This is a genomic window from Lysobacter soli (assembly GCF_009755585.1).
Lineage (GTDB): Bacteria > Pseudomonadota > Gammaproteobacteria > Xanthomonadales > Xanthomonadaceae > Lysobacter_J > Lysobacter_J soli.
The window spans coordinates 568,269-1,483,032 of record NZ_CP046603.1; the positions used below are offsets into that span (position 1 = coordinate 568,269).

Here is a 914,764-nt window from a genome sequence, read left to right on the forward strand (position 1 = left end):
AGATGACGCTTCGCCAGCTAGATGTGTACGAGGCGGAGGTCGTCGAGATGCTTCGCTCGCGTGATGATGAGTCCCCAGCTGCCAATGCGTTCCGGTCGGTAATCCGAGACATTGCGAGCCGCCGAGCACACCACTTTCTCCAGTAGGTGCCAACAGCGTCCGGGGAATATCGGCCATGCGTATCAAACCCCAAGCGGAAAAGGCGTCGTGCGTAAATGACTTCTTGGATTTGGCGCGTCTCCGGCAAGGCATGAGGTCGGACAGGGAGCTCGCGGACGCTCTTCAGGTCGGATCGCCCGCGGTGTCGAACTGGCGCCACGGAACGAAGGGCCTGAGTCCAATGACCTGCATGAAGCTTGCGGAACTTGCGGAGCTGCCCCTCGGGCTAGTCCTCGGCACGATCTGCGAGTCGAACGCACCAAACGAAGAGGAAGCGGCGGTTTGGCGCAAGCTCGCAGAGGAATCCGTCGCCGCCAAAGCAGCAGTCGCGGCACTTCGTCAATCAACCCGGCAAAACCGGAATTGATGGACCGGCACGCGAGGGCGCTATTTCTAATACCCAGCGCCCCTTCTCGTCTTCGCGCCAGCGGCCGGACCGGATGCTGTATCCCGCGGCGTCCTCGATGTCGACGAAGCGCCCTGATCTCTCGGGACCGGCGGGCGGTCCGTCGAGCACGATTCGCATCACTCGCTGCTCCGGAACCCATGCCCACAAGAAGGCTTCCCACAGCCGGTACTTCTCATCGTCTGCTAGCTGGCTGTACTCGCGCGTACGCAGAAACGCGGCGAACGCTTCCCGGGCTCTCGGATCGTCTTGCGCTTTCATCGGCCAATCCCTGTTTGGCCAAGGCAACTTAGCTGCTGGTCAGGACAGGCTCCGTGACCGTGGCGCAATATTCGGGTGAAGAGTCTTCAGCCGGAGCGGCCATGTGCTATTCCGCCCAGATCTGGGCCGACTACAAGAAGTTCACTCGCCAGTTCGGAGCGATCCTGAGCATCGGCGATTTCACGCGGATTTTCTGGGAGCGCCGGGAGGGCGGCAGCCCGAAGATTCCCAAGGGAATTGAGCTGGCCTTTGCCGAGCCACGAGATGCGTTCGAGGCCCAGGTGAAGCAGATGATTGACGGGGCTCGGGAGGCCGAGCTGGGCCGCATCTATGAGCGCATCGCCATTCAGCAGGCAAAGATCGCCGAGGCTGAGGCCGCCCTGCAGAAGCGCGTGACCAAGAAGTCCCAGGAGATCATCCGTGTTGCGAACAACCGGATCGCGGCCGAGCGCCTGAAGGCCGAGAAGCTTCAGCGCACCGAGCCCGCGGACGACGACGACCGCATCTGGCCGGGCGACTACACCTTGGTGATGGTCGTCGAGGGCGGGCGAAAGATCGTCAAACCGATGCGCTACCAATGCCGCCTGCCCGGCTGGACCGTGGCCGACGAGAAGGCCAAGCAGGGCACCTATAACGCCCGCCGGGATAGCCTGCGAAGCGTCTGGAAGCGCCTCTACGGCTACCACCACGGGATCATGGTCGCAACGCACTTCTACGAGAGCGTCGCCCGCCACGACTATGAGCAGCGTTCACTATCCGATGGAGAGCGCCCAAAGAGCATGGAGCTGGAGTTCACCCCGCAGACGGGCGAGCCGCTCTACATCCCGGTCCTCTGGTACGCCTGGACGGACGGCGTCGAGGAGCTGCTGTCCTGCGCCGCCATCACGGACAACCCCGAGCCCGAAGTGGCGATGACGGGGCATGATCGGACCATCATCAATATCAAGCCGGAATACGTAGACGCTTGGCTCAGCCCGGATCCGAAGAACCTCGCCGCTATGGACGAGATTCTGGAAGACAAGCGGCATCCGTTCTACGAGCATAAGGTTGCGGCCTAACAGGTCGCGGCGGCCTACCGGCATGTGCCGGGTCGACGATGTAGTCACGGTTCGCACGCCCGTCACGGCAGTAGCCCTACTTTGCATCACCAGACTTGGGTAACCCGATGGAAGCCCCAGGCGAAAGCGATGTCGCGAGGTTGCACCGCGCCCTCCAAGAGTCGCAGCGGTTGCGCAACGAACGCGCCAGGATTCACTCTGAAGTAGCAGCGAATCTACAGCGTCTCGTGCAATCTCTTTGGATGATTGACGCTGACAAGCACCGCCGAGATCTGGGATGGCTTTCTAATGCTGCCTCTCATGCTCCGGCACATAGCCCAAGTCGATCAGTATGTCCGTGATACGCACGCTCGCGTCCTCAATGCAATCATCGTTCGCAGCTTCCCTCACCGCATCGGCTAGATCGGCGGACCTCTGGAAGAACTGATCCTCTTCTGGAAACCGCTCCTTCAAGTCGTCCGCGCTCAGCCGCAATTGCCGCAGACGAAGCTCAATCTCGGGCCAAGGGAATCTAGTCGCCATCTAAAGCTCCAGGTCAGCGGCGCGAGCGGCGCCTGCGGGGATGGGTGGTGTGGATGCCCTTTCCGCGAGCGATCATGAGATGCGCAAAGGGATCTCGAGCATTCCGTACAGTCTCTCGAATCTGGGCCTCCCACTTCACCGCCCACGCGGTCATGTAGCGAACGGCCTGCTCCTCGGTGCGGTGGAACACGTACCTCGGTAGGCCAGACGGAAACGTACAGGTGCGCCAAGGCGGATTGGGGTCGTGGTTCGCAGGACACGTCGTGGCGACCAAACGCTCTCCGAGGTAGAAGTCTGGCCCGCCCACGTAGGGCTCGAAGTGGAATCCGTCCGGAAGCATGGCGCCATGCTACGGGCGCTTGTCGCAGGGCCTGAGACCGCTCGGCGGACGTTTCAGGGCTGTCCGCTAACGGCCAGAAGCGGACATTCAACGGTTAGATCACCGCCCTCCAATCATGTTTGTCTAGCCAGACGATAAGGGCCTCGATCGACCCCTCTGCGCGGTCAAACGTAACGCTATAACCTGTAGCTTCCTCTGAGTTACGGAGCCCGCCAGGAGATCTGGCGGGCCTCTCGGGAGGCGACGCGGACGCAGCGCGGCGCTTCGTGCGGACGCTAAAGCTTGTCAGCATGGATTGCGGAGTCGCTTTCCCTATCCGACTGGGCAGGCTGCAACGTTCTACGGCTTCAGATTGCCGGGGCGACGCGCACTGCTTGGCGCTGTGTTCTCTGAGTCCTTTAACCGAACATACAAATGCGCGATCGGGGTCCCGTCTGTCGATGGCACGGTTTTGACTTCGGCGCGCGCGGCCCACCCCGGGGGATGGCCGCTAACCACTTAGCCGCATGGGGTATCCGTCGGGTCATGTGCGGACTTCATGCCGCGAGTTCGCATCGGGCTGTCGCACTACGCCCTCAGTTCATGCAGTGCACGAAACAGGTGCGCAAGGTCGTAGGGCTTTCGCAGGTACGGCGCTTCCGAGAACTCCGGTGGCATCAGGTTCGGATCGCGGGCACTAGTGAACATGAATCTGAGTCCGATCTTTCCAAGATGGTGTGCCAGGTCAAAGGACAGCTCGTCGCCAAGCTCTACGTCAAGCAATGCGACGTCGAACGCGATGTCGTCCCCGAGTGCTCTGAAGGCCTCGGCGACCGTCAGCACATGGACGGTGTCGTGGCCTTCGGAATCCAGAGCCATCACGACGGTTGCGGCCATCATCGGGCTGTCTTCGAGCAAGAGTATGCGCACAGTGTCCCCACGCGGCGTCGCAGCCGACGCCTCGTCTGCCTAGTGGAAACCGAGTGTTCTACGCGCCAGGGGCGACAGACGCGCGAGCATGTCGGCCACGCCATCCAGCGTGTAGGGCTTGGAAAGGAAAAGGGCGTCACTCGGCGCCGACTGTGGGTCAACGCCAGACGCGAAGCAAACAAGGTGGCCGGCAAGGCGCAGCTGTTCACCGACCTCCAGTGTGGAGACGCCACAGACGTTCAAATCCAGGATGAAGGCGTCGTACGCGCTGCGTGCGATCAACTCAGCGGTGGATTCTATCGAGCAGGCAACATCGGCTTCGTGACCCAGAGAGGTCAGCGCCTCGCTGACCTGCTCCGCCGTGGCAGCACAGTCTTCGACCAGAAGGATTCGCATGCCGGGCCTCATCTCGCAGCGGAGCTGCACGGAGGCTCGGGTGACAGGACCAGGGTGAGTCCGATGCATCAAGGAAGGTACACGCTCGGCCACGCAAAGAGGTGATGGGGCGTTCATGACGTTGAACGCCGCGGCCTGTGCGTCGGCGATTCGACAAGCAACACCGGTGGCGCGCGTCTTGTGCGACTGGATTTGCTCCCTCGTTCAACGGGAGCGTCGACTTCGGACGCGGTCCGCAGTGGGATTGCTATGTATACCGCTTGAAGCGGTTCGGCGTGTCCGAAGGAACGTTGTGCCGGAATGCCGGCCGGCCTACTGTCCGGCGAATTCAGTGGGCTCATCGCCCAGCGAATGCCGGGGAAGGTCGATGGTGAATACGCAGCCAGTGCCGGGAACGTTACGCACACTCAGCAGCCCGGCGTTGGCCTCGATGCTCCTGCGGGAGATGGACAGCCCCAAGCCCAGGCCGCTTCTGTCTTGGGCGTGCTGAGTGAACGGCAGGAACATCTTCTCCGCGTCACCCGATGGAAGGCCGCCACAACGGTCCTCCACATCAATGAGGATGCGATCCGCCACCGCGTACGCGTTGACGGTGATCTCGGTGTGCGGGTGCGAGAACTTGAAGGCGTTCTGGAGCAGATTCCCGGCGGCCGCCAGGAGCAGGTCACGATCCACGTCGACGGCCAGCGATGGGTCCACGTTGGAAACCTTCAGTGTGAACCCACGTATGTCCGCTTCCAGCGACGCGGAGAGCCTGAGCTCGGCGAGGAACTCGTGGACTGAAAACAACCGGCTCTGGAGTGGAAGACCGGCGGTCATCCGAACCTCGGCGAGAGACCGGTCGATCAGGTTGCCAAGGTTTACCAGCGAACGCTCGAGGATGCCGCCGGTGGCACCGGTGACACCCACGCTTCCATTCCGGATGGCGGAAAGTGCCAGCGTCGCCGTCGCCAGCTGATTGCGCAGCTCGTGGGCAAGGGATCCCAGCCGTGCGTTCAGATCATGCACGTGCTGGTCCGCCACCACGATGTCGCGCTGATATCCGAACTCGGTGACGGCATTGGCTATCGCGTTGTCGAGACAGCGGTTGAGGATCCGGAACTCTTCCACTTCGATCTGCGCATCGAGCTCGAACGCGAGATCAGTGATCGCCTGGCAGAGGTCGCCGTAGTCGTGGACCACTTCTTCGACAGTAAACCCGTGCTGCATCAGTTCCTTGCCATGCCGGGCCGCCGTATCGCCTATCTCGGACAGCGCCGGCTTGCCGCCACCGGCACGCCCTGAGACGCGTCGGCTCTGCAGCGGATCGGCGGTCTGCTCGAGTTCAAGTGTCTTGACTACCTGTTCGAGGAACACGGAAATGCCGTGTTCCAGCTCAGCGCCCGGAACGCCATAGGCGGATCTGGCCTGGACCTTCACCCTGCATCGGGCGGCCAGTTCGTCCCGGTTCGCGATGAGAAAGCGATGCATCATCACAACACCCTACGCCCAATGCCCGACCACGCCATGCGCGCGGTCTGCGCTCATCGGCCGCACACCTGTGTCCCTGACGATGTCCGCTATCGATTTTCCATGCCCCGAAGACGCTCGTCTTGAGGTCGATAGCACCATTGCGCTAGCTCCTGATAGACCGAGTAAGGGGTCGAGTAGAGTCGCCAAAGCCTCAACGCGCCGCCTGCGGCAACGGCGAACCCAATCACGAACAGACCAACCGGCAGCCAGGCGAGAACCTCGATGATCGGTCGCAGGAAGCTACCCGCCCTCTGGTCTATCGCTGCGAGCACGCCCGAAACCATGAGCGCCACGAGGGCGACAGCCGCGCCCCTCCATACACGAACACTCGCCTTTCGCTCCGTCTTCCGATGCCACCGGTTGAAGTCCACTGGGTCACCCTCTGTGAATGCTCGCAGTAGGCCTGACGAAGATAAACGAGCGCGTGACGAGACGAAACGGTAACGCACGTCTTCCCGAGGCGCTTGCGGGCGCCCAGTGACTACCTCTGCTCACCGTTTTCGGCGTCATCGCCATCGTGCTCTTCATCCAGCTGCCCGCTGACGCCAGTGCGCCGGTCTTCGTTGTGTCCGGCTACCGGTCCTGCTGGCTCTTCCGGACGCTGCGACTGTTGCTGGTTGCCTAGACCTATGCGCTGCTTATCGCCTTCATTGACGCTACCCATCTCGCTCTTCCAAGTGTGTCGGCGAAGCGCCGAGCATCAACATTGCGCGCCTGGCCGTCAGCATGCAGTGACGCGCCGGTGCACAGCCAACTCAGCGGACAAGATGCGTCGCGGTGGTTTCGGCAGAGCCTGCTCTCTGTGTCGCTTGCTACGTTCGATCAACTCACCGGTACGCGAGATGAACCGAGTTCGGCGGTTTCGATCGCACGTGAGATGGGGCCATCCAAGGCCGGCGTTGCTAACCTCTCGTCACCAGGTGACGCGGATTGCGCAGTCAATCCTAGCTTCTCCGCCACCAGCTCTATGGCACTGTCGGTCATCGTGATCAGAGTTCGCGACGAATCAACGTCCGATGCCGGCTCGAGCGGGAAAGCTCCGGCCGAAGCTTGCAGGCGAACCTCGAAGGGGCTTGCAGGTGTCGGATAAACCAAACCCCGTGATCGTCAGGGCTCAGGTGACGAACACCACTTGCGAAACTGTGCGACCCGGCTACCTGGAACAAAGGACATGGGTGATGACGTCAATGTCGCGCATGCGCATTTTCGCAAGGCGTCACCCTGGGCGCTCCCAGAAGAGTAACAGCGTTTACCCACCTCATAGAGTTGCCCTCCGTTTCGCTCCGGTCGCTTCGGCCCGAGATGAAGCGGACCAGAGACTCGACCGGACATGCGCCGAATAATGCGGTCATACCTACGGCTTGCCCCCCAGCGACTTAACTATAAGCCCCTGCTCGTAGACAGCCTGCGCAAGTTCGGTCATTCGAACGGCGAACTCGTGGCCATTAACGAAGATGATCGTGAACTTGCCGCCCCCGTCAGCCGTTGGCTCTACGGCAGACATGTGGACGATGTGGCGGGGATTTATCCAGTTGTCGCCTAGCTTGATCAATGGGGTCATTCCTTGCGGGACAAAGTCTGCACTCACTCGCGCTGTCTTCTGTGACGAGCAGCTACTCAAACCCGCGCCAATAAGTAAGTGCAAAGCTCCACCGTCCACCCCATTGTCGCCGTCTTCAATGCCTTGAGCGATGGCGTATCTGAGCCATTGCGAAGTCCTCGTAGCTTCGATCGGCATCCAGTGCTTGCAGTCGTGCCGATACCTGCTCGAACTCCTCCCGTGTGAGATCGCGAACGATCACCTGAAGCTCCGGCGGACTCATCCTGCCTTCCGCCCTGGACGTCCTGAATCGCGGCAGCAGCCTATCCTTGGAGAGTAGAGCGAATCGCTTCTCGTCAGTAACGTACATGCGTCCGCACCTCCGCAGCATCTCAGCAGTCACGTCTCCTACAGTCGCGCGGATAGACATCTGACTCTCAACTCTCGACTGCGAGCGCCACTACAGCGGCGATGCCTGCCCCGACCGTGCACCAGTACGCCAAGAGCAAGATCGCGCGATAGCGAGAGCAGTAGCGGGCGCCAGCTTCGTCTATGCTGTCCATAAACTCTCGCGTCAGCAGATAGAGCATCGTGCTGCGCGCGCTCAGGACGGTTCGATCGTGCCAGCGAGCGGGCTGAGCCGCGTGCATCCACTGTTGAGGATGCCGCGACTTCAAGCCCCTCAGAAACGTAATCCATACGACGGTCTCAATTGCGATAGCGATCGCAAACAGAACGCAGGCGCTGGCAGTTACCGGCTTCATGGAAATTCTCGTGGCAGCTCCATCGCACGCCAGTGGGGGCGAAGCAACGTCGGCGAAGCTATTCAGCTTCGCCGATGGTCCGTTCGACTAGAACCGTGAGGCTTGGCCGTTCCTATGGCCCAGAGCGCTTCATGCGCGTGCGCTGAAGTAGTTCGGTCAGGACAGTTGCTGATGTCTGCAGTGTGCTCTGACTCTCGTGACCATGTCGTTACGAGCACCGCCCAAAGCCGAGCAGGCACCGCGAGATTCCGCAAACTACGAACCCAGTCCACGTTCGCGCACGCTTCTGCGGCCTACCGAAATACCTGCACCACCGCACGGAGGAGCAGACGTTCGCTACATGGCCACGGGGGCATGGAGTTGGTACGGTCGCCCTGCGGGGTTTCAGGGCTCTGACTGTCTGTAATGGCGAGCTGGCGCGCGATGCTGCAGCCGCCCCCCTGACCACGTGGGCGAAGACCTCCAGCTCCCTGGCGGCAGCGCGTGAGACGATCATTGGCTAGCGTCCTGACGTCTTCGGAAATGTCTGAAGTGGCAAGCGCGCCATTGATCGCACCTATCAGCAATGCGTACCGATCGGCTTCCGTAAGGGTCGTGTGCCCCGTTCTGCACCGCGTGAACTGTGGTAGAAAAATCCTCGGTGTCACAGCATTCTTCCGTATGAGGCTTCGCTCAGGCCGCATGCGCCGAGATCCAGTGGAACCAGCAGCGGCCATGCTGCATTCCCGTCAGTGGAGTGTACGAGTCTCGTTCTGGCCGATCTTGAATCGCGGCTCACCTCTGAAGATGAGGGTACAGAAGAACGGCGAGGGAAGCCCTCGCCGTTCCGTTGACACCCGCTGGCGGTTACTGCTTGGTCGGAATGTTGACCTTATCGATCCCATGGAGCAGACCATTGCTCGACCCGATGTCGGCCGAGGTGATCAGCGCTCCATCAATGCTGAGCTGGTCGTCCTTCAGGATGATCGGGGCCGACTGGCCGTTGACGGTCCTGGCAGCGTCCCACTTGCCAACGTCGGCCGCGGTCTTGCGACCGCTGACAACATGGTAGTTCAGCAGCGAGACGAGTTCTTCCTTGTTCTCGGGCTTGAACAGACTTTCCAGCTTGCCAGCCGGAAGCTTTTCAAATGCCGCATCCGTCGGTGCGAACACCGTGAAGGGGCCCGTGCCGCGCAGCGTTTCGGTCATGCCCGCGGCATCAAGTGCCTTGCCAAAAGTCCTGAAGGACCCATTGGCGGCGGCGGTGTCGACGAGATTCTTGCCGTTGGGAATGTTGGTTACGGTGTTCATACAGGATTGCCTCTTATATGGTCCGCTGTTCTGCGGAATCCAGGGCGGCCGAAGCCAGACCCCGCTCGAAGCGGGGCGAGTGAGGCTCAGTGCGGAGGAGGAGTGGAATTGCAGCGCGGCTGAGTGGCCGTTGCGACGTTGCATCGCAATGCACAAGGATCGTGCGCCGTTGAGCGTGAGTTGGGCGTGAGCTAGCCTCGTCGCGGACCGGTGCTCGTTGGCCACGCGCCGCGGCTTGTACTCAGCAGCAGGAAGGGATCACCGCGCATGCTGGTGGCGTACCCAGCATGAATGTCATGCCTGGACGCGTCATTCACTCAACAAAATGAGCGCATAGTGTCGCAGGTTGCGAGCATGTATCGCTCCGTCTCAGTTGTGTTAGCCCCCAAGGCTGTGACCTCAAATCAGAACAGCCAATCGCGGGGCTGAGGACACTAATCATGAGAACGCTCATCGAAATGCTCGCATCACAGGTCACGCAGGCTATTGGGTCGTTGAGGGTGGATCGGCCACCGCAGCTACCAGACCCCGTGCGCGACGGGTGGCCAGTGCTAGCATTCACGCAACCATACTCGAGCCGAATGACTGCAAACCTTCGATCCTCGTCATTGCGTCGCAAGTCCTTCCGAAGGTTCCTGCATATTGATCGGCCTACGCCGTAACACGGCGCGCCGCCGGCAGCCTTGCGCTGACCGGAGAGAAGGGCGACCGCTTCTCTAAGTCACGAGTAAGTAACATCAGTTGGCGCACTCTCGAATGACACTACGGCGCAACGTCGTACTGGCCGTTCGGGCCGCAGCACAGCACGCCACGCTCCTACCTTTCCCTGAGCTAAGCGCCCCATGTCGGTCGGGGTTGGCTATTCGTTGGTGCTGCGGGCTATTTTCATCACAACTCATCGCCGGCGAGTCACGGGGGTCGTTTCCTACGATGCCACGGCGACGGCTGGACGGAGCTCATCATGAACGGTGCAACTGCCCCGTTGTTCACAGACGTACTCAAGTCAATACCGAGGTTCTTCGGCATCCGACTCGACGCGAGGCCAGCCTACCGAATGGAGGACCTCGTCGGCCCCGTGGAGATCAGGCGCTACGCCCCAGCCTTGTTTGTGCATACCTCTGCGGACGGAAGCCATGACGCGGCGGTTCGTGTCGCACGCGAGAAGCTAGAGGATTACATCGACGGTGACAACGAAGCCCTAGAGAAGATGGAGATGACCTATCCGACGTACCAGGGCGACGACGAGTCCACGATGTTCCCCAGTGCCTTACGCATGCGCGAGAGGCACGGCTGGAGAGTTGCATTCTTCCTCTCCAACAACTTGGCCGCTGGGGAGGCGCCACTACCTGACGATCCGACGGTAAGAGTCCATGAATCGCCGGAAACATTGGTTGCCGTACTCGGATACCGCGGTGCCGACACGGAGGAGAGCCGCACCGCTGCTAAGAGTGACCTAATGCAAGCACTGTCAGGGTCACGGTGGTCGGCAGACGATCAGGTGTACTGGGCAACTTACGACCAGGCGTTTGCCATTCCCTATCTCAAGAAGAATGAAGTTCATGTTCGTGTAGCGAACTCGAAGACGGAGATTGTCGTCTCGGCCAAGGTCGACGAGGCATGCAACAGCGACAGTGAAGCCGCAAACCAAGCCTAACCGCAGTACGCTCCGGAGAACTGAAATGCAAATCTTCACGAATGAAAAGAGAGATCGAAGTTTCTTACGCCCGGTCACTGAGGACGATTTGGCATTACAGCGCGCCGAGAACGAAGGACTGCCTTTCTTGTCGCACCGCGATGAAGCGAGCCATCTCTTCGCCCGCGTGTCGATGAGGCTGCGAAAGGGGCTTAGTCCAGTCGCGGATGGGAACTTGCTGACCCTTGAAGAGCTCCTCGCCGCGGTCAACAAGGTGACGCATAGCGACACACAATTACGTCAGCAGTGTGCAAACCTGGTTGCACTCTTGGCATCGGACATTCGGAATGCGAAGCAGTTCTCCTTGGATAGTTGTCTCCGCGCCAGGCCGCTGCGCGATTGGCGCGAGCGCTACAACGGCCTAGAGTTCCTGCGATGAGCCTCGCCGAAACCGCATCCTTCTGCGCTAGCGGATGCTGATGCGCTAAGTGCTGGGCTCTCGCGTCACCTGGATGTTTGCCGCACAAAAGATCAGTTGCCGGCCAGACCGCCAGGCTTGCGTTCCCGCGGCTGGCAGAGCCCGGTCAGCAGACATCTCTTGCGGAACGCCAATCATTCTTCTGCACTGCTTTTACGCTCGGCCGGCTACCTTGCCCGCAGGAGGGTCAGATGCCGGCGCCCCTGAACTCGCAGCGAGAAGACCAACGTGACGCGGCGGCGCGGCTCGCGCAGGCGCTCGCTCAGCTCGCCGAACAGCGCGACGCCCTCAGCTGGCACCGCCAGAAATCGCGCCAGCTAACAGACCAGTCCAGCCGCCTGGTTAGCGCAAGCCAGTTGCTCCGAGAAAAGATTGAAGGCGACGCCTGGCTGAGTAGGCAGGTCGCGGCAATCATGCGCCGATCATTGTGACTCGACGACCAATGGGGTCAGCCACGTCAAACTTCCCTGCCGAGCACGTCTCACCCCATAAGCGAGCTCATCAGTGCAGACCTGATCGTCACGCGCTCGTGTCAGGGTAGCCGGTCCCGGAGAGAGAGTCCGTAATGCGTCTTGCCGACTTCATCGAACAAAACGTCTGTCTAATTGCCGATGGGGCGCAGGCCTTCGCCGCAACGCAGACTCCTCAGGGAGTGCACCTAGACGAAACCGCGCTGAGGGATCACATCCCGGAAATTCTGTTGGCCGTAGTTGCAGACCTGCGAACGAAACAATCCGCCGAGGCCCAGCTGCTTAAATCGGAAGGGCGGGCATCTGTGCTGGACGGACCTCGGACCCCTGCAAGCACCCACGGCATGTTGAGGGCTAAGGGCGGCTTCGACATCAATCAAATGGTTGCGGAGTACAGAGCTCTAAGAGCTGCAGTGCTTCGACTATGGATTGATGCGCATGAGCCTTCAAAGCAGTCGTTCGACGACATGATCCGATTCAACGAAGCTATTGATCAGGCCATTTCAGAGTCCGTCTCTTATTTTTCGAAGGAAGCAGAGTCTTGGCGCCAGGTGTTCCTCGGCGTTCTCGGACACGATCTCCGCGCGCCCTTGAGTGTCATCGTGACAACGTCGGACCTGCTGTCTCGGATGACGCGCGATGGCCCCTACTCCGAGCACACGCAACGCATCGTCCGCAGCGGGATGCGCATGAGCAAGCTGCTTGACGACCTTCTTGACTACAGCAGGACCCAACTTGGCGTCGGAGTGCGCATTGTGCGCTCGGAATGCTGCCTCAGTGAGGTTCTTAGCGAAGAAATCGACCTGCTGCGCACAGCACTTCCCGAAGCGACGATCAGGTTCTACACCTCGGGACCCGTTTGCGACAGCTTTGACGCCTCACGCCTACGCGAAGTGCTAGCGAACCTAGTTAGCAATGCTTACAAATACGGCGAGAGTGGGTCAGCGATTCTGGTTTCTCTAGCACGAACAGCAGAGGGCGTTGAACTCGTGGTACGCAATCGCGGCGCCCCGCTCCCGTCGGCCTCACTGGACGAACTGTTCAACCCTCTACGACGAGGCCTGCAGCCGGCGACAAGCGGCGAACGTACGAGCCTCGGCCTGGGCCTCTTCATTGTCCGAGAGATCGTGAAGGCGCATAGGGGCGAGGTGGTCGGCGAATCAGCGCGAGGGAAGACCACCTTCACCGTTCGAATTCCGCTCCAAGCTTAACTCTCAGCGCCCAATGCTGCCGACCCCTGGGCAAGCCAGATCCAGGGCCCGCTCAAGGTCATCTATTAGATATGGCTTGCGCAGGTGCGGTTTACCTAACATCTCGAGCGGCGTATCTGCTTTAGCTTGCCCAGTGGCAACGACAAACGGGATCGATCTCTCATTCAGAACGGATGCCACATCCGCGCTGGTGCCGCCGCCAAGGTCCACATCTAGCACCGCGGCATTGGGGCAGGTCACATCGATAAGCTTGAGAGCTTCAACAACCGAAGATGCATGGCTTACAGAGTGTCCAAGGACAGCGAGCGCGTCCGCAACGCTCTCCGCGACTTCCTTGTCATCCTCGACGAGTAGAATCTGCATGCCTCTGCCCCCAGTGGGACATTCGACACTCCCACAGGCAGTGTGAGCAACTGGTCGAAGTAGCCTCAGCTTATAGCTCGTTCGTCGAGGAGGCTCTTCACCGTCCCACGAAGGGCATGACGTACGTGGCTTGGATGAACGCGTCGCCGAACTCGACACGGACATCGCGGCCATCGCGCAGAACGATCCGCACGCGCGCAGGTTGCAGCAGCTACAAGGTGTTGGCCGATGATTGCCACCGCGCTGGTGGCTGCAGTGGGCGCGGCAGTTCGCCAATGGCCGTCAACTGTCAGCGTCGCTCGGCCTGACACCGCGTCAACACAGTTCCGGTGGCAAGGAGCGATTGCTGGGCATCAGCAAACGCGGCGATGCTTATCTGCGCTCGCTGCTGGTGTATGGCGCGCGGGCGATGCTGCGAACGGCAAGGGGCAAAGAGGACCGACTCAGCCGATGGGCATGCCAGCTGGCCGAACGGTCACACCCGAACGTCGCCTGCGTAGCCTTGGCCAACAAAACTGCACGCATGGCCTGGGCCATGCTGCGCAACGGCACCGACTATCGACCGGACTTGGCTGCCGCCTGACGCCTAGGAGAGACCCCACAGATTGCGAGTAACCTGCAGAAGAAAAAAGCCGGGCGGACCGGCGTCGGTAAACCCAAGGTGCGCAAGCACGTGTTAGCGATTCGGAGCCGGCGCGCGAATAGCCCATCAAGGCTCAGCATCGGAGCGATGCAGCAGTCCGAGGCCGGATATACGTGCGCAGGCGACTAGGGCGCCGAATGCGGGATGCTTTCAGCCATAGGAGGAGTCCATATACGGACATTGGGGCAGTGCGGACGCCGCATCGGATGCTAATGTCGGCTTTCGACTGCGGTTTCAACCGGTCGATGCAACACACTGAAGGCTGCTTCGGCAGCAGGAGTGTTGCATATGAAGTACCGGACAAGGATCTGCTACACCCGAAGACTTGTAAGCTGGCCCGGCACCGAGCCGTGGCGTGACAGGTCGCGGCCAGCCTGCAACAGCGCTGGTCTCCGCAGCAGATCGCCGGATGGCTCAAGCGCATCCATCCCGACGACGCGAACGGCCAGGTGTCACACGAGACGATCTACCGCACGCTCTTCATCCAGGCCCGCGGTGCTGGGCGCGGCGACGGGCGACGGCGACGTCGCTGTTCTCGTGCGTCCGATCATGATCTTCAGCTCGCCTCGTCCAGAACACGCTGCACCCGCTCGTCACCGTCGGCAAGCCAAGCGTGCTCGTCGACGTACCACGTGCCGCCGACCTTCCGGCCCGGCACCTTGCCGTTGCGCAGCCCGCATAAGGGTGATTTCCGCCGGTCGGCTCTCCGGCGCGAAGTACTTCTCGATCCAGGCGTGCGCAGCCAGGAGCTTCATGCTGAGGCGCGTCCTTCAAACTGTGGGGCTTCCGGTTCCTCCGTCACGCGCCGCATCCGGTCGGGCGCCCATCCTGCAGGAATGCCTGTGCGCGGGAAGACATTCGTCTTACTCGCCGAGCCGGACGTTCGATTCCTTCCAAGGGAGGAGGACTGAGCATGGAACCCTCTGAGTACCCTGACATCTGGCTGATCCGTCTGCTTGGACATCACGGGTTCGCGGACTACGTGGTTGAAGCCGACCGCCGGGATGCCTCGGCTTGGCGCTTTAGCCTGCAGTTTGTCAACGACAATCGTCACATCGATCTCGGAGTATTTGCAGACTGGAATGAGGGGCTCGGCGCAGCGATGGAAGTTGCTGCCGTCGGCGTGACGCGTTTTGACCACAACGCTCATGGGTTGGCGGATCCAGATCGACTTACACGTCGACCGAAGAGATCTGAGCGCGCGGCTGATCATCCGGATGTACTCGATGTAGGTGGGCAGGGCAGGTGAACTGCGCCGTGCCGGCCAGCGTCCCCCACTCGCCGTCTGCGGAACTGTCGGTGTAGTCGCGCAGGCGCCAGACCTGGATGCGGGCGCCAGCGGCGTGCGCCGCGCGGAGTGTTGCGTGCTGATCGATCTGGTTCATGCGGCTCTCCAGAGTAGGCGGCGCCACCACGGGCGCCGAACGTGCTCGATTTCCCGCGCCTGCCTCTCGATCGTTTCGGCGGCATCGCGGAGTAGGTCTCGCAGCTGGTCTTCTCGCGGCTGCTTCATTCGCCGCGGCGGGCGAGGGAACAGGTGCTGATTCGTGCCGCCCTCTTCGCGCTGTTGTTGAAGGGGATGAAGCCGAGCGGCTTCGAGACGGCGCCGATGGGAGCACCTGCGGTGTGTTCCCAGTACGGGCCATCCACTGCTCGACGGTCTCCCTCGGCGCTTCCTTCTTCGGTGCTGGCAGCGGCGCGAGCTGAACGACGGCGTCGGGTTTCGCCCTGCGGTCGTGGAGACGTTTTGCCACCGCAGCACGCGCCGCGGTCCGTTTCGCGCGATCAGCGGCGCGCTGCTCACGACGTGCGGGCGGGTAAGGGCGTACTGTGGTCCCTTCACACTCCGACCCGTAGAAGCCCAGCGGTTGGGGGGGGATGTACGGCGAACAACGATTGGCAATCGAGAATTTGAGATTCCTCGCCAAGACGGGCGGCGACGCGGAGTTCTACGATGAACTTCGTACCCGGCTAGTAGCGCTTGCTGAAAGCTGGGAACAGATGCAGCTCACTGACGACGAGCGTGAGCAGCTCACAGCTCACAGACGCAGGTTGATCTTCGAGCTCGACATCCTGCGAGCGCGCATTCCGCGCGAGTGAAGCAAGTAGGAACGGACCTCTAACAACGCTCCGACACGGTGAGCATCCGCAGGGTGTATGGTCTAGTCCCCACCGAGGATCAAGCCATGGCTACCGTATCGGAGGGCGAGCGGGTATTCGCGAAGGAACTGGGCCGGTTAGCGCGAGCTCAACTCCCCGCATTGGACTGGGACGAAGTGGAGCCACACCTGATGTTGGGCTGGAAGACGAGTGCCCATGCGGACAAGCTGCGCTGGTCCGACGTTAGGATCTATGCGCGCGAGAGCTGGAGCCGGACTGATCAACGCCTACAATTTGATACGCCTCCGGGGAGATCGCGGGCCTAGCAGGCGCGTGGTGCCCGGGTGGCACCGGCCGGCGCGCCTCGTAGATTCATTTACGAGATTCGCCCGCTGATCATTTCCCGTAGTACTAAGACGAGCTCGGCGAATCGATAGGGTTTTGCCAGGTACCGTGTGCCTTCCGGCAACGACGGAAGTTGACTGCGGGCGTAGCCCGACACAATGAGGACAGGCGCCACCGGGTCAAGCCGAAGAACCTCTTGGGCAACCTCGATGCCGCTAACGCCATTCGGCATGCTCACATCCGTAACCACGGCGTCGTATTGCTCTTCCTGAAGAGCTCGCATCGCCGCCACTCCATCCTCGGCAAAGCGCACACTGAAGCCGTGGATTCGAAGCCCCTGGCCCACAAGTAGCCGGGTGTCAGCTTCGTCCTCAACAAACAGAATTCGCATTCCCCTCCCTCACGTGGCGATCTTGTGCCACCTGAAAATTGCACCCGTGAGATCGGTACGCTAGAGCCTCAACGGTCATGCACACGTGCAGCCGGGCTGAAGTGTAGGTATTGGTGAGCGTACGCGAGTGGGGCGACGCCATGTTTTGACCCTCGTTTAACGATCGTCGCGGACAATTTTTCAGTTCCCAAGGCACGGGAGAAAGGTTATGTCGGACGCCGACGAACATGATCTTGAAGCGTTTGACGCGTTGGTGCCGGTGATCATTCGGGCGGTGCCGCAAGACGACGTCCTGGCGGCGGTCACGTGTTACGTCGGGCCAATGATTAGTCGAGCGGAAGATCCGGATGAGATTCGAACCGCCGTAGACGAAATACTGCACTGCCACGGGCTCGCAACGCCTGGCTTGTAGAAGCCGGGCTGGACTTCACGCACAAATCGCGCGTTGCTCCCAGCGCCCGCCTCGCCCGAGCGCAAGCTTGACGTCAGCCAAACAGGGATTGGCCGATGAGAGACCAAGAAGATCCGAGAGCTGGGGAAGCGTTCGCTTCCTTCCTGGACGCTACGGGCTATCACGCCCTTTCTTATGAGGAGAAGCAGCGTCTTTGGGAAGCCTTCGTCTGGGCGAGGGTACCAGATCATCCAGTCATGCGATTCGTACTGGATGGGCCGCCGGCAGGTCCAGGCAGGTCAGGGCGCTTCGTCGAAATGGAAGATGCGGTCGGACAGAGCATTAGGTCCGGCCGATGGCACGAAGACGCCCGCGGGCGCTGGGTACTAGAAGTCGCCCCCTCCCGCTGAGGACGGTCACAGCCTGGCTAGGAATTCCCGAACCTCATCGGCAGATGTTCCTACTTCTTGAACAGCCTCGCGGAGGCGCTCCTCGCTGGCGCCCAGTTCCTTGATCCAGTTACCCGCGCCACTGGAAGTACTCGCGGACCTTGTCGGCCGTAGGACCCACTGCCTCCACAGCGGCGCGAAGCTCCGCCTCGGTGGCGTCCAGGGCCTTGGTCCAGTAACGAACCTCGTGCTCTTCGTTTAAGTTGATGCGGGAGCGGTCGGGCTCTCCGCGGTTCCTGGGATCGTCTGTCATCGGGCTTCACCTAGCTGGGGAGCCTCACCTTACGCCACCACCCTGTGATGGTCCTGGCTTGAAGCGAGCCGCCAGCGGCGGCGTCTGTGCGGCGCCAACCAGGCCGAATGTCCGTATATGGACTCCTCCTCTGGCTGCAAGCATTCCGCGTTCGGCGCCCTAGTCGACTGCGCACGTATATCCGGCCTCGGACTGCTGCATCGCTTCGATGCTGGGCCTTGATGGGCTATTCGCGCGCCGGCTCCCAATCGCTAACACGTGCTTGCGCACCAGGACATTTAGGGGTTTGCCGACGCCGGTCCGACCGGTTTGCCATCTGCAGGTTGCTCGCAATCTGTGGGGGCTCTCCTAGGCGTCAGGCGGCAGCCAGGTCCGGTTGATAGTCGGTGCCGTTGCGCAGTTTTGTTGGTCAAGGCCACGGAGGCGACGTTCGGGTGTGACCGTTCGGCCAGCCGGCATGCCCATCGGCTGAGTCGGTCCTCTTTGCGCCTTGCCGTTCGCAGCATCGCCCGCGCGCCATACACCAGCAGCGAGCGCAGATAAGCATCGCCGCGTTTGCTGATGCCCAGCAATCGCTCCTTGCCGCCGGAACTGTGTTGACGCGGTGTCAGGCCTAGCGACGCTGACAGTTGACGGCCATTGGCGAATTGCCGTGCATCGCCCACCGCAGCCACCAGCGCGGTGGCAATCATCGGGCCAACGCCTCGTAGCTGCTGCAACCTGCGCGCGTCCGGATCGTTTTGCGCGATGGCCGCGATGTCCGTGTCGAGTTCGGCGACGCGTTCATCCACGGCACGTACGTCGTGCCACAGCCCTTCGAGCAGATGCCGGAAACGATCGCTAAGCCCGTTGTCGGCATCCTCCAGCCAACGTGGAATCGCCCGACGCAGCGATAGCAACTCCTTCGGAGCGACCAGTCCGTACTCAGCCACCAAGCCGCGGATCTGATTGGCCTTGGCCGTGCGCTGCTCCACCAAGCCTGCACGAATGCGGTGAGCGGCCTGGATATCCTGCTGTTCCACCGATTTCACCGAGACGAAGCGCATGCACGGTCGGCTCATCGCCTCACAGATCGCTTCCGCGTCGTGGCGTCGTTCTTGTTGCTCTTGACGTAAGGCTTCACAAACTGCGGAGCGATCAACTTCACGCGGAAGCCCAGGGCCTGCAGCCGCCGGGCCCAGTGATGGGCGCCGCTGCAGCTCTCCATTCCAATCTCACAGCCCGCTGGCGCTGCCTCGGTCACCGCCTGCAACCAGCGGTCACGAGGAAACCGCTTGCACCACGCCGGCCGTTCCTGGCGATCCACGCCGTGCACCTGGAACACGTTCTTGGCCAAGTCGACCCCAATGCGCATAAGCTCGTTCATGGTGGACTCCTTCTCGCCGCGACTGTCTTCGCAAATTCAGTCTGGCACCCATCGGGTACCAAGGTGAGGAGGAGTCCATCCCATCGCTATCGGCCATTAGCAGACGCTGGCGCTACCACATTCACACGCCGGTCCAGCGGTGATTGAGGTATTCCGGGGTCGCAGGCTTCCGCTGGCAAGGAATGGGGGTGAAGTGCCTGCACTTCGGTTCCGTCTTTTGAACGTGCGCGCCTCCCCGCCTCGTTGCATTCTTGAAACCTCAACCCTTCGGTAGTTTCGAGCGAGAATCGCGTGGCAACTCCGGAAGTGGCCAGAACTTTGCTGCAAGTGCGAGCCGCATAAGTTCAGCTGTGGACCGCATACCCAGCTTTGAACGCAGATGCTCGCGATGAACCTTAACAGTCTTGACAGCAATCCCCAGCTCATCCGCAATGGCAATGTTTGATGAGCCGGCCAAGACGCGGGCAAGAACCTCCCGTTCGCGCGCAGTCAGCACGCTCAGCAGCGCTCGTGCATCATTTGTCTGGGCCTGGCCATGTCTGATCGTCGCATCCTTCTCGATTGCTGCATTGACAGCCTCGACTAGGACATCGAGGTCGACTGGCTTCTCAAGAAAATCTATCGCGCCGCTCTTCATTGCGCGCGTAGCGGACGAAATGTCGGCGGCGCCAGAGATGAAGACAAAAGCGGGCGTAATTCCACGTCGTGCAAGTTCCGCTTGAACGTCTAGTCCACTCATCCCGGGCATCAGCAGATCGATCACGACGCAGCCTGATTCAGCGGCGTCGTAGCGAGCCAAAAACTCTCTCGCGGAACTGCTCCCGGTCACCCTGAAACCGGCTGCTTCCAGTCCCCGTGCTAAACCACGTAGGACGGCGGGTTCGTCGTCCACGACGTGAATCATTGAAGGCATCGTCTTCACCACACCGGCATTGCGTCATCCTCTTGTAATGACACTCAGTGATGAGATAGTGATGCTCAGCGGTGATGACCGTCTTCTGCGAGTCGAAAGCGAACACTAGCATTGAAGCCCGTTCGACTTGCACGTCTGCGGCTGGCCGCGGCGATGGGCGCGCTCATGAACGCATAATCGTCTTCCGACAAGCGGACCCGGCAGCGGAGGTAGAATCGCCACGCCCACTGGAGAGTCGCCATGGCTGCCCCGTCGGAAGGTGAGAGAGCATTTGCACAGCAACTCGGCCGTATGGCCCGCGAACAGCTTCCGCAATTGGACTGGGACGAACTCGAGCCCCATCTGCAACTCGGTTGGAAAACTAGCGCGCATGCGGACAAGGTGCGATGGCGTGACGTTCGCCTCTATGCGCGCGAGAGCTGGGGAAGGGCAGACGGCTGCGAGCTCTAGGTCACCGCTGAGTTGGTCTCCGGCGTGTTAAGTCCGTTCGCAACTAGAATCCCGTGCAATCGCGCGAGGACGTGGGCCCGGTGCTGCCCAGCAATGGCGACGATGTCGTCGGCCGCTGCCACGAATGCAGTGCGCAGTTGCTCGCGGCTTGGGAACTCGGCGCGCAGCATGACGATGGCTTCGTCCAGCGCAGCCAAGCGGCGTTCAAGTTCGTCACGAGACGGCTCCATAGACGCTCCCGTCGAACGCGGTCCTATCCTCATACGATCAACGCGCCACAGTCCGGTCGTCACCTCGTCGGCCGACGTACGGCATGGCCAGGCCGATAAATGAAGGGAGGCCGGTCAGGGCAGACCTACCTGACGCCCAGCTCTGGGACGGCTGACTTGGTGCGGTCGACAGCGGCGCCGGTGCGGCGCTGAGACATTCCGAACGTCCGCTATCTGCCAGAAGCGGACATTCATGGGCCGTGCGATGAGGAGGTTTGATTCCGCTTGATCGAGGTTTCAAGCCACATAGCTTTCGTCTCGCTCCCACTGAGCCAGATCAAACCCAATCTCGACGAGGCACAGCTGTGCGGCTCCCCGAAGCGCGTGCCAGTGCTGATTGCGCAGGACCAATTCATCCCACGGCAACTCGAGCATGGCGTCAATCTGGTTCTCTTCTGACCGCCAAGCAAGCGCAAACTTCTGCACTGCTTCCCTGGCTTTTGACTCCATACCCTCAAGCGCAGAGATGGGACCGGAACCACTGAGTGCGCGGATCACGTCCTGCGCATCATTGATGGCCTCTACCGGGAGGAGGTATTGATCTGACGTCGCATTCACCATGTACCGATCCTGTGCGGCGCGTGAAGCTAGAACGCCGAGACGCCGCCCAATCTCATCCACGATGCTCATGCCTGACGCCCACCATTGATTAGATGACCAGTTTGGTCCGACGCCAATGTCCGCTTTGGGTCGAAAGCGGACATTAGCAGCCCGGACGCGGGCCGTCCTGTCCGAACGTCCGCTAACGGCTACGAGTGGACATTCGCTACTAAAGCGAGCCATGAAGCGGCTTCGCGCTGAAGAAGTTGCTAGGCCCCAGCGTCATCGTCTGAGGCCAGGACCGTTATACGACCAAACCAAATGGCGTAGCCCCCCGGGCGTGGGTCACTCACTGCAACGAGCTGACCCTTCTTCTCGCCAAGAGAATAGGTGGGACGATTGTGCATGACTCGAACCCCCAATCGATTCAGAGCCTCCCCGTAGCCGACAGTTAGGGGGCAGCGACCAGTAGCGAGTGATTCGCAAGCACCGGCGAATGAGCAAATTGCCCTTGTGCACATTGGGCTGAGCTGGCCCTCAGCTCCTTGCTCCGTGTCCAAGTACCAGAGAGGCGTAAGGGAGACAGTCTGTCGTTCCGCAAGGCACGCGTAACTAACTGGGTCTGCTTCGTAAAGCTTGTCTGGCTGCTCCATGCCCAACCCTCAATGACCGCTTTGGGTCGAAAGCGGACATTAGCAGCCCGGCCGCCGGGCGTCCCGGCCTAACGTCCGCTATCGGCCAGAAGCGGACGTGTCGCGCCTACAGATACTTCGCCTTCAACCAAAGAGCGCCCTCGACAACGAAGACGATAGCCCCGAGGTACATCAGGTACCCAAGTGCTTCATGCAAAGTGATGGAGAGAACTGCGCCGAGGACGAAAAGCAATATCCCCGCCACCAGGCCCTTCTTCCTCCATGGAGACGCTGGGCTCATACGACTGGCTGCTTTGGGTCGAAAGCGGACGTTATCACCGGCGCTATATGGCGACCAGCGGGCCATCACGGCTCGCTGGCCGCGTCGACCCTAGGCCTCAGTCTGCTCGGCCAGTTCAAGGGCGTCGTCTACCTCGATGCCAAAGTAGCGAACAGTACTCTCCAGCTTTGTGTGGCCTAAGAGCAGTTGAACTGCACGGAGGTTCTTCGTCCGGCGGTAGATTAGTGCCGCCTTCGTACGCCGTAGAGAATGGGTGCCATACGCGCTGCCGTCGAGGCCGACCTCCGAGACCCAACGGTGGACGATTCGGCTGTACTGCCGCGTCGACAGATGGGCGACTTGTCGAATGCGGCTCGGGAAAAGAAAGGTGTTGCCGCCAATACGCTGGGCCGCTAGCCACGCAGCGATAGCGTCTCGCGTCAGACTAGTAATTTCGAAGCAGACCGGACGCCCGGTTTTGCGCTGAAGCACGGTCGCTCGGGCCGCGATGGTCTGGCCGTGGCAGATGTCTTGCACTCGAAGCGAAAGCAGATCGCAGGCTCTAAGCTTCGAGTCGATGGCCAGGTTGAACAGCGCTAGTTCTCGGCAGCTGCCGCGGAGCTGAAGCCTCACCCTAATGGCCCATATGTCACGGAGCCGGAGCGGTGCTTTCCGGCCAACGATCTTGCCCTTGTTCCAAGGGACGAAGTTTTCGCTCATGTCCATGTCCAACTCCCAGGCGGGAGATCGACGATGCACCTGACTCCAGACGGCAGTCACCTCGGCGGAGATGGTTGTCCCGGTGATAATGTCCGCGTCCGACCCGATGCGGACATTCGAGGCACACTAGCTCTACCGCCGGTCGCCGTACGAACCCTTCGCATGCCAAGCCCTCAGTACCTGATTGCCCACGCGTGCTTTGCTTGCCGAAAGAGCTTCAAGGTCGCACCGCGTCCAGCCTTCACATCAACCTGCCCGAACTGCAGTGCTCTGCTTCATGAGATGGGTCGATCGTTCAAGGCCCCGCCTACGAAGGACACAGAGCAGTGGGCGAAGGTCCAGGCGCTCTTTGACGCAGGTTTCCGCTTCTCCAGTTACCGCAGCGCAGATGGACCGCCGTTGCCCGACCATTTGTCTGAGGTGGACGGGTTCATTCGGGATAACCCGGAGCACCCGCTTCGCGTTGCTCCGCCACAGAGTCGCTCAGGCCGAGGCATCAGCTGATGTCCGCTCCTGCCCGATAGCGGACACTGGGCCGAGTGGAGCGGGTGCGTCGGTGCTAATGTCCGCTTCCGACCCTAAGCGGACATTCGCAACGGCGTCGATGGAATCCACACTTAGGGATCTGCCCGCACGGATACCGCGCCCGCATCAAGGGCGGCATGCAAAGGAGATGAAGAACGGCATGTCCGAAGAAGCGTCAGCCCTGTACACCCTGTTGGTGGCCCATACGTTCTTCGCTGGTGCCGCCGGAACGTTCGGACGTCTCTATATCGGTGGGTATCTGCTATCAACCGAGTCCATCAACAGTCCGGAACCACTGCGCCGTTTCTTCTTCAGATATCTGGTGTTCTCCATGTATTACCTTGGGTCGTTCCTCACCACCCCGCTGCTTTTGTCGCCATTCATCGAAAGCATTAGGGGAGCCAGCGTCGGTGCCGACGCGAAGCCGATGATCTATCTTGTGCTGTGCATTCCAGTCGCAGTCGCCCTCTATCTCGCGGACTGCTGGATCATAGTGAAGAGTGACCCACTCAAGATTTCGAGCAGGAAGCGTCGCGCCAGGTCGCGTTGACCGCGGCAAGACAGGCGAGGCGCCTTCCCGGACGAATCTCAGAGCACGAGAGTTCCCAGCACGCGTCCGCATCCGGTATGGCGGTCGAGGCATGAGGCGCCATGAGAAGGTTCCTGCGAGCGATGTCCGCTTCTGGCCGAAAGCGGACGTTCGGCCGCGACGGTCGGCAGCCGGGCTGCTACTGCGTCGGGCCCGGCCCGTCGTACTTCGTTGCCATCGCGATCGCGCAGACCGGGTTCGGCGCGGTGTCGGTGACGTGGGTGGTCCGGCCGCTCACCGAGGAACGCATGCGCGGCGCCCTGGCGGGCGATCGCAAGGCGACTGCGTTGGCGTTCGGCCGCGCTACCGAGGCGTAGTCGTCGTCCCCTGCGGCGGCCCCCTCAGGCCGCGCCAGTGCCGGAGGCCGGCGTGCGAGTGATGAACACTGGAACGCGAGGCAAATTGGCTGGCGCGCCAGTGTTCGGGACTGGCGTTCGAGGCTCAGGAACTCGCGCGCCAGTAAATTTGCCTCGTGCGCCAGTGTCGGAGCCTGGCGCGCCAGGCTCGAAGACTCGCGTGCGAGGCAAAATCACTCGTGCGCCACGTTCAAAGGCTGGCGCACGAGTCTTTGGAACTGGCACGTCACGCTTCAGCACTGGGCGCTGCGCCACGGCTCGACGTCGGGCTGTACAGGCCGCGTGCCCATCCCGCGCATCACGAATGTGAGACGCCGCTACCGTTCGCGACTTCGTCGCATTGATCGCGCTCTACGCGAGGCGGAACACTCGCTCCCGGAGCCTAAGAACTCCGCGCATAGCGGCACCCACCTCCGTCAAACCGGTGGGTTTTTTGTGCCCGAACTCAACCGGGCGCAAACTCGACGCAGTCGTTCTGCGTCGGGAGGGCGGCAGCCATACAACACCCGCAAGGGGAAAACTGCCCGCCGACTATGCGCGGTTCTTAGCCTCCCGGCACCCCTGCGGCATTCCGCCGCAGGGGCACCGCAGTCAAAGGAGCGACTCATGCCAACGAAGTCCCGTCCGGCGCCGGCCCGGACCCTCTGCTACGTCATCAGCGACCCCGCGCGCGACATCGTGTCGCGCACCCGCGACCAGCTGTCGCTGCTCGCCCGCCTCACCGCCGCCCGCGTGCGCCACGACGACGCGGAACTCGAAATGCCCCAGCCCACGCTCTTCCACGTCCTGCAGACGCTGTGCAACGACCTGGATCACGCGCTGCGCGACATGAAACTCCGCTGGTCATCCGGCGAGTCACCGCCGGAGCGGACGTAATCCGGCTATGCCGCGCACCGGCCTGCAGACGGTGCGCCGGCCAAGATGCGCCGCAGACGTCGGCACGAAAGCTCGCGGATGCTAACGTCCGCTTTCGACCCAAAGCGGACGTCCCATCCAGTTAGCTGATTCCAATCATCAGCGAATGGCGCGGTGCGGCCAGTCGATGAGGTCCAGCTTTCCGCCGGCCAACGCAGGAGCCGTCTCCGCCACGACATCGTGCGGGAAGCCGAGCGTGATGGCGCTGGCTTCGTCCAGTCGACGGATCTGCTCCGCGCTCAGTGTCACGTCCAGCGAAGCGAGGTTGTCCGTGAGCTGCTCGTGCGTACGCGGCCCGATGATCGGAAGCACGCCTTTCGCAAGTACCCACGCGATCGCCACCTGGCCGGGCGACACGCCTGCTTCTTCCGCAATGGCGAGAACCGCATCGACGGTCGCCGTCTTGCGTGCATCGCTTTCGCCGTGGATGACGACGCCCAGGCCCTGTGCGCGTCCCGTTTCACCGCGACGGTACTTGCCCGTCAGCAGGCCGCCGCCGAGCGGCGACCACGCCACGGTACCCAGGTTGAACCCCGCCGCCATCGGCAACAGTTCGCGTTCGGCCGAGCGCTCGACGAGGCTGTATTCCAGCTGCACCGCGGCGACGGGCGACCAGCCGCGCGCTTCCGCCAGCGTCGCCGCAGTCGCTACGCGCCAAGCCGGGAAATCGGACAGCCCGGCGTACAGGATCTTGCCGCTACGCACGAGATCGTCGAGCGCACGTGCGATCTCGTCGATCGGCGTCACGCCGTCCGGCATGTGCACCCAAAGCAGATCGACGCGGTCGGTCTTGAGACGCTTCAGACTGGATTCGACCGAACGCAGCATCGCCTTTCGGCTGTTGCCGCTGCGCTGCAGGCCGGCGTCGGGTGCATCGCCGAGCGAGAACTTGGTCGCCAGCACGATGTCATCGCGGTCGCTGGCGATGAACTCGCCCAGCATCGCTTCGGACTGGCCGAACTGGTACTGGTCGGCAGTGTCGATGAAGTTGCCGCCAGCCTCGCGGTACGCGGTGTAGATGCGGCGCGCTTCGTCCTGTTCGGAGCCGTAGCCCCAGCCCTTGCCGAAGTTGCCGGTGCCTAGCGCCAGCGTGGAAACGCGCAGGCCGGTGTTGCCGAAGATTCGGTAACGCATGATCGTTTCTCCTGAAGGCGCCGGTTCGGCGCCCGTGCGGTCACTTCGTCGTGCGGGCAATGAAGTCGGTGATGTACTGAGCGGACAGCTCCGGATACTGGTGCTGCGGGCCGTGGCCTGATTCGGGATAGAACACGAACTGCGCGTTGCGCATCTGTCCGATGAGCGGGAACCAGTTCTGGCCGGCCGTGCTCGTATCGCGATCACCGCTGATGACGAGGATCGGCGTACGCGTCTGCGTCAACTTTGCACGACGCCCTGTTGCATCCTGCCCAAAGGCTTCCGCGGCCTTCAGGTAGGTCTGGATCTTGTCCATGGTGGACGGGATCTTCGACACAACGTCCGGACGGGCATAGATGCGGTCGCGCGATTCCTTCGCCATTTGGCGGCTGAACTCCGAGGAGGGATCGAAGAACAGCACCTCCTCGTCGGCGAGGTCGTTGACCGGCTTGAGCGCGCGCTCGATGAAAACCTGCTGGATCGGAATCTGACCCGGACCCGGAGGATTCGTACCGATCAACACGGCATGCGTGACGCGGTCGGGCTTGTCCAGAAGTATCGTCTGAGTCGTGAAGCCACCCCAGGACCAGCCGGCCATGGCGAACGTGTCCAGCTTGATGGCCGTTGCGAACCGGTCGACGAAGCGGGACACCTTCCCTAGGTCGTCCGGCAGGACGCCGCTGGAGTAGCCAGCACCGGGGTGTCGAAGGTGATCACGGTGTGGTTGCGGGCCAGCGTGTCGAGGAACAGCGGATCCCACGTGTCGAGCGTGCCGCGCATGCGGTTCGCCAGCACGATGGGCGAGCCCGAGCCGATACGGCGGTAGGCGATGCGGTCGCCATCGACCTGGACATAACGGGTCTCGGCGGTGGCCGCGGTGTTCTGGGCGAAAGCGGGGGCGGAGAGGGAGGCGGCCATCAGGAGGCTGCCAAGGAGCATGGTTTTCATGACGTCGATTCCTGTACGGGGGAGAAGGAAGCTCGGACTGCGTGATGGGTGACCGACCGCGTCCGTGGCGACATTTCTACGCTTCCGTTCCCGTTGCGGGAATGCCTAAACTTGCAAGCACGCAGTGCAGAATTGCAACGCGATCTGGCATGGCGGTTTCCGTGGGCACACCATGAATTTCGACTGGAATGACATACCGCTCCTGCGCAAGCTGGCCGAGTCCGGGAGCATGGCGCAGACCGCCCGGGACCTGGAGCTGGTCACCTCGACGGTGAGCCGCCGGTTGGCGGCAGCAGAACAGGCGCTGGGCATCCGATTATTCATACGCGACCCGTCTGGTTACCGGCCAACGGAGGCGGGGCGCGTCTTCCTGGAGCACGCCCATCTGATCGTCGATCGGGTGGAAACGATGGTGCTGGAAACCCGGGCGGAGCAGCAGGACGTGGCCGGCCCGGTGAACATCACGGGCATCGATGTCGTACTGAGCCACTGGCTCGTCGATCACGTTCCCGCGCTTCTGTCGAAACATCCGCGACTGGAAGTGAGCCTTCTGGGCGACTTCCGAGAGGTCTCCTTCACCCGCCGTGAAGCGGACCTGGCCATCCGGCTGAATCGTCCGACGGCCGATGCTGCACTTCGCATGCGGAAGATCGGCACGCTCGGTTTCGCCGTCTACGGCGGCGAGGCGTTCCGGGGTGTCGATCGGAAAGATTGGAAGACACTCCCGTGGCTCGCCTTTCCGCGCGAGTTCTCTTGGCTCGCAGAGATGAAGTGGCTGGAGAAGATCAATCCCCAGCGCGTGATCCGCCTGACAACCATCGCGATGATCGCGCGCGCGTGCGAGTCCGGCGTAGGTGTCGCGCTGCTGCCGTGCGTCGTGGGTGACCGGCTTGGGCTGACACGTTTGCAGGACCGCGTCGAGTCGCACCGCGAACTGTGGCTGCTGAGCCACAAGGACGCCGGCCAGATTGCGCGCTTCCGGACCGTGTCGGAATGGCTGGTCGCCGCTGCGGAGAGCGATTCCCAAATTCTCACGGGCGCATAGGCAGCGAGGGTCCGCTTCTGGCCGATAGCGGACCCTCGACAGTCACCATCTCGACTCCACCGGAGACCCCAGATGATCGAGCTCCCCGTACGAGACCCATGCGATCTGTGCGAAGTGGCGGGGCGCGAAGACCGGTGGGCGATCATCGAGGAAGGCGAACACACGCTGACGGTCATCAACCCGTGGCAGTTCGAAGTGGGGCAGTGCTGCGTCATCACGCGGCGGCACGTCGCGACGTTGCTGGATCTCTCGGCCGAGGAATGCGCGACGGTGCTGGGCGCGGCGAAGCGGGTCGCGGAGGCACTCGTCAGGAGCTACCGACCGCTTGGCATCCTCACGTTCCAGAACAACGGCGTTTACAGCGGACAGGAAACCCCGCACTTCCATTTCCACGTCGTGCCGCGGCAGAAGGGCAGCGACTGGGGGATCGGGCCGCCGCAACTGGCGACGTTCGAGGGCGCCGGACGCAAGGCGGGCACTGCGCATGATCCGGGCGGCGATGCGCGACGTCGGGAACGCGTCCAGGTATCGGCCGCCCAACTTGCCGCCACCGCGGCCCTCATCCGATCGAACCTGCCGAACTGACGGCGGCGAACCTGCTGGTCTGTCCGCGGCGAGGACTGCGTAACGCCGCACCGCTTCGCCTCGCCACCCGCGGCATACTTGCGAACATCGCCAGCACCCACCGGAGGCTTCATGCGTCGTCGCGATTTCCTCAGTGCCGCGGTCGCCGCCTCGGGCGCCCTCATGCTTCCCGGCGGGCTGGCGCTGGCGGCGCCGGCGGGCGTGAGCGGCCTGACGTCGCTCACCGTCGGCACGAAGCCGATCTCGCCCGAAGAGCGCATGGCGCGCATCGCCAAGCTGCAGCGGCTGATGGTCGAGCAGGAGATCGGCGCGCTGATCGTGGAGTCGGGTTCGAGCCTGGACTACTTCACCGGCGTGCAGTGGCATCGCTCCGAACGCACGACGGCCGCGGTGATTCCGGCGCGTGGCGACGTCGTCATCGTGACACCGGCGTTCGAGGAACCGTCGATTCGCGAGACGCTGGCTGTCAGCGGCGACGTGCGCCCGTGGAACGAACACGAAAGCCCGTTCGACCTCATCGTGGGCGCGCTGCGCGACCGCGGGGTGAAGTCCGGTGCGATTGCGTTCGAATCCACCACGCGGTTGTTCATCGTCGATGGCGTGCGTGAGGCGAGCGCCGGCGCGTACCGCATCGTGTCGGGCGACGCGCTGGTGAAGGCCGTGCGGCTGATCAAGTCGCCGGCCGAACTCGCGCTGATGCAGGCGGCCAACAACGTCACGCTCGCGGCGCTGCGCTACGTGCACGACAACGTGCGCATCGGCATGCGGCCCGAGGAACTCGGCGCGATGATCGATGCCGCCACTGCGGCGCTCGGCGGCGAGCCGGGCTTCGCGCTCGTGCTGCTCAACGAGGCCAGCGCGTATCCGCACGGTTCCAAGCAGCCGCAGACCGTGCGCGAGGGCTCGGTCATCCTGATGGACGTGGGCTGCACGGTGCACGGCTACCAGTCGGACATCTCGCGCACGTGGGTGATGGGCAAGCCGACGGCGAAGCAGCGCAAGGTCTGGGATACCGTCAAGCGCGGGCAGGAACTCGCGCTCGCCACCGCGAAGCCGGGCGTCCCGGTGGGCGCGATCGACGACGCCGTTCGCGCCATGTACGAGAAGGAAGGCTGGGGCCCTGGCTATCGCCTCCCGGGCCTGTCGCACCGCACCGGCCACGGCATCGGCCTGGACGGCCACGAGCCGCCGTACCTCGTGCACGGCGACAGCACGCCGCTCGCGCCGGGCATGTGCTTCTCCGACGAGCCGGGCCTCTATATCCCCGGCGAGTTCGGCATCCGCATGGAAGACTGCTGGTACATGACCGAAACGGGGCCGAAGCTGTTCACGCAGCTGGCGAAGTCGATCGACGATCCGATCTGATGTTGTCGAATGAGCTAGTGGAGGCGTGGAGCGGATCGGAATGACACCAGTGAACAACGTTCGTCACGTACGCAAGCTGCTCTGGATGCAGGTGGCTATCGGGCTGGTGTTTGTCGGCGGCGGACTGTCGTTCCCGATCTACATGTACCTGCAGTACGGCTTCGCTGCACATCCCGTCTACGATGGACAAGGGAATGTGGTGGGGCAGGCGAGCTACTTCCTGACGGGTCTGGGAATGGGGCTGTTTGCGATCGCAGTGGCCAGCTGCGTGATCCTCATGGCCATTCGCTCCCTCAGGGCGATGGCAGTGCAGCAAGAACTCGAGGAATGAAGAGAGGCGCGTCGCGCAGCCTCTCTGCACTGGCTAGCGGACGCGCCGCCACACCGACACGGGCACGCTGCCGTCCGGGCGCGGCGGCACCTTGTAGCGCAGCTCGCCGCCGTCGAGCGCGTATTCGCGTTTCTGCGTCGTGCCTTCCCAGTTCGGGAAGGACGAGCCCTCGATCGAGAACACGAGCAGCCCGGCCGATCGGTCGATCGATATCGCGCCGTAATGCGTGCTGCTGCCCATCACGGCCGAGCGCATTTCGTCGACGCTGCCATCGGCCTTGTTGTCGGTAGCGAAGCGCGCGCGCTCTGACTTGAAGATCTGCAGCGAATAGCGCCCCTGCGCATCGACGATGAGCCTGCCTTTGGGCTTCTCGCCGTAATCGCGCGCGGTGGTGCCGTCCGGCAGGAGCTTGTCGGCGGCGACCAGTGTCCAGGTGCCTTGCAGCGGGAAGGCGGCGGGTGCCGGATGGGCGTCGCTCGCGGCCAGCCCCGCAAGCATGGCGACGAGTGCGCCGGTGAGCAGTTTCATGGCGATGTGGCCTCGTGGTCAGGAGGGAACGCCCACGATCCTGGGCGGCTTGATGGATTCGAAAAATCCATCTAGAACGATATCTGCCATTTCGGAATCGAATGATGCCCACCAAGGCGATGGACGTGGATGCCGTGCGTGCGTTCCTGCTGGCGGCCGACCTGCAGAGCTTCACGCGTGCGGCCGACGTGCTGGACACGACGCAGTCCGCCGTGAGCCTCAAGCTGCGCAAGCTGGAGGAACAGCTTGGGCGTCGCCTGCTGGAACGCACGCCGCGCCACGTGCGCCTGTCGGCCGAAGGCGTGGCGTTCCTCGGCATGGCGCGCGAACTGGTGAACTCGCACGATCGCGCCGCCGCCGCATTCGACACCGAACAGCGGCGGCTGGCGATCGGCATCAACCAGCAGCTGGTCGGAAGCGAACTTCCGTCCCTGCTCAAGCGCATGCGCGAGCACGATCCGAACCTGCAGGTCGAAATGCGCATCGGCGGCACGCAGGAGCTGATGCGCAGCCAGGCGCAGGGCGAACTCGACGCCGTGCTCGTGCTGCGCCCCGACGATCGCGGCAAGCGGGGCAGGGTGGTGTTCGCCGAGCCGTTCGCGTGGTTCGCCGCAGCCGACTGGCAGCCGCGCGCCGGACAGCCGTTGCCGCTGGCGACGCAGGGCGAATCGTGCCGCGTCCGCACGCAGGCCGTGCGCGCGCTCGATCGCGCCGGTGTCGAATGGCGCGAAGTCTTCGTCGGGAAGGGCGCCGCGATCCTCGGCGCCGCGGCGGTGGCAGGCCTCGCAGTCGCGCTGCTGGCACGACGCGCCGCGCCGGCGGGGACGGTCGACGTTGGCGGTTTGCTGTCGCTGCCAACCATCCGCGCGCAGGACGTGATGCTCTACACCAACCTCAGCGACCGCCGCACGCGCGAGGCACTGCGCGTGCTGACGCTGGCGTTCCAGTGAGCGCCGCCGTAGGCACGCGCGGCGCGGACTGGCACCCGTTATAGTCCGGCCAGCACGTCGCCCCGCTGGGGAGTGGGTCGACGCTTCCGTCAGGACCTGCCAGGGAAAGGAAAAGGGGATCACCATGAAGATCACACGTGCCATCGGCGCGATGGTTGTGCTGACCGCGATGGCCGCTTGCGGCGGGGGCGGCGGAGGTGGCGACAAGGCCGCCACGCCTGCGCCGTCCGCACCGCCCACCACGACGCCCACCACCCCGACCACGCCGCCGGGGCCGCTCGAACTTCGGCTCGCCGTGTCGACGCCGACGATCTCCCGGCAGCTTTCCTTCGGTGACGACGCGCTGACCGAGGTCGCGGGCGACTGGTCGGCGACCAATCTCGGATCGACGCAGGTGTACCTGCAGGTGTCCGACAACCAGTCCACCTTCGCGATGCCCGCGACGCGCACCAGCACGCCGGGCCGGTTCGCGTTTTCGCTCCCGCTGTCGAACACCGTGCTCCCCGGCAGCAGTAGCGGCATCATCACCGTGCGTGCGTGCGAGGACGTGCAGTGCACCAAGCCGTTCGCCAATGGCATGGGCACCGTGGCCTATACCGTGGACCTCGCGCGCACGCAGGACTGGGAAACCACTCAGGCCACCGCCGCGCACAATGGTTACGTCGCGGTGACGCTCGACCCGGCAAAGTTCGCGAAGGCGTGGGAGTGGGCGCGGCCGGAGGTCACCACCGGCGCGCTGGGCCCGATCAATCCCGTCGCCACGTGGGAGCGCAGCGTGCTGGTGAGCGAAGCCTTCGGCACCGGCGGCGCCACCGTGTATGCGCTCAACGAAACCGATGGATCGATGCGCTGGCGCCGCCAGTTCCCACCGGTTACCCCGACTTCCTATCACCCGCCGCTGTCGCCGCCGGCCGTCACCGACGGTCGCGTGTACATCACCACAACCGGGCAGACCGAGGCGACGTTCCTGTACTCGTTGAACGTGTACACCGGCGATCTGCTCACCAAGTCGCCCTTCCGCACGCAATGGGCGCAGCTGCTCGCACCCACGGTGAAGAACGGTCAGTCCTACGTCCAGGCCGGAACCTACGGCGGCGTGGTCTACGCCTTCGATGCCATCACCGGGCGGGAACTCTGGCAGGGCGGTGGCGGCTCGGCTGGACTCAATACGCCGTCGGTCGACAACGAGGGACGGGTGTACGTCCACGGCGGGGTATCGCTCAACGTCATGAGCGAAGCCACGGGTGTTCCGCTGGCGACGATCAGCAGCCCGCCGCCGGACTACCCCATCTCCCAGTCCGACTACCATGCCGTCGCCGCGCTCGGACTTCCCGACAGCATCACCGCGCCCTTCAGCGTGGTCGTGCCTGGCGGCGGTGGCGCGAGCTCGAACTCCAACTTTTCGCGACCGCTGAAGAACTATTCCTTCAGCACCGCCTCTGTGCGCTGGACGTCGGTCAAGTCGTATGGCGGTTATCCGGCGGTCGCCAAGGGCATCGTGTACGCCACCACGAACTCGGCACCGCGACAGCTGGAAGCGATCAACGAGCGCACCGGTGCCGTGCTGTGGTCGTGGACGCCGCCGGGTTCGGAGTCGTTCTACCGGAACGTGGTGGTGACCAATAACCTGCTGTTCGTGAGCACGAACCGCGCGCTGTACGCGATCGACCTGGATACGCGGAAGGCGGTCTGGGAAAGTCCGACGCCGGGCGACGTGGCGATCTCCGCCAGCCGCATGATTTACGTCACCACCGGCGCCAGCAAGAGCGACGGCCGCGTGGTTGCGTTCCGCACGCGCTGACATTCGCGTATCGATGATCAGGACCACCGCCGTCTACATCGCCGCCGCCTTCGCCGAGATCGCCGGCTGCTTCGGTTTCTGGGCGTGGTTGCGCCTGGGGAAGACCGCTTGGCTGGTGCCGCTCGCGGTGCTGTCGCTGGCGACGTTCGCGTGGCTGCTCACGCTGGTCGAAAGCAGTGCGGCGGGTCGCGCGTTTGCGGCCTACGGGGGCGTCTACATCGCCGCGTCGCTGCTCTGGCTGTGGCAGGTGGAAGGCGTGAAGCCGGATCGCTGGGACGTCATCGGCAGCATCGTGTGCCTGATCGGCGCGGCGATCATCGTGTTCGCGCCGCGTGCGCCGTCGGCGGTTTGAATGGGCGGGCTCGGCGTCGATGGGATACGTCGCGCCATGGAGGAATCCTGTGAATACGGTCATCGCATCCACGGTAGTCGGCGTGTGCATTGCGATCGGTGCCGCCGCACTGGTCGGCCTCACCGCAGCTGAGGCGCAGCACTTTCCGCCGCATTCGCTGGACGCGTCGGACGCGCGCAGCGACGAATTTCGCAATCGTTAGTATTCGCGACACCTCGACGCGATGGGGGAAGTCGCACTCGTGCCTTCGGCCGAAACGCGGACGTATCGCTTCCTTTGGTTGCGCACCTTCCACGAGCCAATCGCCGTCCGCGTGGTGCGCGATGCGTCGGGCGACCGCGTCATCGCGACCCAGCTGGACGGCGCCGGGGGTTATGCGCCCGGAAAGTTGTCGCGTCGCACGGAGATCGCGTTGACGCCCGCGCAGGCCGATGCATTCGAACAGGGGCTTGAGGCCGACGGGCTCTGGACGATGCCGGTGCCGCGGGAGCTGGCGGGAAAGGACGGTTCGGAATGGGTCGTCGAAGGCGCGAGCACGCGCTATCGCGTGGTGCGTCAATGGTCGCCGGAGGATGGCCCCGTTCGCGCCATGGGCGAGCGGTTCCTCGCGCTGACGGGCTGGACGCTCGACCCGAAATATTGACGAGCCGCTATTCGGCGGCGATCAGGTCCACCCACGTGATCCAGTCGTCGGTGCGCGAGTGGAACGGCTCCACGAGAGTGCGCGCGCTGTCCACGGGGAGGCCGTTCTCGAAGCCCGCATCGGCCAGGCGCTGCTCAAGCTCGGCGGCGATGCGCTGGAACGCATCCTTCAGCTGGGCGCGATTGGGATGCGTGACGATCATCGCGCGCAGCAGGCATTCCATCGCCAGGATCTGCGCCGAATGCAGCACGACGGCGCTTTCCAGTGCTGTGATCTGTTTCTTCACGAGGTCTCCTCGGTCGTCGCGACGAACGTAGCGTTCTCGATGTGAATGGATCGCGAGAGAAACGATGCATTCGTGAAACGTGGAAGAGGTCGTCGCGTGCGTCGTTCATCGCTCACCGCGACATGACGCGCGTGCGGGTATCGCTTGCACGCCGATAGCGATCGCCTGCGCCATGCCCGTCCTGATTACACCCGACCAGCGCTACATCGTCGTCCGCGGTCGCCTGTGGCGCGCGGCGAACCCGTCGCTTGAGCCCGCCGAACGCGATGCGCTGACGCGGCGCCTGATGAACGCGCGCCGCGAGGTCGCCGCTGCACGCCGCCTTGGCGACGATGAACGCCTGGCGCGGGCGCGCGGTGAGGTGGACGCGGCGAAGGTCGCGCTCGGTGAGCGCGGCGCGGTCTGGTGGACCGATGGCGCGCCGGATCTCAACCGCAAGCTGGTGAAGAACACGCCGTACGCGAAATGGTTCGACGGCGTCGCCCAGCCCGCTGCGGTGCGATGACGCTCAGGGCTCGTCTTCCCACGCCGTGGCCGAGTCGAACAGCGTCGGCTTGAGCGGCGTTTCGTCGGCGAACTTCAGATTCAGGCGCGGCATGTCTTCGGCGGAGTCGAAGGCCGTGGTCGGGGACGATGCCGGCACCACCAGCGGCTTGCCCATCTCGACGACGTACGTCGCCAGCTCCGCGCTGCGGCCGCTGCTGACGTTCACGACTTCGTGGTTCACGCCGTACGGGATGAACAACACGTCGCCCTGCTTCAACGTCACCGGCGCGCGGCCCTCCAGACGGTATTCGAGCGCGCCTTCGGTCACGTAGATGATTTCCTCGCCGTGATGGTGATGGTTGGCGGCGACGACGCCGGGATCGAGCGCGACCAGGACCTGCACGACTTCGCGGCCGGGAACGGACAGGGTTTCGCGTTGCAGGTCGGTGCGGTGCACGCCCGATGCCTGCGCCTGGGCGAGGACGGGCAGGGCGGCGAGCGTGGCGAGCAGTGCGGCGGCGATGGGGCGGGACGGCTTCATGGCGGCTTCCTCGTTGGGGTGTGGCCATTCGAACGCCGTGGCGTATCGGCACTGTGTCGGCGTTCGCGGCGATTTGTATCGGCGTGTACGACGCGGGTTTCCCTGCCGATTCGCGACGTTGCCGCAACGCGAACATTGCGCGTACCGCGCCGCGCGACGGCTGGATAACCTCGCCGCCCCGCTCACGGGCGCCTCCGCGCCGGCATGGGCTTCTCCGGGCAGGTCGCCGTGCGTCGTTCCGCAATCCTCGTGGTGTCTTCGGGCGCATTCCTCTGCGCGTGCACGCCGGCGACGGTGAAGGTGTGGCCGTCGTCGGGTTCGACGATGTCGTCGAACGATGGCGCGTACGTCGTGCAGGCCGGCGATTCGCTGTACGGCATCGCCTCGCGCAACGGCGTGCGCGTGGTCGACCTGGCGGAGGCGAACGGCATCGCCGAGCCGTTCGTGATCCATCCAGGGGATCGATTGCGTCTGCCTTCGGCCACCTATTCGAATGCGCCGGCCGTGCGTGCGCCTTCCGTGCAGGCGGTGCGGACGGAACCGTTGCCGGAAGCCGGTCCCGTGACGAAGCCCGTTTCGAAATCGACTGCACCGAACAGCGTCAACGCCGCGAAGACGACGACATCGGCGGGGACGACATCCACGGCGACGACATCGAAAGTGGCCGCGGCCAGCGCAGTCACGACAAAACCCACCAGCGCGGCCGCGACAAGCTGGCAATGGCCCGCCAGCGGCACGGTGGTCAACGCACCCGCGCGCCGCGATGCGACGCCGTACGCGCTCGACATCGCCGGCGCCGCCGGTAGTCCTGTGCGCGCGGTCGCGGCCGGCAAAGTCCTGTACTCGGGCGAGGGTTCGCCGGGTTACGAGCAGCTGATCGTGATCGAACACGTCGGCGGCTGGGTGTCGAGCTATGCGCACAACCGCAAGCGGCTGGTCGGCGAAGGACAGAGCGTCGCCGCCGGTGCGCAGATCGCGGAGATGGGCCACGTCGGCGCGGGCCGCGACATGGTGCATTTCGAACTCCGGCGCGGCGGGCAACTGGTCGATCCGCGCGCCGTCCTTCCCCCGCGCTGACATGGCGCTTCAACCGAAAGGAACGATCCAATGGGCCTCACGCCCCCGAGTTTCCCGATGTTCTTCCTCGCCACGCTCGCCGGTGGGGCCGGATTGGCTGCGCGCCTGGGCTTCCTGGACCTGCCGATGCCGTTCGCCTTCGTGCTGGTGGCGCTGGCATTCGTGCTGCTTTGGATCGCCTGCGTTTTTCGCGGTTTGTGAGCCGCCGTTGGTAGCGCTACCGGCGCAAGTCACGTCGGTGCGCTGCCCGCGCCGTCGGCGAGGGCGGCGACGGGGCAGGCGACGAGCCGTCGCTGAACGGGGCGGCCGTCACACCTTGGCGGCGGGGCCGAATCGTTGCCGCGCAAGGCTTTCCGCAGTGCAGCAAGGCTTTTTTCTCATCGCTGGTAGAGTGCATCCCACCTACGGGATCCCTGCTTCAAGTCCATGCCACAGCTGGTCGTCGTTTCCAGTGCGGTTTTCTCCTGCCGCAAAATTGTTAGCGCTAACTTTTCTGGAGCCGGACGCGCATGAGCGCAGCAGCACCGCTGTTCATCGGTCTCGACGTCGGCACGCAGAGCGTCAAGCTCGTCGCGTACGACCCCGCCTCGCGCCGCATCGTCGCCACGCACGGCCAGCCGCTGGAGCTGATCGCCGGTAACGACGGCAGCCGCGAGCAGCACGCGCAGTGGTGGATCGACGCCATTGCCGCCTGTTTCGGCAAACTCGACCCCGCACAGCGCGCCGCGGTCGCCGCGATCGGCGTGTCCGGCCAGCAGCACGGCTTCGTGCCGCTGGATGCCGACGGCAACGTGCTCGCGCCGGCCAAGCTCTGGAACGACACCAGCACGAGCGGCGAGTGCGACGAGATCATGTCGGCCGCCGGCGGCGAGGCGAACTGCGTGACACTGGCGGGCAATCCGATCCTGGCCGGCTACACCGCATCCAAGCTGCCGTGGACGCGCAAGCATCGCCCCGAGGTCTACGCGAAGCTCGCGACGATCCTGCTGCCGCACGACTACGTGAACTTCTGGCTCACCGGCCAGCGCTGGATGGAATACGGCGATGCGTCGGGAACGGGCTGGCTCGACGTGCGCACGCGCACCTGGTCGCGCGAGATGCTCGCCGCGACCGACGCCGACACGAACCTGGCCGATTTCCTTCCGCCGCTGGTGCAGGCCGACGCGAGCTTCGCCATCGCCCCGGGCATCGCCGACCAGCTCGGCCTGCCGCGCGACGTGATGGTCGCCGCCGGCGGCGGCGACAACATGATGGCCGCCATCGGCACCGGCAACGTCGCGCCGGGCGTGCTGACGATGAGCCTGGGCACGTCGGGCACGCTGTTCGCGTGTTCGGACACGCCGGTCGTCGACGAGGGCGCCGGCTGGGCCGCGTTCTGTTCGTCCACCGGCGGCTGGCTGCCGCTGATCTGCACCATGAACACCACCGTCGCCACCGAGAACGTGGCGAAGCTGTTCGGGTTCTCCAGCCGCGATGGCGAATCGGTGCTGGAAGGCACGAAGCCCGGCGCCGACGGCCTGGTGATGCTCCCGTTCTTCAACGGCGAGCGCACGCCGAACCTGCCCGATGCACGCGCGAGCCTGCACGGCATGGACATGGGCAACCTCACGCGCGGCAACGTCTATCGCGCCGCGATGGAAGGCGCGACCTACGCGCTGCGCAACGGCTTCGATGCGCTGCGTGCGGCCGGCATGACCTTCGATTCGATCCGCCTCACCGGCGGCGGCAGCCACAGCGCGACGTGGCGGCAGATGGTCGCCGACGTGTTCGACCTGCCCGTGCAGGTGCCGGAACAGGCCGAAGGCGCGGCGTTCGGCGGTGCGTTGCAGGCGCTGTGGGCGTTCGAACGCGCCGACGGCCGCGATACGACGATCGCCGCCATCGCGCGCGACCACGTGCGCGTGGACGCCTCCACCGCGGCGCGCCCGAATCCCGACGCCGTCGCCGCGTATGCCAAGCACTACCAGAGCTTCCTGACCTTCCTCGACGCGGCGCAGAAGCTGTACGCGCCGCATCCCGACCCCGCGCGCTGACCTCACTCACGCCGCGCACCCCTCCACCGACCAAAGCGACTCCCGAACATGAGCAACCATTTCATCGGCGCCAAGGAATATTTCCCCGGCATTGGCCGCATCCCGTTCGAGGGACGCGATTCCGACAACCCGCTGGCCTTCAAGGTCTATGACGCCAAGAAGAAGATCGGCGGCAAGACCATGGAAGAGCACCTGAAGTTCGCGGTCTGCTACTGGCACACCTTCACCAACGCCGGCCACGATCCGTTCGGCCCGGGCACGCGCAAGTTCCCGTGGGAAGGTGCGACGCCGATGCAGACGGCCGAGAACAAGGTCGATGCCGCGTTCGAATTCATCACCAAGCTCGGCGTGCCGTACTACTGCTTCCACGACGTCGACCTGGCGCCGGATGCGGAAGACATCGGCGAATACGAGAAGAACCTCAAGCACATGGTCGCGCTCGCGAAGCAGCGCCAGAACGACACCGGCGTGAAGCTGCTGTGGGGCACGGCGAACCTGTTCTCGCACCCGCGCTACATGAACGGCGCGTCGACCAACCCGGACTTCAACGTCGTCGCGCGTGCCGCGGTGCAGGTGAAGGCCGCGCTGGACGCCACCGTCGAACTGGGCGGCGAGCACTACGTGTTCTGGGGCGGCCGCGAAGGCTATGCGAGCCTGGTCAACACCAACATGAAGCGCGAAGTCGAACACTTCGCCCGCTTCCTGACGATTGCGCGCGACTACGGCCGCAGCATCGGCTTCAAGGGCTACTACCTCATCGAGCCCAAGCCGATGGAGCCGATGAAGCACCAGTACGACTTCGACAGCGCCACCGTCGCCGGCTTCCTGCGCGAGCACGGCCTGCACAAGGACTTCAAGCTCAACATCGAGGCCAACCACGCCACGCTGTCGGGCCACACGTTCGAGCACGACCTGCAGGTGGCGTCCGACCACGACCTGCTCGGCAGCATCGACGCGAACCGCGGCAACGCGCAGAACGGCTGGGACACCGACCAGTTCCCGACCGATCTGTACGACACCGTCGGCGCGATGATGGTCGTGCTGCGCCAGGGCGGCCTGGTGGGCGGCCTGAACTTCGACGCCAAGGCGCGCCGCGAGTCGACCGACATGGAAGACCTGTTCATCGCGCACGTCGGCGGCATGGACGCATTCGCGCGCGGCCTGGAAGTGGCGCACGCGCTGCTGAACGATTCGCCGTGGGAAACCTGGCGCAAGGAGCGTTACGCCAGCTTCGATGGCGGCGCGGGCCAGGACTTCGAGCGCGGCAAGCTCGGCCTGGCCGACCTGCGCGAGCTGGCCCTCAAGAACGGCGAGCCCAGGCAGATCAGCGGCAAGCAGGAGCGCTACGAGAACCTGCTCAACCAGTACCTGCTGCGTTAACGGGGATTTGCGGATTCGGGAACCCGGGACCTGTCATTCGTCCCGGGTAAGCGTTACAAAGCCGTCATTCCCGCCACGGCGGGAATGCATGCGCCGGATGCATTACTGCTGCGCGACAGCGTGACGCATGCGAAAGGTGGTACGGCTCCAGACAAGGTGCAGCGCGTGAGGGGAAGCCCGCGTTCGTGCCGGTCGAGCGTCGATGCGTGACGGTTCCATCTTCCCGAACCCAAACCCGACTCCTTCAGACGAGATACGCGAATGAACAGCGCCACGCTCGAAGGTTCCAGATCCGCAAGCGCGGAAAACACCCGTTTCATCGTTCTTGTCAGTTGCGTGGCCACCATCGGTGGCTTCCTGTTCGGTTTCGACAGTGGCGTGATCAACGGCACTGTCGACGGCCTGCAGCAGGCGTTCCAGTCCACCAAGGCCGGTCTCGGTTTCGAGGTCGCCTCGATGCTGCTGGGCTGCGCGATCGGCGCCTTCTTCGCCGGCCGTCTCGCCGACCGCTGGGGACGCCGTTCGGTGCTGATCATCTCGGCCGTGCTGTTCCTGATTTCGGCGCTGGGTTCCGGCGCGGCCACGAGTTCGGTGATGTTCGTCATCGCGCGCGTGATCGGCGGTTTCGCCGTCGGCGCGGCCAGCGTGATGTCGCCGGCGTACATCGCCGAAGTGGCGTCCGCGCGCTATCGCGGGCGCCTGGCGACGGTGCAGCAGATCGCGATCATCGGCGGCCTGTTCTGCGCGTTCCTCAGCAACTTCCTGCTGGCCAAGACGGCCGGCGCATCCACGCAGCCGTTGTGGCTCGGCCACGAAGCGTGGCGCTGGATGTTCTGGATGATGGCGTTCCCGTCGGCGCTGTTCCTGGTGCTGCTGCTCACCATTCCGGAAAGCCCGCGCTACCTCGTGGTGAAGAAGCGCAAGGACGACGCGCTCGCGGTGCTCACCAAGCTCTATGGCGCCGGTGAAGCGCAGACCAAGCTCGCCGAGATCGATGCCTCGCTGTCGGTCGACCACCATCGCCCGCAGTTGTCGGACCTGATCAACAAGACCACCGGCAAGATCCGCCCGATCGTGTGGATCGGCATTGGCCTTGCGACCTTCCAGCAGCTGGTCGGCATCAACGTCGTGTTCTATTACGGCGCGGTGCTGTGGCAGGCCGTCGGTTTCTCCGAAAGCGATGCGCTGCTGATCAACGTGCTGTCCGGCGCGCTCAGCATCGGCGCATGCCTGGTGACGGTGCTGCTGATCGACAGGATCGGCCGCAAGCCGCTGCTGTGGATCGGCTCGGTCGGCATGGCGATCTCGCTGGCGTTGATGACCTTCGCCTTCGCCACCGCGTCGCTCGACGCCGCCGGCAAGCTGGTGCTGTCCGACGGCATGGGCACGCTGGCGCTGATCGCGGCGAACGTCTACGTGATCTTCTTCAACGCCTCGTGGGGCCCGGTGATGTGGGTCATGCTCGGCGAGATGTTCCCGAACCAGATCCGCGGCTCGGGTCTCGCAGTTGCCGGTGCCGCGCAGTGGACCAGCAACTTCGCCATCACCGTGACCTTCCCGATCCTGCTGGCCGGCATCGGCCTGGCCGGCGCCTACGGCATCTACACCGTGGCGGCGATCGTGTCGGTGTTCTTTGTCCTGAAGTACGTCTACGAGACCAAGGGCAAGGAACTGGAGCAGATGGAAGGCTGACCGATGGCGCGCCCGGACGGCTCCTTTCGGAGGAGCTCCAATCGGAGGGTTCGGGCGCGCTTTCTTCCGTCGCTGCTACGCGTTCGTCGTGGCGCTGGCCGGCGAGGGCGGCGCCACCGAATCACGCCGGCACAGCTGGTGCGCGACGACGTGATCGACCACCACGCGCGTGGACTTGTCCTTGCGACGAATGCCGCGCAGCAGGATGTCGATGGCCGAATCGGCCATCGAGGCGATGGGCTGGTGGATCGTGGTGAGTTCCGGCCACACGGTCGTCGCGGCGGACGTATCGTCGAAACCGACCACCGACAGATCGCGCGGCACGTCGAGACCGCGGCGATGCGCGACCGACACCACGGCCGCGGCCATGTCGTCGTTGCTGGCGAAGATCGCCGTCGGCGGCTTCTTGTGCGCGAGCATCTTCTCGGCGGCTTCCAAGCCCGAGCGGTACGTGAAGTAACCCTGCTGCACGAGCGCGCTGTCGATCTCGAGCCCGGCCTGCGCGAACGCCGCCTGGAAACCCTCGTAGCGCCGCGCGCTCGCCGTCTGATTGGGATGGCCCTTGATGTAGCCGATGCGCGTGTGGCCGAGCGAGATCAGGTGCGCGGTGATTTCCTCGCTCGCGCGGAAGTCATCGATGCGCACGCAGGAGATTTCCTGGCTGAAGCGGCCCGACGCGATCGCGACCACCGGCACGCCGGCCGACAGGAATTCCGACACCACCGCCTTCGATTCGCACAGCGGCGGCGGCAGGATCACGCCGGCGACGGACTTGCTCATCTCGCGCGCGGCCGCGCGCTGCGCGTCGGCGTTGTAGGTATCCCAGCTTTCGATCATCAGCTGGGCCGCGGTACGCGCCGCGCCGCGCAACGCGCCGACCAGCAGCTCGCGAAGGTACGCGGAGCTGGGGTTGGTGTAGATCATCGCCACGCGCGTGTGCTGCGCGGCAGCGAGCGAACTGGCGGCGAGGTTGGGCGTGTAGCCCAGTTCCTTCACCGCGCGCATCACGCGTTCGCGGGTGCTGTCGCGAACCTTGCCCTGGCCGTTGACCACGCGCGAGACGGTCATCGGCGAAACGCTCGCCAGCACCGCCACTTCATCGATGGTCACGGCGGCGCCCTTGCGTCGCAGCGACTTCTTCGGCTTCTCCAACGTTCGTTCCTTCTGTCGGCCTGCGGTCGCACCGTGCGGCGAACGCCTTGTCTTTCGTTCAACCAGGATTGCGCATGAGAGCTTTGCACATGGTACGGGCATCCCGCACGCCCGGCGACAGCGTACACGCCGCCCGGCAGCAGACAGGCTTCCTCGCCCTTGCCTTGCTCCTGCTCGCAGCCCTGCTACTCCCGCGCCCGGCGCTGGCCGAGGACGGCTACGACCTGTGGCTGCGCTATCGGCCGATGTCCGAATCCGAGGCCGCGCCGTACCGCGCCCGCATCGCGCAGCTGGTCGCGCCGGCCATCACGCCGAGCCAGCAGGCGACGCGTGACGAACTGGTGCGCGGCCTCGGCGGCCTGCTCGGCGCTGCGCCGCCGATCGCGGACGCGGCCAGCGTCGAAGGCGCGCTGATCGTCGGCACGCCCGCCTCGTCGAAGCAGATCGCACGCCTGGGCCTGGCGACGAAGGACCTCGGCCGCGAGGGCTACCGCATCAGCAGTGTCGAGATCGACGGCCGCAACGCGACGGTCATCGCCGCCAACACCGATGCCGGCGCGATGCACGGCGCTTTCCACTTCCTGCGCCTGCTGCAGACGCGCCAGCCGCTGGCGTCGCTCGACATCCGCGAAGCTCCGCGCACGCAGCTGCGCATGCTCAACCACTGGGACAACCTCACGCGCCACGTCGAACGCGGTTACGCCGGCGAATCGATCTGGGACTGGCACAAGCTCCCCGACTACCTCAGCCCGCGCTACACCGACTACGCGCGCGCCAACGCGTCCATCGGCATCAACGCCACGGTGCTCAACAACGTCAACGCGAGCGCGCAGCAGCTCACGCCGATGTACATCGAGAAGGCCGCGGCGCTGGCGAACGTGTTCCGTCCGTACGGCATCCGCGTGTTCCTGAGCGCGCGCTTCAGCGCGCCAGTGGAGATCGGCGGCCTGAAGACCGCCGACCCGCTCGATCCGCAGGTGCGCGCGTGGTGGAAGGCGAAGGCCGACGAGATCTACAAGGCGATTCCCGACTTCGGCGGCTTCCTGGTGAAGGCCAATTCCGAAGGCCAGCCCGGTCCGCAGGATTACGGCCGCACGCACGCCGACGGCGCGAACATGATGGCCGACGCGGTGAAGCCGCACGGCGGCATCGTGATCTGGCGCGCGTTCGTGTACTCGCACGAGACGCCCGACGATCGCGCCAAGCAGGCGTACAACGAATTCGTTCCGCTCGACGGCAAGTTCCGCGGCAACGTGATGGTGCAGGTGAAGAACGGCGCCATCGACTTCCAGCCGCGCGAGCCGTTCCATCCGCTGTTCGGCGCGATGCCGAAGACGCCGCTGATGATGGAGTTCCAGATCACCAAGGAATACCTCGGCTTCGCGACGCATCTTGCGTACCTCGGCCCGATGTTCGAGGAAACCCTGCGCGCCGACACTTACGCGCGCGGCAAGGGCTCGACGGTAGCGAAGGCCATCGACGGCGAACTGCATCGCGGCACGCTGTTCAAGAGCGGCCTCACCGGCATGGCGGGCGTCGCGAACATCGGCAGCGATCGCAACTGGAGCGGCTCGCATTTCGACCAGGCCAACTGGTACGTGTTCGGCCGCCTTGCATGGAATCCCGAGCTGTCCTCGCGCGATATCGCCGAGGAGTGGACGCGCATGACCTTCTCCAACGACGCCGACGTCGTCCAGCCCATCGTCGCGATGATGATGGGCTCGCGCGAAGCCGTCGTGGACTACATGACGCCGCTCGGCCTGCACCACCTGATGGGCCGCAGCCACCATTACGGCCCGGGGCCGTGGGTCGAAGGCGGCCCGCGCGCGGACTGGACCAGCGTGTACTACCACCGCGCGACGAAGGACGGCATCGGCTTCGATCGCACGACGCGCGGCTCCGATGCGGTCTCGCAATACGCGAAGCCGGTCGCCGCGCAGTTCGACGATCCGGCGAAAACGCCGGAAGAGTTCCTGCTGTGGTTCCACCATCTGCCGTGGGATTACACGACCAGGTCCGGCCGTACGCTGTGGGATGAACTCGTCGTGCATTACTCGCGCGGCGTCGATGCCGTCGCTGACATGCGCAGGACCTGGGACGGGCTGTCGGGAAAGATCGACCCGGAGCGCCACGCGCAGGTCGCCACGTTCCTGTCGATCCAGCAGAAGGAAGCGCAGTGGTGGCGCGACGCCAGCATCGCGTACTTCCAGACGTTCTCGCAGCGGCCGCTGCCCGAAGGCTACGCGCCGCCGGCGCATCCGCTGGACTACTACGAGTCGCTCGAATTTCCGTTCGCCCCGGGGAATGGCTGAACCATGCTGACCTGCACGCCACGCATTCGAAACCTGTCGCGCGCGCTGCTCGGCGCAGCCGCGCTGTCTGCTGCATTCATCGCGAACGCCGCTGACGGCACGCTGCTGCACACGATGTTCCAGGACCATGCCGTGCTACAGCGCGAACAGCCGATCCGCGTATTCGGCCGCGCGAGCGCAGGCGAGCAGGTGAAGCTCAGCTTCGCCGGCAAGCGCGCCACCGCGCGTGCCGATGGCGACGGCAACTGGAGCACGACGCTGCCGGCGATGAAGGCCGGTGGCCCCTACACGCTCGTCGCGACAGCGGGCAGCACGACGCAGAACGTCGCCGACGTGATGGTTGGCGACGTGTGGCTCTGTTCGGGCCAGTCGAACATGGAGCTGCAGGTGTGGCGTGCGCTTGATGCGCGCGCGGAGATCGCCGGCGCGAACAACGACCGCATCCGCCTGCTCACCGTGCCGCAGAACGGCGCGGTCACGCCGCAGGCGACCTTCGCCACGCCGGTGAAGTGGATGACCACGACGCCCGACACCATCCGCGATTTCTCCGCCGCCTGTTACTACTTCGCGCGCGAACTGCAGAAGACCGTCGACGTGCCGATGGGGCTGGTCAACGCGGCATGGGGCGGTTCGCGCATCCAGGCCTGGACCAGCGGCGACGCGTTGCGCGCGACGAAGTTCTACGACGCCGAACTCGATGTGCTCGCGCAGTACGCGACCGACGAGGCCGGCGGCCTCGCGAGTTGGGGCGACGTGTGGGCGCGCTGGTGGAATGCGCGCGCCGACGGCAAGCCCGGCGACGAACCGTGGCGCCGCGACTTCACGCCGGGCAAGGACTGGCGCACCGCACCGCGCGAGCTCGGCGCATGGGAGCGCTGGGGCGTGCCGGAACTGGCCGCGTTCGACGGCATGCTGTGGTATCGCACGACGGTCAAGCTCACCGCACAGCAGGCCGCGCAGGGCGCGACGCTCGCGCTCGCACCCGCCGATGAAGTCGACATGACGTGGGTCAACGGCGTCGCCGTCGGCAGCACGTATGGCGCCGGCAGCGGTCGCGAATACGCGCTGCCGAACGGCCTGCTGAAGGAAGGCGAGAACGTCGTCGTCGTCAACGTACTCGATACGTACCGCGAAGGCGGGCTGTCGGGCCCGGCGTCGGCGAATGCGTTGCGCTTCAAGGACGGCTCCAGCGTCGTCCTGTCGAATCCGTGGAAGTACCGCAAGGTCGACGGAAACGACACGCCGCCGCGCGCACCGTGGCAGACGGCCGCCGGGCTTTCCACGCTCTACAACGGCATGATCGCGCCGCTGGGCCGCTACAACGTGCGCGGCATGCTCTGGTATCAGGGCGAGTCGAACACGTTCGAAGGCACGCGCTATCGCGACCTGCTGCGCACGCTGCGCGAGGACTGGCGTTCGCGCTTCGGCGCGAAAACGCCGCTGCTGATCGTGCAGCTGGCGAACTACGGCATGCCCAAGGCGCAGCCGTCCGAAAGCGGCTGGGCCGAACTGCGCGAATCGCAGCGCCAGGTCGCCAACGATGATGCAAACAGCGGGCTCGCCGTCGCCATCGACATCGGCGACCACTACGACATCCATCCGTCGAACAAGCAGGAACTTGGCCGCCGCCTCGCGCGCGTCGCGCGCCACGTCGTGTATGGCGAAACGCTGCCTCCGTCCGGCCCCGTGCCGCGCTCGGCGCGTCGCGTTGCCGACGGCGTCGTCGTGACCTTCGCCGACAACACCGGCGAGCTCGTCGGCATCGGCGCGAACGGCCCCATCGGCTTCGAACTGTGCGGCGCGCAGAAGGACAGCTGCCGCTACGCCGATGCGAAGGCGTCCGGCAACACCGTCACCTTGCGCGCACCGAACGCGCACGAGGCCACGCGCGTCCGCTACTGCTGGGCCGACGGCCCGACCTGCACGCTCTTCGACGGCGCGAACCTGCCCGCCGGTCCCTTCGAACTCGCCCTCCCCACCGCCTCCACCGACGATCACGCACGATGAACACCGCAACTATCGAAAACCGCCACGGCTCCACGCGCGATCGCGAGATCGTCGACGCGAAGGTCATCGTGACCTGCCCGGGCCGCAACTTCGTCACGCTCAAGATCACCACGCGTTCGGGCCTTACCGGCCTAGGCGACGCGACGCTCAACGGCCGCGAGCTCGCGGTCGCTTCGTACCTCACCGACCACGTCGTGCCGAACCTCATCGGCCGCGACGCCGGCCGCATCGAGGACATGTGGCAGTTCCTGCATCGCGGTGCGTACTGGCGCCGCGGCCCCGTCACGATGACCGCCATCGCCGCGGTGGACGTCGCGCTGTGGGACATCCTCGGCAAGATGGCCGGCCTGCCGCTGTACCAGCTGCTCGGCGGTCGCTCGCGCGAAGGGGCGCTGGTGTACGGGCACGCAAACGGTCGCGACATCGAGGAAGCGACCGACGAAGTCGGCAAGTACATCGAGAAGGGCTTCCTCGCCGTGCGCGCGCAATGCGGCGTCCCGGGCGTGAAGAAGGCCTACGGCATCTCCGTCGGCGGCAAGCCGTACGAACCGGCCGAAAGCGAGCTGCCTGCCGAGACCGTCTGGAACACGCCGAAGTACCTCAACATCGTACCGAAGCTGTTCGAACGCCTGCGCGCCGACCACGGTCCCGACGTCGAACTGCTGCACGACGTGCACCATCGCCTGACGCCCATCGAAGCGGCGCGACTGGCGCGCGACCTCGAACCGTTCCGGCTGTTCTGGCTGGAAGACGCGACGCCCGCGGAAAACCAGAAGGGCTTCGAACTGATCCGCAAGCATTCGGTCACCGCGCTGGCGGTGGGCGAGGTGTTCAACTCGATCTGGGACTGCAAGCACCTCATCGAGAACCAGCTGATCGACTACATCCGCACCACCATCGTGCACGGCGGCGGCATCACGCACGTGCGTCGCATCGCCGATTTCGCCGCGCTGCACGCGGTGCGGACGGGCTTCCATGGCGCGACGGATCTTTCGCCGGTGTGCATGGGCGCCGCGCTGCACTTCGATACGTGGGTGCCGAACTTCGGCATCCAGGAATGGATGTTCCATTCGGATGAAACCAACGAGGTCTTCCCGCATGACTACGTGTTCCGCAACGGACGCCTGCACGTCGGCGACACGCCCGGCCACGGCGTCGACATCGACGAAAAGCTCGCCGCCAGATTCCCCTATGCGCCCAAGCAGCTGCCGATCGCGCGGCTGGAAGATGGCGCGATGTGGGATTGGTGATGGCATGAAGACGTGCCGCCGCATCCTCGAGAAGCTGTCATCCCCGCGCAGGCGGGGATCCAACGTTGCCCGCGTCACGGCCTTCGAAGGACGGAGTGTCGTCGGACAGTTGGGTTCCCGCCTCCGCGGGAACGACAGCTCGGGACGTGGCGGCGGCACGGCATGGATGGTGGCGCTGCTGCTGGCCCTCGCCGGGGCGAGCAGCGCCCACGCCGCCGAACCCGTCCTCTTCGACTGGTTCGAATACAAGGGCCATGACGCACCGTTCGATGCGCCGCTGAAGCCCGGGCAGTACCGCAACCCGATCCTCGCCGGCTTCTATCCCGACCCGAGCATCGTGCGCGCGAACGACCGCTATTACCTGGTCAATTCGACGTTCACGTACTTTCCCGGCATCCCGGTGTTCGAAAGCCGCGACCTCGTGCACTGGACGCAGGTCGGCAACGTGATCGACCGGCCGACGCAGCTCGACTTCGACGGACTGAACATGTCGCGCGGCGTGTTCGCGCCGACCATCGAGTACCACGACGGCACGTTCTACGTGCTCAACACGTCGGTGGACGCAGGCGGAAACTTCATCGCCACGGCGAAGACCCCCGCCGGCCCGTGGTCCGATCCGATCTGGCTCAAGACCATCGACGGCATCGATCCATCGCTGTTCTTCGACGGGGACAAGGTCTACCTCATCAACAACGACGCGCCCGAAGGCAAGCCGCTGTACGAAGGCCATCGCGCGATCTGGATGCAGCAGCTCGATGCGAAGACGCTGCAGCCGTTCGGCCCGCGCAAGGTGCTGATCAACGGCGGCATGGACCTGTCGCAGAAGCCGATCTGGATCGAGGGCCCGCACATCTACAAGCGCGATGGCTGGTACTACCTCGTATGTGCCGAAGGCGGTACGAGCCTGCAGCACTCGCAGGTGGTGGCGCGCAGTCGCGACATCTGGGGCCCGTATACGCCGTACGAGCACAATCCGATCCTGACGCAGCGCGACCTTCCCGAAGACCGTGTCGATGCGATCGGCAACGCCGGCCACGCCGACCTGGTGGAAGCCACCGACGGCACGTGGTGGGCGGTGTTCCTCGCCAGTCGCATGTACGACCGCGTGCACTACAACACCGGGCGCGAGACCTTCCTGCTGCCGGTGGAATGGAAGGACGGCTGGCCGACGATCCTCGCCCACGGCAAGCGCATTCCGCAGGTCGCCGATGGCCCGTCGTTCATGCAAAGGGGCGCGACGCAGGCGCCGCTGAGCGGCAACTTCACGTGGCGCGACGATTTCGACAAGCCGGCGCTGGACACGACCTGGCTGTTCGCGCGCGTGCCGAAGACGCAGTGGGCCGACCTGCGCACGCACGCGGGCAAGCTGGCGATCGCGCCGGGCGAAGGGCTCGACACGCTGCGCAATCCGACCTTCCTCGCGCGTCGGCAGCAGCATCTTTCGTTCGAGGCGAGCACGGCGATGACGGTGCCGACCGAGGCGAACATCGAAGCGGGCGTCGCCGCGTTCCAGAACGAGAACTACTGGTACTCCATTGGCGCGCAACGCGTCGGCAACGGCGTGACGCTGACGCTGCGCAAGCGGCAGAAGGACGCGACCGAAACGCTCGCGACCGCGACGCTGCCGGCCGGCACGAAGACCCTGAAGCTGAAGATCGAAGGCGATGCGGGCGACTACGCGTTCGGCTACGACGCGGGCCAGGGCTGGAAGTGGTTGAAGCAGGACGTGGACGGCACGGTGCTCAGCACCGATGTCGCGGGTGGCTTCATCGGAGTCACGGTGGGGCCGTATGCACATGACACGCAAGGCCACTGAGAGGTGATCGGAATGGACGTCACGAACGCGATTGACCCGCGGACCCGTTCGCGTAGCTCCCGCGAAAGCGGGAACCCAGCGACTTCCACTCCGCCACGCGTCCGACCCGGGCGCCGTGTACTGGCAGCAGCCCTGCTGCTCTCGGCATGCGCGCAGGCCTTCTGCGCGCAGGCGGCCGGGCAGGCGAAGGCCGACACTGACCGCCCCTGGCTCGATACCAGTCGCAGCTTCGAACAGCGCGCCGCCGACCTCGTCTCGCGCATGACGCTGGACGAGAAGGCCGCGCAGATGCAGAACGCCGCACCGGCGATCGACCGCCTCGGCGTGCCCGCGTACGACTGGTGGAACGAAGCGCTGCACGGCGTCGCGCGCGCGGGCGGGGCGACGGTGTTTCCGCAGGCCATCGGCATGGCGGCGACGTTCGACGTGCCGCTGATGGCGCAGATCAGCGACGCCATCAGCGACGAAGCGCGCGCCAAGCACCACGAGTTCGCGCGCCAGAACCAGCGCGGACGCTACCAGGGCCTCACGTTCTGGTCGCCGAACATCAACATCTTCCGCGACCCGCGCTGGGGCCGCGGGCAGGAAACCTACGGCGAGGATCCGTACCTGACCTCGCGCATGGGCGTGACGTTCGTGAAGGGCCTGCAGGGCGACGACCCGAAATACCGCAAGCTCGATGCCACGGCCAAGCATTTCGCCGTGCACAGCGGCCCCGAAGCCGATCGCCACACCTTCGACGCGAAGCCGACCGAGCGCGATCTTCGCGAGACCTACCTGCCCGCGTTCGAGGCGTTGGTGAAGGAAGGCGACGTCGATGCCGTGATGGGCGCGTACAACCGCGTCTACGGCGAATCGGCGAGCGCCAGCAAGTTCCTGCTGCAGGACATCCTGCGCGGCGAGTGGGGCTTCAAGGGTTACGTCGTCTCCGATTGCTGGGCGATCGTCGATATCTGGAAGAATCACAAGATCGTGGCGACGCCGGAAGAAGCCGCGGCGCTCGCCGTGAAAAACGGCACGCAGCTCGACTGCGGCGACACCTACCTGCCGTCTCTGCCGGTCGCGGTGCGCAAGGGCCTGATTCCGGAATCGGAAGTGGATGCCGCGCTCACGAAGCTCTACACCGCGCGCATGCGGCTGGGCATGTTCGATCCGCCGTCGCAGGTACGCTGGGCAGGCATTCCGTATTCGGTGAACCAGTCGCCCGAGCACGACGCGCTCTCGCGCAAGGTCGCGCAGGAATCGATCGTGCTGCTGAAGAACGACGGCGTGCTGCCGCTATCGCGCGACGTGAAGCGCATCGCCGTCGTCGGCCCGACCGCTGACGACACGATGGCGCTGCTCGGCAACTACTACGGCACGCCGAAGGCGCCGGTGACCATCCTGCAGGGCATCCGCGAAGCCGCGCCGAACGCGACGATCGTGCACGCACGCGGCGTCGATCTGGTGGAAGGCCGCGACGATCCCGCGGCCAATCCGCTGATCGAACCGCAGTACCTGCGCCCCGAAGCCGGTTCGACCGAACGCGGCCTGCGCGGCGAGTATTTCCGCAACCGCGAACTGAAGGGCAAGCCGACGCTGGTGCGCGTGGATCCGCAGATCGGCTTCCGCTGGGATCGCGGCTCGCCGACCGACAACCTGATGGCGCGCGGCGAAGCGCAGGGCGGCCAGGACGTGCCGGCCGACGATTTCAGCATCCGCTGGAGCGGCCAGCTGCTTCCGCCGGTGTCGGGCACCTATCAGCTCGAAGCGGCCGGCAACGATGGCGTGCGCCTGTACATCGACGACAAGCTCGTCATCGACCATTGGCAGAACACCGATCGCCTGCATGCCGAACATGCCGACGTGCAGCTCGACGCCGGGCGTGCGTACGCCATTCGCCTGGAGTACTACGAGCGCGAACGCGACGCCGGCGTGCGCCTGGCGTGGCGCATGCCGGGCGCGAAGCCGCCGTTCGAGGAAGCGGTGCAGGCCGCGCGCGATTCGGACGTCGTCATCTTCGTCGGCGGTTTGACCGGCGACGTGGAAGGCGAGGAGATGACGGTCAACTACCCGGGTTTTGCCGGCGGCGACCGCACCGACATCCAGTTGCCGGCCACGCAGCGCAAGCTGCTCGAAGCGCTGCACGCCACTGGCAAGCCGGTCGTGATGGTGCTGACCGCGGGCTCGGCGATCGCGGTGGACTGGGCGAAGCAAAACCTGCCGGCGATCGTGATGGCGTGGTATCCGGGCCAGCGCGGTGGCAACGCGGTCGCCGACGTGCTGTTCGGCGACGCGAATCCCGCCGGTCGCCTGCCCGTCACCTTCTACAAGGCCGACGAGAAGCTGCCGCCGTTCGACGACTACGCGATGCGCAATCGCACGTACCGCTACTTCACCGGCGAGCCGCTGTATCCGTTCGGCCATGGACTGTCGTACACGACGTTCGCGTACTCGGGTCTCAAGCTCGATCGCGCCAGCGCGACCTCGACGCAGCCGGTGACGGCGACGGTCCAGGTGAAGAACACCGGCAAGCGCGCGGGCGACGAGGTGGTGCAGCTCTACCTGCATCCGCTCGATCCCAAGCGCGAGCGGGCGTCGAAGGAACTGCGCGGCTTCCAGCGCGTGCACCTGCAGCCGGGCGAATCGCGCGAGGTGAGCTTCACGATCACGCCCGCGAACGACCTGCGCACCTGGGACGAAACGCGCGACGCGTACTCGGTCGATCCGGGGAAGTATGAAGTGCAGGTGGGTGCGTCGAGCTCGGACGTGCGGGTGAGGAAGACGTTGAGCGTGACGAACTAGACGACCTGATGATCTGACCGGATGAGCAGCTGGAGGATGCCTTGCGGTCATCCGCTGTTCTGCCGTCATCCCCGCGGAGGCGGGGATCCATCGACCCGACACGGTTCCGTTTTTCGGAAGGCGTGATGCGTCGGATGGATGGATCCCCGCCTTCGCGGGGATGACAGCTGAAGGGCGAAAGCAGGACAGCAGCAACGCACCAGCAAACGCGACAGAAGACACATAAGCAAACGCACAAGCACACGCACAAGCACACGCACAAGCACACGCAACGAACCGCCACTCCATGACCGAACAAGCTGCCAAGCGCCTCGACGCCGAAGCGCTGCACCACCTTCCCGAAAACATCCAGCGTCCGGCCTACGATCGCGCCGCTACGCGCATCGGCATCGTCCACCTCGGCGTCGGCGCCTTCCACCGGGCGCATCAGGCGGTCTACATCGACGATGCGCTCGCGCTCGACCCGGACTGGGCCATCAGCGGCGTGTCGCTCAACAGCCGGGACGTGCGCGACGCGCTGGCGCCGCAGGATGGGCTCTACACGCTGGCGTTGCTCGGCGAGACGCCGCAGCTGCGCGTGATCGGCGCGCTTCGCGAAGTGCTCGCTGCGCGCGACGAAGGTGCCCGCGTGCTCGAGCGTCTCGCGCACGCGGACGTCCGCCTCGTCACGTTGACGATCACCGAGAAGGGCTACTGCCTGTCGGCGGGGGAACTCGACTTCGCTCATCCGGACATCGCCCACGACGTGCTCTATCCGACCACGCCCGTCAGCGCGATCGGTTACCTCGTCGAAGGCCTGCGCCGCCGCAAGGAACAGCGCCTGCCGCCGTTCACCGTGCTCAGCTGCGACAACCTGCCCGACAACGGCGGCAAGCTGCGTCGTGCCGTCGTCGCGTTCGCGCAGCGGCTCGATCACGACCTCGCCTGCTGGATCGCGGAGAACGGCGCGTTCCCGCGCTCGATGGTCGACAGCATCACGCCGGCGACCGACGACGCGCTGCGTGCGCGCGTCGCAGACGAACTCGGCTTCGTCGACGCATGGCCAGTGCAGCGCGAGGCGTATACGCAGTGGGTGGTCGAGGACGCCTTCTGCAACGGGCGGCCGCCGCTGGAGCGCGTCGGCGTCGCGATGAGCAACGACATCGCCGGCTACGACCGCGCGAAGCTGCGCCTGCTCAACGCGCCGCATTCGACCCTGGCGTACCTCGGGTCGCTGATGGGCATCGAGACGGTCGCGCAGGCCATGGCGACGCCGGCACTCGCTCGCCTCGTCGAACGCCTGATGCGCGAGGCGATCGTGCCGAACGTCGCCGCGCCGCAGGGGTTCGATGCGCCGCGTTATGTCGAGGCGATCCTGGAGCGGTTCCGCAATCCGGCGATCCAGCATCGGTTGTCGCAGATCGCGTGGGACGGCTCGCAGAAGATCCCGGTACGGCTGCTGGGCACGATCGGCGATGCGCTCGCGGCGGGGCGTCCCATCGACGTGCTGTGCCTGCCGGTCGCGGGGTGGCTGCAGTTCGTGCGTGGCCAGGCACGCAACGACGTCGCGCTGGTGGATCCGATGAACGACGTGCTGTCGCAGATCGGCCGGCGCACGACGGGCGATGCGACGCGCGATGTCGATTCATTCCTTGCCCTCGATGCCGTGTTCGGCTCGCTGGCGGGCGACGGGCGCTTCGTCGCCGCATTGCGCAGCGCGTATGCGGCGCTGGGCGATGGTTCGCCTGAAGCGGTGAGCGCTGCGTTGGTCTAGTCGGCTAAGCGCTTGTGTAGCCCGGGTAAGCGCAGCGCACCCGGGGTAGCGTGCCGTACACCCCCGGGTGCGCTTCGCTTACCCGGGCTACAACGGCGTCGGATCACGCGCCTATCGAGCGAACCCCAGCCCCGTCGCATTCACGCGCACACGTGCGACGAACGCGTGCGAGGTGAGGAACAGCGTGCGTCCGTCCTCGCCGAAGGCGCAGTTCGACACGCGTGCGCCGGTTTCAATCATGCCCAGCCGCTTGCCCGTCGCGTCCATCACGAGCAGGCCGCCCGGCGCGCTCGCGAAGAGATGGCCGTCGCTCGACACGCACAGACCATCCGGCGCACCTTCGGCCTTGGCGGCGAGATCCGTCGCGTCGGCCAGCACTCGGCGATCAAGTACGTTGCCGCGTTCGTCGAGGCGATAGGCGATCCACACCGGCTGGTCGCGATCGGAGTTGCCGACGTAGAGCGTGCGCTGGTCGGGCGAGAGCGCCACGCCGTTGGGAAACTTCAGCGCGCCGTCGACGAGGTGCACCGAACCATCGGCATCGAGGCGATACACGCCGTTCACCGGCTGCTTCTTGAGCGGCGATTCGTCGATGCCCTTAAGACCGTACGGCGGATCGGTGAAGAACACCACGCCGTCCTTGCGGCGCGCGATGTCGTTGGGGCTGTTGAAGCGCTTGCCTTCGTACGTCGCCGCAAGCGTGGTCTTCTGCTTCGTCGCCGGATCCAAGCGCGCGATCAACCGCGAACCCGAATCGGCCAGCAGCACCGTGCCGGATGGCTCGGCCTCCAGCCCGTTCGCACCGGCTTCGCGCAGGCCTGCCGTATCGGCTCCCGCATAGCCGGATGGCTTGAGGAACACCGACGCGCCGTCGCGCGGCGACCAGCGATGCATGGTGTTTCCGGGCACGTCGTTGAAGAGCAGGTAACCGCCCTTGGCCACCCACGCCGGACCTTCCGACCATTCGAATCCTTCGGCGATCTTCTCGATGCGCGCGTCCTTCGGCACGAGCGCGTGGAAGGCCGGATCGAACGCGACCACGCGGCCGATGTGCTTTCCATCGGGCGCATCCGCGTCCTGCGGCGATGCACAGGCCGAGATGAACATGCCCGACATCAGGACTGCGGCGGCGACACGACTTCCCTTCGACATGGTGGATTCCCCGTGGAGTTCAGCGGCCCGGCGCACAGGCGTTGCCGCAGGGTACACGCAGGACGGCGTCCAGCGCAGGCTTGGACTGGCGGTCGCGATCGAACAGAAGCGGATAGTTGATGCGACCCGGCACCGGATAGTCGTTCTTCCACGACATTCCGTCGTGCACGCCCCACAGGCTTACGCGGTCGATCACGTCGCGCTTGCGATGGAACAGCGCGAACAGCTCGGCGTAGCGATCACTCAGCTGCTGCTGCACGTCGGGCGGAAGTCCATTGCGATACGGATCCAGGTAGCGCTTGAACTCCGGCAGCTGGAACTGCGGATGCGCCATCACCGTGCCGATGACCTGGCCTTCGCGCGTGAGCGGCAGCACGTCCACGTCGAGCTCGGTGATCATCACTTTCAGCCCGAGCGCGGCGTAGGCGTCGATCGCCGCTTCGATGTCGGCCAGCGACGGGTAGTTCAGGCCCCAGTGACCCTGCATGCCGATGCCGTCGATGCGCACGCCTTCGGCCTGCAGCTTCTTCACCATGCGCACGATGCCGTCGCGCTTTTCGGGCCGCCACGTGTTGAAGTCGTTGTAGTACAGCTGCGCGTCCGGCGCGTAGCGATGCGCGAACTGGAACGCGTGCTTCACCAGGTCGTCGCCGTCGCCGACGCTGCGCACCCACGTCGTATCGCGATAGCCGCCGTTCTCGTCGATCACTTCGTTCACGACATCCCACGCATCGACGCGTCCCTTGTAGCGCCCGGCCACCTTCTCGATGTAGGCGCGCATGCGCTCGATCTGCGCCTCGCGCGTATTCGGCTTGCCGTCCGCGTTCTTGAAGAACCAGTCCGGCGTCTGGTTGTGCCACACCAGCGTGTGGCCGATCACGTACATGCCGTGCTTGCGGCCGAAGTCGACGAACGCGTCGGCCGCGGCGAAGTCGTACGCGCCGGGCTTCGGATTCACGACTTCCGCCTTCATCACGTTCTCGGCGGTGATCGCGTTGAAGTGCCTGACGGTCAGCGCCTGCGAGGCGGCATCCCGGCCGGACACGATGTCGTCGTTCACCGCGACGCCAAGCTTGAAGTCGTCGGCGTACGCGGCCTTGAGCGTGGTCGCAGGCTGCTTCGCCATTGCGAGCGTGGCGGCGGCAAGCGCGGTCGCGGCGAAAAGCGCGCGCAGGGCGGGGCGTCGTGTCGTCATGGCTGTTCCTGTGCGCGGCTTTCGAGGGTGATGCTCGTGCCCTGCAGCGCATCGCTTTCCGCGCGCAGGGTGATGGTTCCGGTCGAACCCGGCACGGCGCGCACGATCGCGAGCGCCAGGCCGCTGAACAGTCGACGTTCGTGCGAGCCGAACGCCTCCATGTCGGTCGGGTCGCCGTTGTCGGTGGCGACGATCTCGCCGGGTCCTTCGATGCTGAAGCGGATGCGGTCGCCCGCGTTGGGCACCGCGATGCCGTTGCGATCGACCACGCGCACGGTGACGAAGGACAGGTCGCGCCCGTCGTTCGCGATGACGCGACGATCCGCCACCGCGTCGATTCGCACCGGCGAATCGGCCGTACGCGTCGACGCGCCCGCCCACGGTTTGCCGTCCTTGTACGCCTGCACGCGGAGCTCGCCGGGCTGGTAAACGATGTCGTCCCAGCGCAGCCGGTACTCGAACGGCGCCTTCTTCTTGCGGCCCTGCGACACGCCGTTGACGAACAGCTCCGCTTCGTCGCCCGAGGTGAACACGTGCACCGGCGTGACCTGGCCCTCGCGGCCCGGCCACGTCCAGTGCGGCAGCAGGTGCGCCATCGGCAGGTCGGGACGCCAGCGCGACTGGTACAGGTAGTAGCGGTCCTTCGGGAAACCGGCAAGATCGAGGATGCCCGAGTACGAACTGCGTGAGTCGTAGTACGGCGTCGGCTCGCCCAGGTAATCGAAGCCGGTCCACACGAACTCGCCCGCGACGAACGGGTGGCGGTCCAGGCTCGCGAACACCTTGTCGGCGCTGGAGCCGAAATCCACCGCGTGCAGCTCATATGCGCTGACCTGCCGGATCTTCGAATCGCCGCCACTGCCGTCGCGCACCGGCGCGCTCGACTTGCCCGTCACCGGGAACAGGTACACGCCGCGACTGCTGAGCGCCGATGCGGTTTCGGTGCTGACGATCGCCTTGCCGGGGAACGCCGCATGGAAGGCGTCGTACTGCGGCGGCGTGCGGATGCGCTCGGTGCCCTCGAATTCGGGTTCCTGGCGGATGCCTTCGCCCTGGTAATTGAGGCCGATGACGTCGAGCTCGCGCGGCAAGGGCATGTCCGGCTTGGCCCAGTTCATCGCGTTGATCGTCGGGCGCGTCGGGTCTTCCTCGCGCACGATCGCATGCAGCGTCCGCGCGATCGTCGCGCCTGCCTCGCCCGTGTACTGCTCGCCGACCTCGTTGCCCACGCCCCACAGGACGACGGACGGATGATTGCGGTCGCGCCGCAGCATCGCGCGGAGGTCGGGTTCATGCCAATCGGGGAAAACGAGGTGGAAGTCGAGTGGCGTCTTCTTGCGTTCCCAGGAATCGAAGATCTCGTCGACGACGAGGAAGCCCATGCGATCGGCAAGTTCGAGCAGCTCGGGCGCCGGTGGGTTGTGCGCCATGCGCACGGCGTTGGCGCCCATCTCGCGCAGGATTTCCAGTTGCCGCTGCGCGGCGCGCACGTTGAATGCCGCGCCGAGCGCGCCGAGGTCGTGGTGGTTGTTCACGCCGCGGATCGCGATGCGTTCGCCGTTGACGAAGAGGCCTTCGTTCGCGTCGAAGCGGATCGTGCGGATGCCGAACGGCGTCTCGACGCGGTCGATCGCGCGGCCGTCGCGCGACACGGTCGTGACGGCGACATAGCGGTTGGGTTGCTGTGTCGGCGGCGGGCCCCACAGACGCGGGTTCGCGAGTGTCGTGGAGGCGGCGAGCGTCGCGCTGGAGGTCTTCGGGATGCGTGCGCGACCGTGATCGATGCGCGCGACCGCGCTACCGCGGCGTTCGCCGTTCGCGTCGAGTTCGAAGATGTCGGTGCTTGCGGTCACTTCGGCGTTGCGCGGGGAATCGTTGTCGATCGACACCTCCAGCGCGATCGTCGCCGATTCCTTGGACACCTGCGGCGTCGTCACGCGCGCGCCCCAGTGCGCGACGTGCACCGGATCGGACTTCACCAGCCATACGTTGCGATACAGGCCGGCGCCGGGATACCAGCGCGCCGATTCGGGCGGATTGTCGAGGCGGATCGCGAGCTGGTTCGCGCGACCGGGCTTAACGTAGGGCGTGATATCCACGCGCCATCCGTTGTAGCCGTACGGCCAGCCGCCGACGAGCTGGCCGTTGAGCCACACCGTCGCGTACGACATCGCGCCATCGACGTCGAGGAAGATCGAGCGGCCGGCATCGCGCGCCGGGATGTCGAGCGTGCGGCGGTACCACGCGGGGCCCCACGTCTGCAGGCGGCCCATGCCGCCGTACGGCCCGTCCTTGAGGAACGGACCGGCGATGGCCCAGTCGTGCGGCAAGGTGACGCGCTGCCAGCCACTGTCGTCGAAAGCGGCTTGCACGAAGGACAGGTCGCCGCCGGGATTGCCGGCCGGGCGCACGTGATGCTTCGCCGGGTCGCGGATCAGCGGATTGGCGGTCGGCAGGATCCACGGCTTGAGTACGCGTGCGCCGTCCTTTGCCGTGACTTTGGCCGCTTCGTCGGGACGCGCATCGGCGTCCTTGCCGTCGGCGCTCTGTGCGACGTCGGGGCGGACGTCGTAATCCAGTCCCGTCGCGCCTGCGGGATCTCCCTTGTGGAAGCGCCAATCGGTGTCGAGGAGGATGCGTTCGCGGGGAGACGTGGGCGACGCCGCGTTCGCGAAGAGCGGTGCTGCAAGCGCGAGGCCAAGGCAGAACAGCGCAAGTACGACGCGCGAGCCCGCGACCCTCACAACCGATACGCCTTCTTCGGCAGCCGGTAGGCGAGGTCGATCGCGACGTCCACGGCTTCGTCCTCGTCCATGCGATGTTCCGCGACAAGCTTGCCGAGGAAGGCGCAGTCGACGCGGCGCGCCACGTCGTGCCGCGCCGGGATCGACAGGAACGCGCGCGTGTCGTCGTTGAAGCCGATGGTGTTGTAGAAGCCGCCGCTGGCGAGCGTCTGCTCGCGGAAACGCCACATGCCCTCGGGCGCATCGTGGAACCACCATGCCGGACCGAGGAACAGCGTGGGGTAGTGGCCCGCGAGCGGCGCGAGTTCGCGGCTGTACGTGCTCTCGTCCAGCGTGAAGAGAATGACGTTCAGGCGCGGATCGTTGCCGAAGCGGTCGAGCAGCGGCTTCAGCGCGTGCACGTACTCGGTGCGCAGCGGGATGTCGGCGCCCTTGTCCCGGCCGTAGCGATCGAACAGGCCGGCGTTGTGGTTGCGGAAACAGCCCGGATGGATCTGCATGACCAGTCCGTCGTCCAGGCTCATCGCCGCCATTTCGGTGAGGATCTGCGCGCGGAACAGCTCGGCCTGCGCCGGCGTCGCGCCGCCGCGCACGACCGTGTCGAACAGCTTGCGTGCTTCATCCGGCGGCAGGTTCGCGGTTGCGGCCGACGGATGGCCGTGGTCGGTCGACGTCGCGCCCATGCGCTTGAAGAACTCGCGACGCTGGCGATGCGCGCGCAGGTAGCCGTCCCAGGTGTAGACGTTCTCGCCGGTGATTTCGCCGAAACGCTGCAGCGCCGACGGGAACTGCTCGTGCTCGGGATCGACCACCGGATCCGGGCGATATGCGGTGATGACGCGGCCCTTCCAGCCACTGTCGACGATCGCCTGGTGATGCTCCAGCGACTCCAGCGGCGATTCAGTGGTGGCGATGACTTCGATGTTGAAGCGCTCGAACAACGCGCGCGGCGTGAACTGCGCCGTCTGCAAGGCGTCTGTGATGCGGTCGTAGTAGGTATCGGCCGTGCTTTCGTCGAGCCGCTGGCGCAGGCCGAACACCTCGTAGAAAACGTGGTTGAGCCACATCGACGACGGCGTGCCGCGGAACAGGTGGAAGTGGCGCGCGAACACGCGCCACGCCGCGCGTGGATCGACGGGCGCACGCGAGCCATCGGCCCGCGGGATGCCCAGTTCGTCCAGCGACACGCCCTGGCTGTAGAGCATGCGGAAGACGTAGTGATCCGGCACCAGCAACAGTTCGGTCGCGTTGGCGAACGGTGCGTTGGTCGCGAACCACGATGGATCGGTGTGGCCGTGCGGGCTCACGATCGGCAGCGTCGCCACTTCGCGATACAGGCGGCGCGCGATGTCGCGCGTAGTCGCGTCGCTTGGGAACAGGCGGTCTTCGTGGAGGTGGAGGGCGGTGCTCATGATGGACTCGTCTGTTGTGTTCTGAGGCTGCGTTGCGTTGGTTTCGTCATTCCCGCGCAGGCGGGAAGCCATAAGTGTCGACTGCGTTTACGGCGTTGTGGAGCAAGCTGGCTTCAAAGTTTCGGGCTCTCCACGGGGCCGAGATAGCTCTGCCGCGCTCCGTCCCGTGCGATCTCAACGCGCTGCAGCACCACGCCCGGATCGACGCGCCAGATGCGCAGTGTGCGATTGCCCGACTTCGCATCGTGGCGCGAGGTGCCGACGTACACACTGTCGCTCACCGCGTGTTCCCACGCCTTGAAATCCGCATGGCCGGGCGTCGGGTCGCTCTTCACGGTGACGATCTTCGGCGCCTCGCCGTCGATGGACACCGCATAGCGCAGGCCGCCGCGATGCTGGAAATCCAGCGTCGGCGACAGGACCACGCGGACGTCGAAGGCGCCGTCGCGCGACAGATGAACCGGGTATTCGAGCCACGACCCGCGTTCGTCGGTGGTGCCGGCCGGTGCCGTCACGGGGAACGAGGTGACGCCCGAAAGCGTGCGGCCCAAGTTCGGAATCGTGCGCCACTGCACGCCGTCACTGGCGACGGCGCGTGCATGGCGCTCGGCCTCGATGGCGATTCGACCGTCGCTTTCGACGAAGCCGCGGATCGTGCCGGCATTCGCGCGTTGCTCGATGGGGACATCGATCGACACGCGCGTGCCCTCATCGCCGCGCAGCGTTACGCGTGCAGTGCGTGCGTTCGCGGGAACCGCGTTCCAGTCGATCTCGACCCGCAGCGCAAGTTCGTCATCGACTTCGCCAGTGGCCGGCGACACGCGCAGCCACGGTTGTGAGGCGGAGGCTTCGAAGCGGAACGGCTTCGCGCCGCGGTTGAATACCGTGATCGCGCGCGAGCGGTGGGCGAGGGCATCCAAAGGCGGCAGCACGGCGGCGGATTTAGCGCCCGGCCATGCGCCCGCGTCGCCTTCGATCGCGACGCCCATCGACGCGGCCGCCTTCGGCGTCACGCGTTCGAGCGTCGGCATGATGTTGCGGTCGGGCTGCTGCCAGCCCGTGTAGCCGATGCGGGGCTGCGACATCATGTGGACCCACTTGCCGCCGGCAATGTCGTGCTCGTAGACACGCGCGAGTTCGGCATCGCGCGCGAACAGCGAGCGCGCGAGCTCGCCCTGCGCGTTCGCCGACGCGCGCCCCTGCTTCGTATACAGCCGGTTGCGGCCGGTCGCCACGTACATCGCGGTGAGGTTCGCGCTCGCCGCGATCGGATACTCCACCAGCTGGTAGTACGCGTCGCGATACTGCGGGCCGAGCGCGGCGCCGATCGCGCGCGCACGTTCGACCAGCGCGTTCCAGTCGGCGTTGATGCGGTCGGCCTCGTCGTCGTTCACCAGGCTGAACGTGTCCGGCGACAGCAGTTCCGGTTTACGACGCGCGTTGTACTGCGTGTAGCGCGTGAGCAGTTCGCCGATCTCCCGCGCGTGCTGCGGGCCGAACTGCTCGGCCGCCCAATGCGCGGGATAGCGCGCTAGCTCGTCGATTCCGAGTGCTTCCGGCTTCCACGCGTAGTCGAGGAAGAACGAGATCGGGAACTCCATCGGCTTCAGGTCGCCGACGTTGACGATCCACAGCTGTCGCGCGCCGTACTCGTACGCCAAGTGCATCTGCTCCCACGTGCGCTCGATCTGCGTCGTGTTGAGCCATTTGTAGTTGCGCGGCCCGCCGACGTAATCAAAGTGGTAATACACGCCATAGCCACCGCCGCGCGTTTCGCCGGGCTTCGGCAGGCGGCGGAGGTTGCCCCAGTTGTCGTCGGCGAACAGCAGCGTGACGTCGTCCGGAACCTTCATGCCCGCGTCGAAGTAGTCCTGCACTTCCTTGTAGAGCGCCCACACCTGCGGCGTTTCCTCGGGCGGTTTGCCGGTGAGGTCGGTCAGGATGTTGCGCTGGTCGGCGACGATGGCCTGCAGCAGGTCGATGGCGGTGTCCTGCGCCATGGGTTCATCGCCGTCGCCGCGCATGCCGAGCGTCACCACGCTTTCATGCGAACCCATGCGCGCGATGCCGTCGCGCCAGAAGGCGCGCAGGTTGTCGGCATTCTTCGTGTAGTCCCAAGCGCCCTGGCCGTGGCGTTTCCACTCCACGTGCGCGCGCATCATCGGCTCGTGGTGGCTGGTGCCGATGACGACGCCGTATTCGTCGGCGAGCTGCGGATTGCGCGGGTCGTCGTCGGCGAACGCGCGGCCCCACATCGCCGGCCACAGGTAATTGCCCTTCAGGCGCAGCACGAGTTCGAACACGCGTTCGTAGAACTGGTGGTTCGGCCCGCCGTAGGTGGCCTTCATCCAGCCGCCGAGTGCGGGATCCTCGTCGTTGAGGAAGATGCCGCGATAGCGCACCTGCGGTGCATCGACGAAGCGGCCCGGCGCGACGTAGCGCGTGCTGCGCGCCTGCACCGGCACATCGGCCCACCAGTTCCACGGCGACACGCCGAGCCGGCGCGAGACCTCGTACAGGCCGAAGATCGTGCCTCGCTTGTCGGCGCCGGCGACGATCAATGCGCGATCGATACCGGGCTCGGGACGCTCCACGACCTGCAGCAGGTAACCTTCCCAGGTGTTCGCGACGCCACGCGTATCGAGCTTGTGCTTCGCGACGATGCGATCGATGCGCGGGCTGTGCCCAAGCGTGCCGGCGATGATCGCGGTCTTCGTCGTTTCTGGATTCGTGTGCGCACCGGCGACTTTTGCAAGGTCGCCCTCGACGTCGCGCGCCGCACGCAGAACGCCGGGGAAATCCGCCTTGTCGACGATGACGCGCGCGACGCGGCCGTTGTCGACGAGCGCGAGCGCGCCGGTCACCGCGTCGTCGCAGATCGCGGCAGGCTGCGTGCAGTCGTCCGCCGCGCGCGCCACGACGGGCGCGAAGGACAGCACGAGCGCCGCGATGGCGGCCGACGCGGACGACCTCATTGCGCGGGCTTCGCCGCCGTGCCGCGCACGTACTCGCGCAGCCACTGCAACGCCGGACGTTCGCTGCCGTCCTTGCGCACGAGGTACGCTTTTTCCTTCTGGCGCCACAGGCCCGGGCGGAAACCCCACAGCGTCACGCCCTTGACCGCCGGATGCTCCCAGAACACCGGGAAAATGCGCTGGTAATCCTTCAGTTGCTGCTCGTCGGTCGGCCCGTCGATGTCCAGTTCGGTGACGTAGATCGGCAAGCCGCTTTCGGCGAGCAGGTCGAGGTTGGCCTTGTGCACCGACATCGGCACGTCGGGCGTCGTCGCGAACGCATGACCCTGCACGCCGATGCCGTCGAGCAGGTTGTCGCGCCGCAGGATGTCGATGATCTCGCGATAGCGCTTCGTCGCGTCGGGCTTGTTGGTGATGTTGTAGTCGTTGATGAGCAGCTTGGCATTCGGAAAGTGCTTGCGCGCAAGTCGATAGGACTCGACGATCCAGTCCCAGCCGGTCGCGCCGCTGCCGCCAAGCGCTTCGATGTAGTTGCCGCCGCCCTTGTCGTCCTTGTTCGGCGGATCGTTTAGCGGCTCGTTGACGACTTCGACGTAATCGAGGTCCGGATAACGCTCCGCCACGGCGGCGAACCACTCCTCGATTTCCTCACGCTGTTCGGCCACGGGGAGCTTTTCGATCCACTCCGGCTGCTGGTTGCCCCACACCATCACGTGCATCTGGAAGGGCAGGTGGTGGTCCTTTGCGACACGATAGGCCTCGTCGAGCCCGCGCCAGTCCATGCGGTCGCGGCGCTTCTCGACTTCGCCCCACTTGCCGGCGTTTTCCGGCGTGACCTTGTTCCAGTAGACCGTGAAGTCCTTCGCCTGCGGTTTGCCGTAGGCGCTGCCCAGGAACTTCGCGTTGCCGGCGGCGAGCGGCGTCGGCGCGGCCTGCTGCGCGAAGGCGGGCGACAGCGCGGTGGCGAGCAGTGCGAACAGGATCATGTGGCGGTGTTTCATTCGATTCCCCTGTGGAGATGGAGGCGACGCGTCACGCGGCCGGCGCGCGTTCGAACGCGGCCGGCTGCAGTTTCGGAACGAGCAGGTGCACGACTGCGAGCGCGACCAGGTACGCGCAGCCGGCGATGAGGAAGATGCGCGCGTAGCTGCCGGTGGATTCCAGCTGCGCGCCGGTGAAGACCGACATCAACATGCCGCCGACCGCGCCGGCGAAACCCCCGATGCCGACCACGGACGCGACCGCGTGGCGCGGGAACATGTCCGAAGGCAGGGTGAACACGTTCGCCGACCAGCCTTGGTGGCCGGCCATGGCGAGGCCGATCAGCGCCACGGCGATCCAAAGGTTGTCGACCTGCGTGACCAGCACGATCGGCGCTACGCACAGCGCGCAGGTGAGCATCGCGCCCTTGCGCGCGCGGTTCACGTCCCAGCCCATGCGCATGAAGCGCCCCGCGAGCCAGCCGCCGGCGATGCTGCCCACGTCGGCCATCAGGTACACCACGATCATCGGCAGGCCAATCGTGCTGAGCGAGAGTTTGTATTCCGACGCGAGGAACTTGCCGAGCCAGAACAGGAACAGCCACCACACCGGATCGGTAATGAACTTCGCCGCGACGAAAGCCCACGCCTGGCGGTGGCGCAGCAGCTGCAGCCACGGCACTTTCACCGTCGGTTCGGGTGGATCGCTGCGGATGTAGTCGAGTTCGGCCTTCGTCAGCTTCGGCTGGTCGTCGGGCGTGCGATACGTGAGAAGCCATCCGGCGAGCCACGTTGCGCTGAGCACGCCGGTGAACAGGAACGCCGCCTGCCAGCCCCACGTCGCGGCGATGATCGGGACCAGCAGCGGCGCGAGCACCGCGCCGACGTTGGAGCCCGCGTTGAACACGCCGACCGCGAGCGCGCGTTCGCGACGCGGGAACCATTCGGCGACGGTCTTGATCGCCGCGGGAAAGTTGCCGGCTTCGCCCAGGCCCAGCGCGAAACGCGCGGCCGCGAAACCGACGACGCTGCCGGCCAGCGAATGCGCCATCGCGGCGAGGCTCCACACGCTGATCGCAATCGCGTAGCCGATGCGCGTGCCGAAGCGGTCGATGATCGCGCCGGTGCACAGCAGGCCGATCGCGTACGCCGCCTGGAACGAGGTGACGATGTAGCCGTACTCGATTTCGTTCCAGCCGATCTCGGTCTGCAGGAACGGCGCGAGCACGCCGAGCACCTGGCGGTCGACGTAGTTGATCGTCGTGGCCGCCAGCAGCATCGCGCAGACGCGCCAGCGGTACTTGCCGACCTTGGCGGTTGGCGCGGTTACGCCTTGGGAGGCGGTGTCATTCATGGAAATGCGCCCGTTCTGCGTGCATGCGGGGAGGGACGTGGGGCATCGGCGCGAGGTCCTCCTGCACGCATGGCAGGTGTGGAATGACGGGGAAAGTGGTAGCGCTATCACCGCCGGGCAGGGGAATCGGTGCCCGGCAATACGCGCCACCCCCATATCCAACCTGCTTTCAGGGCGAAACGTCATGCTGCGTTGCGACAAATCCGCGTAGACACGTCCCGGAATTCCATGTCGCACCGCAGCGTGCGGCCGGATAAATGGTAGCGCTACCATCCGGACCACTTGTCCGACCCACTGGAAACCGGGGTCATTGCGTCAAACAGGTTTCTACACAAAACGAGTGCGGCGAATCCTCGAGATCGCCGCGTACCAGAAACGGGAGGGGAGTACGGTGCAGAAGTTCGCAAGAAACACGCTGTCGCGCGCGTTGGGCCTGGCGCTGTTGGGTATGGCCAGCTCGACGGCTTTCGCGCAGCAGCAGGCCGCCACGCCGGCGGCCGACACGCAATCCACGCAGGCGCAGGCCGAGCAAGCGCAGTCCACGCAGGACCAGGTGACCGAACTCGACCGCGTCGTCGCGAGCGGTTTCCGCCAGAGCCTTGAGTATTCGACGATGGCCAAGCGCGAGGCCAGCGGCTTCGTCGACGCCATCTACGCCGAGGACATCGGCAAGTTCCCGGACGTCAACATCGCCGAGTCGCTCGCGCGCATCCCGGGCATCCAGCTCAACCGCGACGTCAACGGCGAAGGCCTCAACGTCGCCATCCGCGGCCTGCCCAGCAGCTTCACCAAGACGACCATCAACGGCCAGTCGGTCGCGACGGCGTCCATCGGCCTGGACGCGCAGAACGCGAACCGCGAAGTCGACCTGAACCTGTTCCCGACCGAATTCTTCACGCAGCTGAAGGTGTACAAGTCGCCGACGGCGGCGCTCACCGAAGGCGGCGCGTCCGGCGTGGTCGACATGCGCAACGTGCGCCCGTTCGACAATCCCGAATCGCAGGTCACCTATTCGCTGCAGGCCGACTACAACGACGTCAGCGAGAAGACGAGCCCGCGCGGCACCGTGATCGGCAGCTGGCTCAACGACGACAAGACCTTCGGCGTGCTGGTGGGCGTGACCTCGCAGCGCGGCCACATCGGCGTGGACGGCTACGAGACCGTCGGCTGGACCAATCCGAACCTGACCAACGCGCAGTGCGGCAACGGCGCGGCGAACGGCGGCGGCTTCCCGGCGCTGGGCCAGCCCTGCAACGTCACCGGCGGCAACGGCTGGCGCATTCCGGACAGCATCGCCAGCCGTCCCGGCGAGACCATCGACGCGCAGTGGCTGCGCGACCACAACCCGGGCCTGACCACGCAGCAGATCGGCGAAGCGCTGATCCCGCGCCTCGGCCGTCCGGTGCACATGTCCGGCGATCGCGACCGCGATGCGTTCCTGGGCTCGGTGCAGTGGCGCCCGAACGAGAACCTCGAGGTGTACGCCGACGTGCTGTACACCGAGGCGCACCGCACCAACGACCGCATCGACATCAACCTGATCGGCCGCAACGGCGCGATGGTCCCGACGAACATGCAGCTGGACGCCAACAACGTCGTCACCAGCGCCACGTTCGAAAACGCGCAGTACTTCCTGGAAGCCCGCCCTTACGTCGAAGACGTCAAGTACTGGCAGTTCACGCCGGGCGCGACGTTCTGGTTCGACGAGGACATCAAGCTCGACGTGCAGGCCAGCGTCAGCCGCAGCTGGATGTACCGCGAGTCGCCGACCATCCTGTTCAACTCGCCGGTCACCACCGTGCAGTACACGAACAACGGCGATATCCCGACCGCGCAGAGCGGCCTGGACCTGAACGATCCGAACATCGGCTGGACCTGGACCGGCGGCCGCGTGTGGGCGCAGAACGAGAAGCGCGTGACCGAGACCGGCGGTCTCAACGCCAGCCTGCAGTTCGGCGACGACCGCAACAACGTCACCATGGGCATCGCCTACGACGAGAACTCGCGCACCATCGTCGGCTTCGGCGACACGGGCACGAACTGGCAGCCGTACGCGTTCGCGCAGGTGCCCAGCTCCGCGCTTCCGAACTACCTCAGCCCGGGCCCGGCCGGCTTCGTGACGGTCGACTTCGACCGCTTCATGGCCGACACGAACTACGCCTTCTACCGCGACTCGGCGGCCGAGGCGAACAACGCCAACACCAGCGCCCCTACGGGCGGTTTCGATGAAGCCAATACGGCGGCCTTCATCATGGTCAACGGCGAGTCGGAGATCTGGCACCGCAACCTGCGCTTCAACATGGGCGTGCGTTACGCGATGACTGACCAGGACATCAGCGGCCCGGTCACCATCGGCGGCGTGCGCCAGTGGCAGACGCTGAGCAGCGACTACAACGAATGGCTGCCGTCGTTCAGCGCGGCGTGGGACGTGGCCGAAGACGTGGTGCTGCGCACCTCGGCCTCGCGCACGATGACGCGTCCGAACCCGAGCTCGATGCTGCCGGCGACGACCTTCAGCGACATCTCCGCGCAGGTCGCCACGCAGGGCAACCCGGACCTGACCCCGTACACCTCGACCAACTTCGACATCGGCGGCGAGTGGTACACCGGCGGTGAAGGCTTCGTCGGCCTGACGCTGTTCAACAAGCGCATCAAGGGCTACACCTACCAGGGCGTGGTCACCCGTCCGTTCACTGACCTCGGCATTCCGTTCGAAAGCCTGGTCGATGCGCAGCAGCAGGCGATCAACTCGCGCGGCGGCCCGAACGTGGCGACGGTCAACGTGCAGCAGCAGGTCAACGCCGACGCCGAGCTGGAGATCAACGGCTGGGAAGCGATCTGGGTGCAGCCGCTGAGCATCGTGCTCGACGGCCTGGGCTTCATGGCCAACTACTCGAAGATCGATATCTCCACCATCGGCAAGGACGCGGCCGCGCTGTCGAGCAACGTCTACGGCCTGTCGCCGAGCCTGTGGAACGCGACCATCTACTGGGAGAACGACGTCGCCCAGGCGCGCCTGTCGTACAACTGGCAGGAAGGCTCCGCCGCCAGCGGTTCCAACCAGCAGGGCATTCCGTTTGCCCAGCTGTATGGCGAGGATCGCGGCCAGCTCGACCTGTCCAGCAGCTACACGCTGGTCAACGTCAAGTCCAAGCCGCAGATCTTTTTCAACGTGACCAACATCCTGGGCGAGGAGCGCCGTTCCTTCTTCGCCTTCGAGAACGCGGTCAACGACATGTACGATTTCGGCACCACGTACACGGTCGGCGTCCGCGGCACGTTCTGATGCGGTAAACCTCCCCCGCGCCCGCTGGGGGAGAGGGGAAAACGCGGCCCGTCCAGTGCAGCGCACCGGGCGGGCCGTGGTGTATATGAAGCGGCGGCACAGCGCACACGACAGGTGATCATGAACAGCACTTCCGAACCGTTGTCGGTCACCGAAAAGATCGGCTACAGCCTCGGCGACCTCGCCGCGAACCTCATCTTCCAGACGCTGGTGACGTTCCTGGCGTTCTTCTACACCGACGTGTACCGCATCCCCGCGGCCACGGCGGCCACCATCATCTTCATCGGCGGCATCCTCGGCGCGTTCGTGTTCACGCCGATCGTGGGCATCGCCGCCGACCGCACCAACACGCGCTGGGGCAAGTTCCGCCCGTGGATCCTGTGGACGGCGATTCCCTTCGGCGTGTTCTCGCTGCTGGCCTTCAGCACGCCCGATCTCGCGCCCGGCGCGAAGGTCGCCTACGCGATGGGCACCTACACGCTGCTGGTGATGATCTACGCCGCCAACAACCTGCCGTACTCGGCGCTGAGCGGCGTGCTCACCGGTTCCATGGCGCAGCGCAACAGCCTGTCGGCGTACCGCTTCGTCGCGGTGATGGTCGCGCAGTTCATCATCCAGGCGCTGCTGCTGCCGCTGGTGCTGATCCTCGGCGACGGCGACAAGGTGCGCGGCTTCCACAACACGATGATGCTGTTTGCCATCGTCGGCACGGTGTTCTTCCTGATCACCTTTTTCACCACGAAGGAGCGCATCGTTCCCGCACCGGAGCAGAAATCCAGCGTGAAGCAGGATTTGTCCGACCTCGCGCGCAACCGCCCGTGGGTGGTGATGCTGATGCTCACGATCCTGGTGTTCGTGACGCTCGCGCTGAAGGGCGGCATGTACGTGTACTACTTCAAGTACTACCTGAGCGAGCCGCACCTGGCGGGCTTCCTCGACGAAGTCGGCTTCAACGGCTTCATCGCGGGACTCAACTCGGTGCTCACCGGCATGGGCCTGACGGAGTTCCAGTGGCCGAAGGACGCGCCGACCTCCGCGCTGAGCCTGTTCAACGCCGGCGGCATCATCTTCATGATCCTCGGCATCGGCTTCTCGAAGAAGCTCGCCGACCGTTTCGGCAAGCGCGACGTGTTCGGCGGCGCGCTGCTGGTGTCCACGCTGTTCATGCTGGTGTTCCTGCTGTTCCCGCCGCAGGCCACGTGGGTGGTGTTCGGCGCGCAGATCCTGCACGGCTTCTTCTACGGCATCACCATTCCGCTGCTGTGGGCGATGATCGCCGACGTCGCGGACTACTCCGAATGGAAGAACCATCGCCGCGCGACCGCGATCATCTTCTCGGCGATGCTGTGCGGGCTGAAGATCGGTCTGAGCGTCGGCGGCGCATCCGTCGCCGGCATCCTCGCGTACTACGGTTACAACGCCGATGCCGCGATGCAGTCGCCGCAGACGGTCGACGGCATCCGCCTGGCGGTGAGCCTGTACGCATCGATTCCGTTCCTGTTGTGCGTGGTGCTGCTGTTCCTGTACGAGATCAACAAGCCGATGGAATCGCGCATCGAACAGGAACTCACCGCCCGCCGCCTGCAAGCCGCTTCGGCCTGATCCGGAGATTCCCCATGTCCGACCTCTCCCAGAACCAGGACCTCAGCGCCATCGCCGCCAAGGCGATCTCGCAGCCGCTGGTCACGCACATCTACACCGCCGATCCGTCCGCGCACGTGTTCGAAGGCAAGCTGTACGTCTACCCCTCGCACGACATCGACGCCGGCATTCCGTTCGACGATGAAGGCTCGCACTTCGGCATGGAGGACTATCACGTCCTGCGCATGGACTCGCCCGACGGCGAGGCCGTGGACTGCGGCGTCGCGCTGCACGTGCGCGACGTGAAGTGGGCGCAGCGCCAGATGTGGGCGCCGGACGCGGCGACGAAGGACGGGAAGTACTACCTGTATTTCCCGGCCAAGCGCGCCGATGGCGTGTTCCAGATCGGCGTCGCCGTCGGCGATCGTCCGGAAGGTCCGTTCGTTCCGCAGCCCGAGGCCATCGACGGGACTTATTCGATCGATCCGGCGGTGTTCACCGACGAAGACGGCGAAAGCTACATGTACTTCGGCGGCCTCTGGGGCGGCCAGCTGCAGAAATACCGCGACAACGTGCGCGACGAGGCGCACGTCGAACCGGGCGACGACGAACCCGCGCTCGGTCCGAAGGTCGCGCGCCTGCGCGACGACATGCTGGAATTCGCCGAGGCGCCGCGCGAGGTCGTGATCCTCGACGAGAACGGCGAACCGCTGAAGGCCGGCGACCACGAGCGCCGTTTCTTCGAGGCCTCGTGGCTGCACCGGTTCGGCGGGAAGTACTACTTCTCGTATTCGACCGGCAACACGCACCTGCTGTGCTACGCGGTCGGCGACAGCCCGTACGGACCGTTCACCTACCAGGGGCCGATCCTGACGCCGGTCGTGGGCTGGACCACGCATCACTCCATCGTCGAGTTCGATGGACAGTGGTTTTTGTTCTATCACGACAGCATCCTGTCGGGCGGCGTGACGCACCTGCGTTCGATCAAGGTCGCGCCGCTGCAGCACGACGCGAACGGCCGCATCGTCACCATCAACCCGTATGGCGGGTGACGCCGCGACGGCGCGGCTCGAACCGGGCCCGCTGCTGACGCTCTCGCAGGGCGCGATGTCCGTCGACGTCGCGCCCCAAGCCGGCGGGCGCATCGCGCAGATCCGCGTCGACGGCGTCGAACAGCTCGCGGGTTTCAGCGACGACAACGACGCGACGATCGGCTGGGGTTCGTATCCCATGGTGCCGTGGGCGGGGCGCGTGCGTCGCGGCGAATTCGCGTTCGAAGGCGCCTCGCACCGGTTGCCGGCGAACCTCGGCGTGCACGCGATCCACGGCGTGGGCTTCGCGCTGCCGTGGCAGGTCGATTCGCAATCGACGCACCACGTCGGGTTGTCGCTGGCGCTGCCGGAGGACGAGCGCTGGCCGTTTGGCGGCATCGCGCGGCAACGCATCGAGCTCGAAACTCGCGGCCTGCGCATGACGCTGTCGGCGACCGCCGGCGAACGCGCGATGCCGGCGGAGCTCGGCTGGCATCCGTGGTTCCTCAAGCCCGACCGCATCGAGTTCGCCCCGACCGCGTGGTATCCGCGCGACGAAGACGGCATGGCGACGCGTCCGCTTGCGCCGCCGCCGCCCGGCCCGTGGGACGACTGCTTCATGAACGACGCGCCGGTCGTCCTGCATCGCGGCGCACAGCGCGTCACGCTGACCTCCGACTGCGCGCACTGGGTCGTGTTCGACATGCCCGAGCGCACGACGTGCGTGGAGCCGCAGAGCGGCCCGCCGGATGCCTTCAACCTCGAACCGCGCGCACTGGCGCCGGGGCAGACGCTGGAGCGCTGGTTCCGTTTGTCCTTCGAGTGACCTGAAGCCCCTCTCCCGCACGCGGGAGAGGGGTTGGGGTGAGGGCAGGCGCCCTCACGGCCAAAGCGCCCTCACCGCCACGAGCAGGGCGCAGGGATCACCCCTCAAACTTTGCTGCACTGCGCCGTTAACCCAATCGTGTCCTGGGGCGGCTCATGTTCATCATCATCGGTTTCATCGTCGTAATCGGCAGCGTGCTGGGCGGTTTCGTGCTGTCGCACGGACAACTTGGCGCGTTGTGGCAGCCCTATGAGTTGCTCATCATCGGCGGCGCCGCGGCCGGCGCGTTCCTCGTCGCCAATCCGCTGAAGGTCGTGAAGGCGTGCCTGGGCGGCATTCCGCGCCTGCTCAAGGGCTCGCATTACAAGAAGTCGGATTACGTCGACATCCTCGCCATGCTCTACGACGTGCTGATGAAGGCGCGTCGCGAAGGCATGATGGCGATCGAGCGCGACGTGGACGAACCGCAGACGAGCGAGCTGTTCCAGAAGTACCCGAAGCTGCTCGCCGACAAGCCGCTGATGGAGTTCACCACCGACTGCCTGCGCCTGATGGTCAGCGGCAATTTCGAGGCGCACGAACTCGAACAGGTGCTCGACATCGAGCTGGAAACGCATTCGAAGGAAGCGGGCGAGCCCGCGCACGCGTTGCAGGTGCTGGCCGACTCGCTGCCGGGTTTCGGCATCGTGGCGGCGGTGCTGGGCATCGTGATCACGATGGCCTCCATCGGCGGCGAAGCGTCCGAGATCGGTCACCACGTCGCGGCCGCGCTGGTCGGCACCTTCCTCGGCATCCTGCTGGGTTACGGCTTCGTCGGCCCGCTCGCGGCGGCGATGCACCACCACGCGCAGGAAGAGGCCAAGGCGTTCGAGGTCATCAAGATGGCGCTGGTGTCCAGCGTGCGCGGCTACGCGCCGAGCGTGGCGGTGGAATTCGCGCGCAAGCTGCTGTTCTCCGACATGCGCCCGGCCTTCGCCGACCTGGACGCGCACCTGCGCGGCAAGCGCTGACATGGCGGCCAATCGCGAACGGCCGGTCATCATCCTCCGGCCGATCAAGCGCGTGGCCGGCGGGCATCACGGCGGCGCGTGGAAGGTCGCCTACGCGGACTTCGTGACCGCGATGATGGCGTTCTTCCTGGTGATGTGGATCGTCGGCATCACCGACAAGCAGCAGCGCGCCGCGATTTCGGAATACTTCAAGAACCCCAGCGCCGTGGTCGGCAAGTCGCTCAAGCCCGCGCCGGGCGCGAACGGTCCCGGCGGCGCCGCGGACCGCCTGATTCCCACCACCAGCGCGGTCGCCGTCGCGGGCGGACATGGCGCGGAGTTCGGCGCACGCGAGCCGATGAAGCTCTCGCCGCAGCAGGCCCGGGACATCGCGCGCGAGGAAGAAAAACGCCGGCTCGACGCGCTCAAGCGGACGCTGGAAGAGGCGGTCGAACGCAGCCAGGCATTGGCGCCGTTCAAGGACCAGCTGCTGATCGACCTCACGCCGGAAGGCCTGCGCATCCAGATCGTCGACAAGCAGAACCGGCCGATGTTCGACAACGCGAGCGCGCGCCTGAAGGACTACGCGCACGCCCTGCTGGGCGAGATGGGCGGCCTGCTCAACGATGCCCACCACCGCATCGCGCTCAGCGGCCACACCGACGAGGTGCCGTACCACTCGGCCGGCGGTTACGGGAACTGGGAACTGTCGGCCGAACGCGCCAACGCCGCGCGCCGCGCGCTCGTCGAAGGCGGGCTGGAAGAAGACCGCATCTCGCGCGTGGTCGGACTGGCGGCGTCGGTGCCGTTCGACAAGCGCGATCCGCGCTCGCCGTTGAACCGTCGCATCAGCATCGTCGTGCAGAACCCGGAAGCCGACGTCATGACGCCGGCCGACAGCCTGCCCGGCAGCGGCGCGCCGGCGCCGGGCGCGCTGCCGGAAGTGGGGCCGAACCGCGTCGCAGGCGCGCCGGACGACCCGGACCACGGGCACGGCTGACGCCCCGGTTTGCACTGGACGGTGCCTCGCCTTGCCGGTACGGTCGGCAGACTTTCGACCGGGGAACAGGGAATGCTCAGGTACTTCGCAAGGCAGGCCGTCTTCACGCTGGCGCTGGCGATTTCTGCCGCCGTGCCGGCCGCGGCAAACGAAATCCATCCGAACATGGATGCTACGGCGATCCTCGACCAGCAGCGGCAGCTCCGCGTCGAGGTGGAACAGCGCAGCGGCCGGTACAAGGACATGCCCGCCACCGAGCGCGCCACGCTGCTGCGCGAGCAGGACAAGGTCTTCACCTTGCTGCGAGACCGCAGCGCGATCACGGAGCTGCCCGAGGCCGATCGCATCGTCGTGTTCAACTCGCTCGAATCGATCTCCGCCATCGTCAACCGCGCGCCGGAAGAGAAGCTCGTGTGCGAGCGCACGCGCAAGATCGGAAGCAACCGCACCGAGACCGTCTGCATGACCGCCGCCGAACGCCGCGCGCGTCGCGAAGCCGACGCCAAGGCGCTGGGCGATCGCAACGCCGCCTGCCTGAAAGGCGGCGCGGATTGCCTCTAGCGCGTTCGTCGACGACCGGCGCGCATCACGGGCGTGGGGGCGGGCAGGGACTATGATCGGGCGGCGCGCGCCACGCGCGCTGCAGGCATCCGCGTAGTCCGTCCGAACCCCCACCCGGAGAGCGACCATGAGCGAACACGTCTACAAGCACCTCGAACTGACCGGCTCGTCGAAGACGAGCACCGACGATGCGATCCGCCGCGCGATCGAGCGCGCGTCGGAGACGGTGCGCAACATCAAGTGGTTCTGCGTGCAGGACGTCCGCGGCCACGTCGAGGACGGCAAGGTCGCCCACTGGCAGGTGACGATCAAGGTGGGGTTCACGCTGGAGGAGTGAGGGGCGCGCTTGGGCTTCTGTTGCCCTGATGGGCCGCGGCCGTCATCCCGGCGAAGGCCGGGATCCAGGCCCGCAGCGCAGGGGCACTCCGTCGCCGGTGAACCAACTCGTCGTCGTTGCAGCGAAAGCGCGAACCAGGTTGATCTTCGCGAAAGAAGCACCCGCGCAGCGCTGCGGTCGCGGGATGGTTCACCGCTGTCGCTTCGTTACCCCTCACCCCAACCCCTCTCCCGGTGGGAGAGGGGCTACATCGTCATCCGGGCGAACGCCGGGACCCAGGACCGCAGCGCATGGGCACCGCGGCGCCGCTTCTCTCACCCCCAACCCTCTCCCGGCGGGAGAGGGGCTGAAGCACGCACTCAGTGCGCGCTGACCGCCGCTTCGGCATAACGCGGCGTCGCCGCCAGCGCCGGTGCACTGTCACGCACGGTCTTCGAACCGGACAGGTCGGCGACCTTGTAGCCGGCGGTCTGCATCGTGTGCAGCAGCGGGTTGTCGAAGGGACGGTCGATCGTCTTGCGCAGGTTGTACAGGTGGCTGCGCAGCGTGTCGGAGTCGGGCGATTCGCCCTTCCAGATTTCGCGCTCGATTTCCTGGCGCGACACCACGCGCGGCGATTCGCGCATGAGGATGCTCAGCAGTTGGAAGCCCGTCGGCGACAGGTGCAGTTCCATGCCGTCGCGGTGGACGGTCATCGCTTCCGGATCCAGCACCAGGTCGGCCACGCGCAGGACGCCGCCGCCCATCGCCTTGCGGCCGCGGCGGATGAGCACGGCGATGCGCGCCTCCAGTTCCTGGATCGCGAAGGGCTTGGTCAGGTAATCGTCGGCGCCGGCTTCAAGGCCGGTGACCTTGTCGTCGAGCGTGTCGCGCGCGGTGAGCATCAGCACCGGCGTCGAACGGCGCTGCTCGGCGCGGATGCGACGGCACACGTCCAGGCCGTCCAGGCGCGGCAGCGTGCGGTCGAGGATGATCGCGTCGTAGGTGTTTTCCGCGGTGAGTCGCAGTGCGTCGGCGCCGTCGCGCGCGAAGTCGACTTCATAGCCGCGCGCTTCGAGGAATTCACCGACCATCTCTGCAATCGCCATGTGATCCTCGACGATGAGGATGAGTCCGCCGGCCGCCTTCATGGTGTCTCCTTAAGGAATGTGGGAACGCTGTGCGTGAAGGCTGCGAATCTGGTCGTGAAATTGATGTGAGCGGTAACGCGATCGCGACGCGGCGGGCAGCCAGACGCGACGGCGCGCACGGTTCACCGCTCGCTGATCGCCCCGTCGATACAGTCCCGCGCATGCATCGCAGCCGCCTGGGACAGATCATCATCGACTGCAACGGCGACCTGGAGCGCGCCGCGGCGTTCTGGGCAGCGGCGCTCGGTCATCGCGCTTCCACGCTGTCGGATCCGCAGGACGCGCATTACCGGCAGCTGGACGTCGAGACCGACCAGCCGCGCATCCTGCTGCAGCGCGTCGAGCATCCCAGCCGCGTTCATCTGGACATCGAAACCGACGACGTCGAGGCCGAAGTCCGTCGCCTGGAAGCGCTCGGCGCGCGCCGCATCGCGCAGGTGCGCACCTGGTGGGTCATGGAGGCGCCGACCGGCCACCGCTTCTGCGTCCTGCCGCCGCAGCGGCCGGATTTTGCCGAGCGTGGCGGCATGCGGGGCCATTGAGCAGCGATGCCGCAGGCAAGCGATCTCATCCAGTTGCGACCCGAAGGGCTGTACTGCCCCGCCGGCGATTTCCACATCGATCCCTGGCTGCCGGTGCCGCGCGCGGTGATCACGCACGGCCATGGCGACCACGCGCGCGAGGGCATGGGCGAGTACCACTGCACGCCGGGCACGGCGCCGATCCTGCGCTGGCGGCTCGGCGATCAGCGGATCGTCGAGCACGCGCACGGCGAGCCGTTCGACATGAACGGGGCGCGCGTGTCGCTGCATCCGGCGGGCCACGTGCTGGGCTCGGCGCAGGTGCGCGTGGAGGTCGATGGCGAGGTCTGGGTCGCGTCGGGCGACTACAAGCGCCAGCACGATCCGACCTGCGCGCCGTTCGAAGTCGTGCAGTGCGACGCATTCATCACCGAGGCGACCTTCGCGCTGCCGGTCTACCGATGGCCGGACACGCGCGACGTCGTCGCGGAGATCGTGCAATGGCGCCGCACCTGCGAGGCGCGCGGCGAAGCGGCAGTGCTGTTCTGCTACGCGCTGGGCAAGGCGCAGCGCGTGCTGGCCGAACTGGCCGCGTTCGACGAGCCGCCGCCGTTGCTGCACGGCGCGATCGCCGCGGGCGTGGAGGTGTATCGCGCGGCAGGCATCACGATGGCAGCGACGGAACTGGTCTCCGAACAGGGAGCGCGTGCCGACCACGCGGGGCGCCTCGTGCTTGCGCCGCCGTCTGCGGCCGGAAGTCCGTGGCTGCGACGCTTTCGCCGTGCGCAGCAGGGGTTCGCCTCGGGCTGGATGCGCATTCGCGGCAATCGTCGTCGTCGCAACTACGATCGCGGCTTCGTGATTTCCGATCACGCCGACTGGCCCGACCTGCTGCGCACGATCGAACAGACCGGCGCGCGTCGCGTATTCGCCACGCACGGCACGACGGACGCGCTGGTGCGCACGCTGTGCGAGCAGGGCGTCGATGCGAAGACGCTGCGGACCAGCTTCGGCGACGACGCATGAAGCGCTTCGCCGATCTCTATCGCGAACTGGACCAGAGCACGGCGACGAGCGACAAGCGCGCGGCGTTGATCGCCTACTTCCGCGACGCGCCGCCGGCCGATGCGGCATGGGCTCTGTGGCTGCTGTCGGGCGGCAAGCTGTCGCGCATCGCCAACACGCGCGAGCTGCACGAGTGGATCGTCGCCGAAAGCGGCCTCCCATCGTGGCTGGTTGAGGAAAGCCACGGGCACGTGGGCGACCTGGCCGAAACGCTGGCGCTGCTGCTCGACGATCCGGACGAAGCGGCGCCAGAGCGCACGCTGTCGCAGTGGATCGAACTGCACCTGCTGCCCGTCGCGAACCAGGCGCCGGAACTGCGCCACGCCGCGGTCGTCGAAGGCTGGCGCACGCTGCCGACCGACCAGCGCCTGCTGTTCAACAAACTGCTCACCGGCGCGCTGCGCGTGGGCGTCTCGCAGCGGCTGGTGCAGCAGGCGCTCGCCGAACTGTCGGGGCTCGACATCGCGCTGATCGCCCAGCGCATGCTCGGCGCGTGGACGCCGACACCGCAGTTCCTCGAGGACCTGCTGTCGGCGGGCGTGCTGGAAAGCGACCGCCGCCAGCCGTATCCGTTTTTTCTCGCCTCGCCGCTGGAAGTCGAACCCGACGCGCTCGGGCCCGTCGACGACTGGTTGCTGGAGTGGAAGTGGGACGGCATCCGCCTGCAGCTGATCCGTCGCGAAGGCGAGATCGCGCTTTGGTCGCGCGGCGAGGAGCGGCTGGACGGGCGCTTCCCCGAGATCGAAGCGGCCGCGACGCGCCTGCCCGACGACGCGGTGATCGACGGCGAACTGCTGGGCTGGCGCGAAGGCGACCGCCCGCTGCCGTTCACCGCGTTGCAGACGCGTATCCAGCGCCGGAAGCCCGGTGCGAAGACGCTGAGCGACACGCCCGCGCGCGTGCTCGCCTACGACCTCCTCGAACTGCACGGCGAAGACCTGCGCGAACGCCCGCTGCACGAGCGGCGCGCGCTGCTCGATGAGCTGCTGTCGCGCTTCGACAGTCGCGTGATCGTCACCTCGCCGCGCGTGGACGCACGCGACTGGAGCGAGGCCGCAATACTTCGCGAAAGCGCACGCGAACGCGGCGTCGAAGGGCTGATGCTCAAGCGGAAGGATTCGCCGTATCGCACCGGGCGCCGGCGTGGCGACTGGTGGAAGTGGAAGATCGATCCGCTCACTATCGATGCGGTGCTGCTGTACGCGCAGCCGGGATCGGGCCGCCGCAGCACGTTGTTCACCGACTACACCTTCGGCCTGTGGGACGGCGATGCGCTGGTGCCGGTGGCGAAGGCATATTCGGGCCTGAGCGACGAGGAGATCCTCACGCTGGACCGCTGGATCCGCGCGAACACGATCGAGCGCTTCGGTCCGGTGCGTGCGGTCACGCCGCAGCACGTGTTCGAGCTCGGATTCGAAGCGGTGAACGTGAGCACGCGGCACAAGTCGGGCATCGCCGTGCGTTTCCCGCGCATCCTGCGCTGGCGCCACGACAAGCCGGCGCCGGAAGCGGACCGGCTCGAAACCTTGCGTGCGCTGGCACGCTGAAAGCGCGTCATCCGCAGCGAAAATGCGGGGCTTTCCGAGCCTTGAATCCCATTCAAGAAAGCGTTCCGAAATGCTCGCTTTTTCGGTCGTAGGCGCAGGCGCAGCATGGTCGCACCCCGAAAGACATGGAGTCGCGACATGAACCTCTTCACCGGTTTGCTGTTCAACCAGGGCCATATCCATGACCCCGAGCTGGCGCTGTCGCTGGCCGGCGTCGAAACCGACACGACGCAGGACGAAGCGCGCAAGCGTGAACGCGATGCAAGGCTCGAGCGTCGCCGTCGCCGCGCGAGCTTCCACAACCACGCCGTCTCGTCGGTGTGCGGCACCACGGCGCTATCGCCGTTCCGTTGAGCTCGCGGTCGAAGCCGGGCGCTGAAGCGCGCGTGAAGCGCGTTTCACCGCTCACGTAAAAACGACGTTGTCACGGTGAATCTGCAGGTCCGACCAACGAGGGCCTGCCATGCCGCGTTTCGCGCACCTGATGGTGTCGTCCATCGCCGTTCTCGTCGCGCTGGCGATGCCGGCGCGTGCGCAGGAACAGGTGAACGTGCCCGTGGAGCAGCTCGACCTGCAGCGCTATGCCGGCCAATGGCACGAGATCGCGCACCTTCCGATGTTCTGGCAGCGCGATTGCGTCGGCGACATCACCGCGACCTACACGCCCAACCCCGACGGCACCGTCGGGGTGCGCAATGCGTGCCGCGTCAAGGACGGCACGACCGATGTGTCCGAGGGCGTGGCGCGCCCCGTCGACGGCAAGCCCGGCGCGCTGGAAGTGCGCTTCGCGCCGGAATGGCTGGCGTGGCTGCCGATGACCTGGGCCGACTACTGGGTGGTCGATCTCGACCCGGAATACCAGTGGGCCATCGTCGGCGGGCCCGAGCGCGAGAACCTGTGGATCCTCTCCCGTCAGCCAGAGATGAACCGCGCGCTGTTCGAGCGGCTTAAGGCGTCGGCCGCGATGAAGGGCTACAACCTGCGCGAGCTGAAGGTGATGGCGCCGCTGCGCTGAGCGGCCCGCCGATCGCATCGCCGCGCCGCCGGCGACGCGATCGGCCTAGAATGCGCGGCCAGAACGCGATCGCGAGCCCTCATGTCACGCAATTCCAAGGCCAAGCGCGACGCGCGCAAGAAGAAGGAACCGAGCCGGCCGATCCGCCGCCTCGGGGATGCGCTGCAGCCCCATGCGCAGCTCCTGGATTCTGACGACACCGCGATCGGCGGCGTGGGCTGGCGCGATGGCGAATGGCTGCTGGTACTCGGCAGCCAGGTCGCCGCGCGCAGCGACAGCGCCGCGATGGCGCTGGCGATGCTGCGCCATGTGGTCGCCGTGCAGGAACGCAATGGCCGCGAGCTGCGCCTGGAGGCCTCCGCGCCGCTGCTCAATGCCGCCGGCCGGGAAGCCGCCGCGCTCGGCCGGACGCTGGAGGAACACCTGGCCGCGCTGGAGCAGGAACGCGTCGAGCGCGAGCCGCTCGCGCCTGTCGTGACGCCGTCCCTGCCGCACTGACGCCCAAGCGGCCGGGCTGGCCGCCATCCCGCATGCGCCGCGTTGGTCCGGTCACCGAAGCCGGAGGATCGACGCCATGCGCCACTCATGCCTCGCCATCGCGCTCGCGTGCGTCGCCGCGCAATTGGTATTCGCGCAGGACCTGCGCCCGGAGTCGCTGAAACTCTACGGCGGTACGTACTCGCCCGACTGCGGCAACGCCGCGGCGCCGCGCGTGCGCATCGCGGCCGACGGGCTGGAAATCGCCAGCGGTGCGCGCACGCTGCGCACGCGCGCGACGATGGACTCGTACACCAGCTTCGGCGCCGCGCCGACCTCGCCGGTGCCGGAGGGCTATCGCGTCGAGTTCCTCGGCGACGACTTCTCGCTGTACGTCTTCGAGGACGCCAAGGGCCTGCATGTACCGCTGCGCGATTACGTGCCCACAGCCGAGCCCATCGTCGGCGCGAAGAGCATGGGGCTGCGGTACGGGCGCTGCGACGCGCGCTGACGGCGCGACGTTCACGCGTTCTTAGCATTGGCGAGGCGATGTGCGCGCCGGGGATGAACTGCGCGCGCGCATGCGCCATCCTTGTCGCCATCGCGGCGAAGGCCGCCTCGCATCGGAGTCGCGGATGGAACTGGGCATGATCGGATTGGGCCGCATGGGCGCGAACATGGCGCAGCGGCTCGTGCAACGCGGGCATCGCGTGGTCGGCTTCGATCCCGGCGCGCAGGCGCGCGAGCGCGCGGCGCAGGGCGGCATCGAGCCGGTGGAATCGCTCGCCGACATGATCGAACGCCTGCCTGCACCGCGCGTGGTGTGGATGATGGTGCCGGCGGGCGATCCGGTGGATCGCACCATCGCCGACCTGCTGCCGCAGCTGGCCCGTGGCGACACGATCATCGACGGCGGAAATTCGTTCTACAAGGACACGGTGCGTCGCGGAACGATGCTCGCCGAACACGGCATCGCCTACGTCGACAGCGGCACCAGCGGCGGCGTGTGGGGGCTGAGCGAGGGCTACAGCCTGATGGTCGGCGGCGATGAAGCGGTCGTCGATCGCCTGCGTCCGATCTTCGAGGCGCTTGCGCCTGCAGCCGATCGCGGCTGGGGCCGCGTCGGCCCGACGGGCGCGGGCCACTTCACAAAGATGGTCCACAACGGCATCGAGTACGGAATGATGCAGGCCTACGCCGAAGGCTTCGCGATCATGCAGAAGCGCACGGATTTCGCGCTGGACCTGGGGCAGATCGCACAGATATGGCGACACGGCAGCGTCGTGCGTTCGTGGCTGCTGGACCTGAGCGCGAACGCGCTGGAAGAGAACCCGACCATGGCGGGCATCGCGCCGTACGTATCCGATTCGGGCGAAGGCCGCTGGACGGTGGCCGAGGCGATCGAACTGGATGTGTCGGCGCCGGTGATCACGCTCTCGCTGCTCGAACGCCTGCGTTCGCGCGAGGACGATTCCTTCGCCGACAAGCTGCTCGCCGCGATGCGCGCGCAGTTCGGTGGGCACGCGATCCGAAAGGAGTGAGCTTGCCCGGCCTCCTGCGCATGAAACCGCATCGCATCGCGCCTGTCCTCGTCGCGCTGGCATTGGCCGCATGCGCGGCGGCGCCGCCGAAGCCGCAACCGCTGCCGACGCCGCAGCCTCTGCAACCGCTCAAGCCGCTGCATAATCCGCTCGCGCAGTGGCGACCTTCGCCGAACCACGATCCACGCAACGCGGTGATGATCGTGCTGCACCAGACGGAGATGGAAAGCGCGGAGGCGGCGCTGCTTACGCTGCAGACGCGGAACCTGGGTGGTCGCGTCAGCGCGCATTACCTGATCGGCGACAATGGCGTGCTGTACCAGCTGGTCGACGAAACGGAACGCGCCTGGCACGCGGGCGCATCGCGCTGGGGAGGCGTGAGCGATCTGAACTCCGCGTCCATCGGCATCGAGATCGACAACGACGGCGTGGAGCCCTTCACCGAGGCGCAGATCGCCACGCTGCTGCGGTTGCTCGGCGACATCACCTGGCGGCTCGATATCCCGAAGCACCTGGTGATCGGCCACGGCGACATCGCGCCGGTGCGCAAGCGCGACCCCAGCGCATTGTTCCCGTGGAAGCGCCTGGCCGACGCCGGGTATGGCCTGTGGCCGCGCGCGCCGCTGGCGCCGCCGCCGCCGGGTTTCGATGCATGGGCGGCGATGCGGCTGGTCGGATACGACCTGCGCGATCCGGAAGCGGCGGTGCGCGCGTTCCATCGCCACTATCGCGGCAACGAGGCATCGCAGTGGCTGCCGGGCGATGCGGAGATCCTGTTCGATCTGCAGAAGCAGCTGATGGACATGCCGGAGCCCGCGGTCGTTCCCATAACGACGCCGTCACCTTGACGGGGAAGGCGCTTCACCGCCGCCGGAACGCATAGACCACCGCGCCGATCACCAGCGCGATAGCCGCGGCGATGAGGTTCGCCGCCTGCGCGCTCGCCAGCAGCGCGAGGCTGAGCACGATCGCCGCGACCGGTATCAACGGCCCGCCGGGCAGTCGCAGTGCGCCTTCACGATCGCCGTGTTTGTGCCGCAGCACCAGCACCGAGCCCGCAGTCCCGAGGTAGGTGCACAGTCGCGACACGACGGACAACAGCGCGAGCTGCACGAACGATCCCGACAGCGCCAGCCCGAGCGACACCGCGCCGATCAGCACGATCGAAACGGCCGGCGTGCGGAAGCGCGGATGGATAGCGCCGAGCCAGCGCGGCCCGTAGCCGTCCTGCGACAACGCCAGCAGGTAACGCGGCGCCATCAGCACCGTGTTGCTGCTGGTGCCCAGAATCGAGATGCTCGCGCCGACCGTCATCACCAGCGCGAGCCCTTCGCCGGAGAAGCGCGATGCGGCTTCCGCAAGCGGCGTCGACGAATGCGCGAGATCCGGCAGCGTGCCCAGCGCGACCCACTGCACGCTGACGTACACGAACGTCACCGTGGCGATCATCGTCAGCAACGCGAAGGGCACGTCGCGGCGCGGATTGCGGTATTCGCCGGCGGCGGCGGGCAGGTTCTCGAAGCCGGCGTAGGCGAACAGCAGCAACAGCGCGGCTTCGGCGAGTGGGCGCGCGGTGAGCGGCGCGGTGGACGGTGCGGCGAGCGAGGTGTCGACGAAGAAGACGCCGATCGCGACGAACAACGCGAGCGGCACGAGCTTTCCGACGGCGAGCAGGACGCCCGCGTTCGCGGCCGCGCGCACGCCGACGACGTTGATCGCCACCAGCAACGCGATCGAGCCGCTCACGATCGATACGCGCGCCCAGCCGGCGTCGGCGGCGGGCCAGAAGTGCGTGACGGCCTCGGCCAGGCCGTTGGCGAGCGCGGCGGCGGTGGCGACGCGCGTGAGCAGCAGCATCCAGCCGACTTCGAAGCCGATGAAGGGACCGAACGCTTCGCGCGCGTAGAGATAACCGCCGCCGGGCGCATCGAAATAACTCGCCGCCTGCGCGTAGCACAGCACCAGCAGGCTTACCGCGAGTCCTGCGAGCAGCACCGCCCACAGGCTCGCCGGCCCGAGCAGCGCCGCGGCTGCGGCCGGCAGCAGGTAGATGCCGCTGCCGACGACGTCGTTGATCGACAGGCCGACGATCTGCCATCGGCTCACGGCGCGCAGCGTTCCGGGCGTGGTGCGTGGATCCGTGGGCGTGCTGTCCAACGCGGTGTTTCCCCGTGGTCGGCTGGCGCCCAGAGTGCCCGTCGCATCGGCGCACCGCCAGCTGCAGCGCGTCACGAACGCGAAAGGCCGCCGGTTCGCACCGGCGGCCTTCGCGGTCCGTGCTGTCAGCGCGTTCGACTCAGAAGTCGTAACGCAGCTGGATCTGCGCCAGGTCCAGGTCGGTGTCCTCGACCTCGAAGCGGCTGTATTCGCCGCGCAGCGCGACGTTGTCGGTGAAGCGGTACTGCACGCCCACGCCGTAGGTCGGCTCGGTGCCGTTGTCGTCCGTGTTGCCGACAATGGACGGGATCGCGCGGTCCAGGTCCCAGCGCTGCACGCCGGCCTTGCCGTAGATCGAGAAGTGGTCGGTGACCGGAACGGTGCCGACGGCGGTCAGGTAGACCGAGCTGGCTTCCAGCGGCGTGCCGGTGCCGCGCGGCTCGAGCTTGCCGAAGTCGGCGTAGCCGCCTTCAAGCCCGAAATAGCGGTTGAACTGGTAGCCGCCGAAGACCGAATACGCGGTGTCCTCGTCATCGTATGCGCCTTCGTCCACATAGGACTGGCCGACACCCGCGCCGGCGTAGAAGCCCTTGTCGGCGGCCTGCGCGCCGAAGGCGGCGGCGCTGGCGATGACGGCGACCAGGGCGGTGGAGAGCACTTTGTTCTTCTTCATTGCGAATCGACTCCTGCATGCGCGCCGCCATCGGGGGGAGGGAGCGGCGCTTCAACGCGACGGGTCCTGGCGGAATGCCTGGGCGGCCATCGCTGCACGAAGGAGATGGGCGTTGCGTGCGCAGAACAAAGAGCGGGATCCGGGGAAACACTGTCCCGCCCTTGGAACCCGGTCTTCACCTTCTTTGCCGAATCCGGTGGTTCGTGCACGGCCGGGGCTGCGCGCCGGATGTGCTCCTAAGATCGGTCCAGATGCCGCATGCGCCGGGTGCATGAAGCGCCGCCGTCGGCAGGATCACCATCAAACGCAACGGGGAAGGGAATCATGAAGACATGCATGCTCGCATTCGTACTGTCGACAGCGTTGTTCGCCGGACCGGCCTTCGCTGACGAACAGGCCGTAACGACCACTCCCGCGAAGGCCGACGAAGCCGTTGCCGGCAAGCCCGCGGCGGAGGAGCGCCTCGTCTGCGAACGCATCCGCAGCACCGGTAGCAACAAGGTCGAACGCGTGTGCAAGACCGCCAAGCAGCGCGCAGACGAAAGGAACAGCGAGAAGAGCCAGGCCGAGCGTGACGCGGCCGAACGCATGATGCGCACGCGCACCCAGTGACGTATCGGGCTGATTCGTGACGCATGTCGCGCGAGGCCCCGCCGCAAGCAGAAACCGCAATGAATGGCGTTAAGCGCATGTCGACGCCGCTGCCGCGATGACGGCGTGGTTCATCGACACGGGCGCACATTCGCGTTGCGGGTGCCCCGTCTTGCGGGGCGCGTCGCGAGGCCCCGCAGAGGGCCGGGTACTTCGGGCGTGTGGCGCGGAAGGCGGCTTCGGCCGCCTTTCGCTTTCCTGCATGCCTGCCATGGACAATTCGCCCCGCGGTTCCAACCGGCGGCTGTACAGCCCCGCATGCGACAATGGCACACGATGAACAGTCCCTTGGATCTTGCGCACCTGCGCCGCAGCTGTTCCCAGTGCTCGCTCCAGCAGCTCTGCCTGCCGGCGGGCATCAGCGGGCCTGAACTCGATCGCCTGGACGACATCGTCCGTCGACGCCGCACCATCTCGCGCGGCGAGCGCCTGTTCCGCATCGGCGACTCGCTCGCTTCGGTCTACGTCGCCCGCGACGGCGCGTTCAAGACGGTCACGCTGAGCGAGGACGGCGACGAGCAGGTGCTCGGATTCCATCTCCCGGGTGAACTCATCGGACTCGACGCGCTCGGCGGCGGTTCGCATCGCTGCGAAGCAGTGGCGCTGGGCGATGCGAACGTGTGCGAAGTGCCGTTCGACCAGCTCACCGAAGTCGCGGCGCAACTGCCGGGATTGCAGCAGCAGTTGCTGCGCGTCATCGGCCACAGCCTCAATCGCGACCACGACCACATGGGCATGCTCGTGCGGCGCCAGGCGAACGAACGCATCGCGTTGTTCCTGCATGGCCTGGGCGAACGTTTCCGCCAGATCGGCCAGTCGGCGACGCAGTTCAGGCTGCCGATGAGCCGCGAGGACGTCGCGCGTTACCTGGGCCTCGCGCTGGAAACGGTGAGCCGCGGCTTCACGCGGTTGCAGGAGGACGGCGTGATCGACGTGCATGGGCGTCGCGTGGACATCGTCGACCTGGAGGAACTCACGCGACTCGCGCACGGCGCCGAGGACGACGCCCCGCGCCCGCGTCGGACGCGCAGCGCGCCGTAATCGGGTCGGAGCTCACGCCGACGGCGTGACGCATCCCAGCGCGGACAGCACCGCGTGCAGTTCGGGCACCTGCATCAGCCACGGTGCCGACAGCGTCAGCAGTCCGGCGACCATCACCAGTCCCGCGCCCGCATTGCGCCAACGCGTCTGCAACCAGCGGCCTAGGCGCGCGCCGCTCCACGTCAGCGGCAGCATCACCGGCAACGTGCCGACGCCGAACGCGAGCATCGTCAGCGCGCCGTGCAGTGCGCTCGCCTGCAGCCACGCGGCAGCGAGCAGCGTCGTGCTCAGCCCGCACGGCAGCCAGCCCCACAACACCGCCAGGCCGATGCGCTTGGCGCGCGAATCCGCCGGCAACATCCGCTGCTGCAGCGGACGCAACCACGCCCACATGCGCGCACCTGGGCCGCCGAGCGCCGAGAAACGCCCGCGTCGATCGAACAGACGCAGCGCGACGACGATCAACACCAGCCCGACGAGCATGCGAAGCGCGGTCGCCAGCCCGTCCATCCGCGCGACACCGACGATGCCGTGGCCGAGGCCGCCGGCGATCGCACCGGCGATGACATAGCCGCCGATGCGCGCGAGGTTCGCTTCGAGCGCCGGCGCGATCGAGCGTCGCACCGTCGCGGCTCCAGCGCGCTGCGCGCTCACGGAAAAGCCCGTCGCAATGCCGCCGCACATCGCCGCGCAGTGCGCGCCGCCCAGCAAGCCGCTGAGCGATGCCGCGCCGAGCGTCAGCCAGTCAATCGGCATGCTGATCGACCTCAGTGGATTCGCTCGCCGGATCGCGAACCGGCGACGGCAGCGGGTCTTCGCGCAAAATGTCGATGGCCGGCGTGTCGAGGTCGTCGAACTGTCCGCGGCGCACCGCCCAGACGAACGAGGCGATCGCGATACCCAGCAGCACCAGGCTGATCGGCACGAGCAGCAGCAGGATGTTCATGCGGCTCTCCTTTCGTTGCGTTGGCCGCGGCTCAGCCGCAGCGCGTTCAGCGTGACCAGCAGCGACGAGCCGGCCATGCCGAGCGCCGCGATCCACGGCGTCACGTGTCCCGTCGCGGCCAGCGGAATCGCCAGCACGTTGTAGCCCAGCGCCCAGGCGAGGTTCTGCCGGATGATGCGCTGCGTGCGCCGCGCGACCGCGATCGCCTGCGGCACGCGCAGCAGCGACGGGCTGGTCACGACGAGATCCGCCGCGCGCTGCGCGAGGGCGGCGCCTTCGGCCATGGCGAGCGAAACATTGGCGCCGGCGAGCACGGGCGCGTCGTTGATCCCGTCGCCGACCATCGCGACCACGTCGCCGCGCGCCTGCGCCTCGCGCACGCGGGCGAGCTTCTGCTCGGGCGATTGCCGCGCCAGGACGTCGTCGATGCCGACCTGTCGTGCGAAGCTCGCGACCGCCTCGGTGGCATCGCCGCTGCACAGTTCCACCGCGATGCCGGCCTCGCGCAGTGCGGCGACGGCCTCACGCGCGCCATAGCGCATGGTTTCGCGGACGGTGATGCGCGCGAACGCACGCGTCCCGTCGCCGAGCCACAGCGCGCCATCGTCCGCCTGTCTGGCGGCGAAGTCCGCGCGGCCGAGGCGCCAGCGCACGCCTTCGATATCGCCTTCGATGCCGCAGCCGGCCACGGCCTGCACGCCGTGCGCCGCGCGAGCGGCCGCGATGTGCGCGAATGCCTGCGCGAGCGGATGCGCGCTGCCGCGCTCGAGCGCGGAAGCGATCGACAGCGCATCGATCGCGTCGAGGTTCCCGAATGTCGCGACGCTGTCGAGCTCCGGACGCCCGTTGCTGAGCGTCCCCGTCTTGTCGAGCACGACGCGATCCACGCGGGCCAGCGTCGACAGCGCATCCTCGCGTACGCCCAGCACGCCGATGCGGGCGAGGGCGCCGTGCGCGGTCGTCAGCGCGGTCGGGATGGCCAGCGACAGCGCGCACGGGCAGCTCACGACGAGCAGCGCGAGCGTGACTTCGAGCGCGCGTGCGGGCTCGTGCACGTGCCACCACGCAAACGTCGCGACGGCGCACAGCAGCAGCGCGACGACGAATCCGCCGGCCACGCGTTCGGCCGCCCGCGCCAGTCGCGGACGTGCGGATTGCGCCTGTTCGACCAGACGCGTGAGCTGCGAAAGACGCGTGTCGGCGCCAGTGCGCACGACGCGCAGGCGCGCCGCGTGCTCGCGGCAGACGCTGCCCGCGAGCGCGGCGTCGCCGGCTTCGCGGCGGACCGGTGTGGATTCGCCGGTGATGAGTGCTTCGTCGAAGGACGCGGCGCGATCGAGCAGCACGCCGTCGGCGGGCACCGCTTCGCCCGCCGCCACGCGCAACACGTCGCCGATGGCGATTTCGCCCAGCGGAACCTGCTCGGTCGAGCCATCCTTGCGTTCGCGCAGCGCGAGTGCCGGACGCGCCCGCGCGAGCGCATCGACCTGCGCACTGGCGATGCCCCGCGCGCGCTGTTCGAACATGCGCGCCACCAGCAACAGCAGCACGAACATCACCGCCGCGTCGTACCAGACATGCGCGCCGCCGCGCAGCGTTTCGACGAGGCTGGCGACGTACGCCAGCAGGGTCGAGCCGGCGATGAGCGTGTCCATGCCGACACGGCGGCCACGCAGTTCGCGCCACATGCCTTCCAGGAACGGCCAGCCGGAATAGAAGACGACCGGCGTGGAGACGAGGAAGGTGATCCAGCGGAAGAAATCGCGCGTGGCGACCGGCATCTGCTGCGCGGTGTCCAGATACAGCGCTTCGGCGAACATCATCGCCTGGATCGCGCCGAGTCCCGCTACGCCCAGTCGAAGCAGCCAGCGGCGGCGTTCGCGGCGCTGCGCCTGTTCGCGCGCGTCGCCGGTCGCCAGCCACGGGCGATAACCGAGCGCGGCGAGTCGTTGCATCAGCGTCGACAGCGCAACGCGCTGCGGATCCCACGCGACCACGACGCGACCGGTCACCGCATTGGCGCCCGCGTCGAGCACGCCGGGATGCCGGCGCAGTGCGCGATCGATCAGCCACGCGCAGGCGGCGCAGCGCATCGCGTCGGTGAGCACGGTGATCTCGCGGCCGCCGGGAACGACGCGCGCGTGTTCGGCGAGCACGACGTCGCGATCCCACGCGCCGAAGTCCGACGCATCGACCTGCACGCGCCCGGCGGGCGAGGTGCGCAGCGCGTAGTAGTCGCCGAGCGCGGCTTCGCGGATCCACGTCGACGCCGCAGCGCAACCGTTGCAGCAGAACGAGCGGTCGCCGTCCCGGATGGCGTCGGACGCGAGCGTCTCGCCGCAGTGGTGGCAGGCGCCGATGTCGGCGGTGCGGGTATCGCGCAGGGGCAGCGCCGCATCCATCGCTATTCGCCTGTGAGCGCCGGCGCCAGATGCGCTGCGCCCTGACCGGCGACCAGGCGGCCCCGGAGGCGCCACTGCGCGTCGGCGGGCGTGAGTTGCAGCAGCCAGTCGTGGCCGGTTTCGAGTGCGAGATCCGCGTGCCAGCCGAGTTCGCTGGGCTTCAAGTCGACACGCACATCACGCGAGGCATCGCTCGGATGCGAGAGCGTGAGCAACAGCGGTACATCGCGCGGCACGTCGCCATTCGCGAACCCGCCGCCGACGGGCAGCAGATCGACCCCTTTCGCGTCTACATGCAGCACGGCCGATAGTTTCATCGACCTTGCGCGCTCGTCGGGACCGAGTTCGGTCGTCTGGATCTGCGCCGTGCGCTGCACGGTGTCGATCACCGCATCGTCGCCACCACTGCGCAGCGCGACGACGACGAGCCCGACGCCGGCCACGATCGACAGCAACGGAAGACCGATGACCAGCCACATCACGGGGTTGCGGAATTTCACGGCCAGGCTCATCACATCGGTCCGAAGAAGGTCGAGGCCACGTCGGCGTTCGCGGCACCGTCGACGCGTTCGACATGGAAGGTCACCGCCTGCTTGCCGCGGACGCCCTCGGGCGCGGACAGCACCAGCGGAAGGTTGAGCACCTGCTCGGCGTCGGCATTCACCGTCTGCGGCCCGCCGCGTAGTTCGATGCCGGCCGGCGCCTGTACCCGGATGCGGAACGCACGTGGCGCGACATCCTTGTTGACGAGCTTGAGCGTGTAGGTGTTCTCGATGCGATCGTCGGCGGCTTCGCGATAGAGCGCGTTGCGATCGCGCAGCACCTCGGCGATCAGCGGGCTGCGATGGCCTACGCCCCACGCCCACGCCGCGCACAGCGCCAGCAGCAGCACGCCATAGAGCAGCACGCGGGGACGCGCCACGCGTGTGGGCTTTCCGTCGATGGCGTTCTGCGTGGAATAGCGGATCAGGCCCTTCGGGTAGCCCATCTTGTCCATCACCGAATCGCAGGCGTCGATGCAGGCGCCGCATGCGATGCACTCGTATTGCAGGCCGTTGCGGATGTCGATGCCGGTCGGGCAGACCTGCACGCAGATCGTGCAGTCGATGCAGTCGCCCAACTGCTCAGGGTCGAACTTCGGCAGCGGCTGCGCGACGAGGCCGACGTCGGTGACGGCGGTCGTGCCCGCGGCACCGAGCGTGACCGCGTTTCCTTGCCGCGCCGCGCGGAAAACGTAGTCGTAGGCGGTGGCGGGATCGAGCAGGCCGCGGGCGCGTTCCAGCACGCTGCCCAGACCGCGCTTGCGCGGGCCGCGCGGTTCGCCGCGCATGGGGTCGTAGGCGATGATCAGCGTGTTGCGGTCGAACATCGCGCTCTGGAAACGCGCGTACGGGCACATGTACTTGCAGACCTGTTCGCGCAGGAAGCCCGCGTTGCCCCACGTCGCCAACGCGTAGAACAGCACCCAGAACGTTTCCCAGCCGCCCCATCCCGGCGCATTGCCAAAGAACAGGGCGCGTGCGGCGAGGTCGGTGATCGGCGTGAAGAAGCCGACGAAGGTGAAGCCGGTCCACAGCGCGAACACCAGCCACAGCACGTGCTTGCCGCCCTTGCGCAGCAGTTTGTGGCCGCTCCACGGCGCGGCGTCGAGCTTCATGCGCGCGTTGCGGTCGCCTTCGGTCCAACGCTCCATCCACAGGAACACTTCCGTCCACACCGTCTGCGGGCACGCGTAGCCGCACCACAGGCGCCCGGCAATGGCGGTGAAGAAGAACAGCGACAGGCCGGCGATGATCATCAGCACGGCGAGCAGGAAGAAATCCTGCGGCCAGAAGTTGAGGCCGAACACGTAGAACTTGCGTGCCGGCAGATCGAACAGCACCGCCTGGCGGCCGTCCCAGCGCAACCACGGGAACACGTAGAACATGCCCAGCAGCACGACGACCGCGACGTTGCGCCAGGTCTGGAACACGCCGCTCACGCTGCGCGGGTAGATCTTCCGCTCGCTGACGTACAGCGCGTTGCCGCCGTCGTCGAGGAGGTCGATCGAGATCTTCTTGTTCATCGCGGTATGGACTACTCGGGCCGCAGCGGCCCGTTGAAACGGCTGGCCGGGCGCAGCAGCACCCAGGTGAAGGCGCTGGATGCGGCGGTGGCGATCCAGAACATGAAAAAGCCCAGGCTGTACCCGAGCGTGCGTGTCATCGGCAGGTGCGGGAAGGTCATGTCGCGCAGCGCTAGCGGATCTACGTACGCGAAGAACACCATCGTCGCGACACACGCGGCGAAGAAGCTGGGCCACAGGATCGCCCCGAGCCGCTGCGAGAGCGGTCGGGGCGGGTGGTCGAATCGCGGTGCTGGCTGGCTCATGGCAGCGTGCTCGCCTCAGTAGTTCAACGTGTCGCGGTCACCGTCGACTGGGTGGGATGCGACAGCGACCAGACATACGCCGCGGCCAGGCGCGAGCGCGTCTCGCCGAGCGTGTTGCGCCACGCGGGCATCACGCCGTGGCGGCCGTTCTCGATGGTGTGGCGCAGGCTCTCGCTGCTGTTGCCGTAGAGCCAGTAGTCGTCGGTGAGGTCGGGCGCACCCATCGCGGTATTGCCCTTGCCGTCCACGCCGTGGCACGCGATGCACACGCCGTTGTAGAGCGCCTTGCCCTGCGCGGCCATGTAGTTGTTCTGCATGGTGTCCGGGTTCGACAGCGTGCGGACGTAGGCGACCACGTAATCGACCGCGTTGTCGCCGCCCATGCCGGTGAGCACCTTGCCCCATTCGGGCATTACGCCTTCGCGGCCTTCCAGCACCGAGTGCAGCACGTCGTCGGGCGTGCCGCCCCAATGCCAGATCTGGTCGGTGAGATTCGGGTAGCCAACCGCACCCTGCGCCGTGGAGCCATGGCAGGTCGCGCAGGTGTTGTTGAAGATCGAACGGCCCAGCGCGACGGCCTTCGGATCGCGTGCGATCACGTCGATCGACTTGCCCGCGTACGGCGCGAAGGTCTGTTCGAGCTTCGCATCGTCGCGCGCCTTGTCGGCGGCCTGTTCGCGTGCGGACGTCCACTTCGCCACGCCCGCGAACGCGCCCAGTCCCGGATACCAGACCAGGTACACGATCGCGAAGACGATCGTGATGTAGAACAGGTTCACCCACCAGCGCGGCATGGGCTTGTTGTACTCGGTGAGGTTGCCGTCCCACACGTGGCTGGTGTCGGTGGGGGCGGGATCGCCCGGCCGGCGCTTGCCGGTCCACCAGATCAGCCAGACGCAACCGAGGATGTTGATCGCGACGATCGCGATGACATAGATCGACCAGCCGGTGGTCATTGCCGTTTCTCCCGGTCTTCATCGAGCGGCAGCTGCGCGGCCGCGTCGAATTCGTTCTTGCGCTTCGGGCTCCAGGCCCACACCCAGCCGGCCACGAACAGCACCAGCAGGATCGTCGTGACGATTCCGGACAGCATGGTCAGCCTCCCCTTGGAGCGTGGCGGCCCAGGCCCTGCAGGTAGGCGACGACCGCATCGAGCTCGGTCTTGCCGTCCACCGCGGCCGGCGCGCCGGCGATGTCGTCGGCGGTGTACGGATCGCCGATGGTCTTGAGCGCCTTCATGCGCCGCTGCACCTGTTCGCCGTCGACCTTCGCCTCGGCGAGCCACGGGAAGCCGGGCATGTTGGATTCGGGCACGACGTCGCGCGGGTTGTGCAGGTGCACGCGATGCCAGTCGTCGGAGTAGCGGCCGCCGACGCGCGCCAGATCCGGCCCGGTGCGCTTGGAGCCCCACTGGAACGGGCGGTCGTACACCGATTCGCCCGCGAGCGAGTAGTGACCGTAGCGCTCGGTCTCGAAGCGCAGCGTGCGCACCATCTGCGAATGGCAGTTGTAGCAACCCTCGCGGACGTAGACGTCGCGGCCGGCGAGTTCGAGCGCGGGATACGGCTTCACGCCGGGCAGGGGCGTGATGGCTTCGGCCTGGTGCATCAGCGGGACGATTTCCGCCAGGCCGCCGAAGGACACGGCCACGGCGATCAGCACCGCCATGAGGCCGACGTTGGTTTCGACTTTCTCGTGTGAATGGCTCATGTCGTCGGCCTCAGGAGATCGTGCTGGCGTGTGCGCTGGCCGCATCCGGCGGCATCACCGGCGTGGGCACGAGGTCGCGCGCCTGCTGCCAGGTGCGGATCACGTTCCAGGCCATCACGAACATGCCGGACAGCACGATCAGGCCGCCGAGCAACCGGCCGAGGTAGTAGGGATACGTCGCGTTGAGCGCCTCGACGAAGCTGTAGGTGAGCGTGCCGTCGGGGTTGGTGGCGCGCCACATCAGGCCCTGCATCACGCCGGCGATCCACATCGACACGATGTAGAACACGACGCCGACCGTGTGCAGCCAGAAGTGCAGGTCGATCGCCTTCACCGAATACATCCGCGTCTGGCCGAGCAGTCGCGGCAGCATCGAGTAGACCGCGCCGACGGAGATCATCGCGACCCAGCCCAGCGCGCCGGCGTGCACGTGGCCGACGGTCCAGTCGGTGTAGTGCGACAGCGAGTTCACCGTCTTGATCGACATCATCGGACCTTCGAAGGTCGCGATCATGTAGAACGACACCGCCACGATGAGGAACTTCAGGATCGGATCGGTGCGCAGCTTGTCCCACGCGCCCGACAGCGTAAGGATGCCGTTGATCGCGCCGCCCCAGCTGGGCGCCAGCAGCACCAGCGAGAACACCATGCCCAGCGACTGCGCCCAGTCCGGCAGCGCGGTGTACTGCAGGTGGTGCGGGCCGGCCCACATGTACACGGCGATCAGCGCCCAGAAGTGCACGATCGACAGCCGGTACGAATACACCGGGCGGTTGGCCTGCTTCGGGACGAAGTAGTACATCATCCCGAGGAAGCCGGCGGTCAGGAAGAAACCAACCGCGTTGTGCCCGTACCACCACTGCGCCATCGCATCGACCGCGCCGGTGTAGAGCGAATACGACTTGCCCAGCCCCACCGGCATCGCCATGTTGTTGACGATGTGCAGCAGCGCGACGGTGATGATGAAGGCGCCGTAGAACCAGTTGGCGACGTAGATGTGCTTCACGCGCCGCTTGACGATGGTGCCGAAGAACACGATCGCGTAGGACACCCAGACGATGGTGATCAGGATGTCGATCGGCCATTCGAGCTCGGCGTATTCCTTGCCCTGCGTGAGGCCCAGCGGGAGCGTGATCGCCGCGGCGACGATGACCGCCTGCCAGCCCCAGAAGGTGAAGGCGGCCAGCTTGTCGAACGCCAGCCGCACGTGGCAGGTGCGCTGCACCACGTGGTAGCTGGTGGCGAACAGCGCGCAGCCGCCGAAGGCGAAGATGACCGCGTTGGTGTGCAGTGGCCGCAGGCGGCCGTAGCTCAGCCACGGTACGTCGAAGTTGAGCGCCGGCCAGTACAGCTGGGCGGCGATCAGGACGCCGACCGCCATGCCGACGATGCCCCAGACCACCGTCATCGCGGTGAACTGGCGCACGATCTTGTCGTTATAGGTTTCTGGTTGGGTATGCATGATGGACACTCCCGAGCGGCAGGGCCGGGGTCGGCGGCATGTTAGGAACCCGTTCATGCGCCGCGCTTGATTTCGATCAAAGCGTCGGCTACGCGATTCAAACGCAAACGGATGAGCCCGGCGGACCGTTCGGCGGCTGCCGGCGCGGTCCTGTCATGCAGCGGGGTGTGTCGGTCAGGCGCCCACGGCGTGCGGCTGGATGACACCCGTGGCAATGCCGACGGCCACCAGCGCGATCAGGGCGACCGATAGGGCGATGCGGCGGGTCAGTGCATTGACCGCGCGCTTGCTCTCGCCGCGGTCGGTGAGCATGTAGTACAGCGCCGCGCCGAGGTTGTAGACGATCAGCGCGAGGAAGCCGACGACGAGCAGGGTCTTCATGTCAGCTCCGGGCTGTGGCGGTCGAAAGGGAACGCAGCCGCGCGAACCAGCGCATGCGCAGAAGCAGCGCCGCGGCCATGAGGCCCAGGTAGAGCCCGTACGCCAGCGAGGTCGCGAACACCTGCTTCCACATCGGGCCGAAGCCGGCATCGGCGTGCGCCATGCCCCAGTACATGCCGGCGAAGGCCGCGGCCGTGGCGGTTGTCAGTGCGATCGAATCGAACGCGAACCGCGCTGGCCCTCGCGGCTGCCGCGGGTAGCGCCAGAACAGCACCGACAGCACCGCGAACCACGGCGCGAACAGGATCAGGGCGAGATGCAGCTGTACGCCGGTGGACATCGGGCACTCGGAAGGGGCTCGAACGGTGCGCGCAGTCTAGGGCGACCGTATCAGTTCCAGTAGAATCAGAAAGCCGATCGAAAAACCGTATCAGTTGCCCGAGGACGCCCGGTGAAGCGCTACGAGGCCCTGGCCGAGGATCTGGCCCGCTCCATCCAGTCCGGCGCGTTCCGTCCGGGCGAACGCCTGCCATCGGTGCGGCAGACCACCACCGCGCGGCGCATCAGCCCATCCACCGTGTTCCAGGCGTACTACCTGCTGGAAGCGCGCGGCCTGATCGAATCGCGCGCGCGTTCGGGTTATTACGTGGCGGCGCGGCCGTCGCGACTTCCGCCGGAGCCCGAGACGTCGTCGCGTCCCGACGGCGACTCGCGGCCGGTCGACGTGAGCGAACTGGTGTTCGATGTGCTGCAGTCGGCGATGCATCGCGACCTCGTCCCGTTCGGCTCGGCGTTCCCGAGCCCGCTGCTGTTTCCGCTGCCGAAGCTCGGTCGTGCCGTCGCCGCCGCGGCGCAGGATCTCGACCCTTGGAGCACCGTCGACGACCTCACGCCCGGGCAGGCCGAACTGCGCCGTCAGATCGGCCTGCGTTACCTGATCGACGGCATCGACGTGCCCGCCGACGAAATCATCGTCACCAACGGCGCGCTGGAGGCGCTGAACCTCGGCATCGCCGCGGTGACGCGGCCCGGCGATGCGGTGCTGGTCGAATCGCCGTGCTTCTACGCGGTGCTGCAGTCGCTGGAGCGCAACGGCCTGCGCGCGATCGAAGGCCCGACGCATCCGCGCGACGGCGTCGATCTGGACGCATTGGAACAAGCCATCGCGCGCCATTCGCCGCGTGCATGCTGGCTGATGCCGACCTTCCACAATCCACTCGGCGCGACGATGCCCGACGACGCCAAGCGCGACCTCGTCGCTCTGCTTGCACGTCATGGGATTCCGCTGATCGAGGACGATGTCTACGCCGAACTGCATTACGGCGCGCGCCGTCCGTTACCCGCGAAGGCATTCGATCGCGACGGCGGCGTGATCCACTGCTCGTCGTTCTCGAAGTGCCTGGCGCCGGGTTATCGCATCGGATGGGTGGCGGCGGGGCGCTTTCGCGACACCATCGCGCGGAACAAACTCACCACCACGCTCAACACCAACGTGCCCGCGCAACGTGCGATCGGCCGTTACCTGCAGGGCGGCGGATACGACCGGCACCTGCGTCGCTTGCGCGCGACGCTCGCCGAGCAGCAGGCGAAGTACATCGAAGCGATCGCGACGCACTTCCCGGAAGGCACGAAGGTCACGCGCGGCACCGGCGGCTACTTCGCCTGGATCGAGCTGCCGGAAGGCCGCGATGCGCTGGCACTGCATCGCCGCGCGCTGGAGGCGGGCATCAGCATCGCGCCCGGGCCGATCTTCTCGGCCAGCCGGAGTTTCCGCAACTGCGTGCGCATCAACTACGGGCACCCGTTCGATGCGCGGACGGAGCAGGGGTTGAAGACGCTGGGCGCGCTGGCGTAGTTCTTAGCCCCTCTCCCGCTCGCGGGAGAGGGGTTGGGGTGAGGGCAGCTTTCGCGGCGCGTCCAGGTCGTTCTGGCAGACGCCTATACGACGCGCGAATATTTGGCGCTCGTAGCATGCGGCTGCCGCAGATATGCGTCGAAACACATCGCGATGACGCGCAACAGCAGCCGCCCCTCGCGCGTGGCGACGATACGATCCGGTTCGATCCACACCAGCCCGTCGTCCTGCAGCGGCTGCAGGCGCGCCAATGCATCGGCGAAGTAGTGCGTGAAATCGATGCCGTGCGCGCGCTCGATCGCGCCCATCGACACTTCGCCCTGGCACATCAGGCGCTGGATGACGTCGGCGCGAAGTTGATCGTCCGGACTCAGGCGCAGCCCGCGCCATACAGGAAGCCGCGGCGCGTCGATCGCTTCCTCCCATGCGGGAAGTTCGCGTGGATTCTGGCTGTAGCTGTCGCCGATGCGGCTGATCGCGCTGACGCCGAAACCGATCAGGTCGCAGTCGGCGTGCGTCGTGTACCCCATGAAGTTGCGGTGCAGTCCGCCGCGCGCCTGCGCGAGCGCGAGCTCGTCGTCCGGCAGCGCGAAGTGGTCCATGCCGATGTAGACGTAACCTGCCGCGGTCAGCCGCTCGATCGCAAGGCGCAACAGGTCGAGCTTGAGTTCGTTCGACGGCAGGTCTTCGGCGCGGATCTGCCGCTGCGGTTTGAAGAGCTCGGGCAGGTGCGCGTAGCTGTACACGGCGAGCCGATGCGGGCGCGCCGCAATCACGACGTCGAGCGTGCGGGAGAACCCGTCCAGCGTCTGCAAGGGCAGTCCGTAGATCAGGTCGACGTTGACCGACCGCATGCCGTGCGCGCGGCACGCGTCGATGATCGCCAGCGTCGCGCCGACGTCCTGCTCGCGATTCACCGCGCGCTGCACATCCGGATCGAAATCCTGCACGCCCAGGCTCGCGCGGTTGAAGCCGGCGTCGGCGAGTTCGGCGATATCGTCGGGCGTGAGTTCGCGCGGATCGAGCTCGATGGAGATGTCGCGTTGGCTGTCGTCGCTGAAGCGGAAGTGGTCGCGCAGGTCCTGCACGGTCGCGCGCAGCTGCGTCGGCGTGAAGAAGTTCGGCGTGCCGCCGCCGAAGTGCAGCTGCACGACTTCGCGATCCGGATCGAACAGCCCGGCCATCATGCCGATCTCGCGCGCGAGCCGCGTGCGGTACGGCTCGCTGCGCGCGCGGTCGCGCGTGATGACGCGATTGCAGCCGCAGTAGAAGCACGGGTTCGTGCAGAACGGGACGTGGACGTAGAGCGACAGGCGGCTGGGAATCGGATCGCCGTTGCTGGCTTGCGCCGCGTCACGAAGCTGCGCAACGTCGAAGTCCGGGCTGAACTGGGGCGCGGTGGGATAGGAGGTGTAGCGCGGCCCCGGGCGGTCGTAGCGGCGCAGGAGTTCCGCGGGAAAGGTCGGCGCAGTGGACATGCGCGGAGCCTATCGACGGCCATCCGCCGGGGTTTGACCTCGATCAATTCATCGCGGCACCCAACCGGCAACCCTACGGACACGGGTTTCCGGCCGACAAGCGGCCGCCCTCCGTTCCGTCCTCGTTCCAGCGCGGTGCCTAGAATCCGCGGGATGAACCGGTCCCGCGCCGTCGCCGTCGCGCTGATCGCGCTGTCGTTCGCCACTGTGGCGAATGCGCGCACGGTCTACCGCTGCGTGCGCGACGGCACGGTCAGCCTGTCCACCGCGCCCGAGCCCGGTTCGCGCTGCACCGCCAGGCAGATCGACGACAACGCCGCGAGCGTGCCGAACCTCTTCGGCACCGGCGAAGCGGTGAGCGGCGTGCTGTACGAACGCGTGCAGGACGGGAAGACGGTGTACGGGACGCGCAAGCTGCCCGGCTCGGTGAAGGTGCTTTCGTTCACCGTGCCCGCGCCGCCGGGCGAGCCGGCGCACGAAGGCCTGGGGCGCGTGAGCCCGCCGCGTCTGGACCGCTATCCGAAGCAGTTCCGCGCGGCGTCGAAAGCGACCGGCGTCGATGAAGCATGGTTGCGCGCCATCGCACACGCCGAGAGCGATTACGACGCCATGGCGGTTTCGGCGAAAGGCGCGCAGGGCGTGATGCAGCTGATGCCCGACACGAGCCGCGAATATGGCGTCATCGATCCGTTCTCGCAGGACGAATCCATCATGGCCGGCGCGCGCCACCTGCGCGCACTGATGCGCCGCTATCGCAACGACATGACGCTGGTGGCCGCCGCGTACAACGCCGGCATCGGTACCGTGGCGCGCTATGGCGGGGTGCCGCCGTATGCGGAAACGCAGGCCTATGTCGCGAAGGTGAAGGCGCTGTACGGCAACTATCGCGCCGCGCTCGACAAGCCACTGGCGAAGTCGCGCGCGAAGGCGCTGACCTCGCCGTAGTCCTCACGCCATCGCCTTGCTCGATTCGTATGGCAGATGCGTGCCGCCCGCGCCGGTGATGATGTTCTCCGTGCGATCGAGGAAGTCCTTGTCGCCGTCAAGCACAACGAGGATCCGCCCCGCCTGGATTTCATCGTCGAACTTGCGGCGGATCGGATCGGGCAGCGACGAGCCCACCAGCGCCGACGCCCACGAGCCCACCAGTGCGCCTGCCACCGCTGCCGCGGCTGCGCCGGCGAGCGTGAGACCGATCGGCGTGATGACGATCGCCGCCAGGCCCGCCAGCAGGCCCGCGGCGCCGCCGTATCCGGCGCCGCGCATGGCGGCGGGAATGAGGTCGGTGTCGGCTTCCTTGTACTCGTTGGGAATGGCGTCCAGCTCGATGTCCGAACGGGCGACGAGCAGGATGTCGTCGTCGTGCACGCCGGCGCCGCGCGCGGCGTTCATCACCGCTTGCGCGGTGGCCAGGTCGGGCGTGCTGAAAACATGGCGGACTTTCATTTCTGCCTCCGTCATCCGTGGCGCTGGCATGCGGCGTCGATGGCCGCAGCTTTGCCGCGCCGCGGTTACTGGGACGTGATGAACGCGGGGCTCGCGCGGGCGGTGCTAAGGTGCGCGCACCTTCCAATACGGGATGCTGGTCATGCGTGGATCCATGCGTTTTTCGATGCTCGCCTGCGTGATCGCCGCGTGCACGTTGACGGCGTGCAACGCGCCCGCGCCACCCGCGTCCGAGCAGGCGCAAGCGCAGGCCGCCGATACGCCGCAGGTCACCGCCGACACCTCGTCGCAGCCCGCGCGCTCGACCGACCAGCCGGCGCCAGGCGAAGCCGCCGCACCTGCCGCACCCGAGGCCACGCCGGCCGCATTCGTCGACAAGGTGTGGCGCGTGAAGTCGTCCAGCGCGGTGGAGGCGGACACGGTGTATGCGTTCCTCGCCGACGGCACGCTCGTCATCGATTCGCCCAACGGCACGCCAATGCACGGCCAGTGGCGCTTCGAGGGCGGCAAGTTGACGATGGTCGAAGAAGGCCAGTCGTATCCCACCGATATCCTTCGCCTCGATGCGAGCGAACTGCACCTGCGCAGCCACAATCCCGGCACGCCGGTGGACATCGTGCTGACGCTCGCGCCGGACGAACCGCTGCCGAAGGCGAAGTGACGATGCTGCCCGCGATCGACGTCCAGTGCCCGTATTGCGGCGAACCGCTCACGTTGTTCGTCGACGATTCGGCCGGCGCGCAGTCGTACGTCGAGGATTGCCACGTGTGCTGCAGGCCGATGCTCGTGCGCGTGCGCATCGATGAGGACGGCGGGCTCGACGTCGACGTCGCCCGCGAGAACGAGGATTGAAGGGCGCGGTCAACGCGGCAATGGCCACCGCGTTGACCGCGTGCCCGATGAAGGTTGTGTTGCGTTCAGCGAAATCGCACTCGTCGCAACCGCGATAACTTCGGCGCAGGTCACATTCGGGCGCGTCGCGCGTCACCGATCGACCGGCTTCCTAGCCCCCTCGCGCGCCGGAATGGTTAAGGGAACGTTCCCTTAACTCTCGCCGAAGCGGAGTCGTTCATCACCTCCCGTGCAAGGTCGAATCGTGCGGCACGCCTTGGGCAAGCACGCGCAGAACTTCCTTCATTCCAGGAGACATCCGCATGACCCTCAAGAACCGCAAGCCGCTGATCGCCGCCGCCCTGGTCGCCATGCTCTCGGCGCCGCTGGCGTTCGCGCAGAGCACCACGCCGCAGTCGTCGCAGGATCCCGCCGCCGCGTCGGCTGACCAAGCCGGTGCGAGCGGTGCCAGCGCCACGCAGGGCTCGGCGAACTCGTCCGGCAAGAAGAGCTGGTCGGACGTGGACACCGACAAGAACGGATCGCTGAGCAAGTCCGAGGCGTCCAGCGTCCCGGCGCTCGGCCAGGTGTTCGATCAGGCCGATGCGGACGCCGATGGCGCGCTGACCGCCGACGAATACAAGGCCTACGTCGCCAAGGCGCAGGGCGGCCCGGCCGGCAACAGCGGCGGCAAGTAAGCGCTGCACACAGGCACCACGTCCAACTTGCGCATTGTTGGACTCCGGCAAGGGCGGCTTCGGCCGCCCTTGCTTTTGCCGGCACGTTGAAGCGTAGAAGCGTAGGTCGACGATGCTAGTGCTCGGTGCTGCGCCTTGCTCGTTTAAACTGCGCGCATGACCGCCATCCAGCTGATCGGCTTCGACGCCGACGATACCCTCTGGCGCAGCCAGGACTACTTCGACGACGCCCAGCTCGAGTTCGAGCGCATCGTCGGCACTTACGTCGATCTGCGCGACGCACGCGTGCAGGAGCGCCTGTACGAGGTCGAGAAGCGCAACATCGCGCTGTTCGGCTACGGGGTGAAGGGCATGGTCCTGTCGATGATCGAAGCGGCGGTGGACATCACCGCGCAGCGCATCGAAGCGCGCGACGTGCATCGCATCGTCGAACTCGGCAAGTCGCTGCTTCGGCATCCGGTGGAACTCCTCCCGGGCGTGCGTGAAGCAGTGGAGGCGATCGCCGCGGACTTCGACGTCGTGCTCATCACCAAGGGCGACCTCTTCCATCAGGAAGCGAAGGTGCGCCAGTGCGGTTTCGCCGACCTCTTCCGTCGCATCGAGATCGTCAGCGAGAAGGACAGGGCGACGTACGCGCGATTGCTGGAAGAGTTCCAGCTGCCGGCCGAGCGCTTCGTCATGGTCGGCAACTCGCTGCGTTCCGACATCGCGCCGGTGCTGGAACTGGGCGGGTGGGGCATCCACGTGCCGTACCACACGACCTGGAGCCACGAGACCGAGGCCGAGGTAGCCGACGACGCGCCACGCCTGCGCCGCATCGCCAGCGCGCACGAGTTGCCCGACGCCGTGCGTGCCCTGGCAGCGAAAGCTGCCTGAACACGTTCCCCAACGGCTGCTGAGCGTCCCCGGAGTACCCCGGCCGGATTAAAAATGCGTTCACCGCGGTAGTCGCATCTTGGCCGCAAGGCTCGCAGGGTGCGGGCAACCAGGAGCGCAGACATGTCCACCGTCCTGACCCGTTGGGTCGCCCCCGTGGTGCTGGCCGCAGGTTTCGGTGCAGTCGCCGCGACGGCGCCCGCACCGGCGCGTGCCGACGACCTGACCCGCGTGATCGTCGACGTCGCCGACGTGATCTACCACGCGGGCAACCCGTACTACCGCTACGACCGCGGCTATCGCGACCGCCTGGTCGTCGTCCACGACTATCGCGGCCGCCCAACCTACTACCGCAACGTCTACCGCGCCGGTCCGCCGTACGGCAACGCCTACGGGTACTGGAACAACGCGCCGCGCGGCAACTGCAACAAGCACGGCAAGTGCACCACGCACTACTACGACGCGCGTTACGACCATCGCCACGATCGTCGTTACGGCCGTGCCTACTATCGCAACGGCTATTCGAACTACGGCTACTACGACCGTCGCCATGACGATCGCCGTTATGATCGCCGCGATCGCCATGACCACGACCGCGATCGCCGCTGGCGCGACGACGACTGATCATGGCTGCGGACCACAACCGAATGCCCGACTGGCATTCCTTCGATGACGAAAGGAACTGGACGATGGCGATGACCTGGAAGGCACGGCTGGGCGCGATGCTCGTCGCTGCGGCGGCGACGCTGGGCCTGGGTGGAACGGCGTCTGCGCAGGACTACACGTTCGGCTGGAATCCGCGCTCGGGCGACGTGTGGGTCGACACGTGGCTGACCGACGTGAACCGCTACGGCGCGCGCTATCGCGATCCGTTCGTCGACGAGATGGTGCGTTACTACGGCGCGCCGCGCGAACTCGTCAACGAACTGCTCGGCGAGCGCCGCTGGGCGCCCGGCGACGTGTATTTCGCCTGTTCCATCGCGTCCGCGCTCGGTCGCCCATGCCGCTATGTCGCCGACATGTGGGAGCGCGACCATGCGCTGGGTTGGGGCGAGGTCGCGAAGAACCTGGGCATCAAGCCCGGTTCGCCGGAGTTCCATCGGCTGAAAAAGGGCTTCGTCCCCAGCTACGACCGATGGGGTCGCGACATCACGATCGATGCCGATCTCGCGCGCGATTTCCCGGGGCGTCCGCGCGATCCGGGCAAGGCCAAGGCGGCGCAGGCGAACAAGCACCACACGGACAACGGCAAGGCCGCGACGCACGGCAACGCGAAGAACGGCAATGCCGGAAAGGCGAACGGCAACGCAGGATCGAAGGGTGCTGCCGGCAAAAGCGACGCGCAGCTCAAGGGGCAGGGCAAGGGAAACCAGGACGCGAAGGGCCAGGGCAAGGGCAAGGGCTGATTCGCGACTCCGTTCGGCGCGACCTGCGGCGGCTTCGGCCGCCGCATGCGTTTGCACTTCGCGCCACTATCATGGCCGCATGAACGACAACGTCCGCATCGTCGGTTACGCCCCGCGCTGGCGCGCGGACTTCGCGCGTCTCAACATCGAATGGCTCGAACGCTGGTTCACGGTAGAACCCATCGACCGCGATGTGCTGGGCGACCCGGAAACGCACATCCTCGCCCCCGGCGGCCGCGTGTTGTTCGCCATCGACGAACACGACCGAGCCGTCGGCACCGTCGCGCTCAAGTACGAATCCGATGGCGTCTACGAACTCACCAAGATGGCGGTGGCACCCGAAGCGCGAGGAATGGGTGTCGGGCGCGCGCTGATGCTCGGCGCGCTCGACGCATTCGGCGAGCTGCAAGGTCGCGAACTGTTCCTGGAATCCAGCAGCAAGCTGGGCCCCGCGCTGGCGCTGTACGAAAGCGTCGGCTTCCGCCATTACCCCGCGCCGCGCCCGGGATCGCACTACGCGCGCGCCGACGTGTACATGGTGTGGGAGCCGGATCGGGCGGGCTAGTCGGGCGTTGACGGCGGAAATCGGCGAAAATCGCGCCAATGAGCCATTCGCCTGCCATTTCGCCGGACGCACTCCGCCTCTCCGTCGCCCCGATGATGGATGGGGCGGACGACAATAAAGGTCCATTTCAGATCAGTCACTTAAAGACTCGGTGAATCCCTCTGTAGCACTTTTGCTGCACTACGCTTGTGGGCTCCTTGCCAGCACGCCGTCGACGAGCTTGAGCAACTGATCGAGCATCCTAGGCCCGCCTCACCACTATCTAATCGGCGTTGGCGAACCTAAGCGCCTGGCCGATAGCGTTCATCGGGGTTGGGTAATCCGGCCGAGGCGCTGCTAATGTCCGCTTCCGAACCCATTGCGTCTGAGGTATACCCCGGGCACATGGGTCCATAGATTAGGTAGTTTGCGGCCTTGGGGGGGCGCATCGCATGCCAATGACGTTGTCGAGATCGGTCCTCACAGTACTAATTCCCGGGCTGATCGCCATTTGCCCTTGGCTCCTCGCCATCGTGCAATACACATCAGCCACCCTGGGCTTCGACAAGTACACGACACTCGCAAATGCGCTTGTCTTCTGCGCGGCGGCGGTAGTCGGCTCAATTTGCGAACGCATTGGCACATCCCTGGAATCTCGATGGGATAAGGAGCGAGACGGAGAGCTTCAGGTATCGGACCAGTGGTACACCTACCTGGCCCATACGCTGGACAAGGAGCCCGTCGGCTTCCGCTACCTAAGCAGGCTTGTCACGAGTCTCTATTTTGAGCTTGGCATGTTCGTAGCGGGCCCCAGTTTTGTTGCCGGTGTCACTGTGCTTGCAAGCCTCCGTTTCCCCGAATGGTCGGTCATCTTGGGCATAGTTGGCCTTGCGCTTGTGGTCTGCGCCGGGTTCTTCTTCCACGGCCAAGCCCGCGATACCCATCTGCTCTTGTGCAGAACCCGCGTCGAACTAAACCGGCGGTTAGCCCGCTGACAAACTAAAGCCGAAGCCGCTCCGCGGCTCGGCTTAATTCGGACTTTGGCGAATGGCAGCTTCTGCCCGATGCCGGACATGAGTTCCCGCGGGCGCGCGGCAGCGAAGCCAATGTCCGCTTTCGACCCAAAGGGGACACTCGACGGCTCGCAACTGACACGAAGCTTACGTTTCTCGCCCTAAGGCGGTTCAGCGAGCACAACTGTTCACTAGGTGAAGCGGAGTCTGCTCTGGCGAGGCTCATCTACATGCTGAGTTTTCGCGTGGTGTTGTCCCTCTTCACAGGCAAAGGCGTAGTCTGTTCCTTGCACAATGCCGTGCGAGTTGCGGCTTATCCTTGGAGAGCCTCGTGCACCTCCCTGCGCGAGGACATCATGAACATTCGTGTCTACTCAGCGCCTAAGGGCTATGTGCTCGTAGACGCCTTTACGTCCGCACCCAAGACTGTGCCCCCAGCCCAACTGGTGTTTAGCATCTCGGGTGATCGCTTGCCTCTACCAGTCGAACAGATGCTGGAAAGCGCGGTTGCGCAGAGCGGGATGCTTGAGCTTCGCGAAACGTGGGCGAACTATCTTTTTGGCGAGTACCCCGGTTGGGAGCGACACCAACGTCGTGCCCAGGAAGTGGTGGGATGAGTCATGAATTCGACCCCCATTAAGACGCGCCTCCAGATCGTTAGGGTGGTGACGACGCCCAATATCGAGCGTGCTTCTCGCGTTCTGCGGTCGGTAAGGTGATTCGGATGGCGATCAAGAGCAGTAAGCCTTCTAAGCCGCTGATTGCGATGTTTCGTTTCACGTTGGGAACCGACCAGAGCATCGGCCCTAAGGAGCTGCAGACGATCTGGATGCGGGCGTCGCAAAGGGCCGACGTGAGCGTTGGGTGCGTGGCGGGTCCAAGAGCAGAGGACAAGCCGACATACTCGCTCTATGCCACGCAGTCGCTTGAGGGGCTTGCCGAGGTAGAGACGCGCCTTCGCCGTCTGCTAGACCAGAGAAACCTTCGCGCTGCACTGCTCTGCGTGCATGCGGCGCAGTGTTAGGCAAGTGTCATGTTGAGGCGTACCCGGACACAGCTCCCATCATCGCCTCAATGATGATCATGTTTTACGACCAGCATATGGCTTTGGAGAATCTGCGCTTCTTCGCCAGAGGCGGACAGACACCGGAGTTCTACGATCTGCTCCGTTGGCACGTCCTGGATCTAGCTAAGCTATGGCCGACTTTGCCACTAAGTGACGAAGAGAACCTCGTGCTGGCTGGCAGCAAGGGCAGGCTGCTCTGTGAACTAGCCTATCTACGTAGTCTGGCAGTCTTAGAGAACGGGCCTGGGCTTTCCAACAGAACGCCCTAGTCGTTGGCTAGAGGGCGCCAAATGGCAGGGCCGCAAGACGATCAACCTCTCGCCGCGCCCTCTCTATGACCAACGCGTATGCCCCGATCGCTCCACCAGCAGCGCTGGGAAGTCTCGCGAAGAAGATGCGCGCAGCAATCTTCAGTTCGTAAAGATCAGATATCGTCACCGACGCGCACCAAGACGCGCTGGAAGTCTCTCTACGAAGCTCGACGCGGATTTCGCGGTCGCGGTACACGCATGGCGCGCTGTTCCAGACTATCCCGGTAGGAACACCATCCGAATTGAAGTCCCCCCGGTGGTACCGACGTCGCAGTACGCTATTGTCGAACGCGCGGCGGCTGGCATCCAGCAATTGGTTCCGCCACCAGTAGCTGAGGTCGCTTGGAACCTCTTCGCTAAGCGGAAGACCAGTTATTGCAAGATTCCATGAACTCCAATACTGGGACATGTCGGACGCCTCGTTCGCGGCGTATAGCATGGCGGCATCGATCCCTTCGATCACGCCTTGTAGATCTCTGCGCGTCCTCATGTGGCTCCTCTCTCGTTCCGATCGGACGTACGCGGCGCTGCGGCAAGCTGACACGTAGGCGATGCGTCCGCCAGGTTCTCAAGCACGGCGAGGTAGACAGGCGACCAACGTTGTGACTCACCAATTTCTTCTCCTTGTTCCCGTCCGGCCACAACGACGATCGCGCGGCAGGGCCGGCATTGACGAGAATCCGCCCTCCGTAAGCAGGTGAATCAACTCTGGAGTAGTTCGAACCTCCAGCTTGAATCGGATATGCTCTCGGTGAACCTTCACCGTCCTCACGGTAATGCCCAGCGCTTCCGCGACAACGGCGTTTGAGTCGCCATTCGACACATACTGAAGCACTTCGCGCTCTCGCGAACTGAGAGACTCTAAGCGGGCTCTTGCCACCGCGCAGCGCGAAAGCAGGTTGCGGATTCGCGCATCTCTCGCCAGCCCTTGCGACACCGCTTCGATTAGTAGATCTAGTTCCACGGGCTTCGTTAGCAAGTCAACCGCTCCGCTCTTCATGATCTCCACAGCGCATGCTATTTCGACCATGCCGGTGATGTAGATGATGGGAGGTACATGTCCGCGGCGAGCCAATTCAGCCTGAACATCCATGCCGCTTTTGCCCGGCATCATTAGGTCCAGGATGACGCAACCAGCATCACCGGGTTGATACACCTCAAGGAACTCTTCCCCAGAAGAGCTCGGAACTACCGTGTACCCATCTGACCAGAGCGCTCGTGATAGAGCTCTAAGCACATCGGGATCGTCATCAACCAAGTGTACGATTGGGTACATACTCGCTCCCTCACGACTTCGGACTCCGCCGGGTCCCATTGGCGTAGCGCTGGCTTCCCACTCAGTCAACGGTCTTTTATCGGCCAGAGGCGGGCCCATTCGTCCGCATTGCGCTCAGCATGCCCCTGCGCGATGCGCCCGAGCAGACGGCGGGATTCGTCCAAGGTTGCGGCAAGCTCCGCGCGGAGACGTCGACTTTCGTCGATCGCGGCTTCGTAGCGCGTGGGGACCGTATGTCGCTCAGGCTCGTCGATGAGACGAGCGATCGTAAGGGTATTCAAGAGTTGGGCCTGATGCGAGCTGCACGGAGGCCCAAGGCAGCAGCGCGATTTGATCGCCACGGTGCATCAGTAGTCGTACACCTGCGCGCGCGAGCTTGGCGTGAACGCCTCTTGCTAACCGGATAGACGCGGGCGAGGGCTCGTCGATGGAACGAGCGACCGTAGAAGTCTTCAACAGCCTTGTCTGGCGAGCTGCGGAGGCCGAAGCGGCAGCGCGATCTACTCGCTACGGTTCGTCGAGTCTACGCCGTCCGAAACTAGCTGCTTGACGTGCACGGCTCTTGCCCTCACCTCGGACAGACGCTGACGAGCTTTCGCAACGCCCAGTCGCATCTCCAACTGCGTCCTTCTCGAGGTTTCTATCGCGTCGTAGAAACGGCGCACTAGTGGATCGGAAGCTTTCGGATCTAGTCGCCTCGTGCTCATGGTGGCGAGTTCAACAGGGGTAGGCCACGTTATGTATGAGGCCGCTTACATCTGATCTTTGTGAAGGACATATCGGGCGAGACCGAGAGCGCTCGCTCGCAGGGCGTTTAGCAGAGAAGGCGCGTCACGGGCTTGTCACTCATAGGTTGCGAGGCTGGACGTGCAGGGACGGCTGATGCCTGTCGTTATCCGAGGCGGGAGAGAAGCCGTGCGACTGCTAATTGTTGAAGATGAACTGCCTCTTGCCGAGGTCATGGCGGCAGGTTTAGAGGTGAGCGGTTATCACGTTTGGCATACAGATAATGTCAGCCACGCGATCGCCCTGGCAGACGAGCATCGCTTCGACTGCGTCGTCCTTGATGTTGAGCTAGGACAACAAAGTGGCTGCGAGGTAGCGGATCATCTTGTGGCGATAAAGCTACCGTTCTTCTTTGCCACAGGCGCAGGTGACGGTGCAATCCCCGCTCGGCTTGCCGCCTATTCGGTGCTGGCCAAGCCCTTCACTCTCGCGAAGCTGGTTTTGTTTATAGAGCGTACCGCAACACCACAGTGAAGCCGTCGTACGATTCTCGCATGCTTCGCATCTCCACTTCGGGGGGCGAGAGCGGACATTAGCAGCCGTCGTGCCCAACGTCCTGCCCGAATGTGCTGTCGTCCAGGAGCGCCCCGCGGTGGAGTGGTAGTAGATGTTCTCGGCCTCTCTCGAATGGCGGCCACGCTGTGAATGGATGAGGCCACAGAAGAATGGCGAGGGACGCCCTCGCCATTCTCGTTAGGCACCCACCCGGTGACCGTTACTGCTTAGGCGGAATGTTGACCTTATCGATCCCATGGAGCAGACCATTGCTCGACCCGATGTCGGCCGAGGTGATCAGCGCTCCATCAATGCTGAGCTGGTCGTCCTTCAGGATGATCGGGGCCGACTGGCCGTTGACGGTCCTGGCAGCGTCCCACTTGCCAACGTCGGCCGTGGTCTTGCGGCCGCTAACAACATGATAGTTCAGCAGCGAGACGAGTTCTTCCTTGTTCTCGGGCTTGAACAGACTTTCCAGCTTGCCAGCCGGAAGCTTTTCAAATGCCGCATCCGTCGGTGCGAACACCGTGAAAGGGCCCGTGCCGCGCAGCGTTTCGGTCATGCCCGCGGCATCAAGTGCCTTGCCAAAAGTCCTGAAGGACCCATTGGCGGCGGCGGTGTCGACGAGATTCTTGCCGTTGGGAATGTTGGTTACGGTGTTCATACAGGATTGCCTCTTATATGGTCCGCTGTTTTGCGGAATCCAGGGCGGCCGAAGCCAGACCCCGCTCGAAGCGGGGCGAGTGAGGCTCAGTGCGGAGGAGGAGTGGAATTGCAGCGCGGCTGAGTGGCCGTTGCGACGTTGCATCGCAATGCACAAGGATCGTGCGCCGTTGAGCGTGAGTTGGGCGTGAGCTAGCCTCATCGCGGACCGGTGCTCGTTGGCCACGCGCCGCGGCTTGTACTCAGCAGCAGGAAGGGATCACCGCGCATGCTGGTGGCGTACCCAGCATGAATGTCATGCCTGGACGCGTCATTCACTCAACAAAATGAGCGCATAGTGTCGCAGGTTGCGAGCATGTATCGCTCCGTCTCAGTTGTGTTAGCCCCCAAGGCTGTGACCTCAAATCAGATCAGCCAATCGCGGGGCTGAGGACACTAATCATGAGAACGCTCATCGAAATGCTCGCATCACAGGTCACGCAGGCTATTGGGTCGTTGAGGGTGGATCGGCCACCGCAGCTACCAGACCCCGTGCGCGACGGGTGGCCAGTGCTAGCATTCACGCAACCATACTCGAGCCGAATGACTGCAAACCTTCGATCCTCGTCATTGCGTCGCAAGTCCTTCCGAAGATTCCTGCATATTGATCGGCCTACGCCGTAACACGGCGCGTCGCCGGCAGCCTTGCGCTGACCGGAGAGAAGGGCGACCGCTTCTCTAAGTCACGAGTAAGTAACATCAGTTGGCGCACTCTCGAATGACACTACGGCGCAACGTCGTACTGGCCATTCGGGCCGCACAGCACGCCACGCTCCTACCTTCCCTGAGCTAAGCGCCCCATGTCGGTCGGGGTTGGCTATTCGTTGGCGCTGCGGGCTATTTTTCATCACAACTCATCGCCGGCGAGTCACGGGAGTCGTTTCCTACGATGCCACCGCGACGGCTGGACGGAGCTCATCATGAACGGTGCAACTGCCCCGTTGTTCACAGACGTGCTCAAGTCAATACCGAGGTTTTTCGGCATCCGACTCGACGCCAGACCTGCCTACCGTATGGAGGATGTCGTGGGACCGGTCGAGATCAGGCGCTACGCGCCAGCCTTGTTTGTGCATACCTCTGCGGACGGAAGCCATGACGCGGCAGTGCGTGTCGCACGCGAGAAGCTAGAGGATTACATCTACGGCGACAACGAAGCCCTAGAGAAGATGGAGATGACCTATCCGACGTACCAGGGCGACGACGAATCCACGATGTTCCCCAGTGCTTTACGCATGCGCGAGAGGCACGGCTGGAGAGTTGCATTCTTTCTCTCCAACAACTTGGCCGCTGGAGAGGCGCCGCTACCGGACGATCCGGCGGTAAGAGTCCATGAATCGCCGGAAACATTGGTTGCCGTACTTGGATTCCGCGGTGCCGACACGGAGGAGAGCCGCACCGCTGCTAAGCGCGACCTAATGCAGACACTGTCGGGGTCACGGTGGGCAGCAGATGATCAGGTTTATTGGGCAAGTTATGACCAGGCGTTCGCCATTCCCTATCTCAAGAAGAATGAAGTTCATGTCCGTGTAGCGAACTCGAAGACGGAGATTGTCGTCTCGGCCAAGGTCGACGAGGCATGCAATAGCGACAGTGAAGCCGCAAACCAAGCCTAACCGCAGTACGTTCCGGAGAACTGAAATGCAAATCTTCACGAATGAAAAGAGAGATCTAGGCTTCATCCGTCCGATCACTGAGGACGCTTTGGCATTACAGCGCGCCGAGAACGAAGGGCTGCCTTCTCTGTCCCACCGCGATGAAGCGAGCCGTCTCTTCGCCCGCGTATCGATGAGCCTGCGAAAGGGGCTTAGTTCGGTCGCCGATGGGAATATGTTGACCCTCGAAGAACTCCTCGGGGCGGTCAACAAGGTGACGCGTAGCGACACACGATTGCGTCAGCAATGCGCCAACCTAGTTGCACTCTTGGCATCGGACATCCGGAACGCGAAGCAATTCTCGCTTGATAGCTGTCTCCGTGCTAGGCCGCTGCACGAGTGGCGCCAGCGCTACAACGGCTTAGATGTCTTGCGATAACCAACGGCCTACTTGCGAACTGGCCTCGACGTTCGCCTCATTAGTCCGGACGTAGCCGGGCTTCTGCCTAAGCAGTGAGGCTTGCGATTACGCGTTTGGCGCGAGCCCGTGATCATCTGCCATATGGTCCGCTTTGCAATCGACATTGCGAGCCGCTCCCATCCTGCCTGCGCGCCCGCTTCCGGCCAGAATCGGACATCTCGGTTCAGCGGCTAAACCCGGGGTCTATGCAGGTGGCTACTCGCATTTCGCCTCCTACGTCCCTCGGCTCTAAGAGCCGGGATGCCGTCCATCAACTGGAAGCGATCACTGTGGCCCTGCTGTAAGAGCTTTCGGACTGTGCCGAGCGCGACAGCCGGAACGATCTGATGTACCTGGCGCGCGGTCAGCATCTCCCCTTCGAACAGGAACCGTGTCACCTGAGGGTCTTGTGGCTGCGTCATAGGTCACGTTCCTTCACCAGCGCCCGGCGCGACAGATCCTCGCCAGCAAAGATGCTTTGGATCGCCATGCGCCAGCCCGAGGAGAAAGCCTTAGCCTCCGGTTCGCGTCCGAGCTCAAATACTGCTGCCATCTTCTCCAACGAGGCCAACGCATCAGCGCGCACCGCGGCGTCAATGCCTGACGAAGAGAGAATGGCGCTCAGTGCGGCTTCTAACGCAGCGACTCTTACCGCTGGTTACTGCTACCAGCTGGAACTCACGTGGATACACGAACACTCCTCTTCGACCTGTACGGCCCGTTGCTCACCTATGCGCAGCTCGCGAAGGTGCTGGCCCGTTTGTCTCTAAGAGGGCCTAGCTTGAGGCGCGCCAAGTCGGCCTTCTTTGTTCGGCCCCAAGGCTCGCCCTCGCGCTCGCGCCCCTCGTACCAAACCACCATATCCCCCAAGGTCATTCTCTTGCCGACGGGCTCGCCGCGGGCGCGCTGGGTGTCTAGATCGGCCTCGCGACGGGTCATCCATTCCTTGGCTAACGCCTTGGTGCCAAACGTCTCGGCCTCGGTGTGCACGAGCTTGCCATCGCGCTTGAGGCGAATTTGTGCGGTGTATCCTGTTGTGCCGTCCCTTCGGCGGCGAGCGGTGATGGTTCCCACGGTGCTACATGCCAGTTGGTGTAGCACGAACCGTAGCACTGAATCGGGCTAAATTCCCGAAAATCGCCGGAAATGGCGGTGAAACGAAGTGACCCAGAATGCCAATAGAATCAGCCTCAAAGCCACGCCAGTCATACGTTTCGGGTGATCTGAGGCTCTCCGTCGCCCCAATGATGGACTGGACGGACACGCACTGTCGTGTCTTCCATCGCCTGCTGGCGCCGCATGCGCGGCTGTATACGGAAATGGTGCATGCCAACGCGGTGATCCACGGCGATCGCGCGCGGTTGCTGGCGATGGATCCGGTGGAGCACCCGGTCGCGCTGCAGCTGGGCGGCAGCGAGCCGGAACTGCTGGGCGCGGCCGCGAAGATCGGCGCCGAGCACGGCTTCGATGAGATCAACCTCAACTGCGGTTGTCCGTCCGATCGCGTGCAGGCCGGGCGTTTCGGCGCGTGCCTGATGCGCGAGCCGCAACTCGTTGCAGACAGCGTCGCGGCGATGGTCGAAAACTGCGACGTGCCGGTGACGGTGAAGTGCCGGCTCGGTGTCGATGACGACCACGACTGGGATCGCTTCCTCGCCTTCATCGATACGGTCGCCAATGCGGGCTGCGGCATGTTCGTGATCCACGCGCGCAACGCGTGGCTGCAGGGACTTTCGCCGAAGGAGAACCGCGAAGTACCGCCGCTTCGCTACGACTGGGCGTACCGGCTCAAGCACGAGCGGCCGCAGCTGCAGATCGTCGTTAACGGCGGCATCGCGACGCAGGACGAGGCGACCTCGCACCTGGCGCACACCGATGGCGCCATGCTCGGTCGCGCGGCGTATCACGATCCGTATCTGCTGCACCGGCTGGATGTCGCATGGTTCGGCGGCGAGCTGCGCACGCGCGGTGAACTGCTGCGTGCGCTGCGGCCCTATGTCGAGGATCAGCTCGCGCGCGGCGTGTACCTGAAGCACATCACGCGCCACCTGCTCGGGCTGTTCGCCGGTGAACGTGGCGGCCGCGCGTTTCGCCAGGTGCTCAGCGAAGGCGCGCACAAACCCGGCGCGGACTGGTCGCTGGTCGAACAGGCCATCGAGATCACCGAATCCTTCGCGGGCGAACGCGTGGACGCCGCATGATCACGCGCGATGCCGCCGCGTTCTTCGCGCACGCCCGCACGCTGCGGGCCGATTTCGGCCCGGCGACCGCGCAGGCCGCGTTCCTCGTCGCGCCCGAAGGCTTCAGCCTGGCCGAGCAGTCGGCGCAGGACAATCGTTACATGGCGCAGACGTCGGGTTTCGACGCCGAATGCGCGATGGCGCAGCACCGCGCGTTGCATCGGGCGATGTCGCAGGTGGTGCCGACGGTGTGTTTCGCCGGCGATGCGGACACGCCCGATGCGGTGTTTCCGAACAACGTCTTCGCCACGGCCGCGGGACGATACGTCGTCGGGCGCATGCGCCATCCGGTTCGCCAGCGGGAAGCCGCACGTGCCGACATCCGCAACTTCCTCGGTGGCGTGATGGATTACGCCGAGATCGACCTCTCCACGCAGCCGCACGCCTGCGAGCTGACCGGCTCGATGGTGATCGACCGCGCGCGCGGCCTTGGACTGTGCGGGCTCTCGGAGCGGTGCGACGAGGAGGGCGCCCGGCTCATGCACGAGGCGTTCGGCTTGCGCGCGACGCTGACGTTCGACCTCGCGCCGGGCGAATACCACGCCAACGTCGTCCTGGCCGTGCTGGCGGGGCGGGCGGCGATCGTCAGCCCGAGCGGCTTCGCCGACACCGGGGTGGCCCGGGCCATTGCCGACTTCTACGCTCCCAACGCCATCGTGCTGTCGGAGGCCGAGCACGCCGCCTTCGCCGGCAACGCCATCGCGCTGTCGGCCGACACCGTCTGGATGAGCGCCCGGGCCGATGCGGCGCTCGACCCGCGCAACCGGCAGCTGCTGGCGGCGGCGGGCTTCCAGGTGCGGGCCGTCGAACTGGACGCCATCGAGGCCGGCGGCGGCTCGTTGCGGTGCTGCATCGCCGAGATCTTCTAGGCCGGGACGCGCTGGAATCGAGCCGACCGGCGCCAAGGTCTGAATGCCGACCGCCCGCAATCAGAAAAGTTCAGACCGGATTCACCGCTTCGTTTCGAGAATGCACACTGTCGCACGGCCGTGCGATATTGCCCTGTTCGCGTGCCCAGTCTCGATGAAGATGCCGTCTTCTTTCCGCTCCATTCCGCTCCTCCTGTGCGCCGCGCTGCTTGCGTCGGCGGGGAGTGCATGGGCGCAGGATCGTGGCGGTCCCCCGGAGCGTGGCGACCGGGGGCACGGCCGAGGCAACGACCGGCAGGCCCTGTCCGACTCGGTGCGCCGGGTCGAACGCCGCACCGGCGGGCAGGTCCTCAGCGCCGAGCGTGTTCCTTACGACGGCCGCGACGTCAACCGCGTGAAGGTGGTCGATTCCAGCGGCCGAGTCCGCATCTACATGGACGACCCGCAGGTGCGAGAGCGCCAGCAGCAGGAAAACCGTACACGCCGCGACGACGACTGACCCGCCACGCTCTCGGAGGCCCTCCGATAGCGGCCTAGACAGAACGACAGACATTGGAGTCCACATGCGAATTCTGCTGGTCGAAGACGAAGCTCCGCTGCGCGAAACCCTCGCCGCCCGCCTGAAGCGGGAAGGGTTCGCAGTGGATGCCGCCCAGGACGGCGAAGAAGGCCTCTACATGGGCCGCGAAGTACCGTTCGACCTGGGCATCATCGACCTGGGCCTGCCGAAGATGTCGGGCATGGAGCTGATCAAGGCCCTGCGCGACGAAGGCAAGAAATTCCCCGTGCTGATCCTCACCGCCCGCTCCAGCTGGCAGGACAAGGTCGAGGGTCTGAAGCAGGGCGCCGACGACTATCTCGTCAAGCCGTTCCATATCGAAGAGCTGCTGGCGCGCCTCAACGCGCTGGTCCGCCGCGCCGCCGGCTGGAGCAAGCCGACGCTGGAATGCGGCCCGGTCGTCCTCGACCTCGCGGCGCAGACGGTGAGCGTCAACGGCAGCAACGTCGACCTGACCAGCTACGAGTACAAGGTGCTCGAGTACCTGATGATGCACGCCGGCGAGCTGGTCTCGAAGGCGGATCTCACCGAGCACATCTACCAGCAGGATTTCGACCGCGACTCCAACGTGCTGGAAGTCTTCATCGGCCGCCTGCGCAAGAAGCTCGATCCGGATGGCTCGCTCAAGCCGATCGAGACCGTCCGCGGTCGCGGCTACCGCTTCGCCATCGCGCGCAGCGGAGACTAAGCACCAGCGCACGGATTCGATGTTCCAGCAGCGCCGGGCGTCGGCGGATCATCGTCAACGCGCGGCGCGCTGGGTAACCTTGGCGGCGATGCCGTCGCCCGTTCCTTCCGACCCGTCCCCATGCCACGCCGATCGCCACAGGTGAGCTGGGGCCAGCCGCGTTCGCTCCAGGCGCGCCAGCTGCTGGCGGCGAGCCTGGGGCTGGTGGCGTTCCTCGCGCTGGCCGGCTACGCGCTCGACCGCGCGTTCCTGGAGACGGCCGAAAGCAACATGCGCCAGCGCCTGCGCAGCCTCGCGCTGGCGTACGTCGCGGGCGGCGAGTTCGCCCGCAACGGCGAGTTCATTCCGCCGTACGAAACGGTCGATCCGCGTCTCGAACGACCGGGCAGCGGCCTGTACGCGGAAGTCGTGCTGCCGAACGGGCACTGGGATTCGACGTCGGCGCAGGGCCCGATCCTTCCCGCCGGCAAGATGCTCGAACCCAACGAGGAAACCTTCGAGCGCGCACTGCCGATCACCGAGATCAGTGGCGAAGCGGGCGAGGCCTACCGGTACGGCCGCGGACTCATCTGGAGCGCCGGCAGCGACGATGCGCGATCGGAGTTCCCGTACACGATCTACGTGCTTGAAGACACGACCGCGTTGAGCCGCCAGGTCAGCGTGTTCCGCCAGGCGCTGTGGCGTTATCTCGGTGGCGCGGGGTTGATCCTGCTGCTGTTGCAGGCGGTGATCCTTCGCTGGAGCCTGCGCCCGCTCAAGCGCGTGGTCGACGAACTCAAGCGCGTGCAGCGCGGCCTCGCCTCGCGCATGAGCGGTCGCCATCCGCGCGAACTCGAACCGCTCACCGAAAGCATCAACGCCTTCATCGAAAGCGAGCGCGAAAACCTCGACCGCCAGCGCAACACGCTGGCCGACCTGGCGCACAGCCTGAAAACGCCGCTGGCCGTGCTGCGCGCGCGCAGCGGCGAAGACGTGCCCGTGCAGGAGCTGCGCGAGGAAATCGACCTGCAGGTGCGTCGCATGAGCGACCTGGTGTCGTACCAGCTCGCACGCGCCGCGCGTTCGGGCCACGTGCTGTTCGCCGCGCCGCTGGAAATCGAGCCGTATGCCGACCAGATCGTGCGCAGCCTGGAGAAGATCTACGCGTCGAAGGGCGTGATCTGCGAATTCGACATCGACGCCGGCGCGCGTTTCTACGGCGAGCCCGGTGACCTGCAGGAAGTGCTCGGAAACCTCATCGAGAACGCCTTCAAGTGGGCGCGCTCGCGCGTGCTGCTGACGGTGAAGGAAGGCGAGCTCGCACCGAACCGGCGGCCCGGCCTGCTGATGGCGGTCGACGACGACGGCCCCGGCGTGCCGGAAGACAAGATCGACCTCGTGCTGCAGCGTGGCGTGCGTGGCGACGAGCGCGTGCAGGGCCACGGCATTGGCCTCGCGACCGTGCAGGATGTGGTGCGCAGCTATCGCGGCACGCTGGACGTCAGCCGTTCGAGCGAACTGGGCGGTGCGCACTTCGAAGTCGTGATTCCGCCGGGCCTTTGACGGGCGCGGCGATCACGCGAACGGCGACGGTCCGTAGAAACGTTCCAGATGCGCTGCGACCTGCGGCATCTCCGCGCGCAGCGTCTGCGGATCGCTGAAGTGGTACTCGGTGACGACGGCGAAGAATTCCTCGGGCGCTTCGGCGGCGTAGCCGTCGATGGCCGTGTCGCGGCCGCGATCCACCTGCTTCGCAAGCTTGTCGTACGCCGTCTGGAAATCGCGCGCCCACTCCTTCTGCCACGGGCGGGGCAGGGGAGGCGTTCCGTCGAGCGCGCCGTCGAGCGCGTCGATCTTGTGCGCCATCTCGTGCGCGGCCACGCAGAAACCGGCATTGGGATCCTCGCAGTCGGCGGCGATGTCGGCCCACGAGAGGATCATCGGCCCCGTTTCCCACGCTTCGCCGATCAGTTCGTCTTCCCACTCGTGCAGCACGCCGGCCGCATCGACGTGCGTGCGGTTCACGCGGAACGCGTCGGGATAGACGATCAGCTGCGACCAGCCGCGCAGGCCTTCGGCGCCGAATTCCAGCAGCGGCAGGCAGCACAACGCGGCGAGGCTGACGCGCTGTTCGTCGTCCAGCGCGAGTTCGCCGATGGGCGTGATCGTCTTCTCGTGCAGGAAGCGAACGGCGAGTTCGCGCAGGCGTGCGTCGCGGGACGTATCGAGCGCGCGCAGCCACGGCACGCGCACTTGCGCGGCGTGCCACAACTCGTCGGGAATGGGCGCGGGCGAAAGCCGCAGGCGCCGGAAGAAGCTCAGCAAATCACGACGCCCGCGAACGGATCAGCGGAACATGCCCGGCAGGAAGCTGTGCCAGCGCGGCGACTGCATGCGGCCGGCGCTGCCGGCGGCATCGCTGTGGACGCTCGGGCGGGCAGGCTTGACGTCACGGACGGGGGCGGTCGCGCGCGGGGTCGCACGTGCGTTGTCGCGTGCGATCGAGGACGCTTCCGGGCAGCTGCCGCTGTTCGCGGAGCTGAGCTTGATCTCGCGCGCAGCCACGGTCGAGCTGGCGACCACGATCAGCAGGCACAGGCAGATCCGGAGCATGGCGGAATCCTCGGACGGACCCGGGGTAGACCCCGGGTAATGCTGGACTATAGCGCGAAAAAAGGGCGTCGACCGGGCGGGCGGATGGTGCATGGCAACAACTCTCCGTGTTCAGGCGGGTGCCGCCGGTGCCGGCGGTGTCGTCGATCCGGACGACGCCTTTCCGACGCCATCATCTCCTATCGATGCGCCCGTGGCGCAAAGCGTTGCAACGCTTCATCGCGCCCGGCCATCGTCCCGCCGAATCGCCGCCCGTGGTGTCCCCGGAACGGCATTCCGCCCGCCTTCGGCATGCCATAACGCCGTTCGTCGGCCGTGACCCGCTCCCGCATAATTCCCGCCCATGATGCCCGCCCGCCCCGACTTCGCCGCCCATTCCTGCGCCGGCCCGACCGCGATCCGGTCGGCCCGCTGATGGACGACCGTCACCTGCTCCAGCGGCTGATCGCCGGCCCGGTGTCGGGCGACGCCCTGGCGCGCGAAGCCGGGCAGACCCGCGCCGCCGTGTGGAAGCGCATCGAGGCCCTGCGCGAGGCAGGCGTGCCGATCGAAGCGCGGGCCGGGCGCGGATACGCGCTTGCGACCCCCATGGACCTGCTCGACGCCGAAGCGATCCGCGCCGGGTTGCCCCCGGCAGTGCAGGGATCGCTGGCGTCGCTCGATACCGCGTGGTCCATCGATTCGACCAATACCGAACTGCTCCGCCGGCCCTCGCCCGAGCGTGGTGCGCAGGTGCTGCTGGCCGAGCGCCAGACCGGCGGCCGCGGCCGTCGTGGGCGCCAGTGGGCGTCGCCGCTTGCCGCGCACCTGTACCTGTCGGTATCGCGCCAGTTCGGCGGGGGGCTCGCGAGGCTGGGCGGGCTGAGTCTGGTCGCCGGGGTCGCTGCGGCGGAGGCGCTGCGTTCCGAGGGATTCGCCGTGCAACTGAAGTGGCCGAACGACCTCGTCGTGCCCGCCGCGGACGGCACGCTGCGCAAGCTGGGCGGCATCCTCGTCGAGGGCGGCGGCGAACACGCCGGGCCCGTGCGCGCGGTGATCGGCATGGGCATCAACGTGCGCATGCCGGCCGCTGTCGCCGCCGGCATCGACCAGCCGTGGAGCGACCTGGCGGGATTGTCCGACGCATCGCCGGACCGCAATCGGGTCGCCGCGGCCGTGCTCGCGAGGTTGCTGCCGGCCTTGGAAGAATTCGATGCGGACGGCCTTGCGCCGTTCCGCGAGCGCTACGCCGCGCTCGATGCATTGGCCGAACGTCCGGTCACCTTGCACACCACGACCGGCGAACTGCGCGGCGCCGCGCTCGGCCTCGCCGACGATGGCGCGCTGCGCGTGCGTCTGGACGACGGCGAAGAACGCAGTTTCCATTCCGGCGAAGTCAGCGTCCGCAGCGGGGCATCGGCATGAGCGCGTGGTTGTTCGACCTTGGCAACACGCGCCTGAAATGCACGCCGCTGCGTGCGGACGGTTCCATCGGCGACGCGATCGCGCTGCCGCATCGCGAAGAGGATGTCGCTGCCGCGATGGCGCAGCACCTGCCCGCGCGCATCGACGTCGCCTACCTCGCGAGCGTCGCGCAACCGACGTTGCGCGTAGCGGTGCTCGATGCGCTGGCGTCGCGTTGCGGCAGGATCTCCATTGCACGCACGCAGCTGCGTTTCGACGAACTGCGCATCGCCTATGCCGATCCGCGAAAGCTCGGCGTCGACCGCTTCCTCGCGCTGCTTGGCACCCGCACGCGCGCACGCGGGCCGGCGCTGGTGTGCGGCGTCGGCACGGCGCTGACGATCGACCTGGTTGACGCGGACGGCCTCCATCTCGGCGGTCGCATCGCGCCGTCGCCCACGCTGATGCGCGAAGCGCTGCATGCACGCGCGCCGCAGTTGCCGGAGGTGGGCGGCGTGTACGAGGACTTCGCGTCCGATACCGAAGACGCGCTTGCGTCCGGTTGCGAAGGCGCGGGCGTCGCGCTGATCGAGCAGAGCCTGGCGGCCGCGACGGCCCGCCTCGGGGCCGCGCCGACGGTCCTGTTGCACGGCGGTGGGTCGGAGGCGCTGGCCCGACACCTGCCGAACGCGACCGAGGTCGCAACGCTGGTGCTGGAAGGCCTGGCCCGCTGGGCCTGCGTCGAAACGGCCGCTTAGAATCGCCCCATGCTCGCTCGCGCCCTGGTCGTCCTGCTGCTGGTGCTCAATCTCGGTGTCGCCGCGTGGTGGACGCTGCGCGCGCCGCCGGCGGCCGCGCCCGACTTCGTGCCGCCTGCCGACGTCGCGCGGCTGCAACTGGTGAGCGAAACGAAGAAGGCCGCGAGCGCACCCGCGCCCACCGTGGCGCCCACGACCGCTCCGGCCGCGCCAGCGATCGCACCTGCCGCGCCTTCGACCCCGGTCGCCAGCGCGGTTCCGACCAGCGCTGCACCGAACGCGCGCTGCTACAGCATCGGTCCCTTCGCCAATAGCGCCGCCGCCGCGAACGCGCGCGAGGTGCTGATGGCGGTCGCGTCCCGCGTCGTGCCGCGCGAGCAACGCAGCGGCAGCAGCGCACGCGGCTGGCGCGTGTACCTGCCGCCGATGGCCAGCCTGCCCGAGGCGCAGGCCGCCGCGCAGCGCATCACCGCCGCCGGTTTCAACGATTACTTCATCGTCCGCCAGGGGGGCGAGGCGAATTCCATCGCACTGGGTCGCTACCGCAACGAGGATTCCGCGCGCCGTCGCGCCGACAGCCTCACCGCCGCCGGTTTCGCCGTGCGTGCCGAGCCGCTGGGCGAGGGCGGGCCGTCGACGGTGTGGCTGGACCTGATCGCCAAACCCGAGTTCGACCCCGCGCGCGCCGAAGCCGCGGTGCAGGTGCCGGCCCGCGAACTCGACTGCGCGCGCATCCGCTGACGCATCGACACCAACCTGCGCGGCCGCGCAGGCTAGAATGCCCTTCTTCGCCGGCATAGCTCAGTTGGTAGAGCAACCGCCTTGTAAGCGGTAGGTCGTCAGTTCGATTCTGACTGCCGGCACCAGACGAGGACGCCGTTCGATGAGTCGCACCTATCCTCCCGTTTCGCTGATCGGCGCGCCGACGGACGTTGGCGCAGGCCACCGCGGCTCGCGCATGGGCCCCGAAGCGCTGCGCATCGCGGGCCTGGGCGAGGCGCTCATCAAGCGCGGCGTGGACGTGATCGATCGCGGCAACCTCGACGGTCCGCGCAATCCCTGGCAGAAGCCCGTCGAAGGCTACCGCCACCTGCCCGAAGTGGTCGCGTGGAACCGCGCGGTGATGGACGCCGTCGGCGCGGAGCTCGACGAAGGCCGTATGCCGATCCTGCTCGGCGGCGATCACTGCCTGGGGCTGGGATCGATCACCGCCGTCGCGCGCCATTGCCGCACGACCGGCAAGCAGCTGCGCGTGCTGTGGCTGGACGCGCATGCCGACTTCAATACGCACCAGGTCACGCCGTCGGGCAACGTGCATGGCATGCCCGTGGCCTGCCTGTGCGGGCTGGGTCCGGATGCGTTGACCAAACTCGGCGGCGAAGCCCCGGCGGTGCGGCCGGACGAAATCCGCCAGATCGGCATCCGTTCGGTCGACGAGGGCGAAAAGCGCCTCGTGCAGGAGTACGGCCTGGACGTGTACGACATGCGCTACATCGACGAGATCGGCATGAAGCGCGTGATGGAGGAAGCGCTGGAAGGCGTGGACGACAACACGCACCTGCATGTCAGTTTCGACGTGGATTTCCTCGACCCCAGCATCGCGCCGGGCGTAGGCACCACGGTGCCGGGCGGGCCGAACTACCGCGAGGCGCAGCTGGTGATGGAGATGATCGCCGACACCGGCCGCATGGCCTCGCTGGACATCGTCGAGCTCAACCCGATCATCGACAAGCGCAACCGCACCGCGCGGCTGGCGGTGGACCTGGTGGAAAGCCTGTTCGGCAAGTCCACGCTGATGCGCGACTGAACCGTCGGCACGCCCGCCGCAGGACCGGCCCGGCCGGCAGGTGCGGCGCCCGCGCGGGCATGCGATCCTTCGGCCCCAATCGATCACGTCTCCCGGAGAGACCATGAAGCGCTCCATCGCCACGCTGCTGCTCGTCGCCCTGTCGCTCGTCCTGCTCAACGGCTGCAACACCATGGAAGGCCTGGGCAAGGATGTCGAAAAGCTTGGCCAGAAGATCGACCAGAAGGCGAGCAACTGATCGGCGCATCGCAGCGCCCGACATCGCGATCGCGACCAAGGCCGGCACCCGCCGGCCTTTGTTTTTCAGGGCGGTCATCGCCCGTTGGGGTGGCATCCACCCCGCTTTCACGGCACCTCGCGTCAGATGCACGCGCACGCTCCAAGCGTGACCATGCAGTCCCAACGAATCGAGGTGAATCCCATGAAGCGTCTGATGGCCCTTTTGCTGCTCGCCCTGTTCTCCGTCGGCACGCTGACCGCGTGCAACACCGTTGCCGGTGCCGGCAAGGATGTGCAGAAGGCGGGCGAGAAGGTCGAAGACGCGGCGAAGTAATCGCCGCGCTCGCGCCGAACGCAGGGAAGGCCGGGCATTCGCCCGGCCTTTCTTTTTGCGAATCGCGAAGCCGTCAGTCTGGCCGAGCGCTGAATGCACGCAACGGAATCCACTTCGCTTTCACGGTCGCGCGCGTCAGATGGATTCACCGCACGGAACCACGTGCCTGGTTCACGATTCGAGGAGACTTTCATGAAGCGTTTGATGGCTCTGCTGCTGCTGGCGATGTTCTCGATGAGCTTCCTGAGCGCCTGCAACACCGTCGCCGGCGCCGGCAAGGACGTCCAGAGCGCGGGCGAGAAGGTCGAGGACAAGGCGAAGGATTGCAGCGACGGCAAGTGCTGATCCGTACGCGTTCGATCGAGGGTGGTGGGCGAGGGGCCGGAGCGATCCGGCCCCTTGTTTTTGAGCGTTTGGACGTCGCGGTTTGCGCGCGTTCACCGATATCAAACCCTCTCTAACGCAACGACGACTTCCTGCGAATGAGCTCGCTGCGATCCTGTGCGTGCGGTGCGATGACGCACCCGCCTCCCACGACAAGAGGAATGCAACGGATGAACAAAGACATCATCGCCGGCAAGTGGACCCAGCTGAAGGGCAAGGCGCAGGCGCGCTGGGGCGATCTCACCGACGACGACTTCGACGTCGCCGAAGGCAACGCCGAATACCTCGCCGGCAAGCTGCAGGAGCGCTATGGCTGGGAACGCGATCGCGCCCAGCAGGAAGTCCGCGACTTCGAGAAGTCGCTGAACTGATGCAGTGAACGCGGCGCGCGCGCCGGCACCGGGGCGACCAACGCCACCGGCGCGCGCAACCGAAAAGAGATATTGGAAAGGCGGTCGCGAGAGCGGCCGCCTTTCTCTTGCCTGACCGGGCGACGGACCGTGCGCGGCAGCGGGCCTCCGGGCGTCGCGCGAGGCACGGGCCGGCCCGCCCGGCAGGTACACTGTCAAGCCGTTTCCCGCAGTCAGCGTTCCATGAGCCCCACGCGCGTCCTCACCGGCATCACCACTTCGGGCACCCCGCACCTGGGCAACTACGTCGGTGCGATCCGCCCCGCCGTCGCCGCCAGCCGCGCGCCCGATGTGGAGAGCTTCTACTTCCTGGCCGACTACCACGCCCTGATCAAGGTGCAGGATCCGGCGCGCGTGCAGCGTTCGACGCTGGAAATCGCCGCGACCTGGCTCGCCTGCGGGCTGGAGCCGGACAAGGTGTGGTTCTACCGTCAGAGCGACGTGCCGGAGGTCCAGGAGCTGACGTGGTTCCTGACCTGCGTCGCCGGCAAGGGCCTGCTCAATCGCGCGCACGCCTACAAGGCTGCGGTGGACAAGAACCGCGAGGCGGGCGAGGACGATGACGCCGGCGTCAGCGCCGGTCTTTTCATGTACCCGGTGCTGATGGCGGCAGACATCCTGCTGTTCAACGCCAACCAGGTGCCGGTCGGCCGCGACCAGATCCAGCACATCGAGATGGCGCGCGATTTCGGCCAGCGTTTCAACCACCTCTACGGCGACCACTTCGTGATGCCCGAGGCGGTGATCGACGAGAACGTGGCGACGCTGCCCGGCCTCGACGGCCGCAAGATGAGCAAGAGCTACGACAACACGATCCCGCTCTTCGCGCCGCGCGAGACGCTGAAGAAGCTGATCTATTCGATCGTCACCGATTCGCGTGCGCCGGGCGAGCCGAAGGACGCGGACAACTCCAACGTCTTCCAGCTGTACCAGGCGTTCGCGTCGAACGAGGAGACCGCCGCGATGCGCCGTGCGTTCGCCGACGGCATCGCGTGGGGCGAGGCGAAACAGGCGTTGTTCGAGCGCATCGATCGCGAGATCTCGCCGCTGCGCGAGAAGTACGACGCGCTGATCGCGCAGCCGGCCCACATCGAAACCATCCTTCGCGACGGCGCACAGCGCCTGCGTGCGCGTTACGCGCGGCCCACGCTGGACACGCTGCGCAGCGCGGTCGGCCTTCGCGACCTCTCGCAGGCGCAGGTCGATGGAAAGGCAAAGATCACGAAGGCCACGGCGCCGGCGTTCAAGCAGTACCGCGAAGCCGACGGCCGTTTTTACTTCAAGTTCGTCGATGGCGATCGCCTGCTGGCGCAGAGCCGCGCCTTCGATTCCGCGCGCGATGCGGGCACGCTGATTGCGGGCCTCAAGTCCGGTGCGAGCGGCGTGGATGCGCTGTTCGAAGCGACGACATCCGCCGACGGCGTCACGCAGGACGACGTGCGCGAAGCGCTCGCCGCCGTGGTCGAGGCCGAGCAGGAAAAGAGCGCGCAGAAGGCATGAATCCGTTCGTCGAGCTCAACCTCGCGCTGATCCTGTTCCTGCCGTGGTTCGCCATCCTCGGAACGCTGTACTGGATGTTCCCGCGGCAGCCGCGGACGGCGCATCGCAAGCTCTTCGACGGCGTCGCGCTGCTGCTGGCGTTCACCGCATTCCTGCTGAGCCTGTACTGGTCGCATGCGAATGCCGATCCGGTGTACGGGAAGATGTGGCAGCAGATCCTCGCGACCGCCGTCGGATACGGCGTCTTCCTGGCGGTGCTGACGGTGGCGTTCTTCGTGCGCCGTCGCTGGCTGCGTCGCACGCGCTGAGCTAAGCGGCGCGACGTTCCGACCAAAGCCGCATCGTCGCGTCACGCTGCGCGCCCTAGACTGCGGGGACGCCCACGAGGAGCCGCACGGCATGAACGACGCGCACGGCATCGTCACCATCGACACCGGATTCCAGCGGCCGAACTTCGACGCCGCCTACCTCATCGTCGAACACGGACGCGGCGCGTACGTCGATTGCGGCACGCAGCACTCGGTGCCGGCGATGCTCGATGCGCTGTCGTGGCAGGGCCTGCAACCGCAGGACGTCGACTGGCTGATCCTCACGCACGTGCACCTGGACCACGCCGGCGGCGCCGGCGCGCTGATGCGCGCGCTGCCGAACGCGACGCTCGCCGTGCATCCGCGCGGCGCGCCGCACATGATCGATCCCGAACGCCTCGTCGCCGGCGCCACCGCGGTGTACGGCGAGGAGGAAATCGCGCGCAGCTACGGCGAGATCGCGCCCGTCGACGCCGCGCGCGTGCGCGAAGTGCGTGACGGCGAGACGCTCGACCTGGCCGGTCGTCCGCTGCTGTGCATCGATACGCCCGGGCATGCGCGCCATCACCTGTGCGTGTGGGACGAGCGCAGCCGCAGCTGGTTCACCGGCGACACATTCGGCCTGTCGTATCGCGAGTTCGACAACGCGCACGGCGAGCCGTTCGTGGTCCCGACTACCTCGCCGGTGCAGTTCGAGCCCGAGCCGCTGAAGGCGTCAATCCGGACGATGCTCGCGCGCGATCCGGTGGCGATGCACCTGACCCACTACGGGCGCGTCGGCGACGTGGCGCGCCTGGGCAGCGACCTCATCGCGCAGATCGACGCCATGGTCGCGCTCGCCCGTGACGCCGACGGCCACGCCGACCGGCACGAACGGCTGGTCGAGGCGCTGGCGGTGCTATATATCGAGCGCGCCCGCGTGCACGGCTCGCCGCTGGCGCCGGAGGAGGTCCGCGCGCTGCTCGCCATCGACATCGAGCTCAACGCGCAGGGGCTGGAAATCTGGCTGGCCCGCGAAAACGCGGCGGCGCGCCCTGTTCAGGTTCGCAGCGGCCCGGCGGGCGGCTGAACGATGCGGCGGCAGCCGCGCAGGTTGTGGGCTCGATCACGGGTCCGCAGGCGGGCCGGGAGTAGCCTTAGCGACCTTTTTGGCAATGCGCCATGCCCGCTCCGCGACCCCTTCTTCCACCGCCGTCCGACGAGGCGCGCCGCCAGGCCGCGCTGGATGCGTATGCGGTCGTGGGTTCGGTGGCGGAGCAGCCGTACGACGACATCGTCCGGCTGGCGGTCACGCTGTGCGACGTGCCCGCCGCGGCGATCTCGCTGATCGACCACGACCGCCAGTGGTTCAAGGCGCAGATCGGACTGGACGTGCGCGAGACTGCGCGCAGCGAGGCGATCTGCGACCGCGCGATCCGCCAGCCCGACCGCACGCTCGTCGTCGAGGATCTCTACGACCATCCCGACCTGCCGCGCCCGACGATGCGCGTGGATGGCGATCCGCTGCGCTTCTACGCCGGCGTGCCGCTGCTGAGCCCCGACGGCCAGCCGCTGGGCGTGGTGTGCGTGCTCGACAACAAACCGCGCACGCTCACCGATGCGCAGCGCGAGGGACTGGAAGTGCTGGCGCGACAGACGCAGCACCTGCTGGAGCTTCGCCGCTACGCCATGGAGCAGCGCCGCCTGCTCAGCGAGCGCGAGGCCTTCGCGCAACGGCTGGAAGATGCGCGCGCCGACCTGCAGCGTCGCCACGACCTGCTCGAACATCGCGCGACGCACGATGCGCTCACCGGGCTGCTCAACCGTTCCGCGCTCGCGCAGCTGCGCGACAACGCCGAGGCGATGCGGCTGCTGCAGCAGTCGCCGTACACGCTGATGCTGCTGGACGTGGACCACTTCAAGGACGTCAACGACCGCCACGGGCATCTGCTGGGCGATCGCGCGCTGCGCGCCGTCGCCGATGCGGTCAACGCGTCGATCCGCGAGGGCGACATCGCCGTGCGTTATGGCGGCGAGGAGTTCCTGATCCTGCTTCCCGACACACACCTCGCGCAGGCCGCGCAGGTGGCCGAACGGATCCGTCAGCGCATCGCCGTGGCGCCGCTGCCGTTCGCGCTCACCGTGTCGATGGGAATCGCGGCAGGCGAGCCAACGCGCGACTGGTCGGAGCAGGTGTTCGACCGCGCCGACCAGGCGCTGTATCGCGCAAAGGCCACGGGGCGCAATCGCGTGGTGGTGGACGATACGCCGCTGCATCATGGGTGAGTTTCGGCGGCAGTACTCCGTCGGTGGTGCATCAACTACACAGCGTCATCCCGACGAAGGCCGGGATCCAGCATCACGACGTATCAGCAGAATGCACGGAGCGTTCAGGCGCTGACGGCCTGGGTCCCGGCGTTCGCCGGGATGACGGCTTCGTTTGCCGCGGCTTCTCGCTGATCGCCAGGCGCCGCTCACGCCCACTCATTCGGCACCGACCGCTTCTCCGGCTCCTTCATCTTCACCACGCAGAAGCGCTGGCCCGTCGGCGCTTCCATCACCCACCAGCGCTTCACGAACGCGACCTTCTTCGCGCCGAGCTTCTCCAGCCGTTCGGCTTCGGCGTCGATGTCGTCGGCTTCGATGTCAAGGTGCACGCGCGAGGGGTGGTCGACTTTCTGCACTTCGATGTACAGATCGCCCGGCGTGTTGCCGAAGTTCTGGTATTCGGCGGTGTCGTCGCCCGCGTGGCGGTCGGCGATGGTCACGCCGAGCGCCTGGCTCCAGAAATCGGCGGCGGCGTCGAGGTCGTCGGTCTTGCAGTCGATGATGAAACCGGCAAGACGGCTGCGGTGCGCCATGGCAGGACTCCCGTTCGGATGATGGGAGCAGGTTGTACCGCAGCTGCTGACAACCTCCTGTCAGCAGCCTGTCCGGCGAGGTCAACCCGGGGTCGGCGGCTTCTTCGCCTTGCCCGGGCTACGGGCGCGTTACTGGGGCAGGGCCATGTCGTCCAGCAGCGCCTTGAGGAAGCGCGCCGCTTCGCCGCCGGTGCAGGCGCGGTGGTCGAAGGTCAGCGAGATCGGCATGCGGCGGTGCACTTCGATGCCGCCCATCACGGCGACCACGTCATGGCTGAGCTTGCCGGCGCCGACGATCGCCACGCACGGCGGCACGACGACCGGCGTCGCGTAGCGGCCGGCGAACATGCCGAAGTTCGACAGCGAGATCGTGTAGCCGCTCAGTTCGGTCGCGGGGATCGTGCGGTCCTCGACCTGCGCGCGCAGGCGCTGGATCGCGCCGCGCACGCCGGTGCCATCGAGCATGTCGGCGTTGCGCAGTGCCGGGACGAACAGACCGTCCTCGGTGTCCACGGCGATGCCGATGTCCACGTGCGGATGCAGCGTGCGCGTCAGCGTCTCGCCGTCGAACCATGCGTTGAGCGCCGGCACCGTCTTGCAGGCGGCGACGATCGCGCGCACCAGGCGCGCGGTGATGTCCTGCTTGCCGAGCCACGCGTGCAGGTCGGCGTCGTCGCACAGCGTGGTCGGCACGACCTTCGCGTGCGCGTCGGCCATCACGCGCGCCATGTTGCGGCGCACGCCCTTGAGCTGTTCCGGCTGGCCGCTGGCGGACACGCCCGGCGGCTGCGTGCGCATCGGCTTGCCGCCCTGCGACAGCGTGCTGCGCGCCGGCGCCGTCGTCGACGGCGCCGCTTGCGGGGCAGGGCCGGGGTGCGGGCGGGATGCGGGCAGTTCGGCGCCGCCGGTGCCCTTCACCCGGGCGGACGGCGCGATGCCCGAGGCCGAACCGTCGGCGGCCGCGCGCTTCACGTCGTCCATCGTCACCACGCCATCGGCGCCGGACGCGCGAACGCGTGCGATGTCGACGCCGAGCTTGCGTGCCATCGCGCGCACGGCGGGCATCGCCTTGACGCCGCCCACCGCGACGGCCTGTTCGCTGCGCACCGCATCGGAGCTCTGCATCGCGCCGACGACCGTGCCCGAATCCGCGCGCGCCTCGCCTTTCGGTGCTTCCTCGCCGGCATCGCTGATCACGCCGCCTTCGTCGGACGCGACGACCTTGTCGCCGTCTTCCGGCGCATGGCTGCCGGCGCCGTGGTGGTGGCCGGTGTCCTGGCCTTCGGCGCGCTGCGGCATCGACGGATCGATCTCGAACTCGGCCAGCATCTTGCCGGTGACGATCACGTCGCCCGCCGCGCCGGCGAGCCGGACGACCTTGCCCGAGACGGGCGAGGGCACGTCGACGACGGCCTTCGCCGTTTCCATCGACACCAGGTTGTCGTCGAGGCGGATCGTGTCGCCTTCCTTCACGTACCACTCGACGATCGTCGCGTCGGGCAGGCCCTCGCCGAGGTCGGGGAGCAGGAAGGTCTTCTTCGTGTTGGCCATACGGTCGTTGTCTCGTTGGAGTGCGGTGGTGCCCTCGCGCGGTGCGCGGCGGGCGGGTGTTCAATGCCGGAACGTCGAAACCGCTGGCGACGCGGTCACGCGTCCTCGCCGTCGTTGTCGTCGAGCAGTTCGAGCGAACGCGCCGGGATCCAGCCCTGGTGGCCGTGCGCGTCGCGCGCCCACCACCAGCCGGCGAGTTCGTACTGCAGCGTCACCACTTCGTCGGCCTGCGTGTCGAGCTCGCGCGTGTCGTAATCGTCGAGCGCGGTGGCCGGGCCCTGTTCGCGATCGAACAGCTTCGCCGGCACCCAGCCCTCATGGCCTTCGGCGATCGTGGTCCACACGAACTCGGGCCAGTCGGTGTCGCGATCGCCCAGCTGCACGGCGTCGCCGCGCGCGAGCCGGATCGGCGGGCGATCCGGCGCGTTGTGCGAGACGACGACGCGTGCGTGACGCATGGCTCAGCTCGCCGCCAGCGTGCGCTTGGCCGCCGCGACGATGCGGTCGACGCTCGGCAGGTACTTCATTTCCAGGCGGAACAGCGGGATGTGCGTGTCGTAGCCGGTCACGCGTTCCACCGGTGCGAGCAGGTCGAACATCGATTCTTCGGCCAGGCGCGCCGCGATTTCCGCGCCGAAACCGGCGGTCTTCGGTGCTTCGTGCACGATCACGCAACGACCGGTGCGGCTGACCGATTCCGCGATCGTGTCGAAGTCCAGCGGACGCAGCGTGGCGACGTCGATGACTTCGGCACTGATGCCTTCGCCGGCGAGCTTTTCGGCCGCTTCCAGCGCTTCCTTGACCTGCGCGCCCCACGTCACCAGCGTCACGTCGGTGCCGTCGCGCAGCACGTAGCACACGTCCAGCGGCAGCGCTTCGCCGTCGTCGGGCACGACTTCCTTGTACTGGCGGTAGATGCGCTTGGGTTCCATGAAGATCACCGGATCCGGATCGCGGATCGCAGCGAGCAGCAGGCCGTAGGCGCGCGCGGGCGAGGACGGCATCACCACGCGCAGGCCGGGCACGTTGGTGAAGATGGCTTCGTTTGCTTCGCTGTGGTGTTCCGGCGCGCGGATGCCGCCGCCCCACGGCACGCGAAGCACCATCGGGCAGCTGAGGCGACCGCGCGTGCGGTAACGGAAGCGCGCGGCGTGGCAGATGATGTGGTCCACCATGGGGTACACGAAGCCGTCGAACTGCGATTCGGCGACCGGCTTCATGCCCTGCGAGGCGAGGCCAACGGTGAGGCCGGCGATGGTGGTTTCGTCCAGCGGCGTATCGAGCACGCGCTCCGGGCCGAACTGCTGCTGCAGGCCGGCGGTGGCGCGGAACACGCCACCGTTGACGCCGACGTCCTCACCGAGCACCAGCACCTTGTCGTCGGCGCGCATCTCGTACGCGAGCGCCTGCGTGATGGCCTCGATCAGCGTGATCGCCGCCGGCGCGCCGACAGACTTGGCCGATTCGATCTTCTTCTTGTCTTCGGCGTTCATCAGCGGCCCTCCTGTGCGAGCGCGAAGGCGCGTTGCGCCAGCAGGTCCGGCGGCGGATCGGCGTAGAGGTAATCGAACATCGCCTCGACCGGCTGCACCGGCGTTTCGAGGTAGGCGTTGATCTCGACGTCGACCTTCTTGCCGCATTCCTCGGCCCAGGCCTTCTCTTCGTCCTCGCTCCACACGCCCTGCGCGGTGAGGTAGGCACGCAGGCGCGCGATCGGCTCGCGCGTCCAGGCGTCCTTCACTTCGCTTTCGTCGCGATAACGGCGTGCGTCGTCGGCGGTGGTGTGGTCGTGCAGGCGATAGGTCATGAACTCGATCACGCTGCCGCCTTCGCCGCTGCGCGCGCGTTCGCTCGCGCGGCGCATGCCTTCGAGCACGGCGATGAGGTCGTTGCCGTCGACCTGCAGGCAATGCAGGCCGCCGGCCAGGCCCTTCTGCGCGAGCGTCTTCGCGCCGGTCTGCGCCGAACGCGGGACGGAGATCGCCCAGCCGTTGTTCACCACGCACAGGATCAGCGGCAGCTGGTACGCGCCGGCCGAATTGAGCGCGGCGTAGAAGTCGGTCTTCGACGAACCGCCGTCGCCGCAGCACGCCACGGCGAGCTGCTTCTGCTTCATCAGCTTGAACTTCAGCGCGGCGCCGGCGGCGTGCAGGCACTGCGTGGAAATCGGCACGCACCAGGCGTAATCCTGTTTCGGGCCGGAGAAGTCGTTGCCGCGTTCGTCGCCACCCCAGTACAGCAGCACTTCGCGCGGCAGCACGCCGCGCATGAATTGCGCGCCGTACTCGCGATAGCTCGGCGCGAACACGTCATCGGGCTGCATCGACGCGCCGATGCCCACGTGCGTGGCCTCGTGGCCGAGGCAGCTGGCGTACGTGCCGAGCTTGCCGGTGCGCTGCAGCGCGATGGCCTTCGCGTCGAACGTGCGCACGAACAGCATCTGCTTGAACAACGGCAGCAGCGCCTTGGGATCGCGGAACGCGGCGGGGAGCTCGGCGACGGGCTTGCCGTCGGCGCCGAGGTATTGCAGGTATTCGATTTCGAAGGTCGCGGCGACCGTCATCGCGGGAGTCCTGACTGGGTGTCGGTGACAGGGAGCCGAAGCGGCCGCGTCCCGGATCCAGTGCCGGCGCAGGACCGTTCGGAGGGCTGGGCCGGGGCATGCCCGACCTGGCTCCGAGGCGCGCCGGCGGCCTTGGAAAAACCGGGCCGTAGCGACGCGCTGTAGCCCGGGATGATACCCAAGGGCGCGTAAAGGCCCGTTGCGCGGTGCGGCATGCAACTTTGCGGAAAAGACGCTAGACGGCGCCGGACGCGGCGGTATGGAACGCACCTGAATGCGCGGCTCGAAAACGGAAAGGGCGCGGGATCGCCGCGCCCTTCGGTGTTGCCACCTGTCGCCGATCAGCGGCGGATCGCCACCGTCAGCGTGTCGGTGTTGTCGGACGCGTCCGGGTCGGGCGTGGCCGATTCGACACGGGCGTTGAACTCCAGCTGCGTGCCGGTGCGCGGGCGCTCCGGCACGACGATCGCGAAGGCGAACCACTGCACGTTCGTGTCGAGCGAAGCGTTCCGCGTGCACTGCGCGCGGAAGCCCGAGGTCGTCGCGACGCGCGCGCAACTCCAGCCGGCCGGCGCGGCGACGGCCGCGGCCGACACCGCGACGTTGCCGTCGATCGTTAGCGTCGGTTGCACCGCGGCGTCCGGACCGGCGTTGCGCACCGGCACCAGGAACGTCGCGATCGCGCTCTTGCGCACCGGCAGCGCGCCGCCTTCGATGCGCACCGACAGGTCGGCGGCAGTGACGACCGTGACCTGCGCGACGGCGTCGTTGTCGGCGTTGGACGGATCGCGCGTCTGCGAGCGCGCGGCCACCGCCATGCGCACCACGCTGCCGTTCGCCAGCGCCGGCATCGTCGTGCGCAGCGTGAACGTCGCGTTCTGTTGCGAGGCGAGCGAGGCGAGCGTGCAGGCGACGGTCGTCGTGCCGGCGTCGTGCACGGGCGCGTCGCAGATCCAGCCGGCGGGCACGTCGATGGCCGGCGTCACGTCCGCATCGAACGCGAACGCCACCGCGGCGCCATCCGCCGCGTCGGGGCCGGCGTTGTGCACGGTTGCGGTCCACGTCGCCACTTCACCCGCACGCAGCGTGGCCGGCGACGCCGAAGCGGTGGCCGACAGGTCCGCACTGCGGAACTGTGGCACGCGGATCGCCACCCGCACCGGATCGTGGTCGGACACGCGCAGCGGCACCGAGGTATCGCCGAAATGGTCCACCGCGAAACCGGCGTTGATGCGCGCATGTTCGACGGAGACCGCGGAAGCGCCCATCACCACCGCTTCGTTCACCAGCACGTGGTCGAGCGTCTGCGCGTTGCCGGCGAAGACGTACGAGTAACGCTCGGCGGGATCGGCGATCAGTTCCGAGCCGTCGATCAACGGCGTCGTTACCGGGCTGTCGATGTAGGTCAGCACCTGGTCTTCGGCGGCTTCGGTGCCCTTGATGACGCCGAGCACGTCGACGTAGCCGTCGTTGAATTCGAACGCGTTGAAGTCGCCGACCAGCACGATCTTCTCTTCCGGATTCGCGGTCTGCATCTGCTGCACCAGGCCGGCAAGGTACGCCGCCTGCGCGCCGCGCTTGGCCCGCACGCGCGCGCCGTCGGTGATCCAGCCGTTGCTGCCGGGCGCGGTCGAATCGATGTCGCCGAGCGAGCGCAGGTGGTTCACCACGACCGTCACCGGATACGTCGCGCCGTTGTCGTGGTGCACGGTGGCGCGCAGCAGCAGCGGCGGGCGGTCGTTGAGCAGGCTGGTGCTGCCGTCGGGATTGGCGAGCGTCGCGTCCTTGCCGAACTGCACGACCTCACGGACCTCCACGCGCGAGACGCCTGCGCCAACGCTGCGCGTGGCCACGAGGAAACCGACGTTGATGCCGCCCACGTCGTTGCCCTGCGACAGGTAGGGCACGTACTGCGGCGCGCTCGCGCAGCTTGCGTTGATGCGGTCGGCGAGCATCCCGAGCACACGCAGGTTTTCCACTTCGACCACGCCGAGGATGTCGGGCGTCTTGAGGTAATCGCAGATGACGCCCGCCGTCTTCGTCAGGCGCTTGTCGAGCGCCTCGGACTTGATCGTCGGCGCGCCGTTGTTGTCGTCGACCTCGTCGAAGAAGCGCAGCAGGTTGAAGCCGCCAACGGTGACCTCGTCGCGCTGTGCGTCGTTCACGGCCTGCGGCAGGCGGCCGCCGGTGACGGTCGGCGGCGTCGCGGTGTCGGGCAGCAACGCCCAAGTCCCGCCGAAGTAGTCGAGCACGCCGAGCAGCCCGGCCGCCTGCGCGCCGGCATCGGCCGACAGCGCGAAGGCACCGACCTGGCCGCGGCTGCGGACCATCAGGCGCTCGGGGTTGGTGTCGAACAGCGGCGGGTTCTTGCCCGGCGGCAGCGTCGCCAGCGCGGCGTCCATCACGCCGATGCCGGGTTCGCGGAACGGCGTCGGCACGTCGGGCAACGTCACGTAGAACACGCCGTCGCTGCTGGCGGTGGCGTCGTCCTCGTCGATGCGGCCTTCGGAGGGCCCGACCACCACCGCGTTCGCCACGCTGACGCGCATGCCTTCGAGACGTTCGAGCGTGGCCGGCGTGGCAGCGGGCGACAGCTCTGCGGCGGTGAGTTCGACCGGTGCAGGCAGCGCGACGCCGGTCTCCAGCAGTTCCACCGTCGGGCCGGTGATCTCGGTGATCGTGAGCTGGTTGACGTTTGACGCCGGGACGAATTCCTCGACCTTGCCCGTCACGCGCACGCGGTTGCCCACCGCGGCCGAGGCCGGCGGCGCTGCGCTGGTGAAGACGAACACGCCGTCGGACGTCGACGGGTCGCCGTCGTCGTTCGCGGCCTGCAGGAAGAAGCCGTTGTTGAACTTCAGCGCGGTGACGATGCCTTCGGTCACCACGCGCTCGCCTTCCTCCGGCGAACGCAGCCCGCTGCCCTGGATCTGCGCGATGGTGCGCGGCGTCGCGGGCTCCGGCTCCGTCGGCGTCGAGCCGCTGTTGCGCGGCGCCGGCGTACCTGCGGTGAAGTCGGCGTTGTTGTTGTCGGTGTCGGTCGCGCCGTTGTTGTTTCGCAGTGCGGCCGTGGCGGCGCTGAGCGTCGGCGCGGCGCCGGCCCCTTCGAAGAAATTGGCGTTGCCGTAGCCGACGAGGTCGGCAATCAGCGCGCGCTGTTCGGCCGAACACGGCGTGCTTGCGCCGTTGCAGGCGAGCGCGGCGGCCTGCCGGACGAGTGCGACCTTGCCGGCGCCGGCGGCCATCGCCGCGGGGCCGGTGGCGTCCGGCGTCGGCAGCGGCGCGCCGGCCGTGCCACCGCTCATCGCGACCAGGAAGTACTTGCCCGGCTGCACGGTCGCGGCCGGCAACACGGCGACGCCGCTGAAGTTGCCGGTCCCGGTCGCGCTGGCGTACTGCACCGACATGCCGGCCAGCGACACCGGCGTGGTGCCGCGGTTGTAGAGCTCCACGAAGTCGTTCGCGAAGACGGCCGTGCCGCCACCGCCGCCGCCGTAGACCTGGCTGATGACCACCTGCGCCTGCGCGCCGCCGGCCAGCGCCAGCAGCGATGCGAAGGAGAACAACGCGGCCGCGACGCGGCCCCTGACCCTGTCCATAAGTCTTTCCCCGTTGGTGGGCGGGCCCGTCGGGCCGCCCGAGTGAGCGTTCCTCGCTTGCCCACGCCCCTGTTCGCGGACCGGCCGAGTCTGCCGCATCGTCCGTTGCGGGTATTTCACGCGGGTGACCGTCCGTCCGGGCGAACGGCGTCGATGCGCTACCCTTTTCATCCCCCTGGCCGGAACCTTCCGGCGTCACCCGAGCCTGCAATGACGGTCGAGAAGAACGAGCGCGAACTGGAATCGAGCATCCACACCGATTTCGAAGGGCGGATGAGCTATTCCGGTTACCTGCAGCTCGACACGCTGCTGTCGGCGCAGCAGCGGCTGTCCAACCCGCCGCAGCACGACGAGCTGCTGTTCATCGTGCAGCACCAGGTCGCCGAGCTGTGGATGAAGCTGATGATCCACGAGCTGAAGGCGGCGATCGCGAACCTGCGCGAGGATCGCCTGGGCGAATGCCAGAAGATCTTCGCGCGCTGCAAGAACATCCTGCGCCAGCTGACCGAGATGTGGTCGGTGCTGGAGACGATGACGCCGTCGGACTACATGAAGTTCCGCGAGATCCTCGGCCCGTCGTCGGGCTTCCAGTCGCTGCAGTACCGCACGATCGAATTCCTGCTCGGCAACAAGAACGCGTCGATGCTGAAGGTGTTCGCGCACGATGCGAAGGCCGAAGGCGCGTTGCACGAAGTGCTCGAATCGCCCAGCCTCTACGACGAGGCGCTGCGTTACCTCGCGCGCCATGGCCATGACGTTCCGGCGCGCCACGTCGAACGCGACTGGTCGCAGTCGCACGTGGCCGACCCGGCGCTGCTGCCGGTGTTCGAACGCATCTACGAGAACGTCGACGCGCACTGGGCCGCGTACCACCTGTGCGAGGACCTGGTCGACCTGGAAAGCCAGTTCCAGCTGTGGCGCTTCCGCCACATGCGCACGGTGATGCGCATCATCGGTTTCAAGCGTGGCACCGGTGGATCCAGCGGCGTCGGCTTCCTGCGGCAGGCGCTGGACCTGACCTTCTTCCCCGAGCTGTTCGACGTGCGCACGATGATCGGCGGCGGCCCGGCGTACCACTCGCCACCGGCGGAGTAAGGGTCGATGGCGCGCCGCGTGCACGACTGCGTCGGCGCGCTGCTGGTGCGCGATGGGCACGTGCTGCTCGGCCGGCGGCGTGACGACTGCGACTGGCTTGCCGGTGCGTGGGACGTCTTCGGCGGCCACGTCGAGGCGGGCGAGAGCGGCGAGCAGGCGATCGCGCGGGAACTGGCGGAGGAACTCGGGCTCGTCGTCGAGGCGCACGACTTGTTCTATCTGGGCGACCTCGAAGGTGCCGCGCCCGAGCCGTGGCGCCTGCGGCTGTACCGCGTCGCCAATTGGACCGGCGAGCCGGCGAACCTCGCCGAGCATTCGGAACTGCGCTGGTGCGCGCTGGAAGACGCGCAGGCGAAGCTGCGCGACGCGCATCAGGACTTCCCCCGTTTGCTCGCATTGGCGGTCGAAGCCTCGGCCGCCGCCGGCCGGCCCTGATCGTCCCTGTTCAGCCGGATGCTGCGCCGCAGCACGGCTTTTCCGCCTTCACGTGTGTTTGACGGAAGGGGCGCGGCCCGGTAATCCTCCCCGGTCCCGTGCCGCCCGGCGTGGGTTTTCCTTTGTCAGTACTTGATCCACCACGGGGGACACCGCATGAGCGGAACCGCTACACCGACGCCCGGCCAGGCCGCGCCTCTTCCCGCATTCCCGCAGACCATGGGCCATCCGCGCCCGCTGTGGATGCTCTTCATGACGGAGTTCTGGGAACGCTTCGCGTTCTACGGCATCCGCTGGGCGCTGGTGCTCTACATCGTCGCCCAGTTCTACGACGGCAGCGGCACCGGCGAGACGCCCGCCAACCAGCTCTACGGCGCCTACCTGGCCTTGGTGTACGCCGCGGCGATCTTCGGGGGTTACGTGGCCGACCGCGTGATCGGCTACCAGCGCTCCATCCTGCTCGGCGCGACGATCATGGCCGCGGGCCTGTTCATGATCGCGATGCCGAACCATGAGGTCTTCAAGCTCGGCCTGGCGACGATCATCGCCGGCAACGGCCTGTTCAAGCCGAACATCTCCACGATGGTCGGCAAGCTCTACGCCGTCGGCGACGAACGCCGCGACTCGGGGTTCACCCTGTTCTACATGGGCATCAACCTGGGCGCGATGGTCTCGCCGCTGATCACCGGCTGGTTCGCCGAGAACGTGTTCGGTTCGCCCGACATGCCGGCCTACAAGGTGGTCTTCATCACCTCCGGCATCGGCATGCTGATCAGCCTGGTCTGGTTCTGGATCGGCCGCGGCCAGCTGCAGGGCATCGGCCTGCCGCCGGTCGGCAGCGAGAGCCGCAAGCGCCTGGCGATCACCGCGCTGTGCGCGATCATCGCGATACCCGGCATCTACTTCCTGCTGAGCATGGGCGCCGACTCGCTGCAGTGGGTGCTCACGGCGATGTTCGTCGCGCTGGCGATCCTGCTGTTGGTGGAAGGCATCCGCGAAGGCCCGCGCCAGCGCGACATGGTCATCGCGATGCTGATCATCTTCGCGTTCAACGTGCTGTTCTGGTGCTTCTTCGAACAGGCCGGCAGCTCCTTCAGCTTCCTCGCCGAGAAGATCGTCAACCGCGACTTCGGCGGCTGGACGTTCCCGGTGGGCTGGTTCCAGTCGGTGAACTCGGTGGCGATCATCACGCTGGCGCCGATCATCGCGTGGATCTGGGTGAAGATGGGCCGGCACAACCCGTCGATCCCGCGCAAGTTCAGCCTGGGCCTGATCTTCAACGGCCTGGCGTTCCTGCTGCTGATGTTCGCGCTGTCGACGCTGGTCGATCCGCAGACGCTGAAGATCCCGTTCTGGACGCTGTTCGCGGTGTACTGGATCCAGTCCATCGGCGAGCTGTGCCTGTCGCCGATCGGCCTGTCGATGGTGACCAAGCTGGCGCCGGTGCGCCTGGTCGGCTTCGGCATGGGCGGCTGGTTCCTGTCGACCGGCATCGGCAACAACCTGTCGGGCATCTTCGCCAGCCACGTGTCGGGCGAGACCGGCATGAACGTGCAGTCGGCGCTGTCGGGCTACACGTTCGGCTTCTGGGCGCTGGTGATCCCGGGCGTGCTGCTGTTCCTCATCGCGCCGCTCGTGCAGCGACTGATGCATGGCGTGAAGTGACGCATCGGCCGGCTCGCGCGTTTCGCGCGAGCCGCTTTGCCGATGCGTCATCCCGGCGTAGGCCGGGATCCTGGCCGGTAGCGCCTCAAATCGCAGTGCTTCAAGAACAACGGCGACCTTCGGGTCGCCGTTGTGGTTTCCGCAGTTCGCATTGCAGAGAAGCTACGCCAGCAAGGGCCTACGAAACCCCTTCCGCCTCGGCCCGCAGTTCCAGTTCGTCCAGCTTGTCGAGCAGGCGGAACAGCACGGCGCGCTCCTGGTCGTCGATGCCGTCGAGCAGGCGCCGCTCGAACGCCAACGCCAGCGGCGCCACTTCGTCATAGATACGGTAGCCGCCCTCGGACAGTTTCAGCACCGAACGACGCCGGTCGTCGCCGTGGATCTCGCGATCCAGCCGCCCCGCATCAAGCAGGCGCGCGACGGCGCGGCTCACGGCGACCTTGTCCATCGCGGTGCGCTGGGCGACTTCATTGGCCGACAGGCCCGGATAGCGGCCGAGCACCGCCATCACCCGCCATTCGGTGATGCTGAGCTGGAATCGCTCGGTATAGATGCGCGCGATCGTGCCGCTCACGCGGTTGCTCAGCACCGAGAGCCGGTACGGCAGGAAATGCTCCAGGTCGAGCTGGGCGTGGCCGGGCAGGGGCCCGAGCGGGCTCTGGTTGAGCTTGGGAATTCCGGGGTCGCGCGCATTCATGATGCGATGTGCCTTGATTATGGTTTCAGGTGAAACTATAACGGTCGTTTCCGAATGGCCCGGCCGGAAGTCCGTCCCCACAGCCGGGCCGCTATCTGAGAACAATGCCATGAATGCGCAGCCCAACCTCGGCATGCAGGTCACCACGTTCGAGAATCCGCTCGGCATCGACGGCTTCGAGTTCGTCGAATTCGCCGCCCCGGCCGGCCAGGGCGAGGCCCTCCACGATTATTTCCGCAAGCTGGGCTTCACGGCCGTACTGCGCCACAAGACGCGCGCGATCACCGTGTATCGCCAGGGCGACGTGAACTTCCTCGTCAACGAGGACCCGGACAGCTTCGCCGCCGACTTCGCCGCCAAGCACGGCCCGAGCGCGTGCGGCTTCGCGATCCGCTTCAAGGAAACCTCGCAGAAGGTGTTCGACACCGTCGTCGGCAACGGCGGCGAGGCCATCACCGACAAGGCCGAGACGCGCGCCGTCGCCGCGCCGGTGGTGAAGGGCATCGGCGACTGCATGCTGTACCTGGTCGACCGCTACGGCGCCGCCGGTTCGATCTACGACGGCGACTACCTTCCGGTGCAGGGCGCCGAAGCCGCGCCGAAGGGTTTCGGCCTGACCTTCATCGACCACCTCACGCACAACCTCTACTTCGGCAACATGCAGAAGTGGTCGGACTATTACGAGCGACTGTTCAACTTCCGCGAGATCCGCTACTTCGACATCAAGGGCGCCAAGACCGGCCTGGTGTCCAAGGCGATGACCGCGCCGGACGGCATCGTGCGCATCCCGCTGAACGAGTCCAACGATCCCAAGTCGCAGATCAACGAGTACCTCGACGCCTACAAGGGCGAGGGCATCCAGCACATCGCCTGCTTCACCGACGACATCTACGAGACCGTCGAGGCGATGCGCGCGCAGGGCGTGGAGTTCCTCGACACGCCGGACACGTATTTCGAGGTGATCGACCAGCGCGTGCCGGGCCACAACGAGGACGTCGAGCGCCTGCGGAAGAACAAGATCCTGATCGACGCCGACCGCGAGACGCACCAGCGCAAGCTGCTGCAGATCTTCACGCAGAACGCGATCGGTCCGATCTTCTTCGAGATCATCCAACGCAAGGGCAACGAAGGCTTCGGCGAAGGCAACTTCCAGGCGCTGTTCGAAAGCATCGAGCGCGATCAGATGCGGCGCGGGGTGTTGTAAGGGATAGACGGCGCGTCTTCGTCGCAATCGGCCCCAGCAGGAGTACCAGATTTGCGGCGCGGTAAGCCCCTCTCCCAACGGGAGAGGGGTTGGGGTGAGGGGCGGAGCATGGAAGAGCGCCAGAGGGCGAAATTGCCGAGCGACACGCTGGATCGCGCGCGCCTGCTGCGCGGATACGCGACCGACGCGGAGCGGACGATCTGGCAGCGATTGCGTAACAATCAGCTTCCGGGCTTCAAGTTTCGCCGCCAGTACCCGGTTCCGCCGTACATCGCCGATTTCTGCTGTCCTTCGGCGAGGTTGATCGTCGAGCTGGACGGCTCCCAGCATTCGCAGCACACCGATTCGGTCCGCACCCGTTTTCTGGAATCGAAAGGCTTCACCGTGATCCGCTTCTGGGACAACGAAGCGCTGCAGCAGACCGACGCCGTCATGGAGGCGATCTGGAACGCGTGCCGCTCCGCCGCCCCTCACCCCAACCCCTCTCCCGCGGGGAGAGGGGCTTAAAGGCCCTGCACCAATGACCATCACCAGCAACGGCTACCAATCCGGTTTCGGCAACGAGTTCGCGACGGAGGCGGTCGCGGGCGCGCTGCCGGCGGGGCGCAACTCGCCGCAGCGCGTCGCGCACGGATTGTATGCCGAGCAGATTTCCGGCACCGCGTTCACCGCGCCGCGCCATGCGAACCGTCGCAGCTGGCTGTACCGCATCCGCCCGGCGGCGATGCACGGCGGGTTCTCGCCGTATCCGCATCCGAAGGCGTCGTTCCACAACGACTTCGACGACGCGCCGATCTCGCCCGACCAGCTGCGCTGGAGCCCGTTGCCGATGCCCGAAGGCGGCGTCGATTTCGTCGATGCGCTGTTCACCATGGCCGGCAACGGCTCGCCTGCCGCGCAGAGCGGCGTCGCGATCCACGTTTACGCCGCCAATCGCGACATGCAGGGCCGCTGGTTCTACGACGCCGACGGCGAGCTGCTGATCGTGCCGCAGCAGGGACGGCTGCATATCGAAACCGAACTCGGCGTGCTCGACGTCGAGCCGCAGGAAATCGCCGTGATTCCGCGTGGCATCCGCTTCGCGGTGACGCTGCCCGATGGTCAGGCGCGTGGCTATGTCTGCGAGAACTTCGGCGCGATGCTGCGGCTGCCGGACCTGGGCCCGATCGGCAGCAACGGCCTGGCGAACCCGCGCGATTTCCTCGCGCCGAACGCCGCGTACGAGGACGTCGACGGCGACTTCGAACTCGTCGCGAAATTCCAGGGACACCTGTGGCGCGCCGACATCGGCCACTCGCCGATCGACGTCGTCGCATGGCACGGCAACTACGCGCCGTACAAGTACGACCTGCGCCTGTTCAACACGATCGGTTCGATCTCCTTCGACCATCCCGATCCATCGATCTTCCTGGTGTTGCATTCGCCCAGCGACACGCCGGGCACCAGCAACATGGATTTCGTGATCTTCCCGCCGCGCTGGCTCGTCGCGCAGGACACGTTCCGTCCGCCGTGGTTCCACCGCAACATCGCCAGCGAGTTCATGGGCCTGGTGCACGGCGCCTACGACGCGAAGGCCGAGGGTTTCGTGCCCGGTGGCGCGTCGCTGCACAACTCGATGACGGGCCACGGCCCGGATGCGGCGACCTTCGAGAAGGCGAGCGCAGCCGACCTGTCGAAGCCCGACGTCATCCGCGACACGATGGCCTTCATGTTCGAAACGCGCGCGGTGATCCGCCCGACGAAGCAGGCGATCGACGCCGCGCACCGCCAGCGCGATTACCAGGCGTGCTGGGCCGGGCTGCAGAAGCACTTCGACGCCGGGCGCTGACGCACGCGCCCGGCGCATTTGCGCGCCGTTGACGTCGCCCCGGAGTAGGCTGCCCGCCAGTCGTTCACGAGGGTGCGGTGCGATGAGGATGGCGATGGCGACGGTGCTGCTGCTGGCATTGTCGGCCTGCGGCGAACGCGGGCCGGCGCAGCCGACCCCATCGGCGCCAGCATCGGCAAAGACGGAAGCCGCGCCCGAAAGCCCGGCGTCGCCGACACCTTCGCCGACACCGCCGTCGGCGCCTGTCGCACAACCCGCCGGCGTGATGCCGGCCGCCGGCGCGATCGGTTACGCCGGCTTCGGCCCCGCGCCGTTCGGCGCCACCGAGGAGCAGGTGCGCATGGCGTGGGGCAAGGACCTCACCGGCCCGAAGCCCGACACGCCCGCGGGTTGCTATTACCTCATGCCGCAGCCGCGTCCGCAGGTCGGCTACCGCGTCGGTTTCATGTTCGAGGATTCGCGCTTCGTGCGCATCGACGTGGACACGCCCGACATCGAGGCACCGGGCGGCGGCCGCATCGGCATGACCACGCAGGACATCCAGCGGCTCTATGCGGGCCACGTGCAGATGCAGAACCACAAGTACGTCGAAGGCGGCCACTACCTGCGCATTCCGAACCCCGGTGGCGGTTCGGGCGTGGTGCTGTTCGAGACCGACGCGGACGGGCGCGTGACCGCGTGGCGCATCGGCGAGCCGCCGCAGGTCGATTACGTGGAAGGCTGTTCCTGAGACCCGTGTCGTGTACGCCGCACGTCGCCTCGGGCATAGAATCCAGGGATTGAGGACGTGGAGGGGGACACGATGCTCGAGGCCATAGGCTGGTTCGTACTGGGGGTGGTGCTGCTCGCACTGGGTGGCGATTCGATCGTGAAGGGCGCTTCCGGCCTCGCGCAGCGGCTGGGCGCGTCTCCCTTCGTTGCCGGCCTGGTGCTGGTGGCCTTCGGCACGTCGCTGCCGGAACTGGCGGTCAACTGGCAGGCGGTCGCCCGCCACCAGCCGCTGCTGGCGCTGGGCAACGCGGTCGGCAGCAATGTCGCCAACGTCGGCCTGACGCTCGGCGCGGCGGCGTTGATCGCCCCGATGACCGTGCGCTGGCGCGCGCTGTCGCCGCTGCTGCTGGCGCTGCTGCTCGGCACACTGCTGACGATGCTGCTCGGCTCCGACGGCACGCTGACGCGCGTGGAGGGTTTCGTGCTGCTGGTCGTGTTCGTCGCGGTCGTGACGTACGCCGCGATCCGCACGCGCCGCGAAGCGCCCGAACTGCAGGATGCGATCGCCGCGTTCGCGCGCACCAGCACGGACCTGTGGCTCAACCTCATCCGCTTCGGAATCGCCGCGGTGCTGCTGTACTTCGGCTCGCGCATGGTCGTGCGCAGCGCGCCGACCATCGGCGAAGGCATCGGCATGGCGCCGCTGCTCACCGGCCTGATTCCGGTGGCCATCGGCACGGCGCTCCCGGAAATGGCCGCGGCCATCTCCGCCGCGCGCAAGGGCCACGGCGACATCGTCGTGGGCCACGTCATCGGTTCCAGCCTGTTCAACGTGCTGGTGGTGATCGGCGGCATGGCGGCGATCGGTGGCTCGGTCGCGTTCCCCGAATCGTTCGTGATGTTCGAACTGCCGGCGGCGTGCGTGTTCGCGCTGATGCTCTATCCGATGCTGCGCGGCGACCTGCACATCAGCAAGGGCGAAGGCGCGGGCCTGGTGATCGCGTTCCTCGCGTGGGTCGCCTTCGAACTGCTCACGATGCATTGAACGCGCGCGTGCGACGCGCACGTCCGGTGCGTGCCGCAGGGGCCGATATACTTCCGGGATGACGCAATCCCCGATGCACGCCACGAACCGGCCCTCTCCGCGCGCACTGCGCGGGCTGGCCGAGTTCTTCCGCCTGGAGGCCGCCGGCGGGATCGTGCTGATCGCCGCCGCCGTGCTTGCGATGGTCGCGGCGAACTCGCCGCTGGTGTCGTACTACGAAGGCTTCCGCGCGCTGCCCGTGCAGGTGCGCGTGGGCGCGTTCGAGATCGCCAAGCCGCTGCTGCTGTGGATCAACGACGGCCTGATGGCGGTGTTCTTCCTGCTGGTCGCACTGGAGATCAAGCGCGAGGCGCTCAGCGGACAGCTCGCGACGCGTGCGCAACTCGTGCTGCCGATGGTGTGCGCCGCCGCAGGTGTCGCGGTGCCGGCGCTGCTGTTCGTCGCGCTGAACCACTCTGACGCGCAGGCGATGCGCGGATGGGCGGTGCCGACGGCGACCGACATCGCCTTCGCGCTCGGCGTGCTCGCGCTGCTGGGCTCGCGCGTGCCGGCAGGCATGAAGCTGCTGCTGTCGACGATCGCGGTGGTCGACGACCTCATCGCGGTGCTGATCATCGCGTTCTTCTATTCGCACGGATTGTCGGTGACGGCGCTGGTGTGGGCCGCGGTCGCCGTCGCCGGCATGTGGCTGCTCAACCGGCGCGGCGTGATGCGCCTGGCGCCGTACCTGCTGCTGGGCGTGGTGCTGTGGGTGTGCGTGCTGAAGTCCGGCGTGCATGCGACGCTCGCCGGCGTGGTGACGGGGCTGATGATTCCGCACGGCCGTCGCACTGAAGATCCCGCCGACACGCACGTGCATTCGCCGCTGGAATCGCTGGAGCACGCGCTGCATCCGTGGGTCGCGTACGCGATCCTGCCGGTGTTCGCCTTCGCCAACGCGGGCCGCGTGCTCGGCGGCATGCGGCTCGACGATCTGCTCGCGCCACTGCCGATGGGGGTCGTGCTCGGGCTGGTGGTCGGCAAGCCGATCGGCATCGTCGGCGCCGCGGTGCTGATGCGCGCGCTCGGCTGGGCGCGCTTCCCCGACGGGATGGACCTGCGCGCGATGATCGGACTCGGGCTGATGTGCGGCATCGGCTTCACGATGAGCCTGTTCATCGCATCGCTCGCATACCACGACACCGACGCCTACGGCTCGGCGGTGCTCGGCGTACTGTTGGCCTCGTTGCTGTCGGCGGTGGGCGGCTGGTTGTGGTTGCGCGCGACGTTGCCGCGTACGACGAGGATGGACTGAAGGCATGCGGCACGCACTGGTGTTCGGCGCGACCGGACAGATCGGTTATCCCCTGCTCGGGCTGCTGCGGAACGACGGCTGGCGCATCACGGCGCTGTCGCGTGCGGAACAGTCCGACGAACCCGGCCTGCAATGGCTGCGCGGCGAACTTCCCGGCGCGCAGGGCCTGCCCTCGCGCGTGGACGCGATCTTCAGTTGCGGTCCGCTGGACGGGTTCGCGAACTGGTATGCGACCTCGCAGATCCAGGCCGCGCGGGTGATCGCTTTCGGTTCGACCAGCGTCGAGGTGAAGCGCGGTTCGGCCGATGCGGAAGAGCGCGATGTCGCGCGGCGCCTGCGCGAAGGCGAGGAGCGGGTGTTCAAGACTGCCGGCGAACGCGGCGCTACCGCCACGCTGCTGCGTCCGACGCTGATCTACGGCGCTGGACGCGACGCGACGCTCACGCGCATCGCGCAGCTCGCCAGCCGCTGGGGGCGCTTCCCGCTGCCACGCGGCGCGAACGGGCTCCGCCAGCCGGTACACACCGACGACCTTGCCGCCGCGGCGTTCGCCTGCGCGAATACGCCTGCGACGCAGGGCCAGACGTATGCCTTGCCCGGCGGCGAAACGCTCACCTATCGCGACATGGTCGCGCGCGTGCTCGCATCGTTGAATCCGCCGCCGACGCTCGTCGAACTGCCGTCGCCGATGTTCAACGCCGCGCTCTTCGTCGCGCAGCTGACCGGTCGCGCGACCGGCCTCGGCGAAGCCGCCGTGCGCCGCATGCGCAGCGACCTCACCTTCGACATGAGTCCGGCGCAGCGCGATTTCGGTTACGCGCCGCGCGCGTTCCGTCCGCGTGCGCAGATGTTCCAGCCGCGCAGCAGCGACGAAGGCTGAGTCAGATTTCCTCGGCGCGCGGGGCCGGACGCTGCCGGCTCAGGGCGCGCAGCGCGATCAGCAGCACGCCGCCCAGGACCATCGCGCCGCCGATGAGCAAACGCGGGCCAGGGCGGTCGCCCCAGAATGCGATGCCCAGGCCCATCGCGAGCACCGGCACCAGCAGCAGCCACGGCATCACGCGCGCGACCGGGTGGCGCTGCACCAGCACGTAATACAGCCCGTGCCCGAGCAGCGAGGACACGAACGCCGCATACAGCGCGCCGGCCCACGCCACCCAGCTCCACTGCGGCAGCGTGGCGAGCGCGCCCGGCTCCAGCACGGCGCTGATCGCCAGCAGCGGCAGCACGGCGAAGATCGCCGTCCAGCCCTGCTGGCTGTAGACGTCCATGCCGCGCAGGCCCTTCATCAGCACGGTGCCGATGGCGAGGAACGCCGCCGACACCAGCATCAGCACCAGCGACATCGGGTGGTCCATCACGGTCGGATCGAGCCCGAGCACGAGCACGCCGGCGAAGCTGATCCCGATCGCCAGCCCCGTGCGCCACGCGAAGCGCTCGCCGAGCCACCACCACGCCAGCAGCGTCGTCATCGGCACGTAGCTCTGCATGACGATGGCGGGCGAGGACAGATCGCCGGCGAGCTTCAGCGCGGTGAAGCTCAAGCCGAAATGCAGCACGCCGATGCACAGGCACACCGCGAGCAGCCGCGGCCACTGGCCGGGCGCGGGCCGCTTCACCAGCCACGCCAGCGGCAGCGCGAGCAGCGCGAAACGCAGTGCGGTGAACAGGAACGGCGGGATTTCGCGCATCGCCAGCGCGGACGTCAGGAAGTTCACGGCCCAGGCCGCGACGACCACCAGGACCAGCATCAGATCGCGCGGGGACATGGCACTCCACGGACGCGGGGAGGGGAGTCGTCCGGTGTTGCCATTGTCGTCGTTTCGCCGCGGGCGCGGCCAGACGTCGTGCACATCGTCGGCCTTCGCGCGGCTTGATCCGGCTCAAGCGCGCAGACCGCGCGTGTTTCTACAGTCGCCCGCTCGTGCAAAGGGGGAGGACCCATGGCGACGATCCTGTTCGAGCAGCCCGGCCACCGCTGCATCGCCTTCAGCGACCTCGTGCGCGGCGACGACGGCGTGCAGGCGAACCAGTTCCTGATCCAGCATGGCGACGCGAGCGCGCTGCTCGATCCGGGCGGTGCGCTGCTCTACAACCCGCTGATCCTCGCGATCGGCGAGTTCGTCGCGCCGACCGACGTGACCTGGCTGCTGTGCTCGCATCAGGATCCGGACATCATCGGCTCGGTCGACAAGTGGCTGCTGTACACCAACACCACGGTGGTGTGTTCGAAGCTGTGGGGCCGCTTCGTGCCGCACGTCGTGCCGGGTTACCTGCGCAATGCCGGGAGCGATCGCTACCACCTGCTGCCCGACGAAGGCGGGCACATTCCGATGGGCGACAGTTCCGTTCGCGCGCTGCCGGCGCATTTCATGCATTCGGTGGGGAATTTCAGCTTCTACGATCCCGTCAGCCGGATCCTGTTCTCCGGCGACGTCGGCGCGTCGATGGTGCCCAGCCGCACGCCGTATGCGTTCGTCGACGACTTCGACGTGCACGTGTCGCGCATGGAAGGGTTTCATCGACGCTACATGGCATCCAACCGCGCCACGCGATTGTGGGCGCGGATGGTGCGCCAGCTCGCGCCGTTGATGATCGTCCCGCAGCACGGATTGCCGATGCGCGGCGAGACGATGGAGCGCTTCCTGGACTGGATCGAACGGCTGGAGTGCGGCGTGGACCTGATCGGGCCGGAGCACTACCGACTGTGAGGAGCCGGCTGTGAGGCCTCAGTAGCGCAGCCCGATCTTGCGGTACAGCTTCGACAGCACCCACGCCGGGCCGATCAGCAGGTAGGTCAGGTCGGTGAGGAAGCTCGGGCGCTTGTTCTCGTAGCGCGCGCTGTGGCCGATGAACTGGCCGATCCACGCGACGACGAACACGCCGACACCCAGCCACAGCAGCGTCGAGGTGCCGTAGGTGTCGTGGATCCACTTGGTCAGCAGGCCCATCAGCACGTACATCGCCAGCATGCCCAGGCCAAGCAGGCGCGAGGCGCGGTAGTAGAACAGGACGGTGGCGAGCATCGCCACGCCGGCCCAGAAACCATCGTTCATCCACGACGCCGGCGTCGGGATGCACCACAGCAGCGCGATCACGCTCCACAGGATTGCCGGCACGCAAATCACGTGGATGCGCTGGTTGGTCTGGTTGCGATGGTCGGCGGAATAGTGCGCGAACCAGCGGTCGATCGGGCGCTGCGTGGCGTGCTGCGAAGATTCGGCGGCGGTGTTCATGTCGACCCCTCCCAAGGCGCATGACGGTCCGCGCCCGCGCGCGGATGGGAGGAGGATAGCGGGATCGGGACGCAGGCGCCCGATCCCGCGGTACCGCCCGGCGGTCAGTCGACCGAGATGCCGGCCAGCTTCATCAGCGCCTCGGCGTACTTCGCGCGGGTGCGCTCGATGACCTGGGCCGGCAGGTTCGGGCCGGGAGCCGTCTTGTTCCAGTCGAGCGTTTCCAGGTAGTCGCGCACGAACTGCTTGTCGTAGCTCGGCGGGCTGGTGCCGACCTCGTATTCGTCCGCCGGCCAGTAGCGCGACGAATCGGGCGTCAGCATCTCGTCCATCACGTAGAGGTGGCCGTCTGCGTCCAGGCCGAATTCGAACTTCGTGTCGGCCAGGATGATGCCGCGCTGCGCCGCGTAGTCGCGGGCGTACTTGTACAGCCGCAGCGTCGCGTCGCGAACCTGTTCGGCCAGGTCCGCACCGACGGTGCGCACGGCGGTGTCGAAGTCGATGTTCTCGTCGTGGTCGCCCACGGCAGCTTTCGTTGAAGGGGTGAAGATCGGTTCGGCCAGTTGCTCGGCCTGGCGCAGGCCGTCGGGCAGCGCGATGCCGCTGACGCGGCCGGTGCGCTGGTAATCCTTCCAGCCGCTGCCGATGAGGTAGCCGCGCGCGATGCATTCCACCGGCACGGGCTTGAGCTTCTTGGTCACCACCGCGCGCTTGCCGTACAGCGCCGCGTCGACGCCCTCGGGCAGCACCGAGGCGACATCGATCCCGGTGAGGTGGTTGCGGATGATGTGGTCGGTCTTGCCGAACCAGAAATTGCTGATCTGGCAGAGCATCTCGCCCTTGCCCGGGATCGGATCGGGCAGCACCACGTCGAAGGCCGAAAGGCGATCGGTCGCGACCATCAGCAAACAGTCGCCGGCGCCGGCGGGCAGGCGATCGGCAGGAAGGTCGAAGACGTCGCGGACCTTGCCGCGATGGCGAAGGTGGAGGCCGGGAAGGTCGGACTGGAGCAGGGTCGTGGACAACGCAGGAATCCCCGATGGGTGCGATGGAGCCCCCGCCCGACGCTCGCCTTGCCTCGCGCGCGTGCGCGACAGGGCCGGCCAGTGTACGCCGGCCGGCGGCGACGTGCAGGTACACTGTCGACGGACCTAAACGGGCGACCGCGGACCGCGGGGAGGACGATGAAACGCTGGTACGGCAAGCTCCTGGGCTTCTTCGCGGGGGCGGCGTTGTTCCGCACCAACCCGCTGTTCGGGGCCCTGATCGGGCTGCTGGTGGGCCACGCCTTCGACACCGACTGGTTCAAGCTGCGCCGGGACAACCCGTATGCCGCGCTGGGCCTGACGTCCGACGCGACCGATGCCGAGGTCGACCAGGCCTACCGTCGCCTGATGTCCCAGTACCACCCCGACCGCGTCGCCGGCGCCGCATCCGAGCTGCGCGAGCAGGCCGAAATCCGCGCCCGCGAGATCAACCAGGCTTACGACCGCATCAAGACGCTGCGTCGGAAGCGCTGACCCAACCACGAACGCCGCCGAGCATCCCCCATGCAATCCACCGTCATCGCCCCGTCCATCCTCTCGGCCAACTTCGCCAAACTGGGCGAGGAAGTCGACAGCGTGCTCAAGGCCGGCGCCGACTGGGTGCACTTCGACGTGATGGACAACCACTACGTCCCGAACCTCACCATCGGCCCGATGGTCTGCGAGGCGCTGCGCAAGCACGGCGTCACCGCGCCGATCGACGTGCACCTGATGGTCGAACCGGTGGACCGCATCGTCCCCGACTTCGCCAAGGCCGGCGCCACGCTGATCAGCTTCCATCCCGAAGCCAGCGCGCACGTGCACCGCACGATCCAGCTGATCAAGTCGCACGGCTGCCAGGCGGGCCTGGTGCTCAATCCCGCTACGCCGGTCGACGCGCTGGAGTGGGTGCTCGAAGAGCTCGACATGGTGCTGCTGATGTCGGTCAATCCCGGGTTCGGCGGGCAGGGCTTCATTCCCTCGGCGCTGGAGAAACTGCGGCGCGTGCGCAAGATGATCGACGCCACGGGCAAGCCGATCCGCCTGGAAATCGATGGCGGCGTGAAGGCCGACAACATCGCCGAGATCGCCGCCGCCGGCGCGGACACCTTCGTTGCAGGCTCGGCGATCTTCAACGCCACCGATTACGCGGACGTGATCGGCCGCATGAAGGACGCCGTGTCGAAGGTGCGCGGATGAAAACCTGCGACCTGTGCGATCTGCACGACGCGCAGGTGCGCGTGGTCGAGCTGCCGTTGCAGGACTTCGGCGGCCGCATCGCGTTCAACGGAATCGTCAGCACGGTGCGCGCCGACGAGGACAACTCGCGCGTGCGCGAAGCGGTGGACGAACCGGGGCAGGGCCGCGTGCTGGTGGTCGACAGCGGCGGTTCGATGCGACGCGCGATGCTCGGCGACCTGCTCGCGGCCAAGGCCGCGGAGAACGGCTGGGCGGGCGTGATCGTGTTCGGCGCGATCCGCGACAGCGATGCGATCTCGACCATCGCGCTGGGCGTGAAGGCGCTGGGCACCTGCCCGCGCAAGACCGACAAGCTCGGCGCGGGCGAGCGCGATGTCGAAGTGGAATTCGGCGGCGTGCGCATCCGCCCCGGCGACTGGCTGTGCGCGGACGAGGACGGCGTGGTCGTGGCCGACACCGACCTGCGCTGAAGCAGGCGCGAGCATTCCACCGAGCGAAAACGAAGGCGGCAGGCCATCGCTGGCCCGCCGCCGGGAATGCTTGGAGGCAATCCAGCCTCCGTCCGTCGTCCTTGAGAATGGACTCTGATTCTCCGCACGTTCGATGACGGACGTGTGACGCATCGGCCATCGCCGACGCGCTGTTAGCCCGTTCACGAACGCTCGCGCCCGCGCCGTTTAGCCTGCACGCGGGTTCCCCACGCAGAACGACCATGGCGACGCACTGGCGCCTGATCCTCAACGGAAAATCCGCGGGAAACGACGCCGTGCGCGACGCCGTCCAGGCAATGCGCGCCGGCGGCGCGACGCTCGACGTGCGCGTGACGTGGGAACGCGGCGATGCGGCGCGTTATGTCGACGAGGCCATCGACGATGGCGTGCATTGCGTGATCGCCGGCGGCGGCGACGGTTCGCTGGGCGAAGTCGCCGCGGCCCTGGCCGAACGCCATGAGGACGCCGCAACGCTGCCCGCTCTTGCGGCGATGCCGCTGGGCACGGCGAACGATTTCGCCACCGCCGCCACGATCCCGCTCGATCCGCACGACGCCCTGCGCCTGGTCGCCGACACGCCGGCGCACGCCATCGACATGCTGCGCGTGGAAGCCGACGGCGTGCGGCACTGGTGCATCAACCTGGCCAGTGGCGGATTCGGCACGGAAGTCACGGTGGAAACCGACGACGGCCTGAAGAAACTGCTCGGCGGTCTGGCCTATCTGGTCACGGGTATCGCGAAGATGGGCCGGATCGAGCCGGTCGCCGCACACGTGCACGGCGAGGGGCTCGACTGGCGCGGCGCGCTGATCGCGCTGGGCATCGGCAACGGCCGCCAGGCCGGTGGCGGGCAGCTCCTGTGTCCGGATGCACGCATCGACGATGGACTGCTCGACGTCACCGTGATTCCCGAACTCGAAGGCGAGATGGCCACCACCGTCGCCACGCTGGTGCGCGAAGGTCGCGGCGCCGCGCTCGAACGCGTCGGCGAGCGTGGCCGCATGCGCGCGGTGACCATCGAAGCGCAGGACGGCGAGATCGCGCTCAACCTCGACGGCGAACCCGTGCAGGCACGGCGGTTCGCCATCGCCTGCGTGCCCGCGCGCCTGCGCATGCACCTGCCGGAACACTGTCCGCTTCTTGCGCCGGCTCGCCTCGCGCTGCGCTGACCCGGTACAGTACGGCCGATGAGCCGCGTGCCCCACCTTCCTTCGACTGCTCTGTTCATGAGTGCCCCGCATTTCCGCCTCGGTGCGGAGGGGCGATGGCGACCGTGCGTCGCCTGCCGCCTCCCATCGACTTCCAAGGAAATGCCGCGTGACCTCCGATTCCCCGTCTTCGCAACACGCTGATACCCACACCCTCGTTCCCGTCGTCCGCGAAGTCCTGAGCGACCTCGACACGCCGCTGTCGGTCTACCTCAAGCTCGCCGACGGCCCGCACACCTACCTGTTCGAATCGGTCGAAGGCGGCGAGCGTTTCGGCCGCTATTCGATCATCGGCCTGCCCGCGCGCCGCGTGTACGCGTTCGCCGGGCACACGCTGTTCGTGACCGAGGATGGCGAGCTGGTCGAAAGCCGCGTCGTGGACGATCCGTTCGCCGAAGTCGAGCGCCTGCGCGCGATGCACAGCGTGCCGACGATTCCCGACCTGCCCGGCTTCACCGGCGGGCTCGTGGGCTGGTTCGGCTTCGAGTCGATCCAGTACATCGAGCCGCGCTTCGCCGGCGGCGAAAAGGAAGACGAACTCGGCACGCCCGACATCCTGCTGATGCAGAGCGACGAGCTGGCGGTGTTCGACAACCTCAAGGGCCGGCTGTACCTGATCGTGCATGCCGATCCGTCCGAACCGCGTGCGATGGCGCGCGCGAACCGCCGGCTGGACGAACTCGTGCATCGCCTGCGCCAGGGCGGGCCGGGGTATCCGGAAACGCTGGAAGGCCGGTTGCTGGACGAAGGCGATTTCGTGTCCGGCTTCACGCGCGAAGGTTTCATCGAGGCGGTGGAGAAGTCGAAGGAATACATCCGCGCCGGCGACATCTTCCAGGTCGTGCTGAGCCAGCGGCTGTCCGTGCCGTTCAAGGCGCGGCCGGTGGACGTGTACCGCGCGCTGCGTGCGCTCAATCCGTCGCCGTACATGTACTACCTCGATGTGGGCGGCACGCAGGTCGTCGGTTCGTCGCCGGAAATCCTCGTGCGCCTGCAGGACGGCAAGGTCACCGTGCGGCCGATCGCCGGCACGCGCCCGCGTGGCGACACGCCCGAGCGCGACGCGGAACTGGAAGCCGAACTGCTCGCCGATCCGAAGGAACGCGCCGAGCACCTGATGCTGATCGACCTCGGCCGCAACGACGTCGGCCGCGTATCGGAAGCGGGCACGGTCGAGGTCGGCGAGCAGTTCGTGATCGAACGCTACAGCCACGTCATGCACATCGTCAGCGAAGTAACCGGCACGCTGAAGCCGGGCCTGAGCTACGCCGACGTGCTGCGCGCGACCTTTCCCGCCGGCACCGTCAGCGGCGCGCCGAAGATCCGCGCGCTGGAAGTGATCCGCGAACTCGAACCGATCAAGCGCAACGTGTACGCCGGTTCCATCGGTTACCTCGGTTGGGGCGAGCCCGGCCGCAGCGGCGATGCCGACACGGCCATCGCGATCCGCACCGCCGTCATCCAGGACGGTCGCCTGTACGTGCAGGCCGGCGCGGGCATCGTCTACGACTCCGATCCGGCGATGGAATGGGAGGAGACGATGAACAAGGGACGCGCGTTGTTCCGCGCCGTTGCGCAGGCCGCGCGCGGTTTGTGATCGGCACGCATCGCGGCGTTCGTCCGTCGTGATGCGTTACCCCGGCTGTTCTCACGCGGCGTTCACTGCGTGCGACCCCGCGGCCGGAAGTCCGCATCCGCAACGTTAATTTCACAAACGGCGCGCTTCACTGCCGGGCACGGTGTCATCGACATCGACAACGCGGGAAGGAGACGGCCATGCAGCTCGTCCACGATGCTCTCGTCCAGTCGCGTTTCTCGAACACGTTCCCCCGCACCGTCGAAATCCTCTGCCCGCATTGCCTGAAGGAATCGGTCTTCGAGGCCCGTCCATGGCAGGAGCACGGCCGGCAACTGGCGGCCAGCGAACTGGAATGCACGCGTTGCGAGCGCACGGTGCTGTTCGTGCAGTTGCTCGACGCCGACGGCACGAACCAGGCGAACGGGTTGTTCTGCCATCCTGGCTCCGGCGGACGCGAGCCGATGGCGGGTGTCGAACACCTGCATGCGATGTCGGCGCCGCTCGCGCGCAGCTACGAATCCGCGTTGAAGCTGTACAACCACGCCGAGTGGGGTGCGAGTTCGCTGATCGTGCGGCATCTGCTCGGCGGATTGACGGCGCGCATGCTCGCCGACGACAAGGCCGAGCTGTCGCTGACACGCAAGCTCGAAGCACTGCCGCACGACGTGGACCTGTCGCGACCCTTGCAGGACATCGCACAGCTGCTCGCACCCAGCGGCACGTTCGGACGTCAGTTCGAGGACGAGACGACGATCGACAAGGCCAACGCCGAACTGCTGCTGGAACTGGCCGAACAGCTGATCAATTACCTCGTCGTGCTGCCGGGAACGATGGCCGATCTGAAGGCGCGCATCGCGACCGCACCGGTGCCGTTGCGGCGGGGGAGCGGGGTGGCTTGAAGTCCGTCATCCCGGCGAAAGCCGCGATCCAGGCTGTTACGTCAGCCGAAGGAAGCCGGCACTTCGACGGAACCGTATCGGGCCTGGGTCCCGGCGTTCGCCGGGATGACGGGACGGCAATCGACGCGCCATGTCGCCCGAAACATTACCGATAGTTAATCCCCCGGAAATCCTCCGGTGAGCCGCGCGGGCGCAGTCTGATCCTGCGGTCGGGAAGGCAGTTCCCGACCGAACGAAGATCCCTCGTCCGAGTCACCCGCGTCTTACCAAGGAGTCACCCCATGAACCTGCGCAAGTCCCTGTTCGCCGTCGCCCTGACCGCACTGGCCGGTTCCGCCCTGGCCGCCCCGCCGAGCACCGCGCCGGCCGCCCCGGCCTCGTCGACCGCCCCGGCCAAGGGCACGGTCTCCAAGCACAAGCACGCCAGCAAGAAGGCTGCCGCTCCCGCCACCAAGAGCGACGCCAAGAAGGGCTGATCCCCATCGTCCCCGGAGCCCGTGCAACGCGGGCGGATACCCCGACGGTGCGCACCGCCGGGGTATCCTTTTTTGCATTCCGGAGTTCCCATGCGCGTCCTGCTGATCGAAGACGATCCCCACACCGCGGCCTTCATCGGCAAGGGCCTGCGCGAGGACGGGCATACGGTCGAACACGCCGGCGACGGCAGGCAGGGCTTGTTCCTGGCGACGACCGAGAGCTTCGACGCGATCGTGCTCGATCGCATGCTGCCCGCGCTCGACGGCCTGGTGCTGCTGCAGACGCTGCGCGGCGCCGGCAATCGCACGCCGCTGCTGCTGCTCACCGCGCTGGGCGAGGTCGATCATCGCGTCGAAGGCCTGCGCGCCGGCGCCGACGATTACCTCGTCAAACCCTTCGCCTATTCCGAACTGAGCGCGCGCCTGGACAGCATCGTGCGCCGCGAGCGCGAACAGGCGCAGCGCGAACCCACGCGGCTTTCGGTCGGCGATCTCGAACTCGATCTGCTCGGCCGCGACGCACGCCGCGCCGGCAAGCGCATCGAACTGCAGCCGCGAGAATTCCGCCTGCTCGAATACCTGATGCGCCAGGCCGGTCGCGTCGTCACGCGCACGATGCTGCTCGAAGCGGTGTGGGACTACCACTTCGATCCGCAGACCAACGTCATCGACGTGCACATCAGCCGGCTGCGGCAGAAGATCGACCACGGCTTCGAGCGCCCGCTGCTGCACACCGTGCGCGGCGCCGGCTACCGGCTGGGCGAATGACGGGCCCGCTGCGCTCCACCAGTACGCGCCTGGCGCTCGCGGTGATGGGTGCGTTCCTGCTCGCGTTCGTGCTGCTGGGCGCGGGCGTCTACGTCGCGGTGTCCACGCTGCTGCTGCAGGATGCGCGCGAGCTGGTGCGCACCGATTCGGCGGGACTGATGCAACTGCAGCGCGATGGCGGGCGCGCCGCACTCGTGCAGGAGCTGCGCGATCGCCTCGACGCGCCGGACGATCCCGACGCGGTGTACGCGTTGATCGGCGCGGATGGACGCGTCGAAGCGGGCGATATTCCCGCGCTGCATGCCGCTCGCGGCGTGCGATGGACGACGTTCGAACTCGCCGGCGATGCAGTGCCGGGCGACGGCACGCAGTCGCGTCGCGTGCTCGCACAGCTGCAACCGTTGCCGAACGGCGAGACCTTGCTGACCGGGCTGCGGTTGCAGTCGCAGGATCGCTTCCTCGCGCTGATGCTGCGCACGGCGCTGGTGGCGCTGGCGGTCGCGGCGACGCTCGGCGCGCTCGCCGGCTGGCTGACGTCGCGCTGGGTGTCGCACCGGCTCGGCCATCTGGATCGCACCGCCGCGCGCGTCGGCGGCGGCGAACTGGGGCTGCGCGTGCCGCTGGACGGCAGCGGCGACGCGTTCGATCGCCTCGGGCGGCGCTTCAACGCGATGCTCGATCGCATCGAGGAACTGCTCGGCGGCGTGCGCCACGCGACCGACCACATCGCGCACGACCTGCGCACGCCGCTGACGCGGCTGCGCAATCGCCTGGAGGACCTGCGCCATCGCAGCGGCGCGACGCCGGCCGAACGCGCGGCGCTCGACGGCGCCGTGCAGGAAACCGACCACCTGCTCACCACGTTCGGCGCGCTGCTGCGGCTGGCGCGCATCGAAGCGCAGCCGCCGGCGGGCGAGGGACCGGAGCTGGACCTCTCGGCGCTGGCCGCCGACGCCGCCGAGATGTACACGCCCATCGGCGCCGAGCGCTCGGTGCGCCTGGCGCTGTCGCTGGAGCCGGCGCTCGTGCGCGGTGATCGCGACCAGTTGTTCCAGATGCTGGTGAACCTGCTCGACAACGCGCTCAAGTACGCGCCCGAAGGCAGCGAGGTCGGGCTGTCTCTCCACGTGGGCGAGGCGGCCGTGCTGCGCGTGGACGATGGCGGCCCGGGCATTCCCGAAGCCGACCGCGAACGCGTGTTCGACCGGTTCCAGCGGCTGGAATCCCATCGCGGCACACCGGGAAGCGGTCTGGGGCTGAGCCTGGTGCGGGCGATCGTGCATCGCCACGGCGGCCGGATCGAGCTGATCGACCGCGCGCCGGGCCTGCGCGTGCAGGTGACGCTGCCCTTGGCGGGCGCGCCGGGTCGCATCGCGCCGGCCGAGCCGCTAGAGTAGGGCCATGATCGTGCGTTCCTCCCCGCAGTTCCGAAAAGCCGACCTGGGTTGGCGATGGTGGCCGTTGGCTGCCGTCCGCCCCTCGTTGTCGTCCAAGGAACTGCCGAGTGTTTCCCGCCCCACGCACTGACTCCACGCCGGCCGCATCGGCCGCGTCCCACCCCGAACCCAAGCACCGACCCCGCCGGCCCGCCGCCGCGCGGGATAATCGCGTTGCGTCCAACCCCATGCCGAGCCCGCGCCGATGCTGTTGATGATCGACAACTACGACAGCTTTACCTACAACCTCGTGCAGTACCTGCAGGCGCTGGGCGCCGAGGTGAAGGTGATCCGCAACGACGAGCTGTCCGTCGCGCAGATCGAGGCCCTTTCACCCGAGCGCATCGTCGTCTCGCCCGGCCCGTGCACGCCGAACGAGGCGGGCGTGTCGGTGGACGTGATCCGCGAACTCGGCCCGCGCATCCCGGTGTTCGGCGTGTGCCTGGGTCACCAGAGCCTGGGGCAGGCCTACGGCGGCGACGTCGTGCGCGCCAAGCGGATCATGCACGGCAAGACCTCGCGCATCCGCCACGAAGGCCGCGGCGTGTTCGCCGGGCTGCCCGACGGCTACGAGGCCACGCGCTACCACTCGCTGGTCGTGTCGCGCGAAACGTTGCCCGATTGCCTGGAAATCACCGCCTGGACCGAGGTCGACGGCGAGGACGGCGCGCCCGCCTTCGACGAGATCATGGGCCTGCGTCACCGCGAGCATCCGGTGGAAGGCGTGCAGTTCCACCCCGAGTCGATCCTCACCGAACACGGCCACGCGCTGCTGAAGAATTTCCTGGAGCGATGACCGCCACGCGCACCAGGCGCCCGTTGCCAAACGCCACGGCCTCGGCGCGCCAGCTGCTATCGTTTCGGTTTCCCCGGCCCTGAGGCCCGCTCCGTCCCGCCACGCCCCCGATCGCCACGCCCATGCCCATCACCCCGCAAGAAGCCCTGCAACGCACCATCGAGCATCGTGAGATCTTCCACGACGAGATGGTCGAGCTGATGCGCATGATCATGCGCGGCGAAGTCTCGCCGGCGATGACGGCGGCGATCCTGACCGGGCTGCGGGTGAAGAAGGAAACCGTCGGCGAGATCGCCGGCGCGGCGACGGTGCTGCGCGAGTTCGCGCGGCCGGTGGACGTCGACGATCGCGAGAACCTCGTCGACATCGTCGGCACCGGCGGCGATGGCGCCAACACGTTCAACATCTCCACCGCGAGCATGTTCGTGGTCGCCGCCGCGGGCGCGAAGGTCGCCAAGCACGGCAACCGCAGCGTGTCGTCGAAGTCCGGCAGCGCCGATGCGCTCGAAGCGCTCGGCGCATCGATCGAACTGCAGCCCGAACAGGTCGCGCGCTGCATCGAACGCTGCGGCATCGGCTTCATGTTTGCGCCGATCCACCATCCGGCGATGAAGGTCGTCGCGCCTGTGCGCCGCGAAATGGGCGTGCGCACGATGTTCAACATCCTCGGCCCGCTGACCAATCCCGCCGGCGCGCCGAGCATCCTCATGGGCGTGTTCCATCCCGACCTCGTCGGCATCCAGGTGCGCGTGCTGCAGGAACTGGGCGCGAAGCGCGCGCTGGTGGTGTGGGGCCGCGACGGCATGGACGAGCTGTCGCTCGGTGCCGGCAGCCTCGTCGGCGAGCTGCGCGACGGCGCGGTGCGCGAATACGAAGTCCATCCGGAGGACTTCGGCATCGCGATGGCCGCCAGCCGCAACCTGCGCGTGAACGACGCGGCCGAATCGAAAATCCTGCTGATGCAGGCGCTGAACGATGAAGCCGGCCTGCCGCGCGAGATCGTCGCGCTCAACGCAGGTGCCGCGATCTACGCCGCTGGCGTCGCCGACAGCATCGCCGAGGGCATCGAGCGCGCCCGCGCGGCGCTGGCGTCCGGCGCGGCGAAGCACAAGCTGGAGGAGTTCGTCGCGACCACGCGCGAACTCGCCGGCGAACCGGTGGGTGCGTGATGGACGACGCGTTCGCCCGCCTGCCCGCGCCGCCGTATTACGCGGTGATCTTCTCCTCGCGCCGCAACGCACAGGACGACGCCGGCTACGGCGAAGCGGCGCAGCGCATGGTCGAACTGGCGTCGTCGCAGCCGGGATTTCTCGGCGTGGAATCGACGCGCGGCGCGGACGGATTCGGCATCACCGTCTCCTACTGGGACAGCGAAGCGTCCATCGCCGCGTGGCGGCAGCACGCCGAACACGCCGCCACGCGCGCGCACGGCCGCGTGCACTGGTACGAACACTACGAACTGCGCGTGGCCAAGGTCGAACGCGCTTACGGCAAGCCCGCAATGCACTCCAAGCCTTCCGAATGAGCGACATCCTCAACACGATCCTGGCCCGCAAGGTCGAGGAGATCCAGCAGCGCAGCCGCGTGCGGCCGCTCGAAGACATGCGCGCCCGTGCGCTGCAGCAGCCGCCCACGCGCGGTTTCGTCGACGCGATCCGCCGCAAGCACGCGGCAGGCGAGGCGGCGGTGATCGCCGAAGTGAAGAAGGCCAGCCCGTCGAAAGGGCTGATCCGCAAGGATTTCCATCCGGCGCAGATCGCGCGCAGCTACGAGGCCGGTGGCGCGGCGTGCCTGTCGGTGCTGACGGACGTCGACTTCTTCCAGGGCAGCAACCTGTACCTGGGCGAGGCGCGCGCCGCGTGCTCGCTGCCGGTGCTGCGCAAGGATTTCACCATCGATCCGTACCAGGTCTACGAAGCGCGCGTGATCGGCGCCGACGCGATCCTGCTGATTGTCGCCGCGCTGGAAGACGGCCAGATGGTCGAGATGGCGAACCTCGCCATGGAGCTCGGCATGGACGTACTGGTGGAAGTGCACGACATCGACGAACTCGAGCGCGCGCTGCAGACCGACTGCGAGCTCATCGGCGTGAACAACCGCAACCTGCGCACGTTCGAGGTGTCGCTCGACACCACGCTCGAACTGCAGAACGCCGTGCCGCGCGACCGCACGCTGGTGACCGAAAGCGGCATCGCCACGCAGGCCGACGTCGCGAAGATGCGCGCGGCCGGCGTGCAGACCTTCCTGGTCGGCGAATCCTTCATGCGCGAAGCCGAACCCGGCGCCGCGCTGCAGCGCCTGTTCGCCGCATGAGCACGACCGGACGGGTGCCCGAAGGCGTCGACCACCTGCCGGGTGCGGCCGCCGTCGCGACGACGGGCGAGTCCGCCACCGGCAAGCGCCCGTACGCGCCGCTGGTCGTGTTCGACTTCGACCACACGCTGTACGACGGCGACTCCGGCAGCCATCTCGTGCTTTGGCTGATCAGGCGCGACTGGGCGCGCGTCGTGGCCGCGATCGCGCTGTCGCCGCTGCTGCTGCCGCTGATCGCGTGGCTGCCGACGCGCCGCCATGCGATCTCCGTCTACCTGTGGATCGCGACCTTCGGCACCCACCGCCGCCACGACATGGACCGGTTGATCGATCTCTACGTGCGCAAGCACGCGAAGGAGATCCGCGGTCGCCTGCTGCCGATCGCGCTGAAGGTGCTGCAGAAGCATCGCGATGCGGGCGATCGCGTGATCATCGCCACCGGCGCCGCGCCGGAGCTGGCGCGCGCGATCCTCGACTTCGTGGCGCACGAGGACCTGCCGGTGATCGGCAGCATCGGCGGGCCGTTCCTCGGCGGCATGATCACCGTCGAGCACTGCCACCACGAGAACAAGATGCGGATGATCTGGGACGCCGGCTACGACCAGATCGCCGTCGCGTACTCGGACAGCAGCGCGGATCTGCCGCTGCTCAAGGCCGCGCGCAAGCCGGTGGTGGTCAATCCCAAGCGCCGTCGCGTGGCGATGTTCCGGCGCGTGTTGCCGCCCGGCACGCCGATCCTCAACTGGGGATGCAAGGAGCGCGGCGGCGACCCCGTGCAGGGCTGATCGCCGCGCGCTTCACACGCGTTCGGGCGCGTCCAGGTCCAGGAAGAAATCGCGCAGCGTGTGCTCGGCGTAGTCGCGGAACTCGCCGGCGTCGTAGAAGCGTCCGAAGCAGTTGCTGCAGCTTTCGAACCAGATGTGCGGCTGCTGCGCATCGACCATGCGCACCAGCTGGCGGTCGAAGCAGACCGGGCACTTGATGCGGTCGATGTGGTTGTAGTGCTCGCCGACCTGCACATCGCCGATGTCCACGCGTTCGGCTTCGGCCTTGAGCAGGCGGTTCTCGCCCATCGTCAGCCACAGGCCCTTGCACTGCGTGCAACGCTGCGACAGCGAAGAAAGGAGCTCGATGGGCTCCATCGGCGAATTGCACTTCGGGCACTGCATGTGGATCCCCCTGATGATCTGGTCGGTCGTCTGGTCAGTCGCCAAGCGACTTCACGAAACGCATCGACCCGTCCAGATAGCCGCATTGCCGGTAGAAGGCGTGCGCGTCGGTGCGGCTGGCATTGCTGGTGACTTCGATGCGCCGCACGCCGTAACGGCGGCAGATCGATTCGACTTCGCGCAACAGGCGCTTGCCGACGCCTTTCCCCTGTTCTTCCGGCAGCACGACCAGGCCGGTGATGCGCGCCAGCTCGTAGCCGTGGACGACCGAATAGAGCGTGTAGAGCGAGATCAGGCCGCTGGCGTCCCCGTCGATCTCGGCCAGCAGCAGGTGCTGGCGCGGGTCGTGCCGGACGACGGCGATGCGTTCGGCGGCTTCGTCCCGGGTGCAGGGATAGCCGAGTTCCCCCAGCAGGCGGGCGACGTCGCTCGCGTCGCCCAGTTCGGCTTGGCGCACCCGGGCCGTCACGGCTTCATCGGGTGCGTTGGCCCGACCCACGCGTCAGCGCGTTCCGTAGAGGACGACCGTCTTGCCGCGCGCGTGCAGCTTGCCGTCGGCCTGGAGCTTCTTGAGCACGCGGCCGGCCATTTCGCGCGAGCAGCCCACCAGGCGCGAGAGCTCCTGGCGCGAGACGCGGATCTGGGTGCCCTGCGGGTGGCTCATGGCCTCCGGCTCCTTGGCCAGATCATGCAGGGCGCGGACGATGCGGTCGGTCACGTCGAGGAACGCCAGGCGGCCGGCTTTCCTGCTGGTGTCCAGTAAACGACGGGAAATCTGCGCGCCGATGGCGTACAGCAGCTTCGGCGCATCCAGCGACAGGCGGGTGAGCAGCAGGTCATAGAGGCGCTCGTGGCCGATTTCGGCCAGCTCGCAGGTGCTGCGTGTGCGCAGGATCACCTCGCGCTGGTCGCTGGCGATGAACAGGCCCAGCTCGCCGACGAATTCGCCGGGGCCGAAGTAGCCCAGGACCAGCTCGCGGCCGTCTTCCTCTTCCGTGATGATGCTCACGGAACCGGACACGATGTAGTAAAGCGTGCTCGCCGGGTCCCCCGGGCGGAACACATCGGTCCGCGACGGGTAGCGGCGGCGATGGCAGTGGGCGAGGAAGCGTTCGATCGTTGCACCGTCCGGCAGCAGCGGGCTGTTGGTGCGACGCATGGCAGGTGTGTTTGCAGCCGGGTTTGCGGACATGGTCGTGAAGGTCTTGTGATCGGTCGAGCTTAGGGTGAAGTAACGCATTGGGCAAATATCCGCCCCAGTACGTCACTACCGTGGACTCTAACCTGTGACGGGAAGCAGATTCGGCCGCGTCTTCACGCCGGCCGCCTGAATCGGGGGCCCTGGAGGGCCTCCCGGGCCAACGCGTTCCCCCGTAACGGTTTGTGCCGCATAATCGCGACCCTCCGCCGCCCTCCCGGGATCTCACTGCCGTGGTCAAGCCGTTGCCTCGCCTGAGGTTGCAAGGTTTCAACAACCTCACCAAGGCCCTCTCGTTCAATATTTACGACGTCTGCTTCGCGGCGTCGGAGGACGAGCGTCGTCGTTACATCGAATACATCGACGAGGCGTACAACGCCGACCGTTTGACCCAGATACTGACGGATGTCGCCGAGATCATCGGTGCCAACATCCTCAACATCGCCCGCCAGGACTACGACCCGCAGGGCGCGTCGGTGACCATCCTCATTTCCGAGGAACCGGTGATCGACAAGAAGGACGCCGGCAAGGAGATCATCTCCGACGCGGTCGTGGCGCACATGGACAAGTCGCACATCACGGTGCACACGTATCCGGAAACGCATCCGGACAACGGCATCGCGACCTTCCGCGCCGACATCGACGTGGCGACCTGCGGCGTGATCTCGCCGCTGAAGGCGCTGAACTACCTGATCGAAAGTCTGGAATCCGACATCGTCATCATGGATTACCGGGTGCGCGGCTTCACCCGCGACATCAAGGGCAAGAAGCACTTCATCGACCACAAGATCAATTCGATCCAGGACTACCTGGCGAAGAACATCAAGTCGCGCTACGAGATGATCGACGTGAACGTCTACCAGGAAAACATCTTCCACACGAAGATGCACCTGAAGGAGTTCGACCTCGACACCTACCTGTTCGAGGAAAAGGCCAAGAACCTCTCGTTCAAGGAGCGCATGAAGATCGAGGCGCGCCTGAAGCGCGAGATCGAAGAGCTCTACCACGGGCGCAACCTGGCCGACTGAGGCCGTTTTTCGCCGTGATGCAAAAAGGCCCGCAGTGCGGGCCTTTTTCATTGCGACCGCGGGGGCGCGTCGGGCGTCAGATCCGGTACGCGACCGCCTTCATCACCTTCGATGCCGCGGCCATCAGCGTCGGCACCGGCTGCGGCAGCACGCGTGCCCCGGCGGCTTCGGCGTGGTCGGCGTGGCGGGCTTCGTCGGCCTTCATCACTTCCAGGATCGCGCGGCTGCGCGCGTCGGCTGGCGGCAGGGAATCCAGGTGCTCGTCGATGTGGGCTTCGACCTGGCGCTCGGTTTCCACGACGAAGCCGAGGTTCCATCCGTCGCCGCGCAGGCCGGCGAGCGCGCCGATCGCGAAGCTGCCCGCGTACCAGATGGGGTTGAGCAGGCTGGGGCGGCTGTCGAGTTCGCGCAGGCGGTCGGCGCACCACGCGAGGTGGTCGGTCTCTTCTTGCGCGGCAGCCAACAGGTGCGCGCGCGTGGCCTCGTCGCGCGCCACCGCCGCCTGCCCGCAATACAGCGCCTGCGCGCAGACTTCGCCGACGTGGTTGATGCGCATCAGGCCGCTCGCGTGGCGGCGTTCGGTGTCGTCCAGTTCGATCTGGGCGACGTCCCGGGATGGATTCGGTCGTTGCGCGCCGGGCGCACCGAAGACGGTGTCGAGCGCGCGCTGGGTGTCGTTGAGGAAACGGTCGAGGGGCGTGAGCTGGCGGGTCGTGTCCATGCCGGCAGTTTACGCGGAGGGGGAAATGGCCTGCGGTGAAGGCGCGGCCTCGACGCACTCGGCCAGGAATTCGAGCGGGTGTTGCACCGGCACCGACGTCCCGTTGGCCAGGTGCAGGCGGCAGCCGAGGTTCGCGCTCAGCAGCCGCGTCGCGCCGCTGTCCTGCAACTGGCGCAGCAGCGGTGCGCGGAACGTCGCGGCGCGGGCGGGATTCTCCAGCATCTGCGCGCCCGAGGCACCGCAGCAGCCGGAGGCGGTCAGTTCCACGATCTCGACGCCCGGCACCGACGCCAGCAGCGCACGCAGCGTGCCCGCCGAGCGCACGACGTTGCGTTGCGTGCAGGGCAGCTGCAGCGCGATGCGTTCCGGGCGGGCGCGCCATTGCCAGCGTTCGCCGTGCATCTGCAGCCTGCGCGCAAGGAATTCGATCGCATCGACCGTTCGCGTCGTGCCGCCGTCCAGCGCCTGCGCAACGGCTTCATGGCAGCCGCTCGCGAACGTGAGCACGGTGCGTGTCGACTCGAACGCGCCCCGGTTCCGCGCGGCCAGGCGCTGTGCGCCTTCGATGTCGCCGGCATGCGCGTGCACGCTGCCGCAGCAGGTCTGTCCGGACGGGGTTTCGACGCGAACACCCAGCATCGCAAGGCATCGCGCGACCGACTCGCGAAGACCGGCTTCGTAGGCGCTCGCGGCGCAGCCGACGAACATCGCGACGCTCTCCTCCGCTGGCGCAAATGCGGTCACGGCCGGCGGGGCGATGGCGGGCGGCGGCAGGAGGCGCCTTTGCGCAGGCAGCCATGCATGGACGCGCCCGTAGGCTCGCAGCAGGGCGCCGAGCAACGCTGGGCGGGCGACGAGGGCTTCGATCGATTTCTGGCGCCAGCCGGCAGACCGGCGCTCCCGCTGGCGCGACCTCGCCTGGACGAGCAGGGCGCCGTATTGCACCCCGGCGGGGCAGACGGCCTCGCAGCTGCGGCAGCCAAGGCACTGGTCCAGATGTGTCTCGCCCGCCGGGGTAGGCGGGATGGTCTCCAGTGCCCAGGCGCGGGCTAGGGCGATCCGGCCGCGGGGGGATTCGGCCTCGAGCCGGGATTCGGCGTAGGTCGGGCAGGCCGGCAGGCACAATCCGCACTGCACGCAGCGGTCGGCCAGCGCCACCAGAGGATCGTGCGTGTGGCGTGGCGAGGGGTCGGCGGGCGGCATGGCGCGATTCTAGACGGCCCGGAAGGGGCTGAACCCCGCGACTTGCAGCGTCCGGCACAGCCGGCTATCATTCCGCCTCTTCGTTTTACCCCCTCGACAACGCGTGGCGAAGTTCCGCCGGTCCGGCCCTGCCGGAAGCGAGTACGGAACCAGCCCGACCGGAACACCATCAAAGACCAGTCATGAAGACTTTTACCGCCAAGAACGAGACCGTCCAGCGTGACTGGTACGTCGTAGACGCCGAAGGCAAGACCCTCGGCCGCCTCGCTTCCGAGCTCGCCCGCCGTCTGCGCGGCAAGCACAAGCCGGTGTTCACCCCGCACGTGGATACGGGCGACTACCTCATCGTGATCAATGCCGAGAAGGTGGCCGTCACCGGCAAGAAGCTGCAGGACAAGCAGTACCACCGCTTCACCGGCTATATCGGCAACCTCAAGACCGAGACGCTCGCCCAGGCGCTGGAGCGCCATCCGGAGCGCGTCATCGAGATCGCCGTGAAGGGCATGCTGCCGAAGAATCCGCTTGGCCGCGCCATGTACCGCAAGCTCAAGGTCTACAAGGGCTCCGAGCACCCGCACGCCGCCCAGCAGCCGCAGCCGCTGGACTTCTGATCCGGACCCTTTTCTAGAGACATCCCATGGCACTCCAGCAGAATTACGGCACCGGCCGCCGCAAGTCCTCCACCGCCCGCGTTTTCCTGCGCAAGGGCGCTGGCAACATCACCGTCAACCAGCGTCCGCTGGATGAGTTCTTCGGTCGCGAAACCGCGCGCATGATCGTGCGCCAGCCGCTCGAACTCACCCAGTCGACCGACAAGTTCGACGTCGTCGTCACCGTCGCCGGCGGCGGCATCACCGGCCAGGCCGGTGCGATCCGCCTGGGCATCGCCCGCGCGCTGGTCGAGTACGACGAAACCCTGAAGACCGAGCTGCGCAAGGCCGGCTTCATGACCCGCGACGCGCGTGAAGTCGAGCGTAAGAAGGTCGGTCTGCACAAGGCCCGCCGCGCTACGCAGTTCTCGAAGCGCTAATCGTTTTTGGGTTACAATTTGTTTCATAGCCCCGTCGCCAAGCGGTAAGGCACCTGACTCTGACTCAGGCATTCGGTGGTTCGAATCCATCCGGGGCTGCCAGACAAAACAAGAAACCCGCCGAAAGGCGGGTTTTTTGTTGCCTGCAGTTTTTCCATGCCGTGGATCGGGTGCGCCATGCATCGATCGCCGCGGCAACAGGCGTGCTGTCAGAATCCGGCATCGATTTGCGTTCTGTTCGATGTCTCGCCACGCCGCGCGCAGTCGTTACAATTGAAACCATCGCGCGGCAGCGCTGGAAATCCGGGAGTTTCGATGAAGCTTGGTTCTCTGAAGGAAGGCGGTCGCGACGGCACGTTGATCGTGGTCTCGCGCGATCTCTCGCGCGGCGTACGTGCCAGCGGCATCGCCGACACGTTGCAGCGTGCGCTGGAAGACTGGTCGAACATCGCGCCGCGCCTCAACGCGCTGTACGACGCGCTCAATGAGGGCAACGCCGAGGGGGCATTCGATCTCGACATGGCGGCGCTCGCCGCACCGTTGCCGCGTGCGTACGAATTCGTCGACGGATCCGCGTATCTCCCGCATGTCGAACGCGTGCGTCGCGCGCGCGGCGCCGAAGTGCCGGAAAGCTTCTACACCGATCCGCTGATGTACCAGGCGGTGAGCGCGGGCTTCTACGGCCCGCGCGATCCGGTGCGCGTGCCGAGCGAGGACTACGGCATCGACCTGGAAGCCGAAGTCGTCGTCGTCACCGACGACGTGCCGATGGCCGCGACGTCCGAACAGGCCGCCTCGCACATCCAACTCGTCGGCCTGGTGAACGATGTCTCGCTGCGCAACCTCATTCCGAACGAACTCGCCAAGGGCTTCGGCTTCCTGCAGTCCAAGCCGCGCTCGGCGCTGAGCCCGGTGTTCGTCACGCCGGACGAACTCGGTGACGCATGGCAGGGTAGCAAGGTGCATCTGCCGCTGACCACGCATATCAACGGCGAATGGTTCGGCGCGCCGGAAGCGGGCGTCGACATGCAGTTCGACTTCGCGCAGCTCGTCGCGCATGCAGCGAAGACGCGCCCGCTGTCGGCCGGCACCATCGTGGGCTCGGGCACGGTCGCCAACGAGGACACGTCGCTGGGTGCGTCGTGCTTTGCCGAGAAGCGCACCGTCGAGACGCTGGAGACCGGCAAGCCGATCACGCCGTTCATGAGTTTCGGCGATACGGTCCGCATCGAAATGCTGTCGCGTGACGGCGAGAGCGTCTTCGGCGCGATCGAGCAGCGCATCGAGAAGGGCGGCAACGCCTGACGCACCACCCGTGCACGGCCGCCCGCCGTGCACGGAATCCACCACGTGTTCGCGGGGAACGGCATGGCGGCTGAGCATCTGCGGTTGTACTCGTACTGGCGTTCGAGCGCGGCGTATCGCGTGCGCATCGGGCTCAACCTGAAGTCGCTGCCCTACGAAACGGTGCCGGTGCACCTGATCCGCGACGGCGGCGAGCAGCATTCGGCCGCGTTCAAGCAGGTCAATCCGCAAGAACTCGTGCCCGTGCTGCAGCACGGCGACCGCGTGATGCGGCAGTCGGTCGCCATCCTCGAATACCTCGACGAAACCTGGCCGGAGCCGCCGCTGCTTCCGGCCGCCGCGCGCGATCGTCAGCGCGTCCGCGCGCTGGCGCAGACCATCGCCTGCGACATCCATCCGCTCAACAACCTGCGGGTGCTGCAGCATTTCGACCGCAACTGGCACGTGCCGCAGCCCGAACGCGACGCGTGGGTGCAGCACTGGGTGCAGGAAGGCTTCACCGCGCTGGAAGCGATGCTCGCCGACCATCCGTCGACCGGCACCTTCTGCGAAGGCAATTCGCCGACGCTCGCAGACTGCTGCCTGGTGCCGCAGGTCTACAACGCGCGACGCTTCGCAGTGGATCTGTCGAAGTACCCGACGATCACGCGCATCGAGAAGGCGTGCCTGGCGCTGCCGGCCTTCGACGCGGCGCGACCGGAGAAACAGCCGGATGCGCCGGTGGCGTAATTAGGACTGAGCCAGCTCCGTTCGACGGGGCTGCCGGACAGGCTACGCCATCATTCCAGCGATGCTGGAATCCATGTGCTTTCAGGCTTTGAAGAAGGCACCGGCAGATCGCCGGTCCTGCGCAACCCCTCTCCAGATGAGAGGGGTCGGGACATCGGCGCGTTACTGCGTCGCCGTGTCGTAGATTTCCGCGTACGGATCGTGTTCGCCGCTCGAGCCTTCCGAGAGGCGGAACTTGAGCGAGAGGCCTTCGCGGGAGTCGGCGGCCTTGAGCGCCTCTTCCATGTCGATGCGGCCTTCCTTGTAGAGGCGGAACAGGCACTGGTCGAAGGACTCCATGCCTTCCTCCAGCGACTCCTCCATCGCTTGCTTGATCTCATGCACCTGGCCGCGGCGCATGAGGTCGCGGATGTGCGGCGTGTTGATCAGCACTTCCGCCGCCGGCACGCGGCGGCCATCGGTGCCGACGACCAGGCGCTGGCTGACCACCGCGCGCAGGTTGAGCGCGAGGTTCATCAGCACGTTCTTGTGCGCGGCTTCCGGGAAGAAGTTGAGGATGCGTTCCAGCGTCTGGTCGGCGTTGTTGGAGTGCAGCGTCGCCAGGCACAGGTGGCCGGTTTCGGCGAACGCGATCGCCGCTTCCATCGTCGTGGCATCGAGGATTTCGCCGATGAGGATGACGTCCGGCGCCTCGCGCATCGCGTTCTTCAGCGCGTTGTGGAAGGCGTGCGTGTCCAGGCCGACCTCGCGCTGGTTCACGATCGACTTCTTGTGCTTGTGCAGGTACTCGATCGGATCCTCGATGGTGAGGATGTGGCCCGAGATGTTGCTGTTGCGGTAGTCGATCATCGACGCGAGCGTGGTCGACTTGCCCGAACCGGTGGAGCCGACGATCAGCACCAGGCCGCGCGGGGCCATGATGATGTCCTTCAGCACCTGCGGCAGCTGCAGTTCCTCGATCGACGGGATCACGCTGCGGATGGCGCGGATCACCATGCCGACTTCGCCGCGCTGCTTGAAGACGTTGATGCGGAAGCGGCCGGCTTCGGGCAGGGCGAGCGCCATGTTCAGCTCGAGGTCACGCTCGAAAAGCGGAACCTGGCCCTCGTCCATCAACGAATAGGCGATCTTCTTGACCATGCCGGGGGGCAGGCCGGTATTGCCGAGGGGGTAGAGCTTGCCTTCGACCTTGATATAAACCGGTGCGCCGGTCGTCAGGAACATGTCCGACGCATTCTTTTCCGTCATCAGCTTCAGGAAATAGCCGATGTCCATGCAAGCAACCCCTATTCTTGCGCCCTCACGCCCGGAACCCATCCCGTTGCAAGCGCGGCGGCGGCTTTACGACAATGGCCGGGCACCAATCACAGGCACGGCCTCCCCAATGCGTCCAAGCTTCGCACAAATCCGATTTCCGCTGCTGGCTGCAGTTCTCGCTTCCGCACTCTGCTCGTGCGCGTCGCTGCCCCCGCCGACCGGTGAGCTGGCTTCGGCCCGGCAGGCCGTGACCCGCGCCGAGGACGCCGACGCCGACCAGTACGCGCCGCAGGAGCTGGGCACCGCCCGCACCGAGCTGTCGCAGGCCCAGGCCGCGATGAGCGGTGGCGACCAGGACGAGGCGCGTCGCCTCTCGCTGTCCGCGGCCGCCGATGCCGACCTTGCCTACGCCAGGAGCCGCGAGGCGCTGGCGACGGCCGAACTCAACCAGCGTCGCGCGGAAGTCGAAGAGCTGCGCCGCCGTCTCCAGGAGGCCCAGCCGTGAACCTTCGTCCGATGATCCTCACGGCCGCGCTGGCCGCGTGCTTTGCCGCCGCGCCCGCCGTTGCCGCCGAGAACCCCGACGCCGCCCGGCTGTCGCAGCGCCTGACCGCACTCGACGCCGATTCCACGCTCAACACCTTCGCTGCCTACGAGCGACTCCAGGCCCGTCAGGCCGTGAGCACGCTCGATCAGGCCGCCAAGCGCGACCGCCCCGGCGCGCTGTACGTGGCCGAGCGCCGCGTCGCCATCGCCGAATCGGCTGCGCGCACGCAGGCGATGCAGCGCCAGGTCGACCAGCTCGATCGCGAGCGGGCCGAGCTGCTGGTCGAAGCGAGCCAGCGCGACGCCGCCCGCGCCCGTGCCGAGAACGAACGCCTGCGCCTGCAGGCCCAGATGCAGGCCGAGGAAGCCGAGCGCCTGCGCCAGCAGAGCGAGGCCGACGCGGTGGCGATGCAGGACGTCGAAAGCGCGCTGAAGGGCGTTGCCGGTGCCCAGACGGCGCGCCTCAACGCGGCGCGCGATCGTCAGGCCAAGCTGGCCCGCGAGGAGGCCGAACTGGTGACCGGCGGCAAGCTGCCGACCGCCAAACGCGACGGCCGCGGCGAGGTCTTCGCCCTCGACAAGGGCAGCTTCGGCTCCGGCAAGGCGACCCTCGGCAGCGGTGCGCAGACCACCGTCAAGACGGTCGCCGCCTATGCGCAGGCTTCGTCCTCGCCCGGCGTGCGGGTCGATGTCACCGCGGCGGATGCCAAGCTTGCGCAGCGTCGGGCCGAGGCCGTCCGCGACGCACTCGTCGCCGGTGGCTGGCCTCAGGGCCAGGTGCAGGTGAACGGCAAGGCTGGCAAGGCCGACCGCACCGAGCTGGTCGTTCAGTCCAAGTAAATCAATTTGAATCAACGACTTGCATGAAACCGCGGAAGCGCGGCCCCGGCCGCCTTCCGCTCGTCGCGACCTTCACGACGCAGCTCACATCCCGTCCCCGGCGCCCTTGCCGACCCCGGTTCGGAAGAGTAGGGTCGGTACTCCAAGCGGCCTGTTTTCCGCTTGGCGATGAGCCTGGTCGATGACGTCAACGCCCCTTTCGAAGGACCCCGCAGCCCCACGTCAGTACGGGGCCGGTCCTTGTGAGGCCGCCGACCCCGACCTGCTCTTCCATGACCCCGCACGACGCCCTGGTCCTTCGAGGACCGGGGCGTTTTCGTCTGCGGGGCCTTCCGCACGGGCCTCGGCCATGGGCCGGGGCTTCCTTACCCGCTGAAGGAGGCTCTACATGTTCGAAGAACGACCGCAGCCGGAGATCGAGGCGCTGATGAAGGCCAACCCGGAATTCAAGCAGCTCTATCAACGCCACAAGGATCTCGACAAGAGAGTGATGGATGCCGAACTGGGCGTGCTACCGATCGACGACATCACCCTGGCGCAGATGAAGCGCGAAAAACTGGCTGCGAAGGACCGCCTGGTCCGCATGTACGACCTGCAACGCCACTGACGACGACCTCTTTCCTCGCCGCGGGCGGCGACTTCCTCGTCGGTCTCTCCGCCCGCGTCTCCTGAGAACCGGGGCGGCTGCGCCCAGCAGCCGCCCCGGTGCGAAGGATCCCTCCCTCCCCGAAGGCGCCCGCATGGCCGGGCGCCCCTTCGTGCGCGCCGATCGCGTCGCCTGCGGCCCGTGGCGGCGCGCCGCACTTTCCGCGCTTCACGCCGGGCTCTTACACTGCCCGCATGAGCATCCATAAATCCGTACTCGAACTGATCGGCGACACGCCGATCATCAAGGCGCAGCGCCTGGACACCGGCGTCTGCGAGCTCTACCTCAAGCTCGAATCGCAGAACCCGGGCGGCTCCATCAAGGACCGCATCGGCCTGTCGATGATCGAAGCGGCCGAGAAGGCCGGGAAGATCCGCCCCGGCGACACGCTCGTCGAAGGCACCGCCGGCAACACTGGCATCGGCCTGGCGCTGGTCGCGCAGCAGAAGGGCTACAAGCTCATCCTCGTCGTGCCCGACAAGATGAGCCGCGAGAAGATCTTCAACCTCAAGGCGATGGGCGCGCAGGTCGTGCTCACGCGTTCGGATGTCGCCAAGGGCCATCCCGACTACTACCAGGACCTCGCCGAGCGCCTCGCGCGCGAAACGCCGGGCGCCTACTTCATCAACCAGTTCGGCAACCCCGACAACCCGGCCGCGCACGAGTTCGGCACGGGCCCGGAAATCCTGCGCCAGATGGCCGACGTCGGCGGGCTCGACGCGATCGTCTTCGGCTGCGGCAGCTCGGGCACGATGACCGGCCTGTCGCGCTGCTTCGCGAAGGAGTCGCCCGGGACCGAACTGATCCTCGCCGATCCGGTCGGCTCGATCCTCGAGGAATACATCAACCGCGGCACGCTGTCGGACAAGTCGGCCAGCTGGATGGTCGAAGGCATCGGCGAGGATTTCCTGCCGCCGATTTCCGACTTCACCCGGGTGAAGAAGGCCTACGCGATCAGCGACAAGGAAAGCTTCCTCACCGCGCGCGAACTGCTGGAAAAAGAGGGCATCCTCGGCGGTTCGTCGACCGGCACGCTGCTCGCCGCGGCGCTGAAGTACTGCCGCGAGCAGACGACGCCGAAGAAGGTGCTGGTCTTCGTCTGCGACACGGGCAACAAGTACCTGTCGAAGATGTACAACGACTACTGGATGCTGGACAACGGCTTCCTCGCGCGCCAGTCGTCGGGCGACCTGCGCGACCTGATCCTGCGTCCGTTCTCGCAGCGCGACACGGTCGTCGTCGGTCCGAACGATCTGCTGGTCACCGCCTATCAGCGCATGAAGCTGTACGACGTCTCGCAGCTGCCGGTGATGGACGGCGACAACATCGTCGGCATCGTCGACGAAAGCGACGTGCTGCTGCACGTGTACGGCGACGAGTCGCGCTTCCGCGATCCGGTGTCGACCGCGATGGTGAGCAAGCTCGACAAGATCGACGTGCGTTCGCCGATCGAATCGCTGCTGCCGGTGTTCGATCGCGGCCATGTCGCGATCGTGGTCGATGGCGAGAAGTTCATCGGCCTGATCACGCGCATCGACCTGCTCAACTACCTGCGCAGGCGCGTGCAGTGATGAACGCCGCGGCGTCCGCGCACTGGTTGCCGGGCGACCGCCTGCCGGACGTCCGCCTGCGCGCGGACGACGGCACCAGCCGCACGCTGCATGCCGAATTCGCCGGCCGGCCGTTATGGATCGCGACGCCTGTCGACGCGGCGTCGGCGGCGCGACTTCCGCGTCCGCTCGACGGCGTGATCGCGCTCTGCGTCGGTCCCGCCGTGCCGGAAGGCGCCGCACCCGGGTGGCTGGCGTTCGCCGCGGATCCGCGCTGGTGCGCAGGCCTGGGCATCGGCCTGTTCTGGCAGGCCGACGCGAACCTGCGTTTGCAGGCATCGCAAACGCTGCCGATCGAGGCAGTGCCAAAGGTGGCCGCGGACGTGGAAGCGCTGCGCGGCGAACAGACGATCGCGATCGCGCCAGTGCTGCAGATTCCAGGCGTATTCGAGCCCGAACTGTGCGCGGCGTTGATCCGCCATCTCGAAGTCGACTGCGCCGGGGGCGACGTGTCCGCGGTGCTGGTCATGCAGGACGGCGAACAGCGGCTGCAGGTCGATCCCGACATCAAGCAGCGCCGCGAGGTCATCCCGCGCGACGCGCAACTCGAAGCGCGCATGCACGAACGGCTGATGCGGCGCGCGCTCCCTGAGATCGCGCGCGTGTTCAATTTCGAGGTGCGCCGACGCGATCCGTTCAAACTGCTCGCGTATCCGGAAAACGCGGGCTACTTCCGCGCACATCGCGACAACGAGACGCCCGATGTCGCGCATCGACGCTTTGCCTTGTCGGTGAACCTCAACCAGGGCGATTACACCGGCGGGGAGTTCCGTTACCCCGAATTCGGTCCGCATCTGTTTTCACCGCCGACGGGCGCCGCGCTGGTGTTCTCGTGTTCGATGCTGCACGAGGTGCGGCCGGTGGAACGTGGCACGCGTTACGCGATGACCACGTTCCTGGCCTGATCAGCCGCGCGGCTGCAGGCGAGGGGCGAAGTACGCCCCATCGCCGATGCCTTCCAACGCCACCTCCGCCCACCGCATTCCTTCGGCGATGTCGTCGGCGTGCTTTTCCGCGGCAGCGCTGAGTTCGCGCCTGCGCGCGTTCGAATCGAAATGCGCGTCCCCGTCCTTGGCGTAGCGGCTGAGCAGTTGCGATGCCTTGATGCGCTGCGCCCAGCCCTCAGGCACGTCTAGGTCGTAATGCACGGCCAGGCGCGCGACGACCGGGGCCGGGTCGCGTAGCACGTCCGCGAAGTCCAGGTCGATGAGCCGCCCGGTCAGTGCCGGATCAGCCGCCAGCGTGCGCCAGCGCAGTTGTTCGACCAGCCAGGCGCGGGCAAGCCGGGCGCCGTCGGTGTCGGCCGACGGAAGATCGGGCTGGCGCGCCAGCCGCAATGGTTCGGTGGAAAGCGGGCCCTCGATGAGGCGTGCGTCGCGAAGCATCGTCGCCAGCCACGTGTGCAGGTCCACCCACAGCAGGCAGGCGCGGCCCGTAGCGGGCAGTAGGCGGTCGGCGATCGTCGTGACCACGCTGGTCGGCTTGACGATCACCGCCTGGCTGTCGGCAAAGCCTCGGGCGAGCGATGCCAGGACTAGCGCTTCCCACGCCGCGGCCACCGGGTTGTCGCGCTCGTGGGCAAGGGTGAGCAGAGGCAGGGGCTCGCGCAGCCCGAGCACGCCCGGGACGAGGTCCAGCAGACGGCTCACCAGCGATGAACCGCAGTGGCCGATGTGGAAGAGCCAGTGCACGTCGCGCAGCGGAGGGCTCGGGTCGAGCGCGGCGGCGAGTTCCGCCTGGTCGACGACCCAGCCGGAGACGTCGGGGCGGTTCAGCGCGCGCTGGTCGAGGAAGCTGGCGCGCCGGTAGTCCCCGGCGTCGAAATGCAGCACCCAGGCACGGTCCTGTGCCGTGTCGAACGCGAACAGCGGATAGGCGGCACTGCGACTGAAATCCGGCGGCAAACGCCTGGGACGGTTCATGGGCGGTGCTAGAATCGGCGACCGCCCATGCTAGCGGGAATGCCGGGAAGAACGGAACCGCGCGATGGCGGAGTACTCGCCGATGCGCCCGCCACTGTGCCGGCTTGCACCTCCACTTCCGGACATGCACGTCATGAGTGATCGGGTTCTCGTCGCCGGCGGCGCCGGTTTCATCGGCTCGCACACCTGCGTGGCATTGGCCGAGGCCGGCATCCCGTTCGCGATCCTGGACAACTTCAGCAACGCCCATCGCGGGGTGATCGACCGGCTGGAGCGGATCATCGGTTTTCGCCCGTCCGTCTTCGACGGCGACATTCGGGACAGGGCGCTGCTCGACCGGGTGTTCGCAAACGGCGCCTTCGGTTCGGTCATCCACTTCGCCGGGCTCAAGGCCGTGGGCGAATCGGTCGAGAAGCCGGTCGAGTACTACGACACCAATTTCGTCGGGACGCTGAGGCTGGTCGAAGCGATGCGCGCATCGTCCTGCCGCACGCTGGTGTTCTCCTCCTCGGCCACCGTCTACCGTGCGAGCACGATCATGCCGCTGCAGGAGGACAGCGCGCTTGCCGCGACCAGTCCGTATGGCCGGTCAAAGCTGATGGTCGAAGAATTCCTGCGCGACGTGGGCGTGGCCGATCCGCAGTGGCGCATCGCGCTGCTGCGCTACTTCAATCCGGTCGGCGCCCATTCGAGCGGGCTCATTGGCGAGGATCCTCGCGGAATCCCGAACAACCTGATGCCCTACATCGGGCAGGTCGCGACCGGGCGCCTGCCGCGGCTGAAGGTATTCGGCGGCGATTACCCCACCATCGACGGCACCGGCGTTCGGGACTACATCCATGTGCTCGACCTCGCGGAGGGGCATCTGGCGGCAATGGCACGCCTGAAAGGGCGGCCGGGCTGCCTCACGCTCAACCTCGGGACCGGGAGGGGAACCTCCGTCCTGCAGATGATCCACGCGTTCGAAGCAGCCAGCGGGCGCGCCATTCCCTACGAGATAGTCGATCGCCGGCCAGGCGATCTGGCGGAATACTGGGCCGACCCATCCCTGGCGTTCGAGGAGCTCGGGTGGCGGGCGCGGCGCTCCCTCCACGACATGTGTGCCGACGCGTGGCGTTGGCAGGTGGAGCAGGGCGGCGGCTAGGCGGTCGCCCGCCCCTGCTGGTGGCCGGGACGCTGCGTGGGAGCCTCCGCGCGACCGCTCCGGCACGGCTCTGAAGCTTCGCGGAACGAGCCGCTGGCGCGGGTCGTCGGCGCCTGCGGACAGGGCGGTCCTGAGGGTCGCCGATGCTAGAATCGGCGGCCGCCCATGTAGCGGAACTGGAAGGACGTAATGACTGAACGACATGCCGACGGCGGGGCCGGGAAGCCCGGTCTTGGTACCCTCGCGATCCACGCGGGGCAGGCGCCGGACCCGAGCACCGGCGCGGTGATGACGCCGATCTACGCGACTTCGACCTACGCCCAGAGCAGCCCGGGTGTGCACCAGGGTTTCGAATATTCGCGCAGCCACAATCCGACCCGCTTCGCGTACGAGCGCTGCGTCGCCGCGCTGGAAGCCGGGACGCGCGGTTTTGCGTTCGCGTCGGGCCTGGCCGCGACGTCGACGATCCTCGAACTGCTCGACTCGGGCAGCCACGTCATCGCGATGGACGACGTCTACGGTGGCACCTTCCGGCTGTTCGAGCGCGTGCGTCGGCGCTCCGCCGGTCTGGATTTCAGCTGGGTCGACCTGAGCGACGTGTCGGCGTTCGAGGCCGCGATACGGCCCGAGACGAAGATGGTCTGGATCGAAACTCCGACCAACCCGCTGCTGAAGCTGGTGGACATCGCGCAGATCGCCACGATCGCCCGCAAGCGCGGTCTGATCGTGGTGGTCGACAACACCTTCTGCTCGCCGATCCTGCAGCGCCCGCTCGAACTGGGCGCGCACATCGTCATGCATTCGGCGACGAAGTACCTCAACGGCCACTCCGACATCGTCGGCGGCATGGCGGTCGTCGGCGACGATGCCGAGATCGCCGACCGCATGGCGTTCCTGCAGAACGCCATCGGCGGCGTGCAGGGCCCGTTCGACAGCTTCCTCGCGTTGCGCGGCCTGAAGACCCTGCACCTGCGCATGAAGGCGCATTGCGAGAACGCACAGGCGCTGGCCGAATGGCTGGAGCATCATCCGCAGGTCGACAAGGTCATCTATCCCGGCCTGAAGTCGCATCCGCAGCACGAACTGGCCAAGCGCCAGATGCACGGTTTCGGCGGCATGGTCAGCATCTACGTCAAGGGCGGCGAAGCCGCGGCGCGCCGCATGATGGAGCGCTGCGAGTACTTCACCGTCGCCGAATCGCTCGGCGGCGTGGAGAGCCTGATCAACCACCCGGCGATCATGACGCATGCGTCGGTTCCGGCGGATCGTCGTGCGGCGCTGGGAATCGCGGACAACCTCGTACGGTTGAGCGTAGGCGTGGAGGATGTGGCGGATCTGCGCGACGAGCTTGAAGGTGCGCTCACCTGATGAGTAGTCATTCCGCCCGGGCCCAGCCCGAACTGCACGATCCGCACAAGGCGCTGCCTGCATCTCCGCTAGAGATGTGTCTTAGCCCATGGCGCCACCGTGGATTGGTGTCGCAGATGGTGCGCCGCGAAGTAGTGGGCCGTTACAAGGGCTCGATGATCGGCCTGGCGTGGTCGTTCCTCAATCCTCTGCTGATGCTCGCGATCTACACGTTCGTCTTCAGCGTGGTCTTCAAGGCCCGCTGGGGCGTCAACGCGAACGAAGGCCGCGTCGACTTCGCCGTGGTTTTGTTCGTAGGCCTGATCGTGCATGGGCTCTTCGCCGAGTGCGTCAATCGCGCTCCGACGCTCATTGTGCAAAACACCAATTACGTGAAGAAGGTGGTGTTCCCGCTCGACATCTTGCCGGTAGTGGCGATGGGGTCCGCGCTGTTCCACGCGATCATCAGTACGCTGGTACTGCTGGTGGCGATCATCGCAACGGGGAACCAGCTGCACTGGGAGTTTCTGCTGTGGCCGGTACTGATGCTGCCGACAGCACTTCTGGCGCTGGGTTTCAGCTGGTTCCTCTCGTCACTTGGGGTGTTCATCCGGGACGTTGGACAGATCACGCTGATTTTTACTACCGCGCTTCTGTTCCTGTCGCCGGTGTTCTTCCCTGTATCGTCGATGCCCGAGAAATACCAGGCGCTGATGAACATCAACCCGCTCACCCAAGCGATCGAGCAGATGCGTGGCGCGATCATCTTCGGGCGCCAGCCGCAGTGGTCTGGATACCTGGTCAGCCTAGGTGGCGCCGCGCTCGCCGCGTGGGCCGGCTTCTGGTGGTTCCAGCGCACGCGCAAGGGGTTCGCCGATGTCCTCTGAATTTGCGATTCGTGCGGCCGATTTGTCCAAGTGTTACCAGATGTACGAGAAGCCGGGTCACCGGCTCAAGCAGTTCTTCGCGCCTCGCGTCGACAAGGCGCTGGGACGCAATGCTCGGACCTTCTACAAGGAATTCTGGGCCTTGCGTGGCGCTTCGTTCGAGATCGCACGTGGCGAGACCGTCGGCATAGTTGGGCGCAACGGATCAGGCAAGTCCACGCTGCTGCAGATGCTGTGCGGTACGTTGTCGCCGACCGGCGGAAGTGTCGAGATCAACGGCCGGATCGCGGCGTTGCTGGAGCTGGGCGCAGGCTTCAACCCCGAATTCACCGGGCGCGAAAACGTGTTCCTCAACGGCGCAGTGCTCGGCATGACGCAGGAGCAGATCACGGCTCGCTTCTCGGACATCGAAGCATTCGCCGATATAGGCGCTTTCATCGACCAGCCGCTGAAGACCTACTCCAGCGGCATGGCCGTGAGACTCGCGTTCTCGGTGGCCACCTATGCCGACGCCGACATCCTGGTGATCGACGAAGCGCTGAGCGTGGGCGATTTCGCGTTTCAGGCCAAGTGCATGCGCCGGCTGCAGGAGTTCATCGAAGGCGGCGGAACGTTGTTGTTCGTCTCGCACGATATCGTTTCGGTCAAGAAGCTCTGTAGCCGCTGCATCTACCTGAAGCATGGCGAGATGCGCGCGATCGGTCCGAGCGAGGACGTCTGCGAGCTGTACCTGGCCGAGACGAATCGGGACGAAGGGCTCGCATTGGGCGGCGATTCCGTCAGGCCCGTTTCCATGGTTGCCGCAGGCGATGCAGGTGGTCCCGACGCGGACGAGGTCGAGATCTTCCGCCGACGCGTCGCGCCTTTCCGGAGGCATGCGTCGCCGAAGTGCGAGTTCGTCGGCGTTGACTTGCTCGACGAGCGGGGGGGGCGCCTGCATTTCGCCGAGTGGGGGCAGCGCGTGACGGTGAAGGCGTGGCTGGACGTTGCCGAGTCGATCGACCAGCTGGTCGTTGCGTTCTACATGCGCGACAGGATGCAGGTCGACCTGATGGGGACCAACACCGAATACGAAGGCATCACGATGGAAGGCCTCGTGCCGGGGGAACGGGTCGCACTTACGTTTTCGTTCGACAACTACCTCAAGGCGGGTGATTACGGGCTGTGCCTGATCGCTGCCGACAAGTCGATCGTGACGAGCCAGTATTTCGACTGGATCGACGTCGCCGAAACCCTCAAGTCCGTCGACCGCCGCGGCCAGACGACGTGGGCGCTGTTCAACCCCGGCATCGCCGCCACGTTCACGCGCTCTGGAGTCTGAAGTGGTGCCAATCCAAGACCATCGTGACCTTGACGCCTTCTATGCCGCGCCGGATCCCTGGGGTTACGAAAACAACCCGCACGACGACCGTCGTCGACTGGAACTGCTGTCCGCGCTTCCCCGTCGCCCTTACCGCCGGTGTCTCGACATCGGATGCGGGGACGGATTCGTCACTTTCTCGCTGCCCGGCGAGGAGATCATCGGCGTAGACGTTTCGCAAAAGGCCGTTCAGTGGGCGCGCCAGCGGGCCACCACGGCCGCGGACGCCTCCCGCTTCCGGTTCGAGCATGCTTCGCTGTTCGACCTTGAGCCCGAGCGGCTCGGGCGATTTGATCTAGTCGTCATCACTGGCGTGCTCTACGAGCAGTACATCGGCAAGGGACGTTCTGTGGTCAGGTGTCTGATCGACGATCTCCTGGAGGAGGGCGGGATCCTGGCAACGTGCCATATCCGCGACTGGCTTCCTCCCCGGTTCCCGTACGCGTTGCTCGACATGACGCTTTATCCGTACCGGGAATACACACACCAGCTGGAAGTGTATAAAAAATGATCCTGCTGTATCACAAAGTCGATCTGCACACCCCGACGCACTGGTGGATCAGTGCGGACGATTTCGATCGGCAGATGTCCGACCTGCAGGGCTATCGCGTCGTCACGCTCGATGAGTACGACCCGCGTGACCCCGAGCAGGTCGTCATCACTTTCGACGGTGTATACGAGAACGTGTTCCGCTATGCGTTCCCGATCCTCAAAAAGTGGGGCTATCCGTTCGAGTTGTTCGTCGTCGGCGACCATATCGGCGGCGACAACGCATTTGACACGGTCGAACCGCTGACGACGTTCGCCACCCTCGGGCAACTCGAGGAAATGGTTGCCGCCGGTGGCCGTGTGCAATGGCACACCCGGAGCCACCGGAGAATGGTTGATCTGGGCGATGCCGAGCTGGCGCTCGAGCTTGAAGCTCCCGAGGCCGTGGCGGCCCGTTTTCCGGCGCCCAATCTCGGGTGGTTCGCATATCCGCACGGAGACCATCAGGACCCGCGCGTCATCGATGCGGTTGGCGGACGATATCGGGGGGCGTTGTCGTGCGTAGACGGCAACGATCATGACCGTTACCAGCTCAACCGTGTTATCGTCATGGGCGATACACGTTTCGCGCGTTCGCGCGTTGCGGTCATCGTCGCCTGCTACAACTACCGGAACTTCGTGGCCGAAGCCATCGAGTCCGTGCTCGCCCAGACCATCGCGCCAGATGAGATCCTGGTGATCGACGACTGTTCCACCGACGGATCCGAAGACGTGATCGAGCGCTATGCCGATCGCGTGCGGTTTGTCAGGAACGAACAGAACCTCGGAATCATCGAGAACTTCAACAAGGCAGTCTCGCTGACCACCAGCGACTTCGTCATGTTCCTGGGCGCGGACAACCGCATGCGCGCCGACTGTGTCGAGCGTTACAAGGCCGCGCTGGATGGTGCGCCGGAAGCAGGCGTCGCATACAGCGACATGCTCATTTTCGGGCCACGCGCGAAGCTCCTGGCGGACAGCGTCCAGGCGCAGGAAGTGGGTGACAGCCGGCTTGAACGCTGGCCAGTCTACCTCTGGGCCTTTCCAGAGCCGACCGAGGACGTCCTGGCGGGTCACGAAACGAAGAACTTCATCCACGGCTCTTCGATGTACCGGCGTGCTGCATTCAACGCGGTGGGTGGCTATCGGAAGGCGGAAGTTGCCGAAGACCATCACCTTTTCCTACGCATGCTCAAGTCGGGGTGGTCAAGCCGGCATGTTCCGCATGCGCTCATCGAGTATCGGCAGCATTCGCCGTCCCAGGCCAATACGGCATTGAACATGCAACTCGAGCTGGAAGCGCAGCGCGAAGAGCGCAAGCGGGCAGACGAGCTCGTGGAATGGGCCAGGTCGCTCGAGAGGGAACTGGAGCGGTCGCGCGACCATTACCGTCAGGCGGACGAAGAGCGCCGCGGCTTGGCGGAGTGGGCAACAAAGCTGAACGATGAGCTCGCATCGTACCGCTCGCGCGGGACCGATCTGGCGAATGACACCAGGCAGTTGGAAGCTGCGCTGGCCAAGGCCAAGGACCGCTATGCGACGCTCGCCAGCCAGCACGCCGAACTCGCCCAGCGTGCAGCTTCAATGGCGCGCAAGCTGGCGCAGCAGACCACCTCGTTACACAGGGAGGTCTTGGCCGAGCAACGCGAGAGCATGCGTGCCGACAATGCCGAGCGTGCACGCGACCAGCTGGCTGCGACGATCGAGCAGATCGTTCAATCGCGCTCGTGGAAGCTGACCAAGCCGTTGCGTTTCGCCGGTCGGCTCGTCCGCGGCGACTGGCAAGGGGTCGCCGATGCCCTCAGCCGCTCGGGGTTAGCGCGAAGCGCTGCGCTGCAACCATTGCGTGGGCCTGTCCGGCGTTTCCTGCTCAGGCGCGCCCAAGTTCCTTCGCCGATCGACACACTGCTCGCGGAGATTGCGCGCGATCCCGCCGCGGTGCTGGAGACGCTCGCGTTCGAAGATCCGTCGGAACCGCTGGTGTCAATCGTCATCCCGACGTACGGCCAGCTCGAGCATACGCTGGCCTGCCTGAAGTCGATCGTCGCGTACACCGATGTGCTTTACGAGGTCATCGTCGCCGAGGACGCGTCCGGTGACCAGAACATCAACAAGCTCGGCTCCGTCCCCGGCCTGCACTACCACGCATGGCCGGAGAACCTTGGCTTCATCAGGTCGTGCAATCGCGCTGCCGAACTTGCTCGTGGTCGCTACCTTTGCTTCCTCAACAACGACACCGAGGTGACGGCGCGTTGGATGGAAGCCTTGCTGGAGGTCTTCGACCGGTACGCCGACGCCGGCATGGTGGGTGCGAAGCTCGTCTATCCTGATGGGCGCCTGCAGGAGGCAGGTGGCATCGTGTGGAAGGATGCATCGGCGTGGAACTATGGCCGCCTAAAGGATCCGGAAGCGTCGCAGTTCAACTATCTGCGGCGCGCCGACTACTGTTCGGGCGCGTGCCTGCTGCTTCCGACCGCGCTGTTCCGGGAACTGGGTGGGTTCGATCCGCTATATGTCCCGGCGTATTGCGAAGACTCGGACCTGGCGTTCAAGGTCCGGGCAAAGGGGCTTCAAACCTATTACACGCCGTTCGCCAAGGTAGTGCACCACGAGGGCGTTTCGCACGGCACCGATACTGCCAGTGGCATCAAGGCTCACCAGCCGATCAACCAGGGCAAGTTCGCCAAGCGCTGGGAGGCCGAGCTGTCGCGGCACTTCCAGAACGGACAGCAGGTCCTGCGTGCGCGCGACCGCGCGTTTGGTCGACCGATCGTCTTGATCATCGACCACTACGTCCCGCAGCCTGATCGCGATGCGGGCTCGCGCACGATGATCGCCTTCATCGACCGACTTCTCGAAGCGGGCTGTGTCGTCAAGTTTTGGCCCGACAACCTCGGCTTCGATCCGCAATACACGCCGGAGCTGCAGAAGCGGGGCGTTGAAGTGATGTACGGACTCGCCTGGCGTGGCGAGTTCAGGCAGTACCTGCAGGACAACGGAAGCGAACTGCAGGCCGTGCTGCTGTCGCGACCCTCGGTAAGCGAGCGATATATCGATGACGTGCGCGAGCTTACGAATGCGCGCGTCGTGTATTACGGCCACGACCTGCACTTCAAGCGAATCGAAATGGAAAGCAAGGTGCTTGGCTCCGAAGCGGATTCCGCCGCGAACGTCGAGCGCCTTGAGCGTTCGATCTGGATGCAGTCCGACGTGGTGCTGTATCCCTCGCAGGTCGAAGCAGACGCCGTCATGGCGCTTGAGCCGGACGTCGATGCGCGGGCCATCACGCCTTATGCCTTCGATTCGTTCGCGGCGCCGTCGGGCCCGGACGGTCGCGCGGGCATAGTATTCGTCGCCGGTTTTGCGCATTCGCCGAACGTGGATGCCGCGCAGTGGCTGGTTACGGAAATCATGCCGCTCGTCTGGAAGGAGCTGCCTGACGTCTCGCTGGCGCTTATCGGGTCGAATCCCACCAAGGAGGTCCTGGCGTTGGCGCAGGGCCGGGTCGAGGTAACTGGGTACGTCTCCGACGCCGAGCTTTCCCGCCGCTATGCGAGTGCGCGCGTTGCGGTGGTGCCACTGCGCTACGGGGCCGGCATCAAGAGCAAGGTGGTCGAAGCGTTGCAGCAGGGGCTTCCGCTCGTCACCACCACGGTAGGCGCGCAAGGTCTTCCAGGGGTGGAGCGCGTGTCAGCCGTGTCCGACGATGCCGAGCAGATCGCGCGGGAGATCGTTGCCCTCTATCGCGACGATGTGACGTGGCAACGCAGTGCGCTCGACGCAGTGGCGTATGCCGAGCAACATTTCTCGAAGCAGGCCATGGCTACGGCGCTTGCAGCTGCCATCGGCCTGGCAGGAGAGGCGCGATGATCGTCCGTTCGCGAGCGCCACTTCGTCTTGGCCTGGCCGGCGGAGGAACCGATGTGTCGCCGTTCTGCGACCTCCATGGCGGTTACGTCATGAATGTGACGATCGACAAGTACGCCTACGCGACGATCGACGACAACGGATCCGATTCGGTCGAGTTCCATGCGCAGGACGCCGACGTGTCGCAGTGCATGGCTCCGGACGAGGTCGATCTGGCGGCCGGACCGTTGCAGCTGATGAAGGGCGTGTACCGCCGCATCAGCGAGGACTACCTGTCCGGAGCGCGGCCGGCCATCCGTATCCGATCCAGCTCCGACGCGCCGCCGGGCTCGGGCCTGGGCTCATCGTCGACCATGGTGGTCGCGCTGGTCACCGCATTCGCGGAGTATTTCGGCCTGGCGTTGGGCGAGTACGAGATCGCCCACCTCGCGTGCCGCATCGAGCGCGGCGACCTCGCTCTTTCCGGCGGGAAGCAGGACCAGTACGCGGCAGCCTTCGGTGGCTTCAATTTCATGGAGTTCTATGAAGCCGAGCGCGTCGTCGTGAATCCGTTGCGCATCAAGGAATGGATCTGGAGCGAACTGGAGGCGAGCATCGTCCTGTACTTCACGGGCGTATCGCGATCCTCTGCCAAGATCATCGACGAGCAGGCACGCAACGTGCGCCATGGTCAAAGCGACTCGGTCGATGCCATGCACCGCCTGAAATCCGAGGCCGTGCAGATGAAGGAGGCGCTGCTGCGTGGCGATTTCAAGCGCTTGGCTGCGGTCATGCAGGCAGGCTGGGTGGCCAAGAAGCAGATGGCCGCCAGCATCACCAATCCGATGATCGACGAACTCGAGGCGCTCGCATTCGACAATGGCGCAAGGGCCGCCAAGGTCTCCGGCGCCGGCGGCGGCGGATTCATGATGTTCTTGTGCGATCCGGCGGAACGCGTGCGCCTTGTCCGGGCGCTTTCGACCGCAGGGGGATCGGTCTACAACACTCACTTCACATCCCATGGAGCTTCGGCATGGAAGAGCGGATAAACGATTTCGTGCGCGCCGAGTTCGACAAGGCGCTCGACAACTTCCAGCGAATGGCGGCGGATGATGCGTTGCGCGGGCAGATTGCCCAGGCAGTGGCTATCTGCGTGGATGCGCTCCGCGATGGACGAAAGGTGCTCTTCGCGGGCAACGGCGGAAGCGCGGCCGACGCCCAGCACTGGGCGGGCGAGCTCGTCAGCCGCTTCTATTACGACCGCCCGGGCCTGCCCGCGATCGCGCTGACGACCGACACGTCGATCCTGACCGCCATCGGCAACGATTACGGTTACGACTACACCTTTGCGCGCCAGATTGAAGCGCTGGGGCAGGCGGGCGACGTCTTCGTCGCGATCTCCACCTCCGGTCGATCGAAGAACATCCTGCGCGCGTTGGACGCCTGCGAGCAGAAGGGCGTGCGGGTCATCGGCTTCACCGGCGCCGGTGGCGGTGACATGGCCTCGCGTTGCGAGGTCTGCTTCCGCATTCCGTCGGACGAGACACCGCGCATCCAGGAGGGCCACGAGTTCATTGGCCATCTCGTGTGCGCGCTGATCGAGTCCGAGATTTTCCCCAGGTGAGTTCGGAGATCATCCTGCTGGTGGGTGGGATGGGCACGCGGCTTCGGTCCGTGGTTGCCGATGTGCCCAAGCCCCTTGCGCCTATCGACGGACGCCCTTTCCTAGCGTACGTGCTCGATGCGTATGCAGCCACTGGAATGCAGCGCGTGATCCTGGCCACGGGATACGGCGCCGACCAAATCCATTCCGCCATCGGTACTCGATGGGCAGGAATGGAGGTTGCCTACTCTCACGAGGACAGGCCCCTCGGCACGGGCGGGGCCATACGCCAAGCCGCCCAGCTCGTGAAGGACGATGGCGTGCATCTGGCCAACGGCGACACTTTCCTGCGCTACGCTCCTGACGCACTGGAGGCCAATACGAGGGAGCATGGCGCTCGCATGGGCGTGGCGCTGGCGAGCGTCGCGGACGTGGGGCGGTATGGAGCGGTGGACGTCGTGGACGGCCATGTCCGGGCATTCCGGGAAAAGGGCGGATCGGGTTCCGGGTTGATCAACGCAGGCAGCTACTTCATCACCGGCGAAGGCCTAGCGAAGCTGCCGCCCGACTTGAACTACTCGTTCGAGGAGCGTGTGCTCCTGCCTTGGGCGCTTGATGGATACGTGGCCGCGTTCGAGGAGACCCACGACTTCATCGATATCGGCGTGCCCGAAGACTATGCGCGCGCCCCTCACGTAGTGGTGGTCTAAGCGTGGCGCCCCGCTGCGGCCTTTACGAGGACGAAGAAGCGCAGCAGCTGCTGCTTGGAATGTCCAAGCCGCGACGCGCACTGTTCCTCGACAGGGACGGCGTGATCAATGTTGATCATGGTTATGTGCATCGCAGCGAAGACACCCGATGGCTGCCGGGGATCTTCGGCGTCTGTCGAACCGCGATTGAAGCGGGCTGCCTCGTCATCGTGGTGACGAATCAGGCGGGAATCGCGCGGGGGTACTACAGCGAAGCGACATTCCGCGACTACACGCGCTGGATGCACGCGCAGTTCAAGGCGCGCGGGGTGGTGTTGCATGCGACGTACTATTGCCCGCACCATCCCGACGCCCCGGATCCTTCCTGCCGGCAGTGCGGATGCCGGAAGCCGGCACCGGGCATGATTCTCGAAGCGGCACGCCGTTACAACATTGCCCTTGGCGAATCGGCGATGCTTGGCGATAAGCCCTGGGATGTCCAGGCCGGCCAATCGGCGGGGATCGGGCTGAACCTGCGGTTCTCGACCGATGCGAATCCGGCGCCGGGCGTGGTGAGAACGCTGGACGAAGCGGCGTGGATCATTCACCAATACTTCGAATCGTGCGCGGGAGGCGCTGATGCGGAAGCTTAAGAAGATCTTCACGCGCGACATAGGTCAGCCTTGTCCGCTGTGCGGGCAGTCGGCTCGAAAGTATTCGATCATCCAGGATGTGGCGTACTTCGAGTGCAGGACCTGCGACTTCCTGTTCGCCGATCCGGACCTGCTCCGTCGTGTCGACGCCGGCGAGCCACTGCGACGCTACGACAGCGAGTACTGGCGCAACGAGCTTTCTTCCGCACGCGAACGCTCCTTCGGTTCATCGCTGGCGCGTGCGGCGGAGGCAATTCTCTATTGCCGCATCCCTATCAGGCGATTCATCGACGTGGGCACAGGCCCGGGCTATCTGCTTGATGCGTTGTCCACGTACCTTCCGTCCTGTCGTGACCGCTTCTACGGCGTGGAGAAGTTCCCGCCGGCCCAAGACGACTGCACGACGCATGAAAACTACCTGCGCGCGGACCTCCGCGACGTCGGCATGCAGTTTGAATGCGGCGTCTGCGTTGAAGTGATCGAACACCTGACGCCTGCGATGGCGGACCACTTGGCCTCCGCGCTGGCGTCCGCGTCCGTTCCGGGGTCGTTGTTCCTTTTCAACACCGGCTTGACGGAGTACGTCCGCAAGGAAGACCCGGGCTATCTCGATCCATACGGGCGTGGACACATCACGTCATGGTCGACGACGTCGGCACGAAAGATCTTCGAGCCGCATGGTTTCCTCGTACATGCGGTTGCCGGCAAGACCTGGGCATTCGTGGTCGAGCGCCCCCTGCCGGACGAGCCGGCGGTGGACCTGCGCAGCCGCGTCTGGAAAGCGCCTGCCGAGAACCGCCGGCTTCTTACCGATCCCGCCATGGGAGAGGTCATGTATATCCTCGGCAGGGAAAGCGCACACGCCTACTGAGGCGCTTCACTTCCCCAGGACGTGCAGGTCAGCGCGTACAGGTGTTCGCCTTCAAGGTAATCGAGGCGAGTTCGTTGCCGTCGCGCTTGTCGACCAGGCTTACCTTACTGCCGTCCTTGAGCCATACGCCGGTGCGGCCTTCGAATACCGCGCCGGATCCCGACCAGAGTTTGCGGATGCCATCGGATTCGAGCCATATCTCGCTGCTTTCGGTGCCGGTGCTCGTCGCATCCGAGCGGACATCCGCTGCGACGAACCCTTCGGGATGAGCGCACAGGTCGATGATCGCGGGCGCCACCGTCAGCATCCCGTTGTCGGAGGTCACGTCGAGATCGCCTTCGACTGGCACGCCCGGTTCCAGACGCGGCGGAGCGTCGCGACTGCACGCGGCTGGCAGGACCATCAGGAGAACGAGCGCGGCGGATCGGAACATCATGGCAGGCTGGTCCGGATATGTGTCAGAGCGGCGCGCGAACGCCAGCGGGGCGGAATCGGCTCCACGAGGCTCGCGCCTGGCGGAGCGCCAAAGCGAGAAAAGCGACAAGCCACGCGGTGTAGGCGATTGCCGATAGCCAGACCAGGAACGTGAGGATCCGGTTGGGGTACTCGGCGATGATCGCCGCGGGGGCGTCCAGCGTGACCTTTACGCGCCCGTAGTCGTCGGCGACGTAGTCGAGCTTGCCGCCCTCGCGCGTCGCGATGCGATAACCCGGATGCCACATCAACGGGAGGCTCGTCTCGCCGGCAGCCGTGGCGACCGGGAACTCCCACGTACGTTGGACGATGCCCTGGTCGATCACGATGTCGGGGGAATTCCAGGCAAACGCGGGGCCCGAGCCCGTCGCACTTCTTGGCTGCTTGACCCAGTACACGTCACCGCCCCATTCCGAGTGGAAGCCGTGCACGAGCTGCGGCGAAGCGGCGAGCACGCGGTGCCAGTCGTCGAGTCCGCGCTCGGCCCAGAACAGGGTTGCGCCGTACTGCCGGATGAAGGTCGTGACGAGTTCTTCCGACGGGGGCAATGCCGCGTAATCGGTGACGTACTTGTTGCCGCCGCTGTCGCCCGGCATCTGGATCAGGTCCACGTTCAGCGGAAGCAGCGCATTGGCACGCCATCCGCCGACGACAAACGCGCGTTGCACTACGTCCGAAGGATGGCTGGCCAGCGTGCGCTCGACATAGGCAGCCACTTGCTGCGCGGGCACATCGTTCATGCCTTCCGGCGTCAATCGCGCACCCAGTGTGGGGCGTACGAGGTCGACCGCGACCAGCGTGGAAAACCCGAGGAAGACGACGAGTGCGGGGGCAAGGTGGCGGACGGCGCGCGGCGCGAACCGGCCCGCGAGCAGCGAAACCGCCAGCACGGCGGCCGCTGCGAGGCTGATCTGTGCGGCGTTGCGGGTGCCGTCCTGGATCGCCGCGGCGAAGCCGTTGAGCGATCCGCTGAACCCCCAGCCGTATCCCGCCTGCGCGATGGCCCGGATGCACAGGTACATGACCACCGCGAGGAAGGTCGCCTGCACGCCAAGGAACAGACGCCAGCCGCGGCCCAGGGAAAGCTGGCGGATGCCCTCTGCCACGCCGAAGCCGACGAGCAGGTAGAACATGTGCAGGCCGAAGAAGCTGTGGCCTATCCCGACGAGGAACGGGAACACGTAGGTGATCGCGCGGTGCAGGATGTTGCCCGGTCCGAACGTGTACGAGAGCAGGACCACGGGCAGGATCGACAGCCATGCGACGTCTTTCCATCGGCGGTCGCTGACTTTCAGCCCCAGCACCGTCGCGTAGAGGGCCACGCTCAGCGTGCCGATGAACGTGTACGAGAGCGTGCTGTCGGTGCCGAACGAGAACAGCGTCGACGGGCCGCTCATTTCCCCGGCGAACTCAGGCAGCGCGAATGCGAGGCCGAATACGCGCGGATCCGAGAAGTACGGGGCGAGCGTCTCGTAGGTATGGGGCTGCGTCTTGTTTGTGACGCTCAGGTCATAGGTGACCATCAGCATCGGAACCGAACACACCGCAATGAAGATCGCCAGGCCGGCGAAGTACAGCACTGCCTTGCGAACGCTGCCGAAGCCGTACCGGGAGTGGGCGACCCACAGGTGGTACAGCGTCCATACGAACATGGGAGGCATGTAGATGATGGCCTCGTGGTGCACCCGAACCAGCGAGGTCAGGGCGAGCCCGCATCCCAGCAGCACCAGCAGGTTGCCCGAGCGCGTGCGTGTTGCCATGCCCAGTGCCAGTTCCCGGATGGCCCACAGGCTGAGCACGAGGTAGACCAGCGCTTCATACGAGTAGACATGCTGGGTAACCGAGAAATGGATGCCGGCGAGCGCGTACACCAGTCCGCCGATCGCACCGTAGCGCACGGGAACGCCGAACGAACGGAACAACAGAGCAACCGCCGGAACCAGCAGCGCCCCATGAAGCGCCTGGACCATCGCGTGCGCGCTGCCGGTATTGGGCTGAACCAGTGCGGCGAACTGACGAACGAACCCGGTGAAGAAATAGGACGGCCAGACTTCGAACGGCACGCCGACTTGGAAGAAGCTGAGGAAGCCCTCTCCGCTGCGCAATGCTCCGAGCCGGGATACGTTCCAGAACGGGAAGGTGGTCGTACCGTCGTACGGAAACGTCGCTTGCCCGCGCCACACCCAGCGGAACGGAATCTGCGAGAGGACACAGAGGAATGCGACCCAAGCCAAGGTCGTGCCGCTGCTCAACATCCTCCTGACGGCGGGGGAGGCGCTCTGGCGCGGCAAGCGTGAGGTCGGATTCGTGGCCATGGGTTCCGGATGGGTCATGTGCGTCGCGAGGCCTGCGCAGGCCTCAGGGTTATGGGAACGAGTCGTGTGCATTTCGGTCATCTCGGCGAGCCACCCCGCAAGTGCGACCGCAATGCTCAGTGCGAGCAGGCCGAGAGACAGGCCGATCGCCTTCTCGCCCAGGACCGAGTACTGCGCGAGGACGGCCACCAGGGTTCCTTCTCGTACGCCGAGCCCACCCAGTGTGATGGGCAGCAGCAATGCGATCGCGGTGATGCCCGAAATCCACATCCAGTGGGACCAATCGAGATCGATCTCCATGCAGGATGCCAGGATTGCGTATATCGCAACGCCGATAAGCTGGAAGACGATGCCGAGCACGAGACTCGTCAGCAGCGCGCGCATGTCTCGTGTCGCTTCCGCCCACGCTCCGACCAACGTGGCCACTTTCGCCAGGGCGGCGCGCGCCCAGGGCATCCGCTCTCCCACCATGCCGAGCGTCGCGAGGAGCGCGCGCCTGGTGATGTCCATGCGAAGCGCCAGGATCGACAGGATAAGTCCCAGGGTAAGCAGAAGGACCGGCCACAGCAGCTTGCTCGTGAAGGAGTCCGCATGCAGCGCGATTCCAGCTGTCGAGACGAGCAGAAGCGCTACGAGGCCCGCGATGCGATCGGCCAGCACCGACGCCGCGATGAACGCGCCGTTGCTGGCCCCGCGCGAGATCCTCCATGCCTTCACCGCGTCACCGGTGATCTGGCCCGGAAGCACCAATGAGTAGAACTGTCCGATCAGCGTGAATTTGAAAAGGCGCCAGTAGCCGACGTCGGGTGCCAGGACCTTCCAGCGAAGGCCTGCGACGAACATGGACAAGCCCGTCAACGCTAGTGCCGCCGCAAACGCGCCGGGCGTGTACTGCCGCAAGGCCCGGAGAATGGCTGTCGCGTCGATATGCCAAAGGAGCGCCAGGACCAGTGCAAGGCCGACGGAGAGCTTGAGGAGAACTTTGCACTCACGTGCTGTGAACATAGGCAGCAGGCTCAGGACCGATCCATGATCTGGCCCAGTCGACGTACCGCGAGATCGGCCTTGTGGGCGAGGCGCGCCGCCGTTCCGAAGCGCTGCAAGGCGCTGAGGTAGAGCGAATAGTCGCGGGCCTGCGACGAGGACGCGCCCTGGTGGACGTTGTAGAACACGTGCGCATGGTGGTCGAACGTGATTCGGGAGCGTTCGCGTAGCGTCAGGAGGTGCACGACATCCGATCCAGGATAGGCGGGATCGGGAAACGGGTGTGCAAGCAGCGCATCGCGGCGATAGATAACGCCCGAACGCGTCGCAAACGAACCAAGCAGCGGCCACCACTCCGGCGGGTGCTTTGGAACTAGTGCGCCGAGCACTGCATTACCGGCTCGCAACGCCAGTGAGTTCGACTGCACGGATGTCACTACCGCTGACACGTCGTCCGACAGGTGTCTGAGGACGCGCGCGTAGAAGTCAAATTCGACCGGGTGGTCGTCCGCATCGAGGATATGGACCCAACGTTCCTGTGCCGTCGCAGCAAGGCGGTTGTACCCGCAGGCGATTCCTTGGTTGGTCTCGTTGCGCAGAACGCTGACTGGAAGCGGAGCGTTGGCGGCGAACGCCGTCGCGAGCTCATGCGACGCATCCGGCGAAGCGTCGTCGAGCAGGACGATTTCGGCCGGTAACGGATCGAGGTTCCGGAGCGTTTCGAACAAGCCTGGAAGGAAGGCTTCCGACTTGTACATCGGAATCCCGAGCGAGACCGGGATCATTTACGTGCCAAAGCGCGCAGGGTAGTGGATCGCCCGAAGAGGACATCGGCCAGGATCTGGAGCGGGAAGAGGGACAGGCCCAGCACTCCCAAGTTGTCGATATCGCGCGACAACGCGTTGCCCATCGAGCGGCCGATCAGCGGCGTGTGGCCCTTCCTGACCTCTATCGCCGTAAGGCCCGAGCCTTCGATGGCCTGCTTCACGCTGGCGGTGTCGAAATGCATGAGATGGCGCGGGACGTAGTAAGCGAAGAAGTTGCGACCGAATACCCGGGCCCAGACGCTGCGTCGGTTGGGTACCTCGATGTGCAACATTCCCTGCGGCTTGAGCGCCTGGAAGAGCTCGGTCAGTAGCCGCGTCGGTTCGGGATGGTGTTCCAGCACGTGTCGCAGGAACACGACGTCATAACGTCCGCCGCCTTCCCGCCACTGCCAGTAGCTCCGGTACGAAGCCCTGCCGTTCGTTTCACCCACCAGTGCCGGGGCCTTGTCGTGGAAATCGACCGACGTGACGACCGGTTGTCCGGGACTCATGGCCGCATGGAACGAGAGCGAGCCGTCACCGCAACCGAAGTCCAAGACTTCCAGGGGCTTTCCCGAGGACTCGGGCAGCCGCTTGCGCAGGTAGCTGCGTATGGAGATGTCACGCAGGCGCTGCGCGATGCCCTTGCTACCCGTCGCGAAATCCGGAGTGTCGCGCCCCGAATACAGCAAAGGCAGGGATGCTTCGGACGGACGAGGATTGGTAAAGGCCAGGCTGCAGGCCGGACATTCCTGGATCGGATAGTCCCCGGTCCCCGACTCGAAGTCGCGGGTGACCAGCAGTTCGCGAAGCCCCGTTGCATTGCCGCACATGGGGCAGTGGTCGAGAACTTCGATTTCCAGTTGGATGCTCATTTGCAAGACGGGGCCGCTGCGAGTTGATGCGGAAACAATGGGTCAGCCATAGAGGTGCGAGCCGCGGAGCAACCAGTCACTCCACAGGAACAGTCGCTCGTCGCGGCGTCTGCTGCGATGAGAGGACAGTCGCTGTGCCCAGAACGCCTCGTTGTAGCCGGATGAGTGCGTATGCGCGGGCAGCAGGTCGTCGCGGAACCAGGCGCCGACCGGAACGCCGAAGCCCTGCTTGCGCCGCGCAAGGATCTCCCCAGGCAGCAGCGGTGCCACGGCGCGCTTGAGGAGCCACTTCGTGGTCCCCTGGCGAAGCTTAACGTCGGCGGGAAGCCTGCGGACGAAGTCGACGAAGTCGATGTCGAGGAACGGAGCACGCACTTCCAGCGAATGCAGCATGCTGGAGCGGTCGACCTTCACCAGGATGTCGTCCTGGAGGTAAAGGTTGATGTAGAAGGCGATGGTCCGATCGATGTCGTTCGCCTCGGCGCAGCCCTCCCATAGCTCGATCGCCTCGCTGAACACGTCCTCCAGATCGACTGGCTTGCGGTGCAGCGCTTCCATCTCGGAAGGCGCGATGGGTGCCATCCAGACCGGAAGCCACAGGCGCGGATCGTGGTTCAATCCGCCCAAGGTCCGCTTGATCTTGAAATCCAGACTCATGTAGCCGTGCGAGACCGGCAGTCTGCCGGCCAGCATCGAGATGGCCTTGTGGATCGGGCGCGGAACCATTCGTTCGTAGAGGCGTGCGTAGCGCAATGCCTTGAACGGGTCATAGCCCGCGAACAGTTCGTCGGCGCCGTCTCCGCCCAGCGCGACCGTGACGTGGCGACGGGCGTGCTGGCACAGCAGGTAGGTTGGCAGGATCGACGCATCCGCTACAGGCTCGTCGAATCGCGACAACACATCCGGAAGGATGTCGAGGGCGCGCTGGATCGACAGGCGTTCGACGTGGTGCTCGGCGCCCAGATGGCTCGCCACCATCCGCGCATAGGCGGTTTCGTCGAAGCTGGCTTCCTCGAATCCGATCGAGAACGTCTTGAGCCGGTCGCGTCCCAGTTTCCGTATCGCCAATGCCGACACGGCCGATGAATCGATGCCACCGGAGAGGAAACTGCCCACCGGCACATCGGCCACGAGCCGACGATCGACCGCCGCGCCGAGTTTCGCGAGCAGTTCTTCCGCCCAGCGATCCTCGATCCCGGCGGGCCGCTCCTGGAAGGGCTCGGGCTGGTATTCCCAATAGCGCTGCGTGCGCGTCGAAAGCGTGTCGAGGTCGACACGCATCCAGTGGCCGCCCGGCAGCTTGTTGACTCCCTCGATGAACGTGAGGGGAGCGGGCACGAAGCCGTACGCGTAATACTTGCGCAAGGCTCGTTCCGACAGCGCGGCAGGCACTTCCGGATGCGCACGCAACGAGATGAGCTCGGAGGAGAACGCGAAGCTGTTGCTGCCTGCGTGATAGAACAGCGGCTTCTTGCCGAAACGGTCGCGCGAAAGGATCAGTTCCTTGCGCTCGCGGTCCAGCAACGCGAAGGCCCACATGCCGTTGAGTTTCTCGAACATCGCCTCGCGCCAATGGCGCCAGGCATGCAGGAGCACTTCGGTGTCCGAGTGATCGGTCTGGAAAACCGCGCCCAGACGCTCCAGCTCGATGCGCAGCTCGTGAAAATTGTAGATCTCGCCGTTGAACACGATGGAGATGGCCCCATCGGTCGTGCTCATCGGCTGCACGCCGCCCGCGATATCCAGAATGGACAGGCGCCGGTGGCCGAGAAACACCGCGTTCGCGGCATCGACGAGGAAGCCGTCCGCGTCCGGACCGCGATGGGCGATCCGGTCCGTCATCCGCTTCAGCGTGGACCCATCGCCACGGCCGATGAATCCTGCGATTCCGCACACCGTCAGCTCTCCAGGCCGGGCAGCCCGGACTGGACGATGCGTCCGATGCGGTAGACCGGCTTCGCCTGGGACTCGTGGTACGTGCGGTTGAGCATCTCGGCCAGCAGGCCCATCAGGATGCTCAGGATCCCGATAGCGAACAGCATCACCGTCAGGGTCGGCAGCGGGGTCTGGATCAGAGAAATGCCGTCGAACAGCTTCAGCCACAGTGCCCACAGGAACACGAGCGCCGCGACGCCGAACGAAGCAAGCCCGAAGCCGCCGAAGATGTAGATGGGCTTGCCCGAATACTTGAAGAGGAACTTCACCACAAGCAGGTCCAGCACGACCTTGACGATGCGTTCCAGACCGTACTTGGATTCACCGTGGATACGCGGATGGTGGGTGACCTCGATCTCGGTCACGCGCGCGCCGTTCCAGGCGGCGTAGATGGGCACGAAGCGATGCATCTCGCCATACAGCTTCACGCCGTCGAGCACGTTGCGGCGGTATGCCTTTAGCGAGCAGCCATAGTCGTGCAAATGCACGCCGGAAACGTGCGAGATGAGGTCGTTGGCGATACGGCTGGGCAGGTTGCGCTTGATCGCCGCATCCTTGCGGTCCTTGCGCCAGCCGGAAACGACCTCGTATCCCTCATCGAGCTTCGACAGCAGCTTGCCGATGTCGGCGGGATCGTTCTGCAGGTCGCCATCCATGGGGATGACGATTTCGCCCCGGGCGTGATCCAGACCGGCCATCAGGGCGGCCGTCTGGCCGAAGTTCCGGCTCAGGTGGATCACGCGCACACGCGAGTCCGCAGAGGCGACCTCGTCCAGGCGCTCGGTGGAGCGATCCTTGCTGCCGTCGTTGACGAGGATGAGTTCCCAACTGTGCTTCAGCGCATCGAGCGCGTCGCGTGTCCGCTGGTACAGCAGCGGAATGTTGTCTTCCTCGTTGTAGATCGGGATCGTGACGGACAGGTAAGGGGCGTCGCTGGCCCGCGAGGGGGAGATGGCTGCATCCATGTTCATCGATTCGTAAGGCCCATGCGGGGGCTCGCCGCCGCAGCTTGCGGTGGCGTAGCCGGTCATCCGGTGTGAAACAGCAAATTAAAGCATGTGCGTGGCCGAAACCAGCACGCAAAGCACCCGGTCGCGCTCATTGCGCCGGGCGGGGTACTCGTGGGTCGCGCCTTGCGGGACCGGTGGTGGTGCATGGACGCGGCAGGCGGGGGGGCGACCCCGCCCGCCGTGGATTCAGAAGCCCGGTCCGGGGACGTCAGAGCGCCCTTTCCAGCTCCGGCAACAGCGTGAACAGATCCCCCACCAGCCCGATGTCCGCGATCTCGAAGATCGGCGCATCGCCGTCCTTGTTGATCGCCACGATCGTGCCGGCGTCCTTGATGCCGGTCAGGTGCTGGATCGCGCCGGAGATGCCGACGGCGACGTAGAGCTCGGGGGCGATGATCTTGCCGGTCTGGCCGACCTGCAGTTCGTTGGGCACGTAACCCGCGTCGACCGCGGCGCGCGAGGCGCCCACGGCCGCGCCGAGCTTGTCGGCCAGCGCGTAGATCACCTTGAAGTTCTCCGCCGAACCGACGCCGCGGCCGCCGGAGACGACGCGCTTGGCGCTCTGCAGGTCCGGGCGATCGGACTTGCCGGCCGCGAGGCCCACGAAGCGCGTGTGTGAGGGCACGGCGGCGTCGACGGAGACGGCTTCGACCGCCGCGCTGCCACCCTTGGCGGCCTCCGGCCACGACGCCGTACGCACGGTGGCGACGACGGTCTGACCGGACGGTGCTTCAACGGTGATGATTGCGTTGCCGGCGTAGATCGGGCGCTTGAAGGTGTGGCTGCCTTCCACCGCCATCACGTCCGACACCTGCGACACGCCCAGCAGCGCGGCGACGCACGGCATCAGATCCTTGCCGAAGGTGGTGCTCGGGCCGAAGACGTGGCTGTAACCGGCGGCGAGCTTGGCCACCTGCGGCGCCAGCACCTGAGCGATCGCGTTGGCGTTCGCGTCGTTGGCGACCGTCAGGACCTTGCCGACGCCGGCGATCTGCGCGGCCTCGGCTGCGATGGCGGCCGGATCGGCAGCCAGCACGACGATGTCGATGGAGTCGGGCTTCAGCGCCTGCGCGGCGGAAACGCACTTGGCGGTGGAGGCGTTGAGCTTGCCGTCCAGGTGTTCGGCGACGATGAGTACCTTGCTCATTACAGCAGCCCCTTCTGCTTGAGTGCGGCGACCAGTTCGGCCGCGTCCTTCACCATCACGCCCTTGCTGCGCTTGCCCGGCGCGGCGTAGTGCGTGGTCTTCAGGCCTTCGCCGGCGTCGACGCCGAGATCGGCGAAGGGCACGGTTTCCAGCGGCTTGCTCTTGGCCTTCATGATGTCGGGCAGCTTGATGAAGCGCGGCTCGTTCAGGCGCAGGTCGGTGGTGACCACCGCCGGCAGGTCGACTTCGAGCGTCTCCAGGCCGGCGTCCACTTCGCGCGTCACCGTGGCCTTGCCATCGGCGACCTCCAGCTTCGAGGCGAACGTGGCCTGCGGGCGGCCCCACAGCGTCGCGAGCATCTGGCCGGTCTGGTTGGCGTCGTCGTCGATGGCCTGCTTGCCCAGGATCACCAGGTCCGGCTGCTCCTTCTCGATCAACTTGAGCAGCGTGCGAGCGGCGGTCAGCGGCTGGATCGGCTGGTCGGACACGACGTGGATCGCGCGGTTGGCGCCCATGGCGAGGCCGTTGCGCAGATGGGCCTGGGCGTCGGCCGGAGCGATCGTGGCGACCACGACCTCGGTCGCGATGCCCTTGTCGCGCAGGCGCAGGGCCTCTTCCAGGGCGATTTCGTCGAACGGGTTGGCCGACAGCTTGACGCCGTCGGTGACCACGCCGGAGCCGTCCGGCTTGACCTGGATGCGGACGTTGTAGTCCACCACGCGCTTGTAGCCGACGAGGATCTTCATCGTGCGGGGATTCCTATGGTTGCGCGGCCGGAAGCGGGCCGAGAACCGCCGATTCTAGCCGAGGAGGCGCTCCCTACGCAGGCGGATGGTCTCGAGCCGCGGGCCCTCGCGGACGCTGCGGGGGCCGCAATCCGTTCATCTGGAGAACCGGCCGGTCGCGCGATTCGGCTGGGACACCCCGATCCGTTACCCTTCAGCGCGCTCGTTCCCCCAAAGGCGGAGTCCCAATGCTTCATCCGGTCATTCTCAGCGGCGGCAGCGGCACGCGCCTGTGGCCCCTGTCGCGGCAGAACCAGCCCAAGCAGTTCCTGGCGCTGGTGGGCGACCACTCGCTGTACCAGGAGACCGTGCTGCGGGCGAGCAAGCTGCCCGGGGCGCAGCCGCCGATCACCGTCTGTGCCGACGACCACCGCTTCATGGTCGGCGAGCAACTGCAGGCCGTGGGCATCGCCAGCGGCGGCATCCTGCTCGAGCCGGCGGCGCGCAGCACCGCCCCGGCCATCGCGATCGCCGCGCTGCATGCGCTCGCACGCGACGCCGACGCCACGCTGCTGGTCATGCCGGCCGACCACCTCATCGAGGACGAGGCCGCCTTCCGCGCCGCGGTCGAGGCCGCAACGGGGCTGGCCCACGATGGCTGGCTGGTCACCTTCGGCATCCGGCCCGATTACGCCGAAACCGGCTACGGCTACATCCTGCGCGGCGATGCGCTGGGCGAGGGCGGCTTCCGTGTCGAGCGCTTCGTCGAGAAGCCCGACAAGGCCACCGCCGAGCGCTACGTGGCCGAAGGCACCTACGCGTGGAACTCGGGCATGTTCCTGTTCGGCGCGCAGCGTTATCTCGATGAGCTGGCGCGTCACGCGCCGGCCATCCTCGATGCCGCGCGTGCGGCGATGGCAGCGGCGAAGGCCGACCTCGATTTCACCCGCGTCGATCGCGACGCCTTCGCCGCGAGCCCCAGCGATTCGATCGACTACGCCGTGATGGAAAAGACCGACCGCGCCGCCGTGGTGCCGGTGAGTTGCGGCTGGAGCGACATTGGTTCGTGGTCGTCGCTGTGGTCGGTCGCGCAGCGGGACGGCGAGGGCAATCGCTACGAAGGCGACGTGATCGCGGTCGACACGCGCGACAGCCTCGTGCGCGCATCGGAACGCCGCATGATCGCGACGATCGGCGTGGAGGATCTGGTCATCGTCGACACGCCCGACGCCACGCTGGTCGCGCGCAAGGACCGCGTGCAGGACGTGAAGGCCGTCGTCGACAAGTTGAAGTCGGCGGGGCGGCAGGAGCACCTGTTCCACCGCAAGGTCTACCGCCCGTGGGGCAGTTACGACTCCATCGGCGTGGGCGAACGTTTCCAGGTCAAGCGCATCGTCGTGAAGCCCGGCGCCGCCCTGAGCCTGCAGAAGCATTCGCATCGCGCCGAGCATTGGGTCGTGGTGTCCGGCGTCGCGGAGGTCACCTGCGACGACCGCGTGTTCGACCTGCACGAGAACGAAAGCACCTACATTCCGCTGGGCAGCGTGCATCGCCTGCGCAACCGCGGCACCGAGCCGGTGGAGCTGATCGAAGTGCAGTCGGGCAGTTATCTGGGCGAAGACGACATCGTCCGGCTCGAGGACGTTTACGGGCGTTCCTGATCGAGATTCGCTGGATTGAAACGCCCCCGATCAAGGGGGCGTCTTCTTTTGCAGCGATCAGAGAGGCTCGTGTATGAGTGTCTTCCCCAGCAATGCCGCGAACCGGTCCGCGCTGCCCGGCGCGTGTGCGAAGAACAGCGACGGCTCGCACAGCTCCAGCTCGAGCAGGCACGGCCCGCCAGCGTCGTCGCGGATGAGGTCCACGCGTGCGTACAGGAGCGGCTCGTCGAGCTGCAACGCCTCGCGCGCGGCCGCCATCACGCGATCGGCGAGCGCGAGTTCATCCTGCGACGGCACGCGCGGCGCGATGGATTCGGCGGCGAAGAGATGGTTCGTCGGGCCTTCGTCGGGGCGCAGCAGCGGGCCCTTGCGGATCGCGTGGCTGAACTCGCCGGCGAAGAACATCAACGCGGTTTCGCCGTGTTCGTCCACCGACGAAAGATACGGCTGCAGCATCGCACTGCGATCGGCATCGAGCAGGCGCGCGAGGTGGTTCGCGGCCGCGAATTCCTGCGAACGCGCGTAACGCTGCGCGTCCTTCGATCCCGCGCCCACGCTCGGCTTCACCACGAATTCCGCCGCCTTCGGATGCAAGGCCAGGAACGCCTGCAGCGTCGGCAGGGGCTCCATGTCCGGTTCGACGAACGCCGTCGGCACGATCGGCACGCCGCGCGCTGCGAGCTCGGCGAGGTAGTGCTTGTCGGTGTTCCATCGCACGACGGGCAGCGGGTTGATCAGGCGCGTCTGCGCCGACACGCGCTCGCTCCAGTCCAGGAACTCGCGCAGGCGCGGCACGTAGTCCCATGGCGAACGGAGGATCGCCGCGTCGAAGCGGCTCCAGCCCACCGTTGCATCGTCCCAGGCGCGGACCTGCACGGCGAATCCCGCGCGCGCGCAGGCGTCCAGCAGCGGCGTCAGGTCGTCGTCGACACCAGCGGCGGCGATAGCGGTCACGAGGGCGATCCGGGTCATGGCCGGAGTCTAGACGCTGCCGCCCCGGCGTCGCGATGTCCCAGCCGGACGGACGTCGCCGTTTCGCGCATCCGACCTGTCCGAACGTACGGTGGGGGACGTGCCCGCGGCCACGGTAAACTCCGGGGCATTGCGCAGAACCGAACGGAGTCCGACGTGGCCGCGACGCAGAACGGCAAGAACAAGCTTTTCCCAAGTGCGAAGGCGGCGCTCGACGGCATCGTCGCCGATGGGCAGACGCTCGCCGTTGGCGGCTTCGGGCTGTGCGGCATTCCCGAAGCGCTGATCGGCGCGCTGCGCGACAGCGGCGTGAAGGGCCTGACGGCGATTTCCAACAACGCCGGCGTCGACGGTTTCGGCCTGGGTCTGCTGCTGGAAACGCGACAGATTCGGAAGATGATTTCGTCGTACGTCGGCGAGAACAAGGAATTCGAGCGCCAGTTCCTCTCCGGCGAACTTGAGCTCGAATTCAATCCCCAGGGCACGCTCGCCGAGCGCCTGCGCGCGGGAGGTGCGGGCATCCCGGCGTTCTTCACGCGTACCGGCTACGGCACGGTCGTGGCCGAAGGCAAGGAAACGCGCGAGTTCGACGGCCACCACTACGTGATGGAAACCGCGCTGAAGGCCGATGTGTCGCTCGTGAAGGCGTGGAAGGCCGACAAGGCTGGCAACCTCGTCTTCCGCAAGACCGCGCGCAACTTCAACCCGGCGTGCGCGATGGCGGGCGCGATATGCGTGGCCGAAGTGGAAGAGCTGGTCGAGATCGGCCAGATTGATCCCGACCACGTGCACCTTCCGGGCATCTACGTCGACCGCATCGTCGTCAATGCGACGCCCGAGAAGCGCATCGAACAGCGCACCGTGCGCGCCTGACCCACACGCATACAGGACATCGAACCATGGCTTGGACCCGCGACCAGATGGCGCAGCGCGCCGCGCAGGAACTCACCGACGGCGCCTACGTCAACCTCGGCATCGGCTTGCCCACGCTGGTGGCCAATTTCATTCCCGATGGCGTGGACGTGTGGCTGCAGAGCGAGAACGGCCTGCTCGGCATCGGCCCGTTCCCGACCGAGGCCGAAGTCGACGCCGACCTCATCAACGCCGGCAAGCAGACCGTCACCGCACGCCCCGGCGCCAGCTATTTCGGCAGCCACGATTCGTTCGCGATGATCCGCGCCGGCCACATCGACCTGGCGATCCTCGGCGCGATGCAGGTCACCGAGAAGGGCGACCTCGCCAACTGGATGGTGCCCGGCAAGATGGTCAAGGGCATGGGCGGCGCGATGGATCTGGTCGCGGGCGTGAAGCGCGTGGTCGTGCTGATGGAGCACACCGCGAAGAACGGTGAGCACAAGATCCTGGCTGAATGCACGCTGCCGCTGACCGGCGTGGGCGTGGTGAACCGCATCATCACCGACCTCGCGGTGCTCGATGTCGCCGCCGACGGCCTGAAGCTGGTCGAACTCGCGCCGGACGTCACCGAGGACGAGCTGCGCGAGAAGACGGGCGTGGTGTTCTCGCGGGCTGGCTGAGACCTGGAGCGTCAGCCGCGCCTGGCGAACGGGTACGGCTGCGACGCCGGAGGTTCAGGCTCGCCGCAGACGGAAGCGGCGGTACGCACGCCGTAACCCGCGTCTCGCGCGGCGAGCGCGAAAACGCGCTCGATCGCGTGCGCGAACGTGCCATCCACCTGGCCTGCCTCCGCTTCGAACTCCCAGTCGTCCAGGTGCGCGTCGAGCACCGGGCGTAGCGCTTCCAGGCGCGCCCAGAACATGCTTCCGGAAACGAAGTCGTCCGACTCCACCCGTGGCGCGCCGATGCCGAGGCGGGCGGTCAGGTAGCGCACGTTGCTTTCGTTGGCGCCCCAGTAATAGCCAAGAGGCTGCACATGGCCTTCGGGCGCAACCACGCCAAGGCTCGGATCATCGTGATAGGCGCGAACGATGCCTTCGACGCGCGGCGGTGAAAGCAGGTGCCCGATCAGTTGGTTTCGCCAGGCGTCGCCGTCCTGCCGATGGGGCGACTTCTTGGTGTGCAGCTTCAGCACGAGCTCCGTGCCCTCGTCGAGCAGGCGATTAGCGACACGCAGGAAGGGCAGGATGTCGCGACCGCGGTTCTCGTGCGCCTCGATTTCCGCGTCGATGCCTCGCTTGTCCAGGATGGCGCGGATCTGCGCGACCTTGTCCGGTGGCGTGGTGATGATGACGCGGAAGCGATGACCGCCTGAGACGAGGACTTCCAGGATTTCCTCCAGCACGTCCGGGTACCAGGCATGGATCACCAGGCAGGGACGCGTGGCCGCAATGGCAGACCCAGGCGCGGCCGAGAGCATCAACGCATCGCGCGTGGCCTGCAGCCAGGCATGACCGAGGCGCGCATCGGGTTCGAGTACGGCGCCTTCGGCCCACTCGTTCCACGCGTTGACGAACACCAGCCGGTCCGATGCCGCGCGGCCCGCCAAGCGGCGCTCGATGGTGTCGCGCAGCCAGTCGCGGTATCTCCGCGGCGCGGCGTGCAGGTAGGTGCGTCCGGCACCCGAGCGACGCGCCTCGTTGTCCCAGCCGCAGTTGACGCCGGGGAACAGGCGGTAGTCCGGAAGCGGGCGCCGGCGGTAATCGTCGGCCAGTTCGCGCCAGTCCAGGACCTGGCCGCGGTAACCGGGATTCACGAGCGACTGGTCGGCAGTGACGTTGGTCGGCGTCGCCAGGTTCGGCGGGAATTCGACGGCGGCGTCGAAGCCGTAGTCCGCCGGATCGGCGCGATCGAAACTCTGCGTGTAGGCGATGTGGATCTCGCCGATGCCGTGCTCGCGGCACCACGTCCGCCAGCGCGCCGCGGTGGCACGCGGCTCGGGAAGCAGGCCAGGGCGATACACCAGCAGCAGCGGCCTACCATCGACGCGCAGGTAGCGGCGATCGCGCAGGTACGGTGCGATGTGCGCGATGAACGCGAGGTCGTCTTCGGCGCTGTGCTGCTGGCCGATGAGGATGTCGTCTGCGCGGCCGTCCCAGCGGCGCGACCAGTTCTCGTTGGCCCAGCACAGGCAGAACGGAAGATCGATCGACTCATCGCCCAGCCACTGCTGGAGCGGCGCTTCCAGCAGGGTCTTGCCGCCGAACCAGTAGTAGTAGAAGCAGAACGCGCCGATGCCGTACTCGCGGGCGAGCGTTGCCTGCTCGCGCATCACCTGCGGGTTGCGCAGGTCGTAGAAGCCTAAGTCGCCGGGCAGTCGTGGCTGCACGTGACCTTCGAACTGCGGAAGCGCGCGCGACACGTTGCGCCACTCGGTGAAGCCCGATCCCCACCACGCATCGTTCTCGGGGATCGCGTGGAACTGCGGCAGGTAGAACGCCACGAGCGTGGCCGGCAAGGGCGAGGGCAGGGCAGCCGGTCGGCGAGGCAGCCAGCCGATCGCCGGAACATCGGCGCGCACCCGCGCGCGCCGTTCGCCTGTCGCGTCGCCCTGCTTCCCGCGAGGGCCCTGCGGCAGCGTGTCCGCAAAACGCTCCAGGTACGACTGCCGCAGGCGGTCGCGCATGCGTTCGGGCATGGGCGTGATGCGGAACGCGGCACGCAGGCTGTTGAACAGCAAGGTGCGCAGGCCCTCGTTCAGGCGCGACGTCATGCGGCGGTCACAGGTTCTGGTAATTCGGCCCCGAGCCGCCTTCCGGCGTCACCCAGTCGATGATCTCGTAGGGATCCTTGATGTCGCAGGTCTTGCAGTGCACGCAGTTGGCGGCGTTGATCTGCAGTCGCTTGCCAGCCTCGTCCTGCACGATCTCGTACACCGCCGCCGGGCAGAAGCGCGTGCACGGGTTGTCGTATTCCTCCGCGCAGCGCGTGACGCAGATGGACGTGTCGCGCACCTTCAGGTGCACGGGCTGGTCCTCGTCGTGTTCGGTCGCGGCGTAATAGACGCCCTGCAGGCGGTCGCGCGGCGCGAGCTTGCGTTCAATGTAGTCGCGCTTCGGGCTTTCGTGCTCGCCGACCTTGTCCAGCGAGCACCAGTCGGCCTTGTTCTTCAGCGTCCACGGCGAAAGGCCGCCGGTGACGGTTTCCCATGCCGAATTGAGGATGCCGAACCACAGGCCGCGCTTGAAGCCGGGCTTGAAGTTACGCACCTTCTTCAGCTCGGCCATGATGTTCGAACCGCGCAGCTTCGCGTCGAAACCCTGCGGCGACAGCTGCGAAGCGACGAGATGTTCGGCCGCGAGCATGCCCGAACGGATCGCCTGGTGCGTGCCCTTGATCTTCGGCACGTTGAGCAGGCCGGCGGTGTCGCCGATCAGCAGCGCGCCTGGCATTTCAAGCTTGGGCAGCGACTGGTAACCACCGGTGACGATCGCGCGCGCGCCGGCCGACAGGATGGTGCCGCCTTCCAGCAGCGGCTCGAACAGCGGATGGTTCTTCCATTGCTGGAAGGCTTCCCACGGCTTGTATTCCGGATCCTTGTAATCCAGGCCGCTGACATAACCCAGCGCGATGCGGCCCTTGTCCAGGTGGTACAGGAATCCGCCGCCGTAGACCTCGTTGTCCGCCGGCCAGCCGAAGCTGTGCACGATCTTGCCGGGCGTCACGCGGTCTTCCGGCACCTGCCACAGTTCCTTGATGCCGATCGAATAGCCCTGCGGATCGCTGTCGGCATCGAGCTTGAACTGCTTGATCAGGCGCTTGGTCAGGTGGCCGCGCGCGCCCTCGGCGAGCACGGTGACCTTCGCGCGGATGTCGATGCCCGGCGTGTAACCCGGCTTGTGCGATCCATCCTTCGCAATGCCCATGTCGCCGATGCGCACGCCGACCACGGCACCGCTTTCGTCATGCAGCGTTTCGGCCGCGGCGAAGCCGGGATAGATCTCCACGCCCAGCGCTTCGGCCTGCGGCGCGAGCCACGCGCACATCGCGCCGAGGCTGACGATGAAATTGCCTTCGTTGTGCATGCCGGGCGGAATCGGCAGCCGGCGGTGGCCCTTGTGCGTCAGCAGCCAGAATTCGTCGTGTTTGGCCGGCACGCAGATCGGCGGCGGGTTGTCGCGCCAGTTCGGCAGCAGGGCGTCCAGCGGTTCGGGTTCGATCACCGCACCCGAGAGGATGTGCGCGCCGATCGTCGAAGCCTTCTCGATCACGCACACCGACAGCTCCGGGTTGAGCTGCTTGAGGCGGATGGCGAACGACAGCCCGGCCGGACCGGCACCGACGGTGACGACGTCGTACTCCATCACGTCGCGTTCGACGGCGTTCGGATCGGGTTGGTTCATGGGGCACTCCAAGACGGGCTGGCGTACAGCGGCTGGCGGATTGCGGGGACAGCAGAGGGTGGATTGTCGCGGGTTTGCGCGGTTGGCGCCAAGTTTCGCCGGGAAAACCCGGCGGCGGGCGCGATACGCCGTGCTAGCGTTGGGTATGGTTCTCGACGTGATCCCGCTGCCCGACGCGCAGCTGCAGTTCGATCCGCACTGGCTCGGCCCGCTGGAGGCCGATGCGTTGCTGGATGGGCTACACCGCGATGTCCCCTGGGAAACACACCGCATCCGCATTTTCGGCCGCGAGGTCGATTCGCCGCGGCTGAGCTGCTGGATCGGCGATCCCGACGCGCGTTACCGCTATTCGGGCACGCTGTTCGAGCCCCATCCCTGGCCCGATGCACTGGTTCCGGTGCGCGAACGCCTGGCGCGCACGCTCGACGTTGCGTTCAACAGCGTGCTGGCGAACCTCTACCGCGACGGCACCGACGCGATGGGCTGGCACAGCGATGCCGAGCCCGAACTCGGCCCGGCGCCGGTGATCGCGTCCATCAGCCTGGGCGCCACGCGCCGCTTCGCGCTGAAGCATCGCGACGATCCTGCGCGCAAGCTCACGCTGGAACTTCCGCACGGCAGCCTGCTGGTGATGTCCGGCGCGACGCAGCGCCACTATCGCCACGCATTGCCGCGCACGACGCGGCCGATCGGTCCGCGCATCAACCTCACATTCCGCCGGATCGTCACGCCGTCGAGTTGACAACGCGCGCAACAGTTACCGCGTCGCAGGCAGCGTACGGCGATAGGCCTCGCCGCTGGTGAGCGTCCAGCCCGCGATGTCGCCACCGATCTTCGACAGCGACTGCTCGAACGCGCGCGCGACATCGGGCACCGCCGCGCTCCCGGCCGGCGTCGCCTGCAGGAACACGCGCGACGCGGCGACCTTCTGCTGCGGCACGTGAAGCAGCTTGGCACTGACTTCGATCGTCGCCGACGGGACGGCACCGCCCGCGTAGTCCGACTCGAAGCGGCGCACTTCGAAGAAGAGCTTGTATTCGCCCGCCACGCCGGTGCCCTGGCGCGCGACGCCGCCGATGCGGCCGGAGTCTTCAAGTGCGCGCAACACCGTGTCGACGAGCATGTCCGACGGCGGGCGCGCCCATTGCGCGCCGCGGTAGACCTGCAGTTCGCCGGGCGTGGGCCGCACCGCGATGCGCAGGCTGTCGACGATGCGCGCCGCCGCCGGCGGGGCGATCACCAGCTGCCAGTCGACCTTCGGCCACGAAGCGTCCGCCTTCACTGCGGGTTCCGGCGCGAAGATCGTGGTGGGATCCTTGGGCTTGTCGCTCAGGATCGAGCAGCCGGCCAGCGCCAGCAGCAGGCCGGATGCGAGCGCGATGCGCGCGTGGCGGGCGAGGGTCGAAGCGATCGTCGTCATGTCGGCGCGCGTGGTCATTCGGGTTTGAATTCCGCGGGGTCGAACTGCTTGGGACCGTCGCGACCCAGGAGGTAGCGCGTCGGGTTGCCGTCGAGGCGGTCGCTGATGCGGCGCAGGTCGCGCACCAGCCCGCGCAACTCGGCCAGCGTCGGGCCGAGCTGCGCAAGGCCGTCGTTGGCGAAGCTGTTGATCGCGGCGCGGTTGTCGGTGAGCAGGCCGTTGGCGTTGTTGGCCGCCGAATCCAGCCGCGTGAGCGTGCTGTCGAGCTTGGCGATCAGGCCCGGCAGCTTCGCCACGAGTTCACGGTCGACGCTCTGCACCGCGCGGTTGGTGTTGTCGAGCGTGGACGACAGCTGCTCGCTGGACTTGCGCGCGTTGATGATCAGCGCGCGCAGGTCCTCGCGCTGGTCGGCGATGGACGCGGTCATCGATTCGATGTTCGACAACGTGTTCGACACGCGCCGAACGTTCTCGTCGCTCAGCACCTGGTCCATCCGCGCGACCAGGCGGTTCGCCGTATCGGCGATGTTCTGCAGGGCCGAGGCTTCGGTCTGGATCACCGGCACTTCGCGGTGGTCGGTGTCGGCCAGCAGCGGGCTGCGCGGATCGCCGCCGGTGAGCTGGATGAAGGGACTGCCGGTGATGCCCTGGATCGACAGCTTCGCGCGCGTGTCGGTCTTGATCGGCGCGTTCGCCTGCAGGCGCAGGATCGCGATCACACGGCGCGGGTCGTCCGGCGCCAGGCTCAGGTTCTGCACGGTGCCCACGGAAATGCCGTTGTATTGCACCGAGCTGCCTTCGGTCAGGCCCGTCACCGGCTCGGTGAACAGCACCGCGTAGGTGCGCCATTCCTTCTCGGACGAATACTTCGCCGCCCACAGTGCGAACAGCAGCAACAGCAACGTCACCAGGATGGTGAAGGCGCCGATGAGGACGTAATTGGCCCGGGTTTCCATGACTTCAGCTCGTCGCTTCGCGGGTGTTCTGTGCGGCGCGCGCACGCGGTCCGTGGAAGTACTCCTGCACCCACGGATGGTCGAATCGTTCCACTTCGTGTATCGGCGCGCAGACCACGACCTTGCGATCGGCGAGCACGGCGACGCGATCGCAGATAGCGTAAAGCGTGTCGAGATCGTGTGTGATCAGGAACACGGTCAGGCCCAGCGCCTGCTGCAGCGTGCGGATCAGGCGGTCGAACGCCGCCGCGCCGATCGGATCCAGGCCCGCGGTGGGCTCGTCGAGGAACAGCAGCGGCGGATCCAGCGCCAGCGCACGCGCCAGGCCCGCGCGCTTGCGCATGCCGCCGGACAATTGCGACGGCAGCTTGTTCAGCGCGTCGGCCGGCAGGCCGGCGAGCTTCACCTTCAGCAGCGCCAGTTCGTAGCGCAGCGAATCGGGCAGGTCGCCGTGGTACTCCTTCAGCGGCACCTGCACGTTCTCGCCCACGGTGAGCGAGGAGAACAGCGCGCCGTCCTGGAACAGCACGCCGGTGTTGCGCTCGATCGCACGTCGCTGCGTCGCGTCGTCGGTCCGCGCGTTGAGGCCGAGCACTTCGATCTCGCCTTCCTGCGGTTCGCGCAGGCCGAGGATCGCGCGCATCAGCACCGACTTGCCCGTACCCGAACCGCCGACGATGCCGATGATCTCGCCCGGCCAGACGTCGAGGTCGAGGCCCTCGTGCACGACCTGTTCGCCGAAGCGGTTCACCAGTCCGCGCACGCGCACGATTGGCTGGCCGCTTCCGCGCCTGGGGCACAGCGGGTGCAGCGCATCCGGCGCCGCGTTCGGCGAGCCCGGGACCCTGCGCGCCATGCGCCCCGTCATCTTCGACATGCGGTTCATACGCCCATCTCCATGAACCAGATGGCGAAGAACGCGTCGAGGATGATCACCATCGAGATCGACTGCACCACGCTGGACGTCGTGCGTTCGCCCACCGACTGCGCGGTGCCTTCGACCTGCAAACCTTCCAGGCAGCCGATCAGGCTGATGAGCAGCGCGAACACCGGCGCCTTGGCGAGGCCGACCAGGAAGTGCCGAAGCTCGATGGTCTCGTGCATGCGCGTGAGGTACTGCTGCGGCGGGATGTCCAGGCTGTATGCGCCGACGGTGAGGCCGCCGAGCAGGCCGAAGATCATCGCGATGAAGGTGAGCATCGGCAGCATCACCAGCAGCGCGAGCATGCGCGGGATCACCAGCAGGTCGATCGGGTCCATGCCCAGCGTGCGGATCGCGTCGACTTCCTCGCGGCTGACCATCGCGCCGATCTGCGCGGTGAACGCACTCGCCGTGCGGCCGGCCAGCACGATCGCCGTGAGCAGCACCGCGAACTCGCGCAGGAACGAGATGTTCACCAGTTCGACGACGAAGATCTCCGCGCCGAAGTCGCGCAGGATGTTCGCGCCGAGGAAGGCCACCACCGCGCCGACGAGAAAGCACAGCAGCGCGACCAGCGGCACGGCGTCCAGGCCGACCTGTTCCATGTGGTGCACGGTCGCGGTCGGGCGGAACCGGCTCGGTTCCTTGAACATCCGCAGCAGCTTGATCTGCGTCTCGCCGAGGAAGCCGACCAGCGCCAACGCCTCGTGCCAGTTGTTGTGCACCGCGCGGCCCAGGCGTTCGAGCGCGGCACTCACGCCGTACTCGCGCTTCTTGCGCGGACGGTCGTCGGCGACGTCCTCGATCGCCGACACCAGCGCCTGGTGCGATTCGTGGAAGGTGAGGACGTCGAAGTCCAGGTTGTTCCGGCGCGCGAAGCGCAGCAGCTGCAGTACGCCGACCGAGTCCAGGCGCTCCACGCCGCTGGCGTCGATGGTCGCCACGCCCGCGGGCGCATCGCCCAGCGCGGTGCCGATCTGCCCGGCGTAGTCGAGCGTCCAGGAACCGGACAGCCGCAGGCGCGACGGGGTCGAGCCGTCGGCGTCGATCTGCGGCGGGTGCGCGGTCGTGTCCGTCATCGGGTGGGCCGGGGCAATGTCGCGGAGGATAGCAGCCTGCGTATCGCGGCCGCCGCGAACGTGGCGCGAAGGCGCCGCGGTCGCGTGGTCCGTGCGCGCGTTCGCTGCCAGCCGGTGCAGCCGCGTGCGATGCTTCGCGCATGTCGAATCCGCCCCCCCTGAGCGTCGCCAGTTACGCCGCACGCATCGACTTCGTGATCGAGCTGGCCGAACGCCTGCATGCCTACGGCACCACGGCGCAGCGCCTGGAGGGCGCGATCAGCGCGGTCGCGCATCGCCTGCGGCTGGAGTGCGAGCCCTGGTCGAACCCGACCGGGTTGATCCTCACCTTCTCCGACCCTCAACGCGGACCCGGCGAAAGCGACACCACGCGCGTGATCCGGTTGCCGCCCGGCGACACCGATTTGCATCGTCTGGCCGAAACCGACCGCATCGCCGAGGAAGTGCTCGCCGGCCGGCTCGGCCTGGTCGACGCGCACGCGCAGATGAGCGCACTCGACACGCCGCCGACGCGGCGCTCCCGCGCGATGCAGGTGCTGGCCTACGGACTGGCCGCCATCGGCATCGGCGGTGTGCTGCGCCTGCCGTGGCTCGACATCGGCGTGGCGGGCGTCAACGGGCTGATGATCGGCCTTCTCGTGCAGTGGTCGGAACTGCATCCGCGCTTCAAGGAAGCGCTGGAAGCGGTGACCGCTATGTTCGCCGCCATCGTGACGCTGCTGGTGGCCACCTATGTCGCGCCGCTCAACCAGAACACGGTGATCATCGCCTCGCTCATCGTGCTGCTGCCCGGCATGGCGCTGACCAACGCGGTGAACGAACTGACCAGCCAGCATCTGGTCTCGGGCACGGCGCGCTTCGCCGGGGCGGTGACGACGGTGCTGAAGCTGGCGATCGGCACGATCATCGCGCTGTACCTGGCCGACGTGGTCGGCCTGCACGCGCAGGTACGCGCATCGCGCCCGCAGCCGGTATGGGTGGAGTGGGGCGCACTGGCGGCGGCGGCGTTCGCCTTCGCCGTGCTGTTCCGCGCGCAGTGGCGCGACTACCCGAAGGTGATGGCCGCAGCGGCCGGCGGCTATCTCATCTCGCGCTTCGGCGGGCAGGCGTTCGGCAGTCCGGCGGGCATCTTCCTCGCTGCGCTCGTGCTCACCGCGGCGGGCAATGCGTACGCGCGCTGGTGGAATCGCCCCGGCGCGATCCTGCGCGTGCCCGGCATCATCATGCTGGTGCCCGGCAGCGTGAGCCTGCGCGGGCTGCTCACGCTCATCCAGCAGCAGGACATCGACGCGGGCCAGACGGCGGTGCTGGCGGTGCTCAACATCCTGCTGGCGCTGATCGCGGGACTGCTGTTCGGTAACCTGCTGCTGCCTGCGCGGCGGAATCTTTGATTCTTGGTCGGGATTCGGGATTCGGGATTAGCGCCCGCCGAAGCCGTCATCCCGGCGAAAGCCTGGATCCAGGCCCGTAATACGCGGGCACTCCCGCGCCGACAAACCACCGCAACGAAAGCTGGAATCCATGTCGATCCTGGCCGCCCCGCTCGCAGAAACAGAAACGCCGGCACAAGGCCGGCGCTCCGAAACAAGAACGATCCGAACGGATCAGCGGATCAGAAAATCCTCGAGCTTCTTCCCCGCGCTCGTCTGCGCCGCCAGCCAGCGCGGCTGCTTGCCCCGGCCGGCCCAGGTTTCGGACGGATTGGCCGGGTTACGGTACTTCGGCGCGACGGACTTGCCGGCGTTCTTCGATACCTTGCGTGCCGGCGCCTTCGCCGCGCGCGCGGGAGCCGCCGGTGCCGCACCCCCGAACAGTTCGCCGATGCTGTAACCCTCGGCCTTCGCCAGCTGCGTGAGTTTCTTGCGCACCACGGCGATCGGCTTGCGCTTGCTGAGCGTGGTCTTGCGCTTCTTCGCCTGGCTGATCAGCGCGTCGAGTTCCTTCGCGGAGAGGGAATCGAGATTGATCGACATAAAACCTCCGGAGCGTGCGGGATATCGGGGGAATGATCGAGGCCGTCGATGCGGCGGACTCCCGATGATAGTCGCCGGCATCCGGCGGCGTAAACGCGAAGGTCTTCGCCCGGATTCCACCCTGCTCAGCCCTCTCCCGCGGGCGGGAGAGGGGCCATGCAGCCTGGTCGTATGCCGCGCTTACTTTCCGAATTTCGCGAACACGCCCGTGCGATCGAGGTTTTCCGATTCGCTCGCCTGGCGATGGCGGTACTCGAACGTGCCGGCGGCCAGGCCGCGTTCGGACACCACGATGCGATGCGGGATGCCGATCAACTCGATGTCGGCGAACATCGCGCCCGGACGCAGGCCGCGATCGTCGAGCGCGGCTTCGACACCGGCGGCGTTGAGGTCGCGATACAGCGCCTGCGCCGCTTCGGCCACGGCCGCGTCGTTCTTCGGGTTGATGACGCACACCACGGCCTGCCACGGCGCCATGGGCTCGGGCCACACGATGCCGTTCTCGTCGAAGTTCTGTTCGATCGCCGCCGCGACGATGCGCGACACGCCGATGCCGTAGCAGCCCATCACCGGCGTGGTGGCCTTGCCGTTGGCGTCGAGCACGGTGAGCTTGAGCGCCTTGGCGTACTTGTCGCCCAGCTGGAAGACGTGTCCGACTTCGATGCCACGCGCGATCTGCAGCGTGCCCTTTCCGTCGGGCGAGGGATCGCCTTCGACGACGTTGCGGATGTCGGCGATTTCATCGGGCTCGGGCAGGTCACGGCCCCAGTTCACGCCGGCGAGGTGGAAGCCCTTTTCGTTGGCGCCGACGACGAAATCGGACATGGCCGCGACACTGCGGTCGGCGACGATGCGGATCGCCTTCGCAGGCTTCACCGGGCCGAGGAAGCCCGGTTCGCTGCCCAGGTGCCCGGCGATTTCCGCTTCCGTCGCCAGGCGATAGCCCGCAAGGCCAGTGAGCTTGCCGAGCTTCACTTCGTTGACGGCATGGTCGCCGCGCACCAGCGCAAGGACGAACTGCGGATTGCCTTCGGCATCGGTGCCCATGACGGCGACCGACTTCACAGTGCGATCGAGCGTGATGCCCATCAGCGCGGCGACGTCCTCGCAGGTCTTCTGGTGCGGCGTGTCGACCTTGCGCATCGCTTCGGTCGCGGCGCCGCGCGGACCGGGCGAGATCGCTTCGGCCAGTTCGACGTTCGCGGCGTAGTCGGAGCCGTCGGAGAAGAAGATCGCGTCCTCGCCCGACTCGGCCAGCACCTGGAATTCGTGCGACACCGCACCGCCGATCGCGCCGCTGTCGGCCGACACCGCGCGGAACTTCAGCCCAAGGCGCGTGAAGATGCGGCCGTAGGTGTCGTACATGCTGCGGTATTCGCGATTCAGGTCCTCGTCGCTGACGTGGAAGGAGTAGCTGTCCTTCATCAGGAACTCGCGCGCGCGCATCACGCCGAAACGCGGGCGGATCTCGTCGCGGAACTTGGTCTGGATCTGGTAGAAGTTCACCGGCAGCTGCTTGTAGCTGGACAGCTCGTTGCGCGCGAAGTCGGTGATGACTTCCTCGTGCGTGGGGCCGTAGCAATACCAGGCGTCCTTGCGGTCCTTCATCTTCAGAAGCTGCCCGCCGAACTTCTCCCAGCGGCCGGTCTCTTCCCACAGCTCCTTCGGCTGGACGGCCGGCATCAGCACTTCGATGGCGCCGGCGGCGTTCATCTCCTCGCGCACGGCGCGCTCGACCTTGCGCAGCACGCGCAGGCCCAGCGGCGACCAGGTGTACAGGCCGGCGGCGAGCTTGCGGATCATGCCGGCCTTGAGCATCAGCTTGTGGCTGACGATCTCGGCCTCGGCGGGGGTTTCCTTGCTGGTGTGGAGGTGGAACTGCGACAGACGCATCGGCGTGGGGCTTTCGAACGTAGGGAAGCGGCCATTCTGCCATGCGTTTCCGGCATCGCCGGCGCCACGCCTTGGTGCCGGAAACGACGAAGCCGGCCAACGGGCCGGCTTCGATGCGAACGACCTCTGCGGAGGATCGCGGGGTCAGGCGCCGCTGGCGACGGGCGACGCCTCGCAGTAGGTCTTGATCTGCGCCTCGGCCAACGCCGTGCGGTTGGCGCGTTCGGTCTGGCTGAGGTTGCGGTCGGGCTTGCCGTCCTTGTCCTCGTCGATGGTGACGTCACCGGCACCCTGCAGCACGGTCAGGTTGCTGCGCGCATTGGTGCAGTTGGCATTGGCGACCGGCTTGGCAGCGGGCTGCGCGGCCTGCGCGGGCGCGGCGCCCTTGTCGGCCAGGTTGCGACCCTTGATGTTCTGGTCCGGCGGCGGCGCGTCCGAGTAATGCGTGACGCCCTTGGCGTCCTTCCACTGGTAGACCTTGGCGGCGAAGGCCGGGGTGGCCAGGAGCAGGCTCAGGCCGGCGACGAGGCCGGGCAGCAGGCGGACGAGCTTGGACATGCAGGGCTCCGGGCACGGAAGGGCGGGGGATTGCCGGCGATTGCAGCATCGCACCCGGCCTCAGGCAAGCGCCGCGTGACGGGAGCGTCGACATATGTGGAGGCGGTCTCGTTGTCGGGGCGACCGGCCCTGCGGTACGGGAATGCCGGGCGGCCGGTCGATGGACTTACACTTTCCTGTCGCGGTCCGCCGCTTCCCCGATACGACATGCCGACTGCCCCCCACATGGACGAAACGCACCCGACCCCGCGCCCACGCAACCGCGGGATCTACCTGCTGCCCAACCTGTTCACCACCGGCGGCCTGTTCGCCGGGTTCTACGCGATCATCGCCGCCACCCAGGGCCGCTTCGACGACGCCTGCATCGCGGTGTTCGTCGCCGGGATCCTGGATGGGCTGGACGGGCGCGTCGCCCGCCTGACCAACACGCAGAGCGAATTCGGCGTGCAGTACGACTCGCTGGCCGACCTGGTCAGCTTCGGCCTCGCCCCGGCGCTGGTGATGTACCACTGGGCGCTGCAGGAAATGCGGCTGGACGGTCCGATCCCCGGCAAGATCGGCTGGGTCGCGGCCTTCGTCTACGCCGCCTGCGCGGCGCTGCGGCTGGCGCGCTTCAACTCGCAGGTGGGCACGGTCGACAAGCGCTGGTTCATCGGCCTGGCGAGCCCGGCCGCCGCGGGACTGGTCGCCAGCTTCGTGTGGACCTGCGACGACCTGGGCTATACGGGCGAACAATTGCGGTATTTCGCCCTCGGCGTGACGGTCACGGCGGGCCTGCTGATGGTCAGCCGACTGCGCTATTTCAGCTTCAAGGGCGGCGGCCCGCGCCACGATCGCGTGCCGTTCCTGGCCATCGTCGTCGTGCTTGCGGTGCTGGTCGGCATCGCCATCGATCCGCCGCGCGTGCTGCTGGCGATCGGCGCGCTCTACGCGCTGTCGGGCCCGGCCTACGCCGCGTTCCGCCGCGTGCGTCGTGCCCCGGTGTCCGAGGCCGCGCCATGAGCGAGCCGTGGACCGCCGAGCAGCGCGAGTGGCTACAGGCCATGGGCCACACGGTGTGGTCCATCGCGCCGGCGGAGGCGCTCGCTGCCGAGCGGCAGCCGGAGTCGAACGAAGATCGCAGCCGCGACGATGCAGCGCCGTCGTCCGGCCCGTGCGGCGCCATGCGCGAAGCGGCGGCGCTGCTGGCACGCGACGAACGCCCCGCGCGCGTGGCACCTGCGCGGCCGCAAGGCGATCGCCTCCTGCATGCACTGATGCGCGCGGCCGGAGGCGCGGACGAAGCGAGCGTCATGCAGCTCGCCGGCGACATCGCAGCGCTGCGCGGCAACGGATCGGCAAAGCGCGCGCTTTGGCCGCGGCTTCGCGCACTGCGCCGGACGTCGCGCGGATGAACGCGCTGGCCTTCGATGCCGGCCAGCATCCGCTGCACGGCGCGTTGCGCCCGATGCGGGAGGACGATCTCGATGCCGTTCACGCGGTGGAGATCCGCGCGTACGAATTCCCGTGGACCGTCGGCATTTTCCGCGACTGCCTGCGCGCCGATTACTCGGCGTGGGTGATGCAGCACGAAGGCCGCATCATCGGTTACTTCCTGATGAGCATCGCCGCCGATGAAGCGCATGTGCTCAACATCTGCATCGATCCGAACTTCCAGGGCCAGGGGCTGGGCCGGCAGTTGCTGCGTGCGCTGGTGCGCGTCGCGCGCGGCCGCAAGGCCGAACGCGTGTTCCTGGAAGTGCGCCCGTCCAATGCGGGTGCGATCGCGCTTTACCATTCGGAAGGTTTCAACGAGATCGGCCGGCGCCCGCGCTACTACCCGGCGCGCGACGGTCGCGAGGATGCGCTGGTGATGGCGATCGAGCTGTTGCCGCCGGAAGATTGAGCGCGATTCGACGGACGTTCCACCGGACTGCAGGAGGCGGCGATGGGGAAGGGCGGGGCGTTGGGATGGGGATTGTGGTTCGCGCTGGCACCGCTGCACGCGGCCGGGCCGGCGCTGCCGCTGCCGGTCATCTGGGATTCGCCGGCCTGCGCGCATGAGCGCATCGCGGCGGTGGAGATCGACCTGGGCGAACGTCCGAGCGAGATCACGCGCGACGACAAGGTCCCGACGGTCGATTACGGCCGCGCGATGCGGCGACTGGCCGAAGCCGCCGCGGCGCAGGGCGGCAACGCCGTCGTGCTGCGGCAGCACCAGGGCGTGTACTTCACCCTCAACGGCAAGCGCAGCCGTGCGCCGGTGTACGTGAAGCTGCGAGGCGCGGCGATCCGGCTGCCGGACGAGGCGTCGCAATGCACGCTGCGTCCGGTCGACGTGGCCGACCTGGAAGCGCTCTCGCGCAACGGCAAGCCGCAGAACGTGAGTTCGCGCGAGGCGTACGGCGAAAAGTGACGGCCCTGAGGACGAAAGGCGCCGGTGGGCGCCTTTCGTGAGCCTTACGCGAGCTTGGCGCGCTGTTCGGCCAGCGCCTCGCGCTGCAGGTTCCAGTCGGCCAGGCGCTTGCGCTCCTGCTCGACGACCGCCGGCGGTGCGTTGGCGACGAAGGTTTCGCTCGCCAGCTTGTTGTGGCACTTGGCGATCTCGCCTTCGACGCGCTTGAGCTCCTTCTCCAGTCGCGCGCGTTCGGCGCCGAGGTCGACCAGACCTTCCAGCGGCACGAACAGCTTCAATTCGCCGACCAGCGCGGTGGCCGAAGCCGGTGCAGCGTTCGCGTCGTCGAGCACCGTGATGCCGTCCAGGCGCGTCAGGAAGCGCAGCTGCGAGTCGAAACGCGCGATGCGTTCGCGATCGCTCGCGCTGCAATCGGCCACCAGCAGGGGCACGGTCTTCGACGGCGCGACGTTGAGCTCGCTGCGGATCTTGCGCAGCGACGTGACCATCGCCTTGAGCCATTCGACATCGCCTTCGGCCGCGGCGTAGTCCTGCCCGGCGAAGTCCGATGCCTGCGGGTACGGGCGCAGCATGATCGTCTTTTCGCCGACGCCGAGCTTCGGCGCGACCTGCTGCCACAGCTCCTCGGTCACGAACGGGATCAGCGGATGCAGCAGCGACAGCAGGCGCTCGAGCACGAATAGCAGCGTGTGGCGCGTGCTGTTGGCGGCGAGGGCGTCCTCGCCCTGCAGCGCGGGCTTGGCCAGCTCGACGAACCAGTCGCAGAACTCGTTCCACGCGAATTCGTACAGCGCCTGCGACAGCAGGTCGAAGCGGTAGCCGGCGAAATGCTGCTCGGCCTCGGCGGCGACCTTCGCCAGGCGCGAGAGGATCCAGCGCTCGGCGTCGGTCTTCGGGTCGGGGACGCCGATGAAGTTCGCGCCTTCGGTGTTCATCAACACGAAGCGCGTGGCGTTCCACAGCTTGTTGCAGAAATTCTTGTAGCCCTCGGCGCGGCCGAGGTCGAACTTGATGTCGCGACCGTGCGTGGCCAGCGCGGCGATGGTGAAGCGCAGCGCGTCGGCGCCGAAGGCGGGGATGCCGTCCGGGAATTCCTTGCGCGTGGCCTTCTCGATCTTCTCGGCCATCTTCGGCTGCATCAGGCCGCCGGTCCGCTTGGCGACCAGGTCGTCCAGCGAGATGCCGTCGATCAGGTCCAGCGGGTCGAGCACGTTGCCCTTGGACTTGGACATCTTCTGGCCGTGCGAATCGCGGATCAGGCCGGTGACGTAGACGTCGCGGAACGGCACGCGGCCGGTGAACTGGTCGGTCGCCATGATCATGCGCGCGACCCAGAAGAAGATGATGTCGAAGCCGGTGACCAGCACGCTCGACGGCACGTAACGGTCGAAGCCGCGCTCGGCCATGGCCTGCTCGTCCGGCCAGCCCATCGTCGAGAACGGCCACAGCTGCGAGGAGAACCACGTCTCCAGCACGTCGCTGTCCTGCGAAAGCGTCACGTTCGAGCCGAGGCCCTGCTTTGCGCGCACTTCCTCCTCGGTGCGGCCGACGTAGATCTTCCCGTCGTCGTCGTACCAGGCCGGGATCCGGTGGCCCCACCACAGCTGGCGGCTGATGCACCAGTCCTGGATGTTTTCCATCCAATGGCGGTAGGTGTTGATCCAGTTCGCCGGGACGAACTTCACGTCGCCCTTCTCGACCAGCTCGAGCCCGCGCGCGGCAAGCCCGTCCATCTTCACGAACCACTGGTCGGTGAGGTACGGCTCGATCACCTGGCCGGTGCGATCGCCGCGCGGCACCTGCAGCTTGTGCGGTTTGGTTTCGACCAGGCGTCCTTCGGCCTCCAGATCGACGAGCACGACCTTGCGCGCTTCGTAGCGGTCCAGGCCGCGGTACTTCTCCGGCGCGTTCTCGTTCACCGCCGCGGTCGGGGTGAAGATGTTGATCAGCTCGAGGTTGTGGCGCTGGCCGACGGCGTAGTCGTTGAAATCGTGCGCGGGCGTGACCTTCACCACGCCGGTGCCGAATTCGCGATCGACGTAATCGTCGGCGATGACCGGGATTTCGCGGCCGGTGAGCGGCAGCGTGACGGTCTTGCCGATGAGGTGCGTGTAGCGCTCGTCCTGTGGATGCACCATCACGGCGACGTCGCCGAGCATGGTTTCCGGGCGCGTCGTGGCGACGGTGAGTTCGCCGCTGCCGTCGGTCAGCGGATAGCTGATCGACCACAGGAAACCGTCTTCCTCCTCGTTGACGACTTCGAGGTCGGAGATCGCGGTCTTCAGCACCGGATCCCAGTTGACCAGGCGCTGGCCGCGGTAGATCAGGCCGTCCTCGTACAGGCGCACGAAGGCTTCGATGACCGCGTTGGCAGCCATCGGATCCATGGTGAAGACGCTGCGCGACCAGTCGCCCGACGCGCCGATGCGGCGCATCTGCTTCTCGATGGTGTCGCCGGACTGCTGCTTCCACTCCCAGACCTTGGCGACGAAGCCGTCGCGACCGAGCGAGTCGCGCGTCTCGCCCGTGCCTTCGGCGGCGAGGTTGCGCGAGACCACCATTTCCGTCGCGATGCCCGCGTGGTCGGTGCCCATCTGCCACAGCGTGTCGTAGCCGCGCATGCGGTGGTAGCGGATCAGCGCGTCCATCAGCGTGTGCTGGAACGCGTGGCCCATGTGCAGCGTGCCGGTGACGTTCGGCGGCGGCAGCAGGATCGAATACGGCTCGCCTTCGCCGCGCGGCTGGAATACGCCGCTGGACTCCCACTCCTGGTAGAGGCGGGTTTCGAACTGCTTGGGATCGTAGGAGGAGGCGAGGGTGTGGGTCATGACGTCTTGATCGAGTGGTTACCCCTCTCCCGCTTGCGGAAGAGGGTCGGGGTGAGGGCGGCAGCGACGGCTGCCCTCATCCGCCCTTCGGGCACCTTCTCCCGCAAGCGGGAGAAGGGATCACATGTCGTACTTCTTCAGTTCCAGCCCGCGCGACTGGTACTGCTTCCAGCGCTCGCGCAGCGGGCCGCGCGCGCTGTCGTCGGCCGGTACGACTTCCAGTACGCGGTCGAACGTCCCGTTGACCGGTTCGTCGCGCAGGTTGATCACCAGCGCGCGCATCGGCGTATCGGACTCCGGCGTTGCGATGAGGACGGGCGTGAGCTCGTCCTCATCGTCTCCGGCGAGCTGGTGCGGGATGTACGCGTCGGCGTCGAACTCCCACAGCAGTTCGTCCAGGCGCTGCGCCTGTTCGTCATCGCGCGCCAGCACCAGGGTCCACAGGTTGGCGTCGTGCGCCTTGCGCGCCAGTTCGCACACCAGCAGGAGCGGTTCCTCGCGGAACCGGTCCTTCTGGATCAGGTAGAAATCGGCGCGTGCCACGCGGTCAGGCCGCGCGGTCCAGCAGCCACTGGCTCAGCAGGCCGACCGGGCGGCCGGTCGCCATGCCGCGCTTGCCTTCATCCGACGCCGAGCCGGCGATGTCCAGGTGCGCCCAGCGCTGGCCTTCGGCGAAGCGCGCCAGGAAGCAGCCGGCGGTGATCGCGCCGGCCCAGCGGCCGCCGATGTTGTAGACGTCGGCGAAGCTGGATTCGAGCAGCGTCTGGTACTCGTCCCACAGCGGCAGGCGCCAGGCGCGGTCGAACACGTTCTCGCCGGCGTCCAGCAGTTCGTTCGCCAGGTCGTCGTGCTTGCTCATCAGGCCCGAGGCGAACTTGCCCAGCGCGACCATGCACGCGCCGGTCAGCGTGGCCACGTCGACCAGCGCCTGCGGTTCGAACCGCTGCGCGTAGGTCAGCGCGTCGCACAGGATCAGGCGGCCTTCGGCGTCGGTGTTGCCCACTTCGATCGTCTTGCCGGACATGCTGGTGAGCACGTCGGACGGGCGATACGCATCGGCGTCGGGCATGTTTTCCACGGCCGGCACGACGACGACGAGGTTGATCGGCAGCTGCATGCCCACCGCGGCGACGAAGGTGCCCATGACGGTGGCGCCACCGCACATGTCGTACTTCATCTCCTCGATGCCGCCCTGCGTCTTCAGGTTGATGCCGCCGGTATCGAAGGTGATGCCCTTGCCGACGAGCACGTAGGGCTTGGCATCGCCGGCGCCCGTGTACTTGAGCACGATGAGCTTGGGCGGGTTGGCCGAGCCGCGGCCGACGGCCAGCAGCGAGCCCATGCCCAGTTCCTGCATCTGCGCGACGTCGAGCACCTCGCAGGAGGCGGTCGGGAAGCGGCCGGCGAACTCCTGCGCCTGCTGCGCGAGGTAAGCCGGGTTGCAGATGTTGGGCGGCAGGTTGCCCAGCTCGCGCGAGAACTGCACGCCGGCGGCGATCGCCTGGCCCTGCGCCAAGGCGACGGCATCGTCGCCCAGCACCGACAGCGCGCGCAGGCCCGGTTCGTCCTTCTTGCGCGAGGTGCCCAGCGTGGCGGTGTAGCGGTAGCAGGCGTGGTCGGCAGCGATGATCGCCTGGCGGATGTTCCAGGCCTTGTCGCGGCCGGCGACGTCGAGTTCGGACAGGGTGAACAGCGCCGTGGACACCGGACCGCTCTTCAGCGTGCGGGCGGCATCGCCGACGGCCTTGAGGTACTGCGGCACGCCGAACTTGCCGGCCTCGCCCAGGCCGATCACCAGCACGCGCGGCGCGGCCACGCCCGGCAGGTCGTGCAGCAGCGCGGTCTTGCCGGTCTTGCCGCTGGCATCGCCGCGCTCGAGCAGCGCGCGGATGCGGCCGTTGCTGGCTTCATCCAGGGCCTTGGCGGCCGGCGTCAGGCTGTTGTCGGCGAAGGCGCCAACGACGATGCAATCGGTGTGGGCGGCGGCGGGCGCGTCGCGGTTCAGGTCGAATTCGAGGGCCATCCAACAGATTCCGGGCAGATAAGAAGAGGCAACTTCGTACGGGAGTTCCGTACGGAGTACGACAGTTCCGTACAATTGGGCGGTGAGGGGGATCCGATCCCGGGCCGCGCATCGCGCTGCCGCCTCACGCCCTCGGACGAACCTCCGATTCTAGCAGGCCGGTTACACCCGGCCCGCAGACCGGAAGCCGGCGGCGACGGTCGAGGCGGCGATGACGGACGCGGCGGGTGCCATGGCCCACGCATGACGTCGACGCGCCGCATGCGTCCGCTGCCGTTTCACGCAGGTCCGTCCACACTGGCCCGTCCTTCCCCCGAAACGCCCAGGTCCCACCGACACGATGCCCAAGCTGGACCGCTACCTCATCAGCGAATTCGCGCTGGCCATCCTTGCCACGCTGATCGTCCTGCTCATCGTCACCGTCGGCGGCGCCTTCACCGATGTCCTGCAGGACATCGCCCGCGGCCGCGTGCCGGCCGGCCTCATGCTGGCCCAGCTCGGGCTGGTGCTGGTGAAGTGGCTCCCGCTGATCCTGCCGCTCGCGCTGATGCTCGGCCTGATGATGGCCGTGGGCCGGCTCTACCGCGATTCGGAAATGCCGGTGATCGCCTCGATCGGCGTCGGCCCGCGCCGGATGCTCAAGCCGCTGCTGCTGGTCGTGGGGCCATTGGTGGCGGTCGTCGCCGCCTGCTCGCTCTGGCTGGGACCGTGGGCCGACCGCGTCTCCAAGCAGATGATCAACGATGCCAACCGCAGCCTGGTCATGGCCGGGCTCGAGCCGGGCGCCTTCACGGGCATCCCGGGCGGCAGCGGGGTCATCTACGTCTCGAACATGTCGAAGGACGGCAGCGGGCTGGAGAAAATCTTCGTCTATCGCGACAACGGCGAGGGGCTGCTCGACGTGGTCACCGCGAACGACGGCAAGCTCACGGTCGATGAAGCCGGCCATCGTTACCTCACCCTCAACAAGGGGTTCCAGATCGAAGGCCGCGCCGACGGCGCCAAGGATTTCCGCCTGATGCGCTATGCGCGCAACGAGATCCTGCTGCCGGCGAACGACGAGCGTTTCGATCCGGACGCGCCGGAAATGCAATCCACCCTGGCGCTGCTAGGCGACGACAGCCGCGAGGCGCGCGCGCAACTGCATTACCGCATCGCGCCGCCGCTGCTGGCGCTGGCGTTCGGGCTGATGGCCGTGCCGTTGGCGCGGAGCATGCCGCGACAGGCGCGCTACGGGCGGATCCTGGTGGGCTTCCTGGCCTACCTGATCGGCCAGAACCTGATGACCGCGGGCCGCGGCTGGCTGGAGGACGGCAAGATCGCGACCGGCCTGGGCCTGTGGTGGCTGATCGTGCCGATCATGGCGATCGCGCTGTGGCTGTACTTCACCGACGGCCGGCTCGGCAGGCGCAAGGCGAAGGTCGCTGACGGAGCGCGCGCATGAAGCCGTTCCCGAAAATCCATGACGTCTATGTCGGTCGCGTTGTGCTCGGCACCGTCGCGCTGACCTGGGCAGTGCTCGCCGGCCTGGACGTGATGCTCGGCCTGGTGAGCGAGTTCGGCGACATCGGCAAGGGCAAGTACGGCATCTCGGAAGCGTTCGCCTACATGGCGCTCAGCATCCCGCGACGTCTGTACTACCTGTTCCCCTACGCAGCGGTGATCGGTTCGCTGATGGCGCTGGGCCAGCTCGCCGCGACGTCCGAACTCACCGCCCTGCGCGCGCTGGGCCTTTCGCGCCGACGCCTCGGCCTCGCGGTGGCCGGCGCGCTCGCGTTGATGACCGCGCTCATGGTCGTCAATGGCGAGAGCGTCGCGCCGTGGACGCAGCAGCGCGCCGACGCACTGAAGTCGGGCGCCAAGTCGGGCAATACGGTGGTGGCGCAATACACCGGCCTGTGGGCGCGAGAGGGCGAGACGATCCTCAGCGCGAGCGGCGGGCAGGAGCGCGAGCGCAACGGCGAGCGTTTCCTCGAACTCAACGGCGTCAACCTGTTCGAGTTCGCACCCGACGGCCACCTGAAATCGCTCGCGCATGCGCGTGTCGCCGAGCACCGGCCTGGCGGCTGGCTGCTGCGCGACGTGACGCGTAACCATTTCGAGGAACGTTCGGTCCGGCAGGAAAAGGTGGCCGAGGAGCGCTGGAAATCGCAACTCGATGCAGCCGCGCTGGCGTCCGGCACGGAGCGCCCGCGTTACCTCTCGGCAGCGGATCTTCGCCGCGCGATCGAGTACCGCAAGCGCAACGACCTCGACGCCGCGGAGTTCGAGGAGCACTACTGGGGCCGCTGGTTCTACCCGATCAACGTGCTCGCGCTGTGCCTGGCGGCGGTGCCCTTCGCCTTCGGCACGCTGCGCAGCGGCGGCATGGGCAAGCGGCTGTTCATCGGCATCGTCTTCGCGCTGGGCTTCTGGTTGCTGCAGACGCAGTTCGTGAAGCTCGCGACGGTGTACAAGTTCGACTACCGCATCGCCTACCTGCTCCCGACGATGATCATGCTGGGCGTGTCCAGCTTCCTCTTCAGGAGGAGGAGTGGGTGAGCGGCCGCGCTTGCGCGCCAATGGCGCGCGCGGCCGCGAACGCCCGGCCATGGAATGGTCGGGCAGGGGTAACCGAAGCGATTGCGTGACGCCATGGATGGCAGCGGCAACCTGATAGAAGCCGCGCTTTTGCCGTTGCTTCTGCTTCTGCCGCCGTTGCCTTCGACGCTGCAGTAGCCAAGCCCCCACCGAACACCTACCGCCTGGCCAACCGCACCATCCGGGTCCCGCTCGCCCGGTCGTGCCAGGTAAGCCGCTCGCGATCCACCCACGCCCACCAGAATCCGAATCCGCCGAGCAGCAGCGACACGCTGCCCACCGCGAACCGGATCACCAGCGCACGAAGCACCGGCGCTGATACACCATCGTCGGCAACGACCTTCAAGCGCCAGGGGCGCATGCCCAGCGTCTGTCCGCCACGCCGCCAGCTCAGCAGCGCATACGCGCCTGTGATCAGCCAGCACACCAGCCACAGCACCCACTGCAACGCGCTGAAGGGCGCGATGTTCTCGCGACTCGCGTGCCCGCTCATCGTGAAGCCGACGGTGAACACGAGCGAGGCCACCATCCACATCGCGATCACCGGCCACATGTCGTAGACGAGGGCGAGCACGCGCCAGCCGATGAGCGCGGAAGGACGGGACGATGCGGGTGTCGATGCCATCGCATCAGGATAGCCGCTAAGCTGCGGCGATGACCGCACGCACGCCCGCGCAACGCCGTTCCATCGCCATGGCGTTGCCGCCGCTGCCCGACGCGGATGCCGCGCTGATCGGTCGCTTCCTCGACGCGATCTGGGCCGAAAACGGCCTCGCGCAACCCACGCTCGACAGCTACCGTCGCGACCTCGAACTGCTCGCGCGGTATCGCAGCGATCGCAAGGCGGGCCTGGCGGATGCCGATCGCGCCGCGTTGTTCGATTACCTCGCCTGGCGCTCGCAACAGGGGTATTCGCCGCGCAGCAATGCGCGCCTGCTGTCGGCTTTGCGCGCGTTCTACGCGTGGCTGGTGCGACGTGGCGAACGCACGGACGATCCGACCGCGTTGCTCGATCCGCCGAAGTTGCCGCGTTCGTTGCCCAAGGCGCTGGCCGAAAGCCAGATCGAGGCATTGCTCGCCGCACCGGACATTGCCACGCCGCTCGGCCTTCGCGATCGCGCGATGCTCGAACTGATGTACGCCGCCGGCCTCCGCGTGAGCGAACTGGTCAACCTGCCGGCCACCGCCGTGAACCTGCGACAGGGCGCGCTGCGCGTGATGGGCAAGGGCAGCAAGGAGCGTCTGGTGCCGCTGGGCGAGGAAGCGCAGCACTGGCTGGAACGGTATCTCGCGCAGTCGCGCCCGCAGCTCGCCGGAAAGCGCGCGCTCGCGCCGCTGTTCCTGTCCGCCAATGGCGAAGCGCCGACGCGCCAACAGTACTGGCAACTGGTGAAGAAATACGCCGCAGTCGCCGGTATCGATCCCGACCGCATCAGCCCGCACGGCCTGCGCCACAGCTTCGCGACGCACCTGCTCAACCATGGCGCCGACCTGCGCGCCCTGCAGATGCTGCTGGGCCACAGCTCGCTGTCGACCACGCAGATCTACACGCTGGTGGCGCGCGAGCAGCTGAAGCAACTCCACGCAAAACACCATCCACGAGGGTGAGCGGCCGCGCTTGCGCGCCACTGGCGCGCGCGGCCGCGAACGCCCGGTCATGGATGGCCGGGCAGGGCGATCCGAAGCCCGCGACGTGCCGCCATGGATGGCGTCCGCAGACCCACCGAGTTCCGTGCTTACGCGGCACTGCCGCGTGGCCTGCCGAGCGCCCGGCCATGGATGGCCGGGCAGGGCGAATCCGAAGCCCGCGACGTGCCGCCATGGATGGCGTCCGCAGACCCACCGAGTTCCGTGCTTACGCGGCACTGCCGCGTGGCCTGCCGAGCGCCCGGCCAGGATGGCCGGCCAGGGCGATCCGAAGCCCGCTACGCACCGCCATGGAGGGCATCCGTCGAACGACCGAATACGTGGTTGCGCGCGCCGGCTCACGCCCGGTCATGGGTGGTCGGGCAGGGCGATCCGAAGCCCGGAACGTGCCGCCATGGAAGGCCGTTGTTCTTCTTGCCGGATCGGATGCGCGCGGCATGCCCCGTGGCCTGCCGAACGCCGGGCCACGGATGGCCTGCCGCGGAAGGCCGGCAGGGCGCGACTTGAAGCCCGCCACGTGCCGCGATGGATGGCATTCGTCCAATAACCGAATCCCAGCAAAACCCGCGACGTGAACGCACCGCCCACCCGGATCCCGCACCGGGACCAACGACACTCGCCCCTCCGGAGCCGCGTGCCACAATCGGCCATTCCCCCTCGCGGCCCGGCCGCCCGACAGGATTTCGAATGAAGCGACTCGCCCTTGCCGTGCTCGGCGCCATCAGTCTTTCCGCCTGTGCGCAGGCGCCAGGTGGCAACACGGACCCGGTCCCGTCGGCGACGACCGCTACTACCGCCAAGCCGGCCGCCGCCCCCAAGCCCGCCGCCGGTACGCCCGAGGCCCGCGCGATCGAGGCCGTCCGCGCGCTGAACCCGCAGGTCGAGGTCGAGCGCGTCGCACCGGCGGCGATGCCGGGCTTCCGCGAGGCCATCGTCGCCGGCCAGGTCGTGTACGTCAGCGACGATGGCCGCTACCTGTTCCTCCCCGGTTCGGGCGGCGCGCTGTTCGACGTGGCCGCGAAGAAGAACCTCAGCGAAGACGCGATGGCCGGCCTGCGCAAGCAGCTGATCGCCACCATCCCGGCCAGCGAGCGCATCGTGTTCTCGCCGGCCAAGCCGAAGTACACCGTCACCGTCTTCACCGACGTGGAATGCGGCTACTGCCGCAAGCTGCACAGCCAGATCGCCGAATACAACCGCGAAGGCATCGCCATCGAGTACCTCGCCTTCCCGCGCATGGGCCTGGGCAGCGACGACTACCGCAAGATGGTCGCCGTCTGGTGCGCGCCGGACCGCCGCAAGGCGCTGACCGCCGCCAAGAGCGACCACGGCCCGACCAAGGCCGACTGCAAGACCAGCGTCAACCAGCAGTACGACGTCGGGCAGCGCGTCGGCCTGACCGGCACGCCCATGATCGTGACGGCCGAAGGCGTGCAGGTCGGCGGCTACGTCCCACCGGCCGCACTGCGCGAGACGCTCGACAAGCTGGCCGCCGAACACGCCCGCACCGCCTCGACGGCACCGGCCAAGCCGGGCACCTGAGTCGCCCGACCCCTCGCTCCGACGCCGCCTGATGGGCGGCGTCGGCGTTTTCGGACCTCGGGTCGGCCGGTCCTGGCGGGCGGGCCGGGTAGCGCTTGGGTACAATGGCGGGCCCGACGTTGCACGGTTCCCCGGACATGATCGTCCTCGAGGGCGCTTCCGCCCTGTCGCCGTTCCGACTGGAACGGCTCCAAGCCCGACTGCAAGCCCTCCATCCGTCCGTCCGCCTCCTTGGCGCGTGGCCCGTCTACTGGGTCGAACCGGACGCCGGCGCAAACCCCGATGCCGATGCGCTGCGCCGCATCCTCCAGGCCGAACCCGACGCCGCGCCGCGCGCTGCCGACGCGGTCTCGCGCTACGTCACGCCGCGCCTGGGCACGCTGTCGCCCTGGGCCAGCAAGGCGACCGAACTGCTCCACGGCGCGGGCCTGCCGGTCAAGCGCGTCGAGCGCGGCACGCGGTTCGACCTGGCCGGCTGGCCGTCGGATGCGCCAACGCAGGGCGCGCTGGCGAAGGTGCTGCACGACCCGATGACGCAGTCGCTGCTGGAAGCCCGCGAGGACGCCGTCGCGCTGTTCTCCGTGCCGGTGCGCGGCGACCTCGAACGCATCCCGCTCGCGGACCTGGAGCAGGCGAACACGCGCCTGGGCCTCGCGCTTGCCGACGACGAAATCGCCTACCTGCGCGAGCGTTACGCCGCGCTGGGCCGCGAGCCGTCGGATGTCGAACTCATGATGTTCGCGCAGGCCAATTCCGAGCACTGCCGCCACAAGATCTTCAATGCATCGTGGACCATCGACGGCGTCGAGCAGACGACGTCGCTGTTCAAGATGATCAAGCACACGCACGCGACCACGCCCGAACACACGCTCTCGGCGTACAGCGACAACGCGGCGGTGGTGGAAGGCTATGCGAGCCGTCGCTTCCGCCCCGACCCGCAGACGCATGCGTACCGCGAGGAAGCGCAGGTCGATTCGGCCTTCGCGATCAAGGTCGAAACGCACAACCATCCCACCGCCATCGCGCCGTTCCCCGGTGCGTCGACCGGCGCCGGCGGCGAGATCCGCGACGAAGGCGCGACCGGTCGCGGCGGCCGTCCGAAGGCCGGCCTGTGCGGTTTCAGCGTGTCGCACCTGCGCATCCCCACGCTCCCGCAGCCGTGGGAGCGCGAGCGCGCGCTCAACCCGCGCATGGCCTCGGCGCTGGAGATCATGATCGAAGGCCCGATCGGCGCGGCCGCGTTCAACAACGAATTCGGCCGGCCGAACCTCAGCGGTTATTTCCGCAGCTTCGAACTGGACGAAGGTACGTCTGTTGGCGGGCCTGTTGCCCGTGCGTACGACAAGCCGATCATGCTCGCCGGCGGCCTGGGCGCGATCGATCGCGTGCAGGTGAAGAAGCTCGGCCTGCAGCCGGGCGACGCGGTGATCGTGCTTGGCGGCCCGGCCATGCTGATCGGCCTCGGCGGCGGTGCCGCGAGTTCGGTGGCCTCGGGTGAAAGCCACGAGGAACTCGATTTCGCCAGCGTGCAGCGCGACAACCCGGAAATGGAACGCCGCTGCCAGGAGGTCATCGACCGCTGCGTGGCGCGCGGCGAGGACAACCCCATCGCGACCGCGCACGACGTCGGTGCGGGCGGTTTGTCGAACGCGATTCCCGAACTGCTCCACGACTCGGGCCTGGGCGGCATCATCGACTTGGCGAAGGTGCCCAGCGACGATCCGTCGCTCTCGCCGATGCAGCTGTGGTGCAACGAATCGCAGGAGCGTTACGTGCTCGGCATTCCGGCCGATCGCGTGGCGGAATTCGCGGCGATCTGCGAACGCGAGCGTTGCCCGTTCGCCGCCGTCGGGTTTGCCACCGCGGAAGAACGCCTGGTCGTCGGCTACGGCGCCACGCGCGAGACCGCGCGCGAAGCCGGTCGCGACTGGCCGATCGACATCCCGATGGACGTGCTGTTCGGCAAGGCGCCAAAGATGCATCGCGACACGCGCCGCCCGCAGGCCGCGCCGTGGCCCGCGTTGCGCTGGGATGGCCTCGAACTGCGCGACGCCGCGCTGCGCGTCATGGCGCATCCGTCCGTCGCCTCGAAGAACTTCCTGGTCACCATCGGCGACCGCACCGTCGGCGGTCTCACCGCGCGCGACCAGATGATCGGCCCGTGGCAGCTGCCGCTGGCGGACTGCGCGATCACGTTCTCCGGCTTCGACGGTTTCGTCGGCGAGGCGATGGCGATCGGCGAGCGCACGCCGCTGGCGCTGATCGATGCCGCCGCCGCCGCACGCATGGCCGTCGGCGAGGCGATCACCAATCTCTGCGCCGCGCCGGTGGAATCGCTCAACCGCGTCAAGCTGTCCGCCAACTGGATGGCCGCGGCCGGCCACGACGGCGAAGACGCGCGACTGTTCGATGCGGTGAAGGCGGTCGGACTCGAGCTGTGCCCGGAGCTCGACCTGAGCATCCCGGTCGGCAAGGACTCGCTGTCGATGCAGGCGCAGTGGCATGCCGATGGACAGGCGCACAAGTCGGTTTCGCCGGTGTCGCTGATCGTCAGCGCGTTCGCGCCGGTCGTCGACGTGCGCGCGCAGCTGACGCCGCTGCTCGCGCGCGACGAGGAATCGGAGCTGTGGCTGATCGGCCTGGGTGCCGGCAAGCAGCGCCTCGGCGGTTCGGTGCTGGCGCAGTGCCACCCCGACGCCGCGGACGGCCAGGGTCCGCTGCCCGCGTTCGCCGGCCCGCTCGGCGTGCCGGACCTCGACAATCCGCAGCGCCTGCGCGACTTCTTCGAACTCATCCGCGACGCACGCGAGGCCGGCCTCATCCGCGCGTACCACGACCGTTCCGACGGCGGCGCGTTCGCCGCGCTGTGCGAAATGGCGTTCTGCTCGCGCGTGGGCCTGGATATCACGCTGGACGGCTGGGGCGACGATCCGTTCCGCACCCTGTTCAACGAAGAGCTCGGCGCGATCGTGCAGGTGTCGCTCGAGGACCGCGCGGAATTCGCCGATCTCGTCGCGCGCCACGGCCTCATCGATTGCGCCCAGCGCATCGCCCGCCCGACCACGGCGCCGGCGATCCGCGTGCGCGACGACGGCAAGACGCTGGTCGAATGGCGCTGGGACGAACTCTTCGATGCATGGTGGTCCACCAGCCACGCGATCCAGAAGCTGCGCGACAACCCGGAAGGCGCCGACGAGGAACGCACCGTCGCGCGCGACTTCAATGCGCCGGGCCTGAAGCCGAAGCTCACGTTCGACCCGGCCGACGACGTCGCCGCGCCGTTCGTCAACACCGGCGTGCGCCCGAAGGTCGCGGTCCTGCGCGAGCAGGGCGTCAACGGCCAGATCGAAATGGCGCTGGGCTTCACGCGCGCCGGCTTCGAGGCCGTCGACGTGCACATGAGCGACCTGATCGCCGGCCGCGTCGATCTGGCGCAGTTCAAGGGCATCGCCGCGTGCGGCGGTTTCAGCTACGGCGACGTGCTCGGTGCCGGCCGCGGCTGGGCGACGTCGGTGCTGGAACGCAGCGCGCTGCGCGAGGCCTTCGCGGCGTTCTTCGCGCGCGAGGACAGCTTCTCGCTGGGCGTGTGCAACGGCTGCCAGATGCTCTCGCAGCTCAAGCCGATCATCCCCGGCGCCGAACACTGGCCGACGTTCCTGCGCAACCGCAGCGAACAGTTCGAAGCGCGCCTGGGTTTGCTGGAAGTCGTCGAATCGCCGTCGCTGTTCTTCCGCGGCATGGCGGGTTCGCGCATCCCGGTGGCGGTCGCGCACGGCGAAGGTCGCGCCGAGTTCGAAAGCTCGCTGGACCAGTCGGCCGCGCACGTCTCGCTGCGTTATATCGACGGCAACGGCAACACGGCCACGCGTTATCCGCTCAACCCGAACGGTTCGCCCGACGGCATCACCGGCCTCACCAGCCGCGATGGCCGCGCGACGATCCTGATGCCGCATCCGGAACGCACGTTGCGCACGGCGAACCTGAGCTGGGCACCGGCCGAGTGGGGCGATGATTCGCCGTGGATGCGCATGTTCCGCAACGCGCGGGTCTGGGTCGGGTAAGTCGTCCGAGTCGCGGCATGAGAAAAAGGCCCGCTTCGTGCGGGCCTTCTTTTTTCCGCTATGTGCGCACGAAGATCACTTCGCGCCGACAAATTCGCAGGGAAGTTATCTGAGTCGGGAAACATAGTTCAGCTCCTTTTCAAGCGTAAGGAGCTGCCCCATGTATCGCACGAGTGGTCCTGTCCGCGGCGTCAGACGCCTCTGCGCCGGTATCGCGATCGCGCTTTCGGCCATCGCCTGCCTGCCGTTGCATGCGCAGCAGATCATCGAGCTGGGCGACAACGCGGATGCAGCCGATGCGAACAGCGTCGCCGTCGGCAACGACAGCCTGGCCACCGGCGACCGGTCGTCCACGTTCGGCACCGGTGCGCAGGCGACCAACGGATACACCACCGCCGTCGGCTTCGGCGCGTATGCCTACGGCTACGAAAGCTCTGCCGTCGGCGCACTGTCGGAAGCCCGCGGCGACTACTCGGCGGCGTTCGGGTCCGCGCTGGCCTATGGTCGCGGGACCACTGCGGTTGGCACCTGGGCCTTCGCGGGTGGCGATTTCACCTGGAGCGCGGTCGATGGCCGGCCCGAAAACATCGTCGAAGTCGTCGACGCCACCGCGATCGGCTTCTCGTCGTCGGCATCGGCCAACGGCGCGACGGCGGTGGGCGCATCGGCGAAGGCGCGGGGCGTCGACAGCGTCGCGATCGGCCACAACGCACAGGTGACCTCGACCGTGGCGGGTGCGGACCTCGCGAACAGCATCGCCATCGGCAACGAAAGCACCGTCGCCAACTTCAACGACGTGGCGATCGGATACAGGAACCGCATCGAAGGCCAGTCGTCCATCGCCATCGGCCAGCAGAACGCCATCACCGCGACCGCGAAGACGGACGCCGTGCAGGTGCTTGGCAACAAGAACAAGGTCGATTCGGCCAGCAGCGTGAACGTGCAGGGCACCTTCAACCAGGTGCGCGAATCGTACTGGGTGAATGCGCAGGGCTTCTCGAACAAGGTGTCGAACACCGGCGCGGCGAATGTCACCGGCGTCGGCAACACCATCGCGTCCGCGTCGGCGTACGACAACAACAACACCAACGTCTGGACGCCGTCGGCGTGGTCTTCGCTCAATGTCGCGGGCAACGGCAATGCGCTGACGAACGCCACGCACACGACGGTCTTCGGCGATCTCAACACGGTGACCGGTGGCAGCCGTAATTTCCTGTTCGGTGACCGTTACGCGCTGAACAACGGCGTCGGCAATTTCGCCGCTGGCTACGGCAACACGCTAGGAGATGGCGTTCGCAATGCGGTGCTGATCGGCAACGACGCCACGGTCGACGCGGTCGACAACGCCATCGCGCTGGGCACGGGGACGTCAGTGTCCGCAGGTAACGCCATCGCCATTGGCGCGAACGCATCGGCGTCGGTCAATGACAGCGTCGCGCTGGGCAGCGGCGCGGCGACCAGCGCGGCTGTCGCGACGACCGATGTCACGATCAACGGCGTCAGCTACGCCTTCGCCGGTGGGGCGCCGCTGGGCACGGTCAGCGTGGGTGCCGCCGGTTTGGAACGCACGCTCACGAACGTGGCCGCCGGCCGGCTGGGCGCCGACAGCACGGATGCGGTGAACGGATCGCAGCTGTTCGCGACCAACCAGGCGATCGAGGCCATCGGCCAGCAGCTCGCCGGACTGCAACCGGGTGCCGCCGGCGGTGCGCTCGCCGGGTATACGCACGGAACCTACGGGTCGCCGCTGTACGGCGACGGCGGCAGCGGCAGCACGGCGCTGGGCATCGAGGCGAGCGCGACCGGTGTCGAAGATGCCGTCGCGCTGGGCGAACACGCGGTGGTGAGCGCCGAAGGCGGTACCGCGGTCGGGCAGGGCGCTACGGCGGCCGCCGCCGGTTCGGTGGCGTTGGGCCAGGGGTCGATTGCCGACCGCGCCGACACGGTGTCGGTGGGCAGCGCGGGCAACGAGCGCCAGGTGACCAACGTCGCCGCCGGCACGCAGGCCACGGATGCGGTCAACAAGGGACAGCTCGACCGCGGTGTCGCGTCCGCCAACAGCTACACCGATGCGCGTGCGCAGGCGCTGTCGGATCGCATCGACCTGCTGCAGGGCGGCATCGACGACCGCTTCCGCCGCCAGGACGATCGCATCGACCGCCAGGGCGCGATGGGCGCGGCGATGTTGAACATGGCGGTCAGCGCGGCCGGCGTGCGCACGCCCAATCGCGTCGGCGTCGGCATGGGCTTCCAGGGTGGCGAATCGGCGCTGTCGGTCGGCTACCAGCGGGCGCTCAGCGACCGGGCGACCGTGACCGTCGGCGGTGCATTCAGCGACGGCGAATCGTCCATCGGCCTCGGCGCAGGCTTCGGCTGGTAACGCGCGTGTTGATGCGGTGGTGAATCGCGGGCCCGGCATCGTTCGGGCCCGCGTTGTTTCCTGCTTCGTTATTCCTGCGGGCGCACGTTGAGGTACGCACCGGCGATGTGCAGCGTCGACCACAGGTCCTCCGGCTCGATCGCCACCGAGCGGTCGAACATCTGCTCGGCGTTCGCGCGGTCGCCGTTCATCAGGTACAGCGCGCCCACCTCGGCATAGCCGGTGCCGTCGTCGTCGGTACCCTTGAAGTAGCGGTCGAACATCGGCCTGGCCTTGTCCCATTCGCCGGCCTCGCTGTAGACGCGCGCGATGCGGAACACGTCGCTGTCCTCGTGCTTGCCGGCGAGAATGGCGTCGAAGATCGCCTGCCCTTCGGCCTTGAAGCCGCCGAGGTAATACACGCGGCCCACCGCGATCTGCTCCCAGCTGCCCTTGCCGGCCTGGAGCTTCGCCACCGCCAGCAGCTCCTTCGCTGCCTCCGGGTTGGCCTTCGCGTGGTACATCGCCGTCGTGGTCTTCTGCTGCTTCTGCGCCGTGTAGCCGACGCCCGCGCCCGCGACGAACACCGCCGCCGCGATGGCGACGGAAAGACTGGTCTTCATGAATGGTTCCCCCTGTGGAAGCGGCAGCTTAAATAGCCGTGCGGGCGCGAGGCAACGTCGTGACGGTCCGGGGCGAACGCCTTTGCCGATTTGGGAACCCCGCGGATCGCGGGCTGCACGGGCCTGCTGCTAAAGTCGGCGGAGGCTCCGAAGGTGAAAGCATGGATCAGGTCGCCACCCGCACCGGGACGGACGAAGAGCGCATCGTCGATGCGCTGCTCGCCAGGGGCAGGCTCAAGGAAGCGGACCTCGCCCGCGCGCGTCGGCTGCAGGAGGAAACCGGCGGCAGCCTGCTCGCGCTCCTCGCGCGGCTGGGCCTGGTGTCCGAGCGCGACCACGCCGAGACCTGCGCCGAAGTCCTCAACCTCCCGCTGGTCGCCATCAAGGACGCGCCCGAACTGCCGCCCGAAGGCGTGTCGCTGTCGACGCGATTCATGAAGCAATTCGCGGTGTGCCCGGTCGCGGAGAACGACGCCGTCGTCGACGTGCTGATGGCCGACCCGCAGGATGCCTACACGCTCGATGCGCTGCGGCTGGCGACCGGTCGCGACATCCGCCCGGCCGTGGCGCTGCGATCGGAAATCGGCGACCTCGTCGAACGCTGGTACGGCCAGGGGCGCAGCGCCATGGGCGCCATCGTCGAGACGGCCGAAGGCGAGGGCGCCGGCGGCGACCTGGACGACGTCGAGCACCTTCGCGATCTCGCATCCGAAGCGCCGGTCATCCGGCTGGTGAACCTGGTCATCCAGCGCGCCGTCGAACTGCGCGCATCCGACATCCACATCGAACCGTTCGAGAACCGCCTGAAGGTGCGTTACCGCATCGACGGCGTGCTGAGCGAGGGCGAAAGCCCGCCGGCCAACCTCACCGCCGCCGTGATCAGCCGCATCAAGATCATGGCCAAGCTCAACATCGCCGAGCGCCGCCTGCCGCAGGACGGCCGCATCATGCTGCGCGTGCAGGGCAAGGAGCTCGACCTGCGCGTGAGCACCGTGCCGACCGCGCACGGCGAAAGCGTGGTCATGCGACTGCTCGATCGCGAAACCGTCGTGTTTGATTTCAAGCGGCTGGGGTTTACCGATGCCTTCCTGCCGCAGTTCCAGAAAGTGCTCGACCAGCCGCACGGCATCCTGCTGGTCACCGGTCCTACCGGCTCGGGCAAGACGACCACGCTGTACACGGCGCTGAGCAAACTCAACACGCCGGACGTCAAGATCATCACGGTCGAGGATCCGGTCGAATACCAGATCGAAGGCATCAACCAGATCCAGGCCAAGCCGCAGATCGGGCTGGATTTCGCCCATGCGCTGCGCAGCATCGTGCGACAGGATCCGGACATCATCATGATCGGCGAAATGCGCGACCTGGAGACGTGCCGCATCGCGATCCAGTCCGCGCTCACCGGCCACCTGGTGCTGTCGACGTTGCACACCAACAACGCGGCCGGCGGCATCACGCGCCTGCTCGACATGGGCGTGGAGGATTACCTGCTCACGTCCACGATCAACGGCATCCTCGCGCAGCGCCTGGTGCGCCGGCTGGAAATCACGCATGCGCGCCGGTATCCCGCATCGCCGGAGGAAATCGAACGCTTCGACCTGCGCCGTTATCAGCCCGAAGGCGAGATCTTCCTGTACCACCCGATGCCGTCGCCGATCGCGCCGACCGGTTACCTGGGCCGCACGACGATCATGGAATTCCTCGTCATGAACGACGAACTGCGCCGCGCGGTGATGCGCCACGCGGGCATGGGCGAAGTGGAGCAGATTGCCCGGCAGCACGGCATGCGCACGATGTACGAGGATGGCATCGCCAAGGCGCTGCGCGGCGAGACGACGATCGAGGAAGTGCTGCGCGTTACGGAGGATGCGTAGGGCGGCCTGCGGTCTGCGCAACTACGCGACGGCTTCCTGCTCGTCATTCCCGCGAAGGCGGGAATCCAGTGGCTTCGCTTCAGGGACGAATGTGAAAAGGCAGCCTTGTGTCTACCTGCTAGCCAGCGGGCGTAACGGAACGTTGTATGCGGGCGTGACAAGCGATCTGGTGAAACGCGTGTGGGAGCATCGCACGCACGCCACAGAGGGATTCAGCCACAAGTACGACGCGACGATGCTGGTTTGGTTCGAGCTGCACGAAACAATGGAGTCGGCCCTCACGCGCGAGAAGCGGATCAAGAAATGGCGCAGGGAATGGAAGGTCGAGCTTATCGAAGGCATGAATCCCTACTGGCGGGACCTGTGGTGGGAGATTCACGGATGTTCATGAGTCATTCGGCCCCGTCATCCCCGCGAAAGCGGGGATCCAGCGACTTTCGTGGCCCTGAAGACGCTGGATTCCCGCCTTCGCGGGAATGACGAGCAAAAGGCGAATACGCTTAATCCCGAATCCCGAATCCCGAATCCCGAATCCCGAATCCCGAATCCCGAATCCCGAATCCCGAATCCCGAATGCCCCTCTACCACTACAAAGCCCTCAACCCGCGCGGCGAGCTGCTCGACGGCCAGATGGAAGCCGGCAGCAGTGCGGAAGTCGTCGCGCGACTGCAGGAGCAGGGCCATCTTCCGGTCGAGGCGAAGCTGGCCAGCGAGGCGTCGGGTGCGTCGGTGTGGAAGGGGCTGTTCAAGCCGAAGCCATTCGCCGGTGCGCGGCTGGTGCAGTTCACGCAGCAACTGGCGACGCTGCTCGGCGCAGGGCAGCCGCTGGATCGCGCGCTGACCATCCTGCTCGAACTGCCGGAAGACGATGCCGCGCGTCGCACCATCGGCGACGTGCGCGATGCGGTGCGTGGCGGCAGTTCGCTGTCGACGGCACTGGAACGCCAGCACGGCACGTTCTCGCGCCTGTACGTGAACATGGTGCGCGCGGGCGAGGCCGGTGGCAGCCTGCAGGAAACCCTCGCGCGACTGGCCGATTACCTGGAACGCACGCGCGCGCTGCAGGGCCGCGTGGTCAATGCGCTGATTTATCCCGCGATCCTGCTGGTGATGGTCGGCGGCAGCCTGCTGTTCCTGTTCGGTTACGTCGTGCCGCAATTCGGCGCGATGTACGAAAGCCTCGATGCCGAGCTGCCGTTGTTCACGAAGATCGTGCTGGGCATCGGTCTGTTCGTGCGCGACTGGTGGATCGTGCTCCTCGCGGTGCCGGCGCTGGGCCTGTGGTGGTTCGATCGCAAGCGGCGCGATCCGGTATTCCGCGAAGCCTTCGATGCGTGGCTGCTGCAGCGGCGTTTCGTCGGTGGCCTCGTCGCCAAGGCAGAAACCGCGCGACTGGCCCGCACGCTGGGCACGCTGGTGCGCAACGGCGTCCCGCTGATCACCGCGCTGGGCATCGGTCGCAACGTGCTCGGCAACCGCGTGCTGGCGGCGGATGTCGACGCGGCCGCGCAGGAAGTGAAGAACGGCGTCGCGCTCTCCACGGCGTTGGGTCGCGGCAAGCGGTATCCCCGCCTGGCGCTGCAGATGATCCAGGTCGGCGAGGAGTCCGGCGCGCTGGACGCCATGCTGGTGAAGACCGCCGAAACCTTCGAGCAGGAAACCTCCATCGCGCTGGACCGCATGCTCGCCGCGCTGGTGCCGGTGGTGACGATCGTCCTGGCGGCGGTGGTCGGCGTGGTCGTCCTGGCGGTGCTGATGCCGCTGTACGGGCTGACCAACGCGATTGGGTGAGCCCGCGCGTTTGCGAGCCACTGGCTCGCGCGCGGGCGAACGCCCGGCCAGGATTGGCCGGGCAGGGCGATCCGCAAACGGAACGTGGCGCCATGGGTGGCCGTGGTCGAGCATCCGAAGCCCGGCCCAAGACAGCCCAATTCACACCCGCGTCGCAGGAACTGAACATCGACCCCCGCAGTCAGACCACTGGCAACGATTTTCGGGTAAACATCCCCTTCTTCCTGACGCACCTTCCCAAGGAACCCCCATGCGCAACCGCCGTTCACTGACCCGTTCGCCGTCGGCCGCCCGCCAGCGCGGCATGAGCCTGATCGAGATCATCATCGTGATCGTGCTGATCGGCGCGGTGCTGGCCTTCGTCGGCAGCCGCGTGCTGGGCGGCAAGGATCGCGGCGACTACAACATCGCCAAGGCGCAGGTGCAGACGATGGCCGGCAAGATCGAATCGTTCCAGATGGACACCGGCCGCCTGCCGACCTCGCTGGAGGAACTGGTCACCCAGCCCAGCGACGTGAACGGATGGCTCGGCCCATATGCCAAGGCGACGGAACTGAAGGATCCGTGGGGCCATCCGCTCGAGTACCGCGCGCCGGGCGAAGGCGGCCCGTTCGACCTGGTGAGCCTGGGCAAGGACGGCAAGCCCGGCGGCACCAGCGTCGATGGCGACATCAAGTACGAGTAAGCGACCCGTCGGAGCCGACATGCATCGCGCACGCGGCGTTTCCCTGCTGGAGATGCTGCTGGTGATCGCGTTGATCGCCGCCATCAGCGTGCTCGCGCTGGCGGCGATGAGCGGCGGGCGCGAAGGCATGCAACTGCGATCCAGCACGAAGCAGGTCGCCTCCGCGCTGCGTTTCACCCGCACGCATGCCATCGCCACGGGACAACCGCAGCGCTTCACACTCGATCCGGTCAAGCGCACGTGGACCGCGCCGGTGGGTCGCAACGGCGACATTCCGCCGAACCTGAGCATCACCTTCACCGGCGCACGCGAAGTGCAGCCCAGTCGGGGCGAGGGCGCGATCGTGTTCTTCCCCGATGGCGCCAGCACCGGCGGTCGCGTGCAGCTCGGCGCGCGCAAGGCCGCCTGGAACATCGACGTCGCCTGGCTCACGGGCGAGGTGAAGATGAAGCGCGCGCAGGGGGTGCGATGACGCACCGCCAACGCGGCTACACGCTGCTGGAAGTCATCGTCGCCTTCGCGTTGCTGGCGATGGCGCTGACATTGCTGCTCGGCATCCTGTCCGGTTCGGCGCGACAGGTGCGCCAGTCCGCCGACGCCGGACGCGCAGCGCTGTACGCGCAATCGGTGATGGATCAGGTCGGCGTCGGCCAGCGCCTGGCGGCCAGCGAGCGCGACGGCGATTTCGAACAGGGCCGCTACCGCTGGCGTCTGCGCGTCGCACCGTGGCGCGATCCGGCGGTCGCCGCGAGCGGCCAGCCGATGACGCTGGGCGGGCCGGAACTGTTCGAGGTCACGCTGGCGATGCAATGGGGCGACGGCCCTGGACAGCGGCTGCAACTGCGCACGCTGCGCATCGCCGCGGCGGGCAGTGGAGGCACGCTGCCATGACGCATGCACGTCCGTCGAATTCCCGTGCGTCGCGCGGCTTCACGCTGATCGAAGTGCTGATCGCGATGGTGCTGCTCGTCGCCGGCCTCGCGCTCGCCTTCGCGACGCTGGGCGCCGCCACACGCACCGCCGCACGCGGCGAAGCGATGGCCGATCGCAGCGAACGCATGCGCGCGGTCGAAGGTTTCATGCGCACGCGCCTCACCGGTGCGCGGCCGATCGCGTTCGACATCGACCAGACGCGCGCGATCGCCGTGCGCTTCATCGGCGAGCGCGAGCGCATGCGATTCGTTGCCGACATTCCCGATTACCTCGGCCGCGGCGGCCCATACCTGCACGATTTCAGGATCGAGGACGCCGGTGACGGCGCGCGCGTGACGCTGGCACTCAGCATGGTGCAGGCCGGCAAGACGGTGGAGGAACGCGATCCCCGGCCGCCGGAGATGCTGGTCGACGGGCTGCGCGAGGTGCGTTTCCGTTATCGCGCACTCGATGAGGACGGGCGGCTGGGCGACTGGCTGGACGAGTGGAAGGCGACCGAGCAGCTGCCGTTGCTGGTCGAAGTGACGATGATCGATCGCGATGGCGCCGCGTGGCCGCCGCTGGTCGTATCTCTGCCTTTGGCGCCAGCGTTCAGCGCCTTCTCGCTGCCGGTGCAGACGCAATGACGCGCGCGCGTCGCCACGCGTCGACATCGCCCCAGCGCGGCGCGGCACTGATCCTGGTGCTGTGGTTGATCGTGCTGCTGACGGCATTGATCGGCGGCTTCGCGCTGGCGGCACGCGTGGAATCGCTGCAGGGCCGCGTGCTGGTTCGAGGGCTCGTCGCCTCGAACGCCGCGCGCGCGGGGCTCGAGTATTCGCTGACACGCGTCTCGTTGCCGGATGCACGCCTGCAATGGAAGCCCGACGGCACCGCGCATCGCTGGCGCTTCGGCGACGCGCAGGTCGAGGTGAAGATCGTCGACGAGAACGGCAAGCTCGACATCAACCAGGCGCCGCATCCGCTGCTGGCGGCGTTGATCCAGCGCAAGGGCGTGGAGCCGTCGGAGGCAGGGCGCATCGCCGGGGCGATCGTCGACTGGCGCGACGCCGACCTGCTGACCCAGCCCGGCGGTGGCGCCGAGGACGGCGACTACGAAGCGGCCGGCCGCCCCTACGGCGCCAAGGACGCGGAGTTCGAAAGCGTCGCCGAGCTGCTGCAGGTGCTGGGCATGACGCCGGCGCTGTACGCCAAGCTCGAACCGGACCTGACGGTCTACAGCGGCCGCGCCCAGCCGGATCCGGCGTATGCCTCGGCGGAACTGCTCGATGCGATGGGGTTGAACGGTGCCGACCTGGTCGCCCAGCGCGGCCAGCCCGCCGGCGCGCTGCCGGTGGACGGCGCCCTGCCGGGCGCAAGCATGGTCGGCGCCGGCAGCGGCACCTATAGTATCGACAGCCGCGCGCGGCTCCCCGACGGTCGACAGTCGCTGCTGCGAGCGGTGGTTCGCACGGGCGGAGGGGGCTTGCCTGGCATGGCGTACGTGCCGTTGCGCTGGGAGGAGGGAGCATCACCGCGATGAACGCAAGGAGCGAAAGCCGGCCACCAACCCGGCCTGCCGCCGACTGGGCGCAGGACCGGCTGCGTCGCCTGGGTGCGCGTCTGGCGCCCGGCGCGGGCGGCTTCGCCCATTGGTGGGCGCACAACCTCGCGGCATGGCTGCCGGCGCGCGTCCGCCGCGTGCTCGGTTTCGACCGCGGCCGCCTGCTGATGCAGGTACAGGGCGACGCGGTGCAGGTCCGGCTGCAGCAGGGCGGCGATCTTCGCGACCTGGGCGCCGTGCCGCAGCTCGCGCTGCCGGGCGAGGACGCCATCGTCGCGCCGATCGATCCGCTGGCGACGCTGCTTCCGCCGCGCCTGGCCGATCTGCCGCGCTGGCTCCTGCTGCCCGCCGCTGCCGGCCTACGCCGGCCCCTGACCCTGCCGGGCGCCGCGGGCGACCGGCTTCGCGACGTCGTCGGTTTCGAGATCGACCGCCAGACGCCCTTCACCGCCGACAACGTCGCCTTCGATGCGCGCGTGCTGGGCCGTCGCGATGCCGACGGCATGATCGAGGCCGAACTCGTCGTCGTGCCGCGCCAGCGCCTCGACGCGCCGCTGTCGTCGCTGGGCCCGATGGCCGACTCGCTCGCCGGCATCGACCTGTGCGCCGAGAACGGCCAGCCGCTCGGCGTGAACCTGCTCGATCCGGCGCTGCGCCGTCGCCATGGCGACGCCTTCCGCTACTGGAACCTCGCGCTCGCCGTGGTGGCGGTGATCGCCGTCGCCGCGACGATGTGGCAGCTGCTCGCCAACCGCCGCGCCGCTGCCGATGAACTGGAAGCGCGCATCGCGAGCCAGGCGACCGCCGCGCGCAGCGCCGCCGCCGAACGGCAGGCGTTGATCGACCTGATCGAAGGCCAGGCCTTCCTCGACCGCGAACGCGCGCAGCGTCCGACCACGGTGGAAGTGCTCGACGAACTCACCCAGCGCCTGCCCGACAGCACGTACCTGGAAAAGCTGGCGATCGAGGACAACAACCTGCTGATGATCGGCCTCAGCCGCGAGGCCCCATCGCTGGTGCAGCGCCTGCAAGGTTCGAAGCTGTGGCGTGCGCCGTCGCTCACCGGCGCGCTGATGCCCGACCCGGTGAGCGGGCGCGATCGCTTCACCCTGACGGCCGAACTTGGCACGCCCGCATCGACCGCGCAGCGCGCGCCGGCGCCCTCGCAGCCGCAGCCGGAGGACGCCGATGGCGGTTGACCCGACGCACGCCCGTCCGCAGGTGCAGGCCGCCACGGCGACGCCGCGCATCGGTCGCGACCAGTGGCTCGCGCTCGGCCTGCTGCTGGCCGCGTTGCTGCTGGGGTATCTGGTCCTCGTGCATCCGTGGTTCACCGCGCCGATGCTGGAAGCCAACGAGCGCGTCGAAAGCCTGCAACAGCGCGAACTTCGCCAGCGCATGCAGCTGCAGCAGGCGCCGCAGGTGCAGCAGCGCCTCGCGCAGGTGCGCGCGCAGCAGGCGCGTTCGCCGGGATTCCTGCCCGAAAGCAGCGCGGAGCTCGCGACGGCCGGCCTCGTGCAGCGACTGGAACGCGTCGTCGCCGAAGCCAGTCCGGGCAATCGCAGTTGCGCGATCAGCAACCGATCGCCGCTGAGCGAACCGCGTCGCGACCGCTATCCGCGCGTCATCGTGCAGGTGCGCCTGCGTTGCGGGACGCCGGAACTGATGAGCGTGCTCTACGCGCTGGAAGCCGGATCGCCGCGGCTGTTCGTCGGCAACCTCAACCTGCTGTCCTCGCGCGGCTATTTCCTGCCGGGCGCGAACCAGCCCAGCGGCGATGGCGGCCTGGACGTGAGCTTCGATCTCTACGGCTACCTGCGTCCGTCGCCGAATGTCGCGGAGGTGTCCCGTGCGCCTCGATGACGCCGGCCCGCGCACCTGGTTGCTGGCGACGGTCGCCGGCTGGGCGGTGCTTGCGTGGCTGCTTGCGGTGTTCGGCATGGGTCGCCACGCGCAGGCACTGGAGGCCGACCCCGGCCTGCTTCGCCCGCTGCCGAATGCGCGTCCGGCGGCGCCGCAGCGGCTCGGTCCGCTGTCGCAGTACGCGGCCATCGCGCAGCGTCCGCTGTTCTCGCAGGATCGCCTGCCCAAGCCCTTCTTCCTTCAGGGCGAAGGCGAGGGCGAGGGCCAGCAGACCGCGTTCGATTACGTGCTGACCAGCGTGCTGATCACGCCGACGCTGAAGATGGCGATCCTGCAACCGGCCGACGGCAGCGAATCGGTGCGCGTGAAGCTCGGCGAGGTGCCCGAATCGCATCCGGCCTGGCGGCTGACCTCGCTCGACGCGCGCAGCGCCGTTTTCGAAGGTCCCGAAGGTCGGCGCGAAATGACCTTGCGCGTGTTCGATGGAAACGGCGGCCAGCCGCCGACCGCGATCGCCACCGCACCGGGCACGAACCGGCAGCAGCCGGTGGGCGTTCCGGTGCCGCCAGCCGCGGCGAACGCGGCCGCGGCGAACGCCGCGCGTCCGGGCAACGCCAGCGCGAACGCGCGTCCCACGGGCAACGGCACCGCGTCGAACCGCAACGCAAACAACACCCAGACGCCGGCCCCACCGCCGGCACCCGAGCCCAGCGAAAACACGCCAATGACGCCGGAGGCGCAGATGGAAGCCATCCGCAAGCGGATCGAAGCACGTCGTGCACAGATGCGGCAGCAGCAATCCGAGCAACCCCCGGCCCAGACGCCTTGAGAGACCGCATGAATTCCCGTCCGATGAAGCTCCGCCCCGGCATCGCCGCACAGGCGATCGCCACCGCGACCATCGCCAGCCTGCTGGCCTCGTGCGCGACCGCCCCGGTGCCGAACATCCGGCGCGCTGACACGACCGCCGCGCAGCCCGGCGCCGCCGACGGCGCGCGCGGTGCAACGACGCAGGAACCCTTGCCCGAGTCGACCGATGCCGGCGATGCGCGTCCGCAGATCCGTCGCGGCACCGGGCAGGTGATCAACCGCAGCGCCGCGAGCGCACCGCCGCCGGGCCTGGGCGGCACGACCGGCTCGGCCACGTTCAATTTCGAAGGCGAATCGCTGCACGCGGTGGTGAAGGCGATCCTCGGCGACATGCTCGGCCAGAACTACGTGATCGCGCCGGGCGTGCAGGGCACGGTGACGCTCGCCACGCCCAAGCCGGTGAGCCCGGCCGAAGCGCTCAACCTGCTGGAAATGGTGCTCGGCTGGAACAACGCGCGCCTGGTCTACAGCGGCGGCCGCTACAACATCGTCCCGGGCGACCAGGCGTTGCCGGGCAACGTCGCCGCACGCACGGGCGAGGCGAGCACCGCACGCGGCTTCGAAGTACGCACGGTCCCGCTGAAGTACGTCTCCGCGACGGAGATGGAGAAGATCCTCAAGCCGTACGCGCGCCCGAACGCGATCGTCAACGTCGACAACTCGCGCAACGTCATCACCGTCGGCGGCAGCCGTTCCGAACTCGAGAACTACCTGCGCACGATCGAGGTGTTCGACGTCGACTGGCTGTCGGGCATGTCGGTGGGCGTGTTCCCGCTGCAGTCGGGCAAGGCGACGCGCGTCGTGGCCGACCTGGAGAAGGTGTTCGGCGAGCAGAGCAAGTCGCCGGTCGCCGGCATGTTCCGCTTCATGCCGCTGGAAGGCGCGAACGCGGTGCTGGTCATCACCTCGCAGCCGAACTACCTCGACGACATCCAGCAGTGGCTGGAGCGCATCGACAGCGCCGGCGGCACCGTGCAGCTGTATTCGTACGAACTGAAGTACATCAAGGCCAAGGACCTCGCCGATCGACTGGCCGACGTCTTCGGTTCCGGCCGCGGCGGGCAGTCGGGCGAAAGTGGCGGTCCGCCGTCGCTGATGCCGGGCCTGGAATCGGTCGAACTGAAGGACAACAGCGACGCCAGCGGCAGCACGGCGACGCTCGGCAGCGACACCGGCAGCAGCAGCGGCACCGGAACGGGCGGCAACGGCACGCTCTCGCTGAGCCAGCAGCAGAGCGGCAACGCGAGCCTCACGCTCGACGTCAACGGCGATCGCGTGGGCGTGTCGGCGGTGGAGGAAACCAATTCGATCATCGTGCGCAGCAGCCCGTCGGCGTGGAAGTCGATCCGCGACGTGATCGAACGCCTCGACGTCATGCCGATGCAGGTGCACATCGAGGCGCAGGTCGTCGAAGTGCAGCTCAAGGGCGACCTGAAATACGGCGTGAACTGGTACTTCGAACGCGCCGTCACCGATGCCGGCCTGCCCGACGCCGTCGGCCGCACGACGTGGAGCACGCTGGCCGGCAGCATCCAGCCGGCCACCGGCAACCCGGCGGGCCTGGCGTGGACCTTCCTCGGCCGCAACGCCGCCGCGGTGATCAGCGCGCTGGACCAGGTCACCGACCTGCAACTGCTGCAGACGCCGTCGGTCGTCGTGCGCAACAACGCCGAGGCGACGCTCAATGTCGGCAGCAAGATCCCGATCTCGTCGGTGACGTTCAATCCAACCACCGGCAGCGACAACACCTACAGCCAGGTGCAGTACCTGGACACCGGCACGATCCTGAAGGTGCGCCCGCGCGTGGCGAAGGACGGCGTGGTGTTCCTGGACATCGTGCAGGAAGTCAGCTCGCCCGGCGCGCAGGACACGGCCGACCGCAACGGCAACGTGCGCATCGACACGCGCAAGCTCAAGACCGAGGCGGCCGTGCAGAGCGGCGACACGGTCATGCTCGCCGGCCTGATCAGCGATGGCGTGGAGCGCGGCGCGTCCGGCTTCCCGGGCCTTAGCCGTATTCCCGTGATCGGCGGCCTGTTCGGCCAGCAGCGTTCGAGCAAGACGCGCAATGAAGTCATCGTGCTGCTGACGCCGACCATCGTGCGCAACCCGCAGGAAGCGCGCGACATGACCGACGAATACACCCGCCGCTTCCGCGCGATGGAACCGCTGCAGAAGACGCCGCGCCGGCCAGGCCAGCAACAGTGACCAAGGCGGCCGCCGCGCCGGCGGTCGTCGGGCCCATCGTGATCGTCCCGGTCGGCACGGACGACGACGCGCTCGACGCCTGCCTGGCCGCACTCGATGCCGCCACCGCGCCGGGCACGCCGGTGTGGCTGGCCGACGACGCGCAGGCGGGCCCGCGCGGCTACGCGATCATCGAACGCTGGGTCGCCCGCACCGCGTTGAAGGCCGACTACACGCGCCGCCAGCGCAGCGTGGGCGAAGTCGCGCACCTGGACGAAGTGCTCGCCGCGTGTGGCGATGCCGACGTCGCGGTGCTTGCGAGCGATGCCTTGCCGGCGCCGGGGTGGTTGTCGCGCCTGTCCTCTGCGCTCGCCAGCGATGGCGCGATCGCCACCGCCACGCCGTGGAGCAACGCAGGCGAAGCGGCTTCGTGGCCGCGCATTGGCGAGATCGATCCGGTGCCCGACGACCTCGAACGCATCGCGCGCGCGGCGAAGGCGATGCCCGCGCTGCATCCTGAACTGCCCGCCGCCGTGAGCCACGCCGTGCTGCTCCGCGGCGCGGCCCGACGTCGCGCCGGCGGCCTGGACGCTACCAGCTACGCATCGTGGTACGCCGCGCTGATCGACCTGTCGTTGCGACTGGCCGGGCTGGGATGGCGCAACGCGCTGTGCGATACCGCGTTCGTCGCGCGTCGCAGCGAAGGCGGCCCCTTCGACGGCGACATGGACGCGCTCGCCGCGCGCTGGCCCGACTGGCACGCGCGACTGGCCAATTACCTGATGCAGGATCCGCTGCGCGCCTCGCGCGTGCAGCTGGCGTCGCTGCTCGAACACCTCGGACCCCCGGAACCGCAACGTGATCTCTTCGTCTGACGCCAGCGCCGGCATCGCCGCGGTGGTGGTGACCTACCGCAGCGCCGAAACCATCGACGATTGCCTCGCGCGCCTGCGCGCGGCCGACGGCGTGGCGGCCATCCGCGTGGTCGACAACAACTCCGACGACGGCACGCTGGAAATCGTCCAGCGCCACGCGAGCAGCGACGCGCGCGTGCGCTTCATCGCCAATCCCGACAACCCCGGCTTCGGCGTCGCCTGCAACCAGGGCGCGCGCGATGCGGGCGAAGGCGTGCAATGGCTGGCCTTCGTCAACCCCGACTGCATGGTCGAACACGACACGCTTTCTCGCCTGCGCGCGCTGGCCGCACCGCAGGGGGAAGCGCTGCTGGGTGCCGACCTGGTCGACGACCACGGCGTGCGCGACGGCGCCGCGCGTCGTCGCGATCCCGATTTCGCCGCGATGCTCTCCGCGGCGCTCGGCGGCACGCCTGCGCCGAAACTCGAACTTCCCGTCGACGACACGCGCGCGCTGCAAGCGGTCGAAGCCGTGTCGGGCGCGTTGATGCTGATGCCGCGCGCGTTGTTCGAGCGCCTGCACGGATTCGATGAAGGCTATCGCCTGCACGCCGAAGACCTGGACCTTTCGCGTCGCGCGCGCGAGTCCGGCGCGCTGGTCGCCGTCGCCAACCACGTGCGCGTGCTGCACGTGCGTGGCGTGTCGAGCCGCTCGCGTCCGTTCTTCGTCGAATGGCACAAGCATCGTGGCCTGTGGCGCTATTACCGCAAGTTCGAGGCGCCGCGCCGCAGTGCCGGCATGAGCGCGGCGGTGTTCGCGGCGATCTGGCTGCGGTTTCCTCTCGCCTATCTGAAGGCCAAGACGCGCTGATCCCTACTCCAGCGCGAACCGCACCACGAATAACGCCGCCACCAGCCACACCGCCGCGTGCACTTCGCGCGCGCGGCCGGTGAAGAGTTTCAGCACCGCGTAGGCGATGAAGCCGAACGCGAGGCCATTGGCGATCGAATAGGTGAACGGCATCGCCAGCGTGCAGAGCGCGGCGGGGATCGCTTCGGTGAGATCGTCCCAGTGCACGTCGCCGAGTTCGCGCAACATCAACCCGGCGACGAAAAGCAGCGCCGGCGCGGTCGCGTACGGCGGCACCATGCCCGCCAGCGGCGAGAACAGCAGCGCCAGCAGGAACAGCGCGGCGACCACGAGCGCGGTAAGCCCGGTGCGTCCGCCGGCCTGCACGCCGGACGCGCTTTCGATATACGCCGTCGTGCTGCTGGTGCCGAGCACGGAACCGGCGAGGATCGCCGTGCTGTCGGCGAACAACGCACGGCCGAAGCGCTTCTGCTGCGCGGCGGAGGCGTCGTCGGGCGGAAGCAGGCCCGCGCGACGCGCGACGCCCATCAGCGTGCCGGTCGCATCGAACACTTCCACCAGCACGAACACGATCACGACGTGGAGCATCGCGGCGATGGAGAACCCATCGCCGCCGCCGAGCGCGCCGCGGATATCCAGCTGCATGAACGTGGGCGCGAGGCTCGGCGGAAGATCGACGATGCCGTGGTACTGCACGCGTCCGAACACCAGCGCGGTGGCGGTGACGGCGAGGATGCCGATGAGGATCGCGCCGCGCACGCGCCATGCTTCGAGGACCGCGATGAGCAGGAAACCGGCGACGGCGAGCAGCGGTTCGGGGTCGCGCAGATCGCCGAGTGCGACAAGCGTGTCGGGGTCGCCGACGATCAGTTCGGATTTCTGCAGCGCGATGATCGCAAGGAACAGGCCGATGCCGGCGGTGATCGCGCTTCGCAGGGAATGCGGGATGCCGGCGATCAGCCACGCACGCGCGCCGGTCACGGTGAGCAGCAGGAACACGATGCCCGAAACGAACACCGCGCCCAGGGCCTGCTGCCACGTGTAGCCCATCGCGCCGACGACCGTGAAGGCGAAGAACGCGTTGAGGCCCATCCCCGGCGCCATGCCGACCGGGTAATTGGCGGCGAAGGCCATCACGAGCGAGCCGATCGCCGCCGCCAGGCAGGTGGCGACGAACACCGCGCCGGTGTCCATGCCGGTGTTGCCGAGCACGCTCGGATTCACGAAGACGATGTAGGACATCGTCAGGAAGGTCGTGAGGCCGGCGACCAGTTCGGTGCGCACATCGGTGCCGTGCTGGCGCAGCCTGAACAGCGAATCCAGCGCACGGGGGGCGGGGCGGGCCATCGTGAATCCTGGGGGAGCACGCGGGGGGCATGCGGGACGGTCGGAGAGGGTAGCCCGCGCCGACGACCCGAAGCATCGGGAAATGGTCGCCCGCGCGGCGTGACGTTCCCGACCGGCCCGCTGGCCGGTTTGTGTCGCTCGATGCCGTCGTTTTCACGCGTTGCACACATTGGATGCAAAACCTGCGGACGCCGTCACGTTCAGCATCTCCAAAAGGCGACGGAGCGCCGGTTGTGACGGCCCGGCGGGCGCTACCGTGCGCACCGCTCGCCGCGTGCTCGCGGCCGACAGGGGAAAACGAATGGACATCAGGCAGGGTGCGCGGGCCGGCATGCTCGCGCTTGCGCTGTGCATGCTCGCCGCGTGCGGCGGGGGCGGTGGCGGCGATGACGAGGGCGGCGCGCCGCCGGCCGGCGGTGGTGGAACGCCGTCGACGCCCGAAACGCCGGCGCCGTATCCGGACCTCCCGGCGACGGATGCCGACGCGGCGCGTTTCCTGACGCAGGCCACGTTCGGGCCGACCGCGAGCGAAATCGCGCGGGTGCGCCAGATCGGCTACAAGCGCTGGATCGACGACCAGCTCGCGCAGACGCCGACGCTGATCCTGCCGCACCTGCAGCAACTGGTGACCAACGGCGTGGCCGCGCCAACGCCGCAGAACCGCCGCAACTACTGGCTGTGGCAGACGGCGAACGCGCCCGACCAGCTGCGCATGCGCATGGCGTTCGCGCTGAGCGAAATCATGGTGGTGTCCGACCGCGAAGTCGCCGACGGCAACGCCACGGTGTTCCGCATCGCCGACTACCAGGACACGCTCGCACGCGGCGCGTTCGGCAGCTACCGCACGCTGCTGGAGAAGGTGTCCGTGCATCCGGCGATGGGGTACTTCCTCAGCCACGTCGGCAACCGCAAGGCCGACCCGCGCCGCAACATCACGCCCGACGAGAACTACGGCCGCGAAGTGATGCAGCTGTTTTCCATCGGCCTGGTGAAGCGCAACAAGGACTTCAGCCCGGTGCTGGATGCCAACGGCCAGACCATCCCGACCTACGACGAGCAGGTCGTCAGCGCGATGGCGCGCGTGTTCACCGGCTGGACCTACGCGGGCCAGACCGACGCGCAGTTCGGTCGCGGCGACAACACCAGCTACGCGCCGATGGAATGCCATCCCGCATTCCACGACGACCAGCCCAAGCAGATCTTCGACGGCATCGTCGTCAGCGAAGGCAACAACTGCACGGCGAGCATGACCAGGACGGTGCAGGCGCTCGCAGACCACAGCAACACCGCGCCGTTCATCAGCCGCCAGCTGATCCAGCGCTTCGTCACCAGCAATCCGACGCCGCAGTACGTCGAGCGTGTCGCCAAGGTGTGGGACACGAGCAAGGGCGACCTCGGCCAGGTGATCCGCGCGATCCTGCTCGACACCGAAGCGCGCCTGCCGCCGCCCAACGGCTCCTTCGGCAAGCCGCGCGAGCCGCTGGTGAAGCTCGCCACGCTGTGGCGCGCGTTCAACGCGCAGTACGTGCCCAACGCCATGGGAGAGGTGCGGTTCGCGTTCTCGAACGCCGGCGACCTGGCCAACCCGCTGCAACAGGATTCGCAGCGCGCACCGTCGGTATTCAACTTCTTCGAACCCGATTACCGACTGCCCGCGGCCGACGGCGTGCAGGGCATGTTCGCGCCGGAGTTCCAGATCCTCACCGAGGCGACGTACCTGAGCATGCTCAACCAGCACGATTCGCTGGTGTGGAACAACGCCGCCACGCCGCCCACGACCACGCCGAACGCGCCGTACCTCGACCTCACCAAGCTCACCACCATGGCCGAAGGAAACGACCATGCCGGCATGGTGGCGCAGGTGAACCTGCTGCTGTTCCACGGCGCGCTGAGCAGCGTCAACGCGCAGGCGATGGTGGGCATGCTCGACCGCCTCGGCACCGCCAAAGAAACCGCCGCCAATCGCGCCAAATCGCTGGTGCTGCTGGCGATGGCCACTCCCGAATTCGCGATCCAGCGCTAGGAGCCCGTCATGTCCCGTCCCATTCGCGAAGACCGCCGCGCGTTCCTGCGTCGCGTGCAGGCCGTGATCGCCGGCGGCGCCGCGTACGCGCTGATGCCGCAGCTGGAGCTGGTCGGCCGCGCGTTCGCCGCCGAGCCGCTGCCCGGCAACGACTACAAAGCGCTCGTCTGCATCTTCCTGTTCGGCGGCAGCGATTCGTTCAACATGCTGATCCCGCATGACTCGGCCGAGCATGCGACGTACCTCACCAGTCGCGGCGGCGTGTTCGAAGCGACCTCGAACCCGTTCGGCCTGGGTTACGCGCGCGACACGCTGGTGCAGGTCGCCGACACCAACGGCAAGACCTGGGGCCTGAATCCTTCGTGCGCGGCGATGAAGCCGCTGTTCGACGCGGGCGAGCTGTCGTTCCTGGCGAACGTTGGTTCGCTGACCGTGCCGCTGACGAAGGAAGACGTCACCAAGCGCCTCAAGACGTTGCCGCCGTACCTGTATTCGCACAACGACCAGCAGAAGCAGTGGATGCGCGGGCACACCAACCGCGCCGGCGTTACCGGCTGGGGTGGCCTGCTGGGCGATCGCGCGGAGGCGTCGAACCTCGGGCTGCAATCATTGCCGCCGTCGATCTCCATCGCCGGCAGCAACCTGTTCCAGTTCGGCCGCACGACGCTGCCGTTCGCGATGGGCTCGGGCGGCGCGACGACGGTCAACCGTTTCCGCAACAACGGCAGCGCCACCGACCGCGTCCGCTACGATTCGCTGCGCGCGATCATCGAATCCCAGCACAACCCGATCCTGCAGGACCAGTACGCGGTGATCGGCGAAAGCGCGATCAACCTCAACGACACGCTGCGCGTCACGCTGGATCCGGCCAATGGCGGCGACATCGCCACGGTGTTCCCGACCGGCAGTGGCGTCGCGTCGCAGCTGCGCATGGTCGCGCGCATGATCAAGGCCGCGCGCACCTCGGCGATCAACCATCGTCGCCAGATCTACTTCGTGAGCCTGGGCGGCTTCGACACGCACCAGAACCAGATGGCCGCCAACGGCCACGGGCGTCTGCTGCAACAGTTGGCTGAAGGCCTCGCGGCCTTCCGCACGGCGCTGTCGGAGATCAACGCGCTCAACGACACGGTGACCTTCACCATGAGCGACTTCGCGCGAACGCTCAACAGCAACGGCAACGGTACCGACCACGGCTGGGGCGGCGTGCAACTGGTGATGGGCGGCTCGTCGACCAACGGCGGCGCGCTGCGCGGCAAGCAGGTGTGGGGCAGTTACCCGATCCTGGAACTGGACGGCGCGCAGGCCGTGGGCCGCGGCCGCATGGTGCCGACGATGTCGGTCAGCCAGATGGGCTCGACGCTGGCGCAGTGGTTCGGCTTGCCGGCCGGCGAGGTGGGGACGATCTTCCCGGGGATCGAGAACTTCGATCCGAAGATCGGGTTCCTTGGGTGAGGCTCGGTCGCCGACGACAGCGGCGGCGGATCCGGTTCAAGCCCCTCTCCCACCGGGAGAGGGGTTGGGGAGAGGGGTAACGGAGCGACAGCGGTGAACGATCGCTCCCGCACAGCGCTGCGCTGTGGCTTCCCGCCTCGATCGTCAAATCAGAATGGGTTCCAGCTTTCGCTGGAACGACGGTGAACGTTGTTCGCCGGAAAGGGAATGCCCGAAGGTCGCCGGCCTGGGTCCCGGCGTCCGCCGGGATGACGATGGGCGCGCGTCGGCAACTGGCGACCTCGTGCGCTGCCAGGGCCGCGCAACACCTCAACGAAACCGGTTGATCTGGTCCCGCAACTCGCGCGCCGCATTCGCCGCGGCTTGGGCGTAGTCGTCGCCCTTGGACGCATACAGGATCGCGCGCGAACTGCTCACCATCAGGCCCGTGCCCGCGGCGTTCTTCGCGTTGGTGACGACGGCTTCGACATCGCCGCCCTGCGCACCGACGCCCGGCACCAGGAACGGCACGTCGTCGCCGACGATCGCGCGCACTTCCTTCAGCTGCGCCGGCCAGGTCGCACCCACCACGAGCGAGCAGTTGCCGTGCGTGTTCCATTCGCGCACCACTTTTTCGGCGACGTGCTGGTACAGCGGACGACCGTCGATGACGAGGTCCTGCAGGTCGCCCGCACCGGGGTTCGACGTGCGGCACAGGATCACCACGCCGCGGTCGGCGCGATCGAGGAACGGCTGCACCGAATCGCGGCCGAGATACGGATTGGCGGTCACCGCGTCGGCGGCGTAGCGGTCGAACGCCTCGGCGGCGTAATGCTGCGCCGTGCTGCCGATGTCGCCGCGCTTGCTGTCGAGGATGACCGGCACGCCGGGATGCGTGGCGTGGATGTGCGCGATGAGCCGCGCGAGTGCGTCTTCGGCACCCAGCGCGGCGAAGTGCGCGATCTGCGGCTTGAACGCGCAGGCGTACTGCGCGGTGGCGTCGGCGATGTCGCGGCAGAAGGCGAACACGGCATCGGCATCGCTGGCGAAGCGGGCCGGGAATTTCGCCGGTTCCGGATCGAGGCCGACGCAGACCAGCGAGTCGGCGTCGTTCCAGCGCTGTTTCAGGGATGACGTGAAGGTCATGCTGGCCTCGGCATTCGATGGATCTTGTTGACGCGCGTCGATCCTGCGCCCGCAGGACCGACGCGTAACCGCAACGACACTGGATCCCGGCTTTCGCCGGGATGACGAACCGGCAAAGGCGCCCGCGCTACGCGCGGACGCGCCGGTTCGTCACTTCAACGCCTTGAAACGCAGGCGGTGCGGCTGGGCGCCTTCCGCGCCGAGGCGACGCTTCTTGTCTTCCTCGTATTCGCGGTAATTGCCCTGGAAGAACTCCACGTGCGAGTCGCCTTCGAAGGCGAGGATGTGCGTGGCGATGCGGTCCAGGAACCAGCGATCGTGCGAGATGACGAACGCATTGCCCGGGAACTCGAGCAGCGCGTCTTCCAGCGCGCGCAGCGTTTCGATGTCCAGGTCGTTGGACGGTTCGTCGAGCAGCAGCACGTTGCCGCCCTGCAGCAGCGTCTTGGCCATGTGCAGGCGGCCGCGTTCACCGCCGGACAGCGAGCCGACCATCTTCTGCTGGTCCTGGCCCTTGAAGTTGAAGCGGCCGATGTAGGCGCGCGACTGGATCTCGATGCCGTTGATGTTGAGGATGTCCAGGCCGCCGGAGACTTCCTGGAACACGTTGTGGTTGCCGGTCAGCGCATCGCGGCTCTGGTCGACGTACGCGAGCTTCACGGTCGAGCCCATGTCGATCTCGCCGGAATCCGGCTTCTCCTGACCCGTGATCATCTTGAACAGCGTCGACTTGCCGGCGCCGTTGGGGCCGATGATGCCGACGATCGCGCCCGGCGGAACCGAGAACGACAGGTTGTCGATCAGCAGGCGATCGCCGAACTTCTTGCTGACGTTCTTGAACTCGACGACCTTGTTGCCCAGGCGTTCGCCCGGCGGAATGAAGATCTCGTTGGTTTCCTGGCGGCGCTGGTAATCGACCGACTGCAGCTCTTCCATGCGGGCAAGGCGCGCCTTGCCCTTGGAACGGCCACCCTTCGCGTTCTGGCGCGACCACTCCAGTTCCTTCTGGATCGCCTTCTGGCGGGCCTTTTCCTGGTTTTCTTCCTGCTTCAGGCGCTCGTCCTTCTGGACCAGCCACTCGGTGTAGTTGCCCTTCCACGGAATGCCGCGGCCGCGGTCGAGTTCGAGGATCCACTCGGCGGCGTTGTCGAGGAAGTAGCGATCATGCGTGACGGCCACGACGGTGCCGGTGTAGCGCGCGAGGAACTGCTCCAGCCATTCGACCGATTCGGCGTCGAGGTGGTTGGTCGGTTCGTCGAGCAGCAGCATGTCCGGCTTCTGCAGCAGCAGGCGGCACAGCGCGACGCGGCGCTTCTCGCCGCCCGACAGGTTGCCGATCTTCGCGTCCCACGGCGGCAGGCGCAGCGCGTCGGCTGCGACTTCCAGCTGGTTTTCCAGCGTGTGCGCATCGCCGGCGGCGAGGATGGCTTCCAGGCGTTCCTGCTCCTTGGCGAGCGCGTCGAAGTCGGCGCCTTCTTCGGCATAGGCGGCATAGACCGCTTCCAGCGCGGCCTGGGCGTTGATGACCTCGCCCACGCCTTCCTCGACGGCCTGGCGCACCGTCATCTCGGGATCGAGCTGCGGTTCCTGCGGCAGGTAGCCGACCTTGATGCCCGGCTGCGGACGCGCCTCACCGACGAAGTCGGTGTCCACGCCGGCCATGATCTTCAGCACGGTGGACTTGCCGGCGCCGTTGAGGCCGAGCAGGCCGATCTTCGCGCCCGGGAAGAAGGACAGCGAGATGTCCTTGATGATCTGACGCTTCGGCGGCACGACCTTGCTGACGCCGTTCATGGTGTAGATGTATTGCATGCGCTCTCCGGAACCGGGACGCGCCCATGCCGGCCGGGTTGGCCTGGTCGGGCGGATGGAAGCGGCGATTATCCCGCACGCGGCGCAGGTTTCCCAGTCTGATCGGCCGGTGCGCTTCAGTTTGGCGGCTCCCTTCTCCCGCTCGCGGGAGAAGGTGCCCGGCAGGGCGGATGAGGGCAGGGCGGGCAGCCCTCACTCCAGCCCCTCTCCCGCCGGTGAGAGGGCTTCAAGGCATCAGATCCAGACGATGAAAACCACCGCGAGCGCCACGGCGGCATATTTCAGCCCGTAATACAGCGACTTGTTGCGCTCGCGCAGTCCCTTGGCCTTCAGGCGCAGGGCGTAGAAGTACTTGAACAGCCGGTTGAAACCGCCGGTCTTGTCGCCTTCCTGGTTGGGCGAGGCGCCGGCGGCGATCAGGTTCCGCGCGACGAAACGGTTGAAGGCGCGGGCCGGGGCGGTGTGCAGCGGGCGCTCCACGTCGCAGAACAGGATGATCCGGTTGCCCTGCGTCTCGTTGCGGGCGCTGTGGATGTAGGTCTCGTCGAACATCGTCCACTCGCCATCCCGCCAGCTGTAGCGCTGGCCGTCGACCTCGATGAAGCAGCCGTCGTCGTTCGGCGTTTCCAGCCCCAGGTGCAGGCGCAGCGAGCCGGCGTACGGGTCGCGGTGCGGGCGCAGCTCGCTGCCCGGCGGCAGCTCGGTGAACATCGCCGCCTTCACGCTCGGAATCTGCTTCAGCAGCGCGGTGGTCTGCGGACACAGCTCGGCCGCGGACGGGTGCGCGTCGTCGTACCACTTCAGGTAGAAGCGCTTCCAGCCGCGGCGGAAGAACGAATTGAAGCCCACGTCCGTGTAGCCGTCGGCGGCCTTGATGTGCTGCAGCTCGCGCAGGCGCAGGGCCTCGGCGCGGATCGCCTGCCAGTTCTGGCGGAGCGGCTCCAGCTCGGGGAAGTGGCGGCCCGGATCGGCGATGAACGGCGTGGTCGGCACGCGCGAGAACGCGTACATCAGCACGTTGATCGGGGCCATGAAGGTGGAGTGGTCCAGCAATTGCCGGCCCAGGCGGTGCCTAACCCGGCCGCGGTAGTGCACGTACACCGCGCTGGCGAGGAACAGCAGGACGAAGACCCATTTCACGGTCGGAGGTTTCCCTGTGGGGTGGGGGGCGGAACGCTCGCATTGACGGCCGACCGGCCGGGTGCTCGCTGGCCGCATTTTAAGCCCTGGGCTACCATCTTCGACCCGGCCAAGGCAGCTTTTCCGGGCCCCCGCCGGCCCCCGCCCATCCACGCCCGAGGTTGCCGAATGTTCCCCAGCTCCGCCCGCATCGCCGGTTACGACGATGAACTCGCCCAGGCCATCGCCAACGAGGCGCGCCGCCAGGAGGACCATGTCGAGCTGATCGCCTCGGAGAACTACGCCTCGCCGCGCGTGATGGAGGCCCAGGGCAGCGTGCTGACCAACAAGTACGCCGAAGGCTATCCGGGCAAGCGTTATTACGGCGGCTGCGAGTACGTGGACGTCGCCGAGCAGCTCGCCATCGAGCGCCTGAAGCAGCTGTTCGGGGCCGATTACGCCAACGTCCAGCCGCATTCGGGCTCGCAGGCCAACCAGGCCGTGTACCTGGCGCTGCTGAACCCGGGCGACACGATCCTGGGCATGTCGCTGGCGCACGGCGGCCACCTGACCCACGGCGCCAAGGTCAACGTCAGCGGCAAGCTGTTCAACGCGATCCAGTACGGCGTGAACGACCAGGGCCTGATCGACTACGACGAAGTCGAGAAGCTCGCGCTGGAGCACAAGCCGAAGATGGTCGTCGCCGGTTTCTCGGCGTACTCGCAGCAGATCGACTGGGCGCGCTTCCGCGCCATCGCCGACAAGGTCGGCGCGTACCTGTTCGTCGACATGGCGCACGTGGCCGGCCTGGTCGCCGCCGGCGTCTACCCGAACCCGCTGCCGCACGCGCATGTGGTTACCTCGACCACGCACAAGACGCTGCGCGGCCCGCGCGGCGGCATCATCGTCGCGAAGGGCGCCGGCGAGGAAATCGAGAAGAAGCTGCAGTCGATCGTCTTCCCGGGCATCCAGGGCGGTCCCCTGATGCACGTCATCGCCGCCAAGGCCGTGGCCTTCAAGGAAGCGCTGGAGCCGGAATTCACCGCCTACCAGCAGCAGGTCGTGAAGAACGCGCAGGCGATGGCGAAGACGATCATCTCGCGCGGCTACAAGATCGTGTCCGGCGGCACGCAGAACCACCTCATGCTGATCGACATGATCGGCAAGGGCGTGACGGGCAAGGACGCCGAAGCCGCACTCGGCAAGGCGCACATCACCGTCAACAAGAACGCGGTGCCGAACGACCCGCAGAAGCCGTTCGTTACCTCCGGCCTGCGCATCGGCACGCCGGCGGTCACCACGCGCGGTTACGGCGAGGCCGACTGCATCGAGCTCGCCAACTGGATCTGCGACGTGCTCGACGCGCCGAAGGACGACAACGTCATCGCCGCCGTGCGCGAGAAGGTGACGGCGCAGTGCGCGAAGTTCCCGGTGTACGGCTGAAAGGCGGGGATTCGGGATGAAGGGATTCGGGATTCGCAATCGACGTTACGCGCTTTCGCTTTTCCGAATCACGAATCCCGAATCACGAATCCCGGCCTGATATGCACTGCCCTTTCTGCCAGCACCCCGACACGCGCGTGATCGATTCGCGCGTGTCCGATGACGGCGCGACGATCCGCCGTCGTCGCGTCTGCGAAGCCTGCGGCGAGCGTTTCTCGACGCAGGAAACCATCGAACTCAAGCTGCCGCTGATCATCAAGAGCGACGGCCGCCGCGAGGCGTTCGACGCGCGCAAGCTGCGCGCGAGTTTCGATCGCGCGCTGCAGAAGCGCCCTGTTTCGGAAGAACAGATCGAATCGTCCGTGCGCGCGGTCGTGCATCACCTGCGCATGACCGCCGAACGCGAACTGCCGTCGCGCCGCGTAGGCGATTTCGTCATGACCGAACTGCGCAAGCTCGACCACGTCGCGTACGTGCGTTTCGCCTCGGTGTATCGCGCCTTCCAGGACGTGGCGGATTTCCGCGAGGAACTCGACCGCCTGGAAAGCGACAGCTCCGCCGAAGGTCAGCTGCCGCTGCTCGACGAGGAAGCAGAGCCGTCGCCGCGCAAGGGCAAGCGCTGATGGCAACGGATTCGTTCACCGCCACCGACCACGCGATGATGGTCCGCGCGCTGCGCCTGGCCGAGCGCGGCGCGTACACGACCAAGCCCAATCCGATGGTCGGCAGCGTGATCGCACACGGCGAGGAAATCGTCGGCGAAGGCTGGCACGAGCGCGCCGGCGAGCCGCACGCGGAAGTGCATGCGCTGCGCGCCGCGGGCGAACGCGCGAAAGGCGCGACGGCCTACGTCACGCTGGAACCGTGCGCGCACACCGGGCGCACCGGTCCGTGCGCCGATGCGCTGATCGCCGCCGGCGTTTCGCGCGTGATCGCGGCGATGCGCGACCCGTTTCCGCAGGTCGACGGTGCGGGTTTCGACAAGCTCCGTGCCGCCGGAATCGAGGTTGCCTCCGGCCTGATGGACGCGCAGGCGCGCGCGCTAAATCGCGGTTTCCTGTCGCGCGTGGAGCGAGGTCGTCCGTGGCTGCGCGTAAAGCTCGCGACCAGCCTGGATGGGCGCAGCGCGCTCGCCAATGGCGAATCGAAGTGGATCAGCGGCGAGGCTTCGCGCCTGGACGTGCAGCACTGGCGCGCGCGTAGCGGCGCGATCGTCACCGGCGCAGGCACCGTACTCGCCGACGATCCCGCGCTCACGGTGCGCGTGGGCGACGACACGCCGTTCGTGCCGCCGCTGCGCGTGGTGCTCGATCCCGGTTTGGCGACCGTCGCGCGCGGTCGCGTGCGCGAAGGCGACGCGCCGACGCTGTACCTGCACGCGCCCGACGCGAAGCCGCCGCGCGGTTTGCTCGCACAGCACGCGGCCGTGCCGCTGCGCGATGGCCGGTTCGACCTGCATGCGGTGCTTGCGCTGCTCGCCGAGCGCGGCGTCAACGAAATCCAGCTCGAAGCCGGTGCGACGCTGGCCGGCGCATTCCTCGGCGCAGGCCTGGTCGACGAAGTGCTGCTGTACGTCGCCCCCGTGCTCCTCGGCGAACGCGCGCGGCCGATGTTCGACGGCCTCGCCATCGACACGATGACGCAGAAACTGAAGATGGCGATCGTGGAATCGCGCTACATCGGGCAGGACATCCGCCTGCTGCTGCGGCCCGAATCGGCAGTCTGATCGCAACACCGCGGAGGCGCAGATGAGCGGCTTCAAGGACCATTTCTCCGGCATCGCCGATGCGTACGCGCAAGCGCGTCCGGAATATCCCGACGAATTGTTCGACACGATCGCCGCCGTCGTTCCGCGCGACGCACGCGTCTGGGAACCCGGCTGCGGAAGCGGGCAGGCGACGCGCGGACTCGCCGCGCGCTTCGCGCACGTGCACGCGACCGAGCCGAGCGCGAAGCAGCTCGCGCAGCACTGGGCGCAGCCGGGCACGGACAAGGTGAGCCTCGCGGTGGAGCCGGGCGAGCGCACCGCGCTGCCGGATGCGAGCGTCGAGTTGATCGCGGTCGCGCAGGCGCTGCACTGGTTCGACCGGGCGAAGTTCTTCGCCGAATGCGAACGCGTGCTCGCGCCCGGCGGCGTGCTGGCGGCGTGGGGTTACGCGGATTTCATCGCACCGGAAGGGATGATCGACCAGATCGCGGCGTTCCGCAGCCGCATCGACCCGTACTGGCCGCCGGAACGCGAACAGATCGACGCGCACTACGCCGGCTACGACTGGCCGTTCCCGGCGCTGCCCGCGCCATCGCTGTGGCTGGAGATGGACTGGTCGCTCGCGCATTTCCTGCGTTACCTGTCGAGCATGTCGGCCGTGGCGCGCTGCACTGCGGCCACCGGCGAGGATCCGGTCGCCCGGGACGGCCCGTCGCTGGCCGCGGCATGGGGCGATCCGGACGAGACGCGGACGATCCGCTGGCCGCTGTTCCTGCACCTTCGCCGCAAGGGCTGAGGGCCGGCGTCATCGGCGGAACACTCCATCCGGCGGGCCTTCCAGGGGCCGGATGCTAGAATCCGCGGGCCGGCTCGCCGGCAACCACAACACGTAACGTCTTCAGGGCGGGGTGCAATTCCCCACCGGCGGTAGGTGCGGTGGCGCTGTCGAAGGCGCCGTTCGCACGAGCCCGCGAGCGCTTCGACATCGATGCGGATCCCGTGCGGATTCCACGACGCGAAGGTCAGCAGATCCGGTCCGATGCCGGAGCCGACGGTCGGAAAGCGCGAGCTTCCCGGAAAGTCCGGATGAAAGAAGACAGCCGCACACGGCCCCGCGCCGTGCGCCTGCCTCATGCCTTGAGGCGTTTTTCGCTCATTCTTTTGATCGGGAAACGTTTCATATGCAGGTCCGTCTGCCAAAGCCCGCACATCCATGTGCGGGCATCTCGAAAAAAGCACAGCTTCGCTCTCGCGTCTTCGTGCGTTCAATGGAGGCGCGCTGATGTTCACCGGCATCATCGAAGGCGTCGGCCGGCTGGCCACGTTTGAACACCGCGGCGGCGACGCTCGCCTCACCATCGACGTCGGCTCGCTGCCGTTCGAAGCCGTGCAACTGGGCGAAAGCATCGCCGTCAACGGCGTGTGCCTGACGGTGATCGAATTCGACGCGCGCAGTTTCGCCGCCGACGCCTCCAACGAAACGCTCGCGCTCACCACGCTGGGCGCGCTTGCGGTCGGCGACTCGGTGAACCTGGAGCGCGCGATGCGTCCGACCGATCGCCTCGGCGGACATCTGGTCAGCGGGCACGTCGATGGCCTCGGCCGCGTCGAACGCATCGAACCCGACGCGCGCGCACAGCGCTGGCGTTTTTCCGCGCCGGCGCCGCTGCTGCGCTACATCGCGAAGAAGGGCTCGATCTGCGTCGATGGCGTCAGCCTCACGGTGAACGAAGTCGACGATGCGGGCTTCGACGTCGCGCTGATTCCGCATACCGTCGCGCACACGCGTTTCGCGCACACGCACGTGGGCGACGCGGTGAACCTGGAAATCGATCTGGTCGCGCGCTACGTCGAGCGCCTGCTCGCCGGCCGCGCGGGGGAATAAGCCATGCCTTTCAGCCCGATCCCCGAACTGCTCGAGGAAATCCGCAACGGCCGCATGGTCGTCATCGTGGACGACGAAGACCGCGAGAACGAAGGCGACCTGATCATGGCCGCCGAACTCGTGCGGCCGCAGGACATCAACTTCATGGTCACGCATGCGCGCGGCCTGGTGTGTTTGTCGCTCACGCGCGAGCGCTGCCGCCAGCTCGGCCTGCCGCCGATGGTGCGCGACAACACCTCGCCGCACCACACCAACTTCACGGTCAGCATCGAAGCCGCCGAAGGGGTGACCACGGGCATCAGCGCCTACGATCGCGCGCATACCGTGCGCACGGCGGTGCGGCCGGACGCATCGGCGAGCGATCTCTCGCAGCCCGGCCACATCTTCCCGCTGCAGGCGCAGCCGGGTGGCGTGCTCAACCGCGCGGGCCACACCGAAGCGGCGAGCGATCTGGCGCTGCTCGCCGGCCTGGAACCCGCCGGCGTGCTGGTGGAGATCCTCAATCCCGACGGCAGCATGGCGCGCCGGCCCGAACTGGAAGCCTTCGCCGCCGAGCACGGGCTGAAGATCGGCTCGATCGAGGAGCTGATCCGTTACCGTCTCGAGACCGAGCACACCATCGAGCGCGTGGATGCGCGCGAGATCGAGACCGAGCACGGCCCGTTCGAGCTGTTCACCTACCGCGACCGCCTGAGCCACGCGCTGCATTTCGCATTGCGCCGCGGCGAGCCGGACGTCGCCACGCCGACGCTGGTCCGCGTGCACGTGCAGAATCCGCTGGCCGACGCATTGCACTGGCGGCGCCCGGACTTCGGCCCAGCCGTGGGAGACGTGCTGAAGGCGATCGCCGCCGAAGGCCGCGGCGCGCTGGTGCTGCTGGCCGACCACGCCGATGCCGACGCGCTGCTGGCGCGCATCCGCGCCCCCCAGCATGCCGACGAAGCCGGAGCGGGCCGCGGCCACGCGCTCGCCGAATGGCGACGCAACGGCGCCGGCGGCCAGATCCTCGCCGACCTCGGCCTGGGCAAGCTGCGCGTGCTGGGCACGCCGCGCAAGCAGATCGGCCTGGCGGGGTTCGGGCTCGAGGTCGTCGAGTACGTCGAGATCTCGCACTGACCCCGCCGTCGGCCCGCGCCCGCCGCCCTTACCCGGGGTGGCGGGCCGGTCGGGTAAACTTCCCGCCCTTCACGAAGAACGCCCCATGACCCACTACGAAGGCGACCTGCGCAGCCCCCCAGGCGCGCGTTTCGCGATCATCGCCAGCCGCTGGAACCCGCGCATCACCGATACGCTGGTCGCCGGCGCGCGCAAGACCTTCGCCGAAAACGGCGTGGACGAGTCGGCAGTCGATGTCATCCGCGTGCCCGGCGCGTGGGAAATCCCGGTTGTCGCCACGCGGCTGGCCAAGGCCGGCCGGCATGCGGCGGTGGTCGCGCTGGGCTGCGTCGTGCGTGGCGACACGCGTCATTACGAGCAGGTCGCCGACGGGTGTTCCGACGGCCTGATGCGCGTGCAGCTGGATTACGGCCTGCCGGTCGCCAACGGCGTGCTGGCCGTGGAGCGCCACGAGGATGCCGAGGCCCGCGCCGGCGGCACGCACGGCAACAAGGGCGAGGAAGCGGCGCTGGCCGCACTTGAAATGAGTCACCTGCTGGGGCAACTGCCATGAACCGTCGTCGTCCGGATGGAATCGATCCCGTTGCCCGTTCGCGTGCGCGTCGCCGCGCGCTGCAGGCCGTCTATGCGTGGCAGATGTCCGGTTCGAGCGCGCGCGACGTGATCGGCCAGTTCGCGCACGAACAGGCCAAGGAGCAGGCGGACCTGGAGTATTTCGAAGACCTCGTGCGCGGCGTCGAAGCGAACGTCGAGTCGCTGGACGACGCGCTCAAGCCGTTCCTGGATCGCGACATCGAGCAGGTCGACGCGATCGAACGCGCCGCGCTTCGCATCGCCGCGTACGAACTGCGCATGCGTCCGGACGTGCCCTATCGCGTGGTCATCAACGAGGCCATCGAAAGCGTGAAGCGCTTCGGCGCCGAGCACGGGCACACCTACGTCAACGGCGTGCTCGACCACGCCGCCGCCGACTGGCGCGCGGTCGAAGTGAAGGCACCGCGGCCGCGATGACGCCGCACGGCCGCGACGCTGGCAACGCATCGCGGCCGCAACGTTCCACCGCGTTGCATCGGAGCATGTCGTGACACAGCCGCATTCCGATGCCCCCGAATTCGACCTGATCGAACGCATCCGTCGCCGCGTGCATTCGCGCGACGATGTCGTGCTCGGCATTGGCGACGACGCCGCGCTGCTGAAGGTCCCGGCAGGGCAGCTACTCGTCGTCGCCATGGACACGCTTAATGCCGGCGTGCATTTCCCCGGCGACACCGCAGCCGCCGACGTCGGCTGGAAATCGCTCGCGGTGAACCTGTCCGACCTCGCCGCAATGGGCGCCGCCCCGGCGTGGTGCACGTTGTCGCTTTCGCTGCCCGATGGCGACACGCGCTGGGTGGACGGCTTCCTCGACGGCTTCCTCGAACTCGCCCGCGCGCAGGACGTCGCGCTGGTGGGCGGCGACACCACGCGCGGCCCGCTGTCGATCAGCGTGACGGTGCACGGATTCGTCGCGCCGGGACGCGCGCTTCGTCGCGATGCGGCGCGTGTCGACGACGACGTCTGGGTCAGCGGCACGCCCGGCGATGCCGCCGGCGCGCTCGTGCAATGGCGCGCGGGCACGGTGCGCGATGCCTTCCTGCGTTCGCGCCTGGATCGCCCGACGCCGCGCCTGACGCTTGGCGCCGCGTTGGCGGATGTCGCGAACGCCTGCATCGACGTATCGGACGGCCTGCTCGCCGACCTCGCGCACGTATGTCGCGCGAGCAAGGTCGGCGCGCGCATCGAACTCGACCGGCTGCCGATGTCCGACGCGCTGCGTGCCGCGTTCGACGAAGCCCATCGCCAAACGCTGCAGGCGACCGGTGGCGACGATTACGAACTGTGTTTCACCGCGTCGCCCGATCTGCGCGACGAAATCGAACGCATCGCGCGCGAGACCGGCACGCCGGTTACGCGGATCGGATGCATCGAGGCAGGCGAGGGCGTGCGCGCCTTCGACGCGCGTGGGCGGCTGTGGCAACCCGGGCGCGCCGGCTACCAGCACTTCGCCTGACTGCGGCGTAAGATCGGCCCACCGGCCGCCGGACGCCCATCGCCGGTCCCGCCTTTCGCCAAGGAGGTCCCGCGTGGAAACGAGGTTCCTGATCGGCATGCTGTTCTTCATCGTGCCGACGGTGCTGCTGGCCATCGGCTTCTGGGTGCAGCGCAGGCGCGGGAAGACCGGCAGCAACTGGGGCGCGGTGCTGCTGGTCATCCTGTGCTGGGTGGTCGGCATGATGCTCGTGATGCGCAAGCTCGACCAGTTCCTCTGACGGGCGCGCTCAGTCGGGCAGCAGCTTGCCCGGATTGAGGATGCCGTCCGGATCGAACGCCGCCTTCACCGCGCGCATCATCGCGAGCGTCGGCGCGTCGATCGCCTGCGGCATGAATTCGCGCTTGGCCAGGCCGATGCCGTGCTCGCCCGACAGCGTGCCGCCCAGCGAGAGCGTCAACGCGAACACGCGCGCCATCGCCGCATGCGCGCGTGCGCTCTGCGCGTCGTCGTCGGGGTGATACAGCAGGTTGACGTGCAGGTTGCCGTTGCCCGCATGGCCGAAGCAGACGATGGGTAGGTCGAACTCGCGCGAGAGCGCATGCACGCCGTCGACGAGTTGCGGGATGCGCGAGACCGGCACCACGACGTCTTCGTTGATCTTACCGGGCGCGAGCGTGCGCAGCGACGGCGAAAGCGCCTTGCGCGCGGCCCAGAGCTTTTCGCGCGTGGCGTCGTCGGCGGCGTCGTCCAGCGAGACCAGGCCCTCGCCGTCGGCGGCGCGCATCAGGGCCTCGATGTCGTGCGGCAGCGTCTGCGCATCGCCATCGGCTTCGATCATCAGCAGCGCGCCGGCGTCGCGTGGGAGATCGGCGCCGCCAACGTCGCGCGCCAGCCGCACCGCATCGGCATCCATGAACTCCAGCATCGAAGGCGTAACGGGCTGCGCCATCAGCCGCGCGACGGCCTGCGCGGCGAATGACACATCGCGATAGATCGCCCGCAATGCGCGTCGCGATTGCGGCGACGGTGTGAGGCGCAGGCTGGCCTCGACGATCAGCGCCAGCGTGCCCTCGCTGCCGACGAGCAGGCGTTGGAGGTCGTAACCGGTCGCGCCCTTCGTCGTCGCGGTGCCGCAATGGATGAGGTCGCCCGTGCCGGTGACGGCCGTGAGCGCGAGCACGTTGTCGCGCGTGGCGCCGTACTTCACCGCGCGCGGGCCGCCGGCGTTGCAGGCGAGGTTGCCGCCGACACTGCTGTAGCCGGCGCTGGTCGGATCCGGTGGCCAGAAAAGGCCGTGCGGTTTCAACGCGGCCTGCAGGTCGCCGTTGAGCACACCCGGTTCGACGACCGCGCAGCGATCGCCGGGCCGGATGTCGAGGATGCGGTTCATGCGTTCGAACGAGACCACCACGCCGCCCGCGACGGGCACTGCGGCGCCGGTCGTGTTGGTGCCACGACCGCGCGCGATCACCGGCACGCGCGCCGCGCGGCAAGCCCGCACCAGACCGACGACCTGCTCGCACGTGGTCGGCAGCGCCACCGCATCGGGCAGCGCCTGTCGCCGCGAGTTGTCGAAGGCGTAGGTGAGGCGTTCGCTCTCGTCGGTGCGCCAGCCGTCGCCGAGCAGGGATCGAAGTTCGGAATCGAGCGTGGTCGGCAACGGCGTCATGGACGCGAGGATACCGCCCGTCGCAGCGCGAGGCCCGCCGCAGCGAGCGCCGCGCAAGGCAGCCACACCCAGCGCGCTTCCGAGGCCATCACGGCCACACCGCGGGCGCTGAAGAAGCCGCTTCCGATGGGCGACACGGCGATGGGCTGCCACGGCGCGAACACGCGCGCATCCGACCACGGCCACCACAGCGCAACGCCGAGGCCGCCATTGGTGAGCGAATCGAGCAGCGGATGCGAGGCCGTGCATGCGAACAGCCACAGCGCGGCGATCCAGGGCCGAGTCTGCAGCGGCCGGTGCAACAACGCGCCCAGCGCGGCCAGCACGCCTGCGAACAACAGTGAATGGCTCGCACCGCGATGGCCAAAGTCGTCCGCATAGGCGATGCCAAGCTTGAAGGCGACGACATCGGCATCGGGCAGCATCGCGGCGAGCATGCCCGCCGCGATCAGCCTTGGCGGCAGCCTTCGCGTGCCGCAGGCGATCCCGACCGCCAGCGGCACCACGGCATGCGTGAAGATCGTCGGCACGTCAGCGCCCGCGCCGGCGCCATGCGCGGATGCCGAATACCGCGAGTGCTGCGGCCAGCCACAACGGCCACAGGTAGGCGATGCCGACGATGAGATCGAGCCCGAGTCGCCCGCCCCGGGCCAGCGCGTCCCGGATGCGCGCGAAAAAGCCCGGTCCTTCGCGGCGCATCGCGACGTCCAGATCGGGCCGTTCGGTTCGACGAAGCTGCGGCGGCTGGTGCACCGCCAGCCCGATCCGCGCGAACGCGATCCGGTCTTCAAGTTCGGCGCGGGCGACGGTCGCTTCATCGCGCTGCGCCTGCGCATCCGCGCGCGCGCCGAGGGCGTCCGCCTTCTCGCCGGTCTTGCCAGGCGCGCTGGCGACCTGCGCCAACGCCGCCTGCGCATCCTGGTGCCGCGCGAAGGCGAGTTGCTGGCGCAGCAGATCGAACTGCGCATCGGTCGCCTCGAAGCTGCGCGAATCGAGGAACTCGATCTCCCCGGCGAGGGCGCGGAGGAATTCCTGCGTGCGCTCGCTGGGAACGCGAACCGTCAGCACGCCTTGCGTCGTGTACGTCGACAATTCGACGCGCATCCCGTCGCGACCGGTATGCGTGCGCGTCTGGTCCACTTCGGTGCGGATGTCGTTGCGCTCGACGAAGCCACCGTGTTTCGCGACGAGATCCTCGATCGAGAGCGCCGAGCGGTACACGTCGCGCACGCCGAAGGCGACGCTGGCCGTTCGGATGAAGCGCCGTCCGGCCATGGCCTGCGTGTTCGCCGCCGACTGGAGTTGCGCCTGCATGTCGGGCGGCGAGAGCGCCTTGGCCGGAGCAGGCGGCGCTGCGGCGCGGGCCGGCCTCTCCGAGAGGTTCGCGTGGACGAGCTCCGCCGAAGCCTCCGCTGCCTCTTCCTTGCGGGAACACCCCGCCAGCACCAACGTCCATGCACAGACCAGTAAGGCCGTACGGATCACCGTTCGCATCATCGTCCCCTGATTGCGTCGTGGAATTGCGCGACCCGATGCCGCGCCTCATGACGAACGCGCGTGCGCGCGGAGCGGGGTTGGCGGATCTTGGCCTAGACGTCGTCCGCGCGGAAGGCGTCCTTCACCCAGGTGAGGCGCGGCGATGCCGGATCGCCGTCGGCCTCGACCACATCGAAGCGACAGTGGGCGTTTGCGTGCTTCGGGTGGTGCGCGAGGAAGGCGCTCGCGGCCTGCACGAGCTTGCGGCGTTTATGCACGTCGACCGAGGCCGCTCCCCCGCCGAAGCGGGCATCGCGCCGGTAGCGCACCTCGACGAACACCAGCGTGCCGCCGTCGAGCATGACCAGGTCGAGTTCGCCGAAGCGGTAGTTCGCGTTGGCCGCTACGTCGCGGAGTCCGGCGCGGCTCAGGTACGCGCGCGAGGCGGCCTCGACCGCCGCGCCGCGGGAACGGCGATCAGCGGTTGGACGCATCCGCGAGCGCGGTCGGCAGTCCCGAACTGAAGGTCGACCACGACGGCGTGCGCTGCACGTTGCCGAAGCCGTCCAGGCGCAGCGTGCCGGTCGCGCCGTCGATGTGGCCGTCGGCGGTGGTCGCAAGCCGCTGCAGGTAGGCGGTGATCTGCCAGGCGTCGAAACCGAACGCGAACAGGCGCGCGGCCGGACCCTTGGCGTTGTTGAGCTGCGAACCGGCAATTGCCGCCGGCGGCAGGCCGGGAACGCCGCGCGTGGTCCAGGTTTCGGTCGGGAACGCGATGCCGTCGAGCACGCGGTCTTCGTCCGCCTTGCCGGTACCGGACAGCAGTTGCGAGGTCGCCACGCGCGGCTTGCCGGCCAGGCCCGCGAGCGCGAGCTTGGGCATCAGCAGGCGCGCGCTGCTGCCCTTCACCGCGAGGAACACCGCGTCCACGCCGCCTTCCTTCTGCGCGAAGGGAATGAAATCGGACGTGCCTTCGCCCGCGACGTCGGTCACCGTCGCACCGCGCGCCACCAGCCGATCGCGCAGGCTTGCGACAGCGCGCTGCTGCGTGTCGTCGACGCCCGCCACCATGAGCACGCGCTTGGCGCCCAGCGCCAGCAGGCGTTCGGCGGCCGCGTTGCCTTCGTCTTCCGGCGACAGCGAGAAGCTCGCATTTCCCGCCGGCGGTTCGCCGTCGCCGCGATTGAGCGCGAGCACCGGCACCTGCAGCGTGCCCTTGGCGAACAGTGCGTTGACCTCGTCGCGGCCGAGCGGGCCGACGACGAAATCATTGCCTTCCAGCGCGGCGCGGTCGTATGCGGCGAGCGCGCCACCGGGCGTGCCGGCGGTGTCGTAGAAGCTCACGTCGGGGCGGCGGCGCGGCTCGCCGTAGTAGCCGGCGAGGAAACCGTCGCGCACCGGCGCGGCCGCGACGGCGAGATTGCCCGACATCGGCAGCAGCACCGCGAGCTTCACCGGCGGGCGATAGCCATCGTGCTCGGCAGCGGGTCGGCCGGCCGCATCGAAGTTCCAGCCGGTGCGGTCGAACGCGCGCGGCAGGGGCAGGCCGCGGCGCAGCAGCGCCTGGGCGGCGTGGTTGTACAGCGGATCGCCCGCGGCCAGCGACGCGGCTTCGCGCGAGAGGGTGGCGTTGTCGAGCGCGGACAGCAGGCGCTCGATCTCGCGATCGTTCGCGCTGCGCGCCGCGCCGGTGAGGGCGGCGCCGTTGCGCGCGAGCTCGCCGGCCTGCGCGATCGTCGGGTTGCGGCTCTGCTGGGAATTCGTGGTGCCGGTCGTGGCTACGGTCGCGCAACCGCCCAGCAGCATGGCGCCCAGCGCCGCCGCACACATCCACGTCATCGTCCAGCGGTTGGAAGCTCGGATCATCTGCATGCAATGCCGCGACGCGGCGTTCCTGAGGGACCGGTTAGGATTCTACCCGGCCCCACCGCAGACGCACGATGCACACGTCCCAGCCCCCCACAGGCGGCACGAAATCTCCCGGCACGCTTCACGTGGTCGCCACGCCCATCGGCAACCTGGGCGATCTATCCGCCCGCGCGCTGGAAACGCTGAAGACGGTCGACGCGATCTGCGCCGAAGACACGCGCCATACGCGCCAGCTGCTCTCGCACTTCGGACTGGAGCGCCCGCTGATCGCGCTGCACGAACACAACGAGGACGCGCAGGCGGCGCAGCTGGTCGCGCGCCTGCAAGCGGGAGAAAGCTTCGCGCTGGTGTCCGACGCCGGCACACCGCTGGTGAGCGATCCGGGCTTCCGCCTCGTTCGTGCCGCGCGCGCGGCGGGATTGCGCGTGTCCCCCGTGCCGGGCGCCTGCGCGGCGATTGCGGCGTTGAGTGTCGCGGGCATGCCGAGCGACCGGTTCGTGTTCGAAGGATTCCTGCCGGCCAAGGCGTCGGCGCGTCGCGAGCGGCTCTCCCGCCTCACCGGCGAAGTGCGCACGCTGATCTTCTACGAGTCCGCGCACCGCATCGAGGAATCGCTGGACGACCTCGTCGCTGCGTTCGGCGAAGCACGCCGCGGCACCATCGCGCGCGAACTGACGAAGCTGTTCGAAACCGTCCTCGACGGAACCCTGGCCGACTTGCGCCAGCGCGTCGGTGCCGATGCCAATCAGCGCAAGGGCGAGTTCGTCCTGATCGTCGAAGGCGCCGGCGAAGACGCCGATGCCGCCGTCGCCGAAGGCAAGCGCCTGTACGCCAGGCTCACCGAATACCTCAAGCCCTCGCAGGCGGCCAAGCTCGCCGCCGAGCTGAGCGGCGCGCCGCGGAAGGCGTTGTACGGCGCGGAGGAGTAAGGCGGGAAGAGGTACTCCCAACGGTGATGGGGCGGACGCATGGATTCCCGCCTTCGCGGGAATGACAGCAAACGAGTGTGACCCCTCGTGCAGCCATCGGAGCGTTAGCCCCCTTTAGTAAAGGGGGCGCGCCGGCAGGCGCGGGGAATTGGAGGTCGTGAGCCGGGGCCCGAAGTTTTGCTTCAGCAAAACTTTGGGGGCAATTCGCTGCGAAGCAGTAGAATGCCGGCGCGGAGTCGGCCAGGCAGTCGCGTCATCCGGAAGGATGCCGAGGAAAGTCCGGGCTCCACAGGGCACGGTGCCAGGTAACGCCTGGGCGGCGAGAGCCGACGGAAAGTGCAACAGAGAGCAGACCGCCGAACGGCGTCGCAAGACGTGCGTGGTAAGGGTGAAACGGTGCGGTAAGAGCGCACCGCGAGTCCGGCAACGGACCGGCACGGCAAACCCCACCGGGAGCAAAACCAAATAGGGAGACTATGCCGCGGCCCGCGGTGTCTCCGGGTAGGTTGCTTGAGCGTCGCGGTGACGCGGCGCCTAGAGGAATGACTGTCCACGACAGAACCCGGCTTATCGGCCGACTTCGCGCTTTTTCTCTCCGCTTCGCGGCTTCGAAAAAGCCCCAAAGTTTCGCCGCGGCGTTGCCGCGGCAAAACTTCGGGCCCCGGCTCGATGCCCCCAAATCCCCGCGCCTGCCGGCGCGCGCCCCCTTTACTAAAAGGGGGCTGATCCCCCCGAGTGGGGATCAACGGGGTTCTTAGGTCCCGGGAATCGATCGGCGGATCTCGATCGGTAGCGCAAATGGACGGCTGGTGCTGCGGCGCAGCATCGGCCTTTCGCTTTTGCGGCCTGGGTCGCGCAGGTGGGCGGCATACGTGTCCAGTCTCAAAATTTGAGACGAAACAATGGGTAGTGGATAAGTCTTGAACAAACCTGTGAAGTTCTTCGCAAGTCATTGACCGGACAGGTGAATTTGCCTCCCGAAACTTGTTGACAACCCTGTGGGGCGTGCCTAAGGTGGGCATCTGAGGGAAAACCGGGTTTTTTGTGGTTTTCCAGGATCAAGCCGCCCGCCTAGAGGCGGCCCCAACAGGTGAGCAATGTTCCAGGGCGAGACCGCCATCACGATCGACGACAAGGGCCGGTTGGCGGTACCCACCGTCTACCGCGATGCCGTCGCGCGCGAGTGCGAAAACCGCCTGGTCATCACCTACAACCCCTTCGAGTCCGGCTCGCTGTACCTCTACCCGCATGCCGCGTGGGAGCGGCTGCGCGATCAGGTCAATGCGCTGCCCAAGGCCAAGGCGGTCAACCGCAGCATGCAGCTCAAGCTCGTGGGCGCCGCGGCGTTCGTCGAGCTCGACGGCAACGGACGCATCAGCATCCCGGCCAGCCACCGCAGCGCGGTGGGCATCGAGAAGAAGGCCGTGCTGCTGGGCATGGGCGACAAGTTCGAACTGTGGAGCGAGCAGGCGCACCACGCGCAGATCCGTCAGACGATTTCTGACGCGGATCTGAGCGAGGAGCTGCTCGACCTTCAGCTGTGACGGTGGGTGGCATGGAGCGCGGCGCGCTATCCGGCCACCTTCCCGTGATGTACGCGCAGGTGCTAGACGGCCTGGACGTGCGCGGGAGTGGAACGTACCTGGACGGCACGTTCGGGCGTGGTGGTCACGCGCGCGGCGTGCTGGAACGACTCGGCCCCGGAGGCCGCCTGCTGCTCATGGACAAGGACCCCGAAGCGATTGCGGTGGCGATGCGCGAATTCGCGCAGGACGCCCGCGTCGCGGTCTTCCGTGGCAGCTTCGCCGAACTTGCGAACTGGGACGAAACCGCCACCGGCCTGGACGGCGTGCTGTTCGACCTGGGCGTGTCGTCGCCGCAGCTGGACGTCGCCGAGCGCGGTTTCAGCTTCGGCAAGGACGGCCCGCTGGACATGCGCATGGACCCGGACAGCGGCGAGAGCGCGGCGCAGTGGCTCGCGCGCGCCGATGACCGCGAGATCGCCGACGTCCTGTGGACCTACGGCGAGGAGCGCATGAGCCGCAAGATCGCGCGCGCCATCGTCGCCCGACGCGATGCGCAGCCGCTGGAGCGCACCGCACAGCTGGCCGACCTGATCGCGTCGGTAGTGCCCCGCGGCGACCAGAAGATCCATCCGGCCACCCGCAGCTTCCAGGCCATCCGCATCTTCATCAACCGCGAACTGGTCGACCTGGAAACGGGCCTCGACGCCGCGCTGGCGCGCCTGAAGCCGGGCGGGCGCCTGGCGGTGATCAGCTTCCACTCGCTGGAAGACCGCATCGTCAAGCAGTTCATTGCGCGCCACAGCAAGGCGCCGCCGGCCAACCGCCGCATGCCGGTGGAAGTGGCCTTCACGCCCGTGCTGCGCGCCATCGGCGGCGCGCAGAAGGCGACGGACGAAGAAACCTCGGCGAATCCGCGTGCCCGCAGTGCGGTGCTGCGCGTGGCGGTGAAGCTGGGAATCGGGAACGAGGAAGGCGAGAGCGCATCGGGCGGCGTCTCCGACACGGCACAGCCGGCAACGGGCCGTGGAGACCGGCGGAACGCGATGGCGCCCGGCGAGCCGGTACTCCAGCGACCGCGTCTTTCCCGTACCCGATTCCCGGCTGGTGCTGTGGAACTGCATGCGGAGGTGCGCGCGTGAGCGTCCTCCGTCTGCTGCTGAGCGTGCTCGTGGTGGCCAACGTCGTCTCGGCGCTGGCCGTCGTGCAGGCGCGCCATGAACACCGCCAGTTGTTCGTCCAGCTCAGCCGCCTGGAGCGCGCGCGCGACGAGCTCAACATCGAATTCGGTCGCCTGCAGCTCGAACAGGCGACGTGGTCGGAAAGCAATCGCATCGATCAGGTCGCGCGCGACCGGCTGGGCATGAAGTTCCCCGAAGGCGCCGAGACCGTGGTGATCCGCCCATGAACGGCGCATCGCGCAATCCTCGCAACGCAAGCCAGCGCAGCGGTCGAAGCGGGCCGCTCGACGCCGTGCTCGCACTTCGCGACAAGTTCGGCGGTGGCAACGATCGTGTCGCTGGCAAGGGCCGCGGCCGCGCCTCGTTCAACCTGCGCAACCGGCTGCTCCTAGTGGGCGGTGCGCTCGGCCTGTGCTCGATCGCGCTGGTCGGCCGCGCGCTGGACCTGCAAGTCATCAGCAACGATTTCTACCGCCAGCAGGGCGATGCGCGCTCGCTGCGCGAGATCCCGATCCCGACCTCGCGCGGCATGATCACCGACCGCAATGGCGAGCCGCTGGCGGTGTCCACGCCGGTCGAATCGGTGTGGGCGAACCCGCAGGAACTGCTCAAGAACCCGGCGCGCATTCCGCAGCTGGCCAAGGCGCTGGGCGTCTCGCCCGACGCGCTGACACGCAAGCTCAGCCAGCGCGCCGGCAAGGAATTCGTCTACCTCAAGCGCCGCATCAATCCGGACGAAGCCAAGCGCATCCTCGCCGCGAAGATCCCCGGCGTGTTCTCGCAGCGCGAATTCCGCCGCTTCTACCCGCAGGGCGAAGCGATGGCGCACATCCTGGGCTTCACCAACATCGACGACCTGGGCCAGGAAGGCCTGGAGCTCGCATTCGACGACTGGCTTCGCGGCAAGCCGGGCGCCAAGCGCGTGATCCGCGACGGCGCCGGCCGCATCGTCGAAAGCGTGGACCTGGTGAAGGCCGCCGAACCCGGCCGCGACCTCACGCTCACCATCGACCGCCGCATCCAGTTCCTGGCGATGCGCGAACTGCGCAGCGCGCTGGAGCGCACTGGCGCCAGCAGCGGCTCGACCGTCGTGCTCGACATCGCCACCGGCGAAGTGCTCGCGATGGCGAACCTGCCGACCTACAACCCCAATGCGCTCTCCGTCGGCAATCCGGACACACACCGCAACCGCGCCGTGACCGACGTGATCGAGCCCGGCTCGACGATGAAGCCGCTGACCGTCGCCTCCGCGCTGGAAGCGGGTGTCATCACGCCGCACACGAAGTTCGACACGAATCCGGGCTGGATGCCGAACGGCAAGTACCGCACGACCGACCACCACAATTACGGCGTGCTCGACACGACGGGCGTGATCACCAAGAGCTCCAACGTCGGCGCGGCGAAGATCGTCGCCAAGGTGCCGAACCAGGAGTACTACGAGTTCCTCAAGCGTTTCGGTTACGGCCACAAGACCAACAGCGGCTTTCCGGGCGAGTCGTCGGGCGTGCTCGCGCCGCCGTCGCGCTGGAGCGGCACGACCAAGCAGACGATGTCGTACGGCTACGGCCTGTCGGCCACGCCGCTGCAGATCGCGCAGGCGTACGCCGCGCTGGGCAACGGCGGAAAGCTGATCGCGCCGACGTTCGTGAAGGGCGAGCGCCACGAGCCGGTGCAGGTGCTCGACCCCGCCATCGCCGGAACGATCATGCGCATGATGCAGACCGTGACCGAGCCCGGCGGCACCGCCACGCAGGCGGCGATCCTGGGTTACCACGTCGCCGGCAAGACCGGCACGGCGCGCAAGTTCAACGAGTTCGGCGGCTACTCGCGCCGCTACGTCTCGTTCTTCGCCGGCGTGGTGCCGGTGAACAACCCGCGCTTCTCGATGGTGGTAGTGATCAACGATCCCGATCCGGCGAAGGGCTACTTCGGCGGTTTCGTTTCCGGCCCGGTGTTCAAGAGCGTGATGGAAGGCTCGCTGCGACTGATGGACGTGGCGCCGGACGACATCGACACCTGGATGGCCGCGCAGGCCGCCGCCGAAGCCAAGCGTGCGAAGGCCAACGGCGGCAAGCCGACCGGCACCGTGCTGCCGGCACCGACGCATGCTTCGGCCGCGCTGCCCGCGCCGGTCGGCATGGTCACGCCGCCCGGAGGTGCGCGATGAGCCGCCTCATGCCGTTGGCCGAACTGTTGCCGGACGTCGCCGGCATTCCGCCGGAACTGACGATCACCGGCCTGGTGCTCGACAGCCGCGCCGTCCGCCCGGGCAACGCGTTTGTCGCGATCGCCGGCTTCGGTGCGCACGGGCTGCGCTTCGTCGACCAGGCGCGCGCGGCCGGCGCCGCGGCGATCCTGTTCGAGCCGCCCGCGCCCGACGACCTGCCCGCGCCGCACGACGCCATCGCCGTGCCCGGCCTGCGTTCGCGCCTGGGCGAAATGGGCGATCGCTTCCACGGCCGCGCCACCGAGGCGATGACCGTCGTCGGCGTCACCGGAACCAACGGCAAGACTTCGACCGTGCAGTTGCTCACGCAGGCGTGGCACGCGCGCGGGATCGTCAGCGGCAGCGTCGGCACGCTCGGCGCGGGCCTGTACGGGCATGTCGTGCCGACCGGCTTCACCACGCCGCTGGTGCTGCAGACGCACGAACTGCTCGCGACGATGCACGAAGACGGCGCGCAGGCCATCGCGATGGAAGCCAGCTCGCACGCGCTCGACCAGGGGCGCGTCGACGGCGTGCACTTCGACGTTGCGGTGTTCACCAACCTCACGCGCGATCACCTCGATTACCACGGCGACATGGCATCCTACGGCGCCGCCAAGGCGCGCCTGTTCGCGTGGAAGGGCCTGAAGGCGGCCGTCATCAACCTCGACGACGCGTTCGGTCGCGAGCTCATCGCCACGCTGCCGCACGACGTGCGCGCGATCGGGGTGAGTTCGCGCGGCGACGCGTCGGCCGCGCTGCAGGCGCGCAACCTGCGCTTCGACAACGCAGGCATCGGCTTCGACCTGATCGTGGACGGGCAGTCGCATGCGGTGCAATCGCCGCTGCTCGGCCGCTTCAACGTCGACAACCTGCTCGCGGTCGCCGGCGTGCTCATCGCGCTGGGCGACGCGCCGGCGCAGGTCGCCGGAACGCTCGCGACGCTGCAGCCGATCCACGGCCGCATGAACCGTCTCGGCGGCGATGGCCGCCTGCCGCTGGTGGTCGTCGATTACGCGCATACGCCGGATGCGCTGGAACAGGCGCTGTCGTCGCTGCGCGCGCATGTCCAGGCGAAGCTGATCTGCGTGTTCGGCTGCGGCGGCGATCGTGATCGCGGCAAGCGCCCGCAGATGGCGGCGATCGCGGAACAGCACGCCGACGTCGTCATCGTGACCGACGACAACCCGCGTTTCGAGGACGGCGACGTCATCGTGGCCGACATCGTGGCCGGCTTCGCGCATCCCGAGCGCGTCACCGTGCAGCGCGATCGCGCCGCGGCGATCGCGCATGCGGTGGGCAGGGCCGGTCCGAACGACATCGTGCTGATCGCAGGCAAGGGCCACGAGCCCTACCAGGACGTGCAGGGCGTGCAGCATCCCTTCGACGACACGCAGGCGGCGCGTTCCGCGCTGGAGGCTCGCCAGTGAAAGCGCGCAAGCTCTCCGACATTGCCCGCATCACCCGCGGCCGCCTCATCGGCGAGGACCGCATGGTCGATGCGATCGCCACCGACACGCGCGCGCTGCCGCACGGCGGCGCGGCGCTGTTCGTCGCGCTGAAGGGCGAGCGTTTCGACGGCCACGACCACGTCGCGAAGGCCGCGCAGGCGGGCGTCGCCGCCGCGCTCGTGTCGCGCGAAGTTGACGCTTCCGTCGCCCAGATCGTCGTCGCCGACACCGAGCGCGCGCTGGCCGACTTTGCCGCCGCCGTGCATCGCGAACGCATCGAAGCCAATGCGCAGAAGGTCGTCGCGATCACCGGCAGCAACGGCAAGACCAGCGTGAAGGCGCTGACGCTGGCGATCCTGGAGCGCGTCGGCAAGACCTTCGCAACGCCGGGCAACCGCAACAACGAGATCGGCCTGCCATTGGCCGTGATCGACGGGCCGGACGACGCCGTCTTCGCGATCTACGAAATGGGCGCCGGCAAGCCGGGTGACATCGCGTACCTCACCGACATCGTGCGTCCCGACGTGTCGATCGTGAACAACATCGCGCCCGGTCACCTGGAGCGCATGGGCAGCCTGCTCGGCGTGGCCGACACGAAGGCGGCGATCTACGACGCGCTGCCGGGCGAGGGCGTGGCGGTGATCAACGCCGACGACGCGTTCGCGCCGTACTTCGCCGAACGCGCGCACGGCCGCCGCCTGCTGCGCTTCGGCCTGGAATCAAGCGCGGACCTCACCGCGAAGAATATCGAGGCGCTGCCGGACGGCTCGCGCTTCACGCTTGTCGCGCCGCAGGGCGAGGCCGCGGTGTCGCTCGCGTTGCCGGGTCGTCACAACGTGAGCAACGCACTCGCCGCTGCGGCGCTTTCGCTCAGCGTCGGCGCGACACTGCAGCAGGTCGCTGAGGGCCTCAACGCCGCGCGTCCCGTCGCTGGACGGCTGATCACGCATCGCCTCGCCAACGGCGCGGTGCTGATCGACGACAGCTACAACGCAAACCCCGGCTCGCTCGCTGCGGCCATCGACACGCTCGCGGCCGGCGGCGGCGAAGCGTGGCTGGTGCTGGGCGACATGCGCGAACTGGGCGCCGACGCCGAAGCGATGCACGCCGAAGCCGGACGTCGCGCGAAAAGCGCCGGCATCCGCCGCCTGCTGACGTTGGGGCCGTACAGCGCGGCGGCGTCGCGCACGTTCGGCGAAGGCGCGATGCACTTCGAAACGCATGACGCGCTGGCCGATGTTCTGAAGGGCGAACTGCGCGAAGGCGTGCGCGTACTGGTGAAGGGTTCGCGCGGAAGCGCGATGGACAGGATCGTGGCCGCGCTCGTGGGCCCGCAAGAAGGGGACACCCATGCTGCTTGAACTCACGCGTTGGCTCGAACAACTGCAGAGCCTGTTCGGCCTGTTCGGCTACCTCACCTTCCGCGGCATCCTGAGCGCGCTCACCGCGCTCGCGCTGTCGCTCTGGTGGGGCCCGGCGGTGATCCGCAAGCTCGGCCAGCTCAAGGGCGGTCAGCCGATCCGCAAGGACGGCCCGCAGTCGCACTTCTCCAAGGCCGGTACGCCGACGATGGGCGGCGCACTGATCCTGTTCACCGTGATGGCCTCGGTGCTGCTGTGGGGCGATCTGCGCAACAAGTACGTGTGGGTCGTGCTGCTGGTGATGCTCGCCTTCGGCGCGATCGGCTGGTACGACGACTGGATCAAGATCGTCAAGCGCGACCCGAATGGCCTGAAGTCGCGCTGGAAGTACCTCGCGCAGTCGGTGTTCGGCCTCGGCGCCGGCCTCTACCTGTGGTATTTCGCCGACGTTCCGGCGGCGACGAACTTCTACGTGCCGTTCTTCAAGTCGATCGCGCTGCCGCTGGCGGGCGTGGGCTTCGTGGCGATCGCGTACTTCTGGATCGTCGGTTTCTCCAACGCGGTGAACCTCACCGACGGCCTGGACGGCCTCGCGATCATGCCGACGGTGCTGGTCGCGTGCGCGCTGGGCATCTTCGCGTACGCGTCGGGCCACGCGGAATTCTCGAAGTACCTGCAGATTCCCGCCGTACCCGGAGCGGGTGAGCTGGTGATCATCTGCGCGGCGATCGCCGGCGCGGGCCTGGGCTTCCTGTGGTTCAACACCTATCCGGCGATGGTGTTCATGGGCGACATCGGTGCGCTCGCGCTCGGCGCCGTGCTCGGCACCATTGCGGTGATCGTGCGCCAGGAACTGGTGCTGGTGATCATGGGCGGCATCTTTGTCATCGAAACGCTGTCGGTGATGATCCAGGTGGCCTCGTTCAAGCTCACCGGCAAGCGCGTGTTCCGCATGGCGCCGATCCACCACCACTTCGAACTGAAGGGCTGGCCGGAGCCGCGCGTGATCGTGCGCTTCTGGATCATCTCCGTCGTACTCGTGCTCGTCGGCCTGGCCACGCTGAAGGTACGTTGATGAGCGACTCCGCGCGCCAGGCAACACGACTCGACGCGATCGGCGGCCACTTCGACCCGTGGCTGCTCGGGATCTCGTGCGCACTCGCGTGCCTGGGCGTGGTGATGGTCGGCTCGGCGTCGATCGGCGTCGCCGACGGCCACGACGTCGGCCCGTTCTACTTCCTCACGCGCCACGTCGTGTTCCTCGCCATCGGCCTGGTCGGCGCGGTGTGGGTCATGCGCACGGAACTGAAGACCATCGAGCAGCACAACCAGTGGCTGCTGCTGGTGTGCTTCGTGCTGCTGATCGCGGTGTTCGTGCCCGGCATCGGCCGCAGCGTCAACGGCGCGCGCCGCTGGCTGAACCTCGGGTTCTCGAATTTCCAGGCCGTCGAAGCGGTCAAGCTGCTCTACATCGTCTGGCTCGCCAGCTACCTCAAGCGCTACAGCGAGGAAGTCACGGCGACCTGGGGCGCGATGCTCAAGCCGATCGGCGTCGCCGTCGCGCTGGTGATGATGCTGCTGTTGCAGCCGGACTTCGGTTCGTCCTCGCTGCTGCTGGCGATCACCGCCGGCATGCTCGTACTCGGCGGCGTGAACATGCCGCGCATGTTCGGCCCGGTGCTGATCGGCCTGCCGGTGCTGGCGGTGGTGGCGATCGCAGAGCCCTACCGCGTCGTGCGCCTGACCTCGTTTCTCGACCCGTGGCAGGACCCGTTCAAGACCGGTTACCAGCTGACCAACGCGCTGATGGCGGTGGGTCGCGGCGAATGGCTCGGCGTGGGGCTCGGCGCATCGGTGCAGAAGCTCTCGTACCTGCCCGAAGCGCACACCGACTTCATCATGGCCGTGATTGCGGAGGAGTTCGGATTCCTCGGCGTGTGCCTTGTCGTCGGCCTGTACGCGGGCCTTGCCGGCCGCGCGTTCTGGCTCGGCCTGAAGTGCGTGGAGATGCGCCGCCACTTCGCCGGCTACTGCGCGTTCGGCATCGCGCTGTGGATGAGCCTGCAGAGCTTCGTCTCGATCGGCGTGAACCTCGGCCTGCTGCCCACCAAGGGCCTGACGCTGCCGATGATTTCCTACGGCGGTTCCAGCGTGATCATGACCTGCGCCGCGCTCGGTCTGCTGCTGCGCGTGTCGTACGAACTCGATCGCGCGCAGCGCCAAGTGGCGCGCGTGCGCAACGAGACCGCGCCGCCGTCGGCCGCGAACGATCCGGGCGCGCCGTCGCCAACCGCCGCGCCGATGCCGTCGCGCAAGCCCGCGCCGGTGGCGGCGGCAGCGACGTCGCGCGGCACCAGCCGCCTGCAGCAGCGCGTCGAGCCGACGCTGGGGAGGATCGCGTGATGCACGCCGCGACCGACTCCGACCTGCATCCGGTGATGATCCTCGCCGGCGGCACCGGCGGGCACATCTTCCCGGGCCTGGCCGTGGCGAAGGCGCTGAACGAGCGCAACGTGCCGGTGCTGTGGCTCGGCGCGGAAGGCGGCATGGAAACGCGCTTGGTCCCGCAGCACGGCATTGCCATCGACACCATCGCCGTGCGCGGCATGCGCGGCAAGGGCGTCGCGACGCTGCTGGCCACGCCGTTCCGCCTCATCGGCGCCGTGCGCGCCGCGATGCAGACGCTGCGCGAGCGCCAGCCGCGCGCGGTGATCAGCTTCGGCGGTTATGCGGCCGGCCCGGGCGGTCTGGCGGCGAAGCTCGCCGGAATCCCGCTGATCGTGCACGAACAGAACCGCGCGTCGGGCCTGACCAACCGCGTGCTCGCGCGTTTCGCGCGCCACGTGCTGACCGGCTTTCCGGACACGTTCCCGAACGAGGAAGTCGTCGGCAATCCCGTCCGCGCCGAAATCGCCGCCGTCGCGCCGCCGGCGCAGCGTTTCGCCGGACGCACCGGCGCGCTGCGCGTACTCGTCCTCGGCGGCAGCCAGGGCGCGCGTGCGTTGAACACCGCCGTGCCGAAGGCCGTCGCCGGCCTGCGTGGCCGCATCCAGTGCGAAGTGCGCCACCAGTGCGGCGAGAGGCTGCGCGAAGAAGCCGAGCGAGCGTACGCCGAGGCGGGCGTGCAGGCGTCGGTGGAACCCTTCATCGCCGACATGGCGTCCGCCTACGCGTGGGCCGACATCGTCGTGTGCCGCGCCGGTGCGCTGACGCTCGCAGAGCTGTGCGCGGTCGGCGTGGGCAGCGTGCTGGTGCCGTTCCCGCAGGCGGTGGACGACCACCAGACCAAGAACGCGCAATACCTCGTCGATCGCGGCGCCGCTCACCTCGTGCCGCAGGGCACGGCGGGCGACCTGGCGCAGCGTCTGTCGGCCACCCTCGAAATCCTCGGCGAACGCGGCGCCCTGCTGCAGATGGCGCAGGCCGCGCGCGCGATCGCCAAACCCGACGCAGCCGAACGCGTCGCACAACTGGTTCTGGAGCAAGTCGAATGAGTACGGCCCTGCGTCGCCGCCTGCAGCACACCGGCGACCTCGCCAAAGCCTTCCCGCGCGTCCACTTCGTGGGCGTCGGCGGCGTGGGCATGAGCGGCCTGGCCGAAGTGATGTGCACGCTCGGCTACCAGGTGTCGGGCTCGGACAACGCCGACAATGCGGTGACGCGTCGTCTCGCCTCGCTGGGCGTCACCGTGAACAAGGGTCACGCTGCCGCGAACGTGCTCGGCACCGACTGCGTCGTGGTGTCCAGCGCGATCAAGGCCGACAACCCGGAGTTGATGGAAGCGCGCGCGCAGCGCATCCCGGTCGTGCCGCGCGCGGAGATGCTTGCCGAGCTGATGCGCTTCAAGCGCGGCATCGCCGTGGCCGGTACGCATGGCAAGACCACGACGACATCGCTGGCGGCCAGCGTGCTCGCCGAAGGCGGCATCGATCCCACGTTCGTGATCGGCGGCCAGCTGCTCGCGGCCGGCGCGAACGCGCGCCTGGGCACGGGCGAATGGCTCGTGGCCGAAGCCGACGAAAGCGACGGCAGCTTCCTGCGCCTGAATCCGCAGATCGCCATCGTCACCAACATCGACGCCGATCACCTGGAGAACTACGGCGGCGATTTCGCCCGCGTGCAGGCGGCGTTCGAGGAATTCATGCATCGCCTGCCGTTCTACGGGCTCGCGGTGCTGTGCATCGACGATGCGGAAGTCGCCGCGCTCGCGAAGAGAACGCCACGCCACGTGATGACGTACGGCTTCAGCATCGAAGCCGACGTGCGAGCCGAGGACGTGCAGCAGGACGGCCCGAACATGCGCTTCACGCTGTGCCTGCCCGATGCGACGCGCACGCCGATCACGCTCGCGCTGCCGGGCCGCCACAACGTGCTCAACGCACTGGCCGCCGCTTCGGTGGCGTGGCAGCTGGGCGTCGCGGCCGATGCGATCGCGCGCGCATTGCAGAACTTCGCCGGCGTCGGTCGCCGCTTCAACCTGCTTGCAAGCCCGACCACGTCGAAGGGCGCGACGGTGCAGCTGGTCGACGACTACGGCCATCACCCTAAGGAGCTGGACGCGGTGTTCGCCGCTGCACGCGGTGGCTGGCCGGACAAGCGGCTGGTCGTCGCGTTCCAGCCGCACCGCTACAGCCGCACGCGCGATCTGTTCGACGAGTTCGCCGCGGTGCTGTCGACGGTCGACGTGCTCGTGCTGACCGAGGTGTATCCGGCCGGCGAGTCGCCGATCGCCGGTGCCGACGCGAAGTCGCTGGCACGCGCGATCCGCGCGCGCGGCCGCATCGATCCCGTGGTCGTCAGCGGCGCGGCCGATCTGTCGACCGTGCTGCCCGACGTCCTCAACGATGGCGACCTGCTGCTGATGATGGGCGCGGGCGACATCGGCTACGCCGCGCAGCAGATCGCTGCGAACGGCTTCAACGCATCCAACGGAGAGAAGAAGTGAGCGCGCAGTCCGCAGCGGCGAAACTCGGTCCGACCCGCATCACCGATCCGGCCGCGTTCGGTCGCGTCGCCGTGCTGATGGGCGGCACCAGCGCCGAACGCGAGGTCTCGCTGGACTCGGGCCGCAACGTGCTCGAAGCGCTGCGCTCACGCGGCGTCGATGCGTTCGCGGTCGATGGCATCCCGGCACTGATCGACGCGATCCGCGCCGGCAGCGTCGATCGCGTCTTCAACATCCTCCACGGCAACAAGGGCGGCGGCGAAGACGGCGTGCTGCAGGGCCTGTGCGAAGCGCTGGGCGTTCCGTACACCGGTTCGGACGTGCTGGGTTCGGCCCTGACGATGGACAAGATCCGCACCAAGCAGGTGTGGCTCAGCATTGGCCTGCCGACGCCGCGCTACGTGCGCCTGGCGAAGGGCGACGATGTGCATGCGGCGGCGCGTTCGCTGGGGTTGCCGGTGTTCATCAAGCCGTCGAGCGAAGGTTCGAGCGTCGGCGTGTCGCGCGTGCTGAGCGATGCCGATCTCGATGCCGCCGTCGAACTCGCCGCGAACTATCCGGGCGAGATGCTGATGGAGCAGCTGATCGTCGGCGAGGAACTCACGGTGCCGGTGCTCAACGACATCGCGCTGCCGTCGATCCGCATCGTCCCGAAGGGCGAGTGGTACGACTACCACGCCAAGTACATTTCCGACGACACGCAGTACCTGTGCCCGGGCCTGGAAGGCGCGGAGGAAGCGGAGATCGGCCGCATCGCGGCGGAGGCCTTCGTCGCCGCCGGTTGCCGCGGCTGGGGTCGCGTGGACTTCATGCGCGATCGCGCGACCGGCCAGCTGTACCTGCTCGAAGTGAACACCGCGCCGGGCATGACCAGCCATTCGCTGGTGCCCAAGGCCGCGCGCCAGATCGGCATCGAGTTCGATGAACTGTGCTGGCGCGTGCTCGAGTCGAGCCTCGCGAATGCGGGAGGTGCGGCGGCGTGAACGCCATGCTTCGCCTCGTCGGATGGATCCTCGCGCTGGCGCTGGTCGCGCTGCCGGTCGTCGCCGTGCTCAACGGCTGGATCGGCGCCGCGCACTGGCCGCTGACGAAGCTGCGCGCGACGGGCCAGTTCGAGCGCGTCGATGGCGTGCTGCTGCAGAAGACGCTGCTGCCGTACGCGCAGCGCGGGTTCTTCGCGGTGGATCTGGCGGGCGCGCAGGACGCGGTGTCGAAGCTGCCGTGGGTCGAGCGCGCCGAAGTGCGCAAGCGCTGGCCCGACGTGCTGGAAGTGACGGTGTTCGAACACCGCCCGTTCGCGCGCTGGAGTGGCGACCTGCTGCTGTCCGAGCAGGGCAGGCTGTTCCCGGCGAAGGGCATCGACGTGCCGAAGGGCCTGCCGCTGCTCGGCGGTCCGGAAGCGCGCGTCAGTGAAGTCGTCGAGCTCTACAACGAGTCGCGCGCGATGTTCGCGCCGATCGGTCTTGAAGTGCGCGAAGTCGGCCTCGATCCGCGCGGCAGCTGGACGCTCGGCCTGGACAACGGTGCGCGCATCGTCGTCGGCCGCAGCGAAGCGCGTGCACGCCTGTCGCGTTTCGTGCGCCTGCTGCCGCAGCTGCTCACGCAGCAGGCGCAGGTGCTCAAGCTCGCCGACCTTCGCTACACCAATGGTTTTGCATTGACGTGGGCGCCCGTGCCGGCGCCGGCGGCAGTACCGCAGCAGCAGGGACAATCATGAATCGCAAGGGTGACAAGTCGCTGATCGTCGGCCTCGACATCGGCACCTCGAAGGTGGTGGCGCTGGTGGGTGAATACTCGCCGGGCAACCCGATCGAGGTGATCGGTATCGGCTCGCACGAATCGCGCGGCCTCAAGCGCGGCGTCGTGGTGGACATCGAGTCCACCGTGCAGTCGATCCAGCGCGCCATCGAGGAAGCCGAGCTGATGGCCGGCTGCGAGATCCGCTCGGTCTACGCGTCGATCTCCGGCAACCACGTGCAGTGCCGAAACTCGCAGGGCATCGCACCGATCCGCGACGGCGAAGTCACCTACGGCGACCTGGACCGCGTGCTCGAAGCGGCCAAGGCCGTCGCGATCCCGGCCGACCAGAAGATCCTGCACGCGATCCCGCGCGACTACGTGCTCGACGATTCGCAGGAAGGCATCCGCAATCCCGTCGGCATGACCGGCGTGCGCCTGGAAGTGCATGCGCACCTGGTCGTGTGCGCGCAATCGGCGGCGGCGAACATCAGCAAGTGCGTGCAGCGCTGCGGCCTGCAGGTGGACGACCTGATCCTGAGCGTGCTCGCCTCCAGCCAGGCCGTGCTCACGAGCGACGAGCGCGAACTCGGCGTGGTGCTGGTCGACATCGGCGCGGGCACGACCGACATCGCGGTGTTCGTCGGCGGCGCGATCGCGCACAGCGCGAGCCTGCCGATCGCCGGCGACAAGGTGACCGAGGACATCGCGCACATGCTGCGCACGCCGACGCCGGAAGCCGAGCAGATCAAGGTGCGCTACGCCTGCGCGCTGGCGCAGATGGCGACGGCGGAAGAGTCCATCCAGGTTCCGAGCGTCGGCGATCGCCCGCCGCGCCGCATGCCGCGCGCGTCGCTCGCGCAGGCCGTGCAGGCGCGTTACGAGGAGATCTTCGAAATGATCCAGGCGGAGCTTCGCCGCAGCGGCTTCGAGCAGCACGTGCGCGCCGGCATGGTGCTCACCGGCGGCGCCGCGAAGATGGAAGGCGTGGTCGAACTGGCCGAGGAAATGCTGCAGATGCCGGTGCGCGTGGGCATTCCGCAGCACGTGACGGGTCTTGGCGAAGTGGTGGGCAACCCGGTGCACGCCACCGGCGTGGGCCTGCTGCTGATGGGCAGCCAGATCGAGAACCCGCGCCGCCCGGTGATTCCGACCGGCCGCGCGGGAAGCTTCTTCAACAAGATCAAGAACTGGTATCGCGGCGAGTTCTGACGACGCGGCAACCAGGGGTTTTCAAGGAATCGACGCGGCATGGGCCGACGCCGGTTCCCGATCCGGGCAGGGCCTGGATCGAGCGGGCAGGCGAGGCGATGACGGCAGTACTTGCGGTTCCGGCACTACGACGATTCGAAAGCACAGCAAATAACTAGCACTACATAACGAGGACGACGACATGGCACATTTCGAACTGGTTGAAAAAATGGCCCCGAACGCGGTCATCAAGGTGGTCGGCGTGGGCGGCGGCGGCGGCAACGCCGTGGCGCACATGGTCAGCGGCAACGTCGATGGCGTGGAGTTCATCACCGCCAACACCGACGCGCAGGCCATCAAGAACTGCGGCGCGAAGCTGCAGCTGCAGCTCGGCAGCAACGTCACCAAGGGCCTGGGCGCAGGCGCGAATCCGGAAGTCGGCCGCCAAGCTGCGCTGGAAGACCGCGAACGCATCATGGACGCGCTGACCGGCGCCGACATGGTGTTCATCACCGCCGGCATGGGCGGCGGCACGGGCACCGGCGCTGCGCCGGTCGTGGCGCAGCTGGCCAAGGAGATGGGCATTCTGACGGTGGCCGTTGTCACCAAGCCGTTCCCGTTCGAAGGCCGTCGCCGCATGCAGGTCGCGCTGAAGGGCATCGAGGAGCTGAGCCACCACTGCGATTCGCTGATCACCATCCCGAACGAGAAGCTGATCACCGTGCTCGGTCGCAACGCGACGATGATCCAGGCGTTCCGCGCCGCCAACGACGTGCTGCTCGGCGCCGTGCAGGGCATCGCCGACCTGATCGTGCGTCCGGGCCTGATCAACGTCGACTTCGCCGACGTGCGCACCGTGATGAGCGAGATGGGCCTGGCGATGATGGGCACGGGCGCCGCGCGCGGCGACGATCGTGCACAGGCCGCGGCGGAAGCGGCGATCCAGAACCCGCTGCTGGACGACGTGAACCTGTCCGGCGCCAACGGCATCCTGGTCAACATCACCGCCGGTCCGGACTTCACGATGGCCGAGTTCGACGAAGTCGGCCGCACCATCGAGAACTTCGCCTCCGAGGACGCGACCGTCGTCATCGGGACCGTGCTGGATCCCGACATGCAGGACGAGGTGAAGGTCACCGTGGTCGCCACGGGCCTGAACCGCGCCGTCGCCCGCCAGTCGGTTCGCGGCAACGAGCGCGAGGCGCAGCGCGCCCCGATCTCGCTGGTCCGCAACGCCACGACCGGCCAGCCGGAGTTCTCGGCCATGGACGAAATGCCGACCGCGCGTCCGAGCTTCGGCAACAGCCTGCGCGGCAGCGCCGGCAGCCGCAGCGTGGAACCGTCGTCGGCGCCGGCCGTCGCCGATTTCGGCAGCGACAGCAGTTACCTGGACATCCCGGCGTTCCTGCGCCGTCAGGCGGACTGATGCAGTCGGCCCGCCGTCGGCCTGGTCCGGGCTGACGGCAGGTCGGGTTCCAACCGGTCCTCCCTCGCCATGGGGAGGACCGGGGTGTCGTCGTCCTTCTAGCCCCCGATGGGGCAGGGGTCGGCCGGTCCGCTACGGCGGGTCCGGCCGGCCGTCTTGCCTTCACGGGATCGTGACTTGTTTCCGTCATGGTTCAGCGTACGCGGTGCTATTCTTGCCGGCCGTTCAGGCGAGAACCATTTGCATCCGCCTGCGGTCGCACACACGTAACGAAGAAGCACGCCGCCCCCCAAGGTCGCCCCCATGCTGCGTCAGCGCACCCTCAAGAACGTGATCCGCGCCACCGGCGTGGGCCTGCACAGTGGAGAGAAGGTCTTTCTCACGCTGCGCCCGGCGCCGGTCGACACCGGCATCGTGTTCCGTCGCGTCGACCTGGACCCGGTGGTGGAAGTGCCGGCCAGCGCCGAGCTGGTGACCGAGACGACGCTGTGCACCGGCCTGACCTGTGGTCCGGCCAAGATCCAGACCGTCGAACACCTGCTGTCCGCGCTCGCGGGCCTGGGCGTCGACAATCTATATGTGGAACTGTCCGCGGCCGAAGTGCCGATCATGGACGGCTCCTCGGGTCCGTTCGTGTTCCTGCTGCAGTCGGCAGGCATCTACGAGCAGGACGCGCCGAAGCGTTTCATCCGAATCCGCCAGCCGGTGGAAGTGCGCGAGGGCGACAAGGTCGCGCGGTTCGAGCCTTACGACGGCTTCCGCCTCGACTTCACCGTGCAGTTCGACCACCCGGCCATCCCGGCGTCGCAGTCGCGGGCCGTCGTGGAGTTCTCGACTGCGAACTACATCCAGGAAGTCAGCCGCGCACGCACGTTCGGCTTCATGCGCGACCTGGAATACATGCGCGAGCGCAACCTCGGCCTCGGCGGCTCGATGGACAACGCGATCGTGCTGGACGAGTTCCGCGTCCTCAACGACGACGGCCTGCGTTACGCCGACGAGTTCGTGCGGCACAAGATCCTGGATGCCGTCGGCGACCTGTATCTCGCGGGTCGTCCAATCATCGGCGCCTACGTCGGCTTCAAGTCCGGCCACGCGCTGAACAACAAGCTGGTGCGCGCCCTCCTGGCCGAGCGTTCGGCCTGGGACGAGGTGAGTTTCACCGAGTCGGACGTGCACGAAGCACCCGTGACCTACGGGATTCCGGCAACCGCCTGAGCGGTTCGCGCAACGCGGCTGGGCACACGCCGCAAGCGTTTTCATGAATTGGGCGGACGTCACAGACGTGAACTCTGCGTGACGCCTTAACGTTTATTTAACGAATTTCTTCCGAAAGGTTTCTAACCTCTTAACAAATTCAAGGGGTTAGGCCTTTAGCATGCCCCGAACCCTGGCGTATCGACGTGGCGGCAACAAACCTGCCAACACGACGAAAACTTCAGGTGGAGTCACTGGAGCCGGTGGAACCGGGCTCCTTCAGCGACTCCAGCGCTGCCTGCAAGGCTTGTAGTGCGGTAGCGGAGATGGGTTTGGCTTTCCGGTCCGATTGCGGGGAGGCGATCACCGGCGTTGTCGTTTTGACGATGAGTTCAGCCGCATCCAGCCCGATGGAACGGGCCGCGTCGAGCAGTTCAGGGGCAGCGAGCCGCATCTTGGCTCGCCACACCGGGGCATCGACGACAAACACGAGCCTGCCGCGTTCGTAGTTGGCCAGTCGCGCATGCGCGGCCAGCGACGGCGGCAGGAGCGGGCGAAACCGTTGGTCCAGCTCGTCGAGCCACAAGGCACGACGCACCGGACCGCCAGCGGGCTCGGCGAGCAGCGCATCCAGCGCGGCGCGTGGAGTCGATGGGCCGCCTTTGCGCGACCTGAGCTTGGAATCAGAACTGGACATGACTTATTCAACCATCGTAAACAAAACCCGCGTGCAGCTTTCGTCGATGCTGCAGCGTGCGGGCTACTGGGGCGCGCAGCGCCCGGCGCTGGCGATGGCGCTGCTGCTGGGTACCGGCACCGCGCTCGGTGCGGGCGTCACCCTGGCCGACAACGCCATGCTGCGCAGCAAGGCCGACCGGCAGGAGGCGCTGATCGCAGCGACCCGCCGCGACGCCCAGCGCGAAATCAACGCCCTGGCCGCCCGCATGGGCGAGCTGCAGGCCGAGGCCAACCGCCTCAACGCCCTCGGCGAACGCCTGACCCGCATCGGCCAGCTGCAGGACGGCGAGTTCGACTTCGACAAGCCGGTCGGCGTCGGTGGTGTCGGCCCGGTGCGCGACATGACCAAGCCCGAGCTGGACGAGGGCATGGCCACGCTCGGTGCGCAGTTCAAGGCGTCCGGCGAGCAGCTGTCGGTGCTCGAGTCGCTGCTGTTCAACCGCCAGCTCGACATGAACTCCGTGCCGGGCCGCGAGCCGATCGCCAACAGCTACATCACCTCCGGCTTCGGCGGCCGCGCCGATCCGTTCAGCGGCGGCCATGCCAACCACAAGGGCATCGACTTCAAGGCCAACGTCGGCGATCCGGTGCTGGCCGTGGCCGATGGCGTCGTCAGCTACTCGGGCGTGCGCTCGGGCTACGGCAACGTCATCGAGGTCGACCACGGCAACGGCTACGTCACCCGCTACGCCCATAACTCGCGCCTGACCCGCAAGGTCGGCGAGCTGGTGCGCGCCGGGCAGGAAATCGCGAAGGCCGGCTCGACGGGCCGATCGACCGGCGCCCACGTGCACTTCGAGGTGTGGGAGAACAACCGCGTCGTGAACCCGCGCAAGTTCCTCAGCCAGCAGTCGCCGCTGAAGATGGAGATCAAGGGCTGAGCCAGGGGATAGGGCGCCTGCGGTGGCATAGGCCGCCTCGAGTGTCTCGCGACCCTCCGCAGCACGCTCCGGGCGCTCGCCGGGGCGCAAGCCGATGGCTTGCAAGCACCCCGACTCGCCCACACGCTACAATCGGCGCGGCCACAGTTCAGGCTCGATACTTTCGGGGCGCGCGGCGCCCCGATTTCATTTGAGCCGGCCAGAGCCTTCCTTCGGGGAACTCGCCGGTGGATACGGACTCTGAATGCGTCCGGCCCGCCGGTATCCCTGTTCCGCTACAACGGACCCAGTCGCACTCCATGCTCAACAGCCTGCTTACCCGCGTTTTCGGCAGCCGTAACGATCGCCTGCTGCGCCAACTGCAACGCTCCGTCGCCAAGATCAACGCGCTTGAGCCGGAGATGCAGAAGCTCTCCGATGAGCAACTGCAGGCCAAGACGGCGGAGTTCCAGAAGCGCATCGCCGATGGCGAGTCGCTCGACAAGATCCTGCCCGAGGCATTCGCCGTCTGTCGCGAGGCGTCCAAGCGCGTGCTCGGCATGCGCCATTACGACGTCCAGCTGATCGGCGGCATGGTCCTGCACCTGGGCAAGATCGCCGAGATGCGCACCGGCGAAGGCAAGACCCTGGTCGCGACACTGCCGGTCTACCTCAACGCGCTGGAAGGCAAGGGCGTCCACGTCGTCACCGTGAACGACTACCTGGCCCGCCGCGACTCGGCCTGGATGGGCCGCCTGTACAACTGGCTGGGCCTGTCGGTCGGCGTGGTCTACCCGGGCATGCCGCACAGCGACAAGCACGCCGCGTACGCCGCCGACATCACCTACGGCACCAACAACGAGTTCGGCTTCGACTACCTGCGCGACAACATGGCGCTGTCGAAGGAAGACCGTTTCCAGCGCAGCCTGCATTACGCGATCGTCGACGAGGTCGACTCGATCCTGATCGACGAGGCGCGCACGCCGCTCATCATCTCCGGCCCGGCCGACGAGTCGCCGGAGCTGTACATCAAGGTCAACCGCATCGTCCCGCAGCTGTCGCGCCAGGCGACGGAAGAAAGCGAAGGCGACTACTGGGTCGACGAGAAGGGCAAGCAGGTCCACCTGTCCGAAGCCGGCCAGGAGCGCGCCGAACACCTGCTGCGCCAGGCCGGCATCCTGCAGGGCGAGGACGACACGCTCTACGGCGCGCAGAACCTGAGCGTCGTGCACCACCTCAACGCCGCCATGCGCGCGCACGCCATCTACCAGCGCGACGTGGACTACATCGTCCGCGACGGCGAAGTGGTGATCGTCGACGAGTTCACCGGTCGCACGCTTGCAGGCCGTCGCTGGTCGGACGGCCTGCACCAGGCGGTGGAAGCGAAGGAAGGCGTGCCGGTCCAGCGCGAGAACCAGACGCTGGCGAGCATCACCTTCCAGAACCTGTTCCGCATGTACAAGAAGCTGTCCGGCATGACCGGTACGGCCGACACCGAGGCGTACGAATTCCAGAGCATCTACGGCCTGGAAGTCATCGTGATCCCGACCCACAAGCCGGTGCAGCGAAAGGACCACCCCGACGCGGTGTTCCTCAATCGCAATGGCAAGTACCGCGCGGTGCTCAACGAGATCAAGGACGCCAACGCCCGCAAGCAGCCGGTGCTGGTCGGCACGACCTCGATCGAAGTGTCGGAAATGCTCAGCCAGCAGCTGCGCGACGCGGGCATCCACCACGAAGTGCTCAACGCCAAGCAGCACGAGCGCGAGGCGCAGATCGTCGCGCAGGCCGGTCGCCCGGGCGCGATCACCATCGCCACCAACATGGCCGGCCGCGGTACCGACATCGTGCTGGGCGGTTCGCTCGAGAACGAAATCGCCGAGCTCGAAGCGAAGACCGGCGCGCCGATTGACGAGGTCACCAAGGCCCGCCTGAAGTCCGAATGGCAGGCGCGCCATGAAGCGGTGAAGGCCGCCGGCGGCCTGCACATCGTGGGCACCGAGCGCCACGAAAGCCGCCGCATCGACAACCAGCTGCGCGGCCGCGCCGGTCGCCAGGGCGACCCGGGTTCCTCGCGCTTCTACCTGTCGCTCGAAGACAACCTGATGCGCATCTTCGCGGCCGACTGGGTGCAGCGCGTGATGGCGCGCATGGGCCTGAAGGAAGACGACATCATCGAAAGCGCGCTGGTGACCAAGCAGATCGCCAACGCGCAACGCAAGGTCGAGGCCCACAACTTCGACATCCGCAAGAACCTGCTGGACTTCGACGACGTCAACAACGACCAGCGCAAGGTGATCTACAGCCAGCGCGACGAACTGCTGGAAGCCGACAGCGTCAACGAGAACGTCGAAGGCATTCGCGGCGACGTCGTGGCCGACATGGTGGCGCGTTTCGTGCCGCCGAATTCGGTCGACGACCAGTGGGACCTGCCGGGCCTGGAAGCGACGCTCGCGTCCGAGTTCGGCGTGCAGATGTCGTTGCGCGAGTTCGTCGGCAAGAGCGAGGAAGTCGACGCCGAGACGATCGAGCGCCTGGTGCAGGAGGCCGTCGAAGGCCACTTCGCGCAGCGCGAGGAGCAGCTCGGCAGCGAGACGATGCGCCTGCTCGAGAAGCACATCATGCTCAACGTGCTCGACCAGAACTGGAAGGAGCACCTGGCGCGCATGGATTACCTGCGCCAGGGCATCCACCTGCGCGGCTACGCGCAGAAGCAGCCCAAGCAGGAATACAAGAAGGAAGCGTTTGAGCTGTTCTCCGAGATGCTGGAGAAGGTGAAGCGCGAAGTCGTCACGCTGCTGGCGCGCGTGCGCATCCGCAGCGAGGACGAAGTCGCCGCGCTCGAAGCGCAGGAGCGTGCCGCCGCCGAAGCGCAGGCACGCCAGATGCAGTTCCAGCACGCCTCCGCCGGCGGTTTCGGCGCCGACGAGGAAGCCGCGCAGGCGCAGGCCGCCGCCGGTGGCGACGTGTTCGCCAATGTTGGCCGCAACGATCCCTGCCCCTGCGGCAGCGGCAAGAAGTACAAGCATTGCCATGGGCAGATCGCCTGACGGCAGCGGCTCCAGACGCCCTCTCCCGCAAGCGGGGGAGGGCGGCGCCCGGGACGCCTCCCACGTTCCGGTAAGCAGGTGAGCACCACTTCCACTCCCGACGTCTCGCGCACGGTCGATCCGGGCGCCGTTGACGGTGCGCTGCGCCATGTCGAAGTGGTCGCGGGCGTCATCCGCGATGCGCGCGGCCGTGTGCTGCTCGCGCGTCGCACCGAAGGGCGCGACCTCGCCGGCCTGTGGGAATTCCCGGGCGGCAAGCACGAACCTGGCGAATCCGCCGAAGCGGCGCTGGCGCGCGAGCTGCACGAGGAGCTCGGCATCGAGGTCGACATCGGCGCGCCGCTGATCAACGTTCCCCAGCGCTACCCCGACAAACGCTTGCGCCTCGATGTGCGCAGCATCGCGGCGTGGCGCGGCCATGCGCGCGGCCTGGAAGGGCAGGCGCTGGTCTGGGTACCGCCGCAGAAGCTCGCCAGCTACGCGATGCCGCCGGCCGACCGGCCCGTTGTCGCGGCCTTGCTGCAGCCGGCCCATTATCTTGTGACGCCGCCGCCTGCAGGGGATGACACCGTCTGGCTCGGGCAGCTCGAGCGCGCGCTCGCGGACGGCGTCAGGCGCGTGCAGCTGCGCGCGCCGGAGCTGGACGCGGGACGATGGCGCGCGCTGGTCGCCCAGGCCGCGCGCCTGTGCCGTCAGGCGGGCGCGGAAGCGCTGGTGAATGGCGATGTCGCGCTGGCGATCGAGTTCGGCCTCGGCCTCCATCTGCCTTCGCGCATGCTGCATGGCCTGTCGGAGCGTCCAATCCCGCCCGGCCTTCCGTTGGCGGCCTCCTGCCACGGCGTGGACGACCTGCTCGCGGCCGAGTCACTCGGGTGCGATTTCGCCGTGCTCGGCACGCTGAAACCGACGCCGAGTCACCCTGGCGTCGCTGGCATCGGTTGGGACGGTTTCGCGGCAATGCGCGAACGCGTGTCCCTGCCGATCTACGCCATCGGCGGCCTGACTACGGCGGATGTGGATGAGGCGCGGTCGCACGGCGCCCAGGGCATCGCCGCGATCCGCGGCCTCTGGCCGTCGGCCTGATCGCGGCCGACGCTTCGCTTATACGTGCGCGCCAGCCAGGGCGCGATAGCGGCGATCCAGTGCCGCGACGTGGGAAACGAGCAGCTCGACGGGGCCGTCGTTCACGATGAGATCGTCCGCGATCGCCAGCCGCTGGTCGCGCGTCGCCTGCGCGGCGATCATCCGCTGCGCCAGCTCGGCATCCACGCGGTCGCGCGCCATCACGCGCGACCGCTGCACATCGACCGGCACGTCGACCACGAGGATGCGCGACAACCAGGGGTAGGCTTCGCGTCCGCCGCCTTCGGCGAGCAGCGGAATGGCCGCGATGGCGTAGGGCCAGGACGCGGCCTCGCACGCAGCACGAAGGTTCGCCCGCACGCGGGGATGGATGATGGCTTCCAGTCGCCGGCGTGCGGCGTCGTCGCCGAACACGTGGCGACGCATCGCGGCGCGATCGAGGCTTCCGTCCGGCGCGAGGACATCCGCGCCGAAGCTTGCGACGACTTCCGCCAATCCATCCGAGCCCGGTTCGACCGCGGTGCGGGCCGCGACGTCCGCGTCCGCGACGGGAACGCCCAGCGCCTCGAAGCGACGCGTGACTTCGCTCTTGCCGGAGGCCACGCCTCCGGTGACGCCGACGATGAACTCGCTCATGGGCCTGTACGCCGCTTCAGAGCGGGTAGGGTAAACCGGCTGGACCTTACTTCAGCCCGGCGAACTGCATGTAGGCGCCGACCATCTGCTCGCCCCAGAAGAAGGTGATCCAGCCGGCGATGGCGAGGTACGGGCCGAACGGAATCGGCGTCGCCCGATCACGGCCCTTCATGGCGAGCCAGATCGAACCAACCACTGCGCCGACCACGGAGGACAGCAGGATCGTCGGCAGGATTCCCTTCAGGCCCGTCCACGCGCCGATGGCCGCCAGCAACTTGAAGTCGCCGTGCCCCATGCCTTCCTTGCCGGTGAGCTGCTTGAACAGCCACCACACGATCCAGAGACTCAGGTAGCCGGCCACCGCGCCAAGCAGCGCCGGTTTGGCGGGGAAGTAGAGATTGTCGGACGCGGCGATCAGACCCAGCCACATCAGCGGCAACGTCAGCTGGTCGGGCAACAACTGCGTGCGCAGGTCGATGCCCGACAGCACGATCAGGAAACAGGTGAAGACGATCGCGCCGAAGCCCTGCCAGCCGAAGCCGAAGCGCCACACGCTTGCGACCACCAGGAGCATCGTCAGCAGCTCGACCAGCGGGTACTGCGGTGAGATCGGCGCCTTGCAGTTGCGGCACTTCCCGCCCAGCACCACGTAGCTGAACACCGGGATGTTCTCGTACCACGACAGCTGGTGCTTGCAATGCGGGCAGTGCGAGCGCTCCACCACGATGCCCGGTGGCGGCGGATCGTAGGTGTCGGGCTCGCCGAGCACCTCGCGGCTATCACGGCGCCACTGCCACTCCAGCCGCTTGGGCAGGCGCAGAATCACCACATTGAGAAAGCTGCCGACCAGCAGGCCGAGTCCGGCCGCCAGCGGAAAACCGATGGCGGGGTTTTGATCGAGGAATGCCATGCGCGGGATTGTGCCCGAAGTTCAGGAAGGCGTGATCGGGGCGGCTTAGCCCACGACCGCGCCGAGCTTGAAGATGGGCAGGTACATACCAATGACCATGCCGCCGACGATGACGCCCAGGAACACCATGATCAGCGGTTCCAGCAGGCTGGAAAGCGCATCCACGGCGTTATTCACTTCCTGCTCGTAGAACTCGGCCACCTTGAAGAGCATGGTGTCGAGCGCGCCAGCTTCCTCACCGATCGCGGTCATCTGCACGACCATGTGCGGGAAGACGTTCACCTGCTTCATCGCCATGTTGACGGGGTAGCCCACCGACACATCGTCGCGGATGTTGCGCACGGCATCTTCGTAGACCACGTTGCCGGTGGCGCCGGCTACGGTGTCCAGCGCTTCCACCAGCGGGACACCGGCCTTGAAAGTCAGCGCGAGCGTGCGAGCGAAGCGCGCGATGGCGGCGTTATGCATGATTTGCCCTATTACAGGCAGCTTCAACGTCATGCGGTCGAGGAAGCGCGAGAAGGCGACGGATCTCTTTTTTGCCATGATGAACGCAACGATGCTGCCTGCGATGAGCCCACCCACCAGCCACCAGTAGGTCACCATGAAATCGCTCATCTTGATGAGCATCTGGGTGAACGCAGGCAGATCCGCACCGAAGCTCTTGAAGACTTCCTCGAACTGCGGCACCACGAAGATCAGCAGGATCGAGCTCACGATCAGGGCGACCGCCACGACCATGGCCGGATAAAACATCGCCTTCTTGATCTTGCCCTTCAGCGACTCGATGTTTTCCTTGTACGTGGCGACGGTATCGAGGACCGTCTCGAGCACACCGGCGCCTTCACCTGCCTTCACCAGGTTGCGGTAAAGCTCGTCGAACTGCACCGGATGCTTGCTCAACGCCTCGTGCAGCGACAGGCCGCTTTCGATGTCCGAGCGGATCGTGTTGAGCAGAGTGCTCATGCGCGGGTTCTTGTGACCGCTGGCGATAATCTCGAGCGAGCCCACGATCGGCACGCCGGACTTCATCATTGTCGCGATCTGGCGGCTGAAAATCGCGATCTCCAAGGGCGTGATGGGGCGACCCGCGCCTCCGAACAGTGGCTTTCCCTTAGTCTTGACCGAGCGCGGCGTGATCCCCTGCTTACGCAGCTCTGCACGGAGAGCATTGACGTTTTTGGCCTGTTGCTCGCCCTTCATCACTTTTCCGCGCTTGTCCGTCCCTTGCCAGACGAACGTGTCTAGCGGACTTGGACGGCGCGGGGCGGCGGACTTGGCAGCTGTGCGAGTTGCGGACATGAACTTTAGTCCTTCGTTACACGGTTGATTTCGGCGAGGCTGGTGACGCCGTTCTTTACTTTACGAAGTGCAGACTGGCGCAAGTCGCGTACACCGGACTGCTGTGCCGCATCGGCAATGTCCAGAGCATTACCACCCTGCAGGATGATCGACTGGATCTTTTCCGTCATCGGCATGACCTGGTAGATGCCAGTGCGTCCCTTGTACCCCTCGGTACAGTCGGAGCAGCCCACGGCTTCGTAGATCTTCAGGCCTGCGGCGACTTCCTCGTGGCTGAAGCCTTCGGCCAGCAACGCGTGTTCCGGCAACTGCACTTCGCGCTTGCAGTCGTGCAGTCGACGGGCCAGACGCTGCGCGATGATCAGTGTCACCGATGAGGTGATGTTGTAGGGCGCGATGCCCATGTTCATCAGGCGCGACACAGTCTGCGGGGCGTCGTTGGTGTGCAGCGTCGAAAGCACCAGATGGCCCGTCTGTGCCGCCTTAACCGCGATCTCGGCCGTCTCCAGGTCGCGGATTTCGCCGACCATCACCACGTCCGGGTCCTGTCGCAGGAAGCTGCGCAGCGCGGCGGCGAAGGTCATGCCGCGCTTGACGTTCATCTGGACCTGGTTGATGCCCGGCACGCGGATTTCGACCGGGTCCTCGACCGTGGAGATGTTGCGCTGTTCCTCGTTGAGGATGTTCAGGCCCGTGTACAGCGAGACGGTCTTGCCCGAGCCGGTCGGACCGGTGACCAGCACCATGCCGTAGGGCTTGGCCAGCGCCTGTTCGTAGAGCGCGCGCTGGTCGTCCTCGTAGCCGAGCTTGTCGATGCCGAGCTTGGCCGCACTGCCGTCGAGAATACGCAGCACCACCTTCTCGCCGAACAGGGTCGGCAGCGTGCTGACGCGGAAGTCGACCTGCTTGGTCTTCGAGATGTTGAGCTTGATGCGGCCGTCCTGCGGCACGCGCTTCTCGGCGATGTCGAGTTGCGACATGACTTTGAGGCGCGCTGCAATGCGACCCGAGAGGTTTGGCGGAACCTTGCTGACCTGCTTCAACAGGCCGTCGATGCGCAGACGGACACGATACTCGGTTTCGTAGGGTTCGAAATGGATGTCGGACGCGCCACGGCGAATGGCATCCACGAGCACTTTATTGACGAATTTTACAACCGGCGTGTCGTCGGTCTTTACCTCTACGCCGGATTCGCTCGCAACATCTTCGCCGCCGGAAATGTCGAGGTTTTCGAGTCCTTCGTCGTTTCCGACTGCATCAGAAAGCGTGTCGCTCGCTTCAAGCCAGGTTTCTATGCAGCGCTGGATCTGATCTTCGCTGACGAGGATGGGTTCGATGGCCAGGTTCGACTGGAACTTGATCTCGTCCAGTGCCTGCGTGTTGGTGGGATCGGAAATGCCTACGAACAACCGGTTCCCCCGCCGGTACAGCGGGAGTACCTGGTGCTTGCGGATCAATGCCTCGTTGATGAGCTTGATGGCCGATTGCGATGGGTCGAACGCGTCAACCTGGAAAAGCGGTACGCCGAATTCGACACAGTTGGCTGCTGCCAGCTGCGGAGCAGTGACGAGCCGCTTCTCGGCCAGGTAAGCCGTCAACGGCTGCTTCAGCCCGGCTGCTGCGGCCATCGCTTGGCGCGCGGCCGTGTCATCCAGTGCCCCATCGAGCACCAGGCGCCGCGCGATACCCGTGATCCCCACCAGATTGGCGGTGACGGCATTCATGATGCCTTTCCCCTGTAGAACTTCCCCGAGGGGGAATGTAGCGCAATTGCGGTGCCCGTGAGGCGACGCATTGCACGTTTAAAACGTGGAGGGCTGTTCAGAAAAAAAGAGCCCGGCCATGGCCGGGCTCCTCGGTACAACTAGAGTGCGATTAACGGCACTCGGAGGGCACGTACTTCTGGTCGCCGGCCGAGTTGTCGCACACCCAGGTCACCTGGCCGCTGTTCTCCAGCGTCGGGGTGAAGTTCAGCGTCACGTTGCCGGCCTGTGCGGTCGTCACGACCGTGATGGCGCCGACAGCGGCGGTGCCGCAATCCATGCTGGCGACGTTGTCGGTCGCGGTGATGGCGGTATCGACGCCATCGCACGAGTCGGCGTCGACGGCGTTGTTGTTGGCGATGTTCTCAGCCACTGTGGCCTTGGCGGCACCGGCCAGCACGACCGCTTCCGACACGCGGGCGCGGATGGTGTAGTCGCGGTAAGCCGGCAGCGCGATGGCGGCCAGGATGGCGATGATCGCGACGACGATCATCAGTTCGATGAGGGTAAAGCCCTGCTGCTTCTTCATTACGATTTCCCCTAGGAGTGTTTTGGAACTTCACGTGCCTGTGGGCCGGGCTTTCCGGTCCTCGGGCAGCCGTGCTCACTGCACGTGCCGCTAAGGTACACGCATAAGCCGTGCCAACAAGACTTCCCGGCCACGTGCGTGCTGAACTGGAGATGAGGTCACGCTAAATGTCAGAACCCGCCGAAAGGCGGGTGACGCAGATTGTCAGGCCGTCCTTGAGCTGACCATTTGCGTCAGTTGGTCCGGCATTCCCCGACAGCGGGGTACGGGCGCGTACGGCGGCAGGTGGGGTCGACGCCTACGTGGGTCACGCAGCGGCCGAAGCGAACGCGATATCGGTTGCGTCACCGGGTAGGCGACGCATGCAAAGGCGGATCGATGCAGCGTTGATCGACGAAAGGCTGCACGGCCTTCGTCCAAGTATCTACGGAAACGCGCGATGCCGTGCGCACCGCGCGAAGAGCGGCACGCGACGAGGTCAGTCGATGCCGAGCTTCTTGAGCTTGTATCGCAGCGCGCGGAAGGTGATGCCGAGCGCTGCCGCGGTGCGCGTCTTGTTGTAGCGGTTTTCCTGCAGCGCCTGCTGGATGGCGGCGCGTTCGATTTCCTCGATGTACGAGGGCAGGGGGCTGCTGGCCGTATCGCGCGGGTTGAGCGTGCGCGGATCGATCGCCTGCGCCGGCTGGCCCGGCACCATCAGTGGCGCGTTGGGATTCGCCGGTGCAGTCGCCGACGTGGCGCCTGTAGCCGCGAGGGGTGGCGAGGCGGGCACGGTGTTCGCGGCCTTCGGCAGGCGCAGGTCCTCGGCGGTCAGGCTGTCGCCTTCGGCAAGCGCGAGCGCGCGTTCGAGGATGTTCTCCAGTTCGCGCACGTTGCCCGGGAAGGCATACGCACGCAGCGTGTCGAGCGCATCGGCCGATAGCGTCGGCGGGAACACGCGGCCCTGCGCCAGCGAAAGACGCTGCAACACCTTCTCGGCCAGGCCGGGCAGGTCGTCCTGGCGTTCGCGCAGCGGCGGCACGCGCAGTTCGATCACGTTGATGCGGTAGTACAGGTCCTGGCGGAAACGGCCGTCGGCGACGAGCGCCGCCAGATCCTTGTGCGTCGCCGACAGGATGCGCACGTCGACCGGAACTTCGGCGTTCGCGCCCACCGGGCGGATCGATTTTTCCTGGATCGCGCGCAGCAGCTTGACCTGCATCGCCAGCGGAAGCTCGGCGATTTCGTCCAGGAACAGCGTGCCGCCGTCGGCGCTCTGGAACAGGCCCGGCTTGTCGGCATGCGCGCCGGTGAAGCTGCCCTTCTTGTGGCCGAAGAACTCGCTTTCCATCAGTTCGGCCGGGATCGCGCCGCAGTTCACTGGCACGAACGGGCCGGTCGAACGCGCGCCTTCGGCGTGGATCGTGCGGGCGACCAGCTCCTTGCCCACGCCCGACTCGCCGACGATGTACACCGGCGCCTGGCTGCGGGCGACCTTCGCGATCGTGCCGCGGAGGGTCGCCATCGCCGGCGATTGGCCGTACAGGCGCGCGGCGACGATGTCGGCCGGCGGCGCGCTCTTGCGGCGTTCGTTGAGGTCCAGCGCGTGGCGGACCAGGTCGCGCAGCACGGCCAGGTCCACGGGCTTGGCAACGAAGTCGAACGCACCGGCCTTCAAGGCCTCGACCGCGGCTTCGACGTTGCCGAAGGCGGTGATCATCGCGACCGGCGTTTCCGGATGCTTCTGGCTGATCTCGGCGACCAGGTCCATGCCCGAGCCGTCCGGCAGGCGCATGTCCGTCAGGCACAGGTCATAGCGATTGCGCGCGAGCTGGCCGCGGGCTTCGCCGAGCGTGGAGGCGGTGTCGCATCGAAGGCCCATGCGGCCCAAGGTCATGACGAGCAGTTCGCGGATGTCGCGTTCGTCGTCGACCACCAATGCACTACGTGTTTCAGCCATTTTCCCTCCGGCCTTCACGATAACTTAAGGTCGTGTGGAGCGCCAAGCACGCGCAGAGCGTTCTGCCCTGTTCAGGTTCCGCTTCAGGACGAGAGCAACGTGTGGCTCCCGATCAGGCGCACCCGGAAGCACCCACCGCCGCCTGGCATGGCGACGTAGTCGAGCGTGGCCTGGTTGGCTCGACACAACTCGCGCGCGATGTAGAGCCCAAGCCCGGTGCCGTGGCTGGAGGTCGTGAAGAACGGGCGGAACAGCCGCGACGCCACCGATTCGGGAATGCCTGGTCCACGATCGAGCACGTCGATACACGGAAGTCCCGCATCGTCCGGATACACACTCACCGTCACCCGCGCCGGCTCGCCCGGCATGCGGCCATAGCTCAGTGCATTCGACACGAGCACCGTAAGCACCTGGTGCAGGTGGCGCGGATCGATCAGCACCGGCAGGCGCGGGATCTGCGAGGTGCTGCGCAGCGTGTCGAGGTCCAGCGGGTGGCTCGCGAGGTACTCGTCGACGAACAGCTTCGCGAAGGCGACCAGTTCCACGTGCTCGGGTTTGGCCGGTTCGCGCCGCGCCATGCCCAGCACGTTCTCGACGATGCCGTTCATGCGGATGCCCTGCTGGCGGATGATCTCCAGCAGGCGGCGCTCCGCGGTGGGGATGTCGTCGGATTCTTCCAGCAGCTGCACGGCGTAGTTGATCGCGGCGAGCGGGTTGCGGATCTCGTGCGCGAGGCTTGCCGAAAAACGGCCCAGCGTCGCCAGCGTCATCGATTCGGCATGGCGCGAGAGCAGCGAGGTGTCGTCGAGGAAGATCAGTACCTGCTCGCTGCCGGCGAGCAGCCGGGTGAAGCGCGGCACCACTTCCGGAAGATCCGGCGCCAGCTGCAGCGGGCTGTCGTTATGGCTGCCGTCCTGGCGCCAGCGTTCGAGCCGGCGCGCCAGTTCCGGCGCGGCGACCGCCAGGCTGCGCTGGCCGTGCAGGTCGGTGCTTTCGCCTGCATCGCCGAGCAGCAGCATGGCCGCCTCGTTCGCCAGGCGGATGCGGTCGCCACGGTCGACGAGCAGCACGCCCGTGCGCAGGCGGCGGATGATCAACTCGTTGATCTCGCCCAGATGCGCGGCTTCGGCGCCGCGGCGTTCGGCCAGGTCGTAGCTCTCGCGCATCTGCCGGCCGAGGATGCTGGTCAGCGTGGCGATCGCCATGTAGCCGACCGCGAACATCATCGGCTCGGCGATGGTGCGGGTGCCGGTCTCGGTGTCGAACCGGCTCCAGATGAACTCACCGAACAGGCCCAGCACCGCCACCACTGCCGCGCCCAGGCCGTACCGCGCCGGCAGCAGCAGCGAGGCCGCGCCCACGTTGAACAGCAGCATCAGCGCGATGCCGGTGCCGGCGGCGGGCATCGCATGCATCGCCAGCAAACCGAAGAAAAGGTCGGCGGCGATGCCCGTCAGCGTCTGCGCGCGCAGCTCGCCACGTCGGCCGAACACGAACAGCAGCGCGGCGATGAAGAGGTAGGACAGGGCGATCGAGCGCGCGCCCAGCGCGTTGCGCAGCGGTTCGACCAGCCCGGTGGCCGGTCCAAACAGGAAGAACACCAGCAGCGCCGCCTCGAAGAGGCGGTAGAGCGTGAAGAAGTACAGCTCGCGGCGAAGCGCGCTGTCGGCGTCGGCGGCGATGGGCGGCCGGGCGGAGGCGATCGACAAGCGGCGTTCCTTCCGTGCGAAAACGATGTGCCGAGTATGGCTGGCGGCGCCGGCGAACCGCTACCGCCGGCGCGGGGCCGCCGGGCGGTTTTGCCCGGGCCGCGTGGATGGGCGACAATACCGCCCCCTCGCGCTCGACGTCACGGCGGTTCCGGGTTTCCCGGACCTCGGAGCGAAGCCGGCCGCGGGGATTCTTTTCACTCCCCTCGGTGACGCATGAATTTTCACGAATATCAGGCAAAGCAGCTGTTTGCCGACTACGGCATCGCGGTGCCGACCGGGCGCGTCGCGCGCACTCCGGACGAAGCCGTCGCGGCCGCCAAGGCCATCCCGGGCGACCTGTGGGTCGTCAAGGCGCAGATCCACGCGGGCGGCCGCGGCAAGGCCGGCGGCGTCAAGCTGGCCAAGTCGTACGACGAGGTGAAGCAGTACGCCGCCGCGATGCTCGGCACGAAGATGGCGACCTACCAGACGGCGGGCGTCGAGCTGCCGATCGATGCGGTCCTGATCTCCGAAGGCACCGACATCGCCAAGGAGCTGTACCTGTCGGTGCTGGTCGACCGCTCGACCAAGTCGGTCACCTTCATCGCCTCGGCCGAGGGCGGCATGGACATCGAGCAGGTGGCCGCCGAGAAGCCGGAAGCCATCCACGCGCTGCACGTGAACTACGTGCAGGGCCTGCAGCCCTACGAGTGCCGCGACCTCGGCTTCGCGATGGGCCTGAACGCCAAGCAGGTCAACCAGCTGACCAAGATCATGCTGGGCCTGTACAAGCTGTTCAACGAAAAGGACCTGGCGCTGGTCGAACTGAACCCGCTGGCCATCCTCACCAACGGCGACCTCGCCGTGCTCGACGGCAAGGTCGACTCCGACGACAACGCCTCGTTCCGTCATCCGGAACTGGTCGCCATGCGCGACATCCGCCAGGAAGACGAGACCGAAGTGCTGGCCAGCCAGCACGACCTCAACTACGTCACGATGGACGGCAACATCGGCTGCATGGTCAACGGCGCAGGCCTGGCCATGGCGACGATGGACGTCATCAAGCTCAACGGCGGCGAGCCGGCGAACTTCCTGGACGTCGGCGGCGGCGCCACCAAGGAGCGCGTGACCGAGGCCTTCAAGCTGATCCTGTCGTCCGACAAGGTGAAGGCGATCTTCGTGAACATCTTCGGCGGCATCGTCCGCTGCGACATGATCGCCGAGGGCATCATCGCCGCGGTGAAGGAAGTCGACGTCAAGGTCCCGGTGATCGTCCGCCTCGAAGGCACGAACGTCGAAGCCGGCAAGGAACTGCTGAAGAACTCGGGTCTGGCCATTACCCCGGCCGACGACATCAACGATGGCGCGAAGAAGGCCGTTGCGGCCGTCGCTGGCAAGTAAGGGGCTGATGACATGTCCGTTTTGATCAACAAGAACACGAAGGTCATCGTCCAGGGCTTCACCGGCTCGCAGGGCACCTTCCACGCGCAGCAGATGCTGGAATACGGCACCCAGGTCGTCGGCGGCGTCACGCCGGGCAAGGGCGGCACGCAGCACCTCGGCCTGCCGGTCTTCAACACCGTCGCCGAAGCCGTGAAGACCACCGGCGCCGACGCGTCCGTCATCTACGTGCCGCCGCCGTTCGCGGCCGACGCGATCATGGAAGCGGCCGCTGCCGGCATCAAGGTCATCGTGTGCATCACCGAGGGCATCCCGGTGCTGGACATGCTGCGTGCGAAGAACGCGCTGAAGGGCTATCCGGACACCGTGCTGGTCGGTCCGAACTGCCCGGGCGTGATCACGCCGGGCGAATGCAAGATCGGCATCATGCCGGGCCACATCCACATGCCGGGCAAGATCGGCATCGTGTCGCGTTCGGGCACGCTGACGTACGAAGCCGTGAAGCAGACCACCGACGTCGGCCTCGGCCAGTCGACCTGCATCGGCATCGGCGGCGACCCGATCAACGGCACCAACTTCATCGACGCGCTGAAGCTGTTCCAGGGAGACCCGCAGACCGAAGGCATCATCATGGTCGGCGAGATCGGCGGTTCGGCCGAGGAAGAAGCGGCCGAGTTCATCGCCAAGCACGTGACCAAGCCGGTCGTGGGCTTCATCGCCGGCGCCTCCGCCCCGAAGGGCAAGCGCATGGGCCACGCGGGCGCGATCGCCTCGGGCGGCTCGGGCACGGCGGAAGGCAAGTTCGCCGCGATGGAAAAGGCGGGCGTGACCACGGTGAAGTCGCCCGGCGACCTCGGCGCGGCGATCGCCAAGCGTCTGGCGAAGTAAGCGTTTCGCAGACGATGCAGAAAGAGGCCGCCTTCGGGCGGCCTTTTTCTTTCAGGACTTCGGGTCGGAATCTCTCAGCCGATTGCCCTCACCCCAACCTCTCTCCCGTAAACGGGAGAGAGGCTTCGGATCTCTGGGCGTCGGACGCCTCTGACATGCTGTAGCCCCTCTCCCGCATGCGGGAGAGGGGTTGGGGTGAGGGCAATCGAGGCATCGCCCGATACGACGTCGAAAGCAAGGTCTGCATGTTGTTCCCTTTCGGGGAACCACAGGCGCCCAAGTCAAAAGCGCAACTTCGCGCGCCATCTGCGAAGGGAAATGACCAACGCGGAGCGCCATCTCTGGTTCTTCCTGCGCAATCGGGCGCTGATGGGCCACAAGTTCCGCCGCCAGCTTCCGATCGGGCCCTACATCGTCGACTTCGCGTGCATCCAGGCAAGGCTGATCGTGGAACTGGACGGTGGCCAGCACGTCAGCGCAGGTCTCGCCGACACGACGAGGACGGCCCATTTACAAAGCCGGGGCTACCGTGTCCTCAGATTCTGGAACAATGACGTTCTGACACGGACCGACGCGGTGATGATGGCGATCCATGCAGCCCTCGCCGACGGCCCTCACCCCAACCCCTCTCCCGCAGGCGGGAGAGGGGCTTAGTGCGAATCAAACCCCTCACATGCCGAACCCACTCCGCATCGCCCTCGCGCAGTTCGACTTTCCCGTCGGTGCCGTCCAGCGCAACGCCGAGCGCATCGCCGCGATGATCGACCAGGCGCGCGACGAATACGGCGCCGACATCGTGCTGTTCCCCGAACTCGCGCTCAGCGGTTATCCGCCCGAAGACCTGCTGCTGCGGCCGTCCTTCCTGGCCGACTGCCAGGCCGAACTCGAACGCATCGCCACGAACGTGCGCGACATCGTCGCCGTGGTCGGCTGGCCGCAGGCGGCGGGAAGCGTCGTCTACAACGCGGCGAGCGTGCTGCGCGACGGCCACGTCTCGCACACCTACCGCAAGCGCGAGCTGCCCAACTACGCGGTGTTCGACGAACGCCGCTACTTCGATGTCGATCCCGATCGCGACGACTGCGTGTTTGACGTCGACGGCGTGCAGGTCGGCCTGCTGGTCTGCGAGGACCTGTGGTTTCCCGAGCCGCTCGCTAGCACCGTCGCGAAGGGCGCCGAGCTCGTGCTCGTTCCGAACGCCTCGCCGTTCGAGCGCGACAAGCATGCCGATCGCGATGCACTGCTGGCCCAGCGCGTGCAGGAAACCGGCGTCGGGCTGGTCTACGTCAACACCGTCGGCGGCCAGGATGCGGTGGTGTTCGACGGCGGCTCCGTCGTGGCCGACGGCGACGGCACCGTGCATCCTGCGGCTGCGGCATTCACCGACCAGTGGCTGGTGGTGGACTTCGATTCCGACTCGCGCCGCTTCTCGTCGGTGCAATGGATGGAAGACGGCGACGAAAGCCGCGATGCGCTCGCATGGCGCGCGGTCGTGCGCGGCACGCGCGACTACTTCGCGAAGAACGGCTTTAAGCATGCGTGGCTCGGGCTATCCGGCGGTATCGATTCCTCGCTCGTGCTGGCGATCGCGGTCGATGCGCTCGGTGCCGAGAACGTCACCGCCGTGCGCATGCCCTCGCGCTACACCGCGGGCATGTCGAACGACCTCGCCGAGGAGCAGTGCCGCATGCAGGGCGTGCGATTGATGACGGTGCCGATCGAAAAGCCGTTCCAGGGCTTCCTCGATGCGCTGTCGGAGACCTTCGCCGGCCGGCCGGTCGACACCACCGAGGAAAACCTGCAGTCGCGCATCCGCGGCGCGCTGCTGATGGCGATGAGCAACAAGTTCGGCGGCCTGCTGCTCACCACGGGCAACAAGAGCGAGTACGCGGTCGGCTACGCGACGATCTACGGCGACATGGCCGGCGGCTACGCGCCGCTGAAGGACATCTACAAGACCGAGGTCTTCGCGCTCGCGCGCTGGCGCAACACCGTCGGCGACCGCGTGATCCCGCAGGCGGTGATCGACCGGCCGCCGTCGGCCGAGCTGCGCGAAAACCAGAAGGACCAGGATTCGCTGCCGCCCTACGACGTGCTCGACGCGATCCTGCTTCGCTATGTCGACCAGGAGCAGTCGCGCGAGGACATCATTTCCGCCGGGTTCGATCAGGCCACCGTGGACCGCGTGCTGCGGCTGGTGCGCATCAGCGAATGGAAGCGCCACCAGGCGGCGCCGGGGCCGAAGGTGTCGCGCCGTGCGTTCGGGCGCGAGCGGCGGTATCCGATCACCAACGGGTACGGGCACTGATCGATGCCGTCATTCCCGAAGGCGGGAATCCATCGTCAAGGCACATCCCCGTAGGGTGACCTTGATGGATCGGGTGGATGGGTCCCCGCCTCCGCGGGAATGAAAGGTTAGAAGCTCGGCGCGTCGCATTGGCCAAACAAAAACGCCGCCCGAGGGCGGCGTTTTCATTACGTTTCGATCGACCGGAATCAGTCGTTGTCGAGCGCCGACTTCTCGCCCGCGAACGGGTTGAGCTTGCGCCAGTTGCTCGGGTAATCCGGCCACTTGCCGGCGAGGAACGGATGGCTCGGGTCGTTGAGCTGCAGCACGCGGCGGGCGTCGGCGGCGAGCACTTCATTGCCCAGGCCCTCGTAGGCGGCGGCCAGCGTGGCCACGGCGTCGTTCTGGTACGAGCTCTGCGGGTAGGTTTCCAGCAGGAACTTGGCGCGCTCGGCCGCGGCGACGTACGCGGTGCGGCGCAGGTAATAGAGCGCCGTGTCGAGCTCGTGGCGGGCGAACATGTCGCGCAGGCCGGCCATGCGGATGCGGGCATCGGGGGCGTAGCGGCTGTTCGGGTAGCGGTCGGCGACGATAGAGAAATCGTTGAACGCCTGCAGCGGCGTCGCCAGGTCGCGGCGGCTGGCGTCCAGCGTCCACACCTTCTGCAGGAACACCGTGTCGCGGCTGGAGTTCGACAGGCCGCGCAGGTAGTACATGTACGCGATGTTCTTGTGCGTCGGGTAGGTGCGGATGAAGCGGTCGATGCTGCTGATCGCGTCGTCGTGCTTGCCGGCCTTGTACTGCGCGTAGGCGGTCTCGACCAGCGCCTGCTCGGTGTACGGGCCGTACGGGTACTGCGCGACCAGGCGCTTGAAGGTGGTCTCGGCGGCCGCCCAGTTGCCGTTGGTCATCGACTTGTGGGCCTTTTCGTAGAGCGTCTCGACCGGGACGCCCTCGTCCGCATCCTTGTCTTTGAATTTGCTGCAGCCCACGCCGGCGAAGGCAACGATCAGCAGCAGGGCCAGCAGGCGCGAAGGGGCGGAACGTAGGCTCATGGGATCTCGACGGGCGCCGAAGGTACGAAGACCGGATAATAGCAGTCCACACCTGCCTGCCCTGAATCCTGCCCGTCCGATGACCGACCCATCCCCCGCGCCCGCCGCCCCCATGCAGGCGACCGTTCCGGACGCCGCCGCCGGCCGTCGCTTCGACGCGGTCCTGGCCGAGCTGTTCCCGGATTTCTCCCGTTCCCGCCTCGCCGCCTGGATCAAGTCCGGCGACGCCCGCCTCGACGGCCGCGAAGTGCGTCCGCGCGATCCGGTGCGCGGCGGCGAGACGGTCACGCTGCACGCGCAGCTCGACGTCCAGACGCATTCGGAGCCCGAGGATATCGCGCTCGACGTCCTCCACGAGGACGAGCACGTCATCGTGATCAACAAGCCCGCCGGGCTCGTCGTGCATCCGGGCGCGGGCAATCCGGCCGGCACGCTGGTCAACGCGCTGCTGCATCGCGACCCGTCGCTCAACGTGCTGCCGCGCGCGGGCATCGTGCACCGGCTCGACAAGGACACCTCCGGCGTCATGGTCGTCGCGCGCACGCTGCCGGCGCACACGGCGCTGATCGAGCAGCTGTCCTCGCGCGAAGTCCACCGCCAGTACCTGGCCGTCGTGGTCGGTTCGCTGGTCTCCGGCGGCACAGCGAACGCGCCGATCGACCGCCATCCGCGCGACCGCATCCGCATGGCGGTGCGCGAGGACGGCCGCGACGCCGTCACGCACTTCCGCCTTCGCGAGCGCTTCCGCGCGCACACGCTGCTGGAATGCCGCCTCGAAACCGGCCGCACGCACCAGATCCGCGTGCACATGGCGCACCTGAAGCATCCGATCGTCGGCGACCCGCTGTACGGCGGCCCGCTGAAACTGCCGCGCGGTGCGACGGAAGACCTCGTCGCGACGCTTCGCGGTTTCAAGCGGCAGGCGCTGCATGCCGAAACGCTGGAGTTCGCACACCCGGTCACAGGCGAGCCCGTGCGCTGCACGGCGCCGGTGCCGGAGGACCTGACGCACCTGGTCCGCGTGCTGCGCGACGACACTGCCGCCGCGGCCGAGAAGGAACGCTGACGCGATGGCCGCCTGGATCGACGCGCAGTGGCCCGCGCCGGCGAACGTGCGTGGCCTGACCACGCTGCGGCACGGGTTGGGCGTATCCAGGCCGCCGTTCGATGACTTCAACCTCGGCCTGCGCGCCGGCGACGAAGCCGAGGCGGTGCAGGCCAACCGCGCGTTGCTGGTCGAACACGCGCATTTGCCGTCCGCACCGTGCTGGCTGCGTCAGGTCCACGGTACGCAGGTGCACCGGTCCGATGCGCCTTCGACGGAAGAAGTCGAAGCCGATGCCTCGGTGACGTCCGAACCCGGCGTCGTGCTCGCGATCCTCACCGCTGATTGCCTGCCGGTGCTGTTCTGCGCCGACGACGGCAGCGGGGTCGGTGGCGCGCACGCGGGTTGGCGCGGTCTCGCGGGCGGCGTGCTCGAAAACACGCTGGCTGCGATGCGTACCGAACCGGATCACGTGCACGCATGGCTCGGCCCTGCGGCCGGGCCGCAAGCGTACGAAATCGGGCGCGAGGTCTTCGACGCGTTCGTCGCGAACGATGCCGGGGCGGAAAGCGCCTTCGCCGTCACGCGGCCGGATCACTGGCGCGTGGATCTCTACGCGCTGGCACGCCGTCGCCTGCAGGCCGCCGGCATGCGCGCCGATCGCATTCACGGCGGTGGTTTCTGCACGATCTCCGAGCCCCAGCGCTTCTTCTCGCACCGTCGCGACCAGCGCGGCGGACGCATGGCCTCGCTGGTCTGGATCGAGCCGCGCGAATGAGGAGCTCCGGTGCCATGAAGCACGTCGGCATCCTCGTCGCCACGATGTTGCTCGCCTCCACTTCGGCGGGCTGCGCGAGCACGGCGCCCACGACCGCGTCGATGCACGGCGATGCGTCCCGGCCCGCGCAATCGTCCGGCTGGATCCGCAGCGAGCTGTACTTCGCCGTCGGCAACGAGGACGGCACCGGCGTGATCGACGATGCGCGGTGGCGCGCGTTCCTCGATGCCGAAGTCACGCCGCGCTTTCCCGATGGGCTGACGGTGCTGGACGGCTACGGCCAGTGGCGCTTCCAGCAGGACGGACGCCTGGTGCGGCAACGCGCCAAGGTGCTCGTCGTGCTGCACGAGGACGGCGGCAGGCGGCGGGAGGACATCGAGGCCATCCGGCTCGCGTGGAAGCGCATGACCGGGCACGAGTCGGTGCTGTGGGCCCGCTCGGCGGTCGAGGTGTCGTTCTAGACGCAAGCGCCGACAGCCGCGCCATCGCGGCACGCGCATGTCGTCATTCCGGATCCTCCGGGCGGGGAAGGGGACAAAGCCGCTACGATCCGCCCATCCCACGCCGCGAGCCCTCCATGCCGCCCATCACCCAACGCCGCTGGTTCGTCCCCGGCGACCTCAACGGCTTCTTCGGCCTCGTCGTCGACAACCTGTCGATCCTGGGCTTCATCTCCGCCGCGTTGATCGGCATCTTCGGCTTCCCGGCCGACGTCGTGTTCACGCGCATGTTTCCCGGCACGGCATTCGGCGTGCTGATCGGCAACCTGATCTACACGTGGATGGCGCATCGCCTCGCGCGCGAGAGCGGACGCAGCGACGTCACGGCGATGCCACTCGGCCTCGATGCGCCGACCAGCATCGGCATGGCGCTGCTGGTGCTTGGCCCGGCGTTCGTGGCGTTCAAGCAGCAGGGCATGGACGAAGCGGCGGCGGCCAACGCCACCTGGCAGCTGGGCATGGCGTCGCTGGTCGTGATGGGGCTGCTGAAGCTCGTGCTGTCGTTCTTCGGCGATGCCATCACGCGGGCGGTGCCGCGCGCGGCCCTGCTGGGCTCCATCGGCGGCGCGGCGCTCGCGCTGCTGGGCTTCCTGCCGCTGATCGAAACGCTGCGCTCGCCGGTCGTGGGCCTCGTCACCTTCGGCCTGCTGATGTATGTGCTGGTGGCGAAGGGCAAGCTGCCGATCCGCATGCCAGGCGTCCTGTTCGCCTTCATCGTGGGTACGGTGCTGTATTACGGCCTTGGCATCGCCGGCCTTGGCACGCCGGGCTTCAAGCTGCCCGACGCCGCACCGCTGCGCTTCACGCTGCCGCTGCCGACGCTGCAGTTCCTCGACGGCCTGCCGTACACCGTGCCGTACCTGCCGCTGCTGCTTCCGTTCGGCCTGCTGATGGTGGTCGGCGGCATCAACGTGAGCGAAAGCGCGCGCGCCGCCGGCGACGATTACCGCACGCGCGATGTGCTGCTCGCCGAAGCGGTGGCGACGCTGGTCGCGGGCTTCTGCGGCGGCGTAGCGCAGACCACGCCCTACATCGGCCAGCCCGCGTACAAGCACATGGGCGCGCGGATGGGCTACACGCTGCTGACGGGTCTTTTCATCGGCCTCGGCGGCATTTTCGGGTACGTGTCCGGGCTGGTGCAGTGGCTGCCGATCGCCGTGCTCGCGCCGATCATCGTCTACGTCGGCATGGACATCACCGTGCAGGCATTCCACGACAGCCCGCGTCGTCACGCGCTGGCCGTTGCGCTGGCGTTCCTGCCGTCGGTCGCCTACCTGCTGGTGATCAAGCTGGGCAATCCCGCGTGGATCGCGCCGGATCGTTTCGCCGCGCTGTACGAAGGCGTCGACGGTCACGGCCTGCCGGACCTCGCGACGATCGTGACGCTCGGCAACGGCTTCATCATCACCGCGATGATCTGGTCCACCGCGCTGGTGGCGATGATCGACCACCGCTTCCGCCGCGCCGCCGTCGTGCTGCTGATCGGCGCCGTGCTGACGCTGTTCGGCTTCATCCACTCGGTCGATCCGCGCGGCAGCATCTACTGGCCGTGGATGCTCGACGGCTTGCGTCGCGCCATCGCGTGGCAGTTCGCCGGCGCGTACGTCGCGCTGGCGGTGCTGCTGGGGCTGCTGTCCTTGCAGCGGCAGTCGCCGCCGGAGCATCTGGAATCGACCGACCGCGCACATTGATCGCGCGGCCTTCCGGCCTCATCTCGTTATCCCGATCCCCCACGAAGAACCGATCCATGTCCCTGCAGGAACAACTCAACGCCACCCCGGGCGTCGCCGCGCGCGATGCGGCCACGCACGGTTTCGTCTTCAACCACACGATGCTGCGTGTGAAGGACATCGCGAAGTCGCTGGACTTCTACACGCGCGTGCTCGGTTTCACGCTGGTGCGCCGGCGCGATTTCGATGAGGCGAAGTTCAGCCTGTACTTCCTGGTGCTGGTGGACGATCCGTCGCAGATTCCCGCCGAAGAACCCGCGCGCGGCCAGTGGCTGCTGAGCCAGCGCGGCGTGCTCGAACTCACGCACAACCACGGCACCGAGTCCGATGCGGACTTCCGCTACCACGACGGCAACGCCGAGCCGCGCGGCTTCGGTCATATCTGCGTGTCGGTGCCGGACGTGGAGGCGGCGTGCGCGCGCTTCGAGCAACTTGGCGTCGCGTTCCAGAAGCGCCTGACCGACGGCCGCATGAAGGACATCGCCTTCATCAAGGATCCGGACGGTTACTGGGTCGAGGTCCTGCAGCCCACGGTGCGCGTGTAAAGGGCGGCACCATCCCCACCCCGGCCCTCCCCTTGAAGGGGAGGGAGAACGACGGCGCAGCCGAGGGGCGTCAGATCGGCTCCCGCAACGCCGCCAGGTACTTCCGACGCCAGGCCGTGATGTCGTTCTCGCGCAGCACGGCCATCATCGTTTCGTAGCGTTCGCGCCGTTCTTCCAGCGGCATTTCCATCGCGGTGGCGAGCGCGTCGGCGACGCCGTCCATGTCGTAGGGATTGACCAGCAGCGCGGCGCCGAGCTCCCGCGCGGCGCCGGCGAACGTCGACAGCACGAGCACGCCGGGATCCTTCGGGTCCTGCGCGGCCACGTACTCCTTCGCCACCAGGTTCATGCCGTCGCGCAGCGGCGTCACCAGCCCCACGCGCGAAAGCCGGTAGAAACCGGTCAACGTCGGATGCGGGTAGTTGCGGTTGACGTAACGCACCGGCGTCCAGTCGGGCTCGGCATGCGCGCCGTTGATGTGGCCCGACAACTGCTCCAGCTCGCTGCGCAGCTTCTGGTATTCGAGCACCTCGCCGCGCGAGACCGGCGCGATCTGCAGGAACGTCAGCTTGCCGCGGTGTTCGGGATGGCGCTTCAGGAATCGCCCGAAGGAACGGAAGCGTTCCGGCAGTCCCTTCGAATAATCCAGCCGGTCCACGCCGATCGCGAGCTCGCGCCCTGACAGGCTCGTCGCCAGCCGCTTCACGCCGACCTTGCTTGCGGCCGCACGCGCCTGTTCCTCGATCTGCGCGGTGTCGATGCTGATCGGGAACGCGCCCGCGCGCAGGCGCTTGCCCTTGTGCGTTTCGAGTACGCCGTGCGAGATCACGCGACCGCGTCCGAACAGGCGGACATAGTCCTGGAAGCGCTCCAGGTCGCGCTCGGTCTGGAAGCCGATGAGGTCGTACGAAGACAGGCCTTCGAACAGGCGCTCATGCTGCGGCAACGCGGCGAGCAGGTCCGACGAGGGCATCGGCACGTGCAGGAAGAAGCCGAGGCGGCACTTCACGCCGAGCTCGCGCAGCAGCTTCGCCATCGGGATCAGGTGGTAGTCATGGATCCAGACGATGTCGTCGTCGCGCAGCAAGGGCGCGAGCTTCTCGGCGAACAGCGCATTGACGCGGCGATACGCGGCGTAGGTGATGCGGCTGTAGTCGACCAGGTCCACGCGGAAATGCAGCAGCGGCCACAGCGTGCGGTTGGCGAAGCCGTTGTAGTAGTCGTCGTGGTCGCGCTTGGACAGATCGACGGTGACGTAACGGATGTTGCCGGCGTCGTGTTCGTGCACCTGCCCGGAATCGCTCGGGTCGATGCGGCCGCTCCAGCCGAACCACATGCCGCCGGTTTCCTCCAGCGCGGCCTGCAGGGCCACCGCCAATCCGCCGGCACTGCTGACCCCAGGGACCGCAACGCGATTCGAAACGACGACCAGACGACTCATGCCGCATCCTGCCAGGGCCGCGACAGGCGCATGGCGGCGTTGATGAGACCGACGTGCGAATACGTCTGCGGGAAATTGCCCCACGCTTCGCCGCCGTCGAATTCCAGGTCTTCCGACAGCAGGCCGAGGTGGTTGCGCCGCGCGAGGATGCGCTCGAACAGCGACCTCGCTTCCTCGTGCCTGCCGATCGACGCGAGCGCGTCGATGTACCAGAAGGTGCAGATCGTGAAGCTCGTTTCCGGCGCGCCGAAATCGTCGGGCATCACGTAGCGGAACAGCGCGTCGCCGCGCTTGAGGCCCTTGCCGATCGCCTCGACGGTGCGGACGAAACGCGGGTCGTCCGGTTTGACGAAGCCGAGATCGGCGAGCAGCAGCAGCGAGGCATCGAGGCGATTTCCGTCGAGCGATTCGACGAAATACCCGAGTTCCTCGTTGTATGCATGCGCGACGATGCGCGCGTGCATCTCGTCCGCACGCTGGCGCCACAGCTGCACCTGCGGCGCGAGCTTGAGGTGCACGGCGATGCGTGCGAGCCGATCGCACGCCGCCCAGCACATCACACTCGAGTACGTATGCACTTCCTCGCGGCCGCGGAATTCCCACAGCCCCGCGTCGGGCTTGTCGTGTAGGGCGTAGGCGGCTTCGCCCACGGGCTCGAGTCGGGCGAAGATCGAGGCGTCGCCCACGCGCGCCAGTCGCGTATCGAAGAAGAGCTGCGTGGAGGCAAGCACCACGCTGCCGTACACGTCGTGCTGCTTCTGCAGCCACGCCAGGTTGCCGCGCCGCACCGGGCCCATGCCGCGATAACCGGCGAGCGACTCGACTTCCGACTCGGCCAGCTGCCGCTCGTAGCCGATGCCGTAGAGCGGTTGCAGCTCGCCATCGTCGGAGGCGATGTTGGCGAGGTAACGCAGGTACTCCTCCATCGTGCGCGTCGCGCCGAGGCGGTTGAGCGCACGCACGACGAAGGCCGAATCGCGCAGCCAGCAGAAGCGGTAATCCCAGTTGCGCACGGTGTTCGCCGCTTCGGGGATCGAGGTCGTCATCGCGGCGACGATGGCGCCGGTCTCGTCGTACTGGCACAGCTTGAGCGTGATCGCGCTGCGAATCACCGCCTCCTGCCATTCCAGCGGAATGGAAAGATTGCGAACCCAACTCCGCCAGTAATTGAGCGTCTGCTCTTCGGCCATGCGCACGAAGCCCGACACCGACTGCGTCAGCGTTTCGTCCGGGCCGAGCACGAAATGCGCGTCGCGATCGAGCACGAACGGCAGCGAATCTCGTACCAGGCGCACGGGGACGTCGCTGGTCATGCGCAACGTGAATTCGGGAATGAGGTAGCGGATGTGGTTGCTGCCCCACGTCGTTTCCGGCTTCACCGAACCGTACTCGGCGAGCGGGCGCAGGTGTACGCGGATGCGCGGCGTGCCCGACAGCGGACGCAGGCGGCGCATCAGCATCACCGGGCGGTAGAAGCGGTCGTTCTGGTGCCAGCGCGGGGCGAAATCGACGATCTCCACGGCGCCGCCGTTCGCGTCGCGCAACACGGTGCGCAGCATCGCGGTGTTGGGGATGTAGGACTGCTCGGCCGACACGAAGCCTTCCAGTTCGATCGACCAGTCGCCGCCTTCGTGTTCGCGCGGCGAAAGCAGGCCGCAGAAGACCGGGTCGCCGTCGAACGCCGGCACGCAGCCCCACACGATGCGCGCGTACTGGTCGACGAGCGCGGCGATGCTGCAGTTGCCGATCAGGCCAAGCTCGAGGCTCGAAGGAAGGGCGGTCGGGCTCATCCGTTCTCCAGGTCTGTAATCGCGTTGCGTGATGCGCCGGTCATGCGAGGTCGAGGCCTTCCTCCAGCCACGCGCGCACCGCGGCCGGATCGTGCAGCGCGTAGCGCGCCGCGCTCGGTTGGCGCGATCCCACGAGCACGCCGAAGCCCGCATGGCTGCAGACCGCCTGGAACGCGTGTTCGTCGGTCAGGTCGTCGCCCACGAACACGGGTCGGCGGCCGTGGAACGGCGGATGCGCGAGCAGGTCGACCACCGCGCTGCCCTTGTGCGCGCCATCAGGACGCAGTTCCACGACCATGTTCCCGTGCTGCAGGTGATAGCCGGGCAGCTCGATCAGGATCGAATCGGCGTACTGGCGCAGCAGGTCTTCCGCGTCGGGCGCGGCACGCCAGTGCAGCGCGATCGTGGTGCCCTTGTCCTCGACGCGCGCACCCGGATACCGCTGCGCAAGGGCCCGGCCCCAGGCCACGGCCTGGTCGAGCTCCACCGGGCGCGGATGGCGTTCCTGGTGCCCGTCCTCGCGCCGTTCCAGCCCGTGCAGGCCGACGGCGGGCAGTTTCAGCGGGGCGAACAGCTCGTCCAGCTGCGCCAGGCGCCGGCCGCTCACCAGCGCGAGCGCGCCGTCCAGGCGCCCGTGCAGCACGGCGAGCACATCGATGAGGCCCGGGTCCACCGCCACGTCGCCCGGAACATTGGCGAAATCCAGCAGCGTGCCGTCGACATCGAGGAACAGCGCCCATTCGGAGGACACCGCGGGCGGGGCGGGCAGGGAGAGGGTCGGCGTGGACATGCACGCATTGTGAACACGGGCATGTCAGCATGAAGTGGACGCGTCGTAATGACGGCGATCCGCGGCCCGGGCGTTGAATCGGGCAAGGCGAGCCCGCATCTGGTGCACATTCGCGGCCGCGTATTGCCGGCCGCCACCAAGTGACAAGGGAATCCTCCATGCGAATGGACAAACTCACCTCGCGCTTCCAGCAGGCACTGCAGGACGCGCAGTCGCTGGCGCTCGGCCGCGACCACACCATCATCGAACCCGTGCACCTGATGACGGCGCTGCTCGACCAGAACGGCGGCAGCACGCGCCCGCTGCTCGCGCAGGCCGGCGTCAACGTGCCGCTGCTGCGCGAACGCCTGGGCGAAGCGCTGGAAAAGCTGCCGAAAGTGACGGGGCAGGCCGGCCAGATCAGCGTCGGCAACGACCTGTCGCGCCTGCTCAACGTCACCGACAAGCTCGCGCAGCAGCGCGGCGATGCGTTCATCGCCAGCGAGCTGTTCGTGCTGGCCGCGCTGGACGACAACGGCGACGTCGGCCGCGCACTGAAGGCCGCCGGCGCCAGCAAGGACAAACTCGAAGCGGCCATCGCCAAGGTCCGCGGAGGCGAAAGCGTGCAGTCCGAAAATGCCGAAGACCAGCGCCAGGCGCTGGAGAAGTACACCATCGACCTCACCGCGCGCGCGGAGAACGGAAAGCTCGATCCGGTTATCGGTCGCGATGAGGAGATCCGTCGCACCATCCAGGTGCTGCAGCGTCGCACCAAGAACAATCCGGTGCTGATCGGCGAACCTGGCGTGGGCAAGACGGCGATCGTCGAAGGCCTCGCGCAGCGCATCATCAACGGCGAAGTGCCCGAAGGCCTGCGCGGAAAGCGCGTGCTTTCGCTCGACATGGGCGCGTTGATCGCCGGTGCGAAGTTCCGCGGCGAGTTCGAGGAGCGCCTGAAGGCCGTGCTCAACGACCTGGCGAAGAACGAAGGCCAGATCATCCTGTTCATCGACGAGCTGCACACGATGGTCGGCGCCGGCAAGGCCGAAGGCGCGATGGACGCCGGCAACATGCTCAAGCCCGCGCTCGCGCGTGGCGAGCTGCACTGCATCGGTGCGACGACGCTGGACGAATACCGCCAGTACATCGAGAAGGACGCCGCGCTCGAACGCCGCTTCCAGAAGGTGTTCGTCGGCGAGCCGAGCGTGGAAGACACCATCGCGATCCTGCGCGGCCTGAAGGAGAAGTACGCCTTGCACCACGGCGTGGAGATCACCGATCCGGCGATCGTCGCCGCGGCCACGCTGTCCAACCGCTACATCAGCGATCGCCAGCTGCCGGACAAGGCCATCGACCTGATGGACGAGGCGGCATCGCGCATCCGCATGGAGATCGACTCCAAGCCGGAGGAGCTCGATCGCAAGGAACGTCGCCTGATCCAGCTCAAGATCCAGCGCGAGGCGCTGAAGAAGGAGAAGGACGCCGAATCCCGTCAGCGCCTGGCCGACCTGGAAGACGAGATCGCGCGCCTGGAGCGCGAGTTCAACGATCTGGAGGAAGTGTGGAAGGCCGAGAAGGCCACGCTGCAGGGCGCCACGAAGATCAAGGAACAGATCGAGCAGGCCAAGCTCGAACTCGAAGCCGCGCAGCGCCGGCAGGACTTCGCGAAGATGAGCGAGATCCAGTACGGCACGCTGCCCGAACTCGAAAAACAGCTGCGTGCCGCGCAGGAAGCCGAAACGAAGGGCTTCACGCTGCTGCAGGACAAAGTGACCGCAGAGGAAATCGCCGAAGTCGTCGCGCGCTGGACGGGCATCCCGGTCAGCAAGATGCTCGAAGGCGAGCGCGAGAAACTGCTACGCATGGAAGAGCAGCTGCACACGCGCGTGGTCGGGCAGGAAGAGGCGATCAAGGTCGTGTCCGACGCGGTGCGTCGTTCGCGCGCGGGGTTGTCGGATCCGAACCGGCCGTCGGGCTCGTTCCTGTTCCTCGGCCCGACCGGCGTGGGCAAGACGGAACTGTGCAAGGCGCTGGCCGAATTTCTGTTCGACTCCTCCGATGCGATGGTGCGCATCGACATGAGCGAGTTCATGGAGAAGCATTCGGTGAGCCGCCTCGTCGGCGCGCCCCCCGGCTACGTCGGCTATGAAGAGGGCGGTTACCTCACCGAAGCGGTGCGCCGTCGCCCGTATAGCGTGATCCTGCTCGATGAAGTCGAGAAGGCGCATCCGGACGTGTTCAACATCCTGTTGCAGGTGCTGGACGATGGCCGCCTCACCGACGGCCAGGGCCGCACGGTGGATTTCCGCAACACGGTCATCGTGATGACGAGCAACCTCGGCAGCCAGATGATCCAGGAGATGTCTGGCGACGACACGCCGCAGGCCTACCTGCAGATGAAGAGCGCGGTGATGGGCGTGGTGCAGTCGCACTTCCGCCCGGAGTTCATCAATCGCCTAGACGACATCGTCGTCTTCCATCCGCTGGACAAGCAGCAGATCCGCCAGATCGCGCGCATCCAGCTCAACGGACTGGAAAAGCGCCTCGCCGAGCGCGGCCTGAAGCTGGTGCTGTCGGACGATGCGCTCAACCTGCTGGGCAACGTCGGCTTCGATCCGGTGTATGGCGCGCGGCCGCTGAAGCGGGCGATCCAGCAGCAACTGGAGAATCCGCTCGCATCGAAGATCCTCGCCGGCGAGTTCACCAGCGGCGACACCGTGCATGTCGAAGCGCAAGGCGGGCAGCTGGTATTCCGCAAGGACTGACACACGTCGGCATCGACGAGCGCCGCCAACGAAAGCCCCGCAGCCTCTGCGGGGCTTTTTTTTTGCGGGCGGCCAAGCGGGTTGCCGGAGGGCCCGATGCTGTTACCATGCCCGCGCCCAAGGTGACCGCCGGCTTGTCCGGTGGTTGAAACGGGAATCCGGTGCGCCCTTCGTGGCAATTCCGGAGCTGCCCCCGCAACGGTAGGCGAGACAAGGTTCCGCACACAGCCACTGTGCTCACGCATGGGAAGGCGCGGACCGGAAGCGCAGGAACTCCTGCCTTCGCTCGCGAGCCCGGAGACCGGCCCTGGTGCGACGTGACATGCGGTGGGCGAATGTCATGCGGCCATGATCTCTCCGTGCGCCGTCATCACGCCGTCCTTCCGCCTGTCCTTTCCAACGTTCCCGCGCGGGCAGGCGCGGTCAAGGAGTGTGCTCGTGCATCCGCATCACCGGTTGTTCCGCCGCCGCGCGCTGGCGGTTTCGCTGTTGTCGTGTGTTTTTTCCGCATCGCCCGCATGGGCCGACGCCGCCACCGACCTGGACCAGGTCGTCGTCACCGCCACCCGCACCGCGCAGACGCAGGACCAGGCGCTCGCCGCGATCACCGTCATCGCGCGCGAGGAGATCGAACGCCTGCAGCCGGCCTCGCTGCCCGACCTGCTGACCGGTCGCGCGGGCATTTCGATGGCCAACAACGGCGGGCCGGGCAAATCGACGTCGGTGTTCCTGCGCGGTACCGAATCCGACCACGTGCTGGTGCTCGTCGATGGCGTGAAGATCGGGTCGGCCACCAGCGGCGGCGCATCGCTGCAGGACATCCCGGTCGAACAGATCGAACGGGTGGAGATCGTCCGCGGGCCCTTCTCCAGTCTCTATGGGTCCGAAGCGATCGGCGGCGTGATCCAGATCTTCACCCGTCGCCCGCAAGGCACGTTCACGCCGAGTGCCAGCGCGGCCGTGGGCAGCGAGAACACGCAGCGCCTCACCGCCGGCCTGAGCGGAACGTCGCAGGATGAAGCACGCGGCGGCTGGTACGTCGTCAATGCCGCGCATGAAAACACCGACGGCATCAACGCGTATCGCGGCACGCGCAACTTCGATCCCGACAAGGACGGCTATCGCAACAGTTCGCTCACGCTGCAGGGCGGCATGCGGTTCTCTGAACGTTGGGACGCCGACCTGCGCGCCTTCCGAGCGGAAGGCCACAACGAGTACGACGGCAGCGTCAACAACGAAGCCGACACGGTGCAGCAGGTCATCGGCGGTCGCGTCCGCTACGTGCCGAGCGAACGCGCGAAGTTCACCGCGAGCGTCGGCACCAGCGCGGACCTGAGCGAGAACTTCCTCAACGGCGTGTATTCGTCGACGTTCGACTCGCGACGTGAGCTCGGTTCGTTGCAGGCCGACATCGGCGTCGCGTCCGGCCTGCTCACGCTCGGCTTCGACTGGCTTGGCGATGAAGTGGACAGCAACACCGACTACGATCGCGATCGCCGGATCAACCGCGGCGTGTTCGGCCAATGGCAGCAGGCCTTCGGCACGCAGTCGCTGCAGGCCAGCGTGCGCCGCGACGACGACAGCCAGTTCGGCGGAAAGACCACCGGCAGCGTGCTGTGGGGCTGGGACTTCACCGACGAACTGCGCCTGGGCGCGAGCTACGGCACCGCGTTCAAGGCGCCGACGTTCAACGAACTTTACTTCCCCGGCTACGGCAGCCCCGAACTCGGGCCCGAGACCTCCCGCAGCGTCGAACTCAGCCTGCGCGGCGAGCACGGCTGGGGCACGTGGTCGCTCAACGCGTTCGAGACGAAGATCGACGACCTGATCGCGTTCGATGCCTCGCTGGGCGACATGGGCGGGCCGAACAACATCGATCGCGCGCGCATCCGCGGCGTCGAAGCGGTGGCAGGCGTCACGTGGTGGGACTGGAACCTGCGCACGAGCCTGACGTGGCTGGATCCGGTCAACGACGGCGACAACGCCAGCCACGGCAACGTGCTGCCGCGTCGCGCGAAGCAGTCCGGCCGCATCGATGCCGACCGGCGTTTCGGGCGGTTCAGTGCTGGCGCGAGCGTCACCGGCGCGGGCGAGCGCTACGACAACCTGACCAACACCACGCGCCTGGCCGGTTATGGGCTGGCTGACTTCCGCGCCGGCTTCGCGATCACCGATGCGTGGAGCGTGCAGGCCACGCTGCGCAACGCGTTCGACAAGCGCTACGAAACCGCCGCGCTCTACAACCAGCCCGGTCGCACCTGGCTGCTGACCGTCCGCTATCAACCCGTCGTCCGCTGATCGGACGACATCACCTGCGAGGTCGTCGATGAAACCCCTGCCACGCAACGTCAACCTGACACTGTTCGCCGCGTTCGCGACGTTCATGGTCGCCACGCGCTTCCATCACTTCGGCGACGTGCTGCACCTGCCGGATGCGTCGATGGCGCTGTTCTTCCTCGGCGGGCTGTACCTGCGAAAGCACTGGCAGTTCGCGGCGTTCATCGCACTGGCGGTGGTCATCGACTGGATCGCGATCGAACACGCCGGCGTCAGCGATTTCTGCGTGACGCCGGCGTACTCGTTCCTGCTCCCGGCGTACGGCGTGCTCTGGTACGCCGGGCGGCTCTACGCAAGCCGTTTCGACACGCGGTGGCGCTCGCTGCTGGGCGCGGCGGGCGTGGCGTTCGTCGCGTCGTCGCTGTCGTTCGCGATCTCCAACGGCGCGTTCTACTGGCTGGGCGGACGCTACGCGGATCCGCATTTCGACGAGTACGTGGCCCGCGCGTGGCAATGGGGCCCGCTGTTCGTGCGCACGACGATGACCTACGTCGTCGTTGCCCTGGCAGTGCATGCGATCGCGGCGTCCGCGCTCGCCTTCCGTGCCGAACGCACGGCCAACCGCTGAACGGAGACGATCATGTCCGAGCTTCCTGCTGCTTCCGCGAGCCCACTTCCGATTGCCTCGACACGGACGCAGATCCTCGTCGGCGGCGCGCTCGCCGCGCTGATGATCGCCACGCGTGGCCAGCACTTCGCCAGCGTGGACGCGCTGCCGAGCGCATCGTGGGCCGTGTTCTTCCTTGCCGGCGCGTTGTTGCGACCGATGTGGACGTTGCCGGCGTTCTTCGTGTTGTCGTCGGTCCTGGATTTCGCCAGCCTCGCGACGGGCACGATCACCGACTGGTGCCTGTCGCCTGCCTACTGGGCCGTGGCGCTGGCCTACGCGGCGCTGTGGTTCGGCGGCACGTTCTACGCGCGCCTGCACCGCGATCGCTGGAGCACGATCCCGCGCCTGGCGCTGGCGCTCGTCGTGACGGCGAGCATCGCGTACCTGATCTCGAAGGGCGGATTCTGGTTCTTCTCGGGCCGCTATCCGGAGCCCACGCTCAGTGGCTTCCTTGCGCGCATCCCGCAGTACTACCCGCGGGCGCTCGGCACACTCGCCGGGTATGTGGGCGTCGCCTTCGCGGTGCGCGCGGTGATCGTCAAGTCGATCTCGCTGCGCGCGGCGAAGGGCGCGCACGCATGAGCGCGGGCGCCGACCGTCGCGGTCTCACGCCCGACGAACACCATCGCGAACGCGCGCAGCGAAAGAAGGAACTGGTGGACCGCCGCATCGCGCGCGCCACGATCGATCGCGGCGTCGTCGTGGTGAATACCGGCAACGGCAAGGGCAAGAGTTCGTCCGGCTTCGGCATGCTCGCCCGATCGCTGGGGCACGGATTCCGCTGCGGCGTGGTGCAGTTCATCAAGGGCAGCTTTTCGACGGGCGAAGAGGCGTTCTTCCGGCGGTTCGACGACCTGGTCGACTACCACGTGATGGGCGAGGGCTACACCTGGGAGACGCAGGACCGCACGCGCGATGTCGCTGCCGCGGGAACGGCGTGGGACGTCGCGGCGCGCATGCTCGCCGATCCCGCGTACGACTTCGTGCTGCTGGACGAGTTGAACATCGCGCTGACCAAGCAGTACGTCGACCTCGACGCCGTGCTTGCCGCGCTCGCATCGCGGCCGGAGCGACAGCATGTGGTGATTACCGGGCGTGGCGCGCCGGATGCGCTGGTCGAAGTCGCCGACACCGTTACCGAGATGCGCGTGGTCAAGCATGCGTTCAAGGCCGGCATCAAGGCGCAGCACGGCATCGAACTGTGAGCGCGCACCTTTGCCACTGCCCGGCGTTGCTGGTCTCGGCGCCTGCGTCCGGGCAGGGCAAGACGAGCGTGACCGCGGCCCTCGCGCGCTGGCACACGCGCCAGGGGCGTCGCGTTCGCGTGTTCAAGACCGGGCCGGATTTCCTCGACCCGATGATCCTCGAACGTGCCAGCGGCGCGCCGGCCTACCAGCTCGACCTGTGGATGAACGGCGAAGCGGATGTGCGCGCGCGTCTTCATGCTGCGGCCGGCGAGGCCGACCTCATCCTCGTGGAAGGCGTGATGGGCCTGTTCGACGGTGCGCCATCGAGCGCGGACCTCGCGCAGGCGTTCGGGCTTCCGGTGCTTGCGGTGATCGACGGCTCGGCGATGGCGCAGACCTTCGGCGCACTGGCGACGGGCCTGGCGCGATACCGTGACGGTCTCGTCGTGCACGGCATCGCGGCGAACCGCGTGGGCAGCGCGCACCATGCACGCCTGCTGCGCGAAAGCCTTCCCGCCGACCTTCATTGGCTGGGTGCGTTGCCGCGCGATACCGTCCTGACATTGCCCGAACGCCACCTCGGCCTCGTGTCCGCCGGCGAGTTGCATGACCTCGACGCGCGGCTGGATGCGCTGGCCGACGCGTGGGAGCAACACGCGACGACCGCATTGCCGCCACGCGTCGCCTTCGATTCGAACGAGGCGTTGCGCGTGCCGAAGAGCCTTGCGGGCGTGCGCATCGCCATCGCGCGCGATGCGGCGTTCTGCTTCCTCTATCCGGCCAATCTCGATCTGTTGCGCGAAGCCGGCGCCGACCTGCGCTTCTTCTCGCCGCTGGCGGGCGATGCGCTGCCCGAGTGCGATGCCGTCTGGTTGCCGGGCGGTTACCCCGAACTGCACCTGCATGCGTTGTCGCAACGCATCGATCTGCACGTCGCGTTGCGTGCCCACTGCGCTGCGGGAAAGCCGTTGCTCGCAGAATGCGGCGGCTTGCTGTTCGCGCTGGATTCTCTGGCCGATCGCGACGGGAATCGCGCCCCCATGGCGGGGTTGCTGCGCGGTACGGCCGCGATGCAGCCGCGGCTCGCGGCGCTTGGCCTGCAATCGGTCGTGTTGCCCGAGGGCACGCTGCGCGGCCACACGTTCCATTACGCGAAGGCGACGGTCGATGCCGCACCCATCGCGTTTGCGACGAATCCGAACAAGGGGCCGAGTGCGGAAGCCGTGTATCGCGAAGGGCGGATGACGGCAAGCTTCGTGCACTTCTACTTCCCGTCCGACCCGCTTGCGGCGGTGAGGTTGTTCTCGCCATGAGCACCGCGTTCGCCATGCTCGCCGCCGTCGTGCTCGACGCACTGCTCGGCGAGCCGCGGCGTGCGCATCCCCTCGTGATGTTCGGGCGGGTCGCCTCCCTGATCGAACGCAGGCTCCACGCCGACAGCCGCGTGGTCGGCGCGCTGGCGTGGTGGTTGGCCGTCGCGCCGCCGGTGCTCGCGGTGGCGTGGCTGACGCACGCGCTGGCGTCGTGGATGTCCTGGATCATCGCGGCCTGCGTGCTGTATCTCGCCATCGGCCATCGCAGTCTCGCCGAACACGCGCGAGCGGTGGAATCCGCATTGCGTGAGGGAGACCTGGACACGGCGCGCACGGCGGTTGCTCGCATGGTCAGTCGCGACACCGATGCACTGGATGCGTCCCAGGTCGCCGCAGCGGCCACCGAATCGGTGCTCGAGAACGGCAGCGATGCTGTGTTCGGCGCGTTCTTCTGGTTCGCGCTGCTCGGCGCACCGGGCGCGGTGCTGTATCGGCTGGCGAACACGCTCGACGCGATGTGGGGCTATCGGACGCCGCGCTTCGAGCGGTTCGGCTGGGCATCGGCGCGCATCGACGACGTGCTGAACTTCGTGCCCGCGCGGTTCACGGCATTGACGTATGCCCTGCTCGGCGACCGCGCGAGCGCGTGGCGCAGCTGGCGCGCGCAGGCACCGTCCTGGGACAGCCCGAACGCGGGCCCCGTGATGGCCGCCGGCGCGGGCGCGTTGCGCGTGCGCCTGGGCGGGGCCGCGCCCTATCACGGCCGGTGGGAAGAGCGCCCCGCACTCGGCGAAGGCGCCGCACCCGATGCGAATTCGATCGCGGCGGCGCTGCGACTGGTGCGGCGCGGTGTCTGGCTCTGGCTGGCGCTGATCGTCGCTGCATCGGTGCTCGTGGGAGGTTTCGATGCTTGAACATGGAGGCCGCCTGCTGCGCGCCGCGCGCACGTACGGGATCGCGCCGGAACACTGGCTGGACGTGTCGACCGGCATCAGCCCGTTCGCGTGGCCGGCGCCGCCGATTCCTGCGGCCGCGTGGCATCGCCTGCCGGAAGAAGACGACGGACTGCAAGCGGTCGCAAGCGACTACTACGGCGCTCGGGCGTTGCTTCCCGTCGCGGGATCGCAAGCCGCGATCCAGGCGCTTCCGCGCTTGCGCGCGCGATCGCGGGTCGGCGTGATCGCGCCCGGCTACGCAGAGCACGCGCACGCGTGGCGCGCCGCCGGCCATGACGTCGAATGCCTTCCGGCGGCCACGTTGCTGGCGGAACACGTGCGCTTCGATGTGATCGTGCTGATCCATCCGAACAATCCCGCCGGCGAACGCTTCGAGCGAACGCAGCTGCTCGCGCTGCATTCGACGCTGGCACGACGCGGAGGGTGGCTCGTCGTCGACGAAGCGTTCATGGATGCGACGCCGCAGGACAGCCTCTGCGACGTCAGCGATCGCGACGGATTGATCGTGCTGCGTTCGGTCGGGAAGTTCTTCGGCCTTGCGGGGGCGCGCGCAGGCTTCGTGTGCGCGGCACCGTCGATGCTCGCTGCCTTGAACGAAGTCCTGGGGCCGTGGACGATCCCGGGCCCGAGCCGCCACGTATTGCGAGCTGCGCTGGCAGACACGGCATGGCATGCGATGCAACGCGAACGACTGTCCGTGTACGGCGCGCAACTGCGCACGACGCTTGAAAGCACTGGCTTCCTGCCGGACGCCGGCTGCGCCTTCTTCCAGTGGAAGCGCGATCCACGCGCCGCTGCGTTGCACGACGCGCTGGCGCGACGCGGCATCCTGACGCGGCTGTTCGATACACCGTCGAGCCTGCGGTTCGGCCTGCCGCCGGACGATGCGGGATTCCGCCGGCTCGACGAGGGCCTGCGCTCGGCGTTGCAGGAGATCGGACCGTGAGCGCACGCGTGCTGATGGTGCAGGGTTGCACGTCGGATGCAGGCAAGAGCACGCTCGTCGCCGCGTTGTGCCGGTGGCTGCGTCGCCGTGGTGTCGCCGTGGCGCCGTTCAAGCCGCAGAACATGGCGCTGAATTCGGCAGTGACCGAGGACGGCGGTGAGATCGGCCGCGCGCAGGCGGTGCAGGCGCAGGCGTGCGGCCTCGCGCCGCACACCGACTTCAATCCCGTCCTTCTCAAACCGAGCAGCGACACCGGCGCGCAGGTCATCGTGCATGGCCGCGCGGTTGCGCAGCTGGATGCGCGCGCGTACCACGACTACAAACGCATCGCGCGCGACGCGGTGCTCGCCTCGCATGCACGCCTGTGTGAGCGGTTCGAAGCCGTCATCGTCGAAGGCGCCGGCAGTCCCGCGGAGATCAACCTGCGCGCGAACGACATCGCGAACATGGGCTACGCCGAAGCGGTGGATTGCCCGGTGATCCTGGTCGCCGACATCGACCGCGGCGGCGTATTCGCGCATCTGGTCGGCACGCTGGCGCTGCTCGGCCCCAGCGAGCGTGCGCGCGTACGGGGCTTCGTCATCAACCGCTTCCGCGGCGACATCGCGCTGCTGCAGCCCGGCCTTGAATGGCTGGAGCGTGAGACGGGAAAGCCCGTGCTCGGCGTGCTGCCGTACCTGCAGGGCCTGCATCTGGAAGCGGAGGATGCGTTGCCGGAGTCCAGCGACAACCGTGGGGCGTCACTACGCGTCGTCGTACCGGTGCTGCCGCGCATCAGCAATCACACCGACCTTGACGCGCTGCGCGCGCATCCGCAGGCGGAGGTGGTCCTCGTCGGGCCGAACGAAACACCGCCGCCGTGCGACCTGATCGTGTTGCCCGGCAGCAAGGCGACCCGCGCCGACCTCGCGTGGTTGCGCGCGAACGGCTGGGAGGAGGCAATCTCGCGCCACCTGCGTTACGGCGGAAAGCTGCTGGGCATCTGCGGCGGGCTGCAGATGCTCGGGCGCGCGGTGCACGATCCGCTTGGCATCGAGGGCGAGGCGGGTACCAGCGCGGGTTTCGCGTTGCTCGAGCTGGAGACGACGCTCGAAGCGGTGAAGCAGCTACGCAACGTGACCGGCCATCTATTGCTCGACGACGCGCCCCTGCGTGGGTATGAGATCCACTGCGGCACGAGCGTCGGGGCCGCGTTGTCGTCTCCGTCGAGCCGGCTCGACGAAGGGCGCGTCGATGGTGCGATGTCCGACGATCGACAGATCATCGGCACCTATGTCCACGGCATTTTCGATCACCCCGATGCGCTGGCGGCGCTGCTGCGATGGGCGGGGCTGCGCGACGCGCAGCGCATCGACATCCACGCATTGCGCGAGGCGTCGATCGAGCGCATCGCCGATGCGGTCGACGCGCACCTGGACTGCGATGCGCTGCTCAGGATTCTGGACCGGGAGGACGCATGCGAAGCCTGATCCTCGGCGGCGCACGCTCGGGAAAGAGCGCGCTGGCCGAACGAATCGCGACCGAGTCCGGCCGCGAGGTTGTCTACATCGCAACTGCGCAGGGCGGCGACGGCGAGATGCGCGAGCGCATCGCGCATCACCGTTCGCAGCGGCCCTCGCACTGGCGATGCGTCGAGGAACCGGTGGCGCTGGCGACGACATTGCGCGAGCACGCGGACGACGGGCGTTGCGTGCTGGTCGACTGCCTCACGCTGTGGCTCACCAACCTGCTCGCGGATCCGGATGACGCGCGCTTCGAGCATGAGCGCGTCGCGCTGCTCGACGTGCTGCCGGACCTGCGCGGCGACATCGTGCTGGTGAGCAACGAGGTCGGCCTCGGCGTCGTGCCGATGGGCGCGCTGACGCGGCGCTTCGTCGACGAGGCCGGTCGCCTGCATCAGGCGCTCGCACGCCGCTGCGATCGCGTGCTGTTCGTCGCGGCAGGATTGCCGCTCGCATTGAAGGGAACATACGAATGAACGATGCATGGTGGTCGCGCCCGTGTGCCGTGGCGGACGCCGATGCCGCATGCGCTGCGCTCGCGCGACAGGGCAGGTTGACGAAGCCGCCGGGTTCGCTCGGGAAGCTGGAAGAGATCGCGGTGTGGTGGGCGGCGCGGCAAGGCACGGAGCGCCCCGGCGTGGAGCGCGTCTGGATCAGCGTGTTCGCCGCGGACCATGGTGTCGCGGCGGAGGGCGTGTCCGCATTTCCGCAAGCCGTGACGGGCGAAATGCTCCGGAACTTCGCGACCGGCGGCGCGGCCATCGCGGTGCTTGCGCGGCATCTCGGCGCGCGGCTTGATGTGGTCAACCTCGGCACCGTGAACGATCCGGGCGAACTGCCCGACGTGCATCGCGCGGTGGTCGCCCCGAGCACGGCGAACTTCTGCGAAGCGCCGGCGATGACGCGCGAGCAGCTGCGCGAGGCGATGCAGGTCGGCGCCGATCGCGTCGCGCTCGCGCTCGACCACGACGCCGATCTGTTCGTCGGTGGCGAAATGGGCATCGGCAATACGACGGCCGCGACTGCGCTGTCATGCGCGCTGCTCGGCAACGCCCCCGAAGCACTGGCCGGCAGCGGAACGGGGCTCGATGACGCCGGCATCGCACGCAAGTGCGGCGTGGTGAGGCGTGCGCTCGCGCGTCACGCCGATGCAGACGGCGCAGTGGACTACCTGCAGCGCCTGGGCGGCTTCGAGATCGCAGCGCTCACCGGCGCTTACATCGCGGCAGCGCAAGCGCGACTGCCGGTGCTGGTCGATGGTTTCATCACGACCGCGGCGGCGCTCGCGGCCGTACGCCTGAACGAAGGCGTGCGCGAGTGGCTCTGCTTCTCGCATCGCTCGCACGAACGCGGCCATCAACGCCTGCTGGATGCGCTTCACGCGCAGCCGCTGCTCGACCTGGACATGCGTCTGGGCGAAGCCAGCGGCGCGGCCGTCGCCGTCCCGTTGTTGCGCATGGCATGTGCGCTGCATCGCGAGATGGCGACATTCGAACAGGCGGGTGTCTCGCGCGCATGAACTTGCCAGGAAACATCGAGCTGCTGCGCCACGGCGACACGGGCCAGCGCAGCTATCGCGGCCAGCTGGATGACGCGCTGATCGAACTGGGCTGGTCGCAATTGCGCGAGGCAGTGATCGGGCGCGAGTGGACGCACATCGTGTCCTCGACGCTGCAACGCTGCGCTCGGTTCGCGCGCGAGCTGGCGAACGCGCGCGGTTTGCCCCTGCATCTGGATGCGCGGCTGGCGGAATACCATTTCGGACAGTGGCAAGGCGTGCCGATCGAGACGCTCGCGCAGGAGCAGGGCGACGCACTTGGACGCTTCTGGGCCGATCCCGTGGCGAACCCGCCGCCGGGTGGCGAGACGTTCGCGCAGTTCCGTGCGCGTCTTGCGGCGGCGATGGACGACATCGCCGAGATGGCCGCGCACGGCCGCGTGCTCGTAATCACGCATGGCGGGGCGATCCGCCTGCTGCGCTGCGTGGCCGAGCGACGCGACTTCGGCGACATGGCCGGCATCGACGTGCCGCATGCGTCGCTGCATCCGATCGCATGGCCGCCGGCGTGATGCGCGGTCTGCTGGTCGCGATCGGTTTCCTCACGCGCATCCCGGTTCCGGCACGCGTGTTCGACGATGCTTTGGCGAGGTCGCAATCCCTCGCGTGGTACCCGCTGGTCGGCGTGCTCATCGGCACGTTGTTGTGCGCGCTCGTTTGGGCCTTGCCTACAGCGAAGCCGCTGCTCGTTGCGGCCATCGTGCTGCTTGCGTGGGTCGCGATCACTGGCGCCTTGCACCTGGACGGGCTGGCCGACAGCGCCGACGCGTGGATCGGCGGCATGGGCGGCACGTGGGACCAGCGGCGCGCCCGCACGCTCGAAATCATGAAGGATCCGCGCTGCGGACCGGCGGGCGTGACCGCGCTCGTTCTCGTGCTGCTGATGAAGTTCGCGGCACTGGCGAGCCTGCCGGCCGATGCGTGGACATGGCTGTGGCTCGCGCCGTTGCTCGCGCGGATGGCCGCGACGATCGCATTCGTGACCACGCCTTACGTGCGAAGCGGCGGCCTGGGGAGCGGTCTCACGAATGCGCCACGCGCCGGATGCGCGGTCGCGCTGTTGCTGGGCGCCGCGGCATGCGCGAGCGCGGGCATGCGGGGCGCGCTTGCGCTCGCCCTCGCGACGATCGTTTTCCTGCTGTGGCGACGCGCGTGCGTGCGCCGGCTCGGCGGCATTACCGGCGATACGACGGGCGGGCTGGTGGAGATGATCGAAGCAGTCGTGCTGCTCGGCATCGCGCTGATGCCGGACGTCTGACGCTCAGCCCGCGTCGCGTGCGGATTCGAGCGCGCTCAACCGTGCTTCCAGTTCCGCCACGCGTTGCTCCAGCTCCGTCACGCGCTCCGACATCGGGGAAGATGACGCGCCTGCGCCGCTTGGCGCAGACGACATCACGCCCGGATCCGGCTCGCTGCTGAGCAGATGCGCGAAGCGCTCGCCACGCTGGCCCAACTGCCGCGGCAGCGCAACGACGAGCGCGGGCGAGCGGCGCGACAGGCGTTCGAGCGCGTGCTGCACGTCCTCGATGTTCTCGAAACGCGCGAGGCGATCGGTGCGCGACATCAACTCGTACGCGGTCTGCGGGCCGCGCAGCATGAGCAGGACGAGCAGCGCCGTCTGCGGTCGCGTCAGGCTGAGCACGGCTTCGAGGCGATGCGAATAGCGTTCCGCGCGCGCCGTGTGTTGCGACTTCACCCAGCCGCGCGTTTCCAGTCGGCGCAGCGCGTTGCCGACTTCGCCCGGTTCGAGCTCCATCACCGGCTCGCGTGCGGTCTTCTGGTTGCACGCGAGCACGATCGCGTTGAGCGTGAGCGGATAGGCGTCGGGCGTCGTCGCTTCCTTCTCGAACAGCGACGCGAGGATGCGCGCGTCGATCGGCGACAACTGCGGTGCAGCTTCTTCAGTCATGCGTGTTTCCTCAGGCGGTTGCCGGCGGCAGGTGCCGCGATCCGCGGTAGTGCGGCGTGGCCATCACCATCTCAGCGAGGCTGTGCGCAAGTTCGCGTTCGGCCATCACCGCACCGTCGGCGCCGTGCTGCAGCAGGTGCTTCACTTCCGCATCGCTGTGCGCGCGCGCGACGATGGTGAGCGCCGGATTGATTTCGCGGAGCCGCGCGATGATCTCGCCGGCCTCCAGTGCATTGGGAATGGCGACCATCACGGTGTTCGCGCGCTCCGGCGCGGCCTCGCGCAGCACGCGTTCGTTGGCCGCATTGCCACGGATTGCGGGAATGCCCGCGGCACGTGCGCGCGCGACGAGGTCTTCCTCGCCGTCGATCACGACCAGCCCGACGCCACGTTCGGTAAGTAGCCGGCCCAGTTCGCTGCCGACGCGCCCGTAGCCGATCTGGATCACGTGGTCGCGCAGGTCCGGCGCGATCGGCGGGTACATGTGCTCTTCGACGACGTCTTCGCGCAGCGCTTCCTCGCGCGCCTCGCGGCGGTCGAGCCAGGCGAACAGGATCGGGTTGACGATGATCGACAGCAGCGCGCCGGCGAGGATCAGGTCCTGGCCTTCCTTAGGCAGCACTTCCAGCTGCAGGCCGAGGCCGGCGAGGATGAAGGAGAACTCGCCGATCTGCGCCAGGCTGGTGGAGATCAGTAACGCCGTGTTGCGCGGCTTGCCGAACGCACGGACGATCGCGTACGCCGCGATCGACTTGCCCACCACGATGATCAGGAACGTCGCCAGCACCTGCAGCGGGCGTTCGATCAGGATCATCGGATCGAACAGCATGCCGACCGAGACGAAGAACAGCACCGCGAACGCATCGCGCAGCGGCAGCGTTTCGTTCGCCGCCTGGTGGCTGAATTCGGATTCGTTGAGCACCATGCCGGCGAAGAATGCGCCCAGCGCGAACGACACGCCGAACAGCCCGGCCGAACCGAACGCGACGCCCAGCGCGATGGCGAGCACGCACAGCGTGAACAGCTCGCGCGAGCCGGTGCCGGCCACGCGCTCGAGGATCCAGGGAATCACGCGGCGGCCGACGATGAGCATCACCGCGACGAAACCGCCGACCTTTGCCAGCGTCTTGAACAGCGCTTCCCACACCGCAACGGCACTGGTGTCGCCGCCCTTGAGCAGGCCGGCCAGCGCCGGCAGCAGCACCAGCGCGAGCACCATCGCGAGGTCCTCGACGATGAGCCAGCCCACCGCGATGCGGCCGCGGCCGGTTTCCACCAGGCGCCGTTCCTCCAGCGCGCGCAACAGCACGACGGTGCTCGCGACCGAAAGCGACAGGCCGAACACCAGTCCCGCGCCGTGCGACCAGCCCAGCAGCAACGCCATGCCCCAGCCCAGCGCGGTGGCAAGCGCGATCTGCGCCAGCGCGCCGGGCAGGGCGATCGCCTTCACGTCGAGCAGGTCGCGCAGCGAGAAATGCAGTCCCACGCCGAACATCAGCAGGATCACGCCGATCTCCGCCAGCTGCGGCGCGAGGGTCTGGTCGCCCACGAAGCCGGGCGTGAACGGGCCGGCGACCACGCCGGCGAGCAGGTAACCCACCAAGGGCGACAGGCGCAGTTTCTGCGCCATCGCGCCGAAGACGAACGCCAGCACGAAGCCGGCCACGAGGATCGCGATGAGGGACGTGTGGTGCATCGGCTCTCCGATGAGGGATCCTGTTCAGGATGTGGGCCGGACCGGATCCATGCAACCCGCAAGTCCGCACGCCGCCGCCGAGGCAGCAGATTGCGTCAAGGCGCGTCAATCGCGGGTCAGTGGCAACCGCGGCGCCCGTGCAGCGGGCCGAGCCTTTAGACTACGCGGCCCGGATTGCATCCGATCTGCGCGACCCGTCCCGTGATTTCCTTCCGCAATTTCGCCCTTCGCCGGGGCGAGCGCCTGCTGTTGTCCAACGTCGACCTGTCCCTGCATGCGGGCTGGCGCGTGGGCGTGATCGGCCGCAACGGCACCGGCAAGTCGTCGTTGTTCGCCGCGCTGCAGGGCGAGGTCGAAGCCGACCAGGGCGACATCGACATCCCCGCGCGCGTGCGCATCGCCAGCGTCGCGCAGGAAACGCCGGCACTGGACGATCCGGCGCTGGATTTCGTGCTCTCCGGCGATGCGGCCGTGTACGCGGCCATCGCCATGGAGCGCGATGCGATGGCGCGCGAGGACTGGGAAGCGGTCGCCGAGGCGCACCACAAGCTGGAAGAACTGGGCGGTTACGACGCCACCGCGCGCGCCGGCAAGCTGCTGCACGGCCTGGGCTTCACGCCCGATACGCACGAACGCGCGGTGAAGGAATTCTCCGGCGGCTGGCGCGTCCGACTGAACCTCGCGCGTGCGCTGATGACGCCGTCGGACCTGTTGCTGCTCGACGAACCGACCAACCATCTCGACCTCGACGCCGTGCTTTGGCTGGAGCAGTGGCTGCTGAAGTATCCGGGCACGCTGCTGCTGATCTCGCACGATCGCGAGTTCCTCGACGAGGTCACCACGCACACGCTCCACCTGCACGACGGCAAGGGCAAGCTCTACACGGGCGACTACACCGCGTTCGAGCGCCAGCGCGCCGAGCACCTGCGCCTGCAGCAGATCACGCACGAAAAGGTGCAGGCCGAGCGCGCGCACCTGCAGAGCTTCATCGACCGCTTCAGCGCCAGCGCCGCGAAGGCCAAGCAGGCGCAGTCGCGCGTCAAGCGCCTGGCCAAGATGCAGAACACCGAAGCCGTGCGCGTGGAGCGCGCGCTGCGCATCGAATTCCCCGCGCCGGCGAAGCTGCCGCACGCGCTGTTGCGTATCTCCGATGCCGATTGCGGTTACGGCAACCACGTCGTGCTCGACAACATCCGCTTCGTGCTCGAAGCCGGCGATCGCGTCGCGCTGCTGGGCCCGAACGGCGCCGGCAAGTCGACGCTGGTGAAGTCGCTGGTGGGCGAGATCCCGCTGCTGTCTGGCGAGCGCGGCGGCCATCCGGACCTGCGCATCGGCTACTTCGCGCAGCACACGGTGGAATCGCTGAAGGAAGGCACCAGCCCGATCGATCACCTTGGCGAAATTGCGCCGGGCGTGGCCACGCAGCAGCTGCGCGACTTCCTGGGCAAGTGGAATTTCCCGGGCGATCGCGCGTTCGAATCGGTCGACGGATTCTCCGGCGGCGAGCGCGCGCGACTGGCGCTGGCGCTAATCGCGTGGCGCAAGCCGAACGTGCTGCTGCTCGACGAGCCGACCAACCACCTCGACCTCGACATGCGCGAAGCATTGGCCGAAGCGCTGGCGAGTTTCGACGGCGCCATCGTGATGGTGTCGCACGATCGCCATCTCATCGGCCTGGTGTGCGAGACGTTCTGGCGCGTGGCGGATGGCGTCGCGCAGCCGTTCGACGGCGACCTCGATGCGTACGCCGTGTGGCTGCGCACGCGCGATTCCGCCGCGGAAAAGCCGAAGGCGCCGGTCGCCGCCGCCCCCGCGCCGAAGACCGCATCGAAGGGCCCCAAGGTCAACGCGCACAAGCTCGCACAGGCCGAGGCGCGCGTGGCGGAGCTGGAATCGAAGCTGCACACGCTGGACCTCGACCTCGCCGACCCCGACAAGTACACCGGCGGCGGCACCGACGCGGCGGCGCTGTCAAAGCAGCGCGACCAGGTCGCCGCCGAACTGGCGAAGGCGGAAGAAGCGTTGCTGGGGTTGTACGACGCGTAATCGCTGTCACGCGTGCGATCAGCTGAAACTCTTTGAAGCTGTCATTCCCGCGAAGGCGGGAATCCAGGTTTCCGGCGCGTCACGCCGGATGGGGCCAGCTTGTCTTGAAGCCGTCATTCCCGCGAAGGCGGGAATCCATCCATCCGGCGCATCACGTCTGATGGATCGTGCAGCGCGCAAGATCAGGATGGGTTCCAGCGTTCGCTGGACCTACAAGTGCGGACGCGGACGGGAGATGGCGTGACGCCCTGGATCCCGGCGTTCGCCGGGATGACGGTGAAAAGGCGTCGACGGCACGACGACTACTCCGCGCTCAGCGTTCAATCATCTCCCCCAGCACCGCACGCCCCTCGATGGCCACCGCGACCGGCTTACCGTCCCGCACGGTCACGGCGACGTCCATGAAACCACCGCGCCCGGCGCCATTGCGCTGGCGCGCACGGAAACGGGCCTCGCCGTCGCGCGCCGGCAGCAGCCCGTGCTTCACCAGCCACGCACCCATCGGCCCGTTCGCGTTGCCGGTCACCGGGTCTTCCTCGATGCCGATGCCCGGCGCGAACATGCGCCCGTGCGTCAGCGCGTCGTCGTCGGGCGCGACATCGAGCGTGAAAACGAAATAGCCGCGCGTGCCGGTGCGCTCGTCCAGCGCCGCCAGCCGCGTCATGTCGGGGCGCAGCGTGCGCAGCCGCTCGCGACTGCGGATCGGCACCATCAGCTTGCCGTGGCCCGTGCTCACGAACTGCACCGGGCCGCGTGGATCGAGTTCGTCGAAGGCCAGGCCCAGCGCGTCGGCGAGTTCGCGCACCAGCGCATCCGACAAGGGCTCGTCGAAGGTCGGCGGGTTCTGGTGGATGCGGACCGCGATGCCGTCGGCGTCCTCGCGCGTTTCCACCTGCTGGACGCCGGCGCCGGTGAGCTGCCGGCGCACGCCGCGCGTGCCGCCTTCCAGTGCGAGCGCGAAGTGCGCGCCGACCGTGGCGTGCCCGCACACCGGCACTTCGGTGGTTGGCGAGAAGAAACGCACATGGAGGTCATGGTCGTCGCCTTGCGCAGGCAGGACGAAGGCGGTCTCGGAGTGGCCCAGTTCGGCGGCGATCGCCTGCATCTGCGCGTCGCCGAGGCCGCGGGCGTTGGTGACCACGCCGGCGGGATTGCCTTCGCCGCGTGCGGTGGTGAAGGCGTCGATCCGGTAGATGCGCAGCGGGGCCATTCCGTGTTCCTGCTCGGGGGAGGGCGAAGTCTAGGATGCCCGTCCGGCGCGCAAGCGGCGTGGGACGGTGGGTTGCGGGATTGTCGCGGTCGCCGATCCGGCTCGCGGGACCGCCCGCGGGCGGGCTCGCGGCCCCGGGAAACGCTCGGGAGCTTGAAAACCCCGCATTCGCCGCCAGAATGCCCGCCTGACTTCGCAACGCCCGTCGTGCCATGCCGATCTATGCCTTCGAATGCGCCGCCTGCGGCCACTCCTTCGACCGCCTGCAGAAGATGTCCGACGCCGACCCGGTCGACTGCCCGTCCTGCGGAGCACCGCAGGTGCGCCGGCAGCTGACCGCCCCGCAGTTCCGCCTTGCCGGCGGCGGCTGGTACGAGACCGACTTCAAGAAGGACGGCGACAAGAAGCGCAACCTGGCCGGCGACGCCGGTTCGGCGCCGAAGTCCGAGTCCAAGCCCGCCGAGAGCAAACCGGCGGAGAAGAAGGCGGACACGCCGGCCTCCAAGCCCTCCACCTGAGGCTCGGGGGCGAGCACCGGCGCGAAGCTCGCTCCGGTGCCCGCGGCTGCCGCTAAAATGCGCAGTTCTCCGGCCACGCGGCCGGATCGCGAAACCTGGAGCCCCCATGCGTACCCATTTCTGCGGCCTCGTCGATGAGGCCCTGATCGGCCAGACCGTCACTCTGTGCGGCTGGGCCGACGTCGCCCGCAACCTCGGCGGCCTTTGCTTCATCGACCTGCGCGACCACGAGGGCATCGTGCAGATCGTGGCCGAGCCGACGACGGATGCGGCGCTGGGCGCAGGCGAGGCCAATGCGGCCGTGATCGCTACCGCCGCCAATGTCGGTTACGAGGACTGCCTGCGCGTGACCGGCGTCGTGCGCAAGCGCGAATCGGTGAACGCGAAGATCCGCACCGGCCAGGTCGAAGTCGTCGCGACCAAAATCGAGGTGCTCAACAAGGCCGAGCCGCTGCCGTTCCACGCGCACGAGAACCCGGGCGAGGACATCCGCCTGAAGTACCGCTACCTCGACATGCGCCGCCCCGAGATGCAGAAGATGATGCGCACGCGCATCAAGCTGGTGCAGGCGCTGCGCCGCTACCTCGACGAGCGCGGTTTCCAGGACATCGAGACGCCGATCCTGACCAAGGCCACGCCGGAAGGAGCGCGCGACTTCCTCGTGCCGGCGCGCATGCATCCGGGCGAGTTCTACGCGCTGCCGCAGTCGCCGCAGCTGTTCAAGCAGATCCTGATGATGGCGGGCTTCGACCGCTACTACCAGATCGCACGCTGCTTCCGCGACGAGGCGCTGCGCGCCGATCGCCAGCTCGAATTCACGCAGCTCGACATGGAGTTCGCGTGGGTGTCCGAGCGCGACGTGCAGGACACGGTCGAGGAAATGATCCGCGTCGTGTTCCGCGACGTGATGGGCGTCGAGCTCGCGGCGGAATTCCCGCGCATGACCTACGCCGAGGCGATGCGCCGCTACGGTTCGGACAAGCCGGACCTGCGCATCGCGCTGGAATTCACCGATATCGCCGAGTTGGTGAAGTCGTGCGAGTTCAAGGTCTTCACCGACTGGGCGAACCATGAGGACGGCCGCGTCGTCGCGCTGCGCGTGCCGGGCGCCTCGACGCTCAGCCGCAAGCAGATCGACGACTACGCCGCTTACGCCGGCAAGTTCGGCGCGAAGGGCCTGGCGTGGATGAAGGTCGAAGACGCGTCGAAGGGCCGCGAAGGCATCAACTCGCCGATCGCGAAGTTCCTCGACGACGCGACGCTCGCCGCGATCGTGCAGGCCACCGGCGCGACCACCGGCGACGCGATCTTCTTCGGCGCGGCGACGTACAAGTCGGCGTCGGACTTCATGGGCGCGCTGCGTCTGAAGGTCGCGAAAGACCTCGGCCTCGTGGCGGAAGGCTGGGCGCCGCTGTGGGTCACCGATTTCCCGATGTTCGAGTGGGACGACGAGGAGAACCGCTACGTCGCCCTGCATCACCCGTTCACCGCGCCGGCCGTGGATTCGATCGACGACCTGCGCGCCAATGCGAAGACCGCGGTGTCGCGCGGCTACGACATGGTGCTCAACGGCAACGAGATCGGCGGTGGTTCGATCCGCATCCACAACTCGCAGATGCAGAGCGCGGTGTTCGACCTGCTGGGCATCGGCGCGGAAGAAGCTGAAGGCAAGTTCGGCTTCCTGCTCGACGCGCTGAAGTTCGGCGCGCCGCCGCACGGCGGCATCGCGTTCGGCATCGACCGCATCGCCGCGCTGATGGCGGGCACCGAGTCGATCCGTGACGTGATCGCGTTCCCCAAGACCACCACCGCGCAATGCCTGATGACTGGCGCTCCGTCGCCGGTGCCGGACAAGCAGCTGGCGGAAGTGCACATCCAGATCCGTGAAAAGCAGGAAGGGAAGTAAACGATGAGCGAAGTTCCGTTTGACCTGGAGTGGGAAGCCCTCGGCGAAGCCGGTTCGGCCGCTGGCGCGGGCCTGGTGACCGAGCGCGCGCAGGTGTTCGGCGGCTGGCTGGTGCGCACGCGCGTGGCCGGCGTGGTGTCGCTGGCGTTCGTGCCGGACGACCAGTTCCGCTGGGACGGTGAGGATTTCGGCGACGAGTACGAAGAAGAGGACGAAGACGCCGAAGAGGACGAGGAAGACGAAGAGTCCGACGAGGACGAGGAAGAGGACGACCAGTAAGGATGGAGCTGCGTCGCGCGACGGTTTCGGATGCGCAGGCGCTGTCGGCGCTTTCGTCGACGTGCTTCACCCAGACCTTCGGCCATCTGTATCCGCCGCAGGATCTGTCGCATTTCCTCGACGAGGCCTACGCCCCCGCGGCGTGGGCCTCGTTGCTTTCCGATACTGCGTACGCGACGTGGCTGCTGGAACGCGACGGCGTCGCCATCGGCTACGCCACGGCGGGCGCGTGCTCGCTGCCGCATGCGGACGTCGCGCCCGGCGACGGCGAGCTGAAACGCCTCTACGTACTGCAGGAACACCAGGGCGGCGGGCGCGGTTCGCGCCTGTTCGATGCGGCGCTCGCGTGGCTGCTTCGCGACGGCCCACGCACGCTGTGGATCGGCATGTGGAGCGAGAACCACGGTGCGCAGCGGTTCTATGCGCGGCACGGCTTCGAGCGCGTGGGCGATTACGACTTCGTGGTCGGCAATACGCGCGACCATGAGTTCATCCTGCGGCGCGGGGCCTGACGCTCGCGGGACGGCCGTTGATTCCGGCCCCGGCGCCCACACCCCCACTTTCATGACCGACCACGCCGAACCCCGCCGGGTCCTGCTGATCCACGGCCTCTGGATGCCGCGGCTGTCCATGCACTGGCTGGCGCGGCGGCTGCGGGAGGCGGGTTTCGCGACCGAACTGTTCGGCTACCCGACCATCGCCGGCGGGCCGGAGGCGGCGCTGCCGATGCTGGCCCAGCGCCTTCGCAAGCGGCCGGCGCACGTGCTGGCGCATAGCCTCGGCGGGTTGGTGACGCTCACCGCGCTGGAATCCGAGCCGGATCTGCCGGTACGGCGCGTCGTATGCCTCGGCTCGCCCCTGCGCGGCAGCGCGGCGGCGCAGACGCTGGCGGGGCAGGCGTGGAGCAAGCCGTACCTCGGGCGCAGCGCCCGCCTGCTGCGCAGCGGCTGCCAGCCGTGGCGCGGACAGGCCGCGGTCGGGATGGTCGCCGGCCGCACGCCGCTGGGCCTGGGCCGCTACTTCGGCCGTTTCGACGGCGACAACGACGGCACCGTCGCCGTCGAGGAAACCCGCCTGGAGGGGCTCGCCGACCACGTGGTGATCCCCACCAGCCATACCGGCCTGCTGTTCTCGCCCGATGCGCTGCAGCTGGCGGTCGGTTTCTTCCGCGACGGCCGCTTCCCGGCGCGCGGCAGCGACGGCGGTATCGAGTAAAATTCCCCGCTTCGAACGATTGAAGCTGGACGGTTCCATGGGCAGAGGTCCCTCCATCGAGGCGCGCAAGAACGCGGTCGACGCGCAGCGCGGCAAGATCTTCACCAAAGTGATCCGCGAGATCGGCGTGGCCGCGCGCAGCGGCGGCGGCGATCCGGGGGGCAATCCGCGCCTTCGCGCGGCGATCGACAAGGGCCTGTCGGTCAACATGTCCAAGGACGTGATCGAGCGCGCCATCAAGAAGGCCACCGGCGAGCTGGAAGGCGTGGTCTACGAGGAGATCCGCTACGAGGGCTACGCCCCGGGCGGCGTGGCCGTGATCGTGGACTGCCTGACCGACAACAAGGTCCGCACCGTGGCCGACGTGCGCCATGCGTTCGGCAAGTTCGGCGGCAACCTCGGCACCGACGGCTCGGTGTCCTTCATGTTCAAGAAGCTTGGCGTGCTGTCCTTCGCCGCCGGCGCGAACGAAGAGAAGATCACCGAGCTGGCCATCGACGCGGGCGCGGACGACGTGGTCGTCTACGACGACGGCGCGATCGACGTGGTGACCGCGCCGGACGCCTTCGCCGGCGTGAAGTCGGCCATGGAAGCCGCCGGCCTGACGGCGGATTTCGCCGAAGTGACGATGCGCGCCGACAACGACATCGCCGTGGCCGGCGAAACCGCACAGCAGGTCGTGAAGCTGCTGCGCTGGCTGGAAGACATGGACGACGTGCAGAACGTCTATTCCAACGCCGATCTCGACGAGGGCGCCTACGCCTGACCTGAGGGTCGGACGCAGGCAAACCACGTGATGACCCGCATCCTGGGCATCGATCCCGGCTCGCAGCGCACGGGCGTCGGCGTCATCGACGTCGCGCCCGACGGCCGCTGCACCTACGTGCACGCGCAGGCGCTGGTGCTGCTGGAAGCGGAGGATTTCCCGTCGCGCCTGGGCCTGCTGTGCGACGGGCTCGAAGCGCTGCTGGATGAGTGGCAGCCACAGCAGATCGCGATCGAGACCGTCTTCATGGCGAAGTCGGCGACTTCGGCATTGAAACTCGGCCACGCGCGCGGCGCCGCTCTGGCGACGGTCGTTCGCCGGCGGCTTCCGGTCAACGAATACGCGCCGCGCGTGATCAAGCAGTCCCTGGTCGGCCGCGGCGCCGCCGACAAGGAGCAGGTCCAGCACATGGTGCGCCTGCTGTTGAACCTGCCCGGCATGAAACTGCAGGCCGACGCCGCCGACGCGCTGGCGATCGCGCTGACCCACGCCCACATGAGCGCCACCGCGGCGCGCACGGGCGTGGCGACCCATCTGTTGCGGAGACGCGGAGCATGATCGGAAGGTTGAAAGGCACGCTCGTGATGAAGCAGCCGCCGTGGGCGAAGCGACGCGCTTGCGAGCCACTGGCTCGCGCGTCGCTGAGCGCCCGGCCATGGATGGTCGGGCAGGGCTTGCCGAAGCCTGTCGCGCATCGCCAAGGGTGGCAGTCGTCGGAGGCTTCACCATGATTGGTCGCCTCAAAGGCACGCTCGTGATGAAGCAGCCGCCTTGGCTCGTAGTGGACGTCAACGGCGTCGGTTACGAACTCGAGGCGCCGATGAGCACGTTCTACGACCTGCCGGACCTGGGCCGCGAAGTCTCGCTGTTCACGCATTACGCGCAGAAGGAAGACAGCGTGTCGCTGTACGGCTTCCTGCGCGAAGGCGAGCGCCGGCTGTTCCGCGACGTGCAGAAGGTCTCCGGCATCGGCGCGAAGATCGCGCTGGCGGTGCTGTCGGGCGTGTCGGTCGACGAGTTCGCCCGCCTGGTGCAGGCCGGCGACATCACCGCGCTGACGCGCATCCCGGGCATCGGCAAGAAGACCGCGGAACGCATGGTCGTGGAACTGCGCGATCGCGCGGCCGATCTCGCCGGCGTCGGCGCGACGCTGAACGTGCCGGGCGCTGCCGGCGACGCGCAGAGCGAAGCCGTGATCGCCCTGCAGCAGCTGGGCTACAAGCCTGCCGAGGCCGTGCGCATGGCGCGCGAGGCCACCGAGGCCGGCGACGACGCTGCCGCCATCATCCGCAAAGCGCTAAAGTCCGCGCTTCGCTGACACCCACACCAGATCTGCGGCGTTCCGGCGTCGCCCCTGTCGATCCCATCCCATGTCCCTTCCCGCATCCGATTCGCGCAGCCATGGCCACGATCACGGCCAGGGCAAGGGGCTGGCCGGCCTCATCGTTGGCGCGATCGGTGTCGTCTTCGGCGACATCGGCACCAGCCCGCTGTACACGCTGAAGGAAGCCTTCTCGCCGCACTTCGCCGAGCGTCTGGGCATGGTGGTGAACGAGGCGACGGTGCTGGGCATGCTGTCGCTGGTGTTCTGGGCGCTGATGATCGTGGTGACGGCCAAGTACGTCACCATCATCATGCGCGCCGACAACCAGGGCGAGGGCGGCATCATGGCGCTGATGGCGCTGGCCCAGCGCACGCTGCCGAAGGGTTCGCGATCGGCGTACGTGGTGGGCATCCTCGGCATCTTCGGCGCGTCGCTGTTCTTCGGCGACAGCGTGATCACGCCGGCGATCACCGTGCTGGGCGCCGTGGAAGGCCTGGAAATCGCCGCGCCCGGGCTGCACCGCTTCATCGTGCCGCTGTCGGTGGTGATTCTGGTCCTGGTGTTCCTCGCACAGCGCTTCGGCACCGAGAAGGTCGGTCGCGTGTTCGGCCCGGTGATGCTGGTGTGGTTCCTGTCGCTCGCGGCGATCGGCATCTACAACATCGCCAAGGCGCCGGCCGTGGTGGCCGCGCTCAATCCGATGTGGGGCATGCGCTTCTTCATGGAGCACGGCACCCTGTCGGTGATGATCCTGGGCGTGGTGGTGCTGGCGGTCACCGGCGGCGAGGCGCTGTACGCCGACATGGGCCACTTCGGCGCGCGTCCGATTCGCCACGGCTGGTACTTCATGGTGCTGCCGTGCCTGACGCTGAACTACCTGGGCCAGGGCGCATTCGTGCTCGCGCACCCAGAAGCGGTGAAGAACCCGTTCTTCGAAGCCGTGCCGCCGTGGGCGCTGTATCCGATGATCATCCTGGCGACGATGGCGGCGGTCATCGCCTCGCAGGCCGTGATCACCGGTGCATATTCGGTGGCCAGGCAGGCCATGCAGCTGGGCTTCCTGCCGCGCATGCAGATCAAGCACACCTCGCGCGAAACCATCGGCCAGATCTACGTGCCGGGCATCAACTGGCTGCTGATGATCGCGGTGCTGGCGGTGGTGCTGGCGTTCCGCAGCTCCACCGCGCTGGCGACGGCGTACGGCATCTCGGTGTCGGCGACGATGCTGATCGACACGCTGCTGCTGGCGCTGGTCGCGCGCGCGCTGTGGCCGCGCTGGCGCACCTGGGTGCTGCCGCTGTGCCTGGTGTTCTTCGTGGTGGACGTGGGCTTCGTCTTCGCCAACGGCGCGAAGTTCTTCGACGGCGCGTGGTTCCCGCTGCTGCTGGGCGTGGTCGTGTTCACGCTGCTGCGCACCTGGCGCCGCGGTCGCGAACTCCTGCACGACGAAGTCCGCAAGGAAGGCATTGGGCTGGACACCTTCCTTCCCGGCCTAATGCTCGCGCCGCCCGTGCGCGTGCCGGGCACGGCGATCTTCATGACCGCCGACAAGGGCGTGGTGCCGCACGCGCTGCTGCACAACCTCAAGCACAACAAGGTGCTGCACGAGCGCAACGTGTTCCTGACGGTGGAAACGCTGAACATTCCGTACGCGCCGAAGGAAAAGCGCCTGAAGATCGAGTCCATCGCCGGCGAGGACTTCTACCGCGTGCTGATCCGGTTCGGCTTCATGGAAGTGCCCGACGTGCCGCTCGCGCTGATGCGCTCCTGCGACGCCGGCGGCACTTATTTCGATCCGATGGACACGACGTATTTCGCCAGCCGCGAAACCGTGGTCGCCAGCCGCCACCGCGGCATGCCGATCTGGCGCGACCGCCTGTTCGCCTTCATGCACCGCAACGCAGCGCCGGCGACGGGTTTCTTCCGGATTCCGGGCAACCGGCTGGTGGAGCTGGGCGCGCAGGTCGAGATCTGACCGGCACGGAGCGTGCCAGCGGCCTCGTGAGGCCTGCCGTTGTGAGGCATGTCCCTGTGCCGCATGCGCCACGCATGCGAACATAACCGGATGAACGATTCCCGCATCATCGCCGCCGGCGCCACGCGCGAGGACGAGGCCATCGAGGCCTCGATCCGCCCCAAGCGCCTGGACGAGTACCTCGGCCAGCAGCCGGTGCGCGAGCAGATGAAGATCTACATCGAGGCGGCCAAGGCGCGCGGCGAGGCGCTGGACCACGTGCTGATCTTCGGGCCGCCGGGCCTGGGCAAGACCACGCTGAGCCATGTCATCGCCAACGAGCTCGGCGTCAACCTGCGCCAGACCTCGGGCCCGGTGATCGAGAAGGCGGGCGATCTGGCGGCCTTGCTGACCAACCTGCAGCCGCACGACGTGTTGTTCGTGGACGAGATCCACCGCCTCTCGCCGGCGATCGAGGAAGTGCTCTATCCAGCGATGGAGGACTACCAGATCGACATCATGATCGGCGAGGGCCCGGCCGCCCGTTCGATCAAGCTCGACCTGCCGCCGTTCACCCTGATCGGCGCGACCACGCGCGCGGGCCTGCTCACCGCGCCACTGCGCGACCGCTTCGGCATCGTGCAGCGGCTGGAGTTCTACAACGCCGAGGAACTCACGCGCATCGTGCGGCGCTCGGCGCACATCCTCGGCATTTCGTGCGAACCCGAAGGCGCGGCGGAAATCGCCCGCCGTTCGCGCGGCACGCCGCGCATCGCCAACCGCCTGCTGCGCCGCGTCCGCGATTACGCGCAGGTGCGCGCGGGCGGGGCGATCACGCGCGAAGTAGCCGACGCGGCCATGGCGATGCTCAAAGTCGATCCGGAAGGCTTCGACGACATCGACCGCCGCCTGCTGCACACCATCGTCGATTCCTTCGACGGCGGACCGGTCGGGGTGGAATCGCTGGCCGCGGCGCTGAGCGAGGAGCGCGGGACGATCGAGGACGTCATCGAGCCGTACCTGATCCAGCAGGGTTTCCTGATCCGTACCGCCCGCGGCCGCATGGCTACGCCGAAGGCCTATCGGCACATCGGCCTCAAGCCCAAGCCCGGCCCGGGCGGACTCTTCGAGGAGGCCTGACGTGTCGCAAGCAACGACGATTGGGGCGACGTTCAGTTGGCCGACACGCGTCTATTGGGAAGATACCGACGCGGGTGGGGTGGTCTATCACGCGCAGTACCTGGCCTTTATGGAGCGCGCCCGCACCGAGTGGATGCGCGCCCACGGCTACGGCCAGGAACTGCTGCGGCGCGAACACGACCTGGTGTTCGCGGTGCGTGCGATGCAGATCGATTTCCTCAAGCCGGCGCGACTGGACGATGCGCTGGGAGTGGAAGTCGAGCTCACGCAATGCCGGCGCGCGAGCGCGGTATTCGCGCAGACGATCCGCCGCGGCGACGAGGTGCTGCTGACCGCGCAGGTGCGCGTGGCGGCGCTCGATGCCGCCGGTTTCCGCCCGCGCGGGATTCCCTCGCCGCTGCTGGACGAGCTCAAGTCGCTCGAACGGCCGCGTTGAGCGGCGTCCGGGCATTCACCCCGAAACGACAGTCGTCCGTTAAAGACATTCGTTGCAATCAGTCCCGCACGACGGGCACGGAGAACCAAGCATGACGCCACTGCTGACCGCGCTGCAGGCCACGACGGTCGAGGCCCTTCCGGAAGACGCCGCCAACGCCGCGGCCAATGCCGCGCAGGCCGTGACGGCCGGTGCCGCCGGCGACAACAGCCTCAACCTGCTCACCCTGGTGCTGCACGCCAGTATCCCGGTGCAGTTGGTGATGTTGCTGCTGCTGTTCGGTTCCATCGCCTCGTGGGTGATCATCTTCCGCAAGAAGCGCGTGCTCGACCGCGCCGCGCGCGAGGCCGACCAGTTCGAGGAGCGCTTCTGGTCCGGCGCCGAACTGTCCAAGCTCTACGCCGGTTCGACCGAGCGCAATCGCGACATCTCCGGCCTGGAAGCGATCTTCGAAGCCGGCTTCCGCGAGTTCAGCCGCCTGCGCCAGCGCCGCGGCGCCGACAGCCGCATGCAGCTGGAAGGCGCGCAGCGCGCCATGCGGGCCACCGGTTCGCGCGAGATCGACGGCCTCGAACACAACCTCGAGTTCCTCGCCAACGTCGGTTCGATCAGCCCGTACGTCGGCCTGTTCGGCACGGTGTGGGGCATCATGATTTCGTTCCAGGGCCTGGCGAACATGAAGGAGGCGACGATCGCCACCGTCGCGCCGGGCATCTCCGAAGCGCTGGTCGCCACCGCGATGGGCCTGTTCGCCGCAATCCCGGCGGTGTGGGCCTACAACCGCTTCGCGACCAAGGTCGAGCGCATCGCTGTTCGCTACGACGCGTTCTCCGAAGAGTTCTCCTCGATCCTGCAGCGCCAGGTCGACGAGGTTTGATGCGAGTCCCTCGCAAAAGCCCGCACGCCGTCGTGCGGACTCTTCAACTGCCGCCCTGGTCGCTGACGCGCCGGGCCACCTGAGGAAGCCATGGCCGGAATCAACGCGCGCCGCCATCGCAAGCGCAAGCTCAAGGCCGAGATCAACGTCGTGCCGTACATCGACGTCATGCTCGTGCTGCTCATCATCTTCATGGTCACCGCGCCCTTGCTGAACCTGGGCGTGGACATCGACCTGCCGCAATCCAACGCCAAGTCGATCCAGGAAAAGAAGGACCCGGTAATCGTCAGCGTCGACGCGTCGGGCAACTACTTCCTGACGGTCAAGGCCGGCAGCAATGAAGCCGTGACCGCCGAAACCCTCACCGCGAAGGTCCGCGGCATCGTGTCGCAGAATCCCGACGTGGCGGTCTTCGTCGCCGGCGACGCCAAGGCCAACTACCAGAAGGTGATGGATGCGCTGGTGCTGCTGCAAAGCGCCAACGTCAAGAAGGTCGGGCTGATGAGCCAGCCCGATCAGGCCACGCTCGGCCAGGCCAACCAGGGCCGTCGCTGATGCGGGAAACGCGCGCCGACACCACGCAGGCGATCGTCGCGGCGCTGCTGCTGCACGTGCTGCTGTTCGGGCTGATGTTCATCGGCCTGTTCTGGACGCGTTCCAGTGCGCCGGTGTCCGTGGCCGGCTCGCCGGTGGCGGCCGAACTGATCGACGCCAACGCGCTGTCGCCGGCGATGCAGCGTACGCTGCGCGATCGTCCCAAGCCGGTCGAGGAAGAAATTCCGCCGCCGCCGGAGCCCGAGGACGTCGCGCCGTTGCCGCAGCCGCTGCCCGAGCCGGTGCCGCAGGACGCCGTCGCGCCGCCACAACAGGCGCCGCAGGATTTCATCCCGGTGCCCGACACCGAGAACCAGGAAGCGGTCGTCGAAACGCCCACGCCGACGCCCGCCGAAGAAAAGAAGGCGCAGGAGCTCAAGCGCAAGCAGGAGCAGGTCGACCTGACCGAGCAGAAGCGCCAGCAGGAAGTCGAGCAGCAGCGTCGCCTGGCCGCACAGCAGGAACAGGAACGCCAGCAGAAGCTCGCCGAGATCCGCAAGAAGCGCGAGCAGGCCGCACGCGAGGCGAACCTCGCCGAACAGCGCCTGCGTCAGATCGCGGACGTCCGCGCGCGCCAGTCATCCGAAACCTCGCCGAGCAGCGGCAGCGACGCCGCCAGCCCGCCTCCGGGCAACAACGGCGTCGACACCGGATTGAAGGCGCGCTACGCCGCGGCGCTGCAGGAAGCGATCCTCGCCAAATGGACCCGCCCGGAAACGGTGCCGGTGGGCGCGCGTTGCACGCTGCTGATCCGCCAGCTCCCGGGCGGGCAGGTGATGAGCGCGGAAGTGTCATCGCCCTGCGCCTACGATGAGCAGGGCCGGCGCTCGATCGAGGCCGCTGTCCTAAAGGCCCAGCCGCTGCCGTACGCCGGCTTCGAATCGGTGTTCTCCCGCAACCTGACGCTGAACTTCACCGCGCAGGACCGCTGAGGCCGCTCGGGCGGCCTCGCGGCGGCGGGGCGCTCGGTGCGCCGTCGCGGGGTTCAGCTTTGAGGCGGCGTTCACCTGCCGGCGTTAACAATTACAAAGCTGAACGGATTGCCTCGCGCGGTCCGCCGACCGGAACGGATTGAAGACTGGAGTGCCGATGAAACGATCCCTCGCCTGGCTGGCTTCCCTGCTCGCCCTGTTGCTGCCCCTGTCCGCCATGGCCCAGCAAGGGCTCGAGATCGACATCGTCGGCGGCAACGCCGCGGCCATGCCGATCGCCGTCGTGCCGATGCCCTATCAGGGCAGCGCGACCGCACCGCAGACGGACGTCTCCGAAGTGGTGGCCGCCGACCTGGCGCGCTCGGGCCAGTTCCGTCCGCTGCCGGCGGCCGACATCACCGAGAAGCCCACGCGCGGCGGGGAGATCAACTATCCCACCTGGCGTGCGCTCAACCAGGACTACATCGTCGTCGGCCGCGTGCTCGATGCCGGTGCCGGCAGTTTCCGCGTCGAGTACGAACTGTTCGACGTGGCCAAGCAGCAGCGCCTGCTCGGCTTCGCGCTGACCGCACGCGCCAATGCGATGCGCGATGTCGCGCACCAGATCGCCGACGCCGTGTACGAGAAGATCACCGGCGTGCGCGGCGCGTTCTTCACCCGCATCGCCTACGTCACGGCCACCGGCACCGGTCGCGCCGCGCAGTACGCGCTGATGGTCGCCGACTCGGACGGCTTCAATCCGCAGACCGTCGTGCGCTCGCCCGAACCACTGCTGTCGCCTTCGTGGAGCCCGGATGGCAACCGCCTCGCCTACGTCAGCTTCGAAGGCGGGAACTCGTCGATCTACATCCAGAACATCTCCACCGGCGCGCGAGAACTGGTCGCCAAGTACCGCGGCATCAACGGTGCGCCGTCGTTCTCGCCGGATGGCCGTCGCCTCGCGCTGACGCTGTCGCGCACGGGTAATCCGGAGATCTACGTGATGGACCTGGGCAGCAAGAACCTGACCCAGCTGACCAACCACTTCGCCATCGACACCGAACCGACCTGGAGCGCCGACGGCGGCACGATCTACTTCACCTCCGACCGCGGCGGCCGTCCGCAGATCTATTCGGTCCCGTCCAGCGGCGGCAGCGCCACGCGCGTGACCTTCCAGGGCAGCTACAACGCCAGCGCCAGCGTGTCTTTCGACGGCAAGAAGATCGCCACCGCGCAGGGCAACGGCAACAACTACCGCATCGCGCTGATGGACAGCAGCCTCGGCGCTGCGCGTTGGAGCACACTTTCGCCCGGCTCGCTGGACGAGTCGCCGAGCTTTGCCCCCAATGGCGCGATGATCCTTTATGCTGCGCGCGAGGGCCGCCGGGGCGTGCTCTACGCCGTATCGTCCGACGGCCGGGTGCGCCAGCGCCTGGTGCTGGCGGATGGGGACGTGCGTGAGCCGGCCTGGGGGCCGTTCCGTTTGCCGCGTTGATATACGAAAGCGGTGTATTAACTTAGCAATTTGCCCCGATCTGACCCACGCCCGTTTTGACGAGGAATAACCATGAATAACACCACTCGCGTCCTGCTCGCCGCCGTGCTCTGCACCGCGGCCGTGGCCTGCTCCAAGAAGGTCAAGGAAACCCCGGTTGCCGAAACCACCCCGCCGCCGGCCCAGACCGAGCAGCCCGCCACCTCGGGCGTGTACGGCCCGGCCGACCTCGACACGGACGCCTGCCTGCGCCAGCGCGTCGTGTACTTCGATTTCGACCAGGACACCCTGCGTCCGGAATTCCAGGCCATCGTCGGTTGCCACGCCAAGTACCTGCGCGACCGTCCGTCGTCGCGCATGACGCTGGAAGGCCACGCCGACGAGCGCGGCAGCCGCGAGTACAACCTGGGTCTGGGCGAGCGCCGCGGCAATGCCGTGTCGTCGGCCATCCAGGCCAACGGTGGCTCGGGCAGCCAGATCACCGTGACCAGCTACGGCGAAGAGCGTCCGGTCTGCACCGACTCGAACGAGGATTGCTGGGCCAAGAATCGTCGCGTCGAGATCGTCTACACCGCCAAGTAAGCGTTGATGATCCGCAAGACCGTACTCGCCATGGCATTCGCAGCGGCCCTCGTGGCCGCTGCGCCTGCCGTTGCGCAGCGCGCCAGCCTGGCCGATCGCGTGACTGTTCTCGAACAGCAGGCGGCCAACAACCAGGGCAACGTCGACCTGCTCAACCAGGTCACCCAGCTGCGCAACGAGATCCAGGCCCTGCGTTCCCAGGTCGAGGAACTGCAACAGCAGAACCAGCAGCTGATGCAGAGCTCCAAGGCCCAGTACCTGGATCTGGACGGTCGTATCAATCGCCTGGAGAGCGGCGCGGTCGTCCCGCCCGCTCCCGGTGCGACGCCGGCGCCGGCGGGCAGCAAGCCCGCCGCGCCGTCGGCATCGGCCAAGGACCGCCCGCCGGCGGTCTACGGCGACAAGGGTGCGATCGCCAAGAGCGGCGATGAGCGCGTGGCCTACGACGCCGCGTTCAACGCGCTCAAGGGCGGCGACTACGTCGAGTCGGCCCGCCTGTTCCAGGCCTTCATCGAAACCCACCCGGAAGGCGCCTACACGCCCAACGCGCTCTATTGGCTCGGCGAAAGCTATTACGTCACCCAGAACTACCAGATGGCCCAACTGCAGTTCCAGTCGCTGCTGGACCGCTACCCGACCCACGACAAGGCCCCGGGCGCGATGCTCAAGATCGGCCTGTCGCAGTTCAACCAGAAGCAGGTCGAGGCCGCCGAGCGCACGCTCGCCGACGTGTCGACCAAATACCCCGGCACCGACGCCGCCCGCACCGCCAGCGACCGCCTCAACGCGATCCAGCTCGGCCGGCTGCGCTGATCCGCTAAAATGGCGGGATGAACGCCGTCCCCCCCGATGCGGCCGTCGCATCGTCCGACCGGCTGCGCATCACCGAAATCTTCCTGTCCCTGCAGGGCGAAGCACGCGCGATCGGCTGGCCGACCGTCTTCGTCCGCCTGACCGGCTGTCCGCTGCGCTGCCAATACTGCGACACCGCCTATGCCTTCCATGGAGGCGAGTGGTGGCAGATCGACGACATCCTGGCCGAGGTCGCCCGCCACGGCGCGCGGCACGTCTGCGTGACCGGCGGCGAGCCGCTGTCGCAGAAGCGCTGCATCAGCCTGCTCAAGCGCCTTTGCGACGAGGGCTACGACGTCTCGCTGGAAACCTCCGGCGCGATCGACATTGCCGACGTGGACCCGCGAGTGTCGCGCGTGCTCGACATCAAGACGCCGGGTTCGATGGAGGTGCACCGCAACCTCTGGTCGAACCTGCCGTTGCTCACGCCGCACGACCAGGTGAAGTTCGTGATCTGCTCGCGCGAGGACTTCGACTGGGCGAGAGGCATCGTCGCGGAGCATCGCCTGACGGACGTCTGCGACGTTCTGTTCTCGCCGAGTTTCGCCCAGATCAAGCCGAGCGACCTGGCCGACTGGATCGTCGCCGAGCGCCTGCCGGTGCGATTCCAGCTGCAACTGCACAAGATTCTGTGGAACGACGAGCCCGGCCGCTGAGCCGGTTCGTTTTCGAGGAAACGCCATGAAGAAAGCCGTCGTCCTGGTTTCGGGCGGGATGGACTCCGCCGTCGTCGTCGCCATCGCTCGCGCGCAGGGCTTCGACGTGCACGCGCTCAGCGTCCGCTACGGGCAGCGCCACACGTCCGAACTCGATGCCGCGCAGCGCGTCGCCGATTCGCTCGGCGCCGTCGCGCACAAGACGGTCAACGTCGACCTGCGCAGCATCGGCGGGTCCGCGCTGACCGACGAAACCATCACCGTGCCGACCGACGCCGATGGTCACGCCGTCGGACAGGACGCGACGAAGGACGCGATTCCGGTGACGTACGTGCCGGCACGCAACACGATCATGCTGTCGGTCGCGCTGGGCTGGGCCGAAGTGCTGGGCGCGAACGACCTCTTCTGCGGCGTCAACGCCGTGGATTACTCGGGCTATCCCGACTGCCGACCGGAATTCGTCGAGGCCTTCGAGAAACTCGCCAACCTCGCCACCAAGGCGGGTGTGGAAGGCGCAGGCATCCGCGTGCACGCGCCGCTGCAGTTCATGAGCAAGGCCGACATCGTGCGCGAAGGCGTGCGCCTGGGCGTGGATTTCGCGCAGACCGTCTCGTGCTACCAGGCCGACGACGAGGGCCGCGCCTGCGGCCATTGCGATGCGTGCCGCCTGCGTGCCGAAGGTTTCGCCGCGGCCGGTGTCGCCGATCCCACGCGTTACGTCTGAACGAGGCCTCGCACGCGACGGGCACGCGTCACCTGCACCGTCACGGCGCCCTGCGCTAGAATGCACGCCCCGGCGCAACGCCGGTAACGCGCTCCGCACCGCGGACGCTGATCTTCAAGTGGGCCGTTAGCTCAGTCGGTAGAGCATCGGACTTTTAATCCGCTGGTCGATGGTTCGAATCCATCACGGCCCACCAGTTTCGACAGACGCAACGCACCGCCAGTTCGTAGTTCTGTGCGGCGACCTGACCTGTCACTCGACTTCGCTTGTTTGCAATCGTCGTAGTACCGGCCAACTGCATGCGTGCGTGAATATCGCGACCAAGCCGGATGGTTGCCAATGGTGCCGAATGCGCAGGTCGGAGCAATCTCGACGCGCCGGAATCACCAATACCGCGCAAAACACGACACGCGATCCAACCGCGAACCTCCCAGCCAACAACGTGTGTTTGCCACGTACGTCATCCGCGGCAACGAAGCAAAGTTGCCGACGCCTAGTCCGCCGAAAGCAGATGAATGTCGTCCGGGTGCACGCGATACAGATGGGCCGGGCAGGAGAAAGCCGGTTCGCGATCGGTCGGCAGCGTGTCCCAGCGTCCCTGCGCGGAATTGCGGGCGCTCTCGTCCAGGTGCCAGGCCTGGATGCGTGCGCCCATGGCGAATGCGGCGCGAAGCGCGGCATAGTCATCGATGCGGTTCATGGGGGCCTCGTGTTGCGGAATCGATGCGCATGCATCGGAGTGCAAACGATGGACCCGGCGCGTCCCAGGCGTTAAGACGCCGGCGCAGCGGTTTTACATGGGTTCATGCGCGATGGAGCGACCACATCGGCGAACCATGAATGGACGATGCATGCGGCGGCAGCCGCCGCATGCATCGCGAAGGGCGCTTACTTCAGCGCGTCCTTGAGGGCCTTGCCCGGCTTGAACGCCGGCACGATGGTGGCCGGGATCACGATGTCCTCGCCGGTCTTCGGGTTGCGGCCGGTGCGGCCGGCGCGGTTGCGCGCCTCGAAGGTGCCAAAGCCCACCAGGGTCACGGCTTCGCCGTTCTTCAGCGTGGCGGTGACGGATTCGACCAGCGCATTGAGCGCCGCCTCGGCCTGGGACTTGGTGAGCTGCGAACGCTCGGCGATGGACTCGACCAGCTGTGCCTTGTTCATGCGGATTCCTGATTGGAAGGGCCGCGTAGCATACAGGCTAGCCGCCGATGTCTCATGTCCGAGGCCCGCCGGACCGGCTCAGGGCGGGAATTTCCAGCCAATGGCGAGCACCTGGTGGCGGTCCTCGAAGACCGGTCGGGCCGATTGGGCCTGGGTGGCGATCCGGTACCAGAACTCCAGCGTCGACTCGGTCACGCGCAGGCGATGGGCGTAGGCGCCGATGTAGACGGGCAGGTGGCCGACGTAGATCGCACCGTCGACGGCGTCTTTCTGCGCCATGAAACGCGGTCGCCGTGGCCGTCTTCCGGAGGAGGGAACCGGTTCTTCCATCGATGCGAAGCGCTCGGCGTACATCCGTTCCATGATCCGCGCCACCGAGGCGTAGCTGTTGTGGGCCGGCAACAGGGAGAGCAGCCGTCTTGGCTCCTCCCGATTGCCGTAGTCCTCGTAGATCACCCAGCCCGCGCTCTGGTCCATTGCGTCGACTCCCCGTACGTCCCGGCAGGTCGCGCGTCCGTCCGACGGGGCGGGCACGGTGTCGCTTCGTAAGGGCGATTCTTCATCCACGGGCGAATGCGCGGGCGCGGAAGGGCGCGTTTGCCGACGAAGCGCGTGCCTCATGCCATTGCCTCCGGTGTCATCGCATCAGACACCCGGCACGGGGAGGCGCAACATGCGGCACTCGAAGATGGGGCCGGGCGTTCCGCGATCGGTGGCGATGCGGTACCAGAACTCCAGTACGCCGGCGTGCGAAATGATCCGCTGCGCGTAGACGCCGACGAACCGCGGGGACTGGCCGACGTAGATGCCGCCATGGCGCGGATCCGTCTTGGCGGCAAACCGGGAATCCTGCGGCCGGCGCTTGTAGGCGAAGCGCTCGTCCAGCGATGCATAGCGATCGACATACACCTGCTCGGCATAGCGCGCGATCGACGCGACGCTGCGATGGGCCGGCAGCAACGACAGCAACCGGCATGGTGACCCGAACGACGCGTCATCCTCATACACGACCCAACCGGCTCCGCGATTGATCGTCGTCGGCATGATCAAAGCACCTGCCGAGCGCGGCGCGAGCCACGTAGCGCACGGCATGGGCAGGAACAGCTGCGGCTTCTCATTTCTTGACCCCATGTCGTTTCGATCAGGGGCTAAGCATTTTTCGCCGCCGTGCAAACCATCAATGCGAAGTTTTCTTTGCGTCGAGGATGTCGGCGCACGCGAGATTGCGTTTCTCGTGCGCAAAGCGCTGAATCCAGGAAGAAAGTGCGGCGTCCGCGGACACGGGTGCGACGCGGTGGGAAGCGTTCGAACGACCGCCGGCTTTACACCGGATTCAGAAAATTGCCGCATCACCCGTGCGGCAAAGAGCAATGGCACGAGCGGCAAACAGTCGAAGCTTTCGGTCAACCGTACCGTGGCGTCTTCAGATAAGTCTCAAGTTCAGTGAGCAAACGCCACAGATCTTTTCGCCTTGACCCAAGGGCGAATCGATTCAGTCGTCCCCGGTCGCCTGACTCGCCACCGCCGTACTGCTGCGCGAAAAGCGCGGCAACGTGTCGCGGGCGTCGAACCACGCGATGCGCGAACGTGTCCAGACGTGGTCATCGATACGTACTCGATCCGGCTCATCGAGGCTTCCCACGCAGACCTGAACGCGGTCGGCGAGTACCGCTTCGCGCATCCCGAGCGTGCTTCCGCACCGGGCGCAGAAGCCGCGCTCGGCGTTCGCCGAAGAGCGGAACCACGTCGGCTCCATCCCCGACCACGTGAAGGCAGTCGCCGGGAAATGCACGAACGCCAGCGCCGGTGCGCCCGAATGACGCCGGCACATCCCGCAATGGCAGATCACACCGCGCAGCGGTTCGGCCGTCGCGCGGTAGCGGATCGCGCCGCACAGGCAGCCGCCTTCAAAAATCGTTTCATCCGACATTCCATTGCTCCCGATCACGCCCGCGGCGATGACGCGAGCAATCAGCCCGCGCTGGTCCGCGGGTAATGCCGCATCGCCTCGTTGGCGCGCTCCCACGGCAGTTTGTGTTCGATCCAGATTTCCTTCGTCGGCGGGAACTGTTCGGGCGCGTCGAGCGTGGCCGTGGTGATGTCGATGCTGTCCACGTCGTCGTCGTGCCGGTAGCTCAGTTGCGTGCCACAGACGCCGCAGAAGGTGCGCGTCACGTCCGGCGAGGAGCGGTACCGCACCGGCATGCCGTGGCTGAAGACGAGGCTGTTGACGTGGAAGGTCGACCACGCGACCGACGGGGCGCCGCTGGCTCGCCGGCAACTCCGACAGTGGCAGATGCTGCGCGACACGGGCGGCGCCGTGGCGCTGTAGCGGACGGCCCCGCACAGGCAGCCGCCTTCGATGGTCATGCCCATGTTGGCCTCCACGACCCTGACGTGGCGGAAAGTCAGGCTATCCGGGGGAATGTGTGGGGAGCGCGAGGAAGCCGGCCGTAGAGCCTGCGGGCGAGGCCCGGCGCGTCAGGCCGCGTCGAACAGCTGCTGCAGCACCGCCTCGCCGTAGCGATCGAGCTTGCTCGCGCCGATGCCCGGCACGCGGGAGAGCTCGTCCAGGTCGTCCGGCGCGGCCTGGGCGATCGCGCGCAGCGTGCTGTCGTGGAAGATCACGTACGCCGGCACGTTCTGCTCGCGCGCCATGTTGCTGCGCCATTCCCGCAGCGCATCGAAACGCAGCTGCGATTCGGGATCCAGGTCGATGGCGACGGCCGTAGCGGCTCCGCCGCGGGTACGGCGTCCGCGCGCCGGCTTCTCGGGTTCGTGGCGGAAACGCAGTTCGACTTCGCCCTTCAGGACCGGCCCGCTGAGCGCGGTGAGGCGCAACGCGCCGTGGTGCTCGATGTCGGCTTCCAGCAGGCCGCCGGCGACGAGCTGGCGGAACACGCCGCGCCACTGGCGCTCGTCCAGGTCGCTGCCGATCGCCCACGTGCTCAGGGTTTCGTGGTTCCACTGCTTGACCTTGTCGGTCGCCACGCCACGTAGCACGTCGATGACGTGGCCGGCGCCGAAGCGCTGGCCGGTGCGGTACACGCACGACAGCGCCTTGCGCGCGGCCTGCGTGCCGTCCCAGCTGCGGGGCGGATCCAGGCAGTTGTCGCAGTTGCCGCACGCGCCGCCATGCGCTTCGCCGAACCAGCCCAGCAGCGATTGCCTCCGGCATTGCGTGGACTCGCAATAGCCGAGCAGCGCGTCGAGCTTGCGCAGTTCCAGGCGCTTGCGTTCCTCGCCGGCCTCGCCCTGCTGGATCAGCTGCCGCAGGTTCACCACGTCGCCCAGGCCGTAGCTGAGCCAGACCTCGGCCGCTTCGCCATCGCGACCGGCGCGGCCGGTTTCCTGGTAGTAGCCTTCGATCGACTTGGGCAGGTCGACGTGCGCGACGAATCGCACGTCCGGCTTGTCGATGCCCATGCCGAACGCGATCGTCGCCACCATCACGATGCCGTCCTGCTGCAGGAAACGCCGCTGGTTCTGCGCACGCAGCGACGCCTCCATGCCGGCGTGGTAGGGCAGGGCGTTGATGCCGGCGGCCTGCAGCTGCTCGGCGACGGTCTCCACGCGCTTGCGCGAGAAGGCGTAGACGATGCCGCTTTCGCCGCGATGGGCGTCGAGGAAGTCCAGCAGCTGCCGCACGCCACCGCCGTCCTTGTGGACGATGCGATAGCGCAGGTTCGGGCGGTCGAAGGAACTGACGAACTGTCGCGCGTCTTCCAGTGCGAGCCGCTCGGCGATCTCGCGCCGTGTCGGCGCATCGGCGGTGGCCGTCAATGCGATGCGCGGAACGTCCGGCCAGCGCTCGTGCAGCACCGTCAGCTGGCGGTACTCCGGTCGGAAATCGTGGCCCCACTGCGAGACGCAGTGCGCTTCGTCTATGGCGAACAGCGCGATGCGCGCGCGATCGAGCAGCGAGAGGAACCGGTTGGTCAGCAGCCGCTCGGGTGCGACGTAGAGCAGGTCCAGTTCGCCCGCAAGCAGCTGGCGTTCGACGTCGGCCGCGGCGTTCGCATCGAGCGTGGAGTTCAGGAAGGCCGCACGCACGCCGAGCTGGCGTAGCGCCTCGACCTGGTCCTGCATCAGCGCGATCAGCGGCGAGACCACCAGGGCGCACCCATCACGCAGCAGCGCGGGCAGCTGGTAGCACAGCGACTTGCCGCCGCCGGTGGGCATGAGGACGAGGGCGTCGCCACCGCCGGTGACGTGGTCGACGATCTGCCGTTGTTCGCCGCGGAAGCCGGGATGGCCGAACACGCGGCGGAGCAGATCGAGTGCGGGGTCTGACATCGGCCTAGTTTAACGAAGCCCGGCGATGGCGGGCCCTCGGAAAACGGCGGAAAACCGCATCGGATCCGTCCGCAACAGCGCCAGAAAGCAGAAACCCCTCTCCCTGCGCGGGAGAGGGGTTCGGCGAACCTTGAATCAGCGGGCCTGCGCCGCCATCACTCCAGCAGGGAGCGCAGCATCCACGCGTACTTCTCGTGGGTCTGCAGTCGCTGGGTCATCAGGTCGACGGTCGGATCGTCGCCGGCATCGTCGGCGGTCTTGAGGACCTTGCGCGCGGTGCGGGCCACGGCCTCGTTGCCGGCCACCAGCTGGCGGACCATTTCCTTCCAGTCCGGGGCTTCGGTCAGGCCCGGTTCCTCGGGAATCGAGCTCAGGCGGATGAATTCGGCGTACGAGCCCGGTGCGTTGAAACCCAGCGCACGGATGCGTTCGGCGGTTTCGTCCAGCGCGGTCCACTGCTCGGTGTACTGGGTTTCGAACATCACGTGCAGGCTGTTGAACATCGGCCCGGTGATGTTCCAGTGGAAGTTGTGGGTCTTCAGGTACAGCGTGAAGCTGTCGGACAGGAAGCGCGACAGTCCCTCGGCGATCTTCTGGCGGTCGCCGCCGCTGATGCCGATGTCGATGGCCTGGCTGCTGGCCGTCGGCGTCAGCTGGGTCTGCGACTTGTCGGACTTCTGGGGCTTGGCGGGCTTGTCGTTCTTGGCTTTGGCCATTGCGGTTCTCCCTTCGATCATGGCATTGCGGCGACAATGGGCCATGCCGTCCGCGATGTGGGGGTGGTTACTTTTCAGGCAGCACGATGAAGTCTATGGATCCGGCGGAGTCTAGTCACGCCAGTGTCAGCAATGCGTTACGCCAGGCCCGGCGCGCCATCGATGGTGCGCTGAGTCGCGACCGTGGCCGGCTGCATGGATTGTGGTCGCGATGGAGCGGAAAACCCGGCGACGAGCGCGCGCGCGATGCCTTCGCGACGGCGCTGGCGGCGTCCGTGGCCCAGCGCGAAGCCCGAACCGTCGCGCTGCCCGCGGCACCCGTCGACTCGAGCCTGCCCATCGCCGCCAAGGCCGACGAGATCGTCGAACTGATCCGCGCCCATCCGGTCGTGGTCATCGCCGGCGAAACCGGTTCGGGCAAGACCACGCAGCTGCCGAAACTGTGCCTGGCCGCGGGCCGCGGCGCCGCGGGCATGATCGGCTGCACCCAGCCGCGCCGCATCGCCGCGCGCGCCGTAGCGCGCCGCGTGGCGGAGGAACTGCAGACGCAGCTCGGCGGCGCGGTCGGCTACCAGGTGCGCTTCACCGAGAACGTCGGCGAGCAGACCGCGGTCAAGTTCATGACGGACGGCATCCTGTTGGCCGAGATCCAGTCCGACCGCTGGCTGTCGCAGTACGACACCATCCTCGTCGACGAGGCGCACGAACGCAGCCTCAACATCGACTTCCTGCTCGGCTACCTCAAGCAGCTGTTGCAGAAGCGAAAGGACCTGAAGGTCATCGTCACCTCGGCGACGATCGACACCGAACGCTTCGCCGCGCATTTCGGCGATGCACCGGTGGTGAACGTGGAAGGTCGCAGCTACCCGGTGTCGGTGCGCTATCGCCCGTTGGAAGGCGAGGGCGAAGACGACGGCGACCGCACCACCAACGACGGCATCGTGGCCGCGTGCGACGAGATCACGCGCGAGGATCCGCGCGGCGACGTGCTGATCTTCCTGCCCGGCGAGCGCGAGATCCGCGACGCGCACCTGTCGCTGGAACGTCGCAAATACCGCGAAACCGAAGTGCTTCCGCTGTACGCGCGCCTGTCGGTGCGCGACCAGGACCGCGTGTTCAATCCCGGCCCGAAACGCCGCATCGTGCTGGCGACGAACGTCGCCGAAACCTCGCTGACGGTGCCGCGCATCCGCTACGTCGTCGATCCGGGCCTGGCGCGCGTGAAGCGTTACAGCCCGCGCGGCAAGCTCGATCGCCTGCACATCGAGCCGGTGAGCCAGGCCAGCGCCGACCAGCGCAAGGGCCGTTGCGGACGCATCAGCGAAGGCACGTGCTATCGCCTGTATTCCGAAGCCGATTTCGAATCGCGGCCGCGCTACACCGATCCGGAAATCCGCCGCGCCGCGCTGGCCGGCGTGATCCTGCGCATGCTGTCGCTCGGGCTGGGACGCATCGAGGAGTTCCCGTTCCTCGAACCGCCCGATCCGCGCGCGATCGCCGACGGCTGGCAGCAGCTCGCCGAACTCGGCGCGGTGGACGAACAGCGTCGCCTGACGCCGATCGGCAAACTCATGTCGCGCCTGCCGGTAGACGTGAAGCTCGCGCGCATGCTCGTCGCTGCGAACGAGCACGGCGTGCTGCGCGAGATGCTCGTCATCGCGTCGTTCCTCGGGATCCAGGATCCGCGCGAGCGTCCCGCAGACCAGCGCGCCGCGGCCGACAATGCGCACGCGCAGTTCGCCGATCCGAAGTCGGAGTTCGTCGGCATCATCAAGTTGTGGAACGCCTACAACACCGCGCACGAGGAACTGACGCAGTCGAAGCTGCGCGGCTGGTGCGAGAAGAACTTCCTCGGCTTCCTGCGCATGCGCGAGTGGCGCGAGCTGCATCGCCAGCTCAAGCTGATGGCCGAAGAACTCCAGTGGAAGGAATCGCGCGCGGCGCTCAACGAGCATGGCGCGCTGGATCAGTCCGCGTACGCCACGCTGCACAAGGCGCTGCTCGCCGGCTTGCCGACGCAGATCGGCACGCGCAGCGACAAGGGCTTCGACGGACCGCGCGGCCGCAAATTCCAGCTGTTCCCCGGCTCGCCGTTGGCGAAGAAACCACCGCCGTGGGTGCTGTCGGCGACGCTGCTCGACACCGAACGCGTCTGGGCGCTGACCAACGCCGCGATCGAACCGGACTGGGCGATCGCCGAACTGTCGCATCTGCTGTCACGGCGCCAGCACGATCCACGCTGGTCGCGTTCGCAGGGCCGCGTGATCGGCAGCGAGCAGATCAGCCTGTTCGGGCTGGTGCTCGCGCCCAAGCGCCCCGTGCACTATGGCGCGCTGTTTCCCGAGGAAAGCCGGACGATCTTCGCGCGCGATGCGTTGGTGACGGGCGAGATCAACACGCGCAGCCAGTTCCTGCCGCGCAACCTCGCCACGCTCGCGAAGGCGCGCGACGAGGAAGCCAAGCAGCGTCGCAGCGGCCTGGTCGTCGACGAGGAATGGATGGCGCAGTGGTACCTCGACCGCCTGCCTGCGCACGTGCACAACGCGCAGGCGCTGGACGCGTGGTACGCCAAGCTGCCGCAGCCCGAGAAGGCCGCGCTGGAATGGTCGCTGTCCGACCTGATGATCGGCGACGAAAGCGACGCGGTGCGCTTCCCGCCGTATCTCGCGCTGGGCAACGTGCGACTGGAAGTGAAATACCGCTTCGAGCCGGGTGCGACCGACGACGGCATGACGCTCGCCGTTCCGCTGCACCTGCTCAACGCGCTGGATGCGGTGCGCCTGACCTGGCTTGCGCCGGGCTTCGTGCAGGACAAGGCGGCGGCCCTGATCAAGACGCTGCCCAAGACGCTTCGCCGCAACTTCGTGCCGGCACCGGACTTCGCGCGCGCGTTCCATGAAGCGCACCAGCAGCCGTCCGCGGACACGATCACCGGCGAGCTTGCGCGTTTCCTGCACCGGCTCGGCGGCGTGGCGGTGGCCGGGACCGACTTCGACGAATCCGCGCTCGAACCGCACCTGCGCATGAACCTGCGGTTGTTCGATCGCGACGGCAAGACCGTGCTGGCCGAATCGCGCGACCTGGACGACCTGCGCGCGCGCTTCGGCGAGCGCGCGGCAGCGGCGTTCGCGGCGAAGGCGGCCGACGGACTGGCGCAGCGTGGACTGACGACGTTTCCCGATGCACCGATCCCCGCGTCGGTGCCCGGCGCGGGCGGCGTGCCTGCGTACCCTGCATTGCACGACGATGGCGACAGCGCATCGCTGCGCGTGCACGCCGAACGCGACGTCGCGCTGCGCGAACACCCGCGCGGCGTGCGCCGCCTGCTGGCGATCGCGTTGGCCGACAAGCTCAAGCAGGCGCGCAAACAACTGCCCGTGACGCCGAAGATGGGGTTGCTCTACGCCTCGATCGAAGCCGCCGCGCCGCGCGTGGACGGCTTGAAGGAAGGCGATCGCCTGCGCGCGGACCTGGTCGATGGTGCATTCGCATCGATGACGGACGACGCTGCAGTCGGCGATGTCCGCGATGCCGCGACCTTCGCCGCGCGCCGCGACGCCATCGGCAAGCAGGTCTTCGGCGATGCGATGGAACGGCTCCGGCAGGCCGAGACGATCCTCGCGGCCGTTGCCGAAGCGCGCGCCAAGCTCGAATCGCCGCTGATGGGCTGGGCGAGCGGCAACCTCGACGACATGCGCGCGCATCTTGCGACGCTGACGCCGCCGGGTTTCCTGCGTAGCGTTCCGGCCGACGCGTTGCGCGAGTACCCGCGTTACCTGAAGGCGCTGGCCTTGCGTGGCGAACGCGCGCTGCGCGATCCGGTACGCGATCAGGCGCGCATGCTGGAACTCAAGCCGTTCGCCGATGCGCTGGCCGATGCCGTGCGAAGCGGCGAGGCCGATGCGTCCGACTGGCAGGCGCTGCGCTGGGATCTGGAAGAACTGCGCGTGTCGCTGTTCGCGCAGGAGCTGGGCACGCGTGGCGGCGTATCGCCGAAGAAACTGGCGCAGCGGCTCGCGCAGCTGCGCCGCTGAGGCGCGTCAGTCGACGCGCTGCACCTTGATCGGCGGCGTGCCGTCGTCCATGCGCAGGTACCACGCACCGAGCATGCCGGGCGCGATGGTCACCTTCGCATCGGTGATCGGACGCGGGAAATTCACGCCCGAATCGACCACGCGCCAGCGCTGGCCGTTGTCGAGCAGCAGCGTCTGGCCCTGCGTCCACGCGCGCGAGGATCCGGGCACGACGGCAACGACCGTCTGCGCCGGCGTCCGCTTGGGACGCATGCCGGCCTCATCCTGCGTGCGCTGCACGTCGGCGGCGCGAAGGTCCGCAGCGCGGTCTTGGCTGAGCAGCGTGTTCAGCAGCGCCAGCTGTTCGGCCGAAAGCGAGTCGAGGCCCGTCGCGCGCAGTTGCTCCGCGCTCAGGCGCTTTTCGATGGGAACCCACGTGCGTTCGCCGGCTGATGCCGGCAGGGCGAGCAGTACCGCGATGGCGAGGAGCAGGCAAAGCAGGCAACGACGCATCGGTTCATCTCACGGCGGGTGGACAGGTCGCGCGCCAGTCCGGCGCGCGATGACGTTGCGTTTTACTTGACGCGCTGCACCTTCGCGCGCGTGTTGTAGCCGTCGACCGCTAGGTACCACGCGCCGCCAAGCAGGCTCGGGGTGATGCGGACCTTCGGGTTGTCGAGCTTCGCGCTCAGCGAGGCCTCGTCGATCTGCTGCCACACCTGCCCGTTGTCGAGCGTGTACTGGCGGCCCTTGCCGAAGCCGGTGAACGCACCGGTGATGGCGGCGGCGACCGGATCGCGCGACTCGCGTTCCGTGAGGCCGCGGCGATCGTCGCCCGATTCCTGTCGTGCACCCTCGACGGCCTTGGCGGTCTCGACTTCCAACTTGCCTTCCAGCCACGCATTGAGGTTCGCCAGTTCGGCCGCGGACAGCTTGTCCAGCCCGGATGCCTTGAACTGCTCGTAGGACATCTGCTGTTCGATCTTCTGCTGCGCCAGGGCCGAGGTGGCCAGCGGCAGCAACGCGGCGAGCGCGAGAAGGCGGGCGGGGGCGATGCGGGTCATGCGCTGTTCCTCCAGTCGGTTGCGGGCTAGTGTAGACCGTCCCTGCGACATCGAACCCCCACGTCCCCCCGTTCCCCGCGCAATGGCAACACCGTCTCCCACGCCACATCCGGCGCTGGCGCATCCCGCCAGCGCGGGCATTCCCGCGCCGCTGCACCGCGCGATGCAGCAGGCTGCGGCGACGGCGGGCACGGACGGCGGCGATCCGCCGGATGTCGTCGAGAGCATGCTCGACGCGCTGGCGCTGCTCGGCGCCGATGGCGACTCCGCGGCGGCGGCAATCCTTCACGCCTATCCGGCCTGGGAACAGGCACTGCGTCCGCGCATCGAGCGCGATTTCCCCGGCATCGCACCCCTGCTGGAAGGCCAGCGCGCCGCCGGACAGGTGTGGGAGCTGCACGCCCAGCGCCACGGGCAGGCCGGCAACGAAGGCCTGCGCCGGCTGCTGCTGGCGATCGTCCGCGACCTGCGCGTGGTGCCCATCCTGCTGGCGCGCCAGCTGGCACGCATGCGCCACGCCGAACGCCTGCCGGAAGACGAACGCCGCGAACTGGCGATGCTCACGCGCGACATCCACGCGCCGCTCGCCAATCGACTTGGCATCTGGCAGTTGAAGTGGGAGCTGGAAGACCTGGCATTCCGCTACCTGGAGCCCGCGACCTACCAGCAGATCGCGCGGCTGCTCGACGAGAAGCGCGCCGATCGCGAGCGCTACATCGAACAGGTCAAGCGCACGCTCCGCGAGGCGATGGCCGCGCAGGGGCTGGCGGCGGACATCGCCGGGCGCCCGAAGCACATCTACAGCATCTGGAAGAAGATGCAGCGCAAGAACGCGCCGATCGGCGAGCTGTACGACCTGCGCGCCGTGCGCGTGCTGGTGGCCAGCCTCGCCGACTGCTACGCGGCGCTCGGCGTCGTGCACGCGACGTGGACGCCAATCCCGAGCGAGTTCGACGACTACATCGCGCGTCCCAAGCGCAACGACTACCGCTCGCTGCACACGGCGGTGATCGGCCCGGAAGGCAAGACGCTGGAAGTGCAGATCCGCACGCATGAAATGCACCGGCAGGCCGAACTCGGTGTAGCGGCGCACTGGAAGTACAAGGAAGTAGGCAGCCACAGCGCCGATGCGGCGTTCGATCGCAAGATCGCGTGGATGCGCCGCCTGCTGGAAAGCGGCGGCGACGCAGGGCGCGAAGAAGCGTCGCTCTCGGGCGAATTCGACACCGAACTGGTCGAGGACCGCATCTACGTGCTCACGCCGAAGGGCGAGGTGATCGACCTGCCCACCGGCGCCACGCCGCTGGATTTCGCGTATCACGTGCACACCGAAGTCGGGCATCGCTGCCGCGGCGCGAAGGTGGACGGACGCATCGTGCCACTGGACCACAAGCTGCGCACCGGCGATCGCGTCGAGATCCTCACCGCCAAGACGGGCGAGCCGCGCCGCGACTGGCTCGTCGCCGCGAACGGATTCCTCGCGAGCGGACGGTCGCGCGACAAGGTGCGCGCGTGGTTCCACAAGCTCGACCGCGCGCGCAACGAAACCGCCGGCAAGGAACTGCTCGACAAGGAACTGCGCCGCCTTGGTCTGCTGGGTGCGGACCTCGCGCCTGCGCGGGAGAAGTTCAACCTCGCCACCGACGGCGAGGTGTACGTGCAGGTCGCGCTGGGCGATATCGGTCCGCACCAGGTCGGTCGCGCGCTGCTGGAGCACGAACGCGCCCGCGAAGCCGCACAGGCCGCTGCTACCGCGCCCGCGACGACCACGCACATCACCACGCCGCCGGCGCCCCGGCACACGCCGCGACGGAGCACCGATTTCACGGTCGAAGGCGTGGGCAACCTGCTGGTTCAGCTGGCGCGTTGCTGCCTGCCGCTGCCGGGCGAGCCGATCGTCGGCTATCTCACCCGCGGCCGCGGTGTGAGCGTGCATCGCCCCGATTGCACCGCCTTCGAGCGCCTGGCTGCCGCCCAGCCGCAGCGCGTGTTGCCGGTGGAGTGGGGCCGCGCCGGCAGCGGGTACGAGGTCGACGTCGAAGTGCTCGCGCTCGACCGCAAGTGGCTGCTCAAGGAAGTGACCAACCTCATCGCGCAGGGCAACGCGCACGTGGTCAGCATCCGCAGTGACAGCGAGCGCAACGGTGCGCGCGTCCGCCTGCGGCTGCGCCTTCGCGTAGGTGACTACGGGCAGCTGTCCACGCTGCTGGGCAAGCTGTCTGCGCTTCCGGGCGTGGAGCACGCGCAGCGCCGCTGAACGCGCGTACAGGACGCGACGGGCCGACGACCGCACGGGCGTTATCCTTGCGCCGTGAGTTCCAATACGCCCCGTGACCCCAACTCGGACCCCTGGCACGGCCCGCTCGGCGACGATGCGGCGCCGGCGCGTGGGCGCATCGAGCCGACGATGGGCGCCGAACCGCGCGAGGAAATGGGCGGCTGGGAGGTCGATGATTTCCGCGCGGGTCCCGGTCGTCGTCGTCCGATCACCGAACCGCCGAAGCCGTCGCGCCCATGGTCCTGGGTCGTCGCGATGCTCGCGCTCGCGGCGTTGGGCGCGGGCCTGTTCGTGCTGCGCCAGCCGCTGTCGGACATGCTCTGGCCCGAAACGCGCGTGCAGCAGCTCCAGGCCGAGGCCGCACGCGCATTGGCGGAAGGGCGCCTGACGTCAGCGGACGGTCGAGGCGCCCGCGAGCTGTACGCCGCCGCACTGGCGCGTGATCCCGATCGCGCCGAAGCGCGCGAGGGCTTGGCGAAAGTCGGCGAAGCCGCGCTTGTCCGCGCGGACAAGGCGATGGCGGCGCGGCAGTACAAACAGGCGCATTCGTTCGTCGCGCTTGCGCGCGACATGGCGGTGCCGCGCGCGAAGGTCGACGCCCTCGAAAAACGCCTGCGTGCACGCGAGGCCGCGGAAGCCGGCGTCGATACGCTGCTCGCGCAGGCCGCCGCCGCGCGCCTGGCCGGCCAGCTGGACGGCAACGACCACGCGGCGCTGCCGCTGTACCAGCAAGTGCTCGCACTGCAGCCCTCGCGCGTTGAAGCGCTGGAAGGGCGCGAGGACACATTGGCCGACCTGCTCCAGCTCGCGCGCACGTCGCTTTCGCGTGGCGAACTCGCGGAGGCTTCGTCGCGCATTCGCCGCGTGCAGGCGGCCGATCCCGGCCACGTCGATTTGCCCGACGCGCTCGCGCAACTGGCACGCGCGGGCGAAGAGCAGCGCAAGCGCGCCGACCAGGCCCTCCAGCGCGGGCGCCTGGACGACGCGTTGCACGGCTACCTCGCCGCGCTGGCAGCGATGCCCGACGACACGGCCGCCGAACGCGGCCTCATGCACGTGGCCAACACCTACGCGGAGCGCAGCGAGCGCTACGCGGCCGACTTCCGCTTCGACGACGCCGAGGCCGCATTGCGCGACGCGCGCGCGATCGCGATGGACGCACCGGGCATCGCGCAGGCCGAGCAGCGACTCCTGCAGGCGCGGCAGACGCAGCAGCGTTACGGTCAGCGCGAGCCGACCGCGCAGCGTACGCGCCGCATCGACCAGTTGCTCGCCGATGCCTCGCAGGCCGAAGCGCGCGGGGACCTGCTCACGCCGCCGGGCGAAAGCGCCTACGACAAGCTGCGCGCGGCGCAGGCACTGGCCCCGCAGGATCCGCGCGTGCGCGGTGCAATGGCGCGGCTGCTGCCCGCCGCACGTCAGTGTTTCGAAGACGAACTGCGCGGCAATCGCCTGCGTCGTGCGCGCGAATGCCTGGATGCGCGCGCCGCACTGGAAGGCGAGAGCGCCGCGCTTCGCGATGCACGCAGGCGACTGGCGCAGCGCTGGATCGCGGTGGGCGACGAGCGCCTCGGCGCGGGCGAACTCGGCGCGGCGCAGGCCGCGCTCATCGCCGCTCGGGAACTCGATCCGCAGGCGATCGGACTCGGCGAATTCGCCGACCGCCTGCGCGCGGCATCCGCGGCGAACTGAAACGCGCTACCTGCGTTCGAGCAACACGCGCCGTACGACCTCGCGCGCCGCGTCCAGCGAGAAATGCCGCTCGACGTTGGCGATGCCGTTGTGCGACAGCCTTTCCCAGAGCGCCGCGTCCGTATAAGCGCGCACAACGGCATCGGCGAAGGATTGCGGCGTCTCGCCCACCAGCACGTCCTCGCCATCGCGCAGGTGCATGCCTTCGACCGCAGTTGCCGTCGCGACCACGGGCTGGCCGTGCGCCATGCTCAGGTTGACCTTGCCCTTCACGCCCGCGCCGTAGCGCAGCGGCGCGATCGCGATGCGCGCGCCGTCCATGTACGGGTCGATGTCGGGAACATGTCCATGCACGATCACGCCGGGCTGTGCGGCGAGCGTCGCGATCTCCGGCGGTGCATCGCTGCCGATGCAGTGGAACTGCACGTCCGGCAGTCGCGCGCGGATCAGCGGAAACACCTCGCCGACGAACCATTGCACCGCATCGACGTTCGGCGGATGGCGGAAACCGCCGACGAACACCAGGTCGTGTCGCTCGTCGAACGGCAGGCCGCGACCGTGCACGTGGTGCAGGTTCGACACGATGTCGACGTGCGCGCCGGGTGCGTCCTTCGCGAGCAGGGTGCGCTCGACATCGCTCACCACCAGCGTGGCGTCGCTGCGCGCGATCATCTCCAGCTCCAGCGCCTTCGTGCGCTCGGACGCGCGCTTCAGCGCGGCGTCGTTGGCGAGCTCGGCGCCGCGCCGTTCGCGCAGGTAGTGCAGGTCGACGGTATCGAACACCAGCTTTGCCTGCGGCGCGAAACGCCGCACCAGCGGCAGCCATTCGCGCAGGACGTAGTGGCGGCAGACCACGATGGTGTCGAACGAGGCGCCATGACGGGCCATCCACTGCGCTGGCGTCGCAGCGAACGGCGCGTACCAAGTCTCGACGCCGAGATGCTGCAGGCGTTGCGTCGCGCTGCCTGCGTGGTTGCCGTCGGCGGGATAGAACGCAACGTGCGCCCGCTCCTGTCGCAGCAGCCGCATCAGGTTCACCAGGCGCAGCGAGGCCGAATCGCGATCGGGCAGCGGCGTCGCGCTGTCGACGATCAGGACGCGTCGCTGCGCACGCGCGGTGGCCGCAAGGTGCGGCGTCGTCTGCGGCGATGGCTGCTGTTCCAGCATTTGCTGCCACTTTTCCGCGAACACGTGGCGATTGCGCACCTGGTACGCCTTCACGCCCTTGCTTACGTCCACGCCCGCGGTGACGCCTTCCATGTGCACCACGCGCGACTGCGGCTGGTACACCACACGTTCGCCGGCGGCGCGAACCGCGAAACCCAGGTCGGTGTCCTCGAAGTACGCCGGCGCGTATCGGCGATCGAAACCGCCCACGCGCTCGAACAGCGGGCGCCGGATCGCAAGGGCGGCGCCGGAGCAGTAGTCGGCATCGCGAACGTATCCGTAGCGCGGATCGTTCGGGCTCTCGAAGCGGCCGTAGTTGTGCGCCGAACCATCGGAAAACACGATGCCGCCGGCTTCCTGGAGCCGGCCGTCCGGATAGACCAGCTGCGCGCCGACGAGGCCAACGCCGGGCTCGTCATCGAACGTCGCCAGTAGTGCATCGAGCCAGCCCGGTTGAGGGATGGTGTCGTTGTTGAGGAAGACGAGGAACTCGCCGCGCGCCTGAGCCGCGCCATCGTTGCAGGCGGCGATGAAGCCGCCGTTCTGCGCACGACGGTAGTAGCGCACGCCATCGACCTGCGCGAGCGCGGATTCGGTTTCGTCCGAGGAGCCATCGTCGGACACGACGATCTCGATGGCGGCGGCCGGCGCATGCGCCGCAATCGCGCGCAGGCAGGCCAGCGTGTGCGCGAACTGGTTGTAGACGGGGATGATGATGCTCGCGACCGGCTGGTCGGAATGCGGCACGTCGAACGGGGCGAACGGCTCGGACTGCGGCAGGTACAGCGACGGACGCTGCTCCATGGGCACGGTATGGAACTGCCTGACGACGCGTTCCCACGAGGCACGGATCCCGCGGGTACGCAGGCTTGCGAGCCCCCGGCGAAGAAGGCCGGTTCCCCGGTCGTAGAAGAACCGCACCTCGGTCCAGCTCAGGCCCATCGGATCATCGTCATTGCTGAAGGAACTCCCTAACGCGAACTGCGCCCTGCTTCCCGTCTTCGCGGGCCCGTGGGCGGGCTGCGCTAGACTCGCGGGCACGAGGGCGCAGCCCCGCCATTGTCCCATGCCGTGGCCCGAATCCAGTACGACGAAGACGACAACGACGACATCGACCAGCCCGAGACCCCGCAGTGGCGTCGGCGTCTGGTCATCTGGGTGCTGGCGGCGGTCGGCCTCGGGCTGGGCTTCCTGATTCCCTATACCCTCTACCTGAACCATGAAGTCGGCGAGCGCTTCGGCCAGCTGAAATGGCAGATCCCGACGCGCGTCTACGCACGTCCGCTGGAACTGGCCCCGGGGCGCACGCTCGACGCGGCCACGCTGAAGACCGAACTGGATGCGGCCGCCTATCACGAGGGAGATGGGACGCGTCCGGGCACTTACGCGCGCAACGGCGGACGCTGGACGATCTCCAGTCGCGGCTTCCAGGATGTCGACGGCCAGGTGCCCGCGCGGCGCATCGAAGTCGCGCTGTCCGGCAGCAAGGTCGCCTCGGTGCGCGACGCCTCGGCCAAACGCGCGCTGAAGTCCGTCCGCCTGGACCCGGCGCGCATCGCCACGCTCTACGGGCAGAAGAACGAGGAGCGCCGCCTCGTGCGCCTGCGCGAGGTGCCGGAACTGCTGGTCACCGGCCTGCAGGCCGTGGAAGACCGCGACTTCAACAGCCACCACGGCATCGACGTCAGCGGCATGGTCCGCGCCGCCTTCAAGACCGCGACAGGCAGCACGCAGGGCGCCAGCACGCTGACCCAGCAGCTCGCGCGCAGCGGCCTGCTCGGCATCGGCCGCGAACGCACGATCAGTCGAAAGGGCAAGGAAATCCTGTACGCCCTGCTGATCGAAGCGCGCTACGACAAGGGCACGATCCTCGAGGCGTACTTCAACCAGGTTTACCTCGGCCAGCGCGGCGCGCAGGCCATCCACGGCGTCGCGGCCGGTTCGGAGTTCTGGTTCGGACGCGATCTGTCGGACCTGAGCACCGAACAGATCGCGCTGCTGATCGGCATCGTGCGCGGCCCGTCGTACTACGATCCGCGCCGCAATCCCGAACGCGCGCTGGAACGCCGCAATTTCGTGCTCGGCGAGATGCACGAAACGGAACTGATCAGCGATGCCGAATACCAGCGCGCGCTGAAGGCGCCGCTGGGTGTCACCACCGATCCGGGCAGTATCGCCGCGAATCGCTTCCCCGCGTACATCGACCTGATCCGACGCCAGCTCGCGCGCGACTATCCTGCTGACGCGCTCGCCGGCGCTGGCCTGAGCGTGATGAGCGGCATGTCGCCCTCGGCGCAAGCGATGGCAGAAGGCGCGGTCGCGCGCACGCTCAAGGGCCTGGACAACAAGCGCCGTCCGCCGCTGCAGGCCGGGCTGGTGGTGACCGACGTGCACAACGGCAACGTCGTGGCCGTTGTCGGCAGTCGCAGCGTCGCCGAGCACGGCTTCAATCGGGCGGTCGAAGCGCAGCGTCCGGTCGGTTCGCTGCTCAAGCCTTTCGTGTACCTGCTGGCGCTCGCGCAGCCGGGCAAGTATTCGCTGGCCAGTTGGGTCGACGACTCGCCGGTGACCGTCGCGCTGGGCAAGAACAAGAACTGGAATCCGGGCAACTCCGACGGCCGCAGCCACGGCACGGTACGCCTCATCGATGCGCTGGCGATGTCCTACAACCAGGCGACGGTCCGCGTCGGCATGCAGGTCGATCCGGAGCGCATCGCCGGCCTGATCCGCACGCTCGCCGGCATCGAGGCCACGCCGAATCCGGCGCTGATCCTCGGCGCGGTCGACCAGAGCCCGTACGCGATGGCGCAGCTGTACCAGTTCCTCGCGTCGGGTGGCGAAATCCAGCCGCTGCATGCCGTGCGCGGCGTCCTCGACGCGAACGGCAAGGCGCTCAATCGCTACGACAAGGAACCCGCGCCCGCGCAGGAAGGCGACGCCATCGCGGCGCGGCTGATCACCATCGCGCTGCAGCAGGCGGTGTCGAACGGCACCGGCACGCAGCTCGTGCGCGACGGTCTGGGTCGTCTGTCGCCGGCAGGCAAGACCGGTACGTCGAACGACGGCCGCGACAGCTGGTTCGCCGGCTGGACGGGCGACCACCTTGCGGTGATCTGGGTCGGCAACGACCAGAACAAGGAAACCGGCCTGTACGGCGCCACCGGCGCGATGCGCGTGTGGTCGGCAATCTTCTCGCGCCTGCCCACCGCGCCGCTGGAAGTGGGCAACAAGGGCATCGACTGGCAGTGGACGATCGGCTCCAACACGACCGACCCCGATTGCCCCGGCGCGCGTCGTTTCGCGTATGTGTCCGGTTTCGCGCCGGCGTACGCGCCGTGTCCGCAGCCCGAGCCGGTGGAAGAGGAAAGCGGCGGCTGGCGCGACTGGTTCGGCATCGGCAAGAAGGAAGAGGAGGGCCCGCGCGAGCAGGCGCCGCCGCAAGAGACCCCGTAATGACGTATTCGTACCTCCCCCGCATTGCTTTCACCACGCTGGCGCTGGCCGTCCTCGCTGCCTGCACGAGCACGCCGCCGGCCCCGCCGGCGCCGAGCATCGATGGCGTCGCGGCCGTCACCGCGGTCCGCGCCGCCGGCGGCGCGGCCAGTACCGAGCTCGACGTGCAGCCGATCCGCGATCCGCAGGTCGACGATCTGCGCGAGGACGCGGAACGCCTGGAAAAGGCCGGCCAGTACGCGCAGGCCATCGAGGCGCTCGACCAGGCGCTGCAACTCAACCCGGACGATCCGGCGCTGCTGCAGGAACGCGCCGAAGCCGCGCTGCTGGTGAAGGATCTCGCGGGCGCCGAGCGCTACGCGAAACTCGGCATCGAGCGCGGTTCGAAGGTCGGCCCGCTGTGCCGTCGCCACTGGGAGACCATCGCGCAGGTGCGGCAGGTGCGTCCGGTTCCGGTGGAAGTCCCCGGCGAGACCGTCGCCGACGCGCGTCGCGAGCGCGACGCCTGCACCGTCGCGGCGCCGGCGCGCTACTGAGCCTCGCCCTTCCGGCGAGTCCACCCGTCGCCGGCTAGAATAGGTCCGTGCCGCGGCGTCGCCGCGGATTCCCGTGATCGGCAGGTGTCGTGAGTGGGGCGGCCACGTGGAATGGCCGGATGCGCGGACCTCGCGCGCGCCACCACAGGAACCCGTCGAGATCATGCAAGCCCCGGCGCCATCGCCAACCGAACCCCGCCTCGACGACGTGTCTTCCGACGCAGGCTCCGTCGAGGCGCGCTCCGTCGACGCGCGCGTGCCGAGCCGGCTGGCGCAGGCGAGCCGCGAGGCGCTTTCGGAAGGCGGCGAACTGGCGAAGAACATCCCGTCGTTTTCCTCGCGCCCGGCGCAGCTGGACCTGGCCGCGGCCGTCGCCGACGCCATGGATCGACGCGGCACGCTGCTTGCCGAAGCGGGCACCGGCACCGGCAAGACGTTCGCGTACCTCGTGCCGGCACTGTTGTCGGGCAAGAAGACCATCGTCTCCACCGGCACGCGCGCGCTGCAGGACCAGCTCTACCATCGCGACCTGCCGCGCGTGCGCGACGCGCTCGGCGTCGGCCTGAAGACGGCGCTGCTCAAGGGTCGCGCGAATTACCTGTGCCACTACCGCATGCGGCAGGCGCAGGGCGAGCCGCGCTTCACGTCGCGCGACATGGCAGCGCAGTTCCAACGCATCGTCGCGTGGTCCAGCCGTACGCGCATGGGCGACATGGCCGAACTCGACGCGCTGCCGGAAGACTCGCCGCTGCTGCCGATGGTCACCAGCACGGCGGAAAACTGCCTCGGCAGCGAATGCCCGTTCTTCAACGACTGCTTCGTCGTGCAGGCGCGCCAGCGTGCGCAGGCCGCCGACCTTGTCGTCGTCAACCACCACCTCCTGCTCGCCGATCTCGCGCTGAAGCAGGAAGGATTCGGCGAGATCCTGCCGGGCGCGCAGACGTTCGTCGTCGACGAGGCGCACCAGTTGCCGGAACTCGCCGCGCAGTTCTTCGGCGAAGCGCTCAGCGCACGGCCGCTGGTGGAACTCGCGCGCGATGCGCTGACCGAATGCAAGCAGGTGCCGTCCGCACTGGCCGCGGTGCAGGAACCGGCGCGCGCGCTGGAGCAGGGTGTGCGCGCGTTGCGTGCGGCGATGGACGAATTGCCGGTGCGCGGAACGCGACGTCGCGCGGCCGAGGACGCCAATGTCGAGGCCGCGTTCGATGCGCTCGATGCTGCGCTGCGCGCGTTCCATGCAGCCGTCGTGCCGTACGCGTCCGCGTCGCCGGGTTTCGATGCGTGCGCGGCGCGTGCGGTGGAATTCGAAGGTCGCCTGAAGCGTTGGCGCGATGGCGAGGACGTCCCGGTCGACGAGGACGAGGAAAACGCTGATTCGGTCGAAACGACGGAGTCGGCTGACAGCGATGCCAGGCCCTCGCGCAAGCACGCCGACGAAAGCGTGCTCTGGTACGAACTCACCGCGCGCGGCTTCCGCCTGAGCCGCACGCCGCTGGATGTCGCCGGCCCGCTGGCGCAACACCGTGCGCGTTCGCAGGCGGCGTGGATCTTCACCTCCGCCACGCTCGCCGTTGGCGGGCGCTTTGAACACTTCGCGATCAAGCTTGGCCTGTATCTCAAGGGCGAGGACCCGCCGCACACGCTGCTGGTGCCCAGTCCGTTCGATTGGGAAACGCAGGCGCTGTGCTACCTGCCGCGCGGACTGCCCGAGCCGATCGTGCGGCATTACAACGAGAGCATGATCGACAAGGTCCGGCCGGTGCTCGAGGCATCGAACGGCCGCGCGTTCGTGCTGTTCGCCTCGCATCGCGCGCTGCGCGAGGCGGCCGAGCTGCTGAAGGATGGCCCGTGGCCGCTGTTCGTGCAGGGCGAAGCGCCGCGTGCGGTGCTGCTCGAACGCTTCCGCGCGTCGGGCAACGGCGTGCTGCTGGGCGCGGCGAGTTTCCGCGAAGGCGTGGACGTCGCCGGCGATGCGCTCAGCGTGGTGGTGATCGACAAGCTGCCTTTCGCCGCGCCGGACGACCCGGTGTTCGAGGCGCGCCTGGACGCGATCCGCCGCAACGGCGGCAATCCGTTCCGCGACGAGCAGCTGCCGCAGGCGGTGATCGCGCTGAAGCAGGGCGCAGGCCGCCTGATCCGCAACGAGAACGATCGCGGCGTGCTGGTTTTGTGCGATCCGCGTTTGACCAGCAAGACCTACGGCAGCGTCTTCCTCAACTCGCTGCCGCCGCTGCCGAAGACGCGGCGCGTGGAAGACGTGGCGGCGTTTTTCGAGGCGGCGCAGGCGACGGGCGGCTGACGCAGGGCGCTTGGCATGCAGGGCTGTGCTGAAGGCGGGAATGCATCGCCCAGGCGCGTCATGCTCGACAAGGCGGTGAGGGACCGGACGGCTGGATTCCCGCCTTCGCGGGAATGACGATCAAAAGCGGTAGGCTCTTCCCGAATCCCGAATCCCGAATCCCGAATCCCGAATCCCGAATCCCGAATCCCGAATCCCGAATCCCGAATCCCGAATCCCGAATCCCGAATCCCGAATCCCGAATCCCGAATCCTGCGAAGACTCCATGAAACTCCTCGCCTTCGAAACCTCCACCGAAGCCCTTTCCGTCGCGCTGTCCATCGACGGCGACGTGCGTGAGCGGTTCGAACTGGCGCCTCGCCGGCACGCGGAACTTTCGTTGCCCTGGGCCGAGGAACTGCTCGCCGAGGCAGGCGTGAAGCGATCGCAGCTCGATGCGATCGCCGTCGGCCGTGGTCCGGGCGCCTTCACGGGTGTGCGGTTGGGCATCGCGTTGGCGCAAGGGATTGCGCTCGCGCTCGATCGGCCGGTCGTTCCGGTGTCGACGCTTGCTGCGCTGGCGGTGCGTGCAGACACTGCGAGCGCGAGCGCATCGCGTGTACTCGCCGCGATCGACGCGCGCATGGGCGAGGTGTATTCGGCGGCCTTCGAAGTGCAGGGAGGCGACGCACGTGCGTTGAGCGAGGAACGCGTCAGCGCGCCCGGCGATGTCGTGGTGCCGGGCGAGGAGGGGGAGTGGCTCGGCGTTGGCACCGGATTCGGCGCTGCCGAAAATGCCTTGTCGCAGCGGTTCGCGGCGCGTTTCACATCGATCGACGCGTCGCAGCTGCCGCATGCCGCGGACGTTGCGCGTCTTGCGGCGAAGGCGTTCGTGCGCGGCGAGGCCGTCGCTGCCGAACGCATCGAGCCTGCCTATCTCCGAAACAACGTTGCGCTGACGCTGCGCGAGCAGCAGGCATTGCGGGATTCGAAGCGCTGATCGGAGCGCGGGTGCACGCGAGGCCAGGTCTGCGCTGGCTTCTAAGTTCCGTCATCCCGGCGCAGGCCGGGAGCGAGGCTGTCACGGTGTCGCTCGACAATCACTCATCGGCCAAGCGACCCGCCTGGTCCCGGTCTTCGCCGGGATGACGATCCAATCAAACGCCGATAAGGATCAATCGTCGAACGGATCACTCGTCGACCAGCGTCCCGCCCGGAAGGAAGTTCCACGTGCGCGTGACGTGCAGGATGTCCGGGTTTTCATCGGTGCGCGGCAGCGGCGGGTAGGGCTCGGCGAGCTTCGCGATGCGCAGCGCCGAAGCATCCAGCAGCGGTATGCCGCTGGTGCGCACGATGTCGGCCCGTTCGACCGAGCCATCGCGACGGACCGCGACGCTGATCACCACCTGCCCGGCAAGCCGGCGGCGCCGCGCTTCGTCGGGATAGTTCAGATTGCCCACGCGCTCGACGCGATCGACCCAGTCGCGCAGGTAGCCGGCCCACGCGTATTCCTGCGTGCTGGCCGACACGAACTTGCGCGAAGGCCGCTTCGCGTAGCGCTCCGAACGCATGTGGATCTCGGCCGCCAGGCGCGCCATCTGCATGTCGCGCTCGATCTTTTCCTCACCGCGCGGCAGCGGACGTTCGCTCGGCGACGGCGTGCTGCGCGGCGTCGGCGTCGCGGTTTCGCCGCGCGTGCTGGCGACCACGCGCGCCTGCGGTGCCGGCTGCGGCGCGGGCGACTGCGCGCGCAACGTGCGCGGCGCGATGCCCGTGGCCGCCTGCGGCAACGGACCGGACTGCGCTTCGCGCGGACGCGTGCTCTTGTCGTGTTCGCCGCCGCCCTGGTTATTCGCCTGCGCGAGGAAATCGGCCTGCTTGGGCGTGAGTGCGCTGGTCGTCTGCGTGAGGATCACGTCGAGCGTCGGCATCACCGGCGCCGCCGTTTCCAGCGTCCAGCCCACGCCCAGCAGCACGATGCCGTGCACCAGCAGCGACAGCACGAACGTCGCGCTGACGCGCCCGTTTCCGGTGGATTCGTAGGGAGTGGCAACTGCGGCGTTCATGCCTTCGAAGCGTACGCGTTCTGTGCGATGGCCGGATCGGATCCTCGTCGGGATTTCACGCGCCCACCCTGCGTTCGATCGCGTCGAACAGCAGTCCGGCGATGTTGATGCCGAACTGCGCGTCGAGTTCGCGGATGCACGTCGGGCTGGTGACGTTCACTTCGGTGAGGTAGTCGCCGATCGCGTCCAGGCCGACGAACAGCATGCCGCGACGCTTCATTTCCGGGCCGACCTGCGCGGCGATCCAGCGGTCGCGCTCGCTCAGCGGACGGCCTTCGCCGCGCCCGCCGGCGGCGAGATTGCCGCGGAATTCGTCGCCCTGCGGAATGCGCGCCAGGCAGTAATCCACCGGCTCGCCATCGACCAGCAGGATGCGCTTGTCGCCGTCGGTGATCTCCGGCAGGTAGCGCTGCGCCATCGCGAGGCTGTGGCCGCCCTGCGTCAGGGTTTCCAGGATCACGTTGAGGTTCGGCTCGCCGGCATGCGCGCGGAAGATCGAACGCCCGCCCATGCCGTCCAGCGGCTTGAGCACCGCGTCGGTGTGTTCGTTGACGAAGGCCTTCAGCGCCGCGGGATCGCGACTCACCAGCGTCGGCGGGCAGCACTGCGGGAACAGCAGCGCGGCGAGCTTCTCGTTGTAGTCGCGCAGGCCCTGCGGGTCGTTGACGATCAGCGCGCCGGCATCCTGGGCGAGGCCGAGGATCTGCGTGTCGTGGATGTATTCGCTGTCGACCGGCGGGTCCTTGCGCATCAGCACGACCTGGCCGCGGCCGAAGTGCAACGGCGCGAAGTCGCCCAGTTCGTACCAGCCGTTCTTGTCGTCTCGCACCTGCAGCGGGGCGACGATCGCCTGCGCCTTGCCGTCGCGGACGGACAGCCCGCCGGGGCGGACGTAATGCAGCCGGTGCCCGCGACGCTGGGCTTCCAGGAGCATGGCGAAGGTGGAGTCCTTGGCGATCTTGATCGACCCGATGGGGTCCATCACGACGACGATGTCGAGCGGCATGGCGTTGGCGGGGGCGAGGGTCGGGCGATGGTAGCAGGGGGCGGGAGCACGGCGGTGCGCTGGCCTTCCTGGGCAAAAAACGGTTCGTCCGGCGTCGTCGACCGCGCGCCCGACTACTGAGACCCGTGTCCCGGCTTGAAGCCCGGGTGCTCGGAAACGTCACTTCTTTCCGGTATATGCAATGCGCGTGCCCAACATCGTCGCGTGACCGCCCCCGGCGGTCCCACCAGCACGATCCGGATGCGGACCGGCCCGGCCGGCTCCGCGGCGCATTCAGCTTGCCCGCAGAAAACGCTGCTTGACAGCTTCCGCGCGGCTTGGAATAAAGGCGACTGGCGAAGTGCACGCACACGGCGGCATTCGCATGGGGGAATTCGAAAATGCTAGACGAGGTCCGCAACGGCAGCCTCGGCGGTCTGAAGGTCATGGTCATCGATGACTCGAAGACGATCCGCCGAACCGCCGAGACGTTGCTCAAGCGCGAGGGCTGCGAGGTGGTGACCGCCACCGACGGCTTCGAGGCGCTGGCGAAGATCGCCGATCAACAGCCGCAGATCATCTTCGTGGACATCATGATGCCGCGGCTGGATGGTTACCAAACCTGCGCGTTGATCAAGAACAACCACCTGTTCAAAGGCACTCCGGTCATCATGCTGTCGTCCAAGGACGGCCTGTTCGACAAGGCACGCGGTCGCATCGTCGGCTCCGAGCAGTACCTCACCAAACCATTCACACGCGAAGAACTGCTCGACGCGATCCGCACGCACGTAAACGCCTGACCGGGGGGTAGGGCACAAATGGCACGTATTCTTCTGATCGAGGACTCGCCGACCGACACGGCGGTCCTGACCCAGCTCCTGGAGCGCAACGGACATCAGGTCCTGGCCTCGGGCAATGCCGAGGACGGCATCGAGACCTGCAAGCGCGAGAAGCCGGACCTGGTGATGATGGACGTCGTGCTTCCGGGCATGAACGGCTTCCAGGCGACCCGCGCGCTGTCGCGCGACGCCGACACCAGCACCATCCCGGTGCTGATCGTCAGCACCAAGGGCATGGACACCGACAAGGCCTGGGGCATGCGCCAGGGCGCGCGCGACTACATCGTCAAGCCGCCGCGCGAGGACGAACTGATCGCCCGCATCAACGCCCTGCTGGGCGCCTGAGGCGGGACCGCGATGCTGCAGTCGCCCTTCGACGTGCTGGTGGACTACGAGCGCCGCAGCCTGGCGCACGTGGTCGGCCTGCCCGAACAGCTCGACGCCCCCGGCCTCTGGCGCGGCGTGGGCTATCGCATCGGCGCCCGCCGCCTCGCGTCGGGGTTCGGCGAGGTGCTGGAAATCCTGCCGCTTCCGCAGGTCACCCAGGTGCCGGGCGCGCAGCCCTGGCTGCTGGGTCTGGCCAACGTGCGCGGCAACCTGCTCCCCATCGTCGACCTCAAGCAGTTCCTTGAAGGCGAGCGCACCGTCCTGCACGAGAGCCAGCGCATCCTGCTCGTCCGCCAGCCCGGCGGCGACGTGGCGGTGCTGATCGACGAGCTCTACGGCCAGCGCAGCTTCCACGAGCAGCACCGCATCGAACTTTCGCCCGAGCAGGCCGACGACGAAGCCGTCGCCGCGCTGACGCAGGGCCGTTACGCGAACTTCGTCGAGCGCGGTTACCGCCTCGACGCACACACGTGGGGCATCTTCAGCCTGGACAGGCTTGCCCGCACTCCCGAATTCCGCCAGGCGGCGTCCGACATGCCGCACCGCATCAGCAACGTTGAGGTTCAACCATGAGCACTGTTATGGATAGCGCTGCCGGCAAGGGCCGCAATCTTGGCGTCAACACCTGGCTGATCGTGCTGGGCGTCTCGGTGCTCATCTTCGGTTTGAACACCGGCTACGCAACATGGAAGGCCGCGCGCCTGGGTGGTGCGAGCTCCTCGGCTTCTGACTTGCAGGTGAACTCGCAGAAGCTCGCCGTGCAGGGCCAGGAAGCGGTGAGCGGTGACGCCGCCGCGTTCGCCGCGTTCAAGGAAACGCGTTCGGCGATCGTGCAGGATGTCGAGCAGCTCAACGCAAACTTCGGCGGCACCGCCGGTGTGTCCGGCCCGATCCAGACGGTCACCAGCACCTGGGCGCCGCTGGGCAAGAGCGCCGACCAGGTGGTCGCGTCCGAAAAGGCCGTGCTGGCGCTGGCCGGCAACGCCGACAGCTTCTCCAGCCGCGTGCCGCAGCTGCAGGCGCGACTGGACGAGCTGGTCCGCGCGATGTCGGCGTCCGGCTCGCCGTCCTCGCAGGTCTACATCGCCCTCCGCCAGGTCGTGCTGTCGGGCAAGATGGCCGAGCGCATCACGCAGATCCGCGCCGGCGGCAGCGGCGCCGCCCTCGCCGGTGAAGCGCTGGGTCGCGACGCGGCGGTGTTCGGCAACGTGCTGACCGGCCTGCGCAAGGGCGACGCCGCCTTCGGCGTGACCCCGCTGGGCAACGCCAACGCCATCGCCGCCCTCGGCCAGGCCGAGACGCTGTGGCTGGAAATGAAGAAGGACCTGGACGCGATCCTGTCCTCCTCGCAGAACCTGTTCGCCGCGCAGGCCGCGGCCGAGTCGATCACCGGCGGCTCCAACAAGCTGCTGACCGACAGCCAGGCGCTGTTCCGCGCCTTCACCTCGTTCGGCTCGGTGCGCAGCACCAACCCGATCGGCCACATCCTGGTGTCGATCGTCTCCGGCCTCATCGCGCTGTTCGCGATCGTGTTCCTGGTCGTCTCGCTGAACAGCCAGCAGAAGAAGCGCTACCTGACCACGAAGGAACTCAACGACCGCAACCAGGAGGCGATCATGCGCCTGCTGGACGAAATGGGTTCGCTCGCAGAAGGCGACCTGACCGTGAAGGCGACCGTGACCGAGGACATGACCGGCGCGATCGCGGACTCGATCAACTTCGCCGTCGAACAGCTGCGCAGCCTGGTGCAGACGATTACCGACACCTCGGTGCAGGTCGCCGCGAGCGCGCAGGAAACGCAGGCCACCGCCATGCACCTGGCCGAGGCCGCCGAACACCAGGCGCAGGAAATCAACTCCGCCTCCAGCCGTATCAGCGAAATCGCGGCGTCGATCAACCAGGTGTCGCGCAACTCGGCCGAATCGGCGGACGTGGCGCAGCGCTCGGTGCAGATCGCGACCAAGGGCGCGGGCGTGGTGCGCCAGACGATCGCGGGCATGGACAGCATTCGCGACCAGATCCAGGAAACCTCGAAGCGAATCAAGCGACTGGGTGAGTCGTCGCAGGAAATCGGCTCGATCGTGGAACTGATCAACGACATCTCGGAACAGACGAACATCCTCGCGCTGAACGCCGCGATCCAGGCGGCCTCGGCGGGTGAAGCGGGCCGCGGCTTCGCGGTCGTGGCCGACGAAGTGCAGCGACTCGCAGAACGCGCATCGAACGCGACCAAGCGAATCGAAACGCTGGTCCAGACGATTCAGTCCGACACCAACGAAGCGGTGTCCTCGATGGAACAGACCACGTCCGAAGTGGTCGCCGGTGCGCGACTGGCCGAAGACGCGGGTACGGCGCTGGGCGAGATCGAAAAGGTCTCGAGCGACCTGTCCAACCTCATTCAGGGCATTTCGAGCGCGGCGCAGCAGCAGTCCAGCGCGGCATCGAACATCACCGCCACGATGAACACCATCCAGTCGATTACCGCGCAGACGTCGCAGGGTGCGAACCAGACCGCCGCGTCGATCGGAAACCTGGCGCAACTGGCCGCCGACCTGCGCCGCTCGGTCGCCGACTTCAAGCTGCCGGCCTGACGGGCGGATCGGAACAAGGTCGGTCACGATGAACAGCTTCAGCCCCGGATGGCGCCTCGGCCGCAGGTCGCGCCACCTTGCATCCATGCGAGGTGAGCGATGACCGTGATGCGCGAAGCCATCGACACCACCACGCTCGGCTGGATCAAGCCCGAGCTGGACGAAACCCTGCGCCAGGCCCAGCAGGAAATCGAGGCGTACGCCGAGAACCCGGCCGACGCCAGCCGCATGCGCCAGTGCGCCGAACAGCTGCACCAGGTGCACGGCACGCTGCGCATGGTCGAGCTGTACGCCCCGGCGATGGTGGCCGAGGAAATGGAGCGCCTGGCGCTCGCGCTGCAGCAGGGCAAGGTTGCCGACCGCGACGACGCCTGCGCGGCGCTGATGCGCGGCGTGGTCCTGCTGCCCGACTACCTGGAACGCCTGCAGGGCGGCCATCGCGACATTCCGATCGTGCTGCTGCCGCTGCTCAACGAACTGCGCGCCACGCGCGGCGAGGCGGGCCTCAACGAAAGCGTCCTGTTCGCGCCGGACCTCGATCGTCCGCTGCCGGCGAACCTGCCCAGCGCGCTGCCGGCGGCCGCACCGGTACGCGGCGCGACCTCGCCGCACCTGGCTGCCCTGCGTGACGCGCTGGCGAACTGGCCGGAAGACGGCAACCCGTCGCAGCCCGAGAAGCTTTCGACCGCGATCGACGGCCTGCTCGGCGAAGTCGTGCTCGAACCCGTGCGCCGCATGCTGTGGGTCGCTTCCAGCGTCGCCGGCGCCCTGCGCGACGGCGCGCTGCCGGCCACGCGCGCGCTGCGCCAGGCCTTCGGTGGCGTGGAGCGCGAAGCGCGCCTGATGCTCGCCGACGACGGCTTCGGCGCACACCGCTCCGAACCTGCCGCCGAACCGACCCGCCAGCTGCTGTACCACGTCGCGCACAGCGACGGCCGCCACCCGGCGCTGGACGATCTGCGCCACACCTTCGAACTCGCCGCGCATCTGCCCAGCGAGTCCGAACTCGAACACGCCCGCGGTTCGCTGTCCGGCCGCAACCGCGCGCTGCTGGACACCGTCGCCGCGGCGATCAAGGAAGACCTGCTGCGCGTCAAGGACGCGCTCGACCTGCACCTGCGCACCGGCCAGACCGACGTCGCCGAACTCAAGCCGCAGGTGGAAGCGCTCGGCCGCGTCAGCGACACGCTCGGCATGATGGGACTGGGCGTCGCCCGCACCGTCGTGCTGCAGCAGCGAGATGCGATGCACGACATCGTCTCGGGCAAGCGTCCGGCCGACGAAGGCGCGCTCCTCGACGTCGCCGGTGCACTGCTTTACGTCGACGCCTCGCTGGACGACCAGGTCTCGCGCCTGGGCCTGCCCGACGCCGGCGCCGAGGACGACCTGCTCGCCGGCGAGGCGCGCAAGGTGCTCGACGTGCTCGTGCGCGAAGCCATCGCCAACTTCGGCGATGCGCGCCAGGCCTTCGTCGCGTTCGTCGAAACCAACTGGGACCACGCCGAACTGGCCGAAGTCCCGCGCGTGCTGGACGAAGTCGCCGGCGCGCTGCGCATGCTCGAGCTGCCGCAGCCGGCCGACTACCTCAGCGGCGTGAAGCGCTACACCGAGGTCGAGCTGATCGGCCGCAAGCGCGTGCCCAACGGCCAGCAGCTGGACACGCTCGCCGACGCGCTCGCGAGCCTGGAGTACTACCTCGAAGCGCTGCGCGAGCAGCGCCCGAACCGCAACCACATCCTCGACATTACGCGCCAGAGCCTGGAAACGCTGCGCTACTGGCCGCTGCCGGAATTCGACATCGCCGCCACGATGGCGCCGAGCTCGCCGATCAGCCGCGAGGAGCTGGCGCGCGTTCCGGATTTCGAACTGACCGACGAGATCACGCTCGGCACGCCGACCGCACCGGCGTTCGACGCCAATGCGCTGGCCCCGTCGCCGACGCTGGCCGCCGAAGTGCCGGTCGCGCAGGTGGCCGCCGCGGCGCCGGTCGCGCCGACTCCGGTGCCGGCCCCCGCGCCGGTCGCGAGCACGCCGCAGCAGATCGCCGCAGGCGGCTTCGAACACAGCGACGACATCGACGACGAGATCCGCGAGGTCTTCCTCGAGGAACTCGACGAGGAAATCCGTCATCTCGGCGACCTGCTGCCCGAATGGCACGCGCTGCCGGAGGACAGCGAGCGCCTGCGCCCGATCCGCCGCGTGTTCCACACGCTGAAGGGCTCCGGCCGCCTCGTCGGCGCGAAGACGCTCGGCGAATTCAGCTGGAAGATCGAGAACCTGCTCAACCGCGTGCTCGACGGCACGCGTCCGGCGAGCCCGGCGGTCATCGGCCTGGTCGGCCATGCCTACGCCACGCTGCCGCAGCTGCACGCCGCGCTGCGCAACGAAGGCGCGATCACCGCCGACCTGCCGGCGATGGAAGCCCACGCCGACCGGCTGGCCGAAGGCGACGAAACGCCGTACACGCCCGCGCCGCCCAAGGCCGAAGCGGTCGTGGAACCGGTGGTCGAGCCGATCGAGCCTGTTGTCGAACCTGTCTTCGAGCCGCTGGCCGAAGAGATCACGCTCGAAGCGGTCAGCTTCGACGGCCTGGACAGCGCGATCGAAGTCGAGGAAATCAGCTTCGACGACGTGCCCGCGCCGGAACTGGCGGCCGAGGACATCGCACCGGTGCTGGAGCCCGAACCGGGCGTGCCGGCGTCGGTCGACTCGGTGCTGCTGGAAATCCTGGACGCCGAAGTCAGCGGCCACCTCGCGACGATCGAGCAGTGGCTGGCCGCATCGCAGCCGCAGCCGCAGCCGGCCGACGATGGCCTGCAGCGCGCGTTCCACACGCTCAACGGTGCCTTCGCGATGACCGAAGTGCCGGTGATCACCGAGATCACCGGTCCGACCGAGGTATACGTGAAGCGCCTGCTGGCCTCCGGCCAGCCCGCCAGCGCCGAAGGCGTGGCCGCGATGGGCGAGGTCGCCGACGCGATCCGCCGCACGCTGGCGACGCTGAAGACGCCGTCCCCGCGGATCCCGGTGTTCGCCGGCCTTGCCGATCGCATGCGCGCCCTGCGCGACAGCCTGCCGGACGCGCGCCAGCCGATGCCGCAGGAAGCGGTCGAGGCCGAGCATGCGTTCACCGCGATCGACCTGAGCGAGTTCACCGACCTGGCCGCCGACGTCGGCCCGGACTACCTCTCCGATCCGGCCCACGCCGAGCGCATCGAGACCGAGCTGGCCGAAGCCCGCCGCATCGAGGCCGAGCGCGAGGCGATCGAGCGCGCCAACGCCGAGCGCATCGAAGTCGAACGCCTGGAAGCGGAGCGTTTCGCGCTGGAAGAACAGCAGCGCGAAGCCGAGCGCCTGGCACTGCTCAAGCGCGAGGAAGATGCGCGCGCCGAAGCGGAGCGTCGCGAAGCCGAACTGCTCGCCGCCGAGGCCGCGGAAGCCGAGCGCATCGCCGCGGAGCTGGCCGAAGCCGCACGTGCGGATGCCGAGCGTGCCGCGGCGGAAGAAGCCGCGCGCATCGAGGCCGAGCGTCTCGCCGCCGAACACGCCGCTGCCGAAGAGGCCGCACGGGCCGAAGCGGAACGCGTCGAGTCCGAGCGCATCGAAGCCGAACGTCTCGCCGCCGAGCAGGCCGAAGCCGAACGTCTCGCCGAAGAGCGTGCAGCCGAAGAGCGCGCCGAGCGCCTCGCCGCCGAAGCCGCGCATCAGGCCGCCGTCGAGGCCGCCATGGCCGAGCGCCAGGCCGCCGTCGCGCTGGCCGAACAGCAGCGCATCGAAGCGCAGCTGCTGGAAGCCGAACGCCTCGCCACCGAGCGCCTCGAAGCCGAGCGCCTGGAAGCGGCGCGCATCGCCGACGAGGAAGCCGAGTACGCGCGCCTGGAGGCCGAATACGCCGAAGCCGATCGCGTCGCCAGCGAACAGCATGCGGCCATCGAAGCCGCTTCGCTGGAGGCGGCAGCCGTCGGCCACGCCTTCGTCGACGCGCCCGCGATCGGCGACATGCGCGACGAGCTGCCCGAGGCGCAGGAACTCACGCAGGACGCGCTGGCCGAGCTGCCTTCCGACGCGCCGGCGCACGACTTCGCCTCCATTCCGTCCATCGAGGCGCAGGAGCCGGCCGTGGCCGCGCTCATCGCGCAGGCGCTGGCCGGTGCCGACGATCCGGACGAAGCGCTGGACCTGAGCGAGCTCGACCCGGAACTGGTCGACATCTTCGTCGAGGAAGCCAGCGACCTGCTGGATCACTCCGACGGCCTGCTCGCGCAGCTGCGCGAGGCGCCGACCGAGCGCGAATCGCTGGTCGGCCTGCAGCGCGACCTGCACACCATCAAGGGTGGCGCGCGCATGGCCGGCATCATGGCCGTGGGCGAACTCGGCCACGCCATGGAATCGCTGCTCGAAGGCGTGGTGGAAAACCGCTGCGAACTCGGCCGCGACGGCGTGCCGCTGCTCGAGCGCGGATTCGACCGCCTGCATGCGATGGTCACCCGCGTCGGCGACCGCCGCGCGATTGCCATGCCCGAAGCGCTTATCGCCGAGTTCGACGCGCGTTCGCGCGGCGAGACCACGCTGGGCGACCTGGCCGCTGCCGCGCAGGCCGCCGCTCCCGTCGTCGCGACGGCGAAGCCGGCCGCGCCGGTCGTCGAGGCCGCGCACGACGAGCCCCATCACGTCGACCTCAAGCCGCTGTCGGCACCGATCAGCGACCAGCCGCTCACGGACGACGACGACATCGGCGTGCGCGCCCCGCAGGAACAGGTGCGTATCCGCGCCGACCTGCTGGACCGCCTCGTCAACTACGCCGGTGAGGTCGCGATCTACCGCGCCCGCCTGGAGCAGCAGCTCGGTGCATTCCGTGGCGCCATCGCCGAAATGGCGGCGACGAACACGCGTATGCGCGACCAGCTGCGTCGCCTGGAAATCGAAACCGAAGCGCAGATCGTCGCGCGCTACCAGCGCGAGGGCGACGACGGCGAGCAGGCATTCGATCCGCTGGAACTCGACCGCTTCTCGACGCTGCAGCAGTTGTCGCGCGCGCTTGCCGAATCGGCGGCCGACCAGGTCAGCCTGCAGACCACGCTCGACGACCTGACGCGCCAGTACGAAACGCTGCTGCTGCAGCAGTCGCGCGTGAGCTCGGACCTGCAGGAAGGCCTCATGCGTACGCGCATGGTGCCGTTCGACGGCCTGCTGCCGCGCCTGCGCCGCGTCGTGCGCCAGGCGTCGGGCGAACTGGGCAAGCATGTCGCGCTCAAGCTCGACGGCACCCAGGGCGAACTCGACCGCAACGTGCTCGAACGCATGACCGCGCCGCTGGAGCACATGCTCCGCAACGCCGTCGCGCATGGCCTGGAAACGCCGGACAAGCGCAAGAAGGCCGGCAAGCCGGACGAAGGCACGATCCGCATCGCGGTGCGCCGCGAAGGTTCGGAAGTCGTGCTGGAAGTCGGCGACGACGGCGCCGGCCTCAATCGCGAGGCGATCCTGCGCCGCGGCCACGAGCGTGGCCTGGTGCCGGAAGGCGCCACGCTGTCCGACGCCGCGATCGACGCGCTGATCCTCGAGCCGGGCTTCTCCACCGCCGAATCGGTCAGCCGCCTGGCCGGCCGCGGCGTGGGCATGGACGTGGTCGCCAGCGAAGTCCGCCAGCTCGGCGGCACGCTGGACATCGCGTCCGTCCCCGGCAAGGGCGTTACCTTCACGCTGCGCCTGCCGCAGACGCTGGCGGTCACGCAGGCGGTGTTCGTGCGCATCGGCGAGACCACCTTCGCCGTGCCGATCGCCTCGGTCCGCGGCGTGGGCCGCATCGCCCGCGATCGCCTGGACATGGTCGACGCGACCTACCGCTACGGCGGCGAGGACTACGCGGTGCACGACCTCGGCACGCTGGTCGGCCATGGCACCGCCAAGGCCGAAGGCGCGCTGCAGATGCCGCTGCTGCTGATCCGTTCGGGCGACCTGCGCGCCGCGGTGTGCGTCGACCAGGTCGTCGGCAACCGCGAAATCGTGGTGAAGCCCGTCGGTCCGCAGGTGGCGTCGGTGCCGGGCATCTTCGGCGCGACCATCATGGGCGACGGCCGCGTGGTCGTGATCCTCGACGTCGCACCGCTGGTGCGCCGCCAGGCGCTGCTGCCGCGCGACCATGTCGTCGCGCCGGTCGCAACGGTCGAAACGCGCCGCGTTCCGCTGGTCATGGTGGTCGACGACTCGGTCACCATGCGCAAGGTCACCGGCCGCGTGCTCGAACGCCACAACCTTGAGGTCCTCACCGCGAAGGACGGCATCGACGCGCTGGAGCGCATGGTCGAGCGCGTGCCCGACCTGATGCTGCTGGACATCGAAATGCCGCGCATGGACGGCTACGAGCTCGCCACCGCGATGAAGGGCGACGCGCGCCTGCGCGGCGTGCCGATCGTGATGATCACTTCGCGTACCGGCGACAAGCATCGCCAGCGCGCGTTCGAGATCGGCGTGGAGCGCTACCTGGGCAAGCCGTACCAGGAGCCGGAACTGATGCGCAACGTGTACGACCTGCTGGGCATCGATGCGGGGGCGACGCGGAATGAGTGAGTCCTCCCGTCGCGCGGTCCTTCTGGCGCGACCGGGCGCAGCCTGCGAACGACTGCGTTCGGCCTTGTCCGACGCAGGCGCGCACGTCGTCCTGGAAGCCGATCCGACCACGCTGCAACTCGAAGCGCTGGGGCAGGTCGCACCGCAGGTCATCGTCGTCGCGCTGGATCCGGTCACCGAAGACGTGATCGAGAAGTTCGATCCGGTGCTCGCCGATCCGTCGGTCGAAGTGATCTACGAGGAAGCCGCGCTGGCGGCCACGCGCGAGGGCTGGGACCTGGCGCGCTGGGCGCGTCATCTCGGCGCGAAACTGCACGGCCATGGCGACGTCCTGCCGCCGGGCCATGAACCCGAAGGCATGGAACCGCCGGAGCCGATCGTGCAGCGTCCGGCCGAAGTCGTCGCTCCGGTCGCTCAGGTCGCGCCCGTCGAAGCACCGCGCGCTGTCGCGCCGGTCGAAGCGCCTGCCATCGCGCCGGCGCCCGTTGAGGCTGCTCCGTTTGCGGCGCTCTCGCTCGCTCCGGTCGAAGAGACGCCCGTGGTGCAGGCCGCCGTGTCGCTCGATGCCGTTGAGCACGTGGCAGTCGCCGAATCCACACTGGAACTGACGGTCGACGAACCGCAGGTCCAGTACACGCACGAGGCCAGCTACAGCCCCTTCGATCCGGTCGCCGCCGAAGCCAGCTTCGACGCCGAGCCGGTCGAACTGGCGCCGGTGCTGACCGACATCGAACTGACGTTCGCGTCCGACGCGCCGATGGTTGCGGCCGACGCCATCGACGTATCCGCCGAACTGGTGGTGCAGCCGTTCGAATCGAGCTTCGACTACGAAGTGGCTGAAACCTCGACGCCGGTGTTCGAATCGCCCGTCTTCGACGCCCCGACGCTGGAAGCCTCGCTTCCCGAGGTCATCGAGACGCCCGCGTTCGACGCGCCGGCTGCGCCGGTGCTGATGTTCGAGGCCAGTCGCGATGGCGCGTCAGCGTCGGCTGCGCCGAAGCCGGAAACGCCGGCCGCGCCCGACTGGTCGTTCACCGACGACACCACCGACGCCGCCGCGTCCGTCGCGCGCGACGCCGACCCGAACCACAAGTTCCAGCGCGACCTCGGCGACATCGAGCGCCGCATTTCCTCGCTCGAACTGGTCGAGGACCGCGTCGTGGCGCAGCTGGGCGGCGCGATCCTGGTGCTCGCCGGTATCGGCGGTCCGGATGCGGTGCGCCAGCTGCTTGGCGGCCTGCCCGAAGAATTCCCGCGCCCGGTGCTCGTGCAGCAGCGCCTCGACGGCGGCCGTTACGACCGCCTCGTCGCGCAGATGCAGCGCGCCACGCCGCTGCAGGTGCGCCTGGCCGAGCCGGGCCTCATCGCCATGGCCGGCACGATCTACATCCTCCCGGCCGATATCGGCATCACGGTGAGCGAGTCGGGCATGCGCTTCGTCGAAGGCGGTGGCGACGTGCTCGCCATGCTGCCGCCGGGCGACTCCGCGGTGCTGATGCTCAGCGGCGCCGATCCGGCGCAGGTCGATGCGGCGATGAAGCTGTCCGGCAGCGGCGCGCTCGTCGCCGGCCAGGCGGCGGACGGCTGCTACGACGCGGCCGCGGCATCGGCACTCATCGCGCGCGGCGCGCAATCGGGCCAGCCTGCCGAGCTTTCGGCACGCCTGGCCGAACGCTGGCGCTGAGCGACAAGGAACACGACATGGCCACCGAACACGTCCAAGCTTCCGGCGCTACCGAAAACGACATCCGGGGCGTCCTGATCCAGGTCGCCGGCGGGCGCCTGCTGCTGCCCAACGCGACCATCGCCGAGGTGCTGTCCTACGCCGAACCGGATGCCGTCGCCGGCGCACCGGACTGGCTGCTGGGCCGCATCCGCTGGCGCGGCTGGCAGCTGCCGCTGATCGCCTTCGGCCGCTTCTCGGGCCTGGCGAACGAGCGCGGCGGCCTGGGCAGCAAGGTCCTGGTTCTGCGCGCGCTGGGCGGAAACACGCCGGTCGAAGGTCGCCGCACTCCGTACTTCGCGCTGCTGACGCAGGGCTTCCCGCGCCTGGTCACCGTGGCGCGCGACACGCTGATGGTCGTCGACGACCACAACGCACTGCCCAACGGCGTGCAGGCGCGCGTGCTGCTTAACGAAGACGCGGCGTTCCTGCCCGATCTCGGCACGATCGAAGACCAGATCGGCATCGCGCTCGCGCAGGCGCAGGCCGCTTGAGCCGAACCCCGGTGCCGGGGCTCGACACGAAGCTCGAACCTGCACCGCGCGCCGACGCGAACGCCGTCGGCGTGCAGCGTCAAAGTACCCCGCGGTACGCCTCTGTCGACGCGCTGCGCGGCCTGACGGTCGCGGCGATGCTGCTGGTCAACAACCCCGGCGACTGGGGACATGTCTACGCGCCGCTCGAGCACGCCGCCTGGCACGGCTTCACGCCGACCGATCTGATCTTCCCGATGTTCCTCTTCATCGTAGGCGTGTCGATCGCGCTGGCGCTGATGCCGCGCGTCGAGCGCGGCGATGACCGCCGCGCGCTCACGAAGACCGTGCTCGTCCGCGGCGCACGCATCCTTGGCCTCGGGTTGCTGTTGCACCTGTGCGCACTGTGGGCGTTCGATCTGGCGCACTACCGCGTGCCGGGCGTACTGCAGCGCATCGGCCTGTGTTTCGCAGCCCTTGGCGTGCTTGCGCTGCACACGCGACCACGCACGCAATGGGTGGCTTTCGCCGCGCTTCTGCTGGCGTACGGCGCGCTGCTCGCGGCAGGCGGCACGCTGGAGCCGTTCGTGAACATCGCCAGCCGCATCGACCACGCACTGCTCGGCGTTCACGTCTACCAGCTCGATCCGGCGACCGGTCGCGGCCACGATCCCGAAGGGCTCGTCAGCACGCTCGGGGCATTGGCGACGACGCTGTTGGGCCTGCGCGCAGGCGACTGGCTGCGTCGTGGCGACCGCCGCACGCTGGTGATCGCGGGTGCACTCGCGATCGCGGCGGGCCTCGCGTGGTCGCTGTGGCAGCCGCTCAACAAGAACCTGTGGACGCCGTCGTACGTGCTGTGGACCGGTGGCCTCGCGTGCTGGATCCTCGCGCTGTTCCACTCGCTCATCGACCTGCGTGGCTGGCCGCCCCTAGGCCGCGCGTTCGGCGTGAATGCGATCGCCGCCTACGCCGGCTCGGCGTTCATGCTCTACGCGCTGGTCGCCTTCGGCTGGCTCGATCCGCTCTACCAGCATGCGTTCGCCGGCTGGATCACGCCGCGCTTCGGCCCGCACGTGGCGTCGTTGGCGTACGCCATCGCCTTCGTGCTGGTGTGGTGGATCGTCGTGCGGGTGCTGGATGCGCGGAAGGTCTATTTCAAAATCTGACCCGCCTGACCAATGCATATGAACCGACTGGCCGCGCTGTTTCTGCTCTCGTTGATGCTGTGCGCTTGCAGGGTGAGCGTGTCGACCACGCCTGAGAAGGTCACGGCGCAACGCGGAACTGCCCAGGAGCGGGCTGAAGTAGTCCGGGTCGCCGACTCGATCGCTCGCGATATGGATAGCGGCGATTTCGAGACCGTCTGGAAAGAATCCAGCCAGATCCTGAAAGACGCGACATTCGAGGTCGTTTTCACGAAGACCCTCGAGACGGCGCGCGGCAACTTGGCGAGCTCGGGAAAGCGCGGCGAGGTACGCGTCGGCTTCCTGAAAAAGCTCGAAGCGAACCTGCCGGAAGGCGAGTATTCCATCGTCGAAATCGACACGGCATTCGAAGGGGCGGCCGTAACGGAAAAGTTCGTGCTTACCCGCGAAAGTCGCGAGTGGAAACTGGCGGGCTACTTCATCAATGGAACGAAACGGTTCGGCGGCTGACAGCCGCTGGCCCCATCAAGCGAAATCCCCGAACCTCGCCTGCAACGCCGCAATCGCCGCCAGTCCGGCGGTTTCCGTGCGAAGGATGCGCGGCCCCAGCTTCAGGCCGCGGAAGCCCGCCGCGCGCAGTTGCGTGCGATCGAGGTCGGACCAGCCGCCTTCCGGGCCGATCGCCACGTAAACCGTTTGCGCGACATCCAGATCGAGCGTGCCGAACGAGAACTCGCCTTCCGGATCGAGGATCAGGCGCAATCCGCCCGCCGGAAGCGCAGTCAGTGCGGCTGAAAGCGATACGGGCGCGACGACCTCCGGCACGAATGCGCGGCCGCTCTGCTCGCAGGCCGACGACACGACGCTGCGCCAATGCGCCAGCCGCTTCTCCGCGCGCGCCTCGTCGAGCTTCACCTCGCTGCGCTGCGACCACAGCGGATGGAATGCGGTCGCGCCCAGCTCGGTGGCTTTCTGCAGGATCAGGTCCATCTTCTCGCCGCGCGCCACGCCCTGCAGCAGCACGAGCTTCAGCGGCGATTCGCGCGACACCGCCTCGGAGGATTCGATCGCCACACGCAGCTCGCGCTTGGTCGAGGACACGATGCGCGCGGCGTAATCGTGGCCGTCGCCGTTGAACAGCACGCAGGCATCACCGACGCCCAGGCGCAACACGCGGACGAGATGCGCGGCCGCGCTTTCGGGCAGCGCGACTTCGCGGCCGACGCTGAGCGATTCGTCGACGTGGACGCGGGTCAGGCGCATGCGGCTTCCTCGATGGCGTGGTCGATCGCCGCACGCGTGGTGTCGGCAAGCAGTTGCAGCGCGTCGCCGTCGACGCAGTACGGCGGCATCCAGTACAGCACGTCGCCGAGCGGACGCAACAGCACGCCGCGTTCGAGCGCGGCGCGATACGCGCGAAGGCCGATGCGCGCGCCTGTATCGAACGGCGTGCGCTTGTCGCCACCGCGCGTGAGTTCGAAGGCGACGATCATGCCGGCCTGGCGCACGTCGGCGACATGCGGATGGTCGGCGAACGGCATAGCGAGCGTCGCCATGCGTCGCGACGTATCGCGATTTCGCGCGATCACGTCGTCCTGTTCGAGGATCGCCATCGACGCCAGTGCCGCCGCGCACGCGAGCGGGTTGCCGGTGTAGCTGTGCGAATGCAGAAAGGCCTTCTCGCGCGATTCGTCGAGGAAGCCGTCGTAGATCGACTGCGTCGCGAGCACCGCCGCCAGCGGCAACGCGCCGCCGGTCAGGCCTTTCGACAGGCACAGCAGGTCGGGCTGCACGCCGGATTGTTCGGACGCGAACAGCGTGCCGGTGCGGCCGAAACCGACGGCGATCTCGTCGCAGATCAGGAACACGCCGTGCGCGTCGCACAGTTCGCGCGCACGCTTGAGGTACGCCGGATCGTGCATGCGCATGCCGCCGGCGCATTGCACGCGCGGTTCGAGGATCAGCGCGCAGACTTCGCCCGCGTGGCGTTCGAGCAGCTCCGCGAGCGCGTCCGCGGCGCGATGCGCGCGCTGCGCCGGCGTTTCGCCTTCCTCGCACAGATATGCGTCGGGCGAGGGAGCGAACATCGCCTCGGCCAGCAGCGGCGCGTAGACGCGGCGATACAGCGGAATGTCCCCGACCGCCAGCGCGCCCAGCGTTTCGCCGTGGTAGCCGTTGTCCAGCGCGATGAACTTCGTGCGCCCGTCGATGCCGCGATTGCGGAACCAGTGGAAGGCCATCTTCAGCGCGACTTCGATGCCCGCCGAGCCGTTGTCGGCATAGAACACCTTCGCCAGCGGTTCGCGGCCGGCCTCGCGCGGCGCGATGGACAGCAGCTTCTCGGCGAGTTCGACCGCCGGCGCGTGCGAGACGCCCGCGAGGATCACGTGCTCCAGCGTCGTCGCCTGGCGCGCGATCGCCGCGGCGATGCGCGGCTCGGCGTGGCCGAAGAGGTTGGTCCACCAGCTGCTGATCGCGTCGAGGTAACGCCGCCCGTCGCGGCCGATCAGCCACGCGCCTTCGCCGCGTTCGACGGGCAACAGGGGCAGGGTGCCGGCGGGATCGAGGTGTTCGCGCATCTGCGTGCACGGGTGCCAGAGCACCGCCAGGTCGCGCTCGCGCCAGGCGGCCGCCGTGTCCTCGCGCGCTATGATGTGGTCCATTCGCTGCATCCCGCCATTCTAGCCGCGCGACCGGCCGGGACCTTCCACGCCCGACGCACGCGCCCGCTCGGATGGCATTCCGGAGCCCGCATGTCGCGTCGTCTGCCCACCATCCACCGCATCACCGAACACGACGCCGGCCCGTACCGGCTCGAACGCCTCGACCTGGAATTCGCCAACGGCGAGCGCCGCCACTACGAGCGCCTGCATGGGCGCGGGCACGGCGCGGTGGTCGTGGTGCCGATGATCGACGAGGACACCGTGCTGCTCGTGCGCGAGTACGCCGCCGGCGTGCATCGCTACGAGCTGGGACTGGTGAAGGGCCGCATCGACGCCGGCGAGACGCCCGAGCAGGCGGCCGATCGCGAACTGAAGGAAGAAGCCGGCTACGGCGCGCGCGACGTGCGCGTGCTGCGCGCGCTGACGCTCGCGCCGACGTACATGAGCCACCAGGCGCACCTGGTGATCGCGCGCGACCTGTATCCCGAGCGCCTGCCCGGCGACGAGCCGGAAGAACTCGAAGTCGTGCCGTGGAAGCTCGACGCACTACACGAACTGATCCTGCGCGAGGACTTCTCCGAAGGCCGCAGCATCGCCGCCCTGTTCATCGCCCGCGAGTGGCTGAGGATGCAATCCCGATGACGTCACCTGTACACCTCGATGCCGCGATCCGCGAGGATGTGATCGCACTGGCGCACGATGCCGCCTCCGCGATCCTGGGCATCTACGACAGCGAATTCGCCGTGCAGCACAAGGACGACGATTCGCCGCTCACCGCCGCCGACCTCGCCGCGCATCGCTGCATCGTCGACGGATTGGCGCGGATCACGCCCGATATTCCCGTGCTGTCGGAGGAATCCGCGCACGAGGTTCCGACCGCGACGCGCCGGCAATGGCAGCGCTTGTGGCTCGTCGACCCGCTCGACGGCACGCGGGAGTTCGTCAAGCGCAATGGCGAGTTCACGGTGAACATCGCGTTGATCGTCGATGGCGTGGCCGTGTGGGGCGTCGTGCAGGCGCCGGTGACGGGCGAGTTGTGGCATGGCGGTGCGGACATTGGCGCGTTCCGTCGGCTGGGGTCGAACGAAACTGCGATCCGCGTGCGCGCGCCGGCCACCGCGCCGCTGCGCGTGGCAGCGAGCCGTTCGCATCGCGACAGCCGCACGCAGGCGTTCATCGACCGCATGGGCGAGACCGAGCCGGTCGGGCTCGGCTCGTCGCTGAAATTCTGCAAGCTCGCCGAAGGCACGCTCGACGTGTATCCGCGTTTCGGCCCGACCAGCGAATGGGACACGGCCGCCGGCCAGTGCGTGCTCGAAGGCGCGGGCGGCGCGGTGCTCGATCCGCAGGGGCGCCCGTTCCGCTACAACCAGCGCGAGCGGATCCTCAACGGCGACTTCATCGGGCTGGGCGATGTGGCGCTGCCATGGCGGGAGTGGATGGCGCCGTAGTTCCCGGACAGCATGATCCCCGGGATGCATGGATTCCCGCCTTCGCGGGAATGACAGCCGAAACACGCAGCAACGCTCAGCGGAACGAACACGTGCACAACCCCGACGATATCCAATCCCTGCTCCACATCATGTCCCGCCTTCGCGATCCGGTAGGCGGTTGTCCGTGGGACCTGGAACAGGACTTCGCGACGATCGCGCCGTACACGATCGAGGAGGCGTACGAAGTCGCCGACGCGATCGATCGTGGCGACCTGGCGGACCTGAAGGACGAACTCGGCGACCTGTTGCTGCAGGTGGTGTTCCATGCGCAGATGGCCTCGGAGCAGGGTGCGTTCTCGTTCGGCGACGTCGTCGCGGCGATCTGCGACAAGATGGTGCGCCGGCATCCGCACGTGTTCGGCGATGCGTCGGTGGAAGACGCCGACGCGCAGACCGTCGCGTGGGAAGAACAGAAGCGTCGCGAGCGCGAGGCGAACGGTACCGAAGACCGTTCCGCGCTGGCCGGCATTGCGCGTGGCCTGCCCGAGTGGCAGCGCGCGACGAAGCTCCAGAAGCGCGCCGCGCGCGTGGGATTCGACTGGCCCGACGTGACGCCGGTGTTCGCCAAACTGCACGAGGAAATCGACGAGGTGCGCGCCGAATTCGCTGCGCTCGACGCGAATCCCGACGATGCCGCCGCACGCGACCGGCTGGAGGACGAGATCGGCGACGTGCTGTTCGTCTGCGCGAACCTCGCGCGGCATGCGAACGTCGACGTCGGTGCCGCGATGCGTCGCGCGAACCTCAAGTTCGAGCGGCGTTTCCGCGCGATGGAGGCGTTGGCGCAGGCCGACGGAACATCGCTTGCCGACCTGCCGCTGCAGGCGCAGGATCGCCTCTGGAATCGCGCCAAGGCCGACGAAAAGGCCTGAGTGCCGCCCGCAGCGCAACATCACGAGAGGACCGCATGTCGCGCTTTTCGAGCTTCCGCGAGTTCTACCCGTTCTACCTGAGCGAACACAGCCATCGTACCAGCCGGCGGCTGCATTTCATCGGCAGCTGCGGCGTGCTGGCGCTGGTCGCGCTGGCGATCGTGCGGGGCAACGCGTGGTGGCTGCTGGCCGCGTTGCTGTGCGGCTACGGCTTCGCATGGGTAGGGCACTTCTTCTTCGAGAAGAACCGGCCGGCGACGTTCAAGCACCCGTTCTATTCGTTCGTCGGCGACTGGGTGATGTTCAAGGACATCCTGAGCGGGAAGATCCGGTTCTAGGACGCGCCGCCCGGAGTGACCACTCACTCCAGGAAGATCAGCCAGGCCGCCACGACGATCATCGCGAAGCCCGCCCAGTGGTTCCACTTCAGCGGCTGGCCGAGATACCACGTCGAGAAGCCGGCGAAGACCAGCAGGGTGATGACCTCCTGCATGCCCTTGAGCTGGGGCGCCGAGTAGACTGAGCTGCCCATCCGGTTGGCCGGCACCATCAGGCAGTACTCGAAGAAGGCGATACCCCAGCTGGCGAAGATCGCCACCATCAGGGGCGCGGACTTGTACTTGAGGTGGCCGTACCAGGCGAAGGTCATGAAGACGTTCGAGCCCAGCAACAGGGCGATGGGAAGGATGCGTTCCAGGGGCATGGTAAGGATTCGCTAGGGTTTCGTTCAGTTTGTGTGGGGGGCCTTCACGGCCTCTCCACTCGCGGCCCGGCAGCCTTCACAAAGCTGAAGCGTCGGGAGGTTTTGCATGCAGGGTACCGGAACACGAGATGGCGGCCTGGTCCTCATTGTCGAGGACAACCGGAACATCTCCGAGATGGTCGGTGAATACCTCGAAGGCCGTGGATTCGAGGTCGATTACGCGAGCGACGGCCTCGACGGCTATCGGCTGGCGACGGAAAACAACTACGACGTCATCGTGCTGGACCTGATGCTCCCGCGCATGGACGGCGTGGAGCTATGTAAGAAGCTGCGCGAGGAAGCGCGCAAGTCGACGCCGGTGCTCATGCTCACCGCGCGCGACACGCTCGACGAAAAGCTCACCGGCCTGGGCGCCGGCGCCGACGATTACCTCACCAAGCCGTTCGCGATCCAGGAACTCGAAGCGCGCCTGCGCGCGCTGATCCGCCGCGAACGTCGCCAGGTTGGCGGCGAGGTGCTGAAGGTCGCCGACCTCGTGCTCGATCCGGCCAGCCTGCGCGTCACGCGCGGCGGCAGCGAGCTGCAGCTCTCGCCGATCGGCCTGCGCCTGCTGACGATCCTCATGCGCGAATCGCCGCGCGTGGTGAGCCGGCAGGAAATCGAGCGCGAGATCTGGGGCAACGGCTTGCCGGATTCGGACACGCTGCGCAGCCATCTGTACAACCTGCGCAAGACCATCGACAAGCCCTTCGACAAGCAGCTGCTGCACACCGTGCAGAGTGCGGGCTATCGCGTGGCCGACATCTCCCAGCCGCCCGAGTAATCGGACCACATGGCGCACGGACTTCCGCGCAGGATCAAACTCGCGTTCATCACGCAGGCGTTGATCGGCAGCATCGTGATCACGGTGGGCATCCTGCTCACCGGCGTCATCGTGCGCCAGAAGGTCGTGGAAAAACGCGTGGAGCAGGAGGCGGAGGCCTTCTGGCAGGCCTACGCGCAGGATCCCTCGCACCGTTTGCCGGGCAGCTCGACGATGTCGAGCTACCTGGTGGTGCCGGGCAACCTGCAGGCGCCGCTTCCGGCGGAGCTGCGCAGCGTCACCGGCAGCGGCGTGCAGCGCCTGCCCGACAGCGGACGCCTCGTCTACGTCGATCGTCGTCCGCAGGGCACGCTGTACATCATCTTTTCCGCATGGCTCGCCGATCAGTCGGTGCTGCTGACCGGACTGGTGTCGCTCATCCTGTCGCTGGTGACCAGCGGCGTGCTGATCTGGATGACCTACCGCACGTCCAAGCGCATGGTCACGCCGGTGAGCTGGCTGGCGAACCAGGTCGCGCACTGGGATCCGCGCGATCCCGACGCGAGCGCGATCGCCTCTGCGCATCTGCCGGCCGAAGCGGGCGACGAAGTGCGCAAGCTGTCGCGCGCGCTGACCGGCCTGTCGCAGCGCGTCGGCGATTTCGTCCAGCGCGAGCGCAACTTCACCCGCGATGCGAGCCATGAGCTGCGCACGCCGCTCACCGTGATCCGCGTCGCGACCGACCTGATGCTGGCCGATACGGAGAACAGCTCGCGCACGCGGCGTTCGCTGTCGCGCATCCAGCAGGCCGGGCGCGACATGGAGGCGGTGATCGAGGCGTTCCTGATCCTCGCGCGCGAAGCGGACGTCGCGCCGCAGAGCGAGGAGTTCGAGGTGCGCGAGATCGTTACCGCCGAGGTCGAGCGCATTCGTCCGCTGCTGGGCGACCGTCCCGTCACCGTGACCCTGCACGACGAAGGCGCGCCGCGCCTGGTCGCGCCGCCGCACGTGCTGCGGGTGATGGTCGGCAACCTGCTGGGCAATGCCGCGCGCTTTACCGAATCGGGCGAGATCGAGGTCCGCCTGATGCCCGACCGCGTGGTGATCCGCGACAGCGGCATCGGCATGTCGCCGGAAATCCTCGCCAAGGCGTTCGATCCGTTCTTCCGCGCCGATTCGGCCGACAGCGACGGCAAGGGCATGGGGCTGTCGATCGTGCGCCGGCTCGGCGAACGCTTCGGCTGGCCGGTGAGCCTGGCCAGCGCGCCGGGGCAGGGCACGACGGCGGTGATCCGGTTCACGCGGTAATGCGCGCCAGCGCTCGGTAATCTTCGGCGTCAGCCCGGCATCCGCCGGATGACGCCGGGCTCGGCTGAACGATTCCGCCGACCCGCTGTCAACGCACTGGCCGCTGGTGCGTTCGCGCCGGCATAACCCTTCGATCGAGCCCCATGAGCGCAGCCCGCCCGTCGTCCCGCAATGCCCGCAAGCCCACGCCCTGGATCCGCCATGGCATCGCCGCCGCGGTGGTGGTCGCCCTGATCGCGGGCGGCGTGTACTTCTACAAAAAGCGCGGTAGCGATGCGGCCGAAGGCGCGTTCCGCACCGTGCAGGTCGAACGCGGCGATATCCGCGTCGCGATTTCCTCCACCGGCACGCTGAGCGCGATTTCCACCGTCACCGTCGGCAGCCAGGTGTCCGGCCAGGTGACCGACGTGCTGGTCGACTTCAACGATCCGGTGACCAAGGGCCAGGTCATCGCGCGCATCGACCCGAAGACGTACGAGGCGCAGATCGCGCAGGGCAACGCGCAGGTCGCCAGTGCGCGCGCGTCGCTCAGCCAGGCGCAGGCGACGCTGCTCAACGCCGAACTCGATTACAAGCGCAAGGCCGATCTCGGTGCGCGCCAGCTCGTCGCGCGCAGCGACGTGGATCTTGCGAAGGCCGCGCTCGATCAGGCGCGCGCGCAGGTCAACGCGGCGCAGGCGTCGATCCGCCAGCAGGCGGCGTCCACGCAGACGACGCAGGTCAACCTGGATCGCACCGTGATCCGCTCGCCGGTGGACGGCGTGGTGCTCACGCGCAGCATCGAGCCCGGCCAGACCGTGGCCGCGAGCCTGCAGGCGCCGGAGCTGTTCACCATCGCCGAGGACCTGGCGAAGATGAAGATCGAACTGGCCGTCGATGAAGCCGACATCGGCCAAGTGCGCACCGGGCAGAACGTGTCGTTTACCGTCGATGCGTTTCCGGACCGCCAGTTCCGCGGCACCGTCGAACAGGTGCGGCTGTCGGCCACGACCACCAATAACGTCGTGACGTATCCGGTCGTCGTCACCGTCGACAACAGCGACGGCACGCTGTTGCCGGGCCTCACGGTCAACGCGGAAATCGAGGTCAGCAAGCGCGAGGACGTGCTGAAGGTGTCCAACGCCGCGCTGCGCTTCAAGCCGTCCGACGACGCGCAATCGGCGACGCCTGCAGCGCCGGGCGCGGGTGGTCCGCGCGGCGGCTCGGGCATGCTCGACGACCTGTCGCGCACCGCGGCGTCGATGAACTTGAACGCGAACCAGCAGGCGGCGTTCGACACCGCGGCCGAAGCCGTGCGCGCACGACAGGCCGCGCGTCAGGCGCAGGCGTCGCAGCAGGGCGGCGGCGGGGGCAATCGATTGTTCGGTGGTGGCGGTGGCCGCGGCGGCCCGGGCGGTGCCGGTGGTCCGGTGATGATCGGCGGCCCGGGCGCCGGCAACATGCAGGCGCAGATGCGCCAGCGCATGGCCGACCGCTTCAAGGAAGACTTCGCCACCTTCCGCGCGACGCTCGACGACGCGCAGAAGAAACAGTGGGACGCCGCCATCTCCAACCTCGTCAACGCCAAGCGCGTGCAGATCTACAAGCTGGTCGACGGCGCGCCGCAGGGCGTGACGGTGCGTCTGGGCGCGAGCGACGGCACCGACACGGAGATCTCCGGCGGTGGCCTCAAGGCCGGCGATCCCATCGTCACCGGCGAACGGGCCGCGCGCGAATGAGTGGCGCCTCACAGGGAAGCGATGCACGTGATGCCGCAGCCGCGCCGGTAATCCTCACCCGCGCGCTGAGCAAGACCTACGCCGCGCACACCGAAGCCGAGGTGCAGGCGCTGCGCGGTGTCGACCTGCGCATCGATCGCGGCGAATTCGTCGCCATCATGGGCCCATCCGGGTCGGGCAAGTCGACGCTGATGAACCTCATCGGCTGCCTCGACACGCCCACCTCCGGCGTCTACGAATGCGACGGCGTCGACGTCTCCACGCTCGACGCCGAGGAACTCGCCGCGCTGCGCCGGGACAAGATCGGCTTCGTCTTCCAGGGCTTCAACCTGCTGCCGCGCATGAGCGCGCTGGACAACGTCGCGATGCCGCTCGGCTACGCGCGCGTGCCGCCGCACGAACGTACCGAGCGCGCGCGCGAGGCACTGGTATCCGTCGGCCTGGGCGAACGCGTCGGCCACCGGCCGAGCGAACTATCCGGCGGCCAGCAGCAGCGCGTGGCGATCGCGCGCGCGCTGATCAACCGGCCGCCGATCCTGCTCGCCGACGAACCGACCGGCGCACTGGACAGCAAGACGGGCGAAGAGATCCTCGCGCTGTTCAAGCGCCTGCGCGACGACGACCACACCGTCGTGCTGATCACGCACGATGCCGATGTCGCCGCGCACGCCGATCGCGTGTACGTGATGCGCGACGGCGAACTGCATCCGGAGGGCGCGGCATGAACTTCTCCGACATCCTGCGCACCGCGATCTACGCGCTGCGCGGCAACTGGATGCGCAGCGCGCTGACGTCGCTGGGCGTGATCATCGGCATCGCGGCGGTGATCGTGATGGTGTCCGTCGGCCAGGGCACGCAGCAGGAAATCGACAAGATGGTGTCGGGCCTGGGTTCGCAGCGGCTGGACATCAGCCCCGGCGCGGGCCGGGGTCCCGGCGGTGGCGGCGTGCGCATGAGTTCGTCGAGTTTCTTTACCCTCAACGAGGGCGACGTCGACGCGATCCGCAACGAGATCCCCGAAGTGCAGTACGTCGCCGGTGCCCTGCGCGGCAACACGCAGGTCGTCTACGCGGAGAACAACGCGTCCACGAGCTGGCAGGGCGTGCAGGCCGATTTCTTCGACATCAACGGCTGGACGATCGCGAACGGTTCGGGCTTCGACACGCAGGATTACACCAGCGCGGGCAAGTCGGTGATCATCGGCGAGACCGTGCGGCGCACGCTCTTCGGCGACGAAACCGGCGTCGGGCAGACGATCCGCCTGGGGCGCGTGCCGTTCACAGTGGTCGGCACGCTCAATCCGAAGGGGCAGGGCGGTTTCGGCCAGGACCAGGACGACGTGGTGATGGTGCCGCTGGAAACCGCGCGTCGTCGCCTGATGGGCGCGATGGGCCTGCCGTCCGGTGCGGTGATGCAGATCGCGCTGACGGTGGCCGATGCGAAGGACCTGTCGTACACGCAGGGCGAAGTCGAAGCGCTGCTGCGTCAGCGCCATCGCATCAAGCCTGGCGAGGAAGACGACTTCAACGTGCGCAACATCTCCGAGATCGTCGCAACACGAACGGCGACGACGCGGCTGATGTCGCTGCTGCTGGGTGCGGTGGCGACGATCTCGCTAATCGTCGGCGGCATCGGGATCATGAACATCATGCTGGTGTCGGTGACAGAACGGATCCGCGAGATCGGCCTGCGCATGGCGGTGGGCGCCGGGCCGTCGGACGTGCGGCGGCAGTTCCTCGCCGAGGCGATGCTGCTGTCGCTCGGCGGCGGCGTGCTGGGCATCGTGATCGGCGTCGTCGGTGCGCTGGCGGTCGGCCGCTTCAGCGACCTGCCGGTAGCGCTGAACGGACAGGTCATCGCGCTGGCGGCGACGTTCTCGATCATGACCGGCCTCTTCTTCGGCTATTACCCGGCGCGCAAGGCCTCGCAGCTCGACCCGATCGAGGCGCTGCGCCAGCAGTGAGGACGCGGGATGTCGTAAGACATCCCGGCCGAGGTTCGCCAGATTGCGACTCTGTCGCATGGGAAAAAGTCGCTATGCTCGGCCGGAGTTCCCATCCGGCCCTGCCATGCGCCTTTCGCTCCCGCTTGCCGTCCTGTTCGCCATGTCCTTCAACCTCTCCGCCGCCGAAGCGCCGGCTACCGGCAAGACGGCACTGGTCATCCATGGCGGCGCCGGCTTCGTGCCGATGCAGTCGATCACGCCGAGCGAGCGCAAGGCGTACCACGAAGCGCTGAACCGCGCGCTCGACGCCGGCAACGCCGTGCTCAGCCGCGGCGGTACCGCGCTGGATGCGGTGACCGCCGCCGTGGTCGTGCTCGAGGACGCGCCGCAGTTCAACGCCGGCAAGGGTGCGGTGTTCAACGCGAAGGGCGGGCACGAACTCGACGCGGCGATCATGGAAGGCCACACGCGTCGCGCCGGCGCGATCGCGGGCGTCACCACAATCCGAAACCCGATCAAGCTCGCGCGCACGGTGATGGAAAAGAGCCCGCACGTGATGCTCGCCGGCGAAGGCGCGGAGGCGTTCGCGGACGAACATCCCGACATCCAGCGCGTGCCCAACAGCTACTTCGATACCGACAAGCGCCTGGAGCAGCTCAAGCGCGCGCAGGCGAAGGAAGCCAAGGAAGCCGCCGACGGCAAGCGCCAGGCCTTCGACGGCACGCTCGATCCGCCGACGTACCTGGGCACGGTTGGCGCCGTCGCGCTGGATTCGCAGGGGCACATCGCCGCGGCGACCAGCACCGGCGGCATGACGAACAAGAAGTGGGGCCGCGTCGGCGACGCGCCGATCATCGGCGCCGGCACCTGGGCCGACGAACGCTGCGGCGTCTCGGGCACGGGCTGGGGCGAGTTCTACATCCGCAACGCCGTCGCGCACGACATCTGCGCGCGCGTGGCCTATCGCGGCGATTCGCTGGAAGACGCGGCGAACGAGGTGGTCAACAAGATCGTGACCAAGGCCGGGGGCGACGGCGGCGCGATCGCGCTCGACCGCGACGGCAACATCGCAATGCCGTTCAACAGCGGCAGCATGTTCCGTGGATGGATCAAGCCCGACGGCAGCCGTGGGACGGCAATTCACGAAGGGGAGTGAGGAGACAGGCAGAGGTTGCCCTCGAGGATCCCGCCATCCCGGCGAAAGCCGGGACCCAGGCTGATCGACTCTTCGAAGGACGGCGTTGGGCGATCCGGCAGCGAGGCGCTCCCCACCCCTCACCCCAACCCCTCTCCCGCGAGCGGGAGAGGGGCTAAAGCGTCGCGAAACGGTTGCGAGATGGGAGGGCAGCGCTACGCCGTCAATCCCGTCTGCTGCTGCGACCACTCGTCCATGCGGCGCTTGAGTTCGTCCGGGTCCACGTCCTCGACGTGCGTCGCCAGGCTCCACTTGTGGCCGAACGGGTCGATCACCGTGCCCATGCGGTCGCCCCAGGCCTGGTTCTCCAGCGGGCGATCGACCTTCGCGCCAGCCTTCACCGCGCGATCGAACGACGCATCCACGTCGGGCACGTAGATCACGAACGTCGCCGTTGCGCCACCGCGGCGTTTCGGGCCGTAGGCGTCCATGTCGGGCCATTCGTCCGACAGCATCAGCATCGAATCGCCGATGCGGATCTCGGCATGCCCGATCTTGTCGCCCATCGGCAGGCGGAACACCTCCTGGGCGCCGAGTGCATCGCGATAGAAATCAAGCGCGGCAACGGCGTCGTCGACGATCAGGTAGGGCGTGACGCTGTGGTAACCCTCGGGAGTGGTGGGGACACTCATTTCGACCTCCATGGACGTGGGCGGCGCGGGCGCGCCAGTGGGGAAACTCCGAAGGCGAACGCGATTGGCCGCTCAATGCGGCAGCTTGCTCGCCAGCAGGTCGACGCGGTCGATCTGCGGCGGCGAGGCCAGCAGGTCGCCGGCGCGCTCCATGAGGGCGGCGGCGATCGGGCCGTCCAGGTGCGCCTGGCGGCCGGCCTCGGTGTCGAAGGTGTCGTAGATGCCGAAGGACGTCGGCCCGAAGCGCAGCGCGAACCAGGTCCGCGTGCCGGGTTCGGCTTCGGCCAGCGGCAGGGCGCCGCGCAGGAAGCGCTCGACTTCCTCTTCCTTGCCCGGTTTGGCCTCCAGGCGGGCCAGCAACGCGCAGCGGGACATGGGCGCACCTCCGGGCGGGTCGGTCAGGCTACGGCCGGCGCCGCTAACGGGACGCGAAAAACCTGCTACCGCCCCATGACACGGGCGACCCCAACCAACGGCCCGGGTCGGTTCAGGGGTTTGTGGCAAAATCGGCCCCCTGCCGCGGCCCGTCCGCGACCTTTCCGTCCACGACCGCCTCCCATGCCGATCGCCGATCCGCTCCACGCCGTGTGCGCGCCCGCCGGGATCCCCGGCCGCGTGGCCGCCGTGCGCGGCCTCGTTCGCGCCGGGCAGGCGGCCTGAGTCCAACGCATGGCCGACGAATTCGGACACCTTCCGCGCGGCCCCGCGCGGATCGCCAAAGCCACCCAATGGTCGATGCAGGGCCTGCGCGCCGCATGGCTGCACGAATCGTCCTTCCGGCTGGAAGTGTACCTGTTCGTCATCCTGGCCCCGCTGGGCTGGTGGCTCGGGCAGACGCCGGTCGAACGCGTGCTGCTGATCGGCTCGATGATGCTGGTGCTCAGCGTCGAGCTGCTCAACTCGGCCGTGGAAGCGGTGATCGAACGCTACGGCCCGGAATTCCACGAACTGGCCGGCCGCGCCAAGGACATGGGCTCGGCCGCGGTGTTCGTGGTGATGATGAACGTCTTGCTGACCTGGGGCGCGATCGTGCTGCCCCGTCTGCTCTGATCAGGTAGGAACCGAAAGTGATCGAACTGCTGACCGACCCGCATGTGTGGCTGACCCTGGTGACCCTGAGCGCGATCGAGATCGTGCTGGGCATCGACAACCTCGTCTTCATCTCCATCGCGGTCAGCAAGCTGCCGTACGCGCAGCGCGAGAAGGCGCGCAAGTTCGGCATCGCGGTGGCGTGCATCACGCGTATCGCGCTGCTGCTCACGCTCGCCTGGCTCGCCGGCCTGACCAACGACCTGTTCAACGTGCTGGGCCAGGGCATTTCGGTGCGCGACCTGGTGCTGATCCTCGGCGGCGCGTTCCTGCTGGTGAAGGGCACGATGGAGATCCGCGACCTCATCGTCGGCGAGGGCGAGGAGGAGGACATCCACACCAAGCCCAAGGCGTCGTTCATGGGCGTGATCGCGCAGATCGCGGTGATCGACATCGTCTTCTCGCTCGACTCGGTGATCGCCGCCGTCGGCATGGCCAACCACACGCCGGTGATGGTCGCCGCGATCCTGCTCGCCGTGGCCGTGATGCTGCTGGCGTCCAAGCCGCTCGGTCAGTTCATCGACCACAACCCGACGATCAAGATGCTGGCGCTGGCCTTCATCGTGCTGGTCGGTGTTTACCTGGTCGCCGACGGGTTCGAGATGCACATCCCGAAGGGCTACATCTACGGCGCGATGGGCTTTTCGGCGCTGGTGGAGTGCTTGAACCTGTGGGCCAAGCGCCGCGCGCAGCGTCGCCTGCAACCCGAATAACACGGGCGGCTAACGCGGTTGCCTTCGAACGGCCTTCCTCGCGGAAGGCCGTTTTCGTTTTCGACGCCGGCCGCTTCATGCAGGCCGGACGCCTTGGCCGTAACGCCTTCGTAACGGGTCGTCCAAGACCCTCATTGCTTCATGACCGCCCCGGTGCTGGAATGCCGGCCAATCGTCACGTCAGGAGTTCCCCATGGTCCGTCTGGTGCAAGCGTTCGTGCTGCTGGTGATGGTCGCCACCCTCAGCGGCTGCGGCTACAACACCATCCAGGAGAAGGACGAGGCGGCCAACGCCGCCTGGTCGGAAGTGCTCAACAACTACAAGCGCCGCGCCGACCTGGTGCCCAACCTGGTCGCCACGGTGAAGGGCTACGCCAGCCACGAGCAGCAGGTGCTGACGCAGGTGACCGAAGCGCGCTCGCGCGTGGGCAGCATCAACGTCAACGCGAACGATCCGGCCTCGCTCGCGCAGTTCCAGCAGGCGCAGGGCGAACTCCAGAGCGCGATCAGCCGACTGCTCGTGGTCAGCGAGAACTACCCGCAGCTCAAGGCCGACCAGAACTTCCTGCAGCTGCAGGCGCAGCTGGAAGGCACGGAAAACCGCATCACCGTGGCGCGCCAGCGCTTCATCCGCGCGGTGCAGGACTACAACACCACGATCCGCCGCTTCCCGGTGAACCTCACGGCGATGATGTTCGGCCACAAGACCCGCCCGAACTTCACGGTGGAGAACGAAGCGCAGATCCAGGAAGCGCCGAAGGTCGATTTCGGTGCACCCGCGCAGCCGCAGCAACAGACCCCGCAAACGCCGCAGACCCCGCAGCCGCCGCAGCAGCAGCCGGCGCCGTCGAACGGCTGATCGGTCGGATACGGGCCGATCGCGATGTCGATGTCGCAACGTCTGTCGTCATTCCCGCAGGTGCGCGGGAATGACGTGTCCGCACGCGCCACGCCCAACGCATGGTGGCGCCTGTTCGCGATGATCGTGTTGGCGCTGTGCTGCGCGATCGCGAACGCGCAGGACCTCGCCGCGGTTCCGCCGCTCACTTCGCCGGTGGTCGACACGACCGGAACGCTCGACGCGGCGGCGAAGCAGCGGCTCGAAGCGCAGGCGCTCGCGTTGCAGCAGCGCAAGGGCAGCCAGTTGCAGGTGCTGATGGTGCCGACCACGGAGCCGGAAGACATCGCCGAATACGCGGTGCGTGCATTCGAGCAGTGGAAGATCGGCCGCAAGGGCGTTGATGACGGCGTGCTGCTGGTGGTCGCCAAGAACGACCGGCGCGTGCGCATCGAAGTGGGTTACGGGCTGGAAGGCGCGATTCCCGATGCGACGTCGGCGCGCGTGATCCAGGAATACCTCGTGCCGAAGTTCCGCAACGGCGACTTCGCCGGCGGCATCACCGACGCGACCGCCGCGCTGGTCAAGCTGATCGATGGCGAACCCTTGCCTGCGCCGATGGCCGACCACCGTGCCGAACGCGGCCAGGGCGGCGGTAGCGGCTGGCTGGTCGCGTTGTTCGTGGCGTTCATCGTGGCGCAGGTCGTGCGCGGGATTTTCGGCCGCGCGCCGTCGATCGTGCGCGGCGTGCTCGGCGGCGCCGCGGCCGGCGGCGTGGCGTGGCTGATTTCGTCGCTGCTGGTGGTGGGCGGCATCGGCGCCTTCATCGGCTTCTTCTTCGGGCTGGCCTCGATGCCGACCGGCCGCTACGCGCGTGATCGCGGGTTCGGCGGGTGGGGTGGCGGCGGCTGGGGCGGCGGTGGATTCGGTGGAGGCGGGGGCTTCGGCGGTGGCGGCGGCTGGGGCGGTGGCGGTGGCATGAGCGGAGGCGGTGGCGCCTCCGGCAGCTGGTGAGGCGCACGCGATGAGGCTCTTCAAGCACCTGTTCGCGCCCTCGGCCAAGCGCCTGTTCCCGGGCGACAGCCTCAAGCGCATCACCGACGCGATCGCCGAGAGCGAGCGTCACCACACCGGCGAGATCTGCTTCGCCGTCGAACCCGCGCTGCATCCGCGCGCGGTGATGTCCGGTGCGCAGGCGCGCGACCGCGCGCACGAGGCGTTCGCCCAGCTGCGCGTGTGGGACACGCACGCCAACAACGGCGTCCTGCTGTATCTGTTGCTGGCCGATCACCGCATCGAGATCGTGGCCGACCGCGGCTTCCTCGGCCGGGTCAGCGACGAGCAGTGGCGGGGCGTCTGCCAGTTGATCGAGGAACGCCTGCGTGCCGGGGAGGCCGAGGCGGGCGTGCTGGCCGGCGTGTCGGCGCTGACGGACATCCTGGTCGAGCACTTCCCGCGCGAGGAAGGCACGCACGACGTCAACGAGCTGCCGGACCTGCCGTACGTGCTCTGATCCGCGAGGCCCTTGCCCCTTCACGGGCAAGCCGCATGCGACCGGCCTGCGGCACAATACGACGACGCCTTCCCGAGCCGCCGCATGACCGTCCTGCACCAGATCGACCCGATCGCCTTCCACCTCGGCCCGCTGCAGGTGCACTGGTACGGGATCATGTACCTGCTGGGCTTCGGCACGGCGTGGTGGCTGGGCCGGATGCGCGTGCGCGCCGGGCGCCTGCCGGGCGTCAACGAGCAGTCCTACGGCGACCTGCTGTTCTACGCGATGCTGGGCGTGGTGCTCGGCGGGCGCCTTGGCTACGTCTTCTTCTATTCATTCAGCGACCTGCTGCGCGAGCCGCTGATGCTGTTCCGCATCTGGGAAGGCGGCATGAGCTTCCACGGCGGCCTGCTCGGCGTCGTCGCCGCGGCGTGGTGGTGGTCGTGGAAGCACAAGCTGCACCTGATGGACACCGTCGATTTCCTCGCACCGCTGGTGCCGCCGGGCCTGGGCTTCGGCCGACTGGGGAACTACATCGGCGGCGAACTCTGGGGCAAGTACACCCAGGCCGGCTGGGGCGTGGTGTTTCCGCGCGCGGAAGCCGAACTGGCCGGGATGAACCTGCAGCAGCTGCAGGCGCAATTCGCGACGGGCGCGCTGGATCGTTTTGCGCGCCATCCCTCGCAGCTCTACCAGGCGGCGCTGGAAGGCCTGACGATGTTCGTGCTGCTGTGGTGGTTCTCCAGCAAGCCACGCCCGCGTTACGCGGTGTCGGGCATGTTCGCGCTGCTGTACGGCTGCTTCCGCTTCCTCGTCGAGTTCGTCCGCGTGCCCGATGCGCAGATCGGCTATCTCGCCTTCGGCTGGTTGACGATGGGCCAGGTGCTGAGCCTGCCGCTGATCGCGCTGGGCCTGTTCTGGCTGTTCGTGTGGTCGCGCCGCCAACCGACGCTGGAACCGCAGCCGTTCGTGCCCGCGAAGTAACGAAAGGACATCCGCGATGAAGCAGTACCTCGACCTGCTGCGCCACGTGCTGGAACACGGCGCCGACAAGTCCGACCGCACCGGCACCGGTACGCGAAGCGTGTTCGGGTGGCAGATGCGGTTCGACCTGTCCGAAGGTTTCCCGCTGGTCACCACCAAGAAGCTGCACCTGCGCTCGATCGTGCATGAGCTGCTGTGGTTCCTGCAGGGCGAGACGAACATCGCCTACCTGAAGGACAACAAGGTCTCGATCTGGAACGAATGGGCCGACGCCGACGGCGAACTCGGCCCGGTGTACGGCAAGCAGTGGCGCAGCTGGGCGGGCGCCGACGGCGCGGAGATCGACCAGATCCGCTGGGTCGTCGACGAAATCAAACGCAATCCCGATTCGCGCCGGCTCATCGTCAGTGCGTGGAATGTCGCCGACCTGCCGCGCATGGCGCTGATGCCGTGCCACACGATGTTCCAGTTCTACGTCGCCAACGGAAAGCTCAGCTGCCAGCTCTACCAGCGCAGCGGCGACATCTTCCTCGGCGTGCCGTTCAACATCGCCAGCTACGCGCTGCTGACGCACATGGTGGCGCAGGTGTGCGGGCTGGGCGTGGGCGATTTCGTGCACACGCTGGGCGATGCGCACCTGTATTCGAACCACTTCGACCAGGCGCGCGAGCAGCTGTCGCGCACGCCGCGCGCGCTGCCGCAGCTGCGGCTGAATCCCGACGTGACGGACATCTTCGGCTTCACCTTCGACGACATCGCCATCGAGAACTACGACCCGCTGCCGGCCATCAAGGCGCCGGTGGCGGTGTGACGATGAAGGTGAGCCTCATCGCCGCGCTCGATCGCCACAACGCGATCGGCCGCGACAACGACCTGCCGTGGCGGCTGCCTGACGATCTGAAGCGTTTCAAGGCGCTCACGCTGGGCAAGCCGGTGCTGATGGGCCGCAAGACCGCACAATCGCTGGGCCGCGCGCTGCCGGGGCGGCGCAATCTGGTACTGACGCGGTCGGGCGCCGTGCCGTTCGAGGGGATGACGGCGGTTTCGTCCATCGACGAAGCCGTGCGCATCGCGCAAACCGACGGTGCCGACGAGCTGTGCGTGATCGGTGGCGGCGAGGTGTATGCGTTGACGCTGCCGATCGCGACGCATCTGCTCCTGACGCATGTCGACACGCAGGTCGATGGCGCCCACGCGTTCTTCCCGGACTTCGATGCGGCGCAGTGGCGTGTGGTCTCGCGCGAACGGCACGAGGCCGATGCGAAGCATGCGTTCGCGTTCGAGTTCGTGGATTACGTGCGGGCTTGATGGTTCGCGCCTCAGCTTGCAAGCGGCGCACGTAATTCCGACACCGTCATCCCGGCGAAGGCCGGCACCCAGGCCGGTAACGCGCGGGCACGCTCGTTTCGGTGACCCACAGCATCGTCATTCCAGCGAAAGCTGGAATCCATCTTGCTTCCGCGGTTTCTGAGGTGCGAAGCAACAACGCAGCGCTGTGCTGCAACGTTCGTTCACCGGTACGGCTTCGTTGCCCCTCACCCCAACCCCTCTCCCGTGGGGAGAGGGGCTAAGCGCAAGCGCTCAGTCGCGATCCTGATCCGCAGTCGCCTTCGGCGCAGCGGCCTGCGCTTCGTTGCGCGGTCCCTGTTGGCCGTTCGGGTGTGGCGGACGTCCGTGGTGGCGACGCTGCTGTCCGTTGTGGTTCGGACGCGGACGTTGCGTGCGCTTGTCGTCGCCGTGGTACGGCGGACGCGGACGTGGCGGCTGGGCCGGGACGTCGCGGCCCGGTGCCTGCACGATGCGCAACTCGTCGCTGTCCAGCTGCAGCGCGGTGAGCTTTCCGCCCCAGACCGCGCCGGTGTCGATGGCGTGCACGCCGTGACCGATGAACAGGCCCAGCGTCGACCAGTGGCCGCACACGATCTTCAGATCGCGCTCGACGCGCCCCGGGACCTCGTACCACGGGTACAGGCCGACCGGCTGCGTGCCTGGTGCGCCCTTGTCCTCGAACGAGATGCGCCCGCGCGGCGTGCAGTAACGCATGCGCGTGAACACGTTGATGATCGCGCGATGGCGGTCGATGCCGGCGAGCTTCGGGTGCCACGCCGGCTTGTCGCCGTACATGTTCTTCAGCAGGCGGCGGAACTGGTCGCCGTGCAGGCGCTCCTCGATCTCGCGCGCGAAGCGCTCGGCCATCTGCGTGGTCCACTGCGGCGCGAGCGCGGCGTGCACCATCATCCAGCCGAGCGAGCGGTCCACGTGCACCAGCTTCTGCATGCGCAGCCAGTCGAGCAGCACGTCGCGGTCCTCGGCGAGCACGATGCGCTGCAGGTCGGGATTGACCTTGCGCTGCTCGTCCTCGCGACGCTCGCCGATCGCCAGCAGCGACAGGTCGTGGTTGCCCAGCACGACGGTGCTGTGATCGCGCAGCGAATGCACCAGCCGCAGCGTCTCCAGCGATTGACCGCCACGATTGACCAGGTCGCCGCAGAACCAGAGGCGGTCGCGCGCCGGATCGAAGTTGATGCGTTCGAGCAATCGCTGCGTCGCGTCGTAACAGCCCTGCAGGTCGCCGATGGCCCAGATGCTCATGGCGTGCCCGTCAGTGCAGCGTGCGGGGCACGGACAGCGTGAAGGCGGGAATCGGCGTCTCGAACGGCGTACCGTCGTCGCCAACCATCGTGTAGGTGCCTTCCATCATCCCGTGCGTGGTTTCGAGCACGGCGCCGGAGGTGTATTCGAAATCGTCGCCCGGACGCAGCCACGGCTGTTCGCCGACGACGCCTTCGCCCTCGACTTCCTGCACCTTGCCGTTGCCGTCGGTGATCAGCCAGTGGCGGCGCGTGAGGCGCGCGGCCTCGCTGCCGCTGTTGCGGATGCTGATGGTGTAGGCGAAGACGTAACGGTCCTGGCCCGGCTCGGACTGGCTGTCGAGGTAACGGGTCGCCACGGTGATGTCGAAGGAATAGTCGGTACTGCGGTTCATGCGGACAGTGTAGGGGCTGCGATGCGCGATAGGTCAACGCGCCGTGGAGAACGCGTTGCCGCGGGCGTCACGCGTTGCGCTGGCGCGCGAGCGAATTGGCGAGCCGCACGAAATCGGCGACCTCGATCTGTTCGGCGCGCGCATCCGGGCGCACGCCGGCGGCCTCGATCGCGGCGGCATCGCACTGGTTCGACAGCGCGTTGCGCAGCGTCTTGCGGCGCTGGCCGAAGGCGTCGCGCACCACGGCCGAATACAGCGCGTGATCGTCGATGCCGATCGACTCGGGTGCGCGCGGCACCAGTCGCACCACGGCCGAGTCCACTTTCGGCGGCGGACGGAACGCGCCCGGCGGCACGTCGAACAGCGGCGTCACGTGGCAGTACGCCTGCAGCATCACGCCCAGGCGCCCGTACACCTTGCTGCCTGGGCCCGCCGCCATGCGGTCGACGACTTCCTTCTGCAGCATGAAGTGCATGTCGCGGATCGCCGATGCATGTTCGAGCGCATGGAACAGGATCGGCGAGGACAGGTTGTAGGGCAGGTTGCCGACCAGGCGGATCTGTCCGCCCTCGTCGCCGGCGTTGCGCGCCAGCGCGGTGAAATCGACGGTGAGCACGTCGCGATGGATCACTTCCAGCGTGCCGTGCGCACGCGCGGCTTCGGTCAGCGGGAAGATGAGGTCGCGGTCGAACTCGATGACCGTCAGTTCCTTGTGGCGGTCCAGCAGCGGGAAGGTAATGGCGCCCTGGCCCGGGCCGATCTCGACGAGGCGATCGCCGGGCCGGGGGTCCACGGCGAGCACGATGCTGTCGATGATCCCGCGATCGGTCAGGAAATGCTGGCCGAGGTGCTTCTTGGCGGGCTCGGTGAAATGGGGGCTGCGCGTGCTCATGCGGGCATCATGCCGGGATCTGGCGGGCGTCGATTCGGGTGCGTGCGATGCGGGCGCAGGTATCGGCTGCGGCGAACAGGCTGGACGGGTCGGCGGTGCCGTGTCCGGCCAGTTCCAGCGCGGTCCCGTGGTCGACCGCGACACGCGGATAGGGCAGGCCCAGGGTGAGGTTCACCGCGCGCTCGAAGCCGCTGAACTTGAGCACCGGCAGGCCCTGATCGTGGTACATCGCGACCACGGCGTCGAAGCCGCGCAGCTTGGCCGGCAGGAAGGCGGTGTCGGCCGGCAGCGGGCCGACCAGCCGCATGCCGCCCTCGCGCAGCGTTGCAAGCAGCGGCTCGATGACCTCGATCTCCTCGCGCCCCAGATGCCCGGCTTCCCCCGCGTGCGGGTTGAGGCCGAGCACGGCGATGACCGGATCGGCGATGCCGACGTCGTGGCGAAGTGCGTCGTGCGTGATGCGCAGCGTGCGTTCCAGCACGGGCGCGGTGATCGCATCGGCGACCTCGCGCAACGGCAGGTGCGTGGTGGCCAGCGCGACACGCACGACGTCGTTGGCCAGCATCATCACGACCTCGCGGCCGGCCTGGTCGGCGAGCAGCTCGGTCGTGCCGGTGTAGGCGATGCCGCCCTCGTTGATCACCGCCTTGTGCACGGGGCCGGTGACCACGCCGGCGAAGCGACCGTCGAGGCAACCCTGCGCGGCGTCGCGAAGCGCGCCGATCACGGCAGCGGCGTTGCGCGGGTCGGGCTGGCCGAAGGCCGGAACGACGGCGTTGGGAACATCGATCAGGGCCAGTTCGCCCGGCTGCGTCGCGGGCTCCTCCGAGTCGAGCAGGCGCAAGGGGAGCGAAAGCGCCTCAGCCGCCGCGCGCAGCGTGCGCGCGTCGGCGAAGGCCGTCAGGGAGTAATCGCGGGAGCGCTGCGCCAGTCGGACGCAGAGCTCGGGACCGACACCCGCCGGCTCGCCCGGCACCAGCGCGAGCCGAACAGGGGTCATGTCCGGCTCGCTCAGCCGTTGCTGGCCGGAGCGGCGGGGGTAGCTTCGGCGTCGGCGGTCTTGCCGACGCGCACGTCGACGAAGGCTTCGCCGCGCATTTCGCGCAGGAAGCGGTTCCACTCGTCTTCCAGCTTGCGGCGGCCGATCGTTTCCTGAACCTGTGCGCGACGGTTGCGCTCGCCGACGTCGGCTTCGCGCGTGGCTTCCAGCTTGATCAGGTGGTAACCGGCCTGCGTGCGGATCGGCTGCGACACTTGGTTCGGCTGGAGGCCGGCGACGGCGTTGCCGAATTCGGGGCCGAATTCGTCGCGGGTGAACCAGCCCAGCTCGCCGCCCTTCGGCGCGGAGCTCTGGTCCTGCGAGTTCTCCTGCGCGAGCAAGGCGAAGTCGGCGCCGCCCATGAGGCGGGCCTGCAGGGTCTGCGCCTGCGCCTTGGCCTTGGCGTCGTCGACCGAATCGCTGGTGCGGATCAGGATGTGGCGCGCCTGGTACTGCGTGACCATGTTCGGGCCGGCCTGCGAGGCGTCGCGCACCTCGACGAGCTTGAGCAGCTGGAAGCCGCTCGGGCCACGGATCGGATCGGTGACCTGGCCGGGCGACATGTTGCGCATCAGCGAGGCGAACGCGTTGGGGATTTCATCGACGCTGCGCCAGCCCAGGTCGCCGCCTTCCAGCGCGTTCGGGCTGTCGGAATAGCGCACCGCCGCGGCGGAGAAGTCCATCTCGCCCTTGTCGATCAGCGCCTTGACGCCTTCGACCTTCTTCTGGGCGGTCGCGATCTGCTCGGCCGTCGCGCCTTCCGGCAGCGCCACGAGGATGTGCGCGAGGTGGTACTGCGCGCCCTGGTTCGCCTGCGCGGCCATGGCGGCATCGACCTCGGCCTCGCTGACCGACACGCGGCTCTGCGCGAAACGCTGGCGCAGGCGCTGGATCAGCAGTTCGTCGCGGATCGAGTTGCGGAAATCGGTGTACGGGGTGCCTTCGCGCGCCAGCTGCTGGCGGAGCTGCTCGGGCGAGACTCGGTTCTGCTGGGCGATGCCGGCGATGGCCTGCTCGACTTCCTGGTCGGTCACGCGCACGCCGGTGCCCTGGGCGCGGGCGACCTGCAGCTTCACCAGGACCAGGCGCTCGAGCACCTGGCGCTGGAGCACATCGCGCGGCGGCAGCTGGTTCTCGCGTCCTGCGTACTGGGCCAGGATGTTGTTCACCGCGCGATCCAGCTCGGTCTTGAGGATCACGTCCTCGTCGACGATGGCGGCGATGCCATCGATCGGCTCGACGGAGGCCGCGGTCTGGGCCAGGGCGGTCGCACCCGGCAGGACGGCGCCGGAGAGCACCGCGACGGCAAGGGCGGACGCGAGTAGTTTCTTCATAGGGTCGGGTCGGGGGTGGATTCGACTTGGCCGCTGCCGCTGTTCAGGCGCTGCGTGGACGTGGGCGGCACGAGATAGAGGTCGTCGCGGTCGTAGCCGAGGATACCACGGCGCAGGACCCGCTCCGTGTTCTGGCCCGCGGAGCCCAGGCCCTTCAGCTCGAATTCGAACATGATGCGCGTGTCCAGTTCACCGTCGCGATTACGCAGGTATCGGCGGCCGACCAGGCGCGCGGCCAGGCAGCAGCTTTCCCATTGGACACCGGCGATGGTCTCCAGTTCCTTCTTGTCCAGGATCGAGTAGTAGTAGCGTCCGACGACGCTCCAGGTCTCGTTGATCGGATAGAGGAAGGAGAAGTCGGCCTGCTCCAGCTGGTCGCGCAGCTCCGGCGGATCGATGTCCTGGCGGAAGGCGGCGTTGCGGCGATAGCGGTAGCCGAGGTTCACGACGCCGCCGCGGTCGAACAGGTAACGCACGCGGGCGGAGACGAAGTCCTCGCCCCGGTACTTCGGGTTCCAGATGTAGGTCGCGCCGAGGTTCCAGCGGTCGTTCGGCGAGACGCTGGCGTCGGCGACCCACGCCGACTTGCCCGATTCGATCGTGGTCTGGTTCGGCAGCGTGACGCGGCTGTCGTCGAAGTACTGGATCTGGCCGATGCTGGCGGCCAGACGCTCGCGACCGTCTTCCTCGCTGATGAAGCGCGTGGTCAGGGCAGCGGTCAGCTGGTTGGCGTCCATCTGCCGGTCCGCGCCGGTATAGCGGTTGTCGCGGAACAGCTGGCCCCAGCTGAAGGTCATCGGGCCGGTATCGAAGACCGGGAAGTTGTCCTGGTTCCGGTACGGGACGTTGAGGTAGTACAGGCGCGGTTCGAGCGTGTGAAGGTAGCTCGTGCCACGGAAGGTGGTGTTGCGGTCGAAGTACAGACCGGCGTCGACCGACGTGATCGGCAGGCTGCGCGTGAGGTTGCTGTCCTGGAACCGCGCTGGGTCAACCGGGCCGCCATTGCGCTGCGCGAACTCTTCGGCGCGGCTCTGCGCATTGCCGTCCAGCTGGTACGCCGTGTAGCGCCAGGCCAGCTTCGGGCGGATGAACCAGCTAGCGCCTTCCAGCGGCATCGTCACGAACGGCTTCACGTCGATTCGCGTGCCGCCGAGGAATTCCTGATGCTCGAAACGCGCGCCTTCGGCATCCACGCCGGCCTGGAGCCACGGCATGAACGGCTGCGCCCAGCTGAAATAGGCACGTGGCAGGCGATCGAAGGGAAGGTTGACCTCGCTCAGCGTGTAGTCGGCCAACTGGTAGTGGTCGGCCATGACGCCGCCGGACCAGTAGCGGCCGCGGCCGTACACGCCCGCATCGCTGCGGATCGAATACTGCGAGATCCCGTACAGGCTGCTGCTGAAATCCTCGAAGTAGTGGGTGTCGCTGACCCAGCCGAGGTTGGTATTGGCGTACCAGGCGCTGTTGATGTTGTGCGTTGCAGACAACGCGAACTGGCCGCGGTTCTTTTCCGGCAGGCTCGACACCGGGAAGCCGACTTCGGGATTGAGGTAGCGGTCGGGCTCATCGCCCGGCAGCTTGTCGCTGGGCATCCAGTTTCCGTAGACCTCGCCCTTGCCGCGTTCGTACAACCAGCGGAACTCGGCGCCGAGCAGTCCGCCACGATCGGCCATGATGCGCGGGTAGAGCGTGGCGTCGTAGTTCGGCGCGAGGTTGAGATAGATCGGCTGCTTGTAGTCGAAGCCGTTGCGGCCGGACAGCGAGAGCTGCGGGTAGAGCAGGCCGGTGCGTCGCTGGTCGTCGACCGGGAACATGAACCACGGCACGTAGAGGACCGGCACGCTGCCGATGCGCACGGTGGCATTGCGTGCCACGCCCATGCCCTTGGCGGTGTCGATCTCGATGCGGCTTGCACGCAGTTCCCACGCACGCTGGTTCGGCGCGCAGGTCGAGTACGTAGATCCAACCAGCCGTCCGCGCGCGCCTTCCAGTTCGATGCGCTCGGCGCCGCCGTTGCCGCGACGCTGGGTGAGCTGGTACTGCACGTCCTCGATGCGGTGGCGGTCGGCGTTCTGGTCGCCTTCGGCGCGCTCGGCGAGGATGCGCATGCCGCTGTCCTGGTAACGCACATTGCCCACCGCGCTGTAGCGGCCGGTCTCGGCGTTATAGGTGAGCTTGTCCGTGCCCAGGAATTGGTCGCCACGATTCAGGCGTACGTTGTCCTGCACGACGATGTCTTCGGCGGTACCCGCGCGCTCAAGCTGTCCGCCATCGATGTCGGTCGGTTCGCTGCCGCGGTTCTCGATGCCGCCCACCGGAGCGGGGGCATCCTCGAACACGGGAACCACGTCGATGATCGGGCACAGGCCCCAGTTGTCCTCATCGCCGTCGGCAGCGTACGCCGGCAGGGCCAGCGCGATGCACAGCGACAACGGGAGCAGTCGGAGGGGTCGGTGCACTCGGGATCCGTGATCGTCGGCGTTCAGGAAAACGGGGTCGCTAGCTTGCCGTATCCCTTGCAAGGGGGCAACGCGAGCACCATCTTGCTCCCGGCACTGTTCATTTCCGCGTCAAGACAGGAGTGGCCCATGTCCCAGCAGCCTTCCACCGATACCGCGCCGGTCTGCCGGACCGACGACGAATGGCGCGAGCGCCTCAGCCCGGAACAGTTCGCGGTATGCCGCTGTTCGGCCACCGAACGCGCCTTCACCGGCCGCTTCTGGAACCACAAGGAAGCCGGCACCTACACCTGCGTCGCGTGCGGGACGCCGCTGTTCTCGTCGAAGGCGAAGTACGACTCCGGCAGCGGCTGGCCCAGTTACTGGGAGCCGGTGTCGAAGGACGCCGTCACCGAGCACGTGGACGAAAGCCACGGCATGCGCCGCGTCGAGATCAAGTGCGCGCGCTGCGATTCGCACCTGGGTCACGTGTTCCCCGATGGCCCGCCGCCGACCGGCCTGCGCTACTGCATCAACTCGGCATCGCTGGAGTTCACGCCCGACAAGTGACCGTCGGGCGCAGGCTCAGTCGAGCAGCGCACCCACGTGCGCGACGCTGGCTTCGCGCAGCGCGGCCAGGTCGTAGCCGCCTTCCAGCATCGACACGACGCGACCGTCGCCATGCCGTTTCGCGATGGCGACGAGTTCGCGCGTGATCCACTCGTAATCGCCGCTCTCCAGTTCGATCTGCGCGAGCGGGTCGCGCTTGTGCGCGTCGAATCCGGCGGAGATGAAGAGCAACTGCGGGCGGAAGGAATCGAGCGTCGGCAGCAGGCGTTCGCGCCAGATACGGCGGAAGCCGTCGCTGTCGCAACCCGGCGGCAGCGGAGCGTTGACGATGTTGCCGACGCCGCGTTCGTTGGCGTAGCCGGTGTCCGGATACAGCGGCATCTGGTGTGACGACAGGTACATCACGCGAGCATCGGTATCGAAGATCGCCTGCGTCCCGTTGCCGTGGTGAACGTCGAAATCGACGACCGCCACGCGCGACAGGCCGTGCTTGTCGCAGGCGTGCGCCGCGGCGACGGCAATGTTGTTGAACAGGCAGAAGCCCATCGCGGCCGAAGGGGTCGCGTGGTGGCCGGGCGGACGCACCGCGCAGAACACGCGGCGTACTTCGCCGTGCATCACCGCATCCACCGCGGCGATGCCGGCGCCGGCCGCGCGCAAGGCCGCTTCGGCTGAGCCGGGGGCCAGCACCGTGTCCGGATCCAGCGCCATCGGGCCGTCGACCGGCGTGTCGAGCACCAGCGCGAGCAGCGCATCGTCGTGCACGCGCAGCAGTTGCCCGCGGCTCGCACGCGGCGCTTCTTCCCAGTGAAGGACGTCCGGAAAGGCCTCGCGCAGCGCTTCGGTTACGGCGACCAGCCGCAACGGACGTTCCGCATGGCCCGGGCCGGGATCGTGGCGCGTGCACGCCGGGTGGGTGTAGATGCGCATGGCGCGCGGCGCGTCAGGCCTTGCGCCGCTCGTGGTTCCACAGCACTTCGCCGTGGCCGCTGGCACGCGCGAGCACGCGGGCCAGCACGAACAGCAGGTCGGACAGGCGGTTGAGATAGCGCACCGCTTCCGGACGTACGTCCTCGATGCGCGAGAGCGACACCGCCTCGCGTTCCGCGCGACGCACGACGGTGCGTGCGACGTGGCAGCGCGCCGCCGCTTCGCCGCCGCCGGGCAGGATGAAATCCTTCAGCGGCGGGAGCGGTTCGTTGAAGGCGTCGAGCTGCTGTTCCAGGCGTTCGATATCGGCATCGAAGATCGCCGCATGCCCCGGGATGCACAGTTCACCACCGAGGTCGAACAGCTGGTGCTGCACGGTGGTGAGCAGGGCGCGGACGTCCTCGGGGAGCTCCGCGGCGAGCACTAGGCCGATGCACGAATTGGCTTCGTCCACAGTGCCGTAGGCGGCGACGCGGTCGGAGTCCTTGGCGACGCGGCTGCCGTCGCCGAGGCCGGTCGTACCGTCGTCGCCGGTGCGGGTGTAGATCTTCGAGAGGCGGTTGCCCACGCGGCGAGGCCGCTTACACCGTCTGCGCGCGCAGCGCCGGGACGCGGCGGCGCAGCAGCGCAAAGCCGCCGAACAGCAGCGCGGCGTAGAACAGCGTGCCCAGCAGCGTCCACTGGAAGAACGGCAGCGCCGCGGCGTAGCACGGTGCCAGGCCGATCATGCACGACGGGTGCGCGGTCATCGGCGTGGCGGTTGCCCACACGGCGAAGTTGGTCACCACGAAGAACAGCACCGATCCCATCAGCGAGTAGCCCAGCACGCGCGCGCCGTTGACGCGGCCGCGCAGGCCGAAGCCCAGCACCGCCGACAGCGCGATGCAGGCGTAGACCGACAGCCACGTCGCCAGGTAGGCCGGGCTGGTGAAGTGTTCGAAATACGTTCCGCCCAGCGTGAGGCCGAGGATCAGGTCCGACACCAGCATCGCCACCAGCGGCACGGCGACGGCCATCGCGCGCGAGGCGAAGTAGGCGCCACCGAACAGCGCGACCGCTTCGACCGGCGAGAAATTCGGCGGATGCGGCAGCAGGCGCGTGAGCGCGGCGACCACGATCATGCCGATGAGCACCAGCGGGCCGGGCGCGAACAGGCTGGAAGCGGACGGGCCGGAGGTGGCAGGCGAGGCGGAAACGGGACGGTTCATCGTGTTCGGGTCTTGAGAAGGTCACGGCCTTCAGGAACCGCTAGCATAGCGCAATGCCTGTCGCGGCCCCCTCAAATCCGCCCTCCGGCGCGCCCGGAGACTCCCCCGCCCAAGGTTCGACCCGACACGTCCACGATGTCCTCATCGTGGGCGGCGGCCTGGTCGGTGCCAGCCTGGCGATCGCGCTGGAACGCCTCGGCCTTCACGTGGGCCTGGTCGAAGCCACGCCGCCCGGCGCGCTGCCGCCGGTGTTCGACGAGCGCAACCTCAGCTTCGCCGAAGCCACCATCAATGCGCTGACCGCGCTCGGCGTGATGCAGAAACTGCGTGCGCCCACCGGTGCGATCGCGCGCATCCACATCAGCCGGCGCGGCGATTTCGGCCGCGGCCTGCTCGAGGCCTCGCGCTATGGACGCACCGAGTTCGGTCGCGTCGTGGTCGCGCGCGATTTCGGCGATGCGCTCGAAGCGCGGCTTGCAGAGGCCGCGCGCCTGGTGCGTCATCGCCCGGTGCGTTTCCTCGGGTTCGCCGAAAGCGACGACGACATGCGCGCCATCCGCGTTGCTGAGACCGACGGCGAACGCCTGCTGCACGCGCGGCTCGTTGTCGCGGCCGACGGCACGCGCAGTGGCGTGCGCGACGCGCTGGGCATCGGCGTGGACGAGCACGACTACGGACAGACGCTGTTCGTCACGCGCGTGCGCGGCTCACGCGCGCCCGACGGCACCGCGTACGAACGGCTGACCGGCGAGGGCCCGACCGCGCTGCTCCCGCGCGGCGATCGTCATTACGGCCTGATCCACGCCGTCGCCCGCGAAGAGGCCGGCGACGTTGCGGCACTCGACGAAGCGGGCTTCCTCGCGCGCGCGCAGGAGGTCTTCGGCTGGCGCGCGGGGCGCTTTCTTTCATGCGGGCCGCGCAACTCGCATCCGGCGATCCGTCTCGTCGCCCAGCGGACCGTCGCGCCGCGCGCGGTGCTCGTCGGCAACGCCGCGCAGACGATCCATCCGATCGGCGCGCAGGGCTTCAACCTCGGCCTGCGTGACGCGCTCACGCTGGCCGAACTCATCGCCGATGCGCGCGCGCAGGACGCGCAGGCCGATTGCGGGAGCGACGCGCTGCTGCAGCGATACGCCGAGCGTCGTAGCGAAGACCGCGAGCGCACCATCGGCTTCTCCGATGGCCTCGCACGACTGACCGCCAACGATGCGCCGCTGCTTCGTCCGTTGCGCAGCCTGGGGCTGTTCGCGGTGGATCGCGTCGCTTCGGCGCAATCGTTCCTGGTCGGTGGCGCGATGGGCTATCGCGGCGACGTGCCGGCGCTGTGCCGCGAGGTGCGCGCATGAGCCGCCGCGGATCCGGGCTCGACGTGATCGTCGTCGGTGCCGGCGTGGTCGGCGCAGCGGCGGCACTTGCGTTCGCGCGCGATGGCTTGCAGGTCGCGCTGATCGAAACGCGCCAGCCGCCCGCATGGCAGAAGCTGTCGACCGATTCCGATCGCATCGACCTGCGCGTCTATGCATTCGCACCAGACAACGCGGCGCTGCTCGACAACCTGGGCGTGTGGCGCGATGTCGCCGACGCGCGCCTGCAGCCGTACCGCGCGATGCGCGTGTGGGACGCCGCCGGCGGTGGCGAACTTACGTTCGATGCCGACGCCTTCGGGCGCCGCGAACTGGGCTGGATCGTCGAACACGCGCTGCTCGTCGATCGTCTTTGGCACGCCCTGCCTGGCGCCGGCGTGCAACTGCATTGCCCCGACAGTGTCGTCGCGCTGGAGCAGGACGACGCCGGCGTCACGGTCGTGCTCGAAAGCGGGATTTCGCTGCGTTCGAAGATCGTGGTCGCCGCCGACGGCGCGGAGTCGAAGTTGCGCTCGCTCGCGGGCATCGAAGCGCCACGCCACGATTATGGCCAGCGCGGGCTGGTGGCGTTCGTCGAAAGCGGGAAGCCGCACCGGTCGACGTGCTGGCAGCGCTTCCTGTCGACGGGGCCGCTCGCCTTCCTTCCGTTCGACGATGGGCACGTCAGTTCAATCGTGTGGACGTTGCCGGATGCCGAAGTGCAGCGTCTGCTCGACCTGGACGACGCCACGTTCCTGCGCGAGCTGGACAACGCGTTCGCCGGAACGCTCGGCGCATCCAGGCGCGTGTCGCGCCGGGCGGCGTTCCCGCTGCGGCTGCAGCTGGCGCAATCGCTCGCGTCCGGTCGCGTCGTGGTGATCGGCGATGCCGCGCATGCGGTGCATCCGCTCGCGGGGCAGGGCGTGAACCTCGGGTTGCGCGATGTCGCCACGTTGCGGCGCACCCTCGCCGATGCGCGATCGCGTGGGCTGGACCTCGCGGCGCGACTGCCGCGCTGGGCGCGTGCGCAGCGCAGCGAAAACGCGCTGTCGGCGCACGCGTTCGACGGCATCAATCGCCTGTTCTCGAACGACTCGGTCGGCGCGACGCTGTTGCGCGGGCCGCTGCTGGGTCTGGCCGGCAAGTTGCCGCCGCTGACGCACGCGTTCTGGCGCCACGCCGCCGGCCAATAAAAGCGAACCCCTCCCGGCCTGGGAGGGGTTCGCCGTCGCCCGCGGCTTCGATGGATCACTTACCGCCGGCAAGCTCCGCCTTGGTGATGCGACCGTCGTGGTTCGCGTCGATCTTGTTGAAGTCGGTCGAGATCGTCGTCTCGCTGCTGACCTCCGTCTTGCTCAGCGAGCCATCGCGGTTCGCATCGAGCGCTTCGAAGTTCACCTTGTTGGCCAGGGTCGAGTTCGGCGGGCTGGAAGTCGCATGGACTTCCTGCTTCGGCTGCGCGCCGGTATAGGCCGGTGCGGGCGCCGGCGCCGGAGCCGGCTGCGGATAGGCCTGCTGCACCGCGCTGTCGGCCGAGGCCTGCGCCTGCAGGCTTGCACTCGTGGCGGCGCTGGCCGCCTCGCGCGCTTCGGCGGCGCCCTGCTTCGGATTGGCCGAGCTCTGCGCGGCGGACTGCGCGCTGCGCGCGTCGTGCGCCGCGTTGACCGCCTGGTTGGCAGCCTTGTTGGCCGCATCGGCCTGCTGGTTGATCGTGGTGTAAACGCCGCCGCTGACGCTGGTCGCCTGACGCGCCGTTTCCGCGCTGGCGCGCGCCGCTTCGGCCTGGTCGGAAGCGACCTCGGCGGCCGCCTCGGCCTGCACCTTCGACTTGGCCGGCTCGCCCTGCGTGCGTTGTGCCGCGGCAGGGCCGGAGACGCCGAGCACGGCGACGAGCGCGATCGCGAGCAGCGTGGGACTGGAGTGATGCGTGGACTTCATGTCGTTGGACCTCGCTGGTGGGACGGGCCGACGCTAGTCCCGCCCGGATCAACCGCAGGTCAAATCCGGTCGCGCGCATGAAAGCGCGACACCGGACGTTCATCCACGTGAGTGCAGCGTCATCGCGCGGTCGAAGGCGGCGTCGCGAACACCGTGATCTCTTCGCGGTCGTGGTACAGCTGGCGTGCGCGCACCAGGAGCGGTTTGCCGGCGCCTTCCTCGAATAGCGACAGGCACAGGCGCGTTTCGTCCCAGCGCTTCTTCATCGGCAGCTTCAGGTTGAAGATCGCGTGCCTGCACCAGCCTTCGCGGAACCAGGTGCCCATGCGTTCGGCGACGCGACGCGGCTGTTCGACCATGTCGCACACCATCCAGTCCAGCGGCGCGCGCGGCTGCCAGTGGAAGCCGTCCTCGCGCAGGTGCTCGACGCGGCCGCTTTCGAGCAGGTGCTCGCGCAACGGCCCGTTGTCGACCGAGATCATCTTCAAACCCTGGCGCACCATCACCCAGGTCCAGCCGCCGGGGGCCGCGCCGAGATCAGCGCCGCGCATGCCTTCACGAAACAGGCGTTCGCGTTCCTTCTCGGTCATCAGCACCATCAGCGCTTCTTCCAGCTTCAGCGCGGAACGGCTGGGCGCGTCGGCGTGCATGCGCAGGCGCGGGATGCCGAGCGGCCACGGCGCGCTGTCGCCGGCTTCGCCGATTGCTAGCAGCACATGGTCGCCGGCGAGGAAGACGACATGCAGCCGTGCGCGCCGCGAATCGTCGAACTGCTTGAGCCAGCCGTTCTTCCGCAGCACCGGACGCAGCGCGTTGCCGAACGCGCGCGCGAGACCCGCAAGCGGCTTGGCTTCGTCGGAATCGGGATGCTCGACCCACAGCTCGCCGAAGGTGTGCGCGTTGCCCAGCGTGGTTTCGAGCGCGCGCAGGATCGGCGTGATGCGGTCCTTCGGGTCGAGGTCGCGCAACTCGGCGATCCGCGTGAGCTTCTGCCGCGCGAAGATCAGCGACTGGAACGGAAGCGCCTGGCTCAGCGCGCCGGCGTCGGCGCCAAGGAATTCGACGTAACCGCTGTTGCGATCGGTGCGCGCATAGCCCGGATGACCGGCGAGTGCGGCGCGCTCGTTGAGTTCGGCCGCGAGTTCGGGCTCGAAGCCGGGGCGGCAGTAGCAGAGCAGGGCGTCGCCTGGCGTGGTCATGAGGTGCGTGCGTCAGTAACGCTCGCCGCCGGACTCGCCGTACGCGCGCAGCACATCGCGTGCGAGGTCGCGATGCACGTCGCGCACGACTTCGATCCCGCGGCGTTCGAGTTCGCCGATCCAGTCGGCCGGCAGCGGGCCTTCGTCGAACTCGGTGAGCGTTTCGACGTCCTCGCTGCGCGCGCCGATGACAAGACGGTCGATGCCGGCCCAGATCGTCGCGCCATAGCACTGGCAGCACGGCTGCGACGAGGTCGCCAGCGTGATGGGGCCCAGCCGCTCGCCGATCGCGTCCTCGTTGAGGCGCGCGCGCTGCGTGCGCTGCTGGGCGAGCATGTAGGCCATCGTTTCGGCGTGCGCGAGCGAGCAGGTGTGCGGCAGTACGCGGTTCACGCCGACGGAGATGATGCGCTCGTCCGGGCCGAATACCGCCGCGCCGAACGGGCCGCCGCTTCCGGCCTCGATGTTCATGCGCGACAGCGCGATGGCGAGTTCGACCTTGGCGGCGTCGCCGACGTACAGGCGCTGCGTATCGACCGACTCGTGCACCCATGCCGGCAGCGTGAGATGAACCTGCGCGTAGAGCATCAGTGCACCGCTTCCACTTCGGCGATCTTGTCCTTGCACTGGCCCTGCTCGCACGTGCAGCCCTCGATGGCCTTGAAGCCGCACATCGCCATCATGCCCTTGCGCGCGCACTCGGCCTTGACGCCTTCCGGATCGGTCGGGCTGTTCGCGTTGACGCATGCGGGCTTGGCGCCGCAGCAGTTGCCGACGTTCTTCACCGCGCAGTCGGCGTCGGTCTTGCAGCTGAAATCGAGCTTGATGGGCGTGCCGGCCGGCTCGGCCTGTCGCTCCTTCGGCGCGGGCTCAGGGGCACGTGCGCGCGTCGGCTGGGGCGCGGCGGCTTGCGCCGCATCCGACGCAGGCGTGGCGGCGATCGCGTTCTCCGAATGCGGCGCGCACGCGGCGAGCGCGAGCAGGGACGAAACCAGCAGTGCGGTCAGCAGGCGGCGCATGGCGTGCTCCTTGTCGATCAGCCCTTCGTGGTCCAGGTGTCGCGCAGCGTGACGCTGCGGTTGAACACCGGCGCGTCGCTGCGGTGATCGAAGCGGTCGGCCACGAAGTAGCCGATGCGCTCGAACTGGAACGACTGCTCCGGGTTCGCGTTCGCCGCCGCCGGTTCGACGTAGCCGGTGACGGTGCGACGCGAGTCGGGGTTCAGGTAATCCTTGTACGTCTTGCCGCCTTCGTCGTTGTCGGGATCGGGCACGAGGAACAGGCGGTCGTACAGGCGCACTTCGGCCTTCACCGCGTGCTTCGCGCTCACCCAGTGGATCGTGCCCTTGATCTTGCGATCGGCGCCGGCCATGCCGGGGCGCGATTCGGGATCGAGTTCGCCGCGGATCTCCACGACCGTATCGCCGTCCTTGATCACTTCATCGCAGCGGAAGATGCCCGCGCCGCGCAGGCGCACTTCGCCGCCCGGGATCAGGCGCTTGAAGCCCTTCGGCGGCACTTCCTCGAAGTCCTCGCGCTCGATCCACAGCTCGTTGGAGAACGGAACGCTGCGCGTGCCGGCGCTCTCGTCCTTGGGATGGTTCGGGAACGTCAGCGATTCCTCGTGCGTCGCCGACAGGTTGGTGATGACCAGCTTCAGCGGATCGATCACCGCCATGCGGCGCTGCGCCGCGGCGTCGAGGTCGTCGCGCAGCGCGCCTTCGAGGATGGAGATGTCGAGCAGCGAGTTCTGCTTGCTGATGCCGACGCGGTCGACCATCAGGCGCAGCGCGCTCGGCGTGTAGCCGCGACGGCGGATGCCCTGCAGCGTCGGCATGCGCGGATCGTCCCAGCCATCGACCAGACCTTCGTTCACCAGCGCGAGCAGCTTGCGCTTGCTCATCACCAGGTAGTTGAAATTCAGGCGCGAGAACTCGATCTGGCGCGGCTTGCTGGCTTCCTTCGGGTAGCCCTTCGACAGCACCGGTTCGAGCAGGTCCGGCGAATTCGCCAGGTCCACCTTGTCCACGCACCAGTCGTACAGCGGGCGATGGTCCTCGAATTCCAGCGTGCACAGCGAATGCGTGATGCCTTCGACCGCGTCGCTGAGCGAATGCGCGAAGTCGTACATCGGGTAGATCGGCCACTCGCGGCCGGTGTTCTGGTGCTCGACGTGCTTGATGCGGTACAGCGCGGGATCGCGCAGGTTCATGTTGCCGCTGGCCATGTCGATCTTCGCGCGCAGCGTGCGCGTGCCGTCCGGGAACTCGCCCGCGCGCATGCGGCGGAAAAGATCAAGGTTTTCCTCGACGCTGCGGTTGCGGAACGGCGACTCGCGACCCGGCTCGGTCAGGGTGCCGCGGTATTCGCGAACCTGTTCCGGCGTGAGGTCGCACACGAACGCGTCGCCCTGGCGGATCAGCTTTTCGCCGGCGAGGTAGAGGACGCCGAAGTAGTCCGACGCGTGGCGGAGGTCGTGCCACTCGAAGCCGAGCCAGCGCACGTCGTCCTGGATCGCGCGGACGTACTCGGGGTCTTCCTTCACCGGGTTCGTGTCGTCCAGGCGCAGGTTGCAGTCTCCGCCGAACTCCGCCGCGATGCCGAAGTCCAGGCAGATCGCCTTGGCGTGGCCGATGTGCAGGTAGCCGTTGGGCTCGGGCGGGAAACGCGTGCGGATCGCCTGGTGCTTGCCGCTGGCCAGGTCCTCGCGAACGATCTGCCGGATGAAGTCCTGCTTCGCGGGTGCGGCGGACTCGAGGGCGGACGGATTGGCGGGAGCGGCGTGGTGGGGCGTAGCGGACATGCTTGAAGCCAGGCGGGGAAGACCGGCAAGTTTAGCCGGTGCGGCCGGTCCCCGCCGTCATCCCCGTTGTGGCGCGCGGCCACCGCTTCGGCGTGTTCAGGCCGGGCGTATGCTGTCGGCGAGCCTCTATGAAGGCCGCTGCCGGGAGCATCGCCATGAAAATCGTCTACCAAGCCGCGAACCTGATCGACGCCCACCTGGTGCGGCACGCGCTGGAAGCCGAGGAAATCCCCGTCTTCCTGCAGGGCGAGGCGCTGACCGGCGGGATGGGCGAGCTGCCGCTGTTCGGGACCATCCTGGTCTGCGTGCCCGACATCGTCTGGCCGCAGGCGAAGGACATCGTCGACACGCTCCCGCTGAACCAGCCGGTCGAAGCGCTTCCGGACGACGATGAAGCCCCGGACGCGTCGCAGGGCTGGCTTCCAGCCTGAACGGCGCTTTCCGGTATCGTGACCGGCCGTTTGATGGGCCCCGCGCCATGTCCTTCGATTTCGATTCGCTGATCCGCGCCGTCGCCGACTTTCCCAAGCCCGGCGTGACCTTCCGCGACGTCACCCCGCTGCTGGCCGACGCCGGCGGTTTCGCGCGCTGCATCGACGCGATGGCCGAGCCGTGGCAGGGCAGCGAAGTGCAGGCGGTGTGCGGGATCGAATCGCGCGGTTTCATCTTCGGCGCGGCGCTTGCGCAGAAGCTGCATGCCGGTTTCGTCCCGCTGCGCAAGCCGGGCAAGCTCCCGCCGCCGCTGGTCGAGGTGGATTACGCGCTGGAATACGGCACCGACCGGCTGCAGGCCCGCAATGACGCACTGCGCCCGGGCGAACGCACGCTGATCGTCGACGACGTGCTCGCCACCGGCGGCACGCTGTCGGCCGCACGCGAGCTGGTCGGCAAGCTCGGCGCGAACCTCGTCGGCGCGAGCGTGCTGATCGAACTGGACACGCTGGGCGGCCGTTCGCGCTGGCCGCAGGGCGTGCCGCTGCAGGCGCTGCTGCACTACTGATCCTTCGCGGCGCGCCGGCATCGCGCGCCCGGCATGCCAGGCCACCTTGCGAGGTCGGGCCGATGGACGCGTTCAACTACCTGTCGGTGATGGTGTCCATGGTGCTCGGGCTGGGCCTGACGCAGCTGTTCGCGGGCATCGGCAACATGGTGCAGGTGCGCCGTCGCGTGAAGTTCTACTGGCTGCACGCGATCTGGCTGGTGCTGATGATCGGGCTGCACATCCAGATGTGGTGGTCGTTCTGGATGATGCGTGGCGTCGCCGAATGGACCTACACGGGCTTTGCGTTCGTGCTGCTCGGCCCGGCCACGCTGGTGATCGCCAGCCACGTGCTGCTGCCGGAACTGGTCGACGGCACCATCGACGTGGAGCGCCATTACTACGACACGCGCACCGTCTTCTTCGGCCTGCTCGCGGCGGCCGGCGCGTGGGCGCTGGTACTGGAATGGGCGATGGGTCTGCGCTCGCTGATCGTGCCGTTCCGCCTCGTGCAGGTGCTCGGCATCGGCCTGATGATCTGGTGCGCGTGGACGAGGAACCGGCGCGTCCACGCCGGATGCACGTTCCTGGTCATCGTCATGCTGGTGAGCACGACGCTGCTCACGCGTTACCGGCTCGGGCAGACGCAGATGGAGTGATCAGGCGTGGCCGATCAGAGCCGGCTGTCCTGCGACGGTGCCGGTTGCGGCGGGCGCAGCAGCTGCTCGGGTAGCTTGCGGAATTCGGCTGCCAGCTGCATCAGGAAGTCGCCCATCGCCGAGCTGCGGCGCCACACCATCGCGATCTGCCGGTGCGGCGGCTGGCCGCGGAAACGCAGCAGGTGGATGTCGGGCGAGGAGGGCACCGGAGGCTGCACCGCGAGCACCGGCAGCAGCGTGATCCCGACGCCGGCGGCGACCATCTGCCGCAGGGTTTCCAGGCTGGTGGCGCGGAAGCCGTCGCGTTCGTCGGCGCCGGCCATGTGGCAGACGTCCAGCGCCTGGTCGCGCAGGCAGTGGCCTTCCTCGAGCAGCAGCAGGTGCTGGTGGTCGAGGTCGCCCAGTTCGAGCGAATCGTGTTCGGCCATCGAGTGCTGTTGCGGCACCGCCAGCACGAAGGGCTCGTCGAACAGCACTTCCACGTGCAGCTGGTCGTCGTGGATCGGCAAGGCAAGCAGCCCCGCGTCGAGCCGCCCGTCCCGCAGGCGCTGCAGGATCTGGTCGGTCTTCTCTTCGATCAGCAGCAGTTCCAGGCGCGGGAAACGCTGGCGCAGCCGCGGCACGACGTGCGGCAGCAGGTACGGACCGAGCGTGGGGAACAGGCCCAGGCGAACGGTGCCCGCTTCGGGATCCTGGCTGCGGCGCGCGATCTCCGCCATCTGCTCCACGTCGGCGATGACCTTGCGCGCGCGTTCGGCGACTTCGCGCCCGACCGGCGTGAGCATCACGCGACGCGGTGCGCGTTCGACGAGTGCGACGCCGAGTTCGTCCTCGAGCTTCTTGATCTGGGTCGACAGCGTCGGCTGGCTGACGAAGCTGGCCGCGGCGGCGCGACCGAAATGCTTGTGGTCGGCCAGGGCCACCAGGTACTTGAGATCGCGCAGGTTCAAGGCGGGTCCCTCGCGTCGGAGACTGCGTGGATGCTGCGTGGTAGGCGAAGCATCGGCCTCGCGCCGCTCCCCCGCAAGCAGGGGAGCGGCGCGGCCGGTTCCTTACGCCGCGGCGGCGGTGGCCTGCGCCGGTGCGCTGGTGCGGATCAGGTGGTCGAAGGCGCTCAGCGCAGCCTTCGAGCCTTCACCCATCGCGATGACGATCTGCTTGAACGGCGTGGTCGTGGCGTCGCCGGCGGCGAACACGCCCGGCACCGACGTGCGGCCGTGCGAATCGACCTCGATTTCGCCGCGCGGCGACAGCGCCACGGCGCCCTTCAGCCATTCGGTGTTCGGCAACAGGCCGATCTGCACGAAGATGCCTTCCAGGTCGACCTGGATCGGGTCGCCCGAAACGCGGTCCTTGTAAATCAGACCCGTCACCTTCTGGCCGTCGCCGAGCACTTCGGTCGTCTGCCCGTTGGTGATGACCGTGACGTTCGCCAGCGAACGCAGCTTGCGCTGCAGCACTTCGTCGGCGCGCAGCTGCCCGTCGAACTCGATCAGCGTGACGTGCGAAACGATGCCCGCCAGGTCGATCGCGGCCTCGACGCCCGAGTTGCCGCCGCCGATCACCGCCACGCGCTTGCCCTTGAACAGCGGGCCGTCGCAGTGCGGGCAGTACGCCACGCCCTTGTTGCGGTATTCCTGCTCGCCCGGCACGTTCATCTGGCGCCAGCGCGCACCCGTCGACAGCACCACGCTGCGCGACTTCAGCGACGCACCGTTCTCCAGCTGCACTTCGATCAGGCCGCCCGGCTCGCTCGCCGGAACCAGCTTGCTCGCGCGCTGCAGGTTCATGATGTCGACGTCGTACTCGCGCACGTGCTGTTCCAGCGCGCTGGCGAGCTTCGGGCCCTCGGTGTAGGTGACGGAGATGAAGTTCTCGATCGCCATCGTATCGAGCACCTGGCCGCCGAAGCGCTCGGCCGCCACGCCCGTGCGGATGCCCTTGCGCGCGGCGTAGATCGCCGCCGCGGCGCCCGCCGGGCCGCCGCCGATCACGAGCACGTCGAACGCGTCCTTGGCCTTGATCTTCTCGGCATCGCGCGTCGATGCGCCGGTGTCGAGCTTGGCCATGATCTGTTCGATCGTCATGCGGCCCTGGTCGAACGGCTGGCCGTTGAGCAGCACCGTCGGCACCGACATGATCTGGCGCTGCTCGACTTCGTCCTGGAACAGCGCGCCGTCGATGGCGACGTGGTGGATGTTCGGGTTGATCACGCTCATCAGGTTCAGCGCCTGCACGGTGTCCGGGCAGTTCTGGCACGAGAGCGAGAAGTAGGTTTCGAAGTGGTATTCGCCTTCCAGGTCGCGCACCTGCTCCAGCAGCTCCGGCGCGGCCTTGGACGGATGCCCGCCGACCTGCAGCAGGGCGAGCACGAGCGAGGTGAACTCGTGGCCCATCGGAATGCCGGCGAAGCGCACGCCCACGTCCGTGCCGGCGCGGTTGATCGCGAAGGACGGGCGGCGGGCGTCGTCGTCGCGGCGCGAATAGGAAATCCTGTCCGACAGTGTGGCGATGTCCTGCAGCAGGCCTTCCAGCTCGCGCGACTTGTCGCCGTCATCGAGCGAGGCGACGAGCTCGATCGGCTGCGTGACCTTTTCGAGGTAGGCCTTCAACTGGGTCTTGAGATCGGCGTCCAACATGCGATGACTCCAATGTGTTTCGTGGGGATGAACGCCGCGAGCGCCCGGGCGGAGGGAGGGAGAGAACCCGGGCGTCGCGACATTCGAAAAGAGAGAGGTCGCCTGGCGACCGGCGCGCCTCCGTGCGGGAGGCGGTGGAGCAGGGCGGATCCGGTTGCGGCCCGCCCCGTCCGTGCCGCGCCCTGCGATCAGGGCGCGGCGTGGGTCGTCAGATCTTGCCGACCAGGTCCAGCGACGGCTTCAGGGTCTGCTCGCCTTCCTTCCACTTGGCCGGGCAGACCTCGCCCGGATGCGCGGCGACGTACTGGGCGGCCTTCACCTTGCGCAGCAGCTCGCCCGCGTCGCGGCCGATGCCGCCGGCGTTGATCTCGACCAGCTGGATCTTGCCTTCCGGATCGATCACGAACGTGCCGCGATCGGCCAGGCCGGCTTCTTCGATCATCACGCCGAAGTTGCGGGTGATGACGCCCGTCGGGTCGCCGACCAGCGGGTACTGGATCTTCTTGATCGTGTCGGAGGTGTCGTGCCACGCCTTGTGGGTGAAGTGGGTGTCGGTCGACACGCCGTAAATCTCGACGCCCAGCTTCTGGAACTCGGCGTAGTTGTCGGCGAGGTCGCCCAGCTCGGTCGGGCAGACGAAGGTGAAGTCGGCCGGGTAGAAGAACACGACGGACCACTTGCCCTTCAGGTCTGCATTGGTGACTTCAATGAACTCACCGGCCTTATAGGCGGTGGCCTTGAACGGCAGGACTTCGGTATTGATCAGCGACATAGGAGGTTCCTTTGGCTGGGTGGGTGAGGGGTAAAAACCAGTGCGGACAGGGTAAGCAGACCAATCCAATCCATCAAGTTGATTGATGGAATTGATTCAATAGGCATTGACTATTGAATTGGTCCAACGATAGAAGCCGCTCCTATTCGACATGCGGGGCGCCACGGGCCGTCGCAAGGGCTCCCCGGCGGGCGCGGCGGCACGCGAAAATGGCCGGATGCATGAACCCCCTCCCGCTAGCGCCCACCCGCCCCAGACGACGGTCGGCCGCCTCTTGGCCGAGGCCGCCGCCCGCTTGCCCGGCGACGAAGCCCGCCCCGAAGCCGAACGCCTGCTCGCCCACGTGCTTGGCGTCGGGCCGACGTGGCTGTACACGCATCGCGATGACGCCCCTTCAGCCGTCCATCTCGCCGAATTCAACCGCCTGATCGACCGTCGGCTGGCCGGTGAGCCGGTCGCCTACCTGATCGGCCACCGCGGCTTCTGGCGCTTCGACCTGGCGGTGACCCCGGCGACGCTGATCCCGCGGCCGGAAACCGAGCGCCTGGTCGAACTCGCCCTCGACCGACTGCCGGAAGGCGTGCCGCTGCGCGTGGCCGACCTCGGCACGGGTACCGGCGCCATCGCACTGGCGATCGCGTTCGAACGTCCGCTGGCGCAGGTCGTGGCGACCGACGCCAGCGCGGACGCGCTCGCCGTCGCCCGGGCCAATGCGCAGGCGCTGGGGCTGTCGCGCGTGGACTTTCGCGAAGGCGACTGGCTCTCGCCGCTGGCGGGCGAGCGATTTGACCTGATCGCAAGCAACCCGCCGTACATCGCCGACGACGACGTGCATCTGGGGCAGGGCGATCTCCGCTTCGAACCGGCGAGCGCGTTGGCTTCGGGTGCGGACGGTCTCGACGACATCCGGCGCATCGCGGCGGCAGCACCGGCGCATCTGCGGGAAGGCGGCTGGCTGCTGGTGGAGCACGGATGGCATCAGGGCGACGCCGTTCGCGAGGTGTTCGCGCGCGCAGGCTTCGAGGCGGTCGAGACGGTGCAGGACTGGGAGCACCGCGATCGCGTCACCCTTGGGCGACGTCGCTGAAAAAGAAAGGGCCCGCGACGCGGGCCCTGTCCAGACAACGACGAGGCGGTGCGCTCAGAAGCTCGCGCGCACGCCGACCGAGTACGTGTCGACGCCTTCGGCCAGCTTCAGGCCGCCGTGCAGACCCCAGGTCTTGTTGAAGCTGTAGACCATGCCGAAGTCGGCGAAGAAGTTGCCGTCGTAGCGGTGGTTGTAGTCCTCGTAGCCGAGGTAGGCGTTGGCCGTCAGGCCGTCGACGATGCGGCCGAGCACGCCAGTGGTGACCTGGCCACCCTGATGGTTCAGGTTGTCGCGGCAATCGGTGCAGCCCCAGAAGTCCGAGTCCAGGCGGACGCGTGCGTCGCTGTCGGCGTACTTGATCTGCGACACCCAGTCGGCGTTCGCGCCGATGGCGGTGTTGAAGCCCACGCCCAGCGACCAGTTCGGGTTCTTGTACTTCGCGTGGTAGCGCGAGTCCTCGGTGCCACCGAAGCTGGCGGTGCCGAACACGTTGTCGGTGAACGCGTACGAACCGCTCAGGTTGAAGCCGTTCGGATAGGCGTTGATGCCATCGACCTGCGCGCCGTCCTGGTAGACGTAGTCCAGCTGCGCGTAGGTGTAGCCGATGCCGTTGGATTCGCTGGCGTTGGCGAGGAAGGGAGCGGCGGCGAGCGCCACGGCGAGGAGGGACTTCTTCACGGGTGTTTCCTTGTGGGGGCTTCCCGGCGGTCGCCGGGGCGCGCAGTAAACCCGCGGTGTTTCGCCGTCCACATCGGACGGTTCTTAAAAATTCGTTCGCCGAGAAAAGGTCGTCGGCTCGTGCGCGCTAGAATTTCGCCACTCATTCGGCGAGACCCCTCGATGCGCACGCTTTACCCCGAGATCGAACCCTTCGACACCGGCACGCTCAAGGTCGACGACCGGCACACGCTGTACTACGAGCAGTGCGGCAATCCTGACGGAAAGCCCGTCGTGCTGCTGCACGGCGGTCCAGGCGCGGGCTGCAGCGCGAAGATGCGGCGTTTCCACGATCCGGCGCGCTACCGCATCGTGCTGTTCGACCAGCGCGGCAGCGGGCGCTCGACGCCGCACGCCGACCTGGTCGACAACACCACGTGGGACCTGGTCGCCGACATCGAACGCCTGCGCGGCAAGCTCGGCATCGACACGTGGCAGGTGTTCGGCGGGTCGTGGGGCTCCACGCTCGCGCTCGCCTACGCGCAGGCGCATCCGCAGCGCGTGACCGAACTGGTGCTGCGCGGCATCTTCATGCTGCGTCGCTGGGAACTGGAGTGGTTCTACCAGGAAGGCGCCTCGCGCCTGTTCCCCGATGCCTGGGAGCACTACCTGTCGGCGATTCCGGTCGTCGAGCGCCACGATCTCATCAGCGCGTTCCATCGCCGCCTGACCTCGCCGGACGAAGCCACGCGACTGGCCGCCGCCAAGGCATGGAGCGTGTGGGAAGGCGCGACGAGCTTCCTGCACGTCGATCCGGATTTCGCGGCGAGCCATGAGGATCCGCAGTTCGCGCTCGCGTTCGCGCGTATCGAAAACCACTACTTCGTCAACAGCGGATTTTTCGAAGTCGACGATCAGTTGCTCCGCGACGCGCATCGCATCGCCGACATCCCGGGCGTGATCGTGCATGGCCGCTACGACGTCGTGTGCCCTGTCGCCAACGCGTGGGACCTGAAAAAAGCGTGGCCGAAAGCGGACCTGGAGATCACCCCGGCATCCGGGCACTCCGCGTTCGAAGCGGAAAACGTCGATGCCCTGGTGCGCGCCACCGACCGCTTCGCCCGCTGACTTTTTCTGAAAGACTGGGGCCGGAACGGCCGACCCCGGCGACTGCATACGTATTCAAGCCTTCCGCTGCGCGCGCGGCCACGCACAATCGGCCGCGCACGGCGCCCATCGTGGGCGCTCCGGAGAGACGATGGATACGACGATGCAAGCGCAGCAGCACGCCACTTCGCGCGTGGTGCTGGTTTCCCTGGCCGCCGCGATGGGCGGCTTTTTGTTCGGCTTCGATTCGGCGGTGATCAACGGCGCGGTCGATGCGGTCCGCGGCGGCTTCGCGCTGGACGCGGCGCGCATCGGTTTCGCGGTGTCGTGTGCGTTGCTCGGCGCGGCGCTGGGCGCGTGGTACGCCGGACCCGTCGCCGACCGCTGGGGCCGCGTGCGCACGATGCAGGTGGCGGCCGCGCTGCTGTTCGCCAGCGCGCTGGGCTCCGGGCTGGTCGTCGGGTTGTGGGACCTCATCGCGTGGCGTTTCGTTGGCGGCGTCGGCATCGGCGTGGCGTCGGTGATCGCGCCGGCGTACATCGCCGAAGTCTCGCCGGCGCACGTGCGCGGGCGACTGGGTTCGCTGCAGCAGCTGGCGATCGTGCTCGGCATCTTCGCGGCGCTGCTCAGCGATGCCTGGATCGCCGGCGTGGCCGGCGGCGCGGCCAAGCCCGCGTGGCTGGGTATGGAAGCGTGGCGCTGGATGTTCCTGGTCGCCACGGTGCCGGCGCTGATGTACGGCACGCTCGTGCTCGGCGTTCCCGAATCCCCGCGTCACCTGGTCGCCAAGGGACGCATCGACGACGCGCGCGACGTGCTGCGCCAGATGCTTGCGCTGCCGAACGGCCCGGCGCTTGAGGCCAAGCTGCACGACATCCAGCGCAGCCTCGCCAGCGAAGTGCGCCCGCGTCTGCGTGATCTGCGCGGCCCGCGCCTGGGCCTGCTGCCTATCGTGTGGGTCGGCATCGCGCTGTCGGTGTTCCAGCAGGCGGTCGGCATCAACGTGATCTTCTACTACAGCTCCACGCTGTGGCATTCGGTCGGTTTCAGCGAATCCGATGCGTTCACCATCACCGTCGTGACCTCGGTCGTGAACGTGCTGGTGACGCTGCTGGCCATCGCGCTGGTTGACAAGGTCGGCCGCAAGCCGCTGCTGGTCGTCGGTTCGGTCGGCATGACGGTGACGCTGGGCCTGATGGCGCTGTGCTTCGCGCAGGCCACCGGCGACGGCGCGTCGCTGTCGTTGCCGCAGCCCTGGAACATGGTCGCGCTGGTGTCTGCGAACGCCTACGTCGTGTTCTTCCGCCTGAGCTGGGGCCCGATGGTGTGGGTGCTGCTCGGCGAGATGTTCCCCAACCGCATCCGCGCGATCGCGCTCGCGGTGGCGGCATCGGCGCAATGGCTGGCGAATTTCGCCATCACGGTGAGCTTCCCGAAGCTGGCGGAAATCGGCCTGAGTTTCGCCTACGGTCTGTACGCGACGTTCGCGCTGCTCTCGCTGGTGTTCGTGCTGAGGGCCGTGCGCGAGACGCGCGGCGTGGAACTGGAAGACATGCAGGGCTGAGCGCCATGCATCACTCCCTCTCCCGCGACGGGAGAGGGAGGGTTCCGGGTCAGTCGGCCGGCGTGCCGTCCGGATTGTGTTCGAGCATCCACAGGCCGGCCCAGAGCTTGAGATCCAGCTCGTAGCCTTCGCGCCGTTTCTGCATGAGCCACGCCGGCGCCTGCGCGCGCGGGACTTCGTGGACGGTGATGTTCTCGTTGTCCACGCCGCCGCCCGCGCCGACACGCGTCAATCCGCGCGCGCGCACGAACGCGATGCGCTCGCTGCTCATGCCGGCGGAGGTCGGGCCGACCAGCAGCACTTCCAGCCGCTGCGCCGACCAGCCGGTTTCCTCGATGAGCTCGCGACCGGCGGCGGCTTCGAGCGTATCGGTATCGTGGTTGTCGCCGACCAGGCCCGCGGGCATCTCGATCGTCGGCGCGCCCAGCGGAACGCGGAACTGTTCGACGAACAGCAGCTTGTCGTCAGGCGTGACGGCGATGACGATCACCGCCATGCCTTCGCCGGTGGTGCGTTCGACGTACTCCCAGCGACCGCGCCGCAGCATGCGCAGCCACGGGCCTTCGTACAGCGTCTCCACGGGGGCGTCGTCGTGTCCGGCGGGCTTTGCGTTCATGCGGTGCGGGTGCTCGTTGCGATTGCGTCCGATCCTATTACGACGCCTGTGACGGGGCGAAGTCGAGGCCGGCGGACTGGTAGAGGCGGCGACGCGTCATCGGGCCGAAGCGCAGCGAATCGCACAACGAACCCAGGATCGCCGCGTCCGCATTGCCACGCGTGAAGTGCAGCGAGGTTTCGCCCAGCGGCGCATCCAGTGCGATCGTCGTCAGCTGACGGCACAACAGTGCCTGTTCGCGATGCAGCCGCAGCTTCGCCGCGGTGGACGCCGCGCCGCGCAGACGCAGGAACGGCACTTCCTCCACGCGCTCGAGCAGGGCATCGAGCGAGCCGAAATGCCCCAGCAGCGCGGCCGCGGTCTTCGACCCGATGCCGGGCACGCCGGGGATGTTGTCGACCGCGTCGCCGGTCAGCGCCAGGTAATCGGCGATCTGGTGCGCGAGCACGCCATGGCGCTCGGGCACGCCGGCCGCGCCCCAGCGCTGCCCCTTCGCGAAATCCCACTGCTCGTCGTGGTCGCCCAGCAGCTGCGAAAGGTCCTTGTCGGCCGAGACGATGACCGATCGGAACCCGTGCGCACGCGAGGCCGCGACGGCGCTGCCGATCAGGTCGTCGGCCTCGTACTCGCCGTGTGCGAGCACCGCCAGGCCCAGCGCCGCGCACAGCGTGCGGCAGTGGACGAACTGGCGTCGCAGCTCTTCCGGCGCCGATTCGCGGTTGGCCTTGTAGGCCGGATAGATCGAGTTGCGGAAGCACGAATCCAGCGCCTCGTCGAACGCGATGGCGATGTGCTGCGGGCGCGCGCGGTCGAGCAGTTCCAGCAGGAAGCGCGCGAAGCCGTGCACGGCGTTGGTCGGCCAGCCGTCGGTGTCGTGGAACTCGTTGGGCATGGAGTGCCAGGCGCGGAACACGTACATGCTCGCATCGACGAGGTACAGCGTCCCGCTGGCCGGCGTGGCGGACGGAGCGACAGGCGCGCTCACGACGGCGTCCATTCGGTCAGCAGCTCGCGCGGATCGGGGCGCTCCCGCTCGGGCGCGTCGAGCTTCGGCGTGCCGAGGTGGATGTAGCCGACCACGCGCTCGTGTTCGCCCAGGCCCAGCCAGCGATCGACTTGCTCGTCGTAGGCGAGCCAGCCGGTCAGCCAGATCCCGCCGAAGCCCAGCGCATGGGCAGCCTGGAGGAGGGCGAAGCAGACGCATGAGGCGGTCGAGAACCGCTCGGATTCAGGAATCTTTTCGTCCGGACCGAACTGACCGATCACGGCCACGACCAGCGGCGCATGCGAGAATCGGCTCCGGTCCTTCTCGAACACCGCCTCGCTGGCCCCCGGGTCGCGCTCGCGGCTGCGGGCGGCCAAGCGCTCGCCGAACGCGTGCCGGGCCTCGCCCCGGAAGCTCAGGAACCGGAAGGGCACCCGCTTGCCGTGGTCGGGCACGCGGACGGCCGACTGGAGCATGCGCAGGAGGGTGTCGGGATCAGGGGCGGGCTCGCCGAGCTGCTTCGGCGGGACCGACCGGCGGGCATCCAGCCCGGCCAGGGCCAGGTCGATTTGCCGAGGGTCAGAAGTGTTTAGCGACATCAGTCACAATTATCTAATGTGGGCCTGCAAGACGGTGTCGTATCTTGCCACTATGCGCCGGGGAACTGCCGGCAAGCGGCAGATTCGGCCCACGTTCCGCTTCATGTAACAGGGGACATCGAAGTGTCCGGCTACCCGCACGGCGTCGCTCAAGCCACGCGTACCGATCCCTTGCGCGTGCTCGAGGAGATCAAGCGTTTGTCCCTGGAGGTCCTCGGCGGCCTGCCGGGCACGCTGTATGGCCCGGTGGAAGACGCCCTGAAGGTCGCCTCGCTCAAGGGCGACGGCAAGTCCAATCATTACGAGGAACAGGCGGCGTTGTGGGTGCTGCGCCAGCACCAGGCATCGCACGTCATGAAGTACCGCCAGCAGATCGCGCAGGCCTTCGACGATTTCCGCGCCCTGCGCATCCGCAGCGGCGGCGACGTCACGCTGCGGCTGCTCGACGAACAGCAGCTGGAATACGAACTGGCCAGCGGCCGCCTCAACGAATCGCTGGTCGCCCGCTTCGCCCGCCCGCTGGATACGTTGCAGAGCCGCCTGCAGGCGCTCTCCGAATCCCTGCGCGTGCCGGCCGGGCTGAACCCGATCGGGCCGGAGCGCCTGGTCACCGCGTTCTCGCAGACGCTGCTCGATGCGCAGGTGCCCGACATGCTGCGCGGTCGCCTGTTCCGTCATTACGAAACCGAGCTGATCCGCCTGCTCGGCGATCTGTACGCGCGCGTCAACGCCCTGCTGGCCAGCTCGGGTTACGGCGCGCCGGTCGCGCCGCGTGCGCCGGAAGAGGCGCGTCGCGGTGGCGATGGCGGCGCGCCCGCCGGTGGCTACGGCGGTTACGGTGCGCAGGACGGTTTCGGCGCAGGCGGTGGCGGTTACGGCGCCGGCCCCGGCCCCGGCGCGGGCATGGTCGGCGAGCCGACCGGCCGCTCGTCCGGCCCGCCGATGTCGCAGCAGGACATCGCCGCCATGGCGCAGGAACTGGCGCAGTTGCGCAGCCAGCTGCACGCGTGGCGCGATTCGATCTCGCGCGGCGACGTCGCCACCGGCGGCGGTCACGCGCCCGAGCGTCCCGTCATGCAGCGTCGCGAGATGCGCGTGGACGAGATCCTCAACGTCGCATCGCTCCTGCAGGCCGAGCCGCCGGACGCGTTCGCACGCGCGCTGGCCGTGACCGGCCGCCTGGGCGAAACCATCCGCGACCATCTGCAGGACGGCGCGCGCCGCCTCGGTCTCAACCCCGACCAGGCCTGCTTCAGTCCGGAAGAGGAAGACGCGATCGACCTGGTCGCGATGCTCTTCGACTCGCTGTTCCGCCACAACGCGCTGCAGGACCGCGCGCGCCGCCTCTATGCGCGCCTGGTGCTGCCGTACGTCAAGGTCGCGCTGACCGACAACGCTGTGTTCGTGAAGCGCGAACACCCGGCGCGCCGGCTGCTCGACGCGATCACCGAGGCCTGCGAAGGCAACGACGGCGAGACGCCGCAGGATCGCGAGCTGCTCGACCGTGCCACCGAGATTTCGCAGCGCATCGTGGCCGACTACAACGAAGACCTCGCGGTGTTCGAACTGGCGCACGCCGAACTCGATGCCGTGCTGGCGCAGCAGCGCCGCCGCTTCGAGCTGCAGGAACAGCGCGCCGCCAAGGCCACCTACGGCCGTGAGCGCCTGGGCGCCGCGCGCGCGCAGGCCGAGTCGGCGCTGGAAGAACGCCTGGGCGAGTCGACGCTGACGCAGGCGGTGGCGGATTTCCTCGCCATGCCCTGGCGCCACCACGTCGTGCAGACGTTGTTGCGCGAGAACACCGACCAGCGCCGCCACGCCGAGGCGATCGCGCTCGGCGACGCGCTGGTGATGGCCGACCGCCTCGCCGGCGAGGGCCGCGGCCGCGAACTGGCCGACCAGTTGCTCGCGCTGCAGCCGGCGATCATCGATTGCCTCGCCAGCTCCGGTCTCGACGACAGCGCCGCCCAGCACGGCATGGCCGGCCTGGTGCGCGCACTGGCGACGCCAGATACGCCGCGCCGCCACGTGCCGGTATCGCCGGAGTCCATGCCCGAGGACGACGCGGGCGAAGCCGAGCGTCGCCTGTGGCTGGTCGGCGATGCCGACGGCGTGCGCCACGACCCGTTGCTGGCCGAGCGCATGAGCACGCTGGAAGTGGGCGACTGGTTGCGCCTGACCAACGTCGAAGGCGAGAGCACGGCGGTGAAGGTGGCCTGGCTGAGCCCGCTCACCTCGCGCTACCTGCTGGTGAACCGCCGCGGCCTGCGCGTGCTGGTCGCCTCGGCCGAGGAACTGGCCGCACTGGCCGGCGCCGGCCGCCTGACGATCGGCGCGGAACGCACGGCCTTCGACGAGGCGATGCGACAGGTGAAGCGCCATCTGGACCGGGCGTCGGCGACGCGCTGAGTTCGCCGGCTTCCGGCGAGCGGTTTGCTCGGCCGATCGTCTTCATCGTCATCCCGGCGACGCCGGGGCCCAGGCCCGTAACGAATGGGCACTCCATCGCGGTGAATCGCATTACCGTCATCCCGGCGAAGGCCGGGACGCAGGCCGTAACAGTCGGGCACTCCGGCAGCGGTGAGCCACATCACCGTCATCCCGGCGAAAGCCGGGATCCAGGCCCGTAACATCGGGGCACTCCGACAGCGGTGAACCACTTCACCGTCATCCCGGCGAAAGCCGGGACCCAGGCCCGTAACGTTCGGGCACTCCATCGACGGCAAACCACACCACCGTCATCCCGGCGAAGGCCGGGATCCAGGCCCGTAACGAATGGGCACTCCGATGACGGCGAACCACCTCACCGTCATTCCAGCGACAGCTGGAATCGATCCTTATTTTGCTGTCGCTGTCGCTGTCGCTGTCGCTGTTGCTGTCGCTGTTGCTGTTGCTGTTGCTGTTGCTGTTGCTGTTGCTCTTGCTCTTGCTCGTCATTCCCGCGAAGGCGGGAATCCAGGGACTTTCCACGCTTCCCGGTAACGTTCGAAGAGAAAAGAAGAATCACCCGCCAAGCTTCCGATCGCCTGCGGCGTTCGGGTCACTTTTCTTTGCTCGCACAAAGAAAAGTAACCCAAAGAAAGTGCGTACAAGTCCAACCCAGTCCTACGACCGGAAAGAGCAAGGGTGCGTTCGCGATTCGCCATCCATGGCTCAGCGCTCACCGCCGCACATCCTGTGCGGCGCCCTCCGGGGCTAGCAACGAACAGGGTGTTCGACAGCAACAGCAACAACAGCAACAACAGCAACAACAGCAACAGCAGCAACAGCAGCAACAGCAACACAGCAACAACAGCAACAACAGCAACAGCAACAGCAACAGCAGCAACAGCAGCAGCAACAGCAACAGCAGCAGCAACAGCAACAGCAGCAGCAACAGCAACAGCAGCAACGGCAGCGAGATAGCGAGAGATAGCGAGAGATAGCGAGATAGCTAAACAGGAGTCGGCGAAGCAGCAAAAACAGCGACGCACCTCGGTCGAGGCGGCGCCGCCAGATCGGTGATGTTTTGATTCGGCGCCGAACGCGACGGTTCGACGCAGCGCTCTTACGTAGCCGCAGCCGCCAACGGTGCTACGACCCGCTCCGGCCATACCGTTCTGGCCAGCAATTCGTCGTCCCAATCGAAGGCAAGCCGTCCTTCGCGCGACGCCTCTTCGGTGACGAACAGGCTCACGAAATTGAGGACGTTGCGTGCATACATTTCGCTGGCGTGCACGGCGCCCATGCTGGCGAGGTTGAGCGGGCCTGCGACGGTGACGCCGCCGCTGTCGACGGTTTCGCCGGGACGGGTGAGTTCGCAGTTGCCGCCGGTTTCGGCGGCGAGGTCGACGATCACGCTGCCCGGACGCATGCCGGCGACCATTGCGGCGGTGATGATCTTCGGCGCCGGGCGGCCCGGGACCGCGGCGGTGCAGACGATGACGTCCACGTTCTTGAGGTGTTCGGCCAGGCGACGCTGCTGTTCGGCGCGTTCCTCGTCGGTGAGCGCGCGCGCGTAGCCGCCTTCGCCCGCCGCGCTCACGCCCAGATCCAGGAAGCGGCCACCCAGCGATTCGATCTGCTCGCGCGTTTCCGGGCGCACGTCGAAACCTTCGACCTGCGCGCCGAGGCGCTTGGCGGTGGCGATCGCCTGCAAGCCGGCGACGCCCGCGCCGACGATCAGCACCTTCGACGGCCGGATCGTGCCGGCGGCGGTGGTGAGCATCGGGAAGAAACGCGGCGCGAGCTGCGCGGCGATCAGCACCGCCTTGTAACCGGCCATGCCGGCCTGCGAACTGAGCACGTCCATCGCCTGCGCGCGCGTCGTGCGCGGGAGGCGTTCGAGCGGAAAGGCGAGCAGGTGGCGTGCGTTGATCGCTTCGCCGCGCGCGGCATCGGCTTGCGGCGCGAGCAGCCCGACGAGTGCGGCGCCATCGCGCAGGCCCATCATCGTCGCCGATGACGGCGGCTGCACGCACAGCACCAGGTCGGCATCACGCAGTGCGGTATCGGCATCGTCGACGAGTTCTGCGCCCGCATCGGCGTACGCATCATCGGTGAAGGCGGCCTGCCGGCCTGCGCCGCGCTGCACGCGCACCTTCGCGCAGCGGGCGACAAGTTTCTTGCAGGTTTCGGGCGTCAGTGCGACGCGGCGCTCGCCGCTTGCGGTTTCGCTTGCCACGCCAATGGTGATGCCCGCCATCGCTGCTCCCCGTCCCGGTTGTTTCCGCATCGTAGCGGAAGGCCCGGCGGGGCGGGGAAGGCCGAGCTGTCAGATGGATCGTGGGCGGTGCGGGCCTGGGTCCCGGCTTTCGCCGGGATGACATCGGTTCGGAAGGGAGTGCAGCCGGATCAATCGCGATCGCGCGGCGGCGGGCCGGGCGGCATGTCGGCCGGGGCGGGGTTGGCCTGCACCCACGCCTTGCGTTCCTCGGGCGACATCGCGCGCCACTTCGCCTTGAGGTCCCGACGCTGCGCGTCGTCGAGCGTGCGCATCTTCGCGAACAGCGCACGCGTCTGCTCACGCTGCTCGGGGCTCATGCTTTCCCAGCGCTGCATGCCGTGGCGCGCGCGCTTGCGCTGCTCGGGCGTCATCTGTTGCCAGCGCTGGGCGCGTTCGAGCATGCGCGCGCGTTCGTCGGGCTGCGTGTTCCAGCGGTCGCGGATCGGCGCCATCAACGTCTCGCGCTGCGCCGGCGTCAGCTGTTCCCACGCCGGCAGCGGCTTGGCGGAAGTGGCCGGCGGATCGGCCGCGAGCACCGGCGCGCTGGCGACCAGCAGTGCGAAGGCGAGGGAAGTCAGGGCGTTGCGCATGTCACGGCTCCAGGGAAGGCACGGCGTCGTCGTTCGACGCCAGCCAGAGGTAGAGATCGGGGTTCTCGTCGAGCGCGGCGATGGCCGTGTCGGCGTCGAAGGACGTGGCATTGGCCGGCGTGCCGGTCGTCGCCACCAGCGGCGGCGCCGATGCCGTGGGCGCGGGCGCCTGCGCCGGACGCAACTGCAGGCCGATCGCGACGGCGAACACCGCCGCCAGGCCGCTGCCCAGCACCCAGGTGAAGCCGCGTCGCGGTTCGCGTTCGCCCGTCGGGCGCGCGGCCGCGTGGCGCGCCACGCGCAGGCGTGCGCGCGTCGCGGAAGACACCTGCGAGACCGCCTGCGCGTGCAGGTCGCGCATGGCGTGGTCGAAGCGGTCGTCGGAAGTGTTCATCGTGTCGTCTCGCGGGATGTCATCGCCAATCCTCCAGTTGCCGCTGCAGCGCTTCGCGCGCACGCGACAGATGGGTCTTCACCGCGCCTTCGCTGCAACCCATCGCCCGCGCGGTCGTGGCGACGTCGAGTTCTTCCAGCACGCGCAGCGTGAACGCCTCGCGCTGCCGGGCCGGCAAGGTCGCCAACGCATCGGCGAGCTTGCCGTAGGCCTCGCGGCCCTCATGCGCACGCGAGGGATCGGGCGCGTCGTCGGCCCAGTCGATCGCGCTTTCCTCGCGCTCCGGCGCCGGCATCAACCAGCGCAGGCGGAACGTGCGGCGACGCTGCACGTCGATGATGCGGCTGCGCAGGATGCTCCAGAACAGCGGCGTCCATTCCGCTGCCGGCCGCTCGCGGTAGGCGAGCATCTTCATCATCGCGTCCTGCACCGCATCGAGCGCGTCGTCGCGATTGCGCAGGCCGAGTTCGGCGAAGCGGAACGCCCGCGTGCCGATGCCGGCGAGGAATTCCTCCAGCGACGCGGGCAGCCGCACCGGGGCCGCTTCGTCTTCGGACGAAACGGCTTCGGCGGCGCCACGGGCGTGCGCGTCGGCCGCCGACAGCGGCGGCAGGTCGTCTTCGATCTCGCGATTCACGCGTCGGAGCATACGGGGTCGGCGTCAATGGCCGCGCCAACGGTCCCAGCGGCGCTCGACGCGATCGCCGCGGCGATCCCATCGCGCGTCGGCCAGGTCGCCGCGGCGGTCCAGGCGTTGATCGATCCGGTCGCCTTTGCGGTCCAGGCGCACGGCGTTGTTCCCGTGCCCGAGTGCGGCCTGGCGATCGGCGCGCAGATCGAGGCGATGGTCGATGCGGTCGCCCTTTCGGTCCAGACGCGCCTCGATGCGATCGCCATGCCGGTCGAACCGGCGATCGACGCGATCGCCGAAATCCCTGGCGCTGGCCGCCGACACAGCGCCCAGCGCGAACACGCCCAATACCGCCATCAGCACACGACTGCGCAATGCGTGGTTCATGGGTTTCCTCCGGTGGGCCCGGTCGGGCCTTGCGGAGGGAGAACGCCCCGGATCCGGCCCGGTTGACACGACTGGCGCCGCATTCATCCGCGGTTATGATGCGGAAGACAACTCGATGGGGATGATCGATGGGCGACGGGTTCGTGGCTTTGTACATCTTCATGCTGGCGGCCATCGCCGGCCACGTGATCATCTCGCGCGTGCCGGTCATCCTGCACACGCCGCTGATGTCGGGTTCCAACTTCATCCACGGCATCGTGCTGATCGGCGCGATGGTGGTGCTCGGGCACGCCGACACCACGCTGGAGAAGGTCATCGGCTTCGTCGCGGTGCTGCTGGGCGCCGGCAACGCCGCGGGTGGTTACGTCGTCACCGAGCGGATGCTCGACATGTTCAAGACCAGCCGGAAGCCGGCCGGCGGCACATCCGGGGACAAGGCATGAGCGCGCTCGCCTGGGTCGCGTCCGCCAGCTACTTCGTCGCCGCCACGCTGTTCCTGCTGGGCCTGCAGCGAATGGCCTCGCCGGTGACCGCGCGCAGCGGCATCCGGTGGGCGGGGCTGGGCATGGTGATCGCCACCGTCGCCACCTTCCTGCTCCCGGGGCTGCACAACCTGCCGCTGATCGTGACCGCGCTGGTGATCGGCACGGCGGCCGCGTGGATCTCCGGCAAGAAGGTCGCCATCACCGACATGCCGCAGATGGTCGCGCTCTACAACGGCATGGGCGGCGGCTCGGCGGCGGCGATCGGCGCGGTCGAGCTGCTGCGGTTTTCCGCGCTCGGTCAGGCGCCGTCGAGGACCGCGCTGGTGCTCGCGGTGATCGGTGCGGCGATCGGCGCGATCTCGCTGTCGGGTTCGATCATCGCGTGGGCGAAGCTCGATGGCCGGCTCGACAAGCGCGTGGTGTTCCCGGGGCAGCAGCTGTTCAACCTCGCGGTGTTCGTCGCGATGCTCGTGCTCGGCGGCATCGTCGTGCAGTCGCTGAGTGTGCCGGCGATCATCGGTTTCTTCGTCCTCGCGCTCGCGCTGGGCGTGCTGATGACATTGCCCATCGGCGGCGCCGACATGCCGGTGGTGATCTCGCTCTACAACGCGCTCACCGGCCTCGCGGTGGCGTTCGAAGGCTACGTGCTGGGCAACGAGGCGCTGATCATCGCCGGCACCATGGTCGGCGCGGCCGGTACGCTGCTCACGCAGCTGATGGCCAAGGCGATGAACCGCCCGATCCGCAACGTGCTGTTCGGCAGCTTCGGCGGTGGCGGGCAGGCACAGGAAATCAGCGGCTCGCAGAAGCCCATCGAAGCCGGCGACGTCGCCGCGATGATGGCCTACGCCGAGCGCGTGGTGATCGTGCCCGGCTACGGCATGGCCGTGGCGCAGGCGCAGCACAAGATCTGGGAACTGACGCAGAAGCTGATGGAGCGCGGGGTGAAAGTGAAGTTCGCCATCCATCCCGTCGCCGGCCGCATGCCGGGCCACATGAACGTGCTGCTCGCCGAAGCCGGCGTGCCGTACGACCTCATCGCCGACATGGACGACATCAACCCCGAGTTCCCCAATACCGACGTGTCGCTGGTGATCGGCGCGAACGACGTGGTGAACCCGGTGGCCAAGACCGATCCGGCCTCGCCGATCTACGGCATGCCGATCCTGGACGTCGCCAATTCGAAGAACACCATCGTGATCAAGCGCGGCAAGGGCACGGGCTTCGCGGGCATCGAGAACGCCCTGTTCTACCAAGACAACACGCGCATGCTCTACGGCGATGGCGCGGAAATGGCCAGCGCGCTGGTGAGCGAGTTGAAGGCGCTGGATGGGGGCGGGCACTGAGGTGCATGACGGGCGGCGATTCTTCGCTCGTCATTCCCGCGAAGGCGGGAATCCATGGACTTTTCACGCTTCACCGGTGAGCGTCGAAAGCACGAACGCGCGCGCCGGAGGCCGAATGCCGTGGGGAAAACATGTAACGTCCCTGGATTCCCGCCTTCGCGGGAATGACGAGCAGGAGCAAACGCTCCCGCTCGCCATGTACGTATCGGCACCCGCAGCGCAACGCGTCACCCCGCCCCGCAGATCTCCCCGTTGACGAACGTCTCCACCGTCCCGCCGGTCTTGTGCCCGCTGACGAAGAAATGGCCCGTCGCGCCGGCGAAGTCGCCGGTGCCCGACACGATCTGCTGGTAGGCCGTCACCACGCCCTCGCTGCCGCGGGTGGTCACGCCGGTTTCGCGAACCGTGATGTTGCCGCGGCCGGTGCGGTACTCGAACGGGCCGCTGTAGATGAGGAAGTTCGGCGAGGTCGACGGGCTCGTCGACACCGCGCTGTCGGCGGCGAAATGCGTGGTGCCGCGCAGGCCGTGGTTGCCGTCGACCTCGCCGAGGAAGCAGCTGGTCAGACCGGGATTGCAGCCTTGCGAGGATTGGATCTCGTCGAGGTCGGCGTGGATCTTCTTGCATCCATCGCCGCCGGCGAGAACCGGTGTGGTGGCCATCACAAGCGAAACGGCCAGGACGAGCAGGGCAGGCTTCACAACGTTCATGTCGAAACTCCATGCGTGTGCGGGCCGCAGCGCGCAGTGCGGCGCCGCGCGTGCTCCCTGCGGGCGCGCGAGCGAAGGTGGAGCGCGATATGGGTGCGTCAGATCGCCGGGTCGGCGAGTACCGGCGAAGGCGATGTTCGCGACGATCGCCAGCGGCCGTCCCAGCCGCGGCGCGCGAACCACGCGCACGGCCAGCCGACGAGCACGACGTGCGCGATCACGCTGCACACCGTCCACGACATCGGCAGCGCACCGCCGCGCGGCGATGCCGACAGCGGCACGACGACGAAATTCATGAAGGCGTACAGCGCCAGGCCGTAGAGCGAGCCGTAACGCCACGGGCGATCGCGCAGCGGTGGGACGTCGCGCGCGGCGAACGCGTACGCCACGCCCATCGCGGCGGCGATCAGGTAATGCAGCGACAGTCCGAGCGTCGCCGTCGGCCAGCCGCCGGTGAAGGCCGCACGCCCCAGCGCGCCCGCGGCGATGCTCTGGAAAATGTGCTGCGCCGGCACGTCGCGCAGTGCCCAGAAGCTGGTGGCGTAGAGGATGTCGAGCGTCCCGGCGAGCAGCCCGCCCAGCACGCCCCACACGAGCGCGCGTGCCGTCATGCCGCGCATGCGTCGGCCTCCCGGCGCGCCTGCGTCGCGGTCATGCCGAAGGCGTGCTTGAACGCGCGGCAGAACGCGCTCTGGCTTTCGAAGCCGAGCCGGTGCGTGATCGTCGCCACCGGCATGTCGGTTTCGCGCACCAGCTCCCACGCGCGTGCCTGGCGAAGCCGCGTGAAGTAGTCGCTCGGCGTTTCGCCGAACACGGCGCGATGCAGCCGGATCAGGTGTCCTGGCGAGTAATGCGCGCGCGAGGCGAGCCACGGCACGTCGATGCTCGCGTCATCGTCGGCTTCGACATGGCATTGCATGAGGTGGCGAAGATTGAGCAAGCGCAGCAGCGCCTGGCGGCGATGCGCGAGCGTGCGTCCGCGACAGCGCGGCAGGCATGCGGCGACGTCGCGCTGGCGGTCGATCAGCGCGGGGATCAGCAACGCGAGCGCATCGTCGTCGTGCGCGAGGGCTTCCATTGCCTCGTGCACGCCGTCGCCCGGATCGCCGCGCCACGGCAGCGGCTCTTCGTCGTCGGCGGAATTGGCGAACGCGACGTTCCACACGGTCGGCGCGGCGACGAGCGCGAGCCAGCGCGATTCGTGCGAGGCCTGCACATTCAGCGCGCCCGCGCGCCACAGCTGGCCTTCGCCGCCGAAGAGCGTCCAGTGCGCGTCCTGCGCCTGCATCGAAAGTCGACCGCGCATCGGAAGCCACAGCGACGGCCAATGCGCCGGAAGTTGCAGCGTGGCCGCACCGCGTCCAGCGATGACATGCCAGCTATCGGCGGCGAGCGCATCGCCATGCGGCGGAAGCGAGAACGGCGGGACGTAGCGATGCAGCGTCATGTCGTCATTCCGGTCGGCGCATCGCGCCATTGGCTCCACGCTAGTCGCGCGTGCGGTGCGTTTGGAGAACCAATCCACCGCGGGGCGAAGGAGCCATTCGCGCGGCCGACGCGAAACGAAGCCGCCGGCCCGGCGGCCGGCGAATGCGTAGATCGACTCGTGTCACGCGCTCTTGTCGCCCGGGTAAGGCCGAAGGCCGCACCCGGGAAGAGCTATCCGAAAGCAGCAGGCGAATCCGGATGCGCTTCGCTTATCCGGGGCTACAAACGCATCGCGTTGCGAAGCCTCAGCGCATCCCGTACCAGCGGCGCGACATCCACGCGGCGGGAATGCCGATCAGCACCATGTGCGCCAGCAGGCAGGCGAGGTACCAATCGGGGATGAAGCGCTTGGGCGGTGCCGCCGAGAACAGCGGCACGACGATCAGGTGCAGCAGCACGAACCACGCCGCGCCATACAGGGCGCCGAGCAGGATCGGGCGTTCGCCCAGCACGCGGTGCTCGCGCGCGGCGGCGTGGTAGATCGCGACGATCGCCGACATCAGCACGAAGTAGAGCGCCGCACCGGCGAAGGCGGTCGCGGCTCCGCCGCCGAAAGCCGCCTCGCGGCCGACGATCCATGCCCAGACCGACTGCAGGATGCGCGCCGGCGGGGTGTCGGACTGCGCCCACCAGGCCATCGCGAACAGCATGTCCGCGCTGCCGACGGCCAGGCCGCCCAGGGCGATCCAGGCCCACAGGGCGGGGCGCGAGGAGGCCGCGCGAACGCGGGATAGGGCGAACGGGCGGGCACTGGCTTTCATCGACGCACTCCGGCGGGCGAATGGCCCTATGAAGCCGCGCGCAATTGGCACTGGCAAGGGCCAATTCAGGGGGGTTGAATGGGGCCATTCGCCCGACGCCACATTCATCCGGAGAGTCCGCCATGCACCTGCAGCTCGACGGCCGCGGCCCGCTCCACGCACAACTGACGCGGGCGCTGAAGAGCGCCGTCTTCGCCGGGCGCGTCAGCGAGGGCGCGCGGTTGCCGGCGACGCGCCAGCTCGCGCGCGAACTCGGCCTGTCGCGCAACACCGTGCTCGCCGCGTACGAACAGCTCCGCGCGGAAGGCTTCGTCGACGGCCGCGTCGGTTCCGGCAGCTACGTGACGCCGCCGCTGCAGGATGCCCGCCCGCTGCATGCGGTGGACTCGCCGCTGCCGGCGCAGTCGCAGTTCGCCCGACGCGCGCGCATCGTGCACGATCACCTGCGCATACCCGGCCGCGCGATTCCCGGCGTGCGCTACGCCTTCCAGTACGGCGTGCCGCTGACCAACCCCGCGCTCACGAGCGCGTGGGCGCGCGAACTCGCGCATGCGGCCGCGTACACCTCGACGAACTATCCCGCCTCCCAGGGCGTGCCCGCGCTGCGCGAGGCCGTGTGCGACTACCTTGCGCGGCGGCGCGGCATCCAGGCCGAACCGCAGGACGTGGTGATCGTCGCCGGCACGCAGCAGGCCGTCGCGCTGACCGCGCGCGTGCTGCTCGACCAGAACGACGAGGTGTTGCTGGAGGAGCCGCACTACTCGGCGATGCGCGAGGCGCTGCAGATCCACGGCGCGAAGGTGAGCACGCTCGACGTCGACGAACACGGCCTGAAGGTCGACGAGCTGCCGTCCACGCCGCCCAAGCTCATCTGCGTGACACCGTCGCACCAGTTCCCCACGGGCGCCGTGCTCTCGCTGCCGCGCCGGCTGCAGTTGCTCGACTACGCGCGACGGAACGGCAGCTGGATCCTCGAGGACGACTACGACGGCGAGTTCCGCTACGACGCGCGCCCGCTGGCCGCGCTGCGATCGCTGGACGATGCCGACCGCGTCATCTACGTCGGCACGTTCTCCAAGGCGATGTTCCCGTCGCTGCGGCTGGGGTACCTCGTGGTGCCGGCGGGTCTGCGCGGCGATTACGTCAACGCCAAGTGGCAGGATGATTTCGGCTCCTGCGGCATCGAGCAGGCGGCACTGGCGCGGTTCATCGTCGACGGCGGTTTCGAACGCCACCTGCGCCGCGCGTGGAAGACGCTGAAGGAGCGGCGCGACGCGCTGCTCGACGGCCTGCATCGCTGCAGCCGAGGGCGGCTGACGATCAACGATTCGCATGCGGGCATGCATCTGGTCGTGTGGCTGACCGACCGCAGCGCGGCCGACGGCGAAGCCTTCATCGCCCGCGCGCGCAGCCTGGGCCTGGGGCTGTACCCGATCGCGCCGTACTACCTCGCGCCGCCGGACCGCGCCGGCCTCTTGTTGGGCTACTGCGGGCTGTCGGTGGCGGAGATCGAGCAGGCCGTGGCCGTGTTCGAGACATGCCTGGACGAGTTCGACGCCGTGAACTAGCCCTGTCCCGCTTGCGGGAGAGGGGTTGGGGTGAGGGCCGGAAGCTGCCCTCATCCGCCCTACCGGGCACCTTCTCCCGCACGCGGGAGAAGGGCTGATCCTCTGGTCGCGAGAATGGAAAGCCTCAGCGCGACAACCACGCCGCGACGAGCAGCCCCACCGCGATCCAGACCGCGTCCATCGCGTGGTTCGCCAGCGTCACCAGGATCCACGCGTGGTGCCAGCCCAGGCGCATCGCGGAATCCCACGGATCCAGTCCGAGCATCCCGCCCAGCTGCGTGGCGGTGATGAACCAGTTCGAGGCGATCACGATGGCGGCCGTCGCGCCAACGCCGGCGAGCATGCGTCCCCACCCGCGCTGCCAGCCGCCCAGGCGCAGCATCCAGGCGATGTCGAGCGCGCCGAGCACCGCCATCCAGCCGAGCTGGCGGCCCGTGTAGAGGCTCGCGAGGACCCAGACCGCCGCGAAACCGAAAGCGCCCAGCAGCAACAGCAGCCACGAGAACCAGGTGGCGCGGCGGACGGGCGGGGCAACTGCGGTCATCGAACGCTCTGGCGGCGGGAGGCCGCACAGCATAGCCGGCAAGCCCGCAGCGCACGGCAGGAACCGCCGGAAACCGCATCCGGCACGCTGCGTCGCGCTGGCGGGCGGTCGTGGCGCGGGTGCTGCCGGTAGAATGCGCGCTCTTGTGCCGCCACCGCGCACCCCAATCTTCCCGGCATGTATTCCCGCAGCAGCGAACCCGTCCGATTCGAGCGCGATTGCGCCGTTGTCATGGTGCCCCAGGGCGAGCAGGTGACCCTGCCGGCCGGCAGCGTCGGTTACATCACGCAGGGCCTGGGCGGCAGCTACACCGTCTTCGTCGAAGGCAACCTGTTCCGCGTGGCCGGGCGCGACGCCGACGCCATCGGCAAGGAACCGCCCGAACCGCTCGAACTGCCCGAGGGCGCCGACGACGAGGCCGTCGAGCAGATGGTGTGGCGCCAGCTGCGCACCTGCTTCGATCCGGAAATCCCGATCAACGTCGTGGACCTGGGCCTGGTGTACGAGGCGCGCATCCTTCCGCATCCGGAAAACACCGGCCAGCGCCGCGTCGAAGTGCGCATGACGCTGACCGCGCCGGCCTGCGGCATGGGCGACATCCTCGTCGCCGACGTGCGCGACAAGCTGGAGATGATCCCGACCGTCGCCGAAGCCGACGTTGACCTGGTGTTCGACCCGCCGTGGAACCGGACGATGATGTCCGAGGCGGCGCGGCTCGAAACCGGCATGTTCTAGTCCGATTACCGACCCGTTCGACGGCCTGCCTTCACGCCGCCGTCATGCTGCAACGCAGAGCGCCCCGCACCGCGGGGCGTTCGCGTTTGTGATGTCCACCGGGCGCACTCTTCACATCCCGACCGCTGAACAGTGACGCCGTCCGCAGTTGGCGACTTTGCGTTAACAGTTGCTTCGATGAACGGTGGGGCGTCGGGTACATGTCGCGTTGTGTTGAAACGCCCTCCGGTTCCGGCCGGGGGCGGACCCCATCCGGTACCGGGCCGGAGAAGGGTGAAGTCCCGGCAACTGCGCAGGCAGGGTCGCGGAACAGGGGGCGGGAAACCGCCGAGACCCCGGATTGCGTGATGCCGGGCTGTCGCAGTCTCTGCGGCACCGGGGGTGTCAGCTGGAAGAACGGTCGACCGCCTCGATGCGGCGCCCGTACACAAGGCCGGCCGCACGGCGCGTTCGCGCGCCGGTAGGCGGGCCTTCCATCACGCAGTCCAACTTCGGGGGTTCCACCAGATGTCTTCGAATGACCGTCGTCGTAACCGTGGTCTCCGCGCGCACGCGCTTTCGATCGCCACCGCCATCGCCCTGTCGTCCGCGCTGGCGGCGCCGGCGCTTGCGCAGCAGGCCCGCGTCAACCTGTCCGGGCTGGATGCCCAGGCCGGGAGCGACCGCTTCATCGTGAAGTACAAGGACGGCAGCGCCGAACGCGCCAACGTCTCCACGCTGCAGAGCGCCCTCAGCTCCGCCGCCCGCACCGCCGGTGCCGGCAAGGCGCTGGGCGTGCGCCACGTCCGACGCATCGCCACCGGCGCCGACGTCGTGCGCGCCGACCGCAAGCTGGACCGCGTCGAGGCCGAAAGCCTGATGCGCCAGATCGCCGCGGACCCCAACGTCGAGTACGTCGAGGTCGACAAGCTCAACAAGCCGTACCTCACGCCCAACGACACGCGCTATTCCGAGCAGTGGGGCTATTCGGGCACCTACGGCATCAAGGCCAACCAGGCCTGGGACGTGACCAATGGCGCGGGCTCGGTCGTCGCCGTGCTCGATACCGGCATCACCAGCCACAGCGACCTGTCGGCGAACGTGCTGCCGGGCTACGACTTCATCATCGACACCACCGTCTCCAACGACGGCAACGGCCGCGACAGCGACCCGAGCGATCCGGGCGACTGGGTCAGCGCGAACCAGTGCGGCGGCTCGCACGCCGCGCAACCGTCGAGCTGGCACGGCACGCACGTGGCCGGCACGATCGCCGCGGTGACCAACAACGCCAAGGGCGTGGCCGGCGTGGCATACGGCGCGAAGATCGTGCCGGTGCGCGTGCTGGGCACCTGCGGCGGTTACGACTCCGACATCGCCGACGCGATCATCTGGGCCTCCGGCGGCACCGTCAGCGGCGTGCCGGCGAACGCGAACCCGGCCGAGGTCATCAACCTCAGCCTCGGCGGCAGCGGCGCCTGCGGCACCACCACGCAGACCGCGATCAACGGCGCCGTCTCGCGCGGCACCACGCTGGTGATCGCCGCCGGCAACGACAACACCAACGTTTCGAACGCCTCGCCGGCGAACTGCAACAACGTCATCGCGGTGGCGTCGATCACCAGCACCGGTGCGCGTTCTAGCTTCTCCAACTACGGCTCGCTGATCGACATCGCGGCGCCCGGCTCGAACATCCTGTCCACGCTCAACAGCGGTTCGACGACGCCGGGCGCGGAAACCTACGCGTCCTACAACGGCACCTCGATGGCGACGCCGCATGTCGCGGGCGTGGTCGCGCTGCTGCAGGCCGCGGCGACGACGCCGAAGACGCCGGCGCAGGTGGAGTCGATCATCAAGGCGAACGTCACCCCGTTCCCGTCCACGCCGTCGCAGTCGATCGGTCCGGGCATCCTCAACGCGAAGGCCGTGGTCGATGCCGCCAACGGCACCACGCCGCCGCCGGCCGGCACGCTCACCAACGGCACGCCGGTGACCGGGCTGTCGGGCAGCGCCGGCACCGAACTGCGCTACACGCTGGCCGTGCCGGCCGGCGCCACCGGGCTGAAGTTCGTCACCTCCGGCGGCAGCGGCGATGCGGACCTGTTCGTGAAGTTCGGCAGCGCGCCGACCACGACCAGCTACGACTGCAAGTCCGAAGGCAGCACCAACGCCGAGACCTGCAACATCGCCACCGCCCAGGCCGGCACGTACCACGTGCTGGTGCGCGGCTACTCGACGTTCTCCGGCCTGAGCCTCACCGGCAGCTACACCGCCGGCGGTGGCGGCGGCACGCAGACCTACAGCAACGCCACGGACTACACGATCAGCGACAACGCCACGGTCGACAGCCCGATCACGGTCTCCGGCCGCACCGGCAACGCGCCGACCAACGCGTCGGTCACCGTCGCCATCGTGCACACCTACCAGGGCGACCTGAAGGTGGACCTCGTCGCGCCGGACGGCAGCCTCTACAACGTGCACAACCGCAGCGGCGGCAGCGCGGACAACGTCAACAAGACGGTGACGTTCAACCTGTCCACCGAGCCGCTCAACGGCACGTGGAAGCTGCGCGTGAACGACAACGCGGCCGGCGACACCGGCTACATCAACAGCTGGTCGGTGACGTTCTGATCGACCGATAGATGCCTGTGCGACACCCGCTCCCGGAACTCCGGGAGCGGTCTCTCTGCCGCAGCGCTTTGGTTTGCTAGAGCCCCTCTCCCTCCGGGAGAGGGGTTGAGGTGAGGGTCGGCGTAGCGTCGACGCCCGCACTCGAGCGAAGCCCTGGAAGCGCCGCGGGAAAGGACATCCCATCCCAGCAGGAGAACGCATCCATGAACCGCAACGCTTCGCTTCGCGCACGGCTGGTGATCGCCGCCGGCGCCTTCCTCGTATCCGGCGCGGCCTTCGCCGCCCAACCGCTGTTCCTCGGCCCCGCGCAGGTGCAGGCCGAATCGGCGCGCGCTGCCGGCGCGCTCGCAGCCCGACCAGCGTCCACGTCACTGCGCGCGCTGCGTGCCGATCCGAATGCCGTCGCCGCGCAGAACAGCGAAATCGGCCTGGATCTCGGCCTGAAGAACGTGACCGCCGTGCTCGAGAAAGCCACGGCCAATCCCGACGGCAGCCTCACCTGGATCGGCCACGTGCGCGAGACCAGCAAGGCCCGCAACATGACCGCGCGCGAAGTGCGCCATGACGAGAACAACTCGGTGATCCTCGTCCGCCACGGGCAGGGCGTCACCGGCAACGTGCGCGTGAACGGCCAGCTGTACCGCATCCGCCCGCTGCCCGACGGCAACCACGCGGTGATCGAAGTCAACGAACGCGCGATGCCGCCGGATCACCCGGCCGCGTTCCGCGACCTGCCGCAGATCAACATGGCCGCGCCGTCGGGCATGGTCGGCGCGCTCGCCATCGATCCCGGCGCCACCGCGACGATCCGCGTGCTCGTCGTCGCGACGAACGCCGCGGTGTCGGCCTATGGCGGCGACATGCAGGCGCTGGCGCAGCTGGCCGTGGCCGAATCGAACCAGGGCTACGTGAACTCCAACGTCGGCATCAACATGGAACTGGCCGGCTACACCGCCGTGACCTACAGCGAAGTGGGCATGAGCACCGACCTGTCGCGTTTCCGCGGCACGTCGGATGGCTACATGGACAACATCCACGCATTGCGCGACAGCACGGGTGCCGACGTTGCCGTGCTGATCGGCAACGATGGTTCCGCGTGCGGCCTCGCGTCAGGCATCGGTTCGACCGCCACGACGGCGTTCGCCACCGCATACTGGGATTGCGCGACGGGCTATTACTCCTTCGCGCATGAAGTCGGCCACCTGCAGTCGGCGCGCCACGATCCGGCAACCGATCCGAGCACGTCGCCGTACGCGTACGGCCACGGCTATCGCGCGCCGAACAACGCCTGGCGCACGATCATGGCCTACGACTGCACCGGCGGCTGCCCGCGCCTGAACTACTGGTCGAATCCCGACGTCACCTACGGCGGCGTCGCGATGGGCACGGCGGCTACCAGCCACAATCAGCGCGTGCTGGTGAACACCAAGGCGACCATCGCCGCGTTCCGTGGCGGCAGCACCGGGGGCGGCACGCAGACCTACAGCAACGCCGCCGACTACACGATCAGCGACAACGCCACCGTCGACAGCCCGATCACCGTGTCCGGCCGCACCGGCAACGCGTCGGCGACCTCGTCGATCAACGTCAACATCGTCCACACGTACCGGGGCGACCTGAAGGTGGACCTCGTCGCGCCGGACGGCACGCTCTACAACATCCACAACCGCACCGGCGGAAGCGCCGACAACCTCACCGGCACGTATTCGAAGAACCTGTCGAGCGAGGCGCTCAACGGTACGTGGAAGCTGCGCGTGAACGACAACGCGGCCGGCGACACCGGCTACATCAACAGCTGGTCGATCACGTTCTGAGGAAGACGCTCAAAGCGCGCCTGCACACGCCATCCTCCCGGCCGCGATCTCCGCGCGGCCTTCAGCCCCGGCAACCGCCGGGGCTTTTCTTTTCGGGCGATCGGACGATCAGGCGTTCGGTTCGAAGCGGTTCGCTTCGACGTTCTTGCGGACCTTGGTCGGGTCCCAGATGCGGCCGTTCATGGCGATGTACACGCCCGGCGGCAGCGATTGCACCGCGCCGACGGCGCAGCCGACGTTGAACTCGGCATCCGAACCGCGGAAGCGCGCGGGGCTCAATGCGCCGGTCAGCACGATGGTCTTGTCGGTGAGGCTCGACAGCACTTTCGCGGTTTCGACCATCGTGTCGGTGCCGTGCGTCAGCAGCACGTGCTTGGCCGGCTGGGCGGCGATCGTCGCGCGGATGAGCTCGCGATCCTCGGCGGTGATGTGCAGCGAATCCTTGCGCAGGATCGGGATCACGTTGAAGCGGAACGCCACGCCGAGCTCGCGCAGGATGCCGCCGATCTGCGGCTCGCCGATCTGGTAGTCCGACTTGTCGTCGAAGTAGATCTTGTCGATCGTGCCGCCGGTGGTGACGATGCAGAGCTGGTCCATCGAAGTGCGCGCGCTGTGGATTGCGCGCAATTGTACAGGCGCTACGCCTTCTTCTTCGCGAACCGCGCCCGCAGCCCGGGCAGGCTCGCGGCGAAGATGACCACCAGCGCCAGCAGGACTTCGGCCAGCGCGAAGCCGCGTTCGGCCGGGCGCGACCAGGCGACCATCACGCCATGGCTGAACCACGCCAGCCCCAGCACGCCGGCCCAGAACGGCGCGGTGCGCATCCGGCGCAGCACGCCCATCGCCAGCGCCAGCGGCGGGAAGGCGAAGACCAGCAGCTCGGCGACGGGCGAGGGATGCGGTGCGAACCAGGCGATGAACAGCGCCGCCAGCGCGAGCAGCCCGATCACCAGAACGTGGCGGGCGTTCACGACGACACCTTCGCGACCAGCGTCGCCAGCCGGCGACCGAGCGCGCGTGCGAGCTGCGCTTCCTCGTCGGTCGGTTGCGGGTCGTCGGAATTGCCGGCCACGTGCGATGCGCCGTACGGCGTGCCGCCGCTGCGCGTGGTGCTCAGCGCCGGCTCGGTGTAGGGAATGCCCATCAGCACGCAGCCGTGGTGCAGCAGTGGAACCATCATCGTCAGCAGCGTGGATTCCTGGCCGCCATGCATCGTCGCGGTGGAGGTGAACACGGCCGCCGGCTTGCCGACCAGCGTGCCGCTGGTCCATTCGCCGACCAGGCCATCGAGCCAGTACTTCACCGGCGCGGCCATGTTGCCGAAGCGCGTCGGGCTGCCCAGTGCCAGGCCGGCGCATTCGACCAGGTCGCGCGGCTCGACGTAGGGCGCGCCGTCTTCGGGCACCGGCGGCGCGGCCGACTGGGTCACCGCCGATACCGGCGGCACGGTGCGGATGCGCGCGGACATGCCGTCGACCTCGCCGATGCCGCGCGCGATCTGCCGCGCCAACCGCGCCACCGAACCGCCGCGGCTGTAATAGAGCACCAGGATCTCGGGCATCGCGTCCTCCTCATCGAGACGGGAAGGATAGTGGGAGCGGGGAGCGGTGTGGAAACCAGAGCGTTGCGAGCGCATGGGGAGGTCGATGCCGTCTCTTCGTCGCCCCTCACCCCAACCCCTTTCCAATGGGAGAGGGGCTGGACGCTGACTCCGCAGCGCAGTCCCATCGGTTACCCTCCGCCGAATGGAGCCACTGGATTCCCTGTATCGCTGGAGCGAACGCGCGCGCGACCGCGCCCGCGTGGGCACGTTCTTCCGTTTCCTCGCGCGCCGCTTCCTCGAGGACAACCTGTTCCAGGCCGCGGGCGCGCTGGCCTACACGACAGTGTTCGCGCTGGTGCCGCTGTCGATGGTGGTCTTCGGCGTGCTGTCGGCGTTCCCGGTGTTCGGCGAGTGGAGCGACCGGCTGAGCGATTACATCTTCTCGAACTTCGTGCCCAGTGCGGCGCGGTCGGTCGAGGCGTACCTCAAGCAGTTCTCAGCCAACGCCGGCCAGCTCACGGCCGCCGGCGTGATCGCGCTCGTGGTATCGCTGCTGATCACGCTCAACGGCGTGGAGTCGGCGTTCAACCGCATCTGGCGCGTGGAGTCGGCGCGGCCGCGCATCGGCCGCTTCCTCGTCTACTGGACGGTGCTGACGCTGGGCGCGTTGATGGCTGCGGCGAGCCTGGCGCTGTCGGCGAAGTTCTTCGCGATGTCGATGTTCGAGACCGACGCCGGCCGCACGCTGCAGACGCTGATGCTGCGCCTGTCGCCGATGACGCTGGAGTGGCTGGCGTTCGCGGCGATCTACCGCGTCGTGCCGCATCGCACGATCCACTGGCGCCACGCGTTCGCCGGCGCGGCGCTGGCGGCAGTGCTGTTCGAGATCGTGAAGTGGGGCATCGGCCTGTACCTGGGCAACTTCAATTCGTATTCGAAGATCTACGGCACGCTCGCGTTCGTGCCGATCTTCCTGCTGTGGATCTACCTCAGCTGGGTCGCGATCCTGCTTGGCGCGTCGCTGGCCTCGTCGATGTCGGAGTTCCGCTACCAGCCGGTCGGCATGCGCCTGCCGCTGGGTTTCGAGATCTACGGCCTGCTGCGCCTGCTCGCGCGCTTCAACGACAGCCGCAAGCAGGGCCGCGGCCTGCACAGCGACGAAATCGAGGAAATGGAGCCGATGCTCACCGATGCGCTGGTGCAGCAGATGCTCGCGCAACTCAACACCATCAACGTCGTGCGCCGCGCCGAAACCGGCGAGTGGCTGCTCACGCGCAACCTGGACGAACTTTCGCTGGCCGAATTGTACGAAGCCTGCCAGCTGCGCATTCCGGTGACCGAGGCGGTGCTGCCGTGCCGCGACGATGCACTGGGACGCTCCGCGATCGCCGCGCTCGACGAACTGCGCCTTCCCCTGCGCGAGCTGCTCAAGCGGCGCGCGTCCTCCATCCAATCCGACGAGGTCTGACATGCACAGCCGCGCGAACCCGCGTTCCTTTCTTGCCGCTGCGGTCGTCGCGGCCGCGCTGCTGGCCGGCTGCCAGAAGGACAAACCCGCCGACACCGACCTCGCCGCGCCGCAGACCCCGTCCGACACCGGCGCCCTGACGCTGCCGCAGACGGCCGACCATCCGCTCAGCGAAGGCGGCGTGGAGGTGCCCAAGCTCGTCATCGCCACCGTCGACGGCAAGCAGTACGACCTCGCAACGCGCCGCGGCAAGTGGGTCGTGGTGAACTTCTGGGCGACGTGGTGCAAGCCGTGCCTCAAGGAAATGCCCGAGCTCTCCGCGCTGGATGCGATGCGCGAACACGTCGAGGTGCTCGGCCTCGCGTACGAGGACATCAGCGCCGACGACATGAAGGTGTTCCTCAAGCTGCACCCGGTCGTGTATCCGATCGCGGTCGTCGACACGTTCAATCCGCCGGTCGATTTCGCCACGCCGCGCGGTTTGCCGATGACGTACCTGATCGCGCCCGATGGCCGCGTCGCCGACAAGTTCCTCGGCCCGGTCACCGCGAAGGACATCGAAGCGGCGATCGCGAAAGCAGGCGGTCCGCAGGCGGCCGGTCAGTCATGAGCGCCGCGCGCTTCGTGGTGAGCGGCAAGGTGCAGGGCGTGTTCTTCCGCGCGTCCGTGCGCGATCGCGCGCAGGCGCTGGGGCTGCGCGGTTTCGCGAAGAACCTGCCCGATGGCCGCGTCGAAGTGCTCGCCGCCGGCGATGACGCGGCGATCGATGAACTCGCCGCCTGGTTGCGCGAAGGCCCGCCGATGGCGCGCGTGGACGATCTGGAGCGCATGCCGGCACGCGACGACGAAGCCGGCGAGGGCTTCGTGACCGGCTGAGCCCGGTTCGGTTTTGTGAGGCCCGGTTTCACCGAACCTGCTGGACACTGACTGCGCGACGACCACGCCGGTCGCCACGGATCGAGGGATCGCTCCATGGAACAGGCCTACAGGACGCGCGGCCGCGCGCAATGGAAGCATCGCCATCGTCTGGCTCGCGAAATCGGTCTCGTCCTCGCGTCTGCCCGATTGAGCCGCGTCTGGTTGCCGGGCTCGCTGCTGCTGGCGTGCGCGCCGTCGGCATTGGCGGTCGGACCCGGCGCCGTGACCGGACCGGTGAACGTCACCAGCGGTACGGTGCAGGTCGTGGCCGACACCATGGTCACATCGAGCGGATCGAACCCCGGCGCGAACGTCACCGGCGGCACGCTCGACATCGACTCCAATGCCGGCAGCGCGCCGGGCCTGATCCGTTTCATCACCGCCAGCGGGAACGCGTTGCAGGCCAGCGGCACGGGTGTCATCAACGCGCGCAGCAACTTCGCGATCACGACCACCAGCGGGCATGCCGTACTCGCCAGCAGCGGCGGTTCGATCTTCCTGACGGGCGGCAACCTGGTGGGCAGCGGCCTCGGCGGCGGGCTGATCGCGCTTGGAGGCCGCATCGACGCGACCAGCGTGGCGTACCTCAACAACACCACCAGCGCATCGAACGGGCAGGGCGCCATCGCCGATAGCGCCGGCACGATCAACCTGCTCGGCAATGTCAGCCTCGATACCGCGGGCAACCAGGCCGTGGGACTCGGCGCGGGAGCGAACAGCGCGATCAACGTCACCGGCCCCGTGATCGTCACGCTGCGCGGCACGAATGCGATGGGCGTGTACCTGCACGACGGCGGGCAGGTGAACCTGCCGACCGGCACGACGATCAATCACTACGGCACGGGCAATGTGGGTGTCGTCGTCGACAACACGACGGCTTCGCTCGCGAGCGGACTCAGGCTCAACTTCAACACGCTGCCGGCGTCGGTGAGCACGGGCGCCAATTCCAGTCTCGGCGTCCTCGCGGCGAACAACGCCAACGCCACGTTCGAGAACCTGACCGTGGCGGGACCGGGCACCGGTGGCGGCGTGTGGGCGCTGTCGGGTGCGGCGGCCACCGGCATCGCCACGACTGCGGACGCGACGGTCACGATCAACGGCGCCAGCGTCATCACGCTCGGCGACGTATACGTCAGCTCGACGGAAACGCATGTTCCGGCGTGGCGCCTGCTGACCAGTCCAACGCTGGCCAATGCGAGCCCGTCACTGGCGATTTCCTTCAGCAACAGCTTCGGAACCCCGCATGCGGCATTGCGCGCCAGCGCCACCGGAGCCGGCAGCGCCGACGCGCAGGCACTCATCACCAGCAATGGCACGACGATCAACGTGCCCACCATCAACGGCATCGCCGCCTACGCGGGCCAGAACAACCCCGGCGACAGCCGCATCGTGCTGAACAACAACAACGTCACCACGACCGGTTCCCAGTCGCGCGGATTGATGGTGGTTTCCAACGGCACGATCGATGCCACCGGCACCACGGTGAACACCTCCGGCGGCAGCGCGGCGCTGCGATTGGAAACCTTCACCGCGCCGGGCGTCATCAACCTGACGAACAGCACCGTGCGCGCGACGGGCGCGAACACGCGCGGCATCTCGTCCACGGGCTTGGGCGCTGCGAACGTCAATCGCGTCACGATGAGCGGCGGCACGCTGTCGAGCCAGCTCGGCAACACCCTCGTCGCCGACGGCCTGTTCGACATGGCGATGTCGAACGGTGCGAGCGTGAGCACCGACGCCACGTACGTGCTGTATTCGGTGGCGCGCACGACGGGTACGCAGACGCTGGTGAACCTCGGTCTCACCGGCAACAGCCGCCTGCGCGGCAACGCCTACGCGGATGCTGGCGCGGAGACGAATATCTCGCTGGCCGACCGGTCGCAATGGAACGGCGCGGCGTACCGCGTCACCGACGTGACCGTCGATGCGAGCAGCCAGTGGACCGTCACCGCCGATTCGCTGCTCACCGGCGACCTGAGGAACACCGGCGTGGTGGCGTTCGCACCGCCGGTGAACGGCAATTTCAAGCGGCTCGCCACGCACAACTACTTCGCCGGCAGCGGCACGCTCGCGGTGAACACGTTCCTCGACACGGACGGCTCGCCCTCGGACGTGCTGATCATCGACGGCGGTCAGGCGACGACCGGCACCGCGAGCGTGATGGTCGCCAACGCCGGCGGCGCCGGTTCGCTGACGTCGGGCGATGGCATCCTGGTGATCGATGCCGTCAACGGCGGCATCACCGGCACCAACGCGTTCGCGCTCGGCTCGCTCGTGCTTGCCGGCGCGTACGAGTACACCTTGCAGCGCGGCAGTCGCGACGGTTCCAGCCCGTCGAACTGGTACCTGCGCTCCACGCTGGACTGCACACTCGATCCCTCAGCCCCGGGCTGCGACATCCCGCCCGATCCGCCGCCGCCCGATCCCGATCCGCCGGATCCGGACCCGCCGGACCCGCCGCCGACGCCCCCGGATCCACCCGAGCCGCCGACACCGCCCACGCCGCCGGATCCCCCGGTGCCGCCGACGCCGACGCCGCCGGATCCGCCCACGCCGTTCCCGCCGGTGCCGAACTATCGCGCCGAAGTATCGCTGTACGCCGCGTTGCCGGCGATGGCGCTGCGCTTCGGCTGGACGACGCTGGGCAACCTGCACGAGCGCGTCGGCGAGGAAGAACAACTACGCGACCGCGACGACCTGCAATCGCGCACGTCGTTCAACGGCGCGTGGGTGCGCGTGATCGCAGAGGACGGCGACGTCGAAGGCGACCGTCGCGGCGTCCTCGGCACCGGACCGAAGTACGAATTCGACGTGCTCGCGCTGCAGGTCGGCACCGACGTGTGGCGCGTACAGCACGACGACGACCATCGCGGCCACGCAGGCCTCTACGTCGGGCAGGGACGCATCAAGAGCGAAGTGACGCACTACAACCGCCTGCGCGTGGGCAAGGACAAGGTCGAAGGCACGTCGCTCGGCGGCTACTGGACGCATTTCTGGCCGTGCGGCAGCTACGTCGACACCGTCCTGCAGGGCACCTGGAGCGACATGGAATCGCATTCGGTACGGGGCCTGCGCCTGAAGTCCGACAGCTTCGGCTGGGCGGCGTCGGTCGAAGGCGGCATGCGGCTGAAGTGCGAACGCGCCGAGGAGGAATCGCGCTTCGAACCGCAGGCGCAGATCGTCTACCAGCGCGTGGACGATTTCGAAGGCGACGACGTCGTTGCGCAGGTGCGCTTCCGCGACGCCGAATCGCTCGCCGCACGCCTCGGCGTGCGCTGGACCCGCGACTGGCGGCTGGAGCCGGCCAGCGACGGCGCACCACGCCTGATGAGCGGCTGGCTGCGCGCGAACGTGTGGCACGAGTTCAAGGGCGAGCCGTTGACGCTGTTCTCCTCCGGCAACGGCGACCTGCCGTTCCAGGCCGACATTTCCGGCACCTGGTGGCAGTTGAACGCCGGCATGACGCGGGAGCTCGGTCGCACCACGTCGCTCTACGCGAACATCGGCTACCAGCGCAGTTTCGGCGGCAACCGCTTCGACGCGTGGGACGGCAAGCTCGGGCTGCGCTGGAACTGGTGACCGCTCACTCGGTGCCGTCGTCGTCCGGGACGATCGGCTTGATCACCGAGTAGCGTTCCTTCTTCGGCTTGCCTTCCAGCGGCGGGAACTCGATGCAGTGCTCCGGCGTGCGCTTGTCCGGGACGCGCGAGAGCAGGTCGCGGATCAGCGCGAGCCGGCCGCGACGCTGGTCGTTGAAATCCACCAGCGTCCACGGCGCGTGCTCGGTGTGCGTGGCCTTGAGCATCGCCTCGCGCGCCTTGGTGTAATCGTCGTAGTGCTCGCGCGAGGCGGCATCGATCGGCGAAAGCTTCCAGCGCTTGAGCGGATCCTGCAGCCGTTCGGCGAAGCGTTCCTCCTGCTTGGCCTGGTCGCAGCACAGCCAGTACTTGAACAGCAGCACGCCGTCGTCGACGAGCAGTTGTTCGAACACCGGCGTCTGGCGCAGGAAGGTGCGCACCTGTTCGGCGTCGGCGTAGCCCATGACGCGCTCGACGCCGGCGCGGTTGTACCAGCTGCGATCGAACAGCGCGATCTCGCCACCCGCCGGCAGGTGCGGCACGTAGCGCTGGAAATACCACTGCGTCTGTTCGCGCTCGGTGGGCTTGGGCAGCGCGACGATGCGGCACTGGCGCGGGTTGAGGTGTTCGGCGATGGCCTCGATCGCGCCGCCCTTGCCGGCGGTGTCGCGGCCTTCGAACAGCACCACCAGCCGCTTTCCGGTGTCGCTCAGCCAGCGCGCCATCTCGACCAGTTCGATCTGCAGCGGCTCCAGTGCCGCTTCGTATTCCTTGCGCTTGAGCTTGGCCATCACGTCGTGCTCCGGCGGGTGCGGGCGCGCGACGTGCTGCCCGCGTTGGACTTCGGCGTACTGCGGCGACGCGTGCCGGCCATGCTGCGTGCGACTTCCAGCAGCGCGCCCTGCTGGCGCGTGTCGAGCGCGCGATACGCGGCGAGCAGATCGTGTTCGCCCTGCGTGCGCGCCGGATCCAGCGTGCACGCCAGTTCCGAGAGCAGCGCGCCGGCCGGCACGCCGAACGCGCGCGCCAGTGCGTCGAGCTGTTCGCGGCCGGGAAGCTTCTCGCCGCGAAGCCAGGCGCTCACCGTCGCAACGCCGGCGCGCGGGATCGCGGTGGCGATGTCGGCGGCGCTCATGCCGCTGGCCTTGGCGAGCAAACGCAGGGTGGTGTCCAGCGACATGTCTCACTCCGGCTTGATGTGAATCCAACGACGACGACGGTGACGCCGCGCCGGTGACGCGCGCGTCAGCGCTCGCGCAGGCGCGGACGCAGCGTCGCGAGGTTGCAGGGTTTCGTACGCGAATCCAGCTGCGCGCGGATGATCTTCTCCCACGCGGTGCGGCAGGCCGACGTCGAGCCCGGCAGCGCGAACACGAACGTGCCGTTCGCCAGACCGGCGAACGCGCGCGACTGCAGCGTCGAGGTGCCGATCTCGTCGAAGCTCACCGCGCGGAACAGTTCGCCGAAGCCGTCCATCTGCTTGTCGAGCAGCGGAAGCAGCGCCTCGGGCGTGGAATCGCGGCCGGTGAAACCGGTGCCGCCGGTGACGAGCACGCCGTCGACGTTCTCGTTGGCAATCCAGCGCGATACCACGGCGCGCAGCTGGTAACGATCGTCCTTGAGCAGGGCGCGTTCGGCCAGGCGATGTCCCGCCTCGGCAAGCGACTGCACGAGGTAATCGCCCGAACTGTCCTCGGCCAGCGTCCTCGTGTCGGACACGGTGAGCACGCACAGGTTGAGCGGAATGAGGTCGGCGGTGGCGGTCATGGGGATCCGGTGGCGACAGCGATAGGCGACAGCGTACCGCCAGAGCGGTGCCCGCCGCACGCGCACGGATACGGGCCGGTCAAGGCGAAATGTCTCATTCGGGGCGCGGCGTCCGGGCCTATTCAAAGTTGCGCTTTTAGGATTTGCGCCCCCCGACATGGACTGTCGCGCCTCCCCCCACTCCGCAACTGCCAACGCAGTACCGACGCCATGCCTCGCATCAAGACCGCCCTCGCCATCGGGGCCCATCCTGACGACCTCGAACTCGGGTGCGGCGCCACGCTCGCCAAGCTTGTGGCCAGTGGCGCACACGTTCGCGCACTGGTCCTGACGGATGGCGAACGTGGCGGCGGTGATCTGCACGATCGCTGCGCCGAGACGCGCTCGGCGCTGCAGCTGCTGGGTGTGACCGACGTCGTGCAGGCGCGGCTGCCCGATACGTCGCTGTCGAGCGAGCTGCCGGCGCTCATCGCGCTGATCGAGGCGCAGTGCGCGGAACTCCTGCCGGACCGTGTGTTCACGATGTTCCGCGACGACCGGCACCAGGACCATCGCGCCGTCTACGAGGCGTCGATCGTCGCGTGCCGATCGGTGCGGCAGGTCTTCGGTTACGAGACGCCGAGTTCGTCGCCGCATTTCGCCCCCGTCATCTTCGAGGACGTGGCGCCTTACATCGACACCAAGGTCCAAGCGCTGCGCCTGCATTCCAGCCAGCGGCATCGCGCGTACATGCAGGAGGACCAGATCCGCTGCAACGCGCAGTTCCGCGGCCACCAGGTCGGCCTGAACGCGAGCGAAGGCTTCATTCCCTACAAGCTGGTGCTGTAACGCCATGGAACTCCTGTTCGCCCTCATGTGCGTGGTCGCACTCGGCTACTTCGTCCTCGGGCTGCGCCACAAGCCCAGCAGCAACTTCGCCTCGGTGGACGCGATCATCCCGGCCTACAACGAAGCGCCGTGCCTGGAAGCGTCGCTCGTCCAGCTGCTGCGCAATCCGTACATCCGACGTGTCATCTGCGTGAACGACGGTTCCACCGACGACACCGCGGGCGTGCTCGCACGCATGGCGCGGACGTGGCCCGACCGCCTCGTCGCGATCAACCAGGCGAACACGGGCAAGGGCGGGGCGCTGATGAACGGCCTGCGCCACGCGACCGCCGACCAGGTCTTCCTGACCGACGCGGACACCCGCGTGCCGCACGACCGCAACGGCCTGGGCTACATGCTGGCCGAGATCGAGCGCGGTGCGGACGCCGTCGGCGGCATTCCGTCGACCAACCTCGATGGCGCGCGCCTGCTTCCGTACATCCGCGCGACGGTGAAGCTGCCGATGATCGCGATCAAGCGGACGTTCCAGCAGATCGTCGGCGGCGCGCCCTTCATCATTTCCGGCGCCTGCGGGATGTTCAGGACCGACGTGCTGCTGAAGCACGGCTTTTCCGACCGCACCAAGGTCGAGGACCTGGACCTGACCTGGACGCTGGTCGCGCACGGCTACAAGGTGCGACAGGCCAACCGCTGCATCGTGTACCCGCAGGAATGCAACACGCTGCGCGAGGAATGGCGCCGCTGGCGTCGCTGGATCGCCGGTTTCGCCGTGTGCATGCGACTTCACCGTCGCCTGCTGCTGAGCCGGTTTGGCCTGGTGAGCATGACGCCGATGTTCGGCCTGGTCGTGCTGGGCATCGCCGTCTACGCCGCGACCTGGATCCGTGCGTACCTCGAACACGGCGGCGTCGGCATCGCGATGGCGGTCTTCCCGCTGGCGTGGGTCGCCGTGGTGAGCGTGCTGGGGGCGATCAGCGCCTGGCACCACCGCAAGCTCCGACTGGTTCCGATGGCGTCGCTGGCCGTCTTCTACGTCTTCCTGGCGTACGCCATCTGGATCGTGCATGGCCTGGCCGCGTTCTTCACCGGACGCGAGCCGACGCGCGACAAGCCGACGCGGTATGCCCATGTGGTGGAGTGAGATCGCGTCGCAGGCGACGAACCTGTCCGACCTGCGTCCCGACATCGCGGCCAATGCGCTGGTCGCGCCGACCGCGATGCTGGTGGGGAACGTGTCGATCGGCGCCGGCACGCGCATCTGCCACGGCGCGTATATCGAAGGCCCGGTCGAGATCGGTCGCGACTGCCTCATCGGCAACAACGCGATGATCCGCGGCGCCACCAGCATCGGCGATGGCGTGCGCATCGGCTTCGCCGCCGAGCTGAAGAACGCGATCGTGGAAGACGGCGTGGCGATCGGCCCGCAGTGCTTCGTCGCCGACAGCAAGGTAGAGCGCGGTTGCTACCTCGGCGCGCAGGTCCGCACCAGCAACCATCGCCTCGACGGGCGGACGGTGTGCGTCCGCATCGGCGATACGAGCCTAGACACCGGCATGGAAAAGCTCGGCTGCCTCATCGGCGCGCGCTCGTCGCTTGGCGTGCAGGTCATCGTGCTGCCGGGCCGCATGATCGCGCCGGATTCGCTCTTCGCACCACGCGTCATCGTCGAAAGAAACCTGCCGGGCGGGCGCTACCGCATCCGGCAGGTATTGGAATCGTTCTAGACCAGGAGTCGTTGTTTCATGATCCGCAAAGCCCTCGCTTCCCTGTCGCTGTGCACGGCGTGCGTCGCCCATGCCGGCGACCACAAGATGACCGTGACCGGCAGTTACGCCGATTACACCGACGGTGCGGGCAGCCGCGCCCTGCTGGGCGTGGAGTCGTCCATGCGCTTCGGCGACAACACGTTGCTGGTGAACCTCGCCGGCGGCTCGCGCAGCTTCGGCAACGGGGATTCGTTCGACGGCGACAGCCTGGGCGTCACGTTCTACCGCGACTGGAGCGACACGATTTCCACGCGAACCAGCGCGAGCGTTTCGAGCGACGATCCCGTCTTCGTGAATCGGCTGTTCGACCAGGACCTCACGTGGCGCGGGCTGAAGAACGCCACGTTCACCGGCGGCGCGCGGTACGCCGAGTACGACGACGGCCATCACTCGACCGCGCTGTATGCCGGCGCCGCGTACTACCTCAAGCGCCTGACCATCCGCTACCGCTACACGCACTACGATCTGTCCGACGTCGGCGATGGCCACGCCAACCTGCTGTCGCTGCGCTTCATGGACGCAGCCGGGCGCGGCCACACGCAGCTGTGGTTCGGCGAAGGCACGTCGATCCAGGACTACGACTGGGCGCCGGTTGCGCTGCCGGGCGAGTTCCAGTCGGTGGCATTGCGTCGCGTGCAGCCTTTGGGCGAGGCGTGGGACGTGAACCTCGGGCTGGAGCGCTCCTGGCACCAGCTGCCCACCTACGACTACCAGGGCACGACGGTCACGCTGGGCCTCGCGCGGAACTGGTAAACCCGCGGTATTTACGCCGACGCCATGCGTTGCACGGCGTCGGTGAAATCCCGCGCGAAGCCGGCCATATCGAACAGGCCGCTCTCGCGACGACGTTGCGCGAGCTGCGCACGCAGGGCCTGCAAGGACGCCGGATCGCGGCCGAGCGCGACGGCTCGCGCGACGAAGGCCTCGTCGCTGTCGACGTTCATCGCATCCAGGCCGAGATGGTGGTTCAGGCTTCCGGCGACGCGCGCGGCGAACGTCGCGCCCGGTCGCGTCAGCACCGGGCAGCCGGCCCATAGCGCATCGGATGCAGTCGTGTGCGCGTTGTACGGTTCGGTGTCGAGGAAGAGGTCCGCGTGCTGCAAGCGCGCCATGTACGCGGCGTGCGGCTGCTTGGGCATGAACACCAGGCGCTGCGTGTCCACGCCGCTGGACTGGGCGGCCGCACGCAGGCGGGCATCCGCGTTTCCCGGGCCCGACAGCAGCCAGAGCACGCTGCCGGGTACCTCGCGCAACACGGCGAACGCACGCGCCATGCTGCGGGGGTTGAGCTTGTAGCTGTTGTTGAAGCAGCAGAACACGACCGCGTCGTCGGGCAGCCCGCATTCGGCGCGCGTGGGCGGCGGCAGGATGGCGCGCGTCGTGTCCGACGGCTGGAAGCAGCGCGGAAGTCGCAGGACGCGTTCGCTGAAATCACGCTCGATGCCGTCCGGCAGCACGAATGCATCGGCCAGCACGAAGTCGATCCACGGCGCGCCGGACGTGCCGGGATAGGCGAGCCAGTTCACTTGCACGCGCGCCGGACGCATCGCGAGCACTTCCGGCGTGCCGCCGCCGCCCCAGCCGCGCAGGTCGAACAGCACGTCGATGCCGGCGTCACGTATGCGCTGCTCCACCCGCGCATGCGCCTGCTGCGCGACGTCGTGCAGCGCGTGCGCTGCGGCCTGCAGGCGCGCGCGGATCGGGCTGCCATCGTCGGCATTCAGTGCGAACAGGTGGACGTCCAGTTCGTCGAGTTCGCGCAGCTGCTCGAACAGCGCGGCGGTCAGCAGTCCGGTGGGATGCGCGCCGAATCCATTCGAAAGGAAACCCACGCGAAGGCGCTGGTGCGCGCGCGGCGGTGCCGGCAGCATCGGGCGTATCTGGTGCGCGAGCATGTCGGCGCGAAGGCGCGCGCAGCGCAGCTGTTCGGCGGCGCTGGCGTCCTCGCTCAGGAAGGCGAACGGCTCGACCGACGCCGTGCCGTCGTTCACCGCGGCACGCACCTGCGCGGCGAGTGCGTCGAGATCGCGCCAGTCGCACAGCTTGCGCCGCCACGCCAGCAGGTACGCAGCGATCTGCGGCTCCTGCGGCGCAAGCGCATGCGCGCGGGCATACGCGTCGGACGCGGCTTCGGCTTCGCCGACGTCCTCCAGCACATGGCCGAGCCACAGCGCGATGCCGGGATGGTCGGGCGCATTCGCCGCGGCGGCGCGCAGGCTTTCGGCAGCGTCGCTCTTGCGACCGAGCATCCACTGCGCACGGCCGAGGCGCGCAAGCGCTTCCGGATGCCCGGGACGCAACGCGAGCGCGCGTCGCGCCGCGAATTCGCCAGCGGTCGCGTCGCCACGATCGAGTTCGTGTTCGGCCAGCAGGATCCACGCGAAGCCGTCGCCCGGATTGCGCTCCAGTGCGCGGCGCAGCTCGATGCGCGGATCGACGGCGTGGTTCATGCGTTCGAATGCGCCGTGAAGGACAGCGAGTACCACTGCGTGTCCGCTTCCTCCCAGCCCGCGCCGCGATAGAGCGCGCGGGCTGTGGCGTTGTCGCGCGTGGTTTCCAGCACGATGCCGACCGCGCCGTCGTTTCGCGCGAACGCGGCCGCGGCATCGAGCAGGGCGCGGCCCGCGCCGCTGCGACGCGCGCCGGCATCGACGTAGAGATCGTTGAGGATCCATAGTCGCCCGGTTCGCACGGAAGAGAACATCGGATAGAGCTGGGTGAAGCCGACGGCGCGTCCTTCGTCGGTGGCGAGCAGGATCACCGACTCGTCCGCGCGAAGTCGTGCTTCGAGGAATTCGCGACCGCGCGCCTCATCGGACGGCTGTTCGTAAAAACGACGGTAGGCGTCGAACAGCGGTACGACGGCATCCAGGTCGTCCAGCGTGGCGCGTTTGATCGCGAGGGGCATGGGGCGTGTCCGTGCTCGGGGGTTTCGCGATTGTAGTCAACGCGCGAGGGTGCGCCCTGACGCCGATCGTATCGGTGCAAGGTTTGGGGTTTGCCCTCATCCCAACCGTCTCCCGCAGGCGGGGAAGGGCTGAAGCAGGATCAGCTTTCCTGCGTCAGCCGCGCCAGTTCGTCGGCCTGGTGCTCGTGCTGCAGGCGGGCGACGAGTTCATCCAGGTCACCCTGGATCACGTTCGGCAGGTCGTACAGCGTCAGGCCTTCGACGCGATGGTCGGTGATGCGGCCCTGCGGGAAGTTGTAGGTGCGGATGCGCTGGCTGCGGTCACCACTGCCGACCTGCAGCTTGCGCATCGACGCCTGGGCCGCCGCGGCCTTCGCCGCCTGCGCTTCGGCCAGGATCGCGGTGAGGCGCTTCATCGCCTTGTCGCGGTTGGCGTGCTGACTGCGTTCGGTCTGGCTTTCGACCACGACACCGCTGGGCACGTGCGTGATGCGGATCGCCGATTCGGTCTTGTTGACGTGCTGGCCGCCCGCGCCGCTCGAGCGGAACGTGTCGACCTTCAGGTCGGCGGGATTGATCTCGATCGGCTCGCCTTCGGGTTCCAGCGGGATGATCGCCACCGTGGCGGCCGAGGTGTGGATGCGGCCCTGCGATTCGGTTTCCGGCACGCGTTGCACGCGATGCGTTCCTGACTCGAATTTCAGCTTCGAATACGCGCCGCGGCCTTCCACGCGCGCGATGACTTCCTTGAAGCCGCCGTGTTCGCCCGGGCTGCCCGACTCGATCTCGACCTTCCAGCCCTGCCGTTCCGCATAGCGCGCGTACATGCGGAACAGGTCGCCGGCGAAGATCGCCGCTTCGTCGCCGCCGGTGCCGGCGCGCACTTCCAGGTACAGGTCGCCTTCGTCGCGCGGGTCCTTCGGGATCAGGTGCGCGAGCAGTTCGGCGTCGAGACGCTCCAGGCGTTCCTGCGCCGCGGCGATTTCGTCCTGCGCGAGTTCGGCGAGCTCCGGGTCGTCGCGCATTGCCTGCGCAGCGGCCAGGTCGTCCTTCGCCTGTGCTTCGGCCTTCAGCGCGTTCGCCACCGGTTCGAGCTGCGCGAACTCGCGCGAGAAGCGGCGGAAGCGGTCCGCGTCGCCGATGACCCCGGCATCGGACAGCAGGCGTTCGAGTTCGTCGCGGCGTTCGGCGAGGGCTTCGAGTTTGCGGCGCAGGCTGGGTGTCATGGGCGAAAACCGGTGCGGGGGACGAAAGGCGGGCTAAGCGGACGCGGGTGTGCGTCGCTAGGCCTCGCGCTTGTCGTGTCCTTCGACCGGGCTTTCGTTGCGCGCGATGTCGCCATCCGCGAAGAGCTTTTCCGCCGCGCGCGCCAGTTCCGCGTTGCCGGTGAGCGCCGCCTCGCGCAGGGCGATCGTCGGCGCGTGCAGCAGGCGGTTGGTCAACGTGTGCGCGAGGTAGTTCAGCACTTCGGACGGATCCTGGCCCGCGGCGAGCTGCTGCTGTGCGCGCGAGAGCACGTCGGCTTTTGCCGCCTCGCCGTGCGCGCGCAGGCGCTTGAGCGGCTCGGTGCGCGTGCTGGCGACCATCGTTTCGGTGAAGCGCGCAACCTGCAACTCGACGATCGCCTCGGCTTCCGTCGCGGCTTCGCGGCGGCTGCGGCGGTTGTCCTCGATGGCGCGTTCCAGGTCGTCGACCGTGTAGAGGAACACGTCCTTGAGCTCGGCCACGTCGGGCGCGATGTCGCGCGGCACGGCGAGATCGAGCAGCAGCATCGGCCGGTGCTTGCGCGTGGCGAGCGCGGCGGCGACGTGCGGGCGCTGCAGGATCGGATCGCGGCTGGCGGTGGCGGAAATCACCACGTCGGCCTCGCCCAGGTGTTTGTCGATCTCGCTCAGCGGCAGCGCGAAACCGCCGTGGCGGCTGGCCAGTTCCTGCGCGTGGGCGAGGGTGCGGTTGGCGACGAGCAGCCGCTTGGCGCGCGCCTGCACGAGGTGGCGCGCGGCCAGCTCGATGGTCTCGCCGGCGCCGATCATCAGCACCGTGGAATCTTCCAGCCGGGCGAAGGATTCCTGCGCCAGGCGCACCGCGGCGGAAGCGACCGACACCGGATTGGCGCCGATGCGCGTGTCGGTGCGCGCGCGCTTGGCGGTGGTGAAGGCGTGCTGGAACAGGCGGTCGAGCTGGCTGCCAAGCGTGCCGGCGTGGCGCGCGGTCGCCCAGGCGTCCTTCACCTGGCCGAGGATCTGCGGCTCGCCCAGGACCAGCGAATCGAGCCCGGTCGCGACGCGGAACAGATGCCGCACCGCATCGGCGTCGCGGTGACGGTAGAGGTAGGCGTGCAGATCGCCGATGTCGTCCGGATGCGTGGCGAGCCAGTCGGCCAGCGCCTGGCCGTCGTCGTTCGAAACGGCGTAAAGCTCGGTCCGGTTGCAGGTGGAGAGCAGGGCGACTTCCTGCACCTGCGGGAGCGTCTTCAGGGCATCCAGCGCGGCCGGCACCGTCTCGGCCGAAAACGCCACGCGCTCGCGCAGGCTGACCGGCGCGGTCTGGTGATTGATGCCTAGTACGAACAAACTCATTGACGCCGGACCTTCGTTCAGGTGCTTGCGATAAGCTGCTGGCTACCCGGAGGCCGATATTCTACCGGCCCCGTTCCGTCCCGGCTTCCATCAGGCCCGTTCGAATGCCCGCTGCCTCGCGCACGCTCTGTTTCGCCCTTGTCGCCGCCCTCGTCTTCACGCCGCTGCTCGCGGCCGAGAAGGCGTCACCCACCTCTCCGGACGATCCCACCAGCGCCTCGCTGGAAGCCCTGCTGGCGGGCGAGTTCGCGCTGCAGTCCGGCCGCCTGGACGACGCGGCGCAGGCCTACCTGGACGCCGCGCGGCAGGCCGACGACGTCGCCCTGGCCGAGCGCGCGACGCGCATCGCATTGCTCGCGAAGGACGACAAACGCGCCGCGCAGGCGCTGGACCTGTGGCGCAAGCAGGGCGGGGAGGGGTTGAACCTGGCCGCCGCCGAAGCCGTGCTGGCCATCCGCCGCGGCAACGAGCGCGAGGCCCGCAAGCATCTGACCGAGCTGCTGCAGACCCCTGGCGACGCCGGCTGGCGGCAGGCGCTTGGCGTGCTGTCCGGTGGTGCGCGCGATCCGAAGCAGGCGGCGCGCCTGCTCGACAAGCTCGTCGACAGCGGCCGCATCCCGAACAAGCTGCAGGCGTGGCTGGCCTTCGGCGGACTGGCGCAGGCGCTGGAGCAGCCGGAGCTCGTCGAGCGCATCGTGGCCGAGGTCGTGGAGCGCTTCCCGGGCGAGGCGCGCGTGGGCCTGCTTCGTGCGAGCCAGCTCCGCGAGAACGGAAACACCGACGAGGCCCGCAAGCTGCTCGAATCGCTCGCCGGACAGGCCGGCGACGACGCCGAGCTGCGTCGTGCGATCGCCGACGAATACCACCGCATGGCCGATTACGCCGCCGCCGAGGCCGTGCTGGCGAAGGGTCCGCAGGACGACCAGAGCTACTCGCTGCGCGCGGCGCTGCTCGCCCAGGCCGAAGACAAGACCTCGCTCGCGCGTCTGTACGACGAACTGCGTGCGCGCTCGAACGATCCGGATCCGCAGCGCCGCCTGTTGCTCGGCCAGATCGCCGAGTTCCTCGAGCGCTACGACGAAGCGCTGGCGTGGTATCGCGGAGTTCCCGGTGGCGGCCAGCGCTGGTCCGCACGCCTGCGCGCGGCGAACGTGCTGCACGAACTCAAGCGCGGCGACGAAGCCTACAAGTCGCTGCGCGAACTGCAGTCCGATGCGTCGGCCGACGACGAAGCGCGCCGCGACGCCTATCTGCTGGAAGCCTCGCTGCGCTCCAAGGACGACGATGCCACCGGCGAGATGGAAGCCTTCGCGCGTGGACTGGCGGCCTTCCCGGACGATCCGGAAATCCTCTACGCGCGCGGCCTGAGCTGGGAGCGCCGCGACGACATCCCGCGCGCCGAGGCCGACCTTCGCAAGATCCTCGTCGCCGAGCCCGACAACGTCGCCGCGCTCAACGCGTTGGGTTACACGCTGGCCGATCGCACGACGCGCTACCAGGAAGCGCTGCAGCTGATCGAGCGCGCACGCACCGCCGAACCGGATAACGCCGCGATCATCGACAGCTACGGCTGGGTGCTCTACCGCATGGGCCGCAAGGAAGAGGCGCTGGTCGAACTGCGTCGCGCGCTGACCTTGCAGAAGGATGCGGAAATCGCCTCGCACGTGGGCGAGGTGCTGTGGTCGCTGGGTCGCAAGGACGAGGCGCGCAAGTACTTCGAACAAGCCCGCAAGATCGATCCCGACAACCGCTCGCTCAAGCGCGCGCTGGAGAAGACCGGCGCATGAGGCTTCGCAACCTTTTCGCGCCGCTGGTGGCGGCGGTGCTGCTCGCCGGTTGCGTCTCGCAGCCGACCCGTGTGCCGTCCGTGCCTGTCGACGAGGCCCAGGCGCGCGCGCAGGACGAGCGTCGTGCGGCGCTCACCGAGTGGTCGTTGTCCGGGCGCATTGCGGTGTCGAATGGCAAGCAGGGCGGAAGCGGGCGCATCGACTGGCAGCAGTCGGGCGATCGCTACGCCGTGTCGCTCAGCGCGCCGGTCACCCGCCAGAGCTGGCGCCTGAGCGGCGACGACAGCGGCGGCCGACTGGAGGGCATCGAGGGTGGTCCGCGCGAAGGCGCCGACATCGAGGCGCTGCTTCGCGAGACCACCGGCTGGAACATCCCCGTGCGTGCGCTGGCCGACTGGGTTCGCGGCGTGGGCGCCGACCCGAGCCGTTTCGGCGAAGCCCGGATCGTCTACGGCGAAGGCAATCGTCCGGTCCGGCTGGCGCAGGCCGGCTGGGTCATCGACTACGCGCAGTGGCAGCCGGATGCGGCTGCCGCGCCGGGACCGGTCCTCCCGGCCCGCCTGACCGCGACGCAGGGCGACGCCAAGGTTCGGCTGATCGTCGACGAGTGGAAGCCGGGCGCCTCGCCATGAGCGACGCCGATCTGGCGGCGGCGTGGACCTCTTGGCCCGCGCCCGCCAAGCTGAACCTGTTCCTGCGGATCACCGGCCGCCGTGACGACGGCTACCACCTGCTCCAGACGGTGTTCCGCATCCTGGAGTGGGGTGATTCGGTTCGACTTCGCGTCCGCGAGGACGGTCAAATCCGGCGGCATGGGCCTTCAGTGCCCGGCGTCGACGAGGCGGACGATCTGACCATTCGTGCAGCGAAGACGCTGCAATCGGCCACCAAGTGCGCGCAAGGTGCCGACATCATCATCGATAAGCGCATTCCGGCTGGCGGCGGCTTCGGCGGCGGCTCGTCGGACGCGGCGACCGTGCTGGTCGGCCTCAACGCGCTCTGGCGCACGGGCTTGGATGTAGATCGACTCGCCGAGCTCGGCCTGAGGCTGGGCGCCGACGTGCCAGTCTTCGTGCGCGGTGAGAATGCGTGGGCTGAGGGGGTCGGGGAAGAGCTTTCGCCGGTCGACCTGCCGCCCGCGTGGTACCTGCTCGCGGACCCGGGCGTCCATGCGCCCACGGCGACTTTGTTCAAATCCCCTGAATTGACGCGTGATGCCCCGCCCGCGACAATGTCGGACTTCGTTTCGGGTGTGCCGCTCGGGAATGCGTTCGAGCCGGTGTTGCGCGCGCGCGAACCAGCCGTCGAGGCTGTTTTCGCTGCGCTGTCGCAGGTCGGTTTGCCGCGCCTGACCGGTTCCGGCAGTGGGTGTTTCGTCGAATTCGCAACGCGCGAGTCCGCCGAGGCGGCGCTGGCGGCATTGCCGACCGGGCTTCGTGCCTGGGTGGCGGAAGGGGCGCAAGCCTCGCCGCTGCACCGTGCATTGGCGGACTGGACGAAGCAGGCAATACCGGCGCCCTGACGGGCTCCACTGCAGGGGCGTCGCCAAGTGGCCCAAGGCACCGGGTTTTGATCCCGGCATTCGTAGGTTCGAATCCTACCGCCCCTGCCAACTCCATCGACGAACATCCAGCTTGAGGATCGGGCATTCGGGATTGGGGATTTCGCTTCACACGGCCGAATCCCCAATCCCGAATCCTTGATCCCCGACCGGCCAGACCATGCAGAACGACCGCAACCTGCTGATTTTCAGCGGCAACGCCAACCGCCCGCTCGCCGATTCGGTGTGCAAGGAGCTCGGTATCCGTCTGGGCAAGGCGCTGGTCGGCCGTTTCTCCGACGGCGAAGTGCAGGTGGAGATCGAGGAGAACGTGCGTCGCCAGGAAGTGTTCGTCATCCAGCCGACGAACGCCCCGACGGCGGAGAACTTCATGGAACTGCTGGTGCTGGTGGACGCGCTCAAGCGCGCCTCGGCCGCCAGCGTGACCGCGGTGGTGCCGTACTTCGGCTACGCCCGCCAGGATCGCCGCCCGCGCTCCTCGCGCGTGCCGATCACGGCCAAGGTCGCGGCGAAGATGTTCAGCGCGGTCGGAACCGACCGTGTGCTGACCGTGGATCTGCATGCCGACCAGATCCAGGGCTTCTTCGACATCCCGGTCGACAACGTGTACGCCTCGCCGCTGCTGCTCGCCGACATCTGGCGCGCGCACGGTACGGAGAACATGGTGGTGGTCTCGCCCGACGTCGGCGGCGTGGTGCGTGCGCGAGCGATCGCCAAGCGCCTGGACGACGCGGACCTGGCGATCATCGACAAGCGCCGTCCGCGCGCCAACGTCGCCACGGTGATGAACATCATCGGTGATGTCGCCGGCAAGACCTGCGTGCTCGTCGACGACATCGTCGATACCGCCGGCACGCTGTGCGCCGCGGCGAACGCGCTCAAGGCGCAGGGCGCGACCAAGGTGGTCGCGTACTGCACGCACCCGGTGCTGTCGGGTGCTGCGATGGACAACGTGACCAAGTCGCAGCTCGACGAGCTGGTGGTCACCGACACCATCAAGCTGTCCGACGCGGCGCGGGCCTGCGGCAAGATCCGCCAGCTCAGCGTCGCCGAGCTGCTGGCCGAGACGATCCGACGCGTCGCGTTCGGCGAGTCGGTCAGTTCGCTGTACGTGGATTGAAGTTTTCCGGGGACGGTTTCCGGCCCTGGTCCAAGGCTCTTCTGGTCGCGGAAGAGTCACATCGCCGCCGCGAGGCGGCATAACGCAGTAGAAGTGAGTAAACGAAAATGTCCGAACATACCCTCAAGGCCACTGGCCGCAAGGTTGAAGGGAAGGGTGCGAGCCGCCGCCTTCGCCACGCCGCCAGCATCCCGGCCATCGTCTACGGCGGCAAGTCCGAACCGAAGGCGATCCAGCTCGACCACGAGAAGATCTGGCTGGCCCAGCAGAACGAGTGGTTCTACTCGTCGATCCTGAACCTCGACATCGACGGCACCGTCGAAGCCGTGCTCCTGCGCGACATCCAGCGCCATCCGTTCAAGCAGATCATCATGCACCTGGACTTCCAGCGCGTTGATCTGAACGCCGCGCTGAAGGCGTCGGTGCCGCTGCACTTCATCGGCCAGGAAGGTTCGCCGGCCGGCAAGTCGGCCGACGTGGTCATCACGCACGAGCTCAACGAAGTCACCGTCAGCTGCCTGCCGCGCGACCTGCCGGAGTTCATCGAGATCGACCTGTCGAACCTGAAGGTCGGCGACATCGTCCACCTGTCGGACGTCAAGCTGCCGAAGGGTGTCGAGCTGCCGGAACTGAAGCTGGGCAAGGAACACGACGTCGCCGTCGTGATCGCCAAGCACGGCCGCGTCGAGGCGGAAGAAACCGCTGAGGCTCCGTCGGCCGAAGTGCCGGCGACCAAGGCCGCCAAGAAGGACGAGAAGTAATCGCGTCCCGACGACCTGCCCGCGCGAGCGGGCAGGTTGCGGCGTGACTTCACGATGGACGGTTTGCGCCTCATCGTCGGCCTGGGAAATCCCGGTGCCGAACATCTCCGGACCCGGCACAACGCCGGGTTCTGGTTTGTGGACGCCCTCGCGTTGCGCCAGGGCGTCCGCTTCGGGCTCGAATCCAAGCTGTTCGGCGAGACGGCGAAGATCGACGTCGCCGGCCGCCCGATCTGGCTGTTGAAGCCCGCCACCTTCATGAACCTTTCCGGCAAGTCGGTCGCCGCCGCGCTGCGGTACTGGAAGATCGAGCCGGAACAGATGCTGGTCGTCCACGACGAACTGGACCTCGCGCCCGGTACCGCGCGCCTGAAGTTCGACGGCGGCCACGGCGGCCAGAACGGCCTGCGCGACATCACCAAGCTGCTCGGACACGGCAAGTACCACCGCCTGCGCATCGGCATCGGTCATCCGGGCCACAAGGACCGCGTGACGTCGTGGGTGCTGGGCAAGCCGGGCGCTGACGATGAGGCATCGATCCTGCGCGCCATCAGCGACGCCGACGACGTGCTTCCGCTCGCCGTTTCCGGCGACTTCAACGAAGCCATGAAGCGGCTGCACACCAGCCGATGATCCGCGATTGGTGATTGTCGATTCGCAGCCGGCCGCGAGTCGCCAATCACGAATCCCGAATCACGGAATACCGCCATGGGCATCAAATGCGGCATCGTCGGCCTGCCGAACGTCGGCAAGTCGACCCTCTTCAACGCCCTGACCAAGGCCGGCATCGCCGCGGCCAATTTCCCGTTCTGCACGATCGAGCCGAACGTCGGCGTCGTGCCGGTGCCGGATCCGCGCCTCAGTGCGCTGTCGGAAATCGTCAAGCCGCAGAAGGTCATTCCGACCGCGGTGGAGTTCGTCGACATCGCCGGCCTCGTTGCCGGTGCCGCGAGCGGCGAAGGCCTGGGCAACAAGTTCCTCGCGCACATCCGCGAAGTCGATGCGATCACGCATGTCGTGCGCTGTTTCGAGAACGACGACGTCATCCACGTCAGCAACCGCATCGATCCGATTTCCGACATCGACACGATCGACACGGAGCTTGCGCTCGCCGACCTGGAGTCGGTGGAGAAGGCGCTGCAGCGCGCCGAGCGTTCGGCCAAGACCGGCGACAAGGACGCGAAGCTCCGCGTGGAAGTGCTGGGTCGCGTGCGCGCCGGCCTCGACGACGGCAAGCCCGCGCGCGCGCTGGGTCTGTCGGATGACGACAAGCTCGTGCTGCGCGATCTTTTCCTGCTCACCCTGAAGCCGGTGATGTACGTCGCCAACGTGCTCGAGGACGGCTTCGAGAACAACCCGCACCTGGACGCCGTGCGCGCCCGCGCGGTGACCGAGGGCGCCGAAGTCGTGCCGGTGTGCGCGGCGATCGAGGAAGAACTGAGCCAGCTCGATGACGCCGACCGCGATGCGTTCCTGACCGACCTCGGCCTGGACGAGCCGGGACTGAACCGGGTGATTCGCGCCGCCTACAAGCTGCTGGGCCTGCAGACGTACTTCACCGCCGGCGTGAAGGAAGTCCGCGCCTGGACCGTGAAGGCCGGTTCGACCGCGCCGCAGGCCGCTGCGGTGATCCATACCGATTTCGAGAAGGGCTTCATCCGCGCCGAAACCATCGCCTACGACGATTTCATCAAGTACAAGGGCGAATCGGGCGCGCGCGATGCCGGCCGCCTGCGTCTGGAAGGCAAGGAATACCGCGTCCAGGAAGGCGACGTGCTGCATTTCCGCTTCAACGTGTAAGCCGCCTGTCCGCCTTCCATCGGCGGGCGAGGGCGGTGCGGGAAACGGCGCAGGACGCCTCGCGTGAAAATTGATGTGTGAAACGCGTTGACAACCTCGCCGGCCAGTCCCAAAATTGCGGGCTCTTTGGAGGGATACCCAAGCGGCCAACGGGGGCAGACTGTAAATCTGCTGGCTTACGCCTTCGGTGGTTCGAATCCACCTCCCTCCACCAGTTCCAACCCGGTCGCAAGGTCTGGTGGATGCAATACCCGGTGACTTACCACCATCGGCGCAGTACCCAAGCAGGTTTGTCCGGCGCGGGAGTAGTTCAATGGTAGAACCTCAGCCTTCCAAGCTGATGGTGCGGGTTCGATTCCCGTCTCCCGCTCCATTGATGCCGCGACAGACGAACTGCTGGAACAACTTGCTCACGTAGCTCAGTCGGTAGAGCACCTCCTTGGTAAGGAGGAGGTCGAAGGTTCGATTCCTTTCGTGAGCACCATCTTTTCCGTACCACCCGTATACCGTCCTAAAGCGAGAGTCGACTGTCATGGCCAAGGGTAAGTTTGAGCGCACCAAGCCGCACGTGAACGTGGGCACGATCGGTCACGTCGACCACGGCAAGACCACGCTGACGGCGGCACTGACGAAGGTGGGTGCGGAGCGTTTCGGCGGCGAGTTCAAGGCGTACGACGCGATCGACGCGGCGCCGGAAGAGAAGGCGCGCGGCATCACGATCTCGACGGCGCACGTCGAGTACGAAAGCCCGACGCGCCACTACGCGCACGTGGACTGCCCGGGCCACGCCGACTACGTGAAGAACATGATCACGGGTGCGGCGCAGATGGACGGCGCGATCCTGGTGTGCTCGGCCGCTGACGGCCCGATGCCGCAGACGCGCGAGCACATCCTGCTGTCGCGCCAGGTGGGCGTGCCGTACATCGTCGTGTTCCTGAACAAGGCCGACATGGTGGACGACGCCGAGCTGCTGGAGCTCGTCGAGATGGAAGTGCGCGAGCTGCTGAGCAAGTACGAGTTCCCGGGCGACGACACCCCGATCATCCACGGTTCGGCCCGTCTGGCGCTGGAAGGCGACCAGTCGGAGATCGGCGTGCCGGCGATCCTGAAGCTGGTGGAAGCGCTGGACACGTTCATCCCGGAACCGCAGCGTGACGTCGACAAGCCGTTCCTGATGCCGGTGGAAGACGTGTTCTCGATCTCGGGCCGCGGCACCGTGGTGACCGGTCGTATCGAGCGCGGCATCATCAAGGTCGGCGACGAAATCGAAATCGTCGGCATCCGTCCGACGCAGAAGACGACGGTCACCGGCGTCGAGATGTTCCGCAAGCTGCTCGACCAGGGTCAGGCGGGCGACAACGCCGGTCTGCTGCTGCGCGGCACCAAGCGTGACGACGTCGAGCGCGGCCAGGTGCTGGCCAAGCCGGGTTCGATCACGCCGCACACCACGTTCGAAGCCGAGGTGTACGTGCTGTCGAAGGACGAAGGCGGCCGTCACACGCCGTTCTTCAAGGGCTACCGCCCGCAGTTCTACTTCCGCACCACCGACATCACCGGTGCGGTCGAGCTGCCGGAAGGCGTCGAGATGGTCATGCCGGGCGACAACATCAAGATGGTCGTCACGCTGATCAACCCGGTCGCGATGGACGAAGGCCTGCGCTTCGCGATCCGCGAAGGCGGCCGCACCGTCGGCGCCGGCGTCGTGGCGAAGATCCTGAAGTAATAAAACCCGCCCCGTGCGCCTTAGGCGCGCGGGGCACTCCCGCTTCAGCGGGATCCGACGACCCGGACGCGCCCTGCGGCCGGGCGACGCCGGAAAGGCAGCAGGGCGGACTTCGGTCCGCCTTTGCCGTCTGAGAAAGCCCTACACTAGTTCCATACGCCAGTAGCTCAATTGGCAGAGCAGCGGTCTCCAAAACCGCAGGTTGGGGGTTCGAGTCCCTCCTGGCGTGCCACCCATGCGGGTCCTCCGCAGAAGTCCGGTCAGACGTGGTCGGTCTTTACCCACAACAGACGCGGCCTGGCTGCCGCGCGATGGATCGGATGAACAGCAAGGTCGAACAACCCGGATCCGCCTCCGCCGGCGATATCGTCAAGTACGCACTCGCCGTGCTGCTCGTCGCCGCTGGCGTTGCCGCGTACATCTATTTCGACCAGTGGGCGGGCCCGCTCCGCGCGCTGGCCGTTGCTGCCGGCCTGGTCCTCGCCGCCGTCGTGTTCCTGACCAGCGGTAAGGGTCTGCAGACCCGCGAGTTCCTCTCGGAGTCGCGCTTCGAGCTGCGCAAGGTGGTCTGGCCGACGCGCCAGGAAGCCATGCGCACGACGTGGGTGGTGATCATTGCCGTGGCAGTGCTCAGCCTGATCCTCGCCGCCATGGACCTGTTCATCCAGTTCCTGGTCAAGTTGATTCTGGGGCAGTAAACAAATGACCGAAGTGCACAAGCGCTGGTACGTGGTCCACGCCTATTCGGGCTTCGAGAAGTCCGTGGCCCAGACGCTGCGCGACCGCATCGTCCGCGACGGCATGCAGGACAAGTTCGGCGAAGTGCTCGTCCCGACCGAAGAAGTGGTCGAGATGCGTTCCGGCCAGAAGCGCCGCTCCGAGCGCAAGTTCTTCCCGGGCTACGTCCTGGTCCAGATCGCCACCCATGACGAAGCGGGTATCCCGCGCATGGACAACGAGAGCTGGCACCTGGTCAAGGAAACCCCGAAGGTGATGGGCTTCATCGGCGGCACCGCCGATCGCCCGCTCCCGATCGCCGACCGTGAAGCCGATGCCATCCTGCAGCGTGTTCAGGAAGGTGTGGAGAAGCCGAAGCCGAAGGTCCTGTTCGAGCCGGGCGAGATGGTCCGCGTCATCGACGGCCCGTTCAACGACTTCAACGGCGTGGTCGAGGAAATCAACTACGAGAAGAGCCGCCTGCGCGTCGCAGTGCTGATCTTCGGCCGCTCGACCCCGGTCGAGCTGGAATTCGGCCAGGTCGAAAAGGCCTAAAACCCTGCTATACTTGCCGGCTCGCTGCCTTGGGCGCGGGCCGGAACGCCGGCCGCCTTGGGGCGGCCGTTGCCGTGTCAGCGGCATATCCAGATCCAACGTGATGTCGGGACACGTGATTTTCCCGGCGCGATGGGGAGCCTGACGTCCAGGCGCTTGCACCCGGAGAGAGAGCAATGGCTAAGAAAGTAGTTGGTTACATCAAGCTGCAGGTGAAGGCCGGTCAGGCCAACCCCTCGCCGCCGGTCGGCCCGGCCCTGGGTCAGCGCGGCCTGAACATCATGGAGTTCTGCAAGGCCTTCAACGCCGCGACCTCCAAGCTTGAGCCGGGTCTTCCGACCCCGGTCATCATTACCGCGTACTCCGACCGTACGTTCACCTTCGTCACCAAGTCGACCCCGGCTTCGGTGCTGCTGAAGAAGGCCGTGGGCATCACCTCCGGCTCCAAGCGCCCGAACACCGAGAAGGTGGGCAAGGTCACCCGTGCCCAGCTGGAAGCCATCGCCAAGCAGAAGGAAGCCGACCTGACGGCGGCTGACCTGGATGCGGCGGTGAAGACGATTGCGGGTTCGGCCCGCAGCATGGGCCTGGTGGTGGAGGGTTAAGACATGGCAATGACCAAGCGCGAAAAGGCCATCAAGGCCGCCGTCGTTCCGGGCAAGGCGTACGCCTTCGACGAAGCGATCAAGATCATCAAGTCCGCCACCAAGGCCAAGTTCGTCGAGTCCGTCGACGTGGCCGTGCGCCTGGGCGTGGACGCGAAGAAGTCCGACCAGCAGGTCCGCGGTTCGACCGTGCTGCCGGCCGGTACCGGCAAGTCCGTGCGCGTGGCGGTGTTCGCCCCCGCCGGCGCGAAGGCTGACGAAGCCCTGGCTGCTGGCGCCGAAGCCGTCGGTATGGACGACCTGGCCGAGAAGATGATGGCCGGCGACCTGAACTACGACGTCGTCATCGCCACGCCGGACGCCATGCGCGTCGTCGGCAAGCTGGGCCAGGTGCTCGGCCCGCGCGGCCTGATGCCGAACCCGAAGGTCGGTACCGTCTCGCCGAACCCGGCCGAAGCGGTCAAGAACGCCAAGGGCGGCCAGGTGCGTTACCGCACCGACAAGGCCGGCATCATCCACTGCACCATCGGCAAGGCCTCGTTCGAAGACGCCTCGCTGAAGGACAACCTGCACGCCCTGCTGCTCGACCTGATCAAGGCCAAGCCGGCGACCGCGAAGGGTCAGTACCTGCAGAAGATCTCGATCAGCTCGACCATGGGTCCCGGCGTGACCGTGGACCAGGCTTCGCTGACGCTGAAGTGATGTAGCGACGTCCTCGCGCTTCGCGCGAGGACGTCCGATGAATCAAACGTCCCCGATCCGCGCGTCGAATCGACGGACGAAACTTTTGAGGGCGTCGCAAGGACTCCGGTCCGCGCGGCAGCCGTCAAAGACCGCAGGTGCGGTCAGCGCCTACCGGCGACGGGCACGGATGCTCGACATGGCAGGGAATCGCCGTCGGTGGAAGCGGGGCTGCTTAATCCGGACCTTTCCGGGTCGGCCTGCGTAGATGGTGCCTTCTGGAAATCTTTCTGGATTGGCCACCACCGGGATGCTTCGACATCCCCGGCGCCAGGGATCAGGTGCCGCCCAGGACCGCAAGCGGCTGGAGCCGTGAGCGGAGTTCATTTGGAGGAGTGCAATGGCTCTCAATCTGTCCCAGAAGCAAGAAGTAGTCGCCGAACTGGCGGAAGTCGCTTCGAAGGCGCACTCCTTGGTCGCTGCCGAGTACGCAGGCACCACGGTCAGTCAGATGACCGCGATGCGCAAGAAGGCTCGCGAAACCGGTGTGTTCTTGAAGGTTGCAAAGAACACGCTGGCTGCGCGCGCCGTCGAAGGTACCGACTTCGAGTGCACGAAGGATGCACTGGTCGGTCCGCTGCTGTATGCGTTCTCGTCGGAAGACCCCGGTGCTGCCGGGCGTCTGATCAAGGAATTCGCCAAGACCAACGACAAGCTGCAGGCGAAGGTCGTTTCCATCGACGGCAAGCTCTTTCCGGGCGAGCACGTCGAGTTCCTCGCTGCCCTGCCGACCCGCGAACAGGCCCTGGCCATGCTGGCCCGCGTCCTGGCCGAGCCGGTCACCATGTTTGGCCGTGCCGTCAAGGCCGTGGCCGACAAGCAGGGTGGTGGCGAAGAAGCAACTGCCGAGGCCGCAGCCGAGCCGGCATAAGCCGCTCGTCGATGCGACTGAACCGATTCGTACGTTCAAATATTTCCAGAGGTTAACAACATGTCCCTTACCAACGAACAGATCGTCGACGCCGTTGCCGGCATGACCATCAGCCAGGTCATGGACCTGGTCAAGGCGATCGAAGACAAGTTCGGCGTCTCCGCCGCTGCCCCGGTCATGATGGCCGCTGGCCCGGCCGCTGCCGGCCCGGCCGTCGAAGAGCAGACCGAGTTCAACGTCATCCTGAAGGATGCCGGTGCGAAGAAGGTCGACGTCATCAAGGCCGTCCGCGCCATCACGGGCCTGGGTCTGAAGGAAGCGAAGGACCTGACCGAAGCCGGTGGCGTCGTGAAGGAAGGCGCTTCGAAGGAAGAAGCCGACAAGTTCAAGAAGGAACTCGAGGCCGCTGGCGCGACCGTCGAGCTGAAGTAAGCAGTACCCGCGTCGCCAGCTCTTGACCGAGAGCGCAGTACCGGCGACCACCTGAAGGCTGGGGACGAAAGTCCCCGGCCTTTGGCCGTTCCAGAGGGAATGCGGAATTTCAGGTTCCCTGCAACAGAGAAAACCCAACCGAGTTGGTAGTTGGAAGCAGCACTAGAGGGCGTGCGGGTGCCGGCAATACCCGCGGCTTCCAACTGACAGTTCATTCCCCTGAGGGGTCGAGTTTCGAGCCAAACGGAAACGCCGCAAGCGCAGCACGTCAGTCCGACCGGAATGACATCGCCCGCAAGCCCCGCGAATCCGCCCTCGATCCGATTCTTCGATCCAGAGAAAACCGAGGCGGCAGCTCATCATGACCACGGCTTCCACGACGAATTATTCGTTCACCGAAAAGAAGCGCATCCGCAAGGACTTCGGCAAGCGCAAGTCGATCCTTGAAGTGCCCTTCCTGCTGGCCATCCAGGTCGATTCCTACCGCGAGTTCCTGCAGGAACACACCGATCCGGCCAAGCGTGCCGATCGCGGCCTCCATGCCGCGCTGAAGTCGGTGTTCCCGATCGTCAGCTACAGCGGCAACGCTGCGCTGGAGTATGTCGGCTACAAGCTCGGCGAACCCCCGTTCGACGAGCGCGAGTGCCGCAACCGCGGCCTCTCCTACGGCGCGCCGCTGCGCGTGACCGTGCGCCTGGTGATCTACGACCGCGAGTCGTCGACCAAGGCCATCAAGTACGTGAAGGAGCAGGAGGTCTACATGGGCGAGATCCCGCTCATGACCGAAAACGGCACCTTCATCGTCAACGGCACCGAGCGCGTCATCGTCTCGCAGCTGCACCGCTCGCCGGGCGTGTTCTTCGACCACGACCGTGGCAAGACGCACAGCTCGGGCAAGCTGCTGTACAGCGCCCGCATCATTCCCTACCGCGGTTCGTGGCTGGACTTCGAGTTCGACCCGAAGGACGCGCTGTTCACCCGTATCGACCGTCGCCGCAAGTTGCCGGTGACCGTGCTGCTGCGTGCGCTCGGTTACAACAACGAGGAAATGCTGCGCGAGTTCTTCGAGGTCAACACGTTCCACATCGATCCGAACGAAGGCGTGCAGCTGGAGCTCGTGCCGGAGCGCCTGCGTGGCGAAACGCTGAACTTCGACCTCGCCGACGGCGAGAAGGTCATCGTCGAAGCCGGCCGCCGCATCACCGCTCGCCACGTCAAGCAGCTTGAGCAGGCCGGCGTGGCCGCGCTCGCCGTGCCGGACGAATACCTGGTCGGCCGCATCCTGTCGCATGACGTCGTCGACACGAAGTCCGGCGAACTGCTGGCTACGGCCAACGACGAGATCACCGAAGACCATCTGGTCGCCTTCCGCAAGGCGGGCATCGAAACCGTCGGCACGTTGTGGGTGAACGACCTCGATCGCGGTGCGTACCTCTCGCACACCCTGCGCATCGACGCGACCAAGACGCAGCTGGAAGCGCTGGTCGAGATCTACCGCATGATGCGTCCGGGCGAGCCGCCGACCAAGGACGCCGCTCAGAACCTGTTCCACAACCTGTTCTTCACCTTCGAGCGCTACGACCTGTCGGCCGTGGGTCGCATGAAGTTCAACCGTCGCCTTGGCCGCAAGGAAACCGAGGGCGCGTCGGTGCTGTACGACGCCAAGTACTTCGCCGAGCGCAAGGACGAAGAGTCCGTGCGCCTGCGTGGCGAGTGCGGCAACACGTCGGACATCCTCGACGTCATCCGCGTGCTGACCGAGATCCGCAACGGTCGCGGCACCGTCGACGACATCGACCACCTGGGCAACCGTCGCGTGCGTTCGGTCGGCGAAATGGCCGAGAACGTGTTCCGCGTCGGCCTGGTCCGCGTCGAGCGCGCCGTGAAGGAGCGCCTGTCGATGGCCGAGTCCGAAGGCCTGACGCCGCAGGAACTCATCAACGCCAAGCCGGTGGCTGCCGCGATCAAGGAGTTCTTCGGCTCCTCGCAGCTGTCGCAGTTCATGGACCAGAACAACCCGCTGTCGGAAGTCACGCACAAGCGTCGCGTGTCGGCCCTCGGCCCGGGCGGCCTGACCCGTGAGCGCGCCGGCTTCGAAGTGCGCGACGTGCACCCGACCCATTACGGCCGCGTCTGCACCATCGAGACGCCGGAAGGCCCGAACATCGGCCTGATCAACTCGCTGGCCGTGTTCGCACGCACCAACAAGTACGGCTTCCTCGAGACGCCGTACCGCAAGGTCGTGGACGGCCGCGTGACCGACGACGTCGAGTACCTGTCGGCGATCGAAGAGAACGAGTACGTCATCGCGCAGGCCAACGCGCCGCAGGACGAGAAGGGCACGATCACCGCCCAGTTCGTCGCGTGCCGTTACCAGGGCGAGTCGATGCTGCGTCCGCCGAACGAGATCCACTTCATGGACGTCTCGCCGATGCAGACCGTGTCGGTCGCGGCGGCGCTGGTTCCGTTCCTCGAGCATGACGACGCCAACCGCGCACTGATGGGCGCGAACATGCAGCGCCAGGCCGTGCCGACGCTGCGTGCGCAGAAGCCGCTGGTCGGCACCGGCATCGAGCGCGCCGTGGCGCGCGACTCGGGCGTGACGGTGAACGCGCGTCGCGGCGGCGTGATCGAGCAGATCGACGCGGGCCGCATCGTGGTGAAGGTGAACGAGTCGGAGATCGTCGGTGAGACCGACGCCGGCGTCGACATCTACACGCTGATCAAGTACACGCGTTCGAACCAGAACACCTGCATCAACCAGCGTCCGCTGGTCAACGTGGGCGACGTGGTCGCGCGCGGCGACGTGCTGGCCGACGGTCCGTCGACGGACATCGGCGAGCTCGCGCTCGGCCAGAACATGCTGGTCGCGTTCATGCCGTGGAACGGCTACAACTTCGAAGACTCGATCCTGCTCTCCGAGCGCGTGGTCGAGCAGGATCGTTACACCACGATCCACATCGAAGAGCTGACCTGCGTCGCGCGCGACACCAAGCTGGGTCCGGAGGAAATCTCCGCCGACATCCCGAACGTCTCCGAGCAGGCGCTGAACCGCCTCGACGAGTCGGGCGTGGTGTACATCGGCGCCGAAGTGCGTGCGGGCGACATCCTCGTCGGCAAGGTCACGCCGAAGGGCGAGAGCCAGCTGACGCCGGAAGAAAAGCTGCTCCGCGCGATCTTCGGCGAGAAGGCGTCCGACGTTAAGGACAGCTCGCTGCGCGTGCCGCCGGGCATGGACGGCACCGTCATCGACGTGCAGGTCTTCACCCGCGACGGCATCGAGAAGGACAAGCGCGCCCGCCAGATCGAGGAATCGGAAATCCGTCGCGTCAAGAAGGACTTCGACGACCAGTTCCGCATCCTCGAAGCGGCGATCTACGACCGCCTGAAGTCGCAGCTCGTCGGCCGCATCGCCAACGGCGGCGGTGGCCTGAAGAAGGGCGACACCGTCACCTCGCTGGTGCTCGATGGCCTGTCGCGCAAGGACTGGTTCACGCTGCGCATGAAGGACGACGAAGCCGTCGAGGCGATCGAGCGCGCGCAGAAGCAGATCGAAGTGCACAAGGCGGAGTTCGAGAAGCGCTTCGCCGACAAGCGCGGCAAGATCACCCAGGGCGACGACCTCGCTCCGGGCGTGCTGAAGATGGTGAAGGTGTTCCTCGCGGTGAAGCGCCGCATCCAGCCGGGCGACAAGATGGCCGGCCGTCACGGCAACAAGGGTGTCGTGTCGACCATCGTGCCGGTGCAGGACATGCCGTACGCGGCCGACGGCCAGACCGTCGACATCGTCCTGAACCCGCTGGGCGTGCCGTCGCGTATGAACATCGGCCAGATCCTCGAAGTGCATCTGGGCTGGGCCGCCAAGGGCCTGGGCCAGAAGATCCAGCGCATGCTGGAAGCACAGCAGGCGATCGGCGAGCTGCGCAAGTTCCTCAACGACATCTACAACCACGACAACTCGGTGGTGGGTGAGCGCGTCGACCTGACGCAGTTCACCGACGAGGAACTGCTGCGTCTGGCGAAAAACCTCACCGACGGCGTGCCGATGGCGACGCCGGTGTTCGACGGTGCGGCCGAGTCGGAGATCAAGCGCATGCTGGAACTGGCAGACCTTCCGTCCAGCGGCCAGACCGAACTGTTCGACGGTCGCACCGGCGAAGCGTTCGAGCGCAAGGTCACCGTCGGCTACATGCACATGCTGAAGCTGAACCACCTGGTCGACGACAAGATGCACGCGCGTTCGACCGGTCCGTACTCGCTCGTCACCCAGCAGCCGCTGGGCGGCAAGGCGCAGTTCGGCGGCCAGCGTTTCGGCGAAATGGAAGTCTGGGCGCTGGAAGCCTACGGCGCGGCCTACACCCTGCAGGAAATGCTGACGGTGAAGTCCGACGACGTGCAGGGCCGCAACCAGATGTACAAGAACATCGTCGACGGCGAGTACGAGATGGTGGCCGGCATGCCGGAGTCCTTCAACGTCCTGGTGAAGGAAATCCGCTCGCTCGCGATCAACATGGAGCTGGAAGAAAACTGATCGGCTGGCGGGAAGCGCCGCGGAACGCGCGCTTCCCGCTGCATTGATTAAGCGATCTACAGCCCATCGACGAATTCCTCCGATTGGAGAAAGACATGAAAGATTTGCTCAACCTCTTCAACCAGCAGCGCACGGCGATCGACTTCGACGCCATCAAGATCGCGCTGGCTTCGCCGGACCTGATCCGTTCGTGGTCCTACGGCGAAGTGAAGAAGCCGGAAACCATCAACTACCGCACCTTCAAGCCCGAGCGCGACGGCCTGTTCTGCGCCGCGATCTTCGGGCCGATCAAGGACTACGAGTGCCTGTGCGGCAAGTACAAGCGCATGAAGCACCGCGGTGTGGTGTGCGAGAAGTGCGGCACGGAAGTGACGCTGGCCAAGGTGCGTCGCGAGCGCATGGGCCACATCGACCTGGCCTCGCCGGTCGCGCACATCTGGTTCCTGAAGTCGCTCCCGTCCCGCATCGGCCTGATGCTGGACATGACGCTGCGCGACATCGAACGCATCCTGTACTTCGAAGCCTACGTGGTGACGGAGCCGGGCCTGACCGCGCTCGAGCGCGGCACGCTGCTCACCGAAGAGCAGTTCCTGCAGGCGCGCCAGGAGCACGGCGATGACTTCGAGGCCGCGATGGGCGCCGAAGCCGTCTACGAGCTGCTGCGCACGATCGACCTGCAGTCGGAAATGGTCACGCTGAAGGAAGAGATCGCCGCGACCAACAGCGAAACCAAGCTCAAGCGCCTCACCAAGCGCATCAAGCTGGTCGAAGCCTTCCTCGAATCCGGCAACCGTCCGGAGTGGATGGTCATGACCGTGCTGCCGGTGCTGCCGCCGGACCTGCGCCCGCTGGTTCCGCTGGACGGCGGCCGCTTCGCGACCTCCGACCTGAACGACCTGTACCGCCGCGTCATCAACCGCAACAACCGCCTGCGTCGCCTGCTCGAACTCAACGCGCCCGACATCATCGTGCGCAACGAGAAGCGCATGCTGCAGGAATCGGTCGACGCGCTGATGGACAACGGCCGTCGCGGCCGTGCCATCACCGGCACCAACAAGCGCCCGCTCAAGTCGCTCGCCGACATGATCAAGGGCAAGCAGGGTCGCTTCCGCCAGAACCTGCTCGGCAAGCGCGTGGACTACTCGGGCCGTTCGGTCATCGTGGTCGGTCCGACCCTGCGCCTGCACGAGTGCGGCCTGCCGAAGAAGATGGCGCTGGAGCTGTTCAAGCCCTTCATCTTCGCCAAGCTGCAGCGCCGTGGCCTGGCCACGACCATCAAGGCCGCCAAGAAGCTCGTCGAGCGCGAAGAGGCCGAGGTGTGGGACATCCTCGAAGAGGTGATCCGCGAGCATCCGGTCCTGCTGAATCGCGCGCCGACGCTGCACCGCCTGGGCATCCAGGCGTTCGAGCCGGTGCTGATCGAAGGCAAGGCGATCCAGCTGCATCCGCTGGTCTGCACCGCGTTCAACGCCGACTTCGACGGTGACCAGATGGCCGTCCACGTGCCGCTCTCGCTGGAAGCCCAGCTGGAAGCGCGTGCGCTGATGATGGCGTCGAACAACATCCTGTCGCCGGCGAACGGCGAGCCGATCATCGTGCCGTCGCAGGACGTCGTGCTCGGCCTGTACTACATGACCCGCGCCCTGGAGAACAAGGCGGGCGAGGGCATGGCGTTCGCGAACGTCGCCGAAGTGAAGCGCGCCTACGACAACCGCGTCGTGCAGCTGCACGCCAAGTGCAAGGTGCGCATCACCGAGACGGTGAAGAACGAGGACGGCACCACCGAGCAGAAGACCTCGATCGTCGACACGACCGTGGGCCGCGCCCTGCTGCGTGAAATCCTGCCGGAAGGCCTGCCGTTCGCACTGGCCAACGTCGAGCTGACCAAGAAGAACATCAGCCGCCTGATCAACTCGTGCTATCGCATGCTCGGCCTGAAGGACACGGTCGTGTTCGCCGACAAGCTGATGTACACCGGCTTCGGCTACGCAACGCGGGCCGGCGTGTCGATCGGCATCGACGACATGCTCATCCCGGTCGAGAAGAAGGGCATCCTGGACGAGGCCGAGGCCGAAGTCCTGGAAATCCAGGAGCAGTACCAGTCGGGCCTGGTCACCGCCGGCGAGCGCTACAACAAGGTCGTCGACATCTGGTCGCGCACGAACGAGCGCGTGGCCAAGGCGATGATGGACGCGATCGGCACCGAGAAGGTGCAGAACGCGAAGGGCGAGACCATCGACCAGAAGTCGATGAACTCGATCTACATCATGGCCGACTCCGGCGCGCGTGGTTCGCAGGCGCAGATCCGTCAGCTGGCGGGTATGCGCGGCCTGATGGCCAAGCCCGACGGCTCGATCATCGAGACGCCGATCACCGCGAACTTCCGCGAAGGCCTGAACGTCCTCCAGTACTTCATCTCGACCCACGGTGCCCGTAAGGGTCTGGCCGATACCGCGCTGAAGACGGCGAACTCGGGTTACCTGACCCGTCGCCTCGTCGACGTGGCGCAGGACGTGGTGATCACCGAAACCGATTGCGGCACGTTCGAAGGTCTGACGATGACCCCGATCGTAGAAGGCGGCGACGTGGTCGAACCGCTGCGCGACCGCGTGCTGGGTCGCGTCGTGGCCGAGGACGTGTTCCTGCCGGGCAACGACGACGAGCCGATCGTGACGCGCAACACCCTGCTCGACGAAGCCTGGGTGCAGAAGCTCGAGGACGCGAGCGTCCAGTCGATCAAGGTGCGCTCGACGATCACCTGCTCCAGCTCGTTCGGCGTGTGCGCGCACTGCTACGGTCGCGACCTGGGTCGCGGTCACCTGGTCAACCACGGCGAAGCGGTCGGCGTCGTCGCCGCGCAGTCGATCGGCGAGCCGGGTACGCAGCTGACGATGCGTACGTTCCACATCGGTGGCGCGGCGTCGCGTGCGGCGGCCATCGACAACGTCACGGTCAAGACCACCGGTACGATCAAGTTCAACAACCTCAAGCACGTCGAGCACGCCACGGGCAACCTGGTGGCGGTCTCGCGTTCGGGCGAACTGTCGGTGCTCGACGGCCACGGCCGCGAGCGTGAGCGCTACAAGCTGCCGTACGGTGCGACCGTCAACGTGAAGGACGGCGCGGACATCAAGGCTGGCCAGACGGTCGCCAACTGGGATCCGCATAACCACCCGATCGTGTCGGAAGTGGCAGGTTTCGTGCGCTTCATCGACTTCGTCGACGGCGTCACCGTCATCGAGAAGACGGACGAACTGACCGGCCTGGCCTCGCGCGAGATCACCGATCCGAAGCGTCGCGGTTCGCAGGGCAAGGACCTGCGTCCGATCGTCCGCATCGTCGACAAGAACGGCAAGGACCTGTCCATCCCGGGTACCGACCTGCCGGCGCAGTACCTGCTGCCCCCGCGCTCGATCGTCAACCTGCAGGACGGCGCGCCGGTGGGCGTGGGCGACGTGGTCGCGAAGATCCCGCAGGAAGCGTCGAAGACCCGCGACATCACGGGCGGTCTGCCGCGCGTGGCCGACCTGTTCGAAGCCCGCAAGCCGAAGGATCCGGCCGTGCTGGCCGAGCGTTCGGGCATCGTGTCGTTCGGCAAGGACACCAAGGGCAAGCAGCGCCTGATCATCAAGGACACCGACGGCAACGAGCACGAAGAGCTCATTCCGAAGTACCGCCAGATCATCGTGTTCGAAGGCGAGCACGTGGAGAAGGGCGAGACCGTGGTGGACGGCGAGCCGAGCCCGCAGGACATCCTGCGCCTGCTGGGTGTCGAGCCGCTGGCCGTGTACCTGACGAAGGAAATCCAGGACGTCTACCGCCTGCAGGGCGTGAAGATCAACGACAAGCACATCGAGGTGATCGTTCGCCAGATGCTGCGCAAGGTCGAGATCACCGACCAGGGCGACAGCAAGTTCCTCAACGGCGAGCAGATCGAGCGTCAGCGCCTCATCGAGGAGAACGCACGCCTGGCCGCCCGCGGCGAGATCGTGGCCGGCTTCGAGCCTGTCCTGCTGGGCATCACCAAGGCCTCGCTGGCGACCGAGTCGTTCATCTCGGCGGCTTCCTTCCAGGAAACCACGCGCGTGCTGACCGAGGCCGCCGTGCGCGGTACCCGCGACGGCCTGCGTGGCCTGAAGGAGAACGTGATCGTGGGTCGCCTGATCCCGGCGGGTACGGGTCTGGCATACCACACCCAGCGCCGCCGCGGTGCCACGGGCCTGACGGAGTCGGAACTGGAGGCGCTTGCCACGCCGGTGACGACCGCCGCCGAGCCCGCGGCCGAAACGGCTGACGTGCAGGGCGAGGAGTCCAGCGCTTCGTAAGGAGTGCATGCCGGGCGGGTTCCCACCCGCCCGGTTTGCCGGTACAATTCCGGCGCTTTCGCGGACCCTCGTGGTCCGCCCAGATCACGAAATGAGGTCGCAACGGATGCGCCTCGTGTTCGGCCCAGGAAGGGCGGGATCGCAGTGAAGCCCATGCGTTGTGCCGCCATTGCGGCCGGGCAGGGCATCCGGTTTAGTCCGCGTTGACGGTAACGTCAGGCGCGGGCTATACTTTTTCGTCTCGGTATGCCGGGTTGTTCCGGCGTGCCGTTTGTGTTTTTCCACGGGCCGTACGGCCTTCCTCAAAGAGTTCCAGATGGCGACGATCAATCAGCTGGTCCGCAAGCCGCGGCAGGCGACCACCTACAAGAGCGCCTCGCCGGCGCTCGCGAACTGCCCGCAGCGTCGTGGCGTTTGCACCCGCGTGTACACCACCACCCCGAAGAAGCCCAACTCGGCGCTGCGCAAGGTGGCCAAGGTTCGCCTCACCAACGGTTACGAGGTCATCTCGTACATCGGCGGCGAAGGTCACAACCTGCAGGAGCACTCGGTCGTGCTGATCCGCGGCGGCCGCGTCAAGGACCTGCCGGGTGTGCGTTACCACACCGTGCGCGGTTCGCTCGATGCCGCCGGCGTGACCAAGCGTCGCCAGAGCCGCTCCAAGTACGGCGCCAAGCGTCCGAAGTCCTAATCCGGTCGGTCGCTACAACGGCCCTTCGTACAAGAATCACAGAATAGGTACGCACCATGTCGCGTAAAGGTTCCACCCCCCAGCGTTCGGTCCTGCCGGACCCCAAGCACGGCAGCGAGACCATCGCCCGTTTCATCAACATGGTCATGCAGAGCGGCAAGAAGTCGGTCGCCGAGAAGATCGTCTACGGCGCGATGGATGTCATCGGCGAGAAGAACCCGAACGCCCTCGAGCTCGTCGAGAAGGCGCTCGGCAACGTGTCTCCGGCCGTGGAAGTGAAGTCGCGTCGCGTCGGCGGCGCCACCTACCAGGTGCCGGTCGAAGTGCGCTCCTCGCGCCGCATGGCGCTCGCGATGCGCTGGCTGATCGAGTCGGCCCGCAAGCGCGGTGAAAACACCATGCCGCGCAAGCTCGCGGCGGAACTGCTGGACGCCTCGGAAAACCGCGGCGGCGCCATCAAGAAGCGCGAAGAAACCCACCGCATGGCGGAAGCGAACAAGGCGTTCGCTCACTACCGCTGGTGATCTGAGCGAGGCGACCCCATATCGGGGTCGCCGGCCCCGGCAGCCTACTGAGCTGCCGCGGCGGCAAAAGAGCCGCCATGCGAACCGGACGCCGGCCCAGTGCCGGCATCTGGCCATCTGGAATTCCAAAATTTACGAGAGGGTCCCGTGGCTCGCACCACTCCCATCGAGCGTTACCGCAACTTCGGCATCATGGCCCACATCGATGCCGGCAAGACCACCACGTCCGAACGCATCCTGTTCTACACCGGTGTCAGCCACAAGATCGGCGAAGTGCACGAAGGTGCCGCGACGATGGACTGGATGGAGCAGGAGCAGGAGCGCGGCATCACGATCACGTCGGCCGCGACGACCGCGTTCTGGAAGGGCATGGACAAGTCCCTGCCGGAGCACCGCTTCAACATCATCGATACCCCCGGGCACGTCGACTTCACCATCGAAGTCGAGCGTTCGCTGCGCGTGCTCGACGGCGCGGTGTTCGTGCTGTGCGCCGTCGGTGGCGTGCAGCCGCAGTCCGAGACCGTGTGGCGCCAGGCCAACAAGTACTCGGTGCCGCGCATGGCGTTCGTCAACAAGATGGACCGCACCGGTGCCAACTTCGACAAGGTCGTTGAGCAGCTGAAGGCCCGTCTGGGCGCGTACGCCGTGCCGATGCAGGTGCCGATCGGCGCCGAAGACGGCTTCGAAGGCGTTATCGACCTGCTCAAGATGAAGGCCATCCATTGGGATGTCGCCTCGCAGGGCACGAAGTTCGAGTACCGCGAGATCCCGGCCGAGCTCCAGGCGAAGTCCGAGGCTGCGCGCAGCTTCATGGTCGAAGCCGCTGCCGAAGCGAACGAAGCGCTGATGGACAAGTACCTGTCCGAAGGCGAACTGACGGAGGCCGAGATCATCGCCGGCCTGCGCGAGCGCACCCTGCGCGTTGAAATCGTGCCGGTGTTCTGCGGCTCGGCGTTCAAGAACAAGGGTGTGCAGGCCATGCTCGACGGCGTGATCAACCTGCTGCCGTCGCCGGCCGATCGTCCGCCGGTCCAGGGCATCGACGAGAACGAGAAGGAAGACAGCCGCAAGGCGTCGGATTCCGAGCCGTTCTCCGCGCTCGCGTTCAAGATCATGACCGACCCGTTCGTCGGCGCGCTGACGTTCTTCCGCGTCTATTCGGGCGTGCTGAACTCGGGCGACCAGGTGTTCAACCCGGTCAAGTCGAAGAAGGAGCGCATCGGCCGCATCCTGCAGATGCACGCCAACCAGCGCGACGAAATCAAGGAAGTCCGCGCGGGCGACATCGCCGCGGCCGTTGGCCTGAAGGACGTGACGACCGGCGACACGCTGTGCTCGGGCGATCACATCATCACCCTTGAGCGCATGACGTTCCCGGAGCCCGTCATCTCGATGGCGGTCGAGCCGAAGACGAAGTCGGACCAGGAAAAGATGGGCATGGCCCTGTCGCGTCTCGCGCAGGAAGATCCCTCGTTCCGCGTCCGTACCGACGAGGAATCGGGTCAGACCATCATCGCCGGCATGGGCGAGCTGCACCTGGACATCATCGTCGACCGCATGCGTCGCGAGTTCAACGTGGAAGCGAACGTCGGCAAGCCGCAGGTGGCCTACCGCGAAACGATCCGCAAGTCGGACGTCAAGTCGGACTACAAGCACGCCAAGCAGTCGGGTGGTAAGGGTCAGTACGGTCACGTCGTGATCGAGCTGTCGCCGATGACCGAGGCTGATCGCGCCAATCCGGACGTCGAGAACGATTTCCTGTTCGTCAACGACATCACCGGCGGCGTGATCCCGAAGGAATTCATCCCGGCGGTCGAGAAGGGCCTGCGCGAAACCATCACCAGCGGTCCGCTGGCTGGCTTCCCGGTCGTGAACGTCAAGGTCAAGCTCGTCTTCGGTTCGTACCACGACGTCGACTCGTCCGAAATGGCGTTCAAGCTCGCTTCGTCGATGGCCTTCAAGGAAGGCTTCCGCAAGGCCGATCCGGTCCTGCTGGAGCCGATGATGAAGGTCGAGATCGTGACGCCGGAAGACTATGTCGGCGACGTCATGGGCGACGTGAGCCGCCGTCGTGGCCTGCTGTCCGGTCAGGACGACAGCCCGTCGGGCAAGGTCATCAACGCGATGGTGCCGCTGGGCGAAATGTTCGGCTACGCGACCTCGCTGCGTTCGATGTCGCAGGGCCGCGCCACGTTCACGATGGAATTCGACCACTACGCCGAAGCGCCCACCAACATCGCCGACGCGGTGATGAAGAAGGGCGGCTGATAGCCGGATCCGGATGCCGGCCCCGCCGGCATCCGTCACGCCAGATCAACTAGCAACAACTTTTTAAAGAGAGATAGCCATGGCCAAGGGTAAGTTTGAGCGCACCAAGCCGCACGTGAACGTGGGCACGATCGGTCACGTCGACCACGGCAAGACCACGCTGACGGCGGCACTGACGAAGGTGGGTGCGGAGCGTTTCGGCGGCGAGTTCAAGGCGTACGACGCGATCGACGCGGCGCCGGAAGAGAAGGCGCGCGGCATCACGATCTCGACGGCGCACGTCGAGTACGAAAGCCCGACGCGCCACTACGCGCACGTGGACTGCCCGGGCCACGCCGACTACGTGAAGAACATGATCACGGGTGCGGCGCAGATGGACGGCGCGATCCTGGTGTGCTCGGCCGCTGACGGCCCGATGCCGCAGACGCGCGAGCACATCCTGCTGTCGCGCCAGGTGGGCGTGCCGTACATCGTCGTGTTCCTGAACAAGGCCGACATGGTGGACGACGCCGAGCTGCTGGAGCTCGTCGAGATGGAAGTGCGCGAGCTGCTGAGCAAGTACGAGTTCCCGGGCGACGACACCCCGATCATCCACGGTTCGGCCCGTCTGGCGCTGGAAGGCGACCAGTCGGAGATCGGCGTGCCGGCGATCCTGAAGCTGGTGGAAGCGCTGGACACGTTCATCCCGGAACCGCAGCGTGACGTCGACAAGCCGTTCCTGATGCCGGTGGAAGACGTGTTCTCGATCTCGGGCCGCGGCACCGTGGTGACCGGTCGTATCGAGCGCGGCATCATCAAGGTCGGCGACGAAATCGAAATCGTCGGCATCCGTCCGACGCAGAAGACGACGGTCACCGGCGTCGAGATGTTCCGCAAGCTGCTCGACCAGGGTCAGGCGGGCGACAACGCCGGTCTGCTGCTGCGCGGCACCAAGCGTGACGACGTCGAGCGCGGCCAGGTGCTGGCCAAGCCGGGTTCGATCACGCCGCACACCACGTTCGAAGCCGAGGTGTACGTGCTGTCGAAGGACGAAGGCGGCCGTCACACGCCGTTCTTCAAGGGCTACCGCCCGCAGTTCTACTTCCGCACCACCGACATCACCGGTGCGGTCGAGCTGCCGGAAGGCGTCGAGATGGTCATGCCGGGCGACAACATCAAGATGGTCGTCACGCTGATCAACCCGGTCGCGATGGACGAAGGCCTGCGCTTCGCGATCCGCGAAGGCGGCCGCACCGTCGGCGCCGGCGTCGTGGCGAAGATCCTGAAGTAATGAACGAAGCCCGGCGCCTCGCGCGCCGGGCTTTGTCTTGTCGGACCCGGTGCTTGCACAGGCTGTGGATCTCCGATTAGAATGCAAGACCACTGCGGCGCCTTCCTTCGGGAAGGGGTCGCAACCAGCGAAATGAGGTGCAGGAAGCGCCTCGTGTTCGCCAGACAGGGACATGTCGCACGGCGCGCTCCGTACGTTCCGGGCCTTCGGGCTTCCAAGGAACGCTAAACGGGGCTCTTCGTGCGTTCTACTCCGTCTGGGCGGGCCGGGTGACCGGTCTGCCTTGTTTTTTGAGGCATGGAAGCTCCGGGGCGAGGGTGCAGCTCCGGGGTATTTGCATTTTTTCAGGGGTACGGCACACCCAGAGGCCGGCCCGTCGCTCTTTTAACCAAGGAATTCCGTCATGGCGGACCAAAAGATCCGAATCCGGCTCAAAGCGTACGATCATCGCCTGATCGACCGCTCGGCCAGCGAGATCGTCGAGACGGCTAAGCGCACCGGTGCCCAGGTCAAGGGCCCGATTCCGCTGCCGACCAAGATCGAGCGCTACACCATTCTCGTTTCGCCGCACGCCGACAAGGACGCGCGCGACCAGTACGAGACCCGCACGCACAAGCGCGTGCTCGACATCGTCGATCCGAATGACAAGACCGTGGACGCGCTGATGAAGCTCGAACTCGCGGCTGGCGTCGACGTCCAGATCAAGCTGACCTGAGGCTCCCACCATGACCGCGAAGAAGTATTCGTTGGGCATCGTCGGTCGCAAGGCCGGCATGAGCCGTTTCTTCACTGAAGACGGCAAGTCGGTTCCGGTGACGCTGATCGAAGCGACCCCGAACCGCATCACCCAGATCAAGACCGACGACACCGACGGCTACAGCGCCGTGCAGGTCACCGTCGGCGTGCGCCGCGCCGCGCTCGTCAACAAGCCGGAAGCCGGTCACCTCGCCAAGGCGAAGGTCGAAGCCGGTCGTGGCCTGTGGGAGCTGCGCGTGGAAGCCGACCAGATCGGTGGCTTTGAAGTGGGCGGCGAGATCAAGGCCGACATCTTCAGCGCCGGCCAGCTGGTCGACGTCCAGGGCGTGACGAAGGGCAAGGGCTTCCAGGGCACGATCAAGCGCTGGAACTTCACGATGGGCGACGCGACGCACGGTAACTCGCTGTCGCACCGTTCGCCGGGCTCCATCGGTCAGCGCCAGACGCCGGGCCGTGTGTTCCCGGGCAAGAAGATGTCCGGCCACATGGGCGACGAAACCCAGACCACGCAGCGCCTGGAAGTGGTGAAGGTCGACGCCGAGCGCGGCCTGATCGCCATCAAGGGTGCCGTGCCGGGTGCGCCGGGTGGCGACGTCATCGTGCGTCCCTCGAGCAAGGCATAAGGAGAGATGACGATGGAACTCGCCATCACCAACAGCAGCAAGACTGTGTCGGTTTCCGACGCGATCTTCGGCCGCGAATTCAGCGAAGACCTGGTCCACCAGGTTGTCGTTGCGTATCGCAACGCCGGTCGCGCCGGCACCAAGGCGCAGAAGACCCGTTCTGAAGTCAACGGTACGACCAAGAAGTCGAAGAAGCAGAAGGGCGGCGGTGCGCGTCATGGCGCGCTGACGGCTCCGATCTTCGTCGGCGGCGGCGTGACCTTCGCGGCCAAGCCGCGCAGCTTCGCGCAGAAGGTCAACCGCAAGATGTACCGCGCCGCGATGGCCGCGATCCTGTCCGAGCTGAACCGCCAGGGCCGCATCAAGGTTGTCGAGTCGTTCGATCTGGACGCTCCGAAGACCTCGGGCCTGATCTCCAAGCTGAAGGGCCTGGAAGTCGGTCGTCGTCCGCTGATCGTCACCGAAGACGCCACCGAGAACCTGTACCTCTCGGCGCGCAACCTGCCGTACGTCGAAGTGCGTGACGTCCAGGGCCTGGATCCGGTTTCCCTCGTGGGCGCCGACTCGGTCGTGGTCACCGCCGACGCGGTCAAGAAGATCGAGGAGTGGCTGGCATGAACGAGGCCAAGCTCTACAACATCATCCGTGCGCCGCGCGTGTCCGAAAAGACCGCCCGTCTGCAGGAAGTTTCCAACCAGTACGTCTTCGAAGTCGCGACGGACGCTACCAAGGCCGACATCAAGGTCGCCGTGGAAAAGCTGTTCGAAGTGAAGGTTGAAGCGGTTAACGTCGTGAACGTCAAGGGCAAGAACAAGTCCTTCCGTTTTCGCGCCGGTAGCCGCGGCAGCTGGCGCAAGGCGTACGTGACGCTGGCCGAAGGCCAGTCGATCGACGTGATGGCCAAGGCCTGAGGAAAGACCCATGGCATTGATGACTTTCAAGCCCACCTCCGCCGGCCGCCGCAGCGCGGTTCGCGTGGTGACCCCGGGCCTGCACAAGGGCGCGCCGCACGCGGCGCTCGTCGAGAAGCAGGGCAAGACCGGCGGTCGTAACCACCACGGCCGTATCACCACCCGTCACATCGGTGGTGGTCACAAGCAGCACTACCGCATCATCGACTTCAAGCGCGACAAGGAGGGCATCCCCGCCCGCGTCGAACGCATTGAATACGATCCGAACCGCACCGCGCACATCGCGCTGCTGTGCTACGTCGACGGTGAGCGCCGTTACATCATCGCCCCGAAGGGCCTGAAGGATGGCGACCAGGTGATCGCGGGCCGTGACGCCCCGATCCGCGTGGGCAACACCCTCCCGCTGACCAACGTTCCGGTCGGTACGACGGTGTGCTGCGTCGAAATGAAGCCGGGCAAGGGCGCCCAGCTGGCCCGCGCGGCCGGCGCCAGCGCCTACCTGGTCGCTCGCGAGCAGGGCTACGCCACGCTGCGTCTTCGCTCCGGCGAAATGCGCAAGGTGCCGGCCGAGTGCCGCGCCACCATCGGCGAAGTCGGCAACGACGAGCACAACCTCGAGAAGCTGGGCAAGGCCGGTGCGGCGCGTTGGCGCGGCATCAAGCCGACCGTCCGCGGTGCGGCCATGAACCCGGTCGACCACCCGCACGGCGGTGGTGAGGCCAAGGCCGGCCAGGGTAACCCGCATCCGGTCACCCCGTGGGGTGTGCCGACCAAGGGTTACAAGACCCGCAAGAACAAGCGCACCCAGCAGTTCATCGTGCGCGATCGCAGGAGCTAATCGGCCATGGCACGTTCACTGAAGAAAGGCCCGTTCGTCGACCATCACCTGATGAAGAAGGTGGAGACCGCGGGCAACAACAAGAAGCCGATCAAGACCTGGTCGCGTCGCTCGATGGTGCTGCCGGAGATGGTGGGTTTCACCATCGCGGTGCACAACGGCAAGAACCACATCCCGGTGCTGGTCAACGAAAACATGGTTGGCCACAAGCTTGGCGAGTTCGCCCTGACCCGTACGTTCAAGGGTCACGGCGGCGACAAGAAGTCGGGCAAGTAAGGAGATGACCATGGAAGCGAAAGCCATCCTGCGCACCGCGCGCATCTCCCCGCAGAAGGCCCGCCTGGTCGCTGACCAGGTGCGTGGTCTGTCGGCCGAGCGCGCCGTCAACCTGCTGAAGTTCTCGGACAAGAAGGCTGCCCACCTGATCAAGAAGGTGGTGGAGTCCGCGATTGCCAACGCCGAGAACAACCAGGGCGCCGACATCGACGAGCTCAAGGTCAAGACCATCATGGTGGACGAGGGTCCCGCACTGAAGCGCTTCATGGCGCGTGCGAAGGGCCGCGGCACCCGCATCCTCAAGCGCACCAGCCACATCACTGTGGTTGTGGGCGCGGGCAAGTAAGGCGGAGTCAGACAATGGGTCATAAAGTACATCCCACCGGCATCCGCCTGGGCATCGCCAAGGACTGGAACTCCAAGTGGTTTGCCAACAAGAAGCAGTACGCCGGTTTCCTGGCGGCGGACCTGAAGGTCCGTGATCTGCTGCGCAAGAAGCTGGCTCAGGCCGGCATCTCGAAGATCTTCATCGAGCGTCCGGCGAACAACGCCCGCGTGACGATCCACACCGCCCGTCCGGGCGTGGTGATCGGCAAGCGCGGCGAGGACATCGAGAAGCTGCGCAAGGAAGTGAGCGACGTGATGGGCGTTCCGGCGCACATCAACGTCACCGAGGTCCGCAAGCCGGAACTCGACGCGCAGCTGGTCGCCGAGTCGATCGCGCAGCAGCTCGAGCGCCGCATCATGTTCCGTCGCGCGATGAAGCGCGCCGTGGGCAATGCGATGCGCCTGGGCGCCCTGGGCATCAAGGTCAACGTGGGTGGCCGTCTGAACGGTGCGGAAATCGCGCGTTCGGAGTGGTACCGCGAAGGTCGCGTGCCGCTGCACACGCTGCGTGCCGACATCGACTACGGCTTCGCTGAAGCCAAGACGACCTACGGCATCATCGGCATCAAGGTCTGGATCTACAAGGGCGAGGTGTTCGACTTCTCGCAGGTGGGCCAGGAGAAGCAGGAAGAAGCGCCGCGTGCAGAGCGCAGCGAGCGTCCGGCCCGTCCGGCGCGCGCCAACCGCGAGGCGAGGGACTAAGCCATGTTGCAACCCAAGCGAACCAAGTACCGCAAGGTACACAAGGGCCGCAATGAAGGCCTGAGCTGGAACGGCAATGCCGTCAGCTTCGGCGAGTACGGCCTGAAGGCGACGGCGCACGGTCAGCTGACCGCGCGCCAGATCGAGGCCGCGCGTCGTTCCATCAGCCGCTACGTCAAGCGCGGCGGCAAGATGTGGATCCGCGTGTTCCCCGACAAGCCGATCACCAAGAAGCCGATCGAAGTCCGAATGGGCTCCGGTAAGGGCAACGTCGAGTACTGGGTCGCCCAGATCCAGCCCGGTCGCATGATTTACGAGATCGAAGGCGTGGCAGAGGACGTGGCGCGTGAAGCGTTCCGTCTGGCCGCCGCCAAGCTCTCGGTGACCACCACTTTCGTTACCCGGACGGTGCGCTAATGGAACTCAAGCAACTGCGCGAGAAGTCGGCCGACGAACTGAAGGCCCACCTGGCCGAGCTGCACAAGGAGAGCTTCGCCCTCCGCATGCAGAAGGCCACGGGCCAGCTCGCCAAGACCCATGAGTCCCGCCGCGTGCGCCGCGAGATCGCTCGCGTGAACATGCTGCTCGGCGAGAAGAAGTAAGGACCCTGTCATGACCGACAACAATACAGAGAAGGCTGTCCGCACGGTTGAAGGCCGGGTCGTCAGCAACAAGATGGACAAGACCGTCACCGTGCTCGTCGAGCGCCAGGTCAAGCACGCGCTGTACGGCAAGTACATCCGCCGCTCGACCAAGCTCCACGCCCACGACGCCGACAACGCCTGCAAGGAAGGCGATGTCGTGCGGGTGAAGGAAATTGCGCCGATGTCGAAGACCAAGAACTGGAGCGTGGTTGAGATCGTCAGCCGCGCGGCCGAATAAGAGGAGGCTGAGTCATGATCCAGATGCAGAGCTACCTCGATGTGGCTGACAACTCCGGTGCCAAGGAAGTGATGTGCATCAAGGTGCTGGGCGGCTCGAAGCGCCGTTACGCCGGCATCGGCGACATCATCAAGGTCACCGTCAAGGACGCGATCCCGCGCGGCAAGGTCAAGAAGGGCGACGTCTACGACGCCGTCGTCGTGCGCACCCGCAAGGGCGTGCGTCGTCCGGACGGTTCGCTGATCCGCTTCGACGGCAATGCCGCCGTGCTCCTGAACAACAAGCAGGAACCGATCGGTACCCGCATCTTCGGGCCTGTGACCCGCGAGCTGCGTACCGAGAAGTTCATGAAGATCGTCTCGCTCGCTCCTGAAGTGCTCTGAGCGGAGGAATTATATGAACCGTATCCGCAAGGGCGATCAGGTGATCGTCACCACCGGCAAGGACAAGGGCAAGAAGGGCGAAGTGGTGCGCGTGCTCGGCGAGAAGGTCGTCGTGTCGAACATCAACGTCGTCAAGCGCCACACCAAGCCGAACCCCCAGGCTGGCCAGCCGGGCGGCGTGGTCGAGCGCGAAGCGCCGATCCACATTTCCAACGTGATGCTCTTCAACCCGGCCACCGGCAAGGGTGAGCGCATTGCTTTCAAGGTGCTGGAGGATGGACGCAAACTGCGTGTGTTCCGCTCCAGCGGTGAGGCGGTTGACGCCTGAGGAATGCTGAAATGACCACCCGTCTCGAAAAGTTCTACAAGGACGAAGTCGTCCCGGCCCTGACCAAGAAGTTCGGTTACACGAACCCGATGGAAGTGCCGCGCCTGACCAAGATCACGATCAACATGGGCGTCGGCGAAGCCGCTACGAACAAGAAGATCCTGGAGAACGCGGTCGCCGACCTGACGAAGATTGCCGGCCAGAAGCCGATCGTGACCAAGTCCCGCGTGTCGGTGGCTTCGTTCAAGATCCGCGACGGCTGGCCGATCGGCTGCAAGGTGACGCTGCGTCGCGCCCACATGTTCGAGTTCCTCGACCGTCTGATCAACATCTCGCTGCCGCGCGTGCGTGACTTCCGCGGCGTGTCGGGTCGTTCGTTCGATGGCCGTGGCAACTACAACATGGGCGTCAAGGAACAGATCATCTTCCCGGAAATCGACTTCGACGCCGTCGACGCGATCCGCGGCATGGACATCGCGATCACCACGACCGCGAAGACCGACGCCGAAGCCAAGGCCCTGCTGGAAGCCTTCCGCTTCCCGTTCCGCAACTAACTCGAGGATTGAACAATGGCTAAGACCTCCATGGTCAACCGCGAGATCAAGCGGGCGAAGCTGGCCAAGCAGCACGGTGCCAAGCGCGAAGCGCTGAAGAAGATCATCTCCAGCCAGACCGCTTCGTACGAAGAGAAGCTGGACGCGGTCACCAAGCTGCAGAAGCTGCCGCGCGACTCCTCGCCGAGCCGCCAGCGCAACCGCTGCGAGCTGTCGGGCCGTCCGCGTGGCGTCTATCGCAAGTTCGGCCTCGGCCGCAACATGCTGCGCAAGGCGACCATGAACGGCGACGTTCCGGGTCTGCGCAAGGCCAGCTGGTAACACCGGGCGCCGGCAAGTCTGCTAGACTTGCCGGCTCGCTCGCGTCAGGCCCCGGCCGACAGGGCGGGGCGCCTGTAGGGAACTTCCACGTTCCCGCCAGGCACTACAACTGAATTCGCAATCCCGCGGATATCGGTGCTACTCATAGGTGCATTAATTCATGAGCATGACTGATCCCATTGCCGACATGCTGGTCCGCATCAAGAATGCGGCGGCTGTCCGGAAGCAGACGGTGAAGATGCCGTCTTCGAAGATCAAGGTGGCCATCGCCAAGGTTCTGCAGGACGAGGGCTACATCCTGGATTCCCGCGTGACCGACGTCGGCGCCGGCAAGTCCGAACTCGAAATCTCGCTGAAGTACTACGAAGGCAAGCCGGTGATCGAGCGCCTCGAGCGCTATTCCCGTTCGGGCCTGCGCCAGTACCGCGGCAAGGCCAAGCTGCCGAAGGTCCTGGGCGGCCTCGGCATCGCCATCATCTCCACCTCGAAGGGCATCATGACCGACGCGCAGGCGCGCCAGCAGGGCGTCGGCGGTGAAGTCCTGTGCTTCGTGGCCTAAGGGAGGAATAGACATGTCCCGAGTTGCCAAGAAGCCGGTCGCCCTCCCGAAGGGCGTCGAACTCAACATCCAGGCCGATTCGATCAGCGCCAAGGGCCCGAAGGGCACCCTGAGCGTCGCGAAGCCGGCTGGTATCAACGTCAACGTCGACAACGGTACCGCCACGTTCTCTTCCGAGGACGCGGCGCTGATCCCGCTGGCCGGCACGCTGCGCGCGATCCTGGCCAACATGGTCAAGGGCGTCTCCGAAGGCTTCGAGCGCAAGCTTGAGCTCGTCGGCGTCGGTTACCGCGCCTCGATGCAGGGCAAGGACCTGAACCTGGCGCTGGGTTTCTCGCACCCCGTCGTGCTCGCGGCTCCGGCCGGCATCACGATCGCCACGCCGACGCAGACCGAAATCGTCATCGCCGGTGCCGACAAGCAGGCGGTGGGTGAGTTCGCTGCCAAGATCCGCGCTGTTCGTCCGCCGGAGCCCTACAAGGGCAAGGGTGTGAAGTACGCCGGCGAAGTCATCATCCGCAAGGAAGCCAAGAAGGCCTAATCGGCGCTTCAGCTTTCGGAGATACGCAAATGAACAAGAACACCGCCCGCCTGCGCCGCGCCAAGTCGACCCGCGCGCACATCCGCGAACTCGGCGTGCCGCGCCTGTCGGTGCTGCGCACCGGGCAGCACCTGTACGCCCAGGTCTTCACCTCCGACGGTTCCAAGGTCCTGGCTTCGGCTTCGACCGTGCAGTCCGACGTGATGGAAGGCCTGAAGAACGGCAAGAACGCCGACGCCGCCGCCAAGGTCGGTCGCATGATCGCCGAGAAGGCGAAGGCTGCCGGCATCGAGAAGGTCGCGTTCGACCGCTCGGGCTACCGTTACCACGGCCGCATCAAGGCCCTGGCTGACGCCGCCCGCGAAGGTGGCCTGCAGTTCTGATGTCTTGAAGGCGTGGGGATCCGTCCCCACGCCTGGATTTCTGCCCGCCGGCATGGGGAATGCCGGGCGCGACCATGGATTCCCATGTTCGCGAAACATCCGCAGCACCTCACAACGATAAGCGGCCACGCCGCAAATCCCTTAACTACCGAGCAATCGAAATGGCAGAAGAACAACGTGCACCGCGGGGTCGTGATCGCGACCGCAACCGCGAAGAGATCGACGACGGCATGATCGAGAAGCTGATCGCGGTCAACCGCGTCAGCAAGACCGTCAAGGGCGGTCGCCAGTTCACCTTCACCGCGCTGACGGTGGTGGGCGACGGCAACGGCAAGGTCGGCTTCGGTTACGGCAAGGCGCGCGAAGTGCCGGTCGCCATCCAGAAGTCGATGGAGTACGCCCGCAAGTCGATGGCGAACGTCGACCTGAACAACGGCACCCTGTGGCACTCGGTCAAGGCCGGTCACGGCGCTGCCCGCGTGTTCATGCAGCCCGCCTCCGAAGGTACCGGCGTGATCGCCGGTGGCGCGATGCGCGCCGTCCTGGAAGCCGTCGGCGTGAAGAACGTGCTGGCCAAGGCCGTCGGTTCGCGCAACCCGATCAACCTGGTTCGCGCCACGCTGAAGGGCCTGTCCGACATGCATTCGCCGGCGAAGATCGCTGCGAAGCGTGGCAAGAAGGTGGAGGACCTGATCAATGGCTAAGAACGAAGCAGTCGCCGGCGGCACCGTGAAGGTGCGCCTGGTCAAGGGTCTTCGTGGCACCCAGTCGCGTCACCGCCTGTCGGTGCGTGCGCTGGGCCTGAACAAGCTCAACGACGTGCGTGAACTGAAGGACAGCCCGCAGGTTCGCGGCCTGATCAATCAGCTCCATTACCTCGTCCGAGTCGAGGAGTAATCAAGATGCGTCTCAACACTCTGCAGCCCGCCGAGGGCGCCCGCACCGAGCGCACCCGCGTCGGTCGCGGTATCGGTTCCGGCCTGGGCAAGACCGCGGGTCGCGGCCACAAGGGCTCGTTCGCGCGCTCGGGCAAGGGCAAGATCAAGGCCGGCTTCGAAGGCGGCCAGATGCCGATGCAGCGCCGTCTGCCGAAGATCGGTTTCCGTTCGAAGCTGTCCAAGGACACGGCCGAAGTGCTGCTGTACCAGCTGGACAAGCTGCCGGCCGGCGACGTCGATTTCGCCGCGCTGAAGGCTGCCAAGCTGGTGCCGAGCACCGCGAAGCAGGCCAAGATCGTGGTGAAGGGCGAGCTGACCAAGAAGTTCGTGCTGAAGGGCGTGGCCGCCACGGCCGGCGCCAAGACCGCGATCGAAGCGGCCGGCGGCAAGGTCGAGGAGTAATCGACGGATGGCGCGCAGCGGTAGCAACGCGGTAGCCGGCCTCGGTGGCGGACTCGGTAAGTTCACCGAGCTCCGCCAGCGCCTGCTGTTCGTGGTCGGTGCCCTGATCGTCTACCGCATCGGCTGCTACATCCCGGTGCCGGGCGTCAATCCGGAAGCAATGCTCCGGCTGATGGAAACCCAGAAGGGCACCATCGTAGACATGTTCAACATGTTCTCCGGTGGCGCCCTGCATCGCTTCAGCCTGTTCGCGCTGAACGTGATGCCGTACATCTCGGCGTCGATCATCGTGCAGTTGCTGGTGCAGATCGTGCCCAGCCTGAAGGCCATCCAGAAGGAAGGCGAGTCGGGCCGTCGCAAGATCAACCAGTGGTCGCGCATGGGTGCGATCCCGCTGGCCGTGTTCCAGGCCTGGGGTATCGCGACCGCGCTTCAGGCCGGTGGCGCAAGCCAGGGCATCGCGGTGGTCTACAACCCTGGCCCGGGCTTCATCTTGACTGCGGTGATCGCCCTGACGGCGGGCACCATGTTCCTGATGTGGCTGGGCGAGCAGGTGACCGAGCGCGGTATCGGCAACGGTGTGTCGCTGATCATCTTCGCAGGCATCGTGGCGGGTCTTCCGGCAGCGGTGTTCGGCATGTTCGAGCAGATCCGCAACGGCGACATGAGCGCGCTGGTAGCCATCGTGGTGGTGGCGATCGTGCTGGGCTTCACGTACTTCGTGGTGTTCGTCGAGCGCGGTCAGCGTCGCATTACGGTCAACTACGCCCGTCGACAGGGTGGCCGTAGCGCGTACATGAACCAGTCGTCGTTCCTGCCGCTGAAGCTCAACATGGCCGGCGTGATCCCGGCGATCTTTGCCTCGAGCATCGTGATGTTCCCGGCGACGGCGGCCAACTGGTTCAGCCAGGGCAATTCTGGGTCGACCCTCCACCGTGTCAGCCAGTGGCTGAACCCGGGAGAGCCGCTCCACATGATCCTGTACGCAGGTCTGATCATCGGTTTCGCGTTCTTCTACACGGCGCTGGTGTTCAACTCGCAGGAAACGGCCGATAATCTGAAGAAGTCGGGCGCGCTGATTCCGGGTATCCGTCCGGGCAAGGCGACCGCCGACTATATCGATGGCGTCCTTACCCGTCTGACGGCGGCCGGCGCGATCTACCTGGTGCTGGTGTGCCTCCTTCCGGAGGTCATGCGCACCGAACTGGGCACCTCGTTCTACTTTGGCGGCACCTCGCTGCTGATCGTGGTCGTGGTGGTCATGGATTTCATCGCCCAGATCCAGGCTCATCTGATGTCCCATCAGTACGAGAGCTTGCTGAAGAAGGCGAACTTGAAGGGCGGCTCGCGCGGCGGTCTCGCGCGCGGGTGATCCCGGACCTTACGCGCGCCAGAGTAGCGCGCGGGGTCGGGCAGGGCGGTTCGCCGCAAAGTCCGACCAGTCCGGTTTCGTCGCCGGAGCATGGGCACACTCCCCATGCCGGGCACTGCCGCGTCCTCTGGGATGCGGCAGGGCTTCCTATTAACCCGAGACCTTGTTAAACTTTCCAGTTCACTCCGCCGGGATTAATCCGTCCTGGCCGCCAATCAGTTGGAGATCGCCGTTATGGCGCGTATTGCGGGCGTCAATCTGCCTGCCCAGAAGCATGTCTGGGTCGGCCTGCAAAGCATTTACGGCATTGGCCGTACCCGTTCGAAGAAGGTCTGCGTGGCCGCCGGCGTTACGTCGACGACCAAGATCCGTGATCTGTCCGAGCCCGAAGTCGAGCGCCTGCGCGCCGAAGTCGGCAAGTACGTGGTTGAGGGTGACCTCCGCCGCGAAGTCGGTATCGCGATCAAGCGCCTGATGGACCTGGCCTGCTACCGCGGCCTGCGTCACCGCCGCGGCCTGCCGCTGCGTGGCCAGCGCACCCGTACCAATGCTCGTACCCGCAAGGGTCCGCGCAAGGCCATCAAGAAGTAAGGACTTAGACCATGGCTAAGCCGGCTGCTACCAAGACCAAGAAGAAGATCAAGCGTGTCGTCACCGACGGCATCGCCCACGTCCACGCTTCTTTCAACAACACCATCGTCACGATCACCGACCGCCAGGGCAACGCGCTGTCGTGGGCGACCTCGGGCGGCGCGGGTTTCCGCGGCTCGCGCAAGTCGACCCCGTTCGCAGCTCAGGTCGCCGCCGAGAAGGCGGGTCGTGCCGCGCTGGACTACGGCGTGAAGTCGCTGGAAGTCCGCATCAAGGGCCCGGGTCCGGGCCGTGAATCCGCCGTTCGTTCGCTGAACAACGTCGGGTACAAGATCATCAACATCATCGACGTGACGCCTATCCCGCACAACGGGTGCCGTCCGCCGAAGAAGCGTCGCGTCTGAGGAGCTGAAAGAACATGGCTCGTTATATCGGTCCCACCTGTAAGCTCGCCCGTCGCGAAGGCGCTGACCTTGGCCTGAAGTCGTCGGCTCGCGCCCTCGATTCCAAGTGCAAGCTCGAGCAGAAGCCCGGCCAGCACGGCCCGACCGCCCGCAAGGGCAAGCTGTCTGACTACGCCACCCAGCTGCGCGAAAAGCAGAAGGTCAAGCGTATTTACGGTCTGCTGGAGCGTCAGTTCCGCAACTACTACAAGAAGGCCTCGACCAAGAAGGGCAACACGGGTGAAAACCTGCTGCAGCTCCTCGAGACCCGTCTGGACAACGTCGTTTACCGCATGGGCTTCGCGGTGACCCGTCCGGCCGCCCGCCAGCTGGTTTCGCACCGCGGCGTCACGGTCAACGGCAAGCCGGTCAATCTGCCGTCGTACCAGGTCAAGGCTGGCGACGCGATCGCGCTGGCCGAGCGCGCCCAGAAGCAGCTGCGCGTGCAGGAATCCCTGACCGTCGCATCGCAGATGGACCTCTCGCCGTCGTGGGTTGAAGTCGACAGCAAGAAGTTCTCTGGCGTGTTCAAGGCCGTTCCGGATCGTGCCGACCTGCCGGCCGACATCAACGAAGCGCTGATCGTCGAGCTGTACTCGAAGTAATCCCAGGAGACGCCAACACATGACGGTTACCGCAAACCAGGTGCTGCGCCCGCGCGGCCCCCAGATCGAGCGCCTTACGGGCAACCGTGCCAAGGTCGTGATCGAACCGCTGGAGCGTGGCTACGGCCATACGCTCGGCAATGCGCTGCGCCGTGTGCTGCTGTCGTCGATTCCGGGCTTCGCAATCACGGAAGTCGAGATCGATGGCGTGCTGCACGAGTACACCACGGTCGAAGGCCTGCAGGAAGACGTGCTTGAGGTTCTGCTGAACCTCAAGGACGTGGCGATCCGCATGCACACCGGCGAGTCGGCGACGCTGTCGCTGGCGAAGCAGGGCCCGGGCATCGTGACCGCCGGCGACATCAAGACGGACCACAACGTCGAGATCCTCAACACCGAGCACGTGATCGCGCACCTGACGAAGGACACCGCGCTCAACATGCGTCTGAAGATCGAGCGCGGTTTCGGCTACCAGCCGGCTGCCGCGCGACGTCGTCCGGATGAGGAAACCCGTGCCATCGGCCGCCTGATGCTGGACGCCAGCTTCTCGCCGGTCCGCCGCGTCGCGTATGCCGTGGAAGCGGCCCGCGTCGAGCAGCGCACCGACCTGGACAAGCTGGTCCTGGACATCGAGACCAACGGCACGATCGACGCCGAGGAAGCCGTCCGCACTGCGGCCGACATCCTCACCGACCAGCTGTCGGTGTTCGGCGACTTCACCCACCGCGATCGCGGTGCGGCGAAGCCGGCGACCAGCGGCATCGACCCGATCCTGCTGCGTCCGATCGACGACCTCGAGCTGACCGTGCGTTCGGCCAACTGCCTCAAGGCCGAGAGCATTTACTACGTCGGCGATCTGATCCAGAAGACCGAAGTCGAACTGCTCAAGACGCCGAACCTCGGCAAGAAGTCGCTTACCGAGATCAAGGAAGTCCTCGCCCAGCGTGGTCTTTCGCTTGGCATGAAGCTCGAGAACTGGCCGCCGGCAGGCATCGCCTCCCACGGCATGATGGGGTAAGCATCGGCGCCTGCGCGGCACTGCCGCGCGCCGATGAAACGCCCGGGCAGGAAGCCCGGGCCAGGCTCTCCGGAGCCGCCCCGTATCGCCATGGATGGCAGCAGCGAAGCAACAAGCGCGGCGCTTCTGAGAAGAAGCGTCGCGTTTTCGCCGACAGGGGCCAAGCCCCGCGGCATGGCCGGCAACGGAGCGCCGGTTCGGACCATCCGCAGTCCAGGTAACAACGCCGGGATGGCGACAGCGAACCTCAACGTTTCAACATTCCACAGGAATCACCGTCATGCGCCACCAGAAAGCCGGCCGTAAGTTCAGCCGTACCAGCGCCCATCGCGATGCGATGTTCACCAACATGGCCGCGTCGCTGATCAAGCACGGCATCATCCGCACCACGCTGCCCAAGGCGAAGGAACTTCGTCGCGTTGCCGAGCCGCTCATCACGCTCGCCAAGGTCGACGGCGTCGCCAATCGCCGCCTCGCCTTCTCGCGCCTGCGCGACAAGGAAGCCGTGGGCACGCTGTTCACCACGCTCGGCCCGCGCTACCAGGCGCGTCCGGGTGGCTACCTGCGCATCCTCAAGTGCGGTTTCCGCGCTGGCGACAACGCGCCGATGGCCTACGTCGAACTCGTCGACCGTCCGGAAGCCGCTGCGGAGTAATCCGCCGGCGTGAGCGGCCCAGGCCGCTCACGGACGATCCAGCAGAAACCCCGGCTTCGGCCGGGGTTTTTGTTTTCTGGAGTTCCTGATGGCAGTGGCACGCGCATAACGATGCGTGCATATGCGCCGAAGCGTGTGCCGTTTGCGGGCAGCCGAATGGCTGTCGTGCACTTGAGTGGGAAGGGCGGTTAAGCTCTCCCGCCATGACGACCCAACTCCTGCGCGGCTCGTTCCGCTTCCAGTTCTTCCTCGGCTTCCTCGCGTGTGCGGGACTGCTTGCGTACGCGATCTACCTGCAACTGCACGACGGACTGGAGCCGTGCAATCTCTGCATCTTCCAGCGCGTCGCGTTCGCAGCGCTGGGCATCGTGTTCCTGATCGGCGCGCTACATGGGCCGAGGCGTCGAGGTGCACGCACGGCCTATGGCTTCGGCGCGCTCATCGCATCGATTGCCGGCATCGCAATCGCCGGCCGCCACGTGTGGGTGCAGATGCAGCCGGCGGGCGAAGTGTCGTGCGGTGCGCCCCTTTCGTTCATGCGCGAAACCATGTCGACGTGGGACGTCGTGCGCAAGGTGATGACCGCGACGGGCAACTGCGGCGACGTCGACTGGACCTTCCTCGGCCTGTCGATGCCGTGGTGGAGCCTGATCTGGTTCGTGCTGCTCGCCCTGTGGGCCGGCTACGCGGCCTTTCGTCGCGCCTGAGCGCGTTCTATCCGGTATCCCGGACCCGTCAAGGGCGTTCCGGCTCGGTTGCCGCTGTAACGGTTGCAGCGCGCCGGGCGAGCGCCCATAGTGGTTCGCCGCATTGCAGCATCGTGTCATGCCTACGCCAGACCGCACCCTCCGCGCCGTAAACCTGCCCGCCGACTGGTCGCCTCAGTCCTGGCGCAACCGCACCGCGATGCAGTTGCCGCAGTATCCCGATGCGCAGGCGCTGGAGGAGGCGCTCGCCGAGCTGCGCACACTGCCGCCGCTGGTGACCTCGTGGGAGATCCTCTCGCTGAAGCAGCAGCTTGCCGACGCGCAGGAAGGCAAACGCTTCCTGCTGCAGGGCGGCGATTGCGCGGAGACCTTCGACGGCTGCCGTTCCGATGTCATCTCGAACCGGCTCAAGGTGCTGCTGCAGATGAGCCTGGTGCTCGTGCACGGCCTTCGCAAGCCGGTCGTGCGCGTTGGTCGTTTCGCCGGCCAGTACGCGAAGCCGCGTTCGGCCGACTCCGAGACCATCGGCGAGGTGACGCTGCCCAGCTATCGTGGCGACATGGTCAACGCGCCGGACTTCACGCCCGAGTCGCGCACGCCCGATCCCCGCCGCATGATCAAGGCGCATGCGCGCTCGGCGATGACGATGAATTTCGTCCGTGCGCTGATCGATGGTGGGTTCGCCGACCTGCATCATCCCGAATACTGGAACCTCAGCTGGGTCGGTCATTCGCCGCTCGCCGACGAATACCGCCGCATGGTCACCGCGATCGGCGATGCGGTGCGCTTCATGGAGACGCTCTCGGGCAGCGAGGTCCACAACCTCAATCGCGTCGACTTCTACACCTCGCACGAAGCGCTGCTGCTGCCGTACGAGGAGTCGCTGACGCGCCAGGTCCCGCGCCACTGGGGCTGGTTCAACCTGAGCACCCATTTCCCGTGGATCGGCATGCGCACGGCGCAGGTCGACGGCGCGCACGCGGAGTACTTCCGCGGCATCCGCAACCCGATCGCGCTGAAGGTCGGCCCGTCGGTCACGCCCGACCAGCTGCTGCGCACGTTCGACCTGCTCAATCCGGAAGACGAGCCGGGCCGCCTGACCTTCATCCACCGCATGGGCGCGACCGGCATCGCCGAGAAGCTCCCGCCGCTGCTCGATGCCGTGCGCCGCGATGGGCGTCGCGTACTGTGGGTCTGCGATCCGATGCACGGCAACACCGAAAGCACGAGCAACGGGTACAAGACGCGCCGCTTCCGCAACATCCGCAGCGAGCTGGAACAGGCCTTCGAACTGCATGCTGCCGCCGGCACGCGTCTGGGCGGCGCGCATCTGGAGCTCACCGGCGAGGACGTGACCGAGTGCCTCGGCGGCGCACGCGAACTCACCGAGAGCGATCTCGAACGCGCCTACAAGTCCACGGTCGATCCGCGCCTGAACTACGAGCAGGCGCTGGAAATCGCAATGCTGATCGTGCGCAAGCAGGCGCAGATCGCCGCGCCGGCATAAGCGGTGTAACGCGTCGGATCCGGACGGCCTCTCCGCACGCGGGGAGGCCGTTTTCGTTACGGCGCGGGCCTCAACCCTTCGTCGTGCCCAACAGCGCGGTCGCCAGGAACTGCGGCGCCTTGCGCGCCTTGGTCTTCTGCTCGAATGCGTAGGCCAGTTCGATCAGTCGCGGTTCGCTCCACGCGGAGCCCATGAAGACGATGCCCATCGGCAATCCGAAGTAGTCGCCCATCGGCACGGTGATGCTCGGCGTGCCGGCGACTGCGGCGGCGCCATAGCCTTCCCCGAGGAAATGGTCGCCGTTGACCGGATCGATCAGCCACGCCGGCGCCGTCGCAGGAGCGACGATCGCGTCGAGCGAGGACGCAGATAGCACCGCTTCAAGCCCTTCCGCACCGGCCAGTCGCCGCGCCTTGCTGCGCGCGTCGATGTAGGCCATCTCGTCAAGCGTGCCCTTCGCCTGTGCGCGCTCGAACAGCTCCTGCGCGAAGAACGGCATTTCCGTCTTCGCGTTGCGGCGGTTGTATTCGATCAGCGCGGCCAGCGAATTCACCGGCGCGCCGCTGCGCGACAGGTAGCCGTCCAGGCCGTGCTTGAACTCGTACAGCAACACGTCCATCTCCGCGTCGTTCCACTGCCCCGCGGTGGGGAGCTCGACGTCGACGATTTCCGCGCCCGCCCGGCGCATCGCGTCGAGGCTGCGCTCCAGCGCCGCGTCGGCCGCGGGATGGAAGCCCATCGACTTGCGCAGCACGCCGATGCGCGCGCCCCGCAGGCCCTCGCGGTTGAGACGGGCGTGATAGTCGAAGATCGCGCGCCCCGTGCTTTCGGAGGTCGCCGGGTCGGTATCGTCGCGGCCGACCATGGCCGACAGCAGCGTTGCCGCATCGGCCACGCTGCGCGCCATGGGGCCGGCCGTGTCCTGGCTGTGCGAGATCGGGATGATGCCGCTGCGGCTCACCAGGCCGACCGTCGGCTTGATGCCGACCAGGCCTGCGACCGACGACGGGCATACGATGCTGCCGTCGGTTTCGGTGCCGATCGCTGCGGCCGCGAGGTTCGCGGCGACGGCGGCGCCGCTGCCGGAACTGGAGCCGCAGGGCGAGCGGTCGAGCGCATACGGATTGCGCGTCTGCCCGCCACGCGCGCTCCAGCCGGAGCTCGAGCGCGAGGAGCGGAAGTTCGCCCACTCGCTGAGGTTCGTCTTGCCCAGGATCACCGCGCCCGCTTCGCGCAGGCGTGCGACAAGGAAGGCGTCGGTACGCGGATGGTGCGAGGCGAGGGCGAGCGAGCCGGCGGAGTTCGCCATCGGCGTCGCATCGATGTTGTCCTTCAGCAGGACCGGCACGCCGTGCAGCGGGCCGCGCACGCGGCCGGCCTTGCGCTCCGCATCGAGCGCGTCGGCTTCCTTCAGCGCGGCGGGATTGAGTTCGATGACGGCGTTGAGCGTCGGGCCGGCGTCGTCGATGGCGGCGATGCGATCGAGGTAAGCCTGCGTCAGCGCGTGGCTGGTGAGTTCGCCGCGGCCCATCCGGGCCTGCAGTTCGTCGATGCCCACTTCGGCGAATGCGAACCCGTCGCGTGGCGCGGCAGCGGCGGCAGCCGGCTTGGCGGTAGTCGTGACGCCCGCGCGGGCGGTGCCGGGCGCGTCGGCGCGCTGGCAGGCAGGCAACAAGGCGAGCAGCGTCGCCAGCGGCAACGTCTTGACGATCAAAGAGCGCATTGCGATTCCCCGGTCGCAGGTGGCTGACCGGAGGATACGCCATTCAGGTTCGCGCGCGAGGCTTAGCGGCCGCGCTTGAAGATGTCGCGTGCCAGCACTGCGACGACGATCAAATTGACCACCAGGACGGCGACCGACATCCAGCCCGGGTGGCGGAAGAGGGCGTACACGTCGAGCGGCAGGTAGATCGCCGCGCTGATGCAGCCCAGCCACGACGCCCAGACCTTCACTCGCCACAGGCCCCAGGCTTCGATCATGCGCAGCACGCCGTAGGCGAAGATCAGCGCCGCGGCCAGGTGCACGCTATCGGGATTGATGGCGTTGGACAGCCACGCCAGCGCACCGTGGTCGGTGCTGATCTGGAATCGCAGCGTCAGTTCGCGCAGCCAGCGCAGCAGCGGCGCCGGCCCGAGCAGTTCCAGCCCGAAGGCGGCAGCAAAGGCCAGCAGGCCCTTGCCGGCCTCGAAGATCGCGATGAGATGCAGACCCGGATGCGCGTGCGGATCCGGGTTGTAGTGGGCGTCGGTCATGGCCTCGTCAGACATGGCGACGCCCCTTTGGTTCACGCAGCACGCGACGCGCGCTTGCGTTCGCTTTCCGTCAGCTGCTTCTTGCGCAGGCGGATTTCCTTCGGGGTGACTTCGACCAGTTCGTCATCCTCGATGAAGTCCAGCGCCTGCTCCAGCGAGTACTTGATCGCCGGCGTCAGCTTGATCGCGTCGTCCTTGCCCGAAGCGCGCATGTTGGTCAGCGGCTTGGTCTTGATCGCGTTGACGGTCAGGTCGTTGTCCTTCGAATGGATGCCGACCAGCTGGCCTTCATACACGTTGTCGCCTTCGGCCGCGAACAGGCGGCCGCGCTCTTCCAGCGGGCCCAGCGCGTAGGCAGGGGTGACGCCGGCGGCGTTGGCGATCATCACGCCGTTGAGGCGCTTGGCGATCGCGCCGGTTTCCTTCGGACCGTAATGGTCGAAGACGTGGAACAGCAGGCCCGAGCCCTGGGTCAGGGTGCGGAATTCGTTCTGGAAGCCGATCAGGCCACGCGCCGGGATCATGTAATCAAGGCGCACGCGGCCCTTGCCGTCCGGCTCCATGTTCTTGAGCTGGCCCTTGCGGATGCCGAGCTTTTCCATGACGCCGCCCTGATGCTGCTCCTCGATGTCGACGACGAGCTGCTCGATCGGCTCCATCAGCTGGCCGTCGATTTCCTTGATGATCACTTCCGGGCGCGACACGGCCAGCTCGAAGCCTTCGCGGCGCATGTTCTCGATCAGCACCGACAGGTGCAGCTCGCCGCGGCCGGACACCAGGAATTTGTCCGGATCCGAACCTTCCTCGACCTTCAGCGCGACGTTGTGCAGCATCTCGCGCTCCAGGCGCTCGCGCAGCTGGCGGCTGGTGAGGAATTTGCCGCCGCTGTAATCCTTATGGCCGGCGAACGGCGAGTTGTTCACCTGGAAGGTCATGCTGATCGTCGGCTCGTCGACCGTCAGCGCCGGCAGCGCTTCGGGCGCGTCGAGCGCGCACACGGTGTCGGAGATCGACAGGTCGGTGATGCCCGCGATCGCGACGATGTCGCCGGCGCTGGCCTCTTCGGTCTCGATGCGCTCAAGGCCCATGAAGCCCAGCACCTGCACGATCTTGCCCTGGCGCTTCTTGCCGTCGCGGCCGACCACGCTCACCGGCATGTTCTTCTTCACCTTGCCGCGCTGAATGCGGCCGATGCCGATCAGGCCGACGAAGTTGCTGTAGTCCAGCTGGCTGATGCGCATCTGGAACGGGCCTTCCTCGTCCACCTGCGGCGGCGCGACGTGCTTCATGATCGCTTCGTACAGCGGGGTCATGTCGCCCGAGCGCGCGGCGTCGTCGAGGCTGGCGTAGCCGTGCAGCGCCGAGGCGTAGACGATCGGGAAGTCGAGCTGCTCGTTGGTGGCGCCGAGCTTGTCGAACAGGTCGAACACCTGGTCGATGACCCAGTCCGGACGCGCGCCCGGACGGTCGATCTTGTTGACCACGACGATCGGCTTGAAGCCCATCGCGAAGGCCTTCTGCGTCACGAAGCGCGTCTGCGGCATCGGGCCGTCCATCGCGTCGACCAGGATCAGCACCGAGTCGACCATCGACAGCACGCGCTCGACCTCGCCACCGAAGTCGGCGTGTCCGGGGGTGTCGACGATGTTGATGCGGTTGCCCTGCCAGGTGATGGCCGTGTTCTTGGCGAGGATCGTGATGCCACGTTCCTTTTCCTGGTCGTTGCTGTCCATCGCGCGCTCGGCAAGCACCGTGCGCTCGGACAGGGTGCCGGACTGCTTCAGGAGGCAGTCGACGAGGGTGGTCTTGCCATGGTCGACGTGGGCGACGATGGCGATGTTGCGCAGGCGTTCGATGGACATGCGGACAGGCCGGCAGACCGGCGCTCGAGCGAGGGGTAGCCGAATATTATACCTGTCAAACATAGCGGTTGCTTGTTCAGCCAACCGGTCGGCGGAGCTGGGGCGAGGGCCCTTGTGAAGGGTTGCCGCCGCCGCCATCTGAACGGCGAAGCCTTTCCCCATCCTTGCCCCGCATTATTTCCCCGAACGTCCAGGAGACGGATTCATGAGCGTCATTGCCACCTTCGATACCGACCGCGGCCCGATCCGCGTGGAACTGGCCGCCGACAAGGCGCCCCTCACCGTCGCCAACTTCGTGAACCTGGCCCAGCGCGGCTTCTACGACGGCCTGAGCTTCCACCGCGTCATCAACGATTTCATGATCCAGGGCGGCTGCCCGCTGGGCACCGGAACCGGCGGCCCGGGCTACCGTTTCGAGGATGAAACGCGCAACGGCCTGAGCCACGAGCGCGGCGTGCTCTCGATGGCCAACGCCGGCCCGGGCACCAACGGCAGCCAGTTCTTCATCACGCACGTCCCGTGCCCGTGGCTGGACGGCAAGCACACCGTGTTCGGCAAGGTGCTCGAAGGCCAGGAAATCGTCGACAGCGTGAAGCAGGGCGACACGATCAAGTCGGTGAAGATCGAAGGCGACACCGCCGGCGTGCTGGCGGCGAAGGCCGACCGCGTCGCCGAGTGGAACAAGACCTTGGACGCGCGATAACCGGCATTGCCGGTTTCCCCCAAAGTTTGCTGCGCAAACTTCGGGCCCCGCGGCACGGCTTCCAAATCCCCGCGCTGCCGCGCAGCCCCGTTACCAAAGGGGCTTGTGACTCCGGTTGGACCGCCAAACACCGCCCGCTCCGGCCTTTCCGGAGCGGGCGTTTTCGTTTCAGCAGCGGCAGGCAGCGCGCCCCTGCGTGTTAACATCCTGAGGCTCGATGGCCGACGTTCGCGGCGCGTCTTTTGCGGACCGATCAGCCCCGAATCAACGGACCGATCCGGCCGCGAGCGCACACCCCACATCCGACTCCCACGAGGTTCCGCGATGCCCCAGCTTGCCCGGCGCATCGGTCGCGCCAAGCCCAGCGCGATCATGCAGGTTGCCGAGAAGGCCAAGCGGCTCAAGGCCGAAGGCCGCGACATCATCAGCTTCTCGATTGGTGTTCCCAACTTCCTGCCCGGCGAGCACGTCTACGCCGCCGCACGCGAGGCGCTGTCGAAAGACAGCGGCCAGTACGGTAGCAACCGCGGCCCCGACGCGCTGCTCGACGCCTTCGTCGAGCACATGGCGAAAATCGGCCTGACCGGCTACGGGCGCGTCAACTGCGCCACCGGCATCGGCGCCAAGCACGTCATCTACAACCTCGCCGAAGCGCTGCTCGATGAAGGCGACACGATCGCGTTCCCGACGCCGTACTGGACCAGCTACCTCGACATCGCCGAGATCGTCGGCGCGAAGATCGACCTGCTGCCGTGCCCGCCGGAACAGGACTACAAGCTCAAGCCCGCGCAGCTCGATGCCGCGCTCGCGAAGAAGCCGAAGGTGTTCCTGTTCAACAACCCGTCCAACCCGACGGGCATGGTGTACACGAAGGAAGAAATCGACGCGCTGGCCGACGTCGTGGCGAAGTATCCGGACACCTGGATCATCACCGACGACATCTACAACCGCATGGTGTTCGACGGCATCGGCTACCACAACTTCGTGCATTCGCGCCCGGAGCTGAAGGACCGCGTGATCTTCCTGGATTCGCTATCCAAGACCTACGGCATGCCGGGTTGGCGCGTGGGTTTCATGGCCGGTCCGGAAGTCGTGGCGCAGGCGCTGGTGACGATGAATTCCAACCACATCACCAACGTGCCGGAAGTCGTCTGCGCCGCCGCGATCGCCGCGTTCAACGGTCCGCAGGACGTTCCGACGCAGAAGTGCGCCGAGTTCCAGGCCAAGCGCGACCAGGTGATGGACGTGATGAACTCGATCCCGGGCGTCGTCTGCCCGCGTCCGCAGGGCGCGTTCTACGTGTTCCCGGACATCAGCGTCGCCTTCGGCAAGACGCACAAGCCCAGCGGCATCAAGATCGGCAACGACGTCGATGTCTGCAACGCGCTGCTGGAAACCAAGGGCGTGGCCTGCGTGCCGGGCTCGGCGTTCGGTGAGCCGCGCGCGCTGCGCATCAGCTACACCTGCCCGACGCCGCAGCTCGCCCCGGGCCTGCAGCGTTTCCAGGAATTCTTCGCCGAACTTTCGTAATCCAGTGCGGGGCGCGTGGCGCCCCGTTTTTTCGTCCAGGAGTTACACATGAAGACCCCCGTCCGCGTTGCCGTCACCGGTGCTGCCGGCCAGATCGGTTACTCGCTGCTGTTCCGTATCGCGTCCGGCGAAATGCTCGGCAAGGACCAGCCCGTCATCCTGCAGATGCTCGAGCTGCCGATGGAGAAGGCCCAGGCCGCGCTCAAGGGCGTGATGATGGAGCTGGAAGACTGTGCGTTCCCGCTGCTGGCCGGCATGGTCGGCACCGATGATGCGGAAGTCGCGTTCAAGGACGCCGACATCGCACTGCTCGTCGGCGCGCGTCCGCGCGGCCCGGGCATGGAGCGCAAGGACCTGCTGCTGGAGAACGCGAAGATCTTCACCGCCCAGGGCGCCGCGCTGAACAAGGTCGCCTCGCGCAACGTGAAGGTGCTCGTCGTCGGCAACCCGGCCAACACCAACGCCTACATCGCCATGAAGTCGGCGCCGGACCTGCCGGCGAAGAACTTCACCGCGATGCTGCGCCTGGACCACAACCGCGCGCTGTCGCAGCTGGCGAACAAGGCCGGCGTGCCGGTGGGCGACATCGAAAAGCTCGTCGTGTGGGGCAACCACAGCCCGACGATGTACCCGGACTACCGCTTCGCCACCGTCAACGGCCAGTCGCTGAAGGACAAGATCAACGACGCCGACTGGAACGCGAACGAGTTCATCCCGAAGGTCGGCAAGCGCGGCGCGGCGATCATCGAAGCGCGCGGCCTGTCGTCGGCCGCCTCGGCCGCCAACGCCGCCATCGACCACGTGCGCGACTGGGTGCTGGGCAGCAACGGCAAGTGGGTGACGATGGGCATTCCGTCCGACGGCAGCTACGGCATCCCGAAGGACGTGATGTTCGGTTTCGCGGTCACCACCGAGAACGGCGAGTACACGATGGTGCGCGATCTGCCGATCGACGACTTCAGCCGCAAGGCGATCGACAAGACGCTGGCCGAGCTGGAAGAAGAGCGTTCGGGCGTCGCCCACCTCCTCTGATCCATCGCAATCGTGTTGCACCGCGGGGCGGCCACTGGCCGCCCCGTTGCGTTTGGGAGCCGTGTCGAAGTCGGCCGCTTCGACCAAGGTCGTAACGCGTTCCTTCCCCGCGCGGCGCTAGCCTCGACACATCGTCGTCGGAGGCATCGCCATGCAGTACGAAGACTTCTACCGCCGCTCGATCGAGCAACCCGAGGAGTTCTGGGGCGAGCAGGCGAGGGCGATCCACTGGCACAAGGCCCCGGAGCAGATCCTCGATTACTCCAATCCGCCGTTCCGTCGGTGGTTCTGTGGCGGCGAAACGAACCTGTGCTTCAACGCGATCGATCGTCACCTGCACGAACGCGCCGACCAGCTCGCGCTTGTCGCCATTTCCAGCGAAACCGGCATCACGCGCGAGATCACGTATCGCCAGCTGCATCGCGAAGTGAACACCTTCGCCGCCGTCATCCACGCGCTTGGCGTCGGGCGCGGCGACCGCGTCGTGATCTACATGCCCAACATGGCCGAAGCGGTGTTCGCGATGCTCGCCTGCGCGCGCATCGGTGCGGTGCATTCGGTCGTATTCGGCGGTTTCGCCGCGCACAACCTCGCGCTGCGCATCGACGATGCCACGCCCAAGCTGCTGATCTGTGCCGACGCCGGCATGCGCGGCGGCAAGGTGATTCCCTACAAGCCGCTGGTCGATGCGGCATGCGACGCGGCGAAGACGCCACCGCCGAAAGTGCTGATCGTCGAACGCGGGCTGGATCCGGACCACGCCGTCGTCGAAGGTCGAGACGAACACTACGCGCCGTTGCGCGAGCAGTACGACGGCGCCGAAGTCGATGTCGAATGGCTCGAATCGAACGAGCCGAGCTACCTGCTCTATACCTCCGGCACGACGGGAAAACCCAAGGGCGTGCAGCGCGACGTCGGCGGCTACGCGGTGGCGCTTGCGCTGTCGATGTGGTCGATCTACGACGTGCGCGCGGGGCAGGTGATGTTCTCCACGTCCGACGTCGGCTGGGCGGTCGGCCATTCGTACAACGTGTACGGCCCGCTGATCGCCGGCGCGACGTCGGTGCTGTACGAAGGTTTGCCAACGAATCCGGACCCCGGCATCTGGTGGAAGATCTGCGAGCAGTACGGCGTGCGCACGATGTTCTCTTCGCCCACCGGCATCCGGGTGCTGAAGAAGCAGGACGCGGCGTTCCTGAAGAAGCACGACCTGTCGAAGCTGCAGTGGCTGTTCCTCGCTGGCGAACCGCTGGACGAACCGACCGCGCAGTGGATCACCGACGGCATCGGCAAGACGATCATCGACAACTACTGGCAGACCGAAACCGGCTGGCCGGTGCTGTCGCTGATGCCGGGGCTGGACCTGAAACCGGTGAAGTTCGGCTCGCCCGGTCTGCCGACGCCCGGATACAAGCTGCGCGTGATCGACGATGTCACCGGCGATGACGTGCCGGCCGGAACGAAGGGCGTGCTGGTGATCGAACCCCCGCTGCCGCCGGGGTGCCTCACGACGGTGTGGAACGACGATGCGCGCTTCCTGTCGAGCTACTTCAGTCATTTCAGGCAACTCGTCTACAGCTCGCTCGACTGGGCGATCCGCGACGAGGACGGCTACACGTTCATCCTCGGCCGCACGGACGACGTCATCAACGTCGCCGGCCATCGCCTGGGCACGCGCGAGATCGAGGAGTCGTGCTCGACGCATCCCAGCGTCGCGGAGGCGGCGGTGATCGGCGTGCACGACGAACTGAAAGGGCAGGTGCCGGTGGTGTTCGCCACGCTCAAGCGGCAGGACGAATCGGCGTCGGATGCGGCGAGCGGCATGCAGCAGCGGGTGGCCGAGCAACTGGGCGGCGTCGCGAAGCCGGCACGCGTGTACGTGGTGAACGCGCTGCCGAAGACACGCTCGGGCAAGCTGCTGCGCCGCTCGTTGCAGGCGCTGGCCGAAAGCCGCGACCCCGGCGACCTGTCGACGCTGGACGACCCGGCCGCGCTGGAGGAAGTGAAGCGCGCGCTGGAGCGCGGGGCGGATGCGGGCGGGTGAACCGGTGGGGTTCATCCCGGAGGCCACGCGTCCTGCGGCGCAAACCCCTCGAAATCCCCCGTCGGCTAAAATGTCCGTCTCACCAGGAGACGCCATGAATCCCTCGAACTCCGCCGGCGCCCGCTTCCGCGCCGCGCTCTCCGAAGAAACCCCGCTGCAGGTGATGGGCGCCATCACCGCCTACGCCGGCCTGATGGCCAAGCGCACCGGCTACAAAGCGCTGTACCTGTCCGGCGGCGGCGTCGCCGCGAACTCGCTGGGCATGCCCGACCTGGGCATCAGCACCATGGAAGACGTCCTGACCGACGCCCGCCGCATCGTCGATGCCACGCAGATGCCGCTGCTGGTCGACATCGACACCGGCTGGGGCGGCGCGTTCAACATCGCGCGCACGATCCGCTCCTTCATCAACGTCGGCGTCGCCGCCGTGCACATGGAAGACCAGGTCGGACAGAAGCGCTGCGGTCACCGCCCCGGCAAGGAAGTCGTGCCGAAGGAAGAGATGGTCGATCGCGTGAAGGCCGCCGTGGATGCACGCACGGACGCGGGCTTCGTGATCATGGCGCGCACCGACGCCGCCGCCACCGAAGGCGTGGACGCCGCCATCGAGCGCGCCGTCGCCTACGTCGAAGCCGGCGCCGACATGATCTTCCCGGAAGCGATGAATTCGCTCGACGATTACCGCAGGTTCAAGGCCGCGGTGAAGGTGCCGATCCTGGCGAACCTGACCGAGTTCGGCTCCACGCCGTTCTTCACCACCGACGAGTTGCGCGACGCGAACGTCGACATCGCGCTGTACTGCTGCGGCGCGTATCGCGCGATGAACAAGGCGGCGCTGAACTTCTACGAGACGGTGCGCCGCGAAGGCACGCAGAAGAACATCGTCGACACGTTGCAGACGCGCGCGCAGCTGTACGACTTCCTGGGCTACCACGCCTACGAGGACAAGCTCGATTCGCTGTTCGCGAGCGGCAAGAAGTAAGGCACGACGGAAAAGGTCGGCCGACGGAGCGTACAGGGCCTTCGACGTGAGTCCCCCTGTCCCCATCTCCGCCGGCGCGTCCGTCGCCCCGCGACCGTGGCGGGCGCGATCCGGCCCACCACGGTCGGCTGCGACCCGTTCGTCGCAGGCTGGCTTTGTTCGAATGACCCCACTGTTACCCCTTCAGTCCTGACAACGTCGCACCCCGGCCCGACCGGTCACCACCGGCCCGGCCACGCACGAGGAGAACCCCGATGACCGATACGCCCCAGGTCCTGCCCAAGGCCAAGAAATCCGTCGCGCTCAGCGGCACCGCCGCGGGCAACACCGCGCTGTGCACCGTCGGCCGCAGCGGCAACGACCTGCATTACCGCGGCTACGACATCCACGACCTGGCGACCAAGTCGACCTTCGAGGAAGTCGCCCACCTGCTCGTGCACGGCGCGCTCCCGACGGCCTCGCAGCTGAAGCAGTACAAGGCCAAGCTCAAGCGCCTGCGCGGCCTGCCGGCGATCGTGTCCGAAGCGCTGGAACTGGTTCCCGCCAACGCGCACCCGATGGACGTGCTGCGCACCGGTTGCTCGGTGCTGGGCACGGTGCTGCCCGAGCGCGAAGGCCATCCGGCGTCCGAAGCGCGCGACATCGCCGACAAGCTCATCGCGAGCTTCGGTTCGATGCTGCTGTACTGGTGGCACTTCACGCGTAACGGCTGCCGCATCGACGTGGAAACCGACGACGACTCCGTCGCCGCGCACTTCCTGCACCTGCTGCATGGCGAAGAGCCGTCGAAGCTGCACGCCGATTCGCTCGACAAGTCGCTGATCCTCTACGCCGAGCACGAGTTCAATGCGTCGACCTTCACCGCGCGCGTGATCGCAGGCACCGGTTCGGACCTGCATTCGTGCATCACCGGTGCGATCGGCGCGTTGCGCGGCCCGAAGCACGGCGGCGCCAACGAAGTCGCGATGGACATCATCGCCCGCTACGGCACCGCCGACGAAGCCGAGGCCGACATCCGCGCGCGCATGGAGAAGAAGGAAATCATCATCGGCTTCGGCCATCCGGTGTACACCATCGGCGATCCGCGCAATCCGATCATCAAGGAACTCTCGCGCAAGCTGTGCGCCGACGGCGGCAACCAGACGCTGTTCGACGTGTCCGAGCGCATCGAGAACCTGATGATGGACACCAAGAAGATGTTCCCGAACCTCGACTGGTACAGCGCGTCGGCCTATCACATGATGGGCATCCCGACGCCGATGTTCACGCCGCTGTTCGTCATCGCGCGCACCACCGGCTGGAGCGCGCACGTGATCGAACAGCGCGAGGACGGCAAGATCATCCGCCCGAGCGCGAACTACGTGGGTCCCGAAGACCGCGAGTACGTGGCGATCGACAAGCGCTGATTGCTCGCAACAGGCACCACGGAGAAGGCCGCGCATTGCGCGGCCTTTTCCTTTTCAGCCTATCAATCGCGTAACGCGTCAGAACCTGTAGTCGAAACCCACCGTCACGTAGCGGCCGCGCAGATCGTACTGCGTGATTTCGTATGGCACGCGGAGCCCGGCGAAGCCAGCCGGATCGTACGGCGGTTCCTCGTCGAACACGTTCTGCACCTTGGCGAACAGCGTCCAGCCTTCGAAGCCCTTGTAGCCGAAGTACAGGTCGAACTGGTTGCCCGCATCTACGCGCCGGGGAACGTTCGCGCCGGTGACGGTGCGCTGGTCGTAGCCGCCGGTGTAATACCAGGTAAGGCTCGTGCTCACGTCGCCGATGTCCCAGCCCAGCGTCGTCGTCGCCTTGTTGCGCGGCAGTGCGGGGCCTAGGTTGCTGCCGGCGTAATCCACGCTCGGGCCGCCGACGGTCGCCGGACGCTTGTACTCCAGCACGTGCGTGTACACGCTCGATAGATTGAAATCGCCCGCGCTCGCCGTGTGCCAGCGCTGGCTCAGTTCGACGTCGAAGCCGCTGGTCTCCAGTTCGCTGAGGTTCTGGTAGCGGTTGTAGATCGCGACGAGCTTGCCGTCGGCATCGCGGATCACGTCAGCCGGATCGTTGCGGTTGACGATGGCGGTGGTGTTGTTCGTGCCGATGAGGTTGTCGAGCTTGATGCGGTAGTAATCGACACTGACACTCGTGTCGGCCAGCGGCGACAGCACGAAACCGAGGTTGTAGCTGCGCGTGCGTTCCGGATCCAGGTCGCTGTTGCCGACGGTGAAGAAGGTCGGGCGCTGCGTGGAGTTCGGCAGGTCGGGATCGAAGGGGTCGACCACCGCGCCGTACGAGATGTTGGTGCTGTTGGCGTTCTCCGACAGCGACGGCGCGCGGAAGCCGCGCGACGCCGCCGCGCGCACGAGCAGCCAGTCCAGCGGCTGCCAGCGCAGGCTCGCCTTGGGCGAGAACGCGCTGCCGAAATCGCTGTAGTAGTCGCCGCGCCCGGCGAGCTGCAGTTCGAGTCCGGTGGCCACCGGCACGTTGAACTCGGCGTACAGCGCGCTCACGTCGCGCTTGCCGTCGACTTCGGCGATGGCCGGGCGGATCTGCAGGCCCGCGTCGATCTGCCACGGGTTCGTCGACTGCAGCTTTTCCTGCCGCCACTCCGCGCCCGCGGCGAAGCCGACGCTGCCGGCGGGCAGGTCGAACAGGTTGCCGCTGAACTTGAAGTCCACGCCGTTGAGTTCCGATTCGGCCGGACGCACCGTACGCAGGTTGATCGAATCGAGCACCGACTGCGGCGTGGCCGAAGGATCGAGCAGGTTGTAGGTGCCATCGGCCAGCGCGGCCGCAAGGCCGTAACGGTTGGCGAAGCCGGCAGTGACCGTTTCGCGCTCGGTGCTGCGCGAAGTGAACACGCCGGTTTCCCAATCCCAGCGTTCGGTGCGGCCGCGCACGCCGCCGAGCACGCGATAGAAGCGCGAGGTGTTGATCTTCTGCGACTGGCCGAGGTTGAAGAACGTGTACTCGATCGGCGTGTCGACGCCGAACGGGTTGTACGGATTGTTCGCCGGCAGCACGGCGGGAACGGGCTCGGCGAGGCCGGTGTCGGCGTTGAGCGCGAAGCGGCCGCTCTCCAGCGTGAAGTACGGGCTGGAACCGAAGATCGAATCGCCGCGGATGTAGCTGTAGAGCGCTTCGCCGAACGCTTCGACGTTGTCGGTGATGCGGTAAGTGCCCGCGACGTACGCCTGGTAGCGCTCGGTGCCGGGGATCAACGTCGTATACGGCGCCAGGTTGAACGCGCAGGTGTTGCCGGCGCGGCCGTCGATCGGCGCGCTCGCCGTCAGCACCGTGCCTTCGGGGCAGTTGCCGTTCGCGTCGAGCAGCGGGATTGACGCACCGTTCGCGCCGAGCAGTCGCGCACCCTTCGCCGACCAGCCGTTCCAGCGGCCGCCCGGCAGGTCGGTGTAGATGCCGGACTTCGTGAGGTCGCGTTCGTCCTGGTCGAGGCGGTCGCGCTTGAAGTACTCGAAGCTGTACAGCACGTTGTAGCGGTCGGTATCCAGGTCGCCCGTGCCGCCCACCAGCGTGAAGTGGTGCTGGTCGGCACCGCCTTCGGTGGACGTGCCGACGTCCGCGCCGATTTCCAGTCCGCTCGCGTTCTGGCGCGTGATGATGTTCACCACGCCGGCGACCGCATCGGAGCCGTACACGGCCGACGCGCCATCCTTCAGCACTTCGATGCGCTCCACCGCGACCAGCGGCAGCGCGTTGAGGTTGACGAAGGTGTCCGACAGGCCGCCCTGCGGGAATCCGTAGTTCGCCAGGCGCCGGCCGTTGAGCAGCACCAGCGTGTTCTTCTGCGACAGGCCGCGCAGGCCGATGCCCGCCGCGCCCGACGCCCAGCCGTTGTTGTACGTCTCGTTGTAGGCGTTGCCGGTGTTGGCCGAGATCGAGCGCAGCACGTCGGCGACGGTCTGCTTGCCGGATTGTTCGAGCTGCACGCGATCAATCACCTGCACCGGGCTCGGGCCTTCGGCGTCGGTGCGCTTGATGTTGGAACCGGTGACGACGACGGCGTCGAGCGTCTTGCCGTCGTCGGTGGTCTGCGCGAAGAGGATTCCTGGAGCGAGTGCCACGGCGATCGCCATGGCCAGAGGTGCGACGTTGCGCATGCGGAAGCGTGTGGGTGAGGGCGGCACAGTAGGGCACGCACGTTTCGTCGCCCGAAATGAAGGAACGGAATGGCGACAGTCGGATCGGAAAGAGCACGAGGCATGTCACGCGCATCGACGTCGACGCGTGTTGCGCGATTGCGCGTGATTTGCAGTGCGTCGCGAGCGAAGTCGCGATGCATCCGGCGTTCGTCGGCGCGCTGGACGCGTCAGGTGTCGCTGGACGCGCTTCGTGATAACGCCAGATTCGGCAAAGTCGCGCCTGTTCAGCCTCTTGACCGCCGTCCGTACACGGGGTCGCCAACCGTGGCATAGTCGGGCGGCTTTCGCAGCCAATGGTCCGGGGGGAACCATGCGCGACGACGAAGTGCCGAACAAGACCGATGCCGGGCGCGATGAAATCACCAGTCGCGCGCTGAAGCTGCCCAACGGGCTCCGGTCGATCCTGCTGATGGTGGACGGCCAACGCACCGTGGCGCAGCTGCGCGGCGTCATGGCCGGGCTGAAATCGCCAGACGATGCGCTCCAGCAGCTCGAAGCGCTGAGGCTGATCGCCGTGCCGCAGAGTCTGGCCGCAGCCGCCGCGGCGACGATCCGCGATTCCGCGCGACCACCGACGCCCGCAGCGCCGGCGCCGGACTACAACGCGCCCGCCGTTGCGCCGGCCGCGACGCCTTCGGCCGGAGCCTCGGGTTACTCCGCGCTCTACACGCTGATGTCCGACACCGTGCGCGAGCACCTCGGCCTGCGCGGCTACTTCCTTCAGCTGAAGGTCGAACGCTGCACCGACGTCGGCGAACTGATGGCGCTGTTGCCGGACTTCAGCACCGCGCTGGGCAAGGCACGCGATTCCGCGTTCGCGGCCGAAATGGAAAGCCGCTTCCGGATGCTCGCGCAGGCCTGAGTTTCGCCGGGCCTAAACGCATGAAGGCGGCCTGGGCCGCCTTCATGCGCATCACGGTTTGGGGTTTACGCCAGGCCTTCGATCTTCAGCGCCTTCTGGACGGCCGGATCGGCTTCCATGCGCGCCTTGAACGCGGCCAGGTGGTCCAGGCCCGAGAGGTCGATGGAGAGGCCCTGCGCCCAGCGCAGCGTGATGTAGAGGTAGGGGTCGGCGTAGCTGCGGAAGCCCGCCAGCCACTGCTTGCCGGCCAGCTGGCGGTCGGCCGATTCGAACAGCGACCGCAGGCGCTTGCGCGCGGCCAGCTTCACGGCCTCGTGCTGGCTCTCGTCGCCGATGAAGGCCGCGGGGCCGAACAGCGGCTTGAAGGCCGGATGCAGGTCGGAATTGACGAAGGCGAGCCAGCGGGCCGCCTCGGCGCGCTGGCGCGGGCTGCCGTCGCCGGCGAGGCCGGCTTCGGGGAAGGAATCGGCGATGTAGCCCATGATCGCGGCGTTCTGCGTCAGCACGAAATCGCCGTCGACGATCGCCGGCACCGCGCCGGCCGGATTGATCGCGAGGAAGGCGGGGGCCTTCATCGATTCCTTGTCCAGGATCTCGAGCTGGAACGGCTGGCCCGTCCACTGCAGCGCGATGTGGTCGGCGGTCGAGCACGCGCCGGGCTTGGTGTAGAGCTTCATTGCGGGGATCCCTTCAAGGAAAGCGAATCCCGACACTATGGCCGACGCGCGGGGCGCGGCTCAACGTCGCGGCATGCAACGGACCATTGCCATCGACGCACCCGGACGACGCGCGTCCGGGTGCGGAAAGCCGCGCTTACGAACGACGCGGCTTGAGCGATTGCACCTTATAGAAGGTGTGATCGCCGATCGTCGCCACCTGGTACGCGGTGCGCCACGACGGGCTGGCGATCGCGTGGGCGGCGAAGTGGCTCGCGCCGGGCACGATCTCCTTGCGCTCGCCGGGCGGCAGCGCCCAGTTGCGTTCGGCGTCGAGGGCGATGGTGACGGCCTCGGCCCAGGCGTCGGTGTTGCTCAGGCGCGTGCCCGGCGACACCAGGGTGGGGGCGAACTGCTTGCGCGCGGTCACCACGTCGCAGACGGTGTTGCCCCACAGCCCGCTGTCGCGGCGACGCAGGGCGACCTCGGCAACTGCCTTCTGGCCGCGGACCGACTGGTCGCGCGCTTCCAGGTAGACGGTGGTGCTCAGGCACAGCGAGTCGGCGGTTTGTGGCGGAAGCACGGAGGCCAGCCACAGGATCCAAGCCAGTTTCATCTAATCGGACTCCTTGCTCCGTTGCGCCGGTCCGCTTCATGGCCGCTTCCCGGAAGGGGAGGCGGGCCACGGCACGTGCCGGCATGGCGTACTGGGGAGGGCAGCGCACTCTGCGGCGCGCTTTTGCCCATTCACCAAATCCGCGCGCAGGTCGTTGGATGCGCGGGCGGTGAGGGTCGCCACCAAGAGGGGTGGCCGAAAAAGTTGGCGCAAGGTAGCGGCGCCAAGATAAACACGGGGTGAATACCGGGGGCTTGACCGGGCCTCCGGGATCCGGCTGGATTTTTCTCCCGCCGAATGCAACTTGTTGTCTGTAAACGGAATTCAGGCCGGCGATCCGGCCATCCAAAACCCGAACGCCCATTCAGGAAAGCCCGGCCCGGCCGGGCACCAGCGTGAAAGCGGGCTCCTCCGTGGGGTCCGCGAGACCCCTGTAGCCCTTGCCCAGCAAGGGCTGCGCAATTCGCTACAGCATGGACGCGACGCGGCTTCCCTGGGCGATAGCGCGCTTGGCGTCGAGCTCCGCGGCGACATCCGCGCCGCCGATGACGTGCGCCGTCACGCCCTTCGCAGCCAGCTCGTCGGCCAGCGGCTTGAAGGGTTCCTGGCCGGCGCAGATCACCACGTGATCGACCGGCAGCACCTGTTCGCTGCCGTCCACGCGCACGTGGAAGCCTTCGTCGTCCACGCCGAGGTATTCGACGCCGCCGAGCATCCGCACCTTCTTCGCCTTGAGCGTGGCGCGATGGATCCAGCCCGTCGTCTTGCCCAGGCGGGCGCCGGGTCGGCCGGGGCTGCGCTGCAGCAGCCAGACCTCGCGAGCGGGCGCCTCGGGCTTCGGCGCGGCGAGACCGCCCCGGTTGCCGTCGTAACCCAGGTCGACGCCCCACTCGGCGCGCCAGCGGGCAGCATCGAGCGCGGCGCTGGGGCCGTGTTCCACCAGAAACTCCGCCACGTCGAAGCCGATGCCACCGGCGCCGACGACCGCCACCTTGCGGCCCGGCACGACGCGGCCGGTCAGCACATCCAGATAGCTGACGACCTTGGCGTGGTCGGCGCCCGGGAAGTCCACCTCGCGCGGGCGGATGCCCGAGGCCAGCACGACCGCGTCGAAGCCGGCCAGCATCGCGGCGTCGGCGTAGGTGCCCAGCCGGACGTGCACGCCGGTCTGTTCGAGCTTGCGGCCGAAGTAGCGGAGCGTCTCGTGGAACTCCTCCTTGCCCGGGATGCGCTTGGCGAGGTTGAACTGGCCGCCGATCTCGCCCGTCGCTTCGAACAGCGTGACCTGGTGGCCGCGCTCGGCCGCGACCGTCGCCGCCGCGAGCCCGGCGGGGCCGGCACCGACCACGGCGACGCGCTTGGGGTTCTTCGTCGGCAGGTAGTTCAGTTCGGTCTCGGCGCAGGCGCGCGGGTTGACCAGGCAGCTGGCGGTCTTGTTCTCGAACACGTGGTCCAGGCACGCCTGGTTGCACGCGATACATGTATTGATGTCGAGCGCGCGCCGCTCGCGCGCCTTGTTCACCCACTGCGGATCGGCCAGCAGCGGTCGCGCCATCGACACCATGTCGGCCTCGCCGCGGGCGAGCACGCCCTCGGCCACCTCGGGCATGTTGATGCGGTTGGTCGTCACCAGCGGCACGCCGACGTGCGGCTTCAGGCGCGCGGTGATCCCGGTGAACGCCGCGCGCGGCACCGACGTGGCAATGGTCGGCACCCGCGCCTCGTGCCAGCCGATGCCGGTGTTGATCAGCGTCGCGCCGGCCGCCTCGATCGCCTTGGCCTGCTGCACGACCTCGTCCCACGCCAGGCCGTCGTCGACCAGGTCCAGCATCGAAAGCCGGTAGACGATGATGAAGTCCGGCCCGCAGGCCTCGCGGATGCGGCGGACGATCTCCACCGCGAAGCGCATGCGCTTGCCGGCATCGCCGCCCCACGCGTCGTGACGTTTGTTGGTGCGCGGTGCGGTGAACTGGTTGAGCAGGTAGCCTTCCGAGCCCATGATTTCCACGCCGTTGTAGCCGGCCTCGCGCGCCATCGTCGCGCTGCGTACGAAGGCACGGATCTGCCGCTCGACGCCACCGGCCGAGAGCGCGCGCGGGGTAAAGGGATTGATCGGCGCCTTGAGCCGGCTCGGCGCGACCTGCAGCGGGCTGTAGCCGTAGCGGCCGGCGTGCAGGATCTGCAGGCAGATGCGCCCGCCGTGCGCGTGTACCGCGCTGGTGACCTGCCGGTGCCGGCGCACTTCCCACGGGAAGCGCATCGTCCCGCCGAACGGCTTGAGCCAGCCGGCGAGGTTCGGCGAGAACCCGCCGGTGACGATCAGCCCGACGCCGCCGGCCGCGCGCTCGGCGAAGTAGGCAGCGAGCTTCGGGAAGTCGGCCGCCTTGTCCTCCAGCCCCGTGTGCATCGATCCCATCAGCACGCGGTTGGGCAGGGTGCAGAAGCCCAGGTCCAGCGGTGCGAACAGATGGGGGTAGAGCGGATGCGGCTCCGCTTCGTCGAAGTGGAGCGGCCCGGCCGGGTTGGCGATCGTCATGTTGAATACGCTGGCGTACGGAAGCCGGCACGATGCCGCGAATGGCGGCGGCGTTCAAGCGCGTTCGTCGGGTTGTGTGGCCACGGCGCGCGCTGCCGGGCTTGGAGCCCGGAACGCCGGGCGTTGAGCTCCACGTGCTGAGCTCAGAGCCCGGGACGCTTGGCGTTTTGCTCCACGCGCCGAGTTCGGAGCTCGACGAAGCCCCTCTCCCGCCTGCGGGAGAGGGGTTGGGGTGAGGGGAGGGGGCCTGTACCGCCGAATCGCTCGCCTCCGCCTGTCGCATGCGTGGCTGTTGTCTGTGACTCAAACGTCCCCGCGCCGTCGCCCTCACCCCACCCTCTCCCGCGTGCGGGAGAGGGGCTGCAAAGCGCAGGCAGGGAAGAAGACCGCGGTCTACTGCCCCGCGCCCTCCGGCATCGGCAGACACTCCATCACCTCCACCGCGTCGCCGGGGAAGATCGAGAAGTGCGGGTGGCCTTCGAACATCTTCGCCGCAGCGTCGTGGGTCTCGGCTTCGACCACCGTCCAGGCGGCCAGCTCGTTGCGGATGTCCGAGATGCCCCTGGCGGCGATGCGCTTCGTCTTCCCGAGCGGGCTGCCGTGGTCGACGATCGCCTTCTCGTGCTTCTTCACCCAGTCGCCCCAGGCGGCCATGCCGTCCTGCTCGCGGCGGTTGCGTTCGTCCTCGGGCAGGGCCTTCCAGGCGTCGAGGGACGCCGGGGTGCCCAGGAAAACGGCAAGGAATCGCTTCATCGGTGGCTCCTGATCAGTGGGGCGACGGGTCGCCGGCCCTTCCTGATACGACGAATCGCGCCTCCCCGGATCGACATCGCCGGACCTTCCGACGGACGTCGCCGCCACTGCCTAAAAAAGGCCCCAGCGCAAGAGTTGTCTCGCGCCCGGCGCTCACCCACCATGGCTCACCCGTAGTTTCCGGTCCTGTATGGACGACGCTTCCGCACCCCTGCAGGACTATCTCCGCGCCGGCATCGTCGCGGCCGACCTGCCCGACCTGCATCCGCTCCTGTCCGCCCGCGACCTCCTGCGCGCCTTCTCGACCCTGTTCCACGGTGGCGAGGAGAGCGTGATGGTGCGCCTGCTGGTGCTGCGCGCCATCGGTGAGCGCGGCGCCGCGCCGGACTGGAGCCCGCAGGAGCTGCGCGACCACTTCGCCTACCTGGACCCGGTGAAGTTCGACACCGTGCTGGGCCGCCTGCGCGAGAACGACCTGCTGCGCTGGGACAACGACACGCAGCGATACCGCATCAGCCCGGTCGGCAGACAGGCGCTGTCGTCGATCGGCCTGCTGCTGCAGTTCAACCGCGAGGGCGACGAGCTGGCCTACGTCACCGCGCAGCTCGCCGCCGGCCAGGCGGTCGGACGCGTGCGCGGCGACGACCTGCAGCACCTGCTGTCGCGCCTCAACGAATACCGCGAGGACTTCGACCAGGCCGTGCTCAGCGGCTCCGAGCACCGCATCCAGCGCGCCGCCGGCACGCTGCAGCAGGTGTGGCAGTGGGTCGAGAAGGGCACGGCGATCGTCAAGGAGATCGCCGCCGACGAGGAACTCGACGCCGCCACGCATCGCGTCGCGCAGCAGATCGGCCGTGCGCAGAGTTCGATGCTGCGGCAGGCGTCGGTGTTCCAGCGGGCGCTGAACCAGCTCGACCGCCATCGCGTGCACATCGGCGCGAGCGGTCTGTCGTCCACCGACGTCAACCGCTTCCTGCGCGGCATGGACACCGACGCGCTCGCCGCGCTCGCGGACGATGCGCTCGCGCGCGTGGTCGCGCCGGCCTTCATGCTGGCGCCGATCGCGCTGGACATCGCCGAATACGAACTGGTCGAACGCGAGCGCGAGGCGCAGGAAGACGCGTCATTGCCGCCCGCGCAGGACGCGCCCGACGACACCCAGGCGCCGGTGGCCGAAAACGACTACGCGCACGCGGAGCAATGGCTGTCGCAGCTGGCCTCGCTCGAATGCGATGCCGACACGGCGCTGTCCGACTGGGTGCCGCAGGACGGCTTCGCCGTCAGTGCGTACCGGCTGTCGCTGCTCGGCCTGATCGGCGACCCAGGCGCGGAGAACCGCAACGGCGTCAGCGCGTCGATCGCCCAGTTGCCGCTGCGCTGGAAGGTCGGCACGCAGTTCGAGCAGGTCAATCGCGCGGGCGTGGCGTACATGAGCCGGGCGTGGCTGACGGGGAAGGACGACGCGCCGCACGATGCCGACTCGGTGAACCACGGCGACGACGAATGCGATGCAGGTAGCGAAGCCGACACGCATGCCGCTCCGAAACCTTCCAGGAAACCGTCATCCCGGCGAAAGCCGGGACCCAGGCCCGTAGCGTCCGACGACGCCGTGCCTGCTTCCGAGGCCAGCCTTGGTCCCCGCGTACGCGGGGATGACGATCAGAGGCAAGGCGACGTGCAGGCGGCCGAGCAGGACAACAAACCAGCACCAAAGCGGAAGAAAACATCCGCCGCAACAACGGAAACCCCATGAGCGATCCCACCGCCACCCTCATCGCCCGCCTGCTCGCCGAGCGCTGGCTGCCGCGCGACGACCACGCGGTGCGCCAGGTCCTGGTCGACGCCGAACTGCGCGATGAACTCGATCGCCGCCTCGCCGGTGCCGGCCTGCGGCTGCTCGAACATCCCTTCGCCGCGCATGTCGCCGTCGGCGTGGCGCGCGCGCAGGAAAACGACGTCTTCGGCAGTGCGCGCGCATGGGCCGCGAGCAACCTGCAGCTCGATCGCGACGCGCTCGCGCTGCTGGTCGTGCTGTGGTCGCTGCTGGTGCTGCCCAAGCGCCAGCGCCAGATCGCGCGGCAGGAAAGCGAGCGCCAGCAGGACCAGGAGCAGATGTTCGCCGAACTCAAACCGGTGCCCGTCGGGCAGGACATGGTCGAACCGATCAACGAACGCACGCTGGTGGCCGACTTCGGCGACAAGCTCGGCGGCAAGTTCCGCATCAACCTGTCCTTGGGCGCGCTGCAGCGACACGGCTTCATCGTGCGCCGCAAGGAGCGCATCGCCGAAGGTCCGCTGCTGGATCTCGCCTTCGATTACGAACGCATCGCCAGCCGCGTGATGGACGGCGCGCTGTCGTTCGTCGTCGAACAGGCCCGCGCGACGCAGGCAGCCAACGCCGACAGCCTCGACGACGATGCGTACGACGCACCGCTCGACGACGACCTCCACGAAAGCAGCGACACCACCGAAGAGGCGCAGGCCGATGTTTGAGTTCCGCAGCCTGGAAGTCGTGCACTGGGATTACTGGCAGCGTTTCCAGCTGCCGCTCGATGCTTCGGTCATCACCGTGGTCGGCCCGAACGGCTCGGGCAAGACGACGCTGCTCGACGCGCTGCGCACGCTGCTCGCCATCGAGGACCGCGAAACCGCGCGCGACTACAAGACCTACCTGCGCCACAACGGCAAGGGCCAGGCGTGGCTGCGCGCGGTGGTGAGCAATCGTCCGGATCGCCGCGGCGGTCGTCCGTTCTTCCCGATCAAGGACGAGACCGTCACGCTCGCATGCCGCATCCGCAAGCGCGGCGGCGACTGGTCGCGCGATTACCAGATCCTCGCCGGCGACGTGCCGGTCGAACAGATCGAAACCGGCGGCGAATGGCTCGGCGTGCGCGATTACCGCGTGCGGCTCGCCGGCGCCGGCCTCACGCGCGCGATCTGCCGCGTGCTCACGCTGGAGCAGGGCGCCACCGACAAGCTCTGCCAGCTGTCGCCGCGCGAACTGCTGCAGCTGGTCTTCGACGTGTTCGAGGACAAGGCGGTGCTGGACGACTACCAGCGCGCCAAGAGCGAACAGCTCGACGTCGAGAAGGAAATCGAACAACTGCGCCACGGCCTGGGCGAGCTGCATTTCAAGCTCGAATCGGCGCGCGTGGACGTGCGTTCGTTCGAGGAAGGCCAGGCACTGCGCAACCAGCGCCAGCGACTGCAAGCCGAAATCGCGCCGAAGATCGAACTGGCCGACCTGCGCGCCACGCTGGAAGGCGCACGTCCGCGCCTGACCGGCCTGCGTCGCGCGCTGCGCGAACGCGAGCGCGTGTTCGACAACCTCCGCACGCGTGAAGCCAACGCCGTCGGTCAACGCGACGAATTGTGCGCGGCGATCGAACGCGCCCGCGCCGACGTGCGCGCCTGCGAAACCGAATTCACCGCCGCGCGCGACCACGCGCGCGATGCCGAGATGCTGGTGCGCCGTCGCGACGAACTCGCGCGCGTGCAGGCGCAGCGCGGCGCGGTGGACGTCGAAGCGCTCAGCCGTCGCGTGGAAGAAGGCCGCCGCCGACAGGCCGAACTGAAGCTGGAAGCCGAACGCGATCGCCAGCGCACCGGCGAAATCGCCGCGCAGGTCGCGGCGCTCAGCGGCGGCGGTCGCATCGTCGAGCCGTTCGAACGCGACTTCCGCACCGCGCTCGACAACGCGGGCATCGAACACCGCGTGCTCACCGAACTGGTCGACATCGTCGATCCGAAGTGGTCTGTCGCCGTCGAAGCCGTGTTGGCGCCGTATCGCCACCTTATCGTGCTGGAGAATCCGCGCGACGAAGGTGCGGCGTGGAAGCTCGGCGAGAAGATGCAGTACCGCCACTTCGTCGTGTCCACTCGGACGCCGGTGGAGAAGGCGACGAAGGGCTCGCTGCTGGAAGTGGTGAAGTTCTCCGCCGAGCCGCCGTCGTGGCTGCCCAAGCAGCTGGACAAGATCCAGCGCGTGGAGGACATCGAGGACGGCCGTCGCCTGCCGAAGGGGCAGGACTGGATCACGCTGAAGGGCTACCTGCGCGAGCATCGCGGCGGTCGCCACATCGGCGGCGGCGCACCGCATTTCGGCAGCGGCGCGCGGCAGGCGCGACTGGATGAACTGCGCGCCGAGCAGATCGACATCCAGCAGCGTGCACATGCGCGCGAGGACGAGCTGAGCGAGCTGGGCAAGCGCGTCGATGCAGAGCAGGCGCGACTGCTCGGTCTGGACGCCGGGCAGGAACTGGTGACGCGCGCGGCGGAATTCGCCGACGCCGCCGAACGACTTCCCGCGATGGCCGAAGCCGCGCAGCAGGCGGCGGTGGCGCTGTCGGAAGCGCGTTCCCGCCTCGATGGGCTCGAAGCGGAAGACAAGGCCGAAAGCATCGCCGATGCCACACGCGCGGGCGAGATCCGTTCGCTCGACAACGAAGTGCGCGAGCGCGCGCAGCAGATCGCGCAGGAACGCCAGCAACTGGTGCAGCGCATCGTCGAGTTCCGCCGAAAGCGCGCGCTGATGCCGCACGCGTGGCGCAGCGCCGACGCCTTGCGCCAGGCGCGCGAGGAATACGAAAGCGCGGGCGCCGTGCGGCGCGAACTGGAGCGCATCGACGAGCGCCTGCAGCGCGGCGGGTACATCGAGGACGAAGGCTGCATCGCGCTGCGCGACAAGTTCGCCGCCGACCACGACGGGCTGGAATCGACCATCGGCAAGCGCGAGGCGCACCTGCATCGCGCCCGCCGTATCACCGAGGAAGCGCGCGGCGCGTATATCAACGTGCTGCGCGCCACGGTGCGCCGTTACAAGAAGAACCTCGCGGCGCTGGGCGAACTGGCCGGCATCGGCGTCGATGTCGAAATGCCCGAGCTGGTGAACGAGGATGTCGCGCTCGCGCAGGCGGGGCTGACGGTGAAGTTCGACTTCGACCGCAAGGGCTGGATCGGGTTGGACGACGGCGAAGCGTCGGGCGGCCAGCAGGTAATGAAGTCGCTGCTGCTGCTCGTCGGGCTGCTACGCGACGAGGACCAGCCGGGCGGCTTCGTCTTCATCGACGAACCGTTCGCGCACCTGGACGTATTCAACATCGAGAAGGTCGGGCGCTTCCTGCGTTCGACCGACGCGCAGTACATCCTGACGACGCCGATCACGCACAACCTCAACGTGTTCGAGCCGTCCGACCTGGTGCTGGCGACGAGCAAGCGTCGCGGCGGCAATGCATGGGCGGAGCCCGTCGCGGTGCTCAAGCGCGACCGTCGCGACGACGCGCAGGCCGCGTGAGGCGTCGCGCGTGACGACCGGCCGCCAGCAGATCCAGCACACGACGTACCGCAACCTTGCGGTCGTCGTGAAGCGCTGGCCCGGCGCGCCGGCGGAGTTCTTCACCGCCGAAGCGACCGGCCTGGCGACGCTGGCCGGCGCAGGTGCGATGCGCGTGCCGCGCGTGCTTGCGCTCGAACCGGAGCGGCTGGTGCTGGAAGACCTCGGCGAAGGTACGCCGAAGGAAAAGTTCTGGACGCTCGCCGGCGAAGGCGTCGCCGCGCAGCACGCGTTGCGCAATGCGCGGTTCGGTTTCAAGCGCGATGGCTTCTGCGGCCCGACGCCGCAGGCCAATCCGTGGACCGACGATGGCTGGACCTTCTTCGCCGAGCACCGCCTGCGTCCGCAGGCGCGTCGCGCGCTGGAGGGCGGGCATCTCACTGTCGAAGGCATGGATGCGGTCGAACGTGTGTGCTCGCGACTTCGTGAGCTGATTCCCCTGCAGCCGGCATCGTTGCTGCACGGCGATCTATGGCTCGGCAACCTGCATTGCTGTGCCGACGGCACGCCGGCATTGATCGACGCCGGCGCGGTGCATTACGGCTGGGCCGAGTCGGAGTTGGCGATGCTCACGCTGTTCGGTTCGCCGCCGGATGCGTTCTGGCGTGCGTACGACGCTGCTGCGAAACCTGCGCCAGATTGGCGTGAGCGCGCGCCGGTCTACAACCTGTACCACCTGCTCAACCACCTGAATCTGTTTGGTGGGAGCTATCTGGGTGGTGTGCGGGATGTGTTGCAGCGGTTCGGGTGATCTTCGCCGCGCGGCAGCTGCCGGCAGTATTCAGTCACACGGACACCGTCATCCCGGCGAAAGCCGGGACCCAGGCCCGTAACGCGCGGGCACTCCGACGGCGGTGAACCACATCACCGTCATCCCGGCGAAAGCCGAGACCCAGGCCCGTAATCTCCGGGCACTCCGGCAGCGGTGAACCACTTCACCGTCATCCCGGCGAAAGCCGGGATCCAGGCCCGTACCATCGGGGCACTCCGGCAGCGGTGAGCCACATCACCGTCATTCCAGCGAAAGCTGGAATCCACTTTGATCTTGATCTTGCCGCTGCCGCTGCCGTTGCCGCTGCCGTTGCCGTTGCCGTCGCTGTTGCTGTTGCTCTTGCTCGTCATTCCCGCGAAGGCGGGAATCCATGGACGTTGCACGCTACCCGTGATGTTTACGAGCAAAAGAAGAATCACCCGCCAAGCTTCCGATCGCCTGCGGCGCTCGGGTCACTTTTCTTTGCTTGCCCAAAGAAAAGTAACCAAAAGAAAGGGCCTTCCATTTGCCCAACCCAGTCCCACGACCGGAAAGAGAAAGGGCGCGTTCGCGATTCGCCATCCATGGCTCAGCGCTCACCGCCGCACATCCTGTGCGGCGCCCTTCGGGGCTAGCAACGAATAGGCTGTTCAACAGCAACAGCAACAGCAACAGCAACAAAAGCAGAAGCAGAAGCAGAAGCAGCAACAGCAACAGAAGCAGAAGCAGAAGCAGAAACAGAATCAGCAAATGGATTCCAGCTTTCGCTGGAATGACGGTGTGGTGGTCCCGGACGTGGAGTGCGGCTGTTGTAGCCCGGGTGAGCGAAGCGCACCCGGGGCAACGTCGCGGTCAGGTCTGATCCAAGTGCGCTGCTCACTTGTGCGGCAGGGAGCGACGTCAGCGTCACGACATCGCGCGTCCCGACCCTCACGTAAACCCCTCAGCTCTGCACTCCCTTCAGTCGCCGAGGGGAGAGGGGTAACGCTTCACCAACCCGCGAGCACCAGCTTCCCGATCGTCGTTCCCGACTCCAGGCGACGATGCGCCTCGCGCAGGTTTTCGGCGTTGATCGGCGAGAGCGTGTCGCGATGCGTGCCACGCAGTTCGCCTGCGTCGATCAGCTCGGCGACGCGCGCGAGGATGCGGCCTTGCTCGTCCATGTCCGGCGTCTGGTAGCGCGGGCGGCCGAACATCATTTCCCAGTGGATGCCGATGCACTTGAACTTGTACGGGTCGCCCAAGCGCACCGGTTCCTTCGGTTCGACGATCAGGCCGACGTGGCCCTGCGGCGCCAGGATCTCGCCGAGTTCTTCCCAGTACCGATTGGTGTCGTAGAGATTCAGCGCGGCATCGACGGTTTCGAAACCCAGCGCCTTCAGCTGCGGATGCAGCGGTTTGAGATGGTCGATGACGTGCTGCGCTCCGAGTTCGCGACACCACGCGATGGTGTCTTCGCGCGACGCGGTGGCGATCACGGTGAAGCCCGCGCGGCGTGCGAGCTGGATCGCGATCGAACCCACGCCGCCCGCGCCGGCGATGATCAGCAGCGACTTGCCCTTGCCGCCGTGCTCGGAATCGAACGGCATGCGCTGGAACAGCAGTTCCCACGCGGTGAGCGCGGTAAGTGGCAACGCCGCGGCCTGCGCCGCGTCGAGCGTCTTCGGTGCGATCGCGACGATGCGTGAATCCACCAGCTGCAGCTGCGCGTTGCTGCCCGGGCGCGTGATGTCGCCGGCGTAGTACACGCGATCGCCGGGCTTGAAGCCGGTGACCTGGTCGCCGACGGCTTCGACGACACCGGCAGCGTCATAACCGAGCACCTTCGGCTGGGCTTCCACCTGCGGCTTGGGCGAACGCACCTTCGTGTCGACGGGATTCACCGACACCGCTTCGACGCGCACGAGCAGGTCGAAGCCGGTGGGCGCGGCGGGATCGGGCAGATCCACATCGATGAGCGACTGCGGATCGTCGATGGGGAGATAGCGGGTGAGGGCGACGGCTTTCATGGGGTTTCCTGAGGGAAAGAAGGAAGTAGGCGCATCACACCGGCGACGGATTGCGCTCGAACGTGCGCTGGTGCCAGTACGGATAGGCCGGCGTCACGGCGCTGGCTTCGTCGAGCACGGCGACCTGTTCGGGCGTGAGGTTCCAGCCCACCGCGCCGAGGTTCTGCTTCAGTTGCTCCTCGTTGCGCGCGCCGATCACGATCGTCGACACGGTCGGACGCTGCAGCAGCCAGTTGAGCGCGATCTGCGGCACCGTCTTGCCCGTCTCCTCCGCAATCCTGTCGAGCGCATCGACCACGCGATACAGGCGCTCCTCGTCCACCGGCGGACCGAAGTCCGAGCTGCCCGGCAGTCGGCTCACTTCCGGACGCGGCTGGCCGCGACGGATCTTGCCGGTGAGGCGGCCCCAGCCGAGCGGGCTCCAGATCACGCCGCCGACGCCCTGGTCGAGGCCGAGCGGCATCTGCTCCCACTCGTAGTCGCGACCGATCAGCGAGTAGTACGCCTGGTTGGCGACGTAGCGCGTCCAGCCGTAACGATCGGCGACGGCGAGCGATTTCATCAGGTGCCAGCCTGAGAAGTTCGACACGCCGAGATAGCGGATCTTGCCGGCGCGCACGAGATCGTCGAGCGTGCGCAGCGTTTCCTCCACCGGCGTCTTCGCATCGAAGCCGTGCAGCTGGAACAGGTCGATGTAGTCGGTGCCCAGGCGCTTGAGCTGCGCGTCGATCGTGCGCAGCAAATGGAAGCGCGAGGAGCCGACGCCGTTGGGATCGTTCTCGTCGAAACGGAACGTCGCCTTGGTCGAGATCAGCACCTTGTCGCGGCGGCCCTTGATCGCTTCGCCGAGGATGCTTTCGGCCATGCCGCCGGAATACACGTCGGCGCTGTCGAACAGGTTGAGGCCGGCGTCCAGGCAGATGTCGATCAGGCGTGAGGCCTCGGCGACGTCGGTATTGCCCCACGAACCGAACAGCTGGCCCTTACCGCCGAACGTGCCGGTGCCGAAGCTCAGTGCGGGAACGCGAAGGCCGGAATTGCCGAGGTAACGGGTTTCCATCGATGGATCCTCTTGTTTTTCATGTCCCTCTTCCGCATGGGAGAGGGTGGAAAGGGCGAGGGCCAGCCGCGTGATCGTCGAGCCTGACAGGCGAGGCGCTTACGCGGCGTGCACTCGTTGTTTCAGTCCATGCGGGCGGCGCGCGTCACGCCGCTTCCGCCGCGCAGTCGCGAGGAAGGTCGTCGACGCGCGCGGCGCGCCGCTCGATCCGCACGCTCCACAGCGCGACGAGCAGCCCCGCGGAGGTGACAAGCGACGCAACCCAGGTGATCGCGGCAAGTCCCGAGCCATGTTCGATCACGGTGCCGCCCAGCCACGCGCCGATCGCATTGCCGAGATTGAACGCGGCGATGTTGAAGCTCGACGCGAGGTTCTGGCCGGCGCCTTCGGCGAAACCGAGCACGCGCAATTGCAACGGCGACACCGTGGCGAACGCGGCGACGCCGAGCAGGCCGACGAAGGCGACCATCAGCATCGGGCTGTGGAGCACGAAGCTCATCAGCGCGAGCACCGCGGCGAGCGCGAACAGCGTGCCGAGCAGCGCGGGCGTCGCACGGCGATCGGCGAGGCGCCCGCCGAGCAGGTTGCCCACAACCATGCCGCCGCCGAACACCAGCAGGATCGGCGACACGGCCGCATCGGAAAACCCGGTGAGCTTCGTCAGCAGCGGCTGCACGTAGGTGATCGCGACGAACACGCCGGCGAAGCCGAGCATCGTCATGAGCAGGCCGAGCATCACCTGCGGACGCGCGATCGTCGCCAGTTCCGCGCGCAGCGGTGCGGGTTCGCTCGTGTCGCGGCTGCGCGGCACCAGCAGCGCGATCACGGCGAGCGAGACCAGGCCGACGAGGCTCATCGCCCAGAACGTGGAACGCCAGCCGAAATGCAACCCGAGCCACGCACCGGCGGGCATGCCGAGCAGCGTCGCGAGCGTCAGGCCGGAGAACATGATCGAGATCGCGGAGGCCTTGCGTTCGGCCGGCACCAGGCCCGTCGCGACGACCGCACCGACGCCGAAGAACGTGCCGTGCGTGAGCGAGGTGACCACGCGGGCGATCATCAGCGTCGTGTAGTCCGGCGCGAGCGCGCAGGCGAGGTTGCCGACGGTGTAGATGCCCATCAGCGCGAGGAGCACGGCCTTGCGCGGCATGCGGCGCGTCAGCAGCGTCAGGATCGGCGCGCCTGCGAACACGCCCAACGCGTAGCCCGACACGAGCATGCCGGCGGCGGCGATCGACACATGGAGGTCCGCGGCGACCTGCAGCAGCAGGCCCATGATCACGAACTCGGCGCAGCCGATGCCGAACGAGCCGGCGGTCAGCGCGTACAGCGCCAGCGGCAGGCGGCCCGCCGGGGCAGCGGAAGGAGCGGGGAGGGGAGTAGCGGCCAAGGCGGCAGGTCCGGGAGGAAAGGACGGCAGCCTAGGCGCTTGCATCTTCTGCGAGAACCGGCAGGATGGCTAATCAGTTTCAACCGATCGTTGATAATCGACGAAGGAGCCCGCCGTGGACCGCATCGGCGACATCGCCCTGTTCCTGCGCGTGCTCGATCTGGGCTCGATCAGCGCCGCCGCGCGCAGCCTGGACCTGTCGGTCGCCGTGGCCAGCCAGCGCCTGAAGCGGCTGGAGCGCGACCTTGGCGTGCGCCTGCTGCACCGGACCACGCGGCGGCTGCATGCCACGCCGGAGGGCGCTGCGCTGGCCGAGCAGGGCCGCCCGCTGGTCGAGGACCTGGAGGCGCTCACCGGCGGCCTGCGCCAGGCCGGCGTGGACGTCAGCGGCACCTTGCGCGTCACGGCGTCGGCGTCGTTCGGCCGGCAGTACCTGTCGCCGCTGCTGCCCGAGTTCCTCGCGCTGCATCCGCGCGTGAAGCTCAGCATCCACCTCACCGACCAGATGGTCGACCTGGTGAGTTCCGGGTTCGACCTGGCAATCCGCATCGGGGCACTCGACGATTCCACGCTGGTCGCACGCAAGCTCGCCGTGAACCATCGCGTGCTGTGCGCATCGCCCGAATACCTGCGCAGGCACGGCACGCCGCGCACGCCGCAGGAACTAGTCGAACACGAGTGCGTGCTGCTCGTCGGCAGCCAGGGGCGGCAGGACGTGTGGCGTTTCGGCGATGGCGCGGGCGGCGAGATCGTCGTGCGCGTGCGCGGACGCATGGAAACCAACTACGGCGAGATCGTGCGCGATGCGGTCGTCGCGGGCATGGGCATCGCGATCCACTCGAGCTGGCACGTCGTGCGCGATCTGCGCGAAGGCCGCCTCGTGCAGGTGCTGGCGGACTATCCGATCGTGGACAGCGGCATCTACGCGGTCATGCCGCAGCGGCGACTCGTGCCGCCGCGTGTAAGGGCATTCGTGGATTTCCTGGCGGGGAAGTTTGCGGTGCCGCCTTGGGGTGAGTAGGCGCGTTTGCGAGGCACTGCCTCGCGCGCCTGCGAACCGACCGGCCATGGATGGCCGGGCCGGGGTCTCAGCATCCCGCGACGTTGCGCCATGGATGGCCGCGATGCTGGCGTTCGCCAAGCCACGCAAGAGGGCCGCGTGAGCAGCCACGCTCACTCAAACGCAAACGCATCCAGCGCGAGCGATCCGAACTCATGCGAACGATGCAGCGTCCGCACGCCCGCATCCTCGCCACCCGCGCCGAGCGCGACGAACAGCGGCATCAGGTGCTCCACTGTCGGATGCGCGCGTCGTGCGTGGGGCGCCTGCGATTGCCAGTCGATCAATGCCTCGACATCGCGCGCTTCGAGCTTCGCGCGCATCCACTGCGCGAACCCGTCGGCCCACGGCGTGAGCGGCGCATCGGCGTGGCGCCAGTCCAGTTCGCCCAGGTTGTGCACGAAACCACCGGAACCGATCACGAGCACCCCTTCGTCGCGCAGCGGTGCGAGTGCGCGTCCAAGCGCGACGTGCTGCGCGGCGTCGCCATGCGGCATCACCGACAGCGGCACCACCGGAATATCGGCCTGCGGGTACATGCGTCGCAGCGGCACCCACACGCCGTGGTCGAGTCCGTGGTTCTCGCGAACACGCGCGGGAAGTCCGGCATCCGACAGGCGTTGGGCGATCGATGCCGCAAGGTCGGGCGCGCCCGGCGCGGGATAGCGGAGGTCGTACAGCTCGGGCGGGAAACCGCCGAAGTCGTGCACGGTGTCGGGTGCGACGGCCGCGCCGACCATCGGCTGGGCGGTCGTGAAATGCGCGGAGGCGACGACGATCGCCTTCGGCCATGGTAACGACGTGCCGAGGCCGTCGAGGAAGCGGCCGGCGGGCGAATCCTGCACGGCAAGCATCGGCGAACCGTGGGAGAGGAAGAGGCTGGGAAGGCGAATGGAAGCGTCCATGCGCACAACTTGAGCCCGATCCCGCCGATTTCCAAGCACGCGCGGTGGCCCGGTCCGTTTCGCGCGTGGGCTGTTCACGGCGGGCGCGCGCGGAGTGGACGACGATGGAGCCTTCGTCGTGGTCGTCGCATGGAGCCGCGCATGAGCCTCGCCCAGGTCCGTTCCGCCGTCCGTCCGCCGCCTGACGAGGCGATGACGCAAGTGGCCGATTACGTCGTGCGATCCGACGTGGGTTCGCGCGAGGCCTACGAGACCGCGCGCTTCATGCTGCTCGATTCGCTCGCGTGCGCTGCGCTGGCGATGGATCACGAGCAATGCGTCAACCATCTAGGGCCCCTCGTGCCCGGCGCGGAACTTCGCGGCGGCGCGCGCGTGCCGTACACCGCGTTCGAACTGGATCCCGCGCAGGCTGCCTACAACATCGGCACGCAGATCCGATGGCTCGACTTCAACGACACCTGGCTCGCCGCCGAATGGGGCCATCCGTCCGACAACCTCGGCGCGATCCTTGCCGTCGCCGATTACCTCGGCCAGCAGGCGATCGCGCAGGGCAGGGCGCCCATGACGGTTCGCGACGTGCTCGGCTGGGCGATCAAGGCGCACGAGATCCAGGGCTGCTACGCGCTGAAGAATGCATTCAACCGCGTCGGGCTCGACCACGTGATCCTCGTGCGGCTGGCGTCCACCGCCGTGGCGACGGCGATGTTGGGCGGCAGTCGCGACCAGGTCGTCACCGCGATCTCGCACAGCTGGATCGACAACGGCGCGCTGCGCACGTACCGGCACGCGCCCAACACCGGACCGCGCAAGAGCTGGGCCGCCGGCGACGCCTGCCGGCGCGCGGTGATCCATGCGCTCAACGCAATGAAGGGCGTGGTCGGCTACCCGAGTGCGCTCACCGCTCCCACGTGGGGGTTCTACGACGTCGCCTTCGACGGAAAGCCGTTCGAGTTCGAACGCGACTTCGGCAGCTACGTCATGGAGAACGTGCTGTTCAAGATCAGCTATCCCGCCGAATTCCATGCGCAGACCGCGGTGGAGTGCGCGATGCAGCTGCATCCGCTGGTCGCCCCGAGGATCGGGCGGGACGGGGGCGAATCGGTCGAGCGGATCGTCATCGAAACCCAGCAGGCCGCGCTGCGCATCATCGACAAGACCGGGCCGCTGGCGAACTACGCCGACCGCGACCACTGCATCCAGTACATGGTGGCCGTGCCGCTGCTGTTTGGCCGTTTGACCGCGCAGGACTACACCGACGCCGTGGCCGCCGATCCGCGCATCGACCTGCTGCGCGGGCGCACCGTGGTGATGGAAAACCCCCGGTTTACCCAGGAGTACTTCGATCCCGACAAACGGTATATCGGCAACAGCGTCCAGGTGCATTTCAAGGACGGCGCATCGACACCGAAGGTTTCGATCGACTATCCGATCGGCCATCGCCGTCGACGCGACGAGGGGATGGCTGTCCTGATGAAGAAGTTCGAAAGCGCGATTGCGTCGAAACTCCCTGAAATACAAGCGCGAACGTTGATGACGCTGGCTTCGTCGCCGGGCGGATTCGACGCGATGCCGATCACGCAGTTCATGTCGTTGTTCAAGAAGTGAACCATCGCGTAGCGCAGAAAATGCGTCCGGGAACTTGTGCGTTTGTTAGTTCACCGTTAACACCGCTTTCACATAGGCAAACTTAACCTCCGCGTCGATGGCGTCGTTAGGGCGGCCGTCCTCCATGGAATGCAGGGGGACCACGCAGACGCTGTTCCCGATTTCTCAGATCAAGGAGCTGGATACATGAATAAGAAACTCCTCTGCGCCGCCCTGATGGGTGGTCTGAGCCTGGCCCAGGTCGCCAACGCCCAGGTCGCCGATGATCGCTGGTACCTCACCGGCTCGGCCGGCATGAATATCCAGGACAACGATCGCGGCACCCGCAACGCGCCGTTCGGTGCGCTCGGCGTCGGCAAGTTCCTCAACGACAACTGGTCGCTCGACGGCGAACTGAACTATCAGAACCCGAACTTCGACGACAACCAGGATCTCAACTGGTCGCAGTACGGCATCTCGTTCGATGCGCGTCGTTATTTCAATGCCGAAGGCCGCAACTGGGCGCCGTACATCCTGATGGGCCTGGGCTACCAGGAATCGGAAGAGGAGTTCGACCGCTTCCCGGATCCGAACTCGCCGGGCGAGCGCAAGGAAGGCAACGTCGCCGCGAAGGTCGGCGTGGGCATCCAGAGCGCCCTGGCCGGCAAGCGCGCCGCCATCCGCACGGAGCTCGCCTATCGCGCCGACTTCGACGACGGCACCCCGGACGCAGGCCCGGGCGCGCTGCGCGATGAAAGCTGGTACGGCGACCTGCTGGCCTCGGTCGGCGTCGTGATCCCGCTGGGTGCTCCGGTCGTCGCCGCTCCGCCGGCCCCGGCCGCGCCGAGCTGCGCTGATCTGGACGACGACGGCGACGGCGTCAATAACTGCGACGACAAGTGCCCGGATTCGCAGGCTGGCCAGACCATCGGTCCGGACGGCTGCCCGGTGCCGGTGTCGATCGACCTGAAGGGCGTGAACTTCGACTTCGACAAGGCGACCCTGCGTCCTGACGCGATCTCGATCCTGTCGGAAGCCACCGAGATCCTGAAGCGTTATCCGGAACTGCGCGTCGAAGTCGCCGGCCACACCGACCAGTGCGGCAAGGACGACTACAACCAGAAGCTGTCCGAGCGTCGCGCGACGGCCGTGTACGACTACCTGACCAGCAACGGCGTGGATGCCTCGCGCCTGCAGGGTCCGATCGGCTACGGCGAGAGCCGTCCGCTGGAAGACAAGGGTCAGGCGTTCCCGGGCTGCAAGAGCGAGATCAACCGCCGTACCGAGCTGAACGTCCAGAACTAAGGACTAGCCGGTACGCGGGAGGCCCCCGCGGTACCAAGACGAAGCCCGGCAGTCGCCGGGCTTCGTTTATTTACCGGTCATTCTTAGCAAATAACGTTAACTAGTATTAACAATCATTTTGACAGGTGTATCATTTCCGAGTCAGTGACCCGCGGCCTGACCCTCTCTGGTCCCCGTTCAGGTCCTGCGAGGGTGTGCGCCGCCTGCAGTAAATGACGTGTTCCCCCCCAAACCGTTTCCTTACTGATCCAAGGAGTGACAGATGAAGATCCGTTTGTTGAGCACCGCACTGCTGGCAGGCCTGGCGTTCGCCCAGGTTGCCGGTGCACAGGAATTCGATGACCGTTGGTACCTGACCGGCTCGGCCGGCATGAACATCCAGGACAACGACCGCGGCACCCGCAACGCGCCGTTCGGCACGCTGGGCGTCGGCAAGTTCCTGAACCAGAACTGGTCGCTCGATGGTGAACTGAACTACCAGAACCCGAACAACGACGACAACCAGAACCTCAACTGGTCGCAGTACGGCGCGTCGCTCGACCTGCGTCGCCACTTCACCGCCGAAGGCCGCAACTGGGCCCCGTACCTGCTGATGGGCCTGGGCTACCAGCGCTCGGAAGAGGAGTTCGACGCGTTCCCGAACGTGAACTCGCCGGGCCAGCGTGAGGAAGGCAACCTCGCCGCGAAGGTCGGTGTGGGCATCCAGAGCGCCCTGGCCGGCAAGCGCGCCGCCATCCGCACCGAACTCGCCTACCGCGCCGACTTCGACGACGGTTCCATCTCGGCTCCGAACGAAGACTGGTTCGGCGACGTGCTGGCTTCGGTCGGCGTCGTGATCCCGCTGGGCGCTCCGGTCGTCGCCGCTCCGCCGGCTCCGGCCGCGCCGAGCTGCGCTGATCTGGACGACGACGGCGACGGCGTCAATAACTGCGACGACAAGTGCCCGGATTCGCAGGCTGGCCAGACCATCGGTCCGGACGGCTGCCCGGTGCCGGTGTCGATCGACCTGAAGGGCGTGAACTTCGACTTCGACAAGGCGACCCTGCGTCCTGACGCGATCTCGATCCTGTCGGAAGCCACCGAGATCCTGAAGCGTTATCCGGAACTGCGCGTCGAAGTCGCCGGTCACACCGACCAGTGCGGCAAGGATGCGTACAACCAGAAGCTGTCCGAGCGCCGTGCGACGGCCGTGTACGACTACCTGACCAGCAACGGCGTGGATGCCTCGCGCCTGCAGGGTCCGATCGGCTACGGCGAGAGCCGTCCGCTGGAAGACAAGGGCCAGGCGTTCCCGGGCTGCAAGAGCGAGATCAACCGCCGTACCGAGCTGAACGTCCAGAACTAAGGACCACGCACGGTTACGCGGATCTCCGCGGTACCACGAAGCCCGGCCTCGCGCCGGGCTTCGTTTTTTGCGCGACGTGTCGATGCTGTTTTCCAATCCCGGGCGAGAACCTTTCGCGGATACGTGCGGCTAACGACTTCTTATCATTCCTGCGCTTTGTGAATGCGCCCTCGCGCTTTCAGAAGATCCGCTGCTTTTCATTCTGCGCAAGGAGTGACCCTTGAAGATGCATCTACTCGGCACGGCCGTCCTGGCCGGCCTGACGTTCGCCCAGGTGGCGAATGCCCACGTTTCCGACGATCGCTGGTACCTCACCGGCTCGGCCGGCATGAACCTCCAGGACAACGATCGCGGCACGCGCAATGCGCCGTTCGGCACGCTTGGCGCCGGCAAGTTCCTCAACGACAACTGGTCGCTGGACGGTGAACTGAACTACCAGAACCCGAACAACGACGACAACCAGAACCTCAACTGGTCGCAGTACGGCGCGTCGATCGATGCGCGCCGCTACTTCAACGCCGAAGGTCGCGACTGGGCGCCGTACGTGTTGATGGGCCTGGGCTACCAGCGTTCCGAAGAAGAGTTCGATGCGTCCCCGAGCGTGAACTCGCCGGCCCAGCGCGAAGAAGGCAACCTCGCCGCGAAGATCGGCGTGGGCATCCAGAGCGCCCTGGCCGGCAAGCGCGCCGCCATCCGCACCGAACTGGCCTATCGCGCCGACTTCGACGACGGCAGCGTCCACGCACCGCGCGAAGACTGGTTCGGTGACGTGCTCGCTTCGGTCGGCGTCGTGATTCCGCTGGGTGCACCGGCCGTCGCCGCAATTCCGGCACCGCCGGCGGTTGCGCCGAACTGCGCGGACCTCGATGACGACGGCGACGGCGTCAACAACTGCGAAGACAAGTGCCCGAACTCGCAGGCGGGCCAGACCATCGGCCCGGATGGCTGCGCCGTGGCGGTGTCGATCGACCTGCGTGGCGTGAACTTCGATTTCGACAAGGCGACGCTGCGTTCGGACGCGGTCTCGATCCTCGCCGAAGCCGCCGAGATCCTGAAGCGTCATCCGGAGTTGCGCGTCGAAGTCGCCGGCCACACCGACCAGTGCGGCAACGACGGCTACAACCAGAAGCTGTCGGAGCGCCGCGCGCGCACCGTGTACGACTACCTGGTGAAGAACGGCGTCGCCGCTTCGCGTCTGGCCGGTCCGATCGGCTACGGCGAAAGCCGTCCGCTGGAAGACCGCGGCCAGAAGTTCCCGGTGTGCAAGAGCGAAACCAACCGCCGTACCGAACTGAACGTGCAGAACTGATCGGGCAGAACTGATCGACATACGATCCATCTCGCCTGAACCTTCGAAGCCCGGCCTCGCGCCGGGCTTCGTCGTCTCCGGCGCACGCAGCGCGTCCGTCGGACCGCGCATTCACGGCCGCTCGAACGTGCCCCGGCGTACACTGCAAACGCCCCGAGAATCGAGGAAACGGCCATGCGCGCACTGATCGGTCTGTCCTGCCTGCTGCTTGCCGGCGTTGCCCAGGCGCAGAGCGCGCAATGCGGCTCGATGGCGGCGCCAAAGGCGCTGCCGATCCGGCCGACGGTCGTCGCGCCGATCGCGCCCGAACTCGTCGTCCCGAGTCATCAGCTCGGCGCGCCCACCGGTGTGCTGTCGCAGGCGTTCGACGAATCGCTCGCGGTCGACCAGGTGCTGTTCCGGCTGCGTGCCGAGGGTTGCCAGGTGGCCAATGCGCTGCCTGCGAAGGGTGGGGCGATCCCGAATCCCGACGATCCGGCCGCGTACAAGCCCAAGACGCAGTTCGACAACACGCCGTGGCGCTTCAACATGAACCAGAACGGCAAGCGCATGACCGCCGAGGAATTCGATGCATGGATGAAGGCCAAGGGCGTGCGCGTGGTGAAGGGCAAGACGGTCGCGACGCCGCCGCCCGCCGCCGAGGCGCCGAAGACCGAACCCGAAAAGAAGTGAAGCCGCGCGCGCCTCGCGCGCCGGCGAAAGGCGGACCTCGAAACAAACCGGCCAACGCATCGAGCTCGCCGCGCCACGGGCTCGCGCGCGTGCTGTCGAAGCAGGGCCTCTGTTCGCGCACTGAAGCGGCGCGCTGGATCCACGACGGTCGCGTCGAAGTGGACGGCCGCATCGTCCGCGATCCGGAATTCCCGATCCGCAGCGACGGCGCGCAGCGCATCCTCGTCGATGGACGCGCGATCGACGCCGCACCGCGTTTGTATCTGATGCTCAACAAGCCGCGCGGACTGGTCACCAGCACGCAGGACGAGCGCGGTCGCGACACCGTTTACCGATGCTTCGATGGCGCGGGATTGCCGTGGCTCGCACCGGTGGGGCGACTGGACAAGGCGAGCGAAGGCCTGCTGTTGTTCAGCAACGATCCCGCGTGGGCCGCCGGCATCACCGATCCGGACACGGGGCCGCTGAAGACGTACCACGTGCAGATCGACACCGTGCCCGACGCGCGCGTGCTCACTGCGCTGGTCGACGGCGTCGACGTCGGAGGCGAACGTCTTCGCGCCGCATCGGTGCGACTGCTGCGCAGCGGTGAGCGCAACGCGTGGTTGGAGATCGTGCTCGACGAAGGCCGCAACCGTCAGATCCGCCGCTTGCTCGCCGCTGTCGACATCGCGGTGCTGCGGCTCGTGCGCGTGGCGATCGGCGAGCTCGTGCTCGGCGAATTGCCGAAAGGGCAGTGGCGATTGCTTGAGCTCGCCGAAGCGAAGGCGCTATTCAGCAATGTGCACGTGCAAGATTCGTGAAGCGCCGTACGGGATCAATGCAGGAATGTGGGGGAAATCACTGTTTTCCGGACGATTCTGCTTGCGCTCACCCCCATGTCGGAGCCTACACTTCCGCGAACTTCGTCGTGGGGGATAACCAGAAATGAACAAGATGATGATGGCGGTGTCGTTGCTTCTCGTGTCCGCCGCGGCGTCGGCGAACAGCGGTACGCAGGTGAAGGTGGAAGGCGCGCGCTCGCCGGTGTCGGAGCATTCGCTGGTGCGTTTCGATGCGGCGCAGAACGTCGCGTTCGCGGGCAAGAAGAAGCCGGCCGCGAAGGCCGAGGAACCCAAGGCTGCGGAGCCGGCGAAGGAAGAGACCGCCAACCTCGATCCGAACACCTACAAGCCGAAGACCCAGTTCGACAACACGCCGTACCGCTTCAACATGCACCAGAACGGCAAGAAGATGACGGCCGACGAATTCGACGCCTGGATGAAGTCGCGCGGTTTCCGCGTCGCGAAGGGCAACGGCGGCGGCGCTGCGCCGGCGGCCGGTGCCGCTCCGGCGGGCAAGGAAGTCGCTGCGGAAGCCAAGGCGAAGTAAGCCGCCCGGTTTCACCATCACGCGCAAAGAAAAGGCCGGTCATCGACCGGCCTTTTTTGTTGTCAGCAATTTCGCGAACTCAGCCCTTGAGCACGCCCAGCTCGCGACCGATCTTCACGAACGCCGCGATCGCACGATCCAGGTGTTCGCGCGTGTGCGCCGCCGACATCTGCGTGCGGATGCGCGCCTGCCCCTGCGGCACGACCGGGAAAAAGAAACCGATCGCGTAGATGCCTTCTTCGAGCAGCCGCGCGGCGAATTTCTGCGCCAGCGGCGCGTCGTACAGCATCACCGGCGCGATCGGATGCACGCCCGGCTTGATGTCGAAACCGGCCTTCGTCATCTGCTCGCGGAAATACGCGGTGTTCTCCGCCAGTCGCTCGCGCAGGTCGCCCGCAGTCGACAGCATCTCGAAGGCCTTGATGCCCGCGGCCACGACGTGCGGCGGCAGCGAGTTCGAGAACAGGTACGGACGCGAACGCTGGCGCAGCAGTTCGATCACTTCGCGCTTTGCCGTCGTGAAACCGCCGAGCGCGCCGCCCATCGCCTTGCCGAGCGTGCCGGTGAAGATGTCGATCTTCTCCATCACGCCCTTCACCTCGGCGGAGCCGCGGCCGTTCGCGCCGAGGAAACCGGTCGCGTGGCATTCGTCGATGTGCACCAGCGCGCCGTACTGCTTCGCCAGACGCGTGATTTCGTCCAGCGGCGCGATGAAGCCGTCCATCGAGAACACGCCATCGGTCGTGATCATGATCGTGCGCGCGCCATCGGCCTTGGCCTGTTGGAGCTGCTTCTCAAGATCGGCCATGTCGCAGTTGGCGTAGCGGTAGCGCTTGGCCTTGCACAGGCGCACGCCGTCGATGATCGAAGCGTGGTTGAGCGCGTCGGAGATGATCGCGTCCTTCTCGTCCAGCAGCGGCTCGAACAGGCCGCCATTGGCGTCGAAGCAGGCGGCGTAGAGGATGGTGTCCTCCGTGCCGAAGAAGTCGGCGATCGTCTTCTCCAGCTGCTTGTGCAGGTCCTGCGTGCCGCAGATGAAGCGCACCGACGCCATGCCGAAGCCGTGCGTGTCCAGCGCATCCTTCGCGGCGGCGATGACGTCCGGATGATCGGCGAGGCCCAGATAGTTGTTGGCGCAGAAGTTCAGCACCGTGCGGCCGTCGGCGAGCGTGATCTCCGCCGACTGCGGCGAGGTGATGATGCGCTCGGACTTGAACAGGCCGGCGTCGCGGATTTCCTCGAGCGTGCGCTCGTAGCGTTCGGTCAGGCTCATGTGCGCTCCGGTCAGTTCCAGCTCAGCACGACCTTGCCGGCCTTGCCCGCTTCCATCAGGTCGAAGCCCTTCTGGAAATCCTCGACGGGAAGCTGGTGGGTGAGCACCTTGCCGAGCGGGAAACCGCTGAGCACCAGCTGCGTCATCTTGTACCAGGTCTCGTACATCTTCCGGCCGTAGATGCCGTGGATGGTGAGGCCCTTGAAGATGATCTTGTCCCAGTCGGCGCCCGCGCCCTTGGGCATGATGCCGAGCATCGCGATCTTGCCGCCGTGGTACATGCAGTCGAGCATGTCGTTGAACGCGCGCGGATTGCCGCTCATTTCCAGGCCCACGTCGAAGCCTTCCATGTGCAGGTCGGCCATCACGTCCTTCAGCGACGTGTTGGCGACATTCACCACGCGCGTGGCGCCCATGTCGGCGGCGAGCTTCAGGCGGAAGTCGTTGACGTCGGTGACCACCACGTTGCGCGCACCGATGTGCTTGCAGATGCCGGCGGCGATGATGCCGATGGGGCCAGCGCCGGTGATCAGCACGTCCTCGCCGACGACGTCGAATTCCAGCGCGCAATGCGCGGCGTTGCCGTAGGGATCGAAGAACGCGGCGAGCTCGGACGGGATCTGGTCCGGGATCGGCCACAGGTTGCTGGCCGGCATCACGATGTATTCGGCGAACGCGCCGTTGCGGTTCACGCCGATGCCGGTGGTGTTGGGGCACAGGTGCTGGCGACCCGCGCGGCAGTTGCGGCAGTGGCCGCAGACGATGTGGCCTTCGGCCGAGACGCGCTGGCCGATGGTGTAACCGGTCACGCCGGCGCCGACTTCGACCACGCGGCCGACGAACTCATGGCCGATCACCAGGCCCGGCTTGATCGTGCGCTGGCTCCATTCGTCCCACAGGTAGATGTGCAGATCGGTGCCGCAGATCGCGGTCTTCTCCAGCTTGATCAGCACCTCGTTCGGGCCGGGCGTGGGGACGGGCACTTCTTCCATCCAGATGCCCTTGCCGGCTTCGCGCTTCACCAGCGCTTTCATCGTTTGCGTCATGTGGGATTCGTCCGCGGACTGGCGGTAAAGAGGGGCGAATTATACGCGGCGGCCGGACCTTGACCGGGCCCGCGGGTTTGCCGCAGGCCGGCGGCTTCGCCTATCGTCGCCGCCTCCCGAGCCGCGAAGAACCCGATCCCACCATGCGCCGCCGTCTGTTGAGCCTGTCCGTTTCGATCCCGCTGGCCCTGGGCCTGAACAGCGCCGCCCAGGCCGATGAAGGCATGTGGATGCCCTCGCAACTGCCCGACATCGCCGGCCAGCTCAAGGCTGCCGGCTTCCGCGGCAACGCGCGCGACCTGGCGGAACTGGCGAAACCGCCGATGAACGCGGTGGTGAAGGTGGGCGGGGCGAGCGGCGCGTTCGTCTCCAAGGACGGCCTGGTGCTGACCAACCACCACGTCGCGTTCGGCGTGATCCAGTACAACTCCAAGCCGGGCCGCGACCTGATCCAGGACGGCTACATCGCCGCCGATCGCGCGGCCGAGCTTCCGGCCAATCCCGACTATCGCGTGCTGGTGACGACCGGCTTCGACCGCATCACCGATCGCATCCTCGCCGGCGCGGCGGGCAAGCAGGGCCGTGCGTACTTCGACGCCGTCGACGCGGCGACCAAGTCCGTCGTCGCCGAATGCGAACGCGAGTCCGGCACGCGCTGCAGCGTCGCCAACATGTACTACGGCACCGACTTCTACCTCGTGCGCCAGCTCGAGCTGCGCGACGTGCGCCTCGTCTACGCGCCGCCCAACGCCATCGGCAATTACGGCGGCGAGGTCGACAACTTCGTCTGGCCGCGCCATGCCGGCGATTTCACGCTGCTGCGCGCCTACGTCGGCAAGGACGGCAAGCCGGCCGATTATTCGCCCGACAACGTGCCGTACGTGCCGCCGGCGCATCTGCAGGTGTCCACGCGCAACGTGAAGGAAGGCGATTTCGCGATGCTCGCCGGCTACCCCGGCGTGACGTTCCGCCATCGCATGGCGTCGGAATTCGCGAACCAGATCGACTGGCAACTGCCCTCGCGCGTGGCGCTGTTCCAGAAGATGATCGACGTGATCGAAGGCACCGCGGAGAAGGACGAAGCCGCGCGCGTCGCTTACGCCTCGCAGGTGCGCAGCCTGAAGAACAACCTCAAGCGCGCGCAGGGCGAACTCGACGGCTTGCGCCGCAGCGACGCCACGCGCGTGCGCCGCGAGGATGAAACGTCGATGTTCGCGTGGCTCGACAGGCAGCCCGATGCCGCCGCTACGCGCGCCGACATCGCCGCCGCGCAGGCGGTGCTCGACGCGGGCGTCGCCACGCGCGAACGCGACCAGCTCCTCGGCGCGATCCAGTCGCAGACGCAGCTGCTGCGCGCCGCGATCACCGTGCAGCGCCTGGCGAACGAGCGCACCAAGCCCGATGCGCAGCGCGAAACCGGGTACCAGCAGCGCGATGAAGTGCTGATCACCGGCCAGTTGAAGCAGGCGCAGCGTCGCTACGCGCCGCAGGTCGAGAAGGCGCTGCTCACCGAACTCCTGACGCAATACCAGGCGTTGCCTGCCGCGCAGCACGTGCCGGAATTCGACGCCGTGTTCGGCACCACGCCGGCGCAGCTGAAGCAGAAGCTCGACGCGATGTACGCCGGCACGCAGCTGGGTACGGAAGCCAATCGCCTTGCCGCGATGCAGGCCGATCGCTCCGCGCTCGCCGCATCGAACGACACGCTGCTGCAGGCCGCTGCGTCGCTTATGCCGGCGTTGTTGCGCCTGGACGATGAAGCCAAGGCCAGCGCCGGCGAACTGCTGCGCCTGCGCCCTGCGTACATGCGTGCGCTCATCGCGTATCGCCAGTCGCAGGGGCGCGCCGTGTATCCCGACGCGAACTCGACGCTGCGCGTGAGCTACGGCCGCATCAGCGCGATGGATCCGCGCGACGGCGTGCATTACCGGCCGCTCACCACCGTGCAGGGCATCGTCGAGAAGCACACCGGCGAGGAGCCGTTCGATGCACCGAAGCCGCTGCTTGACGCGATCGCGAAGGGCGATTTCGGCACCACCGCCGAACCGAGCCTCGACACGCAGACGGTCGACATCCTCACCAACCTCGACACGACCGGCGGCAACTCCGGCTCGCCGGTGCTCGATGCGCAGGGCAAGCTCATCGCCCTGAACTTCGACAGCAACTGGGAAGCGGTGAGCGCCAGCTGGATGTTCGATCCGCGCTTCAAGCGCGCGATCCACGTCGACATGCGCTACATGCGTTGGCTGATGGCCAAGGTGTATCCGGCGCCGCACCTGCTGAAGGAAATGAACCTGCCGGCGGAGTGACGCATGGAGTTTGCCGATGCGGGCGGCTCGATCCGGCATGAATGGGCTTCATGCACGGGCCGCCAATTCGCGCCGCACCGCAGCATGGTGCGGCTTCGCATGCGCGGGCTAGACTCGGCCTTCGATCATCGAAGGAGTGGCGCATGCGTTTTGCGGGGCTGGCGGTTGCGATCGGAAGTGGGTTGGGCGCGATGCTCGCGGCGAATGTCGCGCAGGCCGTCGAAGGCATGTGGGTGCCGCAGCAGTTGCCGGAAATCGCCGGCCCGCTGAAGAAGGCCGGGCTGAAGCTCAATCCCTCGCAGCTGGCCAACCTGACCGGCGATCCGATGGCCGCCGTGGTCTCGCTCGGTGGCTGCACGGCGAGCTTCGTGTCGCCGCAGGGCCTGGTCGTCACGAATCACCACTGCGCATACGGCGCGATCCAGCTCAACTCCACGCCCGAGAGGAACCTGATGCGCGACGGCTTCAACGCCGCCACGCCCGCGCAGGAAGTCTCCGCTGGTCCGAACGCGCGCATCTATGCGCTGGACACGATCCAGGACGTGACCAAACAGGTGCGCGCGGCGATCGATCTCGCGCCCGATGCGCTGGGCCGCACGCAGGCGCTGGAGAAGACCGAGAAGCAGCTGGTCGCCTCGTGCGAACGCGAGCCGGGTTTCCGCTGCCGGCTTTACAGCTTCTCCGGCGGCAACAGCTATCGTCTGTTCCGCAATCTCGAAATCAAGGATGTGCGTCTGGTTTACGCGCCGCCGGGCAGCATCGGCAATTACGGCGGCGAAGTGGACAACTGGACGTGGCCGCGCCACACCGGCGACTTCGCGTTCTATCGCGCGTACGTCGGCAAGGACGGAAAGCCCGCGGCGTTCTCGCCCGACAACGTGCCGTACCAGCCGAAGCATCACCTGAAAATCGCCGACAAGCCGCTGGGCGAACGCGATTTCGTGATGGTCGCCGGTTACCCCGGCCGCACCGCGCGGTATGCGCTCGCCGAGGAATTCGACGAGACGGCGACCTGGACGTACCCCACGATCGGCGAGCATTACAAGCGGCTGGTCGCGCTCGTGCAGCGCGAAGGCGGCAAGAATCCCGACATCGCCGTGCGTTACGCCAGCACGATCCGCGGCTGGCAGAACGTGATGAAGAATTACGACGGCCAGCTGGAAGGCTTCAAGCGCATCGGCGCGGCCGAGAAGAAGCAGGCCGAGGAAACGGCAGTGCTCGAATGGCTGCGCAAGCAGGAGCCGCAGGGCGAAGCGGCCATCGCGGCGCACGGGAAACTCGTCGCGCTGGATGAGGCCGCGCGCACGCATCGCGAACGCGACCTCGTCTTCGGCCAGCTGCGCAGCACCGGCACGCTCGGTGCGGCGACGCAGCTGTACCGGTTTGCGCTGGAGCGCGCCAAGCCCGACGCCGATCGCGAGCAGGGTTACCAGGAACGCGACCGCCCGACCATCGAAGGCGCGATGCGCCAGATGGAACGTCGTTATGTTCCGGCGATGGATCGCGAACTGCAGGCGTACTGGCTGCGCGAATACCTCAAGCTGCCCGATTCGCAGCGCGTGCCCGCACTCGACAAATGGCTCGGCGGCAGCGACGAGAAGGCCATCCAGGCCGCGCTCGACAAGCTCGCCAAGACCAGGCTCGGCAGCACGCAGCAGCGCATCACGCTGATGGACGCCGACAAGGCGTCGTTCGAGAAGAGCAAGGATCCGGCGGTGCAGTTCGCTGTCGCGATCATGCCGACCGTCCTGCAGCTGGAGCAGGAAGGCAAGGCGCGCGCCGGCGATGCGCTCGTCGCGCGACCGGTGTATCTGCAGGCCGTCGCCGACTACAAGAAGAGCAAGGGCCAGTCGGTGTATCCGGATGCCAATTCGTCGCTGCGCATCACCTTTGGCAACGTGACTGGCTACACGAAGACCGATGGCACGAAGCAGGTGCCGTTCACGCGTCTGGAGGAAGTGGCGGCGAAGGCCACAGGCAAGGAGCCGTTCGATGCGCCGCAGGTGCTGCTCGATGCGATCGCCGCGAAGAACTACGGCGGCCTGGCCGATCGCAAGCTCAAGACGGTTCCGGTGAATTTCCTATCGGACCTGGACATCACCGGTGGAAACTCGGGCTCGCCCGTGCTCGATGCGCAGGGCAAGCTCGTCGGCCTCGCGTTCGACGGCAACTGGGAGTCCGTGAGCAGCAACTGGGTCTTTGATCCGGCGATGACGCGCATGATCGCGGTCGACCAGCGTTACATGCGCTGGATCATGCAGGAGGTCTTCCCGGCGCCGCAGCTGCTGGCCGAGATGGGCGTGCCGGAGAAATCAGGGAAGTAAGCCACGACTCGCTTTCGTAGCCCGGGTGCGCGAAGCGCACCCGGGTGAGGTGACAGCCCGCAGGCGCGCGGAATCACCCTTCGGCGATCTCGTAATCGAACGTGTAGTAGTGCTTGCCTTCGACGATGTCGATCTGCATCCGTCCGCGCAGGCCTTCCAACTCGCCTGTGGCCGAGTCCGGCACCACCGTTAGCGACAGGGTCGGTACGCCGCGATCGAGCGTGCCGTTGTGTTGGGTGAGGAACGCGCCGCGGAGGCCGTCGAGCGTGCCGTCGATGCGCTCCACCGCCACGTAGGCCGCCGAGCCATCGACCTGCGTGCCGACCGCGAGCATGTGCACGATGCCGGTCGCATCCAGCGCGCCATGGAACTGCTTGTCGAAGCGGAAGTGGCCGGCCACCGCGCCGCCGCCCAGATCGAACCCGCCTTCCGGGTTGCGCTTCACGTCGAACTCGCCCTTGACCTGTGCCATTGCCGTCGCTCCATGAGTAGAACGCGCATCGTCCCGCAGGCGCGCGGCGGTTGCCAGTGCAACCGTTGTGCGCCACGGCGCTTTTGCTAGGCTGCCGCATTCGGCGCGACGCCTCCGTCGGCCGCCCTCACGGATCCGAACTCATGCGCATTCTGCTCGCACGTCACGGCGAAACGCCCTGGAACGCCGAAGGCCGCTACCAGGGACAGGAAGACATTCCGCTGTCCGACGTCGGCATCGGGCAGGCGCGCGCGCTGGGCGAGCGCTTGCGCGACGTGCAGATCACGCGTGCCGTGGCCTCGCCGCTGGGCCGTGCGCGGCAGACGGCGGAATTCGCGCTGGGCGATCGCGATCTCCCGCTCACGCTCGATCCGGGCCTGATGGAAATCGCGCACGGAACGTGGGAAGGCCTGCTCGCCACCGAGATCCGCGAACGCGATCCCGAGCGCCTGCAGGCATGGCGCGACACGCCGCACGAAGTGCTGATGCCCGAAGGCGAATCGCTCCAGCACGTGTTCGACCGTGCGTGGCCCGCCTTTGCGCGCGCCGCCGAGGGCCTTGGCCCGAGCGACACGCTGCTGGTCGTCGCGCACGATGCGGTGAACCGCGTGCTGCTGTGCCATGTCCTCGGCATTCCGTTCGCGAAGCTGTGGACGTTCCGCCAGGCGCCGACGACGATCAACCTGCTGGAAGGCCCGGACGTCGACCATCTGGACGTGGTGCGCCTGAACGATTGCAGCCACCACACGGCGTTCTTCGGCGAAGCGGTGCACCGGGCGCTTTGAGGCCGCGGGCCCCGTCACGGGCGCCACCGGCGATAATGCGCGGATGACCCGCACGCTCGCCGACTGGCTCCAGTACATCGAACGCATCCACCCCCGCTCTATCGACATGGGGCTCGACCGCATCCGCGTGGTCGCGCAGTCGCTCGGCCTGGGCAAGCCGGGCAGGGCAGTGATCACGGTAGGCGGCACGAACGGCAAGGGGTCGACGGTCGCCTTTATCGAGTCGATCGCGCGCGCGGCCGGCTGGAAGGTCGGCGCGTACACGTCGCCACACCTGCTGTCTTACAACGAGCGCGTCCGCATCGACGGCGCCGACGCGTCCGACGACGCGCTGATCGAGGCGTTCGAGGCGATCGAAGCCGCGCGCGGCGACACGCAGCTGACGTACTTCGAGTACGGCACGCTCGCCGCGTTGTGGTTGTTCGAGCGCGCGGGGCTCGATCTCGCGATCCTGGAAGTCGGCCTGGGCGGGCGCCTCGACGCAACCAACCTCATCGACGCAGACGTCGCGATCATCACCACGGTCGACCTGGACCACCAGGATTACCTCGGCGACGACCGCGAGCAGATCGGCGCGGAAAAGGTCGGGATCGCGCGCGCGTGGAAGCCGCTGGTGCTGGGCGACGACGATCCGCCCTCGAGCGTGCTCGGTCACGCCTACCGCATCGGCGCGCCGACATGGCGCATCTCGAACGATTTCTTCTTCAAGGCTCTCCCGTCGTCGCTGGACCCCGACGGCAACGCGTTGCCCGCGCGCTGGCAATGGCGCGAGATCGGCAAGCGCCTGGAACTGCCCGCGCCGCAGCTGGCCGCGCCGGTGCAACTGCGCAACGCGGCGGTCGCAATCGCCGCACTGCGCGCGCTGAAGGAACTGCCCAGACCACTTCCGCGACAGGCGTATTCGGAAGGCATCGCGAACGCGCGTGTCGGCGGCCGCTTGCAGCGGTTCGAACGCGATGGCGTGGAGATCGTCGTCGACGTCGGCCACAACCCGCAGGCGGCCCGCGCGCTCGCCGACTGGATTCGCGCCTCGCCCGCGCGGGGGCGCGTGATCGCCGTCTACGCCGCGCTGTCCGACAAGGACGCCGTCGGCGTGGTCGAGGCGATGGCGGCGGTGGTCGATCGCTGGCATCTGGCCGGGCTGCTCGGGGCCGGCCCGCGCGGCGGGAACGTGGATGCGCTCGCGGCGCGTCTGTCCGGCACCGCAGCGGCGGACGGCACGCGGCACGCGGACGTCGCACAGGCGCTGCGGGCCGCCCGTGCGGAAGCGAAGGCGGGCGACCGCGTGCTGGTGTTCGGCTCGTTCCACACCGCGGCGAGCGCGCTGGAGTCGCTCGCCCGCGACTGAACGTGACCGGCATCGAACCGGCCATGACGGATCGCGAGGGTATAATTCGCGCGGCGATCCGCCTGCGGTAAACGAGAACCGATGGAACCTGCCCTGAAACAGCGCGTCATCGGTGCGGTCGTGTTGATCGCACTGGCGGTGATCTTCCTGCCGATGCTGATCAAGGGGCCGGCCCCCGAAAGCGGGGCGTCCAATGTCCCGCTCGAACTCCCGAAGGCGCCGGAAGGCGACTTCGAAACCCGCGAACTCCCCCTCGTGAGCCCCGGCCAGGCGCCCAGCGGCGGCGCGGTCGGCATGAACGCCGGCCCCGCGTCCGGCGGCGACGCCGACACGCTCCCGACCGTCGACACCACCGCGACCACGCCGACGGCGCCCGTGCAGGGCCCGATGCCGGCCGCGACCGGCGGCGGCAACTTCGCCGTCAGGTTCGGCAGCTACGCGAGCACCGCCGACGCCGAGCGCGTCGTGAAGGCGCTGCAGGGCGCGCAGCTGATCGCCTACCAGGAACCTGTGCCGGGCAACGGCCGCACGCTGCACCGCGTGCGCATCGGCCCGTTCGCCACGCAGGCCGAGGCCGAAGCCGCACGCCTCCAGTCCGCACGCGTGCGCAGCGACGTCGGCGCCAAGGTCGTCGTGCTCGACGCCGAATCCGCCGAGCCCGTCGTCAGCGCCTCGCAGCCGGCCGCGACGCCGGGCTCGTCCGTCTCGGCCCCGGTGCCGCTGGCCGAATCGCGCCCCGCTCCGGCCGCCGCCGCGCCGCTCCCGCCGGAGCCGGCCAAGCCGGCCGCGGCGAAGCCTGCCGCCCCGGTCGAGAAGCCGGTGGCCAAGGTCGAAAAGCCCGTCGAGAAGCCCGCGACCCCCGCACCGCAGCCTGCGACCCGCACCAGCGCCCCGGCCGCGTCCGGCACGGGCTTCGCGGTGCAGCTGGGCGCCTTTGGCAGCGCGGCCGAGGCCGACAAGCTGCGCGATCGCGCGCGCGGCGCCGGCTTCAGCGCCTTCGTCGAACAGGTCCGCACGGACAAGGGCGTCCTGAACCGCGTTCGCGTCGGCCCGGTCGCCAGCCGCGACCAGGCTGATCAGCTGAAGGCGCAGGTCGCATCGAAACTCGGCGTGAGCGGCATTGTCCGCCCGCATCCCTGACCCCATCTGGGCCTTGGATTAGCGCATGGGCGCGATCGACTGGGTCCTGCTGGCGGTGGTCGCGGTATCGGCGCTGTTCGGGCTGATGCGCGGCTTCGTCGGCGTGCTGGCTTCGCTGATCGCCTGGCTGTTGGCCGGGTGGGCGGCGTTCCACTTCGGCGGCGACGTCGGGCTGATGCTCTCCGGCGATGGTGAGATCGGCGCCGGCGAGCTCTTCGGCGGCTACGCGCTGTGTTTCATCGGCGTGCTGGTGGTGGTCGGCCTGGTCGGCTGGCTGGTGCGCAAGCTGGTGCAGTCGGTTGGCCTGTCCGGGCTCGATCGCATGCTCGGCCTGGTGCTCGGCGTGGCGCGCGGTGCGTTCGTCGCCTGCGTGCTGGTGCTGCTGGCCGGATTGACGGCAATGCCGCGCGAGCCGGAATGGCATCGCTCGCAGGTGGTGCCGGTGTTCGTGCCGGGCGCGCAGTGGATGCGCGCATGGTTGCCCGAGTGGGCCGCCGAGCACGTCGACCTCGACGGTCGCGTGCCGACGGAGCATCCGGAACTTCCGCCGGCGTCGCCGGACGCCACGCCGGCGCTGCCGGCACCGGTGAGCGAGGCCTGACGGCCATCGCGATCAGGCGGGCCTCGCGCCCGCGGCAACACACAACTTCACAGCAGGACTCATCACCATGTGCGGCATTCTCGGTATCGTCGGCCACAACGACGTCGCGGCGCAGCTCTACGACGGTCTGACGGTGCTGCAGCATCGCGGCCAGGATGCGGCCGGCATCGCCACGGCGAACGGCAGCAAGCTTCGCGTGCACAAGGGCAACGGCCTGGTCAGCGACGTGTTCGACGAAGGCGCGATGTCGCTGCTGGAAGGCCGCGTCGGCATCGCGCATTGCCGCTACCCCACCGCGGGCAGCGAAGGCTCCGACGAAGCGCAGCCGTTCTACGTGAACTCGCCGTTCGGCATCGCGCTCGCGCACAACGGCAACCTGATCAACACCGACGCGCTTCGCAACGAGGTGTTCGAACAGGATCGCCGCAACGTCAACACCGAATCCGATTCGGAAGTGCTGCTCAATGTCTTCGCGCATGAGCTCGACACGCAGAAGGCACTGACCCCCGACGCCGCGTTCCGCGCGATCGAGGGCGTGAACCGCCGCTGCGTCGGCGGATTCGCCGTGGTGGCGACGGTGCTGGGCCTGGGGCTGGTGGCCTTCCGCGATCCCAACGGCATCCGCCCGCTGGTGCTGGGCAAGCGCAACAGCGGTGGGCAGGACGAATACGCGGTCGCGTCCGAATCCGTCGCCCTGGACCTGCTCGGCTTCGAGCGCGTGCGCGACGTGCGCCCGGGCGAAGGCATCGTCGTCACGCCGCGCGGCGAGCTGTTCACGCGCCAGTGCGCCGAGCCGCGCCAGCACACGCCGTGCATCTTCGAATACGTGTACTTCGCGCGCCCGGACTCGATGATGGACGAGGTCTCGGTGCACAAGGCGCGCATGCGCATGGGCCAGAAGCTCGGCGAGAAGATCCTGCGCCTGCGTCCGGACCACGACATCGACACCGTCATTCCGATTCCCGACACCTCGCGCGATGCCGCGCTGGAAATCGCGAACGTCATCGGCGTGAAGTATCGCGAGGGGTTCATCAAGAACCGCTACGTCGGCCGCACCTTCATCATGCCGGGGCAGGGCGAGCGCGCGAAGTCCGTGCGCCGCAAGCTCAATCCGATCCCGCTGGAATTCCGCAACCGCGTCGTCCTGCTGGTCGACGACTCCATCGTGCGCGGCACGACGTCGAAGCAGATCGTGCAGATGGCGCGCGATGCCGGTGCGCGCAAGGTGTATCTCGCCTCCGCCGCGCCCGCCGTGCGCTATCCGAACGTGTACGGCATCGACATGCCGTCGGCCGAGGAGCTCGTCGCGCACGGCCGCACGGACGAGGAAGTCGAGAAGCTCCTCGGCGCCGACTGGCTGATCTACCAGGACCTGTCGGACCTGGAGGAGGCCGTGTCGGGCCCGAAGCAGCGCATCAACGACTTCGATTCGTCGTGCTTCAACGGCGAATACGTCACCGGCATCGAGCCGGGCTACTTCGAACGCATCCAGCAGCTGCGTTCGGACGAAGCGAAGAAGACGCGGAGGGCGTGACGTGCGCGAACTGCAGCGGGCGATGATTCCCGACGACGAGAACGGCGACGTGCTGCGTCGCATGCTCGACGACGGCGACGACCTGACGCTCGCGCGGCCCATCGACTTCTTCCACGTTTTCGCGGAAGAGTCGGACGCGCAGGACTTCTTCGCCGCCGCGGCGGCGCGGCCGGAGCTCGCGGTCGAAGGCCCGGATTTCGACGACGACGACGGCATCTGGGAAGTCACGGCGACGCGCGTGATGGCGCCGGAGCACAAGGCGATCACCGCGCTCGAAGCCGAACTGACCGAACTGGCGGCGCAATATCGTGGCTACCCGGATGGCTGGGGCTGCGATCCGGCCGCGACCGCGCACTGACGTGTCCGCTTCGCTGTTCGACGCCGCGCGTGCCTGCCTCGACGCGGCCACGCCGGAGGCGAAGATCTCGGCCACCTTCGCTGCCGCAGACGCGTTTTCGCGCGGTGAACTGACGATTCCCGACGACGCGCCGGCGCCGGAGGCGATCCGCATGCCGGGCCGTCCGCAACGTCCGCTGCTCGTGCATCCACGCGACCTGCCGCGACGCGGCTTCGGCAGCAACGAGGGACGCGCTGCGTTCATCCACGCGATCGCACACATCGAGTTCAATGCGATCGATCTTGCGTGGGACGCCGCGTACCGGTTCCGCGGGATGCCGCGCGAGTTCTATGCGGACTGGGTAAACGTCGCGAACGACGAGGCGCGGCACTTCAACCTGCTGCGCGCGCGCCTGCGCGAGTTCGGCCACGACTACGGCGATTTCGACGCGCACAACGGCCTGTGGGAAATGGCCGAGAAGACCGCGCACGACGGCCTCGCGCGCATGGCGCTGGTGCCGCGCGTGCTGGAAGCGCGCGGGCTCGACGTGACGCCGGGGATGATCGTGAAACTGCGCGCATTGGGCGACGAAGCGACGGTCGCGATCCTGGAGACCATCCTGCGCGAGGAAGTGGCGCACGTCGCCGCCGGTTCACGCTGGTATCGCTGGTATTGCGAGCGTGCGGGGGTCGATCCCGTGCCGCGTTTCCGCGAACTGCTGGCCGAGTACGCACGCGCCGTGCTGTACGGCCCCTTCAACCGCGAAGCGCGCAGCGCAGCGGGATTCGGGCCGGAGGAGCTGGAGGCGCTTGAAAAGCTGGCGGGTTAAGCAGCCGCTGACCAACCCGTCATCCCGGCGAAAGCCGGGACCCAGGCCGTCAAACGTTCAGACGCGCGTCATTCCAGAGCGAAAGCTGGAATCCATTGGTCCGGATCTTGTTGCACGAACATCGCAGTGCTGTGCGGCAATGCCAGCTCGATGCTCCCGCTTCGTTGCCCCTCACCCCAACCCCTCTCCCGCAGGGAGAGGGGCCTCACGGCATCGCCAGGCCACACAACTCGAACCCCTTGCGCGTCACGCGCAGTACCGAGCCGTGGTCGTACCAGTCGCCTAGCACGATGCGCTCGCACGGGCGGCCTTCAACCATGAGTTCATGCACGGCCGGACGGTGCGTGTGGCCGTGGACGATGCGCTCGATACCATAGCGGCCGAACGTGCTGTCCACCGTCTGCGGCGACACGTCGGTGATCGTTTCCATAGTGCCCTGCTGCTTCAGGCCGCTCTGGTGCGCACGGCTCGCCGCGCGGGCCTGCTGTGCGAACGCGATGCGCGCCGGCAGCGGCTGGGCGAGGAACTGCGCCTGCCACTTCGGATCGCGCGTCTGCGCGCGGAACTGCTGGTAGGCCAAGTCGTCGGTGCACAGCGTGTCGCCGTGCATGATCAGTGTGGGTTCGCCGTAGAGCATCACCACCGACGGATCGGGCAGGATGCGCATGCCGGCGCGACGGGCGAAGTCCTCGCCGACCAGGAAATCGCGGTTGCCGCGGATGAAGTACACCGGCACGCCCGAGGCCTGCAGGGCGTGCAGCTCGCTCGCCACGAACGCGCCCGTTTCGGACGGATCGTCGTCGCCCACCCACGCTTCGAACAAGTCGCCCAGGATGTACAGCGCGTCCGCGTGGCGCGCCTCGGCGCGGATGAACTGGCCGAACAGTTCGGTGATCCGGGGACGCTCGGCGTCGAGATGGAGGTCGGAGATGAAAAGGGTCGCCATGGGGGGATTCTAGGGCCTTGCGCGCCGGATCCGGCCGCATCGCGCCCGCTCCGGTAAAATCGCCGGTTTCCGCCGTTCCGAGTCGCCCGCATGAGCTGCCGCACCCGTTTCGCCCCCAGTCCCACCGGCTACCTGCACATCGGCGGCGCCCGCACGGCGCTGTATTGCTGGCTGGAGGCGCGCCGTCGCGGTGGCGAGTTCGTCCTGCGCATCGAGGACACCGATCGCGAACGCAGCACGCAGGCGGCCATCGACGCGATCCTGCAGGCGATGGAGTGGCTCGGGCTGTCCTACGACGAGGGCCCGATCTACCAGACGCAGCGCCTGGAGCGTTACCGCGCCGTCGCCGAGCAGATGGTCGCCGCCGGCACCGCGTACTACGCCTACGAGACGAAGGAAGAACTCGAAGCCATGCGCGAGAAGGCCATGGCCGCCGGCGACAAGCCGCGCTACAACGGCGCGTACCGCGATCGCAACGAGGGCTTCCGCGACGATCCCAACCGCGTGATCCGCTTCAAGAACCCCGTCGACGGCGTGGTGAGCTGGGACGACAAGGTGAAGGGCACCATCGAATTCGCCAACACCGAACTCGATGACCTGGTGATCTTCCGGTCCGACGGTTACCCAACCTACAACTTCGCCGTGGTCGTCGACGACCTGGACATGGGCATCACCGATGTCGTGCGCGGCGACGACCACGTCAACAACACGCCGCGCCAGATCAACATCTACCGCGCGCTCGGCGCCACCGTGCCGCATTTCGCGCACCTGCCGATGATCCTGGATCCCGAAGGCGCCAAGCTGTCCAAGCGCACCGGCGCGGCCGACGTCATGCAGTACCGCGAGATGGGCTACCTGCCGCACGCCCTGCTGAACTACCTCGTGCGCCTGGGCTGGTCGCATGGCGACCAGGAGATCTTCTCCATCGCGCAGATGACCGAGCTGTTCGACCTGAAGGACGTGAACGCCAAGGCCTCGCGCATGGATCCGGCGAAGCTCGGCTGGCTCAACCAGCAGTACCTGAAGAACGACGATCCCGCTGATGTCGCCAAGCACCTGGAATGGCACCTGCACGCGCAGGGCCTCGACACGGCGAAGGGCCCGGCGCCGGCCGACATCGTGATCGCGCTTCGCGACCGCGTGCAGACGCTGAAGGAAATGGCCGAGCGAGCGGCCGTCTGGTTTGGCCCGCTCACGCAGTACGACGATGCAGCGGTCGCCAAGCACCTGACCGCCGCCGCCCGTGCGCCGCTGGCCGATGCGCGCGAGCGCCTGGCCGCGCTGCCGCAGTGGAGCGCCGAAGCGGTCTCGCAGGCGCTGCACGCCACCGCCGAGGCGCTGGGGATCGGCATGGGCAAGGTGGCGCAGCCGATGCGCGTGGCGATCACCGGCACGCAGGTGTCGCCGGACATCTCGCACACCGTGTACCTCGCGGGGCAGGCCGAGGCGCTGGCGCGCATCGACGCGGCCCTTGCAAAAGTGCCGGCCGGCGCCTAAATCCTGAGTATCCCGACACGGGCCGCGCCATGAGCCACGACCACGCCTGCACCGACCCGACGCACCACGTGCACGATGGCGACGCCTTCGTGCTCGAGGTCGAGCGTGCGTGCGAGGCGCGCGGCCTGCGCCTGACGCCGATCCGCGCCCACGCGCTGCGCCTGATCGCCGACGCCGGCCGCCCGGTGAAGGCGTACGAACTGCTCGACCAGATGAAGGCCACGCACGACGCCGCGGCGCCGCCGACGGTGTATCGCGCGCTGGATTTCCTGCTCGAACACGGCTTCATCCACAAACTCGCGTCGATCAACGCCTTCGTCGGCTGCCATCACCCGGGTTCTGCGCAGCACGCCGTGCCGTTCCTCATCTGCGACCGCTGCCAGTCCGCGACGGAGCTGGAGGACGAGCGCATCGTCGACACGCTCGACCGTCGCGCGCGCGAGCTCGGATTCACCCCGCAGGCGCAGACGCTGGAAGTGCACGGCGTCTGCGCAGCCTGCGCCAGGGCCGACGCGGCCTGATGCTCTGCGCCGCGACGGCTTGACCGCGGCGCTTCGAACCTAGAGATACGTGCGCGTGAACAGTTTCAGTTCGCGCGCCTCGATTCCGGCTTCGCGTCGCGTGGCGACGAAGTAGTCCAGCAGCTCCGCGCGCGTGGACGCGGGAATGTCGAGCGTCTGCTCGGTCGAGGTGCGCGGTGCTTCATCTCCTGCTGAGACCCGGGAGCCGGGCCGCGGACTGCCCGTGGATCCAACGAGTGCGCCCTTGAAGCGCAGCACACCTGTCGTCGATTGCGCATGCGCGGACTGGCCCGCGGCCAGCAACGCCGCAGCGATGGAAAGGGAAATGACGGCTCTCATCTTCGAATCCCCTGAAGCGCGGCACAGTGCCGCAGCCGCATTCTGCGAAAAAGTCTCAGCCAGCAGCAGGTGAAACGACTGAGAAAAAATCGCATTGCTTCAGATATTCGCGAGTGATAAGCGGCGCGCCGCTCAGATCACCCGACGCTGGGCCGCCGTCGCTTCATCGCCGGTGTTCGGCGTTCCGGTGGGCTCGATCAGCATCAGGTGCGCCTCGTCGATCGCTACCGGGCGATGCTCCATGCCGCGCGGAACAACGAACAGCTCGCCCGGGCCGAGTTCGACCGCGCCGTCGCGCAGTTCAATGCGGATGCGCCCGTGCAGCACGAGGAACAGGTCGTCGCTGTCGGCGTGCGAATGCCAGACGAATTCGCCCTTCACCTTCACCACCATGATGTCGTGGCCGTTGAAGGTGGCCACGGTGCGCGGTTGCCAGTGCTCGTCGAACGTGGCGAGTTTCGCGGCCGTGTTGATCGGAACGTGCGTCGTCATGTCGCCTGCGCCTGCGGTTGTGCGCCAACCGGCGCCGGCGCGGATTCGCGGATGGGAAGGTTGGCGGCGGCGGCGATGAGCGCCAGCGCCATGTCGGCGTACCACATCCAGCTGTAGTCGCCGAAGCGCTCCAGCACCAGGCCGCCGACCCACGCACCGAAGAAGCCGCCGAGCTGGTGCGAGAGCAGGGTGAGGCCGAACAGCGTGCCGAGGTAGCGCGGCCCGAAGAGTTTGCCGACAAGGCCGGCTGTCGGCGGCACCGTCGCGAGCCAGGTCAGGCCCAGCGCTGCGGAGAACAGGAAGAACGTCAGCGGCGTGGGCGGCGAGATGAGGTAGATCGCGATCAGCACCGCGCGGCTCGCGTACATCGCCGCAAGCAGGTACTTCATGCGGAAGCGCTGCCCGAGCCAGCCGGCGCCCAAGCTCCCGGCGACGTTGAACAGGCCGATCAGCGCCAGCGACACGGCCGACACGCTGGCGGGCAAGCCGCACAGCGCGATCTCGCCTGGCAGGTGCGTCACGAGGAACGCGATGTGCAACCCGCAGGTGAAAAACCCCAGGTGCAGCATCCAGTAGCTGCGATCGCGCACGGCGATGCGCAGTTGCTCACGCAGGCCGATGCCGGGTGCCGTGCTTGTCGGCGTCGCATTCGCACCCGTCTGCGGGGTGGCGGCCGCGCGTCGACGCAGCGGCCAGGCGAGCGGCAGTGTCGCCAGCGCGGAGGCGGCGAGGGTGAACATCGCCACGCCCCATCCGGCGACGCTGATCACCGCCTGCACCAGCGGCGCGAACAGGAACTGGCCGAACGATCCGCCCGCGTTGATCACGCCCGCGGCCATCGAGCGCTTTTCGGCCGGCATGTGCTGCGCGGTGGCGCCGATGAGGATCGAAAAACTCCCGGCGCCGGCGCCTGCCGCGCTCAGCACGCCGAGCGTCAGCAGCAGGCCCCATTCGGACGCAAGCGCCGGCGCCAGCGCCATGCCGGCTGCGAGCAGCAGTCCGCCGAAGACGAGCACGCGTCCGGGCCCGCGCTGGTCGGCAATCGCGCCGAACACCGGCTGCACGGCCCCCCAGACGAACTGCCCGATCGCCAGCGCGAAACTGATCTGCGCGACGGTGAGGCCGGTGCTCTGGCCGATCGGCGCGACGAACAGGCCCATCGACTGGCGTACGCCCATGGTGATCATCAGCATCGCCGTGGCGGCGAGCACCAGCGGCCAGTAGCGCGTCGCGGGGTGAGGCGCGTCGGCGGAAAGCGGGGTGGTCATTCCAGTTCCATCCGCGCCATCGCGCGATCGAGGTGGGTGTGCAGCGCATTCACGCCGGCGGCGCCGAGTCGCGCGTCGATCTCGTCCTGCGCCTTGCGCCACAGCGGCTGTGCGCGTTCGAGCACGCGCTTGCCCGCGGGTTTGACGCGCACGAGCTTCGCGCGTGCGTCGTCCTCGCTGCTGGCCAGTTCGATCCAGCCCGCGGCAGCGAGGGGCTTGAGATCGCGGCTGAGCGTCGTGCGGTCCATGCCGATTTCGCGCGCCAGGGCCCCGACCGTCTGCGGCGTGCGCGCGGCGCGACGCAGGATCGAATACTGGTTGAGATTAAGGCCTGCCGCGGCGAGTTCGCGGTCGTAGCGCTGCGTGACCAGGCGCGAAAGCTTGCGCAACCGGAAGCAGGTGCAAAGGCTGGAGGGGAGGGCGGTGTCGGGCATAAGCGTGTATATACACCTATTTCCGGAAAAGAAAAGCGCCGCGGGTGAAGCGGCGCTTTCCGATGGGCCGGAGCCCGATTCAGCGTGTCAGAAGAACGCGCGAACCCCGAAGGCCACGCCGCGGCCCGGCAGCGGTGCGACGTCCTTGAGGAAGGACGTGTGCACGCGGGCTTCTTCGTCCAGCAGGTTGCTGCCGTCGAGGAACACTTCCCACGCGTTGCCGTGTGCCGTGTCCTGGTGCCATGCGACGTGCCCGTCGACCAGCGTGTAACCCGGCGTCGGGGTTTCGTACGTGGCGACGTCGTCCTGCTTCGCGTAACGCGTCGCACCGAGCGAGGCGCGCCAGTTGCCGAGTTCCCAGCTCACTTCGCCACCGACGCGGTGGGGCGCGATGCGCGGCAGGTTGCCGCCGCGCGCGAGTTCGGCCGTGTAGTCGTGCGAGTGATCGCCATGCGGCACCGCGAAGGCGACTTCGCGCGTACCGCTGCCGGTGAGTTCGGCGCGCACCATGTCGCCGAACAAGCGCAGGTTCCACAGGCCGCTGTCGTTGTCGGCGAAGTTCCAGTTCACTTCCGCCTCGGCGCCGTTGAAGCGCGCGTCGTCCTGCGTCCACAGGCGCACGGGATTTCCGTCCTCGACCACGCCGGTGTCGGCCAGGTAGATGAAGTCGTCGTACTTCACGTGGTAGACCGACGCGCTCGCCTTGAACGGGCCGCCGTGCCAGTGCAGGCCGATTTCCGCACGATTGGCGGTTTCCTCGTCCATCAGCGGCGAGCCGAGTTCGACGCTGCTGGTCGCCACGTGCACGCCGTTGGAATACAGCTCTTCCGCCGTCGGCGCGCGCTGTGCGCGGTCCAGACCGAAGGAGAGGTGGTAGGCCTCGTTGATGTCCCACTTGAAAGCCGCCGACAGGCTGGTCGTATGGAAATCGCGATCCGGACCGATCGCCTCGGCTTCGTTGACGTCGATCTTGTTGCGATCCACGCGCGCGCCGACTTCGGTCTTCACCGGGCCGAAATCGCGCTGGCCCAGCCAGAACAGGCCGGCGTCGTTGCCCTTCGACGCGGGCACGAAGGCCTCCTCGCCGATCGCCTCGAAATCGCGCTTGCCCCACTGCACGCCGACCGCGCCATCCCAGCCGAACAGCGGCTTGTGCACGAGTTCCACGCGCGCCTCGGTGCTGGTGTTGTCGAAGACGGTGCCGGTTTCCTCACCCTCGTATTCGGTGTGCGTGTACTCGGTGCGCGCGACCTTCGCACGCAGCGACTTGAACGCGCCGAAATCGTCGAGCCCGCCGCGGACCTCGTAACGATGCTGCGTCATGCCGATGGTGACGGGGCCTTCTTCTTCGTGCGCTTCTTCTTCCTCCCCTTCGTGCGCGTGGTCGTCGCCGTGCTCGTGCGCGCCGGCAGGCACGCCATAGCGCGTGTCGAACAGGCTCGCGCCCACGCCGAGGAAGCCGCGATCGCCGATCCAGCTCACGCCCAGCGCGCCGCTGTCGGTGCGCACGAAGCTGTTGGGCAGCGTGCCTTTGGTGGCCGGATCCGGCGTTTCGCCTTCCTCTTCCATCAGGCGACGACTTTCGGGATAGCCGGGGATGTCGTAGTCGCCGGTCTCGCGATGCAGCGCGTCGGCGTGGAAGACGAAGTTGCCCGACGCGGACGTGCCGTCCATGCGGAACATGCCGGTGCGCTCGTCGTTGACGGTGTTGCCGCGCAGTTCGGCGCGCCCCTGCAGGGGTTCGTCGGTGACCGCTTCGGGGATGCGGCCGTCGATGACGTTCACCGCGCCGCCGATCGCGCCGCTGCCATAGAGCAGGGTGGCCGGGCCCTTGAGCACCTCGATCTGGTCGGCCAGGAACGGCTCGATGCTGACCGCGTGGTCGACGCTGACGGTGGAGACGTCGCCCGAACCGAGGCCGTCGCTCAGCACCTGGACGCGCGCGCCGTCGAAACCGCGGACGATCGGTCGGCCGACGCCGGGACCGAAGTAGGACGACTGCACGCCGGGAAGTTTCCCGACGGTCTCGCCGAGGGAGTTCGACTTGACCCGATCGAGCTTCTCGCCGGCGAGGACGTCGACCGGGCGGACGAGGTCCTCGGCGGTGCCGACCAGCGGGGTCGCCTTCACTTCGACGCCGCTCAGGTCCTTGGGCTGGTGGTCATGACCCTGGTCGTCGGCCTGCGCGGCTAGGGGGAGGGCCGCGGCGAGGGCGAGGACGAGCGGGAGGCGGCGATTCAGCAGGCGCTTTGACATCGGTGGGGGTAAAGTAGGTGGCTGAAGTTGCGTAATGTTATATTATAACGAAGTCGCATCGACCACCCTCCCGAAAGTCATGCCCCCCATTCGTCCCCGCAGCCTGCTCGACCGCATCGGTGCCACCGGCTCGCTGCTGTGCGCGATCCACTGCGCGCTGCTTCCGCTGGTGATCGCCGTGCTGCCGTCGCTGGGCGTCGCCGCGTGGCTGGGCTCGGGCTTCGAGGAGGGCTTCGTGCTCTTCGCCACCGCGCTCGGGTTGTTCAGCGTGGCCTGGGGCTACCGGCGCCACCACGCCGTGCAGGCGCTATCGCTGATGGTTCCGGGCCTGGCCATCCTGTGGTTCGGCGTGCTGTACCAGCCGCTGCACCAGAGCGTGATCCCGCATGCGGTCGCGATGACCTTCGGCGGTACGCTGGTCGGGCTGGCGCATCTGGCGAACCTGCGGCTGAACCATCTGCACGTGCACGACGCTACGTGCGCGCATTAGCGCGTCGATCGAGCGCTTCGCGCCCGCTCGAGCCGGAAACCTGCTGACGCATCTTTCCGGCCAGTAGCGACCCTGCCTCCTATCCCCGCCCTGCCGGGCGCCCCCTTAACAAAGGGGGCTTTCGCCGCGGACGAGCTTCTGGGCGACCGTGCTAGACTTCGCGACCTCGCGCGAACGCGATCTACGTAACCCCGCACCCCGGTGCGGATCTGAACAGTTTCAGGAGCACATCATGGGCAAGGGCGACCGCAAGACTGCCAAGGGCAAGCGTTACAACTCCAGCTACGGCAACGCCCGCAGCAAGGCCACGACCAAGGCCGCCGGCACCGCCGCTGCCCCGGTCGCGAAGAAGGCGACCAAGACCGTGGCCAAGGCCCCGGCCGCCAAGAAGGTCGCGGTGAAGAAGGCCGCTTCCAAGGAGTAAGCGCCCCGGCGCCCGCTCCGGACCTCGGGTCCGAAAGCAGAAAGCCCCGCCTTGGCGGGGCTTTTGTTTTTCTGCGGAATTAAGAAGGGCGATCAGCGCTTGGCCGCCTTCTCCACTTCACCCCAGACGCGCAGCAGGTTGCCGCCCAGGATCTTGCGGATGTCCGCGTCCGAATGGCCCCGCTTCTGCAGGCCTTCGACCAGGTTCGGATAGTCGGCGACCGAACGCAGCTCCACCGGCAGGTTGCCGCTCACGCCATCGAAGTCCGACCCGATGCCGACGTGGTCCACGCCGAGCAGCTTCACCGCGTAGTCGATCTGGTCCAGCACCGCGTCGATGTGCACCACCGGCACCGGATGCGCGTCCTTCCACGCCTTCTCGAATTCGTCCTTCGACTTCTGCGGCTTGCCTGCGGCGGCGAGCTTCGCGTTCTCCTCCTCGAGCGCGGCCTCCGCGGCGAAGAAGGCCTGCATGTCGGACGCGGCCTTCGCGCTGACGAAGCCCGTGCCGAACACCAGTTGCACCACGCCGCCTTCCTTCGCCACCGCCAACGCCAGCTCGTCGCTGATGTTGCGCTCGAAGCCCGGCGTGAAATGGCGCATGCCCGAATGGCTGGCGATCACCGGCACGTCGGTGATGCGCAGCACGTCGCGGATGGCGTCGTCGGAAATATGCGACACGTCGACCATGATGCCGAGGCGGTTCATTTCGGCGACGACCTGCTCGCCGAACGGGCTCAGGCCGCCCCACTTCTTCTTCTGCGCGTAGGACGAATCGGCGATGCGGTTGTTCGCGCTGTGGGCGAGGGTGATGTAGCGCACGCCGCGCGCGTGGAAACCCGCAAGCTTCGACAGGTCGTCGCCGATCGGCGCACCGTTCTCCATGCCCGGCGTCAGCAGGACGCGGCCGCCCTTGCGCAGCTTCTCGACGTCGCCGGGCGAACGCAGGATCGCGAACTTGTCCGGATGGCGGCCGACCATCGCTTCGACCGCGTCGATCTGCGTGTTCGCCGTCTGCCACGCGGTGCCGGCGGCATCCTCTTCGGGCGAGGTGTAGATCGACATGAAGGCGACGCCGAGGCCGCCTTCGCGCGCGCGCGGATAGTCGAACTCCTTCGTCGGCGCGGACACACCCAGGTCGTCCCAGTGCGACAGCAGCTCGCTGGGCGCGTCGATATGCGTGTCGACGACGATCGCGTCCTGCGCGAGTTTGCGCGCCGCATCGGTCGCGGCGGATGCGGAGGTGGCGGCCATCGACAGCGACAGGCCCAGAACGGCGTAACGCAAGCGCATGTTTTCTCCCCGGTTGTATTCGTCGAATCGGATCAGGTAACGCGATGGCCACCGGCGTGCACGGACTGCGCGAGGCGGCCGCCCAGCCAGTAACACAGTTCGGCCGGATGCTGGATGTTCCACAACACGAAGTCGGCGCGGGCGCCCACGCGCAGCACGCCGCGATCGTGCAGGCCCAGTGCGCGTGCGGCGTTCACCGTCGCGCCGCGCAGCGCTTCTTCGGGCGAGAGCCGGAAATGCGTGCACGCCAGCTGCATCGCATGGCGCAGCGATTGCAGCGGCGAGGTGCCGGGATTGCAGTCGGTCGCCACCGCCATCGGCACGCCGTGCGAGCGGAACGCCTCCAGCGGCGGCAACGCGGTTTCGCGCAGCACGTGGAAGGCGCCCGGCAACAGCACCGCGACGGTGCCGGCCTGCGCCATCGCGCGCACGCTGTCCTCGCTGGTGTGTTCGACATGGTCGGCCGACAGTCCGTCGAAAGCCGCCGCGAGCGCGCCGCCGCCCAGGTCGCTGAGCTGGTCGGCGTGCAGCTTCACCGGAAGGCCGAGCGCACGCGCGGCTTCGAACATGCGTCGCGTCTGGTCCGGCGTGAAGCCGATGCCTTCGCAGAACGCGTCGACCGCATCGACGAGCCCTTCGGCGTGCAGCTTCGGCAACCATTCGATCGCCGCGTCGATGTAGTCGTCGGCGCGGCCGGCGTATTCCGGCGGCAGCGCGTGCGCGGCGAGGTAGGTCGTGCGCACGCCGATGCCGAGCTGTTCCAGCCGGCGCGCGACGCGCAGCATCTTGCGTTCGTTGTCGAAGTCCAGGCCGTAGCCGGACTTGATCTCCACCGTGGTCGCACCGTCGCTGATCAGCGCATGCGCGCGCGGCAGCGACTGGCGCAGCAGCTCGCCTTCGTCCGCGGCGCGCGTGGCGCGCACGGTCGACAGGATGCCGCCGCCGGAACGCGCGATGTCCTCGTAGCTGGCGCCGAGCAGGCGCAGCTCGAACTCGCGCGCGCGATCGCCGGCGAAGACCAGGTGTGTGTGGCAGTCGACCAGGCCGGGCGTGATCCAGCCCTTGGCCTCGATCACTTCGCGCGCCAGGCGCTGGGGCGCGTCGGGCAGGCCCGAGCGCGGACCGACGTAGGCCAGCGTTCCGTCCTTCCACGCCAGCGCGCCGTCGAGGATGTCCGCGTAACCGGCGGGCGCATCGAGCGTGGCGAGCGAAGCGCCGAGGATCAGTCCGTCCCAGGCCGTATGCGCGTTGGAGGTCATGGGGGTCGATTCTAGCGGCCTGTACCGTCCCTGCGGGGCCATCGCCACGACCGTCCATGCGGGCGACAATGCCGGCATGAAGACCCTCGACGCCGAGATGCTCTGGACTCCCGACGGCTGGCATTCCGACGCCGGCTTCGACATCGACGACCACGGGCGCATCCGCGCGCGGGTGGCCGCCGAGCCGACCGCCAGCGCCAGCTGGATCGTGCCGGGCGTGGCGAACCTGCATTCGCACGCGTTCCAGCGCGCCATGGCCGGGCTGGCGGAACGCCAGACCAACCCGTCGGACTCCTTCTGGACCTGGCGCGAAACGATGTACCGCTTCGCCGCGCGCTTCACGCCCGACCTGCTGCGCGCCGTGGCAACGCAGCTCTACGCGGAGATGCTCGAAGCCGGCTACACGACGGTGTGCGAGTTCCATTACCTGCACCACGCGCCCGATGGCCGCCCGTACGACGATCCGGCGGCGATGTCGCGCGCGCTGATCGCCGCCGCGCGCGACGCAGGCATCCGCCTCACGCTGCTGCCGGTGCTGTACATGACCGGCGGTTTCGACGGCCGGGCGCTGGGCGAACGCCAGCGCCGCTTCGGCCACGACGTCGATGCCTACCTGCGCCTGATCGACACGCTCTGCGAGGACGCCGATGCGATGCTGCACGTCGGGTGCGCGCTGCACAGCCTGCGCGCCGTGCCGCCGGACGCGGTGCGCGCCGTGCTCGATGCGCTGCCGCCGTCGATGCCGGTGCACATCCACATCGCCGAGCAGGTGGGCGAAGTGCAGGACAGCCTCGCGTTGCGCAACGCGCGCCCGGTGGAATGGCTGCTCGACAACGCGAACGTCGACGCGCGCTGGACGCTGGTGCACGCCACGCACCTCACGCCGGCCGAAACGCAGGGCATCGCGCGCAGCGGCGCGACGGTGGCGATCTGCCCGACGACGGAAGCCAATCTCGGCGACGGCCTGTTCCCGCTGCGCGAGTACCTCGACGCCGGCGGTCGTTGGGGCATCGGTTCGGATTCGCACATCTCCGTGTCGCCGGTGGAGGAACTGCGCTGGCTCGAATACGGCCAGCGGTTGTTCACGCGCCATCGCAACATCGCCGTGCGCGCGCAGTCGCCGAGCGTCGGCGAAACGCTGCTGCACGACGTCGCGCAGAGCGCGCGTTTCTCCAGCGGGCACGCGATCGGCACGTTCGCGACCGGCGAATACGCCGATGCCGTGGTGCTCGACACGGATGCGCCGGCGCTGTTCGGCCTGACGCAAGGCGATGCGATCGATCGCTGGATCTTCAGCGGAAATCGCCCCTTGGTGCGCGATGTGTATGTCGGCGGGCGGCGCGTGGTGGAGAACGGCCACCACCTGCAGCGTGTGCCGATCGCGCAGCGTTACCGCGAGGCGATGGTCGAGCTGATGCGCGAATAACGCACAGTCATTCTCAGCCGAACAGATCCACCGCGCCAGGCAACGCGCCTTCCATCCGCAGCAGGAATTCCTTCGTCGGCAGTCCGCCGCCGAAGCCGGTCAGGCTGCCGTCGCTGCCGATCACGCGATGACACGGCAACACGATCGGCAGCGGATTGCGGCCATTCGCCGCCCCGACCGCGCGCATCGCCGACGGCTTGCCGACACGTTGCGCCAGTTGCGCGTAGCTGATCGTCTCGCCGTACGGAATCGACGCCAGCGTGTGCCACACACCGAGCTGGAACTCCGTACCGCGCGGTGCGAGCGGAAGATCGAAGTCGCGTCGGCCGCCGTCGAAATACTCGCCCAGCTGCGCCGCCGTCATGCGGATGAACTCGCACTCGCGCGCTTCCCACGCATCGCACCGCGACATGGGATGGCGCGGGTTCTGGAATTCGATCAGGTGCAGCCCGTCGTCGCTCGCGGCGATCAGCAGTTGCCCGACGGGGCTTGGCACGGTGGCGTAACGGATCATGCGGTGGCGTCCGCGCCGGTTGTGCGCGCGATTCCGCGCCTGGCGCGCGTCGGCTTCGCGGCCTTCGCGACGGGCACCGGCATCGAATCGCGCCACAGGTGGATCACCGCATAGCCGCGCCACGGTCGCCACGCTTCGGCGCGCGCGGCAAGCGCTTTCGGCGCCATGCGCGTGCCGTCGGCGGGAAGCGCCTTCTGCAATACCAAATCTTCGACGGGAAACGCATCGGGATGCCCGAGCGCGCGCAGCGCGATGTACTGCGCCGTCCACGGCCCGATGCCGGGCAACGCGACCCAGCGCGACACGAAGTCGTCCAGCGTGCGTTCCGGCCGGAAATCCACGCGACCATCGAGCAGCGCCTGTGCAACGCCACGCACGGTCTGCGCACGCGAGCGGATCAGGCCGATGGATTCCAGGTCTGCATCGACAAGTTTTTCAGGCGTCGGGAACAGATGCGCGAGCGCGTCCGCAACCCGCGCGTCCGCGAACGGCTGCGGCAGCGGCTGTCCGTACTTCTGCGCCAGGCGCGAGGCGAGGGTGCGTGCAGCGGCGACGCTCACCTGCTGGCCGATGATCGCGCGCACCGCGATCTCGAAGCCGTCCCATCCGCTGGGCAGGCGCAGGCCGGGGCGTTGCGCGAGCAAGGGCTTGAAGCGCGCGTCCTTCGACAACGTGTCCGCGATCGCCTGCGGATCGGCGTCCAGGTCGAACATGCGGCGCAGGCGCTGCACGATGTCCAGCAGCTTCGACGAGGCGGCGCCGTGCAGTTCGAGCTTCAGCGCGTGCGCGCCGGCGTTCCTGTCGTCCGGCCATGCGCTGACGCGCAACCAGCCGGGGCGATCGACGGGGCCGATCACGCGTGCGTAGCTCGCATCGTCGACGAACTCGACGCCGGGCAGGGCGCGACCGCGCAGGAAATCGAGCATCGCCATGAAGTCGTACGGCGGGCGATAGCCCAGTCGCAGCGTGAGCACGTCGCCGGCCTCGCGCGCCTCGCTTCGCCCCTTGCGAAGGTCGCGTGGCGCCATGCGATACGCCGTGCGGAATGCATCGTTGAAACGGCGAAGACTGGCGAAGCCCGATGCGAGCGCGATCTGGGTGATCGGCAGGTCGGTTTCGGTCAGCAACTGTTTTGCGAACAGCAACCGGCGCGTGCCGTGCACGCCCATCGGCGCGACGCCCACGCGTTCGACGAAGAGGCGGCGCAGCTGGCGTTCGCCGATGCCGACGCGCTCGGCCAGCGCTGCCAACGGCTGCTCGGCGAGCGCACCGTCGTCGATCAGCTTCAACGCGCGCGCGATGGCCGCGTCGCCGCGCCGCCAGCTGCCGTCGTCGGGCGACAGCTCCGGCCGGCAGCGCAGGCACGGCCGGTAGCCCGCCGCTTCGGCCGCCGCGGCGTGGCGGAAATACACCACGCGCCTGGCCGTCACCGCCGGGCACACCGGGCGGCAGTAGATGCGCGTGCTCAACACCGCCGTGAAGAACAGGCCGTCGAAGCGCGGATCGCGCGTGCGACGGGCCTGCTCGCACACATGGAAGGCGGGCAGGGTGTCGGCGTGGATGTGGGCGGGCTCGGACATGGCCGCAGGCTAGCACCGCGCGATCGCGAGGACTGGCCGGATTCGGACATGAACGTGGAGCGCTTCCGCGAGCCCGTTCCGGGCGCACGAACGCGCGCGATCAGTGCTCCGGCGCAGCGTTCCCAATTGAAGCAGGCCCGCGCAGCGCCGGCAGCAGCGGCGCGATGTCGCCGTCGTTCGGCGCGGCGTCGATGCCGAGCAGCCGCGCCAGCAGCGGGTACACGTCGACGTTGTCGAACGCCGGCAGTGTCGCGCCCGGCACGAACGACGGGCCACGCGCGACGAACAGCGCCCGCATCGACGGCAGCGCGGGATCGAATCCGTGCGAGCCGCGCGTGACGTTCGGCTTGGTCGCCAGTTTCTTCGGATACAGCGCGTCCCAGCCTTCGTGCATCTGGCACACGATCGGCGGCACGCGCGGGTTGGTGCCGTAGTGCCACCGCGCCGGGAGATCCTCGCGCCGATAGCAGTCGTATTGCGCGCGGGGGCCGAGCAGGCGCGCTTCGGCTTCGCGCTCGAAGCCGGGCAACGGTTGCACGCCGATGGACTGGCCGTCGGAAACCACGGTCGCAATCGACGGCGCGATCATCTGCTCCACGCTGATGGTGTGGTTGGGCGCAACCGTCGCCATGCCGTGGTCGGACACGACGATCAGGTCGGTCGAATCCAGCATGCCGCGCGCGGCAAGGCCGTCGTGCAGGCGGCCGATCACCGCGTCGAGTTCGCGCAGCGTGCTGCGCACCTGCGGCGAGTCCGGGCCGTGGTCGTGGCCGGCCTTGTCGAGTTGTTCGAAATACACGGCGACCAGGCGCGGGCGTTGCGCCGGCGGCGCGTCCAGCCACGACAGAACGTCGTCGATGCGGCGCGCCGGCGGCACGGATTCGTCGTAGGCGACCCAGCGGCTGGGACGCACGCCGCCGATCGCCGCGCTGCTGCCGGGCCACGCCCAGCTCGCGCTGCGCACGCCCTGCTTTTCGGCGGTGACCCAGATCGGTTCGCCGCCCCACCAGCGCGTGTCGGCCACGGCCTTGCGGTCCGCGACGGCGAAGTCGCCGATGCCGGAATCGCTCATGCGGTTGTGGATCACCCCGTGGTGGTCGGGACGAAGCCCCGTCGCGAGCGTGTAGTGGTTCGGGAACGTGAGCGACGGGTACGACGGGTTCATCCACGCCGCATGCGTGCCTTCGCGGGCGACGCGGGCGAGGTGGGGCGTCGCGTCGTTGGACAGGTAATCGGCGCGGAACGCATCGATGGATACCAGCACCACGGTCCGCGCCGCCGGTTCGGCCGGGCGCGGCGCGCGGGCGCTGCAGGCGGACAGGACGAGGCAGGCGGCAAGTGCCGCGAGGCGAAGGTGGGGCATCGGCCGATCATAACGAGCGTGTGTTGCGGCATGACTTTAGTCGCTGGCGGCATCGCGGAGCCTTGCCAATAGTGGCCGCACACCCGGCGGCGCCCGCCGGCATCGGAGCCGCCGTGATGCGTATCGCCGTGAGTCTGTCTGCCGTTGTGCTGGGGATCTCCGCCGTCGCGGACGCGCAGAGCCCGCCGAAAGCGACACCGAAACCGGAGCCGGCGCGCATGACGTCGGCCGAGTGCGAGGTCTGGGCGCGCGAGCTTAGCTTCGCGCAATCGGTGGCCGACCACGACGCAAAGGCCTTCGCCGCGCACATCGAAACGGACGCGGCCTTCGGCGCCAGCCAGCCGCAACCGACGCGCGGCCGCGAGGAGATCGCCCGGCGCTGGGCCGGCATCGTCGAGGGCAAGCGGTTGAAGCTCAGCTGGTACCCGACCCGGACGACGATCGGCCCGGGCAGCGCGAAGGACGTGGCCTGGTCGAGCGGGCCGTCGCTGTTCGAGGACCTGGACCCGAAATCGACCCAGCGTTACCGGATCGGCGCGTTTCACTCGGTCTGGCACCGCGGGGCAGACGGCACCTGGCGGGTGCTGTTCGACGACGGCGTCGACCCGCGGCCGGCCACGGAGGCCGAAGCCACGGCCTTCCGAGAGGGCCGCCAGACCACGTGTCCACAAGCCTGACGACGGCCTGAAGGCGGCGGCTGCGCTCACGGCCGGGTAAAGCGCCGGGGCGTATGGTGGCGGTACGGCAACGTTGCCGTCCCACGCCAGGTGACGCCATGGATTCCCGCAATCGCAATCGCAGTCTCGCTACCGCGTTCGCAGTTGTCGTGTTCGGCATGTCCTTCGGCGCGTTTGCGCAGACGGCGACGACGGATGCGCAGGCGCAGGTGCAGGTAGGTTCCACGCAGGCGGACGCGGCGGTGGCCGCCGATGCGCAGATCGCGGGCAATACCGATGCCGCAAACGCGAAGCGCACCTCGAACGTCGGCTGCGTCAAGGACACCGGCACCAACATCCGCCCGCGCGATCCGAAGACCGGCAAGGCGCTGTGCATCGGCCCGGGCCGCAGCTACAGCCGCGAGCAGATCGACCGCACCGGCCAGACCGACCTCGCCGACGCGCTGCGTCGACTCGACCCGTCGGTGCGCTGATCGCGTGAACCTCGTGACGCGCATGTGGCCCGTCGCGCTGGCGCTGGCCTTGCAGCCGGCGCTGGCGTTCGCGCAGCAGCCCAACACGCTGGCGCCGCCGCCACGCGTGGCGCCGATTTCGCCCGCGTCGCAACCGTCGTTGCCGCGCGGGGTGGATACCTCGCGCGACAACTCGCTGCAAACGCTCAATCGCCAGCTCGACGCATCCAGCCGCCGGGTTTCCGCCGACACGCTGCGCAGCCAGGTCGATCAGCAGGACCGGTTGATGGACGCCGACCGCGCGCGCACCGATGCACGCCGTGCCGCGGCCACTACGCCCGCCGAATCCGAACGCCTTCGCCAGGATTTCGAAGCGCGCCGCGCGACGCACGAAGCGTGGCGTGCCGGCAAGGAAGCGCAGGTGCATCGCCTTGAGGCGATCGACCTACCGCCGCCTCCGCCGGTGAATGAAGTGAAGCCGGCGATCGAGCCGCGTCGCTAGGTCAGGCGCGCCGCTAGGCCAGCAACCCCCGCAACAACCGCTGCAGCGAGGCGTCGTAGTAGCGCCGGAACGCGGCTTCGTCGAAATTGAACCGGCCCGCGCGATAAAGCGCGATCAGGCCGTGCGTGTGCGCCCACAGCGTCACCGCCACGTCCCACACGTCGTCCTCGCGCAGTACGCCGGCGCGCATCGCATCCTCCACCGCGTCGGCCACGACGTTGAGCGTGGGCGAACGGCGCGCGCGGAAATCCTCCGGAAATCGCCGTGCATCGGTACGCGCGGTCGAGAACGCGTGGTCGAACAGATGCGGATGCGCGAGGGCGTAATCGAGGTAGATGCGCTGCACCGCGATCAGGCGTTCGAGCACGTCGCCGCCGCGACCGCGCGCGTCCCAGTGGCGGGCGATGGCATCGAAGCTGTCGTCGCCGATGCGCTTGAGCAACGCCTCGCGATTGGGAAAATGCCGGTAGATCGCCATCGGCGTGAGGCCGACCGCCGCCGCGACGCGCCGCATGCTCACGCCGCCCGCGCCTTCGCGTTCGAACAGCGTCCGCGCCGCGCGCAGGATGCGGTCGGCGGTGCGGTTCGTGCGGGGTTCGGCGCGGCTCATGTGTACAGCGTATACAAATGACGCGCCGCGGACGCGAAATCGCACCAAACCGGCGCCGCGACGGCGTCGGCGACGCGTCCGCCCGCGCGGGGCAGCGCGATAATTCCCGACGCCTGTTTCGCGCGTCGCAATCGCGGCGCCCAGCCGACGGAGTCTTTCCGATGTCGACCCGCAAAGATCCTTCCCGCGTCATCCGTGCCCCGCGCGGCGCCGAGAAAAGCTGCAAGTCGTGGCTCACCGAAGCCGCGTACCGGATGATCCAGAACAACCTCGACGCCGAAGTGGCCGAAAGCCCGACTGAGCTGGTCGTCTACGGCGGCATCGGCCGCGCCGCGCGCGACTGGGAAAGCTTCGACGCGATCCTGAAGTCGCTGCGCGAACTGGACGACAACGAAACGCTGCTCGTGCAGTCGGGCAAGCCGGTCGGCATCTTCCCCACGCACGCCGATGCGCCGCGCGTGCTGCTGGCCAACTCCAACCTCGTGCCGCACTGGGCGACGTGGGAGCACTTCAACGAGCTCGATAAAAAGGGCCTGATGATGTACGGCCAGATGACGGCCGGCTCGTGGATCTACATCGGCTCGCAGGGCATCGTGCAGGGCACGTACGAGACCTTCGTCGAGATGGGCCGCCAGCACTACGGCGGCAACCTCACCGGCAAGTGGATCCTCACCGCGGGCCTGGGCGGCATGGGCGGCGCGCAGCCGCTGGCTGCGTCGCTCGCGGGCGCGTGCTCGCTCAACATCGAATGCCAGCAGAGCCGCATCGACATGCGCCTGCGCACGCGCTACGTCGACGAGCAGGCCACCGACCTCGACGACGCCCTCGCGCGCATCGAGAAGTACACGCAGGCCGGCGAGGCGAAGTCGATCGCGCTGCTCGGCAACGCCGCGGAAATCCTGCCCGAACTGGTGCGTCGCGGCGTGCGCCCGGATGCGGTGACCGACCAGACCTCCGCGCACGATCCGGTGCACGGTTATCTGCCGATCGGCTGGAACGTGGAGCAGTGGCAGCGCATGCAGTCCGAGGATCCGGCGCGCGTGCGCGACGCGGCGAAGAAGTCGATGCGCGTGCACGTGGAGGCGATGCTCGCCTTCGAGGACATGGGCATCCCCGTGTTCGACTACGGCAACAACATCCGCCAGATGGCGAAGGACGAAGGCTGCCAGAACGCGTTCGACTTCCCGGGCTTCGTGCCGGCCTACGTGCGTCCGCTGTTCTGCCGTGGCGTCGGCCCGTTCCGCTGGGTCGCGCTGAGCGGCGATCCGGAGGACATCTACAAGACCGACGCGAAGGTGAAGGAACTCATCCCGGACGACGCGCACCTGCACCGCTGGCTCGACATGGCGCGTGAGCGCATCAGCTTCCAGGGTCTGCCCGCGCGCATCTGCTGGGTCGGGCTGGGCCTGCGCCACAAGCTGGGCCTGGCGTTCAACGAGATGGTGCGCAATGGCGAACTGAAGGCGCCGGTCGTGATCGGCCGCGACCACCTCGACAGCGGCAGCGTCGCCTCGCCGAATCGCGAAACCGAAGCGATGCGCGATGGTTCCGATGCCGTCTCCGACTGGCCGCTGCTCAACGCGATGCTCAACGTCGCCGGCGGCGCGACGTGGGTGTCGCTGCATCACGGCGGCGGCGTCGGCATGGGTTACTCGCAGCATTCCGGCGTTGTCATCGTGTGCGACGGCAGCGAGGAAGCCGACAAGCGCATCGCGCGCGTGCTCTGGAACGACCCCGGCACCGGCGTCATGCGCCACGCCGACGCGGGCTACGACATCGCAAAGCAGTGCGCGAGGGAGCAGGGGCTGAAGCTGCCGATGCTCTGATCACACTGCACCTGTGAGGTACGAACGGGCTGGGTAGCCGGCCCGTTCGCGTTTGCGCTGCTCTGGCTGGAGGCGGCGCTCGCCTAGCGCTCGACGCCGGACTTGAACGAAAACTCCTGTGCAGCGAGCGTCGCTACCGGTTTGCCGTCGAGCGTTGCCGGTTCGAACCGCCATGCTGCGACGGCCGCCAGCACGGTCGCGCGCAACCGCTCGTCACTGATGCTGACGAAGCGCGGCTCCACCACTTGGCCGTCGGGCGACACGATGAAGGCTAGCAGAACCTCGCCGGCGAGTTCGGTGCCGTCAACGGCGAAGGCGCGGGGCGGAAGACTGCCGCCTGTCACCGTCGCGCCGACGAGGCCCGGTCGTGGAGCGATGTCGACGAAGCGGAAGCGATCACTGTAGAGCCCTTTCAGCGTTGCATCGTCGGCACGCGCTTCCGACTCGGGCGTTATGCGGTTGTAGACGGTGCTGAACGGTGTTGGCGCCGTTACCGTCTCGTGCGAGGCTCCGAGCCCAGCGCCGCCTGCAAACGCTGGGCCGATCAGACGGATGTCCGCCATCTTGTCGAACGAGGCGCGATAGTCGCGCCACTCGTCGACCGGCGCACCAGCGATGGTGACGGCCACCATGTCCATCGCAGTGGCCCACGATAGCGAGTAGAGGATGTGGAAGTCGCGGCGCTTGCCACCAAGTTCCAGTGGCTCGACGACTTCGAAGCAGCGCCGGTGGAACTCGCCCTCCACCTGCACCGGACAATCGCGCACGACCTGCACACCCGCCGCGCGTTTGCCTTCGATGAACTGCTGCACGAAGGCCGGCCTGGTCAAACCGCTCTGCGCTTCCACGCCCATCATCAATTGCACGCGCATGCCCACGTCGTACGGCCCGAGGCGGGTGTCTTCACGGGAGATCGTCCACATCCAGCCGCTCGGCGTACCTTCGCTGGCGTAGAACCAGTCGCGAGGCCGCGCGATCTGGCCATCGGTTGGGTCCAGCGGCTGCAAGACGAAACCCTCGGCGACGGCAATGTCCCTGGCCGGCGCCGCGAGACAGGCGAACAACAGCAATACCCCCAACCACCACGATTCGCGCATGCGACCCCCCCCCTTCCTTTGGTGAACGCGATCCTAGCGCGGCGTCATGGCCGCGTGCGACTGTCGAACGGCGGCCTCTCCGTTCGTCGTCTCACTGAGCCGGTCATGGCGACCTCCGTCGCCGTTACCATTGCCCAACGAACGAACGGATGCTTTCGATGAACTCCGAGCCGCAACGCAGCATCGCCGAAACGGTCGCCCCTGCGACCGAGGATTCACGCTCCCTCTGGTCCGAACTCCGCGACGCCATTCGCGGCACCAACGCCGACTACACGAAGATTCCGCTGCGCCGGGCGGTGTTCCTGCTGGCGGTGCCGATGGTGCTGGAACTGGTGCTCGAATCGACCTTCGCCGTGGTCGACATCTGGTTCGTCGCCAAGCTCGGGCCGTCGGCGGTGGCCACCGTCGGGCTGACGGAAACCTATCTCTTCCTCATCTATTCCATCGCGATGGGCCTGGCGATGTCGGTCACGGCCGTCGTCGCGCGGCGCATCGGCGAGAACCGGCGCGAGGACGCGGCCATCAGCGCGGTGCAGGCGATCTTCATCGCGCTGCTGGTGTCGGTGCCTTTCGCGGTCATCGGCATCGTGTGGGCGAAGGACCTGCTGCGCCTGATGGGCGCCGACGCGTGGAGCATCGAGCACGGTTACCGCTACACGCAATGGATGCTCGGCGGCAACGCGATCATCATGCTGCTGTTCGTGATCAACGCGATCTTCCGCGGCGCCGGCGATGCGGCCATCGCGATGCGCGTGCTGTGGCTGGCGAACGGCCTGAACATCGTGCTCTGCCCGCTGCTGATCTTCGGCTTCGGGCCCGTGCCGGCGCTGGGCATCGAAGGCGCGGCGATCGCGACCAACATCGGCCGCGGCGCGGGCGTCGCGCTGCAGCTGTACGTGCTGTTCCATGGCGGAAAGCACATCCGAGTGGCGTGGTCGCAGCTGGCCGTGCACGGCGCGGTGCTGTGGAACATCGTTCGCACCTCGCTCGGCGGCATCGGGCAGATGATCGTGTCTATGACCTCGTGGATCTTCCTGATGCGCATCCTGTCCAGCATCGGCAGCGAAGCCGTGGCCGGCGCGACGATCGCCATCCGCATCATGATGTTCACGCTGATGCCGGCGTGGGGCATGTCGAACGCGGCGGCGACGCTGGTCGGGCAGAACCTCGGGGCGCAGCAACCCGAACGCGCCGAGGCGGCGGTGTGGCACATCGGCTGGTACAACATGGCCTTCACGATGGCCATCTCGGTGGTGTTCTTCTTCTTCCACCACGATCTGATCGCGCTGTTCACCAATGATGCGAAGGTGATCGACGTCGGCGGCGAATGGCTGCAGATCCTGTCGTATTCGTACTTCGTCTACGGCTGGTGGATGGTGTCGGTGCAGGCGTTCAATGGCGCGGGCGACACGATGACGCCGACGAAAATCAACGTGGTGTTCTTCTGGCTGATCCAGATCCCGCTGGCGTACGTGCTGGCGGTATCCATGGGCTGGCAGGAACTGGGCGTGTTCTGGGCGGTGTTCGTCTCCGAAACGTCGGTAGGCCTGTTCACGCTGTGGCTGTTCTCGCGCGGCAAGTGGAAGACGATGAAGGTGTGAGATGACTGGACACGTACTCGACAACCCCATCTGGGAAGCGCTGCAGAGCCGGCATCGCGACATCGCGCTTGCACGCGGCGACGTGGCGCGCTATCCGGCGCAGATCGCGCCGTTCCTCGGCGTTCCGTCAGAAGGCGCAGACGCAGCCGATGCACTGGCCGGGCTGATCGAGCCCGGCGAGACGACGCTGCTGCTCGATCGCATGCCGCAGGTGCCGACCGGTTTCGAAGGCAGGAAGCTCGCGATGCTCGCGCAGATGGTGTGCACGCAGCCGGTGGAAGAAACGGATGGGCCGGAGATCATCCAGCTCGACGAACGCCATCGCGAGGACGTGCTCGCGCTCACCGCACTCGTGTATCCGCATTACTTCCGGCCGCACACAATGCAGCTGGGTCGTTATTTCGGCATCTACCAGGACGGGCGCCTGGCCGCGATCATCGGCGAGCGCATGGGCATGGACGAGTGGCAGGAGATCAGCGCGGTGTGCACGCATCCGGATTTCCTCGGACGCGGCTACGCCCGCCACCTGCTGACGATGCTGAGCAATGACGTGCTCGCGCAAGGCCGCACCCCATACCTGCACGTGGCGAACGAGAACGCGCGGGCGAAGGACCTGTACCTGCGCAGCGGCTATACGGTGCGTCGCGACATTCCGTTCTTCTCGCTGCAGCGGACGGGCTGAACGCGACGCTGTCACCGGGCTGTCACGAAATTGCAGCATCGTGGCACGGTCGAAGTCCGAGGCTGTGCCGATGAAGTGTTCGTTCCTGTCCCTCGCGCTGATGCTGGCGCTGACCACGCTGTCGTCGCATGCGGGCGCGCAGACGCCTTACGTCAGCATCGAGCAGCGCCTCACGCCGGAGCAGCTGCGGTCGGTCGGTTTGAGCCGCGAGCAGCTCGACACGCTCAATCGCATGCTGCGTGAAGCGCAGGACGGGCAGGGCTTGGCGGTGGCCGCGCCTGCCGCGCCGCCGGTGGCGAACAATGCGCCTGCGGCGAACCGTAACGAACGCGGACGCGACGAAGGTTCGCTGATCGGTTTCAACGACAAGCCGATCCAGAGCCGCCTGAAGGGCCCAATCAGCGGCTGGGAACCCGGCACTGTGTTCGAGCTGGAGAACGGCCAGCAGTGGAAGGTGCTCAAGGGCGCGCTGAAGCTGCCGAAGACGCTCGACGCGCCGGAAATCGTCGTTGTGCCCGGCGTCGCCGGCCGCTGGTTCCTGCAGGTCGTCGAAGGCATGCCGAAGGCGCGCGTCTACCGCATCGATTGAGCGGCTACGACCGCGTCTTTCCGTCCACCGGCGGCAGCGAACGCAGGTACGTCCACACAGCACGCAGTTCGACGTCCTGCATCGCACTGTAGGACTTCCACGGCATCATCCGATGCAGCTGGCGACCGTCGGGGCGCTGGCCGGTGCGCATGAGGTGCAGGAAGTCGCTTTCCTTCCATGCCTGCAATCCACTCGCGTGCGGCGTGAGGTTGGCCGACGGCGGCGTGCCGGGTTCGAGCACGAAGCCGCCGGCGAAGTTCGAGCCGTGGCAACCGGTGCACACCTGAGCGACGTACTTGCCGTACGCCACGCTCACCGTCGCCGGCGGCGCGACGCGTTCGCGCGGCGTGTGGTCCACGCGCTCGGCCGGCACCAGCGGGAACTTGCCGAACAGGTACAGCACGCGCGCGAGCGGGCGCACCTGCGTGCGGCCCGGATCGGCATCGACCGCCGGCAGCGTGCGCAGGTACGCCACGATCGACGCGACGTCGTGATCGTCCATGTCGGTGTAGTCGCCGGTGGGCATGATCACCAGCCCCGTGCCGTCGGGCCGCACGCCGTGGCGGATCGCCGCGGCGAGGCGGTCGTCGGTCCACGCCGCATCGCGCACGGTGCGGGTGAGGTTGCTCGGCACGATGCGGATGACATTCGGCGCATCGACCAGCAGTTTTCCTGCGCCGTCGGCGCCATGGCAGTCGGCGCAGCCGCGCGTGGCGAACAGGTGCTTTCCGTGGTCGAGGGCCGCGGAGGCCATCGCATCGGCCAGCGGGGGATCGGCCACCGTCCAGGTACGGGACAACGCGCGTTCGCTCATCGCCCAAGCGGCACCGAGCACGCCCGCCACCAGCACCGCCACCACGACCACGCTCCAGCCCAGCCACTTCAATAGACGCCGCATTGCCCTTCACTCCGGTGATGTGAAAACCGGATACGGGAAGTGCGGGCGGGGGAGGACACGGACGGCTCTTCGTGCCGGGTGAACAGGCGTCTAAGGTCTTGAAGGGCTTTGGCGACATGCGGGCACCACTCTCACGTCATTCCCGCGGAGGCGGGAATCCAGGGACTTTTCATGCTTGTCTGGGATATCCACGGCTTTATGGCCGACGCCTTTCGCCGGAGGGGCATCAGCAAAGCGTGGAACGTCCATGAATTCCCGCCTTCGCGGGAATGACGAGCAAAGGCAAAAGTCGCTGGATTCCCGCTTTCGCGGGAATGACGGGCCGAAGGCGAAGGTCAATGGATCCCCGCCTTCGCGGGAACGACGAGCCGACGCGCGCAGCTATCGCGTCGCTTCTTTCGCTTCGCTCGCCAGCTCCCGGCACAGCGCCGCTGTCGCATCGTCCACGGGGAAGCAGCATTCGATGCGCAATTCCTCCAGCGTCACGTCGTGCGGCGTGCCGAAGGTGGTGATCGTCGAGAAGAAACGCAGGCGGTGTTCGTCGCGGCGCAGCACCGTGGTGAGCAGCGGCGTCGGGGCCGATTCGACATCGCGCAGTCGCCAGCGCGCCGGCACGCCGGGGTAGGCGAGGACTTCGTCGAGCAGTTCGCGCGCCGCGGTGTCGGAAGGTGCGGCCGCGACTTCGCCGTGCAGGTGGCGGATCAGGTCGCCCGCCACTTCCTCCCAGTTGTCGACGGCGCCGCGCAGATCGTCCGGGTCGAAGATCTGCCGGATCATGTTCGTGTGCGCGCTTGCACGGCCGTTCATCACGAACGCGTTAACGCGTAGCGCCGCGTCGTTGGCCATCAGCACGTCCCAGTGGCGGTTGAGCACGAACGCGGGGTACGGTTCCTGCTGCGCGAGGATGAACTCGATCGCGCGCCGCACCTGCGACAGTTCCGGCGTCGCCAGCGCGGTCTCGGGATAGCGCGGCGCGAAGCCGGCCGCGACCAGCAACGCATTGCGTTCGCGCAGCGGCATGTCGAGCGCGTCGGCCAGGCGCGCGACCATCTCGCGGCTGGGCTGCGCCTTGCCGGTTTCCACGCAGCTCAGGTGGCGCGGCGACACGCCGGCGTCCAGCGCGAGGTCCATCTGGCTCAGGCGACGGGCCGCGCGCCATTCGCGCAGCAGGGCGCCCAGTCGGACATCGCGGAGTGGCGTGGCGGCTCGGTTCACGCGGCGAGCATACGGGGCGTTCCGCGGCCGCACCATGACCTGCCAGGTCATGGCGGCATGACCTGCGGCTTCGTTGAACCGTTGACCTCCGGCGCGAATCATCCCATCGACGCCGGAGCGTTCCGGCGATGGAGTTCGATCATGCAGCGCAGGGACTTCCTTGGAATCGCCGCCGGCACGCTGGCTACCGCCACGCTGACCGGCGCGATGTTCGACCGCAGTGCATTCGCCGCATCCCCGGTCGCGAGTACCACCGACGCCGACGATGCCGCCGCTTTCCTCAAGGCGCGCCGCTTCGTGTCCACGTCCGCCGGGGAGATCGCCTACGTCGAACGCGGGCGGGGCGCGGCGGCGTTGTTCCTGCACGGCTTTCCGCTCAACGGTTACCAGTGGCGTGGCGCGCTTGCGCGGTTGTCGCCGTACCGGCGCTGCATCGCGCCGGACTTCCTTGGGCTGGGCTACACGCGGGTCGCAAAGGGCCAGAGCCTGGCGCCGGACGCGCAGGTGCGCATGCTCGCCGAACTGCTCGACAAACTCGGCGTGGATCGCGTGGACGTCGTCGCCAACGACAGCGGTGGGCAGGCCGCGCAGCTGTTCCTGGCGACATACCCGCATCGCGTCCGCACGCTGCTGCTGACCAATTGCGACTCGGAAATCGAATGCCCGCCGCCGGCGTTGCAGCCGGTGATCGCGCTGGCGAAGCAGGACCAGTTCGCGCAGCAGTGGCTCGCGCCGTGGCTGGCCGACAAGGCATTGGCGCGCTCGCCGCAAGGACTGGGCGGGCAGACGTTCACCCATGCATCGAACCCGAGCGACGAGGCCATCGACGTCTACCTCGGCCCGCTGGTGCGCGATGCGTCGCGGACGAACGCGTTCGCCGTGGCGCTGGATCGCAACTGGCTCGGCGGCATCGGCCCCGCGCTGAAGGCCGCGCGCGCGCCGACGCGCATCGTGTGGGGCACGGCCGATCCGATCTTCACCGAAGCGGGCGCGGCCCATCTGGACGGTGCGTTCGGCGACTCGCGCGGCGTGCGGCGGGTCGAGGGCGCGAAGCTGTTCTTCCCGGAGGAATTCCCCGACCTGATCGCCGAGGAAGCGCGTCGCCTCTGGGGCGTGTAAGCGGGCGCCGCGGCGGCGCCGACGGACGGAGCCACCGCGCCGATGCGCGAGACGTGAAGCGGACCGGCCTTCACGGATCGCCACGGCGACCTCTGACACGCTGGCGGCCGCCCGCAGGCGCGCCGCACCGGCGCGCTGCTCAAGGCCCGGGAGCGAGCGCATGCAGCAGGCACGACTGGCAGTGATCGTCATGGTGGCCGCGATGCTGGCGGCCTGCGGCGGCGGTGGGGGAGGCGACAACAACACCCAGATTCCCGGCGCGCCGGTCGACCGGCCGCCGAGCTTCACCTCGGCCGCGGCCGCCACCGTGCCCGAAGGCACGGCAGGCGTGTTCTACACCGCCACCGCCACCGATCCGGAAGGCAAGCCGGTGTCCTTCACGCTGTCCGGCGGCGCCGACCAGGCGCGCTTCCTGCTCAGTGCCGCCGGGGCGCTGCAGTTCATCACGCCGCCGGATTTCGAGGCGCCGACCGACGCCAACGCCGACAACGTGTACCTGGTGTCGATCACCGCCAGCGACGGCACGCAGACCGCGACGCTGCCGCTGTCGGTCACCGTCACCGACGTCACCGGTGCGCCACTGCGCGTGCGGCGCGTCGTGAGCGGAATGAATTTCCCGATCTTCCTCGCGCCGGTGCCCGATGCGACCGGTCGTGTGTTCGTGGTCGAGCGTGCTGGACGCATCCGGCTGCTTTCACCGTCCAACGGTGCGATCGCGGCGTCCGCATTCCTCGACGTGAGCGGGCAGGTGTCCACCGATGGCGAGCGCGGCCTGCTCGGTTTCGCGACCGCGCCGGATTTCGCGACCAGCGGCCGCTTCTACGTGTATCTCACCGTGCCCGACGGCACGATCGAACTGCGCCGTTACCAGACGCTGGCGAACAACCGCGACCAGGCCGACCCGGCCAGCGGGGACGCGATCCTGCGCATCGCGCATCCGCGCAACAACCACAACGGCGGCTGGATCGGCTTCGGTCCGGACGGAATGCTGTACGTCGCCGTCGGCGATGGCGGCGGCACCGGCGATCCGGACAACAACGGACAGAACCGCGCGACGCTGCTGGGCAAGGTCCTGCGCATCGATCCGTCGAGCGACGGTTTCCCCAGCGATCCCGACCGCGATTACGCGATTCCCGCCGGCAATCCGTTCACCGCGCCCAACGCGCCGGAAGTGTGGGCGTATGGCCTGCGCAATCCGTTCCGCAACAGCTTCGATCCGCTCACCGGCAATCTCTACATCGGCGATGTGGGGCAGGGCGCGGTGGAAGAGATCGACCTCGCGCGTCCCAACGAAGCCGGGCTGAATTTCGGCTGGCCGATCATGGAAGGCACGCAACCGTATCGCGGTGGTTCCACCGCCGGCCTGACGCCGCCCATCGCCGAATACAGCCACGGCAGCGGTGCGCGCGAAGGCAGTTCGGTCACCGGCGGCGTGGTGTATCGCGGGCCGCTGGAATCGCTGCGCGGCGAGTACCTGTTCGGCGATTTCGTGCAGCCGAACCTGTGGTCGATCCAGACCGGCGTGATCCTGCAGGGTACGACGATCCCGTCCTCGCGCTTTCAGCTGCGCAATGCCGACTTCACGCCGACGGCGGGGACGATCAACAACATCGTCGCTTTCGGTACCGACACCGCCAACAATGTCTACATCGTCGATTTCGACGGCGAGATCTTCGTGATCGAACCCGTGCCGGGCACGGGCGGTGCGTTCTCCGCATCGGCGCTGGCTGCGCCGCAGCCGCTGTCGCAGGACGCGGCCTCGAAGGAGGAATCGGCGCGACTGGTGCGCCAGTTCATCCGCGAGAGCCTGATGGGCCATCGATAGGGGCGGAACCGAACTGGCGGCACATCCGCGTGCCGCCGCCAGCCACTACCATCGCACGACCACAAGGCAGGAGCCGGGTCATGCGAAGTGCAGTGGGTTGGAGCGGTGCGATCGTGTTGGGAATGGCGATGACGGCATCGCCGGCGTTCGCGGCGGCCGGAAGCGAACCGAAGCAGGTGATGGCGATCGCCGACGAGATGGTCGCACTGTCGCTCGAATACGACCCGACGCCTGCGTATTACGAAGTCCTGCCGCTCAAGCGCCACGATTACCTGCCGCGCAATTCCGCCGCCGACAACGCGCGATTCGACGCACGCGAGGATGCGTTGTGGTCGCGCCTGCAGAAGGTCGATCGCGCGAAGATCGACAAGGATCCCGCCGCACGGCTCGCCTACGCGCAGCTGCGCGAGATGCTCGAAACCAACCGCGCGCTGCGCGTGTGCCACGCCGAGCAGTGGAACGTGAACCACATGTTCGGCTGGCACACGGCATTCACCGATCTCGCCGATCGCCAGCCCGTCGCCACCGCCGACGAGCGCGCACAGGCGCTCGCGCGCTGGCGCACGCTGCCGGCGTACGTCGACAACGAGATCGCGAACCTGCGCGCGGGCATCAAGGCCGGCTATACCGCGCCGAAGCCGGTGGTGGTGCGCGTGATCAAGCAGCTCGACGGCATGGTCGACCTGGAAGCGCGCAAATCGCCGTACTTCGCGCCGGGCGAGAAGTCGAAGGACGCGGCGTTCGCGAAGGAGTTCGAAAGCGTCGTGGCGCAGCAGGTCCAGCCGGCGCTGCGCCGTTATCGCGATTTCCTAGTTAGCGAATACCAGGGCGCGGCTCGCGAGTCGATCGCGTTGTCCGCGCTGCCCGATGGCGCGCAGTGCTACCAGGCGATGCTGCGCTCCTACACCACGCTCGATCGCACGCCGAAGGCGGTGTACGACCTCGGCCAGCGCACCGTCGCGACGAACCTGGCGACCGTGCAGGCGCTCGGCAAGACGATGTTCGACTCGACGGATCTGGCGACGATCGTCAAGCGCGTCGACGAAGCCAAGGACAACCGCTTCGCGTCAGCGGACGAGCAGCTGCAGTTCTCGCGCGGCCTGCAGGAGTCGGCACGTGAGAAGAGTTCGGCGTATTTCGCCACGATGCCCGTGCAGCCGGCGGTCGTCGAACCGTTGAAGCCGGAGCAGCGCAACACCGGCGTGAGTTCGCATTACGAACCCGATCCGGACGACCGCAAGCCGGGCGTGTATCGCATCAACCTAGATCATCCCGACGCCGATCGTCGCGGCGCGGCGGAAATCACGCTGGTGCACGAAACCTGGCCTGGCCATCACCTGCAACTCGCACTCGCGCGCGGCGTCGGCAAGCGCCATCCGCTGTCGGCGCTGGCGTTCAATTCGGCCTATGTCGAAGGCTGGGCGCGCTACTCCGAAGCGCTGAGCGAGGAAGCGGGCATCTACACCACGCCGTACGCGCAGATCAGCCGCCGGCTGTGGCCGGCGCGCGGCATGGTGGTGGACCCGGGCATCCACATGTTCGGCTGGACGCGCGAGCAGGCGGTGCAGTTCATGGCCGAAAGTGGGCGGTTCTCGCCGGAGACCTCGGCCGAGATGGTCGATCGCATCGCCGCGATGCCGGGCCAGCTCACCGCGTACGACTCCGGCGGTCTGGAGATCGTCGCGCTGCGTCGCGAAGCCGAGGCGGCGCTGGGCGATCGCTTCGACCTGAAGCAGTTCCACCAGCGCGTGCTGGGCGACGGTGTGGTGCCGCTGGCGTTCCTGCGCGAGCGCGTGCAGGCGTGGATCGCGGAGGAACAGGCAGCCGTGGCCGCGCGCTGATCGCGCCGGGAGCGGCGAAAGGAACGTGAACCGGGCGCGGTGTTGCGCGCTGTGCGCAGAGTCAGGCCCTACGCCGTAAGCTGTGGCTTCACGTTTTCCGCGCGCCCCGTTCAGGGGCGCGTCCGCTCCCGAGTCCGTTGCCGCATGCCGATCCGTGCCGTCGCCCTGCTGTTGTCCTGCCTTGTCATCGCCGCCTGCCAGCGTCCCGAAGCGGAGACGACGCAGGGCCTGGTGATCGAGGAGGTCGCCGCGCCGCAGGACGGCGGCGCGATCAGCACCGCGCCGGTAAAGGTCGCTCCGGTCAAACCGGAAGGCACGCGCCAGGCGCGCACGTCGATCCGTGAGATCGCGCGCCCCGAACCCGCTCCCGAACCGCACAAGCCGTGGGCGGCGCCGCTCGAACTCACGGCCGGTGCGGCGTCGATCAGCTGCGACCTCGACTACGTAGAGAAGGGCGACGGCGAGGTGCTGACGACGTTCGACCGCGACGGCCTCAAGGCCGCGCTCGAACCGTGCGAAGCCGGCGGCGTGGCGCGGCTGCGTTACAAGGGCAAGGTCACGGCGGAATTCGGCACTCTGGTCGAGCGCGTCACCGAAGTCGCGGACTCGATGGACATCGGCAAGCGCGTGCTCGACATCGACTCTGCCGGCGGCCAGGTCGAGGACGCGATCCAGGCCGGCGACTACATCGCCGAATCGCGCTGGACGATCTGGGTGCGCGAAGGCGCGATCTGCCACAGCGCGTGCGTCTTCATCCTCAGTGCGGGCGACACGCGGATGATCGCCGGGCAGGTCGGCATCCACCGCATCATCCGCATGAGTTCGACCGCCACCACGCGCGCGCAGCTCAACGCCGAGCTGCGCGTGGTGTATGAGCGCGTGCGCGACTACCTGGAGCGCAACGGCGCGGCCACCGCCGTGGCCGACCTGATGATGGCCGTGCCCAACCGCAGCCTGCGCCTGCTCACGACGGAAGAACTCGAGCTGTACGGGCTGGACGGCGTGAACCCGGCGCAGGACGACCTCGACCGACTGCGCCTGATGCGCAAGTGCGGCGAGGACTTCGTGAGTCGCCGCGACTCGTTCGTTCGTGCCTTCGACAAGCGCTGCAAATCGCCGGATACCGACCTGGACGCGCTCAACGCGTGCGGCCTGAAGCTGCGCACGGATTTCGGCTTCCCCGACCAGACCTGTCCGTCGGAGAGCCCGCTGTCCGAGTTCGACCGCGACACCGCGACGCTGGAGCCGCCGAAGGGCGAGGACGGCGCGCAGAGCGTGTCGAAGGCGGCGCCGCAGAAGCGGCGGAGTGATAGCTGACCGCAGGAGCGGCGTAGCCCGCGTGTGTCGCCGTTGCTGTTGCCGTTGCCGTTGTTGTTGTTGTTGTTGCTTTCGACGTTCGCTCTTGATCTTCCAGCGACTTAAAGCGAGCCGAGCACCGGAGCCAATCAGGGGCGAAGAGTCGCCCACTGTTTGAGCGGAGCGAAGCGCAGCGAGTTTGGGCGACGTCCCCTGATTGGCGAGGAGCGGAGGGCACCGCCGCGTAGCGGCGGCTCGCGTCAGGAGCGAATGGTTTTGGTTACTTTTTGCCGAAACAAAAGTAACCCGCTCGTTCACGAGCGGAAGCTGTTGATCTTGCTTCAGCATCGAAGGGCGCCGATGGCAGGACACATCGGTCATAAGCCCTCACCCCAACCCCTCTCCCGCCAGCGGGAGAGGGGCTAAAGCCCTGGGCATACGGCGAGTGAACCCCAACGTTACCGCCGGAACTTCCCCGGCTCCGGCAACGTCACCGGCACGCCATTCCCGTCGCAATCGCCCGCCTTGCACAGCTCCGAGCGCAGCGCCGGCATCGACTGCAACAGGAAGTGGAAGATCGTGTTCTGCTCGACGCTGCCGCGCACCGCTTCGCTGCCCGGGCCGCGCGCCCAGATGCCCACGTCGTCGCCGCCGTGCGACTCGCTCGCCGTCGGCACCAGCGCTTCCTGCAGGTAATCCGGGTCCTGCGTGTCGACATTGCGCAGATCCGGGCGGCCCTTCTTCGGGATCTGCACGCCGCTGACGGTGTGCTGGAAGCGCTTCGGGCCTTCGGGCTGCTGCGCGCTCGCGCCGACGTAGCCCGGTCCGTTGCTGTAGTTGAGCGTCGTGTACGGCAGGCCGAGCTGGTCGAGCGCGTAATCGGCGATGCCGTCGTCCTCGCCGCTGCTGCCGCGCACCTTGTCCAGGATCGGATTGCCGCGTTTGGGATAGCCCACGAAGCTCAGCGTGTGCGAATGGTCGGCCGTGACCAGGATCAGCGTGTCCTGCGCGCTCGTCGCATCGACCGCCGCCTGCACGGCCTCGCTCAGCGCGATGGTGTCGGTGAGCGCGCGATACGCATTGCCGTAATGGTGTGCATGGTCGATGCGGCCGCCTTCGACCAGCAGCACGAAGCCCTTGTCGTTCTGCTTCAGGCGCGCGATGGCGGTGCGCGTCATTTCCGCGAGCGTCGGCTCGCCGGCACCGTCCTGCGGGCGATCCGCGGAGAACTGCATGTGGTCGGGTTCGAACAACCCCAGCAGCGGGCCGCGGGCCGGCGCGTCGCTGAGCTGCTGCGCGTTCCACACGTACGTCCCGTCCGGATGGCGCTGCTTCCACTGCGCGATGAGGTCGCGACCGTCGAGGCGTTCGCCCACCTTGTCGTCGTATTCCGGATCGCGCTCCGACACCGGCATGAAGTTCTTGCGGCCGCCGCCCATCAGCACGTCGGGGCCGTTGCCGAAGGGCGTTTCCACCAGCTGGCGGGCGATGTCGGTGCAGCCGGCGGCGCGCGCTTCATCGGTGAGCTCCGTGTCGTTTTCCCAGTTGCGTTCGGGCACGTGGGTGAACGTCGCGCCGGGCGTCGCGTGCGTGACGCGCGTGGTGGTCACCACGCCGGTGGCGAAGCCGCGGCTGGCGGCCAGTTCCCAAAGCGTCAGCATCGGCACGGCCTGCGCGCCGGCGCAGTTGCGGCGCATCGGCTGCTGGCCGATGCTCAGCACGCCCGCGCGCGTCTTCACGCCGGTGGCCATCGCGCTCATCGTGCCGGCCGAATCGGGCGTCTGCGAATCGACGTTGTAGGTCTTGCTCAGCGCCGTGGCCGGGAAGCGCTCCCAGCTCAGGCGGTTGTCCTCGCCCGGGCCGCCCTTGCGCTGGCCGTCGAGGATGCGCGCGGCGGCGACCGTCGTCAGGCTCATGCCGTCGCCGACGAAGAGGATCACGTTCTTCGCGTGGCCGCCCATCGCGCCGCGTTCGGCGGCCTGCGCGGCGCCATCGCGGAACCACCACTGCGGCGTTTCGCCGGCCGGATGGCGGATCGTCGGGACGTCGACCTCGAATGCGGCGGGCTTTGCCGAGTCGGTTGCGTGGACGCCGCTACCGCCGGTGGCGCAGGCGGAGACGAGCAGGGTCGTGGCGAAGGCGAGCGTGGCGTGGCTCAAATGAGAGTGGCTCGGGCGGGTCGCGCGGGGTCGGGACATTCGGGAGGCTTGTCGAAGGCAAAGCGCGATTATGGGCTGCGTTATTGCAGCCACGGGACACCGGCGTTGCATTCGCGGGGTCGTCACCCCCTTCGGTGTGGGCTATCGTGCCAAGCCGACAATTTCGGTAAAGAGGTACGGATGAAGCTGGTGTCTGCCTGGTTGCGGATCCCGTTCTGGCAGCGCGTGCTGGCGGGCTTCGTGTTGGGCGCGCTGGCCGGCTGGGCCTTCGGCCATTCGGCGGAAGTCTGGTTCGCGCCGCTGGGCACCATCTACGTCACGCTGATCAAGATGATCGCCGTGCCGCTGGTGTTCTTCGCGGTGATGAACGCCATCGGCAGCCTGCACGGGCAGAAGTCCGTCGCTGCACTGGGCGGCCGAACGTTCGTCTGGTTCGCGATCACCGCCGCGCTGGCGGTCGGCGTCGGCCTGCTGATCGGCTGGCTGCTCCAGCCCGGCCACGGCCTGAGCGGCCTGACCATCGCACCCGACTACACCGTCCGCGTGGTGCCCTCGCCGAAGGACGTGCTGCTCGACGTCATCCCGACCAACCCGTTCAAGGCGTTGAGCGAAGGCAAGATCCTGCAGGTGATCGTGTTCGCCGGGCTGGTCGGCTTCGCGCTGGTGAAGCTGGGCGAACGCGTCGCCGGCCTGCGCAAGCTCGTGGGCGAAGCGAGCGACACGATGGTGCAGGTCACGCGCTTCGTGCTCGAAATGACGCCGCTGGGCACCTTCGGCCTGATCGCCTCGCTGGTCGGCGCGTACGGCTTCGAAAAGCTCCTGCCGCTGGGCACGTTCGTGTTCGCGCTGTACCTGGCGTGCGCGATCCACATCGTGTTCGTCTACGGCAGCCTGATCGCGCTGCACGGCTTGAATCCGCTGAAGTTCTTCCGCGGTGCCGCGCCGGGCATGCAGGTGGCGTTCGTGGCGTCGTCGAGTTTCGCGGCGATGCCGGCGGCGATCCGCTCGGTCACGCATAACCTCGGCGTCGACAAGGACTACGCGGCGTTCGCCGTGCCGCTGGGCGCGAGCATCAAGATGGACGGCTGCGGCGCAATCTATCCTGCGCTGACGTCGATGTTCGTCGCGCAGTATTTCGGCCTGCACCTGGAGCCGGGCCAGTACGCGACGATCCTGATCGCCTCGGTGCTCGGCAGCTTCGGCACCGCCGGCGTGCCGGGCACGGCGATCGTGATGGTGACGCTGGTGCTCTCCGCCGCGGGTTTGCCGCTGGAAGGCATCGGCTACCTGGTCGCCATTGACCGCGTGCTGGACATGATGCGCACGATGACCAACGTCACCGGCCAGATGGCGGTGCCGGTGATCGTCGCGAAGGAATCGGGCCTGCTCGATCGCGACGTGTACGAAGCCGCTTCGAGCAACCTCGGCGTCGCCGCCGGCGAGAAGGCCGAGGTTCGCTCGACGAAAGCCGGCGCCACGAGGGAAGTCGGCTGATGGACGCCGCGCAGGTGGAACTGGTCGAACGGTTCCCCGGTGCGGACGACTACTGCCGCCTGCGTGCGGATGCCGGCATGGCGCCGCGCACGGTCGACGCCGCGCTTCGCGGATTGCCGAACACGCTCTACGGCGTAAGCCTGCTGCTCGACGGCGAGGTCGTCGGGATGGGCCGCGTCATCGGCGACGGCGGATGCTTCTTCGTCGTGGTGGACATCGCCGTGGCGCCCGCGCTGCAGGGGCAGGGGCTCGGCAAGCGCATCATGGCCGCGCTGGACGACTGGCTCCGCGCGAACGCGCCGCCGTCGGCGGTCGTGTCGCTCGCCGCCGATGGCGAAGCGAAGCATCTCTACGCGAAGTTCGGGTTCGTCGAGACGACGCCGTTTTCGGTGAACATGGAGTATCAGGTCGACTAGCCGGTCGCGATTTCAAGGAACGAAGCCCATGCGTCTCACCAGCTGGATCCTCTGCGCCGCATTACTCGGCGGTTGCGCGACACAACCGCAGATCGTGAATGACGGAGCCCCGCGCGCCGGCCAGGTCGGCATGAACGAGATCAGCGGCATGATCCCGCAGGCCGCGCGCATGGAACTGGCGGACAACGAATCCTTCCTGATGCCGTTGGAAGACGACGCGAATCCGATGCCCGTCTATCCGGCCGCGCTGCTTTCGCATGGGCTGGCGCCGCAGGCGCTGTGCGTGCGCGTCGGTGTGAGTGGCGAGGGCAGCGTGCTGTCGTCCGCGCCGGCGGTTGCGCCGCCGAATTGTCCCGAGCCGGCCGATCCGGCGTTCTTCGACGCGGTGCGCAGCGCTGTCGCCGGCTGGCGTTACGAGCCCGCGCTGCGTTGCGTGTTTCCCGATGCGAAGACGAAGGACGACACCGTCGGCAGCTGCGGCGGTTACACCGAAATCCCGGAAGCGGTGACGCTCACCTACCGCTTCGTGTTCGAACAGAAGGACGGGCGCGGCAGCGTGCAGCTCGCGCGCTGAGGCCTCACACGCGCGAGTACGACCACGACTGCATGCGCCCGCCGCGATACGGCATCACGCCGTGGAACGCGCGCGGGTCGTCGTCGAACACCAGCGGCAGGAAGTTGCGGTCGCCTTCCCACATCGGCAGTTCGTCGAGCTTTTCGATCGGCACCCACTCCAGCGTGCCTTCGGGATTGCTCACATGCGGCGTGCCGCGGAAGGACGTGATGACGAACACGAAGCCGAGCCAGTCCTCGCCGTGTTTGCCGAAGCCGGGCCAGCTGATCGTGCCGCGCAGCTGCATCGCGTCGCACTCGATGCCGGCTTCCTCGAGGATCTCGCGCCGCATGCCGGCCACGACGTCCTCGTCGCGTTCTATCTTTCCGCCCAGACCGTTGTACTTGCCGAGCTGGTGGTCGTCCGGTCGCGCATTGCGATGGACCATCAACACTTCGCGACCGTCAGGCGACAGCACGTAGCCGAGCGTGGCGACGATGGGCATGTACGGCATCAGCGCGTGCCCTTGATGGCGGCCTGCTGTTCCTTCAGCGTCTTGTCGAACGCGCGTTCGGCGCGGTCGGCGTAGGCGCGGCAGGTGAGCGCGGTCGGCGTGGTCGATTCGCCAAGCTTCCAGCCCGAGGCATCCGGATGCGGCGTCAGCAGCAGGTCGCACGGGAGCGTGCGGACTTCGGCGAATGCGCGGCGGTAATCGTCGACGATGCGCGGCTGGCGCGGGTTGCCGACGAGCTTGTAGCCCGGCGCGCTCAGGCTGTCGACGTAGGCGATGCGCAGCGGCTTGCCGGCCTTCGTGTCGGTCCAGGTCCAGCTCAGGCTTCCCGGCGTGTGGCCGGGCGTGAAGTGCGCCGTGAACGCGACGCCGCCGAGCTCGACGACTTCGCCGTCCATCACGATGCGGTCGGCATGCGCCGGCGGGAACACCATGCCATCGCCAAAGTGCAGGTCGTCGAAGCCGCCGCGTTCGAGCAGCACCGCCGATTCGGCATTGGTCACCAGTCGCGCACCGGTCGCGCGCTTGATCGCGGCGATGGGACCGGCGTGGTCGATGTGCGCATGGCTGTGGAGGATCAGCTTCAGATCGGACGGCGCGACGCCGAGCGTGCGCATGTGCGCGAGCAGCATGTCCGCCGCCTGCGGCAGGCCGCCGTCGATCAGCACGGCGCCGGCATCGGTCTTCACCAGCACGGCGCTCAGGCCCGCGGTGCCGATGTACCAGCTGCGATCGGCGAGCGCGAACGGCGCGATCGGTTGGCGCCAAGCGTCGGAAGACTCGTAGGCCTGTGCCTGCGGGAGCAGCGGTTCGGCGGCGTGAAGGGGCAGGGCGGAGAGCGCGGTCAGCGAAACACAAAGCGCGGCGTGGAGGCGCATGGCGACGTCGAAGCGGGGGAAGCGCACAGTGTAATCGCGCACGCACGGCGCGCGATTCACGCCGGTGCTGTGATCGTTATCAGGGCACGCGCGGCAACGTCGCCCGCCGGTACACCAGCCGTACGGCCAACAGGGACACGGGAATCGGCAGCAGCAGTCCCGCGACCGACAGCCACGTCGGATGCGGCACCTTCATGATCATCCCCACCACGCCCGAGAGCACCACCAGCGCGACGAGCAGCGCGGCGGCGGTCTGGTGGCGCGCAAGCTTCGCCGCGGCGAGTGCGCCAATGAACGTGCCCAGCACCCACGCGACGAGCACCAGCAGCTTCGCGGCGAAGGGCATGTTCGCGATGAAGGCGGCGAAGGCGGCTTCATTGGCCGGATCGGTCGGATCCAGCCCCGCCGGCGGCGGCCAGAAGCGATGGCCCAGTGTTTCCACCGCGGCGATCACCGCGATCGCGACGACCACGCCGACCAGCATGCCCAGTATCGTGCGTCCCATCGGCGGTTCTCCTCCATCGCAAGTGCCGCGAGCATCGCGCGCGAACGTTGCCGCCGCAAGCGCGCGAGGCCGCGCATAATCGATGCCCTCCCGACGACGCCCCGACACGGAGCCCGCAATGCCCGATCCAACGCCCGGGGTGCCAGCGCCCCGCCTGCTCGCCTTCGCCGGCAGCTTGCGCCAGGGCTCGTACAACCGCCGCCTCATCCACGTGCTGGCCGAAGGCGCGCGTGCCGCCGGCGCGCAGGTCACGCTGATCGAACTGCGCGACTTCGCGTTGCCGATCTACGACGGCGACATCGAAGCCGACGGCATGCCCGAGAACGCGCGCCGCCTGCAGGCGCTGATGGCCGAACACGACGGGCTGCTCGTCAGCACGCCCGAGTACAACGGCTCGATGCCGGCTTTGGTGAAGAACACGCTGGACTGGATCTCGCGGCCGCTTGAATCCGGCCGGTCGGGCGTGACGCTCTTCCAGGACAAGGTGGCAGGCATCGTATCGGCCTCGCCCGGTCCGCTCGGCGGCCTGCGTTCGCTGCTGGTGCTGCGCGACGCGCTCGCCAAGCTCGGCCTGCTCGTGGTGCCGCAGCAGGTCGCGGTCGGGCAGGCGGCCGACAAGCTCACCGATTACGGCGTCCTCAACGACGACCGCCTGCGCACTAGCGTGCACGGTGTCGGCGCGGCGGTGGTGCGGCATCTAGGCGTGATGAATTCAACGGTCGATCGAAAAGGAGCGACGGCATGAGCGGACGTCAGCGCGAACTCAACCTGCGGTTCCTCGCCGAACCCACCGACGTGAATTACGGCGGCAAGGTCCACGGCGGCATGGTGATGAAGTGGATCGACCAGGCCGGGTATGCAGCCGCGGTCGGCTGGAGCGGCACCTACAGCGTGACCGTCGCCGTCGGCGGCATCCGCTTCGTCGCGCCGATCCGCATCTCCGATCTGGTCACGGTCCACACGAAGCTGGTCCACACCGGCACGACGAGCATGCACTTCGCCGTCGACGTGAAGGCGCGCGACCCGATGGAGGGGCCGGAGCAGGAGCGGCTCTGCACCCACTGCATCATCGTCTTCGTCGCGCTGGACGCCGTCGAAGGCAAGCCGACCGCGGTGCCGCCGTGGACGCCCGTCAACGACGACGACAAGCGCCTGGCCGAATACGCCCTCAAGGTGATGGAGCTGAGCAAGGGCATCGAGCAGACGGTCGAGCGGCTGGCGGCGGTGAACGAGGGGTAAGGCCGGCCGCCCACGCGGCATTGCCGCGGCCCGCCGCACGCCGGGCCGTGGATGGCCCGGCCGGACGTTCCGAAGCGTCGGGGCTTCGCCATGGACGGCGGCGGCAGCGCCATCGAGATGCCGCGAGTGCCTCCGTTCGCGCCCAAACCACTGCGACCAAACAAAAAGGCCGCCTTTCGGCGGCCCTTCGGCTGAAGCGCTGCGAAGGTCAGATCCCTTCGACGCGGCGCGCTTCGATGAACTTCTGGCCCCAGTAGCCGCCGTTGAGCTCCGACACCTGCACGTCCTTGCCGCGGCTGGGCGCGTGGACGAAGCGGCCTTCGCCGACGTAGATGCCCACGTGGTCGACGCGGCCGCGACGACCGAAGAACACCAGATCGCCGGCATTGAGCTTGGCGCGGTCGTTGATGAGCTCGCCGGTCTTCGCCATGTCGCGTGAGACGCGCGGCAGTTCGATGCCCAGCGCGTTACGGAAGACGTAGCCGACCAGGCCCGAGCAGTCGAAGCCTTTGTTCGGGTCGCTGCCGCCCCAGCGGTAGGGGGTGCCCAGCAGGGCCATCGCGCGCTGGAGGACGGTCTTGATCTTGCCCTGCTCCTCCGCCGGGAGCTGGGTCATCGGCTCGCCCGCCGCCGCGGCGGGGACGAGGTAGCGGTTCATGTCCGTAGCCAGCAGCAGGGCGCGGTCGGACAGGCTCATCGCTTCCGGAAGGGTGTGGTGCGCCACCGGGGCTGGTGCGTCGGCCGAATCGCCGGCCAGGGAGGACGAAGGCATCTGCTGGGCGAAGGCCGGAACGGCCATCAGGGCCAGCGCGGCGGCAATCGCGAACCGGGTCTTGATCCGGTGTCGGAAGGTCGGGGCGGCAAGGGCGCCTGGGGTCGTATAGGGCATCACGCAGAGTTCACGGCAACACAGTCGCCGGGGATGATGCCTGCGTGAACGACGAATGTCGTTCGTATTTCGTAAAAACTTCGTTAAGTGAATTCGGACGGTGTCACAAATCGTGCCAAGGGCTTCACTTGGACTTCACCGAAGCACCCGCTTGGCGCCGGTGTAATGGTCCCGCCAGTAACTGCCGTCGAGGTGGTCCAGCCGCACGGTGCCCCCCGTACTGGGCGCGTGGACGAAGCGTCCTTCACCTACGTAAATACCGACGTGGCTGACGTTGCCGCTCTGGCCGAAGAACACCAGGTCGCCAGCCGCGAGGCGATCCGGAACGATCTTGGGGCCCTGGAAGGCCGCGAGGTCGCGGGAGGTCCGGGGCAGGCTCAGCGACAGCATGTCGCGGTACACGTAATTGACCAGCCCGCTGCAGTCGAAGCCGCCTTCCGGCGTGTTTCCGCCGTAGCGATACGGCGTGCCGACCAGGCTGATCGCCCGCATCAGGACCGCATTGGCCGCGACCGGATCGGCCGGCTCCACCATCGGCCACACCCGCTGCTGCGGGGGCGCACTTCGGCGCACCGTCTCGCGACCGCCGCCGCAGCCGGCCATCGCGGCGACGAGCACGCCAAGAAGAATGAGGTGAAGGCCGCGCGCTGGCGCGGGAATGAGCTTGCCGGGATAATGCCGAGCTTTCGTCACGGCCGGTACTTTGGCCGTTCATGTCGTCGACGGCAAGCCTGCCGCCGCACCCGGGCCGCCGCCGTCGTGGCCACCAGCCGAGTTCCAGTCCAATGAAGATCGAGAAAGACCGCGTCGTCCGTTTCCATTACACCGTCTCCGAGGTCGGCCAGGAGCCGCTGGAAACCTCCGAAGGCCGCGAGCCGCTCGCGATCCTCATCGGCCACGGCAACATCATCCCGGGCCTCGAAACGGCGATGGACGGACGCGAAGCCGGCGACAAGTTCGAAGTCGACGTGACCGCCGCCGAGGCCTACGGCGAGCGCCGCGAGGGTCTGACCCAGCGCGTGCCGAAGAAGCACTTCAAGGGCGCCCGCCTGGAGCCGGGCATGCAGGCCGTGCTGCCGACCAACTTCGGTCCGCGCGCCGTGACGATCCAGAAGGTCGGCATGAGCGTGGTCGACGTCGACCTGAACCACCCGATGGCCGGCAAGGACCTGCACTTCGCCATCGAGATCGTCGAAGTGCGCGAAGCGTCGGCCGAAGAAATCGAGCACGGCCACGTGCACGGCGACGGCGGCCATCACCACTGATCGACGTTCGACGTTCCTGCGATACCGACGGCCCGCGAAAGCGGGCCGTTCTGTTTCCGGCGCTGCCGTCGTTCCAAGCCACCGCACGCGGCTAACCCCGACTGCCGGTCGCGCGCTTTTCCGAACGCAGAAGTCCGATGCGGCGCAGGCCCATCGATCGGCTGCGTGCTCTAATCGTTCTACGGCGAACGGGGGTGGTGGCTGATGCAGGGAACGGCGCGGTGGTGACCACGCAGGTATCGAGCACGCGATCGCGCGAACATGCGTCGGCCGCGGTTCCCGTCGCGGCGAGCGAGCGGGTGGTGTCGCTCGATGTGCTGCGCGGACTCGCGCTGCTCGGCATCGGCTTGATGAACGTGGAGTATTTCAGCCGCCCGCTGCGCGACATGGGTCAGGGGCTGGACCCGTCGCTGCACCCGGTGGACTACGCGCTGGCCTGGCTGGTCTACGTCTTCGTGCAGGGCAAGTTCTGGATCCTGTTCTCGCTGCTGTTCGGGATGGGCTTCGCGGTGCTGGACGAGCGCGCGCGTGTCGCCGGCATCGACTTCCGCACGCTGTACCTGCGCCGCGCGGCCGGCCTGATGCTCATCGGGCTGGTACACGCGCTGCTTATCTGGGCGGGCGACATCCTCATCACCTATGCGCTCGGCGCCGTCGTACTGCTGTGGTTCCGGGATGCCGAACCGGCGCGTCAGGGCCGATGGGGCGCGGCGCTGTACGGGGTGCCCGCGTTGGCGCTGCTGCTGATGGCGGGGATGATGTGGGTCTCGCCGGAGCCGGCGCAGGCCGACCATTCCGCTTCGGAAGCCGCGCGACTCGCGCTCGAGAAGGCGCGTCGTGCCGAGGAAGTCGTCGCCTATTCGAGCGGCTCGTGGTGGGACGCGGTGCTCGTCCGCGGTCGCTTCTTCATCGACAACCTCGACGAGACGCTCGTGTTCGAGGTCTTCGCGCTGGGCATCTTCCTGATGGGCGCCTGGCTTCTGCGCAGTGGCGCCATCACCGATCCCGCGGCGCATCTTCGCCTGCATCGCGTGCTGCGGTTCGTCGCGTTGCCGGCCGGCGTCGGGCTCGCGCTTGCGAGCGTGTCGGTGGCGACGCGCTTCGATTGGGAGACCGACGGCGCCCGAGCCTTGCTGGCCGTGTCGCTCATGCTGCTGGCCTCACCGCTGATGAGCTTGGGTTACCTGTCATGGACGCTGCGCGCGCTGCAGACACGGACGGGCGCGCGCATGCTCGGCGCGCTCGCGCCGGCAGGGCGCATGGCGCTCACGAACTACCTGCTGCAGTCGATCGTCGGCACCCTGGTGTTCTATGGCTATGGCCTCGGCCTGTGGGGCCGCGTGCCGCGTAGATGGGAACTGCTGGGCGTCGTGGTGCTGTTCGCGATGCAGGTCGTGGCCAGTCGCCTATGGCTTTCGCATTTTCGTTTCGGCCCGGTGGAATGGCTCTGGCGGGCGTTTACGTATGGTCGTTTCCCGCCGATGCGGGCCACGTCTGCCCTGACCCCCTAAACTGATGCCCATGGAACAGCGCGAAGATGTGGTGATCGTCGGGGCCGGCGTGATCGGACTGGCCAGCGCCCTGGCTCTTCTGGAAAGCGGACGAAGCGTCCGCGTGATCGACGCCGGCCGTGTCGGCGGCGGCAGTTCGCACGGCAATTGCGGCACGATCACGCCCAGCCACGCTCCGCCACTGGCCGCGCCTGGCGTCGTCCTGCGCGCATTGCGCTGGATGCTCACGCCAGACGCGCCGCTCTATGTCGCGCCGCGTTTCGATCCGGCCTTGTGGTCGTGGCTGCTGCGCTTTGCCGTGCGCTGCAACGACCGCGACTGGCGCAGCAGTGCGCGTGCGAAGTCCGCGATCCTCAACGACTCGCGCGATCGCCTCGCCGATTGGGTGCGCGATTACGACCTGGCCTGCGAGTTCGCCCATTCCGGCGAGGATTACGTCTTCCGCGATCCGCACGAGTTCGAGCACTTCCAGGACGAAGTCGGTTTCCTTCGCGAACTGGGCGTGCGCGTGGACGTGGTGGACGGCCGCACGTACGAGTTGATGGAGCCCGCGCTCAAGCCGGGCGTCGCCGGCGCGATCCGTTTCGATGGCGACGCCGTGCTGCGGCCGGACCGCTACGTCGGCGAACTCGCGCGCGTGGTGCGCGCCCGCGGCGGCACCATCGTCGAGCATTGCGCCTTCACCGGCGTTCGCGACGACGGCGACGGCGTGCGTGTATCGACCGCGCAGGGCGACATCGCCGCGCGCGAGATGGTGATGGCCCTGGGCGCATGGTCGCCCAAGCTCGCCGACGCCATCGGCGCGCCGGCCCTCAAAAGTGCGATCCAGCCGGGCAAGGGGTACTCGATCACGTACTCGACGCCGTCGCGCGTGCCGCGCCGCCCGCTGGTGCTGCGCGAGCGCCAGGTCTGCGTGACCTCCTGGGAAAGCGGCTTCCGTCTCGGCAGCACGATGGAGTTCAGTGGCTACGACGACACGCTCAACCCGCGCCGGCTCGCCGCGCTCGAACGCGGCGCGAGCGAATACCTGCACGAGCCGTACGGCGCGCAGAAGCAGGAACAATGGTTCGGCTGGCGTCCGATGAGCTGCGACGACGTGCCGATCATCGGCCGCGTGCCCGGCAACGAACGCGTCATCATCGCGACGGGCCACGGGATGATGGGCGTGAGCATGAGCGCCGCGACCGGCCAACTCGTCGCCGACCTCGTCGTCGGGCGTCGCCCCGACCTCGATCCCGTTCCCTACGGCATCGAGCGTTTCTCGTGACCGGGTGCGAAACGAACATGCCGGGATGTGCACGTCGCGATGACCGCATCTGCATGAGCATGCGCGCATGAGTCTGGAAGCCGGCTTCGACCTGATCGTCATCGGCGGCGGCTCCGGCGGCCTCGCCGGTGCATTCCGCGCGGCCGAACACGGCGCGCGCGTCGCGATGCTGGAACCGCACCTGCTCGGCGGCACGTGCGTGAACGTCGGCTGCGTTCCGAAGAAGGCGATGTGGCTCGCGGCGGACGTCGCCGGCCGGCTGCGCCTCGCGCAGACGCTCGGATTCGACGTCCCGCCGGCGACACTCGACTGGCCGGAATTCATCGTCCACCGCGAGCGCTACATCGCCAACATCCACGCCAGTTACCGCCGCCGGCTCGATGCGGCGGGGATCATGGTGGTGCCGAGCTTCGGCCGCTTCGTCGATGCGCGGACGGTCGAATGCGAGAACGGTACGTTGCTGCGCGCGCGACGAATCCTCATCGCCACGGGCGGGCGCCCGCACCGGCCGGAGATCCCCGGCGCCGAATGGGGCAGCGTGTCGGACGATTTCTTCCAGTGGCGTGCGGCGCCCGAACGTGTCGCGATCGTCGGCGGCGGTTACATCGCGGTCGAACTGGCGGGCCTGCTGCAGGCGCTCGGCAGCCGCGTGGATCTCTTCGTGCGTGGCGATCGCCTGCTCAACGGGTTCGATCACGAACTGGCCATGCAGCTCGGCGAGGATTACCGGCAGTCCGGCATCCGCCTGAATTTCGGTCATTCGATCGCCGCGCTGGAAGACAAGGGCAGGCGCGTGCGTTGCGAGGACGGCGAGCTGAGCGATCCATTCGATGCCGTGCTGTTCGCCACGGGTCGCAAGCCGAACAGCGAGCGACTGGAACTGGAGCGCGCCGGCGTCGCCACCGATGTCGGCGGCCACGTCGCTGTCGACGAACGCCATGCGACGAATGTCGACGGCATCTTCGCGATCGGCGACATCACGCCGAATCCGCCGCTCACGCCGGTGGCCATCGCCGCGGCGCGGCGCCTGATGGATCGCGTGTATGGCGGCGCGACCGCACTGCTGGATGCGCGCGACATTCCCACCGTGGTGTTCTCGCATCCGCCGATCGGGCAGGTGGGCCTCACCGAGCGCGAGGCGCGTGAAATCCATGGCGATGCCGTGCATGTGTATCGCGCCGGATTCCGGCCGATGCTCTCGGCGCTTGCCGACCTCCCGCAGCGCAGCTTGTTCAAACTGGTGTGCCTGGGCGACGAAAAGCGCGTGATCGGAATCCACCTGTTGGGCGAAGCGGCGGACGAGATCCTCCAGGGCTTCGCCGTCGCGCTGAAGCGTGGCATCACCTTGAACGACCTGCGCGACACGGTCGCCATCCATCCGACCAGCGCCGAGGAAGTGGTGCTGATGCGCTGAACGCGCGACGAGACCTGCACGATGAACGCCCACGACACCGACGTCTTCACCCTGCATCGCGGCACCGCGCCGCTGCTGGTGAGCCTGCCGCACGACGGCAGCCACATTCCCGAGGAACTCGCAGCACGCATGGTGCCGGCCGCGCGCCGTGCGCCGGATACCGACTGGCACGTGTCGGTGCTCTACGACTTCGCGCGCGAGATGGGCGCGTCGATCATCGTGCCGCGTCATTCGCGCTACGTCGTCGACCTGAACCGTCCGCCTGACGACACCTCGCTGTATCCGGGCCAGAACACCACGGGCCTGTGTCCGGCCGTGCAGTTCACCGCCGAGCCCGTGTACCTCGAAGGACAGGCGCCGGACGAAGCCGAGATCGCGTCGCGCGTGGAGCGTTACTGGCGTCCGTACCACGACGCGCTGGCGGGCGAAATCGAGCGCCTGCGCGCGCAACACGGTCGAGTGGTGCTGTGGGAGGGGCATTCGATCCGCGGCAGCAACCTGCCGTTCCTGTTCGAAGGCCGTTTGCCGGACCTCAACCTGGGCACCGCCGGGGGCGCGAGCTGTTCGCCGGCATTGCAGCAGCGTCTGGAAGCGGTGCTGGAGGGTCAGATCGACTACGACCACGTCGTCAACGGCCGTTTCAAGGGCGGCTACATCACGCGCCATTACGCCGACCTCGCACGAGGCGTGGAGACGGTGCAGCTGGAAGTCAGCCAGCGCAATTACATGGACGAGGACAGCTTCGCCTACGACGCCGGGAAGGCGGCGACGCTGCAGGCGGTGATCCGCAACCTGCTGCGGGCGACGCTCGCTGTCTGATCGCTTCGGCGTGCCCGGCAGTTGCGTCGCCTGCACCGGCAGGCGACGCAACCAGGTCAGGGTGTGCGGAAAGCGCGGACGTGGTCCATCGTGGTTCCGCGCCGCGAGACGACATACAGCGTGCGATTGCCCGACATCACGATGTATCCGCCTTCTTCCTGGCGCCAGGCGGTCTGTCCCGTCTTCGCATCGATTGCCCAGAGCAGGCTGTGCCCGGTGGCGGCGTCCTCGGTGCTGACAAACACCATGTTCCGGGTGGCTACGACATTGTTGAGGGTGCGCGTCTGGTTGTCGGCGACGGGAGCCGTCCAGGTCCACAAGATGCGGGCCGTCGCCTCGTCGAGGGCGTCGATGGTCGCGTATGCCGGGCCGGATCGCGTGGCATAGACCGCCCCGTTGCCCACCGCGTAGAAACTCCCGTATCGATCGCTCGTGATCCACTGCTTCGTGCGGGACGCGATGTCGAAACTCGACAGCCGCTGGCCACGCGCCGGATGGTACGTGCGTGCGATGAGGTTGTTACGCGAACCGAGCGCGATGGTCGTTGAGCCGGGGAGGATCGCGCCATCCGAGTCCATGTCCCAGATCGAGCCCACGTAGGCGCCATTGCGGCGGTCGATGCTCGCGATCTCGTTGCCTGCCTGATAGTAGAGGTGCCCGCTGTCGAGCGTGGGCGTCGTCGATTGCAGCAGGGTGCGTGGAGATGCCCACAGGCGAGCGCCCGTCCGGGCGTCTGCCGCATGCAGTTCCTCGCCGTTTGCGCCGGCGAAGAAGAACAACTGTCCACGATCGTGGGTGGGGGCGAGTACCGTGGCGAGGCGCTGCGTGGCCTGCGCGTAGTTGAATGCGGCCGCCCCGGTCTTTCCGTCATAGGCGTTGATCAGCGTGTCCGAGCCCAGCGTGACCAGATACGCCAGTACGCCATTGCTGGCCGGCGCCACTGCCGAGACGCCGTTCGGGACCGCGCGGCTCCATAGTGGCGAGCCGTCGTATTCGTTGAAGGCGAACATCGTGTTGCGCTGACTGCCATCGCTAGTGGTTCCGCCGGAAACCACCACGAGCGAACCGTTCGCCGTGGTCGGCCGACCGATGTAGCGTTCCAGCGCGCCAGCGACTTCGGGAGCGTCCCATTCCCAGACCATGCGCAGCGCGGTCGGATCGAATGAAGTCGGCACGAAGCTGGCATGCGTGGCGTCGCGGTTCAGCGTTTCCCACTCGCCCAGTGTGCTGATTGTGATGCGGAAATCGACGCGCACTGCCGGCCCCCACGTCTGCACGCATCCGGCGTCGCGGCATGCGGTGATCTCGAGCTGGCCTGCATGATCGCCGCTCAGCACGAGGTTCCTCGGCGTGAGGTCGTAACGGAAAGTGCCGCCTGCCGGTGCCGGTTGCACCGCGGGATTGGCGAAGGTGCCGGTCGGGTCGTTGACCTTGAGATGGACCGCGCTGCCTGCGGGAAGGTTGTTTCCCTGCCAGCTGCCTTCGAGGACCGCCGCGAGCGGTTCCCCAGCCGTAGCGGATGCCGTCACCGGCCCCTTCGGCGTGAGGGTCACCGTCCCCTGTGGCGCGGGTGAGCTGGGCGCCGGCGACGAACCGCCGGAATCATTTCCACCACCGCCGCCACCGCCACAGCCGGCAACGAAGATCGCGGCGGCGATGGCCACCACGAATCCTGCATTCCTTGAACTCACGACTCCCCCTGTTGTTTCCCTGAGTGATATCCGCCCGCGTCATGCGGGCGGTGATTCGCAGCGAGGCTCCCCAGCCTCGCATCGGCCCGACCTCGGCCAGTCAGACTTCCAGCGTCGCCAGGTCGCCCTTCGTCTCCAGCCACTGCTTGCGGTCGCCTGCGCGCTTCTTGGCCAGCAGCATGTCCATCAGCGAATGCGTCTGCGTGTCGTCATCCACCGTGAGCTGCACGAGGCGGCGCGTGTCGGGATGGATCGTCGATTCGCGCAGCTGCGAGGGGTTCATCTCGCCCAGGCCCTTGAAGCGGGTGACGTTGACCTGACCGCTGAAGCCCTTCTTGCGATCGCCCTTCTCGCGTTCGATCTTCTCCAGCAGGATGCGCTTTTCCTCTTCGTCGAGCGCGTAGAACACCTGCTTGCCCACGTCGACGCGGAACAGCGGCGGCATCGCGACGAACACGTGGCCGGCCGCGACCAGCGACGGGAAATGCTTCAGGAACAGCGCGCTGAGCAGCGTCGCGATATGCAGGCCGTCGGAGTCGGCGTCGGCGAGAATCACCACCTTGCCGTAGCGCAGGCCCGACAGATCGTCCTTGCCCGGATCGCAACCGATGGCGACGGCGAGGTCGTGCACTTCCTGCGAAGCGAGCACGCTGCCGGACGCGACTTCCCAGGTGTTCAGGATCTTGCCGCGCAAGGGCAGGATCGCCTGGAAATCCTTGTCGCGGGCCTGGCGCGCGCTGCCGCCGGCGGAGTCGCCTTCGACGAGGAACAGTTCCGTGCGCGACAGGTCCTGGCTCGAGCAGTCGGCCAGCTTGCCCGGAAGCGCGGGGCCTTGCGTGACCTTCTTGCGGACGACCTGCTTCTCGGTCTTCAGGCGCGCGGCGGCGCGTTCGATCGCCAGCTGCGCGATCTTCTCGCCCAGTTCGACGTGCTGGTTGAGCCACAGCGAGAACGCATCGTGCGCGGCGCCTTCGACGAAGGCGGCGGCCTGGCGCGACGACAGGCGTTCCTTCGTCTGCCCGCTGAACTGCGGGTCGGTCATCTTGATGCTGAGCACGAAGGCGACGCGGTCCCACACGTCTTCCGGCGCGAGCTTCACGCCGCGCGGCAGCAGGTTGCGGAAATCGCAGAACTCGCGCAGCGCGTCGGTGAAGCCGGTGCGCAGGCCGTTGACGTGCGTGCCGTGCTGCGCGGTCGGGATCAGGTTGACGTAGCTTTCCTGCACCAGCTCGCCTTCAACGACCCACGCGACGGCCCAGTCGGCGGTCTCGGTGTCCTTGGTGAGCTTGCCGACGAACAGCTCCGGCGGCAGCAGCTCACGCTCGGCAAGTTCGCCGCGCAGGTAATCGCGCAGGCCGTCCTCGTAGTACCACTCGTTGCGCTCGTCGGTCGCTTCGTCGAACAGTTTTACCGTCAGGCCCGGGCACAGCACGGCCTTGGCGCGCAGCAGGTGCCGCAGGGCGCGCACGTTGAACTTGGGCGTGTCGAAGTACTTCGCGTCGGGCCAGAAATGCACGCGCGTGCCGGTGTTCTTCTTGCCGACGGTGCCGACGACTTCCAGCGGCGTCGCGCGGTCGCCGTCCTTGAAGGTCATGCGGTATTCGTTGCCGTCGCGCTTGATCCTCACCTCGACGTGTTTGGACAGCGCGTTGACCACGCTGACGCCCACGCCGTGCAGGCCGCCGGAGAAGGTGTAGTTCTTGTTGCTGAACTTGCCGCCCGCGTGCAGGCGCGTGAGGATCAGTTCGACGCCGGGGATCTTCTCCTCGGGGTGGATGTCCACCGGCATGCCGCGGCCGTCGTCGGACACCGAGCAACTGCCGTCGTTGTGCAGCGTCACCTCGATGGTGCGCGCGTGGCCGGCGAGGGCCTCGTCGACGGCGTTGTCGATGACTTCCTGCGCCAGGTGGTTCGGGCGCGCGGTGTCGGTGTACATGCCGGGGCGGCGCTTGACGGGGTCAAGGCCGGAAAGGACTTCGATGTCTGCGGCGTTGTAACGGGAACTCATTCTTCGACGACTTCTTCGAGGACGTACAAGGCGGAGCGGGGATGGTCGGTGGCCCGGGCCGGAAATACAACACGCGGGTGATGCCGGTCCGGTCGGGAAGCATCGGGGCCACCTGTCACCCAGGTTGAGACGCGCCCGCGACCCTTGTGTCGGGCCGGCGACCGCCCCACATCGGTCCCGGCGCCCCGTTCAGTGCAGGCTTGGCGCCGCGAGGGTAGGGTGCCGCCAGCGTCGCGGCCCGCCCGCAGCGCCGCCCGCTTCAGGGCGTGTTCTCTCCACTGGAGGTCGTATCCGATGAACATCCGCAAGCTCGTCCTTCCCGCCGTGATCGCCGCCACGCTGGCGACGCCCGCCTTCGCCCAGCAGCAGCCCGCGCCGCAGGCCGACGCGGCGAAGAACGCACAGTCGCAGCAGTCGCGCGACAAGGCCGGCCAGAAGGCCGATGCGCCGAAGGCCGACACCGGCAAGGCCGGCAAGAAGGACCAGTCCGACCCGACCCGCGAGCCGGAGGAAGAGGACGAGCGCTGAGCCTCGCCGCTGCCGCGGTCCGCGATTCCGACGCCCCGCAGCCGCGGGGCGTTTTCGTTTCCGGCGTGAAGCCGCGCGGTTGTGGGGCGCGGGTGCCAAGCCGGCGCCGCGGAACGCATCGATGCACCCTCATGAACGCGACTCGGCTCGCCCTCAACCGGCCGAGCCGGTAAACTACGGCTTTCCAGCGGCAGTAAAACCATGACTCCCCTGATTTTCGTCACCGGCGGCGTGGTGTCCTCGCTTGGCAAGGGCATTGCAGCAGCCTCGCTGGCGGCCGTCCTCGAAGCGCGCGGCCTGCGCGTGACGATGATGAAGCTCGACCCCTACATCAACGTCGACCCCGGCACCATGAGCCCGTTCCAGCACGGCGAGGTGTACGTCACCGACGACGGCGCCGAGACCGACCTGGACCTGGGCCACTACGAGCGCTACCTGCGCACGCGCCTGTCCCGCAAGAACTCCATCACCACCGGCCGGATCTACGACAACGTGATCCGCAAGGAACGCCGCGGCGATTACCTCGGCGGCACCGTGCAGGTGATCCCGCACATCACCGACGAGATCAAGCGCTGCATCGTGGAGGCCACCGACGGCTTCGACGTGGGCCTGGTCGAGATCGGCGGCACGGTGGGCGACATCGAGTCGCTGCCGTTCCTGGAGGCCATCCGCCAGATCCGCTCCGAGCGCGGTCCGGACGGCGCCATCTTCATGCACCTGACCCTAGTGCCGTGGATCGCCGCCGCCGGCGAGCTGAAGACCAAGCCGACGCAGCACTCGGTGAAGGAACTGCGCTCCATCGGCATCCAGCCCGACATCCTGCTGTGCCGCAGCGAGCAGCCGCTGCCCGACAGCGAGCGCCGCAAGATCGCGCTGTTCACCAACGTCCCCGAACGTGCGGTCATCTCGGCCGTCGATCTGGACAACATCTACAAGATGCCGCGCCGCTTCCAGGAAGAAGGCCTGGACGCGATCGTGCTCGACCGCCTGCGCATCAACGCTGGCCCCGCCGACCTTTCGGAATGGGACGAGGTCGTCGATGCCAGCGAGCATCCGGTCGACAACGTCACCATCGCCGTCGTCGGCAAGTACGTCGACCACCAGGACGCCTACAAGTCCGTCGCCGAAGCGCTCAAGCACGGCGGCCTGCGCCAGCGCACGCGCGTGAAGCTGAAGTGGCTGGAGTCGTCCGACATCGAACAGCAGGGCGTGGACGCGCTGAACGACGTCGACGGCATCCTGGTGCCGGGCGGCTTCGGCGATCGCGGCTTCGAAGGCAAGGTGCTCACCGCGAAGTTTGCGCGCGAGACCGGCCTTCCGTACTTCGGCATCTGCTACGGCATGCAGGCGGCGGTGGTCGATTACGCGCGCCACGTCGCGGGCCTGTCCGGCGCCAACAGCACCGAGAACGACAAGGCCAGCCCGCATCCGGTGATCGGCCTGATCACCGAATGGCGCACGTCCTCGGGCGAGATCGAACGCCGCAGCGAGGAAAGCGACCTGGGCGGCACGATGCGCCTGGGCCTGCAGGAGCAGCGCCTGAAGCCGGGCACGCTGTCGCGCGAGATGTATGGCAAGGACGTCGTGGCCGAACGCCATCGCCACCGCTACGAATTCAACAACCGCTACCGCACGCAGCTGGAAGACGCCGGCCTGACCATCAGCGCCAAGTCGATGGACGACCTGCTGGTGGAGATGGTGGAGCTGCCGCGCGATGCGCATCCGTGGTTCCTGGCCTGCCAGGCGCATCCCGAGTTCCTGTCGACCCCGCGCGACGGCCATCCGCTGTTCGTCGGTTTCATCCGCGCCGCGCGTGAGCGCAAGGCGCAGGCGGGTGGTCGGTTGCTGAAGGAAGCGACGGCCTGACGCTGTTCTCCCTCCCCTTCAAGGGGAGGGCCGGGGAGGGGATGGTGTCCCTTTCCGGATGCGGTACACCACGCCACACCATCCCCACCCAACCCTCCCCTTGAAGGGGAGGGCTCAAAAGCGAAGAAGCGAATGAACCTCTGCGGATTCGAAGTCGGCTTGGACCAACCCTTCTTCCTGATCGCCGGCCCCTGCGTGATCGAGTCGATGCAGCTCCAGCTCGATACCGCCGGCAAGCTCAAGGAAATCACCTCCGAGCTCGGCATCAACTTCATCTTCAAGTCGAGCTTCGACAAGGCCAACCGCACCTCCGCCACCAGCTTCCGCGGCCCCGGCCTCGAGGAAGGCCTGAAGGTGCTGGCCGAGGTGAAGAAGCAGATCGGCGTGCCGGTGCTGACCGACGTGCATGAATACACGCCGATGGACGAGGTCGCGGCCGTCGTCGACGTGCTGCAGACGCCGGCGTTCCTCTGCCGCCAGACGAACTTCATCCAGAACGTCGCCCGCGCCGGCAAGCCGGTGAACATCAAGAAGGGCCAGTTCCTCTCCCCGTGGGAAATGAAGCACGTCACCGACAAGGCCAAGGCCACCGGCAACACGCAGATCATGGCGTGCGAGCGCGGCGTGTCGTTCGGCTACAACAACCTGGTGAGCGACATGCGCTCGCTGAGCGTGATGCGCGACACCGGCTGCCCGGTGGTTTTCGACGCCACGCATTCGGTGCAGCTGCCCGGCGGTGCCGGCGGCAAGAGCGGCGGCCAGCGCGAATTCGTGCCGGTGCTGTCGCGCGCGGCGATGGCGGTCGGCATCGACGGCATCTTCATGGAGACCCATCCGGTGCCGGACGAAGCGCTGTCGGACGGCCCGAACGCGTGGCCGCTGCCGAAGATGCGCGCGCTGCTGGAAACGCTGCTGGAAATCGACCGGATCACCAAGAAGAACGGTTTCCTCGAATCCACGGTCTGAACCTTGCCGGACGAGGCGTGCTGCGACGGCGCTGCCGTAGCGCGCCGTGCCGCCCTTGTCCGGTTCTGCTTTAATCCGTGTCCAAATCCGCTTTCGCCCCTACGACGAAACCCATGACGACCATCGCCAAAGTCCACGCCCGCGAAATCCTCGACAGCCGCGGTAATCCGACCCTCGAAGCCGAAGTCACGCTGGCTGACGGCAGCTTCGGCCGCGCCGCGGTGCCCTCGGGCGCGTCGACCGGCACCAAGGAAGCCGTGGAACTGCGCGACGGCGACAAGACGCGCTACCTCGGCAAGGGCGTGCGCCGCGCGGTGGAGAACGTGAACACCACGATCGCCAAGGCGTTGGAAGGCTTCGACGCCGACGACCAGGCTGGCCTGGATCGCCGCATGATCGACCTGGACGGCACCGAGAATAAGGGCCGACTCGGCGCGAACGCGCTGCTGGGCGTGTCGCTCGCCAACGCCCACGCCGTGGCCGCATCGAAGAAGCTGCCGCTGTGGAAGTACCTTGCCGGCAACCGCGAGGCCGTGCTGCCGGTGCCGATGATGAACATCATCAACGGCGGCGCGCATGCCGATAACAACGTGGACCTGCAGGAATTCATGATCCTGCCGGTCGGCGTGGACAGCTTCGCCGAGGCGCTGCGCGCCGGCACCGAGGTGTTCCACGCGCTCAAGTCCGTGCTCAAGGGCCGCGGCCTGAGCACCGCGGTGGGCGACGAAGGCGGCTTCGCGCCCGACCTGCGTTCGAACGAGGAAGCGCTGGAAACCATCCTGGAAGCCATCGGCAAGGCCGGCTACAAGGCGGGCGAGGACATCCTGCTCGGCCTGGACGTCGCCTCCAGCGAGTTCTACGAGAACGGCAAGTATAACCTCACCGGTGAAGGCAAGCGCCTGACCAGCGAGCAGTTCGTCGACTTCCTCGCCAACTGGGCCGCGCAGTACCCGATCGTCACCATCGAGGACGGCATGGCCGAGCACGACTGGGCCGGCTGGAAGCAGCTCACCGACAAGATCGGCAAGAAGGTGCAGCTGGTCGGCGACGACCTGTTCGTGACCAACCCGAAGATCTTCAAGGAAGGCATCGACCAGGGCGTGGCGAACGCCATCCTGATCAAGGTCAACCAGATCGGCACGCTGACCGAGACGCTGGAAGCCATCGCGATGGCCGACGCGAACCGCTACGCGGCGATCGTCTCGCACCGTTCGGGCGAGACCGAGGACACGACGATTTCCGACATCGCCGTTGCCACGACCGCCACGCAGATCAAGACCGGCTCGCTGTGCCGCAGCGACCGCGTCGCCAAGTACAACCAGCTGCTGCGCATCGAGGAAGCGCTCGGTTCGGCCGCGAAGTACGCCGGCCGCGACGCCTTCGTTTCCCTCAAGCGCTAAGGCACGGGGCACGCGCGCATGCGCTGGTTGCGACTGCTGCTGGTGCTGCTCGCCGGATTGCTGGCGTTCCTGCAGTACCGCCTCTGGGTGGGCGAGGGCGGCAGCCGCTCAGTCGCCCGCCTGGACCGGCAGGTGCAGCAGCAGACGCGCGAAAACGCGGGTCTGCAGCAGCGCAACGACGCACTCGCGGCGGAGGTCGAGGACCTCAAGTCCGGCGAAGCGGCGGTCGAGGAACGCGCGCGCAGCGAGCTGGGCATGATCAAGCCCGGCGAGACGTTCTATCGCGTGGTCGAGCCGGAAGGTTCGACCACGCCCGCCACCGACACGCCGCCTGCCGACGACGCGCAGGCTCCGGCGCCGTGACACCGCGCATCTGGGCGGTGCTGCCCGCCGCCGGCCGTGGCACACGCTTCGGCGGCGAAGTTCCCAAGCAATACCTCGAAGCGGCCGGCAAGCCGCTGATCGCGCACGCGCTCGACGCGCTGCTTTCGCACCCGCGCATCGACGGCGCGATGGTCGCTCTGGCCGCCGACGATGCACGCTGGCCGGGCTGGACCTCGCGCCATGGGAAGCCGCTGCTGCGCTGCAATGGCGGCGGCGAACGCGCCGATTCGGTGCTCGCCGCGCTGCACGCGCTGCCATCGGATGTCGGCGACGACGCGTTGATCCTCGTGCACGACGCCGCGCGCCCGAACCTGCACGCAGGCGACATCGATCGACTCATCGACGTGGCAACGACGCACGCCGATGGCGCCATCCTCGGCGCACCGGTGCGCGACACGCTCAAGCGTGCCGACGCGGCCGCGCACATCGTCTCGACCGAGCCGCGTTCGGCGCTGTGGCGCGCGTTCACGCCGCAGGCCTTCCGGCGCGGCGCACTCACGGCCGCGCTGGAACGCGCCCGTGCCGACGGCGTCGTCGTCACCGACGAAGCCATGGCCATGGAGCGCATGGGCGCGCACCCGGCACTGGTGGAAGGGCGCGAGGACAACCTCAAGGTGACCACGCCCGCGGATCTCGCGTTGGCGGAGTATCTTCTCGCGCGTGGAACGGCCGAACGCGCCTGACGTCCGCAATGCCGCAGGCGCTTCGACGGCGTCGTCGAAACACCTCCCAATCGAAGCACCCCGGAACAGAACTACATGAGCATCCGCATCGGCCAGGGTTACGACGTGCACGCGTTCGGCGACGGCGACCATGTCGTGCTCGGCGGCGTGCGCGTGCCGCACGATCGCGGCGTGCTCGCGCATTCGGACGGCGACGTCGTGATCCACGCGCTGTGCGACGCGATCCTCGGCGCGCTGGCGCTGGGCGACATCGGCAAGCACTTCCCGCCGAGCGATCCACAGTGGAAGGGCGCCGACAGTCGCGCGTTCCTGCGCCACTGCGATGCGCTCGCGCGCGAGCGCGGATGGCGCCTGGGGAATGCCGACGTGACCGTCGTGTGCGAGCGGCCGAAAGTCGGACCGCATGCGATGGCGATGCGCGAGGTGCTCGCGCAGGAACTCGCCGTCGAGATCGACGCGATCAGCATCAAGGCGACCACCAGCGAGAAGCTCGGTTTCACCGGGCGCGGCGAGGGCATCGCCGCGATGGCCGTGTGCCTGCTGGTGAAGTCGTGAGCGAGGCCGCGCTGCCGCGCGCGCACGGCGAGGCCGTGCTGTCGGCCAACATGCGCACGACGCCGGAGGATTTTGTCGTTGAGGAACTGCCAGGATTCGAGCCTTCCGGTGCCGGTGAACACCTGCTGCTCACCGTCGAGAAGCGCGGCATGAACACCGGCTTCGCGGCGAAGCACATCGCGCAGTGGGCCGGCGTGGGTGAGGTCGCGATCGGCTATGCGGGGCTGAAGGATCGCCACGCCGTCACGCGGCAACGCTTCAGCGTGCACCTGCCGAAGAAGGTTGCCCCTGACCTTTCGACGCTCGATTTCGCGCAGGGCGAAGAACGCCTCACCGTTGTCGAACACACCTGGCACGCGAAGAAGCTGCCGCGCGGCGCGCTGGCGGGTAACCGCTTCGTGCTCACGCTGCGTTGCGTGTCCGGCGAACGCGCGGCGATCGAACAGCGCCTGCAATCCATCGCAGAACGCGGCGTACCCAATTACTTCGGCGAACAGCGCTTCGGCCGCGACGGTGACAACGTCGCCAATGCACGTGCGATGTTCGCCGGGCGCCGCGTGCGTCGCGAGCAGCGCACGCTGCTGATGTCCGCCGCACGTTCGGAACTGTTCAACCGCGTGCTCGCGCAACGCGTGCAGCGCGGGTGCTGGGATTCGCCGGTCGACGGCGAGGTCTGGATGCTCGACGGAAGCCGCAGCGTGTTCGGCCCCGAGCCGTTCGACGATGCGCTCGCGCATCGGCTCGCCGCGTTCGACATCCATCCGACCGGCCCGCTGTGGGGACGCGGCGAACTGCGTTCGACGGGTGACGCCGCGCGGCTGGAAACCGAAGCGCTCTCCGGCGAGGAAGCGCTCGCACTGCGCGCCGGCCTGGAAGCCGAAGGCCTGAAGCAGGAGCGCCGCGCGTTGCGCCTGAAGCCGGCGGAACTGACGTGGTCGTGGCGTGACGACGACGTGCTCGAAGTCGCCTTCGCCTTGCCGCCGGGTGCATACGCCACGGTCGTGCTCGCCGAACTGGGCGACGTACGCGCGGTGGGGCGGGCGGGCTAGCCACGCTTCACGCCGCATCCGCGACCGTTCGTCGGAAAGGATCGGGCGGCACTGGCTCCGTCCGACGGCCGGCGTATACCGGAATTGCAGCGTCGCAACGCGCTGCCGCCGCGCCACGGGGCCCGGCGAATCGTCATGGAGATGTCGTCATGAACGCATCGCTACGCATGGCCGTGTTGCTGTCGCTCGTCGGAATGTCGGCCTGTGCCGGCATGGAATCCAGGTCCACCTATGTGCCCGAACCGCGTGCGCCTTCGCTCAACGACGCCGACGACGAATACGTCGCCTACGTCGAGCGCATCGCGCGTCGTCGCGGACTGGAAGTGGTCTGGGTGAACGTGCCGCACAAGACGGCCGACCAGGTCGCGCAGACGACCGGCGAACCGAAGTAAACCTGCCCGTCGCCCTCCGGCTTCCGTTCCGGGCGGATCGTCACGAACGGAGACGGCGGGGCGCGAGCAGCACCAGTACCGCACCGGTGCCGCCCTGCGCCGGCGGCGCGGAGTGGAACGCGAGCACGTCGGCGCGATGCCGCAGCATGCGGTCCACCAGGTTCTTCAGCACGGGCTGGCCGCCCGACGCGATCGACGCGGCGCCGTGCAATCCCTTTCCATGGACGATCCGCACGCAGCCCACGCCGTGCTGTCGGGCATCGTGCAGGAAGGCGCGCACCAGCTGCTCGGCCTCGCGCGTGTCGGCGCCATGCAGGTCGAGCTCCTCCTGCACCGAGATCTCGCCGCGCTTGAGCTTCTGCAACAGGCGCGGCGACACCTCGTCGCGCCGGTAGCTCAGCGCGTCGCCGGCTTCGAGCAGGCTGTCTTCGAGCGCATGGCGGAACTGCTCGCGCGCCTGCGCCTCGTCGCGCTCGGCCATGCGCGCGCGCGGGCGCGGCCGGGGCGCGGACGGCGGCGGCGCGGTCTCGCGCATCGGGCGCACCGGACCGATCGCCGAGCGGAACAGCTCGGCGTCGTCTTCGTCATCGTCGCGTCGTTCGGACATGCCATCAGCCTAGCGTTGCGGGCCGATACCGCAAACCGTTGACGCGATGTTGCCGGGACGTGCACGCCGTCGCCGGGCGCGCGGGCGGCTTCGGCTATCATGGCCCTTCACGCGGTGCGGCCTGTTCCGCGCCGGCGTCAGGTTCCGGCAAGCGTTGTCTGCAAGCGAATACACAAGGGAGTCCATGCGAGTACTGGTGAGCAACGACGACGGCGTCGACGCGCCCGGCATCCGCGTCCTGGCCGAAGGCCTGCGCGCGGCGGGGCACGAGGTCCTGGTGGTGGCGCCCGACCGGGACCGCTCCGGTGCCAGCAACTCGCTCACCCTGGATGCGCCGGTGCGCGTCCAGCAACTCGACGGTTCGACCTGGCGCGTGTTCGGCACGCCGACCGACTGCGTGCACGTGGCCATCACGGGCATGCTCGAGGTCGAGCCCGACATCGTGGTCTCCGGCATCAACAATACCGCCAACCTCGGCGACGACGTCATCTATTCAGGCACCGTCGCCGCCGCGATGGAAGGCCGATTCCTCGGTCTACCCGCGGTGGCGATGTCGCTGCAGACGGTCGATCACACCGGCAAGCATTACGAAACCGCGGCGCGCGCGGCGGCGGAAATCATCGCCCGCCTGCGCGTGGACCCGCTGCCGGCCGACACGATCCTCAACGTGAACGTGCCCGACATCCCGTGGGACGAAGTGCGCGGGTTCGAAGTCACGCGACTGGGCAACCGTCATCGCGCCGAGGCGTGCATCCCGCAGCAGGATCCGCGGGGTCGCCAGTGGTGGTGGATCGGCCCGGCCGGCGCCGAGCAGGACGCCGGCCCCGGCACGGATTTCCATGCCGTGCGCACCGGGCATATCTCGATCACGCCGATCCAGGTCGACCTCACGCGTTACCACGCGCTCGAGCAGGTCGCCAGCTGGGTCGACGGCCTGGCCACCTCGCTCGGCCACCCGGCGTCCCGCAAGCCGGAGCGTGCGGCATGACGCTGCGCATGCGCCTGCAGCCGGAGGCGATCGGGTCCGGCATGACGTCGCAGCGCGTGCGCGACCGCCTCGTCGATCGCCTGCGCGGCAACGGCATCCGCGACGAACGCGTGCTCAACGCGATCCGCACCGTGCCGCGTCATCTGTTCGTAGACGAGGCGCTCGCCACGCGGGCCTATGAGGACACCGCGCTGCCGATCGGCCACGGACAGACGATCTCGCAGCCGTGGGTGGTCGCGAAGATGACCGAGGCGCTGCTCGAGTCCGAACCGAAAAAGGTGCTGGAGATCGGCACGGGTTCGGGCTACCAGGCGGCGGTGCTCGCGGCGCTGGGGCTGGAAGTCCACACCGTCGAGCGCATCGGCGAACTGCTGCGCACCGCGCGCAAGCGCTTCCGCCAGCTTGGCATGAACGTGCGCAGCAAGCACGACGACGGCCGGATCGGCTGGGCGGAGAACGGCCCGTTCGACGCGATCATCGTCACCGCTGCCGCGCCGGCCCTGGTCGATGCGCTGACCGGGCAGCTGGCCGCGAACGGCACGCTGATCGCCCCCGTCGGCGGGGCCGGATCCCAATCGCTGCTGAAGCTGTCGAAGGATGCCGACGGCAATGTCACCCAGCAGACGCTCGCACCGGTAGTCTTCGTGCCGCTGCTGTCGGGCATGGTCGACTGACCCACCCGATCCACCGTGCTCCGCACCGGCAGCGCGCTGACCACCGCAGACCGACGACACCACTGAAACACAGGGGCGCCGCTTGAAGATTTTTGGACCGTTGTACGAACGGGCGCTGGTGTGGGCCCGCCATCGCCACGCACCGGCCTACCTGGTCGGGCTGAGTTTCATCGAGGCGATCATCTTCCCGATCATGCCCGAGGTGATGCTGGCGCCGATGTGCGTCGCGCAGCCGCGGCGCGGATTCTGGTTCGCGACGATCAGCCTGGCCGGTTCGATGGTGGGCGCGCTGGTCGGCTACGCACTGGGGCATTACGCCTTCGAGGCGGTCAAGCCGCTGTTCGCCGCGCTCGGCATGCTGGGCGGCATCGAGTCGGGCATCGCGACGGTGCAGGCCAAGATGGCCGAGTCGCCATGGGCGGTGTTCTGGCTGCTCGTGCTGGGCGGCTTCGCGCCGATCCCGATGAAGGTCTTCACATGGGCCTCGGGTATCGTCGGCGTGCCCATGCCGCAGTACGTGCTGAGCATGCTGATCGGGCGCGGCAAGCGCGTCTACCTGATCGCGCTGGTGATCCGCATCGGCGGCGTCCGCGCCGAAGCCGCGCTGCGCAGGTACATCGAGCCGATCGGCTGGATCGCGCTGGTGTTGCTGATCGCGGCGATCGGCTGGCTGGTCTGGAAGACGCAGTTGGGATGAGAGGAAGCATGACCGGAACATCGCGAAACGTTGCCGTCCGATCTCTCGCTGCCGCCTCGCTCGTGGCGTTCGCCGCGCTGCTCGGCGGTTGCTGGACCACGAAGGTCTATCGCGAACCGGGCGCCTCCTCGGAAGCGCCCTCCAAGCCGCGGCCCGGCGTGACCACCACGGTGCGTCGCGGCGACACGCTCTTCTCGATCGCCTCGCGCAACGGCGTGCGCCAGCAGGACCTGGCGGCATGGAACGGCATCGCCCCGCCGTACACCATCTACCCCGGCCAGAAGCTGCGCCTGTATCCGGCGGGGAAGGGCGGCAGCACGGCCGCGACGCGTCCTTCCACCACGACGACCACGACGACCAAGCCCGCTGCAACGACACCAGCCGCGCCCGCGCCCGCGCCCGCGCCGAAGCCCGCCGCGCCGGCCGCAAGCGACATCAAGTGGCGCTGGCCGGCCGACGGTGAACTCATCGGCCGTTACGTCGCGGGCGAGCCGACCAAGCAGGGCGTCGACATCGCGGGCGCCAGCGGTGCGCCCGTGCGCGCGGCGGCGGATGGCGTGGTGGTGTATTCCGGTTCCGGCCTGGTCGGCTACGGCGAGTTGATCATCATCAAGCACAACGAGCAGTGGCTCTCCGCGTACGGCCACAACCGCAACCGCCTGGTGAACGAAGGCCAGCTGGTGCGCTCGGGACAACAGATCGCCGAGATGGGCCGCAGCGGCGCGCCGCGCGAGATGCTGCACTTCGAAGTGCGCTACAACGGCAAACCCGTCGATCCGCTGATCTACCTGCCGAAGCGGTGAACATCGCGTCCGCGCAATGCGGACGCAGTGGCCGCCGTGCGGACTTCGTGCGGCGCCTGTCGATCGGGTTGATGGTTCTGGCGCTTGCGATGCTCGCCGGCTGCGCATCGATGGCGACGATGCGTGACGACGCGCCCACGCTGGACATCGTCACCCTCAACCTCTGGCACGATCGCGAGGGCTGGCCGCATCGCGCCACGATGATCGAAGCGGAACTGCGCCGCCTCTCGCCCGACGCGATCCTGCTGCAGGAAGTGCTGCAGGACGAAACGCTGCCGAACCAGGCGATCGCGCTCGCGCAGCGGCTTGGCTACCACGCCTTCTTCGTCTCGGTCGCGATCCGGTCGATCGTGCGCGTCGCTACGGCAACGCAATCCTGACGCGCGAGCCCGCCACCTTGCGCGGCTTCCGTCGCCTGCAGCCGGACAACGCCTATCGCATCGCCGGCTGGGTGCGCACGACGGTGCGCGGACACGCGGTGAATCTCTACGTCGTGCACCTGGATTTCGAGGATCGAAGCGGCGCCACGCGCGCGCGGCAGGTCGCGGACCTGCTGTCCTTCGTCGATGCCACGCGCGGCGCTGAGCCGGTCGTGATCGGCGGCGACTTCAACGTCACGGCGGATGCCGCAGAGCTGACGCCGCTGCGCGCAGCTTTCGTCGATGCGTACGCACTCGCGCATGCAGGCGTAGCGGTCGACGGCCTCGCGCATGCGACGCTCAATCCGCGTTTCAATCCGCCGGCGCGCATCGATCGCGTGTACGCGGAACAAGGCAGCTTCGGGATGCCGGACGCGCGGCGCATCCTCGACACGCCCGACGCGGAGGGTCGCTGGGCGTCGGATCACTACGGCGTGTGGGTGCGGCTGCCGTTCGCGCCGCACGAAGACGGGCGCTAGCCGGGAAGGACGAACGCCACGACGACCCGGCGGCCTTCACCGGCCAGCACGTTGAACGTTCGCGCGGCGGCGGCGTTGGTCATCGTTTCCATGCCGACGCCGCGGCGCAGGCAGTGGGCGAGCACGGCGGCCGGCGGGAACACCTGCGTGGCGCCGCTGCCGAGGAGCATCACTTCCGGCTCCAGCGCCAGGACGGCGTCGAGGTCCTGCGGCGCCATCGCCTTCACATCACGAACGGGCCAGCCCTCGACCAGGCGGTCGGGCGAGAGCACGAAGCTGGCCGTCAGGCGGCGTTCGTTCACCCGCACTGACTCGCCATCGGCGGCGCGCAGGAGGAACTCGTGATCCGGGTGTTCGAGATTGAGCTGCATGAGGACGAAGTGGGGGCGGGGAAGCGGGACGAAACCCTGTCTTCGCGCCGGGCCGCGCGGACGTCAGGCGCGCGGCAGGACGATCTGGCGGCGGTCCTTGCTCGGGCGGTACAGCACGGCCGTGTGGCCGATCCGCTGGACCAGCGCGGCGCCGGTGCGCTGTGCGATCTCGTCGATCATCGCGTCGCGGGCCTCGCGGTCTTCCGCGCCGACCTTCACCTTGATCAGCTCGTGGTGCTCCAGGGCGAGGTCGATCTCGGCCACCAGCGAGTCGGTGATGCCCTTGCCGCCGACCTGCAGCATCGCCTTGAGATCGTGGGCCTGGCCGCGCAGGAAGCGGGTCTGGGCGGCGGTCAGGACGGTCTGCATCGGGAGTCGGAAAACCTCTGGGGGGCGCGCAGGGTATCATGACCGCCCCCACGCTCACCCCGACGCCGCGCCGATGGCGAGCCGCAGCAAGTCCAGCCAGCGCTGGCTGAAAGAACACTTTTCCGACCCCTTCGTGAAGAAGGCCAAGGCCGAAGGCCTGCGTTCGCGCGCGGCCTACAAGCTGGAGGAACTGGTCGAACGCGACCGGCTGCTCAAGCCTGGCATGGTGGTGGTCGACCTGGGCGCCGCCCCCGGCGGCTGGTCCCAGTGGGTCCGGCAGGAGCTCGACCGGCTGGATGCGGCCCGTCCCGGCCGCGTGATCGCCCTGGACATCCTCGAGATGCCGTCGCTGGCGGGCGTCGAATTCCTTCATGGCGATTTCAGGGAGGATGCGGTCCTATCGCAGCTGGTGGGCGCCCTGAACGGCCAGCCGGTGGACCTTGTCCTGTCCGACATGGCCCCCAATAAGAGTGGCGTGGACGCGGTCGACATGCCCCGGGCGATGTATCTGTCGGAGCTGGCGATGGACTTCGCCGACCGGCACCTGCGCACCGGGGGCAACTTCCTGATCAAGTTATTCCAGGGGGTCGGCTTCGACGAGTACGTGAAGGAGCTGCGCCGGCGCTACGACCGGGTCGTGATCCGCAAGCCGGAGGCCTCGCGCAAGCGGTCGCCGGAGGTCTACGCGCTGGCACAGGGCAAGCGCGCGGTAATGAAGTAAGGTTTGATCGAGCGGCACGGCGCATGGGCGCCGCCCCCGCTGCAACGCGCCGCTGGCGCCAGGTAGGAACTGAATGAACGATTTGGCCAAGAATCTGCTGCTCTGGGTGATCGTCGCCGTCGTGTTGATGGTGGTCTTCCAGGCATTCGGGCCGCGTGGCGCTGCCGGGAGCCAGGAGCTGGCGTACGACCAGTTCGTCCATCAGGTCCAGCAGGACAAGGTGAAGGAAGTGAAGATCGCCGACGACGGCGCCACCATCACCGGTGTGCGCAGCGACGGCTCGAAGTTCACGACCTACAAGCCCAAGGACGACAAGGACCTGATCAACGACCTGATCAACCACCGCGTCGCCATCGACCAGCAGCCGCCGCAAAGCGGCCCGTCGATCCTCTACATCATCATCAACGTGCTCCCTTGGCTGCTGTTCATCGGCATCTGGGTGTATTTCATGCGCCAGATGCAGCAAGGCGGAAGCAAGGGCGCGATGAGCTTCGGCCGTTCGCGCGCCAAGCTGCAGGGCGAGGACCAGGTCAAGGTCACGCTGGCCGACGTCGCCGGCTGCGACGAGGCGAAGGAAGAAGTCGGCGAGCTCGTCGAATTCCTGCGCGACCCCTCCAAGTTCCAGAAGCTGGGCGGCAAGATCCCGCGCGGCGTGCTGATGGTCGGCCCGCCGGGCACCGGCAAGACGCTGCTGGCGCGCGCCATCGCCGGCGAGGCGAAGGTGCCGTTCTTCAGCATCTCCGGCTCGGACTTCGTCGAGATGTTCGTGGGCGTCGGCGCGAGCCGCGTGCGCGACATGTTCGACCAGGCCAAGAAGCACGCGCCCTGCATCATCTTCATCGACGAGATCGACGCGGTCGGCCGCCATCGTGGCGCGGGCCTGGGCGGCGGTCACGACGAGCGCGAGCAGACGCTCAACCAGCTGCTGGTCGAGATGGACGGCTTCGAGGGCGGCGAAGGCGTGATCGTCATCGCCGCGACCAACCGTCCGGACGTGCTCGATCCGGCGCTGCTGCGTCCGGGCCGTTTCGACCGCCAGGTCGTGGTTGGCCTGCCGGACGTGAAGGGCCGCGAGCAGATCCTGCGCGTGCACATGCGCAAGCTGCCGCTGCACGACGACGTCGATCCGATGACGATCGCGCGCGGCACGCCGGGCTTCTCCGGCGCGGACCTGGCGAACCTGTGCAACGAGGCGGCGCTGTTCGCCGCGCGCGAGAACGCCAAGGACGTGCGCATGGAGCACTTCGACCGTGCGCGCGACAAGATCCTGATGGGCGCCGAGCGTCGTTCGATGGCGATGAGCGAGGACGAGAAGCGCAACACCGCCTACCACGAGGCGGGTCACGCGATCGTCGGCCGCATCGTTCCGGAGCACGACCCGGTCTACAAGGTCACCATCATTCCGCGCGGCCGCGCGCTGGGCGTGACGATGTATCTGCCGGAGGGCGACAAGTATTCGCTCAACCGCGTGGCCATCGAATCGCAGCTGTGCTCGCTGTACGGCGGCCGCGTCGCCGAGGAACTGATCTTCGGCGCCGACAAGGTCACCACCGGCGCGTCCAACGACATCGAGCGCGCCACCAAGATGGCCCGCAACATGGTCACCAAGTGGGGCCTGTCGGAACTGGGCCCGATCACCTTCGGCGAGGAAGAGGACGAGGTGTTCCTGGGCCGTTCGGTGACGCAGCACAAGAACGTGTCGAACGAGACCGCGCGCAAGATCGACGAGGTCGTGCGCGACATCCTCGACAAGGCGTACGGCCGCACCACGCAGATCCTCAAGGACAACCTCGACAAGCTGCACGTGATGGCCGATGCGCTGCTGCAGTACGAGACCATCGACGCGCACCAGATCGACGACATCATGGCCGGCCGCAAGCCGGGCCCGCCGGCGGATTGGTCGAAGTCGGGCAAGACGCCGAAGGACGACGGCGAGCGTCCCGGCACGATCGGCGGTCCTGCGGCGCAGACCTGATCGATCGCGTTACCTGAGCTGCATCGAAGAGCCGGCCTGGTGCCGGCTCTTTGCTTTTGGCGACGCGGATGTCGAACGCGTGCCCGTCCGTCATCCCGGCACGCACCGAAGCCGTAAGATCGCGCTTTCCCTCGCGATCACCGCCGCCATGTTCGACATCACGCCCATCCTCGACTGCAACGGCCGTCCGCTCGCGCTCGATCGCCCGCGCGTGATGGGCATCGTCAACGTCACGCCGGATTCGTTTTCCGACGGTGGCGCGCACGACACGCTCGATGCCGCCGTCGCGCACGGCCTGGCGCTGGCGGAGGAGGGCGCCGACGTGCTCGACATCGGCGGCGAATCCACGCGGCCCGGCGCGGCCGACGTGTCGGTCGAGGAAGAACTGCGTCGCACCATTCCCGTGATCGAACGCCTCGCGCGCGAGACCTCGCTGCCGATCAGCATCGACACCTCCAAGCCCGAGGTCATGCGCGCGGCCGTGCAGGCCGGCGCGGGCATGATCAACGATGTCTACGCGCTGCGTCGCGAAGGTGCGCTCGATGCCGCCGCCGAACTCGGCGTGCCCGTGGTGCTCATGCACATGCAGGGCGAGCCGCGTTCGATGCAGGACGCGCCGCACTACGACGATGTGGTCGCCGATGTTCACCGCTTCCTCGCCGAACGGATCTTCGCCGCGGAGATGGCTGGCATCGCGAAGAAGAAGATCGTGGTCGATCCCGGTTTCGGTTTCGGCAAGAACACGCAGCACAACGTCGCCTTGCTCGCGCAACTCGAACGCCTTGCCGAACTGGGTGTTCCGCTGCTCGCCGGACTCTCGCGCAAGCGCACCATCGGCGAGATCACCGGCCGCGATGCACCGCGCGAACGCGTGTCGGGCTCCGTGGCCGCGCACCTCATCGCCGCGCAGCGTGGCGCGAAGCTGCTGCGCGTGCATGACGTCGCCGCCACCGTGGATGCGCTGAAGGTGTGGCACGCCGTCGCCTCGCAGGCGATGCCGCGGGCGAAAAGCGCGCCGTCGATGCCGAAGTGGCCCGACGAGGAATGACGCATCGCCTGGCGATATTTTGATCAATCCCCGCGAGGCCTTGCTGCTCAACGCTTGCAGCGCGATGCACACAACGTTGTCCGCGTGCTTGTCCACAGGCCGTGTGGATAGCGCGCGTGTACACGCCGAAATCGACGCGTACGTCAGTGATTTCGGTGGTCAGTTTCTGACCAAACTTGCTGCGAAGCTTGTGTCGCAAGGCGTTTGGCACGATTCCCACATCGCTGTCCGCAGGCTTGTCCACAAGCTGTGTGGATAGCCGCGTCGACCACGGCTGGAAGCGCGAGGATGCAAATGCGTAATCGACGCCGCAAGTCAAATGTTTTTTGTGGCCAGTTTCTGTCCAAACTCCTTGCGACGCTTGCAGCGCAAGGCGTGCAGCATGGAATCCACATCGCTGTCCGCAGGCTTGTCCACAGGCGGTGTGGATAGCCGCGTTCGTCGCGTCGCAGCGCGTCGTCGTCATGGATGTCGGCGATGCCGAAACCACCGCATCCGTCAAGCAGAATGTGTGGTGATTTTTTAGCCAGACTTGCGGTGAGGCCCGTGGTTGCGACGTATGCGGCCACTGCCCACATCGCTGTCCGCAGGCTTGTCCACAGGCGGTGTGGATAGCGCACGCGCGCTAGCCAAAATTTCACCAATCACCCGGGAGGCCTTGCGGTGCCTGGGCCGCGATGTCTTATCAACAGCCTTGCCCCAGTGGTTCTCCACACGTTGTGTGGAAAGCCGGGGCGGCCGGCGTTTTCCGCGCGACCCGGCTGTGCGAGGCTACGCCCCCGACCCGCCGCCTCCGACATGCCCGCCGATCCGCGCCCGCTCGCGATTGCCCTCATGGGCCCGACCGCTTCGGGCAAGACCGCGCTCGCGCTGGACTGGGCCGAACGCTTCGGCGGCGAGATCGTCAGCGTCGATTCGGCGCTGGTGTACCGGCGGCTCGATATCGGATCGGCCAAGCCGGCGCCGGACGAACTGGCGCGCGTGCCGCACCACCTGATCGACCTGCGCGAGCCGTGGCAGCCGTACTCGGCGGCGGAGTTCGCCGTCGATGCGCGGCGCGCGGTCGAGGACATCGTGGCCCGTGGGCGGTTGCCGATCCTCGCCGGCGGCACCGGCCTGTATTTCCACGCGCTGCTGCATGGGCTTTCGCCGATGCCGGAAGCCGACGCCGACATGCGCGCGCAACTGGACGCCGAAGCGCAGCGGCGCGGTTGGGCCGCGATGCATGCCGATCTGGCGGCGATCGACCCGGAAGCCGCCGCCCGCATCCACGCCACCGACGCCCAGCGCATCCAGCGAGCACTGGAAGTCTTCCGCCTTTCCGGCCGGACGATCAGCGACTGGCGTCGCGAGCATCGGCCACCGCGGTTGCCGGTGCGCGTGCTCAAGCTGGTGCTCGCGCCGGCGGATCGGGCGGTGCTCCATGAGCGCATTGGCCGGCGCTTCGACCTGATGCTCGAAGCCGGCTTCCTCGACGAAGTGCGCACGCTGCGCGAGCTCCGGGAACTGCGCGACCATCCGGCACCGCTCGACCTGCCGGCGTTGCGTGCCGTCGGTTACCGGCAGGCCTGGGAGCACCTCGACGGCGCGACCACGGCATCGGAATTCCGTGATCGCGGCGTGTACGCGACCCGCCAGCTGGCCAAGCGCCAGCTCACCTGGCTCCGCGGCGAATTGGATGCCCCGTGGTTCGATCCGCAGCGCCAGCGCGACCAGCTCGAGGCCGTCCGGGCGGCGTTTCTCGACGGCGTTGGCGGACCGGCCAAGGGTTGAATCGGGTGCGCGTGCACTCGCGCGGGTTTGCGCTACCATCGGGCCGTCGCCGCTCGTGGGGACGGGCCGGCGATCGCGGCTCGTCGGCCGTGCGGCTGCAACACCACTGATAACTAGAACGAGTTGGGGAACAACGCATGTCCAAGGGACAGTCTTTGCAGGATCCTTTCCTGAACGCGCTTCGACGCGAACGAGTGCCGGTTTCGGTCTATCTGGTCAACGGCATCAAGCTGCAGGGCACGATCGAGTCCTTCGACCAGTTCGTCGTGCTGCTGCGCAATACCGTCAGCCAGATGGTCTACAAGCACGCGATTTCCACCGTGGTGCCGGCGCGCAACGTGCGCGTGGGGCCAGGCGGCGGTTACGTCCAGTCGTCCGAAACGGGCGGCGAGGAAAGCGAAGAAACCGAATAAGCGCCCGCATCGACGGCTTGATGGACCTGCGCGCCGGCCGGCAACGGTCCGATCGGCGGCGTGATGACCTGCGGCCCTTGTGCGGCCGCGGGTCGGTGCCCATCTTCTCTTCCTGCCCCCGTACAGGTTGAGCCCCGGTTTGTTCGAACGATCACGCAAAGGCGAGCACGCCCTCCTGATCCAACCCCATGCCGGCGGTCCGCCGGACGAAGGATTGCTGGAGGAATTCGCCGATCTCGCCCGCTCCGCGGGCGCCACGGTAGCCGCGGTGCTCACCGCGCGCATCGACCGCCCCAATGCCGCCATGCTCATCGGCAGCGGCAAGCTCGAAGAAGTGAAGGCCGCCGCGGAAGCCACCGGCGCCGACCTCATCCTCGTCAACCATCCGCTATCGCCCGGCCAGGAGCGCAACCTCGAACGCGCGCTGCAGCGCCGCGTGGTCGATCGCACCGGGCTCATCCTCGACATCTTCGCCCAGCGTGCTCACAGCCACGACGGCAAGCTCCAGGTCGAGCTCGCGCAGCTCAAGCACATGGCCACGCGACTGGTGCGCGGCTGGACCCACCTTGAGCGGCAGCGCGGCGGTTCCATCGGCCTGCGCGGCCCCGGCGAAACGCAGCTGGAAACCGACCGCCGCCTGCTGCAGAAGCGGCTGGAGCAGTTGCAGCGACGCCTGGAGAAGGTCGAAGTCCAGCGTACGCAGATGCGCCGCGCCCGCGTGCGCAGCGAACTGCCGCGCGTGGCGCTGGTCGGCTACACCAACGCGGGCAAGTCGACGCTGTTCAATGCGATGACCGGCGCCGAGGCGTACGCCGCAGACCAGCTCTTCGCGACGCTGGATCCGACGGTGCGCCGCATCGAACTCTCCGGCGGCGGCGTGGTGCTGGCCGACACGGTCGGCTTCGTCCGCGACCTGCCGCACGAACTGGTCGCCGCGTTCCGTTCGACGCTGTCGGAGGCGCGCGAGGCCGACCTGCTGCTGCACGTGGTCGACGCCGCCGATCCGCTGCGCGACGAGCGCATCGCGCAGGTCGATGAAGTCCTCAAGGACATCGGCGCGGGTGACCTGCCGCAGGTGCTGGTTTTCAACAAGATCGACCGGCTCGGCACCGACGGCGAGACCGTCGCGCCGCGCATCGACCGTCCGGCGGAAGGGCGCGTGCGCGTCTGGCTGTCCGCGCGAGACGGGCTCGGCCTGGACCTGCTGCGCCAGGCGCTGGCCGAAGCGCTGGAGCTGCGCCATGTCGTCGGCGAAGTCCGCCTGCCGCCACAGGCCGCCAAGTTGCGCGCGCGCCTGCACGACCTGGGCGCGGTGCGTGGCGAGGACCACGACGAGCACGGCTGGCGGATCCGCGTGGACCTGCCGCTGGCCGACGCGCAGCGCCTGTTCGCGCAGGCCCATGGCGAGGCGCTGCGCCATCTTTTGCCCGAGCAGGACGACGAGGATGCGGCCTGAGCGCGTTTGCGGCGTGGCCAGGCGCATTGCTTGAGGCACATCGCACCCCCACCTAGAATCGACGCACGTGCGCGCCGCTGAATGCGGGCGGACATCCCCTGATTGGAGCAGGCATGGCCTGGAACACCCCTGGCAGTGACAATTCCGGCGGTCCGAACGGACGAAATCCCCGCCGCCGGCCCGGCGGCCGTGGCCTGGACGCCCTGATCGATCCACTGCGCGGGCTGTTCGGCGGCGGTGCCGGTGGCGGCGGGAGCATCCTGCGCTGGGTCGGCATCGTGTTCGCCCTGTGGCTGGTGTTCAACTGCTTCGTCCTCGTGACCGAACAGGAAAAGGGCGTCGTGCTGCGCTTCGGCCAGTTCGCCCGCGTGCTCGACCCCGGCCCGCACTTCAAGGCGCCGTGGCCGATCGAGCGCGTGACCAAGGTCAATGCCACGCAGAGCAACGCCTACAGCGACACCGTTCCGGTGTTCACGCGCGATGCGAACATGGTGAACGTCGAGATCAACGTGCAGTACCGCATCGGCGATCCGCAGATGTACCTGTTCGGTTCGCGCGACGCCGATCGCGTGCTGAAGGAAGCCGCGCAGAGCGCCGTGCGCGAGCAGGTCGGCCGTTCGGACCTGGATACCGTGCTCAACGCGCGTTCCGAACTCACCACGACGGTGCGCCAGCAGTTGCAGGCTTCGCTGCAGACCTATCGCACCGGCCTGTTCGTGACCGAACTCAACCTTCCCAACGCCCGTCCGCCGGATGAAGTGAAGGACGCGTTCGACGAAGTGCAGCGCGCTGCGTCGGACAAGACCACGCAGATCAACCAGGCACAGGCCTACGCCAAGCAGGTCGTGCCCGAAGCGCGCGGCCAGGCGGCCCAGGTGCGCGCCGCGGCGGAAGGCTACAAGACCGCCTCGATCGCGCGCGCCGAAGGTGACGCGTCGCGCTTCTCGCAGATGGTCGAGGAATACAAGAACGCGCCGGAAGTCACGCGCAAGCGCCTGTGGCTGGACACGGTGCAGGACGTGCTGTCCGACAACCGCACCATCGTCGGTGGGGACGGTCGCAACGTGATCTACGTGCCGATGGGCGAGCGCCGCGCGCCGACGCCCACGCCGAATTCGCCGCTGCTGACGCCGGACCTGCTGGCGCCGCCGACCACCACCGAATCGTCCGATTCGGCCCGCCCGACACGCTCGACCCGGCCCTCCGGTCGCGAGGAGGTGACGCGATGAAGTTCTCCCTCTGGATCGCCCTGGTCGTCGCGGCGCTGTTCGCGCTGCTGGGTTCGGTATTCGTGGTCAGTGAAGGCCACAGCGCCATCGTGCTGAACCTCGGCCGCGTGGTGCGCACCGACATCGGCCCCGGCCTGCATTTCAAGTGGCCGCTGGTGGAATCGGCGCGCGTGTTCGACCGCCGACTGCAGGTGCTCGATGCCGAACCCGAGCGTTACCTGACCTTCGACAAGCAGAACGTCAGCGTCGACTTCTTCGCACTGGGTCGCATCAACGATATGCGCGCGTTCTATCGCGCGACCGGCGGCGATGAAACGACCGCGGTCGCGCGCCTGGCGCCGATCATCCGCGATTCGCTGCGCAACGAGATCAACTCGCGCACGCTGCAGCAAGTGGTGTCGGGCGATCGCACGGCGGTCATCGGCCGCCAGCTGGAGGCGATCAATCAGGGCGCCGAAACGCTGGGCGTGAAGATCGTCGACATCCGCATCAAGCGCATCGACCTGCCGCAGGACAGCAATGTCGTCGGCTCGGTCTACAACCAGATGCGCAGCCAGCGGCTGCAGGTCGCGAGCCAGCTGCGCGCCGAAGGCCTGGAGCAGGCACAGGCGATCCGCGCGAAGGCCGATCGCGACAAGCAGGTGATCGTCGCCGAGGCCGAGCGCGATGCGCAGAAGCTGCGAGGCGAGGGCGATGCCGAAGCCACGCGCCTGTACGCGCAGGCGGCGAACCGCGATCCGGCATTCTTCGCCTTCCAGCGCAGTCTGGATGCGTACCGCAAGTCGTTCGCCAATGGCGACGGCGTGATCGTGCTGAGCAAGGACGACCCGTTCCTGCAGTACCTGCGTTCGGACCGTTGAACGATCGAGCATGGCGCTGGAACTGATTTCGGCCCTGTGCCTGGTCGCGGTACTGGAAGGGCTGTTCCTGTTCGTCGCGCCGCGCGGCTGGAAGCGGGCCGCCGAGCAGCTCTACGCCTTGCCGGACCGGCACCTGCGGGTCGTCGGGGCGGTCGTCGTGGGGCTCGGCCTGCTGTCGCTGTGGCTCGTGCGCGTCGCCTGACGCGGCTCGCGACGACCATCGTCCGGTGGCTGACCTGATCGAATCGGTCGGTTCGCCCATGTGAAGGCCGATCGGCGCGCGAATCGGCGACCGATCATCGTGGCGGGGTGGTCCCGCCCACCCAAAACCCGGATAATGCACAAAAGCCGGACGGGGCCCAGCGCCCCGCCGGCTTTCTTGCTGTTTGCGGGCGCGCAACGCGCATGCCCCCAGGCGGCCCGGCCGCGCGGCCATCCAATGCAATGGAGTCAGGAGCTTCGAAATGGGTCAGTCAGTCGTCGTTCTCGGTGCCCAGTGGGGCGATGAAGGCAAGGGCAAGATCGTCGATCTGCTCACGCAGGACATCGGGGCGGTGGTGCGTTTCCAGGGCGGCCACAATGCCGGCCACACGCTGGTCATCGGCGGCAAGAAGACCGTCCTGCACCTGATTCCCTCCGGCATCCTGCGCGAAGGCGCGCTGTGCCTGATCGGCAACGGCGTCGTGCTGTCGCCGGCGGCGCTGAAGAAGGAAATCGCCGAGCTGGAAGCCAACGGCGTCGACGTGCGTTCGCGCCTGAAGATCAGCCCGGCGACCCCGCTGATCATGCCGTACCACATCGCGCTGGATCAGGCCCGCGAGAAGGCCGCCGGCGGCAAGGCCATCGGCACCACCGGCCGCGGCATCGGCCCGGCGTACGAGGACAAGGTCGCGCGACGCGGCATCCGCGTGGCGGACCTGCACTACCCGCAGCAGCTCGCCGAGAAGCTGCGCACCACGATGGACTACCACAACTTCGTCCTCACCAAGTACCTGGGCGTGGAAGCGGTGGACTTCCAGCAGACGCTGGATGAAGCGCTCGCGTTCGGCGAATACGTCGAGCCGATGAAGTCCGACGTCGCCGGCATCCTCCACGATCTGCGCAAGCAGGGCCGCAAGGTGCTGTTCGAAGGCGCACAGGGCTCGCTGCTCGACATCGACCACGGCACGTACCCGTACGTCACGTCGTCCAACACCACCGTCGGCGGCGCGTATGCCGGCACCGGCGTGGGCGCGGACGCGATCGACTACGTGCTCGGCATCGCCAAGGCCTACGCCACGCGCGTCGGCGGCGGTCCGTTCCCGACCGAACTGGACGACGAAGTCGGCCAGGGCCTGCGCGATCGCGGTGCGGAGTACGGCGCGACCACCGGTCGTCCCCGTCGCTGCGGCTGGATGGACATCGTCGCGCTGCGCCGCGCGGTGGCCGTCAACGGCATCACCGGCCTGTGCATCACCAAGCTCGACGTGCTCGACGGCATGGAGAAGCTGAAGATCTGCATCGCCTACGAATACCGCGGCAAGCGCACCGAATACGCGCCGCTGGACGCGGCCGGCTGGGAAGAATGCACGCCGGTGTACCTGGAGTTCCCGGGCTGGGAAGAGAACACCCACGGCATCACCGAGTGGGACAAGCTGCCGCCGGCCGCACGCGCCTACCTGCGCGCGCTGGAGGAACTGGCCGGCTGCCCGATCGCCATCGTCAGCACGGGTCCCGACCGCGACGCCACGATGGTGCTGCAGGATCCGTTCGCCTGATCCGCGGTTCCATCGCGTAACGAAAAGGCCCCGCATTGCGGGGCCTTTTTTGTTTCCGTGTTCCGGGGCGGGGCGGACAGGGCGTCGAATCAGCGACCTTCGCCGTTCATGCCGCGCTCGATGATCTCCAGGATCGTCGCCAGCGGCACGCCGAACGAGCCGGCGCGGCCCGCATCGAAGGCCTGCTTCCACTCCCGGTAACCCTGCTGGTAGATCGGGTCGATCGGTCGCGTGCCTTCCAGCGCCGTGGCGCTCTGCTCGAGCACGGTGCGCGTGACCGGCACGTGCATCAGCTTGTCCATGATCCCACCCGGCAGGCGCGGATTGCGAACACGCACACCATAGACGGTCGCGTGGAAGATCTGGCCGCCGAGCGGATGTTCGTCGATGCGGTTGATCAGCAGCGTCGGCGTCTCGATGAGCGAGCGGCCGGTGCAGCGCCAGAGCTGGCCGACGGCGAAATCCGGGGTGGGGGCAGGCGTGTTCATGCAGGAACGTCGGGCGGAAAGGAGGCGATCATGATGCCTCGCGCTCCCGTCGCGCGAACGTGCCGAAGCGGTCGCTTCGGCACGTCACGCCGCCGCGGAGAACGCACTGGCGCCGTGCGTGCGGAAGACCGACACCGCGTTGCCGAGCTGCGCCGCCTGGTCGACCATCGCCTTCGCCGTGGCGGAAGCTTCCTCCACCAGCGCCGCGTTCTGCTGCGTCGCCTCGTCCATGTGCACGACGGTGCGGCTGACCTGCTCGATGCCGGTGGCCTGCTCCTGCGATGCGGCGGCAATTTCCGACATCAGGCCGGTCACGCGCTGCACCGAGTCGACGATGCGCTGCATCGTGCCGCCGGCGTGCGAGACCAGCTGCGAGCCGCTCGCGACCTGCGACACCGAGTCGTCGATCAGGCCCTTGATCTCCTTCGCCGCGCTCGCCGAGCGCTGCGCGAGTGCGCGCACCTCACCGGCCACCACCGCGAAGCCGCGGCCCTGTTCGCCGGCGCGCGCCGCTTCGACGGCCGCGTTGAGCGCGAGGATGTTCGTCTGGAATGCGATGCCGTCGATCACGCCGATGATTTCGGCGATGCGGCGCGACGACTTCTCGATGCCTTCCATCGTCGCGACGACGTCGCCGACCACGCGCCCGCCATCGCGCGCCACGTCGGCCGCATCGGCCGCCTGCTGGCTGGCTTCGCGGGCGGTCTGCGCGTTCTGCCGGACCGTGGTGGTCAGTTCCTCCATCGACGCCGCGGTTTCCTCGAGGCTTGCGGCCTGCTGCTCGGTGCGTTGCGCGAGGTCGTTGTTGCCGGCGGAAATCTCCGCGGCGGCGCCGTTGATCGCGCGCGTGGCCTCGACGATGCCGCCGACGATGTCAACCAGCTGCGCGACCGTCGCGTTCGCGTCGTCGCGCATGGTGGCGAACACGCCGCGATGCTCGCCCGTCATGCGGGCGGTGAGGTCGCCGTCGGCGATGGCGCGGAGCAGCGCCGAGACCTGCTGCAGGTTGTCGTTCGTGCCGGACATGAGGCGGTTGAGACCTCCCACCATGTCGTGGAAGTCGTGCTGGAACGCGGCTTCGTCGCCGCGCGTGGCGAAGTCGCCCGCGGCCGCGCACGCCACGAGGCGACGGATCTCGGCGTTGATCGCGGCGAGGTTCCGCTTGGAGTCGGCCATCGCCTGCGTGATCGACGCCTTCTCGCCGGGAAGTTCGGGCATGTCGACCGACAGATCGCCGACCGCGTAGCGCTGCATCACGCCGAGCATGCGCTCGATCAGCGCCACCTGCGCGGCGACCAGCGCATTGGTGTCCTCGACCATGCGACCGAAGGCGCCCGGGAAGCGTGCGGCATCCATGCGGAAATTCATCTCGCCCGCGTCGTGGCGGGAGGCCATGTCGGCCTGTGCCGCGGAAACGGCGGTCAGCGTCGCGGTCACGTCGAGCATGGCGCGGGCGAGGGTGCCGATTTCGTCGCGTGTAGTCACGGTGAGACGGGCGTCGAGTTCGCCGCGCGAGACCGACTGCGCGGCGCGTGCGACGTCCACGATCGGGCGCACGATCGCGCGTCGCACCCACCAGCCGAGCAGCGTTATCAGCGCGAGCGCGGCGACAACGGTGAGGGTGGCGGCGATCACGAGGCTGCGGCGCGAATCCTGCGAGTTCTTCTGCACGGCCGCATCGGCCAGCACCTTGGTGCGGTCGATCAGCGACTCGAGCGTCTGCGTAGGTTCGCGGTCCATGCCGCGCACGGCGGCGTCGCCGGCGCGCGTGTCGTATCCCGAATCGGCGAAGGTCGTGAGCGCGGTGAGGTAATGCGACTGCAGCGTTGCGTGCTGCGCGGCGAAATCGCGTGCGATCTTCGCCGCATCGGCATCGGCCAGGCCGTCGGCGAGTCGCCGCGTGAGGTCCTGCACCTGCGTGCCGTTGTCCTTGAATGCGGCGAGGTGCTTTTCGCGCAACGCCGGATCGCTGCCACGGATCAGGACGTTCTTCCATTCCTGCACTTGTGCGCGGAATTCGCGGCCCACGCGCTCGGCGTCGGTGGCCTGCTGGACCTGAAGCGGGACTTCAGTTGAAAGGTTCAGCCACGCCGAGGCGAGGCCGCCGAGCGCGCAGAACAGGATGACGGTGAGGCCGAGCGCGAGCGCGCCCAGCAGCTTGGTTTGCAGACTGGTCGTACGAGGGGAGGTCATGGGAATTCTGGAGGCCTGAGGGATGCAGGACCTCCTTTCCCCGCGCAAGCCGGTATCGGCCCGCAGGCGCCGCTCTTTAGCGGCCCAAGCGCTTTCCGTGTTCAGTTTTCGCGCGTGTTTTCCGCTCAGAAGAGCATGTCGATCCAGCCCGCAGCCGCCGTGGCAAGGCTTCCGGACAGCACGCCGAACACCGCGATGGCGATGACGCCCGCAGCCCATGCCACCGCCATCAGCCAGCCATCGCGTTCGAGCAGCGCGAAAGCGAACAGCAGCAGCAACGCGCCGAACAGGTAGTTCGTGAACGGAATCGGCAGCGAGAGCAGCAGCCCGAGCAACACCAGCAGCACGCCGGTGAAGAAGTCGGCGACGCGATGGTCGAGCAGCACCGGCAGGCGCGGCTTCACCACCTTCTCCAGCCGCGTGAGCCAGGGCGCGAGGAGGTCGCGGAAACGCGCCATCGCATGGCGGTGAGGGCCGCGCCGTGCGAGGAACTTCGGCAGCCAGGGCTGGCGCAGGCCGATCAACAACTGCAGTCCGATGAGGATCACCAGCGGTCCGCTGATCGCGCCGCCGACGCCCGGGATGGGGATGAACGCCGGGATCGTCGAGACGAACAGCAGCATGCCGAAGGACCGGTCGCCCAGCCCGTGCAGCACGTCGCCCATGCGCAGCTGTTCGTCAGGATTCCCCGCCGCGAATACGTCCAGCAGTGCGCGCGTGCCGGCCTCGCGGTATTCGTGGCGGTCCTGGTCAGCCGGAGGCGTCATCCGTCACCGGCTCCGGTTCGGGACGCCTGGACAGCAGCAGCTTGTCGATGCGCGGACCGTCCAGGTCCACGACCTCGATGCGCCACTGCGCCCAGTCGAAATATTCGCCCACGTAGGGAATGCGGCCGAAATGCGCGATCACCATGCCGGCAGCGGTATGGAAATCGTGTTCGTCCTCGTCGGGCAGGCGACCGCTGCCGATGAGCTCGCGCAGGTCTTCCACCGGCAGCGAACCGTCGATCAGGAACGAGCCGTCGGCGCGTTCCACCACCGGTGCGTGGCTGTCGTCCTCGGCCTCTCCCATGGCGCCGCCGATCGCGTGCACGCGGCCGACGATGGCGTCCATCAGGTCGGCGACGGTGACCATGCCGGTGACGTCGCCGTATTCGTCGACGACGAGCGCGAGCGACTGCTGTTCCTCGCGGAAGATTTCCAGCAGCTTCATCGCATGCGTGGACTCGGACACGAACAGCGGCTCGCGCAGTTCCTTGAACAGGTCCGGCGCCTTTTCGTCGAGGCGGTCGAGCAGCGACTTCACCTCGAGGATGCCGAGCACCTCGCTGTCGTTCTCGCGATACACCGGATAGCGCGAGAACGGCGTCTCGCGCATGGTCGCCAGGTTCTCGGCGAAATCGGCAGCCGCGTCGAGCCAGGTGATGCGCGTGCGCGGCGTCATCAGGCTCTCGGCGGTGCGATCTCCCAGGCCGAGCACGCGGTTCATCATCTTGCGTTCGTCGGCGTCGATCACGCCCTGCTCGTGGCCTTCAGTCACCAGCAGCCGGATTTCCTCTTCGCTGATGGCGCTACGCGCGTCGTCCTTGATGCCGAGCAGGCGCAGTACCAAGCGATTGATCGCGCCCAGACCGGCGACGATCGGACGAGCGGCGCGCGAGAGCCAGTACAGCGGGATCGCCACCGCGCACGCGATGCGCTCCGAGTTGGTGAGCGCCAGTCGTTTGGGAATCAGCTCGCCGAAGATGACGGACGCGGCAGTGATCAGCGTGACCGCGGTGCCAATGCCGATGGCGCGCGCGTACTGGGCCGCATCGGGCCACATGCCCTGCAGCCAGCCCGCGATGGCCAGACCGATGGATTCGCCGCCGAAGGTACCGGTGAGGACGCCGATGCCGGTGATGCCGACCTGCACGGTGGAGAGCAGGTTGTCGGGATGCTCGGCCAGTTCGTACGCGACCTGCGCGCCGCGGCTGGTTTCGGCCATCTGCTTGAGTTTGATCTTGCGCGAGGTCATCAGCGCCATCTCCGACATCGCGAAGAAGGCGTTGAGGACGATCAGGGCAATGACGATCAGCAGTTCCAGCATGCGGTCCGTCCGTCAGGATGTTGGCAGGCTGGGGTGCAGGCGCCGTGAGGGTGGCGCAGGCGCGCGCAGGCGGGGGCGGGCGGCCGTTCTGGGTCGTCGTCCATTGCGTAATGGCAGGGTGAAAAGGGGGATGAGCGTTCTGGATGGTAGCAGGACGGCCGAAATCAACCCGTGTGGATGGCACCAGGGCGCGCGCCGGTGTCCCCAAACCGTCATAATTCGCCCCGCAGACCCACCGCGCCGGCCATTCCGGCACCACGAGGCCCCCTCCGCATGTTCTCCCTGCAAACGATCTTCGGCCAAGGCAACCAGTTCTACACGCTGCTGGAAGAGGCCGCCGTCGCCGCCCACGACAGCACCAAGGCGCTCCACGCGATGCTCAAGGCCGCCGATCGCCAGCCGGCGCTGGACGCCTTCAAGCTGGCCCGCCAGCGCGAACGCGAAGCCTCGGACAAGATCAGCTTCGAGCTGGTCAACAGCTTCATCACGCCGATCGAGCGCGAGGACATCGAAGCCCTGGCCTCGGCGCTGTACAAGATCCCCAAGCAGGTCGAGAAGTTCGCCGACCGCTATTCGCTGGCCACGCGCCACCTGGAGCACATCGACTTCGCCCCGCGCGCGGCGATGCTCGAGCAGGCGTCGGCGGTGGTGGTGAAGATGGTGCACGAGCTGCGCAACCTGAAGCTCGAACCGATGAAGGCGCTCAACGACCAGCTGCGCTCCATCGAGAACGAAGCCGACCGCCTGATGCTGGAGCTCTACCGCGACATCTACTCCGGCCGCCTGGACAACCTGCAGATGTTCCTGCTCAAGGAGTTCTTCGAGATCCTGGAGAAGGCCATCGACCGTTGCCGCGAGGCCGGCGTGGTCGCCTACGAAATCGTGTTGAAAAATTCCTGAGGGGTCGGTCCGATGCTGACCCTGGTCCTGGTCGTGGTATTCGCGGCGCTCGCCTTCGAATACATCAACGGCTTCCATGACACCGCCAATTCCATCGCCACCGTCGTGGCGACCAAGGTGCTGTCGCCGATACAGGCCGTGATGCTGGCCGCGAGCACCAACCTGCTCGGCGCGCTGTGGGGCACGGCGGTGGCCAAGACGATCGCGTCGGGCCTGCTGGACACCGGCGTGGTGGAAGTCACCTCGCAGCTGATCCTGTGCGCGCTGCTGGGTGCGATCGTGTGGAACCTGATCACGTGGTGGAAGGGCCTGCCGTCCTCGTCCTCGCACGCGCTCATTGGCGGCCTGTGCGGTGCGGCCGTCGCCGCGGCAAGCAACAACTTCCATTCGGTGATCTGGTCGCATCCCGCGGACCCCTGGTACAAGAGCGCCGGCGTGCTGTGGAAGGTGGTCGTGCCGATGTTCTCCTCGCCGCTGCTGGGCTTCGCTGCCGGCTTCGTGGTGATGGGCGTGCTGTTCGCGATCATCTCCTTCATGGCCAGCAGCGGCGGCGTGCTGGCGCGCATGGCGCGCCCGCGCTGGGTCAACGCGTTCTTCGGCAAGGCGCAGCTGGTGTCGGCGGCGGGCATGGGCTTCGCGCACGGCATGAACGACGCGCAGAAGACGATGGGCATCATCGCGCTGGCGCTGGTCGGCGCGCAGTCGGCCGGCACGCTGGACAACCTGCCGTCGTGGCTGGCATTCCTGCATCCGTCGCAGGCGGCGCTTGAAAACAACGACATCGACCTGTGGATCAAGCTCACCTGCGCCGTGGTGATGGCCGCCGGTACTGCCGCTGGCGGCTGGCGCATCATCAAGACGCTCGGCCACAAGCTGGTGAAGCTGCATCCGATCAACGGCTTCGCGGCCGAAACCAGCGCGGCGGCGGTGATCATGGCGGCGTCCTCGCTCGGTATCCCGGTCTCGACCACGCACAACATCTCCTCGGCGATCATGGGCGTGGGCACGGCCAAGCGCTTCAACGCGATCAAGTGGACGGTCGTGGAGAAGATGATCTGGGCGTGGATCCTCACGATCCCGGCGGCCGGCGGCATCGCCTACGCGTTCTTCGAGCTGTTCCGGTTCTTCGGCTGGGCTTGAGCCCGCCACGAACATGAAAAAGGCCCGCGATGCGGGCCTTTTCTTCAGGTGCTTGCGGCCGACCTCAGAACAGATCGCCGCCTGCCGACAGCATGCGTTCCATGCGATCGCCCAGGCCACCGATCTCGAGCACGAGGCGGTCGATTTCCGCCGGGTCCAGGCCGTCGTAGGGGCGGTTCTCGCACAGTTGCAGGTGCGGGACGCCGTCGAGGTCGCCGATGGCGAGGTAACCCACGCGGCTTTCCCAGTTGAAGATGAGCGCGCGCTTGGCGTCCAGGCCGGTGATCGGCGCGACGGCCGTGCTCACGCGCAGGTACGGACGGCCGTCGTCGTCGTCCAGCTCGGACAGGAAGATCGCCTGGTGGCGGGTGCCGTGTTCGAGCGACAGTTCGATGCACAGCACGTCGACGTCGTGGTCGGTCAGGCGGAATTTCGCGGCCTGGAGGTGGCTGCGGATCGAATCGAAGTTGCGCACGGAGAGCGGCTCCTGCCGGGGGAGACCGGTATGCTACCGCGATGGGCAAGCCCGCTGCCGACGACGCACATGGACGGATTCTTGCCGCGATCCGCGCGATCCCGGCGGGTGAGGTCGCCGGCTACGGCGAAGTGGCCCGCCGCGCGGGCCTGCCCGGTCGCGCACGGCTCGTGGCACGCCTGCTCGGCCAGAACGACGATCCGGCGCTGCCGTGGCATCGCGTCCTGCGTTCGGATGGCCGCATCGCGTTCCCCGACGGTTCGAAGGGATTCCGCGAACAGAGCCAGCGCCTACGCGCCGAAGGCGTGCGCGTGGAATCGGGCAAGGTGAAGGGCCAGCGCGCCGCCGCGACGCTGGACGAGCAGATGTGGGGCATGCCCATGTCTCCGCCCGCCGCGCGCAAACGCAGCAGCACCACGACGAAGCCCGCCCGGGCCGCTCGGAAGGCGCCCACCCCCGCCACGACCCGGCGCGCCACACGCGGCTGACGGCCGCCTCGCCGACCGTGTATCGCGCGCGAACGCAACCGGCCTTCGCGACGGCTACCATGTAGCGCACTCGAAGGAGCCGCGATGTTTTCCAACCTTCCCCCCGTCACCAAGGCCCTGCTGATCGCGAACGGACTGGTGTTCGTGCTGCAGCTGATCATCGGCGACGTCGCACTGGCGCAGTTCATGCTCTGGCCGCCGCACAGCGATGCCGACCTGTACGGCGTCGGTTTCATGCCGTGGCAGGTCGTCACCTACGGTTTCATGCACGGCGGTTTCGCCCACCTGTTGTTCAACATGCTCGCGCTGGCGATGTTCGGTGCGCCGCTGGAACACGTGTGGGGCGATCGTCGCTATCTCACCTACTACATGGTCTGCATCGTCGGCGCGGCGCTGTGCCAGTTGGCGGTGGGCATGTGGACGGTTTCGCAGGGCGAGCCGGCGTATCCGACGGTGGGCGCCTCCGGTGGCATCTTCGGCCTGCTGCTCGCGTACGGCATGCTGTTCCCGAACCAGCGCGTGATGCTGCTGATTCCGCCGATCCCGATGAAGGCGCGCACGCTGGTGATCGTCTACGGCGCGATCGAGCTGCTGCTGGGCATCACCAACACGATGCCGGGCGTGGCGCATTTCGCGCACCTGGGCGGCATGCTGTTCGGCTGGCTGCTGATCCGCTACTGGCGCGGGCAGCCGCCGTTCGGACGCAAGGGGCCGCCGAAGATGCGGGTGGTGAGATAGCAGGGGCCGTCACCCCTGCAAAAGCCGGATCCAGGCCTCAGGTCCGAAGGCATTCCAGCGAACGCTGGAATGCCTTTTTGCGTTACGGGAACAGCCGAACCTGTTGATCCGCCGCCAGTTGCATCGCGTTGCCCGGCTTGCACGCATTCGCCTCGCCGAACGACGGCTGGTTGCGCAGCGGGCCGTTCGTGCGCCACTGGCCCGGTGCGTGCACGCTGGTGGCGGCGCGCTGGCGTGCGATTTCCTCGGTCATCCGCTGCGGCCACAGCGACGCCCAGCCCTTGTAGAACGACTGCTGCGCCGGCTTCGCGGCCGACGGTTCGGCACTGCCGAACGCCGACCACGCCAGCTCGACGCCCGCCAGGTCGGCGATGTTCTCGTCCGCGGTCTGCGCGCCGTTGACCTTCACGCCTTTCAGTTCGGGATAGTCGAAGCCCGAGTACTGCGCGGCGATGCGCTTGCTCAATCCATCCCACGCGCTGGTTTCGGTCGGCGTCCACCAGTCGCGCAGTTCCTGTTTCGAATCGACGTAGCGGCCGCGATTGTCGAAACCGTGGCTCAGCTCGTGGCCGACCAGCGCGCCGTACGAACCGTACAGCCACGCCGCATCCTTCGTCGTGTCGAACACCGGCGGCTGCAGCATCGCGGCGGTGACGATCAGGCGGTTCTGCGTGATGTCGTAGGCGAGCAAAGGATCCTGCGGCAGCACGTCCCAGCGGCGATCGGCGTTGCCGCGACCGATGCGCTTCATTTCCTCGCGATGCCGCCACGTGGAGGCGATCAGCATGTTGCTGCCGAAGCTGCCGCGGCCCATCGGCTGCACGGTGTAATCGAGATCGCGATTGGGCGTGCCGACCTCGATCTTCAGCCTGTCGAGCTTCGTCTTCGCCTCGGCCTTCGCCGCCGCGCTGAAACGCGTGTCGCGATCGAGCGCCTGTCCGAGCGCCTCGCGCACCTGTTTTGCGATGTCCTCGGCGCGTTTGTCCGTGGCGGGCGAGTAGTAACGCGCCGCGTATTCGTGGCCGACCATCGGGCCGGCCGCGAGCGTGATCGCATCCAGCACCTGCTGCGGACGTGACTGGGGCGCGGCGAGTCCGCGCAGCACGCGGCCGCGGAACTCGAACTCCGCATCGCGGAACGACTTGGCCAGGTACGGCGCCATCGCATCGCCCACGCGCCAGCGCAGGTAGGCCTTCCACTGCGCCGGCTTCAGGCTGCCGACCAGCGTGTCGAGCTGCGTGAACAACTGCGGGTTCGCCATCGATACGCGATCGTCGGTGACGCCCTGCGCCTTGAGGAAATCGCCCAGCTGCAGGCGCTTGTACTGCTTGGCGAGCGTTTTCGTATCGACCGGCGCGAAGTTCGCGCGCGGATCGCGCAGGTCGATTAGCGACTTCGACGCGGTCGCGATGCGCGTCTCCAGGTCGAGCACCGCCTGCGCATCGGTCTTGATCTGCGCTTCCGGCGTACCGGTCAGCGCGAGGATCTTCTCGATGTAGTTGCGGTAACGGCCCATCAGCGCCTGCGTGTCGGCGTCGTTGCGCGTGTAGTACGCCGGGTCCGGCAGGCCGAGGCCGCCCTGCGCGAAATAGCCGATGTGGCGTTCGAGATCCTGCAGGTCGACATCGGCGCCGAAGTTGAACACGACCGGGATGCCGACCTGGTGCAGCGCGGCGATCGAGGGCGGGATGTCCTTTGCATTCTTGATGGCATCGATGCGCGCGATCAGCGGTGCGATCGGCTGCGCGCCATCGCGCTCGACGGCCGCTTCGTCCAGGCCGCTGGCCCAGAAGTCGCCGAGCAGCTTCTGCACGTTGTTCTGTGGCGACTTCGACGCGGCATCCAGCAGGTCCAGCTGCTGCTGGCGCGAACGTGCGGCCAGCTGCTCCAGCGCGGAGGTAGAGCCGGACGCGGGCGGCGTCGTGTTGCTGCGCAGCCAGTCGGCATTGGCGCTGGCGTAGAAGTCGCTGCAGGCGGTGGGCGCGGCCGGGGCCTTCGGCTTGGCCGCGCGCTTCTTCTGCGCGTCGGCGTGGGGCATGGCGATGAGGCAGGCGATCAGCGCGCAGGCGAGCGGACGAACGTTCATGGCGGCTCCGTACCTGGGGGAGGGCAGGGTGGCCGGAGTCTAGCAACGGCGATGTGAGCGTCCGTCCTCACGCGCAGGGCGCCTTCGACGCAGAAAAGAAGGCCCGGGGAAACCCGGGCCTTCGCGCGGCCGACGACGAGTGCGGCCGTGTCTTACGGTGTGGCTTGCACGATTACCAGATGACGACCTGCTTGTCGCCTTCGCGCACCATCGGCTGGCCCGGCTTGCACTCGAACGCGGCGGCGAATGCCGGCAGGTTCGACGGCGCGCCGATCGCGCGGAAGTTGGCCGGCGCGTGCGGGTCGGTCTTCAGGCGAACCTGCAGTTCTTCCGGCTTGAAGTTGCGGCGCCACACGGTGCCCCAGTTGAGGAAGAAGCGCTGGTCGCGCGTCAGGCCGTCGGTCTTCGGGTCTTCCTTGCCTTCGGTCGCCTTCTTCATCGCGTCGTAGGCCGTCGCCAGGCCGCCGAGGTCGGCGATGTTCTCGCCCAGCGTCAGCTTGCCGTTGACGTGCGCGCCCTTGGCGGCTTCGTAACCGTTGAACTGCTGCACGAGCTTGTCGGTGCGGCCGGTGAAGCCCTTCGCGTCGGCGTCGGTCCACCAGTTCTCGAAGTTGCCCGAAGCACCGAAGCGGCTGCCCTGGTCGTCATAGCCGTGCGTCATCTCGTGGCCGATCACCGCACCGATGCCGCCGTAGTTGGTGGCGTCGTCGGCGTTGGGATCGAAGAACGGCGGCTGCAGGATGGCGGCCGGGAAGACGATCTCGTTCTGCAGCGGGTTGTAGTAGGCGTTCACCATCTGCGGCGGCATGCCCCATTCGGTGCGGTCGACCGGCTTGCCGATCTTGCCCAGGTTCCACTTGTAGTTGAACTCGTTGGCGGCCAGCACGTTGCCGATGTAGCTGTCGCGGCTGGTCTCAAGACCGGTCCAGTCGCGCCACTTGTCCGGGTAGCCAATCTTCGGCGTGAAGGCGGCCCACTTCTCCTCGGCCTTCTTCTTCGTTTCGTCCGACATCCAGGCCAGGCCTTCGATGCGCGTCTTCAGCGAGGCGGAGAGGTTCTTCACCAGCTCCTCCATGCGTGCCTTCGATTCGGCGGGGAAGGCCACCTTCACGTACATCTGGCCCATCGCTTCGCCGGCCTCGTTCTCGATCGTGTCGAGCACGCGCTTGCCGCGTTCCTTCAGCTCGGCCTGGCCGCGCAGGGTCTTGTTGTAGAAGTTGAAGTTTTCCTGCACGAAGTTGTCCGACAGGAACGGCGATGCGCTGTCGACGGTGTGGAAGCGCAGGTAGCTCTGCCACTGCTGCGCCGGCACGTCGGCCAGCATCTTGCTCACTTCGGCGTGGAACGCCGGCACCGACAGCGAGAACATCTTGGGCTGCGCGACGCCCTGCGAATCGAAGAACTTCGTCCACGGGAAGTTCGGGGCCAGCTTGTCTGCGTCGGCCAGGCTCACCGGGTTGTAGTACAGCGAGACGTCGCGCGAAAGTTCCTCGCTCGACTTGGACACCTTCGCCAGGCGGGTTTCGAACGCGATGACGTCCTGCGCCTGCTTGGCGGCGTCGGCGGCCGGCACGCCGGACAGTTCGAGCACCTTGGCGATGTGCGCCTGGTAGGCGTCGAGCTTTTCCTTGTTTTCCGGCTTGGTGTAGTACTCCTTGTCCGGCAGGCCCAGGCCGCCCTGCGAGGCGTAGGCGATGTTGTTCTTGGAGTCCTTGAAGTCCGCTTCGGCGCCGAAGCCGAACAGGTAGTTCTCACCCTTGGCGGCGCTGGTGCGGATGTAGTCGGCGATCTTCTCCGGGGTGTCGAGCGCGGCGATCGCGTCGAGCTTGCCCTGGATCGGCTTGATGCCCTGTTCGTTGATCTTCGCCGCGTCCATGCCGGTGGCCCAGAAGTCGCCGACGATCTTCTCGACGCCCTTGGCGTTCTTGTCGGCGCCGGCCTGCTCGGCCAGCTGGCGCTGCACGGCGGTGGAGCGCTCGTCCAGCATTTCGAACGCGCCCCACGAGGTGCGGTCGCCCGGGATGGCGTTGGCGGCGAGCCACTTGCCGTTGACGTAACCGCCGAAGTCTTCGCACGCGTTCTTGGAGGTATCCAGGTCCGCGACGGTGAAGCGGTTCACGCCCGGCAGCTTGCTCTCGTCGAGCGTGTAGGCGACGGGCGCGTCGGCCGGCTTGGCGGCGTCGGCGGCCGGGGTAGCAGCTTCGTCCTTCTTCCCGCACGCGGTCAGCGCGGCGGCGACGGCGAGGGACAGGACGAGGACTTGGGGTTTGTTGAGGCTCACGAAGGGCTCCGGCCGGCAGGCATAAGGGAGTTGGGACAGGCCCCGGGGCGGGGCGTTGGGCGACATTAGACCCGATTGTCCCAAGCCGAGGGTGTCGAAGGTCACGTTGACGGGGCGGCCGGGAACAGGCGGCTCGGGGCGTCGGACGCCCGGATCGGCAAAGCCGGCGTCGCCGGCCGCGGATGGCCGGCTATCGAACCAGCACGGCCCGTAACGCAACGGCTCGCGCGCTGAACGTATCCCTTGTGCCAGGGCGGCAGCGATTCCTAAGCTCCGCCGATCCGGAAAGGGGACATTCATGAAGAAAGTCGTATTCGCCCGCCTTTTTGCCGCGTTCGCGATGGTCGCCAGCGCCTTCGCCGCGAACGCGCAGGCCTGCAAGGACACCGCGACCTACGAGCCCGCGCGCAAGATCATCGCGGACCTGGGCCGCATCGAGACGCCCAACGGCGTGCAGGAGTCCTACAAGACCCGCATCAACGGCATCGACCAGTGGGTGAACGTACGCGGGCAGGATCGCGACAACCCGATCGTCCTGTTCGTGCACGGCGGGCCGGCCTCGCCGCTGACGCCGACGCTGTGGCAGTTCCAGCGTCCGCTGGAGGAGTACTTCACGATGGTGACGTACGACCAGCGCGGCGCCGGCAAGACCTTCGTCGCCAATGATGAAGCGAAGGTCGCGGACACCATCCACATCCCGAACTTCGTCGACGACGTCGTCGCCATGGCCGAGGACGTGCGCGCGCGTTACGGCAAGCGCAAGCTGATCCTGATGGGGCACAGCTGGGGCACGATCATCGCGATGCAGGCGGCGCTGAAGCGCCCGGACCTGTTCCATGCGTACATCGGCGTCGGCCAGGTGATCAACGTGCGCGAGAACGAGCGCATCAGCTTCGACTATGCGATGGCGACGGCGAAGGCGAAGGGCAACGCCGAGGCGGTTCGCCAGATGGAAGCCATCGCGCCGTATCCCGGCAACACGCCGATCACGCGCGAACGCATCATCGCCGCGCGCAAGTGGGCGCAGTATTACGGTGGCCTCACGGCGTATCGCGACGAATCGACGTACTTCTATCGCGCGCCGCTACTGTCGCCGGAATACACCGACGCCGAGCGTTGCGCCGTCGATGCCGGCAACGTGTTCACGCTCGGGCGCATCCTGCCGGAGTTCCTCGCGGTCGACATGTCGGGTGTGCGCGAGTTTCCGATCCCGGTGCTGATGTTCATGGGGCGCCACGACTACACCACGCCGTCGGAGCCGACCGATGCATGGCTGAAGCAGGTGAAGGCGCCGTACAAGCAGGGCGTGTGGTTCGAGCACGCCTCGCACATGGTGCCGTGGGAGGAGCCGGGCAAGCTGCTGGTGAGCCTCGTGCAGTACGTGCGGCCACTTGCCGACGACACGCCCGGCGTCACGAAGAAGTAACGCCGTATCGCGTCTGCTTCGCATCGATGGGATACGTCCGCAGCTATACCGACGACGAACCCGCCCGCGCCGATGTCGACGCGTGGGCGGGCATCTCCGTGCTCGAATTCGGCACGAACTGGTGCGGCTACTGCACCGGTGCGCAGTCGGCGATCGAGGTCGTGCTGGCGCCGCTGGACGACGTACGGCACGTCAAGGTCGAAGATGGCCCGGGGCGTCCGCTCGGGCGCTCCTATCGCGTGAAGTTGTGGCCGACGCTGATCGTGCTGCGTGACGGTGAAGAGGTCGCGCGCGTCGTGCGGCCATCGACGGCGGAAGAAATCCGGCAGGCGCTGGCGGCGGTCGGCTAAGCCAATCGCGCGTGCTTTTGACGCGTCGTAGCCGCCTCGCGCCCGAAGATGGCGCATGGCCCGCCAGACTCCACGCAAACGTCCCACCTCCCGCCGTACGAAAGCCGGCGGCCCGCACGGCGTGTCGCGCCTGCCCGGATTGACGATCGACAGCTACAACCTCGCGATCCCCGATCCGGAAGGCGACGGTTTCCTCGGAGATCGCGCGAGCCAGACCGCGTTCCGCCAGGTGCTCGACACCGTGCGCAAGGTCCACGCCACCGGCAAGGACCCTTTCGGTCGCACGCGCAGCGACGAACTGTCGAAGAAGGACATCGACCTGGTGCTGCTCGGCGGCGACGCCGACGCCTCGCATGTGACGCACCTGGCGGTGGAGGAATACGCGCGCAGGCTGGTGCATGTCGTGCAGCGCTTTCGAGAGCAGCCCTCGTGGGACGGCGTGAAGCGGATCGTGATCGGCGGCGGCATGCCGGAAAGCCAGTTCGGCCAGCTCGCGATCCGCCGCGCGCAACGCATGCTCCGTAGCGCACGAAGTGGCGTGACGCTGCACGTCCTGTCGCACGATCCCGACGAAGGCGGCCTGCTCGGCTGGACGCAACTGCTGCCGGCGAATTACCGGCGCTTCGATGCGTTCCTCGCCGTGGACGTCGGCGGCACCAACATCCGCTGCGGCATCGTCGAACCACGCCTGTCGAAATCGGCGGACGGCGCGAAGGCGCGCGTGATCGAAAGCATGCAGTGGCGACACGCCGACGACGACCCCGGGCGTGGCGAGGCGATCGAGCGGCTCGCGGCGATGCTCAACGGTTTGTCGGCCTTCTCCCGCACGATCGGGTTGCGACTGGCGCCGTTCGTCGGCATCGCGTGCCCCGGGCAGATCGAGCCCGACGGCCGCATTCCGCAGGGCGCGCAGAACCTGCCGGGCGACTGGGAAGCGCCGTTCCACCTGCCGGGCGAGCTTGGGCGCAGGCTCGACCGCATGGGCGGCCGCGTGCCGGTCGTCGCGATGCACAACGACGCCGTCGTGCAGGGATTGAGCGAACGCCCGCGCATGCGCGGCGCGAAACGCTGGGGCGTGCTCACGATCGGCACGGGGCTCGGAAACGCGAGCTTCACCAACCTGCGCGCGTGACGCATTCGTTACGCGCGAATCACACGAAGCTCCACGTCGGAATCACGCATCGTCGCGAAGACTCCAGCACGTCACCCACCACGGAGCGCACGATGGACAGCACCGTCGCCAACGCCGCCTACGGCGCCAATTCGTTTCTCTTCCTCTGCATCTTCGCCTTCGGCCTGATCCTCGCGATCCTGTGGATCCTCGTGCCGTTCGCCGTGTTCGGCATCAAGGGCCTGCTGCGTCGCATCGCGCGCAGCCTGGAGGTGATCGAGAAGCAGAACGTCGATCTGCTCGCCGCATGGCGCGACACGCCGCGCGATTACGGTCGTCCGGCTGAGAGCGTTGTCTATCGCGACGTCCGTGCCGACGGCACGGTGGTGCGCGAGGAGCGCATCGTCCCGCCGCCGCGCTGACGCGATCGCCGGCGCGCGCCGTGGTAGCGTTCGCGCAACAGGAGGAATCCGATGCGCGTGCATTTCCACGGTGCGGCCGGCGAAGTCACCGGTTCGCTGCATGAAGTCGAAGCGGCCGGGCGGCGCGTGCTGCTCGACTGCGGAATGATCCAGGGGAGTCCCGAAGCCGAACGCCGGAACGCCGAAGCGTTCCCCTTCGATCCGGCCGCGCTCGATGCGCTGGTCATCAGTCACGCGCACATCGACCACATCGGCCGCGTGCCCTTGCTGGTTCGACGTGGTTTCCGCGCGCCGATCTACGCGCAGCAGGCCACGGCCGAATTGATGCCGATCATGTTGATGGATGCGGCATCGATTTCCGAGGGCGATGCCGAGCGCCACAACCGCTACCGCCGCGCCGGCGAGCCCGAAGCGCAACCGTTGTTCACGCGCGAAGACGTGACCGCTGCGATGGAGCTGGTGCGGCCCCTTCCGTACGACACGCGCACCACGATCCTGTCCGGCGTCGACATCGCGTTCCGCGAAGCGGGGCACATCCTCGGCTCGTCCAGCGTCGAACTTTGGGCAGACGAGCGGAAACTCGTGTTTTCGGGCGACCTCGGCCCGAAGGGCACGCCGATCCTCCGCGATCCGGCGGACATCGATCGTGCGAACCTGGTGCTGATGGAATCCACGTACGGCGATCGCCTGCATCGCGATCGGGCCGAGACCATCCGCGAACTTGGCGACATCCTCGACACCGCGTGGCGCGACGGCGGCAATGTGCTGATTCCCGCATTCGCCGTGGGTCGAAGCCAGGAGCTGCTGTACTGGTTCGCGCGGCATTGGGACGAGTGGCAGCTGTCGCGCTGGCACATCTTCCTCGACAGTCCGATGGCGGCCAAGGTCGTGTCCATCTACGACCGCCATGCCGACCTGTTCGACGAGGACGCGCAGCGCGTGTGGCGCGAGAAACCCAATCCGTTCCGCCTGCCGAACCTGCATTTCACGCAGTCGCGCGAGGAGTCGATGGCGATCAACCGCATCGAGCGCGGCGCGATCGTGATCGCTGGCTCGGGCATGGCGAACGCCGGTCGCATCCTGCATCACTTCCGCCATCGGCTCGATCGCCGGCAGACGCACGTTGTGTTCGTCGGCTACCAGGCCGAAGGCACGCTCGGCCGCCGCCTCGTCGATGGCGCGAAGTGGGTGCGCATCCACGGCCACGACGTGCGCGTGAATGCGCAGCGGCACACCGTCGGCGGACTGTCGGCTCACACCGACCAGCGCGGACTCATGGCGTGGTACGGCGCAATCGCCGGTGGCGATGGCACTGGGCATCCGCCACTTGCGCTGGTGCATGGCGAGGATCGCGCGCGCGAAGCGTTGGCCGGGGAGATAGGCGAGACCTACGGCGTGCAGGCGACCCTTGCGCGCCCGGGCGTGGCGCTCGACGTCTGACGTGGCCGGGAGCGGCATCCGCTCCCGTGTCGGTTACTCGCGACTTCCCTGCGTTGCTTCCGCGGTCTCGGCCGTCAGCGGCGTGGCGGCCGTGCGCGGGCGCGTGAACGGCGTTGGCGTCGGGCCCGGCGCAACGTTGCCGATCATCAGGCGAGTGCCGGCCATGACGCCTTCGGCCAGCTCCAGCTGCACGCGCTCGGCATCGCGGCGGCGAACTTCGTCGACGATCTCCAGCGCCTCATCCTTCGGTACGCCGAGCTGGCACAGCGCGTGGTGGCCGAAGCGGATCGCCGATTCGAACGTCTCGCGCACCTGCACGTCTACGCCGGCATTGATCAGTTCCAGCGAATGCTCGCGATCGAACGAGCGCACGAGCAGCTTCGCCTGCGAGAACTCGGCCTTTGCCAGTTCGACGATGCGGTTGGCGGCGTCCTTCTTGTCGACGCACACCGCGATGACCTGCGCCTTGTCGGCGCCGGATGCGCGCAGGACGTCCAGGCGCGTGCCATCGCCGTAGTAGATCTTGAAGCCGAACGTGCCGGCGCTGCGGATCATTTCGACGTCGGTGTCGATGATGGTGACGTCCACACCGCGCGCGAGCAGCGACTGGCTGACGACCTGGCCGAAGCGGCCGAAGCCGATCATCAGCACGCTGCCGGACAGGCCTTCGGCGACGTCGAGATCGTCGATCTTCTCTTCCTTGTGCTTGAGCCACGGACGCACCGTGAGCACGACCAGCGGCGTCAGCGCCATCGACAGCACGACGATCGCGGTGAGGTTGGCGTTCTGCGACGCGGCAATCACGCCGCTCGCGGCCGCGGTGGAATACAGCACGAACGCGAACTCGCCGCCCTGCGCCATCAGCGTGGCGCGGTCGAGCGCTTCGTGATGGCTGGAATCCATCAGGCGCGCGACGGTGTAGATGCACAGCGCCTTGACCAGCATCATCGCGAGCACGGCGCCGAGGATCGGCATCCAGTTCTCGCGCACCACCGACAGATCCAGCGCCATGCCCACGCCGAGGAAGAACAGGCCGAGCAGCAGGCCGCGGAAGGGCTCGACATCGGCTTCCAGCTGGTGGCGGAACGTGGATTCGGACAGCAGCACGCCGGCGAGGAACGCGCCCATCGCCATGGACAATCCACCCAGCTGCATCAACAGCGCCGAACCGAGCACGACCAGCAGCGCAGCGGCGGTCATCACCTCGCGCGCGCGCGCCGCGGCGAGCAGGCGGAACAGCGGATTGAGCAGCCAGATGCCGGCGGCCAGCAGCGCGAGCAGCACGCCGGTGGCGATGCCGATCGACGTCCAGCGCGAGGCATCGCTGCTCGGCTCGCCGGGCGCCAGCAGCGCCACCAGCACCAGCAGCGGCACGATCAGCAGGTCCTCGAACAGCAGCACCGACACGATCTTCTGGCCGTGGGGCAGGGCGATGTCGCCGCGTTCGGCGAGCAACTGCATGACGATCGCGGTGGAGGTCAGCACGAAGCCCATCGCGCCGATGAACGCGACGACCGGCTCGTAGCCGAACAGCAGCCCGACGCCGGTGAGCGCAGCGGTGCAGGCGGCGATCTGCAGCGTGCCCAGCCCGAAGATCTGGCGCCGCAGGCTCCACAGGTGCGAGGGCCGCATTTCCAGGCCGATGACGAACAGGAACATCACCACGCCCAGCTCGGCGACATGCAGGATCGCCTGCGGATCGGAGAACCAGCCGAGGCCGAACGGGCCGATCACCAGTCCCGCGGCGAGGTACCCCAGCACCGAGCCCAGGCCCAGCCGCCTGAACACGGGCACGGCGACCACCGTCACGCCGAGCAGCGCAACCACCTTCACCAGATCGATCGATGCCGCATCCGCCATCTGTTTCCCCAAATCATGTGAACCGTACCGGCCCATGAAGCCTACACGGGTGGCAAGACCGGGCGCTTTCGCGTAGAGTCCGCCCTGTTCAGCGCACGGCTGCCTCCCCGCAAGGGTACGTTTCCCAGGTATGCCCGCCGTGGCCCGCGATCGCGGTCCGAGCAAACGGCTTCTATCCCGCACGTCTTTCGTAGCGCAGACACGGCCCGGATCGTCCGGACGCCGTCCAATCAGATCGCCGCCGGCGCGGTTCAGGGAACGCCGGGGCCATCACGCGACGTAACTTCGTCGCCGCCGTTGTTCACGGCGGTGCGACGCGATGGCGCGCGACAAGGAGCAACACCCGCATGACGTTCGAAACGATCGGGCTTTCGCCCGCGCTGCTGCGCGCCCTCGCAGAGCAGAACTACACCACCCCGACCCCCATCCAGGCCCAGGCGATCCCGCTCGCGCTCGCCGGTCACGACCTGCTGGGCGGCGCCCAGACCGGTACCGGCAAGACCGCCGCGTTCGGCCTGCCGCTGCTGCATCGCCTGTCCAAGCAGACCGCGCCGAACGGCTTCCGTCGCCCGCGCGCGCTGGTGCTGGTGCCCACGCGTGAGCTGGCGGTGCAGGTCAACGACAACCTGCGCGGTTTCGCCAAGCACCTGCGCATGAACATCAGCGCGATCTTCGGCGGCGCCGGCATGGGTCCGCAGGTCGAGATGTTCCGCCGCGGCGTCGACGTGCTCGTCGCCACGCCGGGCCGCCTGATCGACCACCTCGACCGCGGCACCGTCAAGCTCGATTCCATCGAACTGCTGGTGCTGGACGAAGCCGACCGCATGCTCGACATGGGCTTCCTGCCGGCGATGAAGCGCATCCTCGGCAAGCTGCCGCGCGAGCGCCAGACGATGATGTTCTCGGCCACGTTCGAAGCGCAGCTCAAGGCGCTGGCCGTGGAATTCATGCGCACGCCCAAGCAGGTGCAGGTGGCCGCGCAGAACACCATCGCGCAGACCATCAGCCATCGCGTGCACGTCGTGGATGCCGGCCGCAAGCGCGACCTGCTGGTCAGCGTGCTGAGCTCGCGCCACACGGATCAGGCCATCGTGTTCGGTCGCACCAAGCACGGCTGCAACCGCCTGGCCGAACAGCTGGAAGAAGCCGGCTTGGCCGCGGTCGCGATCCACGGCAACAAGAGCCAGGCGCAGCGACAGAAGGCGCTCAACGCGTTCAAGGCCGGCAAGGCCCGTGTGCTGGTCGCCACCGACGTGGCCGCGCGCGGCCTCGACATCCCGAACCTGCCGCTGGTGATCAACTTCGAGCTGCCGATGGTCGCCGAGGACTACGTGCACCGCATCGGCCGCACGGGCCGCAACGGCGCCAGCGGCGAAGCGCTGTCGCTGGTCGCGCCGGAAGAGGGCGGCCTGCTGCGTCAGGTGCAGAACATGCTCAAGACGGAAGTGGAGCTGGTCGAAGTCGAAGGCTTCGCGCCGAGCCGCCCGATCCAGATGAACGCCCCGCTGCCGAACCCGCGCCAGAAGGCGCCGGCACAGCGTCGTCCGGCGAACCGTCCGCACGGCAAGCCGGCGCAGCGCCATGCGCATGCCGGTCCGAAGCAGCACCGCAGCGGCGGCCAGGGCCGCGGTTCGCGTAGCGGCGTCGCGAACGGCTGATCGCCTGCCTCGTCAACGTGTTCGATGGAAGCGAAGCCCCGGCCAGTGCCGGGGCTTCGTCGTTTCAGGCTTGATTTTCAGGCCCGATCTTTCAGGCCGGTCGCTGCAGGATCGCCTTGAGCGTCGTGTGTTCGATCGGCGCGGACGTGTGTTCGTGCACCACTCTCCAGCCACCGTCGCGTCGCTGCAGCACGGCGGTCATGCGGTTCGACAGCGAACGCAGTTTGCTTCCGTCGATCGCGAGCGCCGTGTAGGTCACGGTGGCATGCCCGCACACCATGTCGCCGGCGACGAACGACGTTACGTCGTCGAACTCGACCTGCACGCTCTCGTCGCCGAGCGATCCGAACCACGTCTGCGCCATGCGTCGCCACGACGCGAGGCCCTGCATCGACCAGTCGTTCCACATGTCGAACACGTGCACGTCGTCGGCGTACGGCGTCACGAAGGCCTCGACGTCCTTCGCCAGCGCGGCGTCGCGGTAGCCATCGAGGAATTGGCGGAAGACATCGTTCGCGAGGTTCATGGCGTCTCCGAAGGTGTCAGCTTTGCGGCGGATCGGAATCGAGCACCTGCACCGGCGCGCCGCCGGTCGTCTCCGGTCGCACGTTCGCGTCGGTCACCAGCATCACCACGCCGGGCGTGAGCAGCGGCAGCACGGCGGCGACGAAATCGTGCGGGATCACGACGCGATCGATTGTCTCCGGCCCGAGCAGGCGGCCCGCATCCGGCCCGCTGCCCGGAATGCCGATGGTGCTCCAGTTCGGCATGCGCGTGCCGGGCAGCAGCGGGTTGTCGCCGGCGATGAAGCCGTCCTTGACGATGTAGGCGCGCGTGCCGAGCGGCTGGTCGGGCGTGCGGATCAGCACGCGCGAGCGGCCGATCTCGATGCCGTTGCGGAACACGATGACCTCGCCGTCGGCGGCGCTGAGCAGGATGGACACCGGGCCCTCGGTCGAAAGCTCGGGATGCCAGCGGTATTTCTGTCCGGCCTCCAGCGGTGGAATCGCCGCTTCGGCGCCCGTGTTCGGATTGATCGGAATGAGCGCCCCCGGATGCGTGACGTCCTCCGGCGAGCGTCCTTCCTGCGATACCACCACGACCATGCCCATGTTCGATGCGTCGAACAGCAGGCGCGCGAATTCCGACGGAAGGTGCACGCAGCCGTGCGACTCGGGATAGCCGGGCAGGCCGCCGGCATGCAGCGCCACGCCGTCCCAGGTCAGGCGCTGCATGTAGGGCATCGGCGCGGCGTTGTAGACGCTGGAGCGGTGGTCCTTGTCCTTCTGCAGGATCGTGAAGACGCCGGTCGGCGTCTCGTAGCCCTTGCGGCCGGTGCTGACCGTCGTGACGCCGATGGGCAGGCCGTTGCGATACACGACGGCGCGCTGCTCGGTGAGGCTCACCACCACGGCCAAGGGCCCGGCGCGGTTGTCGCCGCCCCAGATCCATTCGCCGGGCTTGAGCTGCGTCACCGGCGTATTCGCCGGACTCGATTGACGTGCGCCCCAGACGGGAACCGTGGACAGCGCGGTGCCGCAGAGCAACGACAGCGACAGTGCCAACAGGAGACGGGCCATGGCGGAATCCATTCACGAAAGACGGGTCGAGCCTAGCCTGAAGAGAAGGTTTCCCGCCATCGGGGCATGAGGTTTTTTCAGACGGTTCTCATTCTGCCGGGCGACGCCGGCCGCCAAGATTCCACCCATGACGCAGGGCCCGCGGGCCCTGCCATCCAGTGGCTTTCCATCGAGGCGCACCACCATGAACAACCTGCACAGTCCCGCCGAAGCGGTCCCGCAATTGTGGAAGACGCGCTACGGCGTCATGAATTCCGTGCCCGGCCGTTGCCCCGCATCGCGCTCGCTCGCGCAGTACGGCGAGTGGATCGAGCAGGAGCTCGACCAGTTGAGCGAGATCGTCGCCGACGACCAGCACGTGCTCGAGTTCGGCAGCGAGTACGGCGCGCACGCGCTGTGGTTCGCGCGCGCCGTGGGCGATCGCGGCAAGGTCCATGTCATCGAGCCGCGCCGCATGGTGATGCAGCAGCTGTGCGCGAACGTCGCGCTCAATGGCCTGCAGAACGTGCACACCCATCCGATGTGGCTGGGTCGCAACAGCGGCACGGCGGAACTGGGCTCGATCCTGTCCGACGTCGAAGGCACCGAGCGCAAGGAACGCGTGCCGGTGCGCACGCTTGACGAGCTCGACCTCGACGCGCTGCACCTGATCAAGATCAACTACGCCGGCGAACTGCTTGCGGTGCTGGAAGGCGCGGGTGGCACGATCCGTCGCCTGCGCCCCAACCTGTACTTCCGCATGGGCGAGCAGGATCTCGCCGAAGAGGAAGTCCGTCGCGTGAAGGACCTCGGCTATCGCGTGTGGTCGCACCTGCCGTACCTGTATTCGCGCAACAACCAGGTCGGCAACACCGTCAACATCTTCCCGGGCCGCGTGTACCAGAACGTGATCGCGACGCCGCAGGAAGGTGGAGTCGCCTTCGAGCGCCTGATCGAACTCTGATCGGGCGACATCGGGGCGGCGGCGATCATGGACCGGATCGGCGGAAGGCGCACGACGCACGCCGAGCGCATGCGGGCGGTGCGCTGGCGATTCGGCGCGGCGACCGTGCTGCTGCTCGCCGCCTGCGCGCGCTGGCCGCTTTCCGCGGTTTCCAACAAGGATGCGCCGCAGCCGGTTCCAGATGCGGCGCATGGTGGTTCGGAGTTGCCGACTGGCGCCATGGCGGCGCGCGCGGAGCACAACGACGTACTGCGCACGCGGGCAACTGCGTCGCGCGACCCGGGCGCTTCACATCGCGCGGCGCCTCGGGCTTCGATCGGGGCTTCGCGTCGCCACGCGGTGCCACGAGTGGGCGCGGGGCGCGGGCGCGAAGAGACGGTGCAACGTTCCGCGAGCGACGTTGATTCCGAAACTTCTGCGCTGACGCGAGGCAATCGCGAGCTGTCGCCAGAGATCGTGGGCGGCAGCGTTTTGACTGAAGTTGCGCCCGATGCGGTGGCGCCGCCATCGGAAATGGCGGTGCCCGCTGCGGCGGGTACCGAAATTCGTAACACCGCGCTTCATCCCGTCGGCGCCCCGGCCGTCGCGGATCCGCGTGATGAAGCCGACGCGTTCCAGGAGAACAACCAGCAGGTGTGGCGATGGTTGGCGGTGATGCCCGCGACCGTGCTGCTGCTTTTGATTGCAAGACGACGCATGCGCCCTCGGAGGGTCAGGAAGATGAACACGCAACGAGCTGAACTGACCGGGCCGCGTCCCTCGATGCCCGCCCCAACGTCGCGCGAGGCCGAGAAGGCGCGCGTGCGCATGTTCTCCGCGCGCGAGATCTACGCGCCTACGCATGCGTCGCATCGTGGTCCCTGGGAGGCGCCCGTCACGACGGAACGCGGCTTCGCGCATCGTTATGAAGTGGGCGCACAGGTCGGCGACGGACTGCTGTTCGTGCCGGGATTCGAAGCGCATCCGTTCGATGCGCAGGTGCCGTCACGAGCAGGGGAGGCCGTGGCCGACGCCGCGGCGCTCATCGCTCCCATGACAACCCGGCCGGCGACCATGAACGTGGAAGACGCGCGCGCATCCGTGCTGCCCGACGCCGTGCTGCCACTGGTCTTTGCCGTCGTTGCGGAACCGCCTGCCGAAGCCGCCCGTCAGAATGATGCATCCTTCGACAGGCACGTCTCCCGCAATACGCCCGGCTTGCGCGATACGGCGCCGGCACCGGCAATGGCCTCGCCGGAAGCGATGGCCCCAGCCGAAGCAAAGATCGCCGGTCAGGGCCCCGTGAGTGATGCGCGAGTAGCGTCGGTCGTGACGACTCCCGCGTCGGCGCGGCGTATGGAAAAGGACGCGCAGCCGGCGTCGCCACGGCGAGCGGAAACGACCAAGCCCAGCGGCACGACGGTGCTCGACCCTGCCGAGTTCTTCTCGAATGTCGCACGAGTGCCTGTTGCCAATGTTTCGGATTCGGCGCCCGCGGTAACGAAAGAACCGTACGCACAGCCCACGGTGACGCAACGGCCGACCGCCGCACAGCACGATCCCGTCGGCGAAGCGCGCAGGCTTGTCGAAGCAGGCGACCATCTCGCTGCACTTAAGCATCTGGAAGTCGCGATGCAGTCCGCGCATCCGCAGGATGACGTGTGGATGCTCGCCGCGTTGTGCTGGTGGCATGTCGCGCGTGCCGATGGCAGTCCGAAGGCGTACGCCAAGGCGGCGGACGCCATGGACCGCCTGCTTGAACGCGATCCGTCCCAGGCTGAACTCTGGTACCGCACCGGAAGCTGCCGTCTGCTCCAGGCCTCCGGCGAGCGCGGCGCGGCGCAGCGCGCGACGCTGGATGCCGCTATCGCCGCACTGCAACGTGCGGCGATGGAAGGCGGCCGTGTCGATCCGCTTCGCACCGAGACCCTCGGCGACGCTTTGTTCGAGCGCGCCGTCGCCGCGACGGACGAGCACCTGGTCGGACGGGCGCAGCGCATCGGCGAAGCCGTGCAGGTCCTGCGCGACGCCGCGCGAAGCCTGCGCGCCCCGGCGTCGCCGGCGGCCTGGAAGCTCCAGCAGGCGCTCCAGGCGCAGGCGAGCCTGCTGTCGGGCACCGAAGCGTCCCGCCTGCGACTGGAGGCCGACGCCGTGCTCGCCGCAGGCGCCCAGAGCGCCACTGCGCAGGAGCGCGTCGCATGGATTGCAGCAAAGGCCGAGAACGAACTCGCACACGCGGAACTCGCCGAAGGCGCAACACGCACGCTGCATCTGCGCGCCTTCCGCGAGAACTATCGCGATCTGCTGACTGGTTCGGATGCCTCCCCGCAGCTGCTGCTGAGCTGGCTCGAACTGCTGGCATTGGAGACTGCGCATTTGCGCGGCGACGCGGCGCGTTCCCGTTTTGAGGAAGGCGAGGTCATCCTCAAGCGCCTGGAAGATCGTTTGCCGAACGACGCGCATGTGGCGCTCGCGCGCGCACGGCTGCTGCATCGTCGCGCCACGCAATCCAGCGGTAGCGTGCGACACGCCGTGCTGTCAGACGCGATCGCGGGACTGATGCCGATGGTCGAACGCGGCGATGCGCCGCACCTCCAGATCGAGGTCGCCGAACTCCTGCTTGATCGCGCTGCCGGTGCCTCAACGACGCAGGCGGCGGGGGAGTACGCCGGTGCCGAGAAGATGGCATCGGGACTGCTCGATCATCCTGTCTTCGCGATGGCGGCAGCGCGTTGCGTACTGCAGGCGCGACTTGGCCAGTCGTCCGGCACTGTAGAGCCGCGGCTGTGTCAGCAGCTCGAGGCACTGGCAGGCGACGACGTCCGTGCGCGCTGGTTGCTTGCGCAGGCCGCATTGCGCAATGGCGCTCCGCGCGAGGCTTGCGGACACTGCGAGGCGGCCGCGCGATCCGGTGTGCGCCTGGATCAGGCGTTCATGCAGTTGTGGGATCAGGCCAGTCGCCAGTGGAGTGCCACGCTGCACAACCCGAAGGACCCGGCGTGGATGTCCAACCGGCAGCGTCTGCGCTCGGCGACGTGATCGGGTAAACGCTCGCGTTTGCGTAGCTCGCGAGCGACCGGGTTTGCGCCAGGGTTGCCTCATGCCGGCGCGCCGGTCAGCGTGCCGTAAGTCGGAGCCGCGAATCGATCAGTTTGTGTCGACTAGATCGACAGCGCGGTCATCCCGACGTGGACGTCATCGCCTTGGGCTCGCGTGCAAGCGTCTTGCGCGCCGAGGGGCACTTGAGCAACGCCGAGCGCGTCAGCCAGGCCTGGTCGGGGTAATACGAAAAGACGAACTGGCCGTCCTTCAACAGGTCGATCATCGGCTTCGCAACGGCGCTGCGCACCGCGGGACATCCCCAACTGCGGCCCAGTCGTCCCATGCGCTGGCCCTGGGTTGGATCGACGTACGGCGCGCCATGCATGACGATCGCACGCGCCATCGCCGCATCGTTCACGCCGGGCTCCAGCCCGCGCATGCGCAGCGAGTAGCCGTTCTTGCCCGTGTAGGTGTCGGCCGTGACGAACAGGCCGAGGCTCGACTGGTGGCTGCCGTCGAGATTGGAGAAACGCGTCGCCATGTTCTCGCCCGAACCCTGTCCGTGCGCAACGACTTCCTCGTAGAGCAGGCGGCCGGCCGCAAGGTCGAACACCCATAGCCGCGGCTTCAGCGATGGTCGGCTGTAGTCAATGACGGCGAGGCGGCGCGCGCCCGCGCCGACGCCGCTCGCCTGTGCGCATTGCATTGCCGAAACGGCGAGTTCGAGCACTTTCGGGTTTGCAGCGGGCGCGAGCCGCGAAAGCCACACGCCTCCAGGCTGAAGACTGGGTTGCACCGTCGGTGCCGATGCCATCGTGTCGGATGACGCATGGCGGCCAGCCCCCGCTCCGAAGGGCGCACACAACAGGACGGCGGTAACGGCGAGAAGGCGCGGCAGGACGGGCATGGCAGATCACGGGTGCGAGGCCGGCGCGTCGTCCGGCGGGGCACCCGGAGCATCAGCCGCCCAGGCGCAGGAATGTCGAAATATAAGGGGCGAGGGCGGGTTCACAACCCGGGTCGCGTCTGTGCGTCCCGCTCGTTCAGGTCCGCGGCGAACTGCTGCCAGCGATGGAACGATGGCCGGCTGCGACGCCGGATCAGGCGGCATGCATATGCAATTCGACGTGGCGGCCCGGCCGCGCGCGGGGCCGCGCTCGCTCTAAGTGATGAGCGCCCGTCGCTGTCGCCCGTGCGACCACGCTCGTCCAGGCCGTTAATGACGACGCTTCGTGGCAAGCCGGCGCATGCGCGGAATACGACGCTGTAAGACGTGCTGGCGTATCGAACAAGCAAGTCACTGGATTCCCGCCTGCGCGGGAATGACGAGCAAAAGAAGCTCGCTCGCGCTTGCCAACGGGTCCTGTGCGCGTGTCTACCCCGACACGCAGACTCCCCGACGAGCGTAAACAGAAAGGCCGGACCCGAGGGCCCGGCCTTTCCAGTTTGGTACTCGCGATATCGAACTCGCGATGTTCGAACTCGCGATCGGCCGGAAATCAGCCCTTCTTGCTCGCGATCCAGCGATCGATCTTCTGCTCCAGCACGGCCAGCGGCACGGCGCCATCCTTGAGCACTTCGTTGTGGAACTCGCGGACGTCGAACTTGGCGCCCAGTTCCTTCTCGGCCTTCGCGCGCAGTTCCTTGATCTTGAGCTCGCCGATCTTGTACGCCAGCGCCTGGCCCGGCCAGGCGATGTAACGCTCGGCTTCGGCGATGGCGGTGGTGTCGCTGACCGCGGAGTTCTCCTTCATGTACGAAATGACCTGGTCGCGCGTCCAGCCCTTGCTGTGCAGGCCGGTGTCGGTGACCAGGCGGATCGCACGCCACAGCTCGTTCTGCAGGTAACCGAAGTAGCTGTACGGATCGGTGTACACGCCCAGGTCCTTGCCCAGCGATTCGGCGTACAGGCCCCAGCCTTCGGCGAACGCGCTCTGGATGCTCCAGCGACGGAACGCCGGCATGTCCTTCAGCTCGATCTGCGTGGCGATCTGGAAGTGGTGGCCCGGGATCGCCTCATGCAGGTACAGGTCTTCGGCGTCCCAGATCTTGCGCGAGGGCAGGTCGTAGGTGTTGACGTAGAAGATGCCCGGACGCGTGCCGTCCTCGCTCGGCGGGTAGTACTGGCCGCCGGCCGCCGACTTCTCGCGGAACGGCTCGACCGGACGGATCTCGAACGGCGACTTCGGGATCACCGAGAACTGCGTCGGCACCTTCTCGTTGATCTTCGCTTCCAGGCCGCGGTAGTACTTCAGCAGCTCGTCCTGGCTCTTGAACTCGAACTTCTTGTCCGTCTGCACGTACTTGAAGAAGTCCTGCAGCGAGCCCTTGAAGCCCACTTCCGTCATCACCTTCTGCATCTCGCCGTGGATGCGCGCGACTTCGTCCAGGCCGATCTGGTGGATCTGCGCCGGCGTGAGGTCGGTGGTGGTGCTCTGCTTGGCGTTGAAGGCGTACCACGCCTGGCCGTTGGGCAGCTTGTCCAGGCCGAAGGTGTCGCGCGTCTTGGGCAGGTATTCGTCGTTCACGAACGCGCGCAGCTTCTTGTACGCCGGCATCAGCTGCTCGGCGATCATCTTGCGGTAGGCGTCCGTCAGGCGCGTCCTGTCGGCGTCGCTGAATTCCTTGGGCATGTTGGTGATCGGGCCCCAGAAGAGCGTGTCTTCCGGCTTGTCCTTGATCAGCGCATCCAGCTGCGGGACGACCTTCTCCATCAGCACCTTCGGCTGCACGACGCCGGCGGCGATGCCCTGCTTCATGTTGGCGATCTCGGTGTCGAACAGCACCGGAATGCGCGCGCCACGGGCGAGCCAGTTGTCGTAGTCCTGCACGGTCTTGAACGGCTGCGCGCCGCCGCCCGAACCGAACTGCACGGCCAGGCTGGCGGTGCTGTCCATCTGGTTGACGGGCGTCATCCATGCGGGGAACTGGGAGGAGTCGATCTGGTCCTTCGCGTCCTTGGTGAAGATCTCGTAGTTCAGCAGGTCCTGGCCGGTGAGGCCTTCCGAACCGACGCCTTCGACCTTCGCCAGCCAGTCCTGCAGGAACTTCTTGGATTCATCGCGATACTGCTGCGAACCAAAGTCCGGCAGTTCGGCGTTGTAGCGCGTGTCGCCGGTGAAGGTCGCCAGCACCGGGTTGCGCTTGAGGTACGCGTCCCAGAACTCGACGTAGAGCTTGTTGAGCTGGTCGGCGCGGGCCTGCGCGCTCTGCGCGGTTTGTGCAGCGGCGGGCTTGTCGGTCGCGGCGGTGTCGGGGGCGGGCTTGGAGCAGCCGGCGATCGCGGCGGTGACGGAGAGGGCGAGCAACAGCGGGCGGAGCTTCATGCGTTTCTCCTGGTGGATGGTGTGCGTCGGGCCGGTTCAGGGCGGGCACCGTGCGGAGCGTAAGGCGGGCGGGCTACGGGAGCAAAGTTCCCGTTGCGGTTTTGCTCGACTGGCGTTTGTAGCCCGGCTGAGCGGAGCCGGGCTACGAAGTCGTTCGGCGTCAGCTCTTCTTCGCCTCGATCCAGCGATCGATCTTGCCTTCGAGGATCTCCAGCGGCACCGAGCCGTCCTTCAGCACTTCGGCGTGGAATTCGCGAACGTCGAACTTGTCGCCCAGCGCCTTCTCGGCCTTCGCGCGGACCTGCTTGATCTTCAGCTCGCCCATCTTGTACGCCAGCGCCTGGCCGGGGATGGCCATGTAACGCTCGGCTTCGGCGGTGGACTGCGTTTCGCTCTCCGCGGAGTTGTCGAGCATGTACTTGATCACCTGCTCGCGCGTCCAGCCCTTGCTGTGCAGGCCGGTATCGACGACCAGGCGGATCGCGCGCCACAGCTCGTTCTGCAGGTAACCGAAGTACGAGTACGGGTCGGTGTAGACGCCCAGATCCTTGCCGAGCGATTCGGCGTACAGGCCCCAGCCTTCGCTGAAGGCGATCTCGCTGCCGAAGCGGCGGAACTTCGGCAGGCCCGTCAGCTCCTGCTGCAGCGCGAGCTGGAAGTGATGGCCCGGGATCGCCTCGTGCAGGTACAGGTCTTCTGCGTCCCACGTCTTGCGCGTCGGCAGGTCGTAGGTGTTGACGTAGAACACGCCCGGACGCGAACCGTCCTGGCTCGGGCGCATGTACGAACCGCCGGCCGCGGACTGCGCGCGGAACGGCTCGACCGGGCGGATCTCGAACGCCGCCTTCGGAATCAGCGAGAACTGCTCGGGGATCTTCTGGTTGATCTTGTCTTCCAGTCCGCGGTAGTACGCCAGCAGCGCCGGTTCATCGGCGAAGGTGAAACGCGGGTCGTCCTGCATGAACCTGAAGAAGTCCTGCATCGAACCCTTGAAGCCGACCTGCTTCATCACGCCCTCGATCTGGCCGTGGATGCGCTTCACCTCATCCAGTCCGATCTGGTGGATCTGCGCCGGCGTGAGGTCGGTCGTCGTCGAGTTGCGTGCGTTGAACGCGTACCACGCCGCGCCGCCCGGCAGCGCGTCCAGGCCGGAGGTCGCGCGCGTCTTCGGCAGGTATTCGTCGGCGACGAACGTGCGCAGTTCGCGATACGCCGGCATCAGCTTCGTTTCGATGAGCTGCTTGTACTGCGCGGTGAGGCGCTTCCGGTCGGCGTCGCTGAAATCGGCCGGGAAGTTCTTGATCGGGCCCCAGAACAGCGTGTCCTCGGCCTTGTCCTTGATCAGCGCGTCCAGCTGCGGAATCACCTTCACCATCAGCGCGCGCGGCTGCACGACGCCGTTCTTCACGCCTTCGCGCGAGTTGGCGATCGCCTGATCGAACAGCACCGGCGCCTGCGCGGCGCGCTTGAGCCAGTTGTCGTAATCCTTGACCGTCTTGAACGGCTGCGCGCCGGTGCCGGAGCCCAGCTGCACGAACGTCGCGGCGAAGTTGTAGAACTGGTTGATCGGCTGCTGCCAGGTCGGGAACTTTTCCGCCTCCAGCGAATCCTCGCGATCGCGCACGAAGATCTCGTAACTCAGCAGGTCCTGCCCGCTCAGGCCATCGCTGCCGACGTCCTTCACCTGCTTCAGCCAGCGCGTGTTGAACTCGTGCTGCTGCTGGCGGTACTGCGCCGACATCGTGTTCGGCAACTGGTCGTTGTAACGGTTGTCGCCCTGGAACGTGGCCTGCAGCGGGTTGGCGCGCAGCAGCTCTTCCCAGTACTGCTCGTACATCGCGTTGAGGCGCGTGGCCTTGGCGTTCTGGGTCGTGGTCGCCGCGGCGGGCGCCTGCACGAACGCGGCGGAGGGCAGGGCGACGGCGGTGCCCAGGATCAGGGCGATGGCGAGCGGCAGGCGGAACGACGGGCGCGCAGGATGCGGCATGGGAACAAATCCGGGTTGACGGCGACCTCGAAGGCTCGCCCGCCGGCTCGGGGGGCGGCATGGGCCGAAGGTCATGCGGACGCGGCGTCCGTCGCGTTTTGCGGAGCGCTCGCGCAGCGGTGTCGACCAGCGCGCCCGAAGAAAAGTCGTCATTCCCGCGCAGGCGGGAAGCCAGCGTGCAGGCGTATCACGCTTGCCGAAAGCGTGGTGGTTCGGAAGGTTGGATCCCCGCCTGCGCGGGGATGACGCACACGGGTATGCCGCGTACTACGCCGCCGCCTGCTCGCGCAGTTCGTGCGCGCGCTTCTCGCCGAGGTAACGGATGATCCCCGCGCGCACCACGTAGATCAGCGGGATCAGCGCCACGGCGGCCAGCATCTTGTACGCGTAGTTCACCGTACTCACCGCGAGGAACAGCGACGTCGGCCACTTCTGCGGGCCCAGCACGAAGGCGATGTAGAGCACGACGAAGCTATCGACCAGTTGCGACACCGCGGTCGAGCCCGTCGCGCGCAGCCACACGTGCTTCTCGCCGGTGACGCTGCGGATGCGATGGAACACCGCCACGTCGATCAGCTGGCCGATGATGAAGGCGACCAGCGAACCGGCGATCGTCCACATGCCCTGGCCGAACACCGCCGCGAACGCCGCCTGGTAATCGGCCACGCCCTGCGCCTGCGCGGCCTTCACCCACCAGTCGGCGGGTGCGAGCGCGATCGCCGCGAAGGCGAAGAGGAAGCCGTACACGATCAGCCCGGCGGCGAGGTACGAAATCATCCGCACGCCGCGACGGCCGAAGAACTCGTTGATGACGTCGGTCATCAGGAACACCACCGGCCAGAGCAGCGTGCCGGCGGTGAAGCTCAGCGAGCCCGACTGACCGAACAGGTTCCACTGCAGAGGCTCGATGCCTAGGGTGTCTTCCAGCGCGAAGATCTTCACGCCAATGAATTCGGCCAGCACCGCGTTCACGCAGAAGAACGCGGCGAGGATGATGAACAACCGCACCGCGCGATCGTCGAGCGTGCGCGCGACGGCCACGGGCGGAACGGATGCGGGCACGGATTGGCTCACTGCGCTTTCCCCTTGGCGCGGTTTACGTGGTCTGCCGGCTTACGGCGATTTTTCCACCGCAGAGGGTGGCGAGAACGGAATCGTGTCCGGCGCGACGGCGCCGCCGGAAATGATGAAGCTCATCGCCTGGTCCACGCTCCAGTCGGTCGGCGTGATCTTCTCCACCGGCACGATCTCGAGGTAGCCCGACGTCGGATTCGGCGTGGTCGGCACGTACACCGCGGCCAGTTCGCGCCCGGTGCCGTGTTCGCGGATCACGCGCGTGACGAAACCAATCGACTTCATTTCCTTGTGCGGGAAATCCACCAGCACCACGCGCTGCGTGCCGTCGGGCTTGGTCTGCAGGATGTCCAGCAGCTGGCGCGCGCTCGAATACACGATGCTCGCCAGCGGAATGCGCTGGATCAGCGCCTCGAACCAGCGCAGCAGGCGCTGGCCGATCACGCGGCGCGCCATCACGCCGGCGAACAGGATCACCGCGAGCGTCGCCAGCAGCGCGAGCACCGTGCGGACCCACGGTTCGTCGAGCCACGCCAGCTGTCGGTTGGTGTTGGCGAGGTTCTCCAGCACCGGGCCGATCAGCGGCGCGCTGATGTCCGACAGCATCACGAACACGAACTTGACCACGACCCACGTCAGCCAGATCGGCAGCAGGGTCAACAGGCCCGTGAGGAAGAGCTTCTGCAGGCTCGGCTTGGGCGCCGCGGGCCGGATCGGCGCGGCGGCGGGGGAGTCGGGGGAGTTCGGCATGGCGCGGATTGTAAGACCGAACGGGCGGGCCTTCGCGGGCCATTCGTTGCGCCGCGTGGCGGCACCACCTGCGCGGGCTCTCAGCGCTCGCGGACGAGCCGGAAGCCCACGTCGTCGTAGCCGCGCGACGCGGGCAGCGTGCGTTCTTCCTGGCGGCTGCGCCACGAATTGCCCGCCACCTGGCGTTGCTGGCAGTTCTGGCCGCAGTCACGCAGCCACAGCGAGACCGCGCGGCCGTCCATGTCAGCCGGCGTCTGCGTGATTTCCTCTGCGCTGGGCAGACGGTAGCGTCGACCAGTCTGCGCGCTGTACCACTGCGCGTACGCCTGCGCATCTTCCAGCGAGATGCACACCACCGGATCGTTTTCGCCCTGCTTGAAGCCGGGCTGCTGCCAGTCGCGCGGATCGAGCATGCGCAGCAGCGACGCGCGTTCGCGGCACAGCGCCGGTTCGCGCCCGTTGGCGGCGGCGAAGCGCGCGTATTCGCGGCGGCTCACCGGCCGCGGCGTGAGCGCCACGCTGACCTTCGCGCTGCTTTGCGAAGCGGTGTCGAGCGTCGCGCCGCGCGCCAGGCCCTTCGGCAACGCCTTCGCCTGCGCGAGCAGGCGCGCGTCGAACTTGCGCGGCAGTTCCATCTTGTCGGCCAGCGCGGTGAGGCGCTGCACGTCGGCGCCGTCGCGACGCTTCACCGACTGCTGCAGGCGCGCTTCGAGTGCGGCTCCGGTGGCGTCGCGCAGCTTCTGCTGCGCCGGCGAGTTCGCCGTGCCGGTCTGCTGGCCCAGTGCGATCGCGCGCGAATGCAGGTCGAGCGCGCGCTCGTCCTTCCCGTCTTTCACCGCGCGCACGATGTGTTCGGAGAAGGCGCCGGTGAGCTGCTCGATGGCGGCGGCGACATCGGGATGCGTGCTGTCGGTGTGCCACGCGAGCAGCACGCTGTCGAACGCATTGGCGTCCTGCGGCTCGGTCAGTCGGCCGCGCGCGATCTGCTGGCGGGCGTCTTCGAGCGCGTGCTGCAGCGGTGCCTCGGGCAGCGGTTGCAGCATCGCAGCGGTCGGATCGGCCGACGGCGTCGCGTTCGGAGCGGTGGCGATCGGCGCGACGGGCGTCGCCGGCGGCGTTTCGTCGCCACGGTCGAAACTGAAGGCGAGCACGACCAGCGTCACCGCCGTCACGCCGACGGTCGCCCACACCGGCATCGCCCAGCGCTGCGTGGGGCGCAGGCGTCGCAATGTTTCCAGTGCGGGCGTCCAGGGCTTGCGCTGCTGCACGGCGCGGACGGCGTCGGCCATCTGCGCGGCGTCCTGGAAGCGGCTTGCCGCCTGCTTCGCGAGGCCGCGGTTCATGAAGCGCTGCCAGTGGCGCAGGTGATGCGGCAGTTTCGGGATCGGATCCTGCGCGTGCATCACCGCCATCGACAGCGCATCGGCCGCTTCGAACGGAAGACGCCCGGTGAGCATTTCCCACAGCAGCACCGCCATGCTGTACAGGTCGGCGCGGCCGTCCACGTCCTCGCCGCGCGCCTGTTCCGGTGCCATGTACGCGGTGCTGCCGACGGCAAGGCCGGCGGTGGTCACGCGCGGTCCGAACCCGCGGCGCAGCGCGATGCCGAAGTCGGCCAGCAGCACGCGCTCGCTTTCGTCGAACAGGACGTTCTCGGCCTTCACGTCGCGGTGCACGACGCCGCGCGAGTGCGCGTAGTCCAGCGCCGACAGCAACGTCAGCGCGATGTCGATCGCACGCGGTTCGTTCTTGCTCAGGTCGCGCTGGCCGAGGTGGCCGCGCGGGAGGTAGGGCATCGCGTAGTAGGGCAGGCCGTCGTAGGTGCGGCCGACTTCGAAGATGCCGACGATGTTGGGATGTTCCAGCCGCGCGATCGTGCGCACTTCGTTCTCGAAGCGGCGACGGCTGACTTCGTCGGCGAGTGCGACAGGCAGCATGACCTTGATCGCCACCTCGCGTTGCAGCGCGAGCTGGTGACCCAGGTATACGGTCGACATGCCACCGTGGTTGATCACCTTGTGCAGGCGATAACCGGCGATTTCCGGCAATGGCGATGCGTTGTCGTTGTTGCCTGCAGAACCGGACATCGCGGCCCCCTGTCGCGAAGCAGGAGCATACGCCGAGAGAGGGGAAAGCTCACGACGTGCGCATCACAACCACCATGTGCGCAAGGTCGTTGCCGCGGCGTGATGACGCGCAGCGTCAGTTTTTGCCGAACAGCCCTGTTTTTACGGGCATTTTTGGGCGTTTTGTGCCGCGGTCACTCTGCGTCGCCGTTCTCGCGGTGCGCCGGTTTGCGCCGGACGTACAGCTGCTTGCGCACGCGCGCGACGACGTCGCCGCTGGCGTCGGTGATATCGGTGTCAAACCATCGCAACGTTTTTTCACCGTTCGCGGTGGCCGCGCGCAGTTCGTCGAGGACGTCGTCGCGCAGGCGGAAATCCGCATGCACCGTGCCGCGGCCGGGCTTCACGAATTCGATCTCGCCGGCCTTGTCCCAGACCCAGTATTCGCGCCCCAGCGACTGCATGGTGAGCAGCATCCAGAACGGGTCGGTCATCGCGAAGAGGCTGCCGCCGAAGTGCGTGCCGACGTAGTTCCGGTTCCAGGGCCGCATGCGCAGCTCGACGTGCGCATGGTGGTAATCGGCGGTGATGGCGGTGACGTGGATGCCGCTGAAGAGGAACGGCGGCCAGAGGTTCAGGCCGCGACGCAGGACGCTGGCTTTCATTCGACGGGCTGTGCGTAGGGGACGCACAGCCTGCCATACGGATGCGTATTGATCCAGCCGTGGGGCGGCTACCCGCTCAGAACAGCAGCGAGGACATCTTGCGGCGGTACTGGCCGACGAGGTCTTCGTCCTCGACGACCCGGAAGGCATCGATCAGCGCCTTGCGAGGCAGGCCGTCCTCGTAGGCCTTGTCGCGACGGAGCATCTCGATGAACTGCTCCAGACCCGCCTGCGCGTCGCCGTCGACGATCTTCAGCGCGCCGAGCAGGTGGCGGGCGCGCAGGTCGTCCGGATTGCTGGCGATGGCCGCTTCGAGCACCTCCGCCGGCGGCGCGTCCTTCAGCAGGGCGGCGAAGCCCAGCCGCGAGCGGGCGCGGACGGTCCGGTCGTCGGTGGCGAGGTTCGCCGGCAGGGCGTCGAGCAGCTGCTCGGCTTCCTGCGCGGCGCCGGTGCGGAGCAGGGCGAGGGCGAGGTCGAGCTTGAGTTCGGCGTTGTCCGGCGCGGCGTCGGACTCGTGGCGAAGACGCACGACTTCGGCGTGCAGGTCGACGGGGGCGGCCTCGGCCTCAGGCGCGGCGTCGTCGTCGGCGGCCGCGTCAGCCGGCTGGATGCCGTGGTGGGTCAGGAACTCGCGCAGCTGGCCCTCGGGCAGCGCGCCCGGGAAACCGTCGACCAGTTGGCCGTCCTTCACCAGGAACACGGTCGGGATCGAGCGGACCTGGAACGCCCCGGCGAGCTGCTGTTCCTTGTCGACGTCGACCTTCGCCAGGCGGAAGGCGCCGTGGTAGTCGGCGGCCAGCTTCTCCAGGATCGGTCCGAGCGTCTTGCACGGCCCACACCATTCGGCCCAGAAATCCACCAGGACCGGCACCTGCATCGATTTCTGCAGGACTTCGGCCTCGAAATTGTCGGCGGTGGCGTCGAAGACGTGGGCGTTGGCGGTAGCGTCGGAAATCGTCATTCGGAAGGCTCGCGGGCTCGTTCGGCGATGCTGGGGAAATGGGGGCGGCGCCTGCGTCTGCCAAGCAGGCGCGGAGCGGGTCGTCACGCTAGCATGCCGGCATGAACCGTCCGACCGTCCCGTCCCCGGCTTCGTTCGACCGTCACGCCGGCTGGCTCGCCGCCGCATGCTGCGCGATCGCGGTGGCGGGCTTCGCGGCCACGCACGCCGCGTTCTCGCATGCGCAGCACCCGCTGGGGTTGCTCGGCGCGGCCGACGTCCCCGGCGCTTCGGCGTTCAACCTGCTGGGCTTCATCGCCCCGGGGCTGCTGGCCGCGTGGGTATTCGTTCGACTGCGGGCGCGATTGCCGGTCGGTGCCGCGCGCTGGGCGGGAATCGGTTGCTGGATGCTGGCGCTGTCGGCGCTGGCCTTCGCCGCGCAGGGCGTGTGGCGGCTGGATCCGGCCGACCTCGACGGTCCCATCAGCCAACGCCACGCGACGATGTGGCTGCTGTGGTGGCTGGCGTTCGCGGCGGGCGCGCTCGTGCTGGGCGCCGGCCTGCTGCGCGATCGCATCTGGCGCGGCGTGTCGATCGCGTTCGTCATCGCCGGCACGGTCGTGGTGCTGCTCAACGCGTTTCCGGTGTTCGCCGGGCCGATCGCGCAGCGCGTCGTGCTGCTCGCGTGGCTGGTGTGCGTCGTCGTGGCGTCCCGGAGCGGCGGCGTGATCCGCATCGCCTGACGCCGCGGCCCTCCCCGGCACGAGCCGGAGAGGGCGCGAGGATCAGGCTTCCGGCGTGCGAAACACCGCGCCGTCCTTCATCACGAAGTCGACCTTCATCACCTGCTGGATGTCTTCCAGCGGATTGCCCGGCACGGCGACGATATCGGCGCGCTTGCCGACTTCGATCACGCCCTGGTCGTCGACGCCGAGCACTTCGGCGGCGCGGATCGTGGCGGCCTGGAACGCCACCGGCGCCGGGATTCCCGCTTCGACCATGTAGATGAACTCGCGCGCGTTGTCGCCGTGCGGGCCCACGCCCATGTCCGTGCCGAAGGCGATCTTCACGCCGTTCTTGTAGGCGTTGGCGGCGGTCTGCTGGATCAGTGCGCCGATGCGCTGCGCCTTCGGGCGCACGACATCGGGGAAGTAGCCGTCGATCTTCGCCTTGTCGGCGACGAAACGACCGGCGTAGATCGTCGGCACGTACCAGGTGCCGTGCTGCTTCATGAGCTTCATCACCTCGTCGCTCATGTAGGTGCCGTGCTCGATCGACGTCACGCCGCCGAGCACAGCGCGCTTCATGCCTTCCTCGCCGTGCGCGTGCGCGGCGACCCGATAGCCGTAGTCCTTCGCGGTGTCGACGATGGCCTTCACTTCCTCGACGGTGAACTGCGGCGCATCGCCGGACTTCGCGTACGACAGCACGCCGCCGGTCGCGGTGATCTTGATGACGTCGCTGCCTTCCTTGTAGCGCTGGCGCACGGCCTGGCGCGCGTCGTCGATGGAGTTGATGACGCCTTCGGTCGGACCCGGCGGGCCGATCAGGTGCGAGAGCGCGTCGTTGTAGCCGTTGGTGGGATCGGCGTGGCCGCCGGTGGTCGCGATCGACTTGCCCGCCGCCCAGATGCGCGGGCCGGACACCAGGCCCTGGTTGATCGCGTCGCGCAGGTGCGGGCTGACTTCGCCGCCGAGGTCGCGCACGCTGGTGAAGCCGGCCATCAGCGTCTTCTTCGCGTAATCGACCGAACGGAAGGCGTAATCGACATCGTCGAGGCGGAAGCCTTCGGAATAGCTCTGCGGGCTCGACTGGCTGCCCAGGTGCACGTGCAGGTCGGTCCAGCCGGGCATGCAGGTGTGGCCGCTCAGGTCCACGCGCGTGGCGCCGGCGACGTCCGCACTGGCGCCACCGATGACCTGTTCGATCTTGCCGTTGCGCACCAGCAGCGTCTGCGGCCCGGTGAGTTTGCCGGATCGGGCGTCGAAGACCTGGCCGCACTGGAGCGCCTGCGCGGCGTCCTTCGCGGGCGCGGCGGTCTGGGCCTCTGCGTGGACTGGAATGCTGGCGATGGCGGCAAGCAAGGCAAGGCTGAGCGGCTTGAGCACGTACGACTCCCCGTGTGGTTTCGATCCCCTGGAACCGTCGATTGAAGCACACGGGCGCGGGCGCGAAGGAGACCTGCGGCGCAGCTTCCGGCGCCAAGCGCAGGCCGCGCCGGCCTCGCGTGGCGGGCCTTGCTGCGCTGCGGTAGGCTTGGCGGTTCTTTCCCCCGCCTTCCGAACGCCGTGTCCGCCGAAGCCGCAAACGAAACCCGCCCCTACGACCCGCAGGCCATCGAGGGCGATGCGCAACGCTTCTGGGAGGGCACGCGCGCCTTCGAGGTGAACGAGGCGTCGGACAAGCCCAAGTATTACTGCCTGTCGATGCTGCCGTATCCGTCGGGTGCGCTGCACATGGGCCACGTGCGCAACTACACCATCGGCGACGTCATCAGCCGCTACAAGCGCATGACCGGCCACAACGTCCTGCAGCCGATGGGCTGGGACGCCTTCGGCCTCCCGGCCGAGAACGCCGCGATCAAGAACAGGACCGCGCCGGCGAAGTGGACCTACGCCAACATCGCGCACATGAAGGCGCAGCTGCAGCAGATGGGCTACGCCATCGACTGGTCGCGCGAGTTCGCAACCTGCCAGCCGTCGTACTACGTGCACGAGCAGCGCATGTTCGTGCGCCTGATGAAGCAGGGCCTGGCGTACCGCAAGAATTCCGTCGTGAACTGGGATCCGGTCGACCAGACCGTGCTGGCCAACGAGCAGGTGATCGACGGCCGCGGCTGGCGCACCGGCGCGCTGGTGGAAAAGCGCGAGATCCCGCAGTGGTTCCTCAAGATCACCGACTACGCGCAGGAACTGCTCGACGGCCTGGACGCGCTGCCCGGCTGGCCGGATGCGGTCAAGACGATGCAGCGCAACTGGATCGGCCGCAGCGAAGGCCTGGAAATCCGCTTCGATGTGGTCGACGGCGACGGCAACGCGTTTGATCCGCTGCACGTGTTCACCACGCGCCCGGACACGCTGATGGGCGTGACGTTCGTGTCGATCGCCGGCGAGCATCCGCTCGCGCGTCTGGCCGCAGAAAAGGATGCCGAACTCGCCGCGTTCCTCGACGACCTGAAGAAGGGCGGTGTCACCGAAGCCGAGCTGGAAACGCAGGAAAAGCGCGGCCGCTACACCGGTCTGAGCGCGATCCACCCGATCACCGGCGAGAACATGCCGGTCTACGTCGCCAACTTCGTGCTGATGAACTACGGCACCGGCGCGGTGATGGCGGTGCCGGGCCACGACGAACGCGACTGGGAATTCGCGCGCAAGTATTCGCTGCCGGTGCGCATGGTGATCGTGCCGCCGGAAGTGCGCGACGCGGTGAACGAGATCGCCGGCGACCTCGCCAAGCACGAGGACGCGATGAGCAGCGCGCTCGGCGAAGGCGCATCGGCCGACGTGTACGGCACGACGGCCGCGGTGCAGGTCGTCAAGGAATTCGAACGTCGCATCCAGGAAGAGGGCGCGTACACCGAACGCGGCTGGCTGGTGAATTCGGGCGAATTCGACGGCATGGATTTCCAGCAGGCGCTGGACGCGTTCGCCACGCGTTTCGAAGCCGACGGTCGCGGCCAGCGTCGCGTGAACTACCGCCTGCGCGACTGGGGCGTGAGCCGCCAGCGTTACTGGGGCTGCCCGATTCCCGTCATCCTGTGCGGCAAGTGCGGCGACGTGCCGGTGCCGGAAGACCAGCTGCCGGTCGTGCTGCCGGAAGACGTCGCGTTCTCCGGCGTCACCTCGCCGATCAAGTCCGACCCCGAATGGCGCAAGACCACCTGCCCGCAATGCGGTGGCGCGGCCGAGCGCGAAACCGACACCTTCGACACCTTCATGGAGTCGAGCTGGTACTACGCTCGTTACACCTCGCCGGGCGCGCAGCAGCAGGTCGACGAGCGCGCGAAGTACTGGACCCCGGTGGACCAGTACATCGGCGGCATCGAGCACGCGATCCTGCACCTGCTGTATTTCCGCTTCTACCACAAGCTCATGCGCGACCAGGGCCTGGTCAACAGCGATGAGCCGGCGACGAACCTGCTGACGCAGGGCATGGTCATCGCCGAAACCTTCTATCGCGATCACGAAGACGGCTCGAAGGACTGGATCAACCCGGCCGATGTCGAGGTCATCCGCGACGAACGCGGCCGCATCACCGGCGCGACGCTGAAAGCCGACGGCAAGCCCGTCGTCATCGGCGGCACGGAAAAGATGTCGAAGTCGAAGAACAACGGCGTCGATCCGCAGCTGATGGTCGGCAAGTACGGCGCCGACACGGTGCGCCTGTTCTCGATGTTCGCCGCGCCGCCGGAGCAGTCGCTGGAGTGGAACGAAGCCGGTGTCGAAGGCATGGCGCGTTTCCTGCGCCGCTTCTGGCGCGAAGTGGTGACGCACGTGTCGCAGCCGGATCATCCCGATGTCGCATCGCTGCTCGCCGGCGGCGCGCAACTCGATGCCGCGCAGAAGACGTTGCGTCGTCAGCTGCACGAGACGATCCAGAAGGTCGGTGACGATTACGGCCGCCGCCACAGCTTCAACACCGCGATCGCCGCGCTGATGGAACTGCTCAACCACGTGTCGAAGTTCGACGACATGAGCGATGCCGGTCGCGCCGTGCGCCACGAAGCGTTGCAGGCGATGGTGCTGCTGCTCAATCCGGTGACGCCTCACGTCTGCCACGCGCTGTGGCAGGCGCTGGGTCACGCGGAAACGCTGCTGGAGGACGTGCCGTTCCCGGTCGCCGATCCCGCCGCGCTCACGCGCGACGCAGTGACGCTGGCGGTGCAGGTCAATGGCAAGCTGCGCGGTACGATCGAGGTGCCGGTGAACCTGGACAAGGCCGAAGTCGAGCGCCTCGCGCTGGCCGAACCGAACGTCGCCAAGTTCATGGAAGGCCTGACGGTGCGCAAGGTGATCGTGGTGCCGGGGAAGATCGTCAACGTGGTCGCGGGGTAGCCGCCTTCGGCGGCCTCCTGGCCGATCTGGTGCGCAGGTGCGGCTGCACCCGCGCACATCATCCCGGCGAAAGCCGGGACCCAGGCCAGGAGCGGTGCACATAGCGGCCCCCGGCCTGCGCCGTGATGGCGGGAACGTGATGGCGGACTCGGCAACGACGCCGAATTCCCCCTGCGCCGTAGACACTGCGCGTTCGCACGTGATGAATGAACCCGCCCGCCCGCGGCTTGCCCGCGCTGGCAGCCTCCTCCAGACTTCGCCCATGACCCTTCGTTCCCTGCTCAAGCGCGCCATCCCCGTCGCCCTCGCGTTGACCCTGACGGCCTGCGGCTTCCATCTGCGCAGCGCGCTGGTGCTGCCGCCGGATCTCGGTCCGGTCCGGGTCGTGTCCGTGGACCGCTACAGCCCGCTGGCCGAATCGCTCGCGCAGGCGCTCACGCGTGCCGGCGCCGTTCCCGCGACCGAGCGCACCACCGACGCCACCGTGCTCGACCTTATGGCCGAACAGTGGGGCGATCGCCCGATCAGCCTGGACGAACTCGGCCGCGCGCAGGAGTACTCACTGCGCTACGCGGTCACGTTCGAACTGCGTCGCCCCGATGGCACGGCCATCGTCCCGCGCCAGACGATCGAGCTGGCGCGCGATTACGTGTCCAACCCCGTGCAGGCCATCGGTACCGAAGGCGAGCGAGAGATCCTGCAGGGCGAAATGCGTCGCGAAATGGTCGCCTCCGTGTTGCGCCGCCTCGACGCGGTGGCGCGCCACGCCACGACCGCGGCCGCCGCCGCGCCGACCGAAGTCACTCCGCCGCCGACCTCGGACACGACCACGCCCTGATGGAACTGCGTCCGGAGCAACTCGTCGCGCAGCTTGGCCTCGACCGGCCCGAGCCCGCCGCGCTGCATCCGGCGTACCTGATCGCCGGCCCCGAGCCGCTGCGCGTCCTCGAAGCCGCCGACGCGGTGCGCACCGCCGCGCGCCGGGCCGGCATCGCCGAACGCGAGGTGTTCGAGGCCGAAGGCAACCAGCGCGAACCCGACTGGAATGCGTTGTCGGCGACGTTCCGTGCGCCGAGCCTGTTCGCCAGCCGCCGCCTCGTCGAACTGCGCCTGCCCAGCGGCAAGCCGGGCAAGGAAGGCGCGGAAGTCATCGCCGATTTCTGCGCCGATCCACCGCAGGACGTCACGCTGCTGATCACCGCCGGCGAGTGGAGCAAGCAGCACGGCGGCAAGTGGAGCGAGGCGATCGGGCGTATCGGCCAGGTCGCCATCGCGTGGCAGGTCAAGCCGCACGAGCTGACCGACTGGATCGAGAAGCGCCTGCGCGCGCGCGGCCTGCGCGCCGAACACGATGCCGTGCAGAGCCTTGCCGAGCGTGTCGAAGGCAACCTGCTCGCGGCCGCGCAGGAGATCGACAAGCTCGCGCTGCTGTCCGACGGACAGACGCTGGATCGCGAACGCATGGCGCAGCTCGTCGCCGATGCGGCGCGCTACGACGTGTTCCGCCTCGTCGATGCGGCGATGAACGGGCAGGGCGCGCAGGTGTCGCGCATGCTCGCTGGACTTCGCGCCGAAGGCGAAGCCGTGCCGGGACTGCTCGGCATGATCGTGATGGAACTGCAGCGCGCCGCCGCGCTCGCCCGCGTGCAGGCACGCGGCGGCAATCTCGCCTCGGAATTCAAGGCGCAGCGCATCTGGGATTCAAAGCAGCCGATGTACAAGCGTGCGCTGGCGCGTCATGCGTCGCCGCGCTGGGACGCGTTCGTCGCCGAAGCCGGCCGCGTCGACCGCATTGCCAAGGGTCGCCCGCGTTACGGCGAAGAACCCGTCGATGCGTGGCTGGCGCTCGAACGCCTGCTGCTCGCCGTGGCCGAACCGCGCGCGGCGCGCCTGCTGGTCTGCTGACGCCACGGCGCATGAGCCTGCGCGTTTACTACGGCGGAACCTTCGATCCGGTGCATGCGGGCCATCTTTCGGTCGCCTGTGAAGTGCGCGACGCGCTGGGCGCACAGGTCTTCCTCGTGCCAGCGGCCGATCCTCCCCACAAGGACGCCACGCACGCCGACGCCGAAGCGCGTGCGCGCATGCTCGACCTGGCCATCGCCGGCGAGCCGGGTCTGAAGGTCGATCGTCGCGAACTCCATCGCGACGGACCGTCGTACACCGTCGACACGCTGCGCGGGCTCCGTGCGGAACTCGGCCCTGAAATGCCGCTGGTATGGATGATCGGCGGCGATTCGCTGCTGCAGCTGAACACCTGGCACCGCTGGCGCGAGCTGTTCGACCTGGCCCACGTGCTGGTGGTCGCGCGGCCGGGATCGCACCTGGAGCCGGTCGCCGTCGCCGCGGCGGCGCCGGAGATCGAAGCCGGGATCGGGCCGCGTCGCCGCCCCGCCGAAAGCCTGAATGGCGCGCCGGCCGGCGGACTGGCCGTTTTCCCGCTGCATCGTGAACGCCCGGAGTCGTCCACCGAGCTCCGCCGTCGCATGGCCGCCGGCGAGCCGTGGGAGGCGGGCGTCCCGCCGGCCGTGGCCGAATACATCCGCCGCCATGGGCTGTACGGCGTCCGGGGCGTCACGCCGGCTTCGTTATAATCCCCGGGCACTGCAATCCCCCAAGAGAGCCATCGCCCCTTGAGTACCGAAGCGCAAGTCATCAAGACCCGCCTGCCCAACCCGCCGCCGCCGGTGGATGTCCTGCTGAAGACCGTGCATGCGGCCGTGGAGGAACTCAAGGCGCGCGACGTCACCGAAATCGACGTGCGCGGCAAGAGCAGCGTTACCGACTACATGGTCATCGCTTCGGGCACTTCGACCCGGCACGTGAAGTCCATCGCCGACGAAGTCGTCAAGTTCGCCAAGAACCTCGACGTCCAGCCGCTGGGCGTGGAAGGCGAGCGCGAGGCCGAGTGGGTGCTCGTCGACCTGGGCGACGTGGTGGTGCACGTGATGCTGCCGCGCGTGCGCGAGTTCTACGCCCTCGAGCGCCTGTGGACGGTCGGCGACCAGCCGCCGGAAGCGGAAGAGGACGAAGTCGAGACGGACGCCGAAGGGCGTTTCTGACGCCTCGCGTCCGTCACGCTTGAACGAGAACGGCGCCGCGAGGCGCCGTTCTCGTTTTTGCATGTGCCCCGCATGTTTCGCACATTCCGCGCGATGCGGCGTTCAGAGATGCCCGCGTTCCCACGGCCCGGTGATTGCGAACGTAATGCCCGGCGTCTGGATGTTCACGAACATCGTGCGGCTCCACGGATCCCAGCAGGCGCCGCAGAATTCGCTGTCGCGATAATCGCCTTCGGCGATCGTCTTGCCGGCGTTGCCGATCTGCGTGGACGTCAGCTCGATGTTGTTCTTGCAGAAGTAGAACGACTCGCCCTGGCGCGTGAGGCCGATGAGGCGCGCGCCGGGGCCGTATTCGTCCGGGCTCTCGCCGCCGTCCTCGCACAGCAGCACGCCACCGCGCGCGCTGACGGTGATGTTGTCGGGATTGTGCGCGGCGAGCTGGTTGCCGCTGACGAAGAGTGCGCGGATGCGCTGCGTCACCAGATCGAGCACCCACACCGAACCGTTGCCGCGACCGCGGCGTCCCTGATCGTCCACGCCGGTGCTGGTGTCGACGATGAACATCTTCCCGTAGCTGTGCCAGATGCCTTCGCCGCGGCTCATGCGCAGCGCGCCGTCGGCCCAGGCCTGCGCGAAAGGACCGCTGAGCGTTTCGCCCGCAGAGACATCGGGGAATCCAGCCGGCGCGACGATGCTGTCCAGGTCCGGATCGGCGATGTCGACCCAATCCAGGGCGTACTCGTCGCCGATCTTCGCCACCGTCAGGTCGGCATTGCGCTTGCCGCGCACACGCGCGGCCTGCAGGCGGCCGCCGTGTTCGAGCGAGCCGTAGCGGCCGGCGCGATCATTCGGGATGAAGCGGTACAGGCCGGCCTTGTTCCGGTCGTCCTCAGTGAGATAGACGATGCCGGTACGCGGATCGACCGCAACCGCTTCGTGGCTGAAACGGCCCAGGCCGACGAGCGGGCGACCGCTGGTGCGTTCGGCGTCGGCATGCACTTCGAACACGTAACCGTGCTTGCGGCCGGTGCTGGATGCAGCGTCGGTCTTGATCTCCTCGCAGCTCAGCCATGTGCCCCACGGCGTCGGACCGCCGGCGCAGTTGACCAGCGTGCCGCCGAGGCTCGCCTCGATGCCGTGCCATTCGCCGTTGCGATGCGTGAGCGTGGTCGTGCCGCCGCCCGCGCGCTGGCCGCCGCCGATGTCGCCGGTGTCGTACATGCCCGGCGCGTTGATCGGCGTAGCGCCGCCGCGTTCGTGGTTGCGGATCAGCACCAGCTCGTGGCCGTGCCCGTGTCCATTACCGCGGCCATCGCGATCGAAGCGACCGCGACCGGGTTTGCGCACCGCGACGACCGCCATGCCGTCGTGGCGATCGGGGCAGGGCTGGCCATCGCTCATCACGTCGCCCGACCAGCCGAAGGAGCGGTAGCTGAAACCGCGCGGCAGCTGCAGCAGCGGCAGCCCGGTGCTGCGATCGGCGACGGGGGCGAGCGGACCGTAGCGGCTCGGAATCGGCGACAGGCGGGTCGGATCGCCGCCGGCGAGCGCCTGGCGTGTGTACAACGCGCCGAGCGTGCCGATGGCGCCGACCGCCATCGCGGCGGCGCTGCCTTTGAGAACCTGGCGGCGGGAGGAACCGAATGCGTCCATCTGCATCTCCTGCGGGGCTGGGGGAAGCCCGAATGCTGGGAGCGCGGGATGGCGTTTCGATGACACGCGCGCGTCAACGCGGCGGATCGTGACGCAGCGCGGTTACCATCTCACCGATGGACGCGAAACCATGAAAGCCAAGTTGATCGCCGTGGGCGAACGCGCGCCGCGCTGGGTCGCCGAGGGCTTCGGCGAATACCAGAAGCGTTTGTCGCACTGGTTGCCGCTGGAGCTGGTGGAAGTCGAGCCCGGGCTGCGCGGCAAGGGTCGCGATGCCGTGCGCGCGATGCAGGACGAAGGTGCGCGCGTGATCGCCGCATTGCCGAAGAATGCACTGGTGGTGACGCTGGACGGGCGCGGCAAGCCGTGGTCCTCGGAACAGCTCGCGCAGCGGCTCGAACACTGGCGCGCGCAGGGGCGCGATCTTGCCTTCCTGATTGGCGGCCCTGAAGGCCACGCGCCGGACGTGATCGCGCGCGGCGACGAATCGTGGTCGCTCGGCCCGCTCACGTTGCCGCACATGCTGGTGCGCCTGGTCGCCGCAGAACAGCTGTATCGCGCGGCGGCGTTGCTGGCGAACCATCCCTACCATCGGGCGTAACGCCATCGCGCGAACGCGTCGCGCATCCGCAAGAAAGCCACCCCGATCGCTCGGGGTGGCTTCGATGCCGCTTCGGCAGTGGACGATTACCAGCGGTAGTTCAGGCCGAGCTGACCGGTCACGTCCCGATAATCGCGTGCGCCATACACCAGGCCCAGGTTGCCCCAGCCCATCCAGCCGCCGCCCAGCTGCGCCTGCAGGCCCAGCTTGGTTTCGTAGCGATCGCGCGGCCATTGCAGTTCGAGCGTGGTGTCATTGAACGACATCGCATTGCGGTCGTTGTCGTGCCACCAGTTCAGCGTGACGAACGGCTGCACGACGTTCTGCTGCGTGTTTGCCGCATGGCCGTAGAAGCGCACGCCAACACGCGTGGTCAGGCCGCCGGCTTCCACGTCGTCGACCCGCGTGCCGTTGCTTTCGCGGTGCTGCGATGCCGAGTAATCGGTGAAGATCGCCTGCGCCTGCGGTTCGATGAAGAAGCGCGTGTTGCCGCCGTCGTTGAGCGCGAAGGCATAGCCCGCTTCCATCGACGCCGCCCAGGTCGACGCGTTATAGCGCTCTTCGGCCAGGTAATCGCCCTGCACCTTGTTGTCGTATCGGCCGTATTGCAGCCAGCCGTCCAGGTAGAGGCCGCTAGCCGCGGTAGCGTCGGCGAACCAGGTGCCGTAGACGCCCAGGTTGTAGCCGATCACCTTGCCTTTGCTGCGCCAGTCGAGCAGCGACGAGGTCACGTCGGTATCCGCGCGACCGGTACCGCCCATGACGCCGAGGTGGAAGCGGCTGTCGTCGTTCCAGCGGGCGATCTCGCCGCCGATCTGCAGCACCGACACATCGGTGCCGGCGTCCAGCTGGCCTTCGCCCGTCGTGCCGTCCAGCTGATTGCGCACAACACGGACCCACGCGGCCGAGGTGCGGTCGTCATCGCCGCGCTTGCCGAGGTTCGCTTCGCCCATGCGATCGTGCATCGAATGCTCGAACATGCCGACCGACGCGGCCTGGTTGGCCAGGTATGCGGCGGGCTCGGGGCGGTAAAGCGGAGCAGCCGGAACGACCGGAGCGACAGGGGCGGGGCCGCCGGTTTCCGCCGGATCGGGCGCTGTCGGCGTAGGGTCGGTTTGCAGCGCGGAACGCAGGTACCAGTCCCCGTCGGCCGGTGTAGCGACCCCACCCTTGTAGAGCAGGTATTCGTACGCGCCGGCGCTCGCGCGACCGGCAAGCGTGAAGGTGCCGTTCGACGCGCCGTCGACCTGGACGACCTGGATGCCGTTGGCGGTCTGCGCACCGGTGCCGCCGGCGTTGTTGACGGTGACGTCGGTCGAGCCACCGGTATCGCCGTGGACGACGAGCTTGTCCGTAGCCGAAAAATCGCCGCCAAGCGCGGTGTTCAACGTGAGGCGGCCGGCCTCGCCGGCGTAGTTGCCATTGACAACTAGCTGCTTGAACGCGCCGCCGGCCGGCGCGGTGAATGCGATGGTTCCGCCGTTGTGCATCGAGGCGACGACCGAATTGCCGGTCAGCGTCCAGAGGCTCGTGGCGTCGAGGGTCGCATTGTTGGCGTTGAAGGCCGTTCCGGTAAGGATCGATCCATTACGCAGATTGAAGTCGAGAATGCCCCCAGGCAGTGCGGCGAGATCGCCTCCCGTCTGCACGTCGTCGAGATTCAGCGACAGTGCGGAGTTCGGATTGACCCGCGCCAGTACCCCGTTGTCGCTGGCGATCTGTACGCCGCTGGCAAGCGTCACGGTTCCGTTGCCGGAGACCGCGCCGACCGTGGCATCGGCGGAATGCAACGCACCGCCCGTCACCACGACGGTCGCCTCGGCATCCAGCGGCGACGGCGCGGCTTCGAAGCCGATCGCGTTCCGGCCCGCTTCGACCGTGGTGTTCGTCAGGGTTGCAGACGCTCCGCCGCTGAGTGCGACACCCGCTCCGTGCGCGCTGACGAGGGTGGAGTCCGTTGCCTCGAAAACCGCGCCAGGATAGTTAGCGTCGACCGTAGCCGCGACCGCGGCGTGGTTGTATGGCGAGGTGCCTTGGTTTTCGATTCGCGAGTCGCGCACGCGAACGGTACCGCCCGACAGTGCAGCCGCGCCCGCGGCGTCGCCATTTCCCGAGACCACGACCTGGACGTTGTCGCCTTCGACGACGCTGCCTGGCCGCCATGCCGACAGGCCGTCCGAGTTCTCGCCGTGCGTGGCGACACTGCTGTCGCGAATCGTGACGCGCCCTGCAGTGGAGGCGGATACGGCGGCCGCCGACACGCCGTCGGTGGTCACCGTGCCGCCGGCGACATCGACCCGGCTGCCTGCGCCGAACGCCGAGACGCCGATCGCGCCTGCGCCCGTTGTCGCGACGCGCACATCCTGCGCCGTCACGTTGCCACCCAGGTACGCGTCGAGTGCGTTGGCACGTTCGCCCGTCGTGGCGACGCTGCCGCCGGTCACTTCGATCCTGCTTTCCGGATCGAGCGCCGACACGCCGAACGACGACTTGCCCTGCGTGCTCACGGCAGAATCAACCAGGCGTGCGGATCCGGCGCCGTACGTCAAAACGCCATAGGCATCTTCGCCGGATGTCGCGATGGTCGCGCCCTGGGCCGCAATCGTCGCCTTGTTCGCGGCGACGACAGCGTCAGCGAGATAGCCGGACGTGGTCACGTCGGAGCCGTCGACGGAAACACGCGCCGCATCGTCGGCCACGATGCCGTTCGCGCGAGCGCCGCTTGTCGTGATGGTGGAGTTGCCGACGACGGCAGTGCTGCCGGTTCCGGTGGCGAATACACCCAGGCCGGATTCGCCGGAGGTGCGGATCGTGGTGTTTTCGGCTTCGACCGTGGCCCCGCTGCCGATGCCGATCGCGTTCGCGCTGAATCCTTCCGTTTCGATGGTGGCGTCGCGGATCGCGACTTTCGCGTTATTCACCGCGAGAACGCCCAAGGCGGTGGCACCGGCCGTGGAAATCTCGGTGCCGGAGATCTGCACGAGCGTGTCCGCATCCTGCGCCCACACGCCGTGCGCGTAATTGCCCAGCGTGCTCAGCGAGCCCCCATCGAGGTCGAGACGGCCGCCGTTCTGGACGATCGCACCCGCGATCGGCGCGTCGTTCGTGCCAGTCCCGCTCGCCAGGATGGCAACGTCGCTGGCCTCGATCGTCCCCGCGTCCGCCATCAATCCCGCGGCGAATGCGGCGCCGGTGCTCGTGACGCTGCCGCCGGAAAGACGGACCAGGCCGCCATCCGCGGCGGCGACGGCGATGCTGCCGTTTCCGCTGGCGCGCACCTTCGAGTTGCTCAGGTCGATCGTGCCGCCGGTGTACGCGAGCGCCGTCATCGTCTGGGCGCCCGCGGAACGGGCGTTCACGCCACTGCCGGTGATGCTTCCGCTCGTGACGGTACCGGGTGCGAGCTCACTGGCCGTCGCAAGCATCGCGATGCCGTCGGCACCGGTTTGCACGCCGGTGTCGAAGGACTGATTGCTGGCCTGCAGGTCTTCGCCGATGGCAATCAGCGAGGTAGCCTGGGAACTGACCGGTGCGGTGACGGTGATGGCGATATACAGCGCGAGCACGAGCGGGCGCTGCTTCGGTGAATGGAACTTCATTGACACTTCCTGGTGGAGTCGTAGCGGAGGGGCACGTCCGCACCGGAAGTGGTCAGACGTGCGCGGTGGTCGTCGTGTCCGGCGACCGGCCGCGCAGTCTGGAAGTCAATGTCGCGACGCGAAATGCGAAAAATCGCTAAGAGTTTTCCGACACTACGCCGCGCCGTTTCCTACAGCTTGAACTCGATCGGAAGCCGTCCCAGCGCCTCCACCGCGCGTCCGTCGCGCATCGCCGGGACGAAGGTCCACTTCGACAGCACCGTGCGGCGCGCCGCCTGGTCTAGCACGCGATGGCCGCTGCTGCGCACGATGCGTACGTCGAGTGCGCGGCCGTCGATGCCGACGAGGATTTCGAGTTCGACCGTGCCGCTCAGGCCGGCGCGCATCGCTTCGGCGGGGTAGGCCGGCGGCGGTGCGCGCAGCGCTTGAAGTTGCGCGATGGAGGACGACGTGGCGGGTTCGACCGTCGTGGTGCCTTCGTCGACCGCGATATCCGCCGCGTCGATCGCGATGTCGCCCGGCTGCGCATCGACCACCGGCTGCTCGATCTGCGCGACGACCGACTGCGTTTGCGGCGTCGGATGGGTCGGTGTCGGCGGCTTGCGCGTGATCTCCACGGGCTCGACCACCACCGGCGGAGGAACCGGCATGAGTTTCGGCAGCTGGACGATGGTGATCGCGTCGTCCTCGGGCCTGGGCGCGTCGAGCACGCGTTGCGAGATCGGGACCAGCAGTGCAAGCAGCAGGGCGCCGTTGATCAGCAACGTGCCGGTGCTGGCGGCGATGCGGCCGCCGTCGAGGGACTCGTGCGCCTTTGCAGGAAAGTGGATCGCGTGTGCCATGGCCGAACCTCCCGGGGTGTGCCATGACTCGAACGTGCGGATGCGTCCGGTGGGGTTCATTCGCCAAGAAAAAAATTGCAACGCGAATGCGCATCCAGCGCGACGCTCCCCGTCGCGCAAAAGAAACGGGCCCGCAATGCGGGCCCGTCGGGTACAGATGCTGCCGATCAGCGCTTCGGTTCGTCCGGTTCCGGTCCGGTTTCCGCCTCGCGGTCCAGCCCGCCCTCGTCGGGGTTGGGCTTGTCGCGTCGCTTGGGGTAATGCGCATCGCCGTGATCGCGCGGCTCTGTCTCGGCGTAGCCGGGATTGCGGCCGGGCTTGGGGTCGGCGGCGGGCGGAGCGGATTTTCCGGACTGGGGCATGTCAGTTTCCGAGTTCGAACACGACATCCAGATTGACCGACAGGACGTTTTCGCCCGGTGAGATCGGCGTGGATTCGGCGCGATCCATGGCCTTCATCGCCATCATCGGCATCGGGCGAGGCGGGGCGAAGCTGCCGCCTTCGCTGATGCTGACGATGCGGCGCACCTTCTTGCCCAGCGTCTTGGCGTACATCTCGGCGCGGGCCTGTGCCTTCTCGACCGCGGCACGACGCGCTTCGTCGTAAGCCGCTTCCTTCTTCGCATCGTCCAGGTCGAAGGTCGGGCCGTTGATCTGGTTTGCACCGGTAGCGACCAGCGCATCCATGATCTTCCCGAGCTTGGCGATGTCGCGCACGGTGATGTTGACGTTGTTGATCGCCTGGTAGCCGGTGACCTTCGGCGGCTGGTTCTCGCCGTACTGGTACTGCGGGTTGAGGTTCACGCCGCTGGTCTGCACGTCGCGCTCGGCGATGCCGGCGGCCTTGATGGCCGCGACGACCTTCGCCATCTGCTCGGCATTGGCGCGCATGGCGGCGTTGGCATCGGCCGCCTGCGTCACCACGCCGGTGGACAGCGTGGCGATGTCCGGCGCGCGGCGCGCCTCGGCCTGCGCCGACACGTTGAGCAGCGTGCCTTCGGTGGCGACATAGGGCGTGGTCTGGGCGGGGCTCACGGCAGGCAGGGTTCCGAAGGCGAGGGCGGCGGCAAGGACGAGCGGGCGCAGCGCGAAACGCGGGGACTTCTGGGGCATGACAACTCCTTGGGTGGGAAGGGCCGTCTGCGACGACCCTCAGGTTCTTGGTGATCCGGTGAACGATCCGTGAGCCCGGTCAGGGTTGAGGATGATGCCGCGACTCTGTGGCCCAGTCAGCGCGGGTTATGCTTCCCGACATGCTGTATCTCGCCTCCAAATCACCACGTCGTCGCGAATTGCTGGGCCGGCTCCTGTCGGGCCGGCCGGGTTCGGAATTCGGCCTTCTCGACATCGACATCCCCGAACACCCGCAGCCCGGCGAACCCGCCGAGGACTACGTGCGCCGCGTCGCGCGCGAGAAAGCCGGCGCCGGCCTGCTGCACGTGGTCGGCAACCCGTCGGCCATCGTGCTGGGGTCCGATACCGAAGTCGTCCTGGACGGCGAGGTCTTCGGAAAGCCCGCCGATGATGCCGATGCCGCGTCGATGCTGCGTCGATTGTCCGGCCGCACGCACCAGGTCATCTCGGCCGTGTACCTCGTTTCGGCGGGGCGGGAGTTGCATGCCGTGTCGAAGTCGGACGTCACCTTCGCCGAACTGACGCCCGCGCAGATCGACGCCTACGTCGCCAGCGGCGAGCCGCACGGCCGCGCCGGTGCGTACGCGATCCAGGGGCTGGCCGAGGCCTTCACCGTGCGGCTCTCGGGCAGCTACTCCGGCGTGATGGGGTTGCCGCTGTATGAAACCGCCACGTTGCTGCGCGAGTTCGGCCTGCTCGACGACGGCGTTCCCGAACCGGAAACCGTGGATGCCGGCCGATGACGGACGACGTTGCGATGCCGCGCCAACGCCGTCCGGAACCCTTGAACCACACCCGCATTTCCACCGACATGGCCGAATCGATCCGCGTTTGTCCGTCTTCCTTCGTGCCATGGAACAACGACCGGGGAGCTGCCGCATGAGCGAAGAGATCCTCGTAAACGTTACCCCGCGCGAAACGCGCGTCGCCGTCGTCGAGAACGGCATGCTGCAGGAGCTGCACATCGAACGCGGCTGGCGTCGCGGCGTGGTGGGCAACATCTACAAGGGCCGCGTGCAGCGCGTGATGCCCGGCATGCAGGCGGCGTTCGTCGACATCGGGCTGGAGCGCGCGGCGTTCCTGCACGCGGCCGACATCGTCAAGCCCACGCCGGTCGCCGAAGGCGACAGCGCCGGCGAGGACGCGCCGCTCCCGCCCACACCGACGCGGCCCATCGCCGAACTGCTGCGCGAAGGGCAGGAAATCGTCGTGCAGGTCGTGAAGGATCCCATCGGCAGCAAGGGCGCGCGACTCACCACGCAGCTGAGCATTCCCTCGCGCTATCTCGTGTTGTTGCCGCGCACGCGCGTGGTCGGCGTGTCGGCGCGCATCGAGGACGAAGGCGAACGCGCGCGCCTGAAGACGCATATCACCTCGCTGTCGCCATCGGGCGACGGCCACGGCTACATCGTGCGCACCAACGCCGAAGGCCAGCCGGAAGAGCAGCTCGCCGAGGACGTGGCCTACCTTGGCCGCGTGTGGGGCCTGATCGAGGAGCGTGCCCGCAGCGCCCGCGTCGGCGAGCGCGTGTACGAGGACCTGAACCTGCCGCTGCGCGCCGTGCGCGACCTGATGCGCAAGGACGTGGAAAAGGTGCGCGTGGATTCGCGCGAGACCTGCGAGCGCCTGCGTGTGTTCGCCGCGCAGTACATGCCCGGGCTCGACGAGAAGATCGAGCACTACACCGGTGCGCGTCCGATCTTCGACCTGTACGGAGTCGAAGACGAAATCCAGCGTGCATTGGACAAGGAAGTACCGCTGAAATCCGGCGGTTACCTGGTGATCGACCAGACCGAGGCGATGACGACGGTGGACATCAACACCGGTTCGTTCCTCGGCCAGCGCAACCTCGAGGAGACGGTGTACCGCACGAACCTCGAAGCCGCGCAGTCCGTCGCGCGCCAGCTGCGCCTTCGCAACCTCGGCGGCATCATCATCATCGACTTCATCGACATGACCGACGCCGAGCACAAGCGGCAGGTGTTGCGTCAGCTGGAGAAGTCGCTCGCGCGCGACCACGCCAAGACCACGGTGTACGAGTTCTCGCCGCTGGGCCTGGTCGAGATGACGCGCAAGCGCACCACCGAAAGCCTCGAGCGCCAGCTGTGCGAGCCGTGCCACGAATGCGGCGGCCGCGGCACGCTGAAGACACCCGAAACGGTGACCTACGAGATCTTCCGCGACATCGTCCGCCAGGTGCGCCAGTTCGACGCGCCGCGGCTGATGGTGATCGCCTCGTCGAAGGTCGTGGCCCGCATCACCGACGAGGAATCGGCGGCGGTGGCGGAACTGGAGGAATTCCTGGGCAAGTCGATCCGCTTCCAGGCGGACGACCAGTACGCGCAGGAGCAGTTCGATGTCGTCCTGCTGTGAGTTCCACGGCGGGGCAGGGGCAGGGGAGAGGTCGGTAACGCTGTGTTGGCGGAACGGGTTGGACAATGGCGTCCGCCGTGTGCCTGCCCGTGCCCGCGCGTCCGCCCTGCCGGATCGCGCGGCTGAACCGTTTTCCCGTTTCCGTTCATCCCGCCTGGACCGTAGCTGACCGCCATGCCCACCCCGTTGCGCCGCCGAATGCGCATCGCCCGTCGCGGACTGGGCTATCTCGTCGCGCTCTCGCTGGTGCTGATCGCGCTGGTGCTGGCCGTGGCGAGCCAGGTGCTGCCGCTGGCCGAAAGCAATCCGCAGCGCGTCGCAGCATGGCTGAGCGAGCGGGCGGGCCGACCGGTGACGTTCGATCGCGTGGAAACCGCCTGGACGCGCCGCGGCCCGCTGTTGCGACTGGACAACCTGCGCATCGGCGCGGGCAAGCAGGCGTTCACGGTGGGCGACACGGAGATGCTGGTGTCGGTCTACGCCGGCCTGCTGCCGGGTCACGCGTTTTCCGAATTGCGCCTGCGCGGGCTCGACCTGACGCTCGAACGCGCCGCCGACGGCCGCTGGCAGGTGCGCGGCCTGCCGGGCCAGGAGCAGCCGCAGCAGAACGATCCATTCGCCGCGCTCGAAGGCCTCGGCGAACTGCAGGTCATCGACGGCAAGATCACGGTCATCGCGCCGAACCTCGGCATCGACGCGCACGTGCCGCGCATCAACCTGCGCCTGCGCGTGGACGGCCCGCGCGTGCGTGCGGGCGTCCGTGCGTGGCCGAGCGTGAACGTCGCCGGTGCGGCGTCCTCGCCGCTGGACACGGTGCTCGACTTCGATCGCGTGAAAGGCGACGGCCGCGCGTACATCGGCGCGCGTCGTGCCGACCTGTCCGCCTGGGCGCCGCTGCTGCAGGTCGCCGGCGTCGGCAGCGAATCCGGTGAAGGTCGCGCCGAAGCGTGGGCCGAACTGCGCGACCACCGCATCACGCAGGTGACGGCCGACGTCGCACTCGATCGCGTCGGCCTGCGCGGTGCGCCGCTCGCCGGCGGCGCGATCCCGCGTGTCCAGTTCGCGCGGGTCGCGGCGCTGGCGCGCTGGCGCGTCATCGATGGCGGCTGGCGCGCCGACGCGAAAACGCTGCGCATCCAGACCGGCAACGATGCGCAGACACTGGATGGCCTGGTCGTCGCCGGCGGCGCGCGCTATGCGCTGCTCGCCAATCGCATCGACGCCGGCCCGCTGCTCGCCGCCGCCTCGCTCAGCGATCGTCTCGATCCCGGGCTGCGCACGTGGCTGCACAACACGCGCCCGCGCGCGTCGCTGCAGGACGTCGAAGTGACCGGCGTGCGCGGCGGCGCGCTGCGTGCGCAGGCGCGCATCGGTGCGTTCGGTTTCGACGCCGTCGGCAATGCGCCGGGCCTGAGCGGACTGGCCGGCGACTTCCTTGGCGATGCCGACGGCTTCTCCTTGCAGTTCGATCACGCATCGCCGATCCGTTTCGATTGGCCGCGCGGTTTCGGCGTCGTGCACACCGTCTCGCTGCAGGGCTCGATCGGCGGCTGGCGCGAAGGCGCGGGCTGGCGCATCGGCACGCCGGATCTCCACGTGAAGGGGCAGGGCTTCGGCGTGCGCGCACGCGGTGGCATGTGGTGGCAGGGCGATGGTTCGCGTCCGCGCATCGATCTGGCCGCCGACATCGACGAAGCGCAGGTGCCGGTCGCGAAGGGCTTCTGGATCCGCCACCTGATGGCGCCCAAGGTCGTCTCGTGGCTCGATTCGGCGCTTGTCGGCGGTCGCCTGCACGACGGGCACGCGGTCGTCTCGGGCGACCTGGACGACTGGCCGTTCCGCGATCGCAACGGCCTGTTCGAAGCGACGGCGAAACTCGAAGGCGCCATCGTGAAGTTCCAGCCCGACTGGCCGGCCGTGGAGGGCCTCGACGCGGACGTCTCGTTCATCGCCGACGGTTTCACGGTGCAGGGACACGGCCGCATCGGGGATGTCGCGATCCCCCAGATTCGCGCCGCCATCGACCACTACAAGGACGGCGACCTCACCGTGCAGGCGCAGGGCAATGCCGACGCCGCGGCATTGGTGAACCTGCTGCGGCACAGTCCGCTGCAGAAGGACAACGCCGACACGCTGAAGAACATCGTCGCCAGCGGCCCGGCCCGCGTCGGCTTCGACATGGACATGCCGCTGCGCCCGAACCAGCAGACGGCGATCAAGGGCACGGTGCAGCTGGACAAGGCGAAGCTCGCCGATCCGCGCTGGAAGCTCGCCTTCGAGCAGGTCAGCGGCAAGGCCGAATACGCGCGAGGCGGCTTCCGCGCCGACGGTCTGAAGGTGCTGCACGAAGGCCAGCCCGGCGCGCTCTCGCTGCGCGCCGGCAACGACTTCGTGCGCGACAAGACCAACGTGTTCGAAGCGGGCCTGGACGCGCAGATGTCGGCGAGGGAAATGCTCGATCGCGCGCCGGAACTGGCCTGGCTGAAACCGCACGTCGATGGGCGTTCGGCATGGACCGTCGGCATTGCGATTCCCAAGGCCGCGCCCGGCAAGACCGCGCCGACGCTGCTGCAATTGCAGACCAACCTCGTCGGCACCGCGCTCACGCTTCCGGAGCCATTGAAGAAGGCCGCGAACGAATCGCTCGCCACGTCGGTGGAAACGCCCTTGCCGATGGGCAGCGGCGACATCCGCGTGAACCTCGGCAACGTCATCGCGGTGCGCGCGCGCAGCGTCACCGATGCGGCCGGCAAGAGCCAGACCGGCGTGCGTCTGGCGCTGGGCACCAACCGCGTCGACGACGTGCCGCCCGCGCGCGGTCTCGTCGCGACGGGACGTGCCGCCGAACTCGACGCGATCGACTGGATCGCGCTGCTGGAAGGCGGCAGCGGTGGCGATGGCCTCGCGCTGCAACGCATCGACGTCACCGCGCAGAAATTGAACCTGTTGGGCGGCGTGTTTCCGGAAACGCACCTGGTCGTCGTTCCTGCCGCGAACGGCGCGACCGCCGTGCAGGCCGAAGGCGCCGCGCTGGAGGGTGCGGTGCTGATTCCCGCCGGCGACGGCGCGACGATCGCCGGCCGTTTCGACCGCATGTACTGGCGCGCGCCGAAGCGCCCGGCGCCGCCGGCCGGTTTGCCGACGCCGCCACCGTCGGCGCCGGCCGTCGACGACGATTTCAACCCCGCGAAGATCCCGCCGCTGACGATCGACATCGCCGACCTGCGTGTGTCCGACGCACGCCTGGGCGATGCGAAGCTGCGCACGCAGCCGACCGCGACCGGCATGCGCATCGAGCAGGTGCAGACGCGCACCGACAAGCAGCGCATCGACGCCAGCGGCGACTGGGACGGCCGGGGCGCGACCGCACGCACGCAGCTGGACGTGAAGATCGACAGCCAGGACCTGGGCAGCCTGCTCGCAGGCTTCGGCATGGGCCAGCAGCTCGGCGGTGGCGTCGGCACGATGCACTTTGCGGCCGGCTGGGCGGGAAGCCCGGCGGCGTTCAACGTCGCCACGCTCGACGGCAGCCTGGAAGCCGACATCCGCGACGGCCGCCTGCTGGAAGTCGAACCCGGCGCCGGCCGCGTGCTCGGTCTGCTGAGCCTCGCGCAGCTTCCGCGCCGCCTGATGCTGGATTTCCGCGACTTCTTCAACAAGGGCTTCGCCTTCAACCGCGCCGGCGGCAAGGTGAACTTCACCGGCGGCATGGCGCGCAGCGACAACCTGTCGATCGACGGCCCGGCGGCCTCGATCGGGATCCGCGGCGAGGCGAACCTGCGCGCGCAGACCTTCGACCAGACCATCGAAGTGCGCCCGAAGGCCGCCAATCTCCTGACCGTGGCCGGGGCGATCGCGGCCGGTCCGGTGGGCGCGGCGATCGGAGCGGCCGCCAACGCGGTCCTGCAGAAGCCCCTCGGCGAGATGGCCTCGCGCACGTACCGCGTCACCGGCCCGTGGAAGGAACCGAAGGTGGAGGTAGTCAGCGGGCAGTCGGGGCAGGCGAAAGCCGCGGAAGCACCGCCTGAGGGGTGAGGCGACGCTGCTCGCGAACCACTGGTTCGCGCGCCGCCGAACGCCCTAACGCCGTGCGCTCGGGCCGGGGAATCCGACGCGGCAGCGTCCGTGTAGGCGACGCCGGCATTCCCTCCACCTCGACCTCGACCCCGTCATCCCGGCGAACGCCGGGACCCCCGCAACCCTGAATTCCCGCATCCCGGCGCCCGGCCTCGTCCGTGAACCCGTTGCGTTGGCTCGTTGTGCCACCATCTCCTTCCTGACCTCCCGCCGCCGCCGCCCGGGGCTTTCCCCGGCTGAAAACGCGCACCCGTGCGCCCGCGGCCGCCACCGTTCCGCTTCCAGAGATCCCGCATGACCCTTCCCATCCAGATCGCCGAAAACCGCCTGCTGCTGCCCGCCGGGCTCGATGCGGGCGGCCTCGAACGCACCTTCGGTACGCTGCTCGGGCCGGGCGTGGATTTCGGCGACCTGTATTTCCAGCACGCCCGTCGCGAGAGCTGGACCGTCGAGGACGGCATCGTCAAGGACGGTGCGCATTCGATCGAGCAGGGCGTTGGCGTGCGCGCGATCAGCGGTGAGAAGACGGGCTTTTCCTACTCCGACGAAATCAACACCCAGGCGCTGCTTACCGCGGCGAAGTCGGCGCGCGCCATCGCACGCGACGGTTCGGTGCAGGCGCCGCACGCGCTGGTGCGCGGCGGCGGGCGCGAACTGTACGTGCCGGAAGATCCGATCGACGGCTACGCGAACGAAGCCAAGGTCGAAGCGCTGCGTCGCATCGACCGCATGCTGCGCGCGGCCGATCCGCGCGTTCGGCAGGTGATGGTGTCGCTGTCGGGCGGCGTCGACACGATCCTCGTCGCGCGCAGCGACGGCCTGCTCGCCGCCGACGTCCGCCCGCTGGTGCGCCTGAACGTGCAGGTCATCGTCGAACACAACGGCCGACGCGAAAGCGGCTACGCCGGCGGCGGCGGTCGTTACAGCTATTCCGAACTGCTCGATGGCGACAAGCCCGAGACACTTGCGCGCGAAGCGCTGCGCGTGGCGCTGGTGAACCTGGAAGCGGTCGACGCGCCGGCCGGCGTGATGCCGGTGGTGCTCGGCAACGGCTGGACCGGCGTGCTGCTGCATGAAGCGGTCGGCCACGGCCTGGAAGGCGATTTCAACCGCAAGGGCACGTCGACGTACGCCGGCCGCCTCGGCCAGCGCGTCGCCTCGCCGGGCGTGACCATCGTCGACGACGGCACGCTGCCGGGACGTCGCGGCTCGCTCAACGTCGACGACGAAGGCACCTCCACCAACTGCACGACGCTCATCGAGGACGGCGTGCTCGTGGGCTACATGCAGGACACGCTCAACGCGCGCCTGATGGGCATGGCGCCCACGGGCAACGGCCGTCGCGAGTCCTTCGCGCACCTGCCGATGCCGCGCATGACCAACACCTACATGCTCGCCGGCAAGGACGACCCGGAAGACATGATCCGCTCGGTGAAGAAGGGCCTGTACGCGGTGAATTTCGGCGGCGGGCAGGTGGACATCACCAACGGCAAGTACGTGTTCTCGGCCACCGAGGCGTACCTGATCGAAGACGGAAAGATCACCGCGCCGGTGAAGGGCGCCACGCTGATCGGCAACGGTCCGGAAACCATGCAGCGCGTGAAGATGATCGGCCACGACCTCGCGCTCGACGAAGGCGTGGGCGTGTGCGGCAAGGACGGCCAGAGCGTGCCCGTGGGCGTGGGCCAGCCGTCGCTACTGATCGACCAGCTGACGGTGGGCGGTACGCAGGCGTGAGGCTGGCGCGACAACCGGACATCGTCGCGGCCCGGGCAGGCGCAGCGCACCCGGGCTTCAGGATTTCAGCGCTCGTCGTCCTCGATCGACTCGCCCGCATCCTCGACGTCGTCAGCGCCCGTCGCACCGCCGACGATCAGCTCGCGCAACGCGCGATACAACTCGCGGAACGCGCGCGGCGGCTTGTTCTTCCGGCGTTCGTCCAGCGCGCTCCGCACGAGCGCGCGCAGGTGCTGGCGGTCGGCCGTCGGGTACTCGTCGAGCAGCTGCGCCAGCGCGGCGTCGCCGTCGGCGAGCAGGCGCTCGCGCCAGGCTTCCACGCGGTGCATCGCCGCCACTTCGCGCCGTGCGGCCTCGCCGTCCTCGTCGAGCGCGTCGCGGATCGCCTCCAGCACCTCGTCGTCCTCGCGGCGCATCTGCTTGGCCAGGAACGCCAGCTGGCGCTTGTGCGCGATGTGCGCGGTGATGCGCTTGGCCTCGCGGATGTGCGGCAGCAGCGAGTCCGGCACCGGGAGCTTGGCCAGCTGGGCCTCGGTCAGGGCGACCAGCTTTTCGCCCAGCGCCAGCACCTCCAGCGCCTCGCGCCGGTTCTGGCTGCGACTGGGGCTGAAGAATTCCCCGGTTTCCTCGTCTCTACCGCGCATGGCGCACCTGCTGCAAAAAGAACTGTCGGACGCGGATTTTCGCGGATGACCACGGATAAAGCACACATCGCGCGAAATCCGCGTTCAGCCGCCCCGTTCCGCGCCGGATCGCCTTCGACAAGGATCACCACTTGAGCCAGATCGTTTCCCAGAATTTGCCCGCCTACGCCGCCTCGCTCGGCGACAGCCATGCGCGCCTGGACGCGCTCGCCGGCCTGTCCCAGCGCCTGCTGGACAGCGCCCGCGCGCGCGGCGCCACGCAGGCGGAGGTGTCGTGCTCGGAGGAATCCGGCCTCAACGTCAACGTCCGCATGGGCGAGGTCGAGACCGTCGAGTCCACGCGCGACCGCGGCATCTCCGTCACCGTCTACTTCGGCCAGCGCAAGGGCAGCGCCAGCACCGCCGACCTGCGCGAGGAAAGCCTCGACGCGACCGTCGAGCAGGCCTGCGCGATCGCGCGGCACACCGAGGATGACGCGGCCGCCGGCCTCGCCGACGCGTCGCTGATGGCGACGGACCTGCGCGAGTTCGATTCCTGGCATCCGTGGATCATCGACGCCGATCGCGCGCTGGACCTCGCGCTCGCCTGCGAGCAGGCCGGTCGCGATTCGGATCGCCGCATCGAGAATTCCGACGGCGCCTCCGTCGGCACCGGCGAGAGCATCAGCGTGTACGCGAACTCGCACGGCTTCGTCGGGCGCGAGCGCAGCACGCAGCACAGCATCGGCTGCGCGCTGATCGCCGGCCGCGGCGACGGGATGCAGCGCGATGGCTGGTACAGCATCGGCCTGTCGGCGGACGACCTGGAACCGGCCGCGTCCATCGGCCGCAAGGCCGCCGAACGCGCGGCGTCGCGCCTGGCGCCGCGCCAGGTGCCGACCGGCGAGTATCCGGTGCTGTATTCGGCGGAGATGGCGCGTTCGCTGATCGGTCACCTGCTCGGCGCGGTGTCCGGCGGCGCGCTGTACCGCCGCGCGAGCTTCCTCGTCGACAGCGCCGGCCAGCAGCTGTTCCCCGAGTGGTTCGGCATCGAGGAACTCCCGTTCCTGCCGCGCGGTTTCCGCTCCGCGTCGTTCGATGCGGAAGGCGTGGCCACGCGCGAGGCGCCGCTGGTGACCGCCGGCGTGCTGCAGCGCTACATCCTCGGCAGCTATTCCGCGCGCAAGCTCGGCCTGCAGACCACCGCCAACGCCGGCGGCGTCCACAACCTGCAGGTCGCCGCGAATGCGGGCGACCAGGAATCGCTGCTGCGCGGCATGGGCCGCGGCCTGCTCGTTACCGAACTCATGGGGCAGGGCGTGAACAACGTCACCGGCGATTATTCGCGCGGCGCGGGCGGCTACTGGGTCGAGAACGGCCAGATCCAATACCCGGTCGACGGCATCACCGTCGCCGGCAACCTGAAGTCGATGTTCGCGGCCATCGAAGCCGTCGGCACCGACGTGGATCCGCGTTCGCACGTGCGCACGGGCTCGATCCTGATCGGCCGCATGACGGTGGCGGGCGAGTCCGACGCCAGCGAGTAAGCGCGCGCTGCCAGGCGGCTTTGCTTGACCTGCCCGGCGTCGCGACGGAAAGTGGTTCAGGTCCCCTTCAAGGAAATCCGGAGCAAGCGATGAGCGAGAACCCGATAGACCCCGGCCAGACCTCCACGCCACCGCCGCCGCCGTCGGCCGAGCATCCCAGTGGCGTGTCGTCCGACCAGCGTCAGTGGGCGATGTTCGCGCACCTGTCGGCGATCGCCGGCGCGGTGCTGACCTCCGGCGTCGGCGGCTGGGGCACGTTCTTGGGCCCGCTGATCATCTGGCTGGTGAAGAAGGACACGATGCCGTTCGTCGACGACCAGGCCAAGGAAGCGCTCAACTTCAACATCACCGTGGCGATCGTGTTCTTTGCGCTGGCGGTGCTGGTGTTCGTGACGCTGGGCATCGGCCTGCTGATCGCGATCCCGGCGTGGTTCGTCATCGGCATCGCGTGGCTGGTATTCGCGATCATCGCGGCGATCAAGGCCAACGATGGAGTGACGTACCGTTATCCCTTCACGCTGCGGCTGGTGAAGTAACGACGCTCGTCGTTTCGTAATTCGGAACCTCAACGCGAAACGCGAAACGCCCGCTTCGACGAAGTGGGCGTTTTTGTTTGCGCTTCGTTGGAGCGCATCGCACATGAAGTTGATCGTCGTCCCGGCGAAAGCCGGGACCCAGGCCCGTAACTTTCGGACAATCCGACGAGGGGTGAACCACACTACCGTCATTCCAGCGAAAGCTGGAATCCACTTTGATCTTGCCGCTGCCGCTGCCGCTGCCGCTGCCGCTGCCGTTGCCGTTGCGATTGCTCTTGCTCGTCATTCCCGCGAAGGCGGAAATCCAGGGACGTTCCATGCTTTACCCGTAGCCCGGCAAAGCAAAGAAGAATCACTAGCCAAGCTTCCGATCGCCTGCGGCGCTCGGGTCACTTTTCTTTGCTCGCACAAAGAAAAGTAACCCAAAGAAAGTGCGTACAAGTCCAACCCAGTCCCACGACCGGAAAGCAAAAGAGCGCGTTCGCGATTCGCCATCCATGGCTCAGCGCTCACCGCCGCACATCCTGTGCGGCGCCCTCCGGGGCCAGCGACGAACAGGCTGTTCGACAGCAACAGCAAGAGCCGATGGCTTTTCGGTTTTGCTTGCCTTTGCCTTTGCCTTTGCCTTTGCTTGTGCTTTTGCCCTTCCAGCGACTTAAAGCGAGCCGAGCACCGGAGTCGGAAAAGGGCGAAGAGTCGCCCGCTGTCTGAGAGAAGCGCAGCGTAGCGAGTTCGGGCGACGTCCCTTTTCCGGCGAGGAGCGCAGGGTACCGCCGCGTAGCGGCGGCTCGCGTCAGGAGCGGATGGTTTTGGTTACTTTTGCCAAAACAAAAGTAACCCGCTCGTTCACGAGCGGAAGCTGTTGATCTTACTGTTCTCACACGACAAAGCGCGGCAAGCAAGCAACACAGCGAACCGCTCAGCGATCCCGCTCGATCGCCATCCGCCCCAGCGCCGCCAGCGCATTCGCACGCTCGCCGAGCGGCGACAGCGCGTCATCCATCGCGCGGCGCAACTCGTCCAGGCGTGCGCGCGATGCATCCAGTCCGATCAGCGCAGGGAACGTCGCCTTGTCCTGCGCCACGTCCTTGCCGGCGGTCTTGCCCAGCGTCGCGCTGTCGCCTTCGATGTCGAGGATATCGTCGCGTACCTGGAACGCGAGGCCGAGCGCGGCGGCATAACGATCCAGCGCGGCGAGTTCTTCGGCCGAGGCGCCGCCGCACAGCGCGCCCATGCGTACCGCGGCGCGGATCAGCGCGCCGGTCTTGAGCGAATGCAGTTCTTCCAGCGCATGCACCGACAGCGAGCTGCCATTGCCGGTCGCCGCAAGGTCCAGCGCCTGCCCGCCGCACATGCCGGCGGCGCCGGACGCGCGTGCGAGCGTGCGCAGCAGGGCCACGCGCGTCGTCGCCTCGACGTCGGCATCGGCCAGCACTTCGAAAGCGAGCGACTGCAGCGCATCGCCCGCGAGCACCGCCGTGGCTTCGTCGAAGGCGACATGCACCGTCGGCTGGCCGCGGCGCAGCGCGTCGTCGTCCATCGCGGGCAGGTCGTCGTGGACGAGGGAGTACGCGTGGATCAATTCGACCGCGACGGCCGGCGCGTCCAGCGTGTCCACCGACGCGCCGAAGGCCGAACCGGCCGCGTACACCAGCAGCGGCCGCATGCGCTTGCCGCCCAGCAGTACGGCGTGCCGCATCGCCGCGTGCAGGCGCTGCGGCGGCGAATGCGGGTCGGGCAGGGCACGTTGCAGCGCGGCGTCGGCGCGTTCGCGCCAGCGCGCAAGGTCAGACATCGCCGCGGTTCGACGAGCCGGCGTCCTGCGCGGAGAAGGGCTCGCCGGAAGCGGGATTCTGCGGGTCGCTGAGCAGGCGCACGCGCAGTTCGGCTTCTTCCAGCGCGCTCTGGCAGCGGCGGTACAGGCCGACGCCGCGCTCGTACGCGGCCAGCGAGTCTTCCAGGCTCATCTCGCCGTGTTCCATCTTCTCGACCAGCTGCTCGAGCGCGTCCAGGGACTGCTCGAAATCGCTCACCGGCGAAGTGGAAGGCGCGTCGTCTTGGGCGGGTGTACGGGGCATGCGGGAAGTTTGCGACCCGCCCCGGCGGGGGTCAATTGCCGTCGCGGGCGGTTGCGGCGTGCGTCTCGCCTTCGCGACGCCAGGCCAGCCGCGCACCACGCCCTCGGAGCCAGGCATCGAAGCCGGCCGAATGGACGAGGTCGCCTGCCGCGAGCAACTCGCCGGCGCCGTCGCTGAGCAGCGGCAGGCGCTCGCGCTCCCACGGCGGGATGCCGAGCTCCTGCAGCACCTGCTTGAGCGCATGCGAATGCGAGCGGCCCGCACGCATGAGGCGTTCGCCGCCCTTGCGCGCATGCACGCGCAGCGGTGTGTCGAAGCCGTCGGTGCCGTCGAGGGCCAGCACGTCGCCGTCGGGAAGCGCCAGCGGCGCGCGGCCGTCCCATTCGGCATGCCAGCCGGCCGGCAGCGGCGCTCTCGCCACGTCGGCGAAAAGCAGGTCGCGCCACGCGCGGACGACGGCGCCGTGCCACTGGAAGACCGGTTCGGCGTCATCGCGCGCGTCGAGGATCTCGCGTTCGATCCGCTCGATGCCGTTCGCCGGCAGCGCAGGCAAACCGAGCGCATCGATCCAGCGCCGCAGCACGCGCGCGCGGCGCGATTCCGGGAGCGCCAGCAGGCCCATCCGCGATAGACAACGCGGATCGCTCAGGCCGACGTTCGCGAGCGCCTGCGCGTCCTCGTCGTCGAGCAGCGCGTCGGCCTGTTCGCACAACGCGGCCGACCGCGCCAAGGCATCGGGCGCGTGCGGCCAGCGTTCGCGCAGCAGCGGCATCACGCGCGTGCGCAGGAAATTGCGGTCGAAGGCGGTATCGGCATTGCTGGGGTCCTCGATCCAGGCGAGCCCATGCGCGTGCGCGTAAGCGAGCAGTGCATCGCGATCGACATCGAGCAGCGGCCGCCACAGCCGGCCGCGCCCGACCGTTCGCCAGCGACGCATCGCCGCGAGGCCGTCGGGGCCGGACGCACGCAGGGCGCGTAGCAGGAAAGTCTCCGCCTGGTCGTCGCGATGGTGCGCGAGTGCGAGCACTTCATCGCTTGCGAGTGCGGAGGCGAACGCTGCATGGCGCGCGTCGCGCGCAGCCGCCTCGGGGCCAGCACCTGTCGCGGCGACCTTCACGCGGATGACCGTCAGCTCAACGCCGAGCGCGGCGCAGGCGGCTTCGCAATGCGTGCTCCAGCGGTCCGCGTCGGGGTGAAGCCCGTGGTGGACATGGATCGCACGCAGGCCATGCGCGGGGCGCGAGCTCGCCAGCAGGTGCAGCAGCACCGTGGAATCGAGCCCGCCGCTGCAGCCCACGCACAGTGGCGCCGCCGGAAGGTCGTGCAGGGCGTTGGCGGGCGCGGCGGGCATCGCGCGATGGTGCCATGGTTGTGGAATGCAGCAACCCATCGATGGGGCTGCATCGCGCGCCACGCCGTCGCACCATGCCTCCATCCCCCGTTTCGCCTTGCAGGAGTCCGTCGTGTCCCGGCTTTTCACCCCGTTCGAACAACGCGCGCTCACCTTGCGCAATCGCCTCGTGGTGGCGCCGATGTGCCAGTACTCCGCGGTCGACGGCGTGCCCAACGACTGGCACCTGGTGCACCTGGGCAGCCGCGCGGTGGGCGGCGCGGGCGCGATCATCGCCGAGGCCAGCGCGGTGTCGGCCGAAGGCCGCATTTCGCCCGCCGACACCGGACTGTGGAACGACCACCAGGCCGAAGCGTGGTCGCGCATCACGCGCTTCGTCGCGGCGCAGGGCACGGTGCCGGGCATCCAGCTCGCACATGCCGGCCGTAAGGCGAGCACGGCGCCGCCGTGGCTCGGCGGCATCGCCGTGACGCCCGACGACGGCGGTTGGACGCCGGTCGCGCCGAGCGCCGTGGCCTTCAGCGAAACCTCGCTGGTCCCGCGCGCGCTAAATGCGGGCGAGCTGCGCAACGTCGTCGACGATTTCGCCTGCGCCGCGTGGCGCGCGAAGGCGGCGGGATTCCAGATCGCCGAGATCCACGCGGCGCACGGCTACCTGCTGCACCAGTTCCTGTCGCCGCTATCGAACCATCGCACCGACGAGTACGGCGGTTCGTTCGACAACCGCATCCGCCTGCTGCTGGAAGTGGTCGATGCCGTGCGCAAGGTGTGGCCGGAGCGCCTGCCGCTATGGCTGCGCGTGTCGGCAACGGACTGGATCGAGGGCGGCTGGGACATCGAGGAAAGCGTCGAACTGGCGCGCATCGTGAAGGATCGCGGCATCGATCTGATCGACGTGTCCACCGGCGGCCTCGCGCCCGGCGCGAAGATCCCGCTGCATGCGGGCTACCAGGTGCCGTTCGCGACGCGCATCCGCAAGGAAGCGGGCATCGCGACCGGCGCAGTGGGGTTGATCACGAAATCCGATCACGCCGAAACCATCGTCGAGGAGGGCGATGCGGACGTGGTGCTCATCGCGCGCGAACTGCTGCGCGATCCGTATTTCCCGCGCCGTGCGGCGAAGGAGCTGTCCGGCGAACTGCACGGGCCGGAGCAGTATTTGCGGGCGTGGTGAGTGGGCTGGCGCGATTGGCCCTCCGCTCGCGAAGCAGCTTGGAAAAGCGTCATCCCGGCGAAAGCCGGGACCTAGGCCCGTAGCTTGAGGGCACTCCGTCGACGGTAAACCGCGCTAACCGTCATTCCAGCGAACGCTGGAATCCATTTTGATCTTCCGGCATCCAGAAGCAGGTCGAGTGCACTGCGAGCGCCAGCGCGTCGCACGTCCCGACCCTCACCCCAACCCCTCTCCCGCAGGGAGAGGGGCTCAAAACCGAGGGCAATCAGCTCGAAACCGAGGGCAATCAGCAGGCTTACGCCGCCTCGTACGCCCCGTAGCTGCGCAGGCGCTGGTAGCGGCGCTCGAGCAGATCCTCGACCGGCAGCGACTCGAGCATGTCGAGTTCGTTCATCAGCACGGCCTTCAGGCGCGTGGCCATCTGCTTCGGATTGCGGTGCGCGCCGCCGATGGGCTCGCGCACGATCTTGTCGACCAGGCCCAGGCCTAGCAGGCGCTTGGCGGTGAGACCCAGCTGTTCGGCGGCGTCCTTCGCCTTGGCGGCGTCCTTCCACAGGATCGACGCGCAACCTTCCGGCGAGATCACCGAATACGTGCTGTATTCCAGCATCAGCGTGCGATCGCCGACGCCGATGGCGAGCGCGCCGCCGGAGCCGCCTTCGCCGATCACGGTGCAGATCACCGGGACCTTCAGCTCGCTCATTTCCAGCAGGTTGCGGGCGATGGCCTCGGACTGGCCGCGCTCTTCCGCGCCCACGCCCGGGTAGGCGCCCGGGGTGTCGATGAAGGTGAGGATCGGCAGGCGGAAACGTTCGGCCAGCTTCATCAGACGCAGCGCCTTGCGGTAGCCCTCCGGGCGCGGCATGCCGAAATTGCGCTTGATCTTGCTCTTGGTGTCGCGGCCCTTCTGGTGGCCGATGATCACCACGCTGCGCCCGTTGATGCGGCCGAGGCCGCCGACGATGGCGGCGTCGTCGGCGAACGCGCGATCGCCGGCGAGTTCCTGGAACTCGTCGCACATCACGCGGATGTAGTCGTTGGTGTACGGGCGCGCCGGGTGGCGGGCCAGCTGCGAGACCTGCCAAGGCGAGAGGTCGCGGAAGATCTGGGCAGTGCGGATGCGCAGCTTGTCCTGCAGCGCATGCACTTCGGCGTCCACGTCCACCGCCGGGGCGTTGCTGGCGTGGCGCAGTTCCTGGATCTTGGCTTCCAGGTCGGCGATGGGCTGCTCGAAGTCGAGGTAGTTCGGATTCATGCTCGGGCCGGTGGCCGGAAAGTGGGACAGTCTAGCCGAGGCCGGGTGACCGTACCGAGAGGTGTGTTGCCAGTATGGAGCCCGGGCGAAAACCGCCCTGCGACCATTGAAAACGTCTTCATCGGGCCGTCCCGCGACCCGCATGCTTGAATCCGACCTCGGGTTCGAGGGGAGACACGGATGAAGGCGATGTCCTGGGCGCTGGCAGTCGCGCTCGTGTTCGCGGTGGCGGGACAGGCCCATGCCGGCGGTTGGCGTCACCTGGGCGATGCCGGCCGCATCGAACGCCGCGCCGACGGCGTCGTCGTCCATAGCGGTCCAGCGCGCCTGCAGGTCAGCGTCCATGCCGACGGCGTGTTCCGAGTCCGCCTCGCACCGGATGGAAAGGCCGACGGCGACGCCTCCTGGGCCGTGGTGCAGGCCGCCGAACCGGCGAAGGTGACGATCGATGAAACCCGCGACGCCGTTCGCGTGCGTGCGAACGGCATGGTGGCCGTCGTCCATCGCTCGCCGTTGCGCGTGGATTTCGTCGATGACGCCGGTCGCGCGCTGCTCGCCGACGACGCGTCGCTGCCGATGGCGTGGCTGCCCGGCGAGCACGGCACGCGCGTGCGTGTGTGGAAGTCGATGCCGGCCGACGAGCACTACTACGGCCTCGGCGACAAGGCCGGACCGCTGGATCGACGCGGTCGCGCGTTCGCGATGTGGAACAGCGAATCGTACGGATGGCAGGGCACGACCGATCCGCTGTACAAGTCGATCCCGTTCTTCATCGGCCTGCGCGGCGGCGTCGCGTACGGCGTGTTCTTCGACAACGTGCATCGCAGCAGCTTCGATTTCGGCAAGGAATCGGACGGCACGCTGTCCTTCGGTGCCGAAGACGGGCCGCTGGATTACTACTTCATCGCCGGCCCGCAGCCCGCGCAGGTCATCGAGCGCTACACCGCGCTGACCGGCCGCACGCCGCTGCCGCCGCTGTGGACGCTGGGATTCCAGCAGTCGCGCTATACCTATCACCCCGAATCGAAGGTGCGCGAGATCGCCAAGCAGCTGCGCGACCATCGCATCCCCAGCGATGCGATCTACCTCGACATCGACTACCAGAAGGGCTACGCGCCGTTCACCGTCGACCGCGCGCAATTCCCGACCTTCGAGAAGATGATCGCCGACCTGCGCAAGGACGGACTGCGCACGGTGCTCATCACCGACCTGCACATCAAGCACGATCCCGACAACGGCTACGCGGCGTTCGATTCGGGCATGCGGAGCGACGCGTTCATCCGCAATCCCGACGGCTCGCTCTACATCGGCGAAGTGTGGCCGGGCGATTCGGTGTTCCCGGATTTCACGCTGACGCGCGTGCGCGACTGGTGGGGCGGGCTCTATCGCGATTTCGCCGCGATGGGCGCCGCCGGTTACTGGAACGACATGAACGAGCCGTCGGTCTTCAACGTGCCCGGCAACACGATGTCGCTCGATGCCGTGCACCGCATGGACGATGGCACCACGCGCGACCACCGCGCGATCCACAACGTCTACGGCATGCTCAATGCGCGCGCGACCTACGAGGGCCTATTGAAGCTGCAGCCGACGCAGCGCCCGTTCGTGCTCACGCGCGCGGCATACGCGGGCGCGCAGCGTTACGCGGCAACGTGGACCGGCGACAACACCGCGAGCTGGTTCCACCTCGCGCAGAGCACGCCGAACCTGTTGAGCCTGGGGCTGTCGGGCATGGCGATGTCGGGCGACGACATCGGCGGTTTCATCGGCTCGCCGCCGCCGGACCTGCTGACGCGCTGGTTCCAGCTGGGCGCGTTCAATCCCGTGTTCCGCAACCACGCCGCGACCGACACGCGCCCGCACGAAGCATGGGTGGACGGGCCGAAACACGAAGCGCTGCGCCGGGAGGCCATCGAACTGCGCTATCGCCTGATGCCTTACCTCTACACGGCGGCGGAAGAGAACGCGCGCACGGGCATGCCGATCATGCGACCGGTGTTCCTGCGTTGGCCCGATGCCGAAGCCTTCTACGGCAACGACCGCGATTTCCTCTTCGGCGGCGATCTGTTCGTCGCGCCGGTGGTGGACGAACGGCTGGATGGGCATCCGGTGTCGCTGCCGCCGGGTGGATGGTACGCGTTCGGTACATCGGAGCGATACGTGGCTGCGAAAACGCCGATGAAGCTCGATCCGCGTCCGTCGGGAACGCCGTTGTATGCGCGCGCGGGCGCGATCGTGCCGATGCACGCGCTGGTGCAGCACACGGGCGAAACGCCGAAGGGCCCGCTGGAGCTACAGGTGTATCTGCCGGATGCGGGTTCGTCCGAATGTCGCGGTTCGCTTTATCAGGATGACGGCGAGAGCTTCGCGTATCGCGAAGGGAAGTTCCTTCGCGTGGGCTATACATGCGAGGTTGCTGGGGCGTCGACGACGTTGAGCGCGCATGTGGAGCACAGCGGGTTCGCGCCGTGGTGGAAGGCGGTGCGCGTGACGATGTTCGGCGTGACGCAGCGACCTGCTTCGGTGCGCGTGGACGGTGCTGCAGTGGCTGGCTGGAAGTACGACGCCGCCGCGAAGACGTTGACGTTGGATGTTGTCGACGCGGTTCGTGACTGGAAGGTGGAAGTGGTGCGTTGACGTCTGCGTACGCGCTTCTCCTTTCAACCGTCATCCCGGCGAAAGCCGCGATCCAGGCCGATAGCGGATCAGCGCACTTGCATCGTCAACGCGCGATCGCGCCGGGCAGACGAAACAGCGCAGCGTTTCACTGCAACGATGGTTCAACGCCGCAGCTCCGTTGCCCTCACCCCAACCCCTCTCCCGATGGGGGAGGGGCTTTACCCGTCAGCCAACCCGATCCCGTCATCCCGGCGAAAGCCGGGACCCAGGCCGATAGCGGGTCAGCGCACTTGCATCGTCATTCCAGCGGAAGCTGGAATCCATCTTGATCTGCGCGACATGAGTCAGAAGAGCGACACCGCGGCGCTTCCCTGCAGCGGTGTTTCGACGTCGCCGCTTCGTTGCCCCTCACCCCAACCCCTCTCCCGCAGGGAGAGGGGCTAATGCACCGCATCTCCCCTGGAAGGTGGACTCAGAAGCGAAAGGCTTCGATCAATTCGCCCAGGGCTTCGACAGCGCGAGCTTCACCGCGCGTACGCCCGGCGTGGCGCGCAGGCGTGCGGCGAGTTCGGCGTCGGCGCGGATCGACTGCGTACCGTTGAGGTCGAGCGAGCCGGCGGCGCCGCGTCTCACCAGCAGGTCCATGCGGATCGGGGTGGAACCGGGGCGGAACGACGACAGCAGCGCGTCCACGCGCTGCATCGTGCCCGGCTCGCGCAGGTCCAGGCGCAGCATCAGGCGCTGCGCGTGCTTCTCGCAGATCTGCTCGAAACTCCAGCAACGCGAGGCACGCAGCGCGAAGCCGCCACTGAAGCTGTCCTCGCGCAGGCCGCCCTGGATCACCAGCAGGCGGTCGCGCACCAGCAATTGCGCGAACTCGCTGTAGCTCTCGTTGAAGAACGCGCATTCCAGGCGGCCGCGACCGTCCTCGATCTGCACGAACATCTGGCTGTCGCCCTTCTTGCGCAGGCCGACGACGAGGCCGGCGACGATCGTCTCGACTTCCTGGCGCCAGCTGCCGCGTTGTTCGGGGCGGTTTTCCCAGATCTTCTCCAGGCCGCTGAGGTCGTTGCCGATCAGGCCACGAACCTCGTCGCGATACGGATCGAACGGATGGCCACTGAGGTAATGCCCGAGCGTTTCGCGCTCGCCGTGCAGGATCTGCGTCAGCGGCCACTCGTCGGTTTCGGGCAGGTCCAGATGCAGCGCCGGCGCCGCCGTTTCGAAGCCGCCGAACAACGATACCTGGCCGGCTTCGCGCTCCTTCGCCAGCTGGTCGGTGGCCTTGAGCACTTCCGGCAACTGCAGCATGAGGCTCGCGCGGTTCTTGCCGAGCTTGTCGAGCGCGCCGGCGTACGTCAGCGCTTCGAGCGCGCGGCGGTTGAGCTTGCCGCTGTCCACGCGCTTGCAGAAATCCAGCAGGTCGGCGAACTCGCCCGCACGACGTGCTTCGACGATCGCCTCGCACGCGCCGCGGCCGACGCCCTTCACCGCGCCCAGGCCGTAGCGGATCGTGGTGGCGTCCTTCGCCTCGAACATGTACGCCGACGCGTCCACGTCGGGCGGCAGCACCGTCAGGCCCATCACGCGGCATTCGTCGAGGAAGCTGGTGACCTTCTCGGTGTTGTCCATGTCCGAGGAGAGCACCGCGGCCATGAATTCGGCCGGGTAGTGCACCTTCAGCCACGCGGTCTGGTAGGCCACCAGCGCGTACGCCGCCGAGTGCGACTTGTTGAAGCCGTACTCGGCGAACTTCTCCATCAGGTCGAAGATCGGCGTGGCGGTCTTCGGCGGGATGCCGCGCTCGGCGCAACCGGCTTCGAACTTGGCGCGTTCCTTCGCCATCTCCTCGGGCTTCTTCTTGCCCATCGCGCGACGCAGCATGTCGGCGCCGCCGAGCGTGTAGCCCGCCAGCACCTGCGCGATCTGCATCACCTGTTCCTGGTACACGATGACGCCGTAGGTCGGCGACAGCACCGGCTCCAGCGATTCGTGCGGGTAGGTGACCTCGGTGTTCCCGTGCTTGCGATCGACCCATTCGCGATCCATCCCCGAGCCCAGCGGGCCGGGACGGAACAGCGCGGCGAGCGCGATGATGTCTTCGAACGTGTCGGGCCTGGCGCGCTTGAGCAGCTCGCGCATGCCGCGGGATTCGAACTGGAACACCGCCACCGTGTCGCCACGTGCGAACAGCTCGTAGCTGAGCTTGTCGTCCAGCGGCAGCGACGTGATGTCGAACTGCGGCGTGGGCGCGTCCTTGAACGTGTAGTGCATCGCCGGGCCGGCATCGATGCCCTTGGCCGCGGCGTCGGCCAGGCGCTTGTTGATCGCCTTCACCGCCCAGTCGATGATCGTCAGCGTACGCAGGCCGAGGAAGTCGAACTTCACCAGGCCGACCGCTTCGACGTCGTCCTTGTCGAACTGCGTGACCGGATTGCGCCCGCGGCCCTCGCCGTCGTGTTCGGCGAACAGCGGGCAGAAGTCGGACAACGGGCTCGGCGCGATCACCACGCCGCCGGCGTGCTTGCCGGCGTTGCGCGTGAGGTCTTCCAGGCTGCGCGCCAGGTCCATCAGGTCGCGCACGTCTTCTTCGGCGTGGTAACGCTGGATGAGGTCGGACGAGGCGAGCGTCGGATCCTGCTTCGACGCCTCCGACTCGCCCATCGCATCGTCCAGGCCGATGCCGAGCGTGTTCGGAATGAGCTTCGCGATGCCGTCGACGAAGCCGTACGGATGGCCGAGCACGCGGCCGGTGTCGCGCACCACGGCCTTCGCGGCCATGGTGCCGTAGGTGATGATCTGCGAGACGCGGTCGCGCCCGTACTTGCGCGCGACGTAGTCGATGACCTCGTCGCGACGGTCCATGCAGAAGTCGATGTCGAAGTCGGGCATCGACACGCGTTCGGGGTTGAGGAACCGCTCGAACAGCAGGTCGTACGGCAGCGGGTCCAGGTCGGTGATGCCCAGCGCCCACGCGACGAGCGAACCGGCACCCGAACCGCGGCCCGGGCCGACGGGAATGTCGTGGTCCTTCGCCCAGTTGATGAAGTCCGCCACGATCAGGAAGTAGCCGGGGAACCCCATCTTGATGATGACGTCCAGCTCGACGTCCAGGCGCGCTTCGTAGTCCTCACGCGTCTTGCCCGGCGCGAGCGGATTCTTCTGCAGCCGCTTGTCCAGGCCCTCCCGCGCGGTGCCGCGCAGCCAGCTTTCGATGGTGTGTTCGCTCGGCACCGGGAAGGCCGGCAGCGCGTACTCGCCGAGCTTCATCTCGACGTTGCAGCGCGTGGCGAGCGCGAACGCGTTGTCGATCGCATCGGGGACGTCGGAGAACAGCGCCTGCATCTCCTCCGACGATTTCAGGAACTGCTCGGCGCTGTAGTCCTTCGGGCGCTTGGGATCGTCCAGCACGCGGCCCGAGGCGATGCACACGCGCGCTTCGTGCGCGTCGAAGCCTTCGGCATCGAGGAAGCGCACGTCGTTGCTGGCGATCACCGGCAGCGAACGCTTGCTGGACGCGTGCAGCGCGAAGGCGTTGAACGCGTCCTCGCCTTCACGCCCGGTGCGGGTGAGTTCCAGGTGCAGCCGCTCGCCGAACACGCCGCGCCAGTCCATCAGCCAGGCTTCGGCGAGTTCGTGGCGGTTGCTCGTCGCAAGCCGACCGGCGAGGCTCTGGCGGCCGGCGAGGGCGAACAGGCCGCCGTTGTCCTCGCGCAGCCATTCGGGGCGAAGCGCGACGCCGTCGGTGCGATGGCCTTCCATCCACGCGCGCGTCAGCAGGCGCGAGAGCGTGAGGTAGCCGGCGCGGTCGCGGCACAGCAACGTCATGCGCGAGGCGATCTCGTTGCCGTCGGCCAGGCCGACGTCGGCGCCGATGATCGGCTTCAGGCCCGCACCTTCGGCGGCCTTGTAGAACTTGACCGCGGCGAAGAGGTTGTCGAGGTCCGTCAGCGCGACCGCAGGCTGCGAAAGCGCGACGCAGCGCTTGACCAGCTCGCCGATCCGGATCGTCGAGTCGGCGAGCGAGTATTCGCTGTGGAGATGGAGATGGACGAAAGGGACTGCAGGCATGCTGGCGGCAGGTTAGCAGCCCCGGCGCGCGCTGCGCAGACTTGAAATCGCGCGGGAGCCGATCCCGGCGGCCGGGACCCCGGACGATGCAAAAACCGCGCGCTGTCGGGGCTTGCGAGGGCCGGCACGGGTCGGCCCCATCCCCGTCGGTCAGGCCACCCGGAACAAACCGCGCGGCAGATTCCACGGCGCGTAGTGCTGCTCGCGCACCCACATCGCGTGCTGCCACAGCGCCACCTCGTTGAGGCGTTCGCGCACCCATGCCGCGCGGCGTTCGTCGGCGGCGCCGTCGGGATGGTTCACGTCGCGATAGGCGATGAAATCGCGGTAGTCCTCGGCTTCATCGGCGAAGGCCGGCCACGCCAGCTCGATCAGCAGCACGTCGTCGAGTTGGCCCAGCACCGGGATGCGGTCGGCGATGAGGTCATCCTCGCGATCGATGTACGACAGCAGCTTGCCGATGCGCGCATGCGTGGCTTCGTCGCCATCCCAGTCCTCGTCGTCGAGGAGCGCGCGCAGTTCGCGCACGCGTTCGAGGCGGCTTTCGATGACCTCGCGCGCCTGCTGCGTCGGCAGTTTCAGCAGCCACGCGGCGAGCTGCTCGAGCCGGTCGGTGTCCACGCGCGGTGCATCGGCGTGGATCTCGTGGAGGAGCTGGTCGAACTGGACGACCGCCGCGTCGTTGAGCTCGATCGCGGCGGCGGTCTCGCGCGCGCCCATGCCGCTGTACATGTGGTCGAAGGGCAGCGGCTGCGCGGTCGGGGTGGGATGGAACATGCGCATGGCACACCTCGCTCGCCGGCCAGGCCGGACCCGCGCCGCGGCCGGCAACGTCGCGCGGGCCGTCCCGCCATGGGCGGGATGCGCCTCGATGATGCGCCGGATGGGGCGGGCTGTCAGGGCGGACGTCCGCGGATTTCGAACGCGGGCGCATTCAGCCGACGAAGCGCGGGGGAGGCCGCCTTGCGGCGGCCTCCGGCGTGGCCCGCGGTTCCCGGTCAGTGCACGCGGAAGATCGGGGAGCTCTCGGGCAGGAAGCTGCTTTCGCGGATCTGCTTCTCGTACTGGGCGAGGACGGCTTCCTCGTAGCGCACTTCCTCCCAGTCGGCCCGCGAGAAGGCGTAGCCGGCCGGGCTGCGGTCGCGCTGGTGCGCTTCGCGGCTGCGGACGCGCACGTAGTCGAGGTAGTCGTCGACTTCGCCGGCCAGCTTCGGCCAGGCGGTCTCGACGACGATCGCGTCGTCCAGCCGGCCGACCTGCGGCATCCAGTCCGGGATGAGGTCGTCGCGGCTGCGGGCGTAGTCGACGATCGCCGCGGCGGTCTCGACCGCGTCGTTCGCCGGCTGCCACTGGCGGTCGGCCAGGAGCTGCTCGACGGCGGCGATCCAGCGCAGGCGCTGGCGGATGCACGGCGGCGCGGCGTCGGTCGGGCCGGGGCGGCTGAGTTCGCGACCGGCGGACGCGAGCTGGTCGGTCTCCAGCGCGTGGCCACCGACGCGGGCCAGCAGGACGTTGAAGCGGTCCACTTCGGCCGAGTTGAGCTGGAAGCCGTTGATGCAGCGGCGGCGGGTCGGGCCGTCGAACGGGGTCAGCAGGATCTGCGGAAGCGGGTTGGCGATGGAGAACAGGACGTTCATGGCGGGACTCCGGGGGAGGGTGGCACCGAACTTTCCGGCGCCGGGTCAGGCTCCACCGACGCCCGCCATGAGTCATGATGGCCGGGCGCGCCTTTCCACATCGTCCGCTCCGGATGATGAGGGAACCATGAGGTTTTCCCGATGACCCCCCACGGGAGTGCAGGCCAAGGCGGGCCGAACGGCGAACGGTATCGATTCGGCGACATCGTCGTCGATGCGGCCGCGCACACCCTGTCGCGTGGCGGGACCGAGCAGACGGTCGAGCCGAAGGCGTTTTCGGTGCTGCTGATCCTGCTCCGCCATGCGGGCGAACTGGTCGGGCGCGACGACCTGCTCGACCAGGTCTGGGGCCATCGCCATGTCACGCCGGGCGTGTTGACCCGGGTGATCGCCCAGTTGCGCCACGCCCTGGCCGACGACTCGCAGCATCCGCGCTACATCCAGACCCAGCACGCGCTGGGCTACCGGTTCATCGGGCAGCTCTACGGGGCAGACGCCTTACCGCCCACCACGGACGAACCACGGCACGAGGACGAAGTGGCCGTGTTCCGCCACACCGTCCCCGAGGCGCTCGCCGTTGCGGCGAACGAGGCCGTCGCGCCGATTCCCGAGCCGGCACCGTTCGCCGCCCCCGTGCCTCACAACGACGGCGGCTTCGCTACGCGCCGCAAGGCGTCCGACCAGCGCCGCTGGTGGCTGGCCATCGCCGCGCTGCTGGCGATCGCCGCCGGTGGCTACTGGTTCGGGCAGCGCGACCCGGCGGCGCCGGCGCCCAGCGCCGCATCCGTGGCGGTGCTGCCGTTCACGAGCCTCAGCGAGGCGCGCGACGAGGACTACTTCGCCGAAGGACTCGGCGTGGAGATGGTCGACGCGCTCGCCGGCGTTCCGGGCCTGAAGGTCGTCGCGGCGCCGGATTCCGCCAGCCGCGGCGAGGCCGACGTGAAGCGGCTGGGCGCGCAGCTCGGCGTGGCGACCGTGCTGGGCGCGAGCGTGCGCCGCGAGGGCTCGCGCGTGCGGGTCAGCGCGAGGCTGGCCGATGCGCGCACGGGTTTCACGTTGTGGGCCCATAGCTACGATCGGGAAACCGGCGACGTGTTTGCGTTGCAGAGCGACATCGCAGGCGAAGTGGTGCAGGCGCTCATCGACGTGCTGCCGTCGGGCGAGATCGAAGCCGCGCGCCAGACATTGGCACGGCGTTTGACGCCGACCCGCAGCGTCGCCGCGTACGACGCGTATTTGAAGGGCGAACAGCGCATGCGCGAACAGGCCGGCGGCGACGAGCGCGGCGCGGCCAGCGCAATCAACTTCTATCGCGGCGCGCTGGCGATCGACCCCAGCTTCGCGCGCGCGCAGGCGGGCATCTGCCAGGCGGAGATCACGCGCTTCGAGGATGCGCGCGACAGTGCCGCCTTCGCGCGCGCGCAATCGGCATGCGAACAGGCGACGAAGATGGATCCCTCGTTGCGCGAAGTGAGCCTCGCGATGGGCGACCTCCATCGCACGCAGGGCAACGCGACCGAAGCGATCGGCTACTACGAGCGTGCCGCGTCCGATCCGGCGCTGCGTGCGCACGCGTACCTCGGCCTGGCTGCCGTCGCGAGCGCGCGCGGGCAGGAGAAGGACGCGATGGCGTATTTCGAACGCGCACGCGAACTGGCCCCGCGCGACCCACGGGTCGCTCAGAAGCGCGGCTACCACCTGATGGTCAACGGGGACTTTCCTGGCGCGATCGCCTCCTATCGCGAAGCACTGGAATACGCGCCCGACGACGCGGATCTCTGGTCGAGCCTGGGTGGCCTGTATGCGATCAGCGGCGACGCGGCGCAGGCGAGCGATGCCTACGAGCGCTCGCTGCAGATCAAGCCCAGCTACGAAGCGCTCAGCAACCTGGGCACGGTGAAATTCGACCAGGGCGCGTACGAGCAGGCGGCCGCGTTGTATCGGCATGCGAGCGAGATCGATCCCAGCGACTTCCGCCTGTGGGGAAACCTGGGCGATGCGCTCACTGCGAGCGGGAGCACGGCCATGCAGACCCGCACGCAATACGAGCAGGCCGCGACCCTGGGCCGACGCTACCTGGAGCTGAAGTCCGACGATGCGCAGAGTCTCGCGCTCGTGGCGTGGTACAGCGCGAACCTCGATCGCGCCGACGAAGCACGCGCCTTGCAGGCCAAGGCCGAAGCGCTCGGCACCGAACGCGGCGAGGTCGCGCTGCTCGGCGCCCAGACGATGGCGCGATTGGGCGACGCGCCCGCCGCGCGCCAGCACGTCGATTTCGCACTCAAGCACGGCATTCCGCAGCAGCGCATCGATGCCTCGCCGTTACTGCGAGCCTTGACCGCGAAGGTCGATCCGCAATCCAGACGCGAAACCGGTACGGCGCAGTAGCCGTCCGTCGTCCCCGCCCGCTCCCCCCGGGCGCCATTCCAAGGAGAAGAACAATGAAAACGATCCCGTCCGCGATGGCGGTCGCCGCCGTCGCTGCGCTCACGTTCGTTGCCGGATGCAGCACGGGCAAGGCGATGCAGGCATCAGTGGCCGCGGCACGGATGCCTGCGGCCGACGGCGAGGCCTGCCCAAACAGGAACAACGGGACGAAAGGACCGATGACGGTATACGTCGACGTTCAATACGCGCCAGACGGCACGCCGTCGGCCGTACCGAACGAATGTTACATAGACAGCGGCGCGACCATCGTCTGGCGCGACCCGGTCGATCGCACGACCGCGTTCAACCTGGTCTTCTCCGACAAGACCACGGGAAGGGAACTCGCACAGCTCAAGGCTGCCAGCGTCGCAAGGCGCTACAAGCTGTCGGCCACCATCAGCGGCGAACCCGGACAGCAGTTCAAGTACGGCATCCAGGCCAACGGCAAGACCGTCGACCCCGCCGTCATCATCAAGTAGCCGCTGCCAGCGGCAACTCGTCGGTCAGCGCGGGCTCGGCCTCGCCGCGGCACGCCGCCTGCACCGGCGCGAAGCTGCGCCGGTGTTCCGGACACGGGCCGTGTTCCCGCAGCGCCGACAGGTGTACCGGCGTGCTGTAGCCCTTGTGCTGGTCGAAGCGGTAGAGCGGGAAGCGCTCGTGCAGGGACTGCATGTAGCGGTCGCGCGATACCTTCGCGAGGATCGATGCGGCCATGATCGAACGATCGCGCGCGTCGCCGTTCACCCAGGCTTCCGCGGCGCACGGCAGGCCGCGTGGCAGCGCGTTGCCGTCGATGCGCACCACGTCCACGCGATGGTGGAGGCACGCGATCGAACGGCTCATGCCGGCCATCGTCGCGTGGTAGATGTTGAGACGGTCGATTTCCTCGTGCGTCACGAACTCGATGTGCCACGCGAGCGCGCGTTCGATGATGCGCTCGTACAACACTTCGCGACGTTGCGCGGTGAGTTGCTTCGAATCGTCGAGCCCATTGATCGGCGTGCGACCGGGCGCGAACACGACGGCCGCGACGACGACGGGCCCGGCCAGCGGACCACGCCCGGCCTCGTCCACGCCGGCCACGCGCGGCGGTGCGCCGCCGTCGCGTGCGGGAAGTCCCAGAGCGAGCTGCGAACCGTCAGGCGACATGGCGGGCTCCGATCAATTCGGCCACCGCGTCGGCGGCGCGCGCGGAGGCGTCCTGCCGCAATTGCAGGTGGAGTTCGCGGAAACGCGGTTCGAGCGCCGCGCTTGCGGACGGATCGCGCAGGAACGGCGCGACCGCAGCGGCGAGGTTGTCGGGCGTGCAGTCCTGCTGCATCAGTTCCGGCACGACCGGCTCGCCGGCGAGCACGTTCGGCAGCGAGTAGTGCGCGACCTTCAACAGGCCGAGGCCCTTCACCAGCGTGTAGGTGAGCGGCGCGACCTTGTAGGCGACGACCATCGGGCGCTTGGCGAGCATGGCTTCCAGCGTCGCGGTGCCCGAGGCGAGCAGGATCGCGTCGCTGGCGATCATCAGCGTGCGCGCCTGCCCGTTGAGCACGCGCAGCGCTGCGCTCAGCGCGACGCTGTCCGGATGCGCGGCGAGCACGCGCTGGAACGCCGCGCGCGCGTGTTCGTTCGCCATGGGCACGACGACCTGCAACGTCGGATCCTGCGCGAGCAGCTTCGACGCGGCGGAAAGAAAGTCCGGGCCGAGCCGTTCGATCTCGCCCACGCGCGAACCCGGCAACAGTGCGAGCACAGGACGCGTAGCATCCAGACCGAGCCGGCGACGCGCGGTGTCGCGGTCCGGTTCCAGCGGCATCTCGTCGGCGAGCGGATGGCCGACGAAACGCGCATCGATGCTGTGGCGCGCGTAGATCGGCGGTTCCATCGGGAACAGGCACAGCACGCGATCCGCGCTGCGGCCGATCTTCTCCGCACGCTTCTCGCGCCAGGCCCACACCGACGGGCTCACGTAATGCACGGTGCGTATTCCGCGCTCGCGAAGCCAGCGCTCGACGCCGAGGTTGAAGTCGGGTGCGTCGATGCCGATGAAGACGTCGGGCTTCCAAGCGAGCAGGCGTTCGCGGAACTCGCGACGAAGACGTAGCAGGCGCGGGAGGTGGCGAAGCACTTCGGCCAAGCCCATCACCGCCAGTTCCGAGGCGTCGAACCAGCTGTCCAGCCCGGCCGCGCGCATCTGGTCGCCGCCGATGCCGGCAAACTCGGCGTTGGGAAAGCGCTTGCGCAGTTCGGCGACGAGCCCGGCGCCGAGCAGGTCGCCCGAGGCTTCGCCCGCGCACAGTGCGATGCGCAGGGGGCGGTCGGCGGGGGCGGGGAATTCGGAGCGGTTCAAGGCAGGCGGTGTTCGGCGGGCGCGCCCGGATGATAGCCCGGGGGCGTCGCGGCGTCCGGCGAGGTGGCGCGTTCAGCGGCAAAGCGGTGGAGCGGCATGCGCCCCACGGATCCAGAATCGCGGATCAACGCAGCAGCGGCCGCTCGCTGCTTTCGATGAACGCCAGGAAGGCGCGCGCATCCTCGCTGTCGGCCGCCAGTTCCGCGAGCTTCGCGCGCGCGTCTTCCAGCGAGCCGCCGGACATGTACACGGCCCGGTAAGCGCGCTTGATCGCACTGATGCGGTCGGCGTCGAAACCGCGACGCTTCAGCCCTTCGCTGTTGATGCCGCGCGGACGGCCGTAGCCGTCCTGCGCGATCATCAAAAACGGCGGGACGTCGCCATTCACCAGCGCGCCCATGCCGATGAACGCATGCGCACCGATGCGGCAGAACTGATGCACGCCGGCGAAGCCCGACATGATCACGTGGTCGCCGATGGTGACGTGGCCGGCGAGCGTGGCGTTGTTCGAGAACACACAGCTGTTGCCGATAATGCAGTCGTGCGCGACGTGCGTGTACGCGAGGAACCAGTTGTCGTGGCCGATGCGCGTGATGCCGCCGCCGGTGCCGGTGCCGCGGTTGATCGTGGTGAATTCGCGGAACAGGTTGCGGTCGCCGATTTCGAGCTCGACGCGCTCGCCGTGGTACTTCTTGTCCTGCGGCTCGCCGCCGATGGCGCAGTGCCCGATGAAGCGGTTCTCGCGGCCGATGCGGGTAGGGCCGTGCACGCTGCAATGCGGGCCGAAGATCGTGCCGTCGCCGACTTCGACCTCGGCGCCGATGTAGCAGAACGCGCCGACTTCCACGCCGTCGCCCAGTCGGGCACCGGCTTCGACGACGGCACTGGGATGGATGCGCGGCGCGGTCATGGCCTCAACCCTTGGCTTCGGCGCAGACGACTTCGGCGCAGGCGACCTGCTCGCCGTTGACGCTGGCGATGCCGGTGTAGATCGCGACGTTGCGGATCACGCGCTTGAGCGAGACCTCGAGGTCCAGGCGATCGCCCGGCACGACCATCTTCGAGAACTTCGCGTTGTCGATCTTCACCAGGTAGAACAGGCGGCCGTCGGCCGTGCTGCCGTTGGACAGCTGCGTGAGCACGCCGCCGGCCTGCGCCAGCGCTTCGACCACCAGCACGCCGGGCATCACCGGATGGCCCGGGAAATGGCCTTGGAAGAAGGGCTCGTTGGCGGTGACGTTCTTGTACGCCAGGACGCGCTTGTTCGGCTCGAACTCGACCACGCGGTCGACCAGCAGGAACGGATAGCGGTGCGGCAGCAGCTTCTGGATCTCGACGACGTCGAGCGGGAGTTGCACGTTGTGGCTCATGGTGATCCTTGACAGCGCATCCCGCGCATCGATGGCCGCGCCTCGTGCGCGACGTCCGGTGCCGGCCGTGCCGGCTTTTTCGTGAGGGCCGAATCGTACCGCGACTGGTGCGCGGACGCCCGGACGGACCGGTACGGCGCGTGGCGAGCGGTCAGTCGGCCGTGCCGCGACCGCCGATGCGGCGGGCGAGGGCGTCCAGCTGCTTGAAGCGCGCGGCGTTCTTGCGCCAGCTGCGGTTGTCCATCAGCGGCGTGCCGGAGGAGTACTCGCCCGGCTCGCGGATCGAACTGGTGACCAGGCTCATCGCCGTGACGACGACCTTGTCGCAGATTTCCAGGTGACCCACCACGCCCGCGGCGCCGCCGATCAGGCAGTAGCGGCCGATGCGCGCGCTGCCGGCCACCGCGGCGCAGCCGGCAATGGCGGTATGCGCGCCGATGACGACGTTGTGGCCGATCTGGATCAGGTTATCCAGGCGCACGTCTTCTTCCAGCACCGTGTCCTCGATCGCGCCGCGGTCGATGCAGGTGTTGGCGCCGATCTCGCAGTCGTCGCCGACGGTCACGCCGCCGAGCTGCGGCACGTTGAGCCAGCGGCCGGCTTCCATCGCCAGACCGAAGCCCGCGGCGCCGAGCACGGCACCGGGATGGATCGTGACGCGCTGGCCGAGTCGAACGCGCGCAACGAGCGTGACGCGTGCGACGAGTTCGCTGCCGGCGCCGACGACGCAGTCCTCGCCGATCACGCAGCCCGGACCGACGATCGCGCCGGCGTCCACGCGGCTGCGCGCGCCGATGCTGACGAACGGGCCGACGTGCGCGGACGGATCGACGCTGGCCGACGGATCGACCACGGCCGATGCGTGCACGCCTGCATCGCGCACGGGGCGCGGTTCGAACAGGGCGGAAATCTTGGCGAATGCAGCGTAGGGATCGCGCGCGATCAGTGCGGTGCGGTCGTAACCGGCCGCGTCGTCCTCGCGCATGACGACGATGCCAGCCTGGCTCTGCGCCAACTGGCTGCGGTACTTCGGATTGGCGAGGAACGCCAGCTGCGAGGCGCCGGCGCGCGCGAGCGTGCCGACGCCATCCACGCCCACGGCGCCATCGCCGTGGAGGCGCAGGCCGTAACGCTGCGCCAGTTCGTCGGCCGTGTACGCGACGGACGCCATCGGCGGTGCCGTCAGAACGTACCGCCGAAGGTGAACTGCAGGCGCTCCAGCTCGTCGCCCTCGGTGACGATGTTGCCGTTGGCGTCGTACACGGTGTCCTGCTTCTTGATCGGGAACGCGTAGCTGATCGAGATCGGACCCATCGGCGAGCGCCACATCAGCGCGATACCCGTCGACATGCGCAGGTCGCCCGCATCGAAGGCGTCGTAGTCCTTGTAGACGTTGCCGACGTCGAAGAACGCCGAGACGCGCGCGGCCGGCGTGTCGAGCAGGGTCGGGAAGTACATTTCCAGCGAGCCCACCGTCTTGAACGCGCCACCGATCGGCTGCAGGTAATTCGGGTTGCCAGCCGGAGCGTCGCGCGGACCCAGCGTGTTGTCGGTGAAGCCGCGCACCGAGCGCACGCCACCGGCGTAGAAGTTCTCGAAGAACGGCAATCCGCTGGCCGTGATGGTGCGGATGAAGTCGTCATCGCCCTCCACGCAGCTGTAGTTGCCCGCGGTGCGGCACAGGTTGCGCGTCTTGTCGTTGCCGTAGCTGTCGCCGTAACCGAGTTCGGCGCGCGTGTTGAGCACGAAGTGGCGCGACAGCGGCCAGAACTTGGAGATGTTGTAGTTGAGCTTGTAGTACTCGGCGGTCGAGCCGGGCAGCGTGGTTTCCAGCCACACGCGCTGCTGCATGCCGCGCGTCGGTGTCAGGAAGCTGTCCAGCGAATTGCGGCCCCAGCCCACTTCCGCGCGCCAGGCGTGGAAGGTCTGGCGATCCATCGCGAGCACGTAGTCCACGATGCTCGCCGGCGTGGAGCCCGGGAAGACGAGGATCTCGTTCGTGTCCACGCCCAGCATCGCCGTGACCGTGTCGGTCTCGGTGATCGGCAGGCCGAACACCGCCTGCGCGGCGCCGGAGTTGGTCGAGTACTGCGCGGTGTTGAAGTCGGAGTAGTCGAGCTCGCGCCACCACAGGTTGTAGCCCAGCGACAGACCGTTGTCGGTGAAGTACGGGTTGCGGAACGAGAAGTCGTAGCGCTGCATGTAGTCGTTGCGCTGCGCCTGCACCGACACCTGGTTGCCGCTGCCCAGGAAGTTGGTCTGCGACAGCTGCACCTGCGCGGTCAGGCCCGACAGCTGCGAGAAGCCCAGGCCGAACACGAAGCTGCCCGACGTGGTTTCCTTGAGGTTGTAGACGACATCGACCTGATCGTTGGTGCCCGGCACCGGCACGGTCTCGACGTCGACGCTTTCGAAGTAGCCCAGCTGCTGCAGGCGGATCTTCGAGCGGTCGATCGCGGCCTGCGAATACCAGGAACCTTCGAACTGGCGCATTTCGCGACGGATCACTTCGTCGCTGGTGCGGCTGTTGCCCTTGTAGGTGAGGCGGCGCACGTTGACGCGCGGGCCCGGCACCACCTGCATGTTGATGCCGACGGTCTTGTTCTCGCGGTTCACGTCCGGGATCGGATTGACCTGCGCGAACGCGTAGCCGACGTTGCTGAGCGTGTTGACGATCGCGTCGGAGCTGATTTCCAGCAGGCGGCGCGAGAAGATCTGGTCGGGCTTGACCAGCACCAGGCGCTCGATCTGCTCCTTCGGCAGGATCGTGTCGCCGGTGACCTGCACGCTGGCGACCTTGTACTGCTCGCCCTCGGTGATGCCGGCGGTGAGGAACATGTCCTGGCGGTCGGGGCTGATCGAGACCTGCGTGGAGTCCACGCTGAAGTCCACGTAGCCACGGTCCAGGTACCAGGAGTTGAGCTTCTCGAGGTCGCCGGAGAGCTTCTCGCGCGAGTACTGGTCGTCGCGGCGGTACCAGCTCAGCCAGTTGTGCTCCTTCGACTCCCAGCTGTCGAGGATGTCCTTCTCTTCGAACTTCTCGTTGCCGATCAGGTTGACGTGGCGGATCTTGGCCGCCTTGCCTTCCTTGACGGTGATCGTGATGTCGACGCGATTGCGGTCCAGGCGCGAGACCGTCGGATTGATCTCGACGTTGTACTTGCCGCGGTTGTTGTACTGGCGCGTCAGTTCCTGCGTCACGCGATCGAGCGCGAGGCGGTCGAAGGTGTCGCCTTCCGACAGGCCGGCTTCCTTCAGGCCTTTGAGCAGGTCTTCGCTCTTGATGTCCTTGTTGCCCGTCAGCGTGAGCTTGTTGATCGCGGGGCGCTCGGTCACGGTGACCACGAGGATGTCGCCCTGGCGGCCGACGTTGACGTCCTCGAAGAAGCCGGTCTTGTAGAGCGAGCGGATCGCTTCGCCGACGCGCGAGGCGTCGATCGTGTCGCCGCGCTCGATCGGCAGGTAGGTGAACACCGTACCGGCGGAGATGCGCTGCAGACCGTCGATGCGGATGTCGCTGACGGTGAACGTACCGACGGACGCGGTCGACTGCGGCGAGCCTGCCAGGGCGAACGGATCGGCCGACTGTGCCAGGGCAGGCAGGGCGGTCGAACCCATCGCCGCGATCAGGGCGAGGGCGAGCAGGCGGCGGGGCGGCGTTGGCGTCATTGATACGTCCGGTTGAGGGTCGTGTTGGCCCGGGGCCGGGCGTCGGTTCGAGGCGAAAGCGGATCGGCGCAGGCAGGTGTCCGGCATCAGCGCACCAGGTTGTTCATGATGTCGTTGTAGAACGCCAGGCCCATCAGGCCGGCGATCAGCGCCAGGCCCACGTACTGTCCGGCGGCCATCGCCCGTTCGCTGACCGGGCTGCCCTTGACCAGCTCGATAAGGTAATACAGCAGGTGACCGCCGTCCAAGATCGGGATCGGCAGCAGGTTCAGGATGCCCAGGCTGAGCGAAAGCATCGCCAGCATCTGCAGGAACCACGCCGCACCGTTCTGGGCGGACATGTTCGCGGCACGCGCGATGGTGATCGGGCCTGCGACGGTGTTCTGCACCGACACGCGCCCGGTGAAGGCGCGGCCGATCATCGCGAACAATTCCTGCGTCTGGTGGACGCTCTCGCGGAACGCGGCGGGGATGGCGGCGATGGGGCCGTAGCGCAGCACGGCATCCTTTGCCGGTTCGGGTGGCATCGCCGCGGCGACACCCAGTCCCCAGTACTCCTGGCCCGTCTGCGCGTGCTTCATGCGCGCCGGCGCGATCTCCAGCGCGAGGCGATCGCCCTTGCGCTCGACTTCGATCATCGCCGGACCGCCATGCTCGCCGAGCGCCTGCACCCGCGGGCCGATGTCGTCCCATGCCGTGACGGGCTGACCGTCGATCGCGGTGATGCGGTCGCCTTCGGCGAGCACGCCCCACGCGGGCGTGTCCGGCGCGACGCGGCCCACCAGGGGCGGCACCAGCATGTAGCGCGGCGTCAGGCCCATCACCTCGACCGCGCGGCGCTCGTCGAACGTCGCAGGAAGGTTGGACAGATGCAGTTCGCGCGTGGCTTCGCTGCCCGAGTCGGTTCGCACGCGCACCGTCGTGTCGGCGTGGTCGAGCGCGGCCGGAATCAGCGCCATCACCGCCTCGCTCCACGTCGGTGTCTGGCGGTCGCCCACGGCGAGGATCGTGTCGCCCTGGCGCAGGCCGGCCGACGCCGCGATGCCGGTGGCGTGACCGACGACGGGCGCGTAGTCGGCGCGGCCGACCACGAACATCGCCCAGAACAACGCCACGCACAGGATGAGGTTGGCGATCGGGCCAGCGGCCACGATGGCGATGCGCTTCCACACCGGCTGCCGGTTGAACGCCTGCGGCTGCAGCGCGGGCGGCACGGTGAACTCGCGCTCGTCGAGCATCTTGACGTAGCCGCCGAGCGGGATCGCCGCGATCACGTATTCGGTGCCGTCCTTGCCACGACGCATCCACAGGGGCTTGCCGAAGCCGACCGAGAAGCGCAGCACCTTGACGCCGCTGCGTCGCGCGGTCCAGTAGTGCCCGAACTCGTGAAAGGTCACGAGCACGCCGATCGCGACGATCAACCACCAGATGGAGCCGAGGAACTCACTCATGGCGATGCGGGCTCAGGCCGGAGGTGGTCATGCGCAGGCGGCGACGGCCTGTGCGGCATGGCGTCGTGCCTGTGCATCGGCATCGCGCAGGGCCGCCAGCGACGTCGCCGGGGTGGAAGGGAGCGCGGCGAGGGTGTCCTCGACCAGCGCGGGTATCGCTAGGAAACCGATGCGGCGCTGAAGAAATGCTGAAACGGCCACTTCGTTGGCGGCATTGAGGACGGCCGGCGCGGTGCCGCCCGCCAGAAGCGCCTCGAACGCCAGACGAAGACAAGGGAAGGCGTCCAGGTCCGGCGGCTCGAAGTCGAGCCGGCCGTGCGCGAGCATGTCCAGGCCCGACACGCCCGACTCGATGCGTTCGGGCCAGCCAAACCCGACCGCCAAGGCGGTACGCATGTCCGGCAGGCCGAGCTGGGCGAGCGTGGAACCGTCGACGAATTCCACGAGCGAATGCACCAGGCTCTGCGGGTGCACCAGCACCTCGATGCGGTCGCCGTCGACGCCGAACAGGTGGTGCGCCTCGATGACCTCCAGCCCCTTGTTCATCAGGGTGGCGGAGTCGACCGAGATCTTCGGGCCCATCGACCATTTGGGATGGGCCACGGCCTGCTCCGGCGTGACCTCGCCGAGGTCCTCGCGACGACGGCCGCGGAACGGGCCGCCCGACGCGGTCAGCAGGATGCGACGCAGCCCGGCATGCGCATGCGCGTCGGGCAGGCACTGGAAGATCGCGTTGTGTTCGCTGTCCACCGGAACGATCGTCGCGCCACCGGCGTGCGCGGCCTGCATCAGCAATTCGCCCGCGAGCACGAGCGATTCCTTGTTCGCCAGCAGGATGCGTTTGCCCGCGCGCGCGGCGGCGAGCGTCGACGGAAGCCCGGCGGCGCCGACGATGGCCGCAACGACGGTGTCGCATTCGTCGCTCGCGACCAGGTGTTCCAGCGCGTCGTCGCCGCAATGGGCGCGCGTCGACAGCCCGGAGTCGCGCAAGCCGTCGCGCAATGTCGCGAAGGCGGCCTCGTCGGCGATGACGGCGTGATCGGGACGATGGCGGCGGCACAGCTCGACGAGCGCGGCCGCATTGCTGCCGGCGGCGAGCACGCACGCGCGCAGGCGCTCGGGATGGCGCGAGATCACGTCCAGCGCGGACGTGCCGATCGAACCGGTGGCACCCAGGACGGCGACGCGGCGCATGTCAGTGCACGCCCATCGGAAGATCGCGATCGTCGGAAGCGGGAACCATCGGATCAGAAACCAAGGAACGCCTTGCCGACGGCGAAGACCGGCAGCGCGGCGAGCACGCCGTCGATGCGGTCGAGGATGCCGCCATGGCCGGGAATCAGGTGGCCGGAATCCTTCACGCCCGCGTGCCGCTTGAGCAGGCTTTCGAACAGGTCGCCCACCACGGAGAACAGCACGGCCACCAACGACACCAGTGCGACCGCCGGCAGCTGGTTCGGCGTCGCGCCAGCCAGCAGCGCGAAGGCGATGCCGACCACGATGCCGGCGAGCACGCCGCCCATCAGGCCTTCGATCGTCTTGTTCGGACTGATGCGCGGCGCGAGCTTGCGCGGCCCGAACAGCTTGCCGCCGAGTTTGCGGCCGGCGAAGTAGGCGCCGCTGTCGGCAGCCCAGACGATGGCGAGCGCCGTGAGCAGCCAGCGGTGACCGTTGGGCTGGCCGGCATGGATCCAGGCCAGCGCGCACCACGCCGGAATGACGCTCAGCGCACCGGCCGCGAGCTTGAAGACGCGCGCGTAGGTTTCGTGGTCGCTGGCGAATTCGTACCGTCCAAGCCACACGAGTGCCAGCAGCCACCACACCACGCCGATGACGCAGGCGAGCTGGAACAGCACCATGCTGTAGCCCGTGGACGAACGCGACGCCCACACGATGGCGACCATCACCGCGAGGTGGGCGACCAGCAGCACGGTGCGGGCGAGCGTGTCTTCGATCTCGGCGAGGTCGAACCACTCCCACAGCCCCGCCAGGAACAGCACCGCCGCGACCGCGACCATCCAGGGCGTGGGCAGCAGCAGGATCGCGGCGATCGCGACCGGCGCCATCACCAGTGCGGCGAGCAGGCGGGTTCGGGTCATTCGGAAATCTCGTTGGTCGGGGCCGGCGCGACCTGCGCGCCGGTGAGGCCGAAGCGGCGCTGGCGGCCGGAATAGTCGTCCAGGGCGCGCTGCAGTGTGGCGGCATCCAATTCGGGCCACAACAGCTCGGTGAACCACAACTCGGTGTACGCCAGCTGCCACAGCAGGAAGTTGCTGATGCGCGTTTCGCCGCCGGTGCGGATGAACAGGTCCGGCGGAGGCAGCTCGGCCAGCGACATGCGCGACGCGAGTGCGCGCTCGTCGATCTCGTCCGGATCCAGGTGGCCTGCGGCGACGTCGTGGGCGAGCGAGCGTGCCGCCTGCGCGATGTCCCATCGCCCGCCGTAGCTGGCGGCGATGGTCAGGTGCAGGCGCGTGTTGGCGCGGGTGCGGTCCTCGGCGGCCGACATCTGCCGGCCGATCGCCTCGCTGAAGCGCTCGCGCTCGCCGATGAAGCGCACGCGCACGCCGCGGCGGTCGAGTTCGTCGACCTCGCGTTCCAGCGCGCCGAGGAACAGCTTCATCAGCGCGCCGACCTCATCCTCGGGGCGGCCCCAGTTCTCGCTGGAAAATGCGAACAGGGTGAGCGCCTCGATGCCGCGCTCGAGGCAGAAGTCGATGCACACGTTGACCGCGCGCGCGCCGGCGCGATGGCCGATCGCGCGAGGGCGACGACGACGCTCCGCCCAGCGCCCGTTGCCGTCCATGATGACGGCGAGGTGGCGCGGGACGCGGACGGCTGAGGTGGCAGGGTCGGACGACATGACGGGGCTCTGACCCGTCAGACCGCCATGAGTTCCTGTTCCTTCGCCTTGACCACTTCGTCGACGTCCTTGATCGCCGCGTCGGTGATCTTCTGGATCTCGGTCTCGGCGCGCGCCACGTCGTCCTCGGTCACCTGCTTGTCCTTCAGCAGTTCCTTGACCTGGTGGTTGGCGTCGCGACGGATGTTGCGGATCGCCACCTTGGCGTTCTCGCTCTCCGAGTGCACGAGCTTGGACAGCTCCTTGCGGCGCTCCTCGGTCAGCGCGGGGAGATTGAGGCGGATCACGGTGCCGGCGGTGTTCGGGGTGAGGCCGAGGTCGGAGGCGAGGATCGCCTTCTCGACCGCGCCGACCATCTGCTTCTCCCACGGGGTGATCGTCAGCGAGCGCGCATCGGAAATGGCGACGGTGGCGACCTGCGAGAGCGGCATGTCGGAGCCGTAGTAGTTCACTTTCAGGTGATCGACCAGCGCGGTAGTCGCGCGCCCGGTGCGGATCTTGATCAGGTCGTGGCGAAACGCGTCGACGCTCTTGGCCATGCGGGTCTGTGCGTCTTTCTTGATGTCGTTGAGCATCGCCGGCTCCGGTCCTGTTGCGGTAATCGCGGGATTATATAGGCACGCAGCGCGTCCCCGCCCGCGGGTCGCGGCCGGCGCGTGGACGGAACGTGATCCGGGCGGGCCGCCTCAGTGGGCGTGGTCGTGGTCGTGGCCGTGCGGGTGGCGGTGCTCGTGGGCCCCGTGCGGGGCGCGGTCGTGACGATCGTGTTCGCACGCGCGACCCAGCTCGACCTGGAGGGTCGGGTGGTTGATGCCGAAACGCTGGTCGAGCTCGCGGTTCAGCCGGTCGATGAAGGCGTCGTGTTCGCCCAGGTCGGTGCCCGCCATGGGGCGCACGAGGTGCGCCGTCATCGCGATTTCGCCCGCCCCGAGCGACCAGATGTGCAGGTGGTGCACGGCCTGCACGCCGGGCTGGGACGCAAGGAAGTCCTGCACCTCGGTCTGGCGGATGCTTGGTGGTACCGCGTCCATCGCGGCGTTGAAGGCGTCGCGCAGCAGCCCGAAGGCGCCCACCGCGACGACGACGCTCACCAGCAACGCGATCGCCGGGTCGAGCCACTCCCAGCCCAGCCACCAGATGCCGGCGCCTGCAATGACCGCGGCGAGCGATACCGCGGCATCGGCGATCAGGTGCAGGAACGCGCCGCGACGGTTGAGGTCCTGCTCATGACCCTCGCGTACCAGCCAGGCGGCGCCGAGATTCACCACGATGCCGATCGCCGCGACGATCATCACCGGCAGCGCCGGGATCTGCGGCGGCGCGTTGAAACGGCGCATCGCTTCCCAGGCCAGCGCGCCGGAGAAGCCGACCAGCAGCACGGCGTTCGCGAGCGGCGAAAGCAGCGTGGCACGGCGCCAGCCGTAGGTGTGGCGGTCGGTGGGCGCGCGTCGTGCCAGCGCCGCCGCGCCCCAGGCCAGGCCGAGGCCCAGCACGTCGCCGAAGTTGTGCAGCGCGTCCGACAGCAGCGCGAGCGAGTTGGTCGCAAAACCGTAGCCGGCTTCGAGCGCGGTGTAGGCGAGGTTGATCAGCGTGACGGCGGCGAAGGCGCGCGTCGAGCTGATCGCGGTGTGGTCGTGATGGTGTCCGTGGCCCATGCACTGGATGGTGGCATGGGCATCGGCGCGGACTCTATTACAGCGATCCAGCCGTCGAGGCGGCCTTTTCAGACGTCATCGCGGCAAGCGCCGGGATCGATTTTCGCTTTCCGGCATGGGGAGGCATGCACCGCAAACGTGGAGGTTGGCCCTCACCGACCCTCACCCCAACCCCTCTCCCGGTGGGAGAGGGGCCCAAGCACGGGCTCTCAGTTGTTGCGGCCCTGCACCAGCGTGCCGATATGTTCGCCGTTGAGGATCTTCAGTAGCTGCCCCGGCTGGCCCATATCGAAGATGCGCAGGGGCAGGTCGCTGTCGCGGCAGAGGGCGAAGGCCGCGGTGTCCATCACCTGCAGGTCGCGGGCGATCACCTCGTCGTAGCTGAGCTTTTCGAAACGCACCGCGTCGGTGTGCTTCTTCGGATCCTTGTCGTACACGCCGTCGACCTTGGTCGCCTTCAGCAGCAGGTCCGCGCCGATCTCGATCGCGCGAAGCGCCGCGCCCGAATCGGTGGTGAAGAACGGATTGCCCGTGCCGGCGGCGAAGATCGCGATCCGGCCCTTTTCCAGGTGGCGGATCGCGCGGCGGCGGATGTAGTCCTCGCACACGTCGTTGATCTTGATCGCGCTCATCACGCGGCAGCGGGCGCCGAGCTTTTCCAGCGCGTCCTGCATCGCCAGCGCGTTGATGACGGTGGCGAGCATGCCCATCTGGTCGCCGGTCACGCGGTCCATGCCGCCTGCAGCCAGGCCGGCGCCGCGGAAGATGTTGCCGCCGCCGATCACCAGCGCGACTTCGGCCCCGGCCTGCTGCGCCTCGATCACCTCGCGGGCGAGGCGGCCGATCATCTTCGGGTCGATCCCGTAATCTTCGTCCCCCATCAGCGCCTCGCCGGAAAGTTTGAGCAGGACACGGCGATAGGCGAGCTGGGACATGGGGGCCTCGGTGGTGGGTGGGCAAACGGCGGAATTGTACGGGATCGGGCGTCTTCGCCGCGGGACGCCTCCAAGGTCGCCGGGAGCCCCTCCCTGCCGCGACGCACCACGTCGCTAGAGCAACCGCAACGTACGGGCAAGCGCCGTTTTGTCCGGAAAGCCCCTCTCGGCTTTGCCGATGTTGTCGCCAGAACTTTCTGAATCCGCCTGTTATGGCTTGATTAAGACTATTTCACGTCGCGTGCATTGAAGCGCCGGGATGCCGAAAGTCATATTCGGCTCGCCTTCGGGGGGAAGGCATACCCATCACTTAGGGGATCCAAAACGTGGCAAGAACAACGATGAATCGTGCGCTGCGACGCAGCGCGCTGACGGTAGCGCTTGGCCTTTGTTTTGCGACTAACGTCCACGCCCAGTCGAATACGGCCGGCGCCGTCTTCGGCCAGGCGCAGGCGGGCGACACCGTGCTGGTCGAGAATCCGTCGACCGGTTTCAAACGCGAGATCCGCGTCGGCAGCGACGGCTCGTACCGCGCGTCCGCACTGCCGACGGGCAACTATCGCGTCACCCTGCAACGCGCCGACGGCACCACCTCGACGCGCGAGAACGTCACCGTCAACGTCGGTACCGGTACGTCGGTGAATTTCGCCGCAGCCGCTGCCAGCGGCGCGACGACGCTGGACGCGGTGCAGGTCACCGCGATGGCGATGGTCAACCCCATCGACGTCTCGTCGGTGGAATCGACCACCATCCTCACCGCCGAGCAGATCGCGAAGATCCCGGTGCCGCGCGACGTCACCAGCGTCGCGCTGCTGGCGCCGGGCACGGTGAAGGGCGATGCGGCCTTCGGCAACCTCGCCTCGTTCGGCGGTGCGTCGGTGGCCGAGAACGCCTACTTCGTCAACGGCTTCAACATCACCAACTCGTTCAAGGGCTTGAACTTCGCCAACATCCCGTTCGAGGCGATCGGCGAGCAGCAGATCAAGACCGGCGGCTACGGCGCCGAGTTCGGCCGCGCGCTGGGCGGCGTGGTCAACCTGATCACCAAGCGCGGCACCAACGAGTTCCACGCGGGCGGCAACATCTTCTACACGCCCGAAAGCCTGCGCGGCGACGGCAAGAGCCGCTATTCGCCCAGCGGCCTGCTCGTGGAAGACAACTCACGCGACAAGCTCGGCGACGAGACCATCGCGTCGGTGTGGGCCAGCGGCGCGCTGGTGAAGGACACGCTGTTCGGCTACGCGCTGGTGCAGTACGGCCGCGAAAGCGGCATCCGCAACTTCGGCGACAACATCAGCGTCGCCAACGACAGCGAAACCGCGAAGAACCCCAACTGGCTGGTCAAGCTGGACTGGAACATCAACGACGCCAACCTGCTGGAATTCACCGGCTTCTCCGACAAGAAGGAGAGCGAGCGCGACGTCTTCTCCAATCCGCAGGGCCAGAGCGTCCGCCAGAACTACCTGGGCACGGTGCACGACGAGAACGGCGGCGAAAACTACGTCCTGAAGTACACGGGCTATTTCACCGACACCTTCACGCTGAGCGCGCTGTACGGCACCGGCGAGTACAAGCGCAACAACTACGCGGTGAACGCCGCCGGCCAGCGTCTGGTCTACGACGGCAACGTCAGCCCCGACAACGCCACCGGTATCGTCGGCGCGCAGGGCTGCCCGCTGGTGACCGATGGTCGCCCCGACGCGGTCGCCGGACTCATTCCGGCGTACACCAGTTCGTGCGCGTTCCTGACCGGCGCAGACACCACCGCGCACAACCTCGGCCTGCAGGACGCACGCGACAAGCGCGAGCAGTTCCGCATCGATGCCGAATGGCAGCTGGGCGCGCACCTGCTGCGCTTCGGCTACGACACCGACACGTTCAAGTCGCGCGACGGCGAGGCGAGCGAGGGCGGCGCCGCATGGCGTTACGTGGTCCGCCGCGACGAGGAGATGGTGCGTCGTCGCGTCTTCCAGACCGGCGCGAACGTCGAGGTCGATTCGCGCGCGTTCTACGTCGAGGACAACTGGAGCATCACCGACAACTTCATCGCCTACGTCGGCCTGCGCTGGGACAGCTTCGAGAACAAGAACGGTGAAGGCCAGACCTACGTCAAGCAGGACAACCAGTTCGGTCCGCGCCTGGGCTTCTCGTGGGACGTCAACGGCGATTCGACGTTCAAGATCTTCGGTAACGCCGGTCGCTACGCGTTGCCGATCGCCTCGAACGTGGCAATCCGCGGTTCGAGCCCGTCGCTGTACAGCCAGGAGTACCTGTACTACGACGGCGTCGACCCGGTCACCGGCGCACCGATCAACCCGCACGCCACGGGCGATGCGCGCGACGCGCTGTCGTACCTCAACAACGAGTTCGGCACCGGCAAGGATCCGCGCACGGTAACGTCCAGGAACCTCGACCCGCAGTACCAGGACGAGTACATCCTCGGCTTCCAGGCGGCGATCACGGACAACTTCTCCGGCGGCGTGCGCGCGATCTACCGCGACCTCAAGCGCGGCATCGACGACCAGTGCGATTACCGCATCCTGGCCGAGTGGGCCGACGAGAACGGGTACGCCATCGACTCGTACAACCCGGCCTTCGCGTTCTGCCACATCTACAACCCCGGCAGCGACCTGGACATCCAGATCGACATCGACGCCGACGGCACGCTGGAAGACGTGTACATCCCGGCCGACCGCATCGGTCCGAAGGCCAAGCGCACCTACCAGGCGCTGGAGTTCTTCGCCGAAGGCCAGCTGACCGACAGGTTCTTCCTGCAGGGTTCGTACACCTGGGCGAAGAACAAGGGCAACGCCGAAGGTGGCGTGAAGTCCGACATCGGCCAGGACGACACCGGCGTGACGCAGGACTTCGACTATCCGGAGCTGATGATCGGTTCGGAAGGCTACCTGCCCAACGACCGTCGCCACACGCTGAAGCTGTTCGGCAACTACGAGTTCAACGACCAGTGGTCGGCCGGCGCGAACTTCCTCTACCAGAGCGGACGCCCGGTCAACTGCTTCGGCGTGAATCCGGTGGATGACGACATCGGTTACGGCAACAGCTACTTCTACTGCGACGGCGCCGTGGTGCCGCGTGGTACGGCCGGCCGTACGTCCGACATCTACAACCTGGACCTCAACGTGGCGTATCGCCCGTCCTTCGCCGAAGGACGACTGGCGCTGAAGGTGGACGTGTTCAACGTCTTCAACCGGCAGGACGCGCTGGCGGTGGACGAGTCCGGCGAGGACAGCACCGGCAACTCGCTGCGCGAGATCACGTACCTGACGCCGACCGTGTACCAGGCGCCGCGTGCGGTGCGTTTCATGGTGCAGTACAACTGGTAACCCGCAGTGCGCCGCGGCCGCCTCGTGCACAGGCACGGGGCGGCCGCGGCTTTTTTCGAGAGAGATGAGCCAGAGCATCGATTCCCTGCTGGAACGCGCCGAGCGGATGGCCGCGCAGCGCGATTTCGCCCAGGCGCGCCAGGCGCTGCACGCCGCGCAGACGCTCGCGCCCGACGATGCGCGCGCGTCGTTGCAGTTGTCGTACGTCGAATCCCTGGACGGCCATTACCGCGCCGCGCGCGAAGCCGCATTGCGCGCGCACGCGCTCAAGCCACGGAACGAGGCGTCGCTGCAGGAACTCGTGCGCCGGCTGCGCACGTTCAACGAAGCCGGCGCGATCCGCGACATCCTCCAGCGCCTGCCACCGCTGCGCGAGGTCGACATTCCGCTGCTGCTGACCATGGCCGCGCAGTTGAGTTACCTCAATCGCCAGCAAGAAGCGCTCGCGCTGCTGGACGAAGCCAGGCGGGGCGATCCCGATTACCCGCCGACGCTGGTGTCGCGCGGGCAGGTGCTCACCTACCTGGGCCGTTTCGACGAGGCCGAAGCCGATCTGATGCGCTGCGCGCGACGCGCGCCGGAACTCGCCTCGGCATGGTGGGCCTTATCCCGCCTGCGCAGGCAGACGCCGGAGTCGAACCACGTCGACGCGATCCGCGCGCAACTGGCGCGCCCGGGCCGTCGCGCGGACGACGTCGCGCTGCTCGCGTTCGCGCTGCACAAGGAATACGACGACCTCGGCGACGCCGCCGCGGCCTGGCAGGCGCTGGAGCTGGGCTGCCGCGCCAAGCGCTCGACGTTGCGCTACTCGGCGTCGGAAACCGCTGCGCTGGTGGACGCGCTCATCGCCGCGCCGACCTCGCCGGCGACGCATTCCGTCGCGATGGACGACGCCACGCCGATTTTCATCGTCGGCATGCACCGCTCGGGCACGACGCTGCTCGAACAGCTGCTCGCGGCGCATCCGGATGTCGCGGCACTGGGGGAGTTGTACGACTTCACTTCGCGCATGCGCGAAGCCACCGATCGGCATTGCCGCGGCGTGATCGACACGGCCGTCGTGAAGCGTGCGCGCGACGTCGATTTCGCCGGGGTCGGGCGTGGTTACCTCGACGGGGTCGCCTGGCGGCTCGACGGCGCGACCGCGTTCATCGACAAGCTGCCGACCAATTTCTTCCACATCGGCCATATCTGCCGCGCGCTGCCCAACGCGAAGATCCTCCACATGCGGCGGGACCCGATGGAGACGTGTTTCTCCAACCTGCGCGAGCTGTTCTCCAACGCGAACCCGCATTCCTACGGGCAGCACGAACTGGCCGACTACCACGCGCAGTACCAGCGCCTGATGGCGCACTGGCAGGCGCGCTTCCCCGGGCGCGTGCTCGACGTCGACTACGCGGCCCTGACCGCCGACCCCGAGCCGGTGATGCGCCAGGTCGCCGCCTTCTGCGGGCTGGACTTCATGCCGGCCATGCTCGACCCGCGTGGCGAAGGCCGCGGCGTCGCCACGGCCAGCGCCGTGCAGGTTCGTGAAGGCGTGCTCAGCCGCGCGGAACCCAAATGGCGCCGTTATTCCCGATGGCTCGAGCCAATGAGAACCGCGTTGCAGAGCTGAACGGACACGGCCGTGGGCGGTGGGGTAGGGGCGGCGGCCTGCGTTGATCTGGCATGGACGGACGCGCGCACCACCCACTCATGACGGATCCGGATGCCCCGACGGCGGCCGAGGCCTCCGCATGGGCGGCGCGCGCATGCTACAAATTCGCCTTGAGCGAAGTGCTGTCCGGTGATGAGGGCCTGCTTTCCGATGTGCAAGCGGGCTGGAAGTGGGGCGATCCGGACCGCGCCGAACCCGTCCCCGCTGGAGCCGCCGGTCCCTACCATGCGTTCGAATCGTTCTCGGCCTTCGGGCTGGCCCTGCCGCACGGCAAGGCGATCGGCATGACCCCGTCAGGCGCGATGCGATCCAGCCAGGACGAGGACGCCCACGCCGCGACCGGCGCGGGTGGGGACGGCTTCGACCAGTTCCTGCGCGAACACCGTCCGATGCTGGTCGCGTGGCTGAGCCGCCGCATCGGCGACGACGACGCCCAGGACGTCGCGCAGGAAGCGCTGGTGCGCCTCATGCGTTACCGCGCGCAGCCGGTCGAACAGCTGCGTCCGCTGATGTACCGCATCGCCATCAACGTGATCCACGACCGCGGTCGCCGCGATTCGACGCGGCAGGTCTTCGCGCACGTGAGCCTGGACCAGGATTTCGTCGGCCTGCCGTCGCTGGAACCCACCCACGAGACGCGCATCGGGCACGAACAGGAACTGGCGCTGGTGCGCGCGGCGATCCTGCAACTGCCGGAGCGCTGCCGGCAGGTGTACCTGCTCAACCGCATCGATGGGCTGAGTTACAGCCAGATCGCGCAGCACTGCGGGATCTCGGTGAAGGCCGTCGAGAAGCACATCGGAAAGGCGCTGTCGCTGCTGCGTACGAAGCTGCGCAGCGAAGGCGCCGATCGCGAGGAACGCACATGAACACACGGACGTGGCAGCCGGCCGACGGCGAGGCTGAAGCGTGGATGGCGCGCCTGATGGCGCCCGACTGCACGCCGGCCGACCGGGCAGCCTTCGAGGACTGGCTGGCGCAATCGCCGCGGAACATCGAAGCGTGGCTGGAAATGGAGCGCGTGCAGGCGCTGTCGGCGCAACTGCGCTCCGACGAGATGCTTCGCGCGACCACGCGCGCCATCCGCCGCACGCCCGCGCGCCCGTTCAACGCGTGGCTGCCGGCTGCCGCTGCCGCGGTGCTGGTGGTCGCCGTGGCGGCGATCTGGTGGCGCTACGAGCCGGAAACCGCCGCGACTTCGCATCGCTACGCCACCACGACGGGCGAGCAGAGCGAAGTGACGCTCGCCGACGGCACCGTCGTACTGCTCGACACCGGCACGCAGCTCACGGCCACGTTCGATTCGCGCGAACGCGTCGTCGAACTCGAGCGCGGCCGTGCGCAGTTCGTCGTCGGCGTCGATGCTCAGCGGCCGTTCCTGGTGAAGGCCGGCCTGAGCGTCGTGCGCGACGTCGGCACGACCTTCCAGGTCGCTCGGCGCGAGGGCGCGGTGGACGTAGGGCTGCTCGAAGGCCGCGTCGACGTGAGCACGACGGGCGATCGCACCGTCGCGCGCCTGGCGCCTGGTGAGGCGGTGAGCGTGGATGCCACTGGCCGCATCGGTCCGAAGGCGCCGCTGGACGTGGCGAGCGCGCGCGCCTGGCCGCAGGGCGACCTGGTGTTCAAGCAGCGCCGCCTGGACGAGCTGCTGGCGGAGATGAACAAGTATTCGAAGCAGCAGGTGCGGCTGGCCGATCCGGCGCTCGGCGGGCTCACCGTGAGTGGCGTCTTCCACGCCGGCGACCAGGATGCGCTGGTGGCGGTGCTGGAGCGCGGCTGGTCGCTGCGTGCCGAACGTCGCGGAGCGGACGAGATCGTGCTGCATCGTCGCGACAACTGACGCGTACGACGCTCCTGCCGGTAGCGGTCAAGCGAACGGCGGCATTGCTTTCGCAGCGGGATCGTTAAACAAACGTTGCGCGGCGAAGCCGCGCTCTCGTATCGTGTGAGCAACTTTCACGTTGACTCGCGCAATCGCCAATGGCCAGGAAGTTCCGACTCGCCCTCGCCATTGCCGGAGCCCTCTCGATGGCCTGCGCGGCGGCGCCGGTGTGCGCCGCGGAGTCGACGTCGCCCGCGTCCGTACGCTTCGTCATTCCGGCCGGCAGCCTCGACCACGCATTGCAGACGCTCGCCACGCAGGGCCGCGTACAGTTGATGTATGCGCCCGCGCTGGTCGGCGAACGCCGATCGTCCGGCCTGCAGGCCGACCTGCCGGCGGCGCGCGCACTCGACGTGCTGTTGCAAGGCAGCGATCTGCACGCCGTACAGGTCACGCCGAACACGTTCCTGATCGAACGCGCGCCGGCGCTTGAGGTTGCGCCCCCGGTGCCCGCGCCAGTGCGCGAGCCTGTCGAACTGGCGACGGTGGAAGTGACCGGCACGCACATTCCGCGCGCGTCGATCGACGTCGTCACGCCCGCGCCGCTCACGCGCATCAGCCGCGCGCAGATCGAGGCGAGCGGCTACCAGACGGTGTTCGAACTGCTGAGCTACCAGCCCGGCATGATCAGCCACCATCCGGTGGACGTGGCGACCGACGGCAGCTTCAACTCGCAGCAGCCCTTCGCCGCCGCGGCGACGACGAGCCTCTACGGCCTGGGCCCGCGCGCGACACTGATCCTGATCGACGGACGTCGCGTAGCGAACTACGGCCTTGCATCGGCCGACCTTGGCGGCCTGACCGACCTCAACGGCATTCCGCTCACGATGGTCGACCGCATCGAAGTGATGCGCGGCGGCGCGTCGGCGATCTACGGCGCCGACGCGATGGCCGGCGTCATCAACATCATCCTGAAGAAGGAACAGCAGGGTGGCGAAGTCACCGCGCGCTACGGCTTGTCCGAGCGCGGCGACGCCGAGCAGCGACGCCTGTCGCTGAGCTATGGCGAAGCAACAAAGCGCGGCGGCAACTTCTTCCTCGGTGCCGATTACTTCCACCGCGAGGCCCTGGAGGGCGATGCGCGCTCGTGGCGTACCGCCGACCTGAGCCGCCATGGTCTTGCCGACCGGCGCATTCCGCTGGGCTATTTCAGCCTGTTCGACCTGGAAATCATCCAGCCTGCGTGCCCGGACGATGTGCGTGCCGCGAACGGCGGCTGCTTTCTCGACGTGCCGCGTTATCTGACGCTGCAGCCGGAACTGGAAAGCGGAGCGGTCTACGCGCGCCTGCGCCAGCCGCTCGGCGATACGCTCGAATTCGACGGCTCGCTTCGCCTCGGACAGGTGCGCCAGAGCCTGCAGGCGGCGCCGCTGCACGGCGCGATCCCGATGCCGGATGGACATCCGGACAACCTGTTTCCCGATATCCCCACGCAGCTGGACTACGCCTTCTTCGACGTTGGCCCGATCCGCAGTCGCAGCGAGTCGCGCACGGTCGACCTGGACCTGGGGCTGTCGGGCCTGTGGCGCGACTGGGAGTGGCGCGCGGGCGCGTCGCACCATCAAAGCCGTGTCGACAACCAGATCGACGGGCTGATCAGCAACGCCGCGCTGTCGCAGGCGCTGGTCGACTACAGCTACCGCTTCAATTCGCCCGACAACCCGCCCGACGTGCTGCGCGCGTTGTCGCCGCGGGTGGAAGTGGAAGGTGAGGCGCGCTTCGATCAGTTCACCTTCGCGGTGAACGGCTCGTGGTTCTCGCTGCCCGGCGGCGAGGCGCAGACCGCGCTCGGCGTGGAATGGATGCGCGATGCGCTGCGCAACGAACCCGACCAGCGCATGCTCGACGGCGACGTCGCGCTCGGCGCGCAGAAGAGTCGGCTCGACGACAGCCAGACCAGTTCGGCGTTCTATGCCGAGATGAGCCTGCCGGTCGCGACGTGGCTGCACGCCGACCTCGCATGGCGCATCGACAGCCGCCAGGGGTACGGCAGCGAAACCTCGCCCATGTTCGGGCTGAAGTGGATGCCGATGGAGACGCTCACCGTGCGCGCGACGTCGGCGACCGGGTATCGCGCGCCATCGCTGTTCGAACTGCGCCGGCCGAGCATCGCCGGCGGCACGTTCGAAGTCGTCGAAGCGACGCCGGCGATGGCGCCCTGCGCGATTCCGACGAACTTCATGGGCGTGGACTACTGCATCGTCACGCACGGTGCGATCGAGAATCCCGACCTTGCGCCGGAGACCTCCCGCAGCCAGACGCTGGGCCTGGTGTGGGCGCCGACGCAGGCGTTCGACGTGAGCCTGGACCGCTTCCGCATCCGCCGTCGCAACGAAATCGTGACGACCGATGCGTTGTCCGATCCGGAAGCGTTCCCGCTATCGCACGAACGCAATGAGCAGGGGCAACTCGTCGCGATCAACGACTACTTCACCAACGTGGGCCGCACGCAGGTGGACGGATGGGAACTGCAATCGGAGTACCGCCTCGATACCGCATCCTCGGGGCGTTTCACCTTCCGGCTCGCGGCGAGCTACCTTGAATCGCTGACGCGACAGGCGAGCCCGGACGCACCGGAACTCGATTACGCCGGACACGGTTCGCCGAAGCGTTCGGTGCTGGCGGGGGCGGAGTGGATGTTCGGCGACTGGATCACCACGCTCAATGTGCACCAGCTCGGTCCGGTGGAGATCGCATCGCCCGCGGGCACGTGCCCGACGCTCAACACGCAGGCGGGGCGTTGCCGCACGCCGTCGTCGACCACGGCCGACCTGTATCTGGCGTACACCGGGTTCGACAGCTGGCGGTTGTCGCTGAACATCGACAACCTCACCGATCGCGAGCCGCGCAACTACGATCCGGCGAAGGGCGGTTACGACATCGCCTACGACGACCCGCGCGGTCGTTATTACCTGGTGAGCGCGGCGTACCGGTTCTGAGATGGATGGCTTAGGGGCGTTCGTCGCTCGTAGCGGCGGGCGTTCGCCATGGCTCAGCGGCATTCCCGCCGTAGCTGGGCACTCCGACACACTCGAACCCACCTCACCGTCATTCCCGCGAAGGCGGGAATCCATGGACTTTCCACGCTCTCACGACACGGTCAAAGCGTCGGGATGCCCGTCATAGGGGCCCACACGGAAAGCCTGGAACGTCTCTGGATTCCCGCCTTCGCGGGAATGACGAGCATGAGCGGAGAACTGCGGCGCTAAAACCAAGGCCTCCCGCGTCCCGCGCCGCATTCAGCCTGCGACCTCAAAAAAAGGTCGGAACGGGGTAGGGGGGATGCAATCGGCGCGCGTTATGGAGAACGAAGAGGAATCAGGACGACGGATACGGATGTCTCCGCGCCACGGATGGCGCACTTCTTCGGCGGTCCATCTTGGGCGGCCACGACTCATGCGTACCAGGAGGGTGCGTACTGGCGGGAACCACGGGACTCGCCACCGGATCGAAGCGGACCCTGCCGCCTAGATCCCTTCTGGAGAGGCCCCGGACGGCTTCTCCAGACCTTCCCCCGGCGGCGCCGCCTCTCCCCCGCGCCGCAGCAAACGGAAAAGGCCGCGATCGCTCGCGGCCTTTTCTCTGTCCGAAGGGACCGGAGGCTTACGCCAGGCCAGCCTGCTTCATGACTTCGGCGGCGTAGTCTTCCACCACCTTCTCGATGCCTTCGCCCACGGCCAGGCGCTGCATGCTGACCACTTCGGCGCCGGCGGCCTTCAGGACCTGCTCGACGGTCTGGTTGGTGTCCAGCACGTACGGCTGGCCGTACAGCGTGACCTCGTTGACGATCTTGGCGATCTTGCCGCTGATGATCTTCTCGAGGATGTCGGCCGGCTTGGCCTTGTCCTTGTCGGACATCTTGGCCAGCTCGATTTCCTTTTCCTTCGCGACGAAGTCGGCCGGGACGTCCGACGCCTTGATGTGCGGCGGGTTCATCGCGGCGACGTGCATCGCCAGGCCGCGGGCCAGGTCGGCGTCGCCGCCCTTGACCTCGACCAGCACGCCGATCTTGCCGCCGTGCACGTAGGCCGCGACGTTGTTGTTGCCGTCGACCAGCGCGATGCGACGCACCTGGATGTTCTCGCCGAGCTTGGCGATCGCGGCGGCGCGGGCTTCCTCGACCGTCTCGCCCGAGGCGAGCTTGGCGGCCTTGACGCCTTCGACGTTCGTGGCGCCGGAGGTCAGCGCGGCGTTGGCGACCGCGTTGGCGAAGGCGAGGAAGTTCTCGTCCTTGGCGACGAAGTCGGTCTCGGAGTTGATCTCGACCAGCACGGCCTTGCCGCCGTTCTGGGCGACGGCGATGCGGCCTTCGGCAGCGACGCGGTCGGCCTTCTTGTCGGCCTTGGCCAGTCCCGACTTGCGCAGCCACTCGGCCGCGGCGTCGATGTCGCCGTTGTTCTCGGTGAGCGCCTTCTTGCACTCCATCATGCCGGCGCCGGTGCGCTCGCGCAGTTCCTTGACCAGGGAAGCGGTGATTTCTGCCATGGGGGTACCTCTGAATGGTGAAGGGCGGGCAGGGCCCGCCTTTGCGATTTCAATACGTGGGCGGGATCGACCCGCCGACGCGAAAACGTGGATGTGGCCGCGACGACAGCGTCGCGCGGCCACATGACGCGGTCCTTACTCGGCCGCTTCGGCCTTCTTGCCGGCAGCCTTCTTGGCCGGGGCGCGGCGCGGAGCCTTGCCTTCCTCGCCTTCGGCGGCTTCGGCGAAGTCTTCCTCGCGGACCGACGCGGCCTGCGGAGCGGCGGCCTTGCCTTCCAGCACGGCGTCGGCGGCGGCACGGGCGTACAGCTGCACGGCGCGGATGGCGTCGTCGTTGCCCGGGATGGCGTAGTCGACCAGGGCCGGATCGTAGTTGGTGTCGACGACGGCGATGACCGGGATGCCGAGCTTCTTGGCTTCCTTGATCGCGATGTCTTCGTGGCCGATGTCGATCACGAACAGCGCGTCGGGCAGGCGGTTCATGTCCTTGATGCCGCCCAGCGAGGCTTCCAGCTTGTCGCGCTCACGGCGCAGGCCCAGCACTTCGTGCTTGACCAGCTTCTGGAACGTGCCGTCGGTTTCGGCCGCTTCCAGCTCCTTCAGGCGCTGGACCGACTGCTTCACGGTGCGGAAGTTGGTCAGCGTGCCGCCCAGCCAACGCTGGTTCATGTACGGCATGCCGCAACGCTCGGCCTCTTCCTTGATCGCCTCGCGCGCGCTGCGCTTGGTGCCGAGGAACAGGATCATGCCGCGCTTCTGGGCGATGCCCGAGATGAAGTTCATCGCGTCGTTGAACAGCGGAACCGTCTTCTCGAGGTTGATGATGTGGATCTTGCCGCGGGCGCCGAAGATGTACGGGCCCATCTTCGGGTTCCAGTAACGGGTCTGGTGGCCGAAGTGGACGCCGGCTTCGAGCATCTGGCGCATGGTGATCTGGGGCATTGCTTGTAACTCCAGGCAGTGGAACCGGCCGCCAGCGTGAACAGAGCACGGTGTGATGGCGGTGCCGCCGGCAGGGCCGGGGCGAGGGTTCCGGGGTTGGGCCTCCCCGCAGCGTTCGTGGCCGAACCAGGCGTCCTGCTGGACGTCCGGCACCCCGGCACGACGTGTGGCTGCGGGTGTGTATTCGCCTGCGTCCGGACGGGTCCGGTGCGCTTTCGCCCTGGCGTGGGCGTCAGGATCGGCGCAAGGCCGGTCGCTGAGCCGCGGAAGTGTAGCCGCAACAGGCTGTTACGGCAACTTCGGGCAACCCGGAGAGCCTGAACGGACTGCGGATGGGCCATAATGGCGCCATGCCCATCACCATCAAGACCCCCGAAGAGATCGAGAAGATGCGCGTCGCCGGCCGCCTGGCCGCCGAGGTGCTCCAGGTCGTCGCGCCGCACGTCAAGGCGGGCGTGACCACCGAGGAACTGGACCGCATCTGCCACGATCACATCGTCAACGTGCAGAAGGCGATCCCGGCCAACGTCGGCTACAAGGGATTCCCCAAGACCGTCTGCACCTCGGTCAACAACGTCATCTGCCACGGCATCCCCAGCGACGCCAAGGTCCTGAAGGACGGCGACATCGTCAACATCGACGTCACCGTCATCAAGGACGGCTGGCATGGCGACACCAGCCGGATGTACGTCGTCGGCAATCCCTCGGTCATGGCCCGGCGCCTGGTCGACGTGACCCGCGAGGCGATGTTCCGCGGCATCCGCACCGTCACGCCGGGCGCGACCCTGGGCGACATCGGCGCGGCGATCCAGCAGTACGCCGAATCCGAGCGTTTCAGCGTCGTGCGCGAGTACTGCGGTCACGGCATCGGCAAGATCTACCACGAGGATCCGCAGGTCCTGCATTACGGCCGCAACGGCGAAGGCCTGGTGCTGAAGCCCGGCATGACCTTCACCATCGAACCGATGATCAACGAGGGTACGCGCTACACCAAGCTGCTGCCCGACGGCTGGACCGTGGTGACCAAGGACCGCAAGTTGTCCGCGCAGTGGGAGCACACCGTCGCCGTGACCGAGGACGGCGTGGAAATCCTCACCCGCGTGCCGGGTGACGACAACGATCTATGAGCGAGCCTTCCGCCGTCGATGAACCCTCGGCGGCGCAGGGCAGTGCCGATCCGGCCGCGTCCATCCGCGCGGCCATCGCCACGGTAGACGCCGGCCTCGCCAAGGCCTTCGACGCCGACCCGAACGCCGACATCGACCGCCTGCTCGCCGCGCGCGCGGGCGCGATGGACGCGCAGGTGCGCGCGGCGTGGAATGCATGCATTCCCGCCGACGCGCCGCTGGCGCTGTTCGCCATCGGCGGCTACGGCCGGGCCGAACTGTTCCCGCAATCCGACGTCGACCTGCTGGTGCTGGCCGAACCGGACGCACAGGCCGCGCATGCCGACGCGTTGTCGCGCTTCGTCGCGCTGCTGTGGGACGGCGGCGTGCCCGTCGGCCACGCCGTGCGCTCGCCCGCGCAGTGCACCGAAGCGGCGGCCGACATCACCGTGCTCACCTCGATGCTGGAAGCGCGCCCGCTGATCGCGCAGGTCGAACACCTGCATGCGTTGCAGGCGGCCATCGCGCCCAGCCTCGTCTGGCCGGCGCGCGAGTTCTTCGCCGCAAAGCGCGAGGAACTGCGCCTGCGCCACGCGCGTTACGAAGACACTGCCGACAACCTCGAGCCCAACCTGAAGGAAGGCCCGGGCGGCCTGCGCGACGTGCAGACGCTGCGCTGGATGGCGCTGCGCATCGTCGGCACGGGCGATCTGGAATCGCTGGTGGCCATCGGCCAGTTCGGCGCGGACGAACTGTCCACGCTCGAACGCGAACGTCGCGCGCTCTCGCGCCTGCGCTTCGGCCTGCACCTGGTGGCCGGCAAGCGCGAGGAGCGCCTGCGTTTCGATTACCAGAAGGTGCTCGCGCAGCGGCTGGGCCATGTCGACAACGCCGACAACCTTGCCGTCGAGCAGATGATGCAGGGCTTCTATCGCAGCGCCGCGCTGGTGCTGCGCATCGGCGAGCGCCTGCTGCAGCGGTTCGAGGAGCAGATCGAAGGCGAAAGCACGCCGATCGAGATCGACCACGCCTTCGAACTACGCCGCGATTACCTCTGCGCGCGCGACCCGCACTGGCCGCGCGATGCCTACGACGTGTTCGCGCTGTTCGCCGTGTGGGCCTCGCACGATGCGGTGCGCGGCCTGCATTCGCGCACGGCGCGCGCGCTGGCCGAATCGCTGTCGCGCGTGCCGGCGTTCCAGCAGGCCGAACCCGCGCTGCGCGAGCGTTTCATCGCGCTGCTGCGCGGCCCGCATCCGGTGCACGCGCTCGAACGCATGGCACGCCTGGGCGTGCTCGGGCGCTGGATTCCCGCGTTCGCGAAAGTCTCCGGCCGCATGCAGTTCGACCTGTTTCATGTGTTCACGGTCGACCAGCACACGCTCGCCGTGCTGCGCAATCTCGCGCGTTTCGCGTCGGGCATCGCGGATGAGCGCTTCAGCATCGCGCACGAAGTCTGGCCGCGCCTGCGCAAGCCGGAACTGCTGCTGCTCGCGGGCCTGTTCCACGACATCGGCAAGGGCCGCGGCGGCGATCATTCCGAACTCGGCGCGGAAGATGCGCGCATCTTCTGCAGCACGATGGGCCTGTCGCAGGCCGACGGCGCGCTGGTGGAATGGCTTGTACGCCAGCACCTGCTGATGTCGGTGACCGCGCAGAAGCAGGACATCGCCGATCCCGAGGTGATCCACCGCTTCGCCGGGAAGGTCGCCGATCGCGAACGCCTCGATCATCTCTACCTGCTGACGTGCGCCGACATCGCAGGCACGTCGCCGAAGCTGTGGAACGCGTGGAAGGACCGGTTGCTGGCCGATCTCTACACCGCCACGCGCCTGGCGTTGCGCCGCGGACTCGAACACCCGGTCGCGGGCGACGAACGTGCGAACGAAACGCGTGATGCCGCGCGGGCGATGCTCGCGACGATGGGCGTTCGCGACGAGGAAGTCGACGCGCTGTACGCGCGCATGCCGGACATCGGCTTCCAGCGCGGCCGTCCCGACCAGATCGCGTGGCAGGCGGCGTCGCTGCGCGGCGTTGAAGTCGGCGAGACGCGCGTGCGTGCGCGTGCGCTCGGCGAACACGCCGGTGCGCTCGAAGTCTTCGTGCACTCGCCCGACCGCGATGGACTGTTCGCCGCGATCGTCGCGACGCTCGATCGCCTTGGCCTCGCGATCCAGCAGGCGCGCGTGCTCGACGGGCCCAACGGCATGGTGTTCGACAGCTTCGAAGTCGTGCCGATCGACCCGCGTTGCCCGCCGACGACGGACGAGGTCGAGCAGCGCCTCGGCACGGCGCTCGGCGGCGACCTCGACCGCATCAGGCCCGCGCGTCGCGCGCAGCCGCGCCATCTGAAGCACTTCCGCATCGCGCCGCAGATCGGCTTTGACACGCTCGAAGGCGAGCAGGGCACGCGCACGATGCTGAGCCTGGTGTGCACCGACCGTCCGGGGCTGCTGGCCGACGTGACGCACGCGATCCGCAGCCAGGGGCTGCGCGTGCACGATGCGCGCATCGCGACTTTCGGCGAGCGCGCCGAGGACGTGTTCCAGATCACCCATCCCCATCACGACGGGCGCGAAGGCGCGCTCGACGAAACGCAACGGCAGGCGCTACGCCAGGCCTTGCTCGCCTGCCTCGAAGGAGACTGTTGAATGGCTGTGCAGAAGAAGACCGTCCGCAAGACCGCGCGCAAGAAGAAGGTGGTGCCGGCCGCGCCGGGCGTGGACGAGCTGAAGTTCATGATCGACAGCGCGTTCGAGCGCCGCGCGATGCTGACGCTCGACGAGATCGAAGGCTCGACGCGCCCGACGGTCGAACGCGTGATTTCGGGCCTGGAAAGCGGTGAGTTCCGCGTCGCCGAGCCCGATGGCAAGGGCGGCTGGACGGTCAACGAATGGCTGAAGAAGGCGGTGCTGCTGTACTTCCGCGTGAACGACATGCAGGTCGTCGATGGCGCGCCCGCGCCGTTCTGGGACAAGGTGCCCGCGCGTTTCGAAGGCTTCGGCGAATCGGACTTCCGCAAGCTCGGCGCGCGTGTCGTGCCGGGCGCGATCGCGCGTCGTGGCGCGCACATCGGCAAGGACGTCGTGCTGATGCCGAGCTTCGTCAACATCGGCGCGCACGTCGGCGAAGGCACGATGGTCGATACGTGGGCAACGGTCGGTTCGTGCGCGCAGGTCGGCAAGCATTGCCATCTCTCCGGCGGCGCGGGCATCGGCGGCGTGCTGGAACCGTTGCAGGCCAGCCCGACGATCATCGAGGACCACTGCTTCATCGGCGCGCGTTCGGAAGTGGTGGAAGGCGTCGTCGTCGGCCACCACAGCGTGATCGGCATGGGTGTGTTCCTGGGCCAGAGCACGCGCATCTACAACCGCGCGACGGGCGAGATTTCCTACGGCTACGTGCCGCCGTACAGCGTCGTCGTTTCCGGCCAGCTGCCGGCGAAGGACGGCTCGCATTCGCTGTATTGCGCGGTGATCGTGAAGCAGGTCGACGCGAAGACGCGCAGCAAGACGAGCATCAACGACCTGCTGCGCGGTCTGGCGGAGTAACGCCTTGACCACGCTCTACGGACTCAACAATTGCGACACCTGCAAGAAGGCCCGCAAGTGGCTGGAACGCTTCGGCGTCGCGTATTCCTTCGTCGATTACCGCGACCAGCGCCAGGCACCGGACACGCTGGTGGAGTGGAAGGACAAGCTCGGCGGCTGGGACGCGATGATCAACAAGTCGTCCACGACGTGGCGCACGCTGCCCGACAACCGCAGGACGCCGGGTTCGGACGCGGAATGGAAGCTTCTGCTGAAGGAATACCCGCAGCTGATCCGCCGCCCGCTGGTGGTCGCCGACGACGGCACGATCGCGCAGGGCTTCAGCGACAACGGCTTCAAGAAGCGCTTCGGAGTGGGTTCGCTTGGCTGATCTCGACGTGACCGACGAAGGCGCCCTCGCGCTCACCTGCGACCTGATCGCGCGCGCTTCTGTGACGCCGGACGATGCCGGCTGCCAGGCGCTCATCGCGCGTCGACTGAGCGCGGCCGGTTTCCGCTGCGAATCGTTGCGATTCGGCGACGTGGACAACCTCTGGGCGGTGCACGGTACCGATGGTCCGACGCTGGTGCTGCTCGGCCACACCGACGTCGTGCCGCCGGGCCCGCGCGAATCGTGGAGCAGCGATCCGTTCGCGCCCGAGATCCGCGACGGCGTGCTGTACGGGCGCGGCGCGGCGGACATGAAGGGCAGCGTGGCGGCGTTCGTCGTCGCGCTGGAGGATTTCGTCGCGGCGCATCCGGATCATTCCGGCCGCGTCGCGCTGCTGCTCACGTCCGACGAGGAAGGCGACGCCGTCGATGGCGTGCGTCAGGTTGCGGAGACTTTCCGCAAGCGCGGCGAACGCATCGACTGGTGCGTCACCGGCGAGCCCTCGTCGATGAAGACGTTGGGCGACCTGCTGCGCGTGGGGCGTCGCGGCACGCTGTCGGCGACGCTCAACGTCATCGGCGTGCAGGGGCACGTGGCGTACCCGGACAAGGCGCGCAACCCGATCCACCAGGCGATGCCGGCGCTGGCCGAACTCGCCGCGCGCCGCTGGGACGACGGCTTCGAAACCTTCCCGCCGACGAGCCTGCAGATCAGCAACATCCACTCGGGCACGGGTGCGAACAACGTGATCCCCGGCGAATTGCAGGCGCTGTTCAACCTGCGCTTCAACCCGAACTGGCGCGCCGAGCAGCTCGAACGCGAATGCGAGGACGTGCTGCGCCGCCACGGGCTGGAATACACGATCCGCTGGCATCGCGGCGGCGAACCGTTCTACACGCCGGAAGGCCCGCTCCGCGCTGCGGCGCGTTCGGTGCTGGGTCGCTACTGCGGCGGCGCCCCGGAGGAAAGCACCGGCGGCGGCACGTCGGACGCGCGCTTCATTGCGCCGCTGGGCGCGCAGTGCATCGAGATCGGGCCGGTGAATGCGAGCATCCACAAGGTGGACGAGAACGTATCCGTCGCCGACCTGCAGCGTCTGCCGGGGCTGTATCGCGAACTGATCGAGCGGATGCTGCTGGACTGAGGGGCGGGCCTGCCCTCACCCGAACCCCTCTCCCGTAAACGGGAGAGAGGCTTAGAAGCAGATCGCCGCGGTTATAGCCCCTCTCCCGCTCGCGGGAGAGGGGTTGGGAAACGCGCCTCAGCCTTTCCCCGGCACCAAGGTCATCGAATACTTCGTCTCGCCCGGCAGGAACGGCGTCGCGCGGCCGTGCACCCAGTCGTCGTGGCCCTTGCCCCAGAACGGCGACATCGGATGGCCGCTCTGGCCGCCAGGCATATGGATGATGCCGTCGGCCTCGTGGCCGGGCGACACGACCATGCGCTCTGACGCCCCGAAATCCGGGCCCTGCACGCGCGGCATGCCGCTGTCGCCGGGGAGCTCGTCGGCCGGCATGCACAACTGCGGCTTCAGGAAACCGGGCAGGGCGCGCGACAGCGGATGGCAGATGCGCGCCGTGTTGCGCTCACCCCATGTCCGCCGCGCGATGGGGCCGTCCTTTGTCAGTTCGTCGCGCACTTCGCGCGCGGCGTCCTCGAACAACGCATCCCACGACGCGAAGCGGCGCGGCAGCAGGTTCGCCGGACGCTGCGTGACGAGCGGCCATGCGACGCCCTCGAAGTGCGAGAGGTTCGGCATCTCGAACGCCTCGCCCAGCGCGGCGTGCGCCGGCGCGGTGAGGCCATCGAGCAGGCGGTCGTGCACGGCAAGACGCCACGCGCGCACGATGCGGTAGCTCGTCGAATCCGTGCTCGCGCGGCCCTGCCATGTCGATGCGGCGCCGGCGAGCTCGTGCAGCGCGGGCGTCTTCGCCGCGCCATCGCGTTCGCGCAGCAGCGTCCACCAGCGTTGCAGGAACAACGCGCGATCGTCGAGCTGGATCGCAAGCAGGTCGCGCTCGTTGAAGCGGTCCTTCGCGAACAGGTCGTCGCGTATCTGCTTCGCGCGTGCGCCGTTGGCGTAGCCGCCATCGCCGACGCGCGCCAGCAGCACGCCATCGACCACGCGCGAGTTCGCCGTCCACAGGCGCTGCACCGTGCCGACCGGTAGCGCGGTGCCGTGTGCGGTGGTGATCGGCCACGGTGCACAGGCGTCCGGTTCGACGACCTGCGTCGCATCGCAACCGGCGCCGCGCAGCGGCATCGGCCCGAGCAGGCGCCAGGTGATGCGGCCCTGCGAATCGCCGATGGCGAGGTTCTGCGCGGGGATCGCCGTGCGATCTGCAGCTGCCAGCGCATCGTCCAGCGAGCGCGCATGCAGGAAATCCGCCAGGCCGAGGTTCATCGAGCCGGGCTGGTGGGCGATCCAGCGCAGGGCGAGCGCGCTTCCGCCGGCTTCGTGATGGAGGATCGGGCCCCACGCGGTTTCATCGACGGGGAATTCGACGTCGTCGCTGCCGGCGACGCGAATGGTCTCGACGGTGCGCGTCGCGCCGGCGCACGCGTCCTTGCCGCATTCGCGCACGCGTTTCCAGTCGAGCCAGTCGCCATAGCTGTTGGTGAAGCCCCACGCGACGTGGCCGTTGCTGCCGACCACCAGCGCCGGCAGGCCGGGCAGGGTGAAGCCGTTCGCGTCGACGCGGCCGCCTTCGGCGCGTGCGTCGGGGTAGCGCAGTCGCGCACGGAACCAGATGTTCGGCGCGCGCAGGCCCAGGTGCATGTCGTCGGCGACGATCGCGCGACCGTCGGCGGTGAGCTGGCCCGACACGGCGAAGTTGTTGCTGCCGACGTCCGAACGCTCGGGCACGTCGGCCGGCTTCGCGTTCTCGGGCATCGGCAGCTCGCGCAGGTCGACGGTCGCGGCATCGGGCAGCGTCGCATCGCCACGCGGGCGTCCGGCGACCGGCGCGTCCCAGCTCGAGCCGTCGTGCGCGAGCAGCGCGTACAGCGCCGGCGGCAGGTGCGGGCGCAGGCGCCACATCGCCAGTTCGCGCTCGTTCTGCGCGTCCTGCAGGTCGAAGTACATCGCGTAGCCGGTGAGCGCAGAATCGGCGAGCGTCCACGGTTCGGGTTCGGCGCGCAGCAGCAGGTACGGCCACGGGCGCACTTTCAGCGCGGTGCGTCCGGCGTTCACGCCGTCGACGTAGGCCTGCGCCATCTCGCGCTTGTCGCCGAGGATCGCGTCCATGTGCTGCGTCACGCGCGCGCGCATGCGATGCACGCGGTGTTGCTTGTCCACGCCGATCGCGACCGGGCCGAAGAGCGCGGCCAGTTCGCCCGCGGCCGTGCGGCGCAGCAGGTCCATTTCGAAATAGCGTTCCTGTGCGTGGACGTAGCCGAGCGCGCGCATGGCGTCGTTCTCGTTGGCGGCATCGACCGTCACCACGCCGTTGGCGTCGCGCTGCACGGTCACCGGCGCCGACAACCCCGGCAGGGCGAGTTCGCCGTCCAGGCGCGGCAGGCTGCCGCGCATCAGCCACCAGCCGAGCAGTGCCACGGCCAGCAGCACCAGCACCAGCGCGACGAGCACGCGTCGGATCCACTTCCTCATGGGCCTGTCGCCTTTGAATTCCCCGGGGCGAGCTTATCCGATGAACGGCGGCATCGGCGTGCGCCCGCCCCCTTGCAAGCGGCGCGCGCGTCCAGCAGGATCGGGCCATGTCTTCCATCCAGGCCACCGCCTACATCGCCATCGCCGCCCTGCGCGGCGGCGCGCCCATGTCCGGCCTGAACAATAACAACCGCAATAACGCCAGCCTCCCGCGGGCCGGTGATTAGCGCGTTGCAACCGCACTAAGCACCCACGAAGCCCGCGCCGAAAAGCGCGGGTTTTTTGTTTCTGGCCCTTCGACATCCCTCCGCCCTCAAGGAAATCCCGCGATGTGTTCGATCCTCGGAATCTTCGGCCTCCAACCCGGCGACGACGTGCAGGCCCTGCGCCGGCGCGCGCTGGAACTCTCGCAACGCCAGCGCCATCGCGGCCCGGACTGGAGCGGCGTGCATCTGGACGACGGCGCGATCCTCGTCCACGAGCGCCTGGCCATCGTGGATCCGGCGGGCGGTTCGCAGCCGCTGCGCTCGGCCGATGGTGAGCTCGCGCTGGCCGTCAACGGCGAGATCTACAACCATCGCGAACTGGAGCAGTCGCTCGCGACGGCATACGCGTTCCAGACCGGCTCGGACTGCGAGGTCATCAACGCGCTGTATCGCGAGCGCGATGACGTCGCGCAGTGGCTCAACGCGCTCAACGGCATCTTCGCGTTCGCGTTGTGGGACCGCGCGAAGGATCGCTTCGTCATCGCGCGCGACGCCATCGGCGTGTGCCCGCTGTACTGGGGGCACGATCGCGACGGCCGCCTGTGCGTTGCATCGGAGATGAAGGCGCTGGCCGATACGTGTGCCAACGTCGCGCAGTTCCCGCCGGGTCATTACTACGACAGCGAGGTCGGCGAACTGGTCCGCTGGTACGAGCGCCCGTGGCGCGAGCACGCCGCGACGCACGGTGTCGAGGTCTCGAAGCAGGAATTACGCGAAGCGTTCGAACGGGCCGTGCATCGCCAGCTGATGAGCGACGTGCCGTACGGCGTGCTGCTGTCGGGCGGGCTGGATTCCTCGCTCGTGGCCGCGGTCGCCGCGCGTTTCGCGCGCAAGCGCATCGAGGACAACGATGCGACCGAGGCCTGGTGGCCGCGACTGCATTCCTTCGCGATCGGACTCGAAGGTTCCCCCGATCTCGCGGCTGCGGAAGTCGCGGCGAAGGCGCTGGGCACCGTGCACCACGGCTTCACCTACAGCTTCGAGGAAGGCCTCGACGCGCTGCCGGAAGTGATCCGCCACATCGAAACCTACGACGTCACGACGATCCGCGCGTCCACGCCCATGTTCCTGCTCGCGCGCCGCATCAAGGCGATGGGCGTGAAGATGGTGCTGTCGGGCGAGGGCAGCGACGAAGTGTTCGGCGGCTACCTGTATTTCCACAAGGCGCCGGATGCGCGCGAATTCCATGCAGAAACCGTGCGCAAGCTCGACGCGCTGTACAACTACGATTGCCTGCGCGCGAACAAGTCGATGATGGCGTGGGGCGTGGAGCCGCGCGTGCCGTTCCTCGACGTGGAGTTCCTCGACGTCGCGATGCGCATGGATGCCGCGCACAAGATGGTCAAGCCGGGCCCGACCGGGCGGCCGATCGAGAAGGCGATCCTGCGCGAGGCGTTCGAGGGTTACCTGCCCGACGAAATCCTGTGGCGGCAGAAGGAGCAGTTCAGCGACGGCGTGGGCTACGGCTGGATCGACGGCCTGAAGGCGCATGCGGAAGCGCAGGTCAGCGATCGCGTGTTTGCCGCCGCGGCCAGCCGCTTCCCGGTGAACCCGCCGCAGACGAAGGAGGCGTACCTGTACCGCCACATCTTCGAGCAGTTCTTCCCAGGCGTGGCCTGCGCGCAGACGGTGCCCGGCGGCAAGTCGATCGCCTGTTCGTCGCCGGCGGCGATCGCGTGGGATGCGGCGTTCGCGAAGATGGCCGACCCGTCAGGCCGCGCTATCGCGGGGGTGCACGAAGCGGCGTTGTGAAGCCTCTGTCGCGACGAGCCGTGAATTCGGCTCGTCGCGAAAGTCAATGCGACTGATTCTGATTAGAACGCGGGCCGCCGCGATCGGGCACCCTATGCGCCTGGCAAGGAGGTTTCCCCCATGAAAGGCCATCCCGACGTCGTCGACTACCTCAAGGTGCTGCTGCGTGGCGAACTCGCCGCGCGCGACCAGTACTTCATCCATTCCCGTCGCTACGAGGACATGGGCCTGATGTCGCTCTACGAGCGCATCAACCACGAGATGCAGGAAGAGACCGAACACGCCGATGCGCTGCTGCGTCGCATCCTGTTCCTGGAAGGCGATCCGGACATGCGGCCCGACGCGTTCGTCGCCGGCTACACGGTCGAGGAAATGCTGCAGCGTGACCTCGAGGTCGAATACCGCGTGCGCGCGGCGCTGGCCGAGGGCATGGCGCTGTGCGAACGCGTCGGCGACTTCGTGAGCCGCGAGATCCTCCGCGTGCAACTGCAGGACACCGAGGAAGACCACGCGCACTGGCTCGAGCAGCAGCTCGGCCTGATCAAGCGCCTGGGCATCCAGAACTACCTGACGGCGCGCCTCGCGCAGAAGCCGTCGGAAGCGTGAGGTTTGCGGGCCGGCGCGATGCCGGCCCGTCGCGTTGCGTTACTCGTGACGCGACAGGCGGTACACGACCGTGTCGAGCGCCGTGACGCCTTCGTCGATGAAGCGCTGTTGCGTCGACAGGATGTCGCGCCGCTCCAGCGTCTCCACGTGCCAGTCACGCGCATAAAGCGCGTGCACTTCGTCCTCGACCACGCTGAAGGGCGGGCCGGCCTTCTCGTGCTGTGGGTATTCCAGCGAGATCAGCAGGCCGCGGCAGTGCGACGGAAGCCGCGCATAGAGCTCGTGTACGTAACGCTGGCGAAGGTCCGCCGGCAGCGCGATCAAGGCCGCGCGGTCGAACACCGCGCCGCAGCCGGCCAGCGCCGCGTCGTCCAGGCCGAAGGCGTCGCCGCAGATCAGTTCGATGTCGCCGGCGCGGTAATGCGTGCCGTACTTCGATTCGCTCACTTCGGGCGTCACGCCGTGGCCTTCGAAGAACGCTTCGATGGCGATGCGCGACAACTCGACGCCGAGCACGCGATAGCCCTGCGCGGCGAACCAGGCCATGTCCAGCGTCTTGCCCGCCAGCGGTACGAACACGCGCGTGCCGGGTGCGACGCCGAGCGAGGGCCAGTGCTTGAGCAGCAGCGGCGTCGGGGTGTCCTGATGGAAGCCGATCTGGTTGTCGGCCCAGCGCTGGTGCCAGAAGTCGTGCTGCATCGTTCGTCCTTGCGTTGTTGATCCGATGACACTGCCGCCGTCATCCCGGCTTTCGCCGGGATGACGCTTCGGAAGCGGTGACTTCGGCTGAAGCGTTATTCGACGCCCAACCCCTCGACCTTCTGCCATCCACGCGGCAGCAGCCCGCCGCGGGTCGCGCGAGCGCCGAGGTAGGTGTCCAGGTCCTTGAACGACAGCGACATCGTGCGCGCGCCGGATTTCACGACGAGCGTGCCACCCGGCGCGACGACCGCGACGGCGACCACGCGCTCGGTGCCGAGCTTCGCCTTCGGGATGTCGATGAGCTTGTTGCCCTTGCCCTTGTCGAGTTCCGGCAGCTCGCCTACCGGGAACGCCAGCAGGTGGCCGACGTTGGTGACCACGGCAATGCGGTCCTGTTCGACGCTGCTCACCGGCGCCGGCTGGACGACCTTCGCGCCCGGCGTGAGCGAGAGCATCGCCTTGCCCGCCTTGTTGCGGCCGGTGAGGTTCTCGAAGCGTGTGACGAAGCCGTAGCCGTGGCTCGATGCCAGCACGAAACGGGTGTCGTTGTCGCCGCTCGCCAATGCCTGGAACGACGCGCCTGGCGCGGGCGAGAAGCGGCCCGTCAGCGGTTCGCCGTTGCCGCGTGCCGACGGCAGCGAATGCACGACGGTCGAATACGCGCGGCCGGTCGAATCGAGGAACGCGACCTGCTGCGTGCTGCGGCTCTTCGCCGAGGCCAGCAGTTCGTCGCCTTCGCGATAGCTCAGCGAGGCGGCGTCGACGTCGTGGCCCTTCGCCGCGCGCACCCAGCCCTTCTCGCTGAGCACGACGGTCATCGGTTCGCTGGCGACCAGCTCGGTCTCGCTCAGCGCCTGCGCGGCACCGCGCGCGACCAGCGGCGAACGGCGCGCATCGCCGAACTTCTTCGCATCGGCGAGCAGTTCGTCCTTCACCAGCTTCTTCAGCTTGGCGCGGCTCTCCAGCGTGGCGATGATGCGTTCGCGTTCGGCCTTCAGTTCGTCTTCCTCGCCGCGGATCTTCATCTCTTCCAGGCGCGCCAGCTGGCGCAGCCTGGTTTCGAGGATGTAGTCGGTCTGCTCCTCGCTGAGCTTGAAGCGCTTCATCAGGACGGGCTTGGGCTCGTCCTCGGTGCGGATTATGCGGATCACCTCGTCCAGGTTGAGGAACGCGACCAGCAAACCTTCCAACAGGTGCAGGCGGCGCTCGACCTTGTCGAGGCGATGCTTGAGGCGGCGCGTCACCGTTTCGGTTCGGAACGCCAGCCACTCGGTCAGCAGCGCCTTCAGCCCCTTGACCTGCGGGCGGCCGTCGCGGCCGATGATGTTGAAGTTGACGCGGAAGCTCTTCTCGAGGTCCGTCGTCGCGAACAGGTGGCCCATCAGCTGTTCGGCGTCGACTCGGTTGCTGCGCGGCACGAGCACGATGCGCGTCGGGTTCGCGTGGTCGGATTCGTCGCGGATGTCTTCCAGCCACGGCAGCTTCTTCGCGCGCATCTGCGTGGCGATCTGCTCGATCACCTTGCCGGGCGAAGTCTGATAGGGCAGGGCGGTGATGACGAGGTTCGCGCCGTCCTTCACGTACACGGCGCGGGCGCGCACGCTGCCCAGGCCCGTTTCGTACATCTGCTGCAGGTCGGCCGCCGGCGTGATGATCTCCGCGGCGGTCGGGTAGTCCGGGCCGCGCACGTGCTCGCACAGGTCGCGCGTGGTGGCGTCGGGGTCGTCGAGCAGGCGCACGCAGGCGCTGACGACTTCGTTGAGGTTGTGCGGCGGCACGTCGGTGGCCATGCCGACCGCGATGCCGGTGGTGCCGTTGAGCAGCAGGTGCGGCAGGCGCGCCGGCATCCACGAGGGCTCTTCCAGCGTGCCGTCGAAGTTGGGCGTCCAGTCGACCGTGCCCTGGCCGAGCTCGCCCAGCAGCACCTCGGCGATCGGCGTCAGCTTGGCTTCGGTGTATCGCATGGCGGCGAACGACTTGGGGTCGTCGGTCGAACCGAAGTTGCCCTGGCCTTCGACCAGCGGATAGCGGTACGAGAACGGCTGGGCCATCAGCACCATCGCCTCATAGCAGGCGCTGTCGCCATGCGGGTGGTATTTGCCGATGACGTCGCCGACAGTGCGCGCGGACTTCTTCGGCTTGGACGCCGCGTTCAGTCCCAGCTCGCTCATCGAATAGATGATGCGGCGCTGCACCGGCTTGAGCCCGTCGCCGAGGAACGGAAGGGCGCGGTCGAGCACCACGTACATCGAGTAGTCGAGGTAGGCGCGCTCGGCGTATTCGCGCAGCGGGATCTGCTCGAAGCCGTGGAAAGCCGGTCGGACGGTGTCGTTCATTTAGACGATGCGGGCCTGGGTATGTCGGGATGCGTCGATTTTAACGGCGCGTGCAAGCGGTGCGCGGCGCAAATGCGGTGCGCAGCACGGTTCAGCGATGCAGCTCGCCGGCGGCTTCGGGCTGGTAGCGGATCGAAAGCACGCGCAGGCGGATCGTGCGGCCGCCGGGCAGGGGCCATTCGATGGCATCGCCCACGTGCAGGCCGAGCAGGGCGCTGCCGACCGGCGCCAAGATCGACACCTTCTCGGCGCTGCCGTCGGCATCGCGCGGGAACACCAGCGTCATCTCGCGCTCCTCGCCGCTGTTCTCGTCGAGGAACCGGGCGGTGGAGTTCATGGTGATGACGTCCGGCGGCATCTGGGCGGGTTCGATGATCGTCGCGCGCTCGATCTCGGCCTCCAGCGCCGAGGTGTCGACGCTCTGAGCGGCGGGGGATTCCAGCAGCGACTCGATGCGCTCCACGTCCAGGCGCGACATCAGCAGCGGGGGCTTGGGGTCGGACATTGCAAATCTCCAAAGCAACGCGGGCGCCGCACCGGGTGCGCCGCCCGCAGAGGAAAATGTCCGGCGACCATAGCCCCGAGCGGTCCGGGCTTTCAAGCCGACAATGCCGGACCGGCGGGTTCGGACAGGTTCCGGCGGCGCCCGCGGGCCGTGGCTGGATCGAAAGTGAAAATTTTCGTGACGAGGCGTTGACAAGGCGCCCCTCGCACCGCAACATACGCGGCCTCGCTCGGCGAAACACCGACGCGATGCCCAGGTGGCGGAATTGGTAGACGCACTAGTTTCAGGTACTAGCGGGTAAAACCGTGGAGGTTCGAGTCCTCTCCTGGGCACCAAATGATTCACGCTGAATGGCCTCCGGGCCCGGCACAAGAAACCCGCGCATGGCGCGGGTTTTTTGTTTTCCGCCGATCCGATTCGGGCGGTGCGCTGACCTCGCCGCGACCAGCCCCTCCGTCATTCCCGCGAAAGCGGGAACCCAGCGACTTTGCTGTCCTGACGGACTCGCATGGACCGGGCCTACTTGCCCGTCGACACACGGTAGTGAATCCCAGCCGCGCAACAGGAACGTGCCGCGGTAGCTCCGTGCTTCCTCTTCTTCTTCGTCTTCTTCTTCCTCGAAGCCGCAGGGGGCGAGCCGCGCGCACCCTCGCATCGCAGCTTCTTCTTCATCATCAACCGCGCGCCGTGGGCGTGAACGTCTCTGAACGTTCGTTTCACGGTGACATACCTGCGCGCTCGCAAAGTGAAGTCGTCCCCGAAGAACGGCTTGCCTCATGCGCACTGGAATCGATTCGCCCGACGGCCGCCTCGGCATCCTGATGCCCGGACTGGGTGCGGTGGCCACCACGTTCATCGCGGGCGTCGAAGCCATTCGCACGCACGGCGCGCAACCGGTGGGTTCGCTCACGCAGATGGGCAACATCCGGCTCGGCAAGCGCACCGAGAACCGCTGCCCGCGCATCCGTGATTTCGTGCCGCTCGCGCCGCTGGACGACATCGTGTTCGGCGGCTGGGACGTCTACCAGGACAGCGTGTACGAATCGGCACGCAACGCGCGCGTGCTCGATCCCGCATTGCTCGATTCGGTGAAGCAGCCCCTCGACGCGATCAAGCCCATGCCTGCGGTCTTCGATCCGGCCTTCGTGCCCAATCTGGACGGGCGGCATGTGAAGCCCGAAACGCATGCAATGGCGCGCGTCGACGCGCTGGTCGAGGACATGCGTCGCTTCCGCGAAGAACACCGATGCTCCCGGCTTGTGGTCGTGTGGTGCGCATCCACCGAGAAGTATCTCGAAGAGCAGGACGTGCACGCCACGCTCGACGCGTTCGAACAGGGGCTTCGCGACAACCATCCTGCGATCGCGCCTTCGATGCTTTACGCGTACGCGGCGATCTCGCAGGGGATTCCGTTCGTCAACGGTGCGCCGAACCTCACCTGCGATATCCCGGCGCTGGTGGACCTCGCGCTGAAAACCGGCACGCCGATCGGCGGAAAGGACTTCAAGACCGGCCAGACGTTGATGAAAACGATCCTCGCGCCTGGGCTGCAGGCGCGCGCGCTAGGCATCCGCGGCTGGTTCTCGTCGAACATCCTCGGAAACCGCGATGGGCTTGTGCTCGATCACCCGGATAACTTCCGGACCAAGGAAGTTTCCAAGCTCGGCGTGCTGGAGGACATCCTGCGCCCGGAACTGAGCCCCGAACTCTACGGCGAGCTCTACCACAAGGTGCGCATCAACTATTACCCGCCGCACGGCGACAACAAGGAAAGCTGGGACAACATCGACATCTTCGGTTGGCTCGGCTATCCGATGCAGATCAAGATCAACTTCCTGTGCCGCGATTCGATTCTCGCCGCGCCGATCGCGCTGGACCTCGCGCTGCTCATCGACCTGGCGAAACGTGCGGGCATGTCGGGCACACAGGAGTGGCTGTCGTTCTACTTCAAGTCGCCGCAGACCGCGCCGGGACTGCGTCCCGAACACGACATCTTTCGCCAGCTCATCAAGCTCCAGAACACGCTTCGCCACCTCATGGGCGAAGACCTCATCACGCACCTGGGCCTGGACTATTACCAGGAACTGGTCGAAGCGCTCTGACCAGGATGGAAGCGCAACCATGATCGAAGCGGTCAAGTTCTGGAACGAGCCCAACAACAAATCGCACTGGGATCTGGAACTCGATCCCGAGTGGCGCCTTTACGCGCAGATGGTGCGAACCGCCGCGCAGGCGGTGAAGGCCGAACGGCCGGACGTGCTGCGCGTGCTCGGCGGAATCTCGCCGATCGATCCGGCCTTCATGATCCGCGTGCAGGAGCTGGAGGCGACCGCGGACCTGGACGCCGTCGCGGTGCATGGCTTTCCACTCGACTGGAACCTGTGGTCGATCCACGATTGGCGCGAGAAGATCGCGGAAATCGAGGCCGTGACGCGCCTGCCGGTGTGGGTCACGGAAGTGGGCGTGTCGAGTTTCGGTGCGGAGGAAGTGCAGGAATTCGGATTGCGCCGCTCGGCCGAACTCCTGTGCGGCCGCGTCGATCGCATCCACTGGTACAGCCTGTACGACCTTCCGCGCGCGTGGGAAGCGACCACGCGACATCGCGAAGCGGAAGGCTCGTCGTACTACCGCCACTTCCACATGGGCCTGCTTCGCGAAGATGGAACGCCCAAGCGCGCGCTCGAACAGTTCGGCCAGTACACGCCTGAACTCGGCATCTGCCAGTGGTTCCATTTCGAGGATCCCCGCCTCGATGAAGCCGTGGGCTGGCTCAAGCGCCTGGGCGTACGACGTCTGCGCACGGGGCTGAGCTGGGCCGATCACCTCCGCCCCGACGCGGAGGCCTGGTTCGACCGGATGATGTCGGCTCTGGATGGCTTCGACCTGACGATCACCTTCTGCTTCACGCCCGAGTCGAAGGGGTTGCGGCCGCACCACACGAGCCCACCGCAGGATCCACGCGAGTTCGCCGACTTCTGCGCGGCGATGATGCGGCGTTACGCCTGAGCGCGACGGCTGCCGCGGCCATGACGTCGGATGCGTGGCTCGACCTCATGCGCGCCGGCCGCTGGGAGGAGGCCTGGCGCATCAAGGATGAGCAGATGACTGCTCGTCGCGGCGAATCGTGCTGGCACTGGCCGCGCCACGAACAGTACGCGTGGAACGGAGACGCCATCGACGGGAAGCGCGTGCTCGTCCGCTGTTATCACGGTCTTGGCGACACACTGCAGTTCATCCGCTACATGCCGATGCTGCGTGGACGCGCGCGCGAAGTGATCGTGTGGGGGCAAGCGAAGCTGACCCCGCTGCTGGCCCGCGTGGATGGCATCGACCGCCTGCTGCCGTTGCACGACGGTACGCCCCAAGCCGAATTCGACGTCGATATCGAGATCATGGAACTGCCGCACCTGTTTCGCACGACGCTTGAATCGGTGCCGTCCCGGATTCCGTACCTTCACGCGTCGCCGCTGCCAATGCCGCGCGATCGGAGCCGACTGGCCGTCGGCCTCGTATGGCAGGCGGGCGAGTGGGATACGCGCCGATCGATCCCGTACGCGATCGCAAGACGCCTGCTCGGAGTGCGCGGGATCGACTGGTTCATCCTGCAGCCCGACCCGCACCGTGCGGGGTGGCCTGGTGATGTCGGCCAGTGGCCGGGCGAGCTCAACCTGACCGATTACGCGCGTGCCGTGCGCGCGATGGATCTGGTGATCACCATCGATTCGATGCCGGCGCACATGGCAGGCGCACTGGGTGTGCCGACGTGGACGCTGCTCACGGACGATCCCGACTGGCGGTGGATGCTCGATCGCGACGACAGTCCGTGGTATCCGACGATGCGCCTGTTCCGGCAGCGCGAATCGGGCGACTGGGGTGACGTGGTCGAGCGCGTTGCGAACGCACTGGCGCAATTCATCCAAGCCCGAGCCGACTGACGAACGCGCCAAGGCGGCCACGTCGATACGCGAACGCGTGGTAGACGGTGAGGGCGGCGCGCGCCCACAGCAGGTAGATCGCGCGCAAGCGGGTCACGCGGGCCAGCGCGAACATGCGATGGCTCCATCGCGAATTCGCCGCACGCAGCGCGTAGATGCGGCGTCGCGGCGGCGGGGCAGCGCGCGCATCGGGCGGCACGCGCTTCGGCGGTGCGTCGGCGATGCGCGACAACCGGTACGAGAGCCCTTCGCGCCGCTGTCGCAAACGGGCGGCCTGCGTAGCGGCCACGACACCGGCATCGACCGGCTCCAGTGCGATCCGGCCTGCATCGCGCGCTTGCCGCAGCATCGCGTCGAGATCATGCGTTCGCACCACGACGACGTTATGTCCGCGCCAGTCCGACGAATACGGCTCCACCCAGGCGTCGCCGAACGAGATGTCCGCGGTTTCGGCCATCACGTCGTCGCACAGGTTGCAGGCGGCATCCATGAAGAAGCCCGCGCCCCAGTCGCCATCCACCAGCGGCCACCAGTCGCGACCGAGCGTGCGGCCATCGCGCAGCACGATCTCGGCGTGGTACCGGTTCGCCGCGCGTTCGGGATGCTTGCGGCGGAAATCAACGTGCCGCACCTCATCCGCCTCCGCGCCCATCTGCCACGCGAGGCTGTCGGCGAAGCGCGCGCTTTTCATGTGTCCGCAGAACAGGCCCATCGTGTGGACGATCCGCTCGCGCAACCGCGGATGCCGGCGTCGCATCAGCTGCACGGCCTTGATGAAACACGGGATGCCGACCACCGCATAGCGACCCGGTTCTTCGAGCATCGTCCGCAACACGCCGGACATTTCCACCGGGTAGTAGCGCGAGCCCGAACCGCCGGCTACGTCGGCCTCGCTGCGCGAGAACCGGTACTCGAACAACCGACCGCTCTCGACCGGGTCGTCGCAGGCATGGACGTGCGCGACCGCATCCACGCGACCGGTGCGAAGCAACTCGCAGGCGAACCAGCTGACGAGCCCGCCGGAGCTTCCGCGGTCGCGATAGTCCAGTTCGGCGGCATGACCGACATACGCCGCGACGTAGCGACCTGTTGCGACGTCGTGCGATGGAGCATCCGGAAAGAGATTGGCCGCGAGCATGTCCTCATTGGAGACGCCGGAAGCGAACGGGCAGGTTTGCGCAACGACGTCCGACGCGGCGACGTTCCAGCTTCGCGAGCCCGCCGGCCTCAGCTGCCCGTACCGGTCGAACTGCATGGCCGCGTGGCCGACTGGCGTCTGCGCGACGCACCCGCCGCAGCCGATGCAGCGGCCTGCACGTGCCATCGCGTGCGGGCCCGGCGCAGTCACGCGACCGCTTCCGGCGCGCGCAGCGCTTCGCGAAGGAAGCGGCGCGAAGACCGCTGCAGGGCGGCGATGCGTGTAGCGAAGGCCTCGGGCAGCGGCGCATCGAGCAGCCGCTCCATGTCGTCGTCCAGCGCCCTCGACCCATCCACCAGCTGCCGTTCTGCACCGACCTGATGCATCAGGCATCGCAGCTTCGTGCCGCGATACCACGAGGCCTCGCAGACGAACGGGCGTCCGAAGCGCAGTGCGAACACGCAGCCGTGGAAGAAGGTCGTTGCCACCGCGCCGGCATTAGCCATGAAGGCGGCGAACTCATGCGGGCCGGCGTCGATCCATTGCCGGTCGGCCCATTCGCTGCGGTATCCGATGCTGACGACCGGCCAGCCGCGACGTCGTGCCCAGGCGCGCACCGCCCGTCCGAACGCGGGCGAGAAGTCGTGGCCGTACAGGGCGACGTATGGCAGGCCATCGCCTGAGGCCGGTGCGTCAGCGAGAGCCGGTGGGAACGCGAGGCAGGGATCCAGCACAACCGGAACCTCCGCGGCGAGCGCGCCGGCGACGATCGACCGCGACGCGTCATCGCGCACCGAAATCGCATCGAAGTCGTGCAGCCGCCGTGCCCACGCGCGGTCGAGGCCGTCGGGTTCGGCGTGATGACCGAAGCTGGCTGCATAGGCGATCTTGAGCGGTGCGCGCAGCCCGTCGCCATAGAACAGCGGGACCCGTCCGTACCAGGGATGCGAGAGGTTCCAGACCTCGTCGCTGCCGACCACGATCGCATCGTAAGTGGGCATCTGCCCAGGCTCGTCGAGCGGAAACCGCTGCGACAGCGGAAGCGATGCGAAGGCCTCGAAGAAGCGCTGCATCTTGCTTCGGTAAGCCGGCCGATCCGCGCGCGCTTCGGGAACCGGGCGCAACGCGCACTTCCACTCGGCGCGATCGATGCGCCGACTGGCGTGATCGAGCAACACCGCGTCGTGACCAAGCGAGCCCAACCCATGCACGAGACAGCGCGCCTGCCAGTAGCTGCCGTAATTGATGCAGCGATGGAAGGTAAGTACGCCGATCTTCACGGACCCGTCCCCGCAATGTGTCGAAGCTGCAGCGGTCGCGCCCGCTGATGTACGCCATGACCCGCCTGCTGCTCGTACGCCACGCCAATACCGATGCCAACGGCAAACGCCTTGCCGGTCGCAGCGAGGGGATCGCCCTGAACGAGGAGGGCCGGGTGCAGGCGCAGTGGCTTGCAGCGCGTCTGGCCGTTCTCCCCGTGTCGGCGATCTACAGCAGTCCGCTGCAACGCGCGATGGAAACCGCTGAAGCGATTGCCACGTTAGTGGGCCGCGACGTCGAACCTCGTGAAGAATTTCTCGAAATCGAGTTCGGCGAATGGACCGGGCTCGACTTCGATGCGCTGTCGCGCGACGCGCGCTTCGAGCGTTTCAATCGTTTCCGCAGCAGCGCGGATGTGCCTGGAGGGGAAAGCATGCTGCAGGCGCAGGTGCGGATGATCGACGGACTGTCGCGCCTTCGTGCACGTCATCGGCACGATTGCGTCGTCGTGGTGAGTCATGGCGATCTCATCCGTGCGGCGATCGCGTACTACGCAGGCATCCCACTCGATCTCATGCAACGCATCGAAGTTTCCACCGGCTCTTTGAGCGAAATCGAACTCGACGACGATCATGTGCGCATCGTGCGCATCAACGAAACGGACGCCAGAGTGTGAAAGTCGTGTAGGTCGAGCCCATCCGTTTTCTTCTCGCCGGTTTAAAACCCTGCATGGGAGACTGGGTTTGTACCTGATGGGGCGATCCCTGGAGTCACCAAGCGGAACCGATGACGTGGCAACGTACCGGTCGCCCATCCACTCAGGTAATGGAGGTGGACACCGGCTACACATCAGCACGGCATCGAATCCCGTAATCAAGACGGTTCGTGCGCAGGCGTTGCGCCCTGCAGAAAACTTCCTCGCGGTGTCGACGAACTCATCCGCGACGAAGAACGACCCGTCGCCTCGTATTGGACGAGGCCGGTGTTGAGCGTCCGTCGGGCGTGCCCGGCGACGACAAGAACGCTACAGCCGCCCGTTACCCGCTGCGCGCAGGACGTGTCATCCCCGTCCGCACCTGGCGGATCAGACAGCCCGACGAAGTCGGCCGCGCAGGCGGCACGGGCTTCGTTCGGCTCCCGGAACACCGGGCCCGCGTGCAGCGATGCGCGCGGCATCCCGAAGCACATAGGGAACGGATATGGACGGCGTAGATCGGAACAAGAACGTGCGTCGCAGGGCGCTGGTCGCCGGCGGCGCGGGATTCCTCGGGGCGCACCTTTGCCGGCGACTCGTACAGGACGGTTATGACGTGACGGCGGTGGACAGTCTCGTGACAGGACGCCTGAGCAACCTCGCCGACATGCTGGACGACACAACGGGCGAGGGTCGAGTCCGCTTCGTGCGACATGACGTGACCGAGCCATTCGACGCGCACTTCGACGCATCGGCGGACATCGTCTTCAACCTGGCGTGTTGCGCATCGCCCATCCACTACCAGGCCCAGCCGGTGCATACGTTGAAGACGTGCCTGGAGGGTGCGTTGAACCTGCTCCAGCTTGCGCATCGCAACGGCGCGCGCATCTTCCATGCCTCGACCAGCGAGGTCTACGGCGAGCCCGAAACGCATCCGCAGAAGGAAGGGTATCGCGGTGCCGTCAGCACCACGGGCCCGCGCGCGTGCTACGACGAAGGAAAGCGCTGCGCCGAGACGTTGTTCTTCGACTATCGCCGCCAGCATGGCGTGCAGATCAAGGTCGCGCGCATTTTCAACACCTACGGTCCGTTCATGCGCGAGGACGACGGTCGCGTCGTGTCGAACCTGATCGTGCAGGCGCTGCGCAACGAACCGCTGACGATCTACGGTGAAGGCCTGAAGACGCGCTCGTTCTGCTACGTCGACGACCTCGTGCAGGGCATCATGCGTCTGATGGCCACGCCGCCGGGCTTCACTGGTCCGGTCAACCTCGGCAATCCAGTGGAAGTCACCGTGCTGGAGCTTGCCGAGCGGATCATCTCGCTGACGGGCTCGCACTCGCGGCTGGTACGAAAGCCGATACCCACCGACGATCCGACACGGCGTTGTCCCGACATCTCGCTCGCACGCGAGCACCTCGGCTGGGAGCCGCGCGTCGCGCTCGACGAGGGACTGCGCCGCACCATCGCGTGGTTCGCTGCGCAGGAAGCGTCGCGCGACGTACGCGCCCGGGAGGTGGACCGTGACTGCGCATGAGGGCGGGAACGGCGGCACGGGATCGCGCGGGCGCGTGCTCATCACCGGCGGCGCGGGTTTCGTCGGCTCGCACCTCGCAGACGAACTGCTCGCGCATGGCTACCAGGTGCGCGTGCTGGATGCGCTCGCCGCGCAGGTGCATGGCGACGACGCCCAATGGCCGGCCTATCTGTCTGACGAAGTCGAGCGCATGCAGGGCGATGTCCGTGACGCCGATGCGGTTCGCGCGGCGCTGGAAGGCGTCGATCGCGTGTTCCATCTCGCGGCGGCGGTCGGCGTCGGGCAGAGCATGTACGAGATCGAGCACTACACCGACGTCAACAATCGCGGGACGGCCGTGTTGCTGGAAGCGCTGTCGCGCTCGCCGGTAAAGAAGCTGGTCGTCGCCTCGAGCATGAGCGTCTACGGCGAAGGGCTGTATGCCGATGCGTCCGGTCGCGCCGTTGCTCCACCAGAGCGCGATCCCGAATCGCTCCGACGCGGCGACTGGGAACTGCGCGCGCACGGCGAACCGCTCACGCCGGTGCCCACGAGCGAGGACAAGCCGCCGATGCCCACGTCGGTCTACGCGCTGTCCAAGCTCGACCAGGAACGGCTGTGCCTGATCGTCGGGCAGGCGTACGGCATCCCGGCCACGGCGCTGCGGTTCTTCAACATCTACGGAACGCGGCAGGCGCTGTCGAATCCCTACACCGGCGTGCTCGCGATCTTCGCGTCGCGGTACATGAACGGCAAACCGCCGCGCATCTTCGAGGACGGGAACCAGCGTCGCGATTTCGTCCACGTGAGCGACATCGCGCGCGCATGCCGACTCGCGTTGGAGTCGGATGCGGCCACCGGTCGCGCGATCAACGTAGGCAGTGGCGTGTCGGTGTCGATTGCCGAGGTCGCGCACGCGATGGCGAAAGCGCTGGAGGTCGACGCCCTGCCGCCGGAAATCACGGGCCAGTTCCGCGTCGGCGACATCCGGCACTGCTTCGCCGACATCACGCTGGCGCGCGAGCTGCTCGGCTACGCGCCGCGCGTGACGCTGGAGCAGGGCCTGGCCGAACTTGTCGAATGGATGCAGGACCAGCAGGCGGTGGATCGCGTAGACGTGGCCGCAGCCGAGCTGGCGAGCCGGGGGTTGCAGCGATGAACGCACGAACGCATCTGCACGAGCCCACGAACGAAGGCCCGGTGCTGATCACCGGGGGCGCCGGCTTCATCGGCACGAACCTGGCGACACGGCTGCTGGACTCGGGGCGGCGCGTCGTCGTCTTCGACAACCTGTCGCGTCCCGGCGTGGAGGCGAATGCGCACTGGTTGTGGCACCGCTTCGGCGATCGCGTCGCCATCGAGATCGGCGACGTGCGCGATGCGGGGCGTGTGCGTGGCCTCGTGGCGGACGCGTCGCAGGTCTTCCACTTCGCCGCGCAAGTCGCGGTGACGTCGAGCCTGGTCGATCCACGCGACGATTTCGAGACCAACCTGGGCGGGACGCTCAATGTCCTCGAAGCGATGCGCGCGATGGAAACGCCGCCGTCGCTGGTCTTCACCTCCACCAACAAGGTCTACGGCGCGCTGGACGACATCGCGCTGGATCGTGCCGGCGACCGCTACGCGCCAAGCGACGAGGCGCTGCGCGGCGCGGGTGTGAGCGAAACTCGACCGCTGGATTTCCACAGTCCCTACGGCTGTTCGAAGGGCGGCGCGGACCAGTACGTGCTCGACTACGCGCGCAGTTTCGGGCTGCCCGCGGCCTTGTTCCGCATGAGCTGCATCTACGGGCCGCACCAGTGCGGCAACGAGGACCAGGGCTGGGTCGCGCATTTCCTGCGCTGCGCGCTCCGACGCGAGCCCATCACCATCTACGGTGACGGCCGGCAGGTGCGCGACATCCTGTTCGCGACGGACCTCGCTGACGCGTTCGTGCGATGCCAGGCGCGCATGCACGAGCTCGCCGGGCGTGCGTTCAACATGGGCGGCGGTCCGCCGAATGCGCTGAGCCTGCGCGAGGTACTCGGCACCATTGCCTCGCTCACGGGCCGCGCGCCGCAGATCGAATACGGGCCGTGGCGCGTGGGCGACCAGCGTTGGTACGTGTCCGACACGCAGGCATTCCGGCGCGCAACGGGATGGGCACCGGCGGTGGATGCGCAGGAGGGCATCGCGCGGCTGCACGAGTGGCTGGTCGAGACGACGATGCCGTCGCAGGCGCGCGTGCCGGCGACGTCACGGACGCACGCCGCATGAGCACGATGCGCTCGGCGGTATTCGACGGCGATGAACGCGTCCGCGTCGCGCGCACGTCGCGACCGGAACCCGCGAAGGGCGAGGTGCGCGTACGCCTGCACGGCTGCGGCGTGTGTGCCTCCAACCTCCCCGTGTGGGCGGGACGACCGTGGTTCGAGTACCCGTTCGATCCCGGAGCCCCCGGGCACGAGGGCTGGGGCGAGGTCGACGCGGTGGGCGACAACGTGCACGAGTGGCGTCCCGGTGATCGCGTTGCGCTGCTTTCCGGCCGCGCCTATGCCGAGTACGACATCGCACGGCCCGAATCCCTGGCGCGCCTGCCATCCATCGCGGCGTCGCGCGCATTGCCGGGTGAACCGCTCGCCTGCGCGATGAACATCTGGCGACGCAGCGACATCCGCTCGGGCCAGACGGTGGCGATCGTCGGCGTGGGCTTCATCGGCGCGTTGTTGATCCAGCTTGCGACGCATGCGGGCGCACGCGTCTTCGCCTTGTCGCGACGTCCGTTCGCGCGCGACGTGGCACGCAGCTGCGGCGCCAGCGACGTGTTCGACACCGCCAACGTGCATGCCGCCATCGGTGCGGTCAACGAACTCAGCGGCGGCGGGGGATGCGCGCGCGTGATCGAAGCGGCAGGCGAGCAGGCGACGCTCGACATCGCCAGCGGGATCAGCGCCGAAGGCGGGCGGCTGATGATCGCCGGCTACCACCAGGACGGCCCGCGGCAGGTCGACATGCAACAGTGGAACTGGCGCGGCCTCGACGTGATCAACGCACACGAGCGCGATTCCGCCGTCGCGTCGCGCGGTCTGCGCGAGGCAATGGATGCGGTGGAGGAGGGACGTCTGGATCCGTTTTCCCTGATCACACACCGCTTCGCCCTCGACCGTATCGGCGACGCGTTCCACACCTTGTCGACGCGGCCGGACGGATTCCTCAAAGCGGCGGTGATCGCATGAACGCACGACTTCACCCTGCGATGCAGGCGCCGCGCCTGGGCTTTCTGGGGCTCGGCTGGATCGGCTGCCAGCGCATGCAGGTGCTGGCCGACAGCGGCACCGCGACGATCGGCGCCATCGCCGACAGCAATCCCGAGAGCCTCGCCCGAGCGGTGCTGCACGCACCGGACGCGAGGCGTTGTCGCACCATCGACGAGCTGCTGGCGATGGACGATCTGGACGGCATCGTGATCGCGACGCCCAGCGGGGCGCACGCGGTGCAGGCGATCGCCGCGCTCGATCGCGGGCTTGCGGTGTTCTGCCAGAAGCCGCTCACGCGCACAGCGCTGGAAGCCCGGCAGGTCGTGGAGGCGGCGCGTCGCGCCGATCGCCTGCTCGCGGTCGATTTCAGCTACCGCCATCTCGACGGCGTCGCCGATCTTCGCGAACGCATGCAGCGCGGCGACTTCGGCGACGTCCATGCGGTCGATCTCCAGTTCCATAACGCCTACGGGCCCGACAAACCGTGGTTCTACGAGCTGTCGCAGTCCGGCGGCGGATGCGTGATGGACCTGGGCATCCATCTCATCGATCTCGCGCAATGGCTGTGCGACTCGATGGGGCACTCGGAGCTGGGCGCGATGCTGCACGCCGGTGGCCGGCCGTTGCTCGCGCCGCTGCGCGAAGTCGAGGACTACGCGACCGCGCAGTGGCAGCTCGACAACAACGCGAGCGTGCGGATGGCCTGTTCGTGGCGGCTGCCTGCCGGACGCGATGCGGTGATCGAAGCGGCCTTCTACGGCACGCGCGGCGGCGCGGCGATCCGCAATGTCGCGGGTTCCTTCTACGACTCACCGTCGACCTGTTCGAAGGGACGCGCACGACCCGCATCGCCTCTCCGCCCGACGCGTGGGGCGGACGGGCGCTGATCGAATGGACGCGCCGCGTGCAGGCCGGCGAAGGATTCGACCCGCAATCCCGCACGCTGGTCGATGTCGCGCAGACGGTGGATGCGATCTATGGCCGCTAAGCGCCTGCGCGTGATGATGACCGCCGACACCATCGGCGGCGTGTGGACGTTCGCGATGGAATTGTGCGAACAGCTCTGCGCGCACGGCGATCGCGTGCTCCTTGCTGCGACTGGCCGCGAGCTCGATGCCGCGCAGCGTGCGCAGGCGGCGAGCATCGCTGGACTCACGTTGCGCGCCTTGCCGTACAAGCTGGTCTGGATGCCGGATCCATGGCGCGATCTGCACGCCGCAGGATCATGGCTCCAAGCGCTGGCGCGCGAGTTCCGACCCGACGTCGTGCATCTGAACGATCTGTCGCAGGGCGATGTGGCTTGGCACTGCCCGGTGGTCGTCACGGCGCATTCGTGCGTGTGCTCGTGGTGGCGCGCCGTGCACGGCGAAGCCGCGCCCGCATCGTGGTACCGCTACCGGCAGCACGTCGCGGCGACCTTGCATGCGGCCGACCACGTCGTCGCGCCCTCGCACGCGATGAGCCATGCGCTCGTGCGCGAGCACGGATCTCTGGCATCGACGCAGGTCATCCATAACGGGCGGACCGCCTGCGCTGGGCAGGCAAGCAAGGAGCCGTTCGTCTTCGCGGCAGGGCGCCTGTGGGACGAGGCGAAGAACCTGCAGACGCTGGCGAGGATCGCGCCGGACCTGCCGTGGCCGGTCTGCATCGCCGGCGATGCGCGCCATCCCGGTGACGGAAGCACGGCCACGTTCGGAAACGTGCGCGCGTTGGGATCGCTGGAAGAAGACGCCGTTCGCGCCTACATGGCCCGCGCCGCGGTCTATGCATTGCCTGCACGTTACGAGCCGTTCGGTCTGTCGGTGCTCGAAGCGGCGCAGGCGGGGTGCGCGCTGGTGCTCGGCGATATCCCGAGCCTGCGGGAAGTGTGGGGCGATGCCGCGTCGTTCGTGGCGCCCGGGGACGCCGACGGGCTCCGGGATGCGCTGCTTCGCCTCATTGACGACGAACCGCTGCGCCATGCGCTGTCGCGCAAGGCGCGCCGCCGTGCCGCGCGCTACACGCCGCGTGCGATGGCCGTGCAGTACCGCGAAGCCTATGTCGAACTGCTGGAGCGCCGCAGCGCGCCAGAGAACCGCAACCACGCCGTGGTCGTCAGCGCAGGAGCGCATCCATGAAGTTCGTCCTGTTCTATCACTCGCTCGTGTCCGACTGGAACCATGGCAATGCGCATTTCCTGCGCGGCGTCGTGGCCGAACTGCAAGCGCGCGGGCACCAGGTCGAGGTGTACGAACCCGAGGATGCGTGGAGCGTCGCACAGCTCGTCGCCGACCACGGCGAGGACGCCATCGCGCAGTGGCAGGCGCGCTATCCGCAGCTGCGCAGCCACCGTTACCGGCGTGACCGGTTCGACGTGGACGAAGCGCTGGATGGCGCGGACGTCGCGCTTGTTCACGAATGGAACGAGCCCTCGCTGGTGGCCGACATCGGAAACCGCGCGCCGGCAGCGTGCCGCGTCTTCTTCCACGACACCCATCATCGCAGCGTCAGCGCGCCCGATGACATGGCGCGCTACGACCTGCGTGGCTACGACGGCGTGCTCGCCTTTGGCGAGGCCGTGCGGCAGCGCTATCTCGACAACGCCTGGTGCGAACGTGCGTTCACGTGGCACGAAGCGGCCGATACGCGCGTGTTCCATCCGATAAAAAAGCCGGACGAACCCGACGGCGATCTGGTGTGGATCGGCAACTGGGGCGACGACGAACGCGAGGCTGAGCTGCGCGAATACCTCGTCGAGCCGGTCCGCGAACTGGGCCTGCGCGCACGCCTGCATGGCGTTCGCTATCCGGCGCATGCGCTGGCGATGCTGCGTGAAGCCGACATCGAGTACCGCGGCTGGTTACCGAACTGGCGCGTGCCGGAGGTGTTCGCGCGCTACACGGCTACGGTCCACGTGCCGCGTCGTCCCTACGCGCGGCTGCTGCCGGGCATTCCGACCATCCGCGTGTTCGAGGCGCTCGCCTGCGGCATTCCCCTCGTAAGCGCGCCGTGGGATGACGTCGAGCACCTGTTCGCGCCGGGTCGCGATTTCCTGGTCGCACGCGACGGCGCGCAGATGCGCGAGCACCTGCGCATGCTGGTGGCCGATCCATCCTCGGTGAGCGAACTCGCCGCACACGGGCTCGCCACCGTCCTCGCGCGACACACCTGTGTGCACCGCGTCGACGAACTGCTTTCCATCGTGTCGTCGCTCGCCGCATCCGCCGACACACCCGCTCGTTCCACGTCCCGGAGCCTGTCCCATGCCTAGCCCCCTTCGCATCGCCTTCTTCGGCTCCAGCCTCGTGTCGTCGTACTGGAACGGCGCGGCCACTTATTACCGCGGCATCGTGCGGGCGCTTCACCAGCGCGGCCATCGCGTGACGTTCTTCGAACCCGACGCGTTCGAGCGGCAACAGCATCGCGACATGGACGATCCCGAGTGGGCGGACGTCGTGGTGTACCCGGCCAACGGCGAGGCCGATGCCGCGCGCGCGCTCGAACAGGCGCGCGGCGCGGACCTGGTGGTGAAGGCCAGCGGCGTCGGCGTGTTCGACGAGTTCCTCGAACGCGAGGTGCTGGCGCTGCGCTCGCCGTCGACGTGGGTCGCGTTCTGGGACGTGGACGCGCCCGCGACGCTGGAGCGCATGCTGTCGAACCCGCAGGACCCGCTGCGTGCGCACGTTCCGCGATACGACCTCGTGCTGACCTACGGCGGCGGACAGCGCGTGATCGACGCCTACCTGGGCCTCGATGCGCGCGAATGCGTGCCGATCTACAACGCGCTCGATCCCGATACGCACCACCCGGTGCCGATGGACCATCGCTTCGCCGCGGACCTGGGTTTCCTCGGCAACCGCCTTCCCGATCGCGAGCAGCGCGTGCACCGCTTCTTCTTCGACGCCGCGCGGAAGGCGCCGGAGTTCGACTACCTGCTCGGCGGCAGCGGATGGGACGACGAGGATCTTCCCAGCAACGTCACGCGGCTCGGCCACGTACCCACGCGCGATCACAACGCGTTCAACTGCAGCGCGCACATGGTGCTCAACATCAACCGCGACAGCATGGCGAGGTTCGGTTTCTCGCCGCCCACGCGGGTGTTCGAGGCGGCCGGGGCGGGCGCGTGCCTGATGACCGATGCGTGGGACGGCATCGAGATGTTCCTCGAACCCGGGCGCGAAGTACTGATCGCCGACAGCGCCGAGCAGGTCAACCAGCACCTTCGTGCCATCGGCCCCGTGCTCGCGCGCCAGATCGGCGAGCGTGCGCGGGCGCGCATGCTGCGCGAGCACACGTATGCGCATCGCGCGGTGCAGCTGGAATCGCTGCTGGAGGCGCGCCTGCGCGCGGCGGCATGAAGGGCGCGCCGCTGGACACCGTCGTGATCGGCCTGAGCCTGCGTTCGGCGTGGGGCAATGGCCATGCCACGACGTATCGCGCGTTGCTCGGCGCGCTGGAGGCGCGCGGCGATCGCGTGCTGTTCCTCGAACGCGACGTGCCGTGGTACGCGCAGAACCAGGACGCGGCAGACGAACTGCCCGGGCGGCTTTCGCTGTACGCGGACCTCGACGCACTGCAGGACCACCACGCCGATGACGTCGCCAATGCCGATCTCGTGATCGTGGGGTCCTACGTGCCGCAGGGCACCGAGGTGGGCCGCTGGGCGCAGCGCACCGCGCGCGGCGTCGTCGCGTTCTACGACATCGATACGCCGGTGACGCTAGCCGCGCTCGCACAAGGGCGCTGCGCCTACGTGGATGCGGAGGCGATCGCCGGCTACGACCTCTATTTGTCGTTCAGCGGCGGCCCGGCGCTGGACACGCTCCAGCAGCGCTATGGCGCACGCATGGCGGTGCCGCTGTACTGCTCGGCCGATCCGGAGCGCTATTTCCCCGAGGAGCGGGAGGTGGAGTACGACCTCGGATACATGGGCACCTACAGCGACGATCGCCAGCCCATGCTCGATCGCCTGCTGCTGCAGCCGGCGCGCACGTGGGACGAAGGCCGCTTCGTCGTGGCCGGCCCGCAGTATCCGGACACCGTGCAATGGCCGCGCAATGTCGAACGCATCGAGCATCTGCCGCCGTCGGGCCATCGGGGCTTCTACAACCTCCAGCGCTTCACGCTGAACGTGACGCGCGCGGACATGGTGGCGATGGGGCATTCGCCGAGCGTGCGCCTGTTCGAGGCCGCCGCGTGCGGCACGCCCATCGTGTCCGACCCATGGACCGGCCTGGACGCCCTGTTCGCGCCGGGGAAGGAGATCCTGATCGCACAGTCCGGCGCGCAGGCACTGCACTGGGTGCAGGGGATGCCCGACGCGATGCGACGCCGGATCGGCCTCGCCGCACGCGCGCGTTTCCTCGCCGAGCACACCCCCGCGCATCGCGCGCAATCGCTGCACACGTATTTCGAACGCGCGGCGGCGCGGCGTTCGCGCGCCACGTCGCCACGCCTTTCCGGCAACAGGAGGACATCGCATGAGCAAGCATTCGTCCCATCAGACCACCGACCACAATGAGATCCGTCGCTGGACGGAGGCGCGCGACGGCTTTCCCGCGACCGTGCGCGGCACCGCCGAGCGCGGCGAGGAAGCCGGGCTGCTGCGCATCATGTTCCGCGACGACGAGGACCTGGAACAGATCGAGTGGGAGGACTTCTTCGAGAAGTTCGACGAGGAGAAGCTCGCCTTCCTATACCAGGAGAAGACGGCCGACGGCGAGGTGAGCCGCTTCTTCAAGTTCGTGCAGCGGGAGTGAACATGCACGCGCGCGCATCGGGCAGCGTCGAGGCGGCGATCCGCGAGCTCGGCCCGTGGTTCCACAACCTTCATCTTCCCGGCGGAGTGCAGACGGCGCCGCATCACGAGTACGGCGATTTTCCGGCATTCAAATGGCGGCAGATCGCGCCCCACATTCCCGAAGACCTCCATGGCGCGACGGTGCTCGACATCGGATGCAATGCCGGCTTCTACAGTTTCGAACTGGCTCGGCGGGGCGCGCGGGTGACGGCGATCGACATCGATCCCCACTACCTCGACCAGGCCCGCTGGGCGGCGGCGCAGTACGGCCTTCAGGACCGCATCGAGTTCCGGCGAATGCAGGTCTACGAGGTGGCCGACCTCCCGGGCCGGTTCGACTGGGTCTGGCTGATGGGCGTGCTCTACCACCTGCGCCATCCGCTGCTCGCGCTGGACCTGGTGCGCCGCAAGGCGGCCGACCGCATGGTGCTGCAGACGATGACGATGCCGGAGACCGAGCAGGTCCACGCACCGCCCGACGTGGGACTCGACGAGCGCGACCTGCTGCGCGCGCAGGGCTGGCCGCGCATGGCCTTCATCGAGCACCGGCTTGCAGGCGATCCGACCAACTGGTGGGCGCCCAACGATGCGTGTGTGCTCGCGATGCTGCGCAGCTCGGGCTTCTCGATCGAACGCCAGCTCACGCACGAAACCTGGATCTGTCGCGCGACCGGCGAGCCGGACACGTTCGTGCAACGTGAAGTGGAGGCGATCCTGGCGCGGCGCTGACACCGCATCGCCAAGACGCCGCATTCATGCGGATGTGCGACCATGCGCGGCATGAAGAAAAAAGCCTCCGGCTCATCGAAATCCGGCTCGAAATCGGGCTCTCCCAAGTCAGGCTCCCGCAGCGGGAAGAACGCGTCCGGCAAGCCCGGCGCAGGGAAGGCCCAGTCGGCGAAATCCGGCAAGTTCGCCGGCGCTTCCGGCGGCGGTCGCAAGGCGCCACCGGCGCGGCCGGGCTGGATGCCCGAACCGCCTCCGCCAGCGCAGCGTGGTCGCGGCGGTGCCGGTTCGGGTTTCCACGATCCGTACGCCGCACGCGAAGCCGCGCGCTACGAGCAGCCCATCGCCAGTCGCGAGATGATCCTGCAACTGCTCGCGCAGGCCGACGGCCCGCTGTCCGCCGACGAGATCGCGCAGCGCCTGTCGCTGACCGAAGAGAGCCGCTTCGACGCGCTGGGCAAGCGCCTGGCCGCGATGGTGCGCGACGGCCAGCTGCTGCGAAACCGCATGGGCGAATTCCTGCCGGCGCAGCAGCTGGACCTGATTCCGGGCGTGGTCATCGCCAATCCCGACGGATTCGGTTTCCTGCGCCCCGAGTCGGGCGGTGGCGATGATCTCTTCCTGCCGCCGATGGAAATGCGCAAGGCCATGCACGGCGATCGCGTACTCGCGCGCGTCACCGGCGTGGACCGTCGCGGCCGTCGCGAAGGCGCGATCCTGCGCGTGCTCGAACGTCGCCTCAATCGCCTGATCGGCCGCTTCTGCCTGGAAGCCGGCATCAGCTACGTCGTGCCCGATGACCGCCGCATCCAGCGCAACGTGCAGGTGCCGCCGGACGAGCGCATGAATGCGCAGAACGGCCAGCTGGTCGTGGTCGAACTGATCGAGTCGCCGGACGAACACGGCCCGCAGCGCACGCCGATCGGCCGCGTGCTGGCGGTGCTGGGCGATCGACTCACCGCGTCGCTCGCGGTGCAGGCGGCGATCCACGGGCACGAGATCCCGCACGAATTCCCGCAGGCCGTGCTCGACGAAGCCTCGGACGTGCCGCTCACCGTGCCCGAAGAAATCGCCGCACAGCGCGTGGACCTGCGCGAACTGCCGCTGGTGACCATCGACGGCGAGGACGCGAAGGACTTCGACGATGCGGTGTATTGCGAACCCAATCGCAACGGCTTCCGCCTGGTCGTCGCCATCGCCGACGTATCGCATTACGTGCGGCCCGGCACGCCGCTCGACGACGAAGCGCAGAAGCGCGCCACGTCGGTGTATTTCCCCGGGTTCGTCGTTCCGATGCTGCCGGAGACGCTGTCCAACGGCATCTGCTCGCTCAATCCGAAGGTCGACCGCCTGTGCTTCGTCTGCGACATGCAGATCGATCGCGAAGGCGAGGTCACCCGATCGAAGTTCTACGAAGCGGTGATGAACTCGCACGCGCGCCTGACCTACACGCAGGTGTGGAACGCCGTCGGCGAGGACGTCCGCGAGGAAGACAAGCAGGACGCCATCGAACGCATCGGCTCGCTGCTGCCCAACGTGCAGCGCCTGCACCAGCTGTACCAGATCCTCGCCAAGGCCCGCGAACGCCGCGGCGCGATCGAGTTCGAATCCAGCGAAGTGCGCTTCGTGCTCGGTCCGAAGGGCGAGGTCGTGCAGGCGGGCATGCTCCAGCGCAACGACGCGCACAAGCTGATCGAGGAATGCATGATCGCCGCGAACGTGGAGGCGGCGAAGTACCTGATGGCCAGCCACGTGCCGTCGCCGTTCCGCATCCACGAGCGCCCGCCGGAGCAGAAGTACGCCGACCTGCTGGAATTCCTGAAGGAGTTCAAGCTCCGCATGCCGCCGTGGAATCGCGTCGAACCGCGCGATTTCACCGCGCTGCTGAAGAAGATCCGCGAGCGTCCCGATGCCGCGCTGATCGAATCGGTGCTGCTGCGCAGTCAGTCGCTGGCGGTGTATTCGCCGGAGAACGTCGGCCATTTCGGCCTGGCGCTGGAGGCGTACACGCATTTCACCTCGCCGATCCGCCGCTATCCCGACCTGCTGGTGCATCGCGCGATCAAGTACGCGCTGACCGGCGGCAGGCCGGAAAAGTACCGCTATTCGCCGAGCGAAATGGCGGCGCTCACGCTGCAGTGTTCCGAGCGCGAACGTCGCGCCGACGAAGCCGAGCGAGAGGTCGACGAGCGCTACCGCGCAGCGTGGATGGAGCAGCACGTCGGCGGCGAATTCGATGGCGTCATCAGCGGCGTCACCAGCTTCGGGCTGTTCGTCGAGCTGGTGGAATCGAAGGTCACCGGCATGGTGCACGTCACGCAGTTGCCGCACGACTATTACCAGTTCGACCCGATCCGCAAGACGTTGTCGGGCGAACGCGCGGGGCGGCAGTTCCGTCTGGGCGATCGCGTGCGCATCGTGGTGATGAAGGCGAGCGTCGAGGACCGGAAGATCGACTTCAAGCTCGTCGAGGACCGTGGCGTGAAGCCGCTGCCCCCACGCGGGCAGCCGGCGAAGCGGGTGAAGAAGAAGTACTGAGGCCTGCTTTTGCAGCCCGGGTGAGCGAAGGGCACCCGGGCTGCCGCTGAAAGGCAACCGCCGCTCGCACAGCCCAGTGTCCTGCGCCTTGCCTGATCGGGCGAAACCCGTTCAGAAAGGGCCGATCCGCGACCTGCCGCACAAAACACTGGACCTGTGCCCGCGCGCGCACGACGATAACGGCTTTCGGGCGCCTATTGCGCCCCGTTCCCTGGAATTCCCATGAGCCAGAAACAATGGATCGCCGGCATCAACGCCGTGTCGGCGGCGCTCGAACACGATGCCGAACACGTGCGCGAGGTGCTGATCGAGGCCGGCGCGAAGAACCCGCGCATCACCGAGATCGAGAGCAATGCGCGCCGCCTCGACATCGACGTGCGCCGCGTCGCGACGCAGGCACTCGACGGCGTGGTCGGCAACCTGCGCCACCAGGGCGTGGTCGCGCGCTATGCGGCGGCGAAGACGTGGAACGAGAACGAGCTGGAAAGCATCGTCGAAGGTGCCGAAGGCCGCGCACTTCTGTTGATCCTCGACGGCGTGCAGGACCCGCACAACCTCGGCGCGTGCCTGCGCAGCGCGGCCGCGGCCGGCGCGACCGCGGTGATCATCCCGAAGGACAAGTCGGTGCAGGTCAACGCGACCGTGCGCAAGACCTCGGCCGGTGCGGCCGACAGCGTCGCCGTCATCCCGGTGACCAACCTGGCCCGCACGATGCGCGACCTGCAGAAGCTCGGCGTGTGGCTCTACGGCCTGGCCGGCGAAGCGGACACCTCGCTGTATGCGCTGGACCTGAAGGGGAACGTCGGGCTGGTGCTCGGCGGCGAGGCCGACGGCCTTCGCCGCCTCACGCGCGAGAATTGCGACCAGCTGGTGCGCATTCCGATGCCCGGTGGCGACAGCGTCGAAAGCCTCAACGTGTCGGTGGCCGCCGGCGTGACGCTGTTCGAAGCGGTGCGCCAGCGGGGTTGAGCGTGGGCGAACGGGGCCGATAACGCCTGCGGGTACGGGAGTCGGGGTCGCGATGGGGGCTACGCAAACACGGGGAGGGCGCCGCGGCTGGCGGCGATGGCTCGCCTTTTGCGCGTCGTGGCTGCCCGCCGTGGCGATGGCGTTCGCGACGCCGTCGCCGGGCACGTCTTCGGCACTCGGACCACCGCCGCTGCGCGATTACGTGGTCGATGCATGGACGACGCGCAACGGCCTGCCGCACAACTCGCTGCGCGACATCGCGCAGACGCCCGAAGGGCACCTCTGGTTCGCCACCTGGGAAGGCGCGGTCCGCTACAACGGCATCGACTTCACCGTGATCGGTCGCGGCACCACGCCGGCCCTTCGCGACAACGGCATCGGTGCGCTCTACGTCGACCCGGCCGGCCGGCTATGGCTCAGCGACTCCCGCGGCAACCTCGGGCGGCTGCAGCCCGACGGCCAGTGGCGTTTCTGGGAACGCACCGCCGACTGGCCGCAGGCGCTCATCCACGACATGGCGATGGACGATCGCGGCCGCCTGTGGCTGCTGTTCGAGAACCACGGCATGGGGCGCCTGGATCGCGACGATCGCTTCGAATACTTCCCGCCGCCGGCGGGGATTCCGCTGCCTGCGAGCTTTCCGCGCATCGCCATCGATGCCGAGGAACGCATCTGGGTCGGCACGATGGACGGGCTGGTGATCCGCCAACCCGACGGCCGCTGGGAACGCGCACCGGCCCGCTGGAAGCTCCCGCCGGGGCTGGCCTGGCCGTATCGGGCCGCCGACGGCTCGATGTGGTTGGTGGCGGGCGACGGCGTCTACCGGCTGCTCGGCAAGGACGTGGCGCTCGTGAAGCAGGTGCCGGGCCTCGGTCATTTCACCGCGATGCTGCGCGACCGCAACGGCGACCTGTGGCTGGGCACCGAGAACCATGGCCTGGTGCGAATCGGCTCGCATGGCGTGGAGCGGCTGCCGGCCGGCGACGTGCTGCCGAACGGCCGCATCGCCAGCCTGCTGGAAGACGCCGAAGGCAACATCTGGATCGGCGCGAACGGCGGCCTGTTCCGCCTGCGCGAAACGCTCTTCAGCGCGATCACCCGCCGTGATGGCGTGTCCGGCGAATACGTCCGCGCGATCCTGGAAGACCGCGACGGCGACCTGTGGATCGGCGGCGGTGGCGGCCTCGACCGGATGGGCGCCGACGGCCGCATCCACCACGTCGATATCGTTCATGCGGAAAGCGGCAGCGACGCGCCGTCGGTGCTGAGCATCGCGCAGGGCGCCGACGGTGACCTGTGGGTCGGCACCTATGCCGATGGCGTGTACCGCATGCGCGATGGGCGCCTGCAGCGTCGTTACGCGCAGGACGAAGGCGTCCCGAGCGGGCACGTCCGCGCGATCGCCGTCGACGACGCGGGCAGGGTGTGGGCCGGCACGCGACGCGGTGTGGTGAAGCTGGACGCGGACGGCGCGCACGCGCCCACGGCGGCGGGCCTGCCGCAGGGCCTCATCACGTCGCTGGCGAGCATCGACGGCGCGCTGTGGATCGGCTCGGTCGAGGGCGCGCACGTGCTGCGCGGCAACAAGGTCGAGCGCATCGACCTCAGCGCCAGCGGGGCACGTTCGGTGTTCGGCTTCCGCAGCGTCCACGGCGACGTGTGGATCGCGACCGACCGCGGCCTGTACCGCTATCGCGACGGCCGGCTCGCGCGCGTCGGACTCGAACAGGGCCTGCCGGTCGACGCGGTATTCCAGTTCGTGCCCGATCGCGTCGGCAACGTCTGGGTGACCAGCAACCGCGGCGTGCTGCGCATCCGCAAGGACGCGCTCGATACCGCGGCCGACGGCAGCGCCACGCCGCTGCCGAGCGAGCGCTACACGGAAGCCGACGGCCTCCCGAGCGCGCAGGCCAACGGCAGTTCGTCGCCATCGGCGATCCTGCGTCGCGACGGCAGCGTGTGGATCGCCACGGCCGCGGGCGTCGCGTCGGTGGACCCCGTGCGGCTGCAACGCTATGTCGATCGCCGCCCGCCGCCGACGGTGATCGAGCGCGTCGCACTCGACGGCCGCGACGTGCCGTTTGATTCGCGCGCCTCGCTGCCGGGCGGCAAGCGCATCGGCGTGTCGTACGTCGGCCTCAGTTACGTGATGTCCGATCGCATCCGCTATCGCACGCGGCTGATCGGCCTCGACCACGACTGGGTCGAACGCGATCGCCAGCGCACCGTCGAATACATGGGCCTGCCGCCCGGTGATTACGTGCTGCAGGTCGCCGCCGCGCATCCGGGCGGCCCCTGGACCACCGACACGGCGACGTGGTCGTTCACGATCAAGCCGATGTGGTGGCAGCGTACCGACACGCGTGCCGCCGCCGCGTTGCTGTTACTGCTGGTCCTGTGGGCGCTGTATCGCTACCTCGTGCATCGCTATCGCACCAAGAACGTTCGCCTCGCGCGGCTGGTCAACGAGCGCACGCGCGATCTGCAGGCGCAGGCCGAGCGCCTGCTCGCGGCCGATCGCGAACGCGCGCAGCTGCTCGAACGCGTGCGCAGGCAGGCCGTCGCGTACGAACGGCAGGCGCGCGAGGACGCGCTCACCGGCCTGCCGAACCGGCGCCGCTTCGACGAGATCCTCAAGCGCGACATGGCCGTGGCGCAGCGCGCCGGCCATCCGCTGTGCCTGGCGCTGATCGACCTGGATCACTTCAAGCGCATCAACGACACGCACTCGCACGCCGTCGGTGATGCCGTGCTCCGCGAGGCGGCGCTGGTGTTCGCGGCCGGCAGCCGCGCGGCGGACCTGCTCGCGCGACTTGGCGGCGAGGAGTTCGCGCTGCTGTTGCCGGATACCTCGCTGGAGGAGGCGATCGCCATCTGCGAACGCATGCAGCACGCCTTCGAGACGCACGCGTCGTGGGCGGGCGTCGACGGCCTGCGCGTCACCTTCAGCGTCGGCATCGCGCAGTGCCGCTTCGACGATACGCCCGCCCGCCTGCTCGAGCGCGCGGACGCGGCGATGTACCGCGCGAAGAACCAGGGCCGCAACATCATCTGCGTGGACGCCAATCCGCCGGAAGCGCGGCTCTAATTGCGCACGCGCATGCGGCAACGCGCACGTGTAACCCGGCTGTAAACGCGTGCCGCCGCGTGAGGGCCGCGCGCGAAGCCCTGTGGAATAATCCCGATCCAGGAAGCGGGGACGACCCCGCCGCTCCATTCGCACCCGGGGACGGCCCCATCCGACTGGAGACTGTCATGCCCTGGATCATCCTCGTACTCGCCGGCCTGTTCGAAGTGGGCTGGGCGATCGGCCTCAAATACACCGACGGCTTCACGAAGCTGTGGCCGACCGTGGGCACCGTCGCCGCGATGGCGATCAGCCTGGGGTTGCTCGGCATCGCGATGAAATCGCTGCCGGTGGGCACCGCCTATGCGATCTGGGTGGGCGTCGGCGCCGTCGGCACCGTCATCCTCGGCATCGTGCTGTTCAACGAGCCTGTCAATGCGCTGCGCCTGGTCAGCGTGGGCCTGATCGTCGCGGGGCTGGTGGGGTTGAAGCTGGCTTCGCCGTAACCTCATCCCACATTGCGCGGGGACGACGGCAAGTATCAGAACGCCCGGCTGATCGTGAAGCTTCCGAACAACGGGGTTTCCTGTTGCCCGTCGAACTCGCGCGTACCGTGGTAGCGCGCGAGCGCGAACTTCCACCGATTGAACATCACCGCCACGCCGTAGCCGACATTGGCTACGGCGTGGCGCTTGTCGACGCTGTGGCTATCGCGGAAGGCGTTGCCGTCCAGCGTGATGTCCCACAGCACCCAGCGCGTGTCCATCGTCAGGAACAGGTGCGCACCGGGTGTGTACTGGCTTTGCGGTTCGCGCGTGGGCGCGGTGTTCTCGCCGGCCGGGCGCAGCGGCGTGCTGCCGAAATCGTCGGGCAGGTTGCGGCCGAAACGCAGTTCTGCGCCCGCGTTCGCGTACGTCGCGAGGTTGCCGAAGCTGCCGCCGTAGTGCGCGATCGCATCCCAGCCCCAGCCCCGCGCCCCATCGTTCGGGGAAAAGCGGCGCATGCGCTCGTGCACGATGCGGAAGACCGGTTCGTTCTCCAGCTGGTTGTCCCAGCCGCGGAATTTCTCGCTGCCGGTGATGCCGTGGACGGCGTCCTGTGCTTCCTGGCCTAGCGCCGCAGGACCGACCACGCCGAACTGCAGCTTGGTCGTGCGCAGCGCATCGCCTTCGCGCGCGTTGTAGCCCAGCCCGACGAGCAGCGCCGCCGCATACGGGCGATCGTCCTCGATCAGGTCGGCGCGGCTGAAATCGGTCGGCGTGAAAATGCCCTGCGAGAAGGTCGCGATCATGTTCTGCTGCTCGAACGTTTCCGGTTGCAGCGCTTCCAGATGGCGATTCACCCAGCGGGCGAGGCGCGGGATGCACGGATCGTCGGTGTAGTCGCGCAGGTTCGGCGACACCAGCGTCAGCTGCACGCCGTTGCTGTAGCCCTGGTCCTGCCCACCGAGCAGGTCGTTGTCGACGCGCAGGTTGACGATCGGCGGCAGCCGGGTGGGGCCGCTGGTGCAATCGGCGCGGCCGCCCGCGTGCGCGGTGCTCGCGAAGGCGGACAGCAGGAAGGCCGGCAACAGCCATCCGGAACGGTTCATGGGGGCATCCAGGCTGGCGACGGCCCGTGCGGTCGTGGACACGCGACGGGACGCCGGAAAGGTGCGGAAGGATCGCATCGACGCGCGCGTGGCCGCGACGCGCCGGCTGCGATGGAGCATTCCAGCAGCGCTTCTTTAAAACGGTTCTAAGCGCCGGTCAGACCGACGCTTGCCGATCCCGTGCGACGGCGAAAGGGGATTGTCGGCATCTGCGCGCACGGCGGGAACATCCCGGCGCGTCCACAGCGCGTTGCATCGAACGGGACAATGCGGCGATCCGGCCGGACCGCGCGGCCGCTATCGGACGGCAGCGTCCTTCGAAACGATGCGCGCCGGATTGCCCGCCACCGTCGCGCTCGCCGGCACGTCGCGCGTGACCACGCTGCCCGCGCCGATCAGCGCGTCGTCGCCGATGGTCACGCCGGGCAGCACGATCGCGCCGCCGCCGATCCACACGTTGCGGCCGATGCGCACGGGCTTGCCGAATTCCCAGCCTTCGCGGCGCTGCGAGGGATCGCGCGGGTGGTCCGCCGTGTAGATCTGCACCGCCGGACCGATCTGCGTGCCGTCGCCGATGTCCACGCGCACCACGTCGAGGATCACGCAGTCGAAATTGAGGAACACGCCGCGGCCCAGATGCACGTTGAAGCCGTAGTCGCAATGGAAGGGCGGTCGGATCTCGCTGCCTTCGCCCGCGGCGCCCAGTCGCTCGACGAGCAACGCGTGGCGTTGCGCCGGCGTCATGCCCAGCGCGGCGTTGTAGCGCACCAGCCATTCGCGCGTTGCGGCCTGCGCCGCCTGGATCTCCGCATCGTCGGCGCGGTACAGCTCGCCGGCGAGCATGCGCTGCATCGGCGTGCGCGTATCGCTCACGGCGCCACCACCGGCGGCACAGGCGAGGGCCACGCGTTGACGATGCGGCAGAACAGCTGCGCGGTGCGCTCGGTGTCGTAGACGGCCGAATGCTGCTCCTCGCTGTTCCACGACAATCCGGCCGCCTGCACCGCACGCGCGAGCACCGTCTGCCCGTACGCGACGCCGGCCAGGCTCACCGTGTCGAACACGCTGAAGGGATGGAACGGATTGCGCTTGTGGCCGCTGCGCGCGACCGCCGCGTTGAGGAAGTTCAGGTCGAAATGCGCGTTGTGACCGACGAGGATCGCGCGCTGGCAGCCGTGCTTCTTCAGTGCGGCGCGCACTGGCGCAAAGACGGTTTCCAGCGCGACGCGTTCGGTCTTCGCGTCGCGGAACGGATGGTCGATGTCGATGCCGGTGACTTCCAGCGACTTCGGATCGATGTCCAGTCCGGGCGCCGGCACGACGTGGCTGCTGGTGATCTCGCCGACGACGAGCAGCCCGTTCTCGTCCAGGTCGATCGGCGCCACGGCGATCTCGAGCAGCGCATGGCGGTTCCAGTCGAAGCCGCCGGTTTCCACGTCCACCACCACCGGCAGGAAGCCGCGGAAACGGGTGCAAAGTCGGGCGGGCGGGGCGGGTGCGTCGGCGTTCTGCATGGCCGAAAGGTTAGCAGACGGGTCAAATGTGGCTGGGTGGCGGGCTCGGCGTTTGCGGCGCTGCGCCTTTGCCGTCATTCCCGCGAAGGCGGGAATCCAACTGCGTATGCATCACGCTCGACGGAAGGGTGATGCGGCGGGCTGCTGGATCCCCGCCTTCGCGGGGATGACAGCTACGGAAGCGTTCCCGGGACGACCCCGACGCTGCGCATCTGCTCGAACAACGCCCGGCCCTGCGCCACGAAGGCGTCCACATCCGCATGCCCAGCCTCGACCGCCAACGCCTCCAGCTGCGCACGCCCGGTCAGCGACGGCGACTCGTCCAGCCGCTGCAGCAGCCGGAACGCCAGCGGGCTCAGCTGCGAGAACCGCACCTCGCCGTCGGACCCGCGGCGCACCAGCAGCAAGGTCGGTTCGGCCGGCGGAAGATCAGGACGATGATCGGGCCCTATCTGGTGCACCGGCCACGCGTACGCCAGCGGCCAGGCGAGTGGCGACAGCACCGGGACGCCGTCGAGCAGATCGCCGTTCGCATCGAATGCGGGCAGTTCCGCGTCGCTGATCTGCAGCGCCAGTTCGACCCATTCGTAATGCGCGAGTTCGCCGGCGAACGGCGGCAGCGTCGGCGATGCGTCGTCGCGTGCGTCGAGGAAGCGCAGGAATTCGCGGCCGAGTTCGGGAAACAGCGGCGTCTGCGCACGATGCCCGCGGAAGAAATCGCGCACGAGCGCGCGCCAGTCCGCATCGCCGAGCACCTGCTTCAGCACCGGGAAATTGCCGGCGAGCAGACTCTCGACGTTGTTGAACACCAGGTCGCGATAGATCGCGATGCGCCGGTCTTCCACGCCATCGGGCGCGGCTGTGGACTGCGGATCGCGCAGGTGGCGGGTGAGGGCGAGTTGCTGCGCGCGCAGGCGCGGCGGTGCGTCAGGCGTGGGCATGCGCGTTCGGTGCGGCCGCGTGTTCGCGCATGACGCGACGCACGGTGTCCAGTTCGCCGAGCAGTTCGGCGTAGGGCGGAATATTGAAGTCGCGTTCCAGCAGCGTCGGGCGCGCGCCGAAGCGACGATACGCCTCGCCGAGCAGCGACCACACGGCGTCCTTCACCGCGGCGCCGTGCGTATCGACCTTGAGGTCGTCGGCTTCATCGAAGTGGCCGGCGACGTGATAGCAGGCGATGCGATGCGCGGGCATCGCGTCGAGGAAGGCGAGGGGATCGTAGCGATGGTTGATCGCGTTGACGTAGACGTTGTTGACGTCGAGCAACAGGTCGCAATCGGCCTCGTCCAATACCGCGTTGATGAAGGCAGCTTCGTCGAGCGCGTGCTGGTCGCCATCGACCGGCATGGTCGCGTAGTAGGACACGTTCTCCACCGCGATGCGGCGGCCGACGATGTCCTGCGTCTGGCGAATGCGTGCGGCGACGTGGCGCACGGCCTCGTCGGTGAACGGCAGCGGCAGCAGGTCGTAGAGCTGGCCGTCGTCGGCGCAGTAGCTCAGGTGTTCGCTATAGAGCGCGACGTGGTGGCGATCGAGTAAACGGCGCACCCGCGCGAGAAAGGTTTCATCCAGCGGCGCGAAGCCGCCGAGCGATAGCGACAGCCCGTGGCATGTCAGCGTGTGGCGGGCGCTGAGTTCGTCGAGTGCTTCGCCGAGCTTTCCGCCGACACCGATCCAGTTCTCGGGCGCGCATTCGAGAAAGTCGAAATCGCCCGCGGCGGCGTTCCGCAGCGGGCCCAGCAGGGCCCGCCGCAGTCCGAGTCCGACTGAAGTGTCAGCCAGGCTGGTCATTGGCTATGAATGCGCGACGCATCTCTTTAGGAGTCCGCACAGGGATGTGCGGGCTCTTGCGAAGGGACTCGCGTCAAGCCATGCCACCGCACTTGCCTTCGCCGCACTTGCCTTCCATCTTGTCGCCCTTCTTCGCCTTCAGTTCGTCGGCGGAGAGGAAGCCGTCCTTGTTCGCGTCGTGCGTGGCGAACTTGCTGGTGTCGCCGTTGTGCGCCGCGCCGAATTCGGCCTGCGACACCTTGCCGTCCTTGTCGGTGTCCATCTTCTCGACGCCGCACTTGCCTTCGCCGGCCTTCGCGCCTTCGCCGGCGCTGACCATGTAGCCGGACGCAAGGTCGGTCATGGCGAACGCCGAACCCGAGAGCGCAATACCACCGGCCAGGGCGGCGCCGGCGACGAGGACGACGGTCTTGCTGGTCTTGCTGGACATGGGAGAACTCCTGTGCGCGATGCGGGGGAACCCGCGGAGATGGCCCGGTTTTCAGGCCTGGGAACGATGACAGGGCGTTAGCTAGCGTGCGGTGAACAGCGTCGCGCTTGATGCGGCGCAGCATGCGCGAAACCGTTTTCCGGAGCGGCTGCTATCGAAGACGCAACTTTGCGCAATCGAGGGTGCCGGCGCATAGGCCATGAGTCGTGGGCATGGCGGCGCGATGGCGGAGGAGGCAATGAAATCGGCGAAGCGAGCGATGCGTGCGGCGAGTGGATTGCGCGGATGTGCAGTCCGGCAACCGGAGCCGTCATCCCGGCGAAGGCCGGGATCCGGGCTGTCATGTCGTCCGATTCACGCTGCCAGTCAGCCGCCTGATCGCGCGGAACAGCGAAGGGTCGGTGGATTGCAGCATTCGCTGGAATGACGAGGTGATTGTGGTTCTGCGCGTCGGTGCGCCGTGCGTTACGGGCCTGGGTCCCGGCTTTCGCCGGGATGACGGCTTCGGGAAGCGCTTTCCCGAATCACATATCACGAGCCACGGATCGCGTCGCCAATCGCCAATCGCTAATCACAGATCACAGATCACGAATCACGAATCACGAATCACGAATCACGAATCACGAAAGCTCAAGGCGCCGCCGTCGTCGAGCTGCCGTCGCGCTTCTCGCGCGGGGGCAGGGCTTCCTCGCCGCGCACGAGGAACCACACGTTTTCGGCGATGTTGGTGGCGTGGTCGCCGATGCGCTCGATGTTCTTCGCCATGAACAGAAGATGCGTGCACGGCGTGATGCTGCGCGCGTCTTCCATCATGTAGGTGAGCAGCTCGCGGAACAGCGCGGTGTAGGCTACGTCGAGGTCGGCGTCGCGGGCGCGCACGCGCTGGGCGAGTTCGACGTTGTTGTCGCGATAGGCCACCAGCACGTCGCGCACCTGCTGCACCGCCAGCGTTCCGATCGCATGCAGGCCGCTCACGTGCGGCAGCGGCGGCGAGAGGTTCAGCGCGAGCGATCGCTTTGCAACGTTGGCCGCGTAGTCGCCGACGCGTTCGATGTCGGAGGCGATGCGGATCGCCGCGAGGATTTCGCGCAGGTCGCGCGCCATCGGCCCGCGCAGCGCAAGCTTCATGACGTCGTGGCTGACTTCGGTTTCGAGGGCGTCGATCGCCTCGTCGTTGGCGATGATGCGTTCGGCGGCCTTGTCGTCGCGACGCTGGACCACGTCGAGCGCGGCCTCCAGCTGCGAGGCGGCCATCTCGCCCATGCGCAGGGTTTCGTTGAGCAGCCGGCGCTGCTCGTCGTCGTAGCTCTTGACGATGTGGTCGTGCATCTGGGTGCTCATGTGTGTGGTGTTCGCGTCATGCCCTTATCAAGGCGCTGCTGCCGTCCATGGCGGAAATCAACCGGCTTCGGATCGCCCCGCCCGGCCATCCATGGCCGGGCGTTCGGCGGGCCGCGCGGCGATGCCGCGCAAGCGGCCAGCCTCACCCGCGCAAGCGGCCTGCCTCACCCAAACCGACCGGTGATGTAATCCTCGGTCTGCTGCTTCGTAGGATTGGAGAAGATCGTGTCCGTCGTGCCGTGTTCGATCAGGTCGCCCAGGTACATGAAGGCGGTGAAGTCGGACACGCGCGCGGCCTGCTGCATGTTGTGGGTCACGATGACGATCGTGTAGTCCTTCTTCAGCTCCTCGACTAGCTGCTCGATGCGGCTGGTGGAGATCGGGTCGAGCGCCGACGTCGGCTCGTCCAGGAGCAGCACGTCCGGGCGCAGCGCGACGGCGCGTGCGATGCACAGGCGCTGCTGCTGGCCGCCCGACAGGCCCAGCGCGCTCGCGCCCAGCTTGTCCTTCACCTCGTCCCACAGCGCGCCCTGGCGCAACGCGTGTTCGACGCGCGAATCCATCTCGGCCTTGGACAGCTTCTCGTGGTGGCGGATGCCGTAGGCGACGTTCTCGTAGATCGTCATAGGGAACGGCACCGGCTTCTGGAACACCATGCCGACCTTGCTGCGCAGGCGGTTCATCGGATAGCGCGAATCCAGGATGTTCTCGCCGTCCAGGATCACCTCGCCGCGCGCTTCCAGCTTCGGATACAGCGCATAGATGCGATTGAAGATGCGCAGCAGCGTGGACTTGCCGCAACCGGAGGGGCCGATCAGCGCGGTAACGCGCTTTTCGGGCATCTCCAGGTTGATGTCCTTCAGCGCATGGAACTTGTCGTAGTAGAAGTTCAGGCTGCGTGCGGCGAGCTTCACCGGCGCGGAGGCAGCAGCGGTCTTGCGCTCGGGCGTGGCGAGGGCGATGCGGGCGTCGTTCATGGCGGTGTTCCGGCCCGAAAGGCCCGAGAGGTTGGAGAGGTCAGTCATGGCTGATCCGGTTGCGCAGCACGATGGCGCGCGCGATGAGGCTGATGAGGAGGACGAAGACGGTGAGCACCAGCGCGCCGGCCCAGGCCAGCACCTGCCACGATTCGTACGGACTGCCGGCGAACTGGTTCATCACCACCGGCACGGAGGCCATCGGCTGCAGCACGTTGGTGGACCAGTACTGGTTGCCGAAGGCGGTGAACAGCAGCGGCGCCGTTTCGCCGGAAATGCGGGCCAGCGCGAGCAGCACGCCGGTGACGATGCCCGCCGAGGCGCTGCGGTAGAGCACCTGCATGATGACCTTCCACTGCGGCACGCCCAGCGACAGCGCGGCCTCGCGCATCTGCGCCGGCACCAGTCGCAGCATTTCGTCGGTCGTACGCACCACCACCGGCAGCACGATGAAGGCGAGCGCGATCGCGCCGGCCAGCGCCGAGAAGTTGCCGCCGGTCTGCATCACCACCAGCGTGTACACGAACAGGCCCAGCACGATCGACGGCGCCGACAGCAGGATGTCGTTGACGAAGCGCACCACCGTGCCGAACTTGCGCGCGTGGCCGTACTCGGCGAGCCAAGTGCCCGCGGCGATGCCCAGCGGCGTGCCGATCAGGATCGCGATGACGCACATCACGGCGCTGCCGAAGAAGGCGTTGAGCAGGCCGCCTTCCTGCATCGGCGGCGGCGTGTTCTGCGTGAACAGCGCCCAGTTGATGCCGCCGATGCCCTTGGCGATCAGCGTCCACAGGATCCAGCCCAGGAAGAACAGGCCGAACAAGGCGGCCGCGCAGGCCAGCACCAGCGAGACGATGTTGATGACGCGGCGGCGGCGATAGAGGGCGTCGGCGACCTTGAAGTCGTGCGCGGTCTTCACCGAAACGGTGGGAGCGCTCATCAGTTGCCCTCCTTGCGGGCGAGCTTGAGCAGCATGAAGCGCGCGATCGCGAGCACCACGAAGGTTACGATGAACAGCACGAAGCCCAGCAGCAGCAGCGCGGAACGATAGGTTTCGGTCGCCTCGCCGAAGTCGTTGGCGATCAGGGCGGCGATGGTCGTGCCCGGCTCGAGCAGCGAGGCCGAGAAGTTCACGCTGTTGCCGATCACGAAGGCCACCGCCATCGTTTCGCCGAGCGCGCGGCCAAGGCCCAGGAAGATGCCGCCGATCACCGCCGAGCGCGTGTACGGCAGCACGATGTCCCAGCTCACTTCCCACTTGGTCGAACCCAGCGCGTAGGCCGATTCCTTCAGGCGCGTGGGCACGGTGAGGAAGACCTCGCGCATCACCGACGAGATGAACGGGATCACCATGATCGCCAGCACGATGCCGGCGGTCAGCATGCCTATGCCCAGCGGCGGGCCCTGGAAGAGGGCGCCGATCACCGGCAGCGTGCCGACGTGGTCGTTGAGCCATGGCGTGACGTATTCGGTCATCACCGGCACGAGCACGAACAGGCCCCACATGCCGTAGATGATCGAGGGAATGCCGGCGAGCAGTTCGATCGCCGTGCCGATGGGGCCGCGCGCCCAGCGCGGTGCGACTTCGGTGAGGAAGAACGCGATGCCGAAGCTCACCGGCACCGCGATCAGCATCGCGATGAGCGCCGTGACGACGGTGCCGTAGATCGGCACCAGCGCGCCGTAGCGGTTCTCGACCGGGTTCCATTCGGTGCTGAAGAAGAAGCGCAGTCCTTCGGCTTCGAGCACGTGGCGTCCGCCCCACAGCATCGACAGCGCCGCGCTGGCGAGCGCGACGAGCACGAAGATCACGGTGCCGGTGAGGACGTACCGGAACAGCCGGTCGTTGCGCGCGTCCGTGTGGTCGCGCGACTTGGGAACTTCAACGGCGGGGAGGGAAGTGGCATTCATCCGAGGGGTTCGTGTGGCCGTTCCGGGTTCTGGGCCGTCATTCCCGCGAAGGCGGGAGACCATGGACGCGATTGCCGTATCGCAGGGAGAGAGAGGGAGTGCGACCCGGTGCTGCGTTCATGGCGTCTCCGCGTTCGCGGGATGACGTGGTGCGCGTTGCGTGTTGCGTTTTTTGCCGTCATTCCCGCGAAGGCGGGAATCCATCTGTCCGTCGCGTCACGCTTGACGAATGACACCTGCTGCGTGGTCAGCCTGGATCCCGGCTTCCGCCGGGATGACGCATCGGTTGGTTGTGGATCCCCACCTTCGCGGGGATGACGATCCGGCAAAGGCCTGCGCGCAAAGCGCGCAGGCGCCGGATCGTCACTTGAACTCGGCTGCCCAGTACGCCTCGACCTGCTGCACCAGCGCCGGCGGCAGCGGGACGTAGTCCAGCGCCTGCGCCTGCGACTGGCCCTGTTCGAAGGCCCACTTGAAGAACTCGCGCGTGTCGGCCGAACGCTTCGCGTCCTTCGGCGTCTTGTACATGAGGATGAAATTGGTCGCGGTGATCGGCCACGCCTGCTCGCCCGACGCGTTGGTGATCACCAGGTTGAAGTCCTTCGCGCTGGCCCAGTCGGCGCCGGCAGCGGCGGCCTGGAAGCTCTCCGCGCTCGGCAGCACCCAGTTGCCGGCGGCGTTCTGCAGCGATGCGAATGCCATCTTGTTCTGCAGCGCGTACGCGAGTTCGACGTAACCGATCGAACCCTTGATCTGCTTCACGTAGGAGGCGACGCCTTCGTTGCCCTTGCCGCCCACGCCGCCCGGCCACTGCACCGACGTGCCTTCGCCGACCTTCGACTTCCAGTCCGGCGAGACCTTCGAGAGGTAGTTGGTGAAGTTGAACGTCGTGCCCGAACCGTCGGAGCGGTGGACGATGTTGATCTTGGTCGACGGCAGCGTCAGGCCCGGGTTCACCGCGGCGATGGCCGGATCGTTCCAGGTCGCGACCTTGCCGCTGAAGATGTCGGCGAGCAACGGGCCAGTGAGGCGCAGCTTGCCCGGCTCGATGCCTTCGATGTTCACCACCGGTACCACGCCGCCAATGGCGGACGGGAACTGGCCCAGGCCCGCGGCAGCGAGTTCGTCGGACGGCAGCGGCTTGTCGGAGGAACCGAAGTCGACCGTGCCGGCCTTGATCTGCGCGATGCCGCCACCGGAACCGATGGACTGGTAGTTGACCTTCGCGCCGGTGGCCTTGTTGTAGTCGTCCGACCACTTCGAGATCAGCGGGTAGATGAAGGTCGCGCCGGCGCCGGTGATCTGCGCGGCGACCTTGTCGCCGGCCGGAGCGTTCGCAGCGGAAGCTCCGGCGTCCGCGCCGGTGGCCGGTGCGTTGGTGTCGCCGGCGGGCTTGCAGGCCGCGACGGTCAGGGCGATGGCGAAGGCGAGGGCGGCAATGCGGGCCGACGACGGGTTCATGCGCAACTCCAAGGGGAAGGATCCGGCCTGCTGGCCGGGCTGCGCCATTTGATGATTCTTTTGTTACAGCCCAATGACATCCAGCGGTCACATTTCTGCAATGCGGGCCTGGCGGGGTTGCGGCCCGGGGCGGTGGGGGTAGGCACGTCGGCCGATCGCCATGACCCAGGGGTGGTGAAGACGTCATCCCCGCGAAGGCGGGGATCCAACCGTCCGAACCATCACGCTCTACGGAGGCCGGAGTGGGCTCGGAGATATGGATTCCCGCCTTCGCGGGAATGACGGCAGTACGAGCGGTCCGAGCGCCGGGTTCGACACCATGAGCGGAAAGCTCCACGCAATCCTGCAGGTACGAAAAAGGCGGGCCGAAGCCCGCCTTTCCGTATCGCTGAACCCGCGAGGGGATCAGTAGTTCATCGAGGTCGACCAGTAGGTCTCGATCTGCTTCACCAGCGCGTCCGGCAGCGGGACGTAGTCCAGCGCCTTGGCCTGCTGGTCGCCGTTGGCGTAGACCCAGCGGAAGAATTCCTTGGCGTTCTTCGCGCCCGCGGCATTCTTGGGCTGCTTGTACATCAGGATGAAGTTGGTGGCGGTGATCGGCCAGGCGTTCGCGCCCGGGGCGTTGGTCATCACCAGGTAGAAGTCCTTCGCGTTCGCCCAGTCGGCGCTGGCGGCGGCGGCCGAGAAGCTCTCGTCAGACGGCAGCACGAAGTTGCCGGCGGCGTTCTTCAGGCGCGAGTACGACATCTTGTTCTGCAGCGCGTATGACAGCTCGACGTAGCCGATGCCGCCGACGATCTGCTTCACGTACGCGGCGACGCCTTCGTTGCCCTTGCCGCCGATGCCCACGGGCCACTTCACCGACGTGCCTTCACCGACCTTCGACTTCCAGTCCGGCGACACCTTCGAGAGGTAGTTGACGAAGTTGAACGTGGTGCCCGAACCGTCCGAGCGATGCACGACGGTGATCTTGCGGTCCGGCAGCTGCACGCCGCCGTTGAGCGCGACGATCGCCGGATCGTTCCACTTGGTGATCTTGCCCAGGAAGATGTTGGCGAGCGTGTCGCCGTCCAGCTTCAGCGCGCCGGAAGCGACGCCCGGCACGTTGACGACCGGCACCACGCCGCCGATCACCGACGGGAATTGCGCGAGGCCGGCCTGCGCCAGTTCTTCCGGCTTCAGCGGGGCGTCGGAGGAACCGAAGTCGACCGTCGCGGCCTTGATCTGCGCGATGCCGCCGCCCGAACCGATGGACTGGTAGTTGACCTTCTTGCCGGCCGCCTTGTTGTAGTCGGCCGACCACTTCGACATGACCGGGTAGACGAACGAGGCGCCGGCGCCGGTGACGTCGGCCGCCTGCGCGCCCATGGCGACGGTGCTGGCCAGCGCGAGCGCGGCGAGGCGGAACTGGATGGACTTGAACACGATGCTCTCCTGGAGTGACGACGGGCCGTGCCCGTTCGTGGCGCATTTGATAACCGTCGGATGACAGCGCCGGGTCGGGTGTGTGACACGCGTGTTACGGCGCAAGCTTCCTGCTGTCATCCCCGCGAAGGCGGGGATCCATCTGCCCGACGCATCAAGCTGTCGGATAGCGGGATCGCGTCTGGACGCTGGATTCCCGCCCTCGCGGGAACGACGGCATGGGCGAAAAAAAGGGCGCGGCCAAACGACCGCGCCCGGAGGTTCACAAAGGGAGGGAGCTGGAACCTTTGAAGCGTCGATTACCAGTAGAACTGCATGCGGGCTTCGAAGATGTTCGGGTTGTCGTCGACCTTGCGGTTGACGAGCTGGTTCTGGTCGGCCGGGTTGACCAGGCCGGTGGTCGGAGTGCGCGCCATGAACTTGGAGCTGTCGACCATCACGTAGTTCAGCATGAACTTGAAGTTCGAACGCCAGTACCAGTTCACGCCGACGGTCCACGTGTCCATCTGGCCACCGAGCACGCCGTCGACGGCCGCGGCGGCGGTCGGCGAGGTCGGCGCGATGACGATGCCGTCGTCCAGGTCGATCGAATCAAAGCGTGCGCCGACCTGCCACATGCCGCTGGCGGGTTCGTCGGGCAGCGGGGTGGTCGGCGTGCCTTCCTTGTAGCCCCAGGTCTCGCCGGTGATGTTCCACAGGCCGCTGACGTACCAGCTGTTGCCGTCGAAGTTGTGCGACTGGCGCGGATTGCCGTTGTTGTAGCGCTCCACCTTCGTCTGCATGTACTCGCCCTGCAGCTTGACCGGGCCGGTGACGTACATCGCTTCGGCGCCGACGGTCTTCTGGCGGTCGGTGTTGGTCATATTGCCGGTGTCGACCAGGCGGGTGCCGGCGAGGTCGGCGCCCGGACGGGCGCGCAGGCGGACCGTGTCCTGGAAGGTGTCGTAGTCAACGTACGACAGGCCCAGGTGGAAGATGTTGCCCTTCTCGTTGATCGGCGCCCAGTTGCCGCGCAGGCCGTAGCCCGGGCCGTGCGGCGTCGGAGCCGGATGCTCGGTGAGCTCGCGCGTGAAGTAGCTGGCGGTCACGCCCCAGTCGTTGGCGCCGTAGCGGTACTGGCCGCCGAGACGACGGGCGACGCCGAAGGTGTTGGTGACCAGCGCCTTGGCGATGAAGTCGTTGTTCTTGGTCGAGGACAGCTCTTCCATGCTGTTGGGCTGCTTGAACTGGCCCAGCTGGAAGTAGTGGTTCGAATCGCCGCGGATCTTGTACTTGGCGTTGACGTCCAGCCACTTGTCGGCCTTCGCGTCGTAACCGACCACCCACTCGAAGTTGCCCGGGCCCTTGCCCTTGAGCACCAGCTCGGCGCGGCGCAGTTCGTTGTCGCTGTCGCGGCCGTCGAGGCCGTCGCCACCGGCGTTGAGGTCGGCGAAGTCGCTGTCGAAGTAGTTGTAGTCGGCCTGGACCAGGCCTTCGAAGGACACTTCAGAGTTGCCGATCACGTCGAGCGCGATTTCGGCATGCGCGGCCGGCGCGACGAGGGCGGCGAGCAGCGCGACGGACAGGGTGCTGCGGGACAGTTTCATGGACGTAGCCCTTGGGGCGTAGTGAGAAGACGCTGCGCAGGCTAGGTCGTGAAAGTTGCGTAAATGTGACAGCGCTGACTTATTTCGCTGCGATGACGCGGGGATGACGCGAGTGGCGACGGGCGGCGCGGTATGTGAACTGGCGGGCGCCGATACCCATGCGATGCAATGAAATAGCGTCATCCCGGCGAAGGCCGGGACCCAGGCACGGGGCGCGTGGGAACTCCATGAGCGGTTCCACACCTCACCGTCATTCCAGCGAAAGCTGGAATCCACCTGGACTTTCGCCGTCCGAAACCCAGTAGCGTTGCGCGGAACCAGGATCTGCGCCGCTGAGGCTTCGTTGCCCCTCTCCGGCCCGAACGCATAGCGTTCGGGCGTTCGAAGGCGCGCGAACCAGTGGTTCGCAAGCAGCGCCTTCTCACCCCCAACCCCTCTCCCGGTGGGAGAGGGGCTCAACCGCTCAACCGCGAACAGGATCCGGCTCGCCCGGCGTCTTGTCCGGGTAGCGGCAGATGTCGCGGATCGCGCAATGCGGGCAATCTGGCCTGCGCGCCTTGCACACGTAGCGGCCGTGCAGGATCAGCCAGTGGTGGGCGTCGTGCAGGTACTCGGGCGGAACGACCTTCAGCAGGCCGTCCTCGACTGCGCGCACGGTCTTGCCCGGCGCAAGGCCGGTGCGGTTGGCGACGCGGAAGATGTGCGTGTCCACCGCCATCGTCGGCTCGCCGAACGCGGTATTGAGGACGACGTTCGCCGTCTTGCGCCCGACCCCCGGCAGCGCCTCGAGCGCGTCGCGGTCGCGCGGCACCTCGCCGCCATGGTGTTCGATCAACTGCTGCGCCATCGCGACGACATTGGCGGCCTTGGTGTTGTACAGGCCGATCGTCGAGATGTACGGCTTGAGGCCTTCGACGCCGAGCTTCGCGATTTTCTGCGGCGTGTTTGCGACCGGAAACAGCTTGCGCGTGGCCTTGTTGACGCCGACATCGGTCGCCTGCGCCGACAGCGTCACCGCCACCAGCAACTCGTACGGCGTCGCGTATTCGAGTTCGGTTTTCGGCGCCGGATTGAGCGCCTTCAACCGCGCGAACATCGTCTCGATTTCCTCGGCGGACAGGCGGCTGCCGCGCCGGGCGCGCCTGGTCACGACCTTCTTCGGCGCGGCCTTCTTCGTGGCGGTTTTCTTCTTCGATGCGACAGGCGTCATGGCTTGTGGCGTTGCGCGGCCTTCTCGCGCGCACGTGCGAGCGCGGCGGCGGCGGCCGAGGGCAGGGCGGAGGGCGTGGGCGTCACTACCGCGGTGACCGGCGGCGACACGCGCTTCTCCGCGCGCTCGCGTGCACGGCGTTCGACTCGTGCAACGCGTGCGCGATAGCGTTCGCGCGCGGCCAATGCAGCAACGCGTGCAGCACGCGCGTCGTGCAGGCGCGCGCGGCATTCGTCGCTGCAGTGCGTGCATTCGACATCGCGATCGAGAAGCCCCGCTTCGATCGCGCCGTCCACGTCGTCCACGCGCAACGCGGCGTTGACCGCGTGCGCCGCGGCGCCGCGCGGATCATCGCAACCGCACACGCAGGCGCTCGACGCGTCGTGCATCACCGGCCGCTGAAGTTCGGCTTGCGGCGTTCGAGGAACGCGCTGGTGCCTTCGCGCATGTCCTGCGTGGCGAACATCAGGCCGAACTGCGCCGTCTCGTATTCCAGGCCTTCTTCGATGCCGCATTCGCCGCCGACGTTGACGCAGTCGAGCACGCCACGCAGCGCGAGCGGCGCGGAGTTCGCGATCTGCTCGGCGAGCTTCATCGTCTCGGCCTCCAGCTCCGCCGCCGGCACGACGCGATTGACGATGCCGAGCTCGCGCGCACGGGCGGCGTCGATCGGCGCGCCGACCAGGCACAGTTCCAGCGTCGCCGCACGGCCGGCCAGGCGCAGCAGGCGCTGCGTGCCGCCGAAGCCGGGGATCAGCCCGAGGTTGATCTCCGGCTGGCCGACCTTGGCCGTGTCGGCCGCGATGCGCAGGTGGCAGCCCATCGCCAGTTCCAGCCCGCCACCGAGGGCGAACCCGTTGATCATGCCGATCACCGGCTTGGGCATTTTTTCCACCCGGCGCATCAGCTTCTGGCCGCGCAGCGAGAAGTCGCGGCCCTGGACCGCGGGCAGCCCGTTCATCTCCGCGATATCCGCCCCGGCGACGAAGGCCTTGGGGCCGGCGCCGGTCAGGACCACGCAGCGGACCGACGGATCGGCTGCGGCGGCTTCGAACGCCGCCACCAGGGCGTCCAGCGTGGCGGCGTTGAGCGCATTCAGCTTGTCGGGGCGGTTGACGGTGACGACGCGGACGGCGCCGCGGTCGGCGGTGAGGACGGGCGTTTCGGACATGGAGGCGGCGGGTCCAGGAGGCTGCGAAAGTGGCGGGAATCGCGCTGCATCGGGCCCGGAACTTCGCCCGGGAGACGCTGTCTGAGCCGTTCGGCGTCAGTGGCGATTAAGTACTGGCGCCGGTATCCTAGCGCGTCCATCCGGGTCCATTCGACCGGTGCGGGCCTTATCACTAAGGAGCGGTAGTCCCGCCCCGATCCATTACGGAGATTCATTCGAATGAAGTTGCGTTTGATCGCTGCCGCCGTCGCGGCCCTGGCCCTGACCGGCACTGCCGCCGCGCAGAACACTTCGACCGAGCAGGGCAAGCTGAGCTACGCGCTCGGTTACGACCTGGGCCGCAACGCCATCGAAAGCGGCGAGCAGGTCGACGTCAACACCATCATCAAGGGCCTGCAGGACGGCTACGGCAAGAAGCAGCCGTCGGTGCCGGTCGATCAGCTGCGCACTGCCGTGCAGAACATGCAGCAGCGCCAGCAGACCAAGGCGAAGGCCGCGTGGGACAAGGCTGCCGCCGAGAACAAGACCAAGAGCGACCAGTTCATCGCCGCCAACAAGTCCAAGGCCGGCGTGAAGTCGCTGCCGAGCGGCGTGCAGTACCGCGAGATCGAGAAGGGCTCGGGCGCCAAGCCGACGCAGGCCAGCACCGTGCAGCTGGAAGTCGCCGGTCCCTACGCCTGGGGCGAGCGTCCCCAGCAGGCCCGTCCGGCGCAGCAGATCCCGTCGATCAAGGTCAGCGACATCGAGATGCCGGCCATGCGCGAAGCGCTGCTGCAGATGCCGGCCGGTTCGAAGTGGGAAATCACGCTGCCGTCGGACAAGGCCTATGGCGCCGACCCGCGTACGCCGTTCCCGCCGAACGTCGCCGTGCAGTTCGAAGTCAAGCTCGTCAGCGTGAAGTAACGTTTCGGCCCGCTCGCGCATAGCGCGAGCGGCTTTGCCGAACCGTCATCCCCGCGAAAGCGGGGGTGAGGACGCGCTGCTTGCGAACCACTGGTTCGCGCGCGACCGAACGCCATCGCGCTATGCGCGATGGCAGGGGATTGTGAACCCGCAATCGCCACGTTCAACGAAGTCACCACGTCGAGCCGGCCCCGCCGGCTCGACGTTTTTATGAGCAACCAAAATCCGGCGCCAGCGCATCACGACGCGTTTACGACGCCCGCGCCGGTTGAATCCCAGGCACGTCCGCCTTACGTTGGTCGATCCATGAATACCTTTTTCCGCGCCGTGCTCAGCCCCTGCATCGGCATCTGCTCGCTCGACGACGATGGCCTGTGCACCGGTTGCCATCGCACCACCGCGGAAATCGCACGCTGGTCGCAGATGAACGACGACGAGCGCCTGCGCCTGATGGAAACCGTGCTGCCCGAACGCGAGACGCGCCGCCGGTGAACCGGATGGCCGCCACGTCCGCATTGACCGACTGGCCCGGCCTCGCCTCGGCGCTGCATCCACTCACAGATCCGCCGCCCGGTCCGGGCTGGAACCTCGCCGAGCTGCACGACCTGGTGCCTAACGACGCGGTAAGCATCGAAGCCGCGGTGCTGGTCGGCCTGGTTCCGCGCGAGGAAGGCACGCACGTGCTGCTCACGCGTCGCACCGATGCGCTGCGCCAGCACGCGGGGCAGGTGAGTTTCCCCGGCGGCCGCATCGAACCGGACGACAGCGACGCCGTCGCCGCCGCGCTGCGCGAGACGCGCGAGGAAATCGGCGTCGGCGCGCGGCAGATCCATCCGCTGGGCTTCCTCGATCCGCTGGCCACGATCACCGGTTACCGCGTGCAGCCGGTCGTCGCGCTGCTCGCCAGCGATTACGTCGCGCATCCCGATCCGAACGAAGTGGCCGACGTGTTCGAAGTGCCGCTCGCGTTCCTGCTCGATCCGGCCAACCTGGCCACGCACACGCTGGATTTCCGTGGCCGTCCGCGCGAAGTGTTCGAGTACCGCTATCCCGCGCAGCGCATCTGGGGGGCGACCGCCTCGATGCTCTACAACCTGCGCCAACGCCTGGAGGCGATCCGATGAGCGACGCGACCCCGAACTGGACCACGCTGGTGTCGGCCGAAGAACTGGCTGCCGCGCTGGGTCGCGACGACGTCATCGTCTTCGACACGCGCCATAGTCTCGCCGAACCCGAAGCAGGCGAAGCGGCGCATCGTGTCGCGCACATCCCCGGCGCGTTCTATGCGCATCTGGATCGCGACCTGTCCGATCACCGCAAGCAGCATGCCGGGCGCCATCCGTGGCCGGAGCTGCAGGATTTCACCGCCGCACTCGGCCGATGGGGCGTGACGCCGCAGCATCAGGTCGTCGTGTACGACGCGGCCGATGGCGCGCTCGCCGCCGCACGCATGTGGTTCCTGCTGCGCGCGCTGGGTCACCGGCGCGTCGCCGTGCTCGACGGCGGGCTGCAGCGCTGGCAGTCGCTCGGATTGCCGGTCGAAGCCGACATGCCCGTCGCCACGCCGACGCCGCCGTATCCGGCGACGTTCGATGAAAGCCGGCTGCTCGATTCGACGCAGGTGCGGGCGCACGTGGATGCAGGCGGCGTGCTGCTCGACGCGCGTGCGGCCGAGCGCTTCCGTGGCGAGGTCGAACCCATCGACCGCGTCGCCGGCCATGTGCCAGGTGCGCGCAATCGTCCGTATGCGCAGACGATGCGCGACGGGCGCTTTCGTCCGTCGGAGGAACTCGCACGCGAATTCGCCGAACTGTTGCAGGGCCGCGACGCGAGCGATGTCGTGGCGATGTGCGGTTCGGGCGTCACGGCCTGCCACCTGCTGCTCGCGCTGGAACATGCGGGCTATGAAGGCGCGCGTTTGTCGACGGGGTCGTGGAGCGGCTGGATCGACGATCCTTCGCGACCGGTCGCGCGCGGCGCCTGATATACCCGAACCGTCCGTTCGCACCACGCGTTTCAGAAGTGCGTAACACGTAATCTGCGCGTCACACGCATCCCGGATCCTTGCGCGATTTCGCACAGGGGGCGTGCGCCATGTCACGCATCGCGGGTTGGTTGGTTGCAATGGTGTTGTCGGTCGCAGTGTCGGCCGCGCACGCACAGGTGGACGCAGAACGCGTCCGCATCCATGGATCGCAGACGATGGCCGCGCGGCTGGTGCCGGCCGTGGCGGAGTCGTGGCTGCACGACATCGGTTACCAGGACATCCGGCGCACGCAGCCGAGTCCGACGCTGACCGAAATCCACGCCCAGCGCGACGGCATGCCGCTGATCGTGGAGATCCAGGCGAGCAGTTCCGCGCAGGGTTTCCAGGACATCGTCGATGGCAACGCGCACATCGCGATGATGACGCGCCGGCCGAACGCGGACGAACTCGACGCGGGCTGGCAGCTTGGCGATCTGGCTTCGCACGACCAGGAATTCGCGATGGCGCTGGACGGTGCGGCTGTCGTCGTGCATCGCGACAACCCTTTGGCGCAGCTCGGTTTCGCGCAGCTGCGTCGCGTGCTGTCGGGGCAGGCGCGCGACTGGCGCGAATTCGGCGGCCGCGGCGCGATCCACCTGCACATGGTCGCCGGCGCCAACTCCGCGCGTGATCTCATCGACGAACGCGTGATGCAGGGCTCGCCGTATGCGCCCGCATCGTTGCACGCCGATGGCGCATCGCTGGTGCGCTCCATCGCGAAGGATCCCGGCGCGATCGGTTTCGTCACCCTGCGCCAGCCGTGGGGCGCGAGCGTGCGTCCGCTTGCGTTGTCCGATGGAGGCCGCGCGGTCGCGCCGACGCGGCTGGCCGTGCAGAGCGAGGACTATCCGCTCGCGCGTCGTTTCTATCTCTACGGCAGCCAGATGATGGGCGCGCTCAGCCGCAGCTTCGCGCTGTACACGGTGGGCCAGCGCGGGCAGGACGCAGTCGCGCGCGCCGGGCATTTCGCGGTGACGCTGCGTCCGGGCTATGCGCCGCCGACGCTGGTCGGGCCGAAGGATTACCGCGATCTCGTCGGCAAGGCCACGCGATTGCCGCTGAGCCTGCGCTTCAACCTCACCGGCAACAACGAAAGCGGCGTGGCGGCGAGCGTGTACGACAGCCGCGCCGTGCGCGACATCGACCGTATCGTCGCCTTCATGCAGTTGCCGGTGAACCGCGGCCGCCGATTGCTGGTGGTCGGATTCGCCGACACGGCCGGCAGTTCGGTTGCCGCGACGATGACCAGCAACGATCGCGCCGACCTCGTCGCGCACGAGTTGATGGCGCGCGGCTTGCCGGTACTGCACGCGCGCGGCGTCGGCGCACAGGTGCCGCTGGCGGCAGCCGGAGCACCGGGCGCGCGCTATCGCAACGAGCGCGTGGAAATCTGGATGCTGTGACGTCGCAAGAGGTCGGCGTAGCTGCGGCGCCTACTTGCCCAGCTTCGCCACCAGCGCCTTCAGCGCGGCCTGCGTCGAAGGATCGCTCCACGCCGCGATGAACTTCGGCAGCTGGATCTGTTCCGGCTGCATCGCGGCGACCAGGTCCGCGCGCGCGATCGCACGGGTCTGGCGCATCACCGGCTGCGGCAGCTTCAGCAGCTGCGCAAGCCATTCGCGTGCACGGGCGTTCACCTGGTCGAGCGGCACGAGTTCGTCGACCAGGCCAACGCGTTCGGCGCGCTCGGCTTCGACCATGTCGCCCGCGACGACCAGGCGCTCGGCGCGATGCGTGCCCACCACGCGCTGCATCAGCTTCAGGATGCCGACCGGCACGACCAGCCCGACCTGCGTTTCGTTGAGGCCGATGCGGAAGGGCTTCGCGGGATCTTCGCTGCGCGCCATGACGCGGTAATCGCAGCACAGCGCGAGCACGCAGCCGCCGGCGGGCGCGTGGCCGCCGATGGCCGCGACGACCGGCACCGGGCATTCGGCGAGGGCGCGCGCGGCGTGGAAGAAGGTCTCCCACGCAGCCATGAGCGCATCGCGGTCGTCGCCGAGCGAGAGCAGGTGCGGCACGTCGAGACCCGCGGAAAACACCTTTGCGCCGCCGCCAAGCACGATCCCCTGCGCGCCGTCGTCGACGGCCTTCGCCAGTGCGTCGACCAGGTCGTTGCACAGTTGCGGATTGAGCGCGTTGACCGGCGCGCGCGCCAGGCGGAGTTCGACGATGCCGTCGGCGGAATGGGTTTCGACTAGGCTCATTGCGTGCGTATTCCTGGCGGTGGCGCTGCCGATGCAGCGCTGCGTGAACGGCGCCGGGCGGCGTCAAAACCGCGCGGAGGGTCGCGGGTATCATAGGCCCATGAACGCGACCACGATTCGACTCGGCCTGCTGGCCCTCACGATGGCGGCATCGTCCGCCGCTTCCGCTGCGGATTGCACCCTGAAGGTCGTCGACGGCTGGGTGCGCCTGCCGCCGGCCGCGATGCCGATGATGGCCGGCTTCGGCCGCATCGAGAATCCGTGCGCGAAGCCGCTCACGATCACCGGCGCGAGCAGCGCGGCGTTCGGTGAAGTCGAAATGCACGAGACACGCGTGGTCGACGGCGTGAGCCGCATGCGCGCGGTGCCGGAACTGCGCCTGGCGCCGGGCGAGTCGGCGACGTTCAAGCCCGGCGGCCTGCACCTGATGCTGATGGAGCCGGGTGCGTCGCTGAAGCCGGGCAGCAAGGTCGCCATCGAGTTCACGCTGAAGGACGGCGGGAAGGCGCTGGGCGAATTCACGGCGAAGAAGGCGGGCGAGTAGGGCGCGCGGCGCCACTCAAAAAAACAGCGCTTGGGGCGCTGTTTTTTTCAGCTGTCATTCCCGCGAAGGCGGGAATCCACGCCGGCGTGCATCACTACATCCGTCAGCCGTGAAGTGTCTGATAGATGGATTCCCGCCTTCGCGGGAATGACGCCAAAGGCCGCTACGAACACGCCTCGCGCACCGCCACCGGCAGCTCCGCCGCACGTCCCGTGCCGCGGTCGATCCACACCATCACGACGTTGCCATCGCAATAGAGCACCGTGTCGTCCTTCGCATCGACGATGCGGTGGCCGATGCTGACGCTCGTGTTGCCCAGGCGTTCCACGAACAGTTCGACGTCAACTTCCGCCGGCCATTCGATCGGGCGGCGATAGTTGAGGTGCGCAGCGGCGACGACGGGCGCGACATGATCGTCCAGCCCCTGTCCCGGCACGCCGAGCATCCAGCGCAGGCGCGCTTCCTCGAGGTAGCTCAGGTACTTCGAGTTGTTGACGTGGTTGAACGCGTCCAGGTCGCGCCAGCGTACCGACAGCGGGACGCGGATCAGCGCGACGGGTGCGGCGTTATCTTCGGCGGGCTGCGTTGCGGGCGCAGCGGCAGGCGCCGCGCTTTCGGTGGTCTTCTTCGCCGCCGGCTTGCGCCGTCGGGCAGGCGTCTTGCGGGCCTTCGGTGTTGCGGCGTCGCTCATGCGGCGGACTTCTTCTTCGTGTTGTTCTTCTTGTCGGCGGCCGTCCTGGTCGCCGCGGTCTTCGCCGTTGCCGTCTTCGAGGCGGCCTTGCCGCCGGCCTTGGCTGCGGCCGGCTTGGCCTTGCGCGCGGACGCCTCCGGCTTGGCCTGCAGCAGCGGCGCGAGGAAGCGGCCGGTGTGCGAATGCGGCAGCGCGGCGATTTCTTCCGGCGTGCCGCAGGCCAGGATCGTACCGCCACGGTGGCCGCCTTCCGGACCCAGGTCGATCACCCAGTCCGCCGTCTTGATGACGTCGAGGTTGTGCTCGATCACCACCACCGTGTTGCCGTCGTCGCGCAGGCGATGCAGCACGGTCAGCAGATGTTCGATGTCGTGGAAGTGCAGGCCCGTGGTCGGCTCGTCGAGGATGTACAGCGTGCGGCCGGTGTCGCGCCGCGAGAGTTCCTTCGACAGCTTCACGCGCTGCGCCTCGCCGCCGGACAGCGTCGTCGCGCTCTGGCCCAGCTTGATGTAGCTCAGGCCCACGTCCATCAGCGTTTCGAGCTTGCGCGAGATCGCCGGGATGTTCTCGAACAGGTTCAGCGCATCCTCGACGGTCATCTCCAGCACGTCGTTGATGTTGTAACCCTTGTAGAGGATCTCCAGCGTCTCGCGGTTGTAGCGCTTGCCGCCGCAGACGTCGCACGGCACGTACACGTCGGGCAGGAAGTGCATCTCGACCTTGATCAGGCCGTCGCCCTGGCAGGCCTCGCAGCGGCCGCCGCGCACGTTGAAGCTGAAGCGGCCCGGCGAATAGCCGCGCGCACGCGCTTCGGGCACCTGCGCGTACAGCTCGCGCAGCGGCGTGAACAGGCCGGTGTACGTGGCCGGGTTCGAACGCGGCGTGCGGCCGATCGGCGACTGATCGATGTCGACGACCTTGTCCCACAGCTCGATGTTCTCGTACTCGCGATACGGCGCCGCCGTATGCGAGGCGCCATTGAGCTCGTTGGCGGTGATCGCGAACAGCGTGTCGTTGATCAGCGTCGACTTGCCCGAGCCGGATACGCCGGTGATCGCCGTGAACAGCCCCGACGGGATCGCCAGGTCGACGTCCTTGAGGTTGTTGCCGGTGGCGCCGCGCAGGTGGAAGGTGGTCTTCGCGTCGGGCTTGTGGCGACGCGTCGGCACTTCGATGCCGCGCTTGCCGGACAGGTACTGGCCGGTGAGCGAACGCGGCGACTTGAGCAGGTCGTCCAGCGTGCCGTGCGCGATCACTTCGCCGCCGTGCACGCCGGCGCCGGGACCGATGTCGACGACGTAATCGGCCAGGCGGATCGCGTCCTCGTCGTGTTCGACCACGATGACGGTGTTGCCGAGGTCGCGCAGTCGCGTGAGCGTGCCGAGCAGGCGTTCGTTGTCGCGCTGGTGCAGGCCGATGGACGGCTCGTCGAGCACGTACATCACGCCGACCAGGCCGGCGCCGATCTGCGACGCCAGGCGGATGCGCTGCGCTTCACCGCCCGAGAGCGAATCGGCCTTGCGCTCAAGCGTGAGGTAGTCGAGGCCAACATCGACGAGGAAGCGCAGGCGGTCGGCGATTTCCTTGACGATCTTGACGGCGATCTCGCCGCGCCAACCGGGCAGGTTGAGCGCCTTGAAGAACGACAGCGCCTCGTCCACCGGCATCACGACGATGTCCGGCAGCGGACACTCGTCGACGAACACGCTGCGCGCGGCGCGGTTCAGGCGCGCGCCGCCGCAATCGGTGCAGGCGCGCTCGCTGATGTACTTGGCCAGTTCCTCGCGCACGGCGGCCGATTCGGTCTCGCGGTAGCGACGTTCCAGGTTCGGCACGATGCCTTCGAAGCGATGCTTGCGCTGGCTGCGGCCACCGGCTTCGGTGAGGTAGGTGAAGCTGATGGTTTCATCGCCGCTGCCGAACAGCACCGCGTCGCGTGCCTTCTTCGGCAACGACTGCCACGGCGCATCGACGTCGAACTTGTAGTGGCGCGCCAGCGACTGGATCAGCTGGAAGTAATAGGCGTTGCGACGGTCCCAGCCACGCACGGCGCCGGCCGAGAGCGACAGCTCCGGATGCACGACCACGCGCGAGGGATCGAAGAACTGCGCCACGCCCAGGCCGTCGCACGTCGGGCACGCGCCCACCGGCGAGTTGAACGAGAACAGGCGCGGTTCCAGCTCCGGCAGCGAGTATTCGCACACCGGGCAGCTGTACTTGGACGAGAACAGCAGCGGCGCCGCGTCGGCGTCGTCGAGCGACATGACCTGCGCCATGCCGTCGCCGAGCTTGAGCGCGGTCTCGAACGATTCGGCCAGACGCTGCTTGATGTCGTCGCGCGGCTTGAAGCGGTCCACGACCGCTTCGATGGTGTGCTTCACGCGCAGCGCGAGCGGCGGCACGGCATCGATCTCGTGCAGCACGCCGTCCACGCGCACGCGCACGAAGCCCTGCGCGCGCAGCTGTTCGAACACCTGCGCGTGCTCGCCCTTGCGCTCGCGGATCACCGGCGCCAGCAGCATGTAGCGTTGTTCGCGGCCGGCTTCGGTTTCGCCAAGCGCGACGACCTGGTCGACCATCTGGCTGACCGTCTGCGCTTCCAGCGGGTAACCGTGGTCAGGGCAGCGCGGCGTGCCCACGCGTGCGTAGAGCAGGCGCAGGTAGTCGTAGATCTCGGTGATCGTGCCGACGGTGGATCGCGGGTTGTGCGAGGTCGACTTCTGTTCGATCGAGATCGCCGGCGAGAGACCTTCGATGTGGTCGACGTCCGGCTTCTCCATCACGGAGAGGAACTGGCGCGCGTAGGCCGACAGCGACTCGACGTAGCGACGCTGGCCTTCGGCGTAGATCGTGTCGAACGCGAGCGAGGACTTGCCCGATCCCGACAGCCCCGTGATCACGATGAGCTTGTCGCGGGGGAGGTCGAGGTCGATGTTCTTGAGGTTGTGCGTCCGCGCGCCGCGGATGCGGATGTAATCCAGCGCCATCGGTTGCCTGTATGGGGAGGGTCGCCGTCGCGGAGCGCGGGGCGAACAGGGGAGCGTATCGACAGGCGAAGATGGGGGCAAATGCCCGGATCCAAAGGCGCGCGAAATGCCGCGTGGAGCACGGTTCAGCGGGTTCCACGCGGGATTCCTGAACCTGCCGTCTCACTGGCTGAGACGGCGATTCCTCCACTGCGCGGCAGTGGAGGTGGCAGGAGTGAACTAGGCGCGGTCGCGCCCGCTTACAGCAACCGGAACGCCGCGGCTTCGCCGTTGCCGGACTGCGCGGTGGTTTCCAGCGCGGCGGGGCTGACGCCGTTGACGATCAGCTGGACCTTGATGGCCTCGGCGCGCTGCTGCGCGAGCGACGGATCGTCGGCGGCGGGGCCGGCAATCTGCAGCCGCGTGGCGTCGCCGGACGCCTGGATCACCTGCGCGGCCTTGCTGAGCAACGCCAGGCTGTCGGGCGCCACGCGCGCGCTGCCGGGCTCGAAGCGGATCGGCGTCTGCGTCACGGCCTCGTTGAGCGCCTTCACCAGCGGCGCGCCCGACGTTCCGGGCTTCACGGCCGCGAGTACGGCGGAAACCGCTTCGCCCTGCGCGCCATCGCCCACGCCCTGGAACAGACCCGTGTAGGCGTAGCCGGGATAGAGCAGCTCGGCGCGCGCGAGCAGGGCCTTGCGGTCGTCCTCGCTGGCGTGGCCGTGGAGCTCGATGCGGCGGCCTTCGAACGAGACGGCGGCGCCCGGCTGGTTGAAGGTCTTCAGGAATTCCGGCAGGCCGTCCTGCCAGGGCGCGGGCCGTGCGCCGGGATCGACCTTGAGGTCGCCGGAGACGCGGCCGTAGGCGCCACGAAGCGCGGTTTCGACGGACTGGCGCGCGGCATCGGTACCGACGACGCCGTCGTAGCGGACGGTGCCGTTGTTGTTCACGACATTGAGCGTGGCGTCGAACTGCGCCACTGGCGCGGCGGCCGTCGGCGTCGGCGCCTGGCTGGTCGGCGTGTCGCGATTGCAGGCGGACAGCGCGACGACGCCGGCCATCAGCATGACGGGGAGGAACACGACAGGAAAAGCACGAGCTGGCTTCATGGGCACTCCATCGCGGGGAAGGAAGGAGGGGCCCGGCGGACCGGGCCCTTCCTGTTTGCTGCATCGGTCGAACGCGATCGCTTACTTGTGCGAGGCGTAGTCGATCTCGACCGGGTCGGCGCATTCCTGCGTGCCGTTGTTGCACAGCTTGTAGCTCATCGTGCCGCTACCGATGATGCGGAACGTATCCGTCGCCGTGCCCTTGTTCTTCACGGTCTTGAGGATCGCGCCGTTGCGGTAGATGTCGATGTTCTTCTTGCCGTGCGTCCAGGTGAGCGTGACCTGCGTGCGATGGTTCGCCAGCCCGATCGCCTCGGCTTCCACCGAGCGCGGCCAGTTCGCATCCACGAAGCTCGGGTATAGCGACATGCCGGTGGCCTTGCTGAAGCCGCGGATCGTCACGTACCAGGTGCCGCCCTGCGGGGCCGGGAAGAAGCAGTTCTCGTTGTTGCCCGCGGTGTACGGACGGCAGTCGTACGCGGTGGTCGTCGGCTCTGCCGCGCGGCGCACGTACATGTCGGCATCGCCCGTGCCGCCGTACATCGCGAACAGCAGGTTCGACGCGCCGTTGGGCACCAGCAGCTGGTAGCGCACGGTGTCGTTGGCGAGCACTTCGATGCCGGTAACGGTGACGCCGTTCTGCAGTTCGGTGGCCGGCGGCGGTTCCGGAGCCGGCGGGACGTCCGGCGGCAGCGGTTCGTCGCCCTTGGCGACGGCGACCGCGTAGCGCGCGTCGATGATGCCGGCGCCGCACCAAAGGTTGTAGCTGCAGCCGCCGGCGAATCCGCCCGACGCGTACGCCGTGTTTTCCAGGATCTTCTTGATCTGGTCCGGCGTCTTCGGCGTGGCCGCGGCCGACTGCATCAGCGCGATCGTGCCCGCCACGTGCGGGGCGGACATCGAGGTGCCCGCGTACCACGCGTAGCCTTCGGCGCCCTGGCCCTGCGCGCCGAGGTTGAGCGTCGACAGGATGTTGTCCGCGGCCGGCACGACGCCCGAACCGCCCGGCGCGGCGACGTCGACGACGCTGCCGTAGTTGGAGAATTCCGAAAGCTCGCCGGTCGGACCGACGGACGCGACGGTGATGACGTCGTTGCAGCTCGCGGGCGAATAACCCGCCGCGTCGGCCGAGGAGTTGCCGGCCGATACCACGACCGTCGTGCCGCGCGCCTTCGCCGCGGTGTAGGCCGCCTGCTCGGCGACCGAGCACGCGCCGCTGCCGCCGAGGCTCAGGTTGATGACTTCGGCCGGCGTCGCATTGGCCGGAACGCCCGCCACCGTGCCGCCGGACGCCCAGGTCACCGCGTCGATGATGTCGGACTCGTAGCCGCCGCACTTGCCCAGCACGCGTACCGGCTGCACCTTCGCGCCGAACGCCACGCCGGCCACGCCCGCGTTGTTGTTCGTCGCCGCCGCGACCGTGCCGGCCACGTGCGTGCCGTGCCAGCTGCTGTCTTCGGGAATGCCGAAGATGTTGCATTCGCCGTCGTGCCAGTCGCCCGGATCGTTCGGATCCGCGTCGCGGCCGTCGCCGTCCACGCTCACTTCGGTATCGATGATGAAGTCGTAGCCCGGCACGGTCTGGCTATTGAGTTCCGAGTGCGGCGTGATGCCGGTATCGAGCACCGCGACCACGACGCCGTCGCCGGTTGACAGATCCCATGCCGGTTCGGCGTTGATGCCGCCGGGGCCGTTCTTGTAGTGCCACTGCTGCGCGTAGAGCGGATCGTTGGGCACCATCAGCGGCTTGCGCAGGCGATCGGGTTCGACCGCGAGCACATTCGGATCCTTCATCAGCTCCAGCATCAGCTGCTTGGTGGCGAGGCTGTCGAGCTTGCGGTCGGTGCGGATCAGCGAACTGCCGGTGGCCAGCGTGCGCATCGGCGCGATGCCGACGTTGAGGTTCTTCGCGGCGGTGGCGAACTGCGTGGTCGCGGCGGCGGCGCTCAGGCGCTTGGCGCCTTCGCGGTAGGTGACGATGAAGCGGTCGTACTTCTGCGGCTGTTCCTTCGCCGCCTTGGCGGCGGCCGGCGACAGCGTGGACACCTTGACCTTGTTGGCGACGGGCAACTTGCCGCCGGAGTACGCCGCGGGGGCGGCGATGAGCGCGGTGGCGACGGCGAGGGCGGTCCACTTGAGGGTGCGGGCTTTGCGAGTCATGACAACGTCCTTTGTTGGCTGCTGCTGCAGGAACCTCCGGCGCCTCCCCCTGTGCGACGCCGGTGCGAGTGCGCGACGGCGCTAACCGGAGCGCGACTGGGTGGAGGCTCGCGCAGCAACGCCGTCCGGCGTCGTGCGCGTGCCCGCATATAGGTGGGCGGAGCTGAAGCGATGCTGCGCACGCACGCTCACGGCGTCGGAGCGCGCGTCTGGATGCGTGCGACGTGTGGCGATCGGGGATGCTGAAGCGCGGGCGGGATCGCCCGTTGCTGTGGACGCGGTGGCGTCCTCGGAAGACATCAGGGCCTGCGACTGCACAGCGACTGTCCCCCCGGCCTGCGTGAACGCTGGCCCATCGAGTGTTGGCTGGGACATGGACGGGCCCTGAACCGCCATGTCGAAGCGACGTTAAGGGATGCCTGCACCGCGTGCAAGTGGTTGATAATGCTCACAAAATAAACACGATACTGAATGCGGGCAGGAGTGTGCCGCCCGTCGTGTTTCAGCGTTTCCAGCCGGAGGAGGAGGAGCGAGGTCACGCGTGTACCCCCCGCACCGAGTGCTTAACGCCCGAGCCGGGCCGACTTGCTCCAACTCGCTGAAAGCCCTAGAATTCCGCTTCTGTCCGCCCGTCACGGGTGCCGACAGCGACCAAAATAACTACAGAGGAATCTGGTCATGTACGCAGTTGTAGTCACCGGCGGTAAGCAATACCGCGTGATGCAGGGCGAAACCCTGCGCGTCGAGCTGCTCGATGTCGAAGTCGGCAGCGAGATCAAGCTGGACAACGTCCTGATGCTGGGCGGCAGCGATGGCGTGAAGGTTGGCGATGCCCTGAAGGGCGCGTCGGTCTCCGCCAAGGTCGTCGGCCACGGCCGCGCCGACAAGGTGCGCATCGTGAAGTTCCGTCGCCGCAAGCACCACCGCAAGCAGATGGGCCACCGTCAGCATTACACCGAAATCGAAATCACCGGCATTGCCGGCTAAGTAAGGAGAAGCAGCCATGGCACACAAAAAGGGCGTAGGTTCCACCCGTAACGGCCGCGACTCCAACCCGAAGTACCTGGGCGTGAAGATCTACGGCGGCCAGGCCATCGAGGCCGGCAACATCATCGTTCGCCAGCGCGGCACCCAGTTCCATCCGGGCGCCGGCGTCGGCCTGGGTCGCGACCACACGCTGTTCGCGCTGGTCGACGGCAAGGTCGAGTTCTCGACCAAGGGTCCGAAGAAGCGTCGCACCGTCAGCGTCGTCGAGTAATTCCTCGTCATACGCGAGTCCCTTCGCAAGAGCCCGCACATCCGTGTGCGGACTTTTCAAAAGGACAACGAGGAGCCCCGCTTCGGCGGGGCTTTTCGTTTTCAATGACGTGATTCGTGAGCTGGGATTCGTGATTCGCGCAGGCGAACGGATCTCCGGCCTGCCAGCGTTCCGCATTCCTTTAGACTGCAACGCGGCCGCGTTCTCACGAATCACCAACTCCGAATCACGAAACACGGCACTCCAATGAAACTCGTCGACGAAGCCGAAATCCAGGTCAGCGCAGGCAACGGCGGCAACGGCTGCGTCGGTTTCCGTCGCGAGAAGTTCATCCCGCTCGGCGGCCCCGATGGTGGCGACGGCGGCGACGGCGGCAGCGTCTGGCTGCTGGCCGACGAAAACCTCAACACACTCGTCGACTTCCGGCACCAGCGCCAGTTCCGCGCCAAGCGCGGCGAGAACGGCATGGGCCGTCAGATGTACGGCAAGGCCGGCGACGACCTGGTCATCACCGTGCCGGTCGGCACCGTGGTGATGAACGTCGAGACCGATGAAGTCATCGGCGACCTCACGCGCCACGGCGAACGCCTGCTGGTCGCGAAGGGCGGCAAGGGCGGCCTGGGCAACATGCACTTCAAGAGCTCGGTGAACCGCTCGCCGCGCAAGGCGCTGCCGGGCCTGCCAGGCGAGGAGCGCGTGCTCAAGCTCGAGCTCAAGCTGCTTGCCGACGTCGGCCTGCTGGGCTTTCCGAATGCCGGCAAGAGCACGCTGATCCGCGCGGTTTCCGCGGCAACCCCGAAGGTGGCGGACTATCCGTTCACCACGCTCTATCCGAACCTCGGCGTGGTCAGCGTCGAGCCGCATCGCAGCTTCGTCATCGCCGACATTCCCGGCCTGATCGAAGGCGCCGCGGAAGGCGCCGGCCTCGGCACGCAGTTCCTCAAGCATCTGCAGCGCACGCGCCTGCTGCTGCATCTGGTCGACATCGCGCCCGCGGGCGGCGTGTACGACGAGGGCGCGGAGGCGGGCGTGAGCCCGGCCGACCAGGTGCGGGCGATCGAGCGCGAACTGGAAAAGCACGATCCCGAGCTGCTCAACAAACCGCGCTGGCTGGTGCTCAACAAGGCCGACCTGCTGCTGGAGGAAGAGCAGCAGGCCGCCGTGAAGTCGATCATCGACGAACTGGGCTGGAAGGACCGCCACTACCTCGTCTCGGCCATCGGCCGCGAAGGCACCTGGCCGATCATGCTCGACGTCATGACCTTCTTCGATCGCCAGCGCGAAGCGGCGCTGGAAGCCGAGCGTGCAGGCGAGGGGCATGCAGCACCCTGAGGCCTTCGCGCAGGCAACAAAAAACCCGGCATCGGCCGGGTTTTTGTTTGCTGCCTGGAGTCCGTCGGGTGAAGCCGTGGACTCCCGTCCCCGTTCCGCCGTATCAGGCGGCCTTGAGCGCCTTGATGCGGGCGTTCAGGCGGGCCTTGTGGCGGGCAGCCTTGTTCTTGTGGATCAGGCCACGCGAGCTGAAGCGATCGAGGATCGGCTGCGCGACGGCGAAGGCGGACTCGGCGCCGGCGGCGTCGTTCTCGCCCAGGGCCTTGAGCACCTTCTTGACGGCGGTACGCAGCATCGAACGCTGGCTGGCGTTGCGGGCATTGCGGACCACGGTCTGCTTGGCGCGCTTCTTGGCGGACTTGATGTTGGCCACGGCGAATTCCTGGAAACTGGTAGTGAAAAGGGTCTGGGGACAATCAGACCAGAAAGTATGGAGGATTCAGTGGGTTGCGTCAACAACAACGCCGGCGGCCGCCGGACTCGTGGAGGGCGGGCTTGAGCGCGCCGAAGATGCTGAAAGGGCTGCTGTCGTTCAGCAGCATGACCATGGTCTCGCGCGTGCTGGGCTTGGTTCGCGACATCGCGATCAACCAGGCCTTCGGCGCCAATGCGGGCACCGACGCGTTCTGGGTCGCGTTCCGGATCCCAAACTTCATGCGGCGCCTGTTCGCCGAAGGTTCGTTCTCGACGGCGTTCGTGCCGGTCTTCACCGAGATCAAGGAAACCCGCCCGCATGCGGACCTGAAGGAACTCGTCGCCCGCGTGTCCGGCACGCTGGGCGGGATCCTGATGGTGCTGACCGCGCTGGGGCTGATCTTCACCCCGCAGATCGCGGCCGTCTTCAGCCCGGGCTCTCTCGACAACGCGCCAAAGTTCGGCCTGACCGTCGACCTGTTGCGCCTGACGTTCCCCTTCATCCTGTTCGTGTCGCTCACCGCGCTGGCGGGCGGGGCGCTCAACAGCTTCCACCGGTTCGGGCTGCCGGCCTTCACGCCGGTGATCCTCAACCTTTTCATGATCGCCGGCGCGCTGTGGCTCGCGCCGCACCTGGAAGTGCCGATCCTCGCGCTGGGCTGGGCCGTGCTGGCGGGCGGCATCGCACAGCTGGTCTTCCAGCTGCCGGCGCTGCGCAAGCTCGACCTGCTCACGCTGCCGAAGTGGGGCTGGAGGCATCCCGACGTGCGAAAGGTGATGCGCCTGATGGTGCCGACGCTGTTCGGCTCGTCGGTGGCGCAGATCAACCTGCTGCTGGATACGGTGATCGCCTCGTTGCTGTTCGTCGGTTCGCAGACGTGGCTCTCGCAGGCCGACCGTTTCCTCGAACTGCCGTTGGGCGTGTTCGGCGTCGCGCTGGGCACGGTGATCCTGCCGGCGCTGTCGCGGCACCACGTCAAGACCGATACCGAAGGGTTTTCGAAGGCGCTGGACTGGGGCCTGCGGACCACGCTGCTGATCGCGATGCCGGCGATGCTCGGCCTGATGTTCCTGGCCGAACCGCTGGTAGCCACGCTGTTCCAGCGCGGCAAGTTCACCGCGTTCGACACGCAGATGGCGGCGATGTCGGTGTTCGGCCTGAGCTTCGGCCTGCCAGCCTTCGCGCTGGTGAAGATCGTGCTGCCGGCGTTCTACGCGCGGCAGGACACGCGGACGCCGGTGCGCGCGGGCATCGCCTCGCTGATCGCGAACATGGTGCTCAACGTGCTGTTCCTGTGGGTGCTGTACCTGCTGTGGACCACGCCGGAAGTGCGCGCCAAGGGCGTGTTCGCCGCGCTCGAGCAGACGCCCGGCCTGCACCTGGCGCTGGGTTTCGCCAGTGCCGCGGCGAGCTACCTCAATCTCGCGCTGCTGTGGCACTGGCTGCGCAAGGCGGGCGTGTACGAACGCCAGCCCGGCTGGTTGCGTTACCTGATGCGCCTGCTCGTGGCGTGCGTGGCGATGTCTGCCGCGCTGTGGGTGGGGCTGCAATGGGCGCCGGCGTTCACGCAGATCGGCCAGCTGGCGCGCGTCGGGTATCTCGCCGTGCTGGTCGGCGGTGGCGGGATGGTCTATCTCGTCGCGCTGCTGGCGCTCGGCTTCCGTCCGCGCGACCTGCGCGAACACTGAGTGGACCGTACGGTGAGCCTTGGAGATGGACCTGGCCGGCTATACTTCGGACCGATGAGCAGGCTGTTTCGTGACGTCGAAGGCGGGCCCCGATGCCCGCACGGCAGTGTGGTCTGCATCGGCGCATTCGACGGCCTGCACCTGGGCCACCAGGCGCTGGTGCGCCACGCGCTCGCCCGCGCGCGCGCGCTCGACGTGCCCTGCGTGGTGCTGAGTTTCGAGCCGCTGCCGCGTGAGTTCTTCGCGCCCAACGACCCGCCGCCGCGCCTGATGCTGCCGCGGACCAAGGCCGGGCGCCTGTTCGAAATGGGCGTCGACCAGCTCGGTTTGCTGCGTTTCGATCGCCGGCTGTGTTCCCTCACCGCCGAGGAGTTCGCGCACCAGGTGCTGGTGCACCGCTTGAATGCGCGCGAGGTCTGGGTCGGTCCGGAATTCCGTTTCGGCAAGGCGCGTGGTGGCGACATCGGCGTGCTGAAGGCGGTGGGGCAGGCGCACGGGTTCGTCGCCGGCGAGATCGAGCCGGTGCAGGTCGATGGCGAGCGTGTATCCGCCACGCGTATCCGCCAGGCGCTGCGCGAGGGCGATTTCACGACGGCCGAACGCTTCCTCGGCCGGGCGTACGCCATTGCAGGCCACGTCGTGCAGGGCAAGCAGCTCGGCCGCACGCTGGGCTTTCCGACCGCGAACCTCCGCTTCGGTGGTCGCACGCCGGCGTTGTCGGGCATCTACGCCACGTGGGTGCATGGCGTGGGCGATGCACCGCGCGCGTCGGTGTCGAGCCTGGGCACGCGGCCGACGGTGGACGGCGTGGAGCCGCTGCTGGAGGCGCACCTTTTCGATTTCGATGGCGACCTGTACGGGCGCCGCATCGAAGTCGAGTTCGTCGCGAAGCTGCGCGATGAACTGAAGTTTTCCGATCTGCCGGCCTTGACCGCGCAGATGCACCGCGATGCTGCGGAAGCACGCGAGATCCTTTCGAAAGAACAACACCACGCCTTCGCCTGAGCGCCGCTTGTGACCGCCCAAGATCCCAACCAGTACAAAGCCACCCTGCACCTGCCCGCGACGGAATTCCCGATGCGCGGCGACCTGCCCAAGCGCGAGCCCGAAACCCTGGCGCGCTGGGAGGCCGACGGCCTGTACGCGCAGATTCGCGAGAAGGTCGGCAAGCGCGAGCGCAGCTTCGTGCTGCACGACGGCCCGCCGTACGCCAACGGCGCGATCCACATCGGCCACGCGGTCAACAAGGTCCTCAAGGACCTGGTGGTGAAGTCCAAGCTGATGGCCGGCTATGACGCGCCGTACGTGCCGGGCTGGGACTGCCACGGCCTGCCGATCGAACACCAGGTCGAGAAGAAGTTCGGCAAGGTCGGCGAGAAGCTCGACGCCGCGCAGTTCCGCCAGAAGTGCCGCGAATACGCGAGCGAGCAGATCGACCTGCAGCGCCGCGACTTCAAGCGCCTGGGCGTGATCGGCGACTGGGAAAACCCGTACCGCACGATGGATTTCCGCTACGAGGCCGACATCGTTCGCTCGCTGGCGAAGATCGTCGAGCGCGGTCACCTGGTGCGTGGCGCGAAGCCGGTGCACTGGTGCTTCGATTGCGGCTCGGCGCTCGCCGAAGCCGAGATCGAATACGCCGACAAGCAGTCCTGGGCGATCGACGTCGCCTACGACGCGCGCGATCCGCAGAAGCTCGCCGCGCTTTTCGGCGCCGACGTGGGTGGTGACGTCCGCGTGGCGATGCCGATCTGGACCACCACGCCGTGGACGCTGCCGGCGAGCCTGGCGATCAGCGTCGGCCCAGAACTCGACTACGTGCTGGTCGAAGGGCCGCGCCTGCCCGACGGCGGCCGTCGCCTGCTCGTGCTCGCCGAAGCGCTCGCCGGCAAGGCGCTGTCGCGCTATGGCGTCGAGGAGGTCGCGATCCTCGGCCGCGCGCTGGGCCGCGACCTCGAAGGCGCGCGCATGCAGCATCCGTTCTATGCCGAGCGTGACATCCCGGTGCTCGTGGGCGACCACGTGTCGGCCGAGGACGGCACCGGCATGGTCCACACCGCGCCGGGCCACGGCCCGGACGACTACACGATCGGCCTGAAGTACGGCCTCACCGACAAGTACACCGCCGCGCAGATCAACCCGGTCGACGCGAAGGGCCTGTACCTGCCGACCACGCCGCCGGCCGACGGCGTCGTGCTCGCCGGCCTGCACCTGTGGAAGGCGAACGACATCCTGGTCGATGTCGTCCGCGCCAGCGGCCACCTGCTGGCCGCGCACAAGCTCACGCACAGTTACCCGCATTGCTGGCGCCACAAGACGCCAGTGATCTTCCGCGCCACGCCGCAGTGGTTCATCTCGATGGAGCAGGCCAACCTGCGCCGCGATGCGCTGAGCGAGATCGGCAAGGTCGCCTGGGTGCCCGAGTGGGGCGAGGCGCGCATCTACAACATGATCGAAGGGCGCCCGGATTGGACGATCTCGCGCCAGCGCTACTGGGGCGTGCCGATCGCGCTCTTCTTCCATCGGGAAACGGGTGAGATCCACCCACGTTCGCCCGAGCTGATGCGCAAGGTCGCCGAGAAGGTCGAGCAAGCCGGCGCCGACGCGTGGTACGCGATGACCGCCGAGGAACTGCTGGGCGATGAAGCCTCGCAGTACGAGAAGGTCACCGACATCCTCGACGTCTGGTTCGACTCCGGCGTGAGCCACGAGTGCGTGCTCGCACAGCGTCCGCAGGACGGCCTGTACAAGCCGGCGGATCTCTACCTGGAAGGCTCCGACCAGCATCGCGGCTGGTTCCACTCCTCGCTGCTCACCGGCGTGGCGATGGACGGCGTCGCGCCGTACCGCCAGGTGCTGACGCACGGTTTCACCGTGGACGAGCAGGGCAAGAAGATGTCCAAGTCGCTCGGCAACACCGTCGAGCCGCAGAAGGTCATCAACGCGATGGGCGCCGACGTGCTGCGCCTGTGGATCGCCTCCACCGACTACCGCAACGAGATGTCGGTGTCGGACAACATCCTCAAGCGCACCTCCGACGTCTATCGCCGCATCCGCAACACGGCGCGCTTCCTGCTGGCGAACCTCAACGGCTTCGAGCCGGCGACGCACCTGCGTCCGCTGGAGGACATGGTCGCGCTCGACCGCTGGATCGTGCATCGCGCCGCCGAGCTGCAGGACCGCATCGCCAGCGCGTACGAGCGCTACGACTTCGCCGAGATCGTGCAGGCGCTGTCGAACTTCTGCTCCGTCGACCTGGGATCGCTGTACCTAGACGTCACCAAGGACCGCCTCTACACGATGCCGGAAGACTCGCGCGGCCGCCGTTCGGCGCAGAGCGCGATGTACCGCATCGCCGAGGCGTTCGTGCGCTGGATCGCGCCGATCCTGGCGTTCACCGCCGACGAGATGTGGCGCCATCTGCCGGCCGTCACCGAGCACGGCCCGCGCGAGGACAACGTCCTGTTCGTCACCTGGTACGACGGACTGGCGCTGCTGCCGGAAGACGCGGCGCTGTCGGCGGAGGATTTCGACCGTCTGCTCGCGCTGCGCGAGGAAGTCAGCAAGACGCTTGAGCCGATGCGCGCCGCCGGCGAGATCGGCGCGGCGCTGGAAGCCGAAATCAGCCTGAAGGCAGGCGTCGCCGACCAGAACTGGCTGGCGCCGTTCGCCGACGAGCTGCGTTTCCTGTTCATCAGCGGTGACGTGGAAGTCGTCGCCGACGACGGCATCAAGGACATTGCCGTGCTCGCGACGCCGACGACGAAGACCAAGTGCGTGCGTTGCTGGCAGTACCGGGCCGACATCGGCAGCGATGAGGCGCATCCGCAGCTGTGCGGCCGCTGCGTGACCAACCTCGCCGGCGACGGCGAACACCGGGAGTGGTTCTGATGGCGCCGGTTCGTCCCAACGCGTTGCCGTGGCTGGCCGTTTCGGTCGCGGTCATCGTGCTCGACCAGCTCACCAAGATGTGGGTGCTGGGTTCGCTCCCGGAGTACACGGCGATCCCGGTGATCGACGGCTTCTGGAACTGGTACCGCACCTACAACACGGGCGCGGCCTTCAGTTTCCTCAGCGACGCCGGCGGCTGGCAGAAGTACTTCTTCGTCGTGCTGGCGGTGGCGATCAGCGGCCTGCTGGGCTGGTGGCTGGCCCGCACGCCGCGCGGCGACTGGAAGAGCGCGCTGCCGTACGCGCTGGTGATCGGCGGTGCGCTGGGCAACGTCATCGACCGCCTGATGCACGGGCACGTCGTGGACTTCATCCAGTGGTACTGGCGCGACCATTACTGGCCGGCGTTCAACGTCGCCGACTCGGCGATCGTCGCAGGCGCCATCGGCATCGCGCTGTTCGGGCTGTTCAGCAAGCCCGCGGCGACCGTCGCCCAGCGCCGGTAGAATAAGTCTCATGGACGTCCTGCTCGCCAATCCCCGCGGTTTCTGTGCCGGTGTCGACCGCGCCATCGAGATCGTCAAGCGCGCCATCGAGACCCTCGGTGCGCCGATCTACGTGCGCCACGAAGTGGTGCACAACCGCTTCGTGGTGGACGACCTGAAGCATCGCGGCGCGATCTTCGTCGAGGAGCTCGACGAGGTGCCCGACAACGCGACGGTGATCTTCAGCGCGCACGGCGTCGCCCGTGCGGTGCGGATGGAAGCCGAGCGTCGCGGGTTGAAAGTGTTCGACGCGACCTGTCCGCTCGTGACCAAGGTGCACCTGGAAGTCGCCCGCCAGTGCCGCGCCGGTCGCGACGTGATCCTGATCGGCCACGAAGGCCATCCGGAAGTGGAGGGCACGATGGGACAGTGGCGCCGCGAGGCCGGCGCCGGTCGCATCTACCTGGTCGAGGACAGCGAGGACGTCGCCGCACTGACGATCGACCAGCCGGAGAACGTGGCCTACACCACGCAGACGACGCTGTCGGTGGACGACACCCGCACCGTCATCGAAGCCTTGCGCGCGAAGTTCCCGGCCATCCAGGGCCCGAAGAACGACGACATCTGCTACGCCACGCAGAACCGTCAGGACGCCGTGCGCGAACTGGCCGCGCGCTGCGACCTGGTGCTGGTGGTCGGCTCGATCAACAGCTCCAATTCCAACCGCCTGCGCGAGCTGGCCGAGCGCGAAGGCGTGGAGGCCTACCTCATCGACGGCGCGATCGAGATCGATCCGAAGTGGGTCGCCGGTCGCCAGCGCGTCGGCGTCACGGCCGGAGCGTCGGCGCCGGAGGTACTCGTGCGCGGCGTGATCGACCGCCTGCGCGAGCTGGGCGCGATGCATGTGTCGGACCTGGAGGGCGAGCCGGAGAACATGGTCTTCGCGCTGCCCAAGGAACTGCGCCTGCAACTGGTCGACTGACCGACCGGATCGGCAGCCCCGGCTTCAACCGGCAATTGACCCGGTACCGGGGCAGCGCCTAGAATTCCCGTCTTCGCGGAGAGCGCTCCGCGGCACGGCCCGAGCGGCCCGCCCACGCGCTTCGCAGCACCATCCGCCGGAATAGCTCAGTTGGTAGAGCGGCGCATTCGTAATGCGTAGGTCGTAGGTTCGATTCCTATTTCCGGCACCAGTTTATTTTTTTGAGCCCCGCTTCGGCGGGGCTTCTTTTTTGGCGCCTGCTCGAACGTGACGCGTGCCCTTCACGCGTGCTCCGCGCTGACGATGGAACAGTCGCCACTTTCCCTGCGGAGTGGAACGATGGCCGGCATCGACAGGAACGTGAAGCGCATCGGCGAGCTGCTGAAGAAGATCGACATCGCCATGCTGACGACGACGGGTGCGGGTGGCTTCCTGATGAGCCGGCCGCTGTCCACGCAGGACGCGCGGTTCGACGGTCGGCGCGTGTGGTTCTTCACCGAGACCGACAGCCCGAAGGTGGCGGAGATCCGCCGCAACCCGAAGGTCAATCTCGCTTACGCGAGCAAGGGCAAGAACGTCTACATCTCGATGACCGGCACCGCGCGCGTGAACCGTGACCGCGAAATGATCGAGGAGCTGTGGAACGACGCGATGAAGGCGTTCTTCCCCAAGGGCAAGAACGATCCGAACCTCACGCTGCTCGAAGTGGACGTGCACTCGGTCGAATACTGGGACGGCCCGGGTTCCTGGATCGGCAAGGCGGTGAGTTTCATCATCGCGCGCGTGACGAAGAAGGAAGAGGTGATGGGCGAGAACCGCATCGTCGACCTCAGCGCGAAGCGTCCGCGCAAGCGTCTGCCGCCGTCGCATGCGAACGCGCGGACCGGTGCGAAATCTGCTGCGGCGAAGGCGCCGCAGAAGACCGCGAAGAAGGCGGCGAAGAAGGCCGCCGCCAAGCGCGCAAGCACCGCGAAGAAGGCGACCGTCAAGCGCGCCGGCGCGACCGGCAAGACGACGAAGCGCACCCGCGCGGCGAGTTGAGAGGCAGCCAGGCCCCCGCGCGCGCCTGCCGATCGCGGCGCGCGTCGGTGATGCACAACGCACCTGAATTTCCTTTCACGTCCGTTCGATGAACGATTCATCTACCGGCAATCTGATGTTCACCGTTCTTTAGCGCGCGCATCGCCAACATGCCGCCAGTTTTTCGACAGGGGCATGAAAGGTGTCGAACATGCAGGTCAATGTCTTCGTGGTAGGACAGAACGAAGGATTCGTGGTCGCGCCGTGTGGCGCGCCACTTCCCGGCGACGAGATGGACGCGCTGGGCGAAGTACGGTTCGGATGGTCGGTGGACAGCGACCATGTCGTGCCGAAGCTGGACTGGATGGGGATCGTCAAGGACATCGACGCGCGTGGCTACAGCATCGTGCCGCACGGCGACGTCGGCGGGCTGCTCGGCCTGCCGCAGCATGAACTGAACGCCGTCTACCCGGAGCGTCACATCCGCTACGCCGCGTAAGCCGCAACCGCCCGCGTCTCGCCTTGCGCGACGCGGGCCGGGTAGAGTGCCGGCAGTCCCATCGCCGCGCCCCCCTCCATGTCGAAAGTCGCCAAATCCTCCAAGGCCCGCACCGCCTACGTGTGTTCCGAATGCGGTGCCGACCACAACAAGTGGCAGGGTCAGTGCGGTGAATGCGGCGGCTGGAACACGCTGAGCGAATTCGTCGTCGAACCCGCCGCCAAGGCGGGCGCGAGCGTCGCCGCGAGCCGTCGCGGCAGCTGGGCGGGCAGGGCCGACGCGCCGGCCGTCACCGCGCTGGCCGACGTGCGCCACACCGAGGAAGACCGCGTCAGCACCGGCATCGGTGAGTTCGACCGCGTGCTCGGCGGCGGCCTGGTGCATGGCTCGGTGGTGCTGGTGGGCGGCGATCCGGGCATCGGCAAGTCCACGCTGCTGCTGCAGGCGATCAGCAAGATGGCTGGCACGTTGCCGGGCCTGTACGTCACCGGCGAGGAATCGCTGGCGCAGGTCGCCGGTCGCGCTTCACGCCTGGGCGTGCCGGTCGATGGCGTCCATGCGCTGGCCGAAACCGGCGTCGAGCGCGTGCTCGAACACGCGGCGAAGATGCGCCCGGGCCTGATCGTCGCCGACTCCGTGCAGACGTTGTGGACGGAAGAACTCAGCGCGGCACCGGGCTCGGTGAGCCAGGTGCGCGAAAGTGCCGCGCGCCTGGTGCGCTTCGCGAAGGAAACCGGCACCGCGGTGTTCCTCGTCGGCCACGTCACCAAGGAAGGCGGCATCGCCGGGCCGCGCGTGCTCGAACACATGGTCGACGCGGTGCTGTATTTCGAAGGCGAAAGCGGCAGCCGCTTCCGCGTGCTGCGGGCGTTCAAGAACCGCTTCGGCGCGGTGAACGAACTGGGCGTGTTCGCGATGGGCGAGAAGGGCCTGCGCGAAGTGCCCAATCCGTCGGCGATCTTCCTCTCGGGCAGCGAGCGCCCGCAGCCAGGCAGCTGCGTGATGGTCACGCGCGAGGGCACGCGACCGCTGCTGGTCGAAGTGCAGGCGCTGGTCGATGCCTCGCCGCTGTCGAATCCGCGCCGTGTCGCCGTCGGCATGGAAGGCAACCGCCTCGCGATGCTGCTGGCGGTGCTGCATCGCCACGGCGGCATCGGCGTGGGCGATCAGGACGTGTTCGTGAATGTCGTCGGCGGCATCCGCGTGCAGGAAACCGCGGCAGACCTTCCGGTGCTGCTGGCCGTGCTCTCCTCGCTGCGTGACCGCCCGCTGTCTGAGCAGACGATCGCGTTCGGCGAAGTCGGTCTGTCGGGCGAGATCCGCCCGGTCCCCAACGGCGAGGAGCGTTTGAAGGAAGCCGCCACGCATGGCTTCAAGCGCGCGATCGTCCCGAAGTCGAACGCGCCGCGCAGCGGGCGCATCGGCGAGATGGAAGTGATCGCGGTGGAGCGGCTGGCGGATGCGCTGGAGCGGGCTTGACGCTCTACTCGCGGCTCGCGCTGCGCTTGCGTCTCCATAGCCAGATCACGATCGCGACGTAGGTCACCACGACGCCCAGCACCGTGAGTTGCAACGCCGTCACGCGGCCGAGCTGCTCACCCGTTTCTTGCAGGTATTGCAGCGTCTGGTCCGGCGTGCAGGTTCTGCCGCGATCCGGAGCGCTGCGTCCGCACACGCGCATCAGCGCGAGGACGCCGATCAGCGCGATGAGCAGCATGCTTCCGAGCGCGTTCCACACGACCCTCATCGGTGCGCCCCCCTGCCAACGGCATGACCGAAGTGTACGACCGCGCCGGAAACGAGGGAATTCAGGCCTCGATCGCACCGCCGAACGCCAGCATCTGCGCACGCGCATCGTCGGTGAGCGCTGCCCGCATGCGCGCCTCGTCGATGACGCGCACCACCCAGCGCGCGGACAGGTCCGACGCGCGCGCATCCAGCGTGCAGACGGCGAGGAAGTAGCTCGGCCCCGGGCCGGCGGCGTACCAGAGCGAATCGAAATGCGCGGGCCCGGCCCGGGTGCGCACGTCCGGATCGTCCGCGTCCAGCTGGTAGGCGATCTTCACCACGGTGAGCGCTTCGCCCGGGAGCGGGCCGGCGGGCGTGGGGAACGACAGCGCGTCGAAGGCCGCCTGCAGGCGCATCGCTTCGCGCTGCACGGTGAGGCGATGCCAGAGCACGAGCCAGCCCACGAGAACCGTCGACACCATGACGGTTCCCAGCCAGATCACGATGATCCATCGCGCCGCGCCCATGGCCGCACCTTACGCGCGGGATGTGTGCGCGTGGCGAACACGCATTCAGTTCACACCGCGAACACCACCGTGCGATGGCCGTTGAGCAGGATGCGGTCGTCGAGCCAGTAACGCAGCGCCTGCGCGAGCACGCGCCGTTCGATGTCGCGGCCGATGCGGATGAGGTCGTCGGGCGTGTCGTGATGGCTCACGCGCTGCGTGTCCTGTTCGATGATCGGGCCTTCGTCGAGGTCCGCGGTGACGAAGTGCGCCGTCGCGCCGATCAGCTTCACCCCGCGCGCGTGCGCCTGGTGGTACGGCCGCGCGCCCTTGAAGCCCGGCAGGAACGAGTGGTGGATGTTGATGCAGCGCCCGGCGAGCGTGCGCGCCAGCTCCGCCGACAGCACCTGCATGTAGCGCGCGAGCACGACCAGCTCGGTGCCAGTTTCCTCGATCAATGCGGCGAGCGCGGCTTCCTGCTCGTGCTTGCGGCCCTTCTCGACGGGAAGGTGATGGAACGGGATGCCGTCGAAATCCAGGTGCCGGTACGTGTCGCGCGGATGGTTGGCGACCACGGCGGTGATCGCCATCGGCAATTCGCCGATGCGCCAGCGGTACAGGACGTCGGCGAGGCAGTGGTCGAACTTCGATGCCAGCAACATCACGCGGCGCGGTTCACCGCGATCGCGCAGCGACCATTCCATGCGGAACGCGCGTGCGAGCGTGTCGAAGCCGGCGCGCACCTGCGCCAGCGATTCCGGCGCGAGCGCGAACACGGTGCGCATGAAGAAGCGGTCGGTTTCGCGATCGTTGTACTGCTGCGCTTCGAGGATGTTGCCCTCGTACCGCAGCAGGTGGCCGGTGACCGCGTTGACGATGCCCGGACGATCCGGGCAGGAGAGGGTAAGGACGTAGTGGGGCATCGGGGCATCGGCGCGATCCGTTGCCCGTTAGAACGCACTGCGCGCGTGCAGGCGGCCCCGGAAAGGGAAAGGGCCGGTTTCCCGGCCCCTTCCTGCTTGCATGCATTCGACGCAGCGTGCCGTCAGTGACCGCCCGCCGCTGCGCCGCCGCCCATCTTCGCCGTGAACGGCGGCTTGGCGAACCACACGAACACGATCACCACCAGGAACAGGATGCCCAGCAGGTGGAAGATCTCGTTGAAGCCGATCTGCACCGCCTGCTGCGAGATCATCTGGTTGAGCACCAGCGCGCCGCGTTGCACGTCGCCCTGGCCCAGCGAGGTCACCGTCTGCTGCATCGCCGGATCGTAGGCGCTGATGTTCTCGGTCAGTCGCGCGTGGTGGATCGTGCTGCGCTGGTTCCAGGCCCACGTCGTCAGCGAGGCCGCGAAACTGCCGCCCAGCGTGCGCACGAAGGTCGCAAGACCGGAACCGGCGGCGATCTCGTGCGGTTCCAGGTCCGACAGCAATATCGTCAGCACCGGCATGAAGAACAGCGCCACGCCCAGGCCTTGCCACAGCTGCACTTCGGCCACGCGCGCGAAGTCCACGTCGAGCGTGAATCCGGAGCGGTAGAAGCTGGTGGCCGCCATCACCACGAAGGCGAACGTCGCCAGCATGCGAAGGTCGAACTTCGATGCGTACTTGCCTACCAGCGGCGTGAGCAGGACGGGCAGGATGCCGATGGGCGCACTGGCGAAACCCGCCCATATCGACGTATAGCCGAGGTTGCGCTGCAACCACAGCGGCACGAGCAGGCCGACGCTGAAGAACGCCGAGTACGCCATCACCATCGCCGCGGTGCCGCTGGCGAAGTTGCGGTGGCGGAACAGGCGCAGGTTGACGATCGGATCCTTCTCGGTGAGTTCCCAGATGACGAACACCGCAAGCGCGGCCACCGCGATGACCGTCAGCCACACGATCTTGGTCGAGTTGAACCAGTCTTCGTCGTTGCCCAGGTCGAGCATGATCTGCAGCGCGCCCACGCCCAGCACCAGCGTGGCCAGGCCGATGTAATCCATCTTCGGACGTTCAAGGCGTTCCGGACGGCCCTTCAGCTGCCGTCCGACGACGATGCTGGCGAAGATGCCGATGGGAACGTTGATGAAGAAGATCCACTCCCAGCTGTAGTTGTCGGTGATCCAGCCACCGAGGATCGGGCCCGCGATGGGTGCCACGACGGTCACCATCGCCAGCAGCGCGATCGCCTGCCCGCGTTTCTGCGGTGGATAGATCGAGATCAGCAGCGCCTGCGTGACCGGATACATCGGGCCGGCGACGAAGCCCTGCAGCGCACGCGCGGCGACCAGCAGGCCCATCGAGTTGGCCAGGCCGCACAGCAGCGAGGCGATCACGAAGGCGAGCGTCGCCCACGTGAACAGCTTGCGTTCGCCGAAGCGGCGCGTGAGGAAGCCCGTGAGCGGCAGCGCGATGGCGTTGCTCACCGCAAAGGACGTGATGACCCACGTCGCCTGGTTCGCGCTCGCGCCGAGGTTGCCGGAGATGGTCGGCAGCGAGACGTTGGCGATGGTGGTGTCGAGCACCTGCATGAACGACGCCAGCGCCAGGCCGACGGTCGTCAACGCGATGTTGGGCGGACGGAAGGCGGACCTGGGCGGCTCCGGCGTGACCGGCAGGCCCATTTCCTCTTCCTGTTGCGCGATGGTGGACATGGCGTCGTCCGAGGTGTGCGACGCGACATTGAGGTCGCGTCGTGGGAAGAAGGGCCGTCATTCCCGCGATGGCGGGAATCCTGCGACGTTCGGGGGAGGGATCGGTCTACAGGCCCCCGCATTCGCGGGGATGACGGCAAAGACGTGAATCATGGAGCGGTGTCGCGTTGCGTCGAAGCGTTCGCTCCGACGCGTTCGTTACAGGCGGTACGCGCGCCTCAACCGTGGCGCGTGCCCGGCAGGTTCTCGCGGATGACCTTGTCGATCAGCGCGTTCGCATCGTTGAGCTGTTTCTCGTACGCGGCCGTGGTGAACAGCGGCTTGTCGTCCTTGCGCGGCGCGGCGAGCACCGGGCCGTCCTGGTCGCGCACGGTGACGTCCACCGCCATGCTCAGGCCCAGGCGCAGCGGATGTTCGGCCAACTGCTTCGGCTCGACTTCGATGCGCACCGGCACGCGCTGCACGATCTTGATCCAGTTGCCGCTGGCGTTCTGCGCCGGCAGCAGCGAGAACGCGCTGCCCGTGCCCATGCCGAGCGCGGCGATCCGGGCGTCGTATTCGACGTCGCCGCCGTACAGGTCGGCGTGCACCTTCACCGGCTGGCCGATGCGCATCTTCGCCAGCTGCGTTTCCTTGAAGTTCGCCTCGACCCACAGCTGTTCCAGCGGGACGATGGTCATCAGGTTCACGCCCGGCTGCACGCGCTGGCCCAGCTGCACCTGGCGCTTGGCGACGTAACCCGACACCGGCGCGACGATGGCCGTGCGCTGCAGGTTGAGGTACGCCTGGCGCAGCTGCGATGCGGCCGCGGCGACCTGCGGCTGCGTGCCGACGTCGGTCGCGTCCACCAGCGCGCGATTGCGCGACAGGTTGCCGCTGGATGCACGCAGGCCGGCTTCGAGCACGGCCAGTTCGTTGCGTGCGTGGGCGAGTTCTTCGGCCGACACCGCACCGTTGCCGACGAGGCCTTCGCGACGCTTCAGGTCGGCGCGCGCTCGCGCGACCTGCGCCTGCCGTGCCGCGAGATCGGCGGCGCCGGCATCCACCGCGCTGTAGAGACCGCGCACCTGGCGCACCGTGTTGGCGAGATTGGCGACGGCCTGGTCGTAGGCGACCTGCGCATCGTTCGGGTCCAGATGCACGAGCGGCTGGCCGGCTTCGACCTTCATGCCGTCGTCGGCGTCGATGCTCACCACCGTGCCCTGCGTCTGCGGGACGATGCTGACCACGTTGCCCTGCACATACGCGTCATCGGTGTCTTCGTGGAAGCGCGCGACGGTGAGGTAGTACGTCGTCCAGCCGATGCCGGCCAGCACCGCGACGGCGGCGAGGATCGTCAGCGCCTTCCTGCGCTTGCCGTTGGACTGCGGCGCGGGCGTGGCCGCGGCCTTCGCGTTCGGATTGGGTTCGGTGGTCATGGCGTGGAGGCCTTGGCGATGTCGGATTCGGAAGTCGTCGGGGAGGTCAGGACCAAGCCGCCGCCGAGCGCGCGGTCGAGGTCGATGGAAGCGGCCAGCCGCTGCGCGCGAAGCACGGTGAGCTGGCGATCGCTGTCGAGCAGCGGACGCTGCGCGGCCAGTACGTCGAGCTGCGTGCCCAGGCCCGCCTTGTAGCGCTGCGTGGCGATGTCCCACGCACTGCGCGCGGCATCGCGCGCTCGCGTCGCCGAGGCGATCTGCGCATCGAGCGAGCGCGCCGAATGCACGGCATCGGCGACTTCGCGCAGCGCGGCGACCAGCGACTGGTTGTAGTTCGCCACGGCGAGGTCGTAGCTCGCATCGCTGCTGGCGAGGTTGTTGCGCAGGCGACCGCCGTCGAAGATCGGCAGGTTCAGCGCCGCGCCACCGAGCAATTGCAGTGCATCGCCGCTGAAGATGTCGCCCAGGTCGCCGGCACCGACGGCCAGTGCGGGCAAGGCGACGAGGTTGATGCTCGGATAGAACGCGGCCTTGCTCGCCTTGATGCCGTGCTGCGCGGCTTCCACGCGCCACCGTGCGGCGACGACGTCGGGACGATGGCCGAGCAGTTCGCTGGGCAGCACTGACGGCACGCTCGGCGTGGACGCCTGCAGGATCGTCGGGCGCGCGATATCGCGACCGCGGTCCGGACCCTTGCCCAGCAGCGCGGCGAGCGCGTTGCGCGTGACTTCGATCTCGTGTTCGCTCGCCTGGATCTGCTGCTGCGCGCTCGCCACTGCGCTTTCGGCGTTGTGGATCTGCAACTGGTTGTCGAGGCCGGCGGCGACGCGCTGGCGGCCAAGGTCGAGCAGTCCGCTAGCGCGCTGGAAGTCGGCCTTCGCCACGTCGTTCGCATCGAACGCCTGCGCGAGCGAGACGTAGGCACGCGCGATGTTCGACGACAGCGTCAGCCGGGCGGCCTGCGCTTCGATTTCCGCCGCATGCGTCTGCCCGACGGCGGCCAGCCACTTGGCTTTCTCGCCGCCCCACAGATCGAACGTGTAGTTGAACGTCAGGCCCAGCATGGCGATGTCCGTGTAGGACCCGCCGAGCGGCGGCGCCGCGAGGGTTTCGGGTAGCTGCACGCCGACGTACTGCGCGCTGCCGCTGAGCGTGGGCTTGCGCGCCGCATCGGCCAGGCCCGCCTGCGCGACGGCCTGGCGAACGCGCGCGTCGGCGGCGGCGAGGCTCGGCGTGCCCTGCAGGGCTTCGGCGATCAGCGAATCGAGCTGCGCATCGCCGAGCGAGGTCCACCAGTCCTGCGTGGGAAACGCCGCCGGAGACACGGTCGCATCGGACAGAGAGCGTTGCGTCTGCAGGCTGTCGGCATCGAGCAGCTGGCCCTCCGGCGCGAGGCCGCGCGAACTCGCGCAGCCGGCCAGAACCAGCACGCTCGCCAGCGCGACCGCCAGCGTCGACGTCGCCTGCAGGGACACGGGCTTCAGCCCGCGGAGCGGGCGAGGAAAGGAATGGGCCATGGTCAGGTGTCGGAAAGGGAAAGGTTGTCGCGGACCTGTTCGAGCATCCGCGTGAGCTGCTCGCGTTCGGCGTCGCTCATGCCGTGCATCGCGCGCTCGCGCACGCGCTGGCCGCACTGGTTCACGTCGAGCCACATCGCGCGGCCGGCTTCGGTGAGCTGGATGTTCACCGCGCGGCGATCGGCCGGATCGGCCTCACGCGCGAGCAGGCCTCGGGCTTCGAGCTTGTCGAGCAGGCGGGTCATCGCGCCGGGATTGAGCTCGGCGGCGCGGGCAAGGTCGGTGACGCCGTGCGGCCCGTCGGACAGCTTCTTCAGCGCGATGTACTGGCTGAAGGTGAGCTCATGGCCGGCGGCGGCCAGTTCGTGCTCCATGCGCGACCACATGGCGTCGCGGACCTGCCGGAAAAGCAGGCCGAGCGTCGAGCCGCTGCAGGGGGCGAGGGAACGGGATGCGGACATGCGGCGCATCTTCTTCGCCCGGGCAATATTTGTCAATGCAAATATTGTTTCAGCAATGGAAACCGGCCGGCTTGACTACGGATCGCTGGGGGCGACCGCCAATGGTGTCCCTCGCGTGGAACGGAGGCGATCCACGAAGCGCTTTCCCAACCGGATACCTGGCTTCTCCACAAACCTGAACGAAACCCCCGCGAGCGGAAGCGTCGCGGCAAGCGTCAACGCGGCGCAGGCCAAGTACGAGACGGAGGCGCTCCCGATCGCCTCCTCGACGCGGCGAAATACCGGGATCAGGGCTGCCACTACGATCGGGTGACCCAGGTACACCGAGTAGCTGATCGTTCCGAGGTAGCGCGTCGCGCGGTTGACCAGGACCCGCCACGGAGCCATCGCAAGGGCCAACAGGAGCATCGCGTAGATCGCGCCCATCGCGATCCAGGTTTCCATCGATCCCACGAACCCGCTTCGCAGGGCCAACGCCAGGCAGGCTCCCGCGATCGCGCTTGCGCCCACGAAGGCCAGGGCCGCAAGCGCCTTGCCCCTCTCCGCCAGATGCTGCAGCGGGCCATACAGGTGGTACGAAAGGATCCCCAACGCAAACACGGGCAGGTGCCGCAGCAGGCCGAACGGCCCGATCAGGCGTTCCTGGAGCTCTCCGGTGAGTCCGTGCTGCACGGCCAGCGCGAGCGCGGTGGATGCGACGCACAGGACGAGCGCACTGAACGCGTTTCGTATGGACGCGAAGAACAGCGGAAATACCGCATAGAAGAGCATCTCGACGCCGACCGCCCAGCTGGCCCAGACGATTCCTTCCTGCCACCCGTCGAACAGGTTGAAGGTGAACGTGAGGTTGGCGGCGGTCTCTCCGATGCCGTGGCCGGCATTCGCGCCACGGCCGTCGCGCCACAGCGAGAACGCGAGCAGGACGAAGAACAGCGGAGCGATGCGAAACACGCGGTGCGTGTAGAACGAGACGAGCGGCAGCCCCGAGTTCTGGTGGCGCGGCATCGTGTAGCACAGGGAGAACGCGCTGATCACGAAGAAGAGCGCCACGCCTGAACCACCCAGGGAGACGATCGGACCAAGGATCGGACCGGCATGCAGCGGCGGGGCGGGCATCGCGAGGATGTGGTACAGCACCACGTAAATCGCGGCGAGCCCACGAAGCGAATCGAGGAACGTGAGGCGATCGGGAGTCACGCGGGCTTGCTTGTCCATAAGCGGGGATGGCTTGTCGTTGGGATGCGACGCATGTGTCCTGGCGTCGACAGCAGGGCCTTATGCCGGGCGGCGAAGGACGAGTTCGAGGACGAACTTGCTGCCGAAGAAGGCCAGGATCAGCAGCGCCATCGCCGTAAGCGTCCAGCGGACGGCGACCGCCCCGCGCCAGCCGTAGCGCCAGCGACCGGCCAGCAGGCCGCCGAACAGCAGCCACGACAGGACGCTGAGCACGGTCTTGTGCACCAGGTGCTGGGCGAAAAGGTTTTCCACGAACAGCAGGCCCGTCAGCAAGGTCGCGGTGAGCAGCGCGAATCCGACCGCGATGGTCCGGAACAGCAGGGTTTCCAGTTCGACCAGCGGGGGCAGGGCACGCAGCCAGCGATGGAATTCGCGCCGACGCAGTGCGCGCTCCTGCGCCCACAGCATCACCGCCAGCAAGGCGGCGATCGCCAGCGTCGCGTAGGCGAGCAGCGCCATCCACGCGTGGAGTTGCAGGCGCCAGTCCAGGCGCTCGCCCAGCACGTGGCCGTGGTGGTGGTAACCGAACAGCGCCAGCGCGGCGATCGGGAACACGATCACGCCCAGGGCCGCCATCCGCCCGCCCGCGCCGACCAGCGCGGTGAGCGCCGCCATGCCCAGCGCGACCAGCGAGAGCGCCGCGTAGAAGTGCATGTCCGCGCCGCCGCTGGCGTGCCAGGCGAGCAGATGCGCGAGCGCGTGCAGCGCCACCCCGCCCACCGCCGGCAGCAGCCACAGGCGCGACGGGCGCGTCGGTTCCTGCCGCACACCGCCGATGAGCAGGGCGGTCGCGACCAGGTACAGGGCGATGGCGATGAGAACGATTGTCATCGAGGCAGTGTCGCACAGCGGCGAGACGAACCGCATGGGGCCGGTTGCGCACCGGGTCGCAGTTGTCGAAGGGCTATACTTCGCCCCCCGTTTTCTGCTTCGACCAGGTCGCGTCCGCATGTTCGAATCCCTGACCCAGCGCCTTTCCGGCACCATCGAGCGCCTGCGCGGCCGCGGCCGCCTGACCGAAGAGAACATCCGCGAGTCGCTGCGCGAGGTGCGCATCGCCCTGCTGGAGGCCGACGTCGCGCTGCCGGTGGTGCAGGCGCTGATCGAGCGCATCAAGGTGCGTGCGGTCGGCCAGGAGGTGCTGAAGTCGCTCACGCCGGGCCAGGCGCTGATCAAGGTCGTGCGCGACGAAATGACGGCCGTCATGGGTTCGCAGGCTGCCGACCTGAACCTCAATGTGCCGGCGCCGGCGGTCATCCTGATGGCCGGCCTGCAGGGCGCGGGCAAGACGACCACCGTCGGCAAGCTCGCCAAGCACCTGAAGGAAAAGCGCAAGAAGAAGGTGATGGTGGTGTCCGCCGACGTGTACCGCCCGGCGGCGATCGAGCAGCTCAAGACGCTCGCGCAGCAGGTCGACGTGCTGTTCTTCCCGTCGAGCGCGGACCAGAAGCCCGAAGCGATCGTGAAGGCCGCCATCGACGACGCGAAGAAGTCCTTCGTCGACGTCCTGCTGGTCGACACCGCCGGCCGCACCAGCATCGACGAAGCCATGATGGCCGAGATCAAGGCGCTGCACGCCGCGGTCAATCCGGTCGAGACGCTGTTCGTCGTCGACTCGATGACCGGCCAGGACGCGGCCGTTACCGCCAAGCATTTCGGCGAGGCGCTGCCGTTGACCGGCGTGGTGCTCACCAAGACCGACGGCGACGCCCGCGGTGGCGCGGCGCTGAGCGTGCGCTACATCACCCAGCGCCCGATCAAGTTCATCGGCGTGGGCGAGAAGCCCGACGGCCTGGACGTCTTCCATCCCGACCGCATCGCCAGCCGCATCCTCGACATGGGCGATGTGCTGTCGCTGGTCGAGCAGGTCGAATCGCAGGTCGACAAGGACAAGGCGCAGAAACTCGCCGAGAAGGTCGCAAAGGGCAAGAAGTTCGACCTGAACGACATGAAGGACCAGCTCGAGCAGATGCAGAACATGGGCGGCATCCACGGCCTGATGGACAAGCTGCCGGGCATGGGCCAGATCCCCGATTCGGTGAAGAACCAGGTCACCGGCAAGGAAGTGCCGCGCATGGTCGCGATCATCAATTCGATGACCAGGAAGGAGCGTCGCAACCCGGGCCTGCTGAACGGCTCGCGCCGCGCCCGCATCGCCAAGGGCGCCGGCCTGACCCCGGCCGACGTCAACAAGCTGATGAAGCAGTACCAGCAGATGGAAAAGATGATGTCCAAGCTGGCCGGCGGCGGCATGAAGGGCCTGATGCGCGGCATGAAGGGCATGATGGGTGCCCGGGGCGGGATGCCGTTCCGGTAAGTTCCGGGCCTCGCCCGGAACTCCCAGGGTTTGCCTCGCAAACCCTGGGCCCCAACCAGTGCGCCTCCACACCCCGCCCATCCGCACCTGCGGTGCGGACCGCCCCCTAACTTAGGGGCTTGGGGAGGGCTGTATTGATGGGGTTTCCCCATCCTGATCAATGCCTTATACTTGCGGGCTTACCCTGCCATTCCGGCAGCTGGGCAACACAGGAACTACCGAACCATGGTCAAGATTCGTCTCGCTCGCGGCGGCGCCAAGAAGCGTCCCTTCTACCACGTCATCGTCACCGACAGCCGCAACGCCCGTGACGGCCGCAACATCGAGCGCGTGGGCTTCTACAACCCGGTCGCCCAAGGCGCCGAGAAGCGCGTGGAGCTCAACGTCGAGCGCGTGCAGCACTGGATCAAGAACGGCGCGCAGCTGACCGACAAGGTCGCCGTGCTGTACAAGGAAGCGGCCAAGGCCGCGACCGCCGCCTGATCCGCGGGCCGCGCTTCGTGCGCGGCCAGATCGATATGACGGGCGCCTCCTCGGAGCGCACCGGATCCCAAGAGCGCCGGATCCTGTTAGGCAGGATTTCCGGCGCTTTTGGCATCAGGGGCGAAGCAAAACTGGAATCCTGGACGGAACCGCGCGACGCGATCTTCCGCTACCAGCCCTGGATCCTGCGCGACGCGCAGGGCAACGAGACCGAAGTGCGTGGCGTGCGCGGCAAGCAGAGCGGCAAGTTCACCGTCGCCAGCTTCCCGCACGTCACCGATCGCGACGCCATCGAGGCGATGCGCAACACCGAAATCTACGTGCCGCGGTCGGCGCTCCCGCCGCCGAGCGAGGGCGAGTACTACTGGGTCGACCTCGAAGGCCTGCGCGTGGTCACGATCGAAGGCGTCGCGCTCGGCACCATCTCGCACCTGTTTTCCACGGGTGCCAACGACGTGCTGGTCGCGCGCGACGACGAGCGCGAACGCATGATTCCCTTCGTCCAGCCGCAGTACGTCACGTCGGTGGATTTCGACGCCGGCGTGGTGACGGTGGACTGGGATCCGGACTTCTGAAAGCCGCCATGCGCATCGACATCGTCAGCCTGTTCCCGGACTTCGTCGCGCAATGCGCGGCGTTCGGCGTGGTCGGGCGCGCGGTCGAGCGCGGGCTGCTGTCGGTGCACGGCTTCAATCCACGCGATTACGCGGAAGGGAATTACCGCCGCGTCGACGATCGCCCCTTCGGCGGCGGTCCCGGCATGGTGATGCTGGTCGACCCGCTCCGCGCGAGCCTGCGTGCCGCGCGCGAAGCCGACCCGGCGCCGGCGAAGGTCGTCTACATGAGCCCGCAAGGCGCGCCGCTGACGCAGGCCAAGGTGCGTGAACTCGCCGGCCGCGAGCGCCTCATCCTGCTGTGCGGACGCTACGAAGGCATCGACGAGCGGCTGATCCGGGCCGAGGTCGACGAGGAAATCTCCATCGGCGACTACGTGCTGTCCGGCGGCGAACTGGCCGCGGCGGTGATCGTGGACGCCGTCGCCCGGTTGCGCGAGGGCGTGCTGGGCGACGCCGAATCCGCGGTGCAGGACAGCTTCGAGGACGGCCTGCTGGACTGCCCGCATTACACCCGGCCGGTCGAACATGAATTCGGCACGGTTCCCGAGGTGCTGATGTCGGGCAACCACGCCGAAATCGCCAAGTGGCGCCGGATGCAGTCGCTGGGCCGGACTTGGCAGCGCCGGCCGGACCTGCTGGACGAGGCGGCGCTGTCGAAAGCCGACCGCAAGCTCCTGGCTGCCTACCGGGCCGCGCTGGAGGCCGAAGGGGCCGGGCAGACGCCCCGGGACCCCGTCCAGAACGCCCCCGGAACGCTGTAACCCCTAGCCACGCAAGAAAAAAAGCCGCTATAATCCGCGGCTTCCATTCGCTCCACCCATGCCAGACGCGGGTCCACGTGCACTCGCGCTACAACGACTCCAACAGGCCAAAGCCATGAACAAGCCCTCCATCCACACGCTCCTCCAGACCTTCGAAGCCGAGCAGATCCAGCGCCAGCTTCCTTCCTTCAGCCAGGGCGACACCGTCGTCGTCAACGTGAAGGTCAAGGAAGGCAACCGCGAGCGCGTCCAGGCCTACGAAGGCGTGGTCATCGGCATCAAGAACGCCGGCCTGAACTCGTCGTTCACCGTGCGCAAGATCTCGCACGGCTACGGCGTCGAGCGCGTGTTTCAGACCCACAGCGCCACCATCGCCTCGGTCGACGTGAAGCGTCGCGGCAAGGTGCGCGCGGGCAAGCTGTACTACCTGCGTGGTCTGCAGGGCAAGAAGGCGCGCATCAAGGAAGACCTGGCCGCCTACGCCAAGACCGACGCCAAGTCCGCCGAGTAATCCTCGCGCGACGGGCCCAGCGCCCGCGTCGAACCAGCGGCCGCCTCCGGGCGGCCGTTGTCGTTTCCGGCCTTCGAAACCGGGCGCAACGCTTCTTCCCGCGATGCCCACGCGCGTCGGCGTAGCGTTCGCGATGCGATCGCGTGATCGCGCGACGGATGCCGACGTGGCCAGCCTGCTTCATCGCAGTCCGCAATCGACGTGCGAGTTCCGCTTCTACGAGGAGCTCGGCGATTTCCTCGCGCCCGCGCGGCGCAAGCGCAGTTTCGTGCACGCCTTCGACGGCACGCCGTCGGTGAAGGACCGCATCGAATCGCTCGGCGTGCCGCACACCGAGGTCGACCTGATCCTGGTCGATGGCGAGCCGGTTCCGTTCTCGCATCGCCTCACCGGCGGCGAACGCGTCGCGGTGTATCCGATGTTCGAGCGCTTCGAGCTGGGCGAAGCCAACCGCCTGCGTCCCGCGCCGCTGCGCGAGCCGCGGTTCGTGCTCGACGTGCACCTCGGGCGCCTGGCGTCGTACCTGCGGCTGCTCGGCTTCGATACGCTGTATCGCAACGACTACGAGGACGACGAACTCGAGCGCATTTCGCGCGCGCAGCATCGCATCCTGCTCAGCCGCGATACCGGGCTGCTCAAACGTTCGGCCGTCACGCATGGCGCGTTCCTGCATGCGACCGATCCGCGCCGCCAGTTGCGCGAAGTGCTCGACCGTTTCCAGCTCGACTCACGCGTCGCGCCGTTCACGCGTTGCGCGCGCTGCAACGGGAAGGTGGAAGCGCTGGATATGATGTCGATGGCGCAGCCGCCAGACGAACACGATCCCGATCGCGACCACCCCGACGAACGCGATCCGCCGCCGGGTGAGCCCGAGCACCGCGATCCCGATCCGGGCGAACCGGAGCGCCGCGATCCCGGACGCGCGCCGCCGACGGGCGATCCCGTTTCACCGCCGGATATTCGCGATCCCACGCCTCCGAAGCCCGAAAAACAAGGGCGCAACGACGTGCCAGCGAACGTGCTCTCCGGCCACGGCGCCACGCTCAGCCGATGCGGCGACTGCGGACAGATCTACTGGCCCGGCAGCCACCTCGCGCGCCTGCGCCAGCGTCTGGCCGAAGTCGGGGTGTCGATCTGACGACTCAACGCGCCAGCGCGTCGTCCGGTTCCGCACTCGGATCGGCGACGGGCGAGGGCGGCGTTGCCGGAACTTCCGCCGGCGACGCGACTTCGTGGCGATCCGGCACGAGCATCCGCGCCTTACGCCATCCGCCGAAGCGGTAGTACGCGAGCGCCATCACCATCGAGCACAGGGCGCTGATCGGGAAGCTCCACCAGATCGCATCCACGCCGATGCGCGGCTGCATGAAATCGGCGAACGGCACGCGGATGCCCCACAGCGCGATCACCAGGATGATCAGTGGCGGTACGACCGCGCCGGTCGAACGCACGACGCCCGACACCACGAACGTCACGCCGAAGAAGAGGAACGACGACACCGCGATGTGGTTGAGATGGCGCGCGACCTCGAGCGCGTTGCTGCCGTCGGGCAGGAACAGCGACAGCGTCCAGCGATCGAACACGATCAGCGGCACGATCAGGGCGCCGGTCATCAGGAAGTTCATCAGCACGCCCGCGCGCGCGGTCGCCGACACGCGATCCCAGCGGTGCGCGCCGACGTTCTGCGCCGCCATCGACGAGCACGCCGCCCCTACCGCCATCGCCGGCATCTGCACGTAGGTCCAAAGCTGCAACGCGGCGCCATACGCGGCGGTGGTCTGCGTGCCGTGCTGGTTGACCATCGTCATCATGGCGATCATCGCCAGCGAGATCAGCACCATCTGCAGGCCCATCGGCACGCCCTTGACGATGAGCGATCGCAGGATCGTGCGGTCGATGATGAAGTAGCGCGCGTCCTGGCGACCGAGCCACAGCACGTGGCGCTTGTGGCGCAGGTAGAAGAGCAGGGCGATGAGCGTGGTGGTCTGCGCGACGAGCGTCGCCCATGCCGAGCCGGCGATGCCGAGCTTCGGGAACGGCCCCATGCCGAAGATCAGCACCGGATTGAGCACGATGTCGAGCAGCACCGCGACCAGCAGGAAGCGGAACGGCGTGCGCGCATCACCCGCGCCGCGCAAGGCGGCCGACAGGAACGCGAACGCGTATAGCGCCGGCATCGCGAGGAAGATCACGCGCAGGTAATCCTCGGCCAGGTGCAGCGAGGCTTCGGGCGTTCCCATCGCCGCGAGCAGGTGCCGCGAGAACCATTGGCCGCCCGCCGCGATGACGATCGACAGGCCGATGAAGAACGTCGCGCTGGTACCCATTACGCGGCGCGCCTGCGTCAGGTCGCGCGCGCCCATCGCCTGCGCGATCAGGATCGTCGCCGCCATGCCGATGCCGAACACCGAACCGATCAGGAAGAACATGATGTTGTTCGCGTTCGCCGTCGCCGTCAGGGCTTCCTCGCCGAGGAAGCGGCCGACCCAGACCGCGTTCACCGAGCCGTTCAGCGACTGGGCGATGTTGCCGGCGAGGATCGGCAGGGCGAAGGCGAACAGGTTGCGGCCGATGGGGCCTTCGGTGAGGTTATGCGAGGTGGGCGCCATGCGAGGGTGGGCTTCCGCGACGTGAAGAGGCGGCACGGTAGCACCGTCGATGAGAACGGCGCGCCATGTCCGACGCCACGCGCGGCGATGACACCGACCCTGCGATAATTGCTTACAGCCCGGGACCCCTTTGCCGGGCATTCACCGGACCGAGCAGTGAACGACGTACCCGATTCTTCCGTGCCTTCCGTTCGTCTGGACCTGTGGTTGTGGGCGGCACGCTTCTTCAAGACGCGATCGCTGGCCAAGCACGCGATCGACACCGGCAAGATCGAGATCGGCGGCCAGCGCGCCAAGCCGTCGCGCGCCGTGCGCGTGAACGATGCGCTACGCATCGTGCGCGGCGAGGAAATCTTCGAAGTCGACGTGCGCGGCCTGAGCGACACGCGCGGGCCGGCGAGCGTCGCGCAGACGCTGTATGCGGAAACCGAGGCCTCGCGCCAGGCGCGCGAAGCGGCGCGCGCGCTGCGCGTCGCCGAGCGCACCGGCTACCGTGCACCGGAAACCAAGCCAGACAAACGCGCGCGTCGCCTCATCCGCGCGTTGGGCGACATCGACGCGATGTAAGTCGCTAAGCGTTCTCGCGCGACGTTCAGCGCCGTCCGCCGCCCAGGAACGATCCGGCCAGTCCGATCAGATCGGAGAAATCCGTATCGCCGTCGCCATCGCGATCGAGCACGGCGCCCATCAGCGAACCGCCGACGCCGCCCTGCTGCGCGATGGACTGGCGCTCCTGGCCGAGCACGTCGCCCAGTTGCTGCGGCGATGCAGCCAGACCGGAGTCGCCCGCGTTGCCGGCGAACATGCGCTTGGCGAGGTAGGCCATCACCAGCGGTGCGAGCATCTGCAGCAGCGAACTCGCCTGGCCCTGTCCGAGGCCCGTCGCGGCGCCCAATCCCTGCGCGGCGTTCTGCTGGCGACCGCCGAGCACGTGACCGAGGATCGAACCGCCCTGGCCACCACCGCCGAGTACCGAGCCCAGGACGCTGCCGATATCGAGCCCGGCGTGATCGCGCTGCAACGCGCCGAACAGCGCTTCGGCACCCTGCGGCTGGCTCGCGTTGCGGCCAAGTGCGCCCAGCAGCAGCGGCAAGGCCGCCGACACGGCGTTCTCCGTCTGCGAAGGCGACAACCCGAGCTGGTTGCTGATGTCGGCCAGCGGTTGTCCCTGCAATTGGCCGAGCAGGTCGTTGGTCAGCGGCGTGTTCATGGCGACGACTCGATGTGGGGGCGTTGATGCTAGCGCCGCGACGTTCAGTCGTCGTGATAGCGTGAAACGAAAAAAGCCCGGCGGAATTCCGCCGGGCTTTGCTCGTCCATCGCGTTAGGCGTCAGGCTGCCAGATCGTAGCGGTCGAGGTTCATCACCTTCGTCCATGCGGCGACGAAATCGTCGACGAACTTGCGGCCGCAGCCCTTGGTTGCATACACCTCACCGTAGGCACGCAGCTGCGAGTGCGAGCCGAAGATGAGATCAACACGGGTGCCGGTCCACTTCTTCTCGCCGGTCTTGCGATCGAAGCCCTGGAACACGGCCTCGTTGTCGGTCGTCGACTTCCACTCCGTGTCCATGCTCAACAGGTTCACGAAGAAGTCGTTCGACAGCGTGCCGGGGCGATCGGTGAACACGCCGTGCGGCGTCTGGCCGAAGTTGGTGTCGAGCGCGCGCAGGCCACCCACGAGCACCGTCATTTCCGGTCCGGTCAGCGTAAGCAGCTGCGCCTTGTCGATGAGCTGCGATTCGGCCAACACCCCGGTCTTGTACTTGAGGTAATTGCGGAAGCCGTCGGCGTGCGGTTCGAGCACGGCGAAGGAGGCCACGTCGGTCTGTTCCTGCGTCGCATCGGTGCGGCCCGGCGCGAACGGCACGGTGACGTCGTGACCGGCGGCCTTCGCGCCCTTTTCAACGCCGGCGTTGCCGGCCAGCACGATGAGATCGGCCAGCGACACCTTCTTGCCGCCGCTGTTGAACTCGGACTGGATGCCTTCGAGCACGTTCAGCACCTTGGCCAGGCGCTCGGGCTGGTTGACCTCCCAGTCCTTCTGCGGCGCCAGGCGGATGCGCGCGCCGTTCGCGCCGCCGCGCTTGTCGGAGCCGCGGAACGTGGATGCCGACGCCCACGCGGTGGACACCAGCTCCGGCACGGTGAGGCCCGAGGCGAGGATCTTCTGCTTCAGCGCCTGCGCGTCCGCTTCGTCGATCAGCGGATGCTCGGCGGCCGGCACCGGGTCCTGCCAGATCAGTTCCTCGGCCGGCACTTCCGGACCGAGGTAGCGCGAACGCGGCCCCATGTCGCGATGCGTGAGCTTGAACCACGCGCGTGCGAAGGCGTCGGCGAATTCGTCCGGACGCTCCAGGAAACGTCGCGAGATCTTCTCGTACGCCGGGTCTTCACGCAGCGCGATGTCGGTGGTCAGCATCGCCGGGGCACGGCGCTTGTTCGGATCGTGCGCGTCCGGAACGGTGTTCGCGCCCGCGCCACCCTTGGGCTGCCACTGGTGCGCGCCGCCGGGGCTCTTGGTGAGTTCCCACTCGTAGCCGAACAGGTTCCACAGGAAATTGCTGCTCCAGCGCGTCGGCGAACTGGTCCAGGTCACTTCCAGGCCGCTGGTGATCGCATCGCCCGCGATGCCGGTGCCGTGCGTGCTGTGCCAACCCAGGCCCTGCGCGACGATGTCATCGCCCTCCGGATCGACGCCGACGCTCTTGGGATCACCCGCGCCGTGCGTCTTGCCGAAGGTGTGTCCACCTGCGATGAGCGCGACGGTCTCCTCGTCGTTCATCGCCATGCGCGCGAACGTCTCGCGGATGTCGTGCGCGGCGGCCTTCGGATCGGGATTGCCGTTCGGACCTTCGGGATTGACGTAGATCAGGCCCATCTGCACCGCGCCCAGCGGGTTGTCGAGTTGGCGTTCGCCCGAGTAGCGGCGATCGCCGAGCCACTCTTCCTCCTCGCCCCAGAACACGTCCAGGTCGGGTTCCCACACGTCCTCGCGACCGCCGGCAAAACCGAAGGTCTTGAAGCCCATCGTTTCCAGCGCGACGTTGCCGGTAAGGATCATCAGGTCGGCCCACGAGATCTGCTGGCCGTACTTCTGCTTGATCGGCCACAGCAGGCGACGCGCCTTGTCCAGGCTCACGTTGTCCGGCCAGCTGTTCAACGGTGCGAAGCGCTGCTGGCCGCGGCCGCCGCCGCCACGGCCGTCGAAGATGCGGTACGTGCCCGCGCTGTGCCAGGCCATGCGGATGAAGAGCGGGCCGTAGTGGCCGAAGTCCGCCGGCCACCACGGCTGCGAGTCGGTCATCAGGTCGGCGAGATCCTTCTTCAGGCCCTCGTAGTCGAGCTTCTTGAATTCTTCGGCGTAGTTGAAGTCCTTGCCCATCGGGTCGGACTTGGAAGAGTGGTAGTGGAGCAGGTCGACGCGGAGCTGGTTCGGCCACCAGTCCCGATTGGTGCGGCCGCCGCCGACGGTGTGTTTGAAAGGACACTTGGTTTCGAGGGACATCTGCTCTCTCCTGGGTTCGGGCCTGGGGTCGTGCGTCAAACGGCGAAGGTTCAACGAATGGCTGGGGCGAGCGCGTGCCGAAGCCTTCCCGCATTGCAACGCGGGTGCGTGACGTGCAACCCCTCGGCGACACCTTAGTGAGGTTGCGTGAGCAGATGAAATCGAATGAATCGAACGATCCGATACGCGCCGGCTATTGCGACGTGAGCGGAAAAACAAAAACGTAATGACGCCCGGCGGGCGGACGTCGGCGTCGCGTTCGAGCAGGGCACAAAGTTACACGGCGCCTTCCGGCGCCGCGTGGGTAGAGAGCAGTGCGCCGACGGACGGCGGGCGTTGTGCGCTCGCGATCAGCCCAGCGCCTTGAGGCGGTACAGCGCTTCCAGCGCCTGCTTCGGCGTGAGGTCGTCCGGATCGATCGAAGCCAGTGCGTCCAGCGCGGCGGAGGAGGGCGCAAACAGGCCGAATTGCTGCGGTGCATCCAACGCCACCGGCGCGAGCGACGGCGTGGGCGCGTCGCGGCTCTGTTGTTCCAGTTCCGCAAGGCGACCGCGCGCCTGCTGCACGACCGCCTTCGGCAACCCGGCCAGCGCGGCGACCTGCAGGCCGAAGCTGCGATCGGCCGGGCCGTCCTTCACCGCGTGCATGAAGACGAGCTGGTCGCCGTGTTCGACGGCATCCAGGTGCACGTTCGCGATGCCGCTGCCGGGTTCGGCCAGGCGCGTGAGTTCGAAGTAGTGCGTGGCGAACAGCGTGTAGGCGCGATTGTGGTGCGCGAGATGACGCGCGCACGCATCGGCCAGCGCAAGGCCGTCGTAGGTGGACGTGCCGCGGCCGATCTCGTCCATCAGCACCAGCGACTGGCTGGTCGCGTGATGCAGGATGTAGCTGGTCTCGCTCATTTCGACCATGAAGGTCGATTGCCCGCGCGCGAGGTCATCGCCCGCACCGATGCGCGTGAGGATGCGGTCGATCGGGCCGATCACCGCGCGCGAGGCGGGCACGAAACTTCCGATGTGCGCCAGCAGCACGATCAGCGCGTTCTGCCGCATGTAGGTGGACTTACCGCCCATGTTCGGGCCGGTGATCACCAGCATCCGGCGGCTTTCGTCGAGCACCAGGTCGTTGGGCTCGAACGGATCGTTACGCACGGCCTCGACGACCGGATGGCGCCCGCGTTCGATGCGGATGCCCGGCTCATCGACCAGTTGCGGCTGCGACCAGTCCAGCGACTGCGCGCGTTCGGCGAAACAGGCGAGCACGTCCAGTTCGGCCAGTGCCGCGGCGCAGCGCTTGAGCGGCTGCAGGCGCTCGTTCAGCGCATCGAGCAGCTGTTCGTACAGCAGGCGTTCGCGCGCGAGCGAGCGTTCGCGCGCGGAGAGCACCTTGTCCTCGAACTGCTTGAGTTCCTCGGTGATGTAACGCTCGGCGCCGGTCAGCGTCTGGCGCCGCGTGTAATGCGTCGGCGCCTTGTCGGACTGGCCCTTGCTGATCTCGATGTAGTAACCGTGGACACGGTTGTAGCCGACCTTCAGCGTCGCGATGCCCGTGGCGGCCTTCTCGCGTGCTTCCAGGTCGATGAGGAACTGGTCGGCGTTGGTCGACAGCGTACGAAGCTCGTCGAGTTCCGCGTCGTAGCGTTCGGCGAAGATGCCACCGTCGCGCGCCAGCACCGGCGGCTGTGGCACGATCGCCGATTTCAGCAGGTGCGCGTGGTCGTCGTGTTCGCCCAGTTCGGCGGCCAGTTCGGCCAGGCACGGCGAATCCAGCGGCGCGAGCAGCGTGCGGACGTCGGGCAGCATGTTGAGGCCATCGCGCAGCGTCGACAGATCGCGTGGGCGCGCGCTGCGCAGTGCGATGCGCGACAGGATGCGTTCCAGGTCGCCGAGCGCGCGGAAGCTTTCGCGCAACGTATCGCCACAGCGCGATTCGATCAGCGTCGCGACGGCCTGCTGGCGATGGCGCAGCACGCTGCGATCGCGCAGCGGACGATGCAGCCATCGGCGAAGCAGGCGGCCGCCCATCGGCGTGATCGTCGAATCCAGGATGCCGAGCAGCGTGTGGCGCGTGTCGCCGTCGACGCGCGTGTCGAGTTCCAGGTGACGACGCGTGGCGGCGTTCATCGCGATGGCGCCGTCACCGGATTCCACCGCGATCGACGTCAGGTGCGGCAACCGCTGCTTCTGCGTCTCCTCGACATAGCCCAGCAGTGCGGCCGCGGCGGCGGTGGACAGCGGCTTGTCTTCGAGGCCGAAGCCCGACAGGTCGTGCAGGTTGAAGAAGCGAAGCAACTGGCGACGGCCGCCGTCGGCATCGAACAGCCACGGCGCGCGGCGACGCACGCCGGTGCGTTCGGCGATCCAGGGCTGCCAGCCGTCTTCGTCGGCGATGAGCGTTTCGGCCGGTTCCAGGCGCGCGATTTCGGCTTCCAGCGCGTCTTCGTTCGCCACTTCATTGACGAGGAAGCGGCCGCCGGCCAGGTCCGCCCACGCGATGCCATAACCGTTCTTGCCGCGCGCGACGGCGAGCAGCAGCGTGTCGCGACGTTCGTTGAGCAGCGCTTCGTCGGTCACCGTGCCCGGCGTGACGATGCGCACCACCTTGCGTTCGACGATGCCCTTGGCGAGCGCGGGATCGCCGATCTGTTCGCAGATCGCCACCGATTCGCCCAGCGCCACCAGTCGTGCGAGATAGCCCTCGGCCGAATGGTGCGGCACGCCGGCCATCGGGATCGGCTGGCCGGCCGACTGGCCGCGCTGGGTGAGCGTGATGTCCAGCAACCGCGCAGCCTTGCGCGCGTCGTCGAAAAACAGCTCGTAGAAATCGCCCATGCGGAAGAACAGCAGCACGTCCGGGTGCTCCGCCTTCGCGGCGAAGAACTGCTTCATCAGGGGCGTGTGTTCCTGCGGCCGCTCGGCTTGGCTCATGGATCGGAAATCTGCTGCGTTGGACGGCGCCGGCGGCCCGGCGAGGGGGCACTAGGCTAGCAGCCGCGGGCGTCGTTGGTGGCCGCTGCATCCGTGGCGATGCGGTCAAGGGAGCGGCAAGTGGAGCGGCTATCATCGACGCCATGAAAAACGACGTCACCGATGCCTCCCTGCTGCGCCTGGCCCAACAGGTCGCCGAAGCCGCCCGCGCCCATCGCCAGACCCTGGTCACCGCCGAAAGCTGCACGGGCGGTTGGATCGCCAAGATGCTGACCGACATTCCCGGTTCGTCCGGCTGGTTCGAATGCGGCATGGCGGCCTACAGCTACGAGGCCAAGCAGGCGCTGCTGGGCGTGCGCCCGCAGACGCTGGAAACGCACGGCGCGGTGAGCCGCGAGACAGTGATCGAGATGGTGTCCGGCGCACTCGTGCATTCGGGCGCGACGCTGGCCGTGGCAGTCACGGGCATCGCCGGCCCCGGCGGCGGCACCGAGGACAAGCCGGTCGGCACTGTCTGGATCGCCTGGAAGCGCCGTGGCGGCTACCCGACGGCGGTGACCTTCCATTTCGACGGCGACCGCGACGCGGTGCGTCGCCAGACCGTCGCCGCGGCGCTTCACGGGCTGGCCGAACTGATGGCCTGACCCGCGGCCGGCGGGGCGGGTCGGCGCGGATGTTGACTTCGCCATTCCCATTAGTAGTATTGCTACTAATGGACATCACCGACACCCAGCGCGCCATCCTCGCCCTCATCGCCGAGCGCATCGAGGCCGAGGGCGTTCCGCCGTCGCAGACGGAGATCGCCCGCGCCATGGGCTTCAGCAGCGTCCGCGCGGCGCAGTACCACCTGGAAGCGCTGGAACAGGCCGGCGCCATCCAGCGCATGCCGGGACGCGCCCGCGCGATCCGGCTGTGCGCCGCGGTCGAGCCGGTGTCCGACTCCCTGACGGTCCGGCACGTCGACGCAGGCGAAGCCGCGAACGACGCGCTGCGTCTTCCCGTGCTGGGGCAGGTCGCCGCAGGCCGGCCGATCGGCGCCGACATCGGCTCTGACGACTTCGTCCTGCTCGACCGCGTCTTCTTCTCGCCCACGCCCGATTACCTGCTCAAGGTAAAGGGCGACTCGATGCGCGACGAAGGCATCTTCAGCGGCGACCTGATCGGCGTGCATCGCACGAATGACGCGCGCTCCGGTCAGATCGTGGTCGCGCGCATCGACGACGAGATCACCGTGAAGCTGTTGAAGATCGGCAAGGACCGCATCCGCCTGTTGCCGCGCAATCCCGACTACGCGCCCATCGAGGTCGAGCCGGGCCAGGACTTCGCGATCGAAGGACTGTACTGCGGACTGGTAAGGCCGAATCGGTGAAGCCGAACGGGTCAGCGATGACCGATGAATTTCCGGGCGAATTCCGGACCGACGTCAGTGGCGTTCCGGGGCAGGGTGCGGGGTTTTCCCACACCCTGTCCCGGACACCCCTCATGGCCGGCCGGCGATCGCCCACGCAATCTGGACATGGCCGCGGGCGCGTCTCAGCCCGTGCGATACGCGGCCGCTAGATTGCATCCCGAGCAACGACTTCCGCCACTGACACTGAAGGAAACACCACGATGGACGACAACAAGAAGCGCGCGCTCTCAGCCGCACTGGGCCAGATCGAAAAGCAGTTCGGCAAGGGCTCGGTGATGCGCATGGGCGATCGCACGATCGAAGCGACGGAAGTCATCGGTACCGGCTCGCTGATGCTCGACATCGCGCTGGGCATCGGCGGCCTGCCGAAGGGCCGTGTCGTCGAGATCTATGGCCCGGAATCCTCGGGCAAGACCACCCTCACGCTGCAGGCCATCGCCCAGTGCCAGAAGGCCGGCGGCACCTGCGCCTTCATCGACGCCGAGCACGCGCTCGACCCGATCTACGCCGCCAAGCTCGGCGTCAACGTCGACGACCTGCTGGTCAGCCAGCCGGACACGGGCGAACAGGCGCTGGAAATCGCCGACATGCTCGTGCGTTCGGCGGCGGTCGACATGGTCGTGGTCGACTCCGTCGCCGCACTGACGCCGAAGGCCGAAATCGAAGGCGAGATGGGCGACCAGCTGCCGGGCCTGCAGGCTCGACTGATGAGCCAGGCGCTGCGCAAGCTCACCGGCAACATCAAGCGCTCCAACTGCCTGGTGATCTTCATCAACCAGCTGCGCATGAAGATCGGCGTGATGATGCCGGGCCAGAGCCCGGAAACCACCACCGGCGGCAACGCGCTGAAGTTCTATGCCTCGGTGCGCCTGGACATCCGCCGCATCGGTTCGATCAAGAAGGGCGACGAGATCATCGGCAACCAGACCCGCATCAAGGTCGTGAAGAACAAACTGGCCCCGCCGTTCAAGCAGGTCGTCACCGAAATCCTCTATGGCGAAGGCATCTCGCGCGAAGGCGAGCTGATCGACATGGGCGTGGAGGCCAAGCTGGTCGAGAAGTCCGGCGCCTGGTACAGCGCGTACGACGAGCGCATCGGGCAGGGCAAGGAAAACGCCCGCCAGTACCTGAAGGAAAATCCGCATGTCGCCGAACGCCTGGAAACGGCCCTGCGCGAGAAGTTCGTGCCGGCCGAAGCCAACCGCAGCGAGGAAGACGACGGCCAGGACGACTGATCGTCCCCGGCGGAATGGCATGAAGGCAGGTTCGCGCCATGCATGACGACCCGAACGATGGCAGCACCGGGGCCGACGGTCCCGGTCGCCGGCGCCGGGTCCGTGAGCAGACCCCGGTGCAACGGGCGCTGGGGCTGCTCGCGCGGCGCGAGCATTCGCGCAAGGAGCTGAACCGGAAGCTGACCTCGCGCGGCCTGGACGCCGGGGAGGTCGAGGCCGCCGTCGACCGCCTGGCGGGCGAGGGCTGGCAGGATGACAGCCGCTTCGCCGAAAGCCTCGTGCGCAGCCGCGCGGCCAGTGGCTACGGGCCCCTGCGGATCCGTGCCGAGCTCTCCACTCACGGCCTGGACGGCGAGGCCATTGCCGTGGCAATGGGGACCTTCGAAGGCGACTGGAAGGAAAGCGCCCGCGATCTGGTCCGTCGCCGGTTCGGAAAGGCGCTGGACGAGCTGGCGGTGCGCCGGAAAGCAGCCGATTTCCTGATCCGTCGCGGCTTCGACGGGGACAGCGTGCGTGCCGCGACCCGGCTGGATCTGGACGACTGATCCAGCGGAGGAAGGGCGCAGGTCGTAGCCCCCGAGTTTCAACGGAGCGATTGCCAAGCACGTGTGGCGCGACTTCCCTCCGGGGTCATCGCGTTCGGCCCGAGAGGGCGCAGGCAACCGGCCGCGCCCCAACGCCCGATCCACTGCATTCAGCCTCCGGATCTTCAACCAGCGCGTGTCACCGCTGCCAAGCGCGGCGCGGGCCGTCCTGCTACGCTAGCCGGCTTTCGGGTTCGGGTTGCCTGCTCCTGTCGACGTCCCCACTAGATGAGGACACGGGACGGTCCGGGTGGTCCGGCCCTGTCCCCGAACTTCGCGCGCCAGGCATGAAAACCACTACCGAAATCCGCAGCGATTTCCTCGAATTCTTCCGTGGAAAGGCCCACACCATCGTTCCGTCCGCACCGCTGGTGCCGGCGAACGACCCGACGTTGCTCTTCACCAACTCGGGCATGGTCCAGTTCAAGAACGTCTTTCTCGGCAGCGAGAAGCCCGGCTACGTGCGCGCGGCCGACGTGCAGCGCTGCCTGCGTGCAGGCGGCAAGCACAACGACCTGGACCAGGTCGGCTACACCGCGCGCCACCACACGTTCTTCGAGATGCTGGGCAACTGGTCGTTCGGCGACTACTTCAAGGAAGACGCCATCACCTGGGCCTGGGAACTGCTGACCAAGGTCTGGGGCCTGCCGGCCGAACGCCTCACCGTCACCGTGTATCACACGGACGACGAGGCCTACGCCATCTGGAACAAGAAGATCGGCGTCCCGGCCGAGCGCATCGTCCGCATCGGCGACAACAAGGGCGCGCCCTTCGCCTCGGACAACTTCTGGCAGATGGCCGACACCGGCCCCTGCGGTCCGTGCACCGAGATCTTCTACGACCACGGCGCGCACATCGCCGGCGGCCCACCAGGTTCGCCCGACGAGGACGGCGATCGCTTCATCGAGATCTGGAACCTGGTGTTCATGCAGTTCGATCGCCAGCCCGATGGCACGCTCGAACCGCTGCCGGCGCCGTGCGTGGACACCGGCATGGGGCTTGAGCGTCTCGCCGCTGTGCTGCAAGGCGTGCATGGCAACTACGAGATCGACCTGTTCCGCCACCTGATCGCCAAGGCCGCGGAATTCACCTCCACCGCGGACCTCGACAACAAGTCGCTGCGCGTGATCGCCGATCACATCCGCGCCTGCGCTTTCCTCATCGTCGATGGCGTGCTGCCGAGCAACGAAGGCCGGGGCTACGTCCTGCGCCGCATCATCCGTCGCGCGCTGCGCCACGGCTGGATGCTCGGCCAGAAGGGCCCGTTCTTCCACCGCATGGTCGCGCCGCTGGTCGAAGTGATGGGCGACGCGTATCCCGAACTCACCGCCAAGCGCGAGTTTGTCGAACGCGCGCTGCTGGCCGAGGAAGAGCGCTTCGCCGAAACGCTCGACGCCGGCATGCGCATCTTCGACGAGGTCGCCGCGCGCTCGAACACCACGATCCCCGGCGTCGACGCGTTCCGTCTGTACGACACCTATGGCTTCCCGGTCGACCTGACCGCCGACATCGCGCGCGAGCGCGGCCTGTCGGTCGACATGGCCGGCTTCGAAGCCGCGATGGAGCAGCAGCGCGAAACGGCGCGCGCCGCAGGCAAGTTCGGTAACGCCGCGACGATGCCGGCCGAACTCGCCGCGCAGCTGGCCCCGACGCAGTTCCTCGGTTACGAACAACTGTCCGACGAGGACCTGGAGATCGTCGCGCTGCTGAAGAACGGCCGCGCCGTCGATCGCATCGAAGCCGGCGAAGAAGCGGCGGTGATCCTCGATCGCACGCCGTTCTACGCCGAAAGCGGCGGTCAGGTCGGCGACACCGGCGACCTGGAAGCCGGCGACGCGCGCTTCGCCGTGCGCGATACGGTGAAGTTCGCGGGCCAGTTCCACGGTCACGTCGGCACGCTCGCCAGCGGCTCGCTGAAGCGTGGCGACCGCGTCCGTGCCACGGTCGACACCGTGCGCCGCGCCGCCACGGTCCTCAACCATTCGGCCACGCACCTGCTGCATTCGGCGCTGCGTTCCGTGCTCGGCGACCACGTCGTGCAGAAGGGTTCGCTGGTCGCGCCCGATCGCCTGCGTTTCGACTTCTCGCACTTCGCGCCGGTGAGCGCGGGCGAGCTGGCCGAGATCGAGCGTCGCGTCAACGCAGAAATCCGCCGCAACCACGCTGCCGAAGTGCACCACATGGGCATGCAGGAGGCGCTGGATTTCGGCGCGATGGCGCTGTTCGGCGAGAAGTACGGCGACAACGTGCGTGTGTTGCGCATGGGCGACACCTCGACCGAACTCTGCGGCGGCACGCACGTTTCGCGTACCGGCGACATCGGTCTGTTCAAGATCGTGTCCGAAGGTGGCGTGTCCGCCGGTGTGCGCCGTATCGAGGCGCTGACGGGGCAGGGTGCGCTGGACTTCGTCGCCGAGGAAGAGCACCGACTCGACGAGGCCGCGCGCCTGCTGGGCGGCAATGCGGCGGATGTGTCCGACAAGCTGCGCAGCCTGCTCGATCGTCAGAAGAAGCTCGAGCGTGAACTCGAGTCGCTGAAGGCCAAGGCCGCCTCGGGCGCCACGTCCGACCTGGCGGCATCGGCCGCGCAGGTCGCAGGCGTAAAGGTCGTCGCCACGCGGCTGGAGGGTTTCGACGCCAAGGCGTTGCGCGATGCGGTCGATCGCCTCAAGCAGCAGATGGGCGATGCGGTGATCGTCCTGGCCGGTGCGAGCGAGGGCAAGGCCGCGCTCGTGGCCGGTGTGAACGGAAGCGCGGCCGGCAAGGTGAAGGCGGGGGAACTCCTCGCACACGTCGCCAGTCGGATCAATGGCAAGGGCGGTGGCCGCCCGGACATGGCGCAGGGCGGTGGCGACGACGGCCCGGCCCTGGTCCAGGTCCTCGCCGAGGTTCCGGCCTGGGTCGAGAGCAAGCTTGGCTGAATGGTGAACGCTGGCCACTTGCGGTTGCGAGGGCGTTTGGCCCGCCGCTAAGATGGTTCACGTTTGTGTTTCGAAAACGGGGAGCTCCCGGAGCTCCCACATGCCGGCCTGGAAAGGCGGCCATAGGAGATGTTAGATGCTGATCCTGACGCGTCGCGTCGGTGAGACCTTGATGATCGGCGACTCGGTGACCGTCACCGTGCTCGGCGTCAAGGGAAACCAGGTGCGTATTGGTATTACCGCGCCGAAAGATGTTGCAGTCCATCGCGAAGAGATCTACCAGCGTATCCAGCGTGGCGAGGAGCCCGCGGACAACGATTCGGGCAAGCACAACGCCGGCTGAGAAATCGTTTGCCGTCGGCGGAGCGAGCCGCTATCCTTTGCGCCCGCACCGTTCTTGATGTTTCCGCGGAGACTTGCCCGAGAGGCCGAAGGGGCTCCCCTGCTAAGGGAGTATGGGGTCAAAAGCTCCATCGAGGGTTCGAATCCCTCAGTCTCCGCCAGTTCCATCGACCGGCCGGATCGGCCGCCAGGATGCAACGCATGCTGGCCTTGCACGAAGCGATCAGCGACGTGCATGCGATCCAAGCGGTCGCACGTATCCGCGCGGTACGTGCACTGTTGAAGCGCCTCCAACGGCTTCGACAGAAATGTTCGAAAAATGTTTGACGAATCGGCAGCGATCCTTCATAATTTTTCAACTCAGCGCCCGTAGCTCAGCTGGATAGAGCACCAGGCTACGAACTTGGTGGTCGGGAGTTCGAATCTCTCCGGGCGCGCCATACAAGACAAAAAGGCCGATGCGAAAGCATCGGCCTTTTTGTTTGTGTTTCGAGCGGGCGTTGGCGTATGACGCTCGCGAATGCGTGACTCACACCGCGACGGCCGCCGGCGCGTCGCGCGTGTCGCGCACACCGTAGTACTCGCGATACCACGCGACGAACCGTGCCACGCCATCCTCGACCGTCACGCTCGGCGCGTAGCCCATGTCGCGTGCGAGATCGGTGCAGTCCGCCTCGGTCGCCGGCACGTCGCCGGCCTGCAGCGGCAGCATGCGCAGCGTCGCCTTGCGTCCCAGGCACTGCTCCAGCACCTCGATGTAGCGCAGCAGTTCGACGCTCTGCGCGCTGCCGATGTTGTAGAGCCGGTACGGCGCAACGCCGCTGCTCGAAGGATCGGGAGTCGTGCCATTCCACGTGTCGTCTACGCCCGGCACGCGATCGAGCGCGCGCACCACGCCGGCGACGATGTCGTCGATGTAGGTGAAGCTGCGCTTGTGGCGTCCGTGGTTGAACACCGGAATTGGCTCGCCCGCGAGGATCGCGCGCGTGAACAGGAACAGCGCCATGTCCGGCCGCCCCCAAGGTCCGTAGACGGTGAAGAAGCGCAGGCCCGTGCACGGCACGCCGTAGAGGTGCGCGTAGCTGTGCGCCATCGCCTCGTTCGCCTTCTTGGTGGCGGCGTAGAGCGTGAGCGGATGTTCGGTGGATTGATGTTCCGAGAACGGCATCGCGGTGTTCGCGCCATAGACCGAACTGGTCGATGCATACACCAGATGCTCGACGCCATGACGCCGCGCGCCTTCCAGCACATGCAGGAAACCCGTCACGTTGCTCGCCACGTACACGTGCGGATTCTCGGCGGCGTAACGCACGCCGGCCTGCGCGGCCAGGTTCACCACGCGCTGCGGGCGATGTTCGCGGAACAGCGCTTCAACGGCATCCCGATCGGCCAGGTCGCCATGCACGTGCGTGTACGCGGGATGGTCCGCGAAGCGCGCCATTCGCGCGCGCTTAAGCGTGACGTCGTAGTAGTCATTGAGGTTGTCGAAGCCGATCACTTCATCGCCGCGCGCCAGCAGCGCCTGCGCGACGTGCGATCCGATGAAGCCGGCGGTTCCCGTTACGAGGACTTTCATCGTCACAGGCGTCCGTCCACCGCGTCGCGGGGCAGCACGTATTTCACGTCGTAGACGATCGACGTCGGCTTGCCGTACGCGCGCACGCCATCGGCGCCGAGTTGCGCGAACTCGCGGTGCGCGACCGCGACGATCACCGCGTCGTATGACCCGTGTTCCGGCGCGCCGTTCATCGCCAGTCCGTACTCGTGCGATGCATCGTGCGCGTTCACCCAGGGATCGTGTACGTCGACCTGTGCGTTGTAGCCGCGCAGCGCTTGGACGATGTCGACCACGCGCGTGTTGCGCAGGTCCGGGCAGTTCTCCTTGAACGCGAGGCCGAGCACGAGGATGCGCGCCTGCACGGGATTGATGCCACGGCGCACCATCAGCCGCACGACTTCACTGGCGATGTACGCGCCCATGCCGTCGTTCGTGCGGCGGCCGGCCAGGATCACGTCTGGGTGATGGCCAATCTCCTGCGCCTTGTGGGTCAGGTAATACGGGTCCACGCCGATGCAGTGGCCGCCGACCAGCCCCGGCCGGAAGGGGAGGAAATTCCACTTCGTGCCCGCCGCCTGCAGCACTTCCAGCGTGTCGATGCCGAGCTTGTTGAACAGGATCGCGAGGTCGTTGACCAGCGCGATGTTGAGATCGCGCTGCGTGTTCTCGATGACTTTCGCCGCCTCGGCGACCTTGATCGAACTGGCCTTGTGCGTGCCGGCCTCGATGATCGAACCGTAGAGCGCATCGACGAAATCAGCCGCGCGCGGCGTCGAGCCCGACGTGATCTTCAGGATGCGCGTGAGTCGATGTTCCTTGTCGCCCGGGTTGATGCGCTCCGGGCTGTAGCCGGCAAAGAAGTCACGGTTGAACACCAGGCCGGACGCGCGCTCCAGGATCGGCACGCAGACTTCCTCGGTGCAGCCGGGATACACCGTGGATTCGTACACCACGACGTCGCCGCGCTTGAGCACCTGGCCGAGCGCCTCGCTCGCGCGCACCAGCGGGCCGAGGTCCGGGCGCTTGGCGGCGTCGATCGGCGTGGGCACGGTGACGATGTAGACGTTGCACCGCTGCAACATGCCCAGGTCGCTGCTGCAGCGCAGCCGCTTGGCCTGCGTCAGTTCCTCCGCATCGACTTCCAGCGTGCTGTCACGCCCTTCGCGCAGTTCGACCACGCGCTGCGCGTTGATGTCGAAACCGACCGTGTCGAAGCGGCGGCCGAAGGCCACGGCCAGCGGCAGTCCGACGTACCCCAGTCCGACGACGCCCAGGCGCACCGTGTCCAGCGTGGGCAAGGCGGCCACGCCGGGTTCGTCGTGCGTGGCGATGTCGGCGCGGGCGGCCCCGTCTGCGCGGTGCGATTCCAGGATGGCCCGCTGGACCAGCCGTTCCCCGATCTCGGTCGTGTCCATTCGTTCACTCGTTCGTTGACGTGACGGCCGCCGGCTTCGCCCGCGGTCGCCTTGATGCACCTAACGCACTCGCGGGCCGCGACAGGACGCGGACGCGGCCGTGTCCGCCTTCCAGCGATGGCTGCGTTCGTGTTCGTTGAATCCGGATCGTCGATTCGGAGCAGGCACCGGCAGGACCGGACAGGGGGCGAGGTGGCGGTCGCATGGCGACAGGCAACATCGGCGTGCTCGTTGCGCGACGCGTTCGCGTGCGGGCCGATGGCGCCCGGCGCCTGTGCGACCGCCGTCATCGCGTTGCGCCCGTGGCATCCCTGGCGCGACGAGGCGTGGTCGCTGCTGGACGCTTCCGAACGCCAGCGCGCAGGCCAGCGCCGTTTCGCCGACGACCGCGAAACGCTCGCGCTCACCTATGCGCTGCACCGGCTGTTCGTGGCCGCGTCGCTGGGCGTCGCGCCGGAATCGATCACGATCGCCCGCAATGCCGAAGGCGCGCCGTACCTGCCCGGCATCACGCTGCACGGCCACGCCGTGCACACCAGCCTGAGCCATGCCGACGGTGTCGCCGCGTTCGCGCTGTGCGCGCTCGGACCGGTCGGCATCGACATCGAAGCCGCGTTCCGCGCGTCGGAATTGCCCGGCATCGCGACGAGCGTGTGCCATCCGTCCGAACTCCAATCGCTGGCGAACCTGCCCGAACCGGCGCGCAGTCGTGCGCTGCTGGCGCTATGGGTTCGCAAGGAGGCGCTGCTCAAGGCCGAGGGCATTGGCCTGGCGCGCGAGATGTGCAGTTTCCACGCCGCCGCCGGCGGGGAATTCATCCTGGCCGGGAGCGCGCGGGAACTTCCTGCGGCGTGCAGCGTGCGCCTGGCCATGCTCGATGTAGGCGAGCGATGGACCGCGGCCGTAGCGGCGCCGCGCGAGGCCGCGGTCGAATGCCTGCAGTTGCATCCCCACGATCCACCCGCTGGCCGGAGTGCCGGCGGAAGGTCGTTGTCCTTGTCGTGACTGCGTCGCACAGGGGACGTCATGACCATGACGCGCGACGCCCGGCCCCGGCCGGCACTTCTCCGGAACCTTCCAACGGCTGTCTGTCGGACGTGCGTGCGCGATGGCGCGCGCACCGCGTAGGAGTGCGGTCCCATGATGTTCGGAAAGGCGAGTCTGAAGAACCGGGCGTTGCTGCTCCTGTGGCTGCTCGAAGTGCTGCTGGTGATGGCGGCGGTGATGGGCGCGGCGTGGCTGCGCTTCATGAACGACCCCGAAGGTCACGAGATCTTCTCCGAGAACCTCACCGTGCGCGCGTTGCTGGTGGCGGCGTTCGTCACCACCGCGATGGCGGCGCTGGGCCTGTACCAGGTGCACGTACGGCTCAATCGCTTCGAGTTTGCGCTGCGGCTGCTGGTGTCCTTCGCCATCGGCGGCATCGGGCTGATGGTGCTGTATTACCTGATCCCGAACGCCTACATCGGTCGCGGCGTCATCGTGATCGCGATGGTCCTCGGCCTGATCGGCATGGCCGCGCTGCGGTTCTGCGTGATGCACGTGTTCCGCGGCGACCTGTTCAAGCGCCGCGTGCTGGTGCTCGGCGCCGGCCATAACGCGGACCTGATCAACACGCGCATGCGTCGCGGCAGCGATCGGCGCGCGTTCTCGCTGATCGGCTTCGTGCCGATCGAAGGGCAGGAAGCCTGCGTGCCCGACTCGATGCGCGTTGCCGCGCCCGATGGCTTGGCCGACATCGTGCACCGCTTGCAGATCAGCGAAGTCGTGGTCGCGCCGGACGAACGTCGCGGCGGGCTACCGATGGAGGAGATGCTGACCTGCGTGCAGCGCGGCGTGGCGATGACCGACCTGTCCACGTTCTTCGAACGCGAAGCGGGTCTGGTGACGACGAACCTGTGCGATCCGTCGTGGCTGGTGTTCTCTGGCGGTTTCGATCATTCGACGTCGCGCTGCATGAACAAGCGGCTGTTCGATGTGCTCGCGGCATCGGCGCTGCTGCTGATCGCGTGGCCTTTCATGGTGCTGGTGGCGGCGCTGATCCGCCTGGAATCCAGCGGTCCGATCCTCTACCAGCAGACGCGCATCGGCGAAGGCGGGCGGCCGTTCGAGCTGATCAAGTTCCGCAGCATGCGCGTGGATGCCGAAGGCGACGGCGTGGCGCGGTGGGCGCAACGCGGCGACGACCGCACCACGCGCGTGGGCAAGTTCATCCGCCTGACGCGACTGGATGAATTGCCGCAACTGTTCAACATCCTGCGCGGCGAGATGAGCATCGTCGGCCCGCGCCCGGAACGTCCGCAGTTCGTCGACATGCTCAGTCGCGAGATCCGTTACTACGCCGTACGTCATTGCGTGAAGCCGGGCCTGACGGGCTGGGCGCAGCTGAGGTATCCGTATGGCGCGTCCGTGCGCGATGCGGAAGAGAAGCTGAAATTCGACCTGTTCTACGTCAAGAACCACGGCCTGGTGTTCGACCTGATCATCCTGTTGCAGACGGTCGAAGTGGTGTTGTTCCAGCGCGGGTCCAGGTAACCAGACGCGGACGAGGATCCAGAGCGTCGGTGCTGAGGCAGGCCGGAGTCGGACCCGCATGGCGCTCACTCCCCCTCTCCCGCGAGCGGGAGAGGGGGCAAAGTCAAAAGCCAAAGTCGTAAGCCGAAACCAAAAACGTCACGGCCCGAACGCCTCTTCCTCGCCGTTCTCGTCCTCCTTGACCGGCCGCGGCGTCAGCGTCATCAGCCGGTTTGGCGGCACGCTGGCCCAGTCGACCACGTGGCCGTCCTCGAAGCGCACCCACGAGGAACCGTAGTTCCACACGTCGTCCTGCACGCGTTCGGGCGCGCCCTGGATCGCGACGACGGCCGCTTCCTCCATGCCCAGTTCCAACCTGGGCGTGTCGGGGTCGACGGCGGCGGCCACGGCGTCGCCGTTGTCCGCATGCGGCGCGACCTGCGCGGTTTCCGACCAGTGCAGCACCACCATCACCACCACCAGCACCAGCACGCTGAGCACCGCGATGCGCGGCGTCATGCTCTGCGTGGCGCGATCGCTTTCGCGCGGTGCGGCGCGCAACGCTGTCGTCGTGAAGTGCGCGGGCTCCGGTGCGGCACGCGAAGCCACTGCCGGCCCGCGTGGCGTGGAACCCGGCAGCCGTCCGTGGATGCGGTGGAAACGGATGGCGCCCGAGTACAGCGCGGTGAGTTCGGTGAGGGCGGCGTTGGCGTCATCGGAGGCCGGGCGATCCAGGTGCCGGTCCGGATGCAGTTCGCCCACGCGGATGCGATACGCGCGCTTGAGGTCTTCGAGGCTGCAGTCCGGATGCAGTCCAAGCTGCATGTACAGAAGCGCGAAGTCCTGGCTCATGGGGCCCCCTTGTCGGGCCCAATCCTAGCGCGGCTTCACGCGCCTTGCATCGCTTGGCCGATGCGCCGCGGACGTGGCCGTTCGCACGCGTGGGACGCGTTTGATTCGACGAGAGGGGCAGGGAAGACGCGAATGCCGTGGTCGGCATCGGTCGTGCCGCATGTGGGGTGAGCGATGTCGTTGGGTTCCGGCACACAACCAGTTCGCAGGCCCGAGGCGGTCCGCGTCGTGGTGCCGGGCGCGGGGTGCGTGGCAGTGGTCCGGCCGCACCCGATCGCGACGACACGCCAACCTTTGGCCGCGCAACGCATCCGGGCGCAATGACGCAGCGGAGCCGGCGCGACAACCGGTCTTGACGCAATCCGCCGGCCGATCGACGCCGGTTTGGACGTGATCGTTGCCGATGGCGCACGCCGCCGGCAGGTGGAGAAGGAGCAGGCGCATGGGTACGCGGGCAGTGGCGGCACGGGAAGACACCGGCAATCCGATGCCGGCCATCGATTCGCCGCTGCTGGATGTACTTCCGCAGCATTCCGCTGCAGGCGACGATGCCGCGCAGTCGCTCGCGTTCGCGCTGCCGTCCGATGTTGCAGCCGCGTTGCATAGCGATGACCGCGCGTGTGACGCGCTGGTCGCGGCGCTGGTGTCGGTCGAGGCGTGGCTGTCGGGCGCCGATGACGTCCTCGCAACGGTGCGACGCGACGAAGCATGGCATCAGGCGCGCGTGGCGAGCTCGATCGGCCGCGCGGGCCTGGCCGGCGCGATCGATGCCGCCGATCCGATCGCGGCCCCGCAGCCGTCCGCGTGGGCCGTTTCGGACGAGCACGGCGACATTCCCGACTTCGCCGCATCGAACTGGCGCATCGACGCCGATCGCCTCTGCGTCGACTTCCGCGCGCCGCTTTCGCGCGAAGCCGCGGCGCTGGTCGGCGAGGCCGTCGTCCGCAGCCTGCGCATGCTTTCCGCCGACGCCCACCTGCCGCTGTCGGACATCGACGCGCTGGATCCGGCCGACCGCGCGCGCCAGATCGACGATTGGGCCATCGCGCCGCCCGCGCGCAATGAAGTCGATACCGTCCACGCCTGTTTCGCGCAGACGCTGGCCGCGTTCGCCGACAAGACCGCCGTCGTCCACGGCGATGCCGCCATCACCTACGACGAACTGGATCGATGCGCCGCTTCGCTCGCCGCGCGCCTGCGCACTGCGGGCGTGAAGGTTGGCGACATCGTCGGCGTCGCGCTGCCGCGCTCGCTCGACGCGGTCGTCGCGCTGCTCGGCGTCATCAAGGCCGGTGGTGCCTATTTGCCGATCGATCTCGCGCTGCCCGCCGAACGCGTCGCCTTCATGGTCGACAACGCGCGCGTTCGCGTCATCGTCGTCGATCCCGCGCAGCATGCGCCGGCGCTGCCGCGCGACGCACTGCGCGTGAATGTGCATGGCAACGATGCGCCACTCGCCGACGAGCCCGGCACCGATGGCGACTCGCTCGCGTACGTGCTCTTCACCTCCGGCTCTACCGGCGTGCCGAAGGGCGTGGAAATCCGCCACCGCTCGCTAGTGCGTCGCCTGCGTGGCGTCGACTACGTCAGGCTCGACGCGGACACGCGCATGCTGCACCAGGCGCCGCTCGGCTTCGATATCTCCGGCCTTGAGCTGTGGGGGCCGTTGTTCAACGGCGGCACGATCGTCGTGCACGACGAAGTGGCGCCCACCGCCGCGCGCCTGCGCGACACGATTTCGCGCCTCGGCGCCAACGCCGGGATCATGGCCGCGGCGCTGTTCAACGCCGTCGTGGACGAGGACGCGACGATCTTCGCGAACATGCGCGACCTCATCGCCGGCGGCGAAACGCTCTCGGTCGACCACATCCGCCGCATGCAGGCCATCGCGCCGCAGCTGCAGCTGCACAACGGTTACGGTCCGACGGAGTGCACGATCATGTGCACGTCCTACGCGATCCCGCGCGATCTGCCCGCGGATGCGGCGTCCATCCCGATCGGCCGCGCCTTGCAGGACACCACCGCCTACGTGCTGAACCGTCGCCTCCAGCTGCTGCCTGCCGGCGTGATCGGCGAGCTGTGCGTGGGCGGCGCGGGCGTTGCGCGCGGCTATCTCGCACGTCCCGAACTCAATGCGGAGCGCTTCGTGCCCAATCCCTTCCTCGACGGCGACGTGCTGTACCGCACCGGCGACCAGGTGCGGCTGCGCGAGGATGGCCTGATCGAATTCGTCGGCCGCACCGACGCGCAGGTGAAGATCCGCGGCCATCGCATCGAACTGACCGAGATCGAGTCCGTGCTCGCGCGTCATCCGGCGATCGCCTCGTGCGTGGTCGTCGCGCGCGCCGATTTCCCCGGCGAGAAGCGCCTGGTCGCGTACTACGTCGATACCGGCGTGGAAGCCCACGCGCCGCAGCTGCGCGCGCATCTCGCCGCGGCGCTGCCGCCGTACATGGTGCCCACGCGCTATGTACGGATGGACGAACTTCCGCTGACGACCAACGGCAAGATCGACCGTCGCGCCTTGCCCGCACCGGATCGCCGCCGGCCCGAACTCACCTCCGATTTCGCAGCGCCCATCAGCGCACTCGAAACGAAGCTGTGCGGCGCGTTCGGCACGCTGCTCGACATCGACGGCGTCGGTCGCGACGACAACTTCTTCGAACTCGGCGGCAGTTCGCTGCTGGCCGTGCGCCTGGCCGAGCAGATCCGCGTGGAGGGCTGGCAGTACGACGCCGCCGGCCCGCGCGTGGCCGCGCCCACGATCTTCCAGAACCCCACGCCTGCGCGCCTTGCGGCGGTGCTCGAAGGCGTACAGATTACGCACGCAGCGACGCGCCGCACGGTCGACGCGCGCGAGCCGATCGCCATCGTCGCCATGGCCGGGCGTTTCCCCGGCGCGGACGACGTGGAAGGCTTCTGGAACAACCTGTGCGAAGGCCGCGATTCGATCACCCAGTTCCGCATCGACGAACTCGATCCGGCGGTGAGCGCGGCCGACCGCAACGATCCCGGCTACGTCGCCGCGCGCGGCGTGATCGACAACGTCGAACTGTTCGACGCGGCGTTCTTCGGCATCGGCCCACGCGAAGCGGAGCTGATGGACCCGCAGCAGCGCATCTTCCTGGAACTGTGCTGGGAGTGCCTGGAGCGCGGCGGCCATGCGCCCGACGCGACCGGTTCGACGGTCACCGGCATCTTCGCCGGCATGAACAACGCGACGTACTTCCAGCGCCACGTGTCCGCGCATCCGGAACTGGTGAACCGCGTCGGCGCGCTGCAGGTGATGCTCGGCAACGAGAAGGACTACATCGCCACGCGTGTGGCGCACAAGCTCAACCTCACCGGGCCTGCGGTCAGCGTGCACACGGCGTGCTCGACCTCGCTGGTCGCCATTGCACAGGCGGTGGAAAGCCTGCAGTCCGGCCTGTGCGACATGGCGCTGGCCGGCGGCATCGCGGTGACGTGCCCGCCGCGCAGCGGTTACCTCTACCAGGAAGGTTCGATGTTGTCGCCCGACGGCCACACGCGCACCTTCGACGCGAATGCGAAGGGCACGGTGTTCGGCGATGGCGCGGCGGTGGTGCTGCTCAAGCGGCTGTCGGACGCCATCGCCGACGGCAACCCGGTGTACGCGGTAATCCGCGGAAGCGCGCTCAACAACGACGGCGCCAATCGCGCCAGTTTCACCGCGCCCAGCAGCGAAGGGCAGGCGGCGGTCATCGCGCTCGCGCACGACAAGGCGGGCGTGGACGCGCGCAGCATCACGTATGTCGAAGCGCACGGAACCGCGACGCCGCTAGGCGATCCCATCGAAATCGAAGGCCTGACGCGCGCATTCCGCCGTTCCACCGGCGATGCGGGCTTCTGCCGCATCGGTTCGCTGAAGAGCAACGTCGGCCACATGGTCACGGCGGCCGGCGCGGCGGGCGTGATCAAGACCGCGCTGTCGCTGCACGAGAAGCGCATTCCCGCGAGCATCCATTTCGAATCGCCGAACCCGACGATCGACTTCGCCAGCACGCCGTTCGTCGTGAACGCGCGCATGAGCACGTGGGAACGCGAGGGCGATGCGCCGCGTCGCGCGGGCGTCAGTTCCTTTGGCCTCGGCGGCACGAACGCGCATGCCGTGCTCGAAGAAGCGCCGCTGCTGCCCGGATCCGACGAGGCGCGCGGGCCGCAGCTGCTCGTGCTGTCCGCGCGCACGCCGGCCGCCTTGGGCGCGGCCACGGCGCGACTGGCCGATCACCTCGACGCGAATCGCGACGCGAACCTCGCCGATGTCGCATGGACGCTTGCGGTTGGGCGCAAGGCCTTCGCGCACCGCATCGCGATTGCGGCGGACGACGTGGCGACCGCAATCGAAACGCTGCGTGCACCCGACACGCAGGCCGATGCACTGCGCAGCCGTCCAGCACGCGCGGCCGAAGTCGTCTTCATGTTCCCGGGGCAGGGCGCCACGTATCCCGGCATGGGTCGCAGCCTGTACGAGGCCGAGCCCGTATTCCGCGATGCGCTGGACGAATGCGCCGGGCTGCTGCGCGACGACCTCGGCTTCAGTCTTCGCGAACGCCTGTTCGCCGACGACGCCGAAGCGCTGTTGCCGACCTCGATCATGCAGCCGGCGACGTTCGCCATCGAATACGCGCTGGCGAAGTGGTGGATGAGCCGCGGCATCGCGCCGGCGATGATGATCGGCCACAGCATCGGCGAGTTCGTCGCCGCGACGCTGGCCGGCGTGTTCGAACTGCGCGACGCCTTGCACCTCATCGCGCGCCGCGGTGCGCTGATGCAGGCGCAGGCGGCCGGCTCGATGCTGTCGATCCGGCTTCCCGCCGATGCGGTACGCGACCGGCTGCCGGCGACGCTGTCGCTCGCTGCGGAAAACTCGCCGCTCGCCTGCGTGGTCGCGGGCGAATCCGATGCCGTCGCCGCGTTCCAGGCGCAGCTGGAAGGCGAGGGCATCGCCTGCCGGGCGCTGCGGACCTCGCACGCGTTCCACTCGGCGATGATGGAACCGGTGGTCGCGCCCTTCCGCGACGCCGTAGCCGCGGTGCGCCTGAACGCGCCGACGCGGCCGATCGTCTCCACCGTCACCGGTGCGGTGCTGACGGCGGAGGAAGCCACTTCCCCGGACTACTGGGCGCGTCACCTGCGCGAGCCGGTGCGCTTCTCCAGCGCGCTGCAGGCGCTGCTGGGCGACGCCGACGCCGCCTCGCGCGTGCTGCTGGAAGTCGGCCCGCGCGGCACGCTGAACGCGCTCGCGCGGCAGCAGCCAGTGGTGCAGAAGCAGCGCATCGCGACCGTCGCCAGCCTCGCCGACCACCCGTCGAGCGAGCGCCGCGACCTGCTGGCCGCCGCCGGAAAGCTATGGAGCCAAGGCGCGGCGGTCGATCCGTCGGCCTTCGACACGCGTGCGATCCGCCATCGCGTGCGGCTGCCGACCTATCCGTTCGAGAGACAACGTTATTGGGTGGAGGCGGTTGCTGCGAGTCCGGGCAACGTCGTCCCACACCCCGCCGTCGCCACCGCCGCACGAACCAACACCGTACTGGAGCCCGTCATGCCGTCCGCGTCCCTTACAGCCGTGCCCGCCGCCGCCACCGTCCCCGCCGCGCCCGCTCCCGGCCGTCGCGAACGCCTGGTCGGGCAACTGCGCGGCCTGTTCGAGAACGTCGCCGGTTTCGACATGAGCGACGCCGACGCGGACACCAATTTCATCGAGCTCGGCCTGGACAGCCTGATGCTCACGCAGGTCGCCGTGCAGCTGCAGAAGACGTTCGAGGTGCCGGTGAACTTCCGCCAGCTGATGGGCGATTGCAGCAGCCTGGATCGCCTGGCCGGCATGCTCGACGCGACGCTGCCGGCCGAAGCCGCGCCGGCTCCCGCACCCGTGGCGGCCGTGGCCGTCGCGCCGGTGACCGCCGCACCGATGGTGGCGATGGCGCCCGTCGCGCTGCCCGCGCTGGACGGCGGCAACGACTTCACGCGCCAGGTCATCGCGCAGCAGATGCAGCTGATGGCGCAGCAGCTTGCGCTGCTGTCCGGCGGCGTCGCGGCGCCGGTGGCTGTTCCGGTTGCCGCCGCGCCGGTCGCCGCCACTCCCGCGCCAGCCGCCGCCGCGCCTGCGCCGCAGCCCATCGCACTGCCGAAGTCCGCCGAGGGCGAGGAAGACACCGGCGCCGTGCAGCAGAAGTACGACGTCAAGAAGGCCTTCGGCGCCATCGCGCGCATCGAGAGCCAGGTCGACACCGATTTGTCTCCGCAGCAGAAGGCCAAGCTCGACGCCTTCATTGACCGCTATGTCGCCCGCACCCGCAAGTCGAAGGAGTACACGCAGGCCCATCGCGCGCAGCTGGCCGATCCGCGCGTGGTCAACGGCTTCCGCCCGCTGACCAAGGAGATCGTCTACCAGATCGTCGTCGAGCGTTCGAAGGGTTCGCGGGTGTTCGACATCGACGGCAACGAGTACGTCGATGCGCTCAACGGCTTCGGCATGAGCCTGTTCGGCTGGCAGCCGGACTTCGTCCTCGATGCCGTGCGCGATCAGCTCGACAAGGGCTACGAGATCGGCCCGCAGCATCCTGTCGCCGGCGACGTCGCGCAGCTCGTGTGCGAACTCACCGGCCACGATCGCGCCGCGCTGTGCAATACCGGTTCGGAAGCCGTGCTCGGCGCGCTGCGCATCGCGCGCACCATCACCGCACGCAGCACGGTGGTGCTGTTCACGGGCTCCTACCACGGCATCGTCGATGAAGTGATCGTGCGCGGCACCAAGTCGCTGCGCGCCGTGCCGGCCGCGCCGGGCATCCTGCGCAACACCGCCGAGAACGTGCTGGTGCTCGATTACGGCACGCCGGAGGCGATGGAGATCATCAAGTCGCGCATCCACGAGATCGCCGCGGTGCTGGTCGAACCCGTGCAGAGCCGCCGCCTGGACTTCCGTCCGGTGGATTTCCTCAAGGAACTGCGCCAGCTAACGCAGGACAACGGCGCGCTGCTGATCTTCGACGAAGTGGTCACCGGTTTCCGCTCGAATCCGGGCGGCGTGCAGGCGATCTTCGGCATCAAGGCCGACATCGCGACCTACGGCAAGGTCGTCGGCGGCGGCTTCCCCATCGGCGTGATCGCCGGCAAGCGCGAGTACATGGACGCGCTGGACGGCGGCCACTGGCAGTACGGCGACGATTCGGTGCCCACCGTCGGCGTGACGTACTTCGCCGGTACGTTCGTGCGCCATCCGCTCGCGCTGGTGGCGGCGAAGGCGGTGCTGGAGCACTTCAAGGCCGATGGCGGCGAACTGCAGAAGCGCCTCAACGCGAAGGCCGAAGCGCTGGCCGCCGACATCAACGCCTATTGCGCCGACGTCGGTGCGCCGGTGTCGGTGAAGCAGTACGCGTCGGTGTGGAAGACGCACTGGCACGAGGCGCATCCCCTGCAGGACCTGCTGTTCGCGTCGATGCGCATGCGCGGCATCCACATCCTCGACAACTTCCCGTGCTTCATCACCACGGCGCACAGCGACGAGGACATCGCGCGCATCGCCGCCGCCTTCAAGGACGCGGTGGCCGAACTGCAGGACATGGAACTGCTTCCGCGTCGTGCCGCGACGCCGAAGACGGTAATGGACGCCAGCAAGCCCGTCGTGCCCGGCGCGCGACTTGGCCGCGAACCGGATGGCACGCCCGCGTGGTTCGTGCCGAACCCGGAGCAGCCGGGCAAGTACATGAAGGTGAGCGCATGAATGCAGCCGCATCGGACAAAGGCCTGTTTCCCGGCGCCGTGCCCGAGGACTCGACGGTCGACTACGATCCGTTCGCCGAAGGCACGCTGTCGCGCGTAGCGCCCACCACCGAACCGCAGCGCGAAGTATGGCTCGCCGACCAGCTCGGCGTGGATGCATCGCTGGCGTACAACGAATCGATCTCGCTGGATTTTCGTGGCGAGCTCGACGCCGACGCGCTGCGCGATGCGTTGCGTGGCCTGGTCGCGCGCCACGACATCCTGCGCGCGAACTTCGGACCGGACGGCCGCACGCTGTGCGTCAACGACGAGCGCGAAATCGACCTTGCGCTGACCGATCTGTCGTCGCTGGACGATGCCGGGCGCAACGCGCGCGTGGTCGCGCACGCGCGCGAGGTCGTGGAGACGCCGTTCGATCTCGACCACGGTGCGCTGTTCCGCGCGGACCTGCTGCGCCTGGCCCCCGCGCATCACCATCTGGTGCTCACCGCGCACCACATCGTGTGCGATGGCTGGTCGTGGTGGGTGATCGTGCGCGAACTGGGCACGCTGTACTCGCAGGCCGTGGGCCATGCGGCGCAGGCGCTGCCGCCGGCCGAGTCCTTCGCCGACTATGCGTTGGCCGAAGCCGAACATCCGCATGGCGCAACCTATCGCAGCGATGAAGCGTACTGGCTGTCGCGCTTCGCCGATGGCGGGCCGATCCTCGATCTTCCGACCGACCGCGCGCGTCCAACGCGCCGCACGTTCCCGTCGATCCGCGAGGATCATCTCCTCGACAACGATCTCGTCGCCGCCGTGCGCCGCCTAGGCGCGCGCCAGGGCGCGAGCCTGTTCGCGACGCTGCTCGCCGGTTTCGCCGGCCTGCTGTCGCGCCTGACCTCGCAGAACGACGTGGTCATCGGCATTCCCGCCGCCGGCCAGTCGGTGGACGGGCATGACCACCTCGTCGGCCATTGCGTGAACCTGCTGCCGCTGCGGTTCGAACTCGACCACGCGCAGCCTTTCGAGCAGGCGCTCGGCGGCGCGCAGTCCACGCTGCTGGACGCCATCGAACACCAGCGCTACACCTTCGGCACGCTGCTGAAGAAGCTGCCGCTGCAGCGCGATCCCGCGCGGCTGCCGCTGTGCAGCGTGATGTTCAACATCGACCAGGCGATGGATCAGGAAAGTACGGGCTTCCATGGCCTGGGCATGCGCCTGATTACCAACCCGCGCAGTTACGAGAACTTCGAACTGTTCGTCAACGCCGTGCAGGTGCAGGGCGGCATGCGGCTGGAATGCCAGTACAACACCGACCTGTTCGACAACGCGACGATCCGCCGCTGGATGGCCGCGTACGAAACGCTGCTGCGCGAGGCCGTCGCGCGCCCGGACCTGCCGTTCGGCCGGTTGTCCGTGGTGTCGGAATACGCGCGTGCGGAGCTGCAGGCGTTGCAGCCAGCGAAGGTCGCGTTCGATCACGAATGCCGCATGCACGAGGTGTTCGAACGCCAGTGCGACCGCACGCCGGATCGCGTCGCCGTCGAATTCAACGACGAGCACGTGCGCTATGACGAACTCGAAGCGCGCGCCAATCGCATCGCGCATCTGCTGCGCGCGCGCGGCGTCCATCGCGGTTCGCTGGTCGGGCTCGTGCTCGACCGCGGCGTGGACATGCTCGCCGGGCTGCTCGGCGTGCTGAAGGCCGGCGCCGGTTACGTGCCGCTCGACCCTAATTTTCCGGCCGAGCGCCTGTCGTACATGGCCAGCGACGCCGGCCTGGCCGCGTTGCTGACGACGACCAAGCACGCCGACCACTTCGACCTGCGCGGGCGCCCGGTGCTCGCGCTCGACACGTTGCAGGATGAACTCGCATCGCTGCCGACCTCGCGCATCGGTCGCGACGCTGGCGCGGCGCAGCCGGAGTCGGTCGCCTACGTCATCTACACCTCCGGTTCGACCGGTCGCCCGAAAGGCGTGCAGGTGCCGCATCGCGCGGTCAGCAACTTCCTGTCGAGCATGGCGAAGGAACCCGGCCTGGGCGCGGAGGACCGCCTCGTTGCGGTGACCACGCTGTCGTTCGACATCGCCGTGCTCGAACTGCTGCTGCCGCTGAGGGTGGGCGCGCGTGTCGTGCTCGCCGACCGCGTCACCGCCGCCGACGGCGTCGCGCTCAAGGCGCTGATCGCCCGCAGCGGCGCGACCGTGATGCAGGCGACGCCGGCCTCGTGGCGGCTTCTGCTCGATGCCGAATGGCGGGGCGATGCGAACTTCAAGATCCTGTGCGGTGGCGAAGCGTTGCCGCCGGACCTGGCGTCGCAATTGCTCACGCGCTGCGGCTCGCTGTGGAACGTGTACGGCCCGACCGAAACGACGGTGTGGTCGACGTGTTCGCGCGTGACGTCGGCCTCGGACATCCACATCGGTCGTCCGATCGACAACACGCAGGTGTGGATCCTCGATCCTCGCGGCGAGCTGTGCCCGCTCGGCGTGCCGGGCGAGATCTGGATCGGCGGCGATGGTGTGACGCTGGGCTATCTCGATCGCGCGGAACTGACGGCCGAGCGTTTCGTGGCCGATCCCTTCGCGGCGTCGAAGGGCGCGCTGCTGTATCGCACTGGCGATCGCGGCCGCTGGCGGCAGGACGGCGTGCTCGAACACCAGGGACGCCTGGATTTCCAGGTGAAGGTGCGCGGGTACCGCATCGAACTGGGCGAGATCGAAGCGCTGCTCGCGGCGCATGCGCAGGTCGCGCGCGCGGTCGTGGTCGCGCGCGAGGATCGCCCCGGCGACGTGCGTCTGGTGGCGTATGTGGTGGGCGAGGGCGGTGCACTCGACGAAGCGGCGCTCGTGTCGTACCTCAAGGGGTCGCTGCCGGATTACATGATCCCGCAGCACATCCTGTTCCTCGACGCGATCCCGCTGCTGCCCAACGGCAAGATCGACCGCAAGTCGCTGCCCGCGCCCGACCTGACCGTGAAGCTGGCCGGCGAACGCGTCGCGCCGCGCAATGCGCTGGAACGCACGATCGCCGATGCCATGGCGAAAGTCCTCGGCGTCGCGGAAGTCGGCGTCGACGATGATTTCTTCTCGCTAGGCGGGCATTCGCTGCTCGCCGCGCAGCTGACCTCGCGCATCAACAAGGAGCTGGGCATCACGCTGTCGCTGCGTGCGCTGTTCGACGGCCCGACCGTCGCCAAGCTTGCGCGGATGGTGCAGGGCATGGACGGCGAGGCGCTGCCTGCGCGCGAGCCGATCAAACCACTCGCCGATCGCACGCGCGGGCCGATGTCGGTCATGCAGGAACGGCTGTACCTGCTCGAACAGTTCAACCCCGGCCAGATCACCTACAACACGCCCAGCGCGCATCGCCTGCGCGGGCCGCTGCAGCTGGAGGCCTTCCAGGCGGCGCTGAACGCGATGATCCAGCGCCAGAGCGTGCTGCGCACGACGATCGGCCTCATCGACGGCGAGCCGATGCAGATCGTGCACGACGTGGTCGACGTCGACATCACCGACGTCGTCGACGTGAGCCATCTCCCCAAGGACGAGCGCGAGGCGGAAGTCTCCCGCCGCATGGACGCGCTCATCCAGACGCCGTTCGAACTCGACCGCGCGCCGCTGATCCGCTCGCGCCTGTTCCGCCTCGGGCCGGAAGAGCACGTGTGGTTCTTCATGACGCATCACCTGATCTGGGACGGCTGGTCGTTCGACCTGATGTATACCGACATGGCCGAGCTCTACGCAGCGCAGCTTGAGAAGCGCGAGCCGAAGCTGCCGGAACTGACGGTGACGTACGCGGATTTCTCCGCGTGGCACCGCGACTGGCTGCAGGGCCCGGAATACGCGAAGCAGCTGGCGTTCTGGCGCGAGCGGCTGGGCGGCGTCGGCCACGCCATCGAAGCGCTGCCGACCGACCTGCCGCGTCGCCCGGGCATGTCGGGGCGCGGCGTCACGCATCGCATCACCGTCGCCAACGACGTGACCGCAGCGCTGCACGAGACCGCGCGCAAGGTCGACGCGACGCTGTACATGGTGCTGCTCACCGCGTATTTCGCGCTGATCAGCCGCACGTCGAACCTGCGCGAGCTGATCGTCGGCACGCCGGTGCGAGGGCGCAACACGGCCGAAGTCGAGAACCTGATGGGCTACTTCACCAGCCTGCTGCCGCTGCGGATGGAGATCGATCCGTCGATGACCTTCGCGCAGGCCGTGAAGCAGGTGAAGGACGTCGTGCTGGACAGCTTCGCGCATCCGGACATCCGGCTCGAAGACCTGGTGCGAGAGCTGAGCGTGCGCAGCCGGGAAGGCGGCGCGGTGCTGTACCACGCGCTGTTCTCGTTCCAGGACATCCGCCAGCGCATGTGCGAATGGGGACCGCTCACGCATGAGCGCTATCCGGTGTTCCAGACCGCATCCACGCAGGACCTGGGCCTGTGGTTCGTCGAACAGGACACGGGCCTGTCGGGCGGCTTCATCTACAACGCCGACATCTTCCTGGACGAAACCGCCGCGCTGCTGCGCGATCGCTACGTCGCGGTGCTGAAGGCGCTCGGCCGCGATCCGTCTTTGACGCTGGAGGAGATCACGCAGTTCGACGACGGCCAGCCGCTGCGTTTCGGTCGCACGCTCGATCCAGCGGAAGACGCGCCAGCGGAGCCCGCGGCCGCGACGGCCGAACAGATCGACGAGCCGCTGGACGAACCCGGCCTGCAGCTGCTCGAGATCTGGCGCGACCTGTTGCGCAAGCCGGACATCGGCGCGGACGATGATTTCTTCTCGCTCGGCGGGCACTCGCTGCAGGCCGTGCAGATGTTCCATCGCTTCAACAAGCAGACCGGCGTCAACCTGCCGCTGGCGACGCTGCTCACCGCGCGCACGGTGCGTGCGCTGTCGCGCGAGTACCAGCGCGTGAGCAACGACATCCACGCGCATGGCGACGACGCACGTCCCGATCCGTGGGCGCCGCTGGTTCCGATCCGCCCGCACGGCGAAGGCGCACCGCTGTTCCTCGTGCATGCGGTCGGCGGCAACGTGCTGAACTACCGTCCGCTTGCCGAGGCGATGCCCGCCGGCATCCCGGTCTACGGCCTGCAGGCGCTCGGCCTGGACGGCCGCACCGCACCGCTGGACAGCGTCGAGAAGATGGCCGAACGCTACGTGCGCGAGATCCGCAGCGTGCAGCCGCACGGTCCGTACCACCTGGCCGGCGGTTCGATGGGCGGCATCATCGCCTTCGAGATGGCGCAGCAGCTGATGGCCGCCGGCGAAACCGTCGGCATGCTGGGCCTGGTCGATACGTCGGCCGAGTTCGGCATCCGCTATCGCGCGCAGGCGCAGCGCGGATTCTCCGGTCGCGTGCAGCGGCTGCATCGGCGCATGCAGGGACAGACGCTGGGCGAGCGCATCGCGACGCTCGGCGGCGTCGTCGGCGGGCGCCTGCAAGCGTCGAAGCTTCGCCAGCAGGCGCAGCAGGCACGCGACGCGGGCGAGGAACTGCCGCACAACGTGCGCTACGCCGAGCTCGAAGCCACGCACATGCGTGCGTACGTGAAGTACTTCGTGAAGCCGTATGCGGGCGGCATCGTGCTGTTCCGCGCCGACAACCAGCCGCCGGAGCTCAGCGCCAAGCCGAAGCTAGGCTGGGAAGCAATGTGCGGGAACGTGCATGTCGTGCCGATTCCGGGCGACCACCAGGGCATGATCGAATCGCCGGCGCTGGTGGCGAAGCTCGCTGCGGCGATCCTGAGCGCGCAGGGGCGCGGCGAGTCGGCGCCTTCGGTGGAGAAGGACAATGCGCCGGAGAACGATGCCGTCGCCGACCACGACCCGCGCGCGATCTACCTGCGCGAGTTGTGGAAGGAGCTGCTCGGCGTCGACGTCCGCGCGCAGGACAACTTCTTCGACCTGGGCGGCAACTCGATGCTCGCCGTGCAGATGTCCAGCCGCGTGGCGAAGGACACCGGCGTGCGCATCCAGCTGATGCGGCTGGCGGCGACGAACCTGGCGCAGATCGCCGCGGACCTGCCGATGAACATTGCGCGCGAGGAACGCAGCGGCATGGGGTCGCGCATGGCACGCACGATGAAGCGCCTGCTGCGCACGCCGGGGCCGGTCGAATGAGCGCGCCGTTCCTTTTCGGTGCGCCCGGACGCAACCTGTTCGGCCTGTTGCACGGGCGCGAGGACGCGAATCCGGAGTCGAACCAGGCGCTGCTGCTGTGCGCGCCACTGCTGCAGGATGGCATCCGCAGCCATCGTGCGTTGTGGTCGCTCGCGCAGACGGTGGGGCAGTACGGCATTCCCGCGCTGACGTTCGACTGGTATGGCACCGGCGATTCGGGCGGCCAGGACATCGAGCTCAGTCTGCCGGGCATGCTCGACGACCTGGAACGTGCATCGACCGAGCTGCTGCGCCGGGGCGAAGTGGACAGCGTGCAGTTCCTCGCGCTGCGAAGCGCGGCGTTGCCGCTGCTCGCCGCGCTGGAACGCCGCGTCGATCCGGTCGACGTCGTGCTGTGGGATCCGCAACTGGTCGGCGCGACGCTCGTGGCCTCGTGGAAAGAGCAGCATCGCCAGCAACTGCATGGCAGCGGCCGCTACGTGAACGTCACGCACGAGTCCGACGACGGCGAACTCCTCGGTTTCGGCGTCAGCGATGCGTTGCTCGATTCGCTTGCCGCGCTGGACGCCGCGCACCTGCGCCTGCCACGCGGCAGCCGCGTGCGCATGGCGGTGTGGGAAATGGACGAGGAGCTCGATCGCTTCGCCCGCGAGCAACGCGCTGGCGGCGTGTCGGTGGAAGCGGTGCTGCTCGACGAAGGCGAGCGTCCCGAATGGAACGTGCCGTCGCGTTTCGGCGGCCAGGTATTCCCGCGTCGCGCGGTCGCCCAGCTCGCGCAGCGCATGACCGCACAGGTGCCGTGGTGAACCTGCAACTCGACGAGAAGGCGCTGGAAGGCCGCACGGAAGTCGCACGGTCGCACGCGCACGCGGCGCACGCGCGTGATGCGTTCACCGAGACCGCGCATGGATTCGGCGACGGCCTCGTCGGCGTGGTCACGCGGCCGCACGGCGACGTGTCGAAGGTCGGCGTGCTGCTGCTCAATGCAGGGCTGACGCGCCACACCGGTCCGTTCCGCATGCACGTCGAACTAGCGCGCATGCTCGCGGCGCTGGGCTTCGCGGTATTGCGTTTCGACCAGTCCGGCCTCGGCGACAGCGCGCTGCCGGGCAAGGCCGCGGGCGAGCGTCGCCAGCGCGAGATCGACGCCGCGATGCGCGTGCTCGCGCACGAAACCGGTGCGGAGCGGTTCGTCCTTTGCGGCCTGTGCTCGGGCGCCGACGACGCGTTCCATGTCGGCGCCGTGGATGCGCGCGTCGCCGGGGCGATCCTGCTGGACGGTGTGGCGTATCCGACGCCAGGCTTCTGGGTTCGGCATGTCGTGCCGCGATTGTTCGACGTCGGAAAGGTGCTGCGTTTCCTGATGTCGCGCCGCAATCCCGCGCCGTCGCTGTCGGATTTCCGCGACTGGCCCGAACGCGCGCAGGCACGCGGCATGCTCTCGGAAATGGTCGCGCGCGACGTTCGGCTGCTGTTCGTCTTCACCGGCGGCGCGTACCACTACTTCAACCATCGCGCGCAACTGGCCGCGAGCCTCGGGCGCGCCGCGCAGGAGAAGCAGGTGAGCCTGGAGTTCTGGCGCGAATACGACCACACCTTCTTCCTTCGCAAGCATCGCGGCGTCTTGTTCAAGCGCATCGCCGCGTGGATGCAGGTCGAATTCGGCGCGCGGACGCCCTGAAATGAGCAACGGCACCCCCGGTCTGGCCCGGCATTACCTGCGCTACTCCACCGCCAACCTGCTGGTGATGATGGCGGGGCTGGTGTCGTTCCCGCTGCTCACGCGGCTGCTGGACAACACGCAGTACGGCATCCTCGGCTACTACGAAACCTGGGTGCTGATGGCGGTGGCCGTCGCCAAGCTCGGCGCGCAGCATTCGATCCAGCGCTTCTATCCGCACGGTGGCGACGAGGAGCGCATGCGTTCGTTCGCCACGAACCTGTTCTACCTGCCGATGATCGGCTCGCTCGCGTTGTGGGCGTTCGTCGGTGCGGTGGTGATCGTGCACGGCTACGTGACCGGCGATGGTCATTCGCCCGTCTTCTGGATGGCGCTGGTGATGACGCCGATGCTGGTGTATTCCAGCCTCGTCGAAACCGTGCTGCGCGTGACGGAACAGTCGCGCACGGTGATGCTCACGCGCGTTGCCTGGCGCTGGCTGCAGCTTGCACTCATGCTCGGCGCGGTCCTGGCGGTGCAGCACACCGCGGCGGCGGCGTACGGCGGAAAGCTGCTCGCCGTGGTGGTCGGCATGGCGTTCTACTTCGGCTGGGCGCGCCGCAACCTGCATTTCGCGCGCAGCCGCATGGATGCGGCCGAACTGCGCCAGTCGTTCGCCTACGGCATGCCGCTGGTGGCGACGGAGATCCTCGCCGTGGCGCTGGTGTCGGTCGACCGCATCATGCTCAAGAACCTGTCGGGCGATTTCGCGGTGGTCGGCATCTACAGCGTCGGTGCGGCGCTGGCGATGCAGGTGCACATGTTCATGAATCTCACCGTGTTCGAGTCGTTCACGCCCGCCGCGAACCGCGTGTTCACCACCGACGGCGCCGCGGCCGTGCGCGCGCTCAAGCGCACGATGCTGATGCCGATGACCTATGCCGCGATCGGCGTCGCAATCCTGCTGTGGACGCTGGGCACGGACCTGATCATCGCGCTCAGCGGCGCGGGCAAGGCGCAATCGGGCCCGGTGTTCGAACTGATGGGGGCGATGAACGCGATCCTGCCGGTGATGCTGGTCTGCGGCTTCGGCCTCGTGTTGGAACGCCGTACGAAAACCGTGTTGGCACTGATGTGCCTCGCGGTGGCGGTCAACGCAGCGCTGAACTGGTTCTGGATCCCCGCGTACGGCGTGATGGGCGCGGCGTACGCGACGCTGGTGAGTTCGGCGGTGTCGAGCCTGGCGGCGTGCGTGATGGTGGACCGTTCACTGCGACAGTTCCCGGATGCGAAGACGCTGACCACGGTCGTTTTCGCCGCGATCGCCGCGCTGCTCGGCGAATGGGTCACGGTGCAGCTGTCGCTGCGCCCGGGATGGCAGCGGATGCTCGTCGGCGGAATGCTGATCGGCATGCCGTATCTGCTGGTGCTGCTGGCGCTCGATGGGCGCCTGCGGGCGATGCTGTATCCGAAGCTGCGTGCCGTCGAGCGGCGGATTGGCGAAGGGGCGGTGGGGTAGGCGCTGCGGTTGTCGGGGCTTTCGGCATTCCTCGCCGGCAAAACGCTTTAACCGTCATCCCGGCGAAAGCCGGGACCCAGGCCCGCAACCTCCGGGCACACTCGTCCCAAGTGATCGGCGCCGGGCTCGCGCTTTTGCTTCTGCCTTACGCCTTTGATCTACCAGCGACTTAAAGCGAGCCGAGCACCGGAGCCGGAAAAGGGCGAAGAGTCGCCCGCTGTTTGAGCGCAGCGAGTTCGGGCGACGTCCCTTTTCCGGTGAGGAGCGCAGGGCACCGCCGCGCAGCGGCGGCTCGCGTCAGGAGCGAACGGTTTTGGTTACTTTTGCCAAGACAAAAGTAACCCGCTCGTTCACGAGCGGAAGCTGTTGATCTTGCTTTCGCTTCGATCGCCCAGATCCCGCTTCGCGGGAGTAACCGTTCACCGCGGAGGCAAAAATGGATTCCAGCTTTCGCTGGAATGACGACGGGTGTTGTTCACCGCTCCGGGGTGCCCCGACGCTGCGGGCCTGGGTCCCGGCCTTCGCCGGGATGACGGTGATGTGGGTCGTCGCGCCCGAAGAGCCCAGGCATGGCGGGCGTGGGCGCGCGCGCCGCGGGAACGACCGCGTTGAATTGCAGATGCCTTGAAGTCGGATCGACGAGAGGGTCAACCCTCACCCCACCTTCCGCCCCCGATGCTTCCGCAGCGCCGCCGCCACGCCGGCGGTGAGCAGCGACGCCACCGCGATCGTACCGATCATCCAGCCCGACGACTGCGTCGGCGTCACGGCACCCGACGACGTGCCGTCGATGGCCGACCCATCGCCTGCAGCGGCCTTCGACGCTGCAGGCGCCGCGCCCGCAGCAGGCGCGGCAGCCGCGGTTCCGCCCTGGTATTCGACTGCGCCGATGTCCGCCGCCGCGCCCATCGGTCGCGACTGCCGCAGGAAGTCCGACGTCACGCTCGTGTTCTGCGTCGCATGGTCGATCAGCGGGCTGCCGGCCAGCGGTGCGGGATCGAACGTGGCCATGTCGCTGCTGGCGATCTTCGGTTCGCGTCCGCACACGTTGCCGGGCGGGCACATGTCGTCCTTGACGTCCCAGAACGCGTTGCCCGCGAAGCTCACCACCGCCGTGCTGTCGTCGGCGTAATGACCGCAGCTGCGCATGTCGCCGTCGCTGGCGGTGACGTCCTTCTGGCCGATCAGCGCGTTGTTGTAGATGTCCACGCGCGAGGTCGCGTTGCCGCCGGCGGTGAGGATCAGGCAGTCGCCTTCGCCGGTGATGGTGTTGTGCCGCACGGTCGCGGTCTGCTTCGGGCCCACGCCGATCGACAGCGCGTTGCCGTATGCGCGGCACATGTCGCCGTCGCTCATGTCGTATTTCTTGTGGAAGTACGCGCACTGGCCGACGATCACCGAGTTCTCGACCAACGCGTTGCCCGCGGTCTTCACCTGGTTGCCGGCGTTCGCCGCGGCATAGACACGGCGCACGACGACCGTCGCCGTCCTCGATTCGTCGGTGTACAGCAGGTCGAGGCCGTCGGACGTGTTGTGGTGGATGCGCGAGTCCTCCACCAGCCAATGGCCATCGGTCTTGCCGGTGCCCAGGCCGTCGCCGTAACCGCCTTCCTCCTGCGCCCAGCACGCGTAGGGCTCACCGGTCTGCCAGCGTTCGGCGCAGCCGTTCCAGGCGATTTCCACGTTGCGGAACACGATGTCGCCGTCGTTCGAACTTTCGCCTTCACCGACGTCGCCGTCCCAGCCCGCCCAGCCGTTGGCGTGGATGCGCACGCGTTCGATGGTCCAGTCGCGAAGCCCGCCGGCCATGACGCCGCGGCCCGACAATCCGTGGATGTTCAGGTCGTGCAGCCAGACGTTCTTCGAGCGTTTCGCGCCGATGCCGATCGATGCCCATTGCCCGAACGGCGGCGCGTCGCGCTCGCAGCGCACGTCGTCGTTCGCGTGGAATTCCACGCAGTCGCTCTTGTCGGTGATCTCCAGGCAGCCGACTTCGACGTTGTCGGCGTCCTGCAGGTTGAACACCAGGTCCACGCGGTTGGTGCCCCACAGCTTCGGCGGCGCCTTGCAGCCGGTGTCGTGGCCGGCGCCAAGGATGCGCGTGCGTTGCTGCGGCGTGCCACTCGGTGGCGACGCGGGATAGCAGTCGTACGGCGAGGAGCGGTCGCAGCGCGTGCTCTTCGTCGAGAGCCCCGGCGACTCCCAGCCGATCATGTATTCGCCCGGTCCGATGATCAGCGTGTCGCCGCCGTCGATGCGGGGGCGATCGTTGGTCGGCAGCGCGTAGTTCGGATGGCTCCATGCGCAATCGACGTTGTTGCCGCTGCCGGGATACGCCGCGTCGGCGCGACCGTTGCATTGCTCGTCGGTACCGCCGTCGGTGCGTACGTAGTACGTCGTTGCCGAAGCGGTCGACGGCATCGCCCATGGCGCGATCGCGCAGGAAAGCAGCAGGACGAAAGGAAGGCGAAACCGCAGGATGGCCATGGCGTGTTCCGGCGCGGGGAAGGGGACGGGCGCGCGTGCCCGCTACCGTGAAGAACGCGTTGCGCGGCTGCGTGCGGCCTTCTCGCGCGCGTTGCCTGTTCATGCAAGACTGCGGCGCCATGAGCCACCTCCTGCTCTCGCCGATGACCTGGGCCCTGCTGTGGATGGCCGCGGCGTGGCTGACATGGCGGCGCGCACGTGCGTGGTGGCGCGTGGTGTTGATCGTGGCGGGGCTGACCATCGTGGTGCTGTGCATGCCACTCGGCGCGAACCTGCTGATCCGCGCAGTCGAGACCCGCGTGCCCGCATCCGCACATTGCGGCGCGAACGATGCGGCAGCGCCCATCGTGGTCCTGGCCGGCGGCCTGGAGGACGAGCCCCGCGCGCAGGACGACTACATCGCGCTGACGCCATCGAGCTGGCGCCGCCTGCGCGCCGGCGTCGAACTGTGGCGACGCGGCGCGCCGGTGCCGATGACGATCGCCGGTGGCGGTCCGTTCGCGATCAGCGAGGCCACGGTGCTGGGACGGCTCGCGCAGGACTGGGGCGTTCCCGCGCAGCGGTTGCACGAGGAGACGCAGTCGGCCAACACATGGGAAAGCGCGATGGCGCTGCGCGGATCGCTGCCGCCGCGGGTGCGCGTGGTGAGTTCGGCGACGCACCTGCCGCGCGCGCTCGTGGCGTTCGAAGCGGCGGGCTTCACGCCCTGCATGGTCGCGAGCGATTCGCTGTATGTCCCGATGGGGAGTGTCGGCTACTTCGTGCCGCAGCTGTCGGCGATGCAGAAGACGCAGATCGCGCTGTACGAGCTGCTGGGCGAGGCGAGTTACCGGTGGCGGGCGCGTAGAGAGCCCACGACTACGCCTCGATAGCCCCCAGATCCGCCAACGCCGCGCGCACCGGCCGCACGTTGCCGTTGAGCAGCGGCTCATACGCACGCAGCAGACGTGCGCCGATGGCCTCCCAGCCGTATTCGTCCTCGGCCAGGCGTCGCGCCTCGATGCCCAGTTCCGCCACGCGTACGGGCGAATCCAGCAGCGACAGCACGGCGTCGGCGAACGCCTGCGCATCGTCGGCATACAGCGCACTACGATCGTGTCGAAGCGCGATGCCTTCGCTGCCGATGCTCGTGGTGACGATCGCCTTGCCCAGCGCCATCGCCTCCAGCACCTTCAGGCGCGTGCCGCTGCCCGCGCGCAACGGCACGACATAGACCGACGCGTCGTGCACGTGCGGACGCAGATCGTCGACGAAACCGGCGAGGTCCACGTTCGCGCGCACCGTTTCGGGTATCTCGAAACCGTCTGCCTTGCCGACCAGCTCGAAACGCGTGCCGGGCCGGCGCGCGAGGATGCGGGGGAAAACATCGCGCAGGAACCAGTCCACGCCGTCGCGATTCGGGAACCAGCCCATCTGCCCGACGAACACCAGCCGGTCCGGATCCGGCGCATGCGCGGCAGGGTGGTTGGTTTCCAGATCGACGCCGTTGGCGACCACGTGCACGTTGCAGTCGGGCACCAGATCGCGCAGGCCCTGCGCATCGACATCGGAACACGCCAGCACCGCATCGGCGCGCTCGCAGGCGCGACGCTCGAAGGCTTCGAGCTTGCCGACCTGGCTGCCGAGGAAACGCCGCGCCCATCCGCGCGTCTCGATACGTGCGCGTGTGGCGAGCAGGCGGTGTTCGACGTTGTGCGCGTTGAGCGTGACCGGCACGCCCTCGGGCACGCAGTCCGCGTGTGCGATCAACGGCAGCATGTCGAAGTGGACGAGGTCGGCATCACGCGCGAGTGCGCGCAGGCGCTCGCGCAGCGCGGCCGAGTCGTACTTGGCGACGAGGAAAGGTGTCGGCGTCAGCGTGCCGCGCAGGGCGGCGCGTGCGAGCGCGCCGCGCGAACGTTCGGCCGGAATGCGGAAGGTCTCCACGCGCGTCATCGCCGCATGCAGCGTGGCGGCTTCGGCGGGAAGGTCGTCGTTGCGCTGGAAGCTCAGCAGCGTGACCTCGTGCTTCGACGCGAGCGCACGCAGCACGTGCCAGGCGCGCAGCTGGTGGCCCTCGCGCGGCGGGAAGGGGAGGCGGCTGGTGAGTGCGAGGATGCGGGCCATCAGTGCTTCTTCCACAGCCGCGACGGGTCCATCGCCAGCGAAGCGGGCAACGACAGCAGCGCGGCGAAGTTCAGCATCACGAAACTGCTTGCCGCCGGCAGCAGCGGCAGGCGTGCGGCGATGCGCGGCAGCACCAGACCGCCGAGCGCGCCGGCGTAGGCGAGCAATTGCAGGCCGAACAACGTGCGATACAGCGCGCCGCCCGCGAACGCACTCGCCGCCAGCGCGACGAGCAGCGCCCACGGCACCAGCAGGCGCAGGAACTTGTGCGAGAACCACGCGAAGAACACGGGATTGGCGAACGGATTGGCCAACCATGGAAGTCGCCTGATCAGCTGCCAGTTCCCGGCGAGCGTGCGCAGCTTGCGCTGGAATTCCTCGTCGACGCTGTGGCTGGCGCGATCGAACGCGAGCGCCTCGCGCGCCATCCACACGCGATGGCCGGATCGCAGCACCTGCAGCGGCATCCACATGTCGTCGAGCACGGTGCCAGCGGGAATCGCCACGCACAACGAGCGACGCAGCGCGTGGATCGAACCGCTGACGCCGTGCAGCCAGCCCAGGCGCGCTTCGTCCGAACGCAGGCGTTTCTCCATGCGCCAGTACAGGCCGACACCTTCGCCGGTGCCGTGATCGGCGGCGGCGATCACCAGCTCGCCGCTCACCGCGCCGACCGATGGATCGGCGAACGGCGCGCACAATGCACGCAGCGCGCCGGGCGAGAAGCGCTGGCGCACGTCGGTGAACGCCACCAGTGGCGTGTCGACCTGGCGCAGCGCAATGCTGAGTGCTGCGGCCTTGCCGACGTTGTGCGAAAGATCGATCACGCGCACGCGTTCGTCGTCGACGGCCGCCGCCGCGCGTGCGGTGCCATCGCGACTGCCGTCGCTGACGACAAGGACCTGCAGGCGATCGGCCGGGTAGTCCTGTTCGAGGATGTCGCGCACACGCGCGGCAATGCGCGCCTCCTCGTCGAAGGCTGCGACGACGACGGTGACGTGTTCGCAATCCGCGTCGTCCTGGAACGGTGCATGCCCGTAGCGGCGCGCGAGCAGGGTCGCCAGCAGCGGATAGCCCGCGTACGCCCACGCGACCAGCCCGATGCACAGCCAGAAGAGGACCGCGGCGTTCACAGCAGGCGCTCGCGCAGGCGCTGGTAACCGTCGTTGCCGAGCACGCGCTTGGGCAGCGCGAGCGCGGCATGCCGCGCCTGCATCCAGCGTGCGGGCAACCCGCGCCAGTGCACCAGCGCGGCGAAATCGTCGAGCGAGAGGTTGCGCGTCACCGGCAACCGCTGCAGCCACGTATCGGCGCGGCGGCGCTTGTTCGGGCCCGGAACAGAACCGAGCAGATGCCGGTAGCCGAGCTGCTGCGCCGCAAGCAGCTCGCGTTCGCCGCCGCGCCCGCCGGGCAGTGCGAGCGAGTCGATCGGCCGGCCGCAGATCTGTTGCAGCCGGCAGCGGCTGTCGTCGAGTTCCGCCATGAGGTCGGCGACATCGAGATCGGACAGGAACGAATGCGTGCGCCCGTGCGAGCCGATGCCCATGCCGTTTGCGGCTAGCCGGCGGATATCGTCGGGCGCGAGCATGCCGCACTGGCCGATGAAGTCGGTGGTGACGAAGAACTCCGCGCGCAGGCCGCGCTCGAGCAGCAACGGCATCGCGATCTCGACGTTGGACACATCGCCATCGTCGAAGGTGATGATCACGTCGCGCGTGCCATTCGCGCCCGACAGCGCGTCTTCGAGCAGCGGCGCGCGATGTCCCTGCTGCACCAGCCAGTCCAGCTGTCGCGCGAACATCTCCGGATGCACGCTGTAGACGGGATCGAAGCGGCCGCGCGAGGATTCCTCGCGATGCAGGCCGTGGTACATCAGGATCGGCAGCGTTCCCATGACGGTGCCCTCACGATTTCGATGTCATGCCGCGCGCAGTCCGCGCAACCAGCCGAGCATCCCGCTCGTTTCGCTGAAGAACAGCGCCTTCGACAGGCGCCCCGACGGCGACTGGAAGCGTTCTTCGTGCACGTTGAATCGGAGAAGGCGGTACGGATCGGCGCCGGGGCGGTTCACGCCCTCGATCGATGTCGTCGCCGTGGCGAAGCCCGCGTCGCGCACCAGGCGCACGTCGCGGTCGCTGAAGTCGTCGCGGCCGCCGTTCGGATAGGCGAAGTGCCGTGGCGCGTGGCCGAGTTCGGCGGCGATGCTCGCGCTCGACAATCCGATCTCCTCGCTCGCCGCGGCATCGTCCAGGCGGCTCAGGATCGCGTGGCTGCAGGTGTGGCCGCCGATTTCGACGCCGCCGTCGGCCAGTCGCCGGACGTCGCCCCAGTCGAGCATTTCGCGGTCTTCATGCGGCAGCGGGCGAGGGCGCGCCTGTTCGCAGACGTGGTCGATCCAGGCTTCCAGTTCGGCCGGCTCCAGCGTCTTCAGTCGCGGCGGCAGCAGCTGGTACAGGCGATTGCGATCGTCGCGCAGCGAGAGGTCGAAATGACCCAGCCCGAGGCCGCCCAGGTCGATCTGGTCGCGGCTGCGCGATTCCACCGCATGCACGAGGCGATAGGCCCAGATCGGCTCGCCGCCAATATGACCGGTCGCGACGTACACCACCGCCGGCACCGGGCCGCCGAGGTTCGCGTCGATCAGGCCGAGGTTGTCGCGATAGCCGTCGTCGAAGGTGAGCGCGTAATGGATCTTCTGCGCACGTTCGGGCGAAAGCGCGCGCAGGCCGTCGTCGAGCCCGACCAGTGCGCCGCTTGACCGGAGCCACGCCAGCATCTGCCGCAGCTGCCGACGCGAGACGCTGAGCGGAAACGGGTCGTGGTCGTCGCGCAGGCGATGCAGCATCAGGATGACCAGCCCCGCACCGCTGAGGCGGCGGTAGAGGCCGTCCAGCCCGCTGTAATGGCTGCACAGCGCGAGCGAGTAGCGCAGCCAGGCGCGAAACAGGGCGGTCATCGTGCGGAATCCTCCGGCGGCAGGTGGCGCGCCTTCATGACCAGGCCCATGTAGGCCCAGAAATAGGCGATTACCGGGTAATACGTGAAACGGTCGCCAAACAGGTTGGCGATGACCATCGACACCCACGCGCCCATCATTCCCAGCGCCAGCGCGTATCGCCAGGTGCCGGTCCGCGCCTCGCGGACCTCGCGCATGGCCGTACGCAGCACCGCCAGCAGGATGCCCAGCAGCGTGATCGCGCCGAACACGCCGCCTTCGCTGAGCGTGCGGATGTAGAGGTTGTGCGTGTCGCGGCCGTAAGGGTTGATCTCGCGATGATGGAAGGTGTGGTAGCCCGTTCCCACGACGGGATTGCGCAGGAAGTTGGCCCACGCGATCTTCCAGTACTCGATGCGCAGCTCGGTGCTCTCGTCGCGCTTGCCTTCTTCCACCGTGGTGCTGTCGAAGCGCTCGACCACCGACTTGGGCAGCACCGCCGGCGCGATCACCACCGCCAGGCACAGCGGCAGGATCAGCTTCAGCCGGCCGCGCCACACCATGATCACCACCACCATGCCCATGATCAGGCTGATGTACGCGGTGCGCGAATACGCGTAGAGCACGCCGAGGATCATGCAGGCGATACCGCCCATCAGCACGATCTTCCACTTGCGCGACAACCGGCACGCGAGCAGCAACGCGAACAGCACCACCGCCACCGTCACGCAGAACGCGGCGAATTCGTTGGCGCCCAGGAGTGCGAACGTGCCGCTGATGCGCAGGTCGTCGGTGTAGTGCGTGCTGGCGACGCTGCGGTGCTGGTTCCACACGACTTTCGCGATGTACGGCAGCGGCAGCAGCGTGGCGAACACGACCATGCGCACGCCGTTCCAGTCGCGCACGCTCATCTGCACGACGTACACCACGAACAGCCCGACCATGTGGTCCTTGAGCTGGTTGAAGTGGTTGGTCGGGTCGTCCACGAAATGGAAGCCGACCAGCAGCGATAGCGTCATGTAGACCGCGTACACCGTCGTCCACGTATTGACGGGCTCATTCGGCGCGAGCTTGCCGCCCTGCGCCATCGCCGTGAACAGCGAGATCAGGAACATCACGTTGAGGAAGTTGAAACCACCGCCGATGTTCGGCAGGTAGCCGGCGGTGATGTTCTGCAGCGGCAGCAGGATCAGGAACAGGTAGAGCGCCCAGTTGCGCGGCGCACGCGTGGTCGCGCGCGCAGTCGGCTGCGCCGCAGCGGCCGAACCCGGCACCACGGGAAGCCGCGTGCGCGTGCCCGTCGGCATCGCGCCACGCAGCGCCTTGGCCGCGAGCGGGAAGCGCGAACCGCCGGCGTCAGGATGCGCGCCGCGCATGGCGTGCCTCCAGCAGTTCGCGATAGAGCGTGACGTACGCGGCGGCCATCGCCTGCGCGCTGTGGCGTTCGCGCACGAAGTCGCGAGCGGCGATGTCGCGCGCGCGGGGCGTGGTAACGGCGGCTTCCAGTGCGGACTCCAATGCCTCCGCATCGCCCGGCGGTACCGTGCGCCCGTGCGCGCTGTGTTCGAGCAGGCGCGGGATGTCGCCGACGGCGCTGGCGATCACCGGCACCTCGCAGGCCATCGCTTCGAGCACCACCAGCGGCATGCCTTCGGTAAGCGACGGCAGCACGAGGTGGTCGGTCAGCGTGTAGATCGCGGGCATGTCGTGGCGCATGCCGAGGAAACGGACGCGCCCGTTCAGGGCGAGCTCGCCCGCGAGCGTCTCAAGCGATTCGCGCTCCGGACCGTCACCGACGATCATCAGCACCGCATGCGGATGACGCGATGCCACCGGTGCGAACGCGCGCAGCAGCATCGCGAGGTTCTTCTCGCTCGACAGTCGCGCGACGGCGGAGAACACATGTGCGTCCGGCGCGATGCGCAGTTGCGCGCGCAGGGCCGACGCGGCGGCCTCGTCGCGCACCGGGCATTCGATGCCGTTGTCGACGTGGCGGATGCGCGAACGCGGCACGCCGGCGCGTGCGAGACGGTCGATCTGCTCGGAAGCGACCACGACGAGCGCATCGAAGCGGCGGAGCAGGGCCAGTTCCAGCCGCGTGTAAAGCCGCAGCGCGGTGGATCCTTCGACCCAGCCGTGCAGCGTAGCGACGAGGGGGGCGGGCTCTGCGGAATAATGTTCCCGGCGCGTCGCCAGCCACGCGTAGAACGCGCTCTTATAGTCGTGCACGTGCACCACCGGCGGCGTGCCAGTGCGGCCGCGCGCGGCGCCGATCTGGGCCGACAGCGCGCCGATCGTCGCGGCATCCACGCGCCCGCGGCAGGGCAGCAGCACGGCATCCTGCCCGCCCGACGAGGCGACGTCGTGCAACGCCTGTTCCTGCATGCGGTAGTTGTTGATGCTCAGCAGGCGACCGCGCGCGCCGCCGCGATCGAGCGCGCGGTTGAGCGCGAGCACGACCCGATCGGCGCCGTACAGCCCCGCGCTGGAGCGCACCTGCAACGCGAACGGGCGCGACTGGCTCATGGCGCGCTCACTCGCGCCCCAGCAGGCGGTGATAGAGGCGGTCGAACGCGAGCACCATCGAGTCCAGCGAGAACTCGCGTTCGATGCGGGACCGCGCCGCGAGCCCCATGCGACGTCGCGCGTGCGGCGACTGCGCCAGCCATTGCAGCGACGCGGCCAGCGAAATCGGATCCAGCGGCGGCACCAGCAGGCCGGTCTGTTCGTGCTGCACCAGGTGCAGGTTTCCGCCGACGGCGGTCGCGACGACCGGCAGTCCGCACGCCATCGCTTCGAGGATGGCGTTGGACATGCCTTCGCTCGACGAACACAGCACCAGCGCGTCCATCGCAGGCAGCAGGTCGGCGACATCGTCGCGGAAACTGAGCAGGAGCACTTCCTCGCCAAGGCCCAGTTCGGCGATCTTCGCCTGGATTTCCGGCAGTCCCGGGCCATCGCCGACCAGCAGCAACCGCGCCTGTGGCACGTGCCGGTGCATGCTGGCGAACGCCTCCAGCAGGTCGACGTGACGCTTCACCGGCGTAATGCGCGCGACACAACCAAACACGATGGCGTCCGCGTCCAGCCCGAGCACGGCGCGTGCGTCGAGCCGGCGCTGCAACGTGACCGGTGCGTAGTGGCGCGTGTCCACGCCGTTGGGAATCCACGTCATGCGCAGCGGGTCGAGGCGCTCGCATTGCGCCAGGCCCGACAGGATCTGCCGCGCCGGCGCGACCACGGTGTCGAAGCGCGGATTGAGCCAGCGGAACGCGTGCTGCAGCTTCGGGCTCTTCTTGAAGCCCATGTCGCGCCGGTTCGAGATGTACACCGTGCCGGGCAGGCGCGGCAGCAGCGCATTGAGCACGTCGGCCTTCTCGTGCTGCGACTGCACCACGTCGAAGCGCTCCCGGCGCAGCATCGACGACAGTTCGCGATACGCGCGTAGCCCCGAGCGGTCGTACACGGCGTGTACCGGCAGCGACATCATGCGCAGGTGGGGTTGCGTCAGCAGGTGGCGGCCATGGTTGCCGGGCATGTCCTGCTCGTGCAGCTGCACCAGCGTGATGCGGTACGCATCGGCAGGCAGGCGCGTGGCGAGGTTCTGCAGGAAACGTTCGCTGCCGCCCGGCGCGAGCACGGGCGTGTCGGTCACCAGCAGCAGCCGGATCCGCCGGTCCGCGACGCGCGCGGTGGCGGTCGGCTCAGCGGGTATAGCGAACGCTGAAGATGGCGGCATTCTCGTCATAGCTGGCTTCGTTGGCGTTGCTGTCGCGTTCCTGGTGGCGCAGGTCGAAGCCCATGCTCCAGTGCCGGGTGAGGATCTTGGTCAGGCCGATGTAGACGGAGAAGTCGTCGTCGTCGCGGTCGAAACTGTCGAAGCTGCGCACGCCGGCCGACATCGATCCGGTGAGGAACAGCGACGGCGTGATCGACCAGCTCATGCCCACGCCGATGCCGTAGTTGCCTTCGCTCTGCGCGGTGGGGTCGATGTAGTCGTTGTCCTCGTAGTACGGACGGATGGTCGCGTCGAAGCGCTCGCCGTTGTAGCGATAGCCGATGTCGATGCGGCGCTGGCGGTACAGGTCCGGACCGATCGTGACGTCGCTCGGGTCGGGCGAGGGCGCGCCGCCGGGCGCCGGGTTCGCCGGCACGCCGGTGGGATCGGTGACGTCGGTCATCAGCTCCTGCGCGGCGTCGGAGAACTGGTAGTACACGCCCATGTCCAGCGTGCTGCGCGAGGTCGGGCGCCACGTCAGCACCGTTCGGAACAGCGGCGCATCGTCCTTGGTGTTGTAGTCGGTCAGCTCGACCCAGGAGTAACCCGCGCGGATTTCCAGGTCGATGTTCGCGAGGTTGCGGTTCCAGGTGAGGTAGCTGTCCAGGCGCCGGTAGTCGGCGCCGAGCGTGTCCAGGCTGACCTGGTCGTACTGCACTTCGCTGCCTTCGACGGTGAAGCCGATGCGCGTGGTCGAACTGGGTTCCTGCCAGAGCGTGAACGCCGCGTTGTAGCGGTCGCCGTTGAAGTCGTCGTTTTCTTCGGCCCAGTAGTTGTTGTAGCGGAGGTCCAGCCGCACGCGCGTAGCATCGCCCGGGCGCAGGTTGAACTGCGTGCCGGCAACGAAGACATTCACCTGCTGCTGGTTGCCCGGCGCATCCGGCGACAGCACGTCGATGGGCTCGTAGTTCGCGTAGTCCTCGATGATCACCTTCATGCGGTCCTGCCAGGTGTTCCAGTTGAACTGGCCCACCAGCGAGGCGCGCACGTCGTCGTCGAACAGGCCGCCCGTGTAGTAGAGGTACTCCACGCCGCCGTTGGCGACGAAGGTGGTGTTTCGGCCGGTCTGGGTGACGTCGAAGGCGACGTCGGTGGCCAGCGTGCTTTCCTCCATCGGGTTGGTCTGCGTCAGCGCGATGTTGTCGCTGTGCTCGACGCGCCCGCCGATGGAGTAGTTGATCTGCGCCGCGCGCGCGACCGGCACCGCCGCCGGCAACGTGGCCAGCAGGGCGATGCAGAGCGCGGATCGGCGGGACGGGCCCGCGACCGGTTGGAGTCTTCCGCTGGCCATTGAATCTCCCCTGGGCGAACGTTCGGTCGGGACGTGCGGGAAAAGCCGCGCTCAGACGCCTTCGTTGAAAACCACGCCGGCGAACTTGGCCGGATCGAAGTTCGCCGCGGCCTGCGCGATCGTCGCCGCCGTGTCGCGGCCGTAGCCGGCGACGAGGATCACCACGTCGGCGATGTCGGCCAGGATGCGTGCGTCCGGCGTGCCGCGAACCGGCGGCCCGTCGAGGAATACGTAGCAGTTCGGATGGCGGCTGCGGATCGAATCCAGCAGCAGGCGCATGCGCACCGACGAGAAGTACTCCGCGCCGATCTCGCGCGTCGTGCCGGCGGGAATCAGGCGAAGTCCGTTCACGCCGGTTTCGTAGATCACGTCCGACAGGTCGGCGTCGGCGTCTTCCAGGTATTCGACCAGGCCGCCGTTTTCCGTCTCGATCTTCATCGTGCGCGCCTGCGAGGGATGGCGCACGTCGCAGTCGACGAGCAGCGCGCTCTTGGTTTCGTCGAACGCCATGGCCGTGGCGAGGTTGCGCGCCACGAAGCTGCCGCCGCTTCCGCTGCTGACCGGCGCGACCAGCGCGACGAAGCTGCCTTCGACGGCGGCGAGCAGGCGCGTGCGCAGTTCGCGGAACGCATCCACTTCCGGCCGCGACACGCCGCCGCGATGGATGATCGCGCGGTCTTCCAGCTGCGTCGGCGTGAGCAGCTCGACGCCGGCGGTGCGCGTGATCGCGGGACGCAGGTCGGGTTCGGGCGCGGTGTCGCGCTCGGCGTCGGTGCGTTCGGATTCGGTTTCCAGGACGGCTTCGGACGGAAGAGTCATTGCAGGTTCACCATTTTCAGGGCGAGGACCACGCCGTACACGAGCGGCACCACCAGGAAGATCATCGCGGCGATCACGAACCGGCGCGTGCCCAGCCGGCGCGACGGCGCGGTCTGGTAGCGCGGGACGCTGCCGAGCACCGGCAGCGCCGATGCGGTTTCGATCTGGTAGGGCGAACGCACGCGCGGGTCGAGGCGCACGAAGCCGAACAGCAGCAGGAGCGGTGCGAGTGCGGCGGCACCAAGACCGGCGCTGGCCACGTGGACCAGCCGCAGGCCGACGCCGCGCAGCGGATAGCTCGCCGGCTCCTGCACGCGGAAGCTGAGGCCGCGCTGCTCGGCGTCCAGGCTCATCGACACGCGCGCGTTCTCGCGACGCTTGAGCAGGTCCTGGTAGAGGTCGCGGTTGACTTCGTAGTCGCGCGAGAGCTCGGCCATCGTGCTTTCGGACGCGGCGATGTGGCGGCTGCGCGCGAGTTCCTGGTCGAGCAGTGCCTGGCTGGTGTTGATGCGCGACTGCACCGCGGCGGCCTGGCGACGGTTCTCGGCCGTCTTGCTCTTGAGCTCGCCGTACAGAGGGTTGAACGACGCGACGCCGCCGAGCGCGGTACCACCGAGCGTGCCGGGCTGCGCGGGCGAGGGCGGCGCGCTCTTCAGCGCTGCCTGGCGCGCGTCCTCGCGACGCACTTCCTCTTCCAGGTCGCGGATCTGATGCTGCACGCGGACCACGTCCGGATGCTGCTCGGTGTAGTTCATCAGCAGCTTGTCGTGTTCGGCTTCCAGTTCGGCCATGCGCGCGAGCAGCTGGCCCGAACGCGTCTGCACGAGGTTCACCTCGTTCTCGCCGTTGAGCTGGCCCTGCAGCGCGTTGCCCTGCGATTGCAGGTCCATCAGCTCCATGCGCGAGGTGTCGACCATGCGGCGCAGCTCGGCGATGCGCGAGTTCACGTCGCCGTCGATGCCCGGGCGCGCGTCCGGATTGGACTTGCGGTAGGCCTCCAGCTTCGACTCGGCGTCGATGAGCTTCTTGTGGTACGCGCGCACCTGCGAATCGATGAAGTCGTACGCGTCGCGGCTCTCGCGTTCCTTCGTCGCCAGGCTTTCCTGGATGATCAGCTCGGCGAAGCGCTTGGTCACCGCATGCGCGCGCGCCGGATCGGTGTCGGTGTACGACACGCGGATCAGGTTGTCGCGCGGGTTGGAGATGATCGTGCGGCCGGTGATCAGCTCGATGATCTGGTCCTGCTGCAGCGGCGTGGGGTTCTTCGCCATCCAGCCGCCGGTCCTGAGGATGTCCTCCATCGTCTTGCGGCTGAAGGCGACCTCGCGCGTGATGGCCGCGCGGCTCACCACGCTGGTCGGCACGGCGCGGCCTTCCATCAGCGGCTTGATGATGTTGCTTTCCTCGACCAGGATCGTCGTCTGCGAGTTGTATTTCTTCGGCAGCAACATGCCGAAGACCAGCGCGGCCAGCGCGATGGCGGTGAACACGCCCGCCAGCAGCACGGGGCGGCGACGCCATTCCTCGAACGCCACCGGCACCATCGCCGCGATCGCGGACGGACGGGCCTCCGGGATCGTCAGTTCCGTCGACGCGCCGTTCACAGCGTGCGTTCCGGAACGGTGATGACGTCGCCCGGCGCCACCTTGAAGTTGGTCGTCAGGTCGCCGTCTTCCAGGATGTGGTCCAGCCGCACGGCGTAACTGCGCGTGCTGTCGCCGGACTTGCGGTACAGGTCGGACTTCGCCGGCGCGGCGAACTCGGTGACGCCGCCGGCGGCGAGCACGGCATCGAGCACCGTCATGCCTTGGCGGAACGGAATCGAGATCGGCTGCCGCACCGCGCCGGTGACGCGGACGCGGGAGAGGTATTCGTGGCTGCGCAGGTCGGTGAGGATCACGGCCACCTGCGGATCCCGTACGAACGCGCCCAGGCGTTCCTGGATCTCCTTGGCGACCTCGTTCGGCGTGCGGCCACCGGCGGACACGTCGCCCACCAGCGGGACGGAAATCTTGCCGTCCGGGCGGACCGGCACGGTGATGCCCAATTCCGGATTGCGCCAGACGGAGACCTGCACGATGTCGTCGATGCCGATCTGGTAGGCGTCCACCAGGTTTTCGGATTCGGCCGGCGGCGGCGCGATGGCGCCACGGCCGGAAGACGCACAGGCGGAGAGGAAGAGCATTGCGCCGAAGACGGCGGCGACGGCGGTGAAGCGGAACGTGCGCATACGGACAACCCCCTTGCATTCGTCATGAGCGAACGGTGCGGGGCCGGATTTCCGGCCAGCGCCTGCGGGTCGCCGGGTCTTCGATGCATCACGCCGGGGCGGTTCGCCGGCCGCCGGACACGGCTGCCGGAATAGGCCGCGCATTGCGTTGGATTCGATCAGGACGGCCGAGGATCGGCGTCCGGGGGGCCGCCGGATCGCAGGCGGCGTGTGCACTGCGGCCCGCTTGCGACCGCGGCGCGTCGTCCTGTGAAGGCGTTCGTTCCGGAGTCTGCATCTTCATGCGAATCCTCGTCTGCGGAGGCGCCGGCTACATCGGCAGCCACACGTGCCTTAGCCTCATCGATCGCGGCCACCAGGTCGTGATCGCCGACAGCGGCGTGAACTCCTCGCCGCGCGTGGTGCCGCGCCTGCGTCGCCTCGCCGGCGTGCCGGTGCCCGTGCATCGCGTGGACATGCGCGATCGCGTCGCGCTGACGGCGCTGTTCGCGACGTACCGTATCGACGCGGTGCTGCACTTCGCCGCGTTGAAGGCGGTGGGCGATTCCTGCCGGCGCCCGCTGGACTATTTCGACAACAACATCAGCGGCACCATCGTGCTGTTGCAGGCGATGCAGGACGCGGGCGTGCGGCGGCTGGTGTTCAGCTCGTCGGCCACCGTGTACGGCGAACCGGCGCAGGTGCCGGTGCGCGAGGACGCGGCGCTGTCGGTGATGAACCCGTACGGCCGCACCAAGCTGGTGGCCGAGCAGCTGATCGAAGACCTGTGCACGGCCGATCCCGCGTTTCGCGCCGCGAACCTGCGCTACTTCAATCCGGTGGGCGCGCATGCGTCGGGCATGATCGGCGAGGATCCCTGCGGCGAACCGACGAACCTGATGCCCTACATCTGCCAGGTCGCGGTCGGCGCGCGAGAGAAGCTGCGCGTGTTCGGCGGCGATTACCCGACGCCCGACGGCACCGGCGTCCGCGATTACATCCACGTCGTCGACCTCGCGCGTGCGCACGTAGACGCGCTGGAAACCATGGCGCGCACCGACCGCAGCCTCACCGTAAACCTCGGCACCGGCCGCGGCGTGAGCGTGCTTGAACTCGTGCATGCGTTCGAACGCGCGAGCGGCCGCCGCATCGCCTACGACATCGTCGAGCGCCGCCCGGGCGATGCGGCGTCCGTCTACGCCGATCCGTCGCTCGCGCACGAAGTGCTCGGCTGGCGCGCGGAGTACGACGTCGACGCGATGTGCCGCGACGCGTGGCGCTGGCAGTCGATGAATCCGGATGGCTATCGGACGATCACGCGGCGCGAATCGGCGACGCGCGGACGCAGGCCGCGCATCGCGGCGGCACGCGCAGTGGATGCGGTTTGAGGCGGCGAAATCGCCAAGGCCTTCAGCCGTCGTTCCCGCGTAGGCGGGAATCCATCTGCGCGACGTATCAAGCCTCCCGAATAGCCGCCACCTTGAGCTGTTATTCCCGCGAAGGCGGGAATCCATCTCTCAGGCGCATCACGCCCTTCGGAAGTGGTGAGGTCGCCACGCATGGATCCCCGCCTTCG

At 67.6% G+C, this 914,764-nt stretch carries 833 protein-coding genes, 12 tRNA genes, 1 other RNA gene, 11 pseudogenes and 2 riboswitches (1 of these 859 running past the window's edge); of the genes and pseudogenes, 532 read left to right on the plus strand and 325 right to left on the minus strand.

Annotated features, from left to right (window positions below; genetic code table 11):
- Positions 1-146 carry the 3' portion of a hypothetical protein gene (locus tag GOY17_RS02495; RefSeq protein ID WP_157029187.1) on the plus strand. 70 nt of this gene lie to the left of the window's left edge, so 146 of the gene's 216 nt are visible here — the last part of the coding sequence; the start codon falls outside the window, past its left edge; it ends in the stop codon at positions 144-146.
- A 356-nt stretch (positions 147-502) separates the two neighbouring features.
- On the opposite strand, the gene GOY17_RS02500 is transcribed toward GOY17_RS02495, so the two are convergent.
- Positions 503-826 (minus strand): hypothetical protein, encoded by a 324-nt coding sequence (locus GOY17_RS02500; protein WP_157029189.1) that lies wholly within the window; start codon positions 824-826, stop codon positions 503-505.
- 53 nt (positions 827-879) lie between these two features.
- Here GOY17_RS02500 and GOY17_RS02505 point away from each other — a divergent pair, with 53 nt between their 5' ends.
- Entirely contained in the window at positions 880-1,884 is a 1,005-nt protein-coding gene (locus GOY17_RS02505; RefSeq protein ID WP_157029191.1) for an SOS response-associated peptidase family protein, read from the plus strand.
- 1,429 nt (positions 1,885-3,313) lie between these two features.
- On the opposite strand, the gene GOY17_RS02510 is transcribed toward GOY17_RS02505, so the two are convergent.
- The 5 genes from GOY17_RS02510 to GOY17_RS02530 all read right to left on the minus strand — a co-directional run bounded on the left by GOY17_RS02510 (position 3,314) and on the right by GOY17_RS02530 (position 9,157).
- Positions 3,314-3,625, minus strand: coding sequence for a response regulator (locus GOY17_RS02510; RefSeq protein ID WP_157029193.1), 312 nt, complete (start codon positions 3,623-3,625; stop codon positions 3,314-3,316).
- A 69-nt stretch (positions 3,626-3,694) separates the two neighbouring features.
- Positions 3,695-4,051 (minus strand): response regulator transcription factor, encoded by a 357-nt coding sequence (locus tag GOY17_RS02515; protein WP_198173788.1) that lies wholly within the window; start codon positions 4,049-4,051, stop codon positions 3,695-3,697.
- Positions 4,052-4,363: 312 nt separating this feature from the next.
- Positions 4,364-5,524 (minus strand): sensor histidine kinase, encoded by a 1,161-nt coding sequence (locus tag GOY17_RS02520; protein ID WP_198173789.1) that lies wholly within the window; start codon positions 5,522-5,524, stop codon positions 4,364-4,366.
- Between the two features lie 2,016 nt (positions 5,525-7,540).
- Positions 7,541-7,867 (minus strand): hypothetical protein, encoded by a 327-nt coding sequence (locus GOY17_RS02525; protein ID WP_157029196.1) that lies wholly within the window; start codon positions 7,865-7,867, stop codon positions 7,541-7,543.
- Positions 7,868-8,713: 846 nt separating this feature from the next.
- Entirely contained in the window at positions 8,714-9,157 is a 444-nt protein-coding gene (locus GOY17_RS02530; protein WP_115844691.1) for a fasciclin domain-containing protein, read from the minus strand.
- A 961-nt stretch (positions 9,158-10,118) separates the two neighbouring features.
- On the opposite strand from GOY17_RS02530, the gene GOY17_RS02535 reads away from it, so the two are divergent.
- The 4 genes from GOY17_RS02535 to GOY17_RS02550 all read left to right on the plus strand — a co-directional run bounded on the left by GOY17_RS02535 (position 10,119) and on the right by GOY17_RS02550 (position 12,949).
- Positions 10,119-10,811: an SOUL family heme-binding protein gene (locus GOY17_RS02535; protein WP_157029198.1), complete on the plus strand. Its 693-nt coding sequence runs from the start codon at positions 10,119-10,121 to the stop codon at positions 10,809-10,811.
- Between the two features lie 25 nt (positions 10,812-10,836).
- Entirely contained in the window at positions 10,837-11,229 is a 393-nt protein-coding gene (locus tag GOY17_RS02540) for a hypothetical protein (RefSeq protein ID WP_157029199.1), read from the plus strand.
- 230 nt (positions 11,230-11,459) lie between these two features.
- Positions 11,460-11,699, plus strand: a complete 240-nt coding sequence (locus tag GOY17_RS02545; protein WP_157029201.1) for a hypothetical protein — start codon at positions 11,460-11,462, stop codon at positions 11,697-11,699.
- A gap of 134 nt (positions 11,700-11,833) precedes the next feature.
- Positions 11,834-12,949, plus strand: a complete 1,116-nt coding sequence (locus GOY17_RS02550; protein WP_157029203.1) for a sensor histidine kinase — start codon at positions 11,834-11,836, stop codon at positions 12,947-12,949.
- 3 nt (positions 12,950-12,952) lie between these two features.
- Here GOY17_RS02550 and GOY17_RS02555 read toward each other — a convergent pair whose 3' ends face one another.
- Positions 12,953-13,312, minus strand: a complete 360-nt coding sequence (locus GOY17_RS02555; protein ID WP_181902886.1) for a response regulator — start codon at positions 13,310-13,312, stop codon at positions 12,953-12,955.
- A gap of 232 nt (positions 13,313-13,544) precedes the next feature.
- On the opposite strand from GOY17_RS02555, the gene GOY17_RS02560 reads away from it, so the two are divergent.
- Positions 13,545-13,895, plus strand: coding sequence for a transposase (locus GOY17_RS02560; protein WP_198173790.1), 351 nt, complete (start codon positions 13,545-13,547; stop codon positions 13,893-13,895).
- Between the two features lie 377 nt (positions 13,896-14,272).
- Positions 14,273-14,455 (plus strand): annotated as a pseudogene (locus GOY17_RS02565) (IS30 family transposase); the annotation flags it as partial.
- A gap of 251 nt (positions 14,456-14,706) precedes the next feature.
- Here the strand turns inward: GOY17_RS02565 and GOY17_RS18700 are convergent.
- Together GOY17_RS18700 and GOY17_RS02570 are read right to left on the minus strand one after the other, a co-directional pair.
- A complete protein-coding gene (locus tag GOY17_RS18700; RefSeq protein ID WP_198173964.1) occupies positions 14,707-15,105 on the minus strand; it encodes a hypothetical protein in 399 nt (132 codons plus the stop codon).
- Positions 15,106-15,127: 22 nt separating this feature from the next.
- A complete protein-coding gene (locus GOY17_RS02570; RefSeq protein ID WP_157029205.1) occupies positions 15,128-15,340 on the minus strand; it encodes a hypothetical protein in 213 nt (70 codons plus the stop codon).
- Between the two features lie 493 nt (positions 15,341-15,833).
- Between GOY17_RS02570 and GOY17_RS02575 the strand changes: the two genes are divergently transcribed.
- Positions 15,834-16,055, plus strand: a complete 222-nt coding sequence (locus tag GOY17_RS02575; RefSeq protein WP_157029206.1) for a hypothetical protein — start codon at positions 15,834-15,836, stop codon at positions 16,053-16,055.
- Positions 16,056-16,431: 376 nt separating this feature from the next.
- Here the strand turns inward: GOY17_RS02575 and GOY17_RS02580 are convergent, their stop codons facing one another.
- The 8 genes and pseudogenes from GOY17_RS02580 to GOY17_RS02615 all read right to left on the minus strand — a co-directional run bounded on the left by GOY17_RS02580 (position 16,432) and on the right by GOY17_RS02615 (position 23,060).
- Entirely contained in the window at positions 16,432-16,791 is a 360-nt protein-coding gene (locus GOY17_RS02580; protein ID WP_115844709.1) for a response regulator, read from the minus strand.
- An 807-nt stretch (positions 16,792-17,598) separates the two neighbouring features.
- A complete protein-coding gene (locus tag GOY17_RS19120; protein ID WP_157031577.1) occupies positions 17,599-17,763 on the minus strand; it encodes a DUF3606 domain-containing protein in 165 nt (54 codons plus the stop codon).
- On the minus strand, positions 17,702-17,884 hold the full coding sequence (locus GOY17_RS02590) for a DUF3606 domain-containing protein (RefSeq protein WP_157029208.1): 183 nt from the start codon (positions 17,882-17,884) through the stop codon (positions 17,702-17,704). Before GOY17_RS02590 ends, GOY17_RS19120 begins: the two co-directional genes overlap by 62 nt.
- Before the next feature lie 278 nt (positions 17,885-18,162).
- Positions 18,163-19,250: pseudogene (locus GOY17_RS02595) on the minus strand (IS110 family RNA-guided transposase).
- Between the two features lie 259 nt (positions 19,251-19,509).
- Positions 19,510-20,142 carry a response regulator transcription factor gene (locus GOY17_RS02600; RefSeq protein ID WP_198173791.1) on the minus strand — a complete coding sequence of 211 codons (633 nt, stop codon included), beginning with the start codon at positions 20,140-20,142 and terminating at the stop codon, positions 19,510-19,512.
- Positions 20,143-20,609: 467 nt separating this feature from the next.
- Positions 20,610-20,810, minus strand: a complete 201-nt coding sequence (locus GOY17_RS02605; RefSeq protein WP_157029211.1) for a hypothetical protein — start codon at positions 20,808-20,810, stop codon at positions 20,610-20,612.
- A 309-nt stretch (positions 20,811-21,119) separates the two neighbouring features.
- Complete coding sequence (locus tag GOY17_RS02610; RefSeq protein WP_115841202.1) at positions 21,120-21,512, minus strand: hypothetical protein; 393 nt, start codon at positions 21,510-21,512, stop codon at positions 21,120-21,122.
- Positions 21,513-22,445: 933 nt separating this feature from the next.
- The gene (locus GOY17_RS02615) at positions 22,446-23,060 is read right to left on the minus strand and encodes a tyrosine-type recombinase/integrase (RefSeq protein WP_157029213.1); all 615 of its coding nucleotides are present in this window, start codon (positions 23,058-23,060) and stop codon (positions 22,446-22,448) included.
- A gap of 679 nt (positions 23,061-23,739) precedes the next feature.
- Between GOY17_RS02615 and GOY17_RS02620 the strand changes: the two genes are divergently transcribed.
- From GOY17_RS02620 to GOY17_RS02630, 3 genes are all read left to right on the plus strand, one after another.
- Positions 23,740-24,129 (plus strand): hypothetical protein, encoded by a 390-nt coding sequence (locus tag GOY17_RS02620; protein WP_157029214.1) that lies wholly within the window; start codon positions 23,740-23,742, stop codon positions 24,127-24,129.
- A 122-nt stretch (positions 24,130-24,251) separates the two neighbouring features.
- Positions 24,252-24,485, plus strand: a complete 234-nt coding sequence (locus GOY17_RS02625) for a hypothetical protein (RefSeq protein ID WP_157029215.1) — start codon at positions 24,252-24,254, stop codon at positions 24,483-24,485.
- Positions 24,486-25,130: 645 nt separating this feature from the next.
- The gene (locus tag GOY17_RS02630; RefSeq protein WP_157029216.1) at positions 25,131-25,400 is read left to right on the plus strand and encodes an XAC0095 family protein; all 270 of its coding nucleotides are present in this window, start codon (positions 25,131-25,133) and stop codon (positions 25,398-25,400) included.
- A 138-nt stretch (positions 25,401-25,538) separates the two neighbouring features.
- Here the strand turns inward: GOY17_RS02630 and GOY17_RS02635 are convergent, their stop codons facing one another.
- The 3 genes from GOY17_RS02635 to GOY17_RS18705 are packed head-to-tail and all read right to left on the minus strand — an operon-like array spanning position 25,539 to position 27,521.
- Positions 25,539-26,573, minus strand: a complete 1,035-nt coding sequence (locus GOY17_RS02635; protein WP_157029217.1) for an aldo/keto reductase — start codon at positions 26,571-26,573, stop codon at positions 25,539-25,541.
- 40 nt (positions 26,574-26,613) lie between these two features.
- Positions 26,614-27,225 carry an alpha/beta fold hydrolase gene (locus GOY17_RS02640; protein WP_232338510.1) on the minus strand — a complete coding sequence of 204 codons (612 nt, stop codon included), beginning with the start codon at positions 27,223-27,225 and terminating at the stop codon, positions 26,614-26,616.
- 5 nt (positions 27,226-27,230) lie between these two features.
- Positions 27,231-27,521: an alpha/beta fold hydrolase gene (locus GOY17_RS18705; RefSeq protein WP_198173794.1), complete on the minus strand. Its 291-nt coding sequence runs from the start codon at positions 27,519-27,521 to the stop codon at positions 27,231-27,233.
- 172 nt (positions 27,522-27,693) lie between these two features.
- Between GOY17_RS18705 and GOY17_RS02645 the strand changes: the two genes are divergently transcribed.
- The 4 genes from GOY17_RS02645 (at position 27,694) to GOY17_RS02660 (ending at position 30,847) form a co-directional block, all read left to right on the plus strand.
- Positions 27,694-28,566, plus strand: coding sequence for a LysR family transcriptional regulator (locus tag GOY17_RS02645; RefSeq protein ID WP_157029218.1), 873 nt, complete (start codon positions 27,694-27,696; stop codon positions 28,564-28,566).
- A gap of 72 nt (positions 28,567-28,638) precedes the next feature.
- Complete coding sequence (locus GOY17_RS02650; protein ID WP_157029219.1) at positions 28,639-29,151, plus strand: HIT family protein; 513 nt, start codon at positions 28,639-28,641, stop codon at positions 29,149-29,151.
- Positions 29,152-29,262: 111 nt separating this feature from the next.
- Complete coding sequence (locus GOY17_RS02655) at positions 29,263-30,516, plus strand: M24 family metallopeptidase (protein ID WP_157029220.1); 1,254 nt, start codon at positions 29,263-29,265, stop codon at positions 30,514-30,516.
- 49 nt (positions 30,517-30,565) lie between these two features.
- Positions 30,566-30,847 carry a hypothetical protein gene (locus GOY17_RS02660; RefSeq protein WP_157029221.1) on the plus strand — a complete coding sequence of 94 codons (282 nt, stop codon included), beginning with the start codon at positions 30,566-30,568 and terminating at the stop codon, positions 30,845-30,847.
- 33 nt (positions 30,848-30,880) lie between these two features.
- Here GOY17_RS02660 and GOY17_RS02665 read toward each other — a convergent pair whose 3' ends face one another.
- Positions 30,881-31,375, minus strand: coding sequence for a lipocalin-like domain-containing protein (locus GOY17_RS02665; protein WP_157029222.1), 495 nt, complete (start codon positions 31,373-31,375; stop codon positions 30,881-30,883).
- A 104-nt stretch (positions 31,376-31,479) separates the two neighbouring features.
- On the opposite strand from GOY17_RS02665, the gene GOY17_RS02670 reads away from it, so the two are divergent.
- The 4 genes from GOY17_RS02670 (at position 31,480) to GOY17_RS02685 (ending at position 35,121) form a co-directional block, all read left to right on the plus strand.
- The gene (locus GOY17_RS02670) at positions 31,480-32,325 is read left to right on the plus strand and encodes a LysR family transcriptional regulator (protein ID WP_157029223.1); all 846 of its coding nucleotides are present in this window, start codon (positions 31,480-31,482) and stop codon (positions 32,323-32,325) included.
- 124 nt (positions 32,326-32,449) lie between these two features.
- A complete protein-coding gene (locus GOY17_RS02675; protein WP_157029224.1) occupies positions 32,450-34,126 on the plus strand; it encodes an outer membrane protein assembly factor BamB family protein in 1,677 nt (558 codons plus the stop codon).
- A gap of 13 nt (positions 34,127-34,139) precedes the next feature.
- A complete protein-coding gene (locus tag GOY17_RS02680) occupies positions 34,140-34,478 on the plus strand; it encodes a YnfA family protein (protein WP_157029225.1) in 339 nt (112 codons plus the stop codon).
- Positions 34,479-34,719: 241 nt separating this feature from the next.
- Positions 34,720-35,121 carry a hypothetical protein gene (locus tag GOY17_RS02685; protein ID WP_157029226.1) on the plus strand — a complete coding sequence of 134 codons (402 nt, stop codon included), beginning with the start codon at positions 34,720-34,722 and terminating at the stop codon, positions 35,119-35,121.
- Positions 35,122-35,128: 7 nt separating this feature from the next.
- Here GOY17_RS02685 and GOY17_RS02690 read toward each other — a convergent pair whose 3' ends face one another.
- The gene (locus GOY17_RS02690; protein WP_115841209.1) at positions 35,129-35,407 is read right to left on the minus strand and encodes a hypothetical protein; all 279 of its coding nucleotides are present in this window, start codon (positions 35,405-35,407) and stop codon (positions 35,129-35,131) included.
- 160 nt (positions 35,408-35,567) lie between these two features.
- Here GOY17_RS02690 and GOY17_RS02695 point away from each other — a divergent pair, with 160 nt between their 5' ends.
- A complete protein-coding gene (locus GOY17_RS02695; protein ID WP_425482319.1) occupies positions 35,568-35,912 on the plus strand; it encodes a hypothetical protein in 345 nt (114 codons plus the stop codon).
- A gap of 3 nt (positions 35,913-35,915) precedes the next feature.
- Here GOY17_RS02695 and GOY17_RS02700 read toward each other — a convergent pair whose 3' ends face one another.
- Entirely contained in the window at positions 35,916-36,434 is a 519-nt protein-coding gene (locus tag GOY17_RS02700) for a cupin domain-containing protein (RefSeq protein WP_157029228.1), read from the minus strand.
- Positions 36,435-36,662: 228 nt separating this feature from the next.
- On the opposite strand from GOY17_RS02700, the gene GOY17_RS02705 reads away from it, so the two are divergent.
- From GOY17_RS02705 to xylA, 4 genes are all read left to right on the plus strand, one after another.
- Positions 36,663-37,511, plus strand: coding sequence for a peptidoglycan DD-metalloendopeptidase family protein (locus GOY17_RS02705; protein WP_232338511.1), 849 nt, complete (start codon positions 36,663-36,665; stop codon positions 37,509-37,511).
- Positions 37,512-37,541: 30 nt separating this feature from the next.
- On the plus strand, positions 37,542-37,712 hold the full coding sequence (locus tag GOY17_RS02710) for a hypothetical protein (RefSeq protein WP_157029230.1): 171 nt from the start codon (positions 37,542-37,544) through the stop codon (positions 37,710-37,712).
- Between the two features lie 308 nt (positions 37,713-38,020).
- On the plus strand, positions 38,021-39,544 hold the full coding sequence (gene xylB, locus GOY17_RS02715) for a xylulokinase (protein WP_157029231.1): 1,524 nt from the start codon (positions 38,021-38,023) through the stop codon (positions 39,542-39,544).
- Positions 39,545-39,592: 48 nt separating this feature from the next.
- A complete protein-coding gene (xylA, locus tag GOY17_RS02720) occupies positions 39,593-40,924 on the plus strand; it encodes a xylose isomerase (protein WP_157029232.1) in 1,332 nt (443 codons plus the stop codon).
- A gap of 53 nt (positions 40,925-40,977) precedes the next feature.
- Here xylA and GOY17_RS18710 read toward each other — a convergent pair whose 3' ends face one another.
- On the minus strand, positions 40,978-41,271 hold the full coding sequence (locus GOY17_RS18710) for a hypothetical protein (RefSeq protein ID WP_198173965.1): 294 nt from the start codon (positions 41,269-41,271) through the stop codon (positions 40,978-40,980).
- On the opposite strand from GOY17_RS18710, the gene GOY17_RS02725 reads away from it, so the two are divergent.
- Positions 41,186-42,616, plus strand: a complete 1,431-nt coding sequence (locus GOY17_RS02725; RefSeq protein WP_115841215.1) for a sugar porter family MFS transporter — start codon at positions 41,186-41,188, stop codon at positions 42,614-42,616. The two genes, GOY17_RS18710 and GOY17_RS02725, sit on opposite strands and share 86 nt — an antisense overlap.
- A 75-nt stretch (positions 42,617-42,691) precedes the next feature.
- Here GOY17_RS02725 and GOY17_RS02730 read toward each other — a convergent pair whose 3' ends face one another.
- Complete coding sequence (locus GOY17_RS02730; RefSeq protein ID WP_232338512.1) at positions 42,692-43,768, minus strand: LacI family DNA-binding transcriptional regulator; 1,077 nt, start codon at positions 43,766-43,768, stop codon at positions 42,692-42,694.
- 89 nt (positions 43,769-43,857) lie between these two features.
- Between GOY17_RS02730 and GOY17_RS02735 the strand changes: the two genes are divergently transcribed.
- The 6 genes from GOY17_RS02735 (at position 43,858) to GOY17_RS02760 (ending at position 55,690) form a co-directional block, all read left to right on the plus strand.
- Entirely contained in the window at positions 43,858-46,080 is a 2,223-nt protein-coding gene (locus tag GOY17_RS02735; RefSeq protein WP_157031578.1) for an alpha-glucuronidase family glycosyl hydrolase, read from the plus strand.
- Positions 46,081-46,083: 3 nt separating this feature from the next.
- Positions 46,084-48,087, plus strand: a complete 2,004-nt coding sequence (locus GOY17_RS02740) for a sialate O-acetylesterase (RefSeq protein ID WP_157029234.1) — start codon at positions 46,084-46,086, stop codon at positions 48,085-48,087.
- Entirely contained in the window at positions 48,084-49,337 is a 1,254-nt protein-coding gene (gene manD / locus GOY17_RS02745; protein ID WP_157029235.1) for a D-mannonate dehydratase ManD, read from the plus strand. The genes GOY17_RS02740 and manD overlap by 4 nt, the downstream gene beginning before the upstream one ends.
- Before the next feature lie 166 nt (positions 49,338-49,503).
- A complete protein-coding gene (locus tag GOY17_RS02750; protein WP_157031579.1) occupies positions 49,504-51,153 on the plus strand; it encodes a glycoside hydrolase family 43 protein in 1,650 nt (549 codons plus the stop codon).
- 135 nt (positions 51,154-51,288) lie between these two features.
- Positions 51,289-53,937, plus strand: coding sequence for a glycoside hydrolase family 3 C-terminal domain-containing protein (locus tag GOY17_RS02755; RefSeq protein ID WP_232338641.1), 2,649 nt, complete (start codon positions 51,289-51,291; stop codon positions 53,935-53,937).
- Between the two features lie 286 nt (positions 53,938-54,223).
- The gene (locus tag GOY17_RS02760) at positions 54,224-55,690 is read left to right on the plus strand and encodes a mannitol dehydrogenase family protein (RefSeq protein WP_157029237.1); all 1,467 of its coding nucleotides are present in this window, start codon (positions 54,224-54,226) and stop codon (positions 55,688-55,690) included.
- Positions 55,691-55,801: 111 nt separating this feature from the next.
- Here the strand turns inward: GOY17_RS02760 and GOY17_RS02765 are convergent, their stop codons facing one another.
- The 7 genes from GOY17_RS02765 to GOY17_RS02795 all read right to left on the minus strand — a co-directional run bounded on the left by GOY17_RS02765 (position 55,802) and on the right by GOY17_RS02795 (position 67,502).
- Positions 55,802-56,842 carry an SMP-30/gluconolactonase/LRE family protein gene (locus GOY17_RS02765; protein WP_425482281.1) on the minus strand — a complete coding sequence of 347 codons (1,041 nt, stop codon included), beginning with the start codon at positions 56,840-56,842 and terminating at the stop codon, positions 55,802-55,804.
- A 19-nt stretch (positions 56,843-56,861) separates the two neighbouring features.
- On the minus strand, positions 56,862-57,968 hold the full coding sequence (locus GOY17_RS02770) for an endo-1,4-beta-xylanase (RefSeq protein WP_232338642.1): 1,107 nt from the start codon (positions 57,966-57,968) through the stop codon (positions 56,862-56,864).
- 65 nt (positions 57,969-58,033) lie between these two features.
- Positions 58,034-60,781: a beta-galactosidase GalB gene (galB, locus tag GOY17_RS02775; protein ID WP_157029239.1), complete on the minus strand. Its 2,748-nt coding sequence runs from the start codon at positions 60,779-60,781 to the stop codon at positions 58,034-58,036.
- On the minus strand, positions 60,778-62,193 hold the full coding sequence (gene uxaC / locus GOY17_RS02780) for a glucuronate isomerase (RefSeq protein WP_157029240.1): 1,416 nt from the start codon (positions 62,191-62,193) through the stop codon (positions 60,778-60,780). The genes galB and uxaC overlap by 4 nt, the downstream gene beginning before the upstream one ends.
- Before the next feature lie 113 nt (positions 62,194-62,306).
- Complete coding sequence (locus tag GOY17_RS02785; protein ID WP_157029241.1) at positions 62,307-65,168, minus strand: glycosyl hydrolase 115 family protein; 2,862 nt, start codon at positions 65,166-65,168, stop codon at positions 62,307-62,309.
- Positions 65,165-66,169, minus strand: a complete 1,005-nt coding sequence (locus GOY17_RS02790; protein ID WP_157029242.1) for an endo-1,4-beta-xylanase — start codon at positions 66,167-66,169, stop codon at positions 65,165-65,167. Before GOY17_RS02790 ends, GOY17_RS02785 begins: the two co-directional genes overlap by 4 nt.
- A gap of 31 nt (positions 66,170-66,200) precedes the next feature.
- Positions 66,201-67,502 (minus strand): MFS transporter, encoded by a 1,302-nt coding sequence (locus GOY17_RS02795; RefSeq protein ID WP_157029243.1) that lies wholly within the window; start codon positions 67,500-67,502, stop codon positions 66,201-66,203.
- A 448-nt stretch (positions 67,503-67,950) separates the two neighbouring features.
- On the opposite strand from GOY17_RS02795, the gene GOY17_RS02800 reads away from it, so the two are divergent.
- The 8 genes from GOY17_RS02800 (at position 67,951) to GOY17_RS02835 (ending at position 77,113) form a co-directional block, all read left to right on the plus strand.
- Positions 67,951-70,788 (plus strand): TonB-dependent receptor, encoded by a 2,838-nt coding sequence (locus tag GOY17_RS02800; protein WP_157031581.1) that lies wholly within the window; start codon positions 67,951-67,953, stop codon positions 70,786-70,788.
- A 120-nt stretch (positions 70,789-70,908) separates the two neighbouring features.
- On the plus strand, positions 70,909-72,390 hold the full coding sequence (locus tag GOY17_RS02805; protein ID WP_157029244.1) for an MFS transporter: 1,482 nt from the start codon (positions 70,909-70,911) through the stop codon (positions 72,388-72,390).
- A 14-nt stretch (positions 72,391-72,404) separates the two neighbouring features.
- Positions 72,405-73,421: a glycoside hydrolase family 43 protein gene (locus GOY17_RS02810; RefSeq protein WP_157029245.1), complete on the plus strand. Its 1,017-nt coding sequence runs from the start codon at positions 72,405-72,407 to the stop codon at positions 73,419-73,421.
- A complete protein-coding gene (locus tag GOY17_RS02815) occupies positions 73,411-74,226 on the plus strand; it encodes an aldose 1-epimerase (RefSeq protein WP_157029246.1) in 816 nt (271 codons plus the stop codon). The genes GOY17_RS02810 and GOY17_RS02815 overlap by 11 nt, the downstream gene beginning before the upstream one ends.
- A gap of 155 nt (positions 74,227-74,381) precedes the next feature.
- A complete protein-coding gene (gene motA / locus GOY17_RS02820; RefSeq protein WP_157029247.1) occupies positions 74,382-75,236 on the plus strand; it encodes a flagellar motor stator protein MotA in 855 nt (284 codons plus the stop codon).
- Between the two features lies 1 nt (position 75,237).
- On the plus strand, positions 75,238-76,215 hold the full coding sequence (gene motB / locus GOY17_RS02825) for a flagellar motor protein MotB (protein ID WP_157029248.1): 978 nt from the start codon (positions 75,238-75,240) through the stop codon (positions 76,213-76,215).
- Positions 76,216-76,236: 21 nt separating this feature from the next.
- Entirely contained in the window at positions 76,237-76,776 is a 540-nt protein-coding gene (locus GOY17_RS02830) for a hypothetical protein (protein ID WP_157029249.1), read from the plus strand.
- Between the two features lie 127 nt (positions 76,777-76,903).
- Positions 76,904-77,113 carry a dodecin gene (locus GOY17_RS02835; protein ID WP_115841233.1) on the plus strand — a complete coding sequence of 70 codons (210 nt, stop codon included), beginning with the start codon at positions 76,904-76,906 and terminating at the stop codon, positions 77,111-77,113.
- 359 nt (positions 77,114-77,472) lie between these two features.
- On the opposite strand, the gene GOY17_RS02840 is transcribed toward GOY17_RS02835, so the two are convergent.
- Entirely contained in the window at positions 77,473-78,243 is a 771-nt protein-coding gene (locus GOY17_RS02840) for a response regulator transcription factor (RefSeq protein ID WP_115841234.1), read from the minus strand.
- A gap of 161 nt (positions 78,244-78,404) precedes the next feature.
- Between GOY17_RS02840 and GOY17_RS02845 the strand changes: the two genes are divergently transcribed.
- The 9 genes from GOY17_RS02845 to GOY17_RS02885 all read left to right on the plus strand — a co-directional run bounded on the left by GOY17_RS02845 (position 78,405) and on the right by GOY17_RS02885 (position 85,257).
- On the plus strand, positions 78,405-78,785 hold the full coding sequence (locus tag GOY17_RS02845) for a VOC family protein (RefSeq protein ID WP_157029250.1): 381 nt from the start codon (positions 78,405-78,407) through the stop codon (positions 78,783-78,785).
- Positions 78,786-78,791: 6 nt separating this feature from the next.
- Positions 78,792-79,790 carry a ligase-associated DNA damage response exonuclease gene (locus GOY17_RS02850; protein WP_157029251.1) on the plus strand — a complete coding sequence of 333 codons (999 nt, stop codon included), beginning with the start codon at positions 78,792-78,794 and terminating at the stop codon, positions 79,788-79,790.
- On the plus strand, positions 79,787-81,376 hold the full coding sequence (locus GOY17_RS02855) for an ATP-dependent DNA ligase (protein ID WP_157029252.1): 1,590 nt from the start codon (positions 79,787-79,789) through the stop codon (positions 81,374-81,376). The genes GOY17_RS02850 and GOY17_RS02855 overlap by 4 nt, the downstream gene beginning before the upstream one ends.
- A gap of 138 nt (positions 81,377-81,514) precedes the next feature.
- The gene (locus GOY17_RS02860; protein ID WP_157029253.1) at positions 81,515-81,730 is read left to right on the plus strand and encodes a hypothetical protein; all 216 of its coding nucleotides are present in this window, start codon (positions 81,515-81,517) and stop codon (positions 81,728-81,730) included.
- A 109-nt stretch (positions 81,731-81,839) separates the two neighbouring features.
- A complete protein-coding gene (locus GOY17_RS02865) occupies positions 81,840-82,391 on the plus strand; it encodes a lipocalin family protein (protein WP_157029254.1) in 552 nt (183 codons plus the stop codon).
- A gap of 81 nt (positions 82,392-82,472) precedes the next feature.
- On the plus strand, positions 82,473-82,889 hold the full coding sequence (locus GOY17_RS02870) for a hypothetical protein (RefSeq protein ID WP_115841240.1): 417 nt from the start codon (positions 82,473-82,475) through the stop codon (positions 82,887-82,889).
- Positions 82,890-82,965: 76 nt separating this feature from the next.
- Positions 82,966-83,379 (plus strand): hypothetical protein, encoded by a 414-nt coding sequence (locus GOY17_RS02875; protein WP_157029255.1) that lies wholly within the window; start codon positions 82,966-82,968, stop codon positions 83,377-83,379.
- A 70-nt stretch (positions 83,380-83,449) separates the two neighbouring features.
- A complete protein-coding gene (gene gnd, locus GOY17_RS02880) occupies positions 83,450-84,409 on the plus strand; it encodes a phosphogluconate dehydrogenase (NAD(+)-dependent, decarboxylating) (protein ID WP_425482282.1) in 960 nt (319 codons plus the stop codon).
- A 20-nt stretch (positions 84,410-84,429) separates the two neighbouring features.
- Positions 84,430-85,257 (plus strand): N-acetylmuramoyl-L-alanine amidase, encoded by an 828-nt coding sequence (locus GOY17_RS02885; RefSeq protein WP_157029257.1) that lies wholly within the window; start codon positions 84,430-84,432, stop codon positions 85,255-85,257.
- 13 nt (positions 85,258-85,270) lie between these two features.
- Here the strand turns inward: GOY17_RS02885 and GOY17_RS02890 are convergent, their stop codons facing one another.
- The gene (locus GOY17_RS02890; RefSeq protein WP_157029258.1) at positions 85,271-86,566 is read right to left on the minus strand and encodes an APC family permease; all 1,296 of its coding nucleotides are present in this window, start codon (positions 86,564-86,566) and stop codon (positions 85,271-85,273) included.
- Positions 86,567-86,705: 139 nt separating this feature from the next.
- Positions 86,706-87,239 (minus strand): outer membrane beta-barrel protein, encoded by a 534-nt coding sequence (locus tag GOY17_RS02895; protein ID WP_157029259.1) that lies wholly within the window; start codon positions 87,237-87,239, stop codon positions 86,706-86,708.
- Between the two features lie 336 nt (positions 87,240-87,575).
- Here GOY17_RS02895 and GOY17_RS02900 point away from each other — a divergent pair, with 336 nt between their 5' ends.
- Both GOY17_RS02900 and fnr read left to right on the plus strand, forming a co-directional pair.
- Entirely contained in the window at positions 87,576-87,851 is a 276-nt protein-coding gene (locus GOY17_RS02900; protein WP_157029260.1) for a hypothetical protein, read from the plus strand.
- Positions 87,852-88,166: 315 nt separating this feature from the next.
- Complete coding sequence (fnr, locus tag GOY17_RS02905; protein WP_198173796.1) at positions 88,167-88,931, plus strand: fumarate/nitrate reduction transcriptional regulator Fnr; 765 nt, start codon at positions 88,167-88,169, stop codon at positions 88,929-88,931.
- Positions 88,932-88,943: 12 nt separating this feature from the next.
- Here the strand turns inward: fnr and GOY17_RS02910 are convergent, their stop codons facing one another.
- From GOY17_RS02910 to GOY17_RS02965, 12 genes are all read right to left on the minus strand, one after another.
- Positions 88,944-89,687: a sulfite exporter TauE/SafE family protein gene (locus GOY17_RS02910; RefSeq protein WP_157029262.1), complete on the minus strand. Its 744-nt coding sequence runs from the start codon at positions 89,685-89,687 to the stop codon at positions 88,944-88,946.
- Positions 89,677-89,877 carry a cbb3-type cytochrome oxidase assembly protein CcoS gene (gene ccoS, locus GOY17_RS02915; RefSeq protein WP_157029263.1) on the minus strand — a complete coding sequence of 67 codons (201 nt, stop codon included), beginning with the start codon at positions 89,875-89,877 and terminating at the stop codon, positions 89,677-89,679. The genes GOY17_RS02910 and ccoS overlap by 11 nt, the downstream gene beginning before the upstream one ends.
- A complete protein-coding gene (locus GOY17_RS02920; RefSeq protein WP_157029264.1) occupies positions 89,874-92,279 on the minus strand; it encodes a heavy metal translocating P-type ATPase in 2,406 nt (801 codons plus the stop codon). Before GOY17_RS02920 ends, ccoS begins: the two co-directional genes overlap by 4 nt.
- 2 nt (positions 92,280-92,281) lie before the next feature.
- Entirely contained in the window at positions 92,282-92,791 is a 510-nt protein-coding gene (locus tag GOY17_RS02925; protein ID WP_157029265.1) for a FixH family protein, read from the minus strand.
- Positions 92,791-94,344: a 4Fe-4S dicluster domain-containing protein gene (locus tag GOY17_RS02930; RefSeq protein WP_157029266.1), complete on the minus strand. Its 1,554-nt coding sequence runs from the start codon at positions 94,342-94,344 to the stop codon at positions 92,791-92,793. Before GOY17_RS02930 ends, GOY17_RS02925 begins: the two co-directional genes overlap by 1 nt.
- An 11-nt stretch (positions 94,345-94,355) precedes the next feature.
- Entirely contained in the window at positions 94,356-94,649 is a 294-nt protein-coding gene (locus GOY17_RS02935; RefSeq protein ID WP_157029267.1) for a hypothetical protein, read from the minus strand.
- Between the two features lie 23 nt (positions 94,650-94,672).
- Entirely contained in the window at positions 94,673-95,605 is a 933-nt protein-coding gene (ccoP, locus tag GOY17_RS02940) for a cytochrome-c oxidase, cbb3-type subunit III (RefSeq protein WP_157029268.1), read from the minus strand.
- Positions 95,602-95,742: a cbb3-type cytochrome oxidase subunit 3 gene (locus tag GOY17_RS02945; protein ID WP_115841254.1), complete on the minus strand. Its 141-nt coding sequence runs from the start codon at positions 95,740-95,742 to the stop codon at positions 95,602-95,604. Before GOY17_RS02945 ends, ccoP begins: the two co-directional genes overlap by 4 nt.
- 2 nt (positions 95,743-95,744) lie before the next feature.
- Positions 95,745-96,359, minus strand: a complete 615-nt coding sequence (ccoO, locus tag GOY17_RS02950; protein WP_157029269.1) for a cytochrome-c oxidase, cbb3-type subunit II — start codon at positions 96,357-96,359, stop codon at positions 95,745-95,747.
- A gap of 10 nt (positions 96,360-96,369) precedes the next feature.
- Complete coding sequence (gene ccoN, locus GOY17_RS02955; protein ID WP_115841490.1) at positions 96,370-97,821, minus strand: cytochrome-c oxidase, cbb3-type subunit I; 1,452 nt, start codon at positions 97,819-97,821, stop codon at positions 96,370-96,372.
- Positions 97,822-97,995: 174 nt separating this feature from the next.
- On the minus strand, positions 97,996-98,202 hold the full coding sequence (locus tag GOY17_RS02960) for a twin transmembrane helix small protein (protein ID WP_115841256.1): 207 nt from the start codon (positions 98,200-98,202) through the stop codon (positions 97,996-97,998).
- 1 nt (position 98,203) lies between these two features.
- Positions 98,204-98,542, minus strand: coding sequence for a hypothetical protein (locus tag GOY17_RS02965; RefSeq protein ID WP_157029270.1), 339 nt, complete (start codon positions 98,540-98,542; stop codon positions 98,204-98,206).
- Between the two features lie 111 nt (positions 98,543-98,653).
- On the opposite strand from GOY17_RS02965, the gene GOY17_RS02970 reads away from it, so the two are divergent.
- Positions 98,654-100,057 (plus strand): aminotransferase-like domain-containing protein, encoded by a 1,404-nt coding sequence (locus GOY17_RS02970; RefSeq protein WP_157029271.1) that lies wholly within the window; start codon positions 98,654-98,656, stop codon positions 100,055-100,057.
- Between the two features lie 83 nt (positions 100,058-100,140).
- On the opposite strand, the gene hemN is transcribed toward GOY17_RS02970, so the two are convergent.
- Complete coding sequence (gene hemN / locus GOY17_RS02975; RefSeq protein ID WP_157029272.1) at positions 100,141-101,535, minus strand: oxygen-independent coproporphyrinogen III oxidase; 1,395 nt, start codon at positions 101,533-101,535, stop codon at positions 100,141-100,143.
- 153 nt (positions 101,536-101,688) lie between these two features.
- Between hemN and GOY17_RS02980 the strand changes: the two genes are divergently transcribed.
- Positions 101,689-102,480: a lytic transglycosylase domain-containing protein gene (locus tag GOY17_RS02980; RefSeq protein WP_157029273.1), complete on the plus strand. Its 792-nt coding sequence runs from the start codon at positions 101,689-101,691 to the stop codon at positions 102,478-102,480.
- A gap of 3 nt (positions 102,481-102,483) precedes the next feature.
- Here the strand turns inward: GOY17_RS02980 and GOY17_RS02985 are convergent, their stop codons facing one another.
- The gene (locus GOY17_RS02985) at positions 102,484-102,981 is read right to left on the minus strand and encodes a hypothetical protein (RefSeq protein ID WP_115841491.1); all 498 of its coding nucleotides are present in this window, start codon (positions 102,979-102,981) and stop codon (positions 102,484-102,486) included.
- 142 nt (positions 102,982-103,123) lie between these two features.
- Here GOY17_RS02985 and GOY17_RS02990 point away from each other — a divergent pair, with 142 nt between their 5' ends.
- From GOY17_RS02990 to GOY17_RS18725, 9 genes are all read left to right on the plus strand, one after another.
- Positions 103,124-103,642 carry a hypothetical protein gene (locus GOY17_RS02990; RefSeq protein WP_157029274.1) on the plus strand — a complete coding sequence of 173 codons (519 nt, stop codon included), beginning with the start codon at positions 103,124-103,126 and terminating at the stop codon, positions 103,640-103,642.
- A gap of 2 nt (positions 103,643-103,644) precedes the next feature.
- The gene (locus GOY17_RS02995) at positions 103,645-103,833 is read left to right on the plus strand and encodes a CPXCG motif-containing cysteine-rich protein (protein WP_115841262.1); all 189 of its coding nucleotides are present in this window, start codon (positions 103,645-103,647) and stop codon (positions 103,831-103,833) included.
- Positions 103,834-104,135: 302 nt separating this feature from the next.
- Positions 104,136-104,510, plus strand: coding sequence for an EF-hand domain-containing protein (locus GOY17_RS03000; RefSeq protein WP_157029275.1), 375 nt, complete (start codon positions 104,136-104,138; stop codon positions 104,508-104,510).
- Positions 104,511-104,666: 156 nt separating this feature from the next.
- Positions 104,667-105,386 (plus strand): HAD family hydrolase, encoded by a 720-nt coding sequence (locus tag GOY17_RS03005; RefSeq protein ID WP_157029276.1) that lies wholly within the window; start codon positions 104,667-104,669, stop codon positions 105,384-105,386.
- A 123-nt stretch (positions 105,387-105,509) separates the two neighbouring features.
- Positions 105,510-106,010 carry a hypothetical protein gene (locus tag GOY17_RS03010; protein ID WP_157029277.1) on the plus strand — a complete coding sequence of 167 codons (501 nt, stop codon included), beginning with the start codon at positions 105,510-105,512 and terminating at the stop codon, positions 106,008-106,010.
- Positions 106,011-106,075: 65 nt separating this feature from the next.
- Positions 106,076-106,792: a hypothetical protein gene (locus GOY17_RS18715; RefSeq protein ID WP_198173797.1), complete on the plus strand. Its 717-nt coding sequence runs from the start codon at positions 106,076-106,078 to the stop codon at positions 106,790-106,792.
- Positions 106,793-106,871: 79 nt separating this feature from the next.
- Complete coding sequence (locus GOY17_RS18720) at positions 106,872-107,357, plus strand: GNAT family N-acetyltransferase (protein ID WP_181902703.1); 486 nt, start codon at positions 106,872-106,874, stop codon at positions 107,355-107,357.
- Between the two features lie 431 nt (positions 107,358-107,788).
- Entirely contained in the window at positions 107,789-108,331 is a 543-nt protein-coding gene (locus GOY17_RS03020; protein ID WP_157029279.1) for a hypothetical protein, read from the plus strand.
- A gap of 374 nt (positions 108,332-108,705) precedes the next feature.
- Positions 108,706-108,966, plus strand: a complete 261-nt coding sequence (locus GOY17_RS18725; RefSeq protein WP_198173798.1) for a hypothetical protein — start codon at positions 108,706-108,708, stop codon at positions 108,964-108,966.
- Positions 108,967-110,333: 1,367 nt separating this feature from the next.
- Here the strand turns inward: GOY17_RS18725 and GOY17_RS03025 are convergent.
- A complete protein-coding gene (locus tag GOY17_RS03025; protein ID WP_198173799.1) occupies positions 110,334-111,002 on the minus strand; it encodes a response regulator transcription factor in 669 nt (222 codons plus the stop codon).
- A gap of 65 nt (positions 111,003-111,067) precedes the next feature.
- Positions 111,068-111,283 carry a hypothetical protein gene (locus GOY17_RS18730; protein WP_198173800.1) on the minus strand — a complete coding sequence of 72 codons (216 nt, stop codon included), beginning with the start codon at positions 111,281-111,283 and terminating at the stop codon, positions 111,068-111,070.
- Positions 111,284-111,917: 634 nt separating this feature from the next.
- Here GOY17_RS18730 and GOY17_RS03030 point away from each other — a divergent pair.
- Positions 111,918-112,262 carry a response regulator gene (locus GOY17_RS03030; protein WP_198173801.1) on the plus strand — a complete coding sequence of 115 codons (345 nt, stop codon included), beginning with the start codon at positions 111,918-111,920 and terminating at the stop codon, positions 112,260-112,262.
- A 241-nt stretch (positions 112,263-112,503) separates the two neighbouring features.
- Here GOY17_RS03030 and GOY17_RS03035 read toward each other — a convergent pair whose 3' ends face one another.
- Positions 112,504-112,947 carry a fasciclin domain-containing protein gene (locus GOY17_RS03035; protein ID WP_157029282.1) on the minus strand — a complete coding sequence of 148 codons (444 nt, stop codon included), beginning with the start codon at positions 112,945-112,947 and terminating at the stop codon, positions 112,504-112,506.
- 958 nt (positions 112,948-113,905) lie between these two features.
- Between GOY17_RS03035 and GOY17_RS03040 the strand changes: the two genes are divergently transcribed.
- Positions 113,906-114,598 carry an SOUL family heme-binding protein gene (locus GOY17_RS03040; protein WP_198173802.1) on the plus strand — a complete coding sequence of 231 codons (693 nt, stop codon included), beginning with the start codon at positions 113,906-113,908 and terminating at the stop codon, positions 114,596-114,598.
- Between the two features lie 25 nt (positions 114,599-114,623).
- Entirely contained in the window at positions 114,624-115,016 is a 393-nt protein-coding gene (locus GOY17_RS03045) for a hypothetical protein (protein ID WP_157029284.1), read from the plus strand.
- Positions 115,017-115,766: 750 nt separating this feature from the next.
- On the opposite strand, the gene GOY17_RS03050 is transcribed toward GOY17_RS03045, so the two are convergent.
- Positions 115,767-116,111: a hypothetical protein gene (locus tag GOY17_RS03050; protein WP_157029285.1), complete on the minus strand. Its 345-nt coding sequence runs from the start codon at positions 116,109-116,111 to the stop codon at positions 115,767-115,769.
- A 98-nt stretch (positions 116,112-116,209) separates the two neighbouring features.
- On the opposite strand from GOY17_RS03050, the gene dusA reads away from it, so the two are divergent.
- From dusA to GOY17_RS03075, 5 genes are all read left to right on the plus strand, one after another.
- Positions 116,210-117,238 (plus strand): tRNA dihydrouridine(20/20a) synthase DusA, encoded by a 1,029-nt coding sequence (gene dusA / locus GOY17_RS03055; RefSeq protein WP_157029286.1) that lies wholly within the window; start codon positions 116,210-116,212, stop codon positions 117,236-117,238.
- Positions 117,235-118,146 carry an arginine deiminase-related protein gene (locus GOY17_RS03060; protein WP_157029287.1) on the plus strand — a complete coding sequence of 304 codons (912 nt, stop codon included), beginning with the start codon at positions 117,235-117,237 and terminating at the stop codon, positions 118,144-118,146. Before dusA ends, GOY17_RS03060 begins: the two co-directional genes overlap by 4 nt.
- Before the next feature lie 43 nt (positions 118,147-118,189).
- Entirely contained in the window at positions 118,190-118,645 is a 456-nt protein-coding gene (locus GOY17_RS19125) for a PepSY domain-containing protein (protein WP_425482283.1), read from the plus strand.
- Between the two features lie 64 nt (positions 118,646-118,709).
- Positions 118,710-119,393 carry a response regulator transcription factor gene (locus GOY17_RS03070; protein ID WP_115841270.1) on the plus strand — a complete coding sequence of 228 codons (684 nt, stop codon included), beginning with the start codon at positions 118,710-118,712 and terminating at the stop codon, positions 119,391-119,393.
- A gap of 120 nt (positions 119,394-119,513) precedes the next feature.
- Positions 119,514-120,935 (plus strand): ATP-binding protein, encoded by a 1,422-nt coding sequence (locus GOY17_RS03075; RefSeq protein ID WP_115841271.1) that lies wholly within the window; start codon positions 119,514-119,516, stop codon positions 120,933-120,935.
- 12 nt (positions 120,936-120,947) lie between these two features.
- On the opposite strand, the gene GOY17_RS03080 is transcribed toward GOY17_RS03075, so the two are convergent.
- The gene (locus GOY17_RS03080; RefSeq protein WP_425482284.1) at positions 120,948-121,697 is read right to left on the minus strand and encodes a M90 family metallopeptidase; all 750 of its coding nucleotides are present in this window, start codon (positions 121,695-121,697) and stop codon (positions 120,948-120,950) included.
- Between the two features lie 21 nt (positions 121,698-121,718).
- Positions 121,719-121,985, minus strand: coding sequence for a hypothetical protein (locus tag GOY17_RS03085; RefSeq protein WP_157029288.1), 267 nt, complete (start codon positions 121,983-121,985; stop codon positions 121,719-121,721).
- A 414-nt stretch (positions 121,986-122,399) separates the two neighbouring features.
- On the opposite strand from GOY17_RS03085, the gene birA reads away from it, so the two are divergent.
- From birA to GOY17_RS03150, 13 genes are all read left to right on the plus strand, one after another.
- A complete protein-coding gene (birA, locus tag GOY17_RS03090; RefSeq protein ID WP_157029289.1) occupies positions 122,400-123,389 on the plus strand; it encodes a bifunctional biotin--[acetyl-CoA-carboxylase] ligase/biotin operon repressor BirA in 990 nt (329 codons plus the stop codon).
- Positions 123,386-124,126 (plus strand): type III pantothenate kinase, encoded by a 741-nt coding sequence (locus GOY17_RS03095; protein WP_157029290.1) that lies wholly within the window; start codon positions 123,386-123,388, stop codon positions 124,124-124,126. Before birA ends, GOY17_RS03095 begins: the two co-directional genes overlap by 4 nt.
- Before the next feature lie 9 nt (positions 124,127-124,135).
- Positions 124,136-124,867: an SPOR domain-containing protein gene (locus tag GOY17_RS03100; protein ID WP_157029291.1), complete on the plus strand. Its 732-nt coding sequence runs from the start codon at positions 124,136-124,138 to the stop codon at positions 124,865-124,867.
- A 49-nt stretch (positions 124,868-124,916) separates the two neighbouring features.
- Positions 124,917-124,992: transfer RNA gene (locus tag GOY17_RS03105), tRNA-Thr, on the plus strand.
- Between the two features lie 17 nt (positions 124,993-125,009).
- Complete coding sequence (gene rocF / locus GOY17_RS03110; RefSeq protein ID WP_157029292.1) at positions 125,010-125,933, plus strand: arginase; 924 nt, start codon at positions 125,010-125,012, stop codon at positions 125,931-125,933.
- Between the two features lie 103 nt (positions 125,934-126,036).
- Positions 126,037-126,171: an entericidin A/B family lipoprotein gene (locus GOY17_RS03115; protein WP_115841277.1), complete on the plus strand. Its 135-nt coding sequence runs from the start codon at positions 126,037-126,039 to the stop codon at positions 126,169-126,171.
- A 183-nt stretch (positions 126,172-126,354) separates the two neighbouring features.
- Entirely contained in the window at positions 126,355-126,486 is a 132-nt protein-coding gene (locus GOY17_RS03120; RefSeq protein ID WP_115841278.1) for an entericidin A/B family lipoprotein, read from the plus strand.
- A gap of 192 nt (positions 126,487-126,678) precedes the next feature.
- Complete coding sequence (locus tag GOY17_RS03125) at positions 126,679-126,831, plus strand: entericidin A/B family lipoprotein (protein WP_157029293.1); 153 nt, start codon at positions 126,679-126,681, stop codon at positions 126,829-126,831.
- A gap of 209 nt (positions 126,832-127,040) precedes the next feature.
- Positions 127,041-127,241 (plus strand): CsbD family protein, encoded by a 201-nt coding sequence (locus tag GOY17_RS03130; protein ID WP_115841280.1) that lies wholly within the window; start codon positions 127,041-127,043, stop codon positions 127,239-127,241.
- A gap of 222 nt (positions 127,242-127,463) precedes the next feature.
- Positions 127,464-128,780, plus strand: coding sequence for a tryptophan--tRNA ligase (locus GOY17_RS03135; RefSeq protein ID WP_157029294.1), 1,317 nt, complete (start codon positions 127,464-127,466; stop codon positions 128,778-128,780).
- The gene (locus GOY17_RS03140) at positions 128,777-129,088 is read left to right on the plus strand and encodes a hypothetical protein (RefSeq protein ID WP_115841282.1); all 312 of its coding nucleotides are present in this window, start codon (positions 128,777-128,779) and stop codon (positions 129,086-129,088) included. The genes GOY17_RS03135 and GOY17_RS03140 overlap by 4 nt, the downstream gene beginning before the upstream one ends.
- Before the next feature lie 91 nt (positions 129,089-129,179).
- Positions 129,180-130,157: an MBL fold metallo-hydrolase gene (locus GOY17_RS03145; protein ID WP_157029295.1), complete on the plus strand. Its 978-nt coding sequence runs from the start codon at positions 129,180-129,182 to the stop codon at positions 130,155-130,157.
- 92 nt (positions 130,158-130,249) lie between these two features.
- Complete coding sequence (locus tag GOY17_RS03150) at positions 130,250-131,353, plus strand: GGDEF domain-containing protein (RefSeq protein ID WP_157029296.1); 1,104 nt, start codon at positions 130,250-130,252, stop codon at positions 131,351-131,353.
- Between the two features lie 188 nt (positions 131,354-131,541).
- Here the strand turns inward: GOY17_RS03150 and GOY17_RS03155 are convergent, their stop codons facing one another.
- The 6 genes from GOY17_RS03155 to GOY17_RS03180 all read right to left on the minus strand — a co-directional run bounded on the left by GOY17_RS03155 (position 131,542) and on the right by GOY17_RS03180 (position 139,641).
- Positions 131,542-131,928 carry a VOC family protein gene (locus tag GOY17_RS03155; protein WP_157029297.1) on the minus strand — a complete coding sequence of 129 codons (387 nt, stop codon included), beginning with the start codon at positions 131,926-131,928 and terminating at the stop codon, positions 131,542-131,544.
- 129 nt (positions 131,929-132,057) lie between these two features.
- The gene (locus GOY17_RS03160; RefSeq protein ID WP_157029298.1) at positions 132,058-133,479 is read right to left on the minus strand and encodes a dihydrolipoamide acetyltransferase family protein; all 1,422 of its coding nucleotides are present in this window, start codon (positions 133,477-133,479) and stop codon (positions 132,058-132,060) included.
- Positions 133,480-133,574: 95 nt separating this feature from the next.
- Positions 133,575-133,937, minus strand: coding sequence for an SH3 domain-containing protein (locus tag GOY17_RS03165; protein ID WP_157029299.1), 363 nt, complete (start codon positions 133,935-133,937; stop codon positions 133,575-133,577).
- A gap of 3 nt (positions 133,938-133,940) precedes the next feature.
- Positions 133,941-134,972 (minus strand): alpha-ketoacid dehydrogenase subunit beta, encoded by a 1,032-nt coding sequence (locus tag GOY17_RS03170; RefSeq protein ID WP_115841288.1) that lies wholly within the window; start codon positions 134,970-134,972, stop codon positions 133,941-133,943.
- Entirely contained in the window at positions 134,972-136,042 is a 1,071-nt protein-coding gene (gene pdhA, locus GOY17_RS03175) for a pyruvate dehydrogenase (acetyl-transferring) E1 component subunit alpha (protein WP_115841289.1), read from the minus strand. Before pdhA ends, GOY17_RS03170 begins: the two co-directional genes overlap by 1 nt.
- Before the next feature lie 341 nt (positions 136,043-136,383).
- On the minus strand, positions 136,384-139,641 hold the full coding sequence (locus GOY17_RS03180) for a lamin tail domain-containing protein (protein WP_198173803.1): 3,258 nt from the start codon (positions 139,639-139,641) through the stop codon (positions 136,384-136,386).
- Between the two features lie 210 nt (positions 139,642-139,851).
- Here GOY17_RS03180 and GOY17_RS03185 point away from each other — a divergent pair, with 210 nt between their 5' ends.
- From GOY17_RS03185 to GOY17_RS03195, 3 genes are all read left to right on the plus strand, one after another.
- Positions 139,852-140,736, plus strand: a complete 885-nt coding sequence (locus tag GOY17_RS03185; RefSeq protein ID WP_157029301.1) for a tryptophan 2,3-dioxygenase — start codon at positions 139,852-139,854, stop codon at positions 140,734-140,736.
- 6 nt (positions 140,737-140,742) lie between these two features.
- A complete protein-coding gene (locus GOY17_RS03190) occupies positions 140,743-141,171 on the plus strand; it encodes an NUDIX domain-containing protein (RefSeq protein ID WP_157029302.1) in 429 nt (142 codons plus the stop codon).
- Positions 141,172-141,327: 156 nt separating this feature from the next.
- The gene (locus GOY17_RS03195; RefSeq protein WP_157029303.1) at positions 141,328-142,836 is read left to right on the plus strand and encodes a peptide MFS transporter; all 1,509 of its coding nucleotides are present in this window, start codon (positions 141,328-141,330) and stop codon (positions 142,834-142,836) included.
- A 178-nt stretch (positions 142,837-143,014) separates the two neighbouring features.
- Here the strand turns inward: GOY17_RS03195 and GOY17_RS03200 are convergent, their stop codons facing one another.
- Positions 143,015-143,533: a MarR family winged helix-turn-helix transcriptional regulator gene (locus GOY17_RS03200; RefSeq protein WP_157029304.1), complete on the minus strand. Its 519-nt coding sequence runs from the start codon at positions 143,531-143,533 to the stop codon at positions 143,015-143,017.
- 133 nt (positions 143,534-143,666) lie between these two features.
- Between GOY17_RS03200 and hppD the strand changes: the two genes are divergently transcribed.
- The 7 genes from hppD (at position 143,667) to GOY17_RS03235 (ending at position 150,495) form a co-directional block, all read left to right on the plus strand.
- On the plus strand, positions 143,667-144,737 hold the full coding sequence (hppD, locus tag GOY17_RS03205) for a 4-hydroxyphenylpyruvate dioxygenase (RefSeq protein ID WP_115841494.1): 1,071 nt from the start codon (positions 143,667-143,669) through the stop codon (positions 144,735-144,737).
- A 108-nt stretch (positions 144,738-144,845) separates the two neighbouring features.
- Positions 144,846-145,244, plus strand: a complete 399-nt coding sequence (locus GOY17_RS03210) for an endonuclease domain-containing protein (RefSeq protein WP_157029305.1) — start codon at positions 144,846-144,848, stop codon at positions 145,242-145,244.
- Between the two features lie 13 nt (positions 145,245-145,257).
- The gene (hmgA, locus tag GOY17_RS03215; protein WP_157029306.1) at positions 145,258-146,565 is read left to right on the plus strand and encodes a homogentisate 1,2-dioxygenase; all 1,308 of its coding nucleotides are present in this window, start codon (positions 145,258-145,260) and stop codon (positions 146,563-146,565) included.
- 82 nt (positions 146,566-146,647) lie between these two features.
- Positions 146,648-147,295 carry a hypothetical protein gene (locus GOY17_RS03220; RefSeq protein WP_157029307.1) on the plus strand — a complete coding sequence of 216 codons (648 nt, stop codon included), beginning with the start codon at positions 146,648-146,650 and terminating at the stop codon, positions 147,293-147,295.
- 72 nt (positions 147,296-147,367) lie between these two features.
- The gene (locus GOY17_RS03225; RefSeq protein ID WP_157029308.1) at positions 147,368-148,321 is read left to right on the plus strand and encodes a sodium:calcium antiporter; all 954 of its coding nucleotides are present in this window, start codon (positions 147,368-147,370) and stop codon (positions 148,319-148,321) included.
- Positions 148,322-148,394: 73 nt separating this feature from the next.
- Positions 148,395-149,615: a Na+/H+ antiporter NhaA gene (gene nhaA / locus GOY17_RS03230; protein WP_157029309.1), complete on the plus strand. Its 1,221-nt coding sequence runs from the start codon at positions 148,395-148,397 to the stop codon at positions 149,613-149,615.
- Positions 149,616-149,619: 4 nt separating this feature from the next.
- Complete coding sequence (locus GOY17_RS03235) at positions 149,620-150,495, plus strand: SDR family oxidoreductase (RefSeq protein ID WP_157029310.1); 876 nt, start codon at positions 149,620-149,622, stop codon at positions 150,493-150,495.
- A 1-nt stretch (position 150,496) separates the two neighbouring features.
- On the opposite strand, the gene GOY17_RS03240 is transcribed toward GOY17_RS03235, so the two are convergent.
- A complete protein-coding gene (locus tag GOY17_RS03240) occupies positions 150,497-151,384 on the minus strand; it encodes a DMT family transporter (protein ID WP_157029311.1) in 888 nt (295 codons plus the stop codon).
- A 174-nt stretch (positions 151,385-151,558) separates the two neighbouring features.
- On the opposite strand from GOY17_RS03240, the gene GOY17_RS03245 reads away from it, so the two are divergent.
- Positions 151,559-152,326, plus strand: a complete 768-nt coding sequence (locus tag GOY17_RS03245) for an oxygen-binding di-iron domain-containing protein (RefSeq protein WP_157029312.1) — start codon at positions 151,559-151,561, stop codon at positions 152,324-152,326.
- A gap of 18 nt (positions 152,327-152,344) precedes the next feature.
- Here GOY17_RS03245 and GOY17_RS03250 read toward each other — a convergent pair whose 3' ends face one another.
- Positions 152,345-152,851, minus strand: a complete 507-nt coding sequence (locus GOY17_RS03250; RefSeq protein WP_157029313.1) for an Mpo1 family 2-hydroxy fatty acid dioxygenase — start codon at positions 152,849-152,851, stop codon at positions 152,345-152,347.
- A gap of 104 nt (positions 152,852-152,955) precedes the next feature.
- Positions 152,956-153,876: a phosphoribosylaminoimidazolesuccinocarboxamide synthase gene (locus GOY17_RS03255; protein WP_157029314.1), complete on the minus strand. Its 921-nt coding sequence runs from the start codon at positions 153,874-153,876 to the stop codon at positions 152,956-152,958.
- 159 nt (positions 153,877-154,035) lie between these two features.
- On the opposite strand from GOY17_RS03255, the gene GOY17_RS03260 reads away from it, so the two are divergent.
- The 14 genes from GOY17_RS03260 to GOY17_RS03325 all read left to right on the plus strand — a co-directional run bounded on the left by GOY17_RS03260 (position 154,036) and on the right by GOY17_RS03325 (position 165,827).
- Entirely contained in the window at positions 154,036-154,371 is a 336-nt protein-coding gene (locus GOY17_RS03260) for a J domain-containing protein (protein WP_157029315.1), read from the plus strand.
- A 30-nt stretch (positions 154,372-154,401) separates the two neighbouring features.
- On the plus strand, positions 154,402-155,076 hold the full coding sequence (gene rpe / locus GOY17_RS03265) for a ribulose-phosphate 3-epimerase (protein ID WP_157029316.1): 675 nt from the start codon (positions 154,402-154,404) through the stop codon (positions 155,074-155,076).
- Positions 155,073-155,546: a ribonuclease E activity regulator RraA gene (gene rraA, locus GOY17_RS03270; protein ID WP_157029317.1), complete on the plus strand. Its 474-nt coding sequence runs from the start codon at positions 155,073-155,075 to the stop codon at positions 155,544-155,546. The genes rpe and rraA overlap by 4 nt, the downstream gene beginning before the upstream one ends.
- A 242-nt stretch (positions 155,547-155,788) precedes the next feature.
- On the plus strand, positions 155,789-156,736 hold the full coding sequence (gene yegS / locus GOY17_RS03275) for a lipid kinase YegS (RefSeq protein WP_157029318.1): 948 nt from the start codon (positions 155,789-155,791) through the stop codon (positions 156,734-156,736).
- 148 nt (positions 156,737-156,884) lie between these two features.
- The gene (gene trpE, locus GOY17_RS03280) at positions 156,885-158,372 is read left to right on the plus strand and encodes an anthranilate synthase component I (protein ID WP_157029319.1); all 1,488 of its coding nucleotides are present in this window, start codon (positions 156,885-156,887) and stop codon (positions 158,370-158,372) included.
- A gap of 179 nt (positions 158,373-158,551) precedes the next feature.
- Positions 158,552-159,253, plus strand: coding sequence for a hypothetical protein (locus GOY17_RS03285; RefSeq protein WP_115841309.1), 702 nt, complete (start codon positions 158,552-158,554; stop codon positions 159,251-159,253).
- Positions 159,254-159,534: 281 nt separating this feature from the next.
- Positions 159,535-159,729: a hypothetical protein gene (locus GOY17_RS03290; RefSeq protein ID WP_157029320.1), complete on the plus strand. Its 195-nt coding sequence runs from the start codon at positions 159,535-159,537 to the stop codon at positions 159,727-159,729.
- Positions 159,730-159,819: 90 nt separating this feature from the next.
- Entirely contained in the window at positions 159,820-160,497 is a 678-nt protein-coding gene (locus GOY17_RS03295) for a winged helix-turn-helix domain-containing protein (protein ID WP_157029321.1), read from the plus strand.
- Positions 160,494-161,894, plus strand: coding sequence for a sensor histidine kinase (locus GOY17_RS03300; RefSeq protein WP_157029322.1), 1,401 nt, complete (start codon positions 160,494-160,496; stop codon positions 161,892-161,894). Before GOY17_RS03295 ends, GOY17_RS03300 begins: the two co-directional genes overlap by 4 nt.
- A gap of 244 nt (positions 161,895-162,138) precedes the next feature.
- On the plus strand, positions 162,139-162,729 hold the full coding sequence (locus GOY17_RS03305; protein WP_157029323.1) for an anthranilate synthase component II: 591 nt from the start codon (positions 162,139-162,141) through the stop codon (positions 162,727-162,729).
- A 122-nt stretch (positions 162,730-162,851) separates the two neighbouring features.
- Positions 162,852-163,898 (plus strand): anthranilate phosphoribosyltransferase, encoded by a 1,047-nt coding sequence (gene trpD, locus GOY17_RS03310; RefSeq protein ID WP_157029324.1) that lies wholly within the window; start codon positions 162,852-162,854, stop codon positions 163,896-163,898.
- Positions 163,898-164,254 carry an antibiotic biosynthesis monooxygenase family protein gene (locus tag GOY17_RS03315; protein WP_157029325.1) on the plus strand — a complete coding sequence of 119 codons (357 nt, stop codon included), beginning with the start codon at positions 163,898-163,900 and terminating at the stop codon, positions 164,252-164,254. The genes trpD and GOY17_RS03315 overlap by 1 nt, the downstream gene beginning before the upstream one ends.
- Positions 164,251-165,042, plus strand: a complete 792-nt coding sequence (gene trpC, locus GOY17_RS03320; protein WP_115841316.1) for an indole-3-glycerol phosphate synthase TrpC — start codon at positions 164,251-164,253, stop codon at positions 165,040-165,042. The genes GOY17_RS03315 and trpC overlap by 4 nt, the downstream gene beginning before the upstream one ends.
- Entirely contained in the window at positions 165,039-165,827 is a 789-nt protein-coding gene (locus tag GOY17_RS03325; RefSeq protein ID WP_157029326.1) for a haloacid dehalogenase-like hydrolase, read from the plus strand. Before trpC ends, GOY17_RS03325 begins: the two co-directional genes overlap by 4 nt.
- A 12-nt stretch (positions 165,828-165,839) precedes the next feature.
- Here the strand turns inward: GOY17_RS03325 and GOY17_RS03330 are convergent, their stop codons facing one another.
- Genes GOY17_RS03330 through crp form a run of 3 tightly spaced genes read right to left on the minus strand, consistent with a single transcriptional unit; the run spans position 165,840 to position 167,370 of the window.
- The gene (locus tag GOY17_RS03330) at positions 165,840-166,211 is read right to left on the minus strand and encodes a TFIIB-type zinc ribbon-containing protein (protein WP_157029327.1); all 372 of its coding nucleotides are present in this window, start codon (positions 166,209-166,211) and stop codon (positions 165,840-165,842) included.
- Between the two features lie 34 nt (positions 166,212-166,245).
- Positions 166,246-166,680: a GNAT family N-acetyltransferase gene (locus GOY17_RS03335; RefSeq protein ID WP_269750039.1), complete on the minus strand. Its 435-nt coding sequence runs from the start codon at positions 166,678-166,680 to the stop codon at positions 166,246-166,248.
- Between the two features lie 33 nt (positions 166,681-166,713).
- Entirely contained in the window at positions 166,714-167,370 is a 657-nt protein-coding gene (gene crp / locus GOY17_RS03340; RefSeq protein WP_232338648.1) for a cAMP-activated global transcriptional regulator CRP, read from the minus strand.
- A 272-nt stretch (positions 167,371-167,642) separates the two neighbouring features.
- On the opposite strand from crp, the gene speD reads away from it, so the two are divergent.
- On the plus strand, positions 167,643-168,437 hold the full coding sequence (gene speD, locus GOY17_RS03345; RefSeq protein WP_115841320.1) for an adenosylmethionine decarboxylase: 795 nt from the start codon (positions 167,643-167,645) through the stop codon (positions 168,435-168,437).
- Positions 168,438-168,513: 76 nt separating this feature from the next.
- On the opposite strand, the gene coq7 is transcribed toward speD, so the two are convergent.
- The gene (gene coq7, locus GOY17_RS03350) at positions 168,514-169,158 is read right to left on the minus strand and encodes a 2-polyprenyl-3-methyl-6-methoxy-1,4-benzoquinone monooxygenase (protein WP_157029329.1); all 645 of its coding nucleotides are present in this window, start codon (positions 169,156-169,158) and stop codon (positions 168,514-168,516) included.
- Between the two features lie 9 nt (positions 169,159-169,167).
- On the minus strand, positions 169,168-170,361 hold the full coding sequence (locus GOY17_RS03355) for a (Fe-S)-binding protein (RefSeq protein ID WP_157029330.1): 1,194 nt from the start codon (positions 170,359-170,361) through the stop codon (positions 169,168-169,170).
- A 182-nt stretch (positions 170,362-170,543) separates the two neighbouring features.
- Between GOY17_RS03355 and rplM the strand changes: the two genes are divergently transcribed.
- From rplM to maiA, 5 genes are all read left to right on the plus strand, one after another.
- Positions 170,544-170,972 carry a 50S ribosomal protein L13 gene (rplM, locus tag GOY17_RS03360; RefSeq protein WP_115841323.1) on the plus strand — a complete coding sequence of 143 codons (429 nt, stop codon included), beginning with the start codon at positions 170,544-170,546 and terminating at the stop codon, positions 170,970-170,972.
- Positions 170,973-170,998: 26 nt separating this feature from the next.
- A complete protein-coding gene (gene rpsI / locus GOY17_RS03365) occupies positions 170,999-171,391 on the plus strand; it encodes a 30S ribosomal protein S9 (protein ID WP_115841324.1) in 393 nt (130 codons plus the stop codon).
- Between the two features lie 27 nt (positions 171,392-171,418).
- Positions 171,419-171,493, plus strand: a tRNA-Gln gene (locus GOY17_RS03370).
- Between the two features lie 213 nt (positions 171,494-171,706).
- On the plus strand, positions 171,707-172,696 hold the full coding sequence (locus tag GOY17_RS03375) for a fumarylacetoacetate hydrolase family protein (protein WP_157029331.1): 990 nt from the start codon (positions 171,707-171,709) through the stop codon (positions 172,694-172,696).
- A 63-nt stretch (positions 172,697-172,759) separates the two neighbouring features.
- Positions 172,760-173,425 carry a maleylacetoacetate isomerase gene (gene maiA, locus GOY17_RS03380; protein ID WP_115841326.1) on the plus strand — a complete coding sequence of 222 codons (666 nt, stop codon included), beginning with the start codon at positions 172,760-172,762 and terminating at the stop codon, positions 173,423-173,425.
- 162 nt (positions 173,426-173,587) lie between these two features.
- Here the strand turns inward: maiA and GOY17_RS03385 are convergent, their stop codons facing one another.
- Complete coding sequence (locus GOY17_RS03385; protein WP_115841327.1) at positions 173,588-174,700, minus strand: PilT/PilU family type 4a pilus ATPase; 1,113 nt, start codon at positions 174,698-174,700, stop codon at positions 173,588-173,590.
- A 229-nt stretch (positions 174,701-174,929) separates the two neighbouring features.
- On the opposite strand from GOY17_RS03385, the gene GOY17_RS03390 reads away from it, so the two are divergent.
- From GOY17_RS03390 to GOY17_RS03410, 5 genes are all read left to right on the plus strand, one after another.
- A complete protein-coding gene (locus tag GOY17_RS03390; protein WP_232338514.1) occupies positions 174,930-175,187 on the plus strand; it encodes a DUF4398 domain-containing protein in 258 nt (85 codons plus the stop codon).
- 11 nt (positions 175,188-175,198) lie between these two features.
- Positions 175,199-176,068: an OmpA family protein gene (locus GOY17_RS03395; protein WP_157031583.1), complete on the plus strand. Its 870-nt coding sequence runs from the start codon at positions 175,199-175,201 to the stop codon at positions 176,066-176,068.
- Between the two features lie 388 nt (positions 176,069-176,456).
- Positions 176,457-176,675 carry an HP1242/YdcH family protein gene (locus GOY17_RS03400; RefSeq protein WP_115841330.1) on the plus strand — a complete coding sequence of 73 codons (219 nt, stop codon included), beginning with the start codon at positions 176,457-176,459 and terminating at the stop codon, positions 176,673-176,675.
- A 233-nt stretch (positions 176,676-176,908) separates the two neighbouring features.
- The gene (locus GOY17_RS03405; RefSeq protein WP_157029332.1) at positions 176,909-178,285 is read left to right on the plus strand and encodes a pyridoxal-phosphate dependent enzyme; all 1,377 of its coding nucleotides are present in this window, start codon (positions 176,909-176,911) and stop codon (positions 178,283-178,285) included.
- A complete protein-coding gene (locus GOY17_RS03410; protein ID WP_157029333.1) occupies positions 178,285-179,229 on the plus strand; it encodes a 2OG-Fe(II) oxygenase family protein in 945 nt (314 codons plus the stop codon). Before GOY17_RS03405 ends, GOY17_RS03410 begins: the two co-directional genes overlap by 1 nt.
- Here the strand turns inward: GOY17_RS03410 and GOY17_RS03415 are convergent, their stop codons facing one another.
- Positions 179,230-180,246 (minus strand): hypothetical protein, encoded by a 1,017-nt coding sequence (locus GOY17_RS03415; protein WP_157029334.1) that lies wholly within the window; start codon positions 180,244-180,246, stop codon positions 179,230-179,232. It lies immediately after the preceding gene.
- A gap of 133 nt (positions 180,247-180,379) precedes the next feature.
- On the opposite strand from GOY17_RS03415, the gene galE (GOY17_RS03420) reads away from it, so the two are divergent.
- The 11 genes from galE (GOY17_RS03420) to GOY17_RS03470 all read left to right on the plus strand — a co-directional run bounded on the left by galE (GOY17_RS03420) (position 180,380) and on the right by GOY17_RS03470 (position 193,174).
- Positions 180,380-181,390: a UDP-glucose 4-epimerase GalE gene (gene galE / locus GOY17_RS03420; protein ID WP_157029335.1), complete on the plus strand. Its 1,011-nt coding sequence runs from the start codon at positions 180,380-180,382 to the stop codon at positions 181,388-181,390.
- Between the two features lie 189 nt (positions 181,391-181,579).
- Positions 181,580-182,758 (plus strand): cystathionine gamma-synthase, encoded by a 1,179-nt coding sequence (locus GOY17_RS03425; protein ID WP_157029336.1) that lies wholly within the window; start codon positions 181,580-181,582, stop codon positions 182,756-182,758.
- Complete coding sequence (locus GOY17_RS03430) at positions 182,758-183,624, plus strand: ABC transporter permease (RefSeq protein ID WP_157029337.1); 867 nt, start codon at positions 182,758-182,760, stop codon at positions 183,622-183,624. Before GOY17_RS03425 ends, GOY17_RS03430 begins: the two co-directional genes overlap by 1 nt.
- The gene (locus GOY17_RS03435) at positions 183,548-184,945 is read left to right on the plus strand and encodes an ABC transporter ATP-binding protein (protein WP_157029338.1); all 1,398 of its coding nucleotides are present in this window, start codon (positions 183,548-183,550) and stop codon (positions 184,943-184,945) included. Before GOY17_RS03430 ends, GOY17_RS03435 begins: the two co-directional genes overlap by 77 nt.
- A 4-nt stretch (positions 184,946-184,949) precedes the next feature.
- Positions 184,950-185,495 (plus strand): class I SAM-dependent methyltransferase, encoded by a 546-nt coding sequence (locus tag GOY17_RS03440; RefSeq protein WP_198173807.1) that lies wholly within the window; start codon positions 184,950-184,952, stop codon positions 185,493-185,495.
- Positions 185,492-189,382, plus strand: coding sequence for a glycosyltransferase (locus GOY17_RS03445; protein WP_157029340.1), 3,891 nt, complete (start codon positions 185,492-185,494; stop codon positions 189,380-189,382). Before GOY17_RS03440 ends, GOY17_RS03445 begins: the two co-directional genes overlap by 4 nt.
- On the plus strand, positions 189,379-190,407 hold the full coding sequence (locus tag GOY17_RS03450) for a GHMP family kinase ATP-binding protein (RefSeq protein WP_157029341.1): 1,029 nt from the start codon (positions 189,379-189,381) through the stop codon (positions 190,405-190,407). Before GOY17_RS03445 ends, GOY17_RS03450 begins: the two co-directional genes overlap by 4 nt.
- A gap of 8 nt (positions 190,408-190,415) precedes the next feature.
- Positions 190,416-190,982, plus strand: a complete 567-nt coding sequence (locus GOY17_RS03455) for a D-sedoheptulose-7-phosphate isomerase (RefSeq protein WP_269750040.1) — start codon at positions 190,416-190,418, stop codon at positions 190,980-190,982.
- A complete protein-coding gene (locus tag GOY17_RS03460; protein WP_157029342.1) occupies positions 190,979-191,671 on the plus strand; it encodes a sugar phosphate nucleotidyltransferase in 693 nt (230 codons plus the stop codon). The genes GOY17_RS03455 and GOY17_RS03460 overlap by 4 nt, the downstream gene beginning before the upstream one ends.
- Before the next feature lie 2 nt (positions 191,672-191,673).
- Positions 191,674-192,303, plus strand: a complete 630-nt coding sequence (locus GOY17_RS03465) for a D-glycero-alpha-D-manno-heptose-1,7-bisphosphate 7-phosphatase (RefSeq protein ID WP_198173808.1) — start codon at positions 191,674-191,676, stop codon at positions 192,301-192,303.
- A complete protein-coding gene (locus tag GOY17_RS03470; protein ID WP_157029343.1) occupies positions 192,290-193,174 on the plus strand; it encodes a methyltransferase domain-containing protein in 885 nt (294 codons plus the stop codon). The genes GOY17_RS03465 and GOY17_RS03470 overlap by 14 nt, the downstream gene beginning before the upstream one ends.
- Before the next feature lie 28 nt (positions 193,175-193,202).
- On the opposite strand, the gene GOY17_RS03475 is transcribed toward GOY17_RS03470, so the two are convergent.
- The 8 genes from GOY17_RS03475 to GOY17_RS03510 form a co-directional block, all read right to left on the minus strand.
- Entirely contained in the window at positions 193,203-193,607 is a 405-nt protein-coding gene (locus GOY17_RS03475) for a hypothetical protein (protein ID WP_157029344.1), read from the minus strand.
- A gap of 25 nt (positions 193,608-193,632) precedes the next feature.
- Positions 193,633-196,968, minus strand: coding sequence for a lysylphosphatidylglycerol synthase transmembrane domain-containing protein (locus tag GOY17_RS03480; protein WP_157029345.1), 3,336 nt, complete (start codon positions 196,966-196,968; stop codon positions 193,633-193,635).
- An 11-nt stretch (positions 196,969-196,979) separates the two neighbouring features.
- Positions 196,980-197,732, minus strand: a complete 753-nt coding sequence (locus GOY17_RS03485; RefSeq protein ID WP_157029346.1) for a glycosyltransferase family 2 protein — start codon at positions 197,730-197,732, stop codon at positions 196,980-196,982.
- Entirely contained in the window at positions 197,729-198,628 is a 900-nt protein-coding gene (locus GOY17_RS03490; protein ID WP_157029347.1) for a class I SAM-dependent methyltransferase, read from the minus strand. The genes GOY17_RS03485 and GOY17_RS03490 overlap by 4 nt, the downstream gene beginning before the upstream one ends.
- A gap of 42 nt (positions 198,629-198,670) precedes the next feature.
- Positions 198,671-200,524: an asparagine synthase (glutamine-hydrolyzing) gene (asnB, locus tag GOY17_RS03495; RefSeq protein WP_157029348.1), complete on the minus strand. Its 1,854-nt coding sequence runs from the start codon at positions 200,522-200,524 to the stop codon at positions 198,671-198,673.
- Positions 200,525-200,526: 2 nt separating this feature from the next.
- Positions 200,527-201,528: a glycosyltransferase family 2 protein gene (locus GOY17_RS03500; protein ID WP_157029349.1), complete on the minus strand. Its 1,002-nt coding sequence runs from the start codon at positions 201,526-201,528 to the stop codon at positions 200,527-200,529.
- A gap of 253 nt (positions 201,529-201,781) precedes the next feature.
- Positions 201,782-202,720, minus strand: coding sequence for an electron transfer flavoprotein subunit alpha/FixB family protein (locus tag GOY17_RS03505; protein ID WP_157029350.1), 939 nt, complete (start codon positions 202,718-202,720; stop codon positions 201,782-201,784).
- A complete protein-coding gene (locus GOY17_RS03510; RefSeq protein WP_157029351.1) occupies positions 202,720-203,466 on the minus strand; it encodes an electron transfer flavoprotein subunit beta/FixA family protein in 747 nt (248 codons plus the stop codon). The genes GOY17_RS03505 and GOY17_RS03510 overlap by 1 nt, the downstream gene beginning before the upstream one ends.
- A gap of 227 nt (positions 203,467-203,693) precedes the next feature.
- Between GOY17_RS03510 and GOY17_RS03515 the strand changes: the two genes are divergently transcribed.
- Positions 203,694-205,106, plus strand: coding sequence for a mannose-1-phosphate guanylyltransferase/mannose-6-phosphate isomerase (locus GOY17_RS03515; protein ID WP_157029352.1), 1,413 nt, complete (start codon positions 203,694-203,696; stop codon positions 205,104-205,106).
- A gap of 57 nt (positions 205,107-205,163) precedes the next feature.
- Here the strand turns inward: GOY17_RS03515 and GOY17_RS03520 are convergent, their stop codons facing one another.
- Positions 205,164-206,078: a D-cycloserine synthetase gene (locus GOY17_RS03520; protein ID WP_157029353.1), complete on the minus strand. Its 915-nt coding sequence runs from the start codon at positions 206,076-206,078 to the stop codon at positions 205,164-205,166.
- 156 nt (positions 206,079-206,234) lie between these two features.
- Between GOY17_RS03520 and GOY17_RS03525 the strand changes: the two genes are divergently transcribed.
- Together GOY17_RS03525 and GOY17_RS03530 are read left to right on the plus strand one after the other, a co-directional pair.
- Entirely contained in the window at positions 206,235-206,951 is a 717-nt protein-coding gene (locus GOY17_RS03525) for a CoA transferase subunit A (protein WP_157029354.1), read from the plus strand.
- A 26-nt stretch (positions 206,952-206,977) separates the two neighbouring features.
- Entirely contained in the window at positions 206,978-207,613 is a 636-nt protein-coding gene (locus tag GOY17_RS03530; RefSeq protein WP_157029355.1) for a CoA transferase subunit B, read from the plus strand.
- 11 nt (positions 207,614-207,624) lie between these two features.
- On the opposite strand, the gene GOY17_RS03535 is transcribed toward GOY17_RS03530, so the two are convergent.
- A complete protein-coding gene (locus tag GOY17_RS03535; protein WP_157029356.1) occupies positions 207,625-209,706 on the minus strand; it encodes a glycoside hydrolase family 99-like domain-containing protein in 2,082 nt (693 codons plus the stop codon).
- 7 nt (positions 209,707-209,713) lie between these two features.
- Entirely contained in the window at positions 209,714-211,336 is a 1,623-nt protein-coding gene (locus tag GOY17_RS03540; RefSeq protein ID WP_157029357.1) for an electron transfer flavoprotein-ubiquinone oxidoreductase, read from the minus strand.
- A 145-nt stretch (positions 211,337-211,481) separates the two neighbouring features.
- On the opposite strand from GOY17_RS03540, the gene GOY17_RS03545 reads away from it, so the two are divergent.
- A complete protein-coding gene (locus tag GOY17_RS03545; protein ID WP_157031586.1) occupies positions 211,482-212,078 on the plus strand; it encodes an alpha-ketoglutarate-dependent dioxygenase AlkB family protein in 597 nt (198 codons plus the stop codon).
- 15 nt (positions 212,079-212,093) lie between these two features.
- Here the strand turns inward: GOY17_RS03545 and GOY17_RS03550 are convergent, their stop codons facing one another.
- From GOY17_RS03550 to GOY17_RS03565, 4 genes are read right to left on the minus strand one after another with little or no spacing between them, the layout of a single operon-like run.
- Positions 212,094-212,756 (minus strand): ABC-type transport auxiliary lipoprotein family protein, encoded by a 663-nt coding sequence (locus tag GOY17_RS03550; RefSeq protein WP_157031587.1) that lies wholly within the window; start codon positions 212,754-212,756, stop codon positions 212,094-212,096.
- 14 nt (positions 212,757-212,770) lie between these two features.
- The gene (locus GOY17_RS03555) at positions 212,771-213,712 is read right to left on the minus strand and encodes an MlaD family protein (RefSeq protein WP_115841358.1); all 942 of its coding nucleotides are present in this window, start codon (positions 213,710-213,712) and stop codon (positions 212,771-212,773) included.
- Positions 213,713-213,716: 4 nt separating this feature from the next.
- Positions 213,717-214,598 carry an ABC transporter ATP-binding protein gene (locus GOY17_RS03560; RefSeq protein WP_232338515.1) on the minus strand — a complete coding sequence of 294 codons (882 nt, stop codon included), beginning with the start codon at positions 214,596-214,598 and terminating at the stop codon, positions 213,717-213,719.
- The gene (locus tag GOY17_RS03565) at positions 214,595-215,713 is read right to left on the minus strand and encodes an ABC transporter permease (RefSeq protein ID WP_115841359.1); all 1,119 of its coding nucleotides are present in this window, start codon (positions 215,711-215,713) and stop codon (positions 214,595-214,597) included. The genes GOY17_RS03560 and GOY17_RS03565 overlap by 4 nt, the downstream gene beginning before the upstream one ends.
- Before the next feature lie 140 nt (positions 215,714-215,853).
- On the opposite strand from GOY17_RS03565, the gene GOY17_RS03570 reads away from it, so the two are divergent.
- On the plus strand, positions 215,854-217,104 hold the full coding sequence (locus tag GOY17_RS03570) for a threonine/serine exporter family protein (protein WP_157029358.1): 1,251 nt from the start codon (positions 215,854-215,856) through the stop codon (positions 217,102-217,104).
- A 219-nt stretch (positions 217,105-217,323) separates the two neighbouring features.
- Here the strand turns inward: GOY17_RS03570 and GOY17_RS03575 are convergent.
- The 3 genes and pseudogenes from GOY17_RS03575 to GOY17_RS03585 all read right to left on the minus strand — a co-directional run.
- Positions 217,324-217,686 (minus strand): annotated as a pseudogene (locus GOY17_RS03575) (H-NS histone family protein); the annotation flags it as partial.
- A 180-nt stretch (positions 217,687-217,866) separates the two neighbouring features.
- Positions 217,867-219,579: a proline--tRNA ligase gene (locus GOY17_RS03580; RefSeq protein ID WP_157029359.1), complete on the minus strand. Its 1,713-nt coding sequence runs from the start codon at positions 219,577-219,579 to the stop codon at positions 217,867-217,869.
- Between the two features lie 144 nt (positions 219,580-219,723).
- Positions 219,724-220,137, minus strand: coding sequence for a DUF4124 domain-containing protein (locus tag GOY17_RS03585; protein WP_157029360.1), 414 nt, complete (start codon positions 220,135-220,137; stop codon positions 219,724-219,726).
- Positions 220,138-220,362: 225 nt separating this feature from the next.
- On the opposite strand from GOY17_RS03585, the gene pssA reads away from it, so the two are divergent.
- The 4 genes from pssA to GOY17_RS03605 are packed head-to-tail and all read left to right on the plus strand — an operon-like array spanning position 220,363 to position 222,532.
- Positions 220,363-221,139: a CDP-diacylglycerol--serine O-phosphatidyltransferase gene (gene pssA, locus GOY17_RS03590; RefSeq protein WP_157031589.1), complete on the plus strand. Its 777-nt coding sequence runs from the start codon at positions 220,363-220,365 to the stop codon at positions 221,137-221,139.
- Complete coding sequence (locus tag GOY17_RS03595; RefSeq protein ID WP_157029361.1) at positions 221,136-221,531, plus strand: alanine acetyltransferase; 396 nt, start codon at positions 221,136-221,138, stop codon at positions 221,529-221,531. The genes pssA and GOY17_RS03595 overlap by 4 nt, the downstream gene beginning before the upstream one ends.
- On the plus strand, positions 221,528-222,022 hold the full coding sequence (gene rimI / locus GOY17_RS03600) for a ribosomal protein S18-alanine N-acetyltransferase (protein WP_157029362.1): 495 nt from the start codon (positions 221,528-221,530) through the stop codon (positions 222,020-222,022). Before GOY17_RS03595 ends, rimI begins: the two co-directional genes overlap by 4 nt.
- 42 nt (positions 222,023-222,064) lie before the next feature.
- Positions 222,065-222,532 carry a hypothetical protein gene (locus GOY17_RS03605; RefSeq protein ID WP_157029363.1) on the plus strand — a complete coding sequence of 156 codons (468 nt, stop codon included), beginning with the start codon at positions 222,065-222,067 and terminating at the stop codon, positions 222,530-222,532.
- A 44-nt stretch (positions 222,533-222,576) separates the two neighbouring features.
- Here the strand turns inward: GOY17_RS03605 and GOY17_RS03610 are convergent, their stop codons facing one another.
- The 3 genes from GOY17_RS03610 to GOY17_RS03620 all read right to left on the minus strand — a co-directional run bounded on the left by GOY17_RS03610 (position 222,577) and on the right by GOY17_RS03620 (position 227,383).
- The gene (locus GOY17_RS03610; RefSeq protein WP_157029364.1) at positions 222,577-225,360 is read right to left on the minus strand and encodes a valine--tRNA ligase; all 2,784 of its coding nucleotides are present in this window, start codon (positions 225,358-225,360) and stop codon (positions 222,577-222,579) included.
- 120 nt (positions 225,361-225,480) lie between these two features.
- Positions 225,481-225,903 carry a DNA polymerase III subunit chi gene (locus GOY17_RS03615; RefSeq protein WP_157029365.1) on the minus strand — a complete coding sequence of 141 codons (423 nt, stop codon included), beginning with the start codon at positions 225,901-225,903 and terminating at the stop codon, positions 225,481-225,483.
- Positions 225,904-225,907: 4 nt separating this feature from the next.
- Complete coding sequence (locus GOY17_RS03620) at positions 225,908-227,383, minus strand: leucyl aminopeptidase (RefSeq protein WP_157029366.1); 1,476 nt, start codon at positions 227,381-227,383, stop codon at positions 225,908-225,910.
- Positions 227,384-227,723: 340 nt separating this feature from the next.
- Between GOY17_RS03620 and lptF the strand changes: the two genes are divergently transcribed.
- Both lptF and lptG read left to right on the plus strand, forming a co-directional pair.
- Positions 227,724-228,827: an LPS export ABC transporter permease LptF gene (lptF, locus tag GOY17_RS03625; RefSeq protein WP_157029367.1), complete on the plus strand. Its 1,104-nt coding sequence runs from the start codon at positions 227,724-227,726 to the stop codon at positions 228,825-228,827.
- A complete protein-coding gene (gene lptG / locus GOY17_RS03630) occupies positions 228,824-229,924 on the plus strand; it encodes an LPS export ABC transporter permease LptG (RefSeq protein ID WP_157029368.1) in 1,101 nt (366 codons plus the stop codon). The genes lptF and lptG overlap by 4 nt, the downstream gene beginning before the upstream one ends.
- Positions 229,925-230,120: 196 nt before the next feature.
- On the opposite strand, the gene GOY17_RS03635 is transcribed toward lptG, so the two are convergent.
- Positions 230,121-230,588 (minus strand): RDD family protein, encoded by a 468-nt coding sequence (locus GOY17_RS03635; RefSeq protein WP_157029369.1) that lies wholly within the window; start codon positions 230,586-230,588, stop codon positions 230,121-230,123.
- Between the two features lie 29 nt (positions 230,589-230,617).
- Between GOY17_RS03635 and xerD the strand changes: the two genes are divergently transcribed.
- The 5 genes and pseudogenes from xerD to GOY17_RS19130 form a co-directional block, all read left to right on the plus strand.
- Positions 230,618-231,571 (plus strand): site-specific tyrosine recombinase XerD, encoded by a 954-nt coding sequence (gene xerD / locus GOY17_RS03640; RefSeq protein ID WP_157029370.1) that lies wholly within the window; start codon positions 230,618-230,620, stop codon positions 231,569-231,571.
- Between the two features lie 726 nt (positions 231,572-232,297).
- Complete coding sequence (locus tag GOY17_RS03645) at positions 232,298-233,152, plus strand: DsbC family protein (RefSeq protein ID WP_157029371.1); 855 nt, start codon at positions 232,298-232,300, stop codon at positions 233,150-233,152.
- 137 nt (positions 233,153-233,289) lie between these two features.
- Complete coding sequence (purL, locus tag GOY17_RS03650) at positions 233,290-237,213, plus strand: phosphoribosylformylglycinamidine synthase (protein ID WP_157029372.1); 3,924 nt, start codon at positions 233,290-233,292, stop codon at positions 237,211-237,213.
- 160 nt (positions 237,214-237,373) lie between these two features.
- Positions 237,374-238,891 (plus strand): annotated as a pseudogene (locus tag GOY17_RS03655) (hypothetical protein); the annotation flags it as partial.
- A gap of 24 nt (positions 238,892-238,915) precedes the next feature.
- A pseudogene (locus GOY17_RS19130) lies at positions 238,916-239,593 on the plus strand (YadA-like family protein); the annotation flags it as partial.
- A 68-nt stretch (positions 239,594-239,661) separates the two neighbouring features.
- Here GOY17_RS19130 and GOY17_RS03660 read toward each other — a convergent pair.
- Positions 239,662-240,195, minus strand: a complete 534-nt coding sequence (locus GOY17_RS03660; RefSeq protein WP_157029374.1) for a tetratricopeptide repeat protein — start codon at positions 240,193-240,195, stop codon at positions 239,662-239,664.
- Positions 240,196-240,356: 161 nt separating this feature from the next.
- Here GOY17_RS03660 and gspE point away from each other — a divergent pair, with 161 nt between their 5' ends.
- The 14 genes from gspE to GOY17_RS03730 all read left to right on the plus strand — a co-directional run bounded on the left by gspE (position 240,357) and on the right by GOY17_RS03730 (position 253,666).
- Entirely contained in the window at positions 240,357-242,069 is a 1,713-nt protein-coding gene (gspE, locus tag GOY17_RS03665) for a type II secretion system ATPase GspE (RefSeq protein ID WP_157029375.1), read from the plus strand.
- Complete coding sequence (locus GOY17_RS03670) at positions 242,062-242,460, plus strand: GIY-YIG nuclease family protein (RefSeq protein ID WP_157029376.1); 399 nt, start codon at positions 242,062-242,064, stop codon at positions 242,458-242,460. Before gspE ends, GOY17_RS03670 begins: the two co-directional genes overlap by 8 nt.
- A gap of 182 nt (positions 242,461-242,642) precedes the next feature.
- Positions 242,643-243,860 (plus strand): type II secretion system protein XpsF, encoded by a 1,218-nt coding sequence (gene xpsF / locus GOY17_RS03675; protein WP_115841381.1) that lies wholly within the window; start codon positions 242,643-242,645, stop codon positions 243,858-243,860.
- A gap of 250 nt (positions 243,861-244,110) precedes the next feature.
- Positions 244,111-244,545, plus strand: coding sequence for a type II secretion system major pseudopilin GspG (gene gspG, locus GOY17_RS03680; RefSeq protein ID WP_115841382.1), 435 nt, complete (start codon positions 244,111-244,113; stop codon positions 244,543-244,545).
- Complete coding sequence (gene xpsH / locus GOY17_RS03685) at positions 244,523-245,017, plus strand: type II secretion system protein XpsH (protein ID WP_157029377.1); 495 nt, start codon at positions 244,523-244,525, stop codon at positions 245,015-245,017. Before gspG ends, xpsH begins: the two co-directional genes overlap by 23 nt.
- Positions 245,014-245,436 carry a type II secretion system protein XpsI gene (gene xpsI / locus GOY17_RS03690; protein ID WP_157029378.1) on the plus strand — a complete coding sequence of 141 codons (423 nt, stop codon included), beginning with the start codon at positions 245,014-245,016 and terminating at the stop codon, positions 245,434-245,436. The genes xpsH and xpsI overlap by 4 nt, the downstream gene beginning before the upstream one ends.
- Positions 245,433-246,104, plus strand: coding sequence for a prepilin-type N-terminal cleavage/methylation domain-containing protein (locus tag GOY17_RS03695; protein WP_157029379.1), 672 nt, complete (start codon positions 245,433-245,435; stop codon positions 246,102-246,104). The genes xpsI and GOY17_RS03695 overlap by 4 nt, the downstream gene beginning before the upstream one ends.
- Positions 246,101-247,000, plus strand: a complete 900-nt coding sequence (locus GOY17_RS03700) for a type II secretion system minor pseudopilin (protein WP_157029380.1) — start codon at positions 246,101-246,103, stop codon at positions 246,998-247,000. The genes GOY17_RS03695 and GOY17_RS03700 overlap by 4 nt, the downstream gene beginning before the upstream one ends.
- Entirely contained in the window at positions 246,997-248,220 is a 1,224-nt protein-coding gene (locus GOY17_RS03705; protein ID WP_157029381.1) for a PilN domain-containing protein, read from the plus strand. Before GOY17_RS03700 ends, GOY17_RS03705 begins: the two co-directional genes overlap by 4 nt.
- Positions 248,210-248,884 carry a type II secretion system protein GspM gene (gene gspM, locus GOY17_RS03710; RefSeq protein WP_157029382.1) on the plus strand — a complete coding sequence of 225 codons (675 nt, stop codon included), beginning with the start codon at positions 248,210-248,212 and terminating at the stop codon, positions 248,882-248,884. Before GOY17_RS03705 ends, gspM begins: the two co-directional genes overlap by 11 nt.
- Positions 248,871-249,713, plus strand: a complete 843-nt coding sequence (locus GOY17_RS03715) for a type II secretion system protein, XpsN-like (protein WP_157029383.1) — start codon at positions 248,871-248,873, stop codon at positions 249,711-249,713. Before gspM ends, GOY17_RS03715 begins: the two co-directional genes overlap by 14 nt.
- A 23-nt stretch (positions 249,714-249,736) precedes the next feature.
- Complete coding sequence (gene gspD / locus GOY17_RS03720) at positions 249,737-251,962, plus strand: type II secretion system secretin GspD (protein WP_115841390.1); 2,226 nt, start codon at positions 249,737-249,739, stop codon at positions 251,960-251,962.
- Positions 251,959-252,816, plus strand: a complete 858-nt coding sequence (locus tag GOY17_RS03725) for a glycosyltransferase (protein WP_232338518.1) — start codon at positions 251,959-251,961, stop codon at positions 252,814-252,816. The genes gspD and GOY17_RS03725 overlap by 4 nt, the downstream gene beginning before the upstream one ends.
- Complete coding sequence (locus tag GOY17_RS03730) at positions 252,803-253,666, plus strand: glycosyltransferase family 2 protein (RefSeq protein ID WP_157031591.1); 864 nt, start codon at positions 252,803-252,805, stop codon at positions 253,664-253,666. Before GOY17_RS03725 ends, GOY17_RS03730 begins: the two co-directional genes overlap by 14 nt.
- Before the next feature lie 3 nt (positions 253,667-253,669).
- Here GOY17_RS03730 and GOY17_RS03735 read toward each other — a convergent pair whose 3' ends face one another.
- Positions 253,670-255,013, minus strand: coding sequence for an NCS2 family permease (locus GOY17_RS03735; protein WP_157029384.1), 1,344 nt, complete (start codon positions 255,011-255,013; stop codon positions 253,670-253,672).
- Positions 255,014-255,314: 301 nt separating this feature from the next.
- On the opposite strand from GOY17_RS03735, the gene GOY17_RS03740 reads away from it, so the two are divergent.
- A complete protein-coding gene (locus GOY17_RS03740) occupies positions 255,315-257,036 on the plus strand; it encodes a DUF1800 domain-containing protein (protein WP_157029385.1) in 1,722 nt (573 codons plus the stop codon).
- Positions 257,037-257,045: 9 nt separating this feature from the next.
- On the plus strand, positions 257,046-258,491 hold the full coding sequence (locus GOY17_RS03745) for a DUF1501 domain-containing protein (RefSeq protein WP_157029386.1): 1,446 nt from the start codon (positions 257,046-257,048) through the stop codon (positions 258,489-258,491).
- Positions 258,492-258,800: 309 nt separating this feature from the next.
- Here the strand turns inward: GOY17_RS03745 and pyrF are convergent, their stop codons facing one another.
- The 3 genes from pyrF to lpxO form a co-directional block, all read right to left on the minus strand.
- Positions 258,801-259,616 (minus strand): orotidine-5'-phosphate decarboxylase, encoded by an 816-nt coding sequence (gene pyrF, locus GOY17_RS03750; protein ID WP_157029387.1) that lies wholly within the window; start codon positions 259,614-259,616, stop codon positions 258,801-258,803.
- Between the two features lie 150 nt (positions 259,617-259,766).
- Entirely contained in the window at positions 259,767-261,428 is a 1,662-nt protein-coding gene (ettA, locus tag GOY17_RS03755) for an energy-dependent translational throttle protein EttA (protein ID WP_115841395.1), read from the minus strand.
- Positions 261,429-261,662: 234 nt separating this feature from the next.
- Positions 261,663-262,568, minus strand: a complete 906-nt coding sequence (gene lpxO, locus GOY17_RS03760; protein WP_232338519.1) for a lipid A hydroxylase LpxO — start codon at positions 262,566-262,568, stop codon at positions 261,663-261,665.
- 168 nt (positions 262,569-262,736) lie between these two features.
- Between lpxO and glyA the strand changes: the two genes are divergently transcribed.
- The 10 genes from glyA to GOY17_RS03810 all read left to right on the plus strand — a co-directional run bounded on the left by glyA (position 262,737) and on the right by GOY17_RS03810 (position 271,008).
- Positions 262,737-263,990 carry a serine hydroxymethyltransferase gene (gene glyA, locus GOY17_RS03765; protein WP_157029389.1) on the plus strand — a complete coding sequence of 418 codons (1,254 nt, stop codon included), beginning with the start codon at positions 262,737-262,739 and terminating at the stop codon, positions 263,988-263,990.
- Positions 263,991-264,091: 101 nt separating this feature from the next.
- Positions 264,092-264,613 (plus strand): transcriptional regulator NrdR, encoded by a 522-nt coding sequence (gene nrdR, locus GOY17_RS03770; RefSeq protein WP_115841398.1) that lies wholly within the window; start codon positions 264,092-264,094, stop codon positions 264,611-264,613.
- On the plus strand, positions 264,613-265,716 hold the full coding sequence (gene ribD / locus GOY17_RS03775; protein ID WP_157029390.1) for a bifunctional diaminohydroxyphosphoribosylaminopyrimidine deaminase/5-amino-6-(5-phosphoribosylamino)uracil reductase RibD: 1,104 nt from the start codon (positions 264,613-264,615) through the stop codon (positions 265,714-265,716). Before nrdR ends, ribD begins: the two co-directional genes overlap by 1 nt.
- Before the next feature lie 22 nt (positions 265,717-265,738).
- The gene (locus GOY17_RS03780; RefSeq protein WP_157029391.1) at positions 265,739-266,494 is read left to right on the plus strand and encodes a class I SAM-dependent methyltransferase; all 756 of its coding nucleotides are present in this window, start codon (positions 265,739-265,741) and stop codon (positions 266,492-266,494) included.
- A gap of 94 nt (positions 266,495-266,588) precedes the next feature.
- A riboswitch (FMN riboswitch) is annotated at positions 266,589-266,800 on the plus strand.
- Between the two features lie 180 nt (positions 266,801-266,980).
- Positions 266,981-267,583: a riboflavin synthase gene (locus GOY17_RS03785; protein ID WP_157029392.1), complete on the plus strand. Its 603-nt coding sequence runs from the start codon at positions 266,981-266,983 to the stop codon at positions 267,581-267,583.
- 3 nt (positions 267,584-267,586) lie between these two features.
- Positions 267,587-268,699, plus strand: a complete 1,113-nt coding sequence (gene ribB, locus GOY17_RS03790) for a 3,4-dihydroxy-2-butanone-4-phosphate synthase (protein WP_157029393.1) — start codon at positions 267,587-267,589, stop codon at positions 268,697-268,699.
- Between the two features lie 85 nt (positions 268,700-268,784).
- On the plus strand, positions 268,785-269,252 hold the full coding sequence (ribH, locus tag GOY17_RS03795; RefSeq protein ID WP_157029394.1) for a 6,7-dimethyl-8-ribityllumazine synthase: 468 nt from the start codon (positions 268,785-268,787) through the stop codon (positions 269,250-269,252).
- Positions 269,249-269,710 carry a transcription antitermination factor NusB gene (nusB, locus tag GOY17_RS03800; protein ID WP_115841404.1) on the plus strand — a complete coding sequence of 154 codons (462 nt, stop codon included), beginning with the start codon at positions 269,249-269,251 and terminating at the stop codon, positions 269,708-269,710. The genes ribH and nusB overlap by 4 nt, the downstream gene beginning before the upstream one ends.
- Before the next feature lie 70 nt (positions 269,711-269,780).
- Positions 269,781-270,749, plus strand: a complete 969-nt coding sequence (thiL, locus tag GOY17_RS03805) for a thiamine-phosphate kinase (RefSeq protein WP_157029395.1) — start codon at positions 269,781-269,783, stop codon at positions 270,747-270,749.
- 73 nt (positions 270,750-270,822) lie between these two features.
- Positions 270,823-271,008, plus strand: a complete 186-nt coding sequence (locus GOY17_RS03810) for a hypothetical protein (protein WP_115841406.1) — start codon at positions 270,823-270,825, stop codon at positions 271,006-271,008.
- Between the two features lie 9 nt (positions 271,009-271,017).
- Here GOY17_RS03810 and GOY17_RS03815 read toward each other — a convergent pair whose 3' ends face one another.
- From GOY17_RS03815 to GOY17_RS03835, 5 genes are all read right to left on the minus strand, one after another.
- Complete coding sequence (locus GOY17_RS03815; RefSeq protein WP_157029396.1) at positions 271,018-272,400, minus strand: FAD-binding oxidoreductase; 1,383 nt, start codon at positions 272,398-272,400, stop codon at positions 271,018-271,020.
- Positions 272,397-272,930: a metal-dependent hydrolase gene (locus tag GOY17_RS03820; RefSeq protein ID WP_157029397.1), complete on the minus strand. Its 534-nt coding sequence runs from the start codon at positions 272,928-272,930 to the stop codon at positions 272,397-272,399. The genes GOY17_RS03815 and GOY17_RS03820 overlap by 4 nt, the downstream gene beginning before the upstream one ends.
- A gap of 1 nt (position 272,931) precedes the next feature.
- Positions 272,932-273,894 (minus strand): DUF4349 domain-containing protein, encoded by a 963-nt coding sequence (locus tag GOY17_RS03825; protein ID WP_198173809.1) that lies wholly within the window; start codon positions 273,892-273,894, stop codon positions 272,932-272,934.
- A 95-nt stretch (positions 273,895-273,989) separates the two neighbouring features.
- Entirely contained in the window at positions 273,990-274,370 is a 381-nt protein-coding gene (locus tag GOY17_RS03830) for a YraN family protein (protein WP_157029399.1), read from the minus strand.
- Positions 274,354-275,742, minus strand: a complete 1,389-nt coding sequence (locus GOY17_RS03835) for a penicillin-binding protein activator (protein WP_232338520.1) — start codon at positions 275,740-275,742, stop codon at positions 274,354-274,356. The genes GOY17_RS03830 and GOY17_RS03835 overlap by 17 nt, the downstream gene beginning before the upstream one ends.
- Positions 275,743-275,816: 74 nt before the next feature.
- On the opposite strand from GOY17_RS03835, the gene rsmI reads away from it, so the two are divergent.
- From rsmI to lpxC, 17 genes are all read left to right on the plus strand, one after another.
- Complete coding sequence (gene rsmI / locus GOY17_RS03840; protein WP_157029401.1) at positions 275,817-276,674, plus strand: 16S rRNA (cytidine(1402)-2'-O)-methyltransferase; 858 nt, start codon at positions 275,817-275,819, stop codon at positions 276,672-276,674.
- 232 nt (positions 276,675-276,906) lie between these two features.
- An RNA gene (rnpB, locus tag GOY17_RS03845) (RNase P RNA component class A) lies at positions 276,907-277,260 on the plus strand.
- Positions 277,261-277,771: 511 nt separating this feature from the next.
- A complete protein-coding gene (gene mraZ / locus GOY17_RS03850) occupies positions 277,772-278,218 on the plus strand; it encodes a division/cell wall cluster transcriptional repressor MraZ (RefSeq protein ID WP_115841413.1) in 447 nt (148 codons plus the stop codon).
- 11 nt (positions 278,219-278,229) lie between these two features.
- Complete coding sequence (rsmH, locus tag GOY17_RS03855) at positions 278,230-279,339, plus strand: 16S rRNA (cytosine(1402)-N(4))-methyltransferase RsmH (protein ID WP_157029402.1); 1,110 nt, start codon at positions 278,230-278,232, stop codon at positions 279,337-279,339.
- Positions 279,336-279,605, plus strand: coding sequence for a cell division protein FtsL (gene ftsL, locus GOY17_RS03860; RefSeq protein WP_232338521.1), 270 nt, complete (start codon positions 279,336-279,338; stop codon positions 279,603-279,605). The genes rsmH and ftsL overlap by 4 nt, the downstream gene beginning before the upstream one ends.
- The gene (locus GOY17_RS03865) at positions 279,602-281,545 is read left to right on the plus strand and encodes a peptidoglycan D,D-transpeptidase FtsI family protein (RefSeq protein ID WP_157029403.1); all 1,944 of its coding nucleotides are present in this window, start codon (positions 279,602-279,604) and stop codon (positions 281,543-281,545) included. The genes ftsL and GOY17_RS03865 overlap by 4 nt, the downstream gene beginning before the upstream one ends.
- Entirely contained in the window at positions 281,542-283,014 is a 1,473-nt protein-coding gene (locus GOY17_RS03870) for a UDP-N-acetylmuramoyl-L-alanyl-D-glutamate--2,6-diaminopimelate ligase (protein ID WP_157029404.1), read from the plus strand. The genes GOY17_RS03865 and GOY17_RS03870 overlap by 4 nt, the downstream gene beginning before the upstream one ends.
- The gene (locus tag GOY17_RS03875) at positions 283,011-284,396 is read left to right on the plus strand and encodes a UDP-N-acetylmuramoyl-tripeptide--D-alanyl-D-alanine ligase (RefSeq protein WP_232338522.1); all 1,386 of its coding nucleotides are present in this window, start codon (positions 283,011-283,013) and stop codon (positions 284,394-284,396) included. Before GOY17_RS03870 ends, GOY17_RS03875 begins: the two co-directional genes overlap by 4 nt.
- Positions 284,386-285,471 (plus strand): phospho-N-acetylmuramoyl-pentapeptide-transferase, encoded by a 1,086-nt coding sequence (gene mraY / locus GOY17_RS03880; protein ID WP_115841417.1) that lies wholly within the window; start codon positions 284,386-284,388, stop codon positions 285,469-285,471. The genes GOY17_RS03875 and mraY overlap by 11 nt, the downstream gene beginning before the upstream one ends.
- Entirely contained in the window at positions 285,471-286,799 is a 1,329-nt protein-coding gene (gene ftsW, locus GOY17_RS03885; protein WP_157029405.1) for a putative lipid II flippase FtsW, read from the plus strand. Before mraY ends, ftsW begins: the two co-directional genes overlap by 1 nt.
- Positions 286,799-287,890 (plus strand): undecaprenyldiphospho-muramoylpentapeptide beta-N-acetylglucosaminyltransferase, encoded by a 1,092-nt coding sequence (gene murG / locus GOY17_RS03890; RefSeq protein ID WP_157029406.1) that lies wholly within the window; start codon positions 286,799-286,801, stop codon positions 287,888-287,890. Before ftsW ends, murG begins: the two co-directional genes overlap by 1 nt.
- A complete protein-coding gene (gene murC / locus GOY17_RS03895) occupies positions 287,887-289,341 on the plus strand; it encodes a UDP-N-acetylmuramate--L-alanine ligase (RefSeq protein ID WP_425482285.1) in 1,455 nt (484 codons plus the stop codon). The genes murG and murC overlap by 4 nt, the downstream gene beginning before the upstream one ends.
- Positions 289,338-290,324, plus strand: a complete 987-nt coding sequence (locus tag GOY17_RS03900; RefSeq protein ID WP_269750041.1) for a D-alanine--D-alanine ligase — start codon at positions 289,338-289,340, stop codon at positions 290,322-290,324. Before murC ends, GOY17_RS03900 begins: the two co-directional genes overlap by 4 nt.
- Positions 290,321-291,058, plus strand: coding sequence for a cell division protein FtsQ/DivIB (locus tag GOY17_RS03905; RefSeq protein ID WP_115841420.1), 738 nt, complete (start codon positions 290,321-290,323; stop codon positions 291,056-291,058). Before GOY17_RS03900 ends, GOY17_RS03905 begins: the two co-directional genes overlap by 4 nt.
- On the plus strand, positions 291,055-292,290 hold the full coding sequence (gene ftsA / locus GOY17_RS03910; RefSeq protein WP_115841421.1) for a cell division protein FtsA: 1,236 nt from the start codon (positions 291,055-291,057) through the stop codon (positions 292,288-292,290). Before GOY17_RS03905 ends, ftsA begins: the two co-directional genes overlap by 4 nt.
- Positions 292,291-292,471: 181 nt before the next feature.
- The gene (gene ftsZ, locus GOY17_RS03915; RefSeq protein WP_157029407.1) at positions 292,472-293,695 is read left to right on the plus strand and encodes a cell division protein FtsZ; all 1,224 of its coding nucleotides are present in this window, start codon (positions 292,472-292,474) and stop codon (positions 293,693-293,695) included.
- A gap of 303 nt (positions 293,696-293,998) precedes the next feature.
- On the plus strand, positions 293,999-294,913 hold the full coding sequence (gene lpxC / locus GOY17_RS03920) for a UDP-3-O-acyl-N-acetylglucosamine deacetylase (protein ID WP_115841423.1): 915 nt from the start codon (positions 293,999-294,001) through the stop codon (positions 294,911-294,913).
- Between the two features lie 220 nt (positions 294,914-295,133).
- Here the strand turns inward: lpxC and GOY17_RS03925 are convergent, their stop codons facing one another.
- The gene (locus GOY17_RS03925) at positions 295,134-295,589 is read right to left on the minus strand and encodes a DciA family protein (RefSeq protein WP_157029408.1); all 456 of its coding nucleotides are present in this window, start codon (positions 295,587-295,589) and stop codon (positions 295,134-295,136) included.
- Between GOY17_RS03925 and GOY17_RS03930 the strand changes: the two genes are divergently transcribed.
- The 3 genes from GOY17_RS03930 to GOY17_RS03940 all read left to right on the plus strand — a co-directional run bounded on the left by GOY17_RS03930 (position 295,588) and on the right by GOY17_RS03940 (position 300,623).
- Entirely contained in the window at positions 295,588-296,511 is a 924-nt protein-coding gene (locus GOY17_RS03930) for a M23 family metallopeptidase (RefSeq protein WP_115841425.1), read from the plus strand. The two genes, GOY17_RS03925 and GOY17_RS03930, sit on opposite strands and share 2 nt — an antisense overlap.
- Before the next feature lie 299 nt (positions 296,512-296,810).
- Positions 296,811-299,540: a preprotein translocase subunit SecA gene (gene secA, locus GOY17_RS03935; RefSeq protein WP_157029409.1), complete on the plus strand. Its 2,730-nt coding sequence runs from the start codon at positions 296,811-296,813 to the stop codon at positions 299,538-299,540.
- A 141-nt stretch (positions 299,541-299,681) separates the two neighbouring features.
- Positions 299,682-300,623, plus strand: a complete 942-nt coding sequence (locus GOY17_RS03940; protein ID WP_425482298.1) for a Nudix family hydrolase — start codon at positions 299,682-299,684, stop codon at positions 300,621-300,623.
- Between the two features lie 18 nt (positions 300,624-300,641).
- On the opposite strand, the gene coaE is transcribed toward GOY17_RS03940, so the two are convergent.
- The 7 genes from coaE to GOY17_RS03975 all read right to left on the minus strand — a co-directional run bounded on the left by coaE (position 300,642) and on the right by GOY17_RS03975 (position 309,411).
- Entirely contained in the window at positions 300,642-301,259 is a 618-nt protein-coding gene (coaE, locus tag GOY17_RS03945; protein WP_157029411.1) for a dephospho-CoA kinase, read from the minus strand.
- Positions 301,260-301,305: 46 nt separating this feature from the next.
- A complete protein-coding gene (locus GOY17_RS03950; protein ID WP_157029412.1) occupies positions 301,306-302,169 on the minus strand; it encodes a prepilin peptidase in 864 nt (287 codons plus the stop codon).
- Between the two features lie 45 nt (positions 302,170-302,214).
- Positions 302,215-303,471: a type II secretion system F family protein gene (locus GOY17_RS03955; protein ID WP_157029413.1), complete on the minus strand. Its 1,257-nt coding sequence runs from the start codon at positions 303,469-303,471 to the stop codon at positions 302,215-302,217.
- A 5-nt stretch (positions 303,472-303,476) separates the two neighbouring features.
- A complete protein-coding gene (pilB, locus tag GOY17_RS03960; RefSeq protein ID WP_157029414.1) occupies positions 303,477-305,195 on the minus strand; it encodes a type IV-A pilus assembly ATPase PilB in 1,719 nt (572 codons plus the stop codon).
- Between the two features lie 151 nt (positions 305,196-305,346).
- Complete coding sequence (locus GOY17_RS03965; RefSeq protein ID WP_157029415.1) at positions 305,347-305,763, minus strand: pilin; 417 nt, start codon at positions 305,761-305,763, stop codon at positions 305,347-305,349.
- A 478-nt stretch (positions 305,764-306,241) separates the two neighbouring features.
- Positions 306,242-307,702 carry a sigma-54-dependent transcriptional regulator gene (locus tag GOY17_RS03970; protein ID WP_157029416.1) on the minus strand — a complete coding sequence of 487 codons (1,461 nt, stop codon included), beginning with the start codon at positions 307,700-307,702 and terminating at the stop codon, positions 306,242-306,244.
- Positions 307,703-307,785: 83 nt separating this feature from the next.
- Positions 307,786-309,411: a sensor histidine kinase gene (locus tag GOY17_RS03975; protein ID WP_232338523.1), complete on the minus strand. Its 1,626-nt coding sequence runs from the start codon at positions 309,409-309,411 to the stop codon at positions 307,786-307,788.
- 216 nt (positions 309,412-309,627) lie between these two features.
- On the opposite strand from GOY17_RS03975, the gene sucC reads away from it, so the two are divergent.
- The 4 genes from sucC (at position 309,628) to GOY17_RS03995 (ending at position 313,990) form a co-directional block, all read left to right on the plus strand.
- Entirely contained in the window at positions 309,628-310,794 is a 1,167-nt protein-coding gene (gene sucC, locus GOY17_RS03980) for an ADP-forming succinate--CoA ligase subunit beta (protein ID WP_115841435.1), read from the plus strand.
- Between the two features lie 12 nt (positions 310,795-310,806).
- The gene (gene sucD, locus GOY17_RS03985; RefSeq protein ID WP_157029417.1) at positions 310,807-311,682 is read left to right on the plus strand and encodes a succinate--CoA ligase subunit alpha; all 876 of its coding nucleotides are present in this window, start codon (positions 310,807-310,809) and stop codon (positions 311,680-311,682) included.
- Positions 311,683-312,000: 318 nt separating this feature from the next.
- The gene (locus GOY17_RS03990) at positions 312,001-312,336 is read left to right on the plus strand and encodes an endonuclease domain-containing protein (RefSeq protein WP_157029418.1); all 336 of its coding nucleotides are present in this window, start codon (positions 312,001-312,003) and stop codon (positions 312,334-312,336) included.
- 19 nt (positions 312,337-312,355) lie between these two features.
- Positions 312,356-313,990 (plus strand): NAD+ synthase, encoded by a 1,635-nt coding sequence (locus GOY17_RS03995; RefSeq protein WP_157029419.1) that lies wholly within the window; start codon positions 312,356-312,358, stop codon positions 313,988-313,990.
- 188 nt (positions 313,991-314,178) lie between these two features.
- Here the strand turns inward: GOY17_RS03995 and GOY17_RS04000 are convergent, their stop codons facing one another.
- Positions 314,179-315,024, minus strand: coding sequence for an outer membrane protein assembly factor BamD (locus tag GOY17_RS04000; RefSeq protein WP_115841439.1), 846 nt, complete (start codon positions 315,022-315,024; stop codon positions 314,179-314,181).
- 79 nt (positions 315,025-315,103) lie between these two features.
- Here GOY17_RS04000 and rluD point away from each other — a divergent pair, with 79 nt between their 5' ends.
- The 5 genes from rluD (at position 315,104) to gloA (ending at position 319,622) form a co-directional block, all read left to right on the plus strand.
- Positions 315,104-316,090 carry a 23S rRNA pseudouridine(1911/1915/1917) synthase RluD gene (gene rluD / locus GOY17_RS04005; RefSeq protein WP_157029420.1) on the plus strand — a complete coding sequence of 329 codons (987 nt, stop codon included), beginning with the start codon at positions 315,104-315,106 and terminating at the stop codon, positions 316,088-316,090.
- A 4-nt stretch (positions 316,091-316,094) separates the two neighbouring features.
- Entirely contained in the window at positions 316,095-316,847 is a 753-nt protein-coding gene (gene pgeF, locus GOY17_RS04010) for a peptidoglycan editing factor PgeF (protein WP_157029421.1), read from the plus strand.
- 14 nt (positions 316,848-316,861) lie between these two features.
- The gene (locus GOY17_RS04015) at positions 316,862-317,308 is read left to right on the plus strand and encodes a DUF3574 domain-containing protein (protein WP_157029422.1); all 447 of its coding nucleotides are present in this window, start codon (positions 316,862-316,864) and stop codon (positions 317,306-317,308) included.
- 116 nt (positions 317,309-317,424) lie between these two features.
- A complete protein-coding gene (locus tag GOY17_RS04020) occupies positions 317,425-319,038 on the plus strand; it encodes a SulP family inorganic anion transporter (RefSeq protein ID WP_157029423.1) in 1,614 nt (537 codons plus the stop codon).
- 56 nt (positions 319,039-319,094) lie between these two features.
- Entirely contained in the window at positions 319,095-319,622 is a 528-nt protein-coding gene (gene gloA, locus GOY17_RS04025) for a lactoylglutathione lyase (protein ID WP_157029424.1), read from the plus strand.
- Between the two features lie 70 nt (positions 319,623-319,692).
- On the opposite strand, the gene otsA is transcribed toward gloA, so the two are convergent.
- Genes otsA through otsB form a run of 3 tightly spaced genes read right to left on the minus strand, consistent with a single transcriptional unit; the run spans position 319,693 to position 323,643 of the window.
- Positions 319,693-321,063, minus strand: a complete 1,371-nt coding sequence (gene otsA / locus GOY17_RS04030; protein ID WP_115841447.1) for an alpha,alpha-trehalose-phosphate synthase (UDP-forming) — start codon at positions 321,061-321,063, stop codon at positions 319,693-319,695.
- Entirely contained in the window at positions 321,060-322,853 is a 1,794-nt protein-coding gene (locus GOY17_RS04035; RefSeq protein ID WP_157029425.1) for a glycoside hydrolase family 15 protein, read from the minus strand. The genes otsA and GOY17_RS04035 overlap by 4 nt, the downstream gene beginning before the upstream one ends.
- Before the next feature lie 40 nt (positions 322,854-322,893).
- On the minus strand, positions 322,894-323,643 hold the full coding sequence (gene otsB, locus GOY17_RS04040) for a trehalose-phosphatase (protein WP_157029426.1): 750 nt from the start codon (positions 323,641-323,643) through the stop codon (positions 322,894-322,896).
- 158 nt (positions 323,644-323,801) lie between these two features.
- On the opposite strand from otsB, the gene clpB reads away from it, so the two are divergent.
- The 13 genes from clpB (at position 323,802) to GOY17_RS04105 (ending at position 338,054) form a co-directional block, all read left to right on the plus strand.
- On the plus strand, positions 323,802-326,387 hold the full coding sequence (clpB, locus tag GOY17_RS04045) for an ATP-dependent chaperone ClpB (RefSeq protein ID WP_157029427.1): 2,586 nt from the start codon (positions 323,802-323,804) through the stop codon (positions 326,385-326,387).
- Between the two features lie 103 nt (positions 326,388-326,490).
- Positions 326,491-326,711: riboswitch (cobalamin riboswitch) on the plus strand.
- Between the two features lie 24 nt (positions 326,712-326,735).
- Positions 326,736-328,685 carry a TonB-dependent vitamin B12 receptor gene (gene btuB / locus GOY17_RS04050; protein ID WP_157029428.1) on the plus strand — a complete coding sequence of 650 codons (1,950 nt, stop codon included), beginning with the start codon at positions 326,736-326,738 and terminating at the stop codon, positions 328,683-328,685.
- A gap of 28 nt (positions 328,686-328,713) precedes the next feature.
- A complete protein-coding gene (locus GOY17_RS04055) occupies positions 328,714-329,292 on the plus strand; it encodes a hypothetical protein (RefSeq protein ID WP_157029429.1) in 579 nt (192 codons plus the stop codon).
- Between the two features lie 12 nt (positions 329,293-329,304).
- The gene (locus GOY17_RS04060) at positions 329,305-329,916 is read left to right on the plus strand and encodes a hypothetical protein (RefSeq protein WP_425482286.1); all 612 of its coding nucleotides are present in this window, start codon (positions 329,305-329,307) and stop codon (positions 329,914-329,916) included.
- Positions 329,913-330,539, plus strand: coding sequence for a cob(I)yrinic acid a,c-diamide adenosyltransferase (cobO, locus tag GOY17_RS04065; protein ID WP_157029430.1), 627 nt, complete (start codon positions 329,913-329,915; stop codon positions 330,537-330,539). The genes GOY17_RS04060 and cobO overlap by 4 nt, the downstream gene beginning before the upstream one ends.
- A complete protein-coding gene (locus GOY17_RS04070) occupies positions 330,536-331,834 on the plus strand; it encodes a cobyrinic acid a,c-diamide synthase CobB (protein WP_232338524.1) in 1,299 nt (432 codons plus the stop codon). The genes cobO and GOY17_RS04070 overlap by 4 nt, the downstream gene beginning before the upstream one ends.
- Positions 331,831-332,748 (plus strand): adenosylcobinamide-phosphate synthase CbiB, encoded by a 918-nt coding sequence (gene cbiB / locus GOY17_RS04075; RefSeq protein WP_157029431.1) that lies wholly within the window; start codon positions 331,831-331,833, stop codon positions 332,746-332,748. Before GOY17_RS04070 ends, cbiB begins: the two co-directional genes overlap by 4 nt.
- Positions 332,741-333,736, plus strand: a complete 996-nt coding sequence (gene cobD, locus GOY17_RS04080) for a threonine-phosphate decarboxylase CobD (RefSeq protein WP_157029432.1) — start codon at positions 332,741-332,743, stop codon at positions 333,734-333,736. Before cbiB ends, cobD begins: the two co-directional genes overlap by 8 nt.
- Complete coding sequence (locus GOY17_RS04085; RefSeq protein WP_157029433.1) at positions 333,733-335,205, plus strand: cobyric acid synthase; 1,473 nt, start codon at positions 333,733-333,735, stop codon at positions 335,203-335,205. The genes cobD and GOY17_RS04085 overlap by 4 nt, the downstream gene beginning before the upstream one ends.
- Complete coding sequence (gene cobU, locus GOY17_RS04090) at positions 335,193-335,714, plus strand: bifunctional adenosylcobinamide kinase/adenosylcobinamide-phosphate guanylyltransferase (protein WP_157029434.1); 522 nt, start codon at positions 335,193-335,195, stop codon at positions 335,712-335,714. Before GOY17_RS04085 ends, cobU begins: the two co-directional genes overlap by 13 nt.
- The gene (gene cobT, locus GOY17_RS04095; protein ID WP_157029435.1) at positions 335,711-336,757 is read left to right on the plus strand and encodes a nicotinate-nucleotide--dimethylbenzimidazole phosphoribosyltransferase; all 1,047 of its coding nucleotides are present in this window, start codon (positions 335,711-335,713) and stop codon (positions 336,755-336,757) included. The genes cobU and cobT overlap by 4 nt, the downstream gene beginning before the upstream one ends.
- Positions 336,758-336,759: 2 nt before the next feature.
- Entirely contained in the window at positions 336,760-337,308 is a 549-nt protein-coding gene (locus GOY17_RS04100; RefSeq protein ID WP_157031598.1) for a histidine phosphatase family protein, read from the plus strand.
- Positions 337,293-338,054: an adenosylcobinamide-GDP ribazoletransferase gene (locus tag GOY17_RS04105; RefSeq protein ID WP_425482287.1), complete on the plus strand. Its 762-nt coding sequence runs from the start codon at positions 337,293-337,295 to the stop codon at positions 338,052-338,054. The genes GOY17_RS04100 and GOY17_RS04105 overlap by 16 nt, the downstream gene beginning before the upstream one ends.
- Before the next feature lie 3 nt (positions 338,055-338,057).
- Here the strand turns inward: GOY17_RS04105 and GOY17_RS04110 are convergent, their stop codons facing one another.
- On the minus strand, positions 338,058-338,705 hold the full coding sequence (locus GOY17_RS04110; protein WP_157029436.1) for a YceH family protein: 648 nt from the start codon (positions 338,703-338,705) through the stop codon (positions 338,058-338,060).
- Between the two features lie 10 nt (positions 338,706-338,715).
- Complete coding sequence (gene ybaL, locus GOY17_RS04115) at positions 338,716-340,401, minus strand: YbaL family putative K(+) efflux transporter (RefSeq protein WP_115841464.1); 1,686 nt, start codon at positions 340,399-340,401, stop codon at positions 338,716-338,718.
- 201 nt (positions 340,402-340,602) lie between these two features.
- Between ybaL and GOY17_RS04120 the strand changes: the two genes are divergently transcribed.
- Positions 340,603-342,447, plus strand: a complete 1,845-nt coding sequence (locus GOY17_RS04120) for an ABC-F family ATP-binding cassette domain-containing protein (protein ID WP_157029437.1) — start codon at positions 340,603-340,605, stop codon at positions 342,445-342,447.
- Positions 342,448-342,760: 313 nt separating this feature from the next.
- Here GOY17_RS04120 and GOY17_RS04125 read toward each other — a convergent pair whose 3' ends face one another.
- Positions 342,761-343,657, minus strand: a complete 897-nt coding sequence (locus tag GOY17_RS04125) for a PhzF family phenazine biosynthesis isomerase (RefSeq protein WP_157029438.1) — start codon at positions 343,655-343,657, stop codon at positions 342,761-342,763.
- A 212-nt stretch (positions 343,658-343,869) separates the two neighbouring features.
- Between GOY17_RS04125 and GOY17_RS04130 the strand changes: the two genes are divergently transcribed.
- The 20 genes from GOY17_RS04130 to GOY17_RS04225 all read left to right on the plus strand — a co-directional run bounded on the left by GOY17_RS04130 (position 343,870) and on the right by GOY17_RS04225 (position 360,082).
- Entirely contained in the window at positions 343,870-344,175 is a 306-nt protein-coding gene (locus GOY17_RS04130; protein ID WP_157029439.1) for an FmdB family zinc ribbon protein, read from the plus strand.
- 106 nt (positions 344,176-344,281) lie between these two features.
- On the plus strand, positions 344,282-346,081 hold the full coding sequence (gene aspS / locus GOY17_RS04135) for an aspartate--tRNA ligase (RefSeq protein WP_157029440.1): 1,800 nt from the start codon (positions 344,282-344,284) through the stop codon (positions 346,079-346,081).
- Between the two features lie 3 nt (positions 346,082-346,084).
- Positions 346,085-346,360, plus strand: a complete 276-nt coding sequence (locus tag GOY17_RS04140; RefSeq protein ID WP_115843765.1) for a DNA primase — start codon at positions 346,085-346,087, stop codon at positions 346,358-346,360.
- 2 nt (positions 346,361-346,362) lie between these two features.
- Entirely contained in the window at positions 346,363-346,872 is a 510-nt protein-coding gene (locus tag GOY17_RS04145; protein WP_157029441.1) for a GNAT family N-acetyltransferase, read from the plus strand.
- Between the two features lie 52 nt (positions 346,873-346,924).
- The gene (locus tag GOY17_RS04150) at positions 346,925-347,575 is read left to right on the plus strand and encodes an esterase/lipase family protein (protein WP_157029442.1); all 651 of its coding nucleotides are present in this window, start codon (positions 346,925-346,927) and stop codon (positions 347,573-347,575) included.
- Between the two features lie 37 nt (positions 347,576-347,612).
- Entirely contained in the window at positions 347,613-348,341 is a 729-nt protein-coding gene (locus tag GOY17_RS04155) for a YebC/PmpR family DNA-binding transcriptional regulator (protein ID WP_157029443.1), read from the plus strand.
- A 30-nt stretch (positions 348,342-348,371) separates the two neighbouring features.
- Entirely contained in the window at positions 348,372-348,899 is a 528-nt protein-coding gene (ruvC, locus tag GOY17_RS04160; RefSeq protein WP_157029444.1) for a crossover junction endodeoxyribonuclease RuvC, read from the plus strand.
- Between the two features lie 169 nt (positions 348,900-349,068).
- Entirely contained in the window at positions 349,069-349,659 is a 591-nt protein-coding gene (gene ruvA, locus GOY17_RS04165; RefSeq protein ID WP_157029445.1) for a Holliday junction branch migration protein RuvA, read from the plus strand.
- Between the two features lie 52 nt (positions 349,660-349,711).
- Entirely contained in the window at positions 349,712-351,640 is a 1,929-nt protein-coding gene (locus GOY17_RS04170) for a potassium transporter Kup (RefSeq protein ID WP_157029446.1), read from the plus strand.
- A gap of 90 nt (positions 351,641-351,730) precedes the next feature.
- The gene (gene ruvB, locus GOY17_RS04175; protein WP_157029447.1) at positions 351,731-352,759 is read left to right on the plus strand and encodes a Holliday junction branch migration DNA helicase RuvB; all 1,029 of its coding nucleotides are present in this window, start codon (positions 351,731-351,733) and stop codon (positions 352,757-352,759) included.
- A 1-nt stretch (position 352,760) separates the two neighbouring features.
- Positions 352,761-353,195, plus strand: a complete 435-nt coding sequence (gene ybgC / locus GOY17_RS04180; RefSeq protein ID WP_157029448.1) for a tol-pal system-associated acyl-CoA thioesterase — start codon at positions 352,761-352,763, stop codon at positions 353,193-353,195.
- A 91-nt stretch (positions 353,196-353,286) separates the two neighbouring features.
- Positions 353,287-354,072: a protein TolQ gene (tolQ, locus tag GOY17_RS04185; protein ID WP_157029449.1), complete on the plus strand. Its 786-nt coding sequence runs from the start codon at positions 353,287-353,289 to the stop codon at positions 354,070-354,072.
- 90 nt (positions 354,073-354,162) lie between these two features.
- Entirely contained in the window at positions 354,163-354,627 is a 465-nt protein-coding gene (gene tolR, locus GOY17_RS04190; protein ID WP_157029450.1) for a protein TolR, read from the plus strand.
- Positions 354,627-355,598, plus strand: a complete 972-nt coding sequence (gene tolA / locus GOY17_RS04195; protein ID WP_157029451.1) for a cell envelope integrity protein TolA — start codon at positions 354,627-354,629, stop codon at positions 355,596-355,598. Before tolR ends, tolA begins: the two co-directional genes overlap by 1 nt.
- Before the next feature lie 157 nt (positions 355,599-355,755).
- Positions 355,756-357,072: a Tol-Pal system beta propeller repeat protein TolB gene (gene tolB, locus GOY17_RS04200; protein ID WP_115843743.1), complete on the plus strand. Its 1,317-nt coding sequence runs from the start codon at positions 355,756-355,758 to the stop codon at positions 357,070-357,072.
- Between the two features lie 72 nt (positions 357,073-357,144).
- Positions 357,145-357,654, plus strand: a complete 510-nt coding sequence (gene pal / locus GOY17_RS04205; protein ID WP_115843741.1) for a peptidoglycan-associated lipoprotein Pal — start codon at positions 357,145-357,147, stop codon at positions 357,652-357,654.
- A 9-nt stretch (positions 357,655-357,663) separates the two neighbouring features.
- Positions 357,664-358,467 (plus strand): tol-pal system protein YbgF, encoded by an 804-nt coding sequence (gene ybgF / locus GOY17_RS04210; protein WP_181902856.1) that lies wholly within the window; start codon positions 357,664-357,666, stop codon positions 358,465-358,467.
- A gap of 17 nt (positions 358,468-358,484) precedes the next feature.
- Positions 358,485-359,162, plus strand: a complete 678-nt coding sequence (queE, locus tag GOY17_RS04215; RefSeq protein ID WP_157029452.1) for a 7-carboxy-7-deazaguanine synthase QueE — start codon at positions 358,485-358,487, stop codon at positions 359,160-359,162.
- 25 nt (positions 359,163-359,187) lie between these two features.
- Positions 359,188-359,886 carry a 7-cyano-7-deazaguanine synthase QueC gene (gene queC, locus GOY17_RS04220; RefSeq protein ID WP_157029453.1) on the plus strand — a complete coding sequence of 233 codons (699 nt, stop codon included), beginning with the start codon at positions 359,188-359,190 and terminating at the stop codon, positions 359,884-359,886.
- 120 nt (positions 359,887-360,006) lie between these two features.
- A tRNA-Lys gene (locus GOY17_RS04225) sits at positions 360,007-360,082 on the plus strand.
- Positions 360,083-360,379: 297 nt separating this feature from the next.
- Here the strand turns inward: GOY17_RS04225 and GOY17_RS04230 are convergent.
- The 4 genes from GOY17_RS04230 to GOY17_RS04245 form a co-directional block, all read right to left on the minus strand.
- On the minus strand, positions 360,380-360,586 hold the full coding sequence (locus GOY17_RS04230) for a hypothetical protein (protein ID WP_157029454.1): 207 nt from the start codon (positions 360,584-360,586) through the stop codon (positions 360,380-360,382).
- A 188-nt stretch (positions 360,587-360,774) separates the two neighbouring features.
- On the minus strand, positions 360,775-361,047 hold the full coding sequence (locus GOY17_RS04235; RefSeq protein ID WP_115843733.1) for an HU family DNA-binding protein: 273 nt from the start codon (positions 361,045-361,047) through the stop codon (positions 360,775-360,777).
- Between the two features lie 78 nt (positions 361,048-361,125).
- Positions 361,126-361,524, minus strand: coding sequence for a hypothetical protein (locus tag GOY17_RS04240; protein ID WP_157029455.1), 399 nt, complete (start codon positions 361,522-361,524; stop codon positions 361,126-361,128).
- A 168-nt stretch (positions 361,525-361,692) separates the two neighbouring features.
- On the minus strand, positions 361,693-362,091 hold the full coding sequence (locus GOY17_RS04245) for a hypothetical protein (RefSeq protein ID WP_157029456.1): 399 nt from the start codon (positions 362,089-362,091) through the stop codon (positions 361,693-361,695).
- Between GOY17_RS04245 and GOY17_RS04250 the strand changes: the two genes are divergently transcribed.
- Positions 362,075-362,494: a hypothetical protein gene (locus GOY17_RS04250; RefSeq protein ID WP_157029457.1), complete on the plus strand. Its 420-nt coding sequence runs from the start codon at positions 362,075-362,077 to the stop codon at positions 362,492-362,494. The genes GOY17_RS04245 and GOY17_RS04250 overlap by 17 nt on opposite strands.
- Positions 362,495-362,539: 45 nt before the next feature.
- On the opposite strand, the gene GOY17_RS04255 is transcribed toward GOY17_RS04250, so the two are convergent.
- The 4 genes from GOY17_RS04255 to GOY17_RS04270 form a co-directional block, all read right to left on the minus strand.
- A complete protein-coding gene (locus GOY17_RS04255; RefSeq protein ID WP_157029458.1) occupies positions 362,540-362,977 on the minus strand; it encodes a GFA family protein in 438 nt (145 codons plus the stop codon).
- 41 nt (positions 362,978-363,018) lie between these two features.
- Positions 363,019-363,423, minus strand: a complete 405-nt coding sequence (locus GOY17_RS04260; RefSeq protein WP_157029459.1) for a GFA family protein — start codon at positions 363,421-363,423, stop codon at positions 363,019-363,021.
- Positions 363,424-363,528: 105 nt separating this feature from the next.
- Positions 363,529-365,343 (minus strand): DNA helicase RecQ, encoded by a 1,815-nt coding sequence (gene recQ / locus GOY17_RS04265; RefSeq protein WP_157029460.1) that lies wholly within the window; start codon positions 365,341-365,343, stop codon positions 363,529-363,531.
- A gap of 155 nt (positions 365,344-365,498) precedes the next feature.
- Positions 365,499-366,059 (minus strand): Dps family protein, encoded by a 561-nt coding sequence (locus GOY17_RS04270; protein WP_115843721.1) that lies wholly within the window; start codon positions 366,057-366,059, stop codon positions 365,499-365,501.
- A 95-nt stretch (positions 366,060-366,154) separates the two neighbouring features.
- On the opposite strand from GOY17_RS04270, the gene hrpA reads away from it, so the two are divergent.
- Positions 366,155-370,093, plus strand: a complete 3,939-nt coding sequence (gene hrpA, locus GOY17_RS04275) for an ATP-dependent RNA helicase HrpA (protein ID WP_198173909.1) — start codon at positions 366,155-366,157, stop codon at positions 370,091-370,093.
- 6 nt (positions 370,094-370,099) lie between these two features.
- Here the strand turns inward: hrpA and GOY17_RS04280 are convergent, their stop codons facing one another.
- Positions 370,100-370,585: a hypothetical protein gene (locus GOY17_RS04280; RefSeq protein ID WP_157029462.1), complete on the minus strand. Its 486-nt coding sequence runs from the start codon at positions 370,583-370,585 to the stop codon at positions 370,100-370,102.
- Positions 370,586-370,647: 62 nt separating this feature from the next.
- The gene (locus GOY17_RS04285) at positions 370,648-371,136 is read right to left on the minus strand and encodes a hypothetical protein (protein ID WP_157029463.1); all 489 of its coding nucleotides are present in this window, start codon (positions 371,134-371,136) and stop codon (positions 370,648-370,650) included.
- A gap of 82 nt (positions 371,137-371,218) precedes the next feature.
- Here GOY17_RS04285 and GOY17_RS04290 point away from each other — a divergent pair, with 82 nt between their 5' ends.
- Together GOY17_RS04290 and GOY17_RS04295 are read left to right on the plus strand one after the other, a co-directional pair.
- Complete coding sequence (locus GOY17_RS04290; protein WP_157029464.1) at positions 371,219-373,393, plus strand: RelA/SpoT family protein; 2,175 nt, start codon at positions 371,219-371,221, stop codon at positions 373,391-373,393.
- A 150-nt stretch (positions 373,394-373,543) separates the two neighbouring features.
- The gene (locus GOY17_RS04295) at positions 373,544-375,106 is read left to right on the plus strand and encodes a tetratricopeptide repeat protein (RefSeq protein WP_232338525.1); all 1,563 of its coding nucleotides are present in this window, start codon (positions 373,544-373,546) and stop codon (positions 375,104-375,106) included.
- Between the two features lie 6 nt (positions 375,107-375,112).
- Here the strand turns inward: GOY17_RS04295 and GOY17_RS04300 are convergent, their stop codons facing one another.
- Positions 375,113-377,215 carry a glycosyltransferase gene (locus GOY17_RS04300; protein WP_157029465.1) on the minus strand — a complete coding sequence of 701 codons (2,103 nt, stop codon included), beginning with the start codon at positions 377,213-377,215 and terminating at the stop codon, positions 375,113-375,115.
- 129 nt (positions 377,216-377,344) lie between these two features.
- On the opposite strand from GOY17_RS04300, the gene mrcB reads away from it, so the two are divergent.
- The 4 genes from mrcB (at position 377,345) to tsaB (ending at position 383,540) form a co-directional block, all read left to right on the plus strand.
- Complete coding sequence (gene mrcB / locus GOY17_RS04305; RefSeq protein WP_157029466.1) at positions 377,345-379,726, plus strand: penicillin-binding protein 1B; 2,382 nt, start codon at positions 377,345-377,347, stop codon at positions 379,724-379,726.
- Positions 379,726-380,262, plus strand: coding sequence for a tetratricopeptide repeat protein (locus GOY17_RS04310; protein ID WP_115843706.1), 537 nt, complete (start codon positions 379,726-379,728; stop codon positions 380,260-380,262). The genes mrcB and GOY17_RS04310 overlap by 1 nt, the downstream gene beginning before the upstream one ends.
- Positions 380,263-380,470: 208 nt before the next feature.
- Positions 380,471-382,561 (plus strand): DNA repair helicase YoaA, encoded by a 2,091-nt coding sequence (yoaA, locus tag GOY17_RS04315; protein ID WP_232338526.1) that lies wholly within the window; start codon positions 380,471-380,473, stop codon positions 382,559-382,561.
- Positions 382,562-382,826: 265 nt separating this feature from the next.
- Positions 382,827-383,540 (plus strand): tRNA (adenosine(37)-N6)-threonylcarbamoyltransferase complex dimerization subunit type 1 TsaB, encoded by a 714-nt coding sequence (tsaB, locus tag GOY17_RS04320; RefSeq protein ID WP_157029468.1) that lies wholly within the window; start codon positions 382,827-382,829, stop codon positions 383,538-383,540.
- 190 nt (positions 383,541-383,730) lie between these two features.
- Here tsaB and GOY17_RS04325 read toward each other — a convergent pair whose 3' ends face one another.
- Together GOY17_RS04325 and gshB are read right to left on the minus strand one after the other, a co-directional pair.
- Positions 383,731-384,606 carry an energy transducer TonB gene (locus GOY17_RS04325; protein ID WP_157029469.1) on the minus strand — a complete coding sequence of 292 codons (876 nt, stop codon included), beginning with the start codon at positions 384,604-384,606 and terminating at the stop codon, positions 383,731-383,733.
- A 55-nt stretch (positions 384,607-384,661) separates the two neighbouring features.
- Complete coding sequence (gene gshB / locus GOY17_RS04330; protein ID WP_115843700.1) at positions 384,662-385,612, minus strand: glutathione synthase; 951 nt, start codon at positions 385,610-385,612, stop codon at positions 384,662-384,664.
- A gap of 380 nt (positions 385,613-385,992) precedes the next feature.
- Here gshB and pilG point away from each other — a divergent pair, with 380 nt between their 5' ends.
- From pilG to GOY17_RS04395, 9 genes are all read left to right on the plus strand, one after another.
- Complete coding sequence (gene pilG, locus GOY17_RS04335) at positions 385,993-386,391, plus strand: twitching motility response regulator PilG (protein ID WP_115843698.1); 399 nt, start codon at positions 385,993-385,995, stop codon at positions 386,389-386,391.
- Between the two features lie 18 nt (positions 386,392-386,409).
- Positions 386,410-386,775, plus strand: coding sequence for a response regulator (locus tag GOY17_RS04340; RefSeq protein WP_115843696.1), 366 nt, complete (start codon positions 386,410-386,412; stop codon positions 386,773-386,775).
- Between the two features lie 15 nt (positions 386,776-386,790).
- Positions 386,791-387,390, plus strand: coding sequence for a chemotaxis protein CheW (locus GOY17_RS04345; protein ID WP_198173910.1), 600 nt, complete (start codon positions 386,791-386,793; stop codon positions 387,388-387,390).
- On the plus strand, positions 387,387-389,408 hold the full coding sequence (locus tag GOY17_RS04350; RefSeq protein ID WP_115843692.1) for a methyl-accepting chemotaxis protein: 2,022 nt from the start codon (positions 387,387-387,389) through the stop codon (positions 389,406-389,408). The genes GOY17_RS04345 and GOY17_RS04350 overlap by 4 nt, the downstream gene beginning before the upstream one ends.
- Positions 389,409-389,507: 99 nt before the next feature.
- Positions 389,508-395,978, plus strand: a complete 6,471-nt coding sequence (locus GOY17_RS18890; protein WP_232338527.1) for an Hpt domain-containing protein — start codon at positions 389,508-389,510, stop codon at positions 395,976-395,978.
- Complete coding sequence (locus tag GOY17_RS04380) at positions 395,971-397,662, plus strand: chemotaxis protein CheB (RefSeq protein WP_198173810.1); 1,692 nt, start codon at positions 395,971-395,973, stop codon at positions 397,660-397,662. Before GOY17_RS18890 ends, GOY17_RS04380 begins: the two co-directional genes overlap by 8 nt.
- A gap of 17 nt (positions 397,663-397,679) precedes the next feature.
- Positions 397,680-398,195 (plus strand): chemotaxis protein CheW, encoded by a 516-nt coding sequence (locus GOY17_RS04385; RefSeq protein WP_157029472.1) that lies wholly within the window; start codon positions 397,680-397,682, stop codon positions 398,193-398,195.
- A 71-nt stretch (positions 398,196-398,266) separates the two neighbouring features.
- Complete coding sequence (locus tag GOY17_RS04390) at positions 398,267-399,343, plus strand: acyltransferase family protein (RefSeq protein ID WP_157031601.1); 1,077 nt, start codon at positions 398,267-398,269, stop codon at positions 399,341-399,343.
- Positions 399,344-399,361: 18 nt separating this feature from the next.
- Positions 399,362-399,832 carry a DUF4019 domain-containing protein gene (locus tag GOY17_RS04395; protein ID WP_198173811.1) on the plus strand — a complete coding sequence of 157 codons (471 nt, stop codon included), beginning with the start codon at positions 399,362-399,364 and terminating at the stop codon, positions 399,830-399,832.
- A gap of 15 nt (positions 399,833-399,847) precedes the next feature.
- Here the strand turns inward: GOY17_RS04395 and GOY17_RS04400 are convergent, their stop codons facing one another.
- Together GOY17_RS04400 and bioA are read right to left on the minus strand one after the other, a co-directional pair.
- Positions 399,848-400,585: a 16S rRNA (uracil(1498)-N(3))-methyltransferase gene (locus GOY17_RS04400; RefSeq protein WP_157029474.1), complete on the minus strand. Its 738-nt coding sequence runs from the start codon at positions 400,583-400,585 to the stop codon at positions 399,848-399,850.
- A complete protein-coding gene (gene bioA / locus GOY17_RS04405; protein ID WP_157029475.1) occupies positions 400,576-401,985 on the minus strand; it encodes an adenosylmethionine--8-amino-7-oxononanoate transaminase in 1,410 nt (469 codons plus the stop codon). Before bioA ends, GOY17_RS04400 begins: the two co-directional genes overlap by 10 nt.
- Before the next feature lie 90 nt (positions 401,986-402,075).
- Here bioA and nudE point away from each other — a divergent pair, with 90 nt between their 5' ends.
- From nudE to GOY17_RS04425, 4 genes are read left to right on the plus strand one after another with little or no spacing between them, the layout of a single operon-like run.
- Positions 402,076-402,627, plus strand: a complete 552-nt coding sequence (gene nudE, locus GOY17_RS04410) for an ADP compounds hydrolase NudE (RefSeq protein WP_115843679.1) — start codon at positions 402,076-402,078, stop codon at positions 402,625-402,627.
- Positions 402,624-403,436 carry a 3'(2'),5'-bisphosphate nucleotidase CysQ gene (cysQ, locus tag GOY17_RS04415; protein ID WP_157029476.1) on the plus strand — a complete coding sequence of 271 codons (813 nt, stop codon included), beginning with the start codon at positions 402,624-402,626 and terminating at the stop codon, positions 403,434-403,436. Before nudE ends, cysQ begins: the two co-directional genes overlap by 4 nt.
- A 50-nt stretch (positions 403,437-403,486) precedes the next feature.
- Positions 403,487-404,350, plus strand: coding sequence for a nucleoside triphosphate pyrophosphohydrolase (gene mazG / locus GOY17_RS04420; protein WP_157029477.1), 864 nt, complete (start codon positions 403,487-403,489; stop codon positions 404,348-404,350).
- 35 nt (positions 404,351-404,385) lie between these two features.
- Entirely contained in the window at positions 404,386-404,688 is a 303-nt protein-coding gene (locus tag GOY17_RS04425; protein WP_157029478.1) for an Mpo1-like protein, read from the plus strand.
- A 23-nt stretch (positions 404,689-404,711) separates the two neighbouring features.
- Here the strand turns inward: GOY17_RS04425 and GOY17_RS04430 are convergent, their stop codons facing one another.
- A complete protein-coding gene (locus GOY17_RS04430; RefSeq protein ID WP_425482299.1) occupies positions 404,712-405,062 on the minus strand; it encodes a DMT family protein in 351 nt (116 codons plus the stop codon).
- Positions 405,063-405,159: 97 nt separating this feature from the next.
- On the opposite strand from GOY17_RS04430, the gene GOY17_RS04435 reads away from it, so the two are divergent.
- The 6 genes from GOY17_RS04435 to GOY17_RS04460 all read left to right on the plus strand — a co-directional run bounded on the left by GOY17_RS04435 (position 405,160) and on the right by GOY17_RS04460 (position 411,982).
- Positions 405,160-405,876: a response regulator transcription factor gene (locus tag GOY17_RS04435; RefSeq protein ID WP_115843669.1), complete on the plus strand. Its 717-nt coding sequence runs from the start codon at positions 405,160-405,162 to the stop codon at positions 405,874-405,876.
- A 9-nt stretch (positions 405,877-405,885) separates the two neighbouring features.
- Positions 405,886-407,163, plus strand: a complete 1,278-nt coding sequence (locus GOY17_RS04440; RefSeq protein ID WP_115843667.1) for a sensor histidine kinase — start codon at positions 405,886-405,888, stop codon at positions 407,161-407,163.
- A gap of 143 nt (positions 407,164-407,306) precedes the next feature.
- Positions 407,307-408,881: an efflux RND transporter periplasmic adaptor subunit gene (locus GOY17_RS04445; protein ID WP_157029480.1), complete on the plus strand. Its 1,575-nt coding sequence runs from the start codon at positions 407,307-407,309 to the stop codon at positions 408,879-408,881.
- On the plus strand, positions 408,878-409,606 hold the full coding sequence (locus tag GOY17_RS04450; protein WP_157029481.1) for an ABC transporter ATP-binding protein: 729 nt from the start codon (positions 408,878-408,880) through the stop codon (positions 409,604-409,606). The genes GOY17_RS04445 and GOY17_RS04450 overlap by 4 nt, the downstream gene beginning before the upstream one ends.
- The gene (locus GOY17_RS04455) at positions 409,603-410,844 is read left to right on the plus strand and encodes an ABC transporter permease (protein ID WP_115843661.1); all 1,242 of its coding nucleotides are present in this window, start codon (positions 409,603-409,605) and stop codon (positions 410,842-410,844) included. Before GOY17_RS04450 ends, GOY17_RS04455 begins: the two co-directional genes overlap by 4 nt.
- 106 nt (positions 410,845-410,950) lie before the next feature.
- Positions 410,951-411,982 (plus strand): isoaspartyl peptidase/L-asparaginase family protein, encoded by a 1,032-nt coding sequence (locus tag GOY17_RS04460; RefSeq protein ID WP_157029482.1) that lies wholly within the window; start codon positions 410,951-410,953, stop codon positions 411,980-411,982.
- A 194-nt stretch (positions 411,983-412,176) separates the two neighbouring features.
- On the opposite strand, the gene GOY17_RS04465 is transcribed toward GOY17_RS04460, so the two are convergent.
- Together GOY17_RS04465 and GOY17_RS04470 are read right to left on the minus strand one after the other, a co-directional pair.
- Positions 412,177-412,653, minus strand: a complete 477-nt coding sequence (locus tag GOY17_RS04465; protein ID WP_157029483.1) for a VOC family protein — start codon at positions 412,651-412,653, stop codon at positions 412,177-412,179.
- A gap of 72 nt (positions 412,654-412,725) precedes the next feature.
- Positions 412,726-413,028, minus strand: coding sequence for a putative quinol monooxygenase (locus GOY17_RS04470; protein WP_157029484.1), 303 nt, complete (start codon positions 413,026-413,028; stop codon positions 412,726-412,728).
- A 294-nt stretch (positions 413,029-413,322) separates the two neighbouring features.
- On the opposite strand from GOY17_RS04470, the gene GOY17_RS04475 reads away from it, so the two are divergent.
- The 8 genes from GOY17_RS04475 to GOY17_RS04510 all read left to right on the plus strand — a co-directional run bounded on the left by GOY17_RS04475 (position 413,323) and on the right by GOY17_RS04510 (position 419,080).
- Positions 413,323-413,703 carry a diacylglycerol kinase gene (locus GOY17_RS04475; protein ID WP_115843655.1) on the plus strand — a complete coding sequence of 127 codons (381 nt, stop codon included), beginning with the start codon at positions 413,323-413,325 and terminating at the stop codon, positions 413,701-413,703.
- Positions 413,704-413,720: 17 nt separating this feature from the next.
- On the plus strand, positions 413,721-414,455 hold the full coding sequence (locus GOY17_RS04480; RefSeq protein WP_115843653.1) for a TerC family protein: 735 nt from the start codon (positions 413,721-413,723) through the stop codon (positions 414,453-414,455).
- A gap of 193 nt (positions 414,456-414,648) precedes the next feature.
- Positions 414,649-415,314, plus strand: a complete 666-nt coding sequence (locus tag GOY17_RS04485) for a LemA family protein (RefSeq protein WP_157029485.1) — start codon at positions 414,649-414,651, stop codon at positions 415,312-415,314.
- A 120-nt stretch (positions 415,315-415,434) separates the two neighbouring features.
- Entirely contained in the window at positions 415,435-416,307 is an 873-nt protein-coding gene (locus tag GOY17_RS04490) for a TPM domain-containing protein (RefSeq protein ID WP_198173912.1), read from the plus strand.
- 10 nt (positions 416,308-416,317) lie between these two features.
- Entirely contained in the window at positions 416,318-416,806 is a 489-nt protein-coding gene (locus GOY17_RS04495; protein ID WP_157029487.1) for a TPM domain-containing protein, read from the plus strand.
- A gap of 84 nt (positions 416,807-416,890) precedes the next feature.
- Positions 416,891-417,772 (plus strand): prolipoprotein diacylglyceryl transferase, encoded by an 882-nt coding sequence (gene lgt / locus GOY17_RS04500; protein ID WP_157029488.1) that lies wholly within the window; start codon positions 416,891-416,893, stop codon positions 417,770-417,772.
- A 16-nt stretch (positions 417,773-417,788) separates the two neighbouring features.
- A complete protein-coding gene (locus GOY17_RS04505; RefSeq protein ID WP_157029489.1) occupies positions 417,789-418,583 on the plus strand; it encodes a thymidylate synthase in 795 nt (264 codons plus the stop codon).
- 2 nt (positions 418,584-418,585) lie between these two features.
- Positions 418,586-419,080: a dihydrofolate reductase gene (locus GOY17_RS04510; protein ID WP_198173812.1), complete on the plus strand. Its 495-nt coding sequence runs from the start codon at positions 418,586-418,588 to the stop codon at positions 419,078-419,080.
- 273 nt (positions 419,081-419,353) lie between these two features.
- Here GOY17_RS04510 and GOY17_RS04515 read toward each other — a convergent pair whose 3' ends face one another.
- The 6 genes from GOY17_RS04515 to lptD form a co-directional block, all read right to left on the minus strand.
- A complete protein-coding gene (locus tag GOY17_RS04515) occupies positions 419,354-420,364 on the minus strand; it encodes a symmetrical bis(5'-nucleosyl)-tetraphosphatase (protein ID WP_232338528.1) in 1,011 nt (336 codons plus the stop codon).
- A 10-nt stretch (positions 420,365-420,374) separates the two neighbouring features.
- Positions 420,375-420,758, minus strand: coding sequence for a Co2+/Mg2+ efflux facilitator ApaG/CorD (apaG, locus tag GOY17_RS04520; RefSeq protein WP_115843639.1), 384 nt, complete (start codon positions 420,756-420,758; stop codon positions 420,375-420,377).
- A gap of 67 nt (positions 420,759-420,825) precedes the next feature.
- Complete coding sequence (gene rsmA, locus GOY17_RS04525; RefSeq protein ID WP_157029490.1) at positions 420,826-421,650, minus strand: 16S rRNA (adenine(1518)-N(6)/adenine(1519)-N(6))-dimethyltransferase RsmA; 825 nt, start codon at positions 421,648-421,650, stop codon at positions 420,826-420,828.
- 7 nt (positions 421,651-421,657) lie between these two features.
- The gene (pdxA, locus tag GOY17_RS04530; protein WP_157029491.1) at positions 421,658-422,650 is read right to left on the minus strand and encodes a 4-hydroxythreonine-4-phosphate dehydrogenase PdxA; all 993 of its coding nucleotides are present in this window, start codon (positions 422,648-422,650) and stop codon (positions 421,658-421,660) included.
- A gap of 11 nt (positions 422,651-422,661) precedes the next feature.
- Positions 422,662-424,023, minus strand: a complete 1,362-nt coding sequence (locus GOY17_RS04535; RefSeq protein ID WP_157029492.1) for a peptidylprolyl isomerase — start codon at positions 424,021-424,023, stop codon at positions 422,662-422,664.
- Positions 424,020-426,482, minus strand: a complete 2,463-nt coding sequence (gene lptD / locus GOY17_RS04540; protein ID WP_157029493.1) for an LPS assembly protein LptD — start codon at positions 426,480-426,482, stop codon at positions 424,020-424,022. Before lptD ends, GOY17_RS04535 begins: the two co-directional genes overlap by 4 nt.
- A gap of 129 nt (positions 426,483-426,611) precedes the next feature.
- Between lptD and msrB the strand changes: the two genes are divergently transcribed.
- On the plus strand, positions 426,612-427,031 hold the full coding sequence (gene msrB, locus GOY17_RS04545) for a peptide-methionine (R)-S-oxide reductase MsrB (RefSeq protein WP_115843629.1): 420 nt from the start codon (positions 426,612-426,614) through the stop codon (positions 427,029-427,031).
- A 15-nt stretch (positions 427,032-427,046) separates the two neighbouring features.
- Here msrB and GOY17_RS04550 read toward each other — a convergent pair whose 3' ends face one another.
- The 3 genes from GOY17_RS04550 to GOY17_RS04560 are packed head-to-tail and all read right to left on the minus strand — an operon-like array spanning position 427,047 to position 429,169.
- Complete coding sequence (locus tag GOY17_RS04550) at positions 427,047-427,961, minus strand: histone deacetylase family protein (protein WP_157029494.1); 915 nt, start codon at positions 427,959-427,961, stop codon at positions 427,047-427,049.
- Between the two features lie 13 nt (positions 427,962-427,974).
- Complete coding sequence (locus GOY17_RS04555) at positions 427,975-428,529, minus strand: cob(I)yrinic acid a,c-diamide adenosyltransferase (RefSeq protein WP_157029495.1); 555 nt, start codon at positions 428,527-428,529, stop codon at positions 427,975-427,977.
- Between the two features lie 13 nt (positions 428,530-428,542).
- Positions 428,543-429,169, minus strand: a complete 627-nt coding sequence (locus tag GOY17_RS04560; protein ID WP_198173813.1) for a DUF6580 family putative transport protein — start codon at positions 429,167-429,169, stop codon at positions 428,543-428,545.
- A 143-nt stretch (positions 429,170-429,312) separates the two neighbouring features.
- Here GOY17_RS04560 and ubiH point away from each other — a divergent pair, with 143 nt between their 5' ends.
- Positions 429,313-430,515: a 2-octaprenyl-6-methoxyphenyl hydroxylase gene (ubiH, locus tag GOY17_RS04565; RefSeq protein ID WP_232338578.1), complete on the plus strand. Its 1,203-nt coding sequence runs from the start codon at positions 429,313-429,315 to the stop codon at positions 430,513-430,515.
- Positions 430,512-431,705 (plus strand): FAD-dependent oxidoreductase, encoded by a 1,194-nt coding sequence (locus GOY17_RS04570; RefSeq protein WP_157029497.1) that lies wholly within the window; start codon positions 430,512-430,514, stop codon positions 431,703-431,705. Before ubiH ends, GOY17_RS04570 begins: the two co-directional genes overlap by 4 nt.
- 55 nt (positions 431,706-431,760) lie before the next feature.
- On the opposite strand, the gene GOY17_RS04575 is transcribed toward GOY17_RS04570, so the two are convergent.
- The 5 genes from GOY17_RS04575 to GOY17_RS04595 form a co-directional block, all read right to left on the minus strand.
- Positions 431,761-432,450 carry an EF-hand domain-containing protein gene (locus GOY17_RS04575; protein ID WP_157031603.1) on the minus strand — a complete coding sequence of 230 codons (690 nt, stop codon included), beginning with the start codon at positions 432,448-432,450 and terminating at the stop codon, positions 431,761-431,763.
- 119 nt (positions 432,451-432,569) lie between these two features.
- A complete protein-coding gene (gene rlmM / locus GOY17_RS04580; RefSeq protein ID WP_157029498.1) occupies positions 432,570-433,649 on the minus strand; it encodes a 23S rRNA (cytidine(2498)-2'-O)-methyltransferase RlmM in 1,080 nt (359 codons plus the stop codon).
- Between the two features lie 12 nt (positions 433,650-433,661).
- Positions 433,662-434,237 carry a nucleoside deaminase gene (locus GOY17_RS04585; RefSeq protein WP_157029499.1) on the minus strand — a complete coding sequence of 192 codons (576 nt, stop codon included), beginning with the start codon at positions 434,235-434,237 and terminating at the stop codon, positions 433,662-433,664.
- On the minus strand, positions 434,237-434,668 hold the full coding sequence (locus GOY17_RS04590; RefSeq protein WP_157029500.1) for a hypothetical protein: 432 nt from the start codon (positions 434,666-434,668) through the stop codon (positions 434,237-434,239). Before GOY17_RS04590 ends, GOY17_RS04585 begins: the two co-directional genes overlap by 1 nt.
- Positions 434,669-434,685: 17 nt before the next feature.
- Positions 434,686-436,452 (minus strand): glutamine--tRNA ligase/YqeY domain fusion protein, encoded by a 1,767-nt coding sequence (locus GOY17_RS04595; protein ID WP_157029501.1) that lies wholly within the window; start codon positions 436,450-436,452, stop codon positions 434,686-434,688.
- A 155-nt stretch (positions 436,453-436,607) separates the two neighbouring features.
- Here GOY17_RS04595 and GOY17_RS04600 point away from each other — a divergent pair, with 155 nt between their 5' ends.
- From GOY17_RS04600 to GOY17_RS04610, 3 genes are all read left to right on the plus strand, one after another.
- Positions 436,608-436,883, plus strand: coding sequence for a putative signal transducing protein (locus GOY17_RS04600; protein WP_115843603.1), 276 nt, complete (start codon positions 436,608-436,610; stop codon positions 436,881-436,883).
- A 47-nt stretch (positions 436,884-436,930) separates the two neighbouring features.
- Complete coding sequence (locus GOY17_RS04605) at positions 436,931-437,452, plus strand: adenine phosphoribosyltransferase (RefSeq protein WP_157029502.1); 522 nt, start codon at positions 436,931-436,933, stop codon at positions 437,450-437,452.
- Between the two features lie 62 nt (positions 437,453-437,514).
- Positions 437,515-438,090 (plus strand): hypothetical protein, encoded by a 576-nt coding sequence (locus tag GOY17_RS04610; RefSeq protein ID WP_157029503.1) that lies wholly within the window; start codon positions 437,515-437,517, stop codon positions 438,088-438,090.
- Positions 438,091-438,104: 14 nt separating this feature from the next.
- On the opposite strand, the gene GOY17_RS04615 is transcribed toward GOY17_RS04610, so the two are convergent.
- The 3 genes from GOY17_RS04615 to ahpC form a co-directional block, all read right to left on the minus strand.
- The gene (locus GOY17_RS04615; protein WP_115843597.1) at positions 438,105-439,040 is read right to left on the minus strand and encodes a LysR substrate-binding domain-containing protein; all 936 of its coding nucleotides are present in this window, start codon (positions 439,038-439,040) and stop codon (positions 438,105-438,107) included.
- A 102-nt stretch (positions 439,041-439,142) separates the two neighbouring features.
- On the minus strand, positions 439,143-440,729 hold the full coding sequence (gene ahpF / locus GOY17_RS04620) for an alkyl hydroperoxide reductase subunit F (protein WP_157029504.1): 1,587 nt from the start codon (positions 440,727-440,729) through the stop codon (positions 439,143-439,145).
- A gap of 208 nt (positions 440,730-440,937) precedes the next feature.
- Positions 440,938-441,501 carry an alkyl hydroperoxide reductase subunit C gene (ahpC, locus tag GOY17_RS04625; protein WP_115843593.1) on the minus strand — a complete coding sequence of 188 codons (564 nt, stop codon included), beginning with the start codon at positions 441,499-441,501 and terminating at the stop codon, positions 440,938-440,940.
- Positions 441,502-441,718: 217 nt separating this feature from the next.
- Here ahpC and prmC point away from each other — a divergent pair, with 217 nt between their 5' ends.
- Positions 441,719-442,588 carry a peptide chain release factor N(5)-glutamine methyltransferase gene (prmC, locus tag GOY17_RS04630; RefSeq protein WP_157029505.1) on the plus strand — a complete coding sequence of 290 codons (870 nt, stop codon included), beginning with the start codon at positions 441,719-441,721 and terminating at the stop codon, positions 442,586-442,588.
- Positions 442,589-442,642: 54 nt separating this feature from the next.
- Here the strand turns inward: prmC and GOY17_RS04635 are convergent, their stop codons facing one another.
- Positions 442,643-443,266, minus strand: coding sequence for a hypothetical protein (locus GOY17_RS04635; protein WP_157029506.1), 624 nt, complete (start codon positions 443,264-443,266; stop codon positions 442,643-442,645).
- A gap of 162 nt (positions 443,267-443,428) precedes the next feature.
- On the opposite strand from GOY17_RS04635, the gene pip reads away from it, so the two are divergent.
- Together pip and GOY17_RS04645 are read left to right on the plus strand one after the other, a co-directional pair.
- On the plus strand, positions 443,429-444,373 hold the full coding sequence (gene pip, locus GOY17_RS04640; RefSeq protein ID WP_157029507.1) for a prolyl aminopeptidase: 945 nt from the start codon (positions 443,429-443,431) through the stop codon (positions 444,371-444,373).
- Between the two features lie 130 nt (positions 444,374-444,503).
- A complete protein-coding gene (locus GOY17_RS04645) occupies positions 444,504-445,916 on the plus strand; it encodes a sugar porter family MFS transporter (protein WP_157029508.1) in 1,413 nt (470 codons plus the stop codon).
- A 49-nt stretch (positions 445,917-445,965) separates the two neighbouring features.
- Here GOY17_RS04645 and GOY17_RS04650 read toward each other — a convergent pair whose 3' ends face one another.
- From GOY17_RS04650 to GOY17_RS18895, 3 genes are read right to left on the minus strand one after another with little or no spacing between them, the layout of a single operon-like run.
- Entirely contained in the window at positions 445,966-446,532 is a 567-nt protein-coding gene (locus tag GOY17_RS04650) for an NUDIX hydrolase (RefSeq protein ID WP_157029509.1), read from the minus strand.
- A 37-nt stretch (positions 446,533-446,569) separates the two neighbouring features.
- Positions 446,570-447,529: a 5'-3' exonuclease gene (locus tag GOY17_RS04655; protein WP_232338529.1), complete on the minus strand. Its 960-nt coding sequence runs from the start codon at positions 447,527-447,529 to the stop codon at positions 446,570-446,572.
- Complete coding sequence (locus GOY17_RS18895; RefSeq protein ID WP_157029511.1) at positions 447,514-448,116, minus strand: nitroreductase family protein; 603 nt, start codon at positions 448,114-448,116, stop codon at positions 447,514-447,516. The genes GOY17_RS04655 and GOY17_RS18895 overlap by 16 nt, the downstream gene beginning before the upstream one ends.
- Before the next feature lie 123 nt (positions 448,117-448,239).
- Here GOY17_RS18895 and GOY17_RS04665 point away from each other — a divergent pair, with 123 nt between their 5' ends.
- The gene (locus GOY17_RS04665; RefSeq protein ID WP_198173814.1) at positions 448,240-450,525 is read left to right on the plus strand and encodes a DUF1631 family protein; all 2,286 of its coding nucleotides are present in this window, start codon (positions 448,240-448,242) and stop codon (positions 450,523-450,525) included.
- 524 nt (positions 450,526-451,049) lie between these two features.
- Here the strand turns inward: GOY17_RS04665 and GOY17_RS18740 are convergent.
- The 6 genes from GOY17_RS18740 to GOY17_RS04695 form a co-directional block, all read right to left on the minus strand.
- Positions 451,050-451,709: a hypothetical protein gene (locus GOY17_RS18740; protein ID WP_198173815.1), complete on the minus strand. Its 660-nt coding sequence runs from the start codon at positions 451,707-451,709 to the stop codon at positions 451,050-451,052.
- Positions 451,664-452,800: an NAD(P) transhydrogenase subunit alpha gene (locus GOY17_RS04675; RefSeq protein WP_157029514.1), complete on the minus strand. Its 1,137-nt coding sequence runs from the start codon at positions 452,798-452,800 to the stop codon at positions 451,664-451,666. Before GOY17_RS04675 ends, GOY17_RS18740 begins: the two co-directional genes overlap by 46 nt.
- Positions 452,801-452,949: 149 nt before the next feature.
- The gene (locus GOY17_RS04680) at positions 452,950-453,411 is read right to left on the minus strand and encodes a DUF3106 domain-containing protein (RefSeq protein ID WP_157029515.1); all 462 of its coding nucleotides are present in this window, start codon (positions 453,409-453,411) and stop codon (positions 452,950-452,952) included.
- A 1-nt stretch (position 453,412) separates the two neighbouring features.
- A complete protein-coding gene (locus GOY17_RS04685; protein ID WP_157029516.1) occupies positions 453,413-453,805 on the minus strand; it encodes a hypothetical protein in 393 nt (130 codons plus the stop codon).
- A 19-nt stretch (positions 453,806-453,824) separates the two neighbouring features.
- Complete coding sequence (locus tag GOY17_RS04690; RefSeq protein WP_232338579.1) at positions 453,825-454,340, minus strand: RNA polymerase sigma factor; 516 nt, start codon at positions 454,338-454,340, stop codon at positions 453,825-453,827.
- Between the two features lie 126 nt (positions 454,341-454,466).
- Positions 454,467-454,823 carry a hypothetical protein gene (locus GOY17_RS04695; RefSeq protein ID WP_157029518.1) on the minus strand — a complete coding sequence of 119 codons (357 nt, stop codon included), beginning with the start codon at positions 454,821-454,823 and terminating at the stop codon, positions 454,467-454,469.
- A 128-nt stretch (positions 454,824-454,951) separates the two neighbouring features.
- Here GOY17_RS04695 and GOY17_RS04700 point away from each other — a divergent pair, with 128 nt between their 5' ends.
- Complete coding sequence (locus GOY17_RS04700) at positions 454,952-455,266, plus strand: NAD(P) transhydrogenase subunit alpha part 2 (protein ID WP_157029519.1); 315 nt, start codon at positions 454,952-454,954, stop codon at positions 455,264-455,266.
- On the plus strand, positions 455,263-456,654 hold the full coding sequence (locus tag GOY17_RS04705) for an NAD(P)(+) transhydrogenase (Re/Si-specific) subunit beta (protein WP_157029520.1): 1,392 nt from the start codon (positions 455,263-455,265) through the stop codon (positions 456,652-456,654). The genes GOY17_RS04700 and GOY17_RS04705 overlap by 4 nt, the downstream gene beginning before the upstream one ends.
- A gap of 227 nt (positions 456,655-456,881) precedes the next feature.
- Here the strand turns inward: GOY17_RS04705 and GOY17_RS04710 are convergent, their stop codons facing one another.
- The 4 genes from GOY17_RS04710 to GOY17_RS04725 form a co-directional block, all read right to left on the minus strand.
- Positions 456,882-457,364: a hypothetical protein gene (locus GOY17_RS04710; RefSeq protein WP_157029521.1), complete on the minus strand. Its 483-nt coding sequence runs from the start codon at positions 457,362-457,364 to the stop codon at positions 456,882-456,884.
- Between the two features lie 98 nt (positions 457,365-457,462).
- On the minus strand, positions 457,463-457,984 hold the full coding sequence (locus GOY17_RS04715) for a hypothetical protein (protein ID WP_157029522.1): 522 nt from the start codon (positions 457,982-457,984) through the stop codon (positions 457,463-457,465).
- Positions 457,972-458,811 (minus strand): helix-turn-helix transcriptional regulator, encoded by an 840-nt coding sequence (locus GOY17_RS04720; protein WP_198173816.1) that lies wholly within the window; start codon positions 458,809-458,811, stop codon positions 457,972-457,974. The genes GOY17_RS04715 and GOY17_RS04720 overlap by 13 nt, the downstream gene beginning before the upstream one ends.
- Before the next feature lie 286 nt (positions 458,812-459,097).
- A complete protein-coding gene (locus GOY17_RS04725) occupies positions 459,098-459,613 on the minus strand; it encodes a hypothetical protein (RefSeq protein WP_157029524.1) in 516 nt (171 codons plus the stop codon).
- A 122-nt stretch (positions 459,614-459,735) separates the two neighbouring features.
- Between GOY17_RS04725 and pdxR the strand changes: the two genes are divergently transcribed.
- Positions 459,736-461,181 (plus strand): MocR-like pyridoxine biosynthesis transcription factor PdxR, encoded by a 1,446-nt coding sequence (gene pdxR / locus GOY17_RS04730; protein ID WP_157029525.1) that lies wholly within the window; start codon positions 459,736-459,738, stop codon positions 461,179-461,181.
- A 124-nt stretch (positions 461,182-461,305) separates the two neighbouring features.
- Here the strand turns inward: pdxR and GOY17_RS04735 are convergent, their stop codons facing one another.
- Positions 461,306-461,725 (minus strand): hypothetical protein, encoded by a 420-nt coding sequence (locus GOY17_RS04735; protein WP_157029526.1) that lies wholly within the window; start codon positions 461,723-461,725, stop codon positions 461,306-461,308.
- Positions 461,726-461,902: 177 nt separating this feature from the next.
- Between GOY17_RS04735 and sufT the strand changes: the two genes are divergently transcribed.
- The 5 genes and pseudogenes from sufT to GOY17_RS18905 all read left to right on the plus strand — a co-directional run bounded on the left by sufT (position 461,903) and on the right by GOY17_RS18905 (position 466,881).
- Positions 461,903-462,460 carry a putative Fe-S cluster assembly protein SufT gene (sufT, locus tag GOY17_RS04740; RefSeq protein WP_157029527.1) on the plus strand — a complete coding sequence of 186 codons (558 nt, stop codon included), beginning with the start codon at positions 461,903-461,905 and terminating at the stop codon, positions 462,458-462,460.
- Between the two features lie 507 nt (positions 462,461-462,967).
- Positions 462,968-464,704, plus strand: a pseudogene (locus GOY17_RS04745) (S8 family peptidase); the annotation flags it as partial.
- 132 nt (positions 464,705-464,836) lie between these two features.
- Positions 464,837-465,067, plus strand: a pseudogene (locus GOY17_RS18900) (proprotein convertase P-domain-containing protein); the annotation flags it as partial.
- A 203-nt stretch (positions 465,068-465,270) separates the two neighbouring features.
- Positions 465,271-466,518, plus strand: a pseudogene (locus GOY17_RS04750) (M12 family metallo-peptidase); the annotation flags it as partial.
- Positions 466,519-466,689: 171 nt separating this feature from the next.
- On the plus strand, positions 466,690-466,881 hold the full coding sequence (locus GOY17_RS18905; RefSeq protein ID WP_232338581.1) for a proprotein convertase P-domain-containing protein: 192 nt from the start codon (positions 466,690-466,692) through the stop codon (positions 466,879-466,881).
- Between the two features lie 108 nt (positions 466,882-466,989).
- Here the strand turns inward: GOY17_RS18905 and GOY17_RS04755 are convergent, their stop codons facing one another.
- The 3 genes from GOY17_RS04755 to wrbA are packed head-to-tail and all read right to left on the minus strand — an operon-like array spanning position 466,990 to position 468,442.
- Positions 466,990-467,478 (minus strand): asparaginase domain-containing protein, encoded by a 489-nt coding sequence (locus tag GOY17_RS04755; RefSeq protein ID WP_115843941.1) that lies wholly within the window; start codon positions 467,476-467,478, stop codon positions 466,990-466,992.
- Between the two features lie 41 nt (positions 467,479-467,519).
- Positions 467,520-467,852 carry a DUF2069 domain-containing protein gene (locus GOY17_RS04760; RefSeq protein ID WP_157029529.1) on the minus strand — a complete coding sequence of 111 codons (333 nt, stop codon included), beginning with the start codon at positions 467,850-467,852 and terminating at the stop codon, positions 467,520-467,522.
- Positions 467,849-468,442 carry an NAD(P)H:quinone oxidoreductase gene (wrbA, locus tag GOY17_RS04765; protein ID WP_115843937.1) on the minus strand — a complete coding sequence of 198 codons (594 nt, stop codon included), beginning with the start codon at positions 468,440-468,442 and terminating at the stop codon, positions 467,849-467,851. The genes GOY17_RS04760 and wrbA overlap by 4 nt, the downstream gene beginning before the upstream one ends.
- Positions 468,443-468,626: 184 nt before the next feature.
- Here wrbA and GOY17_RS04770 point away from each other — a divergent pair, with 184 nt between their 5' ends.
- From GOY17_RS04770 to GOY17_RS04785, 4 genes are all read left to right on the plus strand, one after another.
- A complete protein-coding gene (locus GOY17_RS04770; protein WP_157029530.1) occupies positions 468,627-469,892 on the plus strand; it encodes a YihY family inner membrane protein in 1,266 nt (421 codons plus the stop codon).
- 1 nt (position 469,893) lies between these two features.
- The gene (locus tag GOY17_RS04775; RefSeq protein WP_157029531.1) at positions 469,894-470,502 is read left to right on the plus strand and encodes a TlpA family protein disulfide reductase; all 609 of its coding nucleotides are present in this window, start codon (positions 469,894-469,896) and stop codon (positions 470,500-470,502) included.
- A complete protein-coding gene (locus GOY17_RS04780) occupies positions 470,499-470,768 on the plus strand; it encodes an acylphosphatase (RefSeq protein ID WP_157029532.1) in 270 nt (89 codons plus the stop codon). The genes GOY17_RS04775 and GOY17_RS04780 overlap by 4 nt, the downstream gene beginning before the upstream one ends.
- 96 nt (positions 470,769-470,864) lie before the next feature.
- Positions 470,865-474,389 (plus strand): autotransporter outer membrane beta-barrel domain-containing protein, encoded by a 3,525-nt coding sequence (locus tag GOY17_RS04785; protein ID WP_157029533.1) that lies wholly within the window; start codon positions 470,865-470,867, stop codon positions 474,387-474,389.
- A gap of 4 nt (positions 474,390-474,393) precedes the next feature.
- On the opposite strand, the gene ppk2 is transcribed toward GOY17_RS04785, so the two are convergent.
- From ppk2 to moaB, 3 genes are all read right to left on the minus strand, one after another.
- The gene (gene ppk2, locus GOY17_RS04790) at positions 474,394-475,179 is read right to left on the minus strand and encodes a polyphosphate kinase 2 (protein WP_157029534.1); all 786 of its coding nucleotides are present in this window, start codon (positions 475,177-475,179) and stop codon (positions 474,394-474,396) included.
- Complete coding sequence (locus tag GOY17_RS04795) at positions 475,179-475,568, minus strand: helix-turn-helix domain-containing protein (RefSeq protein ID WP_157029535.1); 390 nt, start codon at positions 475,566-475,568, stop codon at positions 475,179-475,181. Before GOY17_RS04795 ends, ppk2 begins: the two co-directional genes overlap by 1 nt.
- Positions 475,569-475,633: 65 nt before the next feature.
- Positions 475,634-476,155, minus strand: coding sequence for a molybdenum cofactor biosynthesis protein B (moaB, locus tag GOY17_RS04800; protein WP_157029536.1), 522 nt, complete (start codon positions 476,153-476,155; stop codon positions 475,634-475,636).
- A gap of 210 nt (positions 476,156-476,365) precedes the next feature.
- Here moaB and GOY17_RS04805 point away from each other — a divergent pair, with 210 nt between their 5' ends.
- Genes GOY17_RS04805 through GOY17_RS04820 form a run of 4 tightly spaced genes read left to right on the plus strand, consistent with a single transcriptional unit; the run spans position 476,366 to position 479,502 of the window.
- Positions 476,366-476,983, plus strand: a complete 618-nt coding sequence (locus tag GOY17_RS04805) for a PIG-L deacetylase family protein (RefSeq protein ID WP_157029537.1) — start codon at positions 476,366-476,368, stop codon at positions 476,981-476,983.
- A 4-nt stretch (positions 476,984-476,987) separates the two neighbouring features.
- On the plus strand, positions 476,988-478,124 hold the full coding sequence (locus GOY17_RS04810; protein ID WP_198173818.1) for a glycosyltransferase: 1,137 nt from the start codon (positions 476,988-476,990) through the stop codon (positions 478,122-478,124).
- Entirely contained in the window at positions 478,111-478,707 is a 597-nt protein-coding gene (locus tag GOY17_RS04815) for a DapH/DapD/GlmU-related protein (RefSeq protein ID WP_157029538.1), read from the plus strand. The genes GOY17_RS04810 and GOY17_RS04815 overlap by 14 nt, the downstream gene beginning before the upstream one ends.
- An 18-nt stretch (positions 478,708-478,725) precedes the next feature.
- Entirely contained in the window at positions 478,726-479,502 is a 777-nt protein-coding gene (locus GOY17_RS04820; RefSeq protein WP_157029539.1) for a YaiO family outer membrane beta-barrel protein, read from the plus strand.
- An 11-nt stretch (positions 479,503-479,513) separates the two neighbouring features.
- On the opposite strand, the gene GOY17_RS04825 is transcribed toward GOY17_RS04820, so the two are convergent.
- From GOY17_RS04825 to hemA, 4 genes are all read right to left on the minus strand, one after another.
- Positions 479,514-481,199 (minus strand): O-linked N-acetylglucosamine transferase, SPINDLY family protein, encoded by a 1,686-nt coding sequence (locus GOY17_RS04825; protein WP_157029540.1) that lies wholly within the window; start codon positions 481,197-481,199, stop codon positions 479,514-479,516.
- Positions 481,196-481,657, minus strand: coding sequence for a GNAT family N-acetyltransferase (locus GOY17_RS04830; protein ID WP_157029541.1), 462 nt, complete (start codon positions 481,655-481,657; stop codon positions 481,196-481,198). Before GOY17_RS04830 ends, GOY17_RS04825 begins: the two co-directional genes overlap by 4 nt.
- A gap of 140 nt (positions 481,658-481,797) precedes the next feature.
- Positions 481,798-482,883 carry a peptide chain release factor 1 gene (gene prfA / locus GOY17_RS04835; RefSeq protein ID WP_157029542.1) on the minus strand — a complete coding sequence of 362 codons (1,086 nt, stop codon included), beginning with the start codon at positions 482,881-482,883 and terminating at the stop codon, positions 481,798-481,800.
- 57 nt (positions 482,884-482,940) lie between these two features.
- Positions 482,941-484,236, minus strand: coding sequence for a glutamyl-tRNA reductase (hemA, locus tag GOY17_RS04840; protein WP_157029543.1), 1,296 nt, complete (start codon positions 484,234-484,236; stop codon positions 482,941-482,943).
- Positions 484,237-484,340: 104 nt separating this feature from the next.
- Here hemA and GOY17_RS04845 point away from each other — a divergent pair, with 104 nt between their 5' ends.
- The 54 genes from GOY17_RS04845 (at position 484,341) to GOY17_RS05110 (ending at position 527,200) form a co-directional block, all read left to right on the plus strand.
- Positions 484,341-486,023, plus strand: a complete 1,683-nt coding sequence (locus GOY17_RS04845; protein ID WP_157029544.1) for a tetratricopeptide repeat protein — start codon at positions 484,341-484,343, stop codon at positions 486,021-486,023.
- A complete protein-coding gene (lolB, locus tag GOY17_RS04850; protein ID WP_157029545.1) occupies positions 486,020-486,655 on the plus strand; it encodes a lipoprotein insertase outer membrane protein LolB in 636 nt (211 codons plus the stop codon). The genes GOY17_RS04845 and lolB overlap by 4 nt, the downstream gene beginning before the upstream one ends.
- A complete protein-coding gene (gene ispE / locus GOY17_RS04855; RefSeq protein WP_157029546.1) occupies positions 486,652-487,545 on the plus strand; it encodes a 4-(cytidine 5'-diphospho)-2-C-methyl-D-erythritol kinase in 894 nt (297 codons plus the stop codon). The genes lolB and ispE overlap by 4 nt, the downstream gene beginning before the upstream one ends.
- A 13-nt stretch (positions 487,546-487,558) precedes the next feature.
- Positions 487,559-487,635 (plus strand) — tRNA-Gln (locus tag GOY17_RS04860).
- Positions 487,636-487,744: 109 nt separating this feature from the next.
- Positions 487,745-488,704: a ribose-phosphate diphosphokinase gene (locus tag GOY17_RS04865; protein ID WP_157029547.1), complete on the plus strand. Its 960-nt coding sequence runs from the start codon at positions 487,745-487,747 to the stop codon at positions 488,702-488,704.
- Positions 488,705-488,811: 107 nt separating this feature from the next.
- Positions 488,812-489,465: a 50S ribosomal protein L25/general stress protein Ctc gene (locus tag GOY17_RS04870; RefSeq protein ID WP_157029548.1), complete on the plus strand. Its 654-nt coding sequence runs from the start codon at positions 488,812-488,814 to the stop codon at positions 489,463-489,465.
- Positions 489,466-489,519: 54 nt separating this feature from the next.
- The gene (pth, locus tag GOY17_RS04875) at positions 489,520-490,098 is read left to right on the plus strand and encodes an aminoacyl-tRNA hydrolase (RefSeq protein ID WP_115843901.1); all 579 of its coding nucleotides are present in this window, start codon (positions 489,520-489,522) and stop codon (positions 490,096-490,098) included.
- Positions 490,099-490,173: 75 nt separating this feature from the next.
- Positions 490,174-491,265: a redox-regulated ATPase YchF gene (ychF, locus tag GOY17_RS04880; RefSeq protein ID WP_157029549.1), complete on the plus strand. Its 1,092-nt coding sequence runs from the start codon at positions 490,174-490,176 to the stop codon at positions 491,263-491,265.
- A 128-nt stretch (positions 491,266-491,393) separates the two neighbouring features.
- Positions 491,394-491,479, plus strand: a tRNA-Tyr gene (locus GOY17_RS04885).
- Positions 491,480-491,564: 85 nt separating this feature from the next.
- Positions 491,565-491,638, plus strand: a tRNA-Gly gene (locus tag GOY17_RS04890).
- Positions 491,639-491,673: 35 nt separating this feature from the next.
- Positions 491,674-491,749 (plus strand) — tRNA-Thr (locus GOY17_RS04895).
- A 48-nt stretch (positions 491,750-491,797) separates the two neighbouring features.
- Positions 491,798-492,988 carry an elongation factor Tu gene (tuf, locus tag GOY17_RS04900; protein WP_115843879.1) on the plus strand — a complete coding sequence of 397 codons (1,191 nt, stop codon included), beginning with the start codon at positions 491,798-491,800 and terminating at the stop codon, positions 492,986-492,988.
- Between the two features lie 156 nt (positions 492,989-493,144).
- Positions 493,145-493,220 (plus strand) — tRNA-Trp (locus GOY17_RS04905).
- An 88-nt stretch (positions 493,221-493,308) separates the two neighbouring features.
- The gene (secE, locus tag GOY17_RS04910; protein WP_115843981.1) at positions 493,309-493,686 is read left to right on the plus strand and encodes a preprotein translocase subunit SecE; all 378 of its coding nucleotides are present in this window, start codon (positions 493,309-493,311) and stop codon (positions 493,684-493,686) included.
- Positions 493,687-493,690: 4 nt separating this feature from the next.
- A complete protein-coding gene (gene nusG / locus GOY17_RS04915) occupies positions 493,691-494,260 on the plus strand; it encodes a transcription termination/antitermination protein NusG (protein ID WP_115843897.1) in 570 nt (189 codons plus the stop codon).
- A 176-nt stretch (positions 494,261-494,436) separates the two neighbouring features.
- A complete protein-coding gene (gene rplK / locus GOY17_RS04920) occupies positions 494,437-494,865 on the plus strand; it encodes a 50S ribosomal protein L11 (protein WP_115843895.1) in 429 nt (142 codons plus the stop codon).
- Positions 494,866-494,868: 3 nt separating this feature from the next.
- Complete coding sequence (gene rplA / locus GOY17_RS04925) at positions 494,869-495,567, plus strand: 50S ribosomal protein L1 (protein ID WP_115843893.1); 699 nt, start codon at positions 494,869-494,871, stop codon at positions 495,565-495,567.
- A gap of 379 nt (positions 495,568-495,946) precedes the next feature.
- Positions 495,947-496,477: a 50S ribosomal protein L10 gene (rplJ, locus tag GOY17_RS04930; RefSeq protein WP_115843891.1), complete on the plus strand. Its 531-nt coding sequence runs from the start codon at positions 495,947-495,949 to the stop codon at positions 496,475-496,477.
- A gap of 60 nt (positions 496,478-496,537) precedes the next feature.
- On the plus strand, positions 496,538-496,909 hold the full coding sequence (gene rplL / locus GOY17_RS04935; RefSeq protein WP_115843889.1) for a 50S ribosomal protein L7/L12: 372 nt from the start codon (positions 496,538-496,540) through the stop codon (positions 496,907-496,909).
- A 361-nt stretch (positions 496,910-497,270) separates the two neighbouring features.
- On the plus strand, positions 497,271-501,440 hold the full coding sequence (gene rpoB, locus GOY17_RS04940) for a DNA-directed RNA polymerase subunit beta (RefSeq protein WP_157029550.1): 4,170 nt from the start codon (positions 497,271-497,273) through the stop codon (positions 501,438-501,440).
- Between the two features lie 95 nt (positions 501,441-501,535).
- Positions 501,536-505,765 carry a DNA-directed RNA polymerase subunit beta' gene (gene rpoC / locus GOY17_RS04945; RefSeq protein WP_115843885.1) on the plus strand — a complete coding sequence of 1,410 codons (4,230 nt, stop codon included), beginning with the start codon at positions 501,536-501,538 and terminating at the stop codon, positions 505,763-505,765.
- A 316-nt stretch (positions 505,766-506,081) separates the two neighbouring features.
- Positions 506,082-506,456, plus strand: coding sequence for a 30S ribosomal protein S12 (gene rpsL, locus GOY17_RS04950; protein ID WP_115843883.1), 375 nt, complete (start codon positions 506,082-506,084; stop codon positions 506,454-506,456).
- A 56-nt stretch (positions 506,457-506,512) separates the two neighbouring features.
- Positions 506,513-506,980 (plus strand): 30S ribosomal protein S7, encoded by a 468-nt coding sequence (gene rpsG / locus GOY17_RS04955; RefSeq protein ID WP_055902462.1) that lies wholly within the window; start codon positions 506,513-506,515, stop codon positions 506,978-506,980.
- A 147-nt stretch (positions 506,981-507,127) separates the two neighbouring features.
- A complete protein-coding gene (fusA, locus tag GOY17_RS04960) occupies positions 507,128-509,248 on the plus strand; it encodes an elongation factor G (protein ID WP_157029551.1) in 2,121 nt (706 codons plus the stop codon).
- A 79-nt stretch (positions 509,249-509,327) separates the two neighbouring features.
- A complete protein-coding gene (tuf, locus tag GOY17_RS04965) occupies positions 509,328-510,518 on the plus strand; it encodes an elongation factor Tu (RefSeq protein WP_115843879.1) in 1,191 nt (396 codons plus the stop codon).
- Between the two features lie 403 nt (positions 510,519-510,921).
- Positions 510,922-511,233 (plus strand): 30S ribosomal protein S10, encoded by a 312-nt coding sequence (gene rpsJ, locus GOY17_RS04970; RefSeq protein WP_036137876.1) that lies wholly within the window; start codon positions 510,922-510,924, stop codon positions 511,231-511,233.
- A gap of 10 nt (positions 511,234-511,243) precedes the next feature.
- The gene (rplC, locus tag GOY17_RS04975) at positions 511,244-511,897 is read left to right on the plus strand and encodes a 50S ribosomal protein L3 (protein ID WP_115843877.1); all 654 of its coding nucleotides are present in this window, start codon (positions 511,244-511,246) and stop codon (positions 511,895-511,897) included.
- A 12-nt stretch (positions 511,898-511,909) separates the two neighbouring features.
- Positions 511,910-512,515 carry a 50S ribosomal protein L4 gene (rplD, locus tag GOY17_RS04980; RefSeq protein ID WP_157029552.1) on the plus strand — a complete coding sequence of 202 codons (606 nt, stop codon included), beginning with the start codon at positions 511,910-511,912 and terminating at the stop codon, positions 512,513-512,515.
- Positions 512,512-512,808, plus strand: a complete 297-nt coding sequence (gene rplW / locus GOY17_RS04985; protein WP_115843875.1) for a 50S ribosomal protein L23 — start codon at positions 512,512-512,514, stop codon at positions 512,806-512,808. Before rplD ends, rplW begins: the two co-directional genes overlap by 4 nt.
- Before the next feature lie 10 nt (positions 512,809-512,818).
- Positions 512,819-513,646: a 50S ribosomal protein L2 gene (rplB, locus tag GOY17_RS04990; RefSeq protein ID WP_115843872.1), complete on the plus strand. Its 828-nt coding sequence runs from the start codon at positions 512,819-512,821 to the stop codon at positions 513,644-513,646.
- 6 nt (positions 513,647-513,652) lie between these two features.
- Positions 513,653-513,922, plus strand: coding sequence for a 30S ribosomal protein S19 (rpsS, locus tag GOY17_RS04995; RefSeq protein ID WP_057943874.1), 270 nt, complete (start codon positions 513,653-513,655; stop codon positions 513,920-513,922).
- Between the two features lie 10 nt (positions 513,923-513,932).
- Positions 513,933-514,268 (plus strand): 50S ribosomal protein L22, encoded by a 336-nt coding sequence (rplV, locus tag GOY17_RS05000; RefSeq protein WP_115843977.1) that lies wholly within the window; start codon positions 513,933-513,935, stop codon positions 514,266-514,268.
- Positions 514,269-514,282: 14 nt separating this feature from the next.
- Complete coding sequence (gene rpsC, locus GOY17_RS05005; protein ID WP_115843870.1) at positions 514,283-515,011, plus strand: 30S ribosomal protein S3; 729 nt, start codon at positions 514,283-514,285, stop codon at positions 515,009-515,011.
- A 3-nt stretch (positions 515,012-515,014) separates the two neighbouring features.
- A complete protein-coding gene (gene rplP / locus GOY17_RS05010; RefSeq protein ID WP_055902334.1) occupies positions 515,015-515,428 on the plus strand; it encodes a 50S ribosomal protein L16 in 414 nt (137 codons plus the stop codon).
- Positions 515,428-515,613, plus strand: coding sequence for a 50S ribosomal protein L29 (gene rpmC, locus GOY17_RS05015; RefSeq protein ID WP_115843868.1), 186 nt, complete (start codon positions 515,428-515,430; stop codon positions 515,611-515,613). Before rplP ends, rpmC begins: the two co-directional genes overlap by 1 nt.
- 10 nt (positions 515,614-515,623) lie before the next feature.
- On the plus strand, positions 515,624-515,893 hold the full coding sequence (gene rpsQ, locus GOY17_RS05020; protein WP_115843866.1) for a 30S ribosomal protein S17: 270 nt from the start codon (positions 515,624-515,626) through the stop codon (positions 515,891-515,893).
- A gap of 14 nt (positions 515,894-515,907) precedes the next feature.
- Positions 515,908-516,276, plus strand: a complete 369-nt coding sequence (gene rplN / locus GOY17_RS05025; protein WP_056136003.1) for a 50S ribosomal protein L14 — start codon at positions 515,908-515,910, stop codon at positions 516,274-516,276.
- A 13-nt stretch (positions 516,277-516,289) separates the two neighbouring features.
- A complete protein-coding gene (gene rplX / locus GOY17_RS05030; RefSeq protein ID WP_115843864.1) occupies positions 516,290-516,604 on the plus strand; it encodes a 50S ribosomal protein L24 in 315 nt (104 codons plus the stop codon).
- 11 nt (positions 516,605-516,615) lie between these two features.
- Positions 516,616-517,158, plus strand: coding sequence for a 50S ribosomal protein L5 (gene rplE / locus GOY17_RS05035; protein ID WP_115843862.1), 543 nt, complete (start codon positions 516,616-516,618; stop codon positions 517,156-517,158).
- A 15-nt stretch (positions 517,159-517,173) separates the two neighbouring features.
- Complete coding sequence (gene rpsN, locus GOY17_RS05040; RefSeq protein ID WP_115843859.1) at positions 517,174-517,479, plus strand: 30S ribosomal protein S14; 306 nt, start codon at positions 517,174-517,176, stop codon at positions 517,477-517,479.
- Positions 517,480-517,639: 160 nt separating this feature from the next.
- Complete coding sequence (gene rpsH, locus GOY17_RS05045) at positions 517,640-518,038, plus strand: 30S ribosomal protein S8 (protein WP_115843857.1); 399 nt, start codon at positions 517,640-517,642, stop codon at positions 518,036-518,038.
- Positions 518,039-518,051: 13 nt separating this feature from the next.
- Positions 518,052-518,579 carry a 50S ribosomal protein L6 gene (rplF, locus tag GOY17_RS05050; RefSeq protein WP_115843855.1) on the plus strand — a complete coding sequence of 176 codons (528 nt, stop codon included), beginning with the start codon at positions 518,052-518,054 and terminating at the stop codon, positions 518,577-518,579.
- Positions 518,580-518,608: 29 nt separating this feature from the next.
- Positions 518,609-518,962, plus strand: a complete 354-nt coding sequence (gene rplR, locus GOY17_RS05055) for a 50S ribosomal protein L18 (protein ID WP_115843852.1) — start codon at positions 518,609-518,611, stop codon at positions 518,960-518,962.
- 161 nt (positions 518,963-519,123) lie between these two features.
- Positions 519,124-519,666 carry a 30S ribosomal protein S5 gene (rpsE, locus tag GOY17_RS05060; RefSeq protein ID WP_115843850.1) on the plus strand — a complete coding sequence of 181 codons (543 nt, stop codon included), beginning with the start codon at positions 519,124-519,126 and terminating at the stop codon, positions 519,664-519,666.
- On the plus strand, positions 519,659-519,859 hold the full coding sequence (gene rpmD, locus GOY17_RS05065; RefSeq protein ID WP_115843848.1) for a 50S ribosomal protein L30: 201 nt from the start codon (positions 519,659-519,661) through the stop codon (positions 519,857-519,859). The genes rpsE and rpmD overlap by 8 nt, the downstream gene beginning before the upstream one ends.
- Complete coding sequence (rplO, locus tag GOY17_RS05070; RefSeq protein WP_198173914.1) at positions 519,859-520,302, plus strand: 50S ribosomal protein L15; 444 nt, start codon at positions 519,859-519,861, stop codon at positions 520,300-520,302. The genes rpmD and rplO overlap by 1 nt, the downstream gene beginning before the upstream one ends.
- Positions 520,303-520,309: 7 nt before the next feature.
- The gene (gene secY / locus GOY17_RS05075) at positions 520,310-521,674 is read left to right on the plus strand and encodes a preprotein translocase subunit SecY (protein WP_115843843.1); all 1,365 of its coding nucleotides are present in this window, start codon (positions 520,310-520,312) and stop codon (positions 521,672-521,674) included.
- 234 nt (positions 521,675-521,908) lie between these two features.
- Positions 521,909-522,265 (plus strand): 30S ribosomal protein S13, encoded by a 357-nt coding sequence (rpsM, locus tag GOY17_RS05080; protein ID WP_115843841.1) that lies wholly within the window; start codon positions 521,909-521,911, stop codon positions 522,263-522,265.
- Positions 522,266-522,276: 11 nt separating this feature from the next.
- Positions 522,277-522,669, plus strand: coding sequence for a 30S ribosomal protein S11 (gene rpsK, locus GOY17_RS05085; RefSeq protein ID WP_115843839.1), 393 nt, complete (start codon positions 522,277-522,279; stop codon positions 522,667-522,669).
- A gap of 14 nt (positions 522,670-522,683) precedes the next feature.
- Positions 522,684-523,313, plus strand: a complete 630-nt coding sequence (gene rpsD / locus GOY17_RS05090; protein ID WP_115843837.1) for a 30S ribosomal protein S4 — start codon at positions 522,684-522,686, stop codon at positions 523,311-523,313.
- Positions 523,314-523,332: 19 nt separating this feature from the next.
- On the plus strand, positions 523,333-524,331 hold the full coding sequence (locus GOY17_RS05095; protein WP_115843835.1) for a DNA-directed RNA polymerase subunit alpha: 999 nt from the start codon (positions 523,333-523,335) through the stop codon (positions 524,329-524,331).
- A 280-nt stretch (positions 524,332-524,611) separates the two neighbouring features.
- The gene (rplQ, locus tag GOY17_RS05100; RefSeq protein ID WP_115843833.1) at positions 524,612-524,986 is read left to right on the plus strand and encodes a 50S ribosomal protein L17; all 375 of its coding nucleotides are present in this window, start codon (positions 524,612-524,614) and stop codon (positions 524,984-524,986) included.
- 203 nt (positions 524,987-525,189) lie between these two features.
- On the plus strand, positions 525,190-525,693 hold the full coding sequence (locus tag GOY17_RS05105) for a disulfide bond formation protein B (RefSeq protein ID WP_157029554.1): 504 nt from the start codon (positions 525,190-525,192) through the stop codon (positions 525,691-525,693).
- A 118-nt stretch (positions 525,694-525,811) separates the two neighbouring features.
- A complete protein-coding gene (locus tag GOY17_RS05110; RefSeq protein ID WP_157029555.1) occupies positions 525,812-527,200 on the plus strand; it encodes a class II 3-deoxy-7-phosphoheptulonate synthase in 1,389 nt (462 codons plus the stop codon).
- Positions 527,201-527,270: 70 nt separating this feature from the next.
- Here GOY17_RS05110 and GOY17_RS05115 read toward each other — a convergent pair whose 3' ends face one another.
- The 3 genes from GOY17_RS05115 to typA form a co-directional block, all read right to left on the minus strand.
- A complete protein-coding gene (locus GOY17_RS05115; RefSeq protein ID WP_157029556.1) occupies positions 527,271-528,923 on the minus strand; it encodes an amidase in 1,653 nt (550 codons plus the stop codon).
- 62 nt (positions 528,924-528,985) lie between these two features.
- Complete coding sequence (locus GOY17_RS05120; protein WP_115843825.1) at positions 528,986-529,453, minus strand: DUF2127 domain-containing protein; 468 nt, start codon at positions 529,451-529,453, stop codon at positions 528,986-528,988.
- 32 nt (positions 529,454-529,485) lie between these two features.
- Positions 529,486-531,315, minus strand: a complete 1,830-nt coding sequence (gene typA / locus GOY17_RS05125) for a translational GTPase TypA (protein WP_115843823.1) — start codon at positions 531,313-531,315, stop codon at positions 529,486-529,488.
- 205 nt (positions 531,316-531,520) lie between these two features.
- On the opposite strand from typA, the gene GOY17_RS05130 reads away from it, so the two are divergent.
- The 6 genes from GOY17_RS05130 to prpC all read left to right on the plus strand — a co-directional run bounded on the left by GOY17_RS05130 (position 531,521) and on the right by prpC (position 539,012).
- Positions 531,521-532,018 (plus strand): peptidylprolyl isomerase, encoded by a 498-nt coding sequence (locus GOY17_RS05130; protein WP_115843821.1) that lies wholly within the window; start codon positions 531,521-531,523, stop codon positions 532,016-532,018.
- Positions 532,019-532,342: 324 nt separating this feature from the next.
- Positions 532,343-533,548 (plus strand): pyridoxal phosphate-dependent aminotransferase, encoded by a 1,206-nt coding sequence (locus GOY17_RS05135; protein ID WP_157029557.1) that lies wholly within the window; start codon positions 532,343-532,345, stop codon positions 533,546-533,548.
- Between the two features lie 48 nt (positions 533,549-533,596).
- Positions 533,597-534,580 (plus strand): malate dehydrogenase, encoded by a 984-nt coding sequence (locus GOY17_RS05140; protein WP_157029558.1) that lies wholly within the window; start codon positions 533,597-533,599, stop codon positions 534,578-534,580.
- 151 nt (positions 534,581-534,731) lie between these two features.
- Positions 534,732-536,624, plus strand: coding sequence for a propionate--CoA ligase (prpE, locus tag GOY17_RS05145; RefSeq protein WP_157029559.1), 1,893 nt, complete (start codon positions 534,732-534,734; stop codon positions 536,622-536,624).
- Positions 536,625-536,718: 94 nt separating this feature from the next.
- On the plus strand, positions 536,719-537,606 hold the full coding sequence (gene prpB / locus GOY17_RS05150; protein ID WP_157029560.1) for a methylisocitrate lyase: 888 nt from the start codon (positions 536,719-536,721) through the stop codon (positions 537,604-537,606).
- A gap of 254 nt (positions 537,607-537,860) precedes the next feature.
- Positions 537,861-539,012, plus strand: a complete 1,152-nt coding sequence (gene prpC, locus GOY17_RS05155) for a bifunctional 2-methylcitrate synthase/citrate synthase (protein WP_157029561.1) — start codon at positions 537,861-537,863, stop codon at positions 539,010-539,012.
- Between the two features lie 78 nt (positions 539,013-539,090).
- On the opposite strand, the gene GOY17_RS05160 is transcribed toward prpC, so the two are convergent.
- On the minus strand, positions 539,091-541,718 hold the full coding sequence (locus tag GOY17_RS05160; RefSeq protein WP_157029562.1) for a TonB-dependent receptor plug domain-containing protein: 2,628 nt from the start codon (positions 541,716-541,718) through the stop codon (positions 539,091-539,093).
- A 352-nt stretch (positions 541,719-542,070) separates the two neighbouring features.
- Between GOY17_RS05160 and GOY17_RS05165 the strand changes: the two genes are divergently transcribed.
- Positions 542,071-542,622 (plus strand): hypothetical protein, encoded by a 552-nt coding sequence (locus tag GOY17_RS05165; RefSeq protein ID WP_157029563.1) that lies wholly within the window; start codon positions 542,071-542,073, stop codon positions 542,620-542,622.
- Between the two features lie 65 nt (positions 542,623-542,687).
- On the opposite strand, the gene GOY17_RS05170 is transcribed toward GOY17_RS05165, so the two are convergent.
- The 4 genes from GOY17_RS05170 to GOY17_RS05185 form a co-directional block, all read right to left on the minus strand.
- Positions 542,688-543,299: a glutathione S-transferase N-terminal domain-containing protein gene (locus tag GOY17_RS05170; protein WP_115843807.1), complete on the minus strand. Its 612-nt coding sequence runs from the start codon at positions 543,297-543,299 to the stop codon at positions 542,688-542,690.
- Positions 543,300-543,435: 136 nt separating this feature from the next.
- A complete protein-coding gene (locus tag GOY17_RS05175; protein ID WP_115843805.1) occupies positions 543,436-543,894 on the minus strand; it encodes a cell wall hydrolase in 459 nt (152 codons plus the stop codon).
- A gap of 466 nt (positions 543,895-544,360) precedes the next feature.
- The gene (locus GOY17_RS05180; RefSeq protein ID WP_157029564.1) at positions 544,361-546,430 is read right to left on the minus strand and encodes an NADPH-dependent 2,4-dienoyl-CoA reductase; all 2,070 of its coding nucleotides are present in this window, start codon (positions 546,428-546,430) and stop codon (positions 544,361-544,363) included.
- A 393-nt stretch (positions 546,431-546,823) separates the two neighbouring features.
- Positions 546,824-547,183, minus strand: a complete 360-nt coding sequence (locus GOY17_RS05185) for a hypothetical protein (protein ID WP_157029565.1) — start codon at positions 547,181-547,183, stop codon at positions 546,824-546,826.
- A gap of 190 nt (positions 547,184-547,373) precedes the next feature.
- On the opposite strand from GOY17_RS05185, the gene GOY17_RS05190 reads away from it, so the two are divergent.
- From GOY17_RS05190 to GOY17_RS05205, 4 genes are read left to right on the plus strand one after another with little or no spacing between them, the layout of a single operon-like run.
- Positions 547,374-548,936: a hypothetical protein gene (locus GOY17_RS05190; RefSeq protein WP_157029566.1), complete on the plus strand. Its 1,563-nt coding sequence runs from the start codon at positions 547,374-547,376 to the stop codon at positions 548,934-548,936.
- On the plus strand, positions 548,933-549,676 hold the full coding sequence (locus tag GOY17_RS05195; protein WP_157029567.1) for a hypothetical protein: 744 nt from the start codon (positions 548,933-548,935) through the stop codon (positions 549,674-549,676). The genes GOY17_RS05190 and GOY17_RS05195 overlap by 4 nt, the downstream gene beginning before the upstream one ends.
- Positions 549,669-552,476, plus strand: a complete 2,808-nt coding sequence (locus tag GOY17_RS05200; RefSeq protein WP_198173819.1) for an AAA family ATPase — start codon at positions 549,669-549,671, stop codon at positions 552,474-552,476. Before GOY17_RS05195 ends, GOY17_RS05200 begins: the two co-directional genes overlap by 8 nt.
- Positions 552,477-552,486: 10 nt before the next feature.
- Positions 552,487-553,266 (plus strand): fructosamine kinase family protein, encoded by a 780-nt coding sequence (locus GOY17_RS05205; RefSeq protein ID WP_232338530.1) that lies wholly within the window; start codon positions 552,487-552,489, stop codon positions 553,264-553,266.
- Between the two features lie 119 nt (positions 553,267-553,385).
- Here GOY17_RS05205 and GOY17_RS05210 read toward each other — a convergent pair whose 3' ends face one another.
- The 5 genes from GOY17_RS05210 to GOY17_RS05230 form a co-directional block, all read right to left on the minus strand.
- Positions 553,386-553,637 carry a hypothetical protein gene (locus tag GOY17_RS05210; RefSeq protein ID WP_157029570.1) on the minus strand — a complete coding sequence of 84 codons (252 nt, stop codon included), beginning with the start codon at positions 553,635-553,637 and terminating at the stop codon, positions 553,386-553,388.
- 34 nt (positions 553,638-553,671) lie between these two features.
- Entirely contained in the window at positions 553,672-554,016 is a 345-nt protein-coding gene (locus GOY17_RS05215; protein ID WP_157029571.1) for a hypothetical protein, read from the minus strand.
- A 239-nt stretch (positions 554,017-554,255) separates the two neighbouring features.
- Complete coding sequence (locus GOY17_RS05220) at positions 554,256-555,275, minus strand: zinc-binding alcohol dehydrogenase family protein (RefSeq protein WP_157029572.1); 1,020 nt, start codon at positions 555,273-555,275, stop codon at positions 554,256-554,258.
- A 34-nt stretch (positions 555,276-555,309) separates the two neighbouring features.
- Positions 555,310-556,335 (minus strand): aldo/keto reductase, encoded by a 1,026-nt coding sequence (locus tag GOY17_RS05225; RefSeq protein WP_157029573.1) that lies wholly within the window; start codon positions 556,333-556,335, stop codon positions 555,310-555,312.
- Positions 556,336-556,480: 145 nt separating this feature from the next.
- A complete protein-coding gene (locus tag GOY17_RS05230) occupies positions 556,481-557,725 on the minus strand; it encodes an MFS transporter (RefSeq protein ID WP_232338531.1) in 1,245 nt (414 codons plus the stop codon).
- Between the two features lie 115 nt (positions 557,726-557,840).
- Between GOY17_RS05230 and GOY17_RS05235 the strand changes: the two genes are divergently transcribed.
- A complete protein-coding gene (locus GOY17_RS05235) occupies positions 557,841-558,746 on the plus strand; it encodes a LysR family transcriptional regulator (RefSeq protein WP_157029574.1) in 906 nt (301 codons plus the stop codon).
- 152 nt (positions 558,747-558,898) lie between these two features.
- Here the strand turns inward: GOY17_RS05235 and GOY17_RS05240 are convergent, their stop codons facing one another.
- The gene (locus GOY17_RS05240; RefSeq protein WP_198173821.1) at positions 558,899-559,690 is read right to left on the minus strand and encodes a DODA-type extradiol aromatic ring-opening family dioxygenase; all 792 of its coding nucleotides are present in this window, start codon (positions 559,688-559,690) and stop codon (positions 558,899-558,901) included.
- A 141-nt stretch (positions 559,691-559,831) separates the two neighbouring features.
- Between GOY17_RS05240 and GOY17_RS05245 the strand changes: the two genes are divergently transcribed.
- The 7 genes from GOY17_RS05245 to GOY17_RS18910 all read left to right on the plus strand — a co-directional run bounded on the left by GOY17_RS05245 (position 559,832) and on the right by GOY17_RS18910 (position 567,276).
- The gene (locus tag GOY17_RS05245) at positions 559,832-561,295 is read left to right on the plus strand and encodes a bifunctional 2-methylcitrate dehydratase/aconitate hydratase (protein WP_157029575.1); all 1,464 of its coding nucleotides are present in this window, start codon (positions 559,832-559,834) and stop codon (positions 561,293-561,295) included.
- A 186-nt stretch (positions 561,296-561,481) separates the two neighbouring features.
- Positions 561,482-562,579, plus strand: coding sequence for an OmpA family protein (locus GOY17_RS05250; RefSeq protein WP_157029576.1), 1,098 nt, complete (start codon positions 561,482-561,484; stop codon positions 562,577-562,579).
- A gap of 262 nt (positions 562,580-562,841) precedes the next feature.
- Complete coding sequence (locus tag GOY17_RS05255; RefSeq protein ID WP_157029577.1) at positions 562,842-563,924, plus strand: OmpA family protein; 1,083 nt, start codon at positions 562,842-562,844, stop codon at positions 563,922-563,924.
- Between the two features lie 226 nt (positions 563,925-564,150).
- Positions 564,151-565,233 (plus strand): OmpA family protein, encoded by a 1,083-nt coding sequence (locus tag GOY17_RS05260; RefSeq protein WP_425482300.1) that lies wholly within the window; start codon positions 564,151-564,153, stop codon positions 565,231-565,233.
- A gap of 174 nt (positions 565,234-565,407) precedes the next feature.
- Positions 565,408-565,905, plus strand: coding sequence for a hypothetical protein (locus GOY17_RS05265; protein ID WP_157029579.1), 498 nt, complete (start codon positions 565,408-565,410; stop codon positions 565,903-565,905).
- Positions 565,906-565,994: 89 nt separating this feature from the next.
- Complete coding sequence (locus GOY17_RS05270) at positions 565,995-566,708, plus strand: pseudouridine synthase (RefSeq protein ID WP_425482288.1); 714 nt, start codon at positions 565,995-565,997, stop codon at positions 566,706-566,708.
- 124 nt (positions 566,709-566,832) lie between these two features.
- Positions 566,833-567,276, plus strand: coding sequence for a hypothetical protein (locus GOY17_RS18910; RefSeq protein ID WP_232338533.1), 444 nt, complete (start codon positions 566,833-566,835; stop codon positions 567,274-567,276).
- Positions 567,277-567,355: 79 nt separating this feature from the next.
- On the opposite strand, the gene kbl is transcribed toward GOY17_RS18910, so the two are convergent.
- Both kbl and tdh read right to left on the minus strand, forming a co-directional pair.
- Positions 567,356-568,549 carry a glycine C-acetyltransferase gene (kbl, locus tag GOY17_RS05280; RefSeq protein WP_157029581.1) on the minus strand — a complete coding sequence of 398 codons (1,194 nt, stop codon included), beginning with the start codon at positions 568,547-568,549 and terminating at the stop codon, positions 567,356-567,358.
- An 11-nt stretch (positions 568,550-568,560) separates the two neighbouring features.
- Entirely contained in the window at positions 568,561-569,595 is a 1,035-nt protein-coding gene (gene tdh, locus GOY17_RS05285) for an L-threonine 3-dehydrogenase (RefSeq protein ID WP_181902679.1), read from the minus strand.
- Between the two features lie 143 nt (positions 569,596-569,738).
- Here tdh and GOY17_RS05290 point away from each other — a divergent pair, with 143 nt between their 5' ends.
- Positions 569,739-571,904: a S46 family peptidase gene (locus GOY17_RS05290; protein ID WP_425482289.1), complete on the plus strand. Its 2,166-nt coding sequence runs from the start codon at positions 569,739-569,741 to the stop codon at positions 571,902-571,904.
- Positions 571,905-572,131: 227 nt separating this feature from the next.
- A complete protein-coding gene (locus tag GOY17_RS05295) occupies positions 572,132-574,228 on the plus strand; it encodes a S46 family peptidase (RefSeq protein WP_198173915.1) in 2,097 nt (698 codons plus the stop codon).
- A 73-nt stretch (positions 574,229-574,301) separates the two neighbouring features.
- Here the strand turns inward: GOY17_RS05295 and GOY17_RS05300 are convergent, their stop codons facing one another.
- A complete protein-coding gene (locus GOY17_RS05300; RefSeq protein WP_157029583.1) occupies positions 574,302-574,700 on the minus strand; it encodes a DUF3224 domain-containing protein in 399 nt (132 codons plus the stop codon).
- A 143-nt stretch (positions 574,701-574,843) separates the two neighbouring features.
- Between GOY17_RS05300 and GOY17_RS05305 the strand changes: the two genes are divergently transcribed.
- The 7 genes from GOY17_RS05305 to GOY17_RS05335 all read left to right on the plus strand — a co-directional run bounded on the left by GOY17_RS05305 (position 574,844) and on the right by GOY17_RS05335 (position 581,274).
- Entirely contained in the window at positions 574,844-575,485 is a 642-nt protein-coding gene (locus GOY17_RS05305) for a histidine phosphatase family protein (protein WP_115840970.1), read from the plus strand.
- Between the two features lie 43 nt (positions 575,486-575,528).
- On the plus strand, positions 575,529-576,833 hold the full coding sequence (gene folC / locus GOY17_RS05310; protein ID WP_157029584.1) for a bifunctional tetrahydrofolate synthase/dihydrofolate synthase: 1,305 nt from the start codon (positions 575,529-575,531) through the stop codon (positions 576,831-576,833).
- Positions 576,834-576,914: 81 nt separating this feature from the next.
- Positions 576,915-577,973: an SPOR domain-containing protein gene (locus tag GOY17_RS05315; protein ID WP_157029585.1), complete on the plus strand. Its 1,059-nt coding sequence runs from the start codon at positions 576,915-576,917 to the stop codon at positions 577,971-577,973.
- 25 nt (positions 577,974-577,998) lie between these two features.
- The gene (locus GOY17_RS05320) at positions 577,999-578,574 is read left to right on the plus strand and encodes a CvpA family protein (protein WP_157029586.1); all 576 of its coding nucleotides are present in this window, start codon (positions 577,999-578,001) and stop codon (positions 578,572-578,574) included.
- Between the two features lie 67 nt (positions 578,575-578,641).
- Positions 578,642-580,108 carry an amidophosphoribosyltransferase gene (gene purF, locus GOY17_RS05325; protein WP_115840965.1) on the plus strand — a complete coding sequence of 489 codons (1,467 nt, stop codon included), beginning with the start codon at positions 578,642-578,644 and terminating at the stop codon, positions 580,106-580,108.
- A 1-nt stretch (position 580,109) separates the two neighbouring features.
- Entirely contained in the window at positions 580,110-580,466 is a 357-nt protein-coding gene (locus GOY17_RS05330) for a ribonuclease E inhibitor RraB (RefSeq protein ID WP_157029587.1), read from the plus strand.
- Positions 580,429-581,274, plus strand: coding sequence for a ferritin-like domain-containing protein (locus GOY17_RS05335; protein WP_157029588.1), 846 nt, complete (start codon positions 580,429-580,431; stop codon positions 581,272-581,274). Before GOY17_RS05330 ends, GOY17_RS05335 begins: the two co-directional genes overlap by 38 nt.
- A gap of 205 nt (positions 581,275-581,479) precedes the next feature.
- Here the strand turns inward: GOY17_RS05335 and lpxH are convergent, their stop codons facing one another.
- Positions 581,480-582,220: a UDP-2,3-diacylglucosamine diphosphatase gene (gene lpxH / locus GOY17_RS05340; protein WP_157029589.1), complete on the minus strand. Its 741-nt coding sequence runs from the start codon at positions 582,218-582,220 to the stop codon at positions 581,480-581,482.
- A 90-nt stretch (positions 582,221-582,310) separates the two neighbouring features.
- Between lpxH and gltX the strand changes: the two genes are divergently transcribed.
- Together gltX and GOY17_RS05350 are read left to right on the plus strand one after the other, a co-directional pair.
- Positions 582,311-583,717: a glutamate--tRNA ligase gene (gltX, locus tag GOY17_RS05345; protein ID WP_157029590.1), complete on the plus strand. Its 1,407-nt coding sequence runs from the start codon at positions 582,311-582,313 to the stop codon at positions 583,715-583,717.
- 29 nt (positions 583,718-583,746) lie between these two features.
- Entirely contained in the window at positions 583,747-584,238 is a 492-nt protein-coding gene (locus GOY17_RS05350) for a transcriptional repressor (protein ID WP_115840960.1), read from the plus strand.
- A gap of 39 nt (positions 584,239-584,277) precedes the next feature.
- Here the strand turns inward: GOY17_RS05350 and GOY17_RS05355 are convergent, their stop codons facing one another.
- From GOY17_RS05355 to GOY17_RS05375, 5 genes are all read right to left on the minus strand, one after another.
- Positions 584,278-584,577, minus strand: a complete 300-nt coding sequence (locus tag GOY17_RS05355) for a hypothetical protein (protein WP_157029591.1) — start codon at positions 584,575-584,577, stop codon at positions 584,278-584,280.
- Positions 584,578-584,709: 132 nt separating this feature from the next.
- Positions 584,710-585,069 carry a cupin domain-containing protein gene (locus GOY17_RS05360; protein WP_157029592.1) on the minus strand — a complete coding sequence of 120 codons (360 nt, stop codon included), beginning with the start codon at positions 585,067-585,069 and terminating at the stop codon, positions 584,710-584,712.
- Complete coding sequence (locus GOY17_RS05365; RefSeq protein ID WP_157029593.1) at positions 585,066-586,337, minus strand: MFS transporter; 1,272 nt, start codon at positions 586,335-586,337, stop codon at positions 585,066-585,068. The genes GOY17_RS05360 and GOY17_RS05365 overlap by 4 nt, the downstream gene beginning before the upstream one ends.
- Positions 586,334-586,726, minus strand: coding sequence for a MarR family winged helix-turn-helix transcriptional regulator (locus GOY17_RS05370; protein WP_232338534.1), 393 nt, complete (start codon positions 586,724-586,726; stop codon positions 586,334-586,336). Before GOY17_RS05370 ends, GOY17_RS05365 begins: the two co-directional genes overlap by 4 nt.
- A 132-nt stretch (positions 586,727-586,858) precedes the next feature.
- Positions 586,859-589,027, minus strand: coding sequence for a TonB-dependent receptor (locus tag GOY17_RS05375; protein ID WP_157029595.1), 2,169 nt, complete (start codon positions 589,025-589,027; stop codon positions 586,859-586,861).
- 79 nt (positions 589,028-589,106) lie between these two features.
- Here GOY17_RS05375 and GOY17_RS05380 point away from each other — a divergent pair, with 79 nt between their 5' ends.
- Positions 589,107-589,517: a MerC domain-containing protein gene (locus GOY17_RS05380; RefSeq protein ID WP_157029596.1), complete on the plus strand. Its 411-nt coding sequence runs from the start codon at positions 589,107-589,109 to the stop codon at positions 589,515-589,517.
- 232 nt (positions 589,518-589,749) lie between these two features.
- Positions 589,750-589,941 (plus strand): 30S ribosomal protein THX, encoded by a 192-nt coding sequence (locus GOY17_RS05385; protein ID WP_115840953.1) that lies wholly within the window; start codon positions 589,750-589,752, stop codon positions 589,939-589,941.
- A 92-nt stretch (positions 589,942-590,033) separates the two neighbouring features.
- On the opposite strand, the gene GOY17_RS05390 is transcribed toward GOY17_RS05385, so the two are convergent.
- Together GOY17_RS05390 and hutI are read right to left on the minus strand one after the other, a co-directional pair.
- Positions 590,034-591,233, minus strand: coding sequence for a dipeptidase (locus tag GOY17_RS05390; protein WP_157029597.1), 1,200 nt, complete (start codon positions 591,231-591,233; stop codon positions 590,034-590,036).
- 32 nt (positions 591,234-591,265) lie between these two features.
- Positions 591,266-592,492 carry an imidazolonepropionase gene (gene hutI, locus GOY17_RS05395; RefSeq protein WP_157029598.1) on the minus strand — a complete coding sequence of 409 codons (1,227 nt, stop codon included), beginning with the start codon at positions 592,490-592,492 and terminating at the stop codon, positions 591,266-591,268.
- Between the two features lie 76 nt (positions 592,493-592,568).
- On the opposite strand from hutI, the gene GOY17_RS05400 reads away from it, so the two are divergent.
- Complete coding sequence (locus tag GOY17_RS05400; protein ID WP_157029599.1) at positions 592,569-593,918, plus strand: formimidoylglutamate deiminase; 1,350 nt, start codon at positions 592,569-592,571, stop codon at positions 593,916-593,918.
- 13 nt (positions 593,919-593,931) lie between these two features.
- On the opposite strand, the gene GOY17_RS05405 is transcribed toward GOY17_RS05400, so the two are convergent.
- The 3 genes from GOY17_RS05405 to GOY17_RS05415 all read right to left on the minus strand — a co-directional run bounded on the left by GOY17_RS05405 (position 593,932) and on the right by GOY17_RS05415 (position 597,375).
- Positions 593,932-594,432 (minus strand): methylated-DNA--[protein]-cysteine S-methyltransferase, encoded by a 501-nt coding sequence (locus GOY17_RS05405; RefSeq protein ID WP_157029600.1) that lies wholly within the window; start codon positions 594,430-594,432, stop codon positions 593,932-593,934.
- Positions 594,429-596,012: a DNA-3-methyladenine glycosylase 2 family protein gene (locus GOY17_RS05410; protein WP_157029601.1), complete on the minus strand. Its 1,584-nt coding sequence runs from the start codon at positions 596,010-596,012 to the stop codon at positions 594,429-594,431. Before GOY17_RS05410 ends, GOY17_RS05405 begins: the two co-directional genes overlap by 4 nt.
- Positions 596,013-596,112: 100 nt before the next feature.
- Positions 596,113-597,375, minus strand: a complete 1,263-nt coding sequence (locus GOY17_RS05415) for an alkaline phosphatase family protein (RefSeq protein ID WP_157029602.1) — start codon at positions 597,373-597,375, stop codon at positions 596,113-596,115.
- Positions 597,376-597,491: 116 nt separating this feature from the next.
- Between GOY17_RS05415 and GOY17_RS05420 the strand changes: the two genes are divergently transcribed.
- The 3 genes from GOY17_RS05420 to GOY17_RS05430 all read left to right on the plus strand — a co-directional run bounded on the left by GOY17_RS05420 (position 597,492) and on the right by GOY17_RS05430 (position 599,006).
- The gene (locus GOY17_RS05420; RefSeq protein WP_232338535.1) at positions 597,492-598,052 is read left to right on the plus strand and encodes a YybH family protein; all 561 of its coding nucleotides are present in this window, start codon (positions 597,492-597,494) and stop codon (positions 598,050-598,052) included.
- A 98-nt stretch (positions 598,053-598,150) separates the two neighbouring features.
- Positions 598,151-598,525 carry a hypothetical protein gene (locus GOY17_RS05425; protein WP_157029603.1) on the plus strand — a complete coding sequence of 125 codons (375 nt, stop codon included), beginning with the start codon at positions 598,151-598,153 and terminating at the stop codon, positions 598,523-598,525.
- Between the two features lie 4 nt (positions 598,526-598,529).
- Positions 598,530-599,006 carry a hypothetical protein gene (locus tag GOY17_RS05430; RefSeq protein WP_157029604.1) on the plus strand — a complete coding sequence of 159 codons (477 nt, stop codon included), beginning with the start codon at positions 598,530-598,532 and terminating at the stop codon, positions 599,004-599,006.
- 13 nt (positions 599,007-599,019) lie between these two features.
- On the opposite strand, the gene GOY17_RS05435 is transcribed toward GOY17_RS05430, so the two are convergent.
- The gene (locus GOY17_RS05435) at positions 599,020-599,616 is read right to left on the minus strand and encodes a TetR/AcrR family transcriptional regulator (protein ID WP_157029605.1); all 597 of its coding nucleotides are present in this window, start codon (positions 599,614-599,616) and stop codon (positions 599,020-599,022) included.
- A gap of 161 nt (positions 599,617-599,777) precedes the next feature.
- Here GOY17_RS05435 and hutU point away from each other — a divergent pair, with 161 nt between their 5' ends.
- Complete coding sequence (gene hutU / locus GOY17_RS05440; protein ID WP_157029606.1) at positions 599,778-601,442, plus strand: urocanate hydratase; 1,665 nt, start codon at positions 599,778-599,780, stop codon at positions 601,440-601,442.
- An 83-nt stretch (positions 601,443-601,525) separates the two neighbouring features.
- On the opposite strand, the gene GOY17_RS05445 is transcribed toward hutU, so the two are convergent.
- Positions 601,526-602,539, minus strand: a complete 1,014-nt coding sequence (locus GOY17_RS05445; protein WP_157029607.1) for an energy transducer TonB — start codon at positions 602,537-602,539, stop codon at positions 601,526-601,528.
- 158 nt (positions 602,540-602,697) lie between these two features.
- On the opposite strand from GOY17_RS05445, the gene GOY17_RS05450 reads away from it, so the two are divergent.
- The 3 genes from GOY17_RS05450 to GOY17_RS05460 all read left to right on the plus strand — a co-directional run bounded on the left by GOY17_RS05450 (position 602,698) and on the right by GOY17_RS05460 (position 605,411).
- Positions 602,698-604,140 carry an MATE family efflux transporter gene (locus tag GOY17_RS05450; RefSeq protein ID WP_157029608.1) on the plus strand — a complete coding sequence of 481 codons (1,443 nt, stop codon included), beginning with the start codon at positions 602,698-602,700 and terminating at the stop codon, positions 604,138-604,140.
- A gap of 1 nt (position 604,141) precedes the next feature.
- A complete protein-coding gene (locus tag GOY17_RS05455; protein WP_157029609.1) occupies positions 604,142-604,822 on the plus strand; it encodes a GNAT family N-acetyltransferase in 681 nt (226 codons plus the stop codon).
- A 70-nt stretch (positions 604,823-604,892) separates the two neighbouring features.
- Positions 604,893-605,411 (plus strand): hypothetical protein, encoded by a 519-nt coding sequence (locus tag GOY17_RS05460; RefSeq protein ID WP_157029610.1) that lies wholly within the window; start codon positions 604,893-604,895, stop codon positions 605,409-605,411.
- Positions 605,412-605,415: 4 nt separating this feature from the next.
- Here GOY17_RS05460 and GOY17_RS05465 read toward each other — a convergent pair whose 3' ends face one another.
- Together GOY17_RS05465 and GOY17_RS05470 are read right to left on the minus strand one after the other, a co-directional pair.
- Positions 605,416-606,309: a c-type cytochrome gene (locus GOY17_RS05465; protein WP_157029611.1), complete on the minus strand. Its 894-nt coding sequence runs from the start codon at positions 606,307-606,309 to the stop codon at positions 605,416-605,418.
- A 381-nt stretch (positions 606,310-606,690) separates the two neighbouring features.
- Positions 606,691-607,524: a helix-turn-helix domain-containing protein gene (locus tag GOY17_RS05470; protein WP_232338536.1), complete on the minus strand. Its 834-nt coding sequence runs from the start codon at positions 607,522-607,524 to the stop codon at positions 606,691-606,693.
- Positions 607,525-607,665: 141 nt separating this feature from the next.
- On the opposite strand from GOY17_RS05470, the gene GOY17_RS05475 reads away from it, so the two are divergent.
- The 4 genes from GOY17_RS05475 to GOY17_RS05490 all read left to right on the plus strand — a co-directional run bounded on the left by GOY17_RS05475 (position 607,666) and on the right by GOY17_RS05490 (position 613,626).
- Positions 607,666-608,643: an alpha/beta fold hydrolase gene (locus GOY17_RS05475; RefSeq protein ID WP_157029612.1), complete on the plus strand. Its 978-nt coding sequence runs from the start codon at positions 607,666-607,668 to the stop codon at positions 608,641-608,643.
- A gap of 160 nt (positions 608,644-608,803) precedes the next feature.
- Positions 608,804-610,468, plus strand: a complete 1,665-nt coding sequence (locus GOY17_RS05480; RefSeq protein WP_157029613.1) for a PQQ-dependent sugar dehydrogenase — start codon at positions 608,804-608,806, stop codon at positions 610,466-610,468.
- Positions 610,469-610,548: 80 nt separating this feature from the next.
- Positions 610,549-612,309, plus strand: coding sequence for a DUF885 domain-containing protein (locus tag GOY17_RS05485; protein WP_157029614.1), 1,761 nt, complete (start codon positions 610,549-610,551; stop codon positions 612,307-612,309).
- A gap of 144 nt (positions 612,310-612,453) precedes the next feature.
- The gene (locus GOY17_RS05490; RefSeq protein ID WP_157029615.1) at positions 612,454-613,626 is read left to right on the plus strand and encodes a COG3904 family protein; all 1,173 of its coding nucleotides are present in this window, start codon (positions 612,454-612,456) and stop codon (positions 613,624-613,626) included.
- A gap of 437 nt (positions 613,627-614,063) precedes the next feature.
- On the opposite strand, the gene GOY17_RS05495 is transcribed toward GOY17_RS05490, so the two are convergent.
- Entirely contained in the window at positions 614,064-615,803 is a 1,740-nt protein-coding gene (locus tag GOY17_RS05495) for an alkaline phosphatase (protein WP_157029616.1), read from the minus strand.
- Between the two features lie 141 nt (positions 615,804-615,944).
- On the opposite strand from GOY17_RS05495, the gene GOY17_RS05500 reads away from it, so the two are divergent.
- From GOY17_RS05500 to GOY17_RS05510, 3 genes are read left to right on the plus strand one after another with little or no spacing between them, the layout of a single operon-like run.
- Positions 615,945-617,258: a dicarboxylate/amino acid:cation symporter gene (locus GOY17_RS05500; RefSeq protein ID WP_157029617.1), complete on the plus strand. Its 1,314-nt coding sequence runs from the start codon at positions 615,945-615,947 to the stop codon at positions 617,256-617,258.
- Complete coding sequence (locus tag GOY17_RS05505; RefSeq protein ID WP_157029618.1) at positions 617,258-617,674, plus strand: GNAT family N-acetyltransferase; 417 nt, start codon at positions 617,258-617,260, stop codon at positions 617,672-617,674. Before GOY17_RS05500 ends, GOY17_RS05505 begins: the two co-directional genes overlap by 1 nt.
- A 28-nt stretch (positions 617,675-617,702) precedes the next feature.
- Complete coding sequence (locus GOY17_RS05510; RefSeq protein ID WP_157029619.1) at positions 617,703-618,248, plus strand: hypothetical protein; 546 nt, start codon at positions 617,703-617,705, stop codon at positions 618,246-618,248.
- Between the two features lie 4 nt (positions 618,249-618,252).
- On the opposite strand, the gene GOY17_RS05515 is transcribed toward GOY17_RS05510, so the two are convergent.
- The 3 genes from GOY17_RS05515 to GOY17_RS05525 form a co-directional block, all read right to left on the minus strand.
- Positions 618,253-618,741 (minus strand): NUDIX hydrolase, encoded by a 489-nt coding sequence (locus GOY17_RS05515; RefSeq protein WP_157029620.1) that lies wholly within the window; start codon positions 618,739-618,741, stop codon positions 618,253-618,255.
- Positions 618,741-619,616 (minus strand): subclass B3 metallo-beta-lactamase, encoded by an 876-nt coding sequence (gene bla, locus GOY17_RS05520; protein WP_157029621.1) that lies wholly within the window; start codon positions 619,614-619,616, stop codon positions 618,741-618,743. The genes GOY17_RS05515 and bla overlap by 1 nt, the downstream gene beginning before the upstream one ends.
- A 79-nt stretch (positions 619,617-619,695) precedes the next feature.
- Positions 619,696-620,121, minus strand: a complete 426-nt coding sequence (locus GOY17_RS05525; RefSeq protein ID WP_115840931.1) for a hypothetical protein — start codon at positions 620,119-620,121, stop codon at positions 619,696-619,698.
- 118 nt (positions 620,122-620,239) lie between these two features.
- On the opposite strand from GOY17_RS05525, the gene GOY17_RS05530 reads away from it, so the two are divergent.
- Together GOY17_RS05530 and GOY17_RS05535 are read left to right on the plus strand one after the other, a co-directional pair.
- Positions 620,240-620,866, plus strand: a complete 627-nt coding sequence (locus tag GOY17_RS05530) for an NADPH-dependent FMN reductase (RefSeq protein WP_198173822.1) — start codon at positions 620,240-620,242, stop codon at positions 620,864-620,866.
- The gene (locus GOY17_RS05535; protein WP_157029622.1) at positions 620,863-621,360 is read left to right on the plus strand and encodes an acyl-CoA thioesterase; all 498 of its coding nucleotides are present in this window, start codon (positions 620,863-620,865) and stop codon (positions 621,358-621,360) included. The genes GOY17_RS05530 and GOY17_RS05535 overlap by 4 nt, the downstream gene beginning before the upstream one ends.
- A gap of 208 nt (positions 621,361-621,568) precedes the next feature.
- Here the strand turns inward: GOY17_RS05535 and GOY17_RS05540 are convergent, their stop codons facing one another.
- Positions 621,569-622,249, minus strand: a complete 681-nt coding sequence (locus tag GOY17_RS05540; RefSeq protein ID WP_157029623.1) for a C40 family peptidase — start codon at positions 622,247-622,249, stop codon at positions 621,569-621,571.
- A gap of 135 nt (positions 622,250-622,384) precedes the next feature.
- On the minus strand, positions 622,385-622,852 hold the full coding sequence (locus tag GOY17_RS05545) for a C40 family peptidase (protein WP_157031611.1): 468 nt from the start codon (positions 622,850-622,852) through the stop codon (positions 622,385-622,387).
- Positions 622,853-623,034: 182 nt separating this feature from the next.
- Here GOY17_RS05545 and GOY17_RS05550 point away from each other — a divergent pair, with 182 nt between their 5' ends.
- From GOY17_RS05550 to hutG, 5 genes are all read left to right on the plus strand, one after another.
- Complete coding sequence (locus GOY17_RS05550) at positions 623,035-623,514, plus strand: FKBP-type peptidyl-prolyl cis-trans isomerase (RefSeq protein ID WP_115840927.1); 480 nt, start codon at positions 623,035-623,037, stop codon at positions 623,512-623,514.
- Positions 623,515-623,738: 224 nt separating this feature from the next.
- Positions 623,739-625,025, plus strand: a complete 1,287-nt coding sequence (locus GOY17_RS05555) for a DUF418 domain-containing protein (RefSeq protein ID WP_232338583.1) — start codon at positions 623,739-623,741, stop codon at positions 625,023-625,025.
- Positions 625,026-625,035: 10 nt separating this feature from the next.
- Entirely contained in the window at positions 625,036-626,292 is a 1,257-nt protein-coding gene (locus GOY17_RS05560; protein WP_157029625.1) for an NAD(P)/FAD-dependent oxidoreductase, read from the plus strand.
- A 67-nt stretch (positions 626,293-626,359) separates the two neighbouring features.
- The gene (gene gorA / locus GOY17_RS05565) at positions 626,360-627,706 is read left to right on the plus strand and encodes a glutathione-disulfide reductase (protein ID WP_157029626.1); all 1,347 of its coding nucleotides are present in this window, start codon (positions 626,360-626,362) and stop codon (positions 627,704-627,706) included.
- Positions 627,707-627,727: 21 nt separating this feature from the next.
- The gene (gene hutG / locus GOY17_RS05570; RefSeq protein ID WP_157029627.1) at positions 627,728-628,525 is read left to right on the plus strand and encodes an N-formylglutamate deformylase; all 798 of its coding nucleotides are present in this window, start codon (positions 627,728-627,730) and stop codon (positions 628,523-628,525) included.
- A 56-nt stretch (positions 628,526-628,581) separates the two neighbouring features.
- Here hutG and GOY17_RS05575 read toward each other — a convergent pair whose 3' ends face one another.
- Together GOY17_RS05575 and parE are read right to left on the minus strand one after the other, a co-directional pair.
- Positions 628,582-630,189 (minus strand): outer membrane protein assembly factor BamB family protein, encoded by a 1,608-nt coding sequence (locus tag GOY17_RS05575; RefSeq protein WP_157029628.1) that lies wholly within the window; start codon positions 630,187-630,189, stop codon positions 628,582-628,584.
- Positions 630,190-630,316: 127 nt separating this feature from the next.
- Positions 630,317-632,224 carry a DNA topoisomerase IV subunit B gene (gene parE / locus GOY17_RS05580; RefSeq protein ID WP_157029629.1) on the minus strand — a complete coding sequence of 636 codons (1,908 nt, stop codon included), beginning with the start codon at positions 632,222-632,224 and terminating at the stop codon, positions 630,317-630,319.
- Between the two features lie 294 nt (positions 632,225-632,518).
- Between parE and GOY17_RS05585 the strand changes: the two genes are divergently transcribed.
- The 9 genes from GOY17_RS05585 (at position 632,519) to GOY17_RS05625 (ending at position 640,047) form a co-directional block, all read left to right on the plus strand.
- The gene (locus GOY17_RS05585; protein WP_157029630.1) at positions 632,519-632,752 is read left to right on the plus strand and encodes a hypothetical protein; all 234 of its coding nucleotides are present in this window, start codon (positions 632,519-632,521) and stop codon (positions 632,750-632,752) included.
- A 201-nt stretch (positions 632,753-632,953) separates the two neighbouring features.
- Entirely contained in the window at positions 632,954-634,618 is a 1,665-nt protein-coding gene (gene pyrG, locus GOY17_RS05590; protein ID WP_157029631.1) for a CTP synthase, read from the plus strand.
- 132 nt (positions 634,619-634,750) lie between these two features.
- On the plus strand, positions 634,751-635,584 hold the full coding sequence (gene kdsA / locus GOY17_RS05595; protein ID WP_115840920.1) for a 3-deoxy-8-phosphooctulonate synthase: 834 nt from the start codon (positions 634,751-634,753) through the stop codon (positions 635,582-635,584).
- Between the two features lie 113 nt (positions 635,585-635,697).
- Positions 635,698-636,984: a phosphopyruvate hydratase gene (gene eno, locus GOY17_RS05600; RefSeq protein ID WP_115840919.1), complete on the plus strand. Its 1,287-nt coding sequence runs from the start codon at positions 635,698-635,700 to the stop codon at positions 636,982-636,984.
- Positions 636,985-637,002: 18 nt separating this feature from the next.
- Positions 637,003-637,347, plus strand: a complete 345-nt coding sequence (gene ftsB, locus GOY17_RS05605; protein WP_115840918.1) for a cell division protein FtsB — start codon at positions 637,003-637,005, stop codon at positions 637,345-637,347.
- The gene (ispD, locus tag GOY17_RS05610; RefSeq protein ID WP_157029632.1) at positions 637,344-638,051 is read left to right on the plus strand and encodes a 2-C-methyl-D-erythritol 4-phosphate cytidylyltransferase; all 708 of its coding nucleotides are present in this window, start codon (positions 637,344-637,346) and stop codon (positions 638,049-638,051) included. Before ftsB ends, ispD begins: the two co-directional genes overlap by 4 nt.
- A gap of 75 nt (positions 638,052-638,126) precedes the next feature.
- Positions 638,127-638,606, plus strand: a complete 480-nt coding sequence (ispF, locus tag GOY17_RS05615; RefSeq protein ID WP_157029633.1) for a 2-C-methyl-D-erythritol 2,4-cyclodiphosphate synthase — start codon at positions 638,127-638,129, stop codon at positions 638,604-638,606.
- Positions 638,603-639,655 (plus strand): tRNA pseudouridine(13) synthase TruD, encoded by a 1,053-nt coding sequence (gene truD / locus GOY17_RS05620; protein ID WP_157029634.1) that lies wholly within the window; start codon positions 638,603-638,605, stop codon positions 639,653-639,655. Before ispF ends, truD begins: the two co-directional genes overlap by 4 nt.
- A 149-nt stretch (positions 639,656-639,804) precedes the next feature.
- Complete coding sequence (locus GOY17_RS05625; RefSeq protein WP_157029635.1) at positions 639,805-640,047, plus strand: hypothetical protein; 243 nt, start codon at positions 639,805-639,807, stop codon at positions 640,045-640,047.
- Between the two features lie 40 nt (positions 640,048-640,087).
- On the opposite strand, the gene GOY17_RS05630 is transcribed toward GOY17_RS05625, so the two are convergent.
- A complete protein-coding gene (locus tag GOY17_RS05630; RefSeq protein WP_157029636.1) occupies positions 640,088-640,654 on the minus strand; it encodes a Smr/MutS family protein in 567 nt (188 codons plus the stop codon).
- Between the two features lie 184 nt (positions 640,655-640,838).
- Here GOY17_RS05630 and surE point away from each other — a divergent pair, with 184 nt between their 5' ends.
- The 6 genes from surE to GOY17_RS05660 all read left to right on the plus strand — a co-directional run bounded on the left by surE (position 640,839) and on the right by GOY17_RS05660 (position 644,714).
- The gene (surE, locus tag GOY17_RS05635; protein WP_115840911.1) at positions 640,839-641,642 is read left to right on the plus strand and encodes a 5'/3'-nucleotidase SurE; all 804 of its coding nucleotides are present in this window, start codon (positions 640,839-640,841) and stop codon (positions 641,640-641,642) included.
- Positions 641,639-642,316, plus strand: a complete 678-nt coding sequence (locus GOY17_RS05640) for a protein-L-isoaspartate(D-aspartate) O-methyltransferase (RefSeq protein WP_157029637.1) — start codon at positions 641,639-641,641, stop codon at positions 642,314-642,316. Before surE ends, GOY17_RS05640 begins: the two co-directional genes overlap by 4 nt.
- Before the next feature lie 82 nt (positions 642,317-642,398).
- On the plus strand, positions 642,399-643,013 hold the full coding sequence (locus tag GOY17_RS05645; RefSeq protein WP_157029638.1) for a YqaA family protein: 615 nt from the start codon (positions 642,399-642,401) through the stop codon (positions 643,011-643,013).
- 8 nt (positions 643,014-643,021) lie between these two features.
- On the plus strand, positions 643,022-643,816 hold the full coding sequence (locus GOY17_RS05650; protein WP_157029639.1) for a peptidoglycan DD-metalloendopeptidase family protein: 795 nt from the start codon (positions 643,022-643,024) through the stop codon (positions 643,814-643,816).
- Positions 643,813-644,196: an endonuclease/exonuclease/phosphatase family protein gene (locus tag GOY17_RS18915; protein WP_157029640.1), complete on the plus strand. Its 384-nt coding sequence runs from the start codon at positions 643,813-643,815 to the stop codon at positions 644,194-644,196. The genes GOY17_RS05650 and GOY17_RS18915 overlap by 4 nt, the downstream gene beginning before the upstream one ends.
- The gene (locus tag GOY17_RS05660) at positions 644,193-644,714 is read left to right on the plus strand and encodes an endonuclease/exonuclease/phosphatase family protein (RefSeq protein WP_232338584.1); all 522 of its coding nucleotides are present in this window, start codon (positions 644,193-644,195) and stop codon (positions 644,712-644,714) included. Before GOY17_RS18915 ends, GOY17_RS05660 begins: the two co-directional genes overlap by 4 nt.
- On the opposite strand, the gene GOY17_RS05665 is transcribed toward GOY17_RS05660, so the two are convergent.
- Positions 644,711-645,085: an Mth938-like domain-containing protein gene (locus tag GOY17_RS05665; RefSeq protein ID WP_157029642.1), complete on the minus strand. Its 375-nt coding sequence runs from the start codon at positions 645,083-645,085 to the stop codon at positions 644,711-644,713. The two genes, GOY17_RS05660 and GOY17_RS05665, sit on opposite strands and share 4 nt — an antisense overlap.
- 63 nt (positions 645,086-645,148) lie before the next feature.
- Positions 645,149-645,454, minus strand: a complete 306-nt coding sequence (gene yhbY, locus GOY17_RS05670; RefSeq protein ID WP_115840905.1) for a ribosome assembly RNA-binding protein YhbY — start codon at positions 645,452-645,454, stop codon at positions 645,149-645,151.
- A 73-nt stretch (positions 645,455-645,527) separates the two neighbouring features.
- On the opposite strand from yhbY, the gene rlmE reads away from it, so the two are divergent.
- From rlmE to GOY17_RS05720, 10 genes are all read left to right on the plus strand, one after another.
- A complete protein-coding gene (gene rlmE / locus GOY17_RS05675; protein ID WP_115840904.1) occupies positions 645,528-646,175 on the plus strand; it encodes a 23S rRNA (uridine(2552)-2'-O)-methyltransferase RlmE in 648 nt (215 codons plus the stop codon).
- A gap of 73 nt (positions 646,176-646,248) precedes the next feature.
- On the plus strand, positions 646,249-648,150 hold the full coding sequence (gene ftsH / locus GOY17_RS05680) for an ATP-dependent zinc metalloprotease FtsH (protein ID WP_115840903.1): 1,902 nt from the start codon (positions 646,249-646,251) through the stop codon (positions 648,148-648,150).
- Between the two features lie 148 nt (positions 648,151-648,298).
- Positions 648,299-649,198 (plus strand): dihydropteroate synthase, encoded by a 900-nt coding sequence (gene folP, locus GOY17_RS05685; protein ID WP_157031612.1) that lies wholly within the window; start codon positions 648,299-648,301, stop codon positions 649,196-649,198.
- A 798-nt stretch (positions 649,199-649,996) separates the two neighbouring features.
- Positions 649,997-650,971, plus strand: coding sequence for a tRNA (adenosine(37)-N6)-dimethylallyltransferase MiaA (gene miaA, locus GOY17_RS05690; protein ID WP_157029643.1), 975 nt, complete (start codon positions 649,997-649,999; stop codon positions 650,969-650,971).
- A gap of 137 nt (positions 650,972-651,108) precedes the next feature.
- Positions 651,109-651,384, plus strand: coding sequence for an RNA chaperone Hfq (gene hfq, locus GOY17_RS05695; protein WP_157029644.1), 276 nt, complete (start codon positions 651,109-651,111; stop codon positions 651,382-651,384).
- A gap of 139 nt (positions 651,385-651,523) precedes the next feature.
- On the plus strand, positions 651,524-652,840 hold the full coding sequence (gene hflX / locus GOY17_RS05700) for a ribosome rescue GTPase HflX (protein ID WP_157029645.1): 1,317 nt from the start codon (positions 651,524-651,526) through the stop codon (positions 652,838-652,840).
- A 113-nt stretch (positions 652,841-652,953) separates the two neighbouring features.
- The gene (gene hflK, locus GOY17_RS05705) at positions 652,954-654,069 is read left to right on the plus strand and encodes an FtsH protease activity modulator HflK (RefSeq protein ID WP_157029646.1); all 1,116 of its coding nucleotides are present in this window, start codon (positions 652,954-652,956) and stop codon (positions 654,067-654,069) included.
- Positions 654,066-654,929, plus strand: coding sequence for a protease modulator HflC (hflC, locus tag GOY17_RS05710; RefSeq protein ID WP_115840898.1), 864 nt, complete (start codon positions 654,066-654,068; stop codon positions 654,927-654,929). The genes hflK and hflC overlap by 4 nt, the downstream gene beginning before the upstream one ends.
- 10 nt (positions 654,930-654,939) lie before the next feature.
- Positions 654,940-655,131: a DUF2065 domain-containing protein gene (locus GOY17_RS05715; protein WP_157029647.1), complete on the plus strand. Its 192-nt coding sequence runs from the start codon at positions 654,940-654,942 to the stop codon at positions 655,129-655,131.
- Between the two features lie 262 nt (positions 655,132-655,393).
- Complete coding sequence (locus GOY17_RS05720; protein ID WP_157029648.1) at positions 655,394-656,686, plus strand: adenylosuccinate synthase; 1,293 nt, start codon at positions 655,394-655,396, stop codon at positions 656,684-656,686.
- Between the two features lie 89 nt (positions 656,687-656,775).
- Here GOY17_RS05720 and GOY17_RS05725 read toward each other — a convergent pair whose 3' ends face one another.
- The 4 genes from GOY17_RS05725 to GOY17_RS05740 all read right to left on the minus strand — a co-directional run bounded on the left by GOY17_RS05725 (position 656,776) and on the right by GOY17_RS05740 (position 661,455).
- The gene (locus GOY17_RS05725) at positions 656,776-657,174 is read right to left on the minus strand and encodes a hypothetical protein (RefSeq protein ID WP_157029649.1); all 399 of its coding nucleotides are present in this window, start codon (positions 657,172-657,174) and stop codon (positions 656,776-656,778) included.
- Positions 657,175-657,258: 84 nt separating this feature from the next.
- Positions 657,259-659,367: a methyl-accepting chemotaxis protein gene (locus GOY17_RS05730; RefSeq protein ID WP_157029650.1), complete on the minus strand. Its 2,109-nt coding sequence runs from the start codon at positions 659,365-659,367 to the stop codon at positions 657,259-657,261.
- Positions 659,368-659,492: 125 nt separating this feature from the next.
- Entirely contained in the window at positions 659,493-660,134 is a 642-nt protein-coding gene (locus GOY17_RS05735; RefSeq protein WP_157029651.1) for an exopolysaccharide biosynthesis protein, read from the minus strand.
- Entirely contained in the window at positions 660,118-661,455 is a 1,338-nt protein-coding gene (locus GOY17_RS05740; protein ID WP_157029652.1) for a hemolysin family protein, read from the minus strand. The genes GOY17_RS05735 and GOY17_RS05740 overlap by 17 nt, the downstream gene beginning before the upstream one ends.
- A gap of 273 nt (positions 661,456-661,728) precedes the next feature.
- On the opposite strand from GOY17_RS05740, the gene GOY17_RS05745 reads away from it, so the two are divergent.
- A complete protein-coding gene (locus tag GOY17_RS05745) occupies positions 661,729-662,355 on the plus strand; it encodes a DUF47 domain-containing protein (RefSeq protein WP_115840891.1) in 627 nt (208 codons plus the stop codon).
- A gap of 12 nt (positions 662,356-662,367) precedes the next feature.
- Entirely contained in the window at positions 662,368-663,495 is a 1,128-nt protein-coding gene (locus GOY17_RS05750) for an inorganic phosphate transporter (RefSeq protein WP_115840890.1), read from the plus strand.
- A gap of 64 nt (positions 663,496-663,559) precedes the next feature.
- Here GOY17_RS05750 and GOY17_RS05755 read toward each other — a convergent pair whose 3' ends face one another.
- The gene (locus GOY17_RS05755; protein ID WP_115840889.1) at positions 663,560-663,970 is read right to left on the minus strand and encodes a hypothetical protein; all 411 of its coding nucleotides are present in this window, start codon (positions 663,968-663,970) and stop codon (positions 663,560-663,562) included.
- A gap of 41 nt (positions 663,971-664,011) precedes the next feature.
- On the opposite strand from GOY17_RS05755, the pseudogene GOY17_RS05760 reads away from it, so the two are divergent.
- Positions 664,012-664,344: pseudogene (locus tag GOY17_RS05760) on the plus strand (MGMT family protein); the annotation flags it as partial.
- Between the two features lie 198 nt (positions 664,345-664,542).
- The gene (locus tag GOY17_RS05765; RefSeq protein ID WP_115840887.1) at positions 664,543-665,196 is read left to right on the plus strand and encodes a rhomboid family intramembrane serine protease; all 654 of its coding nucleotides are present in this window, start codon (positions 664,543-664,545) and stop codon (positions 665,194-665,196) included.
- An 82-nt stretch (positions 665,197-665,278) separates the two neighbouring features.
- Here GOY17_RS05765 and GOY17_RS05770 read toward each other — a convergent pair whose 3' ends face one another.
- Both GOY17_RS05770 and GOY17_RS05775 read right to left on the minus strand, forming a co-directional pair.
- Positions 665,279-667,282 carry a M13 family metallopeptidase gene (locus GOY17_RS05770; RefSeq protein WP_157029654.1) on the minus strand — a complete coding sequence of 668 codons (2,004 nt, stop codon included), beginning with the start codon at positions 667,280-667,282 and terminating at the stop codon, positions 665,279-665,281.
- 172 nt (positions 667,283-667,454) lie between these two features.
- On the minus strand, positions 667,455-669,629 hold the full coding sequence (locus GOY17_RS05775; RefSeq protein ID WP_157029655.1) for a M13 family metallopeptidase: 2,175 nt from the start codon (positions 669,627-669,629) through the stop codon (positions 667,455-667,457).
- 232 nt (positions 669,630-669,861) lie between these two features.
- Here GOY17_RS05775 and GOY17_RS05780 point away from each other — a divergent pair, with 232 nt between their 5' ends.
- From GOY17_RS05780 to GOY17_RS05800, 5 genes are all read left to right on the plus strand, one after another.
- Entirely contained in the window at positions 669,862-670,989 is a 1,128-nt protein-coding gene (locus GOY17_RS05780; RefSeq protein ID WP_157029656.1) for an alpha/beta fold hydrolase, read from the plus strand.
- 26 nt (positions 670,990-671,015) lie between these two features.
- Positions 671,016-671,339 (plus strand): thioredoxin family protein, encoded by a 324-nt coding sequence (locus GOY17_RS05785; protein ID WP_157029657.1) that lies wholly within the window; start codon positions 671,016-671,018, stop codon positions 671,337-671,339.
- Between the two features lie 55 nt (positions 671,340-671,394).
- Positions 671,395-672,471, plus strand: coding sequence for an ROK family protein (locus GOY17_RS05790; RefSeq protein ID WP_157029658.1), 1,077 nt, complete (start codon positions 671,395-671,397; stop codon positions 672,469-672,471).
- Between the two features lie 92 nt (positions 672,472-672,563).
- Positions 672,564-672,872 carry a hypothetical protein gene (locus GOY17_RS05795; protein WP_147298543.1) on the plus strand — a complete coding sequence of 103 codons (309 nt, stop codon included), beginning with the start codon at positions 672,564-672,566 and terminating at the stop codon, positions 672,870-672,872.
- Between the two features lie 51 nt (positions 672,873-672,923).
- Positions 672,924-674,312 carry an MBL fold metallo-hydrolase gene (locus tag GOY17_RS05800; protein ID WP_157029659.1) on the plus strand — a complete coding sequence of 463 codons (1,389 nt, stop codon included), beginning with the start codon at positions 672,924-672,926 and terminating at the stop codon, positions 674,310-674,312.
- 33 nt (positions 674,313-674,345) lie between these two features.
- Here GOY17_RS05800 and GOY17_RS05805 read toward each other — a convergent pair whose 3' ends face one another.
- Entirely contained in the window at positions 674,346-676,172 is a 1,827-nt protein-coding gene (locus GOY17_RS05805) for a monovalent cation:proton antiporter-2 (CPA2) family protein (RefSeq protein WP_157029660.1), read from the minus strand.
- A 347-nt stretch (positions 676,173-676,519) separates the two neighbouring features.
- On the opposite strand from GOY17_RS05805, the gene GOY17_RS05810 reads away from it, so the two are divergent.
- Entirely contained in the window at positions 676,520-677,830 is a 1,311-nt protein-coding gene (locus GOY17_RS05810) for a DEAD/DEAH box helicase (RefSeq protein WP_157029661.1), read from the plus strand.
- Positions 677,831-677,921: 91 nt separating this feature from the next.
- Here the strand turns inward: GOY17_RS05810 and GOY17_RS05815 are convergent, their stop codons facing one another.
- Both GOY17_RS05815 and GOY17_RS05820 read right to left on the minus strand, forming a co-directional pair.
- Complete coding sequence (locus GOY17_RS05815) at positions 677,922-678,356, minus strand: YybH family protein (RefSeq protein WP_157029662.1); 435 nt, start codon at positions 678,354-678,356, stop codon at positions 677,922-677,924.
- Between the two features lie 16 nt (positions 678,357-678,372).
- On the minus strand, positions 678,373-679,410 hold the full coding sequence (locus tag GOY17_RS05820) for a L,D-transpeptidase (protein ID WP_157029663.1): 1,038 nt from the start codon (positions 679,408-679,410) through the stop codon (positions 678,373-678,375).
- Between the two features lie 184 nt (positions 679,411-679,594).
- Between GOY17_RS05820 and GOY17_RS05825 the strand changes: the two genes are divergently transcribed.
- A complete protein-coding gene (locus tag GOY17_RS05825; protein ID WP_192630133.1) occupies positions 679,595-680,353 on the plus strand; it encodes an FkbM family methyltransferase in 759 nt (252 codons plus the stop codon).
- A gap of 27 nt (positions 680,354-680,380) precedes the next feature.
- The gene (locus tag GOY17_RS05830; RefSeq protein WP_157029665.1) at positions 680,381-683,371 is read left to right on the plus strand and encodes a hypothetical protein; all 2,991 of its coding nucleotides are present in this window, start codon (positions 680,381-680,383) and stop codon (positions 683,369-683,371) included.
- Between the two features lie 139 nt (positions 683,372-683,510).
- Here GOY17_RS05830 and GOY17_RS05835 read toward each other — a convergent pair whose 3' ends face one another.
- The 8 genes from GOY17_RS05835 to trxA form a co-directional block, all read right to left on the minus strand.
- Positions 683,511-684,281: a murein L,D-transpeptidase catalytic domain family protein gene (locus GOY17_RS05835; RefSeq protein WP_157029666.1), complete on the minus strand. Its 771-nt coding sequence runs from the start codon at positions 684,279-684,281 to the stop codon at positions 683,511-683,513.
- A 592-nt stretch (positions 684,282-684,873) separates the two neighbouring features.
- A complete protein-coding gene (locus tag GOY17_RS05840; RefSeq protein WP_157029667.1) occupies positions 684,874-686,700 on the minus strand; it encodes a DUF885 domain-containing protein in 1,827 nt (608 codons plus the stop codon).
- A gap of 160 nt (positions 686,701-686,860) precedes the next feature.
- On the minus strand, positions 686,861-688,687 hold the full coding sequence (locus tag GOY17_RS05845; RefSeq protein WP_157029668.1) for a DUF885 domain-containing protein: 1,827 nt from the start codon (positions 688,685-688,687) through the stop codon (positions 686,861-686,863).
- A gap of 267 nt (positions 688,688-688,954) precedes the next feature.
- Positions 688,955-689,728, minus strand: a complete 774-nt coding sequence (locus GOY17_RS05850) for a queuosine precursor transporter (protein WP_157031613.1) — start codon at positions 689,726-689,728, stop codon at positions 688,955-688,957.
- Positions 689,729-689,800: 72 nt separating this feature from the next.
- The gene (locus GOY17_RS05855; protein ID WP_115840870.1) at positions 689,801-690,511 is read right to left on the minus strand and encodes a DUF502 domain-containing protein; all 711 of its coding nucleotides are present in this window, start codon (positions 690,509-690,511) and stop codon (positions 689,801-689,803) included.
- An 80-nt stretch (positions 690,512-690,591) separates the two neighbouring features.
- The gene (locus GOY17_RS05860) at positions 690,592-692,598 is read right to left on the minus strand and encodes a bifunctional serine/threonine-protein kinase/formylglycine-generating enzyme family protein (RefSeq protein ID WP_115840869.1); all 2,007 of its coding nucleotides are present in this window, start codon (positions 692,596-692,598) and stop codon (positions 690,592-690,594) included.
- Positions 692,599-692,771: 173 nt separating this feature from the next.
- Positions 692,772-693,242: a DUF4442 domain-containing protein gene (locus GOY17_RS05865; protein WP_157029669.1), complete on the minus strand. Its 471-nt coding sequence runs from the start codon at positions 693,240-693,242 to the stop codon at positions 692,772-692,774.
- A gap of 76 nt (positions 693,243-693,318) precedes the next feature.
- On the minus strand, positions 693,319-694,203 hold the full coding sequence (gene trxA, locus GOY17_RS05870; protein WP_157029670.1) for a thioredoxin: 885 nt from the start codon (positions 694,201-694,203) through the stop codon (positions 693,319-693,321).
- 101 nt (positions 694,204-694,304) lie between these two features.
- Between trxA and GOY17_RS05875 the strand changes: the two genes are divergently transcribed.
- A complete protein-coding gene (locus GOY17_RS05875; protein ID WP_157029671.1) occupies positions 694,305-694,925 on the plus strand; it encodes a DUF998 domain-containing protein in 621 nt (206 codons plus the stop codon).
- A 42-nt stretch (positions 694,926-694,967) separates the two neighbouring features.
- Here GOY17_RS05875 and GOY17_RS05880 read toward each other — a convergent pair whose 3' ends face one another.
- On the minus strand, positions 694,968-696,290 hold the full coding sequence (locus GOY17_RS05880; protein ID WP_181902676.1) for a metal-dependent hydrolase family protein: 1,323 nt from the start codon (positions 696,288-696,290) through the stop codon (positions 694,968-694,970).
- 180 nt (positions 696,291-696,470) lie between these two features.
- On the opposite strand from GOY17_RS05880, the gene leuS reads away from it, so the two are divergent.
- The 5 genes from leuS (at position 696,471) to rsfS (ending at position 702,298) form a co-directional block, all read left to right on the plus strand.
- Entirely contained in the window at positions 696,471-699,236 is a 2,766-nt protein-coding gene (leuS, locus tag GOY17_RS05885) for a leucine--tRNA ligase (RefSeq protein WP_157029672.1), read from the plus strand.
- Between the two features lie 262 nt (positions 699,237-699,498).
- Positions 699,499-700,074: an LPS-assembly lipoprotein LptE gene (locus tag GOY17_RS05890; RefSeq protein ID WP_157029673.1), complete on the plus strand. Its 576-nt coding sequence runs from the start codon at positions 699,499-699,501 to the stop codon at positions 700,072-700,074.
- Positions 700,074-701,141: a DNA polymerase III subunit delta gene (gene holA, locus GOY17_RS05895; RefSeq protein ID WP_157029674.1), complete on the plus strand. Its 1,068-nt coding sequence runs from the start codon at positions 700,074-700,076 to the stop codon at positions 701,139-701,141. Before GOY17_RS05890 ends, holA begins: the two co-directional genes overlap by 1 nt.
- 11 nt (positions 701,142-701,152) lie before the next feature.
- Complete coding sequence (gene nadD, locus GOY17_RS05900) at positions 701,153-701,830, plus strand: nicotinate-nucleotide adenylyltransferase (protein WP_157029675.1); 678 nt, start codon at positions 701,153-701,155, stop codon at positions 701,828-701,830.
- A gap of 39 nt (positions 701,831-701,869) precedes the next feature.
- A complete protein-coding gene (rsfS, locus tag GOY17_RS05905; protein WP_157029676.1) occupies positions 701,870-702,298 on the plus strand; it encodes a ribosome silencing factor in 429 nt (142 codons plus the stop codon).
- Between the two features lie 102 nt (positions 702,299-702,400).
- Here rsfS and GOY17_RS05910 read toward each other — a convergent pair whose 3' ends face one another.
- Positions 702,401-703,951: an alkaline phosphatase PhoX gene (locus GOY17_RS05910; RefSeq protein WP_157029677.1), complete on the minus strand. Its 1,551-nt coding sequence runs from the start codon at positions 703,949-703,951 to the stop codon at positions 702,401-702,403.
- 130 nt (positions 703,952-704,081) lie between these two features.
- Between GOY17_RS05910 and rlmH the strand changes: the two genes are divergently transcribed.
- On the plus strand, positions 704,082-704,552 hold the full coding sequence (rlmH, locus tag GOY17_RS05915) for a 23S rRNA (pseudouridine(1915)-N(3))-methyltransferase RlmH (RefSeq protein WP_115841042.1): 471 nt from the start codon (positions 704,082-704,084) through the stop codon (positions 704,550-704,552).
- Positions 704,553-704,638: 86 nt separating this feature from the next.
- On the opposite strand, the gene GOY17_RS05920 is transcribed toward rlmH, so the two are convergent.
- From GOY17_RS05920 to GOY17_RS05935, 4 genes are all read right to left on the minus strand, one after another.
- Entirely contained in the window at positions 704,639-708,151 is a 3,513-nt protein-coding gene (locus GOY17_RS05920; RefSeq protein WP_157029678.1) for an autotransporter outer membrane beta-barrel domain-containing protein, read from the minus strand.
- A gap of 170 nt (positions 708,152-708,321) precedes the next feature.
- Positions 708,322-708,993, minus strand: a complete 672-nt coding sequence (locus tag GOY17_RS05925; protein WP_198173823.1) for an energy transducer TonB — start codon at positions 708,991-708,993, stop codon at positions 708,322-708,324.
- A gap of 167 nt (positions 708,994-709,160) precedes the next feature.
- Entirely contained in the window at positions 709,161-709,355 is a 195-nt protein-coding gene (locus GOY17_RS05930) for a hypothetical protein (RefSeq protein ID WP_157029680.1), read from the minus strand.
- Position 709,356: 1 nt separating this feature from the next.
- Positions 709,357-710,106, minus strand: coding sequence for an SIMPL domain-containing protein (locus GOY17_RS05935; RefSeq protein ID WP_115840857.1), 750 nt, complete (start codon positions 710,104-710,106; stop codon positions 709,357-709,359).
- 140 nt (positions 710,107-710,246) lie between these two features.
- Here GOY17_RS05935 and GOY17_RS05940 point away from each other — a divergent pair, with 140 nt between their 5' ends.
- From GOY17_RS05940 to tldD, 4 genes are all read left to right on the plus strand, one after another.
- The gene (locus tag GOY17_RS05940) at positions 710,247-710,870 is read left to right on the plus strand and encodes a Maf family protein (RefSeq protein ID WP_157029681.1); all 624 of its coding nucleotides are present in this window, start codon (positions 710,247-710,249) and stop codon (positions 710,868-710,870) included.
- A gap of 136 nt (positions 710,871-711,006) precedes the next feature.
- Positions 711,007-712,500, plus strand: coding sequence for a ribonuclease G (gene rng, locus GOY17_RS05945; protein WP_115840855.1), 1,494 nt, complete (start codon positions 711,007-711,009; stop codon positions 712,498-712,500).
- Between the two features lie 174 nt (positions 712,501-712,674).
- On the plus strand, positions 712,675-716,535 hold the full coding sequence (locus tag GOY17_RS05950; protein WP_157029682.1) for a YhdP family protein: 3,861 nt from the start codon (positions 712,675-712,677) through the stop codon (positions 716,533-716,535).
- 336 nt (positions 716,536-716,871) lie between these two features.
- On the plus strand, positions 716,872-718,314 hold the full coding sequence (tldD, locus tag GOY17_RS05955) for a metalloprotease TldD (RefSeq protein ID WP_115840853.1): 1,443 nt from the start codon (positions 716,872-716,874) through the stop codon (positions 718,312-718,314).
- Positions 718,315-718,379: 65 nt separating this feature from the next.
- On the opposite strand, the gene yjgA is transcribed toward tldD, so the two are convergent.
- Positions 718,380-718,958 carry a ribosome biogenesis factor YjgA gene (gene yjgA, locus GOY17_RS05960; protein ID WP_157029683.1) on the minus strand — a complete coding sequence of 193 codons (579 nt, stop codon included), beginning with the start codon at positions 718,956-718,958 and terminating at the stop codon, positions 718,380-718,382.
- Between the two features lie 155 nt (positions 718,959-719,113).
- Here yjgA and pmbA point away from each other — a divergent pair, with 155 nt between their 5' ends.
- The 3 genes from pmbA (at position 719,114) to GOY17_RS05975 (ending at position 721,441) form a co-directional block, all read left to right on the plus strand.
- Positions 719,114-720,484 carry a metalloprotease PmbA gene (gene pmbA, locus GOY17_RS05965; RefSeq protein WP_157031614.1) on the plus strand — a complete coding sequence of 457 codons (1,371 nt, stop codon included), beginning with the start codon at positions 719,114-719,116 and terminating at the stop codon, positions 720,482-720,484.
- 89 nt (positions 720,485-720,573) lie between these two features.
- Entirely contained in the window at positions 720,574-721,020 is a 447-nt protein-coding gene (locus GOY17_RS05970) for a DUF4870 domain-containing protein (protein WP_232338539.1), read from the plus strand.
- A 103-nt stretch (positions 721,021-721,123) separates the two neighbouring features.
- Positions 721,124-721,441, plus strand: a complete 318-nt coding sequence (locus GOY17_RS05975) for a hypothetical protein (RefSeq protein WP_157029684.1) — start codon at positions 721,124-721,126, stop codon at positions 721,439-721,441.
- A 498-nt stretch (positions 721,442-721,939) separates the two neighbouring features.
- On the opposite strand, the gene ispA is transcribed toward GOY17_RS05975, so the two are convergent.
- From ispA to tilS, 3 genes are read right to left on the minus strand one after another with little or no spacing between them, the layout of a single operon-like run.
- Entirely contained in the window at positions 721,940-722,815 is an 876-nt protein-coding gene (ispA, locus tag GOY17_RS05980) for a (2E,6E)-farnesyl diphosphate synthase (protein ID WP_157029685.1), read from the minus strand.
- Positions 722,808-723,098 (minus strand): exodeoxyribonuclease VII small subunit, encoded by a 291-nt coding sequence (locus GOY17_RS05985; protein WP_157029686.1) that lies wholly within the window; start codon positions 723,096-723,098, stop codon positions 722,808-722,810. The genes ispA and GOY17_RS05985 overlap by 8 nt, the downstream gene beginning before the upstream one ends.
- 31 nt (positions 723,099-723,129) lie before the next feature.
- Entirely contained in the window at positions 723,130-724,449 is a 1,320-nt protein-coding gene (gene tilS / locus GOY17_RS05990) for a tRNA lysidine(34) synthetase TilS (RefSeq protein WP_157029687.1), read from the minus strand.
- Positions 724,450-724,561: 112 nt separating this feature from the next.
- On the opposite strand from tilS, the gene GOY17_RS05995 reads away from it, so the two are divergent.
- On the plus strand, positions 724,562-725,623 hold the full coding sequence (locus GOY17_RS05995) for an NADH:flavin oxidoreductase/NADH oxidase (protein WP_232338540.1): 1,062 nt from the start codon (positions 724,562-724,564) through the stop codon (positions 725,621-725,623).
- Between the two features lie 295 nt (positions 725,624-725,918).
- Here GOY17_RS05995 and GOY17_RS06000 read toward each other — a convergent pair whose 3' ends face one another.
- Positions 725,919-726,878: an acetyl-CoA carboxylase carboxyltransferase subunit alpha gene (locus GOY17_RS06000; RefSeq protein ID WP_157029689.1), complete on the minus strand. Its 960-nt coding sequence runs from the start codon at positions 726,876-726,878 to the stop codon at positions 725,919-725,921.
- 180 nt (positions 726,879-727,058) lie between these two features.
- On the opposite strand from GOY17_RS06000, the gene GOY17_RS06005 reads away from it, so the two are divergent.
- Positions 727,059-729,515: a glycoside hydrolase family 31 protein gene (locus GOY17_RS06005; protein ID WP_157029690.1), complete on the plus strand. Its 2,457-nt coding sequence runs from the start codon at positions 727,059-727,061 to the stop codon at positions 729,513-729,515.
- Between the two features lie 474 nt (positions 729,516-729,989).
- On the opposite strand, the gene dnaE is transcribed toward GOY17_RS06005, so the two are convergent.
- The 3 genes from dnaE to GOY17_RS06020 all read right to left on the minus strand — a co-directional run bounded on the left by dnaE (position 729,990) and on the right by GOY17_RS06020 (position 735,205).
- Complete coding sequence (dnaE, locus tag GOY17_RS06010; protein ID WP_157029691.1) at positions 729,990-733,568, minus strand: DNA polymerase III subunit alpha; 3,579 nt, start codon at positions 733,566-733,568, stop codon at positions 729,990-729,992.
- 150 nt (positions 733,569-733,718) lie between these two features.
- A complete protein-coding gene (locus tag GOY17_RS06015; protein WP_157029692.1) occupies positions 733,719-734,345 on the minus strand; it encodes a YkvA family protein in 627 nt (208 codons plus the stop codon).
- A 221-nt stretch (positions 734,346-734,566) separates the two neighbouring features.
- The gene (locus GOY17_RS06020) at positions 734,567-735,205 is read right to left on the minus strand and encodes a YkvA family protein (protein ID WP_157029693.1); all 639 of its coding nucleotides are present in this window, start codon (positions 735,203-735,205) and stop codon (positions 734,567-734,569) included.
- A 141-nt stretch (positions 735,206-735,346) separates the two neighbouring features.
- On the opposite strand from GOY17_RS06020, the gene GOY17_RS06025 reads away from it, so the two are divergent.
- Together GOY17_RS06025 and GOY17_RS06030 are read left to right on the plus strand one after the other, a co-directional pair.
- Positions 735,347-737,593, plus strand: coding sequence for a tetratricopeptide repeat protein (locus tag GOY17_RS06025; protein WP_157029694.1), 2,247 nt, complete (start codon positions 735,347-735,349; stop codon positions 737,591-737,593).
- Positions 737,594-737,646: 53 nt separating this feature from the next.
- On the plus strand, positions 737,647-738,111 hold the full coding sequence (locus tag GOY17_RS06030) for a hypothetical protein (RefSeq protein ID WP_157029695.1): 465 nt from the start codon (positions 737,647-737,649) through the stop codon (positions 738,109-738,111).
- On the opposite strand, the gene GOY17_RS06035 is transcribed toward GOY17_RS06030, so the two are convergent.
- The 13 genes from GOY17_RS06035 to pyrH all read right to left on the minus strand — a co-directional run bounded on the left by GOY17_RS06035 (position 738,104) and on the right by pyrH (position 751,916).
- Positions 738,104-738,781 carry a ribonuclease HII gene (locus GOY17_RS06035; RefSeq protein ID WP_157029696.1) on the minus strand — a complete coding sequence of 226 codons (678 nt, stop codon included), beginning with the start codon at positions 738,779-738,781 and terminating at the stop codon, positions 738,104-738,106. The two genes, GOY17_RS06030 and GOY17_RS06035, sit on opposite strands and share 8 nt — an antisense overlap.
- Positions 738,771-739,973, minus strand: coding sequence for a lipid-A-disaccharide synthase (gene lpxB, locus GOY17_RS06040; protein WP_157029697.1), 1,203 nt, complete (start codon positions 739,971-739,973; stop codon positions 738,771-738,773). The genes GOY17_RS06035 and lpxB overlap by 11 nt, the downstream gene beginning before the upstream one ends.
- A 124-nt stretch (positions 739,974-740,097) precedes the next feature.
- A complete protein-coding gene (lpxA, locus tag GOY17_RS06045; protein WP_157029698.1) occupies positions 740,098-740,883 on the minus strand; it encodes an acyl-ACP--UDP-N-acetylglucosamine O-acyltransferase in 786 nt (261 codons plus the stop codon).
- 4 nt (positions 740,884-740,887) lie between these two features.
- A complete protein-coding gene (fabZ, locus tag GOY17_RS06050) occupies positions 740,888-741,343 on the minus strand; it encodes a 3-hydroxyacyl-ACP dehydratase FabZ (protein WP_115840837.1) in 456 nt (151 codons plus the stop codon).
- A gap of 151 nt (positions 741,344-741,494) precedes the next feature.
- Positions 741,495-742,514 (minus strand): UDP-3-O-(3-hydroxymyristoyl)glucosamine N-acyltransferase, encoded by a 1,020-nt coding sequence (gene lpxD / locus GOY17_RS06055; RefSeq protein ID WP_157029699.1) that lies wholly within the window; start codon positions 742,512-742,514, stop codon positions 741,495-741,497.
- An 11-nt stretch (positions 742,515-742,525) separates the two neighbouring features.
- Positions 742,526-745,012 (minus strand): outer membrane protein assembly factor BamA, encoded by a 2,487-nt coding sequence (gene bamA / locus GOY17_RS06060; RefSeq protein WP_157029700.1) that lies wholly within the window; start codon positions 745,010-745,012, stop codon positions 742,526-742,528.
- An 86-nt stretch (positions 745,013-745,098) separates the two neighbouring features.
- Positions 745,099-746,463 carry an RIP metalloprotease RseP gene (gene rseP / locus GOY17_RS06065; RefSeq protein WP_157029701.1) on the minus strand — a complete coding sequence of 455 codons (1,365 nt, stop codon included), beginning with the start codon at positions 746,461-746,463 and terminating at the stop codon, positions 745,099-745,101.
- Between the two features lie 27 nt (positions 746,464-746,490).
- Positions 746,491-747,657 (minus strand): 1-deoxy-D-xylulose-5-phosphate reductoisomerase, encoded by a 1,167-nt coding sequence (locus tag GOY17_RS06070; RefSeq protein WP_157029702.1) that lies wholly within the window; start codon positions 747,655-747,657, stop codon positions 746,491-746,493.
- Positions 747,658-747,710: 53 nt separating this feature from the next.
- Positions 747,711-748,562, minus strand: coding sequence for a phosphatidate cytidylyltransferase (locus GOY17_RS06075; protein ID WP_157029703.1), 852 nt, complete (start codon positions 748,560-748,562; stop codon positions 747,711-747,713).
- Positions 748,559-749,326, minus strand: coding sequence for a polyprenyl diphosphate synthase (gene uppS, locus GOY17_RS06080; RefSeq protein WP_157029704.1), 768 nt, complete (start codon positions 749,324-749,326; stop codon positions 748,559-748,561). The genes GOY17_RS06075 and uppS overlap by 4 nt, the downstream gene beginning before the upstream one ends.
- Positions 749,327-749,343: 17 nt before the next feature.
- Positions 749,344-749,901, minus strand: coding sequence for a ribosome recycling factor (gene frr / locus GOY17_RS06085; protein ID WP_115840830.1), 558 nt, complete (start codon positions 749,899-749,901; stop codon positions 749,344-749,346).
- Positions 749,902-750,012: 111 nt separating this feature from the next.
- The gene (locus GOY17_RS06090; protein ID WP_157029705.1) at positions 750,013-750,981 is read right to left on the minus strand and encodes a cation diffusion facilitator family transporter; all 969 of its coding nucleotides are present in this window, start codon (positions 750,979-750,981) and stop codon (positions 750,013-750,015) included.
- Between the two features lie 209 nt (positions 750,982-751,190).
- On the minus strand, positions 751,191-751,916 hold the full coding sequence (gene pyrH / locus GOY17_RS06095; protein WP_115840828.1) for a UMP kinase: 726 nt from the start codon (positions 751,914-751,916) through the stop codon (positions 751,191-751,193).
- Between the two features lie 341 nt (positions 751,917-752,257).
- Here pyrH and GOY17_RS06100 point away from each other — a divergent pair, with 341 nt between their 5' ends.
- From GOY17_RS06100 to GOY17_RS06120, 5 genes are all read left to right on the plus strand, one after another.
- On the plus strand, positions 752,258-755,260 hold the full coding sequence (locus tag GOY17_RS06100; protein ID WP_157029706.1) for a TonB-dependent receptor: 3,003 nt from the start codon (positions 752,258-752,260) through the stop codon (positions 755,258-755,260).
- A 64-nt stretch (positions 755,261-755,324) separates the two neighbouring features.
- Positions 755,325-756,875, plus strand: coding sequence for a tetratricopeptide repeat-containing sulfotransferase family protein (locus GOY17_RS06105; RefSeq protein WP_157029707.1), 1,551 nt, complete (start codon positions 755,325-755,327; stop codon positions 756,873-756,875).
- Positions 756,876-757,036: 161 nt separating this feature from the next.
- Complete coding sequence (locus tag GOY17_RS06110; protein WP_332310580.1) at positions 757,037-757,786, plus strand: RNA polymerase sigma factor; 750 nt, start codon at positions 757,037-757,039, stop codon at positions 757,784-757,786.
- A complete protein-coding gene (locus GOY17_RS06115; protein WP_157029708.1) occupies positions 757,783-758,757 on the plus strand; it encodes a FecR family protein in 975 nt (324 codons plus the stop codon). Before GOY17_RS06110 ends, GOY17_RS06115 begins: the two co-directional genes overlap by 4 nt.
- A gap of 140 nt (positions 758,758-758,897) precedes the next feature.
- Complete coding sequence (locus GOY17_RS06120) at positions 758,898-761,738, plus strand: TonB-dependent receptor (protein WP_157029709.1); 2,841 nt, start codon at positions 758,898-758,900, stop codon at positions 761,736-761,738.
- A gap of 664 nt (positions 761,739-762,402) precedes the next feature.
- Here the strand turns inward: GOY17_RS06120 and tsf are convergent.
- Complete coding sequence (tsf, locus tag GOY17_RS06125) at positions 762,403-763,284, minus strand: translation elongation factor Ts (RefSeq protein ID WP_115840823.1); 882 nt, start codon at positions 763,282-763,284, stop codon at positions 762,403-762,405.
- 135 nt (positions 763,285-763,419) lie between these two features.
- Positions 763,420-764,226 carry a 30S ribosomal protein S2 gene (gene rpsB / locus GOY17_RS06130; RefSeq protein WP_115840822.1) on the minus strand — a complete coding sequence of 269 codons (807 nt, stop codon included), beginning with the start codon at positions 764,224-764,226 and terminating at the stop codon, positions 763,420-763,422.
- A 350-nt stretch (positions 764,227-764,576) separates the two neighbouring features.
- Here rpsB and map point away from each other — a divergent pair, with 350 nt between their 5' ends.
- Genes map through dapE form a run of 5 tightly spaced genes read left to right on the plus strand, consistent with a single transcriptional unit; the run spans position 764,577 to position 770,397 of the window.
- On the plus strand, positions 764,577-765,353 hold the full coding sequence (gene map, locus GOY17_RS06135; protein ID WP_157029710.1) for a type I methionyl aminopeptidase: 777 nt from the start codon (positions 764,577-764,579) through the stop codon (positions 765,351-765,353).
- Complete coding sequence (gene glnD, locus GOY17_RS06140) at positions 765,350-767,983, plus strand: [protein-PII] uridylyltransferase (RefSeq protein WP_157029711.1); 2,634 nt, start codon at positions 765,350-765,352, stop codon at positions 767,981-767,983. Before map ends, glnD begins: the two co-directional genes overlap by 4 nt.
- The gene (gene dapD / locus GOY17_RS06145) at positions 767,984-768,883 is read left to right on the plus strand and encodes a 2,3,4,5-tetrahydropyridine-2,6-dicarboxylate N-succinyltransferase (protein WP_157029712.1); all 900 of its coding nucleotides are present in this window, start codon (positions 767,984-767,986) and stop codon (positions 768,881-768,883) included. It begins immediately after the preceding gene.
- A 4-nt stretch (positions 768,884-768,887) separates the two neighbouring features.
- The gene (locus GOY17_RS06150) at positions 768,888-769,253 is read left to right on the plus strand and encodes a Spx/MgsR family RNA polymerase-binding regulatory protein (protein ID WP_115840819.1); all 366 of its coding nucleotides are present in this window, start codon (positions 768,888-768,890) and stop codon (positions 769,251-769,253) included.
- 7 nt (positions 769,254-769,260) lie between these two features.
- Positions 769,261-770,397 carry a succinyl-diaminopimelate desuccinylase gene (gene dapE, locus GOY17_RS06155; protein WP_157031615.1) on the plus strand — a complete coding sequence of 379 codons (1,137 nt, stop codon included), beginning with the start codon at positions 769,261-769,263 and terminating at the stop codon, positions 770,395-770,397.
- A 117-nt stretch (positions 770,398-770,514) separates the two neighbouring features.
- On the opposite strand, the gene GOY17_RS06160 is transcribed toward dapE, so the two are convergent.
- Complete coding sequence (locus GOY17_RS06160; RefSeq protein ID WP_157029713.1) at positions 770,515-772,863, minus strand: penicillin acylase family protein; 2,349 nt, start codon at positions 772,861-772,863, stop codon at positions 770,515-770,517.
- Positions 772,864-773,192: 329 nt separating this feature from the next.
- Here GOY17_RS06160 and asnB (GOY17_RS06165) point away from each other — a divergent pair, with 329 nt between their 5' ends.
- Positions 773,193-774,881, plus strand: coding sequence for an asparagine synthase B (gene asnB, locus GOY17_RS06165; protein ID WP_157029714.1), 1,689 nt, complete (start codon positions 773,193-773,195; stop codon positions 774,879-774,881).
- Positions 774,882-775,001: 120 nt separating this feature from the next.
- A complete protein-coding gene (bfr, locus tag GOY17_RS06170; RefSeq protein ID WP_157029715.1) occupies positions 775,002-775,487 on the plus strand; it encodes a bacterioferritin in 486 nt (161 codons plus the stop codon).
- Between the two features lie 39 nt (positions 775,488-775,526).
- Here bfr and GOY17_RS06175 read toward each other — a convergent pair whose 3' ends face one another.
- The 3 genes from GOY17_RS06175 to rnk form a co-directional block, all read right to left on the minus strand.
- A complete protein-coding gene (locus GOY17_RS06175; RefSeq protein ID WP_157029716.1) occupies positions 775,527-776,186 on the minus strand; it encodes a thiopurine S-methyltransferase in 660 nt (219 codons plus the stop codon).
- A gap of 95 nt (positions 776,187-776,281) precedes the next feature.
- On the minus strand, positions 776,282-778,525 hold the full coding sequence (gene parC / locus GOY17_RS06180; RefSeq protein WP_115840814.1) for a DNA topoisomerase IV subunit A: 2,244 nt from the start codon (positions 778,523-778,525) through the stop codon (positions 776,282-776,284).
- A gap of 91 nt (positions 778,526-778,616) precedes the next feature.
- Positions 778,617-779,030 carry a nucleoside diphosphate kinase regulator gene (gene rnk, locus GOY17_RS06185; protein ID WP_157029717.1) on the minus strand — a complete coding sequence of 138 codons (414 nt, stop codon included), beginning with the start codon at positions 779,028-779,030 and terminating at the stop codon, positions 778,617-778,619.
- Between the two features lie 250 nt (positions 779,031-779,280).
- Here rnk and GOY17_RS06190 point away from each other — a divergent pair.
- The 4 genes from GOY17_RS06190 to GOY17_RS06205 all read left to right on the plus strand — a co-directional run bounded on the left by GOY17_RS06190 (position 779,281) and on the right by GOY17_RS06205 (position 782,965).
- Positions 779,281-779,365, plus strand: a tRNA-Leu gene (locus GOY17_RS06190).
- Positions 779,366-779,806: 441 nt separating this feature from the next.
- Complete coding sequence (locus GOY17_RS06195) at positions 779,807-781,132, plus strand: inositol-3-phosphate synthase (protein ID WP_157029718.1); 1,326 nt, start codon at positions 779,807-779,809, stop codon at positions 781,130-781,132.
- Complete coding sequence (locus tag GOY17_RS06200) at positions 781,104-782,036, plus strand: glycosyl hydrolase (RefSeq protein ID WP_157031616.1); 933 nt, start codon at positions 781,104-781,106, stop codon at positions 782,034-782,036. The genes GOY17_RS06195 and GOY17_RS06200 overlap by 29 nt, the downstream gene beginning before the upstream one ends.
- A gap of 95 nt (positions 782,037-782,131) precedes the next feature.
- Positions 782,132-782,965, plus strand: a complete 834-nt coding sequence (locus GOY17_RS06205; RefSeq protein WP_198173824.1) for a glycosyltransferase family 9 protein — start codon at positions 782,132-782,134, stop codon at positions 782,963-782,965.
- Here GOY17_RS06205 and GOY17_RS06210 read toward each other — a convergent pair.
- Positions 782,943-784,313: a Coenzyme F420 hydrogenase/dehydrogenase, beta subunit C-terminal domain gene (locus tag GOY17_RS06210; RefSeq protein WP_198173825.1), complete on the minus strand. Its 1,371-nt coding sequence runs from the start codon at positions 784,311-784,313 to the stop codon at positions 782,943-782,945. The genes GOY17_RS06205 and GOY17_RS06210 overlap by 23 nt on opposite strands.
- Positions 784,310-785,383 carry a polysaccharide pyruvyl transferase family protein gene (locus GOY17_RS06215; protein WP_157029720.1) on the minus strand — a complete coding sequence of 358 codons (1,074 nt, stop codon included), beginning with the start codon at positions 785,381-785,383 and terminating at the stop codon, positions 784,310-784,312. Before GOY17_RS06215 ends, GOY17_RS06210 begins: the two co-directional genes overlap by 4 nt.
- A gap of 56 nt (positions 785,384-785,439) precedes the next feature.
- On the opposite strand from GOY17_RS06215, the gene GOY17_RS06220 reads away from it, so the two are divergent.
- The 16 genes from GOY17_RS06220 (at position 785,440) to sugE (ending at position 804,394) form a co-directional block, all read left to right on the plus strand.
- Entirely contained in the window at positions 785,440-786,039 is a 600-nt protein-coding gene (locus tag GOY17_RS06220; protein WP_198173826.1) for a histidine phosphatase family protein, read from the plus strand.
- A 550-nt stretch (positions 786,040-786,589) separates the two neighbouring features.
- Positions 786,590-787,594 (plus strand): UDP-glucuronic acid decarboxylase family protein, encoded by a 1,005-nt coding sequence (locus tag GOY17_RS06225; protein WP_425482290.1) that lies wholly within the window; start codon positions 786,590-786,592, stop codon positions 787,592-787,594.
- The gene (locus GOY17_RS06230; RefSeq protein WP_157029723.1) at positions 787,581-788,732 is read left to right on the plus strand and encodes an NAD-dependent epimerase/dehydratase family protein; all 1,152 of its coding nucleotides are present in this window, start codon (positions 787,581-787,583) and stop codon (positions 788,730-788,732) included. The genes GOY17_RS06225 and GOY17_RS06230 overlap by 14 nt, the downstream gene beginning before the upstream one ends.
- Entirely contained in the window at positions 788,729-789,829 is a 1,101-nt protein-coding gene (locus GOY17_RS06235) for an NAD-dependent epimerase/dehydratase family protein (RefSeq protein ID WP_157029724.1), read from the plus strand. Before GOY17_RS06230 ends, GOY17_RS06235 begins: the two co-directional genes overlap by 4 nt.
- Positions 789,826-790,788, plus strand: coding sequence for an MDR/zinc-dependent alcohol dehydrogenase-like family protein (locus GOY17_RS06240; RefSeq protein WP_157029725.1), 963 nt, complete (start codon positions 789,826-789,828; stop codon positions 790,786-790,788). The genes GOY17_RS06235 and GOY17_RS06240 overlap by 4 nt, the downstream gene beginning before the upstream one ends.
- Positions 790,785-791,696 carry a Gfo/Idh/MocA family protein gene (locus GOY17_RS06245; RefSeq protein ID WP_198173828.1) on the plus strand — a complete coding sequence of 304 codons (912 nt, stop codon included), beginning with the start codon at positions 790,785-790,787 and terminating at the stop codon, positions 791,694-791,696. Before GOY17_RS06240 ends, GOY17_RS06245 begins: the two co-directional genes overlap by 4 nt.
- Positions 791,697-791,786: 90 nt before the next feature.
- Positions 791,787-792,926, plus strand: coding sequence for a glycosyltransferase family 4 protein (locus GOY17_RS06250; protein ID WP_198173829.1), 1,140 nt, complete (start codon positions 791,787-791,789; stop codon positions 792,924-792,926).
- The gene (locus GOY17_RS06255; protein ID WP_157029726.1) at positions 792,923-794,059 is read left to right on the plus strand and encodes a CgeB family protein; all 1,137 of its coding nucleotides are present in this window, start codon (positions 792,923-792,925) and stop codon (positions 794,057-794,059) included. The genes GOY17_RS06250 and GOY17_RS06255 overlap by 4 nt, the downstream gene beginning before the upstream one ends.
- Positions 794,052-795,146, plus strand: a complete 1,095-nt coding sequence (locus GOY17_RS06260; RefSeq protein WP_157029727.1) for a CgeB family protein — start codon at positions 794,052-794,054, stop codon at positions 795,144-795,146. The genes GOY17_RS06255 and GOY17_RS06260 overlap by 8 nt, the downstream gene beginning before the upstream one ends.
- On the plus strand, positions 795,143-796,309 hold the full coding sequence (locus GOY17_RS06265) for a CgeB family protein (RefSeq protein WP_157029728.1): 1,167 nt from the start codon (positions 795,143-795,145) through the stop codon (positions 796,307-796,309). Before GOY17_RS06260 ends, GOY17_RS06265 begins: the two co-directional genes overlap by 4 nt.
- On the plus strand, positions 796,269-796,547 hold the full coding sequence (locus tag GOY17_RS06270; RefSeq protein ID WP_157029729.1) for a hypothetical protein: 279 nt from the start codon (positions 796,269-796,271) through the stop codon (positions 796,545-796,547). Before GOY17_RS06265 ends, GOY17_RS06270 begins: the two co-directional genes overlap by 41 nt.
- Before the next feature lie 2 nt (positions 796,548-796,549).
- The gene (locus tag GOY17_RS06275; protein WP_157029730.1) at positions 796,550-797,317 is read left to right on the plus strand and encodes a TIGR04290 family methyltransferase; all 768 of its coding nucleotides are present in this window, start codon (positions 796,550-796,552) and stop codon (positions 797,315-797,317) included.
- A 51-nt stretch (positions 797,318-797,368) separates the two neighbouring features.
- The gene (rnr, locus tag GOY17_RS06280; RefSeq protein ID WP_425482291.1) at positions 797,369-799,852 is read left to right on the plus strand and encodes a ribonuclease R; all 2,484 of its coding nucleotides are present in this window, start codon (positions 797,369-797,371) and stop codon (positions 799,850-799,852) included.
- Positions 799,853-800,074: 222 nt separating this feature from the next.
- Positions 800,075-800,821 (plus strand): 23S rRNA (guanosine(2251)-2'-O)-methyltransferase RlmB, encoded by a 747-nt coding sequence (rlmB, locus tag GOY17_RS06285; protein ID WP_157029732.1) that lies wholly within the window; start codon positions 800,075-800,077, stop codon positions 800,819-800,821.
- A 136-nt stretch (positions 800,822-800,957) separates the two neighbouring features.
- A complete protein-coding gene (locus tag GOY17_RS06290) occupies positions 800,958-803,909 on the plus strand; it encodes a ligand-binding sensor domain-containing diguanylate cyclase (RefSeq protein WP_232338586.1) in 2,952 nt (983 codons plus the stop codon).
- Positions 803,910-804,076: 167 nt separating this feature from the next.
- On the plus strand, positions 804,077-804,394 hold the full coding sequence (sugE, locus tag GOY17_RS06295) for a quaternary ammonium compound efflux SMR transporter SugE (protein WP_115840810.1): 318 nt from the start codon (positions 804,077-804,079) through the stop codon (positions 804,392-804,394).
- 35 nt (positions 804,395-804,429) lie between these two features.
- Here the strand turns inward: sugE and GOY17_RS06300 are convergent, their stop codons facing one another.
- The 16 genes from GOY17_RS06300 to GOY17_RS06375 form a co-directional block, all read right to left on the minus strand.
- Positions 804,430-805,479, minus strand: a complete 1,050-nt coding sequence (locus tag GOY17_RS06300) for a lipid A deacylase LpxR family protein (protein ID WP_157029734.1) — start codon at positions 805,477-805,479, stop codon at positions 804,430-804,432.
- A gap of 297 nt (positions 805,480-805,776) precedes the next feature.
- The gene (locus tag GOY17_RS06305; protein ID WP_157031619.1) at positions 805,777-806,331 is read right to left on the minus strand and encodes a sugar O-acetyltransferase; all 555 of its coding nucleotides are present in this window, start codon (positions 806,329-806,331) and stop codon (positions 805,777-805,779) included.
- 17 nt (positions 806,332-806,348) lie between these two features.
- Complete coding sequence (gene rnt / locus GOY17_RS06310; protein WP_115840808.1) at positions 806,349-806,993, minus strand: ribonuclease T; 645 nt, start codon at positions 806,991-806,993, stop codon at positions 806,349-806,351.
- 173 nt (positions 806,994-807,166) lie between these two features.
- Positions 807,167-807,934, minus strand: coding sequence for an HvfC family RiPP maturation protein (locus GOY17_RS06315; RefSeq protein WP_157029735.1), 768 nt, complete (start codon positions 807,932-807,934; stop codon positions 807,167-807,169).
- Positions 807,921-808,784, minus strand: a complete 864-nt coding sequence (locus tag GOY17_RS06320) for an HvfB family MNIO-type RiPP peptide maturase (RefSeq protein WP_157029736.1) — start codon at positions 808,782-808,784, stop codon at positions 807,921-807,923. Before GOY17_RS06320 ends, GOY17_RS06315 begins: the two co-directional genes overlap by 14 nt.
- A gap of 73 nt (positions 808,785-808,857) precedes the next feature.
- Positions 808,858-809,214, minus strand: coding sequence for an EF-hand domain-containing protein (locus GOY17_RS06325; RefSeq protein ID WP_115840805.1), 357 nt, complete (start codon positions 809,212-809,214; stop codon positions 808,858-808,860).
- 630 nt (positions 809,215-809,844) lie between these two features.
- Positions 809,845-810,555 carry a phosphate signaling complex protein PhoU gene (phoU, locus tag GOY17_RS06330; RefSeq protein WP_115840804.1) on the minus strand — a complete coding sequence of 237 codons (711 nt, stop codon included), beginning with the start codon at positions 810,553-810,555 and terminating at the stop codon, positions 809,845-809,847.
- Between the two features lie 164 nt (positions 810,556-810,719).
- Positions 810,720-811,532: a phosphate ABC transporter ATP-binding protein PstB gene (pstB, locus tag GOY17_RS06335; RefSeq protein ID WP_157029737.1), complete on the minus strand. Its 813-nt coding sequence runs from the start codon at positions 811,530-811,532 to the stop codon at positions 810,720-810,722.
- Positions 811,533-811,572: 40 nt separating this feature from the next.
- A complete protein-coding gene (pstA, locus tag GOY17_RS06340; RefSeq protein WP_157029738.1) occupies positions 811,573-812,472 on the minus strand; it encodes a phosphate ABC transporter permease PstA in 900 nt (299 codons plus the stop codon).
- Positions 812,472-813,443 carry a phosphate ABC transporter permease subunit PstC gene (gene pstC, locus GOY17_RS06345; protein WP_157029739.1) on the minus strand — a complete coding sequence of 324 codons (972 nt, stop codon included), beginning with the start codon at positions 813,441-813,443 and terminating at the stop codon, positions 812,472-812,474. Before pstC ends, pstA begins: the two co-directional genes overlap by 1 nt.
- 363 nt (positions 813,444-813,806) lie before the next feature.
- On the minus strand, positions 813,807-814,904 hold the full coding sequence (pstS, locus tag GOY17_RS06350) for a phosphate ABC transporter substrate-binding protein PstS (RefSeq protein ID WP_157029740.1): 1,098 nt from the start codon (positions 814,902-814,904) through the stop codon (positions 813,807-813,809).
- 405 nt (positions 814,905-815,309) lie between these two features.
- Positions 815,310-816,272 carry a phosphate ABC transporter substrate-binding protein PstS gene (gene pstS / locus GOY17_RS06355; RefSeq protein WP_232338587.1) on the minus strand — a complete coding sequence of 321 codons (963 nt, stop codon included), beginning with the start codon at positions 816,270-816,272 and terminating at the stop codon, positions 815,310-815,312.
- Between the two features lie 356 nt (positions 816,273-816,628).
- The gene (locus tag GOY17_RS06360; protein WP_157029742.1) at positions 816,629-817,915 is read right to left on the minus strand and encodes an OprO/OprP family phosphate-selective porin; all 1,287 of its coding nucleotides are present in this window, start codon (positions 817,913-817,915) and stop codon (positions 816,629-816,631) included.
- Positions 817,916-818,378: 463 nt separating this feature from the next.
- Positions 818,379-819,011 (minus strand): endonuclease III, encoded by a 633-nt coding sequence (gene nth, locus GOY17_RS06365; RefSeq protein WP_396617524.1) that lies wholly within the window; start codon positions 819,009-819,011, stop codon positions 818,379-818,381.
- A gap of 110 nt (positions 819,012-819,121) precedes the next feature.
- A complete protein-coding gene (locus tag GOY17_RS06370) occupies positions 819,122-819,514 on the minus strand; it encodes a hypothetical protein (RefSeq protein ID WP_157029744.1) in 393 nt (130 codons plus the stop codon).
- Positions 819,514-820,296, minus strand: a complete 783-nt coding sequence (locus GOY17_RS06375; RefSeq protein ID WP_157029745.1) for an enoyl-CoA hydratase/isomerase family protein — start codon at positions 820,294-820,296, stop codon at positions 819,514-819,516. The genes GOY17_RS06370 and GOY17_RS06375 overlap by 1 nt, the downstream gene beginning before the upstream one ends.
- 219 nt (positions 820,297-820,515) lie before the next feature.
- Here GOY17_RS06375 and GOY17_RS06380 point away from each other — a divergent pair, with 219 nt between their 5' ends.
- The 4 genes and pseudogenes from GOY17_RS06380 to GOY17_RS06395 all read left to right on the plus strand — a co-directional run bounded on the left by GOY17_RS06380 (position 820,516) and on the right by GOY17_RS06395 (position 824,628).
- Positions 820,516-821,199, plus strand: coding sequence for an FKBP-type peptidyl-prolyl cis-trans isomerase N-terminal domain-containing protein (locus GOY17_RS06380; RefSeq protein ID WP_115840795.1), 684 nt, complete (start codon positions 820,516-820,518; stop codon positions 821,197-821,199).
- A 306-nt stretch (positions 821,200-821,505) separates the two neighbouring features.
- Positions 821,506-822,323, plus strand: a pseudogene (locus GOY17_RS06385) (CoA pyrophosphatase).
- A complete protein-coding gene (locus GOY17_RS06390) occupies positions 822,320-823,183 on the plus strand; it encodes a sulfurtransferase (RefSeq protein ID WP_157029746.1) in 864 nt (287 codons plus the stop codon). Before GOY17_RS06385 ends, GOY17_RS06390 begins: the two are co-directional and overlap by 4 nt.
- A gap of 110 nt (positions 823,184-823,293) precedes the next feature.
- Entirely contained in the window at positions 823,294-824,628 is a 1,335-nt protein-coding gene (locus GOY17_RS06395; RefSeq protein ID WP_157029747.1) for a substrate-binding domain-containing protein, read from the plus strand.
- Between the two features lie 30 nt (positions 824,629-824,658).
- On the opposite strand, the gene GOY17_RS06400 is transcribed toward GOY17_RS06395, so the two are convergent.
- A complete protein-coding gene (locus GOY17_RS06400) occupies positions 824,659-825,432 on the minus strand; it encodes an enoyl-CoA hydratase/isomerase family protein (RefSeq protein ID WP_157029748.1) in 774 nt (257 codons plus the stop codon).
- 100 nt (positions 825,433-825,532) lie between these two features.
- On the opposite strand from GOY17_RS06400, the gene GOY17_RS06405 reads away from it, so the two are divergent.
- Positions 825,533-825,976, plus strand: coding sequence for a copper chaperone PCu(A)C (locus tag GOY17_RS06405; RefSeq protein ID WP_157029749.1), 444 nt, complete (start codon positions 825,533-825,535; stop codon positions 825,974-825,976).
- A 163-nt stretch (positions 825,977-826,139) separates the two neighbouring features.
- Here GOY17_RS06405 and GOY17_RS06410 read toward each other — a convergent pair whose 3' ends face one another.
- From GOY17_RS06410 to GOY17_RS06425, 4 genes are all read right to left on the minus strand, one after another.
- Positions 826,140-826,667 carry an acyl-CoA thioesterase gene (locus GOY17_RS06410; RefSeq protein ID WP_157029750.1) on the minus strand — a complete coding sequence of 176 codons (528 nt, stop codon included), beginning with the start codon at positions 826,665-826,667 and terminating at the stop codon, positions 826,140-826,142.
- Positions 826,664-829,654 carry an excinuclease ABC subunit UvrA gene (gene uvrA / locus GOY17_RS06415; RefSeq protein WP_157029751.1) on the minus strand — a complete coding sequence of 997 codons (2,991 nt, stop codon included), beginning with the start codon at positions 829,652-829,654 and terminating at the stop codon, positions 826,664-826,666. The genes GOY17_RS06410 and uvrA overlap by 4 nt, the downstream gene beginning before the upstream one ends.
- Positions 829,655-829,893: 239 nt before the next feature.
- Positions 829,894-830,742 carry an OmpA family protein gene (locus tag GOY17_RS06420; protein ID WP_157029752.1) on the minus strand — a complete coding sequence of 283 codons (849 nt, stop codon included), beginning with the start codon at positions 830,740-830,742 and terminating at the stop codon, positions 829,894-829,896.
- A gap of 81 nt (positions 830,743-830,823) precedes the next feature.
- A complete protein-coding gene (locus GOY17_RS06425; protein ID WP_157029753.1) occupies positions 830,824-832,902 on the minus strand; it encodes a S8 family peptidase in 2,079 nt (692 codons plus the stop codon).
- A gap of 678 nt (positions 832,903-833,580) precedes the next feature.
- On the opposite strand from GOY17_RS06425, the gene rplU reads away from it, so the two are divergent.
- From rplU to obgE, 3 genes are all read left to right on the plus strand, one after another.
- Positions 833,581-833,889, plus strand: a complete 309-nt coding sequence (rplU, locus tag GOY17_RS06430; protein ID WP_115840784.1) for a 50S ribosomal protein L21 — start codon at positions 833,581-833,583, stop codon at positions 833,887-833,889.
- A gap of 16 nt (positions 833,890-833,905) precedes the next feature.
- Positions 833,906-834,160, plus strand: a complete 255-nt coding sequence (gene rpmA / locus GOY17_RS06435) for a 50S ribosomal protein L27 (protein ID WP_115840783.1) — start codon at positions 833,906-833,908, stop codon at positions 834,158-834,160.
- Positions 834,161-834,406: 246 nt separating this feature from the next.
- Entirely contained in the window at positions 834,407-835,492 is a 1,086-nt protein-coding gene (obgE, locus tag GOY17_RS06440; RefSeq protein WP_157029754.1) for a GTPase ObgE, read from the plus strand.
- A 103-nt stretch (positions 835,493-835,595) separates the two neighbouring features.
- Here obgE and rpsT read toward each other — a convergent pair whose 3' ends face one another.
- The gene (rpsT, locus tag GOY17_RS06445) at positions 835,596-835,865 is read right to left on the minus strand and encodes a 30S ribosomal protein S20 (protein WP_115840781.1); all 270 of its coding nucleotides are present in this window, start codon (positions 835,863-835,865) and stop codon (positions 835,596-835,598) included.
- Between the two features lie 137 nt (positions 835,866-836,002).
- Here rpsT and murJ point away from each other — a divergent pair, with 137 nt between their 5' ends.
- The 9 genes and pseudogenes from murJ (at position 836,003) to radA (ending at position 845,951) form a co-directional block, all read left to right on the plus strand.
- Positions 836,003-837,595 carry a murein biosynthesis integral membrane protein MurJ gene (gene murJ / locus GOY17_RS06450; RefSeq protein ID WP_157031620.1) on the plus strand — a complete coding sequence of 531 codons (1,593 nt, stop codon included), beginning with the start codon at positions 836,003-836,005 and terminating at the stop codon, positions 837,593-837,595.
- A gap of 54 nt (positions 837,596-837,649) precedes the next feature.
- Positions 837,650-838,600: a bifunctional riboflavin kinase/FAD synthetase gene (locus GOY17_RS06455; RefSeq protein ID WP_157029755.1), complete on the plus strand. Its 951-nt coding sequence runs from the start codon at positions 837,650-837,652 to the stop codon at positions 838,598-838,600.
- Between the two features lie 72 nt (positions 838,601-838,672).
- The gene (gene ileS / locus GOY17_RS06460; RefSeq protein ID WP_232338589.1) at positions 838,673-841,486 is read left to right on the plus strand and encodes an isoleucine--tRNA ligase; all 2,814 of its coding nucleotides are present in this window, start codon (positions 838,673-838,675) and stop codon (positions 841,484-841,486) included.
- Positions 841,486-841,992: a signal peptidase II gene (gene lspA / locus GOY17_RS06465; protein WP_157029757.1), complete on the plus strand. Its 507-nt coding sequence runs from the start codon at positions 841,486-841,488 to the stop codon at positions 841,990-841,992. The genes ileS and lspA overlap by 1 nt, the downstream gene beginning before the upstream one ends.
- 10 nt (positions 841,993-842,002) lie before the next feature.
- Complete coding sequence (gene ispH / locus GOY17_RS06470; RefSeq protein WP_157029758.1) at positions 842,003-842,953, plus strand: 4-hydroxy-3-methylbut-2-enyl diphosphate reductase; 951 nt, start codon at positions 842,003-842,005, stop codon at positions 842,951-842,953.
- A 135-nt stretch (positions 842,954-843,088) separates the two neighbouring features.
- Positions 843,089-843,164, plus strand: a tRNA-Thr gene (locus tag GOY17_RS06475).
- Positions 843,165-843,292: 128 nt separating this feature from the next.
- Positions 843,293-843,784: pseudogene (locus GOY17_RS06480) on the plus strand (pyridoxamine 5'-phosphate oxidase family protein); the annotation flags it as partial.
- A gap of 400 nt (positions 843,785-844,184) precedes the next feature.
- Positions 844,185-844,472 (plus strand): hypothetical protein, encoded by a 288-nt coding sequence (locus tag GOY17_RS06485; protein ID WP_147298541.1) that lies wholly within the window; start codon positions 844,185-844,187, stop codon positions 844,470-844,472.
- A gap of 78 nt (positions 844,473-844,550) precedes the next feature.
- A complete protein-coding gene (radA, locus tag GOY17_RS06490; RefSeq protein WP_157029760.1) occupies positions 844,551-845,951 on the plus strand; it encodes a DNA repair protein RadA in 1,401 nt (466 codons plus the stop codon).
- A 4-nt stretch (positions 845,952-845,955) separates the two neighbouring features.
- Here the strand turns inward: radA and GOY17_RS06495 are convergent, their stop codons facing one another.
- The 9 genes from GOY17_RS06495 to GOY17_RS06535 all read right to left on the minus strand — a co-directional run bounded on the left by GOY17_RS06495 (position 845,956) and on the right by GOY17_RS06535 (position 854,804).
- On the minus strand, positions 845,956-846,210 hold the full coding sequence (locus GOY17_RS06495) for a hypothetical protein (RefSeq protein ID WP_198173830.1): 255 nt from the start codon (positions 846,208-846,210) through the stop codon (positions 845,956-845,958).
- A gap of 70 nt (positions 846,211-846,280) precedes the next feature.
- Complete coding sequence (locus tag GOY17_RS06500) at positions 846,281-846,727, minus strand: hypothetical protein (RefSeq protein WP_157029762.1); 447 nt, start codon at positions 846,725-846,727, stop codon at positions 846,281-846,283.
- A gap of 50 nt (positions 846,728-846,777) precedes the next feature.
- Positions 846,778-847,629 (minus strand): formyltetrahydrofolate deformylase, encoded by an 852-nt coding sequence (gene purU / locus GOY17_RS06505; RefSeq protein WP_157029763.1) that lies wholly within the window; start codon positions 847,627-847,629, stop codon positions 846,778-846,780.
- A gap of 122 nt (positions 847,630-847,751) precedes the next feature.
- A complete protein-coding gene (locus tag GOY17_RS06510; protein ID WP_232338590.1) occupies positions 847,752-849,311 on the minus strand; it encodes a DHA2 family efflux MFS transporter permease subunit in 1,560 nt (519 codons plus the stop codon).
- 248 nt (positions 849,312-849,559) lie between these two features.
- Complete coding sequence (locus GOY17_RS06515; RefSeq protein ID WP_157029765.1) at positions 849,560-850,759, minus strand: HlyD family secretion protein; 1,200 nt, start codon at positions 850,757-850,759, stop codon at positions 849,560-849,562.
- On the minus strand, positions 850,756-852,243 hold the full coding sequence (locus GOY17_RS06520) for an efflux transporter outer membrane subunit (RefSeq protein ID WP_425482301.1): 1,488 nt from the start codon (positions 852,241-852,243) through the stop codon (positions 850,756-850,758). The genes GOY17_RS06515 and GOY17_RS06520 overlap by 4 nt, the downstream gene beginning before the upstream one ends.
- 35 nt (positions 852,244-852,278) lie before the next feature.
- Positions 852,279-852,737: a MarR family winged helix-turn-helix transcriptional regulator gene (locus GOY17_RS06525; RefSeq protein WP_115840767.1), complete on the minus strand. Its 459-nt coding sequence runs from the start codon at positions 852,735-852,737 to the stop codon at positions 852,279-852,281.
- Between the two features lie 75 nt (positions 852,738-852,812).
- Complete coding sequence (locus GOY17_RS06530) at positions 852,813-853,952, minus strand: acyltransferase family protein (RefSeq protein WP_157029767.1); 1,140 nt, start codon at positions 853,950-853,952, stop codon at positions 852,813-852,815.
- Positions 853,953-854,012: 60 nt separating this feature from the next.
- The gene (locus GOY17_RS06535; protein ID WP_157029768.1) at positions 854,013-854,804 is read right to left on the minus strand and encodes a cytochrome C assembly family protein; all 792 of its coding nucleotides are present in this window, start codon (positions 854,802-854,804) and stop codon (positions 854,013-854,015) included.
- 118 nt (positions 854,805-854,922) lie between these two features.
- Between GOY17_RS06535 and ffh the strand changes: the two genes are divergently transcribed.
- From ffh to GOY17_RS18745, 6 genes are all read left to right on the plus strand, one after another.
- Entirely contained in the window at positions 854,923-856,290 is a 1,368-nt protein-coding gene (gene ffh, locus GOY17_RS06540) for a signal recognition particle protein (protein WP_157029769.1), read from the plus strand.
- A 225-nt stretch (positions 856,291-856,515) separates the two neighbouring features.
- On the plus strand, positions 856,516-856,773 hold the full coding sequence (gene rpsP, locus GOY17_RS06545) for a 30S ribosomal protein S16 (protein ID WP_115840765.1): 258 nt from the start codon (positions 856,516-856,518) through the stop codon (positions 856,771-856,773).
- A 35-nt stretch (positions 856,774-856,808) separates the two neighbouring features.
- Entirely contained in the window at positions 856,809-857,348 is a 540-nt protein-coding gene (gene rimM / locus GOY17_RS06550) for a ribosome maturation factor RimM (RefSeq protein WP_157029770.1), read from the plus strand.
- A gap of 8 nt (positions 857,349-857,356) precedes the next feature.
- Complete coding sequence (gene trmD / locus GOY17_RS06555) at positions 857,357-858,151, plus strand: tRNA (guanosine(37)-N1)-methyltransferase TrmD (RefSeq protein ID WP_157029771.1); 795 nt, start codon at positions 857,357-857,359, stop codon at positions 858,149-858,151.
- Between the two features lie 115 nt (positions 858,152-858,266).
- A complete protein-coding gene (rplS, locus tag GOY17_RS06560) occupies positions 858,267-858,662 on the plus strand; it encodes a 50S ribosomal protein L19 (protein ID WP_115840762.1) in 396 nt (131 codons plus the stop codon).
- 166 nt (positions 858,663-858,828) lie between these two features.
- Entirely contained in the window at positions 858,829-859,800 is a 972-nt protein-coding gene (locus GOY17_RS18745; protein WP_198173831.1) for a Mut7-C RNAse domain-containing protein, read from the plus strand.
- A 4-nt stretch (positions 859,801-859,804) separates the two neighbouring features.
- Here the strand turns inward: GOY17_RS18745 and GOY17_RS06575 are convergent, their stop codons facing one another.
- Complete coding sequence (locus tag GOY17_RS06575; RefSeq protein ID WP_157029772.1) at positions 859,805-861,271, minus strand: MATE family efflux transporter; 1,467 nt, start codon at positions 861,269-861,271, stop codon at positions 859,805-859,807.
- Positions 861,272-861,451: 180 nt separating this feature from the next.
- On the opposite strand from GOY17_RS06575, the gene GOY17_RS06580 reads away from it, so the two are divergent.
- Complete coding sequence (locus GOY17_RS06580; RefSeq protein WP_115841030.1) at positions 861,452-861,838, plus strand: Hsp15 family ribosome-associated heat shock protein; 387 nt, start codon at positions 861,452-861,454, stop codon at positions 861,836-861,838.
- 25 nt (positions 861,839-861,863) lie between these two features.
- Here the strand turns inward: GOY17_RS06580 and GOY17_RS06585 are convergent, their stop codons facing one another.
- From GOY17_RS06585 to mutS, 3 genes are all read right to left on the minus strand, one after another.
- Positions 861,864-862,481, minus strand: a complete 618-nt coding sequence (locus tag GOY17_RS06585) for a DUF937 domain-containing protein (RefSeq protein ID WP_157029773.1) — start codon at positions 862,479-862,481, stop codon at positions 861,864-861,866.
- Between the two features lie 121 nt (positions 862,482-862,602).
- Entirely contained in the window at positions 862,603-864,777 is a 2,175-nt protein-coding gene (gene katG / locus GOY17_RS06590; protein ID WP_157029774.1) for a catalase/peroxidase HPI, read from the minus strand.
- A gap of 350 nt (positions 864,778-865,127) precedes the next feature.
- Positions 865,128-867,704: a DNA mismatch repair protein MutS gene (gene mutS, locus GOY17_RS06595; RefSeq protein ID WP_198173833.1), complete on the minus strand. Its 2,577-nt coding sequence runs from the start codon at positions 867,702-867,704 to the stop codon at positions 865,128-865,130.
- Between the two features lie 143 nt (positions 867,705-867,847).
- On the opposite strand from mutS, the gene GOY17_RS06600 reads away from it, so the two are divergent.
- The 8 genes from GOY17_RS06600 (at position 867,848) to GOY17_RS06635 (ending at position 874,637) form a co-directional block, all read left to right on the plus strand.
- Positions 867,848-868,348, plus strand: coding sequence for a CinA family protein (locus GOY17_RS06600; RefSeq protein ID WP_157029775.1), 501 nt, complete (start codon positions 867,848-867,850; stop codon positions 868,346-868,348).
- Positions 868,349-868,416: 68 nt separating this feature from the next.
- The gene (gene lexA, locus GOY17_RS06605) at positions 868,417-869,073 is read left to right on the plus strand and encodes a transcriptional repressor LexA (protein ID WP_115840757.1); all 657 of its coding nucleotides are present in this window, start codon (positions 868,417-868,419) and stop codon (positions 869,071-869,073) included.
- A gap of 242 nt (positions 869,074-869,315) precedes the next feature.
- Positions 869,316-870,350, plus strand: coding sequence for a recombinase RecA (gene recA / locus GOY17_RS06610; protein ID WP_157029776.1), 1,035 nt, complete (start codon positions 869,316-869,318; stop codon positions 870,348-870,350).
- A 38-nt stretch (positions 870,351-870,388) separates the two neighbouring features.
- The gene (recX, locus tag GOY17_RS06615) at positions 870,389-870,895 is read left to right on the plus strand and encodes a recombination regulator RecX (RefSeq protein WP_157029777.1); all 507 of its coding nucleotides are present in this window, start codon (positions 870,389-870,391) and stop codon (positions 870,893-870,895) included.
- Positions 870,896-871,221: 326 nt separating this feature from the next.
- Complete coding sequence (gene alaS / locus GOY17_RS06620; RefSeq protein WP_157029778.1) at positions 871,222-873,855, plus strand: alanine--tRNA ligase; 2,634 nt, start codon at positions 871,222-871,224, stop codon at positions 873,853-873,855.
- A gap of 136 nt (positions 873,856-873,991) precedes the next feature.
- Complete coding sequence (gene csrA / locus GOY17_RS06625; protein ID WP_115840753.1) at positions 873,992-874,198, plus strand: carbon storage regulator CsrA; 207 nt, start codon at positions 873,992-873,994, stop codon at positions 874,196-874,198.
- 67 nt (positions 874,199-874,265) lie between these two features.
- A tRNA-Ser gene (locus GOY17_RS06630) sits at positions 874,266-874,358 on the plus strand.
- A 202-nt stretch (positions 874,359-874,560) separates the two neighbouring features.
- A tRNA-Arg gene (locus tag GOY17_RS06635) sits at positions 874,561-874,637 on the plus strand.
- An 89-nt stretch (positions 874,638-874,726) separates the two neighbouring features.
- Here GOY17_RS06635 and GOY17_RS06640 read toward each other — a convergent pair.
- Both GOY17_RS06640 and tviB read right to left on the minus strand, forming a co-directional pair.
- A complete protein-coding gene (locus GOY17_RS06640; RefSeq protein ID WP_157029779.1) occupies positions 874,727-875,773 on the minus strand; it encodes an NAD-dependent epimerase in 1,047 nt (348 codons plus the stop codon).
- 2 nt (positions 875,774-875,775) lie between these two features.
- Positions 875,776-877,044, minus strand: a complete 1,269-nt coding sequence (gene tviB, locus GOY17_RS06645; RefSeq protein ID WP_425482302.1) for a Vi polysaccharide biosynthesis UDP-N-acetylglucosamine C-6 dehydrogenase TviB — start codon at positions 877,042-877,044, stop codon at positions 875,776-875,778.
- A 357-nt stretch (positions 877,045-877,401) separates the two neighbouring features.
- Between tviB and GOY17_RS06650 the strand changes: the two genes are divergently transcribed.
- Positions 877,402-878,175 carry a 4'-phosphopantetheinyl transferase family protein gene (locus tag GOY17_RS06650; RefSeq protein WP_198173834.1) on the plus strand — a complete coding sequence of 258 codons (774 nt, stop codon included), beginning with the start codon at positions 877,402-877,404 and terminating at the stop codon, positions 878,173-878,175.
- Between the two features lie 135 nt (positions 878,176-878,310).
- Complete coding sequence (locus GOY17_RS06655; protein ID WP_232338543.1) at positions 878,311-879,705, plus strand: TIGR03013 family XrtA/PEP-CTERM system glycosyltransferase; 1,395 nt, start codon at positions 878,311-878,313, stop codon at positions 879,703-879,705.
- A gap of 138 nt (positions 879,706-879,843) precedes the next feature.
- On the opposite strand, the gene GOY17_RS06660 is transcribed toward GOY17_RS06655, so the two are convergent.
- Complete coding sequence (locus GOY17_RS06660) at positions 879,844-880,536, minus strand: J domain-containing protein (RefSeq protein ID WP_157029782.1); 693 nt, start codon at positions 880,534-880,536, stop codon at positions 879,844-879,846.
- A gap of 442 nt (positions 880,537-880,978) precedes the next feature.
- Here GOY17_RS06660 and GOY17_RS06665 point away from each other — a divergent pair, with 442 nt between their 5' ends.
- From GOY17_RS06665 to GOY17_RS06685, 5 genes are read left to right on the plus strand one after another with little or no spacing between them, the layout of a single operon-like run.
- Positions 880,979-888,280 carry a polyketide synthase gene (locus GOY17_RS06665; protein WP_232338544.1) on the plus strand — a complete coding sequence of 2,434 codons (7,302 nt, stop codon included), beginning with the start codon at positions 880,979-880,981 and terminating at the stop codon, positions 888,278-888,280.
- Positions 888,277-894,384 carry a non-ribosomal peptide synthetase gene (locus GOY17_RS06670; protein WP_157029783.1) on the plus strand — a complete coding sequence of 2,036 codons (6,108 nt, stop codon included), beginning with the start codon at positions 888,277-888,279 and terminating at the stop codon, positions 894,382-894,384. Before GOY17_RS06665 ends, GOY17_RS06670 begins: the two co-directional genes overlap by 4 nt.
- Positions 894,381-895,190, plus strand: coding sequence for an alpha/beta hydrolase family protein (locus GOY17_RS06675; protein WP_157029784.1), 810 nt, complete (start codon positions 894,381-894,383; stop codon positions 895,188-895,190). Before GOY17_RS06670 ends, GOY17_RS06675 begins: the two co-directional genes overlap by 4 nt.
- Positions 895,187-896,065, plus strand: coding sequence for an alpha/beta hydrolase family protein (locus tag GOY17_RS06680; RefSeq protein ID WP_157029785.1), 879 nt, complete (start codon positions 895,187-895,189; stop codon positions 896,063-896,065). The genes GOY17_RS06675 and GOY17_RS06680 overlap by 4 nt, the downstream gene beginning before the upstream one ends.
- A 1-nt stretch (position 896,066) precedes the next feature.
- Positions 896,067-897,563, plus strand: a complete 1,497-nt coding sequence (locus tag GOY17_RS06685) for an oligosaccharide flippase family protein (RefSeq protein ID WP_157029786.1) — start codon at positions 896,067-896,069, stop codon at positions 897,561-897,563.
- A 654-nt stretch (positions 897,564-898,217) separates the two neighbouring features.
- Here the strand turns inward: GOY17_RS06685 and GOY17_RS18750 are convergent.
- Positions 898,218-900,050 carry a choice-of-anchor Q domain-containing protein gene (locus tag GOY17_RS18750; RefSeq protein WP_198173835.1) on the minus strand — a complete coding sequence of 611 codons (1,833 nt, stop codon included), beginning with the start codon at positions 900,048-900,050 and terminating at the stop codon, positions 898,218-898,220.
- Between the two features lie 119 nt (positions 900,051-900,169).
- Here GOY17_RS18750 and GOY17_RS06690 point away from each other — a divergent pair, with 119 nt between their 5' ends.
- On the plus strand, positions 900,170-900,922 hold the full coding sequence (locus GOY17_RS06690) for a YdcF family protein (RefSeq protein WP_198173836.1): 753 nt from the start codon (positions 900,170-900,172) through the stop codon (positions 900,920-900,922).
- On the opposite strand, the gene GOY17_RS06695 is transcribed toward GOY17_RS06690, so the two are convergent.
- From GOY17_RS06695 to GOY17_RS06745, 11 genes are read right to left on the minus strand one after another with little or no spacing between them, the layout of a single operon-like run.
- The gene (locus GOY17_RS06695; protein WP_198173837.1) at positions 900,909-902,156 is read right to left on the minus strand and encodes a glycosyltransferase family 4 protein; all 1,248 of its coding nucleotides are present in this window, start codon (positions 902,154-902,156) and stop codon (positions 900,909-900,911) included. The two genes, GOY17_RS06690 and GOY17_RS06695, sit on opposite strands and share 14 nt — an antisense overlap.
- Positions 902,156-903,289 carry a glycosyltransferase family 2 protein gene (locus GOY17_RS06700; protein ID WP_198173838.1) on the minus strand — a complete coding sequence of 378 codons (1,134 nt, stop codon included), beginning with the start codon at positions 903,287-903,289 and terminating at the stop codon, positions 902,156-902,158. Before GOY17_RS06700 ends, GOY17_RS06695 begins: the two co-directional genes overlap by 1 nt.
- Positions 903,286-904,050, minus strand: coding sequence for a polysaccharide deacetylase family protein (locus GOY17_RS06705; RefSeq protein ID WP_157029789.1), 765 nt, complete (start codon positions 904,048-904,050; stop codon positions 903,286-903,288). The genes GOY17_RS06700 and GOY17_RS06705 overlap by 4 nt, the downstream gene beginning before the upstream one ends.
- Positions 904,051-904,074: 24 nt before the next feature.
- Positions 904,075-905,112, minus strand: coding sequence for a polysaccharide deacetylase family protein (locus GOY17_RS06710; RefSeq protein WP_115840741.1), 1,038 nt, complete (start codon positions 905,110-905,112; stop codon positions 904,075-904,077).
- The gene (locus GOY17_RS06715) at positions 905,109-906,467 is read right to left on the minus strand and encodes an O-antigen ligase family protein (RefSeq protein ID WP_198173839.1); all 1,359 of its coding nucleotides are present in this window, start codon (positions 906,465-906,467) and stop codon (positions 905,109-905,111) included. The genes GOY17_RS06710 and GOY17_RS06715 overlap by 4 nt, the downstream gene beginning before the upstream one ends.
- A complete protein-coding gene (locus GOY17_RS06720; protein WP_157029791.1) occupies positions 906,448-907,617 on the minus strand; it encodes a glycosyltransferase in 1,170 nt (389 codons plus the stop codon). Before GOY17_RS06720 ends, GOY17_RS06715 begins: the two co-directional genes overlap by 20 nt.
- A 7-nt stretch (positions 907,618-907,624) precedes the next feature.
- A complete protein-coding gene (locus tag GOY17_RS06725) occupies positions 907,625-908,746 on the minus strand; it encodes a glycosyltransferase (RefSeq protein WP_198173840.1) in 1,122 nt (373 codons plus the stop codon).
- Positions 908,747-908,795: 49 nt separating this feature from the next.
- Complete coding sequence (locus GOY17_RS06730; RefSeq protein ID WP_157029793.1) at positions 908,796-910,160, minus strand: outer membrane beta-barrel protein; 1,365 nt, start codon at positions 910,158-910,160, stop codon at positions 908,796-908,798.
- A gap of 51 nt (positions 910,161-910,211) precedes the next feature.
- Complete coding sequence (locus GOY17_RS06735) at positions 910,212-910,979, minus strand: P-loop NTPase family protein (protein ID WP_157029794.1); 768 nt, start codon at positions 910,977-910,979, stop codon at positions 910,212-910,214.
- Positions 910,976-912,583 carry an XrtA system polysaccharide chain length determinant gene (locus GOY17_RS06740; protein WP_232338545.1) on the minus strand — a complete coding sequence of 536 codons (1,608 nt, stop codon included), beginning with the start codon at positions 912,581-912,583 and terminating at the stop codon, positions 910,976-910,978. Before GOY17_RS06740 ends, GOY17_RS06735 begins: the two co-directional genes overlap by 4 nt.
- Positions 912,580-913,209 carry an XrtA/PEP-CTERM system exopolysaccharide export protein gene (locus tag GOY17_RS06745; protein ID WP_157029795.1) on the minus strand — a complete coding sequence of 210 codons (630 nt, stop codon included), beginning with the start codon at positions 913,207-913,209 and terminating at the stop codon, positions 912,580-912,582. The genes GOY17_RS06740 and GOY17_RS06745 overlap by 4 nt, the downstream gene beginning before the upstream one ends.
- Positions 913,210-913,490: 281 nt before the next feature.
- On the opposite strand from GOY17_RS06745, the gene galE (GOY17_RS06750) reads away from it, so the two are divergent.
- On the plus strand, positions 913,491-914,576 hold the full coding sequence (gene galE, locus GOY17_RS06750) for a UDP-glucose 4-epimerase GalE (protein ID WP_157029796.1): 1,086 nt from the start codon (positions 913,491-913,493) through the stop codon (positions 914,574-914,576).
- Positions 914,577-914,764 lie beyond the last annotated feature (188 nt).

Bases quoted from the DNA above. Each gene is read 5' to 3' on its own strand.
- katG (WP_157029774.1), bottom strand. From the start codon at position 864,777: ATGTCCCTCGAAACCAAGTGTCCTTTCAAACACACCGTCGGCGGCGGC.
- GOY17_RS06380 (WP_115840795.1), top strand. From the start codon at position 820,516: ATGAAGTTGCGTTTGATCGCTGCCGCCGTCGCGGCCCTGGCCCTGACC.
- GOY17_RS06025 (WP_157029694.1), top strand. From the start codon at position 735,347: ATGACCCCCCACGGGAGTGCAGGCCAAGGCGGGCCGAACGGCGAACGG.
- trpC (WP_115841316.1), top strand. From the start codon at position 164,251: ATGAGCGACATCCTCAACACGATCCTGGCCCGCAAGGTCGAGGAGATC.
- GOY17_RS04445 (WP_157029480.1), top strand. From the start codon at position 407,307: ATGAGCGCAGCCCGCCCGTCGTCCCGCAATGCCCGCAAGCCCACGCCC.
- GOY17_RS02785 (WP_157029241.1), bottom strand. From the start codon at position 65,168: ATGAGGTCGTCCGCGTCGGCCGCCATCGCGGCGCTCGTGCTGTCCTTC.
- cobT (WP_157029435.1), top strand. From the start codon at position 335,711: ATGAACGATGCATGGTGGTCGCGCCCGTGTGCCGTGGCGGACGCCGAT.
- GOY17_RS03170 (WP_115841288.1), bottom strand. From the start codon at position 134,972: ATGAACGCCGAAGACAAGAAGAAGATCGAATCGGCCAAGTCTGTCGGC.
- trxA (WP_157029670.1), bottom strand. From the start codon at position 694,203: ATGACGATTTCCGACGCTACCGCCAACGCCCACGTCTTCGACGCCACC.
- GOY17_RS04110 (WP_157029436.1), bottom strand. From the start codon at position 338,705: ATGACTGAAGAAGCTGCACCGCAGTTGTCGCCGATCGACGCGCGCATC.
- tolQ (WP_157029449.1), top strand. From the start codon at position 353,287: ATGACGCCACTGCTGACCGCGCTGCAGGCCACGACGGTCGAGGCCCTT.
- GOY17_RS04795 (WP_157029535.1), bottom strand. From the start codon at position 475,568: ATGTCGCTGGACACCACCCTGCGTTTGCTCGCCAAGGCCAGCGGCATG.
- GOY17_RS03620 (WP_157029366.1), bottom strand. From the start codon at position 227,383: ATGGCCCTCGAATTCGACCTGAACCGCGACGCGCCCGCCGCCGCCCAC.
- GOY17_RS06485 (WP_147298541.1), top strand. From the start codon at position 844,185: ATGCAGGTCAATGTCTTCGTGGTAGGACAGAACGAAGGATTCGTGGTC.
- GOY17_RS04610 (WP_157029503.1), top strand. From the start codon at position 437,515: ATGGACGCGTTCAACTACCTGTCGGTGATGGTGTCCATGGTGCTCGGG.
- GOY17_RS03660 (WP_157029374.1), bottom strand. From the start codon at position 240,195: ATGAAGACCAGTCTTTCCGTCGCCATCGCGGCGGCGGTGTTCGTCGCG.
- nth (WP_396617524.1), bottom strand. From the start codon at position 819,011: ATGTTCGCGCGGTTGAAGGCGCTCAATCCGGCGCCGAAAACCGAACTC.
- ahpF (WP_157029504.1), bottom strand. From the start codon at position 440,729: ATGTTGGACGCCGATCTCAAGACCCAGTTGAAGGCCTACCTCGAAAAG.
- GOY17_RS03405 (WP_157029332.1), top strand. From the start codon at position 176,909: ATGAGCATCCATAAATCCGTACTCGAACTGATCGGCGACACGCCGATC.
- GOY17_RS05115 (WP_157029556.1), bottom strand. From the start codon at position 528,923: ATGCGCTCTTTGATCGTCAAGACGTTGCCGCTGGCGACGCTGCTCGCC.
- trmD (WP_157029771.1), top strand. From the start codon at position 857,357: ATGCGCATCGACATCGTCAGCCTGTTCCCGGACTTCGTCGCGCAATGC.
- bfr (WP_157029715.1), top strand. From the start codon at position 775,002: ATGAAAGGCCATCCCGACGTCGTCGACTACCTCAAGGTGCTGCTGCGT.
- xpsF (WP_115841381.1), top strand. From the start codon at position 242,643: ATGCCCCTCTACCACTACAAAGCCCTCAACCCGCGCGGCGAGCTGCTC.
- tolR (WP_157029450.1), top strand. From the start codon at position 354,163: ATGGCCGGAATCAACGCGCGCCGCCATCGCAAGCGCAAGCTCAAGGCC.
- GOY17_RS03695 (WP_157029379.1), top strand. From the start codon at position 245,433: ATGACGCATGCACGTCCGTCGAATTCCCGTGCGTCGCGCGGCTTCACG.
- GOY17_RS05865 (WP_157029669.1), bottom strand. From the start codon at position 693,242: ATGAAAGCCAGCGTCCTGCGTCGCGGCCTGAACCTCTGGCCGCCGTTC.
- GOY17_RS04245 (WP_157029456.1), bottom strand. From the start codon at position 362,091: ATGCCGACGACGATCAATCGCGGAGCCGGTTGGGTCGTGTATGAGGAT.
- GOY17_RS04695 (WP_157029518.1), bottom strand. From the start codon at position 454,823: ATGAACCACGCATTGCGCAGTCGTGTGCTGATGGCGGTATTGGGCGTG.
- rplC (WP_115843877.1), top strand. From the start codon at position 511,244: ATGACCGCGAAGAAGTATTCGTTGGGCATCGTCGGTCGCAAGGCCGGC.
- ppk2 (WP_157029534.1), bottom strand. From the start codon at position 475,179: ATGGCCAAGCTCAAGCGCAAGGAATACGAAGCGGCACTGGAGCCGCTG.
- GOY17_RS03515 (WP_157029352.1), top strand. From the start codon at position 203,694: ATGCTTCATCCGGTCATTCTCAGCGGCGGCAGCGGCACGCGCCTGTGG.
- GOY17_RS03225 (WP_157029308.1), top strand. From the start codon at position 147,368: ATGCTCGAGGCCATAGGCTGGTTCGTACTGGGGGTGGTGCTGCTCGCA.
- GOY17_RS03005 (WP_157029276.1), top strand. From the start codon at position 104,667: ATGACCGCCATCCAGCTGATCGGCTTCGACGCCGACGATACCCTCTGG.
- GOY17_RS05715 (WP_157029647.1), top strand. From the start codon at position 654,940: ATGGCGCTGGAACTGATTTCGGCCCTGTGCCTGGTCGCGGTACTGGAA.
- GOY17_RS03290 (WP_157029320.1), top strand. From the start codon at position 159,535: ATGAACCTGCGCAAGTCCCTGTTCGCCGTCGCCCTGACCGCACTGGCC.
- GOY17_RS06100 (WP_157029706.1), top strand. From the start codon at position 752,258: ATGAATCGTGCGCTGCGACGCAGCGCGCTGACGGTAGCGCTTGGCCTT.
- lptG (WP_157029368.1), top strand. From the start codon at position 228,824: ATGAAGCCGTTCCCGAAAATCCATGACGTCTATGTCGGTCGCGTTGTG.
- recA (WP_157029776.1), top strand. From the start codon at position 869,316: ATGGACGACAACAAGAAGCGCGCGCTCTCAGCCGCACTGGGCCAGATC.
- hemA (WP_157029543.1), bottom strand. From the start codon at position 484,236: ATGAGTTTGTTCGTACTAGGCATCAATCACCAGACCGCGCCGGTCAGC.
- uxaC (WP_157029240.1), bottom strand. From the start codon at position 62,193: ATGAGCACCGCCCTCCACCTCCACGAAGACCGCCTGTTCCCAAGCGAC.
- GOY17_RS02740 (WP_157029234.1), top strand. From the start codon at position 46,084: ATGCTGACCTGCACGCCACGCATTCGAAACCTGTCGCGCGCGCTGCTC.
- GOY17_RS05825 (WP_192630133.1), top strand. From the start codon at position 679,595: ATGAACAACCTGCACAGTCCCGCCGAAGCGGTCCCGCAATTGTGGAAG.
- GOY17_RS02550 (WP_157029203.1), top strand. From the start codon at position 11,834: ATGCGTCTTGCCGACTTCATCGAACAAAACGTCTGTCTAATTGCCGAT.
- GOY17_RS03400 (WP_115841330.1), top strand. From the start codon at position 176,457: ATGTTCGAAGAACGACCGCAGCCGGAGATCGAGGCGCTGATGAAGGCC.
- rpsP (WP_115840765.1), top strand. From the start codon at position 856,516: ATGGTCAAGATTCGTCTCGCTCGCGGCGGCGCCAAGAAGCGTCCCTTC.
- GOY17_RS02875 (WP_157029255.1), top strand. From the start codon at position 82,966: ATGCGCCACTCATGCCTCGCCATCGCGCTCGCGTGCGTCGCCGCGCAA.
- GOY17_RS04775 (WP_157029531.1), top strand. From the start codon at position 469,894: ATGCACAGCCGCGCGAACCCGCGTTCCTTTCTTGCCGCTGCGGTCGTC.
- GOY17_RS03115 (WP_115841277.1), top strand. From the start codon at position 126,037: ATGAAGCGCTCCATCGCCACGCTGCTGCTCGTCGCCCTGTCGCTCGTC.
- GOY17_RS05305 (WP_115840970.1), top strand. From the start codon at position 574,844: ATGCGCATTCTGCTCGCACGTCACGGCGAAACGCCCTGGAACGCCGAA.
- GOY17_RS06640 (WP_157029779.1), bottom strand. From the start codon at position 875,773: ATGAAAGTCCTCGTAACGGGAACCGCCGGCTTCATCGGATCGCACGTC.
- GOY17_RS05765 (WP_115840887.1), top strand. From the start codon at position 664,543: ATGTTTTCCAACCTTCCCCCCGTCACCAAGGCCCTGCTGATCGCGAAC.
- GOY17_RS04535 (WP_157029492.1), bottom strand. From the start codon at position 424,023: ATGAAGAAACTACTCGCGTCCGCCCTTGCCGTCGCGGTGCTCTCCGGC.
- GOY17_RS02910 (WP_157029262.1), bottom strand. From the start codon at position 89,687: ATGCCGATTGACTGGCTGACGCTCGGCGCGGCATCGCTCAGCGGCTTG.
- msrB (WP_115843629.1), top strand. From the start codon at position 426,612: ATGTCCCAGCAGCCTTCCACCGATACCGCGCCGGTCTGCCGGACCGAC.
- GOY17_RS06005 (WP_157029690.1), top strand. From the start codon at position 727,059: ATGAAGGCGATGTCCTGGGCGCTGGCAGTCGCGCTCGTGTTCGCGGTG.
- GOY17_RS06360 (WP_157029742.1), bottom strand. From the start codon at position 817,915: ATGAAACTGTCCCGCAGCACCCTGTCCGTCGCGCTGCTCGCCGCCCTC.
- GOY17_RS03185 (WP_157029301.1), top strand. From the start codon at position 139,852: ATGACGGTCGAGAAGAACGAGCGCGAACTGGAATCGAGCATCCACACC.
- GOY17_RS03450 (WP_157029341.1), top strand. From the start codon at position 189,379: ATGATCGTCCGTTCGCGAGCGCCACTTCGTCTTGGCCTGGCCGGCGGA.
- lptF (WP_157029367.1), top strand. From the start codon at position 227,724: ATGCCCAAGCTGGACCGCTACCTCATCAGCGAATTCGCGCTGGCCATC.
- GOY17_RS05375 (WP_157029595.1), bottom strand. From the start codon at position 589,027: ATGTCAAAGCGCCTGCTGAATCGCCGCCTCCCGCTCGTCCTCGCCCTC.
- GOY17_RS03560 (WP_232338515.1), bottom strand. From the start codon at position 214,598: ATGAACCGCATGTCGAAGATGACGGGGCGCATGGCGCGCAGGGTCCCG.
- GOY17_RS04150 (WP_157029442.1), top strand. From the start codon at position 346,925: ATGACCGACCACGCCGAACCCCGCCGGGTCCTGCTGATCCACGGCCTC.
- GOY17_RS04465 (WP_157029483.1), bottom strand. From the start codon at position 412,653: ATGAGTGTCCCCACCACTCCCGAGGGTTACCACAGCGTCACGCCCTAC.
- GOY17_RS02590 (WP_157029208.1), bottom strand. From the start codon at position 17,884: ATGACAGACGATCCCAGGAACCGCGGAGAGCCCGACCGCTCCCGCATC.
- GOY17_RS06395 (WP_157029747.1), top strand. From the start codon at position 823,294: ATGTCACGCATCGCGGGTTGGTTGGTTGCAATGGTGTTGTCGGTCGCA.
- GOY17_RS04455 (WP_115843661.1), top strand. From the start codon at position 409,603: ATGAACTTCTCCGACATCCTGCGCACCGCGATCTACGCGCTGCGCGGC.
- GOY17_RS03190 (WP_157029302.1), top strand. From the start codon at position 140,743: ATGGCGCGCCGCGTGCACGACTGCGTCGGCGCGCTGCTGGTGCGCGAT.
- GOY17_RS05355 (WP_157029591.1), bottom strand. From the start codon at position 584,577: ATGAGAGCCGTCATTTCCCTTTCCATCGCTGCGGCGTTGCTGGCCGCG.
- cobD (WP_157029432.1), top strand. From the start codon at position 332,741: ATGCTTGAACATGGAGGCCGCCTGCTGCGCGCCGCGCGCACGTACGGG.
- GOY17_RS05255 (WP_157029577.1), top strand. From the start codon at position 562,842: ATGAAGATCCGTTTGTTGAGCACCGCACTGCTGGCAGGCCTGGCGTTC.
- GOY17_RS05725 (WP_157029649.1), bottom strand. From the start codon at position 657,174: ATGAACACGCCTGCCCCCACCCCGGATTTCGCCGTCGGCCAGCTCTGG.
- sufT (WP_157029527.1), top strand. From the start codon at position 461,903: ATGTATTCCCGCAGCAGCGAACCCGTCCGATTCGAGCGCGATTGCGCC.
- GOY17_RS04235 (WP_115843733.1), bottom strand. From the start codon at position 361,047: ATGAACAAGGCACAGCTGGTCGAGTCCATCGCCGAGCGTTCGCAGCTC.
- GOY17_RS02770 (WP_232338642.1), bottom strand. From the start codon at position 57,968: ATGGCGAAGCAGCCTGCGACCACGCTCAAGGCCGCGTACGCCGACGAC.
- rimM (WP_157029770.1), top strand. From the start codon at position 856,809: ATGACGGGCGCCTCCTCGGAGCGCACCGGATCCCAAGAGCGCCGGATC.
- GOY17_RS04310 (WP_115843706.1), top strand. From the start codon at position 379,726: ATGACGTATTCGTACCTCCCCCGCATTGCTTTCACCACGCTGGCGCTG.
- tuf (WP_115843879.1), top strand. From the start codon at position 509,328: ATGGCCAAGGGTAAGTTTGAGCGCACCAAGCCGCACGTGAACGTGGGC.
- GOY17_RS03735 (WP_157029384.1), bottom strand. From the start codon at position 255,013: ATGGCCCGCCCCGCCCCCCGTGCGCTGGATTCGCTGTTCAGGCTGCGC.
- GOY17_RS05630 (WP_157029636.1), bottom strand. From the start codon at position 640,654: ATGTCCGAACGACGCGACGATGACGAAGACGACGCCGAGCTGTTCCGC.
- GOY17_RS06320 (WP_157029736.1), bottom strand. From the start codon at position 808,784: ATGACCAGCCTGGCTGACACTTCAGTCGGACTCGGACTGCGGCGGGCC.
- GOY17_RS02530 (WP_115844691.1), bottom strand. From the start codon at position 9,157: ATGAACACCGTAACCAACATTCCCAACGGCAAGAATCTCGTCGACACC.
- GOY17_RS04815 (WP_157029538.1), top strand. From the start codon at position 478,111: ATGTGGTGGAGTGAGATCGCGTCGCAGGCGACGAACCTGTCCGACCTG.
- rpsI (WP_115841324.1), top strand. From the start codon at position 170,999: ATGGCACTCCAGCAGAATTACGGCACCGGCCGCCGCAAGTCCTCCACC.
- GOY17_RS02960 (WP_115841256.1), bottom strand. From the start codon at position 98,202: ATGAAGACCCTGCTCGTCGTCGGCTTCCTCGCGCTGATCGTCTACAAC.
- GOY17_RS03070 (WP_115841270.1), top strand. From the start codon at position 118,710: ATGCGAATTCTGCTGGTCGAAGACGAAGCTCCGCTGCGCGAAACCCTC.
- GOY17_RS06035 (WP_157029696.1), bottom strand. From the start codon at position 738,781: ATGTCGCCTGACGGTTCGCAGCTCGCTCTGGGACTTCCCGCACGCGAC.
- GOY17_RS02810 (WP_157029245.1), top strand. From the start codon at position 72,405: ATGTCCGACCTCTCCCAGAACCAGGACCTCAGCGCCATCGCCGCCAAG.
- rpsL (WP_115843883.1), top strand. From the start codon at position 506,082: ATGGCGACGATCAATCAGCTGGTCCGCAAGCCGCGGCAGGCGACCACC.
- GOY17_RS02510 (WP_157029193.1), bottom strand. From the start codon at position 3,625: ATGATGGCCGCAACCGTCGTGATGGCTCTGGATTCCGAAGGCCACGAC.
- dnaE (WP_157029691.1), bottom strand. From the start codon at position 733,568: ATGCCTGCAGTCCCTTTCGTCCATCTCCATCTCCACAGCGAATACTCG.
- lgt (WP_157029488.1), top strand. From the start codon at position 416,891: ATGACCGTCCTGCACCAGATCGACCCGATCGCCTTCCACCTCGGCCCG.
- GOY17_RS05855 (WP_115840870.1), bottom strand. From the start codon at position 690,511: ATGCCGAACTCCCCCGACTCCCCCGCCGCCGCGCCGATCCGGCCCGCG.
- GOY17_RS02535 (WP_157029198.1), top strand. From the start codon at position 10,119: ATGAACGGTGCAACTGCCCCGTTGTTCACAGACGTACTCAAGTCAATA.
- GOY17_RS05790 (WP_157029658.1), top strand. From the start codon at position 671,395: ATGGCCCGCCAGACTCCACGCAAACGTCCCACCTCCCGCCGTACGAAA.
- GOY17_RS04105 (WP_425482287.1), top strand. From the start codon at position 337,293: ATGGCCGCCGGCGTGATGCGCGGTCTGCTGGTCGCGATCGGTTTCCTC.
- pssA (WP_157031589.1), top strand. From the start codon at position 220,363: ATGGACGAAACGCACCCGACCCCGCGCCCACGCAACCGCGGGATCTAC.
- GOY17_RS04830 (WP_157029541.1), bottom strand. From the start codon at position 481,657: ATGCCCCTCGCGATCAAACGCGCCACGCTGGACGACCTGGATGCCGTC.
- GOY17_RS04155 (WP_157029443.1), top strand. From the start codon at position 347,613: ATGGGCAGAGGTCCCTCCATCGAGGCGCGCAAGAACGCGGTCGACGCG.
- GOY17_RS02630 (WP_157029216.1), top strand. From the start codon at position 25,131: ATGCCAACGAAGTCCCGTCCGGCGCCGGCCCGGACCCTCTGCTACGTC.
- GOY17_RS05170 (WP_115843807.1), bottom strand. From the start codon at position 543,299: ATGAAGCTCTACACCAAGCCCGGCGCGTGCTCGACCGCCGACCACATC.
- GOY17_RS05180 (WP_157029564.1), bottom strand. From the start codon at position 546,430: ATGACGATCGCCAACCCGGCCGGGCCGCTCCACTTCGACGAAGCGGAG.
- pgeF (WP_157029421.1), top strand. From the start codon at position 316,095: ATGGCCGCCTGGATCGACGCGCAGTGGCCCGCGCCGGCGAACGTGCGT.
- GOY17_RS04680 (WP_157029515.1), bottom strand. From the start codon at position 453,411: ATGCGCAACGCCCTGACTTCCCTCGCCTTCGCACTGCTGGTCGCCAGC.
- queE (WP_157029452.1), top strand. From the start codon at position 358,485: ATGAACGCCGTCCCCCCCGATGCGGCCGTCGCATCGTCCGACCGGCTG.
- rlmM (WP_157029498.1), bottom strand. From the start codon at position 433,649: ATGACCACGCCAGGCGACGCCCTGCTCTGCTACTGCCGCCCCGGCTTC.
- surE (WP_115840911.1), top strand. From the start codon at position 640,839: ATGCGAGTACTGGTGAGCAACGACGACGGCGTCGACGCGCCCGGCATC.
- GOY17_RS06270 (WP_157029729.1), top strand. From the start codon at position 796,269: ATGAGCAAGCATTCGTCCCATCAGACCACCGACCACAATGAGATCCGT.
- asnB (WP_157029714.1), top strand. From the start codon at position 773,193: ATGTGTTCGATCCTCGGAATCTTCGGCCTCCAACCCGGCGACGACGTG.
- hmgA (WP_157029306.1), top strand. From the start codon at position 145,258: ATGACCATCACCAGCAACGGCTACCAATCCGGTTTCGGCAACGAGTTC.
- GOY17_RS05540 (WP_157029623.1), bottom strand. From the start codon at position 622,249: ATGCCCTATACGACCCCAGGCGCCCTTGCCGCCCCGACCTTCCGACAC.
- GOY17_RS04460 (WP_157029482.1), top strand. From the start codon at position 410,951: ATGCGCCTTTCGCTCCCGCTTGCCGTCCTGTTCGCCATGTCCTTCAAC.
- GOY17_RS03830 (WP_157029399.1), bottom strand. From the start codon at position 274,370: ATGCGTCCAACCGCTGATCGCCGTTCCCGCGGCGCGGCGGTCGAGGCC.
- GOY17_RS03140 (WP_115841282.1), top strand. From the start codon at position 128,777: ATGAATCCGTTCGTCGAGCTCAACCTCGCGCTGATCCTGTTCCTGCCG.
- GOY17_RS02610 (WP_115841202.1), bottom strand. From the start codon at position 21,512: ATGAGCATCGTGGATGAGATTGGGCGGCGTCTCGGCGTTCTAGCTTCA.
- GOY17_RS03040 (WP_198173802.1), top strand. From the start codon at position 113,906: ATGAACGGTGCAACTGCCCCGTTGTTCACAGACGTGCTCAAGTCAATA.
- GOY17_RS18705 (WP_198173794.1), bottom strand. From the start codon at position 27,521: ATGAAAACCATGCTCCTTGGCAGCCTCCTGATGGCCGCCTCCCTCTCC.
- nudE (WP_115843679.1), top strand. From the start codon at position 402,076: ATGTCGCGTCGTCTGCCCACCATCCACCGCATCACCGAACACGACGCC.
- GOY17_RS06105 (WP_157029707.1), top strand. From the start codon at position 755,325: ATGAGCCAGAGCATCGATTCCCTGCTGGAACGCGCCGAGCGGATGGCC.
- nusG (WP_115843897.1), top strand. From the start codon at position 493,691: ATGACCGAAGTGCACAAGCGCTGGTACGTGGTCCACGCCTATTCGGGC.
- GOY17_RS05625 (WP_157029635.1), top strand. From the start codon at position 639,805: ATGAACGCATCGCTACGCATGGCCGTGTTGCTGTCGCTCGTCGGAATG.
- GOY17_RS06655 (WP_232338543.1), top strand. From the start codon at position 878,311: ATGATGTTCGGAAAGGCGAGTCTGAAGAACCGGGCGTTGCTGCTCCTG.
- dapD (WP_157029712.1), top strand. From the start codon at position 767,984: ATGGCTGTGCAGAAGAAGACCGTCCGCAAGACCGCGCGCAAGAAGAAG.
- GOY17_RS05185 (WP_157029565.1), bottom strand. From the start codon at position 547,183: ATGAAGCGATTCCTTGCCGTTTTCCTGGGCACCCCGGCGTCCCTCGAC.
- otsA (WP_115841447.1), bottom strand. From the start codon at position 321,063: ATGAGTCGTCTGGTCGTCGTTTCGAATCGCGTTGCGGTCCCTGGGGTC.
- recX (WP_157029777.1), top strand. From the start codon at position 870,389: ATGCATGACGACCCGAACGATGGCAGCACCGGGGCCGACGGTCCCGGT.
- rlmE (WP_115840904.1), top strand. From the start codon at position 645,528: ATGGCGAGCCGCAGCAAGTCCAGCCAGCGCTGGCTGAAAGAACACTTT.
- crp (WP_232338648.1), bottom strand. From the start codon at position 167,370: ATGCGTCGCACCAACAGCCCGCTGCTGCCGGACGGTGCAACGATCGAA.
- GOY17_RS03160 (WP_157029298.1), bottom strand. From the start codon at position 133,479: ATGGCCAACACGAAGAAGACCTTCCTGCTCCCCGACCTCGGCGAGGGC.
- GOY17_RS03200 (WP_157029304.1), bottom strand. From the start codon at position 143,533: ATGAATGCGCGCGACCCCGGAATTCCCAAGCTCAACCAGAGCCCGCTC.
- coaE (WP_157029411.1), bottom strand. From the start codon at position 301,259: ATGAGCGAGTTCATCGTCGGCGTCACCGGAGGCGTGGCCTCCGGCAAG.
- GOY17_RS03355 (WP_157029330.1), bottom strand. From the start codon at position 170,361: ATGCCGCCCGCCGACCCCTCGCCACGCCACACGCACGATCCTCTGGTG.
- GOY17_RS06510 (WP_232338590.1), bottom strand. From the start codon at position 849,311: ATGGGCCTGCCGGTCACGCCGGAGCCGCCCAGGTCCGCCTTCCGTCCG.
- GOY17_RS06665 (WP_232338544.1), top strand. From the start codon at position 880,979: ATGGGTACGCGGGCAGTGGCGGCACGGGAAGACACCGGCAATCCGATG.
- hppD (WP_115841494.1), top strand. From the start codon at position 143,667: ATGCAGGTCACCACGTTCGAGAATCCGCTCGGCATCGACGGCTTCGAG.
- GOY17_RS05930 (WP_157029680.1), bottom strand. From the start codon at position 709,355: ATGCCCCAGTCCGGAAAATCCGCTCCGCCCGCCGCCGACCCCAAGCCC.
- bla (WP_157029621.1), bottom strand. From the start codon at position 619,616: ATGCGCCTCCACGCCGCGCTTTGTGTTTCGCTGACCGCGCTCTCCGCC.
- GOY17_RS06315 (WP_157029735.1), bottom strand. From the start codon at position 807,934: ATGCCCACGCCTGACGCACCGCCGCGCCTGCGCGCGCAGCAACTCGCC.
- GOY17_RS03520 (WP_157029353.1), bottom strand. From the start codon at position 206,078: ATGACCCGGATCGCCCTCGTGACCGCTATCGCCGCCGCTGGTGTCGAC.
- GOY17_RS02850 (WP_157029251.1), top strand. From the start codon at position 78,792: ATGCCGCAGGCAAGCGATCTCATCCAGTTGCGACCCGAAGGGCTGTAC.
- GOY17_RS04350 (WP_115843692.1), top strand. From the start codon at position 387,387: ATGAGCACTGTTATGGATAGCGCTGCCGGCAAGGGCCGCAATCTTGGC.
- GOY17_RS06735 (WP_157029794.1), bottom strand. From the start codon at position 910,979: ATGACTCTTCCGTCCGAAGCCGTCCTGGAAACCGAATCCGAACGCACC.
- ettA (WP_115841395.1), bottom strand. From the start codon at position 261,428: ATGCAATACATCTACACCATGAACGGCGTCAGCAAGGTCGTGCCGCCG.
- GOY17_RS04735 (WP_157029526.1), bottom strand. From the start codon at position 461,725: ATGACCGCAGTTGCCCCGCCCGTCCGCCGCGCCACCTGGTTCTCGTGG.
- queC (WP_157029453.1), top strand. From the start codon at position 359,188: ATGAAGAAAGCCGTCGTCCTGGTTTCGGGCGGGATGGACTCCGCCGTC.
- lspA (WP_157029757.1), top strand. From the start codon at position 841,486: ATGGCGCCGGTTCGTCCCAACGCGTTGCCGTGGCTGGCCGTTTCGGTC.
- GOY17_RS03930 (WP_115841425.1), top strand. From the start codon at position 295,588: ATGACTTATTCAACCATCGTAAACAAAACCCGCGTGCAGCTTTCGTCG.
- rpsS (WP_057943874.1), top strand. From the start codon at position 513,653: ATGGCACGTTCACTGAAGAAAGGCCCGTTCGTCGACCATCACCTGATG.
- GOY17_RS06705 (WP_157029789.1), bottom strand. From the start codon at position 904,050: ATGGGAACGCTGCCGATCCTGATGTACCACGGCCTGCATCGCGAGGAA.
- GOY17_RS04700 (WP_157029519.1), top strand. From the start codon at position 454,952: ATGGGCGACGGGTTCGTGGCTTTGTACATCTTCATGCTGGCGGCCATC.
- GOY17_RS04825 (WP_157029540.1), bottom strand. From the start codon at position 481,199: ATGAACCACGCCGTCGATCCGCGCATCGAGCTGCGCCGCGCACTGGAG.
- lpxA (WP_157029698.1), bottom strand. From the start codon at position 740,883: ATGACCGCGCCGCGCATCCATCCCAGTGCCGTCGTCGAAGCCGGTGCC.
- GOY17_RS05485 (WP_157029614.1), top strand. From the start codon at position 610,549: ATGCGAAGTGCAGTGGGTTGGAGCGGTGCGATCGTGTTGGGAATGGCG.
- GOY17_RS06695 (WP_198173837.1), bottom strand. From the start codon at position 902,156: ATGGCCCGCATCCTCGCACTCACCAGCCGCCTCCCCTTCCCGCCGCGC.
- cysQ (WP_157029476.1), top strand. From the start codon at position 402,624: ATGACGTCACCTGTACACCTCGATGCCGCGATCCGCGAGGATGTGATC.
- rpmA (WP_115840783.1), top strand. From the start codon at position 833,906: ATGGCACACAAAAAGGGCGTAGGTTCCACCCGTAACGGCCGCGACTCC.
- GOY17_RS06400 (WP_157029748.1), bottom strand. From the start codon at position 825,432: ATGAGCCTAGTCGAAACCCATTCCGCCGACGGCATCGTCGAACTCCGC.
- apaG (WP_115843639.1), bottom strand. From the start codon at position 420,758: ATGAACCGCAGTACCGACTATTCCTTCGACATCACCGTGGCGACCCGT.
- GOY17_RS06525 (WP_115840767.1), bottom strand. From the start codon at position 852,737: ATGTCCGCATCCCGTTCCCTCGCCCCCTGCAGCGGCTCGACGCTCGGC.
- gltX (WP_157029590.1), top strand. From the start codon at position 582,311: ATGAGCTGCCGCACCCGTTTCGCCCCCAGTCCCACCGGCTACCTGCAC.
- ftsW (WP_157029405.1), top strand. From the start codon at position 285,471: ATGAGCGACTCCGCGCGCCAGGCAACACGACTCGACGCGATCGGCGGC.
- frr (WP_115840830.1), bottom strand. From the start codon at position 749,901: ATGCTCAACGACATCAAGAAAGACGCACAGACCCGCATGGCCAAGAGC.
- GOY17_RS05810 (WP_157029661.1), top strand. From the start codon at position 676,520: ATGACGTTCGAAACGATCGGGCTTTCGCCCGCGCTGCTGCGCGCCCTC.
- typA (WP_115843823.1), bottom strand. From the start codon at position 531,315: ATGTCCATCGAACGCCTGCGCAACATCGCCATCGTCGCCCACGTCGAC.
- rplL (WP_115843889.1), top strand. From the start codon at position 496,538: ATGTCCCTTACCAACGAACAGATCGTCGACGCCGTTGCCGGCATGACC.
- pstA (WP_157029738.1), bottom strand. From the start codon at position 812,472: ATGAGCGCTCCCACCGTTTCGGTGAAGACCGCGCACGACTTCAAGGTC.
- sugE (WP_115840810.1), top strand. From the start codon at position 804,077: ATGCCCTGGATCATCCTCGTACTCGCCGGCCTGTTCGAAGTGGGCTGG.
- GOY17_RS03045 (WP_157029284.1), top strand. From the start codon at position 114,624: ATGCAAATCTTCACGAATGAAAAGAGAGATCTAGGCTTCATCCGTCCG.
- pdxR (WP_157029525.1), top strand. From the start codon at position 459,736: ATGCACCTGCAGCTCGACGGCCGCGGCCCGCTCCACGCACAACTGACG.
- GOY17_RS02900 (WP_157029260.1), top strand. From the start codon at position 87,576: ATGCTCGCATTCGTACTGTCGACAGCGTTGTTCGCCGGACCGGCCTTC.
- GOY17_RS06575 (WP_157029772.1), bottom strand. From the start codon at position 861,271: ATGGCGCCCACCTCGCATAACCTCACCGAAGGCCCCATCGGCCGCAAC.
- prpC (WP_157029561.1), top strand. From the start codon at position 537,861: ATGACCGATACGCCCCAGGTCCTGCCCAAGGCCAAGAAATCCGTCGCG.
- GOY17_RS18750 (WP_198173835.1), bottom strand. From the start codon at position 900,050: ATGGCCATCCTGCGGTTTCGCCTTCCTTTCGTCCTGCTGCTTTCCTGC.
- GOY17_RS05110 (WP_157029555.1), top strand. From the start codon at position 525,812: ATGCCTACGCCAGACCGCACCCTCCGCGCCGTAAACCTGCCCGCCGAC.
- rraA (WP_157029317.1), top strand. From the start codon at position 155,073: ATGAAAACCTGCGACCTGTGCGATCTGCACGACGCGCAGGTGCGCGTG.
- hfq (WP_157029644.1), top strand. From the start codon at position 651,109: ATGTCCAAGGGACAGTCTTTGCAGGATCCTTTCCTGAACGCGCTTCGA.
- folP (WP_157031612.1), top strand. From the start codon at position 648,299: ATGTTCGACATCACGCCCATCCTCGACTGCAACGGCCGTCCGCTCGCG.
- tilS (WP_157029687.1), bottom strand. From the start codon at position 724,449: ATGCCCGCCGCGCCCGCCAACGCCCTGCACGACCTTCCGGCGGCGCCA.
- GOY17_RS04605 (WP_157029502.1), top strand. From the start codon at position 436,931: ATGTCCTTCGATTTCGATTCGCTGATCCGCGCCGTCGCCGACTTTCCC.
- GOY17_RS04230 (WP_157029454.1), bottom strand. From the start codon at position 360,586: ATGAACCGCATCGATGACTATGCCGCGCTTCGCGCCGCATTCGCCATG.
- GOY17_RS02710 (WP_157029230.1), top strand. From the start codon at position 37,542: ATGGGCCTCACGCCCCCGAGTTTCCCGATGTTCTTCCTCGCCACGCTC.
- tsaB (WP_157029468.1), top strand. From the start codon at position 382,827: ATGAAACTCCTCGCCTTCGAAACCTCCACCGAAGCCCTTTCCGTCGCG.
- GOY17_RS06745 (WP_157029795.1), bottom strand. From the start codon at position 913,209: ATGCGCACGTTCCGCTTCACCGCCGTCGCCGCCGTCTTCGGCGCAATG.
- obgE (WP_157029754.1), top strand. From the start codon at position 834,407: ATGAAACTCGTCGACGAAGCCGAAATCCAGGTCAGCGCAGGCAACGGC.
- GOY17_RS02545 (WP_157029201.1), top strand. From the start codon at position 11,460: ATGCCGGCGCCCCTGAACTCGCAGCGAGAAGACCAACGTGACGCGGCG.
- GOY17_RS05360 (WP_157029592.1), bottom strand. From the start codon at position 585,069: ATGACGACGCACGTTCCGATCAACACGGCCGCGAAACTCGCCACGTTC.
- rplK (WP_115843895.1), top strand. From the start codon at position 494,437: ATGGCTAAGAAAGTAGTTGGTTACATCAAGCTGCAGGTGAAGGCCGGT.
- GOY17_RS04515 (WP_232338528.1), bottom strand. From the start codon at position 420,364: ATGAGCATCTGGGCCATCGGCGACCTGCAGGGCTGTTACGACGCGACG.
- cobU (WP_157029434.1), top strand. From the start codon at position 335,193: ATGCGAAGCCTGATCCTCGGCGGCGCACGCTCGGGAAAGAGCGCGCTG.
- GOY17_RS18710 (WP_198173965.1), bottom strand. From the start codon at position 41,271: ATGGTGGCCACGCAACTGACAAGAACGATGAAACGGGTGTTTTCCGCG.
- GOY17_RS04645 (WP_157029508.1), top strand. From the start codon at position 444,504: ATGGATACGACGATGCAAGCGCAGCAGCACGCCACTTCGCGCGTGGTG.
- GOY17_RS18725 (WP_198173798.1), top strand. From the start codon at position 108,706: ATGAACATTCGTGTCTACTCAGCGCCTAAGGGCTATGTGCTCGTAGAC.
- GOY17_RS03470 (WP_157029343.1), top strand. From the start codon at position 192,290: ATGCGGAAGCTTAAGAAGATCTTCACGCGCGACATAGGTCAGCCTTGT.
- btuB (WP_157029428.1), top strand. From the start codon at position 326,736: ATGATCTCTCCGTGCGCCGTCATCACGCCGTCCTTCCGCCTGTCCTTT.
- GOY17_RS03235 (WP_157029310.1), top strand. From the start codon at position 149,620: ATGCGGCACGCACTGGTGTTCGGCGCGACCGGACAGATCGGTTATCCC.
- gspM (WP_157029382.1), top strand. From the start codon at position 248,210: ATGGCGGTTGACCCGACGCACGCCCGTCCGCAGGTGCAGGCCGCCACG.
- GOY17_RS05750 (WP_115840890.1), top strand. From the start codon at position 662,368: ATGCTGACCCTGGTCCTGGTCGTGGTATTCGCGGCGCTCGCCTTCGAA.
- GOY17_RS05785 (WP_157029657.1), top strand. From the start codon at position 671,016: ATGGGATACGTCCGCAGCTATACCGACGACGAACCCGCCCGCGCCGAT.
- GOY17_RS05815 (WP_157029662.1), bottom strand. From the start codon at position 678,356: ATGAACCTCGCGAACGATGTCTTCCGCCAATTCCTCGATGGCTACCGC.
- GOY17_RS06300 (WP_157029734.1), bottom strand. From the start codon at position 805,479: ATGAACCGTTCCGGATGGCTGTTGCCGGCCTTCCTGCTGTCCGCCTTC.
- GOY17_RS06600 (WP_157029775.1), top strand. From the start codon at position 867,848: ATGAAAAACGACGTCACCGATGCCTCCCTGCTGCGCCTGGCCCAACAG.
- rpoB (WP_157029550.1), top strand. From the start codon at position 497,271: ATGACCACGGCTTCCACGACGAATTATTCGTTCACCGAAAAGAAGCGC.
- GOY17_RS04475 (WP_115843655.1), top strand. From the start codon at position 413,323: ATGGCCGACGAATTCGGACACCTTCCGCGCGGCCCCGCGCGGATCGCC.
- GOY17_RS03165 (WP_157029299.1), bottom strand. From the start codon at position 133,937: ATGCGTCACGCACGCGTCGTCGTCTCGCACAACGCGCCGGATCGCCCG.
- pstS (WP_232338587.1), bottom strand. From the start codon at position 816,272: ATGGGCGCGCAGGCGGCCGACGTCACCGGCGCCGGCGCCTCGTTCGTC.
- GOY17_RS05775 (WP_157029655.1), bottom strand. From the start codon at position 669,629: ATGTCGCCCAACGCCCCGCCCCGGGGCCTGTCCCAACTCCCTTATGCC.
- rplD (WP_157029552.1), top strand. From the start codon at position 511,910: ATGGAACTCGCCATCACCAACAGCAGCAAGACTGTGTCGGTTTCCGAC.
- ftsB (WP_115840918.1), top strand. From the start codon at position 637,003: ATGCGCTGGTTGCGACTGCTGCTGGTGCTGCTCGCCGGATTGCTGGCG.
- GOY17_RS06255 (WP_157029726.1), top strand. From the start codon at position 792,923: ATGAAGTTCGTCCTGTTCTATCACTCGCTCGTGTCCGACTGGAACCAT.
- GOY17_RS04810 (WP_198173818.1), top strand. From the start codon at position 476,988: ATGGAACTCCTGTTCGCCCTCATGTGCGTGGTCGCACTCGGCTACTTC.
- GOY17_RS04285 (WP_157029463.1), bottom strand. From the start codon at position 371,136: ATGACCCGCATCGCCCCCGCCCGCCTTCTCGCGCTCGCCGCGTTGCTG.
- GOY17_RS05730 (WP_157029650.1), bottom strand. From the start codon at position 659,367: ATGACCTCCCCTCGTACGACCAGTCTGCAAACCAAGCTGCTGGGCGCG.
- GOY17_RS03220 (WP_157029307.1), top strand. From the start codon at position 146,648: ATGAGGATGGCGATGGCGACGGTGCTGCTGCTGGCATTGTCGGCCTGC.
- GOY17_RS03670 (WP_157029376.1), top strand. From the start codon at position 242,062: ATGCGTAGGGCGGCCTGCGGTCTGCGCAACTACGCGACGGCTTCCTGC.
- GOY17_RS05225 (WP_157029573.1), bottom strand. From the start codon at position 556,335: ATGGAAACCCGTTACCTCGGCAATTCCGGCCTTCGCGTTCCCGCACTG.
- GOY17_RS02615 (WP_157029213.1), bottom strand. From the start codon at position 23,060: ATGGACATGAGCGAAAACTTCGTCCCTTGGAACAAGGGCAAGATCGTT.
- murJ (WP_157031620.1), top strand. From the start codon at position 836,003: ATGCTGAAAGGGCTGCTGTCGTTCAGCAGCATGACCATGGTCTCGCGC.
- mraZ (WP_115841413.1), top strand. From the start codon at position 277,772: ATGTTCCAGGGCGAGACCGCCATCACGATCGACGACAAGGGCCGGTTG.
- GOY17_RS02680 (WP_157029225.1), top strand. From the start codon at position 34,140: ATGATCAGGACCACCGCCGTCTACATCGCCGCCGCCTTCGCCGAGATC.
- GOY17_RS03745 (WP_157029386.1), top strand. From the start codon at position 257,046: ATGTCCCGTCCCATTCGCGAAGACCGCCGCGCGTTCCTGCGTCGCGTG.
- ccoS (WP_157029263.1), bottom strand. From the start codon at position 89,877: ATGAACATCCTGCTGCTGCTCGTGCCGATCAGCCTGGTGCTGCTGGGT.
- GOY17_RS06715 (WP_198173839.1), bottom strand. From the start codon at position 906,467: ATGCGCGGCGCGCATCCTGACGCCGGCGGTTCGCGCTTCCCGCTCGCG.
- pstB (WP_157029737.1), bottom strand. From the start codon at position 811,532: ATGAACGACGCCCGCATCGCCCTCGCCACGCCCGAGCGCAAGACCGCT.
- uppS (WP_157029704.1), bottom strand. From the start codon at position 749,326: ATGTCGTCCGACCCTGCCACCTCAGCCGTCCGCGTCCCGCGCCACCTC.
- GOY17_RS05745 (WP_115840891.1), top strand. From the start codon at position 661,729: ATGTTCTCCCTGCAAACGATCTTCGGCCAAGGCAACCAGTTCTACACG.
- GOY17_RS03705 (WP_157029381.1), top strand. From the start codon at position 246,997: ATGAACGCAAGGAGCGAAAGCCGGCCACCAACCCGGCCTGCCGCCGAC.
- GOY17_RS03180 (WP_198173803.1), bottom strand. From the start codon at position 139,641: ATGGACAGGGTCAGGGGCCGCGTCGCGGCCGCGTTGTTCTCCTTCGCA.
- GOY17_RS02990 (WP_157029274.1), top strand. From the start codon at position 103,124: ATGCGTGGATCCATGCGTTTTTCGATGCTCGCCTGCGTGATCGCCGCG.
- GOY17_RS04770 (WP_157029530.1), top strand. From the start codon at position 468,627: ATGGAGCCACTGGATTCCCTGTATCGCTGGAGCGAACGCGCGCGCGAC.
- GOY17_RS05735 (WP_157029651.1), bottom strand. From the start codon at position 660,134: ATGACGCCTCCGGCTGACCAGGACCGCCACGAATACCGCGAGGCCGGC.
- GOY17_RS04270 (WP_115843721.1), bottom strand. From the start codon at position 366,059: ATGGCCAAAGCCAAGAACGACAAGCCCGCCAAGCCCCAGAAGTCCGAC.
- pip (WP_157029507.1), top strand. From the start codon at position 443,429: ATGCGCACGCTTTACCCCGAGATCGAACCCTTCGACACCGGCACGCTC.
- rpsC (WP_115843870.1), top strand. From the start codon at position 514,283: ATGGGTCATAAAGTACATCCCACCGGCATCCGCCTGGGCATCGCCAAG.
- GOY17_RS03410 (WP_157029333.1), top strand. From the start codon at position 178,285: ATGAACGCCGCGGCGTCCGCGCACTGGTTGCCGGGCGACCGCCTGCCG.
- GOY17_RS05500 (WP_157029617.1), top strand. From the start codon at position 615,945: ATGAAGCTGGTGTCTGCCTGGTTGCGGATCCCGTTCTGGCAGCGCGTG.
- gloA (WP_157029424.1), top strand. From the start codon at position 319,095: ATGTCCCTGCAGGAACAACTCAACGCCACCCCGGGCGTCGCCGCGCGC.
- rplB (WP_115843872.1), top strand. From the start codon at position 512,819: ATGGCATTGATGACTTTCAAGCCCACCTCCGCCGGCCGCCGCAGCGCG.
- rplV (WP_115843977.1), top strand. From the start codon at position 513,933: ATGGAAGCGAAAGCCATCCTGCGCACCGCGCGCATCTCCCCGCAGAAG.
- GOY17_RS06030 (WP_157029695.1), top strand. From the start codon at position 737,647: ATGAAAACGATCCCGTCCGCGATGGCGGTCGCCGCCGTCGCTGCGCTC.
- GOY17_RS03990 (WP_157029418.1), top strand. From the start codon at position 312,001: ATGACCAACGCGGAGCGCCATCTCTGGTTCTTCCTGCGCAATCGGGCG.
- yhbY (WP_115840905.1), bottom strand. From the start codon at position 645,454: ATGCAGACCGTCCTGACCGCCGCCCAGACCCGCTTCCTGCGCGGCCAG.
- GOY17_RS05975 (WP_157029684.1), top strand. From the start codon at position 721,124: ATGAAGTTGATCGTCGTCCCGGCGAAAGCCGGGACCCAGGCCCGTAAC.
- GOY17_RS06245 (WP_198173828.1), top strand. From the start codon at position 790,785: ATGAACGCACGACTTCACCCTGCGATGCAGGCGCCGCGCCTGGGCTTT.
- GOY17_RS03475 (WP_157029344.1), bottom strand. From the start codon at position 193,607: ATGTTCCGATCCGCCGCGCTCGTTCTCCTGATGGTCCTGCCAGCCGCG.
- glyA (WP_157029389.1), top strand. From the start codon at position 262,737: ATGTTCCCCAGCTCCGCCCGCATCGCCGGTTACGACGATGAACTCGCC.
- ccoN (WP_115841490.1), bottom strand. From the start codon at position 97,821: ATGCATACCCAACCAGAAACCTATAACGACAAGATCGTGCGCCAGTTC.
- ychF (WP_157029549.1), top strand. From the start codon at position 490,174: ATGGGCATCAAATGCGGCATCGTCGGCCTGCCGAACGTCGGCAAGTCG.
- GOY17_RS04380 (WP_198173810.1), top strand. From the start codon at position 395,971: ATGAGTGAGTCCTCCCGTCGCGCGGTCCTTCTGGCGCGACCGGGCGCA.
- rpsH (WP_115843857.1), top strand. From the start codon at position 517,640: ATGAGCATGACTGATCCCATTGCCGACATGCTGGTCCGCATCAAGAAT.
- GOY17_RS06220 (WP_198173826.1), top strand. From the start codon at position 785,440: ATGACCCGCCTGCTGCTCGTACGCCACGCCAATACCGATGCCAACGGC.
- GOY17_RS05720 (WP_157029648.1), top strand. From the start codon at position 655,394: ATGGGTCAGTCAGTCGTCGTTCTCGGTGCCCAGTGGGGCGATGAAGGC.
- GOY17_RS04490 (WP_198173912.1), top strand. From the start codon at position 415,435: ATGATCGTGTTGGCGCTGTGCTGCGCGATCGCGAACGCGCAGGACCTC.
- GOY17_RS06250 (WP_198173829.1), top strand. From the start codon at position 791,787: ATGGCCGCTAAGCGCCTGCGCGTGATGATGACCGCCGACACCATCGGC.
- GOY17_RS02635 (WP_157029217.1), bottom strand. From the start codon at position 26,573: ATGCGTTACCGAATCTTCGGCAACACCGGCCTGCGCGTTTCCACGCTG.
- rplA (WP_115843893.1), top strand. From the start codon at position 494,869: ATGGCAATGACCAAGCGCGAAAAGGCCATCAAGGCCGCCGTCGTTCCG.
- GOY17_RS03385 (WP_115841327.1), bottom strand. From the start codon at position 174,700: ATGGACATCGGCTATTTCCTGAAGCTGATGACGGAAAAGAATGCGTCG.
- GOY17_RS02750 (WP_157031579.1), top strand. From the start codon at position 49,504: ATGGTGGCGCTGCTGCTGGCCCTCGCCGGGGCGAGCAGCGCCCACGCC.
- GOY17_RS04600 (WP_115843603.1), top strand. From the start codon at position 436,608: ATGAAAATCGTCTACCAAGCCGCGAACCTGATCGACGCCCACCTGGTG.
- GOY17_RS05295 (WP_198173915.1), top strand. From the start codon at position 572,132: ATGTGGGTGCCGCAGCAGTTGCCGGAAATCGCCGGCCCGCTGAAGAAG.
- GOY17_RS04575 (WP_157031603.1), bottom strand. From the start codon at position 432,450: ATGAAGTCCACGCATCACTCCAGTCCCACGCTGCTCGCGATCGCGCTC.
- parC (WP_115840814.1), bottom strand. From the start codon at position 778,525: ATGAACGACACCGTCCGACCGGCTTTCCACGGCTTCGAGCAGATCCCG.
- GOY17_RS06305 (WP_157031619.1), bottom strand. From the start codon at position 806,331: ATGCAGCGCATGCTCGCCGGCGAGCTGTACCGCGCCGACGATGCGGAG.
- tdh (WP_181902679.1), bottom strand. From the start codon at position 569,595: ATGACGCAAACGATGAAAGCGCTGGTGAAGCGCGAAGCCGGCAAGGGC.
- GOY17_RS19125 (WP_425482283.1), top strand. From the start codon at position 118,190: ATGCCGACCGCCCGCAATCAGAAAAGTTCAGACCGGATTCACCGCTTC.
- GOY17_RS05250 (WP_157029576.1), top strand. From the start codon at position 561,482: ATGAATAAGAAACTCCTCTGCGCCGCCCTGATGGGTGGTCTGAGCCTG.
- GOY17_RS05830 (WP_157029665.1), top strand. From the start codon at position 680,381: ATGGACCGGATCGGCGGAAGGCGCACGACGCACGCCGAGCGCATGCGG.
- GOY17_RS03155 (WP_157029297.1), bottom strand. From the start codon at position 131,928: ATGGCGCACCGCAGCCGTCTTGCCGGTTTCATCATCGACTGCAAGACC.
- GOY17_RS06275 (WP_157029730.1), top strand. From the start codon at position 796,550: ATGCACGCGCGCGCATCGGGCAGCGTCGAGGCGGCGATCCGCGAGCTC.
- ribH (WP_157029394.1), top strand. From the start codon at position 268,785: ATGACCCACTACGAAGGCGACCTGCGCAGCCCCCCAGGCGCGCGTTTC.
- GOY17_RS04820 (WP_157029539.1), top strand. From the start codon at position 478,726: ATGATCCGCAAAGCCCTCGCTTCCCTGTCGCTGTGCACGGCGTGCGTC.
- GOY17_RS05925 (WP_198173823.1), bottom strand. From the start codon at position 708,993: ATGGCACACGCGATCCACTTTCCTGCAAAGGCGCACGAGTCCCTCGAC.
- GOY17_RS06115 (WP_157029708.1), top strand. From the start codon at position 757,783: ATGAACACACGGACGTGGCAGCCGGCCGACGGCGAGGCTGAAGCGTGG.
- GOY17_RS05130 (WP_115843821.1), top strand. From the start codon at position 531,521: ATGAGCGTCATTGCCACCTTCGATACCGACCGCGGCCCGATCCGCGTG.
- nadD (WP_157029675.1), top strand. From the start codon at position 701,153: ATGAGCCTGCGCGTTTACTACGGCGGAACCTTCGATCCGGTGCATGCG.
- GOY17_RS03545 (WP_157031586.1), top strand. From the start codon at position 211,482: ATGGTTCTCGACGTGATCCCGCTGCCCGACGCGCAGCTGCAGTTCGAT.
- GOY17_RS05400 (WP_157029599.1), top strand. From the start codon at position 592,569: ATGAAGACCCTCGACGCCGAGATGCTCTGGACTCCCGACGGCTGGCAT.
- GOY17_RS03595 (WP_157029361.1), top strand. From the start codon at position 221,136: ATGAGCGAGCCGTGGACCGCCGAGCAGCGCGAGTGGCTACAGGCCATG.
- tolB (WP_115843743.1), top strand. From the start codon at position 355,756: ATGAAACGATCCCTCGCCTGGCTGGCTTCCCTGCTCGCCCTGTTGCTG.
- prfA (WP_157029542.1), bottom strand. From the start codon at position 482,883: ATGACACCCAGCCTGCGCCGCAAACTCGAAGCCCTCGCCGAACGCCGC.
- GOY17_RS06390 (WP_157029746.1), top strand. From the start codon at position 822,320: ATGAGCGACGCGACCCCGAACTGGACCACGCTGGTGTCGGCCGAAGAA.
- GOY17_RS06370 (WP_157029744.1), bottom strand. From the start codon at position 819,514: ATGCACGACGCGTCGAGCGCCTGCGTGTGCGGTTGCGATGATCCGCGC.
- GOY17_RS05985 (WP_157029686.1), bottom strand. From the start codon at position 723,098: ATGCCCCGTACACCCGCCCAAGACGACGCGCCTTCCACTTCGCCGGTG.
- GOY17_RS06020 (WP_157029693.1), bottom strand. From the start codon at position 735,205: ATGAACGTCCTGTTCTCCATCGCCAACCCGCTTCCGCAGATCCTGCTG.
- GOY17_RS03535 (WP_157029356.1), bottom strand. From the start codon at position 209,706: ATGACGTCGCGCCTGAACGAGGGCCTGCGCACCTTGCTGTTCAACAGC.
- mazG (WP_157029477.1), top strand. From the start codon at position 403,487: ATGACAGCCGAAACACGCAGCAACGCTCAGCGGAACGAACACGTGCAC.
- rimI (WP_157029362.1), top strand. From the start codon at position 221,528: ATGAACGCGCTGGCCTTCGATGCCGGCCAGCATCCGCTGCACGGCGCG.
- GOY17_RS06690 (WP_198173836.1), top strand. From the start codon at position 900,170: ATGAGCCACCTCCTGCTCTCGCCGATGACCTGGGCCCTGCTGTGGATG.
- GOY17_RS06120 (WP_157029709.1), top strand. From the start codon at position 758,898: ATGGCCAGGAAGTTCCGACTCGCCCTCGCCATTGCCGGAGCCCTCTCG.
- GOY17_RS06160 (WP_157029713.1), bottom strand. From the start codon at position 772,863: ATGAGGAAGTGGATCCGACGCGTGCTCGTCGCGCTGGTGCTGGTGCTG.
- GOY17_RS03210 (WP_157029305.1), top strand. From the start codon at position 144,846: ATGGAAGAGCGCCAGAGGGCGAAATTGCCGAGCGACACGCTGGATCGC.
- GOY17_RS02555 (WP_181902886.1), bottom strand. From the start codon at position 13,312: ATGCAGATTCTACTCGTCGAGGATGACAAGGAAGTCGCGGAGAGCGTT.
- hflK (WP_157029646.1), top strand. From the start codon at position 652,954: ATGGCCTGGAACACCCCTGGCAGTGACAATTCCGGCGGTCCGAACGGA.
- rplS (WP_115840762.1), top strand. From the start codon at position 858,267: ATGAACAAGCCCTCCATCCACACGCTCCTCCAGACCTTCGAAGCCGAG.
- rpsJ (WP_036137876.1), top strand. From the start codon at position 510,922: ATGGCGGACCAAAAGATCCGAATCCGGCTCAAAGCGTACGATCATCGC.
- GOY17_RS05935 (WP_115840857.1), bottom strand. From the start codon at position 710,106: ATGCCCCAGAAGTCCCCGCGTTTCGCGCTGCGCCCGCTCGTCCTTGCC.
- coq7 (WP_157029329.1), bottom strand. From the start codon at position 169,158: ATGGACACGACCCGCCAGCTCACGCCCCTCGACCGTTTCCTCAACGAC.
- ruvB (WP_157029447.1), top strand. From the start codon at position 351,731: ATGAACGATTCCCGCATCATCGCCGCCGGCGCCACGCGCGAGGACGAG.
- GOY17_RS03075 (WP_115841271.1), top strand. From the start codon at position 119,514: ATGCCACGCCGATCGCCACAGGTGAGCTGGGGCCAGCCGCGTTCGCTC.
- rpsB (WP_115840822.1), bottom strand. From the start codon at position 764,226: ATGCCCCAGATCACCATGCGCCAGATGCTCGAAGCCGGCGTCCACTTC.
- GOY17_RS03020 (WP_157029279.1), top strand. From the start codon at position 107,789: ATGCCAATGACGTTGTCGAGATCGGTCCTCACAGTACTAATTCCCGGG.
- GOY17_RS02800 (WP_157031581.1), top strand. From the start codon at position 67,951: ATGGCCAGCTCGACGGCTTTCGCGCAGCAGCAGGCCGCCACGCCGGCG.
- glnD (WP_157029711.1), top strand. From the start codon at position 765,350: ATGAGCGAGCCTTCCGCCGTCGATGAACCCTCGGCGGCGCAGGGCAGT.
- GOY17_RS03825 (WP_198173809.1), bottom strand. From the start codon at position 273,894: ATGCGAACGGTGATCCGTACGGCCTTACTGGTCTGTGCATGGACGTTG.
- GOY17_RS18700 (WP_198173964.1), bottom strand. From the start codon at position 15,105: ATGAGCGTTGTGGTCAAAACGCGTCACGCCGACGGCAGCAACTTCCAT.
- purF (WP_115840965.1), top strand. From the start codon at position 578,642: ATGTGCGGCATTCTCGGTATCGTCGGCCACAACGACGTCGCGGCGCAG.
- GOY17_RS03995 (WP_157029419.1), top strand. From the start codon at position 312,356: ATGCCGAACCCACTCCGCATCGCCCTCGCGCAGTTCGACTTTCCCGTC.
- murC (WP_425482285.1), top strand. From the start codon at position 287,887: ATGAGTACGGCCCTGCGTCGCCGCCTGCAGCACACCGGCGACCTCGCC.
- GOY17_RS06730 (WP_157029793.1), bottom strand. From the start codon at position 910,160: ATGGCCAGCGGAAGACTCCAACCGGTCGCGGGCCCGTCCCGCCGATCC.
- GOY17_RS03135 (WP_157029294.1), top strand. From the start codon at position 127,464: ATGAGCCCCACGCGCGTCCTCACCGGCATCACCACTTCGGGCACCCCG.
- GOY17_RS04340 (WP_115843696.1), top strand. From the start codon at position 386,410: ATGGCACGTATTCTTCTGATCGAGGACTCGCCGACCGACACGGCGGTC.
- lpxD (WP_157029699.1), bottom strand. From the start codon at position 742,514: ATGGCGTCCGTCGCGTACACGGCCGACGAACTGGCGCAGCGTTACGGC.
- GOY17_RS03950 (WP_157029412.1), bottom strand. From the start codon at position 302,169: ATGGCATTCCTCGATCAAAACCCCGCCATCGGTTTTCCGCTGGCGGCC.
- rpoC (WP_115843885.1), top strand. From the start codon at position 501,536: ATGAAAGATTTGCTCAACCTCTTCAACCAGCAGCGCACGGCGATCGAC.
- GOY17_RS06685 (WP_157029786.1), top strand. From the start codon at position 896,067: ATGAGCAACGGCACCCCCGGTCTGGCCCGGCATTACCTGCGCTACTCC.
- pdhA (WP_115841289.1), bottom strand. From the start codon at position 136,042: ATGACGGTCGCCGCGACCTTCGAAATCGAATACCTGCAATACCTCGGC.
- GOY17_RS03490 (WP_157029347.1), bottom strand. From the start codon at position 198,628: ATGAGCATCCAACTGGAAATCGAAGTTCTCGACCACTGCCCCATGTGC.
- GOY17_RS05800 (WP_157029659.1), top strand. From the start codon at position 672,924: ATGCGCGTGCATTTCCACGGTGCGGCCGGCGAAGTCACCGGTTCGCTG.
- pyrF (WP_157029387.1), bottom strand. From the start codon at position 259,616: ATGACCTTCACGTCATCCCTGAAACAGCGCTGGAACGACGCCGACTCG.
- dusA (WP_157029286.1), top strand. From the start codon at position 116,210: ATGCCAATAGAATCAGCCTCAAAGCCACGCCAGTCATACGTTTCGGGT.
- GOY17_RS04260 (WP_157029459.1), bottom strand. From the start codon at position 363,423: ATGGGCATGACCATCGAAGGCGGCTGCCTGTGCGGGGCCGTCCGCTAC.
- GOY17_RS05420 (WP_232338535.1), top strand. From the start codon at position 597,492: ATGCGTATCGCCGTGAGTCTGTCTGCCGTTGTGCTGGGGATCTCCGCC.
- GOY17_RS02930 (WP_157029266.1), bottom strand. From the start codon at position 94,344: ATGAACAAGAAGATCTCGATCGACCTCCTCGACGACGGCGGCAACGCG.
- GOY17_RS03570 (WP_157029358.1), top strand. From the start codon at position 215,854: ATGTCGAATCCGCCCCCCCTGAGCGTCGCCAGTTACGCCGCACGCATC.
- GOY17_RS06720 (WP_157029791.1), bottom strand. From the start codon at position 907,617: ATGAGCCAGTCGCGCCCGTTCGCGTTGCAGGTGCGCTCCAGCGCGGGG.
- GOY17_RS05455 (WP_157029609.1), top strand. From the start codon at position 604,142: ATGACTGGACACGTACTCGACAACCCCATCTGGGAAGCGCTGCAGAGC.
- GOY17_RS03530 (WP_157029355.1), top strand. From the start codon at position 206,978: ATGGCTTGGACCCGCGACCAGATGGCGCAGCGCGCCGCGCAGGAACTC.
- ileS (WP_232338589.1), top strand. From the start codon at position 838,673: ATGCGCGGCGACCTGCCCAAGCGCGAGCCCGAAACCCTGGCGCGCTGG.
- GOY17_RS06205 (WP_198173824.1), top strand. From the start codon at position 782,132: ATGACTGCTCGTCGCGGCGAATCGTGCTGGCACTGGCCGCGCCACGAA.
- GOY17_RS05335 (WP_157029588.1), top strand. From the start codon at position 580,429: ATGGCTGGGGCTGCGATCCGGCCGCGACCGCGCACTGACGTGTCCGCT.
- GOY17_RS05740 (WP_157029652.1), bottom strand. From the start codon at position 661,455: ATGCTGGAACTGCTGATCGTCATTGCCCTGATCGTCCTCAACGCCTTC.
- GOY17_RS04055 (WP_157029429.1), top strand. From the start codon at position 328,714: ATGAAACCCCTGCCACGCAACGTCAACCTGACACTGTTCGCCGCGTTC.
- GOY17_RS06015 (WP_157029692.1), bottom strand. From the start codon at position 734,345: ATGTTCCATCCCACCCCGACCGCGCAGCCGCTGCCCTTCGACCACATG.
- GOY17_RS02645 (WP_157029218.1), top strand. From the start codon at position 27,694: ATGAATTTCGACTGGAATGACATACCGCTCCTGCGCAAGCTGGCCGAG.
- hutU (WP_157029606.1), top strand. From the start codon at position 599,778: ATGTCGACCCGCAAAGATCCTTCCCGCGTCATCCGTGCCCCGCGCGGC.
- GOY17_RS04000 (WP_115841439.1), bottom strand. From the start codon at position 315,024: ATGAGCCTACGTTCCGCCCCTTCGCGCCTGCTGGCCCTGCTGCTGATC.
- rpsK (WP_115843839.1), top strand. From the start codon at position 522,277: ATGGCTAAGCCGGCTGCTACCAAGACCAAGAAGAAGATCAAGCGTGTC.
- GOY17_RS05780 (WP_157029656.1), top strand. From the start codon at position 669,862: ATGAAGAAAGTCGTATTCGCCCGCCTTTTTGCCGCGTTCGCGATGGTC.
- GOY17_RS02860 (WP_157029253.1), top strand. From the start codon at position 81,515: ATGAACCTCTTCACCGGTTTGCTGTTCAACCAGGGCCATATCCATGAC.
- folC (WP_157029584.1), top strand. From the start codon at position 575,529: ATGACCCGCACGCTCGCCGACTGGCTCCAGTACATCGAACGCATCCAC.
- GOY17_RS05505 (WP_157029618.1), top strand. From the start codon at position 617,258: ATGGACGCCGCGCAGGTGGAACTGGTCGAACGGTTCCCCGGTGCGGAC.
- GOY17_RS05585 (WP_157029630.1), top strand. From the start codon at position 632,519: ATGAACATCCGCAAGCTCGTCCTTCCCGCCGTGATCGCCGCCACGCTG.
- rpmC (WP_115843868.1), top strand. From the start codon at position 515,428: ATGGAACTCAAGCAACTGCGCGAGAAGTCGGCCGACGAACTGAAGGCC.
- GOY17_RS05290 (WP_425482289.1), top strand. From the start codon at position 569,739: ATGCGCCGCCGTCTGTTGAGCCTGTCCGTTTCGATCCCGCTGGCCCTG.
- otsB (WP_157029426.1), bottom strand. From the start codon at position 323,643: ATGTCCACGCCGACCCTCTCCCTGCCCGCCCCGCCCGCGGTGTCCTCC.
- secA (WP_157029409.1), top strand. From the start codon at position 296,811: ATGCTCAACAGCCTGCTTACCCGCGTTTTCGGCAGCCGTAACGATCGC.
- GOY17_RS05460 (WP_157029610.1), top strand. From the start codon at position 604,893: ATGAAGTGTTCGTTCCTGTCCCTCGCGCTGATGCTGGCGCTGACCACG.
- GOY17_RS03285 (WP_115841309.1), top strand. From the start codon at position 158,552: ATGCAGCTCGTCCACGATGCTCTCGTCCAGTCGCGTTTCTCGAACACG.
- lpxC (WP_115841423.1), top strand. From the start codon at position 293,999: ATGCTGCGTCAGCGCACCCTCAAGAACGTGATCCGCGCCACCGGCGTG.
- GOY17_RS05530 (WP_198173822.1), top strand. From the start codon at position 620,240: ATGCCCGATCCAACGCCCGGGGTGCCAGCGCCCCGCCTGCTCGCCTTC.
- GOY17_RS06405 (WP_157029749.1), top strand. From the start codon at position 825,533: ATGAACGCGACCACGATTCGACTCGGCCTGCTGGCCCTCACGATGGCG.
- GOY17_RS05840 (WP_157029667.1), bottom strand. From the start codon at position 686,700: ATGAAGCTCCGCCCGCTGTTGCTCGCCCTCTCCGTCACCGCCGCGATC.
- ruvC (WP_157029444.1), top strand. From the start codon at position 348,372: ATGACCCGCATCCTGGGCATCGATCCCGGCTCGCAGCGCACGGGCGTC.
- GOY17_RS04720 (WP_198173816.1), bottom strand. From the start codon at position 458,811: ATGACGCTGCATCGCTACGTCCCGCCGTTCTCGCTTCCGCCGCATGGC.
- rplJ (WP_115843891.1), top strand. From the start codon at position 495,947: ATGGCTCTCAATCTGTCCCAGAAGCAAGAAGTAGTCGCCGAACTGGCG.
- GOY17_RS03970 (WP_157029416.1), bottom strand. From the start codon at position 307,702: ATGGCTGAAACACGTAGTGCATTGGTGGTCGACGACGAACGCGACATC.
- xylB (WP_157029231.1), top strand. From the start codon at position 38,021: ATGAGCGCAGCAGCACCGCTGTTCATCGGTCTCGACGTCGGCACGCAG.
- GOY17_RS05240 (WP_198173821.1), bottom strand. From the start codon at position 559,690: ATGGACGCTTCCATTCGCCTTCCCAGCCTCTTCCTCTCCCACGGTTCG.
- manD (WP_157029235.1), top strand. From the start codon at position 48,084: ATGAACACCGCAACTATCGAAAACCGCCACGGCTCCACGCGCGATCGC.
- GOY17_RS04400 (WP_157029474.1), bottom strand. From the start codon at position 400,585: ATGCGCCTGACCCGCGTCCACGTCGACGAATCGCTCAGCGTCGGCCGC.
- GOY17_RS04470 (WP_157029484.1), bottom strand. From the start codon at position 413,028: ATGTCCCGCTGCGCGTTGCTGGCCCGCCTGGAGGCCAAACCGGGCAAG.
- tuf (WP_115843879.1), top strand. From the start codon at position 491,798: ATGGCCAAGGGTAAGTTTGAGCGCACCAAGCCGCACGTGAACGTGGGC.
- GOY17_RS04485 (WP_157029485.1), top strand. From the start codon at position 414,649: ATGGTCCGTCTGGTGCAAGCGTTCGTGCTGCTGGTGATGGTCGCCACC.
- GOY17_RS03000 (WP_157029275.1), top strand. From the start codon at position 104,136: ATGACCCTCAAGAACCGCAAGCCGCTGATCGCCGCCGCCCTGGTCGCC.
- GOY17_RS18720 (WP_181902703.1), top strand. From the start codon at position 106,872: ATGAACGACAACGTCCGCATCGTCGGTTACGCCCCGCGCTGGCGCGCG.
- GOY17_RS03330 (WP_157029327.1), bottom strand. From the start codon at position 166,211: ATGCAGTGCCCGAAGTGCAATTCGCCGATGGAGCCCATCGAGCTCCTT.
- GOY17_RS03555 (WP_115841358.1), bottom strand. From the start codon at position 213,712: ATGGAAACCCGGGCCAATTACGTCCTCATCGGCGCCTTCACCATCCTG.
- GOY17_RS05300 (WP_157029583.1), bottom strand. From the start codon at position 574,700: ATGGCACAGGTCAAGGGCGAGTTCGACGTGAAGCGCAACCCGGAAGGC.
- GOY17_RS05265 (WP_157029579.1), top strand. From the start codon at position 565,408: ATGCGCGCACTGATCGGTCTGTCCTGCCTGCTGCTTGCCGGCGTTGCC.
- GOY17_RS06325 (WP_115840805.1), bottom strand. From the start codon at position 809,214: ATGTCCAGCAAGACCAGCAAGACCGTCGTCCTCGTCGCCGGCGCCGCC.
- mutS (WP_198173833.1), bottom strand. From the start codon at position 867,704: ATGAGCCAAGCCGAGCGGCCGCAGGAACACACGCCCCTGATGAAGCAG.
- rnk (WP_157029717.1), bottom strand. From the start codon at position 779,030: ATGTCCGACCCCAAGCCCCCGCTGCTGATGTCGCGCCTGGACGTGGAG.
- GOY17_RS03325 (WP_157029326.1), top strand. From the start codon at position 165,039: ATGAGCACGACCGGACGGGTGCCCGAAGGCGTCGACCACCTGCCGGGT.
- GOY17_RS04255 (WP_157029458.1), bottom strand. From the start codon at position 362,977: ATGTCGGATGAAACGATTTTTGAAGGCGGCTGCCTGTGCGGCGCGATC.
- GOY17_RS05795 (WP_147298543.1), top strand. From the start codon at position 672,564: ATGGACAGCACCGTCGCCAACGCCGCCTACGGCGCCAATTCGTTTCTC.
- GOY17_RS02500 (WP_157029189.1), bottom strand. From the start codon at position 826: ATGAAAGCGCAAGACGATCCGAGAGCCCGGGAAGCGTTCGCCGCGTTT.
- GOY17_RS04755 (WP_115843941.1), bottom strand. From the start codon at position 467,478: ATGGACCAGCTCTGCATCGTCACCACCGGCGGCACGATCGACAAGATC.
- GOY17_RS04675 (WP_157029514.1), bottom strand. From the start codon at position 452,800: ATGGCGGGCATCACCATTGGCGTGGCAAGCGAAACCGCAAGCGGCGAG.
- rplQ (WP_115843833.1), top strand. From the start codon at position 524,612: ATGCGCCACCAGAAAGCCGGCCGTAAGTTCAGCCGTACCAGCGCCCAT.
- GOY17_RS06710 (WP_115840741.1), bottom strand. From the start codon at position 905,112: ATGACCGCCCTGTTTCGCGCCTGGCTGCGCTACTCGCTCGCGCTGTGC.
- GOY17_RS02895 (WP_157029259.1), bottom strand. From the start codon at position 87,239: ATGAAGAAGAACAAAGTGCTCTCCACCGCCCTGGTCGCCGTCATCGCC.
- GOY17_RS05260 (WP_425482300.1), top strand. From the start codon at position 564,151: ATGCATCTACTCGGCACGGCCGTCCTGGCCGGCCTGACGTTCGCCCAG.
- pdxA (WP_157029491.1), bottom strand. From the start codon at position 422,650: ATGACCCCTGTTCGGCTCGCGCTGGTGCCGGGCGAGCCGGCGGGTGTC.
- GOY17_RS02935 (WP_157029267.1), bottom strand. From the start codon at position 94,649: ATGAGCCAGCCAGCACCGCGATTCGACCACCCGCCCCGACCGCTCTCG.
- rsmH (WP_157029402.1), top strand. From the start codon at position 278,230: ATGGAGCGCGGCGCGCTATCCGGCCACCTTCCCGTGATGTACGCGCAG.
- hflC (WP_115840898.1), top strand. From the start codon at position 654,066: ATGAAGTTCTCCCTCTGGATCGCCCTGGTCGTCGCGGCGCTGTTCGCG.
- GOY17_RS05405 (WP_157029600.1), bottom strand. From the start codon at position 594,432: ATGATCCGTTACGCCACCGTGCCAAGCCCCGTCGGGCAACTGCTGATC.
- GOY17_RS04035 (WP_157029425.1), bottom strand. From the start codon at position 322,853: ATGAGCCCGACCGCCCTTCCTTCGAGCCTCGAGCTTGGCCTGATCGGC.
- lolB (WP_157029545.1), top strand. From the start codon at position 486,020: ATGAGGCTTCGCAACCTTTTCGCGCCGCTGGTGGCGGCGGTGCTGCTC.
- lexA (WP_115840757.1), top strand. From the start codon at position 868,417: ATGGACATCACCGACACCCAGCGCGCCATCCTCGCCCTCATCGCCGAG.
- moaB (WP_157029536.1), bottom strand. From the start codon at position 476,155: ATGACCGCCACCGCCGACCTCATTCCGCTCAACCTGTGCGTGCTCACC.
- nhaA (WP_157029309.1), top strand. From the start codon at position 148,395: ATGCACGCCACGAACCGGCCCTCTCCGCGCGCACTGCGCGGGCTGGCC.
- lpxH (WP_157029589.1), bottom strand. From the start codon at position 582,220: ATGGCGACCCTTTTCATCTCCGACCTCCATCTCGACGCCGAGCGTCCC.
- GOY17_RS04505 (WP_157029489.1), top strand. From the start codon at position 417,789: ATGAAGCAGTACCTCGACCTGCTGCGCCACGTGCTGGAACACGGCGCC.
- rlmB (WP_157029732.1), top strand. From the start codon at position 800,075: ATGAGCCAGAAACAATGGATCGCCGGCATCAACGCCGTGTCGGCGGCG.
- GOY17_RS02885 (WP_157029257.1), top strand. From the start codon at position 84,430: ATGAAACCGCATCGCATCGCGCCTGTCCTCGTCGCGCTGGCATTGGCC.
- GOY17_RS03925 (WP_157029408.1), bottom strand. From the start codon at position 295,589: ATGTCCAGTTCTGATTCCAAGCTCAGGTCGCGCAAAGGCGGCCCATCG.
- GOY17_RS05140 (WP_157029558.1), top strand. From the start codon at position 533,597: ATGAAGACCCCCGTCCGCGTTGCCGTCACCGGTGCTGCCGGCCAGATC.
- GOY17_RS05350 (WP_115840960.1), top strand. From the start codon at position 583,747: ATGAGCCACGACCACGCCTGCACCGACCCGACGCACCACGTGCACGAT.
- xerD (WP_157029370.1), top strand. From the start codon at position 230,618: ATGACCGCACGCACGCCCGCGCAACGCCGTTCCATCGCCATGGCGTTG.
- GOY17_RS05560 (WP_157029625.1), top strand. From the start codon at position 625,036: ATGGAACAGCGCGAAGATGTGGTGATCGTCGGGGCCGGCGTGATCGGA.
- GOY17_RS03785 (WP_157029392.1), top strand. From the start codon at position 266,981: ATGTTCACCGGCATCATCGAAGGCGTCGGCCGGCTGGCCACGTTTGAA.
- GOY17_RS04425 (WP_157029478.1), top strand. From the start codon at position 404,386: ATGTCGCGCTTTTCGAGCTTCCGCGAGTTCTACCCGTTCTACCTGAGC.
- ccoP (WP_157029268.1), bottom strand. From the start codon at position 95,605: ATGACCACCGGCTGGTCGATCTATGTCATCGCGATCGTCGCGATCAAC.
- GOY17_RS04590 (WP_157029500.1), bottom strand. From the start codon at position 434,668: ATGCGCCGCCTGCTGACCGCACTGCTGGTTTCGTCCCTGCTCGCGCTC.
- ispF (WP_157029633.1), top strand. From the start codon at position 638,127: ATGAGCATCCGCATCGGCCAGGGTTACGACGTGCACGCGTTCGGCGAC.
- GOY17_RS02845 (WP_157029250.1), top strand. From the start codon at position 78,405: ATGCATCGCAGCCGCCTGGGACAGATCATCATCGACTGCAACGGCGAC.
- GOY17_RS04495 (WP_157029487.1), top strand. From the start codon at position 416,318: ATGAGGCTCTTCAAGCACCTGTTCGCGCCCTCGGCCAAGCGCCTGTTC.
- GOY17_RS03245 (WP_157029312.1), top strand. From the start codon at position 151,559: ATGGCGACGATCCTGTTCGAGCAGCCCGGCCACCGCTGCATCGCCTTC.
- GOY17_RS04435 (WP_115843669.1), top strand. From the start codon at position 405,160: ATGCAGGGTACCGGAACACGAGATGGCGGCCTGGTCCTCATTGTCGAG.
- GOY17_RS05510 (WP_157029619.1), top strand. From the start codon at position 617,703: ATGCGTCTCACCAGCTGGATCCTCTGCGCCGCATTACTCGGCGGTTGC.
- rpsE (WP_115843850.1), top strand. From the start codon at position 519,124: ATGGCAGAAGAACAACGTGCACCGCGGGGTCGTGATCGCGACCGCAAC.
- GOY17_RS03260 (WP_157029315.1), top strand. From the start codon at position 154,036: ATGAAACGCTGGTACGGCAAGCTCCTGGGCTTCTTCGCGGGGGCGGCG.
- recQ (WP_157029460.1), bottom strand. From the start codon at position 365,343: ATGTCAGACCCCGCACTCGATCTGCTCCGCCGCGTGTTCGGCCATCCC.
- rplF (WP_115843855.1), top strand. From the start codon at position 518,052: ATGTCCCGAGTTGCCAAGAAGCCGGTCGCCCTCCCGAAGGGCGTCGAA.
- GOY17_RS04655 (WP_232338529.1), bottom strand. From the start codon at position 447,529: ATGGACGCCGTCGTGAGCGCGCCTGTCGCTCCGTCCGCCACGCCGGCC.
- GOY17_RS03415 (WP_157029334.1), bottom strand. From the start codon at position 180,246: ATGAACCGTCCCAGGCGTTTGCCGCCGGATTTCAGTCGCAGTGCCGCC.
- GOY17_RS05450 (WP_157029608.1), top strand. From the start codon at position 602,698: ATGAACTCCGAGCCGCAACGCAGCATCGCCGAAACGGTCGCCCCTGCG.
- ispA (WP_157029685.1), bottom strand. From the start codon at position 722,815: ATGTCTGACCTTGCGCGCTGGCGCGAACGCGCCGACGCCGCGCTGCAA.
- GOY17_RS03780 (WP_157029391.1), top strand. From the start codon at position 265,739: ATGAGCGGCTTCAAGGACCATTTCTCCGGCATCGCCGATGCGTACGCG.
- prpE (WP_157029559.1), top strand. From the start codon at position 534,732: ATGCAGTACGAAGACTTCTACCGCCGCTCGATCGAGCAACCCGAGGAG.
- GOY17_RS05365 (WP_157029593.1), bottom strand. From the start codon at position 586,337: ATGACCACCCCGCTTTCCGCCGACGCGCCTCACCCCGCGACGCGCTAC.
- GOY17_RS02835 (WP_115841233.1), top strand. From the start codon at position 76,904: ATGAGCGAACACGTCTACAAGCACCTCGAACTGACCGGCTCGTCGAAG.
- phoU (WP_115840804.1), bottom strand. From the start codon at position 810,555: ATGAGCACCCAGATGCACGACCACATCGTCAAGAGCTACGACGACGAG.
- birA (WP_157029289.1), top strand. From the start codon at position 122,400: ATGGACGACCGTCACCTGCTCCAGCGGCTGATCGCCGGCCCGGTGTCG.
- GOY17_RS04715 (WP_157029522.1), bottom strand. From the start codon at position 457,984: ATGCGCGGCATGACGGCACGCGCGCTCGTGTGGGGCGTGCTGGGCGGG.
- GOY17_RS03100 (WP_157029291.1), top strand. From the start codon at position 124,136: ATGCTCGCTCGCGCCCTGGTCGTCCTGCTGCTGGTGCTCAATCTCGGT.
- GOY17_RS03295 (WP_157029321.1), top strand. From the start codon at position 159,820: ATGCGCGTCCTGCTGATCGAAGACGATCCCCACACCGCGGCCTTCATC.
- GOY17_RS06000 (WP_157029689.1), bottom strand. From the start codon at position 726,878: ATGAATCCGAACTACCTCGACTTCGAGCAGCCCATCGCCGACCTGGAA.
- GOY17_RS02760 (WP_157029237.1), top strand. From the start codon at position 54,224: ATGACCGAACAAGCTGCCAAGCGCCTCGACGCCGAAGCGCTGCACCAC.
- murG (WP_157029406.1), top strand. From the start codon at position 286,799: ATGCACGCCGCGACCGACTCCGACCTGCATCCGGTGATGATCCTCGCC.
- yegS (WP_157029318.1), top strand. From the start codon at position 155,789: ATGGCGACGCACTGGCGCCTGATCCTCAACGGAAAATCCGCGGGAAAC.
- GOY17_RS04300 (WP_157029465.1), bottom strand. From the start codon at position 377,215: ATGGGCCTGAGCTGGACCGAGGTGCGGTTCTTCTACGACCGGGGAACC.
- GOY17_RS03865 (WP_157029403.1), top strand. From the start codon at position 279,602: ATGAACGGCGCATCGCGCAATCCTCGCAACGCAAGCCAGCGCAGCGGT.
- alaS (WP_157029778.1), top strand. From the start codon at position 871,222: ATGAAAACCACTACCGAAATCCGCAGCGATTTCCTCGAATTCTTCCGT.
- GOY17_RS05245 (WP_157029575.1), top strand. From the start codon at position 559,832: ATGAGCCTCGCCCAGGTCCGTTCCGCCGTCCGTCCGCCGCCTGACGAG.
- ahpC (WP_115843593.1), bottom strand. From the start codon at position 441,501: ATGTCGCTGATCAATACCGAAGTCCTGCCGTTCAAGGCCACCGCCTAT.
- GOY17_RS05120 (WP_115843825.1), bottom strand. From the start codon at position 529,453: ATGACCGACGCCCACTACAACCCGGATCCGCACGCGCATCCGGGTCTG.
- GOY17_RS04170 (WP_157029446.1), top strand. From the start codon at position 349,712: ATGTCCCTTCCCGCATCCGATTCGCGCAGCCATGGCCACGATCACGGC.
- GOY17_RS04780 (WP_157029532.1), top strand. From the start codon at position 470,499: ATGAGCGCCGCGCGCTTCGTGGTGAGCGGCAAGGTGCAGGGCGTGTTC.
- GOY17_RS03500 (WP_157029349.1), bottom strand. From the start codon at position 201,528: ATGGATGCAGCCATCTCCCCCTCGCGGGCCAGCGACGCCCCTTACCTG.
- GOY17_RS03145 (WP_157029295.1), top strand. From the start codon at position 129,180: ATGAACGACGCGCACGGCATCGTCACCATCGACACCGGATTCCAGCGG.
- GOY17_RS04385 (WP_157029472.1), top strand. From the start codon at position 397,680: ATGGCCACCGAACACGTCCAAGCTTCCGGCGCTACCGAAAACGACATC.
- rpsG (WP_055902462.1), top strand. From the start codon at position 506,513: ATGTCGCGTAAAGGTTCCACCCCCCAGCGTTCGGTCCTGCCGGACCCC.
- gspD (WP_115841390.1), top strand. From the start codon at position 249,737: ATGAAGCTCCGCCCCGGCATCGCCGCACAGGCGATCGCCACCGCGACC.
- fabZ (WP_115840837.1), bottom strand. From the start codon at position 741,343: ATGAGCCACAACGTGCAACTCCCGCTCGACGTCGTCGAGATCCAGAAG.
- xylA (WP_157029232.1), top strand. From the start codon at position 39,593: ATGAGCAACCATTTCATCGGCGCCAAGGAATATTTCCCCGGCATTGGC.
- GOY17_RS02805 (WP_157029244.1), top strand. From the start codon at position 70,909: ATGAACAGCACTTCCGAACCGTTGTCGGTCACCGAAAAGATCGGCTAC.
- GOY17_RS04140 (WP_115843765.1), top strand. From the start codon at position 346,085: ATGAGCGAAGTTCCGTTTGACCTGGAGTGGGAAGCCCTCGGCGAAGCC.
- trpD (WP_157029324.1), top strand. From the start codon at position 162,852: ATGCCCATCACCCCGCAAGAAGCCCTGCAACGCACCATCGAGCATCGT.
- rsmI (WP_157029401.1), top strand. From the start codon at position 275,817: ATGCACACGTCCCAGCCCCCCACAGGCGGCACGAAATCTCCCGGCACG.
- GOY17_RS05220 (WP_157029572.1), bottom strand. From the start codon at position 555,275: ATGAAAGCCGTCGCCCTCACCCGCTATCTCCCCATCGACGATCCGCAG.
- GOY17_RS02855 (WP_157029252.1), top strand. From the start codon at position 79,787: ATGAAGCGCTTCGCCGATCTCTATCGCGAACTGGACCAGAGCACGGCG.
- GOY17_RS06530 (WP_157029767.1), bottom strand. From the start codon at position 853,952: ATGGACAAGCAAGCCCGCGTGACTCCCGATCGCCTCACGTTCCTCGAT.
- rpsM (WP_115843841.1), top strand. From the start codon at position 521,909: ATGGCGCGTATTGCGGGCGTCAATCTGCCTGCCCAGAAGCATGTCTGG.
- map (WP_157029710.1), top strand. From the start codon at position 764,577: ATGCCCATCACCATCAAGACCCCCGAAGAGATCGAGAAGATGCGCGTC.
- pstC (WP_157029739.1), bottom strand. From the start codon at position 813,443: ATGAATGCCACTTCCCTCCCCGCCGTTGAAGTTCCCAAGTCGCGCGAC.
- GOY17_RS04295 (WP_232338525.1), top strand. From the start codon at position 373,544: ATGGGCGCCGAACCGCGCGAGGAAATGGGCGGCTGGGAGGTCGATGAT.
- GOY17_RS02650 (WP_157029219.1), top strand. From the start codon at position 28,639: ATGATCGAGCTCCCCGTACGAGACCCATGCGATCTGTGCGAAGTGGCG.
- gspE (WP_157029375.1), top strand. From the start codon at position 240,357: ATGGATCAGGTCGCCACCCGCACCGGGACGGACGAAGAGCGCATCGTC.
- galE (WP_157029335.1), top strand. From the start codon at position 180,380: ATGAGTGATCGGGTTCTCGTCGCCGGCGGCGCCGGTTTCATCGGCTCG.
- GOY17_RS02795 (WP_157029243.1), bottom strand. From the start codon at position 67,502: ATGAATGACACCGCCTCCCAAGGCGTAACCGCGCCAACCGCCAAGGTC.
- GOY17_RS06195 (WP_157029718.1), top strand. From the start codon at position 779,807: ATGCGCACTGGAATCGATTCGCCCGACGGCCGCCTCGGCATCCTGATG.
- GOY17_RS03375 (WP_157029331.1), top strand. From the start codon at position 171,707: ATGAAGCTTGGTTCTCTGAAGGAAGGCGGTCGCGACGGCACGTTGATC.
- GOY17_RS05465 (WP_157029611.1), bottom strand. From the start codon at position 606,309: ATGCGGCGTCTATTGAAGTGGCTGGGCTGGAGCGTGGTCGTGGTGGCG.
- rpmD (WP_115843848.1), top strand. From the start codon at position 519,659: ATGGCTAAGAACGAAGCAGTCGCCGGCGGCACCGTGAAGGTGCGCCTG.
- rplN (WP_056136003.1), top strand. From the start codon at position 515,908: ATGATCCAGATGCAGAGCTACCTCGATGTGGCTGACAACTCCGGTGCC.
- gshB (WP_115843700.1), bottom strand. From the start codon at position 385,612: ATGCCGCTCGACATCGTCGTCGTGATGGACCCCATCGGGTCGATCAAG.
- GOY17_RS05175 (WP_115843805.1), bottom strand. From the start codon at position 543,894: ATGAAACTGGCTTGGATCCTGTGGCTGGCCTCCGTGCTTCCGCCACAA.
- GOY17_RS04725 (WP_157029524.1), bottom strand. From the start codon at position 459,613: ATGAAAGCCAGTGCCCGCCCGTTCGCCCTATCCCGCGTTCGCGCGGCC.
- GOY17_RS03610 (WP_157029364.1), bottom strand. From the start codon at position 225,360: ATGACCCACACCCTCGCCTCCTCCTACGATCCCAAGCAGTTCGAAACC.
- pilG (WP_115843698.1), top strand. From the start codon at position 385,993: ATGCTAGACGAGGTCCGCAACGGCAGCCTCGGCGGTCTGAAGGTCATG.
- rnr (WP_425482291.1), top strand. From the start codon at position 797,369: ATGAAGAAAAAAGCCTCCGGCTCATCGAAATCCGGCTCGAAATCGGGC.
- GOY17_RS02520 (WP_198173789.1), bottom strand. From the start codon at position 5,524: ATGATGCATCGCTTTCTCATCGCGAACCGGGACGAACTGGCCGCCCGA.
- GOY17_RS18715 (WP_198173797.1), top strand. From the start codon at position 106,076: ATGGCGATGACCTGGAAGGCACGGCTGGGCGCGATGCTCGTCGCTGCG.
- hemN (WP_157029272.1), bottom strand. From the start codon at position 101,535: ATGTCCACTGCGCCGACCTTTCCCGCGGAACTCCTGCGCCGCTACGAC.
- GOY17_RS06500 (WP_157029762.1), bottom strand. From the start codon at position 846,727: ATGGGCGCGGCGCGATGGATCATCGTGATCTGGCTGGGAACCGTCATG.
- xpsH (WP_157029377.1), top strand. From the start codon at position 244,523: ATGGCGACATCAAGTACGAGTAAGCGACCCGTCGGAGCCGACATGCAT.
- pth (WP_115843901.1), top strand. From the start codon at position 489,520: ATGGACGGTTTGCGCCTCATCGTCGGCCTGGGAAATCCCGGTGCCGAA.
- ffh (WP_157029769.1), top strand. From the start codon at position 854,923: ATGTTCGAATCCCTGACCCAGCGCCTTTCCGGCACCATCGAGCGCCTG.
- GOY17_RS04845 (WP_157029544.1), top strand. From the start codon at position 484,341: ATGCCCGCTGCCTCGCGCACGCTCTGTTTCGCCCTTGTCGCCGCCCTC.
- GOY17_RS06265 (WP_157029728.1), top strand. From the start codon at position 795,143: ATGAAGGGCGCGCCGCTGGACACCGTCGTGATCGGCCTGAGCCTGCGT.
- rplP (WP_055902334.1), top strand. From the start codon at position 515,015: ATGTTGCAACCCAAGCGAACCAAGTACCGCAAGGTACACAAGGGCCGC.
- rluD (WP_157029420.1), top strand. From the start codon at position 315,104: ATGACCGACCCATCCCCCGCGCCCGCCGCCCCCATGCAGGCGACCGTT.
- ftsH (WP_115840903.1), top strand. From the start codon at position 646,249: ATGAACGATTTGGCCAAGAATCTGCTGCTCTGGGTGATCGTCGCCGTC.
- GOY17_RS05390 (WP_157029597.1), bottom strand. From the start codon at position 591,233: ATGCGCTTGCGTTACGCCGTTCTGGGCCTGTCGCTGTCGATGGCCGCC.
- GOY17_RS05445 (WP_157029607.1), bottom strand. From the start codon at position 602,539: ATGCGCGAATCGTGGTGGTTGGGGGTATTGCTGTTGTTCGCCTGTCTC.
- GOY17_RS02675 (WP_157029224.1), top strand. From the start codon at position 32,450: ATGAAGATCACACGTGCCATCGGCGCGATGGTTGTGCTGACCGCGATG.
- GOY17_RS18895 (WP_157029511.1), bottom strand. From the start codon at position 448,116: ATGTCGCTAAACACTTCTGACCCTCGGCAAATCGACCTGGCCCTGGCC.
- secY (WP_115843843.1), top strand. From the start codon at position 520,310: ATGGCGCGCAGCGGTAGCAACGCGGTAGCCGGCCTCGGTGGCGGACTC.
- purL (WP_157029372.1), top strand. From the start codon at position 233,290: ATGATCGTCCTCGAGGGCGCTTCCGCCCTGTCGCCGTTCCGACTGGAA.
- GOY17_RS05380 (WP_157029596.1), top strand. From the start codon at position 589,107: ATGCCCCCCATTCGTCCCCGCAGCCTGCTCGACCGCATCGGTGCCACC.
- prmC (WP_157029505.1), top strand. From the start codon at position 441,719: ATGCATGAACCCCCTCCCGCTAGCGCCCACCCGCCCCAGACGACGGTC.
- GOY17_RS03565 (WP_115841359.1), bottom strand. From the start codon at position 215,713: ATGACGGACACGACCGCGCACCCGCCGCAGATCGACGCCGACGGCTCG.
- pal (WP_115843741.1), top strand. From the start codon at position 357,145: ATGAATAACACCACTCGCGTCCTGCTCGCCGCCGTGCTCTGCACCGCG.
- GOY17_RS06090 (WP_157029705.1), bottom strand. From the start codon at position 750,981: ATGGGCCACGGACACCATCACGACCACACCGCGATCAGCTCGACGCGC.
- GOY17_RS03585 (WP_157029360.1), bottom strand. From the start codon at position 220,137: ATGTCCAAGCTCGTCCGCCTGCTGCCCGGCCTCGTCGCCGGCCTGAGC.
- cbiB (WP_157029431.1), top strand. From the start codon at position 331,831: ATGAGCACCGCGTTCGCCATGCTCGCCGCCGTCGTGCTCGACGCACTG.
- ftsA (WP_115841421.1), top strand. From the start codon at position 291,055: ATGAATCGCAAGGGTGACAAGTCGCTGATCGTCGGCCTCGACATCGGC.
- kbl (WP_157029581.1), bottom strand. From the start codon at position 568,549: ATGAGCCTGACCGAACGCTACGAGCGCACGCTCGAGGAAATCCGCGAC.
- GOY17_RS05435 (WP_157029605.1), bottom strand. From the start codon at position 599,616: ATGAGCCGCGCCGAACCCCGCACGAACCGCACCGCCGACCGCATCCTG.
- GOY17_RS05490 (WP_157029615.1), top strand. From the start codon at position 612,454: ATGCCGATCCGTGCCGTCGCCCTGCTGTTGTCCTGCCTTGTCATCGCC.
- eno (WP_115840919.1), top strand. From the start codon at position 635,698: ATGACGACCATCGCCAAAGTCCACGCCCGCGAAATCCTCGACAGCCGC.
- GOY17_RS05940 (WP_157029681.1), top strand. From the start codon at position 710,247: ATGCTGTATCTCGCCTCCAAATCACCACGTCGTCGCGAATTGCTGGGC.
- GOY17_RS04510 (WP_198173812.1), top strand. From the start codon at position 418,586: ATGAAGGTGAGCCTCATCGCCGCGCTCGATCGCCACAACGCGATCGGC.
- GOY17_RS05190 (WP_157029566.1), top strand. From the start codon at position 547,374: ATGGACGACGCTTCCGCACCCCTGCAGGACTATCTCCGCGCCGGCATC.
- GOY17_RS04550 (WP_157029494.1), bottom strand. From the start codon at position 427,961: ATGCGCATCTACACCCACCCGGCGTGCACGCGCCACGATCCCGGCCCG.
- hutG (WP_157029627.1), top strand. From the start codon at position 627,728: ATGAACGCCCACGACACCGACGTCTTCACCCTGCATCGCGGCACCGCG.
- GOY17_RS02665 (WP_157029222.1), bottom strand. From the start codon at position 31,375: ATGAAACTGCTCACCGGCGCACTCGTCGCCATGCTTGCGGGGCTGGCC.
- rplU (WP_115840784.1), top strand. From the start codon at position 833,581: ATGTACGCAGTTGTAGTCACCGGCGGTAAGCAATACCGCGTGATGCAG.
- GOY17_RS05950 (WP_157029682.1), top strand. From the start codon at position 712,675: ATGCCCACCCCGTTGCGCCGCCGAATGCGCATCGCCCGTCGCGGACTG.
- GOY17_RS06175 (WP_157029716.1), bottom strand. From the start codon at position 776,186: ATGCAGCACGACTTCTGGCACCAGCGCTGGGCCGACAACCAGATCGGC.
- GOY17_RS04595 (WP_157029501.1), bottom strand. From the start codon at position 436,452: ATGTCCGCTACGCCCCACCACGCCGCTCCCGCCAATCCGTCCGCCCTC.
- hrpA (WP_198173909.1), top strand. From the start codon at position 366,155: ATGGATCCGGCGGAGTCTAGTCACGCCAGTGTCAGCAATGCGTTACGC.
- GOY17_RS05195 (WP_157029567.1), top strand. From the start codon at position 548,933: ATGAGCGATCCCACCGCCACCCTCATCGCCCGCCTGCTCGCCGAGCGC.
- GOY17_RS03305 (WP_157029323.1), top strand. From the start codon at position 162,139: ATGCTGTTGATGATCGACAACTACGACAGCTTTACCTACAACCTCGTG.
- GOY17_RS03955 (WP_157029413.1), bottom strand. From the start codon at position 303,471: ATGTCCGCAACTCGCACAGCTGCCAAGTCCGCCGCCCCGCGCCGTCCA.
- GOY17_RS04015 (WP_157029422.1), top strand. From the start codon at position 316,862: ATGAAGCACGTCGGCATCCTCGTCGCCACGATGTTGCTCGCCTCCACT.
- GOY17_RS03095 (WP_157029290.1), top strand. From the start codon at position 123,386: ATGAGCGCGTGGTTGTTCGACCTTGGCAACACGCGCCTGAAATGCACG.
- GOY17_RS04685 (WP_157029516.1), bottom strand. From the start codon at position 453,805: ATGAACACTTCCGACGACCGCTTCGACCACGCCATGCGCGACCTGCAC.
- GOY17_RS04240 (WP_157029455.1), bottom strand. From the start codon at position 361,524: ATGGACCAGAGCGCGGGCTGGGTGATCTACGAGGACTACGGCAATCGG.
- rng (WP_115840855.1), top strand. From the start codon at position 711,007: ATGAGCGAAGAGATCCTCGTAAACGTTACCCCGCGCGAAACGCGCGTC.
- GOY17_RS02790 (WP_157029242.1), bottom strand. From the start codon at position 66,169: ATGAAACACCGCCACATGATCCTGTTCGCACTGCTCGCCACCGCGCTG.
- radA (WP_157029760.1), top strand. From the start codon at position 844,551: ATGTCGAAAGTCGCCAAATCCTCCAAGGCCCGCACCGCCTACGTGTGT.
- GOY17_RS03430 (WP_157029337.1), top strand. From the start codon at position 182,758: ATGAGTAGTCATTCCGCCCGGGCCCAGCCCGAACTGCACGATCCGCAC.
- rplR (WP_115843852.1), top strand. From the start codon at position 518,609: ATGAACAAGAACACCGCCCGCCTGCGCCGCGCCAAGTCGACCCGCGCG.
- rlmH (WP_115841042.1), top strand. From the start codon at position 704,082: ATGAAAGCCAAGTTGATCGCCGTGGGCGAACGCGCGCCGCGCTGGGTC.
- GOY17_RS02540 (WP_157029199.1), top strand. From the start codon at position 10,837: ATGCAAATCTTCACGAATGAAAAGAGAGATCGAAGTTTCTTACGCCCG.
- GOY17_RS02765 (WP_425482281.1), bottom strand. From the start codon at position 56,842: ATGTCGAAGGGAAGTCGTGTCGCCGCCGCAGTCCTGATGTCGGGCATG.
- GOY17_RS03010 (WP_157029277.1), top strand. From the start codon at position 105,510: ATGTCCACCGTCCTGACCCGTTGGGTCGCCCCCGTGGTGCTGGCCGCA.
- GOY17_RS05320 (WP_157029586.1), top strand. From the start codon at position 577,999: ATGGGCGCGATCGACTGGGTCCTGCTGGCGGTGGTCGCGGTATCGGCG.
- GOY17_RS05385 (WP_115840953.1), top strand. From the start codon at position 589,750: ATGGGCAAGGGCGACCGCAAGACTGCCAAGGGCAAGCGTTACAACTCC.
- maiA (WP_115841326.1), top strand. From the start codon at position 172,760: ATGGCGGCTGAGCATCTGCGGTTGTACTCGTACTGGCGTTCGAGCGCG.
- GOY17_RS05920 (WP_157029678.1), bottom strand. From the start codon at position 708,151: ATGAAGTTCCATTCACCGAAGCAGCGCCCGCTCGTGCTCGCGCTGTAT.
- GOY17_RS05860 (WP_115840869.1), bottom strand. From the start codon at position 692,598: ATGTCCGGTTCTGCAGGCAACAACGACAACGCATCGCCATTGCCGGAA.
- GOY17_RS04705 (WP_157029520.1), top strand. From the start codon at position 455,263: ATGAGCGCGCTCGCCTGGGTCGCGTCCGCCAGCTACTTCGTCGCCGCC.
- GOY17_RS02985 (WP_115841491.1), bottom strand. From the start codon at position 102,981: ATGAAAGTCCGCCATGTTTTCAGCACGCCCGACCTGGCCACCGCGCAA.
- GOY17_RS03815 (WP_157029396.1), bottom strand. From the start codon at position 272,400: ATGACGCCGTTGCCGACCACGCTCGATTCCGAACTTCGATCCCTGCTC.
- GOY17_RS05515 (WP_157029620.1), bottom strand. From the start codon at position 618,741: ATGCCGTACATGCCCATCGTCGCCACGCTCGGCTACGTGCTGTCGCCT.
- GOY17_RS02980 (WP_157029273.1), top strand. From the start codon at position 101,689: ATGAACCGGTCCCGCGCCGTCGCCGTCGCGCTGATCGCGCTGTCGTTC.
- GOY17_RS06375 (WP_157029745.1), bottom strand. From the start codon at position 820,296: ATGTCCGAAACGCCCGTCCTCACCGCCGACCGCGGCGCCGTCCGCGTC.
- pstS (WP_157029740.1), bottom strand. From the start codon at position 814,904: ATGAACCCGTCGTCGGCCCGCATTGCCGCCCTCGCCTTCGCCATCGCC.
- prpB (WP_157029560.1), top strand. From the start codon at position 536,719: ATGAATCCCTCGAACTCCGCCGGCGCCCGCTTCCGCGCCGCGCTCTCC.
- GOY17_RS02670 (WP_157029223.1), top strand. From the start codon at position 31,480: ATGCCCACCAAGGCGATGGACGTGGATGCCGTGCGTGCGTTCCTGCTG.
- GOY17_RS03125 (WP_157029293.1), top strand. From the start codon at position 126,679: ATGAAGCGTTTGATGGCTCTGCTGCTGCTGGCGATGTTCTCGATGAGC.
- GOY17_RS06425 (WP_157029753.1), bottom strand. From the start codon at position 832,902: ATGACTCGCAAAGCCCGCACCCTCAAGTGGACCGCCCTCGCCGTCGCC.
- GOY17_RS04870 (WP_157029548.1), top strand. From the start codon at position 488,812: ATGTCCGAACATACCCTCAAGGCCACTGGCCGCAAGGTTGAAGGGAAG.
- GOY17_RS05095 (WP_115843835.1), top strand. From the start codon at position 523,333: ATGACGGTTACCGCAAACCAGGTGCTGCGCCCGCGCGGCCCCCAGATC.
- kdsA (WP_115840920.1), top strand. From the start codon at position 634,751: ATGAACCTCTGCGGATTCGAAGTCGGCTTGGACCAACCCTTCTTCCTG.
- GOY17_RS05135 (WP_157029557.1), top strand. From the start codon at position 532,343: ATGCCCCAGCTTGCCCGGCGCATCGGTCGCGCCAAGCCCAGCGCGATC.
- ribD (WP_157029390.1), top strand. From the start codon at position 264,613: ATGGCAACGGATTCGTTCACCGCCACCGACCACGCGATGATGGTCCGC.
- motA (WP_157029247.1), top strand. From the start codon at position 74,382: ATGTTCATCATCATCGGTTTCATCGTCGTAATCGGCAGCGTGCTGGGC.
- GOY17_RS04020 (WP_157029423.1), top strand. From the start codon at position 317,425: ATGCCGCCCATCACCCAACGCCGCTGGTTCGTCCCCGGCGACCTCAAC.
- GOY17_RS02840 (WP_115841234.1), bottom strand. From the start codon at position 78,243: ATGAAGGCGGCCGGCGGACTCATCCTCATCGTCGAGGATCACATGGCG.
- GOY17_RS05875 (WP_157029671.1), top strand. From the start codon at position 694,305: ATGAACCGTCCGACCGTCCCGTCCCCGGCTTCGTTCGACCGTCACGCC.
- GOY17_RS03130 (WP_115841280.1), top strand. From the start codon at position 127,041: ATGAACAAAGACATCATCGCCGGCAAGTGGACCCAGCTGAAGGGCAAG.
- GOY17_RS03250 (WP_157029313.1), bottom strand. From the start codon at position 152,851: ATGAACACCGCCGCCGAATCTTCGCAGCACGCCACGCAGCGCCCGATC.
- hutI (WP_157029598.1), bottom strand. From the start codon at position 592,492: ATGACCTCCAACGCGCATACGGCCTGGGACGGACTGATCCTCGGCGCT.
- GOY17_RS04865 (WP_157029547.1), top strand. From the start codon at position 487,745: ATGCAGAACGACCGCAACCTGCTGATTTTCAGCGGCAACGCCAACCGC.
- GOY17_RS05425 (WP_157029603.1), top strand. From the start codon at position 598,151: ATGGATTCCCGCAATCGCAATCGCAGTCTCGCTACCGCGTTCGCAGTT.
- GOY17_RS03315 (WP_157029325.1), top strand. From the start codon at position 163,898: ATGGACGACGCGTTCGCCCGCCTGCCCGCGCCGCCGTATTACGCGGTG.
- GOY17_RS18910 (WP_232338533.1), top strand. From the start codon at position 566,833: ATGAACAAGATGATGATGGCGGTGTCGTTGCTTCTCGTGTCCGCCGCG.
- GOY17_RS04650 (WP_157029509.1), bottom strand. From the start codon at position 446,532: ATGAACGCAAAGCCCGCCGGACACGACGACGCCCCCGTGGAGACGCTG.
- GOY17_RS03510 (WP_157029351.1), bottom strand. From the start codon at position 203,466: ATGAAGATCCTCGTCGGCTACAAGCGCGTGGTGGACTACAACGTCCGC.
- GOY17_RS06075 (WP_157029703.1), bottom strand. From the start codon at position 748,562: ATGACCCGAACCCGCCTGCTCGCCGCACTGGTGATGGCGCCGGTCGCG.
- yjgA (WP_157029683.1), bottom strand. From the start codon at position 718,958: ATGCGCGGTAGAGACGAGGAAACCGGGGAATTCTTCAGCCCCAGTCGC.
- GOY17_RS05665 (WP_157029642.1), bottom strand. From the start codon at position 645,085: ATGCAGCTCAATCTCGAACACCCGGATCACGAGTTCCTCCTGCGCGCC.
- GOY17_RS04710 (WP_157029521.1), bottom strand. From the start codon at position 457,364: ATGAACGTTGTGAAGCCTGCCCTGCTCGTCCTGGCCGTTTCGCTTGTG.
- GOY17_RS05970 (WP_232338539.1), top strand. From the start codon at position 720,574: ATGAGCGAGAACCCGATAGACCCCGGCCAGACCTCCACGCCACCGCCG.
- motB (WP_157029248.1), top strand. From the start codon at position 75,238: ATGGCGGCCAATCGCGAACGGCCGGTCATCATCCTCCGGCCGATCAAG.
- GOY17_RS05890 (WP_157029673.1), top strand. From the start codon at position 699,499: ATGACCCTTCGTTCCCTGCTCAAGCGCGCCATCCCCGTCGCCCTCGCG.
- ispH (WP_157029758.1), top strand. From the start codon at position 842,003: ATGGACGTCCTGCTCGCCAATCCCCGCGGTTTCTGTGCCGGTGTCGAC.
- bioA (WP_157029475.1), bottom strand. From the start codon at position 401,985: ATGGACCACATCATAGCGCGCGAGGACACGGCGGCCGCCTGGCGCGAG.
- GOY17_RS03605 (WP_157029363.1), top strand. From the start codon at position 222,065: ATGGGGAAGGGCGGGGCGTTGGGATGGGGATTGTGGTTCGCGCTGGCA.
- GOY17_RS03700 (WP_157029380.1), top strand. From the start codon at position 246,101: ATGACGCGCGCGCGTCGCCACGCGTCGACATCGCCCCAGCGCGGCGCG.
- GOY17_RS02525 (WP_157029196.1), bottom strand. From the start codon at position 7,867: ATGAAGCCGGTAACTGCCAGCGCCTGCGTTCTGTTTGCGATCGCTATC.
- GOY17_RS04585 (WP_157029499.1), bottom strand. From the start codon at position 434,237: ATGCTCTACGCGCAGGTTCATCTCACGCTGCCGGCATGGGTGCACGAG.
- rsmA (WP_157029490.1), bottom strand. From the start codon at position 421,650: ATGAGCACGCGCAGCCCCCATTTCACCGAGCCCGCCAAGAAGCACCTC.
- GOY17_RS04130 (WP_157029439.1), top strand. From the start codon at position 343,870: ATGCCGATCTATGCCTTCGAATGCGCCGCCTGCGGCCACTCCTTCGAC.
- ispE (WP_157029546.1), top strand. From the start codon at position 486,652: ATGAGCGACGCCGATCTGGCGGCGGCGTGGACCTCTTGGCCCGCGCCC.
- GOY17_RS03480 (WP_157029345.1), bottom strand. From the start codon at position 196,968: ATGTTCACAGCACGTGAGTGCAAAGTTCTCCTCAAGCTCTCCGTCGGC.
- GOY17_RS06455 (WP_157029755.1), top strand. From the start codon at position 837,650: ATGAGCAGGCTGTTTCGTGACGTCGAAGGCGGGCCCCGATGCCCGCAC.
- GOY17_RS03120 (WP_115841278.1), top strand. From the start codon at position 126,355: ATGAAGCGTCTGATGGCCCTTTTGCTGCTCGCCCTGTTCTCCGTCGGC.
- GOY17_RS06410 (WP_157029750.1), bottom strand. From the start codon at position 826,667: ATGAGCGACGCCGCAACACCGAAGGCCCGCAAGACGCCTGCCCGACGG.
- GOY17_RS05210 (WP_157029570.1), bottom strand. From the start codon at position 553,637: ATGACGAGCAAGAGCAACAGCAACAGCGACGGCAACGGCAACGGCAGC.
- GOY17_RS04145 (WP_157029441.1), top strand. From the start codon at position 346,363: ATGGAGCTGCGTCGCGCGACGGTTTCGGATGCGCAGGCGCTGTCGGCG.
- GOY17_RS03195 (WP_157029303.1), top strand. From the start codon at position 141,328: ATGAGCGGAACCGCTACACCGACGCCCGGCCAGGCCGCGCCTCTTCCC.
- GOY17_RS02570 (WP_157029205.1), bottom strand. From the start codon at position 15,340: ATGAACCAGATCGATCAGCACGCAACACTCCGCGCGGCGCACGCCGCT.
- rplE (WP_115843862.1), top strand. From the start codon at position 516,616: ATGACCACCCGTCTCGAAAAGTTCTACAAGGACGAAGTCGTCCCGGCC.
- GOY17_RS03550 (WP_157031587.1), bottom strand. From the start codon at position 212,756: ATGACGACGATCGCTTCGACCCTCGCCCGCCACGCGCGCATCGCGCTC.
- GOY17_RS05845 (WP_157029668.1), bottom strand. From the start codon at position 688,687: ATGCCGCATCCTGCGCGCCCGTCGTTCCGCCTGCCGCTCGCCATCGCC.
- GOY17_RS05160 (WP_157029562.1), bottom strand. From the start codon at position 541,718: ATGCGCAACGTCGCACCTCTGGCCATGGCGATCGCCGTGGCACTCGCT.
- GOY17_RS02655 (WP_157029220.1), top strand. From the start codon at position 29,263: ATGCGTCGTCGCGATTTCCTCAGTGCCGCGGTCGCCGCCTCGGGCGCC.
- holA (WP_157029674.1), top strand. From the start codon at position 700,074: ATGGAACTGCGTCCGGAGCAACTCGTCGCGCAGCTTGGCCTCGACCGG.
- GOY17_RS18740 (WP_198173815.1), bottom strand. From the start codon at position 451,709: ATGGCCGGAGCGGGTCGTAGCACCGTTGGCGGCTGCGGCTACGTAAGA.
- GOY17_RS05480 (WP_157029613.1), top strand. From the start codon at position 608,804: ATGCAGCAGGCACGACTGGCAGTGATCGTCATGGTGGCCGCGATGCTG.
- sucC (WP_115841435.1), top strand. From the start codon at position 309,628: ATGAATTTTCACGAATATCAGGCAAAGCAGCTGTTTGCCGACTACGGC.
- GOY17_RS05640 (WP_157029637.1), top strand. From the start codon at position 641,639: ATGACGCTGCGCATGCGCCTGCAGCCGGAGGCGATCGGGTCCGGCATG.
- GOY17_RS03540 (WP_157029357.1), bottom strand. From the start codon at position 211,336: ATGAACCAACCCGATCCGAACGCCGTCGAACGCGACGTGATGGAGTAC.
- GOY17_RS06660 (WP_157029782.1), bottom strand. From the start codon at position 880,536: ATGAGCCAGGACTTCGCGCTTCTGTACATGCAGCTTGGACTGCATCCG.
- rplX (WP_115843864.1), top strand. From the start codon at position 516,290: ATGAACCGTATCCGCAAGGGCGATCAGGTGATCGTCACCACCGGCAAG.
- rpsN (WP_115843859.1), top strand. From the start codon at position 517,174: ATGGCTAAGACCTCCATGGTCAACCGCGAGATCAAGCGGGCGAAGCTG.
- GOY17_RS05165 (WP_157029563.1), top strand. From the start codon at position 542,071: ATGCGCGACGACGAAGTGCCGAACAAGACCGATGCCGGGCGCGATGAA.
- wrbA (WP_115843937.1), bottom strand. From the start codon at position 468,442: ATGCCCGAGATCCTGGTGCTCTATTACAGCCGCGGCGGTTCGGTGGCG.
- GOY17_RS06670 (WP_157029783.1), top strand. From the start codon at position 888,277: ATGAATGCAGCCGCATCGGACAAAGGCCTGTTTCCCGGCGCCGTGCCC.
- rpe (WP_157029316.1), top strand. From the start codon at position 154,402: ATGCAATCCACCGTCATCGCCCCGTCCATCCTCTCGGCCAACTTCGCC.
- aspS (WP_157029440.1), top strand. From the start codon at position 344,282: ATGCGTACCCATTTCTGCGGCCTCGTCGATGAGGCCCTGATCGGCCAG.
- GOY17_RS05105 (WP_157029554.1), top strand. From the start codon at position 525,190: ATGACGACCCAACTCCTGCGCGGCTCGTTCCGCTTCCAGTTCTTCCTC.
- rocF (WP_157029292.1), top strand. From the start codon at position 125,010: ATGAGTCGCACCTATCCTCCCGTTTCGCTGATCGGCGCGCCGACGGAC.
- pyrH (WP_115840828.1), bottom strand. From the start codon at position 751,916: ATGTCCCAGCTCGCCTATCGCCGTGTCCTGCTCAAACTTTCCGGCGAG.
- GOY17_RS02620 (WP_157029214.1), top strand. From the start codon at position 23,740: ATGTCCGAAGAAGCGTCAGCCCTGTACACCCTGTTGGTGGCCCATACG.
- GOY17_RS05415 (WP_157029602.1), bottom strand. From the start codon at position 597,375: ATGCCCCACCTTCGCCTCGCGGCACTTGCCGCCTGCCTCGTCCTGTCC.
- GOY17_RS03300 (WP_157029322.1), top strand. From the start codon at position 160,494: ATGACGGGCCCGCTGCGCTCCACCAGTACGCGCCTGGCGCTCGCGGTG.
- rplW (WP_115843875.1), top strand. From the start codon at position 512,512: ATGAACGAGGCCAAGCTCTACAACATCATCCGTGCGCCGCGCGTGTCC.
- GOY17_RS04450 (WP_157029481.1), top strand. From the start codon at position 408,878: ATGAGTGGCGCCTCACAGGGAAGCGATGCACGTGATGCCGCAGCCGCG.
- GOY17_RS03645 (WP_157029371.1), top strand. From the start codon at position 232,298: ATGAAGCGACTCGCCCTTGCCGTGCTCGGCGCCATCAGTCTTTCCGCC.
- nusB (WP_115841404.1), top strand. From the start codon at position 269,249: ATGAACCGTCGTCGTCCGGATGGAATCGATCCCGTTGCCCGTTCGCGT.
- GOY17_RS05550 (WP_115840927.1), top strand. From the start codon at position 623,035: ATGAAGATCGAGAAAGACCGCGTCGTCCGTTTCCATTACACCGTCTCC.
- gspG (WP_115841382.1), top strand. From the start codon at position 244,111: ATGCGCAACCGCCGTTCACTGACCCGTTCGCCGTCGGCCGCCCGCCAG.
- GOY17_RS03395 (WP_157031583.1), top strand. From the start codon at position 175,199: ATGATCCTCACGGCCGCGCTGGCCGCGTGCTTTGCCGCCGCGCCCGCC.
- GOY17_RS02870 (WP_115841240.1), top strand. From the start codon at position 82,473: ATGTCACGCAATTCCAAGGCCAAGCGCGACGCGCGCAAGAAGAAGGAA.
- fnr (WP_198173796.1), top strand. From the start codon at position 88,167: ATGAACAGTCCCTTGGATCTTGCGCACCTGCGCCGCAGCTGTTCCCAG.
- GOY17_RS03150 (WP_157029296.1), top strand. From the start codon at position 130,250: ATGCCCGCTCCGCGACCCCTTCTTCCACCGCCGTCCGACGAGGCGCGC.
- GOY17_RS03025 (WP_198173799.1), bottom strand. From the start codon at position 111,002: ATGTACCCAATCGTACACTTGGTTGATGACGATCCCGATGTGCTTAGA.
- GOY17_RS06535 (WP_157029768.1), bottom strand. From the start codon at position 854,804: ATGACAATCGTTCTCATCGCCATCGCCCTGTACCTGGTCGCGACCGCC.
- cobO (WP_157029430.1), top strand. From the start codon at position 329,913: ATGAGCGCGGGCGCCGACCGTCGCGGTCTCACGCCCGACGAACACCAT.
- xpsI (WP_157029378.1), top strand. From the start codon at position 245,014: ATGACGCACCGCCAACGCGGCTACACGCTGCTGGAAGTCATCGTCGCC.
- GOY17_RS04280 (WP_157029462.1), bottom strand. From the start codon at position 370,585: ATGCGTCGTTGCCTGCTTTGCCTGCTCCTCGCCATCGCGGTACTGCTC.
- GOY17_RS05820 (WP_157029663.1), bottom strand. From the start codon at position 679,410: ATGGCCCGTCTCCTGTTGGCACTGTCGCTGTCGTTGCTCTGCGGCACC.
- GOY17_RS02700 (WP_157029228.1), bottom strand. From the start codon at position 36,434: ATGAAGCCGTCCCGCCCCATCGCCGCCGCACTGCTCGCCACGCTCGCC.
- mraY (WP_115841417.1), top strand. From the start codon at position 284,386: ATGCTGCTTGAACTCACGCGTTGGCTCGAACAACTGCAGAGCCTGTTC.
- bamA (WP_157029700.1), bottom strand. From the start codon at position 745,012: ATGACGCCAACGCCGCCCCGCCGCCTGCTCGCCCTCGCCCTGATCGCG.
- GOY17_RS02965 (WP_157029270.1), bottom strand. From the start codon at position 98,542: ATGTCCACCGGCGTACAGCTGCATCTCGCCCTGATCCTGTTCGCGCCG.
- GOY17_RS02995 (WP_115841262.1), top strand. From the start codon at position 103,645: ATGCTGCCCGCGATCGACGTCCAGTGCCCGTATTGCGGCGAACCGCTC.
- GOY17_RS03835 (WP_232338520.1), bottom strand. From the start codon at position 275,742: ATGATCCGAGCTTCCAACCGCTGGACGATGACGTGGATGTGTGCGGCG.
- GOY17_RS02945 (WP_115841254.1), bottom strand. From the start codon at position 95,742: ATGCTGTCCGGAATCGTCACGACGATCCTGCTGGTGCTGTTCGTGGCC.
- parE (WP_157029629.1), bottom strand. From the start codon at position 632,224: ATGAGTTCCCGTTACAACGCCGCAGACATCGAAGTCCTTTCCGGCCTT.
- GOY17_RS03445 (WP_157029340.1), top strand. From the start codon at position 185,492: ATGATCCTGCTGTATCACAAAGTCGATCTGCACACCCCGACGCACTGG.
- gnd (WP_425482282.1), top strand. From the start codon at position 83,450: ATGCGCCATCCTTGTCGCCATCGCGGCGAAGGCCGCCTCGCATCGGAG.
- GOY17_RS06070 (WP_157029702.1), bottom strand. From the start codon at position 747,657: ATGCGCCGCGTCGCCGTCCTGGGTGCCACCGGTTCGATCGGCACGTCC.
- gorA (WP_157029626.1), top strand. From the start codon at position 626,360: ATGAGTCTGGAAGCCGGCTTCGACCTGATCGTCATCGGCGGCGGCTCC.
- GOY17_RS03965 (WP_157029415.1), bottom strand. From the start codon at position 305,763: ATGAAGAAGCAGCAGGGCTTTACCCTCATCGAACTGATGATCGTCGTC.
- clpB (WP_157029427.1), top strand. From the start codon at position 323,802: ATGCGAATGGACAAACTCACCTCGCGCTTCCAGCAGGCACTGCAGGAC.
- GOY17_RS05545 (WP_157031611.1), bottom strand. From the start codon at position 622,852: ATGGCCGGCTGCGGCGGCGGTCGCGAGACGGTGCGCCGAAGTGCGCCC.
- galE (WP_157029796.1), top strand. From the start codon at position 913,491: ATGCGAATCCTCGTCTGCGGAGGCGCCGGCTACATCGGCAGCCACACG.
- GOY17_RS06290 (WP_232338586.1), top strand. From the start codon at position 800,958: ATGGCGTTCGCGACGCCGTCGCCGGGCACGTCTTCGGCACTCGGACCA.
- GOY17_RS06260 (WP_157029727.1), top strand. From the start codon at position 794,052: ATGCCTAGCCCCCTTCGCATCGCCTTCTTCGGCTCCAGCCTCGTGTCG.
- GOY17_RS03240 (WP_157029311.1), bottom strand. From the start codon at position 151,384: ATGTCCCCGCGCGATCTGATGCTGGTCCTGGTGGTCGTCGCGGCCTGG.
- ybaL (WP_115841464.1), bottom strand. From the start codon at position 340,401: ATGCACCACACGTCCCTCATCGCGATCCTCGTGGCCGGCTTCGTGCTG.
- nrdR (WP_115841398.1), top strand. From the start codon at position 264,092: ATGCACTGCCCTTTCTGCCAGCACCCCGACACGCGCGTGATCGATTCG.
- GOY17_RS06240 (WP_157029725.1), top strand. From the start codon at position 789,826: ATGAGCACGATGCGCTCGGCGGTATTCGACGGCGATGAACGCGTCCGC.
- rseP (WP_157029701.1), bottom strand. From the start codon at position 746,463: ATGAGTGAGTTCCTCGGCTCCATCTGGTGGTTGATCGTCGCGATCGGC.
- GOY17_RS03425 (WP_157029336.1), top strand. From the start codon at position 181,580: ATGACTGAACGACATGCCGACGGCGGGGCCGGGAAGCCCGGTCTTGGT.
- GOY17_RS03580 (WP_157029359.1), bottom strand. From the start codon at position 219,579: ATGCGTCTGTCGCAGTTCCACCTCCACACCAGCAAGGAAACCCCCGCC.
- pyrG (WP_157029631.1), top strand. From the start codon at position 632,954: ATGACTCCCCTGATTTTCGTCACCGGCGGCGTGGTGTCCTCGCTTGGC.
- GOY17_RS04325 (WP_157029469.1), bottom strand. From the start codon at position 384,606: ATGAACGCCGCAGTTGCCACTCCCTACGAATCCACCGGAAACGGGCGC.
- GOY17_RS05805 (WP_157029660.1), bottom strand. From the start codon at position 676,172: ATGGCGGATGCGGCATCGATCGATCTGGTGAAGGTGGTTGCGCTGCTC.
- tsf (WP_115840823.1), bottom strand. From the start codon at position 763,284: ATGGCAGAAATCACCGCTTCCCTGGTCAAGGAACTGCGCGAGCGCACC.
- GOY17_RS04440 (WP_115843667.1), top strand. From the start codon at position 405,886: ATGGCGCACGGACTTCCGCGCAGGATCAAACTCGCGTTCATCACGCAG.
- miaA (WP_157029643.1), top strand. From the start codon at position 649,997: ATGCCCGCCGATCCGCGCCCGCTCGCGATTGCCCTCATGGGCCCGACC.
- GOY17_RS03635 (WP_157029369.1), bottom strand. From the start codon at position 230,588: ATGGCATCGACACCCGCATCGTCCCGTCCTTCCGCGCTCATCGGCTGG.
- GOY17_RS05410 (WP_157029601.1), bottom strand. From the start codon at position 596,012: ATGTCCGAGCCCGCCCACATCCACGCCGACACCCTGCCCGCCTTCCAT.
- GOY17_RS05910 (WP_157029677.1), bottom strand. From the start codon at position 703,951: ATGGACGCATTCGGTTCCTCCCGCCGCCAGGTTCTCAAAGGCAGCGCC.
- GOY17_RS18890 (WP_232338527.1), top strand. From the start codon at position 389,508: ATGACCGTGATGCGCGAAGCCATCGACACCACCACGCTCGGCTGGATC.
- GOY17_RS03060 (WP_157029287.1), top strand. From the start codon at position 117,235: ATGATCACGCGCGATGCCGCCGCGTTCTTCGCGCACGCCCGCACGCTG.
- GOY17_RS03740 (WP_157029385.1), top strand. From the start codon at position 255,315: ATGGACATCAGGCAGGGTGCGCGGGCCGGCATGCTCGCGCTTGCGCTG.
- GOY17_RS04290 (WP_157029464.1), top strand. From the start codon at position 371,219: ATGGCAACACCGTCTCCCACGCCACATCCGGCGCTGGCGCATCCCGCC.
- GOY17_RS02580 (WP_115844709.1), bottom strand. From the start codon at position 16,791: ATGCGAATTCTGTTTGTTGAGGACGAAGCTGACACCCGGCTACTTGTG.
- GOY17_RS06515 (WP_157029765.1), bottom strand. From the start codon at position 850,759: ATGACCACCGAACCCAATCCGAACGCGAAGGCCGCGGCCACGCCCGCG.
- GOY17_RS05535 (WP_157029622.1), top strand. From the start codon at position 620,863: ATGAGCGGACGTCAGCGCGAACTCAACCTGCGGTTCCTCGCCGAACCC.
- GOY17_RS05835 (WP_157029666.1), bottom strand. From the start codon at position 684,281: ATGCCCGTCCTGCCGCGCCTTCTCGCCGTTACCGCCGTCCTGTTGTGT.
- secE (WP_115843981.1), top strand. From the start codon at position 493,309: ATGAACAGCAAGGTCGAACAACCCGGATCCGCCTCCGCCGGCGATATC.
- GOY17_RS04785 (WP_157029533.1), top strand. From the start codon at position 470,865: ATGGAACAGGCCTACAGGACGCGCGGCCGCGCGCAATGGAAGCATCGC.
- csrA (WP_115840753.1), top strand. From the start codon at position 873,992: ATGCTGATCCTGACGCGTCGCGTCGGTGAGACCTTGATGATCGGCGAC.
- purU (WP_157029763.1), bottom strand. From the start codon at position 847,629: ATGCCCCACTACGTCCTTACCCTCTCCTGCCCGGATCGTCCGGGCATC.
- GOY17_RS03870 (WP_157029404.1), top strand. From the start codon at position 281,542: ATGAGCCGCCTCATGCCGTTGGCCGAACTGTTGCCGGACGTCGCCGGC.
- ccoO (WP_157029269.1), bottom strand. From the start codon at position 96,359: ATGAGCCATTCACACGAGAAAGTCGAAACCAACGTCGGCCTCATGGCG.
- GOY17_RS05475 (WP_157029612.1), top strand. From the start codon at position 607,666: ATGCAGCGCAGGGACTTCCTTGGAATCGCCGCCGGCACGCTGGCTACC.
- GOY17_RS02920 (WP_157029264.1), bottom strand. From the start codon at position 92,279: ATGGATGCGGCGCTGCCCCTGCGCGATACCCGCACCGCCGACATCGGC.
- GOY17_RS06585 (WP_157029773.1), bottom strand. From the start codon at position 862,481: ATGAACACGCCGCTGACCAACGACCTGCTCGGCCAATTGCAGGGACAA.
- GOY17_RS03085 (WP_157029288.1), bottom strand. From the start codon at position 121,985: ATGCTCCGGATCTGCCTGTGCCTGCTGATCGTGGTCGCCAGCTCGACC.
- GOY17_RS04060 (WP_425482286.1), top strand. From the start codon at position 329,305: ATGTCCGAGCTTCCTGCTGCTTCCGCGAGCCCACTTCCGATTGCCTCG.
- GOY17_RS06675 (WP_157029784.1), top strand. From the start codon at position 894,381: ATGAGCGCGCCGTTCCTTTTCGGTGCGCCCGGACGCAACCTGTTCGGC.
- tldD (WP_115840853.1), top strand. From the start codon at position 716,872: ATGACCCTTCCCATCCAGATCGCCGAAAACCGCCTGCTGCTGCCCGCC.
- ruvA (WP_157029445.1), top strand. From the start codon at position 349,069: ATGATTGGTCGCCTCAAAGGCACGCTCGTGATGAAGCAGCCGCCTTGG.
- GOY17_RS03035 (WP_157029282.1), bottom strand. From the start codon at position 112,947: ATGAACACCGTAACCAACATTCCCAACGGCAAGAATCTCGTCGACACC.
- ribB (WP_157029393.1), top strand. From the start codon at position 267,587: ATGCCTTTCAGCCCGATCCCCGAACTGCTCGAGGAAATCCGCAACGGC.
- GOY17_RS02625 (WP_157029215.1), top strand. From the start codon at position 24,252: ATGTCCGCTTCTGGCCGAAAGCGGACGTTCGGCCGCGACGGTCGGCAG.
- rplM (WP_115841323.1), top strand. From the start codon at position 170,544: ATGAAGACTTTTACCGCCAAGAACGAGACCGTCCAGCGTGACTGGTAC.
- ftsZ (WP_157029407.1), top strand. From the start codon at position 292,472: ATGGCACATTTCGAACTGGTTGAAAAAATGGCCCCGAACGCGGTCATC.
- GOY17_RS05200 (WP_198173819.1), top strand. From the start codon at position 549,669: ATGTTTGAGTTCCGCAGCCTGGAAGTCGTGCACTGGGATTACTGGCAG.
- uvrA (WP_157029751.1), bottom strand. From the start codon at position 829,654: ATGGCGCTGGATTACATCCGCATCCGCGGCGCGCGGACGCACAACCTC.
- GOY17_RS04570 (WP_157029497.1), top strand. From the start codon at position 430,512: ATGAGCCGCCGCGGATCCGGGCTCGACGTGATCGTCGTCGGTGCCGGC.
- GOY17_RS02515 (WP_198173788.1), bottom strand. From the start codon at position 4,051: ATGCGAATCCTTCTGGTCGAAGACTGTGCTGCCACGGCGGAGCAGGTC.
- GOY17_RS05315 (WP_157029585.1), top strand. From the start codon at position 576,915: ATGGAACCTGCCCTGAAACAGCGCGTCATCGGTGCGGTCGTGTTGATC.
- GOY17_RS05525 (WP_115840931.1), bottom strand. From the start codon at position 620,121: ATGGGACGCACGATACTGGGCATGCTGGTCGGCGTGGTCGTCGCGATC.
- GOY17_RS04805 (WP_157029537.1), top strand. From the start codon at position 476,366: ATGCCTCGCATCAAGACCGCCCTCGCCATCGGGGCCCATCCTGACGAC.
- GOY17_RS03505 (WP_157029350.1), bottom strand. From the start codon at position 202,720: ATGAGCAAGGTACTCATCGTCGCCGAACACCTGGACGGCAAGCTCAAC.
- GOY17_RS02925 (WP_157029265.1), bottom strand. From the start codon at position 92,791: ATGAGCCTGGCCGTGAAATTCCGCAACCCCGTGATGTGGCTGGTCATC.
- GOY17_RS06235 (WP_157029724.1), top strand. From the start codon at position 788,729: ATGAACGCACGAACGCATCTGCACGAGCCCACGAACGAAGGCCCGGTG.
- tolA (WP_157029451.1), top strand. From the start codon at position 354,627: ATGCGGGAAACGCGCGCCGACACCACGCAGGCGATCGTCGCGGCGCTG.
- rpsQ (WP_115843866.1), top strand. From the start codon at position 515,624: ATGACCGACAACAATACAGAGAAGGCTGTCCGCACGGTTGAAGGCCGG.
- pilB (WP_157029414.1), bottom strand. From the start codon at position 305,195: ATGAATGCCGTCACCGCCAATCTGGTGGGGATCACGGGTATCGCGCGG.
- GOY17_RS06420 (WP_157029752.1), bottom strand. From the start codon at position 830,742: ATGAAGCCAGCTCGTGCTTTTCCTGTCGTGTTCCTCCCCGTCATGCTG.
- sucD (WP_157029417.1), top strand. From the start codon at position 310,807: ATGTCCGTTTTGATCAACAAGAACACGAAGGTCATCGTCCAGGGCTTC.
- rnt (WP_115840808.1), bottom strand. From the start codon at position 806,993: ATGCAGAACGCCGACGCACCCGCCCCGCCCGCCCGACTTTGCACCCGT.
- rpsD (WP_115843837.1), top strand. From the start codon at position 522,684: ATGGCTCGTTATATCGGTCCCACCTGTAAGCTCGCCCGTCGCGAAGGC.
- GOY17_RS02575 (WP_157029206.1), top strand. From the start codon at position 15,834: ATGTACGGCGAACAACGATTGGCAATCGAGAATTTGAGATTCCTCGCC.
- GOY17_RS02815 (WP_157029246.1), top strand. From the start codon at position 73,411: ATGGCGGGTGACGCCGCGACGGCGCGGCTCGAACCGGGCCCGCTGCTG.
- GOY17_RS02735 (WP_157031578.1), top strand. From the start codon at position 43,858: ATGGTACGGGCATCCCGCACGCCCGGCGACAGCGTACACGCCGCCCGG.
- GOY17_RS05650 (WP_157029639.1), top strand. From the start codon at position 643,022: ATGACCGGAACATCGCGAAACGTTGCCGTCCGATCTCTCGCTGCCGCC.
- GOY17_RS04560 (WP_198173813.1), bottom strand. From the start codon at position 429,169: ATGAACCGTCCCGTTTCCGCCTCGCCTGCCACCTCCGGCCCGTCCGCT.
- GOY17_RS05770 (WP_157029654.1), bottom strand. From the start codon at position 667,282: ATGAACGTTCGTCCGCTCGCCTGCGCGCTGATCGCCTGCCTCATCGCC.
- GOY17_RS02725 (WP_115841215.1), top strand. From the start codon at position 41,186: ATGAACAGCGCCACGCTCGAAGGTTCCAGATCCGCAAGCGCGGAAAAC.
- GOY17_RS05495 (WP_157029616.1), bottom strand. From the start codon at position 615,803: ATGTCCCGACCCCGCGCGACCCGCCCGAGCCACTCTCATTTGAGCCAC.
- GOY17_RS04395 (WP_198173811.1), top strand. From the start codon at position 399,362: ATGAACCGACTGGCCGCGCTGTTTCTGCTCTCGTTGATGCTGTGCGCT.
- GOY17_RS02865 (WP_157029254.1), top strand. From the start codon at position 81,840: ATGCCGCGTTTCGCGCACCTGATGGTGTCGTCCATCGCCGTTCTCGTC.
- GOY17_RS03485 (WP_157029346.1), bottom strand. From the start codon at position 197,732: ATGATCCCGGTCTCGCTCGGGATTCCGATGTACAAGTCGGAAGCCTTC.
- GOY17_RS04125 (WP_157029438.1), bottom strand. From the start codon at position 343,657: ATGGCCCCGCTGCGCATCTACCGGATCGACGCCTTCACCACCGCACGC.